This is a genomic window from Corynebacterium freiburgense, from assembly GCF_030408815.1.
In the GTDB taxonomy this organism is placed as follows: Bacteria; Actinomycetota; Actinomycetes; order Mycobacteriales; family Mycobacteriaceae; genus Corynebacterium; species Corynebacterium freiburgense.
Genome location: NZ_CP047355.1, coordinates 1,095,754 through 2,018,499, shown reverse-complemented (window position 1 = coordinate 2,018,499; position 922,746 = coordinate 1,095,754). Strand labels below are relative to the sequence as shown.

Genomic DNA, 922,746 nt, shown 5'->3' with positions numbered 1-922,746 from the left:
TGAATGGTTGCCGACGTCGCTAACCACGCCGGAAGCTCCTAAGCTTCAGGAGTTATTTGCACTCATGCTCGAACGCGGGGTAACTCATGTAGTGATGGAGGTTTCTAGTCATGCGTTGTCGCTGCATCGAGTTGACGGTATTTCCTTCGATATTGCGGCGTTTACCAATTTGTCACAGGACCATTTAGATTTCCACCATACAATGGAGGAATATTTCGAGGCGAAAGCGAAATTCTTCCAAGGAATGGCTGCTCAAAACATCGCTTTTGCTGAGGATTGGGGTAAGCGAATTCTCGATGAATTTGGGGGGCTTGCGGTAGGCAAAATTACTGAACGAGCCCCGCAGGAATTTACGGTGAGCATTGGCGACCGTGATATTGATGTTGAACTTTCATTACCTGGGCACTTTAATGTGCTCAATGCCGCATTAGCGGTGACATGTGTGGCGGCGGTTGGTTTGGATCCACAGGAGTTTGCCAAAGGGCTAAAGGTAGTTGGTGTGCCTGGTCGTATGGAAGTTATTGATGCTGGTCAGGAGTTTCTTGCCGTTGTGGATTATGCACATAAACCAGCTGCGGTGGCTGCCGTGCTGGATGCATTACGTCAAGACTTAGAAAAACAGCAGTCCCAGGGCCGCCTTGGAATTGTCCTTGGTGCCGGCGGGGACCGGGATGCTGGTAAACGCCCAATTATGGGATTGGAGGCGGCACGCCGCGCAGATTTTGTTGTGGTTACAGATGATAATCCTCGTTCGGAAGATCCGGCAGCGATTCGTGCGGCCGTATTAAAGGGCGCGAAGCAGGGAAGCGCTAAGGTTATTGAAATTGGAGACCGCGCAAAGGCGATTCGTGCTGTGGTTGCTTGGGCAAAACCGGGGGATGCGATTGTTGTTGCGGGTAAAGGTCATGAAACTGGGCAGCTAGTGCAGGGGGTTATGCACCCGTTTGATGATCGTTTGGAATTAGCTCAAGCATTGTCTGAGGTGCAGTCATGATTTCTATGCGCGTTGGTGAAATTGCCGAGGTAGTTGGTGGCACGCTACATAACGTGGATCCTGATGTTGTAGTAACTGGCAGCGTGGAATTTGATTCCCGAAAGGTTACGGAAGGGTCAGTGTTTATTGCGTTTCCGGGTGCTCGGGTAGATGGGCATGATTTTGCGGAAACCGCGATTGCACAGGGAGCAGTTGTAGTATTGGCTGCTCGTGAGGTTCCAGCACCGGCAATTCTTGTGCCGGAGGTGCCGCGCCCGGAAACGAATGCGGAGGCTTATGCTCATGATGCTACTGGGGCAACGGCGTCAGTAATTGCTGCGCTTTCAAAGCTTGCCCGTCATATCGTTGAGCAAACAGGCGTTCGGGTTATTGGTGTGACTGGTTCGGCGGGTAAGACATCAACAAAGGACTTTCTGGCTTCGCTATTGGATCAGGCCGTTGCTCCGCCAGGGAGTTTCAATAATGAGATCGGCCTGCCATATACCGCCTTGCGTTGTACCAACGATACGAAGTATTTAGTGGCGGAAATGTCGGCACGTGGGGTTGGTCATATTCGTCACCTTACGGAAGTAACCCCGCCGCATATTGGTGTGGTGCTTAATGTGGGAAGTGCCCACCTTGGGGAGTTTGGTTCTCGCGAAACCATTGCGGAAGCAAAAGGCGAGCTGATCGAGGCGTTGCCAGCGGATGGTGTTGCAGTGCTCAATGCCGATGATCCTGCTGTTATGGGTATGGCTTTTCGGACAAAAGCCAAGGTCGTGCGGTTCTCCACGCAACAGGAAGCGGAGTATTTTGCCACTGATATTACTTTGGATGCATTAGCTCGGCCTTCGTTTGTATTGCATACGCCGGTTGGTGATCGTCAGGTGTCGTTGCAGGTGCATGGGGAGCATCAGGTTGGGAATGCTCTGGCCGCGGTAGGTGCGGCGTTGGAAGCTGGCGGTGACCTGGACGCGGTCGTCGATAAGCTTGAGGCGCATACCGCCGCCTCAGCACACCGTATGGATGTGCGAACCCGCGCGGATGGTGTCGTAATTATCAATGATGCCTACAATGCGAACCCGGATTCGATGCGCGCTGGGTTAGCGGCATTGGCTCGCACTGCGCAAGGACGTAGCTGGGCAGTGCTTGGCCAAATGGGTGAGCTAGGCGCGGAAGCCTTGGATGAACATCGTCGTTTGGCGGATGTAATCGTAGAACTTGGAATAGACAGGCTTGTGGTTGTGGGGGTAGATGTTCACGCGCATGCCCTGGCAGAGGCTGCGCAAGTTCGGGAAATACCCACCCTGATAGCAGATAGTTCAGATGCAGCTATTAACTTAATTGCGGAAGAACTTCAGCCAAAGGATGCTGTACTTGTAAAAGCTTCCTTTGCTGAAGGCCTGTGGGATGTAGCCACAGGTCTGATCGAAGCATGCCTAACCGAAAAGTGAGCTAACAGTGACCCAAATCCTTATAAGCGCCGGGATTAGTTTCCTTGTGGCAATCTTCTTTACCCCAGTGCTCATTCGTTGGTTTAGTGCTGAGGGAATTGGTCAGGAGATCCGTGAAGAGGGTCCAAAGTCCCATCTCCGGAAACGCGGCACCCCAACGATGGGTGGTATTGCAATCCTTGCCGGTATTTTAGTGGCCTACCTGGTGTCGGGTGTTATGGGCTTGCTTATGGGGTACGGCGGCTTTACCGTCTCCGGACTCTTGGTATTGGGCTTAACGCTTACATTGGGCGGCCTTGGCTTTGCTGATGACTATATTAAATTAGCTATGGGTCGTAACCTGGGGCTTAATAAAAAAGCGAAGCTTATTGGCCAGGCGGCTGTTTCCTTATTGTTTGGTTTTCTTATTTTGCAATTTGCCAATGAGAAGGGTCTTACACCGGGCTCTACCCATCTTTCCTTTATCCGGGATATTGATATTTTAGATATTAGTTTCGGTGGCAGCATTCTTGGCATTATTGTATTTTTGCTGTTTATATATATTTTGATTAGCGCTTGGTCGAATGCCGTGAACTTAACAGACGGTTTGGATGGCCTTGCCGCTGGCTCAACCGCAATGGTCATGGGCGCTTACACAATGATTACGTTCTGGCAATTCCGTAATTCTTGTGAATTAGCGGTGAAGTCTGGATGCTATTCGGTGCGCGATCCGCTTGATTTGGCAATTCTAGCGGCGGCTGGTTTGGGCGGTTGTTTGGGTTTCTTATGGTGGAATGCGGCGCCTGCAAAAATCTTTATGGGTGATACTGGTTCCCTGGCATTGGGTGGTTTGGTTGCTGGGCTTTCGGTGGCATCTCGCACCGAATTGCTAATGATCGTTATTGGTGCATTGTTTGTTATCGAGGCGGCCTCAGTAGTAATCCAGGTTGTGGTGTTCCGTACCCGAGGCACTAGGTTTTTCCGAATGGCGCCATTCCACCATCATTTTGAAAATGGTGGCTGGGCAGAAACAACGGTAGTAATTCGTTTCTGGCTGATGACGGCAATGGCTTGTATCGGCGGCATGGCATTGTTCTATACCGAATGGCTGAATGTTGCGGGAGTGTAAATGTTTATCCAGGGCCATGTTTTAGTTGCTGGTGCCGGGGTTTCCGGTGCTGGTTGCGCGCGCATGTTGGTGGATTTAGGGGTGGAGGTTACGGTTGCGGATAATGATGAAACCGCACGGTTTCGCGTTGGTGAAGCCACCGGTGCCGCCACAATCGCCCCAGCTGAGGTAGATTGGGCAAATTATTCCTATGTGGTGACGTCCCCAGGTTGGCGCCCCGATACACCATTGCTTCTCGACGCCGCCGCCAACAATATCCCAGTCATCGGCGATGTGGAATTGGCGTGGCGGCTCGACCGTGATGGTGCTTTTGGAAAGCCTCATACGTGGATGGTTGTTACCGGTACAAATGGGAAAACCACTACAACCGCCATGCTTGCTGAAATGATGAAACGCGGCCCAAAAACTGCGGCTGCCGTTGGGAATATCGGTGTGGCTGTTGGAGATGCTCTTACGGCATCTCCACGGATTGATATTTTGGTGGCGGAATTGTCAAGCTTCCAATTGCATTGGTCGGAGGAACTTACGCCTGATGTTGGTTGTGTGCTCAATCTGGCCCACGATCATATTGATTGGCATGGCAGTTTTGATGCCTATGCTGAAGCGAAAATGAAGGCACTGCGTGGTGTGGCCATTATTGGTATTGATGACCTTGAAGTAGCTCGCCGGGCTGGCAATGCCATTGGTTTTACTTTGGGTGTACCAGCTCAGGGGCAAGTCGGTGTTCAGGATGGCTATATTATTGACCGCGCATTTGGGGGCGGTGTGATTGCGCCAATTGAAGGAATTTCACCCCCAGGGCCAGCAGGAATCCTTGATGCTTTAGCAGCTACGGCGATGGCGCGTTCGCAGGGGATTGAACCGACAGCCATTGCAGAAGCATTGGCGAATTTTCAGGTTTCTGGGCATCGTGGTCAAGTGGTCTATTCGGCTGATGGTGTGTCGTATATTGATAATTCCAAGGCCACGAATCCGCATGCCGCAGATGCTGCCTTGGAGGGGCATGATTCGGTGGTTTGGATTGCCGGTGGACAATTAAAAGGTGCTGATATTCGGCCGTTATTGGAAAAACATGCGCATCGCCTCAAAGCTGCCTTATTGCTCGGCGTGGATCGCCACACTATAGCAAATGAATTGGCTACAATTGATCCCACAATTCCTGTGGTGATTACTGATTCATTATCCCCAAATGATGCGATGCGCGAGTTGGTGGCAGCTGCTCGAAATATTGTCGCTCCGGGTGATGTGGTGTTGCTTGCCCCCGCTGCAGCATCGCTCGATATGTTTTCCGGTATGAGCCAGCGCGGAAATCTCTTTGCCCAAGCTGCCGCCGGGAGCGCTGAATGACAACACTTGCGGAAAAAGTTCAAGAAGTTTCACGCGATGTAAATGCACGCCCTCTGACCGACTACTACGTTATTAGCATTATTGTTGCTGCACTTACCGGGCTTGGTGTGCTTATGGTGACTTCAAGCTCAATGACATGGTCAGTTCTTGACGGTGACACGGTTTGGGGCACAGCAATCAAACAAGCAGCCATGGTGGTTGTTGGGTGTTTTGCCTTTTGGTTCGCGCTTAGAATGCGGCCAGAATCAATTAAGCGCTGGGCGGGCGCGCTTTTGGTGGTGTCTATAGTCCTATTGGTATTGGTACTTATTCCGGGTATCGGTACCGGGCGGGAAGAAGTAGGTTCACAATCCTGGATTGTGCTTGGGCCGCTTCGCATACAACCTTCAGAGATTGCCAAAGTAGCCATTGCGGTCTGGGGTTCTGCAATGCTATCAGCACGGAAGAATAAAACTCCTGGTATGGATCAGCGCTATCTTAAGTTTGGCGGCGTGTCCATCCTTATGGTGAGTTTGATTGTTTTCCAGGGCGACGTTGGTATGGCGTTGGCGTTTTTAGTGGTCGTAGGTTTTGTTCTGTTTTTTGCGGGTGTAAATAAGAATCTTATTTTGGGAGCCGTTGCGGTTGTGGGCGTGGGGTTGCTTGTTTTAAGTATGAGCGGAGGATTCCGTTCAGACCGTTTTACTGTGTATTTTGATGCACTGTTTGGCTCTTTTTCGGATACCCGCGGGCGCGCATTTCAGTCATATCAGGGTTTTCTTTCCCTTGCTGATGGCAGCCTTACAGGAGTGGGTTTAGGTCAATCGCGCGCAAAGTGGTTCTATTTGCCGGAAGCAAAAAACGATTTTATTTTTGCAATTATTGGCGAAGAACTAGGCCTGTGGGGGGGCGCGATTGTTATTGGCCTTTTTGGGCTTTTGGCATGGTTTGGTTTACGAACCGCCCAGCGTAGCCAAAGCCGTTTTCAGTGCTTATTAGCAGCATCATTGACTGCCGGTGTAGTTGCGCAAGCTTTTATTAATATTGGGTATGTTGTTGGCTTGGTTCCTGTGACCGGCATTCAATTGCCTATGATTTCTGCGGGCGGTACCTCGGCAATTATTACTTTGGGTGCTATGGGTCTTTTGGCGAATTGTGCGCGACATGAACCTGAGGCAATTTCGACAATGCAGAATTACGGTCGAGGTGCTTGGGACAGAATACTGCGTTTACCGGAACCTGTGGCGCCAAATGCAAAGCGTATAAAGCCAAAAGAGCCTGCACGCTTCGGTCGTCCTGTTACTTCTCGTGGTGGTAGCGTCGTTGAAAGGACACCAGCGAATCGACGAAGGAGAAGGTAATAGTGGTGAATATCGTTGTGGCGGGTGGCGGTACAGCTGGGCATATTGAACCGGCACTAGCCGTAGCGGATGCACTACGGGAGCAGGGGGCGAATGTGACCGCGTTAGGCACGGAACGCGGTCTGGAAACTGATCTGATCCCAAAGCGCGGATACAAACTTGATTTAATTGACCCAGTCCCGGTGCCCCGAAAACTCAATGTGGATCTTATATTGCTTCCATTTCGAGTGCTCAAGGCCGTACATCAGACTCGAAATATCCTAAAAGCAGCCAAAGCCGATGCGCTTATTGGATTTGGGGGGTATGTTTCCGCTCCCGCGTATGTGGCGGCACGCACTCTTGGTTTACCGTATTTTGTACATGAGGCAAATGCTCGCGCAGGTCTGGCTAATAAGCTTGGCGTGTGGCTTGGCGGTACCGGCCTTAATGCGGTCCCTGGCTCGGGCATGCGTGGCGACGTCGTGGGCGTGCCGATTCGCGCAAACCTTTCCGGCACCCAGTCTGAGGAGACCAGGCAGGAAGGTTACCAAGCATGGGGTCTAGACCCTAATAAACCAACTCTTTTGGTTACTGGCGGCTCCCAAGGTGCCCGCTCCCTTAACCTTGCACTTGCTGATGCTTGTGAAGCGATTACTACTGCTGGCATTCAAATCCTTCACGCATATGGAAAGAAAAATGAAGCTCCACCAGTGCATCCCGGCTATGTGGCCGTTCCATATATTGATCGAATGGATTTAGCATACGCAATTTCTGACCTGGTAGTGTGTCGTGCCGGAGCGATGACCGTTGCGGAAGTAACAGCAGCCGGACTCCCTGCAATCTATGTACCTTTGCCACATGGCAATGGTGAGCAAGCACTGAATGCACAATCGGTCATTAGTGCGGGTGCAGCAACTCTTATTTATGACTCTGATCTCACGGCGCAAGGATTAGCTACCCAAGTAAAAGCAATCCTTGGAGATCCCGAAATCCATGACAGCATGGTTGATGCTGCCCGGAGGAGCGGACTTGGCCACGCGGCGGAAGAAATCGCACGCCGCATTCTCAACTCTCAGAAAAGCTAAGGGAATATGACTGATTTGTCTCGAGTCCACCTCATTGGGATTGGTGGCGCTGGAATGTCCGGTGTGGCTGGAATCTTGCTATCTCGCGGTGCGGTAGTGAGTGGGTCTGATGTAAAGGACTCCCGAGTACTCCTTGCACTCCGCTCAATGGGTGCTCATATTGCGGTGGGACACCGCAGTGAAAACCTCGCTATAAGTGGTGAGCTCCCAACTACAGTGGTGACTTCATTTGCGGCAATACCTAAGGACAATCCTGAGCTGGTAGCTGCAGAACAAGCCGGAATTCCAATTATCCGACGCAGCGATTTACTAGCAGAACTAATGGAAGGGTACAAGCAAATACTTATTGCGGGTACCCATGGAAAAACCTCCACAACCTCTATGGCGGTAGTTGCTATGCAAGCGGCGCACCTGGACCCGAGTTTTGCTATTGGTGGGCAGTTAAGTAAAGCTGGAACCAATGCTCACCATGGTTCGGGTGATATGTTTGTTGCTGAAGCGGATGAATCAGACGCATCCTTATTGAGCTACCGCCCTAGCATTGCCGTTGTTACAAATATCGAGCCAGATCATTTGGATTTCTTTTCCACGCCAGAAGCTTATTTTCAGGTTTTCGATGATTTTGCTGACCGAATTGAGCCTGGTGGCACACTTATTGTTTGCAATGAAGATGCCCATGCTGCGGCGCTTGGTGAGCGCTGTAAAGCAAAGGGTATTGCAGTAAAAACCTATGGCATGGCCGAACATTGTGATGCTCGAATTTCAGATTTTCGGCCAACAGTATTTGGTGCGTCTTTTACAGTCACAATCGGTGATTCAAAAGTAGAAATAGATTTACAGGTGCCTGGTAAGCATATGGCGCTCAATGGTGCCGCGGCACTGCTTGCTGGTGTCTTAGCCGGAGGGGATCTGGAAGAACTTGGCTATGGTTTAAGTGGTTTTACTGGTGTGCGGCGTCGTTTTAGTTTTGTGGGAATTATTACAAAAGGAAAGTACGCCAATGTTCGCATAATTGACGATTATGCACACCACCCCACTGAAGTTGCTGCAGTACTTGAGGCATCTCAGGAAAAAGTGCGCACTTTGGGTGAGGGGAGAGTGGTTGTGGTTTTCCAGCCTCATCTATATTCGCGAACCATTGAATTTCAAAATGAATTCGCTCAAGCGCTTTCCATTGCTGATGAAGTTATTGTCATGGATATTTACGGTGCACGCGAAGAACCAGTACCCGGAGTTGATGGCCGCATTATCGCCGATAAAATCAATGCGCACTATGTAGCTAAGTTTGATGAAGTTCCAAAACGTGTCGCGGAAATCGCAAGATCTGGGGATCTTGTGCTTACAATGGGCGCTGGAAGTGTGACAATGCTCGGACCAGAAATACTTAACGAACTCAGGTGAATCGAAGAATCTTTTATGTGCTTACCGCAGTGCTTCTTATTATCGCTGCGGTAGTTGTTGTGTATTTCACCCCGCTATTCAGTGTGAAGAATTTTGAGGTGCGGGGGCAAGAAGTGACAAGCACGGAAGAGATTATTGAGGCATCAAAGCTTCGTGGGGGGGATAACCTCGCAAGCATTGATGCCCGCCGCGCGGCAAATGACGTCGCAACGCTGCCGTGGATAGCCAAAGCGACGGTGGTGCGCTCTTGGCCTGACACGGTGGCTATTGAAGTCCACGAGCGGCAAGCCGTTATGTATGTAAAACGCAAAGACGGCGAGCATCTTATTGATCGCACGGGAACCGCATTTTTGATCGATACACCTCCACCCGGATCAATCGAGATTCGAGGGACAAAAGAAGACGATGCTGAACTTTTTGGCAAACTTGGTGAAATTATCGAATCACTGAGTGATCTTCCAGAAGAAATTGTTGCATTTGAAGTGCCAGACCCATATAGCGTCACACTCGTGTTTGATGATGGGCGAACAGTTGAGTGGGGGGCGCCAGAAAACAACCACGATAAGGCTGTGGCCACGCGAATTGTACTTCAGCGGGAAGGGCAACACTGGAATGTAAGTGACCCTATCCAAGTCACAGTGAAGTAGTGTTTTCGCAGTTCAACAACTTTAAAGTAAAGGTTTAATGTACCGACACGCCCCTAAATGTCTCACAATTTACGTGCGTTTTCACTCATGATAAATAGGTCCCTACTTGCTGGTAGGCATGTTTAGCACTCATCAATAAAGAAGAAAGGCGAGTCAACCTCTTATGACCTCTCCGAACAATTACCTCGCCGTAATCAAGGTTGTCGGTGTCGGTGGTGGCGGCGCAAACGCTGTAAACCGCATGATCGAAGAGGGGTTGAAGGGCGTCGAATTTATCGCCGTCAATACGGACTCCCAAGCGCTGATGTTCTCCGATGCCGAAGTCAAACTGGATATCGGACGTGAAGCAACCCGTGGCCTCGGTGCTGGCGCAAACCCTGAGGTGGGTCGGACCTCAGCGGAAGACCATAAAAGCGAAATCGAAGAGACCCTTCGTGGCGCAGATATGGTCTTTGTTACCGCAGGTGAAGGCGGCGGAACTGGGACCGGTGCGGCGCCGGTCGTCGCTAATATCGCCAAAAAACTTGGCGCGCTGACCGTCGGTGTAGTTACCCGCCCCTTTAGCTTTGAAGGTAATCGCCGTGCTCGGCAAGCCGAAGAAGGTATCGAAGCCCTGCGTGAAGTTTGCGATACCCTTATTGTTATTCCAAACGATCGGCTTATGCAGCTTGGTGAACCAAATATGTCTTTGGTGGATGCATTCCGAAATGCCGACCAAGTACTTCATGATGGTGTGCAGGGCATTACAAACCTGATTACCACCCCAGGCGTTATTAATGTTGACTTTGCCGACGTGCGTTCTGTTATGCAAGACGCAGGTTCTGCACTTATGGGCATTGGCTCAGCCCGTGGGGAAAACCGTGCCCGAGCGGCAGCTGAACAGGCCGTGAATTCTCCATTATTGGAATCTACAATGGCTGGTGCCAAGGGTGTTCTTCTATCATTTGCTGGAGGCTCCGACCTTGGCCTGCAGGAAGTCAATGAGGCTGCGCACTGCGTAAAAGAACTGGCCGATGATGATGTAAACCTTATTTTCGGCACCATTATCGATGACAACCTAGGCGATGAAATCCGCGTAACGGTAATTGCCGCAGGGTTTGATCCGGCAACGAATAATGCAGCAACAGTCACCCAGCTCAATAAAAAAGCTGAAAAGCCGCTTGAAAAGGAACCGGAAAACCCGACACCGGCGCCACGGGAATCTCTTTTTGCTGATGTTGAGGAAGAACCAACCCCCGCACCTGCGCCTCGGGCATATGAGGCACGCGCAGGTGAGGCACGGAATCGGCTACAGCATGGGGGCATGTTTACCGGCAATGATTCCCGGAATCATAATGATGAAGATGACCTAGGAGTGCCTAGTTTCCTACGATAACTGTATGGGCACAATACATGATCGCCCCGTCCGCAAGGTATTTACTACCCGTGCCGGCGGGGTTTCCCGTTATCCGTATGATTCCTTTAATTTAGGCGACCATGTTGACGACGCCCCGGAAGCGGTGCGTGCAAACCGCGCGCGGCTCGCCAGGGTTCTTGGTTTGCCAGAAACCAATATTGTATGGATGGAACAACTTCATACAAATACTGTGACCGTAGTATCAGAACCCCAAGCCCAACCTGTGGAAGCAACCGATGCCTTGGTAACAACCACCAAAGGTTTAGCTTTAGCAGTACTTACTGCAGACTGTGTGCCTGTACTACTTTCTGATACTGAAGCAGGAGTGGTTGCAGCTGTACATGCCGGTCGCATCGGCGCTAGAAATGGAATTGTAGAAAAAACGGTGCAGGCAATGCTTGGGCTTGGTGCAAAGCCATACCAGATTCACGCACTACTTGGCCCCGCCGCATCTGGTGCGCGCTATGAAGTGCCTGAGGCAATGGCTGAAGATGTAGAAAAACATCTACCTGGGGCTCGTGTTACTACAAAGCAGGGCACAAGTGGGTTAGACATTAGGAAAGGTATTATCCGCCAATTGCTGGCCCTGGGCGTGATGGCAATTGACGCCGATCCGCGGTGCACTATTGAAGATGAGGCGATGTTTTCCTATAGGCGTGATGGGAAAACTGGCCGTCAAGCGGGACTAGTGTGGCTCCAATGAATCGCCGCGATGAATTGGTAGCAAATCTCACACTCGTTCGCGGGCGTATTGAGCGAGCCGCTCATACTGCGGGTAGGAATCCGGATGAAATAAAGTTACTTCCAGTGACAAAACATCACCCAATAGAAGATATCGAGTTGCTGTTCGAGTTAGGTATTCGTGAGGTTGGGGAAAATAAAGATCAAGAGGCCAGAGAAAAAGCAACTTTGCTACCGGAAATGAATTTCCATATGATTGGCCAAGTGCAAACCAAAAAAGCGAATTCTGTTGCACGTTGGGCAACTACAGTGCAATCTGTCGATTCGCTCAAACTAGCGCATTCCTTAAATAAAGGTGCTGGTCTTGCGATCGATCGTGGGCAACGTAAGGGGCCATTGGGATGCATGGTGCAAATGAGTATGGATGGGAATATTGCGCGCGGTGGTGCACAAGAGGCTGAAATAGAAACGCTTGCAGAAGTTATTTCTGAGGCACAATATCTCGAATTTGTCGGACTTATGTGCGTACTTCCCGTAGGGGATAATTCGTTCGATCGTGCACGAAGAATGTTTGATAAATTGTGCGCTTGTTATGGAGATTCGTTGGATTTTAGCGCCGGAATGTCGCAAGACTTAGAACAAGCAATTTCAGCAGGTTCGACAATCGTGCGTGTCGGAACCGGGATCATGGGGCAACGCGTTTTACGGTAGGACAAGCGAATGACGCACAACGTAATGTTGCACAACGGAAAAGGATTACAACACAATGACGCAACTGCAGAAAATCAAGGAATTCTTCGGTCTTGACGCCCCTATGGATAGCTATTACGAGGACGACTACACCGTAGATCCTCGTAGTGGTGCGGCCTATAAGCCTGTGGAAAACTATTCATACCGCGAGACGGTGTCTCGTTCTTATGCGCCGAATATTGTCTATGTGCGCACACAAACTTTCGATGACTGCACGGCTGTAGCTGAGCCATTCCGTGATGGAGACGCGGTTGTGTTTGATATGAGCGGGGCAGCTAGCGGTATTCCACGTCGTATTGTGGACTTCGCTTCTGGTCTATGTTTTGCTCTGCGGGGCACAATGCGACAGCTGGATAGTAGAGTTTTTGCCATTGTTCCCGAGGGTGCTTCAGTTAGCACAATCGAACTAGAGCGCGCGATCCGTTAGCAGTAATATCCCTTTTCCCATGAAAGTCACCATGCAGAACGCATGGTGACTTTCGTTTTGCGTTAGGCTCAATAACGTGAACTATCTTATTATTTCGTTGTCGATCATCATCGATATCTTCATTTTCTTATTAATTGCGCGCATTTTGATTGAGATGATCCAATCATTTTCACGTAATTTTCGTCCGCCCCGCTGGTTCGTAATGATAGCGGAACCCATTTTCGTCATTACGGACCCGCCGGTGAAGGCGCTGCGCCGCGTGATTCCTCCCGTACGTATGGGTTCGGTTGCGCTAGACGTTTCAGTATTGGTGCTGTTTTTTGGCCTTCAATTGGTTCAGATCCTCCTGAACAGGGCTTATTAAAAATATTCGGGGGGATTTTCCGGGGGTAAATGTAGTGAGTTGAGCGCGTATTACCCGCTATCTTGTGCACCATCTTTATGGGTTTCAGTTGTCAATCACGGGCATTCAGGGAACAATGAGCTATGTAAAGCAGTGCGCAAGGGTTTCAATTGGGTTACACTTGCGACTATCTAAAACAAAGCGCTTTAGGGTCCCCCCTGAAGCTAAAGGGCCCCTCATTCGGGGCTTTGAAACGACACGCGAAGGGAACCGTCCATGCTGCTGACTCCAGCTGAAGTGCACAACGTGGCTTTCAGCAAGCCGCCGATTGGAAAGCGTGGCTATAACGAGGACGAGGTCGACCAGTTCCTCGATCTGGTGGAAGACACCCTCGGCCAGCTTCACGAAGAGAATCACGATCTGCGCCAGCAGGTTGACGAACTCCGCGCTGAACTCGCTCAGGGAGGCGGTCCCGCCCCCATTGCTGCAGTGCCGCAGGTGGATGAAGCTGCAATCCGCCAGCGCATTCGCTCTGAACTTGAGTCTGAATTGCGTGCCGAATTCGAAGCCAAGCAGGCTAAATGGGTTGAGGAACATAAGGTTCCGGAGCCGAGTGCGGATACGAACTTGCAGGCTGCCCGTGTGCTTGGTTTGGCGCAAGAAATGGCAGATCGCCTCACTAGTGATGCGCGCGCGGAATCTCATAACATGCTAGAGACTGCCCGTGCTGAAGCTGAGCGTACCGTTGCGCAAGCCAATGTTGCTTCTGAGCGCACGATTGCCCGCGCTAATAATGAGGCTTCAACTAAGGTTGCGGATGCGACTGAGAAGTCTGAGGCAATGCTTGCTAAAGCTAAGCAAGACTCCACAGCAATGATTCTTGAAGCTACCGAACGAGCAGAAGCTCAAATTCGCCAAGCCGAGGATAAAGCTAATGCGCTTCAGGCTGATGCTGAGCGTAAGCACACCGAAATTATGGCTACTGTAAAGAAGCAGCAGTCTGCTCTGGAAGGCCGAATTGCCGAACTCCGGACCTTCGAACGTGAGTACCGTACTCGTCTTAAGACATATCTTGAAAGCCAGCTTGAAGAGCTTTCCACTCGGGGTACTGCGGCACCGCATGGCGCTGACGATAACTAATCTTTAGCGTCTAGGCCCTTCAGCAAGTGCTGTAGGGCCTTTTCATGTGAAGGGAGACACTAGGTGCTTACAGTTGCTGTTCTATGTGCACTTGTGGCACTTGTGCTACTAGTTATTGCCGTGCAATCTGAATCTGATATTTGGTCATATTTATTGATTGTGGTCGCGGCAACAGGTTTTATCCTGTGGATTTGGGATGTTATTCGTACGAAGCGCTAAGCTATACTTCGTACAGCGTTGATCCGGCAATCACCGGGGAGCTTCCGGAAGAACGGCATAATTGCTTATTAGAACCGGACGGTTGGGACCGTGATAGACCCATAAAATGAAGTGGAGTGTTTGTACATTCAAGCCGGGTGGTACCGCGCGCCATTGGTGCGTCCCAGCAACAAGTATTTGAAACTTATTGCAAGGAGACATTCAAGATGGCTGTTGGCGGTGTATACCCTCGCGTGGATCTTACTGGGGGGTCAAACCGTTTCCCTGATATGGAACGCAATGTTCTGGATTTTTGGAAAAAAGACCAGACATTTCAAGCTTCTATAGATCAACGAGAAGGTTCGCCAGAATTTGTCTTTTATGACGGCCCACCATTTGCAAATGGATTGCCCCATTATGGGCATTTATTGACTGGGTATGTAAAAGATATCATCCCTCGGTATCAAACAATGCGTGGTAAAAAAGTGGCCCGCGTATTTGGCTGGGATTGCCATGGTTTGCCTGCGGAATTAGAAGCCGAAAAACAATTAGGCATTAAAGATAAAGGTGAAATCGAAGCAATGGGCTTGGAAAAGTTCAATGAGTATTGCGCCAAGTCTGTGCTGGAATATACCGAGGAATGGAAAAACTATGTAACTCGGCAGGCTCGTTGGGTCGATTTTGAAAACGGCTATAAAACCATGGATTTGGATTTTATGGAATCCGTGATGTGGGCTTTTAAAACCCTGTATGACAAAGGCTTGATCTATCAGGGTTTCCGAGTCTTGCCATATTCTTGGGCCGAGCACACTCCGCTTTCAAATCAGGAAACTCGGCTTGATGATTCGTATAAAATGCGCCAAGACCCTGCGCTTACCGTAACAATGCCGCTTATCGACGGCCCGGAGGAACTGCGCGGCGTCAATGCTTTAGCTTGGACGACCACACCGTGGACCTTACCTTCAAACTTGGCGCTCGCGGTTCACCCTGAGGTTTCCTATACGGTTATTGAGGCGGGCGAAGGTGGCCTCGAGGAGTTTATTGGGCAGCGTTTCCTTCTTGCGGAAAATCTTGTTGCTGGATATGCAAAAGAATTTGGCGATTATAAAGTAATCTCCAAATATGTCGGTTCTGACCTTGTTGGTTTGCACTACACACCGGTTTTTGATTATTTCAAAGATCACCCAAATGCATTCCAAATAATTGCAGCAGATTATGTAACCACGGAAGATGGTACGGGTATTGTTCACCAAGCCCCAGCATTTGGTGAAGACGATATGATTGCTTGCGAAAAAGTAGGTATCGAAGTTGTTATTCCAGTGGATATGGATGGCAAATTTACGTCACTTGTCCCAGACTATGAAGGCAAATTAGTCTTTGACGCCAATAAGGATATTATTCGTGACCTAAAGTCTGCGAAGCGGGTTTTGCGCCATCAAACAATCGAGCACTCATATCCGCATTCTTGGCGTTCTGGTGAGCCATTGATCTATATGGCATTGCCTTCATGGTTTGTGGCGGTCACTGAATTCCGAGATCGTATGGTGGAGCTGAACCATGAGGACATTGAATGGATGCCTGCGCATATGCGCGATGGTCAGTTTGGTAAATGGTTGGAAGGTGCCCGTGACTGGAATATCTCCCGAAATCGTTATTGGGGCTCGCCGATCCCAGTGTGGGTTTCGGATAGTGAGGAATATCCGCGTGTAGATGTGTATGGTTCCCTCGATGAGTTGGAACGCGATTTTGGGGTGCGCCCAACATCACTTCACCGTCCATATATTGATGATCTGACTCGTCCGAATCCTGATGACCCTACCGGTAAGTCCACTATGCGTCGTGTTCCTGAGGTGCTGGACTGTTGGTTTGAGTCGGGTTCCATGCCATTTGCGCAAAAGCATTACCCATTTGCCAATAAAGATTGGTTTGATACTCATAATCAGGCGGACTTTATTGTTGAGTATTCTGGTCAGTCCCGTGGCTGGTTCTACACCATGCATGTGCTTGCCACAGCGTTATTTGATTGTCCTTCCTATAAGAAGGTTGTGGCGCATGGCATTGTACTTGGTGATGACGGACTGAAAATGTCAAAGTCCAAGGGCAACTATCCAAATGTTAATGAAGTGTTTGATCGTGATGGTTCTGACGCGATGCGTTGGTTCCTTATGAGTTCGCCAATTTTGCGTGGTGGCAATTTAATCGTTACTGAACAGGGCATTCGTGAGGGTGTTCGTCAAGCGCTTCTGCCAATGTGGAATGCTTACACTTTCTTGCAGCTGTATTCATCGAAGCCGGCTGAGTGGTCTACCGATTCCACTAATGTATTGGATCGCTATATTCTTGCTAAACTGCACCATCTCGTTGCGGCTTGTCAGGAGGCTTTGGACCAGTCTGATATTGCCCGTGCCTGTGATGAGGTGCGCTGGTTCTGTGATGCGCTGACCAATTGGTATGTTCGTCGTTCTCGTGATCGCTTCTGGATTGGTGATAATGAACACCCCGAGGCATTCAATACGCTTTACACCGTATTGGAAACCCTTACACGTGTCGCGGCACCGCTTTTGCCTATGGCTACTGAGGTGATTTGGCGTGGTCTTACCGGCGGGCGTTCGGTGCATTTAACGGATTACCCTCGCCCGGATGAGTTCCCTGTTGATGATGCGCTTGTTCGCACTATGGATGAGGTCCGGAGTGTTTGTTCGGCGGCTTCGTCAGTGCGGAAGTCTCATAAATTGCGTAATCGCCTACCATTGCCCAAATTGACGGTGGCGTTGCCGGAGTCGGGGCGTTTAGAGCCATTTGCCTACATTATTCAAGATGAGGTCAATGTTAAAGACGTTGTGCTTACCGATGATGTTCAGTCCATTGGTCACTTTGAAGTAGTGGTCAATGCTCGGGTAGCGGGTCCGCGGCTTGGTAAAGATGTTCAACGCGTAATTAAGGCGGTAAAGGCTGGCCAGTATGAGCGTATCGACGCCACGGTCGTCGCCGATGGCATTACGCTTCAGGAAGGCGAATTTACCGAGCGTTTGGTTGTTGCGGATCCAGAATCCACTGCGCAAATCGAAGGTGTTGAAGGTCTGGTACTTTTAGACCGAAATGTCACCGAAGAACTAGAGGCTGAAGGTTGGGCAGCGGATGTGATCCGTGGTCTGCAGGATGCTCGAAAGAGCTCTGGCTTTGAGGTTTCTGATCGTATTGCAGTGGTTCTCGGAGTGCCTATGGATAAGCAGGAGTGGGCTGAACGCCATCGCGACGTTATCGCTGGAGAAGTATTAGCTACTTCTTTTGAAGTTAAATCCGAACCCGTGGATGGGCTTGCTGTAATCGATGGCGTGACTGCTACATTGCAAAAAGTCTAAATCACTTGACATTGGGGGTAGCTTTCACGCTGCCCCCAATTTTTTATTTTCGTAGAAAGATTCGAATTTAGGCCCCTGGGTTTTACCAGTCAGTAAAAACTTCTCTCTCCACACGTGATTTCGAATTGCCGACAATCTTGTATTGTAGCGCAGGTTATGGTTCCTACCTGGGGTTGAAGGAAAAGGTAGGTTGGGGTTTCACATCTGAATGATGTGTTGGGTTTTGGAATACATACACATGGGCGGGTTGGATGTCTCATTTTGAAATGACGGGTGAAACATGCGTGTACCGTGGTCGAACTCTGCGCCGGATACGTGCGCTGAAGTTTTTGCGCCATTGTGGGGTTTTGCCTGGTGTTTTGGGCGGTTGGATTGAGTGTAAAGAAAATCTTCAGGGGGATGGATGGGTGTCAGGCAATGCCAAGGTGTATGACGATGGATTGGTGACCGACGAAGGACTTATCTCTGGCAATGCGGAAGTATTTGAATATGCTGAAGTGTGCGCGCGTTCCAGAGTTTCTGATTATGCAAAGATTTTTGGTCATGCGGTTGTGCAGGGAAATGTTGCTGATTATGCGCAGGTTTTTGGTAATGCCGTAGTTCGGAGCCTAGGTGTTTCGGGGTGTACTATTGCAGGTCGCGCTAGGGTTTTTGAAAATTGTCGGATTTCTGGAACCTCTTGGGTCGGGGATAGTGCCCGGATATTTGGCAGTGCTTGTGTCCAAGATAGGGTGCGCATTGGTGGGACAAGCGCCATATTTGAAAACGCATCTGTAATAGACCAGGCTTGGGTTTCTGGCGAATCGCAAATATTTGGCAATGCGCAGCTCGCTGGGCAAACCTGGCTCTTTGGTGCGCCTCAGGTATTTGAAAACGCGCGTGTATTCGACCAAGCTTTGGTCGGGTCTGCTGCAAGGATTTTTGGTAATGCATGGGTGTATGGGCATTCAGAGATTGCTTCTGATAGCCAGATTTTCGGTTATGCCAAGGTAACGGGCGATACTGTAATACCTGACTTTCGGCGCGTTAGTGGATCCACACGTATTGGCGATGAAACCAACGTGGTTTTGGCTGAAGCACTCTCAACTGAGCAACTTGACGCCCGTGTTGCTCGCCAATTTGAGCGAGGTACTTTTACATTTGACCCAGCCCAACAAAGCTTTTCTGGTGGGTTTGAATCCGCATTTTACTTTGATCATATTGGCCCGAATACGTACCGTGAAGTTTTAAGGTATTGCGAGGGAGAAGAAATTGAACCAGAGGCCGGTACAGAAATGTATTTCACTGGTTCTCCGCGCCAATTAAAAACTGCGGTGCTTAAATATCATGCAACACCCGGCGGTTTTATGGGATACCCGGTGCATTTTCAAAAGGAATTTGTCACACTGTTTATTGGGGATTTAGAAGTGCCGTAGTGAGGCATTTGGGACTTGGTCGACTAACTAGACTCTTGGATAGTTTTGTTGCGGGTTGAGTGCTGTAGCGGGGTTTACGTATCTTAGTATTCTTTTGCAGCCTTACCCAGGTCTTTGGCGGAATAAGATCGCGGTGGTTTTTCCGCTTTGAGGGGTATTGCTTTTCGAGCCAATGCGTATAGGCGATGCGCGAAATCTGGAGTTGATCGCACATCCATATCACGGGGTAGCGTTCTTCATATTGGCGGACGATTTCACATCGTTCAGTAAAGTGCACACACCCAGCTACTGCTTCCTGCGCCATTTGAATAAATAATTCTCGATCCGATAGCACTCTGCTGTGGTCTGGTGTGTTTGTAGCTTCGGCTAGCCAACGCCGCAATGTTGCGGGTGCGATACCGCAGATTCGGCATGTTTCAGCACGTGAACGACCTTCTTCATTCACCATTGCTACAGCGTGGGCGCGGAATTGTTGCGGGTATCGTGAAGGCATACCAGAACTATTAGCAGAGTTTGGCAACTCATGGGTCGAAGTAGTTAGAATTTTCGGTCATGGGTCAACGTTTCGCCGCTCCGGGTTTGATGGTCTTTTCGGGACTTTCGCTCTATGCCGGTGCCGCAATTGCCGTCGGTTTATTCGATGTTTTGCCGCCGGTAGTCGTCGCTTGGTTCCGAATTGCAGCTGCAGGGATACTATTAATTGCGTTACGACGTCCCGCCCTCGAGGCATTTTTTGGACATGCAGGTGCTATGGCCACCATGTTTGGCTTTGTAACCCTTGCAATGAATATGGCTTTTTACCAGGCCATTGCATATCTGCCGCTTGGTACTGCGGTAGCAATCGAATTTCTGGGTCCTATTGCGGTAGCGGCTTGGGGGAGTAGGAATTCCCAGGATTGGTTTGCGCTGCTTCTTGCTAGCAGTGGTGTCTTGTTTATGTCTGGTGCTCAGTGGTCTGCGAGTTCTTATGGAGTTATGTTCGCGTTGCTTACCGCTGTGTTATGGGCAACGTACATTCTTTTCGGTGCGCAGGTAGCAAAAACGAACTCAACGAACAGTTTGGCTATTGGATTCTTTTGGGCCGGGATTATAACCTTGCCTTTTATCTTTGTCCTTTGGCCCACAAGCGGGGTGGCAATGCCACTCTGGCAGATCGCCGGGCTTGCGGCTGGTTTAGGGCTTCTTAGTGCGGTGATCCCATATAGCCTGGATCAAATTATCCTTCGAATGACCGGGCCGGCATATTTCGCTATGCTCCTAGCGCTTCTACCTTTGACTGCCGCACTACTTGGGGCCGTGGTACTTGGCCAAACGCTTACAGGGGCAGAGATCTTTGGGATCCTGGCGGTTGTGGCTGCAGTGGTCTTACGTAGTCGATAGAGTGTTTTATTGCCATTTTTATATTAGTTACTTACTAGAATATTGGGCCAGCTTGCAAAGGTGGCTATATTGCATTGAGATTTACGTTTCTGCAAAGCGAAATATGGAATTCGGTGGAGGCGCTGTTTTGGCAGTCACGCGATAATGTAGTCGAATATATGTGCGTGGAATTGTGCCGTGCCGGCTTCTGCAAGGTCCATTTAACTGGTATTTCTCACCATGTCTTGCAGAGCGGATCAGCTGAAGAGCGCTGGATGATGTGCGGTTGGGGCGTCGATAAGCCAGGTATTTATTGGAAACCCGAAATATACTTCCAGTGAAAAACTTAAATATTTTCACTGCATAACGTGGGCATTTAATGAGTTTATAAGGTTGATCTTCAAAAATGCTCCAAAATTAATTAGTTTTCCTATGTACTATTGCGCGCAAGCTGACGCATTGTGGTGCTGAGAAAGGAAAAAATGCGAGTTCTACATGTAACAGAGTGCTTAGCGGGAGGCGTGCAAACGGCGCTTGAAGGATATGTAAAAGCAACACCCGAGATTGAGCACTTTGTTGTCGCGAACTCACGTCGAGGCGAAAATCTAAGTACGGGACGCGTAGCAGGCTGTGAAGCATGTCTGGAACTGCCTACGAATCATATACGCGCGATAAAGTATCTTATTGCCGCTATCAGGAAGATACAGCCCGATGTGATCCATGCGCATTCTTCTTTTGCGGGGGTATATAGCCGTATTGTCGCACTCGCCTCAAAGACGCCAGTGGTATATACCCCGCACGCCTTAGCCTATGGGCGCCCGGATTTTCCGAAATCAAGGCGGCTGGTATATCGGGCACTGGAGAAAATCTTAAGTAAAAATACGAAGGTATTCGCTGGCTGTTCCGAGCATGAAAGCCAATTATTGCGCAGGCTAAGCGCCAACACTCCCGTTGTAACTATTCCAAATGCGCTTCCGCCAGATCACCCATCGGCCACATTGCATTGGAAGGCAAAAACAACGCATGTGGTTGGCATGGTGGGCAGAATTAATGATTACCGTGATCCCCAACGTTTTACAGAAATTGCAAAGTTAGTGCGAATGCAAAATCCAAATGTGAAATTCATATGGATCGGTGATGGTGATAATCAACAGCGAGCATTTTTGCAAACACAAGGTATTTACGTAACCGGTTGGCTCAATAGTATTGAATTACAACGGAAAATCACTGAGCTTTCCGTGCTGCTTTACACATCCAAATGGGATGGTTTTCCAATGGTGATTTTGGAAGCGATATCATCAAAAGTGCCAACCATTGTTGCTGATATTCCACCGCTTAGAGAATGCCCGCGCCCAGCGCGATTTAGTACTACTGAAGAAGCAGCAGAAAAAGTACTTAAAGAACTTGAATTAAATATGCCGCTAGCGGATTTTTGGGACCCTCTTATTGAGGCACACACGTTTGAAAATCAAAAAAAGGCGTTAATTCGAACTTACGAAATTGCAACGAGTTAGAGAAAAGCTTTATATCTATGACCTATGGGTGGAAACTCGGTGTTGTCCGAGTAGTGATATGGCTGTGTATTCCATTGTTTGCGGCCCTTGGCTGGCAAGCGGGGTACGCATACAACCAAACCCTGGAAATTACATATGTAGTGGATTCCAAAATCATGGTAACCAATCCGCATATCGAAAATCCCGAAGAGAAGACTCGTTTAGTTGCCTTAGGGAAAACCCGTGATGACACACTGTTATTAGGGGAGGCCATTAATTCAGAAGACTTCCGGCGTCGACTTGCACATAACGCAGGAGTAGATGAGGAATCGTTTGAAGTGACCGGTACGGCTACCCGCTCTACACGAGTTATTACAATTCGGGTAGCGTCGCAAGAACCTGAAACGAGTTCACTCGTGTCCGTAAAGGTATTTGACACAATGCACCAGTATTTAGAAGAAAACCGGGGCTTGTTGTATTTTGATACCGGAATTCTACCTACGCGGCCAGAGGGAATTTCCGCATTTCGTGCAGGCGCTGGAGTGGATTGGCCCGTTGCCGGCACCGCGTTAGGGCTTCTTACCGGCATTACATTGGTTGCAGTAAGTACGCGATGGACTTTTCCGCGTAAGGGGCACTAATGAAAAGAAGACGCCGCAAGATACGCGAACACACTACCGAACGGACACGGTTTCCATGGTGGACCAGCCCAAACCTGCTGATTGTAATCAGCCTTCTTGTGGTCTTATATGTCATTCTTGCCGTGGATGAAGAGCAGTATAAGCATTGGGAAACCCCAAAATACGTCACCAATGTGGAAGGCGTAGAAACAGCTGGGATTATTATTGCGGTTTTGCTGGGTGCCATTGTAGGCAGAGTTATTGGGCGGAAAACACAGCAAGATTATCTAGAGGAAACGCGAAGATTCCTAAATACAAAATTGCTCACTATAGTTTTTTATTTTTTTGTATTACTCACCCTTATTGGATACGGAATCTGGATTGTAAAAGCAGCTCAAAGTGGTGCTACAACTGCTGCACTCCTAGCTACCCTTCAAGGAGATCCCGGCGCAATCTCTGAGTTAAAGGGTGTTGCTCAACCTTCTGCTGGGTTGACTACCCTTACCCAATTCGGTCCGATTGTTGTGGTGCTAGGCGTTGCACGGGAACGTATTGCAGGTAAAGGCTCAAAGATTGTGGTGGCGCTTGTTATTGCACTTTCCCTACTGCGGTTTTTCTTTTATGCAGAGCGTATAGCGTTTCTTGAAGTGGTGGTGCCTTGGGTGGTCCTTCTTGCAGCATTTTGGCCCAGGAAGGTGAGATTCCATCGCACGCGATCTGTGATTATTGGGGTAGCGCCAGTAGTTATGGGCGCCTTAGTGTTCGGGTTATTTGCCCTCGGAGAATATTTCCGATCGTGGACATTTGTTCGTGAAGAAACGGGGCAATCATTTGCTTCATTTATTACTAGTAGATTTATTTCGTATTATGCAACTGCCACAAATAATGGAGTGTTATATGGTCGATTAGCGGCCGAACACAACTTAAACCACAATATATTTTATATGTTCTATAACCTGCCTGGAAGCCCTTTTGGAAACGATAGTGTCGCCGGGGCTGATTTTGATAAATGGTGGGGATTACAGCTTGAACTTTTTGCCAATCCAAGCTTAACTAATACTGGCACCATATTCCCTTTGATTGGAGAAATAACATTAGCTCCAGTCATTGTGTTATTTTTTATTCTTGCCTTGACTTCAAGTGTGCTATATTTTAAAGCTAAGCATGGGCACTTAATTTCAATTTTGGTAGTTCCAATATTGTGTTTTGCTGCCCTGGAACTGCCTAGAATTTCCTACCTGTTACTAGGTAGGTGTGTGCCAATTTTTCTTGGAATATTCATTGTTTGGTTTTTATTTGATATTTGGCGTGCACTGGGGCGTGGGCAAGAAATCAAGGAGCCCGAACCGCCATCGGCTGCAATGCCAAACGTGACGCAAGAATCGCTCCCTAGCCGCTATAAAGTGGCGGTGCATCCAACAAGAACAATGCAAAGGAATGTATGAAAAAAGTATATTACCCTGGGCGAATCCTTAACCGAAATGTTGGAGGGAATACCACCTATACGCGAGCCATTGCAGAGGGCATCCGCAAACATGGATGGCAGGTGGGAACGCTTCCGTACCATGCAAAAGCACCTATTACTGCACTTCTCGAGCAAAAATCCGCTTTTGAGAGGCCAGTTCCGGGTGAATTAGTCCACTATAGTGCGGACACTGGACCATTAGTGCCAGTGCGCAGGCCATCATTGGTTACCGTTCATGGTGTGGCTAGTGCAGTAGCCGAAGGAGTTCGCAACCCTGTACAGGAATTCACCTGGCGGAGTAGAGTACGAGCAGCCATGAAATTTACGGATGCCCTTATTACAGTTTCGGAATCCAGCGGCGAAACTTTACAGGAAGTGTTTGGTGTGGCGGCATCGAAAATACATATTATTCCGCATGGCATAGATAATGAGTTATTCTCAAAGCCCACCACCGGGACCGAGGTAGTACGCCAACAGCTCCCCAACGAATATCTGCTCTACCTAGGGAATATTGAACCGCGGAAAAATCTAATCTCCCTCGTTGATGCAGTAGACAAACTAAAAATTCCTTTGGTAATCGCCGGGCGAGCTGCATGGAACTCTGAAGAAATCGAACGCCGAATCGCTTTGAGTTCGAATGCGATTCGCCTTGGCTTTGTGTCCAATGAAGACCGGGTATTTCTGCTCCAAAATTGCAAAGCATTTATTTTCCCCAGTCTGTATGAAGGGTTCGGTTTCCCGGTGCTTGAAGCCATGGCTGCTGGTGCCCCAGTGTTAGCCACTCGCCGAGGTTCACTTCGCGACGTCGCCGGCCCAGCAGGTTATATCAAAGACGTGACCAGTGAAGCAATCGCTGAGGCGCTTGAACAATACCTTGGCGATGAAGAATGGCTTACCAGCGTAATCCCAGAAGGAAAAGCATGGGCAAAAACCTTCACTTGGGAAAACAGTGTTTCCGCGCATGCACGGCTCTACCAGGAGATTATGAACTAATGGCACAAAAAATACTGATTATGCAAGCCTATAGTGCACACAACCGTGGTGATGGCCTACTCGTTGATGAATCTATCGCCTTAGTTAAAAAGGTATTCGGCAATGCTGTGGAATTAGAACTTTTAGCATCAGATCCAGCCAGCTTCGAATACCTTGGCATACCTGTGTACAACACAAAGCCCGGAAAGTTTGGCTATTCAAGGCAATACCTACGTGTCCTACGAAATCTCAAAGAATACGATCTTCTTATCGGCGTTGGCGGCGGCTACCTACGGGCAGGCCATCCCGTGGAATTCCTAAAGTGTCTACTGGTAATGGTTCCCCAACTTTTCGCCGCTGGATTTTCCACAACGCCGAGCGTATATCTTCCACAAAGCATCGGTCCTTTTCGGTTTGGTACCGTACATTTGTTTAGGGCCCTGGTCGGCAAAATATCCACATTTATGCTTCGCGACGACCGCTCCATCGAGGAAATCAAACTAGCTAACTGTATCCGGTTACCAGACCTTGCGATAAGTTCACCAGAATTCACTGAATCACTCGAACGCAATACCGAAACTACAGTTGATAAGACCGTTATCCTCACTACCCGAGCGCTTGGGGGAGTGCTCCCGCCCCTAGTCAAAGACTTTGGCGAGCTTCTTCACAAACACGAGATTCCCACAGTTGGTTATATTCAAAGTGCGGTTGGTGGAAATAACGATACAGAAGTGCAACAACAGCTCACGGGCATTCATAATATTTCACCAGCGGAGTATCTTCGCCAAGGAAATCAACCACCACAAGTTGTTGTAGCGGTCCGACTTCATGCAGCACTAATGGCACTCAAAGCAGGGCACTACGTGATTCACCTTGCATATGAACGTAAAGGATTCTCCGCATTTGCTGATGTTGGATTGTCAGAATGGGTGCATAATGTCAACAGTTTTGATCCAAATGTAGTGTTTCATCAAGTTGAGGCCCTGCTAAATAACGAGGAAACCCGCGCTAATTATCGTGCGGCTTTGCTACAACAAAAGCGTCCATTAGAGCAAAAATACAATGAAATGGCGGAAGTACTTCGTGCCAGCATGAGTGAATCAAAATAATGCGCAAACTTCTCGGTCTGAGTAATGCACTAGCCGGCCTGCTTGCCCAAGTATTCAGCAGCCTTAATAGTTTTCTCTTTATTATTGTTACCGCATGGTACCTTACATTAGGCGCACATGGTTATTTCGTATTTGGTGTCGCAATATGCCAAATTATTCTCAGTTTGGTTCGCGCTTTATGTGGTGAAACTCTTATCGTATTATCCACTCGCGGTAAAGACTCTAAAGCGGAACTCAATGCAGGTCTTAGTGCTGCCGGAGTGGCTGCGCTTATAGGTGCACTGATCTGTGTTGTCTTAGGGCTTGTATGGCAGGAATACCAACAAATTCTCCTGGTGACGGCAGCGGTGGCAATACCAGTGTGCATTATGGATGTTGTTCGGTACTGTGCGATATCGCTGAAACGGAGCTACGTTCTACTCACTGGTGACTTCTTTACCTGTATCGGCACGGTGTCTGGGTTGCTAATAGTAGGAGAGTACTCGCAACAGCCGGGGGCTTTCCTAGCGGTATGGGGTTTAGTATGCGGCATTGTGGCCGCTTTCGTTGGTATATGGTTGCAATTGCGGATTGTGAGTATTGGAAAGGCCTGGTTGTGGCTAAAACAAAACTTTTCCCGAAGTTCCGCATTTTTTGCAGAGGCGGCACTCGGTGCAACCGCAGGTACCGCAATTTTGGCTGTTATGGCTCTTGCCATAGACAGCGAACAGATCTCGATTTTCCGCACAGCGCTTACGATCATGGGAATAACCGGGCTTATAAATAACTTTTTGCGCAGTACGATTCTTCGCGAATTATCTCCAAAAAAACTTGAAGATACACGCTACCTATATCGTACGTTTGCATTGATGATTGCGGCAGTTTCAATCGTTATTATCGTATTCGGACTTTGCATATGGTTGGCGCCTATATCCCTCACCGCTGTGATATTCGGCGATAATTTTGTGGAAATACTCCCAGTATTATTGTTCGCAGTAATGCACCGAATTTTTGCTAGTTGCTCGACTATTCCCACGATATTCTTAAGAGCTCAGGGAGTAACATGGTCGGCAACAAGACTCCGCTTTATTATCGTCACTCTTGGCATAATTACTGGGCCGCTCGCCGCATATTTCGGAGGTGCGCAAGGCGCAATTCTTGGTGATATGTTCACCTATTTCTGTCTTTTTATTGGATTAAGCATACTTGTAATCCGTACCGCTAACACACGTAAGGTTTAGGCATAATGCAAACATATGGAGTTGCTATTCCGATGCTCCGTCCAAGCGAGCATCTACAAGACGTTTTGAAAGTGCTATCAGAACTCGAATGCCCGCCGGTGGCTGTGGCTATCAATGATCAATCTAATGGCGATGAAATCGCTAAAATATGTGAGCGTTTCAAGGATAAGTTTGATTTTCTGGTTCGGACGACCAAAACAGATCCAACAGGAATCTCGTCTTCCAGAAACGGTGCGATAGCTGCCATTGTGGACAAAGCAGACTGGGTTTGTGTGGTGGATGATGATTCGCTATTGGAAAACCCGCCGATTAGCCGCATTGAGGAATTTGGAAACGCAAGCGCTATAGCAGGCCACTTTATTACAACCCGAGTCCCAGCATCAGCTGATCACCGTTTTATTATCGACCGTCATACGATTTGGACGCACGTGATCGAATCCGGTTTGTTTCTACGAGCATCTTTGCTGCAGCAAGGAATGCTCTTCGATGAAACCTTAGGTACGGGTGGGCCAACTCCGTGGCAATCAGGAGAAGGCACAGACCTACTGTTTCGGTTTATGCAGTACGGGCCAGTTATGTACGACCCAGAATATAAAATCCACGCAACAACGAATGAAGCTCCGGACTTTCCTATAGCCAAACACCGTCGTTATGCCAGGGGAACCGGGTATGTTTTGCGTCGCTGGTGTCCCATATCGCAGCAAGTTCGAGCGATTTTAGGTCCATTACTCCGTATGGGAAGAGCCGTGGTGCAACGAGATTTCCATCAGGTTAAATTACACGCCAATATTGCTTGTGGAAGATTCGAAGGGCTTATTGGGCGGACACTTTCGAAGCTATAAAAATAAACCCCGGCTGCGTTCACAATGAATGAACGAGCCGGGGTTTATTGGACTTTTGGTTGAGAAGTGCTCAGTACGCACCTTCTGGTTTTAGCACTGCTTTAAGTGTTGCAAATATAATCCGTATATCAAGGCAAAAGCTCCAATTGTCTACATAGTAGAGGTCAAGGGCTTGGGCTAATTGTGGGCTAAGATTTGAGCGTCCACTGACTTGCCATAGGCCGGTGATTCCTGGAGGAACTTCAAGCCGCATGTGCATATCGCTATCGTATTCATCGACTTCGCGCTGTACTTGTGGGCGCGGACCAACGACACTCATGGTTCCATTAATTGTATTGAAGAATTGGGGCAGTTCATCGATGCTGTATTTGCGGATGAACTTTCCAACCCGAGTGACACGAGGATCGTCTTTCATTTTAAAAAGCAACGATTGCCCTCCATTTTGTTGGATCAGTGCTTGGATTTTTTCCTCGGCATCAATGCACATACTGCGGAATTTCCACACATAATAGGGTTCGCCCTTTTTCCCGATGCGTTCGCTTTTATAGAAAATAGGGCCACCATCTTCAAACTTGATTGCGATCGCGGTAATAATCATGACAGGGGAGACAATAATGAGCATGATTACGGAAAAGGTAATGTCGAATCCTCGTTTTACCCAACCGTTTGCGGCGCTGATTCGTGGACGTTCAATCGACAAGACTGTTCGTGGGCCGATTGGGGTAGCACTCAGTCGGTTTTCGGCGACGCCCTCGAGCATTGGTTCCAAGTAGAGTTTTGCTTTTGCATTGCGAAGATGCCAGGCGAGTCGCCGAAGATTTTTATGCCCAAAGTTGCTTACAGAAGCTACCCACACGGCGTCGCAACGAAAACGTTTTGCTATTTGCGCAACATCCATATTGGACGTGTAAGTAACTACCTCACAATTTTCGATCTTGCGTAGTTTATGCTGGTTTTCTGGGTCGGTGAGTGAAACCGCCGCTACCTCATGGAAAGGAAACCTTGATTCAAAATTATTTCCGACTACATCAAGAATATCGTCGGATTGTCCGACGAATAGTAGCCGGGAAGGTCGTGCACGTTTTACGCGGCGGATAATAAGCGCAGTGATTGCGCGTGATGCGGCAATAAGCAGGAACCCACTTGGGAAACTAATTGCTAGATATGGGTTTACCAGGGGGAGACCAAAAAACGCATCGACGATTGCTAAGCCACCCGCGACATAAAAAGTGCTCTTTAGCGCCATTTTTATGCCAATGTTGCTGCGGAGGCAGGCATCTAATGTGTACCCTTTTTGATACCAAATTCCCAGCATCCATAGGACTGCAAGTGCGGTAAGACCTAGTAGGTGCGTCTTATCCGTTAAATTCGGCGCGTTGTATTGGGCGTACCGGTTGCTTAGGGTAATTCCCAGCAGTAATGAAAAACCAATGGCGCAGAAGTCCGTAATCGGGACGATATGCCGTGGCTTCCAGTGAATATCTGGAGATAACGAAGTGGTGGATGATGAGTGTAGGGAATGTTTAGATTTGATAATTGTCATATGCGTAAAAGTTGTTGAGCAGGTGGTTGCCTTCGATATTTTGATTGCGAGCAAATAACAAAGAGGTAGAGCGAATATGACTAGTAGAAACGACACGACTCGAGAGGTCAAGCGATCTATAGAAAATAGCTGTTATTCGAATGAGAAATTAATGTAAATCTCAGTTATTGGTGCAAAATTCACCGCTTAATTTAAGTAAAAGAAACGCTCTGGTGTCGGTCATTGAGGGCTGGTAAGACGAAGGCTAACGGTCAAAGGGCCTAAGTTATATATTCGCAATTGAGTTATGAAAATGTTAGCCATTCCTGTTCTATGTATACCGAGCTTGAGTGTGTGCGTGATAGCCGTGCATGGATTACATTTGCTTTATAAGTGTAAGCGAAAGTTTATTCTAAAGATGGCATAGAGAAGACTAAATGAGTGTGGCGTATGTTTTGCGTCGGTGATACTGGAAATCTTTTCGATTCCTAATAGGATGCCGAGTGATTTAATCGAACTATCATCAGAGTTTTATGGTTTCCAGCCTTCCTTTACGCTAGTTTTATGCAGCGCTGGGTATTGCACATTGATATGGACGCTTTTTTCGCCTCCGTTGAACAGCTCACTAGACCCACGCTTCGAGGAAGACCCGTACTCGTGGGCGGTCTTTCTGGCCGTGGAGTTGTTGCGGGGGCGTCCTATGAGGCACGAGCATTCGGTGCGCGCTCCGCAATGCCAATGCAGCAAGCACGAACACTAGTAGGTTTCCGAGGTGTAGTGGTATTACCCAGATTTATTGTGTATTCAACGGCTTCGCGGCGCGTGTTTGAGCTGGTCCGCAAAAAAGCAGTCAATGTAGAGCAGCTTGGCATTGACGAGGCTTTTTTGGAACCCCCTGAAATACAAGGTGCGAGTGCCGAGCATGTCCGTGAATGGGCTAATGAACTACGGGCGTTAATTCGGCAGGAAACAGGTTTACCAAGTTCAGTAGGTGCTGGAACCGGTAAACAATACGCAAAAATTGGTTCTGGCCTGGCAAAACCCGATGGAGTGTGTGTTATTTCTGCTGCTGAACAAAGCCAAATGCTTGCTCCAATGCCAGTGCGCAAGCTTTGGGGAATTGGGCCTGTTGCTGAAACAAAATTACAGCGAATCGGCGTCACAACAATTGGTGAATTTGCCGCACTCAATGCCAAAGACGTTGAAGTGACGCTCGGTTCGCTTGGGTTGGGTTTATGGGAACTCGCCCGAGGAGTGGACAACAGACCACTAGCTGAACGGGCGGAAGCTAAGCAAATTTCCAGTGAGCATACGTACCCCAAAGACCTACTTACTCGAATTGCTGTAGATGCGGCGGTGGAGCGGGCTGCACAAGAGGCATTGCGGAGGCTAGCTAAGGATGGGCGTGGTGCCCGCACTGTCACAGTAAAACTCCGAATGGCTGATTTTCATTCGGAAAGTCGATCAATGTCGTTACCGTTCGCGTCAGATAATGAAGCGGTACTTCGGAATGCCGCGCGAATGCTTACTCGGTACCCCGATGATGTTGGGCCAATTCGGCTTGTGGGAGTTTCTTTTTCCAATCTTGAGCACGTGTATCAAGAGTTGTTGTTTCCTGATTTAGCGCCTGCCGCAAGTTTTGATTCAGATTGGGAAAGCGGTGTGCGAGGCAGCAATGCGCCAGCAATTGAAGTAAACGTTGAGGATTCGCGAGGGTGGCGCCCAACCCAGGACGTGTTTCATCCCGGATTTGGCCATGGGTGGGTGCAAGGAGCGGGTCATGGTGTTGTGTCGGTGCGGTTTGAAACTAGGACTACCATGCAGGGGAAAACACGCAGTTTTGCTATCGATGACCCCTTGCTTGAAGTTGGAGATCCGCTACGAAGCCTCGATTGGGATGATTGGTTAGCAGAAGATGAGGCCATCGATACGTAAAAAGCCTGGGTTTGCAGTCGTTAGAATAGCGTTGCGGGGTGTGTACCGGTTGCCACTGCAATAGCAAGAAGAACCCGCGCCTGTCCAGAGCGGAAATATGTAGATCCAATGGCACCTTTCGCCGCGAGTGTTGCACCGCCGCCGACACCCCCATACGTTCCGTGGACATCGCCACGTGGTACCCGCGTAGTGATTACCACGGGAATGCCTTTCCCCAGTGCCTCTTCGAGCGCTAGTGCGACTTCTTTGCCAACATTGCCGCCACCCATGCCTTCAATAACGAGTCCTTGGGTGCCTGCGGTGATCGCGGCGTCGATAAGATCGCGGGGGGCTCCGGGGTAGGCCGAGATAATGTCGATGCGAGTGTCTTTCAAGGGGCGGGGGAGTAGAGGTTCTGCGCGAGTCGCCTCTTCGGGACCATTGGTGGCGAATGCCAGTTCGTCAGTGGTATGCCATTTGACGCACCCCCGAACGGGGATTACGGCATGGCAGAATACAATCAGCACGCCAAGATTTTTTGCCGAGTTGTCACTGGCAATAATGATTGATTCGAAAAGGTTGGTTAAGCCATCTGATTCTGGGTGGTCAAAAGGTTTTTGTGCGCCGGTAAATACGACGGGTCTGTGGTCTGAGTGGAACGTATCCACAGCTAAAGCTGTTTCTTGCATGGAATCCGTACCGTGTGTGACCACTACACCAGTAACATCTGGGTCTTCGAGGGCATCGTGAACAGCAAGAACGATCTCGTCGATATCGGCGAAGGTCATACTTGCGGAATCAAGTCGTGTGAGTTCGCGAACCTCAATGGACGTATTGTCAAATCTGCTGATAAGTGGCTGAACAAGCGCTTCCCCACTTACAGTAGGAATAAGGGCGCCATTGGGGTCTGTTGTACATGCGATTGTGCCGCCAGTGGTGATCACGATAATTTTGCTCATAGCAATAGCTTAGTGTGGCCACATTTGCATCACGTGTACCATGGTTTCGCATTGTGGTGATAGCCCGAACTCGAGGCATCGAAGAGGAGAGTATTCAGTGAAGAGAATTTACACCGCCGTAACCATCGGCGTCGCTGCCTTCACGCTTAGTGCGTGTGGGTCGTTGCCGGGAAATATTCCATTCCTTGGGGGTGATTCTGAGACGTCAAAGACGTCTGCCGCTTCCAGTTCTGCGTCTTCGTCTGCTGCATCTTCGGCGAATGCGCCGCAGCCTACGGCTGATGATCTTAATGCGGTACTGGCGGTTGCTACCAATCCAGATGCTTCCGTAGAGGAGAAGATTCGCACTGTACAGGGTGGCGAGGCTGCTCCAGAACTTTTTGAAACTATGACGCGCTCAAAGCAAGAATCTGGCGCTGATTTCCAGGTAGTTCCACCAGTTTTGCCTGGTTATACTCCAAATTCAGTATTGGCTACCGTGAATTTCACTCTTCCTGACCGCGAACCTCAGGTTGCGGACAATGTGGAATTTATCTTCGAGGACAATACCTGGAAGCTTTCCCAAACTTGGGCTTGTACATTGATTACAAATACCGTGCCCCCAGAACAGGTTCCACCTATGTGCCATGGTGATGTTCCTGCTCCTGTCCCACCGCCTGCCGACGCTCCGCCACCTCCAGCTCCAGCACCGGGTGAACCAGGCGCGGAGGTACCACCTCCACCTCCTGCAGAACCTCCCGCTGCGCCTCCAGCACCGGCACCATAAACCCCTGTGAGTGTTAATTCACTCACAGCCCCTCGCCTCGCATAGGGGAAATTTCTAGGCTGGGCCCATGAAGAAAAACGAACGTTTCCTGGACAGAGTTATTCGCGTAGGCATTGGCGCTATTACTGGTGCGATTGCTAGGGAAACTACGGGCCCAGTTTCCAAGGCTATGTGGGCAATTTCAGCCATTATGTTGGGCACTGCCGCTACGGGATTCTGCCCACTATATCGGGTATTTGGTATCTCTACATGCAAAGTGTCGTGATTCCGTAGCATCCATTAGTGGATAATTACAGCGAATAATTATTGCCTCAGGGCAAGGTGTCGCTTTCAATAGTGACTGTCTTGCCCTGGGGCAGTTTCTAATAGTTACTTATATGCAATGCGAGTTGTTGCGGTTTGAGTGACCGTGACATTGGAATCGCCACCATATTGCACCGTAGTGGTGAATTGAATGTTTCCTTTCGGGAGAGGGTTTTGCAGATCAATAACCAAACTGCCCTGCGAATTTGTCTTCGAATCGAGAACTTTTAGATCTCCCATGGATTTCCCCTGAGAATCCGTGACTGGGAGTGCCCCTACAGCTGGTCGCTGCTCAACTACTACATCCAATTCCACCTGCGAGCCTTGGATTTTTTTGGCAATAAATGTGGTGGTTTGAAGTAGTGTGGAGCCGCCGCTGACTCTGCTTTCTACCTGCCATTTGGCCCCCTCGCCGATTTCTTCTTCAGGGAATACAATCGGCATGTTCAGTACATGTTGGAGGAAACGTTCTGTTGCTGCTCGGGCGGTATCGGTGGCATTTGGCGGTGCGGAGAATTCAAGTGTTTCAATCCGTCCGGTAGTGTCACCTTGCCAACTGACACGAAAGTCCTTTGCAGTTGCGAGTTCTTCGTTGAGGCTGCTATCAGAGTAGGTGGGGGTACCAACGGTTAGTGTTACCTTCCGCTCATCGCTTGCGTTTGCGGTCACGGGAAGAGTCATTGTTTGGATTTCTTCGGGGGATTCGTCTCCGTTTGAGGTGGTTTGATGGAACCCATCATCAACGGTGAGCGTCGCCTGTTGATCTTGGCTGGTTGGTTGGAAACGTAGTGTTTGCTTGTTTCCGCTTCCATTATTATTTACTGTTACTTTCACTGCATCGGCTTGTACGGCGATGGGGGGGTCACTCGTGCTGTCCTCTGCGCAGGAAGTGAGCAGGAGGGCCGCGCACAGGGCGGAAAGTATACGGGTTCGAGCTTGCACATGATCCAACCTACCGAAGCGCGGAGTGGGAAAACACCTACCACATAAGGAATGATGTATTGCGTGACCAATAAGGCGAGACTCGTATTAGGGATAATCCCATTCGTAGCTGTGATCGATCAGCTTTCGAAGATGTGGGTGCTTCAGACATTGACTCCGAATGTCCCAAAACCAGTGATTGGTGATTGGTTTCGGTTTCTATTGCTATTTAATCCAGGTGCTGCGTTTTCCATGGGGCAAAATCTGACCTGGTTATTTACACTTATCCAATTGAGTTTTGTGGTTGGTGTTGCGGTGTATGCGCGGCGTGTTACCCATACCGTCCAAGCGATTGGGATTGGGATGATTGCGGGTGGGGCGCTGGGAAACCTTATTGACCGGCTTGCACGGGAACCAGGTTTCTTTTTCGGCCATGTTGTGGACTTTATTTCAATAGGGAGTTTTGCCGTATTCAATATTGCGGATAGCGCAATTACTGTCGGTGTTGTGGTTTATCTTATTGGTGTGATGATGGAGGAACGAAAGGTGCGTGCCTAATGCGGGAGTCTCGCCAAATGCCTGTCCCCGAAGGGCTGGATGGTATGCGTGTAGACGCCGCGTTATCGAAATTACTTGGTATCTCTCGAACTAGTGCGGCAGAACTTGCCGCAGCGGGGGATGTGTTTATAGACGGCAAGCTTGTTGGTAAATCGGACCGGCTTGCGGCGGGCACATGGCTGGATGTGACTTTGCCCGCCCCAAAGGAACCGTTATTGCCAAAAGAAGAACTCGTAGAGGGTATGGATATTCTGTACTCCGACGAAGATGTCATTGTGGTGGATAAACCCGTTGGGGTAGCGGCGCACCCTACGGTTGGTTGGGATGGGCCAACGGTTATTGGAGGATTAGCGGCTGCCGGGTTTCGGATTTCTACCTCGGGGCCACCAGAGCGAAAAGGGATTGTGCAGCGCCTGGACGTTGGCACTTCCGGGGTGATGGTGGTCGCGGCGTCGGAACGCGCATATACAGTGCTAAAACGCGCATTTCGGGATCGGACGGTGACCAAAACATATCATGCCCTAGTTCAAGGGCACCTTGACCCATTATCGGGGACGATCGAAGCTCCGATTGGCCGTCACCCCTCGGCTGGTTGGCGGTTTGCCGTAACAAGCGACGGTAAACACTCGGTGACACATTATGAAACCATTGAGGCGTTTCGTGAAGCCTCATTATTGGAGATCCATTTGGAAACCGGGCGTACTCACCAAATCCGCGTGCATTTTTCGGCATTGCACCACCCTTGTTGTGGCGACCCAATGTATGGCGCGGACCCTAAGCTTTCCGAACGCCTGGGCCTTATCCGGCAGTGGCTACACGCCGTTCACTTGGGTTTTACGCATCCTGCGGACGGTCGTTATATGGAAATTACTTCGCCATATCCGCCTGATTTGCAACACGCGCTCGATGTTCTTCGTGAGGGGTAAATGGAAACACGCGTTGTTGTAGCAGGCTTATCGACGGCCGCGCTTATTGCGCTTGTATTAGCGCTTGGGCAATCTGATCGAGTTTCCAAACCTATGAATATCAATGGAGATTCTCTTGGCATGGATAATGAAACTCCCGAAAACTACCAAGCCCGTGCTCGAATTTCCCTTGAAGAGGCAGACGAACCTTCGTTTGCATTGATTACCTTTACCGAGCCCTTAAATGCAGGTGAAGCAAGTATCTTGCTTAAACCGCTGCCACGAGTCAATGCACGCCTTACAGAAACCGCAGCAATTCCATTGCCGGAACCCATAAAAGGGAAATCCCGAGCCGATGTTTTAGGCAATGAACCAATCCCCGGTGTAATCGTTCACGCCTCCGGTGACCTATTGCGAACAGTGGCTGAGGATAAGCGTGTCTTTGCTATTGAAGTACTACCACCAGATGCCGCTTGGGGGCGCTTTGGCATTCGCCCGGTGCGTTTTCATGAATGAGTGGGAGTTGGTTATCGATTATTTCGGTGCAGGAGTAAGTCCGTAAGGTAAATACTCACCGAAATCCAGATAATAATAAAACCTAGCCACCGTATTGGGCTGAGTTGTTCCTGCATAACCAACACCGCCCATAACATCTGCACACTCGGGGTCATATACTGCAACATTCCTAAAGTGGAAAGTCGAATAAGTTTTGCTGCTTTACCAAAACATAAAAGTGGCACAGCAGTAATGATCCCCGTGGAAATCAAAAGTAAGGTGTGGGAAATTCCATATTGAAACATCGTGCTGGTGTGATTTGCTTCGAGCACCAAAAGAAATCCAGCAGCAAATGGGAACAATACCAGGGTTTCCGCAGCTAGTGATGTCGATGCACTGAGCTGAATTCGCTTTTTAATCAGCCCATAAAACCCAAAACTAAAAGCGAGAATGAGCCCAAGAATTGGGGGTTCGCCACCCGCAATAGTGATAAGCAACACAGCAGCCGTTGCAATAGCTACCGAGAGTTTCTGTAGATTCCGCAGCCGTTCCCGCAGAAAAACCATGCCTAGCAATACACTCACCAAAGGGTTAATAAAGTATCCGAGTGCGGCTTCCGCAACATGCCCACTATTAACCGCGATCACATACACCAGCCAGTTTATGGCAATCACGATCGCGGCCAGCACTATTGTTAGCCAGGTTGTTCGTGGTGTGCTTCGAAGCTCTTTCAGCCCACCGGTATACCAAATAAGCCCAAGCATAAGGACGGCCGTCCAAACGATGCGATGGGCAAGAATCTCCATTGGCGCTGCAGGCGCAAGCAATGGGAAAAAAGCAGCAAAAAAGCCCCAAATGCCGTAGGCGAGTACACCATAGACCATAGAGTCGAACAGTACTCGCTCATGTGGGTGATTACCTAGTTTTCAACCTTGTCTTGAAAGCCAGATGTTTTGAAGGTTAGGTTGGTTTTTGTTCTTGGCTGTTTTGGGTGGCCGAACTTGCTTGGAAATGGCTAATGCTGCTGATTTGCATCGCTTTCCGGGGGGTAGCCGGTTTCTAGGTTGTTTGAGCTGCTTTCCTTGGGTGTGGGCTGGGCTTTCCGGGGTGTGGGCTGGGCTTTACCTGCAGTTTAATAGGCCCACCCTATCGTACTGGTAATGTTTTCATCCCTACTGTCGCAGATTCCATAAAATCGCCCGAAAATCGCCCGAAAAAATGGAATTTGCGACAGCAACCCATGTTGTGCACAATCGTTGACCTGGGGTTTGTCGCAGATTCCATAAAAACAGCCGAAAAAATGGAATCTGTGACAACACGCCCAACCAGCGTCTGAAAAGACCGACCAGACCCCCGAAAAGACTGAGCACCTCCCAACCAGATCTAACCAAATCCCAGGTCACCGGACGTACACAACCAAACCACCGGACATAAAGCACACAAAACTCACAAACAAGGAGCGGTTATGTTTCGAGTGCTTCAGGGGATTCTGGCAAAATCTGTCCACCATCAATAACAATGCCTTGGCCCGTAATGTACTTTGCAGCATCACTGGCTAAAAACGCGACAGTGTTGCCGATATCATCGATTGTGCCCAAAGCCCCGCTAGGAACTGAACGCGCCATTTGCGCGATATAGGTTTCGCCAAGTTCCTCTAGACCAGGTGTGAGTACATTGCCCGGCAAAACCGCATTGCAGGTAATTCCGTAGCGGGCTAGTTCAATTGCGGCAGTACGAACATATCCAAGTTGTGCCGCCTTGGTCGCTCCATAATGCGCCCAGCCAGGAAAGCCTGTGTAGTTGCCGGTAATGGAACTGGTGACAATAATTCGACCGGCGGTAGAACGTCGTAATTCTGGCAATGCGGCAACCACCATATTTGCCATACCGCCAACATTGAGCTCGGTAAGTTGCCCGATGGCCGCGGCGTCGATATCCGCAATACTTGCTTGGGGATATGCGCCGGCATTTGCCGCCAGAATATCGACGCCCCCAAAACGTTCCACTGTTGCAGCGATAGCGGTGGCGCAATCGACTGGGTCGGTGACATCGCAGGCGATTTTGGCAAAGTCGGTGATGTTCGCCAAATGCTGGTCATCCAATGCTGCAACCATGACACTTGCGCCCGCATTGGCAAGACAGCGGGCAATACCAAAACCAATTCCGGTGGAACCACCAGTAACAATTGCGGTGCGACCAACCAGGCTAAATGGTGAATTCATAGCGGTACTCCTTTCTAAGGGGGATACCCGCCACCGTAGTCGCTTATGCATAAAACCGTGGTGCAATTGGGCTCCAATAGTGGCTTGAAAGGTGTCGTACAATTGGCACCTATGAGTAATTCCTCCTTCGTTCATCTGCATAACCACACCGAATACTCAATGCTTGACGGCATGGCGAAGGTGGACATGCTTGCCGCCGAAGTGAAACGTCAAGGGATGCCCGCAGTAGGCATAACCGATCACGGAAACATGTTCGGATCTGATGCGTTTTATAGAAAAATGGTGGAAGAAGGCATTAAGCCGATTATTGGAATCGAAGCCTATCTAGCGCCTGAATCCCGCTTTAATAAAAACCGGATTCGTTGGGGTGAACCACACCAAAAAGCCGACGATGTTTCTGCCTCTGGTGCGTATTTACACCAAACAATGATCGCGGAAAATGCAACAGGGCTGCAAAACCTTTTTTATCTTTCCTCAATGGCGTCCTATGAAGGTCAGTTAAGTAAATGGCCTCGTATGGATGCGGAACTTATTGCGGAAAATGCAACAGGAATTATTGCCACTACAGGATGCCCGTCTGGAGACGTACAGACTCGCCTCCGTTTAGGGCAATTCAATGAGGCACTGGAAGCCGCAGCAATGTGGCAAGACATTTATGGCAAAGACAATTACTTCCTAGAGTTAATGGATCATGGGCTCGATATTGAAAACCGAGTTCGTAGTGAATTGCTAGAAATTGGCAAAAAACTCAATCTACCGCCATTGGTCACCAATGACTGCCACTATGTGCTCCAAGACCAAGCACACGCACATGAGGTAATGCTTTGTGTGCAAACAGGCAAGACAATGCAAGACCCAGACCGCTTTAAATTCGACGGGGATGGCTACTTTATTAAATCGGCGGCAGAAATGCGCGCTACCTGGGACAACCTAGTGCCTGGTGCATGCGATAACACCTTGCTTATTGCCGAACGGGTCCAAGACTATAGCTCCCTTTGGCAACCTCACACCCATGACCGTATGCCCATTGCCAATGTGCCTAGCGGGCATACCCCAACATCGTGGCTTAAACACCAAGTAATGGAAGGGTTAAAAGAACGATTCCAAGGCGCGCAAGTGCCCCAAGCATATATTGATCGGGCTAATTATGAGATCGAAGTAATTGATATGAAGGGGTACCCTTCCTACTTCCTCATTGTGGCTGAGCTTATTAAATATGCACGTTCCGTTGGAATCTTGGTTGGTCCGGGTCGTGGTTCGGCAGCCGGCGCGCTCGTAGCATATGCCTTAACAATTACAAATATTGACCCAATCCAACACGGGCTGCTCTTTGAGAGGTTTTTGAACCCAGAACGCCCCAGCGCACCCGATATTGATATCGACTTCGACGACCGCCGCCGCGGCGAAATGATCCGCTATGCTGCGGAAAACTGGGGAGAAGACAAAGTAGCGCAAGTGATTACCTTTGGCACGGTGAAAACGAAACAAGCGCTCAAGGACTCGGCGCGCGCACTTTTTGGGCAACCCGGATACCAAATAGCAGATCGGATTACAAAAGCCCTTCCACCAGCGATTATGGCAAAAGACATTCCACTATCTGGGATTATGGATCCCGAACATGAACGCTACGGAGAGGCCGGAGAAGTCCGAGGACTTATTGAATCCGACCCGGATGTGAAAAAGATTTATGAAACTGCCCGCGGTCTTGAAGGCGTGGTCCGGCAAGCTGGCGTGCACGCCTGTGCGGTCATTATGGCTAGTGTGCCGTTGCTTGACTGCATCCCAATGTGGAAGCGTCCAAACGACGGAGCGCTGATTACTGGCTGGCCATATCCAGCCTGCGAAGCAATTGGCCTACTGAAAATGGATTTCCTTGGGCTGCGAAACCTCACCGTAATTGGTGACTGCATTCAAAATATTCGGGCAAACAAAGGTGAGGAAATCGATTTGGACACCCTCACCACTGAAAACGAAGCAACCTATAAACTGCTTGCGCGTGGCGATACTCTCGGCGTATTCCAGCTCGATTCTGGCGGCATGCGCGAATTGCTTAAGCGCATGGAGCCGACAGGCTTTGATGATATTGTTGCCGCGCTTGCACTCTACCGTCCGGGTCCAATGGGCATGGGTGCACACTGGGCCTACGCTGACCGGAAAAACGGCAGGGAAAAAATCACCCCGATTCACCCAGAGCTGGAAGAGCCATTAAAAGAAATCCTCGCCGATACTTATGGCCTGATTGTGTACCAAGAGCAGATCATGCGTATTTCGCAGAAAGTGGCCAATTACACCGCTGGTCAAGCCGATGGATTCCGAAAAGCAATGGGTAAAAAGAAGCCCGAAGTGTTGGCAAAAGAGTTTGTAACATTCGAGGCCGGGATGAAATCGAATGGTTTCTCCGATGGTGCGATTAAAGCATTATGGGACACAATCGAGCCTTTTGCATCATATGCGTTTAATAAATCGCATGCCGCCGGGTACGGGTTGGTCTCATTCTGGACTGCTTATTTAAAGGCCAATTACACGGCCGAATACATGGCGGCTTTGCTTACTTCCGTGGCAGACCGTAAAGATAAATCCGCGATTTACTTGGCAGATTGCCGCCATCTTGGAATTAAAGTACTGTCTCCAGACGTTAATGAATCTGCACTAAACTTTCAATCTGTTGGTGAGGATATTCGATTTGGTTTGGGTGCTGTACGTAATGTAGGCGAAGATGTCGTTGAATCTATTGTGCGAACCCGAAAAGAGAAAGGCCCGTTTAAAGATTTCTCCGATTATTTGGATAAAATTGACACCTTGCCGTGTAATAAGCGAGTAACGGAATCGCTAATTAAAGCGGGTGCATTTGATTCTATGGGGCATCCTCGCAGGGGTTTGGTACTTATCCATGAAGATGCAGTTGATTCAGTTATTTCCACTAAGAAAGCTGCTGATAAAGGACAGTTTGATCTCTTTGCAGGCTTTGGCGGTGAAGCGGAAGAAAGCTCGAACATGTTTGCGGTTCAGGTGCCGGATGAGAAATGGGAGCGTAAGCATGAATTGGCGCTGGAACGTGAAATGCTTGGCCTGTATGTTTCTGGGCACCCGCTTGATGGCTATGAAGAGTCTTTAGAGGCGCAAACCGATACGGCGTTAACGACCATTCTTTCTGGTGAGCTCAAACATGGTACTGAGGTTGTAATTGGTGGGATTATTTCCTCTGTTGACCGAAGGTTCTCTAAAAAGGATGGATCCCCATGGGCCATTGTTACCGTTGAAGATCACAATGGTGCTTCGGTTGAATTGCTGGTATTCAACAAGGTTTACGCCATGGTGTCGAGTTTGATTGTTGAAGACAATATCATTCTTGCTAAGGCCCATATTTCCATTCGCGATGACCGCACAAGTGTCTTTTGTGATGATCTTAAAGCCCCTGAATTAGGGGTTGGTGGAGGATCCGGTCTGCCGGTGCGTTTAACACTCCGAACAGATCAATGTTCAATGGCGAACATTGCAAAGCTAAAAACCGTGCTTGAAGCCAATCCTGGCGAATCGGATGTGTATTTGAACCTGGTAGATGGTGACCAATCAACTGTAATGATTTTAGGTGAACACCTGCGGGTTTCGCGTGGTGCAAACCTCATGGGAGACCTAAAAGCGACTATGGGGGCGGCGATTTTGGGTTAGCAAATGTCACATCTGTACCACTTACAGCGCGCCTGCTAGTGCGGCTATACACTAGTCATCATGAGTTTAACTGAAGTCCAGCAAAACCTGATTTTCCCTTTGTATGGTCGCGCAATGGCAGCGCAAAAGTGGCCGGAATGTTTCTCTGATCCATGGGCTGTAGAGTTTGTTCAAACAGCCGAAGATAAAGGCATGAATTTGGGGGAAATGGAAGGTTTCACCGCGATGGTATTTGGTTTGCGCCATCTTATTGCGGTGGAGGAAGTAACTCGGTATTTAGAGTCGCATCCTGGGGCTGCGGTGGTGAATATTGGTAGTGGCTTTGGGCAATTAGCCCATGATCTTCAAGATTTTGATTGTACTGTGTACAACCTTGATACGCCCGAAACCCTCGCATCACGAACGAACCTGTGTTCGGATTCGGGGGTGGACCTTCCGTATGCGATCACAGATCTCGAATGGATGAATCATGTCGATGGTTCTCGAGGTTTTATTGCAATTGCATTTGGCCAGTTCCATTACCTTGAAGTGAATGAAGTTGAAAAGCTTATTGGCGCAATGGGGCAGCATTTTCCGGGTGGACGTTTGTGCTATGACAGTGAATCGCCTCGCGTAATGGGTGGTGGACAGGCGCATCGTCGGGGCTTGGATGAGAGGCCGATGCATTTCAAAGTTGAAGACCCATATAGCGTTCGTGAATGGGGGAGCACTATTCGCGACGTGGACATTGAATTTAATTACACGAACTATTTAGATCCGGAAAAGCGTGAAGTCTTGCCCTTTGGATATCGTGCAGGATTTAACTTCTTTGAACTAACTCAAGGAATGTATGTAGTGAAAGTTGATTTTAAGTAAAAACTTCTCTATACAAGGGTCGCCGTATGGCGACCCTTTTTGTGTTTTAGGGCACGTTAATAGTTTGTGTGTGATTTGTACCTCTTGACATGATTGACGAACATGTTTACGGTCATTGGTATCACCTACTGCAAACGTTTGCATAAAGGTCTGATGGCCGAAGAGGAGGTTGTTGTAGTGCAAAAACGTGCTCCAACACTCAAAGATGTAGCTGCTGACGCAGGGCTCTCTATAAGTACTGTTTCCAGAGCTTTAGCTGATCATCCTGCGATTTCTTTGCACACAAAGGAGATTGTGCAACAAGCGGCCCAACGTTTGCACTATCGGCCAAATGCACAGGCACGAGCATTACGTAAATCGCGCACAAACACTATTGGTTTAGTTATTCCGCATCTGACAAATCCTTATTTTGCAGAGCTTGCTGCAGCAGTTCAGCAGGCAGCACTAGAAGCGGGATTGTATACACTGCTTGGAAATTCCAACGATGATCCAGAGCAATTAGCCAGAGCAATTGGGATACTCGAAGGGCAGCGCGTCGACGGTATTATCGCCGTACCGCATGCAGGTTCGGAAGCTCGGTTGGCGGAACTTGATATTCCGCTTGTGCTTGTGGACCGTGAGCTTTCCGACGTCCCGGTCACATCGGTGAGCACGGATCCTTCTGAAGGACTCTTGGCTGCGGTTGAATTGCTAGTGCGCAATGGGCATACGTCGATCGGGTATCTTGCAGGTCCATTGGATACCTCTACTGGTTCGGATCGGCTGCAAGCGTTTCGTACTGCATGTAAGAGGCAAGGCTTAGAGAAACAACCTGTGTATTTGGGTGGGTATCAAGAGTTTGAGGGGTATGTCGGTACACAACAACTACTCGAAACTCCAGTTACGGCGATTATCGCGGGGGACTCCATGATGACGATCGGTGCGCTTCGGGCCTGTCATGAACGGAAAATTCGCCTCGGTAAAGATCTTGCCCTTGTTGGTTTTGATGATTTTGCGGTTTTCCAATTGCAGAATCCGCCGTTGACCATTATTGATCAGCACGTCGCTGAAATGGGACAACGTGCATTTGAAGAACTGTATCGAATTCTTCAAGGAGAGCCTGTGGCTACAACTATTAAATTGCCAACCACGCTTATTGTGCGTGGTTCCACTCCGGTGCAAGGAGGTAATTAACAATGGCTGACAATCCTGTGTTGCGACTGGAGCATGTTTCAAAATCGTTTGGTCCAGTAAAAGTGATTGATGATGTCAGTATCGATGTTCGTTCGGGACATGTGCAAGCCCTGTTAGGAGAAAACGGAGCGGGTAAATCCACCCTTATCAAAATGATGTCGGGCGTGTACCAGCCAGATGCTGGCCAAATCATTATCGACGGAAATCCGACCAAGCTTCCCAATACCAAAGCAGCGGAGGCCTTGGGAATTGCGACTATTCACCAAGAACTTAACCTTGTCCCCACTATGAGCGTGGCGGAAAACCTGCTGTTAGGGCGTACTCCATCTCGATGGGGATTGGTGAATTATAAGCATTTGCGCAGGCAAGCGGAAGCAGCCTTACGCATTATTGGTGTGGATGTTTCACTTGATACCCCGGTAGGCCAATTAGGTATTGCGCGCCAACAGCTTGTGGAAATTGCCAAAGCTCTGTCCATGAATGCTCGAATTCTTATTCTTGATGAACCAACCGCCGCACTCACTGGCCGCGAAGTCGATCATCTATTTGGTGTGGTTGATGATCTTCGGGCTAAAGGCGTGGGAATGATCTTTATTTCCCATCACCTTGATGAGATCGCCCGAATCGCAGATTCGGTTTCGGTACTTCGTGACGGTGGTTTAGTAGCAGAAGTACCTTCGGATACCCCAGAAAAAGAGCTTGTCAAGTTGATGGTAGGCCGGGATATTGATGATCAATTTCCACGGATTTCGCCAACCCAGGGGCAGCCCTTATTGGAAGTTAAAAACCTTACCTCGGCCGGCAATTTTCAGAATGTTTCATTTACTGTCCGTGCTGGCGAGGTCGTTGGTTTAGCTGGGCTCGTTGGTGCGGGGCGTACGGAGGTTGTTCGGGCGATCGCAGGTGCCGATAAGGTCGATTCGGGTGAGGTGTATGTGAATGGTTCGAAGCTGCCAAATGGAAATATTGCCGCAGCGATTGCTCATGGTATTGGGCATGTTCCGGAGGATAGGAAATCCCAAGGGCTGATTTTAGATGCTCCCGTTTTAGAGAATCTTGGATTGGCAACGCTAAAAAGTACATCCAAATTCGGGCTTGCAGATCTTCGCGGTCAAAGGAAACGCGGTCAGGATGTTGCGGAACGATTGCGGATTCGAATGGCGAGTATTGATCAGCCGGTGCGCTCGCTATCCGGAGGTAACCAACAAAAGGCTGTGTTTGGTCGATGGGTGCTTGCAGGTTCGAATGTGTTATTGCTCGATGAACCGACGCGTGGCGTTGATGTCGGAGCAAAAGTAGAAATTTATAACATTATGAATGAAGTCACGGCACAGGGCGGGGCTGTGCTTATGGTTTCCAGTGAATTGCCAGAGATCCTTGGCATGTCGGATCGAATTCTTGTGATGTCCGGCGGACGAATTACGGGTGATCTACCAGCGCAAGGCACTACTCAAGACGATGTAATGCAGCTGGCTGTAGCCCAAGTCAAAGACCACTTAGTTCCTGAAATGAAGGAAGAACGATGAAAAAGACTGCCGAACATCCAGTACTGCAATGGATGATGAATAATGGCGCCCTCGTTGGCCTGGTTATTTTGTGCGTCGCCTTATTTATTGCCACGCCGCACTTTCTTACCGTGAATAACCTGGTCAATGTTGGCGTCCAAGCAGCGACTGTTGCTATTTTGGCGTTTGGCATGACATTCGTCATTGTTGCGGCGGGTATTGATCTTTCTGTGGGGTCGGTTGCTGCCCTCGGTGCAATGGTCTCCGCATATTCCTTTTCTAATGTTGGGCTGCCTGGTTGGCTGACCCTGATTCTAGGGTTGGTAACTGGGCTTGTAGCAGGCATTATCAGCGGTATTTCCATTGCATACGGTAAATTGCCTGCGTTTATTGCCACGCTGGCAATGATGTCGATTGCTCGCGGCGCAACATTGGTGATCTCGCAGGGTTCACCGATTGCTAGTGCGCGAGAGGTCAATATTTTAGGTTCCACTATTGCGGGAATCCCAATACCAATTGTCACTATGGTTATAGCGGGGCTTCTTTGTTGGTTTATTTTGAGCCGTACTGTTATCGGGCGGTCTATGTACGCCATTGGTGGCAATGTTGAGGCGGCGGTTCTTTCCGGCCTGCCGGTAAAGAAGATTCTAGTAATTGTGTATGCGCTTTCTGGCGTGTTTGCTGCCCTAGCTGGTCTAGTAATGACCGGTCGCCTTGCTTCTGCGCAGCCGCAGGCGGCGGTTGGTTATGAGCTTGATGCGATCGCTGCGGTGGTGATTGGCGGGGCGTCGTTAAGTGGTGGTTCTGGTAAAGCTACCGGCACATTAGTTGGTGCGATTCTTTTGGCGGTTATCCGCAATGGTTTGAACATCCTGAACGTCAGTTCGTTCTGGCAGCAGATTGTAATCGGTTTAGTAATTGCATTTGCAGTCGGCTTTGACGTGATCAGAAATAAAACAGCTCGTTAAATCCTAGAAAGGAATTCCTCTTATGTTTTCTCCACTGAAAAAGACACTTGCCGTTGCTGCTGCAACCGTACTTGCATTCGGGGCTGTGGCTTGTAACCGCGATTCGGCCGCAACAGGTTCTGTCACACTGGCGCTGTCAACGCAATCCAACCCATTCTTTGTACAGTTGCGCGACGGTGCGCAAAAGAAGGCTGATGAAATGGGTATTTCACTCAATGTTCAAGATGCCTCAAACGATGCTTCTGTGCAGGTAAATCAGCTGAATAATGCGGCAACTTCAGGCGCGAATGTGGTGATCGTGAACCCGACTGATTCGGATGCCGTAGTTCCTGCGGTGGAATCCCTAAATAATGCGAAGATTCCGGTGGTAGCGGTAGATAGGTCTTCCAATGGCGGAACCATTGATTCATTTATCGCCTCGGATAATGTCGCTGGCGGTAAGCAGGCTGCGGAAGCCCTGGCCAAGTCCATCCAGGAGGAAGGCGAAGTCCTAGTATTGCAGGGTATTACCGGATCGTCGGCTTCCCGTGACCGCGGCAAGGGTTTTATGGAAGGTATTGCTGCCTTCCCAAATATTAAAGTTGTGGCTCAGCAAACCGCTGGTTTTGACCGTGTACAGGGATTAAATGTGACCACGAACTTACTGCAGGCACATCCGAATATTAAAGCGATTTTCGCGGAGAATGATGAGATGGCGTTAGGCGCGATCGAGGCGCTTGGTGCGCGTGCTGGTAAAGATGTATTCGTTATTGGGTTCGATGGCACGGAAGATGGCATTAAAGCAGTCACTGATGGTCGTATGGCAGCTACAATTGCGCAGCAGCCAGCAGAGCTTGGTGCGAAGGCTATGGAAGAGGCTGCAAAACTGCTAAAAGGCGAGACTCCGGAAAAAGAGGTACCAGTGGAGGTAGTCACTGTTACTGACGCAAACGTCAAGGAGTTTTCATAATGCAGCGAATTACGGTTGTTGGTTCGATTAATGCGGACCTAAGCATGTGGGTGAAACGTCATCCTTTACCTGGGGAAACCGTTATTGGTACCGGGGGAACTATTTCCCCTGGTGGTAAGGGGGCGAACCAGGCTGTTGCTGCCGCATTGCAAGGTGCACGGGTGTCATTTGTGGGGGCAATTGGAAATGATTCGTATGCCTTTAATGCAACATCGCTGATGGTCGATGCTGGCGTGATTATGACGGGCGTCGAAAAGCGTGGTGATACCACGGGCATGGCCGTAATTACCGTCGCTGAAGACGGTGAAAACAGCATTGTAGTGCTACCAGGTGCGAATTCTTGGGTAACCGATAAGTTTGTGAATTTGCATGCAGATATTATTCGAGACGCCGATATTCTCCTCTTGCAAGGCGAAATTCCGGCATCCGGGTTTGAAACCGCAGTGTCCCACGCGACCGGCCGCGTAGTGGTGAATTTAGCGCCGGTTATTTCGGTGGACCACAATAAGCTTTTAATGGCCGATCCATTGATTGTGAATGAGCACGAAGCTGTGCTGGTCTTATCAGAATTCGGCCTGCCAAATGAAAAACCTGACCCCCAGGCGGATGCGCAGGCATTGCTTGATGCAGGATTCCGCAGCGTTGTACTTACCCTGGGGCCGGAAGGCGCCCTCGTAGGAGAGAAGGGGGTAGGCGTAACTGCGGTGCCAACACCCCAAGTAACTCCTGTGGATACTACCGGCGCAGGTGACGCGTTTACCGGCTCCCTTGTGGCCCGCCTTGCTGAAGGGGATTCGCTTCTCGACGCCGCGCACTATGCGTCGCGTGTTGCGGCCTATACCGTCACGGGGTACGGTGCGCAATCCTCATACCCATCAAAAGACGATTCGCTTCCTGAGGTGTAGGCAATGAAAAAGCAGGGACTTTTGAATCCCGAACTGAATCGTCGTATTGCGCGTTTGGGTCACACCGATACATTTGTTATTGCAGACTGCGGACTGCCCATCCCAACACATGTGCCAGTTATTGATCTCGCCCTTGTGTTTGGAATCCCAAGATTCGCTGACACCGTCGAAGCAGTACTCAATGAAGTAGTAATCGAAGGTGTTACCATCGCTAAAGAAACACCAGCAGAAGTACGCTCACTTTTAATCGAAAACGTGAGCGAGGTTTCCCATGAAGAACTCAAAACCCTGGTAGGGGAAGCGTCCTTTGTAATCCGCACTGGTGAAACCACACCCTATGCCAATGCGATATTCCACTGCGGAGTGCCATTCTAGCGATCGCACGCCTTACCGCCTCACAGCACCAGCCTTTTAAACTGGCAAAACGCCATCACCTTTGAAGCGCTGGTGCTGCTTTTGGCGCTGGTGGGGTAATTGCCTTTGCCGGTGGGTAGCGCCTTTGCCGGTGGGTAGCGCCTCTGAAAGGTAGTTGGACAGCGGGGTAGCGGCTAGCGCGGAGTTGTGGTGAGTACTGGAGTGGTGAGTACCGGAGTGGTGAGCGAAATGATGAAGATTTCCGGTAGGTTCGCCAAAATCCGCTAGCCACCGAAAATACGGCAGCAGAGGCAATGATAAACCAGAGATCTCGGTTTGCCACCTAACCAAAAACCACAACGGTAGTTAGTGCAAACATCCCAAGGGAAATGAAAAACCCTTTAGCGTAGTGCTTGGTTGTTTTTCCATTGGGAGCTCATTGCTTTTCTACTTTGCCAAAATCAGGAAGCATTCCCAAGGTGAAGGTTTAACGGTCATAAGCGATACCAGGAATTCCACGAGCGAAAGGCGCGACCGTAACTGATTCTGGTTGCAGTGAAGTCGGGCAAGGCTGTGATTTTTAATTTAGCGCTTCTTTTCGCAAGCTACGCCATCATTATCTCCGTCCAGACCACTGCGGTATCCCGGTTGTCCAGCGTACAACGGTGCGGCTCCTGCAGCTCGTACAGCATCACAGTTTTGGTAGTACACGTCGGGTGCTGGTGCTGGTGCGGGTGCTGGTGCTGGTGCTGGGGCTGGCGCAGGTGGAGGGGCTGGCGCAGGTGGAGGGGCCACGAAACCGTGAATCTGGTTTCGGTCATTGTCGTCTTCCGTTTGGGAGGACACTGGTTCAACTTCTTTTACCGGTTCACTTGGCTCAGTTGTGGGGGACGCTGTGGAAGTTACGGTTTTGGTTTTCGTCGATGTCTTCACTGTCGTCATTGTCGTGGTAACCGTTTTAGTAGCAGAAGCAGTGGTGGGTTTTGAGCTTCCATTTGCTACCACGCCTACACAGCCGACCATAAGTGTGAATAGCAGGAAGAATGCGGCGCAACCAATGCCGATTGTTTTTCCTGTGGATGAAGGCTTACCAGCGTTGGGACCTCCCCCGGTGTAGGGAAAAGTATTGGCCATAGCACCTCACCTTTCATTGGAATAAAATTTACCTAAGAATAATCTTTACAAAACTTAGATTTTGCAAAATCTACCCACTTCAGGGTGGGTTATTCCCAACAGGCAATTGGGACACTTCCGGCTTTTGGGCTCTTTGGCTGACTTTTTGGGGCGGGTTGGGCGTGTTGTCACAGATTCCATTTTTTCGGCGGATTTTATGGAATCTGCGACACTTGGGATGAAAACATCACCAGTTCGATAGGGTAGGCCTATCAAGCCCCCGGGAAGCCCTGGATTTTCAGCCCACCAGCCCAAAATATCAGGCAGATCTGACACCCCACACCCCAAAATCAGGCAGATTTCACATCACCCACAACCCACCACCGCATTTTCCCAGCTCACACCCCCAAACCAAAAGCCCACAACACAAATCTGCCTTTTGCAACCCAGGCAAGGCCCGGCGCAACCCTGGCAAAGCCCGGCGTAACCCCGCCCACAACCCCGCCCCAACGTAACCACAACCCAGCCCACAACCCCGCCCCAACGTAACCACAACCCAGCCACACTCCAAAAACACCATAGAACGAAAAACCAGTCTAACTTTCGGCGGCAATCTCAAAGTGCACAATTTAGCTGGTTTTTTGGGGTTTCGGGAGAAAATAGTGTGACGTTTCCTGAACCTGGCTGTCCTAAGGGGCAATGCTCATATATGAGCTTTGGTTCCTAAGGGCTAGAATGTGCATTCATGACCGATCATGCAGTTGCAGTTCCCGCCCTTTCTAATGATCTGGAGCCAGTTCGAGCTGCAGATATTCAAATGGCGCAGGCGCGAATTTCTGCTGTGATCGCTCCAACACCTTTGCAGTATTGTCCTCGTCTTTCGGAAGAAACTGGCGCTCAGGTTTATCTTAAGCGAGAAGATCTACAGGACGTCCGTTCCTATAAAATCCGTGGAGCCTATAACAATGTTGCGCAGTTAACCGATGAGCAACGTGCGGCGGGTATTGTCGCGGCGTCGGCAGGTAATCATGCGCAAGGTGTAGCCTATGTATGCCGAACTTTAGGAATCCAGGGGCGGATCTACGTTCCAAACCAAACACCAAAGCAAAAACTTGACCGAATTCGGGTACATGGTGGCGAATTCATTGATGTTGTTGTTACCGGCAATAGTTTTGATGAAGCAGCTGCTGCCGCGCGTGACGACGCCGCCCGTACTGGCGCAACCGTAGTGGAGCCCTTCGATGCGCGGGATACGGTCGTCGGCCAAGGTACTGTTGCGGCAGAAATACTTTCGCAGCTTTCTGCCCTTGGAAAAAACGCTGACACCATTATTGTGCCAGTTGGCGGGGGTGGTTTAATCGCCGGAGTCTTGAGTTATTTGGCTGATATGGCACCCCATACTGCGGTGGTTGGTGTTGAACCCACATCTGCGGCATCAATGCAGGCTGCGCTTGATAATGATGGCCCAGTAACCCTAGAACACATTGACCCATTTGTAGATGGTGCTGCTGTGAAGCGCATTGGTGAGGTCAACTATCGCATTGTTGATGCGAACCGTTCACGGCTCCATATGCTTGGTGTTAGTGAAGGCGCCGTATGTACTGAAATGCTAGAGCTTTATCAATCCGAGGGCATTGTTGCCGAACCAGCTGGCGCATTGTCGGTTGCGGGATTAAAGGAGATGAAGCTTCGCAAGGGCGATGTGGTTGTGTGTATCATATCTGGGGGAAACAATGATGTTTTACGGTATGCAGAGATTGTGGAGCGCTCACTTGTGCACCGCGGATTAAAACACTATTTCCTAGTAGATTTTCCTCAAGAACCTGGTCAGCTTAAGCATTTTCTTTCAGAAGTACTTGGCCCAAATGATGACATCACACGATTCGAATACTTAAAGCGAAATAACCGTGAAACTGGAACGGCGCTTGTTGGCTTGCAACTTGGTAGCGCTAGTGATTTAGATCCGCTATTAGAGCGCATGGCCACGTCACGGATTCATACCCAGCAATTAAAACCCGGAACCCCAGAATACGATTTCTTAGTGTAAATGACTCAAAAGCAAATAACCTCATATCCACAGCGATGGTGGGGCCTTGTTGTCCTGTCCATCGCAGTTGGCATTCTCGCAATTGATACTACGGTTTTAAATTTCGCAATTCCTACAATTACAGCTTCTTTAAATCCCTCGGCAACACAAACCCTTTGGATTGTAGATGTATATGCGTTTGTGCTTGCCTCATTACTCATCACCATGGGTACATTAGGCGACCGTATTGGACGCCGCCGCGTATTGCTTTTTGGGGCAGTATTCTTTGGGATCGCCTCAATTATTGCTGGATTATCCACCACCCCTGAAATGCTTATTATTGGTCGTGCATTGCAAGGTGCGGCTGGGGCGACCCTTATGCCATCAACGCTTTCCTTAATTCGGGCAATGTTCCAGGATCCGAAGGAACGGGCAAAAGCGGTTTCTATTTGGGTTGCTGTATATTCTGTTGGTGCGGCAGCCGGCCCGCTAATCGGTGGCGTACTTTTACAATATTTCAGTTGGGGTTCGGTCTTTTTTATTAATGTTCCTTTGGTCGCCATATTAGTGCTGGGTGGAGCGTGGCTATTGCCTAGTTCCGTATCTTCGAATCCGCAACCATTTGATATTACCGGTGCCATATTAAGCATTATTTCCCTATTTTCACTTGTCTATGCAGTGAAAGTGATTCCGGTAGAAGGGCCAAAGCTACATGCAATCGCCCTTGCCGGAGTTGCTGCCGTTGCTATTTTGCTGTTGGTTCGTCATTTGCGGAAAGCAGCGCATCCATTGATTGATATTCAGCTGCTTTCAAATTCCACATATGCAACAGTGGTTTTAGTCAATGGTATTTCCATGTTTTTGTATATTGGTGTGCTGTTTTACCTCAGCCAATATCTGCAAGTAGTTTTGGGCTATTCAGTTATTGTTGCCGGTTTATTGATGGTGCCCGGCTTGGTATTCGCTATGATTGCATCGCTAGTCACAGGGCATATTATGGCTTGGCATTCGCCGCGAACACTATTGGCTGCCGCATTAGTTATTACCGCAATTGGCAGTTGCATTTTGGGCCTCGATGCCTATGGCGTATTTAGCAATTCCGGCATGTGGCTAGCAATTGGTTTCTCGGTGTTTGGCATTGGGGTTGGCATGATTGACCCAGTTTCCAATGACTATATTCTTGCTGCGGCACCACCAGATCGAGCAGGTTCTGCTGCCTCAATATCCGAGACTGGGTATGAATTAGGTGGTGCATTTGGTACCGCAATTTTAGGTTCCATTCTTATGGCGGTATATGGAGCGGGCGTACCAGAACATATTGCAGATTCATTATCAGCAGCGCATCTAACGGGAGATGATCAGCTTATTGCTTTGGCTGACGCTGCATTCCGAAATGGCGTTGTCGCGTCTTCTGCGGTGGCGCTTGTTACAGGTATTGGTATGGCGCTGTGCGTGGCTAAGTTCTTGCCGCGCACTGAAACGATAAGCGAAGATCTACCCGCGAAGGTCTAGGTTTTTACAAAAGGCAAATTCCCACGGATTTAAAGTAATGCTTGTTTCTTCTATCACTGGGTTGCCAAAGCTATAGGCCAGTGATCCGCCAAAAGGTAGGGTGATTGTGTTCGCAGAAAGATTCGCTATAAGTGGTGTATTTCCAAGGATTGCAATCCACCCTTTGCCGCCTACAGCTCGAACTGGTTCCTGGGCTTCGGTATGTAGTTTCAAAAGCCGTTGGTATGCGGCAAAAATATTGTGGTTGATGTTCCAGTCAAGTTTTGCTGCTTCAAAGGTGGCTGTGTCGGTGGGGTCGAGCGTGGGGGCATCTAGCCCCATATATTTGAAAAGTTCTTTGCGGCCTTTCCGCGTTGCTTGCTGAAGTTCTGGATCGGTATGCGAGCAGAAAAACGGAAATGGGGTTTGGGCGCCGTATTCTTCACCCATAAAAAGCATTATCGTTGAGGGAATAGCACAGATGATTGCTGCCTTGAGTATTTGTTGTTCAGGGCTTAGGTTTTGGCTTGGTCGGTCGCCTTGTGGGCGGTTACCTACTTGATCATGGGTGGTTGTGTAGATAACGCTGGGGTATCGGTGGTTAATCGCTGCTACGAGTTTCGGGATACTGCCATAGCCTTTGTAGTATGCATGGTTTTCGCCGGTTATTAGGTTATGAATGCAATGGTGGATCGTGTCGTTCCACTGTAGGTGAATACCATGTTTGTCGGTGATATCAGGGCTATCGCGTAAGTCTTCGGCGATTAGGGTGCGGGGAATTCCGGTGTTGTTTGAGACCTCTCGTGCAATTTCCGCCAGGTCATCTAAGAGCGTGATATCGATGTATGTGTGGGTGGCATCTAAACGGAAGCCATCGATATGGAATTCGGTAAGCCAGCGGTAGGCTGCATCACAAATGCTTTGGCGTACATAAGGATTCGTGAGGTTAATTGCATCACCCCATGCAGTTGCATGAGGCACAGTGTATGGGCCAAAAAGATTGGTGTAATTTCCTTCCGGCCCAAAATGGTTATAGACCAGATCGAGGTAGACAGCAATACCGTGGCCGTGCGCGGCGTCGACAAGCTTTTTGAGGCCCAACGCCCCACCATATGATTCCTGCACAGCATGCCAAAACACCCCGTCGTAGCCCCAATTTCGGTCGCCGGCAAACGGTTGCACGGGCATGAGTTCGATAGCGCCGACCCCTAAATTCTGCAAATACGGTAGCCGCTTTTCGACGCCGCGGAAATCGCCACCAAAAGTACCTACATGGAGTTCATAAATAAGGCTTCGTTGCTGCCCTTCCCAAGCATATTGCCACTGAAACTCCGATTCGATTACCTGGCTAAGGCCATGAACGCCATTTGGTTGGCTTTCCGAACACGGATCCGGAACTAGTGTTCCATTAATGCGATACCCGTAGCGCATTCCAGGAACCGGAGTGATATCACTACTCCAAATTTCCTGATCGCGTGTCATGGGGTAAGTTGTGCCGTCAATAACCAGTTCGAGGGTTTTTGCGTACGGTGCCCAAACAGAAAAACGTTGCATAACTCCTAGCTTAAGCTAGTGAATATGTACCGCATGCCTGCCGCCGAGCTTACTTTTAGCCACGAACTGGAAATTAAACGCTCCCGATTCCTTACGTTTATTCGGCGTGTGCAAAATGAAGAACAGGCACGCGCATTTATTGCGGAAATAAAACACCAGTTTCCAGATGCGCGCCATCATTGCAGTGCCTTTATTTACCATGTTGAAGGCGCAAATGCGGTCGAACGATCCAGTGACGATGGGGAACCCTCGGGCACTGCTGGTCAGCCCATGCTCGATGTCCTTCGCGGCTGCGACATGCTCGATATCGCGGCTGTTGTCGTACGTTATTTCGGTGGTGTCAAACTCGGTACCGGTGGGTTGGTTCGCGCCTACTCCGACGCCGTTGCCCAGTGCCTACCGCACGTGCAAAGTGTTGTCCGGGAGTTCCGCGAGCTTTACACCGTGGAACTAGGGCACGATATTGCAGGCCGCATTGAAGCCGAACTCAGGGCACGGCGTTTCGACGTCGTGGACACCACTTACGGCACAAAAGTCACCCTTACCATTGCGGTGCCACCAGGCACTGACGAGGAACTTTCAGCGGCAATAGCCACCCTGACACAAGGTGCTACCCAGATAAACAAAGCCGGACACCAGTGGGTAGAAAATCCTGTCTAGAATGGGGTGCTATGACTATGCAACCGTATCCCCGTAACCCAATTGAGCTCCGTAAGCAGGCGGTGCGTCGTCACGCAAAAAATGGCGTGATTGCCGTATCAGGAGGTGTGATTGGCGGGGCAGCGCTTGCATTTTTAACCGGATCGAGTTTCTTCCTTATCCTTGGATTGATAATCGCGGTAGTTGGTGGTTTTTCCTCGTATCGGAGGGTGCAACGCATCGTAAACTATAAGGACAACCAATAAATGACGGGGGTTCGTATCGACGCTTGGGTCTGGGCAGTCCGCCTAACAAAAACCCGTACCCAAGCCGCTGATGCCTGCAAAGCAGGGCACGTTAAACTCAATGGAACGTCGGTAAAGCCTTCCCAAACAGTCGTGCCGGGGGACCGAGTTCGGGTGTGGGTAGACCACCGCCAGTACGAGGTTGAAGTCGTAGAAACAATCCGAAAGCGTGTCGGTGCGGCCATTGCGCGAACCTGCTATATCGACCATTCGCCCCCGCCACCCCCGAAAGAACTAATAGCATCTATGCCCCGAAGAGACAGAGGAGCCGGCCGTCCCACAAAACGCGATCGCCGTGAGATCGACCGGCTCCAAGGTCGAAGAAATTAAACGATATTAACGGGACCCGAAAGTACCCCAATGTGGTGGTGGGAAGTTAATTCCTAGCGGCCGGAAAAAATCCGCTATAGAAAGCGCCCACACGTGGATGAAATCTAAAGATAGAGGGGTTAAACCCATATACAAACTCCTCATTTTTATAACCGTTGACATAATAAGCATAGCGCTAATGCTCACTTAAACGCATAGTTACTAACCTATCTTTAAGACGGGTTGCGCGCGATATTCCTCGGCGGCCTTTTGTGGTGCGCGCAATATGTAGTTTGCCGAAGCGACGCAACAATAGATCATCAATGATTCGCACATGGCCGGGCTTAAATCTGTATTTCATAGCTTTTTCCACTAAAGCAATGTCTTTCTCATTAAGCAGTTCTTTTAGTTGGGTAACTGTAGAAATACCATTTGCAGACAAAATCTCTTCCAGCCAGCGATAGGACTCGGATTTTGAACGGGCGAAGCGATGCCCAATAAGTACCGAAAGCACTCCTGGTAGTGTTTCCGCGGAAAGCGATACATCCTCCGATTGTGTAGGCGACTCATCCTGAATTGCCGCAATTTGATCGAACTGTTGATCGGCTAATTCAATAAGGCCAGCGGCCAGCGTAAAGGCCCGATCAATGCGCGGATCAAGTGAAGGCCCCGAACCCTTGTACCGAATATCATGCTCAAACTCCGCCCACGCGTGTTGTAGCACCGTCCGAATCTGCACCTCAAAGACAAAACCCTGATATGAACTTAACTCAGCCTGTGAATCGGTCACCTTAACAACGACATGGTGCGAACCGTAACCAAAACCACCCGAAATGCGAGTCTCAGCCGCCTTATCTACTGACCGAATCACATGAAATGAATCCTGAAGCACCGAAACAACCGTGGGGATTTCAGTGGAATGGTAGGTAGTGATTCGAACACCAACAATGTCATGAATATCGTGCCAAGGATCTGGGTATGCAAGCGCCCCCTCCGGCGTGGTCTTTTGGGCCTTTGTACTTAATGAGCGCCAATCCTTTACTCGGGCGGTTACCTGGTCATAGGTAATACCCGAATCGACCAATAAATCTTCAATCACATCACGGAAATCCACAGCCGCATATGGGTGTTCGCTTACCCATTCGCGATAACGGGAGTCCAGCTTTGTAATCCTCTGATCAATGGTATTCATGTTCCTTACATTAGTGAGCGGAAGAAACCTCCTTGGTATATGACTGAGGAAAACCGCCTTGATATACCAAACCGTAAGGAAACAACTTTTCTGAACCAGCATTTGAATGGGTCGAGGCTGCCCAAGTGCACAATTGCTGAAAACCCAAACTGCTTTCCCGAGTAGCTACTAACAACCTGCTTGTTGGGGCAAAGTACACTACGCGGCCACCTAATATAGCCTCGAGGTGGGAGTTCAATAACCAAAAAGGATGCGGATGGGCAAGCCATGAGATTGCCGAACCCTGATCCGTGGTTAATTCCAGTCCGTCAATACAATGAGGACGAACTCGAACTTGTGTCTGGGCGGTGGTTTCACCGGCAAGATCCCACAATGAAATCACATTGCTGCCAAGCGAAACTACCTGGCCCTGAGTCAAAGGCTGGCCATTGGAAATTAACACCGCGCGAAGATCTTCTGATAGTGCAATCGACGCCAAGCATTGTGGAAATTCGGCGTCATCGAGGAGTGGAGGCTCGAAATCGTAGCGGATATCCAACTGAAGATGACCAATAGGCAACATGCAAACCCCTTTTTGATTCTTTGGACGGTGTTAGGGCATGAAAAGGTTCCCGGTAAGGGCGGAATTCTGGGATCGAGATCGATTGGCAGGCAGATTTGACATGTGTTGTGGGCTAGGAAAGGCAGATCTGACATTGCACGCGAGCGAATTCTGTGTTTCCCCTGGTCATGTGGTGATCCTGTGGTGGGCGATGTAAATCTGCCTTGTTGGGTGGTGGGGTGTGTTAGATCTGCCTGATATTTTGGGCTGGTGGGCTGAAAATCCAGGGCTTCCCGGGTGTTTGAGTTGGTTTCCTGGGGTATTAGCTGGTTTCCCGAGCCTTCGAGCCGCATTCCCGGGTGTTTGATAGGCGCACCTTATTGAACTAGTGATGTTTTTATACCTACTGTCGCAGATTCCATAAAATCGCCTTTAAAAATGGAATTTGTGACAGCAAGCAACATTGCGCACAACTGTTGACCTGGGGTTTGTCGCAGATTCCATCAAAACAGCGAAAAAAATGGAATCTGTGACAGGTTCCCTACCTATCGTGTCGCAGATTCCATAAAATCGCCTTTAAAAATGGAATCTGTGACAACACGCCCAACCAGCGGCCAAAAAGACCAACCAGCGCCCAAAAGATCAAGCAGCGCCCAGCCGGATCTATACACGCTCCAAACAAATCGCAGGTCACTGGACGTGTGCAATCTATTTTCCTGTCGCGAAGTACTGCAAAGCCCTGCCCAAAAATGGAATCTGTGAAAGCGTGATCACAAAAATCACAACAGTCACACAGGTCACAGCGGTGCTCAAGCCCAAGCCCAACCCCAACCCCAAGCTCAAGCCCAAAAAACGAACGTCCAAGCCCAACCCCAACCAATTAAAGGACTCAACTTCCCGGCTCCGTGGGTCAGAAGGGGGGTTCTTCGTCGAGTCCGGGGAGTGCGTCGAGTCCGAGGAGTGCGTAGAGTTTGTCGGCCTGCCATATTTCTATGTTTTGGCCTTTTGCTTGAAGTTCTTCGGCTCGTTTCTGTTTTGAGGTTTTGGTATCCCAGGGGCCGCAGATAAGAATGGTTGTTTTCTTTGTGACGTTTTTGCCAATAGTGGCTCCAAGGTCAGCGATTCGGTCCCAGAGCATGCCTTTATCGTAGGGTTCAAATTCACCGGTGAGCGTGATGTTTTGTTGGTAGAGCGGGTTGGTTGGATCGGCTTGTTCGTTGGGGGTTGGAATGGTGTCTGGGGTGGCAGCTTTTGCCCATGCGGCGGGCCGTTTTTTAGTTTGTTGTTTCGGTTGGGTTTGGTTGATTGTGGTGCTTCGGGTGGCTCGGAGGACTGGATATACGCGGTCGGATTGGAGTTCTCCGAGGGTAAAGCCTTGGTTTTGGAAGAAGGTTTGAAAGTCTCCGGTGTGGTTAGCGAGTTGGGCGAGTGCGATGGCGATTTGCGCACAGGTAAGGGCGTCGTCTTCTGCGTCGTGGTGGTTTTGTTGGGGGATTTGGAGGGTTTGAGCGACACTCGGGAGGCTATGGCTGGCGAAGTTTATGGAGTTGTGGCGGGCAAGTGCGAGCGTGCAACCGAAGCTTAATTGTGGGGGTGTGTTGTTGGTTGCCTGGCTTGCCCGGTGGATAGCGGTCATGTCGAATTGTGCGTTGTGGGCAATGGCGGGTAGGTCGCCAATAAAGGCGGTAATGTCTGGGATTTTGTCGCTGATATTGGGGTGGTTTGCTACGTCATTTGGGGTGATGTTGTGGATGCCAATATTAAATTCGTCGAATTCGGATAGTGTGGCGGGAGGTTGGCAGAGCCATGATTCGGTGGCTTGGATATTGCCATCGATTACGCGGACCATTCCTACTTGGCAGATGGAGCCCCAGTCGGCGTTTGCTGTTTCAACGTCGATTGCTACAAAGTCGAATCCAGGGATAAGGGGTGCGGTTTCGCCTTTTTGTGCAGTGTGAATCGCGGTTATAAATTGCTGCTGTTGTTGTTGCTGGTTGGGCGAGAAGGTGACGGTGTGGTTCGCGCCGTCGAGAAGCACGTGGCCGCATTCGGTGGCGGTGGGGGTTGCTAGAACGGTGACTCCTGTGACATTGTGCAACGGGATTTGTGTCCCTGGCCCGTGGAGTGCGGCCAATAATGGCGCATAGCGAATATATATTTGAGCTGGGGAAACAGTAATAGTTGCGCCGTGAGCAGGAATCACGAGCGTTCCTTTCCTTATAGAATGGGCTGCATGAAAATTACATTTGGAGCAAACGAACTGACCATTGGGGAGTTGCGGAAGCTTATCGACGCCGCCGACGCCATCGGTCTTCCCGACTCAACACCCGTAACGGTTGAAAACGATGACCTTGTTGTGAATGTTAGCGGTCAGCGAGAGGTTCGAGCTGATCGTCGTCCGCCGCGCCCCAGTGAAGCAGCAAATCCGATCGACCCCGCCGTTCGTAAAGTGCGCGATGCATTTGGCGAGGTCTTGCGGGATTACTTATAGCGGTCAGCAGGATCGTTATATTCATCTTTTGAATCTTTAACGGCCTTCGGCTTTTCTTTTGGCTTGACTGAGTCCTTTGCGATTTCCTCCTTTTCTGCAGGGGGCTCAATCTGTTTGAGCAGCATGGTCGAACGCGCGGGAACCTCAAGTGTGCCGCCAGCGGCAATGATTTCCTCAGTTAATGGGTAACCGGTTTCTTCGGTGGTATCTACAATGAGCTTCCACCGGCGACCAAACCGGGCGTCTGGAAGCGTAAATTCAATGCACTCGTGGTAGGCATTGAAGCACATAATAAACGAATCATCGGTAATCCGTTGGCCGCGTTCGTCCAATTCCGTAATTGCATTTCCATTGATATAGACCATAAGTGATTTACCGAATTGAAAATCCCAGTCACCTTGGGTCATTAACTTTCCGGAAGGAACAAGCCACGCAATATCCCGCTGCGTGAGGTCTTCATCACCGAGCGGGCCGCCAGAAAAGAAACGACGACGCCGGAACACTGGGTGATTTGCGCGAATACGCAATAAGCGCTTAGTAAAACCATGCAAGGTTGCATATTCCTTGACCTGCGCCCAGTCGATCCAGCTTAATTCCGAATCCTGGCAATACACATTGTTATTTCCAGCCTGGGTACGGCCCATTTCATCGCCATGAGCAATCATGGGTGTGCCTTGGGAAAGCAGAAGTGTGGTTAAGAAATTACGGCGCTGCTGTGCACGTAATTGCAGAATTCCAGGATCGGTGGTGACACCCTCAACACCACAATTCCACGAGCGATTATGGCTTTCACCATCACGATTATCTTCACCATTTGCCATATTATGCTTATGGTTGTAGCTCACTAAATCATTAAGCGTAAAACCATCGTGCGCGGTCACAAAGTTAATTGAGGCCGTTGGACGCCGATCATTATTCCCATAAAGATCACTCGAACCAGTGAGACGGGACGCAAATTCACCGAGGGTGGAATGTTCACCGCGCCAAAAATCGCGGACAGTATCGCGGTATTTTCCATTCCACTCAGTCCACTGGGGTGGGAAATTACCAACCTGGTAGCCGCCTTCACCAATATCCCACGGTTCCGCAATAAGCTTAACTTGGCTCACAACCGGATCTTGTTGGACAAGGTCAAAAAACGCCGAGAGGCGATCGACGTCATGCAATTCGCGTGCCAATGTGGATGCAAGGTCAAAGCGGAAACCATCGACATGCATTTCCGTTACCCAGTACCGAAGCGAATCCATAATGAGCTGGAGGGAATGCGGGTGGCGAACATTGAGGGAATTGCCAGTACCTGTGTAATCCATGTAATGGGTTTTATCGCCGTCTACCAGTCGGTAGTAGGCGGCATTATCAATTCCGCGGAATGCAATAGTAGGGCCAAGGTGATTGCCTTCAGCGGTGTGGTTATACACAACATCCAAAATCACTTCGATGCCAGCTTCATGGAATGCCCTGACCATACCTTTAAATTCAGAAACCGCACCGCCGGGTTTTGTAGATGCAGCGTAATCCTGGTGGGGGGCGAAGAACCCAAATGTGTTGTATCCCCAATAATTTCTTAATCCGAGTTCTCTAAGTCTGTCATCTTGAAGGAACTGATGGACGGGCATTAGCTCAATTGCAGTGATGCCCAAATCTTTGAGATACGAAATAATCGATGGGTGCGCTAGCCCCGCATATGTGCCACGGAGTTTTTCTGGCACATCGGGGTGCGTCATAGTCATTCCCTTGACGTGGGCTTCGTAGATGACCGTTTCATGGTATGGAATTTTTGGTGCGCGATCGGAGGCCCAGTCGAAAAATGGGTTAATGACCACGGATTTCATTGTGTGGTGCAAGCTATCTTCGGTATTGCGCTTGCTACGGTCATGTGGGTCTGTGATGTCGTAGCTAAAAAGGGAAGCATGGCCATCAAATTCGCCATCAAATGCTTTTGCGTAAGGGTCTACTAAGAGTTTATTTGGGTCGCATCGGTGCCCATTAGCTGGATCGTATGGGCCATAAACTCTATAGCCATATCTTTGCCCTGGCTGTACTCCTGGTAGGTAGCAGTGCCAAATATGTGCATCAACTTCATCTAGGTTAATGCGGGTTTCATTATCTTCTTCATCGATAAGGCAGAGCTCAACTTTATCTGCCACGTCCGAGAACAATGCAAAGTTTGTGCCCGCACCATCATAGGTGGAGCCTAGGGGATATGCGTTACCTGGCCATACTTGATACACGGTGTCATTAGAAGAAGGGCTCATGGTCCAACATCTTAACTGCCTTTGGCCTCAAGTCCCGCTAATATGAGATCCACGCCGCAACTAAAAAGTCTTGCCCGGTCTGCTGGTGCATCTACAGAAGTGCCCGTAGCCTCGGCCAATTGTGTTGCAGTCTGCTCACTTAAAGTGGCGCCCGTCACAAAGTAGAGTAGGACTAAAGCTCCGTCACGTCGATCCATATCGGTTAGTGGCGCGTCGCTTAACGCTTCTACTATGAGTTGCTCTAAGCGCACTCTTAAATCTGAAGTACTCAGTGCGGCAATCACAACTTCCGCGCCATCCCTATGTGCTTGCATTGCGCCCCGAAGTGAACGGCATGTAGTGGCCGCTGCCGCCTTCCAATCAGGCGGATTTTCATCGTTATGGTGGAATACGGCCGGTTCGATAATACGCTCGGCTATAGCTGCGATAAGCGCTTGTTTGTTCGGTATGTGCCAATAGAGTGCGCCGGGTGCTACTGATAAACGTTTTGCAACACGCCGCATTGTCATATCGGCTAGACCGTAGTCATCAAGGATTTCGATGGAGGCGTTAATGATCGAGTCTTTTGTCAACTGCACAAGCTTTAATGGTAGTCCTATCGTTAAGGTTATGGGGGAACTCAGGCAGAATCGCCGAGTTGCAAGCATTGTGCGAATCCGTTGGTTTGGTAGGCTAGTCGTACTTGAACCGGAAAACCCGTAGTCAGGAGTCCAATTGTCCGTTCAATCTTTCACTAGAACCCGCCAGGTGTTAGCCGCATCTGCGCTGGTTCTCCCTTTAATTCTGACGGGATGTGGCTTGTTTGGCGGCGACGAACCCTCCAGTTCCACAAAGCCGACCTCGAAGAGTTCGGTAGCTGCGAAGTCTTCATCGTCTGAGAGTAAGTCTGAAACTTCAACGGAGGAGTCTTCGCCCGAGCATTCTGAAGAGCCTAAGCCTGCAGAAAGCGCTGAAGCACCACCTCCAACGAATGTGGAGATCCCGCAGCACGCCCCTATTGAAGGTGGTTCTCCAGCAAGCCCTGAAGATGCCGCAGCCATTCAAGCAATGGTGAACGGAATGGCGAATCCTTCAACAACGCGCCAATTTTTCGGCTATATGATCGATAACACCTGCCGACGTGCGCTGGAGGCGCAAGGAGGTTTGGGTCCGCAGGATTTGAACCAGATTCCTGATGCTGAGATTCCTCCTCATCAGCGCCCAACGGTGAATTCAGTCACAGATATTAAGGTTGATGGTGATACTGCCTCGGCGACCGTGACATCTACCGCTGAAGGTAAGCAAGAAACATTCACTATGCGGATGCTTCGAGAAGACGGCACTTGGAAAATGTGTAACTAGGGTAAGTCGTTTACGGTACCCCGCAAGTTGAACATCGTTCACATTGCGGGGTATTCTGATGCGTGGCATAGAACACAGAACGCGATTAAGGAGCCGCGCACATGACTCACCAGAAGGCGCCGGATATTCTAGAAATTGCCCGGGAAAAAGTATTAGGTCGTGGTATAGGCCTCGATCAACAAGAAACGCTTCAAGTGCTTGAGCTTGGCGATGGCCGACTCGAGGAATTACTTTCACTGGCCCATGAGGTTCGTCTGAAATGGTGCGGTGAAGAAGTTGAAGTTGAAGGCATTATTTCCCTGAAAACTGGTGGTTGTCCTGAGGATTGTCACTTCTGTTCACAGTCAGGTTTATTTGAGTCACCAGTGCGTTCCGCGTGGCTTGATATTCCCGGGCTTGTCGAAGCCGCAAAGCAAACCGCTAAGTCTGGAGCTACTGAATTCTGTATTGTTGCTGCCGTAAAAGGACCTGATGAGAATCTTATGTCTCAAATGGAAAAAGCGGTTGCTGCTATTCAAGCAGAAGTAGATATTCAGGTGGCTGCTTCAATCGGTATTTTGACTCAGGAACAAGTGGATCGTCTTGCTGCTGCTGGAGTGCACCGCTATAACCATAATCTGGAAACAGCGCGTTCGTTTTTCCCAAATGTGGTGACAACCCATACCTGGGAAACTCGTCGAGAGACGCTGCGTATGGTGAAAGAAGCTGGCATGGAAGTCTGCTCTGGCGGTATTTTAGGCATGGGAGAGACACTCGAGCAACGCGCTGAATTCGCTGCTGACCTCGCAGCGCTCGAGCCTGATGAAGTGCCAATGAACTTTCTTGATCCGCGCCCAGGTACCCCATTTGCTGATTATGAAGTAATGGAAACTGCCGACGCCCTGCGCGCCATTGGGGCATTTCGCTTAGCGCTCCCCAAGACCATTCTTCGATTTGCTGGTGGGCGAGAACTTACGCTTGGTGATCTTGGTGCTGAACAAGGTCTGCTTGGTGGAATTAATGCCATTATCGTTGGTAATTACCTCACTACCTTAGGGCGTCCACAAGAACAAGATTTGGAAATGATGGGCAAGCTTCGGTTGCCGATTAAAGCGTTGAATGCAACGGTGTAATGGAAAACGACGAACTACTGATCGCAATGCTTACGGAACAACCACCAGTGTTTCATCCAAACACTGGGCAGCGAATCGAAGAAGGCATTGTGATTAAGCTTTCGCCATCTGCACGCGCAGGGTTGGAAGCGCCAAGATATTGCCAGATTTGTGGCCGTCGAATGGTTGTACAGGTGCGTCCGGATGGTTGGGATGCAAAGTGCTCACGACACGGTGTGGTTGATTCGGCGTATCTTGGTCAACGATGATTACTCGTGTATGTAAAAACGCCACTGGTTTCCTCGCACTTATTGTGTTGTGCGGGGTGCTTGGCGGCCTGCTCTTAGTTATCCTTCCGCCATTGGGTGAAAGCCCAGAATTTGCTAGGTTTTTGCTTTTTGTGGGCATGAACTTTATTTTCGGAGTGGTAATCGGCGGGAGAGCGGTTCATTACCTGGGAGTTGGCTGGAAAAGCCTGCTATGGGCATTGCTTTGCGCTACAGTCACTGCATTAGCGTTAACAAGCGGCATCGGCTACCCAGGGACAGCAGCTTTTGGAATAGGCCCGGTGATGGCGGGTATGGCGTATTGGTCAGCTGCAGTCAGCCGTACGGTTCCGGAACCGCAACCACAGCCTGTAGGGTAGGCGAACGCGGCGTCGAAAAGCATTATTCGGGCCATTCGACCGCTGATTTGCCTGTTGCATTTGTGCTTATTCGGTCGATGGCATTCAGAATTGTTTGCACAGACACCGCTACTGCGTGGACGAGTTGTTTTTCCGAAAGCCCTTTGCCAACGGGGACGGTGTATTCTACGTGCACTTGTAGACCATCTTTATCGGTGTGGCAAAATGCTTTTGTTGTTGCTGCGGATTCATTCCACTCATTACATAAGAGGAATAAACGCATAAAGTCTTTTCGCGGATCTAATGAGGGAAGCCAATACCCGCGAACTAGTAATGTCGGCCCATTATCGATAAAAAACGTGTAAATAACCTCATTAAAGGCGGTAATAAGCCGCTGTTCATTAAGGTCATTTCGGGGAGTCCCTAAACTTCGCAGTGCATCGCGAACTCGTTCTAAAGTTACGGTGTAGGGTGTGTCATCATCCTGATCCATGGATTCCTCAATACTGAGCTGTTCTTCAGGAATTTCATCGGGAATAGCAGGTTTCTCCACCGCTTTTCCCGGTAGCTTTTCCGAATAAGCTTGCTCGTCCTGTAGTACTAATTCTGCCTCAGAACCGCCATATGCCAGATCCGGAAAAGCCGCTAAAAAATACTGCACGGCAAGTACTGCTGTTTCCGAAGCGGTAGTAAGAAAGGCCTGGAGTTGCTCATGGTTTACGCCGGCCTCAATGGGGAGGGATGTGCGGAATTTTAAAATGACTTCAGCATCATCGGTTATTTCTAAAAATGCTGTAGGGCCAATGCGTTTTTCATTCCACATTGTGATAAGGCGTGCGGCCTCATTAATTTGGGAAAATTCAAGCCGATTTCGCATAGTTGAAAGCATGACAAGATGGTCTGCGCTTTCAGTGCCAATATAGGCAATACTGCGGTGGTCTGGCCAGGGAAAAACAATTCGATCATCACTTATTGAATGGCCGAGTGTAAGTTTGGTTGCCGCCGCTGCTACATCGAGAAGTGAGGGAACTTCCATAACCGTATTCTAGATTGCGTGCAGTATTCTTGCCGGACGGCTATAGTGGCGCGATTGCGGAAAAGCCGGTTAGTGGTGTGCTGGACCTAACTGCCCATCTTGGTTTCATTCATGCATAGAATGAGAAAACTGGTTTGCCCGCATACATTTTCATCCGCTAGGGAGCTTGAAACCTATGTCGTCTCTGTTGAATGTTATTGACCTTCGTGGTCGCACCCCATCAATCGGGGAGTTACGTCGAACATTGCCGCGAGGAGGCACTGATATTGATGCGGTGCTGCCTATAGTGCGCCCAGTTGTGGATGCCGTGATCGCCAATGGTGTAGATGCTGCATTAGCGTACGGCGAGCAATTCGATCACATTCGCCCTCATTCGGTTCGCGTACCGGCCAATGTAATCTCGCAAGCACTGGCGGATCTTGATCCAAAGGTACGAGAGGCCTTAGAAGAAAGCATTCAGCGGGTTCGCAAAGTCCACGCTGCCGGAAAGCCACTGGACCATACCACCGAAGTCACGGTAGGCGGCACAGTAGTGGAGAAATTCATTCCGGTTTCGCGTGTGGGCCTCTATGTTCCAGGCGGCAATGCTGTATATCCATCGAGTGTGATTATGAATGTGGTTCCTGCCCAGGAAGCGGGGGTGGAAAGCCTTGTAGTGGTATCGCCGCCGCAACAAGATTTCGGCGGTTGGCCGCATCCAACAATTCTGGCTGCGTGCGCAATATTAGGGGTTTCTGAAGTTTGGGCTGTTGGGGGTGCGCAGGCAATTGCACTTTTGGCATATGGTGATGAGGATTCGGAAGAACACCTTGCCCCGGTGGATATGATTACCGGTCCGGGCAATATTTACGTCACTGCTGCTAAGCGGTTGTGCCGGGGAGTAGTGGGGATTGATGCCGAGGCTGGCCCCACGGAAATCGCAATTCTTGCCGATAGTTCTGCGGAACCGGTTCATATTGCGTATGACCTTATTAGTCAGGCGGAACATGATGTTATGGCGGCGAGTGTGCTGGTAACCGATTCTGCAGAGCTGGCTCGCGAGGTCAATATCGAAGTGGCAAAACGCTATTCGATTACTCGCAATTCTGAGCGAGTCAAAGAAGCATTGACTGGGCAACAGTCTGGCATAGTCCTAGTCGATGATTTGGATGCAGGAATCCGAGTGGTTAATGAATATGCCGCAGAGCACCTGGAGATTCATACCGCCGACGCCCGTGGGGTTGCGCAACAAATCCGCAATGCTGGCGCGATTTTTGTTGGTACATTTGCCCCAGTTCCACTCGGGGATTATTCGGCAGGCTCAAACCATGTGCTGCCAACCTCGGGTTCTGCACGTTATAGTTCGGGGCTTTCCACACATACCTTTTTGCGTAGCGTACATGTGGTCGAATATGACGAGGCTGCATTAAAGGAAATTGCAGATACCGTAGTTGTACTTGCCGACGCCGAGCAGCTCCCTGCTCACGGTGAGGCTATACGTGCCCGATTTGAAACCCTGGAGGCAAACTAATCATGAACATTACATTGGCTGATTTGCCATTACGGGATGAACTGCGCGGCGAACAAGCATATGGGGCACCGCAACTCGATGTATCCGTTCGCTTAAATACAAATGAAAATCCGTTTGCGCCATCGGAAGCTCTTATTGAGGATCTGGTAACGCATATTCGAAGTACTGCTGAGGGGTTGAATCGGTACCCTGATCGAGATGCTATTGAATTACGAAAAGCACTAGCGGCATACGTATCAAAGCAAACCGGTGTGCCCGTAACTGAGTCGAATGTTTGGGCGGCAAATGGCTCGAATGAGATTTTGCAGCAGCTCCTGCAGGCATTTGGTGGACCAGGACGGATCGCACTGGGGTTCCAACCGAGCTACTCTATGCACCCGATTTTATGTAAAGGAACGTATACGAAGTTCCAAAGTTGTGATCGCAGCCCCGACTTCGCCATTGATATGCCACACGCACTCGAGGCGATTGTGGAGCACCACCCCGATATTATTTTTCTCACTACGCCAAATAACCCCACTGGTGGCATTACGCCACTGGAAGATCTACGCAAGATTCTCGACGCTGCTCCTGGCATTGTTATAGTCGATGAGGCTTATGCGGAATTTTCTGAACTACCTTCCGCCACAACATTGATTGATGAATATCCCACTAAACTTGTGGTTTCCCGAACCATGAGCAAAGCATTCGATTTTGCGGGCGGTCGGTTGGGATATTTTGTGGCTCACCCTGCTTTTATTGATGCCGTGATGCTGGTGCGTCTTCCGTACCATCTTTCGAGCCTTTCCCAGGCTGCAGCAATCTCTGCACTACGCCATAGTGAAGACACCTTGGCTACGGTGGATGTACTGGTACAGGAGCGGCGCCGAGTTGTAGCAGAGCTTATAAATATGGGCTACCAGGTAATGCCAAGCGAATCGAACTTTATTTTGTTTGGGCGTTTTGAATCCCAGGCGGAAGCATGGCAGAAATTCCTAGATCGCGGCGTACTTATTAGAAATGTAGGAGTTACTGGATATTTGCGGGCTACCATTGGTTTGCCTCAAGAAAACGATGCGTTTATTCAAGCTGCAAGGGAAATATTATGAGTCGAATTGGTCGGATAAGCAGAGAAACCAGCGAATCAAAGATCACCGTTGAAATTAATCTTGATGGGTCTGGAAAAACAGACATTCACACTGGGTTAGAGTTTTTTGATCACATGCTTACCGCATTTGGTGCACATGGCTCATTTGATCTTAGTGTTTATGCGGAAGGTGATATCGGGGTAGATGCGCATCACACCGTTGAAGACACTGCAATTGTTCTTGGGCAGGCAATTCTTCAAGCATTAGGTGATAAAAAAGGCATTCGACGTTTTGGTTCATGCCTTTTACCAATGGATGAGGCACTGTGTGAAGCCATTGTTGATGTTTCGGGCCGCCCGTACTTTGTAATAAATGGCGAACCAGAGCAAATGATTACAGCGATTATCGGTGGGCACTATGCCACCGTAATCAACGAACATTTCTTTGAAACATTGGCGTTTAATGCGCGACTAACACTGCACCTACGTTGCCACTATGGGCGTGATCCGCACCATATTACAGAAGCGGAATATAAAGCAGTGGCGCGGGCATTGCGGGCCGCAGTGGAATCTGATCCACGGGTTACCGGAATTCCCTCAACAAAGGGGACATTGTAAATGGAACATGCCTGGCTTGTGTATGTCTTATTCGCAATTTCAGGTTTATTAGCCGGTGGAACTTGGTCTGCCTACCAAGCAGGAAACCGTCTTTTCACTTTTATTCTGGCTATTGCGTGTGCGTTAAGTGGCGCTGCAGCGATCCTTTGGCTACTTGGGGCGCAATAACTATTGATGAAATACAGCGATGGCACGCAACATTCGTTTTGGCGAATCCCTGGACTATTATCCACATTGATCGCAGTGGCGGCGGCTTTTGGAAGTTGGTCGTTGCTTTTGCCGGTGGTTCCGCTGGCCATTATTTCTTCGGGTGGTTCGGAAGTTCTTGCGGGAGCTTCCACTGGGGTGTTTATGGCGGCAACAGTTCTAACTCAAATGTGCACGCCGCGAGCTTTGCGCGCGTTTGGGTATACGCCAGTAATGGTTTTTGCTGCCGCACTATTAGGTATTCCAGCATTTGGCCACATATTCGGTTTAGCGGCGGTTCCAGTGCTTATGATCTCTGCGATTCGCGGCATTGGGTTTGGGGCATTAACGGTGGCCGAATCTGCACTAGTGGCTGAACTAGTACCACAGCGATCGCTTGGTAAGGCTTCTGGAGCCTTAGGCTTTGTTATTGGTTTGGCGGAATTAGTGTGTTTGCCCGGCGGGGTGTATTTAGCGGAACAATACGGCTATGAAACTGTCTATATTACGGCGGCTGGTATTGCGTTACTCGCGGCGGCAATGTGCTTTGGAATTCCCCGTATCAAAGCTTCCCCAGTGCAGCGAGTACAAGCGGCAACAAAAGTAGCTACTTGGAAACTAGCCAGTATTCCGGCTTTGAGTATGGGGATGGTTGCTGTAGGTTTTGGTGCTATTTCATCCTTTTTACCGGCAGCAATTCAGCAGTATCACCCTGCTGACGGTGCATTGGCCTCCGGTATTGTGCTAGCAATCTTAGGCGGTACTCAAATGGTTTCTCGCTTCTTCGCTGGGATGATTGCGGACCGGTTTGGGCATAGCGGTGTCACGATAATTCCAGCACTTCTTGTGAGCTTTTTCGGCATGGGATTGCTGGTTTTGATTCTCCAATACCAATGGTCAGTTTGGGCATTTTTGGCGGCTGCCACATTATTCGGATTGGGTTTTGGGGCGGTCCAAAATGATGCGTTACTTATGCTTTTTGCGCGAATGCCACGGGAACGTCTTTCGGAAGCGAGTGCGCTTTGGAATATGTCGTTTGATTCTGGGACGGGGTTAGGTTCATTGCTATTGGGTGTGGTGGTTGCCCACTTTGCATTTGTGGGCGCGTTTGCTGGTGCTGCCATGGTGATTGCTATTGCGGTATTCGCTACTGTGATTGATCGCCTTGTAATGAATGCTGTGGCGAAGCCGGGTTAAACTCATGCCCATGGTGAAAACTATTGCGGTGCTGGATTATGGCTCCGGGAATATTCGTTCAGCAGCGCGGGCAGTGGAACATGCGGGCGCACATGTTGTGGTGACGCATACTCCTAAAGAAGTCCTTGCAGCAGATGGCTTATTGGTGCCTGGTGTAGGTGCTTTTGCGGCATGCATGGAAGGGCTGGAACGGGTCCAAGGTGCGCGGATGATCGGTGAACGGCTTGCCGGAGGGCGGCCAGTTCTTGGGATTTGTGTTGGAATGCAGATTCTATTTGAGCGTGGTGTTGAGCATGGCGTGGATGCGAAAGGTTGCGGTGAGTGGCCGGGCGTCGTAACGCGCTTAGATGCGCCAGTATTGCCGCACATGGGCTGGAATACTGTTCGGGCACCCGAAAACTCTAAAATGTTTGCGGGCATTTCGCCGGAGGATAGATTCTATTTTGTGCACTCATATGGTGTACGTGATTGGGAGTTCCCCACGGATGGTTTGACTCAGCCACCGCTGGTGACATGGGCACATCATGGTTGTGACTTTGTAGCCGCAATTGAAAACGGTCCGTTGTGGGCTACTCAGTTCCATCCGGAAAAGTCCTCGGAAACAGGTCAAAAGCTGCTGCGTAACTGGCTGGGGAGCTTCTAGCGACTACACTTAAAGGCCATGAGTCTTACACTTCTTCCTGCAGTTGATGTTGTTCATGGCCAAGCCGTACGGTTGCACCAAGGTGAAGCCGGAAGCGAACAGGTATACGGCTCGCCATTGGATGCCGCATTAATGTGGCAAAGCCAAGGTGCTCAATGGTTGCATTTTGTGGACCTTGATGCAGCATTTAACCGCGGATCAAACCATGAACTTATGGCTGAAGTGATTGGGAAACTCGATATTCATGTCGAACTCACTGGTGGAATTCGGGACAATGAATCATTGGAACGGGCGCTCGCTACGGGGGCGCGCCGCGTCAATATCGGCACCGCCGCATTAGAAAATCCACAGTGGTGCCAAAGCGCGATAGAACAATATGGGGATCGCGTTGCCGTGGGATTGGACGTTCGGTTTATCGATGGGGAATGGCGGACTCGTGGAAACGGTTGGGTTTCAGATGGCGGTGATTTATGGGAAGTGCTTGAGCGTTTAGATTCCCAGGGGTGCTCCAGGTTTGTTGTCACCGATGTTTCAAAAGACGGTACGCTTACTGGGCCAAATATAGATTTACTGCGTGATGTCGCCGCAGCAACTGATGCCCCCATTGTGGCTTCTGGCGGTATTTCATCCCTGCAAGACATTCTCGATATTGCACAATATGTGGATGAAGGCATTGATTCGGTAATTATTGGGAAGGCTCTGTATGAGCAGCGGTTTACCCTTACCGAAGCGCTACAGGCAGTGAGCTTATAAGCCAATGGATGTACGGGAATTATTGGCTATTGCAGAAGCAATCGTCGCCGAAGCAGAGCAGATTTTCCTTGCAAATATTGGCGCAGACCCAGAAGTATGTAAACCCGGTGGCGATTTTGCAACGGCAGCGGATATTGAAATCGAAGGGCTGCTAAAAGAGCAACTCGTTCAGCGTACCGGCATTCCGGTCTTTGGAGAGGAATCCGGCGGCAGCCTCGATAGGGAAGCAGTATGGGTGGTTGACCCGATCGACGGCACCTCAAATTACTCTGCGGGTATTCCCATGTGTGCAATTCTTGTGGCGCTTTTACTGCATAATGAGCCGGTGGTTTCCGTAATTTCCATGCCGCTATTGCACAAACGTTTAAGTGCATATCAGGGGTCACGGTTATTTCTTAATGGTAAGGAACAGCCGCTATTGCATGATAAGCGCCCATTAGCGGTTCCAATTGGGTTTGGTTCGATTGTGTCTAGGAATGATTCCCAATTTCCAACGATTTTGCGCCATGATTTACTTTCCAAAGTGGCGAAGCAATACCCGCGGTTGCGGGTTACTGGTTCGGTTGGAGTGGATCTAGCATTTACCGCCCTTGGAGTATTTGGTGGGGCGATTACCTTTAGCCCGTTTGTATGGGACAATGCTGCAGGTGTATTAGCTATTCAGGCGGCCGGCGGCATGGTTACAGATCTTAATGGGGGTGCTTGGCATCCGCACGCTCAAGGTTTAGTTGCGGGCACACATGCCGTGCATCGCTCGATACTAGGTACGATCAAACAATTACATGTGTAGCTCTGGTAGGAAGGGAGCGCCCCGTGGGTGTGGCAGTTCGAGTAATCCCATGTTTAGATGTGGCCGATGGTCGTGTAGTAAAAGGCGTAAATTTTGAAAATTTGCGTGATGCGGGGGATCCCGTAGAGCTCGCCGCCCGCTACGATGCAGAGGGTGCAGACGAGCTCACATTTCTGGATGTGACGGCTTCTAAAGCCGGGCGTGGGACTATGTTGGATGTGGTCCGCAGGACTGCCGAACAGGTATTTATTCCATTGACTGTGGGCGGTGGGGTTCGCAGTGTTGCCGATGCTGATGAGTTATTGCGCGCCGGGGCAGATAAAGTGAGTGTGAATACTTCAGCGATTGCCCGCCCGGAGTTATTACGGGAACTTTCGCAGCGCTTTGGTGCGCAATGCGTGGTGTTAAGTGTAGATGCGCGCCGTGCTCCAGATATGCCCAGTGGTTTTGAGGTCACCACGCATGGAGGTTCGAAATCGGCTGGTATTGATGCCATTGCATGGGCGCGTCAAGGCGAAGCGCTTGGGGTCGGGGAGATTCTTTTAAATTCGATGGATGGGGACGGCACCAAAGAAGGTTTTGATATTGAGCTTTTAGAAAAAGTGCGCGAGGCGGTGTCAATTCCAATTATTGCTTCAGGCGGTGCTGGCCGGGCGGAGCATTTTCCACCTGCGGTTGCGGCCGGTGCTGATGCTGTGCTCGCCGCGACGATCTTTCATTTTCAAGAGGTTACGATTGCGGAATGCAAACGTGCAATGGCCGACGCGGGTTTTGAGGTGCGACAATGAGCGATAATCCAGCTGACTACCCGCTTGCGCCAGAAATTGCCAAGCAGTTGAAGTTTAACGACGCCGGGTTGGTTCCTGTGATTGTCCAGGCCGAAGGCAGCCACGAGGTGCTTATGATGGCATGGATGGATGATCATGCCTTGGCATATACCTTGGCGACCCGCCGCGGAACATATTTCTCCCGTTCGCGTAATGAGTATTGGATTAAAGGGCTTACCTCTGGACATATTCAGGAAGTCACTTCAATAAGCCGAGATTGTGATGGCGACACATTACTTATGAAGGTGTATCAAACTGGGGCAGCGTGCCACACTGGAACTCGTAGTTGTTTTGATGATCGTCCTTTGGAGCTGGCATAGATGCGTTACGCAGCAATCCTGATTGGCCTTGGTGGAGCCGCACTATGGGGTGTATCTCGGCTGACCTGGCTTCAGGTGGAGGTTTTTGACGATAAATCCGGTGGCTCAACGCAACAACTTGTGGGTGCTGTATGGTCCACCGAGGTAACGGCATTGGCATTTGTACTGTTGGTAGCCATGGTCGCTGGATTGGTGCTTCGCCCCTTTGCCCGCCGCATTGTGGGGTTTATTGCCGCTGCGGCGGCTATAACGGCAAGCTGGCAGCCATTGAACCTCTTGGCGGGGGAACCAGATTTGGTGCGGGCAAAAAATATCCTGGCTTCCGGTGCCGCTACTGAAAATTCTCAAACGCCTGTACTAATTTCGCCTTGGGCTGAAGTTACAGGAGCAGCGGTTTCTACCCTTGGTCCAGCGCTTGCTTTTTTGGCTTGCGCTGCCGCGCTTTTTGGTGGCGTACTTTTGGCGGTGCGGCCCGGAATCGATGGCGCAAAAGAAAATGCATACGAGCGGTCACAAAGCCGAAAAGAACGGCTTGAACAGGATCTTTCCTCTGCTCCAGACTCTGGCCGTGTGCTTTGGGATGCACTTGATAATGATATTGATCCAACTGATTCGGGGCGTACCGAACACTAGCGTTTAGCTGCTCAATTTCCACTCAGACGGGCCTCGCAGTTAGCCTTATGGGTGAACAGAAAGGGATCGCTATGACGTCGGTTTTTGACCGGATCATTGCGGGTGCCGCCGAGGATGTCGCCGCCCGCAAAGCTGTCGTCCCTTTCTCAGAGATTAAGGCTCGTTCCTACGATGTTGAGCCGCCGCGTGATGCGCTTGGCGCATTGCAGGGGACTGGGTGCGGGGTAATCGCCGAAATTAAACGTGCTACCCCGCTGAAGGGCATTATCGCAGATTTCGATTCTCCTGAGAATTTGGCACAACAGTTCGAGGCTGGGGGTGCTCGATTAATAGGGTGCCAAACGGAGCGACGGCGTTTTCACGGGTCGCTCGAAGATCTTCGTCGCGTACATAATGCGGTCAGTGTTCCGGTTATGTGTCGCGACTTTATTGTTGATCCCTACCAAATCCATGAGGCACGAGTCTATGGTGCTGATGTGGTGCCATTGCTTGTGGTTGCCCTTGAACAATCGCGCCTGGAAGCTCTTCTTGATCGCGTACAATCCTTGGGAATGGTCGCGTTATTGGAGGTTAGAACACCGGAAGAGGCGACAAGGGCTATTGCGGCAGGGGCTCGGGTTATTGGGGTCAATGCTCGGGATCTGACCACACTCAAAGTAAACCGTGAAGTTTTTGCTGCGATTGCCCCGGGGTTACCTCGTGGGGTTGTTCGAGTAGCGCTCTCCGGGGTTCGTACTCCATTAGATCTTATGAGCTATGCGGGTGCGGGTGCCGACGCCGTTGTTATAGGGGAAAATCTAGTCACCTCTGCGGATCCTGTGGAAGTGTGCCGAAAGCTTGTTGCGGCAGGGCAGCATCCCTCGTGTCCGGCATCACGCTAAACTTTCAACAATGATGGTTGATTTTCTGGCGGCAATTCCTTCACCGCCGCAGGGTGTTTGGTATATCGGCCCGATTCCTATTCGAGCGTATGCCCTATGCATTATTGTGGGCATTTTGGTTGCGGTGTGGTTGACGCGGCGTCGATACGTAGCCCGCGGTGGTAGTGCGGATGTAGTTCTCGACGCCACCATGGTTGCTGTACCTGCCGGCATTATTGGTGGTCGCCTCTACCATGTGGCAACCGACTATGACAAGTACTTTTGTGCAACCTGTAATCCCGTAGATGCCCTAAAAATCACCAATGGAGGGTTGGGTATTATGGGAGCCGTAGCGTTGGGCGTAGCTGCTGTTGCCGTAATGATGCGCATAAAAGGGCTAAAACTCGCACCGCTTGCCGACGCCGCCGCCCCCGGCATTGTGCTCGCACAAGGTATCGGTCGGCTGGGCAACTGGTTTAACCAGGAACTCTATGGACGAGAAACTGACGTGCCATGGGCACTGGAAATCTACTATCGGGTAGACCCAGATGGAAAATTTGCACCGTTAACAGGACACTCGACTGGCGAAGTTATTGCAACTGTGCATCCAACATTCCTTTATGAGCTTTTATGGAATGTTGGTGTGTGCGTATTCCTTCTTTGGGCGGATCGAAAGTTCCAACTTGGACGCGGACGTGTATTCGCACTCTATGTAGCTAGCTACGCGATAGGCCGATTCTTTATCGAATTTATGCGCACTGATGCAGCCACCCTGGTCTATGGTCTCCGCATTAATACCATCACCTCAGCACTGCTCGTTATAGGTGGCCTCGCCGCATTTATGCTCCTTAAAGGAAAGCGTGAAACAACAGTGTGACCAGATACATTGTTCGCAAGTATTGCCGCTGCTAAGTGGCAATAGATTCGTCAATATCCCTGCATATTAGCCTGTGTGCTGGCGGTCACCTCGCAACAATCTTTGGGAAACCTGACAACTTATGTAGCTTTACCAGCGAGAAAAGGACTAGGGTGGTGGTCGTGGACAGAAGAACCAAGATTGTATGTACTCTGGGCCCTGCCGTGGCAAGCGAGGAAGCCATCCTCGAACTTGTAGAAGCCGGCATGGATGTTGCCCGAATGAACTTCTCGCACGGCGATTATGCCGACCACGAGCAAAATTACAAGTGGGTACGTGAAGCGACCGATAAAAGCGGTCGCGCTGTCGGTATCTTGGCCGACCTGCAAGGACCAAAGATTCGTCTTGGTCGCTTTATTAACGGTGCCACGATGTGGGAAAACGGTGAAACCGTACGCATTACCGTTGATGATGTGCAAGGTACACACGATCGTGTATCCACCACTTATAAAAACCTTGCAAAAGATGCCAAGCCAGGTGATCGCCTCCTCGTTGATGACGGCAAAGTAGGGCTGGTGTGCGTTGCCGTAGAAGGCAATGATGTAGTCTGCGAAGTCGTTGAAGGCGGACCCGTATCCAATAACAAGGGTGTTTCATTGCCTGGAATGGATATCTCTGTTCCGGCACTTTCCGAAAAAGACATTAAAGATTTGCGCTTTGCCCTGAAACTTGGGGTTGATTTTATTGCGCTTTCATTTGTACGCGCTGCCTCCGATATCGAACTCGTTCACAAAATTATGGACGAAGAAGGCCGCCGTGTGCCCGTGATCGCAAAACTCGAAAAGCCGGAAGCGGTTGATGCCCTCGAAGCAATCATTCTCGCCTTCGACGCAGTAATGATTGCTCGCGGTGACCTGGGTGTAGAAGTACCACTGGAGCAAGTACCGTTGGTGCAAAAGCGTGCAATCCAAATCGCCCGGGAAAACGCAAAACCAGTGATCGTGGCGACTCAAATGCTTGACTCCATGATCGAAAACTCCCGGCCTACCCGTGCCGAAGCCTCAGACGTAGCGAATGCCGTCCTTGATGGTGCTGACGCAGTCATGCTCTCCGGTGAAACCTCGGTAGGACGTGACCCAATCAACGTTGTTCGCACCATGTCTCGGATTGTGCAGTTTGCAGAAGCCGAAGGCGAAGTGCCACCACTCAATCACATTCCACGCACCAAACGAGGTGTGATCTCCTATTCCGCGCGTGATATAGCAGAACGCCTTCATGCGAAAGCTCTTGTAGCGTTCACCACCTCAGGTGATACTGCACGCCGATTGTCGCGTTTGCACAGCCACCTTCCACTTTTGGTATTCACCCCGAACGTGGCGGTACGCTCACAACTCGCACTATCTTGGGGTGCCGAAACATTCCTGTGCCCAGAAGTCGACGACACCGACTCTATGATGAATGAAGTCGATAACGCACTGCTGAATATGGACGAATACAAGCGCGACGACATGATGGTCGTAGTTGCTGGCACACCGCCCGGAGTATCAGGCAATACCAATATGATCCATGTGCACCTGCTTGGTGAAGACTCGCACATTACAAAACAAAAAAAGACGAAAAAAACCCCGAAGCCTTAAGGCCACCATAAAGCACTCCACGGTCCGGAGTGCTTTATGGTAGCGGTTGGATATCTCGCAGCAATGCTAGTGTCCAACCGCTGTTTCAATATTGTGGCCTGGCTTTGGCCGGTGCTTTGGCCTGGCTTTGGTTGTGTGCGTCCGGTGACCTGGGATTTGGTTGGGATGCATATGGGTCTGGTTGGGGCCTGCTTGGAAGCTGCGTGTTCTTTTTGGCGCTGGTTGGGCGTGTTGTCACAGATTCCATTTTTTCGGCCGATTTTATGGAATCTGCGACACGATAGGTAGGGAACCTGTCACAGATTCCATTTTTTTCGCTGTTTTTATGGAACCTGCGACAAACCCCAGGTCAACGATTGTGCGCAACATGGGTTGCTGTCACAAATTCCATTTTTTCGGCCGATTTTATGGAATCTGCGACAGTAGGGATGAAAACATCACTAGTTTGATAGGGTGGACCTATCAAACGTTCGAAAAAGCCCAGCCCACCCACCCGGCAATCCGAGCACTAGCCACTCTAACTTTCGGGGGCACGTTCATTTCCTCTTTATTTGCAAGATGCTTATGATTGGCGATTATGAAAACTATCTATTTTTACACTACAAATGACCCATACGGTGAATTTTCCAACTTTGCTCGCTACGGATTTTATGCCGATGACAAGTACTGGCCAACTGCTGAACATTATTTCCAAGCTCAGAAATTCACAGATCCGAAACTGCGTGAAAAAATAAGGAGAACACCATCACCATTAAAAGCCGCAAACATCGGCAGGGACCGAAAAAATCCATTACGCCCAGATTGGGAAAACATTAAAGAAGATGTGATGTACCAAGCTGTCATCGCGAAATTCAGACACAATAGCGAACTTGCAGAGATACTCATAGCAACTGGAAATGCACAACTCGTAGAACATACCGGTAAAGACCGCTATTGGGGAGATGGTGGTGATGGCACAGGACTAAACCGTCTAGGCAAAATACTTATGCGGGTGCGCGCGGAACTTAGCCAGGAAGCAGAGTAAGAAAAAACCCACCTATTGCTGATATAGCTCTTGACAGCAGGATTAGTTCTATTCTCCTTGGTAAGTGGTGTGAGGGCCTGGTTCCGATGCGCGATTGGGGCTGTGTTTTTGGACGTTTCTTGGAAACATTTGTAATTGTACCAATGGATGTGCTGGTTGATAGGTTGGTCAAACTCCCGTCTGATGATGAAGGACTCACGTTTGTAAATCATTTATGTGAAATGTTTGGGAAGGCTCGATTCTTGCGCGTGTTGAAAAGTGGCTTTTCTCGGATGCCGATTGCACCCCAGATGAAGGAAATTAGCTTGTGAATTCAACTCGGGGCTAAACCGGGTAGTCCAGGTGCGTTTCAGGTTTTCGTAAGCCAGTTCGGACAGGAAAGTTGAACTGCATTAGTGAATAATCCAGTTTTCATTGGACCACCTGCTGGTCTTAATTATTCCTGTATGTGTGAAAGATTATGCGTAGATGTCGTGAATGGTAGTTACTTTGCCGGTGGTCGCGCTGTCATTAAAATTCTGCATGAAGTTTTCGCGGTGTGTTCAAAGTACTGATCGGCTGGAGTTAGAACTTTGAAGTCGGTTGGCACATTGTCTAATGTGCTGTGGCGACAGAGTAAGTTGTAGATTCAGTGCAAGCATCACCCCATTAATTTGATATTTAAAATAATAAAACAAACCTATCAATGAATTAAGTTTCAATATAAAAAAACTATATTAAGGGGGTAGCTATTGTTATACATGTCCGCATTATGTATATCTATACTAATAGCTTATATGTAGTATATGAATTTAAGATATGTAGCAAATTAAAATATTATATCATCCCCCGTTTTCAGCCCCCTAAAAGTATTAATACCAGCATGATTTTAGTGGATAAATAAGCTAGGTCTGGTTATATGCATCAAAAAAAGCTGAAAATTGCATATTTTTCAGTTACCTCGATGGCATAATAAGATTCGTTAATTGTCTCTAAACTTTTAGAGAATTTGCCTGTCATGCAAAAGGGAAGTGCGTAATATGAGTGTGACAATTGATTTCTATGAACTCTTGAATGTTGACCGAGACGCGGAAGTGAAAGAAATCGAAAAAAGCCTTAAAAAGCAAATTTCGCTTTGGCGTAAACGTACAGAAGTATCAAATCTTTCAGTGCGCCAAGAGGCTGAACGGCGAATGGAACTGCTGGGGGAAGCGAAACGAATACTGCTTGACCAGCGTAGCAAAGAGGATTATGACAATGAGCTGAAAGTTCGGGGAGTTCAGCAGGTGCCAGTAGTGTCTGATCAGAATGGGACAATTGACTGGATAGAAGAAGCGCGTCAATATGTGGAGAATAATAAGTACTCAGACGCGCTCTACGCGACACAAATGGCTTTGAATTCTGGTATTTCGACACCTGAATTGTGGTATCTGAGAAGTCGTGCAAACGGCGGACTTGGTGAGTTCAACGACGCGCTTTATGAGGCGAAGCGGGCTGAATCGAGTGCTCCGAATGACGCGAAGTACGTACACCAAATTGCTGACTTGCATATGGTTATGGAAAATTATCCGGCTGCTCTTGAAGCGTTTGAAAAAGCATCAAAGATTGATCCGTCCGAGCTATTTTTTAAAACTGCAAGAACCGTCCTTTTGAGCGAATTGTCTCAACACGAAGAGGCCCTTGCTTTGGCGCGAAGCGAGTATAAGGAACGTCCTGATAATGAAGATGTTCGAGAGCTTTTGCTGGGAGTCTTGATGAATGCTTGTAGTAGCAAGTTGACTGAAGCGAAGAATTTCCCTGCCACGTATGTTGATAATGAAAAAGACTGGGCAGCATTAAATGAATACATCGAAGAGTTGAAGGAAATTGGTTTTTCGACCGATGAAGAGTTAGCGTCGAATCAACGTAAGCTCTACGACTTTCGTGACGACTCAAGTAGGAACGTTTTTGCGCCAGTGTTCTATATTGACACGACCCCATCGAAACTATTGAGATGGGATCCAGAAACTTTCCGTGGAAAAACATTAGCTGCTTGTTCTTTGGGGTTTAAGTTAAGTTTTATTGCACTGGGCTTGTTGTTCCTCCTTAACGGCAACGGGATTTTGGCGGTCCTTTTGATCGGAGTTGCAATTGTTGCGCTTATGCTTTCGTATAAACCATCTTGGAAAGCGCAAAAACAGTGGGCCGAAGCGATGAATGCCGCGATGGAGTAATGACATCATGGGATTTTTAGGCATTGACCTGGGGACTACCTTCTGCTGCGTTAGTCATATCAACGAGCTCGGTCAAGCGGTAGTTGTGCGCAATAGTGAAGGTTCGAATACTACCCCATCTGTTGTACTGTTCAACGAAGATGAAACGTACATTGGCCAAACAGCTAAGTCTCAGCGGACAATGTTTGCAGATAATATTGTGGAATTTATCAAAAATGAGATGGGGAATTCTTCCTGGAGAACGTATTCTCCGAATGGAACAGAACACACGCCAGAGACTATTTCATCCTTGATTTTAAGGAAGTTAGTTGACGACGCTAATCTACTTCTTGGAGCAAACTATAAGGAAGTGGTCATTACGGTTCCGGCATATTTCGATGACCAACGTAGATTTGCGACACAGCAAGCGGCTGAACTTGCTGGTTTAAATGTTCTAGGTCTAGTTAACGAACCGACCGCTGCGGCGTTAAGTTTTGGAGTTGAAAAAAACTTCAAAGGATCTTTGCTCGTTTATGATCTGGGGGGAGGAACCTTTGACGTAACCCTTGTGGACGTAAATCACTCCAACTATGACGTCGTGGCTTCGGTTGGAGACCGAAATCTTGGGGGGCGAGACTGGGACAATGAACTCATCAATTACTTGCGCAGGGAGTTTAAAAGCACTACCGGAATTGAGATACCCTTCGAACCCGAAGATGAAGCAATGCTTAGGGATCGCGCAGAGGCTGCCAAGCTAGCACTCACCCAATCCCAAAAGACGGCGGTTTTTCTGTCATACAAAGGGACTAGTCAGAAAGTAGTTATAACACGACAAGATTTTGAAAGAATTACTAAGGACCTCTTGCAACGAACTAGCTACATTGTTGACGAAGTATTAGACGAAGCAAACCGGCAGATGTCTGACATTTCTAAGGTAGTGCTAGTCGGAGGGTCTACGAGAATGCCGATGGTTTCAAGAATGCTTCAAGAGGAATATGGGGCAAATGTAGATCGCTCAGTTCATCCAGATGAAGCTGTAGCGATTGGGGCGGGTATTTATGGCATAACCCTAACTAAACAGAATACCAATATCGATGATTCTGATTCTGATGAGTCTCTATGGCTGGACCAGACACCTATAATTAGTGATGTTACAAGTCATGGACTAGGCACCACAGCACTTAACGATGATCAAGTCATGGAGAATTACGTCCTGATCCCAGCCCAGAGTAAAATTCCTGCGAGAAACTCACAAGTCTTTTTTACGGTTAGGGATCAACAAGCACAAGTCGAAATAGTTGTAACGGTTGGTGATGAGAGTGATGTCGAATATGTCACAATCATTGGCTCGTCAGTAATCGATTTGCCCCCACTTCCGGTTAAATCGCCAATTAGAGTCGTGTTTAATTACGATATCGACGGGATTGTTCATGTCGAAGTTTTTAATGAACTTAACGATGCTTTCCTTGGCGAATTTCCGGTTCAAAGACAGTCGGGTTTGTCCGAAGAGGAATTGGATAAATTTAAAGACATTGTATCAAAAATGGACGTTCAGTGAACAAGCACGAAGAAATACTTGCCGAAATCGAAAAACTCACCGATTTATTCCGGCGTAGATTGCTTAATGATCGAAATTACTTGACCATTATTTCTAATATGAAAGAAAAAGTGGAGCTCACTGAAGAAAAGCTTCGTGGACGTAACCTTGTTCCTTTTTTGCAGCATATTAGACTTCTACTCGAGCGAATAGATTTCTTGACTCGGGACTATCCAGACAATGATCACTTCAAGAGTATAGGCGATGAGTTACGCTCTTGCCTTCTACTTTTAGATGTCGAACTAATAGATTTGCTTGAACCATTTGACCCGCGTCGTCACACTGCGGTGTCCTCGAGAGAGGAACTGTTAGTACTTGGTGACCAGGGAGCAATTGTAGAGAGAGTAATTAAGGTAGGTTTTAGTAGAAATAAAGAAGTCCTAATACCGGCAGATGTTCATGTTGTTGTGCCGAAAAGAGTGACTCATGATGAATGATGCATCAATTGAGAGCAAGGCTATCGCGTTTCGCGAGACCTACAAAAATAAATGCTTGGAGATTGAGAAACTATCAAAAACCCTAGAGTATCTGAAGCAACAACAACTCAGTAATCAGCGTGCAATAATAAGTTCTTCGAGAGATGCTGCAAACCGTAAACTGGCAACTTTACTCTCTGCACACGAAGAGTCCTGTAACAAGGAGCGATCAGAACTAATTCAGCACGTGCGAGGTTTAGCTGAAAAAATCGCACCTGGAGCTTTGAGCGCCAGATGGGAAGACCCGGTTTGGCTCTCGGCACCGGATCCAGAGTTAATCCCTTGGGCTGTAAGTATTGGATCTATTAAAATCGGCAAGCAGCAAATTCCAGTTCTGCTTCCTCTGGTTAAATTTGGGTACATTGAATTTAATGGTGAAGAAGCTGAATTTTGGCGGCTCCAACTCGAAATCTGTTTGAGAATACTTGGATCTATCGGCCCACATAAGATAAATATTTTTTCTTGGGATCCAAATTTTAAATCCTTACTTGGTGTCCTTCAACCTCTAGGTAAAATTTTATCGAATTCCTGTAACAAAAGTGCAGCTACACGGGTTGAATTGGAAGAAATGCTAAATGAGTTGCGGTCTGTGGTTCGTGACGACACTGACCGTATTCGATCCAAAGGTTATTTCACCTACACTGATGCGCTCCTTGAAGGTTTTAACGAAGCGGGAATTACACTCTTGTTCCTCGGGGCTGACCTTCCGAAGGAAACCGATATTGATGGCCTATTAAATATTGCTGCAGATACTAATCTCTTGGTGATTAGTCGAAGTGTGCACATCTCGACTAACATTCAAAATAAACTTGAATTAGACATTAATAATGGACGTATGTCGCTGACTGGCATCGCAATTGATGCTGATCGGGGAAGTGTATTGCAGGGTGAAGCTTTACGGACTCTGGTAGATCAAATGGTACTCCATGAGCAACACAAAAAGCTTCCTAAGTTGTCTTTAATCGATTTATTGTATGGATCCGATATCGAGCAATGGGTGGACTCTGGAGATGAGGGTGTTTCAGCTGTTATTGCGCGGAACAGTGACCAAACTGTTTCGGTTAATTTACGTAGTTCTAATCCACCAACCCCAAATTGTTTGATAGGCGGAGCTGTTGGTCAAGGTAAGACGAATTTGCTTTTGACATTGATTCATTCGCTCGCGTTTAATTATTCGCCGTTAGATTTACAATTTATTATCTTGGATCTCAAAGATGGAGTTGAGTTTAATTGCCTAGGGCCGAACAGCACGGGAATAGCTTGGCTGCCTCATTTGAAATCTTTGGGACTATCTTTCGATATTGACTATGCGGTTTCAGTTTTGGAATGGGTATCTCAGGAGTTAGAACGGAGAAATCGGATTTTTAGAACGGAAGGTGTATCTTCTTTTAATGCTTACCGAGCAAGCTGCAGCGGGGAATACTTACCAAGATATGTCCTAATAATTGATGAATTTCATCGAATCTTTGAAACGGGTGACCAACGTTCCGCAAAAGCAGCAACGCTTTTAGAACATTTGAGCCGCACGGGACGCAGTGCAGGACTCAATATAGTTCTATCTTCGCAGAGTATTAGTGGTATAACTGAATTAGGAGCGAAAAGTAGCGTCATTTTTTCACAATTTCATACAAGAATTTCTTTAAAAAACACTCGTGAAGAATCACTGAGTATTTTAGGTCCAGGAAATTATGCTGCAAGTGAATTAACGCATCCTGGTGAAATCGTTTTTAATGATGATCTCGGAACTGTCTCTCGGAATATTCGTGCACAATCTGCATATGCCTCGAGCGAAGAGCTAGTTGATCTGAGGCGCCAGCTATGGCAACAAGGGGCTGGGCCAAAACCTTTGATTTTCGATGCCAGTGTAGATGCAGAATGGCCTAACGAAAAAGTCAACGACATCGTCGTTGGAAGGTTTGCCACTCTAGAGAATGACGTCGCCAAGATTAATTTAGGAGAAGGAAACAAAGGCATAGGTCTGATCGGTGGTGATCGAACAAGCTGTGCGTCTTCATTAGCGAGTATCCTACTTTCAAGTCTTGAAACATTTAAAAATCCACCTGCAATCACCATATTGAACGGCCTCACACGAACTGATCCCATCGGTGCTTGGCTTGGCACTGTCGTAGAAATTCTTGAAGAGAACAGAGCAAGTGTCACACTTATTTCGCCAGAAGAGATTTTATCTTGGCTAAGTTATGACACTGCGAGCGACATTGTTGTTGCTTTACAGGTCAACGAGATTCCCCAAATGAGCGAGCAGATTAACTTTAGCTCTGGCAATGACGCGTTTGGAAAAAAAATCCAACAAATCCTGCGGGATTCAACGTTGTTTGTTGGCTGGTGGAATTCGATAAGTGCTGCGCAGCAAAACGCCTTCGACTATTCCAAGCTTTTCAAATTCGCTGTTCTCTGTGGAGAATCAAAAGACGATAGATCAGCATTGTGTGGTCCAATGTATCCAGCCAGTATTGGGCATCGGCGATCAACACTTGTTCAAGTAGGAGCTCCTCAAACAGCCCAACGCGTTGTTCCATTTTCATTTGAAAGTATGAAGGTGAACGAATACGTAGAAATGAGACAAATGTGATGTGGGAGGAGTATCGCGAAAGCCTGTTTGCTATTGATAATATGGAGAGAGACTTTCGGGATAAAGAGCGTGCCTTGGTGCGGCACTGTCAAAAACAGACAGAAAATCAAATGACACGTATTCGTGAAATTTCTGCAGAATTCCAAGAACTAGAAAAAAAGATCGTTGCAATTAATGCTGAATTAGATGTTGTAAGAAAGTATTTTCCAGAAGGTTATACCGCTCAGCCAAGCGAATTTTTCGACCGAAGTGCGACGATCGAAGAGGTTAAACATGATATAGAAGAGTTGCTAGGCTGGTCTAGAGAAGCTGGTAAGCAGGCACAAGCACTGTCAGCGCTTTATCGTCACGAACAAACCAAAGTGACCTCGGGTAAGTCTTCTGATCCTCGAGTAGCGATTGCAAAGAATAATTCATCCGCGAGATATATTGCATTATCTGCTTTGGTTGTTTTCCTATTGTGCGTTTTCTATTTTTTTTAATTGATGGAGGTTAGCTAGATGTCAATGAATACTCAACTTGCGCAAGAGTTGGAAGTTTTGCTAAACACACTTCAGCAAACTGAAGCTATCATCATGGGTGTTCAACCAGGGATCATACAAACCACCGGTGAAGTGCACCGAATAATTGGGGATTCCCAGAAGGGGATCGATAAGCGTATGGTGGGATCCCTCAATAATGCAATTCATTCGCTCGCTGAGGCGCACAATGCGGTATCTGTAAGCGTGCAGGCTATTTCCCAATTACGTGCAACTATTTAGTAAAGAAAGGATTTGAACATGAGTATTAATAATATGCTAGAAAGTTTGAATTCTCTTAACTCTAATCTTGAAGGTCAGAGTAACAATCTAATGGCTTGTGCGCAGTCTATTCACAGTCACATGTCCACTTTGATGGCTCTTGATGGAGGGACAAGTAATTCGAGTACACGCCAAGCTTTATCTCTATTGGATCAAGCTACTCGTAGTTGCCAAAAGGCAAGTATGGCTATTTCTGAAGCCAAATCAAGCGCTGTCCACTATATTTCTGAAGTTCGAAGTTAGGTTTGAATACTTAAATTAAAAGAAGGGGAAATCAATGTTTACTTATGAGGCTAGCGCCTATCCAAGCGGCAACCAAAATATACGTACGATTTGCAATAATCCACGTTGTGGAAAAGTCTTTTATGTGCAATTTGGCGCGCACTCGTATCGTTGTCCTCACTGCCAGCGTCCGCAGTAGTTTAAACTCTGCTTGTCAGGATATGTAGCGCCAAGTGCAAAACTGTAATGGAGAATGATTCAGAAGGTGTCGTTTCATTTTCGGACGGAGCAAGGTGTAAGGATTTCATATCGCTTTTGCGTCTATTTAAACTTGAAAACCCACCTATTGCTGCACAGTGCTGCAACCAGGTGGGTTTCGTTTTATCTAGGCGAGAACCTAGATTTTTGTGTGCTCTAATTTCCACACTTCGCGGGCATAGTCCGCGATAGTGCGGTCAGAGGAGAAGCGGCCGGATTCGCAAATGTTGATCCAGCACATGCGGGCCCAGTGGAGCCGATCGGCGTAGTAGTCGGCTGCCATGCGGTCGCAGGCTTCCCGGTAGGAGTCAAAGTCTCCGAGGACGTAGTAGAGGTCTGGTGTTTCCCAACCGCAACCATCGAGTAGTGATGAGCGGAGGTCGTGGAACATGCCGCTGTGGTTGTCGTTGAGGATATTGGGATCAACTAGTGCGTCGAGTGCGCGCTTTAGGCCCGGCACGGTTTCGTAGTGTGCCTGTGGGTTGTATTGGGCGCGGAGTTCTTGGAGTTCTTCAACTTTGGCGCCGAAGATATAGGCGTTGTCGTAGCCTACGGAATCCACGATTTCTACGTTTGCGCCATCGAGGGTTCCCAGTGTGAGTGCACCATTCATCATGAATTTCATATTGGAGGTGCCTGAGGCTTCTTTTCCTGCGGTGGAGATTTGTTCGGAAATGTCGGCCGCTGGGATAATGTGTTCGGCGGGGGATACGTTGTAGTTTTCCACGAAAACTACACGGAGGACTTTATTTACTTCCTCATCATTATTGACCAAGTTGGCAATTTCATTAATGAGCTTAATGATCGCCTTTGCGCGCACATATCCGGGGGCGGCTTTTGCGCCGAAGATAAAGGTGCGTGGCGGTACGTCGCTTAAGCCATCTTCTTTAATGCGGAAGTAAAGGTCCAGGATATATAGGGCGTTCATAAATTGGCGCTTGTATTCGTGGAGGCGCTTAATTTGAACGTCGTAAATGGAGTGCGGATCGATTTCAATGTTTTGGCGAACTTTGATCCACTTTGCAAAGTCTGCTTTATTGGCGTCTTTAATGTCCAGCAGTTCTTGCATTACGGCATCGTCATCGGTGAAGTGACGGAGTTTTTTCAGTTCGTCCAGGTTTGTGACCCAAGCGTCAGAACCAGCGAGGCGGGTTATCAGGTCAGAGAGCCGTGGATTGCACATCTTTAGCCAGCGGCGGGGGGTTACACCATTGGTCTTGTTATTGAACTTCTCTGGCCAGATTTCGTGCCAGTTGCGCAGCGTATCTGCCTTAATGATTTCGGTGTGCAGTGCTGCTACGCCGTTAATGGAATACGAGGCGTAGCAGGCGATCCACGCCATATGAACGGTGCCGTCTTGCAATGGGGACATATGGTGGATATGGGTTTCGTCGAAGCCGAGTCCACGGAGTTCTTCCCGGAAGCGGCGGTCGATTTCAATAATGATTTCCCATACACGGCCAAAGAGCTGTTGGAAGATACTGTAGTTCCACTGTTCGAGTGCTTCGGCAAGGACCGTGTGGTTGGTGTAGGCGAAGGTTTTTTGCACTACTTTCCATGCGTCTTCCCAACCCATATTGTGGTCGTCCATAAGTAGGCGCATGAGTTCAGGGATTGCCAGCACTGGGTGGGTGTCATTGAGTTGGATGCAGTTGTAGTCCGCAAAGTGCGTAAGGTCTGGTCCGTGGTGCTCAATGTAGTTGTCGATCATGGCCTGCAAGGAGGCTGATACAAAGAAGTATTGCTGGCGCACGCGGAGTACTTTGCCGGCGTAGGTGGTGTCGTTCGGGTAGAGGACGCGGCACAGGTCCATAACGGCTTCGCGTTCCACAATGGCATCGGTAAAGCGCTGGGAGTTAAAAGCGTCATAGTCGAATTCGGCCATTGGTTCGGCTTTCCATAGGCGCAGGGTGCCAACGTTATCGGTGCCGTAACCGGTAATTGGCATGTCGTATGGAGTGGCGCGAACGGTCATATCGTCAAATCGGACGATACGTTGTTGGTTTTCCCGGCGGACTACAAAGGGGTAGCCGTCTTCTTTCCAAGCGTCTGGTTCTTCGGTTTGGAAGCCATCGATAAAGCTTTGCTTAAACAGGCCGTATCGGTAGAGAATGCCGTAGCCGGTAACCGGGAGGTCTTGTGTTGCGCAGGAGTCAAGGAAGCAGGCTGCAAGGCGGCCAAGACCACCGTTGCCTAGTGCGGCGTCGTTTTCAGCGTCGAGAATATCGGAGAGTTCATGACCATTGGCGCGTACTGCCTCGGCAGCCTCATCGACCATATCTAGGTTGGTGAGGTTATTAAGCAGCGCGCGGCCCATCAGGAATTCGGCAGAAAAGTAATGCTGCTGCCTAGTCGCATTGTAGGCCGCAGTCGTCGCTTCCCATGTATCGGCGATTTGTTCCATGACTGCGGCGGAAAGACCGAACCAGAACTTACGATCGGTTGCGGTTGCAGGTGACGTACCGGAGGCGGCGCGTACATGGCCGCCGACATTCGCGGCTAGCGCGTTTTCACTCATCGTGTGTGGGCTCCTGGGTTATTGACAACGTGTATTCGGGCGCGAGTCAGCTACGCACCATCGGGATAAGCATATAGCCCGGCGCCCGGTTCCTCCATGTGCAAGGTCAATCGCGCGAAAGATAACTCAAAATTGCGGCCGCACCTGCCCTGGTAGTAGCCGATACCGAAGGGGCATAATCGGGGATAAAGTTTGGCATATGGTTTACCGGCGGCGTATCGACGCCCGGCGGGGTCACTCCCACAGTCCAGTACAGGTATGGCACCCCCAAGGCCCGTGGAATTTCGGAAAAATCTTCGGACGCAGTCCACGGTTGAGCATCAATGGAATCCTTGTTGAACACGGCGTCGAAAAGCGGGCGTACTTTTGCAAAAACCTCAGGGGAGTTGTCGGTGAGCTCGCCGTGGTTTGAATACTCAAAGTCTGGTTCCTTTTCGCAGCCGCTTGCCAAACATTCAGCCGTAACTACGCGATGAATCGCCTGGTAAACCTTAGTTTTTACCTCGTCCGAATAAAACCGGCAATTTAATACAAGCGTGGCTGAACCCGGGACAGTATTATTTGTATGCCCAGAAATCAATGAGCCAACAGTGACCACGGCGAAATCGAACGGGGAAACCTCCCTGCCAACTATTCCCTGCAACCGCACAACAATCATTGCGGCAATGAACGTTGGGTCGATTGATTGATGCGGCATTGAACCATGAGCGCTCCGTCCGTGAATCGTAATTGTAATCGTGTCACACGCCGCCAACGCCGGACCCGCCATAGACATCACAGTACCCGCAGGACCCGCAACCACGTGTTGCCCAAAGCACACATCAGGCTTCGGTATGAGATCGCACAAACTATCGGCAACCATGGCTGCTGCCCCCGAAGCTGTTTCCTCCGCAGGCTGAAACAACGCGACAAACGTACCCTGCCACTGATCCCGCCGGGCATCAAGAATCGCACATAAACCCAATAATGCGGTGGTATGCATATCATGCCCACAGGCATGCATTTTCCCAGGTTCCGTGGAGGCGAAGTCTGCGCCAGAATCCTCATGAACAGGCAAAGCATCAAAATCAGCGCGCATCAAAGCACACGGGCCATCCCCATTACGGAAAATAGCCACAATGCCATGGCCTCCAATTCCGCTTAGTACTTCACACGAAAACTCTGCTAACTTTTTGCGGATCGCCGCCGCAGTCTCAGTTTCTTCGCCTGATAGCTCCGGGTGCGCATGCATCCATTGGTAAAACTCTCGCTGCCACGAGAGGTCCACGCCATGGTCATTAATAAAAGCGGCAATGCTAGTAAGCGACATGGAGCAAGGCTACACCTAGAACACATGTTTTGCGGGTAGTGAGGCAGGGATTTGAGTTTTGATTCGAGCGAGGTTTGTGAGAGCCGTCAGATATATGGAGCTTAGATTTTCCGGAGGGGGTGTTTGTCTATTGAGGCAGATTTGTGTTGTGGGCTCTCGGGTTTGCTTCTGGCCTGGGAAAACATGCTGTTCTCTTGTGTGCAATGTCAGATCTGCCTTATAGGCTGGGTATAGCGCCCTATATTTGGGTTGGATTTGAAACTACTCCCCGCCGGTTTGGGCTGGTGGGCTGGAAATCCAGGGTTTTGCGGGGGTTTGAGTTGGTCTCCTGGGTGAGTTGGCTGGGCTCTGGTCGGGAGGTGCTTGGTCTGGTTGGATGCTGGTCGGTCCTTTTTGGCGCGGGCCGGTCTTTTCGGGCGCTGGTTGGTCTTTTGGAGGTCCGGTTGGGCGCTGGTTGGGCGTGTTGTCACAGATTCCATTTTTTCGGCGGATTTTATGGAATCTGCGACACGATAGGTAGGGAACCTGTCACAGATTCCATTTTTTTCGCTGTTTTTATGGAATCTGCGACAAACCCCAGGTCAACGCTTGTGTGCAATGTTGGTTGCTGTCACAAATTCCATTTTTTCAGGCGATTTTATGGAATCTGCGACAGTAGGAATGAAAACATCACTAGTTTGATAGGGTGCGCCTATTAAACACCCAGGAAGCTAGCTCAAACGCCCGCGAAAGCGGCGCACCACCGAAAAACCAGCCCACCAGCCCAAAATATCAGGCAGATCTAACACACCCCACCACCCAACAAGGCAGATTTTACATCGCCCACCACAGGATCACCACATGACCAGGGGAAACACAGAATTCGCTCGCGTGCAATGTCAGATCTGCCTTTCCTAGCCCACAACAGATGTCAGATCTGCCTCATTTCCCTACAAAACTAGAAAATTTTTCAAGATCTCCAGACCAACGCCCAACACGACGCGCCCAAAATCACGCGCCCAGCACCACGCACCTCAAACCACCCACCACCCACCTCACCCAACGCTTACTTCAAAAACGGGTTGTATTTCAGGCTATTGCGTTCCACTTTGCATTCCATGGCGATGCGGATGTTTTTGTTGATGATTCCGTCGTCGCGTAGGTGGTAGAGCGCGGTGACCATTCGGTCTCGGAGGTCTTTTGGTGAAATGGTGTTCAAATAGATCTTGGTTCCGCCTTCGAATCCTGCGAGTGTGGATACGCGCCATTTAATCATTACGCGCCATGGCATTGGAATATCTAGGTCTACTGGTTTGTGGTGCCATTCTTCATTGCAGGGGATTTCGGGTCCGGCGCCTGCGTGGCAGGCGTGGATTAGGTCGCTCATGGCATCGCGTTCTTCGGTGGTCAGTAGCCATGGCTCTGGGCTTGCGGATTTTGAATAGATTTCCAGGGTGGGGTAGCGGTGGCCAAAGCCGGCAAAGCACACGGCGTGATCATTTTCTGCAATTACCAGGTTTTGGTAGGCGGCGTAGTCTACGGCCCATTCGTTGAACATATTGGGATTGGACCGTAGTTGTGCGATTTCTTGTTCGGCTTGGAAGCCGCGCCCATCAATGGCTACGAGCTGTTTGTGCAAGTGGTCGAATGAAGCTCCAGCCGGTTTCAACCAGTTCTGGAACACAGCAACATAGGGCGAATACCGGTTCCGCCGGTATAGGTCTTCCAAAGAGTCGATCGTGAATCGAATGAATGCTCGGTGTTCGTCAATGCTTAGGGTGCCGGAGGAGGCGAGTTGATTGTCATGAGTGGCGCCGTCGATAAAGTGGCGTCGGCCAATAATTACATCGTGCCCACCTGCGAAATATCCACCCGCGCGATCAAGTAGCTGCGCTTCGGGGAGGTTTGGGTCCATCCCCGCAGCTTTTAACCGGGTGCGTACAATATTGAGAACGTGTTCGTATCCTTCGGGGTCTGCCAAGTAGCGTTTCATTCGTGCTTCGGTTTCGCTATCCATTACGAAGTCGTAGTTGGCGCACCAAAAATCGTAGGACACGATTTCGAATAAATTGGGCACGCGCCGAAATTCTGCTTGGGTTTCAAATAACTGTTTGGGTAAGAGTCCGCGGAGTATTTCCCAGCCGGTTTCGGTGCGAACCATTCGGGATTTTTCCGGCGGGGTTTGTAGATAATTATCTGCACAGAAAGCGCAAGTATTTGTAAAAGCCCCTGGTTGCAGTGCCTTTGGGTGAGATACGGGGGTGGAGAGCGGCCGGTTTCCTCGCCCTGGAACGGTCCAGACTTCAGTGCCGGTAAAAGGGTTTACTTGTTTAATGGTTCCATCGGCCATTGTTGTAAGTGGCATGGGGCGGGAATGCAATTGTGGGCTCATACTTATCAAAGTTATCCGCTAGGGTGGCGGCATGCCCAACATATGTTTTCACGCTTTAGTTCCGGATGCCGAAGTTGCGTTTTTGGAGGATCGTTTTCATAAGCTATCAGCAAATCTTATCGACGCCGCGGCCGCCCAAGATTTCCAGATTAAGCAACGGTTAGATCCATGCCCGGAGGAAGAACAGTTACGTCAGGTGTATCGGGAGGAGCATGGGGATTCCGAATTAGAGAATGCGAATGTGTATTGCATAGATATTTCGGTGATTGACCCACAACGATCGCTGAATGAAATCGCAATGGTGTTTGCACGGCTTTTAACTCCTCCGGCAGACCTGCCGAGTGAGGCAGCATTTTTAGAAAATGAGGAAGCTTTTGAGATTCCGGCAACCTACCCATGGATGGTTCATGTATTCCCTTAGGTAACTACTGTTTGATACTTTGATTTTTATGAAAACCCTTGGTGACGAGCTTCGATGGACTTTTACCTGGCCGTTCGGCTGGTTGCAAGGGGTGCTTGTCAATCTGGTTTTAGCGGCTGCCTATTTAGTTTTTTGGCCGCTGGCGGTAAATGATCAATACGATATTGTGCTGCTTTTTTCGGTGTACTTTGCCACGTTTATTATGGCGGATGTAACTACAACTAATATATTTGGGCACGATATTGTTCGAATGTTAAGAGCCTTAGACCAGGGCCGATCGTTTCTTTCGCTTATGTTGTTAAAGAATCTTGTGCAAACGATCGTTGTGGTAATCCCAATGCTGCTTATTACAGTTGGCGTAACATATGCTGTTCGTGGTTTGGGCGAACTAGTGTTGGCGATTCCTGGGATTTTATATCCAATGCTGTTGTGGTTGGGGGTCGGCAATGTTATTTCGGTGGTATTTCCAGTAATTCCAGCGCCTATCCAATGGCGCATACAAAGTGTTCGTCAAGGGGTGCATCATTGGAAGCTCCATGCGCCCTTGGTGATTTCCTATGTAGTTCCATGGGTGATCTATGCGATTACTTCGTATACGGATATTCCGGGTAACTTAAATGCACTGATTCGCGAGTTTGCTGGAATGCCGCATAAGTGGGAAAGCGGCTTAATTTTATTGGTGTTTTCGTCTGTTCTGTATGTATTTTTCACATGGCTCAGTGTTGCAATTGTGCGGCATTATGGTTTTGCATTGCGGATGCAAGATCAATTAGTGCGTGAGGCACCGCTCGATCAGCAAATGCATATAGCTGCCGCACGATTATTGCCGGGGAATTAGGTGGAAAAATGGGCTTGGATTTTTTCCTCCATAGATTCGCCAGCCCCAATGGTAATTGTTTCTATATTTGATGCGCCCAAGTGCTGTAGCAGTGAAAGAGTAGGAGAGTTCGGGGCAGTGGCAAGAATAACTTTGGTATGAGTTTGCAGAAGTTCTGGCACGCCTAGTGAATTAAGCAATGTGGGAAGGGCTGGAAGAACGTGTACATGATCCGTATTGGTATGCATGAGTTTGGAAAGCCATGTGATTCCTACGGCAATACCTTGGTCTTCGGGGAGGCCACAGAAGGCAGCGAAGTTTGGGCTAGACGGCTGGGGCGCGGCGTCGATAAGCAAAACCCATTCGGCGCAGGCGGCTGGGATATTGAGTTGGGCGGTGTCAATATCGGTGATAGCCGAAAGTCCCCGTTGGCCGGGTTGAACAGGTAAACCTGAGGCATTGAGCGGTTGGGCGCCCAGGGCGATCAGAATGCCGGTGCCGCCGTCACGTGTATGGATGCCCGCAGTGGCAAGAACAATACGCTCTGCACCACGGGAGATTGCGTCGGCAATGAGGACGCCAGTGCCATATGTATCGGCCGTATGTGGGTCGCATATGTCATCGGAGACATCGATATATGCCTGAGCATTGGCCTCATCAAATACATAGGTTGCTTCGGTGAGTTTGCCGGACGGGGTCACCGTAGGGAGGGTAATTTCTACCCCTTGAAAACAATAAGCAGTTCCACTGCCACCTAATGTAATAGGAACCTGAGTAATATTCTCGGCTCTAAGAGCTGCGGAAACCGCATTACACACCTGATGCGGTGTGTGGTCAGCAAGAGGTTCAGCGATAATCAATACGGACATTATTCCTATTTTCTTGGATTACAGTCTGTGGTTGTGATGAAGAAGCTTATCGTGAGTTTGATTATTGGGGTATGTATATCCACACCAGCGGCGGTGGCCACAACCGAACTAGTGCCCCCCGCGCAATATGCGCCAATAGCAAACCATGGTGCGGAAGCTCGCCATAATCAGATCGCGGCAGGCAGCACACCGCTGGTACCACAAGGTGTAAATAATCCAGAATGTCGGGTCACTCCAGAACGTCCATACGCGGTGATTCTATTGCACGGTACAGACGCCAGTCTGTATGGCGATTTTGCAAAACTCGGTGCGGAAATTGCCGCTGATGGTTGGTGTGCTTTCGGCATAGATTATGGTGCCGGGCGGGATGGTCGCTTCGGTTGGAATGAAGTACAGCAATCTGCGCACCAAGTAGATGAGCTTATTGCGCAAGCCTTACAGAGTTCAGGTGCTGAAAAAGTCCAGATTATTGGGTTTTCACAAGGTGCTGCGGTTGGGCGCTGGTGGGTTAATCATATTGATCAAGGGAAACGAACACATCTTTGGTTGGGTATGGCATCGCCTACGCGTGGAGGAAGCCTCTATGGGTTGGCAAATCTTGCAGTGCAGTTTCCCCCGCTTTTGGGAATTGCGCAGGAATCTGGTTTGGTTGGGCCAGGGGCCGCCGGATTGATTACAGGTTCGCCATTTGTTGATGAACTCAATGCTGGGGGTGAAACGGTTCCAGGGCCAGCCTATGTCACTATTTCTACCCGCACTGATGAAGTGATGCCGGAGTGGGCGAACCAGCCGATCTATGGGGAACGTACACGCAATATTGTGCAGCAGGATCTGTGCCCGGAAAACCTCGGAGGGCATATGTATATGACCTATAACCCGACAATTACTCAGCTCGTGCGGTTTCTATTGGTTGATTGGCAAAGTGGGGGTAATAGGGGGGAGGTTCCGTGTCAGCCTGTCCCATTGGGGGCTTTTCTTCCGGAGCTAGTTATTGCCGATAAGCTGCAAAAACTTCAAGATCCAATGCGGCGCCCACAACCTGTGACCTACGGCATAGTCCAGTGATTTGCGGATACCTGTCGGACCATTGAAACTTAGAGGCGGTCCTAAACGCCCGAGCCGCGGAAAGCGTCGATAAGCAAAAGCCTGATCGATTGCTGCGGAGATTGGATAAAAACCATGACTGTTGATGAGCAGGTATCGAACTACTACAGCATGCTGCTTAAGCGCAATGCTGGAGAACCAGAGTTCCATCAAGCGTTGGCCGAGGTATTGGACTCTTTAAAGATCGTATTGGAAAAAGACCCGCACTATGCGGATTACGGTCTGGTTCAGCGCTTATGTGAACCAGAACGCCAGATTATTTTCCGCGTTCCATGGGTTGATGATAATGGGGTTGTGCAGGTCAACCGTGGTTTCCGCGTGCAATTTAACTCTGCGCTTGGTCCATATAAAGGTGGTTTGCGTTTTCACCCAAGCGTAAACCTTGGCATTATTAAATTCCTTGGCTTTGAGCAGATCTTTAAAAACTCATTGACTGGTCTCCCAATTGGCGGCGGTAAAGGTGGCTCGGACTTTGATCCTAAGGGCAAGTCCGAAGCTGAAATTATGCGCTTTTGTCAATCATTTATGGCGGAACTTCACCGCCATATTGGTGAATATCGTGACGTGCCGGCCGGAGATATCGGTGTGGGTGCCCGCGAGATTGGATTCCTCTTTGGTCAGTATCGCCGTATGGCTAACCAACACGAATCAGGCGTGCTTACCGGCAAGGGTCTCACCTGGGGTGGTTCGCTAGTGCGTACAGAAGCCACCGGTTACGGATGCGTCTACTTTACGCAGGAAATGATGAGCCACCATGGGGCTTCATTAAGCGGATCGCAGGTGATTGTCTCCGGTTCCGGCAATGTGGCTATCTACGCTATTGAAAAGGCGCAGGAACTCGGCGCTACCGTTATTGCATTCTCCGATTCCTCCGGTTGGGTCCATACGCCAAACGGTGTTGACGTGGCAAAACTCAAGGAAATTAAAGAACAACGGCGGGAACGCGTTTCTCAATATGTTGCCGAGGTCGATGGTGCAACCTTCCATGCTGAAGGCTCCATTTGGGATCTGCCTTGCGACGTTGCATTGCCTTGCGCCACCCAAAACGAGCTCAATGGTGACCATGCCCGTTCGCTTGCTGCACATGGATGTCGCTTTGTTGCCGAAGGTGCAAATATGCCTTCGACTGCTGATGCAATTGAGGTATTCCGCGAGAAAGGAATCCACTTTGCGCCGGGTAAGGCAGCCAACGCTGGTGGCGTTGCAACCTCTGCCCTGGAAATGCAACAAAATGCATCCCGTGATTCCTGGAGCTTTGAATACACCGACGAGCGCCTTCAGGGGATTATGCACAATATCTTCCAGCGTTCCGCAGAGACGGCCGCACAGTATGGTCATGAAGGTGACTATGTAGTCGGCGCGAATATCGCCGGCTTTAAAAAGGTCGCAGATGCCATGCTTGCGCAAGGTGTGATTTAGCTTTAAAGTCGTGAGCGAAAAACCCCGCACTGAGTTTTGATCTTCGGTTTGTGCGGGGTTTCGCTTATGTAACTGACCTGCTATTCGAACACTTGAATGGCTTGTTTGGAGCGGTTTCAACTATTTCGTTTTCGGGTGGGCGAGTCACCACCCAAACCTATGGTCAGGGCAGTAATCTTGGGAGCTATGTACCGCGTTTTTGAAGCCCTTGATGAGCTCGTTCAGACAGTCGACCAGGCCTACGGTGTGCCAATGACTGCGAATTGCATGGTGCCTCGAAATGAGGTGCTCACCTTATTGGACGATTTGCGAAATGCTCTGCCCGTCGAGATTGATGATGCGCAAGATGTACTCGACAAGGCTGATGCCATTGTGCATGAAGCGGAAGATCATGCGCGTGAACTCATTGATAATGCAGAATCCGAAGCCAGTAGCGTTATTGCGCGTGCGCGCGAAGACGCCGACCATATGGTTACCGATGCAGAAAACCGCGCCAATGCGCTTGTAGCAAAGGCCGAAGATGATTCTGACCGAATGCTGCATGAAGCGCGCCGTACCGCTGACGACACCGTATCGCGGGCAAAATCTGAAGCCGACCATTTAATCCAAAAGGGTAATGATTCTTACCAGCGCAGCGTAGATGAGGGCTTGGCTGAGCAACATCGCTTGGTTAGTGAGGCTGAGGTTGTACGGCGGGCTAATGAGGAAGCCCACCGTATTGTTGATGCCGCCCATGGCGAGTCGAATCGCCTCCGCCAAGAGTGTGACACCTTTGTAGATGGAAAACTTGCTGAATTCGAAGAAATGCTTTCCGCAACACTACGGTCCGTAGGGCGTGACCGTTCGGCATTGCGTCGGGGTGCTGGGGCGTCGGGGCGCGAACGCACGCACGAACGCGGGCATGAGCGTACGCATGATCGAACCAGGGATCGGTCGGTGGATCGTAGCGATTCCCGTTCCTATGAAGACTAGTGGGGAGTTTTGAAAACAGCGGGTAGGCTAGTCACGCCATGAGTTCTCCATTTGTTTTTAATTGCGCCGCAGTGTTGAGCGGTTCTGGTATGCCTCAACACATCACCCAAACTGGTCCCAGTCCAGAGCGAATTGGGTTGCCGATGATTGCCATTGATTCGGGTTCGGAAGTCACTGTAGATGCCACACTGACCTCATTGGGGTCTGGCATTATGGTTGACGCCATAGTATCCGCGGAGCTGAGCGGGCAATGTTCCCGATGTCTGGCGGAACTGCACCCGATGCAGGAATTCCATATTCATGAAGTTTTTTCCGCCTCCGATTCTTTTATTCAAGGGGCAGAAGCCGACGATGACGAAGATGTGCCCTCCGTCGTTGATGACCAAATAGATATTTTGCAATCAGTTGTCGATGTTGCCGGTTTGGAGCTGCCGTTTAATCCCGTATGTGATGGGGATTGTGCGGAAAGTGACGTTCCTGCACCAGATGGTATTGCGGGCGAGGAAGACAATCTTCCCGATCCGCGTTGGGCAGGTTTGGAGAAGTTTCTGTGAGTCGTGGAAAAAAGCGGCGCGTTACCGGGCAAGAAGCAGTCGACCAAGCGTTCGCGGCTGTGGATCACACACTGCTTCTCGACGTCCTGGGGGTTACGCTTCCCGAACATGTGCTGAAACAGGCACTTACGCATCGTTCAATTGCAAATGAAAATGGTAACCTCCCGCATAACGAGCGCCTGGAATTTTTAGGCGATGCGGTCCTTGGACTTTCTGTTGCTGGAAGCCTTTTTGAATTGCATCCTGAAAGTCCTGAAAGCGTGATTTCCAAAATGCGGGCGAGTTTGGTAAGCCGCTATGGGCTTTCCGATATTGCGCGGGAAATCAACCTAGGCAACCATATTTTATTGGGTATTGGCGAAGAATCCATGGGTGGGCGCGATCGTGTATCAATTCTTGCCGACACTATGGAAGCGATCTTTGGTGCCATTTACCTTGAACATGGTTTCCACACCACTCGTGATGTGATCCTTCGTCTTTATGGTGAAAAACTAAAAACCGCCTCTGCCCAGGGCATTAATGCAGACTGGAAAACCTCTCTACAGGAACGCCTTGCTGAGCGTGGCTTACCAATGGCCACCTATGAAACCACATCAAGTGGTCCCGATCACCAACGGCACTTTACTGCAATTGTTTCAGTACAGGGTCGAGTTTTGGGTAAGGGAGAAGGAACCGCTAAAAAACTTGCGGAACAACAAGGTGCTCACCAAGCGTACCTAGCGCTCCAAGACATTGTGGACTGGGAAGCACAACCAAAGGATGCCTGAACTTCCAGAAGTAGAAGTAGTGCGCCGTGGACTCATTGAACATGTTCAAGGGCGCACTCTGCGTTCTGCGCAAGCATTCCACCCGCGTACGGTTCGCCATAACCCAAATCTGGATTCCCTCCAAGGGGCGATGGTGCACAGCATTGAGCGGCGTGGCAAATTTCTTTGGCTCCAACTTGAGGCTGAAAATGCTCTGCTTGTGCACCTTGGCATGAGCGGCCAAATGCTGATTAAAGATGCTGGAGTTTCACCGCATAAACACCTACGCGCCAAAGCGGTATTGGATAACCAACAAGAACTCTGGTTTGTGGATCAACGAACCTTTGGTTATTGGTGGGCCACAAAACTTACACGAAGCCATGGAAAGCTTGTTCCAAAACCTGCGGCGCATATTGCACTTGATCTTTTAGATCCCGACCTTGATATTTTGCAGATAGCGACAATCATAAAAACTAAGCGTATAGAAATAAAAAGGCTACTGCTCAATCAAGAAATCATTAGCGGCATTGGCAATATTTATGCCGATGAAATGTTGTGGGCTGCAAAGATTCATGGTCGCCAGCGAGCAGATAGGCTTCGCCTGGAAAGAATTGTGGAGCTTTTAGAACATGGCCGTACGGTAATGGAAAAAGCACTATCCCAAGGTGGAACATCATTTGATGCGTTATATGTGAATGTAAATGGTGATTCCGGGTATTTCGATGTATCACTCAAAGCATATGGCCAGCAAGGGAAGCCATGCCAGCGATGTGGAACCACAATAATCCGAGAGGAATTTGCAAACCGCGGCAGTCATTACTGCCCTAAATGTCAGCGGCGTCACTAACTAAACAATATATGCGGAAGCTAACAAAAATTGTCTTCGGCACGGTAAATTGCTGTTTATGCAGAGCATCGTTGACAACCTTGATTGGTTTAACACACAGTATGGCGTAGTCCTGGTTTTCCTTCTGACTGGGGCAGGCCTTTATTTCGGAATTTATACGCTCTTGGTGCAAATCAGATATGTACCAGACATGTTTAAAGCCGTTGCCGAAAAACCTTCAGAGTTACCTGGGGGCCAAAAAGGAATTTCGGCGTTTAAGGCATTTACCATTTCTGCGGCATCGCGCGTAGGCACTGGCAATGTTGCTGGCGTAGCAATTGCAATTGCTACAGGAGGCCCTGGTGCAGTGTTTTGGATGTGGCTATTAGCGTTGATTGGTGGTGCCACATCATTTGTGGAATCTACACTCGCGCAGGCATATAAAGTTCGAGATAAAGAATCATATCGTGGTGGCCCTGCATACTATATTTCCCATGTGCTCGGATGGAAAGGCATGGCGGTGTTGTTTGCTGTGTTGATTACCGTCACCTACGGCTTTGTATTCAACGCAGTTCAATCAAATTCCATTGCGGAAAGTATTACTCACTCGCTCGGTGGAGATCCTGATGCAACGAAAATCGTTGTAGGCGTGATCCTGGCAATTGTGACCGCACTTGTGATCTTCGGCGGTGTGCAGCGCGTTGCAATGGTTACTCAGTTTGTAGTGCCAGTTATGGCGGTTGCATACATTTTTATCGGGCTTTTTGTTGTCGCGCTGAATATTTCCGAGGTCCCTCGTATGTTCCAGGAAATTATTTCTCATGCGTTCGGAATCCAAGAATTTGCCGGAGCCACCCTTGGCGTCGTTATTATGAAAGGCGTTCAACGGGGCCTGTTTTCCAATGAAGCTGGTATGGGTTCGGTACCAAATGCTGCCGCAACCGCATCTGTATCCCACCCCGTCAAGCAAGGGCTTATCCAAACACTTGGTGTGTACTTTGACACGCTTGTGGTGTGTACTGTTACGGCGTTTATTATTATGCTTGCCGATCCTGACCTCAGTTCCGAACAAGGCGGAATGGCATTAACCCAATCATCATTGGCAGCAAGCGTAGGTACCTGGGGAATTTACTTCCTGACTGTAGTAATTATTTTCTTGGCGTTTTCTTCCGTTATTGGAAATTATTACTACGGCGAAACCAATATTGAATTCCTTACTGATAACCGCAGCTGGATCACGATATACCGAATCCTGGTTTCGCTCTGCGTACTTGGTGGTGCCCTGGGCACTGTTCCGCTGGTATGGACTATGGCAGATACCTTTGCCAGCCTTATGGCAACCGTAAATATTATCGCTCTGGTTCCACTTGGCGGCGTTGCTGTCGCCTTGTTAAAGAATTACACTGAGCAACGCGCAAAAGGGCTCAACCCCATCTTCCATCGGGACGATCTGCCTGGAATTAAGGGTTGGGAAAGCATGAATTGCTGGGATGGTTCCGATCCACTAACTCAACGAAAAGAGAGGTCAGAAGTGTAATGACACGCCTTACAGCTTGGGTTCATGGCAATGTTCAGGGCGTCGGATTTCGTTGGTGGACACGCAGCCAAGCCCTCGAATTGGGACTCACCGGCAGCGCCACAAACCTTATCGACGGCCGCGTGTGCGTCGTCGCAGAAGGCCCCGAAGACCAGGTGGAAGCGCTCCTACGAAGGCTATGGGCACTGGAACCAGCAACCTATCAACGTCCCGGATACGTTAAAACCATTATCGAACAATGGGGTGAAGAAAAAGGTGCTCGAGGTTTTGCCGTGAATTAGTACGCTGTAATGCCAAATGCGCGGGTACCGCTATTTCAGTACCCGCGCATGGTCAATGTGTAAATTTCAATGTGTCTAAGCACACGTACTACACCTTTGGGGACGCGAATTTATTCCGGCGGGGCGGTAGGCTCAAACAAGCGAATTCTGCGTTAAAATGCCCGAGTGCATCTTAAATCGTTGACGTTAAAAGGCTTTAAGTCTTTTGCGTCTGCGACGACCCTAAAATTCGAACCTGGTATTTGCGCCGTGGTGGGTCCAAATGGTTCCGGAAAGTCAAATGTGGTTGATGCGTTGGCTTGGGTTATGGGGGAACAAGGTGCAAAGACGCTGCGTGGCGGCAAAATGGAAGACGTTATTTTTGCCGGAGCAGGCGATAGGAAACCACTCGGTCGGGCCGAGGTAACTTTGACGATCGATAATTCTGACGGTGCTCTTCCAATTGAATACTCAGAAGTATCCGTGACCCGGCGGATGTTTCGTGATGGTGCTAGCGAATACGAAATTAATGGTTCCAGAGCCCGACTCATGGATATCCAAGAATTACTGAGCGATTCCGGAATTGGCCGGGAAATGCACGTAATTGTGGGACAAGGAAGGCTCGCTCAAATACTTGAATCGCGCCCTGAAGACCGAAGGGCCTTTATTGAAGAAGCCGCAGGTGTGCTTAAGCATCGGCGCCGCAAGGAAAAGGCCCAGCGAAAACTTACGGGAATGCAAGCAAACCTCGATCGGCTTACAGACCTAACTCAAGAACTACAGCGTCAATTAAAACCTTTGGCTCGCCAGGCAGCAGCCGCACAACGAGCGGCAACAGTTCAAGCTGACTTACGGGACGCGAAACTTAGACTTGCTGGTGATCGGCTGGTTCGCTTGGCATCCGAACGTGATTCCGCACATCAATCGGCTGAAGTACTTGCCGAACAAGTGGCTGAACTCACTGAAAAGCTTGAGCAGCAAAGTGCCATACAACAAGGAATTGAAGACCAACTTTCTAGGATTATTCCGGAATCGGAAAAGGCACAATCACTTTGGTTTGAGCTGTCTGCTCTCGCTGAGCGTGTCTCCGCTACTCGGCGTATTGCTCAGGAAAGAGCCAAGAATTTTACTGAAACCCCATATGCTGGTGAGGATCCAGAGGATTTAGAGCGTCGAGCCGAAAAAGCTGCGCAGGACCAAGCCCAATTGGATGAAACCGTAGAAATTACCCGAGGGCAGCTCGAAGAAGTACGTGAACGTGTAATCGAATGCGAAGAAGCTGCTCGAATAGCTGATCGGGAGCATCTATCGCAGGTTCGGGCGCTTGCGGACCGCCGTGAAGGGGTTGTGAGGCTTGTTGCTGCGGAGGAATCACAACGTGCGCAAATTGCTGCAATCGAAGATGATATTGAACAAATGTCTGAGAGTATTGAGGCAATACATTTGCGTGTACTTTCGGCTGAAGAAGAGTCTCAACGAGTAGCTGAAATGATTGCAGAGGTTCAGCAAGCTCGGACGGCTGTGGAAGAGCGTGCAAATACGGCAGGTGAAGAGTTACGCCTTGCGGAAGCACGGTTTAAGGAATTAACAGGACAGCAACGTGACCTAGAAAAAACGATTTCAAGAATCGAATCCCGTATTGAAACTCTACAAAGTTCATTGCCGAAAACGGATTCGACGCCAGCATTAGCGCACGCTAAACCCCTCGCAGATGCAATTCGAATTCCTGACGAACAATATGCCCGCGCAATTTCTGCAGCACTAGAACCATATACGCAGGCATTGTTAGTTGAAAGTTTCGATCCCGAGGCATTGATGGCCGAGGACGTCGCGCGAACAGTGGTGTTTGGGGCGTCGAAAAGCACTGGTTGGCGCATGGATGCGGACTTGCCGCATGGCGCATCGTGGTTACTCGATAAGATCGAACTCGATGACTCGATCGTCGGTTCAATTACACGTTTGCTTGCCGACGTTGTGGTGGTTGCTCATGCCAATCAGGCCCAGGACATCATTGACCTAGATCCACGATTGCGAGTGGTTACACAGGACGGAGTATTTTTCGGGGAGGGCTGGATGGCATTTGGTCGGGGAGTGACATCGGCGGTAGAAACGCTGGCAGAAATTACCTCCGATACTGAACGATTAGAACACCTAAATGAGCAATTAATCGCATTGACAGGAACCCTGCGAGGAGCCAATACTGCAGCCGACGAAGCACGAGTTGCGGTAGCTGGGGTACAGGCAAAATTACGTGAATACGATATGCAATTGGAGTCTTTAGACCGCGATTCCAGACGTGTGACAGAACAAATATCGGCAGTTCAGAAAGAACATGGGCGGGCGAGTAGTCGAATGATGCAGGCAAATGGCCGGTTGCAAGAACTAACGGCGCAGCTTGCCGAAACCATCGATCGATTAGCGCGTGTGGAAGATACTGCGGACGCTGAGCCTTCGACAGAACGTCGTGATCGCGCAGCGATAGAACTTTCGAATGTTAAGGCTATGGAGGTTGAGGCGCGGTTAGCGCTACGAACCGCCGAAGAACGAGCCGGGGCTACTCGTGGAAAAGCTGAACATTTACGCAGGCAAGCTCAGCAAGAACGTTTGAATCGTGCGAAACATCAGGAAGAAATGCGACGCCGCCGAAAAGCAGCCGATCTGGCGGCAACAGTAGCCGAATGTGCGGCGGAAATCGGAACGCGTGTAGCCGATGCGACAAGCCGTGCAGAAGTAAAACGCGATGAGCTGGCGGGGCGACGTCGAGAAGTGCAACAATCACTGGTGCAGGCTAAAGACCATGTGAATGCTACTCGGATGGAGCTTTCTAAAATCACCGATAAAGCGCACGCCTCCGACATTGCCAGGCATCAAGCGCAGGTTCGAATTGAAGAAGCAGAAACGAAACTCAGTGAACAATTGGGATTGCCAGCGGAGGTAATCCGAGGCGATTATGCTCCAGATGAAACATTTGATCGATCTGCGGAAACTGCAAGGCTCAAGCAGGCAGAAAAAGATCTTGCCTCTTTAGGGAAAGTTAATCCGCTGGCGCTTGAAGAATTTAAAGCGATGGAAGAGCGATACGAATATCTTGCCGGGCAATTGGCTGATGTGGAGCGGGCTCGTAAAGATCTTACTGAAGTAATCGAAGAAGTTGATGCGAAAATTCTTCAGCTCTTTACTGATGCTTGGCGTGACGTGGAGGCTCGGTTCCCGCAGGTTTTCGCAACTTTGTTCCCTGGCGGTGAAGGCCGATTAGTTTTGACTGAACCGGGGGATATGTTAGCTACTGGCATTGAAGTTGAAGCTCGGCCGCCGGGAAAGAAAGTAAAAAGGCTTTCGCTTCTGTCTGGTGGTGAAAAATCGCTTACGGCGCTCGCAATGTTAGTAGCAATTTTTAAGGCCCGCCCAAGCCCGTTTTATGTTATGGACGAAGTGGAAGCGGCGCTGGATGATGTAAATTTGCGCCGCCTCCTAGCATTATTCCGTGACCTTCGCGATGATTCTCAGCTCATTGTGATTACCCACCAGAAACCCACAATGGAAGTTGCCAATGTGCTTTATGGTGTGACTATGCGTGGTGATGGAATAACTCGGGTGATGAGTCAGCGAATGAGTCCTGTATAGAACTCTTTAGCGACCCATTCCGGAGTAGGCCCATCCAGCATTTCGCCACTTTTCTGGATTCAGTGCATTGCGTCCGTCGATAATTACTGGACGCTCAACGAGTATTGCGGTTGCTGCTGGGTCTAGGGCAATAAACTCATCCCACTCTGTAAGCAGCAGCACTAATTGTGCTCCTTGAAGTGCGGCTTCAATATCGGTTGTAGTGTGCAATTCTGGATAGAATCGATTGACTGAATGTAGTGCCTTTGGATCGTACACTGTAACGAAGGCACCCAAGTTATGGAGCCGCTGTGCGATTTCCAATGCTGGTGAATCGCGAATATCGTCACTATTGGGTTTAAAAGCAGCGCCCAGGACGGTGATCTTGGTGCCGGCAACGTCACCATCGAATGTTCGTTTAGCCTCAGAGATCACTCGATCGCGGCGGCGCTGATTGATTGAATCCACCTCTTTCAGGAACGACACTGCCTCATTTACACCGAGTTCCTCTGCACGAGCGACAAATGCCCGGATGTCTTTTGGCAGACAGCCGCCACCGAATCCGACACCAGCGCGTAAGAACTTGTGCCCAATGCGGGCGTCATGGCCAAGTGCGTCGGCGAGCTTTGTGACGTCGCCACCGGTAGCTTCACACAGTTCGGCCATGGCGTTAATAAAACTGATCTTTGAGGCAAGGAAAGAGTTAGCTGCAACTTTGACCAACTCCGAGGTTGGGTAATTGGTCACAATCTTGGGAGTACCTTCAGCCAAAATTGGTGCATATACTTCATCGAGGGTTTTCTCACCATGCTCTGCAATTTCGGGAGTATCCGAAATGCCGTACACCATGCGGTCTGGACGAAGAGTATCCTGCACTGCAAAACCTTCACGTAGGAACTCTGGATTCCACACCAAAGTAATGCCATGACGGCTGAATTTTTGTGCGATTTTTTCTGCGGTCCCTACGGGAACAGTTGATTTACCCACAACTACAGTCTTTGTTTGGGTGGGTAGGGCATCAAGAATGCTTTCAACCGCAGAATCCAAAAAGCTTAGGTTTGCGGCATTGCTGTTTTCGGACTGCGGAGTGCCCACTGCAATAAAGATAACATCGCTTGAAGCGAGTTCATTTGGAGCAGGTGCGACAACAAATCGGAGTTTTTTATTCCGAACCGCTGGGGCAAGAATCTCCTTAAACCCGGGTTCATAGAACGGGGAGGTTCCGGCTGCCAAGTGTTCGATTTTGTTTTCGTCAGTATCAAGACCAACAACATCGTGTCCAAGATGTGCCATGCACGCGGCATGAACAGCACCTAAATAGCCACATCCGATTACTGCGATTTTCATAGATAATCCTTTCGTTGGGTGGATAAACAGTGAGTTACCCATTGTTCGAACCAGGGCTGCGACGATGGGCGAAATGCGTACACAAAGGCCAATCGCAACGTGGCGCAGCGAAGATAACAAGCGAGGCGTTCAAGCGGTACCTGCAACGTAGATGCAAGGGCATCCACGGCTTTTACAACAGCGATATATGTGTCAGTGGAGAAAACTCCTTGAATCAGGCGCAATTCAGCATGGGCGAGTAAGTTACCCAAATCCAATGCAGCTTCAGCCCGTACAGCGGTATCCGAATCGAGTAGGCCCAGGTGTTTGCCATCCCAGAGAAGCTGCTTATCGTGAAAATCACGATGCGAAAGTACGGGCTGTGATGATCCGGAAACGAGTTCTCGGCTAACACTTGATACTGCAGCTCCAAAATGTCTAAGATCTGGGACTGCCTCAAAATCGGAGGCCTTTTTAAACCAATCCGCTAGGACGCCTGTTTCGTCTTTTGTTGAGTGGATCGGAAGACTCGTTTGCTGGGTAACAAATTCCGGCCAGATTTGCGTAAGCGTTTGCCATCCAGGGATTCCTTTTTCATTTAAATCATGCAGGGTATCCCCGGGGAGCTTAGAAAAGGCGATCCGAGCATCAGTATTTTCCAGAACTTCGGGTGCCTGGAAGCCGGTGGGTTCGCACAATTTGTGGATCAGCTTGGCGGTATGAGCTATATCCATTGCGCGCCCAGCACGAAGAAATTTTTCAACTTTTTCCGCGCCAACAATAACGGCTCTTCGTTCGTATCTATGTACAACAAGTGTGCCTTGCTCAGGTGGTGCGAGTTCTGGGAGTTTACGGTCTAACCCAAAATCCATAAAGTGCAAGGCGCCATCTGCGTTAATTTTGCCAGCGCGAAGTCTGCCTTCGGGGTCTAACTGTTCAAAGGTTAACGCGCCATCGCGAGATGGCCAGGCGCGCCGAACATTGGGTAGTCGTCTTAAAGCGGATAATGCAGGCATTATAAAAGCCTCTCTACTTCGGCAAGCGCCGCAGAAGTAATCGAACGCCAATTTGGGTTACCGGATCGAAGGGGTTCTGCGATGCGCATAAGTAAGGATTGAAGTTGGGCAGCTCTGAGGTCCATTGGAGGGGGTAGTGCGCCGTATATATCGGCGTAGCCTTCCATGAGTGCTTGACCACTCGAAGAATCGACCACTGAAAGATAAGAACCAAGATCATATGCTGCTGGCCCCAGCCTTGCTCGATCAAAGTCGGTAAGCCAGAGCTGCGAGTTATCCTTGGATACCAAAAATTGGTCAGGCGAAGCATCGCCATGAAGTAGTACCGGAGCTCCAGGAATATGGCGGGGAATATGAGCCGCAATGGTTCGGATTTTCCCGGCTAAGTCGGGAGCTAACGATTGAAATATATGTTCGTGCGCTTTAATTTGGCTTTCAAAGTTGGTGCTACGTTTTGCTAGTTTGGCTGAAAGTCCGGTGGAAATGCTTGAGGTTTCGGCGTGAAGTTTTGCAAGGATTCTGCCGGCCTGCCTGGTTGCGCGGAAATTCGGCATCTGGGAAAGATCAGAATCTCCAACTACCTGGGAAATACTTAGTCGGCGATTTTCGCCATGATCCAGCCTGGCTGGTGTTTGGATAATAGTAGAGAGAAATTGGTGGAGTTCATAACCTAGTTCGTCTTGTTTTTCTGAAATTCGAACGATCGTATCTTTATGCCGGTACACCAGACGGCGTGAAGGGTTGTATCGCAAAATATGTTGGAGATCACCGAGTTCAAACCCTAAAAACTCGGGTTGTAGGTATGGGTGGAGCTTAGGGTCAGCAGCGATTTCCCCATATTGGAATACCAGATCACTTGGCAATATCGTAGTGGTTACTCGTAGCCCGTGTTGGTTAGCCCATTGTTCGGTTTTCTTGGCTTTCGTGAGTCCATCTGGCCAGAGAATCCGGGCCCATCCATCAACAATTCCGCTGTCTAGATTTTGCAGCGCACACAAAATGGAGGTATCGGGTTTAATTCGGAGTTTTATTGCTTGAACGGGGCGATTACATGCCGCACCTAGCCATGCTGGGTTCAGTAATGTATCGAGTGCTTCCGATGTATTCTGGGTCATCGTGCCTCCCCAATTCGAATATCAGTAATTGCGTGTTCACCGGCAGATACCCAGTCCTGGAACGCCTCACTTGTCTGCTGCAGTTCGGCCGGCGAACCGTCGAGAAGCACACGGCCGTCTTGGACCCACACCACGCGTTGTGCGCGCAGGGCAACTTCCGGATCGTGGGTTACAGCGAGAGTGGTTCGACCAGCAACAAGATCTTGAATTGCCTCCATAACAAGAGTTGCTGATTCGGGATCGAGACCCGTTGTTGGCTCATCTAGGACTACGACGGGGGAATTTCGAAGTAAAGCACGGGCAATAGCGATACGCTGGCGTTGGCCGCCAGAGAGGGTGCCGCCACGCTCTCCGACTTGTGTGTCGTATCCATCCGGGAAAGACATAATGAACTGGTGCGCGCGGGCGGCTTTTGCTGCCTCTACTATTTCCTCGTCGGTAGCATTTGACCTGCCGAAGCGAATATTTTCTCGAATGGTGCCAGTAAAAAGAACGGCTTCTTGGTGGAGAATAGAGACCAATTCACGTAGATACACCAAATCAATTTCTTTTACGGGGTGCCCATCAAGCATGACTTTGCCCTTTGTTGGGTCGATTGCGCGCACAAGGAGCGAAACCAAAGTAGATTTACCGGCACCGGAAGGACCAATAATCGCAACGAGTTCACCGGGTTTTACAGTGAGGTTAAAGCCCTGTAAAACGGGGTTTTCATCGTATTCGGTGTGCACATTTTCAAATTGCACATGACCTTTGACTTCATAAGGTACTACAGGATCGGTTGGGGTACGTATATCAGAAGTAATATTGACTAGGTCTGCCACGCGCTCGCCAGAAGCAGTGGCACGTGCAATGCGGCCCGTGTATTTTGCCATATCGCGCAGTGGCTTCATTGTGGTGCGCAGGTAGGTTGTAAAAAGCACTAGGTCACCAAGGGTCATTGCACCGTCGAGTACTCGCAATGCGCCGCCAACCATAACCAATGCCGTAGCAATACCAACAATGCCGTCGGTGGTCCGCTCAAGGCGAGCCGCGAGACGTCGTGAACTTACACCCGCATTGAGCGAGGTTGTATTCGCCGAAACAAATCGGTTACTAATAATGGATTCCAAGACATAGCTCTGCACGATCTCGATTGCTGAAAGCGATTCCTGTGCGGTATTTGCCAATTGGCCTTCAGCTTTTCGTGTCTTGCGTGATGCTCGAGCGATCCTTTTGGATGTGCCACGCGAGCTGAAATAGAACAATGCAAGAGCGCCTACTACAACGAGTGACAGAACCGGGTCGAGAATAAACATCACGATAAGCATTACGAAAAACGTGATGATATTAGCGAGCAATGGCAATCCAGCGGTTACCGCAACTTCTTGCATTCGGTTGACGTCGGCAACGATTCGTTGCACCGTGTCAGCGCTACGGTTCTTGGAATGGAATTGTTGCGGAAGTCGCTGCACATGTTTAAATACCTGCATTCGCAGCGTAGTTGCAGCACGTGAACCGACCAACGCAAACGCTACTGTCGCACAGTAGTTTGATAATGCGCGGAGTCCAACAATGGTTAAAAGTGCGATTCCGCACCAAATTAATAGTGAAAGTGATGCCGATTGACCATGAATATCAGCACCAATAGAGACTGAGACGGCGTCGATAACAATTTTGAGTGGCCATGGTTCAAGGACACGAAAGCACACTTCGAAAATTAAGGCGAGAGTGCCGCCAGCAATCAATTTGCGTTCGGGTTTTATATGCGGACCTACAAGATGTAGAGTCCGCTGCAACGGTCGTTCAGACATTTCCATCCTCCAGTTGGGCGATCTGGAGGATTCTATCCACAACACTGGCCCAACTGTGGTGCTGTTCGACTAATTGTCGTGCCTGCTCACCAAGTATTTTTCTGCGCTGTGGATTAGCTATAAGAGAGTCAATTGCTTTGCTTAACGCAACCGGGTTTGAAGGGGGTACAAGTTCTCCAGAACAACCAAGAATTTGCGGAATCTGTCCTACCTGTGATGCCACAATTGGCAAACCAGCAGCCATATACTCATAGATTTTAAGCGGTGAAAAGTACTGGTCACTCGCCTGTTTGGTAGCAGGGTAGGGGGCTACAGCAATTGCTGTACCAGCAATATGTTCGGGAATACGTTCAGGCGTGATTGCACCTAAGAATTCGACTTCTATATTTAGGTTCTTTGCGAGCTGTTCGAGTGATTCGCGCTCTGGGCCATCGCCAATAATACGTATTTGCCAAGGTAGCGAGGCATTTTTCGCGGCAAGCAAAAGGTCTGAAACCCCGTGCCAAGGCTTTAAAGTGCCAACAAACGTAACAACGGGGGCACCCTTTAAGTCCTCCGGTTGGGGGGTAATGCGATCAATATTGACGCCATTCGGGACGGTGACTACACGTCCGCCCACGGTATGTGCGACCACCCATTCACGGACAGGATCGGATACACAAATGGTTGCCCGAGCAGATTGAACCTGCAGCTGCAATGCATCCTCGGCGGCTGCGGCGTCGATAAGATCACGGTGGTTTCTCTGTTCATCAATGAGTGGAGAGTTCACCTCAAGAATTCCGGGGATCTTTGCAAGCGCCAGAACCGTACTAAACAATGAGTAACGCTCATAGATTAGATCGGCACCCGATTGCTGAATCACAGCAGAGATTTCCGTTGAGAGTGCTTTTTGAGCGACTTCCCGCGCTGCTGGTTCTTTGACTTCGATAGGAAAATCGACGACTTCCAAATCCGCAAGGTCTTGCGGTACTTCCTTTCCACGACGCACCGCATACACCGTTACGGTATGTCCACGTTTGCGAAACTCGCGGATAACTTCTTGGATATGAACGGAAGCACCTTTTGTACCGAATACCGGGATCCCAGGATCTAAACACACATAGGCTATACGCATTTTCGTTCCTATCCACTTTGCCAACTGGAAAGCAGTGCTGCTTGTTGGCGGCTATCAAATTGGTCTTCGATAAGGTTGCGCGCATTTCGAGTAAGTGTGGAAATATCCATTTTTCCGGCTGCGAATTTTTCCAGGGCTGCAACGAGCTCATCAATATTTCCAGGCTGCAAAAGCACGCCTGTTTCACCATCGCGAATCACCTCGGGCAGGCCTGTTACAGCTGTGGCCACTACTGGAATACCGCTAGCCATTGCTTCTAAAACAACCGTGGGAAGCCCGTCGATATTGCCATCTGCCGCGGGCACACAAGGAGCTGCAAATACATGCGAATTTTTAATTACACTACGAACCTCAGCCTGGTTAATTGGTCCAAGCATATGCACATGGTCTTCCAACTTCAGTGTGGCAATTTGATGTTTGAGTTCGTCAAAGAGTTCTCCGGCGCCACCAATAGTGAGTTCGGCATCCCAACCTTTTTCGCGTAACCGCGCAACAGCTTCAATAAGATGTGCAAAGCCTTTTTTGGGGACGAGGCGGCCAATCGCTGCAATCTTAAGCTTGTCAGCAATTGGTAGTGGCGCATGGTAGGGGAACCGTTCAAGCTCTAAAGCGTTATAGCACAACGTGATATTAGAATCCGTGCCGTGCAGGACTCCGTTTAAGTAGTCCTGGTTGTATTGGCTAATGGCGATAACACGATCTGCATCTGCGCAGACACGACGTAGCCAATTTCGGTCAACACTTTTATGGAAAATATCTTTTGCGTGTGTAGTTACGGTGTATGGAATACCGGTGATCTTTGAAGCGATCCACGCCATGCGGCCAGGCAGTGATGCGAAGTGTGCATGTAGGTGGGTGATTCCGTCGTCATGGGCCATGCGGGCAAGTGTGATACCTTGCGAAACTTCATCAAATGGTAGATCCACAAGTTGGGGGAGAGCTTCTTGAAAGTTTTTCCCCAAATCTGGATGGTGAAGAGTACTTGCCATTTCTTCCCAAAAACCAGTGCCCAGGTTAGGCCTGCGAACCCAATGAACATTGGCCTTAATGCGGGCTAGCTCCGGATGGAAACGCGCGTCAGTGGTAGGACGCAGCGCGTAAATATCGAGGTTGTCACCGTGCGCTTCCCTGGCAAGCACTTCCGTAACAATAAAGGTTTCGGAAAACCGTGGATACACCTTAAGAACGTAACCTATGCGCGTCATGGGTGGGATCCTTTCAAAATTGAATTTTCCACGAGTTCTGTGGCAAAAATAGCTGCCTGTGTTAGCCCATCACGCTTAAGATGTGAACGATCCACGCTTCGGTGCACAGCGTTGGCAACCCATTCGCTTAAGCGCTCTGTTGAGATTTCATGCAGGCGCAAATAGTCCAGCGCATCTACATCGTGCAGAGCCGAAGCACGAATAAGTTGTTCTTGCCGAGGTTGTTCTCTAGGGATTAAAAGCCCAGGGGTATCTGTGCATAAGATTTCACAGACGGTGTTGTACCCGCCCATTGCGATAACTGCAGAGGCGCGCTCAATCTGTGTGCTCAGGCCCGGCCATGAATGGTGAACTTGGGTTCGCGGCCCAGCAAGACTGCGGATGGCATCAAGCTTTTCTGTGGATAGTTGCGGGCCCGTGACTACGATATGCGTGTGGTCTTTTGGTACTTCTAGCTGTACCGCTGCTTCAAGAAGCTGGAATCCATCAGAGCCACCGCCGGCAGTGGTAAGAATAAAAGGCTTTGGAGCCAGTTGCATGTCATGGTCGGCTACGCGTCGACCATTGGCTAGGTACCCGGTAAACCGAACGCGGTCATGGAAGAATTCTGGGACTTCTCCGGTAATGGTTGGATTGTGTACTTTTGGGTCCCCATAGACCCATACTTCATCAACGATTTTGCGGAGTTCTTCTGGGTTGCCAAGGCGTTCCCACTCGGCAACGGCAGCGGCAGGCTCATCAAGTATCTCTCTAAGGCCGAGTACTACTCGGGCTTCAGGGAGGGATTCCTTAAGTCTTGCAAGTGGGTTGTAAAGCTCTTTCCATACGCCGTAGATGTGGCGGTCAATAATGACAAGATCCGGCGCGTAGGAAATCAGAGTGGATTCTAGAAGGTTTGAGCGAAGTCGTATTAAGTGTTCAGTACTGCCGCCAAGACTACGTGGTTCATAACCAAGCTTCCCTTTGGAGATTCCTGGGATCGTGATCCAGTCAAACCCAGGAGGTAGCGGGAAAATACTTGCGGGAGCAAGCCCGGACACAAGAAGTCCGGAAACATCACAGCGGAGGCGATTGGGTATCTCGCTGGCGAGGTGATGTGCAATTGTGAGGTTTCGGCGAACGTGACCAAGCCCTTGTGAATCGTGGCTATACAGTAGCGTTCGCACGGTCGGATTGTTCATAACGGTCCTTTTAAGATCCCTTGGCATTGCAATGTTTGCAAAATGATTTAGCTAATCAAACTCAAGCAAGTCGAGGAATGTGGATCGTTCCAGTCAGCATCACTCTCATTCAAATTAATTTAATTACAGGCGTGAATACCTGCAAAAAGCCGCGGGTTTTTGTGCGGGAGCGTATTTTAGTTCTCTGCTGTACACAGCTTAGCAATATTTTTTGCCTCTTGTGCCGTAACTAACGTTTATTGCTATTGTGAAAGAAATTTAATGTAGCAAACAACATTTAGATCGTTTCAGCACTACAGACGATGTTTCAATTCGTTTTTAGTGTCCTTTTTGGCGCTATCTTGACGATTTATAAGCGATTGCAAATTCTCTCTTAAGCTTTATTGCTTAACCGTGGGAAAGGGTAGAAATACGGCTTTTAAAATGGGGAAGTGTGCTGGGCTGTGGATTTGTACACGAGCTCACGTGGCCGGTATCGAAGTGACACGGTTAAGTGATCTTAATCTCCTTTTCTATGGGCATCAAACTATGGTGTATTTTTGTAGCAGTATGTTTTTTGTCTTTTAATTCATGCAGTCATGTTTAGCGGTTATTTGAATTTTTTTATTTTGGCAACAAATAAACAGCAAATGAGTGGCAAAAGTGCTAAAGACTTGCTGCCGCTAGCCGCAGGTTGGAGGATTGTTTCGAGCTTTAGTTAGAAACGTTGAGCGAGGGGGCTATGCTTGGTGTTTAAGACGAAACAATCAAGGGGTTTAACTGGCATATGAGCGGTATTGCCGATCTAACGGATTCTTTACTTGGCTGGGCTTCCCAGACAGAATTAACGCTAAATCAGCGTTTTGCCGATGTTCCACTGTTTGTGCAGGCGGGGCTTGCGGGTGATGAACTCGAACGAATTGACCGATTTTATGGCACGTTTTTGTCTCGGCAATTAGCGGCGGGTGCGGATTTGGAGGCTTTGGTTCGGGATACCCCAGCACTTGCCGTGACAACACTTGTTGCCCGAGCCGCCCGCATGATCGATCCTTCGAATTTCTATGCGGAGTATGCAGAAGGTTTAGAACTACGGGCAACGCCAGAATGGATAGCCACCTTTGAGCGAATTACAGTTGAACTTTTGCAAACGCTAGGGCTTGCAGCACCTGCCTGCGATGACCCAGTAGTTGCACTGACTTTGCATGCGGGGGTCACGGGGTCGGAGGTGGCGGGAATTTTAGAGCTTTTGGATCGCCTTGATCCGGAAATCTCAGCAGTGCAGGTCGTTGATTTACTGGCTCAGGGCGGGTATCAGGAATTCCAGTTCTGTGATGAGGAGACCGGGCTTCCGGTGTTTTCATTGGCGGCCACTGTGGCGTGCGCGCAATGTGCGCCGGAGCTTTTTACGCCGATTATCCAGCAGATTATTGATATTCGTCAGCAGACTATTGAGGATCCAGTGTATTGGCAGGATTCGGTTCGTCCTGCGCTACCCGATTTAGTGTGGGAGGCTGTTGCTGCGGAGTTGCGGGAGCGGCCCGCGGGGACAGTAAATCGTGCTGAGGCAGTAGGTGTTGCCACTCGGGAGGCACAGCCAAGACTGGTCTTAGATATTGCACGGAATAAGATTTGTTTGCGCTTGCCAGAGCAGCTATTAGGTCCGGACAATACTGAGGTGCAGTGGCGCGTCACACTTGATGGGACCACAAGGATTTATCGCACTGGGAGTAGTTGGGGGGATGTATATCCATTTACTGAGGTGCTGGATTTAACTATTGACCATCAGGTACGCGAGCTTACGGTCAGTGATGTTACCAATGGGATGACTTGGGCTTTGCCGGTCGTCGATTCAAATGATCCGGTTTTAGTGTTTAGCCCAAAGGGTGCGAATCTTACTGCTAAGGCTTCATTGCACTATTCAGAGCTTTTTGTAGTGTGTCCTGAGGATGCCACATTGGTTGATGTTGTAACCGGTGCGGAAGTTCCAGTTATTGAAACATTTGAAATTAACGGCTGGACGTCTTGGTCGTGCCGTAGAGTGGATGCTCAGCATGTTGCTTCCTTGCAGGTGGTGCGTCCAGAGCAGTCGCCATCGGCAATGCAGCAGGTGCGTTGTGTGGATCCGCGAAAGCGAGTAATGTTCCGGGACCCTGAGCCGCCGATTCCACATGTGTTTTCCCATGGTGGCCTACCTGTTCATGCGCGTTCGCTAGTCGCAGAGTTCCCGCCGACGCTATCGGGGCGTCCAGAGACGTGGTTTTTGTCTATTTCTTCATATGCTGGCCCGGGAAATGCCGGTGAGGAGGTTGCTCCAGCTGAACCGTTGGAGATCCCCGCTGAAGGCGGCATATTTGATATTTTCGATCCCGAAATTTACGACGCCCCTTGGGTTGGGGAGTATTTGATTCGCTTACGGGGCCCACGCAATGAGTCGTTCCGTCATGAGTATGCGATTGTCGAAGGCATACTGGCATCCACGGAGTTCTCCGGTTTATGTAGGTCGTTCCGGATTCCAGCGCAAGGCGGACTTAGTGAGGCGGCATTATTAGTTAAACCAAGCGAAAAGCCATTCAATATAACCCCGGCTGAGGTACATGTGGCTCCAGCGGCCCCAAGTGCCGACTTTGTTATTGCCACCGATGAGGGTGACCAGATGCCCTTGCGGTTTATTCCACCGCGATTGCATTTTGAAGTTCCATTGACCACCATGCCGCCAATGTGGCGTACTACTCGGCTTGTGGTTTCACCGCGTCAATGTGATGCTTCGGGCACGCTACGGATTCGTGCTACCGGAGAGCTTGATGACCCAAAGATTACGGTACGAAATCATCATGGTGCTCCTTTGCGCACGGTCAAGCTTTCGCGTATCGACGCCCGCACGTATTCCACGCCTATGGCGCAGCTTGCGGCATCGACGCAGGTTATGACGAATGGCAGGATTGAGTTTGAGTGGACCGATAAGCGCAGTGATAAACGCGTCTCGGTAAATCTTGCGGTAATTGAATCTGCTCCGCATGCCGCTGGGTGCGCGATTGAAGATAATCACTTGGTGTTCACTGATTTGGTGGGTGACCGCCAGCTTGCCGCATGGGTGTGGCCAGCAACGGCCCCGTGGGCGTCGGCACGCACACTGCAGGTAGCACACCGCACGGAATTACCAGTAGCACTACGCCAAGCTGGGCCATTGAAAGTGCAACTGCATTCGGCCGATCCATTGAGTGTGTTACGCGCGCCAATGGCCCCCGGTTCGGACGCCTTTACAGTAGAACAAGAAGGCTATTACCAACAGCAACCTGCCGCATTGGTGCAACTTTCTGCGTTTTTGGCAGGCGCTGTTGAACAGGCCCCTAATGATCCTTCGGTAATGCCGGTGTTATGGGATTACCTTGATGGTTGGGGCGATTCCGGCGTTGATAAAGCTGTCATGGCTGCACTTTCGGCAAACTCAAATGCAGCTTTGAAAGGCCTATCTGCATCGCTTGTACCAGCAGAAAAGCAGCCAGGGCGTGTGATTGCTTCGGGTTTGGTACACGGCGCTTTTAGTGGTTGTGAATCTGTTACTGAAGTACATCGCACAGCCTGGATTGGCACACTTGAGTTATTGGCGCAATTACCGGCTCGGTTCTCCGAAGTTGAACGGGGTGAGCCACGTGCTCGTTTAAGGGAAGTCCTGCAGAATCTAGAAGAGGTTGCGGGCAAACGTATGGTTGAGGCGCTGGCTACCGGGAGGGACGCCACCCTAGATACCGCATGCATTGATAAGTCTACGGTGCAAATCGCACAGATGAATGAGGCGCAGCAGCAAGCATTACTGGCCATGTTCTTTTCCCAGGCAGAGATTGTCCCGGGGCCAATTATGGAAGATTCAGCCCGCTTGCTTGCCGTATTTGAAACCTTTAAAAAACGCAATGAGCTTACAGTATTGCTTAGTGATCAGGGGCTGATTAAACCCGCAGTTTCGCTTTTGCGTGCGTTGCGTGGGGCGAACCGGCAAATCTACAGTTCCGCAAGGATTCGGTTCGATAAGCTCGACGGAGTTGATACAAATGATCGGGCAAACACTTGGGCGTTAGCTCCAGTGGTGTCACTGGTCTTTGCGTTATCTGCACGTATGCATGCCCATGGTTTAATGGGCAAATCGAAATTGCTTTTGGAAGCAGCCCAAGGTTGGAGTCAGCTTGCGGATATTGTCCCGGACTTGGTCACGGGCGACATTATTGCTGCTGAAGCTATGGTTCTGGCAGTGAAATACCCTGGCATTGCAGATTAGTTGGAAATAGCCCCTGAGCATAGGGGCTATTTTTGACCAAAGTGGTTAGAGCATTGCAATGATGAATGTATATGTGATTTTTTGAGAATAGGTTGTGATCTATTCTTCACCTTGTGCATTGGTGGGCTGGCGTATGTGCCTGGGTTCTTGTGAACCTTCTTTCGATTCCCTATTCAATGGCTCGGTTGGGGTAGGGGCCGGCCACTTTGAAGTGCGCAAATCGTCTTGCGATCTATACTTGTTGAAAAACCTCAATGTTTACTAAAAGGTTTTTTCGGCGTTGCAAATTACTACCAGAAATTGGCGGCGCACTAAAAAATCATGCACAAAACGTGAGGAATGTCGTTGAACCTGCAAGTATGGAAGCTATGAACACGACTTATTTAATCATCGTTGCTGCGATCGTCATTGTCATTCTCGTGGTGGCGCTCTTGGTACTCCTTGGTTTAATGAGGAAGAAATCCAAGGAGATCTCTTTTACCAAAGAAGAGGCTCCAAAGGAACTGACTCAGCAAGAAAAGTCAGGCAATTATCAGGCCTCGGGTGGTTTTAATTTCGCGCCTGCCAAAGCTCCGGAACCAGAACCAGAACTGCTTCAGGGGCAGAATCTTCAGCAACCACCACAGATTCCGGACGTGCCATTAGAGCAAGTATCTTCTGAGGAAGTACCCGCCTCCGGAAAACTTTCTGAACAGGATCCCCCGCACGAAGACGCAGATCATGCCACCGATATTGTGGACACTAATACGCCTGAGTCTGGTGATAATACGCCTGAGCCTGGTGATAAATCGGTGCCAGATGCTGAGGTCAAAGAAGCTTCAGCAGAGCCGGAGCGTGACATTATTGATGTCGAGGTTGAGGAAGACATTGATGAAACTCGCGGGGCTCCAGTTGGTGGTTTCGATTCCGAAGGGCCATTAGATCCGGCAACCGTGGATGAAATTCTTGCTGGCACACCGTTAGGGAAAGATGCCGATGAATCTTTATTCGACCGTGACAGCGAGGAAACTCTGGGATTTGAACCAAAGCCTCAGTTCACGCACATTGAGGTAGAAGAAGAGCCTGAAACAACGGCAGAAACAGCGGCGGAAACAGCGGTAGAGCCACGCAAAGCTGTTACTGAGGATATTCCCGAATCAGAAGAGAATTTGGACTTCCCAGAAACACCTTTATTTGCCTCGGTAGCCGAAGAAAATCCAGTGGATGAATCAGCAATCCGGGAAGCCGAAGATGCTGCTGAAGCCGCGCGGACACAAGCGGACGCCGCCAGCGCTGCACTGGAGGAAACACCTGTTCCCGCGGAAGAGTCAAAAGCTGACACCCCGCAGCCAACGGCTCCGGTGGAAGAAATCACGCCTGCCGTGGGGCGGCTTGGCAAACTACGTGGTCGGCTGTCGCGTTCACAGAATGTAATCGGCCAAGGCGTACTCGGTATTTTAAGCGCTGGTGATCTCGACGAAGATGCTTGGGAGGAGATCGAAGACACCCTGCTGATGGCTGATTTGGGTACCACAGTTACGCTTCAAGTTGTTGAAGGGTTGCGTGAAAAAATCGCTTCCCGCGGAGTGTCCAATGAGGCGCAAGCTCGAGCAATGCTTCGCGAAACTTTGATTGAGGCATGTAAACCAGACCTTGACCGTTCGATTAAAGCTATGCCAAATGGCGGGAAACCTGCGGTAGTACTGGTTGTTGGTGTGAATGGAACCGGCAAAACAACAACCACCGGCAAGCTTGCCAGGGTACTCGTGTCCATGGGGCACACCGTCCTATTAGGTGCTGCTGATACATTCCGCGCCGCCGCAGCTGATCAATTAGAAACTTGGGGACGCCGCGTCGGTGCAGCTACCGTGCGGGGTGCTGAAGGAGCAGACCCAGCGTCTGTAGCGTTCGACGCCGTGGCCCGCGGCGTCGAAGACCATGTGGATGTGGTTTTGATCGATACTGCTGGTCGCCTCCACACATCTGTAGGCCTTATGGACCAACTTGGCAAGGTAAAACGCGTAGTGGAGAAAAAAGCAGAAGTCGATGAAGTGCTTCTTGTGCTGGACGCTACCGTTGGTCAAAACGGTCTGATGCAAGCACGCACCTTCCGAGATGTTGTTGATATAACTGGTGTGGTGCTAACCAAGCTAGACGGCACTGCTAAAGGTGGCATTGTTTTCCAAGTTCAGGAAGAGCTTGGTGTTCCTGTGAAACTGGTTGGTCTCGGCGAAGGTGCAGATGATCTTGCCCCATTCGAAGCCGAGAGTTTTGTAGACGCATTACTCGGCTAACTTCTACCAACTTCAAAAACCCTAGCCGGAGCGCTAGGGTTTTTGACTTACCCCTCGCTTGTTTGAGCTGCATTGTGCTGGGTTTTGTGGTTAGTGGGTGTGGTGGGGTTGCTGGGGTTTGTGGCTTGGTTTAGGCCGATGGTTTGGTTGTGCGCGTCTGGTGACCTGGTATTTGGTTAGGGGTTGGGTGGGAGGTGCTTGGTCTTTTCGGGCTGCTGGCCGAGAGGTGCTCTGTCTTTTGGGGTACTGGCCGGTCCTTCTTGGGTGCTGGTTGGGCGTGTTGTCACAGATTCCATTTTTTCGGCTGTCTTTATGGAATCTGCGACAGTAGAGATGAAAACATCACCAGTTCAATAAGGTGTGCCTATCAAACACCCGGGAAACCCTGGAATTTTCAGCCAACCCGTCCCGAAATCAGGCAGATCTAACACACCCCACCACCCAGCAAGGCAGATTTCACATTACCCGCAGCCCACCACAACATTTCCCCAGCTCACACCCCCAAACCAAAAGCGCACAACACAAATCTGCCTTTCCAAAGCCCGCTCCAACCCGGCCCAAACCTCGCCACATTCCAAAAACATCGTAGAGTGAAAACTACCCTAACTTTGGAACGCAAGTCCGTGCCCATCTTCCTTCATTGTGCTAGTAGCACATATGTATGGGCATTTGAATGCGGAGTGCGGCCTGTAATGTTCTGCGTAGTTGCTGTACGCAGTGTAAGTCTTTGCCAATAAGTTGGCGTTGTTGGACTACCCACACTGCAGAACCGGAGCCAATACTTGTGCCAAACACCTGGTGTCCCTCTGCGGCGGTCAAAGTCGGTACGCCATATGTAGTGTGCTGTGTGATTTTTCTGCTCGTAAATAAGAACTCATTGCGTTTTCGCACGGTAATACCGTTTTGATCGAATGATATGGAATAGCCATTTTTGTAAAGGATCGTGGAGCTATGCGGTGTAGTGTGGCAGAACTCTTTTCCGTCTTTTTCATTGACAAGAGTCCAACTTAAATATTCAAGACTTTCCTGGCTAAAGAGATCGAGTTCATCGAGTACTCTTTGGATGTTCTCGGTTGGGATCAGATCGCAGTGGGTCTGGGGGAGTGAGGCATAAAGGGCGGGGTACCGTTTTTCGGAGTTTTGCTCTAGGCACTCTGCAAAAAATTGCATGGATTGCCAGCTCCCGATTCGAGCGGAAAAATATTCTTGGTGAGGGTGATCGCAGCAATTTGGTAGCCAGTTATAGAAAGAAGTTTTAATGGCTTTCCAGTGTTTTGGAGGTTTTCCTTTTGGCTCTTTGAGATAAAGGATCCCGTTATCCTCTCCAATCAATGTGGTGTCGACTGGGCTTTGGGTGGTGAGGCCATTGCGAAAGCACCTGCAGGGTACGAAAGCGTCAAGGCCCATGATGCCTCCAGCGGGTAGGTGAGTGAAGAATATCTTCACTTTACCGGTGGTTTCTTGTTGCGGTACTGGGATGGTACTGCCGCTACGTGTTGATGCATTGATAGTTTTAATGTCATTTTTTACAGGCTGTAGTATTATCTACTGGAATGCTTCGATGCGTTCGATCTGCTGATACTTGAAAAATTAACTACAATACAAACCGTGTTTAATGAGTTGTATTGAAAATGAGTATTAGTTAGATTGTTATACACAAAACGCGAAAAGTCCTCTCGCCGTTGTTTGCGCGGTGCGAGGACTTTTTCGATCGGTATGCGGCAGTGCAAGGTTGCGGTGCAAGATCCAAGCCTCAGTTAAACTCAAACCGTGTTTTCTGTTTGGAGGTAGGTTATGAAGCTTGTGACTGCGGTGGTAAAGCCATTTACCCTCAATGAGATAAAAGAGTCTCTTGAGCAAGCGGGCGTTGTGGGTATGACCGTTACAGAAGTGCAAGGTTTTGGCCGGCAGAAAGGCCATTCAGAGGTGTATCGGGGTGCCGAGTACGCTGTGGATTTTGTACCAAAACTTAAAATCGAGGTACTGGTAGCTGATGATGCAAGTGATGAAATAGTGGAGGTCATTGCCGATGCTGCTCGCACAGGCAAAGTAGGCGACGGCAAGATTTGGGTAGTAGACGTCCAAGATATTGTGCGAGTTCGAACAGGAGAGCGCGGTGATGCAGCCTTGTAATTTACGTGCTGAGGCAATGCAACGTGCCACTGAAGTTTTATCCACAGTCTCCCTGCCGCCAGGCACTGCATTGCTCGCCACCGGGTCATTTGCGCGCAATGAAATGACCCCTTTTTCAGATTTAGATCTAGTGCTTTTGTACCGGAATCAGCCGCCACAAAGTTTGGATATGGTGTGGTACCCAATTTGGGATGCCCAAATACGGGTGGATCATGCTGTGCGAACCCCCGAGGAATGCGCTGCGATTATTGGCAGTGATATTACCTCCGGGCTTGCGTTGTTGGACATGGTGTTTGTGGCCGGTGACCAGGATCTTTTTGCGTACACCCGTGAGCTGGTACTCCGTCAATGGCGTGCGGATGTTCGCCGGAATTTTACTGCGGTTGTGGATACGGCAAGTGCACGCTGGCGGCGTTCCGGTTCCGTGGTTACTATGACGCGGCCGGATATTAAACATGGCCGTGGGGGGTTGCGTGATATTGAATTGCTGCGTGCCTTGGCTTTAGGAAATCTTTGCGACGCCCCGGCAGTGGCAGGCGAGCGGGAGTTGCTGCTTGATACTCGAACATTGTTGCATATTGAAGCCCGACGTAAACGCGATGTCCTAGATCCAGAGTTTGCGGCGGATATCGCATTCCAGCTTGGGTTTCACGATCGATACGAGCTTTCCAAAAAACTAGCGGAAAATGCGCGCACTATTGATGAGGCGGTTACTGGGGCGCTGCATGTGGCCCGCCAGGTTTTACCTACGGGACGTCGATACGTGCGAAAGCCTTTAGATTTGGATGTGGTGGATAATGGTGGCGCGATTACGCTTTCGCGTCAACCCAATGTGGAGGACCCCGGATTGGTGCTTCGTGTTGCTGCTGCTGCCGCTCGAACTGGATTATCAATCGATCCTTCGGTGTGGTCGGTGCTTAGGCGGGTGCCGCCATTGCCTGAGCCATGGCCGAAAGCGGCGGTGTATGACTTCTTTTCTATCCTCGCATCCAATGCGTTTATTGTTGCCGATTTAGATCGGCATGGGCTTTGGACTCGCTTTGTTCCTGAGTGGGAACAGATTCGCGGTCTAATGCCTCGCGAACGTACGCACATTCACACAATTGATATGCATAGCTTGGCAACCGTCGAGCAGTGTTCTACGGTTCATGTTGCTCGCCCGGACCTGCTACTATTAGCTGCTCTCTATCATGACATTGGCAAGGGATACGGGCGTCCCCATAGTCAGGTTGGTGCCGAATTTGTTACCCAACAGGCACAACGTATGGGTTTGAATCTGCGAGACCGCAGCAGCGTGCAATTTCTGGTTTCAGAGCACACACTCTTGCTAAAACTTGCCACAACAGCGGATCCCGCAGCAGAGACAACGGTGGATATTTTGCTGGATGCGTTGGGTTACGATCTCCTTGCTGTGGAATTGCTCGAAGCCCTTACTGAAGCGGATGCTCGGGCTACTGGTCCGAATGTTTGGACGCCACGCACTTCGGCGGCTGTCGTAGAGCTAGCGCATAATGCGCGCCAGCGCCTTACCCAATTACAGCCAATAAAACCTATGGTTGCTGTAAGCCAAGAGATTGCTCTACAGCCTGGGCCGAAAGTGCTGTGGCGGGGCGCGCATCTACGGGATTGTATTCGGGTGCTTGCGGTGTTTGCCGCACGTAATTGGAAAATAGAGTCCGCAAAAATTGTCGATGCCACACATAGCGGTGGAATGTGTCAAGCAGAGTTCGATGTCCGCATAGGTTTTGAAGGTACTGAAGGGTTTATTCAAACCTATAAATCGGGAGTACATTCGATGGTGCCAAAGCCGATTCCCGCAGCTACGGCTACTTATTGGTTTGGTAATATATTCGAAGTTCGGACCGTAGATCGGCCGGGGGTGCTTAGTGCCCTTATTGCGGTATTGCCGGAAATCAGTTGGGCAACGTTGGACACCCCCGGGGCGACATGTATAGCGCGTTTTCACCTTGCAACCGGGTTTGATCGGGCAAGAGTTGAGCGCGACGTGACCCGCGTGCTGGCAACCGGCTAGCATAGTGGGGATTAACCACCATTACTTGGGAGAGATTGTTGTGTTTGAGTCGCTTTCAGATCGCTTGACAAATGCACTCGCGGGCCTGCGTGGCAAAGGCAAGCTTACCGAGGCTGACATCAATGCCACCGCTAGGGAAATACGGTTGGCATTGCTGGAGGCGGACGTCTCCCTGCCTGTTGTCCGTGCCTTTATTAAACGGATTAAAGAGCGTGCCTCTGGTGCCATTGTTTCTGAAGCCCTGAATCCGGCCCAGCAAGTAGTAAAAATCGTAAACGAGGAATTGGTGGAAATCCTCGGTGGCGAAACTCGCCGCATTCAACTTGCAAAGAAGCCACCAACGGTCATTATGCTGGCGGGTTTGCAGGGTGCTGGTAAAACCACACTAGCCGGCAAGTTAGCAAAACACCTGGCAGGGCAAGGCCATACACCAATCCTTGTGGCCTGTGATTTACAACGCCCTGGTGCGGTCCAGCAATTGCAGATTGTTGCGGAGCGCGCTGGGGTTGCTTGTTTTGCTCCGGACCCGGGCACGGCATTGGACACACTCGATCATGATATGGGCACTTCCCACGGTGATCCCGTTGATGTGGCGCGGCGAGGTATTGAAGAAGCAAAGCGCACACAGCATGACGTTGTTATTGTTGACACCGCCGGACGCTTAGGTATCGACGAAACACTTATGACGCAGGCTCGTAATATTCGCGACGCCGTGAACCCCGATGAAGTGTTATTCGTTATCGACTCTATGATCGGTCAGGACGCCGTAGCGACGGCCCAAGCGTTCCGCGACGGTGTTGACTTCACTGGTGTTGTACTTACCAAACTCGATGGTGACGCCCGCGGTGGTGCAGCACTTTCCATCCGTGAAGTTACCGGAAAGCCAATTCTATACGCGTCTACGGGTGAAAAACTCGAAGATTTTGATGTATTCCACCCAGAACGCATGGCCAGCCGAATCCTGGGCATGGGTGATGTGCTTTCGCTCATTGAACAAGCCGAAAAGGTAATGGATCAGGAAAAGTCCATTGCCGCTGCTGAAAAACTCGGCACTGGGGAACTCACACTCGAAGACTTCCTTGACCAAATGCTTATGGTCCGCAGAATGGGACCACTGGGGAATATTTTGAAAATGCTTCCCGGCGGCAAACAAATGGCTGATGTTGCCGATATGGTCGATGAAAAACAACTCGACCGCATTCAAGCGATTATTCGCGGTATGACCCCGGCTGAACGTGAAAATCCAAAAATTCTTAATGCCTCTCGCCGTAAGCGTATTGCTAACGGTTCCGGTGTAACAGTCTCAGACGTAAACCAACTAGTGGAACGCTTTTTTGAAGCCAAGAAAATGATGGGGCAAATGGCTAGCCAATTCGGCATGGGTGGTATGGGGCGTAGTGCTACTAAGAAAAAGCCGAAAGGTCGTAAGGGCAAAGGCGGTAAACGCAAACCTGCAAAGAACCGTCCTGGTGGTCGTCCCAATATGGCTGAACTACAAAAGTTACAAGAACAAATGGGATTGGGCGGCATGCCAGGAATGGGAGGGTTCCCAGGAATGGGTGGTGGAATGCCAAAGCTTCCTAAAGGCATGGAAAATATTGACCTTAACAACCTCGACTTTGGGCAAGGTGGGGGCAAGAAACGCTAGCGTTTGTGGCTATTTCCCGGCAGTATAGTTGACGGGATACGGCAAGGGACCGGCCTTCTTCAGTGGTGTGGTATGCGCTGCGCCGCTTATTGAAGGCCGGTCCTTGCCATATATTTTAATTAAGGCTTTTATCAGTAATTTGCTTAATGATATAGTTTATCGTCATATATTATTCTTTGGTGAGTCTTATCTGTACTTGATGGTAGGGAGGGGTTTTATGGTCGTACTACGTCGAACTGCTGTCATTTTTGCTATGCTAACAATCTTGCTTCTTTTGGCTTTAGGATTTTTAAATTCTCCCAAAAATAGCGAGTTTGGTGGTTTCTATCTTTTTGACGTCTCGCTGCTCCTGATTATTTGCATTTTTACGGCCGCGGTAGTGGTGTGTATGCAATGGCGTATGGGCGAAAAGCACTGGTTGATTACCAGAGTTATTTCTGTCGGCTTAACCCTATCCAGCCTGGTTTTTCTTATATTGCTGTTAGTGGCAGATAAAGAATCAGGGGCCAATATTGGTTTGGGCTTACTGGGATTAGCCATTCACTCAATTGGATTGTTGAATGCGATCTTTATTGTGGTACACGCACTGATTCCAGCGGTTAAAAGGAAGAATTAAAGAAGCATTGCTCCCGCGAGTGAAACAGTTGCCACGATAAGTGAAATAACTACGCCGAATATAAAAGGCCGGAGTCCAGCGCGACGCATTGTCTCTACTGTCACTCCGGTTCCTTGCGCGAACATTGCTGCGGCGAATAATAGGTTACGCACCCAGTCGACAGTGCTGACAATAAAATCGGGGAGTGGGATAAAGGTCCGAACCAGCACTAGGGCGATAAACCCGATCACAAATGTTGGGATCAGTGGGGGAAGTTTTCCGCCCTCGGCTTGGCGTCGTTCAAATGCGCTGAGTATTGCCATTACCGGCGCGAGTAACAATACTCGGCCTAATTTCACGGTGACCGCAACAGGCAAAACCGCGGCGCCGGCAATGCCGCCAGCCGCAACGACCTGGCTTACCTCATGAATACTGCCGCCTAGAAAAACACCGGCTGCTTGTGGTTGCCATGTGGCCACCACAGCAGGACCAAGGAAGATCATTATTGTGCCAAGCAGTGCAATAACAGCAATGGCGGTAACAAACTCATGTTCTTTCTTTTTAGTGAGCACACCATGCGTGGCGCTAATTGCTGCGGCACCGCAAATAGTGCAACCATTACCTATCATCAGGGCTTCTGAGCGGCTTAGGCCCATAACTTTGCCGAGCGTGAGTGTTGCAATAAACCCGGCGATGACAACGCAGATAATGGTAGCGAGTACTTTCCAGCCAAGGCCGATAATGGCGGCAGCCGGAATTGCCAGCCCGAGTAGGGCAACACCGAATTTCAGCACGCTTGTTGCGGTATAGCGCACGCCTTCATTTGTGGTTGCGGGCAGCGGGCGTATATTACCTACCAGCATTCCAAGAGCGATTGCCACGAGCATCACTGAGCTAAAACCGGTCAGCTTGTGGAGCGCGGCGTCGAAAAGAAATGCTACGGCAGCCCCGATGGTGCATGCCAGGATGCCGGGAAGCTTTTTCATAGCGCCAACTTTAATCAGTTTGATTCGGCCCCGGTGCATCTACTACCATTTCAGGGGTTGCACTTTCGCAACGCTGTTCTTCCTGTGGTAACACCGTTACCGTCTACGGTCGGCCGGTATGTCACGCCGCAGGTAAAACATTCCAAGGGTTGAACCGGCTACGCCAAACAACGTGTGTAGCGCCTGTACTGCCCGGTGACTATTTTCGAAGGAATATAACATGGCTGTCAAAATTAAATTGCAGCGTATGGGCAAGATCCGTACCCCGCATTACCGTGTAATCGTTGCTGATGCCCGCACTCGTCGCTCCGGCAAGGCTATTGAAAACATTGGTATTTACGAGCCAAAAGCTGATCCATCCGTTATTCGCATTGACTCCGAGCGTGCCCAGTACTGGTTGGGCGTTGGTGCACAGCCAACCGAACCTGTACTCGCACTGCTGAAAATCACAGGCGACTGGCAGAAGTTCAAGGGCATTGACGGTGCAGAAGGCACCTTGAAGGTTGCTGAGCCAAAGCCATCCAAGCTTGATCTTTTCAATGCTGCTCTCGCTGAGGCTGCTGAAGGCCCAACCGCTGAGGCAATTACTGAGAAGAAGCGCAAGGCTAAGGAAGATAAAAAGGCCGCTGAAGCAGCTGCTAAGAACAAAGCTGCCGAAGAAGCCGCTGATGAAGTAGAAGCCGAAGACGCCTAATCTAAGCCTCCTACAACATGCACCGTGTTCCAAGGACTATCCTGGGATACGGTGTTTTTGCTATTCAGCATGTGGCATGAACACCAGGAAGGACACCGTGTTGGTAAAGCAAAGCCCTAACAGTCCTTTATGGCGCAGAGCTATCGAAAAAGTATTTGATTCGGTCGTTGGGCAGGTTTTTGAGCGAGCTATTGACAAAGTATTTTCCAAGATTCTTGATGAGTTATTCTGATTGCTTTCGATATGGAGCCTGGTGTTCTTCCCAAACACCATAAAGTTCAGTATGAATGAGTAGTGCTCTATGCTTGGTTGCCATGGAGTTGCTCATTGGACGCGTGGTGAAATCACATGGAATCAAAGGCGAAGTTGTGGTGGAGATGGCTACCGACGCCCCCGAAATTCGGTTTGCGCAGGGGGCTGTCCTTTCGGGAAAGCAAGGCAATAAAGAACACACCGTAACTATTGAATCGGCACGCCCCCATCAGGGGCGGCTCCTGGTGAAATTTAAAGAAATTGCGGACCGAAATACGGCAGATTCCCTGCGCGGCACAAAGTTTTTTGCGGCGCCCCGCGAAGACGAAGAAGATGAAGAAGGCTTCTATGACCATGAGCTCGAAGGTTTGCGCGTAATCCATCAAGGGGAAGAAATTGGCGAAGTCACCGGTGTAATGCATGGCCCAGCAGGGGAAATTCTGGAAGTGCAATTACATGAGGGCAAAGAAGTATTGATCCCATTTGTACACGCTATTGTTCCTGAGGTGGATTTGGAAGCTGGTACTTGCACAATCACGCCACCCGAAGGGTTATTAGAACTCTAATGCGCCTTGATGTTATTACGATTTTCCCGGACTATTTAGAGCCGCTGCGGCATGCACTTTTAGGCAAAGCGATTGAAAAAGGAATTTTGGAGGTAGCTGTCCACGACTTGCGCAATTGGGCTGTTGACGTGCACAAATCTGTTGATGATACGCCCTATGGCGGCGGTCCTGGCATGGTTATGAAACCCACGGTTTGGGGCCCAGCACTTGACGACGTCGCGGGCGGCACCATGGATGTTACCCCATTAGATTCTGCCCTCCCGCACCTGAATAATATTCGCCATGATGATCGAACTGGTGCACTTCCTCACCGATATGGTCCAATTACGGAATCTGAAAAGCCACTGCTGATAGTGCCCACACCCGCAGGCCAGCCGTTTACTCAAGCAATGGCTCAAGCATGGTCTGCCGAACAACACATCGTCTTTGCTTGCGGAAGGTATGAAGGTATTGACCAGCGGGTAATAGAAAATGCCGCCGAAAAGTATCGAGTCGAAGAAGTTTCCATTGGTGACTATGTCTTAATTGGTGGGGAAGTAGCAGTTCTAGTAATAGCTGAGGCAATTGTTCGCCTTATCCCTGGAGTTTTAGGCAATACCCGAAGCCACCAAGAAGATAGCTTTTCGGATGGCTTACTTGAAGGGCCAAGCTATACCAAGCCCCAGCAATGGCGCGGGCTTGAAGTACCTGCCGTATTGCTATCTGGTAACCATGGCAAGATTGATCGCTGGCGTAGAGACCAATCATTATTGCGTACCTTGCAACGCCGCCCTGAGCTGATTGAACAATTGCGGGCTGCGGGTAAACTCAGCGAACTAGACGAACAAACATTGGAGAGTCAATGAGTGAATCAGCTTCGGGTGAATCAAACTTTAGAAAAGTAAAATCCCGAATCCAAGTGCTACTTACCCCGAACGAGGTTGAGCAAGTGAAACTCTCCGGAGTATTAGCACAGCAGGAGCTACGTGTGCGTGCAATTGACCTTGCTTGTGAACCAGACAATATGCTCGTGACCCAATTTCAGCAGCAAGAAGCCAGGCAGCCGGTTTCCGAAGTCCTCCACCTTGTTGAACTTAGTGGCGAAACTAATCTAGCGGATACGGAAGTAACTCAGGCAGTGGTTGCGCGCTTTCCCAAACACACTTATTGGTACGGCACAACAATGACCGTGGAATAACTCACTGCACCGTACTATTTCGGAAGAAAGATCTGTAAACGTCCTTCTCCAGTATGGTCTGCATGATTTTCAGTAATTGCAAATAGTCCGTCCACAACGCTTATTGCATTGTCTTTCTGCTGTTCGAGTGTAAACACTGCGGTTTGCGCACTAATATCAAAAACTTCGTACGTAATATTGGCATCCTGCTCGGCAGCCTTAGAGTGCAGTAAAATGAGATTTCCGGTTCTGCTGGTGGTAATAAGTTTTTTGTTGTTTAGTGTGACAGTTTGTGTTGGATCATCGAGTGCAATAATACGAGTGTTGTCGCCTTGTTCAGTCTCGGTCCGATAGACAAGGTTTCCATTCACATTAATAATTCCAGAGTCTGTGGATTCTAATCCGGTAAGACTATGGCCAGGATATACAAGAGCCTCGGCATTGCCTAGCTGATGGTCGGCGTTTAACGGGAAAAAAGCGTTATCGGGGGATTGCTTACTGCTGCCGTGGGTGTGCCCATGGAATGTAAAAATTTTAAAGTCTTCACTGCCTGCTTTTTCGGGATGTTCAATCCAACCATCGGCAGCCGGTGTGATTTTTCCTGTTGATGTATAGGTGGTTATCTCGTCACCGTTTGCGGCATTAAGTGCCGTTACTTGAGTGGCGTCTGGAGAGCCACCAATGGGTTTTTGGCAAAGAATAGTACGGTTATTGTTTATTACATTGCAGGTCTCGTGCCCATTGAGTTGTTTTGACCATCGCATTTGGTTGCCGCTTACCGAATACAGTGTATTTATTGCAGAAAACCCTGTCTCAGTGTTTCGGGCGACAATAATATCACTATGTCGGCGGGTGCCAAGTAAGAATAACTGGGCGTCCGGATTTGGAGTGGGGAATGAGACCATATTTTTACCGGTAAGTGCGTGAATTCCGGTCACATGTGTCCCATGCTCATTTTGGCAGTACAGGAGATTATTTTTAGAGATATTAGAGCACCCAGAAACATTGGCCTCATGTCTTGGGGTTTGGGATCGGGCATCAAAAACCTTAAGCTTTGTGCGTGGTTGACCGGAATCGCCGTCGATAATTGTAATGTTTGCGGCGAAAATACTTCTAGCTTGGTCCGAGCCGAGAAACCGGCCGTGAGAACCTTTGATTTCAATACTGGTTGCGCCATTTTTGTATTCGTCGAGTAAAAAAGCACTGGAGCTATTTGGTACTGCCCGTGCTTGGCTAAACAGTGTGCTATTCCTATATTTTTCTACGTGGCGTATTTGCATCGATTGATAAGCGGCAATAAAACACAAAACAGCCAAAATGCCCAGAAAGATTTTAATGCCGTAAATTACACTATCTGCATTCAAATTTTTGAAAAGACGCACGCTAAGTCTCTCTATGGGGTGAACGAAATCGTTAGGTACCTGGTCGAAGGCCAGTCTGGTGTGAATCCGGCAGGAAAGCTGTGTCCCGTACAGATAAAGTAGAAGATTGGATAATCTTGCCTCTAAGGATTATTTACCTTCTGGTAGGTAAACTACAAGTTTTTCAAATCCACCGGTCGCTTTTGTATTTTTCGTTACCGCAAGAAAGCCGTTGATCACGTCAATTTCATCGTCTCCGGCATCTTCAATATCCAAGACGCTTGCCCCCACTTGGGTGTCATAGAGTGTGTAGACGTCATTGTTTTTATTTGCCGAGTTGTCGAGCTTTAATAAGACCAGTGCGCCATTTTTACTAGCCGTCATGATCTGATCTGCTGCCGAAATACTAAACACCACTTCTGGGCTGCTAATATGCGCGTAGCTTAAATCGCTGGGGTTGAGTGAAGGGACCCGAATCAGATTGATTTCCCCATCTGCGCTTACAATGCCACCAGCATTAAGCTTGAGTCCCTCGATTACATGCGATGGGTAGGCTAATGCCTCGGTATTGCCAGCTTTATCGCTAGATTCACTGGGGTAGAAGGTATTGCCTCCCCAATTTCGTGAGGTTCCTTTTTCTTTGGCATCGATGCCAAAGATTTTATTCGGCTCGGGCAGCGGTTTAGCATCTGCTTTATTTACTGATACGTGTGAAGTTAGGGCTGCAGTCGTGGGGATTTGGCTGGTTTCATAGTCGGAGGATTTTTCCATCCAACCATCGTTGGTAAGGGCGATTTCTGCGGCCGTTTCTCGGCTAGCTATTTGGTCGCCATCAGAGGATTTTAGGGTGCGAATATGTGTGGTTTCATGGCTCCCGCTGTGAGGTTTGCGGCAGATAATTGTGCGCCCACGGTTAATAACATTACAGTTTTCTTCGGCATTGAGCTGCTTAGTCCAGCGGACTTCATTGCCGGTAACAGCTGCGAGTTTATTGGAAGATATTTCATCCTGATCACCATCGGTAGCAATAACCTGGAGAATATCGGTATCTTCTTGTGCACCAAGTAGCCGTGTTTTTGTCTGTGGTTTTGAGGCCTCGAACTCTGCAACCACTTTTCCACTAAGGACGTTATAGCCGCGAATCTTTGTATCTTCACGGTCAAAGCAATAGACAATATTATTGGGTGAGACATTCGAGCATCCCGATGCCGCAACTTCATTTCGCTTTTCGTGAGTGACCCGATCAAAAATCTGCAAGAGATCTTTCGTTTCGGTGGTGCCGTCTTCTTGGTAACGCATATTCACCGCAATAATTGAGGCATTCCGATCAGAGCCGAGGAAATTTCCCCCATCAGCATTAAGCTCAAACGGTTTGGCGCCAGCTTGGTATTCATTGGCTAAAAAGTAACTGGTGCTATTCGGTGTAGCTCGAAGTTGGCGAGCTCCGCCATCGAATGTTTGAGTATCTCGTTGGGCAAGCAGAATATAAGTAGTAAAGAATGCCAATAAAATCAGTACTGCAAACAAAATTTTTGCAATATATATTGCGATCGAGTCATTGGCGTTCTTTAAATCAAGCATTATGGTGGGCTCCGTATAGCAGTTTTACGTGCTTGGGAATGAAATAAACAAGCGGCGTAATTTCGAGGTTTTCGAATTTACTGTTTTGTCATATTTATGCTTTCCGTGAGGCAAAACATCAATATGAAAAACGTGACAATAAAGACATAAAAACCTGCCACTACAATATAAATAAGTAGCGCAAAACCTTGTTGACCTGCAGCTATCAGGTAGTGTTGCGTGGTGGTCATGGGTTTGGTTTGCAAGGTTTTAGTCCTGTTCTAGCGTAGCAGCAAACCACCGTTGTTTCTTTAAAAAATTTGAAAGCATATGGCAAACTTTCGGCAAAAGCTACACAAATGTAGCAGTTTAGTCACCGCTTGGTAACGATCAATGAGCTTCCTTTTGTGAGACGTTTTCTTTCGCGATATTGCGGCAGTAAAACAGGAAAAAGAAAGGCGCTCCATTGCCTGGAGCGCCGGTGAAACTGGGGTCACCTCTACAGGGGGTAGTGGTGATTAGAGCAAACTTCCTGCCGAAAGATAGGTGTTAAACAAGAAAAATGGGCCGAATCCTAGGGTGCAAAGCCATAGGAAGAGCAACATAAAGGTCAGAGTAAAGGACATCCAAAAGATTGGTTGGGTGTGCGAGCTACCCAAAATTGCCCGGCGAATCTTAAACCCAGTGACAATGCACCAGGATGCGGTAATGGGCGTAAGTGTATAGAAAATAATGAGTACCCATGTGGTAATGATTCCGGGACCACCACTAAAAATCGTGTTGTAGATCCAGTCTGCGAGCCCTCCATTGGTGTCTACATTGCGCAGGAACATAGTGGCAAAATATGCCATTGGGGCGCCGGCGAGCGCCCAGGTGATGTAGTTGCCAAAAATGACGGTTTGCCGGGTGGATTGGGTCACTGAAGTCTGCGCCAGCCTTTCTTGTGTTCTGGGCGTAAGGAACCATAGCGGATTACTGGGCAAGGTATGAGCATTTGCTTAGGGTGGTCTTGAGTCAACCTTGGATGCCATGCAATATGCGCATAAAACCTGCCCAGACAGAGCTAATGGGGAATTGCGAGTGCTACGAGCCATATGGTAGCACTACTGAGTTATATTCCGTCAAGGGTGGAAACCGGACTCGAAAGTAATAGAATCCCTGGTCGAATGGGTTATTGGTGTATGGCGGCGGTATTGGTGTGGCGCTGGGCGTGGGTGGGGCGTCGATAGGCAAAAGGTGGCTAGAATCGGCGGAATGATTATTTCCACGCTTGCTCGCGAACTCGGTGTTTCCGAGGCGCAGGTCACGGCCACCGTGGCATTACTTGATGAGGGCAATACCGTGCCATTTATTGCACGTTACCGAAAAGAAGTCACCGGCGGGCTCGATGATTCGCAACTCCGTCAGCTCGACGAACGTCTTACCTATTTGCGAGAGCTGGAAGAACGTAAAACTGCTGTGCTTGCGGCAATTGAAGAGCAGGGCAAACTGACCGAAGAATTACGCTCCCAAATTACCCAGTGTGAAACCAAGGCCCGCCTTGAAGACCTTTACCTACCATTTAAAAAGCGACGCCGTACCAAAGCGGATATTGCCCGCGAGGCTGGCATTGAGCCGCTCCTAGAAACGCTTATCGACGCCCCCGCCACCGACCCTACCTCGGCAGCAGCGGATTATATTACGGAGGGGTTCGCAGACACCAAAGCTGTGCTTGAGGGGGCACGCGCAATCCTTATCGACCGTTTTGCCACAAACGCCGACCTTGTTGGCCAGGTTCGTGAACGCATGTTTACCACCGGTTCGCTTACCGCAAGCGTTGTCGAAGGCCGTGAGGTAGACGGTGCAAAATTCAAAGATTATTTCGAATTTGCTGAGCCATTTGAAACCCTCCCATCACACCGCATCCTGGCACTATTCCGCGGCGAAAATGAAGGCATCCTGCACCTCACTCTCGACGCTGGCGACGATGCTACCTACGAGCATATGATCGCCGAAGCCCACAACCTAGACACCAGCGCCTCACCTTGGCTTGCCGACGCCGTGCGCTGGGGCTGGCGCACAAAACTTTATGTTTCCTCAGGCCTGGATGTGCGAACCCGATTAAAAGAAAAAGCCGAAGCTGGCGCACTAGAAGTATTTGCCACCAACCTTCGGGACGTTTTACTTGCTGCCCCCGCTGGACAAAGGGCAACACTTGGACTTGACCCTGGTTACCGCAATGGTGTGAAATGCGCCGTAGTGGACCCCACCGGTAAAGTTCTAGACACCCTAATCGTCTACCCGCACCAACCGCAAAACCGCTGGTCCGATGCGGTAAACCAACTAGCCTCAAGTTGCGCAACTCACCATGTAGACCTTATTGCTATAGGTAATGGCACAGCCTCCCGCGAAACCGAAAAACTTGCCAATGAAGTAGCAAACCTTATTGCTAAAGCTGGAGGTAGGCGACCAACGCCCGTTGTGGTCTCTGAATCTGGGGCATCCGTATACTCGGCATCCTCTGTAGCTGCGGCGGAATTCCCAACTATGGACGTCTCCTTGCGGGGTGCGGTTTCTATTGCCCGCAGGCTCCAAGACCCCTTGGCTGAGCTCGTGAAAATCGATCCAAAATCTATTGGTGTTGGCCAATATCAGCACGACGTTAACCAAAGTGCACTCGCCCGCACGCTCGACGGTGTAGTCGAAGACGCAGTAAATGCAGTAGGCGTTGACCTTAATTCCGCATCAGTGCCACTACTTACCCGAGTCGCAGGAGTATCCAGCACTATCGCCGAAAACATTGTCGCCTATCGTGACGAACACGGTGCTTTTACCTCCCGCACCGAACTGAAAAAAGTAGCCCGATTAGGGCCAAAAGCTTTCCAACAATGCGCTGGCTTTCTCCGTATTACCAATGGTAAGGATCCTCTAGATGCTTCTGCGGTACATCCCGAGGCCTATGCAATCGTCCGTAGAATTGCTCAAACAACCGGACTCAGCGTTGCCGAACTCATAGGCAATACCCGAATTTTGAGCGGCCTAAAACCGAAAGACTTTGCGGATGCTACCTTCGGCATTCCCACGATTACCGATATTATCTCCGAATTAGACAAGCCTGGACGTGACCCTCGCCCAGAATTTAAAACTGCCACATTCCAAGAAGGCATAGAAAAAGTCTCCGATGTTAAACCTGGAATGATCCTTGAAGGAACCGTTACCAATGTTGCCGCCTTTGGGGCGTTTGTAGATATCGGTGTACACCAAGACGGCCTGGTTCACGTATCTGCAATGGCGGACCGCTATATTGATAACCCCCACTCCGTAGTACGCTCTGGGCAAGTGGTCAAAGTAAAAGTCCTAGAAGTCGACGAAGCACGCCAACGTATTAGCCTTTCTTTACGCCTCAATGACGATCGCACTACTGACACCCGCCATACGAATGGACGTGGACATAGTGGACGTGGAAACAATGGGCGTAACGGTGGTGGGCGTGGCAATGCTCGACGCGAAAACTCTAGCCAGCGAAATAACCAGCGTAGTCAATCTCGCCAATCCCGCAATGAGACTGGTGGTTCCATGGCAGATGCGCTCCGTAAAGCTGGATTTGGTAAATAAACCACGGATTCTAAACGGCTGGTTGTTTGGTCGCCGAGTGCACTATATAGGTGCATTAGATTAATGCCGCTGCCTCAGCATCCGTGACCACAGCGTATTCAAAAGAACGCAGAAGCTCGTCGGCATTGAGGTGAATACCAATGAGTACAACCTCACTATGGGGTTGTGCTTTACCCCAATAGCCGGCGGGTTGAATCTGTAGGTTTGGTCCGGCTTGCTGCCATGAAAAAACCAATTTCAGATTTGTATCAAGCCAACAGTAGCCTTTTGATCGAACTAGTCCTTTACTAGCGCGTAATGCCTGTATAAGACGATCTTTTTGGAATGGCCGATCAGAGCGGAATACAACAGATGAGATACCGTACTCTTCTGTTTCTGGATCATGCGGAGTTGCAAGCTCTTGAGCGAATAGAGCCTGGTCTTCTGCATTAGGGTCGTACAATTTCGCGTCTAGAACTTCGCTGATTGCGATGTTCCCATGGGTAACAACCTTGATTTCGGCGTGTGGGTTCATCGCTCGAACGGCTTGAATGACCTGTTGCCCACTATCCTGAGTTAGGTCGGTTTTTGTAATCAGAATAAGATCGGCGAATTCCACTTGATCGACCAGTAATTCGGATACTGTTCGCTCATCATCTTCGGTGGCTTGACGGTCCGCCTCCGCTAAAGACTGTCCACTGCGAAGCATCGGTATAAATGTGGAAGCATCTACCAATGTAACCATGGTGTCAATCTTGGCCAGATCGGAAAGCCTGAAACCATCTTCAAATTCCCACTCGAATGTGGCCGCTACTGGGAGTGGTTCGGAAATCCCTGTTGACTCGATAACGATCTGGTCATAGTGCTTGCTTTTGGCTAATTCGGCGACACTTTCAATGAGATCCTCTCGTAGGGTGCAGCAAATACATCCGTTTGAAAGTTCGATAAAACGATCTTCTCCACGTGTGAGATGTCCTTCATTGGCAATAAGGGCAGCGTCAATATTTACCTCAGAAAAGTCATTGACAATCACCGCAAGTTTGCGGTGTTCGCGATTGTTCAATAGGTGGTTTAACAGTGTTGTTTTGCCACTGCCAAGAAAGCCGCTGAGTACGGTTACTGGAATTGCCGGGGGAGAGTCAGGTAAAGCCATGGGCTTAATGATAACAGTTTTCGTTAATTTTTTTATGTGCGAATTGAGAAGCTTCGTTGAACAATGGAAGCCATGATTGAATCATTACCGACTCACCTGCTTGCGCATGGAGCCCACTTAGTTTCGGCCCCTACCGCTACCGGTGACCTGCTATGGCTTAGCCAAAACATTCCTGCTGACGCACTCCAAGGCCCAAAGGCGATTCGTGGAGGTGTGCCAATTATTGGCCCTTGGTTCGCAGGCCTTACTAATCAAAACCCGAGTCACGGCTGGGCTCGAATTAGTAATTGGGAACTTAGCGATAATGGCGCACAAGCCAGGCTTGCTTATGATGATTGGGCTCTTCAAGTAACCCTCACCCAATTAGAAAACGGATTTGCTCTTCGATATGAAGCAACAAATCGTGCGGATCACGAGCGCCCAATACAAATGGCATTTCACCCATATTTCAGTATTAGCAATATCGCCGATATTGCAGTGCAAGAGCTTGGTGAAGTGGATATTTATGACCGAGAAAACAATGAGCACGTACCTCATAGCGGCGAACTAAAAATCGCAGGAGAGTTCGATCGGATAATTACTCCGGCCGCCTCTAGAGCAGTAATTGTTGATCAAACCGCAGGGCGCAGAATAGTTATTGAAGCCACTGGTCACGATAGCTTTGTTGTATGGAATCCTGGCTCAGTGCTGGGCGAAGCAATGCCAGAGATTGGAAAACAGTGGTCACAATTTATTTGTGTTGAGCCAGCCCTTCTTGGAGAAGGTTTATTGGGTGTTGGTGTCGCCCCGAGTCAAACTGTCATTCTGCAAATGCGCGTAATTGCTGAAGCACTTTAAGCACTGCCTTTCCTTGACTTTCTCTGTTGTCTTGCTAGTAGGTTGCTGGGTAGGGCATAATATTGCAGTTGTCTTCTCGCTGGTTTGGTCTGGTGAGTGGCGGCTATATTGTTCCGGACATGAACCGGCCGAGCGCCGTTATGGAAGTGCCGCTAGGTTCCTCTGTTCTTGAAGTGAAAAGGGTTTATCCTTATGAATATTCTCGACAAAGTCGATGCCGCGCAATTGCGCGACGATATCCCGGATTTCCGTCCGGGCGATACCGTGAATGTCCACGTAAAGGTTATTGAAGGCGATAAGTCTCGTATCCAGGTCTTCAAGGGTGTTGTTATTCGCCGCCAGAATGGTGGCATTCGTGAGACCTTTACTGTCCGTAAGATTTCTTTCGGTATTGGTGTGGAGCGTACATTCCCTGTGCATTCCCCGAATATTGACACGATCGAGGTCGTTTCTCGCGGTAAGGTTCGTCGCGCTAAGCTGTACTACCTGCGTAATCTGCGCGGTAAAGCCGCCAAGATTAAGGAAAAGCGCTAATTTAAACATCGCTTTTTATGCCCCTCGGAACCAAGCATTCAATGTGGTTTGGTTTCGAGGGGTTTGTGTATCTCCCCCGGTTTCTTAAGGTGGTATCGTAGACCCCCGTGACCGATCAGAATTCCGCGGCTTCGCCTTCGTCATCTTCTTCACAAGGCTCTTCACAAGATTCTTCGTCCCGTAAGTTTTTTAAGCGCAAGGATGAGGAAAAGCAGCCTGCCCCTTGGTATATCGAAATACCAGTGGTTATGTTGATTACGTTTGCGTTGATGTTTGTGGTGCATACGTTTATTGGCCGTTTGTATTTGATTCCCAGCCAGTCGATGGAGCCGACATTGCACGGTTGTCCGGGGTGTAGTGGTGATCGTATTTGGGTGGATAAGATCGCGTATAAGATTTCTGATCCTGAGCCTGGCGATGTTGTGGTGTTTGTTGGCACAGAGAGCTGGAATAATAACTTTACGTCGCAGCGCTCGGAGAACACTATTATCCGCGGTTTGGAAAATCTGGGTTCGTATATTGGGTTAATTGCACCAGATGAAAATACATTGGTCAAACGTGTTGTTGCTACTGGTGGGCAGACAATTTCTTGCCAGGAGGGGGATGAGGGCGTCAAGGTCGATGGCAAGGTGATTGACTCCTCATATATTTTGCAGCCTCCTGCGCATGCGGTGGAACCTCGTACAGGCTCTGAGGCTTGTGGCGGCCCTTATTTCGGCCCAATCACAGTGCCCGCCGGTCATCTTTTTATGATGGGGGATAACCGTACGAATTCTGCTGATTCTCGTTACCATCTTGGTGATCAGTATCAGGGCACAATTCCGGAGTCGAATGTGGTGGGCAAGGTTCAGGGAATTTTCTTACCACTGGGTCGTTTTGGCGCGGTCGAGGATCCGGATATTCAAAAGTAGTGGCGCTGCGTCGGTTACAGTATTTGCGCACATTCGAGGTGGCGCTTGTTCGGCATGGTTTAGGGCCGGTTGCTGGTGTTGACGAGGCGGGCCGTGGTGCTTGTGCTGGGCCGATTACAATTGCTGCATGTATTCTTCCGGAGCGTCCAATTCATGAGTTATCTACGCTCACGGATTCAAAGAAACTTTCGCCATCGCGTAGGGCTGAACTTGCGCCATTGATTCAACGGTTTGCGCTTGCCTGGGAGGTATTGCATATTTCAGCCGAAGAAATTGATCGTGAGGGTATTCAACACGCTAATGTTTCCGGCATGCGCCGCGTGGTGGCGCTTCTCGACGTCGCCCCGGGCTATGTGCTTACGGATGCTCTGCGTGTTCCAGGCTTGCGGTGTCCCTCGTTGCCGGTGGTGGGTGGGGATGCTGCTGCGAGGTGTATTGCGGCTGCGAGTGTGCTTGCGAAACATGCGCGTGACATGCTGATGGAAGAACTTGATGTGGATTATCCTGAATATGGTTTCGTTTCTCATAAAGGGTATGGAACTCGGGTGCATATGGATGCGGTGCGCCTCCACGGTGGCTCTCCGGTGCACCGCTACAGTTATGCGAATGTAGCTGCGGCGCATCAGGCTTGGCTGGGGCGTAATGGCTAGTTGTTTTCGGTAGGAAAGGTGGATGTAATGAGTGCTGAAGATCTTGACAATTATGAGGCTGAGGTCGAGCTTTCGTTATATCGCGAGTACCGGGACGTCGTCAGCCAATTCTCATATGTTGTGGAAACCGAACGTAGATTCTATTTAGCGAATGCCGTCGAGCTTATCCCGCATACCGCCAATGGTGATGTCTACTATGAGGTTCGAATGTCTGATGCATGGGTGTGGGATATGTATCGGGCTGCCCGCTTTGTGCGCTATGTTCGAGTGATTACATATAAGGACGTCAATATTGAAGAGTTGGATAAACCGGAGATGATTATTCCGGATTAGCTGGCGGTATCTTCTATTCCCGACCCTCCAGTTTCGGGGCCTTTCGGGGGCATTGTCAACCATTACGGTTGATTGGGCCGCCGCGGTTGTGGAATTGACCATGTTGTACACAGGTTTGCAGTGTTTTGTGCTGTTGGACCTGTGTTTTTTCATTTGCATTGGGTTTAGTCACAAGGTGGTAGGAGTTTTGCAGTTGAAATAAAGGAGTATTGGTGTGGCTACGCATAATGCGGTTGTTGGGATGCAGGGTGAAAATGCCGCATTAGGGTTTTTTCTTCAACAGGGATTTCGGCTCGCGGCCCAGAATGTTCGATATCGGTGCGGGGAGCTAGATCTGTTGGTGACCTCGTTGGATGGCGTATTGGTTGTGGTGGAAGTTAAAACCCGTTTGGGGAGGTCATTTGGTACTGCGGAGGCGGTGACTCCGGCGAAGTTTGCGCGGATGAGAAAAGCGGCCGCCCAATGGCTGCTGGATTCGAAGGAGTTCTATTCAGCTGTGCGTTTCGACGTCCTAGTCGTAGAGCTCACCTCGAATGGCCCGGTGTTCGAGCATTTTATTGGGGTGGAACATGGCGCTTGGTAAAGCGTTTTCCGCAATGGTTGTGGGTGTGGAAGCCAATATTGTTGAGGTTGAGGCAAATATTGGTGTTGGGTTGCCAGGAACCCATATTGTTGGGCTAGCGGATACCGCGATTGGGGAATCCCGAGAGCGCATTCGCTCGGCGGTAAATTATGCGAATTTGCCATGGCCTAAAACCAAAATCGTGGTGAGTTTATCGCCTGCAAGTTTGCGGAAATCAGGTTCACATTTTGATTTAGCAATTGCATTATCGGTATTGGGGGCTGCATCTAAAGATCCTGAAACGCTTGCTCGCCTGCGGGGTTCCTTGGTGGTTGGTGAGCTCGGTTTAGATGGCTCATTACGACCAATCCAGGGGTTATTACCGATTCTTTTGGCGGCCCGTGATTACGGATTTTCCACGGTGGTAGTGCCGGAAGGAAATGCAGCAGAAGCATCATTAGTGGATGCTCCCATAGTGCTTATAGGCAGGAATTTGCCGGAAGTTTTTGCATGGGCGCAGGGCCTTAGTGAATTGCCATCTGTGGAGTACCAGTCCAATGAACGTGTGCGAACCAGCCCAGATATGGCGGATGTTGCGGGGCAGAAGGAAGCCAAATTTGGGTTTGAGGTTGCAGCTGCAGGTGGTCACCATATGATGTTGCTGGGTCCGCCAGGTTCCGGAAAATCTATGTTGGCGGCGCGTTTGCCAGGTTTATTGCCACCATTGGAATTGCAACAGTGTATTGAGGCTACAACAGTACATTCGGTAGCGGGGCAGAGTTTTTTGGGGCCGGTGCGCACAGCTCCTTTTGTGGCTCCACACCATAGTGTTACTCGCGCGGCGTTATTGGGTGGTGGTTCCGGAAATCCGAAACCAGGTGCGGTGAGTTTAGCGCATTATGGAGTGTTGTTTTTAGATGAGGTAAGTGAAATTCCGGCGAATATCTTGGATAGTTTGCGCACTCCTTTGGAGGATGGGTGTGTACGTTTAGTAAGGGCGCGTAGGGAGGTATTATTTCCGGCTCGTTTCCAGCTGGTTCTTGCCGCAAACCCATGTCATTGTGGTGCTGAACATGCGCACGAGTGTCGGTGTGCGGCGTCGAAACGCGCGCGATATTTACAGAATATTTCGGGGCCGCTGCGCGATCGGCTTGATGTGTTTGTGCGGACGCATGCACAGGGCGCAATTTTCCGTGACGACGCCGAGCCATCCGCCGTTATTGCGGAGCGTATAGCATTGGCACGCGATCGGGCTAAGCGCAGGTTTGGCTGTGTAAATGCGGCGATGAATCCACATGTATTGCGCCGTGAATACCCCGCAGATGATGCTGCAATGGCATATCTCATTGCAGTGCTAGGTGATGGGAAAGTCAGTCAGCGGGGAGTGGATCGGGCACTCAAAGTCGCTTGGACACTATGTGATTTGGCGGGAAAAGTGAAACCTGATTTAGACCATATGGCACAGGCATTAGAATTTCGGGAGGGATTGCAGTGAATCGGCAGGAAGCATGGGCGTATTTATCGCGGGTTGTGGAGGGGCCAAGCCGAAACTTGCAAACATTATTTCGGCAAGGTCATGATGCTGAACGCATTGCCTATGGAATACAAAATAGGGAATCTTGGATTGGGCCATTGCTTCAAGAAACCGCTACTCGATATTCCTGGAATCGGGCCGCACAAGATTTGGCTCTTTGCGCTGAGCTAGGTGGGCGTCTGATTACACCCGATGATAATGAATGGCCACATGAGCAATTCGATCAAGCGTTTGGTTTTGCGGAAAGTGGGCGGAGTGAGCATATTCGTAGCTATCAAGCAGACGCGGTGCCTCCGCATGTACTTTGGGTCCGCGGTAGGGATATTCAGTCACTTACTGCACAAGCGGTCGCGGTGGTGGGCACCCGAGCAATTTCGCGCTATGGGCGAGACGCTACCGAACTACTTGTCCGTGGATTGGTGGCACACCAATGGACCATTGTGTCTGGCGGGGCGCTTGGTATTGATACCATTGCCCACCAAACTGCTCTTGAACAGGGTGGGCCTACGGTATTAATCCAGTCATGTGGCCTCGATCGAACGTATCCAGCGCGAAATGGCAAACTCTTTAATCAAATTGCTGAACAAGGCAGCATAATGACCGAATACCCTCCTGGAACCCCACCTGCGAGGCATCGGTTTCTTACTAGGAATCGGCTAGTAGCGGCATGTGCAAAAGGCACGGTCATTGTGGAAGCAGCATGGCGTTCTGGTGCTTTAAATACATTGAGTTGGGCTGAAGGTTTAGGACGTGTGGCTATGGCGGTGCCCGGCCCAATTACCGGTACTGGTTCACTGGGATGCCATGAACGTATCCGAAAAGGCGGCGCACAATTGGTCACGAGTTCGGATGAGATTCGATCACTCTTGGGTGCAATGGGCTCACTTGATGTAGAAGAGCAGTACGAACTTCAATTTGCGGGTACTCCGATTGCAGGTTTAAGCCGAACAGAATTACGCATTTTCGATGCGTTAGGAGGGAAGCCTGTGGATACCCCCAATGTGGCCTATGCCGCAGGACTGCCTTTGACATTAACGGTACATATCCTTGTTGAACTGGCAAAACGTAATATCGTTGAGCGTATAGGCACTGGTTGGGTGCGGGTGAATACTTCGGATTCTAGCTGCGGATAAGGTGTAGTTTTCGGGGATGGCGATAATACTTTTGAGGTAACCCTTGCCAAAGACGGAAAATCAATCTAAAGTTGGACAGGCAAGCCTAAGTAGCAGTGTTTAGGGTTCGGGCTGGTTCCTTAAACATTTGCCGAAGAGGACTTCTTTTCAAGAGGAACTCTGGACGCTAGGGTTATGCATTATGGGTGAGTCAGACGAGAAGGCGGTGTCACTGGAAACAGCGGCACCGCCTTCCGCATTGCTAGAAGCACTAGAGGATTTTCTTGAACATTTGCTTCTTGTTGAGGGGAAATCGCCTGCAACGATACGCGCCTACCGCAGTGATCTCTATACCTTGCTTGCGCAAATATCCACATGGGATGAATTGACCCTCACCCGATTGCGTGCCTGGTTGGCTGAGGCCGTCGATATGCAAAAAAGCCGGGCTACACTTGCGCGCCGTACAGCGGCAGTACGCGCATTTTGCACATGGGCACTGCGCCGTGGATATCTGGCTCATAATCCGGCAGCGCGGTTGGCAACCCCAAAACATGGTCGAACATTACCGCGAATCTTAAATGTGCGTGACGCTGCCAAACTTGTCGAAGAAGCGGTTGAAGGGGAAGGACCAGAGCAGCGCCGGGACATTGCAATGCTGGAATTGCTATATGCCACCGGCATGCGTGTTGCTGAGCTAGCTGGCCTCGACCCTTCAGATATCGATCTTGTTCGCCAAACCGCACGTGTGCTTGGGAAGGGAAATAAGGAACGCATTGTGCCTTTTGGTGATGCCGCAACCCATGCATTGCAAGATTGGCTCGATGTTCGAAAAGAACTCGCGGTAGAAGGCGAGCCTGCACTTTTTGTAGGAGTGCGTGGAAAGCGAATAGATCAGCGACAAGTCCGACGGATTGTTGAGCGTGCTGGAGTGGGTACTGGCAACCAGGGAGTGACTCCACATACCTTGCGGCATGCAGCCGCAACACATTTGCTCGATGGGGGTGCTGATCTTCGTATTGTGCAAGAAGTTCTAGGACATTCTTCATTACAAACAACGCAGATTTATACGCATGTGAGTGCAGAACGTTTAAAAGCCGCATATAACCAAGCGCATCCCCGGGCTTAGGAAACGGGTTTTAATCTAATAACTGGGTGATCAAGTAACCCAAGAGGGTTTATATAGGTTTCTTTATCGGTGCGAGCACCCCAGTGAAGGCCAATATCTTCCCCAATTGGTTGGCCGAGGATTCCCACAACTTGACCTTCAGTAACCGAATCTCCCGGTGAAACCCAAGCATATACGGGTTGGTATGTAGTGCGAATCCCATCAGCATGGTCAATCGAAACAACGGGCGTGCCAGCTACCAATCCTGCAAACGCCACCACGCCATCCTCAGCGGCATATATCCGGGCACCTGGGTCGGCAGCTAGATCTACACCACGGTGCCCTGCCAGCCAAGGCTTTGCGGGTGGATCGAATGCTCGTAATACTTGGGTGACGTGTGGTTGGCCAGTCACTGGATTGCTATATCCAACAAGGCAAGGAAGCAAAGCAATAATTCCGAAAATCCTTAACATGCTTTGAGTGTGGGGGATTATGCCTGTTGTATGCATGGCGTATTTGGTTTAGTAGTGTGCTTTCTGTGCACAAGGTGGTATCGATTCATGGAAAGTCGCTGTGGCTGTGAAAAAAATAACCACTGAGTTTGATTCTATGGTGTGAAACAGACTAAAATTCCCGCCAGCAGTGTGTGCGCACATTCTCAATGTTCCACAGACTGACTACGCGCGCCTTTATATAAAAACGAATCATGGCGTGGTCCATGTTTTACGTGGTGCTATGACCGGAAAAGGTGCTAGGTCACAGGATAAAAACCTGTGTATTTGTTTGAAACCGAAACTCTTATATAGAAAGGGAGCACCCATGGCAGTTGTAACCATGCGCGAGCTTCTCGACGCTGGTGTCCACTTTGGCCACCAGACCCGCCGCTGGAACCCGAAGATGAAGCGTTTTATCTTCACCGACCGCAACGGCATTTACATTATCGACTTGCAGCAGACCCTGACCTATATCGATGAAGCGTTCGAGTTCGTCAAGGAGACTGTGGCTCACGGTGGCACCATCCTCTTTGTTGGTACCAAGAAGCAGGCCCAGGAAGCTGTTGCTACCGAAGCTGAGCGTGTTGGCATGCCATACGTTAACCACCGCTGGTTGGGCGGTATGCTCACCAACTTCCAAACTGTTTCCAAGCGCCTTCACCGCATGAAGGAACTTCAAGCAATGGACGCGGCGGAAAACGGCTACGACGGTCGCACCAAGAAAGAAATCTTGATGCTTACCCGTGAGCGCACCAAGCTGGAGCGCGTGCTTGGCGGTATTGCCGAAATGAACAAGGTTCCTTCCGCACTCTGGATTGTTGACACCAATAAGGAACACATTGCTGTTTCTGAGGCTCACAAGCTCAATATCCCAGTTGTGGCAATTCTGGACACCAACTGTGACCCGGATGTAGTTCAGTACCCAATCCCGGGTAATGACGACGCAATCCGCTCTACCGCGCTGCTTTCCCGTATTATCTCCACCGCTGTGGCAGAGGGTAAGAAAGCACGTTCGGAACGCGAATTAGCTGCCGCTAAGGAAGCTGCTGGCGACGCCGACAAGGTCGAAGTTGCCGCAAAGGTTGAGGCTACCGCTGAGGTTGCCGAACAGGCTGCCGAATAATTCACGAAATCTTTCGAGTGAATACATGCAAACCCTCACGCCTCAGAAATCGAACTGTTGGCTGTGAGGGTTTGATTATCTACCACGAGATATAACCCAAAATCCAAGGAGGATCGCCCTAGCATGGCGAACTACACCGCTGCAGACGTCAAGAAGCTCCGCGAAATCACCGGCTCCGGCATGATGGACTGCAAAAAAGCTCTCGCTGAAACCGATGGCGACTTTGAAAAGGCCATTGAAATCCTGCGTATTAAAGGTGCTAAAGACGTTGGCAAGCGTGCAGAACGCACCGCAGCCGAAGGCCTTATTGCTGTTTCCGGCAATACCATGGTTGAGATCAACTCTGAGACCGACTTTGTAGCTAAGAACGCTGAGTTCAAAGAATTTGCTGCCAAGATCGCTGCTGCCGCTGCCGCTGTAAAAGCAAATAGCCAAGAAGAGCTTGCAGCTGCTGATGTTGATGGTAAGACCGCCGCTGAAGCTATCCAAGAGCTTTCCGCAAAGATTGGCGAGAAGCTTGAGCTTCGTCGCGCCGTTACCCTTGAAGGTGACAAGCTTTCTGTATACCTGCACCACCGCGCCGCAGACCTGCCGCCAGCAGTAGGTGTTCTGGTTACCTACACCGGTGAAGGCGAAGCTGCAACCCAGGCTGCACACGGTGCTGCAATGCAGGTTGCTGCAATGAAGGCACAGTACCTTAACCGCGAAGATGTTCCTGCAGAAGCAATTGAAAAAGAGCGTGCAACTCAGGAGAAAATCACCCGCGAAGAAGGCAAGCCAGAAGCAGCGATCGCAAAGATTGTTGAAGGCCGCATGAATGGCTACTTCAAAGACGTGTGCTTGAACGAGCAGGCTTCCGTTACCGATAGCAAAAAGACCGTAAAGCAGGTAATGGATGAAGCTGGTGTGACCCTCACCGGTTTCGTACGCTACGAGGTTGGTCAGCACAACTAAACCGCGATAGCTTTTCGACGCCCCCAGCACACACCGTTGCTAGGGGGCGTTTTTGTGTGCTGACTACTATCACCCGGCAAGAAATCTCCGAGCTGTACCACCTATCAGTGCCACTATGACGTCGTTTAGGCAAGCAAATCTCTGCGTGCCAATACGTCTTGGTACTCGCTGGCAGTGCCCTTAACTTAGTACCACTCCACCTAGTACCACTCCACCTAGTACCACTCCGCGTTTGTTTGACTCCTCAAGTGGTGGGGTTTTGCGGCGGGGGTGTTGTTGAGGTTCTAATGGCTGTTGGGGCTTGAGTGAAGATTGTGATTATGGTGTCTTAGATTTCACCGGGTTGGCCTGGCGAGAGGCTGGGATTTGTTCGGAATGTATATGGGTCTGGTCAGTCTTTTTGGAGGCTGGGTAGTCTTTTTGGTCGTTGGTGGGTGCCGGTTGAGCGCTGGCTGGTCTTTGGGGCGGGTTGGGCGTGTTGTCACAGATTCCATTTTTCGGCTGTTTTTATGGAATCTACGACACGATAGGTAGGGAACCTGTCACGAATTCCATTTTTTTCGCTGTTTTGATGGAATCTGCGACAGTAGGGATGAAAACATCACCAGTTCGATAGGGTGCGCCTATTAAACACCCGGGAAACCGGCCGAACAGACCGCAAGTTCCGGAAAACCAGCTCATGTGTTAATAGCTGGCTCTATTGGAGGTATTCAAACTGCTGCCTGTAACATTTCTAGGCGCCACGAAGTGGGGGCCGGCTTAGATTTCGGATCGAACTGCAATTTTTACCCCTGAAAACACCCCCTTGTGTGAACTTCAAAAAGAGAGGGAGGTCACTCGATTTTCTTTCGGCGGGTTATTGGGGCTTGAGTGTCAATTTTATTATCATAGGTGCTTTTTAGCTGCAGAAGCGCTGCGAATGCTAAATTTGGCCGGTTTTCCTTCCTGTGGTTTGGGCTTTCCTTATGGTTTTGTTTGGTTGTGTGCCGCATTTTGGCATGTTGTTTTGCCTGGTTATAAAACCGGGTGGGGGTAATAAAAAACATGATGTAAAATCTACTCTGAACTGCACTTATAGTTGTTTTCGGGGTTGATTCTTGGGTAGAATTAGTGGTAACAGCGAACCACTACAGGGTGGTTATATCTGATCGGGAATGTTAAGGATTTACTGATGGCTACTGGGCCGTGTTTTGCAATGCTTGCCCCGGATAATCCGGGTGGCTTGCTCATGGCTGGGCAGTATCGGGAGCGGTGGCGGCACTATCGCCAGATGCTTGCAAATATGGAATTTGCTACCACAGATATCCAAAAGCTTGGGGCGATGCTCGCAATAAGTATGCCAACGGTTAGTGCGAAAAAGCACCGCCGTATTCTTGGTTTTATCCACCGCATAGAAACGCAGCTAAAACGCATTGCGCCTTTTGTGTTCGAGCAGGGCATTTTATCTGACAATATGATTATGGCCGTTGAAGCTGCACTCCAAGACATGCCGGCAAACCCGGATGCTGAGTTGGTGGCTGCAGTGGAGGGCGTCGTGATCGAAAAACTCACCCCAACCCACGAGTATCAGGAACTGCCCTCCGGCAAAGCCATCGCCTTGGCTATTCAAGATGTACTGGAAGACTATAAGATTATCGGTACTGAAATTGCCAAACGGGAAATAAAACTCATCTCTCAACCGGCCGAAGCAATAGGTGAGACACCGGGGATGTGGGCCTATAGCGTGGTGGTAGATAAAACACATAAAGAAGTCACTGACCGGCACCTGGCAAAACTCGCAAAGGCCAATAACCTGAGTATTGCGGAAGCAGCAGCAAGACTCCTGGCAGGGGAGCTGGAAGGCACGAAAGTCACTATCTTTGGCTTTGGAGTTCCAGACGAAAACTCGCCACTACGTGTTACCCACATGCCAACGGCCGGTAAACTCTCACGCGCTGATCAATACAACTTGCGCAAAATGCGTGTGGTGTATCGGGATATCAATGAAGTTGCTGCACTGTCTGTAGATCGGCATGATCCAACCCCAGAGCAACGTGCCCTTATTCAGCTTAGAGACGGGGAGTGCCGGTTCCCGGAATGCCGTAAACCCGCGACGAAAGCAGATATTGATCATGTGGACAATTACGAAGACGGCGGCCCCACCTCAGTGGCAAACCTGCAGTGCTTGTGCAGGGAACACCATAATCTGAAAACTGATCGAAAAATCACCGCCACCATCACTCAATATGGGGTTGTGAGCTGGTGGGACACGAATAATCAAGAAAACCCGAAAGAATACACTCTTATCGGTACCACTAGACCTCAAGGACCACTTGCCGGAATCCAAGGTGTTCCAAGATCCTCGCAAAAACTCACACCCAAAGCATTGGAGCCGCCCAATAGAAATGGCATGGGCCGCTGGGGTATGACCTATGACAGTATATGCAAACACATTCACCAAGAACGAAACACGCGAAGAACACTCCCACAACTCAAGGAAGCAAACGAGCAGCCCCCATTCTGAAACAGCAGGGGGTACTCGCTCCTGCCCGAAACCATAAAACTTCAAAACTTAAAAGCGAAGCACCTTACGTTGTTTGAAAAACTGAATAGTGAAGTTGGAAATCCTGGCGCGCCGGCCTGATCGTTTCACCTTTAAAGGGTGCCGGTAGTATGAGAAGGCGGTAAGTGTGTGGCTTTTTATTTTACATAGTGAAGTTTTCGCATATTGCAACCGCCTAGAAGGAGCAAACATAGTGAGTGACCAGAAACGTCAAGGTTTTAAGCGGGTAATGCTCAAGTTGGGTGGTGAGATGTTCGGCGGCGGGGGTGTTGGCGTTGATCCAGACGTAGTCCAAAATGTAGCTCGCCAGATTGCAGAGGTTGCTAAAGCTGGTACCGAAGTATGCGTCGTTATTGGTGGGGGCAACTTTTTCCGCGGGGCGCAATTACAACAGCGGGGTATGGATCGTGCCCGATCAGACTATATGGGCATGCTCGGCACAGTCATGAATTGTTTGGCGCTGCAAGATTTCCTAGAGCAGCAGGGTGTAGATTGCCGTGTACAAACCGCTATCCATATGGCGCAGGTTGCGGAACCCTACCTCCCATTGCGCGCAAAACGTCACCTTGAAAAAGGGCGCGTGGTTATTTTCGGTGCTGGCATGGGCATGCCGTATTTTTCCACTGATACCACCGCAGCTCAGCGTGCTTTGGAGATTGACTGCGAAGTGCTTCTTATGGCAAAAGGCGTTGATGGTGTGTTTAGCGACGACCCCCGTACGAACGCTGACGCCACTATGTTTACTGAAATCACCCACCGTGAGGTCATTGAGCGCGACTTAAAGGTCGCCGACGCTACGGCATTTTCGCTTTGTATGGATAACGATATGCCAATTTTGGTGTTTAATTTGCTCACGGATGGCAATATTGCGCGGGCTGTTTCCGGTGAACATATCGGAACTCTCGTACGTTCCTGATAGATTGACTAGGAACCGCAACAGTAAAGGAATGAAATGATCGACGAGACACTCTTCGAGGCTGAAGAGCGCATGACCGCCAGCGTGGAATATGTCCGCGAGGACCTGACCACCATTCGAACTGGTCGTGCAAACCCCGCCATGTTTAATGGCGTTATGGCTGAGTATTACGGCACAATGACCCCAATTACGCAGATGGCTACCATTTCTGTCCCGGAGCCAAGGATGCTGCTCATTAAGCCGTATGAAATGTCAGTAATGCATGATATTGAAAATGCGATTCGGAACTCTGATCTAGGCGTGAATCCCACAAATGATGGTCAGGTATTGCGTGTTACTATTCCGCAGCTCACCGAAGAACGACGCCGCGATATGGTAAAGCTCGCCAAGTCTAAAGGTGAGGACGCTAAAATTGCTATCCGCAATATTCGCCGCAAAGGCATGGAAGAGCTAAAGCGCATTCAAAAAGACGGCGAAGCCGGCGAAGATGAGGTTGTGGCGGCCGAAAAAGAACTCGATAAAACAACGCATAAGTATGTAGCACAAGTGGATGAACTTGTAGCTAAAAAGGAAAAAGAGCTTATGGAGGTTTAACGCCCGCTATACCTGCATATCTGCGCCGTTTATGGGGTAGCCCATCGAAGTTTTGGTTGCCCGTAACGCGGTGCCAGTTCCTATGACCAAATCAGGAGAATATTCCCATCGTGAGCCAACGCCATCCACATATTTTAAAGCCGAAAAATTCGGCGGGGCGTGATTTGAAATCAGCCATTACTGTTGGCGTGACCCTAGGAATTATTGCGCTTGCAGCAATATATTCTGGTCCGACGGGATGGTACCCCCTCGTTGCGGTTGCGATGGCTATTGCTACGTGGGAAGTACACCGCCGACTCAAAGAACGCGGCTATGTTATTTCGCTGCTCATTTTGATTGCTGGCGGCCAACTCATGATTTGGTCTTCATTGTTTTTTAGTGTTACGGGTTTAATCGCCGGCTATGTTACTTCGGTATTAATACTGATGTTTGGGCGGCTCTTCCATCATGGTCGGCATAGTCCGCCGCAGAATTATCTTCGCGATGTTTCAATTGGTGTGTTTGTATTCACTTGGATTCCGCTTTTTGGTGGTTTCGCCGCAATGCTTTCATTGTTTAGCCGCGAAGATATTCCTGGATCGCTTTTTATTATCACGTTTATGTTGTGTGTAGTAGCGTCCGATGTTGGCGGCTATATTGCGGGTGTATTGTTTGGCTCGCACCCAATGGCGCCTGCAGTGAGCCCAAAGAAATCATGGGAGGGTTTTGCTGGCTCTGTGATTCTTGGTGCTGTTACAGGCACGTTGTGTGTCACATTTTTGCTTGACGACGCCCCGTGGCTCGGCGCAGCTATGGGAGTGTTTTTGGTAGTTTGTGCCACCCTGGGTGATTTGGTGGAATCTCAGTTTAAACGTGAACTAGGCATTAAGGATATGTCTCGAATGCTTCCCGGGCATGGTGGCATTATGGACCGTCTTGACGGCATGTTGCCTGCCGCCATGGCCACTTGGCTAATCCTTAGTTTTGTGAGCGTCTAGCTTGCTTTTTTACCTGTCGACGAAGCTCGATCATGCGTACTCCACCCACAAGCGCCATAATAAGAGCACCCGTAATCGCAGCAAGTAAGTAGCCAATTCCCGCTGGGAAGCTAAAGGACCAAGCGAAGAGATGCAACTGAGTTTCCTGCTGGTTTTGCAAAATAAACACTAACAGCAGGATAAGCAGGAGTGCGCCAACGATTAATGCGATCCAAGTGCCGCCTGCAAATGAACCACGAACTTGGGCTTGTTCTGGCTGCTGCTTCGTGGCTACTTCTTTTGTTGGTGCAGTGTTTTCTGCAGGCACGATCTCATTACTGAATTCATCGGCGTGGACTACAGGGTTTTCAGTCTGATTGGGAACATCAAACTCGGTTGTTTCAAAAGGTTTATCGGCTTCATGAGGGATATTCGAGTTCTTCATATACCCTATTCAACGTGTGAAGAGCTTTTGGTTCAACTTTTTGGCACACCCGTGGAAAGATAGATTGCACTATGCCTGAAAAACTTCCGCTTGTATTTACAGCCCAAAAGCGCGGTATGCCCCCGAAACACTTCGCTGATCTTACGAAAGAACAACGGGTCCAAGCCGTTATTGATCTGGGGCTGCCAAAATTTCGTGCAAATCAAATTGCGCGGCATTACTACGGCCGCTTAGAGGCTAATCCTTCCTCGATGACGGATCTTCCTGCAGCAATGCGCGACGTCGTTAAGGAAGCATTATTTCCCACCCTTATGACGCCTCTCCGCGAAATTTCTTGCGATGGCGGTGAAACCAGCAAAACGTTGTGGCGATTGCACGATGAAACACTCTTGGAATCAGTACTTATGCGTTATTCGGATCGAGCTACCTTGTGTATTTCTTCACAAGCCGGTTGCGGTATGGCCTGTCCGTTTTGTGCGACCGGCCAGGGCGGATTGGATAGAAATCTTTCTACGGGAGAAATCATTGATCAGGTGCGTGCCGCGGCTGCCACAATGCAAGCCGAGGGAAGCCGTCTTTCCAATATTGTATTTATGGGAATGGGGGAGCCATTAGCCAATTACAAGCGGGTTGTTTCCGCAGTAAGACAGATTACACAACCAAACCCTGATGGTTTTGGTATTTCTCAACGAAATGTCACGGTGTCTACTGTTGGTCTGGCCCCGGCAATTCGGAAACTCGCCGATGAAGGATTAGCTGTAACGCTGGCAGTGTCTTTGCACACACCTGATGATGAACTTCGAGATACATTGGTTCCAGTAAATAACCGGTGGCCAGTTGCGGAAGTATTAGATGCGGCTCGTTATTACGCGGATAAGACAGGTCGCCGAGTTTCAATCGAATATGCATTAATTCGCGATATAAATGACCAAGATTGGCGCGCGGATATGCTCGGCAAAAAACTCCATAAAGCACTGGGTTCGAGGGTGCATGTAAACCTTATTCCACTTAATCCAACCCCAGGCTCCAAATGGGATGCATCGCCTAAATCGCGGCAAGATGAATTCGTGCGACGGGTTATCGCGCAGGGTGTTCCATGTACTGTTCGGGATACACGTGGCCAAGAAATCGCGGCGGCATGTGGGCAGTTAGCGGCTGAAGAACGGATTTAGAATCTATTACAGTGGCATTGTAGGCCCATGAATTGGGCACTTTGAAATATAAGGATGGGATGCGATGTCACAAAGCCCAGCGCTCGAAGTTAAAAACATTACGAAAGTATATGGCAATCAAACTGTAGTAAATGATTTATCGCTACAAGTTCCTCGCGGCAGTATTTATGGCCTTGTAGGACCAAACGGTGCCGGTAAAACAACAATGATTGGCATGGCCACTGGACTTATTCGTCCTACCGTCGGAGAAGCATTTATTTGCGGTTACGATGTTTGGAATAACCCACAACCTGCTAAACAAGCTATGGGTTTATTAGTTGACGGCCTTCCCGTATTCGATCGTTTAACTGGCAGTGAATTGCTCGAATATGTAGGTGCTTTACATCATTTGCAGCCGGATATAGTTCAGCAGCGAACAGACGAACTACTTGATGCCCTGGGGCTTGCGGATGCACGCAATAAAATGGTTGTTGATTACTCTGCGGGCATGACTAAAAAGATTCTCCTGGCAACCGCATTATTGCATAAACCAGAGGTCTTAATTTTGGATGAACCATTGGAAGCAGTGGATCCGGTATCAGGCCAAATCATTCAAAAAATCTTACGGGCTTTCGCCGCATCTGGCGGCACAGTAGTGCTAAGTTCGCACGTAATGAGTTTGGTTGAAGGCTTGTGCGATCATGTGGCGATTATTGATCATGGAAACGTAGTGGCATTCGGTCATGTGGATGAAGTTCGCCAAGGCAGAGCACTTACTGAGGTCTTCGTTGAGCTTGTTGGTGGCGGAGATTTGGCAGAGGGCTCTTTGGAATGGTTAGGCCAAGCTGAAGATGAAAGCACCACAACATCATGACAAAAACACTTTTAGCGCTGCACCGTAAGCTTCGGAAACGGAACTTTAAAGCCAACCGCGCCGCCTTACTCATGGCCATATTGGTGTTTTTCTATGGGATTATGGGTGAAATCAGTATTGGCATTACGCTAGCCATTGAAATTTACGAAGGCCGACCAATGGCGCTTGTTGGTGCGATTACCATCGGCATTATTGCGTACGCAATCATATCAATTATGCTGCCCTCGGGTGAGCGGCAATTGCTGCCAGAAGCATTCGCAGTTTTTCCAATTACCACCCGTGAAATCATGCCTGCGCTTTTGCTCTCAATCTTTTTCCAGTCCCGAGGTATATTGGCTTTACTGTGTACGATCGCCACGGGCATTATCGCTGCTTTTACTTTTCAAAACACTGCCTGGATCATCGCTCTAATTCCCGCAATGCTTCTAAGCCTTGCCACCACAATTATGATTGGTGAAGCATTGGCCGTATTGCTAAGCATTTCTACGGATAGAAAATCCAAAGATAGAGCAATTTATATTGGAACGGTATTCGGATTTATAGGACTTTTCGGCTATTCTGCATTTTTCTCAATTGGTGAGGACGGTACCCTTCCTTTAGCACCGATTGGCGAGAATCTTATTTGGACTCCAATTGGCGCGCCAGCTGGTATAGCGGTGTTTGCAGCGCAAGGAAATATCCTTGGAGTTATAGGAACACTACTCATTTCGGTTCTTACTATTGCTGCGTGTTTTGCGTTAGTGTGGCGTGCTATAAACGGTAAACTACAAGCCCCGCTTGACGGTACAGAGAGTGCTTCCGCCCGTGCTGCTGGGCAAGGTGTGCAAAGATTATTGCTTCCGGGGCTACAGTATTCGCCGAAATCCATGATTTTTTCCCGTGCTATGCGCTACTATTCCCGGGATTCACGTGTGAAAGTCAATGCATTCATCATGCCGCTATGCATTGTGTATATTGCGTATCAAGGGCTTACTAATAGCCAAGTTTATTTGTATGCTGGCGCTGTATTTTTACTGATGTTTGTTTGTAATCTATCGTCTAATAATTTTGGCTATGATGGTCCCGCAAACTGGTTGCATATTGCTAGTGGAGTTCCGGCAAAAACACTACTTATGGGGCGTCATTATGCGGCGGTGCTTCCCATATCCATATTCTTTTTCGCATATTTGATATTCTTGGCTATTTTTGCTGCGGATCGCGCAATGGCTTTGCAAGTTATTGTATGCATGCTCGGCGGTTACCTAACGGTAATGGCACTTGCGCTGTTTTTGAGCACGCACCTTCCATTTCCCACTGCGCGCCCGGGAACAAATCCATGGCAGGATCGAAGTGGGTTTAACGTAGCGGCATTTATGAATAGTTTTGCCGCATTGTTTTTGGGCTGGATTCCGCTTTTGCCCGGAGTGCTTTTTATTATTTGGGGAAACACCACCGAAAACACCATTTTGGCTGGCATTGGGTTTGTAGTTGTGCTTCTAGTGCCGCTGGTGCTGTACTTTATTGCTCGGAAGAACGCAATTGCCAAGCTTGAACGTGAGTACGTGGAGATCTTTGCTAATGTTCGTGCGTTTGTTTAAGAGTTGAATTTACAAGCGCCAATAAACAATACACCCCAGAAGCAGGTGCAATATCTTGTACCAATCTTCTGGGGTTGTAGGTTATACGTGGTTTTAACCTTCAATAATCTTCCGGTTTTTTACTGTGGAAGGCTCAATATTGAGGGAACGCAGCTGTGAGTCAGTGAGTTCTGCGTATGGCCCTTGCATCGTGTGCTGAAGATATGCCCAATCGGGCTCTTGGTGGCCAACTGGCTTATTGTGGGCGGTCACGGTACGAACTTGGTTCAGCTTAGGCTGGAAAAGCTGAATCAAGAGGCCAATGGCAATAAGAATGGCTAGGGCGAGTAGCCAGGCCGTCTCAACATTGCCTTTATGGTTGCCGAAATTAAAGGCGAGAAGGAATAGGACGGAAACCCAACCTGCGATTTGGATTGGGCCGCGCCCAATGTCGTGCCAGCCCCAGGCTGCCGAGGGCTCATCCAAGGTGGACACACCATTGTGGACCTCGGGAACGGGGGTGTGATTGCTTGCCACGTTGTTCTCCTTCAAACACGCATAACTTATGGGCTATATCTTTGCATATTTTTTCGTTTTCGGCGATTTGAATCCCCCGGATAGGAGCAATAATTCGGTGGATATGTGCCAAAAGTCACGGAGGTAGTGGCGTCATACGACAAGGGTGGGTATTTTCTCAGCAGCGTTTGAAAGAATAGATAACATGTTGCAACGCATTCTTATTCTTGGGAGTACTGGATCGATTGGTACCCAAGCGCTGGAAGTTATCGCAGAAAACCCAGATCGTTTTCAGGTCGTTGGTATTGCTGCGGGTGGAAGCCAACTCGATCTGGTGATCCGACAAGCCAAGCAATTGGGGTTGGCGCCTCATCAAGTGGCAGTTGCACATCATGCAGACGTAGTTTCCAAAGCACTTGGTGGCGAGGTTCTTTCGGGGCCAGATGCTGCTGAGCATTTAGTCCAGGAAATTTCTGCAGATACGGTTTTGAATGCGCTTGTGGGTTCCATGGGGTTAGGCGCAACCTTGGCGGCATTACATTCGGGTGCGAAATTAGCATTAGCCAATAAGGAATCTTTAGTTGCTGGCGGTCAATTAGTTTTGGATGCCGCCAGGCCGGGGCAATTAATACCAGTAGATTCTGAGCATTCAGCGATGGAGCAATGTTTGCGTTCTGGTTCTGATAGCGAGGTTGAACGTCTTGTGCTTACTGCATCAGGTGGGCCATTTCGAGGTTGGACTCGTCAGCAGATGTGGGATGTTACCCCGGAGCAGGCGGCGGCCCACCCGACATGGTCGATGGGGCAGATGAATACTTTGAATTCGGCGACATTGATAAATAAGGGGCTGGAATTAATCGAGGCTTCATTGCTCTTTGGCGTTCCTGCAGATCGCATTGATGTCACCGTACATCCGCAGTCGATTGTGCATTCAATGGTGACCTTTGTGGATGGTTGTACTATTGCGCAGGCATCGCCGCCGTCTATGAAATTGCCTATTTCACTGGCTTTGGATTGGCCGCATCGAGTGCCAAAAGCTCAGCCATCGTTAGATTTCCTGCAATCTAGTACGTGGGAGTTTGGCCCCGTGGATGATTTTGCGTTTCCTGCGGTGCGTTTAGCGAGGGACGTCGTAACGCAAGGTGGGACGTGGCCGGCTGTATATAACGCAGCAAATGAGGAGGCTGCGGCGGCGTTTTTGCAGGGTAGGATTCGTTTCCCGCAGATTGTGGATACTGTGGCCGAAGTGTTGAGTGTCGCAGATGCTTTTGCTGGTGTACCCTCGGGGCTCGATGATGTATTGGCCTGCGAACGCGAAGCTCGGGCCCGCGCTCATAAGGTTTTGGAAGGATTTTCGTGAGCTATTTCCTTGGCGTGCTTTTATTTGCCTTTGGCATTTTAGTAACCATCGGATTACATGAGTGGGGCCACTACCGTTCTGCAAAAGCGACAGGAATGCTTGTTCGAAGGTTTTTTATTGGGTTTGGCCCTACCGTATTTTCCTATACGCGCAACGGTACTGAATATGGGTTGAAAGCGATTCCACTTGGCGGGTTTTGCGATATTGCGGGCATGACGGCGCAGGATCCAGTGACTGAAGCTGAGCGTCCGCACGCTATGGTCTATAAGTCAGCATGGAAGCGTATCTTTGTGCTCTCCGGTGGCATTCTTATGAATATCCTGGTTGCATTAGTGCTGCTCTATGGGCTTGCGGTAAGTGCTGGGTTGCCAAACACTAAGGCGGATTTCACACCTACAGTCGGTTCGACACAATGCCTTGATAATGGGGAATGCCCAGCTGTAGATGCGGGAATTCAGGAAGGCGACCGAATCACCCATATTAATGGGCAAGAAATGCTGGCGTTCCTCCACGTTCGCGATACCGTGCGCAAGCATGCCGGCGAAACCATTACGCTTACCGTCGAGCGGGAGGGCGTCGAAAAGCTTATCGACGTCGCGGTGCCAGAAGCAGGTGCGATTGGCGTGGTGTCGGCACCAATTAAGGATCCGATTAAAGTCTATGGACCGATTGAAGCAGTGCCAGCCACACTGGAGTATTCCGGCAATATGCTGCAAGCAACTCTGCATGGTTTGGCAGCATTTCCCGGCAAAATCCCTGGAGTCGCAGCATCGATTGCCGGAGAAGAACGTGATAAAGAAGGCCCTGTAAGTGTCGTCGGTGCTTCTCGAGTAGGTGGCGAACTTGCAGAACGAAGCCAGTGGGCAATGTTTATTATGATGCTGGCCAGCCTAAACTTCTTCCTGGCGCTCTTTAACCTTGTTCCATTGCCGCCACTGGATGGTGGACATATAGCGGTGGTGATCTACGAAAAAATTCGCGATCTTGTCCGACGCACACGTGGACTACAACCTGGCGGGCCGGCTAACTATGACCGACTTATGCCAATAACAATGGCGGTCAGCGCATTACTCATTGGTGTCGGTGCGCTGGTGATCGTTGCTGACGTAGTAAACCCCATTCGAGCATTCGGCTGATACGATAAACCGAGTCTCTCACCCGTAGTTTTCAAGGAGCAAACACTGTGTCTACACCCATCGGCCTCGGTCTCCCAGAAGCCCCGCTGCCAACCCTGGCGCCGCGGCGAAAGACTCGGCAATTGATGGTTGGAAGCGTAGGTGTGGGATCAGAGCACCCAATTTCGGTGCAATCGATGACCACAACTAAAACCCATGATATTAACGCCACCCTCCAGCAAATCGCACAATTGACCGCATCTGGCTGCGATATTGTTCGTGTGGCCTGCCCCAAAACAGTGGATGCAGATGCCCTGCCAATAATCGCCAAAAAATCCCCCATACCGGTGATTGCGGATATCCATTTCCAACCCAAATACATTTTTGCTGCAATCGACGCTGGTTGCGCCGCAGTACGCGTTAATCCAGGCAATATTAAAGAATTTGATGGCAGGGTAAAAGAAGTAGCCAAAGCCGCAGGAGACGCAGGAATTCCTATTCGAATTGGTGTGAATGCTGGCTCACTGGATAAGCGCCTACTGGCAAAATATGGCAAAGCTACTCCGGAGGCATTGGTGGAGTCAGCACTGTGGGAGGCTTCCCTGTTTGAAGAGCACGGGTTTGGCGATATTAAAATCTCGGTGAAGCATAATGACCCCGTAGTAATGGTGGAAGCCTATCGGCAACTTGCAGCTCAATGCGATTACCCACTGCACCTCGGTGTCACTGAAGCCGGGCCGGCATTCCAAGGAACCATTAAATCTGCAGTAGCGTTTGGCGCTCTACTATCCGAAGGAATCGGCGATACGATTCGGGTTTCCTTATCTGCTGATCCAAAAGAAGAAATCAAAGTAGGCGACCAAATTTTGCAATCGTTGAACTTGCGACCGCGGAAGTTGGAAATCGTGTCCTGCCCATCCTGCGGGCGTGCCCAAGTAGACGTATACACCCTTGCCGAAGAAGTCACCGCAGGGCTCGAAGGCATGGAAGTGCCATTGCGTGTTGCCGTTATGGGATGTGTGGTCAACGGTCCTGGAGAAGCCAGGGATGCTGATCTAGGCGTGGCATCTGGTAATGGTAAGGGACAAATATTTGTCAAAGGCGAAGTAATTAAAACGGTGCCGGAATCTCAGATCGTAGAAACACTCATAGAAGAAGCTATGAAAATCGCCGAAACAATGGAAGACACTGGAATTACTGGAGCACCCCAAGTGAAAGTAACAAAATAACCAATTCTTGGGTGAACGTATTGGGTGATCCTATGTGTGATCGGTGCAGCTGAGAAGCCCATGCCTTACGGGGCATATTAACTTGCCCCTGGAGTTTGGACTGGCGTTTTGTTCTATGGTGTTTGGGGTTTGAGAGGGCTTTGGGGGCAGGCTTAAGGCAGGGTTGGGCAGGGTTGGGGCAGGCAGATTTGTGTTGTGGGCTTCTGGGCTTTGGGCGTGAGCTGGGGAAACGTGGCGGTGGGTTGTGGGTGATGTGAAATCTGCCTGGTTGGGTGGTGGGGTGTGTCAGATCTGCCTGATTTTCGGGCGTGTTGGCTGGTTTTCGGGGCGTTTGAGCCGGTTTCCCTGGTGTTTGATAGGATTGTCCTATTAAAATAGTGATGTTTGTATACTGAGTGTCACAAATTCCATAAAACAGGCCTGTTCCAGTGGGATTTGTGACAACAACCCATATTGCACACAATCGTTGACCTGGGGTTTGTCGCAGATTCCATAAAGCAGGCCTGTTCTGGTGGAATCTGTGACAGGATCCCTACCTATCGTGTCACAAATTCCATAAAAACAGCCGAAAAAATGGAATCTGTGACAACCCGCCCAAGCAACCCAACCAGATCCAACCAAATCCCAGGTAACCAGACGCTCACAACCAAACCACCGGCCATAACCCCACAAAAATGAACCCTCGTACGCAGTCAGTACAACGGAGAACAGTAATTGATAAGTCAGCTTTTCAATACATTAAAAGGTGCATAGATATTTCCACCTCCAAAATGGGGATATATTCTGCAGCGACTGTACTATTGCGGGCGTATGAGCACAGCTGGATATTGTATCGAGGGAGCGGGCATGCTCGAACCTGTAACTCGTAAGCGATTGTGGACGTGGCTGAAAACTTATGATGTTGATGCCGAAGTTCTTGATAATGGGGATTATTGGTTGCCGTCTGATGATGGTGGAATTCACCTTCAGCTTGATGAGGATCTTTATGTAATTCGAATGTGGGGACTATGGCGAGGAAGCACGAGTGAAACCACTGAGCAAGATAGAATCCGGCGCATTCTTATTGATCATGCATGGCAGATCGGTGGGGTGAAGATTATCGATGATATTGATGCTGACGGGGTAATGCGCATTCGATTTGAATATGTCATGCCAGTGGGGGAAGGAATGACCGATGAGCAGTTAACAGGAATGTTTACGTTTTGGTCTGGTTTTGCACGAGCAATGAGTACTTTTGAAGCGTTCTTGCCGGAACTAGTAGTAAACGAATGATTGGAAATACTGTGGGAAATGTATTGCCGGAACCCGTAACCTACAGCCAGGTTGTAAAACTTTTGAAGCGTACCGATCGCACTGTGGTTATGGCGAAGCCTGGGGAACCCGTTATGTGCACTATCCCTGGTGGTTTTGTGATTATGACGATCAGTGGTGATGGAGCTTTATTGAGTGTGTCTACTCAGCATCTGGAAATGCCACTGGCACGAAAAGACACATTGAAATTGTACGAGTGGATGGCGAATTTTAATGCAACAAGTACGTTCGCTATTGCATCTGCGGATATCATGTATGACCTGGAAATAGCATTTCCCACCTTTTCATACTGGTTTGCAATAGAACATGGGGCAACAGCTGCACAATTAGAGGCATGGATACTTCCTTGCCTAAATGAACAAGAGCAAGGATTGCAAGAACTTTTACGGTATCTTCACGTTTCTGTCTAAGCTTTGCGGAGAATACTAGCCACTAACGAAGAGTTTAGAGAGTGTGCACTTGATAGAAATAAATCTAAAGAATAGAAGGGTGTGGCTTTGGCTACTATAAGGTATTTGAGCTCCCTGTAATCAGCGCTGTGACTCAAAAAGTAGTTTCTTTGGAGCTGCTAAAATTTACATCTAATTGTTTTTTGTTATTTCTACAATCAGATCAGGCTTTTATTGTGTGACAGATTTGCTTACAGGATGATGTTGTTGAGGGGTCAATCTGATTAAAAAAGGGCTAACCAATAATTTTTAGACTGTATAAAGCGATACCACTTACCCCCGTTTTGGGTTAATATCCAAGTAGGAAAACTGTCCTTGATTTGACAATAAAACACCACTAGAATCTTCGTTCTAGGGGTAAAAAACGGGGGTATTTTATAAACAATTGTTGAGTGTTGCGTACAGCACAACTCGGACAGTGCATTGGAGGGCGTGTTAATTTGGGTTTCGTTCCCTTAAATGAGATACCCGAAAGGGGAAGTTATGGCGTTGCCTGCGGTGACAGTGCACCGAATTAAAGCCTTGCTGAAGCAGCAGGAGCTTGAATTTGATTCTAATGATGACGAAGTCTTTGTTCGATTCGACAACGCTACTTTCGGGTTTCAATGGATAGACGAAATTAATATTCTGCGGATTGTTGGCTTTTGGCGTGGGATTACTTCTGAACCAGCTACTGTTTCAAAATTAATTAAGCATGTTGAAGCAAAAAACTCTGAACTTTTCCTGCCCAAGCTAAATACTTTTTTTAGTGAGGATGGAAACTTTCGGGTGGCTTTCGAGTATTGTGCTTCGGCGGGTACTGGTCTGACTGATGCGCAATTGCAAAATATTATGTTTGCGGTATTTTCGGCAGGGTTTTCGGTACTAGAAGAAATGGAAAAAATTGTGCCCGAGCTGGTTGCCTGGGATACAGACGACAGCAGTGACGAAACATCAGAATCTGATGGAGAGGAAGCATAAGTAGAATGGCTTGGTTTGATAAAGTCGCTGACGGGTCAGAACCACAGCCGGTTAATCTTGATCGAATTACGGCGTTGTTCGATCGTAAAGATTGGTACTACGAAACCCGAGATGAGCGTATCATCAGCGCGTTTGAAGGTTTTTTGGTTTCTATCCGTCATGCTGAAGAACCTTTTATAACAGTTATGGTAGGGCATCCAGAAGTGCCGCTTGTTGCAGACCGAATCGACGAGCTTAAAGAATGGGTTTCAACCCGAAATCTACAGGGCACAATTGGTACCTGCCAGGTCGAGCTCGATTCTGAAAATGGCAGTATCGCAGTGCTTTCAGACCACACGATTTTGGTTAATGAAGGTGCTACGGATGAACAACTTGAAGAGTGGATTTTTGTGGCCATCGAGGCGCAGCTTAATCATATGATGTTGTTGTGTGAAACATTTGAAATTGAGCCGTTTTTCTCGGGCCCAGACGAAACATAGCTTGTTTTCGTTGCCCAAGACGCATCTGGTAATTAGGTGCGTCTTCTTTGCGTACGAAGTAAACAATTGTAGTGATTTATAACAGAAATACGAGGTTATGGTGTCTTCGGCGAAGAAGAACCTCCAAGAAGAGAAGTTTCGAGTAGATCTAGGCGGGATTGTCGAATTGCTATCCCGAAATCTGTATTCAGGTACAGATGTATATTTGCGTGAATTACTCCAAAATGGTGTAGATGCAATTACAGCCAGTGGATTACTTACTGAAGGGCGTATTCGCTTTGTAGTCGATGAACATGTACTTCGTGTCACTGATAATGGTGTAGGGCTTACCCTCGCTGAAGCGCAGCAGCTGTTAGCTACGATTGGTGGCTCCTCGAAACGTGATGAATTTGGTCTAGGCCGTAGCGACTACCTCGGCCAGTTCGGTATCGGCCTACTTTCATGTTTTATGGTTTCGGAAGACATTGTTGTGTATTCCCGTTCCAGTGATCGCGATTCTCGGGTAGTGCGATGGCAAGGCAATTCCCATGGAACCTGGACGGTACAGGAAGTTCCAGATGATATGGCCCCTGTGGAATTAGCACCATTGCCACATGGAACGACTGTTGAATTGCGCAGTCTGCCAGGCGAACCGCCGTTCGATTACCGTGGTGTCCGGGACATTATTGAACGGTATGGGGAATTCCTCCCTGTGAAAATTACTATTGAGCGCCCAAATTCACAGTTGGAAGCGTTAGGCGCTGTAAGTGCGGGGCACACGACGGTATGGGAAGCTTCCTTAGAAGCGCAACGTAAATGGTGCAGCGAGAATTTTGGATTTGAACCATTTGATGTCATTCCTCTTGAAGTCCCAATTGCTGGTTTTCAAGGAGTAGCGTTTGTCGCTTCCGAAGGCGCACATCCGGGTCGAACTACCAGGCATCAGTTATATTTGCGCCGTATGCTTTTAAGTAAAAAAGTAACTGATCTTCTGCCTGATTGGGCTTATTTTGTTCGGGTGGTAGGAAATACGGATTATTTGCGGCCCACTGCGTCTCGTGATGCTTTATTTGAGGATTCTTTGCTTCTAGAAACTCGGGAAGCACTCGGCAATTGTATTCGCACATGGCTTACTACATTGGCGGAAAAGGATCCACATCGGTTTGCGCGATTTATAGCGTTGCATATGACTGGTCTAAAAGCACTCGCCGTTTCAGATGCAGAAACTCGTTCACTTGTAGTGCGTTCTGTGCCATTTGAAACAACAATGGGGATGAAAACACTTGAGGACGTTATGGCCAATGGTGTGATTCGTTTTGCACGTACTGATCAGCATTATCGAGCATTACTGCCGATTGCTTCTGCAAATGATTTACAGGTTCTCAATGCTGGTTATGCATTTGATGAAGAAATTCTAGACCAATTACGTCTTGATCATCCAGAACAGCGCATTGTCGAAGTAACCATTAATGATGTAGTTGGGGCGCTTATTCCAGCAAACCCAAGCGAAGAGGCGCGTTTTCTTCCGTTATTACATGCCTGCCACCAAGCTTTAATTGGGCAAGGGGTTGAAGTAATTTTGCGGGATTTTAAACCCGCAACTATTCCAGTACTTTTCCTTCCGCAAGCGGCTGCGGCGGCTGGTGTAATTGAGGATATTGCTCGGCAAGCCCCAGGTGAAAGCAATCTGGAAGGTATTTTGGATATGCTTGCCGACGCCGCCCAATTCAATGATCAAAACGATACTTCGGTACCTGATGCGCCGCAATTAGTAATTAATGCGAGTTCTCCTTTAGCGCACCAATTGTTAGCTGCTGTTGATTCCCGACTAGTGGTGGCTGCGCTGCGTGGTTTATATGTACAGGCCCTCTTGGCCGGAAATCACCCAATGGATCCACAAGCGCGGGCATGGGCTTCAGAAGTTTATACCTCATTAATTTCGACGGCGCTGTAGTCGGGGCGCTGCAGTGGGTGCGGCGTCGATACGCATATAAAGGATGTACTAAATGTTTGAGCATGAATCTGTTCATGATTTAATGTCGCTTGCGCACGACACCCCATATGGAAAAACGTGTTCTGCATTATGGGCTGAGGCGGCGCGACGCGCAGGTGCAGAAGGCCTAGAGGAAGAAGAACTCTGGTGCTATTTACAATTGGCCTCCGCTTTCACTATGGGTGGGGAAGTAACCCGAATGGTTGCGCCATTTATGTGGGTGGATAAGCGGAGGAAAGAGCGCCCAGATTTATTTGATGAACGCATGCAAAGCGTTTTTGCCTGGTACTATAAGTATCTTATTTTAGTGCTTCGTGATGTGCCGCAAGCATCGGTTGAACAGTGTTTTAGTGCTTTGGGGGAGATGCGGAATTTCTATAAGAATCTGGGGGATTCTTTAAAAGCGGTGTATTTGCGGGAGTTTTATGTGTATTCCGCATTCGGGTATGTGGAAGAAGCTGAGGAAGCGTACCAGAAATGGAAAGTAGCCGACGTTTCAGAATTATCTGATTGTGTTGCCTGTGACCCTCAGCATGAAGTGCTGTATTTGGCGCACCAAGAGCGCTGGCAGGAAGCCGTTGAGGTGGGAGAGAAAGCACTAGCTAATTCCGAAGATTCCTGCTCTGCGCAGCCGGAAAACCTATATAGCCGAATGCTTATTCCATGGTTGCGTACCGGTAGGGATGATAAAGCATGGCCTGCGCATGTTCGTGCAATGCAGCGCAATAGTCAACGTTCCCATTTTCTCGAACATATACCTGAACATCTGTTGTATCTAGAGCTTTCGGGGTCGGCGGGGCGTCCACAACGCCTTCAGCGTGGACTCGATATGGCGATACGGTTTTTACCCTGGTGGTTAGAAGCAGAAACCCCAATGGTGCTTATGGAAATGGCCGTTGCCACAGCACGTGTGTTTGCAGCGCAGCCTATTCAAGATCAGGAGCTTAATCTGACGCTTCCGGGGGAATCATTGCCGTGGGTAAAGGTGGAAAATCTAGCAAACCCTACACTTAAGCAAGCCAGTCAGTGGTGCGCACAATTAGGGCTAAAAATCGCGGAGATGTTTGATTCCCGTCAGGGGATGGCGAACCCTCATGTTGTGGATGATATTCGGCGGGAGCTTTATGATCTGCCGCCAGTACCGCAGCTTCCTGATGAGGGTGCGGTGGAGGATGCTTCTGGCCAATTCTCTGCACCAGACATTGATTATCGCATCACTTCCGAAGCCATTACGCAATCATCGCAACAGGAAAATACTCATAGTGACGATAATGAAGAAATGATCGTTGCTATTGATATTCACGGACCGTGGCGTGGTTATACAGAGCCTCAGCTCCTGGCGGCGCATGAAAAACTCAATACACAATTGCCAACGATCTATAGCCAACGCCTAGGGTTAGCCATGGTCGTTGACCTTGAAACAGCTGAAGAGGAAGATTTAGCGCGAAACACGCTGTTAGGGGCGCTACGGCTATTAGCAGATGATAAATATATGGATGCTGCACGGGCCGCCGATACCGCTATGCGGATTCCTACCGAAGAGCCCATTGGCGTTCGGCTTTCCGCATTACGAATTCTGGGCGAGACTGCGTTAAAGGCGGGTTACTATGAAGAATCCTGCGAGGCTTCCAGGCATCGGCTTAATATTGCTGCGGCATGTGGATTGCATAGTATTCAGCTTGAAGCAGCCACAACATTAGTGCAGGGACTAATCAAACAGCAGAGCTTTGCCGAGGCTGCTGAAGTTGCGCATACAGTACTCGCTGCCATTGAGCATGCCATTGATAAATCTTCTGGTTTCGGTGTGGAAACTACGGAGTCACTATTGGCGAACTCATTGTCAGTGCGGTGGCTGCTTGTGAGTGCACTTTCGGACCTTGATTTGGATTCAGCGTCAGCACAAGAAGCATTGCGTATTTCAGAGTTAACGGACTCCACTGAAGAAAAATTCAAAGCATTGGATAGTGCATTCCACGGATTCCGCTATGATCACGAATACTCCCGGGCGTTTGCGGCAGGTGATGCGCTAGTAAATGTTGCGGATTCCTGGTTGCTAGATGCGCAAGCAGAAGCGATTGTTGATGAAGATGCACAAGCGGAGTTAGCTGATGTGGCCGAGAAGGTTGCAAAAGCGTATCTTAATGTGGCCATGGCGCGTGCCGAACAACCAGCATTAGTTGACGATGCCGCCTATGACCGCATTGAAGAGCTATTTAAGCGACGTCTAGATATACAGATAAAGCACCTTGTTAGCGAAACAAAGAGTGCGGAGTTTTTTCACGCAGATTCCCTGGAGGATCGCGGGTTGGCCGCCCTGCATGCTCGTCGGTTCGATGAAGGATGGCAGTTTTTGGATGCTGCTGCGGCACAGTTTTTGGACATCGATCGGCCGCTATTTGCCGCCCGCGCTTGGAATGCTGCGGCTCGCGCCAAATTACTTGTGGACGATTTAGAGGGAGCCCAGCAATACCTTGAGCAGACCGTAGAACTGCTATCTGATTCGCCCTGGGAGCATCATAAAGCGATGCAGGAAGCACGGGAACTACTGGAGGAAATCGCTGATTTGGAAGACGAAGCTTAAGGAAAGCTAAGGTCGATTTCGGTGTGGCCCCACCAGATTGTGCACATAAGGTGTTAGCGTGAGCGCATGAAACGTGTGCTTGCGATTGCTTCGTTGGTGGGTCTACTCGCAGCTTCTGCGTGCACACCAAAACCGGATCTTGCAGATCCCGTTGTAGCGGACTTTTTGGCTGCTGTTGCTCGTGGGGATATGGAAATAGCTGCCAATATGTCGGATCAGCCGGATATAGCTGGAAGTGTCTTGGCTGATTCTTGGGCTGGCATGCAAGCCGAAGGTCTAACGGCTTCAATTGAGCGGGTACATACAAAGGATTCGATTGCAACTGCGACCTACACGCTTACTTGGGACCTGCCGAAGGATCGAACATATAGCTACACGGCTGAAATGACGCTGAGTCAAACTAAAGGGGAGTGGGCCGTTCGATGGCAACCGACCCTGCTGCACCCAAAGCTTGGTGCAAATCAACATTTGGAATTGCGAGCTATTCCTGCGGAACGTGCAAAAGTAATTAGTAGTGATGGCGCCGAAATTCTTAGCCCAGGGGTTGTGTATCGGCTTCTTTTAAACCCTACTGAAGCGGATAATATTACCGGTACGGCTACGCGTATTGCGAATGCATTAGATGATGCACATCGTCGAGATAACACCGTTCCGCAAATTAGCAGTCAGGAACTCGCTGCGAAATTATCGGACGTTAAAGAAACATATTCGGTTGCTGTACTTAATGAAGTTCAAGGCAAAATAATCAAAGAAGAATTGCGAGGCGTCCCCGGTATTACATTGAATGCTGAGGCCGCAATGGTTCGTGCAAATCCAGATTTTGCGCCGGATATTGTTTCTCGTGTGGAAAAAGTAGTGAATAAGGATTTAGAAGGTGCCAATGGGTGGCAGATTGCGGCGGTAAATCCACACGGGGCGCTTATCGACGACCTAGAGGTCCATGCCCCACAACCTGCACCTGCTGTTCGGATAAGCATTGACTACAATATCCAGCAAGCCGCACAACAAGCAGTAGATATGCGCAAGGAAATGAAAGCGATGTTGGTGGCTATTCGCCCTTCAACCGGAGAAATTCTTGCTGTAGCGCAAACAAAGAAAGCGGATGAGGACGGGGATATTGCGCTTATGGGTCAGTATCCACCAGGATCGACATTTAAGATCATTACGGCAGCTGCCGGAGTTATGCATGAGGAATTAACCCCGGATTCTATTGTGCCTTGTCCAGGAACTATGGAAATAGGGCATCGAATTGTAACTAACTACAATCAGTTTTCCCGTGGAAATGTCCCAATGGATACCGCATTTGCGGCGTCATGTAATACGAGTTTTGCTGATATTTCCTCCCGCCTTGAACCTGGTCGCTTGGAAAATGTGGCTAAGCAATTCGGATTGGGTTTAGATTATGAAATAGAAGGCTTTAATACCCTTACCGGTGATGTGCCGGATGGAAAAGAATTAGTTGATAGGGTAGAAGCGGGCTTTGGCCAAGGTAAAGACTTAGCAAGTCCATTCGGAATGGCGTTGGTAGCTGCGACTGCAGCAAACGGTAAAACTCCAAAACCCTATCTTGTTCCTGGCCACACCACAAAAGTGTCAGAAGAAGTAGAACCACCAAGCCCGGAGGCCATTGCGGCATTGCAACGAATGATGCGCTCGGTGGTTACAAGCGGAACAGCCCGCGGTATGGGTGCCCAAGGCGAAATCCGCGGCAAAACTGGTGAGGCTGAAATTTCCGGTGGCTCCCATGCCTGGTTCGCTGGTTACCGTGACGACGTCGCATTCGCTACGCTCGTCGTTCTCGGTGGCGGTTCCGAATCCGCTGTGGGCATTACGGACCACTTCTTCCGTCAAATAGACCAACCCACAGCACCTCCGCAATAGGCTAAGGAAATGTAGTCGGTCTGGAACATTACCTATTTACAATAGCTTCGAGTTGAGATATTTGGTGTTGCACATCTGCAATAACATCTTCCGCATAATCCCACTCTTCTAAGAAAAAGCTTTGTTCGTTTTCCGAGTCGATCATTCCACGGAGAATGCCGAGTGTTTTTTCTTGAAGTAAATCCAGATCATCAAGTGTGCTTGACGGTGCTGTGTATGCGGAATGAAATGAAATAAGCACATGGGCAGCTGCTCGGATCTCGTCATACATTCCTTCCTCATCACTGAAGTTCAGTACGGTTTTCTTGAGGAATTCCCAATCCTTGGATTCCCAAAAAGTATGAAACCAGTCGGCAGCGTCGTCGTTTTCAAAGTAACGGTAACCCCAAGCGCCCATTTTGCGTTCCTTTCATAAGGTATGTGGTCGAAATGAGTGTATGCGCCTTGTCGAACGGCTATCTGGAATTTGCGAATGTTTGTACAAATCTGGGGTGACCTCAGCACTGTTCGCCAGTTGGGGCTCTTTGAGTGGTGGGGTTTGAGGCTGGCTTTTGGGTCTTGTGAAGTGCGGATCTGGCCCGTTGTGTCTGGTGTGGTTTTTGGGGTTCGTGGGATCGTGTTGTCAGGGATTCTGGCGCTAGGGGCTGGGTTTGAACTGGATTTGTGGAGTTTGTGCCTGGTTTTGGGCCGGTGGTTTGGTTGTGCACGTCCGGTGACCTGGTCTTTTCGGTCGCTCGTTGGGCGTGTTGTCACAGATTCCATTTTTTCGGCGGATTTTATGGAATCTGTGACACGATAGGTAGGGAAACGGTCACAGATTCCATTTTTTTCGTTGTTTTTATGGAATCTGCGACACTTGGCATAAAAACATCACTAGTTCAATAGGGCTAGCCTATCAAACACCCGGGAAACCGGCCGAACAGACCGCAAACTCCGGAAATCCAACCCATGCTCCGGAAATCCAGCCCACCCAGCAACCCGAGCACCAACCATTTTGACTTTCGGGGATAAGTTCACCGGTGCGTGATTACCTGGGGGCTGCCGCGACGTCGTATAGCAGGAACCTAAGTGATAGCAGATAGTCTATTTAGTATGGTTTCGTTGCTTCTTGGGTTCTTGGGAGTTTGTATTGGTGCCGTATGTACGGTTTGGGCGGTGACTGCAGTGGAGCGGCAGCGGCACTTTCTTCAAGCGCGAATCCGACAGCATCGAAGTGTGATTGCGCTGTTGGATTTTCTTGTGCTACAACGACAACGCCTGGAATCAGCCGAGGTCACACCAACAAATCATGACTATCGCTACATTGGAGAAACTGGAATGCACTATGCATTTCTAGCGAAACTCCAAGCAATTGATATTGATGTTATCGACGCCCTGCAGCAAACGCAGCACAAACTCGGTGAACTCGCCACGTATTCATATACGGAGCACCTCGTAGAAGAAGTAGTTATGAACCTTGAAAATGTGGCGAGCGAAACTGCACAACGTGCGGCAGGTGTAAAAAACCGCACATATCTAAGTGGTCTTTTTACCTAAGGGTATTCCTATTTACCTCTGGACATACTCGTAATTACCTGCAGGCCATTTAGTGTGCGTGGATAGCCAATAAGCGGGAGTAATTGCGTAACAGTGCTAATTAGCATTGATCGGCTATTGCCCACATTCAAATTCGCTGTTACATGCGCACGTAATTGCGGCTCGCAATTGCCGAGAGCGACCAGCATGCTCAGAGCAAGAAGCTCTCGGACATTTCGCTGAATGCCAGTACGGCTATAAATATCGCCGAATAGGTGGCCTTCAATAAACTCCAAAATGTGGGGTGCATCGGCAGCAATTTCTGAAGTCAAAGACTTAAGTGCGTGGTCACCCAATGTGGCGCGCTGAATTTTTTCACCTGTAGCCTGGCGGGTATCAGTATTGGTGGTGCCTTGTCCCTGAATCGGCAGTTTATAGTCACGGCGCAGAAGCTCATTATTGGTTATATGAAGAAAATCATAGACCCGGCCCATGCCAATATACGCTGAAGCCTGATATAAAATCTCTTTAATCTCAACTGTGGTAACACCCACATTTAATGCGGCCTCAAGCATTACCTTGTACATACCCTCAGATCCATTAGCAATCAATGCTGCCAATTGCACCATGAGGCGAGTGTGGTCATCCAATTCCTTTGTATGGCTTACCACATCACCGTAAGCAAAATTCACATAGAACTCTGCAAGCTCGGGATCCAAGGTTTGAAAACGAGACTTGCGATGATGAAAAAGCGTCTCAAAATACTCTGCTGCTTGCTCATTGATAGACATGGGCCCGAGCGTAGTGGCAAAACGAAATTGCTGCAGAAAGCGCAACCCCGCGCAGTGCAGAGTCTGGCGGGCAGTGAAAGTGTAAGGCTTGGTGGCGGTGAGTACGATGGTGTTCATGTCTGAAACTCGTGCCCGCCTTACACCGGGAAAACCCACTCCTATCCGTTCGGTTCCAAAACATATTATTCGGCCGGAGTATGTATGGAAAGACACGGTCAAAGAAGCTATGGGGGAGCCAATTATTCAGACTGCTGAGACGATTGAGGCCATGCGTGAAGCGTCACGGATTGCGGCAAATGCCCTTGTTGTTGCAGGCCGTGCAGTGGCACCCGGAGTCACTACTGATGAGCTAGATCGCATTGCACACGAATATATGTGTGATCATGGGGCCTATCCTTCTACGCTCGGGTATCGCGGTTTTACCAAAAGTTGCTGTACTTCTTTAAATGAAGTGGTGTGCCATGGGATTCCGGATACCACCGTAATTCAAGATGGTGACATCGTGAATATCGACGTAACGGCGTATAAAAACGGTGTACATGGTGATACAAATGCAACTTTTCTTGCTGGAAATGTAAGCGATGAGCATAGGCTGCTAGTAGAGCGCACTCAAGAAGCAACAATGCGTGCAATTCGCGCCGCAAAGCCGGGCCGTCAGCTTAATGTTATTGGGCGGGTCATTGAATCCTATGCTAAGCGATTTGGCTATAACGTTGTTCGGGATTTCACCGGGCATGGAGTGGGGCCAACATTTCATAATGGGCTTGTTGTACTCCACTACGATAATGATATTTATAACGATGTCCTTGAACCAGGTATGACGCTGACCATTGAGCCCATGATTAATCTTGGGGAATTGCCGTATGAAATCTGGGATGACGGCTGGACGGTAGTAAATAAAGATGGCAAATTCACCGCTCAGTTCGAGCACACAATCGTTATTACCGAAAATGGAAATGAGATCCTTACGCTCCCTGATAAAGAGATCTAAATGACCGCAGTGCTTATCGCTGGCACGACTTCTGATGCCGGTAAATCAGTGATTGTTGCGGGACTTTGCCGCGCACTAACACGTCGTGGAATTCGTGTGGCGCCTTTTAAGGCGCAAAATATGTCGAATAATTCCGCGGTGTGTCCAGATGGTGGGGAGATTGGTCGGGCACAAGCATTACAAGCGGCGGCTTGTGGTTTAGAGCCGAGCGTAGATTTCAATCCGATTCTGCTGAAGCCCGGATCAGATCGCACATCACAACTTGTAGTGCGCGGCCGGGCAGAAGGCAATGTTAGTGCGCGCTCCTATATAGAACACCGAACGCATTTGCGGCAGGTTGCTGCGGATTGTTTGCGGGATTTGGAGTCACGCTTTGATCTTGTGATTTGTGAGGGGGCGGGTTCGCCTGCGGAGATAAACTTGCGTGAAACTGATGTAGCCAATTTTGGGCTTGCGGAAGTTTGCGATCTCCCAGTGTATGTGGTTGGTGATATAGACCGCGGCGGAGTTCTCGCCCATTTGTTTGGAACACATCAGATTATTTCCGCTCAAGATCGAGCCCGGATTCGCGGATTTATTATTAATAAATTCCGTGGTGACCAGAGCATTCTTGATCCCGGTCTGGAAACTCTCGAAACCCGTACAGGTGTGCCAACCGTAGCGGTTTTGCCATATATATCTGGGCTGTGGGTTGATGCCGAAGATTCATTGCAATCTCAGATTGGTGCGACAATTGGTCCGCATTCCGCTGCGCTGGGGAGGCAGCGTTTACGGGTAGCAGCAATTAGGTTGCCACGGGTTTCAAATGCCACCGATGTGGAGGCACTAGCGTGCGAACCGGGTGTTACTGTGACGTGGACTGTAGATCCGGACGCCGTTGCGGAAGCTGATCTGGTGGTCCTTCCAGGTTCTAAAGCAACAGTTTCCGATTTAGCATGGTTGCGCGAAACTGGGCTTTTCGACGCCCTGGCAAACCGCACCAAGCCAACGCTTGGTGTGTGTGGTGGTTACCAGATGTTATGCAAAAACATTATCGATCCCATTGAGGCGGGTGTCCAGGGACCGGTTTCTGGAATCGGTATTTTTGATACTGATATCGAATTCCATAAAGAAAAAACGCTTATTCGGCATCCTCATGGTGCCTATGAAGTCCACCATGGCAGAGTGATTCGAAATAATGAGACCCCATGGATCGGGGATGAAGGTGCGGCAAAAGGTGCGTTTCGGGGAACACATCGTCATGGGCATTTGGAGCACGATGAAACTCGCCGAGAATTCCTGCATTGGGTAGCACAAGAAAGCGGCAAAGATGGGTTTGTTTTAAGCAATAATGCATCATTTCATGGTGAACGAGACCGGCAATTGGATCTTATTGCCGATACCTTAGAAGCCCACTGGGATTTAGATCGGTTTTTGCAACAGATCGGTGTTCATGTGTCTCATTGAGTATTCTCCTTGGGGTGTTAATTTTTACACATTAATAGTTTTATGGACTATATCTAATATTGCTATTGGATAGTCATGTTAGCTTGGGTGCATTCTGCGAGAGCGATTCCCGGAAGGGGTAGTTATGGAGTTGCCAGCACTCACCACCTATCGAATGCAAACAATCCTGCAACAGTTCAATGTCGGCCCTGTGGATAAGGACGATGACGGTCTTATTCTTCGATTTAGCAATGTGTATTTTGTGTTTTCCTTGCTTGAGGAAGTCCACTTACTTCGCATCTATGGTTACTGGTTAGGGCAAGCGACAGACCAAGATACTCAAACAAAACTCATGGCGTTTGTACGGGAGAAAAACGGTGTTGGTCCGTGCCCAAGGTTTCATGCCACTGTTTCTGAACAAGATGTATTGGAAGTAGGTTTTCAGTACTGGATGCCAGCTAACAATGGATTTACAGACGCGCAGATCGCAAACATACTTAGCAAGGTGATGGCCAGTACAGCTAACGCTATGGAGGAGCTTGAATCGGTTGCTCCCGACCTTGTTACTTGGAAATCAATGGGTTCGAATAAGCCCGCAGGCGAAGAAGGATAAAGGGGTAGGGGTCATGGCGTGGTTTCGCCGAAAGCAACAAGAAATTCAACTAGCACCAATCACTATTGAACGTTTATGGGACATATTCCAAGACGATCCAAGCGAAAGTATATTGGACGAAAATCGTATTACTACGATCTATAGGGGTTACGGAGCATCTATGATAATCCCGAACCCGAATATTTTGACTATAGCGCTGGCAAACCCTATTTCGAATTTTCCACGAGATCAAGTTGCAAAGGCAATGAATTGGGCAAGCTCCTGGAATTTGACTGGCACTGTTGGAACATCTCATGTTGAGTTCTCACCCGATAAGGATTTTTTAATGGTGGAATGCTACCACACATTTTTTATTCAAGAAGGGGCAACAGAAGGACAACTTGTAGAGTGGTTATTAGTTGGGTTTGAAAATGAAACCAAACGCTTGAATGACTTTTGTAATGTGTTCGGTGTGGAACCGTATTACTATCGGGAAGAAAATATTTAACTAGCACGTTTAAGTGCTGTGGGGGTACAGAAAAATCCAGCGGCCGCGGCAGTCATAGCTGCGGCAATATATGCCCAGGCGAGTAGGGAAGGTGGTGCAAACCACACGAGTTTGTCTGCTGGTATTGCCGCAACGTACACGGCGTAGAGCATGGTTAGTGCCAGGATAAGGCACGCGGCCGTCGATAAGCGAGCCGGCGTTGTACCCCGCGCAACTCGCACACGGATAATCGAATAAATGCATGCCGCAATGGTCAGTGATGCAACGGAAACTACAGCGATGCGGGTGGTTGTAGTGTCTTGGCCGAGTGCTAAATATCCGGTCGCTGCCGGTCCAGCAATACACGAAAGAATATTTGCAACCCAGGAAGTTGGAAATTGTCCCAAGCCACCAATAAAGCATGCGATCGCGGCAAGTGGCATGCCATATACGGTTCCAATGAGCGCTGCTACGGAGAAATCATTAATATGTGTTAGCCGGGCAATAAAAGTGACTATCCCGATTGCTAAGACTGTAAGGCCGCCAAGCGCGGCAAGGCCTTCAAAGAACGTAAGTTCGCGGCCTTTCCGGAGTTGTGCAAGTGCGGAACCCGCACCGAAAACCACACCAAATGCCGCTAATACCGAATACAACAAACTCGAACGTGTGAACTCATTACCGAGTGTGGCTAATAAGATAGCAACAGCGGTACCGAGGCTAGCCGTAGCCGTAGGAATTCGAAGCATGCCCAGGGTAGACCTACTCTCTTGGTTCGGGAACTGCGCGACGCCACATTACCAGCAACGGTAGTGCAGCAGCCGCCACCAACACGAAAACACTCGGAAGAAATTTCACATCACCAAACACTTGGATGAGTGAACAAAACGCTAACATAATTGTGGTACCCGTGGTCCCCACAATCTGAAGAGCCGAACCAGTAAAACCAGTTTCCTGCACCTTGCAAAGTTCTAATGGTTTCGAAGACATTCGCGGATATAAGAAACCCATGCCAATTGTGGCCAAACCCCAACCTGACACAGCTAATATCCAGTGACCACCTGCAAACGCAACCAGCCCAACCCATAGCGTACCCAAGGCCATACAGATTACGCCGAAACGAAAAACATAAGGGGTGGAGTAGCGCGCACCCCACCGTGATTGGTATTGCGAACCTAAAAACCAAAAAACGCCAGAAATAGTTAATGCAATGCCAGTAAGTGATGGCCCTAAACCATATGCCTGCGCTAGTAATAAGGGAAGGTATACCTCAGCAGCGAAAAACATATCTACAAAACCGCGGGTAGCAACCAAACGCGGAACGCCACGTTGAAAGCGAAGTGTTCCACGTGGCGTAAGAAAATATAATGATGCACAAGCAATTACCAATGAAACAATAAGCACAATAGGTGACCAAACACCTGATAATTGCGATGCCACGCTCATTCCAGTTGCAGCGCATGCCAAAACAAGTGCCGCAAATAGCATCGAGTCTCGTGATTGGTGGTTTTCTCGTTCTGGCTGCTGTAAAACTAATAGCGCTTTTGAAAGCAATGCAACGGAAATTATTACCGCACACATGGCTAATAAAAACACCGAATGCCATGAAAAGGTCACTGTTAAAAACCCAGCAAGACCTGGCCCGATCAAAGAGGGCAAGACCCAAGCCCCGGCAAATGCCGCAAAGACTGATTGGCGTAGCGATATTGGATACACAAGGGCAATAACCGCGTACACCGCAACAATAAGCCCTCCGGTGCCTAACCCTTGAATCGCGCGGGATACTAAAAATACCCAAATATTCGGTGCAACGACCGAAAGTAGGAGCCCGAAACTTAAAATAATTGCCGAAACGATAAAGGAAATTCGCGCCCCAAATCGGTCGGTGGCAAGACCAGAGCCAGCCATGCCAAGAAGTGACGCTGCCAATGCGGATACAAAGGTCAGTGAGTATGCATCGGAGTTCCCAAGTTCAGACGCAATATGCGGCATGACTGCGGTCACCGCGGTCTGATCAAAAGCACACGCGACAATGGCAGTAAGAAGACCGATAGTGGTGAACCTATAGGTTGGCGAAAAAATACCTGGACCACTAGAAAAAGTTAAAGCACGAGCCACTAATACATGTACCTTTCCAAAAAACCATGACAACCGACGCGATCAAAATCTTTAGGTAGCATACTGATCGCGCCGTATGTCCGGACATGCCTAGTGTTGCTCAAGCTATTTGCATAAGGTTGGGATGCTTATGCGAACTCTAATCCAAGGAGGGCGTTTTCAGTAACCTCTGGGAGTGCTGGGTGAATCCAATATTGGTTTCGGGCCACTTCCCGTACATCAAGATCGAATGCCATAACGGTAACAAGTTGCTGGATTAATGTAGATGCTTGCGGGCCAAGAACATGAACACCAAGCAATTGTCCGGTATTGCGATCAGCAATGACCTTCATAAAACCGGTAGTGTCTTCCATAGCCCAGCCATATGCGGTGTCACTGTAGTTTTGGATTTTGATCGTCAGTTCCCGTCCACTGTTTCGTGCTTCTGCTTCGGTCATACCAACACTGGCAAGCTGTGGATTAGTAAAGATCGCTGAAGGTACATGATCGTGTGGCATTGGTTGCAGATCATCCGGATACGCAAGGTTATGGCGCACTGCACGCATTTCTGCATTAGCGACGTGTTTGAGCTGATAAGGGGAGGAAACATCGCCAAGTGCCCAGACACCTTCGGCTGTGGTTCGACCAAATTCATCGACCTTAATCCGAGGGCCATCCATTTCAATACCAGCTAGATGGAGATCCATTTGATCACCATTCGGGGTGCGTCCGGTAGCAACAAGTAGGATTTCACCGTGAAGAACCTCACCATTATCGAGGGTCAATTCGATACCATTTGGGGTCTCTGCGGCGGCGGTTACCTCGTGTCCCAATTGCAAATTCCATTTTGTTGTTGCGATCTCAGTAAACCGCTGAGAAATGGTTTCATCGGCTTTACGCAGAAGTAAAGGACTGCGGTTTGTTACCGTGACCTCAACGCCAAGCGAGGAGAAAACGTGGGCGAACTCGGCAGCAATAAATCCGCCGCCTTGGATAATCATTGACTTTGGCAGTTGTGGTAGCCGCAAAATGTTTTCATTGGTGTAATACGTCACGCCAGACTCTGCAATAACTTTAGGAATCGATGGGCGTGCCCCGGTAGCAATAACGATCCGATCTGCAGAAATGCGTTCCTTGCCAACCTGTAGTGTTCGCGTATCGACGAATCGCGCATGCTCCGAATACACATCAATGTTCGGCGTTTCCGGTCCCTTGCGGTATTCTTCCCCGCTTTGCGCTATCGGATCGATCCTTTGTATGAAAATGCGATCTACGATTGCTGGCCAATCCACTGCTTGAAGAGAGGCTTCTAGGCCGTATTTCGCAGCATCTTGAATTTCCCGCGCAATATCGGCAGCGTACACGAACATTTTTGTAGGAATGCAACCAACATTGAGGCAGGTCCCGCCAAACTTCGCTTTTTCCACAATAGCAATGGAAAGATCATCAAAATAGTGGCTGGGAATAGAGTTACCGGAACCAGCGCCGATAACAATAAGGTCGTAGTGCTTCATATTTATCCTTAACCTGTTTGTTGCCGCACCTATTCCTGGTTATCCTGTGCGGACGGGGCGTCGATAATAGCATTCGCCCATTTCAGGGTTATATCTAGTGCGGATTGCAGCGGTTCCGGTTTAGAAAGGTATACGTCGTGGCGTGCCCCTGGAATGCCCTTGACTGTCACGTTTTTGGAAATTGCATAGGACCAACGGCGAATCTGGTGAACATCAAGCACACCGTCCGATGTATGAATACGCTCAGAAAACTCGGGGCGCAACCAAGATTCAGTTGAGCATAAGACAAGCAGTGGGACACCGCAGTCGATTTGTCCACGATGGATTCGGCGCTGATTTAATAGAATCGTTCGCAACCAAGCATTGTTTTTTACTTGTCCGCCGAGTGGCTTATATGTCAAGTTATAATCCCAATCTCCAAACTGCGACATATGTAATGATTGCCCGTATGCGGCGATAGGCTCCTGATGTAATTGTTTTTGTGGGCGCACTTTCCCAAGCACGTTATAAACGAAAGTTCCAAATTGCACTTTAGGTCTTGAATACATCATTTCAAACCACGGGCTATTTAGTATTGCACCCGCGATTTTTGCGTGTCTGGCGGGATCGTTTCGCCGCAACTCGTCTAACCATAGTGCAACCGTTAGCCCACCAGTTGAGTGTGCATTACACACGATTTTGTTATGCCTGCGTGCGAGTTCATCTAATACGATAGAAAGGTCATCAAAATAAAACTGCAGTGCGGAAGTGTGGTGCCAATGTTGGCCTTTTCGCCACGATCGACCACATTTTCTAAGGTCGATACCATAGACTGCCCAGCCCGCAGAAGCTAAAAATTCTGCGACGTGGGTTAAGAAAAAATAGTCACTCATTCCGTGAATAAATAGCATTGCCGGAGCATTGTGTTGGTCTTGTTTTAGTAATCTGCAATGCCGTACCAATGTGGTTATCACGGTGCCTTCACCGTCAGGGTCGGTGCCGAGCTGAAATGTGCGCCGTTGATAGTCTGGCCCCAAAATATCCGTGGTCCATTCGGGGGCGAGAGGCAATTCATCCATGAAACTATCGTACGTATCTTCAGTTGAAAAAATCCGCACGGATGGTGCAATACGGTAAATATTCATGGATCAAAAACAATTCCATGCACTACGTGTTCTGCTTTATGTAATTGGGCTGGGAATTACCGAAAAATATATCCGTGAATCACCCACCTGGGGGTGAGAGTTATGAATTTGAAATGTACTTAGGGATTCTGTCGAAGCGAGGATAAACCCGCTGCTTACCAATAGCAATGGTGCCGGTGCTGGTGGGTTAGAGCTGGGAGTTTGTTGTGTTCTTGCACTGAGAGCCTTCAATTTTTGCCTACCCCCACGTCATTCAGCGTAGAGTTAATGCAAACACGGCCGCCTATCCTGGCACCCGCTGCCCGGTGGGTGGCCTGTTGGTGCCTTTCAGTATCTGTAGTGGCATCCCTTTTCCCTGCAGTTCCTTGGTAAGGATCTGCTGTTTGGATGCTGCCATTGCCAGGTGTTCTAAGGTCTCGGAAGCGAACGCACAGTCATTGAAGGAAGTTGAAAGCAGTGTCAGAATCCAAGGTTTCTACAATCCCCGTGACCGATGAGGTAGACGTTGCCCTCATTGGTGCTGGCATCATGAGCGCAACTCTAGGCGCAATGCTGCGTGAACTGGAACCCGGCTGGAGCCAGGTTATGGTCGAACGGCTTGATGGCCCGGCCGAAGAATCCTCCTCTCCATGGAATAATGCTGGAACCGGTCACTCTGCCCTTTGCGAACTGAACTACACACCGGAAGTAAATGGCAAAATCAAGACTGCGAATGCAATTGCGGTTAATGAGAAGTTCCAAGTTTCCCGGCAATTTTGGGCACACCAAAAAGACGCAGGCGTGATCACTGATCCACGGGAATTTATTAACCCTGTACCTCACGTTTCTTTCGCACAGGGCGACGATCAGGTTGTTTATTTAAAGAAACGCTTCGATGCTTTAGCTTCACACCCACTATTCCCGAATATGAAATTCACCGATGATCCGGCCGAATTTGCAAAACTCTTGCCGCTGATGGCTAATGGGCGCGATTTCGATGCTGAAAAAGTCGCTATTTCATGGACGGATGCAGGCACGGATATTAACTATGGCGCTATGGCCCGCCAATTTATTGATGCAGCAAAACGCGCCGGAACCACCGTACGTTATGGGCATGAAGTAAAAGATATTTCTGCCGATGGGGATGGTTGGAAACTCAAAGTAAAAAATGTTCACACTGGGGATTTGACCATTATTCGCGCCAACTTTGTTTTTGTCGGTGCAGGTGGCATGGCACTACCATTGCTGCAAAAAGCCCGAATTCCAGAAATTCGTGGTTTTGGTGGCTTCCCGGTATCAGGACAGTGGCTGCGCTGTACAAATGAAGAACTTATTCAGCAGCATAATGCCAAGGTATATGGCAAAGCTTCGGTGGGGGCGCCACCAATGTCGGTTCCACATCTGGATACCCGTGTTATTGATGGCAAAACTGGTTTGCTTTTCGGTCCTTATGCGGGCTGGACGCCGAAGTTCTTAAAGAAGGGCTCGTGGATGGACCTGCCAAAGTCACTGCGTCCAACGAACTTTATGTCTATGATTGCAGTTGGTTTCCAAGAACTTGGACTTACCAAGTATCTGATTGCCGAGCTGATGAAAGATCAGCAAGCCCGTATCGAATCCTTGCGTGAGTATATGCCAGCAGCACGTGATGAAGACTGGGAACTTGTTACGGCTGGCCAGCGCGTGCAGGTAATTAAGCCAATCGTTGGTCCGCGCTTTGGTTCATTGGAATTTGGCACTGCGTTGATTAATAACTCTGAAGGCACAATCGCCGGTATTCTTGGTGCTTCCCCCGGAGCTTCGATCGCCCCAGCGGCAATGGTTGAACTTCTCGAACGTTGCTTCGGTCAGAAGATGGTGGATTGGGGTCCGAAGTTAAAGGAAATGATCCCCTCGTACGGTATTAAACTTTCCACTGACCAAAAACTCTTTAACGAGGTCTGGGAGTACACTCAAAGGACACTCGAATTGGAGGTCTAGCACTTGTCGAATACCGCCCCCGCACTTGGGTTTCCGTTTACCGCCATCGTTGGTCAGGACCAGTTGAGGCTTTCGCTGATACTTACGGCTATTGCGCCCAGGATCGGGGGTGTTGTTGTGCGAGGAGAAAAGGGCACCGCCAAAACTACAACAGTTCGAGCATTCGCTGATTTACTCGATGGTGCACCGCTTATTAATCTGCCGATTGGTGCCACTGAAGACCGGGTAGTTGGATCCCTTGATATGGAAACTGTATTCACTACTGGGCGTGCCGAATACCGTCCGGGATTGCTGGCCCAGGCGCACGGTGGTGTGCTGTATGTCGATGAAGTAAACCTGCTTGCAGATCACCTTGTTGATGCACTTCTCGACGCCGCGGCCACCGGGCGAGTCACGGTGGAACGCGACGGGATTTCTCATACAAGCCCGGCGTCTTTTGTACTTGTGGGAACGATGAATCCGGAAGAAGGCGAACTACGTCCGCAATTATTGGATCGCTTCGGATTAGCAGTAGATGTTGCAGCCTCGAAAGATGTGGAAATACGTTCGGAAATAATTCGTAGGAGGTTGGCATTTGAAGCTGACCCCGAAGGATTTGCCCACGCTTGGCAAGCTTCAGATCGTGAGGTCGCACAACGTATTCACCAGGCACGGGAACTTTTGCCATCGGTTCAATTAAGTGATGTAAACCTTGCTCGTATTGCGCACTTATGTGCTTCATTTGATGTTGATGGCATGCGGGCAGATTTGGTGATTGCCCGGACTGCGATGGCACATGCTGCTTGGCGAGGTGCCGAAACCGTGGATGATGAAGATATTCGAGTCGCCGCTATGCTCGCATTACCGCATCGGCGGCGACGGAATCCATTTGATGAGCCGGGACTTGATCAAGATCAACTTGATGACGTAATGGATGAAGCACGTCAAGAGCACCCAGAGCAAGAAGAGACTGAACAAGACCAAACAAACCAACCACAAACAGAAGAACCATCGGGAGAGGACCAACAGCCCCAAGATGAACCCGATGCCGATGGAGAGGTAGGTAGCGCCGAGACTGGCGCACAGTTTCGTTCCTAGACTGTTTCGCAGGCAGGGTATCGGGACTGAAGGAATTCCTGGTCGCCGATCAAAAGCGTATTCGTCGCACGGGGCAGATGTTCGGGCCATTCGAGGTGGTCGAGGTGTGCATCCCATAGGCACAGTATTAGCCGCAGCCGACCGAGGTGCTGGCGTAATCGAAGGGATGATTGATTTCCGACCGGAGGATTTGCGCGGGTCGTTGCGTCGCGGTACAGAATCGAATCTTATTGTATTTGTTGTCGATTCTTCTGGCTCAATGGCTGCCCGTGATCGTCTATCCGCTGTAACGGGCGCGGTTATTTCTATGCTTAAGGATGCGTATCAACGCCGCGATAAAGTCGCTGTAATTACTGTTCGTGGTGCGGAGCCACAGGTCGTACTTCCACCTACAGGTTCGATTGAAGTTGCAGTACGGCGGCTCGAAGCTCTGCCTACTGGAGGGCGAACACCACTCGGTGAAGGGTTATTACTCGCGCATGAATTAATCGAGCGTGAGCACAGAAAAGAGCCCGGTCGTCGCGCGCTACTGGTTGTGCTTTCCGACGGTCGCGCAACCGGTGTTGCAGGTTTGGAAGGCGTACGCCGTGCGGCGGCTGCTATCGCATCTCGCAAACTTACTGGCAGCCTCGTCATTAATTGTGAACGTGGAGGGCGTATACAACTTGGGTTAGCAAAAGAACTTGCCCAAGGTTTAGAGGGTATTTGTATTGAACTCAATGAAATTAGTGCGGATTCACTTACTGGAGCAATTCATAGTGTCTAAACGTCTAGGTAAGGGGACATGAAATCATGCAGAAAATAATTCCTTGGATTTCATGTAATAACAATGCAGCAGAAATGGCCCAATTCTATAGTTCAGTGTTTCCGAATTGTGTTATCTAACGCCGGAGACAAATATAAACCAAATCCGGCATTGAATTTTATGCTGTATTTTGATCCCACTGAGGATGCACATGCGCAGACAGCATTACGTGAACTATGGGAAAAACTTGTCCATGCAGGCGGTATAGAGCTCATGCCTTTGGGTGAATATCCTTTTAGCCCGCTATATGCATGGGTGGAAGATCAATTCGGTGTGAGCTGGCAGCTATTAATTACTCCTGCAGATACTGCACCGCGCCCATTTGTGGTTCCGAGTTTCTTATTTGGGGGCCCTGCTCAAAACAAAGCAAAACCAGCAATTGAAAAATATCTAGGTGCTTTCGAGGGGTCCTCATTGGGAAATTTGGTCCCGTGGGGTCAAACAATGGGACCCGCGACCCAAGATTCAGTGTTATTTGCAGATTTCAAACTGGCGGACCAATGGTTTACTGCAATGGATTCCGGGGCGGAAACCGAATTCACATTTACTCCAGGGGTTTCGCTATGCGTGAATTGTCAATCACATGAGGAAGCAACCCGTATCCATCAAGCGCTGGATACCCATGTTCTATCGGATCAATCGGGCTCTATCGTCGATGAATTTGGTGTTACTTGGCGGACCTTGCTCGCTATGGATTAAAGATTTGACTTTTCAATTTTCCTAAGGAGCCCAACTGTAGAAGCTAGTGCTCGGAAGCTAGGCCTCATTGCAGCAAATGAGCCATAGTTGATTGTGATATCAGCGTCATGGATTGGGTCATGCCAAAGGTGGGCTGCTGTGGAGCCAAGGTGTCCTGAAAGTTGTGGCCATCCACGTAGCCATGGCATTAGACCCTGAAATTCTACGGTCATACTGCCAGCGCCATAGAGCAGGCCTGTTCGGAATTTATTTCGGGGTTGCCGCATCCATTCCCATGATTCTTTACTTACTAGTGTTCCCGTGCGTAGTGCTTTTAGAAAGACCAAAAAGTCGTCCGGTGTCGCAGCAATGCCACCGCCGGCCCAGTCAATCGTCATTGCATTCGTGCCATCGGCACGAGTTTTGCCTAAATACACCGGTGCAATCGTTTCAATGCCATGAACTGGATGGGAACGCTTAGGCATAAAACTATGGTTCATTTCCAATGGCACAAAGATGCGTTTATGTACCAATTCGTGGTATTCCGCGCCGGTAATAGTTTCAAGTACGAGGCCCAAGAGAAGAAAACCAGTATCGCTGTAGAAAAAGCGTTTTCCGGGTGCCCCTACCGGTTTTTGATATTGCTGCGAATGGGCCAATAGTTCCTGAGGCGTCCAAAACCTATCTGGGTCTTTTTCGGCTATTTTTGCAATTGTTAGTCCTTTAGCGCGCCCCAAAAAGTAGTCATTTGCCCCAGAAGTATGGGTGAGTAATTGTTCAATTGTGACTTCGCGGATTTTGTTATCAGCAAAGATTCCAACTAGGTGTTTAGTTTCGAGGATCGACGCCACTTGGGTGTGAAGCGCGATATTGCCGCGCTCGACAAGCTGCATAATAAGTGCAGCGGCGGCGAGTTTTCCTACGCTAGCTGCATGGAAAGGCACATCGGTATAGCCGTAATGATAATCGATGCCCAGTCTTGGGCAGCGTATGGCAACTTGTGGTTGCCATTTACGGGTGTGCGCTTCAAAAACTTGATCAAGTTTTCTACTCAATGATGTTTCATCCATTATGGCTTACCTCGCAGATTACATCTGGGCCGCATTGCATTCTACCGGGAATAATCTTAAGCGTATTTATATTGGGTTCGTATAGTGCTTGCTGGCTAGAGTAAGATCCTAATGTTCTTCCCAATCAAGGAGTGTTTCTATGCCGAAGGGCAAAGTAGATCCTGCCAATATTCCAGATGATGGTTTAACTACCCGTCAGCGTCGTTTATTGCCAATTACTGCAGTGCATACCGGCCCGGGTAAAGGGAAGTCTACTGCTGCATTTGGTATGGCTTTGCGGGCTTGGAATCAAGGTTTCAATATTGGGGTGTTTCAGTTTGTTAAGTCTGCAAAATGGAAGGTGGGGGAGGAGTCGGTTTTTCGTCGGTTAGGACAGCTACATCAGGAAACCGGTGAAGGGGGCGCCGTGCAGTGGCATAAAATGGGTGAGGGCTGGTCCTGGGCTAAGAAAGCCGGAAGTGTTGAGGACCATGCTCGGGATGCTGCTGAGGGGTGGGCAGAGGTTAAACGTAGGATTCTGGCGGAAGAACATGATTTCTATGTTTTGGACGAATTTACGTATCCAATTAAGTGGGGTTGGGTAGATATTGATGATGTCGTGGAAACCTTGCGTAGACGGCCAGGTACGCAACATATTGTGATTACGGGTCGAGACGCGGATCCGAAGTTAGTTGAGGTTGCGGATTTAGTAACAGAAATGACTAAAGTAAAGCACCCAATGGATATTGGGCGTAAGGGCCAAAAGGGTATCGAGTGGTAACCCCAGGTATTTGTATTGCTGCCGCCGGTTCAGGAACAGGCAAAACCACCATTGCTACCGGTTTGATAGCGGCATTGGCGCGGCGTCGAAAAGTAGCACCGTTTAAAGTCGGCCCAGATTATATTGACCCCGGTTATCATACGCTTGCCGCAGGTCGTGTGGGGCGAAACTTAGATTCAGTGATGTGTGGACCCGAACGGATTGGGCCCCTGTATGCGCATGGGAGCGAGGGGGCAGACATAAGCATTGTTGAAGGTGTTATGGGGCTTTTCGACGGCCGCATTAGTGACGGTGCAGGGTCAACGGCCGATGTTGCTGCATGTTTAGGTTTGCCAGTTGTGCTTGTGGTTGATGTTCGTGGCATGAGTCAATCAGTTGGTGCGCTTGTACGAGGATTTTCGATTGCTCGTACTGATGTTCGCATTGCGGGTGTGATTTTAAATCAGGCTGGTACGCAACGGCACGCAATGGTGTGCAAAGACGCAGTGGAAGCCGAAGGTATTCCAGTTGTAGGGATTGTGCCACGCATGGAAAAGGTGGAAGTGCCTTCGCGTCATCTTGGATTGGTGACCGCTGCGGAGCGAGGAAGCGCAGCCGTTGAAGCGGTCGAGCGAATGGCTGACCTTATTGAAGAGCATTGTGATCTTGATGCCATTATGGGACTAGCTCGTATTGGCTATTCAGGGCCGGCATGGGATCCTGCAAAAGAAGTTCAGCATATTGGGAACATTCGCGTGGCAATGGCTGGCGGACCTGCTTTTACATTTGCATATGCCGAACATGAAGAATTATTGACGGCCTGCGGTGCAGACGTGATCCGTTTTGATCCGCTCCATGATGATTTCCCCGAATGTGATGCCCTTGTTATTCCTGGTGGGTTTCCTGAAGAGCATGTAGAACAACTTTCAAAGCGAACGGATTTACGTGAAGCTGTGCGGCAACATGTGCAGGCGCGGAAGCCGATTCATGGTGAATGTGCCGGACTGCTATGGCTTGTTGAAAGTTTGGATGCCCACCCAATGCTTGGAGTGATTGGTACTCATGCAGCTATGGGGCGCAGGCTCACACTTGGCTACCGCGAAGCAGTGGCCCTACACGATTCACTTTTATATCGAGCAGGTGAGCGAATAGTGGGACATGAATTCCATCACACGGCGCTGACTGACGGGAATGTTGAGGGCTGGAATCCAGCATGGGCATGGCGTGGTTGGGACGGTGAGGCACGCAATGAGGGATTTATTTCTGATGTAGTCCACGCCTCTTATCTGCATGTACATCCGGCTGCTGCACCTTGGGCAGTCGAACGTTTTGTTGCTGCTGCTTTACCCTGAAACCTGCTTTGTAACTGGTCATTGGCTGCGAATATGTAACCCCAGGTGAGGGGGCTAAAATAAACGCCTATGAACGTTACTCTTGTTGGTGGTGGACCAGGCGCATGGGATTTGATCACGGTTCGAGGTTTACGAGCCGTTGAAGCGGCAGATGTTATCCTTGCAGATCATTTAGGTCCCGCCAGTGAGCTACACCAGCTATGTGACCTTAGCGGCAAAGAAATAATCGATGCTTCGAAATTGCCGTACGGGAAGCAAATGGCGCAATCAAAGATTAATGAACTCATGGTGCACCATGCGCAAGCTGGTAAACGAGTAGTAAGGCTCAAAGGGGGAGACTCATATGTTTTCGGACGAGGATTCGAAGAAGTGCAAGCATGTGCGGAAGCGGGAGTGCCATGTGAGGTCATACCTGGAGTAAGCAGTGCCATTGCTGTACCTGGAGCTGCCGGAATACCTGTTACTCAACGTGGCGTTGTACATTCGTTTACCGTAATTTCTGGTCACGTTCCCCCTGGGCATCCAAGCTCGCTTAATAATTGGGAGGCACTCGCACAGACTGGCGGCACGCTCGTAGTTATTATGGGCGTGAAAAATTCTGGGGCAATCGCACAGGCACTGATTGATGCGGGCCGTGATTCGAATACACCTGCGGCAGTTATTCAGGAAGGAACGACGGAAACACAGCGCGCCTTTCGATGCACTTTGGGTACTATAGCTAGCACTATCGAAGAACACTCTATTCAACCCCCGGCGGTATATGTGATCGGAGAGGTGGCGGCATTATGAAACTCTTTGTATATGGAACACTAAAAAGCGGCCAGGAAAACCACCATTATTGTGCCGGGGTGCTATCAAAAGAGCCGGCACGGATCGAAGGACGGCTTTTCGATTATGGGGAGTACCCTGCCCTCGTATTGGGCGGTGGTGTTGTACATGGTGAACTACTCACCTTTGAAAATGATGATGTTTTGGAAGTGCTCGATGAAATCGAAGAGGTGCACAATGGTGTGTATGAACGGAGTCTGCATCCAGTGTACGTAGGTGTGAAAACAGAAGAAGCTTGGGTGTACCATCAAACAGCTGTTACTGAGGGGGATTACTTACCGGAAGGGCGTTGGCCACAGTAGTACATAATGAATAGGTGCTAAGCCTAAAAGAAAACCTAGAAAACCAAGCTCAATATGCGAAAAAACGCGTCGACGCCATGCGTTACCCTATGGCATTTTTGTCATCATCATGTATTGCTGGAGCGTTTATCGGGCTAGGTGTACTTTTTATGCTTACCGCCGGTGGGCCTTTCCTGGTGGCCAGGCATCCGGCGGCGTCGATTATTGGCGGAAGTGTTTTCGGAATCGGCCTTATTCTCGTTGTTGTGAGCGGCGCTCAATTGCTTACTTCCGCAATGATGGTGCTTCCAATTGGCTTGGCGCGAAAAACAATAACCCTCCGTGGGGCTGCCGCCAGTTCAATATTGATGTATTTCGGAAATTTTATAGGCAGCCTTGTCCTAGCTGTAGTGATCGTTGCCTCGGGGTTGGTGCGTCCTGGCACCCCTGCAGGTGAATACCTGAGTGCGGTAGTTCACCATAAAGCCCATCACACTATTACCGAATTAGTATTCCTTGGCGTGCTTTGTAATATTTTTGTATGTCTTGCTGTATGGGGTGCAGCGGCAACTGAAAATGCGGCCGCAAAAGTTGCAATTATTGCATGGTGTGTCGCGGCTTTTGTGGCCTCAGGTACCGAACACGTTGTGGCAAATATGACTATATTTAGTGCCGCACTGTTCCAAGGGGTGGACGGAATCGCAATGTCCGATTTGCTAAGGAATCAACTATGGGTATGTATTGGAAATGCGCTCGGGGGAGGAGCGTTTATTGCCGCACCGCTACTTATGTCTGATCCACGACCATCGTTAGTGACGTCGGTGAAGTAATGGTTAGATTCATATTTGATGCTTCAACAATATCTTCGATCGTCAGTAGTTCGTCTGGAACCTGCGATAACTCACGCGCTAATAAGCCCTTATAGTGTTTATTAAAGTGGCTAATCACCTTTCCATCTGGGTTTTCTACCCTTAGGGTAATGGCTTCTTTATGCGGGCCCAATTGTAAGTAGGCACCACTGCGTAAATCCAATACCAATTGTTGTTGATCATCGAGTACTTCCGTAATGGTGTTGCCCCAATGTGATTTCAATGTGCCATCGAGTTTGGAATTACCAGAAAGCCGATATTTAGGTATTGGATCCTTGGCCATAAGCAGCCCAAATAGTGCGGAGCCAATTGCCAAACGATTCCATGAAGCCGCAGGGAGCGAGGGGGCGTCGAGGGCGTCGAAAAGCACGCCGGTATAGCGCAATAATGCCGGGGATGTTGGAGCGGTGCGCAACTCATAATTCGCTTCCGCTTCCGAACGTGACTTCGGGCCGAGTTTGAGTATGCCCATGGCCTGTTCAATGTCCAAAGACTCCAGTTTTGAAATCAAGGTTTCGCGAATTGGGTTAAGCGAAGGAAAACTCAATTGCGCTAAGGAAAGCGAAGGTCCTGAACCTCCGGCGGCCTTGGTTTCACTCGGTGGAAGAATAATCAGCATGACCACATAGAATACTCACTAATCCGGGCTAATGGTATGCGGTGGGCAGAAGGGTCGCGGGATGGTCGAATACACCCAAATAAGGAGGCCATACCCCCGTTTGGCGGGGCTATGAGTAAACTAACCAACCATGATTACTCGTATGTCTACGCTCTTTTTGCGTACCTTGCGTGAGGACCCAGCTGACGCTGAAGTCCCCAGCCATAAACTCCTTGTCCGCGCCGGGTTTATTCGCCGCGTTGCACCAGGTGTGTATTCTTGGCTGCCGCTTGGTTTAAAAGCGCTGCGCAATATTGAGCAGGTTGTTCGCGAAGAAATGGAAGCTATTGGCGCACAAGAAATCGCACTTCCTGCATTATTGCCTCGCGAACCATACGAAGTTTCTAATCGGTGGACAGAATATGGGGAAAATCTATTCCGTTTGCAAGATCGGAAAGGGGCTGATTACTTACTAGGTCCTACTCATGAAGAGATGTTTACTTCTGCGGTAAAGGATCTATATTCCTCCTACAAAGATTTCCCTGTTATTTTGTACCAAATCCAAACAAAATATCGTGATGAAGAACGCCCTCGTGCCGGGATTTTACGAGGTCGGGAATTTGTTATGAAGGATTCGTATTCATTCGATATGACGGATGCGGGTTTGGATAGCTCCTATCAAGCACACCGCCGTGCATACCAAAATATTTTTGATCGTCTTGGTGTGGAATATGTGATTTGCAAAGCTACATCAGGCGCAATGGGTGGTTCGGCTTCGGAAGAGTTTCTGGCGATCTCACCAAATGGCGAAGATACATATGTTCGTGCGAGTGAGGGTGATTATGCTGCCAATGTGGAAGCAGTGGTTACGCAGCCCGGTATTGAGCGAGAAATCGCTGGCCAGCCTGAGGCGGCTATTTATGAAACACCCCAAAGTGAAACCATCGAAACTCTAGTCGCATGGGCGCGTAGTGCAGGGATTACCGTTGACGGCCGCGAAGTAGAAGCTTCCGATACGCTGAAATGCTTAATGGTGAAGATCACCGAACCTGGTGGCGAACCAGAGCTTACTGGCATTTTGCTACCAGGCGATCGGGAAGTGGATATGAAACGCCTGGAAGCTTCGGTCGAACCTGCTGTTGTGGAATTATGCACAGATGAGGACTTTGCTCAGCATTCCTTCCTTGTAAAAGGCTACGTTGGCCCAGTTGGGCTGATCGCAAACGGAGTGCGAGTACTCGCCGACCCACGGGTTGTTCGGGGCACCTCCTGGATTACGGGTGCCGACGCCCCGCAGCGCCATGTTGTTGGATTAGTTGCTGGCCGCGACTTTGAGGTCGAAGGTTTTATCGAGGCAGCTGAGGTTCGGGAAGGCGATCCAGCGCCAAATGGTCAAGGCGTGCTGACCTTGCAACGCGGCATTGAAATCGGACATATTTTCCAGCTGGGTCGTAAGTATACGGAAGCGTTTGACGTCCAAATCCTCGATGAAAACGGCAAACGCTCCTTGCCAACAATGGGATCCTATGGCATTGGAATATCTCGACTTTTGGCGGTTATCGCCGAACAACGTCATGACGAGCAAGGCCTCAATTGGCCAAAAGAAGTTGCGCCTTACTCCGTTCACGTTGTAGTTGCTAATAAGGATGCCGAGGCTACAGCTGCCGCGGAAGCCTTGGTAGCCGAATTAGCTGACCAGGGGATCGAAGTACTGTTCGACGATCGCCCAAAGGTCAGTCCCGGAGTGAAGTTTAAGGATTCCGAACTGCTTGGCATGCCATATGTTGTTGTGCTTGGTAGGTCCTTTAAAGAAGGAAAAGTGGAACTTCGGATCCGCGGCGGTGACACCACAGAATTGGAATACACCACCGCTGTAGAAAGCATTATTGATGTAGTGAAAAACTAACATTAATAAGCGTGTTAGGAGCTTTGGAGCCAACGGGTAATATACCCGGCGGCGTCCAAAGCTTCTTTTACTTCCAATACGCTATGGCCTTTTCGAAGACACCAAAAACCAGCCTGAAATTCAGCGGAAACAACATTGTGCTTTCCCTTTTCACGGAACACAAATGTTGGCCGGCATTCAAGATACCCATATTGAGCCGCCATAAACATTGCTGGTAACCCTTGAAAAGAAACACCCGGAAGGGTCCATTGTGGTGTTTTCATTTCAAAGCGATAGTCCTCGTCGCCAAATAGCACTATCAGGTGCCGGAAAAGATCGAGTAGCCCCAACTGATGTTTGGCTGCAAAATCCAAGAGAAACGGAAGTACCTGTGGTGCCGATGATTGGGCAACAGTAACGCGAATGCAGCGGTCTCCATGGAGGCCCGGGGCGTCGAAAAGCTCCACGCCTGGCACCGAATAAATATCTTTCCGCAGGCGAACTAGACCGGCGTCAAGCATGGGGGAATTCACCTCTTGTGCAAAAAAGCGCTTGGGTAGGGAAGTTTCCGTGAATTTTATTGAATTGAATGTTGTGTATTGATCGGTCTCAAACAATACAAAATCATATCCGACGCGAGTCCAAGGGTGCTTTTCAAATGTTTGGTCACGATCTAACCATTGGTGCATAAGGCGCGCAACCCACTGCGCATTTGGGGTAAGAAGTTGATAATGCCGGTCCCGGTCCCCATCGCGATACTCGATAATCCAATTACCTTTTGCCGCTGGACGAGCCTGAATATACTGCTCACTATCCTGCACATTTTTAATAATCAGAAAATCATTATTTGCGCGCCGAAGCCGGGTTGCCGCATATCGAAGGGTTTCTAATAGACCAGCCCTTGGCGTGACCGACAGAAACCAAGTGCCAGTTTCAGAGGAAAAATGCGGTGATTCATCACCGAACATAAGTATTCGTTGTCCCTCAAGATGTGCCAAGCCCAATTTGTGTAATACTGCAAACTCAATAAGTCCCGAGGTATCGCCGCACTCAACTTTAATACACCGATCACCAGCGAGCTTGGGATTGAGTTGTGGGCTAATACTATAAAGTGCTCTAGTCAGATGCTCACTAATTTTCGGTTTTGCCTTGAGACGTGGCACAAGCAAACTATCCGGCAGATGAAGTGAACTCACCTGCACGGAATTATCAGGCAAATAGTCAGGTTCAAACAGTACAAAAGAGTTCCGCTGCATCTACCAAAGTGTAGCTGCAAATGTGCGTTTATGGTTGGAGAAGTGCACGTTGAATCAGTTTTACCGCAGTATGGGGGTCCTTGGCTTGATGGTTGAGTCCATTGGCATAAATATCCCAATATTCTGCCTCAATATTATATTCCGCTACCACGGTGGTATTCGAAGGAACGTGGCGAATAGTAATATGTGGAGCCTGTTCAAAGAGGTCCCATTCCATAGCTTCGAAATAAAGATCTAAGTGTAAAAATGAAATTCCAGGTAATGTCCAATCCTCGGTTTTCATTTCATACTCAGGGTTTTCATTGCCCAAAAGCAATATGTGATAGAAAAACAGATCAGCAAAACCTAAGCCAAATCGCACGGCAGACTCAAGTAGAAACGGTTTTACCCGCTCAACATCCGCATGGCGTATTTCCAGCTGAATACACTGATCGCCCACCACGCATGGCTGCTTAAGTAATTGATGTTTCGTTCGCTGTGCAATTCCCGCACTAATTTCCTTGAGCGCAATATCAAGTAGGGGAGTAGTGGTGGGTTCGCCTTCTAATCTTGGCAGAAGTGAAGCTTGTGCAACAGAAAGTGTTTCAATATCGGTGTTGTGCGGGGTGAAAAACACAAACTCAGCGCCTACTGGCTGCCAATTATGTGTATAGAAATCAGGGTTTTGGGTAATCCATTGCTGAATTATGCTTCCGGCTTGGTTAGTATTTTCAACCGCAAGATACATCTGAGTATCGGGATCATGATTGCGATAATGTAAACACAGTTGGTCCTTATTATCGGCATATGCCTGGATAAATATTGAGCTGTCTTCAGGATTTTCCACTGTAAGGAAAAATCCTTCATCGGGATAATGCTTAAGCCCGTACCGGATTATGGCTCCAAGTGCACTTTGGGGTGCGGCTGGGATTTCCCATTGCGGAGTTGAGGTAAGAAAACCTGGTAGCTCATCACCAAAAAGCAAAATCCTCTTAGTTTTTGGATGTGCTAACCCAAGGCGATGCTCTAAAGCAAAATGCAGTGCTTTTGAGCGGGCTTTAGAATGTCCCCGTAAAGAAACCTGAATGCAATTATTGCCTAAGGGGAGCGGATTCCATGTTGGTGGGATTCTAGTAAACACGGAGTCTAGCGGTGGCCCAAGGGAATCTGGGACATTGCAGCGGGTAAAGATTCGGCTCCCTTGAAACTCAATGGAAGATACACTGTCTTGCCCTAGATTTTGAGCTTCTGGTGTAAAGAAGATAAAGGTCTTTTTATGCACGCTTTGTATTGTAGGAGCTATCTAGGGTGAGCACGCTAACGGGGAAACCAAAACCCGAGGCGCCAATACCTACGAATAGTTGGAATATTCGTGTTAGCGTCTCGGGCTGTGGCTCAAGCTACTTAGAGTAGTGATGGGGTTGCTGCAAGCAGGGTACGAGTGTATTCCTGTTGCGCGTTGTTAAAGATGTTTTCCGTGGTGTTTTGCTCGATAATTTCACCACGAAGCATGACACAAATCCGGTCCGATACATATCGAACGGTATTAATGTCGTGGGAAATAAACACCAGGCCTAGTCCGAATTCCTTTTTGAGGTCGAGCAATAGGTTAAGTACCTGGGCGCGCACAGACACGTCGAGTGCGGAGGTTGGTTCATCGGCAATAATCAAATCTGGATCGAGTGCCAATGCGCGGGCAATAGCAACACGCTGGCGCTGACCACCAGAAATCTGACGAGGTAATACTTCAAGCGCGGATTGCGGCAAACCAACAAGGCTCACCAATTCGCGGACACGTTTTTCACGGTCTGCTACTGAACCAATACCGTGAACTTTCAGTGGATCTAGCAGTTGATCACGTACTGTCATGCGGGGATTCAGGGATGTAGCTGGGTCCTGGAAAACCACTGATACGGATTTGCCAAGGGCTTTGCGCTGCGCCCCACGATGTCGCATCGGCGTTCCCTTAAAAAGGATTTCTCCGCTGGTAAGTGGTTGCAGTCCAACCATTACACGCGCCAATGTGGATTTGCCACAGCCAGATTCGCCAACAAGGCCAACAACTTCATCGCGATATGCCTCGAAGTTAATGTTCTTATTGGCATGAACGGTATCTGGCCGAAAGAGTTTTCCGGTACGGGTTTTGTGGATCACATTGCCGTCGATGACTTGGATGATTGGGGTTTGCTTGGTCATGGCTTTTCTCCAAGGACTTTCAGCAGCTCATCAGTAGCGGCATATGAGTGGGTTGTACCCGGGATATGTCGCATAGTGGGCTTTTCTGTTAAACCGACGGTTGGGTGGCTAGAGCGTGGCGCGAAGCGGTCGCCGGCGACGAACTCACGCGGTGAAGGCACGGTACCAGGGACTTGGTACAAACGATCCACGCCAGCTTCAATGGAAAGAACGGATCCAAGAAGACCACGTGTGTATTCGTGGCGAGGGTCAATCAATAGTTCGGATGTAGCGCCTTGCTCAACAACTTGTCCGGCGTACATGACGGTAATTTTATGTGCCAGGCGCCCTACAAGAGCGAGGTCATGCGATACGAAGATCATTGCGAATCCAAGCTTTTCGCGTAGCTCATTAAGAAGCTCTACCACTTGGTGTTGCACGGTAACGTCAAGAGCTGTAGTCGGCTCATCAGCAATCAGAAGTTGCGGATTGCGAGTGAGCGCCATTGCGATCAATACACGCTGCCGCTGGCCACCCGAAAGCTCGTGTGGATAGGACTGAAGTGTGCGTACGGGATCCAGGCCTACAAGTTCCAGAAGTTCCTCGGCGGTACGCTTGCCACCACGGCGAGTCAATTGCTTCATCTGTGTGCGAATCAACATTGATGGATTGAGTGCACTCAGTGCGTCTTGGTAGATCATGGCGATTTCATGACCCCGCAACGCATTATGCTCTTCGGGTGTGAGTTCTAGAAGATTCTTACCGTTATAGAGGATTTCACCGGTCATTTGTGCGGTCTTCGGCAGAAGCCCCATAATCGCCATTGCGGTAATGGACTTACCGCAACCAGATTCGCCAACAAGGCCCATTGTTTCGCCTGGGCGAACATTAAAGCTGACATTGTCTACGATCTTGACATCGCCGTGCGCATTCGGGAATGCGATCGAGAAGTTTTTAACCTCGATCAACGGTTCTTTATCATCGGTGTACACCAAACGCCGATTCGACTCTGCCTCGGCCTTTGCAAGCGCTTCGAGTGAAGCATTTAATGATGCCCTTGCTTCCTCTTCAGAGGTTTGGCCCAGTGTGTTTTCATTGGTGACCGTTTCATTTTCGGGTTTCGACGCCGCGGAAGGCTTCATGGCCGGTGCGGCCAGGGCGTCGGTAAGCCCTTCGGCGAGGATATTGAGGGCCAAAACGGTGAGCAGAATCATAAAGCCGGGGAAGAATGTTGGCCACCAAGCGCCAGAAAGCAGTAATTGCTTACCGTCCGCAAGAATGTTTCCCCATGATGGGTTTGGCGGCTTTACGCCTGCATTAATAAAGGAGAGTGAAGCCTCGAACACGATTGCGTCTGCAACGAGTACGGTAGCAAATACGGCGATTGGTGCTAAACAGTTGCGGGCAACGTGCTTAATGAGGATATGGGCTGTGGAGGCGCCGAGCACGCGAGAAGCCGAAACATAATCTTCGCCATAGGCGCTAATCACATTTGCACGCACAACGCGGGACAGCTGCGGTACGTACAAAAAGCCGATTGCAAAAACTAGCACTGGAAGTGCATTACCGAATACAGCAACGAATACGGCAGCAAGCGCAATGCCTGGGAAGGACATAATAATGTCCAGAATGCGCATAAGCACTTCAGAAACCGCTTTATTGGCGGTTGCTGCGATCGAGCCCAAAACAGCGGCAACAACGAGCGCGGCGGCAGTGGCACACAGGCCGATCACCAATGAGGAGCGTGCACCATATGCAACGCGGGAGAAAATATCGCGACCGATAGCGTCAGTGCCGAACCAGTGTTCGCCGCTTGGCGGTTGGACCGGTGGGCCAGATGCCAGTGGTGAATATTGAGCAATCAGGGGTGCAAAAACCGCGAGTAAAACCACGATCGAGAGGAAGAACAACGCAATTTTGGAAGCGATTGGAAGCTTCTTAAGATTGCCGAATCGGCCACCTGCTTTGCTCTCTAGTTTGGTAGTCAGATTGCGACGCATCAGATGCTCCTGATCCTTGGATTCACCAGGACATAGAGCATGTCCACGGCGATATTAACGACGATAAAAGCGACAGCCACTGTGAGGGTCACGCCCTGCACTAGGAATACATCGTTTCGGGTAACACCATCGAGAATTAACTGGCCCATACCTTGGATATTGAAGATAATTTCAATAATTACGGCGCCGCCCATGAGATAGCCGACGCGCAAACCCAATACAGTAATCGGAGTAATAAGCGCGTTGCGCAAAACATTGCGTGAAATTACTTCGGATTTAGGAATTCCGGCCCCAATGGCAGTTCGAACATAATCCTTGTCTAATTCTTCGACCATTGAAGTGCGAACTACACGGGCAAGAGAACCAGCGACAGGAACACCGAGTGCTAATGCAGGTAGGAAGATATTGTTCGTGTACACCCCTGGGTTTTCACTGAATGGAACCCAGCTTGGAATAAGTGCTGGGAAGATTCCCCAACCTCCTGGAATTGTGCCCAGCCATTGAATTAACAAAATAGCCAACCAGAATGATGGTGTAGCCAATGCCGCAATGGAGAACACGCGAATAATTTGGTCTGGCCAACGATCGCGGTAAAGTGCGGCGATTACGCCCAACACTAATGCAAATGTCACAGCGATAAGTAGGCCAATAAACGTTAATTGCAGGGTGATTGGGAATGCATTTTTAACAAAGTCAGTAACCGGGGTATTACCAGCTGCAGTGCCGAGGTCACCTTGGAGCATGCCTAGAAGAAAGTTGCCGTAACGAACCAGCATTGGATCATTAAGGCCATTTTTTTCACGGTAGTCCTCCAGAGCTTCTAGGGACGCTGACTCACCAAGTGCTAAGCGTGCCGGATCAGCTGGGCTAAACGACATAACAAAAAACACAAGGAATGTCACACCCAGAATCATGATTGGCAGGGCTACAAGCCGCCTACCAATAAGCCGAAGAAGATTAGACATAACGACATTTCTCTGAGAAGGATGAAAAGATAAAACCCGGCGGACTGTTAAAGACTTATGGAAAAGACTTAAACGGTCGCGCCGGGGTCGTGTTAGCGGTGCGAACCGCTGTGCGGATTACTTAGTGGATCCGACGTTTTGGAAGCTTAAGCCGGTAACGCTAATCGGCTTGAAGTCAACCAGGGTCGAAGAATCCCAAGCGGTTGGTGTCTTGCGGTGGAAGAGAGGGTACAGCGGTACGGTCTCAGAAATGAGGTCGAACAGCTCATCCCAAATCTTCTGAGCTTCGGATTCATCGGTAGCTTGAAGGCCCTTATCAAGCAAGTTTTGAACCTTGGTGTAGGACTCGGTGCCTTTCCAGTGCATACGAGTGTCGGTCCAGGTGTCGCCGGAATACCACCAACGCATAAGAAGGTCAGGGTCCTTACCGAATACCGAAGGATCACCAGGTGCAATAACTACGTCATATGCTTCTGGTTTGCCGTCGATGGTGTTGTAGACATCGGCAGACTTACGTTCGGTAAAGTCCACTTCGATACCAATGTCGGTCAGCGATTCTTGGATCAACGGGGTGCAGGCACGAACCCAGTCGTGGTCGGTGCACAACATGCGCAGTTTCTTCAAGCCAGTTTCTTCAAACAGTTTCTTGGCCTTGTCAGCGTCATGGCTGTACACGGTGCTGGCTTTGTTGTAGTTCGGGTGGCTTTCCTGCAGGAAGGAGGTGGCTGCGGAAGCTTGGCCCTTCATACCAGTTTCGAGCACGCGATCCATATCGATGGCATACAGGAATGCCTGACGGTTCTTCACCTCGGCGAATGGATTGGAGGAGTCGTTGTTGAACATAGCGAACAATAAACCGAAGCCCTGCTCCGATTCCACGCTATTGGAGGCCTTGAGCTGATCGATATTGAGGTATGGAACCGAATCGATAGCTTGAGCAGTCTTGGACTGCAGCGAGTTGATACGAGTAGAGGCGTCCGGAATAATTTGCCAGTTCATCTTGGCGGCCAAAGCGGGGCGCGGACCGTTATAGTCTTCGAACCGCTCAAACTTTACGGTTTTATTTGCACCGTTATCGGTCATTTTGTATGGACCGGAACCAACTGGGTTGGCGTCGAATTCCTTTGCATCGGCTTCGACAACCTTCTTGGGGACAATCTTGACTACGGAGAGGCGGTCAGCGAGCACACCCGTTGCATACTCAGTGGTAATGGTTACCGTTGAGTCATCCTTCTTTGCCACGCTCTTAATGAAGGGGATAAAAGAAGCGTATAGGGACTTATTAGCCTTATCGAGTACTCGCTCGAAGGAGTACACAACATCGTCGGCGGTAACAGGATCGCCATTGTGGAATTTAGCGCCTTCACGAAGCTTGATATCTACTGAAGTGCTGTCGCCTTTTGGAAGCTCCTTAGCCAGTGCAGCGTAGGTTTCACCGGTTGCTGGATCCAGCTCAGTCAAACCTTCGAGCGTGTGCCAGTTTGCTGCAATAGTGAGGGCGGAGGTGGTGGTCATGGGGTCATAACCATTGGTGCCGAGTTCATAGGAGATGGCTGCGTCAATGGTGCCATCTTTATTTAATGAACCTGCAGGGGCGCCGCTACTGCTTCCAGTACTTTGACCGGAGTCGCTAGGTGCACAGGCGCTGATGGTTGCGGTAAGACCGGCGGCGGCGCCGAGAGCTCCAGTGATGCGGAGAAAGCTTCGACGGGTGAAGGTCTTGCTCATCGTGGTCCTTTCCCTTGTGGGAGTAAAAGTTGGGTTCAAATGGATCCGCTGGATATGTCAGCTCGTACAACAGTTCATATTAGGCGGCTCCTTGTTCGACATGTCCCCAATGGTGACAAGCTTGTGTCACAGTGTTCTAGGTGGGGCGAAACCTGTTGGATTCGCCTCACTTAAAACAGTCTGTGATTAGAATGTACATCAGACGTCTGATGTGATCTACAATCCAGGTAGGAATTTTTGCAAAATGACCTTCCAGCGGACAATCATTGCAGGATGAAACCAAGCATGACGGTCCACCGGATCAGTGAGGAGAATGGCACGTGGTATCTCGAGCTCGGAATACTGCACAATCGGCAGTAGAGGGTATTGAAGACTATATTCGTCGCCACAACCTGCATGTTGGCGATTTACTGCCTTCAGAAAAAGAACTGTGCGAAGAACTGGGATGCTCCCGCTCTTCCTTGCGGGAAGCGATGCGAACTCTCGTTTCGCTGGATATTGTTCAGGTGTGCCAAGGTCAAGGAACGTACATTTCAAAGATGTCATTGGCACCCCTAGTTCGGGGGATGGTCCTTAGGGTCACCCTCGACGTGGACCAGTCTTTCGATCATCTACTTCAAGTTGTAGATACCCGAGAAGCCCTTGAACAATCGCTGGCAGACGAGCTGGTATCCGTCCATGACGATGAGTCAGTTGCAGAATTGCGGAGCATTGTTTCGAACATGGAAGAAAGCGTTCGGAAGGGCGAATCGTTTGGTGAAGCAGATCAGCAATTTCATGCCGTATTGCTGGCTAGAACGAAAAACAAACTTATTCGGGAGCTGTCTGATGCACTATGGCAGATCCACGCGGAGGTAATTCCATTGCTCGATCTACCAATAGCCGAAGATCTAGAGCGAACTATTGCTTCGCATAAAGACATGGTTGAAGCGCTTGCACAAAAGGATTCAGTGTCCTTCCAAAAGGCTGTGCAATCCCATTACGGGCCGGTTCGTCACACTATTTCACTCCATAACCACAACCAACGTTCGCAAGCAGCTGGTTCGTAGCCGAGAACTGTAAGAGGTTCGAACGTTTTATTTTGATGAGGAAGAAGGCAATGGCAGGCACAGTCCAGTTGCATGCACCTCCATAAGTGCGTGGAGTTGTCTCAACGCTTTGGGGACTCCTTTTGAGTTTTCGTTTTTCATTTTCCTTTTCGTGAAAGGGCAATCCTTCAATGTCTGCCGTTCCGGCTTTTGCCGGTGTCATCCCTCCTGTCGTCTGTCCACTGAATGACGACTGCACAATCGATCACGCTTCTTTACGTCGCCATATTGAGCGGCTCATTGAAAATGGGGTCGATGGGCTTTTCGCTCTGGGGTCTTCTTCGGAAGTGGTATTTCTTACCCGTGAGCTTCGCCGCGAATTTCTGCAAACTGTTGTTGAAACTACTGCTGGTCGTGTGCCGGTAATCGCTGGTGTTATTGATACAACAACTCCACGGGTTGCGGAGCATGTTGCTGATGCACTTGAAATTGGTGTACAAGGCATAGTTGCTACGGCACCGTTTTATACTCGTACGCATCCAAATGAAATTAAGGATCATTTCCGCCGGATTCATACAATGGCACCAGAGCTGCCATTGTATGCCTATCAAATTCCGGTATGTGTTCACGTCACTCTGAGTGATGAATTAATGCTTACTCTTGCTGAAGAGGGCGTTTTATCCGGTATGAAAGATTCCTCCGGTGCCGATGGTGCAACCCGAAACTTGATCCGTAAGCGAAATGCTCGTGGATTGCAGGACTTTAAGGTGCTTACAGGTTCGGAAACAACTGTGGATTTGAATTACTTCTTTGGCGCTGATGGGGTTGTGCCTGGTCTAGGTAATGTTGATCCTGCAGGCTATGTGCGTTTGCATAAGGCTGCAGTAGCGGGCGATTGGGATACTGCGCGGGCTGAGCAAGAGCGTCTGATTGAATTGTTTGACATCGTATTCCAAGGTGATTCGGCCCGTATTGGTGGTAATTCTTCTGGTGTGGGTAGTTTTAAGGCTGCACTCGAGCATTTGGGCGTATTTAGTACACGTCAAATGATGCCTCCCGCACTACCATTTACTGAAGAAGAACTCGCAAAGATTTACGAGATCGTTGACGCTTCAGGATTGAAGGCTTAACCGGCAATGAGCACCTGCGTTATCGCTGTTGATATCGGCGGCACAAAGATCGCAACTGGGTTTATTGATCCTACTTATCCGACCGAGGTTCTAGGACGTGAGTCTCGCCCTACTCGTGCCCAGGAGGGCGGCAATGTTGTATTAGCGGAGGTGCTCGCGGCGGTTGCCGAAACGATTGCGGCCGCAACCACCAAAGGGTATCAAGCGGTTGCAATAGGCATTGGCGCTCCGGGCGTCGTTAATCCAAACACCGGAACTATTGTTTCGGCTGGGCCAACTATGCCGCATTGGGCTGGGGTGGCCGTTGCAGAGGCGGTCGCTCAAGAAACTGGCTTACCGGTTGCTATGCATAATGATGTGCGAATTATGGGCTTGGGTGAGGCAGTGTATGGGGCGGGTCGAAAGTATCAGGAAGTCTTATTTATTTCGATTGGTACAGGCATTGGTGGTGCCATTATTTCGGATGGTGTATTGCGTCCTTCGCCGCATAATAGCCGTGGGGAAGTGGCTTATATTTATGCCCCGACGCCAGCTGGTGGCTGCGATACGATCGAAAACATTGGCGCCGGACCTTCACTGGCACGTACGTATCAACAACAAAGCCGGGATGCGGATGCGAATATTGATCTGCGGGAAATTATGAAGCGGTATCATACAGGCGATGTGCTTGCGCGTCAGGTTATTAGCCAGGGCATGGCATGTGTGGGGCAGGGGCTGGCAGGCTTTATTAATGCGCTCGATGTGGAGGCGGTTGTAATTGGCGGCGGTGTTGGGACCATTGGCCCAGAAATCACCAATCCGCTTACTCAGGCCCTTCGCCAGAATCTTTTACCAGCTTTAGCCGAAATTCCGGTAAATCCGGCAGAGCTCGGCACTAATGCCCCACTGGTTGGTGCAGCATATTTTGCAATGAAAAATTTAAAGGAAGACCATGGATCTTAATTCATTTCGGGAACAAGTAACAGGCACATTGATTGTGTCGGCACAAGCTCCTGACGGTCACCCACTACGCGACACCACAACCATTGCTCATCTTGCGGCTGCCGCTGTTGCTGGGGGTGCTACAGCGATTCGTTGTGGCGGTTATGGCGGCTTAGAAGATATTCGCGCTGTAGTAGAGAAAGTATCCGTACCGGTGATTGGCCTAACAAAAGAAGGTTCAACCGGTGTGTATATTACGCCGACAGTCGCCTCGGCACGGAAGGTTGCACAAGCCGGTGCAGCCGTTGTAGCTGTGGATGCTACTTTTAGGCCCTGCGCAGATGGCTCGACCTTTGCGGAAAAAGTCGAGGCAGTGCACGGTGAAGGTGCATTGATTATGGCGGATATTGCCACCGTGGAGGAGGCAATTGCAGCACATCGTGATGGTGCCGATATTATTTCCACCACTCTGGCTGGCTATACCGAGCATCGAGAAAAAACACCTGGACCGGATTTGGAACTAGTGTCCGAAATTCGAAAGGCTCTTGGTCCAGATGTTTTCCTTACTGCGGAAGGGCGTTACCATACCCCGGAACTCGCTGCGGAAGGTCTTGCACGTGGGGCGGATGCCGTAATCATTGGCACCGCAATTACCGATGTGTCTTTTGTGACCGCCCAGTTCGCGCGCAAAGTTGAAGAGGCCGGAAAATGACCACCTACCGTGGTCAGATTGTCACCCCTCAAGGAATCCTAGAAGATGGGATTATCTCCATTGAGGCTGACCGCATTACCGAGCTCCGGCCCGCCCAACCAACCGATGCATTGGAAACAACTTCGGCATGGATTCTCCCTGGTTTTGTCGATGTGCATAATCATGGCGGTGCTGGGGAGGGATTTCCTACCTCTGATCTTGAAGGTTGCCGCAAAGCAGCCCGCCATCATAGGGCGCATGGATCCACAACACTGTTGGCTTCATTGGTGTCTGCTTCTGGCGACCACTTGGCAAACCAAACCGCACTACTGGCGGATTTGGCTGATCAAGGCGAAATTGATGGGGTCCATATGGAGGGCCCGTTTGTAAATACTCTTCGTTGTGGTGCACAGGACCCAGCGGCGATTATTCCAGGTGACCCAATGTTGCTTGCCCGGGTTGCGCGTGCTGGACGTGGCTGGCTCAAAACCGTAACATTTGCCCCGGAAACAGATCATGCCCTGGAACTTATCGATGTGTGTGCAGAACACGGAATTGTTGCTTCTTTAGGGCACACTGACGCTGATTTTGATACCACCATACGTGTTTTGGCTCACGCTGAACGCATGGGGGTTACGGCAACAGCAACGCACCTATTTAATGCTATGCCGCAGATTCACCATCGGGCGCCTGGAGCCGCTGCTGCAATGATCGATGCTGCAGCGACCCGCCGAATGATTGTCGAGCTAGTGGCTGATGGTGTCCATTTACATGACCGCACCGTTGATTTGATTTGGGATACAGTCGGCTGTGAACAAGCGGTATTTGTTACAGACAGTATGGCCGCCGCCGGTATGTCAGATGGTGCATATGTATTAGGTGATTTGGCGGTTACGGTGTCGCAGGGAATTGCTCGGTTGACTACGTCCGATGGGACCGTTGGAGCTATTGCTGGCGGAACTTCGAGGCTTAGCGATCAAGTGCGTCGGCATGTGCAACGTGGACGGAGTATCGAGGAAGCTGTTGTAATGGCCGCAACCACAGGTGCAAAACTATTGAACTATTCAGATCGTGGGGCTCTTGCAATTGGTAACCGCGCTGATGTTATTTTCACCAATAACGATCTCCGGCCTGTTAAAGTCCTGCATTGTGGGGTTGAGACACCCGCCGACCCAGCCATTACGTAAAACCCGAAAGGAGACCTTCCATTATGGAGGTCATTATTAAACAAGATGCCGCTGCTGTGGCACAGGTTGCTGCAGATATTTTTGCAGATTACATCAAACAAGAAAACGTGGTGCTTGGGTTAGCGACCGGATCAACGCCGCTGGCAATGTACCAAGAACTTATTCGTCGGCATAAAGAGGAGGGGTTGAGCTTTGCCCATGCCCGCGCATTCCTGCTTGATGAATACATTGGATTACCACGCGACCACGAGCAAAGCTACTATCGCACGATCCGTAATGAATTCACCGACCATATTGATATCGATGATTCCGTAGTGCTTAGCCCGGACGGTCTTGCGGAAAACCCAACCGAGGCCGGAAAAGCCTACGATAAGGCCATTGCTGAGGCCGGTGGGGTGGATATCCAATTATTGGGTATTGGCACTGATGGTCATATTGGCTTTAATGAGCCGGGCTCTTCATTGGTTTCGCGGACACGTATGAAAACACTGCACCCTCAGACTATTAAAGACAATGCACGGTTCTTTCCGTCTGCTGCAGATGTGCCAATTCACGTATTGACTCAGGGGCTTGGCACAATTACTGAAGCACGGCATTTGCTGTTATTGGCAACCGGTGAGGGGAAAGCAGAGGCTATTGCCGCAACTGTGGAAGGCCCAGTGGCAGCCTTTTGTCCGGCGTCGGTATTGCAATTGCATCCCCATGCCACGGTATTGATTGATGAGGCAGCTGCAAGCAAATTACAGTTCGCGGAATATTACCACTATGCATATGACCACAAGCCGACCTGGCAGCGACCATAAGTAGCATAAAAGTTTCAGGATTATAGGTTCGTCGAGGTCTTTGCGTATCGACGCCCAGGGGTTTGCCACCGCTCGAGATTGCAGCCGACCCAATGGTATGAACGCCATTGCAATCCGGGCGGTGGCTGCATGCTATATCACTTGAGGTCTTTAGGATTAAATGCTATGAGGTGGTGGTATGCAAATATTCGGTATTGGGATCAAAAATTAATGCCTGTAGTGCTGCCTGTGCACTAGCCCGTAAACACAGGGTTCGCCATTCCGGAGTTTCTGCCGCAACGGCTTCCGAAAGCCAAAATGAAACGCTTTCCTGTTCGAGTTTTGCAGAGAATGCATTCGGGTTATCTACTGGATCTTCAATAACATAGCCAGGTGCCGGTGCTGGGGCTTTTTCGCTTAAATACTTGCTGAGCTGCTGAGCAGTTTTGCGGTGCTTTTCGGCGGCTTCGTCGAGTTGTGCTTCAGTCCCACCGTTTTCTTTTGCAGAAGCTACTTCTAGAGCATAAGCGTTGCCGTATTCATGGTCGATTGCTGCGCGAAGGCGTTCAATATCGTGGGGGGTTTGTATTTGAGTTTCTTTTGGCAGTTCTTCGCTTTTCAGTCCCACGGTGGCAAGTTCGGCGTATTGGCGAGCCAAAATAATCATTGATTCTTTGGGAGCGTTGTGTATTTCGGCTTCGATTGTGGCGGCGGCGTCGTGAAGTATCTCCGCGGATTCGCGAGTGTCATCACCTTGGGCCACCTCCGGTAGTTTGCATTTGGGTGGGGTGGAGCCGTCTTCAAGCGTGCCGCAGAGCCGATAGATTTCGGTTTCGAGTTCGGTTTGATGGCGTGCGCGTACATCGGCGATTGTTTGATGTGTGGTTTGTTGTGCGTCTTTTGCGGTTGTTTCATAGACGCGACTCAGCGCTTCGTCGGCGGTGATATTGGCGCCGAATGAGCACGCGGAAAGTATGGATGCGGCAAGCATAATAAAAACGCGACGTTTCACATCGCCAGAGTCTACCTCGCGCTAAGCTTTTCGCTATGGCTTTTCCTACCCCTGAAACGTTAAAAGTCCTTATTGAACCGGTTGTGGTGTCGCATGGCATGGATGTGGAGCGGATTCGTGTAAATCGGGCTGGTTCGAAATCCGTGGTGGCTATTGCGGTGGATTCGGATACACACCCAGATTTAGACACCCTAGAGGCGTTATCGAACGAGATTAGTTTGGTTCTTGACACCGCGGAGGAAGCCGGGCAGGTTTCGTTTGGGGCGGGCTATACCCTGGAAGTTTCCACCCCTGGGGTTGATCATCCGCTAACTTTGCCGCGCCATTGGCGGCGTAATGTGGGTAGGCTAGTGGCGCTTACCGACGCCGCGGGAGCCACGATTCGCGGGCGTATCGGCGCTCTTAACACAAACGGTGACCACGTGATACTTATCACCCGAAATGGAAAGAAGCTGGACATCCAAGCGGTTGAATTAGCTGCTTATCCGAAAGCAGTGGTAGAAGTAGAGTTCGCAGAAATACCAGCGGCTGAACGCCAGCTTGCTGAATCCACATACGACGATAGCCTTGCATGGCGAGAGGAACACAAGTGAACATTGATGTCAATGCACTCCGGGCAATAGAAAAGGACAAGGGCATCAGTGTCCAGGATCTACTTACAACGATTGCCAGCGCATTGCTTCACGCTTACCACTCACATCGTGGAAGCGACCAACATACCCGCGCGCGGGTCAATATCGACGCTGAAACCGGTGCCGTGAACGTCATTGTGACGGAAATCGATGATGAAGGAAATATTTCGTCAGAGTTTGATGACACTCCTGAAAGCTTTGGTCGTATCGGAGCCGTAGCCGTACGTGAGGCTATTGTAAAGCGGCTTCGGGAAGCAGAAGCCACTAAAGCCTTTGATTCATATGTGGGATATGAAGGTGAAGTGGTTTCTGGTGTCGTGCAAGCAGATGCCCGAGCAAAAGAACGCGGCATTGTTATTGTGCAGCTTGGTACTGAACTCGAAGGTCAAGATGGTATCCTTTTGCCAGCTGAACAAATCCCGGGGGAAAAGTTTCGCCACGGTGACCGCGTAAAAAGCTATGTCATTGGTGTCAACCGAGGTCCCCGAAATGTGCAAATCAATCTCTCACGCACACACCCTGAACTAGTGCGCAAGCTTTTTCAGCTTGAAGTTCCAGAAGTTGCAGATGGCTCTGTGGAAATAATGAGCATTGCCCGCGAAGCGGGGCACCGTTCAAAGATTGCGGTTCGTGGAACCGTAAAAGGTCTAAATGCCAAAGGTGCCTGCATTGGTCCCCGCGGGCAGCGAGTATCCAATGTGATGCGTGAACTTCATGGGGAAAAAATTGACATTATTGATTACTCCGATGATCCAGCCACATATGTGGGTAATTCCTTGGCTCCCTCTAAGGTTGTGCGAGTAGAAGTTGTAGATCTTGAACAACAGATTGCCAAGGTGACTGTTCCGGACTACCAATTGTCTCTGGCCATTGGAAAAGAGGGTCAGAATGCACGTCTAGCGGCGCGGCTAACGGGTTGGAAAATTGATATTCACTCGGATGCTGAATAGGTTCCTATTAGCCGTTCGAGAGAATTTGACGTATGCTCTTATAAGGCCCAAGCTTGGGTAAGTTCAGCAATGGTTACGGAGGAGTCGTAAAAGCGGTATGGCATGTAGTCCAGAACAACATATAACTTCTGGTCGGCCTATACGTATCCGTACTTGTATTGCTACTCGAAAACGCATGCCAGATATTGACATGTTGCGAGTGGTGCTAGACCCTCATATTCCTGCCTTGGTGATCCCGGATCCTAGGCGCTGCCTACCGGGGAGAGGTGCGTGGATCACACCAACTCTTCAAGCTTTGGACTTGGCTGAAAGCCGCCGTGCTTTTGGTCGTGCGTTAAGGGCAACCACACCCGTGGATGTCGGACCCGTTCGTGATTTTTTAGCGGGTCACACCGAACAACAACCAAGAAAGACCGAACACTGATGAGCCTACGATGAAGCATCAGCGATGAACGTCAAAGCAAACCCGTAGAAGATGAAGGGCCTTCACTTCTACGGAAAACCCCCAAGGAGTAAAGTGCCCGGAAAGCTACGTGTACATGAGCTTGCAAAGAAGCTCGGTGTAACCAGCAAAGAGCTTCTCGCTACGCTGAAAGAGCAAGGCGAGTTCGTAAAAACTGCTTCCTCTACTATTGAGCCCCCAGTGGTAAAGAAGATGGAGCAACATTACGCTGCCAAACAAGGTGGCGACCAAACTGAAGAAAAACCAAAAGCGAAAGCTGCGCCGAAGCCAGCCGCTCCGAAACCAGGAGAAGCGAAAGCAGCTGCGAAGCCTGCGGCGCCGAAGCCAAACACTACAAAATCAGCTGCGCCAAAACCAGGTGCCCCGAAGCCAGGCGCACCAAAACCCGCAGCTCCAAAGCCTAGTGCTGTAAAGCCTGCTGTCCCGAAGCCAGGCGCTGCTGCGCCAAAACCAGGTGCCCCGAAGCCAGGCGCACCAAAACCCGCAGCTCCAAAACCAAGTGCACCAAAACCAGGTGCTGCAAAGCCGGGCGCACCAAAGCCCGCAGCTCCAAAACCAGGTGCCCCGAAGCCAGGCGCACCAAAACCAGGTGCTAGCGATGGCCCGAAGCCTGCTGGAATGCCACGCCCAATGGCCAAGCCAGGTCCAAAGCCAGGTGGTCGTGTGCCACGTGTGGCAAACAACCCATTTTCAACGTCTTCGTCTGCTGCGCCAGCACCTCGTCCAGGGGGAGGGCCTCGCCCAGGCGGTGGTCCTCGCCCAGGCGGAGGATCACGCCCACAGGGGGGCGGTCAGCGTACTGGTGGCGGTTCTCGTCAACAAGGCGGATCGAAGCCTAGTGCTGGTGGCGGCGGACGTCGTCCAACCCCAGCAATGATGCCGAACCACCCAAACCCTGGCCAAATGCCAGCTAAAGCTCAAGGCTCTGGTGGTGGCCGTGGCCGTGGCGGCGGCGGTGGCGCGAGCTTTGGTCGCGGTGGCGGACCTAATGGACCCGGTGGTGCTGGTGGCGGCGGTGGCCGTGGCGGGCGTCGTGGTGGAACCGCAGGTGCCTTTGGGCGTCCAGGTGGTGCTCCACGCAAGGGCCGTAAGTCGAAGCGGCAAAAGCGCAATGAGTACGAGGCAATGCAGGCACCAAACGTTATTGGTGGCGTGCGTCTTCCCGATGGCGGCGGTGCAACTCTGCGTTTGGCTCGTGGCGCATCCTTGTCCGATTTCGCCGATAAGATCGGCGCCGAAGCAGCTGCACTGGTACAGGCGCTGTTTAACCTTGGTGAAATGGTTACCGCGACCGCATCCGTTTCTGATGAAACATTGATGCTGCTCGGTGATGAAATGAACTACCAAGTTGAGGTTGTTTCCCCAGAAGACGAAGACCGTGAACTCCTGGAAAGCTTCGACCTCCAATTCGGTGAAGATGAAGGCGATGAAGATGCACTAGAAAAGCGTCCGCCAGTTGTTACTGTGATGGGTCACGTCGATCATGGTAAGACCCGTTTGCTGGATACGATCCGTAAAACCAATGTTGGTTCGGGCGAGGCCGGCGGCATTACGCAGGGTATTGGTGCGTATCAGGTACCGGTACATATCGATGGCGAACGGCGCCTAGTAACCTTCCTTGATACCCCAGGCCATGAGGCGTTTACCGCGATGCGTGCCCGTGGTGCGAAATCTACCGATATTGCGATCCTTGTGGTCGCCGCCGATGATGGGGTTATGCCGCAGACGGTTGAAGCCATCAACCACGCGAAAGCTGCTGAAGTTCCAATCGTGGTAGCCGTAAACAAGATTGACAAAGAAGGCGCGCAACCAGACAAGATTCGTGGCCAACTCACTGAGTATGGTCTTGTGCCAGAAGAATATGGTGGCGACACTATGTTCGTAGATATTTCGGCAAAGCAAGGGCTTAATATTGAAAAGCTTCTCGAAGCCGTCCTGCTCACCGCAGATGCTTCACTGGAGCTGCTTGCGAACCCAGACATGGACGCCCAAGGTGTAGCAATTGAAGCTCATCTTGACCGTGGTCGCGGTCCGGTTGCTACGGTAATCGTTCAGCGCGGTACTTTGCGTGTGGGTGACTCGATTGTTGCTGGTGATGCGCATGGTCGTGTACGCCGCATGGTCGATGAATACGGCAATGACGTAGAAGAAGCCGGTCCATCGCGCCCAGTGCAGGTACAGGGCTTAAGCAGTGTCCCAGGCGCTGGCGATAACCTTCTGGTTGTTGAAGATGACCGTGTTGCACGCCAAATTGCGGATAAGCGCAATGCCCGTAAGCGTAATGCTATGGCCGCAAAGAACCGTAAGCGTGTATCTCTCGAAGACCTGGATGCAGTGCTTAAGGAAACCAGCACCTTGAACCTTATTCTGAAGGGTGATAATGCTGGTTCCGTCGAAGCGCTGGAAGAAGCACTGCTCAAGATCCAAATCGATGATGAAGTAGCGCTCAATATTATTGACCGTGGTGTTGGTGCGGTAACCCAAACCAACGTTTCCTTGGCTGCTGCTTCTGACGCCGTCATTATTGGTTTCAATGTTCGTTCTGAAGGAAAAGCAACAGAAGAAGCCAATGCGGAAGGCGTGGAGATTCGCTACTACTCGGTGATTTACCGTGCTATTGAAGATATCGAATCTGCACTTCGCGGTATGCTTAAGCCTATCTACGAAGAGCGTGAAGTTGGTCGTGCTGAAATCCGTGCGATCTTTAAAGCTTCTGCTGTTGGTCTTATCGCAGGTTGCATGGTCGAATCCGGTAAGGTGCGCCGTAATGCCACAGTACGTTTGGTACGTGACGGCAATGTGGTTGCAGAAAAAGCGAATATTGATTCGTTGCGCCGTGAAAAGGACGATGTTACCGAGGTAGCCGCTGGTTATGAATGCGGTATGGTGCTTTCCTACCCAGATATCCAGGTCGATGACATTATCGAAGTCTATGAACTGGTTGAAGTGCCGCGTAGCTAACATACCCTAGTTTGAAACCCCCATTTCCTTTTCCGAAAGAAGGTGATGGGGGTTTTGAGTATTTTTAGAAGCTGGTTAACGTCATCTGCGGGACGATGCCGTAGCCTGGATAAATGATTACTGAAAGGTTTTCGGATCGAACTCGCGCAATTGTGGGGATACTTGCGGTATTGGTGGCTGCCAGCGTGGGAATGCTGGTGCACTGGGAATTAGTGGTGCATGGGGATAATCGAGTTTTAGAAGAATTTATTGAATCCCGCGATCCGGTGACAACGGTGGTAATGCGGGGAATCACTCTATTATTAAACCCGCTGTACGCAACATTATTGGCAGTGTTTCTAGGTGCTTTTGTGTGGTGGGCTACCCAGAGCCGTTGGCTTGGAGGGTATGTGGTGGCGTGTGTGGCGGGGGCGTCGGCAATTACTCACTCTTTAAAGTACTTTGTACGGCGAGAACGCCCACCTCTGATTACGCAATTAACCACTGAACATGATTTTAGTTTTCCTTCAGGTCATACAACGGCAGCGGCCGCATTTGGGGTTTCAATAATTTTAATTATTGGGGCAATTGTGCGTAGCCGTAGGATTCGGCTTATTACATGGATATTGGGTGCGGCATTTGTGGCTGCAATTGCGGCATCACGGTTGTATTTGGGTGTGCATTGGTTTACGGATGTGGCCAGTGGTTTTTTGGTGGGAGCGGGCACATCATTGGCATTGAGTTGGATGGTTACCCGGGCGGTGGCAGACGCTCGGCGTGGATAAACTACCAGGATGTAAGATGGTCGGGTACATTGAGAAAGTTTTCTAAGCTGGAGGGTTCGTCATGGTTGATCATGCACGTGCAGCGCGAATGGCAAAGCGCATTTTAACGATCGTTGCCAATGCGATCGAACTGGAGGTAAAGGACCGCCGCTTAGAATATGTGACCATTACGGATTGCAAAGTCACCGGCGATCTTCACGACGCCACGGTGTTCTATACCGTTCGTGGGGTCACCGTTGATGCGGAGCCAGATATGGATGCTGCCGCTGAAGCGCTAAAACGCGCCAAGGGGCAACTCCGCAAAATCGTAGGAGATCAATTAGGTGTGCGGTTTACCCCAACCCTGACATTTGAAGTTGATACAGTTCCGGAAGCCTCAGCGCATATGGAAGCCCTTCTGGCTAAGGCGCGGGCGCGTGATGAAGAACTACGGAAACTGGCTGCAAACGCAACCCCTGCGGGTGAGGCAGATCCTTATAAGCATGGATCTGAAGACCGTGATGATGAATAGGTTTATGTGTTAGAGGTATTGCAAGGATTGTAGATCTGTCGAGGCTGTTTGAGGATTCTTTGATGGTTAGCAGGGAAACCCAATCAGCTGCCCCAACTGATGTCTTGGTCTTGTGATTAACCTAGCTCTTGACGTATTGAGCTGTGGGTTTACACTTGTGTTTTCATTGTTTTGTACTAGGGGATAGTGCTCGGGTGGGCGGAGTTGTACGGTTTGAGCCATATGTTCGCGATACTACAACTTTTGGTGATTCCTATTGCGCAGGATGTTTTGAACTGGCGTTTAGGACAACAAACTAATACATTGCTCTCGCCCACCAGGAACAAGTGTTCGTCTTGTTGACCTTGTATCGTCAACTATTATCTAGTCTGGTTCGAAGTTGGATTCCATCGAAACTTTCGCACCAAATTGAAGTAAGTCGGGTTTATAGAAGAGATAAGATACTCGGCAGGCCTGCGAAACGAACCAGAAGGACACGGTAATTTGCACTAGGGGTTTAGAAAAGCATGCCCCCAACGGCTTTCTCAAAAACCTTTTGGTACCCACATTTCGTCAGAAGATGAAGACGTTCTTTTTGTGCGCTAGTGAAACCAGTTTCTGTGTGATTCAAGTTGGTTATCGCGTAATTACGAGTGGAGTGGAACACGTCAGCAACAAGCTTGTTGTGATAGGTTGCTGACATCGGTTTTACTGGTATTTCCAGAACCGCTTTGCAGCATCAACGTGTATCCAAGTACGCCAATGGTGATGTAGCGATAGTGACGGGACATAGGTGCGTTCGGTAAAAAGCGGTCAAACAAGTCGAGCATTGTATTAATGACGCGCGGCAAAGTGGTTCGGGGGAACATGAAGGATCTGGGCAAAGAGTCACTGTAGAAGATGCTGACCCAGTGTTACCCCAAGCTGTTGGCAGTCCAATATTTCAGTGGGTATTGATACGTATAGCGCACGAGACTATATTACTGGCAAGATTGATAATCTCTCGGGTCGGACATTTCCTAGTGTTGACTCAGTGATCTAGGAAGAAAACTATTCAGGTTTTTGTAGAAGAATAATGAACTGTCTGGCGCCGTATTGTGTAAATTGCTGATTTGAGGGTAATCGGCAGTTGGTGTGTAGGAGTAAATTTCTCGATCGTTGAGGGGGCAGGGAGACACTAAACGTTTGGGCAATGATGCGCTGTAGAAGTGGGGTACTACAGTAGATTGGGGTGTACGGCAAACTGTGAGTAAGCCCCAATACTTTCGAAGGCAACGATGCGTATAAGCAGTGGCTTCGAACTCATTGGCAAGAATAATGAACTTATTAATTGAACGTTTGTGAGTAGTAGTGTGAATGGTACAAGATTTTGTTGTGTTGTTTTGTCGCAGACTCGCAATGCAAAACCTGCAAAATCCTTTGTCATCTTCGGCATTTTTGGATAAAAGCCGATTTGAGTAGGTCATAGTAATTTAAAACAAATTGAAGTAAAGAAACGAATAAAATATAGTCTTACTATTTAAATATTATTGCCTTGGGGGTCGATTCGGGCTTTATGGAGGTGGTAAAAAAGGTTCCAACTAGAGCAGTTAGTGGTATAACTGCCATAAAATTGTGATGGCTACATCATTGAATTTTGCGTGGACGATTTGGGGAGCGATTGTTGATGAAGGCTGATTTGTTGGAATTTTAGAAGTGTTCCGTTGACGGATTTTAATGTATTGAAAAGTGAGAGATAGAAAAATGACAAATTACGATTATGAAAAAGTTTTTATTTATGTCTTTGATCGTTCACTGACACATGTCCTTAGTTTTACTCAAAAGCATTTTCCAAACGCTGGTTTGCAGGTTCCAGCAGGCACGCGCGAACCTGGCGAAAAACTAGAGGAGTGCGCGCGCCGTGAACTCTACGAAGAGTCTGGACTGATACTTAATGCACCAATGATGTATTTAGGGCAGTATTTATATGACATGGGTAAATTTAAAGATGAAACTCATCTACGTAACTTTTTTTGGATTAAATCAGATCTTCATTGGAAACTCGCTTGGACCAATGTTGATACTGCCAATCAGGGCAATGCTGCTATGATTGCGAACTTCCGTTTTATTCCAGTAGAAGAATCTCCCAGCTTATTAATTGCAGATCATGGATTATTGGTACTCATTGCTCAAAAACTAGCGTTGAAGCATAATATGGAAAATTAATTATTTGGCTTTTGTGTATGAATGCTTTGAATTTCTAGATCGGATCTGAAAGTGCTAGGTGGGAAAAGTTGGGCCGTTTTACCTAATGCTTGTTTTTGAGTGCGCTTTAATTTATCTTCGGGTCTTGTCGGTTCTAGTAGAGGTTTTGGGTTTCGAGCCGATGGGAGAAGCTATTGAATTAATCTCCTTTATGGTTGGTGGGGCAAGTGCTAAACAGGCTAGCAAACAGGCGGAGGCATAGCGGATGGGAGTTTCATAGAATGGGTGTAACCACTGGAATATTGCCAATCATTGCGTATTTTTAACTATAAAAGTAATTGCAGTGGAATGCTGAGTACTGTAATTGCGCGTCCGGGCGTAACCGAGACAATAGCAGTTTCAGATTTGTTTGTTTGGTTGTGGGGCCAAGTGAAAACTACCAGTATGTAAGATGTTCGGGTATATTACGTTGAGTTTCTATTTCCGGAGGTCCGTCATGGTTGACCATGCACGCGCTGCTCGTATGGCGAAGCGCATTCTTACTATTGTTGCGAATGCGATCGAGCTTGAAGTGAAGGACCGTCGTTTAGAACTTGTGACAATTACGGATTGCAAGGTGACGGGGGACCTGCATGATGCAACGGTGTATTACACGGTTCGCGGCGTTACTATAGATGCGGAGCCAAATCTCGAGCAAGCTGCTGAGGCATTGGAGCGTGCTAAGGGGCAACTTCGAAAAATTGTAGGCGATCAACTAGAAGTTCGTTTTACCCCGACGTTAAGTTTCGAGCTTGATACTGTTCCAGAGGCATCTGCACATATGGAAGCATTACTGGCAAGGGCCCGGACACGAGATGAGGAGCTCCGTAAACTTGCGGAGCATGCGAAGCCCGCCGGTGATGCCGATCCATACAAGCACAATCAAGCGGAGGATTAGTTTAAGCATGCAGTGGGCTGCAGCAACGAAAATTATCGAACAGGCTGAGGATATTGTGGTCATTGGCCATATCCGGCCTGACGCTGACGCGATTGGTAGTGTTTGCGCCGCTGTGGCGGCGTTTCGGTCCTTAGGTAAGCGTGCTTTTGGCTGTATCGGGGACCAGTCCCCGCTTTCGGAAAACCTTTTAAGTATTCCGGGTGCTGCGGATATTCTTTTAGTTTCCGAATTGCCAGTTGTCGATGCCGTGGTACTCGTTGATTGTGCCACGGTTGATCGCGCTGGTGCTTGTGCTCACGGCGTCGAGAAGCATGATGCGGTTGTGGTGGTTGATCATCACGCTTCAAATCCTGGGTTTGGTCATGTCAATTTAATTGATTCAGCTGCCGAATCCACGACCACGATCTTGACGGAATGGTTTTCGTATCTCGGTGTTGAACTGACCCCCGAAATCGCACACGCGTTGTATGCGGGGCTCGCTACGGATACAGGAAGTTTTCGGTGGGGGCGCCCAGAGATGCATGAACTTGCGGCGCAGTTGATGCGGTGCGGCGTCGATAATCGCAAAGTGGGAATGCCGTTGCTTGATGTGCAACGTGTGGCGGATTTACAGTTGCTCGGTACGGTACTTTCGAAATTTAGAGTGGAGCAGGCGCGTTATTCGCTAGGTGTGTTGTGGGCGAATTACGAGACAATCCACGGGTATTCAACGAACTCTGTGGAGTCGTTAGTGGAATTTGTGCGTGCACTCGATGGGGTGGATGTGGGCGTTGTGCTGAAAGAATACGCTCCAAACGTGTGGGCGGTTTCATTGCGCTCTATGCATGTAAATGTTGCGGAGATCGCTACTGGTCTGGGTGGTGGCGGTCATATCCGTGCGGCGGGGTACACGGCATACGGCACACCCGATGAGGTATTCACTCAATTAATCGATTTTTTGGAAACTGTTTAGTGTAGTGAATTTTCGAACAATTTTAGGGCTTGCACTGCCAGCGCTGGGAGTGCTGGCAGCAATGCCGTTGTATGTATTGCTGGATACTGCGGTGGTCGGTCGCCTTGGTGCACATGAGCTTGCGGCGTTGGGGGCGGGCGCTACTATTCAGGGCGTGCTCACTACACAATTAACTTTTCTTTCGTATGGCACAACTGCACGATCCGCACGAGCATTCGGGGCAAATGATGTGCCGGCTGCGGTCACGGAAGGAGTGCAGGCTACGTGGGTGGCGTTGATTGTTGGCTGCCTGCTTACTGTGATTGTGAGTATCGGTGCTCCGCAATTCACTCTCTGGCTCACTGGTAACAGTGCGGTCGCCGAAGCTGCAACGGAGTGGTTGCAAGTCGCAGTGTTCGGAATTCCGCTCGTACTGTTAATTATGGCTGGCAATGGTTGGCTGCGTGGCATACAAAATACGCGACTTCCATTGTGGTTTACATTGGCCGGTGTGATCCCGAGCGCATTGGTGCTACCGCTGGCTGTGGCGCGAATGGGGTTGGTCGGTTCGGCGTGGGCTAATTTGTTCGGAGAATGTATTACGGCGAGCTTATTTCTAATTGCTCTTGTGCGTGTGCATCGCGGCAGGTGGCGGCCAGAATGGAAAATAATTTCGCAGCAGCTAGTGCTCGGACGAGATTTAATTCTGCGTTCGCTTTCATTCCAGATTGCATTTTTATCGGCGGCTGCTGTTGCGGCGCGGTTTGGGGCGGCTTCGTTGGCTGCGCATCAGGTGCTGCTGCAATTGTGGAACTTTTTGACTCTGGTACTTGATTCGTTGGCAATTGCGGCACAAACATTAATTGGTGCCGCTTTGGGGGCGGTCCAGGCCCGTGCGCAGGTGCGTCAACTTACTCTGCAAATTACACGTTATTCGACATTCTTGGCGATCGGTTTGGCAGGCGTTATGGCCGCAGGATTCCAAATTATTCCGAAAGTATTCACTAATTCACCGCAGGTTCTCGAAGCAATAACTGCACCGTGGTGGTTAATGGTGTTTATGATTGTTCTTGGCGGCATCGTCTTCGCTCTCGATGGAGTACTGCTCGGGGCTGCAGACGCCGCATTCTTGCGCAAAGCGACCATCATTGCGGTGGTGCTCGGTTTTTTGCCGGGCGTTTGGCTCGCACTGCTTTTCGACGTCGGCCTCATCGGCGTATGGTGTGGGCTTGCGGCATTTCTTATCTTGCGGTGCATTGCTGTTGTATGGAGATGTCGTGGAGATGCTTGGATGGGTTCGATGGTTGCACAGGAAAGGGGATCGAGGTGACGCAAACACTTTGGGCTGTTGCGGATTTACATGCGGCAGTAAAAGCCAATGCTGAAGCCATCGATCGTATCCAACCGGAGCAACCAGGGGATTGGCTGATTGTTGCTGGTGATGTAGCCGAACGTACCGAGCTAGTTTTACATGTACTAAAAAATCTTCGGCGAAAATTTGCACGGGTTATCTGGGTGCCAGGAAATCATGAGTTGTTTAGTCGTTCCAGCGACAGACATCAAGGCCGAGCTAAATATGATGAACTCGTCGAAGGGTGTCGTCGTATCGATGTGCTTACTCCGGAAGATCCCTATCCGGTCTTTGCTGGGTGCACGATTGTACCGTTATTTACCCTGTACGATTATTCGTTCCGAGCGCCAGGATATACGGTTGAACAAGCTGTCCAGGCAGCTCATGATCGGCAAGTAATGATGACCGATGAGTTCGCTATCGCACCATTTGTGGATGTGCGGGCATGGTGCTGGGATCGGTTAGCGTATTCCGTCAAGCGATTAAGTAAAGTATCCGGGCCCACAGTATTGATTAATCATTGGCCATTGGTGGTGGAACCCGTTGACAAGATGGCAGTACGAGAGCTTGCACCTTGGTGTGGGACGCGTCATACGCGAAGTTGGGCAAGCCGGTATGAAGCGAAGGCAGTTGTGTTTGGTCATCTCCATATGCCTGGGACCTATGTTGTAGAGGGGATTAAACACCATGAGGTTAGCCTCGGATATCCACGGGAGTGGCATAGGTACCCAGCAGACCGCCAATGGCCAGTCAAAATCTTGGAGGCAGGAGACAATGATGTGTAGTCCGGACCTGTTTCCAGAATCAGCCCGTTTCAGTGTTATCCGGCGCGGGATTGATGAGGTCAATTTAGATAATTATCACGGCTTACATCCATTGGAAAAAGCATTGGTAGCACATGCCGTGGATATTCGAAAAGCCGAATTTGGTGATGCCCGATGGTGTGCCCACCAGGCACTTCGAGAACTCAATCGGGATACCGGAGATCCTATTTTACGTGGGGAACGCGGAATGCCTTTGTGGCCGGCTTCTGTGAGTGGTTCATTAACCCATACCGCTGGTTTTCGAGCTGCCGTTGCAGCGCCTCGATTACTCGTTCGTTCAATGGGTTTAGATGTGGAGCCGGCAGAACCATTGCCCGATGGGCTGCTACGCTCCATTGCCCGCCCGGCGGAATCATTGCACTTAGAAAGCTTAGGTGTTGATTGTGCGGATCGGCTCTTATTTTGCGCCAAAGAAGCAACCTACAAGGCATGGTTTCCGCTGACACATAGATGGCTAGGCTTTGAGCAAGCAGAAATTGATATTCGAACCGATGGAACGTTTGTTTCCTACCTATTGGTGCGCCCGGCCCCGGTGCCGTATATCAATGGCAAATGGGAAATCAAGGATGGCTATATTATCGCTGCTACTGCAGTCACACAATAGTACTATCCAGCACGGGGCTTTACAGTGTTGAGGGCCGTGCCACAAAGACAGTTGAAAGCCGTTTTCCTTGTTCTTTGACTAGGGCGATTGCTTTGCCGTCGGGGGTTATAGCGGCATGGATGCCGCGTATTCCCTTTGGTTCAAGCCATTTACCCATTGCAAGGTTACGACCTTCTTCTTCGGTAATAGGTAGTACGGGATGGGTGGTTTGTAATGCTGCATCGAGTGTTAAGGACATTTTCGGATGATCCTGTAAAGCTTCCAGGCTTTGCGCATGTTCGAGGGTGAATGGGCCTACTGCAGTACGGCGTAGTGATATAAGGTGACCGCCAACGCCTAATACAGCACCCAGATCTCGGGCCAATGACCGAATGTATGTTCCAGATGAGCAGTGGATTTCTACATCTAGATCATAAAAGTCCCCGGAACGTTTGCGGCCTAATACATCGAATCGGTGAACTGTTACCGGGCGTGCGGGAATATCCACTTTTTCGCCGGCTCGAACACGTTCATATGCGCGTTTGCCAGCAATTTTAATGGCGCTTACAGCGCTGGGGCGTTGCATAATATTGCCGGTGAGCTTTTGTATTTCAGCGTCGATCGCGGCGTCGGTAAGCGAAATCGCGGAAGTTTGGGTCAGCGTTTCGCCTTCAGCATCATCGGTACTTGTGGACATACCTAGTCGAATTGTTGCGCGGTAGGTTTTGGTTTCAGCAACCATATGTGCGAGGAACTTTGTGCCCCGTTCAATCCCCACAACTAATACCCCGGTAGCCATTGGATCGAGCGTGCCCGCATGGCCCACACGACGGGTGGAAAATATCCGCCGCAGCCGAGCAACAATATCGTGGGATGTCATGCCGGCGGGCTTATCCACAATGACAATGCCAGAAGAAGAGAGGGGGTCGTTCATGCGCACAAGTCTATGACGTAGTGTTTAGTGAGTGGATATCTGGCACGGTTTAGAAGAAGTGCCGGCCGACCTTGGCCGGAGTGTGGTGACCATAGGTGTGTTCGACGGTGTGCATCGCGGGCATCGAACTCTTATTACGCAAGCACGCGCAATGGCGGATGCACTAGGGGCACCGTGTGTGGTTATGACGTTTGACCCGCACCCACTGGCAGTATTGTGCCCAGACCGTATGCCACCGATGTTGGGGAACCTAGCAGATCGTGCTGACCTTGCAGAAGACCTTGGTGTTGACCATATGCTCGCTATCCGATTTACTCCTGAACTTGCTAGCCAATCCCCAGAAGAGTTCTTTACAGGAGTGCTGCAAAACCAACTTCATGCAGCAGCAGTTGTTGTTGGCGATAACTTCACGTTTGGGCATCGGGCATCTGGTAATACCGAAACATTGCGCGAATTAGGGAAACGATATGGGGTAGCAGTAGAGGTTTTGCCGCTGGTTGCTGAAGACGGCACTACATTAAGCTCGACGGTGATTCGGGGCTTACTCAACGATGGCGATATTCGCCGTGCGAACTGGGCTTTAGGGCGAAATTACTCGGTGGCTGGTCATATTTGTCGGGGTGCCGGGCGTGGCGGTCGTGAACTTGGCTATCCAACCGCAAATCTATATTTCCCAGACAGTGTTGCCCTGCCTGCCGATGGTGTGTATTGCGGTTGGTTTACCATTCTTGACGACGCCCCGGTTGACGGCGATATGCGCCCCCATCAGCGGTATATGACCGCAGTATCCGTAGGGACCAATCCAACATTTGGGGATGAGCGCCGCAGTGTGGAGGCCTTTGTGCTCGACCAAGAAGCTGATCTTTATGACCGGTTCTGTGCGGTTGAGTTCGTCGAAAGGATTCGCGGAATGGTGAAGTTTCATAGCGTGGATGAGCTATTAGAAGCGATGTCAAAAGATGTTCAACGTGCCCGTGAAATCCTCGCAGCGGAACCTACACATTCCATACTTTGAAAAATCCCTGGGCACTATGTTACTGTTGCCGAGGCTTAGCGACTGCGGTCCACAGCAGTTGCACCCCGCACAAACATGCGGCACGTTTATGTGGACTGAAATATGTAGTAGGAGAAATCCCCGTGGCACTCACCACTGAACAAAAGCAGAGCATTCTCGCAGAGTATGGCCTTCACGAAACTGATACAGGTTCGCCAGAAGCGCAAATTGCGCTGCTGACCACCCGTATCCGCCAGCTCACCGAGCACCTAAAGACTCATAAGCACGATCACCATTCGCGTCGTGGTCTGTTGCTGCTGGTTGGCCGCCGCAAGGGGCTGCTCAAGTACCTGGCTGAAAACAATGTTGATCGCTACCGTGATCTGATTGGCCGTTTGGGTCTCCGCCGCTAGGATCTAGTGACATTTTATTTGAGCCTATAGGGCAAACGTGCATCTGGCAGTATTGCTGGTTGCACGTCTTTTTTATATGAGCATGATTTGTGCAAGGTTTACCGCACTGTGCGCTAAGACTGGTGCGGTAATGCCACCGGTTTTATACCTCAATGCTCCGAAGACTATTCCGCCGACCCATTGCAGTGGTAATAACTTCCAAAAACCAATATCAACCTGCAATAACAACAGATGCGGAAGTAGAAATAGGGTTGCTACGATGATGGTATTGCACCCGTATGTGACATCTAGCCTGGGTGTGCTGGATCGGGTGATCCAGTAGGCGATTGCGGAAGTATTGATCCTGATCTTCTATATCGGTTTCGTGTTGGTGGCGTATTAAGGTTTTGTCCGAATAAAAGCGCTCATGACAGGCGCCAAGAGCGTACGGACTCAGGTGAATCAGGGCTTGCATGGGTTGTTGAGGTTGATTTGTCGATGAAGTATTTCGATACGGTCAATTACCAGTATGTTGAAGGTTCGGGTGGCGCGAATGGGCAGGGATGAGAGCGTGTTAAAGCTAATGAGAGTAGTTACGTGCTGGCAGTTACTGAGAGCAATATTATGTTGGGTGCCTTTGACAGTGGATGTGGGCTAAACAGACGCGGTTTGTCCGATACGTTATTGCATTCTGGTATTTGTCAGGTCCTAGTACGCCAGCTGGGCTTTTGGGTACGAAGTTTTCGAAGGTAAGTTGAAACTCGCGGTGAACCAGGAGAAATCCTCAACTCGCCATGCATGGAAGGCCGAGTTGGTAGGGTACGCGTTTGATTACCCAAAGAACGTAGGGTTATGCCTTGCGGTTAGCCCCACGGCCGATCAAGTGAGAGAAAGCTCAATTGCGTTTATTAACTGTATGTCAGTGGACTATATCGATAGAGGTCAGAATTGGTTGGATCAACCGGTATATGACGGGTTGGTTAGGCTATTTCCAGCTTTGTTGATATGAAACAATTCTTGACTCGGCTTCTGGAACAAACTCGTTGAAGGTTGTGCTATATCCTTTGGGAACAGCGGAAATAACCGCACACGTGAGTGTGGAAAGTTACCGCTCACGAAATGAATTGGCATTAGGCTCACTGGTGAGGCAACATTGGTAAACGTACTGGCGGGTTACCGGATACCCAGTAATCAACGACGCACTTAGGAACAAATACTGGGCACGACAAAGCCTGAAATCTTTCATCGAAATCAGGAGAACCTACCATGAGTGTCAAGCCGCTCTAAATCAACAGGTCCAATGAACTCCAAGTACGTCCAAGTACGGTGCGTGAGGGGGCGCAGAAACCCCGCCATTACTTGATTGTTTGGCTTTGAAGGTCTAGCAAATTTATCAAATGCTGCCGTCGGAGTCGTCAAAATGGATTCGATGGGTGGAAGGCAAAGCATGAGGGGGTGATACATGGGGTATTTAGATTTGCGGATACGTGGCTAGCAGTTGTTGTGCTGTCAAACTTTGCTGGTCCATGTGCATTGTGTTGGTTGTAATTTTCAATGGTTGGTACTTTTCTTCGACTGTATGAATGGTATAGATTTGGCTGCTAGGCGGACCGAAGGATATCTACTGGTGAACCTACTTCCAGGTTATGTATTGAAATTGCTTGTTTGAGCGCCATCAATATGGAAGGAGTGGCTAAATTTGTATGTATCGTTGATGCTTTCTATAAGGTCAAGGTGGTAGAGGTTTTGGTATCACTTTTACGGAGAGAGGAATATTCTGCCCTGTCTGGTCTCGGATGAAGCGTGGTGGTTGTGATCATTCGACGACGAATCTGTATCAGTAGAGTAATTTAAAAATATCGATGAAATGTTTGAGTTCTTTGGTGTGGAGACTCACTTTGTGGGTGTAAGCAGGGATGCCCAGTTGGGGTTTTTGGAGATGCAAGGTATGGAGAAATACTTTGTAGCAAAACTAGTGATCAGATGTGCAAAGTTGACGCCAGAATGCTTTAGTTGTTCCTTGGAATTTGATGCTTTGCAGTCCGGTTATTTGTTGAAATATTGTTCTCTATAGAACCGTCAGTTTAAAACATCTGTTTAAATATATATAGCACGAGAGCCCCAATTAGATCTTGTTCGCCTCTTGTATAAAAACGAAAATAACGGTATCGTGTCATTCCATGCGCTAAATGCGCAGCTCATCATATGCTTTTTGTGGTGACGAAAGTCTTTGATGGTGCGATTCCCTTTTCCCGAGGGTAGTTTTTCTGGTGTATGTTGTATGGCTACGTATTTTTGTTAAAAAATGCGTAAGTAATTATCTATGAATAAAAGAGTATTTTTTCAAAATATGATGATTAAAAAGTGGCCATATTGCTACACCCTCAAACGGAAGGATTCTAGAAATGCAGAATTCAACTAGCGTTGTCACGGTTGTAGGCGATAGGTTTGAAGGTCTTGCTCGGCAGGGTGGTGTGCAAACTGTGTCTCAGATTTTAAAGGTGGTGGAGAATTATCCAGAAACGTTGCCAGAATGTATCGTAATTGGGCAAGGTATTGGCGAATTTGATTTGGTAGCTTTAAATGTTGCAATCAGTAAAAACATATTAGCTTCAAAGCCGCGTGTCATTTCTTCCGATATGGTGCTTGCTTCTCGAAGTGCTAGCCATAAGCACCGGGCTCAGAATGTGCTTGTTGCTAATCTGCGCACTCCAGAAAAGTTTACGGCTATTGCTGACTTGAGGATAGACAATGATAATGAGTTACTGTTGGATCATCAGACTGGTCAGCATGTTCAAGGGATCATTGCCATTGAGGCCGCTCGGCAAATGTTTTTGGCGTCAACAACATGCTTGCAACTGATCGATAGCCTTCAAAATCCCTACTTTGTCATAGAAAGTATGAATACTCAGTATTTGTCGTTTCTTTTTCCGCTTCCAGCTACCCTCAGGTTTGTAACCAATGAACCCGATAGTTCTCGAAGTGGTTCCATTGGTTTTGCAGCTATTGTTGAAATTGAACAAAATGGGGCGACTGTGAGCCGAACTGAAGTGACATATACGGTGTTTTCTTCGGATCGTATTTTTGAAATAGAGAATCGAAAAGCGGTAAAAGCATTATATGAGTTTTCTAATAAAAAAGTAATGGAGGCTACACTTGTCTAATCCTCGTCTGGCCTTGTTTGATGTTGACGAAACCCTAATTCAAGTGAAAAGTATGTTTTCATTTTTGGATTTGGTTTTAGCCCGTCAAGGCTGGTCAGAAAAAGATAGACATTGGGCAGTTAATCGTTTTCAAAGACTCGCATCTGAGGGGGCCTCCAGGGAGTTCGTAAATGAGACTTACTACCGAGGTTTCGCAGGGCAAAGTCGAACCTGGATGGTTGACCAAGGTCGAGAATGGTTTAATGAACAGTTTTCCAATGGAACTTTGTTTCATAAACCGGTTTTGCGAGAGCTTTTTCGGCTCAAATCCAACAACTGCGTTATTGCACTCGTGTCTGGTTCATTTGATGCTTGTCTTACTCCAATTGCAGAATATGTTGGTGCTAGATACATTTTCGGAACGGTACCGTCTATCAGTGGAGATACATATACAGGTGAAATTGAAAGGCCAATGATTGGAATAGCGAAGGCTGAAGCCGCGCAAGATCTCATTCAATATCTCAAATTAGATACACGATGTGTCTGTGCTTATGGAGATCATATAAGTGATGCTCCGTTGTTACGGATAGCTGGAGAAGGGGTGGTTGTAGGTAATTCTCCTGAGATGCTTAAACTTGCCGCATATGAGGGTTGGCGTCATTTACCAGTAGTTCTTGGTTGAGATAAAAGTCTATTTTTAACACCGAAAGGGTTGTAGATGTCCGCGAGTATAATTCAAATTAATGAGCTTCCGATAATTTCGGAGCAGTTTGAAAATGCGAAGATTGCTTGGTTCGGTATTATTTCGAAGTCTTCTTCGAGTGTAGCACTTTTCGCTAGCAATGATAAAGAAACATTACTTGAAATCCGTGCTCATGATGGTTGGTCGAATCTTGAGGAATCTGTCGATGCGACGAAACATCTTTGGGACGTTTTGGCTCCTTATGCTGCGGGTGATTTCCGTCGAGAAATTTTAACGCTTGTCGAGGAGCCTAAACCAACCAATATTCCTCTTCCTGAATCCGCTCATCTTGAGCTTCGGTATGTTGAGGTGCTTCCACGAAAATATCAAGCGTATTTGAAATGGCGTGAAAAAACCATCTTTGATGTAGTGCGAGAATCTCCACAAATCACAACTTTTTCTGCCTATCATACGGTATTTTCCACTCGCCCTGGCGTTCTTTTTTTGTCAGGATTTGATTGTGAGATCGATGAATACACTAAAGTTTTTACGTCTGACCGCTATCGAAAGATTGTTCAGGCTGCAGGTGATAATTACATCACAGGAGGAAATCAGGGATTAGCTACTCGTATTTATACCCGAGTGAAAGAAGATTAGAGACATGAAAGAACCAGTAATCATTTCCGGCGCTACCGGTGGAATTGGCAGCAGTATTGCTCAAAAATTTGTAATTGAAGGTCAATCTGTTATCTTGTTGGGCCGGCAAAAGGATAAGTTAAATGATCTTGCGGTTAGCTTGCAAAAAGACAATCGCTCTAACGTTGAGATTGAAACTGTAGAGGTTGATATCAATAATCCATTCGCAGTAGATGCTGCGGCTGCTGAGATTCTTTCACATTATGGTGCTCCTCGTGCGATTGTGCATGCCGCAGGCGATCACCCGGTACGAACAATTATTGATTCTACTGACGAAGAATGGAGGAGCGCCATTGAAGGGAAGGTTCTTGGTGCCGTTCGTTTGATTCGTGCTTTTGGTCCTTCAATGCGGGTTTTAGGATGCGGATCAATTACCTTGATTGCTGGTCTCTTTCGCGCGGAACCTTCACCGTTATTTCCGATTGGAAGTGTGCTGAATGCTGCGTTGGGTGCGATTGTAAAAGCAACAGCCAAAGAATTTGCGGTTGATGGAGTTCGCGTGAACGTTGTTGATCCTGGACCTGTGGCGACTGATCGTTGGTGGGAAACTTGCGAAGAGTTGGCTGAGGTTGCCGGTTCACGTGCTGAAGATATAAACCAAAACACCATTAAAAACATACCTTTAGGCCGACTTGTCAGTCCGGCTGATGTGTCGAACATGGTATATTTTTTGTCTTCAGAAGCGGCATCACATGTGACTGGTAGTTCCTTTGTTGTTGATGGTGGAATGTCAGCAGGCTTGGTATGAGGCCGTTGTACGCTCTTGTGGCAATTTTTGCCACGGCTATGTCAGTGGCAATTGTTTATATACCACAAGCAATCTTTACAACGTTTGCAGACGATTTTGGGATTTCGGCGGTGCGAGCTAGAGATACTTTTACGGTTTCGGCAATCAGCTACGCATTGGCATTCTTCGTGTTTGGCCCTTTGTCTGATGTATTTTCGGCCCGTATGTTGGGTTCAGTTGGAGCTTTTGCGACTGCGATATTTGGTACGCTTAGTGCTATTTCTAATAGTTTTGTTGGCTTAATTTTGAGCATTGCTGCTACTGGAATCGCCGCGGCTAGTGTGCCTTCAGCAATGTTTGCGATGGCAGGTAAAACTGAACCAGAAAAATCGGGAAGGTATTTTGGTATAATTTTAGCAGCTACGGTTGCAGGCATTACCATCGGTCGCAGTATCGGAGCATTAATCACGGGTGAGATTGGTTGGCGATGGGCGTATGGAACATTTGCAATAATGATCCTTATTGCTGGTTTTTGTAGTCTGGGTCTTCCAGCGGTGAACCATAAAAATTGCAACGTTATTCGTGCGTATAGTACTGCCATGGGAATGGTTGTTCGTCCTGCTGTTTTGAGTTTTTTGACAATTGGGGGAGCTTTATTTGTTGGCTATTTGGGTATCACTACAATTCTGACTCTTAGGTTAAGTGGTCCGCCAATGTTTCTTGATTCTACAGCTATCGGATTAGTTAGTTTGAGTGGTCTAATTGCGTTGGTTGGAGCTCCATTCGCAGGAACTTTAGTTCCCAAAATTGGGCCTAAAAAGGTTTCAGTCATCGGTCTTATTGTTTGTGTAATTGGGGCAATTTTGATTGTGTTTGCAAGTAACGTTTGGGTAGCTACAGCTGGGTTGTTGATTCTTTATCTTGGTGTTTTTGCTGCGCAGCCAGCGTTGATGGTCCGATTAAGTGGGTTTATCGAGCCCGAATTGAAAGGATCGGCATCTGCAGTATATTTCCTAGTCTGCCTTTTAGCTGGCAGTTTTGGAGGCAGTCTTCTAGGCTGGCTTTGTCACCGACAAGGTTGGTTCTTTGCGGCAGGTATTGCAGCAATTGCGATTTTTATTGCTCTTCTCATTGCTTTTGTTAAACATGATAAATCTGGAGTCATTTCTGCAAAGGTCACGATATGAATGTAAAAACCTTTTCAATGGTACCAACAACTCAAGGGCCGTTTTATCCTCCGAGCGAGGTTATGGATCAAAATGGAAATTTTGTTGTGGTTGGCAAAATAAATCGGAAAGGTTCACTCGGAAATGAAGCATCTTGGGGAGCGGCTATAGTCGCTGTTGATCCAGCCCCAAAGTTTGGGACACATCGCCCTTATCGAATTATCGAAGAGCTTGATGAAGATGATAGTGCTCGACTTGAAGAAATTGTGCTTCATACTCTACCACTGCCACTTCCATCAAACAATTACCCTATGTTGTTTGCTCCTGAGCAACTGCCTGAAGCTCATTCCGTACAACGTCCGAGCATTCCTCTCCATATTGTGCGTTATCCGGACGAACAAGAAATCGATGGGCCTAAAAGACTGCCACCAATTACTTTGAGTAAGTGGTTAAAGGCGCGGGGAATAGTAACTGTGACTTGGTCCAAAGAATCAGCCGGTGTTGATTTTAAACTCGACATGTCTGGATTACTACCGAACAGTTTGTATACAGTGATGACACTTAAGGCTTGGGATTTACGTCCAGAGAATCCTACTAGGCCAGGTCCGTTGGGAATTCCTAATGTCTTCATTTCTAACGAAAACGGCGAGGGGCACTATGCTGCTAGGTTACCCTGTCCTTTTCCAGAAAAAGGTAATCGAGTTATCAATATTGTTGTTCTTTGGATGTCTGAACAACGAAACTACGGAGGCGCTATTGGGCAATTCGGACTTGGAGGTGATATACATGCACAACTAAAACTTAAGAACAATACATTTTTCGATATTCAAACTCGTTGAAAGGATCAAATAACATGCCCATTATCAATGTTACTACATGGGAAGGGCAAGACGACGAAATTGCTCGAGAATTAATGATTGCCTTAACCAACGCAACGAGGGAAGTTACAGGAGCGCCGCTGGACAAGATCACCGTTTATATTCACGAGGTTCCAAAGAACCGCTGGGCAGAAGCAGGAAGCATCGGCTCTGATCCAGATTTTCCGATTGCTTCACGTAGGCAACAGTAGAAAGGTAAGGCTAGCCATGGAACAACATAAGTTATCTAGGTACGAGTTTGGTAAACGTGTCCTTTCAGAAGTTGAGAAAAATCCTGAGGGATCGATTCTGGATGATGTGGCGGTATTTTGCCCCGACCTTGAAAGGTTTGTTATTGAATTTGGTTATGCGGATGTTTTCGCTCGACCAGGGCTTTTAAAAACGGAACGCCAACTCGCGACGATTGCTGCATTGGCTGCTATGGGAAATGCACCAAAACAACTTCGGTTTCATATCAATGGAGCGTTGAATGTGGGTTGTACTCCACAGCAAGTTATCGAGACTTTCGTTCATGAGACGATATATGCAGGATTTCCGGCAGCGCTCAATGCGGTGTCAGTCGCACGTGAGGTTTTCTCGGCGCGAGGAATAGCTCCTGATGTTAGTCAACATCAGACAGAAGCAACAAGGAGGTTTGATACTGGTTCAAAACTTTTGAAAGAAATTGATGGTGCGGGAGGAACGGCAGTAGTTGAGGCATTGGCTGACATTGCTCCAGATCTCGGGCGATTCATCGTTGAATATTCTTTTGGGGATGTTTATGCAAGACCGGGACTTACCTTAAAGGAACGTGAGTTAGTCACTGTTGCTGCTTGTATAGCCTTGGGAACGTGTGTGCCGCAGCTTCGTTTGCATATGCAGGGGTATTTGAACGTTGGTGGTACGACTGAGGAACTTATCGAAATCATTATTCAAATGGCAGTTTATGCTGGCTTTCCGGCTGCTTTGAATGGTTTAAGTCACCTTCGTTCTGTGTTGACTGATTAAATCGATTTGCATCTACCAGATGAATGGGAGCAATGGTATGGGTAATCCTTCAGTAATTGAAGATAATGTTGTAACAAAAATTGGTTTGGAAGAGGGACAAGGCTTGACCTTGCACTTTAATTCAGGTGCAATCGAGGCACATAATGTCCAAATTCTTGGTACTGGGTCTTTTGTGCCTGAGAGAATTGTGCCTAATCACGAGGTTGGTTCTTCTGCAGGGGTTGATGATGCGTGGATTCGCCGTAAGTCTGGCATCAGTTCGCGACGATGGGCTGACTCGAATACAGCAACGAGTGACCTGGCTGCTAGGGCCGCAATGGTGGCTCTTGAAGATTCCGGAATTGACGCTTCTGAGATTTCTCAACTTGTAGTTGCGACGTCCACGCCAGATCACTCTCAACCTGCGACAGCTGCAATTGTCCAGGCGATGATTGGAGCAAAAAATGCGGCAGCATATGACCTCAACTCAGTGTGCAGTGGTTTTGAATTTGCACTTAACACGGTTGTGCAGATGAATGCTGCAGTGGGTGGTTATTCGTTGGTAATTGGAGCGGATCTGTACTCACGAATCCTCAATCCGAAAGATTCAAAGACGGTTATTTTGTTTGGTGACGGCGCAGGTGCGGTGATTCTTGGATCTTCAGAACACCTTGTTGGTCCTGAAGTAATTGCTGGCAAGCTGTGCACGTATGGCCAATTTTCAGAGATGATTCGTGTACCTATGGGCGGATCACGAATTCCGTTTGGAACCGATCCTGATGATGAGCTTCGTTATTTTCAAATGGATGGCCGAAGTGTCAGATCTTTTGTAACAACCATGCTTCCTGGGGTTATAGGATCGTTTTTAGAGGAGATCAAAGTTCATCCTGAGGATGTTAGGCATTTCATTCCGCATCAGGCCAATGGTGTGATGTTGAATGAATTGGTTGAATTGATGGATTTTCCGAACCTGAATCAGCATTTAATTCTCGATCAATTTGCGAATACTGGTGCGGCTTCAATTCCACTTGCACTGGATCTCGTTAAACGAAAAAAAGTAATTGAATCTGGAGAATTAGTGTTGATGGCTGGGTTTGGTGGAGGAATGTCTGTCGGCTTAACACTGTTACGGTGGTAATTGGTTCAGGCCTGGTGAGTGCTTATCATCAGTTAGCCGCTATTTTAGAAATTGAACCTTGAGATGCATCGTCGGCAAGCTGATGCCGAATCGAACCATCAATCGCTTTCGTCAGATGCGGGCGAATGAGGTTTTGCTGGAGGTATCGGCTTTTCGCGAAAGAACTTGCCCAAGCCCGTCAAGGAGATGATCGTATTTATTGATACATTCTGGCATCGGTTTACTACTGCGGCGTTTTATTGAGTCCGTAATGTATATCGTGTTGGCGGGTTTTAAGCGAACGTGGCTATTATCTGGCAAAACAGCGTCGGCAAAGTCCGCGGGTGAAGCAAGATGCTGCACTATTGCCCATCATTGTGGCGGTCTATTAACAGAATTATTCTGTCTATGGGATCCGAAAAATGCATGTTGTCATGCAGCGAACTGGTATCAGTATTAGCCAGCAGTGTTTGACTGGGCTGATGCGGCAAGCTGGTCTACGCGGAACAGTTCGCGGTTGTGGTGTGCGGACGACAATCCGTGGCCGCAACCGCCCAATAGTTGGTGATCTTGCGCATTGACAATTCCATGCCAAAGTGCCGAATCAACTCTGGGTTGCAGACATGACCTTTGCGTGCTTGAACACTGGTTTTGCGTACTAGGCATTTCTTGTTGATGTATTCTCCCGCAAAATCGTCAGTTGGTTCGTATGATCCACGCTTTCAGTCGAAGCGCTTGAACATACCATTGGTGTGACCCAAGTGAGTCTCGAAACACTGATTCACCATTGAAGACATAGGCAGCCAATACACTTTGCTGCGCTATACCCAACGCTTAGTTGATTATGGGATCTCCCCAAGTATTGGCACTACTTAAGACTCTCCTACGACAATGTACTCGCAGAAAGCATCAACGGGATTCTACAAAACCAAACTGATTTACCTGTGTTCGGCACAGTCGAGTTGTGTACAAGTCGAACAAGCAGCTTGCCACTGGGTGCACTGGTGGAGTGCCCCGTCGACTGCACAGCATTTTCGGTATGCGGCCTCCCGAGGAAATTGAAGACGAGTACTATCAACACCGACAAGCTCAACAAAGGCACAACAACTCAAAAACATGAAGAAAAACCGGGTCGGTTTAGTTTTTATGGTCCTCGAAATTTCTTGATGTAATGAAATGAATATTTACTGTACGTTATGTAGACATATTGGCAGAATCGAGTGGAATGGTTGTCGATAATGAAAGAGAACAAGATCAAATGACTTGCTGACCTGGGCGGGTATAATATCACTCATGGTGTAAGCAGTGTTTTCAATGTTTATAGCTAAGTGTACTCGGCGATTGGGCTTTACAAAATCGAAAATTCTTTGCCTGAGTACCGTTGCACTGCAGTATGAGTCGTGAATTAAAATGGTAACCCGATCTTGATCTTGTACTAACACCTTGTTGGTCGTCGTAAGGGCCTGTTGAAGTACCTCGCGGAAAAACAACGTTGACCGTTACCGTGACCTGATTGGCCGCTAGGATTTAGTAACGTTTTATATGAGCATGATTTGTGCAAGGTTTACCGCACTGTGCGCTAAGACTGGTGCGGTAATGCCACCGGTTTTATACCTCAATGCTCCGAAGACTATTCCGCCGACCCATTGCAGTGGTAATAACTTCCAAAAACCAATATCAACCTGCAATAACAACAGATGCGGAAGTAGAAATAGGGTTGCTACGACGATGGTATTTATTACTGCTGAAAGTCGTTTTTCTAGCACACCTTGGAGAAAACCTCGGAAGAATATTTCTTCGCCTGCGGCACGAAATATGGTTTGAGAAACACTCCATATGCTTAACGCGGCAACGGTGACTCCGGCTTGACCGCGTAGCGCATCTGGAAGTGATTGCGTTACGGGGTATGCAAGCGCACAAAGTAGTATTCCGGTAATGGCGGCCCATAGGAAGTCGCTGTTTTTGGGGGCAATAATTCCTACTGATGTGCGTGCAAGGTTTAGGTTATTGCGATGCACAAATAAGTAAAGGAACGTTGGCAATGAGAATAAAAACAGCTCAGCCATAGTTTTATGGTAACAATCTTTGGTCAAACATACCAGGGGCGTCGTTTAACAGGACCACCGTAACCATTCGGCAGGCAGGAATTCTGCGTGCGCGTTTTGCTTGAAGTTGGGAAGAACCTTTCATAACGATAATGCAGGTTATTTAGGGTTTTTGTGGAGGGCTAATTGGCGGTTTTTCCTGCGCGATGGCTGCATTGTTTGCCTTTTGTGTTTTGGGCGTGGTTATTGGCCCCGCACCTTTTAGGTTTTGGGGCTGCTTTGTGGTCAGAAGGGAGCTTCGGGTGGCTGGTCTGGGGGTGTGCGGTTTTGGTTGCGCTGCTCATGCACCCGAGCATTGTACTGATCGAATGTACTGCCGAATCTGCCCATGCCGTGTCTGCCCGGTGGATTGGTATTATCATCTGCTTCGGTTTTACCGGAGTGCCGCGGCGGCATCGGAATCCCGGTCAGTCCCGCCAAAATGCCTTCGGGTAGGGTAACGCCGAGATGTTTAGCGGGGTTGGTGGCGTCTGGGTCAGTGTCCTCCCAAGCTACGTGCCCATCTGGGGTGATGCTGGCATGGAGTTTCCGGTCGGTTTTCATATTGTGATGACACCGGCAGAGGCATTGCAGGTTGGATAAGCAGGTCCAACCACCAGCCTCGAAATTAATCACATGGTCAATATCGCACTGCTCGGGAGGCACCATGCAGCCCGGATACCGGCAGTGCCCATCCCGAAACCGAACCAAAGCTTGCAGGATGGGGCCGGGGTCGTGGGTGCCCCGACAAATCGCGGCCAACTCTAAAATATTGCGGTATTTGATGCGTAACTGTTGGATCCGTTGGGTATCCAGGTCGGTGGTGAGCATGCCGGTACCGGCAAGCGCTTCCACAGTAATGGTTGTTCCTGGGGTGGCGCGGCCAATACCGAACACGGTGACTGTCGTAGCTTCTGCTTCCCCGGTAAGCAGGTGGATAAATGCCTCCACATCGGTCAAGCGTTTGGCGTTGGCTACTGCTTGGAGGTGCCGGGTAATCATCGCCCCGGCAGTCATGTCCACCTCGGCGGTGAGTGTCCACATCCCAGGCTGGGTACTGCTACTGCCGTAACACAGGCGTGGTCGGGCTACTGGCTGACCAATCACCTTAGCGTCCTTGAGTTCCTGTTTTAATAATTCGGCGAGGGCTTTCGGGGACGGCAGGTGTTGGTTACAGCTGGTGGGAGTGAGTGCGCCAACCAGGACGTCTTCAATGTGGTGGATTAGCCGCGCATCCGGATCAGCTGGCAAGTCTTGGAGGACCTGTTCCATAGCGCAGGCCATCGGCACACTTATCAACCCTTCAGCACATGCAATATGTGTGACCTGCGGAAAGAACGTGACGATCCGGTAGGCAAACCCCAGCATCAACTGGATGGTGCGCTGTGAGGGCACCATTCCTTGACCTTTCAACCCGGCAGCAAGCTTCCCAAGATCAGCAGACGCAAACTCTACCGCTTGTACCTGGTCACGGTAGAAGCAGCATTCTTCGGCGTTGAGCCTGCAGGTGCGTTGCCCGATAAGATTATTTTCCGCTTGGATACGGAAATGTGGGCTGAGTGTCACCGCAAGCTCACCTCCCAAGGCCACTATCTCAATGAACTGGTTGTTATAGCACCTATTCTACTCTGAGAGTAGCCCAATAACAAGGATAAAACCGCAGGTCAACACTCGAACACAGGCTGAGAATACGTCAATCACACCCCTGCAACCAGCGAATTTAGTACACAACCTACCGCGGGCTACTTATCTACAGTTCGAGCCCCAATCCACCCCGCGTGGCCACACCGCCCCTGAGCTATCCGTAGGGCCAGCACAGCCGCTACAATTTAGTCAACTCCACCCAAAACCATCAAATCCGCAGTTCAAAGCCGTAAAAACAGGCAATACTTTGTATCCCAAATGCACTAATTTGGGGGTGGTCCACCACGGTCAAACACCCAAGCCCCGCACCCACCGCAGCCTTACCGCGACGTCGATAAGCAGCAATAGGGGGAATGATTCAGTATGTGAAACCCGCGCAACCCCGACTCCGAACATGCGTTCGGCTTGGTGTTGTGGAATACGTAGGTATAGCTGATCGGGTTAGAACCTCATTGTTGTTGCCTCCGCCGCCATAATCACGACGTTAAGCACGGTGTGAACTATAAGCGGTGCAGCTATTCCTTTGCTGTAAAAACGCAGAAAACCAAGCGTTATTACAACAATAAACAGCGGCGGTAGTAGTACCCAATATGTTGGTTGAATAATGCTTACGAATGTGGTGGGAAGCAGTGAGAGTAGCGCCTGGGCCAAGATTGCGGTGTGGGCAGAAAAGCGTTTTGCAAAAATGCCTTGCACAAACCCGCGAAATAGTATTTCTTCACCGGCGCCCCTAAGAGTAATAAGTAGGCCTTTTATAATAATCAACGGGCCTGCAGAAGCTAATGCCGCTTGTGTAGGAAACTCTTGAGGAAACACAAAAAATACTGCAATGCCGGCGAGCGCTAACACTATTGAAGCCCCTAGCGCCAAGGAGCAATCCCGCAAGGATGGTCGCACAAATCCCATCGTCCGCATAGCGCGGCGTAGGTGCTGGCGGTGTTGGTACACATAAGCGAGAGTGGGGATAAGGTAGATCCTGTGCAGCAATAGATAGAATATTGCTGGTATTGAAAAGAATAGCAGGTCATTGGGGTCATCAGGTCCCATGCGGTCTAGTTTAGTAACCAACTTGCAATTAGGTTTAAATTACGAATAGCAATTTGGGTTTTGTGCTGGTAAAATGCCCACGAGGCTCTTTAGAGTGAAGATTTGATTTCAGGGCGGCACCGATGACCACCCGCAAAAATCCTATATGAGGAGAAAACTACGTACATGAGTGACGTAACTATTGCCAAAGATCCCGAATACGGCATTGTTGAAGCAACTGCAATTATTGATAATGGTGATTTTGGCACTCGCACAATCCGTTTGGAAACCGGTCAGCTTGCCCGCCAAGCAGATGGTTCTGTAACTGCGTATTTGGATGAAGGCACAATGATGCTGGCAACCACCACAGCATCAAACCAACCACGTGAAGGGTTTGATTTCTTTCCCCTGACCGTGGATGTTGAAGAGCGCATGTACGCTGCTGGCCGTATTCCAGGGTCGTTTTTCCGCCGTGAAGGCCGTCCATCCACTGAGGCGATCCTAGCGTCGAGGCTTATTGACCGGCCACTGCGCCCAACTTTTGTTAAGGGCTTGCGTAATGAGGTGCAGGTTATTGTCACCGTTATGTCCATGGATCCAAAGGACATGTATGACGTAGTTGCAATTAATGCTGCTTCGGCCGCTACGCAGCTTTCCGGTTTGCCGGTTTCCGGGCCGGTTGGTGGTGTTCGAATGGCCCTGATTGCTGATGAAAAGCACCCGGAGGGACAATGGGTGGCATTCCCAACACATGAACAACAAGCGGTGGCCCTTTTTGAAATTGTTGTTGCCGGACGCATTGTGGCTAAGAAGAAAGGCCGCAAAACCATTAATGATGTTGCAATTATGATGGTTGAAGCTGGTGCCACTGAAACTGTTGTAGATCGAATTGAAAAAGGCGCACCTGCCCCAACTGAAAAAGTTGTGGCTGAAGGTTTAGAAGCAGCAAAGCCCTTTATTGAGGTACTTTGTCGTGCACAAATTGGTCTAGCAAAAGAAGCGGCAAAAGAAACCCAGGAATTCCCGCTTTTCCCTCCGTATACTGATGAAATTTATGCTGCGGTGGAAAAGAAAGCGGCAAATAAGCTGGAAAAACTGCTCACAATTAAAAATAAGCAGGAACGGGAGGAAGCCACCAATGAGCATATGGAGGCAATCGAAGAAAGCTTGCTTGGGCGCTTTGAGGAACAAGGCAAGGAAATTCGCGCAGCATACAATGCATTAATGAAGGCGATTGTGCGCCGCCGTATCCTTACAGATCATTTCCGTATCGACGGCCGCGGCATCACCGATATCCGTGACCTTGGCGTTGAAGTTGATTTAATCCCACGCGCACACGGTTCCTCTCTCTTTGAGCGTGGCGAGACTCAAATTTTGGGTGTGACCACCCTGGATATGCTGAAGATGGAACAGCAGATTGATTCGCTTACTCCGGTAAATCACAAGCGCTATATCCACCATTACAACTTCCCACCGTATTCCACCGGCGAAACTGGCCGTGTTGGCTCCCCGAAGCGCCGCGAAATCGGCCATGGTGCGCTAGCCGAACGTGCACTCACACCGGTAATCCCATCCCGTGAAGTATTTCCATATACAATCCGTCAGGTCTCTGAGGCACTTGGTTCCAATGGGTCTACCTCTATGGGTTCCGTATGTGCTTCCACATTGTCCCTGTACAATGCGGGTGTTCCGCTCAAGGCGCCAGTAGCTGGCATTGCTATGGGGCTTGTTTCAGATGAAGTCAATGGCGAAACCCGCTATGTTGCCCTTACCGATATCCTCGGTGCCGAAGATGCTTTCGGTGATATGGACTTTAAGGTAGCTGGTACCGCAGACTTTATTACTGCACTGCAGCTGGATACCAAGCTTGACGGTATCCCGTCATCAGTGCTTGCCGACGCCCTGTCCCAGGCCCGCGATGCACGCCTCGCGATCCTCGAAACAATGGCTGAAGTGATTGATAGCCCAGATGAGATGAGCTCGCTTGCTCCTCGGATCACCACCGTAAATGTCCCGGTAAGCAAGATCGGTGAGGTTATTGGTCCTAAAGGCAAGACCATTAATTCCATTACGGAAGAAACTGGTGCCAATATCACGATCGAAGAAGATGGCACCGTCTATATTGCTGCTACAAGTGGCGAAGCCGCTGACGCCGCGATTGAAAAGATCAATTCCATTGCTAACCCGCAACTACCAAAGGTAGGCGAACGTTTCCTAGGCACCGTGGTTAAGACCACTGCCTTCGGTGCTTTTGTTTCCTTATTGCCAGGTCGGGATGGACTTGTACACATTTCAAAGCTTGGAAACGGCAAGCGCATTGACAAGGTCGAAGATGTAGTTAATGTCGGCGAGAAGATCCAAGTTGAAATTGCAGATATTGATAATCGCGGCAAGATTTCACTGGTGCCTGTTGAAGACTAATTGCTAGAATCTATTCAGCAGGAAAGCCCATGCGCTAAAGGAAGTTTTAGCTCATGGGCTTTCTGTATGCCAATTGCAGGAAATGATAGTGAAGCATACCTAAGGCTTTGGCTCATGATTTAGCGCCAAAATGAACGTAAATGTAGTAAATTTCGGTGCGATACATACGAGTAGGCAAATTGCTCAATGGAAATTCTCTGATTTGAACCTTAAATTCAATGATTTGTTGAAATATGAAAGTAAACACGGAGATATCGTTATGCAGCGATTTGGTAATCTTAAAGATGTTTCTCCCTTAGTTACTTTATTTCCATCACTACTTTTTGATTATATTGCCGGAAGTTTTATTGGGTTGGATGGAGGAATGAGCCTTTGCTAATGCATGTTCCCAGCCCGTGATTTTTGTTGGGGTACATTGAGAAAGGCGAAAGGGTTTGTGCGGCTTATCTAGATGGCTTCTGGAAAAGGGGATGATGGTGTTGGTTGCTAAGCACGTTGCTTGGTCTACGGTGCACACTGCGAGCATAAGGGGCTAGCTCATATGTCCACTGAGAGGTCGAAACGGGCAACAATTATCGACGTCGCGCATGCAGCGGGGGTATCAAAGTCTACGGTGTCTCGTGTGTTGTCCGGTAAAGGGCATTATTCAGAAGCGACACGCATCAGGATTGAACAGGCAGTTCAGGAGGTTGGCTATACAGCAAACCCGGCTGCTCGCTCATTACGCGCGGATAATACTCATCTCGTCGGATTACTAGTTCGGGATGCGCACAACCCGGTATATGGAACGATGCACCGGGAGTTACAACAATCTGCGTACCAACGTGGCTTGCAGATGATTTCTATGACTGTTGTTTCCCCAGAAGCTAAGCAGCGGGAATTACAGGCAGTTCGGGATCTTATTGGCTTGCGGGTTGGTGCGCTCATAGTAGCCTCGGGCACAATTCCAAGTGAGGATCTTGCTGAAATCGTAGGTGAAGTTCCTACATTGGTTTTGGGGCGGCCAGAAACACATCCACGATTGCACAATGTTTCTTTTGATGAATACCGACACGGGATGATGTTGGCTGATCACGTTGTTTCTGCCGGATACCAGCGTGCTGTTGTGTTGACATTAGATGCGAGATTTTCTAAAGGCGCTCATGTTAGAACTGCGGCAACTGTAGATCAACTTCGCCGGCACGGTGTTGAGGTTGTTGAATGGCCAATTGATCGTACGATGTTGGCTGAGCACGATGTGGATCAAATTCTTAGTTTTGCTTCTCCGCAAGTATTGATGTGTCCATTTGACCGTGTTGCCTTGGATGTGATGCGAAAGCTTCGTGTTCGTGGTTTACGTGCACCAGAGGATATCGGGCTTACAGGGTGCGATGGACTCGGTGACGGTATTGACCTTATTGGGCTTACCACCGTTCGTTTACCGGTTGAAGAGGTTGCTCAGCGGGGAATTGAACTCATTGCACAAATGCAAGATAATCCACCGAATCGTCCAATTCGTGAGTTGGTGTGTGGTGAGTTGATACCAGGAAAAACCGTATTGAGATCACTGTCTGTGGAACTATAATTCCGCATGTCAAACACCCAATTAAGCTGTTATGCAACCGATTTTTCTCGTGTTTAGGTACGCTTCCTGCGAAAACTGTGTTTCGAGGGTGGTCGAAAGTTGTACTTTACCCCCACTATTCATGATCTCTATCACTAAACTTTTATAAAGTGCTGTACGCTACACCAATTTGACCAGGGCTTACAGTAAAGTGCTGGATTTTTCGGCCTGGGAACGTTTTCCTAAAAGTTGACATGGCGTTGTACGGTCATTGTTGAACAGATTAATTACCCCCTCGTCGAGGAGTATCGCCGTGATTCTTGCGCAATCGGCATCGCTGCGGCTCGATGCCCACTGGGTGGACTACGCAATTGTGGCCCTTTACTTTGCCTTTGTTCTTGGCATTGGTTGGGCTGCACGTTCTCGCGTATCCAGCTCCATTGATTTCTTTTTGTCTGGCCGTTCACTTCCTGCCTGGGTGACAGGTTTGGCATTTATTTCTGCAAACCTGGGTGCAGTTGAAATCATCGGCATGTCGGCAAACGGCGTGCAATATGGTTTCCAAACTATGCACTATTTCTGGGTGGGTGCGATCCCTGCCATGGTGTTCTTGGGCATCGTTATGATGCCGTTCTACTACGGTTCAAAAGTTCGCTCGGTTCCAGAGTTTATGTTGAAGCGTTTCGGGCCAGGGGCACACCTGGTGAATGCAATTTCGTTTGCAATTGCCCAGCTATTGATTGCTGGTGTAAACCTGCTGTTATTAGCGAAAATCGTTGAAGCCTTGCTCGGTTGGTCTTTATGGGTCACGCTCATTATCGCCGCAGTAATTGTGCTCAGCTACATTACATTGGGTGGCCTTTCAGCTGCTATTTACAATGAGGTGCTGCAGTTCTTCGTTATTGTTGCTGCGCTTCTTCCACTAACTCTTATTGGGTTGCATGACGTTGGCGGTTGGAGCGGCCTGAAGGAGAAAGTGACGTCGGAAAGCCACTTCCATACCTGGCCTGGCATGGATATCTCCGGTTTTGATAGCCCAATCGTATCGGCAGTTGGTATTGTCTTCGGCCTTGGTTTCGTACTTAGCTTTGGTTACTGGACCACCAACTTCGTGGAGGTACAGCGCGCGATGGCCTCGGAATCGCTGTCCGCTGCACGTAAAACCCCAATTATTGGCGCGTTCCCTAAGATGTTTATTCCATTCCTAGTGGTGCTGCCAGGTATGGTTGCCAGCGTTACGGTCGCCGAACTTATGGGTGATAATCCAACCGCAAAGCCAAATGATGCGATCCTGCTACTTATGCGTGACCTGCTTCCAAATGGTTTGCTGGGTATCGCTATCGCGGGCCTACTAGCGTCCTTTATGGCTGGTATGGCTGCAAATATTTCCGCATTCAATACAGTAATTTCCTATGACATTTGGGAAACCTATGTGGTGAAAGACCGGGATGATTCCTACTACCTAAACTTTGGCCGCTACGCCACTGTTGCCGCCACAGTGATCGCCGTATTTACCGCGTTAATTGCGCAAAACTTCGGCAATGTCATGGACTACCTGCAAACACTCTTCGGGTTCTTTAATGCACCTCTGTTTGCCACATTTATTCTCGGTATGTTCTGGAAGAAGATGACCTCTCACGCAGGTTGGTCATCGTTGGTATCTGGAACGCTTGCCGCAGTTATCTACTGGTACATCTCTACGTTCACAGAAGCACAAGCATCGGTATTCAATCTTCCGGGCCAGGGCACCGCGTTCGTAGCTGCCTCACTGGCGTTCGTAACAGCCATCCTTGTTGCGGTTATTGTTTCGATGTTTACAGCGCCCAAACCAGTTGCAGAGCTTGTTGGCTTCGTATACTCCGAAACTCCAAAGGATGTTCGGACAGACTCCACGGAAGCAGCAATGCCGTGGTATCGCCGCACCGTACCGCTTGGCGTGCTCTGCATGGTGCTCGTAATTGCCCTCAATATCATCTTTGCGTAAGCGGAAAGGAATTCTAGCAATGTCTTCAACAACTGCTGGTGCATTCGATGTTCGCAATATTATCGGAGCACTTATCGGTATCTATGGTGTGATTCTGCTGATTGCGGCGTTTGCAATGGACCCTGGTATTAACCCAGAAAACGGTATGCCAAAAAACAGCGACTATAACCTCTATGCTGGGGCAGCGATGCTGGCCGTGGGGGTTGGATTCTTTGTTTGGTCTATGCTTCGTCCAATTACGGTGGCTGCATCGGAGACGGAGTCAGCATAGTCATGGTTACCGTTCACAAAACCAGTACAACCCTTGCTGACGGCCGCGAACTTATCTACTTTGACGACCGTGAACCTTGGGTGAGTGGTACTCAAACCCGCACCCTTGAAGACCCACGCGAATTACCGCCGTGCTCTTCGTTATCGGAGATGCGGCGGGACCCGCTCACCGGAGATTGGGTAGTAATGGCGGCACACCGAATGAATCGCACATTTATGCCGCCAGCTAATGAAAACCCCCTGGCTCCAACAAAGCCGGGGGAGCTCCCCACAGAAATCCCTGCCGATGATTATGACGTGGTGGTTTTTGAAAATAGATTTCCATCCCTCAATATGCATATGGAAGTCGGAGAAGAATTCGAAACACTAGTTGATGGTTTCGTTGAACGCGCTCCCGCATTAGGGAGGTGTGAAGTCGTGTGTTTCACCGCGGACCCCAATTCTAGTTTCCGTGATCTACCGCTTACACGTGTTCGAACAGTGATTGAAGCTTGGGTGGATCGCACACGGGAGTTATCACAACTTCCGGGAATTCGATCAGTATTTCCGTTTGAAAATCGTGGTCCGGAAATTGGTGTTACTTTGCAGCACCCCCATGGGCAGATTTATTCGTATCCCTTTTTGCCTCCACGTACGCGTGCGATAGTGGAACAAGCAAAAGCGTACAAGGAGCGCACCGGAAACGATCTTTTTCAAGATGTAATTGCCGCGGAAGAGCACGGTGATCGCGTTATTTGGAATACCGAACATTGGATTGGATATGTTCCAGCCGCTGCGAAATGGCCACTAGAGATTATTCTGACGCCAAAGCGAAAAGTAGCAGACTTTACTGAGCTTAGCGATGATGAAAAAGAAGAACTGGCTGCACTGTATCTGGATATCTTGCAACGTGTGGATAGGTTTTTCGAAGGGATAGAAAAAACGCCATATATTGCAGCCTGGAATCAAGCACCGGTTGGGAAGGATCGTGAATTCGGACGCTTTCACCTACATCTATTCTCACTTATGCGTTCACCTGGCCGAATGAAGTATCTTGCGGGTACAGAATCAGCGATGGGCGCTTGGAATAACGACACCACACCAGAGTTAATCGCCGCTCGCCTTAAGGAGGTCGCAAATGACTGACGCTTCCACGCTATTCAAGGATATGTTCGGATATGAGCCGGAAGGGGAATGGGCCGCACCTGGACGCGTCAATTTAATTGGTGAACATGTTGATTACGCTGGCGGAATTTGCTTGCCATTTGCCCTGAGCCAGCGCACCTATGCTGCGATGAGCCTGCGAAAAGATGGCCGTGTTCGGCTGGTTTCTCGGATGCCTGGTGAAGATATCGCCCATGAATTTGAAATCGCACTTGCTGAAGTTGGTCCGGGCAATCCCGCCAATTGGGCTGGGTATGCGGTTGGTTCGATTTGGGCGGCCATGGAACAAGGGACTCTCCCCACAAACTTTCCTGGCTGTGATATCGCACTTGTGTCTGATGTCCCGTTAGGGGCGGGTCTTTCTAGTTCTGCGGCTCTGGAATGTTCTGTGGCATTAGGTGCGTATGAGTTGTTTGTAGGTCCCGCAGATCATGCGGTACGTATGGACCTAATTCACGCATGTATTACTGCGGAGAATTCAGTTGTTGGTGCTTCCACTGGTGGTCTGGACCAGCGAATTTCACTGATGGGACAAGCTGGCCACGCGCTTGCTATTGATTATGCGGATGACTCTACAGAGCAGATTCCTTGTGACCTTGATGCTGTTGATCTTGCCATTTTGGTAATTAATACCAATGCGCCCCATAGTTTGGCAGACGGTCAATATGCGTCACGTCGCGGCATTATCGACGCCGCTTCCGAAGGTTTAGGCGATACATTGCGTAATATTCCAAATGCGGAAGAAGCTGCCGTGGCTTGGGCTGCAAAGGCAATGCCTGGTGATGAGGAATTAGTTCGACGCAGGGTCCGGCATGTGGTTACGGAGATCGAACGTACCGCTCGTGCGATCGAAGAACTTAAGGCTGGTGACTTTGCGGCATTTGGGCAAAGCATGATTCAGTCTCATGCCAGCCTCCGCGATGATTATGAGGTTACTGTTATCGAGTTAGATACGGCTGTCGACGCCGCGCTTGCCGCTGGCGCCCTTGGAGCTCGCATGACCGGCGGTGGCTTCGGGGGTAGTGCTATCGCCCTTGTGCATGCAGACAAGATTGAAGCCACTAAGCAGGCTGTGCTTGAGGCTGCAGAAGAACGTGGATTAGCAACCCCAGAGTTTCTTGTTGCCGTGCCTTCTGCCGGCGCTATAAAGCTATAGCAGTGGTCAATCCGCTTGGGTAGTATTCACGAATTACCCAAGCGGATTCTTTCTGCCCACAATGAATCCTATTGCACAATATTTCTAATTAGGGCGGTGAGTTTTATTGTGGGCGTGGGGGAGTGCGGCGTCGATACGCACTTTGCGGGCTAGAATCGAGGGGCGAGTAGACAATGACGACGTTAAAAGGAGTGCTGTGGTGGCTGATTCGAAGATCAAAGTGGGCGTCTTAGGTGCGCTTGGTCGGGTTGGACAAGCCGTATGTGATGGTGTTGAAGCCGCATCGGACCTCGAACTGGTGGCCAAAATTGATCGTGATGATGCACTAACAGCATTGGTTGATAGTGGTGCGCAAGTTGTTGTTGATTTCACACAGCCAACAGTGGTTATGGATAACCTTGAATTTTGTATTCAACACGGTATTTCATGTGTTGTTGGGACCACAGGGTTTACTCCAGAAAGGCTGGAGCAAGTACAGCAATGGTGCGATAAAAATCCAAACGTCGGCGTGCTTATTGCGCCGAATTTTGCAATCTCTGCGGTACTTACAATGCAGTTTGCACGTCAGGCAGCACGATTCTTTGAATCTGCAGAAGTCATTGAATTACATCACCCAAATAAACTCGATGCCCCCTCTGGTACCGCAATCCATACTGCTGAAGGTATAGCTCAGGCGCGTCGAGAAGCAGGAATGGGGCCGCAACCTGATGCTACGGAACAAAGCCTAGACGGTGCGCGTGGCGCAAATGTGCATGGTGTGCCAGTGCACGCAGTGCGAATGACTGGAATGGTCGCGCATGAAGAAGTAATTTTTGGTGGCCCTGGTCAAACACTGATTATTCGGCAGGATTCTTATGACCGCACATCATTTATCCCGGGGGTACTTGTTGGCGTCCGAGGGATTGGTGAGCGGCCAGGATTAACCGTTGGACTTGAACACTATCTGGATATTTAGGGAGAATTATGGTTCGCCATGTGGATCTAGATGTCCAACTGATTGCCGCAAGTGAGTTTTTCCCACCCGCCGATGTGGAATGGGAGCACGATGCGAAATCTGGCGGTGAAGCACTCGCTGAATTCGCTGGCCGCGCCTGCTATGAGAGTTTTGATAAACCGAACCCAAGGACAGCTAGCAATCAAGCATATTTGCGGCACATTATTGAAGTCGGCCATATGGCAGTCCTAGAACATGCGACCGCAACTCTGTATATCCGCGGAATTTCCCGATCAGCAACCCATGAGTTGGTACGGCACCGTCATTTTTCGTTTTCCCAGCTTTCTCAACGATTTGTCCACGATGGGCAAGCTTCCGTTGTCGTTCCACCGCTTATTGCCCAAGACCCAGAGTTGCTGAGCCTTTTTGATCGCTGTATTGAGGAATCAAGGTTCACCTTTGAAGAATTACTCAACGCTTTAGAACAAAAACTTTCCGCGGAACCGAATGCCCTGCTGCGGAGGAAGCAAGCCAGGCAAGCAGCGAGAGCGGTGCTTCCTAATGCCACCGAATCTCGAATTGTGGTGACCGGAAACTACCGAGCATGGCGACATTTTATTGCCATGCGGGCAACCGAACATGCCGATGTGGAAATCCGATGCGTGGCCGTTGAATGCCTAAAAGTACTCCAAGAACAAGCGCCAGTTGTATTTGGTGATTTTGGGATCACCACCTTGCCGGACGGTTCTGAAATGGCGGTGAGCCCCTATGTTATGGACTTCTAGCTGGTTCGATGAGAGTTCCTTAGGTACCATTAGGAGAACTTAATTGTAAGACGCTGGCCAGATCAGCAGGTCAGCCATACTATAAAGAATAGGTAGCGTACAAGACTTATGAGCACAGGAAGACTGGCAACGACTGGCGCCGATACCTTTGGCACCGTCGCCGTAGCAATGGTCACGCCATTTCAAGCGACTGGTGAATTAGATATTCCTGCAGGGATAAGGCTCGCACACCATTTAGTGGATAATGGTTGTGATGCATTGATTCTTGCTGGTACAACAGGCGAATCTCCAACCACAACTACCGAAGAAAAAATCGCACTTCTTTCTGCATTACGGAAAGAAGTGCCAGACACAATTAAACTCATTGCGGGAGCAAGCACTAATAACACCCAAGCCTCAATCGCATTGGCTCGTGCGAGTGCTGATGCCGGAGCAAATGGCTTGTTGGCGGTTACTCCGTATTATTCAAAACCGAGCCAAGAAGGTGTTTACCGTCACTTTATCGCAATTGCCGATGCCACTGACCTGCCAGTTTGTCTTTATGATATTCCGGGCCGTTCTGTAATTCCTATTGCGTCTGATACGATCATGCGTCTGGCAGAGCATCGCAACATTCAGGCGATGAAAGATGCAAAAGGTGATATCGCAGCAGCGATTCCATTGATTGCAAACACTGGGCTTGCTTGGTATTCGGGCGATGACCCATTGAATCTTCCGTGGCTGTCTGTTGGCGCCACTGGTTTCATCTCCGTGATTGGCCATATTGTTCCGCAGTATCTGCGCGAACTTTATACATGCTTCGAGGAAGGCGACCTCGCCCGTGCGCGGGAAATCAACGCCAAGTTGTCCCCGCTGTTCGCCGCCCAAGTCAACTTGGGGGGTGTCAGCCTCGCAAAAGCTGCCCTGGGTTTGCAGGGCATTGATGTTGGTGAGCCTCGGTTGCCGCAGGTCCCAGTGGACCAGCAGCAATTAGAAGTTCTCCGCAATATATTAGAAAAAGTTGGAGTCCTTTAAATATGACTGAACCCCGTAACCGTCCAAGAAAAGTTGTCCGCAAGGCAGGTCCGCCGGAGGCCGTTGAATTTCAAGCACCAGCTGGCGCCGCCGAGGCCCGTACCACGGTCCAGGACATCAATTCTGGTGACGAAAACCGGGCAAATAGCCGAAACCACACAAACAATAACCACCGCGGTCGTCGTAATGGCCGCGGGCGGCGTGATCATGCGCAAGGTGGTGGGCGTCGAAACGTAGTGAAATCAATGCAGGGAGCCGATTTAACGCAACGGCTGCCGCATCCACCAAAATCCCCAAAGGACGGACTGCGCATTGTAGCGCTAGGTGGTATCTCTGAAATTGGCCGCAATATGACAGTCTTCGAATACCGAAACCGTCTCCTTATTGTTGATTGCGGCGTGCTTTTCCCTTCTTCAGGCGAGCCAGGAGTAGACCTTATCCTGCCTGATTTCTCCTACTTGGAAGATAAAATCGACCGTGTAGAAGCCCTCGTGGTTACCCATGGGCATGAAGACCATATTGGCGCTATTCCGTGGCTATTGAAACTTCGCCCAGATATTCCAATTATTGCTTCCAAATTTACGCTTGCATTAATTTCGGCAAAATGCAATGAACATCGGCAACGGCCAAAACTCATCCCAGTCTCGGAAACCTCGCAAGAAAAACGCGGTCCATTTGATATTCGCTTCTTTGCAGTTAACCACTCCATCCCAGACTGCCTTGGTGTAGCCATTAAAACCGGTGCTGGTCTGGTGGTACACACCGGCGATATTAAACTCGATCAAACCCCCACCGACGGCCGCCCAACTGACCTTCCGGCTCTTTCGCGCTTAGGTGATGAAGGTGTTGCGCTGTTTTTATGTGATTCCACAAATGCGACAACACCTGGAGTGTCCAGTTCGGAAGCAGAAATTGCACCAACCCTTAAACGCTTGGTTGCGGATGCAAAGCAACGCGTTATTCTCGCTTCTTTTGCATCGAATGTGTACCGCGTCCAAGCTGCTGTCGACGCCGCCGTTGCTGCTGGCCGTAAAGTAGCATTCAATGGCCGCTCCATGATCCGCAATATGGAAATCGCGGAGAAAATGGGATACCTTAAAGCACCCCGTGGCACCATTGTGACAATGGATGACGCCGCGAAAATGGCGCCGCATAAAGTAATGCTGATTACCACCGGTACTCAGGGTGAACCAATGGCAGCACTTTCCCGTATGGCTCGCCGCGAACACCGGCAAATCAATGTCCGAGATGGTGACCTTATTATCCTTAGCTCATCACTGGTACCGGGTAATGAAGAAGCCGTGTTTGGCGTTATCAATATGCTGGCCCAAATTGGGGCTACAGTGGTTACTGGCCGAGATGCCAAAGTACACACATCAGGCCATGGATACGCCGGTGAACTTTTGTTCCTCTACAATGCCGTACGGCCAAAAAACGTTATGCCCGTCCACGGTGAATGGCGCCACTTACGCGCTAATAAAGAACTCGCAATTTCTACTGGCGTGGCACACGACCAAGTAGTTCTGGCTCAAAACGGTGTTGTAGTTGACCTTGTTGGTGGCCGAGCAAACGTAGTTGGCCAAATCCCGGTAGGTAATCTTTATGTGGATGGCACCACTATGGGTGATATCGATGAAGAAGTACTTGCAGACCGCACCTCGCTTGGTGAGGGTGGGCTTATCTCCGTGACGGTTGTTATTGATAACCGTACTGGGCGGCCACTGGAACGCCCAACGGTACAAGCAAAGGGTTTCTCCGAAGATGCCGCGGCCATGATGCCCGAAGTCACCGATCTTGTGGACAATATTATGCTTGACCTTGCTGGTGAAGGTGAAAACGATCCATATCGTATGGTGCAGCAACTCCGCCGTAAGGTGTCGCGCTATGTTGAACAAAAGTGGCGTAGAAACCCAATGATTATCCCAACCGTGGTGCCTATGCATGCCGAAGTCACCCATATTGATGACGAAGACATCAAAGGCACCCGCCCAAGCCTGTAAGGGCACTAGGCTAGGGCTCATGAGCTTTTCCGCAACCGAACGTAGTGCCCTAGCCGCCCTAATTACTCAGTTAGGGCCAGACCATCCAACAGTGCTACCAGGCTGGACTACCCATGACCTGGTAGCACACCTTATGGTCCGTGAACACCGCCCGGATGCGGCATTAGGAATGTTTATTCCACCGCTATCCAAGCACCTGCATAAGACAGAACAGCACTACAAAGCGCAAGACTTTCATGAACTTGTATCGGCATGGGCAACCGGTCCTGGTGTTGCAAACCCAATGCGATACCTTGATAGCCGAATCAATGTTCTAGAACATTTTGTCCACCATGAAGATGTGCGCCGATCACTGGCCCAATGGCGGCCGCGTGAATTTAATCGCACCGAACAAGAAACACTGCATCGGGCCTTTAAAGTAGCGGCAAAAATCTTATTAGGAAAATCCAAAGTTCCAGTAGTGCTAGAACCTTATGGTTTGCCAAGGATTCTAGTGGCGGATCGCCGTGGAATTGCCGCAAAAGGAGCCGATGTTGTACATATTTCCGGCCCCATTAGCGAACTTATACTTTGGGCTTACTACCGGGAAGCAGTGGATATAGAAATCTCTGGGCCCGCTGACAAGATAGTTCGCACTTCAATTTAAGTTTTCGGTGTGGCGGGTGGGGCTTAAGTGACAAAACGAGCTATTCTGTTCGGTATGACCACCAACAGCCGAAACGCGAATAAAACGGGTCCCAAATCTAGACCGCCCCGCACCGCAGAACGCGCTGCCGCTACCTCGAGCGAGAGGACCGGCAGCGCTTTTAGTGCTGTTACTGGTGGCTTTAACGCCATAATGAGTGCCACACGTGCAAAGACCGCGGCACGGGCAGCGAGATCTGAAAAGGCCGCGAAATCGGCGAAAACAGCGGAAAAGAGTGAACAATCCGCGGAAGAAACCAAAGAACTCGAAGCAAAGTCAGAAGCTGCAAAACCAGCTGCGTCCAGCAAACGCCCGCAAACGTTGCTTGAACAACATATTGACGGTATCGGTCTTACGCTTATTGGGCTGTCTATTGTGCTTGGCGGCACCGTTTGGTTTGGTGTCGGGCAACCAATTGGTGGGTTAATCGCTGATTTTGTTCAATTGATTATTGGTGCTGCGGCTTATATCCTGCCGATTGTACTGTTCGGCATTGCACTCGTGCTTATGCTTGGATTTTTACCACCCCGCCAACAACGAAACCGTATTGGGCTTGGAGTAAGCCTTATAGGGTTGCCAATGATGGGCGCAATTCACCTTTTTGCCGGCGATCCGCAAGATTGGGAACTTCGTAAAACCGCTGGCGGAGCCGTAGGTGCAATTATTGGTGGACCTCTTGCCGCAGGATTTTCTATCTATCTGGCCATACCAATCCTTTTTTTGGTTATCTTTTATGGTGCGCTAAAAACCACCGGAATTTCGGTTCGTGAATTTGCCGAATTTATTAGCAGCCTCATTAATACTGGTGGCAACCTTTACGACGATGAAGAAGCAGAAGAAGTAGAGGAATTAGACACCAGTAATGCGGACGATGAAACTGAAACCTTCCCGGTGACCCGCCGTAAAGTGGCGCTTAATCAAGGGCGACGCGGAGAACAACGCACGCTTTTTGATGCGCAACGTGATGCGCGTAATGATCCAGATGAACCAGAGCCTATTGGGGAAGATGATGGCGCACCGGTGGATAATGCGCACGCAGATACTGAAGAATTCCCAGCGATTGTGGTGAAAAAACCAAAGAAAAAACCAGAACGAAAACCTGCAGATGCAGAGGAATCTCCATCCGGTGTGGAATCTGTACGCCAAGCAATTCTTGCACGAAGCGGAGTCGATCCTGCAGTCGTGCCAGCTTCTAAACCAAAGAGCGAAGAACAACGCGGAACTCCAGTACCAGATCCGCGCAGCCCTGAAGGTAATTACGAACTTCCATCAACCTCATTGCTTATCCCCGGAGACGTACCTAAAACTCGGTCGGCGGCAAACGACCGGATGATCGAAGCCATTACTGAGGTGTTCCGGGAATTCAATGTAGACGCGGTAGTAACAGGTTTTTCCCGTGGTCCGACAGTGACACGTTATGAAGTTGAACTTGGTCCAGGTGTAAAAGTATCCAAGATTACGAACCTACAATCGAATCTTGCTTATGCTGTGGCAACGGACAATGTCCGGTTGCTTACTCCTATTCCTGGGAAATCTGCCGTAGGCATTGAAGTGCCAAATACAGACCGTGAAATGGTTCGTCTTGGTGATGTGCTCAATGCGCCAAAGGTTGTGGCCAACCATGACCCAATGCTTATTGGTCTAGGCAAAGACATTGAGGGTGATTTTGTTAGCCACTCTGTGCAAAAAATGCCGCACCTATTGGTTGCTGGTTCTACTGGCTCCGGCAAATCCGCATTTGTAAACTCTATGCTGGTTTCGCTGCTTACCCGGGCGACGCCAGAAGAGGTGCGTTTGATTTTGGTAGACCCGAAAATGGTGGAACTCACCCCATATGAGGGTATTCCGCATTTGATTACGCCGATTATTACGCAACCCAAGAAAGCTGCCGCCGCATTGCAATGGTTGGTGGAAGAAATGGAACAGCGTTATATGGATATGAAGTCTGCGCGGGTGCGCCATATTAAGGACTTCAATCGCAAGGTCCTCGCTGGCGAAATTGAAACTCCATTAGGCTCTGAACGGGAATACCGCCCATACCCATACATTGTTTGTGTTGTGGACGAGCTAGCGGATCTTATGATGACCGCGCCAAAAGAAATCGAAGATTCTATTGTGCGCATTACGCAAAAGGCACGCGCCGCAGGTATCCACCTTGTGCTTGCTACGCAGCGTCCATCGGTGGACGTTGTTACTGGTCTGATCAAGACGAATGTCCCGTCTCGCCTCGCGTTTGCAACGTCATCTTTAACGGATTCGCGTGTGATCTTGGACCAGGCTGGTGCCGAAAAACTGATTGGCATGGGTGATGGCCTCTTTATTCCTCAAGGCGCCGGAAAGCCCGTTCGAATTCAGGGTGCGTTTGTTACTGACGAAGAAGTTCAGGCTGTTGTCGACGCCGCGAAAGCCCAGGCGGAGCCCAATTACACCGAAGGCGTTACGGAAGACAAGGCAAAAGAAGCCAAACGTCAGATCGATGATGATATTGGCAATGATATGGAAGACCTTCTGCAAGCAGTAGAACTTGTGGTCACATCGCAATTAGGTTCCACTTCTATGCTGCAACGCAAACTTCGCATTGGTTTTGCCAAAGCTGGGCGTCTTATGGACATTATGGAATCGCGCGGGGTTGTTGGCCCGTCCGAAGGTTCGAAAGCCAGGGAAGTACTTGTGAAACCAGAAGAATTAGAGACAATTATCTGGATGATCCAGGGTGCCGACCCCGCTAATGCGCCGAAAGATCACGATGTTAATGTGGTCGAGGCTCATCCGACGGGAGGGGTATTTTAATCGCGTCTTTAGCATAATCCCCTGAAAGTGGGTACAGTAGAACAACGTCTTGGAGGGGAGTACCCCAAATACGGCAGTGATCGTCAACACGGAACGTTTTCGTCCCCGGTCCTGCCGGCCACGATACAACATCGTGGCGGGAGAGACCTCCGGTCAATAGCAACCCTATCCAGACCGGAGGTCTAATCAACACATGGAAGTAAATGCGCTGACCTGGGGAATAACCATTGTCGTGCTTATGGGATTTATTGTGTTCGACTTTGTATCCCATGTTCGCAGCCCCCACGAGCCCACAATGAAAGAAGCTGCTGGGTGGATGGCATTCTATATGGCGCTTGCCTGCGCTTTTGGGGTATTCCTTTGGTTTAGCTGGGGTGGCCCAGATGGCAATCATGATCATGCCATTGAATTCTTTGCAGGCTATATCACCGAGCTCAGCCTGAGCGTTGATAACCTCTTTATTTTCGCTCTAATTATCGGATCTTTCCGTATTCCGCGCGCGTACCAGCAAAAAGTCCTACTTATTGGTATTGCGCTTGCGCTGATTTTCCGCGGTATCTTTATCGCCATTGGTGCGGTTGCAATCGCAAAAGCCGCATGGGTGTTTTATATCTTTGGCATCTTCTTGCTATACACGGCAATCAAACTCATTATTGATGAAATCCGAGATGCCGACGATACCGAAGTGGATGACATGCTTGTGGTTCGTATGGCCCGAAAACTTATTCCGGTTTCAAGCGAGTTTGATGGCGACCGTTTAGTTACTCATATCAACGGCAAGCGTATGCTAACGCCGCTTATGATCGCGCTGGTTTCTATTGGCTTTATCGACCTTATGTTTGCGTTTGACTCGATTCCAGCGATCTTTGGGCTCACCCAAGAACCCTATATTGTGTTTACTGCTAACGCATTCGCCCTGATGGGTTTGCGCCAAATGTACTTCCTGCTGGATGGTTTGCTTGATCGTCTGGTCTACTTGTCCTATGGATTAGGGATCATCCTGGCATTTATTGGTGTGAAGCTATTGCTCCACGCAATGCATGAAAACAGCCTATGGTTTATTAATGGCGGCGAGCCAATCCATGTGTATGAGGTCCCGACCGTGCTTTCATTGCTTATCATCGTGGGAGTGCTTGCCATTACAGCAATCGCTTCCATTATTAAGAGCAAGCGCGACGAGACCTTCGGTGGTGTGGCTCCGAAAAACCGCTACTAGTATCCGTGCTGCCTGATTTGCGGGGCACTAGTTGCCAGCGCAGTCAGGTTTTAGCATCTGCTAGCTAAAGACATTGAGTACGGGGTTCCAGGGACGAAATACTCGATTGGCCAATGCATTGTGCGCCAAATATGGATCGGCATCCATGAGTGCTTGGGCGTCTTCAATGGTGGCTGGTTCCGGCAATCGAATAATGATCATTGCACCACCTTGGGCGTCAGTAAACGGACCCGATCCAATGAGTTTTCCTTCTTCTTTGAGCTTGCCCAGGAATTCGCGGTGTTCAGGGCGGACTCGCTCAACAAGGGCTAGATCGTCGCAGTACGTGTATTCAATGGCAAAAACGTTCATGCTTGTCATTGTAGGGTGCTCGCGTTCGGTAGGCTGGTGAACTGTGAGCGCCGATAAAAACTCTGCGGCTGGGGTGAACCAGTCGAATCTCAACCTGCCGAATGTGTTGACCAGTCTGCGCATTGTGCTTGTCCCTGTTTTCGCCTGGTTGGTGCTTACAGATGCACAGTGGTGGTCTTTCTGGTTATTTGTCGGACTAATGATTACTGACAAACTTGATGGCGATATTGCCCGCTCACGCGGAATTGTTACCAATTTCGGCAAAATTGCAGATCCAATTGCGGACAAAGCATTAATGATTTCGGCATTGCTTTGTCTGAATATCATTGGAAAACTCGCCTGGTGGATCACCATAGTAATTGTGGTCCGCGAATTGGGAATTACATTTTGGCGGATGTATCAACTGCGTTCCGGGCGTGTGGTCCCAGCAAGTAAAGGTGGAAAAATCAAAACCACATTGCAAGCCGCAGCAGTTGCGTTGTACCTTATGCCGTTACCTGAATGGCTGGAACTGCCACGATTTTTAGTCATGCTCGCTGCGGTAATTGTTACTGTGGTAACAGGTGTGCAGTATCTTCTTGATTCCCGAAAGCAGTGATCATGGGCGTTTGTGCGGAGTTAGTAGCGGAACTTGGTCGTCGAGGCGAAACGGTTGCGGTATGCGAGTCTTTAACCGCTGGTTTGGCTGCCGCGATGCTTGTCGACGTCCCAGGCGCCAGTGCCGTGTTTCGCGGCGGGCTCGTTACATACGCAACAGAGCTTAAACACACACTTGCTGGAGTACCGATGGAGGTACTTGCACACCATGGGCCAGTTTCAAAAGAATGTGCGACCGCGATGGCGGTAGGCGTTCGGCAGCGCTGCAATGCTGACTGGGGGGTGGCACTTACTGGCGTGGCAGGGCCCGATCCGCAAGATAATCACCCAGTAGGAGAAGTGTGGATCGGCTTTGCGGATGCTCATGGTTGGAGTGATGCTATACGGGCGTGCCCACCTGAAAATCATCGCTGGATATTGACGCCGCGGGCGTCGAAACCCGTGCCCGTAATTGCCGGTGATCGTTCCCTAATTCGAACAACCGCAGCCAATTTTGCGTGGTCTACCCTTCTAGGGGTGCTGCAAGAATTATCTCGGGAACAAATTGAAACATTCGACCGTTAAAGGTATTGATGGTTACCTACACTGCTCTTTTGGATAAGCCTGTGGTTCAGGCTTCTCGGACTGAACCGTTATTGCGGGAAGCATTAGGTTCGGCCTTACGTTCGTTTCGTGCGGAACAAGGGATTACCTTACGTGAACTTGCAGAAGCTTCACGGGTTTCTCCGGGATACTTGTCTGAACTTGAACGAGGACGCAAAGAAGTATCTTCTGAGCTGCTAGCGGCCGTGTGCCGTGCTCTAGGTGCTCCAGTTGCGGACGTACTCATCGAAGCTGCGAGCTCTATGGCTGTGCGAGGCGCTCAGGCAGAACTTGCTGCAGTGCCGGCAGTTTAGCGGTACATTAGTTTGTTAGCACGCGCTGATTACCTCCGCGCAACTTAGACCCACACACTAGGAAGGTTTCTTTCCACAATGGCTAATCCCTTCGTAAAGGCTTGGAAGTACCTGATGGCGCTCTTCGATTCTAAAATCGAAGAGAACGCTGACCCCAAGGTTCAAATTCAGCAGGCCATCGAAGATGCTCAGCGTCAGCACCAAGAGTTGTCGCAGCAGGCCGCAGCTGTAATCGGTAATCAGCGTCAGCTGGAGATGCAGCTGAATCGCCGCCTAGCTGAAATTGAAAAGCTCCAAGGCAATACTCGTCAAGCTTTGCAACTAGCTGACAAAGCCCGCGCAGCTGGCGATGTTGCAAAGGCAACTGAATACGAAAACGCTGCTGAAGCCTTCGCCGCTCAACTTGTTACAGCGGAGCAATCCGTTGAGGATACTAAGCAGCTTCATGATCAAGCTCTGCAACAAGCTTCTCAAGCCAAAAAAGCCGTAGAACGCAACTCAATGGCACTACAGCAAAAAGTTGCGGAACGCACCAAACTGCTTTCACAGCTTGAGCAGGCCAAGATGCAGGAAAAGGTTTCCGAGTCGCTGAAGTCTATGAACTCAATTACTGCGAGTGGCTCCTCACCAAACCTCGACCAGGTTCGCGAAAAAATCGAACGCCGCTACGCCAATGCTCTCGGTCAAGCCGAACTGGCGCAAAACTCAGTGCAGGGTCGAATGGCTGAAATCGAGCAGGCGGGTGTGCAGCTTGCGGGGCACTCGCGGCTTGAACAAATCCGTGCGCAAATGGCAAATGAGTTGACCCCTGGTACAACGAATAGTAACCCAGCCATTACCCAAGGAAACAACACTAATTCCGGTGTGACAGATCCAGCCGTTGAACAACGCATGCGTGAACTGCGCGGAGAAGCCTAGAAAGCGAAGTTTTACGAGCGGATAACGCATAACAAAAACTAGTAAAAGCTCTTTCCCAGCGGGCCTTTCCCCTTGCGCTTTAAAAGCGAGAGGTAGGAAGCTCTAGGGAAGGGGCTTTTTGTTTTTTAGGGGGGTGGTTGTTGTGAGAGTGGGACCTATAAACGTGGTGGAAGATCGTGGCAGAACACTAGGTGTCGCTAAAAACACCATCTTGTGTCCAATTGGTGTAAAAAGCGTCACCGAACCCCTTCAGAAGCTATAGTTTTGTCGCAAAACACACCAATTGTGCACAACATGGTGTATTCGGCGACAACCCCCAGGTAAACAGAAGTGCCCAACCTGAGGCTTTTGGTATAAGCCAGGGCCCAGAGGGCAAGGGGCAGGGAGGCGCTGCAAATACCCGAATCTACCCTCCAGAATCTTCTTAATTCAGTTGTGTATTTGTGTTGGTAGCCTTAGTCCCCAATGCCTCTGGCGTGGAGGGCGTCTCCGATGGCTTGGGCTCGTCGGATTGATCGAATCATTACTGGGGTTCCAAAGGCGGTAACGGAAAAGTCGGCGCCTCGGGCTTTTCTAGCGTCGAGCACTTCATAGACTGTGGCGAGTTGCAGGGGGATAAGGCGAAGGGTAAGTGATATTGCAAGTGAGATTGTCTCGGCGGGGAATCCAAAACGAGCAAGTGGTTGCATTGTCCGTTCGAGGGATTCCATCATGGCGGCTGTTGTGGTGGTAAGGGTAATGATTACTGCGGCGATAATCGCTGCAAGTATTACGAGCGTGGTGGTAAGTGCTTTTTCCCAACCGGCTTGCCACCATTGGAATGCGCCAAGGGCTAGAAGGAACGGGATTGGTGGCCAGATTTGGCCAAGGGCGATTCGTATAGGTATTCGTGCGATGATATAGGTGGGGAGGGGAATCAGGACTGCAATGGTGGCTTGAATTGGGGTGCTGGCAAGCCAAGTTGCAGTAATGGTGAAGGCAAAAAGGCTGAGGAGTTTTGCCGCCGGTGGAATACGGTGGATAAGGGTGTCGCCTGGGATATACACGCCTAAGGGGATATTCTGCATCCTCATGACATAAGTTTTCGGTAGTAGGTGATTACTTCTTCGGGCGTGCCGTCAGCGGTAACGCGGTGGTTGTCTATGCAGAGTACTCGTTCGAATCCATCGAGGAAATCGAGATCGTGGGTCACTACGATGAGTTGTTGTGTAAGAGTGTCAAATTCTTTGCGCAGGGCTTTTCGGTTTTTAAGGTCAAGAAGTGTTGTTGGTTCGTCGGCAATTACTACGTCGGGTTCGATTACCAGGACGGCGGCAAGTGCAAGAAGTTGTTTTTGGCCACCAGAAAGAATGTGCGGAGATTTATCTGCGTGCTCCGTAAGGTGGAAGCGTTCCAGGATTTCGGTAACACGCCGGTTACGTTCGGGGCGCGAAAGTTTTAGTCGGCGCAGGGAGAACGCGACGTCGTCACGCACGTTCGGCATTACGATCTGGTTTTCGGCGTCTGAAAACACAAAACCTACTCGACGGCGCACGTCTCGGCCTTGGGTTGCTACGTCGAGGCCGTCGACAGTTACGGTTCCGGTGGTGGGGGCACCGAGCCCATTGATAAGGCGGATCAGGGTCGATTTGCCACCACCATTTGCGCCGATAATCCCGATGCGTTGTTCGGTGAGTTGAAGGTTAATATTTTCCAGGATCGGACGCCCGTCGTAGGAGACGGAAACGTCTGAAAACTGTATGTTAGGCATTGCTGCGTCGGTTCATAAGGTCGGGGAAAGCGCTGTGGACGCTGATTGCGATAAAGATCCCAGCAATAATCTCAGGAAGGTCCGGAAGAATAAACCCTAGCTGTGCGGCCAATGCTGCCGAAAGATCCATCTCTGTACGAAAGCTCATCCCTATTGCGCCCAAGATGTATTGGGTAGCTAGACCAACTACACTGGCAATTATAAAACTAGTAAACATGCTTGCTTTGGTGCGTCCGGCGCGATATGCAATTGTGCCAGCAATCAAGGCGGCGATGGGGTATGCAACAATATAACCAATGGTGGGGCCTTGAAGTGCAACGAGTAAAGATCGTCCTCCGGATAGTACAGGGAGCCCAAGTGCTGCAATGAGGAGGAATAGTAGTACGGCCAACAGGCCGCGGCGGGGGCCCAAGATAATCGCTGCAATAATAACCGCACCGTTTTGTAGGACGATCGGTACGTTAATAGGTGTGGGGATCGATACGAAGCCAAGAACAATAATGAGTGCTGCGAAAACGGCGATGTATGCCAGATCTCGGGTAAACGAATTTTTGGTCATAGGTATAGAGGATACATTGTCGGTTGAACAACGTTTTACTCGGTACGATAGCAACTATGCAGATCGCAAAATTTTATGACTTGGTGCACAACGAATTTGGTGAGAGCAATGGGGAGTGGTTGTTGCGCTCGCATATTATCGAAGAGTTTGGCACCACTGCTAAGGACCTTTTGGAACAGGGATACGACTTGCGGAAAGTGTGGTGGGCATTGTGCCGGGACTTTGACGTTCCTAAGGAACGTTGGCTGGGTGAGGATATATAAACGCAGAACATAATGCCATACTCGAACATTTGTTCGTGTTGGATTGAGGTTGTGTCCAATGTATCAGCTAGTGTTTGATACGAGAAGCTAAAACATCATACCGATCAAAAAGATAGTGCATAAAGGAACCCAAAAATTATGGCAGTAAAGAAAACCAAAACTTCCGTTGGTGCGGTAGCCAATGCCGCTGACCGGCAAAAAGCTCTCGACGCCGCTATGGCGAAGATCGAAAAAGACTTCGGCAAGGGTGCTATTATGCGGCTTGGTGATGATAATCGACCACCAATACAAGTAATTTCTTCCGGGAATACTGCCATTGATATCGCACTTGGCATCGGTGGTTTTCCACGCGGCCGTATTGTAGAAATCTTTGGGCCAGAATCTTCAGGTAAAACCACTGTTGCACTCCACGCGGTTGCGCAGGCACAACGTGCGGGCGGTATCGCTGCGTTTATCGACGCCGAGCACGCGCTCGATCCAGAGTATGCGCGGAAACTCGGGGTAGATACCGATGCGTTGTTGGTATCGCAGCCAGACACCGGGGAACAAGCGTTAGAGATTGCGGATATGCTGGTGCGTTCCGGCGCGGTCGATATTATTGTGGTGGACTCGGTGGCAGCGCTTACTCCAAAAGCCGAAATCGAAGGCGATATGGGGGATAGCCATGTTGGTTTGCAGGCCCGTTTAATGAGTCAGGCACTCCGCAAAATGACTGGTGCATTACATAACTCTGGAACGACTGCAATTTTTATTAACCAGTTGCGTGAAAAAATCGGTGTTATGTTTGGGTCCCCAGAAACTACCACCGGTGGTAAGGCCCTTAAATTCTATGCTTCAGTGCGGTGTGATGTTCGTCGAACACAAACACTGAAAGATGGTCAGGATGCGGTGGGTAACCGGACGAAGCTCAAAGTAGTGAAAAATAAAGTAGCGCCGCCTTTTAAAATTGCGGAGTTCGACATTATTTATGGGGAAGGTATTTCGCGAGAATCCTCCATTATCGATCTCGGTGTAGAAAACGGAATTGTGAAAAAATCCGGTTCGTGGTTTACCTATAATGGTGAACAGCTTGGCCAAGGCAAAGAAAAAGTCCGTTTGTATCTGAAGGAAAATTCCGATATTGCCGACGAAATTGAACAAAAAATCCTAGCTAAACTCGGCGTTGGTGCCTATGCTAATACCGATGCCGCAGCACCGGATGAAGCGATCGATGAAGTTCCAAATGTTGACTTTGATGATGAAAGCTAGCTAATCAATGGCGGATGCGGCGAAAATCCGACGGCTTCAAGCGGCATTGGATGCATATCATGCGGGGGAGCTTCCTCCTTTGTTTGATCATCAAGCCGAAGAAGTTAAGGCAACCGTGCGTAAGCGTGCGTTGCGGCTTCTGGATCAACGAGCTCGATCCCGGCACGAATTGGAACAACGCCTTCTGCAGTTGGAATTCCCTCCGGAAGTAGTCGTAGAAGTACTTGATGATTTGGAACGTGTTGAACTTCTCAATGACACTACGTTTGCCTATGAGTGGGTTCGGCAACGTTCCATACGCCGTGGGAAATCCCGAATGGCCCTGAACCTTGAACTAAAAAATAAAGGTGTTGCGCAGTCCATTCGCGCAGCAGCATTAGAACAGATTGATAACCAAACAGAAGAAGAAACTGCAACGCAATTAGCGGTAAAAAAGGCGCGTACGATCCATAAAGTTGGGAGTGTGCAGGAGTATCAAAAGCAATTACGCCGAATTCTTGGTGTGCTCGCACGCCGCGGGTTCCCGCAAGATATATCAATGCGGGTTGCTCGCAACGCTTTAGAAAACCGGATTCAAGAACTTAGCGAATAGTAGCCATTGGAGTTCCAACTATTCAGTCTTTGTCCGTAGATCGGTATGGCTAGGATCATGCCAGTCCACATTTACTTGGTCTTTGGTTTCTAAACCTTGATCAGGATGCTCGGGAACCCTAGCGAAAATATTTCTCCGAGCGCGTCCAGCGCGTAATTGCCGTTCAACACGTTCGGCAATGCTGGTCAAAGCCATATTAAATAGCACCATAATTACGGCAACTACAATCAATGCTGCGAAGAAGTTTCGGTTAAACGATGCTGATTGCATGCCGGAGCGCACAACTTCCACATATCCGATTTGATAGCCGAGCGCGGAATCCTTTAACGCAATGACCATTTGGGCAATGATTGCTGGGAGCATTGCGGCAACAGCCTGAGGCAATAAAATCCGCCACATAGTATCTCGGTGTGAAAGCCCGAGAGCCTTGGCTGCTTCGATCTGGCCATGTGGCAATGAACGAATACCCGACCGGAGAATCTCTGCTATTACGGCACCGTTATACATGGTCAATCCGAATACAACGGCGGCAAATGCTAGTTGTCGGGAAGGAACCACATTGTATTCCGCAAATAATTGATATGCGAAGATCATAAGAATCAAGACTGGAATAGCGCGGAAAAACTCCACAATCACAGCGCAGATTTTTTGAAGCATTGTATTCGGAGAAAGTCGCCCTAAACCCAATGTGGTTCCAACGATAAGCGCCAGGAAAATTGAGGCAAGCGCGGCTTTTAATGTTCCCCATAAGCCTGGGAGAATATATGTACTCCAGGTTGATGGCTCTAAAAATGGAGTCCATTTGTCTGCTTGGAGTTGGCCGGTTGTGTTTAATACTGAAAGAGCCCACGCCAAAATCGCAATACCAATAATGACCGTAACGGCTGCAATAATAAGGTTTATGCGCCGACCTTTTGGTCCCGGGGTGTCGTAAAGTACTGTTGCGGAGGTCATTTTCTTACCGCCAATTTCTCATTTAGTCGTCCCACCATAAGGCCCATTGGAAGCGTAAGAATAATAAAACCTAATGCGAATACGCCGAATACAATAAACAATAGGTCGGCGTGATTTTCAATCGTGGTTTTCATAAGCAACGAAGCTTCTGCGACGCCAATCGCCGAGGCAATTGTAGTGTTTTTTGTAAGCGCAATGAGCGTGTTTCCAAGAGGAACGGTGGCAGCGCGAACAGCTTGCGGGAAAATCACTGTGGAAAAGATTTGCCCAAATGAAAGTCCCAATGAGCGTGCGGCCTCGGCTTGCCCAAAATGCACGGTGTTAATACCAGAGCGCAAAGATTCCGCAACAAACGCAGAGGTATAAAGCACAAAACCTAAAACTGCGAGATTGAAATTATTATTCCGGAGAAAGTCTTCGCCTTCGGCGGCAAGCGTGAGCCCCAGGTTTTGGTATAAACCCATAGAGCAGAAAATAATAACGAGTGTTAAAGGGGTGTTACGCAGCGTATTGATGTAACCAGTTGCAATAAACCGTAGGACTGCAATCGGTGAAACTCGCATTGCGGTAAGAATGGTACCCAAAATCATGGCACCTATTGCCGAAAAGAAGGTGAGTTTAATAGTGACCCAAAACGCTGGGAGTAACGCCCCTTGTAAATCAGTTACAAGGGACTGCATAACCAAACCTTTACTTTGAGAGGAATGAAAGATCGCCTGGGGATCCCTTGGTTACTACAGATGCATCGTCGCCAAGGTTAGCCTGGACAAATTTGTCAAAGGAGCCATCGTCATACATTGCCTTTAAAGCTTTATTCACTGCATCGGTTGCTTCCTGATCATCTTTGGCAACGCCAATGCCGTAATGTTCATTGGTAAATGGTTCACCATCATCTTTTTTCATTTCGACGACTTCGAACTCATCTCCGTATTGTGCAGCATATCCGTACAAAATAGTGGCATCAGTGGTAAGCGCATCCACTTTCGATTGGTGAAGTGCCTCTACACATGATGAGTAGGTGTCATACTCTTGAAGCTGGACACCAGGTAGTGCGTCTTTTACCTTTTGGGCCGGGGTGGAACCACTCACCGAACAAAGGATTTTGCCTTTTTCCAAGTCCTTTAATGAATTGACCTCATTATTATCTGCCCGGATGAGTAGCGCTTGGTGCGTAAGCAAATATGGTCCGCCGAAATTAACAGCGTTTGCTCGGCCATCATTAATAGAGTAGGTGGCAGTAATCATATCCACTTCGCCATTTTTCAGCATTGTTTCACGCTGAGCTGAAGGCGTTTCGCGCCAGGTAATTTCAGGTTCTTTCCACCCTTTATCTTTGGCAATGGAATTCACCACATAGGTAGCAACATCCACATCGAGTCCAGACATGGAGCCATCGGAATTACGCAGCCCTAAACCAGGCTGATCGTATTTGGTTCCCAGGGTAACTTTTCCACTTTCAATATTGGCCATAAGGCCAGCACCACCTGAATCACCGCAGGCAACGAGTGTAGACGCAGCGATTGTGAGGGAAGCGAGTGCAGTAAGTGTAGAGCGGAAACGTTTCATAATGGGTAACTCCTTAGGTAGGTAGAGGGGGAACTTAGGATTGGCGGATAGCTAGTGGGCGAGGATTTTGCCCAGGAAATCACGGGCACGTTCGGTTTTTGGATTTGTAAAGAATTCATCTGGTGTGGAGTCTTCAACGATCGCACCATCAGACATAAACAACACCCGATCCGCAGCGCGGCGGGCGAATCCCATTTCGTGGGTTACTACAAGCATGGTCATGCCATCAGTGGCAAGCCCGGCCATCACATCCAGAACTTCATTGACCATTTCTGGGTCGAGTGCAGAAGTTGGTTCATCAAAAAGCATTACTTTTGGCTTCATAGCAAGTGCGCGGGCGATTGCTACACGTTGCTGCTGTCCACCGGAAAGTTGTGCTGGATATTTATCGGCTTGATCAGCGATTCCAACGCGAGTAAGCAATGCCATTGCTTGTTCTTCGGCGTCAGTTTTAGATAGCTTGCGCACTTTGACTGGTGCAAGCATAACGTTATTTCGAATAGTTAGATGTGGGAACAAATTAAATGATTGAAAGCACATCCCAACATCTGCACGTAATGCGGTAAGAGCTTTTCCCTCTTCGGGTAAGAGTTCGCCGTCGATATATATTTCACCAGAATCAATTGTTTCCAGGCGGTTTATTGTGCGGCAGAGTGTAGATTTTCCAGACCCTGAAGGGCCTAGAACCACCACAACCTGGCCACGTGGGATTTCCAGGTTGATGTCTTTGAGTGCATGGTAAGACTCAAAGTATTTATTCACCCCGCTCATTGAAACCATGGGATGCGATGTGTTCGAGGTCATGCGTACTACCATAGTGTGAAGTGGCTTACAGCGTAAAGGGTTTTGTGAAAATTATGCATAAAGTTAAACCGTGCACGAAATAAAGTGCATTTGCTGCAATGCATATATTTTCTACTCGGTAGAAAGTGCAAAATAGAATGATGTCTAAGCTTCGGCGAGATATAAGGCGTTTTTCTATTAACCTGAATGTGTAAGTGCAGTACTTGAGCTACGGTGCGTAATACGGGGCGTCGATACGCGTTGTTTGCGGCAAGCGCCACGCATTAGGTGACAAAAACTCCTGCGATTACAATGCTTGACTGTGCTGCAGGAGAAAAAAACTTACGAGGTTCGTACCTTCGGATGTCAAATGAACGTTCATGATTCCGAACGTTTATCTGGGTTGCTTGAAGAGGCAGGATACACCCCAGCCAAAGACGGAGTGCAACCGGATTTAGTAGTATTTAATACCTGTGCTGTACGAGAAAACGCAGATACGCGCCTCTATGGCACACTTGGGCATTTGCGCCGCACAAAAGAAGACCATCCCGGAATGCAAATCGCGGTTGGCGGGTGCTTAGCCCAAAAAGATAAAGAACTCGTAGTGCAAAAAGCACCATGGGTTGATGTGGTGTTTGGAACCCACAATATTGGCGCCCTGCCCACATTGCTACAGCGAGCCGCCCATAATAAACAAGCTGAAGTAGAAATTGTGGATTCACTGGAGCAATTTCCCTCAGTGCTTCCGGCAAAACGGGAATCCGCTTATGCGGGATGGGTGAGTGTTTCCGTTGGCTGTAATAATACCTGCACATTTTGTATAGTGCCCTCACTGCGAGGTAAAGAAATTGACCGGCGACCAGGTGATATCCTGGCCGAGGTTCAAGCACTAGTTGATCAAGGCGTAAGTGAAGTGACGCTCCTTGGACAAAATGTAAATGCCTATGGTGTAAATTTTGCGGACTCAACCATTGAACGTGATCGCTCCGCTTTTTCGAAGCTATTGCGTGCTTGCGGGGAAATAGAAGGTTTAGAGCGGGTACGTTTTACCAGCCCTCACCCGGCAGAATTCACCTCAGATGTTATTGATGCAATGGCGGAAACGCCTAATATTTGCCCGCAGCTGCATATGCCATTGCAATCCGGTTCGGATAAAGTGCTTAAAGAAATGCGCCGTTCGTATCGTTCGAAAAAATTCTTAAACATTTTGGATGAAGTGCGGGCAAAAATTCCTCATGCCGCAATTACTACCGATATTATTGTTGGCTTTCCTGGGGAAACTGAAGAGGACTTTCAGGCCACCCTTGATGTTGTGGAAAAAGCGCGATTTACTAGTGCTTTTACCTTCCAGTACAGTCCGCGTCCTGGAACACCAGCCGCCGAATATGAGCAGCAAATACCAAAGGAAATTGTGCAGGAGCGATATGAGCGACTAATCGCATTACAGGAACGTATTTGTGCGGAGGAAAACGCAAAGTTTATTGGCCAAGAGGTTGAACTTTTAGTTCAAGCTGATGGTGGGCGGAAAAACGATCGTACAAAGCGTGTATCGGGCCGTGCCCGCGATGGTCGGCTTGTGCATTTCGCTTCCACCCCAGAGGTTCGTCCTGGGGATATTGTGCATGTGCGAATTACCAGTGCCGCACCACATTATTTAATCGCGGATTCTGGTGTGCTCCATCATCGCCGTACCAAGGCTGGTGATATGTCGGAGGCAGGTAAAGTACCTACAACGGCCCCAATTGGGGTTGGCATGCCAAGTATTGGGAAGCCAAAGACCACGTCAATTGCGGCGGCTAGCTGCGGTGGGTGCTCGTGACCTTACAATAAAGAAATTGGATTGTGTGTTGCATTCCCGTAAAGGAGAGTTCGGACAGTGAGCGAACAAACAAAGGAAAAAGTCGAGGAAGAAGACCGCCTGGCCCGCTATCGGGATGACCTTGCTGGCGCGGAACGTCAAGCTTCAAAAACTGTGAATCTTGGTCGAGCCCCGTTATGGATGGCGATCGGGCTAGTGGGTTTCTTTGTGTCGCTATTTCTGCCGCATTCGGGTGAAGTCATTGGCCTTGATGTATTGTTCTTTTCGGACACCGCCCAAAAGTTTGTTACCACCGTTCCAGAACGAATTTATGTGTGGCTTGGCGTTATAGGCGTTATATTGCTTAATATTGGAACGCTTGTTTCTCGGTCCACATTGATAGCGCTCCTGGCCTGGTTTTTTAGCGGAGCCACTTTCTTTTATTCCATTTTCGCTATTTGGATGCGGCAATCCCGCCCGCCAACAGAACCCGGTGTAGGTCCTTCCTATGGTCTTATTATTGGCGCGGTAAGTGTGTTTATTGTGGCGTTAGCTTATTCCGCTGTTGTGTTTAGTAGAAGCAAGCTGCAGAAAGCTCTTGCCCAAGCACGCATTGTGGAAAAGAAGAAAGACTCGGTCGCAGAAGTGCAAGAAACAATTCTGGCAATGAATCGTGATACTGAGCTTATTGATGATCGCCGGAGCCGCCGCCGCAAAAGCAAAACTCAAAACAAACCCGAGCAACAACAAGACGCCGAAACCTCAAAGTAAAAAGTAAAATGTCCCAACCTGTAGAAAACGCAGGTTGGGACATTTTACTTTGGTCTAGCGGTCATTTACCGCTTCAAGTGCGGCGTTAGCCCATTCTTGCCACTGGGCTGCTTGTGCACGCAGTTGTTCGGCTTTTTTGGCATTACCTTTAGCTTCTGCGGCTTCGGCAGCGGCGGTAAATTCTTCAACCTTTGCGGTGAATTGTGCTGCGCGTGCTTGGGCTTCTGGGTCAGTGCGGCGCCACTGTGCCTCTGCGGCTTCGGTGACTCGACGTTCCAGGCGTGCGATTTTGTCTTCAAACTCGCGCACGCGGCCGCGTGGCACATAGCCGATTTCTTCCCATTTTTCTTGGAGGTCCCGTAGGTGTTGTCGGGCGCCTGCCAAATCTTTTGTGGGGTTGATTTTTGCGTCGTATTCGGCGATAAGCGCGTCTTTAGCTGCGGCGTTATCTAGGAATTCGCGGTCGCGTTCTTCGCTGGCAGCATTGCGGGTGGCAAAGAAGTGGTCTTGTGCTGCTTTGAATTGTGCCCAGAGTTTATCGTCAATATCGCGTGGTGCGCGACCAGCAGCTTTCCACTGGGACATAAGGTCGCGGAATGCCCGAGCGGTTTCATTCCAGTCAGTTGAGTGTTTGATTTCTTCGGCTTTGGCTACAAGCTCTTCTTTTGCACGGCGGGCTGCTGCACGGCCCCGGTCGAGCTCGGCAAAGTGTGAACCACGGCGTCGATTAAAGGAGTCCCGGGCACGTGAGTAGCGTTTCCACAGGGCGTCGTCGGTTTTGCGGTCAATACCCCGAATTGTTTTCCATTCTTCAAGGATGTCTCGTAAACGGTCTCCGGCAGCTTTCCAGTCGGTGGATTCTTCACCGATTTTTTCGGCTTCAGCGGCGAGTGCTTCTTTCCGCTCAATTGCTTTTGCGCGGCGCTCTGCTTTGGCAGCGCGTGCTTGCTCATTTGCGGTATGTGATTGCTGGATTATCGTTTCAAGTCGGCGGTCAAGGCCGTCAAGGTCTCCAATGACAGATGCGGTTGGCAAAGTCTCTCGCAGTGCTGTGGCGGTGTCACGAATACTATTGGCGTCTTCTGGGTGGGAAGTAAGGCGGGCTTCCAAAAGCTCAACTTCGGTTGCTAGGTCTTCGAAGCGCTTGCCATAATGCGCCAGTCCTTCAGCTGGAGTTCCGGCCTGCCATGAGCCGATAAGACGGTCGCCGGCGGAGGTGGTGACATAAACAGAACCATCTTCTTCTACGCGTCCCCACTGGGCAGGGTCATTGTGATGGTGCTTTGGGGTTGCTGGGTGCGCACCTGGGCGAGGGCCCGGGCGTGGTCCAGGGCGAGGGCCGGGCTTGGGGGTGGGATGCGTCATGATTCACAGGTCCTTCATGTCTTGCCGCGCGTCACGGCTGCCGGTGCACACATATGTGTGCGGTCGTACAACGTTTCACATTACCGTGCTTATGCCAGTTGTGTTCGTTAGTGTGGTGTGGTGCAACACGATTTTTTTCTTCCGACTCCAATTGCAGTGGTCGGCCCGACTGCTTCTGGTAAATCCTCATTGGGCATTGCGCTTGCTCATGCGCTCGATGGTGAGGTGGTCAATGTCGATTCCATGCAATTGTATCGAGGCATGGATATCGGTACCGCAAAGCTTTCGGTTGCTGAACGGGAGGGGATTCCACATCATCAACTAGATGTGTTAGACGTAACGGAGCCGGCATCGGTTGCACGGTATCAGGCGGAGGCTGTCGCCGATGTGGAAGATATTCGCAGGCGGGGCAAGACCCCGATCTTGGTTGGTGGGTCGATGTTGTATGTACAGTCTTTGGTTGATGATTGGCAGTTCCCGCCCACTGATCTTGAGGTTCGCCGCCGCTATGAGCAGCGTTTAGCTGATATTGGGGTAGTAGCGTTGCATGCGGAACTGGCCGCCGTGGATCCAGAGGCTGCGCGCATTATTGAAGACCGTGACCCAAGGCGCACCGTCCGCGCATTGGAGGTTATTGAGCTTACGGGTCGTCCCTTTGCTGCGAGTCAACCGCGTATCGACGCCCCTCCGCGTTGGGGCACCACAATCTTGGGGTTATCCACCACCCCCGAGTGGTTAAACCCACGCATTGAAGCCCGAACCAAACTCATGTTTGAGCGAGGTTTTGTGCAAGAAGTTGAGGGATTAATGGCACAAGGCTTGATTGCTGATTCCACTGCTGGCCGTGCTATCGGCTATGCCCAAGTGTTGGCCGCACTTGCTGGCGAGCTGTCGTGGGATGACGCTATAGAACGCACAATTACCGGAACTCGTCGGTATGTCCGCCGGCAGCGCAGTTGGTTTCGGCGTGATCCGCGTACACTTTGGCTGGATGCACAAGGGGATACCTTCGCTGAGGCTATGAAACAATTAGAATCACGGTCATGATTTCCTTTGCAAAAGGCCATGGCACTGAAAACGACTTTATTATCCTTCCTGACCCCGATGTTTTGCTCGATTTATCGACAGAGTTTGTATCCCAGCTTTGCGATCGTCGGGCGGGTATCGGTGCTGATGGTGTTTTGCGCATTGCCCGTACTGGGGACTTAATTGCACGTGGTGTTATTGCACCGATTCCTGGTGTTCAGGATGAAGATTGGTTTATGGATTACCGCAATGCCGATGGTTCAGTAGCGGAAATGTGTGGCAATGGTGTACGAGTATTTGCCCATTGGTTGTATTCAAGGTCTTTGGTACAGGATTCTGAGTTTCGGGTAGGCACCCGTGCTGGTGTCCGCCCAGTGACTGTACATTCCGCAAGCGATACTGACGCCATGGTCAGTGTTGGTATGGGTACCCCAGTGGTTACTGGTATTTCTACTTGTCGTGTTGGGGATTACGCTTTTGCTGGTCTTGCGGTTGATATGGGAAACCCGCATCTTGCATGTGTGGTGCCCGAGCTTACCCAGGAGCAATTGGCGCTTTTACCTATTGAGCAATCATTTGAGTTTGATACTGATTTTTTCCCACATGGCGTCAATATTGAGGTACTTACACCACTGCACGAGGGTCAGGTTTCTATGCGAGTTCATGAACGAGGTTCCGGGGAGACTCGGTCATGCGGTACTGGTACTGTTGCAGCGGCCCGAGCAGCGCTGGCTGACCAGGGTATTGAAAATGGCACGATTGATGTGCATGTTCCTGGTGGCAAGGTCAGTGTGACTATTGATGGGGATGAGTCCACGCTGACCGGCCCGTCAAAGATTATTGCTGTAGGTGAGTTGCAGTTTTAGGCTTCATAGCGAGATGCTGCTCGCCGAGCTCGTACCCAAGCTTCTTTGAGTTCAAGGGCTCGGCGGTCAGTAACTGCAAGGAGCGCTTCCATTTGAGCGACCGTCAGATCGGTACTTAGGCGTGCATCTAGGCGACGTAGGAAGCGCTGTGCAGTATCGTGCTGATAGTAAAATGCCTCTATATCCGGGTCTATACAATCTGGGTCTGTAAGTGCTGGTCGATGCAGCGTGCGGTCTGCCAAGTTTTTTGAGTCACTGCCGTGTAGGAAGCGGTCATATGCCTCAATTACATCTCGAATATCTTCGGCAGAAAGCTTAATTGAGGTCAATAAAGTTGCGGATTCGCTTTGATTTGGGCGAACAGAATTGGCAACGAACATTAACAGTAGAATAATTGCTGCTAGTACTAACCCTTCAAGGCGAAGCGTGAGTACCAAGATGATACAGCTGAGCCAGATAATGAGCTTATAGTACTTCGGATTAAGATCAGGCATGGTTTTGGCGTTGTTAGTGGCCGCAGCCTCCACCGCAACTGCCGCAAGAGTCGCCGCAGCCTGCTGGAGGCAGGATTGAACCAGTGAGCATTACTGTCCCCGCTATAATACTGCCTTTTTGAGGGAGTTCTCCATCCGGAAGGCAAACATCTAGGAACGAGGGTGCTTCCAATGTAGCGTGAATAAACCGTTGTCCAGTTAGTTTGTTTGTTCGGTATGTGGCTTCTTGAACGATTCCGGTTAATGCGGCTGAAGCATCTGGGGCTGCCGCACCGGAACCAGAGGCAATAAGCATTGCGCCTTGGCTCACCAACATTGGCTGGGGTTCGCTTCCGTGTTCACTCTGGAATGCGGCACTGTCTGCGTAATTTTGTGTTTGCACAGCCAGTGCGCTGAGTGCTAGTTGTTCCCATTGCAATGTTGGCTCATCGACCAGGAGAGGACCTTGTGCCAGGTTGCAAGTAATGGAAGCTTGTACTTTGCCGTCCTGAGTTACCAGATCACAAAGTGCTACCACATCATTGACCATTTGGATATGGGCCAGTGCTGCAGTTGTTGAAGTGAATCCAGCCCACGTGGCAAATGGTTCCACGGCCAAGATATTGATTTGTGCTCCCGAATTGTCAGTGAATTGGACGAGCTGGCCTCCTCGGACTTCGCCAGTAACTTCGAGGTTGCCGGAGCCGATTGCTGCTTCTACGGCGTCCTGCCAGTGGGGAAAGTCCATACCAAGGCTGGGGAGATCTTGAGTCATAGGACCTATGGTAATTGGTTTCCGCACATTCGTATCTTTTACCCACTTTGTAATCGAAAATACAGACTTTAGTTGTTTAGGCTAACCCAACTTAGGTGTAGGTTGGTTGTATACATTGTGATACGTCTCTTTGGTGTTCTCGCTTGAACAACTTTTGGGTGCGACGCCATCCGATTTGAAGAAAGTACTAGACCAATGAACATGACATTAGCCTCGAGTCCGCTCGGTAAAGATATGATTCTAGATCCTATCGATCATCCGATGAAGAGAAGGCTTTCGGAGTTAGGCATTCGGGAAGGCGTCAGAGTGAAAGTCACCCAGCGCACAAGTGGTGGCGGCAGGGTTATCGATATTGATCACACCCGATATGCCGTGGATGCCCGTACAGCCGCATCATTAGCGGTACGCCCAGTTGAGGAGGATCGATAATGGCTACGCTTACCTCCTGCCACTCATCCGGCCACGGGCATAGGATTGAAGGTGCTCCAGTTATTGCTCTGGTAGGCGCACCCAACGGTGGAAAATCAACGCTATTTAATGGACTTACTGGGGCGAAGGCCCATATGGGAAACTGGCCCGGTACCACCGTGGAGGTGAGCCGAGGCGCATGGCGTGTTGGTGAAACCACCTATGATGTCATTGATTTTCCAGGCGCATATTCACTCGATCCTGCGAGCCCAGATGAAGAGCTCACTAGAAACCTTGTCATTGATACTGATGAGCGTCCTGATGCCGTTATTATTGCCGTTGATGCCGCGAGTTTAAGCCGTGGTTTGTATATGGTTTCGCAATTGGCAGAGCATGATTTCCGGTTGCTTGTGGTTATTACTAAATCGGATGTGGCGGAATCGCAAGGTGTCACGATTGATACTCAAGCGTTATCTGCGGCTTTAGGCGTTCCAGTAGTGGAGGTGGATCCGCGTCGTCGTTCCAATATTGCGGCGGTTGGTGATGCGATTGAGCAAATCATGAAAACTGAGCCACAGCGGCGTCGAATAGCACAGCATACGGACGAATTCGAGCTTGCTGATGAGCGTTTTGGATGGATTGAACATGCGGTGGCCAAGGCAACTACCCGTGGTGCAAGCTCCCGAAGTTTCACCGAGCGTATCGACGCCGTGGCTCTCCATCCTGTGCTTGGCCCGTTGCTATTCCTTGCGGCGATGTGGGTGGTATTCCAGATCACCACTACGGTCGCGGCCCCATTCCAAGACGGCCTGGATGCATTGTTTGCGGGGCCGGTTAGCGATGCGGTTCGCGGTTGGTTAGAGCCATTTCCGCCATTAGTTACTGGCCTCATTGTGGACGGGCTTATTGGCGGTGTGGGTATGGTATTGACTTTTGCGCCACTTATGGCCCTGATGTTTTTATGCTTGGCCTTTTTAGAAGACTCTGGCTATATGTCCCGCGCTGCGGTAGTAACAGACCGTCTTATGAAAGCCATTGGGCTACCAGGCAAGGCGTTTATCCCACTTATCGTCGGCTTCGGTTGCAATGTTCCCGCGATTTCGGCAACACGTGTCCTGGCTGAACCAAGGCAACGGCTGCTCACTGCGTTGCTGATTCCATTTACTTCATGCTCGGCCCGGCTCACAGTGTATGTGATGCTGGCTGCGACATTTTTCCCGGATAATGCGGGCACAGTGGTTTTTGCTATGTATGTTATTTCGATTGCTTTGGTGGTACTTACTGGTTTCTGCCTTCGGCACACCCTATGGCGTCGGATGGGGACCGAACCACTAGTTATCGATCTTCCCGTCTACCAGATTCCCGGGGCCCGCTTGGCGTTTTCCGTAATGTGGGTTCGTCTGAAAGGATTTTTACAAACTGCTGGTGGGATTATTGTAGCCACGGTAGTAGTGGTGTTTGTGCTTCAATCAACACCAATGACTGATGGCTATAGCTTTGGGGATGAGAATCTTCCTCCGAAAGAAAGCGCTTATGGTGTTATGAGTGATACGGTGGCGCCTATTTTCGCTCCCGCAGGTTTTGGGTCATGGTCTATTGCCGGAACACTGGTAACGGGTTTTGTGGCAAAAGAGGCGGTGATTTCCTCCTGGGCGCAAACCTATAAATTGGAAGATGTTACGGACGCCTCCCCCGAGGAGCAAGGCAAATCCGCGTTATCCAACGCGATCCGAGAGGATTTTAATACCGCATCTGGTGGTCATGGTTTGGCTGCGGTGTGGGCATTTATGGTGTTTTTGCTTGCTTACACGCCATGCGTAGCTACATTAGCGGCTCAACGCAGAGAAATCGGCTTGAAGTGGACGATCTATGGCGTAATCCTGCAATTAGTGGCGGCATGGGTGTTGGCGGTATTGGTATTCCAGGTATTAAGCCTATGGTTGTAGGTGGTATCCATGACTACCAGCCCGTTACGTGCTGTGCGTGCATCGTTTCTTGGTGGTGCGCTTACTGTTGCTGAAATTGCCCGAGATACCGGTTTAACTCGTTCTACCGTGAGTGCCGCATTGGAACACCTTGAGCGAATTGGGCAGGTTCGGCGGCGTCGAGAAGCGCTTGCGTGCAGTGGAAGCTGCAGTGGCTGCACCGAGGATGAGTGTGGTACCACTGGTGGCCTTGTTACCTTGACCTTGTTGCCGTCCCCGCCACAAGGTCGTGGAATAATAGCAGGTAATGACTGAACCGAAATTTGATCACGTAACTCCCACCACGGGTGAGCTTGATCTTGAAGCACGCTCAAGCCTGCGCCGTTTAACCCGTGGTGCACAAACCCATACCACCGAACAAACAGACGGATATGACGTTGAATATCGGAAACTCCGTCTGGAGCGCGTGGTGTTGGTAGGTATGTGGACTGAAGGCAGCGCGGCCGAAATTGAAGCAAACCTGGATGAACTTGCAGCGCTAGCGGAAACCGCAGGTGCAGAAGTTGTAGAAACCATTTATCAAAAGCGAGATCGGCCCGACCCAGGTACCTATATTGGTTCCGGTAAGGTTCGGGAGCTAAAAGATATTGTGGTGGCATCCGGTGCAGATACCGTTGTTTGTGATGGTGAATTGAGCCCCGGCCAAATGATTGCATTAGAAAAAGCGCTCGATGTCAAGGTTATTGATAGAACCATGTTGATCTTGGATATTTTTGCCCAACACGCAAAATCCAAAGAAGGCAAGGCGCAAGTATCATTGGCGCAAATGGAGTATTTGATTACCAGGGTGCGTGGTTGGGGCGGTAGCCTCTCTAGGCAGGCTGGTGGTCGCGCCGGGTCAAATGGTGGCGTTGGGTTGCGTGGACCAGGTGAAACGAAAATCGAAGCGGATCGGCGTCGGTTACGTTCTGATATGGCGAAAATTCGCAAAGAACTACAATCTATGAAGACCTCCCGTGAAATTAAACGGGCACAACGAAGGTCATCGACAGTGCCGCAAATTGCCATTGCGGGATATACTAATGCCGGAAAATCTTCGCTTATTAACGCCATGACCGGCGCGGGTGTACTGGTGGAAGACGCACTCTTTGCCACCCTAGACCCAACAACACGCCGTGCAGAACTCGCTGATGGGCGTGCAGTAGTATTTACCGACACCGTAGGATTTGTTCGCCACCTGCCGACTCAACTTGTAGAAGCTTTCCGTTCTACCCTTGAAGAAGTAGTGGAAGCGGACCTTGTGCTTCATGTTGTGGATGGCTCGGACCCATTTCCGCTAAAACAAATCACCGCAGTAAATTCCGTGATTACAGATATTGTTCGGGAACTACAGGTGCCAGCACCACCAGAATTAATTGTGGTGAATAAAGTGGATATTGCTGATCCACTGACCCTTGCGGAATTACGCCACGCGTTGGATGATCCGGTTTTTGTTTCTGCCCGCACTGGCGAAGGAATTCCAGAGCTAGAGGCGCGCATCGAACTATTTTTAAATTCCCTCGATGCCCATATTCAAATTCTTGTTCCATATATTCGGGGCGATATAGTGGCCCGAGTACACGAATACGGCACGGTGCTCAACGAAACATATGAGACTGAAGGCACAAAAATGGATGTTCGATTGCCGCAACCCCTGGCAGCGGAGCTTTCACCATTCGTGATTTCCTGAAATGACGGTGCACGACCGATAATGAGTGTTCGTGAGTACATCATGGGGTTGGACCGTCCACGGTGACGGCAAAACGATACAGCCAGGTGCAGTTGTAGCACCCGAAGAACGACTCAGCTGGAGCCGCACCATAGGCATTGGTATGCAGCATGTTATCGCCATGTTTGGCGCAACATTGTTGGTACCAACCCTGACAGGATTCCCGGTCAACACCACACTGCTATTTTCGGGCGTGGGAACAATGCTGTTCCTACTTATCACCCGCAACCGACTGCCTTCGTATCTAGGCAGTTCTTTCGCTTTTATTGCACCACTGGTGGCTACCCAATCCGAAGGTATTGCCGTGCAATTAGGTGGTGTTGTGATTGCTGGTGCGGTGCTTATGGCAGTCGGGTTCCTGGTGAAAATTATGGGCCGTAGCATTATCGACGCCGTGATGCCACCCGCCGTAACCGGTGCCATCGTTACACTTATCGGGCTCAACCTAGCGCCAGTAGCCGCAACTTCCTATGCCGCACAACCACTCGTAGCCACAATCACAATGGTAAGTATCCTTGTAGCTACTGTGGCAGGGCGAGGCATGGTAGCCAGATTAGGGATTCTTATTGGCGTTATTATCGGCTGGGTGTTTGCAGCCCTGACTAATAATCTTGCAGCAGGAGCCGCAGATACCGTACGCAATGCCGCATGGCTTGGTGTACCAGAATTCCACACACCACAATTCCAACTCTCCGCCATCCTGGTCACGCTACCGGTGGTAATTGTCCTTATTGCTGAAAACGTAGGACACGTTAAAGCCGTATCTGCCATGACACAAAGAAATATGGACGATCTTGCAGGAGACGCCCTGATTGCCGACGGTTTTGCAACCTCACTCGCAGGTGGCTTTGGTGGTTCTGGTACCACAACCTATGCCGAAAACATCGGTGTAATGGCGGCCACCAAAGTCTATTCCACTGCCGCTTACTGGGTTGCCGCAATTACCGCAGTTGCTCTGGCTTTCATTCCCAAATTCGGGGCGCTTATTTTCACTATTCCGCAAGGCGTACTTGGCGGAGCCACGCTCGTACTTTATGGGCTTATTGGAATGCTCGGCGTGCGTATATGGCAAGACAATAACGTCAATTTTAATAATCCCGTAAATCTCACAGCAGCTGCCGTGGCGCTTATCGCAGGTATTGGAAACCTTACTTTAACGGTATTTGGTGTGGAACTCGAAGGCATTGCATGGGGGTCAGCCGGAATTATTATTATCTACCCAATACTCAAATGGCTCTATGAAAAAGTCGGGGAGGGCCAACAAACCGGTCTAGCCTAAAACGCAAAAGTAAAACCGCCGCGAGTAACACTACGAGCGGCGGTTTTCATTTGTGAACTGCAGGAAGGCTTAAGCGTCCAAATCTTGTTCAATCAAAGAAGCAATTTTCTCTACAGCTTCGGCATTGTCTGAAGTGACTACAACCTGGGCGCCTTTTTCTGCGCCAAGAGCCATAATCATCATTGAAGAAGCGGCTTCAGCAGGGTCTTCATCATCTTCTTCCCCAACCAGGGCGAGGAAAATATCCTCGTCATACTCCGAGGCTGCTTCCGCAATGATAGCTGCCGGGCGAGCGTGAAGGCCTACAGCAGAGCCTACAGTCACAGTTTTAGATGCCATGTGAGGGTCCTTTCTTTGGAGGTGGCGCTATGTCCAACTTTACGGAACCGTTGTGGTTTCCGCTAGGTTTTTTCAAAAAACTATTTTTGGTTATGTCCGATTCGCAGCGGGTGCTTTGTGTGCGAATTGTTTAAGCCCAATGACTGCTAGAGCGGAAATAAGCGACCCAACCAAAATCGCAACAATCCAAGCCCAAGCTGGGTCGATCGCAAACAGTACGAATACACCACCGTGGGGAGCACGAGAACCAATTCCGAATGCCATGGAAATGGCGCCAGTAGCAGCACCGCCAACCATCATGGCAGGAATTACACGGAATGGGTCAGCAGCAGCAAACGGGATTGCACCTTCGGAAATAAACGAAAGCCCAAGCAGCCATGCTGATTTGCCGTTTTCCTGCTCGGCAGGAGTGAATAAACGTGGGCGAATAAAGGTGGCAATAGACAATGCAATTGGAGGAACCATACCGGCTGCCATAACAGCTGCCATAATCTTTAACGCCGCTGGGTCAGGGCTGGAAAGACCTGCGGTAGCAAAGAGATATGCAGCCTTATTGACCGGCCCGCCCAAATCAAAACACATCATCAGGCCGAGAATAATGCCAAGCAATACTGCGGAAGATCCGGACATTGATTCAAGCCAAGAAGTAAGCCCTTCCAGTACCGCGGCCAGGGGCCGTCCAAGGAATAAGTACATGGACAAACCGACAATAAGGGAAGAAAGCAATGGAATAATCGCCACAGGCATAAGCGAAGCGATTACGCGAGGAACCTTCCATGAAGCAATCCACCAAGAGACAAAACCAGCGAGAATACCGGTAACCAAGCCGCCGATAAAACCAGCGCCAACAGCAACAGAAATTGCGCCGCCAACAAATCCAGGGGCAATACCCGGACGGCCAGCCAGAGCGTAGGCAATATAGCCAGAAAGTGCAGGTACAATAAAGCCCATTGCCGCCTGGCCCGTAGCAAATAAAACGGCGCCGAAATATAAGGCGAAGCCACCACGATCAAAGGTCATGCCATTGACCTCATGATCTGGGAGATTAGTCAATGAATGGTTGGCTACGATGTCTTCCCAACCATTAGCCATATCGTAGCCCCCGATAAGAAAGCCGAGTGCCAATAATAGACCACCTGCCGCAACGAATGGGATCATATACGAAACCCCGGTCATTACGGCTTGCTGGATGCGCTTGCCCCAGCTTAATTGGGAGGCTGATGAATCTTCGTTCCCAGTCGCTGCTGCGGAACCAGAAACTCGGCGAGCATTTGGATTTTTTGCAGCCGCCAATGCTTCCGAAATCATAGCTTTGGGTTCATTAATGGCGCGTTTTACCCCAGATTCAATTACAGGCTTACCGGAAAAACGCTCGCGGTCCTTAACACCTACATCAGTAGCGAAAATGACTGCGTCTGCCGCTGCAATTACATCGCTGGCCAGGGGTGTTACGGATGAAGAACCTTGTGTCTCCACTACCAATTCAACCCCGTCCATTTCGGCCGCAGTTTGTGTTAAGGAATCAGCAGCCATATAGGTGTGAGCAATTCCCGTAGGACAAGCGGTAATCGCCACTATGCGGGTTAGGGCCGCGTTGGAGGCTGGTGAATCTTGCTCAGGTGGGGAAGTCGTTGTTGTTCGCTTTTTTGTCTTATTGAGTACTTCATCAACTAAAGCAACAATCTCTTCATTGCTTTTTGCGTCTCGAAGTGCCTGGATAAAGTCTTTACGAACCAGCGCTCGAGCCAATGCGGACAAGATTTTTAAGTGAGCTTTTCCGCCACCCTCTGGTGCGGCAATCAGAAAAACAAGGTTGGCATCGCCATCGGGCCCGCCGAAATCAACAGGATTCGAAAGCCGCGCAAATGCAAGCGTTGGTTCATTAACGGCAGAAGAACGACAGTGAGGGATTGCTACTCCACCAGGAACCCCTGTGGGGGACTTGGCTTCACGAATGCGGGCATCCTCCGCTAAAACCTCAGGATTGGTAGTGCGGCCAGCCGAAGCAACGGATTCTGCAAGTCGGCCAATGACAGCCGGGGGTGTATCGCCAAAATCGGCATCAAGTGTGACGAGCGAGGGCGTAATAATGCTCATAATTGGGTCCTCCTAAAACGAGAGGGTTTGGGATATTGTGTCGGCAAAATTCACATCATGTGGGGACGGGATTACGGTGCCTGGCAAGGACGCAGCGGCAGCGCCATAGGCAACGGCTTTTTCTAGAGCTTCAAGAAACGAGCAGCCAAGCATGGTTCTGCTTAGTACATATGAAGCAAGCGTGCTGTCGCCCGCTCCAACAGTTGAAACACAGGTAATTGGAGGGGGATAGGCTTGAAAAGCACCTTCAGCAGTCACTAGTACTGCACCAGCAGCACCAAGTGTGACAAGTACCTCGGCAATGCCACGTTCGACGACCCTCCGAGCTGCGGCCACAATGGGCTCAAAGTTTCCCCGTGCCGCGGCATCTTCAAGTGCCTGACCATCAATGCCAAGCATCTGCCCCAATTCCTCGCCGTTCGGCTTAATGATGTCGGGAGCAATTCCACTATCCAAGCCGGCATAAAGAGCTCGCAGTGGAGCGTCAGAGGTATCGATAGCGATTGGGATATTTGGAACAGCCTCCCGCAATAATGCGGTCAATGTGACATACCAATCAACAGGAATGCCTTGAGGTAGAGAACCCGCGAGTACGATTGCATGTGCACGGGGGGCGGCGTCGAGAAGCGAATCCTGGAGTGCGCGGAGGTCGTGAGCTGAAAGAGTTGGTCCGGGACCATTGAGTTTTGTGGTTTCACCGGTGGGGCTAGTCACAGTGGTGTTTGTACGCACTGTGCCAGCAATCGGGGTTGCTAGATACGGTAAAGCTTGCTGTTTAACGAGACGCAAAAACGGGTCATTGGTGCCACACGGAAACACTGCAAGCGTTTCCACATTTGCATTTACACAGGCTTGGGAAACATTAATACCCTTACCACCAGCAACACTGGACACGCTTTCGGCACGTTGCACGGTACCGGGCCGCAATGTTTCTGGAAGAACAAGGGTTTGGTCAATACTGGGATTTGGGGTGAGGGTGAGGATCACGGTTGGACCACCTCAATTTTGTGGGAGCGGAGAAGAGAGAGGAATTTAGGTGAAGCGTTGGAATCGGTAACCACGATGTCAATATCGTCAAGGTCTGCAAATGTGACCAGGAAATCCTGGTTAAACTTTGAGGAATCACACAGAACCACAACTTGTGAAGCTTGGCGCACCATCGCTTGTTTTACCGCAGCCGCTGTGGGGTCTGGGGTGGAAAGTCCATGCTGAGCAGAAATGGCATTGGTACCTAGAAACGCAATATCTGCGCGCAAAGAATCAAGTGTTTGTACCGCTTGTTGCCCGATTACGGCACGAGTAAACGTGCGCATTGGGCCGCCGAGCAGATTTATACCCGGAACTCCTGCAATAGAAAGTGTCATTGCGGCAGGCAAGGAGTTTGTAACGACCGTCCAACGTTGATCACGATAATGCTGAGTCATAGCTGCTGCAAACGCTGCTGTAGTGGTTCCAGCATCCAAAAACATACTGCCTGAGGTGGCCGGAAGTAGCCGCAGTGCGGCATGTGCAATAGCCTTCTTTTCGGGTGCATAACGCAAAAAAGCTTGCGCAAAGCTGGGTTCCTGAGCTGCAGGTTCATTATGTTGAAGAGGGGCCACCGCACCACCATGAACACGATGAACAAGGTTATCGGCTTCTAATGCTTTAAGATCACGCCTGATTGTTTCTTGGGTCACATCAAAACGAAGTGCGAGTTCTGCCACGCTTGAATGCCCATGGGTCGCCGTTGTATTGGCAATTTCCGAACGGCGCTGTGCAACTGTGAACATGCTCACCTCCAAGTGTGCTTTGGAAAACCAACATATCGGAACATTTTTGGTGTGGGAATATCCGATTTATTGGAAAACCCTTGATAGCTACGTTGATTTTTGTGGCTTCTATTTCTGTTTACGCCCACTAGTGTGGGTTTGTCAACATTGAAATGTCTGATTGGTTACGGACGTGTTGGGAAAATGATGTTAGGCTAGGAAAGATAATGCAAGTGACGAGCATGGTAGGGAAAAGCAAAAGTGACTAAAGACACAGTTTTTAAGGGCACTGCGGTTGTGCCCGGTGTGAGCTACGCCGAAGCAGTGTGGATCCGTCCCCGACCACAACTTCCACAAGCTGGCGCAGTTGTTGCAGAATCGGAACGTGAAGCCGAATTTGAACGCTTCCTAAAAGCGGCTGATACAGTTGCCGATCGCCTCACCGAACGTTCCAATGCTGCTGTCGGTGCGGCAAGTGAAGTGCTTGCTGCAACAGCGGGAATGGTGCGAGATCGTGGTTGGCGAAAAGCCGTAAAAAAGGGCATTACAGGTGGGCATCCAGCGGATTATGCGATTGTAACCGCAACAACAAAATTCATTACCCAATTTGAAGCAGTGGGCGGCGTGATGGCTGAGCGGGTCACAGATCTCCGTGATATCCGCGACCGTGTTATTGCTGAACTTCGTGGTGAAGAGGAACCTGGTCTGCCTCAAGTCACTGGCGAGGTAGTGCTTTTTGCAGACGATCTATCACCAGCCGACACCGCAGCATTAGATACCACTCGCTTTACCGCTCTTGTAACTGAACTGGGCGGCCCCACAAGCCATACCGCCATTATTGCCCGCCAGCTAAATGTGCCATGTATCGTGGCCGCAGGCGAGAAAATTAAAAGCATTCAGCCGGGCGAAATGGTCATGGTTGATGGTGCTTTGGGAACTATCACACTTAATGCGGATCCGGAAGTGGCCAAAACAGCGGTTTCCGAATCCAAGCTTATGGCGGCCCGAGTAGCGCAATGGCGTGGACCGGGTAAAACGAAAGATGGCCATCCAGTTCAGCTCCTAGCGAATGTGCAGGACGGAAATGCTGCTCGGGCAGCAAATGCTAGTGAAGCAGAGGGAATTGGATTATTCCGAACGGAAATATGCTTCCTTTCAGCAACAACTGAGCCGAGTGTAGAAGAACAAGCAGCCGTATACCGCAAAGTACTTGAGGCATTTCCAGAGTCGAAGGTGGTCGTACGCTCGCTCGACGCAGGCTCGGACAAGCCTGTCGCGTTTGCCAATATGGCTGATGAGATGAACCCTGCCCTTGGTGTTCGAGGCCTTCGTGTGGCTCGTGCGAATGAACCATTGCTGACTCGTCAACTCGATGCAATTGCACTTGCAGTAAAAGAATCTAATAGAAGCGAAGATGCCCCGATCTGGGTAATGGCACCAATGGTTGCCACTGCTCGGGAAGCACAATGGTTCGCTGGTCTTTGTGAAGAACGTGGACTCATTGCCGGAGCAATGATTGAAGTGCCAGCGGCAGCGCTGATGGCAGACAAGATTATGCCGCATCTTTCGTTTGTTTCCATTGGTACAAACGATCTCACGCAATACACCATGGCCGCTGACCGTATGTCGCCACAACTGGCATACCTTACTGATCCATGGCAACCAGCAGTGCTTAGGCTCATCGCGCACACGTGTAAGGAAGGAGAACGTTTTGACACTGCTGTAGGTGTTTGTGGCGAAGCTGCAGCAGACCCACTACTTGCTTGCGTACTTACTGGCCTTGGAGTCAAGTCTCTCTCCGCAGCAAGCGCTGCCATTGCAGGTGTGGGCGCTCAATTAGCAGCAGTCGACTTGGAAACCTGCAAACAAGCAGCCGAAGCTGCACTTAACTCTGAGGGAGCAACCGAGGCTCGCGCGGCGGTACGAGAAATCATCCAACCGAAATAACGCGTAAGCATTCAACTTCCAGGTTTTAAGCCCCCAAACCCACTTTTCTTGAGGTTTGGAGGGCTAGGCGTTGGTTTGGGTGCACTTGATGTAGTTGTTTTTTGGGACCAGGGGTTTGTTGTCGCTGGTTTCCCTGGCGGGTGGGGGTGGTTTGCCAGAGTTTTTGGGATGGGTGGGCTGGTTTTTGGGGTGTTTGAGCCGCTTTAGCTGGGGTTTGGCTGGTTTTGCCGGCGGGTGGGCTGGTTTTGCCAAGGTATTCGCTGGTTTCCCCGGGCGTTTGATAGGCCCATCCTATTGAACTAGTGATGTTTTTATTGCTAATGTCGCAGATTCCATAAAACAGGCCCGTTCCGGTGGGATTTGTGACAACAGCCCATATTGCACACAACCGTTGACCTGGGGTTTGTCACAGATTCCATAAAAACAACGAAAAAAATGGAATCTGTGACAGGATCCCTACCTATCGTGTCACAAATTCCATAAAAACAACGAAAAAAATGGAATCTGTGACAACCCGCCCAACCAGCAGCCTAAAAAGACCGGCCGGCGCCCAAAGATCAAACATTTCCCAACCAGATCCAACGAAATCCCATGTAACCGGACGCACACAACCAAACCACCGGCCACAACACCCATAAAAACGAGCCCTGAGCAAGTTGTTCCCCAGGCCACCCCTGGTGAAATCTGTGACAGCATGACCAGACCAGCTTCAAGTCCCAGTGCAACCCAACAAACGGGGAGCAGTTCACATTGTGGGTTTAGCCATTATGGGTTAGCGCAGCCGAGAATATTGTACTGATTCGAGACGAAGTAAATTCGGCGTAGGAATAAAATTGTCCCATTCGCTTCCTTGAGCATGGCTATATGCTAGAGCGGTAGAAATCCGAGCTTCTGCAGTGACATTTTTCGCAGCTGCGAGTAAATAACCAGCTAAAAAGCTTTCTTTATAGTGAATACTTTGGTGCCCAGGCTGGCCATCAATTCGGCAATTCCATGCACCGTCACGATTGACCAACAGTGCGTAGTTGCGCGAACATTGGATCAGTATTTCTGGAACGTCCGAGGAAAAGAGTTCATCTACAGTGGCAAGGATCGTGGCGTCATTGGCTTCTGCCAGTGATGTTGAAGTCAGGTCTTCAAGATCACTGAGACTGAGTGCAAATGTGTGTGGATGTGCGACAGCCAATTGTCGGACAAGCGCTTGTATTGCCGCGCCTTCAGTTGAAACGACCACCTTAACAGTCGGATGGTAGAGAGCCAATGCTCGAATAACCTCGACATACCAGGCGGCGGTAGCACTATCGGGTAAAGGACCCCCAAGAAGAACCCATTGGGCTTTTTCAGCTAAAGTCACAGTGAGATCCCGCAACAGTGCTAACTGACTCGGATCAAGGGGCATAGGTGGATCTTTGAGAATAGTGGTACCACCGATCGGGTCTGTTAACGTAAAGTGCATTTGAATGGGACCTGGTACAGGAATAATTTGGTGTGGGGTACCAGTTACCGCCATCAATCGCATATAGTGGCTAATTTCAGGCGCTGGGAACACAGCGAGTACATCGTTTCCGGCTCGATACAGTGTGTGTGCAACATTGACACCAACGCCACCAGGAACTGTGGCGATATCGCTTAAGTTGCAAACTTGATTCGGCCCCAATTCATGTGACGAATTTGCTGTACGATCAAGGGAGGGGACGGGGGTAAGGGTAAGTATCATTCGGCTAAAACTACCTGAATTTCTCGATCTCGAAGTGAATTTACAAAGGATTCAGGTGCGCCTGCATCGGTAATTACGACGTCGATATCGTCAACTCCTGCGAAACTTACTAAATAATCGCACCCCATTTTGGTGGAATCGCACAGCACAATTACTTTATTTGCATTTGTAATCATGGCGCGTTTTACAGCTGCTTCTTGAGAGTCTGCTGTAGAAAGACCGTGATCCAACGTCAGTGCATTTGTTCCGATAAACGCAACATCAGCACGCATTAATGCTAGTGTACGTAGCGCGGTATCTCCCACTACTGCCTGGGTAATTGCTCGTACGCTGCCGCCCAGAAGTTGAACCTCTTCCAGTCCGGAGGAGGCGAGCTGCATAGCAATAGGGAGACAGTTTGTAACAATTGACCATTGTTTGGCATTTGGCCGGTCAGCAATGAGTTCAGCTAGTGCCGCAAGCGTTGTACCAGCGTCAAGGAACATGCCACCTTGTGGTTCTGGGAGGAATTCTAAAGCGGCGCGCGCAATGGCGGATTTCGCAGTCGAGGCGGATTTTGCTCTCGCATCTACGGTAAATTCTGTGGTTTGAAAATTCTGACTTGCTACGGCGCCTCCATGGACGCGATGAACTGAACCTTCAGAATCTAAAACGGCGAGGTCGCGACGAATGGTTTCTGCGGTGACGTCGAAACGAGCAGCCAATTCGGTGACGTTAACGCGTCCTTCTACAGCAGTGAGTGATGCAATTTGGCGTCTGCGCTCTTCGGCGTACATGCAAAACCTCAATTCGGAAAATCAACGTGGGTTTTATGCCCGTTTCTTCGACTAAGTTTCGCACGAAGTGAAGCCCAAATGGGCATTCGGAGACCAAATTCGGATAAAAACCCACAAATGTGGGGGTAATTTAGCCTCCGGATGCCCGATTATTAGATTTTCCGAATCAAGGAAACGACAATGCCAAGAATTTCTGCTTCTTCGCCCGAGATCGGTGAGAAAGCGTCATTATGTGGCAAAAGCCAAACTCCAGTGGAATCCTTGTGGAATTCTTTGACGGTGGCTTCACCATCAATCATTGCGGCTACAAACTGGCCTTGCTCGGCTACAGGTTGGGAGCGTAAAACGACCCAGTCGCCGTCGAGAATGCCAGCATCTTTCATTGATTCGCCAATAACTTGGAGCATAAATAAGTCGCCGTCACCTACGATTGATGAAGGCATAGGGAAGTAGTCTTCGACGTTTTCCTCGGCGAGAATTGGGCTACCCGCAGCGATGGTCCCCACAACCGGAATAAATTGTGCCTCGTTTGTCTCTTCCTCGTAGGGGTTTTCCATATCCTTTGGACGTGGTTTTGGCCCAGCCTTTGGAGGAACAGCGCCTGGGAGATGCCGAACATCTACGGCGCGAGGTTTATTTGGATCGCGGCGTAAAAAGCCTTTCTTTTCGAGTTCGCGAAGTTGGTAAGCAACAGAAGAAGTAGATTGCAACCCAGCGGCGTCTCCAATTTCGCGAATGCTTGGTGGATAGCCGCGCAGCACAACAGCGTCACGGATGACCTCAAGGATTCGACGTTGCCTATCGGACAAAGAAGACATATCAAGCTTTGGTTGCTTGTTGGTCATAGGGATCAACTCCAATTGGGGAAGTAGTGGGGAATGGGGGAGAGCCCCCATGTGTGACGAAATGTTGGATAGTAAAACGGTGAGCACTAGGTGTCACCTTGAGTGAGGTATTAGACAAACTCAAACTGCAACCTCTTGCTAATTCAGCGTACCTCAAAAAATCGCGAGTTTGGTCGCCTGTTCGAAAAATTCAGGAGATTGCTAAATACGCTTATGTTCGTGAAAATTCATACAGAATATGTATTCTAATTAGAACAAATAAGCGGTCCGCTGTAGTTCAGTTGCTATGTGTAAGTAATATTGCATGCTACTTAAATGTGAAGGCCCAATGTCTCGAAACTGATTTTTGGCAGTATGCTGGCATTATACTCATTCTAAAGGGGGTGGAAAAGGTGGGTGTTGTGGGTATTGAGAAATGTTCTAGAATGTGTTTCTTTAATGGTATGTCAAACATTGTTCGAACGTTTGGCTCGCAAAAATCGACGCTTGATTCAAACTAGCTAAGTTCTTCGCAAGTTCGAATTAATACTGCGCGTAATCTAGTTGCAGACCACCTTTCTTCGGTCGATATAGTGTTCGATATAATAATTGCAGCCAATGGAGATGCTGAGGAATTCCCATTATTAAAATGCAATAGAATAGCAATTGTGCAGGTTTATTCGTGCCATAGTTGATTGGTGACAATCTAATGCTTAACGAACAAAGGGCGTTAAGATAGGAACGTTCCAAGATAAACGTGGTCGGCTTAAGGCGAAAGGGTTCGGAATGCATTGTCCGTTCTGCCAACAACGTGGCTCCCGCGTGATTGATAGTCGTGTAATTGATTCCGGATCGGCCATCCGGAGACGGCGCGAATGCGTGGAGTGTAATGGCCGTTTTACCACTGTTGAAAAGGCAGTTTTGCTGGTGGTTAAGCGTAATGGGGTTACGGAACCGTTTAGCCGTGAGAAGGTGATTACGGGCGTGCGTAGGGCGTGCCAGGGGCGTGATGTGTCTGATGACGCCTTAAAGCGTCTCGCGCAGGAGGTTGAGGAAGCTGTGCGTGCGCATGGGAGTTCTCAGGTAAATGCAAATGAAATCGGGCTGGCGATTCTTGAACCATTGCGCGAGCTGGACGAAGTGGGATATTTACGGTTCGCTTCTGTGTACAAGTCATTTGAAAGCGCGGATGACTTTGAATCCGAAATTCGTCTGATGCGTAGGCGCGCTAGGCAAGAATAATCGTCCATGGTGGATGCTTGGATTAGTGGAGCAGGCATCCGCGGTGGACTCTTTAATGCAGCTTATCTACTGCTTTTTCGATTCTCCGTACGGAAATGGGGTGTGCGGTACCGAGTCGTTGGGCAAATAGGCTGACGCGGAGTTCTTCAATCATCCATCGAATATCTTTTACTGCACGGCTTTTCTCACGCCCTGTGGGGAGTTTCTTTAATTTCGTTTCTAGGTAATTGGTGGCTGCTGTTATGGAATCCTGAAGGTCGGCATCATGATCGGGATCAAGGTCGAGGTTTTCTAGGCGAACGACCATTGCAGCGAGGTAGCGGCGTAGGTGTTGGAGGCGTTGGATACCGTGGATGCTTATCGCATGTGGTGGCAAAAGGAAGTCAAGTTGTTGTTGCATATCGTCAATGGATTCGCCAGTCCATTGGGAAAGCTCATCACGGAGATTTAGGTAATCTACCAGCGCAGGGGCGATTGTTACCACACTCTGCCGGACTAGCCGAGGCACATTCGGTGCGACTTTTTCTTTCAAACGTTTGAATTCTTCGGGGCTTCGCACCGGTCCGCCAGCTTCGAGCATTGCGTCACGAATCGCTGCTACGCGGGCATCTTCAACCAATCCTTTAACCCCTCCATGGGGGTAATTTTCTAAGGCTACGCGCTGCTGCAATGGCAGTCCATTCGACATATTTTTCACATTGACGGTGATTTCGCGCATCAGCATGGTAAGAGTTGCGGTCATCATCGCGGCGTCGGCAGCCGCCTTTGTGGGAAGGACTTGTATCGAGAAACCTTGTGGGGTAGCTACCAGCGCGGGGTAGGTGACTACTTGCTGGCCGTCGACGGTGGAAATGATTTCCTCTTGGATCATGCCCAAGGTTTCATTGGTCCACTGCGTTGCGACGTCGCTTTCGCTGGAGCGTGCTACTTGGCTTACGGAGGCCCGGATTTTGCCTGCTTGTCGGTCGCGGAGTGCAGCCAGGTTTTTATCGTGGTCGATTATCGTCCCGCGTTTATCGATTGCGGCGAAGGTAATACGCAGGTGGTTGGGGAGGGCGTCGAAACGGAAGTCGGATGCCTGGATACCGGATCCACCAATGGCACGGAGTTGATCGGAGAGTTGTTCGGCCAGTGAACCATGATATGGATGGAGTCCCCCAATGGCGCGTTTGGCGAATTCTTGTGCGGGCACTACCGATCGGCGGAGTGCTTTGGGGAGGGTACGAATAAGTGCGGAGATTAATTCAAGTCGGAGTCCAGGGACGAGCCATTCGAAATCTGTATCGTTGACACTGGCGAGTAAGGGTACAGGTATTCGTAATGTAACTCCGTCGAATTCATGGCCCGGTTCAAAGCGGTAGTCGAGCTCATATTCCAGACTGCCTTGTCGCCATACATCAGGAAAAGCATCTTCGGAAACGGCTTCGGCTTCTGGGTTAATAAGGGCTTCGGGGTCGAAATCCAAAAGATGCGGGTTTTGTTTTTGGTGTCGTTTCCACCAGCGATCGAAGTGGCGGCCAGTGGTGATATTTTCAGGTAGACGGCTATCGTAGAAATTAAAAAGCGTGTCTTCATCGACCACAATATCGCGGCGTCGTGCCTTATTTTCCAGGGTTCCTGCGGCGGTGAGTTTTTCCCGATTTTTGTGGAAAAACGAATGATGCGTATTCCAATCACCCTCCACAAGGGCATGACGGATAAATAGATCGCGGGCTGCCGCGGCGTCGATACGGTGATATGAAACCCTGCGCTCGGCAATAATGGTAACGCCGTAGAGCGTTGACTTTTGGTATGCCATTGCGGCGGTCCGGGACGATGACCAGTGCGGTTCCGAGTACTGGTGTTTGAGCAGTGCGGCGGCAATATGTTCTACCCATGCGGGGTCGATTTGTGCCACATCACGTGCCCAGAGTTTTGACGTCTCCACAAGTTCCGCCGCCATAACGAATTGCGGTGGTTTTTTAGCAAGGCTCGATCCGGGGAATACCATGAATTTTGTGCCGCGGGCCCCGTGAAACTCTTTCGAATCGGATATCCGTGAACCAATATGCGAAAGCAATCCAGAAAGTAGAGCCTGGTGAATAGCATCCGGATTTGGCTCGGTAGCTACATCTTCAGCGCGGCTCCACCCAAGATCTGCAGTAATTCCGCGAAGTTGACGAACTAAATCCCACCAATCCCGAATTCGCATATAGTGCAGAAATTCCTTATTGATGCGCTTTCGGAAGGCATTTCCAGAAAGCTCACTACGTGTTTTCTGGATATAATCCCATAGCTTTACATAGGAGAGGAAATCACTGCCTTCTACCTTAAATCGGGCATGAGCTTGATCTGCTTGCGCCTGGAAATCTAGTGGACGTTCCCGAACATCTTGAATAGTTAGTGCAGCCACGATAATCGTTACCGCATCTAAACACCCCAGATCATGTGCGGCAATTAGCATTCTAGCCATGCGTGGGTCAACGGGGATTCGTGAGAGTGTTTGCCCGGTGTCAGTGAGTGTAATCTCCTGGGCATTGGTATTTTCTTCCAATGCGCCGAGTTCGTGGAGTAGTAATAATCCGTCTCGGATTGCGCGATAGTCCGGGGGTTGCACAAAAGGAAACTCCGTAATATCCCCGAGTTTTAATGCCGCCATATGTAATATGACACTGGCAAGGTTAGTGCGCAAGATTTCCGGATCTGTAAATTCCGGGCGAGAAAGAAAGTCTTCTTCGGAGTACAAGCGGATTGCTATACCATCGGCAATACGTCCACAACGACCCGAACGTTGATTGGCGCTAGCTTGAGAAATCGGTTCGATTGGAAGACGCTGGACTTTTGTTCGGGCCGAATACCGTGAAATTCGGGCGGTGCCAGTATCCACAACATAATGGATGCCAGGGACAGTCAGGGATGTTTCTGCAATATTTGTAGCCAAGACTATACGGCGACCTGAATGTGGTGCGAATACTCTGTGCTGCTCTTCATTGGATAACCGGCCGAACAAAGGGGTGACCTCTACACCCCGCCATTTTCGCGCTTCAATGATTTCCATTGCATCACGAATATCACGTTCACCGGGGAAGAAGCATAAAATATCGCCGGGCCCTTCAGCAAAGAGTTCTTCGATTGCCAAGCACAATCCGTCTAACGGATCGATATCTACGAGTTTGCCTTGGACTTCCTGTTGCAGTGGGCGGTAACGGATTTCCACTGGGTATGTCCGTCCGGAAACTTCAATAATTGGTGCGGGTACCCCATTAGCGTCGGCGAAATGTTTGGCAAAACGCTCAGGGTCGATTGTTGCTGAAGTAATAATGACCTTTAAGTCCGGGCGCTTTGGCAAAATCTGTTTAATATATCCAAGCAAAAAGTCGATATTAAGACTGCGTTCGTGTGCTTCGTCGATAATAAGCGTGTCATAGCCATAAAGGTAGCGATCCCGCTGCATCTCCGTAAGCAAAATGCCGTCGGTCATAAGTTTGACTGCTGTTGTAGGGGAGACCCGATCATCGAAACGAATCGCATACCCTACGGATTCCCCAACACTTTGTCCGAGTTCCTCGGCGAGTCGTTCAGCGACGGTACGTGCGGCAAGACGTCGAGGCTGTGTGTGCCCAATACGTCCCCAAACCCCATAGCCAAGTTCCAAACAGATTTTTGGGATCTGCGTTGTTTTCCCAGAACCAGTTTCACCGGCGATAATAACTACTTGGTGGTCACGAATTGCTTCAGCTATATCGTTCCGGCGGGCGGTCACTGGCAAATGTTCCGGGTACGAAATCTCCGGGATTTTCGACGCCCGGGACGCTAACGCTACCCGCGCCGCATGTATGTCCGCAGCAATAGCTGCGAGTGCACGAGGGGACCGTGCCTTGGAAAGCCGACGGCGGAATGCGCGGGCGTCGACAAGCGAAACATGATCGATGAGGCGATAGAGTTCGCGCTTTGTAGGGGATGATCCAGCTGAAGTAGACATAACTGGGCCAATACTTTACTCGGTAACTTGGCTTTTCAGGAAATAGACGAAAGCCAGCGTTGCTACACTTTTAAAGCATGAAAGAACTTCGAGTAATCCCCGAAAACCACACCCCAACTATACGAGTGAGCAATACTGCAGAAGTCGAAGTGGCAGCCGATCGGGCGGTGCTTGATATTGAAGTGAGCGTGAATATCCGCGAGCAAAAGTCTGCTTTTTCAAAAACTACTAATGTTGATAAAGTGCGTGCGGTACTCGGCACTATTCAACATTTACGGGCCAGTGGCGAGACCATAGAAAAATTTGCCAACTATAAAGACAAAACAAAAACAGAGTGGAAATGCTCCTATATCGTTGAAGGACTTGATGAACCACAGGTACAACAGGAACTTCAAGAAGTGCTATCACGCTTAGTTGGTATTGAAGGCTGCTGTATAACTGGCCCGCAATGGCAATTATCTTCTAAAAAACAAGCAGAAGCCCACACTGCCGCACAGAAAATGGCACTAGAAAATGCGATGGAAAATGCGAACGAACTTGCGCAATTACTCGATTGTCGTATTGATCGTGTTATACAAGTGGATAGCAGCGAGACCGCAATCAATGCGGAAATGACGGCTATGCCCGTGGCAGCAACTTTTCAGGAAGGAAAGAGCCGTAGCCTTCCCGGAAAAGCACTAGATATCAATGTTGCCCCAGCATGTATTACAACGACCGGAAGTATTACACTCATTCTTGCATTGACTGCACGGTAAAAAATAACATTTACGTTACAGATTTTGATAGAGAGAATTAAGTCTTTAATTTGAAAACGTTTATAAGATAAAATTTCTTAGGTAGGTGAATTTTAGTAATTTATTGCGCCTAAGGAAGGGTTGAGACCATGTCTAATTTGCCTCCATTCTCAAACGGGCCAGAGCGCGGTGGCGAAAATCCATACAACAATGAAAATCCATACGGAAACGAGCCTGATTGGAATTCGGGCCCTGGCCAAGTGCGGCTCGTGCAAGGTGATGGCAAACCAGACATTAAAAAATCAATTGGATTTGGGTTCCGGGCAGTGATGGATGACCCTGGCGTGTGGTTGCTTGTAGCATTCCTATTGATCATGGCTTCTGCTGTGCTTGGATTTATTATCAGTATGGTTCAATTATTATTGGTAACCCTTTTCAGCGGAGACCTATCAAGCGCATCAAATCCTAGTGGTTTAGGCCAAGTATTCCAGAATTTTTGTAACACATTCATCGGTTTGGTGTTCTCTGCATATCTTATTAATGCTGCGCTGCAAAAAATGAATGGACAAACGCCCACGCTGTCTTCCGCTGCTGCGAACATCAACTATAAAAACCTTATTTTGGTTTCGTTGATTAACGCAGCAATCTTAGTTCTGGTACTGCTGCCGGTAGTCATTTTTGGCTATGAAGCACCCGCTCAGGCTGCCACCGAATTCCAAATCTCACCGAGGATGTTGGTAGTCTTTTTCTCGTCGGCAATAATTTCCCTATTAATTGCTCCATTCTTGATATTTCCTCTGTATTTCCTCATTGATGGAAATAATGATGTAGGTGATTGCTTCCGTAGGAGCTTTGAGCTTGGTAAATACCACTATCTAACCCTGCTTCTGTTTGCATTTATGCAGTTTCTAATCATTATTATTGGTTTTTTGGCTTGTTGTATAGGTTTGATTTTTGCCACACCAGTAAATGTACTTGCAAATGCATTTATGTTTAGAAAGCTGACGGGGCGAACACATCCGGAGTTTTAACAGGCACTGAGGCTGGTTGATTCCTATCCCCGATACCACCAAAAAAGCGTAAGGAGCAGCAAACGCTGCTCCTTTTTATATAAGCCATTATTTAGCTAATAGAAAAATAAAAACGAGCAGAAGGTCTGGTGTAGAGGTACTAGGATGATATTGCATTTAAAAATTTAAAAAGGCGATTCGTTGGCGGGTAAACAATGCAGGAGGTATCAACATGAGCGATGAGGAACAGTCAGAGGTAGCTGCGGAAACACGAGCGGATATTACGAGGTTCGCGCTGACTCCGCTTGGGGCGTTACGATTTGGTGTTAGTCGAACACTTGAAAATGCCAGCCTATGGCTAGTTTTTTCGGTGTGCTTGGTGTTGGTTTTGCTCGCTGCTTTTGTTGTGGGAGTTTCTCTAGCGTTTAGCACCTATGATCCTGCTGGTATTGAACCGAGTGCCGGGGAAACCAATATTTGGTGGTTGGTGGTTTTAGGGGTGTTTCCCGGGATTATAAGTGTCGCAATTACCGTAGTATTTGGTAATGCTGCTTTGCGTGAAGCTCAAGACCTTGCCCCGAGGCTTCACACTTTACACAGTGCAACCTCATTTGCCCCGGCAATTGGGGTTGCTTGCGTACGGTACGCAATTTTTGCGATGTTACAGCTAGCAGTACTCGCTTTTAATGGGCTTAACACCATAGCACTGACTCAATTAGCGATCTTGGTCATTTGGATTCTCGCTGAACCGGTGCTTGGTTACAGCATTTACTTTGCGCTTGAAGGTAAATATGGATTTATTGGAAGCCTTGTTCGGGGATGGAAATTCGGGATGGCGCATTATCTAATACTTCTGCAATACGGCATTCTCGCTGTGCTTGCGTTATATATAGCGGCTCTTCCGTGTTACTTAGGTTTGATTATTGTATTACCAGCGGCCATGATAGGACATGCTCGGCTGTATAAAGTACTGGCATAATTACAGATAAAAGGCCTGCCGCCGGGGCATTACCTCCAGTGGCAGGCTGGTGAAAGCTCACGAACAATAAAGTGCGTGGGATTTTATATATTTGACGCCTCGTAAGCGCGCCGAACAATGTCGGCGAGCTGCTGGAACTCTTCACTGCGAATAGATGAAGCTCGGAACACTAAACCAATTTGCCGTTGTGCGGAGACCTCAGGGCTAAAGCTTGCGGTGGAAAGCCCGACTCGATTGCACTCGGTTTTTACGGCGCTTTGAGGAACAAGTGTTGCGCCGAGGCCTCCAATGACGCATTGAATCACGGTCGGAAGGCTTGATGCGCGGGTGGCATTTGAAGTGATCGAACTCGTACTAATCTCAGCAGTCCTGCAAAGGTCCAGGACTTGGTCACGGAGGCAGTGTCCATCATCGAGTAATAGCAGGTTAAGGTCTTGAAGCGCATTGAACGTTAGGTCTTTGCGTCCGGCATAGGGGTGCCCCTCCGGGACGACGACAATAAAGTTTTCGTCATAGGTGGGTATTTCCTGCATACCTGGAATATTCGATGGAATCGCCATTACAGCGACGTCGATAGCCCCATCCCGTAGCTGCTCTAACAGCAACCGCGTTTGATTTTCGACGATCCGCGGCTCAAGCGAAGGCAGCTCTGAGGCGGTAAGCCGCAAAAACGCCGGAAGGATATATGGCGCGATTGTGGGAATCATGCCAATAGCCAAAGGTCCGGTAAGGCTGCCTTTAGCGCCACGAGCATGGGCGAGGAAGGCGTCGGCGTCGTCTAGCGTTGCCTTCGCTAACGGTAGGAGGGATTCGCCGATTGGTGTCACAATCACTCGGCGAGTCGATCGCTCGATAAGCTGTACACCTAACCCGTTTTCCAATGCCGCGAGCGCTTGGGAGAGCGAGGGTTGGGAAATAGATAGTTTGGCCGCTGCACTTCCGAAGTGCCTATTTTCTGCCACGGTTACGAACGTGCGCAGTTGGGCCAGCGTTGGTCGGTACTCTTTATTGTTCATGCCTCTGCAAACGTAGCATACGAAAATGCCGGTGACATTTCTTTTTGTTTTGGGTCATACGCAGCAATTATGTAGCGAGTTTGCCGGAATGTAGAGGCGAACTGCTACATGAATTTTTTGCGATCCGATTACATAGAAAGCGCCAGTGAAGCCTTGCATATTATGGGTTTTGGCTGGAGTTTCGTGGTTAAAGTGGCCACAAGGAACAATGTAGTTAACATGTACGCACATATATAGTATGTTTTGAATCACAGTCATGGGGTGTGGTGTGGGGGTAGGTATTTTGTTGAGCAATTTGGCTCAATAGCGAGGTTTCTACCTCGATTTCATCTCAAACTGGTTGCAAACTTGTAAATTTCGAAGATTATTTATAACTTCTCTACAGGGGGATGGCGCTGTCACGTGCGGCTAGCCTAATTAAATAGGTTTACCTTATTTCTATTTCAGTCACACAAAAGGGAAACCTCTTGAAAACTCGTAGTGGCCTAGGCATACTCGTGGCAGGCCCAGTTCGTATTCGCTACTGTGGTCTAATCCTTCACACTCAATTGGATGTCTATAGGAGGCACCTTATGGCTCTTCTGACCATTGGCGACAAGTTACCGGAGTTTTCTCTCACCGCTCTTAAAGGCGGCGACTTGCATGACGTGAAGGCAACCCAGCCGGAAGACTATTTTGAGACGATCACCCATGAGACTTACCCAGGTAAGTGGTTGGTTCTGTTCTTCTATCCTAAAGACTTCACCTTTGTTTGCCCGACGGAAATTGCAGCCTTCGGCAAGCTTGATGAGGAATTCCAAGATCGTGATACCCAGATTTTAGGTGGGTCGATCGATAACGAGTTTTCCCACTTCAACTGGCGTGCAACCCATCCCGAATTAAAGGAAGTTCCATTCCCAATTCTTTCGGACATTAAACATGATTTGATTAAGGCTCTTGGTGTTGAAAATGCTGATGGCGTAGCCGATCGCGCTACTTTCATTATTGACCCCGATGGCGTAATTCAATTTGTATCTGTGACACCAGATGCTGTAGGCCGTAACGTTGATGAAGTATTGCGCGTGCTTGATGCCCTGCAGTCTGAAGAAGTTTGTGCCTGCAACTGGCAAAAGAATGACCCAACCAAGAACATCGATAAGTTTGCTGAATTGCAGGAAGGTCTGAAGTAATTCATGTCGCTGGACAATCTCAAGTCAAGTCTTCCGGAGTATGCCAAAGACCTCAAGCTCAATCTGGGCACGCTTTCACGCTCTACACTGCTCAATGAGCAACAGCTTTGGGGCACGTTCCTAGCTTCGGCCGCAGCAACTCGAAATGAAGCTGTGCTTTCCGAAATCATGGATGAGGCAAAGCAATATCTGTCTGAAGAGGCAATCAATGCGGCATTTGGCGCGGCTTCAGTTATGGCTATGAATAATGTTGCCTACCGTGCAAAAAACTGGCTTGGCGATGATTACGCTCAAGTTAAGTTTGGTCTGCGGATGAATATTATTTCCAAGCCAGGCGTGGAAAAGGCTGACTTTGAACTCTGGTCCATGGCTGTTTCCACGATTAACGGCTGCGAACACTGCTCTGTAGCTCACGACAATACTGTTCGTGCAGAAGGTTTAACTAAAGAACAGGTCTGGGAAGCAGTCCGTATTGCTGCAACAATTACTGGTGTTGCCCAAGTAGTAGAAATCGAAGCGGCACGCTAAAGTCCGTGTCCTTTATGCTCCCAGCGAGCATCTTCTACAATCCCTCCGTATTGAGCTAAAGATAGTCACTCAATACGGGGGATATTTCGTTTTCGGGGACTGCGTAACTAAGTTCACCCTCTTCACTGACCAAGACGGTAAAAATCCCATTGTTTTGCCAAATCTCAGCTATTTGAGGGCGATCATCGACTGCCAGGACTGGTGTAAAACGCTTGCATATTTCGGCCAGTAAATCTTTTTTTATGTCATGGTCAGGCCGAGAATCTTTGCGCGCCCGCATAAATAAGCCACTATGGGTAAGACCTTGTTCTTGTAACCAAAGGTTGGTTAGGAATGAAAAATTACTCGTCCGGGCAGTCACAATAATGGTAGCCAACCCTTGTTGTTGGAGATGTTTATATAGTTGCACAACTTTTGGGTGTGCCGGACAATCAATCGACGCATTGTGGAATTTGTGGAAATTCCGATGCTTCGGATTTTCGGTCACGAAATAGCGAATCGAACGTACATCGCAGAGTGTTCCATCCATGTCAAAAATTGCTGCCTGCGGCTTGTGGAGTTGCATTATGGTCGTTAGTTTTCTTCGAAATTAAGGGTTGCAAACCGAACTTCGCCAGCAGCATCAGAAGCATCCAAATCAACGGTGCCGGTAAATGCGAATGCATTATCGTTATTTGGATCTTTAAGAATCTGGCGTACATTCCACATGCGGCCGGTCTTTTCCAGCCGAAAATACTCTGGGCCACGTGCAGCTGGTCCGGTATCCATGTCGGCGTATTCATCGAAATACGCATCCATGCCAGCACCAAAATCACAGGGTTGATCCAAATAAGAAGTTAATTCGGCAAGCTGTTCTTCTTTTTCGTAGGCGAATAGCTCCACAATTCTAAACATTGCATTGCGAACCATGATGGTAAACGCCCGTTGGTTTGCGGACAGAGCTGTAGGATCCTCTACGCCAAAAGCAAGCTCACGGGCTAGATCTTCTTTGGAAATAGGTGCATCAGGGTCGGCCATTTGGGCCCATTCATCTACCAGTGAGGAATCTACCTGTCGTACAAGTTCACCAAGCCAAACGATAATATCTTCAAGCTCTTCGGTGGCGTATTCTTTGGGGATCGAATGTTGGAGAGTACGCCAAGCATCAGTGAGATAACGTAGGACCACACCTTCAGCACGGGCGAGACCGTAGGTTGCAATAAGGTCTGAAAATGTCATGGCATGTTCGATCATGTTCCGAATTACAGATTTCGGTGAAAGCTCAAATTCCTTAACCCAAGGATGCCCTTCAGCGTAAGTATCATATGCTTGTTCGAGCAGCTCCTCGAGTGGTTTTGGCCATGTGATTTCTTCAATAATAGCCATTCGCTCGTGGTATTCTACGCCATCGGCTTTAAGCGCTGCGATTTCTTCGGCTCGCTCAGCCTTTTGCTGTGCAATCAGTACTTGGCGGGGGTCGTCGAGAATTGCTTCGAATACGCTTACTACGTCCAGTGTGTATGTTTCGGATTCTTTATCTAAGAGTTCGAGTGCGGCAAGGGCAAAAGGTGCCAGCGGCTGATTGAGTGCAAAATCGCGCTGTAGTTCTTCAGTCAGATGGTAAATGCGCCCAGTTGGATCGGGGCCATCGGGCACACGTTTTACAATGCCGGCGGCTAGCAAACCGCGGAATAGTTCGATCGCCGTAAGGATATCTTTATTTTGTTTTGCGCGGGAATCGTGATTATTGCGGAGAAGTTTTTCTAGATGCTGATATCCGTCCCCAGGCCGGGCAATAATATTAAGCAGCATGGATGTGCTTATCCGGAACTGGCTTTGTAATTGCTCTGGTTCTGCATTTGTCAGCCGCTCATATGTATTTTCGGTCCATGTGACTTCACCAGGTCGGGCGGCTTTTTTCCGGAGCTTTTTAAGCTTCTTTGGATCTTGCCCGGCTTTTTTCCGGAGCTTAAAGTTTTCTATTTCATGTTCGGGCGCTTCAATCACTACGGTGCCTACGGTATCGTAGCCAGCCCGGCCGGCGCGGCCTGCAATTTGGTGGAATTCACGCGACTTTAGCATTCGTTGGCGTGTTCCATCGAATTTGGTGAGTCCGGTCATAAGCACTGTTCGTATAGGCACATTAATCCCAACACCTAATGTGTCGGTGCCACAAATGACCTTGAGTAGTCCAGTTTGGGAGAGTTTTTCTACTAGCCGGCGATATTTTGGCAGCATCCCAGCGTGGTGTACCCCGATACCTTTACGGAGTAATCCGGAAAGAGTGCGGCCAAAAGTAGTGGTAAAGCGGAAGTCGCCGATTTCTTCAGCTATTCGGTACTTTTCCTCGCTATTAATGATCTTGAGGCTGGTTAAAGATTGAGCTCGTTCGATTGCGTCTCGTTGCGTAAAGTGCACAACATAGACGGGGACTTTGCCGATTTTAAGTAAATCTTCAATTGTTTCATGCACAGGTGTATACACATAGGAAAACTCGAGTGGAACAGGTCGCTCAGTGCCTGCAACGAGATTTGTTGTGCGGCCCGTGCGTTCAGAAAGGTCTCTTTCAAGGAAGGTAGTGTCGCCCAAGGTGGCGGACATAAGCAGAAATTGTGCTTTAGGTAATTCTAGGAGCGGGACCTGCCAAGCCCAGCCGCGGTCAGGTTCAGAATAGTAGTGGAACTCGTCCATAACCACTTGGTCAATTTGGGCCTGTGTGCCATCGCGGAGCGAAATATTTGCCACGATTTCTGCAGTGGCACAGATTATGGGTGCATTGCCATTAACAGTGGCATCTCCGGTCATCATCCCAACAGATTCTGGGCCAAAAATATCGCAGAGAGCAAAGAATTTTTCGCTTACAAGGGCTTTAATCGGAGCGGTGTAGAACGAGCGTTGTCCGCGTGCCATAGCAATAAAATGTGCAGCAATGGCCACCATAGATTTTCCGGAGCCAGTTGGAGTGGCCAGGATAACGTTATCACCTGCAAGAATGCCTAATGCCGCTTCCTCTTGGGCTGGGTAGAGGGAGATGCCGCGGTCCCGAGTCCAGGCTAAGAAGGAGTCAAAAATAGACTCATCGAATAAGGATTCGGGGACCTCGGAGAGGTCTGGCAGCATCTGAGTGAGGTTCACGATTTCGAGCGTAGTGTGATTCGGGTGTCGGTGGCTAATGCTGCTGCTACACCAAGTGCCATAAGTAGAAGGGTGGGGGCAAGCATCATCCAAGGTGCCCGCTCCGCATAGCGGATTGATTCGGAAAGGATGACGCCCCAATCTGGGGAGTCGTGGGGCGCACCAAGGCCTAGGAAGCCAAGGCCAGCAAGCGCCAAGGCGTTATGGGCTACCCGGCTAGCGGCGTGTCGAATAACAGCGGGAATCACCGTAGGTAATACATGCCACCATATCAATCGGAACATTGATGCGCCCTGCAACTGGGCCCAAAGGTAATAGCCGGTAGTACGTGCTTCGGCGGCAACGACTGCGGTATGGGAAGCTAGTGGGATCCAGCCAACGAGCATAACGGCGATTGCGGCGGTAGTTTGTGAGCCACCAAACACACCGGCGAGAATTACGCCAATAAGAATGGCGGGTAGGGCATTGAGTGCATCGCCAATACGGCTGGCCCAGGAGCCCATAAGACCGAGCACCAGTCCGATAAGGGCGCAGATAGCGGTGACCAGAACTGCTAATCCAATAGTCAATGTTGCGCCGTGTGCTAGTCGGAGTAAGAGGTCCCTGCCAAGCTGATCGGTGCCCAAAATATGGGGTGCTGAAGGTGGCACGAGGCGTTGAGTAATATCGAGCGGCGGGGCGTCGGTAAGCAATAGCACTAAGAATAATGCCAGAAAAGGCAGCGTTACCAGAGCGAATGCAATGGTGCCGCGAGGTCGGGAGTTGCGGGCGGTTGCAGATGGAGCGTAGGCGGCATCCGAGCCAAGGAGTGGGCGCAATAGCAGCCAGCGTGCCCATTGTGCGAGGATGCCACATACAATGCCAAGAATCACTACGGTAAGGACAATTACCTGCAGCACTGGGATGTCCCTACTAATAGCGGCAGCTACGGCGGTGCGCCCCATACCGGCAATATTGAATGTAGTTTCAATAAGGGCTGTCGACGCCAACGAGCCTGCAAAGAACAATACAATTTGTGGGGTAAGCACCGCGAGTGCGCGTTTTGAAATTGCACGGAAAATTACCTGGGAGCGTACATTATTAAGCCGCCAAGCACGGACCCATTCTTCTTTAGCTACCGCATCTATTGTGATTAATAGAACCCTTCCTAAAAGGCCCGCAGAAGGAAGCGCAATAGCTAATGTTGGCAGAACCATATGGTGTATAGAGGAAAATCCGCTTACTGGAAACCATTGAAATTTTAGCGCAAAAAGTACAAGTAGTACTACGGCTAATACAAATTCCGGGATGGACCCTAAAATTGCCATGCCAACAATATCGCCAGTGCGGGAAGGTTTGCCATGTACGACGGCACGAAACCGGGGCCATGCCAAAAGCCAAGCCAGTACCACGGCTAATGATGTGGAAAGGCCAGCTAATGTTGCAGAAACTCCAAAGCCGGAAAGGGCAACATCGATAGCACTGCGTGAAGGATCGACCCAACTGACGCCGAAATCGCCGCGAAGGGCGCCCGCCAGCCAACTAGTAAATCCTTCGAACGGAGTTGCTGGTAGTTGCAATTCTTTTCGAATTGCTTCAAGGATTTCTGGGTCTGGTGTACGTTCCGCTTCCCGCGCCCGAAACACCGCCATTGCCAGATCGCGATTACCTAAAAAAGGCAAGATTGCGGTAATTGCCGCAGCAGACAGAAACAATGCCAAAGATGTACACGTCGTTTGCAAAATTCTATGGTTTCGCTGCGGCATTACTAAATCAACGCTCCTCAAACGTTTCTTGAGCTTGGGGGAATACTATCGGGTAGTTTCATTGGTAATAAGGCGCCGTTCAAAGGGATCAAAATTCAATGAATTGACGTCCTTGTAGGAGAGCATGGAATGCTCGAATGCTAGCGGAACTACCGCATTATCCTTGACGATCATTGCGCCAATATTGGCTGCCTCGGCATAGCGCTTATCAGTATCAGCGATGCTCAATGCCTTGTCGACGGCCGCGTCTACTTCAGCATTGCAGTAGAGCGAAAGGTTATACGATCCTTCGCAGGTGTAGTCGGAGCTTAGGAAGTTGACTGGATCAGCGGCGCCGAATTGGTAGTTACGTGAAGCGATTACTGCATCAAACTTACCTTCTAGAAGGTCTTGCTCTAGCGAATCATAATCTGTTACAACTACATCGACCTTGAAACCAGCAGAGCGCAATTGGTCGGCGATTACAGAGGCAACTTCCGGTAATTCTGGTCGCTCATTCCATGTGGCTAAGCGGATCTCTTTATTATTTGCCTCCGCTTTGCCATCGGTGGAATTTGCAGATTTTGCGTCCTTGGCCCAGGTAGCGTCGGCATTGAAAATACTGCCCGTAGCTTTATCTGCGTGACCTTCGTATATCTTTTCCACAATCACATCGCTCTTAATGGCGTCGACTGCGGCGGCACGCATTTTAGGATCGGTGAAAGCACCTTTTTTGGAGTTTAAATGCAGGTAGACGCCACGAGGAAGCAAAGTGGATTGGTTTTCAAGTTCACTCAATTCTCCCAATTGCGCCAATGGGACTGCTTGCGCCAAATTCACTTCTGCGGTGCGAACCGCATTTGCACGGGCTGAACCATCTTCAATGAATTGCACCTTGAGTTGCTCAAGTTTTGGAGTACCACCCCAATAATCCGCGAATGCCTTTGCTTTTGCCTCGGTCGCATTTACATCAGTGAGTTCAAACGGACCCGTTCCCGTGCCTTTGGGGGATGGAGCTTCGCCCTTATATGCAGCACTGGATAAAATGACGGTGCCGGTATCAGTAAAGCGTTGCACGAGAATAGGATCAGCTTTTGCAGCTTTTACGGTGACCTCGTGCTCGCCGGTGGCCTTGAATTCCAAATCAACTTTTCCAAGGCCTTTCGGGCGGGAAGCCGCTTGGAAAGCTTGCTGCAGTGAATTCGCAACAGCTTCACCATTGAATGCAGAACCATCATGGAACTTTACGTCTTTACGCAGTTTAAACACTACAGTGTCATCGCCGACGGTTTCCCATGATTCTGCGAGCCAAGGGGTCGGCTTACCTTCTTTATCCAGGGTTACCAGGGTTTCAGCAACACCCATTCGGGTATTCAATACGGAGTCATCAGAAAAAGGCGACAGTGATGCTACAGGCTTAAATGGCAATGCGACACCAAGTTCACTTCCCGAGGCGCCGCCTTCTTCAGGGGTGGTACATCCAGCAATGGTCAACGAACAAACCAAAGCCGCCGTCCCAGCGACTACTCGGTTCCAAGTTTTTCTTTGCAGTCGAATCGACATATTGTTCCTTTCAGTTATTCCCTCGCAGTATTTCTTGTAATGCGGCGAGGAAGTCTTTATTTGCACACCACTTTGCGCGTGGATTTAAAGCGAACTCGGTGTGGGTTGTGGTTTGCGGGTACTATTCTGCGAAATTCTTGGAAGAATAACCGCAGAAAGCGCAAGCAGGAGAGTGAGAGCAAGCCACGGAAGTGCCGCGCTTGGTTGGGGTTCGTAGGCATAATCGAGCATTGCGCCAAGTGCCAGTGAGCTAAGGAGCACAGCGAAGCCACCGAAGGAATTCAGAAAACCAAAATATGTTCCTATGTTTTGCTCTCCTGCGAGTACCCCCACAAGATCGCGGGAGATTGGTACTGCGATCATATGACCAATGTGCATACACAGCAGCATGAGAATCGCTGGTGTAAGTGCCCAAACACCAGAAAAGGGTTCTAAAGGTGCGGCAAGTGCAACAATGGCAAATGAAACAGCCATAAGCGTGAATCCCAATGCTATTGCTTTGCAGGATGACATTCGCTGAGCGATGCGAGTGAGTGGCATTTGCAAAGTAAGCACCAGCACACTGGAGAAAATAAACATGGCGCCAAGGGCGTCTTGATTTCCAGTTGCTCGCTCTAATTCAACTGGAAGGGAAAGATATTGTTGGTTGTAGCTCACAAGGTAAGTGCTGTAGCCAAGTGCGAATACGATAAATGCTTTATTAGACAAAACATGGCGGAATCCAGCAAATACTGACTCGCTGGATTGTGTTTCTACAGCGGGAATAATAAACAAGTGCCCGAGGAATAGGAATGTAAATATACCGGCTGCGATAAAGCAAGTAGTTGGGAATCCTATGCCAATCAGGGCGGCGCCGAGGAGTGGACCGAGCAGTGCACCAATGCGGGAAAAATACGCGTCCATAGCGAATAACTCGGATCGTTTAATAATGCCTTGGCGTTCAATTGTTAATCCGGAAACTGCAAAAGAAGCTTCCGCTGCTGGCGAGAAAAGTGCGGCGGCAAAACCAATAAGCACTACTGCGCCCATGAGCTGGAAAGTTGTTGAAGCAACCCCAGCAAATATAAAACCTGCAACACGAATGGCTATTCCGGTGAGTAATACTGGTTTCACCCCGAACCTATCGGTGAGTGCCCCTCCGACGAAAAATAATCCTTGCTGCGAAAAGGTTCGTAGTCCGAGCACAAGTCCCACCATTGCACCAGTGGTTGCGAGGTTTTCGGTCATGTGTGTGGCCAAAAACGGCACCACCAGATAGAACCCAACATTAAAAAGCATTTGGGTGAGCAATAGCAGCTTTACCGGTAGCGGAAGTGATTGGAAGTGCTGGATATCTTTTGCAAACCTCACTAGGCATCACCCAAAAGTGCATCTGCTTTAAGAAAAGATTTTCGTGCATCACTGGCATTATCGATATTGCGCAGGATTGCTATGTCGGCATCTTCAACAATGTGTCCTTCATCTAGCATTACGAACCTTTGGGCGAATGCCTCGGCAGATTGGAGGTTATGTGTTACAAGCAGCACAGTAAGATTTGGTTCGGAAAATAGTTCGGTAACCATGTTAGCGGCAAGATTATCGAGCGAGCTTAGTGCTTCGTCGGCATAGATAATTTTCGGTTCGGCAATCAGTGCTCGGGCAATGCCTACGCGTTGTCGTTGTCCACCAGATAGTTCACCGGGCTTTCGTTGCGCAGCATCACTGGGTAACCCTAATTGTTCAAGCAAGCTGGGGATCTTGCGTTGAGCGGTTTGTATATCCTGACGAGCAATAGCAATGGGTTCCAAAATAATGTCTTTGATATACATTGCTGGGTTTAAACTCGCGTCTAAATCTTGGGGAATATAGGCGAATTCTCCCCGGGTTGGTGCGAGGATATTACCTTGTTTTGGTCGAAGGGAACCACAGAGTAGCCGAAGCAAAGTGGTTTTACCGCTGCCAGATCGACCAATGATTGCTACTTTTTCACCATGTGACACTTTAAAACTCGCATCAATCACCCCGGGAGGATAGGAAACATGTTCAAAATTGATCATGCAGCTTGCTCCTCAGCAATAAAACCTTGCTCGTTGGGATTTGGTACAAATTCAATGACTCGCTGGCAAAGTGCGTGAGCTGCGCGAATATTATGCGTAATCATAAGTAGCGAAGTTGTGGTGTTAGGCCCACTAACATTGCGCAATGTGGTGAGAACTTCCGCGCTGGCTATAGGGTCTAAAGCGGAGGTTACTTCATCCGCAATTAATAGCTGCGGGGATTGGCTTAATGCAAAAGCAATAGCTGCACGTTGGCGTTGTCCGCCAGACAGTTGTAGGGGATAGCGTGAATGAAGCTTTTCGGGCAGGCCAATTGCTAGTAAATGTCGTTTGGCCTCGGTTTTTGACCCGGCAGTCAGTGCTACCTGATCGATAATGCGCATAAGCGGATTTAGGGCTCCAAAGGTGTCTTGGGAAATCGCGCCGATCGAGTTTGGTATGTGAATGTCCCCGGTGATTTGTGTATGTTCTGGGAGGAAGCTGCCAAGTAGGCCCGCTAATGTTGATTTGCCAGCGCCAGAAGGACCGATTAGTGCGATGCGACAAGGGGTGTCAATACACAATTTCGGTATAAATAACACCTGTCGACCGTGGTAGCTAATACGCACATCGGTGAGGTTGCAACACCCAGAATGGGTAGCATCTGGTACAAGCAATGTGGCCAGGCTCCTTGTACTTAGTACATGCAATGCGTGCACATTTGCGAATATTTATTGGTAAAGATGTTCAATTTAATTGGCGGTCAGTGTAACACACAAGGCCTCCCTGGCGAGAATGCCAGGGAGGCCTCTTAACAGTCGATTCGTTTAGTTTTTGTCCTCTTGCGCTTCATCGTCGGTTGAAGCGGGTGGTTCCATACCAGAATCGAGTGCGCGGCTATCTAGTGATTGGAGGAATCGTTCGAATTCAGCGCCGAGCTCGTCACCGGTTGGCATGTTTGAATCTCGGGAAATCTCGGATTGTTCAGAGCGTGCCACATAACGCTCTAAATCTTGGTCATATTGGCTTTCAAGAATCTTTAGCACGCGTTGAATTTCTTGGGATTCTTCGGTTTGTTCGTTGAGCTGCACTGCAGTGCGTTCTACATCGAGTTCCAATGAATCCAACGGGAGATCTAAACCGGCTGCCCGTTCCACGGCGCGTAGTAGCTTTAGTGTTGCCTCTGGGAATTCGGAAGAAGCAACATAATGTGGTACATGTGCAGTAAAGCCACCAACCTTATGGCCAGTCTGTTGCAAACGGTGCTCAAGGAGTAACGCCGCTGAACCTGGCACTCGAATGGTTGCGCCCATAGTGAAGTGCTGTTGCAACATCGAGGGGGTGTTTCCATGAGCTGTTACTACGAGTGGACGGGTATGAGGTACGGCCATTGGGGCCGCATATAAACACACTGTTTTATCAACGTGGAAACGATCAATGAGCCCGATAACTGCCTCGGTAAAAGCATTCCACCGCATATCCGGTTCGGGGCCAGCAAGCAAAAGGAATGGAGTACCGGAGTTATCCCGAAATACGCGGAGCTCAAGCCGGGCATCTTCCATATCCGCTAATTGGTTTTCGGCAATAGTTGCAGCTGGGCGACGCGACCGATAATCGATCAATTCGTCGCTATGGAACGAAGCAACCGGACGATGTTCTAATGCGTGGAGTAAATGGTGAGCACTGGACTCTACAGCATGGCCCGCATCAGCATATCCCTGCAATGCAACAATAAGCGTTGGGCCGTTATCAGGAGTTGTTACGACCTCGGGGGAGGGGTACTCAAGGTCGTACATGCGTGTATGACGATCCATCATGAAAATCCTCCTTCGATACACCGAATTATGGTCAAAACATTGAAACAAAGAAGCACACAAGCGAATTGTTGCGTCCGTTGAGTACAACCTGACCAACCGGGGTTTGTATTCCCAAAACCCAGTCTTTATAAGCTTAGAAGAAAATAACCTGTCTCACTAGATAATGCACAGAGCTTGATCATTCTACCGGATTGCGTTGTCTCCCGCCGAACGATACCGCGCCAAAATACCCCTGAACTGTGAAAACTTGCAGTGACTATCCACAGTGGGTGGGGTGGGGCGTCGAAAAGCTAGCAAACTAATGTTGATGCCCTCAGGCTGGGGTTATGCAAAAGAAAACCACAACATTGTGCACGCCTGCTGATGTATTCGCCAATATTCCCGGAATGCTTGGATTTTTTCCTCAAGATTCGTTTGTGATCGGGTTTTTTATGCCAAAGGGCACACGAGGTTATGAGCTAGGGCCCCTTGCCCGTGTAAGTATTGCCGACGTTGAATGCTATCGTGCCGTTTTTGAAGGTATGCGGTATCGCCCCGAAGGCATGATCGTATTTGTCTATGTGATCTTTGGCGAGCGAAGCTACACAAGCACAATCAAACATGTGCACTGGCTTGTAGCCGAAGCCGCGGAACAAGGGGTACGAATAGAAGCAGCCTGGGGTGCCAAAGAAATACAGGCCGGAGAACCTTACGAACTTTTATTTGGCCCCTATGCTTGCGAGCTCGGCAATGGTACCACCGGACTCGAATGCTGGGATTCTGGAGAGATAGCACCACCGATTGCTTCCATTTCATTGCGGGAACTTGTGGCAAAGGGAGAATTGCCGGAGCCCGACCGGGCAGCCATGTTTGCGTATTTCAACGCCAATGGGCACCATAAGGCCACTGCGGAACAACGAGCACGTTGGGAGGAGTGTGGTGTACGCAGGGGGCTGCATTTGGTAGACGGCATTCGCCAAGGGACCCCGGAAGCGCGCCGAATGTTTACCAAAGCTATCGAGGATTGCTTTGGTATTTTAAATCGAATTACAACCGAGCAGCTAACTGTGGACACTATTGCTGTCGATGGAGAATGTATGGAGTTCGCGGCCGCATATTGGTCACAAATCCTTTTGCGAGATGCGATTTTTGTAGCACTGGGGCATGGTGCTGGTTTAGCGGAGGCGATGTCAAAACTGGCGCTTGCTGCTGCACGAACATTTCAAGGAGAACTTCGGGCAAATTCGCTATGCGCATATGCGGCGGCAATGCTAGCGCAAAAACTCTGGGTTCGGGTACTTCCTGCAGTTCGTGTGGCGCTTGAGGAAGTACCACAGCATCGTCTGGCAGCATTGTTTGAAAATGCCCTTATCCAGGGATTAACGTCAATGACCCTAGAATCATGTGTACAGGCGGCAGAATATTTAACCTACCGTTATGGCGAGCAACTCCCTGAGGCCGCCTAAAATCTCATTTTTTAAACCCCCGAAGCATTGGTATTGCGTCTCTGCTTCGAGGGTTTGGAAATGGTGGGAGATAAATGTTTATACAATTGGTTCGATGCGAATTGCGTGGCTTAAATCATCACCAACGGTAATCGTCGTATCACCCTGGGTAATTTCCACAACACCGCTTCGGTTTAATACGGTGACTTCGCTACCAACCACAATTCCGGCTTTGTGTAATGTTTGAAACAAATTTGTATCAAATTGCAGGATTTCGTGTAATTGCACAACTTTCGCGGGGACGGTCTCTCCAGATGGGAGATCCGCGGCACGCATCCCGGCCATTGTATTTGCGTCGTTTGTAACTCCTAATTCGGCGAGGCCGGGAATTGGGTTTCCAAATGGTGAGCGTTCGTAATTTTGGAGAATCGCAACGAGTCTCCGTTCAACTTCATCGCTCATAACATGTTCCCACCGGCATGCTTCTGCATGTACTTTTTCAATATCTAAACCGAGAATATCGGTAAGCAGTAGCTCAGCTAGTCGGTGCTTGCGCATTACTGCTGTGGCAAGTGTTCGCCCGAGTTCAGTCATTTGCAAGCTGCGATCATTAGCTACAACAAGCAGCCCGTCGCGTTCCATGCGTGCAACAGTTTGGCTTACAGTGGGTCCAGATTGGTCTAGGCGCTCTGCGATACGGGCACGCAGTGGCGTTACGCCTTCCTCCTCTAGTTCGTAAATTGTACGGAGGTACATCTCAGTGGTATCAACTAAGTCCTTCACTGTCTGGGAGCCCTTTCATTGAATTTATGTTCGCTGTCTATAACCGCGCCATAATATTGTACGCAATTTTACCTCTGGTTTTGAGATAACCATCTACATGACACAACGTGTCATTCGAAAGCCATCTCGCTACAGAGCGTACTCCCGCAACTTCGCTGCTCGCTCGCCATCGCGTAATTTGCTCATAACTTCACGCTCGATTTGGCGTACCCGCTCCCGTGAAAGGCCAAACTTCCTGCCAATTTGGTCAAGGGTACGGGGGACCCCATCATCGAGGCCATAACGTAGGGCGATTACTTCCTGTTCCCGAACTTCCAGCGAAGCGAGCACGGTACGAACATCGGAATGGCGCAGTGAAGCTACTACTGCTGCCTCGGCATCGGCGGCGTCGGAATCTTCAATAAAATCCCCAAGCGGGGCTTCCTCATCGGCGCCGACCGGCATATCTAGGCTTACTGGGTCACGTGATTGGCGCAAAAGCATTTCAATTTTGGATTCATCAATGCCAGATTCTTCAGCTAATTCCTCATTGGTGGCTTCACGTCCAAGATGCTGGTACAACTCGCGTTTAATGCGGGAAAGCTTATTTACTTGCTCAACCAAATGAACAGGAAGTCGAATTGTGCGGGATTGGTCAGCCATACCACGGGTAATTGCTTGGCGGATCCACCATGTGGCGTAAGTGGAGAATTTAAATCCCTTGGTGTAATCAAATTTCTCCATAGCACGAATTAAACCAAGGTTGCCTTCTTGAATCAGGTCAAGCAATGGCATACCACGGCCGGTATAGCGTTTGGCTAAGGAAACCACTAAACGCAAATTAGCCTCTAGCAAGTGTGATCGAGCACGCTTGCCTTGTTTTGCTAATACCTTTAAATCACGCTTCATGGCACGCGTTAATGTTTGTGGCGAATCAGAAAGTAAGTACTCGGCGTAGAGGCCCACTTCGATCTGCTGTGCTAATTCAACTTCATCTTCGGCGGTGAGGAGGGCGGTCTTACCAATTCCGTTCAGGTAGACTCGCACCAAGTCCGCCGAGGGATTGTCGTTTGAATGTCCACGGCGACTTCCGCGGTCTTGCTCTTCGACGTCGTAATCCTGCGCGGGCAAAGTGCTCATGCGTGCCTCCTAGTCGACTCAGTTTCTAACCACATAACGCCATAGCTAAGAAAAAAGTTCCCCATGGACGCGTAGCCTCAAATGAGTCGCGGTTACGCAGCACAAATGCTTTAGGCTTTTATTAGCACTCCACCAAGACCGTAAAAGGGCCTTCATTTACTGAGGCTACTTTCATCATTGCGCCAAAGCGGCCGGTGGCAACCTGGATCCCTCGGGCTTGCAAACCCTCCGCGATACGTGCAATTACAGGCTCAGCGATCTCACTGGGAGCAGCATCGGACCATGATGGTCGTCGTCCCTTTGCCGTTCGTCCATATAACGTGAATTGACTCACAAGAAGAACGGGTGCTCCAACGTCAATGACCGAAGTTTCATGTTCCAAGACTCGTAATTCTGCAATTTTACGAACCATGGTTTCCCATGCGTCAGGGCTGTCTTCCCTCCCAACACCAATAAGTGCCAAAATCCCGCCAGTTTCGGGACAATGGATCTCGCCGACGATTTCACCATCAACTTCAACAGAAGCGGAACTTACCCGAGTGAGTACAGCTTTCATATTGTGTCTTTCTTGCAGTGTGTGAAGGCTAGGATTTTACAGTTCTATAAGTTCGCTGGGCAGTACGAACCCATGGCGAATGAGATCAACGATGGCTCCCACAACCTCAGGCAGCATTGCTTGCACATCTAGGTCGTGTGCGGCGCAATAGAGCTCTACGATTTCGCCCAGAGACAATCCTGCAGTGCTAAGTCCAGAAACAATCGCATAGAGATGCCTATCGACGTCGTGGCTCCAACGTGGACCATCCGTGCGGGTAAGCCGCAATGCGGCTGGGCGGAAACCGATGCCAGCATCAGTATCTACAACTGAAATTTCCTCAACAGCTACCCCGGGACGCATACCGAATTTCGTCTCCAGAATTTCAGTTATGTCCGCATCACGCAGCCAGGTGATACGGGCGAAGTATTCCGTGATTTCCTCGCCGAGCGGACCTTCGCATTGTTGTGGCATATCTTCACATAAAATATCGGATTCCGTGTGGTCATCGATGCGTTGAATTGCAACGAAGCCAAAACCAATGCCGGAAACATTGGCCTGCTCAAAATGTTCGAGCCATGCTTCTGTCCGTGCGGCTGCGGCAATGGACCGCGGATCAAGTGATTCATCTTGCAACCACGTGCCTACATAGAGTGCTGGGTCTGCAATATCTCGTTGGATAACCCATGCAGCGACACCAGTATCTGGCAGCCAGGAAGCTACTCGCTGCTGCCAAGATTCCCCAGGTGTATGTATCCATGCCGCGAGCATAACTGCACAACCGCCGGGATTGAGGTAGTGATGTGCCTGGCTTATTACTAGTTCGCTAGCACCATCGAGATTAAAGCCAGAATCGCGATAAATATGGCCAACTTCGGGTAGCCCCACAACAAACGGTGGGTTTGCCACAATCCGGTCAAAGCGACGTCCGTGAACAGGTTCGAACCATGGTCCACACAGTAATTCTGCCGCTACATTGGATGCTGCAAAGGATGCCGCAGCAAACTCTAATGCCCTTGGATGGATATCAATTGCGGTAATGTGCTGCGCGCATGCGCTTTGCGCTAAGGCCTGTACTCCGGATCCAGTGCCCAGGTCTAATACGGTGGACACTTTGTTGGTAGGGGAGGCCTGCACCAAGGATAGTGATGCTGCTCCGACCCCAAGAACATGGTCCGGGCCAGGGATGTGCACGGTCATTGCGGCATCTGCATCGGAAAATACCCAATGATGGGTATTCAAAAAAATATGCGGCCGAATGTCTATTTGAAATTGCAGGGTATTTGAGTTTTGGAAAAGTAATGCATCGCAATCAAGTAGTCCCTGAACGAGCGGCTCGCCAAACATATCAACGAAACATTGGTAAGGGGCGGCGTCGCGAAGCAATACTAAACGAATAAGCTGCTCTATTGCGGAGTTGCCGCGCGCTGCATAGCGTACAGCTGCAGGTTCGCCCCGGAATAGCGCAGCCATGCCCGCAGCGCCTAAGTGTTGTTCAATGCCCTCTAAATGGAAACCATGATTGTGAAATATTTGTACGATTTCTGGGGCAAGTGCGCTAAGGCGTGTGGGCACGTAATTTCAACTCCTTATACAGGCATTGCTAATCATGTTCGATAACAATGGGACGTTTTGGATGAGGTGCATCTAACTCTAATCGCCCTGCTGAATCACCTGGTAGTAGCTCGGGATGTGCTGGCCCGGCAAGCATTTCATGATGGTAAAACGCGGCTCGGTCCCGTGCTACCTGCGGCTTATACACCTGCTTGCGGCGTGAATCGTGTGGTTCCCCAACACCATTAGCAATCACAACCGCAATCCATGGAAGCGGTACCGAGATAATAAATAAAATTGCTGCTAAAACCCAGTTTTGCCACCATACATAGGCAGCGCCAGACGCCAATAAAAATGGGATTCGTGCGCCTTGTAGGACGGCGTATACGCGTTTGCGGTGCTCCCAGTTTTCTAGTGGTGATTGGCGTGCGTCTGTAATTAACTCCACATTGGTATTTCGATTGCGGCGCCACGAGGAACGACGCCTCGCCGTGCCGGCTTGTTTCTCCTCCGCAGAACCGCTGCTCATACACATCAGGGTAGACCTTATGTGCCTTGAGGGTAAGTGTGGGGCATGATAGGAGCCGTGACTACAAGAACTCAGACCATTGAACGCCCCGATGTGAGGGATGAAACCTCAACAGGGAACGACACTCCGAAGTTCTTCCACTACGTGAAGAAAAACCAGATCGTAGAGTCCGCAGTTTCTGGCAACCTCGTTGTTGCGCTGTGCGGCGAGACCTTTCCCGTCACTAAACAAGCCAAGCCAGGATCCCCAGTGTGTCCAGATTGCGAGCGAATCTATAGGGGTCTGCGCAAGAAGTGAGTGGAAATCTACGTGCCTGGCAGCGCGCTGCATTAACCAAATACCTAATCAATAAGCCACAAGACTTCCTTGCGGTGGCTACTCCTGGTGCCGGAAAGACCACTTTTGCGCTGCGGGTAGCCACCGAACTCACCGGAAATCGCACCGTCGATCGCGTGATTGTGGTGGTGCCCACCGAGCACCTTAAAGTGCAGTGGTCTCAGGCTGCTGCACGCGTAGGTCTTGCTTTGGATCCAGCGTTTAGCAATTCGGGTGTGATTAACCCCGAATATCACGGTGTTGTGGTGACCTATGCCCAAGTTGCAATGCACCCTTATAAGCACCACGCGATTGCTACCAATAAGCGTTCCTTGGTCATCCTGGACGAGATCCACCACGGTGGTGATGCGAAAAGTTGGGGAGATGGCATCCGCGAAGCGTATTCGGGTGCAGAACGACGCCTCGCGCTTACCGGAACACCATTCCGTTCTGATGATGCTGCCATCCCATTTGTACGTTACGAGGATGATGGCGAGGGCTACCTTAAATCTAAAGCGGATCACACCTACGGCTATGCCGATGCACTGCAAGATGGAGTTGTTCGGCCCGTAGTATTCCTTGCATACTCTGGCGAAGCCAGATGGCGCACGAGTGCTGGTGAAGAATATGCAGCCAGACTTGGTGAGCCGCTCAATGCAGAACAAACCGCCCGTGCCTGGAAAACTGCACTCGACCCCAAGGGTGAATGGATTCCTGCAGTACTACAAGCGGCCCATACGCGGCTTCTGCAAATGCGTGAACGCATGCCTGATGCCGGTGGACTTGTCATAGCAACAGATAAAACCACTGCTCGCGCCTATGCCCGCATACTCGAAAAAATGTCCAATACTCCGGTAGCGGTCATCCTCTCCGACGAACCCGGCGCATCAGAACGCATCGAGGAATTTTCTAATTCAACCGACGAATGGATGGTCGCCGTTCGCATGGTGTCGGAGGGTGTCGACGTTCCGCGCCTCGCCGTGGGTGTCTACGCCACCTCTGCATCAACACCACTGTTTTTCGCCCAAGCAATCGGACGGTTTGTGCGTTCTCGTATGCCGGGAGAAACAGCCTCAGTGTTTCTGCCTTCGGTACCGGTGCTCCTTGATCTTGCTGCGCGGCTAGAAACCTCTAGGGACCATGTGCTTGGAAAGCCCGATCGCGTAAAAGAAGGTTGGGACGATGAACTCGTCGCCGAAGCAAATAAGGAAAAGACCGAGCCAGATGAGACAAAAAGCTATGAATCACTGGGTGCTGAGGCCGAACTAGACTCGTTAATCTATGACGGCTCAACATATGGTACTGGCACTATTGCAGGATCCGAAGAAGAGGCCGAATATCTTGGTTTACCTGGTCTTCTTGATGCTGACCAGATGCGCCAATTGCTCCGTCAGCGCCAAGCAGAGCAACTGGAAAACCGTGCTAAAGAAGAAAAGAAACGGCAGCAAGATGAAGAACAAGCACGAAACTCCGCTGGAAATCAGGCGGCTGCACAGCGAGTAGCTAGCGCGGAAATTCCACAACTCCGCAAAGAGCTTAATGCCCTTGTTGCAATCGCATCTTCACGAACCGGGCGGCCACACGGCGCAATTCATAATGAAGTGCGGCGTCAATGTGGGGGGCCGCCAACAGCGCTTTGTAGTGCCGAACAACTGCGTGAACGCATTGCTTATTTGCGAAATTGGTAGCTATCTAAACAAATAGGTTTGCTGAAGTTATGAAGTGAAACCCTAACCACAATGCTTGTTTGGAAACCGCAAAATCTGGTTTCCAAACAAGCATTATCTTATCTTCCAGTACTATGAATCCGTGGAGAGTGATGCATACAACTCTTACAAAATTGACCTCTATTAATATTGTATGCAGAAAAGGAATCCATAATGTCTGAGACAAGTAGCCCGGCAGAATTGCCGATAAAATCTCAAGGCAATGTTCGAATACTTGCTCCGGATTTAGCCCGTGGATTAACGCTTCTGGGTATTGCAGTTGCAAATTCCACTACGGCATGGTTACCCGCTGACGGTGAACTGCCAGCGGCGTTTGTTGGTGGGATTTTCCAAGATAGTATTTGGGATAAAATTGCAGCAGTATTTGGCGCGGTGTTTTTTCACGTGCGTGGATTACCAATGTTTTCTACAATGCTTGGGTACGGTATCGGCATGCTTATGTGGAGCTTGCACCGACGGGGGTACCCGTTAAAGCCAGCTCGAAATGTATTATTGCGGAGATATGGCTTACTGGCCCTTTTTGGTCTTTTACATTTTTTGCTTATTTTTTATGGCGATATCATGTTTTTCTATGGCGTTGCCGGAATGCTTGTTGCATGTATGATCCATTGGCGAACTCAAACGATTTTGGCTATTGCCGGAACGATGCTGGGGGTTTATGTATTTTCCACTGCAGCATCTGCAGTAGTCGTTCCATTTGTAGAACTGAATATTCCCGCACCCTCGGAGGGACAGCTCGGTTCGCGCCTCCCGCATTCTTGGTCTGAATACATTAATGTGTTCCCGGTGTTGTTCCGCCAAGTAGCATTCCTACCTTTTGAGTTATTTATGCTGGTTCCACTGGTAATGATTGGTTTTGTAGCAGCACGATTCCGTGTACTTGAAGAGCCAGAACAACATAAGAAATTACTCAAACGAGTAGCGCTTTTAGGGGCAGCAATTGCGCTTGGCGTTGGACTTCCTTGGGGGTTTGCCGAAATTGGTTTGCTTCCTAAAAACATTGCTTTAGCATTCCTTGTGCTTAATCAAGGACTTGGCTTACTCACGGGACCTGGCATTATTGCAATTATTGCACTTGCGGCTATTCCATTACAGCGGCGTTATACGCAAGGGCAAGACGATCAAAACGGCTATAAATTGCCAATCATTGTGCAAATGTTGACTGCATTGGGCAAGCGCTCAATGACCGGTTATGTAATGCAATCATTAATTCTTCTACCACTATGTGCTCCCTTCTTATTGCACGCACTTAAACCTCAAGGTGCGGCTTTCTCCACATTGGTAGGTTTTATTGTTTGGGTTATCGCTCTTATTGTCGCTTTCATACTTGAAAAGCTTCATTTACGTGGTCCGTTTGAGGCTGCACACCGTCGACTTTCGTATGGGAAAGCAGGATTATATAAACAATTTCCTCCGGGAGTTGCCCAAAAAGAAATCGAGGACGCCAGCACGAAATCGCCTATTCAAAAGCCAAGTATTGAAAAATCTGACTTTGCCGAGGAACCACGGGAGCAACAGTGATTGTCTTCGATAATGGCTAGATAAAGCAGAGTAGTCCCTCTGAAATTAAAAACAGTGGTGGTGGAGAAGTACATGTACTTCTCCACCACCACTGTTTATTTAAAAGTATTTACCAGAAAGTTAATCCAGGTAATCCCTCAGGACTTGTGACCGAGAAGGGTGACGCAATTTCGACATTGTTTTTGACTCGATCTGGCGAATACGCTCACGGGTAACACCATAGACCTGTCCGATCTCATCGAGTGTGCGTGGCATGCCATCTGTCAAACCAAATCGAAGCTTTACAACGCCAGCTTCGCGCTCAGAAAGCGTTTGCAGTACATCCTGTAATTGGTCTTGCAACAAGGTAAACGATACTGCATCCACTGCAACTACAGCTTCAGAGTCTTCAATAAAGTCACCGAGCTGGCTATCGCCTTCATCACCAATGGTTTGATCAAGGGAAATGGGCTCGCGGGCGTACTGTTGAATTTCCAGTACTTTTTCTTCCGTAATATCCATTTCTTTTGCGAGTTCTGTAGGGGTAGGTTCGCGACCTAAATCCTGCAAAAGCTCACGCTGGATTCTGCCTAGTTTGTTAATAACTTCCACCATATGCACGGGGATGCGGATCGTTCGGGCTTGATCAGCCATAGCTCGGGTAATAGCCTGGCGGATCCACCAGGTTGCATAGGTAGAGAATTTATATCCTTTGGTGTAGTCGAACTTTTCTACAGCACGAATCAAACCAAGGTTGCCTTCTTGTATAAGGTCCAAAAACGCCATTCCACGACCGGTATAGCGTTTTGCTAACGACACAACCAGACGTAGGTTTGCCTCAAGAAGGTGATTTTTTGCTTTTCGGCCATCGCGCGCAATTGCGCGAAGGTCACGCTTTACCGCTGGGGTGAGTTTGGCTTCCTTATTGCCAGCTGCATAAGCTTCTTCCATTTCCTCCATACGGTGCGTGGCATAAAGGCCAGCTTCGATCCGCTTTGCCAATGAGACCTCTTGCTCCGCATTGAGCAGAGCAACCTTACCGATCTGTTTTAGATAGGCACGAACAGAGTCAGCTGATGCAGTGAGCTCAGCGTCTTTTCGTGCTTGCCGTAGTGCTGCAGACTCATCCTCATCCCATACAGACGAACCGTCATCATCCTCATCATTGACAGAGCCTTCGTCATCGTCTTCGTCGTCGATACGCTCATTATCTTCATCTGCGGGAAGCGGATCGGCATCATAATCATTGTCGTCATCATCGCTTGGAATCAAGACGTCGTAGTCATCATTGTCATCGATCAAATCATCTTCGAGTCCGGAATCCTGAAGCTGATCTTCCTCTTCAATGACCTTTGGCGCAGCCGCTTTTTTCGGTGTGGCTTTTTTCGTGGCCTTTGTGGTGGTTTTCTTGGCTGTTTTCTTTGCGGTCTTCTTTACAGCTTTTTTCGCAGTCTTTTTAGCCGCTTTTTTGGCGGCTTTTTTCGCAGTCTTTTTCGCTGTTTTTTTGGCAGCTTTCTTTACGGTTTTTTTCGCTGCAGTTTCTGTTGCACTGGTATCAGCCGATGCGGTAGTACCGGTTGGAGCTACTGCTTCAGTGCCAGCTTCTGTTGCGTCGGCTGAGGTTTGCGACGCTGCTGTTACTTTGCGTGCGGTGCGGGGTGCTGCTTTCCGTGCGGTTTTGCGCGCGGCTTTTTTCGCCGTCGTCTTTTTCACCGTTGTGGTGGTTCCGTTGTCGGTTTCTGCCGTTGTTGAGGGATCGGTGGCTGCCACGTACGCCCTTTCGCCTTGATTACTTAAAGTAGTGTGCTGCAAAGTCCACATAAATCGCAGTGCTGCCTGCAGTTTACGTGTGACATAAGGAGCACACTGAATGAATCAGTCAAGTACCCCGCGTCTCATTCAACCCTAGAATCAATAAGAATATTGGCTGGTTGTTTTAAAAAACATGAGCTGAATTGTGGTCCACGGATGACTTGTCTCCACAGTCAACACGCAAGTATAGAGCAAATTATTGTAATTGGTTGTGTGCCGTTAAGGTTTCAGTCCTTGTTCAACAGCTAACGCAGCGCCAACAATGCCTGCCGTGTTGCGCAATTGGGCTGGAATGACCGGAGTTTTGCACTCGAGGCGAGGCACCCATTTTTCATGTTTGCGAGAGATTCCTCCGCCGACAACAAACAGGTCAGGCCAAAAAAGCCGCTCAAATTCCTGCAGGACAGTGCTTACTCTCTTTGACCATTTCCCGTAACTAAGCTCTTCGCGTTCTTTTACTGCGGAAGATGCTTGGTGCTCAGCTTCAACACCATTTACTAAGAGGTGCCCAAGTTCTGTGTTTGGGAAAAGCTTGCCATCAGCCAAAAATGCCGATCCAATGCCGGTTCCAAATGTGAGAAAAATAACGGCGCCACTGCGTGATTTTTCGTCGCCAAAGGTTACCTCGGCGATGCCGGCGGCGTCGGCATCATTAAGTACGCTAATTTTGCGTTCACCAAGGTGCTTTGTAAACAGTGCTTGAACGTCAGTATCCACCCAAGTGGGGTCGATATTGGCGGCAGTAAAGGCTTTTTGTTCGTGGATTACCGAGGGCAATGTAATGCCCACAGGACCATCCCATTCAGCTTGGGTAATAATTTTATGAATGGTATCGGCTACCGCATCTGGGGTAGCAGGCTTTGGCGTGAGGATTTTAATGCGGTCCCCAATAAATTCGCCAGTATCTAAATTTACTCGGGCCCCTTTTACTCCTGAGCCACCTACGTCAATACCAAATCCGATGCGGGTCATGAGGATATTGTACTTGGCGTTAAACCTCGGGTGTTTTTGGGAGCTGGATTACACAAGGCTATGTGTATTTTAGGGGTAATCATTGAACTTGTCTCCGAAAATTTGATTGGTCTTTGTTCCATGGGGTGGGGGGACGTTGGTTTAGGTGCGCCTGATATGCGGTTGGCGAAGCTGGGCTGCCTGCGGTTTCCTGGTGGGTGGGCTGATTCTTTGAGTGCGTGTTTTTGAGTGCGTGGGCTGAAGGTGCCGAGGTTTCTCGGACAGGCGGCTGGTTTTCCGAGATTTTGCGCTGGAGTCCGGATCCGCAGGCTGCTTTTCCCGAGTGGAAGGTCTAGCCGTCTCCGCTTTCCTGGGGGGGGCGTGGGCTGGGCCTTCCAGGGGTTTTAATAGGCGCACCCTATCAAACTAGTGATGTTTGTATACCTAGTGTCGCAGATTCCATTAAAACAGCGAAAAAAATGGAATCTGTGACAGGTTCGCTACCTATCGTGTCACAAATTCCATAAAATCCGCCGAAAAAATGGAATCTGTGACAACACGCCCAACCAGCGCCTGAAAAGACTGACCAGCGCCAGAAAAGACCGACCGCCTCCCAACCAGACCCAACCAGACCCAACCAGACCCAACCAAATCCCAGCTCACTACAAGCGCACAACCAAACCACCGGCCAAAACCAGGCCAAAACCAGGCCAAAACCAGCCAGACTCGCTGGAACCCATAACACCACAGCCTCACCAGCCTCAAAAACCACAAGAGTCACAACAGTTTTCCCGAAAAACCAGAGCCAACCCCCAACACTCTCACCGGCCAACCCCCAACACTCTCACCGGCCAACCCCCAACATTCTCACTGGCCAAAGAGCCCTACAAACAAAAGGCGGTTCACCATATGGCGCGGAAGGCGGGTAGTCAGTATGGATTCCGGGGAGCACAATGGGGTGGTATGGACGTGTATGAGCTAGAAGATATTGCCGTTTCAATTGCCAGTGAGGCGGCAGATTTGATTCGTTCCAGTAGATCGGAACTTGGCGATGTGTCTGTTGGTATGCGTGTTAAAAGTTCGACGGTCGATCCGGTCACGATTGTTGATGAGGCCGCCGAGGCGTTTATTGCCGAGCGACTTGCAGCATTGCGGCCTTTAGATGGCTTATTGGGGGAGGAGGGGCATTCCAGGGAGTCGGAAAGCGGTGTGCAGTGGTGCGTTGATCCGATCGATGGAACGGTGAACTTCTTATATGGATTGCCTGCTTACGCAGTATCGATTGCTGCGGTATTGGATGGTCAGGCCGTTGCTGGTGCGGTAGTACAGGTGCCATGTGGAACGGTGTATGCGGCATCGCAGGGGCATGGGGCGTGGCGTCAACGTGTAGGCAGCGGCCGAGAAGCGTTATGGGTAAGCGCTGCTTCAGATATCCATCAGTGTTTAGTAGCTACAGGTTTTGCCTATACAAAGCAGCGGCGTAAACAACAGGCGGCACTGCTGGCGAAGATTTTGCCGGAGATTCGTGATATTCGAAGATTAGGCAGTGCTGCTTTGGATTTATGCATGTTGGCGGCTGGTGAGGTTGATGCGTACTACGAGCATGGGCTGAATCCTTGGGATTTTCTTGCTGGTTCGTTGATCGCCGCGGAGGCCGGGGCGGTAGTTTCGCAGCCGCTTATCGACGTCCCTGCCAGTGAGGGCAGACCAGTGCGTGCGGCGACACCAGCGGTAGCGCAAGCGTTTTTTCAACTTGTCGATGACGGCCCTATGCCGGTGCGGCTGTAGCTTGCTTGACCTGGGGAGACACGCCGAGAAAATCTGTGACGTGACAAAGACATATTTGTCGCCTAATATGCGCGCAGATACGTTGCACATCTTGGGCTGGCGCGCTTGCGGGCAGTCCAAACACAAAATCAATTACGGACAAAGGACCCAGCCATGCCAACTGACTATGATGCGCCTCGCCGTCGTGCAGAAGATGACTTGGAAACTGATTCCCTCGAAGGCCTGAAAGCAGCCGAGAACATCAATAACGACATGGACGATGACGGCGAAATCGTCGAACCTTTTGATTTGCCCGCAATTGACCTCTCTGGCGAAGAGCTCAATGTGACCGTTATTCCTCGACGCCAAGACGAATTTACATGTGGCAGCTGTTTTATTGTGCAGCGCCGAAACCGCATTTCCCATATTGAAGATGATGGGACGATTATCTGCCTCGATTGCGCATAGTGTTTGATTTTGTATAGCCGCAGCCATAGTATTGGCTGGGCTATCGCAAGCAAGGCCTCTAGAAATTTATATTCCACGGTCTCCATAGAAACCGTGGAATTTTTGTTGTGCTGAGATTATGTGACAACTACTTGGGGTTTGTGGTGATTTCTGGAAGAAAAGCGGCAACAAGTGATTCTGGGTCGCGGGAACCAATAAGCCAGTAAGGTGTTGGGTCTTCTGGGTCATCGAGCACGAGCATGACCATTTGTGGTACCCAACCATGTGAAATTACAAACGCTGCTGGGTCGAGTTGTTTCCCCATTGCATTGCGTTTCGCAGTTGCCGGCACGGTCAGCGCCGTTTTTACTACATCTGCAGGTAAAAGCGCATTATCGGCGCGAAGCCATCGAGTGCCTTCAGAGTCTTCCTCAACGGAAATAACAGTGGATGAGAGTGAAAGAAGCGACCAAATCGCAAGTCCGCCAAGGAGGATCGCTGGCCCATATAGCCATATCACGGAGCGGTTATGGGCGATTTGGGCGGTAATTAATGCCACAAGGAATCCACCGAAAATCCACCAATACCAAGGGACCCATTGGCGTTCTCGGTAGAGCTCCTGGGGAGGTTTCTCAGCGCTTTCAATCACAAAGCTTGAGTTTACTGCACAAGCTGAGAATGTGGCATAACACGACTCGAACAGGGGCTAGAGCGCCTGAAAAGATGTGTGGCAAAGATTTTCCTGCAATGGCTTATAAAACACGTACGCTGGTGACCGTGAATATTCAACAAGACAGTGGCACACAATTGCGTATACCCATTCGCCGCTTAGATAACGAACTGCCATTGCCGCAACGGGCTCACAGGGGTGATGCTGGGGTGGATCTTATGTCCACATCCGATCTCGAGTTGCAACCCGGGCAGCGAGCATTGGTTGGGACTGGAATTGCAATCGCATTACCACTTGGTTATGCGGGTTTTATTCATCCTCGTTCGGGGTTGGCGGCAAAGCATGGGTTGAGTATTGTGAATAGTCCTGGCACCGTGGATGCAGATTATCGTGGTGAGCTGAAAGTTTGTTTGATTAATCTAGATCCGCAGAATCCGATTGCGATTTCCCGTGGTGATCGCATTGCTCAGCTAGTGATTCAAAAAGTTGAGTTGTGTGAATTTACCGAGGTTTCGGAGCTGGATGCAACGCTCCGAGGCGATGGAGGATACGGTTCCACCGGTGTAGAAACCTTTCGGTGATTCGTTTCGAGTGTGTGAACAAGGTGCAGTAGGCTCGTCGATATAGTGACACCAATGCATTCTGCTGCACACAATTGATGTTCAGGAAGGAACAACGTGGCAATGTGGCCATTTGCAAAAAAGAAGGGTGAGGAAGCGGAGCCAGTATCACCAGCGCAGGTTGATTCAGTTGGTGAAGCGCAGCTCAATGGTCGGCATCCAGAAATGGATGCCGATATTGATGCTCCCGACCCCATTCATGATGCGGTGACTGGTGAAAGCGGCCCGTTTGATGCGGATTCAGTGGATATCGAAGAGTTCGATTTTTCTGACTTTTCGCAAGGGATTTTGAATCTTGGCAGCATGCAGATTCCGCTTCCATTTGGCTCAGAAGTACAAGTAGAAATGGGTGAGGCTGGCCCCCGTATCCTTCATATTGTGACCCAGTATGGTCGTATTACTCCGGTCGCTTTTGCAGCTCCACGTAATGCTGGCCAATGGCGGGAATCCACAAAGAAGATCGCTGAAGATATGCGCGGGGATGGCTTGCATGTTCGAGTCGAGCAAGGCCCTTGGGGGCGGGAAGTCGTGGGTCAAGGGCATGACGCTACAGTCCGCATTATTGGTGTCGACGGGCCAAGGTGGATGCTTCGTTTTACCCTTATTGCGCCTAGTGACCTGGCCGAAAAGATGACCGAATTAGGCCGTGAAGTTACAGCTCGCACTTTTGTTCGCCGTGGAGATCAGCCAATGATGGCTGGGACGTCATTGCCGGTTGCGCTTCCTGATGTTCTTGCGGATCAAGTGAAAAAGGCGATGATCCAGCGTGCGGAGCAGGCAAAGCAAGGTGCTATGCCACAATCGCAACAGCAGCAACAGCAGCAACAGCAGCAACAGCAGCAACAGCGACCGCAGTCGGCTGAGAATCTTCCCCCTGCACCAGCTGACCCACCGCAGCCGCCAACACCAACTCCGCCGCGTGGACCCGCTGCTTCGGCATTTCAACAAATGAAAGCAGAGCCTAGGTGAGTGACGTTGAAAAGGGGGGTTTAGAAGAGTCTCATAATTCCCATAATCCAAATCCAGCCCAATCGACCATATTGGAGCAAATGGGTGGATTCGGTGGGTTAGTTTCTTCAACTCTGCCGGTACTTGTCTTGGTACCAATAAATAATGCCTATGGTTTATTGCCAGCGCTTATTGCAGCTCTGGTTGTATCAATGGGTATTTTCGTGTGGCGTATTTTACGTAAAGAAAATCTACAGCCTGCGTTCTCTGCATTATTTGGTGTCGCGCTTTGTGCAGGTATTGCGTGGGCTGTGGGTTCAGCTAAAGGGTATTTCCTCTATGGCATTTGGATGTCATTGATTTTTGCTGTTGTCTTTGGCCTTTCCATTGTGGTCCGCTGGCCTTTGGTTGGGGTGATTTGGAAAGGTATTAATGGCGAGGGGATGCACTGGCGGTCTGTACCAGGGGCTCGCTCGGCGTATTCGATTGCCACACTTGGTTGGACTTTGGTGTTTAGTGCACGATTCATTGTGCAGAATCAACTATATGGCTCGGATAGTACAACGGCGCTGGCTATCGCCAAGATTGCTATGGGCTGGCCGCTAACCGGTCTAGTCACACTATTAACGGTGTGGGCGGTGCGTCGGGCGCGGCGTTGTATGGAAGAGGCGCGGGAATCATAAATGCTTGTCGGTGATTTCATTGAGGTGACGGTACAGCGCCCAGCACATGGCGGCGTGGGTATTGGTCATACGGATGCAGATGCTCGAACTGTATTAGTATCAGGTGGCTTTCCAGGGGATATCGTTCGCGCAAAGGTAACACAGGCTAAGCGGTCGTTTCTGCGGGTGGAAATTGAGTCAATTATCCAGCCGAGTCCAGGACGCGGCCAGCAGCGATGTGTTGCTGTCGCCAATGGTGCGGGATGCTGTGATTTCGGCGAATTGCTTCCAGCATTTGAATTGGATTTAAAAACCGCTATTTTGCAAGATCAATTGCAACGATTAGCTGGTATCGGGGAGGTTCCGGCCATAGAAGTGGTGGATCTTGTGCCAACGGAGGGTTGGCGGGTGCGCTGGCGCCTCGGGGTAGATGAGCAAGGGCGTGCAGGTGTGCGCCAATATCGTGGGCATAATGTGGTGTGGCAGCACCAATGTGTGCAAGCGCCAACGGGGTTATTGGATGGGATTGTAGGTCCAAAAGCGGCTCGTTTTTCGCCTAATACGGAAGTAATTGTTGCATTGGGTAGCGATGGCGCTCGTACCGTATGTGAATCGGCGAAGGTCAGCCGGGGGCGTCGAATAGAAACTGCCTTGCGAGTTTTAGAGGGCCCGAAGTTGGTGACGCAAAGTGTTGGTGCGGTAACCTTCCGCTTGCCTGCTACCGCATTTTGGCAAGCCCATTCGGGGGCACCCGAAATATATACATCGATGGCCCGCACATGGCTTACTGAGGCACTGAAACACTACACCCGTGTTGGGGTTGGCTGGGATCTTTATGGTGGCGTTGGACTCTTTGCACCATCTCTTATCGACGCCCTGACAACCACCGGTGGGCAACAGGTGCAGGTTTATTCAGTGGATAGTTCACCAACTGCAGCAAGAGACGGTAACCGAGCTCTTGGTAAGCTTCCCGTTAGGTTTTACCGAGGGGGCGTCGAAAAGCAATTGGGGCAATTACCTGCACCTGATGCGGTGATTTTGGATCCGCCAAGGAAAGGTGCTGGTGCAAAGGTGATTGCAGGAATAGCTAATGCTCATCCGCGTGCCGTCCTCCATATTGGGTGTGACCCTGCAACATTCGCACGTGATTGCGGAGCATGGCAGGAACATGGGTATCGGTTGACAAGACTCGCAATGGTGAACGCCTTTCCTGGCACGCATCACAGTGAAACCTTTGCTCTTTTCGAGCCGATTCATTTCGAAAATGACGGCCCATAACTCGGCCCTGCCCAGAATTCGCGGGTAGAATAGCCGCCATCACCGTTCATCCAGCCACCTCAGATAAAGGTCTTTGACGCACTTCATGGGAATTCTTGATCGTATTGCATCTCCAGCTGACCTCGCGGCCTTGTCGTATCAGCAATTAGAGGATCTAGCCGCAGAGATCCGTACTTTCCTTGTGGAAAAAGTCTCCGCCACGGGCGGGCACCTTGGGCCAAATCTTGGTGTTGTGGAACTGACAATAGCCATGCATCGGGTTTTCCAATCACCCAAAGATCCGTTTATTTTTGATACCAGCCATCAGTCCTATGTGCACAAGATATTGACTGGTCGGGCGAATGGTTTTGATACATTGCGTCAAAAAGGTGGCCTATCTGGCTATACATCCCGATCCGAAAGTGAGCACGATTGGACGGAGTCGAGCCACGCTTCTGCATCGCTTTCTTATGCCGATGGTTTAGCGAAAGCTTTTTCGCTTTCTGGGCAAACGCAACGGAAAGTCGTGGCCGTTGTGGGTGATGGTGCCTTGACAGGTGGTATGTGTTGGGAAGCGCTGAATAATATTGCCGCAAATCAAGACCGCAACCTTGTCATTGTGGTGAATGACAATGGCCGTAGCTATTCACCGACCATTGGCGGTCTGGCCAATAACTTGGCTGAGCTACGAATGCAGCCCTTTTATGACAAGGTTATGGAGCAAGGCAAATCTACCCTGAATTCTATGGGCTGGGTGGGTAAGCGAACCTTTGAAGTAATGCATGCGCTTAAAGAAGGCGTGAAATACACAGTCATTCCGACCGAGCTTTTCCCAGAGCTTGGAATGAAATCTTTAGGACCGGTTGACGGACACAATATAAAACAATTGGAGCATGCTTTCCGCTACGCGCGTGATTATGAAGGCCCGATTATTATCCATGTGGTTACGGAAAAAGGCCGTGGATATGCGCCAGCAGAAAATAACCAAGATGATCTTATGCACTCCACCGGGATTATTAACCCCGAAACCGGACTGCCGATAGAAATCTCTGGGCGGGGCTGGACTGATGTTTTTTCTGAAGAACTCATAGCCGCTGGCGAACGTCGTGATGACATTATCGCCATTACGGCAGCCATGGCAGGCCCTACTGGTGTTGCGCCATTCGGTGAAAAATTCCCAGAGCGGATGTTTGATGTTGGGATTGCGGAACAACACGCTGTAGCTTCGGCTGCGGGTCTTGCACTTGGTGGTATGCACCCCGTGGTGGCTATCTATTCCACATTCCTTAATCGGGCCTTTGATCAGCTGCTTATGGATGCGGCATTGCTCAAACTCCCTATGACGCTTGTGCTCGACCGTGCGGGAATAACTGGTAATGATGGCGCTAGCCATAATGGTGTTTGGGACATGGCAGTAACTGGTATTATCCCCGGAATTCGGGTGGCTGCTCCGCGTGATGGCGAGCAACTCAAAGAGCAATTCCAGGAAGCTTTAGAAATTACTACCGGGCCTGCGGTCATTCGATTCCCTAAAGGAACGCTGCCGGAAAATATCCCTGCAGTGGAAACACTCGATGACGGCGTGGATATCCTGGCATACCATGACGCTGACGATGCCGATGATGCGATCGATATTTTGCTTATTAGTGTTGGTGCCTTTGCACATATTGCAATAGCTGCGGCTGAACGCTTACGCAACTCAGGATGCAATGTAACGGTAGTAGATCCGCGATGGGTTATTCCTGTATCACCATCTATTCCCGCACTTGCTGCAGACCATGACTTAGTAGTCACACTTGAAGATGGTGTGATTCACGGCGGAATTGGCTCGTTTGTTTCCGAAGCATTAAGTGCCGCTGAAGTTGATACCCCGTTGCGTCGCTTGGCTGTTCCAGAGCAATTCCTTGAACATGCGTCTAGAAACGAATTGCTCCGTGAACTCGGCCTTGATGTAGCCGGTGTGGTGAGTGCGATTGACGAATGGGCCGATACTATTATTGCGAGCCAAGAAAGCGCTGAAACATAAGCACAATAGGCCGCTATCGTGTTGTTGGCGAAAACTCTTCGCTTAAAGCCGCAATAATCAAATCGACCTGCCATGCGCGGGCTTGGTGCTTTTCCAGGATGTGTGCAATATAAGCAGCGTGGTATTCACCGCGAACAGCAGCACACTCCCATGCGATTTCTTTGACCGTTGATACATGAATAATGCATTCAAGGGGTGTATTAACTCGGCGTGCGAGTGCTTGCAGAGCATTTCGGGCACGTTGATACCACTCAGTAACATGCGGGTAATGCTCGGTCCAATATTTACTTGGGGGAAATTCCGGTTTCGGAGGGGTTTTTGGTTTCGGCCATGAAGCTTTGGAAGAAGCAAGGGCATTTCGCGCTATCTTGCTCCACCGCCGTGTGTGTTTATCAATATACGATTGGCGTAAAATCTTGGCGATTTCTTCCGGAGTTGTGGCACATTGCTGTGCGATCGCAATAAGGTTTTTGTTTTTTAATACCTGATTTGGCGCAATATCGTGTTTTTGGCAGATTTGATTGCGGGTTTTCCATAACGCTCGGGCAATAGCAAGCTGTTCCGGAGAGCGTAATGCCCCTATTCCTTTTAAAGTTCGCCAATGTGCGTGCGGTAGCGGAATCGGTTCTGCCCGACCGGTAGCGGGGTCCTGAGTAGGGACCGTAAGGTTTTTCAAATACTCGAATTCCTCTTCGGCCCAGGCTAATTTGTTTTGCTGGTCCAGAATTTCAATGAGCGCTTCGCTAAGTTCAATGAGCTGTTCAACGTCCAGTGCAGCATAAATAACCCAATCTTCGGGAAGGGGAGTGATCGACCAGTTCTCACGTCCATGTCCCTTGGCAAGTTCCAAACCAAGAATATCTTTGGTCAGTTGACCCAAACTCGGTTGCGGGAAACCAGCAAGCTTGGCGGCTTTTTCGGTATCAATAATGCTTGCTGGATACAGCCCCAGTGCATGGAGTGATGGCAAATCGGATGGTGCCGCATGCAAAATCCACTCCAATGTATTAAGTACGGGTGCTAAATGAAACGTAAGTTCCTCGCGGTGATGTTCCGGCGCGAGTAGCAACGTGCCGACGCCCCGACGCCGCAGCTGGATAAGAAAGGCGCGGTCATCAGAACGGAAAGAATTTGCGCGTTCCGTATCAATAGCTACCGGACCAATACCATGCGAAAGCAACTCAGCAGCAATGGCAAATTCATTATTGCTTGAAAAAACGTTTGGAATTCCATCAGCAGGGAAGTGCAGCGGACTTGGCATGATTGTTCAGTGTACCGTCTGTGCTGGTGATATGGGTGAATAATCATAAACTTTGGTCTATAAATAATCATATTGTGGCTGAATAAATCGAAAGTTTGACAGAACTACTACAACTTAGGGTAGAGTGCGTAAGGGTTGCCTACCCAGTGTGGCGCTCGACGGCGCACACGATATCCCTTGAGTAAAGGAATGAACGTATGAAAATAGCCGCCCGTGTAGCCGCAGTAGCTGTGGCATCCGCATTGGTCTTGACCGGGTGCACTAACTCCGAACAAGATGCAGGTACGAAAGCATCATCGGTTGCGAGTTCCGGTGCTTCTGCTGCAAGCTCAGCAGCCTCCAGTGCTATGAAAGCTGAAGCGAATTACCCAATCACCGTTGAGCACAAGCAAGGATCAACGGAAATTGCTGCAGCACCAGAAAAGATCGTGGTTCTAGATTATTCCGCTTTGGATTACCTAGACACGCTGGGATACGGCGATAAAGTAGTCGGTGTTCCTACCGCAAAAGCAGCACCAAGCGTTGCTGATAACTACAAAGACGTCAAACAAGTTGGTTCTTTGAAAGAACCAGATATGGAAGCAATCGCAGGTTTGGAACCAGACCTTATTTTGCTGGGCTCGCGTAATGCGAAAACCTATCCTGATATGAGCAAGATTGCCCCAACAGTCGATCTTTCCTTTGATTATGAAAAAGCCGTAGCTGATACCGAGTCCAATGCCGGAACAGTTGGCAAGATTTTTGGTGTAGAAGATGAGGCAAAAGCGAAGTTTGCTGACATTAAGTCCAAGATGGATGAGGTGAAAAAGAAGGTCACTGATGCCAATGTAAATGCGCTTATCGTAATGACCAACGGTGGCGAACTTTCTGCTTACGGCGAAACATCTCGCTTTGCTTTGATCCACCAACTTGGTTTTAAACCTGCCGCTGAAGTAAAGATGGATGGCAGGCATGGTGAAGCCATCTCATTCGAATATGTGGCAAACGCAGATCCAGATTATATCTTTGTGATCGATCGCGATGCAGCCACTGGTTCTGATGGAAATACCGCAAAAGCAACGTTGGATAATGATCTGATTAAGGGCACCAAGGCTGCGAAGAATGACAAGATTATTTACCTTGATTCTTCGGACTGGTACCTGGTCGGCTCCGGCCTGACGACCTTTGGCAATATGGTTGATGCGGTCGGTAACGCCCTGTAACTTCAATGCGGAATCGATCTTTTGCATTAATACCGCTGGCACTTGTGGCATTGGCTGCAATGTCAGCGGTTAGCTTATTTCTTGGTGTAGCAGAAACCAATAACGATGTAGTACTTATTTCCAGGCTGCCGCGTACCCTTGCAATTTTGCTTTCTGGTGCCACTATTGCGGTAGCCGGATTGTTGATGCAATTGCTCTCTCGTAATCGGTTCGTGGAGCCTTCAACAGTAGGTACCACGGAGGCTGCGGCATTGGGTTTGCTTATTATTACGCTGACCTTTCCAGATTCACCGATTTGGGTGAAAATGCTTTGTGCTTCGGTCGCGGCACTTTTGGGTACGGCGCTGTTTCTTTCGGCTGTGCGAAGGGTGCCTAATCCTGGTGGGTTTACCGTACCGCTTATTGGCATTATGCTCGGCGGTGTTATTGGGGCAGTTGCTACATTTTTGGCATACCAATATGATCTGCTGCAATCTTTAGGTGCGTGGCAATTGGGTTCGTATGCGGGTGTTCTTCGCGGACGTTATGAATTGCTGTGGCTTATTGGTGTACTTGTTGTACTGGCATATATTGCCGCTGACCGGTTTACTATCTTAGGTCTAGGGCACAGCTACGCAGTTAACGCGGGTATCAATGCTAAGGCGATAGAGAATTTCGGCCTCATTATTGTTGCGGTTGTTTCAGCAATTGTAGTAACCGTAGTTGGGGCGATCCCATTTCTTGGGTTAGTTGTTCCAAATATTGTTTCTATGATTATGGGGGATAACACTAGGAAATCGCTTCCATGGGTTGCAATAACTGGCGCTGGATTATGTATGTTGTGCGACATCCTTGGCAGGGTGATACGGTACCCATTTGAAATTCCAATCGGTACTGTTATGGGCGTTGTTGGTGCAAGTATTTTCCTCACTATGCTTTTAAGGAGGAATGCTCGTGCCAGCTGACCACCACCAAATAAACCGGAAACGCACCCTGCTTACCTGGGCTATGCTTATCCTGGCAGTGATTATTGCAATCGTATTTGTAGTATTCGATCTGCCAAAGGCATGGCAATTCGTTATTGAACGAAGGATTGTCACTGCAGTTGGCCTAAGCGTTGTCGGTATTGCTATTGGTGCTTCTACTGTTTTATTCCAAACAATTACGGCAAATAAAATTCTTACCCCATCGCTTATGGGGTTCGATGCCATGTTTGTGCTTATTCAAACTGTAATAGTGTTTGTATTTGGAACCGTACTTTTTAATAATGCAGACACGCTATTTTTATTTGCTTTAAATAGTCTCACAATGATGGGGTTTTCTATACTCTTATTCTGGGTGGTATTTTCTGGCGGCCGTATGTCAATAGATTTGCTGCTTCTTATTGGAATTGTTGTGGGAGTGCTGTTCCGATCATTATCGGCATTGCTTGGTCGTATGATCGACCCCGGTGAATTTCAAGTACTGCAGGACCGTTTCTTTGCCACATTTTCATTTATTGACGTCCGGCTGCTTATTGTTACCAGTATTGTTACGTTATTGGTTATTACAGCTATTTGGATAAAACGCCGCACTTTCGATGTAATTCTGCTGGGTCGAGATCAAGCCATAAGCTTGGGTGTAAATTATCGCAGCGAGGTTATTTTCGCGCTGCTCGCATGTTCACTTTTGGTTTCAGCTTCTACCGCACTTGTCGGCCCGGTAACGTTTTTCGGGCTTATTGTTGCAAACCTTGCCTATATTATCGTTCGAACCGACCGGCATGCATGGACAATTCCAATGGCATGTGCTTTAGGAATGCTTTCGCTAGTAGCCGGTCAATGGATTTTGTCCCGCATATTTGCGTTTAATACATCACTTTCAGTGATTATTGAATTCCTTGGGGGCATTTTGTTCTTGTATTTATTGCTAAGCAAGAAAGGCTTAAGCCGTTGATTACCATTGAAAATGTCACTAAATCCTATGATGGAACAACGGTGGTAGATAATGTTTCTTTGGAAATACCCAAAGGCGGGGTAATTAGTGTTATTGGCCCTAATGGTGCAGGAAAATCGACGTTATTAAGTATTGTCGCCAGGCTTCTCGACGCCGACTCCGGCAAGGTCACCATAAATGGTATGGATGTCAGTAGTACCAAATCAAAAGATCTTGCTCGCACAATGGCAGTCCTTCGGCAGGAAAACCGGATAGCGGTCAGGCTCACAGTACGAGAATTAGTGGAATTTGGTAGGTTCCCGCATTCTGGCGGCAGACTCACAGCCGAATGCCACGAAGCTGTAGATCGTGCTATGGGTTATTTGGACCTTGGCGAATTTGCGGACCGTGCGCTCGATGAACTTTCCGGTGGGCAGCGACAACGTGCATTTGTGGCAATGGTTCTTGCGCAGGAAACGGAATTTGTATTACTTGATGAGCCGCTGAATAACCTCGACATTAAGCACTCGTTAGCAATGATGCGACTTCTGCGAAAAACGGCGGATGAGCTTGGTCGGACCGTGGTTATTGTTATCCATGACATTAACTATGCTGCCGCATTCTCCGACCATATTGTTGCGATGAAAAACGGCAAGCTTGTACATAGCTGTACGCCAAGGGAGTTTATGACTCCAGAAAATCTCGAATCCCTATACGAAGTTCAAATGCGTGTTATGGAAGTAGAAGGACACCCAATGGCGGTGTATTTCTAGCCTGGGTGCGTAATGACGCTGCGCCCGGCGCAGCGTCATAAAGCAAATTCTTAGCGACGTAACTCGGTGACACCAACTGGAGGCAGTCCCGCTGCATTCGCCAATACTTTTGCAAACGCCTCTACATGGGGGCGTAGGTCTTCTGCAACGGCAGTCCAGGAGGCGCGAAGCTCTAGTTGGAAGGCTCGCGGTGGACCACCTATATCGCCAAAGCGTACGGATGCGGTTGAGGTCACTGTGCCGCCCATATTTGTAAAATCGGCCTTGACCTTTGCTAATCCTTCTTGCAGCCAATCCCAAACCACTTCTGGTAGGAGTGGGTCGCTCGCTACTGCGGCATCGAGATCAGCCTGAATATATGCGACAAGGCGGAACACCCCCTCCCAGCCTTCTTCTGCTTGCGGATCATAAAGGAGAATCAAACGTCCGAACGCATCTCCATCAAGGGCGTCATGTTCAACTTCGAGGCCGATTGCGTGGCTTAACGGCGCGAGACGCTGAGGGGGGCGAATGGTACCCAGCGAAATCTCAGGACGTAGCACGGCAGAGTGCATAGACTCAACAGCATCACGAAAGAGTTTGGGCGCACTTTCAGGGGCGATCGAGCTCTTGGCTTCTGGGCGCAGTTTCGCATCTGTGTCGGTCACAAAGACAAAAGATAGTCGTCAAAGTTGCAAGTGGGGGAGAGGCGCGCCGCAAACCGCGTTTCGGTTCCATCAAAAGTTGGATAGTATCATTCGTAAGAAAGCTGGAATCTTGCTTGATACCAGCATGTATAGGATCTGAAGAGAGGGTAAGAAAATATGGCCGAAAAGATCGATTTTGCAAAGCTGAACAGTGTCCAGCAGTATACACAGTGGGCGGTGTTCCGTATTATTCCCGGGCTGCTCGGTGACAATAGAGACGAAATCATTGCCGAAGCCCGTGAATTCTTCAGCAAATTCGACTCCGAACACCCGGTCACAGTTCGTGGAATCTACGATATCTCTGGAATCAGCTACGACGCTGACTACATGATCTGGTGGCATGCGGAGGAAATTGCAGATATCCAACGCGTATACAACGAATTCCGCCGCACCACCACGCTGGGCAAATGCTCGGAAACATCATGGACCGGCACCGCTTTGCACCGACCAGCAGAATTTAATAAATCACATCTGCCGTCCTTTATTATGGGCGAAGAACCCGGCGCATGGATTACCGTATACCCATTTGTACGTTCCTATGACTGGTATCTAATGGATGAAAAGGACCGCCGCCGAATCCTTGCTGAGCATGGCCGCGCTGGCCGCGACTTCCCTGATGTTCGGGCAAATACAGTTCAGTCATTTGCCTTAGGCGATTTTGAGTGGATTTTGGCGTTTGAAGCGCCTGAATTGCACCGCAACGTTGATCTGATGCACCGTATGCGCTATACCGAGGCGCGTCTCCATGTTCGGGAAGAGATCCCATTTTTCAGTGGACGCCGCGTAGCAGATATTGCGGAGCTTATTGAAGTTCTGCCATAGCAGTATAAAGAGAAAACAATGGCCCAGGCATTCTACAGCCTGGGCCATTGCGCATAGAAGGAGCAGCCTCTACACGTGTGAATTACTCGGACGAGTTATCCGTTGGAGCAAATGTCAATGAAATAGAGTTAATGCAATACCGAAGATCGGTAGGTGTGTTGTAACCTTCACCGGCAAAAACATGTCCAAGATGAGAGTCACAATTAGCGCAAATTACTTCGGTGCGCACCATGCCGTGTGAGTAGTCGGTGCGCTCAATAATTCGGTCGCCTGCTAGTGGAGAGAAAAACGAAGGCCATCCACAATGCGACTGGAACTTCTGGTTTGAGCGGAACAATTCGATTCCACACGCCCGGCACGAATAAATTCCCTCATCAGTGGTATCCGTGTAAGCCCCTTTAAACGGAGCCTCTGTGCCGGCCTGGCGCAATACTCGGTACTCTTCGGCATTGAGACGCTCACGCCATTCAGCATCTGAAATCAATTTAAAATCGGTCATCAAAACTCCTGTGCGGAAAAGTGCTGGCATCAAGTACTAACCGCTGCGGGTGTAGTTAAATTCCCGACGCCAACAAATTATTGAAAACACCGCAGTTACAAGCAGAATCAAACCCCATCCAACAGTGCCACGGAATAAGTCAACCCAGCGGCCATAAATCTGCCAATCATCCCAGGCCCACAGGGTCGGTGAATAAAAGCAGTACACCGCAACCCACGATAGCCACGAATGCATGATAGAGCGCTCTAGTAGCACGGTAAACACCAAGGGGAACAACAGCATTGAGTAGTACATTTGCCCAAGCGATGATAGGAAAAATACTCCCGTCAATAACAACCCGGAAGTAGTGCAGGCCCAAAACAGTGGTTCACTATGGCGGTAGCGCAATAAAAACACCAATGCAATTATCACTGCCAACGCAAACAATATAAACCAAATATTTTTCTGCCACCCAGGCATGCCAAAATACACTGCAGCACCGGGAAGAGAACTATTTGCATAATCACGAACTTCCCCAAGATAGGGCATAGTCCGCGTCACATAATCATTCGCTCCAGGAATAAATGGCCAGGCAACTATATTGGCGGCTATTGGGACAATAACCCCAATACCTACCGTTGACCATTGGAAACGCACAAAAGGTAAAAATAGTAGAGGTGCGAAAAGCGGCTTAACTAAGATAGCTAGACCAAGAACCACTCCCGCGAGAATATTGCGTTTTCTAAGAAGGGCCCAAAGAAACACGACGAGGGCCAAGAGTAGCAACCCATTAATATTAGAAAAAATCAATGTGTTTTGGACCGCTTCTGTGCAGAAAGCGGCGGCGATTGCGGCGGGCCAAATAAAGGACCGCAGACTATAACCAAACACTTTGGTCAACAATCCCAATGCGCCAATAATTGCTATTGCATTTACTAGCACGAAGATAGTTCGTGCGGTAGTAAAATCCGCGATCATCCCAAGAGGAAATAATGCAAGGGTAGCTCCAGGATTATAGAGATAATGGGGATCCACATAAAAATATGTTTCGTTATATACCGGGACCCCTTCTACAGCTCGGCGCACAGCGTAATACACGGTAGAGAAATCGTCTGTGGCGTTTCCATTGACAGCCATAACGCCCAAAACATGGGTGGCAATAAACACGGCGAACGGCCAAAAAATTGCATTGCCGATATTATCCCAACGGGTACGGCGATTGCGTTCACCAAAAGCATCTGGGGCAGGAGAGCCTGAGACCCATATATTGTTTAGCTTGTCAATGATTTGAAAAGTCACCGCTTAACCCTATCGAAGAGCTGAGCGGAATAGGCAGATACACCCCGAAATAACAAAAAACCCTAATATGTCATTAGGGTTCTTTAAGTTTTGGAGCGGATGACGAGACTCGAACTCGCGACCCTCACCTTGGCAAGGTGATGCGCTACCAACTGCGCTACATCCGCATGTATCTGAAAGAAAAGAGCAGATACCACTCTCGTGCGCGATACTGGGATTGAACCAGTGACCTCTTCCGTGTCAGGGAAGCGCTCTCCCGCTGAGCTAAACGCGCGCAAAGCCCATAAAGAACTTGGAGCGGATGACGAGACTCGAACTCGCGACCCTCACCTTGGCAAGGTGATGCGCTACCAACTGCGCTACATCCGCATGTATCTGAAAGAAAAGAGCAGATACCACTCTCGTGCGCGATACTGGGATTGAACCAGTGACCTCTTCCGTGTCAGGGAAGCGCTCTCCCGCTGAGCTAAACGCGCTAGCGTTTTGAGGTGGAAACGGGAATCGAACCCGTGTGCACGGTTTTGCAGACCGTTGCCTCACCACTCGGCCATTCCACCGCGGCGATACCGCCTCAGGTACCAAAATAGTACCAGAGCGGATGACGAGACTCGAACTCGCGACCCTCACCTTGGCAAGGTGATGCGCTACCAACTGCGCTACATCCGCTTTGCGCCACTTCAAGCTACAACTTTGTTCTTGTGGTGCGAGAACAAACATTAGCCGCCAGCGCCGAAAATGCCAAATGCCCAGTTCAGCGCGCGAAGGCTTCGAGGTTTTGTGATGGAAAGCGCAATGTGGCCAGTAAACGCCTATGAAGGGGACGTCGAAAAGGGGTAGCGGTGGTTGGGAAGATTGGACCGGAAATTCCAGCTGTGTTAGGTTTTGTCCTGTACAAAGGTCCCATAGCTCAGTGGGAGAGCGTTCCGTTCACACCGGAAAGGTCGCTGGTTCAATCCCAGTTGGGACCACAACAAAAACTCAAAGCCACAATCAAAAAACAACTTGGTTGGGGCTTTATTCTTTTTGTAAATCTACTACCATTGATTGTGCACTATTCCTTTGTGGTGGTGCTTTGTTTTAAATTTCCCGGAACTTTTTTAACGCAACGTCCGACTAATACATGTTGTCGATGTGAAGAAGTCATTGACTCCCATCTACTGATGCAATGAAGAGAGGATTTTGTGGGTTACAGAAGGATTGTGGCAATACTATTAGCAATTTTTATGCTCGGGGTTACCCCTATTGCCGCTGCACATGACGTAGTTATTTCCTCTGACCCTGCTGATGGATCCACCATTAGTGAATTCCCAAGAAAAATCACACTAGAATTTTCGGGAATTCCAAAAGATTCGTTTAATACCGTCGCCGTGAGTAATTCGAAAACCTCCGAAGTGCTATTTCGAACAAATCCGGAATTGCAAGATCAATTTGTAGCAGTAGACGTTCCAGACGAAATTCAACCTGGGACGGGAGATTATTTAGTTGGCTTCCAAATTACTTCTTCTGACGGCCACGCAACACGCGGGAAAATAGAATTTTCCGTAAGTGGCCCAGAGAAAGATACCGCAAAAGATATACCTGCAACATCGGCAACAAATGAAGCTGCTGAACCCGAAAACACTGGTCAATCAAGCATGGCTGGTTGGTATGTTGGCGGTGCAGTGCTTGTAGTTTTGGCGGTTTTCGCGGCGTTTGTATTCGTTCAACGAAAGTGAGTTTTTTATGAGTGCTCGTCCAATTTCACGCGTAGGTTTCACCATTATTGCAGCAGCCGCGCTGACACTGGCAGGCTGCAGTAATGCCGCGGACGATCAAGCAGCAAAGGTTTCATCAGCTGCAAGCTCCGCAATGGAATCCGCGTCGTCTGATGCATCTGCAGCAATGAGCGATGCAAAAGTACAGCTTATGGATGGGTTTGTAAAAGCCAAGCCAGCGGACAAAGCAATGACGGCTGTCTTCGGTACGATCACCAATAATAGCGATAAAGAAATCACCATTGAGTCATTTACAACCTCACTGGAAAATGTGGGTAAGTATGAAATCCACGAAACCGTCGATGGCAAAATGCGGATGAAAGAAAAGGGTATTGCTATTCCCGCAGGCGGCACCTTTGAACTGAAGCCAGGTGGTGACCACTTAATGATTATGGATATTGCAACCCCGATTGAAGCTGGCGATACCATCGATCTCACGCTAAAAACAGCCGATGGTCAGAGCATTGAAATTACCGACCTTCCGGTGCGTACGATCGGTTCTGGTGAAGAAGATTATTCCCAGGATGGCGGTGTTGAAGGTAATACCGGTATGTCCCCGCAGGAAACCCCAACAGATGGCCATGACCATAACCACGAGCATGGTGATGGTCACGGGCAAAACCATTAATCACCTATATGAATTAAGGACTTTGTCTTCCCATGGATCAGCATGATCTGTCCAAAGCAACGTTTAGCCGCCGAGGATTTCTTACAGGACTATCTACCGCAGCTGCAGGCGGCGTTATTGCTGCGGCATCGTCTGCTGCTCAAGCACACGCAAATTCAACCGAGCCGAATGCGGATTCCAGCCCGTTTTTACGGGAACAAAAGCATGTGTTTTATGGCGCGCACCAGGCCGGTATTTCCACACCTGGGCAAGCTCACTTAAACCTTATTGCGTTTACAATACGGAATGGGGTGGATGCCAAAGGCGTGCAACGGCTGCTACGGCTTTGGACTGAAGATGCTGCCCGGCTTACGCAAGGAAAAACTCCACTGGGAGACTTAGAACCCGAAATGGTGGTCACACCGGCAAACCTCACGATTACGTGTGGTTTTGGTGCAAGGTTTTTTGATCTTATTGGCAAGTCTGACCGGCGCCCAAGTTGGTTGGGGCCACTACCAAAATTTAAGCGAGACGCGTTGCAAAAGGAATGGGGGGAGGCAGATATGGTGTTGCAAATATGTAGCGATGATCCGCTAACCCTATCCCATGCGACCCGGCATATGATCCGTGCTGGCATTGATTACGTAAGCACGCGCTGGTTCCAGCAGGGCTTTTTGCACGCTAATGGTGGTTTGGAGCAAGGCGAAACACCACGAAACCTTTTTGGTTTAAAAGACGGCACAATAAATCCAGCCTCCGAGTCTGAATATGACGATATTGTGTGGATTGATAGTGGACCGAAGTGGGCCAAGGGTGGCAGTTGCATGGTGGTACGTCGCATCACCATGAATCTTGATACGTGGGAGATTTTGGACCGGCAATCCCGTGAGATTGCTTTTGGGCGCACCCTCGATACCGGTGCTCCGCTTTCTGGCGGTGATGAATTTACCCAGGCAGACTTTGAAAAATCTGATCACCTTGGCTTGCCAATGATCGATCCTCTAAGTCATATGGCGCGTTCGGCCCCACCGGAGGATAAGCCAAATCAAAAACTTCGTCGGCGTGCATATAACTATGATCTTGCCCCAGAAATGGGATCAGAGACCACATCGAATGCTGGTTTGGTATTTATTTGTTTCCAGAAGGATCCTTTAGAACAATTTGTGCCTATTCAAGAGCGGCTTGATGAAGCAGATCGGCTAAACCAGTGGATTTCTCATATTGGTTCGGCGGTGTTTTTCTGTCCCCCTGGGGTAGGCAAAGGTCACGACGAATATTGGGGTGCCGGAATATTCGAAGCGTAACCATCCGGGGTAGTATGACCGTCAGGCAATTCGGTTGACTACCCTTTTTCTTTTTGTGGGGGTTAGTTCAATAATTTTTTGATCGAGTTGCATGATCAAATGCGGGGGCGGCCAGGTATGCCGCCTCCCGCCTGAGCGCAGAAGGAGCGCGAATAGTGTGTAATTGTGACAATCAAAGCGGTGGCGCTTTTCTAGTACCAGCGGGAACTCCCGTTGGCACAGCAATGCGGGACTTGGAGCTGCCAAATAAGGGGCCGGAGGCTATTGTTTGTGTCCGGGATCCGCAAGGTGAGCTTAAAGACTTAAGCTTTGTGCCTACGGTAGATATGGAGTTCACTCCAGTTGCTGCTAATACAGAAGACGGTCGCGGGGTGATTCGTCACTCAACTACACACGTTTTGGCTCAAGCGGTACAGGCTGAATTTCCTGGCACCAAGCTTGGGATTGGCCCAGCCATTGAAAATGGTTTCTACTATGATTTTGATGTTGCGGAGCCTTTTACTCCGGAAGATTTAAAGCGCATTGAAAAGCGCATGAAAAAGATTATTAAGTCCGGGCAGAAGTTCGAGCGCCGCGTATACGAGTCTGTCGACGCCGCGCGCGCCGCGCTTAGTGAGGAACCTTATAAGCTTGAGCTTATCGAGGATAAAGGCAATGTAAGCCCAGATTCTGAGGAAGCAACCGAGGTTGGCGCAGGTGAACTCACCGGCTACTACAATGTAAATCCGCGCACGGGAGACATTGAGTGGTATGACTTGTGTCGAGGGCCGCACGTACCAACTACCCGCTATATCCCAGCGTTTGCTTTAACTCGTTCCTCGGCCGCATATTGGCGTGGTGACCAGGCAAATGCTGGTTTGCAGCGCATCTACGGCACGGCATGGGAATCAAAAGAAGCTCTGGAAACCTACCAGACCATGCTTGCGGAGGCTGAGCGTCGTGACCATAGGCGTCTGGGCGCTGAATTGGACCTGTTTAGTTTCCCTGATGAAATCGGTTCCGGTTTTCCGGTGTTCCACCCAGACGGCGGTATTGTGCGTTTGGAAATGGAAGAACATTCTCGACGCCGCCATATTGCTGCGGGCTATTCATTTGTAAATACCCCACACATTACTAAGGGTGATCTTTTCCAAAAATCGGGTCACCTGGATTTCTATGCGGATGGCATGTTTCCACCAATGCAACTGGATGGGGAAACCGATGCAGACGGCAATGTGACCAAGCAGGCGCAGGATTATTATGCAAAGCCTATGAACTGTCCGATGCACAATTTGATCTTTGCGTCCCGGGGGCGTTCCTACCGAGAATTGCCGCTGCGTATGTTCGAGTTTGGCACAGTGTACCGCTATGAAAAATCCGGAGTGATTCACGGTCTTACCCGCGCTCGTGGTTTTACCCAGGATGATGCGCATATCTATTGCACGGAAGACCAGCTAGAAGAAGAACTGACCAGTGTTCTAGATTTTATTATTTCCCTGCTCCGGGACTATGGTCTTGATGATTTCTACCTTGAGCTTTCCACAAAGGATCCAAAGAAGTTTGTGGGTAGTGATGAGATCTGGGAACGCTCCACCAATATTCTGCAGCGAGTCGCGGATGCTTCCGGTTTGGAGCTTGTGCCTGATCCAGGTGGCGCGGCTTTTTATGGTCCGAAGATTTCTGTGCAAGCCCGCGACGCTATTGGGCGTACTTGGCAAATGTCAACAGTGCAGCTCGACTTTAATTTGCCGGAACGTTTCAATCTGGAATACACCGCTTCTGATGGTTCCAAGAAACGTCCGATTATGATTCACCGCGCACTTTTCGGTTCGATTGAGCGATTCTTTGGTGTGCTTTTAGAGCACTATGCTGGCGCATTTCCAGCCTGGCTGGCGCCACATCAAGTGGTTGGTATTCCGGTGGCGGATAGCTTTGTTCCTCACCTTGAAAATGTGTGTGGTGAACTTCGTGCCCGCGGTTTGCGGGCTGAGGTTGATACTTCCGATGATCGCATGCAGAAGAAGATTCGCAACCACACCACAAGCAAAGTTCCATTTATGCTTCTTGCGGGTGCCCGTGATGTTGAAGCTGGGGCTGTGAGTTTCAGATTCCTTGATGGTTCCCAGATCAATGGTGTTCCGGTCGCGGAAGCTATTGACCTTATCGAATCTTGGGTACGGCAGCGGCGTAATGATCAGCCAAGCGAGGAAACTTTTGCAACAAAACAGTGATTTTGTAGATCAAGGTTTGGGAACTCCCGATAGGCTTGAGCGGCTATGGGCTCCATACCGTATGCATTACATTGCTAAAGGCGTGGAGAAAGAAGAGGGCATTGAGCGTGATCCTTTTCTAGAGGTTCCCAAAATGAGTGACCACGATGGGTTGATCGTGGCGCGGGGCGAATTAGTTTACTGTGTGCTGAATCTTTTTCCATACAATGCGGGCCATATGCTTGTGGTGCCGTTTCGTAAGGTAGCCGATTTTGAAGATCTGAGCTGTGATGAAATGGCTGAGCTTATGGCTTTTGGTCAAAGTGCGATTCGGGCATTAAAACACGTTTCGCAACCGCACGCCATTAATCTTGGTTTTAATCTTGGTCGTTCTTCTGGCGGTTCAGTGGGGGATCACCTGCATATGCATGTGGTTCCCCGCTGGAACGGTGATTCTAATTTCATGACCATTATCGATGGTGTGAAGGTGTTGCCCCAGGTGCTTAAAGATACTCGGTCACTTCTTGCCCAAGCTTGGAGTGAATTGGAAGATGCTCCAGGAACAGTTACTTTGTAGGCTATTTACTGTTGTTGATGGCAGGTAGGTAGCTGGGGAGTAGGAAGGTAGCAATGCTCAGTGTGCACGGCCGTCGACCAGCGGCTGTTGTTGTCGAACCTATAGCAAAAATGCTGCTCTCGCTAGGTGTAGGGCCGAATGTAGTCACGGTGGTTTCTGCCGTTATTACTATCGGGCTTGCCGTGTGCCTGATTCCTTCCGGCCATCTATTTCTTGCGGCGGTACTTTCAGGAGTATTTGCTGCAATGGATCTTATCGATGGCACTATGGCGCGAATGCGCGGCGGTGGCACAAAATTCGGGGCGACTCTCGACGCCACTTGCGATCGCATTACTGATGGCGCACTGTTTGCAGCTATTACATGGTGGTTAATTTTCAGCTATCACGCGCCAACCCCGACGATTATTGCGTCATTTGTTGTACTGGTCGCTTCGCAAGTAATTTCCTATGTCAAGGCACGTGGTGAGGCCAGTGGTTTCACTATGATTGGCGGTCTTATTGAACGCCCCGAGCGATTAATTCTAGGCCTTGGTGGTATCGGTCTTACCGGTCTTGGTGTGCCATATGCAATTGATATTGCACTATGGATCCTCGCTTTTGGTTCGGTATTTACTATTGCTCAGCGGCTTATTCAAGCTAGCCGTTCGCCTTATGCACAAGCATTGGCGGATCCGCCAGTAGGCTGCAAGGAGACGTTATCGTAATGGGTAACCTGAGTGCTTTCGGATATTTTGCCGGTTGGCGGTTTGTGCGGATCTTGCCTGAATCTTGGGCGATCAGGCTCTTCGATTTTGGGGCGGATTACGTATCAGATCAAGGTCGTGGGCTAGATAACTTACGCAATAATCTTATTCGGGTTGTGGGTGCAGAGAATGTGACGCGAGCACTTGTTCGTAAAGCAATGAGATCCTATGCCCGATATTGGCGGGAAGCATTTCGGCTTTCATCGATGGTATCTCCGGAATTACTTGCGGAGCTTCGGGCTTCAGTGACGGGGCGAGAACACATTGAAAAAGCTTTAGAATCTGGTCGAGGAGTTATCCTAGTGCTTCCGCATTCCGGGAACTGGGATATGGCTGGGCTTTGGTTGGCCAGTGATTTTGGCACGTTTACTACCGTGGCGGAGCGGCTTCGCCCCGAATCATTATTTCAAGCTTTTGTTCAGTTTCGGGAATCGTTAGGTTTTCGGGTTTTACCAGATCGCGGTGATGAAATACGCCCATATGAGCAATTGGCTTTGGTATTACGCGATGGAGGAATCGTTGCCCTTCTGGGGGAACGCGATATTCGTGGAACGGGCATCCCAGTTGAGTTTTTTTCCGAATCCACAACCATGCCTGCCGGGCCTGCTGCACTAGCATTGGAGACGGGGGCGTCGTTACACGTTGCTCATTGTTTTTTTACACCTCAAGGCTGGGGATTTACTATTTCACCGGAAGTTTGCGGTGACCGAGTCGAAGATTTAGTGCAGCGCATAGCGTGGCGTTTCGAAGAGGGAATTTCGGCGCACCCTGAGGATTGGCATGTGCTTCAACCAATTTGGAGGAGTACATGAAAATTGGCATGATTTGCCCCTACTCCTTTGATGAACCTGGCGGAGTTCAAGCACATATACTTGACCTGGCTGAGCATTTTATTGCCCAAGGGCATAGCGTACAGGTTTTAGGTCCATGCGGACCGAATACTGATGTGCCCGATTTCGTGGTTCGTGGTGGCAGGTCAATTCCAATCCCATATAACGGATCTATTGCCCGGATTGCGTTTGGCCCTAGGGTACGGCGAAAAATCAAAGACTTTATTGTTGCTGGTGATTTCGATGTATTGCATATCCATGAACCGAATTCACCAAGTTTTTCTATGTCGGCTTTGCGACTAGCTGAGGGGCCTATTGTCGCCACTTATCATGCCTCGAGTAATCGTTCCTGGGCGCTAAAAATGAGCACTATTGTGCTTCGGCCATGGCTGGAGAAAATCCGGGGAGGAATCGCGGTTTCGGAAATGGCGCGCCGCTGGCAGGTGGAACAGCTTGGCGGAGATCCAGTGCTCATTCCAAATGGCGTTGATACTGCACGTTTTCGCACTCGACATAACGTAGAAAACCGCGTTCCAGAAATTGTATTTTTAGGCCGCATAGATGAACCTCGAAAAGGTCTTTCAGTGCTTTTACGTGCTTTGGATTCCCTTGATACGGAATATAGGTGCACGGTCATCGGTGGGGGTGTGCCGAAATCACATCCGAACGTGGATTTTGTGGGAAAGGTTTCTGATAAGGAAAAAGCAGAAATTTTACAGCGTGCGGATATCTATGTAGCGCCAAATCTTGGTGGTGAAAGTTTCGGGATTGTTCTTGTAGAAGCCATGGCTGCTGGATGCGCGGTTGTGGCCAGCGATTTAGAAGCGTTCCTCGCTGTCGCTGAAGGGGCGGCCGTATTTTTCCCGACGGGAGATAGTGAAGCGTTGGCCATACAATTGCGGGATTTGATTGCACATCCAGATCGCCGCAAAGAGCTATCTCAAGCCGGAAAGCAATTGGCGCAAAAGTTTGATTGGGATAGTGTGGCACATGATGTAATGCGGGTCTATGAAACGGTCAGCGGAGGGAAGGTGCGCCTTTGTTCTGGCTTTGGCTCGTCTTAGTAGCTGTAGTAACACTCGTTATTGCTTGGGCGTTTCATACCGCACAGCGATTAAATCGATTGCATATACGTACCGATAATGCGCGACAATCTTTGCAGGCTGCGCTGGATCGACGGGCAGCATTGGTAGGCGCGCTTAAACCAGAGGCGGCGTCGATAAGTGCTGCTGCGGAAGCGGTGCCGCTGCTGCCTGAACAATTCGAACAGCGTGCCGCTTATGAACTTGAAGTTTCAAAAGTAATTTCAGACTGGGGTGGGGAGCCGCCTGCGGCTGTCGTTGATGCTGCGGCTCGGGTACAGCTTGCACATAGGTTTTATAATGACGCCGTGGCCGATACGCGTGCCCTAAGAGTTCGCCCTCTTGTTCGACTATTTTGTTTGGGTGGTACTGCGCGTCTGCCGGAGTTCTTCGAATTTCCCACGCCATAATTGAATAATTTTTCGATCAAATACTTGGGGGCTGCTTCTCGTGATTGACGTACCCGGTTTATCATGGTTGAGAGTTACATAGGCGTCTATAAAGAAACTGAGGAACACTGTGAGTAACGACACCCCTATTGTTGGTTCTGCACGCGTTAAGCGCGGCTTGGCTGAAATGCTCAAAGGTGGCGTCATTATGGACGTCGTCACCCCTGAGCAGGCAAAAATTGCTGAGGATGCTGGTGCCACCGCAGTCATGGCCCTGGAACGCGTCCCCGCTGACATCCGCGCACAGGGTGGTGTCTCCCGCATGTCCGACCCTGACATGATCGAAGGGATCATTAACGCCGTATCTATCCCCGTCATGGCAAAAGCTCGCATTGGTCACTTTGTCGAGGCACAGGTGTTGCAATCCCTCGGCGTAGACTTTATTGACGAATCAGAGGTACTCACCCCAGCCGACTACCGCAACCACATCGACAAATTTGCTTTCGACGTCCCATTCGTCTGCGGTGCCACTAACCTAGGCGAAGCCCTACGCCGCATCAACGAAGGTGCCGCCATGATTCGCTCCAAAGGCGAAGCCGGAACCGGTGATGTATCCAACGCCATCACCCACATGCGCGCCATCCGCAGCGAAATCAACAAACTCAAATCCATGGCAGAAGATGAACTCTATGTCGCCGCCAAAGAAATGCAAGCCCCATACGAACTCGTGCGCGAAGTAGCACAATCCGGCAAACTGCCCGTAGTGCTTTTCACCGCTGGCGGCATCGCAACCCCCGCAGACGCCGCCATGATGATGCAACTAGGCGCCGAAGGTGTATTCGTAGGCTCCGGCATTTTCAAGTCTGGTAATCCTGCGCAGCGCGCAAAGGCTATTGTTCAGGCAACACAAAATTTTGACGACCCTGCGACAATCGCTCAAGTTTCTCGTGGCCTTGGGGAAGCCATGGTAGGCATCAACGTTGATGAAATCCCAGTACCACACCGCCTCGCCGAACGCGGCTGGTAAACCACTTTTGCATTCAGGAGCGCTACCGTGCAATGTCGGCGCTCCTTTTTGATGCCATCAACACTTAATGAAACCAAGACCAACTATTTGGAAGCTTATTCAGCTGCTGGGGAATGTGTGTAGGCTGCATTCTTTGTGTTCCCCTGGAAGCTAGTAGAAGCGAGGTCTGCCATGTATTTCGTTGAGGTATGAAAACAAGCAAACACAAGTACAGGGCTCGCACTGCTGACGCTAGCATAGTAACCAGTGAAAATATTCAAGTACTGACGCTTTTAGTTGAATCCTTAAGGTTACAAGCATCACTGTCCACCTAGTTTGGGGCTTTATGACAGTATCAAAATTACGATGATCTACCTGAAAGAATTATCGAGCAGCTTAGCTTTTTATCACGAAGATTGTGTGAATTATCCACCTAATAATTGTTCGCCGCTACCGCTACGAAGGCTTTTAAATTATTTTAGTGATGGAACTAATAATTGTAAGCATGCTTCCTTTTTCGAGCTATGCTCAAAAATTTATTAAATCTATTGAAGCTCGATATTGTTGGGATTTGCAAAAACTTTACAATTTAGATCTCAATAGTGCAATCGCTGTCCATGGTAATTTTAGTATGGGTAACATTTATTTAAATGGAAAAAGCTCGCGGTAATTCCGGCAGATCCAGAAATTGGCATTAGTTATCCAGAAATGGATATTGGATGGTTGTTGGGTGAACTGCTTGAACTTCGTATTTTAGAGATTATTGATCAAGAGAAATTTATCGCATTTGTTTTTGCTTTTATCGATGTGTACGCCGATAATTCACATTTTCAACTAGATATTGATCGGATAGAGTGTTTCGCGGTATTAAGAGCGATTCTACATTGTTTTGATTACTTCGTTACATTTGGTGATCTTTTTCTGTGTTATCTTTGATGGGAATGCTTGATAACTTCCCACTTAATTTTATTAATTGGAGGAATAATGGTTCAGAATAATATTGTTGATGATAAACCTTTGTTGAATTGTGATGATGTCGGGATGTCTTTTGGGGAGAAGGTTGCACTTGATGGAGTTTCATTCTCGGTGAAGCCGGGTGAAAAAATTGCGTTGCTGGGGCCTAACGGTGCAGGTAAATCAACGCTTATTGAAACACTTTGTGGATTGTGGATGCCAACTACTGGAGCAGTAAGTTTTATGGGGCAAGGCCGACAAGTGATCCACACCATTTGAAGGAACGGGTGGGGTTGTCCGCAAATTGTGGACGGTTGGTTAAGCGGTTTTGGGGTAATTGGGTCTGACTTGGTGGGATCTCTGATGATGGAATTTTCGAAGGTCACGGGTGTTTGCATTCCGAGTGAGGAGTGTATGCGGCGCTGGTTGTAGACTACTTCGATCCATTGTGCGACAGCCTTGTGTGCTTGATTGCGTGTGGGCCACTTCTTTCGATCATAGAATTCGGTCTTCAACGTTGACCAGAATGGCTCTGACATGGCGTTATCGAAGCAGACGCTAGTACGCCCCACGGATTGGGCAATCCCCAGATCCTGACAGACTCGCCATATCTGGTCACTGGTGTACTGCGTTCCACGATCAGCGTGGAATACCAGCCCCTTAGGAACCTCACCGCGTAACGTGTACGCCATCCGTAGTGCTCGTTCTACCAGGTTGGTGGACTGGGTATCATCCATTGCCCAACCAATCACACGGCGGGAATGACCATCACGCACCGCACACAGGTATAGCCAACATTCACCGGTACGAACGCACGCGGCGAGATCCCCTCAATGCCCATAGCCCTCATATGTTTAATGCTGAAAATTTGCCTTCTCCTGCTGCATTAGTTGGAACTTTTCCTCTCTCGTTGCCTCTCAGCGAAGAAGGCTGTGGCTTTTGACAAGAACTCGTTATCTCAACGGGCTTCGGCAAGTTCACGACGCAAGCGAGCATTCTCAGAACCAAGATCAGCTTCGCTCATACCGTCCTGACTGCCTTGTCGTTGCCGTTCCTGTTTGACCCATTTGCTCAGCAGCCCAGCACTAACACCAAGCTCTGCAGCGACCCTAGCAATCGGCCGATCAGACTCAATTACCAATCGAGCAGCCTCTACCCGATACTCCGGAGTATATCTCCGATGTTATTGCTGACTCATAATGAACATCCTCTCCTACAGACACAACATCCGTACAAATTCGGTGTCCACAACTCAGGGGTAACCTCAACGGGGATAGTTTTGTTTCGAATAGGTGGGCGACCTTGGCTGAATAAGACCCCTTTTTGTTCGCAGTAACTGCAGCCTCTGTGCAACCAGTCATATAGCGAGGCTTGGTTATGGCAGCACGGGAATACACCTATAAGGAGAAGGCGGTGGAGCACGCAGGTGAAAAGTAAATGGCGATGGTCACCCTCAAAACGCCCACATGCTGTTACTCACCTAGTTCCTTCATGTTTAGCTACCTGCAGCAGCCAGAATGGAACCCAGAGTAAACTAGCAAGATGGAGGCGAGTACCCTTAGATTCGTTTGGCCAGGTATCGATGTGAGGAGTGCAGGCAGTTAGCCATGTCGCGGATTAAAACAATGTTGAATGTTGAGCGCATCGACCGTGATATTTTTCGCGGGCCTACTGTTGAGACGTCGTTACAGCGAACTTTTGGTGGGCAGGTGGCTGCGCAGGCGCTGGTTGCGGCAACAGCTACGGTGGATGATGCGTACGATGTGCATTCGCTTCACGCGTATTTTGTGGCGCCAGGGAAGTCAAAAAACCAGACTATTTATTTGGTGGATCGTCTTCGGGATGGCAGGAGTTTCTGCTCTCGCCAGGTGAAGGCGATGCAGGATGGTGAAACGATTTTTGTGATGCAGGCGAGTTTTCATCGTCGTGGGGATCAAGGTGTGGAGCATTCAGACAAAATGCGTGATGTGCCTGATCCGGAGGATATTGTAATGGACGTCGACAATATGCGGCACACGATGAAAGCGTTGCTTGATGAATGGTGTGAGTGGGATATCCGCATGGTTCCTAGCGACCAGTTTCAGCATAATCCGTTTACGCCAAGTCAGCAGGTGGTGTGGTTTCGTTCGAAGGAAGTGTTACCGGATGATGACACATTCCACGTCTGCACATTGGCATATATGTCCGATATGACATTGTTGCAGTCGGCGTGGGTGCCGCATCCGGATGCGCAGGTGCAGGAGGCGTCGTTGGATCATGCGATGTGGTTTTTGCGGCCTTTTAGGGCGGATGAGTGGTTGTTGTATGACCAGGTGTCGCCATCGGCGGCGAATGGGCGAGCACTCACCCATGGTCGAATTTTTGATCGACAGGGGAATTTGGTGGCGGTTGTTACTCAGGAAGGTTTGGCGCGTACGCTAAAGCCCGGCACTAAAGCCATACCTATGGCGGGTATTTAAGAAACTGTCACTAAATAATCTGAGTAATAGAACAGCGAGTCGTATCACTGTGATCGGTATTTTGTCTGTCCAGGGTGGTGTGCGGGAGCATGAACTTATGCTTGATCGCCTTGGGGTTGCGCATCGTCAGGTGCGTAGGATAGCGCATCTTGATGGCCTACAGGGTATTATTTTGCCTGGTGGGGAGTCTACAACAATGTCGAAGTTGTTGGAGCTTGGGGGAATGCTGGACCCGTTACGGCAAGCTATTGCGGATGGTCTTCCGGTGTATGGCACCTGTGCCGGCATGATTCTTTTGGCTACGGAAATTTTGGATACTCGTTCGGATGCTCAGAGTTTGAATGCTATTGATATGACGGTGCGGCGGAATGCCTTTGGTCGCCAGGTGGATTCTTTTGAGTCTGAATTGAAGGTAAACGGTATTGCAAATCCAGTACCTGCGGTATTTATTAGGGCACCCTGGGTCGAACGTGTGGGCCAGGGCGTGGATGTGTTGGCTAGGGTTCCGGGAGGTCCTGCCCAGGGTGCTATTGTTGCGGTGCGGCAAGGGCGTCGATTAGCAACTTCCTTCCATCCTGAGGTGACAGATAACACTGCGGTTCATGAGCTGTTCTTAGGCTGTGTTGCGGAAGCTGGTTATGTGCATCGGCTGTAGCTTCGAATGTTGCGTATAATCAAGCACCTGTAATACGCGTTATGTTTATTTAGACGAAAGGTTTTTCATGGCCGGGCACTCAAAGTGGGCGACAACGAAGCATAAGAAAGCTGCTAATGATGCTAAGCGCGGGAAAGAATTTGCGCGGCTGATTAAAAATATTGAGGTTGCTGCGCGTATGGGTGGTGGGGATCCTGCGGCGAACCCAACCTTGGATGACATGATTAAGAAGGCGAAGAAAGCCTCGGTACCTAACGATAATATTGAGCGTGCCAGAAAGCGCGGTTCCGGTGAGGAAGCTGGTGGCGCTGATTGGGAAACCATTATGTATGAGGGTTATGGTCCGAATGGTGTCGCCATCCTTATCGAATGTTTGACCGATAATCGTAATCGTGCGGCTACTGAGGTGCGTACAGCTATGACCAAAAACGGGGGAAATATGGCTGAATCTGGCGCCGTTTCCTATCTGTTTACCCGAAAAGGCGTTGTATTAGTTTCTAAAGGCGAATTATCTGAAGACGATGTGTTACTTGCTGTTCTTGACGCAGGTGCAGAAGAAGTCAATGACCTGGGAGACCGCTTTGAGGTGGTTTCCGCAGCAGGTGATATGACCGCCGTAAAGGAAGCGTTGATTGCTGCGGATATTGAAATTGATGAGGCTGATTCAGATTTCCGAGCATCTGTTGAAGTGCCTTTGGATGCGGAAGGTGCTAAAAAGATTTTCCGTCTTATCGACGCCCTCGAAGACTCCGATGATGTGCAAAATGTGTTTTCGAATATGTCATTGAGTGACGAGGTGCTTGCAGAGCTTTAAGCTCTCTTTGGCGGCCCGTAATGCAGATATAAACCCGTAAGGTGACCCAATGCCTTACGGGTTTTATTTCGAACTTTTTCTTAACCATGTTTGGGAGTTGGTTCACTTGGTGTTTGTGTGACCAATTAGGATTGTGGTTTATCAGCTACGCGATGTTTTTGCTACAAATACCCACCGGAAACGGAGCACGTTTATGAATTTGGAAGGCCTGCGGGTCATGGGCATTGATCCCGGTCTCACGCGGTGCGGGTTATCAGTGGTGCAAGCGGGGCGTGGACGTGCAATATTGCCAGTTGCAGTAGGGGTAGTGCGTACGCCTAGTGGCGCGGAATTAACGGAGCGATTATTGCGTTTGAGTCGGGCCGTTAAGGAGTGGATGCGCGATTATCAGCCCGATGTAGTTGCAATCGAGCGTGTGTTTGAACGCGGTAATGTTTCTACGGTGATGAATACTGCACATGCTGTTGGCGTTTTGGCCCTGGCCGCAGCCGAGCGTGAAATTCCGGTGCACATGTATACCCCCAGTGAGGTGAAAAAAGCGGTGTCGGGGAATGGGCGTGCGGATAAAAAGCAGATGACAGCAATGATCACCCGTATTCTTGGTTTGAGTGAGCCTCCAAAACCTGCTGATGCTGCGGACGCTTTGGCATTAGCTGTGTGTCATTGTTGGCGCGCCCCGCTATTATTGCGTCAGCAGGCTACGTTTGCGCAGGTGGAGGCGGTGCGTCGACAGCAACAAGGCCGGTTGGGGAAGGCAAAGGCGGATTTTAATTCGCGTTCTCGTTCGTCTCATCGTAATTCTGGTCGAGGTGCTTCGGTGCCGGAGATTTTTCCTGGGAAAAGGAGTTTGTAATTTATGATCGCTTCTTTGCGTGGCACTGTGCTCACCATTGGCTTAAATAGTGCGGTCATTGAATGTGGGGGAGTTGGGTATGCGTTTACGGCTACTCCGCAAACATTAGGGCAATTACGGCGTGGCGAGGAAAGCCTGGTGCTTACCACAATGGTGGTGCGGGAAGATGCCATGAGCCTCTATGGCTTTATGGACGATTCCAGCCGGGAGATGTTTAGCCTTTTACAAACGGTTTCTGGGTTGGGTCCGCGGTTGGCTTTGGCGGCACAGTCTGTAATGAATCCTTCTGAGCTTGGCAATGCGATCGCCGGTGGTGATGCAAAAGCATTGCAGCGCATCCCGGGTGTGGGCAAACGTATGGCTGAACGCATGATTGTTGATTTAAAAGATAAAGTGCTTGCGTTTACTACCGCCCCTCAGGCGCTTTCCGACGTCCCAGCCAGCGCTATTGCACCTGGGTCTGGGGTTGCTGTGGATCAGGTTACAGAGGCTCTGGTCGGACTTGGATTCCCCGAACGTACGGCCACTGCTGCGGTGGTCGCGGTCTTGGGGAACACGCCGGATTTGGATACCTCCGGAACATTACGGGCAGCCCTTGCATACTTAGGTAAGAAGTAGCGAGAGGCAGGCATGGGCGACGTAGAGAAAACGGAGTTTGAATTACCTGGCGGGCTTCCAGAGCGTCGCCGCGGCCCTGATTCCGCGGTTGAGCCGCACCGCCAGGAAACCGACCGTGATATGGAGGCTGGGTTACGCCCTAAAAGTCTCGATGAGTTTATTGGCCAGCCTAAGGTGCGCAGTCAATTAAGTTTGGTGCTTACTGGGGCGAAAAACCGAGGGTCTACTCCAGACCACGTGTTATTGTCTGGCCCCCCGGGGTTGGGTAAAACAACAATGGCAATGATTATTGCGCAGGAACTTGGTTCGAGCCTCCGAATGACCTCCGGCCCAGCGCTCGAACGGGCTGGCGACCTAGCGGCGATGCTTTCGAATCTCATGGAAGGCGATGTGCTGTTTATCGACGAAATCCACCGCATCGCACGCCCTGCCGAAGAAATGCTGTACATGGCGATGGAGGATTTCCGTATCGATGTCATTGTCGGTAAAGGCCCGGGCGCAACTTCAATACCATTGGAAATCGCCCCGTTTACTTTGGTTGGTGCAACCACTCGTTCTGGTATGTTGACTGGGCCACTGCGTGACCGCTTTGGTTTTACTGCCCAAATGGAGTTTTACGACGTCCCAGACCTTACGCGTGTAGTTACGCGTGCGTCTCGCATCCTCGGCGTTAGCATTGATGAAGATGCTGCAACTGAAATTGCCTCCCGTTCCCGAGGTACACCGCGTATTGCGAACCGGCTTTTGCGCCGTGTTCGGGATTTCGCAGAAGTATACTCCGATGGGCATATCGATATAGGGGCAGCTAAAGCAGCCCTCATTGTTTTCGATGTTGATGAAATGGGCTTAGATCGCCTGGACCGTGCTGTGCTAAGCGCATTGGTAAAAAACCATGGTGGTGGTCCCGTGGGGGTAAGTACACTAGCGGTCGCTGTTGGCGAAGAACCCGGCACCGTCGAAGAAGTTTGCGAGCCTTATTTGGTCCGGGCAGGCATGATGGCACGGACCGGACGTGGACGTGTGGCTACCGCTGCAGCATGGCGACATTTAGGCTTGGAACCCCCTGCTGGTTCACCTGGAAATTTCCAACCCACCTTATTATAGGTGGTAAATGAACTTGCCCCGAAAAGTCAGACTGGTTTTCGTTCTCGGCTGCTTCGGGGTTGTAAGGGGGACATCTGCGGTAACTGTTTGTTGCGGTGAGGGCTAGGCAGGATCGGTCATACTTCGAAAAACTTGGAGCAGGTCTAGACAGGCAGATTTGTGTTGTGGGCTCCTGGTTTGGGGGTGTGGGCTGGGGAAATGTTGTGGTGGGTTGTGGGTGATGTGAAATCTGCCTGATTTTCGGGGCAGGTGGGCTGAAAATCCAGGGCTTTCCGAGTATTTGAGCTGGTTTCCGGGGTGAGTTGGCTGGTTTCCCGAGCCTTCGAGCCGCTTTCCCGGGTGTTTAATAGGCGCGCCCTATCAAACTAGTGATGTTTTCATGCTGACTGTCGCAGATTCCATAAAATCGCCTGAAAAAATGGAATTTGTGACAGCAACCAACATTGCGCACAATCGTTGACCTGGGGTTTGTCGCAGATTCCATAAAAACAGCGAAAAAAATGGAATCTGTGACAGGTTCCCTACCTATCGTGTCACAAATTCCATAAAATCCGCCGAAAAAATGGAATCTGTGACAACGCACCCAACCAGACCTCCAGGAAGGACCAACCAGCGCCCAAAAAGACCACCCAGCGCCCGAAAAGAACATGCAGCTTCCAAGCAGGCCCCAACCAGACCCATATGCAGCCCAACCAAATTCCAGTTCACCAGACGTGCGTAACCAAACTACCGGCGATAAAACTCAGAACGATGTAGTCCAACAAACGGGGGAGCATCCCTAAATATGGCACACTAAGGCAATGTCACAATATTTACTGCTTGCGTTATTGCTTGTTGTCTTTTTAGTGCCTTCGCTTTTGCAATTGCGTCGTCAGCAGCGTCTGCTTGCTGAGCGCCGAGCGCTACAAGCAAGTGTTCAAACAGGTGATCGGGTAGTTACGGCTGCGGGGGTTCATGGAGTCGTCGTTACGGTGCGTGAACAAGAGGTCGATTTAGAGCTTGCACCAGATGTGGTGACCACGTGGGACCTGGCGGCTATTGTGCGTCGCCGTGAGGGGGACGTCGATAAGCCTTAAGAATAAACAGGGCCAGAACGATGACGTACGATGTCCAGTGGACTAGATTTGAATAAGTCTTTTTTAGGTTGGGCACATCCCGCACGGGAGTGTGGACTGATCAATCTGTACATCGATCCTCGAGGAGAACAACCCAGTGGCATCGTCATCCGGGCGCACCCGCGTCGGACTCGCCAGGTGGCCCAAACTTGCCATAGCGGCGTTTGTGGCCATCCTAGTGACCATCTACGTAATTATCTTTTTCACCGGCGACCGCAGCGCAAACCCAAAACTGGGCATTGATTTGCAAGGTGGAACCCGTGTGACCCTCGTTCCGCAAGGTGAAGACCCCACCGCGGAGCAGCTATCCCAAGCACGTCAAATCCTGGAAAACCGTGTCAATGGCATGGGGGTTAGTGGTGCCAGTGTGATTACTGATGGCACCACACTGGTGATCACCGTTCCGGGGGAAGATACTTCCCAAGCACGAGCCCTGGGTCAAACCTCGCAATTGTTATTTAGGCCAGTGCTGGAACCTCAGCAACCTGATCCTGCAGTCTTGCTTCAAACTACCGTGGAAATGGCGGATCGTTGGGTTGAGCGTGGTGTGATTACCCCAGAAAAAGCTAATGAAGCACTCAAACAACTTGACGAAGGCCTTAAAGCAGCGGGGGCAGCAGCTGGAGAAAATGCAGATGCAAATGCCGAAGCACCAAAAGTAACCAAAAAACCAGCTGAGGAACCGAAAAACCCGAAAGCTGCCACGGAACACCGTCAAAAAACAACTGAAGTATTACGTAATGACCGGCAATCCGAGGATCCCACAAAACAATTTGCCGCACTCACGTTGCTGCAATGTGGAAATGAACTTGACCCAATTGCCGGAACCGATGAACCAAGCAAACCGCTGATTGCTTGTGAAGTTGGAACAGATCAAAAATACATTCTAGGTGCGTCCCCATTGCTTGTTGGGGAAACTGATGAAGCCAATGGTAAGCGCCTTACTGGCAATGAGATTGACACCAACCGACCAATTACCGGTGGCATTAACCCCGAAACCGGTGTAATGGAAATCAACTTCGCTTTTAAAGCTGAAGGCTCAGAGCAAGGCGGATCCACCTGGTACCAACTCACCGAAGAATATTTGCAACGCCAGGTTGCTATTACTCTTGACTCCCAAGTGCTTTCCGCGCCTCGAATCGAATCCCCGACGCCTCCAGGATCTGGAACTTCAATCACTGGTGCATTTACGCAACAAGAAGCTACTGAACTTGCAAATAATTTGCGCTATGGTGCGCTGCCGCTTAGTTTTGCCGGTGAAAATGGCGAACGTGGTGGTACCGCTACCACTGTTCCTGCATCGCTTGGTATTGCTTCGTTGAAAGCAGGTTTAATTGCGGGTTTGGTCGGCCTTATTTTGGTAGCACTCTTCGCGCTTGCCTACTACCGGGTTTTCGGATTCCTTGCCATATTCTCGCTCTTTGCTTCGGGGGCATTAGTGTATGGCTCACTTGTCCTACTAGGGCGCTGGATTGGATATTCGCTTGATCTGGCTGGCGTTGCCGGTTTGATTATTGGTATTGGTACTACCGCAGACTCCTTTGTGGTGTTCTACGAACGTATTAAAGATGAAATACGTGAAGGCCGCACATTCCGCTCGGCTGTACCACGTGCTTGGGTTCGCGCGAAGCAAACCATTATCTCTGGTAACTTCGTTTCCCTTATTGCAGCTGTAGTGCTCTATATCCTTGCGGTTGGTGATGTCAAGGGGTTTGCGTTTACGCTTGGGCTCACCACAATATTCGACCTCCTGGTGACCTTCCTAGTCACCGCGCCTTTGGTTATTTTGGCCTCGCGCATTCCGTGGTTTGCCCGCCCGGGTGTCAACGGTTTGGCAAGCGTGATGAAAGTGGCAGAACGACGTCAAGCAGAACGCAATGAGCGTATCGACGCCCCGCATACCGCAGAACAACTCGCGTACAGCACCCCAGCCCCCAACAATGAAGAGGAGAAGTAAATGAGCTCCACTGGAACCATCAAACGCCTCTACACCGGGGAAGGTGGCGTCGACTTCGTTGGTCGCAGACGTCTCTGGTACACAATCACGGGAATTGTCCTGGTGGTCTGTTTCCTTGCTATTGCTATCCGAGGTTTTACACTCGGCATTGATTTTCAAGGCGGCACGAAAATGAATATGCCGGCAGACAATCTGGAAACGACCCAAGTAGAAAAAGTATTTACCGACGCTACGGGGGTAGACCCAGTAACGGTTCAAATTGTTGGTGCGGGCGATTCTCGCATTTTGGAAATCAACTCAGAGCGCCTTAGTGATGAACAAATCACCTCAGCCCGAGACGCGTTATTTACCGAATTCCAACCAAAAGGCACCTCAGGAAGCCCATCGGCCGAGGCTATTGGTGACTCTACGGTGTCCGAGTCATGGGGTTCCACAATTACCTACTGGATGCTGATTTCCCTTGGTTTGTTCCTTGCATTGATCTTTGTATACATCGCGCTTCGTTTTGAACGAGACATGGCTATATCGGCGCTTTCCGCACTTGGAGTAGACGCCATTGTCATTGCTGGTGTCTATGCGCTAATCGGATTTGAAGTTACTCCAGCAACCATTATCGGTTTGCTCACAGTGCTGGCATTCTCCTTGTATGACACTGTTGTGGTGTTTGACAAGGTCAAGGAAAACACTGCGGGCTTCGAATCAACCACTCGCCGCACCTATGGTGAGCTATCAAACTTAGCTATTAACCAGACTGTTATGCGTTCGATTTCAACCACCGTAATTTCAGCGCTGCCGATTCTGGCTTTGATGGTTGTGGCCGTATGGCTTATGGGCGTTGGAACGCTAAAAGACCTTGCGCTTGTACAGCTAATAGGTGTTATTGAGGGTACGTTCTCTTCGGTATTCTTGGCTACACCGTTCTTAGTGAGCCTTAAGAACCGACAAAAGAAGATCAAGCGCCACAATGCACGTGTTGACGCCGTACGGAATGGCGCAGCACCAGAGGAAGAAGAGCGACAAGCTGAATTGGTTTCCACCTCAGAATTTACGCGGAATGCAGATGGAAAACGAATTGTTACTACTCCTGCAGGGCCGGAAACTACAAATAATTCAAACACTTCTTCTGGTAAGAGTTGGAGGCCTGGAGCCGAATAGGAATTCAATTCGATAAATAAATCGTCACGTTTGTATTACACAAACGTGACGATTTTCTTATTTGATAGGTAGGGGACAATTAGATTCTTTGCTGCCAAACCTTGATGGGTGGTACCAGCGGATTCTTAGATAATTCTGAGCGATGCCCCTAATAGTGGTGGCAATTACCACCCCCATACTAGGGGTACTATTAATGTAATTATGTCCTATTAGTCACATTATTTGTAGATATACCTTGTGTGCGAATGAACTTTAGTGAAGCATCGGAATTAGTGCGGTTTAGGACTAGGTGTAATTTCAGTTGCTAAAACCTTTTCCGTGCTTCGCAGACTTATCTCAAGTTTCCTTCATGTTTGACCATTTTTGAATCACCCAAGGAGTTCAGGAAAATATGAAACGTTCTCGTTTACTCGTTGGTGCAGTCGTTACGGGGCTTTCGGCCACCATGATGCCGGCACCAGCGTTTGCGTGTGAAGCGGAATGCCAAAACGGAAATGCTGGTAGTGAAGTAGAACGTCAGCTTCGAGGCCTTACCAGTGGTGTTCAACTCTCAAGTGAATTGATCCGCCTCGATGACGCCATTCCAAAGGTTCCAGCACTGGGTTCTTCAACCGGATCCGGTGGGCCTAGCGCACCAGCCCCATCTGCTCCGGCAGTAGTTCCAGGTGCTGGCTCGAGCTCGGGAAGTGAATATGGTTCCGATGCCGCTTTGGGTTCAGCGCCAGGGTCAGGGTACGGCTCCGATGCCGCTTTGGGGTCTGGCCCAGTAGGCTCTGGCCCCCTGGGGTCGGCCGGCGAGTCAGCTGAGGCTGGAGTTGGAAGCGTTGCTCCCGGCTCGTCCGTATTACCGTTCATTCCAAATATGGAGGTACCAGTAGGGGTTCCATTTAGCTACCAGATTCCACTATCATCTGGCTCTTCAGCACCGCTACTGAGCGGTTTGCCAGCGGGTCTTTCCTACGATTCCTCAACCGGCTTGATTTCAGGTACTGCACTACCAGGGCCAGCCCGAATAAGTGAAGTTGGTGTTATTGGTAGCGATGGTGGCTCAAGCCAAGGTAGCTTCACCATGTCACTGGCGCCAGGCTCAATGGTCGATCCTGGGCTGACAAGCAGCGTACTTTCCAGTGATGTTGCAGGTTCAAGTGGCGCGATGGGTTCAGATGGTGCCTTGGGCTCCGGCGGGGCAATGGGCTCCGGAGAAGCTTTGGGCTCGGGTGGGGCAATGTCCAGTGAAAGTGCTGGTGCACTTTCTTCAGGTAGTGGCAGTGCTTCTGGTTCCATGTCGGCGGGTGGAAGTTCCACAGCTAGCTCAGCTGCCTTTGGGGGATTGTTGTCCAGTGTTGCAGCAGTTGCGTTGAGTGCTGGTGTGCTTGGTGCGCTGTCAATGGGCAGCTCTGATTATCGGCCCGAAGATGCCGCACCAGCTCCGGGGGCACCTGCAGGCGCGGAAAATGATAATGGTCCTCAAGGTGTAGGTGGCGGTGACCAGCCTGCGCAGACTAAAGGTGTGCCGAAGAACGACGGAATGGGTGGGGGTGCACCTGAGCATAAAACACAACCAGCTGCTCAGGCCGCGCCACAACAGCAACTTGCAAATACCGGACCTGCGGAAGCGATCAACGCATTCTTGTTGTCTGCGTTAGCTTTCGCTGCTGGAGGGTCGCTGCTACTCGCTCAACGACGCCGCGGATAAGGCACAGCGATCAACAATATAAAACGCGTCATTGTTTGTGGGCAATATTCCTGCAGGCAGTGGCGCTTTTTATATGGTAGAAACTAGATGAGGTTCGCAAAGTTTTCACTTAGCGGTTTCGACCGTAATTTAATACCATGATGTTACATTGTCCCCCCAATAGGGGGCCTTTGTGATGTTATAGTGCCAAGTGATATCAGTTACCACTTTTATCACTTGCGTAACAGGTTTTTATGCGGAAGTATCGAAAGTGTTGCAGTACTCATTATTTTCTTTAAGGGAATATAATGGTGGCGCAGCTAGGAAAATTTTGAGAATAAGAATTTACACGTCCACCACCTAAAAGAAGTCCACCTAGGAGGACCTCCGCCATGAGATCTTTCCGAGTTTTAGCGGGAGCTACTGCCGCTAGCCTAACGGTTATTTTGGCGCCTCCAACTGGTGCTCATCCATTGGCGGATGTGTCAATTATTGGAATCCAGGAACCGGTATCGGAACCAGCAATAAGTTCGACCCCATCGCCTGCTGAGCCATTACCGCCTGCGGCTGAACCGAGTCCGGCCCAGAAAACACAAGCGACCCCAAGTGAAACGCCGAAGCAGCAGGGGAATCAGGCTGCGGTGCCGCATGTGCCGGATATGCATGTGACGATTGGAAAGCCATTTAGGTATCAGATTGACTCTCCAGCTGATACCTACGTTGCCGTGGTGAGTGGGCTTCCGGCGGGGCTTGCATTCCACCCCCTAACCAGTGAGATAACCGGCACACCGAGCGATAGTCCTGAAGGTGAGTACGAAATCGCAATGACTACGTACAATCTACAGGGGCAGGTGGGTAAAGGTTCATTTGTTATGACGCTGACTCGTGCAGATGCTAAAAACCCTTCAGTGATTCAAGAACTCTTGACGCGACCTGAGCGTGGTGTTGAGATCATTAAAGAACTCGTACAGAAGATTTTGGGTACAGGCCAAGAAAACACTCAATCCTCAGAAGCAACAACTGAGTAAGCTGTGTTTGGCTAGCTTGTTTGCTGTATTTTTGGCCGGTTCTCGGCGGTAAAGCACTCGCTACAATTTTGCTATGGCGAAGTTTTTTCATGGAACCCCAAAGTATGAGCATGTCCCATCGAAGGTCCGTGATGCGCAGATTCGTCGATTAAGTCCGGCCGAGATTGTGGATAATCTATTTTTCGTGTTGGCGACACTACTCGCTGGGTGGCTAGCATTACTATTGCTGAGTCGATCATTGGTGATTGACTGGCCGTATCAATTATTTTTTATTCCGTTCTGGGCAATTGCGGCGTATCTTGTGCTCCCAAGAATCCACCGAATTTTTACGCGAATATATGTTCCAGGCTATTTTATTGGCAGGGCCCGCACTTCAGACGGACTTTTAGGGGACCCGATCAACCTGGCGTTTCACGGTAGTGCCAAAGAAATACATCAAGCGATGGTTCTAGCGGGGTGGACACTCGCAGATGATGTGACATTTAAAAGTTCGTGGGGAATTATCCTAAGTTCAGTATTAAAACGAAGCTATCCTGAAGCGCCAGTGAGTCCACTGTTCGTGTTCGGGCGTAGACAATGCCTGGCGTATCAGCAGGAAGTGGAGGGAAACGCTGCTCAACGACACCACGTGCGATTATGGCGATGCCCTGACCATTGGCTATTGCCGGGTGGTCGGCGTGTTCAATGGGTGGCCGCGGGGACGTACGACCGCTCGGTGGGATTATCGTTATTTACTTTTCAAATCACCCACAAAATCGACGCAAATATTGATATTGAACGTGACTATATTGTTCATTCGCTTTTGGTTTCAAATTCAGAGGCAAGGGTGGAGGTTATCGAAAATTTCTCCACTGGTTATCACTCCCGAAATGGTGGCGGTGATTTGGTAACTACGGATGGCAATCTTCCAATTGTGTGTTTGGATTATGTGCCGGTTTCTAAGGATTTGGAAATCCCATTTGCGGTGGAGCGCGCAGCGCAAGGCTATGCCCAAGCAGACCCCGGGGGATATGCTGCACCCGATAATGATGCTGTTGTGGAAGGTTATATTCCACAAATGCAGCGTCCGCTCGCGCTTATTGCGGGTACGATATTCACGATAATATTTGCGATTATTGGCGCGTATACAAATATGGTCTACTCGCCATTCGAACTACCTTCCGATGTTCCGCTGCGGGAAGTTGTAACGGTATCCACGGTTATTTTGCCAACAATTGTATTGGGTATCGTCGCGTGGTTTACGTGGAATGGGAAAACGATTGCGAGGCTCTGGCTGTTGGTCCTTATTTCATTTGATGTATTAGCGGCGGAAGCGTTATATAATTCAGGTGAATTTGGAATTGGGGCAATTTTAGTCCGTGAAACGCTGCCTCTTAATATTTTGTCGATGCTTGCGCTATCGAGCCCATCAATTCAGCAATGGAGTGATCGAAAGAAAGAATTTTTCAAGCGAGCGAAGTTGCCGCAATGATGGTGCGCTTGGGAAGCAGGGGCGTCGAAAAGAACAATGGAGTGAGAGGATATAATTTCCAGATCACTTCTAATCTGTGGAGGTTGACGGTGTTTATATCTGGCAGGCGTGCGTCACGCAAGCGCGTCGTAGGTATTATTGCGTTACTTTCAACGGTGGGATTATTTGCTGGCTGCTCAACCACCAAGAAAGAACCAGAAGTCGAATTTGGTTATGTTGCGGCAAGTCCGTTGTTAACTTCAAATGCTGGCAGTGATTTGGGCGTATCATCTCGTGCGGAAGCATTGGCGGGCAGGTTATATCCCTCAGTATTTGTCATTGGTCAGCGTGGACAGCTTATTCCAAATGTGGATTTCGCTGTAGCTCAGTCCCTACCAGGGCAAACGAGGCAGGTAGCCTATACAATTTCTAAAACAGCAAAATATTCTGACGGCACCGAAGTTACCTGTGTGGATTTTCTTTTAGCTTATAAGGCCGGGGCAATGCGTGACCTTTTCCAATCCCATATTCCACTTATGGAGCAAGTGGAAAAATTGGAGTGTCGTCCAAATGGCAAACAATTTACCGTGTTTTTTAAAGATCGCTTAGGTGCACGTTGGCGTCACCTCTTTTCTCCAGGCACCGTATTGCCAGCACATGCTATTGCAAAAAAGGCAAATATAAGCTTGGAAGATTTAAAGACTCGGCTTATTGAAAATGATGAGCAAGGGTTACAAGAGGTAGCAAGAATTTGGCGCGACGGATTTAAACTTGATGCTTTTGATTCGGAATTACAAGTAGCTTCGGGACCTTATCGCATTGAGCGCGTGGATAAGGAAGGGGCAGTGCACCTTGTGCGCAATGAACAATTTGTTGGTGATGAAACTAAACTCTCACGGATAACTGTTTGGCCAGATGGAGTTAACACCAAGGAAAAAGCAGATGCAGGACATATCCAAATTGCTGACCTCGTTGGTGTGAGCAATATTGAATGGGTAGATCGAGATAATCCCAAAAATCCGTTTGAAGTTACACCGGTTATCGGGGATTTAAATGAAGTGTTGGTCCTAGGTAATCGGGGAGTGTTGGAGACTAAAGAAGCTCGCCAGGCATTTGCAGCCTGTATTGATCAAAAAGCCGTCGCTGTGGCATCCTCCCATAAAAGTGGTGTACATGTACCACCAATGGGTACCCGATTGACCACTTCCGATGACCCAGTAAATGCCCAAACGATGGCGATTTCAGATGCGCATATTGGGGTAGATATTCCTCGTTCGGAAATGTTGCGTGGGCAGACGATAAGGATTGGGTATCGAGCACCAGACGAGCGTAAACGTGCGATGGTTGAAGCGATAAAACGCTCTTGTGAACCCGCGGGGGTAACCATCCATGATGCGTCAGCTGAAGGGCAGTATCTGCAGGATGTTATGCATGTTGTACGCCGCGGTGAGAGCGAAGAGGTCGAGGGTACGATCGATGCTGTTTTGCTCGCAATCGATCCCATGTTGAACTATGGAATGAGCGACACCACTGGTTCGAATGCTGAGGCGCTTCGCGCAGCTGAGGAGTATTTGTGGGATGAGGTTCCAACGATTCCGCTTTCGCCGCAGCCGCGAACGTTTGTTGTGGATCGGGCCGTGGGCAATGTCGTACTGAATTCTTCCGGTTCTGGCATTGGTTGGAATATGGAACGCTGGCAGGAGAGTGAATAACAATGGCCTATGCCAATGCGAGAGAAGCCCTCGCACATCGAATCCGCTTTGTTGAACATTTCCCAGTGGAAGGCGTGATTTTTGAGGATCTCACTCCGGTGCTTGCCGATGCGGAGGCCTTCCAACTCGTGGTTAATGAGCTAGCTCAGGCGTGTGAACGGCTTGGGGCCGATATGATTGGTGGACTCGATGCACGCGGTTTCCTGCTTGGTTCTGCAGTTGCGTACAAACTTGGTCTTGGTATTTTAGCGGTACGAAAAAAAGGGAAGCTTCCGCCACCGGTACATTCCCAAGAATACGAACTTGAGTACGGCATGGCTGCCCTTGAGGTCCCAGCCTCAGGTATCCCCTTAGAAGGTCGTAAAATTGTGCTTGTCGACGACGTGCTTGCCACCGGCGGCACGTTGGTTGCGGCCCGAAAACTTCTGGAACGCTGTGGAGCCACTGTGATTGGCCACGCGGTGGTATTGGAAGTTGCTGGTTTAGGTGGCCGAGAACGGCTTGCTGGTTTACCGTTGACCGTAATTAACGCCGATAAAGCGTGTTGATTTAAGGGAGCTAGTGCGCGATGAGCTTTGATAGAAAGCCACCTAAGCAACAGGTAAATATGCGAAGCATGTCTGCGCGCCTAGCCCGGAGTCTAACGGGTTCTCGGGTAAAAATAGACCCGGTTTTGGACCCACTGGTAAGTATTCACAAGCAAATTCACCCGAAAGCAGATATTAGTATTCTGCAGCGTGCTTATGACACTGCGGAGCGTCTCCATGAAGGTGTCTTCCGGAAATCAGGAGACCCGTATATTACCCATCCGTTGGCTGTAGCAACCATTGCAGCTGAAATTGGTATGGACACGACTACATTGGTTGCCGCTTTATTGCACGATACCGTCGAAGACACCCAGTATTCTCTAGCGGACTTGGAAGCTGATTTTGGTGCGGAAGTAGCTAGGCTAGTTGATGGCGTAACTAAGCTCGATAAGGTCGCGTTAGGTGCTGCGGCGGAAGCAGAAACAATCCGAAAGATGATTGTGGCCATGAGCCAGGATCCGCGCGTATTGGTGGTAAAAGTTGCCGATCGGCTTCATAATATGCGCACCATGCGTTTTCTTCCTCCCGAAAAGCAAGCTAAAAAAGCTAGGCAAACCCTTGAAGTTATTGCCCCATTGGCTCACCGTTTGGGCATGGCTTCCATTAAATGGGAATTGGAAGATCTTTCTTTTGCGATTCTGTACCCCAAAAAATATGAGGAAATCGTTCGGTTGGTAGCAGATCGAGCGCCGTCACGTGACCGATACCTACAGGAGATTATCGCTAATGTAACCGCCTCAATGAAAGAAAATCATATTCCGGCGGAAGTTATGGGGCGGCCAAAACATTATTGGTCGATCTATCAGAAGATGATTGTCCGCGGTCGAGACTTCGATGAGATTTTCGATCTGGTGGGTATTCGAATTTTGGTTGATAGTGTGCCGAATTGCTATGCGGCAATCGGAACGGTACATTCGCTGTATTCAGCGATGCCGGGTCGATTTAAAGATTATATTTCCGCACCTAGATTCGGCGTGTATCAGTCGCTACATACTACCGTTATGGGGCCTGGTGGTAAGCCTCTTGAAGTGCAAGTTCGAACCCATGAAATGCACTATAACGCTGAATATGGGATTGCCGCGCACTGGCGTTATAAAGAAACTAAGGGTAGCCACAGCGGGGAGCAATCTGAAGTTGACCAAATGGCATGGATGCGCCAGCTACTTGATTGGCAGAAGGAGGCTGCTGATCCAAACGAGTTTTTGGATAGTCTGCGGTATGACTTGACCTCTCGACAGATCTTTGTGTTTACACCCAAAGGCGACGTAATCAATTTGCCTGTCGACGCCACCCCAGTGGACTTCGCCTACGCGGTACATACCGAAGTTGGTCACCGTTGTATTGGCGCGAAAGTCAATGGGAAACTCGTTGCGCTTGAATCCGCCTTGAAGTCCGGTGACCGCGTCGAAGTATTTACCTCGAAAGACCCGTCTGCTGGTCCCAGCAAAGACTGGCAAAAATTTGTTGTTTCACCACGGGCAAAAGCGAAAATCCGGCAGTGGTTTGCTAAAGAACGCCGCGAAGAATCAATTGAATCTGGCCGAGATGCCTTGGCAGCTGAGGTGCAGCGCGGTGGGCTTCCACTTCATAGGTTGTTTACTTCCCAATCAATGAAAGCCGTGGCTGAAGAACTCCACTATACGGATGTGGACGCGCTATACACAGCAATTGGTGCTGGCTCGGTCTCTGCTCAACATGTGGCAAATCGCCTCATGGCTATTTTCGGCGATCAAGATGATGCAACGGATGCTCTGGCAGCTCGGACTCCCTTTAGTGAGCTTAAGGCGCAGCGGCGTCAATCTTCGCCTTCAGACAACACAGGCGTTCTTGTAGAAGGTAGCCCGGATGTAATGGCAAAACTCGCCAAGTGTTGTATGCCAGTTCCAGGCGATACCATCTTTGGCTTTGTTACCCGCGGCGGCGGCGTTTCAGTGCACCGAACAGACTGCACAAATGCAGAAAAGCTACGTGAAGAACCTGAACGGCTTATTGATGTGCAATGGGCAAACCAGGGACATAGTGCTTTCGCTGCAACACTACAGCTAGAAGCACTTGATCGAAATGGATTGCTTTTTGAACTTACTCGGGTAATCAATGAACAAAAGGTTGCGGTAGTAGCAATGAATTCGCATTCTGCAGAAGATCATGTTGCTGTTGCGCGGTTTACCTTCGAGGTATCTGATACTAAGCAACTCGGTTCGCTAATGACACAACTTCGCAATATTGAAGGCGTGTTTGATGTGTATCGAGTCACATCTGGGGGATAATTGAACTCTTGCCCCCGCAGGTTGGATTGTTCTTCGTTTGATAGTGCTTGGGATTTATGGTTGCCATCAAATCTGCCTGATTTTAGTGCAGATAGGCTGATTTTTGAGGCAGTGCACCGCTTTTCCTGCGGTTTGATAGGCCCACCCTATCAAACTGGTGATGTTTTTATGTCGAGTGTCGCAGATTCCATAAAATCGCCTGAAAAAATGGAATTTGTGACAGCAACCCATGTTGCGCACAATCGTTGACCTGGGGTGTGTCGCAGATTCCATTAAAACAGTGAAAAAAATGGAATTCGTGACAGGTTCCCTACCTATCGTGTCGCAGATTCCATAAAATCCGCCGAAAAAATGGAATCTGTGACAACGCGTCTAGCCAGCGCCCAACCAGCACCCGAAAAGATCGGCCAAACCCAATCAAATCCCAGGTAACCAGACGTACACAACCAAACCGCCGGCCATAAACCAAGCCACAAGTCCTACAAACCCACAAACCACGCCAGTCACATTGAATGCTAAAACCCATTTCTGTCAGTCAATTAAAGAGCTGGCAGATGGGGGAGCGCTTCAGAATCCACCCCAATATGCAAAGGTATTTTCGCGTCAGGGATCGGTTTAACGCAGTTTGTTAGGCATGTTTCCTGCCACCCACCCATTATGCGCCACTAAATTTGGGGGCTAGTTCGCCGCTATTTTCTAATGTGCGGGACTTCTCAACAAAATTTCATTGAGGTATATGTATTGTTTTCCCGCACTGGAAATACTATTCAGTAGTGCATTGTAAAAGAAATGTAGCTATAGCGATAATCTCGCACGCAGGTAATCATTATGTAGCTCATTTGCTAAATGCCAGAATTGTATTTTGTGCAAGCTTTAAATCTGCTTCCCCTAACTTGGGGGAGCTAGCAAAAAACCACCCGCTTGCTATAGGGGTGCGGGTGGTTGGCGCTAGTGAATCTTAGGAGCCTGCTGGGGCGCTGGAACCTGCATTCTTAAAGAGCTTATCGAAGTTGCCTTGCAGCTTGGTGATGCTGCCGAAAAGGCGGGCCACAAGCTCAATAGCCTCAACGATTCCCTTTAGGGAGTTGCCACCGTCTTTATCGGTGGTGGAGGAAGAGGCCGTCTCTTCTGCGAAAGCAGCCGGAGGAGCAGTTACAGAGGTGAGGGAAATTGCGGCGGCAGCCACTACAGCAGTGAGGCCCTTACGGGTAAACAGCTTCATGAACAAGCCTTTCTTTTGAGTTTATCGAGCTGTGCTTCAAGGTAGCCGCGTTTCAAAGAAAAATCAAGAAATTTTACGGAAATTGTTGTGCTTCTCTCGGGAGTTTTACGGAAATCGTTCTTTAAATTGTGTACATCTAGTATCAATAAGCTTAGATATGTATTGGGCAATTGTTTGTTTATAAATAAAAAGTCCCCTGACCTGAACTCTTTCTGTGAAGCTATCGAGCTTCTATGATGAGAGGACGTTAAGATAACGATTCAGGATTCAGGGGAGTCTATGTTATCGATCAGTAATGCTATTTGACGGTAGCCGTCTTGATCTTTACTTCTTCGGCTGGTGCTCCATCGGGTGCGCCATCGGCAATGCCTTTTTCGGCAATTGCATCGAGTGTTTTAAGACCTTCATCATTGATCTGGCCAAAGTAGGTGTAGTCCGTTGGTAGTGGGGAGTCTCCATAGTTAAGGAAGAACTGTGACCCGTTGGTGTCTTTGCCTGCGTTTGCCATGGCGATGGTGCCGCGGCCATAGTTTACGGTTGCTGGCTGAGTTGCGGTATCAGTGGGGTGTTCGTTATTAAATTGGAAACCTGGGCCGCCCGCTCCGGTACCGCTTGGGTCACCGCATTGGAGAACGTGAAGGCCGCTATTGGTAAGTCGGTGGCAGATTGTGTCGTCGTAGTATTTTTCTTTGGCTAGGTGTTCGATGGCATTGACGGTGCATGGGGAGACTTCTCGATCGAGAGTCATTCCGATTTTTCCAGCACTGGTATCAAACTCGATGTCCACTTTGCCTTTGGTGGATACGCCTTCGGTTTTTGGCTTGCTTACTTGGCGTGCCGGTTCGCCTGCGTCTTTATAGGTACAGGTCACGCTTTCAGGCAGGGCAGTTGGGCGTTTGGTTGCTACCGGTTCCATGGCTTGCGAAGAACTGGGGCTGCTTGAGCTTGCCGTGGTTGTTTCTTCGCTATCGCTGCGGGTGGTGGCGTACCAAATACCACCTACGATGGCAAGAATTACAATGACTGATGCCGCTACAACTCCAAGCGGTCGCATTTTTTCGGCGCGGTCCCGGGCTTTGAGTTCGCGTTCAAGCTCATGTAGTGCTTTTTGACGCCGTTCCTTATTGCTCACCTTTGTAACATTCCTTATATTTTTTGGGTCGAGCCTTTACTGTCAGCTCATTGTATTGCCGAGGCTATTGTAGCGGTGGGCAACACTCAACCTTTAGTGTGGTCTACATGGAAATTATGGGCTTTGCCGCTGGGCCGTTCAAAACTAATTGCTATTTGATTGCCAATGACGGCCATGTGGTTGTGGTGGATCCAGGAATGCATTCGCTTGATCGCATTGTCGCGATTGTGGAGGAGCGCAATTTACAGGTTGATAAGGTATTACTGACCCACGGGCATATCGATCACACGCGAGACGCGGCGGCGGTGGCGAAGCGCTGGAACGTTCCAGTATGCATTCATGCCGAAGATGCGTTTATGATTACTGATCCACCCACCGGTGTAGCCCCCACCACCGCACTTCTTTTCGACGCCACCAATATGGGGAAAGTACATGATTTGCGGTTTTTCGTTGATAAAGAAGTACTTGATATTGCTGGTGAAGAGTTTATTGTGCGTCATGCTCCGGGGCATTCCCCAGGGTGCGTGATTTTCGTAGGCACAGAGGTTTGTTTTACTGGCGATGTTGTATTTCAAGGATCTATCGGTCGTACGGATCTGATTCATTCTGATCCTGAAGCGATGCAGGAGTCTTTACGCAATGTTGTTTTGTCATTGGATGATGCATTGCACCTTCTTCCTGGGCACGGTCCGGCTACAACGATGCGTGCTGAGCGTATAGGTAATCCGTTTTTACAGAACTTGGCCGTATAATCTTCATTCGTGACCAAATCCAAGAAGAATCCAGTCATTCATGCTCCAAAGGGGGTACCGGATTATATTCCTCCGGTGTCTCCCGAATTTCTTGCGGTGCGAGATGGTTTTACCCATCAGGCGCATTTAGCAGGTTATGAGCATATTGAATTGCCGATCTTTGAGGAGACCACGTTATTCGCACGTGGAGTCGGTGAGTCGACGGACGTCGTTAGTAAAGAAATGTATACCTTTGAGGATCGCGGTGGCCGTTCTGTGACGCTGCGCCCGGAAGGTACGGCCGGTGTCATGCGTGCCGTTATCGAACATGGGCTTGACCGTGGCCAGTTGCCTGTGAAATTGGTATATGCTGGCCCGTGTTTTCGTTATGAACGTCCGCAAGCGGGGCGGTATCGGCAATTGCAACAAGTCGGTGTGGAGGCAATCGGTGTAGATGATCCCGCACTCGACGCTGAGGTTATCGCATTGGCTGATCGGTGTTTTCGATCGATTGGTTTGCAGGGGTACCGGTTAGAGCTCACCAGCCTGGGGGATCACACCTGCCGTCCTGAGTATCGGAAAAAGCTGCAAGAGTTTCTATTCGCGCTACCACTCGATGAGGAAACTCGCCGCCGCGCAGAAATTAATCCATTGCGGATACTCGATGATAAGCGTGAAAGCGTGCGCGAAATGACGGCGGAAGCTCCACTAATGTTGGATTATTTGTCCGCCGAAACTCGAGAACATTTTGAAACCGTGACTGGTTTGCTTGATGACCTTGGTGTTGCCTATGAGATTAATCCTCGCATGGTTCGCGGTCTCGACTATTACACCAAAACTTGTTTCGAATTTGTTCATGATGGTTTGGGTGCGCAATCCGGTATTGGCGGTGGCGGCCGCTATGACGGCCTTATGGCTGAGCTTGGTGGACAGGAACTTTCCGGGATTGGTTTCGGCCTTGGCGTAGATCGCGCTTTGCTTGCATTGCAGACGGAAAAGCTTACGGTTGGTGCAGGTAACCGTGTTGATTTCTATGGTATTGCGCTTGGTGCTGAGGCAAAGCGTGCAATGGTAAAGATTATTCATCAGCTTCGTGTTGCCGGGTTACGTGCTGATATGGCATATGGTGATCGCGGTTTGAAAGGTGCTATGAAGGGCGCCAGCCGAGCTGGTGCACGGTTTGCATTGGTATTGGGCGATCAAGAGCTTGCTTCGCAGAGCATTGCGGTCAAAGATCTTGATGCCCATACTCAACAAGAGGTCACGTTGCACGGGTTGGAGGTTTTCCTTGCCGAGCAGCTTAAAACTCCAGCGCCTGGACCAGCTTAGGTAGTTCAGCTCGATCAATAATTCGTATGGGCGGTTCTTTGTGAGTTCCTCGCGCATTTAAAATAATTGCGCGGGGAAGTAGGCCGGAATGACCGGGATCAGTAAAGTGGTGGATTGCTGTGGCCGCGCTAATATCTAAACGTCCGAAATGCGCGGTGTCCATATCCGTTGCGTAAGGTTCCAGGTCGCTGACGGTGTGAGCGTTAAGGCGGCCATCGTCATCAAGGTCTTCGGCTACCCAGCGGACGATCATATCGGTGGTAAGTAGAAACGTAAATGACTTTCTATACACTGGCAGTGCTGATAGTTCATCGGTGTGCAGTAGGCGAAGAGCTTCCGTAATGGTAGTGGCGGGGGTCAGTACTTGAGGTGTCCGTTCGCCTAAGATTGCCAATGCTGCGGGGGGTTTTGTAATCAGGTCACGGAGTGATTCGATTTCGGTTACGGTTTTTTCAAAAGGCTCGGCAATGGGCTTGCCGTCATTGTAGGCGCCGTGGCTAATAGCATTGCGGAGGTCGGCAAAGGCAAATAAGGCATCGGCCTGCACTTGAGGTATTGCCTGATTCTGCATAGCCATTCGAACTAATGTCCTAAAGCCTTCGGTGTTGCGGGATCCGTAGGTTCGCCGAAGATATTGTTCAATATCATTAAAAGCTGCCAGAAAAGGGGTAGCGCGATTCATAGTCCTAGGGTAACCGCGATGCCTTTGGTATTTGGGTTATGCGAGAATAAGTGACCATGAATCGTGACCAAGTTTCGGCGTTATTGCAGCGCGCCGATATCGTATTAGCCCAGGCAGTTGAGGCGCGGGCGATTTGGCAGGCGCTGCAGCAAACCCCAGTAACGGTTGCGGACCATCCTCGTATTGGTGAGGCGCATGTGCTTATACCGGGTGTGGTGCATTGGCATGAGCCTTACTTGCAAGCGGAAATGGCACGCCACACATATGCAGAAGATACGTTGCTACGGTTTGGGGAAGCTGCCGAGCAAATTTCGGTATTGCGTAGTCAGGCCGAGCAAGCGAATGCGGGTTTCTTTCGGCGAGTCTTGGGGTTGGCAAATATTGAGGTTGGTCTCGCAGCTGCACGACAACTTGAAGTACTTCTTAACGCCCCACAAGTTTCCGCCATACAGCCACTTTTGCTCGCGGCACGTCAAGCCCGAAAATTCACTGAGATACATACAATCGGTCACCCCGAGGAATACACAACGTTTGCAGCCAAAAGCTTGGCCTTAGCACTCGGTCTTGATTCAATACGCCAGGAATATTTAGACCCTGCCCAGGTTGCCCGGCTTCATGCATTGGTGAAAGATCTTTTGGAGCACCCAGATTCCGAGCCGCGGCTTCGCGCTGAGGCAGAGCGGGCTCTCCAGGATGTAACTGACATGCGGGTAGAAGAACTTATGGCCCAATTGCCGGTTGAGACTTTAAAACAAGCAACTCAAGGCCAGCTACGTTTTTCCGGACTGGAGACCATCCAAGTAACTACTGTTGCTGATGTGCTGCGAGTTCCGCTTTCCACCCTGACTTCGGTCAATGGCATTGGTGAGCAGACTGCGCGGCGAATGAAAGGTGCTGCCCAGACACTGCGCTATGAAGCGAAATTGGAACATTCCACGCGGATTGGCGACGTCCCGACCGCTCCGGTTATCCGGCTTGTGCGGGTGCTTGCACGTTTCAGTCAAATGGTAGAGCTCGATGCTGCTGAACGTGCGCGAAAGAAACGAATTATCGAATACGCACAAAGCTTGCCGTCCGCTATGCCAGGACAAGATCCTTGGCTTGTCTGCATGCCCTCCCATGACCAATCCTTTGAGACTTTTGTAGATGATCTTGCATGGGCATTGGCATCGCCAGCGCTATTCCAGCCACACAGTATTACCGATCTTGGTGACGCCGCCTGGGAAGACTACCAACAGCGCCCAGCACATTATCAAGGGCTGTTGCAGGCATTATTGGGCCTGGAAATCGACGTGGATAACGAGCTACTCGATGCCAGTATTATCGACCAAATTCGAAGGTTGCGTTTAGATACCTCACTCCTTCAAGATCTTTTTCTACGTGGGTATCAGTCCTACGGCGCCCGGTTTGCGCTGGTACAGAAAAAGACCATTCTCGGCGATGAAATGGGCCTTGGTAAAACTGTCCAGGCACTAGCGATGCTGGCACATTTGCATGCACAGGGGGTACAACACAGCGTTATTGTCTGCCCGGCAGCACTTGTAGTGAATTGGGTGAGAGAAATTCGAAAGTTTAGCACTATTGCTGTTTATGCTGCGCATGGTGCATTAAAGCAAGAAGCGATGGGGAGCTGGGTATCTGATGGTGGTATTTTGCTATGCACTTATGATGGTGCCCGCACGCTCGAGTTCGCGGTGACTCCACAAGCAATCGTTGCTGATGAAGCACATTTTCTAAAAAATCCGGCAACGCGCAGAAGCCAAGCGGTATCTAAACTTATTTCCCAAGCCGAGTATGCACTGTTGCTTACTGGGACCCCATTAGAAAATAGGGTCGCGGAGTTTTTAACACTGGTCGGCTACCTTCAACCAGAACTAGTGCCACAAACCCAAAAAAGTGCACTTTCGGTTCGGCGTTCTATTGCACCCGCCTATCTGCGCCGAAATCAAAGTGATGTATTAAGTGAACTTCCAGAGCGTCTTGACCAAATTGACTGGGTTGAGTTGAATACGCATGATCAACAGCATTATAAGAATGCTGTTGCCAGTGGAAACTGGATGGAAATTAGGCGTGCGCCGATGTTTACACCGGATATGGAGCCAGCGAAGCTTGAGCGGATTCGTGCCATTGTGGAAACCGCTGGAGAAAACGGCGATCGAATTATTATTTTCTCGTATTTCTTGCCGGTGCTGGAACGCATTGAAGCGGCATTGGGGGAGCGTGTTGTTGGGGTGATTACCGGAAAGGTATCGCCTACAGTGCGCCAAGAATACGTCGATAACTTAGGACGTTCTGATGCCGGGAGTTGTTTGCTTGCACAAATTACGGCGGCTGGTGTGGGTCTAAATATCCAGGCGGCCACAGTTGTGATTTTGGTAGAGCCACAAGTGAAACCAACGATTGAAGACCAAGCGATTGCCCGGGCGCATCGCATGGGGCAAACACGGGTGGTGCAAGTACATCGTCTTATCGCGGACGATACTGCGGACGAGCGACTATTGAACATCCTTGCAGAAAAACGTGCAATTTTTGATTCCTATGCGCGCCCCAGTGAATCTGCACAGGTTGAGGATGCAGTAGATATTTCAGAGGCTCAATTGGCAGCTCAGATTATTGCGGAAGAACGCGCACGCTTGAATATGGATGCGGAACCAACCAGTGAATAATGAGTTAACGAGCGAACTTCGCAAGGTGTCATTCCAATACAAGCTGTTTGAAGGTGTTCCAAAAGCTGGGGTGGTGTGTCTTGGTGAGCTGGCAGATACTGAGGTGGCCCGCGACGTCGCAACGCAATTTCAAACTCATTATCGAGTTGAAAAACTGCGCCATGCTGGTTCGTTAGCGTTTCAGCGCGCCGCGCACCGTATTGTTGGAATTAATATTGCGAACTGGATGCTTACTGGCTGTGTGTTTGAGTTTTCGGATCGGGCTACATGGTTGCATATGGAACATGGAGCCACAACAGCGATTTCTGTAGCTGATATCACAACGCGGAGTATAAGTGCTGCTCAAACCACGGAATATGCTTTCGGTCTTATACAGCCGCTTGTGTATTCATTTCATATAGCGACTGGGGTCGGTGTGGCCAACCTGAAGGGAAATATTGCCGCAACCATTGGTGCTGCAGTTCGAAATGTGGGTCGGAAACACCCGTCGTTGGATAGTACTGCATTGGGGAATACCTTGCTTCGGGCAGACCCAACCTTAGAAAAACTTGGTTGGTTTGAAGAATTGCAATATGGTGACAAACGCGCAACGGTGTTCTACCGCAATTCGTGTTGTCATTGGTATACCACGGGAGCGGAGCACTGTGATTGGTGCACGCATCGAGGTGAGCGGCGACGTCGAAACTTCCTTGCGGACCTACGGGACTCGAAATGACTTGTAGTAGCAATATCGCAAATTGATAACTATTCGGTATTGAGTTGACGCTTTTTCCAGTAACATTTTCGTTTCGCTCTTAATCTAGTGTTTGGCATTTTTCACCTAAAACGAGGAATCACTATGAATGTAGCCCGTGCGATCAAGGCAATGGCAGCAGTGATCGGCTTCGGGGTTTTGCTTTCCCCACCCACCGCAGATGCGGAAATAACTCTGAATCCTACCGTCATAATCCTCGATGCATCGGACTCAATGCAGGAACTCGACGCCGCAGGCGAAACACTTTTTAGCACTACAAAAAACACGCTCAATACATTTTTAGGTCACTTCCCAGCCCAGGCTCCAATGGGGTTGGTCACTTACGGGGCGTCAATAAATTCCGCGGACACCGATTATGGTGAATCCGAACCAGAAGCAGATTGCCAAAACATAACTGTGGTTTCGGATCCACGTGAGCATGTTGTGAGTGATCTTCAGCAACGCACTGAACCACTCGAAGCTGGTGGGCGAGCGGCTATAAGTTCGGCACTACTCAAAGCAAATGAATTCCTTACCGAACCTGGCAAAAAACACATGGTGATTATCGCCCGTGGGGAAAATACTTGTACGCCTCCGCCAGCCTGTGACACTGCAGCACAATTAAAAGGACAGGACCAGCAGCTTTCCATACACACCATTGGGATTGCAGCAACTGAAATGGCGCGCAAAGAACTCCAATGCATTGCAGATACAACTGGTGGGATCTTTGCGGAAGCCTCCGACACCGATTCACTACAAACTGCGCTAGCCAGTGTGGCCAAAGAAAGTGTGCAAAGTAAATACAAATTTCCGCAGCGAACAATACAGCTAGGAAAAGACATTAACGACGCCCCCGAAGTGCCGGTAGGCACGTTGGACAACCCGACCCGAATCTCTGCACAAACACTCACTGAAGCGGAAGAAGAAAACGGTCAAAATATGCTCAAACTCCGAATTCCGGAGGGGCACCGACTACACATTGGATATATTGCCGTACCCATTACGGGAACCGTTCATTTTTTCCGCAGTCCAGGTGGGTTTGTTTTTTCGCCGTCGCTCCAATATGACCACAATGGCACCATGGTGACTTGCAATTCCAGTAATGGCACCAGTCGAAGTAACTTTTTAGATACCGACGCCCCAAAAGCCGGATACCTGGTTAGTGACCTATATGAACCCGGCGACGGCTGCAATACCAATGATGTATACCTTGACCTGCACCTAATGCGATCCAATGAATACAAAGATTCCATTGATATCGATATGACATTCGCTGCGGTGCCAGAACCGGAAGACCTCGGCGATGAATTCCACTCTAAGCCAACCGAAGAACGTAATACGGGTGATATCCAAGCGCTTTCCTCAACCGAAAACGTAGTAGCGGTGCAACCCAATACCCAGCCGGAAGGTGCTGAAGAACTACTGGGCACCACCTATGGAGAAATCTCTCAAGGAGAAACGCATTTCTATTCGGTGCCCGTGGAATGGGGACAAACACTGGATGGGACATTAGAAGTGCTCGAAGATCTAGGTCAAGTCCAACCAGAAGGTGACGGAGAGCATTCCCGCACCTTGGAACTCCAAGTGATCAATGCGCTAGGACAATCCCAGGAGATTATCGGTGGCAGCAATATTGCGCTTGCTGATACTCAACAACCTGTGAACTTTGGTACCCGTTATCCGATTTCCTATGGGAATGTACACGCCGAAGGGGCTAATGCCCGTTCATTTTGGCTAGGCGGCAACCACTATGTGGCATTGAGTTTTACTAATACCGCTGGATCGCTGAATGAAGGCGAACCACAGCCTGCTCGATTAAAGTACCGGCTTACACTAAAACCGCAAGGGGCACCGAAACACGGGCCAAATTTTCAAACAGCGGCACATACTGAAGAAACCGAAACCGCTACGCAAAGAAAGGTAACGGAGGCTGCATCTGAAACTGCAGCACCAATACAAACCACAAGTGTAAACACCACACTAAAAATTGTGGGCGGAAGTGTTGCGGCGGCGGCCGTACTTATAACAGCCACCGCCGTGCTAATAAAAACCCGAAAATAATGTCTTATTTCGGATTAACGGTAAACGCCTCGTTCCAGAGTGTCACATGAAGACATTTTTCCGGTATTAAATCCAGCCATAAATGCTTCCGCGCGTTGGGCCGAAGAACCGTGTGTCCATGCCTCGGGGCGAACCTCGCCGCCTGAGCGTTTTTGGATATTGTCATCACCAACTGCCTGGGCTGCGGCAATAGCATCCTGGACTTCCTGTTGGGAGATTTCCTTTAGGAGCGCATTTTCACCATCGTCTGCATGGTGGGCCCAAACACCGGCATAGCAGTCTGCCTGAAGCTCAATCTTGACTGCATTAGAATCCGCGCCAGGCTGATTATAGTTGCTGAGTTTAAGGGTGCCCTCTAATTGTTGAATATGATGTCCAAACTCATGTGCGATGATATATTCTTGGGCGAAAGGCGCATTTTTCGCACCCAGTCCGCGCAATTGCTCAAAGAACGAAACATCGAAATAGGCTGATTGGTCTCGGGGACAATAAAACGGTCCGGTTGAAGCTGAAGCTTGGCCGCAACCAGAGTTTGTACTGCCTTGGAAAATCACAGCATCAGGCCGTGTATATTCAATTTGTGCTTGTTCAGGCAGCACCTTTCCCCAAATCACATTGAGTGAAGATGCCGTGAAATCAACGCGACAATCATCATATTTATTCGCATCGGCGCCGACTTTGCAGTGGTCAAGCCCGGAAGCTTGCTCTTGGCCATTACTGGATTGTTCTTGTTGGGTTTGTTGCCCAAGCATAGATTCCAGCTGTTTAGGATCTCCACCCATAAAAATAAATAGGGCTACAAGCACGAGTGTGCCAAGGCCGCCGCCGATGGCAACGGTGCCACCGGGGCCGCGTTTACTAGCGCCGGGAGCTGATTTGGTGACATCATCGCGAAAGGTCATGACAATATTATCGCATACGTTTGTTAGGAAAATCCGGGTAGAAATACTAAGAATGTTGATTAATCCCCATCAGATGGAGATATGTTCGGGTAGGCACTAATCGTTGTATTGGGGTGGGGCGGCGCCGCTGTTTATAGTGCAACGGGGTAGGATCGGGCGGAGAGTTTTTCATTTCCCTTACATGGAAGGATCCTACGAACGTGCTGCGCACTCATTTGGCGGGCGATCTGCGTAAAGAAACTGCAGGCGAAACCGTCACGTTGACCGGGTGGGTTTCCCGCCGTCGTGACCATGGTGGCGTGATTTTTATTGATCTCCGCGACCGTTCCGGCATTGCACAAGTAGTCTTCCGCGATAACGAGGTTGCTGAACGCGCGCACGCTTTGCGCAGCGAATTCTGCATTCAGGTAACCGGTATTGTGGAAGCTCGCCCGGAAGGATCTGAAAACCCAAATCTTGCTTCCGGTGACGTTGAACTAAACGTCACTGAACTAGTAGTACTCAATGAATCTGCACCTTTGCCGTTTCAGATTGACGACGCCGCGTCCGGCGGCGAGGTTGGCGAGGAAGCTCGCTTAAAGTACCGCTACTTAGATTTGCGTCGTACAAATCAGGGAAACGCACTTCGGTTGCGTTCTGCCGTAAATCGCGCGGCCCGCTCGGTGTTAGATGCGCATGAATTCACCGAGATTGAAACCCCAACGCTAACTCGTTCTACACCTGAAGGTGCTCGTGACTTCTTGGTGCCTGCACGTTTAAAGCCGGGCTCCTTCTATGCGTTGCCACAATCACCACAGCTGTTTAAGCAACTTCTGATGGTTGCCGGGATGGAACGCTACTACCAGATTGCACGATGCTACCGCGATGAGGATTTTCGTGCCGATCGCCAGCCAGAATTCACCCAGCTAGACCTGGAAATGAGTTTTGTTGACCAAGACGATGTTATTGCCTTGGCTGAAGAAATCTTGGTTTCGTTGTGGAAGCTTATTGGATACGAGATCAGCACTCCGATTCCTCGTATGACGTACGCCGAGGCAATGCGACTCTACGGTTCTGATAAGCCGGATTTGCGTTTTGATATTCAAATCACCGAATGTACTGACTTCTTTAAAAACACCTCATTCCGTGTGTTCCAAAATGAATATGTTGGTGCAGTGGTTATGGAAGGCGGTGCCTCACAGCCACGACGTCAACTCGATGCTTGGCAAGAATGGGCAAAGCAACGCGGCGCTAAAGGTCTCGCTTATATCTTGGTAGGTGAAGACGGTGAGCTTTCCGGCCCGGTGGCAAAAAACATTACCGAGGAAGAGCGCCAAGGAATCGCTGCACATGTAGGGGCAAAGCCAGGCGACTGTATTTTCTTTGCCGCTGGCGAAACCAAGAGCGCACGCGCACTTTTGGGTGCTGCACGCGGTGAAATTGCAAATAAACTTGGCTTGATTCAAGAAGGGGACTGGGCATTTACCTGGATTGTAGATGCACCAATGTTTGAACCTTCCGCTGATGCCAAGGCCTCAGGCGATGTGGCGCTCGGCCACTCCGCTTGGACTGCAGTCCACCATGCCTTTACTTCACCAAAGCCTGAATGCTTGGACACATTTGATACTGATCCGGGATCAGCATTGGCATATGCCTATGACATTGTGTGTAACGGCAATGAAATTGGTGGTGGTTCGATTCGTATCCACCGTCGTGATGTTCAAGAACGCGTGTTTAAGGTGATGGGCATTTCCGAAGCGGAAGCACAAGAAAAATTTGGCTTCCTTCTTGATGCTTTCGCATTTGGAGCACCTCCACATGGGGGTATTGCGTTTGGCTGGGATCGCATTGTTTCATTGCTTGGTGGCTTTGAATCTATTCGTGATGTTATCGCCTTCCCGAAGTCCGGTGGCGGTGTAGATCCACTTACCGATGCGCCTGCGCCAATCACCCCGGAGCAGCGGAAAGAAACCGGTATTGATGCGAAGCCCAAAAAGAAGGTTGAAGCCTAAATCCGCCTAAGGAGCCGCCGTCCTATGCCAACCCTGACCGAAATAGTTGAAATCGCCGAAGAATTATTGGCACAAAAATTCGGTGGAACTCATGCGTTTCAAGAATGGGAACAATTAGGCGGCTCTGGAACGGCGACGGTAATTCGCGCAAGACTTGCACCATCGCCGTTTTTGCAGCAACGCTCGGTGGTGGTGAAGTTTGTGCCTTCCACCGGTGACCGGATCGATGACGCGGCATTGATCCGTGAGGTGGTGTCATATCAATTCACCACATCATTACCAGAAGATGTCCGACCCGGCCCGGTATTACTTGCCTACGATATCGACCGTCGGATGCTTGTTATATCCGATTCAGGTGATGGTGAAACCTTTGCTGACCTGCTTGAAAGTAGAGATCCGCAGCAGCGTTTGCAATTATTGCGAACACTCGGACAAGCAATTGGCAAAATGCATGCTGGGACATTCCATAGAGAAGCTCACTTTGATATTTTGCTGAATCGAATGCTTAATAGGTACCCGGCTTCTGCTGATATTCACCAGTTACGGGACACCACGCTAACTAGTTCGATTGATCGTGGAATGACACTACTGGTTTCCGCCGGAGTTCAAATCCCTGAGGTTGTTCGCAACTTTGCAAATGAGGCGCAGCGCCGACTTAAGTCTGGTTTCCACCGTGCCTTTACCCCCTTCGATTTATCACCAGATAACATCCTCTTTTCTGATCGAACACAGTTTTTAGACTATGAGTGGGCGGGCTTCCGGGATGTGACCTTTGATATCGCTTGTGTTATCGCTGGTTTCCCCCAGTTTATTTCCGCACATCCAATCTCTGATGAAGAAGCCGACGCTTTTATTTTCGCGTGGGTGGATGAAGTGAATACGGCATGGCCGAATGTGAATAATCACCAGCGGCTGCAAGCGAGGATTGTGACGGCGTTACTCGGGTGGGCCTTCGCGAGTGTTGCATACCTTTATTACGGGTCGATGAGTCAAGCAGTTGCAGGTGCAGCTGATGGGCCAAGCGCCGAGGAGACTGCTTTGGTCACCGCTTCACTCGATGAAGAATTCGATGTTTTGTATGCGGTACTGCGAGATGCGGAAGATGCGCGCAGGGATCTTATAGAAACATTTGAGGCGCTGGCTCGATTTGCTAGCCGAGGTGCTGATCCACGGTTTCCTGAGGTGGAACAGTTTGCACGCACGGTCGTCGATAGGCTTGAGCAACGTTGACCCAAGATTCACTGTTTCCGGAAGAAAAACCGCAGGTGGAAAATTATTTCCACCCGGGAAGCCACGCTCCACTAGCGGCCCGCATGCGTCCGAAAACACTGAGTGAACTGGTCGGGCAAGAACACCTTCTAGGCCCTGGGACGCCATTGCGAAGGCTTCTTGAGGGGCGTGGTGAGGCATCCGTAATTTTATATGGACCGCCCGGGACCGGGAAGACTACTATTGCTTCGCTTATGAGTGCGGCGACCGGTGATCTGTTTGTATCGCTGTCTGCATTAAATTCCGGGGTAAAAGAAGTCCGTGCCGTAATTGAACGTGCTCGTAGAGAGCTAATTGATGGTCGGCGAACCGTTCTGTTTATTGATGAAGTCCACCGATTTTCTAAAACACAACAAGACGCATTACTTGCAGCAGTGGAAAATCGGACGGTGCTTTTGGTGGCTGCAACAACGGAAAACCCTTCGTTTTCTGTGGTTGCCCCGCTGCTTTCACGCTCGCTATTATTGCAGCTTCAACCACTTGATGATGCGGCGATTCGAAAACTATTGCTGCGGGCATTAAGTGATGGGCGGGGGCTTGGTGGTCGCATTACGGCCAGTGAGGAAGCAATTGAGCAATTAGTACTGCTTTCCAGCGGTGATGCGCGGCGTGCCTTGACATATATCGAAGCTGCCTCCGAGGCGGTCGAAGATGGTGGCGAATTAACAATCGATATTGTGCAGGCTAATGTGCATCGGGCAATCGTGCGCTATGACCGGGATGGGGACCAACACTATGACATTACGAGCGCATTTATTAAATCGATTCGGGGTTCGGACGTAGATGCCGCCCTGCATTACCTCGCACGAATGATCGAAGCGGGTGAGGATCCGAGGTTTATTGCCCGGCGCTTGGTTGTTCATGCTAGTGAAGACATTGGTATGGCCGACCCCACCGCACTGCAAGTAGCGGTGGCTGCGGCACAAGCTGTGCAGTTAATTGGCATGCCGGAAGCCAGGTTGAACTTGGCGCAGGCGACAATCCACCTTGCCACAGCGCCGAAATCTAATTCGGTCTATAAAGCGATTGATGGCGCACTTGAAGATATTCGCTCGGGAAAAATTGGTCCTGTACCAGTGCATTTGCGGGATGGCCATTATGCTGGGGCAAAACAATTAGGCCATGCGGTTGGCTACCAATATCCACACGATGATCCCCGGGGTGTGATACCACAACGATATATTCCTGAGGTGTTGGATTCAGCGGTGTATTATCAGCCCACAACGCACGGTGCTGAGAAACGTTTATATGAGTTCTTGGGTCGGCTTCGTAGGATTGTGAGAGGCTCCCACTAACAGGTCATACGACTCCCAAGGTAAAGTGTTGCGCGGACACTGTTTTTTCACATAAAGCGAGGAATTACTGCCGTGCAGACACATGAGATCAGGGAGCGCTTTATTCAGCACTTCGTCAACGCAGGACACCAAGAAGTCCCCAGTGCGTCGCTGATTCTCGACGATCCCAACCTGTTATTTGTCAATGCAGGCATGGTTCCATTTAAACCCTATTTCTTGGGCCAACAAACCCCACCCTTCCCACAAGGTACCGCAACCTCCATCCAAAAATGCGTCCGTACCTTGGATATTGAAGAAGTCGGCATAACCACACGCCATAATACGTTTTTCCAAATGGCCGGAAACTTCTCCTTTGGCCAATACTTTAAAGCCGGAGCCATTAAACATGCTTGGGAATTGCTTACCAACCCGGTAGCCCAAGGTGGTTATGGCATGGACCCAGAAAAGCTCTGGGTCACCGTCTACCTCGACGATGATGAAGCCGCCGAAATTTGGGAACATGAAATAGGCCTGCCAAAAGAACGTATTCAACGCCTTGGCATGGCGGATAATTACTGGTCTATGGGCGTGCCAGGGCCTTGCGGACCGTGTTCTGAAATTTACTACGATCGCGGTCCTGAATATGGCAAAGAAGGCGGTCCTATTGCGGATGATTCCCGATACTTAGAAATCTGGAACCTTGTGTTTATGGAAAAAGAACGCGGGGAAGGCATTGGCAAAGATAACTTTGAAATCCTTGGAGATTTGCCTAAGAAAAATATTGATACTGGTCTTGGCGTAGAACGTGTAGCATGTCTGCTTCAAGGGGTGGACAATGTATATGAGACAGACCTGTTGCGCCCGGTTATTGATGTCGCCGAAAAGCTCACCGGCGCTGCATATGGCCAAGGGGGCCAAAACGATATTCGTTTCCGGGTGATTGCCGACCATTCACGCACCGGCATGATGCTGATTTTGGACGGTGTTACCCCAGGTAATGAAGGCCGTGGCTATATTCTTCGCCGCCTGCTTCGTAGGATTATTCGGTCTGCCCGATTGCTTGGTGCAACCGGCGAAACAATGGGCGTTTTTATGAACACCATTATGGACACCATGACACCGTCCTATCCGGAGATTGCGGAACACCGGGAGCGGATTCTGCAAGTGGCTATAAACGAAGAAAAGGCTTTTTTGCGGACCTTAGAATCCGGCACGCATCTTTTTGAAGAAGCTGCCGCATCCGTAAAAGCCTCTGGTTCTCATGTTCTTGCGGGGGCACAAGCATTCGCCCTGCACGATACATACGGGTTCCCAATCGACCTCACGCTCGAAATGGCTGCGGAAGCTGGACTGGAAGTAGACCAAGAGGGCTTCCATTCGCTTATGGCGGAGCAGCGAGCACGCGCAAAAGCCGATAGCCAAGCGAAAAAACACGGTCATGCTGACCTTTCCATTTACCGCGAATTTGTTGACGAGCATCCAACGGAATTTACTGGGTACACCGAATCTACTTCTAATGCCCAGGTGCTTGGCCTTATTACCGAAGGCAAACTTCTGCCCACCGCAAGTGTTGGCGATAATGTTGAAGTAATCCTCGATACCACCCCAATGTACGCGGAGTCTGGTGGCCAGCTTGGCGATCGAGGCATTATTCGTACAGGTGACACGATTTTGCGCGTAAACGACGTGCAAAAAATTGGTAAAAAACTTTGGGTTCATAAAGCGACCGTTGAACAAGGCGAACTCGAAGTCGGAGCAAATGTTGAGGCTAGTGTCGACGCCCAGTGGCGTCACGCTGCACGTCAAGCCCACAGCGCCACGCACCTTATCCATGCAGCATTGCGCGAGGTCCTGGGCCCAACAGCCGTACAGGCTGGCTCTATGAATAAGCCCGGATATCTACGTTTTGACTTTAACTGGACCCAACCACTAACCCGCGAGCAATTGCAACGCATCGAGGCGATTACCAATGAGGCCGTAGACCATGACTGGGCTGTAAATACCCTGGAAACTTCGCTGGAAGAAGCGAAAGCGATGGGTGCGATGGCGCTGTTCGGCGAAAACTACGGCGATCAAGTTCGCGTTGTAGAAATCGGTGGACCCTTCTCCATGGAGCTTTGTGGTGGCATTCACGTAGATCATGCTTCTCAAATCGGACCTGTTGCAGTGCTTGGCGAATCTTCTATTGGATCAGGTGCACGACGAATCGAAGCGTATTCTGGTTTAGATTCTTTTACATACCTATCCCGTGAGCGAGCACTCGCAGCAGGATTGGCAACGGCGCTGAAGTCACCTTCCGAAGAACTTCCTGAGCGGATCGCGGCATTGACGGAAAAGCTCAAGGAAGCCGAAAAGGAAATTGCGGCATTACATCGTAAGCAATTAGCTGCCAAGACAGGTGAATATCTAGCCTCGGCACGCACGATCAATGGTTTCCAAGTGATCACGGCAACCCTTCCGCAAGGCACTTCTGCAGGCGACTTGCGGACCACCGCAATCGATCTGAAAGGCCGGTTAGGGGAGCAACCAGGTGTAATTATTTTAGGTGCGCAAGACGACAAAAATAAGGCACCATTTGTTGTGGGTGCAACCCAATCTGCGATCCAACGCGGTGTAAAGTCTGGCCAGCTCGTGGGTATTTTAGGCGGTTTTGTTGGCGGCCGTGGAGGTGGCAAACCTGATATGGCTCAGGGCTCCGGAAATGATGCAAGCGGCTTTGACGCTGGCTTTGCCGCAGTGGTCAATGCACTTGAGAACCTGTAGCCTGCGCCTATGAAGGTTTTAGCTGACACACCAGGTAAAAATGATCCTGGTCTAGGCCGTCGCATAGGTTTAGATGTTGGGACGGTAAGGATTGGTGTTGCGGTCTCTGACCGTAATGCAACTCTTGCCACTCCAGTGGAAACCGTCCGTCGCATAACTCGTTTTAAGGATCCAGATCAGGCAGATATTGACCGGATTGTAGCCCTTATTGAGGAGTACGAGGCGGTTGAAATCGTGGTGGGCTTACCGCGGGATCTTCAAGGTAATGGTTCGAAAAGCGTCAACCACGCAAAGGAGATTGCGAACCGGGTACGCAGCCGGACAAAGTTACCAGTTCGAATGTGTGATGAACGACTCACCACGGCTGTTGCTACCCGAGCATTGCAGGCTTCCGGCGTAAACTCGCGGAAGGGTCGTAGTGTGATCGATCAAGCTGCGGCGGTGGAAATTTTACAATCTTGGCTGGATGGAAGGGCTGCATACCTCCGACAGCAGGAAGGCGAAAATGAGGCTACGTAAGGAGCCAACGTACGTGAAGCGCCGCCAACGCGGCATCGCGGTACTCATTGCTACGTTGATTCTAATCATCAGTGCTGTGGTGTATATCGGCTATATGCGAACCAACCCGCCGAGCACCCGCGATTTTATTGGTACTGGAAATGGTGTAGAGGTAACGGTAGAAATTCCAGAAGGCTCCAGCATTTCTGCATTAGGGCCTGAACTTGTAAAGGCAGGGGTGGTGCAAACCAATGGCGCCTTCCAAATTGCCGCTAATAACAACCCAGACGCTGCAAACGTAAAACCTGGTGTTTATCGTGTGCAAAAGGAGATGAGTGCAGAGTCTGCTGTAGCCGCGCTCTTGGACCCAGCTAACCGTGTTCCAAGTTTGGACATACCAGGTGGGGCGACATTGATGGATGTCAAGGTAGTCGGCGGGCAAACTCGCCTTGGAATTTTCCGACAAATTTCAGACGCCACTTGCCAAGAAGGAAGTAAAAACTGTATTCAAGTCACAGAGCTCCATAGGATTGCTGGGGAAACACCCCCGCAAGAGCTTGGAGTTCCAGAATGGGCAGTTCCGCAGGTATTGGCACGTGGCCCCGACCCTAAGCGCCTTGAAGGTCTTATTGCGCCTGGTGAATATGTGATTAACCCTGAAGATGATGCTCGTTCATTACTTACCCGTCTAGTTTCAGATTCAGCGAAGAAATACAATGAAACTGGCATTGTGGAACGCGCTCAATCGATTGGGCTAAACCCATATGAATTGTTAAGTGCAGCCTCGCTCATTGAACGTGAAGCACCAAAGAATGACTTTGATAAGGTAGCGCGCGTAATCCTGAACAGGTTGCGGAAACCGATGCGTCTAGAATTCGATTCCACTGTGAACTACGATGTGACCGAGCAAGAGATCGCCACAACGGATGAAGACCGGCTCAAAGTAACCCCATGGAATACTTACGCTAAAGACGGTTTGCCAGAAACCCCGATTGCGTCGCCTTCAATCGAAGCAATTGAAGCTATGGAGCATCCTGCTGAGGGTGAATGGTTGTTCTTTGTGACCGTTGATAAAGATGGCACAACACTGTTCAATAATACGTTCGAAGAGCACTTACGCGATACAAATCAAGCCATTGATAATGGCGTATTGGATAGTAACCGATGATTACTCACCGCGCAGCTGTCCTAGGTTCGCCTATTGCGCATTCACTTTCCCCGGTGCTGCATAATGCTGGATATGCGGCACTGGGGTTATCCCATTGGGAATATGGGCGCAGAGAATGCACCGCTGAACAACTTGCTGGAATAGTGAGTAACGCGGATTCTAGTTACCGTGGGTTTTCTGTCACAATGCCAGGAAAGTTTGCGGCACTTCAATTCGCTGATGAAGCGACTGAACGAGCGCGAGCTATAGGAAGCGCAAATACCCTAGTTCGAGTGGGTGAGGACGTTTGGAAAGCCGATAATACTGATTGTGATGGCATTCGTGGAGCACTCGCCGAATTAGGGGCGCTTACCGGTACCACGGCGTTTGTACTTGGCGGTGGTGGCACTGCGCGGCCTGCTCTCTGGGCCCTTGTGCAGGCGGGATACCAGAAAATCATCGTATTTAATCGTAGTGATAAAACCGCGGAATTAGCGCCCTTGGTGGGCGATATTGATTTCGCTGTTCACCCACTTACGGAATCCGCAATAGTGTCGGCTGGGTTAGCGGACGTGATTATTTCCACCGTTCCATCGAGGGCAATTGCAGGACTGGAACCTACGATTGCTATTGCCCCAATACTTGATGTGATTTACGATCCATGGCCGACCCCGTTAATTTGCCAGGCCCAACAAAATAATATTTCCGCAGTCGGCGGTCATTGTATGTTGGCGCATCAAGCATTCGGTCAATTCGAACAATTCACCGGGCATAAGGCGCCACAGGTAGCAATGTCGCAAGCACTACGGAAAGCGATACAGATATAACCAATACCTGGCAAAGCTAATTCGATAAAAGAAAACCTCTGGCATATACGCGTATCCTGCGGCTAGGCTACAACCAAAAGGGGAGTAGTTTGGTGCGGAAAGCGAGGAATAGTGTCGGGGGTTTTCTTTCTTTGGGCGGTTATTGTTTCGGGGTTTGATACCTGCTTCTATAGGCTTCCGGATGCGCTTACGGTTCCAGCGATTGGTGTGTGTTGGTATTGGGCGTGGAGTATAGATCCAACTTGGATTTTCGGTGGATTGTTTTGGGCTGGGCTGTATTTAATATTGCCAGGTTTTGGTGGTGGGGATTGTAAATTAGCTGCTAGCTTGGGCACAGTGGCGTTGGCGCAAGGCGCACTTGGGTGGTGTGGCGCAGTGGTCGGGGCGTCGATACTTACAGTGATAATTGGGGTCTGTGCCCATCAACGAGTGGTTGCACATGGGCCAGGCATGCTGGCGGCCACAGTGTTTGTGTGTCTTTGGTAGTGGTGGTTTAGGGGGTCGTGTTTTATTGCAAGGCTTGTTCGTGACACAATACTCACCATGCTTCGATGGACAACAGCAGGTGAATCTCACGGTCAGGCACTTATCGCAATGGTTGAGCACATGCCTGCAGGGGTGCCGCTCACGCGTGCAGATATTTCCGCCCAACTTGCCCGCAGGAGGCTTGGGTACGGGCGCGGTGCACGTATGAAATTTGAAGCCGATGAAGTCACTGTGCTTGGTGGGGTTCGCCACGGCCAAACCATGGGTGGACCAGTCGCAATTATGATTGGCAATACGGAATGGCCAAAATGGACTACATTAATGAATCCAGATCCAGTGGATCTGGAAGACCCTGATATTGCCGCTGCATTTGCCTCAGGGCGAGGCGCAAAACTCACTCGCCCACGTCCTGGGCATGCTGATTTTGCTGGCATGCTGAAATATGATTTTGCGGAAGCTCGTCCAGTATTAGAACGTGCTTCCGCTCGCGAAACTGCCGCTCGTACGGCGGCGGCAACATTAGCGCGCAATTTCTTACGGGAAGCGCTGGGGGTAGAGGTTATTTCGCATGTAATTTCAATTGGTGCCTCGGAGATGTATACCGGAGAGCTGCCAACCTTTAATGATTTGGAAGCTATCGACGCCTCCCCAGTGCGGGCATTCGGTTCAGCTGCGGAAGCTTCCATGATTGCGGAAATTGAAGCTGCGAAAAAAGCCGGAGACACCCTTGGTGGCATTATTGAAGTTGTTGTGCATGGTCTCCCGATTGGTCTTGGATCATTTGTTTCAGGTGAAGATCGTCTTGATGCGCAATTAGCAGCAGCATTAATGGGAATCCAAGCAATTAAAGGCGTGGAAATCGGCGATGGTTTCGAAGAAGCTCGACGCCGTGGATCCCAAGCTCATGACGAAATGGTACGGGCAGAAGATGGCGGTGTACGAAGGTTAACAAACCGCGCTGGCGGCCTGGAAGGCGGTATGACCAATGGGGAAAGTCTGGTGCTACGCGCTGCAATGAAGCCTATTTCAACTGTGCCTCGTGCATTAAAAACTATTGATATGGCTTCTGGTGAACCGGCTTCAGCAATCCATCAACGTTCGGATGTTTGTGCGGTCCCTGCGGCGGGCGTAGTTGCAGAAGCAATGGTCGCTTTGGTGCTGGCTCGGGCAGTTTTAGCTAAATTTGGGGGGGATAGTTTGACGGAAACCCAATGCAATATTGAATGCTATCTGAATCGGGTTCAACAACGTTTGGAGTTTTAATGTCGCCTCGCGTAGTGCTAGTAGGCCCCCCAGGGGCAGGTAAATCCACAATCGGCCGGCGCCTTGCCCATGCTTTGAACACGAGTTTGGTGGATTCAGATGTGCTTATTGAAGCTGAACAAGGCCGTCCATGCGGAGAGGTATATGCCGATTTGGGCGAAGAAGCGTTCCGTGAGCTGGAAGCAATAAAAGTTGCTGAGGCATTGGAAACTTCCGGTGTTGTCAGCCTGGGCGGGGGTGCGGTGGTCACAGAATCAAATAGGAATCTGCTTGCGAACCACCCGGTGGTTTGGGTTGATGTATCCCTAGAAGAAGGAGTTCGCCGCACTATAAGTGATACCTCTCGTCCTGTCCTTGCGGCCGCCGATCCAAAAGAACGGTACCAACAATTGCTTACCGAACGGACGCCGCTGTATCGCGAAGTCGCAGGGTATCGGGCCCGAACGGACGGCCGGACCCCGCAACAAGTAGTGGCAGATGTATTGAACTATCTAGAAACACATAGCGACACCCACGAAAAGGACGTCTAATTAATGAACGTTATCCCGGTTACCGGCGCGGCCCCGTACCAAGTAACGATCGGACACGGATTGCAGGAGCATATTCTGGAATCAATCCGCAAAGATTGTGCCAAAGTTCTGCTGATTCACCAGTATCCTCTTGCAGCACAGGCACAAACCTTGGCCAATGTTATTCAAAGCCGTGGCATTCGGGTGCATCTTGCAGAAGTGCCAGACGCTGAAGCCGGGAAAACACTTTCGGTTGCAGAAGGACTCTGGGATCTCTGCGGTAGCTTTGGTCTGGGCCGCCGTGACACAATTATTGGCCTGGGCGGGGGCGCAGTTACTGATCTCGCCGGATTTGTTGCCGCATGCTGGATGCGTGGTATCGATGTAATCCAGGTGCCAACCACATTATTGGCCATGGTAGATGCCGCTGTTGGTGGTAAAACGGGAATCAATACAAGTGCTGGTAAAAATCTTGTAGGTGCTTTCCATGAACCCGCTGCAGTATGTATTGATTTAGATTATTTGCGGACATTGCCCGTAGATGAGTTAATCGCGGGCTCCGCAGAAATAATTAAAACTGGTTTTATTGCAGACGAAGAAATTCTCCGATTATATGAAGCCGACTCCGCTGCTTGCCTACAAGTAGAAGGCTATCTACCAGAACTTATTGGGCGTTCAGTTGCGGTAAAAGCAAGGGTAGTTTCCAATGACCTGAAAGAGTCAGGTTTAAGAGAAATACTTAATTACGGGCATACATTTGGCCACGCTGTCGAACTCCGCGAAAACTTCAAATGGAAGCACGGTAATGCAGTCGCTGTTGGCATGATGTTTATCGCCGAATTAGCAGAACTTCATGGGCTTATCGACGCCCACTTAGTTGAGCGCCATAGAAGCATTCTGGAATCCATTGGGTTGCCAACTACCTACGTACCAGGTTGCTTTGATGAACTATTTACGGGCATGGGCCGAGATAAGAAAAACCGCGATGGAAAACTCCGTTTTGTGGTTTTAACTGGCGCCGGAGAAACCGCACGACTCGAAGGACCAAGAATCGAATTACTTCAAGCCGCCTATGAACGGATTAGCCAATAATGCATATTTTCGTATTAAATGGCCCCAATCTCGACCGTTTGGGAAAACGCCAACCGGAAATCTATGGGACCACAACACTCGCTGATCTCGAGCAACAGATCGAGGATAAAGCCAAAGCACTAGGTGTACAAGTAACCTGTTTGCAATCTAATTATGAGGGCCAGCTCATTGAATGGGTTCATGAAGCCGCAGACAATAACTGGCCCGTAGTTATTAATCCCGGAGGCTTTACCCACACTTCCGTAGCATTGCGCGATGCATTGGCTGAAATTGATTGCGTTGTTGAAGTGCATATCTCAAATGTTCATGCTCGGGAGCCATTCCGCCAACATAGCTATATTTCTCCGATTGCCCGAGGCGTAATTGCTGGTCTTGGTACCCACGGATATCTTTTGGCGTTAGAGTACATTTGCGCAAATTCCTAGGTAGGGTAAATTTATGACCCTTTTAGCCGATACGAGATTTGCCACCCGCCGCCGTACCCTTGCGGCGGCACTTGCTGCACAACGCGTTGATTCCATCCTTATTACTCATCTGACACATGTTCGATATCTCTCCGGTTTCTCGGGTTCCAATGGAGCGCTGCTTATCAATAAAGACCTCAGCGCTGCAATTGCCACCGATGGGCGGTATACCACACAAATCGCCGAAGAAGTCCCAGATATCCAAGCAGTGATCGCGCGCCCGAGCGCTGCCGCACTTCTACAAAAAGTTATTGGTCCGCGCAGAGTTGGATTTGAAGCAGCATATGTTTCTGTATCGGAACTTCGCGAACTTGAAGAAGCTTGCGGTCCGGATGTGACCCTTGTGCCAATTACTGATGTAGTAGAAAACATTCGCCTCACCAAAGACAATGTGGAATTGCAGCGGCTGCGTGAAGTAGCAGAACTTGCTTCAACTGCATTCCAAGATCTTCTTGCCGCCGGTGAAATCGCGGTCGGCCGTACCGAGCGAGAAATCGCCGCAGACTTGGAATATCGTATGCGCAAACTTGGTGCAGAACGGCCTAGCTTTGACACAATTGTTGCTTCCGGTTCGAACTCGGCAAAACCTCACCACGGCGCGGGAGATCGAAAGCTTGTTCCAGGGGATTTAGTAACGTTAGACTTTGGTGCCCATGACCGTGGATTTAACTCCGATATGACCCGAACAGTCATTATGGACCACACCACTGATTTCACCGCGGAAATTTACAATATTGTTTTAGAAGCCCAACTAGCTGGTGTAGCTGCAGCAACACCAGGAACATCGCTCGTTGATATCGATAGAGCTTGCCGGGACATTATTGAAACAGCTGGTTATGGAGAATACTTTGTGCATTCCACAGGGCATGGGATTGGATTAGACGTCCATGAAGCGCCGTGGGCTGCGAAAACCGGCAAAGGTGAACTGAAACCCGGAATGACACTAACTATCGAACCGGGGATCTATGTGCCAGGTAAAGGAGGCGTCCGGATTGAAGATACCCTGATTATCACTTCTGGTGCTCCTGAGATTATCACCAAAGTGAGTAAAGACCTGCTTGTGGTGTAGGATTGTAAAGCTAAATTGCACAACCTTTATGTAGGGAGAATAACCCAGTGGCAACCACCGCTGATTTTAAAAATGGCCTTGTGCTCAAAATGGAGGGCAAGCTTCAGCAAATCATAGAGTTCCAGCATGTCAAGCCAGGTAAAGGCCCAGCGTTCGTACGTACCAAGCTTAAGGACGTCGTCTCCGGCAAGGTTGTAGACAAGACCTTCAATGCTGGCGTCAAGGTAGAAACAGCAACGGTTGACCGCCGTGATATGACCTACCTTTACAATGACGGCACCAGCTATGTGCTTATGGATGCAAAAACCTACGACCAAATTGAACTAGCACCACACCTTATGGGTGAAGGGGCTAAGTTTTTGCTGGAAAATACCGTTGTTCAGGTTTCCTTCCATGATGGCGAACCTTTGTTTGCAGAGTTGCCTGTTTCGGTAGAGCTTAAGGTTGAGCACACGGATCCAGGCCTCCAAGGAGACCGTTCCACGGGTGGAACCAAACCCGCAACTCTGGAAACCGGTGCCGAGATTCAAGTCCCACTCTTTATTGAAACCGGCAATGTTCTCAAAGTAGACACTCGCGACGGTTCGTACATTTCCCGCGTCAACAACTAGGTAGAAGCGAGTGAGTACGACGCCCCGAAAGGACCCCGAAAAACGCCGAGGTAGCCGGTACCGCGCCCGTGCGCGGGCCGTCGATATCCTTTTTGAAGCTGAGTTTCGAGATGTTGACCCTGTAGCGATCGTCGAAGACCGTATCGAACTTTCGCAGCAACCAGAATTCGATATCCCGCCAGTGACCCCATATACCCAACAAATTGTAGGGGGGGTCGCGGTAGAGCTCGACCGGGTCGACGATACAATCGCTCGCTACCTAGCGAAAAACTGGGAACTGGAACGTATCCCAGCAGTCGACCGCGCAATCCTTCGCATCGCTGTTTGGGAGCTCCTGTTTAACCCAGAAGTACCAACAAAAACCGCTGTTGTAGAAGGTGTAGAACTCGGAAGCCAATACTCAACCGACTTCGCAGCCCCCTATATCAATGCTGTCCTCGACGCAGTAGCGAAAAATATCGACGAGCTCCGAGCTGAAGCGCAAGCAGAAATCGCTGCAGCAGACTCTCCAGAAACCGTTGAAGAAAACACTCCCGATGACGGCGAGTTCGAACTAACAGGCGGTGAGCTTGAGGCTGAATTTGCGGAAGCTGAATCGCTGGATGATATTGCTGCCGATGATGGAGCTGCTGCAGAAAAAGTATCCGATTTTTCTTCCGAAAACTTTGAAGATACAGGCATTGGGCCAAATGCAGAAGAACAACCTCAACAATTAGAGGTGCCTCAACCTGTGGAGACTTCTCAACCTGTGGAGATTTCGGCTCAGGACGAAAACTCCGAACAAAGTATGCCGAAAGCAGAGGTTTCCGAATCTAGCATTCCGAATTCTTCAGAGGCTGTCGAACCTAGCGACGTGCAACCACAGGAAAAGGAAGCAGATTCATCTGTGGTCAGTGATGTGGCTAATGCAGAAGAAAAATCTCCTAGCTAATTACTGAATCTTGAAACCTAACACCCATATACGCGAAAAAAAATCAAGCTACCAGCGTATATGGGTGAGATTATATTTTGAGCCAAAAGCTGCATATGGTTTTGCGGATACAAAAAAGAACCGAAATCAACTAAGCGGCTGGAATTATCTAGACTACTGCCGTAGATGAATCCGCTGCACTTACTTTTCGTGTAGTGCAGTCTACGGAACGACATGGTATTTCGGTATGGTGATACAAAATCAAGGGCTTTCGCTTGATGAAAAGGCACTTTTGTCTTGTGTCCAGTGGGTCTGGTCCTGTGAAATGGAGAAATAAGTTCACGTAGTGTGGGCAATGTAAAATCTGCCTCATTGGCTGTGGGGATTTGTCAGATTTGCCTGATTTTCGGGCGTGTCGGCTGGTTTTCGGGGCGTTTGAGCCGGTTTACCTGGTGTTTGATAGGCTTGCCCTATTGAACTAGTGATGTTTTCATCTGGAGTGTCACAGATTCCATAAAACAAGCCCGTTCCAGTGGGATTTGTGACAACAGCCCATGTTGCATACAACCGTTGACCTGGGGTTTGTCACAGATTCCATAAAAACAACGAAAAAAATGGAATCTGTGACAGGATCCCTACCTATCGTGTCACAAATTCCATAAAAACAGCCGAAAAAATGGAATCTGTGACAACCCGCCCAAGCAACCCCGAACCGGCGCCCAAGCAACCCCCAAGCAACCCCCAACCAGTGCCTTTCCCAGGCCGGCCCAGCGGAATCTGTAAAACACTACAACCACACCACGACCCAATCCAAGTCAACCCCGAAAACCAGACCAAACCAGACCAAACCAGACCAAGCCTGTGCCAATACGTAGAGCTCATGTTCATTGTGGTGTTATAGCCCGCCCCATTCGTCTGTTGGTTTTGGGCTGATTTCGGCGTCCGGGATTTGAGAGCTGAGGTCGTATGCTGCGCGTATAAGTCCACCGAGGCTTCGTTTGAGGGTCATTTCAAGGAGGGTGTCACTAAGGCCTGGGTGGCAGGGGAGTACGTCAGTGAGTGCAAGGACAGCGGTTTCGCGGTTTGGGTCAATCGCGATTTTTATGCGTGTATGGTTTCGGTGAAAGTCGTTGATTCGGAAGAAGAGTTCGCGTTGGAGTTCGGGGGTGTTGTCGAGGCCGAGGCTCCAGTCTGAGGCGAGGACGAGCAGTTGGCCGGATTCTACGGATACTGCAGTTGGTAGACCGAGGTTGAGGATATTGAGTTGTTCGGGCTCGGTTTCTACGACCATGCCAATATTTTGGAATGCGGCGGCTACGCGTTGGAGATTAAGTGCCCTCATGAGGCTGGACCCATTTTTCGGAGTGCGTCGGGTTGGATTAGGAACGGGTTGGTGTTTGCTAGGCCAATATTACCGCCGGGGAGTGTTCGTTCGGCGGTGAACATGAGTTGTCGGCATACTACCCAGGCGACTGCTGCGAATGCTTCGATATTGGGGGCGGGGAGCATGGAGGCATTGGGGAGTGTGGTGCGTCCACGCAGTTCGACGGTCGTGGGGGTTGGGGTTTCTAGGGTGGCTATGGGTTGGAGGTATTCGAAATTCCAGGTTGAGATAAAGGTAATAAGGTTGTCGATGTCCCAGTAGCTCGGGTTTCCTTCCCACGTGCACACGGCTTTGAGTTGGTCCAATGTGGCATCGTAGGAATAGTCTAGGTGCCAGCGTTGCGCGCGCACGCGCAATTCGTCATTGTGGATTTCAAACGGCAAGTTAGCTTGGGTGAGCCAAGAAACGACACGTGATAAAGGATTAGGGCTTCGCATTAAGACATTGAATCCGCAAGTTGGGCGATGGCTTGCTGTGCTTGAAGTACGTTGTCTACGCCTTCTTTAACAGCTGCTCGCAATTGGTCATCGGTCATGCCTGCAGCAACCATTATTTCGCATTCTGTACGAATAATAATGTTTTCAACGCGATCCATGATTGCGGCTTTGCATTGAAAATTATAGGCGTTGAAATGATTGCACGCGAGGAATTTGGTGGGGTTTCCATCTGCAACTGGTTCCTCTGTGGAGGAATCGGCACGAATTATGAGTACGGAGCGATTGATCACAGCGAAGGTCACAGGGTAACCATTTAGGTTCGCGGTGGCGAGTTCTTCTTGGGGAGTGAGGCTAATGCCAAACTCTTTCATAATGTCCGACACGCGTTCTAGGTTGACAGCAGTGATCATTCGTTGTCCTTCCAGGTAACCAGGTGCGGAAATTGGGTTTCCAACCACTGAAAACAGGATAGGGTGTGTTCAATGGCGGACATTACAAATGCGCCGATTTGGTTTTTGGTGGCGCCGTGACCGATATAGAGTCCTCGGTGGGCGCGAAGGCTTAGTGTGCCTTCGGTAATCTCACTAAAGCTCAGGCTGGGCATGATTTGCGTCAGATTCCACTCATTGACTGCCGCGAGCATGTGGGGTGCGGTATCTGCTGTGGGTTCGCCGCGCCACGCGGCGTCGAAAAGCAGATAATCATTTTCAATGACTAAGCCTATGGCAGCATTAGGGAATCCGGAGCGTAATAAACCGTTTTCTTCGGGGACGTATTCAAGGTTCTCAGCCTGAAAAATTTCCGCAACGCGATCAAGGGTTACGGGAGTGGGATTTGTTTCAGTCACAGGTAAAGCCTATCGCGTCTTAGGCGTTACGGAAATTTTCGCCACCCAACTCATGTGCCAGCGCAAGGTCAATTGTGGGGTGTCTGAATTCGTGCGTAAGTACGGATGAGCAAACATTGTGATCTGCTAACACGAGCTCTTGAGCACCCTGAGAGCCAAGCAAGAGTTTTGGCCCAAAACTTGGAATTGGAATGATAGCAGGGCGTCCCATCTGTTCTCCAAGGGCACGGGAAAATTCTCGATGGGTAATTGGTGACGGAGCAACAGCGTTGATCGGGCCGTTCATAGATTCGCTCAAAATTGCGAGGCGATAAATGTCTGTTAAATCATCTAAAGAAATCCATGACATTCGGTGTTCGCCATCCCCAATATGTCCGCCTAAACCAGTCGAGAATAGAGTGCGCACAATAGGAAGACTGCCGCCCCAACTACTCAATGTCACCCCGGTGCGGATATTGACCACCCGCACGCCAGCGTCTCGGGCAGGAGTGCAGGCGTCCTCCCACTCGGCGGTCATATCGGCAAGGAAACCGGTGCCTTTGGGTGCGGATTCGTCAAGTGGGGTTTCGGAAGGCTCATGACCATAGAATCCAATAGCAGAAGCGCACACCATCGTTGTACATGTTGATGAGGCGGCGGCGCGGCGAGCAAGTGCCGTTGTTGGGCCAATGCGTGAGGAACGTATTGCCTTTCGGTGATCCTCATGAAAGCGGCCCATAAGGGGTTCGCCGGCAAGATGTACCAAACAATCGACACCTTCTAAAAGATCCCAGGCTGGTGATATTGGATCCCAAAGGCGTTGATCAGCGGCAGTACGGTTTACGGCTCCTTGTGTTACAGCGGGTTCCTGCTCTTTGCGCACCAAAGAAATAACACGATGCCCTGAGGTGGTCAATAAGGCTCGAAGCGAACGGCCCACAAGACCATTGGTGCCGGTCATAGCAATCACTTTAGGATTAGCATTTAGCGGGCCCAGCGCTTGAAGTGTGGTTAAATCTTGAGCCAATTGGTGTTGGCGATATGCCAAAAGTGATTGCACCGATGATGAAGGTAAATTCGTATGAATTTCCTCCTCAATAAGTGTGCCGCCATCCTGTGCGGTCAATGTAACAGTGTCCCGCCATTTCGAAAGTGCTTTCAGTGGGGCTTTAATACATACATTGCTAAAGCGCTGGCCCGGAATATAGTCCACAAGGTTGTACCGAGAAATCCATTTAAGGCCCGCAGGCAGCGAATATACCGTGGTGCCATCAGATAAACGTTTCGGTTCCTCTATTGGTGTCATTGGTACGAACTTCGGTGCTAAACGCACAACCGCACCAGGGCGGGAACACCAATCCCATACGAAATCCGGGCTCGATGGAACGAAGTGCTCAGCAATCTGCGACACGGTGCTGGTTCCCCTTCGGAGTTGGTGTTTGGACGCTACTTAAGCATAGACGCTTTACGACGTCCCGCGGTGGCTGACAGAGTTCAAAGGTTTAAGGTTTCGCAATTATTTTCGGACACGGGACTGGATTGATAAGGGTGCGTAATGGGGTGAGATTTACGCCACGGTCTGATAGTTGGTCGTGGCGTAAACACAGGGAAAATTCCGAATATGTGGATTATTTGCCAGCAATATATATCAATGGTGCGCATAGCTTTGGGTAACGGGCTAATGCTATGGTTAGTGCCAGTTCTTATTCACTAGAGACATCCTTTAACGGACCGCACGGAGAGGCGGGGAAGGAGGTCACGATGAGCGAAGATACTTCGGCAACATTAGAACTGCTTAGCGCAGATGATGTTCACCGAACTGTCGCGCGCATCGCGCACCAGATTATTGAAAAAACGGCGCTAGATGCAGACCAGGCCGACTCAATACTTTTATTGGGCATTCCTTCGGGTGGAGTTCCATTAGCAAAACGGCTAGCGGAAAAAATCAAAGAATTTTCCGGGATTGATATTTCAGTGGGGGCACTTGATATCACACTCTACCGGGATGATTTACGTTCAAATCCACGCCGTGCACTTCGGCCAACAACGATTCCTGATACCGGAATTGATGGTGCCACGGTGATTTTGGTTGATGATGTTTTATATTCCGGACGAACAATCCGTGCAGCACTCGATGCATTGCGTGATATTGGTCGGCCAGAACAGATTCAACTCGCGGTATTTGTTGATCGTGGACACCGCCAATTGCCAATCCGCGCAGATTATGTTGGGAAAAACTTGCCCACGTCTCGTAGCGAGGATATTTCCGTACTATTTTCCGAAATTGATGGCCGCGACGCGGTCACGCTTACTCGCCATGATCAGGGGGAATAAGTGAAACACTTGCTTTCCATCTCGGATTTAACACAAGACGAGATTGTGCATCTTATGGATGAAGCCGACCGGTTTCAGGAAGCACTATTGGACCGTGAAGTAAAGAAACTGCCTACGCTTCGCGGTCGCACGGTGTTTACCATGTTCTATGAGAATTCCACTCGTACCCGTGCTTCATTTGAAACGGCGGGCAAATGGATGAGTGCGGATGTTATTAATATTTCTGCTTCATCATCGAGTGTGAAAAAAGGCGAATCACTGCAAGATACCGCTGCCACATTGCACGCAATTGGTGCCGATGCAATTGTAATGCGCCACCCGTCTTCAGGGGCTGCTCAACAAGTCGCCGGATGGTTAGATGGTCCAGCAATTATTAATGCTGGTGACGGTTCGCATCAGCACCCCACCCAAGCGCTTCTTGACGCCGTGACAATGCGTCAGCGGCTTGGAAATATCACTGGGCGAAAAATAGTTATTGTCGGCGACTGTTTGCATTCTCGAGTCGTCCGATCGAATGTGGATTTGTTATCGACATTGGGTGCTGAAGTCGTCTTGGTCGCCCCGCCAACCTTATTGCCGATGGGCGTCGAAACCTGGCCAGTGCGAACCGCCTATGATATGGACTCTGAACTCGCCGATGCCGATGTAGTTATGATGCTTCGAGTGCAACAAGAACGCATGCATGGCGGCTTTTTCCCATCCCACCGTGAATACGCAACGCTTTATGGTTTGTCTAAACAACGCCTGGCCAAAATCCCTGAACATGCAATCGTTATGCACCCGGGACCAATGCTACGAGGTATGGAAATTAACTATGCCGTAGCCGACGCCCCACAAACCGCTATTTTGCAGCAGGTTTCCAATGGTGTGCATGTGCGAATGGCAGTTCTATTTAATTTAATTATCGGTGCCGGTTCCCCCGCACTGTAAAGCTTAAGAAACACACAAAGGGAAAACCATGACCGAATACCCAGCAACTGGTGAACTTTCCGCACCAGAATCCGGCACCCTACTTCTCCGAAACGTTCGCCCCTACGGTGAAGGCGAGCCAGTTCATATCCGCATTGAAAACGGCGTAATCGTCTCCCTAGATGCCGAAGACCAGCCCGCCGATCGCATAATAGAATGCCACGGAAATATTCTTCTGCCAGGACTTGTGGATATCCACGTACATCTTCGTGAACCCGGCAGGGAAGATACCGAAACCATTGCCACCGGTTCCGCCGCAGCTGCTAAAGGCGGATTTACCGCAGTATTTACTATGGCAAATACCCAACCAGTAATGGACCAGCCGGTAATCGCGGAATCCGTATGGTACAAGGGGCAAGCTCTAGGTCTATGTGATGTTCACCCAGTAGGCTCCATTACCAAAGGCCTAGAAGGTAAAGAACTCACGGAATTTGGCATGATGGCACAATCCGCAGCAAAAGTGCGGATGTTTTCCGATGACGGTAAATGCGTAGACAACCCGCTGATTATGCGCCGGGCAATCGAATACTCGCGTGGACAAGATGTGCTTCTTGCACAGCACTGCGAAGAACCTCGACTTACCGAAGGTGCCGTCGCCCATGAAGGGGCCAATGCGGCGAAACTTGGCTTACGTGGTTGGCCACGCGCCGCCGAGGAATCCATTGTTGCGCGTGACGCTTTACTTGCACGCGACTACGGTGGCCGGGTACATATTTGCCATGCTTCTACCGTTGGATCAGTGGAACTTGTAACCTGGGCAAAAGAAAAAGGCATTCCATTGACTGCAGAAGTAACACCACACCACCTGATACTTACCGATGAACGGTTGCACACCTATGACGGCGTAAATCGGGTTAACCCGCCTCTACGAGAAGAGCACGATACGCTCGCACTACGCCAAGCGCTTCTCGATGGCGTTATCGATTGCGTTGCTACGGATCATGCACCACACGGTTCCGAAGAAAAATGCTGCGAATTTGAGCACGCTCGCCCCGGAATGCTCGGTTTGGAAACGTCACTGGCAATTATTGCCGATACTTTTGTGCGTACCGGACTTGCAGATTGGCGTTGGGTCGCCAAAGTAATGAGTGAACGCCCATGCGAAATTGTGCGTTTGCCTGGGCATGGGCGTCCAATTGCAGTTGGGGAACCCGCAAATCTCACCGTGATAGACCCAGAACATACATGGACTGCCCATGGGGAAGATATGGCATCAAAATCCGAAAACACTCCATATGAAGGTATGGAATTCCATACCAAAGTCACTCACACCGTTTTACGTGGCCGAGTGACCTGCGAAAACGGAATCGTTGCTGATCCCAGGGGCGAGGCGTAATACATCATGACACATACATTGAAAGGTGATACTGTGACCCAATCCACCGATCATCAGCCAGCACTACTGGTGCTTGCTGACGGCCGCGTGTTCCGTGGCGAAGCTTTCGGCGCAATAGGTACTCGCTTGGGTGAAGCAGTGTTTACCACGGCTATGACCGGCTACCAAGAAACTATGACGGATCCGTCCTTCCACCGCCAACTCGTTGTGTTTACCGCGCCACATATTGGCAATACTGGTTGGAACGATGAAGATAATGAATCTCGTGGTGACCAGATTTGGGTCGCCGGGGTAGTTATTCGGGATCTTTCACACCAAGTTTCCAATTGGCGGGCGAAGCGCACATTGGTTGATGAAATGATCGCCCAAAACATTGTGGGCATTCGTGGCATAGATACCCGTGCCTTGGTTCGTCACCTCCGCGATCATGGATCGATTGCGGCTGGTATTTTCTCCGGTGAAGCAGCTCAGCGACCAATTGAAGATTTACTTGCTGAGGTCCAAGCGCAGCCATCAATGGCTGGTGCAGACTTGGCAGGGGAAGTCACCACAGATGAAGTTTATGAAGTCCCAGCTGAAGGCGAAGAACGCTTTACCGTAGTGACCTATGATATGGGGGTAAAACTTAATTCGTTGCGGAATCTCCGGGCACGAGGAGTGCGTTGTATCGTGGTTCCGGCAAACACACCACTACAAGAAATCACCCAATACAACCCAGACGGTGTGTTTGTTTCTAATGGTCCGGGTGACCCAGCAACCGCAAATGAAATGGTCGCTATTGTTCGTGATATTTTGGCGGCAAAGATCCCATTCTTTGGAATTTGCTTTGGCAATCAAATTCTTGGTCGGGCGCTTGGATTATCCACGTATAAAATGAAATTCGGTCACCGCGGAATTAATGTGCCAGTGCTCGATTTAGCAAAAGGCAAAGTGGAAATCACATCCCAAAATCATGGTTTTGCATTGGAAGGCAAACGAGGTCAGGAATTTGACACTGATTTTGGTCCGGCGAAAGTCACACACGTGTGCCTGAACGATGAGGTTGTAGAAGGCGTTGCATTGGAAAACGGTCAGGCGTATTCAGTGCAGTATCATCCAGAGGCTGCCGCCGGTCCGCATGATGCGAATCCGCTATTTGATCGCTTTATTGACCTTATGGCTGCGCACACCGGCCGATCAACTGCTGAAACGAACCAAGCATAACCAGGAAAGAACTACATAACTATGCCGAAACGTACAGATATTAAGCACGTCCTGGTAATTGGTTCGGGACCAATTGTGATTGGCCAGGCCTGCGAATTCGACTATTCCGGAACCCAAGCATGCCGTGTACTTAAAGAAGAAGGCATGCGAGTTACACTTATTAACTCGAACCCGGCTACGATTATGACGGATCCGGAGTTTGCGGATCACACCTATGTTGAGCCGATCCAGCCGGAATATATTGAAAAGATTTTCGAAGCAGAAATTGCTGCAGGTCACCCAATCGATGCAGTACTAGCAACACTCGGTGGCCAAACTGCCCTGAATACCGCAATTGCTTTGGATCGGCGCGGGGCGCTGAAAAAATACAATGTGGAGCTTATTGGCGCTGATATTGACGCAATTGAGCGGGGTGAAGATCGCCAAAAATTTAAAGATATTGTGGCGAAAGTGGGCGGGGAATCCGCTCGTTCACGTGTGTGCCACAATATGGATGAAGTCCGCGAAACCGTAGCTGAACTCGGGCTTCCAGTAGTAGTTCGGCCCTCATTTACTATGGGTGGCTTGGGTTCTGGCCTGGCATTTACTGATGAAGACCTTGAACGTATTGCCGGTGGCGGGCTCGCGGCGTCGCCAGAAGCGAATGTGCTTATCGAGGAATCAATCCTTGGTTGGAAAGAATTCGAACTCGAACTCATGCGCGACGGCAAAGACAATGTTGTTGTGGTGTGTTCGATTGAGAATGTCGACGCTCTGGGGGTACATACAGGCGATTCCGTAACGGTTGCTCCGGCTATGACGCTTACCGACCGTGAGTTCCAAAAACTCCGTGCGCAAGGAATTGCGATTCTGCGAGAGGTCGGCGTAGATACCGGCGGCTGTAATATTCAATTTGCTATTAACCCCCGGGATGGCCGGATTATTACCATTGAAATGAATCCGCGGGTTTCGCGTTCCTCGGCGCTTGCATCAAAAGCCACTGGGTTCCCAATTGCAAAGATCGCGGCAAAACTGGCTATTGGCTATACCCTGGATGAAATCACCAACGACATCACCGGTGTTACCCCTGCAGCATTCGAACCTACATTGGACTATGTAGTAGTAAAAGCGCCGCGCTTTGCATTTGAAAAATTCACTGGCGCGGATGACACGCTTACCACCACTATGAAGTCGGTAGGTGAAGCGATGTCCCTGGGGCGCAATTACATTGCTGCGCTTGGCAAGGTCATGCGTTCTTTGGAAAATAAGCAAGCGGGGTTCTGGACCGTCCCTGATACTGCATTCGCCGGAGACAACGCTACAAATGTTCGAGCCATTTTGGAGGATCTTAAGCGCCCAACCGAAGGTCGCTTATACGACGCTGAGCTCGCATTGCGCCTAGGTGCAAGCATTGATGAGGTATATCAAGCATCGCAGATCGACCCCTGGTTTTTGGCAGAATTGCAGGCACTTGTAGATTTCCGCGCCGAACTGGTTGATGCACCAGTGCTTACTGAAACATTATTGCGCCGTGCCAAGTTCTTCGGCCTTTCAGATCGCCAAATCGCAGTGTTGCGACCTGAATTTGCCGGTGAAGATGGTGTCCGTCGGTTGCGTTGGTCCTTGGGCATTCGTCCGGTATTTAAAACCGTGGATACCTGTGCCGCAGAATTTGAGGCAAAGACTCCATACCACTATTCCGCATATGAATTGGACCCTGCTGCAGAGTCTGAGGTTGCTCCTCAAACGGAAAAAGAAAAGGTCATTATTTTGGGCTCTGGGCCCAACCGCATTGGCCAGGGCATTGAGTTCGATTACTCCTGTGTGCATGCTGCACTCGAGCTCTCAAGGGTTGGATATGAAACCGTAATGGTCAATTGCAACCCAGAAACTGTGTCCACCGACTATGACACCGCAGACCGCCTCTACTTCGAACCACTTACATTCGAAGACGTATTGGAGGTCTACCATGCTGAAGCGCAATCCGGAACTGTTGCTGGTGTGATTGTGCAATTAGGTGGTCAAACACCACTCGGATTGGCCGAACGTTTGCGTGATGCCGGGGTTCCTGTTGTGGGCACTACGCCAGAGGCAATTAACCTTGCTGAAGATCGCGGCGAATTTGGTGAAGTACTGCGTAAAGCTAATCTTCCTGCACCTGCTTTTGGTACTGCAACCAGCTTTGATGAGGCTCGGCGTGTAGCCGCGAAGATTGGTTATCCAGTTTTGGTGCGCCCTTCCTATGTCTTGGGCGGTCGCGGTATGGAGATTGTTTATGATGAGACTTCGTTGCAGTCCTATATCGAACGTGCAACGGAGATCACCAGTGATCATCCCGTGCTTGTAGATCGTTTCCTAGATAATGCAATTGAAATCGATGTTGACGCCCTATGTGATGGAACAGATGTTTATCTCGCGGGCGTTATGGAGCATATTGAGGAAGCTGGTATTCACTCCGGTGACTCAGCATGTGCATTACCACCAATGACCCTTGGTGTAGAGGATATTGAAAAAGTCCGTCGTTCCACCGAGGCGCTCGCGCATGGTATTGGTGTGCGTGGACTTATGAATGTGCAATTCGCACTTAAAGACGACATTTTATATGTCATTGAAGCGAATCCCCGGGCTTCCCGCACTGTTCCTTTTGTATCGAAAGCTACGGGTACTCCGCTGGCGAAAGCCGCTTCCCGCATTATGCTTGGCGCTACCTTGGCTGAATTACGCGCAGAAGGCATGATTCCAACCGACCACGATGGCGGTTCACTGCCTCTTGACGCCCCAATTGCGGTCAAAGAAGCAGTCCTGCCATTTAATCGTTTCCGGCGACCAGACGGCACTATGCTGGATTCTTTGCTAAGCCCAGAAATGAAATCTACAGGCGAAGTTATGGGCTTAGCAGATAATTTCGGCGCAGCGTATGCAAAAGCTGAGGCTGGTGCCTTTGGGGCACTTCCTACACAAGGCACCGTCTTTGTATCTGTGGCGAATCGCGATAAGCGCACATTGATTTTCCCGATCCAGCGCCTAGCTTCGCTTGGTTTTAAAATGCTGGCAACTGCTGGTACTGCCGGTATGCTGCGTCGAAATGGTGTCGCGTGTGAAACCGTATTAAAACAATCTGATGTTAAAGCGGGCTCGGATGGAGTTTCGATCGTTGATCAGATTAACAATGGCGAAGTGGATTTGATCCTGAATACTCCTGCCGGCTCTTCTGGAGCCCGCCATGATGGCTACGATATTCGTGCTGCCGCCGTAAATATGGGGATTCCACTGGTGACAACGGTGCAGGGAGTTACTGCTGCAGTTCAGGGAATTGAAGCATTGCGTGCTGGTGAACTTACGGTGTGCCCTTTGCAGGAGCTGGATTATTCATGACATTCGGCGAACAACTTCTCGACGTCGCGTCCACCCGTGGTCGACTATGCGCGGGCATCGATCCACACCCGTCGTTGCTCACTGCATGGGGGTTGCCGGTTTCGGTGGCGGGCTTGGAAGAATTTTCCAAAATCTGTACTGAGGCTTTCGCCGATACGGTTGCCTTAATAAAACCTCAGGTCGCATTTTATGAGGTATTTGGCTCGGCAGGTTTTGCGATCCTGGAACATATGATGGCAGCCTTGCGTGCTCAGGGAGCACTTATTGTTGCAGATGCCAAACGCGGAGACATTGGTTCTACTATGGCCGCATATGCTGCGGCTTGGTTGGAAAGTGATTCCCCATTGTGTGCGGACGCTGTCACAGTTTCACCGTTTTTGGGCTATGGTTCATTGGCGCCCGCATTGGAATTAGCTGAAAAAAACAGCAGGGGAGTCTTTGTATTAGCTGCGACTTCCAATCCCGAAGGGCAAGCTATCCAGTCGTGTATCAATACCCAAGGCGCAACGATCAGCCAACAGATTGTGGATGCGGTAGCTGCTGATAATGCTCAACACCAGATTGCTGGCAATATCGGTGTTGTAATTGGTGCGACTCTTTCCGACACGCCCGAGCTCAAAAATTTACGTGGACCAATATTGATGCCTGGTGTTGGTGCTCAAGGCGCCAGTGCAAAAGATGTGAGCGAACTCGCTCAAGGCATCGAACATTTAGTCTTTCCGAATATGTCTCGAGGCATTTTATTGGACGGCCCGAATGTGGCTGACCTGCGGAAACGCATTGCATTCGAAGCGCAGAACTTTCCAGGTTTTCCCAGGTAAATTCTGGTAGAAAAGTCGCCTTCCGGGATCTCATTGACATGGGATTTCGGGAGCGCCACCTTTGACTTTTCCGAGATAGTGCTATGCTGATCCCGGCTCGGTTGTCTGCAGGTGTTCTGTAGGCCGCCGAAATCTGGTAGACATTACCCCAAGAACATTGACCGTTTATTTGAATCGGAGGAACCCCGTGGCCCTTCCCAAGTTGACCGACGAGCAGCGCAAGGAAGCCCTTGCGAAGGCCGCTGAGGCCCGCAAGGCACGTGCAGAGCTAAAGGAGAAGCTCAAGCGCGGTGGCACGAACCTTAAGGAGGTCCTGGCCCAGGCTCAAACCGACGAAATCATCGGTAAAACCAAGGTTTCGGCTTTGCTTGAGGCAATGCCGAAGGTAGGCAAAGTGAAGGCTAAGGAGATTATGGATGAGTTGGAAATTGCCCAGACTCGTCGTCTTCGCGGCCTAGGTGATCGTCAGCGTCGTGCGCTGCTAGAGCGCTTCGGCTTTAGCGACGAGGACTAAGACGAAATTGTCTACAGCTAGTTCGATGGGTCGTCTAGTAGTATTGGTCGGCCCTTCCGCCGTGGGGAAATCCACGGTCGTTGCCCGGTTACGCGATGAAATTCCGGATCTGTATTTTAGTGTTTCCATGACTACTCGCCAGCCTCGGCCTGGTGAGGTTGATGGTCGTGATTATTTCTTCGTGTCAGCGGAGGAATTTCAGGAAAAGATTGATCGTGGTGAAATGCTTGAATGGGCAGATATCCACGGTGGATTACAGCGTTCCGGTACACCAGCTAGCCCAGTTCGAAAAGCTCTTCAACAAGGTCGGCCCGTACTAGTTGAGGTCGACCTTGTTGGGGCTCGTAATGTAGTTCGCGAAATGCCCGAAGCGCATTCCGTGTTTTTAGCCCCACCATCGTGGGAGGTTTTAGTGGAGCGGCTGACTGGTCGCGGTACTGAGCCTGAAGATGTCATTGCACGCCGTTTAGAAACCGCCCGAGGCGAGTTGGCAGCGCAAGACGAATTTGATCATATTGTGGTCAATGACAATATTGAACAAGCGGTCGCAACGATTCGCGCGATTCTGCTGAGTTCATAAGTTTTACTATCCATATAACGCTGAAAAGGTGCATGTGACCAACGTGACTGCCAATAATAGGGACGTTTTCGATACGCCGATCGGCATTACTGCTCCACCAATTGATGATCTTTTGGATAAAGTATCGTCCAAATATGCCTTGGTGATTTTTGCCGCGAAACGCGCACGACAAATTAATAGCTACTACCAGCAGGCAGACGAGGGTGTTTTTGAATTCGTCGGCCCCTTGGTAAACCCAAATCCGCAAGAAAAACCATTGTCTATCGCACTACGTGAGATCAATGGTCGTTTGTTGGACCATACCGAGGGCTAACACTAAGCTCTATAAATATTAGGGTCTTCTTCTCCAAACTATGGAGGCTGAGGACCCTATTGTCGTTTCCATATTTGTAATAAGGGATACTGGTATTTGTGGTGAGTAAAAATGTAGTTATCGGTGTTGCTGGTGGAATTGCCGCGTATAAGGCGTGTCACTTGGTCAGGTATTTTACGGAACTCGGCCATTATGTTCGGGTTGTTCCAACGGCTTCTGCATTGAATTTCATTGGTGCAGCGACCTTTGAAGCGCTCTCAGGCAACCCAGTATCTACAAGTGTTTTCGATGCTGTTGACGAAGTTCGCCACGTGAATATAGGGAAGCAAGCTGATCTGATTGTTATTGCTCCTGCCACCGCAGATATTCTCGCACGCATGGTTGCAGGGCGTGCCGATGACTTGCTTACAGCAACGTATTTAGTGGCCACCTGTCCAGTGGTGGTGGCTCCAGCTATGCATACCGAAATGTGGCACCACCCAGCGACCCGCGCGAACGTCGAAACGCTACGAGAGCGGGGAGTTATTGTGCTTGAACCGGCCCACGGTCGGCTTACCGGAAAAGATACCGGGCCGGGCAGATTACCGGAACCTGAGCAGATTGGGGTGGTGGCGCTTGCTGCACTGGCTGGTGCAAGCTTCAAACGTACGTTGGAGGGCAAAAAGGTCGTTATTAGCGCGGGTGGGACACAAGAAGATCTTGATCCGGTCCGCTTCCTAGGTAACCGCTCATCTGGTCGACAGGGCTTTGCGCTGGCAGAGATTGCGGTCCACCGTGGCGCGGATGTAACGCTGATTGCGGCGAGTACGGATAGCTTGCCGACGCCACCGGGTGCGCGGCTTATTCGTGTCGGTTCGGCCGTGGAGATGCATGAGGCAATCCAAGAGGAATCACCCGATGCGGACATTGTGATTATGGCTGCTGCAGTTGCCGATTTTCGGCCCGAAGTTGCTGCGGATGTCAAGCTTAAAAAAGGAAAAAACGCCGATCAACTCACACAGCTGCAGTTGGTAGAAAACCCAGATATCCTTGCTGGACTTGTGGCGGATAAGCGGGCTGACCAAATTATTATGGGTTTTGCCGCTGAAACTGGTGATGCGCAGCATTCAGTATTAGAGCATGCCAAGGCGAAATTGCAACGCAAAGGTTGTGATGTATTGATGTGCAATGAAGTTGGCAAAGGAAAAGTCTTTGGACAAGCCACAAATATGGGTTGGCTGCTCACCAAAACAGGGGATGTGATTGAAGTGTCACATGGTTCAAAATTTGAGGTCGCGGCGCAAATCTGGGATGTGATTGAGCAGGTCCGTGAGTAAGTATTGCCTTTTTAGACAGCTTAGTCTAGATTGAGTGGAGTTGAAATAACCCTCATATAAAAGGAAACTTCATTGGGCACCTCAGTCCGTCTTTTTACTTCGGAGTCCGTTACCGAAGGACACCCAGACAAGATCTGCGACGCAATCTCTGACACTATTTTGGATGCAATGTTGCGGGTTGATCCAAATTCGCGCGTGGCGGTTGAAACAGTCGTTACTACTGGTCTCGTACACGTAGTCGGTGAAGTTCGTTGTGATGGTTACGTAGAAATTCCACAACTTGTTCGAAATAAACTTCGGGACATTGGGTTTACATCATCAGAAGTGGGGTTTGACGGCACTACCTGTGGCGTGACCGTAGCAATCGGCGAACAAAGCTTGGAAATCGGGGCTGGTGTGGATCAGTCCCAAGAAGTGCGCTCTGGTCTAGAAGTTGAAGAAGAAGATCGTAATGGCGCTGGTGACCAAGGGCTTATGTTTGGTTATGCCACAAATGAAACTGAAGAGTATATGCCATTGCCAATATCTGTTGCGCACCGGCTGGCGCGCAGGTTAACGCAAGTGCGCAAAGAAGGTATCGTTCCACATTTGCGTCCAGATGGAAAGACACAAGTTACCTTTGCCTATAGCGCTGATAACACACCGAGCCACTTAGACACGGTAGTTATCTCAACTCAACACGATCCCGAGGTCACTCAAGGATGGTTGGAGCAGCAACTTCGCGAGCATGTTTTAGATTGGGTGATTAAAGACGCCAATCTGCATACTTTCACCGGGGCTGACCTAAAACTCTTGGTAAACCCCTCCGGCTCGTTTATTCTTGGCGGCCCAATGGGCGACGCCGGACTGACTGGACGCAAAATCATTGTGGATACGTACGGTGGCATGGCCCGTCATGGTGGCGGTGCGTTTTCTGGAAAAGACCCAAGCAAAGTCGATCGATCGGCGGCTTATGCAATGCGTTGGGTAGCAAAAAACGTTGTGGCAGCTGGCCTTGCAGATCGTGTTGAAGTGCAAGTGGCTTATGCAATTGGTCGTGCGAAGCCTGTTGGTTTATATGTAGAGACTTTTGGCACAGCAAACCATGGGTTAGCCGATGAGCAAATCCAAGCCGCAGTCACCGAAGTGTTTGATCTACGGCCAGCAGCAATTATCCGCGAACTTGATTTACGCAGGCCAATGTACGCTCAGACCGCAGCCTATGGCCATTTTGGCCGTACCGATCTTGATTTGCCTTGGGAGCAAACAAACCGGGTAGCGGAGTTACGGTCTGCGGTTGGGCTGAGTGACTAGATCAAATACTGGCAGGCGCCGCGGTGCAGATAGTTCCCGTGGCCTTTGGAACCAAGGTATTCGTTATTGTGAATTATGGTTCGCCCGCGGGAGAGCACGGTATCCACATGGCCTTGGATTTCAAAGCCTTCCCAGGCAGAATGATCCATATTCATATGGTGGGTGTCGTTAATGCCAATCTTGGTGTGACCGTCGGGATTATAGAGCACAATATCGGCGTCGGCGCCTGGTGCGATTACCCCCTTCTTGCCATATAAACCAAACATCCGAGCGGGGGTTGTAGAGGTGATTTCCACCCATCGTTCAAGTGAGATATTGCCATTGACTACACCTTGGTACATTAAGTCCATTCGGTGTTCCACTGAACCAATGCCATTCGGAATTTTAGAAAAATCCCCAAGACCTAATTCTTTTTGCTCTTTAAAGCAGAATGGGCAGTGGTCTGTAGAGACCATTTGAATATCATTGGTGCGCAATGCTTGCCACATGTGTTCTTGGTGGTGCTCGTGTTTGGAACGAAGTGGCGTTGAACAAACCCATTTTGCGCCTTCAAATCCCGGTGCGCCTAGTTGATCCTCTAATGAAAGATACAGGTACTGTGGGCAGGTTTCGCCGAACACGTTGTAGCCATCATTGCGGGCCATAGCCAATTGCTGTACGGCTTGTTTAGCGGAAACATGCACAACATATAGTGGGGCACCGGTAAGGTTTGAGAGCATAATGGCTCGGTGTGTGGCTTCTTCTTCCATTTGCCATGCGCGGGCGACACCATGGTAGTACGGGTCTGTTTTGCCTTCTGCCAGCAGCTCGGCAACCATGGCGTCGATGGCGGGTCCGTTTTCAGCATGCATCATAGTGAGCAGTCCGGTGTCTGCAGCTTTTCGCATTGCTTGGTAGATCTGGGCGTCGTCACTGTAAAACACACCAGGGTATGCCATAAACATTTTGTAGCTGGATACGCCTTCATCGGGTAGGCGTTCCATTGCTCGCAGCGAGTCGGTATTTACCTCTCCGATAATCTGATGGAATCCATAATCAATAGCGCACTCGCCAGTTGCTTTTTTGTGCCAGGCTTCCAGACCGTCAAAAACACGTTCGCCAAAGCGTTGAATTGCAAAATCAATAATGGTTGTGGTGCCACCCCATGCCGCAGCTCGGGTGCCCGTTTCAAATGTGTCAGAGGCGGTAGTGCCGCCAAACGGCATTTCCATATGGGTGTGGGCATCAATACCGCCTGGGACCACGTATTTTCCAGTGGCGTCGAGAGTATTATCAACGGTTTCTTTAAGGTTATGGCCCAAAAGTGTTGATTGTGGGTCGAGGACGGCGGCAATGGTTTCGCCATCTATAAGTACGTCTGCGTGGTGCTGTCCGGTGGCGGTAACGACAATTCCACCGTGAATCAATGTGGTCGACATGGTGAAATCCTCCTTGAGGATGGGTTAGCGTAGGTGCGGGCAGTGGGTTAGTTATTCGTGTGAGGTTCACCAGGCGCAACATCGTCGAGCAACCCAGTAACCATGCGAATGGCGATGCCAGTCAAAACATCAACACCGGTGACCATGTCCTTATCGGTAGTGAACTCGCATTCGCAGTGGGAAACGCCACCAATAGAAGGAATAAAAACCATTACGGCCGGGACGATACGGTTCATTACTACTGAGTCGTGGCCAGCCATAGTGCGCATGCGGCGACACGATGCTCCCACATCTGCGCAGGCTTTTTCCGTAAGTTCCATGCCCTCAATCGGATAATGCTGAATACCCCGAATATCAAAGTCTTGAGCTTCAATAGTGAGTTTACGACGCCGCGCAACCTCAGCGATTTGGTTACGTAGCAGGTCACGCGCCCGCTCCACATCCTGTTGTAGATCAGCCCGAATATCAATGACCAGGTCAACTTGGCGTGGCACCACGATAGGGGAATTTGGTAAGACGTCGAATTTGCCCACCGAGGTGACAATCTGCTCAGGTTCAAAATTATCCACTACCGCTTCTGCTAAAAGCACAATCTCAGCAGCAGCTACCAAGGCGTCCCGCCGATCGGACATAATCGTAGCCCCGGTGTGCGATTGTTCGCCAAGAACTTTGACCACGAGTTTTTGGGTATACCAGGATTGATCTACCGCGCCAATAGTGATCCCTTCACGTTCAAGCACGCGCCCTTGTTCAATATGCAGCTCTGCATAGCTTCCGATCGGTGGGGGAGTATCGTTACCTAAATATCCAGTTGCTTCCAGTGCTTGCCGGACTGTGATGCCTTTCGGATCCTGGGTTGCCAGCGTTGCTTCCTTATCCCAAAAACCTGCAAAAACATTCGATCCCATAAGTGAAGGTACAAAGCGTGAACCTTCCTCATTAAACCAATCAACAACCGTAAGGTTGTGTGTGGGAGTGACCTCCCCGGCGTCGACAAGTGCCTTAACACGTGCGGCGGCGTATAGTGCGGCCATTACCCCATAAGTACCGTCAAAGCGGCCACCTAATGGTTGACTATCAAGGTGAGATCCAATGTAGACATGGTCCGTACCCGGAACAAACTCTAATGAGGCGAAAACATTACCTATCCCATCGACCTTAATATCAAATCCCAGTTCCCGCGCCCGTTGGATAAACCAATCTCGGATTTCCCCGTGCTCTTTGCTGCCCGCTTGACGGTCAACACCACCTGCCTCAGTAGCTCCGAATGTGCTTGTGTAGTGAAAGTCTTCAAGAAAGGTTGAGGTATTAAAAACGTCGGTAGCCATAAGAATTTCCTCTGTTCGGGGAATGGTTACCTTTATTGAACCGCGCGTCGAACATGCCGGACAAGGTACAGAGTGTCAACATTGTGGGGTTTTGCAGGACAGAATGCAGCTACCAACCGTGGGACATTAATGATTGAGTGTGATCTAGGACATAAGCGTAGTGCTTATGCAGACACTAGGGGATGATGCCATGTTCGGCCTACCAATATTTACGGTTGTTGTTATTGGAAGTGTTTGTGCTTTCTGGATTTGTTATACGGCAGTCTTTTGGGCAATGAGCAAAAACTGGCACCTTGCCGATGAAATTAAAGAAGGTGAACCAGTATGAATATCGCACTAATATTCCTCATTATCTATTTTGTGGCTATGGCCGGTATTGGGGTGTGGACGGCAAACCGTTCTTCCAGTGACTCCGAAAGCTATTTATTAGGCGATCGTTCCCTTGGGCCTGCGGTGACTGCCTTAAGGCTGCAATCATCCTCTATGTCTGGCTATATGTTCCTTGGTGCTGGTTCACTGGCATATACGCAAGGATATTTCGGTATGTGGTACGCATTGGGTGATATTGGTGGTGGCATTATTAATCTTTCGGTGCTTGGGCGCCGAATGCGTAAGCTTTCCCAAAAACTTGGTTCCCTTACCTCAATTGAGTACCTTGAACATCGCTATGAGAGCAAATGGGTGCGTATTGTTGCCGCACCTGTAGCGCTTGTGTGTTTATTTATTTATGTATTATCGCAATTTATTGCCGGAGGTTCTGGCCTTGCCGCTGTAACGGGTTTAAGCTTTGAAATTTCGCTATGTATCGCAGTAGGCGTAATTGTGTTGTATACATTCCTTGGGGGATATTTAGCGGTTGCCTACACTGATTTTATTCAAGCGATTGTCATGCTTATTGGTATGGTGTGGATTTTTATAGCCACATTGCAATACGTAGGTGGATTTACCCAAGGTAATAAAGCGGTGGGGGAAATAAATCCGAATTTACTTACCATGTGGGGCGCAGATTTAAGCTATCAAGATCAGTGGGGAGTAATTCTTGGCGCGCTACTGTTGTTCTCCATTGGGTATATGGGTTGGCCTCATGTTGTGGTATCACATATGGCAATGAAACAACCCTCGGTAGCGCGCACCGCTGGCGTATATTCCACAGCGTTTAATCTTTTATTTATTCCAGCACCATATATTATCGGCGTCTTTGCGTTATTTATCTTGCCAACTTTAGATGACCCGCAACAAGCGATCTTTGAGGTCGCCAAAGTTGTGTTACCCAGCGCAGGTGTTGGCATTGTTATGGCCGCAGTCATGGCAGCAATTATGTCGACGGCGGACGCACTCTTATTGCAGGCTTCCACAATTGCAGCTCGAGATATTGTTGCAAGGTTTTTTATTTCCGATATGAGCGAACGTCAAGCAGTGTGGATCTCACGGCTCGCAGTATTTGTTCTTGCATTCGGTGGGATTACATTGGCGTTTTGGCAACCACCAGCTGTATTTAGTCTCGTAGTGTTTGCAACGTCCATCCTTGGTGGCGCTTTTGTCCCGGCGTATGTGTGTGCGGTGTGGTGGAAGAAGGCTAATGCGGTTGGCGCAGTCGCTTCTATACTTGCTGGCACGATCGTTGTGGTGTTGTGGGTGCAAAGTGGGTTGACGGAACGTACCGGCCTAGACCCACTCCTTTCGGGATTAGTGGCTTCTACGCTCGCAATGATTATTGGATCATTAGCTACTCAGCGTTCGTATCCGGTATCCGCCAAAGTTCAAGTTGCGATTTCTGAGGCTGCACGGTTAACACCGCGGCATTATGCTGCTGATTCTTCAACAGATCCGATGCTTATTAATCAATTCCCACCAGAAACGAGTATGCGATAATGCAGCATACTGGGCAGAATTCAGCAGTCTTACCAGTGCGCATTGCCCTTGCCGAGGCTGAATTGATTGTGCAGCGGGCGTGGCGGAGATCAATGGTATGCCATGATCGCACGCTTACATATTTTCCGCTTTTGGGTGTGGTATTTGAACTTCATACAAGTGCAAGATTTGCCGGACCAGCAAAGCTTTTCCGCGGGCAGCAGTACCATGTGGTGGTTGATCGGTGCTCGGCTACACCATTGTTAACTCATTGGGACTCTAGGGAATTGCTACCAAATATTCCCACATTGAATAAAACTGAAGTAGCTGAGGTGTATCAAACATCGCCGGAACAGCTTCAATTGCGGATTACTAAACAAGCATCGATTAACATTGCACGCCGGGCACTGGTTACACAATTGCTGCGAAAATTCAAACTCGCTTCTCAATTTGAATTGCAATGCATTGAGGTTATTTGGCCATTATGGAAACCAAATTGGTTGCTGCAAACCTCATCTGGTCGTGCGCTTGTCGACGCCCTGAACGGCAACGTTGTGTTTCAACGGTGAAGTATCTACACCATTGCGCATGCTTTTTAGCGCAAGCGACAAACTGAATATAGTTTCACCATCACTGAGATCCATATGAAGAAGCCGTTCAATGGTGGCGATTCGCCCGTAGAGTGCGGTACGAGAAAGATGTAGTTGGTCTGCTGCAGCTTTTCGCGATGTTGGATTTGCTAATACCGCAGCTAATGTTTCGAGCAGGTCACCATGATGATTCTTATCGTAGAGAATCAGTGGGTCTAGTGTTGAATTTACATAATGTTGGACACGAACATCATCACGTAACGTGAGTAGTAAATTTTCTAATGGCGTTCGGCTTAGCGGTAGCACCGTGACTTTTGCGCGTGGCATTGGTGTGGGAGTTGCATGCGAAAGTTGCCGTATCAGTGCAGAAAGCTCCAATGTAGTTTCACTTGCATTGGAGCAAATAATCCGTATTTTAGTGCTATATTGATCGCTTATATTTTTGGCCATTGCGTGCAAAGGTTCAACAATATCGTGATATTGCGAATTTGCTGGTATAGAAAGAGCGGCGATTACCAGGCGCGGATCAGATTCGAGTGGGGTAGCAAGGAAATCAGCATCGTTGAATGTTTTGCGGATTTGTTTGCGGAATACTGTTGGTTCAATATAGCTACCGTGGTGTTCTAAAAGGAGTGCGAAGAGGTGTCGGCCTTCCATGCGGAAACCAGACGCAGAGAGTACTTCCTGCACTCCTTGAACGGTTGTGTACTTATTATCAACAAGTCGTTCGATAGCGGTTTTTTCAATAAGATCGACCCATGAATACGGATTCGTAGACCCTAGTCGTTCCATTGCCAAAGTAATCGCTGCTTGGCTTAAAATATGGTCCCCACCAGCGACGCTAAGGCTCCGACCATAGTAAAACAATCGTCCCCAGGCTAAGCCTCGAGCCTGCACATCAATCATGGTCCAAAGCTCAGGTTCGTGGCGCTTATCTTTTATAGACCCGCTTGTTAATGCGCGTACGATGGCGCGCGCTCCAATGGCATTTTCGGAATCAACAGTGACACATTGCGTAAGTGTGCCGTAATTACTAATTACGGCTGACCATCTGCGGGATTTTTCGCTCCAATTATTCAGCAATGTACTGGGCAGCATATGGCCTTCGGCATAGCAAACGACCTGATGGGATAAATCTTCGAGCACCACTGGGCACTGTAATAGCCTGCTGGCATGTGCCAGGATTTGTGTGGTTGGCGCGCCATTGACCATAAGGGACGTAAAAGACTCCGTCACTTCATGGATCGCCATAACCTGTTGTACTTTATGCTCCAAAAGTAGCGTATGAATGTATTCCGTTAGTTCTACGTATTTAACTTCATCGTGGATAACAATAAGTGGAATATCGTAGTGTTTGCATGCCTTGACCACATCGGCTGGTACTTGCCGCCAATGGGATCCAAGTTCAAGTACCAGCGCTGCAACAGAACGTTGTGCAAAGGTATCGATCATCGCTATTCGCTCGTCTGCGCGATCGCTCCAGGCAATTCCCGTGGTGAGCAGCAGTTCGCTGCCTTGTAAGAGTGCCCCTGCGCGTACGGCGTCGGCAACATGCACCCAACGTACCGGACGATCGAGTGCCTCGGGTGGGCAAAAAGTTTCTACGCGTGCATGGGCCAAGGTGGGGGATTCAAGCACATCGCGAATAGTGAGGTAGTGGCCGTATTGCCAGGCATCATTTACGGAATTCGAAGTCACAGATCAATCCTCCTTAGCCGTAGAACGATTGCTGGCCACCAGACTACCAGGAAGGTTGGTTAACACTATGTCCACTTTCCATAAGCTGAGCGACACAACGCGCCTATTGTTGCCTGAGTACGAGACCTAGCATTGATGAGGTATAAACACCGCGTTTAAGGAGGTTTCCATATGCTGGTATCGCATTTTATTGGGGGAGTAGCAGTCGATGATTCCGCTCGATTCGGAACGGTAATGAATCCATCAACGGGCGAGGAGACTGGCCGTGTTGGGTTTGCCAGCGAAAGCACACTTGAAAAAGCCATTGATGCTGCAGAACAAGCATTTCCAGCATGGCGAGCGACCGGAATGGCTAAACGCGCGAATATTATGTTTCGGCTTCGTGAAATTATTACCTCCCGAGCCGATGAACTCGCTGCCGTTATTTCGCAAGAGCATGGCAAAGTGCTGTCTGATGCTGCCGGAGAGATCACCCGTGGACTAGAAAATGTAGAGTTTTGCGCGGGGCTGCTTCACCATATGAAAGGTGAATTCTTAGAGCAGGCTGCTCATGGTATCGATGTCCACCAAACCCGCCAACCACTCGGGGTGGTTGCATGTATAACGCCGTTTAATTTTCCGGCAATGGTGCCGCTATGGATGATTACTACCGCTATCGCTGCAGGGAATACCGTGATTTTAAAGCCCAGCGAACGTGATCCTTCGGCGGCAAACTGGATTGCGGAGGCATTCCATGAAGCTGGTTTGCCACCTGGTGTGCTCAATGTTGTTCACGGAGACAAAGCGGCAGTGGATCAACTTTTAGACTCACCTCGAATTCGTGCCGTGAGTTTTGTTGGCTCTACACCTGTAGCTCGTGCGATCTATACGCGCGCTGCGGCACAAGGAAAGCGCGTACAGGCACTCGGCGGGGCAAAGAATCATATGGTTGTTATGCCGGATGCGGATCTCGACGCCGCGGCAGACGCCGCTGTTTCTGCGGGTTATGGATCCGCAGGCGAACGATGCATGGCAATTTCCGTAGTTGTGGCGGTGGGAAATATTGCAGATGAGTTAGTGGAAAAGATTGTATCCCGAACGCACAAGCTTAGGGTTGGTGCTTTCAATGATCCAGATGCCGAAATGGGACCGGTAATTACCAAGGATTCATTGGATCGAATTACAAAGTTTGTTGCAGAAGCCGAACAGCATGGCGGAAAGTTACTTATTGATGGACGTACATGGGATTTTGGTGATTCGCAGGGATTTTTTATTGGCCCTTCGATCATTGACCATGTAAAGCCGGGCATGCCGTGTTATGACGAAGAAATCTTCGGTCCAGTCCTGGCCATTGTACGCGTTGATTCCTACGATGAAGCTGTGTCACTCATTAATGCAAATCCATATGCCAATGGGACTGCGATTTTCACTCGTGATGGACGAACTGCTCGGGAATTCGAATTTAATATCGAAGTGGGTATGGTCGGAATCAATGTGCCGATACCGGTACCAATTGGAGCCTTTTCATTTGGCGGTTGGAAAAATTCATTATTTGGAGACACACATATGTATGGCCCCGAATCATTCAATTTTTATACCCGCAGAAAAGTGGTGACCAGCCGGTGGCCGCTGCCAGATGAATCCCAAATAAACCTGGGTTTCCCCACACATTAACCGTTGAGAAAGTTGGACAGTATGACAACAAATGCAGATATTCAAGACCTGGATCGGTCGTATGTTTTTCATTCATGGTCGGCCCAGGATCTTATAGCGCCGCTGCCGGTACAGTCAGGGGAGGGTAGCTACTTTTGGGATTATGAAGGCAATAAATACCTTGACTTTACGTCCCAATTGGTGAACCTAAATTTAGGGCACCAGCACCCGCGGCTGATTCAAGCGATAAAGGACCAGGCTGATCGCCTGGCTACAGTAGCCCCAAGTTTTGCCGAGGAAACCCGATCAAAGCTTGCGCAGGGGATTATCGATGCTGTAGGAAATGAGTATTTTGCCAATGTGTTTTTCACCAATGGCGGCACCGATGCGGTTGAACATGCTGTGCGAATGGCGCGGTTGCATACGGGGCGTCGAAAAGTAATGTCAATGTACCGCTCCTATCACGGTGCCACCGCAACTGCGATTAGCCTTACCGGCGATCCACGGCGCTGGGCCAATGAACCTAGCGACACTTCCGTGGTGCACTTCTTTGGGCCATATTTGTATCGCAGTATGTTCTACGCGAATACACCTGAGGAAGAATCCGAACGTGCACTAAAACACCTAGAGCAGCAAATCCTGCTGGAAGGACCGGAAACTATTGCTGCAATTATTATTGAAAGTGTAGTGGGAACAAATGGTATTTTGGTTCCGCCACCTGGGTATTTAGAGGGTGTGCGCAAACTCTGTGATGCCCACGGCATTATGTATATCGCTGATGAGGTGATGGCTGGATTTGGTCGCACAGGAGCGTTCTTTGCATATCAGCACTTTAATGTGGTTCCGGACTTGATTACCTTCGCAAAAGGGGTGAATTCTGGATATGTGCCGCTTGGCGGTGTGGTGATTTCGCATGCGATTCGTGCCACGTTTGGCACACGGGCATTCCCCGGTGGGTTGACGTATTCGGGACATTCACTGGCATGTGCACCGGGCGTTGAAACCCTAAAGATCTTTGAAGAGGAACAAACGCTGGCGCATGTAAATGATTTGGCGGATCGCATTATCAAACCACGCCTAGAAGCGCTCGCCGATAAGTTTGATTGCGTGGGTGAAGTGCGTGGGGTTGGCATGTTCTGGGCCATTGAATTTGTAAAAAACAAGGCAACACGTGAGCCGCTTGTGCCATTTAACCCAAGTGCTGAGGAAAATGCGCCAATGCTGGCATTAGCTGCTGGATGTAAAGAGCGTGGGTTGTGGCCGTTTACCCACTTCAATCGTATGCATGTGGTTCCTCCTTTAAATATCAGCGAAGCCGAGTTGGAGGAAGGATTGGATATTATCGAAGCGGCAATTGAAGCTACGCTTGGCTAGTGCCTGCAAGGGTGTGTATGTGACGCAATCAGGTTTTCCCTATGAGTTTTAACTCGTCCATAGCTTTTCCTATTTGGTATTGCTACAGTGGGCATTTGGTGCCTAGTTTGCGTCACATACTTATTTTGTCCACCTAGAGATGTGCCCTGCGAACTAGGCGCGGTGAAACAAATTGCGCATACTCTAGGTGGCTTCCAATATAGGTTCTATGCTTGCCTGGATTGGAGAGCCGGTATGCTCGCGTTATTGTTGCTCATGCCCGCCATTTCACTGTCGTTTATTATGCCGTTCCTAGTGGCGCGGATAGATCACAGACTATTGCGAGGTTTAGTGGTATCAGTACTGGTAACGGTTACTGTTATTGGGTTTGCAATACTTATGGCTGTGGTGGAAAATAAAAATCTGCTCGGGCTGGTCACTTCAGTATGTATTGTGGCATTGGCGATTTCTATAACAACGCTTCGTGCAATGCAGAACCACAAATTCGCTTTCAAAACATAGCGCCAAGCCGCTAATTTTCTGTAAATAGCTTCTCTATAATTGCGGCTAGAATGAAAGACTTCATTTCTGTATCGATCTGAAAAGTAAAATCGATTTGGTGGGCAGCATCGAGCACACGTTCCAAAAAATCGACTGAGTATTGCTCGGGGAGGAGTCCTTGCTGCCGCCAAATGTCGGTTTGTAGGCGTAGGAACTGTCCGAATTCCGAGGTTTGTAGTTGTTGGGCGCACTTTTCATGAAGTTCCGGGCCGAAATTTGGTTCATTCCAGGCTTGGAGGATTTTATTTTGTGTAGTTATCTTGGTGATTTGTTGTAAAAATTCTGGAAAGCTGTGCCGAGGATTTTCCCAATTGATGGACTGGATGAGCTCGCGTTTTATTTTGGCATTTTCGGCAAGGTAGACGTCTATAAAAAGCTCTTTTTTGGATGGGTAGAATTTGTAGACGCTGCCTACAGCAAGGTTTGCTGCGGCAGCGATGTCGGCTACTGAGGTTTTCTTATAACCATGGAGTAAAAACACAGATCGTGCTGCATCTAGCAGATTTTGTTTTGCGTCCGCCATGCGAATCATCGTACTACGGGTCAATAGAGCCCACTACCTTCATATTTTGCAGTGTTTGCTTTTGGTGGTTCGATTGTACGAATTTTTCTGTGGCATCGGTGCCGGCTGGCACTCCATGATGTTTTCCGCGTGCCCAGGAAGGGATATTTGATACGTCATAGACCACGCTATCTATCGCTACATAAGCTGGTTTTCCATCCTCTCCATTATATTCAGCGAGTTCATCGCTAGTGAGCTTGTTTGAGGCGATGATTCGTTGCTCATCATCATTGAACACTCGCTCTAATTTTGTTCTGTCTCCAACGTGTTCACCAGGTGAAAGCATCGGTGCTAGCAGGAAAAATCCTCCAATGAGTACAACGAGTGCAACTGTGATTGCAATGACCCAAAACAGCATTTTCTTCACTGTGCCTTTCTCCGATCCGTCGTGAATGAATATTTCTTTTATTCATTCACAGTCTATGGCTGCAAAGTGAATGTGTCAATCGTGCAGGTTTCGCCGCTTTGGGGGTGCCACAGCTTGATCGCCACTTTGATTATCAAATCGACGCCAAGCCATGACGAGGTGCAACCGGGTGTTCGTGTGCGTATTCGATTTGGTGGACGGCTTGTGGATACGTTATGCCAGCGATATGCAGGGTGCGTAGTGACTTAATTCGGTCTGCTATTCCAGAATTATAAAAGTTCCCTAAGGTAAATGTAATTCATTAAAAGGCGGATAAGAAACGAGAACGCGTGACCTTACGGCATCTAAACCTTCACGCGAATTTATCCTCTAATTTGCTCGAAATTCCAAAGACGATACTCACCAGGAAAATATTTTTAGTTTCACCCTCAGTTGTGCTTCGCTGGAAGCCTGAATGCTCTTCTTTTGATCTATTTTGCGCAAATAAAAGTACTACACTGATTACGAAACACTAATCCCCCCATCAAAACTAATAAAGCTTCCAGTCATATAATTACTTAGTGGAGATAACAAATAAGCAGCGAGCGCAGCAACTTCTTCGGGACGCCCAAAGCGATTAAGTAGAACTCCCCGTCGTTTAGTCTCCCATGATAGCCAATCTTCAAAGGGTATTTTAGAACCAGAACGTTTCCATTGGTCAAGTTGCCTGCTTGTTATTATCGGCCCTAGGTTAATTACGTTAACAGTTGCCTTTGGTGCTAAATCATGCGCTAAAGACTTGGCGAGGTTAGATACACTAGCACGACATGCACTTACAGCAGCCATCTCAAACTCTGGCTTATTGGCGGTGATACCGTTTAAGATTACTACCTTGCCAATCGAATCTTCTTTAAACCAGGGCAACGAAAACTCTAACATATTCAAGAGGCCTAAAACTTTTACTTGGAATTGTTCTTCCCAATCTTTTATTGAAAAATCCAAAATCCTACCTCGACTACCAAATCCTGCGCAATGAACTATTCCATGAATTCCGCCACTCAAATCACCAATGTAATCTAGTGATTCTTTTAAACTTGCCCGGTCCCGTATATCCGCACTGCTGAGATACTGAGTTCTAGCAAATAAAGATTCGCATTCCATGCCGAATTTCTTAAGATCATCTTCATTGCGCGAAATTCCGTGTGCAAAGCCACCCTCTTGCATTATTTCGAATGCGACACTCCGCCCAATACCTTTTGATATGCCGCTTATTACAAAATGCTTATTCGCTAACTGCAAATCCATTGTTAACTCCATTTAAAATTCTACTTATTTTCAGAGCATCGATAGCTTTTTCTTTTGTGTCTTGCTAGGGCGGGGTTTCCAGCCAAATTATCACATCGAAAATATTTTGGAGCTGAAGTGTAGGTATCGAGTTTTGCATGGTTGCCAGCGTCGGTTGTCGTGACTGTGGCGATATTGGAAAGCAAATACTTGCTCGGGATAATTTATTGCGATTTATTTTGCCACGAGAATGATTTCGATGATTGCGCTGCGGGCATTGCGGAATCATCGGTTACTTTTGGGCATTGATCTGGGTTGTGTACGCGGGCGCTTGCTCGGCTTCATCTGTAGAATTCACCAGTATGTCGACTGCCCGGGTCCTTGCGCCTGAAGTGCCAATCGCGCAGGTTTTGCCGCTGTTGGGGTTGCCGCAGCTTGATCGCTACTTTGATTATCAAATCGACGCCAAGCATCATGACGAGGTGCAACCGGGTGTTCGTGTGCGTATTCGATTTGGTGGACGGCTTGTGGATGCATTAGTGGTGTCTCGCTCATCTTATTCAGAGCATGATGGAAAATTATCCTGGATCGAGCGGGTGATTTCTCCAGATGTTGTGTATCCCCTCCAAACACGTGAATTAATTGATGCGTTATGTGAACGATATGCGGGGGTGCGTAGTGATTTAATTCGTTCTGCTATTCCAGCTCGCCATGCACAGGCTGAGCATGCGGATACGCGGACACCGTGGGCAGAGTTGGGTGAGGCAGAAGAGCCAGACCTTTCGCAGTGGTCTTCGTATGCATTCGGACAGTCATTTGTCGACGCCGTGCTCGCTGGGGCAAAGGCACGTGCGGCTTGGCAAATAGCGCCCGGTGAGGATTGGGCTACGGCATTAGCGGCGCTTGCAATAAAAACGGTGATTGATGGTGGCGGCGCATTGATTGTGGTCCCGGATCAACGGGATGTTGATGCTCTAGAAACAGCATGTAAACAATGGGTTTCCGCCAAGCAGATTACCGTTTTAGGGTCTGCATTGGGGCCGCAGGCTCGGTATCGCAGATTCCTTTCTGTATTGCATGGGCAAGGCCGATTGGTCATTGGCACGCGTAGTGCTGCATTTGCCCCTGTGCAGAATCTTCGGTTGGCTGTGGTGCTGCACGATGGGGACGAAAACCTATGCGATCCCCGTGCGCCGTATGTACATGCGCGCGAAGTGCTTACAATGCGTAGTGCTAAACAGCAATGCGCATTGATTATTGGTGGACATTCCCGCACCGCAGAGACTCAATTAATGGTTGAGCAGGGCTGGTTGCATAATTTGGTGGCACCTCGCGATGTGATTCGAACACGTATGCCGCATATTCGTGCGGCGGGTGATTCGGACTTTGCATTGGAGCGTGACCCGCGCGCTGGTAGTGCTCGCTTGCCGCAAATTGCTTTCCAGGCGGTTCGCGAGGCTTTCGGTAGAGGCGAGCCAGTTCTCGTTCAGGTTCCGCGTAAAGGGTATGTGCCTACCTTAGCTTGCGGAAATTGTAGAGCCCCGGCTAGGTGTAGACACTGCAATGGGCCACTTGGTTTACCTACTGGTGGGGAAGCTGCAGTACCAACGTGTCGCTGGTGCGGGCGCCCTTCGTTACGGCACCGCTGTGGGGAATGTGGCTCGGTAAAACTACGCGCTGTTGTATTAGGTGCCGGGCGCACGGCCGAAGAATTAGGAAGAGCGTTTCCCGGGGTAAAAGTAGTTACCTCTGGAGGTGCACATATTATCGATTCAATTGGCGACGGCCCACAGCTCGTTGTTGCCACTCCGGGTGCGGAGCCCAAGGGGCGCTATGGCGCCTTATTGTTACTGGATACATGGGCACTATTGGGCAGACAAGATCTTCGAGCAACAGAGGATACCCTGGCCAAATGGGCAGCAGCGGCCACTCTGGTACATCGTGGCGGGGATGTGGTTATTATGGCAAATCCTGGCTTAAGTGTTGTGCAATCGCTGATTCGTTGGGATATGGTGCAGGCTGCAGCTTTTGAACTTGCGGAACGCCGTGAAGTGGATTTTCCACCAGCTGTTCGAATGGCAGCTATTGATGCGCCGGGAAAAACGCTCGATCACTTTCTTGAACTTATAGAATTACCCGAAGGTGGAGAGATTTTGGGCCCGGTGGATTTGCCGCTTGGTGTACACCTGCCCGGCGAGTATGACGAACAAAAGTTCGGTTTTCCGCAGCGCGTATTGGTACGTGTGCCAGTGGTACACGGTATGAAACTCGGTAAAGCACTGCGGGCCGCACAAGTGGCTCGGGCAACACGCAAAGACACGCTTCCACTGCGAGTGCAAATAGACCCACTACATATTGGCTAATACCTCATGCAGAGCCCGGCGACTCGACAACATTGGATTTATTGCATTCGCGGTTAGGATAAATGCCATACCAATGTTTTTTTAAAGATGCATTACTACTAAGGAGCGATTCGTATTATGGCCATCCGCGAAGTTCGATTGTTTGGTGATCCGGTATTGATTTCCCGGGCTGATCCTGTTACGGAATTTGATGCTGGCATTGCAAAACTCGTGGATGACATGTTGGAAACAATGGATCATTATGAGGGTGTTGGGCTGGCTGCTAATCAAATTGGGGTAACACGACGCGTTTTTGTGTATGACTGCTCCCACCAATTCCCTGAAATGCGTGGACACATTATTAATCCCGTATGGGAAGCAATCGGGGAAGAAACAATAACTGATAGTGAGGGTTGTTTATCTATCCCAGGGATCCATAAAGATACACAGCGATACGCCAAGGTAAAGGTGACTGGCCAAGATAAAGACGGTCAGCCAGTCAGCTTTGAAGCCGAAGGTCTTCTTGCTCGCTGTATTCAACACGAGACTGATCACCTTGATGGCGTGCTTTTTATTAAACGACTTTCCCCTGAATTGAGGAAAGAAGCGATGGCGGAAATTCGTGTCTCGGACTGGTTCCAAAAGTAAAGAAGGTCGTACATTCCCATGCGTGTAATTTTTGCTGGCACTCCTGAACCTGCCGTAGTTGCTTTGGAAAAACTTTTGGCCTCGCAACATGAAGTTATTGCTGTGCTTACTCGGCCAGATGCAAAAAAGGGCCGTGGTCGTACTTTGCATCCATCACCGGTTGCTGCATTGGCTCAGCAGCATGATATTGAGGTTTTAAAACCCGCAACATTAAAACCAGATACTACTGATGGGCAGGCCATTAGGGCGCGCATAGCGGAGCTCGCCCCAGACTGCATTCCAGTTGTGGCTTACGGAAATCTAGTAACCGAAGATCTTCTTAACATCGCTCCGCATGGTTGGGTGAACCTGCATTTTTCACTCTTGCCAATGTGGCGAGGTGCTGCTCCGGTACAAGCAGCGATTCGTGCTGGTGATGCCATCACTGGGGCGTCAACGTTTCGGATTGAACAAGGCTTGGACACCGGCCCAGTGTTAGCCACTATAACTACTGAAATTCTGCCCGAAGATACGACCGATGATTTGCTTACCCGTTTGGCGTACTTAGGCGGGGATTTGCTGGTAGAAACCATGGATGGTTTACAGGCCGGCACATTGAAAGCGGTGCCGCAGTCGGGCGAAGCGACGTATGCGGCAAAAATTACCAAGGAGGATGCGCGCATCGATTGGTCTTTGCCCGCGGATCAGATCGATCGCAATATTCGAGCCTATACGCCTGGCCCCGGCGCTTGGACCGAATATAATGGCGATCGAATAAAGGTTCGTCCTGTGATTTGTACGGAACGCAATGATTTACGTCCTGGCGAAGTAAGTATCGAAAAATCTGGTGTGTTTATTGGTACTGGTTCTCAGGTGGTGCAACTGTCAATGTTGCAACCTCCGGGAAAGAAAATGATGCCTGCAGTCGATTGGGCGCGTGGTTTGCAAAATACTAAAGGATTGGTGTGGCAATGAGTGGTTTTCGATCGCGTGCCCGAGGCACATCTCAGCGACAAAAAGAAGCTGAGGCGGCTCGTGCACGTAAAGCAGCTAAAAAGCATACTGATCAGGGTGCTTCTCAGCGGGATCAGCACCGTGATAGGGCAGTTGCATTGGCTGTGGATCCGCCCCGAATTGCTGCAATGGATGTGCTCCGGCAGGTTCGGGAGCAAGACGCGTATGCCAATCTCGTATTGCCGAATATGTTGCGTGAACGGGAAATTACGGGCCGCGATGCGGCATTTGCCACCGAAATTACCTATGGCACATTGCGTAATTTAGGTGTCTTAGATGCGGTAATCGATGCTGCCTCGACACGACCGGTGGATCAAATTGATCCCGATTTATTGGATGCACTGCGGCTTGGCACATATCAATTGTTGTATACCCGTGTAGAGCCTCATGCGGCTGTTGATACAACCGTTCGGCTAACGGTGGAAAAACTAAAAGGGTTTGCAAATGCAGTCATGCGGGCTATTACGCGTTCGCGCCGCAGTACATGGTTTGCGCGGCTTACGCCAAAAGAGGAGATTCCTGCATTAGCGTTCAAATATGCACACCCAACGTGGATTGCCGAGAGTTTCGCACGCACGATCGGAGTTGAGGAGCTTGGCGCGGCGCTCGAAGGTGATTCCCAACGTCCGAAAGTACATTTGGCTGCTCGCCCAGGTGAGATGAGTGCGGAGGAGCTTGCACTTATTACTGGCGGGGAGGAGGGGAAGTACTCGCCATATGCAGTGTATTTAGATGGCGGTAATCCTGGCGATATTGCGGCGGTGCGTCAAGGTTTTGCTGCGGTGCAGGATGAAGGTAGCCAGCTTATTGCCCGAGCAGTTACTGAAGCCCCATTACTAGGTGTAGACACTGGCCGCTGGCTGGATCTTTGTGCTGGCCCTGGTGGCAAGGCTGCATTAATGGGTGCACTTGCGCGTATCGACGGCGCGCGCGTCGACGCTGTTGAAATCGCTCCGCACCGCGCACAATTAGTAGAAAAACTTACTATTGGTTTGCCGGTGGATGTACATATTGGTGATGGTCGTACTCCAGATTTGGAACCCGGTTTTGATCGAGTTTTAGTTGATGCGCCGTGTTCTGGTCTTGGTGCATTACGTCGCCGGCCGGAAGCGCGATGGCGGAAGCAAGAATCCGATATTGCTGGGCTCAGCGTATTGCAATATGACCTTTTGCACGCTGCATATGGCTTAGTGCGCCCAGGTGGAGTGGTGGTGTATTCGACTTGTTCTCCGGATTTACGTGAAACTCGAGAAATTGTGGATAAAGCAGTCGCTGAACTTGGGGCGGAAGAACTTGATGCAAAGAGTTTAGTTCCAGGTATGGAAAATGTTGGTTCGGAGCGCTCTGTACAAATGTGGCCGCATCGTCACGGTACAGACGCCATGTTCTTTGCTGTTTTGCGAAAGCCCGCTGATGAGCTTTGATGCAGTATGTAATGGGAGGGTTATGATGGGTTTATGTCGAACAAACCGATCATTGCTCCCTCTATTCTTGCCGCAAATTTTGCTCGATTAGGTGAAGATATCCAGCGTGTTCAGAGTGCTGATTGGATCCATGTGGACATTATGGATGGCCACTTTGTGCCAAATCTTTCCTTTGGTGCTGGTATTACTGCCGACGTAAATGCGGTGACAACAAAGCCACTAGATGTCCACCTTATGATTGAAAACCCGGAACGTTGGGTTGATGACTATATTAAGGCAGGTGCTACTGGTATTACGTTTCATGTGGAAGCCACCGATGACCACGTAGCACTTGCAAAATATCTTCGGAGCAAAGGAATCCGTCCAGGTTTCTCATTGCGCCCCAAAACCCCGATTGAACCATATTTGCCGGATCTTGAGCATTTTGGCCTCGTGCTTGTTATGAGCGTTGAACCAGGTTTTGGTGGGCAATCCTTTATGCCCGACCAATTAGACAAAGTTCGCACACTGCGCAGTGAAATTGATTCCCGGAATCTTGACGTGATTATTGAAATCGACGGGGGAATTTCTGAAAGCACAATAGGTGCCGCTGCGGATGCTGGCTGTGATGCCTATGTTGCTGGTTCAGCAGTGTTTGGTGCTGAGGACCCGGATGCTGAAGTTCGCAAACTTGCGGAGCTGGCGCGGCGTCGCTAAGAATGCGTTCATGGAGATTGTAGAAGCTCTGCAACGAGCAATTGACGCTTCCGCCGAGGTAGTGGGAACCACCAGCCCGAATCCGCCGGTGGGCGCGGCAATTCTTTCTTCCGATGGAAACCTGGTTGGGGTGGGTGCCACACAACCACCGGGAGGCGCGCATGCTGAGGTTATGGCATTGCAGGCGGCCGGTGCTCAAGCCCACGGCGGTACCGCTGTGGTTACTTTAGAACCATGCAACCATACTGGGCGCACTGGCCCATGTGCCGCGGCCCTGGTCGCTGCAGGAATTCGTAAAGTGGTGTACGTTCATTCGGATCCCAATCCAATCGCTTCGGGTGGCGCGGATTTTCTGCGAGCACACGGCATTATTGTCGAGCAGGTTTCAGCGCAGGTCACACCCCTTGAGCCTTGGCTTGCGGCGACTCGTTTAGGGCGCCCGCACGTTACTTGGAAAACCGCACATACATTGGACGGTTTTACCGCGGCACTTGATGGAACAAGCCAATGGATTACAGGCGAACAAGCTCGTGAATACGCCCATGCTGATCGAGCGCAGCGCGACGCAATAATCATTGGCACGCAAACCGCATTAGTGGATCGGCCGAAACTTACCGCGCGTAAACCAGATGGCTCACTATATAAGCACCAACCATTACGAGTAGTTATTGGTAGCAGGGAAGTACCAGGGGATTTTCTCCACTACAGTTCTCCAAGCGAATGTTTATTGGAACTCTGGAAGCTTGGTGCGCGGAATGTACTCCTAGAGGGTGGTGCTGGACTGGCTACGTCGTTTATGCAACAAGGCTATATCGATGCAATACACGCTTATATTGCACCGGCAATATTGGGAGATGGCAGGGGCGTATTAACGGCTCCAATTGCAACAACAATTCAACAAGCCGAGCGTTATCATATGCGGCGGGTAGTGCAATTAGGAAACGACGTATTACTGGATTTAGGAAAATAAATGTTTACCGGAATCATTGAAGAAATTGGACAGGTTACAGATATTGTAGACCTGGGCGATTCTGTGCGGATCACCATTAAGGCGCCGAAGGTTTTAGAAGATGCTCGCCTTGGAGATTCTATCTCTGTTAGTGGTGTGTGCTTAACAGTGGCGGACCGCAATGGAGATTTTTTCCAAGCAGACTGTATGCAAGAAACGCTTACTCGCTCGAGCCTTGGAACGCTGCGTGTAGGTAGCAATGTGAATCTTGAACGGGCAATGTCGGTGCAGGGTCGATTCGGCGGTCATATTGTGCAAGGCCATGTCGATGGCGTTGGAGAATTATTAAGTCGCGAGCACTCTAGCAACTGGGATGTACTACGGATTTCCTTGCCGGAAGCACTAGCCCGGTATGTTGTGGAAAAAGGTTCAATTACTGTACACGGCACTTCACTGACGGTAAGTGCACTGCGTGAAAACTATTTTGAAGTTTCACTTATCCCGATGACTCTGCGGGATACTGTGTTGGGGGAACTGCAGGTTGGGGATGCTGTGAATCTAGAAGTGGATGTATTAGCTAAATATGTTGAACGTTTACTTGGGAACCAGGAATCATAGGGTGGTAGGTGCTGCATATTGTATTGCGTAATTTTTTGAGTATTTTCTCGGTATTGTTGACATGATATATACAAATCCTTTTTGGATTAGACAGGTCAGAGTTCTGTGGAAGAAAACCATCAGGTAAATAGCGTGCGTTTTGATAGCGTTGATTCTGCAATAGCTGATATACACGCAGGTAAGCCAATTGTTGTTGTTGATGATGAAGATCGTGAAAACGAAGGCGACCTTATCTTTGCGGCAGAAAAAGCAACCCCGGAATTAGTCGCTTTTATGGTGCGGCATACGTCTGGCTATATTTGCGCGGCACTTACAGCGGAGGAATGTGACCGGTTGGGTTTGCCGCCAATGTCCGCTATTAACCAGGATATTCGTGCGACTGCCTATACAGTGACCGTGGATGCTGCGACTGGCTCTACCGGGATTTCGGCGGCAAATAGGGCGGAGACATTGCGCCGGCTGGCGTCACCTGATTTTGGGCCGAGTGACTTTACTCGACCAGGTCATATTGTGCCATTGCGGGCTCGTGATGGTGGCGTATTGGTACGTGCTGGGCATACGGAAGCCGCTGTGGATTTAGCCCGTGCAGCAGGGCTTTCACCAGCTGGTGTGCTGTGTGAAATTGTGAGTGAAGACGATCCCACGGATATGGCGCGAGCACCGGAGCTGCGCCGCTTTGCGGACAAGCATGACTTGAAAATGATTTCGATTGCAGGGTTGATTGCGTGGCGGCGCCAGCATGAGGTTTTAGTAGAACGAGTTACTGAAACTCGGTTGCCAACAGATTTTGGTGAGTTTCAAGCATTTGGTTACCGCAACCGTGTTGATGGTGTCGAACACATGGCCGTGGTGGTTGGGGATATTACCGGCGAAGGTGTGCCCGTGCGGGTGCATTCCGAATGTCTTACTGGTGATGTTTTTGGGTCTCGGCGCTGCGATTGTGGGCAACAATTGCACTATTCGCTACGCCATATCCAGCAAGAAGGCCGGGGAGTAGTGCTCTATATGCGGGGCCATGAAGGTCGCGGCATTGGGTTATTGGCCAAGCTCAAGGCCTATCAATTGCAAGATAGTGGTGTGGATACTGTAGACGCTAACCTTGCCCTTGGATACCCTGCGGACGCGCGCGAATTTGGTACTGGTGCCCAGATCCTTAGGGATTTAGGTATCACATCATTGAATTTGATTAGTAATAATCCAACAAAGCGTCATGGTTTAAACGGCCACGGTATTAGCATTGTTGGCAGAACTGCGGTTCCCGTCAAAGTCTATCCAGATAACCTGAATTATTTGCGTACTAAACGGGATCGCATGGGCCATGATTTGCCTGAGGTTGCGGAATTTGAGACTGATACAGAGGTTGATTCATGAGTGCGGCAGGCTTACCAGATATTGATCATATTGATGCAACAGGCCTTCGAGTAGCGATTGTTACTTCTACATGGAATGCAGAGATTTGTGAACGGCTCCGTACAAGTGCCATTGCAAAAGCTGAACATTGTGGGGCGTCGATAAGCGAATTTCGGGTGGTGGGTGCCTTAGAGTTGCCAGTGGTTGTGCAGGAGCTTGCTCCGCGTTTCGACGCCGTGGTGGCCCTAGGTTGCGTTGTGCGTGGCAGCACTCCCCACTTCGACTACGTGTGCGATTCTGTGACTCAGGGTTTAACGCGTATTGCGCTGGATACGTCTACACCTATTGGAAATGGTGTGCTCACTACATTGAACCAGGAACAAGCAATCGAAAGAACTGGTGAATATGAGGACAAGGGGGCGGATGCGATGATTGCGGCACTGCATACGGCCTGTGTACTTGCGAGGATTCGAAAAGGGCTAGACTAATGGCCGTGAATGCTTCGCAGCCTGCATCAGAAACTGAAGGCATTACGGAACGACTCGTCGCCGCCGATGCCGCCACTACAACCTCACAGCCATGGGAACTCGTGGTGACTTCAAAACGTATGAAGCTTATTGCCTATGCCTCGGCGATAGGCGTGCTCGGTCTCCATATTTTTATGGCAATGGTTGTTGCAGTAGGAGACACCGGAGCGGCGGTAACCACAATAGACCAGTGGGCATTTGTGGGCGTAGGGCTTATTTTTGCCATTGCCGCGCTGGGATTACAACGCCCCCGCGTACGCGCAAATGGTGATGGGGTAGAAGTACGGAACTTTATTGGTACCCGCTTTTACCCATGGTCAGTTATCTATGGGCTTTCATTCCCAAAGTCTGATCGTTGGGCACGTCTGGAACTCCCAGAATTTGAATTTGTGCCGATGTGGGCATTCCAATCAGCAGACGGTGAAGCAGTAGTACAGGCTGTAGCGAAATTCCGCGAATTGGAAGACCGCTATATGCCGGAGGACTAATCATATGGCAGACCCTGCCACATATCGCCCAGCACCCGGAACCATTCCCGTGGAGCCGGGTGTTTATACATTCAAAGACGCAGATGGGCGCGTTATCTATGTTGGAAAAGCCAAAAACCTCCGGGCACGGCTTTCCAACTATTTCCAAGATGTGAGTCAGCTCCACCCGCGAACTCGCACCATGGTTACTACGGCGAACCGTGTGGATTGGACCGTAGTGTCCAGCGAGGTGGAAGCCCTGCAATTGGAATACACCTGGATTAAGCGATTCGACCCGCGCTTTAATGTGAAATATCGGGACGATAAGTCATATCCAATGCTTGCAGTATCCACCGGCAATGAATACCCACGTGCTTTTGTATATCGTGGCCCGCGCCGAAAAGGAGTCCGCTATTTCGGGCCGTATTCTCATGCATGGGCGATTAGAGAAACCCTGGATCTGCTTACCCGAGTCTTTCCAATTAGGACCTGTTCACAGGGCGTATTTAATAGGCATTCCAAACTCGGACGCCCCTGTCTTCTAGGGTATATTGAAAAATGTTGCGCCCCTTGCGTAGGGAATGTTACGGCAGAAGAGCATAAAGAGCTTGTTGCGGCCTTTTGTAGTTTTATGGCTGGGCACACCGATCCGGTGACTAAAAAACTCACTGCAGAAATGCACAAGGCTGCCGAACAATTGGATTTTGAGCGCGCCGCAAGATTACGTGACGACCTCGAAGCAATCACTAAAGTAATGGAACGTCAGGCCGTAGTCCTTGGCGATGGCACCGACGCCGATATTATTGCAACAGCCAGCGACGAACTAGAAACCGCTCTCCATATCTTTCATATTCGAGGTGGAAGAATCCGTGGTCAGCGCGGGTGGGTGGTAGAAAACAATGGCTCAATCTCCCAAGTATTGCAGGAATTTCTTGTGCAATTCTATGGGGATGCTGCCGAGCACGCCGAAGCTGCAAATGCAGCGCAAACCGGGGCCGGATGGGACGCTGATGCGCAAACAGCTGGCCAAAGCCCAATTCCGCGAGAAGTACTCGTCCAAGTTATGCCTGATGACGCCGCGAATAGCGAAACGTGGCTTAGCCAACTCCGCGGAAGCAAAGTGGAACTTCGAGTACCTCAACGCGGTGATAAACGAGTGCTTATGGAAACCGTAGAACGCAATGCTCAAGAAGCCCTAAAACAACACAAACTCAAACGTGTTGGTGACCTTACCGCCAGGTCTGCCGCGCTCCAAGAGCTACAACAAGCGCTCTTCCTTGATGAACCAGTACTAAGAATCGAATGTACGGATGTGTCGCATATTCAAGGCACCGATGTAGTGGCTTCATTGGTGGTATTTGAAGATGGGCTACCGAAAAAAGCAGACTATCGCCGCTATAAAATCCAGGAAGCCGCAGGGGACGGGCATTCGAATGATGTGGCTTCAATTGCAGAAATAGTGCGGCGACGATTCCAGCGGTATCACGAAGATAAACGCATTGTTCCATCTACAACGGAATTTAGCGATGAGCCCGTGCAAAAACGATTCGCCTACCCGCCTCAGGTATTTATCGTTGATGGCGGCCTGCCTCAAGTAAATGCAGCGCAAGAAGTTTTTGAAGAACTAGGCATTAACGATATTGCACTTATAGGATTGGCAAAACGCCTTGAAGAAGTCTGGTTGCCAGGGGAAGAAGACCCATTGATTTTGCCGCGTACCTCACAAGCGCTGTTTTTGCTCCAACAAATCCGTGATGAGGCCCATAGATTCGCAATTAGTTTTCACAGGCAGCAGCGTTCTCAAAGGATGCGTAGTTCGGTGCTTGATTCGATTCAAGGGCTTGGAGCGGTACGCCGCCAAGAACTAGTGAAACACTTTGGCTCAGTGGCAAAGATTTCTGAAGCCACTGTTGAAGAGATTGCAGCGGTAAAAGGATTCGGACCAAAATTAGCGCAATCTGTTTATACGGCACTGCATTCTAAAACATGACGTTATTATGGGGCCTATGAGTGAGCGTTCAATTGAAACAGCACCGGTATTAATTACCGGTATGTCAGGAGCTGGGTTAAGTACTGCTGCCCGCGTACTCGAAGATTTAGGTTGGTATGTAGCCCACAACCTGCCCCCAGAGCTCATTATTAGTTTTGTTGAACTGTGTGAATCTAAAAACTCCCCGGTGGATAAGATCGCCGTAGTGTCCGATGTTCGCTCCCGAGAATTTTGTGGTAGCTTGCCGGAAGTTATTTCCGTGCTCAGGGATCATCACGATATCAACCCAACAGTGCTTTTTATGGAAGCCCGTGATGATGTGCTGATTAAGCGCTTTGATACGGTTCGGCGCACTCATCCGCTGCAGGGCAGTGGCACACTGCAAATCGGTATCGAACGTGAACGCGTAGTGCTATCAGCTATTAAGGAAATGGCCGATATTGTTATTGATACTTCGGACCTTTCAATCCATGACCTGCGCCGGGCAATTGAAACAAGTTTTGCCACTATTGCGAAAAAGCGCCAACACGTTACTGTGCAATCGTTTGGGTTTAAGCACGGTGCACCGCAAGATGCAGATATTGTGGTGGATGTTCGCTTCCTGCCAAACCCTTTTTGGGTGCCGGAACTACGGCCATTCCGGGGCACTGATAAACCAGTCAGTGATTATGTGCTTTCCGAACCTGCGGCGGGGTCATTTATAGATAATTTTGTGGAAATGTTTGCCTCTATGACAGCCGGGTATCGCCGGGAAGGAAAGAGCTTTATTACGGTTGGTGTTGGCTGTACGGGTGGGCATCATCGCTCGGTTGCAGTATCCGAAGAAATAGCCCGTAGGCTCGGGGAATTCGAAGGACTTGATGTTTCTGTAAACCACCGTGATATTAACCGCGGTTAAACCTAAAAGGCGTTTTTGTAATGAAAATCCGCAGCATGACAGCCCTTGGCGGTGGGCATGGGCTGTTTCAAACACTACGTTCCGCGCGTGCGCTTGATATTGAGTTTATAACCGCAGTGGTAACTGTGGCTGATGATGGTGGTTCCTCAGGTCGGATCCGAAGGGAACTTGGGCAATCACCACCGGGAGATCTCCGTATGGCACTTGCGGCACTGACTCGCGCCGATTCGGAAGGGCAGCAGTGGGAAGGAGTATTGCAACATCGTTTTGGAGGCACCGGCGCGTTAGCGGGCCATGCACTAGGAAACCTAATGCTTTCCGGCCTTACAGAATACTTTGGAAATCAAGTACAGGCACTTGATTTTGTGGCTAAAATGGCAAATTGTCGAGGGCGAGTCCTTCCGGTGTGTGAGCAGCCATTAGATATTGAAGCCGATGTTTCCGGTTTGGATAATGATCCACGCATTATGTCCCCGGTGCGTGGCCAAGTTTCGGTGGCTACTACTCCTGGCAGTGTTCGCCGGGTACGGCTTATTCCGGATAAGCCAGAGGCTTGCCGGGCCGCTGTACAAGCTATTCTTCATGCAGATGTAGTGACCCTGGGCCCGGGTTCCTGGTTTACTAGCGTGATTCCAAATCTTTTAGTGCCGGGCATAGTTGATGCACTTGCGAATACATCAGCGAAGAAAATCGTGGTGCTTAACCTTACTGCGGAGCCGGGGGAGACCGCCGGTTTTTCCGCTGAGCGGCATATCCATATGCTTTCCCAACACGCGCCATTACTTCAAGTTGATCGGATTATCGTAGATGCTGCTACCATTCCTACGCAGCGGGAACGTGCACAATTAGCGCGTGCTGCAGCATCATTGGGTGCAGAAGTTGCCTTTCATGATGTGCAAGAGGGCAATTCGCATAGGCACGATCCCGCAAAACTTGCAGCCGCACTCGTATCTGAGTGCGAGAAAGGATAACTCTTCCTGGTGGCTTTAACTACAAAGGTCAAAGATGAACTGGCTCGGGTCACAGTAACAAAGCAAAGTGCCCGCATGGCTGAGGTTGCTTCCCTTTTGCGCTTTGCGGGTGGATTCCATCTTGTTGCTGGCAAACTCATTATTGAGGCTGAATTGGATTCGGCCGTGGTGGCTCGTAGGCTGCGCCAAGAATTAATTGAGTTATTCCATTGTGAGGTGGCGATTCACACAATAAGTCCAGGCGGCATTAGAAAATCCACCCGGTATGTTTTGCGGGTTGTTGAAAATACTGAAGATATTATTCGCAGGCTTGGACTGGTTACTCGTTCCGGTCATCCGGTGTGGGGGTTGCCGCCACAGGTTGTTTCCGGAACGGTGGTTGATGCTGAGGCTGCGTGGCGGGGTGCGTTTTTAGCGCATGGTTCATTGACGGAACCGGGGCGTTCGTCTTCCCTGGAGGTCACTTGCCCGTGTCCGGAAGCTGCATTGGCATTGGTTGGGTGTGCGCGTCGGCTTGGTATTGCTGCGAAGACAAAAGAAACCCGCGGTAGTGACCGAGTTGTTATTCGCGATGGAGAAGCGATTGGTGCACTGCTTACTCGTATGGGCGCCCAGCAAGTGCGGTTGGAATGGGAAGAACAACGCATGCGGCGAGAAGTGCGTGCTACAGCAAACCGGTTGGCTAATTTTGACGATGCCAATTTACGGCGTTCCGCCCGGGCAGCGGTGGCAGCAGCAGCTCGCGTCGAACGGGCGTTGGAAATTTTGGGTGACGACGTCCCCGAACACCTCGCTGAAGCTGGCAATTTGCGGGTTCAACACCGGCAAGCTTCTCTTGAGGAATTGGGCAGATTAGCGGATCCCCAAATCACCAAAGATGCGGTGGCTGGACGAATCCGCCGCCTATTGTCTATGGCCGATAAACAGGCAGAAGAGCTGGGAGTTCCTGATACACATTCAGCAGTTACGGATGAACTACTCGAAGAGGAAGCCTAACTGTGGCAAATGTCACCATTTAAGGTGATGGTGTCCCTAAAGTGCATCAGGTGACCCTCACCTGGGGGTATTGTGGGCTATCGGGGCAGTTAAACGCACGAAAGTGCGAATATACCTTCGACCGTGACCACCCCCGATCGGACATGTCTGATGTCCGATCGGGCACTTGGTCGGGTGTATTACCCCTGCAGGTCTGAGGGTTGCTCGGTACACTTAAGAATTACTGCGGGCGAAATTTCTTCCCCGCCACTTTGGACAAGTGCCAACAACACAAGGAGAACCTCGTGACTATTCGTGTAGGTATTAACGGCTTCGGTCGTATTGGACGCAACTTCTACCGTGCTCTCGAAGAGCGCGGTGCGGACATTGAGGTTGTAGCGGTCAATGACCTTACAGATAACAAAACCTTGGCACACCTGCTGAAGTATGACTCCATCCTTGGCCGCCTTGGCAAGGATGTTGAGTTCGATGATGAGTCCATCACTGTAGACGGCAAGAAGATCGTTGTTACCGCCGAGCGCGATCCTAAGAACCTCAAGTGGGGTGACTTGGGTGTAGATATCGTTATCGAGTCCACAGGTTTCTTCACCGACGCTGAAGCTGCAAAGGCTCACATTGATGCAGGTGCAAAGAAAGTTATTATTTCCGCGCCAGCCAAGAATGAAGATGCAACATTCGTTGTTGGTGTAAACCACACCGACTATGACCCAGAGAAGCACACCATTATTTCCAATGCTTCCTGCACCACGAACTGCCTTGCCCCGATGGCCAAGGCTCTGAATGACGCCCTTGGCATCGAGCGCGGTCTTATGACCACCATCCACGCTTATACCGGTGACCAGCGTCTTCATGATGCACCTCACCGCGACCTGCGCCGCGCCCGCGCAGCTGCACAAAACATCGTTCCAACCTCCACCGGTGCTGCAAAGGCCGTTGCTCTGGTACTTCCAGAACTCAAGGGCAAGCTCGATGGTTTTGCAATGCGCGTGCCAGTAATTACCGGTTCTGCAACCGATTTGACCTTTACCGCTTCCCGCGAAACCTCTGTTGAAGAGGTTAATGAGATTATTAAGAAGGCTGCTGAAGGTGACCTTAAGGGCATTCTCGCTTACTCCGAGGATCCATTGGTATCCACCGATATTGTGACCGATCCACGTCCTTCTATTTTCGACGCTGGCCTTACCAAGGTTATGGGTGACCAGGTAAAGGTTGTTGCATGGTACGACAACGAGTGGGGTTACTCCAACCAGCTCGTAACCATTACTGAGTATGTTGGCGAACGCCTCTAAGCACATACGCATCCCCAATATATAACCAGTCCGGGGTGTGCCACCGGGCACACCCCGGACTGGTTTTTATTACACAAAACCAATAGGAGAATCAATGACCGTAAAGAACCTCCAAGACCTTCTCGCTGAGGGTGTTGATGGACGCTATGTGCTTGTCCGTTCAGACTTTAATGTTCCGCTCAATGACAATCGCGAAATTACTGATGCCGGACGCATTAAAGCATCGTTACCAACACTTAAAGCATTGACCGAAGCTGGAGCCAAAGTTATTGTGATGGCTCACCTTGGCCGTCCAAAAGGCGAAGTTAATGAGAAATTCTCCCTTGCGCCTGTTGCGGAAGCACTATCCGAAGAACTTGGTCAATATGTAGCACTTGCAGCTGATGTAGTAGGCGAAGACGCTCACGAGCGTGCTAATGGCCTTACCGAGGGCGATATCCTGCTGCTGGAGAACGTACGTTTTGATCCTCGCGAAACCTCCAAAGATGAAGCGGAACGCGGCGAATTTGCTGACCAACTTGTAGCACTCGCACCAGGCGGGGCATTTGTTTCCGACGGTTTCGGTGTAGTTCACCGTGCTCAAACCTCCGTTTATGACGTGGCAAAGCGGCTCCCGCACTATGCAGGTGGCCTCGTTGAAACCGAAATTAAGGTTTTGGAGAAAATCGCAGAAAACCCAGCAAAGCCATATGTTGTGGTGCTCGGTGGCTCCAAAGTATCCGATAAACTCGGCGTAATCGAAGCACTCGCACCAAAAACCGATGCTCTAATTATTGGCGGCGGAATGTGCTACACATTCCTGGCGGCTCAAGGCTACAACGTGCAAAAGTCACTATTGCAGGAAGAAATGATCGATACCTGCAAGAGCTTGCTGGAACGCTATGGCGATAGCATTGTATTGCCAGTAGACCTGGTAGCTGCCTCTGAATTTGATGCCAATGCAGAAAAGAAGATTGTTGGCCTTGACGGTATTCCAGAAGGCTGGATGAGCCTGGATATCGGACCAGAGAGTGTAAAGAAGTTTGCCGAAACACTCGCAGAAGCTAAAACAGTGTTCTGGAATGGCCCAATGGGTGTTTTTGAAATGAAGGCATTCTCAGACGGTACCCGTGGTGTAGCACAAGCCATTATTAATGCAACCAAGACTGGTTGTTTCTCAGTAGTTGGCGGTGGTGACTCCGCAGCCTCAGTACGTGTCCTTGGCCTCGATGAAGATGGGTTCTCCCATATTTCAACCGGTGGTGGCGCCTCCCTTGAATTCCTTGAAGGCAAGGAGCTCCCGGGCGTCGCAATCCTGAATGACTAAGCACACAAACTCACGTTGAATCGAAAGGACGTGTCCCTATGGCACGCAAGCCACTGATTGCTGGCAACTGGAAAATGAACCTCAACCACCTTGAGGCCACCGCGACCGTGCAGAAACTCGCATTCGCACTGCCAAAGGAATACTACGACAAGGTAGATGTAGCGGTCACGGTACCATTTACCGATATTCGCTCCGTACAAACCTTGATTGAAGGTGACAGACTAAAAATCACCTATGGTGCACAGGATGTTTCCCGCCATGAAGCCGGTGCATATACCGGTGAGATCTCTGCAGAAATGCTGGCAAAACTTGGTTGCACCTGGGTTGTTGTTGGGCACTCTGAACGCCGCGAATACCACGGTGAAGATGATGCACTCGTAGCCGCGAAAGCCAAAGCTGCACTGGGTAAAGGTATTAGCCCAATCGTATGTGTTGGTGAAGCGCTTGAAGTCCGCGAAGCCGGAAACCATGTGGAATTTGTTGTAGAACAAACCCGCGCTTCACTGGCTGGGCTTTCCAATGAAGAACTCGCCCAAACCGTTATTGCATACGAACCAGTGTGGGCAATTGGCACTGGCAAAGTTGCCTCCGCAGCAGACGCACAAGAAGTATGCGCTGCCATTCGAAAGACTATCCGTGAACTTGCCAATGATGAAATCGCCGATAATATGCGGATCCTCTACGGCGGTTCCGTTAAGGAAGATTCCGTTGGAGAAATCGTGGGCCAACCAGATGTAGATGGTGGCCTTGTGGGTGGTGCTTCGCTTGATGGTGAGGCATTCGCTAAGCTTTGCGCGAACGCAGTAGCGTAAAACGCCCCAATACCTGAAAACGCACGGTGAACACAAACACCGTGCGTTTTTGTAGCTGTATGAGTGGTGTATAAATATCAAACATAGAATTGATTTAATAATCCTATAAATTTCCATGAAAGGTTCCTGGATTTACGTATTTAAGGCACATATGGGGGTATAGCTGAAAGCATGCCTTTACTCTTACATTGTGCACGCCAGTTTTTAGGTGCTATTGTTCCAGCGCTTCTGCTGATTGGGTTGGGGGTTTCCGTGAAGGCTCCTGAGGCATCCGCTCAGGAGCAGCCTGCAACCGCAGTGATTATCGACGCCTCGGGATCGATGTTGGCTGCTGATGCTGGTGGTCAAACGCGCATGGATGCAGCAAAACAAGCAACAGAGGGGCTGCTCAATGAACTTCCACAACAGCAGAAGCTTGCGCTGTTGACATATGGTACGGAAACCGGCAGCGGTGATGAGGAGAAAGAAGCAGGATGTAAGGATGTTCGCACATTGGTGCCGCTTGGTGGGGAACGCCAAGCAATGGTGGATGAGGTGAAAAGACTAAACCCGCGTGGCTATACGCCAATCGGGGCGTCGCTACTGCAGGCGGAACGGGAACTACCAACACAGGGCGCTCGCCAGATAGTGCTGGTGTCTGATGGGATCGACACCTGTGCACCGCCGCCGGTGTGTGAAGTTGCTAAGGAAATCAAGCAGCGCGGCGTCGATGTGGTGATTAATGTCATTGGGCTGAATGTGGATGCGCAGGCCCGCGCCGAGTTGGAGTGCATTGCGAAAGAAGGTGGGGGCAGTTATGCCGATGCGGGGGATGCGGACTCCTTAAAGCTTCAACTCGTGCAGAAATCGACCCGCACTCTGAATGCAGGTGTGATCAGTGGTGAGAAAGTTGAAGGCACCCCAACCGGGAACGACGCACCGTTGATTCAGGCGGGTGGTGTGGTTGATGGCAAACCTGTGCCAAAGCACTACCAGGATGTTCTGCCGAAACAGGGGGAAGTTCATTGGAAAATCAACGTCAGTGAGGGCGAACGGCTCATGCTGAGTGCACTGGTTCCACCACCGCCGTCGTCTGGCGAGGACATCGGAGCCGTAATGAAAGCAAAGATACAAGCCACTGATACCAATGGGGATCTTTGTTTTCCGGACTTCACCATGGGCTACGACTATCAAGCGAACTCTTTTGAAACTCCGCTCGCTCCGTGGGGAGTCACTGATCCTGCCGCTCACGATGGCGAATCGGGGAAGTGCGAGCCTGGCACATATGACGTATTCATAGAACGCGAACCAGGAATATTGAACGATCGTGAATTGCCGTTTGAGTTTATGGTGTGGAAGATCCCCGCAGTAGAAAATGCTGACACTTTAGCTCCGGCGTCGGATCAACCAACTGCCAGTGGCGTTGAGATCGGTACTCCGCAGGGCGATTTACCTTACGCTTTGGGATTAGACGAGGCTCCAACAGTGCAGCCAGGAACCTACACAACATCAATTGTTCCTGGGGAGATGCAATGGTTGAAAGTCTCGGTAAAGGAAGGCCAACGCTTGCAAGTATCAGCAAAGAATTTGCCTTACCAGGTCGAGGATCCTGATTCCGTAACTTCTGGTATTGGACGCAAGGTGCATATTGCCGCATTTTCACCTACGCTGCAGCCGCTTGGCATGGGGAAGGTGGGTGCACCGAGTGAGGACGAGAGCGAACCAGTGTTAGAAATGGAGGAGGACGGCGGGGCAGAAGTTGCCACTGTGAGCAAGCCAGTCCGTTGGAAGAACATTGAACAGTTAGACTCTGGTGCATTTGTTTCTGGCGAGCAGTATGTGGGTATTCGTTATGATTCCTTCTTCCGCGAGGCTGACCAGAACACACAGTCCAATCCGGTTGGCTTGGAAATTGTAATTGGTACTCAGGGTGATGAGGAAACTTCCCCGAAGTTTGTCGACGCCCCCGCCTCCACAAGTGATACCGCCACGTCTGAGAGTCCAGCCACAACGGGTGATGATGCATCACGTTTGATGCTGATGCCTATCGGTATTGTTGCTGGTATCGCAGCACTACTTGCTCTGATACTTGTTGTGATCTTCCGATCATATAAGCGGCGCTAAGCTGGTACGCTTCAACCTGCAACGAGCTCACGTAGACAACGAACGCACGGTGCGTGTTTCGAATCACCGTGCGTTTCTGCGCTTGTATGAAAGGAATTCAACAGTGATAGATAACCTCCGGGATGACATCCGTTACCTGGGAAGAATCCTTGGAAACGTTATTCGTGAACAGGAGGGTGTTGAAACATTTGATCGTGTTGAGACTGCCAGACGAATGTCAATTGCCGGTGAAATCGATGCGCTTGTTGAGCTTTTCCGGAATGGCGAACCCGCAAAACTCACCCCCGTGGTACGTGCGTTTAGCCATTTTGCGCTCCTGGCGAATCTCGCGGAAGACCTCCACGATGAGGCCGCAATCGAGGCGCGCGACTATGCAATCGACTCCACATTAGAAGCAACCTGGGAAAAACTTTCGCAGGCCAACGTTCAGCTTCACGACGTCCAGCGCATGCTCCGCTTTGCAGAAGTTGCGCCAGTGCTTACCGCCCACCCAACGGAGACGCGTCGCCGTACAGTATTCGATGCTCAGAAGCACATTACGGAGTTGATGAAGGAACGTCGAAACCTACTGGAAAACCGCCCGAATTCAAAACGACTTGCGGGGATTGAGCGGGATATTACTCGGCGAATCACTATGCTTTGGCAGACCGCTTTGATTCGTGCAGTGCGGCCGCGGATCGAAGATGAAATCGAAGTAGGGTTGCGGTATTACTCATTAAGCTTGCTGCAAGAAATACCGGCGATTAACCATGATGTGATTACTGAACTGAAATCCAGATTCGGTGATGAAATCCCGCAGGTTGCCATGCTGAAACCAGGATCATGGATCGGTGGTGACCACGATGGCAATCCATATGTCACCGCAGCCACCTTGAACTATGCCACAACCCGTGCAGCAGAAACCGTGCTGCGCTACTACATTAAACAATTACATGCTTTGGAGCATGAACTCAGCCTCTCAGACCGGTTAAGCGAAGTAACCGTAGAACTTGTTGCATTGGCGTCCAAAGGACACAATGATGTTCCTAGCCGTGTGGATGAACCGTATAGGCGTGCGGTCCATGGGCTTCGCGGCCGGATGATGTCCACTATGGCAACACTGGTAAGCGAAGATGCGGTGGAAGGCACTTGGTTTAAAGTCCATGAACCATACGCAACTCCAGAAGAATTCGCGGCGGACCTGGAAATTATTGATGCCTCATTGCGGCATTCCCACGACGATATTATTGCCGATGATCGCTTAAGCATGCTTCGGGCGGCAGTAGAAAGTTTCGGATTCCATTTGTACTCAATGGATATTCGGCAGAACTCCGAATCATATGAAGAAATCCTTACTGAAGTCTTCCGTGCCGCACGAATCCACCCGAACTATGCTGCATTGAATGAGCAGGAAAAGCGTGAATTGCTTATTACCGAACTCGCATCACCGAGGCCGATTATCCCTGCTCGCGCCGCGAAATTTAGCGAAGCAACCCAACGAGAGCTCGAATATTTCGCCCAAGCAGCGCGCGCCGTTGAACAATTCGGTGCGCGCATGATTCCGCACTGCATTATTTCTATGGCGACCTCCGTGAGCGACGTGCTTGAACCGATGATTCTGCTAAAAGAATTCGGCCTTATCCACGCCAATGGCGATATGCCGACGGGAACGGTCGATGTGATCCCATTGTTTGAAACCATTGGGGATCTCCAGGCAGGCGCGGGAATCCTGCGGGAACTCTGGCAGGTTCCGTTGTACCGAAACTACCTCAAACAACGAGACAATGTTCAAGAAGTGATGTTGGGGTATTCGGACTCGAATAAAGACGGCGGGTATTTCGCCGCAAACTGGGCTTTATACGATGCCGAACTCGACATTGTTCGAGCTTGTCGCGAAAATGGAATCACCTTGCGATTCTTCCATGGTCGCGGTGGCACCGTAGGCCGAGGTGGCGGCCCCTCCTACGATGCAATCCTGGCACAACCCAATGGTGCAGTACAAGGGGCTGTACGCATTACGGAACAAGGTGAAATTATCTCCGCGAAATACGGAAGCCCAGCGTCAGCACGACGCAACCTGGAAGCACTCGTGGCGGCGACGGTCGAGGCGTCGCTACTCGACGTCGAAGAGCTCGCCGACCCTAACCGCGCTTATGATGTCATGCGTGAAATCGCAACATTGAGCCAAGAAAAATACTCGTCACTTGTGCATAATGAACCAGGTTTTATTGAGTACTTCACAGCATCAACACCACTCCATGAAATTGGTGCCCTCAATATCGGCTCGCGTCCTGCAAGCCGAAAACAAACCAAAACCATTTCCGACCTCCGCGCCATCCCATGGGTATTATCCTGGTCCCAATCGCGTGTCATGTTGCCCGGTTGGTTTGGTGTGGGCTCGGCACTCAAACAATGGATCGGAGACGACGAAACACGCCTCGCCGAACTTCAGGAACTATACCGGACATGGCCGTTCTTTACGTCTGTGCTTTCGAATATGGCGCAGGTGATGAGCAAAGCCGACCTCAACCTTGCCCGCCTCTACGCAAATCTGCTGGATAACAGCGATGTTGCCGAACGCATTGCCGAAACCATTACAGCGGAATACGAACTCACCCTAGCAATGTATTTAAAAATTACCGGGGCTGATAGTTTGCTGGCCGACAATCCGAAACTGGAACGAAGCGTAAAAAGCCGATTCCCATATCTAGTGCCGCTGAATATTATTCAGCTTGAACTCATGCGACGATACCGTGCAGGCGATGCCAGGGAAGTAGTCTCACGAGGAATTCAGCTCACCATGAACGGACTATCAACTGCACTACGGAACTCCGGCTAGTGTATACTTAGCCAAGTTGTAATCGTTTGTAGATCTTAGAGGAACACAATGGTACTTGCCCTACAAATCGTCCTCGTGCTGTCATGCCTGCTGATGACGATGTTTGTCCTACTCCACAAAGGCAAGGGCGGAGGACTTTCCAGCCTATTCGGCGGCGGCGTCCAATCCAACCTCTCCGGATCCACCGTAGTGGAAAAAAACCTCAACCGCCTCACCATTATTATGGCAATCATCTGGGTGGTTTGTATTATCGGTTTGAACTTAATCCAGGTGTACGCGAGCTAACAGCTCCAAACCACCACGGCTGGCCAACAATAAACAAAAGGCCAGCCGTTTTTTATATTCCTGTGGTGGGCCAAGCGTGATCGGATATGAGGAAATAGGCCAATGGCAAGGGTTGTGCGTATATGAATAAAGGCAGATTTGCATTGGGTACTATCGGGCTAGGGGTGTGACCTAGGGAAACGTGCTGTTGAGTGGTGGGCAATGTAAAATCTGCCTGATTATTGCGGTTGTACAACGGCGGAGCTATTTCTAGTACGATTTCCATATTTCATACCTCGAATGATGGAAACCACGGCAATAATCAACTAAACCAGCAGATATTGATCTTGATGTTTTGGGGAAGAGGAGCATCAAAGTATAGTGCTAACATGGGTTTATGAGCGCTACAATCACACCTGGGATGATTACCACGGATTGTTTGGATGCCAGGGCTTTGGCGAACTTCTGGTCTCAAGCAACCGGTGCACCAATTTCCGCTGATTTCGATGGGTTTTTCGTGATGATTGATACCGTCCCTACGCTGGGGTTCCAGCTAGTAGCTGACCCAACGCCGGGCAAGAACCGCATTCATATTGATTTCCGTTCTAAAGATCGCGAAGCCGCAGTGAAACGCCTAGAAGAACTCGGCGCTACAGTCCAATCTGTGGAAACCCTACCGGATGGCAGTTTTACTTGGACCGTAATGGCCGACCCGGAGGGGAATCTGTTTTGTGTTGGTGAAGAAGAATAAACACCTTGCGTAACGCTCGCGGGGGTACGATTGTTCGTCCTCGAAATTCTAAGTGGAGGCAGAAATGAAACCTATGACACGGTTGAGCCTCGGACTATTCGCCGCATGGGCGCTGCACGATGCAGAAGAATTACTCACGATGTCAAAAAATACACAGAGGCTTCTGCCACAATTGCCACGCTGGGTGCCGATACCGGCGGCCAAACAGATTCGCAACGAAGGAATGTCGCAGAAACATGTCAATACTGCATTAGCAGTTATGGCAGTCCTCGTTGCAGCCGCCTCGGCCGAAGGAGTGCGCACCCAAGGGCGGTCACCCCTCTTCCGGGGATCGGTACTGGTTTTCGGTGTGCACGGGTTTACTCATATCGCTTCAGCAATCGCCATGCGAGGATATACCTCCGGTGTGGCTACCTCCCCGGTGATCGTCATCCCGTACTGGCTGCATGCGCGCCGCGTACTTCGCGAACATGGCCTGAAAGACAATGATGCAGCTTCCATCAGCGCTGCTATATCTGTCCTGCCACTACTGTTTAGCGTGCACGCAGTGGTGGCAAAAGCACTGCAGCGGTGAGTACCTCCGCTTTTAAAGTTTATAGATCACCGCCTAATTCCCGTATATAAAAAGCATCAGGGAAACGGATGGTGGCGGCTTGCCAGCCGGACTCTTCGCCGGGTAGGCGGGTAAGGGATAGCAGGGAGACTCTGCGGACCTCGCGTGGGTGGCCGTCGAAACGCATGTGATGCTGCTTGACGAGAGATTCCAAGATGCTGGCCGATTTTCTGCCAGCTCAACCCCGCATCATGAGCAGTGCGCACTCGGCTGAATCACCTGGCCGCCATACGGGAGTTTGGCTTATGGGAGCGGGTTAGAAAAGCCCATCGCTTTCTTTGCAACGAGGTATTGGAAACACTCCACACCAACGCTAGCGACGTCGATACGGCGCCGTACGAAGTTCTTCATAGCCTGGCACATCTCCGCTTTGGTAGCGCTGCCAGGTCTGGGCGAAGAGTTCTCCGTGTGGCACTAAGGCTGGACAGCCGGGAAGTACTGGTCTGCTTACGCTGGCTTCCCACAGTAGGTAATGTGGCGCTTTCCACATTTCTATGGCGGGGCCGGTGGTTGATTTGCCTAACCATCCGCCAGCTAAGAACACGCTTCGGCCGGAGCTCGCTCGTTTGCCCGTTACCAATAGGCCACGTTCTAACAGTTCGGATGCAGCAGTATCTAGTTGTTTCTTGTTCCAACCGTTCCATCGTTTTACCAGCGTATCGGTAGGCGTGGCAAGACTAAGTATTTGCAGGAAATAACAGGCGGCATTTGTGGATAATCCAAGTTCGGCCTGCACTTCGGCGACTACTAACATGGCTGAAACCCGTGGATCTTCGGGTGTCCCGTTATAAGCAGTGCCCGATACCAGAAATTCCAGCCACTGATCTAGGTAGCCTTGTGATACTAGTTGGGGTGCATATTGATCTGCTTCTTGCTGATAGCTGCTACCAAAAACACGTGGTTTACTGGGTGGAGTCCACGCCCGAAACTGTTCTAACCTAGACGCGAGCTCACACGCAGCAGCAGACCGGGGTTGGGTTATCTGCATTAACATAACGTAAAACAAGAATGCAGCTTCTTCCCGTTGTGTTGGGAGTTCAGCCTTGGCCATAAAAGGCTCAGGAGGGAGCCAGGCATTATCCATATACTTGGCTACCGGTTTAATAATGCTGTCATCTAAGTGAATCCATGGGGTCCCTCGTTGTTTTTGCCATTGCTCGGCTACTGATTCAATATTCGGTTCACCTGAAAGATAGTCGTCGTGCCACCCAGCTGTGACGAGTTCTCTGTAACCCAGATTTGAGGTAATCAAGAATTTACTGAGATCATCGACTGCGGTGGGTGTTTTCCCTAGGAGCTTTGCATCTTGAGCGCGGTAACCCAAGGGATCATAGTTATATAGCACTCCTGATAAAATTAAGTGCCACACTGATGGCGGAAGCATGGTTACGTTAGCTAATTTCTTAGCGGATTCGCCCAAGGTAGCGATGCGGCTGGCGCGTTGGACGTCGGTAAGTGAGTCGCGCCAATTGAGAAGTTCTTCTAATTTTTCCAGGAATTTGTCGCGCGGCAAAAACGCCCAAGGAGCGTGATTATTATTTGCCAATAACCACTCGCGAGTCGGGGTGGTAATTTCAGGCCGCCACAGGACAAAAACTGTGTTGATATTTCGGCCGTTATATACCAGTAAATCTGGATCGTCTGCTAGTAGCCGATCGAGGCTACTTTTATCAGTTTCAACTCTTACCATTGATCCTAGAATTCCGATATGCGCTAGCCAGCGGAATAATTCAATAAGTTCATGGAACTCGTCAATCGGAATGCCTGGACCAGACAAACGGGCGAGGATAAGTTTTTCTTGGCCTAGTAGTTTCAAATAATCGGTACTGGTGTCGTAAAAGCCCGATTGTGATGTGGAAATCTTTGTCGCTATTTCCCGGCAGTGTTCGTATGCAAGTTGATTGCCGAAGCACTGAGCTCCAGTAAGTTCTCCAAGGTAGTGAAAAGCTCTAATGCTCACATTTGGGAAAATTTCAACATTCTGCTCTGCGGTGGCGTCGGAGATTACTTCCGCAAGATACTTTAGATACTGAGGTACAGCCGTAAGCTTTGGCACCATAGGCGGGTTATCGGTTTCCAACTGTGATTGATAAACCTGGGCGAGCATGCCAGCGATTGCAGCCGCTAAGACCTCATTGCCCTGTGCGAAATCAAGAATGAGCTGCGGTGCTATAACTAGCTCCAGTGCTTCATTTTCGGAGCACTTGCGCATAGCAATACTGACATCCTTATTGCGTACTTTGAGCTGATGAAAGCCAATGACGGGAAGGCTATTCAGCACTAAAGGTTTACCGTGGCAATCTAGGGATTCGGGCAGCGGCCCCGCCAGCAGATCATCAATCAATCCTTGTCCATTGTGATACCAAGTGTCGCGCAATTGAGGATCATCTTCCCATCCAGGGCGTTCCACTACCCACAGCGGCACAGCGCTGCGAGCACTAAATGCTTCCACTGGGGAAAACCAGTGGTACCAATTATTGGCAATTCCTTCGAAGGAAAAGCCCATGAGGTAGCCATTGGTTACGCCTAAGAGAGAGTTTTTAGTCGATTCTGTCGCTGGAAGGTACCAGCTGTAGTTTATTTTTAAATTGGCTGTATCCTCCATACCCCAGATAGGCTGCAGTGATGAGGTATCCAAGCCAGGCAGATTTCCTGCTACCGCGCCATCATGAAACTCCTGCAGTGAAATAGTCTTGTTTCCTGGAATTTGAAGCAGCTCTGTCGGGTTATCTGTGCCAACATAATAAGGCCCAGAGCCAAAAGTGAATCCACTGGGTATCTCATTAAAAGCCATGCCGGGTGTGATCCGAGTTGGGCCAACCTGCAAACCGCCATCAATCTGCTGCACGAAACCCATAGATTCGGGCAGTTCACGACCATTTGCTAATAGGTGTGGCACATTTTCATGTGACCAGAAATAGTAGTAGTTATCAGTTTGCTTATCCCGATAAAACACCACCACGTGGTCAACCACCTTATATACGCGTATGACATTAGCCGGGGCAGGTAATTGCACGGTTTCTAAGTGCTGGCCATTAACCAAGATAACCTGATTTTCCTCCGCCAAAATGACGTATGGGTAGCAAGAAAGAATCTTTGCGTTTTCACTATCAGTCAGCTTTTCGCAGGCCTCCTCAAAAGTAGTCCACGTATATTCCGCGAAGGTCCCTTCATTCAGACGTTTTGCCAGGTTGACCGCAACTTCTGCATGGAAGATCATGTTAATCGCCTGTGGGTTTAGTTCTTTAAGGCGTGGATCGGTGAGGAGGAAGCGTTGCTCTTTGAGCCTTTCAAACTGCCAAGAGTGGCTGTTAACGTTGTTTTTAATTTCATTGGCAAATATGTCTAGCCATCGGGAAGTTAGTTCTGTTGTAGACCTAGTGGATAGTAATTTGTCTAAATGATTGTGTACGGTCTCTGCTGTTAGGTGTTGTAGTAAGAGTTCACTGGATTTTGCGTCGTCTACTAATGCAGTTAAATCACGGTTACCATGGGTAAACCAACTGTTCCACAATGACTCCATATCAAAGCGGCTGTCAGTATCGAATTCTACTGTTGCACCAGCTGCTACCAGTGCGTCGAGATACTCAAGATTGAAAGAAATATTGCCCTTAACCTTGATTTTGACGGTGCGATCAGTCAGCGATCGGGTATTGCCTGTGATAGCAGCCAGCATTTCCTCTTTCGGGATGGCGAAAAATCCGCTGTGGCTTTTTTGATGAAATAGTTTGATTAACCAAGGAGTAAAAGCCTCAGAATTAGTGGTCAGTGCCTCCCATATATCGAGTTTTTGCAGTACATCGACGTATTCGGCGACCTTCCATGCACTGGGGTTGCCGCTGAGAAACTGCTTTTTCATTGTTGCTGGAGCTTCACGTTTTGTCTGTAGCATGGGGCGTAATACCTGTAATGTTGCTTCAGGAAACGTTGCGAAACCACGGCTCAGCACATATTGAGAGGCAAACTCTACATCCACTTCGTAATGGGTTCTCCCCGCAGTTTTGCCAAGCCGACGCAGATCACGCAGCGCATGATTATAAAGCGCGACATCAGCGTGAGCGCAGGTGAGCAACAGCTCCAAAAAGTATTGGTAAGCAGCTTTCGGCTCAAGGTGAATAGCGGCGTTGTGGGCTTCGGCCGTCATCTCCCGACCGCTAACCACGCCAAGCGCTGTGAACTCCCGGAAAGCTAGCTGGTGTCGCTGTATATCTACTGGCAGGCTATGGTTGCGTTCAACTTCCCGCGCCTTGTTGAAATACTGCTTGGCATAACTAGCATGATCCGCTTCAAGGTGAACCCGCGCGATTTCCTCCAGAAAGGTTGGTACGAAATGTGGTGCGGAAGCCTGCAACTGGTTTGTTAGCTTATCGACGCGCTTCTTTACCAACTTCACCTGCGCCCGAGCATTCTTTCGGATCCACTCAATATCGGATACCAGGTTCAAAGCGTGTTGCGCATTATCAGGGTCAGTCAAGATAGGCCAAGCAGGAAACCCCACAGCACGCGATGGTATAAAGCCGATGGGGTTTGGCTCAAGGGTTGTTGGATCGAGGCCCAGCGTGGCCAGCGCCAAGTCCTCGGCAGGTACTAGCTCTTGCGGTATCAGGCGCACTAATACTTCGGTGCCGGCTGCCTGATATCTACGTGCCACCAAAACCATGGTGTTATCATTTTGAGTGCTACTAATAAATGGTGTGATCGACATGCTGCCCCTTTGTGCGTGGTTTCCCCTAGCGTGTGAAATGCCTCGTATTTAACGTGCCTGTTTAAGGTGTTCGCCCATACAGAACTTATTGATGGCCATGCTATCAGCGGGAGCATACATGAGGCTGGGCGTTAGAGTGCATGGCGCTAGAGTGCATGGCGTTAGAAAACGGCTTGAAAGCTGGCAAAGATTACCGTGTTACTACTCGATTGGCAGGCTTGTGTATCACGAATACTTACGATGAAAAAGTGACGCTACTAAGACCCAACCAATCAGCCATGGTTTTGAGTGTTTGATCTAAAGCTGATGGCGCTGTCCGTGGGGCGTTGGGCTCCCAGGTGAGTTGTTGGACGCGCAGGGTACCAGCTGCGCGGTCGGCTTTTAGGTCTACTCGGCCGACGAGTTCATCGCCGAACACAAATGGCAATACGTAGTAACCGTGAGTACGTTGCGCTTTTGGAGTGTAAATCCCAATTCGATAGTGCATTCCAAACAATTGTTGTGTACGTTCGCGGTGCCAAATCAACGAATCGAACGGGCTCACGAGAGTGACGACCTCCGCTTTCCGTGGCCTGCGCGCCGCCGTCCACAGAAAATGCTCACCGTGATCCGCTACTTCCACGGATTCTAATTCTCCGGTGCCAAGCAGATATTTGATCGCGGGGTCTGTTTCTTGGGCGGTCATTCGGAAATAGTCCCGCAGGCTTGCCCGCGTAGCGACGCCCAGTGCCTTGGCCGCTGTTCGCACAAGCTCAATGTATGCTTCGGTGAAGGGGATAGTACCTAGTTGAGCATACGCTTCATCCGGGATGACGCGTTCGACGAGGTCAAAAACACGCTCAAACTGCTTGTTTCGCCCTGTAGGGGCCAAAACGCCCGCCCTAAATAGGTATTCGATTGTTAATTTGGTGGAGTTCCAGTTCCAACCCCATTGGTCTCTGCGCTTAGTTTCCTTAATGTTTAATCCGGCCTCGCATTCGCGGGAAGTTAGTGGTCCGCGTTGGTCGTATTCAGCCAAGATTGTGTCAATGATGTCAGGATGTTGTCGTAGGACCTCGCCAAGCCGACCCCAGGTTTCGGGTTTGGCTTTTGCTTGCCGGAATTCAAATAGTGGCCACCGTGATGAGGGGATTAGACTCGCCATATGCGCCCAAGATTCGACCAGCGGCCATGGGCGTTCATCGCGCATATCGTCGAGCAGTGTGGTGTCGTAGCCGCCGAGGCGGGAGAAAAATGGCAGGTAGTGGGCGCGCGCCAGCACATTCACCGAATCAACCTGTACCACACCAACCCTGTCCATCACCCGGTGAATATGCCTGCGTGTTACTCGCTCAGGTTGTGGATCCAGAAACCCTTGCGCTGTAAGCGCAATCCTACGTGCCTCAGGCAACGAAAACTTAGTCACACTAGGAATGGTAATGGGCGGTATGGGTGGGGGAAGTTCCTTGTTAAGCGATCTGAAGGACCCTTGTAGGACGAACGCTCCATCGGTTGCAGACGTAATCGGTGACCAGCATCAGGGATTCATCCGTAGTGCAAACTTCAAGCGATCAGACCTATCCAACTGTGAAGAGTTTGGGAAACACGAATGTTTGATTGGTTGTTAGCTGAGTGAGTCCTCGAAATCCATAAGTTCGAAGATTGCATCACGCTGTTGTTGTTTGAGTTCTTCAAGTAGCGCGAGTACTTCTACGGACTTTAGGCGATGGTGGGTTCCTACCTTGCGTGCAGATAATCGACCATTTCGGATGTACTTCATTACGGTGGGCCTGGAGACATCAAGCATCGCAGCTTCGGTGGTTGTGGTGACTTCTTTCGGCAGCATAGATATAGAAATTGATTGTTCATTTTTGACCGCTTGAAGTACTGCGTTGAGTAGTTCCCTCAATTCCTTTGGCATTTCTGGAATGCGATTGGCGGTGAAGACACTAACGTCTGCTCCGACAGTTTCCATGAAATGAACAATTGATGCGCGCTCTTTTATTGGAGAGCCTGACGGAATGGCCTTTCTGCGTGGTGGTCGTGCTCACTTTTGCCGATTCCTTTCTGTGTAAGAACCTCGTTATTTCCTGCCGAGGTGCCGCCCATTGCATCCATGTTGCACTTATAAGTGAAACTGCGGAACGTTATCTTGTGTGTCGCCAAGACTCATTAAGGCTGAAAATATCAACGTCGGGTGCGAATATATAGGGTGGAGTTTTGTGCATCATGGTCGGGGCGTCGATAAGCGTTTTAATGGGTGGCGTGGGATTAGTTGTAATTATTTGTGGGCAACTGATTGGTGCGTGTTTTACTAAGGGAATTGCTAGGGCGTAGACAATACTTCGTGATTGCTAAATATGATGGGTTGGGAATATTCCTGGTCAGGGCCGTCGTCGTAAAGGGAACGCAGGTAGTCATTGAGCTGGTTATAGTCGCGGAATTTTAGTGCCTGGTATGGTTTGTCGAACGCGAGCTTTTCAATAAACATAATGCCGTTTTCGTGCGGGACAGCAAGCCCAATATGGCCAATGAATAAATGTGCGGGTTTGTCTAGGGTATCGTGAATAAAAACGCTTACTATTTTAATGTCTGGATTAGTAAACGTAATTCCTAGGTCATGGAAATAGCGTTTAATATCGGCAATATGCTGGTTTGCATTATGCTCACTGGTGGTTTTAATCCGCCCGAAGATTTGTGTAAAAGCTTCTTTTTCAGATTCGCTAAGTAAAGGATTGGGGGAGTGCGCGATGGCATCTTCATCCATAAACAATAGGGAAGTATCCGCATCCGATTGTTGCGGACTAGTGGTAACAAGATCCTCGGCGAGTAAAAAAGTATTAATGCGGCAATTTGTGCCAATAAACTCTGGGAAACGTGTATTCCACAAATTTGAAAGTTTATCTAGGGGATAGTCATCAGAATACGTGTGGAAACCATCTGGTAATAATGAATCCTTAGTGACAGTCTGGTTATACAAATCAACCTGGGCGAAAAATCGATCGGCACTTTCAGCAGGAACGCCCGCGGTGAGCAGTGCCGTACGAACCTCAGTTTTGCTAGCCTCATCCACCAGATTGGACACCAAAACCCCGTCTAGCGCGGACGGCATAACGGCACTGCTTGAAGTAACTGAAGTGATCGATGTTGCTGATGTCGTAGGGGAAGTAGCTGGTTGCACGCAGCTTGCCAACACCAGTGTGATGCTCAGGGAAAGCCCAAGATAAACCAAACCACTAGGCACATTGACCATAGCGTTTATTCTAACTAACAGCGTGAATGTCTTTCCAAAGTATGAATGCTTCGCCTGTGTTTGGGTCGCGGAGCGGAAAGGCATGTTGACTCCAAACCTTCGTGCGATGAACTCGTGAAGAGCAACATCGACGCCGTCCTTAATGTTGGCTAGATTAGTCGGGTGTTCTGCTGAGACGAGGTAGAACAGTTCATCGGTTGCGTTTTTACTTCCTTCTTGTCATCCTTCAACGGTATCGCCCATGATTGGAGCATGTCATCTAGAGAATCATCTCTATATCCGAGCTGGCTCCGGTTGTGTGCCTACGGTGCGTTCGCAGCGGTAATTCCCTCCGCGTTGTGGCGGGTGCTGATGATCGTCGGGCTACTTCCGGGGACGGCTGAGTTGCGTGATTTCGAGCTTGCGGGAAATCCGGCGCTCGGCTATGCCTACGTCTTTGGCATCTCGCTTGTGCAACTTGCGACTGGCTATCTCGCCGTTGGGCTGGTGCGGCCGTGGGGCATAACGCTCTTCGGGAGGCGCGTTCCACCAACTCTTCCGCTCGCGTTGGGTACCGCAGGCGGGTTAGCAGTCACCTGGATTTTCAACATCTCGATGGTGTCTGCCATTGCTCAAGGTAGCCGGCCCGACGCTGGTCATGTTGCGGGTTGGCCACTGGTCATCATGGTCTGGTGCTATCTACCAATCCTGCTGTGGGGACCGTTGGTTATCGCATCCTCGTGGGGCCACTGGTACCACCGTCGAACCGCACACGTTGCTTGGAACTAACATTTTCACAGTCGATCCTGCAGATGGGCAGAAAGGTAGATGCTTCTGACACGAAGGTTGGAATCGTCGTGGTTGTGCGCAATCTTACGTATTGCAGGTTCTGCAAGAGATGTCCTGATCCCACTCCATACTCTGGCGTCATGTCTAGCGCACTTCAGATCAACCTTATCGTCAAGGACTTGGCGCGGAGCCTTACGTTTTGCACGGCGTCGACAGGCGACTATTGATTGCTTACCGCAAGGCCGCGTAGGCCGATGAGTACGCTGAGGACTGCTGTAATGATTGCGGCGAGGAAACCCCAACCCACGTTGTTGGTGAGGATGTCGCCGCCGAGTAGGTCGCGCTGGGCGTTGACAATGTGGGTGAGTGGGTTTGCACTGGCGAGCAGACGCATCCACGCCGGCGCGCCTTCAAGTGGGAGAAGGACGTCGGAGAGGATCATTATAGGAAATAGCAATGTTTGTTGCAGCGTCCAAAACATCCAGTCTTGTTTGCGCGTTGCCAGTGCTAGCGCATAACTGAATGCGCCGATACCAATCCCTATGATTCCCAGCAGGAGCAACCCAATGATGAAGCCGAGCGGGTCGGGGCGGAAACCGAACAGTAACGCTACAAGCGTGATCATTATTGCTTGGATGACTATTGGGAAGAATTCTTTTAGGGATTTTCCTAGGAATAGTGCTGGTCGGCAGAGAGGTGTGACAAGAAGGCGTTCGAAACTCCCATCGATCATGTCTGTGTGGAGGCTGGAACCTGCGGTGGATGTGCCGAATAAGACAATCATGACGAGGATTCCAGGTACGAACCAGGACAGTGAGGCGCCGGTTTCTGCGTTGACAATTGGTCCAAACAACAGGAGGAAAAAGAGTGGTTGCACCAGTCCGAACATAAAATAGAACGGGTCGTTGAACAGGGGCTTCAGTTCGCGCTGAGTGGTCAGCAGCGTATCGCGGACAAGGTTTCGTTTGGTGGTTGTGGTGGTCATTTGTTGTCCTCGGAGGGGTTATCGCGTAGTTTGCGGCCGGTAAGGGTAAGGAAGACATCGTCGAGCGTTGGTTCGTGGGCGCTGGCCTGAGTGATGGTGATGCCTTGCTGCGCTGCGTGAGTTATTAGTCGTGGTAGAGCGGTTCGTGTGTCTTGCACTTGGATCTGTACGGTTTGGGATTCGACGGAACTATTCAGCGTTTCTGGAAGCTTGCGGATGTGCGCGGCAAGTGCGCGGGCATCGGTTTCGGTGTGTGTGGTTAGTGTGACGTGGCTTCCGACGTGGGTTTGTTTCAGATCGTATGCGGTGCCATCAGCAAGGATGCGTCCGTGATCGATGATAAGGATTCGTTCGGCAGCGGCGTCCGCTTCTTCGAGGTAGTGGGTGGTTAGAACAACAGTCATTCCGGTGCCTTCTCGGATTTGCCGAATGTGCTCCCAGAGGTTTGCGCGGTTCTGGGGGTCGAGTCCAGTGGTGGGCTCATCCAAAAACAGTAGGCGCGGGTGGTGTACCAAGCCCATTGCTAGATCTAGACGACGTCGCTGTCCACCCGACATTTCCTGGGTTTTGCGTTGTTCCATACCGGTAAGGCCAAACGCAGAGAATAATTCAGCGGCCCGGTGAGCAGCGTTAGTACGGTTTGCGCCGTACATACGGGCTTGGCTGATGACCTCGTCCAGCGCACGTTGGGAGTGCCCGGCGCTGTTACCTTGTCCAACGTATCCGATGAGAGAGCGAATTTGGTGAGCGCATTCGATAACGTTTAATCCTGCGATGTGTGCGGTGCCGGATGTCGGCGGTAGCAGTGTGGTGAGCATTCGTAGGAGTGTGCTTTTGCCTGCGCCGTTAGGGCCCAGGATTGCCAGGGTTTGTCCGGGTGGCACGTTCATTGAGATGTTATGGACGGCAACCACGTCTTGTCTGTCCTGCCCAGGAAATACGCGTCGCAATGCGTCGACCTGGATTATGTGGTGTGTTTTTTGAACCATGCTCTTAGCCAACACCTACTTGTGGCCACAATACGTCCACAAATGCACGTAAGGTTTGAGTATGTCCACAATTAGTGCCCGCGTGTTGGAGCTTCTTACCTTGCTGCAAAGCCGCAGACATTGGGGCGGTGAAGATCTTGCGTCTCGCCTGGAGGTCAGTCCTCGAACGCTGCGGCGTGATGTGAAAAGCCTGCAAGACCTTGGTTACCCGATCACCACCACGCGTGGCATTGGCGGTGGATATCAGCTCGCACCCGGTGGGTCGTTACCACCATTGGTGCTCAACGAAGACGAAGCAATAGCGGTGGTGATTGCGCTGAAAGAAGCAGCCGCCAGCAATCAGATGATTGAATCGCGCTCAGCGATCACGGCACTAGCCAAGATTGTGCAAGTGTTGCCGAGTAAGATCCGTCGCCGAATCGACTCACTGCAGCGAGTGGCAATGTTGCCTGGCTCGTACCCTAACCGTGTTGTGGTTGATACTGCGGTACTCACTATGTTTGCGTTGGCGGCTCGAGACCACGAGACACTGACGTTTGAGTACACCGATGCTCAGGGCGTTGCGACGACCCGGCACGTTCAACCACACAATATTGTTTCTGTTTACCAGCGGCTTTACCTGGTGGCATACGATCTCACTCGTCGCGATTGGCGCACCTTCCGTCTTGACCGCGCTGCGAATCCTCAATGCACAAGGCAGAGTTTTATGCCTAGAGCACTGCCAGTGGATGACCCCGCAGAATATGTACGCGACAGTATTAAAAACACTGGGATGAGTTACGAGGTGGTGGCTAAGGTGGAAACTCCCGCAGCAAAGGCACAAGAGCACCTTGGGAAATGGGGCACTGTTACCTCGATTGATGAACGCACTTGCGAGGTTCATATCCCTGTCGGTGACCTTGACTGGACCATTTTCGCCCTTGCAACACTCCACGCGCCATTCACAATATGTGCCCCTGACGAGGCTATTTCAGAAGTCGCTGACTGGGGCAACCGGCTTAGCTGTGCTGCAGGTACACCTAAGGTCTAGCGTACAAATGTGCGATTTGGTTAGGATGCTGTGATGTACAACCTTTTGATTGGGCTTACCCGGGGTGAGGTGCATTATGGGCGTCTCCTCGAAAGAACAGCTGACGATGTGCGCCAGTATGTTGGCTTTGCTGGCGGGCAAACTCAAGATGAAGTGAATGTCCAACGGTTGATGAATCTACCAACGCTACTTATGCCTGAGATAGGCTCTCAGTACGAACGTCAGGTTGCGTGTGTAGGGCATGTAACTAATTTGGTAAGGTCAGGGGCCTATTACACGTTTAATTTTGTTCCGAACGAAGCGATCGCTCCCATACCTTCGCAAAAGATTGTGTCGACAGCTGGCCAATTGGGCATCATCAATAAATTGGAGTTTCATCGCACTCATTGGGCAGTGAAAGAGGTTGATCTCTATCGGGTTGTGGATGAGCAATTTACGGAATGTAGGTCTCAGCCTAAGATTTTCCAGTTCCCCACTGAAAGGGAGTTTGACCCTCATCTTGTAGCGGTGATGATGCCTTTTAGTTCGAATTTTAAACCCGTTTATGAGTCGCTGAAGGCTGGCGTCGAAGCAGCTGGAATGCGCTGTCTTCGTGCAGATGACATTTGGAATATAGATCATATTATTAACGACATTTTGGCTCTAATCTGGCAAGCTCGCGTTGTCATTGCTGACCTTAGTGGCAAGAATCCGAACGTTTTTTACGAAGCTGGCATAGCTCACACGCTCGGTCGCGATACCATCCTGTTGGCTCAGTCCATGGATGATGTTCCGTTTGATTTACGTGCAATTCGTGCACTCACGTACCTAAATAATAGTGAAGGCCGTGCAGCAATGGCGAACATGGTCACTCGACGGTTACGGACAATCACTGCTGATGATGACATTGTGTAGCCCCGGTACTGGCTCTAATCTGGCAAGCTGTCGGAATTTGAGGCGTATGTCGCTGCTTCATTCATAGGGTCCCGTGTGTCAGTTGCTAATTAGTCCGAGAACGGTAGCTCTGGTGAACACAATGTATATACCGGCGATGGCAGCGACCCACAGTAGTGTGATTTTTGCTTCATATTCTAGGCGGGGTATCCATGATTCAATGGCGCTTAAAAATTTCTTGCTTGTGGAGCTGAGTGCGATGGCGCTGATGAGTGTTGCGGGAAGAATCATGATGATGCAGTACAACAAGATTATCCCAATTTTGCTGGTAGATGAGATTTCAAAACTTTGGATAATGCCCATCGCTGCAAGGTAAGGCAACATGGTAAATGCTTCAACAACGGAAGCACCAAGCGCTAGACTAATCATCGCCGCCATGCTTTTTGAATTAGTCTTGCGTACTTTTTCACTGGCGGTTGCACTATTTCGTTTTGGGGTGGGGGAAAGAAAACCAATAGCTGTGAGGCCGATGCCAATAATGAGTACCGTCCAGTGAAACCAGCTTTGGTCACCGAGTGTATTAAAAGTTTGGAGCCCGAAAAGCAGTGCTAATCCCAGGGCAAAGTAGCAGATGAGTACTGTTCCAAGGTAGATACTGATTGGACTGATGTGTACTTTTCCCCAAAGGACAATGAGCGCGATGGGAATAATGAGTGTGCCTATGCTGAGGCTATCTACAAGTGCCAAACCAATTAAAGGAAGTATATCGATCATATCAATCTCTCGTACGTTCGTATGACGTAATACGATTGTACGATTACTTGATGATTTGAACAAAAGGAGACCTAATGAAGATTGACCGAGACATGGTACTAAGCGAAGCCGCTGCTAATATTGCTGACGCCGCGATTCGCGTCATGGTTCATCAGGGTTTAGATGCATTAAGTGTCCGGCATGTAGCAGCGGAAGCGAAGGTTGCCCCAGGTACTGTCCAGTACCACATGGGCTCTCGCGATGACATTATTGCGATTGCATTTATCCGTTCAATTCAACGGCAGCTTAAACGTGCAATGAGAGAATTTCAGGCACCGAGTTTGTATGAAAGCTTAGTGATTCGATTATCTGAGCTTTTACCAACCGGCCCTACTCAACGTGAGGATGCTGCAGTTTGGGTGATTATCGGTGCCGCGGCATCTACTCGCAGTTGGCTTGCAACGATTTACAATCAGCAGCTTGCATATTTTCGAACGTTGATTGAGTCAGCGCTCGAGAACGCCGATTCTCAAGGGCTTCTTAATTCAGAAGTTACAGTTCCCCAAGCAGCAAGACTGGTTACTGCTTTGGTTGACGGTCTCACTCTCGATAGTTTAAATGCGCCGGATGTTACTGCAGAGCGGGTAATCGCCGATCTAAGACTCGGTTTGGGATTGTTGTTTCGCCCAATAACTTAAACTGGACATTCCGAGCGGCATTGAGTCGGATAGAGTGCTAGCTACCCTCAATAAGGTCTTTGCCGTGTGATTTCTAGCTGGCGGGGGTGATGTGGGATTGCGGGATGATTTCAGCAGGACTAGTATTAGTCTCAATAGTTCCCGCAGCCGCCTCTCTTGGTAAGCGTCCTGCTGTAGTGGCCCTAACAAGCCCCAGAAGCCAAAGGTTTCTGGGGCTTGTCCTGTATTTAAGGAGTTGAAAATATGGCGAATAGGCTCCCGTTTCTTACTGTCGAAGAACGGGTGAACTACCTTTATGTTAAAGACTATTTTTCAAAGAATAGTTTTTCGGAAGATGATGTAAAGCGTCTTAGCTCTATGAACTTTCACTATTTCCTCGGGTATGCCAGGAATTTCAGAGGGCTCTGCAAAGATAGAAAACTGGTCGGTACAAAATCCCCCTCTAGAGTTTTTAGGCTAATTGATGTCGACGCTAAGGTTTCCGAAATCCTTTATTCGGGAATACGAAATGCAGAATGGTTACTGAGGCATTTTCTCGTTCAGGAGTACTGTCAGAAATTCGATCCTTATGAATCGTTCCTTGACTTTGAAAACTATCTGGATTTGGGTGGGGAGTACACTAATGATCATTTAGGTCGAGGTTTAATGAATGATGTTCTTGAATATAGTGAAGCTTTTGTCATAAAGCAGCTTGCAGAGGCTAGTAAATCCCGGAATTGTGAAGTTCCGAAACGATCGACTTCTGATAATTGGGATCTATGTAGAGATTTGTCGAAGGACTTGGCTTTATGGTCAGTAGTAGATAGTTTTTCACTTGGGCGGCTGGTTAAACTGATACAACGCTGCGATAAATCCATAAAGGATGAAGATCGTATTTGGCGAAAGATTGCCAGTGATATGAACATTCCAGCAGGTCGTTTCTATGCGGGGGTGGATTCTCTTCGTTCCCTACGGAATTTGGTGTCACATCAGTCAAGGCTATGGATGAGACCTACAACTTATACCGCGAAAAAAGAAGGAATTTTCCGCAAGAAGTTGTCTCGTTGTCACAGAAAATCGATGTTAGTTGCTTTCTACAATGTGGCTAGTTTTCAAGGTGGAAAGGAGGAGGCATTAGAGTTCGCAGAAAGACTAGAGACGATAATTGATTCAGCGCCTGATTATAAGCTTGGTGTGAGTGGATTTAGTTCATCAACTAAAGACAATTAATACAAAGCAACCATCAATAATTGCCTCCTTTATTTAGATTTGTTTGTCCGCATTCGCGGATGCTTTTCGACGCCGCTCAAGCTGCTGGGTGTCGAAAAGCTGCGGCAGTAGAATGCACAACATGCGTGTAGGTGTGGTGCTCTTTGAGGGGTTTGAGGTGCTCGATGTTTTTGGCCCGGTCGAACTTTTGAGCAAACTTCCAAATGATTATTCGATTATTTATGCAGCGCCGAACAGAGGGCTGATTCGTAGTGTGCAAGACGTGCAGGTCTTTGCCTCTAATTCACTAAAAGATGCGGATGAAGTGGATATTGTTTTAGTGCCGGGCGGAATAGGCACTCGAACACTCGTGCATGATGCGGCTTTCTTGGAGGATGTTTCCAGGTGGGCTCGTGGTGCAAAGATTGTTGCGTCGGTATGTACTGGTTCAGCAGTGTTGGCTGCAGCTGGATTATTGGATGGGTATCGTGCCACCTCAAACAAACGTGCGTTTACTTGGGCTACGGAACAAAGTACGAATGTGGCATGGGTGCCAGAAGCGCGATGGGTTCATGATCGGGATCGTTGGACCTCATCTGGTGTAGCTGCTGGGATGGATATGACTGTGGCATTGATCAAACACTTCAACGGTTCTAAGATTGCCGATCAAATAGCGTTTGAAATTGAATACGAGCCGCATACAGATGCTGATTGGGATCCTTATGCTCGTTATTACGGGCTTGTGTGAGGCAATAGATATGGCTCTTACATTGAGTGCAGGCTGTGGCGGCAAACTCCTCAACAACTCGGTGTGATTAACAGCTGGTGTTTCCGCTAGCACTTTGGATTCAACGAACCCTTGTTTGAGGAGTCCTAAACGTTGTGAACTAATGATTGTGTGGGACGTCGATAAGGTCACGACAATTCCTGTTCAAGAGTGTGTTTTGTATGTTATTGTGGTCCCACAATACTCGGGAAAATCGACGATACAGCGTTTTCTTGAGTTCAGTTGAGCAGCAGCCCCTGGATCAACTTTGCTTTTGTGTGCCAGCGAAAGGTCAAAGTCTATGGGTAAGGGTATCCAAGGTGCTGTATTAAAAACCTTAGGGGCGAAAGAACATGCGCTCACTGTGGTGAGCAAAGAGTATCGAGCGCCGCACTTTGTTCGGGTATGGATGCAGTCAGAAACACTGCTTCAGCCTGAGGGGGAGCAACCTGGAAACTGGATTCGGGCATGGTTTCCGGATCCAGAAGGAAGTTCGAAAGAGTTTCAACGCGGATATACTTTGGCGGAAACTGATCCAAGCAATGGGTTACTGGCAGTAGATTTTGTGCTTCACGAGCCGAAAGGTCCTGCTTCGCACTGGGCATCAAACTGTGAAGCGGGTGACGCCATAGTAGCCATGCGTTATGGCGAACAACCCTTTGAATTGCTTGACCCACCACCGAAAGGTTATTTATTTCTTGGTGATCTTGCGTCGTATCCAGCTATTTTTGCATTAGCCGAGTCGATACCGCAAGAACACGAAGTGGTAGTGATCTTAGAAAAACACAACGAAAATGACACGGAGCTTCCACTCCCTAAGGGGTCGAATATACAAGCGCACTGGGTGGAGGAACTTCCCAATGGTAGTGCTTTAGTTCAAGCATTATCGGGCAGAGATTGGACTGGTTGGTATGCGTGGGTAACGGCAGAAACTGTTGCAACTCGTCAAGCGAAAACACTGCTACAAAACGAATTCGGTTTGAATCGTTCAACGCTACATTCGCAGGCGTATTGGGTTCGGGGTCGAGCCATGGGGAAATCGAGGTCGCCGGAAGATCAGGGTGTGGCCGAAACTTCACATGAAACGGATGTTTTTTTAGAGAACGAAAACCCGCAGAAATCCATACTTGCTCCAGCGAAACCAGCGTTCATTGTTGGTGCAATTGTTCAGGCGATTCTTGCGGTGCTGCAAATCATGCCGTTTATTCTTTTTGCAGAAGTAGCTCGTTTGTTCATGGCAGGAGCGCGCCAAGAAGAATTTGTCTCGCTTGGAATGAATGCCTTGATTATCTTGGGTATTACTACAGGTGGAAGTTCAATACTGCTGTTGTTTATGCACCTGTTTGACGCTCGGTTCGCAGCAACTACCCGGCAGCGAATCATGGGGAAAATAAGTTCGCTTCCGCTTGGGTGGTTCGCAGACCGCAAATCAAGTGATGTGAAAAAACTTGTCAGTGATGATGTGACGGCACTGCATTACCTGATTACTCATGCAGCGTTGGATTTAGTTGCTGCGATAGTAACTCCACTAGCAGCAATGGTGTATTTGTTCTATGTTCAGTGGCGGCTTGCACTGGTACTTCTTGTTCCTATTGCTGTGTTTATTTACGTGATGATGCGTATTTCTATTCGTGATCGGGCAAAAGTGACTACATCGCAACGATACATCGCACTTGCGACGGGGCAGGCACAAACATATTTGAATACTCGGGAACATGCGCAGATATTCGGTCCATCGTCGGTGGTGCCTCTACCAAACACGTTAAAGGGTGTCGGTGACTTTATTGCGGGTTGGCAGAAAGAGACGGCGTTAACAAAAATTCGAGCAGTAATGATTAATCGACCGATTACTGTTTTGGGAATTCTTGTTCTTACTGGTTGGTTGTTTGTGCAACTTGGATGGTGCACCCCGATTGACCTTATTCCATTTTTGATTTTAGGGACGTCGTTTGGCGGCCAACTAATAGGAATTTCTACGAACATTGGTGCGGTCATGGATGGACTAGAGACCCGTAACAATCTGGAAGTATTGCTGGCTACTCCAAGTTTGACATCGCCGCAGCATCGGCAAGTTCCTGCAGGTCATATCTGTTTTTATGATGTGACATTTGGATACAGCTCGGGCGATAAAGTGCTGAAAAATTTCAACTTAGAGTTGGAGCAAGGAAAAGTTACAGCGATAGTAGGAAGTTCGGGAGCGGGTAAATCAACAATCGCTACATTGTTGGCGCGGTTGTGGGATCCTCAGTCCGGTTCCGTGAGTATCGATGGGACAGATCTTCGAGATCTATCGCAAGATGAGCTGTATGCCAAGGTCACAATCCTCTTGCAAGATGTCCAATTAATCCGCGCTACTGTCCGCGAAAATATTGCCTTGACTCGCCCAGAAGCCAGTGATGAAGACGTTATCGCCGCAGCGAAAGCAGCGAGTATTCATCATGTGATTGCAGAGCTTCCTCAAGGGTACGAAACTATCGTCGATTCTTCTCGCTTGTCAGGTGGGGAGCGGCAGCGTATCGGTATTGCGCGTGCATTATTGGCCGATACACCAATTGTTATTTTAGACGAGTCGACAGCTGCGGCTGATCCAGATTCTGAGTGGGCAATTCGCCAAGGGCTCAACCGCTTGTTGCAAGGACGGACGGTAGTAATGATCGCCCATCGGCTCCACACGATACGAGACGCTGATCGAATTATTGTTCTTGAACGTGGAGCCATTGTTGAAGATGGAACACATGACCAGTTGATGCACCACGATGGGGTATATGCCAACCTTTGGCGGGTCGGGGCGTCGTTAGTCGAGGAGGAGAATGGATGTTAAAAAACATTTACGCCATTTCTGGCGGCAGTAGCACCTTCTGGAATTACGTGGCACTCACCGTTATTTCGGCGGTATTGCAAGCATGTGCTGTACTGACATTATTTCCGCTATTAGGCTATACATTCGGACCAAATCCTGGGAATGCGATGTGGTGGGTGCTGCTATTTCTAGCGCTGATTATTTCGGTGTGGTTTATGGATATCGCGTCTGCGAAAAAAGGCTCTGAATTGGGCGTTTTTGTGATGCGGATAATTCATCAACGGATGCCAGAAGCAGTGCTGACCTGGCCGGATGAAACACTGAATCAAAAGCGAATAGCTTCTCTAAGAACGCTTGTTTCTTCCAGGGCAGTGGAGGCGACGTCGAGCATTATCCTGATGGTTACACCGATCATCACAGCCGTTGTTTTTATATTCGCACTAGGGATCGGATTGCTGTGGATATCGCCGCCTGTAGCAGTGGTTACAGTATTCGGTGGAATTGCGGCGCTTATCGCATTGTGGTCCGGAATGAAGATCGAAACTCGTTCAGAACAAGAGTTCAGTCATGCGGTGGAAGAGATGGATACCCGGCTGTTTGAATACGCTTGGGCGCAGCCTTCATTGCGCACGGCGCGCAGCACCAAAATAGGACAGAAGTTCGTCACTGATGCCATTAAAAATTCAAAGGCACGTGTGTTCAAACTCCTGCTATGGCAAATACCGGGACAGTTCTTATTTAGCCTTGTGCTTCAAATCGTGTTGCTCGGTTTCGGCGTTGCGGCATGGGCGGCGTACGAGAACGGTTCCCTCGATGCTGTTTCTGCGGCGGTGTTGGTGATTATTTTATTGCGGGTAGTAGAGCATGTGACAACGATTGCAGGTTCGATTGCGGGTGTGGTCGGAATTGAAAGAACGTTGCAGGAAGTGCGGCGAGTTATTGATACGCCCGCGGTTTCGCCTGTTCAACCGCTGGCTTCGGCGCCGTATGTGACCGCCAAAGAATTGTGCGTTACCTACCCTGATGGAACACATGGGCTTATCGACGTCGATCTGCAACTGCGCCCAGGTACGGTCACTGTAATCATTGGTCGCTCGGGGAGTGGTAAAACAACTCTTGTAAAAGCGTTGGCCGGATTGTTGCCGTTTACGAGTGGCAGCATGAGCCTTCATGAAACCGGAGAGCCTATCGCAAGTACGGGCGATCTCCGCGGGAACTCTACCGTCGTGTTCCAACAAACAGTACTTGGCGAAGGTACGCTTCGGGATAATATTGCGGCGATTGATCCAGATATCACTCAACAACGCCTCGATGAACTTGCAGATATCGCGCAACTAACCCCTATGATCGAACGTTCGAGCCAAGGATGGGATACGCCGGTAGGGGAGCTTGGCGCACAGCTGTCCGGTGGCGAACGACAACGCATGGGCATTGCTCGAGCATTGGCAAAGCCCGCGCGATTCCTTCTTATTGACGAGGCAACCTCAGCATTAGATACCAAAAATGAACGTGCACTTGTTCAATCAATAGATCGGATTCGCGAGCACTACACCACGGTCATCGTGACTCACCGGCCCGCTACACTGGCAATCGCTGACGTTGTGCTTGTGATGAAAGACGGCAGGGTTGCGGAATATGGAATGCCAGCGGAGCTTGAAGTCGCAGGTGGCGAGTATGCGAGGATTCTTCAGGAATGGAGGCAGTCCGCATCGTGGAGTGTTCCTACCGGGTCAACACCGGCTCTGCCAACATAAAATTAATGTCACTTCAAGGTCTTTAGGTGAGTTGGGCATGTCTGAAACCAGTGTCAACGTGGCGAGGTTTATTGGGTTGCCACTACTGTTTATGGGCGTCGCGTTCGTTACTTCAACCTTCACAGCAGTAGTAGGCAGTACGTTCCATGTATTGCTCGTAGGTTCGGATATTTCGGTCGTTGGAAATGGCGTAAACCTCACTGTCTCGATATGTCTCGGCGCAACACTTTTGGCAGGCTTTTGGCTAAGCGGCGCGGTGCTCGTGTTAGCAAAAAGTATTCAAACTTATCAACGTCGCCACCGCACAGCGTAGCCTTTCGTAGAAACGGTGTGCGTCCGGGCGTCGTTTATCAGCAGTGGATTGCGCCAGCGTTGGGATATTCATCTACTCGCTGGCGGAATCCTAAGAAATGGTCGCGCATCCCTGGTTTTTGCTTTTCGACGCCGCGGCACGGTCGCGGTGGTTTGTTTCAACACCCCCGAATTAGTGTATTTGGTGGCCAATTTATTAATCGGTTTTAAGGCTTCTAGCAGCAGTTTTTATGATATTCGCTGCACTTAGCCAGGCTGTGGCTGCAGTGCTTGTCATGTGGGTGGCGCAGGGGGTAGGGGGCTGTGTGGTGACCATTGAGGTTCGAACGGAAGATAAGTTGTAGTCGGTAGACGGTGCTCTATATGTGCTGTTGGCATCAAGCACGCCACTCCGTGCTCAGCTTATTTTCGGCCTTTGACCTGCGATTTTATTCTTGTTGTTGGGACATTCTCAGGGTAGAATAGGTGCTGTACGGTGAGGTTGTTCCGCAAAGCATGAGAGGTGGTGTGTTGGTGATGGGTGTTGCTTATTTCCGAATCCAAGCAGAAGATAATCTCACCGGCCGCCGCACCCAAATGCTTAATAGGGAAGAATTTGAGTTTTATCGCTATCAAGTGCAGTCGGTGGATTTTGATCGGGTTGACGTGGGTAAACTTATTGCTCAGTTGCAGGCCGATGGCATCGTCGCTTCCGGGAACACAATCAGGCGGATGCTGGGATTTGTCTACCGGCTAATGTCCTATTTTCCACAATTGTCGACCGTTGCTTTCAGGCAAGGGCTAATGAGTGTGCCTATGGCGTGTGCCATAGAGGGGGTATTACAGGACTTGCCAGCCGTGCCGGATGCTGGGCTGGTACACCGTTTGGACACATTATTGGTGGGACAATTCACCCCAAGCAGTCCTGCGCAACGCTTGCCCTCAGCAACAGCGCTGCGGAAGTTGCTGGAGCACGAGCTGCGTGAGAGTAACGTCACTGGTAAACCTGTGGCACGCCCAGATTTTCGATCTGCTAAAAGCGCCCAGCCTGGCATGTGGACCATTACCGCCGATGTGGATGCTACCGCAGGAGCGATGATCACCCGGCATGTGCAGGCTTATGCCAATTCAGAACGGATTACTGATGTGGAAGCCTTTGTGAAACTACTCACCGGAGAGGCAGAGGCCACGAAGGTCACGGTCTTTGGCGTGGGGCGCGCGACACCCGGAGCAGAAATCACCATCGATGAACTCGCTAGCGTAGGCATACCAAAAACCGATGCAGACACGCAGCGGCTCAAGAAACTGCAGATCAAATACCGCAATATTTTAAAGCTGGCAGCAATCTGCAAAGATATCCACGATCCCGGCCCTATCCTGCAAGCCGTAGTGCGGTTCCGGGATGGGCACTGCCGTTACCCGGGCTGCATGGTGTCAGCCGACCAGTGCGATATCGATCACGTGATCAACTTTGAAGCTGGTGGCTGGACGTGCCTATCAAATTTGCACTGCTTGTGCAGGCACCACCACAATATGAAAACTGACCGGAAACTTCATGCTGAAATCACCCCGCATGGGCATGTGAAATGGGAAGACACCGATCCAAAGGTTGGGGAAGAGCAGAGAGATCTTGGAGTCACACTTCCAGAAGGCCCGTTGGCTGGGCTCACTGGAATCCCCATGCCACCGCGACATTCCAGGAAAACCAAGCAAGACGATAACACTGACCCACCGATTAGACACGGCATGGGGCGATTCGGTAGTACGTTCGACCAATATAACGCCCGCATTCACGAACTGCGGAACCAACATCGAACGGCACCAGACCAACCGCCTGAAGACCCACCCTTTTAACGCCAAATCAGCCCCAAAATCCAAGGTTGTGGGGCAAACACCCACGCCTAAAAACTCCGTAAAACAGAAACATCTTTATTGCGGAAATGTAGATTTGGTAATGCATCGCATGCTCCTGAATCAAACTCATGATAGAGGCTTACAGCACGTGGTTTTGATAAGTATGTTGTTATATACTCTACTTATTTGGGATACCCGGGGGAAAGGAAAACCGTATCCAACATTAGAAAGAAGAAAGGACCAATAAAAGTCCATAGTAGAAGGAAAATCGACAGAATAAGAACGCGCTTTTCAAGGATGATTAAACCGATTGCTAATAAAGCTGCGCCGCTATACAAGCAAAGAGGCGTGTACCAAAAGAAATTTGCAATTTGCAGAAATGGAAGCAAAACAACACCGCAACCGTAGATTACTGCAATATACGCTACAATCTTCCTAGTCTTTTCTTGATATATTTTGCCCATACTATATTTAACCACGGTTATTAGGATATTCTTCTATATCTCTAAATAATGTATGATCGGTTAGATTTTCCGGTGTAACCGGTGAAGAAGGGATAACCCATGCAAGCACTACCAGAATCTTCACTTGAGTTTCTTACCCGTGACGCCGAGCGAGCCTTCGCCACTGAACTAGCTGAGCACCAAGCAGCAGCAAAGACCATTACGGATCAGTGGTTTGCAACCCCTCCAGCAGGATTCCGCCTCAGCAACGTTGATTGGTCAGCAGCAACAGTCGAAGAACTCTACCGATTGCTGCTGGAATCCGATGATGAAGAATTCCAACAACATGTCGGCATGTTTCTCGGCGAAGGGCTTGTCCGATTATGCGGCTGGAACTGGACTATTGCGTGGGTGCCGCCGGATTATCCTGGGATGATTATGTATGAGTTTGGTGTAGCACCCCCAGATTTGCAGCAGATTTCGTTTCCGCTGAGTTGGGTGCACACAGCGAAGGACATTCGGAAAGGCCATTCATTGGCATCAATTTCAAATATTGTTGATACGATTGAGCGGCACCGAAAACATGATCCCAGTTAAATGCGGGCATCTTCGCTTAGGATCAGTAGTGTTTCCACGCGGCCATGTGCTCCGGCGGCTGGCCAATCTTCCGCAGGTGATCCAGCAATTACGTGTGAGGCGGCTTCGGCTTTTTCAGCGCCGCTTACAAGTAACCAAACGTGATCGGCTTGAGCAATTGCGGGAAGTGTGAGGGTTGCACGTTCTGCGGGAGGTTTCGGGGAGTCGGTTACAGCTAGCGTCAAGGCATTTTGTTCGCGGACGGCGTCGGTATGAGGAAAGATGGAATTAATATGTCCTTCGCCACCCATGCCAAGTAGGTGCAGGTCAAAGCCTTGGGGTGCGTATTTGCTGAGGGTGCCAGCATAGGCGGTGACGGCGGCGTCGAGACTCAGTTCGCCGAGGCGCCAGCCATGAATATGTTCTTGGGGGATGCTGACGTGATCAAGTAGTGCTGCGCGGGCTTGGCCTTCATTGGAGTCCGGGTGGTCGGTAGGAACGTTGCGTTCGTCGCCGAAGAAAATATGTATGCGGGCCCAATCTATGCCGTCGAGTTCGCGGAGTTTTTGGAGCATTCCTATTCCAGCGCCGCCGCCGGTAAGCACAATTCGGGCATAGCCATCGCCTGATTGTTGGGCGTTGGCTATCACTTTGGCGGTTTGTTCGGCCGCTTTGGTGGTGAGTTCTTCGCGGTCGGCAACTGGAATAAGAGTGACCATGTGTTTATCGGTTTCCGTATCGGACGTGGGAAAGCCCACGTAGTGCTTTTTCGTATGCTTTATCAGCATCAAGGTGGCGGAGTTCTTCGGCCAGGCAGTCAGCGGTGCTGCGTTTTCCGAGTGCTACTAGGGCTTCGGCGCGACCTGGGATTTGTACCGCCAGGGTGTGGGTGTCTCGCACTTCGATTGAGATTGTGGAGTCTTCACGGTTGAGTTCTATGCGTGAAACCGGAATGCATTCTTTGGTCTCTACTGATTGGCAATCTTCGGTGGTTTCGCGCAGTACAGTAATGCCGAGGCGGTCTGCTAGCCATCCTGCGGCAAGGTCAACGCTGGGGCTATCGGCTGGGCCATAGACCGTGGCGTCGATAATCTTTTCGTGTGGTGGCTGATCGAGGGTGGCGGCAACAATGCCACGCCATGGCGTAATTCGCGACCATGAAAGGTCGGAGTCGCCGGGATGGTATTGGGTGCGGCGGCGGTAGATGGAATCGACTGGCGGATCGTATTGGGCGTCGGTAATGCGGCGTTGCGCAATGCCACCGATGCGGTCAAGTGTTGGGTTGACGGGTGCTACCGCAGGCCACCATGCCACGATTGGGGTATCGGGCAGCAAAAGTGGGGTTGCTACTGCCTCCATATGGTTTGCCACTTCACCTTGGAGCCGAATAATAATGATTTCGGCTGCGCCGGCATCGCCACCCATTCGAATTTGGGCATCCAATTGGGGGTTTGCATTTAAATCGCCGGCAATAAGCAAAAGCACACGTGAAGGGTGTTCGCGCGTTGCTTCCGCGATTGTTTCAATCAGTGGTTCGATTGGATCATCGGTGTGAGCTACCGCAATGAGGGTAAGTACGCGGCCAGTGGCTACCTGGGTGCCAGTTTCCCGGATGGACACTAATTGTTTGGCAATGTCTCGCGTATTTGTATTGGGGAGATCAAAAATCATGATTGCCTTTCAGAAAAAGTATTTTCGTGTCCAATTATGGGCGCCGCCACTGGCGGTTATCTTGGGCGAGCATACGATCGGCGCTCTCCGGGCCCCAGGTGCCTGCCGCGTAATCTTCGGGGCGGCCATGCTTTGCCCAATATTCCAGGATTGGGTCGAGGATCTTCCAGCTCAGCTCAACTTCTTCATTGGTGGGGAAGAGGCTGGATTCATCCAGCAGGGCGTCAAGGATTAGGCGCTCATAGGCTTCGGGGGATTCTTCGGTAAAGGATTCGGAATAGGAGAAGTCCATATTGACGTCACGGACTTCCATGGTGGAGCCTGGCACCTTGGAGCCGAAGCGCATTAGCACACCTTCATCGGGTTGCACACGAATCACTACAGCATTTGGCCCGAGGGAGGCGGTCATGCCGTCACCAAAGGGGAGGTGCGGTGCTGGCTTAAATACCAGTGCGATTTCGGTAACGCGGCGGCCCAGACGTTTGCCTGTTCGCAAATAGAATGGCACCCCTGCCCAGCGGCGAGAATTGATTTCTAGTGTGCAGGCAGCAAAGGTTTCGGTTTCGGATTTTGGATCGAAGCCTTCTTCTTCACGGAGGCCCCGTACAAATTCACTACCTTGCCAGCCAGCTGCATATTGGCCGCGGGCTGTGGTTTTTGCTAATGGGTACACGGGTGTGGTTGCCCGAAGTACTTTTACTTTCTCTGCTTGCAGTTCATGTGGGGTAAAGGCGATAGGTTCTTCCATGGCCACGAGGGCAAGCAATTGCAGTAAGTGGTTTTGGATTACATCGCGGGCGGCACCAATGCCATCGTAGTAGCCTGCACGGCCACCCAAGCCAATGTCTTCGGCCATGGTGATTTGCACATGATCGATATAGTGGGAGTTCCACAAAGGATCGAAAAGTTGGTTGGCAAAGCGCAGGGCCATAATATTCTGTACGGTTTCTTTGCCAAGGTAATGGTCGATGCGGAATACAGAGGATTCCGGGAAGACCGAGTTCACTATTTGGTTAAGGTGGCGCGCGGATTCAAGGTCATGACCAAATGGCTTTTCGATGATTACGCGGCGCCAGGAAGCATTATTGCTTTCTGCAAGTCCGGATCGTTGTAATTGGTGGCAAACATCTGCAAAAAAGTCTGGCGGTACAGAAAGATAATATGCCCAGTTGCCCGCTGCGGATTCAATGCTGGCAAGGGTTTCTGCCAGGGCATCGAAATCAGCATCATTATCAAATGTTCCGGTAACAAAGCGCATGCCATCGGCAAGGCGCTCCCAAACATTTTCACGAAAATCTGTGCGGGCACCGGCTTCTACGGCTTTACGAACATACTCTTGGAATTCGGTTTTTGACCATTCGCGGCGACCGTATCCCACCAGTGAAAAACCTGGAGGAAGGAGTCCTCGGTTTGCAAGATCATAAATCGCCGGCAGGAGTTTCTTGCGTGCAAGATCGCCGGTGACGCCAAAAATCACCATGCCAGATGGGCCAGCGATGCGGGGTAGGCGTTTATCATTGCTGTCCCGTAGTGGGTTATATGGCTTTTCAGGGGATAGGCCGCTCACGTAAAGTCTCCCAAAAGTTTGTGTGTGCCGAAGAAATGATTAGTTGGCGAGGCGTTCGCTAATGGAATCGAGGAGGTCTGTCCAGCTTGCAATAAACTTATCGACGCCCTCTTGCTCAAGCACCGCGAAAACATCGGCGAGATCAACACCAATGGTGTCGAGTGCAGCAAGTACCTCTTGGGCTTGTTCTCCAGCGCCGGTGAGCGTGTCACCATGGAGGCCACCTTGGGCCAACACGGCGTCGATAGTTGCCTCTGGCATGGTGTTTACAGTGTGCGGACCAGCAAGCTCCGTAACATACAATGTTGCAGGATAATCTGGGTTTTTTACACCGGTGGAAGCCCAGAGTGGACGCTGCACATGGTCCATGTCATCTTCGAACAATTCTTGGAATGCTGCGTAGGCAAGTTGTGCATTAGCTACACCTGCCTTTCCGCGCAATGCCAATGCTTCTGGGGTGCCAATAGCTTCAAGCCGAGCATCAACTTCAGAATCAAGGCGCGATACAAAGAACGAAGCAACCGAATGGATCTTTGAAGTGTCCAATCCGTTTTCCGCTGCGCGGGCCATACCTTCCCGGTATGCGGAGACAACCTCGCGGTACCGTGCAGTAGAGAAGATCAGTGTGACATTGACGCTAATACCTTCTGCCAGGACATCGGTAATAGCTGGCAGGGATTCGGTGGTTGCCGGAATCTTAATCATTACATTCGGACGATCCACACGCTTCCACAGTTCCTGTGCCTGCTCAACAGTGGCGGTACGGTCGAACGCAAAGCGGGGGTCAACTTCAATGGAGACCCGACCATCTTTACCATCGGTGGCATTGTAGATATCCATAAATGCGTCGCAAGCTCGCTGAACATCATCAATAGCCATAGCGTACACAGCGCGCTCTGCTTTTGCCCCTTCAGCTTTCAGCTGTGCAATTTGTGCGTCATAGGCGGTGCCTTTTGTCATGGCGGCGGCAAAAATCGCTGGGTTCGTTGTCACGCCAACTACGGCTTTGGTACGAATCACCTCCTCCAAATTGCCGGAGTCGAGGCGCTCGCGAGAAAGATCATCTAGCCAGCAAGAAGTGCCAATCTCTCGCAATTGTTCAAGGTGATTCATATGTTTAGCCCTTCTTATGTGGGAGGTTATACCGCAGCGAGGGAATCTCGTGCGGCAGCAACAACAGCATCCACCGTAATACCAAATTCGTCATAGAGCTTTTGGTATGGTGCCGAAGCGCCAAAATGCTCCAGGGAAACTGGGCGACCTGCGCTACCCAGCAATTGATACCAAGGCATTGCAATACCCGCTTCAACGGATACACGCGCCTGTACCTTAGAAGGCAAAACCGACTCAATATATTCCTGGTCTTGTTGTAAGAACCAATCCATGCAGGGCATGGACACAACTCGAGCATTAATACCTTCTTTGGCGAGGCGTTCGGCTGCTGCTACAGCTAGCTGAACCTCAGAACCGGTACCCATTAAAATAATATCAGGGTTTGTGGATCCTTCAACAAGTACGTATCCGCCGCGTGCAACGCCTTCGTCTGCCTTTTCTTTTGTGCCTTCCAAAACGGGAACATTTTGGCGGGTTAGTGCCAAACCTTTTGGACCGGCTTTGTGCTCCAGGGCAGCCTTCCATGCAGCAGCAGTTTCATTGGCATCAGCGGGACGCAGCATGGCCATATTCGGAATGGCTCGTAATGATGCCAATTGCTCTACAGGTTGGTGGGTGGGGCCGTCTTCGCCAAGTCCAATGGAGTCATGGGTCCACACATAGTAAGCATCTGTGCCCATAAGTGCCGCCAAGCGAACAGCAGGGCGCATATAATCCGAGAAAATCAGGAAGGTTCCGCCATATGGTCGGGTGCCACCATGCAAGGAAATACCATTGAGAATCGCGGCCATTGCATGCTCGCGGATACCAAAGTGGACATTGCGGCCATATGGTTCTGCAGTCCAGGTATCTGTGGTGATTTCTTTTGGCCCGAATGAAGGATCAGCCTTAATTACCGTATTGTTGGAACCTGCCAGGTCTGCGGAACCACCCCAAAGTTCTGGTAGGACCGCACCTAATGCCTGCAAAGTGGCCTCAGATGCTTTACGGGTAGCTACAGAATCACCAGCGTCCCATTGTGGGAGACCATCTGCATAGTTTTCTGGCAGTGCGCGGGCATGAATGCGCTGGAATAGTTCGTATTGTTCTGGGTGCTTCGCTGCCCAAGCATCAAACTTTTCTTGCCATGCAGCGTGCTTTTCAGCGCCTCGCTCGACTGCTTTTCGAGTGTGTGCAAGGAGCTCATCACTCATTGGAAAATCAATATTGGGGTCGAAGCCAAGTTCTTCTTTTGTGGCTGCAACTTCTTTTTCACCAAGGGCTGCACCGTGAACGCTACCTGTGTTCATCATTGTTGGAGCTGGGTAGCCAATAATGGTGCGCACTCGAATAAACGTTGGGCGTGGGTCGGCTTTTGCAGCTGCTACTGCCTCCTCAAATGCGGCAATGTTTTCGCCGCCGTCAATCTCCAGGACTTGCCAATCATAGGCGCGATAGCGTGCGCAAACATCTTCGGTAAAGGCGATGCCTGTGTCCTCTTCGATGGAAATACGGTTGTCATCCCAGAACACAATGAGATTGCCCAGCTGTTGGGTTCCGGCCAATGAACAGGCTTCTGCAGTAACACCTTCTTGTACATCACCATCAGAGCAAATCACATATACGTAGTGGTCGAATGGGGATTCGCCAGCAGGTGCGGCTGGGTCAAACAGGCCGCGTTCTTTACGGGCTGCCATTGCCATGCCCACTGCGGAGGCAAGACCTTGGCCGAGTGGTCCGGTTGTGATTTCCACGCCGTCGGTATGGCCGTATTCAGGGTGGCCTGGGGTTTTTGCACCCCAGGTGCGAAGCGTTTGAAGGTCTTCCATTTCCAGACCAAAACCTGCATAGAACAGCTGAATATACTGCGTCAATGACGAGTGGCCACAGGACAAAACAAAGCGGTCACGTCCAACCCAGTGTGGGTCCTTCGGGTCGATATTCATAACCCGTTGGAACAGCGTGTAGGCCAAAGGCGCGAGGCTCATCGCGGTTCCCGGGTGGCCCGATCCGCATTTTTGCACGGCGTCTGCGGCGAGGATGCGGGCGGTATCAACAGCGAGCGTGTCCAAGTCCTCCCAATCGGCGGGGTAGGAGCGGGTGGTTAAAGCTTGGAGTTCGGGCGACAAAGTCACGATGGTCATCCTTGCGTTGGATAAATAATCTGTTCGATACGTTGCCACGGGGGCACCGTCGGTCGATCACAATTCTAACGGGCCAAGTCAATTGGTGCCGGATTGGGCGATCTACCTCTAGGGGGATACCATAAGTCAGTTGCGTATTCTTAATACGTATTCCCTTAAATGAAATCTGTGCTGGAGGATAATCCCTTGGAGACGATCAAGGCCTACATCGCGCTGACGAAACCAAGGGTCATCGAATTACTATTGGTGGCCACGATTCCAGCGATGCTTCAGGCCGATCGCGGTGAAAACCATATTGGTTTGATCCTATTAACCCTTATTGGTGGTTGGATGGGCGCCGCCGCCGCAAATACATTCAATATGGTTGCGGATTCCGATATTGATAAAGTAATGAAGCGCACTGAGCGCAGGCCGTTGGCGAAAAAAACGGTGTCAGATGGACAAGCCACGGTGTTTGCTTGGATTTTGACCGTTGTGAGCTTTTTATGGCTGTGGTTGCTATGCCACTCATTGCTGGCGGCCATGTTTGTAATGATAACCATCGCTTTTTATATTTTTGTATACACAAAATGGTTAAAGCGAAGCACGCCACAAAATGTTGTGTGGGGCGGCGCTGCTGGATGTATGCCAGTGATGGTCGGTTGGGCTGTTATTACCGATAATGCGGATGTGCCATCACATTGGTGGCAGGCCATTGTGTTGTTCTTAGTGATTTTCTTTTGGACTCCGCCACATACATGGGCATTGGCCATGCGCTATCGGGAAGACTACGAGGCTGCAGGTGTGCCAATGATGCCTGTGGTGCGTAAACCTGCGCAGGTAACTGCCCAAATCGTGTGGTACACGGTGGCTACCGTAGCAACTACATTGGCTTTGGTACCAGCTGCTGGTTGGGTATATGCGGTAACCGCAACAGCTGCTGGTATTTGGTTTTTAGCAGCGGCAATTCATCTTCATATTGCGGTGAAAAACGGTGCAGAAGTAAAACCAATGCGACTGTTCTTCCTATCCAATAACTACCTTTCAGTGGTGTTTGTAGCCCTGTCCGTAGATGCCGTGCTCGGGCTGCAAACGATTATGGAGCTGCTTTAAATCTCTAATACGATTGAGCCCATGGTGCGGCGAGCTTCCAGGTCGCGGTGGGCTTGTGCGGCGTCGGCAAGCGAATACACGCCGCCAATGGTGATATTCAGCGTGCCGTCAACAACAGCTTGTGTTACTGCCTGGGCGCGCTTTGCAAATTCGCCTTCTTGGGAAGTCCATGCGCCGATAGATGGGCGGGTAAGGAAAATAGAGCCGTGGGTATTCAAAAGTTGGGGGTCGAACGGTTCTACAGGACCCGAAGCTGCGCCGAACAAACATACGATTCCGCGAGGGCGAACGGCTTCGAGTGATTCCATAAACGTTGCTTTGCCCACCCCGTCATACACAACATCAACCCCAATGCCGCCATTAAACCGACGGACTTGTTCGGCAAGGTTATCGGAATACCGAAACACTTCATAGGCGCCTGCGGCCCGCGCTGCAGCCTCTTTTTCATCAGAAGAGACCACGCTGTATACGCGCGCGCCCTTGGCGGAAGCCATTTGTGTTGCCATAAGTCCAACACCGCCGGCGCCAGCGGTAATCAGGCATGTATCACCGGCGCCGAGCTCTGCCACGCCATCGGTGAGATAGTGAGCGGTAATGCCCTGCAGTAGCATTGATGCCGCCTCATGCGGGTTAATGCCCTGAGGTACGGCAACAATACGATCCCTGGGAACACATACTTGTTCGGCATATGAGCCGAAGCCATCACACCAGGCTACGAGCGTACCTGGGGAAAATTCATCCTGAGGATCGAAAAGGATTCTGCCGGTACCCTCTAAGCCTGGAATAAACGGAGTAGCTGCGTGATAAATGCCTTCTCGATAGTACGTATCAATAAAATTTACGCCTGCGACATTGACCTCAACCAATAACTCATTATGAGTTGGTGCAGGAGGATCAATATCTACAAGTTGAAGAACTTCTGGGCCGCCAGTTTGGGCAATTTGAATTGCTTGCATACTTGCCCATGGTAATTGGTATTAGCGGGTTGCCGCCGCAATTTTTGCGTCACCATTGGCAGAACCGGTTAAGGTTTCCACCTGTGTACGCGTTTGATGTTGTGCGTACAACATGCCGGTAAATGCACATACAACACCGGAAAGACCAACATGGACAGGCACAGTCCAACGGGGCACACCCCAGTTGTATTGGATAATTCCTATGGCAGCTTGTAACACGATAAAACCAATAAGAATCCACCCTAGTTTCCGAGCTTTAATGCTCGCTTGTACGGTTAGCAATGCAACCACAAGGCCAAATGTAAGGCCTAAATACAAATACATCGAGTGGGCGTGCAAATGTGCTATTTCTGCGATATCAACTTGCAAACGGCCCTGCATACCAATACCTTCATCGCCGGAGTGTGGTCCAGCGCCGGTAACCATTGTTCCTGTAGCAAGCACGATTGCCAATGTGGCACCAGAACCGGCCGCTAGCCATTTCAGTGGTTCGGGATATACCTGCACGATTACACCCTCATCGGGTTCTTGAATCCGCACTAATAAAATTGCCGCAAGCCATACCAAAATCATCGATGGCAAAAAGTGCAATGCAACTGCCCACCATTGCAGATCTAAAAGCACTGATATGCCGCCGATAATTGCTTGAATAATAATTCCAATTCCCTGGGCAAAGGCATGGATAATAATTTCTTTGCGCCGTTGTGCCATCCACACTGAGGAAAAGACCGCAAGAGCCAATGCAACCAGCACAAACGTTAAAAGCCTATTACCAAATTCAATTGCTTGGTGAATCCACGGTGCTGCACCAGCAACTGGAACCAGTGAGCCCTCATGGCATGTAGGCCATGTTGGGCATCCCAGGCCTGAACCGGTTACTCGAACAATTGATCCGGTTACGGTAATTCCGGCTTGGGCGATAAGCAGTAATAACGCTAGGATCCACTGCGTCCGAAGACGTGGAAACATAGGAGGCTTCGGTGTACTCACAACGGATAGTTTAGGCGGTAAAGCGGAAGAAACGCGATGCGCCTAACGCTCCCACGAGTAACCAGACAAAAAGCACCCCAAGTTCAAGGGTGGGGAATTGACCAGCAAATGATTGTGAAAGTCCTTGAGCTAAGGCTACAGAAGGCACCCACTCCAAGCCGCTGCCTCCGCGAAGCATAATATAGCTGGCGGTTCCTAGCAGGATAAACCAAATTAGATTAGCCAAGGCAAGCACGAGTTCTGAACCAAGTGTTCCGCCGCATAGAAGGCCTAGTGATGCGAATGCTGCAACACCAAAAAATAATGTAATTGCGGCTGGAATCAGTCCAGTGGCAGGCATGGACCAACCGAGCAAAATGGCGGTAATGGTAAGCAGCACGGTTTGTAGTATTACTACGGCGAGAACGGCAATTATTTTGCCCCAAATAATCGTCCATGGGGGGACTCCGGATGCGCCGATTCGCTTCAGTGCCCCATATCGTCGGTCAAAGGCCACCCCGATTGCCTGTCCAGTAAACCCTGCACTCATTGTTGCAATTGCCAAAGTAAGCGGAAATACTTTTGTTACCGCATTATCAATAAGGGGAACCAAGGATAGTGCAATCAGCATGGTCAATGGAATAACCAAACTTAAAAGTTGTTGCTCGCCATGGCGTAAAAACAATAATGATTCGATACGAGCCTGCGAAAGAATCATTTTTCGCATTGGGGCCCGGCCGGTATCGGGGGCAAACATTCCATTCGGGAAGTTCATTAGTTATGTCCTCATTTCACGGCCGGTAATATCCAAAAATACATCCTCTAAACTGCGTCGATCCACATCAAGAGAATGAATAAGAATGTTTTGTTCTAAGGCAGTGTGAGTCAGTGTGTGCATGAGTTCAGGCGTAGGGGTGGCATCGATGCGGTAGGAAAGCGGGCGCACAACCTGCAGTGTTACGCCGAAGGGAGCGAGTGCGGCTTCAACAAGCGCAATATCAAAGTCTGAGGTTGTTTCGATCATTATCGACGACCGCCCCACCTGCGAAGTCAACTCCATAGGGGTGCCACAGGCTACTGTTTTACCTTTGTCAATAATCATGACTTGATCGGCAAGAGCCTCGGCCTCATCCATAACATGTGTGGTGAGGACAACAGTGACACCATCACGCCGTAAACAACGAATCAACTCCCAAACAGCTAGCCGCGATTGTGCATCAAGGCCTGCGGTTGGTTCATCTAAAAACACCAGTTCAGGGCGACCAACTAAAGCACAAGCTAGGGAAAGACGTTGCTGCTGCCCACCGGAAAGCCTGCGATAAGAGGTCCGCAAATGACGTTGTAACCCAACAAGATCAAGTAACCAATCTATATCCATTGGGTTATTGCTATATGAAGCAACAAGCTGCAGCATTTCCCGCACCCGAATCCCCGGATACGCCCCGCCTCCTTGCAACATAATGCCAATGCGGCGTCGTACTGCAACAGGATCCCGAATGGGGTCCAACCCCAATACGCGAATCACACCAGAGTTAGGTTTTTGAAAGCCCTCGCACATTTCAATGGTCGTTGTCTTGCCTGCACCATTTGGTCCTAATAGGGCGAACACACTTGCCTGAGGAACCCGCAAGGAAAGCGAATCAACAGCAACATTGGGGCCAAAAGTTTTGACCACATCAATAAGCTCGAGGGAGTGATTAGTCACGGCTTACAAGTGTACGCGGCGACGAAGAAACAGCCACAATACCGCTAATGCAGCCACAAAACACAACAACGATGTCAGATAAATAGACACGACCGTACCTGGCTGTAATGCTAAACCTCGTGGCAATACAAAGAAGCTCATTAATGAGCAATACACCATTGCTGGTGTGCGAAATAATTTACGGTTTGCCCAAGCTGCCAATGGCACAATTGCCCACAAAACATACCAAGGATGCACAACTGGAAACAGCACGACCAGCACTAATGTAGCAACACCTAAACCACCGACCGGGTGGATCGTACCGCGGAACGTAGCAAAAAGCATACGGACCATAAAACTGGCCGCAACCACCATGCCAATGCCACGTGTGACCAAAAGAATCGCATCGGTATGATCTCCAAGACCCAGGTACATGCCCAATGACCCGCTGGCAACACCAATATCAGTAGTGATAGACATCCAGCTTCGGATTTTTGCGGCACCACCTTGTCCGGTCACCCAACCAAGCCCAATGCCGGTAACCAATGTCACCGCGATAATTGTGGCAAAAAGCACCAAACACTGAATTGCTACGGCCGTAGCAATTGCCCGTACTGCGGGCCAACGCCGATAATGCAAGCCGCGAGCAAGGGCCATTCCAATAAACCCTAATGCCAAAAAACCTGTTACTTTTACCAATCCCGCGCAGGAAATACACACACCACTGGACACCAATAAGACGGTGGCTTTTCTGGAATATCCCAAAATGGAAATCCAATCCACCGCACGCAGGCCAAGTTCCAGGCCGACCATAGTAAATCCGAGCATAATTGCTTCATTATGAATCCCGCCGACCAAATGCAATAGCGTCAATGGGTTAAGCAACCCTAGCCATAATGCGGCCTGAACATTAACGTCACAGCGGCGGGCGAGCTTTGCCAAAGACCAGCCAACTGCCGTTAAACCCAAAATGGATAATGCTCGATGGGCAAATACCCCCCATACAATGGAATCTTGCGTTAACCAACTGACTGCTGCCGCCAAACCCAAAGCCACCGGCCCATATGGGGATGGGGAATGCGACCAAATATAGGGCACAGAACGAGCAAGCACATTATCGGGGCTAAGTAAATCTACCGGCCCCGCCGAATATGGATCTAATCCTTGCACCACTATGGAACCCTGCGCCAAATACGAATAAATGTCCTGGGTAAATAATGGTGCTGTAAACAATAGTGGGGCGGTCCAGGCTATAAATGTTCGCCTTAGCATGGAAACCGAAACGCTTTTTGAAGTGCCGATTCCCACAAATGGCGCCATAAGTACCCATGCGACAACAAAAAATCCGACACCAACCAAAACCACAACTGAAGAAGTTTGCAGCATCCGTCCCATAATCGAGCCGCCGGGAAACTCTGTGTAAGGGTTATCGATTACCGGGAGGGCACCCGCGCCAAGGGCACCCAAACCAAGCATGAGTGTGCCTACGGTTCCTAACCATCGAAGCGCGGCAAACCGGCTGATTTCCGCAAAGGACAGTGAATCTTTACGGCTCACAGGTAGCAGATCCATGCCGCTAGCCACGGTAATTACGCGAGAACGAGCAAACTCAACGTCTTGCGGTGCTTGCCCTTCATGCAGAGACGCTGATCTGGAACCAGCGGTGCCGAGACGGGGGAGTTCCGCCAAAAGTGCCTTAAAGATTCCAAACACATAAGACATCCTACGCAAGGCAACTTGCACCATTGGAATGAATTAGGGAACATAAGTGTTGTCAAATACTGAATCAGCCAAGCGAATGATGACTATTGAAGGAGGTGCCCAAAGTGGTGGAAACAACCCGATCTACTGAAGGTGATACTCGACGGCAGATTATGTTATCCCTGCTTGAGCGCGGTCCGGAAAGTGCTTCGGACCTTGGTGATCAGCTCGGCATTTCAGCCGCTGGTGTACGTAGACACCTGGACATTTTAGTGGAGGAAGGTCTCGCAGAAATCGCTCCCGCTCGTGGAATTCAACAACGAGGTAGGGGTAGGCCTGCAAAAGCCTTTCGACTTACTGATAAAGGCCGTGCACAATTCGGGCATGGTTATGATGCTCTTGCAACTTTAGCTTTGGAAGCCTTAAGGGAAACCGGAGGTGACGCTGCAGTTCGAGAGTTTGCGCGCAAACGCATTTCCGCCATTGTCGAGGGTATTAGCCCCGCTCAAGTCAATGAAGAATCCATAGAGGCCACAGCCCGAGCCCTTGTGGAAGCATTTGCCGCTCATGGTTACGCCGCAACCGTACATAGTGCGGGCGGTGGCGTGCAGATCTGTCAACATCACTGCCCAATTTCACATGTGGCATCCGCCTTCCCGGAATTGTGTGAAGCAGAACGCCAAGTGATTGCAGAACTTCTGGGCCAACATGTGCAACCTTTGGCTTCCATTCCTGGAGGTCACGGTATTTGCACCACGAATATTCCTTTGACCCCCATACAACATTCTCCTGATGAAAGGAGCGGTACATGACGCAGGCGATTGATCAAACCGCCCCACGTACTGATGAAGAAATCATCGAATCCATCGGTGCCTATAGCTACGGCTGGCATGATTCAGATGCTGCAGGTGCAGCCGCAAAACGAGGCTTAAATAAAGACGTTGTAGCCGATATTTCCGCAAAAAAGGATGAGCCAGAATGGATGCTGCAAACGCGTCTTAAGGCACTCGAAATTTTTGAAAAGAAGCCATTGCCTACATGGGGCGCAGACCTTACTGGCATTGATTTTGATAATATTAAATACTTCGTGCGCTCCACAGAGCGTCAAGCCACCACCTGGGAAGAACTCCCAGAGGATATTAAAAACACCTACGATAAACTTGGTATCCCAGAAGCGGAAAAGCAGCGCCTTGTTGCTGGTGTAGCCGCACAATATGAATCTGAAGTGGTCTATCACCAGATCCGAGAAGATTTGGAAGCCAAAGGCGTGATCTTCCTTGATACCGATACCGCGCTAAAGGAACACCCCGATCTATTCCGTGAGTACTTTGGCACCGTTATCCCAGCTGGTGATAATAAATTCTCCGCACTTAATACCGCCGTATGGTCCGGGGGGTCGTTTATTTATGTACCTAAGGGTGTCCATGTGGATATCCCATTACAGGCGTATTTCCGCATTAATACGGAAAATATGGGCCAGTTTGAGCGCACCCTGATTATTGTCGATGAAGACGCATATGTGCACTATGTTGAGGGCTGTACTGCGCCGATCTATAAGTCCGATTCTTTGCACTCCGCAGTTGTAGAAATCATTGTGAAAAAAGGTGGCCGTTGCCGCTATACCACCATTCAAAACTGGTCTAACAATGTGTATAACTTGGTGACCAAACGCACGAAGTGCGAAGAAGGCGCAACTATGGAATGGGTGGACGGCAATATTGGTTCCAAGGTCACTATGAAGTACCCAGCGGTATGGTTGACCGGACCTCATGCGAAAGGCGAAGTGCTTTCCGTAGCTTTTGCTGGTGAAGGCCAATTCCAGGACACTGGTGCGAAAATGGTGCACCTTGCTCCTTATACTTCTTCAAATATTGTGTCGAAGTCTGTTGCTCGTGGCGGTGGCCGCGCGGCATATCGTGGCTTGGTGCAGATTAATGCAAATGCGCATCACTCAACCTCGAATGTTGAGTGTGATGCATTGCTTGTAGATAATATTTCCCGTTCGGATACCTATCCTTATAATGACATCCGCAATGATCATGTTTCCCTTGGTCATGAGGCTACGGTTTCTCAGGTTTCGGAAGATCAGTTGTTCTATCTAATGAGCCGTGGTGTCGCCGAGGATGAGGCAATGGCAATGATTGTGCGCGGTTTCGTAGAGCCGATTGCCAAAGAGCTTCCTATGGAATACGCACTCGAACTAAACCGCCTGATCGAATTGCAGATGGAAGGATCGGTGGGCTAGATGACTGCCCCTGTAAAAAACGCGACCTACCACAATAACAAGGGTGACCTTTTCACCTCATTTGATGTCGCTGATTTTGATATTCCAAAAGGACGCGATGAGGTTTGGCGTTTTGTGCCATTGCGACGTTTGCGCGGCTTGCATGACGGTACTTTCGCCCCAGCAGTTACTCCAGATGTTCAAATCGACGTTCCCACGAATGCTCAGGGTGTTTCTGTAGAACGAGTGTTGCGTGACGACGCCCGCCTGGGTCGGGCGGGTGCGCCGGTTGACCGTGTTGCGGCGCAGGCATGGTCAGCCATGGAGGGCGGCTATGTAGTGAAGTTTGCTAAGGGCTCGGTTAATACTGAACCTGTAACCATCACTGTTACCGGTAAAGGTCTTGATGTGACCTCTTTTGGGGCCTTGGTCATTGAGGTTGAGCAAGATGCTGAAGCAATGGTGAACCTGCATTTTGTTGGTTCAGGGACTCATGCCGATAACCATGAATATTTGGTAGGCGATAATGCCCGATTGACCGTGGTAGTCCATGAAGATTGGGAAAATGATGCAGTGCATCTTGCTGGTGAGCGTGCGCTATTAGGCCGGGATTCAGTTTTCCGCCACAATGTAGCGTGCTTTGGTGGTGGCGTTGTTCGTTTGGTGCCACAGGTAAAGTTTGCAGCCCCTGGTGGGGATGCAGAGCTTCTCGGTGTGTATTTCGCAGATGATGGACAATTCTTTGAGCAGCGTCTTTTGGTAGACCACGCTGTACCTAATTGCCGTTCGAATGTGCTGTATAAAGGTGCATTGCAAGGCGATCCCACGAGTGATTTGCCAGATGCGCGTACTTCCTGGGTTGGTGATGTACTTATTCGCTCGAATGCGCAAGGTACTGACACCTATGAGGCGAACCGTAACTTAGTGCTTACTGAAGGTGCTCGGGCTGATGCGGTTCCAAACCTTGAAATCGAAACCGGTGAGATTACGGGTGCTGGTCACGCCGCTACCGTTGGCCGTTTTGATGATGAACAAGTGTTTTACTTGCTATCCCGTGGCATTACCCGCGATCAAGCTCGCCGCCTTATCGTGCGCGGCTTTTTCTCCGAGGTTATTAACCGAATCCCTGTTCCTGCAGTACGCGAAGAGCTTGAAGGCCGCATCGCTGCTGAGCTGGACAATATTGAACTCTAAAACAAGGAAAACTTCATGAGCACTCTGGAAATCCGCAATCTTTCTGCCCAGGTTCGTCCCTCCGATGAGTCTGCAGAACCAAAAGAAATTCTTAAAGGTGTGAATCTGACGATTCATTCTGGTGAAACCCATGCGATTATGGGGCCAAACGGTTCTGGTAAATCGACTCTTTCTTATACGCTGGCAGGCCATCCTAAGTACGAAGTCACCGGTGGTGAAGTCCTCCTGGACGGTGAAAATATCCTTGAAATGGATGTTGATGAGCGCGCACGTGCCGGTCTGTTTTTAGCAATGCAGTACCCAGTTGAGGTTCCTGGCGTTTCAATGTCGAACTTCTTGCGCACCGCTGCTACTGCTGTGCGTGGTGAGGCACCAAAGCTACGTGAATGGGTAAAAGAAGTTCGTGCGGCGCAAGAAGAACTCGCAATCGATAAAGCGTTTTCGGAACGTAGTGTGAATGAAGGTTTCTCCGGTGGCGAGAAAAAGCGCCATGAGGTGCTTCAGCTTGGTCTGCTTCATCCTAAATTTGCCGTGCTTGATGAAACTGATTCAGGCCTCGATGTTGATGCGCTGCGTGTAGTTTCCAAGGGTATTAATGCATATAAAGAACGTCATAACGGTGGCATTTTAATGATTACCCACTACAAGCGAATTCTGGAGCATGTAAAACCAGATTTTGTTCACGTGTTTGCGGATGGCAAGATCGTTGCCTCCGGTGGTCCAGAACTCGCCGATGAACTCGAAGAGCACGGATACGACCGCTTTCTGTGATGAGCAATTTTGTGCATAATGATGGAACACTTCGCAGTGAAGCTATTCGCGCGGAGTTTCCAATTCTTTCGCGCCTGGTTCGTGGTGATATGCCATTGGCATACCTTGACTCAGGCGCGACGTCGCAACGCCCATTGCGCGTATGGCGCGCCGAAGAAAATTTTGTACTGAATACATTTGCTCCAGTGCACCGCGGCGCGTATTCCCTGGCAGAAGAAGCCACGGACGCTTACGAAAATGCGCGTGCGAATATCGCTGCTTTTGTCGGTGCAGATACTGATGAAATTGTATTTACTAAAAACGCAACTGAATCACTGAACCTCTTTGCGTATGTGCTTGGCGATGACCGCATTGGCATTGTTTCCGAAGGTGACACGGTTGTGGTAACAGAGTTGGAACACCACGCAAATCTGGTTCCGTGGCAAGAATTATGCCGGCGCACTGGGGCGAATCTGCGGTGGTATCGCGCCACCGAAGATGGGCGGATTGACCTGGATTCCCTGGAACTGGATAGCACCGTTAAAGTTGTTGCAGTCACCCACCAATCGAATGTAACCGGTGCTATTACTGATGTTGCGGAAATCGTGCGGCGTGCCCGAAGTGTCGGGGCATTAACTGTTCTGGATGCATGCCAATCCGTGCCACATATGCCAGTGGATTTCCATAGACTTCAGGTAGATTTCGCCGCGTTTTCTGGCCATAAAATGTTGGGTCCATCAGGCGTGGGTGTGGCGTATATACGCAACGAACTCCTACAAACCCTGCCGCCATTTCTTACTGGTGGTTCCATGATCGAGCTAGTGCATATGGATCATGCAACCTATGCACCACCGCCACAACGATTTGAAGCTGGTACCCAAATGACTAGTCAAGTTGTAGGCCTAGGGGCAGCGGTTGATTTCCTCACCGAGATTGGTATGGAACGCATTGCGCAGCATGAACACATGCTTACTCAATATGGTCTTGAGCAACTTCAAACGGTGCCTGGATTACGTATTGTGGGTCCAACTGATATGCAGGATCGTGGTAGTGCAATGAGTTTTGTGGTTGATGGGATTCATCCACATGATCTAGGGCAAGTACTTGATGAACATGGTGTGGCGATTCGTGTGGGACATCATTGCGCCTGGCCGATTCACCGGAGTTTAAAAGTGCAGTCCACTGCCCGGGCATCTGTGTATTTGTATAACACCAAGGAAGAAATTGATCGTCTTGTTGTTGCAATACATGCAGCCCGAAAATTCTTTGGAGTATAAGTGAAACTTGAGCAGATGTATCAAGAAGTAATTCTTGACCACTACCGTCACCCACAGCATCGTGGGTTGCGTGAACCCTATGATGCTGAAGTTCACCATGTAAACACCTCGTGTGGGGATGAACTTACACTTCGTGTTCGACTTTCCACAGATGGCACCACTGTGGAAGATGTGTCCTATGAAGCGGAAGGTTGTTCTATTAGTCAGGCGGCGACATCGGTAATGGCCGAAGAAATCGTCGGTTGCTCGGTGTCAGAGGCAATGGCAAAATTGGCTGAATTTGAAAAAATGATTACCAGTCGCGGTAAAGAACAAGGCGATGAGGATATTATCGGCGACGGTATTGCGTTTTCTGGTGTAGCCCAATACCCAGCACGGGTGAAGTGTGCCCTCCTAGGTTGGAAAGCGTTTCAAGCGGCCACGGCTGAAGCATTGGAGAAAAAATGACAAACGAACATGATTTGCCCGAAGAACTTGACCGTATTTCGGAAAGCTCCCAGGAACCAGAAATTCCAGTCCGCCCCAAACAGAGTGATGCGGATCTTGCATTGGCATCCGATGTAGAAGAGTATTTACGCGACGTTATCGACCCAGAATTGGGCATTAATGTTGTAGACCTGGGTTTGGTATACGATATCTGGATTGAAAACGGCACTGAAGCTGTGGTCAATATGACGTTAACGTCACCAGCATGTCCACTTACCGATGTTTTAGAAGACCAAGCCCACAGCGCGGTCGTTGGTTCTGGAACCGCCACAAAACTCACCTTGAACTGGGTCTGGTTGCCACCATGGGGGCCGCATATGATTACCGAGGACGGTCGTGAGCAATTGCGTGCCTTAGGTTTTTCGGTATAGCTATAAAGCAACCCAAAGGGCGGTACGCGCACATATACATACCGTAATGGGTGTGTACCGCCTTTCGCGTTTTAGGAATATTCCTCAATGATTGCAATGACTTCCATTTGATCGTTGTTCACTAAACGGTGATGGAATTCCTCTTGCTCAATGCCGTGCTCGTCTAAATACTTAACCAGCGAATAGTTACATGGGTGGGGAAGTGGTCCACCAGGTAAATCCTCCAAAGCTGGATAGTCTCCTACACCCGTAACTACAAATGCTTCTCGACGCCGCGGTAAGGTTCCGCATTGCATTGTGGTTTCGCTAGGAAGTTCGGATACCGGATAGCAGGTTCGAGCTTGGATACGGGTATCGGAGTGGGGTGAAAACCACTGCCATGGTTCACCACAAATCAAACGTTGGGTAGCTGCATCTGGTGACGAATTCAAAACACTGCACTGAGATTCAAGCTCAGCGGGAGTGTTGGTGAGGTCAAGAACCGTAGAAAACGCTACCCAGTGGAGTTGTTCTACCGTGCGCGTTTGCACCTGAAAATTAGGTTTTTCCCATGTTTTGGCTACGGCAAGAGCGCGATCTTCCAAAGCGCGACGTTGTTGAAGTTCCTTTTCGTGTTTGGCAAGTATCTCTTGGCGAGCCGCTGGCTGAAGAGCATTTCGAGTCTGTTCAATAGACAAGCCACTTGCGCGCAGTACGCGAATAAGATCTGCTGATTCGAGTTGCGTAGGTGAATACCACCGATACCCATTGAGTGGATCAATTTCGGCTGGTAGTAGCCCACATTGATCGTAAAAGCGAAGGGCTTTAATACTAAGCCCTGAAACCAATGAAAATTGTCCAATTTTCAACATGGAGTCCTCCTTTGCTGTGCTTTCCGGATGAGTATGAGCCATCCTCTAACAGGAGGGTCAAATCGCTTTTTATCCAGATTTGAGCAGTGCGGCAATACTGTGTCTACGCAGCCAAGGAGCCTGGTAAAACAATGTCCACATTCCGCGAAGAGTGCCGGGAAGGTCACCAAGTTGCAGGAACCTTCGAAGGGTTTCATCTGGGAGACGAAAAACTTCCGCAAAGAAGCGTTCTTGGTCAATGGTAAGGAGCAGTGCTTGACTACGCCGCAAAAGCCACTGCTCAATCCGCCAACTTAGGCGTTTCCAAGGGTATATTCCAGAAAGAACATCATCGATATACCGCCAGGCGGTGCCAATTGAATATCCAGTAACCGGGTTAAGCATGCCTGCTCGCACGCCAAACGGAATAGCCGGACCGGAATACCGGGGGATGCGCATGGAAAATAGCACCCGATCACTGGTTGGTGTAGGCAGCATGGATTCCAGTTCGCTCCATGGCTGTGGGGCCTTTGTAATGAGGATTGTGCGTTCTATAAGCCATTGGTTATGGATCGGTATGGCATAGGTAAATGTTGTGCCATGTATATCCATCCACCACGGTTCGCTATGTTCTACTAAACAGCCAGCGGCTTGTTGAAAGGGGCCAGATTTTTCTTGGTAGCCGCGGGCGTCTACCACCATGCGTGCAGTATGTGTGTGGCGGGCCCGGACGGTGTGGGCGTCGATAATTTCTGCAGATTCCCTAAGAATGGGGAAGGTGGAGAGTTGCTTACGGAATGCGGGGGCATCAATAATTGCGTAGTCCCGCGGTAAAGTTCGCGAAAACCCTTTAGAACGCACCTTCGGTTGACACTGCCCGGCTATAGGAACATTGAGCCAATCGGGAACTTCATCAACCCAAAAACCGATCGTATGGTCCCATTCAGGTTTTGGGTCAAATCCTAAAACCTGCCAGCCATATGTTTGGGCTCGGTGTGCTAACGCTAGCCCCGCCGGGCCCAAACCAACAACAATAAGATCTAGCACAATGCTTGTCGCACACCTTGGTGTAAAATTTCGCCACGCCTAATATTTACACCTGCCGCCAGATGTGGGTTAGCAGCGATGGCTTCTTCAGTACCCAATTCCGCCAGTTGCCGAACAAATGGCAATGTTTCAGCAGCGAGTGCCTTGGTGGCAGTCACCTGCGCCGAACCAGGCATATTAGTCACGCAATACATTGTCACATGATCAGCCACATATGTTGGCTCACTATGGCTGGTAGGTTTGGAAAGCTCCGTACAACCACCCTGGTCGATGGCAATATCAACGATAACGGCGCCTTGCGGCATTGCCTGGATATGTTCCTTTGAGATCACAATTGGGGCTTTTGCACCAGGAACGAGCACCGAACCAATAACCAAATGGGAACGGCTTAACGCCTCCGCAATCGCAGCAGGTGAAGAACTTACACAATGAACCCGGTTCTGGTAGCGTTCCATAAACCGCCGGAGCGTACTGGTATTAATATCAATCACTGTTACTTGTGCGCCAAGCCCCACCGCAACATCCACGGCCTGGGCACCAGAAGTGCCACCGCCAACCACCGTCACATGAATTGGGGCAACCCCACCAATGCCCCCAAGCAGTACACCAGGACCTCCCGCCGGATTGGTTAATAGGTATGCGCCAATTTGCACACTAAGACGGCCGGCAATTTCACTCATTGGGGTGAGCAGAGGCAGGCCACCGTGTGCGTCTGTCACGGTTTCAAATGCAATGGCAGTGGTTCCAGCATCCATAAGTGCTTGAGCCAATTCTGGCTCGGCAGCAAGGTGAAGATAACAAAATAGTGTGAGATCGTTACGTAAAAAGCCGTACTCGGATGGAATTGGTTCTTTCACCTTTACTACGAGGTCACAAGCCCACGCATCAGCAGCGGAACCAAGCTGTGCTCCCGCAGCGGTGTAATCGGCGTCTTGAAAACCAGAACCTACACCCGCGCCGCGCTCAATAACAAGGGTGTGCCCTAATTCAACTAGTGAATGTACACCATCAGGTGTTATACCTACTCGTTTCTCATGGTCTTTTTGCTCTCGAGGCACACCGATACGCATACATTCTCCTTACATAGTGTATTTGCATCAAAAGCATAAGCGTGGTTGTGGGCCAGTGCCAGTTTTATTACAAATTTGTTGATGACCGCTAGTATGAGTGTTCGTGATTGTGACGGAAGACTTTGAAGTTCGCGTAGGTGCCCGCACGCTCCTTTTTGCCCCAGGACAGCACCTGCGCGTCCAACCAGGTGATCGCATTGGGCTTGTGGGCCGAAATGGTGCCGGAAAAACCACAACTATGCGAATCTTGGCTGGTGAAACTGAACCCTATGGAGGAAAAGTCATCCGCTCTGGTGAAATAGGGTATCTACCGCAAGACTCCCGTGAAGGCAATATCGAGCAAACAGCACGGGACCGAGTACTTTCTGCCCGCGGGCTCGACCGCATTATGGCGTCAATGGAACGCCAACAAGAAATCATGGAAACAACCTCCGATGATAGGAAACGCAATGCGGCGATACAGAAGTATTCACGTTTAGAAGAGCAGTATCATCAATTAGGTGGATATGAGGCGGCCTCCGAAGCCGCACGTATTTGTGATTCCCTTGGACTGCCCGCTAGAGTGCTCGACCAGCCGCTGAAAACCCTGTCCGGCGGGCAACGACGCCGCGTAGAACTCGCCCAAATCCTTTTCGCGGCATCCAATGGCTCCGGTAAATCAACAGTCACATTACTGCTGGACGAACCCACCAACCACCTGGATTCTGACTCCATTACCTGGTTACGTGAATTTTTAGCCAAACACGATGGTGGGCTTGTAATGATTTCACACGATGTTGAGCTTCTCGACGCCGTGTGCAATAAGATTTGGTTTTTAGACGCAGTGCGTGCCGAAGCCGACGTATATAATATGGGATGGAAAAAATACCTTGACGCTCGCGCACTCGATGAAGCGCGCCGACGCCGCGAACGAGCAAACGCTGAGAAAAAAGCCGCAGCACTCAAACAACAAGCAGCCAGACTCGGCGCCAAAGCGACTAAAGCCGCTGCCGCAAAGCAAATGCTTGCTCGAGCAGAAAAAATGGTTACCAAGCTCGACGATATTCGTCAATCAGATAAGGTCGCTCATATTTCCTTCCCGGAACCCGCGCCATGTGGCAAAACTCCACTCAACGCAAGTGGACTTACAAAAATGTATGGGTCGCTTGAAGTGTTCGCTGGAGTTGACCTGGCCATTGATAAAGGCTCACGGGTTGTAGTTCTTGGATTTAATGGTGCCGGAAAAACTACATTACTTAAACTCCTCGCCGGAGTAGAACGCACAGATGGGGAAGGGGGCATTGTCTCAGGACATGGCTTGAAAATTGGATACTTTGCCCAAGAACACGACACTATTAATCCAGAAAAAAGCGTCTGGCAAAACACCATTGAGGCGTGCCCGGATGCTGGGGAACAAGACCTTCGATCCCTACTAGGTGCATTTATGTTTTCTGGCGAGCAGCTACAGCAACCGGCAGGAACACTATCTGGTGGTGAAAAAACTCGGTTGGCATTGGCAGCACTAGTGTCTTCCCGTGCAAATGTACTCCTACTTGATGAGCCCACTAATAACCTCGACCCCGTATCCCGCGAACAAGTTCTTGATGCACTACGAACCTACAAGGGTGCTGTGGTTTTGGTAACGCACGATCCCGGTGCGGTGACCGCATTAAACCCCGAGCGAGTCATTGTATTGCCAGACGGCGTAGAAGACCTTTGGAATGATGAATATATGGAATTGGTTGAACTGGCTTAAGTGTTTAGCTCTTTGCGTTTGGATTGTTCAAGGAGTTTTTCTTCTTCCTCGGAAATGCCCATAAATTCATCTAAAGCCCAATGTAAGACCCCTGCGATTGGGAAGACCACCCAAAACCATGGAATTCGCAGAATAAACAGTGAGACAAAAAAGATCACCAGCGTGGTAGCCCATACGCCGACCATCATCTTTTCAAAATACTTTTTGCGGCGTTCGATTTCTGCGATTGAAGAGCCACCAGTAAAGCTATTTGGCAGCGGGCTTGGAGAATGCTCAGCTAACGTGGCCGGAAGATCACGAAATAGTGGGTACAGATCGCCACGCGTCGTGGCTTTAACTACGGCAGCTGCACGTTCATCAAATTCCTGAAGTGTTAGACGCCCATCCGATAGGTGCTGACGCAGCGCCTCAAAAGCATCGTCTCGCTCCTTATCACTGAGCCTAATGTCTGGATCTCCCATAGGCTCATTCTAATACCGTTATGGAGTAAATGTTATCCCTAGTGAATGGGTGAAGTAACGTGGCGGAGGTGACACAAAGCCCACACGATTGTAGGTAACGGGGGTAGTTTTGGACTGCGTTTATTTGTGTGCTTGTGGTGAGCTGGGATTTGGCTGGGCCTAGTTCAGGGCTGGTTAGGTGGTGTTTGGTCTTTTCTGGCGCTGGTCGGTCTTTTGGAGGTCCGGTTGGGCGCTGGTTGGGCGTGTTGTCACAGATTCCATTTTTTCGGCGGATTTTATGGAATCTGCGACACGATAGGTAGGGAACCTGTCACAAATTCCATTTTTTTCACATTTTTCACTGTTTTTATGGAATCTGCGACAAACCCCAGGTCAACAGTTGTGCGCAATGTTGGTTGCTGTCACAAATTCCATTTTTTCAGGCGATTTTATGGAATCCGTGACACTCAGTATGAAAATATCACTAGTTTGATAGGGTGCGCCTATCAAGCACCCTGGAAGCCGACCAAACCCCTGTAAACCACTGGAAAACCAGCTGCCCCACCCGAAAACCCTTTAACTTACGTTCACACATCTAGCAGCCGGCACTAACAAGTCGATGGTCCCAAAAATCAGCTAATTCAGGCGTATTCAAACCAACCCGCCATCCCAAAACGCCATGGAGCAAGGATCAGCCTAGCTTTCGGGAGAGGCATAAGTCCAAAGCTTGTTACTTTCCGGCTCCTGGCACTGGAGAACCAGGACGGTTTGCATGCCATTGCTTTACTCCGTCGGCGTCCCACACTCGAAGGTTTTCAAAACGTGCGGCAGCAGCAGGGGCTTGTCCTCGAGAAACATAAGAAGTAAACGTATCTCGGGCAATTCCAAGAAATTTTGCACACTGGTGGGCAGTCCAATATTCACGGCCAGTGGCTTTATCAATAATGGCGAGTTTCATGAGTCGGCTCATCTCCTCGATGATGGACATGGAACATGGAGCGGCGCTTTTTCTAGAATTAAAAAATCCGATCCAAAAGGAAAAATTTCAAATGAAAATCAAGATTCCTTTCTTTGTTCCAAAGCCAACTTGAATTGTTGGCGCATTGTCGAGCAGTTCTTATTGACGAATTCGAGCAGCAAACTTTCCTCCTCGCTGCATAGACCGATCATCTTTCGTGCCACCACTGGATGAGCCACCGAACTACCTCAAAGGAACCATGACCGCTGGGGCTGTATGGTGCAAAGCAGTATCAAGATATCGATATACCTTCCGACGATATTGACCAAGGAATTTTCACGATTGGTAACGCCTAGAACCTTGGGGCTGCAAAACTTCGGCTCGCCTCCGTAAAGATCACCTTGTGAGGGTAAAAACAAAAATCGAGAAACGATATGCCCCTAGTTTAGGGGGTATAAAATTGAGGGCATTCCGTTAACTCTGTTTACGGATCAGCATGGGTGACACTATTCAGTTGTCCTGAACTTTATTCTAGACCTTCGAAATGTAACCTCCTAAAATAGCAATACCGTAATCCTGTGTATGGATTAAGCGGGCACTATCTATCACTTATTGTTGCGCTCTAAAAGTATCGTTAACAAACGTCCCAAAAACATCGTACCGAAAATGGCGGAGTAGACAATCTAAAATGAGTGGGGATGTCACACCGGCAAAGTATTTCCTCATATGTATTTCGTGGAAAATACCTCATATGTTGACTGCTTGTAGTGCAAGAACTCCTTTCATTTTTACCTATCACTTGATATGACAGCGCTTTCACTGTCGTGTACTTGAAGAATTATGAAGAGAATCCTCCGCCCAATGGGTGGATCATAGTTTTGAACCATTGCAGTAACGTGTGGAGGATATATAAACGGTAGTTCGGTATTTGGTTTTTCATTTATGTCATATTCTCCACGATAACATTGTCAAAGAGTCTTGCCGAGTATTTCATGACGCAACTATTGTAGGTGTCAAAATTGTGGCTTATCTCAAATCTCCTAAATTTCGAAAATGTTTATCGAAATTGTTCGTGGATTTCTCAACCAAGTTGTTATATACGCAAGAAAAATAATGCAATGAACATCGTGTGTCGGCGGAAAGGTGAAAGAAAACGGCCTCCGTGTGCGTATCTAGTACAAACGGAAACCGTGATAGATTGTGGGCAAAATTATGAGTGCGGATCGGTAGGTCCGGGCAGCCAACCATCTTCCAGGGCGCGCTGATAGAGCTCAATCTTTGTGGAAGCGGCCCGATTTGCCAGCGCATATTTCAGGCGGATCCTGGTGAGGTAATCATTTACTGTTTCTTGTGATAATCCTGTTAATGATGCGACTCGTTTGGCTGGTTCTCCGGATCCGTAGAGTTCAAGAACCTCTCGCTGACGATCTGAAAGTTGGACTGCATCAAGGAGTGGATCTGAGTCGATTGCAGAGGCCCACTCTGCGGTATGCACATCGTAACCATCAGCTGCAAGTCGTATTGCTTCGATAACTTTTTCAGGATCTGTAGTTTTGGGAATCATTCCCAGCACCTGAGCATGGCTTGCGTCACGTACAAGATACGGACTTTCCAGCGAGGAGAATACTAAAACATGTCGTGTAATACACTTCAGTGCTTCAACATTTGCGGCTGGTTTTGAGCCATCGGATAGGCGAAGATCAAGTAACACGAGATCGAGCATTTCGCCGGGAGGCAACTTCTCTACCAGCTCTTGAACAGTAGCAGCAGTCGCGACAAGCTGAATATCTTCTACACCAGAAGTGAGACTTGCCAACCCTCTAAGGGAAAGAGCGTGATCGTCGATGGCTGCAATTCGTCGGACCATTGATAAACTCATGTAATCAACGCTACCCCTACTCGGCGACGGAAGTATGAAAGCGCAGTTCATTTCCATAATGGTCAAACCGTCTAATTCCATTTGGGTCGCTAATAGTTGCGAACCAGCGGCGTCCGGGAGGGCTAATCCGTACCGTAATTGTGCCTTGATCTGTGAGCGCGATGCTCTCGACGGCCGCGCGAGTAATGCGAGTCAATGCAAGTTTATGCTTTGCCTCTAAAACAGGGTTTTCCCTGGTAGAAAAGTCATCAAGTAAACGGACTTCTACACCTCGTTGGCGGGCATCCCAAACATTGGCGTGCAGTGTTGCATCATCGAGAAGCGGAGCGCGCAATGTGTCCCGAATACGAGCTTCAGTCAGTACGGCACGGCGTTGTAACGATGGGGTTACTTTTTGCAAAACCTGAACTGATTCGAAGATTGGGCGGACTTGGTCTTCCACCCAACGGTATCGTCCCTTGCGTAATGCCTCATTTGCCATAGCCTCCGCGGTGTGCGCGGCGGCGCGGCGCCTGTGCTCTCTTGCTCGCGGCAGACGTTGCACAAAGAAATGAACACAGAAGCGAACAATAAGTGCGATAAGCACTAGTAATGAACGCTGCAAAAGCATGTAGCCCGTAATAGCCTCAGCACCAGAAAGCTGGAGTTCATGTTCGATCTGCAAAAACGCTGCACACAGCATAAGCGTGCTGAGTGCGATTATGATTCGTCCACGTAGCACCAACAAACTCACGGTAAATGCGGCAAAATTTAAAACCCAATAATCCTGCCACATTCCTGTAGTGGTAATGTCCTGATGCCGCTCAAAAGCAACAAGGCTCATAATTCCGGCAGCTACAACTAAGGCCCGTGGAACAGAAATTGTTGGTTCTCCAGGGATAAATAATATTGCTAGCGTAATACAAGCAACGATCGCGGCGCTAAAAACAACTATTTGGTTTTGTGCATTTACAGAAAGTACAACGAATTCAATAACAATTACTAGCACAACAAATGTCGGTAGCGAGAATAATAAATTAATACCAAGAATTTGGGCAATCGGACTATCATCCTCGGCGCCTAAATTGAGCGCTAATGGGGAGGTATCAGTCCAGCTTAAAGTGTATCGCAACCCCTTATTCGGTTCGGTTTCCATAGTGGCTTCGCCGCCTTCAAGGTTTCTAATGCGACCTAATACGGAAACCTGAATACCGGCTCTTCGCGGATCTAAAGTGTCGGGGTCCATGCCCACACCATCATCCCCGTACTCCACGGTAAAACCGTGTGGGAATACTTTGACTTTGCACCAAGAATCCACATCTTCACCTGCGTGTTGGCGGGTATTTAATGACGCTTCCGCCACGGCCATGGCCATTGCAGTAGCAACTTCTCCAGGGACCATTACAAAATCAAGATTTGTTTTCGATTCCACAGAAAAGGCACAGTTCGGGTTATGAGATACCTGCCGCTGTAGCTCGGTAATTAAGGTCCTCATGGAGGTTTCATTGGCAGAGTCGGTCAGGGTGAGAAGGGCTTCGGTAGAAAGTTTGGTTGGAACGATTCCCTTGGCAATGCCGTTAAGGGTGGAAAGTATTCGGTCGTGGACCAAACCTGAAAAGGCTAGTAATGATTTCGAGCGTGCAGTGATTTCAGCGGCCCGCGCCTCTTCGCGAGCGGCCTTTGCTTCGGTGGCGTCGATAATTTTCGACGCCGCGACTGAGCCCCCGGCTAGCAGTACAAAGGGGAATGAGTTTGCTAAGGCAAATCCAACCTCGGCAACGAGTTCGAGACCAGAGACACGTCCGGCCAACACTGCACTGGATAATGCTCCGCAACCTACCAGGGCAACAAAGGTTTGTATGCCAATACGTAAGGGAACCGTCATGGCAAATGTTGTTGCAGCAACACCGGTAAAAGATGTTACAGACATGACAGCTGCAGGATTTCGAACGTGCTCGGAATGGAATAAAATACTCAAGAGCAATCCTGCTGCTACGGCAACATAAACTCCTCTCAAACATCGTATAAGCCATATTTGGCGTCCACAGATGGTCGATAGAATCAAGCCAAGTTCTGCTACAACATATAAACCAAAAGCAATAAATTGCGCTTCGGTATCCACCAAATTCGGACGATCATCGACGAGTATTTGCCAAAGCCAAAAAGGCCATAAAATCGCCGCCGCAGCAGCGCCAGTGCGCTGTGCTAACACCTCTGTAGAAGTAGCATCACTATGAAAAAACAGGGGAGTGCGCCATTTCGCTTTAGGCCACATATTCCTCCTAATTTCTAAAACCGTGAATTGGTGCGGGAATGCCACCACCGCGGGCGATAAACGCCGAATTATTTACACGATTTACGGGAATGATTGGAGCGTAGCCTAGCAACCCTCCAAAATTGACTTCATCACCAATATCCGCACCTGGAACTGGGATCACGCGAACCGCAGTTGTTTTATGGTTCATTACACCTATTGCGGCTTCGTCCGCGATCATGCCAGCAATTAGATTCGGCGAAGTGTCCCCAGGAATCGCCACCATATCTAAACCGACAGAACAAATTGCAGTCATCGCTTCCAGCTTGTCCAGGGTAATAGAACCCGAGCGTACTGCCTCAATCATTCGTTGATCCTCAGAGACCGGGATAAAAGATCCAGAAAGTCCACCCACGCGTGAGCAGGCCATCATGCCGCCTTTTTTCACGGCGTCGTTCAGTAATGCAAGAGCTGCAGTGGTTCCGTGTGCCCCCACCTGATCCAAGCCCATAAGCTCAAGAATTGCCGCCACTGAATCGCCTACCTCTGCAGTTGGTGCAAGCGAAAGATCTACGATTCCAAACGGCACGCCTAAACGTTGACTAGCTAACGTGCCTACTAATTGTCCGGTTCGAGTAATTTTAAATGCAGCTTTTTTAATTTCTTCAGCAACGTCAGAAAGATTGGCGTTTTCTAATGTGCCCAATGCTCGTGCAACAACGCCCGGTCCGGAAACCCCAACACTTACAACGCAGTCAGGTTCGGCTATTCCGTGGTACGCGCCAGCCATAAAGGGATTATCGCCAACAGAATTAGCAAATACTACAAGTTTTGCGCAGGCAATTGCGTGGCGATCTGCGGTAGCTTGGGCACATTCATGGATAGTATTTCCCATAAAAGCAACAGCATCCATATTTATGCCAGCTTTGGAGGACGCAATATTTACAGACGAGCACACAATGTCTGTTGTAGATAATGCTTCTGGAATCGAACGAAGCAACCGCATATCGGCCTGCGTTGCGCCTTTTTCTACCAGTGCGGAATAGCCGCCAATAAAATTGACGCCAACTTCTTTAGCTGCTCGATCCAAGGCGTGCGCGTAAGCAATCGGATCCGGAGCATCCAGGAGCGCAATAGGAGTCACGGAGATCCGCTTATTTACAATTGGGATACCCAACTCACGTTCTATACCTTCGCAAGTTCCCACAAGGTCTTTCGCGCGAGTTACACAGGTATCGTAGATGTCTTCGGGGGAACGGCACCCAAGCAGATTAATCCCCATGGTTACTGTACGAATATCCAAGCGATACTTTTCCACCATCTCAATGGTGTCCAAAATAGAGTTGGCGCTGGTGTGATGCAGATTCACAGTATTAGCCTCTTAAAACTACGTTAGATATCGTTGACAGCCCGGAAAATGGCTTCAGATTGGATTCGAATAACTAGCCGTTCTCGCTCTTCAACAGCTTTCATTCGGTCTTGAATCATAGCAATATCCACGTCGTCCTTGAACGATACATGAAGGATCATGGTAAAGAAATCATCCATAATCGTTTGCGAAACATTATGAATATTCACATTCATTTCCGCAAGCTCCGTCGCTACGGCGGCAATAATCCCGGTGTGATCCAAGCCAGTCACAGTCATAATCGCAAACATGTCCTCGATGCTACCCGCGAGCACATGGGAAGACTTAACCCCGGTTACTCCTACGTGTATCGACGCCCAGCCAGCCCATATCTCCGGCTCGCCTAAGGTGTATAAAATCAAGGGAAGGGAGAGCAAGCTCGAAACAAAAGCACAAAAGTTATTATTGAATCAAATCAAAAGTAACTTTCATTATTGCCCAAGCCTTATCCAATGTCTGTTCGGTTTGGATTCGGGCCCTCGTGGTAGAAAATACCAGTACTCCCATTCGGGGCTAGTGAAATCCGTAACCATAGATAATGCCTAAGCGTGCCGCTGCAAATTGTAAAGAGTCCATTTGAAAAAGCAGTGTCATAGCTGGTATTACCGCGAATCGGTACTTTATTGCCCACGAAAAGGCGCAAACACAAACAACGCCTGCAACTTGGCAGCTACACTATTGTCCATGGGAATCTTCTGTGCGAAAAAATCCGCCTGCAAGTCCATTGCATGGAATAAACTCACGGGTGCTGAACGCTCAAGCATTCTAGGTTTTGCTGCCTTCGATATTATTGGTAAATTAGCCGCCTGGCACCTGTTGTATCACCGGCCAGCAGAGAATTTCCGTGGTCCGAAATGGCTTTGGTTTCTTATTTCATTAGTTAATGGAATTGGTCCAGTTGCATTCTTTACATTGGGCCGGAAATAGGCCTACTTCGGTGTAGCCGCCGAAACTTCCTCATAGGTAAAGATGTAGCGAATTATCGCTCGTAGCGTCGCCGGAAATTCAAAAGCAAACGATTATCTACCGTAAGGTCTGCCGCGATTGCTTCATCGACAATACGCTGGTATTCATTTGGTGGATAATAGCCATTGTCCCGATAAATGCGGAGCCGTTGGGCAAAGGTTTCAACTTCAAGTTCCGGGTGAAATTGAGTGACGTATAAATTTGTGCCAACTCGATACATTTGTGTGGGGCAAGCCTGCCCGGTAATAAGAACTGTGGAGTTGGGTGGTAGCTCGCTGCACGCTTCGGTGTGGCCAACAATCGATGTAAAGGTTTCTGGCATCCCAGCAAGAATCGGATCGGCGGCGCCTTCCTCTGTGATACGTAGCTCAATGCATCCAGGCGCTTCACCGTAGGTGCGGTCAACAGTTCCTCCAAGCGCAAGGCCGAATAATCCAATACCGTAGCAAGCTGCAAATAGTGGGTAGTCTTGATCGGCTATGGTTCGAATGAGAGCGGAGAGTTCGGATTCTACCCGCACTTGAAGGTCGCTTTTTTCTGTCGAAGTTGAGTTAAATGGACCACCGCCTAGGATTAAGCCAGAGTACCTTTTCAAATCGATTGGGGGAAGCGGAGCCTTTTCCACACGAATATGGTGAAGTTGGTCGCGTTCGAGCTCCATCATGGAGAGGAACGAATCGTATTCTGCCTGGGCGGCTTCATCTTCAGGGCGAGTGCTAAGAAGCAGAAATGGGGCAGACATTACTGATGCTCCTCTGGTGGTTTCTGTCGGTATTTTGAATGCAGTATTCCACAAAATTTCGGAGAATTTGCGTGGAATACTGCGTGTTTATTTCGCGCAGACTGGCGACGATTTTATCAAATTCATCCGGATCGAAATAACCGTAATCAAAATAAAAACGCATTCTGGTTTCCATAGCCTGCGCATCCATATCGGCATGGAATTGACTGGCCCATGTGGTTTCATTCGCCCGAAATAATTGTATTGGACACTTTGGCCCTGTAGCTAAAAGCGTAGCATTTGGGCCTAAGGTAACTACATTTTCAGTATGCCCGGTGAGTACGGAAAACTCACGAGGAAGATTCTTAGTTATGGGGTCGGTAGCTGCTGCATGGGTAAGTTGCACTAAAGATTCGCCAGAATTTTCTGGATGTGTATGCCCTACGGTTCCACCGTCCAGGTCGGCGAGGAAACCGGCGCCGAAGCAAACAAAAAACGTAGGGACAGGGGCGTCGAAAAGCTTGGTGAGCTCGGTGTGAATATGTTGCTGTTCGGGAGAATATTCGGCCGTGGTTACATTCAGTGGGCTTCCGCCAACAAATACCCCATCAAATCCGTCTAGTGAACCGATGGAGGCGGAAGCGGAGTCGAGCATAACTTGCGTGAGTTCGGATGCCTCAAGTCCTGTTGCTTTTAGGAAGTCCAGGTATTCTGCCGCAGCAATCTCGATACCGTGACGTGGGGAAACCAGCAGAAAAGAAACCATACCGAGCAGTCTAGTATGAGGTATTTTATTGGATGGCTTTGGGGGTGTTGTTGAGTGTTTTTGGCCAGCCGGGCGTGTTTATGTGGTGGGTTGTAGGCAATGGGTGACCTGGGAGTTGTCGCCAAACACACCATCTTGTGTCCAAATTGGTGTAAAAAGCGTCAACGTGTATGGAATTATTAGTGTTTCGGGTTGGGGGTACTTGCTTTTCAGCTCCAAACTTCCCGGTCCTCGGTGATTCAACCCTTCTGGTATGCAATGCCTCAAGTGGTGGTGGCTGTAGGCAATGGGTGACCTGGGGCCCGTCATCAAATGCGCCATGCCGTGAGAGTATGAGGTGTCTTTTGGGGTCTCCGACGGTGTTTATAAGCGAAAAGGAGCCATGCCGTCAATGGCATGACTCCAAATATTGCACTTGGTGTTATTGCGGGGCTCGGATGGAATCTTCAACCACGTCGAGTACTTCGCTAAGGCCCTGGGTTGGTGCTCCAGTGGCAAGCCTTGAAATAAAGCCATCCATAACAGTTTCCAGGTAGAGGTGTAATACTGAAACTGGAACATCAGTTCGCATACGCCCTGCATCAGAATTTGCCTGCAGGCGTTGTTGGACCGCTTCGTCTAATACTGCTTGGTGTTCCTGCCACCGAGACTTAAACACGGCGTCGGTACGTAATAGCCGAGCGATTTCTAATCTGGTAGAAAGCCACTCATAGCGGTCCGGGTGTGCAAGCATATCGCGCATTACCTCGACTAGGCCTTCTTCGGCCACAACGTCGGCCATTCGTGCTGCATCCTCCCGGGCAAGTGCCAAAAATAGGCTTTCTTTATCACGGAAGTGATGGAATATTGCACCACGAGACTTTTGTGTTGCTTCTTCGAGGCGCCGCACGGTGGCACCTTCGTATCCGAACTCTGCGAAGCACCGGCGCGCCCCTTCGAGGATATCCCGTCTGCGCTGAGACAGGTCAGCGTCGCTGACTCTTGGCACAGTCTTGCTCCTTTGAGGCATTTCGAGCTATGGCAAGGGGGCCGCCAAAACAGCAGCCCCCTTGATTTGGGCAGCAAGCTAGATACTAGCTTTTTGCCATATTACGCAGTACGAACTGCAGAATGCCGCCATTGCGGTAGTAGTCGGCTTCACCGGGGGTATCAATACGTACCACTGCATCGAATTCGATCTTGGAACCGTCTTCCTTCGTGGCAGTTACATGCACGGTAGCTGGGGTGACACCATTATTGAGCTCTTCAATACCTTCAATGTTGAAGGTCTCGGTGCCGTCAAGGCCCAGGGACTCGTGTGATTCACCTTCAGGGAACTGAAGCGGAATAACACCCATACCAATCAGGTTGGAGCGGTGGATACGCTCGAAGGATTCGGTGATTACGGCCTTGACCCCAAGCAGGTTGGTGCCCTTCGCAGCCCAGTCACGGGAGGAACCAGTGCCGTACTCCTTGCCGCCGAGAACAACCAGTGGAATGCCGGCTGCCTTGTAGTTTTGGCAAGCATCGAAGATAAAGGCCTGTGGACCACCTTCTTGGGTGAAGTCGCGGGTGTAGCCACCAGCAATATCAACCAGTTGGTTTTGGAGGCGGATATTGGCGAAGGTACCGCGCATCATTACTTCGTGGTTACCACGACGAGATCCGAGGGAGTTGTAATCCTGACGTGCCACACCATTTTCATCCAGGTATTGTGCGGCAGGGGTGCCGGGCTTAATGGAGGATGCAGGGGAGATGTGGTCAGTGGTTACCGAGTCGCCCAGCTTGGCCAGAACGCGAGCACCCTTGATATCGGTGACTGGTTCTGGATCCATGGTCATACCATCGAAGTAAGGTGCCTTGCGGATATAGGTGGAGGACTCGTCCCAAGCGAAAGTCTTGCCTTCAGGGGTTGGGAGGTTTTGCCACTGCTCGTCACCGAGGAAGACGTCGGCGTAGTCGGCTTCATACAGTTCGCGGGAAATCGCCGATTCAATTGTCTCTTCGATTTCTTCGGTGGATGGCCAGATGTCTTTAAGGAAGACATCATTGCCATCTTGATCTTGGCCCAGTGGTTGGGTTTCAAAATCAAAGTCCATAGTGCCAGCGATCGCATAAGCAATGACCATAATTGGGGAGGCCAGGTAGTTCATCTTCACATCAGGGGAGATGCGGCCTTCAAAGTTACGGTTACCGGAAAGTACTGCGGTAGCGGTTAGGTCATACTCGTTGATGGCCTTGGAGACTTCTTCAGGAAGGGGACCGGAGTTACCAATACAGGTGGTGCAGCCAAAACCTGCGAGGTAGAAGCCGAGAGCTTCCAGGTCTTTCCAGAGGTCGGCGCGCTTGTAGTAGCCGTCAACGACCTGGGAACCAGGGGCGCAAATGGTCTTAACCCATGGCTTTGCCTTGAGGCCCTTTTCGTTTGCTTTCCGTGCGATCAGGCCAGCGCCGATCATAACGGATGGGTTTGAGGTATTGGTGCAGGAAGTAATGGACGCAATGGCAACCATGCCATGGTCAAGGGTGTAGTCGCCGCCGCGAGGTGAAGAAACAACAACTGGGCGGGATGCGCGGCCTTCTGCGCCTTCGGCTGCAGATTCGCCGTGGCCAGCGCGGGAAGAGTTGTAGTTTGCCTCGCCAGGTTCGCCAAGCTTGGCTGGTTCGAAAGTGCCGTCTTCGCCGAGGTAGTTTGGCAGATCCTTGCGGAATTGTGCCTTGGCTTCGGACTGCAGGATACGGTCTTGTGGACGCTTCGGGCCTGCAATCGAAGGAACTACGGTGGATAGATCGAGTTCTAGGTACTCGGAGTACTCTGCCTCTGGAGTGTTTTCATCCAGCCACATTCCCTGAGCTTTAGCGTATGCCTCAACAAGCGCAATTTGTTCTTCGGAGCGGCCGGTCAGTCGCATGTACTTGGTGGTCTGCTCATCAATCGGGAACATGGCACAGGTAGAGCCGAACTCTGGGGACATATTGCCGATGGTGGCGCGGTTTGCCAGTGGTACAGCCTTCACGCCTGAGCCATAGAACTCAACGAATTTCTGGACGACGCCGTGCTTACGCAGCATTTCAGTAATGGTAAGCACCACGTCCGTTGCGGTGACACCAGCTGGGATTTCACCGGTCAGTTTGAAGCCCACTACGCGTGGAATAAGCATGGATACTGGCTGGCCGAGCATGGCTGCCTCGGCTTCAATACCACCAACGCCCCAGCCGAGAATGCCAAGGCCGTTTTCCATAGTGGTGTGGGAGTCAGTACCAATACAGGTATCTGGGTATGCCAAACCATCATTGTCAAAGACAACACGGGCGAGGTTCTCAATGTTTACCTGGTGGACAATGCCGGTTCCTGGGGGTACCACGCGGAAGTTGGAGAAAGCCTTAGAACCCCAACGCAGGAATTGATAGCGCTCTTCATTGCGCTCGTATTCAATATCAACGTTCTTGGCTAGAGCATCAGAAGAGCCGAAAGCTTCAATAATTACCGAGTGGTCGATCACCATTTCGGCTGGGTTGAGTGGGTTTACCTTATCGGGATCACCACCAAGGGTCTTCACAGCTTCACGCATGGTTGCAAGGTCAACGACGCAAGGAACGCCAGTAAAGTCCTGCATAAGCACACGTGCTGGGGTGAACTGAATTTCGATGCTGGGTTCAGCAGAAGGATCCCAGTTCGCAATCGCTTCGATGTGTTCGGTAGTGATATTTGCGCCATCTTCGGTGCGCAGAAGGTTCTCCCCAAGAACCTTGAGTGAGTATGGCAGCTTCTCCATGCCTGGTACGGCGCTGAGGGCAAAATAGTCATACGACTTTTCGCCGACCTTCAGCGTGCTTTTGGCGTTAAAGGAGTTCTTGCTTTCAGTCACAGTGAGCTCCACTTCCTAAGATATTCAAGGGTGATTACTGTCGGCTCAAAAAGCATTGGCTGGGGCCGACGCATCAGACAAACGCGCGGTACGCGGTCATTCGATAGCATAACAGTACGGGCGTTCTGTTGTTGAATTTTTTCAATTTGGGAGTGTGCTTCACCCCCGGCGGCCAAGCTTCTGATAGAGATGAAGTGCGGATATTCGCGCACACAAATGGTAAGGTTACCCCCGTCTTAGCACCTCCGCATGTGCAGCGGATGACACGTTAGTTAGTAGTTCAATGCAATTTTGAGGATAAAGAATGATCCCCCAGGACGTAGATTTGGATGCGCTCGCAGCCGACATAAACGAAGATTCAGTAGCTGTGGGTACCCTGGGGGAACAATATCCAAACCTTGAGAGTGAACTAGAAGCTGTGGCCCAGCAGGCTCGTGCTGATGGGCATGGCGAATATGCATTTGTTGCACTTGATCGTATGCCCGATATGCCAGCCGACATGCGGGATATTGCACAAGAATTATTGTTGCGCACCCAGGCAGAAACGGTGGTAGTCCGTTCGCCTTACTATGGAACGATCGTAAGTAGCGAACACACGCGAGCGGATATTGAGGCCGCCGAAAAAGTGATTTTTAACGACCCAAACTATGTGGGGAGTTTTCGTTGGCTTACCGAAAATCTTGGCCAGGAACCTGTTTCATGGGGGCTTGTTCATACTGGGTTGTTGGCGGTGGTGATTGTAACAATTGTGCTAGCGTTTCTATCGTTCCGCTCAGTCAAGTCTTAAGGCTTGACGTTTGCTGATTAAGGTTTTCATAAGTGTCCGCAAGTATTGCTGCGACACGCCGTGGATATCCCATAGTGTGACAAATACCACATAACAAATTCATATCGACGTCTCTGCAGGCCAGCCACAGATAAATATTTGTGCCTGGCCTTTATTTCTGTCTATCTATGATTCAAAAGTATCGTCGAGTGACAGTTGTGGCCTATGGTTCTGATAACAGCTCACGAGTTGAAACACATCATTTCTACAACTTTGGTCACATTTGATAATGCGGTCTTGTGGGGAAGCTTGTACCGAACAGATTTGTGATGGTTGGGGTCATTGATGGGTGGTTGACACGTGAGCATTGTCCCGAGCCTCGCGGCGTGGAACAGGGCTCAAAACGATGGGCTCAGGTCTACGTTGCACTGAGAAGGAGTGTCAGTGAATCGTCGCTTCCGCACTGTTGCGACCAGGATGGTTGCTGTGGCAGTCTGTGCTTCAGGCTTGACGCACAGTGTTCAAGTAGCTGCTCAACCTACAAATCCTTCAGACTCGGCTATCGTCGAGGCAGACCAAGCGGTAACTGAAAGTAATGGCGATGTTTCCAGGCTTGTAACTTCTATTTCTGAAAAAGATGCAGAAGTGCGCCGTCTAGAAAATGAAATGGGCGGTTTGCGGGAAGCTGTGAATAAAGCCATTGTTGATCTGCATGATGCGCAGGCTACGGCGGAAACCGCGCGCCAGGATGCTCGCAATGCACGAACACGCTTGCAGGACACGCAAAGCAACCTTGAGCAAGCGCAAGCTGCTTTGGATGAAATCGCGCGGACCGCATATAGAAGGGGTGCATCTTCTCCAGGAGTTGCTGGAATGTCTGGCAAATCCACGGACAGAAATGGATTAGATCGCCAAACGTTTCTTCGCATGCGTGCGGAAAATCAACAAAAAGTTATTGAACGACTTGAACGATTACGTACTGAAGAAGCAAATCAAGATTCTCTACTTCGACAGGCACAACAGCATGCAGAAGAGCGGGAGACTTCGGCCGAGCAAGCCCGCGCTGAAGCCGAAGCTAATATCGAACGCAATAAGGCTTTATTACAAGCGAAACAAGGCGAACGCGAGGGACTTGTTCGTCAGCGCTCGGATGCCGAACAGCGGCTTGCCCGTGCGCGCACACTTGTTCAAGATCTAGGCAGGCAACGCGCCGAGTATCAAGACTTTGAGCGGGCTGAACAAGAACGCAAAGCCACGGAAGCGCAAGCGGAAGCTGCGCGCCAGGAAGCAGACGCGAAAGCTGAAGAACAGCGACGTCGTGAAGCAGAAGCGGTACAGGCACAACAACAAGCGGAAGCAGCTTCTGGTGGTGATGAGCAGATTTCGGCGCAGGAACGTGCTGAAATTGCAGCTCAAGAAGCGGAAGAAGCCCGAGTGCGGGCCGAGCAAGAAGCCCATAATGCCGAACAAGCTGAATTGTTAAAGCAGGCGGCATTAGCTGCTGCGGCGCTTGCAGCGGAGGCCTTAATTCAGGCAGGCACACCGAACCATCAGGATCTTGAAGACCCATACAATACCTCGGATATCAGTTCGGCAGATGGAGGAGTGGAAAGTCAGCAAGAAGGCTTCACCTTCGCATCGGAAGCGGATAATAGCTATACCTCCTTGAGTGAATCTGCAAGCGAAACTATTTCCGGTTCGCGGGAGGAAAAAGTTGAGCTAGTAATCAACCGAGCAATGTCTCAAATAGGTACCCCGTATGCCTGGGGAGGCGGCAATGCAAGCGGCCCGACCCAAGGAATTCCTGATGGCGGCGTGGCAGATTCTCATGGGGACTTTAATAAAGTTGGCTTCGATTGCTCTGGGCTTATGGTGTATGCATTTGCGGGAATTGGTATTTCCTTACCGCATTACACTGGATACCAATACAATCACGGGACCAAAATCGACCCAAGTGAAATGCAACGAGGTGATCTCATTTTCTATGGGCCAAATGCGGAACATCACGTTGCGATATATCTTGGCGATGGAACTATGCTCGAGGCACCGCAATCTGGATCATCTGTTCAAGTTTCGCCAGTACGATGGTCCGGCATGAGCCCATATGCGGTTCGCTTGATTCAGTAAGTAGAGGGTATCCTTTCCGGCATGGCTGGTACTAAGTTTGATGCTTTGGTATTTCTTTCCTTTGGTGGCCCTGAGGGGCACGCGGATGTTCGCCCATTCTTAGAAAACGTTACCCGAGGAAGAGGCGTTCCTCCGGAGCGTCTTGATGAAGTTGAGGAACACTACCATCACTTTGGTGGAGTGAGTCCACTTAATGCGCTTAATCGCGAAATCATACAGAACGTAGAGGCGGAACTGGGGCGCGTAGGCATAGATCTTAAGGTCTATTTTGCCAACCGCAACTGGCATCCAATGGCTGCGGATACCGCATTGCAGATGGCCGAAGATGGTGTAAAAAACGCCCTTGTGTTTGCCACTTCCGCATGGGGTGGATACTCCGGTTGTAGGCAATACGATGAGGATATTTTGACGATGCGTGCCGCAATCGCGGAAGCAGGTTTACCAGAAATAACCTTTACTAAATTGCGTCATTTCTATGATCATCCATTGTTTATTTCTGCGATGGTGGACGCTGTGCAAGAATCCCAAGCCAAGCTTCCTGCAGACGTACGGGAAAAAGCCCGCTTAGTGTTTACTGCACACTCGATTCCGCTCGCTGCTGATGCGGCATCGGGGCTGAGAGAAAACCTGTATTCCCGGCAAGTGTATGAGGCATCCAAACTGGTGGCCTATAGGGCTGGATTCCTAGATTTTGATTTGGTTTGGCAATCACGTTCTGGTGATCCTCGGGTGCCTTGGCTGGACCCCGACATTGTGGACCATATTGTAGATATTCACTCTAAAGGAGCAGTATCCGCAATTGTGTGCCCCATTGGATTTGTCTCTGATCATATCGAGGTAGTGTGGGACCTTGATTCCGAGCTTGCAGAAGAAGCAAAACTACTCCATATGCCGATCGAGCGCACACGGACCGCAGGCCCAACTGCGGAGTTCGCAAGCATGGTCGTTGAACTTATTCGGGAACATACAGATGATCTCCCGGCTCGCCGCCTCGGTGTAGAACCGTCCCGAGGTTGTACCGTTAATGGTGATCCATGTGCCCCTGATTGCTGTGTTTCTGCGCGCCCAGCACGAGTAGCTACCCCCGCGAGAATGCTATAACTGCTTGGTCTACACCCGCCATACGAGCACGGCGTACATGTTGTAGTAAAGATAAGAGTTCGGCGTCAAAATTATAATCACCAATGTAATTGTGCATTGTTTCAATGACCGCAGCGACAGTATTAGCTTGCGCAAAAAGTTTTACCGCACGAGGGTCGGTGTCAGCTGGTAAACCGGGCTCACTATAACGGTCTTGAAGCTGCGCAACATATTCCCGCGCTTGGGCACTATTATGGGCCGACCGCCGCTGGAATTGCTCCATGCTCGTAATCGCCCGATTTGTTGCCTCTTGCAGCATTACCGCCGCCTCGCTCGCCGAATAAAACGGCAAATGCATATTGCCAGTGTGCTCCCGCCAATTCCATGCAATTGTCACACCTTGGGTATCTAATGCCGGTGATAGCACAATATTTCCAATTACTAATGCTTCTGCTTCGGGCAATCCATGTGGATCGCCAGGGCCGAAAAGCGCCAATCGAACGCTCGGTGAGGCGTGCTCAGCATGAATTCGAATTTCCCGTAAAAGTTCGGTACTTGGCATACTGCCAAACAAAGCGATAAAAGCATCAGCTACATGATCATAGGGAACTTTGCCATGAAGCCAGCCACCAAGCCACACCGCGCCATGCTGCAATGGCGTATACACCGCCAACCGAGATTCCATAGCCGAACAGTATAGGCTGTTTTCTTATGAATGATCCCTATGCAGGCGATATCTTTGCCGGACACTCCCGAAATAAAAAACCAACCTATGCTGAAGTTCCCGCAAAACCAGGCTTGGTTGTGGAGGTCAAAGCCACAGGTTATGTTGGCGCAGTCACGGGATTCGAACGCACCTATGACGGAGATTTTATTCGGCTAGAGGATCGCTACGGGACCGAACGTTTATTTAAATTAAGGCCCGGCGCCTTTCTTATCGACGGCCGCCCAATCACTCTTACCAGGTATGTTGCGCCCCAAGGACCCCAGCGTTCTAATTCGGGTTCAAAACGTGTAGCGAATGTGCAAGCGAAAGTGGCCGCGGCGTCGAGAATCTGGGTAGAAGGAATTCACGATGCCGCCATAGTAGAAAAAGTCTGGGGGCACGATCTCCGTGTAGAAGGCGTTGTTGTGGAATACCTCGAAGGGTTGGATAATCTTCCCGAACGCCTTGCCGAATTCCAGCCCGGTCCGGGGCGTCGCGTAGGTGTATTAGCAGACCACCTTGTTACTGGCTCTAAAGAAACCCGGCTTACAGAATCGGTTGGCCCGCACGTTTTGGTGACCGGACATCCCTTTGTGGACATTTGGGCGGCAGTAAAACCCGAACGCTTAGGCATGCGTGCCTGGCCGGAAATTCCCCGAGGCGAAGACTGGAAAACCGGAATATGCCAACGCCTCGGCTGGTCCGACCCCAAAGAAGGTTGGAACCGCGTATACAACGCAGTGAATTCTTTTCGGGACCTCGACGCCACACTTATTGGTGCTGTAGAACGACTTGTGGATTTTGTGACCGTCCCCGAACTCACCAAAGAAGACCTTATATAGGGGGTAAATGTAAGAAAAATAGGAATTGGGAGGATTTTCTAATTCCATTTTAGATACTTGAAATGCCGATATGGGGTTGTGTGCACGAGCTTATTTAGCAAGAGAAAGCTGGAAATAGCGTGAACACCTTTACGTAAATAGGCCTAAAAGACATTAGTTGAAACATAACAATGGGGGTATAACACTACGGATCATGCTACAAATGCAAAACTCAATATGTAATTCTGAATGCATGGAACATTTCCGCGTATGTGCACTGCGATTCCCGTTCGGTAAATCAGCTAGTTGTGGGCTAGCAAATGTGTACTTCCGTGATGGATAGTTCCTTGTGAGAGTGAAATGCTAGGTGTTTTAGGCAAAAGATTTTTTAACTACAAAAGGCTAAAATCTTTGCTTGCTGTTGTAGTATGCATTTGTTTTATTGCTTTTATTTCGTACCTTCCTTATCCAGCATCAGAAGATAATTCTCTTGATTGGGCAGCACCAGACACGATTATTGTAGGGTTTGGTGCCCATAATTCCCCTTACGATGAATTTGATCAAACGTCGTATTCTCTCTATAACAAAGGTGGTCAGAAAATCGATGTAGCTCGGGGTGTGACAAGGTATTTTCCAGGTGCGGTACTGGTGGATGGTTTATCAGCACTTAACTTTTATGGTGAAGTCCGCATGGTTGGTGGAGAGGTAAATAGATTTAAGACAGAAAACTCGTTTACATCAGCCTATGGTTTTTTATCTGATGGCTCATCTGGCGTGTTTATCTTTGATAGTTCCACCTGTGATCATGCATTTTGTTATGACTTTGTCCATGTGTTTCCAGGTGGGCGCGCCAATCTAGTGACATTAGCCGGGGATATGGATTCATATGTAATCGCCGAAGATGAAACACTTGTGATTGTTGGCAAATCCGGTGGTGAAAAGTCACCCAATACACGGGAATTTTCTTTGAAAGGGATTGACCACCAAGCTGGTGTGCACGATGTAATTTTCCCGAAAGAAGAGTTGTTTCCTGATAGTGAAACAACAGGAACATCGTTGTTTTACTTAAACGACGGGCGGTATCTTATTGTCAAACATCAGGAAGTCGCTAAAGGTAAATCTAGGAATTCCGGTACGGTGTTCCGGCTCGATAAATCTTTGCATGATTGGACTGTAAGGGTTGAACACCATACCGAACCAATGCTCACCACCAGTCAGGGCGTTATTTTTGCAAAAAGTTTAAGAAAAGGCAGGATTGGCAAAATCCAAAAAGACGGCAGTGTTATCGTGTGAATCACTTTTGGAGGGCACTTCGAAGGTGACCGGCAATGTTAAGGATGCTCTATTAGATTCTTCGCATGTGCATTGGGCATACGGGCAAAAGCACGATTATTTTTACATCCACAATAAAAATACGCTCCACATTCGTAAATGGGATGAGCCTTCGAAGGATTTTCAAACGCTCACCCTTGATGGTTCAGAATGTCGTTCCCGGATTCCTTTTATGAAATCAGGTGGATGTACTCTGGCAAGTGTTTCGGTTCGTGATGGCGGCTAGCGCATGTCTCACCCTTGTTTTACTTGGTTAAAAGCCGAGTTTGGCTGGCTTTTGCTACCTTACGCCCGCTCAAGCATATGTACGGCGAGTTCCCAACCCGCGGTTTCTGCTTGCCATCCAGCAGCTTGAAGCCGTTGTGACATCGCCTGCTTGGAAATCCCTAGTTCTTTTGCAGCTTCGTTTTGGTTTAGGCCGGATCGCATAAGGGAGGTGGCTTCCCGTCCTTCGGGGGAGCGTTTTGCTAGGACATGGCCCAATAGTGTGAACACTGCCGCCACGTCGGTGGCGCGTGCCGCAGCGTCAGCACCGCGGGCGTCGATACGCACTTTGACGGCGCCAGAACGGGCATGTTTTCCGAGTGCTGCACCAGCAATGGAACGGGCATGGTCTTCGGTATTGCTTACGCCAATCCCAATGGCCCAATCCCCGGCGGCAAGAAGTGCCATTGTGGTGTCGGTTGTGGCCTGCGCTGAGTGAATAGTTGCGCAAATATCCTCGACACCCAATAGTTCGAATTCGCCCACGCCTTCAAGGGTGGAGAGGGCCGCTGCGGAGCGGCGAACCAAGTCAGCGCGCCGAACTTCACGGCCGCGGTACCGAGCATGAATAGCAAACACAACAATCCTTTTATGAGTAGATGCTTAAAATCTACCTTGTGTGCTTGATGTTTTCACAGGGAGTCGGGCGTCAAGGGTTAACCCAATGATTCCTAGAACGCATAACACCACGGTGACAATAAGCACCGCAGGGTTTGCATCCCCAGTAAGAGCCGCACCAAATACCACGGTAGCGATAGTTCCCGGCGCGGAGCCAACGGCAGTGGCAAATGCAAACGGAAGTAACCGAATAGATGTTAGTGCGGCAACATAATTCAGAATGGAAAATGGCACACCGGCGATCATTCGTAATGAAAGCACAGCTAGCCAGCCGCGTTGCCTAAGTCGAGCGTCTATTCCTGAAACAGCAGGGTGATTAAGCCTTGGGCGCATCCACTGGCCAAGCAGACCGCGAACAATAGTTAAGGAAAGCGCGGCAGACAAAGTTGTAGCAACTAATGCGATTACAATGCCCAAACCAGGGCCGAATAACACCCCGGCGCTTAACGTAAAAACGGTCCGGGGGATAGGGAACTGCGTAATACCTATATATAAGGCGAAAAAGAGGATCGGAAACCAAGCGCCAGCCTGGTCGGACCAAGCCCTCAGAGTGCTTACATCAATATCGGTATATAGAACAATCAGCATAAGGAGTAAGGCGGAGATTGCAACAAAGATTTTCTTCCAAATCGGCCACCCCAAGACCGACGCCCATGCGTCACGTGACAAACCCAGTAGAAAATCTCGCACCATAGTGCTTAGATTAGCCCGAATTTGTGGGATATCTCTCGTTGCTTCACCGTTTTATTCGGTCTTTCCAAGAAAAGAACAAATAATCGGACATATTCGCCCCCGTTTCGGGCATATTTGACCCGGCGAAAAGGTATGCCGCGTTACACTTAACAAAGATTGTGAGCTCTGTGCGCACGGGGCTAACAATTGCAATGTTTACTAGAGCTAACACGAAGGGGAGCACTGTGACAGCAACTCAGTCCAGCGCGCCAATACCCTTGCCAGAAGACTTCGAAGCAAAACAAAATGCTTGGTATAAGTCAGTGGCGGGGGTATTTGCTCGTATTCAGAAAAAGGATGCTGCGGACATCCCATTGGATGTGTGGAAAAAACTCATCCGTACAACATATGACGGGATCGATGTAAACCCGCTATATACCCGCGCAGATGAAACAATGGAAAACGTCGTGCCGGGCGCTTTCCCATTTGTTCGTGGTACCGATGCAGCCCGCTACGGTTGGGGAGTTACAGAGACCTTCGGTGGTTCATCAGCTGCTGAAGCAAATAAAGCAATCCTTCATGCATTGAACAATGGCACCACTGACCTTGTGCTTGATTTCACTGAAGGTTTAGAGGCAAGTGACTTGGAAGCAATGCTCAAGGATGTCTACCTTGACCTTGCCCCAATCCATCTTCGCGCTGGTGCGAAACTCGGTGCAGTAGCCGAAGCATTAACTACATTGGTTTCTGCTGCAGGCGTGACCCCAACCGTGACCTTAGGTGCAACACCGCTAACATCCCGTGTTGATAATAGTGAAACTGTAACGCTGGAAGAGGCCGTAGCGTTGGCTGGTTCAGCCAAGGAAGGCGTCCGTGCCATTACTGTGGACGCGGTTTCCTTTGCTAACCAAGGCGCAACTGACGCTCAGGAGATCGGTTTTGCACTCGCCGCAGGCGTCGAATATTTACGCGAACTGACAAAGGCTGGGTTAAGCACCGAGCAGGCCCTCCGGCAATTGGTATTCCGCTTTGCTGCAACGGATGATCAATTTGCACAAATTGCCAAATTCCGTGCAGCTCGTGAACTCTGGGCACGTATTGCAGAAGTGCTTGGAAACCCTGAAGCAGGTGCCGCACCACAATACGCCGTTACTGCGCCGGTAATGTTTAGCCAACGTGACCCTTGGGTGAATATGCTGCGCGTCACTGTAGCCGCATTTGCTGCGGGTGTTGGTGGCGCCACTGCTGTTGAGGTATTGCCATTTGACTACGCAGTGCCTGGTGGTCTGCCAAATACATCGCGTGCCTTTGCACATCGCATTGCTCGAAACACTAACTTGTTATTGCTGGAAGAATCCCACCTGGGCCATGTTATCGACCCAGCTGGCGGCTCGTACTTTGTAGAAAACCTCACCGATGAATTAGCTGATAAAGCATGGTCAGTCTTTACAGAGGTGGAAGCCAAGGGTGGTTTTACAGCCGCAGCGGAATTTATCCGTAAGACCCTCGATGATGCTGCTGAAACCACGCGCAATGATATTGCGCATCGCCGTAAGCAACTCACAGGCATTAATGAGTTCCCGAATCTTTTGGAGCGCCCATTGCCTGCTGAACTGCGTATTGAACCTGCCGGTGTGCGCCGTTGGGCGGCAGAGTTTGAAGCGCTGCGCAATCGTTCAGATGCATATTTGGAAACGCACGATCGTAGGCCACAAGCGGCACTTATTCCGCTAGGGCCACTGGCCAAGCACAATATCCGCACTGGTTTTGCCACAAACCTCTTAGCCTCTGGTGGCATTGAAGCACTCAATCCAGGTGAGGTTAAGCCAGGCACCGATGAATTCCAGGTTGCGGCGAAATCCGCGCCGATTGTGGTGATTTGTGGCACCGACCAAGAATATGCAGAGTCGGGTGTAGCGGCGGTCAAAGAATTGCGTGCCGCCGGTGCAGAAACAGTATTGCTAGCGGGCGCACCGGCATCATTTGAAGGTGCTGAGGTTGCTCCAGATGGCTATCTCAATATGAAGATTGATGCCGCAAAGACGTTGTCTGAGCTGCTAAGCAAGTTGGGAGCGTAGGAAAGATGACAAGTATCCCGAATTTTGCGGACGTTGAGCGCTCAGTTTCCACAGAGGCGCAACCGGTTTCCGCGGAAGAACAAATCTGGGCAACCCCAGAAGGCATTGATGTAAAGCGGGTATTCACCCGTGCAGACCGCGATGCAGCGGCAGAAGGCACTGAGGAACGCCCGCCGCACCCATTGGATTCCTTCCCAGGCATGCCGCCGTTTATGCGTGGGCCTTACCCAACGATGTATACCAACCAGCCATGGACGATTCGTCAGTATGCTGGTTTCTCCACTGCTGCGGAATCCAATGCGTTCTACCGCCGCAATCTTGCTGCTGGCCAAAAAGGTCTGTCTGTGGCGTTCGACCTTGCCACTCACCGCGGTTATGACTCAGATAATGAGCGTGTGGTGGGTGACGTGGGCATGGCTGGTGTAGCCATTGACTCCATCCTGGATATGCGCCAACTATTTGAGGGCATCGACCTCGGTAGCGTATCGGTATCCATGACCATGAACGGTGCTGTGCTCCCAGTACTCGCGCTGTATATCGTTGCTGCTGAGGAACAAGGCGTGACGCCAGACCGGCTTGCCGGAACTATTCAGAATGACATTCTGAAAGAGTTTATGGTGCGTAATACCTATATTTATCCACCAAAGCCTTCGATGCGGATTATTTCTAATATCTTCGAGTACACCTCGTTGATGATGCCGCGTTTTAATTCCATTTCCATTTCCGGATACCACATCCAAGAAGCAGGTGCTACTGCTGACCTGGAGTTGGCATATACCCTTGCTGATGGTGTGGAATATATCCGTGCCGGTATGGACGTTGGCTTGGATGTAGATAAATTCGCACCACGGTTATCGTTCTTCTGGGGTATTTCCATGTATACATTTATGGAAATTGCCAAGATGCGTGCTGGCCGCCTGCTATGGAGCGAACTTGTAGCTAAGTTCGAAAACAAAAACCCGAAGTCCCAGTCATTGCGTACGCACTCACAGACCTCTGGTTGGTCCCTGACCGCCCAGGACGTCTTTAATAATGTGCCACGTACCTGCATTGAGGCTATGGCTGCAACGCAAGGCCATACGCAATCCCTGCACACCAATGCTTTGGATGAGGCGCTTGCGCTGCCTACTGACTTCTCTGCCCGCATTGCCCGTAATACGCAGCTGCTATTGCAGCAGGAATCCGGCACCGTGCGTCCGGTAGACCCATGGGCTGGTTCGTACTACATTGAGTGGCTGACTAATGAGTTGGCAAACCGTGCTCGCGCCCATATTGAAGAAGTTGAGGCCGCTGGTGGTATGGCCCAGGCAACGGTTGAGGGTATTCCAAAACTGCGTATTGAAGAGTCTGCAGCTCGCACCCAAGCCCGTATCGACTCTGGCCGTCAAGCACTTATCGGTGTAAACAAATACATCGTTGAAGAAGATGAGCAGATCGAAGTACTCAAGGTAGATAACACCAAGGTGCGCGCAGAACAGTTGGAAAAGCTGGAACGCCTGCGTGCAGAGCGTGATGAAGCCGCCTGCCAAGCCGCCCTCGATGCGCTCACCGACGCCGCAAGCCGCGACGATAAAGAAGCGGGGGACCTTTCCCAGAACCTGCTTAAATTGGCGGTTGATGCTGCACGTGCAAAGGCCACCGTTGGTGAAATTTCCTACGCTCTAGAAAAGGTGTTCGGCCGCCATGAGGCGGAGATCCGTACCCTCTCTGGTGTATACAAGGACGAGGTTGGAAAGGAAGGCACCGTGTCCAATGTGCAGAAAGCAATCGCTATGGCGGATGCTTTCGAAGCCGAGGAAGGCCGCCGTCCCCGTATCTTTATCGCCAAGATGGGCCAAGATGGTCACGATCGTGGTCAAAAGGTTGTTGCTTCCGCCTATGCCGACCTTGGCATGGACGTTGATGTCGGGCCGCTCTTCCAAACCCCAGCAGAAGCTGCGCGTTCCGCAGTGGATGCCGACGTCCATGTTGTCGGTGTTTCTTCCCTCGCTGCAGGTCACCTCACCCTGGTGCCTGCGCTTAAGGAAGAACTGGCAAAGCTGGGTCGCGAGGATATTCTTATTGTGGTCGGCGGTGTTATCCCACCGGGTGACTTCCAAGAACTCTACGATTTCGGCGCTGCAGCGATTTATCCGCCCGGCACAGTTATCGCAGATTCCGCAATTGATATGCTCACGAAGCTAGCTGCAAACCTGGGCTTTGATCTGCCCATCCCTGAGGATTAATCAGAAGTTGTGAGGGAAGCAAAATGACTGGCGATTCCGAATACCTTGAGCACCATCTCGGGTCACTTATGACCACTTCCGGCACTGACCTGGGCGAAATCACCGCCGTGGCTCCGGAAATAGTAAAACGTGCTCGCCGCAGGATCGACGTCAATGAGCTTTTCGAAGCCGTGCGTAACGGCGATCGAACCCGCATTTCGCGGGCAATCACACTTTTGGAATCCACCGCACCGGCACACCGCGTTCTAGCCCAAGAACTTTTGGTGAAGCTATTGCCTTTTTCCGGTAATGCGCTCCGAGTGGGCATTACCGGTGTGCCAGGTGTTGGTAAATCCACGTTTATTGAAGCTTTGGGAATGAAGCTGATCCGCGAAGGACATAAAGTCGCCGTATTAGCTATTGACCCGTCCTCAACGAAAACCCGCGGATCAATCCTTGGCGATAAAACCCGTATGTCAAAGCTATCAGCCGAAGACAATGCGTTTATTCGCCCATCTCCCTCGGCTGGAACCCTCGGAGGCGTGGCAAAAGCAACCCGTGAATCGATGGTTGTGTTTGAAGCAGCAGGGTATGACGTGATCCTTGTAGAAACCGTTGGTGTCGGACAATCCGAAGTCGCCGTATCTCAAATGGTAGATTGCTTTACCTTCCTAGCTTTGGCCGGCGCTGGCGATCAATTGCAAGGAATTAAAAAGGGCGTGCTTGAAATGGCTGATTTGGTGGCCATTAATAAAGCCGATGGCCCTAACCTAAAAAACGCAAAACGTGCTGCCCGGGAACTTGCCGCAGCCATGCGCATGGTTCGCCCAGAGGATGCACTATGGCATCCCCCAACAATGACCATGTCAGCCGTAGAACATGAAGGTATTGATGAATTCTGGGACGTAGTCAACCAACACCATAAAGCAATGCTCGATTCCGGCAGGTTTGAACATAATCGCAGGGAGCAGCAAGTCGGTTGGATGTGGTCTATGGTTCATGAAACTATCCTCCAACGACTCAACACTAAACCTGAAGTTCTTGAAGTGAAGCAATTGGTAGAAGGCCAATTACGTGAAGGCCAAATCACTCCAACACTTGCAGCGGAGCGAATCCTCACTGCCTTCGATTCGGAATAACACGAAAAATCCAAGGACCCCTTGGAGTTGCGGGTCCTTCCCATACCAATGACAGGACCCACAAACGTGAACGCTTTTATACGTTTCAGCACGTTTATCGTATTCGGCGCAGTAGCACTTGGTGCAATAGTCTGTGCAACAGATTCATCCGCTGCTTGCCCAAACTGGCCTGGCTGTTATGAAGGCCAAATCACCCCGGAAATCGAACTCAACCCAATTATTGAATTCGTTCACCGGGTATTCTCAGTCTCCTGCGCACCAGTCATTATTATTAGCGGCATACTCTTAAGGAAACACCCAAACAAACTCCTACGCTGGCTCCCGTGGCTTGCTCTAGTAGGTGCATTTGGCGCCGGAATCTTTGGCATGATGACAATCTGGTGGGGGCTCACTCCATTCCAAGGCATGCTCGATCTTTGGTGCGCACTCACCTCATTGATCTGCATGATGATCATTACCGCCCAATTAACAACACCAAAGCCAAACGCTACTCGAGCCCGAGTTACTGGCATTGCCATAATCGGCCTTGCCCTTCTTCATGGCACAGGGATTCTCGTTGCAGGGGCTGGTTCATTTACGCGGTGCATCGGTTGGCCACTTGGCTTTACCCTCGACGTAGATAATAACCCTGCTTTACAAATCACCCGAGTAATCCTCGCCATTGCGCTTATAGCCATATTTATTTGGCTTCGCTCAATCCCAATTTTTATTGCCATTATTGCGGAACTTGTTCTGGGAATTTTGATACGAACCACACAACTCAATGACTTTAACGGATCACTCTATGGGACTATCGCAGTCTGCATTATCGCGGCAACCGCATGGGAATGGGGTAAAGCCTGGCAACCACGCAAAACACCGGAGAACGCATAACCATGGCGGTACTTGAGCACTGCGCACTTTTTGTCTCAGACCTTGAAGGCAGTAAACAATTCTACTGCCGTTGGTTTGGTGCAAAAGCCAATAAGAAATACCACAATCCGCGCACTGGCCTAACAACATACTTTCTTACATTTGAAGGAGGAGCGCGGTTGGAAATCATGTCCCGCCCGGATATCACCAAACCTGCAGGCAACCAGCAACTTGGATATGCTCATATCGCTTTTACTGTAGGAACACGTAATGATGTGGATTCCCTGGCAAATGAACTAGACAAAGCTGGTTTTACAATTACTAGCGGGCCTCGCACCACCGGAGACGGATACTACGAAGCCGTAGTACTCGACCCTGAAGGTAACCACGTGGAATTTGTGGCTGAAGAAGCCCAGAAATAGCTCGTTGTCCTTGTTATTTATTACCACGGACTTGGTTTGTAGTCTTTTAGGAAGCAGCCATATAGGTCTACACCGTGTTCACCTTGAACAATAGGGTCGTAGACCCGTGCGGCTCCGTCGGCGAGATCGAGTGGGGCGTGGAATCCCGCCTCGGCTAGGCGTTCTTTGGCGGTATGGGGGCGTTCATCGGTTATCCAACCAGTGTCTACAGCTGTCATAAGGATTCCACGGCTATAAAGTTCATTGGCGGATGTTCTGGTCAGCATATTAAGAGCTGCTTTTGCCATATTGGTGTGTGGGTGCCCGGGCCCTTTATAGCCTCGGTGGAATACGCCTTCCATTGCGGATACATTCACAATGTATTTTCGGTTTGCGGAGGAAGCTTCGAGTGCGGGCCGCAGCCTGTTGATCAGTATAAACGGCGCTACGGAGTTGCATAGTTGTACTTCCAGTAGTTCGGCGGGGTCGATTTCGCCTACTTTTGCGGTCCAAGAGTTATGGCTCACCAGATCGGGGATAAGGCCCCCGGCATCGATTGCGGTCCCATCATCTATTCGTTCTATTGATGCGGAGCCTCCGGTCATAGCAAGGGCGGTAAGTCGAGCTGCGTGAACTTGAGCGAGTGCTCGATCGGTGTTGTTTGCCTCAATTGCCCGTGGTTCAAACGCGCTTCCGATTGCTAGATAGTCGACTTCATTTTCTATTCCGTCGAGCGGCGCTGCTTCCGCATCAATAAGGCCTGAGTAAGCGCTAGGGGAGCGTCGTACGGTTTGGGCGGCGTTATTTATAAGGATGTCTAATGGTTTTTCGGCAAGCCGATCCGCCAATGAAACAACCTGCACAGGGTCTCGCAAATCAATTCCAATGACATGGAGTCGATCCAACCACTCACTCGAATCATCTATAACACTAAATCGCCGGATCGCATCTTTAGGAAACCGCGTGGTAACGGTGAGGTCGGCGCCGTCGCGAAGCAATTTGAGCGCAATATACATACCAATTTTTGCGCGGCCACCCGTTAGCAAAGCACGCCGCCCACGGAGGTCAACTCGTGCTTCTCGACGCCGCCGATTCTCCAACGCGCATTCTGGGCACAGTTGGTGGTGAAATGAATCGACTAGTGTATATGGCTGCTTACATACATAACAATTTTGGGGCCGGTGAAGTTTGCCAGCAAAACCATGAGGTGTAGCAACTTCCCCTGGGGCTAGGGCGATTTTGGCTGGTGTAATTGGAAGTCCAGCAGTTTCATCGTCGATTCGCTTTGGGTTGGCCGTAGCAGTGGACTGAAGCACCGCTGTATCCGCAGCTTTTCGCTGCGCTCTCGCTTTCGCCCGGCGCGATTTTTTCACTGCTTTAAATAGGCCGCTAACCGCCTGTTGGAGTTGAATTGATTGGGGATCTTGATCGTCTAAAAGCCTGGCTTGCTCCAAAACTTTCAGACAGATGTTCAACTCATCAGGACGGATTGGCATGATTCCTACCTCAGCACACAAGAGACAACAAATCAGATACAGACAAAAACGTACTGTACGGGTTGAACAGCGCACCTAGGAAAACGAACAAAGTGTGGGGGTGCTCGTACATAGTGCAATCTGGCTACACTACACACTATGCATATGTTTCTTGTCGCCGATACCCCGTTTCAAAAGCCCGACTTGCTGCGAAGCCGTATCGGTGATGTTCTTCGCCAGGAGCGAAAAGCACGTGGAAAAACACTAGAGGAACTCGCAAAGCGAGCCAACGTATCGCCATCCCATCTTTCTGAAATCGAACGCGGGATAAAAGAAGCCTCATCGGAGATTATTCAAAGTATTCACCGGTCACTGGGGATGGAACTTGATGACTTACTTCAGCGAACAATTCAGCGGCCAGACACACAAGTATTCGCAGTTGCCGCGTAGCGGCGTGCACTTGAAACCTGACTTTTACATGCCGCCGGAGACGCTAAGACATTGGCCGGTTACCCAACGGGAATCTGGTCCGGCGAAAAACGCCACCACATTAGCAATATCGGACGGGTTCCCAAAGCGACCCATTGGTGTCATTGCAATAATCTGTTCCCGCATTGCTGGGTCTGTATTTGCGGCGCGCTGCCCCTCAGTATCGGTAGCTCCTGGGCGAATCGCATTGACCGTAATCCCACGCGGTGCCAATTCTTTCGCTGCCACTTCGGTTAATGCCTCCAATGCGGACTTGCCGGCACAATAGGCCGCAAGTCCTGGCATAGGTAACACTGTATTCATTGTTGAAATATTAATAATCGAACCACCGTTTGGCATGTGTGGTCCGAACGCCTGAATAATCAAAAATGGGGCAGTAGCACATGACGTTATTGTTTCCATCCACGAATCCAGTGATGTCTCTGTGATTGGACCGTACTTTGATGTAGCAGCTGCATTATTTACAATCACCTGGAATGGGCCAAGGTGAGCAAGCCTGCTAATAGCATCTTGAACCAATTCAGGTGTCCGAATATCTGCTTGTATGGCGGAAGCTGAATGGCCTTGCCTTTCTAGTTTGGCAATAAGCTCGTCCGCTTTGTCTTGCCGAGTATGCCACGTAAACACCACGGAAAAACCCATAGTAGCTAGGCGTTCCACAATTGCCCGACCGATGCCGCTTGAACCACCTGTAACAAGCGCTTTTGGTAAAGAATGTTCTGTCATAGCATTCATAATGATGTGTGGCACAAGTTTTTGGCCAGCAATTTCGCGTATAGCGAAAACGTGAACTACAAAATGCTATTTACCCCGATGACCTTCGATCTTGGCGCATAAGGTGAAAATTAAAAAAGCCTTAACTCCGAAGAGTTAAGGCTATTCTACTGTCTCAACACAGTGTGTCCGGAGGGGGACTTGAACCCCCACGTCCGTTAATAGGACACTAGCACCTCAAGCTAGCGCGTCTGCCATTCCGCCACCCGGACTGGGTTTTTGTTTCAGCCTTTCGGCTGGGCACTCACATACTGTAGACCGAAATGTGCTTGTGTTACAAATCTGCACGTAAAACGGTATTTTTAAGGAGATATGCTAGGGTTTTGCAGGTGAAGTATAGACGGATGCCCACTTGGTCCTGGGCGGTACCGAAAGAACCACCGCCTAGAGAGACGGTGCTGGGCAAAGCATCAAAGCCTTCAGCATTAACGTGGAAGATGCTGTGGACTCAGCCAACACTTTCGGTGCTGGCTGCCGTATTGGGGATCTTGCATTCGGCGCTCGGTGCATTAGTTTCTAAGGTGCTTGGCTCTGTTACCGATACGGTGTTTGGTCAGGCATCGCTGGATGCCATTATGTGGCCCGCACTGACTATCGCAGGAATTCTAGTCCTTATCTGGTTGGTTGAGGCCAATTCGGATGCTTTTATGGAAATTGCCCAAGTGCGTAGCGTGCATTCATTACGGCTGGAATTAACGCGCTTGCTTACACAATCGTCGCCAAAAACCCTCACACCTGGTGAAGTACTCAATACGGTAGATGAAGATTCAACACAACTTGGTGACTTAAAAGAGTTATTGAGCTTCCCGATGTTTATGGTGGGCTTTCTAATTGGCTCAGCATTGGTAATTGTGCCGATTTCATGGCAGATTGCGGTGCTGCTGCCACTCGGTGGCTTAGTGACGGCGTGGGGGTCGTCATTAACAGCAAAGCCAATCTCAAAAGTGTCTGGGCAACGAAGGGCGGCGGAATCGGAAGCAGTTTCTTTGGCTACAGATTTTGCGCAAGGTAGTCGGGTGCTCAAAGGTATGGGTGCTATTGAAGCCAGCGAAGCTCGCTTCGATGCCGCTGTCGAACATTCTTTAAGCATTATGCTGACAGACGCACGTACGGTCGCCTATACGTCGTTTCTGCGCCAGCTTGTTCCCGTTTTGTTTATCTTTGGCATTCTTGGATATGCAGGGTGGCTATTGCTGCAAGGTGATATCAGCCGTGGCGACTTGATTACTATTACGCTCCTCGTGCCACCATCATTGCAGGTTCTAGGCTTCGCATTGGGCTTTACCACAGAGTACTGGGCGCGCGGATCTGCCGCTTCAGAGCGGGTACTTAAGCTTATTGATGATTTAAATAATGAGCGGGAAGAATTCCCATACATTGAACAACCATCGGTTGGGCTAGAAGTTTGGGCTCCGCAAACTACGGAAGGTAGAGAGGCCGCAAATGCCAGAGCAAACGCACTGGTTTTTCATCATAATGCTTTGTTTCCTCCACATTCCGTCTCGGTATTCGAGGGGACGCTTGAGGATAATGTTGGCTCCCCGAGTGGACTCGAAGCGGCACATTGCGATGATATTATCCGCAGACTCGGTGGATATGGGCCACATGGGGAGCTTCCTGATGCACCAATTGGTGAGGCTGGCCTAAATCTTTCTGGGGGCCAACGGCAACGGGTTGCATTGGCTCGCGTACTGGCAAAGGATCCGGCAATTCTGGTTTTGGACGAACCAACCACCGGACTGGACGCGGTAACACTGCAGAAAGTTGCAATAAATGTTTCAAAATTACGTAAAGACCGCCGCACGGTGGTGATTACAAATTCACGGGCTTGGCAAGCAGTTGCGGACCGCGTATTAGATGATGGGGATTTGCTATGAAGGTAGATTCGCTTGCTCCGGCGTCATTTCGGGATTCAGTTCGGTTTCTAGCTGAGCTACCAAGCCGACCCAATACACGCTGGCTTATCACAACCACCGTTGTGTTTGGTGTGCTAATCGTGTCTATGGTGGGTGCCTCCTCAATTTTGGGTCGCAGCGTAGATGTGGTTGATCAACCATCCACATTCATTTCGTACCTGGTTGTGGTTGCGGGATTAATGCTGCTCGAAACTGCATGTCGATCTATTGCCGGCTACTTGTATCAGTCAAAAGCTCGGATAATGAGCGTTGAATTACGGCGTGCATGCCTTTCGGCATCATTAAGGGCGCCAGTTCCACAGATTATGGAATTGGGTACCGGAAATATTATTACGCGATTGACAAAAGATATAGATACGACGGTTCGAGTATTCCAAGCAATTGGTGTGCGTCTTACTTTGACGCTGCTTATGTTTCCTTTTACCGTCTTGGCTTTAGGGCTTATCCACTGGTCCTATATTATTGTCTTTGTATTAATCGCTATTTTAATGTATCCAGTAACGCGTCAAGTTACTGCTGATATGCCGGAAGCCTCGAATATTGTATCGTCGCAGGAAGCGAAACGAAACAATATTTTGCTCGATACAATTCGCGGATTACCGACAATACGTGCATTAAAACTTGAGCGTTGGGCGCTCGACCGAATGGAAGCGACCAGTTGGGGAGCGGTCGAGGCATATGGCAATAGAATTCCCCTATTTACACGATTATTAGGAAACGCAAATTTTGCCTATGGTGCATTAACAATCTGTTGTTTGGCGCTTTCAGTGTGGATGTCGTTTCATGGATATATTTCTGTTGGTGAGGCTAGTGCGGCAGTCGTATTGGTAAGCCGCATGGAAATACATGTGTTTAATGTGATGTTTTTTGCTGGCGAAATCCAATACGCAATCACGTGTTTAGGCCGTGCAGTATCCTTAGCGAGTTTGTATCCAGGTGAACAACCTGAAGAACCGGAGGATTGTATCACGCCACCGGACGTGGAAATAGATTCATTGTCCTATGCATATCCGGGTGGTTCACCGATTTTAAGCAACCTGACACTGACATTGAATGCAGGTTCAATTACAGCTTTGGTTGGTGCTTCAGGCGCTGGCAAATCAACCCTTGCGGCCTTAATTGCAGGATTACAGGAACCGAATGCTGGTGCGGTGCGCATTGGGGGCGTCGATACGCGTGCAGTGCCTGACACGTGGACTGCGCGCCAGGTATCTCTAGTAGATCAGCAAGTGCACATATTTTCGGGAACACTGCGAGATGACCTGCGGATGGCATCACCTGTAGCAGATGAAGTGCTTCTCGACGCCCTGGAAGCTGTCGGGCTCCACGGGGCTACATTCGAACGTTGGTTCCCGGAAGGTCTTGATACCCGCATTGGTGCTGGCGCAGAAGATCTGGCACCTGAAGTGCAGCAACAAATTTCACTTGCCCGTATGATTCTCAGAGATCCACCAGTACTGATCTTGGATGAAGCGACAAGCGAAGCAGGATCCGAAAGTGCACGAGTACTCGAACAGGCTGCTACTAAAGTTGCCAAAGGACGCACGTCACTAGTGGTTGCGCATCGGCTCGATCAAGCAATGCTTGCCGACCGAATTTTACTTATGGAAGACGGCCGTATTATCGAGGACGGAACCCACGATGAGCTAGTCGCTTTGGGCGGAAAATACGCGGATCTCTTCGAACGTTGGAATAATCCGGTACAAAAGGAATCATGAGCACTTATATCGATCCACGATTCCCAGGGCCCGACCCGTACGAAGCAATGCCAAAGCCAACGTTTCCAATCCACTCTGACGACATCACAGATGGAGACGAACTTCCTAAGGGTGACATTTCCCCTCATCTAAGCTGGACCGCACCAGAAGGTACGAAGTCCATTGCCATTACATGCTTTGATCCCGATGCGCCTACAGCATCTGGCTTCTGGCATTGGGCAGCCTTTAATATTCCCGCAAACATCAGCGAAATCCCGAGGGGCGCAGGCACCCTCGAAGACCTAGGCATTGATGGAGTGATCACACTCAAGGGTGATTCCGGCATTCGCGGCTTCTACGGCCCGAATCCTCCGGCAGGACACGCGCCACATCGCTATCTATTTGCCGTACACGCAGTCGATGTCGAAAAACTCGACATCGACCCCGAAGCTACCCCCACTGTGCTGGGATTCAACCTGTTCTTCCACTCCTTAGGCAGAGCTATTGTTTGGGGTTGGCACGAGAATAAGTAAACTCCCTCATTTATGAGCGAGAATCATGTTCCATCCACCATTCGCATCGGTGGAGCCTTCGCCGCACTAGGCATTGTCCTACTCATTTTCACTTTCGTCGAAGTAGCCACAACCGGGTGGATGGTCCCATTCCAACTCACCCCACGCTTCCTTATGATTCTCGCAGCAGCAGCCCTTGTAGGGGGATTCGCCACCGCAGGTGTAGCTAATAAACGCGGCATCGGCCAAGTAGTAGCCCTGGTTATTGCGCTACTCCTCGTAGTAGGTGGAAGGCTCGTACCAAACCCCGTGCTCACCGTTATGGACCAATGGTGGCTACCGGCCTATGGACTGCTCGCGCTCGGATGCTCCGTTGTAATCCGCCAAGCCGCTATACGGTAACCCTTTCAACAAAAGTTTTGAAGTAATGGGGGCGTTGGAGACTTAGTACACAACTATCGGTGATGCCTACAAGCGCCGGACAGTGGGGCCGTGTGACTGAAGAGTCTGTTGGGCTGGGATTTGGTTGGGGCTGGGTGGTCTTTTCGGGCGTTGGTTGGTCCTTCCTGGGGGTCTGGTTGGGCGTGTTGTCACAGATTCCATTTTTTCAGGCGATTTTATGGAATCTGCGACAGTGGGGATGAAAACATCACTAGTTTGATAGGGTGCGTCTATCAAACACCCCGGAAAGCGGCCCGAAGGCTCGGGAAACCAGCCGCCCCACCCCAAAAACTCAGGAAAAGCAGCCTGCTAACGCCGAAAATCAGGCAGATTTCACATCACCCACAACCCACCACAACATTTCCCCAGCCCACACCCCCAAACCAGGAGTCCACAACATAAATCTGCCTGTATAAGCCTGTTTGAGACTTTCGCAGGCCGTTCCTGCGATTGCCGCATTTTAGCTCAAAGCTTGTTCCATCATCAAGGGAAACGTTGTGTAATTTCGTTATTTCCAGGGAAGCCCACAACCAATCGCTTGGGAAATATTGGTGAATCCGTGGGCGCGTAGTTGGTCGGCAATGCCAAGGTGGATATCGCGAATCCAGTCGGGTCCTCCGTAGATGAGTCCGGTATAGCCTTGGAGAAGTGTTGCGCCGTGCGCGATTCGTTCCCATGCTTGCTGTGGGGTGGTAATTCCGCCAACACTGATAAGCACGAGTTTATTGCCTACACGGTCATGGAGTCGTTTGAGTATTTGGAGGCTTCGTTCGGCTACCGGTGGGCCGGAGATTCCGCCGTCTCCCATGGCTGTGACTTCGGCGGGATCAGTAGCGAGGTTTTCGCGTGAAATTGTGGTATTGGTTGCTACGATTCCGGCGAGCCCAAGTTCTAAGGCTAAATCGGCTACTGCGTCTACGTCTTCGTCGCTGAGATCTGGGGCGATTTTTACGAGTACAGGAACGGTAGTGGTTTCTTGTACGGCGGTAAGTATTGGGCGGAGTGATTCTACTGCTTGGAGGTCTCGAAGTCCCGGCGTATTGGGGGAGGACACGTTGACTACGAGGTAGTCTGCAAGATTGCCAAGGAATCGTGCCGAGCGTCGGTAATCGTCTACGGCTCGATCAGCAGGCACAACTTTAGTTTTGCCAATATTAATGCCAATAATGTCGTCGGTTCGACGCCTTCGGAGGTTTTCTGCCACTTCAGCGGCGCCTTCGTTATTAAAGCCCATTCGATTCAGGATGGCTTTGTCTTTTGGGAGCCGGAAAAGTCGAGGAGTTGGGTTTCCAGGTTGGGGGGAAGCGGTAACGGTGCCGAGTTCGGCGTATCCGAATCCGATGGGGGTCCATACATCGGGTGCGGTTGCGTTTTTATCGAATCCTGCTGCGAGTCCGAGTGGGCGAGGGAAGGTGACGCCAAAGACAGTTTGGGAAAGTATTGGGTCGTGGACGGGGAGGAGTTTATTAAGTGCGCGATGTGTTGGCCAGGCAAATTGTAGGACTCCGAGACCGTCGGTCATAAGGTGGTGAATGCGTTCGGGGCGCAGCATAAACATGCCTTTAAGGGCAGCTTCGTAAGCTTTTTCGCGGAATGGGTGTGCCATTATGGAGTTCCTATTTCAGTGCGTTTTTCACGGTGTCGGCATCGATGGTTTGGAGTTCGGTTTCGCTGCCGATTAGGAGGGTTCCATCGGCGCTGAATTCAACTGATCGAACATTTGAAATGGTTTTGAGCGTGCCTTTTGCTTCGGGCACACCAGTTTCAATACCGTATGCGGTGATGGTATTGGTGCCGGTTGAAGCTACCCAAACTACGTCATTGGTGGGATCCCAGGCGAGGTCCCATGGGCTATCTGCTACGGGTGCTGTTTGGTGCAAACGAATGACCGAATCAAGAGTATAGACAGCCAGTTGGTCGGCGGTAGTGTCTGCGGCGAATACAACATCGTTGTCGCCTGGGGCGACCTTTCCGACGCCCAGACCCACCCGCAATGCAGCACCAGGTTCAGGTTTCTGCCACAACACACCTTGGATCGATGTTTGTTCGCGGTCTACTACAGCAATGGAATCGCTTGGGGTGCGAACAAGTTGATCCGATCGCCGGCCAAGTGCGAGGGTTTTCGTTTCGTTGTTGCTAAAGATCGTGACGTCGCCGCGGTCGGATCCTCCGGCAATAACCGTTCCATCGGAAGTAAGTACTGCAGTAGTGAATGGTTTGTCGCCGGAAACGGACGTGTCGAGCGTAGGGTTCGCGGCGTCGATAAGGAACACTTTTTCGGCACAGGGGAGGACGAATGTGTTATCGGTGGCGGTGAGTTCTCCGCACGCGGAATCAATGGTGAGTTCGGTTGCAGAAAGGTCGGTTAGAGAACCGAAGCGCAGAGTGGTCTTATCGCGCGACGCTACCGTGGTGCCCGCGATTGCAATGTCACTGGCACCGATTTTCTGGGTTTTACCGTCGGGGTTGGCATCCGGTGAGGCAGCAGGCGTGGCATTGCCCATCACTGCGGCTTGTTCTTCGCTTTTATTGAGTGTTTCCACGGTTGAGCACCCCGTAAGCACAAGTGCTAGCAGTGCCACTGTTCCTCGCATATTCACAGTGGGTAATCCTACAAGGAGATATCGTCTAAAGCTGCACGTATGGCCCGTGGCACAGTTAACCCCTCACTCGCATAAATTTCGTCCCACTGTTCGGGGGTACGGGCGCCAACAATCACCGCCGCAACTTTTTCCCTGGCCCATGCCGTGGCCACGGCGGCGGGAGTGGTACCTAAACCTTCCGCTGCGGTAACAAGCGCCTCGACAATAATGGAAGCGCGCGCATCTAAATAACCTTGAACTTCCGCATCTCGATCAACGGATGCGCCGCGGGAATCCCTGGGAATGCCTGTGCGATACTTTCCGGTAAGAACACCTTGTGCTAGCGGTGCACCTGCAAACACCCCGACACCCAAATGCTGGGCTGCCGGTATTAATTCTTCTTCGGCGCGTCGCACAAGCAAACTATATTCCGTCTGGGCGGCAACTAAAGGAATCTCGGCCTTGGCGGCAGCAACGGCTAATTGCCAAGCCATATAGCTGCGCACACCGGCGTAGCGGACCCTACCGGTGCGAACCGCCCAATCTAGGGTGTCAGCAACTTCGGCTGCGGGGGTTTTGGGGTCCCAAAACCCTACACTCCACAGATCTATGTAATCCGTACCTAGGTTTTTAAGAGTCTGGTCTAGGCCTGACATGAGGCTACGGCGAGAACAATCAACGCGGCGTCCTAACGGCAATGCAGGATTCACGCCGGCGCCCGCCGAAATTACTACAAGATCCCGATCAATATTGTTCATGAGCGCGCCCAAAATCGGCTCTGTTGCTGGGTTGACATCAACCAAAGTTCCCCCCGCATTGAGGAATCTTTCAAATACTGGTTGTGCCCTGTCAACCGTTGTCCACGTCGAAGTACCCAGTCCTAGACGGGAAACACGAAGCCCACTTGCACCCACGGTTTGTTCTCTCACCCCTATTACAGTAGTACGGTATTCGGGGTGACTACTTCTGCAGCAGAATCCATGAGCTGGATTCAAATCATCGTCTTATCTATTGTTCAGGGGCTCACAGAGTTCCTGCCTATTAGCTCATCTGGCCATCTCCGCATTATTTCTCAGCTTTTTTGGGGTCAGGACGCGGGTGCTTCGTTTACTGCTGTAATCCAATTGGGTACGGAACTCGCCGTCCTTGTATATTTTGCTAAAGATATCTTCCATATCGTTGTCGGTTGGTTTCGCGGCTTGTTAAACAAGGAACATCGTGGATTTGAATACCGCATGGGTTGGATGGTGATCGTAGGCACGTTACCGGTGGTGATTCTTGGCGTAATCGGCAAAGATCCTATTCGAGAGAACCTTAGAAACCTATGGATCACCGCCACTGTGTTGGTGTTGTTCTCATTTGTCTTTTTAATCGCCGAAAAATACGGATCAAAAAAGCGTAACTATGAAGACCTCACTATGCGGGATGCGGTCATTATGGGGCTCGCGCAATGCCTCGCATTAATTCCAGGTGTTTCTCGTTCTGGGGGCACGATTTCAGCCGGATTGTTTGTTGGTTTAAACCGTGAAGTAGCGGCACGGTTTAGCTTCTTACTTGCTATTCCTGCAGTCTTTGGTGCCGGTATTTTCTCACTCCCAGATGCATTTGCACCACAAGCCGGTCAGGCGGCAACCGGCCTGCAATTACTGGTAGGTAGTGTGATTGCATTCATTGTGGGCTATGCATCTATTGCATGGCTATTAAAGTTCGTGGCAAGTAATTCCTTTGCATGGTTTGCCGCCTATCGTATTCCGGTCGGGTTAGCAGTTATGGGGCTATTGGCAACAGGAGTAGTGAGCGCAAGTTAAAGTATTGGGTATGTATTCGTGGCCTGAACCAGAAGTACCAACAATTCCTGGAGATTCGGTACCTCTGCAATTATTTGATACTGCTGATGGGGAAATACGCCCAGTCCAAGTTGATGGCACTGCTGGTATGTATGTCTGTGGAATTACTCCATATGACGCAACGCATCTGGGCCACGCAGCAACCTACCTTGCGTTTGATTTAATCTATAGGCAATTACTGGATAATGGCCATGAAGTGCATTATGTTCAAAATGTCACCGATGTGGATGATCCGTTATTTGAACGGGCCAATAGAGACGGTGTTGATTGGCGTGAATTAGGTACGGAGCAGATTGATTTGTTCCGTTCCGATATGGAAGCCCTACGTATAATTCCACCACGTGATTATGTCAGTGTTATGAACACTGTGCCGGAAGTTATTGAGCTGGTAAAGCGACTTATTTCAGTAGGTGCCGTGTATGAGTTGCATGGTGACTTATATGCTTCAATCGACGCTACAAAAAACTTTGGGTATGAATCAAATTATGATCATACAACTATGCGCGCCTATTTTGCCGAACGCGGTGGGGACCCTGATCGGCCAGGTAAACGTCACCCATTGGATGCATTAGTATGGCGGAAATCAAAGGATGGCGAACCTGAATGGGATGCGCCTTTTGGGGCCGGACGCCCGGGTTGGCACATTGAATGCTCAGCAATTGCGACAAATCGATTGGGCTCAAGCTTTGCGATTCAGGGTGGCGGCGCGGATTTGATTTTCCCACACCATGAATTTAGTGCCGCGCATGCAGAAGCTGCTTTAGGATGTGCACGAATGGCAGGGCATTATGTGCATACCGGGATGCTCGCTTTAGATGGTGTAAAAATGAGTAAATCCTTGGGCAATCTAGTATTTGTATCCCGATTAGTGCAGGCCGGTCATGATCCCAGGGCAATTCGAATTGCATTAATGACGGGGCATTATCGAGAAATTCGCAATTGGTCAGATGGTCTTTTGGCAGAAGCCGAAGTGCGTCTTGGCAGGTGGTTGCGGGCAGTTGCATTGCCCTCCAATAATAAGGATGCTGAGCAATTAGTAGCTTCCATTAGGGCTTTTTTGGCTTATGACCTGCAAACCCAAAAAGTATTGGAAGCCATTGATGCTTGGTCTGAACAAGTACTTTTGGGCTCCAATAGCACGGAGCGCGGCGGGGAAATTGTCGCCCAAGCTTTAGATGCCCTTATTGGAATTAATCTAATGGGGGAGCAATGACACAGCATCAGGGATTCATTGAAGAATTTATGTCAACGCTTACTGATTACGCTACTGGCTCATATTTGCGCGAACACGAAAAGGAATTCTGGGAAGAACCATTTCCTCCAGGGGCATTGTCAGAGTTACGAGTACTCCTTGAAAAGTTTCTTTACGACGCCGCGGCCCTCGATGCCGAAGGCCTGCTTACGCGTGCTGGCGGTTTAATTGCCGATTTAAATGCGTTGAATTTTAAGTACGGTGACGCCATTATTGAGCCGGAAGAAGAGCACGAACTCACCGAATTTATTCACCAGGTTCTCGTCGACGCCGGAATAGACGAAGAAGGACTAAAAACATTGCCAGAGTTTGAATAGTCGCTTGGTATTTTCAATATAAGCGCAGCCAGCGAGCGTGTTGCAGGCGTGAACTATGACCTAAACCAAAAACATACTAAGCTGTCTGTTTTATGAACCTCCTCGAAGCTCTACAGCAACGTGTTCTTATTGGTGATGGCGCCATGGGGACGCAATTACAGTCTTTTGACCTCGATATTGAAAAAGACTTTTTAGGGCTTGAGGGTTGCAATGAGATTCTCAATCACACCCGGCCCGATATTTTAAAAGCTATTCACCGAGCGTACTTCGAAGCGGGCGCCGATTTAGTAGAAACCAATACCTTTGGTTGCAACTTACCCAATCTTGCAGACTACGGTATCGAAGATCGCTGCCGTGAACTTTCATATAAAGGTGTGCGGCTCGCTCGCGAGGTAGCCGATGAAATGGGGCCAAGTGAAGATGGCATACCCCGTTTTGTTGTAGGTTCAATGGGGCCAGGCACAAAGCTGCCTTCCCTTGGGCATGCCTCCTATATTGATTTAAAGCAGTACTACAAGCAGGCTGCCTTAGGCATGGTCGAAGGCGGAGCAGATGGCATCCTCGTAGAAACCGCACAAGATCTTCTTCAGGTCAAAGCTGCAGTATTGGGGTGTCATGAAGCTTTTACTGAACTGGGCACAATACTTCCGATTATTTGCCATGTAACTGTGGAAACCACTGGCACGATGTTGCTGGGCTCAGAAATCGGTGCCGCGCTTACCGCGCTTGAGCGTCTCGGGATTTCTATGATCGGGCTGAATTGTGCCACCGGTCCCGATGAAATGAGCGAACACCTACGCTATCTTTCACAGCATGCTTCGATTCCGGTTTCAGTTATGCCAAACGCAGGATTGCCAATTTTAGGTAACAAAGGTGCTGAATACCCACTGACCGCGCCGGAATTAGCGGATTCCTTACGCACTTTTATCACTGAATATGGCTTATCAATGGTGGGTGGTTGTTGCGGCACAACCCCTGAGCACATCCGTGTAGTTGCCGAAGCGGTAAAAAGCATTACGCCAGCGCAACGCACCCCAAGCGCCGATAATAACGTATCGTCGCTATACACAACGATGCCGCTTACCCAAGACACCGGTATTACTATGATCGGCGAACGCACTAACGCCAATGGGTCTAAAGCTTTCCGCGAAGCAATGCTCGCAGGCGACTGGGAAACCTGTGTAGATATTGCAAAACAACAAACCCGCGATGGCGCACATATGCTCGATCTCTGCGTAGATTATGTGGGCCGCGACGGGCGCGAAGATATGGCACAGCTAGCAGGATTGTTGGCCACTAGTTCCACATTGCCGATTATGATTGACTCCACCGAGCCAGCGGTAATCCAAACAGGGCTTGAACATTTAGGTGGTCGCTGCGCAGTAAATTCTGTAAATTTCGAAGACGGTGATAGGCCAGATTCGCGGTACCAGAAAATCATGCAATTGGTAAAAGAACATGGTGCTGCCGTGGTTGCGCTGACAATTGATGAAGAAGGACAAGCGCGCACCTGCGAAAAAAAGGTTGAAATTGCATCTCGCTTAATCGATGATATTACCGGTACATGGGGACTCAAGCAGGAAGATATCATCGTAGACTGCCTTACATTTCCCATCTCCACTGGCCAGGAAGAAACCCGTGGCGATGGGATTGAGACCATTAATGCGATCCGCGAGCTTAAAGCCAAATACCCAAACGTACACACCACCCTTGGTTTATCCAATATTTCATTTGGTCTCAATCCGGCGGCCCGCCAAGTATTAAATTCTGTATTTTTGCATGAATGCATTGAAGCTGGGCTTGATACGGCAATCGCGCACTCATCGAAGATTCTTCCAATGAATCGAATCGATCCACGGCAACGCGAAGTTGCGCTTGACATGGTGTATGACAGGCGCACCGAGGAGTATGATCCGCTGCAAACGTTTATGCAGTTATTTGAGGGTGTTTCTGCCGCCTCTGCAAAAGATGCACGTGCTGAAGCTCTAGCAGCCATGCCGCTATTCGAACGCCTTTCGCAGCGCATTATTGATGGTGAGAAAAACGGAATCGAACCTGATCTTGATGCCGCAATGAAGGAGAAGTCCCCGATTGAGATTATTAATCAGGACCTTCTTGGGGGCATGAAAACCGTTGGAGAACTTTTTGGTTCTGGACAAATGCAATTGCCGTTTGTTTTGCAATCTGCAGAAACAATGAAAGTGGCCGTTGCGTATCTTGAGCAATTTATGGAGGCGGCAGACGACTCCGGAGGTAAAGGAACAATAGTTCTAGCGACGGTCAAGGGCGATGTTCACGATATTGGCAAAAACTTAGTGGATATCATTCTTTCCAATAACGGTTATAATGTAATTAATTTAGGTATTAAACAACCTGTAGCAACGATAATTTCGGCCGCCCGCGATCATGGTGCCGACGTTGTAGGCATGTCAGGTTTATTGGTGAAATCCACCGTTATTATGAAAGAAAACCTGCAAGAAATGAATTCTTCCGGGGCGGCGGACTTGCCCGTACTTTTAGGCGGTGCAGCACTAACTCGAACATATGTTGAAAACGATCTAACGGAGATCTACCACGGAGACGTGCATTACGCTCGCGATGCCTTCGAAGGGCTGCGGCTTATGGATGAAATTATGGCCATAAAACGAGGAGAAGGTCCTGCCGCTGACTCCCCGGAAGCCCTTGCGACTGCAAAGAAAAAGGAGGAACGCCGAGCAAGGCACGAGCGATCACGAAAAATTGCCGCCGAACGCAAAGCGTCTACACCCGTTGTTGAAGTGCCAGAACGTAGCGATGTGGCAACAGATGTTCCAATAGCAACTCCACCGTTTTGGGGTACCAGAATTATTAAAGGTTTGCCCTTGGCACAGTATCTTCCCACCCTTGATGAACGCGCATTATTTATGGGTCAATGGGGACTCAAACCCACCCGAGGCGGTGAGGGGCCCGACTATAACGATCTTGTTGAATCGGAAGGTCGCCCGCGGTTGCGCGCATGGATAGATCGGCTAAAAGCCGCTGGAATACTTGATCACGCGGCGGTGGTATATGGGTATTTTCCGGCAGTCTCCGAAGGAGATGAGATTATTATTCTGGAGCAGCCGCGGCCCGATGCTCCAGAACGAGCACGCATTTCATTTCCACGTCAGCAACGAGGGAAGTTTCTCTGCATCGCAGATTTCATTCGTTCGCGTAACGACGCCCTGCGCACAGGCATTGTTGATGTCTTACCGTTCCAGTTGGTCACTATGGGACAACCAATTGCCGATTTTGCCAATGAGCTTTTTGCCGCCCACGAATATCGGGATTACCTTGAAGTTCATGGAATTGGTGTCCAACTTACCGAAGCACTCGCGGAATACTGGCATGCGCGTGTGCGTTCGGAATTAAACCTTGGTGATGGTAAAACAGCCGGGGATGAGGACGCCTCTGACACACGTCGATTCTTTGATCTGGATTATCGCGGAGCCCGTTATTCCTTTGGTTATGGCTCTTGTCCTGATCTGGAATCACGTCGCATTTTGGTGGACCTGTTGCAACCAGAACGTATTGGTGTGGAATTATCCGAAGAACTGCAACTTCATCCTGAGCAGTCAACGGATGCATTTGTGCTCTATCACCCTGAGGCGAAGTACTTTAATGTCTAATATTCAACTCAAGTATCTATGAACTCTCATAATTTTTGGTTATAGAGTCTTTCGTATTGATGTGAGTGTGCGTATATTGGGCAGAAAGCTAAATAGCTAAAGGAGTGATCAATATGGGACTTTTTGATTCCGCAAAGCAAAAAGCGCAGGAAGCGCTAAAAAGCGAGACTGTAACAGATACGGTATTGGATAAGGCCGAGCAAGCTGCAGCGCAGAAATTAGGTGCGGATAAAAGTTCGCATATTAGCAAGGCGCGTCAAGCCATCGATGACAAAATTGGTGATGGAGGCACAAGCGGTAATGCAAGTACGGATCCAAATGCCTCACCAGCATAATTTGTAATTTCTCAAAGCGTCGCAGGAAGCGGCGCTTTTTTAATATTTGTACGAATTGATAGTAGGTGCCTGCTGGTGCCAGTACAGGTCCATGCGGTATGTCTTTTTATCGTGTTCGGGCATAATAGCGTGTATGACTTACCAAAATGGAATAAATGCCTACGGCACAACCGATCATTTATATCTTGAACTGGACCTCGCACAAGGTGTCGATGCTAAAGAAGCCTTTGGTGCCCTTGCTGCGGCCGTAAATCTGCCCACAACTGTAGGAGCTAACGCAGTATTGGGTATTCGGCCGGAAATCTGGGCGGACATAGCCGATGCTTCCGATGTTCCTGCAAATGTTCATGGTTTTAATGAGCCAATTAAGGGTGCTGGTGACTACCAGATGCCAGCAACCCAACATGATGCTTGGCTTTGGATCGCCTCTGAGTCCCGTTCACAGTGCTTTGAAGTAGGGAAGCACATTATGGGCGAGGTTCGTGAGTTCTTTACCATTGGTGAGGAAATGGTGGGCTGGGTCTATGCCCACAATCGCGACCTTACAGGTTTTGAAGACGGTACGGAAAACCCCGGTGCTTTGGAAGTTCCAGGAATTATTGCGATTCCACAAGGCGAGCCGGGCGCAGGTGCATCAGTAGCTCTGGTGCAAAAGTGGCAACATTTGGTGCGTAAATGGGCTGATCTTTCTCAAGAAAAGCAAGAATCTGTTATTGGCCGTACTCGTGAAGATAGCGTGGAACTGCCAGAAGATGTTATGCCGGATTCATCCCACGTTTCCCGAACCGTCGTTGAAGACGATGGCGAAGAATTGGCAGTACTTCGTCGTAATACTTCGTATGGCGGTTTAAAGGAACACGGCACGATCTTTATCGGTTTTTCCTTCGACCAGTGGCGTTTGGAAGAGATGTTGCGCAGGATGGCAGGCGCAGTCGACGGTCCTCGTGACGCACTGACCTACTTTACCGATGTCGTGACCGGCTCATGGTACGTCTGTCCTTCAGTACCTGCATTACTGGCGCTTGCAGAGCCTTTCCTGGAGGATGAAGACGAAGACTAAAACAAACCAGGTGAGCAAAAAGCCTGGCAACTAGTTTGTTGCATCCTCGAATTCTTCCATATCCCCGCTTTGAGGTTCTAGGATTTCCCAAGTAAATCTTGGATCTTCGGTGGGGATTGCTGCTGCGTGGAAGTATGCAAGCGCGGCTTTTGTGGCCTCGTGCTTTGTAATTGCGTATTTATGTTCAAATAATCCTTCTTGCCCACCAGCCACAATTGCTACACGTTCTTCCGAATCAGAATTTGGGTCGGTGAGATTATAGGAAGTGTCGGATTCCTTTCCAGTGACAACAAAATATTCCGGACCACCAGCTACTTGAAGGAACCTGCCTTCGAGTGCGATAACAAACGAAATCAACGTATGTGTTTCGCCGTTGAGTTTGCTCACGAGTGTGGGAATTTCGCTGTCATCAGAGATTGTGATTTCTTGATGAGAGTAGACTTCGTCTTGCCAATTGTCGAGGAACGCTTGCATGGTATTTACCTCCAAGTATCTCGGCAGTCATGCGGTTGCTAGTGTGGCAGTGCCGCAGTTGCGTTTATAAGGTCGGGTATTCCCCAAGGACTATGTACATAATGGACTTTCGCACCATTTCCATACTGGTGAATAGTTCTTTTTATCTTTGGCAAATAACGGAATCGGTAACTAATAACCCATCGCCAATAATCTAGGTTTTCTTTTCCGCGGCGCAATGTACGCCAAGTGCAAATACCAAGTGGATAGTCAAGAACAATAATCGTGTCGGCAGCATTGATGCGCAATGCTAGGTCGCTGTCATAGGGCCCTAAATCCCCATCAATAATCCAATGTTCGTTTGCAATTAATTGTTGTTGAATTTCCCGCCATTCTTTGGCGGGGGTGGGAGAGAGATCAGCTTTCCAGAACAGCGAATCAAGGTTTATAGTGGCAATATTCAAACGGGCGGCTAAAGCTCGGGCAAGCGTGGATTTACCTGCCCCACCGCGACCCAAGATAACTACTCGTTTCATACGGCCACCCTACAGTTAAAAAGAGACATATAGTGGTAAATTCGTTCGAAACTTGCGTGGTTTCTACTTTTCTGGCTTTTTAGTGCTCACAAAATCGCAAGTACACTCGGAAATATGCTGAAAGCGATTTTGTGGGATATGGACGGCACACTTATGGATTCTGAGCCTTTATGGGCTCAGGCAACATATGAAATGAGTGAGGCTATGGGGCGTCGAATTCCATCGGAACTACAGCGTCGTACAATTGGTGGAACATTTGCCCATACTGCGGCAATTTGTGCGGAACACGCTGGAATCACCCTCTCGGACAAGGATATTGCACGTTATTATCAGCAAATGCTTGACCGGATGCAACAACTGTATCCGCAAGCACATATTTCTGAAGGGGTCGTAGAGCTTCTGGATGCCCTTAATCAAGCCGAAATTCCATCGTTTGTTGTGACGAATACACCGCGTGTACTTGCGGCGCCAGCTATCCGGGCAATAGGGGTTCATCGTTTTGCTGGCAGTATTACTGGCGATGAAGTTTCGGAAGGAAAGCCGAATCCGGAAGGGTATCGAACGGCTGCTCAAAGACTTGGTGTTCGGCCGGACGAATGTTTAGTTTTTGAAGATTCGCGTGCAGGTATAGCGGCCGCGAGTGCCGCAGGTTGCCGGGTTATTGATGTGACCCAAATATCTTCGTTTGAGGGGGTGGGCGTGGGTGAGGTGCGCGAGTGGTATGAAAGAATGTCACGCGTGAAAACATTTGACTCGCTCTATACCGAACTGCTTCAGCGCGTGGAGACTCGCCCTGAAGGCTCTGGCACCGTTGCCGCCCTTGATAAGGGAGTTCATACACTTGGCAAAAAGGTTATTGAGGAAGCAGGCGAAGTCTGGTTAGCTGCCGAATACCAGTCGGATGAGGAGCTTGCGGAAGAAATCTCGCAACTCATATATTGGACCCAGGTCATAATGGTAGCCCGTGGTATTACCCCCGAAGACGTATATAAATACCTATAGGGGGAATCATGCTAAAAGTTGCTGTTCCGAATAAAGGATCACTCTCCGAAGCGGCCGTAGAAATTTTGCGCGAAGCCGGATATGTTGGCCGGGGTGATACCAAAGCGCTTACCGTAGTAGATAAAACAAATAATGTTGAATTCTTCTTTCTTCGACCCAAAGATATTGCAATCTATGTTGCAAATGGTCATTTAGATTTAGGAATTACTGGTCGTGATCTCGCCGCAGATTCGCTAGCAAATGTGCAGGAAGTACTTACCCTAGGATTTGGTGCTTCTTCGTTTCGTTATGCTGCCCCGCGCGATGCAGATTGGACAATTGAAAAGCTACAAGGCAAGCGAATCGCCACATCATATCCGAATCTTGTGCGCAAAGATTTGGCTCGACATGGGATCGATGCAGAAGTTATTCGGCTGGATGGTGCGGTCGAGATTTCCATTAAATTAGGTGTCGCGGATGCTATTGCAGACGTTGTTTCAACTGGACGAACCCTGCGGCAACAAGGGTTAGAGCCTTTTGGAGAGCCGCTGGTGGCGTCGGAGGCAGTGATTGTGGGGCGTCGAGACGCACTGGTAACCCCTGAGCAGCAGGTGCTTTTGCGGCGTGTGGAAGGTATTTTGCATGCGCAGAATTTCCTTATGCTTGATTACAATGTGCCCCGCACATTATTGGATTTGGCGACCAAAATTACGCCCGGGATTTCCGGACCAACGGTGTCTCCATTGGCACTAGAGGATTGGGTTGCAGTGCGTGCAATGGTTCCGAAACGTCAGGCGAATGCAATTATGGATGAGCTGGCTGCACTTGGCGCACAAGCAATTCTGGCTTCGGAAATTCGGATTGCCCGCATTTAGACGCGTTTCGACGCCGCAGGGGTGCAAGCTAAGTATGCGTGTCGGGGGGCATTGGTAAATATTTATTTTTACTGAGTTTTTACAAAACTTAAACTAATAGTGGTATCGCTGTAGGGGTGGACAAGAATTTCGCTACCCCCGTTCGTGTATTGCTTTTGCGAAGTATCAAGGCCTTATCTCTAGCAGCAAAAATTAGTTATCGCTATGCGTACAATCGGAACTATATTCCCCGTTTCCAACTTGATGGAGGATACGCACTCATGAACAAAAAGAAGATCCAAACTGCCGCTGAGGAAACTAAACCTGAAAAAGAAAAAACTGATGCAGTGAAGGCCGATACTCCAGCAGTTGAGAAACCAAAAGCAAAAAATGCAAAAAAGTCTGATAGCACCGAAGGCTATCGAATTGAAGTTGATCTCCTTGGCGAAATGAAAGTCCCAAATGACGCTTATTACGGCGTGCATACTTTGCGGGCAATCGATAACTATCAAATTTCGCGTACCACTATTAATCAAATTCCCGAATTTATTCGCGGTATGGTGCAAGTAAAGAAGGCTTGTGCGCTAGCAAACCGTAGATTGCACACCCTTCCAAGCGAAAAATGTGAAGCAATTGTATGGGCATGTGATCAAATTCTTGAGCACGGGCGCTGTATGGACCAGTTCCCGCTCGATGTATTCCAGGGTGGTGCTGGCACCAGCCTCAATATGAATACCAATGAAGTGATTGCAAACCTGGCACTGGAATACCTTGGCAAGCCAAAAGGCTCATATGACATCATTAATCCTAACGACGATGTGAATATGAGCCAGTCAACCAATGATGCATATCCCACCGGATTCCGTTTGGGTGTCTATGCCGCAATGCAAGTTCTTATTGAACGCATTGATGCTCTACAAAAAGCATTCCATCTTAAAGGAACAGAATTTGTAGATATCCTCAAAATGGGACGCACCCAACTACAAGACGCAGTTCCAATGACGCTTGGAGAAGAATTCCAAGCATTTGCGCATAATTTGGCCGAAGAACAAGCCATTTTGCGTATGTCCGCTGATCGCCTCTTGGAAATCAACCTTGGTGCCACAGCCATTGGTACTGGTGTAAATACACCAGCAGGATACCGCCATCAAGTCACTGCGACGCTATCAGAAGTCACCGGTCTGCAAATTAAATCTGCGCGCGACCTTATTGAAGCAACATCCGATACTGGTGCCTATGTACTCGCACATGCAGCAGTTAAACGGGCTGCAATGAAACTTTCTAAGATTTGTAATGACCTCCGCTTGCTTTCCTCAGGGCCTCGCGCTGGCTTTAATGAAATCAATTTGCCACCACGAGCTGCAGGTTCGTCTATTATGCCGGCGAAGGTAAACCCGGTGATTCCGGAAGTGGTAAACCAAGTCTGCTTTAAAGTCTTTGGCAATGACCTCACGGTTACCATGGCAGCTGAAGCAGGACAGCTGCAACTCAATGTAATGGAACCCGTTATCGGTGAAGCGCTCTTCCAGTCAATCCGATTCCTTGGCAATGCGGCGGAGACGCTTCGCACGAAGTGCGTGCAAGACATTACTGCCAATGAAGACGTCTGCCGGGCATATGTAGAGAATTCTATTGGTATTGTGACTTACCTAAACCCATTTATTGGGCACCACAATGGTGACCTTATTGGTAAGGAAGCTGCAGCGACCGGTAAATCTGTACGCGAACTGGTGCTGGAAAAAGGTCTAATGGATAAGAAAACACTGGACCAGGTGCTTTCAAAAGAAAACCTTATGCACCCCGTATTCCGCGGAAAGTTGTATCTAGATAACTAACTAAGAAAGGGCCCCAAGCGGGGCCCTTTTTCTTCGTATTGAAAAGGAGAATCAGCAAACGGATGCGCATTGCTTTTAATAGCCCATAGCATAACCCAAATGCATAATGCTTAAGGAGCAACAATGTATCTACTACTCTGCATTGCTATAGTCATTGCCGCAATCGTCTTGGGGGCGCGGCTTGGCTCACTAGCAATCGGATTCGCCGGTGGCTTAGGCGTACTTCTTCTCGGTTTAGTGGGAATTCCCGTAACTCGTGAAGACATTCCATTTGACGTCATTGGCATTATTATGGCTGTGATTGCAGCAATCGCCGCAATGCAACGGGCCGGGGGAATGGATTTTCTTGTGCATGTGGCCGAACGGTTACTACGGAAAAACCCAAAGTATGTAACCTATCTAGCCCCAGTAGTCACCTACCTTATGACACTATTTGCTGGAACCGGGCACACAGCTTTCTCAACGCTACCTGTGATTGCGGAAGTAGCTAAAGAAGGGAAAGTACGTCCATCTCGTCCACTATCAATCGCAGTTGTAGCCTCACAAATGGCAATTACTGCATCTCCAATTTCAGCAGCCGTTGTGTTTATGGCTTCCATCCTTGAACCAGTGGGAGTTGACTACCTCCAACTGCTTGCTGTGGTTATTCCCTCCACATTCCTAGCAATTTTTCCAACGGCGTTTGTATCAAACCGGTTAGGAAAAGAGCTTGATGACGATCCTGTCTACCAAGAACGCCTCGAAAAAGGACTGGTAGTCCCACCAAAAGGATCGGATTTTGTGCCAACAAAGGAAGGCAAACTATCTGTTTGGATATTCCTTATAGCCATAGTGGTCGTCATGTGTTATGCCACGGCAATTTCAGACCAAGTAGGACTAATTCAAGATCCGACATTGCCCAGGAATGAAGCGATTATGTCGCTCATGCTCGCTACCGCAGTAGTAATCACCATAGCGTGCAAGATTCCTGCATCCGAGATAGCAACAACACAAGTATTTAAATCTGGTATGTCCGCATGTGTCTGCGTTATGGGCGTGGCCTGGTTAGGCACCACCATTATTAATGCCTATATCGAAGACATTAAAACCCTCTCGGGCGATGTACTGCAAACATATCCTTGGATGCTGGCCGTTGTTCTATTCTTCGCCGCAGCATTGTTGTATTCCCAAGCTGCAACAACAAAAGCACTAATGCCAGCAGCGCTAGCAGTCGGTGTGAGCCCACTTACAGCAGTGGCGTCGTTTGCTGCAGTATCCTCGCTTTTTGTCTTGCCAACATACCCAACATTGTTGGCCGCTGTAGAAATGGATGACACCGGTTCTACACGAATAGGAAAGTTCGTATTCAACCATTCATTTATTATCCCTGGCACACTATGCATTGCATTAGCAGTTGCCCTCGGATTCCTTTTTGGTTCAATCATTCTCTAACCAAAATCAGGTGGGCTGTCCCGTAGGTATTTTAGAAACTATGGTGCAGCCCACCATTGTATTATTCTTCCCGGGACTTCAATCCACTTACTAAGTCTTGCTTTTGTATCTGCCGCTTTGCATTATCCCGCACAATAAACAGCACAATCAATGCTGCAACTATTCCGACACTGTAGCTGATTTCCGTAATCTTTGCCTCAAAAAGCATTGAATCGTTTGAAAATAGCGAAGTCAAATAGATCGTCAGATAGTATCCGGCGCAAAGCCCAATTGGTGCGGCTATTAAAAACTGCATCACCAATTCTTTGGTGTATGCTTTTAGAATATCGCTGGTTGTATAACCCATAACACGTAATACGATAAATTCGTAACTGCGGGCCAATAGTGCAATCGAGGAAATTGAATACAGAGTTGCAAGCCCCAATATAATAGAACAGAAAACCAGTAGGGTAGTGTATACGCCAAAAGTATCTGTAAGTTTTTGATAGCTGGTTTTATCGTCGAGGATTGAGCTTACTGAAACCACTGAATCTTCCTGCTGCAACGCACGAACAATAGAATCAATATTGTTTTTAGTTTGGACGTATACAGTGTTGTATACCGGGTTTTCTAATCCCAATTCCTTTTGTGCGGTATTAAACGAAGTTACTGCAGTAAAACCTAAATTTTGATCCGATATATCAACAATCTTCACCTCACCTGCAACTAGGTTTTTCGGAGTCGAAATACGCAGAACATCACCGATCCCAACGTCGAGTTTTTCTGCGTAATAGCTCGGAATGACCACACCATCCTCTACGGTAATTGGATTACCTTCCAAAGTGAATAAATTATGCATTTTGGTGGGTTCTTCTGCAATCAGAATTGGTAGCTCTTCAGTAGTCGACTCCGATTCCAATGAGCCAGAAAGTACAAGGGCTTGCTGGTGATCGGTCGTATCAACCGCACTGAGAAAATCAGGGCCTTGCTCGAGCGGAGTAGGCGGTAGCTGTATTGAGATGTCATAGGCTGCGACGGTGTCGTAGTAATTCGATGTCACAAAACGGAAGGAATCGCGAAAACCTAAGGACATGACCGTCAGCATCAGTAGTGCCGTCATTCCACAAATCATGGCTAGGAATCGGCCGCGATTACGTAGCATTGCTTTTAACGCATAACGTGAGTTAAAACTCAGCCGTTCCCAGAGCCCTGTTTTTTGAATCCAAATATGTTTGCCCTGTACTGGAGGCTCGGCATGCATAGCTTCTGCTGGCTGAATAGCAGTGATCTTACGTACTGCCAGTATTGTGGCAATGGCGCACACTATGACAGAAATAATGGTGGGGATAATTGCATGCAGATCTGATCCGGTGAAATCAAAAAATGGTGCAGAAAGCACCGAATCAAAGTTTCCAATTACCCAGGGACCAGCAATTTGGGCAAGTCCGAAACCTAAAGCGGAGCCAATCAGCGCAATAATAATTGCACTTGCCACATACAATTGCATGACCTGCCAGGAGTTATATCCCATGGCTTTAAGAATTCCGATCTGCCTGCGGTCACGAAAAACATTTCTTCGTTGGCTTACAAAAATTACAATTGAAGCAATGATTAAGAATACGATCGGAAACACGTAAGCCATAAGACCGAAGTGCTCAACATCAGATTTAAAAGCATTATAGCTATAAATATCTAGCCGTTTGGTTACGAATTCTACTTTATCTCCCAAACGATCAGTAATGGCCGCATCTAATTTCGCGCTATCGACATTATCTTCGTATACGATAGCTATTTCGCCAAAAGGTAGTTGGTGTCGATCAATAAGTCCGGTATCAACATACAGCATGCCAAAGTCTTTCGGATCGGCAATTGGTTGTGTCGAACTTTGCTTTAAATATAGATCCTCTGGTTTGGTAGCAAATCCGGAAACGATACAGTAATCGTTAAATTGTTTATGCGAAAATTCGATGCGATCTCCAAGTTGCACATTATTCGCCTGTGCATATTTTTGTGTAATTAGACATTCTTCCGCTTTTGTCGGTGGTGTACCACTATATATAAATGGTTTATTTGTTCGCGGCTTATCAATATCGTACGACAAGATTCGCAAAGTATGATCTCCGCGGCGCGTATCGACGACAGCACGGCGCTGTGCGGCTTTTACACCCGGGATTTGCACGACACTTTGTTCATCTTCAACAGAAAATTCGCTGCCCGAAATAAGAAGATTGGGTAGCGCGTATTGGTGAAAATACTCGTTTGAGCTATGTTCATAGTTTACCGACGACGTTTTCATCGTAATGTAAAATCCGGAGCCCATTGCGATAATAATAATAAGCCCAATAAGCGAAGGAAGTTGTCGGCGCAATTGCCGCAACATGTTTTTCGTAGGCGACTTCATTACCATGACACCTCTGCAGGGCTTAGCGGGTGGTCGTTATATACCGTTTCGATTATCTTCCCGCTGCGCATAGTGATAACCATGTCTGCTATTTTCGCTATGTCCTGGTTGTGAGTGATTAAAATAACCGACGTTTTGTTCTCTTTGTGTACTTGATGCAGCACTTCTAAGACCAAAATTCCAGTTTGAAAATCCAGAGCGCCGGTTGGTTCATCACATAGGAGAACAGCGGGTTGTTTTGCTAAACCACGCGCAATCGAGACTCGTTGCTGTTGTCCGCCAGAGAGTTGAGCTGGATAATGATCAAGACGATCGCCTAGCCCCACTTGTTCCAGTGATGTTACAGCCAGTTCTCTAGGCAGCCCCGAGATTTCGGTAGAAAATTCCACATTTTCCTTAGCAGTTAAATCAGAAAGTAAATTATACGATTGAAATACAAAACCGACTTCTTTTTTGCGGAATTGTGTAAGCTGCTTTGCCGAATACCGCGAAATGTCTTTGCCATTAAATAGTAAGGTGCCGGAAGTGGGGGAGTCCATACCACCAAGTAAATTTAGCAGTGTGCTTTTACCGGAACCGCTTGCTCCTAGTACAACGACAAATCTTCCGGCAGGAATTTCAATGCTGACATTATCTAATGCATAAACTTCCGCTGGAAATTTTCCGTAGGTCTTGGAAACATTTTTTAATGAGTAAAGCACGTGTATTCCTTTTTGGTTATGGCGGCAGTCCGGGTAATGAAATAGCTTATTTTTCACCAATTCTACCACTATGAGAAAATGATTTATTCGATAAAGGGTGAATTTAAAATTAGGAAACTCCGAGGAATTCGGCTTATTATTCTAAGAAACACAAATCTAATGTTCTAGCCTTGCCGGAATAGCTCACTATATTTCAAAATACGTTTTGATTTTATCCCTAATCGGTGACAAAAAGGAACCGAAAACGAACTTCAAATATAAACTGCGTCGCTGTTAACTTATAAACCTTGAGTTGACTTGATCAGGATGCAGATATGAAGCTTTCTCAGTTTTGATTGGGCCTTTAACTGTATTTATGCAGGTTAGCGAGACCCTATCGAAGAATAGAATGGTTACTGAGTGACCTTGCTAAGCTTGGAACAAGAATAAACTGAAAAAGTTGATAAAGTTGAGTGAGTTTACGGAGGTATCGTCGTGAAGCCGAAAAATCCTTTTAATCCTAAAATTGGGGTGTTTCCTCGTGTATCTGGGGCTTTTGAACCTTTGATGACACATTTCGCTGGAACTTTTCGAGGAAGCTCGATATTTCACTCGCGCTTATTACTTTTAGGAGGCTTTGCAGGGAGCGGGAAAACAACCTTATTAGATCAGGTTGAGTACTGTGCACGTGATAATCGGTGGGCAGTTATTGCAGAAAATGGTTCTTGTGGTTTGGAAGAGCGGTTGGCTGAAACCCAGGTTCCGCTTGTATTTGATGCAATTGCCGAAGTTCGTAACAGTGGAAGAGTAACTGGTGTGAGCATTCCAACACTCTTCAATAATCAAAATAATGTGGCGGATTCTGAGTTAAGTAGCCCTCCAGAATGGGTTACGCAAGTACGTCAGGTACTCACGAAATTACGTAGTTATCAAAGCGGATTACTTATTACGATCGATGACTTAGTAGCGTCCGCAGTGGGAGAGATTTCAAATATTTATCCGCACCTATCGCAACTTGCTTTAGAGTGCGAGAACTTTATGGTTCTTATAACCGTGGACCGAATCGAATATTTGAGTTTTATTAATAAAAAGGAAGCGAAATTTCTTCTAGATTTTCAGTTTTTAGAACTCCCACTGCTGGAAAAACGGGAAGTTCGCCGGGTGCTTCGGAAATCGGTGGAAGGATTTGGTACAACATGGGAAGAAGATGCGTTCGCTGCCGCAGTTAAACACTGCAAAGGGTATCCATTATTGCTGCAATATATTGGATATTACGCTTGGATCGGAGCAGCAAAACATTCGACGATTACAGGCGATCATGTAGCTGACGCCGTTATAAGAGCACGGCAAGACTTTATGCGGCTCATTGTGCAACCGGTGATGTCTACGTTGTCAGATTTAGATTTAGCGTTTTTGTCCGCGATGCTTGCACTGAAAACGCCAGCGAAAATAGCGAGAATTTCCGAGTATATGCAGCGTTCACCTGATACGGTTGCCCAGTATCGCCGCCGTCTTATCGATCGTGGAGTTATTGTTATTGTGGAGCGAGGCTGGGTTGATTTTTATTTGCCATATACTGCCGACTATTTGCGGGAGGAAACGTCTGCAGTACTTCCTGGCCACCCAGGGTAGGCAGGTGGTGTCCCTCCGAACTCTGGGCACAGGTTTTGGTGGGGGCACCAACCGCAGAGTTTCGTAGTATTAGTACGGAAGATACCGCTTTTCCCGTCGCTTTCGATCTTTGCCCAGAGGTCCCCAAGGTCACGCTCAAAATACTCGAGTTCAGATTGGGATGGGGTTAGGAACATAGAGTCGATTACTTTGAGGTACATCAGTCTCAACTGGGTTGGGATTACATTAAATAGTCGCCAGTACACCAGGGCGTAAAACCGCATCTGAAATTGTGCTTGTTGGCTAAACCTTGGTATTGGTTTTTTGCCGGTTTTATAATCAACTACCCGTACTTCTCCAGTAGGCGCAATATCTACTCGGTCAATAAATCCGCGTACTGGAACCCCATTGGGAAGCACAGTGTCCACGTACATTTCGCATTCGTGGGCGTCGAAACCCTGTGGGTTTTCCATTTCAAAATACCCTCGCAATAGCGATCGGCATTCTACAAGGAAGTCGTAAAGTTGGTCGGCGGGTACGAGTGCTTCTAGTTCACTGTCCTCAGCGCACATATTCGCCCACTGTGGTTTCAGGCGTTTTACGGCAGCAGGGTAGAGGCGCTCAGTTCGGGGCATTCCGTGCATTTCTTCAAGCACTGCATGTACCAGTGTGCCCTTGACCTGCGCTACTGTTTTTGGTTCGGGGAGGCGGTCAATGGCGCGGAATCGGTAGAGCAAAGGGCATTGTTGGTAGTCGCCGGCACGGGATGGGGACAAAGCAAGGGGGCGAGGCTGGTTCACGGAAGTACACTGTACCTTGATCTGCAGCCTCAGCCCACGTGGAACTGGTTACATTGCACCTGCCCGTGCGGCAGCAACAAGCCCAGCAACAGTTTCTCTGAGCGAATCGGGGATTTCGCGGTCATCAAGATCTAGGAAGCCACGCACAATAAGATCACGGGCGGCATCTTCATCAAGACCCGTGGCCATAAGGTATTCCAGCTTGTCGGAGTCAACCATGCCTACGCTGGCTTCGTGTGAAAGTTGCGCAGTATCTGTTGCGGCAACAAGTGCTGGAACCGAGGTGATTGCTCCTGCCGGAGAAATCATAAGACCATCGCATTGTAGGAATCCACTGGTATTGTCGCCACGTCCAATGAGTTTGGTTTCATTATCAATGTTTCCACCATCGGAGACCATTCTTGCTACTTGCTCGCATCTAGATCCAGCACCATTGAGTTCGACCACACTGGTCATAATCCGTTGAGTATTGGCGGGCGCAAACATTACGGTGTGGCTGGTGTCTACTGCGGCGTCGTCAAGCACGGTAAGGCTGGTATCGGTATGGCTGCGGATTGCACTCACCGCAACGGAAATGGAGCTTGATACTGCGCCTTTTCCAAGTTTCGTGCCGCTATAGGAATGCACATCCATGTGCGAACCCCAGCGTTCTACATCGAGGGAACGGACCTTGGCATCGTCATGAATAAATGTTTCGGAGACTGAAACATGTGTGCCATGCGTAAGGTGCTTTGTTACGCCTGCGCCGGAAATAGAATCTACAACCGCACCCTTCCCAATTACCGTAATATCGTGAACGAACTGGCGTTCCTGTGGAACGGTCATTACGGTATAAGACTGCAGTGGCTTATCTAATACCGCGCCATCGTGAACCCATGTGAATGTGCCAAGTGGCCGTCGCGTGGATTCAAAGGCTCGGCGTAAGATTTCATCGCTGGTGGGATCTACAAGCGAGAACATAAGCTCTTGGAGCCAGGGATAGGTGACCACAGCGTCAGCTAATGGCATAACCTCAACTTGACCATGATGCGTAACCAAATGCTCAAAATGGTGGTCTACAAGGACTGATGTTCCACTGGATTCTGTTTCTGGTACAAATCCAATTGATTGTAAAAGCTCCGGTGTAACTGATGTGTGCCCGAGCCCAGAAACCGGAGTCACTGGAGCGGGTTTGGTATTCATAGTAAGATCACTTTCCTTAAATCAGTGATATCCGTGTTGGCGAATGCGTTCAAAAAGCGCGTGGGATTCCGTCGACTCAACAATGCGCCCATCAACCATTAAGTGAGCGATCGTGGTATCCACATGATCTAAAATAAAACCAGTGTGCGTCACAATGAGTGCACCCCGTTTATCATGACCGGGATCGGTATGAAGCAAGGTAGAAACCGCCTGGCCAACAACCGCTACATGTTCTAAATCCACACCGGATTCAGGCTCATCAAAAAGACACAGTTGAGGTTTTTGCAGCAGTAGCTTCATTATTTCCCAACGTTTGGTTTCACCACCAGAAAAGCCGCAATTCACTTCGCGGTTTTCCAAATGTGATAGCCGTAATTCACGTGCAGCCTCAGGAACGGCGGTCTGCGCATGCATAGCGGATGCTAATTGCGAAACGGTTACACCTGGCATTTTTGGCGGCCGCTGAAAGGCCATGCCAATCCCTAAATTCGCGCGCTCGGATACTTCCAAATTGGTAATGTCTTTGCCCTTAAACGATATCGTTCCACTTGTTACTTCAAATGGGCCAACACCCATAATCGCATGAAGTAAAGAGGACTTCCCAGAGCCATTCGGGCCTAAAAGCACATGGGTTTCGCCTTCATTAATGGTGAGTGAGACATCGTGGCAGATGGGGGTGTCTCCAACTCCTACGGACACTCGATCCAACTGCAATAGGGGCACAGTGCTCACTGTGTCCTCCCTTCGCTCGGCATTGAGAACACTTCAAGATTAACGTATCTTTGGGGTAAAAATAGGGGTGGTGCAGCCGCGATAAGGGGTAAAAATTTCAAGTTTTTCTCAAAGATTTACCAATCCTGAAAGCCTTTTATATTTTTGGCAATGGCTCTCAATATCCCCTCTGGTTGGGGGAAGCAGAATTTGGATCTTAGCTATATCCATGCCTAGTTAGAGCAATGCACTGGCATTCACCTAGGCTTTTACTATGCAAAGATTTTTAGACTTTATTGGTAATAGCCCAAGTAGTTTCCATGCAGCTTTTGAAGTTGCCCAACAACTTCAAGGATTTACCTATCAAGATGAAGCTATGCCCTGGGACGCTACCCCTGGAGGGCACTATACAATTCGCGGCGGTGGGATTATCGCCTGGTGGATTCCAGAAACTACGGCATCGAGTTTTCGAATAATCGGCGCGCATACCGATTCACCTGGTTTTATGCTGAAGCCCACTCCGCAAGCAATATCTGCAGGTTGGCATCAAGCACAAGTGGAAGTCTATGGGTCGCCAATTCTTGCTTCCTGGCTCGATAGGGAATTAGTGCTTGCCGGGAGGATTATGCTTACCGACGGCACCGAGCGTTTAGTTACTACGGGCCCGCTGCTTCGTATACCGCATCTTGCGATTCACCTATCTCGTGATAACGATATTAAATTGAGCAAGCAAACCCATATGCAGCCGCTATTCGCGGTAGGTGATAGTGCTCCAGAATTATTAGAGATTATCGCTAACCATGCTGAAGTTAGATCAGATGAAATTGTAACGTGGGAGCTGATTACTTGCGACGCCCAACCACCCGCGCTTTTTGGCGCCAATAACGAATTCATTGCGTCTGGGCGTTTGGATAATCTTTCCTCAGTCTATGCAGGTCTTCAGGCGTTTTTGCGTGCCACACAAGACGCGGAAGAGATTATTGTATTGGCTTGTTTCGATCATGAAGAAATCGGTAGTGCAACAATTTCTGGTGCTGCTGGACCGTTTTTATCGGATGTATTAGAGCGAACCGCAAGAGCTATGGGAAAAAACCACGAGCAATTGCGGCAAATGTTTGCTCGATCCAGTTGTGTTTCCGCAGATGCTGCGCATTCGGTTCATCCAAACTATGTTTCTAAACACGATCCGGTTTCACAGCCTCGAATCAATCATGGCCCCGTACTCAAATTTAATAGCAATCAACGTTATGCGAGTAATGCGCCCACCGCCGCTATGTGGGAACGTGCGTGCGTATCAGCTGGGGTACCTAGCCAGAAATTTACTAGTAATAATGATGTGCCTTGCGGATCAACTATTGGCCCAATAACCGCTACTCGGCTTGGGATTGCAACGGTTGATGTAGGTGTGCCGTTGCTTTCGATGCACTCTATTCGAGAAATGGCGGGGGTAGTGGATATGGAGTGGTTTACCCAAGCGTTACACGCTTATTTGGTCGATTAAACTTACAGCAAACATATTGAAAGGAACCCATGGCATACTCTGGACCCTTCCAACCCGGTGACCGTGTACAGCTTACCGACGCAAAACGACGCCATTTCACAATTGTGCTTACGCCAGGCGAACACTTTTTCACTCATAAAGGCGGCATTGCTCATGACGATATTATTGGGCAGCATGAAGGCACCGTCGTAGTATCCTCCCAAGGCGGCCAGTATTTATGTTTCCGCCATCTCATGGTCGACCATGTGCTTTCCATGCCCCGTGGTGCTGCCGTGATTTACCCAAAAGACGCAGCACAAATCCTTGTAGAAGGTGATATTTTTCCAGGGGCTCGGGTTCTTGAAGCGGGTGCCGGATCAGGTGCACTCTCCATGAATTTATTGCGAGCAATTGGGCCAACAGGCACTTTGATTTCTTATGAAATTCGAGAAGATCACCTTGAATATGCGCGCAATAATGTATGCGAATATTTTGGTGAAATGCCCCAGAATTGGCAATTGCATTTAGGTGATCTTAATGAGGCAACCGTCGAAACAATCGGTGGAGTGGTTGACCGCATTATTCTAGATATGTTGGAGCCGTGGGAATGTTTGGATACTGTTTCCAAACTTCTACAGCCTGGGGGTGTGTTTATGACCTATGTTGCCACGGTCCCACAACTTATGAAGGTTATGGAAGGTATCCGTGAGCAAAAGTGTTTTACCGAACCAAAAGCTTGGGAATCTCTAGTGCGGGAATGGAAGGTCGATGGTTTGGCAACACGGCCCGAGCATCGAATGAATGCACACACCGCGTTTTTAGTGCTGGCCCGTCGCCTTGCTGATGGTACTGTTGCGCCACGTCCACAACGTCGTGCCCGAAAATAGTCTCCGAGGATGAATGTTATGGAATATGCGGACCTTCATCGCCGAATCGAACAGCTGAGTGCGCGGAATGCGAAATTAGCTGAGTTACTACAAGCATCCCGAGATAAACTTGCAGTACTTCGCGAAGAACTCGAACAACTTTCCGATCCTCCAAGTACCTATGGCACGTATTTAGAGCCCAGCGAAGGCGGCCGAACTGCGGAAGTTTTTACGCTTAATCGGCGAATGCGGCTAGTGGTTTCGCCCGCTGTAGATCGTACTGCACTCCAACCAGGCGTTCGTGTCCGGCTTGGGGAATCCTCGCAAGTGGTAGAGGTTTGCGGCAAAGAAGATTCAGGCGAGTTGGGCGTTATTACTGAGCTTATCGACGACCGCGCACTGGTTGCGGATTCCACCGGGGAAGAACATGTAGTTCGCCTTGCCGCAGACCTACACCCAAAACGAGGTGACACAGTACTGGTTGATACACGAGCCGGCTACGCTTTCGAAGTTATTCCTAAAGCCGAAATTTCTAAACTTTCACTTGAGGAAGTCCCAAATGTTACTTATGCCGATATTGGTGGATTAGATTCCCAAATTGAGGCAATTCATGATGCTGTAGAGCTGCCTTTTACGCATCCTGAATTGTATAAGGACTATAGCCTGAAACCTCCGAAAGGCGTGCTCCTCTATGGTCCTCCTGGTTGTGGAAAAACGCTCATTGCTAAAGCCGTGGCACGCTCACTCGCTGAACGCACCGGCGAACAGGGGTCTTCATATTTTTTAAATGTCAAAGGACCTGAGCTTTTGAATAAATACGTTGGCGAAACGGAACGTCAAATTCGTATTATTTTTGACCGTGCGCGTGAGCTAGCTCAAGAAGGTCGACCCGTTATTGTTTTCTTCGACGAAATGGAATCTATCTTTAGAACTCGTGGCAGTGGGGTGAGTTCCGATATGGAAACCACGGTTGTACCGCAATTACTTGCTGAGCTGGACGGTGTGGAAGGGCTACACAATGTTCTTGTTATTGGTGCCACAAACCGTGAAGAGCTTATTGATCCCGCGATATTGCGTCCGGGACGCCTTGATGTGAAAATACGAGTAGGTAGGCCCAATCGAGATGCCGCACGCGATATTTTCGCTCGCTATATTACTGATTCCTTACCGTTAACATCCCCTGCTGAACAGCTTATTGACGCCACGGTTGACCACCTGTTTGCTGATCGTCCATGTGTAGAACTTACATTGGTCGATGGATCACACGAAATATTGCATTATCGTGACTTTGTGTCCGGAGCAATGATTGCAAATATTGTAGATCGTGCGAAAAAACACGCCATTAAAGATCAGATTCATCAACGCGGCGTCGGTATTTCCCTACAACACCTTCTTGCAGCAGTAGACGCAGAAAACCGCGAAAATGAAGACCTACCAAATACTTCTAATCCCGACGAATGGTCTCGAATAATTGGTCGCCACGGAACGAGGGTAGTGGAGGCAAAAATCCTGATTAACCAAGGAGCAGTAGATCGATGATCCGTTTTCTAGGCACGGAAACTGAGTATGGTATTGCCACACCGACCAATCCTATGGTTAGCCCGATTATTACTTCTACTCATGCCGTTGTAGCCTACGCAGGAACAGCACATCGCACACGCTGGGATTTCGCCCCAGAATCACCTTTAAAAGACAGCCGAGGTTTTGATTTACGTCGCTACCACACCGTGCCTGTAATTGATCCGAATGCGCTTGGAGTTGCGAATGTCGTATTGACCAATGGTGGTCGTTTCTATGTTGATCATGCGCATCCTGAATATTCATCGCCCGAAACAACGAATGCATGGGATGCGATGATCTACGATCTAGCTGGCGATATTGTAATGCAAAACGCCGTCGCGGCGGTTGCGGAATATTCCAATATGGGTCACTCAGTTTTGGAAGGGCATCCACCATGTCCACCTCTAAAAATCTATAAAAACAATGTAGACGGTAAAGGTGCATCCTACGGTGCGCACGAAAATTACCTCTACCACCGCTCGACCGACTTCGATGTACTTGCACAATCACTCATTCCATTTTTTGTGTGCCGGCAAATCATTATTGGAGCTGGCCGAGTAGGCTTAGGGCCGCATGGAGAAACGGCTGGTTTCCAAATTAGCCAGCGAGCAGACTATATTGAGCAGCAAATTTCTCTAGAGACCACGCTTAATCGAGGGATCATTAATACTAGAGACGAATCCCATACCATTGATGAATTGGCCAGACTTCATGTCATTATCGGTGATGCGAATATGTCGCACACCGCAATTTTATTGAAGTTGGGGATGACAAAATTAGTCATTGATGCCATTGAACAAGGTGTGGATTTTTCTGATCTTGCAATCGCTGATCCCGTTGCAGAGGTCACCCACATATCCAGGGACATTAGTTGTACACATGCAATTGCTATGCGTAATGGAATAAGGTGCACCGCTATCAATGTTCTGCGAGCCTATTGGGAACGAGTAAATCCAACTACGGATATAGATCGCAAAGTACATACACTATGGCAGCAAATACTGGATTTGCTTGCTCAAGATCCTATGAGCACATCTCATCTTTTAGATTGGACAGCAAAACTTTCATTACTTCGCGCATATGAATCACGAGGTGTTTCCTGGTCTGATCCAAAAATGTTGCTTATTGATCTGCAATATTCTGATATTGACCCAGAAAAAAGTCTATTTCATGCATTGGTGCGCAAAGGAAAAATGGTGACTCTTGCAAGCGAGGAGCAGATTCTCGCTGCAGTGCATAATCCTCCAGCGGATTCGCGAGCGTTTTTACGGGGTAAAACTATGGAACGTTTCCATAATGAAATTGCTGCCGCTAACTGGGATCACTTGACCCTGCATAATGGAACCATAATTGATTTACTTGACCCGTCCAAAGGTACGCAACAGCTTGTAGGCGCGCTGCTAGAAAACGCTCAATCGGCCGTTGAACTTTCGCAAAACATTTAATAACCAGACGCGTTACATGAAATAGCCCCTTCGGTATCACTACCAGAAGGGGCTATTGCGTTTATGCGTTCATTAACGCATTGCTCCAAAGATTCCTAAGAATGGGAAGATCAATGCTTGGAGAATCGATGCGAAGAATCCAATGATTCGTGCAAATGGGCTGCTGAACCCGCGGTGCTCCAACCAGTGCTGAACGTTGTTTGGTTTCTCCTGGTTTGAAGGATCCTCGTGAGGTTTTTGCTTTTCATTTTGAATTTGCTTGAGTATTCCCTCAGCATCTTTTTGTGCTTTTTCGGCTGCGGAACGAGCCTGCTCAGCAGCTTCTCGAGCTTCTTGCGCTTTTTGTGCAGCAGCTTCAGCTTCGGCACGTTCGCGCCGAGCCTCTTGAGCATCCTTTTCTGCTGCAGCTTGGAATTCTTCAGCTGCTTTAGCTGCGGCTTCTGCTTTTTGCGCAGCAACTTCAGCCTTTTTCACAGCAGCTTCAACCTCGGCTGCTTTGGCAGCATTCGTTTTTGCTTCTTCGGCTAGTTTTTTAGCCTCTTCAGCTGCGGCTTTTGCTTCCTCAGCTGCTTCTTTTGCCTGCTGTGTGGCGGCATCACTGTCTTGCGGCTTCGGATTATCCGTGGCAGGTGGTTGCTGTGGGTCACCGCCTGGAGCTGGATTTCCAGGTTTGGTTCCATTATCGGACCCTGGTGGCAGTTTGTCTTCCTCGGCCGATGTATCGTTGCTATTGCTATTTCCAGCGTCAGCTTTTTGCCCAGCCATTGTATATTGCTGGATGGAATTATCGCGCTGCTGTACTGCGTCAGGCAGTGTTAGGCGCTGAAGACCAATGTAGTCTCTCCAGTCATCTTCACCCGGAGGATATTGTTCGTATACGTAAAGATCGCCATCTGGGCTAAAGACTGCTCCATCATTTAATAAACGCGAGGTGTCTTTCATATTTTGGCCAAGGGATGCGCGACCTGTCTCCGCCATAGATGTTGGATTAAGGAGCAACACAACAGAACGTTTTTCGCTAACTACAGCGGCACTTCCATCTGGGCTGAAACCAACACCAGCGATGCCTTGAAGATCAGGATGCTGAGTAGCTGGATGAACGGTAAATGTGCCATTGTTGTAGTTGGCAAATCCAATTAAAGATCCCGAGGCATTTTCAACTCGATCAAGGGTGCTGTAAATGGCGATATTGCCGTTACCATCGGTTGTAAGGCCACGGAATGAGCCCCGGCTTCCTTGCATAAAAGGCTTAAATTCTTGGATGCGCTTGACTTTTTCACCGTCAGCAGCGGCAGGGCTAATATGCAATGGGATGTTTGGTTCAGCTTCACCGTTTGCTGGGCGTAGCAAAACGTCGTGGAGGAAAATAAAGGTTCCATCCGGTAGGGCGCGAAGTGCGGAAGGACCTGAAGAGAAAGTACTTCCGTAAAATTCACTTAAATCTTCGGCGCCAGGAAGGAATGTTGATGCACTTGGCAATTCAGTTTTTGTGACCTTCTTTGCGGCATCAAATGTAGAAAAATACGGAACTTGTGCGTTAAAGGGACCATCAATGTGAAGAAGGCCTACCGCATTAAGTGTCTTTGAGTATGCAAACCCTGTTACTTTACCTTCAAACGTGCCCAATTCAGTTATGTTTTGCAATCCATCATTGGTGACCTGCCCCATGTGCACGGTATTTTCGTTCCACCAGTAAAGAGTGTTTGATGCTGGGTCGAAATCAGCCATGCTGCCACGGTTGATGCTGATGTTTGCAATCTTTTTAACGGAGCTTAGGTCCTTTGTAAAGATTTGTACTGTGCCGTTTTCATTGCTGGAAACATTGAGCACTGTGCCGTCTTGACGAACAAAGAAACGATTTGATGTGCTTGAAGGCACTTGGGTTTTGATCTGATTTGTTAGGTTGTACCCAGATCGTTCACCGATTTCAAATGTGTCATCCATGGTGAATGACAAAGAATCCAGGAAGCCGCCTGCTTCATAGAAGTTACTAAAGGAGGCATTGCCCTCTTCAGTCAGAGTGGCGGAAACACCCTTCCAGTGCATTTTGCCATTTTGGATGTTGTAGCGTCCTGCATTGAAGTCGAGGTTACCAATGTGCTTTTCCGAAGGCCCTGACCACTGTTTTGTGAGGTAATCCTTGGTATGGATTGTTGCTAGTAGCTTACCGGCCCCAGTCTTGGTATCAATGACAACCTTTGGAGCACTAAAGGTGAAGTCTAGATCACAATTCGGGCGGATTGGTTCTCCGCCGCAGTGCTTCATAAAGTTAACGGTACCGCCGTATTGGACCGTTATTTCGCCGGTATCGGAGTTTTTGGTGGTTTCTTTATATGGCCAGAGGTATGAATTATTTGGTCCTTGTTTCGCGCCGTCAAGAATATTAGTTGCGCCACTCACGTATCGAACAAATGATCCCCGGATGCCCCATTGGAGTGCTGAGGTTGATTCCGGAACATTTTGTTCTACGTTTGGTTGGGCTTCGATGCCGAACTTTGAGTTGGCGTCCGCCAGAGCGATTGGCATGGCAGGGCTTACCAATGAAAGAGATGCGGTCAGCACTGCAATTGCGGCGATTCCTGGGCGGCCAATACGCCGATATCCGCGTTGTGGTTCGGTCACGATGTACTTCCTTAGCGTGAACGGTAGGTCAGGTAAAACAAGCAGCAATTTGCCGGAAACTGAGCTGCGCCTAAGTTTAAGGCTCGAATTATTAACGCTAGCCAAGCCTAATTCGGCAAACTGTTAAGAAAGTTAGCAGAGGTATGCCTTACTTCACGTATCCTTAGATCACCTTCAAAACTGATGGGGGTACCCCATTGCCCCCGCGGCGCTCTGACGAAAGACTAACGTAAAAGGGCAACCGTTCGTGATTTGAGAAAGGCCACAACATTATGTCTACATCGCAATCACATATTCAGCGCTCCGGTGGTAGCGACGAAAATAATGAATTTGAACAGGCTTTTGGTCAGGTTCAGATCAATACTCAAGACACTGATGAACTCCTAGATGAAATCGATGGTTTGCTCGAAAATAACGCCGAAGAGTTTGTTCGCTCATATGTACAAAAGGGTGGGCAGTGACCAATACACGGCACAATAGGGTACCGTTTTCACCACCCCCGGATTCTCAGATTATGGTCCGTCGGATTGCCGGCGTTGAGACGGAGTACGGTATTACATGTACGTTTGATGGGCGTCGTAGGTTGGGGCCCGAAGAAATCGCCCGGTATGTCTTTCGGCCCATAGTGGATACCTATGGCAGCGCAAATGTGTTTTTGCCAAATGCGGGACGTTTGTACCTTGATGTTGGCTCGCACCCAGAATATGCCACACCTGAATGCGATAGCATTGCGCAATTGCTCACTTACGATAAAGCAGGGGATCAGATTGTTGATCAATTGGCGCAGCAAGCGGAGATTTCATTAGCGCAAGAAGGCATTGCTGGCCAGGTGTTTTTATTTAAAAACAATGTGGATTCCTTCGGTAATTCATACGGCTGCCATGAAAATTACCTTGTGAGTCGATCCACGGTGCTACGTACACTAGGCAATGTACTACTACCGTTTTTAATTACCCGCCAACTCCTTGTGGGGGCCGGAAAAATCTACCGACCATTAGTGCGCTCCGAACAGGATCCTTTTGGCCTTGGGTATTGCATTTCACAGCGTGCAGATCATGTGTGGGAAGGTGTTTCGTCAGCAACTACACGATCGCGCCCCATTATTAATACTCGTGATGAACCTCATGCGGATTCACGGCAATACCGAAGGCTACATATTATTGTTGGTGATTCTAATATGGCGGAGCCAACCTTTGCACTAAAAATCGGTTCAACACTGCTTGTGCTAGAACTTATTGAGGCCGGCTGGCCACTTCCAGATTTCGCATTAGAAAACGAAATTGCATCAATACGGGAAATCGCACGTGACACCACAGGCAATACGCCAATCCGATTACGGAATGGAAATCAAGTTTCAGCACTGGAAATTCAACGTGCCTATTGTGATGCGGCTACACAGTGGCTAAAACAACGCCCACAGCGTGCTTCGGGGGTATTGGATTCTGATTTACATCGTGTTGTTGATCTTTGGGACCGAGTACTTCGGGCCATTGAAACCCAAGATTTCTCTGCGGTAGATACGGAAATCGATTGGGTGATTAAGCGTAAACTGCTAGAGCGGTTCCAGCATCGTCATGGTTTTGAGCTTGACCATCCAAAGCTTTTGCAAGTGGATTTGGCGTATCATGATGTGCGTCAAGGTCGCGGTCTTTATTCGGTTTTGGAGTCTAAAGGGTTGGTGCAACGCTGGATTGATCCTGCCGGAATTACCCAGGCGGCAAGCGGGGTCGCACCTCAAACTACTCGAGCAAAACTGCGTGGGGAGTTTTTATCCGCAGCATATGATCTGCAAGCTTCGGTGACTGTGGATTGGATGCGGTTAAAGGTAAATCGTCCAGAGCCAATCTCGGTAGAGCTTGGGGATCCTTTTGCAACTATTGATGATCGTGTTGATGAGCTTATTGAATATATGAAAACTCAGCGAGGTATATAGTAATGGCTGCTCGAGACCATGTGATTGAGCGTTTAACAAATCTAACGTTTGCGTTTTTAAATGCCGACCGTCTGGGGCGGAAGTTTCTTACTCCGCAATGGATTCATGAAAATGTTGATGGCTATAGCCAGTATTCGGCGGCTTCATTTCATACGATTTTTACTCGGGATCGTGCAATTCTAGCTAAGGTCGGGGTTCCAATTGAATCGGTAGCACAGGCAGGTTATCGGCTTCAAAGGGAACAATATATGTTGCCGCCGGTAAACTTTACTCCCGCTGAAGCCACGGTCTTAGGGCTGGCCGGGGAGCTCGGTTTCGATCGTGACCTCGGGGCTTTTGCCCGCTCCGGATGGACAAAGCTCGCCGCTGGGGGTGCCGATCGAGAATTAAGCGCAGCCCCGCAATTTACGGCTACCAATGATGTTTCGGGGTTAAGCGCCAAACAATTAGATGCATTATTAACGGCCACTCGTAAAGGTCGACGCATTAGCTTTGATTATCAGTCGACAAAAACCACCGATGCAGTCATCCGTACGATGGACCCTTGGGGCTTGGTCAATGTTCGGGATCGTTTGTATTTAGTGGGTTTTGATATTGATCGTAAAGCTCCGCGCTCATTTCGGATTACCCGAGTAAGCAATATTGCTATTACTGGAGCGGCCGAATATATCCGTGGGGACGCTGATTTACAGGAGATTGTGGAGCAAACGTTACGTCAAGGCAAAGAGCTAATCGACGCCCACATCTCTGTCGAACCGGGCCGGGCTTATGAGCTTACGTCTCAGGGAACACAGCGTAATGATGGTACGTGGGATCTTCAAAATATTGATCGAGATTGGTTGGTGCGTATGGCTGCGGCCTATGCACCGCATGCGGTGGTGCTGGCGCCTGAGCAGGTGCGCCGGGACGTCGTAACGCAATTGCAGCAAGCAGCGGAGGTTTACAATGGGCGTTAATGCAGCACGTTTAGAAGATTTGGTTCGCATGCTGAATCTATTGCCGTATTTTGAGGCGCACCCTGATCGCACCATTATGGAGGCGGCAACGGATCTGGGCAGGAAACCTAATGAAATTAAAGATGACCTCGATAGGCTATGGTGCTGCGGTCTGCCGGGGATGTTTCCCGATGATTTAGTCGACCTTGAACACAGTTATATGGGTGTTTCCGTTACCAATAATCAAGGTATGGACCAGCCACTACGCTTGACCCAAACCGAAGCTGGTGCACTGCTTTTGGCTTTAGATTCGCTGGAAAATGTTCCAGGCTTGACCGATCGTTCCGCAGTATTGAGCGCGGCGAAGAAACTTCGCAGCATTATGCAGGAAGAAACTGTTGCCCTGGTAGATTCCATCGCTGGTGAAGTGCCCACTCAACCGGTCCTTGAAGCCATTCGAACCGCCCTCGAACAGCAAACGCAAGTGCAATTTGAGTACCACAGCGCTAGCAATGATGAACGTTCCCAACGAACGGTAAGTCCCGCCCGAGTGTTTTCCAGGGAAGGCATTACATATCTCACTGCCTGGGACGAGGCTGCAGATGCGCATCGAACATTTCGCACAGACCGTATACAAGCCATCGAAGTTTTAGACAAACCAGCGCAACCTCATCTGGATCGCTTAAAGTTCAATACCAAAAACCCTTTTGATTTTGGGAGAGAGGAAGTAGAGCTCAAAATTGCCGCAGATGCACTATGGTTGGCAGACTATTTCCCAATAACCATCGGTGAAAAGCTTGATGACCACTGGTTTAGTGCCACAATGCCATTGTTGTCTGAGAATTGGATTGTACGTTTCGCATTAAGCAATGCCGATCGGGTTAGTATAGTTAAACCCACGTCACTGGTTTCAGCTATGGGTGATCGTTCGCGGTCAGCCTTGGCAGCGTATGATGAAACGTCAGACAACTAATTTCCACTGTTGGAGGAAATACAATGCCTAATCTCGGACCCACCGAATTTATAATCCTTGCAGTCCTAGTTGTGTTGCTATTCGGTGCGAAGAAATTGCCGGAAGCTGCACGGTCACTTGGTCGCTCAATGCGCATTTTCAAATCCGAAGTTAAGGAAATGAGCAAAGACGACGAAATCGCAGAACAACGTGCCATTGCTCCTCAGCCGGTACAACAACCCACCCAGGTGCAAGCTCCTCAGGCACAGCCTGCTCCGCAGCAACAACCACAACAACCACAACAGTAGTGGAGTAGCGGCGACGTCATATGAGCACCGCTAATAGTAAACCTAAGGAAAACAAAAAGAAACGACGTGCAAAAGACGGTTCAATGTCTTTGGTGGAGCATATTCAAGAGCTCCGCCGTCGGCTTATTATCTCCTTGCTTGCCTTAGCTGTGGGAACGATATTCGGGTTTTGGTGGTATCAAAACTCGCTTTTTGGCATCCCCACACTTGGTGAAATCCTCCGAGGACCCTACTGCAGTCTTCCGCCGGAAGCGCGAGCAAGTTTTTCCCCAGATGGGTCCTGTAAGTTACTTGCTACAGGGCCATTTGAAATGTTTATGCTGAGGCTTAAAGTTGGTGCACTTGCTGGCTCTGTTGTGGCTTCGCCAATTTGGTTAGCGCAGCTTTGGGGTTTTATTACCCCAGGATTAATGAAGAATGAACGGCGCTGGACATTTACCTTTGTTACCGCGGCCGTATTCCTTTTTATTTCCGGCGCGATTCTTGCATATTTTGTGATCGCCTACGGTTTAGCGTTTCTGCTGACGATTGGCGCAGATACCCAAACTACAGCCCTTAATGGTGAACAATATTTCGGGTTCCTCTTGGCGTTTTTGGTCATCTTTGGCGTGAGTTTTGAAGTCCCGCTTATTATCGCGATGCTTAATATCGTTGGTTTGATTAGCTACGAGCAACTGAAAACCAAACGTCGATTGATTATTATGCTGCTGGCTGTTTTCGCAGCATTTATGACCCCCGGGCAAGACCCTGTATCAATGGTAATTCTTGCTATTGCCCTGGTTGTACTTGTGGAAATCTCAATCCAATTTGCGCGCTTTAATGATAGGCGACGTAGTCGCCAGCGCCCAGATTGGCTCGATGTGGATGATGATGAATCCTCGCCAATCGCAGCCTCAGGCGGGATCGATGATGCTGACGGCATAGCACCATCAACGAGTATTTCAGCCCCAACCCCAATACGCGCACCGCAAGAGCACACTCCGCCGAATATGCGTGGTGCGGAAATGCGCGGAAATCACGCCGAAAGAGGTGATTCGGACTTCGACGATGTTCTCTAACCAGGTAGGTTGGAGAACATGAGTCACCTCTCCGAATTTACGGCGAATTTAAAATTTCCCCTGGATCAATTTCAAATCCAGGGGTGCCGTGCCGTGGAAGAAGACCGTGGAGTCCTGGTGTGCGCTCCCACTGGGGCAGGCAAAACCATTGTGGGGGAATTTGCTGTTTCACTAGCACTTTCCCGAGGCACAAAGTGTTTTTATACCACCCCGATTAAAGCGCTCAGCAATCAGAAATATCATGATCTTGTAGCTGCCCATGGGGAGGAAACAGTAGGGCTGCTTACTGGTGATGTTTCCATTAATGGCAATGCAGAAATCGTGGTCATGACCACAGAGGTACTCCGCAATATGATTTATGCGGAATCCCCAACACTAGAGCGTCTAAGCCATGTGGTCATGGATGAAATCCACTTTCTCGCCGATGCTTCCCGCGGGGCTGTGTGGGAAGAGGTAATCCTTAATCTTGATGAGCACATTCGCATCATTGGACTTTCTGCAACGGTAAGTAACTCCGAGGAATTCGGGGCGTGGCTTTCTACAGTTCGAGGCGATACCGATGTCATTGTTTCTGAAATACGGCCAGTACCATTAGAACAATGGATGATGGTGGGCCGAAAAGTTTACCCACTTTTTGAACCTGGGGCAGAAGGTGAAGTTAACCGGGCCTTAGAACACGCGGTGACCAGGTTGGAGCACCGCGAGCATGTACGTGAGCAATGGTCACAGGATACTGGTGGTTTTCGGGCACGCAGTAGCGGTAAACGCCGTGATACCACCACTGGTCCGCGTGCAGAAAGTGATTTCCGGCCATTGGGTAGGCCGGAAGTTTTACGCATCTTACAGGGCAAAAACATGCTGCCGGCGATTACTTTTATTTTTTCTCGCGCGGGATGCGATGGCGCATTATTGCAATGTTTACATTCAAAGCTGGACTTAACCACGGATGAAGAAGCCGAACTTATCGGCCAAATCGTCGATGATGGTGTTGCAGATATTCCTACGGTTGATTTGGAAGTTCTGCGTTTCCGCCAATGGAAGCGTGCATTACAACGCGGGTTTGCCGCCCACCATGCGGGTATGTTGCCAGCATTTCGACATGTGGTTGAGAAACTCTTTGTTCGTGGGTTAGTGCGTGCAGTTTTTGCCACAGAAACCCTTGCACTCGGTATTAATATGCCTGCCCGCAGCGTAGTTTTAGAGCGGCTAGTGAAGTTCGATGGTGAAGCGCATGTGGAATTAACCCCTGGGCAATATACGCAATTGACTGGTCGGGCTGGACGTCGCGGGATCGACGTTAAAGGTAATGCGGTGGTTCAGTGGGCACCAGCCCTTGATCCCCGAATGGTTGCTGGCCTTGCATCAACTCGAACATATCCTCTGATTTCTACGTTCCAGCCTGGCTATAATATGAGCGTAAACCTGCTTTCTACCATTGGTTATACACAAGCGCACAGGCTTTTAGAACAGTCATTTGCACAATATCAGGCGGATGGTTCGGTAGTGAATGAAGTTCGGGAATCCCAACGTGCCGCAAAGACCGTAGCTGAATTATCCAAAGAATTTACTGCGGCGATCCATGAATCTGCACCAGCACATTTATTTGAAAACCCAGATATTAATCCCGAAGAAATTTTTCGGGATTACCTCTCGCTACGTCATAAACTGACAGTGGAGGAGAGGGCGGCAAAACGTCGCAATCTGGAGCAACGGCTCTTGGAAGTCAAGGCAATACTACGGAAAGCCCAGATTGGTGATGTATTGGCATTGCCTGGGAAAAAGAAGCCGATTTTAGCGGTTGTTGTTCGAGGTGCAGAAAGTGCGCAGGATCCTCGTCCTTGGGTAACTATGGAAACCGGGTGGTCTGGTCGAATCGATGCAGATTCCTTTGCTAATCCACCTATTGTGGTTGGCCATATGCGGTTGCCGCGGGATATTACTCAAAAACCTCGTCGCAGTACCAGCACGATCGTGGAAGCGTTTCGCCGTGGTGATTATCCACGCCCAAAGCGCTTAAAGTTCCAGGCCAGAGTTCGTGGGGGCGAAAAAGTTGCTCGGTTACGAGCAGAAGTTCGTACTCATGAGGCGCATCATTGGCCGCAGCGCGAAACCCTTGCGCGTATTGGTGAACGATTGTTGCGCAGGGAACGCGAACTTGCAGTGCTGGAAGGTAAAGTGTCCGCAGCGGTGGATACATTGGGCAAACACTTTGATCGAATTCTGCAATTATTAGCGGAATTGGATTATGTAGAATTCGACGCTGAAAATACTCCAACAATTACGGAGGAAGGGCAGCGCTTAGCGCAAATCCATAATGAATCCGATTTACTGGTCGCACAATGTTTAAAGCGAGGCATTTGGGATGACTTGGATCCTGCAGAGCTTGCCGGAGTGGTCAGTATGTGTACATTTGAAAACCGTAAAGAATCCCGCAAGGTTCCAGAGGCAGCCACAGATGCTATGGCTGATGCAATGAATAATACAGAACGGATTTGGGATGAATTAGTGGTTGATGAGCAGCGGCATCAATTGCCGCCAACACGTCAGCCTGAGGCTGGTTTTGCGTTGGCTATTCACCAGTGGACGGCCGGGGCACCTTTGGGTTATTGTATGGCCGCTGCGGCACAAAGTGGTGCAGAACTTACGCCAGGTGATTTTGTGCGCTGGTGCCGCCAAGTAATCGATCTTTTAGAGCAGGTTCGTGCCACTGGGTATTCGTCGGCAATCCGCAATAATGCGCGACAAGCAATCGATGCGATTCGCCGGGGTGTTGTAGCAATTGGCGCATAACCGCTATGAGTAAAGGCAATTATTGTGATCAACCCTCTCATTGGGGCGGGAAGGTATGCACCTTCTCCTTCTGGTGACTTACATTTTGGAAATCTGCGTACAGCACTTTTAGCGTGGCTATGTGCGCGTTCTTCAGGCCGGGCGTTTTATATACGGGTTGAGGATATTGATTCCGGTAGGTCTTCAGATACCGCCGCAATGCGCCAGCTAGAAGACCTGCAGGTATTGGGGTTGAACTGGGATGGGGAAGTGCTTTACCAGCACACTCGATATGCTGCCTACCAGCAGGCGCTTGACAGATTGCCTACCTATGAGTGTTACTGCTCGCGAAAAGATATTTTAGCGGCAGCTTCTGCACCACATGCGGCACCAGGCGCGTATCCAGGGACGTGTCGGGATCTTTCGGATTCGCAGCGTAATACCCGGCGCGCCGAACTATATGCCCAGGGCCGGGTTCCTGCTCTTCGGCTGCGGGCAAATGTGAGCCAGTGGTCTATCTATGATGTATTCGCCGGCGAATACACTGGTGTAGTCGACGATATGGTGCTCAAACGTGCGGATTGGGCCTATAATTTGGCCGTTGTAGTTGATGATGCGTTTCAAGGCATTGACCAGGTTGTACGTGGCGATGACCTACTTGCTTCTGCACCGCGCCAAGCATATTTGGCACACCTACTTGGTTTACCCACACCAGTTTTTATCCATGTTCCATTGGTACTTAATGCCGCGGGTAAACGCCTGGCTAAGCGCGACGGTGCGGTAACCTTTCGCCAGTTGGGGGCGCAAACGCTTGAGCGGCTCGGGGCGTCGATAGGCATTCCGGGTGCTGCTAACACCGCTGAGCTGCTGGAACGCTTTGATCTTGCTACGGTGCCGCGCTCGCCGTTCATTTGGGATGCAGCATAACCACCTATGATGGGGCGCATGTCGTCTCTATTTCCAATACATGTGTACGCTGATCGGCTTACTCGCGCAGCAAACGCAGCCCAAATGGCTGGTTTAGATGGTTTAATTTTTGGTACTGGTGCGGAATTAGCTTATTTAACCGGCTCGTGGATTAGCACCCATGAGCGGCTTACTGCACTGATTATTCCTACCGTTGGTAAACCAACATTGGTATTGCCTGCCGTTGATCGCGGCGATCTGGCACTGTCCGCCATTCCCGAACTGGATATCGAAGTCCGTGGGTGGGTTGATGGGGAACGCCCACACGAACTTGCCATTGCGGCACTAGGTTCGCTTAGCGACGCCCCAACTATCGGCATCGGCGCTTCGCTTACCGCTGACCACGTGCTACCGCTTCAAGCATTACTAGGCGGAAGCACCGTACTTGCAGGTGGAGTACTAAAAGAACTTTTTATGCGTAAAGATGCTGCCGAAATTTCAGCATTGCGGGAAGCTGGCGCTGCAATCGACCGCGTGCACTCAATGGTTCCCGAGCTCCTGCTGGTAGGAAGAACCGAAGCCCAAGTAGCACAAGAACTCGAACGCCTTATCCTGCAAGAACACAGCAAAGTGGATTTTATTATTGTTGGATCCGGACCAAATGGCGCAAATCCACACCACTCTTTTTCCGAACGAGTACTTGAACTCGGTGACGTGGTTGTAGTGGATATCGGGGGAACCTTCGGTCCTGGCTATCACTCTGATTGCACTCGAACCTATATTGTGGGTGGCCCTAAACAAACCGTAAACGACCCAGATTTCCTTTATCTGTATCAGGTATTGGAACAAGCTCAAGCCGAAGCGGTGCGTGCAGTCCGCCCGGGGGTTACCGCAGCCTCTATTGATGCTGTGGCCAGGGACATTATTACCGCTGCCGGTTTTGGGGAAGACTTTATTCATCGGACCGGCCACGGCATTGGATTATCATTGCATGAAGAGCCATTTATTATGGCTGGGAATGAACTAGTTCTTGAACCAGGTATGGCATTTTCCGTAGAACCTGGTATTTATTTGGAAGGGCGAGTCGGCGCCCGGATTGAAGACATTATTATTGTTACGGATTCTGGGTGTGAATCTGTAAATAACCAACCTCATGGATTGCAATAATGGGAAACATTCTTCTTTTCGGTGGCACCAGCGATATTGGTATTGAACTCGTAGAACGCTTAGCTGCCAATGCAACAGTAATTGTTGCGGCACGCCGCCCTGAGGCAGTCACTATACGCAATGCCAAACATGTGCATGTTTTGCCTTTTGAAGCATTGGATTATGAATCTCATCGCAATGTAATACAACAAGCAATGCAGTACGGCGATATTGAAACTGCAATTGTTGCTTTTGGAATCCTTGGCGACCAACAACGCGCAGAAACAGATCCAGCGCACGCAATAGAAATTGCGAGTGTGGATTACACTGCCCAGATTTCTATTCTGACAATTTTGGCTCACCAGCTGCAACAACAACGCACCCCTGCAACCATCATTGCGTTTTCTTCTATAGCGGGATGGCGGGCACGTCGCCCTAATTATGTGTACGGATCCACCAAAGCCGGTTTAGATGCTTTTTGCCAAGGTATGACCGATGCTTTATATGGAACAAACGTCAGATTGATTACTGTGCGCCCCGGATTTGTAATTGGCTCAATGACCAAAGGCATGAAACCCGCACCATTTTCGGTATATCCAAATGAAGTTGCGGAAGCTATTGTGCACCGAATGCAACGTGAAGGATCCGCGACAATTTGGGTTCCAGCAAAGCTTCGAGCTATAGCTTGGATTATGCGCTTAGTGCCTCGCCGCGTGTGGCGACGAATGCCGCGTTAAAAACCCAGTACGATTAATTTCTATGACGCAACTCGCTGCAAAGCGCCACCCCACCGATGCTGACCCACCAATTGAAGTAGTCGGTATCGGTGCTGACGGGTTCTCCAGCCTTAATGAAGCCGCCCAATTCGCAATTCTGCATGCCGATATTGTTATTGGATCCTGGAGGCAATTGAACTTATTACCCGAAGGTTGCCGAGCTGAACGCCGCCCTTGGCCGTCACCGCTTCTTCCTTCGATCGAGCCATTATTCCAAGAATTTATTGGCAAACATATTGTGGTCCTCGCGTCTGGTGACCCAATGTTCCACGGCATTGGTACCACCCTTATCCGGATTTTTGGTGTGCATCGGGTCCATATTCATTCGGCCCCTTCATCAATTTCGTTGGCGTGCGCCCGTCTTGGCTGGCCAGTTGATGCCACTCCTGTGGTTTCACTGATGTCAAAACCCGTGGCCAGCATGATTCCTATCGTAGACAGTGGACAACCCTTTATGGTGCTGTGCCGTGATGAAACCAGCGTAGGTGAAATAGCATCACTTCTTGTTTCACTAGGACACGAAGCAGCCAAACTGATTGTGCTTAGTGATCTCGGAAGTGCCGATGAACAACAACTTTCCGGTACCGCAATCCTGCCGCCAAAACCCGTAAGCTCATTGAATATATTGGCGATTATTCCAAATGGCCCCACCCATAGTTGCGTCCCAGGCCTGCCAGATTCCGAATATGAAACAGACGGACAACTCACCAAACAAGATATTCGGGCACTTACAATTTCTGCACTCGCCCCCAAAGATGGTGAAACCCTTTGGGATATTGGTGGTGGCACAGGTTCCATTGCAATCGAAGCGATGCGCGCAGTACCCAGCCTTTCCGCATACTGTTTCGAAATTAATGAAGAACGACGTACCCGAATCGCACGAAATGCTGTGGCTTTAGGGGTACCTACCCTCCAAGTGTTAGGTTCGGCCCCCAAGGCGCTTCTCGACGCCCCAACCCCTGATGTTATTTTTATTGGCGGCGGCATAACTTCCGCATCTGTTTTCGAAACTGCATGGGCAGCATTACCATTAGGCGGTAGACTCGTTGCCAATGCAGTAACTATTGAATCCGAACAAAAGCTCTGGCAATTGCGGAAGCAATACGGCGGCACAATGATCCGAATGGAAATTTCACACGAACACCCAGTAGGGGCATTCACCACAATGAAACCGGCCCTTCCTGTAGTGCAATGGCGCGTACTCAAGGAGACGAACTAGCGTGACCGTATATTTTATCGGCGCAGGTCCAGGAGCAGCTGACTTACTTACCCTTCGCGCCGATAGGCTCATTCGAACATGCCAAGTATGCCTATACGCTGGGAGCATTGTGCCCGAAGAGGTACTTTCCCATTGCCCCGATGGTGCGCAAATTATTAATACCGCACGTATGCCTCTCGATGAGATTACCAAGATTATTGCGCAAGCCCACGCCGAAGGTAAAGACATCGCGCGACTCCAGTCAGGAGATCCCGCAATTTATTCAGCACTTGCAGAACAAGCACGCCGGTTGGTGGAACTTTCAATTCCTTATGAAATTGTTCCAGGAGTGCCGTCATATGCCGCCGCAGCAGCCGTTCTGGGCCATGAGCTTACCGTGCCAACCGTGGCGCAAACAGTGATATTAACCAGGGTAAATGGTCGAGCTTCACAAATGCCCGATACTGAAAACCTAGCAACACTTGGGGCTTCCAAAGCAACCATGTGTATTCACCTTGCCGCCCACGATATTGATGCGGTGACTGCTGAGCTTACGCCTCACTACGGTGCGCACTGTCCGGTGGCTGTCGTGGCATTTGCCTCCCGCCCTGAAGAAGTTATCCTACGCGGAACGCTTATGGATATTGCCGATAAAACACGTGCAGCAGGTATTACCAGAACTGCCGTCATTATTATAGGAAAAGCCTTGGGGGCTGAGGGTTTTCCCGATAGCTTCCTGTATTCCGATGAGCGCCCTCGAGATGCCTATGGTAGGACAATTCCGTGCGCGCACTAATACTCGGCGGGACCCGCGAAGCCCGCGAAATAGCCTCGCTTTTACAACAAGATAATTGGCATGTGACGAGTTCTCTTGCCGGAAGAGTCAAACAGCCAGCATTGCCAGTCGGGGAGGTACGCATTGGCGGATTTGGCGGCCCAGCAGGACTTGTCACATGGCTGCTTAAAGAAAAAGTAGAAGTGGTTATTGATGCCACACATCCGTTCGCAGAACGTATTAGTATTTCTGCTGCCGAAGCGACACGCGCTACCGGTGTGCCATTAATTGCATTACACCGTCCGGCTTGGCAAGCAGGGGAGCGGGACCAATGGATACCTGCTGGTTCAATGGAAGAAGCAGCACGAATAGCGGCACGTCGATTCCACCATATTTTCCTAACAATTGGGCGCCAACAACTCGCCGCTTTTGCAAAAGACCCACACAATTTATACGTAATTCGATGCGTTGATCCACCGGAAGTTACGCTTCCTAGACGACACCGGCTTATCCTATCTCGCGGGCCATTTACACTCGAAAATGAAAAACAACTAATGCGTGATAACCAAATAGATTGTTTGGTTACAAAAAACTCGGGTGGGGAACTTACCCGAGCAAAACTCGATGCTGCCCGAGAGCTTGGTATCCCGGTTATTATGGTTGAACGCCCAGAACTTCCCGGAGGGCCTCAGGTTCGCACTGTGCATACCGCACAAGAAGCCCGGGAAGCCGTCTACGAGGTATAAATCGAACACAGATGCCTCTCGCTAGGGGAGTATCGGAACATCAAATCGCCTATTTTGATGCGTACAGTGCCGTGATATTGGGGGTAAACCAAAGCTGAAAACTTCCTTTAAAGTGAGTCAAATCACTTGACAGGGGATTTTCTGTGCTGTGTACAATTGCACTTGCTTGTGATCCGTCTTACAGTATATGGCCGTTTGGGTGCTAGACCACGGCTCATCTCCCCAATAATTTAGGAGTACCTGTGGACACACTCGTGTTGATCAGTGACGGACTGTGGAATCCAATGGCTTACTTTGCATTAGGAGTAGGCCTGGTTCTCACCATTGTGATCGGTGGAGCACAATTTGGCTTGCTACCACATACAATAAAGCTAATTTTCCAGCCCAAAACCGATACATCTGGCATTTCATCAGTCCAGGCCCTTTTACTTACCATTGCGTCTCGGGTGGGCGTCGGAAATATCGCCGGTGTAGCCACTGCTATTGCAGCAGGTGGCCCCGGCGCTTTGTTTTGGATGGTTATGTGTGCACTACTTGGATCTGCGGCATCATTTGCGGAGTCTTCCTTAGCACAGGTATATAAACGAAAAATCAATGGTGAACTCAGGGGCGGTATGCCGTTTTATGTGGAATATGGGTTAAAGCTCAAATGGCTCGCGGCAATACTCGCTATTATGACCGCGCTTGGATACGGCGTGCTCTTTCCCGGAGTCCAATCCAATAACATTGCAAACGCCATGGAAAACGCTTTTGCAGTGCCCAATTGGGTTAGTGGAGTTGGTGTTGTCGCAGTATTGGCACTCGTGATTTTTGGTGGCACTAAACGCATTGTTCGGGCAGTAGACCTTATGGTTCCAGTAATGGCGATTGGTTACATATTTGTCGCGCTTGCAATCGTGATATTGAATTACGACCTTATTATTCCAAGCTTGCAATTAATATTTGAATCTGCTTTTGGAACCCACGAACTTTTCGGTGGTATCGCCGGTGCCGCAATGGCATGGGGTGTGCGCAGGGCCGTGTTTTCCAATGTTGCTGGCGTTGGTGAAGGAACCTACGGTGCAGCAGCCGCAGCGGTGAATCATCCGGCCCAGCAGGGCTTGGTACAGTCGTTTTCCATCTTCGTTGATACCTGCATTGTGTGTTTTGCCACCGGAACCATGATTGTGATTACCGGTTCCTACAATGTCTATGCCTCAGACAAAACACCAATTGTGGAAAATCTCCCAGGTGTAGAAGCTGGCGCCGCATATACCCAAAATGCAGTGGATACATTGATACCAGGATTTGGATCTGGATTTGTGGCAATCGCATTGTTGTTATTCGCATTTACTACACTTGTGGCGTTTTACTATATCGCCCACACCAACCTTGTGTACCTCTTTGGTCATGAGCCAAATTTTACTATTAGCTTTGGGTTAAAGTTCGCCTTACTAGGTATGGTGATGTACGGCGCAATCGAATCTGCCGAAACGATCTGGACGATTGGTGATATTGGGTACGCATCACTGGGCTGGATCAATATGTTTTGCATTTTAATGTTGATCCCCGTAGTGCGGAAAGTCATTGTGGATTACCGGCGCCAATTGAAAGCAAATATAGAACCTGCGTTTGAGCCCGGGGCATTGGGGATTGAAGGCGCAGATTTTTGGGAGGGCAAAGAAGAGACAATTCCCAATTACCCACACACCGGTGGGCCAATACCCCTCGAAAAAGATTAAAACTCATTAAATTTTCGGAAAATCCCTTGACGGTACAATTGTACATGGCATAGTTAGTGGTGTGGATCACGAGCATGACCACAAGCCTTGTTGGTCTAGCAGCTAGCAAGGCACCCAAAACTGTTGCGGATTTAAAAAATTCTTTACGAACTTACTGCACAGCAATAGTGCAGATGTTCAAGGAGCATAGACCGAAGTTCGTAACGGATCCTCTAGGAAAGGAACACTGGAGTGAGCACTTCCACAGAAAAGAAACCATGGCACGGTGTACTCGTAGCTACCGCACTCCCATTCAATGATGATTACAGTGTTGACTACGATGGTTTCGCCGAGCACGTTGCATGGCTTGCTGAAAATGGCTGCGATGGCGTGGCACCAAATGGATCTCTAGGCGAGTACCAGAACCTTTCCGAAGAAGAACGCGCTACGGTCGTAAAAGTAGCGGTCGAAGCGGCACCAAAAGGTTTCGTAGTCATGCCAGGTGTAGGTGCCTACGGTGGATTGCAAACGCAATACTGGGCAGAACAAGCGGCAGAAGCAGGTGCGCAAGCGCTCATGTTACTGCCACCAAATTCCTATCGCGCGAACGCACAAGAAGTAATTGAGCACTACCGTTTGGCTGCATCCGCTGGTCTACCGATAGTGGCCTACAATAATCCGATCGATACAAAAGTGGATCTCACTCCATCATTAATTGCTGAGCTGCATAATGAAGGCTATATCGTCGGTGTCAAAGAGTTTTCAGGTGACGTGCGTCGCGCCTATGAAATAAAAGAACTCGCTCCAACAATGGATCTGCTAATCGGCACAGATGACACCATTGTTGAAATGGGTATAGCTGGAGCTGTTGGCTGGGTAGCTGGTTATCCAAACGCATTCCCGCAAACAATGTGTGAGCTATATCGGCTTTCAACATCAGGGGATATGAATGATTTAGCGAAAGCAAAAGAACTGTACCGTGAGTCGCATTCTTTGCTTCGCTGGGATTCCAAGACGGAGTTCGTCCAAGCAATCAAATTGTCTATGGACCTAGCCGGCCGAAAAGGTGGAATCTGCCGCCCACCACGCGGCCCATTGGCCACTGAAATACACGAACGCATTACTGCAGACACAATGGCGGCAATCGCACGAAACTACCACTAAGAACTTGCTGTAACAGTTTTCCATTACCCACGCTGCAGCCAACGAGGAGAAGTGACATGCGCACAAATCGTGTATTCCATGCAGTAGATTCTCATACTGAAGGTATGCCAACGCGCGTTATAGTTGGCGGAATGCCGCCGATACCTGGCCAAACCATGGCACAGCGTCGCCTCTGGTTTATGGAACATGCGGATCATGTGCGCAAACTTTTAATGTACGAACCTCGTGGGCACGCCTCGATGTCAGGAGCTATTATTATGCCGCCGACTCGCGATGATGCGGATTATGGCGTGCTTTATATCGAGGTTTCAGGCCTACTTCCAATGTGTGGACACGGCACAATCGGTGTTGCGACAGTACTGGTAGAGACAGGGATGGTGGAAGTCCAAGAACCAACCACAACGGTTCGACTGGATACACCTGCGGGTCTAGTAGTAGCAAATGTTCATGTTGAACAAGGGCGTGCCGTTTCAGTAACGCTGGATAATGTCGCATCATTTGTAGATCGTTTCAACGCATCAGTGTCAGTGCCAGAATTCGGAACTGTGCAATACGATCTGGCTTTTGGCGGAAATTTTTATGCTTTTGTCAAACTCGAGGATCTTGGCATTCCATTTGATCGTAAATACAAGCAGGAGATGTTGACTGCCGGACTTGCAATCATGGATGCAATCAATGCCGTGGATACACCGGTTCATCCTCTTCGCAATGATATTCGTGGTTGCCACCACGTATATCTAGAAGCCCCGGGCTCAGACGCTTCTCATTCCCGGCATGCTATGGCTATTCATCCAGGTTGGTTTGATCGTTCACCTTGTGGCACAGGAACATCTGCCAGAATGGCGCAGTTACATGCTTTAGGTGTGCTACCACTCAATACTGACTTTTTAAATGAATCGATTATCGGTTCGCAATTTACTGGACGATTAGTTTCAGAAACTACAGTCGGAAAAATACCTGCTGTTATACCGCAAATTACGGGCCGAGCTTGGATTACCGGAACTGCACAGTATTTCCTCGATCCTACGGATCCGTTCCCCGAAGGTTTCCTGCTGTAATTGCTCGTTATTACAGCATGATCCGACATTGCCAAGACATGCTATACAGAGAGGAGTTCGCTATGGTTGAGTTTTTCAATAGCACACGAATTCATTCCCTTGTACCACCTAAAGTAGCTATTGATGCATTGGCAAATGTGCTTAGGAAAGGACTTGATCCGGAGGAAAGTTCTCCTCGACTTTTTGTGGATCGCCCTCACGGCGAGTTCTTGATTATGCCCGCTCACTCAGGTGGATATTCGGGTATACCAATGAGCGGGGTAAAGGTTCTCACGTTAACCAGCAGCAATCGGGACATAGGTATGCCACCGATTCACGGTTTATACATATTGTTTGATGAAACGACCGGGGCGCCGGTTGGGGTGTTTGAAGGGGCAGCTCTCACCGCCATTCGAACTCCCGCCACAACAGTGCTTGGTATCCAACACCTGGTGCAAGCACAGGCTGTGGCATTAGGTATTGCCAATGACCTTGGGATAGACCGCACAATGCGAGTCGTTGTATATGGAGCGGGAGTCCAAGCCGAAGGACATGTTCGAACTATGCAGGCGGTTTTTCCTAAAGCAACCTTTGTTATCTGTGCACGCACAGAAGCAAACATGAATGCATTGCGGGATAAGCTCAGCGCTGAAGGTTTCCAGGTGGAAGCGTCACGTACGCCGGACCTGGCTGCGGCTGATGTCGTGATATTAGCGACGTCGTCCTCCACGCCGGTTATTGGCGACGTTGATGTGCACAGTGGCTTAATTATTGCGGCGATTGGTCAACATGGTTTAGATGCACGTGAACTGCAACCCGAAACGGTACTTCGATCACAAGTGCTACTAGAAGGCAGTACTTCCGCGCTCCATGAAAACGGTAATGTTACATGCCTCCAACAGGCTGGAAAGTGGCTACGTACACCACCAGTAACGCTTGCAGAAACTGTGCGAGGTATTCGAACGTTACAAGGCCCGGGACCTTATATTTACACCGGCGTAGGAATGGCCTGGGAGGACCTTGCCATTGCTATGGTGGCTTATAGCATGTGCTCGGAAAATGCTGGTTAATCGCCTCGCTACGTCAAACATGAAAATGTAAGGAGTTCATCCCATGACTGTTTCCTTCTTGAAACCACTCTCACAGCCTCGGAGTATTCGGGAAGCGGTTACGGAGCAACTTCGAACCGCAATCATTGCGGGAGACCTTAAGGAAGGTGAGCTGTATTCGGCACCAGCACTTGCAGCACTACTCCAAGTTTCGGCTACACCAGTGCGGGAAGCAATGATTGACCTTGATCGAGAAGGGCTGGTGTGTACAGAAAAAAACAAGGGTTTTCGTATCACAGGAATGACCGATAAAGAATTGGAGGAAGTAACAGAAATACGATTACTGATCGAACCATATGCCACCAGGCAAGCGGCACTGCACTATCAAGATGCGGACCTATCATTACTCCGGGAACTTGTATCAAAAATTTTGGCAGCCGCTGAGGAAGAAAACATTAATGCATACCTAGTCGCCGATAGGGACTTCCATATGGCCCTTATGGCACCTTGTGGCAATGCTCAACTTGTGGAATTAGCTACTCGCATGCGGTTAAAAACGCGCCAATACGGTCTTAAAGGACTTATGGCGGAAAAACGCCTAGTAGAAAATGCACAAGAGCATGTCCAAATGGTAGATCTTATGGCCAAAGGGGATGCACAATCATTGGAATTACTGTTAGCCTCCCACATTTCACATGCGCGCGGTTTGTGGAATGTGAAATCCGAATAACCAGCACCATTGGTTGTTTCAAGAACGAATGATCTAACCATCTGTTTTTGAAAATGAACATCGTCTATCTCTTTTGCTTCCAACCATTGGATTTTGGTGAATACAAAGACCCACACAACGGAAGGGGAGAGATATGGAGCGCACCGCAGACGTAATTATCGTAGGTGCCGGAATCGTTGGCTCAGCGATTGCATATTTCACAACACTCTATGGCCTAAAAACTATTGTTGTGGACCGCGGATTACCTGCCAACGGGACGAGCTCGGCATGCGAAGGCAATATTCTGGTTAGCGATAAAGAACTAGGCCCGGAGCTCGAACTCACACAATATTCATTACGAGTTTGGAAAGAAGATCTTCAAGAATTTGGTCATCTTTGGGAATTTGAATCGAAAGGCGGCATTATTGTCGCTTCGAAGGAAAGCTCCCTTGCCTCATTACAAAGGTTTTCAGAATCTCAACGGGCGCACGGAATTACTGCAACAGCATTGAGCTTAGATGAATTACGCGAGCTGGAGCCAAATATTCGTCCCACAGCATTAGGCGCATCGTGGTACCCAGAGGATGCGCAAGTGCAGCCAATGTTGGCCACTTTTCACCTTTTGCGTATGGCACGAGAGCGTGGCGCGAAGTTTTACCCGAACACACCGGTTCAAAACATCATGGTGGCAGAAGATAATTCGGTGCGTGGAATTCAGACCAATAATGGTGAATTCTATGCCCCGGTCATAGTGAATGCTGCTGGTACTTGGGCTGGTGAAGTGGCAAAAACAGTGCAGGTGGATATTCCAATTAATCCGCGCCGCGGGTTTGTTATGGTGACCGTCCCACTACCACCGATGGTTTTTCACAAGGTCTACGCTGCGGAGTATGTAGATAACGTTGGAAGCTCAGATGCGGGATTGCAATCCTCGCCGGTTGTTGAAGGTACACCCGCAGGTTCAATCCTGATAGGTTCTTCCCGCGAGCGGGTAGGTTTTGACCAATCGATTAGCGTCCAAGCCCTGCAGACCATTGCCACGAATGCTATTGAATTGTTTCCATTCTTGGCAAAAGTGAAAATTTTGCGTCATTACCACGGATTTCGCCCATATTGTCCCGATCATCTCCCAGTGATTGGGCACGATACCCAAGTGCCTGGTCTTGTTCACGCAGCCGGGCATGAAGGTGCTGGAATTGGACTTTCAGTGGGAACGGGCAAACTTGTAGCACAAGCAATCCTTGGGCATGATACCGATCTACCTTTGGATGCATTCACGCCAGATCGTTTTTTGGCAGCTTCGGGAGCACACCATGGCTAAGCCGCACAACCAGAGCATTGTAGTGTTCCTGGATGGACAACAATATGAGGTCACTGCTGGTTTAAGCGTGGCTGGTTTTCTGCTGGAAAACGGTATTCGATCCTGGCGTTCCACTCGTGTTCATGGAAAACAACGAGGTTTATATTGCGGCATTGGAGCATGTTTTGACTGCTTAATTACCGTGGATAGCCAACCATTTCAGCGTGCTTGTATGGTGCAGCTAGCCGAAGGTATGAGGATTGAAACGCACCAAACCGGGGAAGGGAGTGAGTAATTATGGATGATAAGGATTCCCTTGTTATCGGCATTATTGGTGCTGGTCCGGCAGGTTTAGCTGCTGCTGGTGCCGCGGTACAAAGTGGCGCAACTGTGATTGTCATTGATGCTAATGATCAGCCAGGGGGCCAGTATTTTCGGCACTTAAGTGAGGCAGCTGGCATTCCCGAAGGCGGCGAACTACACCACAGCTGGAAAGAGTACCTTGCTTTACGCGCATCTTTTGACAAGGGGATTGCGCAAGGAAAGATTGAATATTTTCCACATACCCAAGTGTTTATGTGCCAACAACTTGGACCTCGTAGGCAAAATTCAAGGTTCAGTTTGCGGCTCAGCCCCAGTACTGATTGCGGCACCACGCCGCCTGTGAATGAGGTAGTTGTCGATCGGCTTATTGTGGCCACCGGGTGCTTTGATCGGCATGTTCCTATTCCCGGATGGGATGTTCCTGGCGTTATGGCGGCGGGAGGAATTCAAGCAATTATTAAAGGTCAGGGTGTTTTGCCAGGTAAAAAGTTTGTGCTGGCTGGCACTGGGCCATTCTTATTACCGGTGGCAAGCAATATCCTCGCGGCCGGTGGGCAAGTCGCAGCTATTTGCGAAAGTTCCGCGATGACACAGTGGGCACCATTTGCGCACTATGCAGCGGCACTTCCAGAAAAGGCTATCGAAGGCGTCCAATATATGCGGGATCTAGTGAAACACAAAGTAAAGTTCTATACCAGAACGGTTGTGGCCAAAATTCATGAATCGAATGGTGAAGTCTCTGGAGTTACCGTATTGGGCCTGGATGAAACCGGGAAACCAAAACGAATCTCCGAGCGGTTTATAGAGGCTGATACCGTCGGTTTAGGGTTTGGGTTCGTACCACAATTGGAATTACTATCCAGCCTGGGTGTAAACACCTGGGAATATGCTGACGGCAATACCGTAGCAGCCGTAAATAAGTACCAGTCCACATCGGTTTGGGGCGTCTGGGCTGCCGGTGAAGTCACTGGCGTTGGCGGTGCAACACTCGCTATATCGGAAGGTTTTATCGCTGGGTGTGCGGCAGCTAATCCAAACGGCATTGCGAATGGCCGAGGCGTGGCAAAGCATTTGTCTAGGATCTCAAAACACCGCAGATTCGCCGATGCAATGCACCGAGTGCATCCAGTACCTGAGGCTTGGATGTCACTAATTACACAGGACACGGTTGTATGCCGGTGCGAGGAGGTACATGCCGGTGAAATCCAACAAGCCGTAGAACTGCTTGGCGCTACTGACCAGCGGGCTATCAAAATGGTCACGCGCGCTGGCATGGGGTGGTGTCAGGGGCGAATATGCGGGTATGCGTCTGCGTGTTTTGGTGGTACAGCGGGGCAGGGAGCATTAAAACGCCCAGTCAGCATTCCGGTAGACCTCCAAGCGCTCGCAAATATGTTTGATTCAGCTCAATAGTAAATCTGTAATTTTTAAGGAGAACACAATGTCTATTACACCTACCACTGGCAAAGCACTCGATGAGATTTTGCACAATGCCGCTATGGCAAGCACACAATGGGCATCAACCCCTGCGGCAGTCCGAGCAAAGGCTCTAATTACTGTGGCTGACGCCCTCGATGCACACGCGGATAGTTTGGTTGAGATCGCCCAGCGGGAAACGCATCTGCCTGAGGTGCGGCTACGCGGCGAACTCAAGCGAACAACTTTTCAATTACGCCTATTTGGTGAAGTAATCACCAAAGGTCGTTGCTTCGATGTACGCATTGACCATGCCGATCCTCAATGGCCAATGGGCGCCCCTCGTCCTGATTTACGCAGGTACCTTATTCCAATTGGGCCCGTACTTGTGTTTTCAGCGTCAAATTTCCCCTTTGCATTTTCAGTTGCAGGTGGCGATTCCGCAAGTGCATTAGCTGCGGGAAATGCAGTTATTGTAAAGGCACATCACGGGCATATGGAATTGTCACTTGCCACGAATAACGTTGTGGTCGAAGCCTTGGATTCGGTTGACGCACCTAAAGGGCTATTTTCCACAATTTTTGGCACAGAATCCGGCAAGATTGCGATCCAAGATCCACGAATTCAAGCCTGTGGCTTTACCGGCGGAATTCCGGGTGGTCGAGCCTTGTTTGATTTGGCGAAATCCCGCCCTGAACCAATCCCATTCTATGGTGAATTAGGTTCAAATAATCCGGTGTTTGTCACACAAGATGCTGTCAAGAATGCCAAAGAAATCGTAGAAGGGTTTATTGGCTCATTTACAATGGGCGCTGGCCAATTCTGCACTAAACCGGGGACATTAGTAGTGCCAGAAGACTCCAATGTTATTGAACTTTTGCAGGCTGAAGCATATCCTGCCACCCATGCACTACTAAATACCCGTATTGCGGAATCATATGAGGCAGTATTGGCAGAATTAAAAGCGAATCAAGCCACTGGCGTAGTACACGAAGGGGGTAATGCCAATGGCATACCCCAGCCCACGGTAATGCACACTACTGCAGCGGCGGTGCTTGCTGATAGGGAAACTCTCCAACAAGAGTGTTTTGGTCCGGCCGCCATCGTGGTGACCTACCGTAATGCTGAAGAGTTATTAAAGTTGGCGCGGAGTTTTGAAGGCCAGCTTACCGCCACAATTTTTGCAGAAGAAACCGAAGCAAAAGACCCAATATTGCGTGAATTAGTAAGCATTTGCGCGGACATGGCTGGGCGCGTGTTATGGCGGCAATGGCCCACTGGAGTTTCCGTGACCTATGCGCAACAACATGGAGGTCCTTATCCTGCGTCTACTGATGTTCGTACAACTTCAGTAGGCACTGCCGCCATTGAGCGTTTTTTGCGACCGGTTGCCTATCAGGGATTCCCGGAGGAGATTTTGCCGCAGGAATTGCAGGACGCAAATCCACTGAATATTCCGCAGCAGGTCCATAATTCGGCTTAGTAAAAACTAGCCACGAAAATTGGTGACCATGCCTCAAATGCACCGCATTAAGGGGAGACAATGATGTTTCCCCTTGCGTAGCCCGGCCCCTTCCACTAGTGTGAGTTGCTGACATTTTTAAGGAGGACTCCCAGTGTAAAAAGCAACGATCATATTCGCCTGCACCGCATACGCGGCGATTTTTCGTTGTCTTTTTACTTTGGGAGTTTCTTATGTCTTCTCATCCTTTTGGTTTTCCTATCACCATCCCAGGTGCCTGTGCACCTGTTCGAATGTGGTCTCACCTACATGAAGTGGATCATATAGCTCAACAGCAAATCCGTAATGTTTCTCACCTGCCGTGGGTGCATGGTATCGCTGTCATGCCCGACGTGCATGCTGGTGCAGGCGTCACTGTCGGAAGTGTAATTGCCATGCGCAATGCGGTGTCACCTGCGACCGTAGGTTCGGATATCGGGTGCGGCATGATGGCTGTAAAAACCAGTGCCACCACCTCTGATCTGCCAGATAGCCTGCATGAAATGCGGAACCTATGGGAGCAAATAGTCCCAGTAGGATTTGCCAAACACACAACACGAGCCGGGGTTTTTGCTCGCCAAGGGCTATTGCGCCAAGAACTGAAAAGACTCTTTTCGCGTTTCGACGCCTTGCGCGTCGACGTTTCCGCATCAGGCAATAACGCTGTACGTCAATGCGGTACTCTTGGCGGCGGAAATCACTTCATCGAATTATGTGCCGATGAATCCGAAACCCTATGGATTACGCTGCATTCCGGTTCCCGCAATATTGGAAAGGAAATTGCCGAACGGCATATGTATCGCGCCCGAAACCTTGAATGGAATTCTGGCCTACCCGATCGGAATTTAGCCGTGTTTTTGCATCGCGACGAGCAGGGACACATATATTCCGATTGGGAGGATTATCTCCATGACTTGTATTGGGCGCAGGATTATGCCGCATTTAATCGGAAAATTATGATGGCCGGGATCCAATCCGCATTCTCCGAATGCCTACCTGGAGTACAATTTCTTCAGCAAATTCAATGCCACCATAACTATGTTTCTGAGGAAACCTACGATGACCTGGATCTTATTATCACTCGAAAAGGTGCTATTCGGACACAGCGCGGTGAATTAGGAATTATTCCAGGATCGATGGGAACTGGCTGCTATATCGTTGAAGGCTTAGGAAATATAGAGTCATTCTGCTCCGCTTCTCATGGTGCGGGCAGAACAATGAGCCGGGGAATGGCGCGTTCAACTTTTCAATTAGAGGATCTCTACCAACAAACCTCTGGAGTGGAGTGCCGAAAGGACCGTGGTGTTTTAGATGAAATTCCTGGCGCCTATAAAGATCTTGACCAGGTGCTTGCCTATGAATCCGATCTTGTTCGAATCGTGGCACGGTTAAAAACCTTGCTATGTATCAAGGGATAGGAGAGCGTATACACTTCTGCTATCCGAAAGCTTGCACGAGCCAAATTGCCTACCACCTAAGAAAGCTTTGGCGCAACATTTTACTTGGGTTTTATAGGCAAAATTGGCTGTTTTTACCCCCGACTTAATACCCTCTCACGTGGGGTCTCATACTATAGGCGGCACGGTACTTGAGTAGAACTGAAAGGAATACCTCAGTTGAAGAAAATTTCGGACTTCGCAGTCGCGAACGTTACGCTATCCGTCGAAGATTGGGAAGGTCGTTTTACTGTTCACAAAGATGGTGAATCGCGGCAGACCAAAATTGGAGATTGGGAGCTTAGCGCTGCGGATGTTGCCTCAGTACTTGCTACGATTCCTGGGGTAGATAATCCCACTGAACGCTGGTGGGTGCTTGCACCTAAAGAATCAAGCCGGGAGGCAACACTCTATCTGTTGCACTCCTACCCATTTTCAAATGCAAAGTATTTAACGCAGCTTCACTTAGGCCGTGAAACATCCGCATATCAAGTTCGGATCGATGGCACACCAAAAGAAGGTGCAGAAGGTTCCCTAGATGTAGATAGTTGGACCCCACAGGACTACGAGTCCGAGATTGAAGATGCAGGATATGCAATTGCTTCACTCTGGATTGTAAAGCCAGTGGTTGATATGGCAACTCACCACCGTGAATTAGTGTGTGAAGCCCTGAGTTCACCGCTAAACCCTGAGGACTGGTTGCCAATCTGGTCCTAGCCTCCCAGTGTTCGAGTGTTTACATTCCGTACTTTCGGGAAGTAAACACTCGTTTTCCATCTGGGGTGTTATATGTGGTTGTGGTACTTGCACCAACAATAATCATGGTTCGCATGTCCACAATGTCTGGATCAAAGTCCTTGAGCGTGGTAATCACAATATTTTCCTGTGCAGAACCTACGGCTCGAGCAACAATTATCGGGGTATCGGGTTTCTGGTATTCACTAACTATTGCCTGAAGCTGGTGTACTTGTGTTCGCCGTTCCTTACTCGCTGGGTTATATACCGCAAAAGCCATATCGGCTTCTGCAAGCGCCCGAATGCGTTTCTCAATCTGATCCCAAGGCTTGAGTCGATCAGATAGTGAGATAATTCCAAAGTCATGGCCGAGTGGTGCTCCGACTCGGCTTGCTACCGCCTGGGCAGCTGTCATGCCTGGAAGCACACGGACTGGAACATCGCGCCAGAGATCATCATTTGCGGTTTCAATGACCGCTGCTGCCATTGCGAAAACCCCTGGATCACCAGAGGAAACAACAGCCACTTTCCGTCCTCGTTTTGCCAGGTCAAGAGCCATTGCTGCGCGTTCAGCTTCCACTTTATTATCGGAAAGATGACGTTGCTGTCCAGAACGCAGAGGCACTCGACGAACATAGGTTGAGTAACCAATAATATCTGTTGCACGGCGAAGTTCGGCGCTTACTTCTGGTGTGGTCCATTGTGCGGCACCAGGACCTAATCCCAGTACTACAACTTCACCTTGAGGAGATTCTTGCTGTTCTTTGCGCCGAAGTTTTGGTGATGGCAGCACGGCTACGGAAAAATAGGGGATTGTAGCTGGATCAGCATCCAACAGCGGCACTGTGTGCTGGCCTTCCATACCTACCCGGATTACAATGTACGTTTCTTCGGCCCTACCAGCGGTTATAAATGCGCGTCGTACTTTTTCAAAAGTACGACCAAGTTTCATAACCACAGCCGAATCGGTATCAATAAGCCGGCGAACAAGCTCAGATTCATCCAGCGTGCCGGATAAGACTGTGCATACTTCATCGTCTTCGGCAAGTGGCAGACCAAGGACCGAGGCAGACGCCGTCAGTGATGGAACTCCAGGAATAATTTTGGTTGGGTAATCATCTTTGAGCTCCCGATGCAAATGTTGATACGAGCTGTAAAGCATTGGATCGCCTAAAGCGAGCACACACACCGTGCGCCCGGCGTCGAGATGCATGCGTAGGCGAGATACTGCATCGATATAGAAATCGGCCAATGCGCCAGCATATCCACCTGGGTGATCCGTAGTACCGGTAGTAACGGGGTAGTGCAATAACTCATGGATTTGCCCATCATGGAAATACGGCGAGGCAGTATTCGCCGCCGTAGACTGTCCACCTGGGCGCGCATGATAGACAAGCACATCTGCGGAGCGAATAGCTTCCACACCTGCAAGGGTGATCAGTTTCGGATCACCGGGGCCTACACCAACCCCGAAAAGCTGTGCCGTCACGGAAGGATCTCCTGTTCAGTAGCAAGCGCATTGATCGCTGCGCAGGTGATTGCGGAACCTCCACGGCGGCCATGCACGGTAAGAAATTCCACCCCCAGTAAAGCGGCTTGTCTAGCCAGTGCGTCCTTTGATTCTGCCGCGCCAACAAACCCCACTGGAATGCCAAGGATTGCAGCAGGTCTAGGACGATTAGGATCTGCATCCAACCAATTCAGTAGGTGGAATAACGCCGTAGGGGCATTACCAATAGCGACGACCGCGCCGTCGAGACGATCTTGCCAAAGCTCCACCGCCGCGGCTGTACGGGTAGTGCCTAAAGATGCCGCAAGCGAAACGACCCGGGGGTCCCGCAATGTACAAATGACCTCATTATCTGCAGGTAGGCGTTTGCGGGTAATCCCGGAAGCAATCATATGAACATCCGTAAAAATTGGCTTCCCGGCGCGAAGCGCCTGACGTGCTGCAGAAACAACACCTTCGGAGAATTCAATATCAGCAGAAAGATCAGTTTGCCCAGCGGCGTGAATCATACGGACCGCTATCTGGGCTTGTTCCTGCGTAAATTTCGAAAGATCAGATTCTTGCCGAATCATTGCAAATGAGCGACGGTAAATCTCATTGCCATCAGTAATGTAAGTGTGCACCCTCAGTACCTTACCTGCGGGAAACTTCATACTCGTTTTCGGCCGTGGCCAGGTAGTCGGTATATTCGCCAAGTGGATGCCCGCAACGGCGCTCACAACCGGAAAAATGCACCAGCCCTTCCTCAACATTTCCACGTGCAATATGGTGTGCAGCATCATCACGAGTAAAAGCTGGAGACTTGGCGCAACCAGGCAAACCAGTACACGCAGTAACCCTTAGCCAGGTGGAATTTACATCAAAAATCAAGCCTTGCGGTGCAAGTACTCGAACAACTTGTTCGGCAATATCTTCATTTAGCCCATGAATCACTAAAGAATGCCAAGGAGTCACAGTTACAGTTGCCCCAATCACGCCAATCATTCGGGCAAGCTGACTTGGCAATACGCCAAACCGCAATCCAGCGCCAAGATGTACGGAGCCATCAATATCAAACCATCCGATTGGACGACTTGGAGGTTCACCAAAGTTAGGGGTCACTGCTGGTGCAGAGTAGCCACCAATTGCGGCAAGTAGCTCAGGCTTTATGCCGGGTTTTTCTAAAACTCGCCATGCTTTTCCACGATGCACAGCCCAAGTTTCAGCAAGGCGAACGAGTACCATTGGTACATTGTCACGTTGGCAGGAAACACCAGCTAGTTCGCCACCAATAATAATGTGAAATTCAGTGCCACAATCAATAACGCCGAAATCTACTTGCTGGCCAAAAATATCGCCTTGACCTGCATCAATACCAAAAAGAGTACGACCTGACAAAGTTGTAACCTGTGTAGATTCCAATAATGCTTGGTCAAGCTTTTGGGCTAGATCATGGATATGAAATCCAAGCGGCGAAACAATAATGTTTCGTACTCGGTCATGTGCCGGGCTGGGCAATAGACCGTGGCCGCGAACGGCCGCAGCAAAACCTTCAGTATCTTGAATTCCGCGAACTTGTAGATTTCCACGTGTAGTGATGTGAATATCACCATCGCCGAATGAGTCAGCAAGGTCTGCAAGTATCGCCCAAATATCCGGAGTGATATGCCCGCCTGGAACACGAATTCGCCCAATTTTACCATCGAGTGCGGTATGCATATTCAGCGTTCCTGGGCAGCCATCACCGCGATTTCGGTCGCCGAGTGAAAAAGACTCGGAGAGCAAGGAGGTGGTCATGGATTCGAGCTTAGTCCTCTCCGGTAGGCTAACCAGTTATACCTACCTAAAACTTGCAGCGGAACACGGTGAAAATCCGGGCGGTCGCGCCACTGTTACAGCCAGACCCACTGTAGGTTTTATTCCTTGTAATCGTGTTTCCTTAGGCGCGAACCCCTGAGAAAGGACCGTACATCGCCATGTTTCTGTTGCTGTCTACCTCCGACACAGATTTACTTTCCGCAAAATCTGCGAACGATAGCGAGGTAGTAGATTTCCATTTCGCGAACCCAACATTACTCAGTTCGCAGCTCCTTGAAGAGCACCTTGAGCAAGCCGAACTTATTATCGTAAGGCTCTTGGGTGGTAAGCGCGCTTGGGAAGAGGGACTCGAACAAGTTATTGCAACCGGAAAACCGGTCGTTGTAGTTTCTGGGGAACTCGCAGTAGATGCAGAACTTACAGATATTTCAACTGTTCCAGCCGGTGTTGTTACTACGGCACACACCTATTTAGCCGAGGGTGGCACAAAAAATCTAGAGCACCTATATCGCTTCCTCTCCGATACCGTATTTCTTACCGGTTTAGGGTTTGATGCACCAGAACACATGCCGCTGTGGGGCCATCTTCCACGCCCTGATACAACTTTAGATACAGCAGCACCTAGAATTGCGGTACTGTATTACCGAGCACAGCACTTAGCTGGAAATACTGCTTATATTCATGCATTATGTGATGCCATTGAAACTCGTGGCGCAAAAGCCCTACCAATTTTTACAGCCTCACTACGTCAAGCACCTGCGGAACTACTCGTCGAACTTGCCACCGTTGATGTGGCAATTACAACTGTGCTTGCAGCCGGCGGTACAAAACCAGCCCAAGCGCAGGCCGGGGGAGACGATGAAGCATGGGATGTTGCCCAGCTTGCCGCATTAGATATCCCGATTATTCAAGGGTTAGCGCTGACCTCTTCAAGGTCTGATTGGGAAGACAATGATGATGGTTTAACCCCCCTCGATGTGGCTACCCAAGTGGCTGTTCCCGAGTTTGATGGGCGCCTTATTAGTGTGCCGTTTTCATTTAAAGAACATGATGCACACGGGCTTATTTCCTACGTTCCGGACCCTGAACGATGCGCCCGACTTGCCGGAATCGCCTATCGGCACGCATGTCTGCGCCACAAAACAAATGCGGAAAAAAAGATTGTAGTCATGCTTTCCGCCTATCCGACCAAACACGCTCGCATTGGCAATGCGGTAGGCCTAGATACCCCCGCTTCAACGTTACGGGTCCTACACGCAATGGAACAAGCCGGCTATGACCTTGGGGATACTGAAGCTATTCCTGGATATACAGATTACGATGGCGACGCTTTTATGCATGCTGTTATCGAAGCTGGCGGACACGACCCAGAATGGCTTACAGAAGAAGTATTGGAAAACAATCCACTTAAGCTAAGCCGCTCGCAATATCTCGAGTTTTTCCAGACACTACCTGCAGAAATGCAGGAAGAAATGACCGAGCATTGGGGTGCTGCACCAGGCACACACTATGTACATCCAACTACAGGCGAGATCTATATTGCCGGGCTTTCCTTTGGCAATATTGTGGTTATGGTGCAGCCGCCACGAGGTTTTGGCGAAAACCCTGTAGGCATTTACCATGATCCAGACCTGCCAGCCAACCATCATTATCTTGGAACATATTTTTGGCTGCGTGAAGTCTTTGGGGCAGACGCGATCGTCCATATGGGCAAGCACGGCAATATGGAATGGCTACCAGGAAAAACCGTGGGCCTTGCCGCAACCTGCTACTCCGATGCCGCCATTGATGAGCTTCCGCTTATCTATCCATTTTTGGTTAATGACCCCGGCGAAGGCACGCAGGCAAAGCGACGCGCACACGCCACATTGGTCGACCATATGATCCCACCAATGGCGCGGGCCGAAACTTATGGCGACATTACACGGCTCGAACAATTATTGGATGAGCACGCAAATATTTCCGCTATGGACCCGGCAAAGCTACCAGCTATCCGGCAGGAAATCTGGACATTGCTTACTGCCGCAAAAATGGACCGTGACCTTGGATGGGACGAGCGCCCTGCCGAAGACGTTTTTGATGACATGCTTATGCATATCGACGGCTGGCTTTGCGAAATTAAGGACGTGGCCATCCGCGGGGGACTTCATATCCTCGGTGAAGAGATCTCCGGCGAAATGCGTATTGACCTGGTATTAGCCATGCTCCGCGCTCGACAACTTTGGGGTGGCGAAACTGCTGTTCCCGGACTGCGGGAAGCTCTTGGGCTTTCCGAGGAAGGCACTGAATCTCGGGCGCGTGTCGACGCCGCGGAAAGCCAAGCGCGCGCACTGCTCACCGCACTCGATCAAGCAGATTGGAATCCTGAACGAATCGGTGAAATAACCGCAAACCTTCCTGAAAGCGCAGCCCCCGCAACCGTCGCAAAGATTTTGGAATTTGCCGCCCGAGAAATCATTCCACGGCTTGCACAGACACCCCGTGAAATCGAACAAGTATTGCACGCTCTTGATGGTGGTTTTATTGAGGCAGGTCCTTCAGGATCACCAATGCGCGGCCTAATTAATGTACTGCCTACTGGACGTAATTTCTACTCCGTAGACCCGAAATCCTTACCGTCACGCCTGGCATGGGAAACCGGCCAATTACTCGCGGATTCTCTTATTGAGCGCTACCAAAACGACCATCAGGGCGCATATCCAAAATCAGTGGGGCTTTCGGTGTGGGGAACCTCTGCAATGCGCACGTCCGGTGACGATATTGCAGAAGTCTTTGCGCTGCTCGGAGTACGCCCCATATGGGACGAAGCCTCTCGCCGTGTCATTGACCTGGAAATAATCACTCTGGAAGAACTCGGCCGCCCACGCATCGATGTAACAGTACGTATTTCCGGATTCTTCCGAGATGCATTCCCACACGTACTTGCGCTCTTGGATGATGCAGTACAACTCGTTGCAAACCTCGACGAACCGCTAGACCAAAACTATGTTCGTGCACATGCACAAGCCGATGATGCCAGCCATGTACGCCGTATCTTCGGTTCCAAACCTGGCACCTATGGGGCAGGCTTGCTACAACTCATTGAATCAGGTAACTGGCGTGATGACCAAGACCTCGCTGCCGTATATACAACTTGGGGTGGTTACGCCTACGGCCGCGGACTCGACGGAGTAGAAGCCGCTGACGACATGCGCACCGCATATAAACGCATCCAAGTAGCCGCTAAAAACGTAGACTCCCGCGAACACGATATTGCCGACTCTGACGACTACTTCCAATTCCACGGCGGAATGGTGGCCACAGTTCGAGCTTTGACCGGACAAGACCCCGACGCATTTATCGGCGACTCGACCCGCCAAGAAACGGTCCGCACCCGGACCCTGCATGAAGAATCCCGCCGTGTTTTCCGTGCGCGCGTAGTCAACCCACGTTGGATCGAAGCAATGCGCAACCACGGATACAAAGGCGCATTCGAAATGAGTGCGACCGTTGACTATCTGTTCGGTTATGATGCCACGACCGGACTTATGGACGACTGGATGTATGAAACACTCACCGAAACCTATGTGGGAGACCCAACCAATAGAGAATTCTTTGAACAATCAAACCCCTGGGCGCTCCGCGATATCTCTGAACGACTCATGGAAGCCGCAGAACGAGGACTATGGGAAAAACCATCAGCGGAAGCGATGGAACTACTCCGAAATACCTTCCTAGAAATAGAAGGCAACCTCGAAGAACGATAAACCAACCCTCACTCTAAACAGCACCGGAAGGCCCGCCATATTCTCTAAGGATCTGGCGGGCTATCTCGCATATGCGATCACGTAAATCTGCTGGCTCGATTATGGTTACCAAGTTGCCAAAGCCTGCAAGTAATCCTGCAGCAGATTGCAAAGATCGAACGTTCGCCCGCAACAGTGCCTCCTTAGAGTTTGGTATTTCTTCTTGTAGCACCTCGGCGCTAATCATATTGAGGCAGAATTCCACGTGTGGCACAACTTCTGGCTTTACTTGTACTACCACTGGGTGCGCTCCACATGCGGCGAAGCTTTGTTGCGCGTTATGCCAAAGCTCACTTATTTTTTCAGCTGGGTCTCTAGTAAATGTTTGTTCTGTTCTTGTAATGCTTTGTATGCGGTCCACACGGTAAGTCCGTAACTGGTTTTCTGGGGTTTTCCGCGCAATTAAGTACCACCTTGTATTGGCTAACACCAGGCCGAGTGGTTCACATCGCCGCATGCTCACGGGTTTTTGCGGTGTCTGGTAGTACAGTTCAATAATTCGGTTGGTGGCGATTGCTAGAAATGATTCGCGAAGTGCTGGCGGTGTTCGTAATTGTTGTTTCCAGCCGTTTGGGGCTACCAGGATTCGGTCCTGCAGGAGATTTACTTTTTGGTTTTGCAATGGTGATAGCCGCTGCTGCATTTTACGGCGTGCTTGGTGCAGTTGCCGGGAAAGACCTAGTTCTGCGGCCATATGAGTTCCGCCTGGGAGCATACATGCCACTATCTCACTGTCGGTGAGTTCTTCTATTGGAGGTGTCCACCCTGGCAGTATAGAAACACCTCCATGGGGTCCAGATTCCGTTCGGATTGGTACTCCACGTCGCTGTAGTTGCTGTAAGTCCCGAAGTATTGTGCGGCGCGATACGCCCAGACGCTCAGCGAGTTTTGATGCCGTAAGCGAATTGTTTCCACGGAGGATGCGCACAATTTCGGTCAAGCGGAATTCTTTCACATACCCATTTCCTCATAGATTGGTGCCAAGGTTTGTCACCTAACGCACCTAACTTCGATTGTGTCCCGAAATTCACCCATACATTCAAGGAGACATAATGGAAGATTTTAGAAAAGAGCTACTGGAGGCTTTCACTTGGATAGAGCATTTGACTGCAAACACGCCGAATGAAATGTTCAACCTACCCACGCCATGCACACAATTTAGTGTAGAAGACTTGCTCACGCATTTTATTCAGGTTGGAGAGGTCATTACGAAACTACCGGTGATTGGAAGACACCCACACGAATCCGTAAGCAATGATCCAGCCGGGTTTGAAAAGCTACTTCATTCGTTCAATCAGCAGTTCATTGAAAACACATCAGCCGAACAGCGCGCGCTTTCATGGCGTAAAGTCGCTGATAATGCTCAACTAGTCTGGGATGACCCAGCAATGCAACGGCAATATACAATGCCTTGGGGGATCGTCTATTCCGGTAAAGAAATTGTGGGCCTTTATCTTTTTGAGCTTGTCTGCCACGGCTTTGATTTAGCTAAAGCTACAAATCAGCCTGTAGAAATCCCTAACCCGCATGTAGCAGAAGCAGCGTTAAAGGCAGCGAAGGAACTTGTTCATGAAGAATATCGGGGCATCGATCAGGGAGTACCGTTTGAGTATGCAACCGAAGCGCCAGACGGTGCTGGGCCCACAGTCCGTCTTGCTGCCTTTTTAGGTAGGGAAGTCTAACCCTGGGTCCGGAGGTCAAATGAACAATTTCCTTTTGTTTTCTGACCTCCCATGCTTTACATTGCGCTCAACATCTCTATCTTTTCCAAAGTGTTTCGGCGCATTGTACTAACTGTAGAACCGATTCCACTTGGCATTGCATTTCCTTTTTCCCGGACACGTTTTCCAGTAATACTTCTATAGGTTTTTCGTGCCCCCGAAAGAAAAATACTGGTGTATTGTCTTCGGTCTTATAGATCGTGATCGGATGAAAGTCCATTGCCTCTAGGTTTTCTATCATGAGAAAGTGGTTTTGGTGGGTAATATCAGCCGCTCCAGATATGTGAGCATTTCCGTGAACTATTGCCTCACCATAAATACGCGCATTCCCATCGATTGTCGGTCCCTGCAATTCACTGTTCCCATATATTCGCGCATGACCAGAAATACAAGTCGTGCCACTAATTCGTGTGGCACCGAATATATGGGCTCGGCCAGAAATCTCTACATTATTTTCAATGTGCGAGTTTCCTTGGACACAAGCGCGCCCAATAACCCTGACATTGCCCGAAATAACAGCATTACCGCGAACCGTGGCGCCTTGCCCAATAGTGGCATTTCCATCAATAACAGCATTTCCTTTCACTAATGCGTGTTCGATTAATTGAGCATTGTCTGCAAGGACCGCATTTCCTGCCAACCAGGCATTGTCCATAATGCGGGGAGTGCCGTCTGGCAGTTGCACTGAACTGATCCAACCTCCGAGATCTCCGGCTTGAACCCTGTGTTGTGGAATATCGCGAATCGCGCGGATTCTAAAATACGGGCCTCTTTGTTCGTCCGTGAGCTCAAAACTAATTTCCATAATGGTCAGTGTCTGCCTTGTTCTTTTCTCGTAAAACGGAGCTAGTTCAGTACGCGTGTCTATTTTATTCTTTACACATTGTTTGGTTAATAAATTTGCTGGAATCTAATAAATATCCCCATGTTCACATTTTCGCTAATTTTTGCGATACACGGTTTGTCTAGAAAACTGCAGTTAAGACGTTCGGATCGGCCCGTATCTAGTCAATGAAAAGCTCCAGAAATAACCTTGGCACTGGAATTCTCTTTCGCAACACTGAGTTTTGGTCCTTATGCTAAGTATTTTTCCCACCTACACTGGGAAGTGTGAATACGTGGAAGGAAGAACCCATCGAGCTCCCCAACCTAGGTGTGTTTCAGCGCAGTGAACTCATCGGTGTGGGGAGACCTCAGTATGTGGGCGAGCTTCGAACCGCACTAGGAAAATGCTATACCGTTTTCCGCGACTGGGATCGGTACCTTGATACCGAATCTGTGATTGCGTTGATTCCCAGGGCACAGCTTGTGTGTGAACAGATGGAGGCATTGAAGCTTCGGGCAACTGAAGCAGTAATCAGTGTTTTTGCTGATGACGATTCCGTCGAGGTAAATCCGGATGAGTTCGATGCCTCGCTGGAGTTTTCAAGCGAAACAATCATTATCCATATGGTGGATAAACTTGGACGGTTTGAGGAAGGCTATTGGCCAGCTGTGCACTTTAATCCGCATTTTGAAGTAATCAAGGTTTCGGTGGAAAGCTAAAACATGCGCATTGATGTAGTTTTGGGGGATATTACTTCATTGCAGGTAGATGCAATAGTCAATGCCGCAAATTCGTCCTTGCTGGGCGGTGGTGGAGTAGATGGTGCGATTCATCGGAAAGCGGGCCCGGAATTACTTGCTGCATGTAAAAAAGTGCGAGCCCGCCAAGGTGGTTGTGAGGTAGGGCAAGCAGTAGCTACCCCAGCGGGTTTATTGCCAGCCAAATATGTAATTCATACAGTTGGGCCGGTGTGGCGTGGGGGAGGCTACCATGAAGAATCGCTTTTAAAACAGTGTTATATCAATAGTTTGTGTATAGGCGAGGAACTTGGTGTTTCCAGCATTGCGTTTCCAAATATTTCTACGGGTGTGTATCGGTTCCCTAAAGCGCTGGCAGCACCAGCTGCCATTCGCGCAGTCCAAGCATTCCCAGCGGTCAAAATTCAATATGTAGTATTTGTTTGCTTTGATCAGGAGAATTTTTCGCTCTATAAAGAAGCACTAAAGTAGGGTAGACGTCCACAAGCGTTTAGTGGTTCTTTTCGGCTGCATGCCAGAAGGCCTCCAGTTCGCTTGTAAGAGGTTTTGCCACTTCCATCGGTAAAGAATGGGTTGTGTGTTCCCAACGCTTGACCATAGCGTGGGGGAGCAATGCGGTTACTTCGGTTGTATCTTGAACTCCCACGATTTTACTGTCGCTTGCAAGTGCCACGTATACCGGCATGGTGAGCGTTTGTGCTTGGTGTTCCGTCAGTGGCGTTGGCGTCGGCAAATTTGATGAATATTCGGTTGCTGCGGTATTAATCATGCGTGCCACAGCAGTCGTGTCGGAGTATTCAGTTCCAGAAATTTTGCCCAGTGCGTACTCGCGAATACTCTTGGGCACGCCAGGTAATTGTGTCATGCTGCCCCAAAGAAATACCGATATTGGTGGGTAGCCAAATGTAAATGCTGGTTCTAATAAAGTTAGTGAAACAACGTTATTTGGATGCGTTCGTGCATATATGGTTGCTGTGCTACCACCGAAGGAATGGCCCACAATATGTGCCCCATGCGGCGCCACTTCACTGACCACTTCATTAATCCAGGCACCTTGTTCTTCAGCAGTCGTTAGCGGCAGGCGTTGTATTGATAATCCCGCATCACCGATTGCATCAACGGCAATTACGCGGTGTTTGCCCGCAAATCCGTTAAGGTTTTCGGACCACATCGGTACTCCTGAAGCCCGTCCAGGAAGCAAGATTATTGGAATTGTGTCTTTCGTTTCTGGTGTTTCCCACTCGTATACACGTACATCCCCGTATGTGGTTGCAATGGTTTGGGTTCGCGCTGGTGTCGGCATTTCCGCAAGTGCATCACTATAGTGCAGTTGGTATTCTTCGAATCCTTTCTTGGAACGAAAGTGACCGATACGAGTTTCTGGTTGCAGTGTTTCGATTATTTTTACGGCGCCAAAGGCTGCAAGTATCGCAATAAAAGCAATAAGAGTTCGATGGAAGTGCTTGGCCCACCTGAATCGTTTCGCTTTATTGAACGTACTCATAACTACTTAATCTAGTTGACAATATTACTGTTTTCCATGGCATTCTGAGTACAGAAACCAAAATAGGTAATCTTGGCAGTGTGCCATTGATCATTGCTATTCCGTACATTGTTCTTGAAATGCTCGCGTTTTGGGGCATCGCCACTTGGCTCGGCGTCGGTTGGGCGCTCCTGCTCCTTGTTGGGTGCTTTTTTGCTGGCTTGTTCCTTGCCGCATTTGAGATGCGCCGAATTTCATTTGCGGCAACACAGGGCCAAACTACACCTGGAAAGTTGGCTGGGGATTATGGTTTGCTCGCTGCCGGTTCCGTACTCGTAGCACTGCCTGGGTTTGTGACCACATTCCTCGGAGTGTTGTTGATTATTCCGCCGACCCGGGCGATTGCCCGTAAGGTTTTGGCTAAAAAGTTGCGTGCACGCATTGAAGAAATGGGTGTTCGGAGTTTTGTAGCTACCAGCCGATACGGCAATACGTACGGTTCTTTTATTGACGCCGATACTGAATCACCAAAACAATCGAATCCTACAGATCAGGAAATCCAGGTTTGGGCTGATCAGGCTCGCCCTGAGGATTTTAAGTGATTTTGAGATTGCTGCTTGCAGCAGCTTCAGGGGTATTTATATACGCCTCTACACAACCAATAGGTTGGTGGCCTGCAGGTATTGCGGGTATGGGGTTGTTATATTTGGTGTTGACCCAGACATCCTCAAAACGCCAAGGGGCGATTCTTGGGGGTGCTCACGGGCTTGCATTGTATTTATTTATGCTGCCCTGGATTGGTGAGTTTGTGGGCCCACTTCCGTATATAGCGCTTGCTATTACGGAATCACTGTATTCGATACTTTTGGGTGCCGTCGGCGTTGTGTTGGTGCGATGGCGAACCCTCGGACCGATAGCTTTTGCTTTATGGTTTGTTGCTGTTGAGTGGTTACGGAGTTCTTGGCCATTTGGGGGATTCGCGTGGGCTCGCATTGCTTGGGGGCAAATAGGTGGTGTGCTCCAGTGGTTTGCGCCTATTGGTGGACCTGCCTTGATATCTGCAATGGTTGTGGTTGTGGGTGCCGGCTTAGCATTAGTTTTGCGCGGCCCCCGCATAGTTGGTGCCGCGTATATTACTATTCCATTGGCACTTGGCGCTATGCTTGGCACCGACGCGGGCGGGGCGCCGATAGGCGAAACAAAAGTTGCTGCGATCCAAGGCAATGTTCCTCGCTTAGGCTTGGATTTTAATGCGCAGCGCCGGGCGGTACTGCAAAACCATATTGATGAAACACTTCGGCTTACCCAGCCTGTAGACCTTGTTATTTGGCCGGAGAACGCTTCAGACGTAAACCCCTTTGCGGATCCACAAGCCCGCATGGGTATCGACGCCGCGGTCCGACATGTCAACGCGCCGCTTCTGGTGGGCACGCTCACCCGTGATGAGGTGGGTCCACGCAATACCATGGTGGTTTTCGATCCAGATGGCACACAAGGGGAGTGGCACCACAAGAAATTCCTACAACCATTTGGTGAAACAATGCCACTGCGGGAGTTTTTTCGGTTGTTTTCATCCTTTGTTGATAAGGCAGGCAATTTCCAACCCGGAAACGGAACTGGTGTAGTTCATATGGGCGATGTCGCTGTAGGAATTGCCACCTGCTACGAAATTGCTTTCGACGCCGCGGGGCGTGACGCTGTCCTTCATGGTGCAACGATACTTACCAGCCCCACAAATAACGCTACGTTTGGCTTTACTGATATGACCTACCAACAGCTAGCAATGAGTAGAATGCGCGCCATTGAGCTCGATCGTGCCGTCGTTGTTGCAGCTACTTCTGGGGTCTCAGCTATTATTCAACCTGACGGCACCGTCACCCAAAGCACAAAGATTTTTGAATCTGGAACATTGGTTGCCGAATTGCCGCTCAAGGAGACGAAAACTATTTCTGCTCGCTTCGGTTCAATCATTGAGTACACAATGGGTATCATTGGGGCATTGATTGCGTCCGCAGCATTGTTGCAACCACATTTTCGTGGCGCCCGCAACGCTCGAACCGTATCCAAGGAGAACGACACCCCATGAGCAAACCCAGCGACCTCACGCTGGTCATTATCCCGACCTATAACGAGCTGGAAAACCTCCCACTTATTACCAGCCGTGTTCGTTCCGCAGCCCCGAGTGTGGACATTCTTATTGTGGATGACAATAGTCCGGATGGTACTGGCAAACTGGCAGACAAACTGGCCGCCGAAGATAATCAAATAAAAGTACTGCATCGTGAAGGCAAAGGCGGATTGTGCGGCGCTTACGTGGCGGGCTTCCGATGGGGGCTAGACCAGGGATATAACGTCCTGTGCGAAATGGATGCAGACGGTTCCCACGCCCCTGAACAACTTCATTTACTGCTTAATCAAATTGATCAAGGTGCCGATCTTGTTATTGGTTCACGTTATGTTCCCGGCGGCAAAGTAGTGAACTGGCCCAAAAAGCGCTGGGTGCTTTCAAAGGGTGGAAATATCTATATTTCGCTGGCACTCGGTGCGGGTCTTTCCGATATGACCGCTGGCTACCGTGCATACCGTAGGCATGTATTAGAAGCAATCGACTTTAATGAGCTTTCCAGCGTTGGCTATATCTTCCAGGTCGATTTAGCTTGGCGAGCAGTACGCGAAGGCTACGACGTACGCGAGGTGCCTATTACATTTACTGAGCGGGAAATTGGTGAATCCAAACTTGACGGTTCTTTTGTCAAAGACTCCCTTTTGGAAGTTACGCGTTGGGGCATTTCCCACCGCGGTAGCCAATTGCGTGAATTAGTGAAAGAATCCTCGAAAATTGCCCGACACGAATTTAAGAATGCGAAAAAGAAGTTCCGTTAATTAGAGAAGGCACTATGTTTACTCATATCATTTGAGCTAAACATAGTGCCTTTTTCTTTGCATGTTTTGCGAGACCTTATGCGGGCCTAGCCATTCTTTTCGGCTTCTTCCTGTTGCTGCTTCAGCAACCGAGCAGCGTTTCTGCGACGCTTGCGCAATAATTCGATTCGCTCTTCCAGTAGAACATCCAGCTCTTCAATTGTGCGCCGCTCACGGAGCATATCCCAGTGTGTACGTGGAGGCTTTACTGGTTTAGCCTCGATTCCCTCACCTTCAACTAGTGTGCCGAGCTGACCGTTTTTGCACATCCATGTGCCTGGAATCTCAGCGTCATCAGCGAAGGGAACTTCGAAAATTTCGCCGGCGTCAGTACGGTATTTGACCATTTGGCGGGGCGCCAAATCATGGTCCCGGTCCGTCTCATAGCTTACGGCGCCCATGCGACTGCCACGAAGTACGCGATCTGCCATAGAGGTTAATCCGTCCTTACCCTCGATAGTGGTTGGTGTATCCCTCCACTATAGCCAACCATTCACTGTGGGCTAGGGTTGGGCATGTGGAGGCGAATGAAAAAAGATGCGAATGGTGCGGAAAGCCCATTGTAGTAGAAAACACACGCGGACGGCCACGAAGATACTGCAACCGATCATGCCGACAGCGTGCCTACGAACAACGCAACCAAAAAGCGGGAAAAACTATTCCACTGGAAGGCATTCACCTCGCACCTGATCGGCTAGAACATTTCCACGACCAGCTTTTCACTTTACGTTGCGCCGCCGAGGATATCCACATTGCTACTCAAGATGAGCAGCCTGACCAGGAGGAAATCCAACGTCTGTGCAATGAACTCATTCAACTCGCTAAGGCCATTGAAAATTCGTACTAGGCCTGTCAGATAGGATTCTGAATATGAAAAAGCCGTTTGTTGTCCTCGCAGTTATCGCCATCGTGCTTTTGGCGCTCGCCAGCGTTGGCCCTGTGGCATATAAGGCACTTACCGACCCCGGAATTAAAACCGAAGGGTTACATTCCCAAAATGCAGTGCCTGCAACAACGGATATTAATGGACGTTGGGAAGTTATCCCTGGTAGTGGCAGTAATACTTCCTCCGTTGGATACACATTTTATGAAATTTTGCCTGGTGAACCGCGCTCCACATCTGGCAGTACACGAAATGTTCAAGGCTATGCAGAAATTAGTGATACAAAACTGACTTCTGGGGAAATCATTGTCGATATGACCACTTTGCGAACCGACGTAGAAAAACGCGATATCAATGTTCGTCGAAGCCTGTTACATACGGATGATTATCCAGAGTCCGTCTTTAAAGTGACACAGATCTCAGACTTGAGCAATATTCCAGGAGATGGAAATACTGGCAAAGCTCGGGTTTCCGGCGACCTTACGCTGCACGGAGCCTCGAGAAAAGTCTCTGGAGATTTTGATGTACTACGGACGGCTGGGCGCCTCGTCATTGCCGGCAATATTCCAATCAACCGATTGGATTTTGGCGTTGAAACTCCTGAACTCATCGCCGCAAAAGTTGATGAACAAGGTGAGTTAAATATCCGGCTAGCATTCGAGAAAAAAGATCAGTAAATAGATGATGACTAAATTTATCCCAGCATTGTGGGTGCGTTGCGCGGTACTTGTTGGGTTTACGGGCTTTATGGCGTACCGCGGCGTCACACTCATTGCCATAATCGGTGGCGCACTTTTGATTTTAACGCTGGTACAGCTTTATCAGGCTTACCGCCAACGCTAACTATTAACGTCACTGTGACGTTAATAGTGCGTATTGCCGGAGGGGAAAATAGTTCTATATCCGGCACTTATGCGACCTCATAAAGAACTACCAATACTCAGGACCAAAACTAGCCACCGATACTCAGGTAGTCGCAGTAAAACCATAGCGTGCCTACATAAAGAAATCACCTCAGCACATAAACGCACGCCTACGGACACTACGGGCAGACCACAGTGCATGAGATAGCCATAGCCCTACACTCTCACCAAAACCTACTGCTTAAATAGTCCGATAATGTACATTATGTCATATTGCATTCCACTCCAGCGTGGCACGGCAGCCAGATACATGACCTAACACATTGCGGATTGCCCCTGAAATGTCCCCCTTGGCGGTAATCTAATGGGTCTTTTTTCAACTGATTTACCACTACTGAACAGCACATTTGCCAGTTCATCGAACTAATGGTCTGTTCTTTTTAAGGTGCGAGAAGGCCGGACACGCTATCATCTTTCTAGTTGACCGTGTAACTCTGAGTCGAAGGATGCTGACCAGCCTGTGTTTGATGTTGATATGCTACTAACCACGTTTGGTCTAGCAGGGATTTTAGGCATTGTTTTTATGGAAACAGGCCTGCTGATCGGCTTTATTTTCCCTGGTGATACATTACTTTTTACGGCGGGCATTATGGCCGCCGCTGATCCACCTTTCACACCATTGTGGACCCTTCTTGTCGGTATTCCGATTGCTGCCGCTCTTGGTGACCAGCTTGGCTTCTTTATCGGCAGAAAGGCAGGCCCGCGTATTCTCCGCAGTCGAGTTATGAAGTGGATCGGTCCAGAAGCAGTTGAAAAGACAAACCACTTCTTTGATAAATATGGCGTTGTGACGGTGCTATTTGCGCGATTTATCGGTGTAGTTCGTACTGTTACACCAGTGGTTGCTGGTTTTTCCCATATGAATCACCGCGCATTTACCTTGTATTCGGTACTAGGGAGCGTCTTGTGGGGATCCGGTATTCCATTCCTTGGCTATATGTTGGGTGGAGTGCCATTCGTACAGGAATTTATGCATTGGTTTATTGTCGCTGGTCTGGCCACGGTCTTTGTGCCAATGTCTATTAAGATCCTGCGCCTGTGGTGGAAGAACCGTGGACGTAGCGATGAAGAGCATATGGATGCTGCGGGTACTCGGCAAGATACGCCTGGGGACGCCGCCGCTACCTCCCTGCCTGAGACTAGCGACGTCGCAAAGTAAGCTGCACTGAGTCAAGGATTCCAAGCCGAAATAGCGCCTCCATAAGCGCAAGATGGTAGTCCCATAGGCGGCGGTACACAGGGTCATATCCTGCGGCCGCCGCTTCTCGCATTCGACCCTCAAATACCGCCCGCTGGAAGCCGTATGCAATGCGACTGTGTTTTCCAGAGTGCACCTCTTCGCTCACGCATAGTGATGTTCCACGATCAATAATTCGATGCATTTCATCCATCGTTGGAAAATCAAGCGCTGGCCAAATATAAGCCCGTAATACATCCGTGGCTTCCCGCATCACCGGAGATACCTCACCAACGCGCGCCACAAGCCCTATTGCCGCAATACCACCGGGCAATAATAGCTGGTCAATACTTCGAAGATAGTCACCCCGTAATTGCTTTCCTATGGTTTCAATACGCCCAATACTTACCGCCGCTTCATAGGTGCGTCGACACATTTCCGGCGGAAGAATATGGCCAGGCAATTCCCGAATATGTAATGAGTGTTCGACCGGTTTCCCAGCAATAAACTCTTCAAGGTCTTGCAGAGCCCCCTCATCCAAAACCCAAGTATCCACCGTTGCACCACGCTGGGCAGCCCGCACAGATAGTGCGCCACCGGATGCTGGATAATCAACGAGGTACGTTCCGCGACTTACCCCGGCGGCGTCGAGAAGCATATCGACACCCCGTGTTTGCGCATCACCTAAATCTTCACGTTCCACATGGGCTGGCTCATCAATGGTTGTAATATCAATGCCACGTTCATTGCGGACCGTCGTTGCTACCCCAGAAGCAAAAATCCCACCAAAGGGGCTTAAACCATCACCTGCATACAAACGTACAAGCGATGCAGGCAGTGACCCTCCGGGTGGGCCAAAGGCTCCTCTAGGGGAACGAAACATCCGCTTTGGCCGAAAACCTCCGGCGAGCAATCTACTTAACGCTCCGGCCAAATCTTCGCAGTGCCACTCTCCTGCCATATAGCCCTCGGCAAGCCCAAGCCATCCAGCGTCGGCTATACGTGCATACAGTGCATCATAGTGCACCTTGATGTGAACCTCATTGCGTTCACAGAATTGCTCAAACCCCTTCTGAGCACGACGAAAACTCGTTCCTCGAATAGCTGGAACTGTTGCCACCCCAGGCCAATCAGCCTCATCAATATGCACCAAATGATCGAATGTCACTGCTCTCCTCTACGTGTGCATTGTCGGTTCACATCGTACCGCCATCAGCCCAGCTTGCTTGGGAGGCGCCACCGAAGGTGTGATTATGGTGACAAACAGATACCATAGTCAGCGATACCAGAAACTGTTTACTAAAATTTCTTCCCTCAGGAGCAAGCACTACAATGACCGAGAAGCCGTTCCGCCCCGAAGGCGGTCGCCAGCATGTCGTCGTAATCGGGTCTGGCTTCGGCGGCCTTTTTGCCACCAAGTTCTTAAAGAACGCCGATGTTGATGTGACCGTAATCGACCGCACCAACCATCACCTTTTCCAACCTCTGCTCTATCAAGTGGCCACCGGAATTCTTTCATCAGGAGAAATTGCACCCTCCACACGCCAAATCCTAAAAGACCAGGATAACGCGCATGTGGTAAAAGGCGAGGTTATGGATATTGACGCAGAGCGTCAAGTAGTGATTACTCGCTTAGGCAATTTCGAACGTGAATACGAGTACGACTACCTTATTGTGGCGGCAGGCGCGGGCCAATCCTACTTTGGCAATGATCACTTCGCGCAATACGCCCCCGGCATGAAAACCATTGACGACGCCCACGAAATCCGCGCACGCATTGTGGGCGCATTTGAACGTGCCGAACTCACCAATGATCCAAAGGAACGCGAACGTCTACTTACATTCGTGGTAGTTGGCGCTGGGCCTACCGGCGTAGAACTTGCTGGTCAACTCGCTGAAATGTCCCACCGCACACTTCGTGGTCATTATTCCAATATTGATCCATCGCAAGCAAAAATCGTGCTTTTGGACGGCGCACCCCAAGTGCTTCCTCCTTTTGGAAAGCGCCTTGGGCGCAATGCACAACGGCAGCTTGAAAAACTTGGTGTAACGGTGAAACTCAATTCTATTGTCACCGATATCACCGAAGATTCCGTTACATACAAATCAACACAGGACGATTCCACCGAGACTATCCCTTCCTATTGCAAAATCTGGTCGGCGGGCGTAGCGGCATCTCCCCTTGGCAAACTCCTTGCAGACCAAGCTGGTGCGGAACTCGACCGTGCCGGTCGTGTAATGGTGAATAATGACCTCACTATTGGCACGTACAATAATGTATTCGTTATTGGCGACATGATGAATTACAACAACCTCCCCGGCGTAGCCCAAGTGGCTATCCAGGCTGGTGAGTTCGTAGCTGATCAGATCCAAAAAGAGGTCGAAAACCCTAGTACTGTTCGAGAGCCATTCGAATACTTTGATAAAGGTTCTATGGCCACTGTCTCCCGTTTCTCCGCGGTAGTAAAACTTGGAAAAGTCGAGGTTACCGGCTTTATCGGTTGGGTCCTGTGGCTGGCCGTGCACCTTATGTTCCTTGTTGGTTTCCGCAACCGCCTAGTCTCGGCTGTTTCATGGGGATTAAATGTATTGTCGCGGAATCGCTGGCAACTTACTACAACACGCCACCAACTGCATTCACGAAATGCGCTGAAAAAACTTGATGCAGCTCTTGGTGATTCCCAATCCGTAATCGAAGTCGATGAAACTAGGCAATTTCAAGGAAAATAAACAATAGTTAAGACCTGCCTTCCCCTTGGCAAACAATTGCGCACTTAGCTGCTTGTTTTATTCTTATCCTGTGTGTGGGTGCAGTTTTTACTTCAATAGATGAGTCATCAGACATGGTGTCTTCTTCGGGTGTATATTAAGAAACGTACTGCGGTTTCATGCTTTGAAACAAGCGCATGACCTGCCTAAATATTTTTTGGCAGGTCGGACTAACGATGATATAGCGCACTTTTGGGTAAGCATTAACCGTTCTGGACATTCCTTAAAGAATCCTGGAAAGGCTTGAAACTAGAATGCCTCTAACAACGGCTTGGGAGGGCTTTGCGCCTGGCTCCTGGCAAGACTCTATTGATGTTCGTGACTTTATCCAGCAGAATTACACCCCATATGAAGGCGATGCATCATTCCTTGCCGGCCCAACGGAAAAGACTCTCCGCGTGTGGGACCATTTGGAACGCAATTTCCTTTCAGTTGAGCGGCAACGCCGTGTTTATGATGTGGACACGGAAACCCCCGCAGATATTGATGCATTTCCCGCTGGATATATCAGCGAAGACGATAATGTGATTGTTGGTCTCCAGACAGATACGCCTCTAAAACGGGCAATGATGCCTAATGGTGGTTGGCGTATGGTAGAAACCGCAATCCGGGAAGCTGGTAAAGAACCAAATGAACGTATTAAAGAAATCTTTACCAAATACCGGAAAACACACAATGAAGCCGTATTTGATATTTACACGCCGCGTATCCGCGCCGCACGTTCGTCTCATATTATTACCGGTCTGCCAGACGCATATGGCCGTGGTCGCATTATTGGCGATTATCGCCGCGTGGCCCTATATGGTGTTGATTTCCTAATTGAAGAGAAGCTCGCCGCTAAAGATCGAGTCCAATCTGAACCGTTTAACGAGCACTGGGCACGGTACCGCGAAGAGCACGCCGAACAAATCAAGGCGTTGAAAAAGCTCAAAGCAATGGCGGAAAGCTACGGTTTTGATATTTCCGGACCGGCAACAAATTCCAAAGAAGCAGTCCAGTGGACGTATTTCGCCTATTTGGCGTCGGTGAAAAGCCAAGACGGTGCAGCTATGTCCATAGGGCGGCTATCTGCCTTCCTGGATGTCTATTTTGAGCGTGACCTCGCCCAGGGCACCATTACAGAAGAAGAAATCCAAGAACTCATCGATGCTCTGGTAATTAAACTGCGTATCGTTCGGTTCCTTCGCACGATTGATTACGATCAGATTTTCTCTGGTGACCCATATTGGGCAACCTGGTCCGATGCCGGTTTTTCATCAGATGGACGCCCACAGGTCACCAAAACATCATTCCGTTTGCTGCAGACATTACGCAACCTCGGCCCCGCACCGGAGCCGAATATTACTGTGTTCTGGGACCCTCAACTACCCCAGGGCTATAAAGATTTCTGTGCGGCTATTTCTATTGAAACATCCTCTATCCAATACGAATCGGATGAGCAAATCCGCTGCCGTTGGGGTGATGATGCAGCAATTGCTTGTTGCGTCTCTCCTATGGCCGTGGGTAAGCAAATGCAATTTTTTGGCGCACGCGTAAATGCTGCGAAATCATTGCTCTACGCCATTAATGGTGGCCGCGATGAAGTAAGCGGAAAACAAATTGTGTCAGGTTTCGAACCGATCCAAGGTGATGGCCCCCTGGATTTTGATGAAGTTTGGGCAAAATATGAGGGCATGCTTGACTGGGTAATTGGCACCTATGTTGAGGCGCTCAATATTATCCACTATTGCCACGACCGCTACGCCTATGAATCCATTGAAATGGCTCTGCATGATTCGGATATTGTGCGCACTATGGGCTGCGGTATTGCAGGTCTTTCCATTGTTGCAGACTCGCTAGCTGCTATTAAGTACGCAAAGGTAACGCCGGTACGCGATGAGACCGGCTTGGTTGTTGATTACATTACTGAGGGAGATTTCCCGGTTTATGGCAACGACGATGACCGCGCGGACGATATCGCCGCCACGGTTGTACACACGGTCATGAGCAAGATTAAAGAAATTCCAATGTATCGCGATGCCATCCCTACACAATCGGTACTAACGATCACATCAAATGTTGTGTACGGCAAAGCAACTGGCTCATTTCCCTCGGGGCATAAGGCCGGAACTCCTTTCGCACCAGGCGCCAATCCCGAAAACGGAATCGATTCTCACGGCATGCTGGCCTCAATGCTCTCGGTAGGCAAATTGGACTACGAAGATGCCCTCGATGGGATTTCACTTACCAATACCATTACGCCCTCCGCACTGGGGCGAACCAAGGATGAGCAGATTGGCAATCTTGTCGGCATTCTAGACGCTGGCTTTATCATGGATGAAGTCCCAGTTCAAAACTAAGTTTTCATTATTTCAACCCATTTCTAGGAGACCCCTACATGTCAAGCAAAACCTTCGATGAGCGTATGGCTGATATGAAAGCAGCCCGAGCACAGCACAATGCCGAATCCGGTTTGTACCACGCGAATATTAATGTGCTTGATCGCAGCACTCTCGAGGATGCCATGGAACATCCAGAAAATTATCCGAATCTAACCGTTCGAGTTTCTGGCTATGCGGTGAACTTTGTCAAGCTCACAAAAGAGCAGCAAAAAGACGTACTCTCCCGCACCTTCCACCACGGAGCGTAACAAGATTATGGGCGACGGCATTAATACCCACGTCACTCTTGCACCTGAATCTGGTCCACGTGTCCGTGGGGCCGCCGCCGGTCTCGGATCCACCGACAGCATCGAACTAGGTCGCAGTGAGCTTTTCGACGCCCGGCGCACCGGCGATATTGGGCTCGTTCACTCTTGGGAGCTGGTTACGGCCGTCGATGGCCCCGGCACCCGACTCACTCTATTTATGTCTGGCTGCCCGCTTCGATGCCAGTACTGCCACAATCCTGACACCATGGAAATGCGTGAAGGGACCCTCGAACGAATCGAAGACATTCACACAAAGATTTTACGGTACCGGCGAATCTTTCGAGCCTCTGGTGGTGGACTCACAATTTCAGGTGGGGAGCCGTTATTTCAAATTGCTTTTACTCGCCGCATTTTGGAGTTCGCACATCAGGCTGGCGTTCATACCGCCATTGACACCTCCGGATTCCTCGGTGGGCTTTTAAGCGATGAGGATCTCAACAATATTGATTTAGTATTGCTGGATCTTAAATCAGGTATTCCAGAAACCTACAAAACAGTCACTGGGCGTGACTTGCAGCCAACCATTGACTTCGGCAATCGTCTAGCAACTTTGGGGAAAAAGATTTGGCTGCGGTTTGTATTAGTGCCTGGATTAACAGATTCCCCCGACAATATTGCCGCAGCAGCCCGAATCGCAGCTGAGTGGAAGACTGCTATTGAACGTGTAGAGGTGCTTCCATTCCACAATATGGGCGAAGATAAATGGCATCATCTCGGTATGAGCTATTCCCTTTCCGGGGTGCGGCCTCCAACTGCGGAGAGCCTAGAATTTGCTCGATCCGTTTTTCGAGCCGAGGGGCTTTTTGTATGCTAGACAAACACTATTCTGCGAACAGTGCTGACTAACAAGTAAACTGCAAGGTAACTGCATTAAAAACTATGGGAGTGGACTGATGCCTCCTCAAGCGTTACCTTGTGTTATTTACTGGGACCCGCAGATATTTACTGCTGGCAATCGTTCCCTGTCTGCAGCATTAACACTACATACACAACTATATTGCCAAGATTCAGCATGGAGTGTCGTATTTTCGTTTAAAGCTCCACCGGTGGACCAAGGCATTATCACCATCGCCGACGAGGTCCGTTTTTTAGTGGACGAGGCACCTAACGAACTCCTCACCCCTGGTTTTGAATTTCCGTTTTATGATGGCGGGAATGTAATCGGTAACTGCAGGATAGTTGAATCTCGTACACCTCCCGATGCTGATATCCAAGTACTGAAAATCGAAAATGACACTGCCCTGCTCACAATTAACGGTATCGAAACTCACGCAAACATAGGGTATTTCGGTTTTCCGGGAGAATTACGCGAACGCCTGATTTCAGCAATTGTTTCCGGCGAGAAAACCGCGACAGCTTCTTTGGAAGACGAATTCAACAACGCCAATACCGAACTACCGCAGCCTGGTGATATCGAGGTCGTCGTTGACTCCACAAACATGCCGGTATGCGCTGTGGAAATCGTTGAGGCCCAAGTTGTTCCCTTTTCATCTGTTTCAGTCCAGCATGCTCAAAATGAAGGCGAAGGCTTTAGCAGTGTTGAGGAATGGGCCGAGGCTCACCGAGCGTATTGGGAGACTCAAGAGTTTTTGGAGTATTTTGGAGACCCAGAGTTCCGTATCACGGATTCCACTCCAATCGTGTGCGTTCGTTTCGTGCTGATTGGCAGCATCGGGGGTAACGGGGGGTGACCCTAATACTTAGTCAACAACCTAAGTGTAACTCTTACAATTAGCCTTTATAACTTCTAAATCCCTCAGCAAACGGCCTTTATAGGCCAAATATCGCCAAGTGTTACACATTCCTTGCGATTGTTACAGAAAATTTCTTTTTTGGTTGTTGTCTTCCCCCACAAAAGATGTAACATGATGAGTATCGAGCCAACAATATTGAATCTTTAGTGAGGCGAAAACTTCGCTAAAGTCAGGCCTATACTACTGCAATTTTCCATGGTTAGCGAGCGAACGTCCATGTAGACGGTAGTGACAATATTGAGAACTCGTGCCTTTACTGGAGGTGTGTCCATTGTTATGGACACACCTCCAGTTTTCTCTTAAGAGAATACAGCTACCCCTTTATAGGCACACCCGCGGCAGCCACCAACTTTATCTCAAAAAGGTAACAGACTGGGTTTGTGGCGACTACTCTATGCCCATACAGACACCGTAAACCATCTACACCAAGGCTAGGAATTAGCTCAAAAACGCTTCATCTTTTTTCAGGAAGAATATTGCGCTCTTCCCAATTAAGGGCACCTGAACAGGAGAAATGCAAAACGATAGAAATCACAGTATTGTGTTAACTGCGCCCTTGTTGGAACTCTGTGAAAGGTAATTTACTGTGAGCTATTTTGGACTGTTTGACTGGGTACTGCCATTAACCTCGAGCGCATTTGACTTGTTCTCCTGGTTCCCGATGATCCCGGTGGTATTCCTCTAAAAACACCAATCACAGCATGAGTCCTTTCATCTCAGCATGAGACGAAAAAGCCGAGGACTCAAGCACTGTTGAAATACAGAGAAAAGCCTCGCCACGACGGTGGCGAGGCTTTTGCGTTTCCAGAGGTGATTACTTTATTTCTTAAAAATTGCTACGAGAAATTCTGAGTCTTGCTGAAATGGTTGCAGATCCCACGTAGAGAGCAGCAGTGAAGGCTTTAACCCAACACTCGCGGCATCTTGAAGAAATTCTTGAAACGACCAGCCTCTACCCGCACCAAAACCGATAACCAATCTGCCATTTTCTGCAAGGTGGTCAGCGTGTGCTTGCAATGCAGGTATACGTCCCTCCACCGGCAAGAAACCCATAACATTGCCAGCAGAAACTATCACGTCGTAGGTATCGCCAGGAATTTCCCCTTTACAAAGATCACCTACTTCCCATTGACATTCTGGAAAGTCTTTGCGAGCGTATCCGATAAGTATTGGGTCAAGGTCTACACCAACAACATGGTGTCCGCTCTTGGCAAGATAGCCGCCAACTCGGCCAGTACCACAGCCAGCATCAAGGATACGTGCATTGCGTGGGGCTAGGGCGTCGATAAGCCGCGCTTCCCCATCTATATCCTTGCCCTCCGCAACGAAGTTTCGCCATCGTTGCGCATAAAATTCTGAATGCTGTGGGTTTCTGGAGAGAATTTCATTCCATGTAGGCATGTACGTCACTGTACCGTCGCACCATAATAATGATGCCAACACCCACATATGTGCAGGACGTAAGAATGATTGCTGTATAGGTATAGAGGCTTACAGCTGGCACAATAAAAAGAGTTGTCAAGACGGTATTTTCCAATGCACTGACCACTGCAGCTCCAAAAGAAACACCTAAAACCCACTGGAAAATGTGCCGGAAAACATGACGATCTGGAGTATCAGGAGTGCGACGAGGATCAATAAGGTCGTCAAGGTAGGCGGAAACACAACCACCACCGAAACTAACGAGCCCCAATGTAAAAGCACTCCATAATCCATCCTGCTGTTGGTTAGCACCAAATATCAGTATCAATACCGCAGTCCCCTGGAATGCGCAGCCGATAATAACGGCCCTTACTCCGGCCAACCAGGGTGCAAAAAACCTAAATATTGCGGGTGAACAAATTGCTGCCAACATGACGACGACGAGCTCGGGGTAAAATCCTGTAGCCGTAAAAGGCAAAACCCATATAAAACCGAATCGACCAATACTAGTAAGTAATACCGCACAGTATTTCCAGCTCGCAGTGCTGATTCGAATCTTTGCAATATCAATTAGTACGGACTTCTGGTGGTGCAACCGTAAGCGTTCCCATACTACAAACGCCAAGAATGCCAGACATCCAATTAAAGCCAATGTGATATTGGTATAAATAATCCCGAAAAGTAGCCCGCAAAATCCCAGTGTAAATAGCGCCAGACCGCAACTATCAAAGCGTCCTTTCGCTTTTGGCTGAGCATCTGGGAGATTTCTCAATAAAACAGCCACAACCAGGCAATATACACATGCTTCTGCCCAAAACGAGAAACGCCAATTGCCCATTCTGATTGCCGCCGATGCTAAACTAATTCCCACAAACACAGCACAACTAGCTGCGGCAGCAATATTCCCAAGCATCTGTACATGAGTGCAACGTGGTTGAAGTTCACCTAAGGCACCGCAACAAACAGCAAGCAGTATTGCAACCGCAATCCCTTGCATACCTTTTCCAATAGCAAGTATTGCGATTGTTTGGGAAAGTGCAGCAATTGCCGTCGCTAGACAAAAAAGCGTGGCACTTATGAAACAAAGCAGTGATTGTGAAAATCTCTGCACTAACCACGGGCCACTAAATAAACACGGTAAACAAATAGCGCTGAAAACCACTGCAGCGTGGTAGGCCGCTTGCACATCAATAGAAAACTCGCCCGCTATTTCAGGTAGCATAGCTGCCAAAACGGCAGTATCCAGCACGACTAGGATTGGGGATGTTCCTAAAAGAAGGAATAGCCGCCATTGGGAAATGTGATTCCTGGCAGCTACCTGAATTTCTTTCATACCTATTGATGCTGCCGGAAGGCCGACTTATATGCATCATCGGAAAGATGGAAAATTTCTAGCCCATTATCATTGTTCGCAGTGATGTTGTTGCAAGGATTTTCCCATCCAACTTGCAGGTGATCTCCCAGAGTTGAGTTGAGGAACCTAAATGTACGGGCCGGGAAGTAGCCTTAATCGTGCCTGACGACGCGGGACGCAAAAAACTTGTGGAATTGCTGATTCCGGCCACCGGCGCTCCCGCAGCTAATACGCCCGCAAATGACCCTATAGACTCACCAATAGCGGAATACAATCCTCCGTGCACAATACCAAAAGGTTGAAGCACCGCCGGTGTTATTTTAATTTCCGCACTTACTCCAGTACGGGAGATACTGGTGTACACGATGCCGAGGGTCGCATCCATCCCAGTATTGTTCGCATTCAATTCTGCTAAAGCTTCGTTTGAAAGTGGCCCTTGTTCAAGAGTGCGTACTAGCTGCTCAATATCCATAAAGGGCACTATACGCGGCGCACAGGGTACGATATGGAACCATGACTTCTATCGCTCAAATAGGCGTTGTAGGCCTTGCAGTAATGGGCTCCAGCATTGCTCGGAATTTCGCTCGTCGAGGCTACACCGTCGCGGTGTATAACCGCAGCTTTGCTAAAACCGAAGACTTTATTTCGAATTACGGCGATCAAGGAAACTTTATCCCCGCGGAAACTATCCAGGACTTTGTTGCCGCACTAGAGCGCCCACGTCGCGCATTGATTATGGTCCAAGCCGGAGCTGCTACCGATGCCGTAATCGAACAATTAGCCGACGCCATGGATGACGGCGATATTATTATCGACGGTGGCAATGCACTGTACACCGACACAATTCGCCGAGAAGCTGCCATGCGGGAACGCGGTTTGCACTTTGTTGGTGCTGGTATTTCCGGCGGTGAAGAAGGCGCCCTCAACGGTCCTTCGATTATGCCCGGCGGACCTGCAGAATCATATGCATCATTAGGCCCTATCCTGGAATCGATTTCCGCCAAGGTAGATGGAGTCCCATGTTGCACCCATATTGGCCCAGATGGAGCTGGCCACTTTGTGAAAATGGTGCACAATGGCATTGAATACGCCGATATGCAGGTTATTGGAGAGGCCTATCATCTACTCCGATATGCCGCTGGTATGACCCCCAGCGAAATCGCTGAAGTGTTCCGTGAATGGAACACCGGCGATTTGGATTCATATCTAGTTGGCATTACCGCTGAGGTGCTTTCACAGGTGGACGCGGAGACTGGTAAACCACTGATTGATGTAATCGTGGATTCCGCTGGGCAAAAGGGCACCGGCCGGTGGACCGTAAAATCTGCATTAGATCTTGGCATCCCAACCACTGGTATTGGTGAAGCTGTATTCGCTCGTGCGCTTTCTGGAGCTCGAACACAGCGAGCCGCCACAGTTGACATATTGCCTTCTGGAAAGCTCGAAGAGTTCACCGGTGATCGCACCCAATTTATTGAAGATGTTCGCCGTGCCCTCTACGCTTCCAAGCTCGTTGCATACGCCCAAGGTTTCGATCAAATTCAAGCCGGCTCCAAAGAACATAATTGGGATATTGACCCACGGGATCTCGCTACAATTTGGCGCGATGGCTGCATTATCCGGGCAAAGTTTTTAAACCGAATCGTTGATGCCTATAACACCAACTCTGAGGTGGAATCACTGTTGCTCGATCCATATTTTAAAGGCGAGCTTGAACAACTTATCGATTCCTGGCGTCGGGTAGTAATTGTGGCCACCGCCGCCGGTTTGCCGGTGCCAGTATTTACCTCATCATTGTCGTACTATGATAGCTTGCGTGCATCACGTCTCCCGGCCGCATTGATTCAAGGTCAACGCGACTTCTTTGGCGCACATACTTACGAACGCATTGATCGTCCGGGAAGTTTCCACACTTTGTGGAACGGCGATCGTAGTGAAATAGAGGTGTAAGGACCCTGTCATCAACGATGACTACATTTAAGGATTTGGGATTACCTGTATCGATCCTTCAGGAACTCCGAAGGCAAGGTTTTTCCAGTCCTTCCGCGATCCAGGTAGCCACAATTCCAGACGCGCTTACCGGCAGCGATATTCTCGCACAGGCCCCCACTGGTTCCGGTAAAACCTTGGCTTTTGCCCTGCCGATTTTGGCACACCTTGCTGGGGCACCATCGCGCCCGAGACATCCACGCTGCCTGGTCCTTACCCCTACCCGGGAATTAGCCTTACAAATCCACGAACGTATCGACGCCCTCGCTGCCGCTGTTGGATTGCGAACTTTGGCAGTTGTTGGTGGTGTAAGTATTCATCGCGATATTCGTTTTATGGCCACGCCAGTTGATGTGCTCATTGCCACTCCTGGACGAGCTATTGACCTTATGCGACAGCGCAGCTTGCATTTGGATGCCGTAGATATCTTGGTTATCGATGAATGCGATCAAATGACCGATGTCGGATTTCTACCACAGACTCGATCCATTCTAGACCAGCTTCCATCGGGGCAGCGCTTACTTTTTTCTGCAACTCTTGATTCCAATGTTGAAGCTTTGGCAGAAACGTATTTGCATTCTCCGGCAACACATACAGTCACCACCCCTACAACTACACCGCAACCTATGCGTCACCTCCAATTACATGTAGGTGACCGCGAAGCACATCGAGAAATCATTGCTCAAATAGCGGCACGGCCAGGCAAAACACTGATGTTTACGCGGACTCGGCACAGCGTAGATAGGCTCGTAAAGCGACTGCACAATCTTGGTATTTCAGCCACCGGTTTGCATGGTAATAAAGGACAAGTTTCCCGCACGGAAATACTCAATGCATTTACCCAAGGCCACGCCAATGTACTGATTGCTACCGATATTGCCGCCCGCGGAATCGATATTTCTGATATTTCGCTAGTGGTTCATATTCAACCGCCTGCCGACCCCACAGCATATATTCACCGCGCCGGTCGCACCGCCCGTGCTGGCGCAAGTGGCACTGTGGTCACACTGGTCACTGATAACGATATCCCCCAGGTTTCGCGAATGTTTCAGCAAGCCGGAATTACCCCAGAAATCGTCAGGGTCACCCCAAATTCCCGTCAATTGCGGGAACTTACCGGCGCACGACGCCCGCCTGGAAAGCCTATTGACACCCACAGGCCAAAAGCGCACAATACGCATCACCGAAAACCCCGTTCGTCCCGCCGTAGGAGCCGATAGCACTTCAAATTATGGACATCGCGTTAAGTATTATTTCTCTCCTCGGTTTTATAGCTTTAACCGCAGGAACTGGATTTTTTGTTGCGATCGAATTCGCTCTTACCGGCCTAGAACGATCCGTGATCGATAATCACGTCGCTTCGCACGGTGATGCTAAAGCTAAAGCAGTTCAAGCAGCTCATAATAATTTGTCGTTTGAACTTTCTGGAGCACAGCTTGGCATTACTATTACAACACTTGCCACTGGATTCCTTGCCGAACCAATTTTGGCCCAATATTTCACCCCGCTTTTGGAGTTTATCGGCCTTGGCCAATCCACCGCCCCGGCAGTGGCATTAGTGCTTGCACTTATCGTAGCTACTTTGCTTTCTATGGTTTATGGCGAGTTGGTGCCAAAAAATATGGCGATTACTGATCCACTACGTACTGCTCGTTTTACCGTCATTCCGGTGCGAATTTTTAATCGCTGTTTCGGCTGGTTTATTCGTGCACTGAATACCACGGCCAATGCAATGGTTCGAAAAATTGGCTTAGAACCAGCAGATGAATTAGCTTCTGCTCGGTCCGCCGAAGAGCTTGGTGCACTGGTAAGGAATTCCGCACAGCATGGTGCCATTACAGAGGCTCAAGCGGCTTTATTAGACCGATCATTGCAATTTGGCGAATCCACTGCAGAGGATTTTATGACGCCTCGCTCTACAATCGAATATTTATCGGTTGACGATACTGTTACGGACCTTTTGGAATTAGCGCAGCAAACCGGCAGGTCTAGGTTTCCCGTTGTTAAGGGCGACCTCGATGAAACGATTGGCGTAGTCCATGTAAAGGCCGCTTTTGGCGTTCCTCGTGACCGACGCTCTGAGGTATCAGTTGCAACATTGGCACGACCAGTACCAGTGGTTCCTCACAGTCTCGATGGCGATGCCGTGTTAAATGCGGTTCGTTCCGCAGGCCCACAAATTGTGCTCGTTGCTGATGAGTATGGTGGCACTGCTGGCTTAGTAACTATCGAGGATGTTGTTGAGGAGATCCTCGGCGAAGTCTATGACGAATACGATGACGCAGAAGCCGAACGTGATTTCCTTCAAATTGGTGCTAGCTGGGAAATTTCTGGTTTAGCACGGATCGATGATGTACGAGAGCGAACCGGATATGTTGCACCTGACGGACCCTATGAAACCTTCGGTGGGTTGATTATGGCTACGCTTGGTCGGATTCCTGTTGTAGGTGATAAAAAGCTTCTTCCACAAACCGAACGAGATGCATTGGATGAATTCGAGTCTGGCATTTCTGGGCGTTGGGTTGCAAGGGTAGCCATTATGGATGGACGTCGTATCGATCGAGCCATTCTTACCCCTATCTCTGATGAAGAAGCGAGTGAATTCAATGAGTGATTGGCCTGCGGTAGTTTTCGCCGTTGTTTTGCTCGCGGTTAATGCGTTTTTTGTTGGCGCGGAGTTTTCATTGATTTCTTCGCGCCGAGATCGGCTTGATGCCCTAATTGCACAAGGCAAACCACGCGCTAAAAAAGTGCTCTATGCTTCAGAACATCTTTCAATGATGTTGGCTGGTGCCCAGTTTGGCATTACGGTTGCATCACTGCTGTTGGGGAAAGTTGGAGAACCAGCTATAGCTCATATTATTGAAGGACCATTCCATGCGGCAGGATTACCAGATGCTCTTTTACATCCGTTGTCCTTTGCAATCGCCTTAGGGATTGTGACTTTTTTGCACATCTTATTAGGTGAAATGGTTCCCAAAAATATTGCTCTTGCAGGCCCAGAATCCGTGGCAATGTGGCTGGTACCAACCCATATGGTGTTTGTGAAAATAACTCGCCCATTAATTGTGGCAATGAATTGGATGGCTCGGATCACCCTTAAACTGTTTGGTATTGAGCAAAAAGATGAGCTCGATGCTTCTGTAAATCCTGAACAACTGGCCACGATGATTACTGAATCTCGTTCTGAGGGCCTCCTTGATGCAGAAGAACACGCCCGGCTTAATAAGGCTTTACGCTCAGAGCGACGATCCATTCAGGAAGTGCTTATTCCAAATGATCGTGTTCGGGTATTGCATTTTGATCGTGGGGTTTCGCTACAAGCTGTAGAGGCTGCGGTCCAGGAAACTGGTTTTTCGCGTTTTCCGGTTTCCGCTGGCGGAGACACATATATTGGTTATATTCACGTTAAAGATATGCTTGAGCGCATGGCTTCACCGGAAACCGGCGAACTCATTCCACGTTCGGCATTACGCCCCTTAACCACAGTCGATGGCACTGGGACCTTGGATGATGTTCTGCAATTAATGCACCGTAGAAATGCGCATATGGCTCAAGTACGACAACGTGGCGAGGTTATTGGAATTGTCACTTTAGAGGATTTAATTGAGGAATACGTAGGCACGGTGCGGGACTGGACCCATGAAGACGCTTAGTGTTTCCGAATGGCAGGAGCTTTTCGACGCCCACCGCCGCAATGCTGAAACCTTTACTGCAGCGCATTTGGCGCGGCGTCGCAAAGCCGAAATTCACCCCGTATACGATTTCCTATTCGATTACTACCCTATTTCTCCAGGTAAGCTTGCCCGGTGGCATCCGGGTCGAGGCATTGCGCTCGAAGGCGATCCCCCGCACTCCCACTGGCGAGACTATATTCGAACCGAGTCCGGCGTAACAGTGGATATCCATGCCTTCTGGAAGCGCCGTGGCACAACGATTGCCTATATTCGTTCACTGCTGGAAAAGACCCAAACTAACCCTACGCATTTCGATTGTTTTGGGCTTCATGAATGGGCCATGGTGTATCAAACTGAGAGTCCACGCCATAATTTGCCCCTTCGTCTGGGCGTCAAAGGAACAAATGATGTTGTGGAATCTCACCGTATCCGGTGCACCCATTATGATGCATTTCGGTTCTTTACCCCTGCTGCGCGCCCCTTAAATTTCCATGTATTACAGCGTGAAGATCAGCCTGAATTCGATCAAAGTGGCTGTTTACATGCGACAATGGATTTATATAAGTGGGCTGCAAAACTGGGACCTTTAGTGCCAGGAGAACTGTGGCTCAAGACTTTCGAACTTGCACGCGATGTTCGAATTCTAGATATGGAAGCGTCGCCATATGATTGTCGTGAATACGGCTTTCATATTGTTGCGATCGAAACTCCGGAAGGCAAAGCAGAGTACGTTCAACGGCAACGCCAACTCGCCGAACGTGCAGCACCATTGCGGCAGTTGCTCATTGACTTGTGCACAAAGCCTACAATATGAACCAACGCTTTTTGTCAGTTATCGCTTAGGAAGTAGGCTCGTGGCTCGGCACTCTAATGGTCTGAAAAACTACGCAATTGCGCCTAGTATCTTCGCGGCTGTCATTGTTCTCTCACTGATCCTTGTCGGCGGCGTGTGGTGGTTTATGAAGCGCGATCAAGCAAGCTTAGAACACCAGGGCGCAAACAGCACGTGTATTGAGGGTGAGGTCAAGTTGCCGGTGTCCAATGCGTCAACTGCCGTCCTCCAGCAATTTGTCACTGATTATGCTGCGAGCAAACCAATTGTCAAGGATCACTGCGTAAAAATTGAGTATGTGCAGGACATTGACGACGCCGCGCTCGTCTTTCTCTCTGGCGATGTTGAAGGCACCTTGGAAGCCGCAAAACGCTCGGCTACATCATCAACATGGCCCGTTGCACAGGCCGACCCTCTTGGTATTGCTTACGAAGTGGGTTCGCCAAAACCAAGTGGGAAATGGGATGCATTAAAAGATTCCGCCAGTATTTACGCACCAGCAAGTTTTGAGGGGAAGCTAGCGGCTGCATTTCTTGGAAATGTTCGCGGCAAGCCGTACCAAATTGTTACGGCTACCACCACACCGAAAGGGATGGAATTCTACCAGCCGGAGGACACGATCGCGGTGCCGATTTACGCCATTGCGCTCAATCCTGCGGGCAATATTAACGAGGACCAAACGCGTGCTGCCACTGATTTCGCCTCATTTGTAGAATCTGCGGAAAAGGCATCGTTTACCTTGGCCAAAGATGAGCTTATTACGCAAGCTCAGCAAGCAACAGTCGATGTCGAGGTCGAATTACCCACCGGCACAGATACCCTTGTACTTTTGGATACTTCCGAAAATATGCAGCAAACTTTTCCCGAAGGTGAAACATTTTTTGCTCAGACAATAAGGACCTTGGATCCTCTACTGCGTTCTGTTGGTCGCGAAGGCGGCAAGGTTGCACTATGGAATTACTCCTCACCACTAAGCCAAGGTGTTAATCGAGCTTGGCGCGCTAATGTTGAATTTAGTAAAAACGACAATGGCACCGCGAGTGTGGAAGCAATGCAAAAGTTTGGCACTGGTGGAACCCCCAAGACCCGTGAGGCACTAGAAGCAGCAATAAAAGCCGCAGCCGATCAAGCCCGTGAGAAAAATACCCCCGTACGCCTAGTACTGCTAACCACTGGTACTCAAGACGCGGAACCATCAACCCCATTTAGCGGCATGGATAATGTGATTCTGGATATTATCCACCTCGGCCAACAACCAGTAGATTCCGGAATCGCCGAATGGGCAACAACCCACGGTGGTTCTGCCACCACCGCCGGTTCAATCGCGGAACTAGAAACAGCACTCAATGCTTCTTTTGGAACTTCTTCCCCGATAGCTCCATAAGAGTATATGAGTTTTATACTTTATGAAGAGCGTTGTCTTCGGCGCTCTGCAAGTTCGTCCACTTCAGTATTTGGAATGGCACTAATACGCTCATATGGGAACGAGGAAATCGTCCCCGTAAGTTCCTTTACAATCCCTGGCACAGCGATTCCAAATACTCCCTGACCACCAGCGAGAAGATCAATTACTTCTTCATTTGAGCGGCACTGGTACACCGTTGTGCCATCAGAGACAAGTGTGATACCTACAAGGTCATTAACGCCAAGGTCTCGCAGCTTTTCCACTGCAAGCCGAATGTTTTGCAGTGAAATACCCGTATCCAACAGGCCTTTCACAATTTTCAAAACCAGGATGTCACGGAAAGAATACAAGCGTTGGGAGCCTGACCCTTTAGCAGATCGAATAGATGGGACCACAAGCTTCGTGCGGGCCCAGTAATCCAGTTGACGGTACGTTATTCCGGCGACCTGACATGCTGTAGGCACTCGGTATCCCACATGCTCATCGGGGCCAACATCAAAAAGTGCCTCTTGGATGCCCATAGGCTCATCGTTCATGTCTACTCCCTGTGAAGCTCGGTGATTATGAACGCAAGATTAAACCAGCCGGGCGGTTTTCCAACCACGACACGCCCAAAGTTTAAACCTTTACTTTAAGGTTAGCCTTTTTGTTCGTCGTCGTCATCTGAAAACAGATCTTTTTCAAAAACACCCATGCTTTCCATAAACTGTTCGAAATCTTCGTCCTTCAATATCTCAGTATCATCCAAGATGCTCGAAGGTTCAATATCTAAATAATCTTGCAGTTCGGAATCAGCCAAGAATACTGATGTCTGCGCAGCTACCTCTTCATCCACCATCACGGGAATATCCAGTAATCGAGCCAAGATTAACGCATCAGATGGCCGAGCATCGAGCTCCTGGCCACTTTCAGTAATGATTGAGGCAATAAAAACGCCTTCAAAATAACTGACGATATTTACTTGCGTGGCACCACGAGTTAACCGCGTCAAAGTTTCCGCCAGTAAATCATGCGCATTTGGACGTTTCGATTGATAGCCTGCATCACGCGCTTCTAAAAATTCGGCATCGATCGGAGAAATCCAAATTGGAATCACCCGATTCTTTTCTTTCCAACGCAAGAGCGCACAATGAAAGTTCTCTGGGCCAAGCGTATGCACACCGTGATAATCAACCTGTATAAACGTCATAAAAACTAGCCCAATTCCTCACGGAGAGCACTCTTCACCAATGATGCATGAAGTGAAACTACAAGTGCGGTCATTTGTTGCGATAATTCCTCGGCGCGCTGCCGGGAATCTCCCCCCTGAGAACGAGCAATAGGGGATGCTACTTGCCCAATAAGTCCGGCCTGCCTGCCGGCAGCCGTACGTAATGACTTAAGGTGGCGCTCATCAAAACCAAATTCCGATAGCGCTGCAGCCGTTTGCACTATGCGAACATCGTCAATTGTGAAATAGCCGGAAACATCTGGCTTAATTAGCCCAATTTTTAGCAACTGCTCCACATATTGTTCTTTTGCCCCGGCTTGGTCGGCAAGATCTTCCACACTAAGCCGAGTATCTCCCGGTGAGCGGAAGTTATCCGGGCTAATCAACGGAGTAGCTTTATTGGTGCGCATAATAGAGGTCACAGCGCCAGAATCCATTGCCTGGAGTTGCTCCCGGATCACCTTTAACGGCAGATAATTATCCCGCTGCGTTACCAAAATATAACGCAGCCGCTCAATATCTTCTTCGGTAAATCGACGGTACCCGGCTGAGGAGCGCTGAGGGGTAATCAAACCCTCTGTTTCCAAAAACCTGATCTTTGAGTGTGTAACATCCGGAAATTCGGCGCGTAGCTGTTCTAGTACCACACCAATGGACTTGGTTTTTACGGTTTTTACAGCCTGTACGGCCGCAGTTTTGCGGAGTGCAGTCACGGTTCTTAGTTACTCCTGTGTGAGCCGGGTAGCAACGTCAGTTTATTTAGCCTTAGGGCCTGCGAGGAAGACCAGACGGAATTTACCAATCTGCACTTCATCACCAGTAGAAAGAACTTCAGCGTTCTTAGGTTCACGGTTAACATAGGTGCCATTGAGGCTTCCCACATCTACCACTTCAAACTCTCCATGGTTCATGCGGAATTCCGCATGACGCCGCGATACAGTCACATCATCAAGGAAAATGTCAGCTTCGGGGTGGCGCCCAGCTGTTGTTGTTGGGCGGTCAAGAAGGAAACGAGAACCGGCATTCGGACCGCGCTTCACAACCAAGAGTGCGGCACCGACTGGTAAGTGATCGGCACCCACGGGTGCTGCTGGAGTTTGCCCAGTACCGGACTCCATCTCCTTCAGCAAGTCCGCACGAAAGACTGAAGTAGTCTCTACCTGCGGCTCAGGGATGCCGTTATTCTCGCTCATTATTCAACCTCCGGGTCGACGTCATCGCTGGATAAAATTCCAATGCTTATTATCATAGCGGTTACCTACCGCTACGAGTGCCCAACGTTACCTGAACATTGCAGATAACGAGCCAATAACAGACTTGCCTCCACCCGCCAATGGGTTATCGCCCACCATATAGGTCCATGTGGCGGACGGTCTTGCCAAGCCTTCATCGTCGAGATGAGCGCCCGCAGCATCGATACGAGCTGTTTGAAAAGTGGCTATAGCCTCATCAACCGCACGCTGCGCAAGCTCCTTAAATTCTGTGACAGCAATCCTGTGGAATTCATCAATAGGAGTTTCACGCGCAATCGCACGAAGGTGAATAGATTCACGCACATCATCAAGCAGCGCTAAATGCTCACTCCACCCCCGATCAAGGTGGAATAACATAATATCGCGGGCAGCTTGCTCCAATACAGGTTGTGGAATATCACGAATTGATGCCGCCCGCTCTGGGGCTCGCGCTGCTAATTCATCCCAAGCCTTCGGGGTATCCAAAAGGTTATTTCGGCGCTGATCAATAATAACCCGTTGATCGGCCAGTAATTTATTGTATTTCCATGTTTGCGCATGGATTTCCAATAATTGCCCTTCTGTGACACGTTGGCAGTGTTCAATAAAATCTTGCACCCGTTGTGCATCAATCCTGCCATCGGCAGCCGGATGCGCCGTAACTGACTCTCCTGCCCCACCAACAGCAACCACATCATCTTCAAGAGATACGAAAAACACACTGGTACCCGGATCTCCTTGGCGTCCGGCTCGGCCTCGCAATTGATTATCAAGGCGGGCTGTTCGATGCCGCCCTGTACCAATAACAGCCAATCCGCCTAATGCAACCACCGCTTCACGATCAGCTTCATCCGCACCACCTAACCGAATATCCGTACCACGACCCGCCATTTGGGTTGATACTGTGACCCGGCCTAGATCTCCGGCCTCGGCGATAATTCGAGCTTCTTCAGCATCATTTTTGGCATTTAAAACATTAACCTGAACACCATGTGAGCGCAGTCGTTGCGCCAGATCCTCAGATTCCGCAACATCATGTGTACCCACGAGCACCGGTCGCTGCACCGCATGCAACGCTAAAATCTCAGCAATTATCGCTTGTGTTTTATCCTCGGCAGTGGCATAGATGCGGTCCGCTTCATCGAAACGCTGCAAATCCTTATGCCGGTCAATTACAGAAACCCGAAGATCATAGAATTGCCGTAATTGATCTGTCGCTTCCACAGCAGTACCAGTCATGCCACATACTGTGGGATAGCGGCCCATCAGTGCTTGCAGAGTAATCGTATCTAGGATTCTCCCACCCTCGGTAACATCCAAACCTTCTTTCGCTTCCACCGCAGCTTGTAGACCATCTGGCCAACGCTGTAGGTCCGCAATCCTGCCTCGAGAAGCATCAATCAATGCAACCTTTCCATCACGCACAATATAGTGAACGTCGCGGATAAGAAGTTCCTGCGCATGCAATGCTAAATTCACTTGTACCAGCGTGGAGCCAACATGTTCGTCACCATACAAACTCGAAATGCCTAACGCCCGCTCAACAATGGCAGCACCGGCCTCAGTCAAAAAAACATTACGGCGGTCGTCATCAACGGTGTAGTGCAAACCTACTCGCAGTTTCTTTACAACCTCGACAATCTTGCCGGTTGGGGCCCGCCCTGGCTCGTTTCCAGCCAGCACAAGTGGCACTAAAGCTTCATCAACAAGCACTGAATCCGCCTCATCGACCAAAGCCACATCAGCACCGTGTTGAACCGCATCATCACGGGATGTAATGAGTTGGTCCCGTAGCACATCAAAACCAATTTCATGCACTGGGGCATACACCACATCACATTGGTATGCAGCACGACGTTGCTCTGGAGTCATTTTTTCGGTCACGCTGGCCACCGTCAAGCCAAAAAACTCTACCAATGGTCGCATCCATTCGGCATCACGGTCAGCCAAATAATCATTTACCGTAATTGCATGCACGGTTTTACCGGCTAAGGCATAACCTGTGGCTGCCATTGCACCAACAAGTGTCTTGCCTTCACCGGTGGCCATATGCACAACATCGCCTTCAAGCAGACGCAAAGCCGCCTGGTTTTGTACTGGAAATGGCACCAAACCAATTGTGCGTTCGGCCGCAACACTTAAGCACGCAAGAAATCCAGCGGGGTCACTCACCGCGAGTTCGCGGGCACGAGCGGCAAGCGCGGCGTCACTAAGCTCCGATAACTCCATGCGGAGGTTATCCGCGCGATCTACAATCGCCTTACTGCGCTTCTGGTTGCGGCCCTGTTGGCCGCCCAAAGCTTTCCAGAACCAGTCAAAACTCGCCACGTGCATGCCTCCTGAAATGTGATGTATGGCTATCCACAACCATAAACTAGGAACTAGCCACACAGTGCAGCCGAGAATACCTACAACCGATAAAGTGAGCTCCGAACAGTATTCGTATTTCCACAAGAAAGTTAGTATCGGTGCACTCCAAAAGCGTAAAACTGCCCAGTAGCAAAGGCCACATCATGGCCGGCACACTCGATCTACCTGACACCCAGCCACTGGCATGGGCAATGTTTTCACACTGCTTTACCGGAAACCGTTTTACTCCAGCCGCCGCCCGAGTCTCTAAAACACTCGCCGAGCACGGTATTGCCTGCCTGCGTTTTGATTTCCCCGGTCTTGGACAATCCGAAGGCAATTTTCACGAAACCACATTTAGTGAAAACGTCAACGATCTAATTTCCGCATACAACTGGTTAAGTGAACACTACGAAGCACCACGCCTACTGATTGGGCATTCACTCGGAGGCGCGGCCGCACTGAAATCCGCCCCGCAAATGCCAAACCTACGTGCAGTAGCAACCATCGGTGCCCCATTTGACCCGGCCCACGCTGTACTACATTTCGCCGACCGTATTGGCGAAGTAGATGAAAACGGTGAGGTCACGCTTACCCTCGCTGGCAGAGAAATCACAATTTCCCGAGAATTTTTGGAAGACCTGGCAGAAGTGAATCCAGAAGAATACATTGGCACACTGCGACGCCCCCTCTTGATTCTGCATTCTCCAACCGATCAAACGGTAGGCATTGATAATGCCCAGAAAATCTTCCTAGTCGCCCGTTACCCTAAGTCCCTTATTGCGCTAGACAATGTCGATCACTTATGCACACGCGCCGGGTCTGCACAACGCGCGGCACACCTAATCCGCACTTGGGTAGACCCATATCTACAACCACAAGGCCAACCATATGCAATGCCCCTGCGGAACCAATAAGCCCTACGCACAATGCTGCGGTATCTATCACGGCGGCATCCCGGCACCAACACCCGAGGCACTCATGCGCTCTCGCTACACGGCGTTTGTGCTTTTCGACGCCGCCTACCTTCACCGCACCCACGCCCCCGAAACACGTCCATCCCATTACGAACTTGATCGCAATATCCGATTTTTTGCACTCGAAATCCATGAAGCATTAGATAACTATGTGGAGTTTTCTGCCCACTACCTCCAAGACCGAATGCCAGGGACACCAACCCCTCACATACTCCGAGAACGATCAAAGTTTCGAAAAGAAGGAAACCGTTGGTTTTATGTAGACGGCATATTCAAAAACTAAGATAAGAATAAGAATCTGCACGCGGTGTGATTTTGCCCCTACAGTGAAAAGAGATACTTGTCTCACACCAATACCAGAAGGGCACCACAATGAACGCACAACGCATCGGTATAGTTTGGAACCCTTCAAAAACCACCAAGGAACATTTGGAAGCCGCACTACAAGCCAGTGCGGCAACCACAGGAATAAATCCAGCAGAAATCCTTTGGTTTGAAACGACCAAAGAAGACCCTGGACAAGGACCAGCCCAACAAGCTTTAGCTGCAGGTGCGAATATTATTCTCGCCATTGGTGGCGACGGCACAATACGTGCCGTCGCAGAACACCTTGCCGCAATGGAATCCGAAGCAGAACTCGGCATCATTCCATTAGGCACCGGCAATCTTCTTGCAAGAAACCTAAATATCCCCATTAATAATCTTGAACTAGCTATTGCCCATGCACTATCCAATGAGGCAGCACCAATCGATATCGGCTGGGCCGAAATATCGACCGCGGGAGGAATCGAACGGCATGCATTCGCTGTCATGGCCGGATTCGGAATCGACGCCCACATTATTAACGAGACAAGCGATGAACTCAAAGATAAAGCAGGCTGGCTTGCATATATTGAATCCCTAGGCCGAGCAGTTTCCGCCAGCGAAATCATCTCAATAAAACTCGGCATTAACGGCAAGAAACCTCATAAAGAGCACGCTCATACCATCATTATTGGCAATTGCGGGACACTTCAAAGCGGATTCAAACTCCTTCCCGACGCCAGTCTTACCGACGGTCAACTCGACCTCTTGGTACTTAGAGCCAAAGGCCTATTGGGTTGGCTTGACTCACTAAGAAACATGATTTGGGACAATGGCATTCGCCGGATTTTCAGGAAAGGTAACGACGCCCTCAGCAGCCGCAGCACCACTCACCAACGGGCAACCACTATTACGGCACGTCTTTCTGAACCCAGAATTTTCCAAGTAGACGGCGATGAACTAGGAAAAACCACTCAAATCACGATCACAATACAGCCAGGAGCGTTACGAATTCGCAGCTAAACCACACTTGCCGAACTTGCCCATGGCGCCCCTACATTAATGCAATTGACCTGGGGATTAGCCGCAATTAACGACAGTGATGTAACCTATAACAGTTGCGTGGAGGAACTAACCAAAACAACAACGGACTGTGGCGCAGCTTGGTAGCGCACTTGACTGGGGGTCAAGGGGTCGCAGGTTCAAATCCTGTCAGTCCGACCAAAATACATAAAAATCCAGCCTTCCACCTAGGCTGGATTTTTATGTATGAAGGCTTGTATCTATGCGGATCTGGCAGCACGCAGCAACTGTGCGCCAATATACAATCCTGCACCATAACTCGCATGTGCCCGTAAACTTCGAAACATCGCAACGCCAGGCTTTGGCGTCTTAGAAGCGGCAACACCAAGACCAAATGCAGGTTGCATAATAAACCACGGCGCCACTGTTGTGGATAGGCCAAGTAACACTGACAACCCCAACTTAGGGTTTTTTGACCACTGGGGTAATAAAAAATCAAACATTCCTGCAAAACCCATACCTATCAAGTAATGCGATGCAATCCCAACGGCACGTTCTGTTGGATACGCGGGTGCAGCAGCAATGGAATCATGCGCCAACTTGCCATCTTTTAAACCAATAACCCACCGTCCAACAAAATCTAGATTGAGCGGTGGCACATTAGTTGTTTGTCGAATCGCCTCAGCCGCAATATCCATTACCGCGGTAGCAACACCGCCGATAATAACTCCTCGCGCACATGTTGAAGCCAACGTACAAGAACCACTATTTTACATCGTTTCTCCTCGGCAAAGTCTCTGGGCAAGCTCGTATGCAACACGCAAATGACTATCACTTGCGGAGGGAAGTTATCATAAAATAAAGCTTATTAGCAATAATTTTCAATAAGCCTTAACAAAACTTTGACTGCACATCTCGTGGCAGGATAAAGCTCCAATCCTCAAAGTGACGAGCCCACGCGGTCAAAGATTGCATTCAAAGTGGGCGCCCCTAGATTTCATGACTTTTCTGTTGTGGACTTATTGCTAACATAAAAAAATACAAAGATGCACCAAGCGCCGACCATTCCAGAAAACTTACATCGCGAAAGATTTCAATGACAGATCCAAATCAACAAAACCACAACCCATACGCCTTCAATCCTGGTAGTCCCACTCCGACTGACACCTCAAACGAAGCCAAACAACCGCCAGTGGTTTTCGGTTCAACTCCGACAACGCCACAACAACCACAATTTTCTGAGCAGCCACAATCTCCGCAACAGCCTCAACCGGCTCAGCAACCTCACTTACTTCAGCCACCTCAGCCCACAAAGAAAAAGAAAACAGGACTTATTGTGGGGCTGATAGCCATTGCGGTGCTACTTATTTTCCTAGGCATTGCCATTCTCGGCGCGGCATACTACTTGATCAACTCGAAAACAAATACGCCCCGAGCAGCAATCAGTACCTCGCAAACGCAAAACAGCCGAGCTGTACCAAATACATCTGCATCGATAACGCCGGACCCTGTACTCACCGAAGCACCAACAACAAGAAATAGTGATGCTGGAACCCCCGGGGTAAAAAATGATGATAAAGATGCAGCATTACAAGCAGCGAAACAATACTCTGACTATTTGAACCTTTCCAAAAAGGAAATCTACAAAATTCTCATCAATCCAGAGGCAGAAAACTTCACTGAGCAAGCAGCGCAATATGCCGTAGATAATCTCCAAACTGATTGGAAGAAGAACGCATTGGAGCAAGCAAAAATCTATCAGAATGAACTTCACATGACGCCAGAGGAGATATACACACAACTTACTTCGGAATTCGGGGGTGGGTTCACCCCCGAAGAGGCACGCTATGCTGTAGATCATCTATAGACATTCTTGCAGAAATATGATTACATGAAATCTGCGTGAGGCCTAAAACACGTTACTTCAATCTTCGTTCTTAAAGAATCACGGGTTTATTTTCCTCACATTTTCCCCTTACTTCATGCGCTGCATATGTAGGGGGATTTTTTCAGGCCAATAATAGGATTAAGACATGAATACACCAGCAATTATCCGCAAAGGTTTTTTTATAATCAAAAACTTAAAGGAAGAGAGAACAACTCTGCCAGTAGCTTCCATGGCGGCCATTGAACTACTCAATTTAGGATTTATCGCGTCACCTCACGATTTAACGTTTTTATCCGTTGACGAACTGAAAGACCTGGTGAAACAAGCCGCCCGTCTTATTGGGGCGGATAGAACGTGGCAGCCACTTTACCCAGGCTTTCCCCAAGAAGTTCTTGAGACAGCGGAAAGGGAGTTATACATCAACGCAATATTCCACTACCTTAGTCAAGGTGAATGGCGGCCAGAATATAACAGTTCCCTGCCACGAAAACCACTGACACTCAATACTTGGCCAGAAAATCCGATTATCCTTCAACCACTCGAACCAACCGAAACAACAGTCATAGAAACCTGGGGAAAAACACTCGCACTATCTCAAACAGACCGAGAATTTTGCCACGACATTGTGCAATATTTAGAATCTGACATAACTCCTGCTTTTCGGAATACTACTTTTAAAAACGGCGAGAATTTCGCATTTGCTCTTCATGAAGTGCTTATAGCTAGTAACGACAACATCGACCATGCCTTGCAAACTGGAATTGATTGCGCAAGAAACATCGATGATGTTCTACGCTCAATACTCGCAGTATTTAGCGTCAATCAGGACCGAGCCCGTGATTTACTATGCACTAAAAAAGAACCGGTATCCTTACGCTCAATTCCGCGCTCTAGCAGGGCAATTGTAATCAGAGCTTTGAAAGCATACACAGAACCATACAATCTCGATTTACTAGCCCGCCGGCGTAAGATATGGCAAATCATTATGCGCAGGATTCACCCGTATGATGTACCAGGACATAATAATGTTCGCCAGCAATTAGATATTATCCATGCCAACAACAATTACCGTACAGTAAATTCCCTTATCGAGCAGTCACTCCACGACCGAAAATTAGAAATAGCATGCAAGCTCTTACAAGATGCACCAGGGAATTACGTCCGGAAAATCCACCATCTTTTGCGCTTGAGCAATCACTCCAATGAATCAATCCAACAAGCGAATATTTCACTGGTAGAAACTGGACTTCGAAATGTGGCACACCGAGTAAGACTCAGTACTCTTATCTCTGCCTACAACGGGTTGCTCAACCAAAACAGTGAAGTAGTCGTCACCGCATTGTCTGGCCGCGGAAACGTCATTCGCTACCGGTCACACCATGCACTCGATGAAACCCATATTGACGGTTGCCTGCAGGTACTCCGCAAAGCTATGGTCCGGCGGCTTAAGGAAACTACCCCGCCGGACGGCCCCGTAGCAATTGAAAATACGATACCTGTAGAACTTGTACGACGAAATGCGAGCTCATCTATACACGAATACAGTCGCGGAGAGCATATTGCCCTGAATTTCAACAGCAATTCGATTCTCCGGCTATTTGTCCACTGGTACGGAAACGATGTTGATTTAGGTGTAGTTTTTACAGATGAAAATATTAAAGAAACTTTAGCTTACGTTGACTATACCCGTCTGCGAGACAAGAAACTACGAAAATCTGTTACCCATTCAGGCGATATTGTAAGTGCACCTAAACCGGATGGCGCCTGTGAATTCATCGACATTACTGTTGGTAAAGAAGCGAAAAGGACGACACTAAAAACACCTCACAAGACCATACTTGATCATCTTCCCAATGCTCGATACGCAATTATTTCACTAATCTCCTATCGTGGAGGAACATTCGACAACATTGACAATGTAGTCGGAGTGATGGCCCGAAATCACGGTATGGCAGGCCAACTATTCGAGCCCCGAACCGTGACGACGGCTATGTCTGCAAACGCAAAATCCACAAACTGTATTCCATGTATTGTCGACCTAGTAGAGCGCACAATGATCTGGTTAGATGCCTCTACAGGCACCGCAGAAGGCATGTATTCTGCCCATGAATCGAAAGCAGTACTTACCGTACGCGCGGAACTTAGCGCATTGCAAAACTCCTTAACGGTTGGCGAACTAATGCAGCTTTGGGCACAGGCACACAATTCAGAAACCTCCCCACAGCATGCCCAGCAACAACAAGCAACACGGTTGCTTACAGAATGCTAGAAGGCTGAGCTTTCGCCTTTGGAACGTTTGAAGGGAACCGAATGTGCTTTGGTTCCCCTTTTCCTTGGCCATTAAGGTTGTAATTCGTCTACTTCCGTGCGAAAAGTTGCAGGTTCGATTGCTACGTCCTCAACTTGTGGTGTTGGTTGTTTAAGAGAACCAACAAGATGTTGGGTAAGCTCCGTTATCTCCGAATAGAGCTGGGTTAATCCCTCTCCACCGTTGAACATTGTAATCTTGCTTTCCGCAAGTGCAGAAGCAATATGTTTCGCAACTTCAGGCATTATTTCAATGATCTGGCTTTCCAAACCAATACGATCATGCGAAGCGAGTGCTTCATTAAGCATTTGCTGCGCTTTCGCTTCGGCCTGGGCTTGGATTGTGCGACGGCGCGCCTCTGCTTCAGCTGGCTTAATTACTTGGGAAATCAATTCAATTTCACGGAGTTTAGCTTCCTCAGCAGCCAATTCTTGTTTGCGCTGCGTCAACTCAAGTAGAGCTTCTGCCTCTGCGGTAGGTCCGGACTGTGCCGCCCTGGCGCGTTGCTTCGCAGTCTCCATAGTATTGGCAGACACCTGAAGGTCGGTTTCTTTTTGATACAACGACTTATCACGTGCAGCTTGCTGACGAGCCTTTTCAATTTCAGCATCGGCTTGTGCAGCAGAAACTTCTGCGAGTTTACGCACTCGACTTAATTCCGGTTGAGAAAGGTTATTGATGTGGTTGTTATGATCGCTAATTTCATTGATTTGGAAATTATCGATCTTTAGACCCATAGCAAGAAGTTTTGGCTCTGTAGCAGTCAAAACATCCATATTCAAAGAGTCTCGATCGCAAATAATATCTTCAACGCTCCGAGAACCTACTAGAGAACGAACTTCACCAGAAAAAACATCCGATGCAATCCGGTTCATATCTTGATCCGAGGTTCCAAGAAACCTAGACCCCGCTTCAGCGATACTTAATGGATTCGGATTTACCCGATACACAAACGTCGCCTCCACTTGCAGCGAAATGTTTTGAGCTGTTTGGGCATCCACAGTAACCCTGACGGATCGGGACCCAATGTGAAACCGATTGACCTTATGGACCAGTGGTACAACCAGCGCACCGCGCCCTACATAAACCTTAAAAGGCGTGTCTTTGCGCTGACGCAACCCGCCGGAAATAAGCAATGCTTCATTTGGCTTCGGGATAAAATAAAACATACCTCTCCTAACAATCCAACCACGTGCATAGATACCTTTAAAACCAGTTTCTAAATATCTCGTGAGCCTCTTATTTTTACGAGATACTAGAACATTAAATATACCGAAATGAAAGTTTTAGCCAAGCCCCCATTTAAGGTCATTCTAGACTGCACTAAGTATTCCGCAGTTCGATACCTATCAAACAAAAGGTGGCGTAACCATAAAGATCACGCCACCTTTTATCCACTCTATATCACCTGCGATTAATTCCTCTTCCGATACTTTTTCGTGGTGAGTTCCTGAAATTTTGGCGTGTCTCCGCTCGCATAGCGCTCCCAAGCGGCCTGGAATAATTCGTCATATGGGAGGATTGGCGGACACCAAGGCACTACAGAGAAGGCGTATTCAGAAAAGCGCACTAAGTAATACCGAGCTTTCCACTCTTCCATGCCCGGATTTGGATTGCTCGCTCGCCACCACGATCCCGGCAAAAAGGCACTTCTACCAGTCCGCGAACGAGTAGCTAAAATAATAAGGTCCTTTTGTGCCAATTCCGCTCGGGCTTCATCTAAATCCCGTTTGCGCCAATTATTCCAGCGCTTAATATTTACATCAGAGCATTCCACAAGACACAATACTTGGAGAAAATACACCGCTGCGTGCTCACTTAAACCCAACTCCTCTTGCACTTTCTTGACCGTTGTAGCTGCGGATACACGCGGATCAAATAAACAACCACTAGGGATTTCGGGACGCCGCAAACTTTCAATCACCCGATCAAAGCAACCCTCTTGAACAGCTCGTACAGCGTCCCCGTGAGCGTAAAGCCATGTAGTTTCGTCGTTTAGCAGCTCTCCCTGCAATGGAAGATCGGACACATGTTCAGAGCTGAAACCTATCCAATCAATATTCTTTATAGTTTCTAGTTGCTTCGCGTAAAAACCACGCAATGGGTCATTGCCTTGGGCCCTTGTGGCAAAATACAAAACAACGCCAGCAATCCTGCTGTAACCAGTACCGCCTTTTAATTCAATCTTACGAGGCAGCGGCCGTAGTGCACGCCAGATCGAAGGAACGACAACAGACTCATCATACTCATAACCCCAGTCAGTGAGTGTTAGCATATCTGATTCCTGCAGATCCACTTCAACCTGTGGTAAACAATGAGCAACTGCTGTAAATGCCGCTAAATCGCGGTCAAAAACCGCCGCTAGAAGCATTTCGATATAGTCATCTTTAATCCCTGAAAGCTGCTGTAAGGCAAATTTATGGGCCTTGGTAGACAGTTTGAGTTTTTTGCGAGCGGACTTTATGTGCTCTTTATCGAGGTAGTCAATATTGTAGCGACCTCGGTAGTCAAAATATGGCAAATCAAGCGCACCCGTGGTCACTCTCGCAAAACTTGGGTTATACCCGCCTGCTAGCAATACCCATGCAGCACTTTCTGTAAGTGCGGAATTTTCTGTTAGAGCACGGACAAACGGTTGCATTTCCGCTTTCCATAATTCAATGTCAATTTCGTTTTCGCATAATAATTCCTGGATCCACCGCCGGGCATCATTATCAGAGATCTTCATATCGATGTCATATGGAAGGCCCTCGCACCTGACGAAATTATTTACCGATGACTGTAATGAATCCGGCACCTCTCCTTGAATAAGAACTCTTAAATATTTATCTAAGCGACCTATGACTACTGCCTTTGATTCCTTATCTGGGACAAAAACTAGCCCCATTTGTGATTTGCCAAATTTCGCAGCAAGTTTGCCCCAGTCTAGATAAATTTGCCTCCATTTTGGAGCCATAAAACCAGATGCCAAAGAATCACTCAAAAGCGTAGCTAGTTCATGACGAATATGCGGCGTTGATAAAATACCTTTTGCCCAAACGATAAATGGCTTCTCTCTGCAAATAACCTGCAACCATAACCACTTTTTGGATCGGCGGCTTTGCTTCCCCTCAATTGCGTTTGTTAATTGTCCAAATTCACGTCCCGCTAGAGACGCATGATTTGTCGTGGCAATGAAATCGCCTCGATTCTTCTTTTCCACATAGTTATGGCTCTCGGCACTGTTGGCGTTAGCATCCGCGTTAGTTTCAGACTCCGCTGCGGTAAGCTCTTTTATTTTTCGCGTAAAGTACTTGCGATTAAACGCCATTATTTTCGCCAGTTTTATTGATTCAATCGCTCGATAGACTACGCTCGCACATAGTTCTTCATCTTTACAGTCAAGTATTTCGCCCACAACTTTCATTGCTTCTGATTCGGACTTACAGTTCAGATTTATTGTGTCGTAGGGACGTACATAAGCTTCTGATTTTGTTTCATGGCGAGATACTTTTAATTGCTTGCGATCAATAGCGCCAATGATTTGCTCGGCCTGCTGCACCGTAATTTTTCGCAAACGCTGGCTAGCAGTTTCGCTTCGAAGCGAAAGATTCGCCCAAGTAATCCAAGGCAATTGATGTAGCCAGTGTGACTCTCCACGGTGATCTAAAGTTGTAGCTAACGCTATAGAAGAGCCATTTTCTGTGGGTATATAAAGCCGACCATTGGTTCCAACTAACCAAATAACACCAGCCGCCTCAATCACACCAACCAATGGGTCTTGCGAAAAGAATTCCCTACCATCCCCAAGGATTATGCAGTATTGAGCATTTGGAACGTTATTATCTACTGATTCCGCAGCAATAAACACCAAATTTTGATTACTCGATGGTACGATACTAGTCTGCGGATTGTAAGAAGGACAAACCGCTACGTACGTAGATATATTTGGGTCTATCTTAAAGTTGCCATTTAATACTTGTTCAAAAACTGCTGGCGCCTGCGTGCCTACTACAGTTCCAGTTTCTGGGTTAATCTCTTGAACCCGCAAATTACTCGATGGAAATACGGTTTTATCAATCACCCACACTTTCCCAGATGCGTCGGAGAACATCCTTTTGAGACGATCGTGCTCATGTATAGATAGCTTGCTTTCTCCGTCAAGCAGTACCCCACCAGGCAAAATCCTGCCACCTTCAATAGGAAGCGAATCACACAATTTCACTGAGTCTTCAGCCAAGTAATAGTAATACCGTTCACTATCTACTTCGGTTACTACTGGCTCACCCTGCGACCACTCAGCCTTGACTTCACCATGCCGATTTGCGCTTGCCACTATAATGTTGCCGCTTGATTGCGTGTATGCGGAAAAACTAAGAGACTTTTCCAAACCAAATTTATGGGTCCCTATTGTTTGGTTTCCTTCAACCGCCGCAACTGATTGCTTAAAAAATGCAACCACACCAGGATAGCTTGGGTAGAATCTGAGCTGACCACCATAGGTATTGTTAGGACTAATAGTGCCTAACCATTCTTTTGTGTGTTTTTCTAACTCTGGCCAAGTGAACTCGGTAATTAAACCAGCACGAAGGTTGCAGATAAGAATTTCTTCTTCTGTAATATTCGTGAGCTCAAGGATATTTTTCGAAATATCAAGCGGAATATCAAAATTCCTGATTTTACTGATTGTGCGAGCGAAAGGTTCAAGTGAGGCTAGATATGGCTGCAAATTTAAATTCTGTAACTCTTCTCGTAGTTTATCCAGAATCAAGCCACCCAGTCGCAGTTTTTGCAACTTCCCTTCATAACCAGTAAGCAGTTGTTCTAACGTCTTATCGCCAACTATTCGCCGCCGCAAGCGATCATCTTCGAATGCGCGGTTGAGATCAACTACGGGTTTGTTCTTTATAAAATCAACAAGGAAATCCAATTGTGGATAAACCTCATATTTACCGTCGTCAAACTCTAATGTGACACCAACTTCCTGCAGCACAGCTAAGAACTCGAGGCTAATTTTAGCAAATGGCAGGGTCATTGTTTGGCCACTAAAGTAACTCCGATTTTCCAAAATAAAGGCACAAAGATCGGAACTTCGCTCGGCACACGATTCCATCTCTTCTAGAAGACCATGCACCCAAGGGACAATTCTATCCGGGGTCTTTCCAAGAACATCAAAGATCCCTGCAACGCGTAAAACTTCGACCCACTCCCTGATATTGATTCCAATAGGTCGAACTTTATATAAATCAAGAATCAAAGATGGATCGATGTCTTTGTTTTTACCGAGTGCTTTTCCAAGGTTCATTACAAAAGCCTTGGTAGCCTTTCTCATACCAGAAGTGCCCACAACCGAACGCGCGAACATTTCGGTCACTTCAGCTTGGCTATAGCCAGCGCTTTTACCTAGCTTTGTAAGGTCACGTACAAGCGTCGTATATGGTGCGCCGCCAGCTTGAACACGCGATACATTAAGGTTATAAAAAAATTCAAATGTTTCTTGTTCATTATCGAACCACATTTTGCATTGTGCCCCCAGAGCAGAGAGTTCTTTAGCGGCAACAAGACCTCGGCTACTAAATTCCAGGAATACCTGTCGGTGTCGTTCGGCATCTACTGGTAAACCATACGACCGTTCTACCTCTCGCGCACTTGAAAAATATCGCTGAGCGAATTTCGCATTACCAACGTTGTCATAGATTCTTGCTAATTCTTCCAACAGCGTAGGCAAGAAGTGAGGAGCTGAATTAGTCAGTTGTTTCACTAATTCTTGAAATCGCTCGGCTACTTTGTTCGGGGCGCCCTTCGCCATCTTTTTTGCCCACTCCAGATCTCCCACTATGTTTAATGCGTGGTGCGCATTTTCGGGGTCTTGGAGAATAGGCCAGGCAGGGAAACCAATTGCACGAACTAGTCCCACGCCGATAGGCTCAGAATGAAATGAGTCAAGCCCTAAAACTTCTTGCGTAAGTTTCTCCGCAAGCTCAAGCTTTTCAGGAACTATTCGTACAATTTTTCGATCTCCTAGTAATTCTGGGTTGGAACCAGAAAACGCGATCATTACTGCATCATCTTCGGATGCCATATCTGTCGGTACAATTCCGCCATGTCGAGTTGCAAACATTACGTCCATATTTTCATCCCTTTGGGTTTAGTTGGCATTATGCTGTTTTATTTGAAAGTGAACGCCCAGAATAGATAAATTCGCACATACGTAGTGCTTCAGACCAGGTAATCGGCCCGACTTCAGATGGTTTTATATAATCTCCATCCCGCAAAAAACGCACGCCATTTATTTCTGCTTCTTCGTCTGGATACCAGGCGTATACATCAAGTTGAATTGTGGTTTCTATTCCACTTTCTAAAATTGATAATGAAATATATTCCAATGTTGCTTGAAAACCAGCATTGCGGGAACGCCCCAGCAAAGCGCCTGCTTTTTCGTATTCAAAGCCTTCGTATTTGGCAAGCTGTTTTTTCAGGGTATCTTCATCATCTGGTTTCGTGTATAAATCGCGGAAAAGCTGATCTATTCCTTGATGTACGCCAAGCTCAATGGCGAACTCTTGCCATTCTTCAAGATCTTGGAGGATAGCCGGATGCGGGATTGAGAGTAACTTGCTTTCTTCAATCGACACTGTTGCGGTTTCTCCGTCCAAATCAATTATTTGAATCGCATTATCACTGGCGTCTCGCAGTAATCCAATGAGGCCTGTATCAGTTGATACTACGAGGTCACGCAGGAATTTTTGCCAAGAAGGATCTACCCATACTGCAGTAATAAGTTTGGTAGGTATTGGTAGGCTTTTTATAAACCAGTCCCGTAAAGTATCCAAGCATTGCACTTCATGCTGTTGCAAATAGACATGTAATGCTGAAACTTTTTCAAATTCTGGCGTCTTTTTTGCTTTTGCCGGGAGTGTTTTTAACACTCGCCCTTTGGCATTTCGTGCAATTATTTTTCCGTCTGTTATTTTTAGGCTGTAATCGCCTGCGGGTATCCAGTGTTCGGTATGTGTATCCATCTTTTACTCGTGTATTCGTCGGTTAATTATTTTGACTGTAGAGTGCAAGTGCTAATGCAGGTTGCATTTGACCTGCATTGCTACCCATCTGATTAAGTAGTTTTGCTGCAAATGGAGCGCCGATGTTTTCAAGTATTTGACCATCGTATTGAATTTGCGGCAGTCTTCGTCGTATATCTTGAACACCACCAAATACAATACGTGCTAGCCATGGATCGATAATTTCACTTACTTTTCTATGCGCACTGATTTCGCTATTATTTTCAGCTTCATTCAAACTGTATTTATTTTCCAGTGTTGGTACCGGCACTTCATCAAGCCCTGGGAATATTCGGCCACTGTATTCTTCAGGTAGTTCGAATTCTTTTATGGCTGGCCAAATACTTAAAACTGTGGTGTTACGTACAAGTACTGTGCATTGGATTTGATGGTCATTGCTGATATACCGTTGGCATGCTTCAACAAGGCTGGGCAGCGCAGTTTTTCTCGCAGCGTCCAGAAACTCAAGTGTTGTTGAAGGTTGTTCCGGTGTGGTCGCAATTGTTAGGTGCTTGAGGGTTATATCGATGATTTCCCCGTCAATAAGCGTAAATTCATCACTCATTGGGATTTGACGAATCATCTCTAGTGTGACCGTTTTTCCGAGTGCCGCGCGAACTCCTTTTCCCGCGCCAATACGCCCGTCGGCTGATGCTTTTCCACCAGTAATCATCAGTACTTTTTGCGCCAATTGCGCATGGCTGCAGTGAAGATCACCGAGTCGAATTGGTCCGTGCCACACTGTTTTGACGTCAGGTATTCCTCCGGGTGGGGTTTTTGTTACGGCGAAGACATCCCCTTGGCTAGTTGCAAGCACTACATTGACCCCGGCATAGCCTGATGCGGTAATGATTGGCTCAGCAAATAGTGGTATGAACCTTCCTGCGCCAACTCCGGATTCTGCATCAAGAGTTGTATAGGCTCGTCGGGATTGACCGATAGCTGCGCGGTCGGTTGGATCGCGGTCGAGTAGGTGACAAAGTAATGCCACATGAAATACGGTCCGCGTAGCGGCCATACGGCCGATTGGCTTTCCCATGCGCATGATTTGAGAGTGTGTTGCCAAACCGGTTAATGCGCGTTCGAGCCGTGGAAGTCCGCATACACGTGCGCTTTGTACGCAAGCGAGAAGTTGCGTATGCGTTTGGATACTTAACTGGCCAAGCCCGACACGGATAATATCTTCAACAATGGTACGGGCATTCTCCACAACCTGACCGATTTGAGCAGGTGGTGGAAGCTCTTTCGCCCAAGCCGCGCCGTTATTTTGAGTTGGGGGTTTCTCCTTTATATCCGAAGGCTTATTCGGAATTTCGGATACTGTGGCTTCTCCAACTGGCGACGCCACGCATACCGCACCGATATGCGCACATTTAGGTGACAGTAAACAGTCACACTGTAGGGCGTCGTCAAGCAAAGTAACACTCGCTTGGCCGAGGATGATAGTGAGCCCGTCTTTATTGGGGTGTATCTTCCACGAGTCTGACTCTGCAGCGAGTTTTTCTGCGCGTTTCAACAATCTGGGCGGCAATTTCGAAAGTGCTTCCGCTGCGATTGTTGGATCGAGTGGTGGAAGATTTGTCATGCCAGCACCTGCCCTACCCACCGGGCCAACTGCATTGGGGAAACACTGGCTACTCGCATACCTGCCGAGGCAACCGCCTCCGCGATCCCAACGTTGTAGACGGCTTTGCCAGTATCGTCAAGCGCGGCACAGCCAATCATTTTCACACCAGACTCCGCAAGCGCCCGGATTCCACCGGTGAGTTTTTCAATGGGGCCCCATTCTTCAAAATCGCTAACTAAAATAAGCACAGTTTTATTTGGGTTTGTTACTTGAGTTGCGGCGTAGCGAACCGCCTGCGCAATATTTGTCCCTCCCCCGACTTTAATTTCTAATAGTAGTTCGAGGGGGTCTTCAGCTAATCCAGATAGATCAATAACGCTGGTATCAAAGGTAATAAAACTTACCCGGAAGGTTCGCACACCGGTCAATATTGCCGCCGTCATTGCTGCGTAAATTGTTGAAGCCTCCATGGAGCCGGAGACATCAACCAATACAATAATGTGCCAAGGAGAAATGCGCTGTTCAGGGGCTCTAAAAATTGGTGTCACAGGTACTATTTGCGGGCGACCATGAAGCTCTACAACATTTTTTAAATTGCGCCGAATAGTCAATGGCATATCGAGCTTTGCGGCTTTTCGGCGGGTCGGTTTGGCAAAGGAAATTCCGGCGAGAATTGGTGTGAGTTGTTGCGCTAATTCTTTGGAAAGTTCATCAATAATCTTTTGCACAATCGGTCGAATTTGCCGCAATTTTGATGCTGGCAATGCCCCTTTGAGGTTCAATACTGTAGTAAGTAAATCCACAGAAGGCCGAACATTTTCAGTATTTAAAGTTGTAACTACTTCGCCGCGGCCTCGCTCGGCAGCCGCTCCGAAAATCTCTTGAAGATGATCTTCACCAAATAATGCCTGGATTTCTTCAGACCATTTTCGAACCCCAAGTTGGCTTGGACCATTTCCGCCTTTACGTACCCGCCCATCTGCTTCACCGGTGGTATCTGCACCAGGCCCACCATAGAGTTCATCAAGAGCACTAGCCATCCGCGCCGCACTATCCGAAAGTGTGTCCGGTTCCGCACCTAAAATCAGGCGCCAGCGCATAATCGGTGTAAACGCAATATCGGCAAGCCCCAAAGCTTCCAGACGTTGGCGCGCCGCAATATCAGCTTTTGCATTCGACTCGAGAACAAATGGATCAATTTCCAGATGCGTATCAATTCGACCGAGTTGGTCTTGTAGATGATCCAAAAAGCGCTCACGTTCAGCAGCGGAAACAGTGTCAAATGCTCCTCGTAGCGCGGGTAGCGCTACCACAAAATGGCTATCTTCCACATTGTTTACTCGCTGAATAATCGAATCCATTGCTGGGCTATCACACCAGACACCACGCGATGCACAAAGATAACCCACTAGCCGCAGCTGGAGAATTTTTCGGCTATCTGGATGCGTGGATTGGTCGATCCAACTACCAATAAACTCGGCGGTTTTCTCATGGTCAAGCTCGTCTGTTGCAAGCGCATCTAGCACTGCGTATGCTGCGCCTTGCATAAGTGGCGATCCGGATGTTTTTACTCTTCGTAATGCGGAAAGAATACTTACTTGGTGGGTATCTATCAGCCCCCCTGCCTGGCCTAATAGACGTGCATGCTGAGGATCATCTGAACCAGCAATTCCTTGAATTTCCCGAACCACCACAGCACCCAATTGCCTAGCCAATGCTCGACATTGTTCGAGTACTTCTTCGCTTAGCATTCTCGCCGCTGGTTCACGTTTTCCAGCAACACCTGTGCACACCTCAATCGCGGAAACAGCATCTGAAAAACCTAACCGATGTAAGACGTGCTTTCGCATTGCTTCTATGGCTTGGGATAGTTCTTCACCAGCACCAACACGGGCAGAATCCTGAATCACTTTCAATATGATTTGCGGGTCAACTTCATTACGTGCAAGCTGTTCGCCAAGGCGAGCACGCAATATCGTGCTGATCGCCTGTTCTAGGCTCACACCGGAAGCACCAACCGCCGCCAGCCCTGCAGCGGTACTCGCAGAAAACACACACGATGCGGTATAACTTCGGGTTTCCAAACCACGGTTTGAACCACTCGTACGATCCGTCACATAAGGAATATTGAGTACATCTAAACGCGTAAGTATCAAGTGTCGAGCAAAGTCTTTTCCGCCTTTAAACGGGTCGACTCGGCGCTGTACGCTCGGCTGCCGTTCCTTTGAAGGAAGGCCTAAAGCCTCAAGTTGTGTTCGAGTATGTGCCTCCAAAGCTGGTACTGGTGCATCAGCTGGCAATTCACCAAAACGTTCGCCGATAAATACATTTCGCATTGCTTCTGCAATACCACGTCCACGACCAGTAATATCACCCTGGGCAAATACAGTGGTTAATGCTTCAATCGCTTCACGACGCCCCGGTGCAGGCAATTGGCGAATACGTGCAAGGTCAATTGCAAACCGGCAAGCTTCTGCTACTTCACCTGTACCAGCTGGCTCTCCAGATTTCCGAGATGTCCTTGCAACATCTGTAATCATCGAATAAACAAGCGACTCAACATCCGTTGCAGTAGTGCACTCCCAAATCTTTTGCTGCCATTGCGGATCTCGAATACCTGAAGCGTACCCAGACCTAGAATCCAATTGTGAAAAGCTATAGCGCACTATTGAAGAAGCAACATCACGTACTTGGTGTGGACGTTTTGACTCACCATCCAAAAGACCAAGGCAATGGAAGGAGCCAACAACCACCAGGGTTTCTTGGTTAAGTTCCGCTAGACATGCACGCATATGAGCTTCACGTGCGGCAGTAAAAGCATCAATATCAGACTCCGAAAGTCTTGCCCCAATACCAACAGCTAGCGCAGCGCGGCGGACATTTCGCCATGGTTCACCAATCGAGCGCGCCTCAACTTTTGTATCCCAAGATTCCTGGCCTACAAGTTCACTGACATCCACTGATACGCCGGAATTATCTTGAGGTGCATTCACTTCAAAGCGGGCACCAACCGGTAAATCGATGCAGTGGATGGGGATCCCGCGCTGTCCCGCCCACCGAATAATCGCTAATTCTGGCGAGAAATCGGCGAATGGGTAAAACGCCATCCCTTGCGTTCCAAGTTCATGGTCCGAAATCGCTACAGCAATCGGCGCTTCGGTTTCTGGGTGCCATAACCAACGCAAGAGAGGCTGCAGATCTGCCGGGAGTTCCACAGCGATTGCCTGCGGTTGAAGTTCTTCTGCGGCTTCAATAACGGCCCGCGCGCAGGCTGGCGAGTGGTGGCGTACCCCAAAATATACGTGGTGGCCTGGGGCAGTCAGGGCGTCGAGAAGCTCGGTTGGGCTAGTGGACATCCTCGCGTGCCTCCCATAAGGTGCGCCATGTACCACTTTCATCATTGTGTGTGCGCCGCCGAATCACAGCATCCCAATATGCTTGAAGACGCCCCGCATCTTTATCATCGTCCTTACGTACCGCGCCCAAAAGATGCCCGGGGATGAGCTGCAATGCCGTTGGACCGTCTGGAAAATATGAAGTTGAAAGCGCAATAGAAGATGAAATCGCCACAGCCTCTGCGGTTGACATCACTGTGCCAGGTTTCTCTACCGCCCAACCCTCTGGCGTAATACCACCCCGCAAATCCCGGAAAATAGTAACCAATGCATCAACTACCACGGCATCCACCGATCCCGGCGCCTTGGCTTCCTCCAATACCTGCTTGGTTTTTGAGGTAACTAAAGAGATTTCTGCAGCCCGATCAGCAATTGGATCAATATGTTCAAAATTAAAACGACGCTTGAGTGCAGCGCTCATTTCACTGACACCTTTATCCCGCAAGTTTGCGGTAGCAATAACACAAAACCCCTGAATCGCAGCGACCGAATGCTCCCCTAACTCCGGAATCGCCATACGCCGTTCCGAAAGGATAGGCACAATAGAATCTTGAACCTCTGGCTGGCAACGCGTAATTTCTTCAATCCGCGCGACTTTGCCGGTAGTCATGGCCTGTAGCACTGGTGAAGGCACCAAAGCTTCTTCACTGGGACCATGAGCCAATAGCATTGCATAGTTCCAGCCATAACGCAGTTGATCCTCTGTAGTTCCAGCGCTACCTTGAACAGTCAACTCTGATGAACCACAAATAGCAGCTGAAAGTAATTCTGAAAGCATAGATTTGGCAGTGCCCGGTTCACCAACAAGCATTAGGGCACGTGAACCCGCCAGGGTAACCACACATCGCTCAATAAGCGCCTTATTACCAATGAATTTTGGAGAAATATCAAGCCGTTGCGGGAGCTCGGGAAATTCTTTGCGCTTAGCTGGTGTAAGCCGCAAACCTTTTTCTCCGCAAATAAACCGAACAACCGATTGTGGTGTAAGTAGCCAGCCAGGTGGTTTCGGGCCTTGATCAAACGCGGCTAGGAATGCGAGCTCATCGGCATAGCGGGCTTCTGGTAGTGCAACTTGATGGAATTCATTCACAACTACACAAGCTACAACAACAGCCACAACCATACAGCACACTTACTGTACAAGTTTTCGAACTTTGGAAAAAGTGCAGTAAGTGCAGCATTTTTAATTGCACCCGCGTTCCCATTCCGCTACCCCCTTTGACCACCCTGGCTGAAGTAGTAGGTACGGCATAGCTTGTCATCGCAGCATTATCGCAGCCATGGATGTATGCAGAAAGAAATGGACTTCTATTTTTTACGTCCAGTGAGAATAAACATTGTGTAGTCCCGTTGACCACCGTCCGGCAGTTCCTTCACTCCATTGAACGCCGTCTCAATTCGAAGCACTTCGAACCCATGTCCAGCTACGGTATCTGCAAAAGCTTCTCGCTGGAAGCCATGATGAAACACTTCTACATTGATACCTTTATGAAAGGATTCATTGCCTGCATCCAAATCAATGACACTCAACAGTCCACCTGGTTTTAGTTTTGCCGCAAGTTGCTCGAGTACAAAATCAATATTGTCCACGTGATGCAAAACCATGGATGTATACACAGCATCTAGGCTGCTATCCGATACTTGGTCTAAAGACTCAACCGTTGTATATCGATCAGACGGGGCTTTTTGCCGGTAAATTTCCAACATATTTTCGGCCGTATCATAGCCAATATACTGTTCGGAACGATCACCAAGCGCAAACGTGAGCGACCCAGTACCACAACCGAATTCAAGTACGGTGGAAAGCTTGCTGCTTCCCCAATGATTTTGCAGTAATTCAGCCAATGCCTTAGCACGCTGCAAACTTTGTGGGGTATCCCATGTTTTAGCTTGTTCATTGAAAAACATATTCATAGTGTAATCATTGAGACAAAATCAAGACGTGTAGAGGTTGAAACGTATCTCATACCGCTAATTCGTCCCATAAATCCTGCATAATCTGACGCTCCACCCGGATTCGGTGTTTTTCTGGGATATCCCATTCAATACTGCGGCGGGTGTGCACCGCCAACCTATGAGCAGCCTCATTTAACGGATGCCCACGGTGTCCCCGAACCCAATACACGCGAATCATCCCAGTTTGTAGCAGCTGTTGTACCACGGCATTATTGTGTTGGCGGCGTCGTAATAAAACCACCGCTTGTTTACTATCGGTATATGCATGAACTTTACGCCCAGGATGCCGCCTCACAATCCTTATAAGGGCGCGAACAAGCGCGGTATATTCTGCTTCCGTAATTTTTGTACCGCGATGGATTAGCGTACTGCCATAATCACCGTGATCAGAAACCCAACCAATCGATACGGTATGAGTCGTGGTATTTTTTGATGCGTCCGTTGCCAATCGCACCGCCGGCAATTGTGAAGCTATTGCATACATTAAGGTTTTCGGCGCAATCGGTACCGTAAATTTTCTTGGCTTCACTTTGGTCACGGACGCACGTACTTGCTTCTCCAGTAGTGCAAGCGAAGTATTGAGTGAATGCGTTGCAGAAGCGCGAAGTTGGAGCGGTAATGGTTTTTGAGTCCTACTGCTACGCCAGATAACTGTTTTATCTAGCGAAAGGTAGGAACTGAAAAACACCTCGACAGCACCATGAACCAGAGCGCCAGATCGGATGGCACGTTCCGCTTCAATATGGATTTCTTGCAGTGCTTCCTGCCGAGAATCTTTTGGTACGGTTCGGTGAATCACCCGAATCCAATTTCCATTGGGAGACTCGACTGCAACTACCAATACAAGGCAGCATGTATTACCAATGACTTTCTCTGCCACCCCATCAACCACGATCCAACTGACTATTCGCCGAGGCTTTCTCTGTGCAGCTGCAATGGCAGGGTTGTGTGCAGCATTCGGCACAACCATAACGTCCATCTTACGAGGTCAGATGATGCGTATAAGGCTTTTTGGAGAAATTCCCGGGTGCAAGAACAAATCCACCAGTCCTTTGGTACGCAATGAAAGTTACAAGAAATACTTTATTTTTGCTGCCGGAAAACCTTATTTTTTGGAATCAACAGTTCTTGATTTTCGTATTTTTCACCCCCTGGAAATCTCATAATTTGATTTGATACTCGACGAAACCCCATTGTTGCCTCTATAGTAAGGGCGTTAGCATCCAACCTACGAAAGGCACTTCATCTTATGGAACTAACATCAATCATTGAATTCCTTAAGCTCATCGGCTCCGTTTTCTCCCTGTTCAACCTGCTGAATGGCACCGAACTGAGCGCAGGCGACGCAGCACTGAGCGCCTAATAATTCTACCTTTCACAGAGGCTTTAAAGGTCCCTTGAATATTCAAGGGACCTTTTGGTTTTCAACCCATTACGTAAAATAGAGAAAGCTCTCCGGTTCACAGCCTTCTTATTATGATCTTTACAGATAATGAAGGTAAGGAACCGAACGGTAGTTTGTACACTACAGAGCAATAAATTTGCACTTGACTTTCGAGTCGAAGGGGGTGTCGTACGCTGTAGCAAACCGATGCTTACCTCGTGTTCTTACAAGGATGCCGCCACCCCCCTGTCGTGCTATTTCCTCCAGTTTCGCTTTTCCCGAACACGTACAGCAATACGTACCGGCGAACCCACGAAACCAAATGATTCACGGAATTTCCGTTCAAGGTATCGACGATACCCAGCATCAAGGAATCCAGTAGTAAACAAAACAATAACAGGTGGTTGGGTTGAAGCCTGAGTGGCAAATAGTACTCTGGGGACCCTTCCACCACGCATTGGAGGTGGATTCTGTGCAATCACACCGCGCAACCAATTATTCAGCTGTCCAGTAGATACTCGGGAATCCCAAGACTCTAGAGCCTCAATCATCGCGGGTTCTAGTTTTTGCAGTGCTCGACCGGTTTTAGCGGAAATATTAACTCGCCGCGCCCAAGAAATATGGGCTAGTTGTTGATCAATTTCGCGTTCGAGTAGGTCACGGCGATCTTCATCCACAAGATCCCATTTGTTGTAGGCAATCACGAGTGCCTTGCCGGCATCAACAATCATGCCAAGCACTTTTTGGTCTTGTTCACTAATATTTTCGGAGGCATCGATCAGAAAAATGCAAACCTCGGCGGCATCAATCGCACCGCGGGTCCGTAACGAAGCATAATACTCATGCCCAACCGCATTTTTCACTTTTTTACGCAGACCAGCAGTATCAATAAACTTCCATAGCTGCTGATCAAGCTGCACGAGTGAGTCGACAGGATCGACCGTAGTGCCAGCAACGTTATCAACTACAGAACGCTCCTCACCAGCTATTTTATTAAGTAGCGATGATTTACCAACGTTTGGTTTTCCTACAAGTGCAACACGTCTTGGACCTGATGTGATCGAGCTCGTTCGAGGTGTTTCAGGGAACGACGCCACCACCGTATCAAGAAGGTCTCCACCACCGCGCCCATGAAGTGCAGACACTGGATAGGGGTCGCCAAGCCCAAGTCCCCAAAATTCGGCCATATCTCCATACTGCGAATCAGAGTCAAACTTATTGGCCACTAGAATCACAGGGACTTCGGCCTTTTGTAGTCTGCGGGCCATAACCTGGTCTGTTTCAGTAATTCCTACAGTGGTGTCCACGACAAAAACAATTACATCGGCAGTAGCCATAGCGGTCTCTGCTTGCCGAGCAATCGCTGCATGGATTCCCTTGGCGTCCGGATCCCAACCACCTGTGTCCTGCACCCAGAATCGACGGCCATTCCAATCGGCAATATAGGACACTCGGTCACGAGTTACGCCAGGCACATCCTCCACCACGGCTTCGCGTCGCTGCAAAATGCGATTGACCAATGATGATTTACCAACATTTGGGCGGCCTACAATCGCTACGGTACATAAGGCCTCTTCAACGTGCTTCTCAATTCCAAAAGCACGTTCCAGTTCTTCCCAGTCATTATCGCCATAGGTTTCCCCAAAATCAGCTTCACCAAATTCAGTGTCATCGAATTCGGCTTCATCAAAATCTTCGGGTAAATAATCCCTGGTTGCATACCCACCACCAGCGACTTCAACTTCTTCTTCAATAAAGCCTTTGTCTGCGGAAATCTCCCCACCATGCGTATGGTAAACAAACTGAGTTTCTTCTTCATGGTTGTGCTGGCTCACTGTTGCGAATTCCTTTCCGCCGACGTTGCAGCTAGCTCAATAACGGTATTAATGACTTCTTGCAAACTTAATTCCGAAGTATCAAGGTGTATCGCATCATCGGCAGGCCGCAATGGTGATGCTGCGCGGCTGGAATCAAGGTCATCTCGACGTTCAATCTCTCGAAGAATAGTTAAATAATCGACGTCGCGCCCTGCCGCTGTATCTTGTCGATACCGACGGTCTGCTCGAACTTCTGCCGATGCAGTCATATAGATCTTTAATGGCGCCTCAGGAAAAACCACTGTCCCAATATCGCGTCCTTCAACCACACACCGTCCAGCTTTAAAAGCGAGATTGCGTTGGAGTGCAACAAGGTTCTTTCGTACTTCAGGGATCGCCGATACGGCCGAAACATGCGCTGTGACTTCGCTGCCGCGAATTTCATCGGAAACATCTAAACCATCAAGAAGTACCGATGTAGCAGATGGATCATGATGTATTTCAAATGGTATTTCAGTGGTTGCGTCAATCACGGCTGGCGTATCTGCGGGATCAATTCCTTTGCGCAAAATGTGCAGCGTAGCCACACGGTACATTGCACCAGTATCCAGGTATTGTGCATGTAGTTGTTGTGCAACAGCTCTGCATACTGTGGACTTTCCAGTTCCAGATGGGCCATCTACCGCAATAATCAGTCCGCCATTGGGCATATTTTCAATCACATTCCCACCGCCTTATACAGACTTGTAAGTTCTGCGTTATTAAGCGCGCGAATCGCGCCTGGGGTTTGCTCACCCAATTGCACCGTATGAATCTTTGTTCGCACTAGACGTTCTACTGGATATCCAGCTTCTTTAAGCATGCGGCGCACAATGTGTTTACGTCCTTCATGGAGTTCTACTCGGACAATTGACTTGCCTTGCCAAGTATCCACAACTTGCGCATAGTCAGCTTTTGCAAGTCCGTCTTCCAGCTCAATACCTTCCCTAAGCTTACGAACAAGAGCACGGTCCGCTTCGCCTACTACGGTGGCTAGATAAGTTTTTGCTACTTCGTATTTCGGATGCATAAGGCGGTTTGCCAGCTCACCGTCATTTGTGAGTAGCAAAAGTCCTTCGGTTGCGGCATCAAGCCGCCCCACATGGAAAAGACGCTGCCCAGCATCGAGTTTTTCCCCGACAATATCGCCCACGCAGGGACGACCCATATCATCGTGCATAGTGCACTGCACACCACGAGGCTTATTAAGCACAAAATAGACCATATCCTCGTTAATTCGCACGCGTGCACCGTCAACACGAACAATTGCGGTATTCGGGTCAATACGCATACCCTGAACGGTAACAACTTTGCCATTGACCTCAACGCGGCCGGCGTCGATAAGTTTTTCGGCCATTCGGCGAGATGCCACCCCAGCTTGGGCAAGCACTTTTTGGAGCCGCACACCTTCCCCTTCGGTGCGTTCCACATTGCGGTTTCGATCCACGTGTTGGTGGCGCGCAGGCTTGGCTTTTGAAACATAAATATCTGCTGCGCGTTGGCGATCCTTTTGGGGGCGCCGTTGTAGACGTTTATTCTTTTTTTCCGGTGTGCCGTCTCGGCGAGCGGGTGGAGTCACAGGCGTGTCCAATCTGTATATGGTTATGTAAATCGCCCTCCACCCTAACCCATCAATCCTGGTTGGATCAATATCCAGGGATTCTAATTTTTGCGGCAATTTGAGCGAACTCCGCTGCGGAGAATTCCCCTGCCCCTGCCGGTAAGCACCCTAATAGCGGCACTCTGGTCACACGTGGAAGCTCGGCAATATTAAGCATTGTGGCTAAATCAGGTTCTGCAGGCAATACACCACCAATCAGACCCAGAATCCGCAGTTTGCGCCTACGTGCAGCTTCTACGGTAAGTTCTGCCGCATTAAGTGAGCCAAGACCCAATGAAGTCACAATAACCACATCAGCATCAAGCTCTGCGGCAAGATCTGCAATGGTCCAGTCTTCGGCCATGCGTACTAATAGTCCTCCAGCGCCCTCAATAATAGGCGTTGTATTTCCGGTATTAAGTTCACGGATTTTCATAGCGACGTCACGGAGTTCAAGCTGCTCCATATTAGCCCTTTGAGCTGCTATATTCGGCGCCAATGGCTCAGGATACCGAATAAATTCTGTACCGAGTACTCCAGTAAGACGTTCGATCGTCACAATATCCCCGGATCCATCTGGCTCACCTGTCTGGATTGGCTTAATAGGCAATGCCTGCGGAATTCGCGCAACTAATGCCGCCGTTGCGATGGTTTTACCCACATCAGTATTAGTTCCAGTAACAATAATCATGTTCGGTCTTTCTTTTAAGCTAGTGCTGCTTTGACTGCGGCTATTACTCCGCGGCAAATCCTTGCTATTTCATCGGGCGTGCAAATAAACGGCGGCATGCAATAGATCAAACGGCCGAATGGTCGAAGCCACACGCCTTCCGCAATAGCCGCCGCAGTCGCAGCGGACATATCAACTGGGTGCTCCATTTCCACTACTCCAATTGCGCCAAGCACACGTACATCTCGAACGCCGATGTGATCTTGAAGCGGTTGGAGCCCTTGAACGAGCAATTGTTCAATCATTGCTACTTGTTGCCGCCACTCCCCTTGTCTCACGATTTCTAATGCTGCACTCGCTACAGCACAACCTAACGGGTTCGCCATAAATGTCGGTCCATGCATCAGGGCGCCGCCGCCGGTTGGCTTTTGAATCGCCTGAGCTACGGTTTCGGTTGTTAATGTAGCGGCAAGTGACATAAAGCCACCCGTAAGCGCTTTGCCCACACACATAATGTCCGCAGAAATATCTTCAGATGCGAATAGTTTTCCAGTGCGGCCAAACCCCGTGGCTATTTCGTCCACAATCAACAGCAAGCCGTGCCGATCACAAATTGCGCGAATACTATGTAGTAGTTCGAGATCATGAAACCGCATTCCGCCAGCGCCCTGCACAATAGGCTCAATAATTACTGCAGCATGTGAGGGGTCTATAAGCGCTTCAAATTCACTGAGATAGCGTTGAATTACTGATTGGTCGACACCTCTCGGTGGTGGAATTGGGGCAAAACTGTGTTGCGGAAGAATCCCAGCCCACAGTGAATGCATTCCACCATCTGGATCGCACACACTCATTGGGGCTAACGTATCGCCATGATAGCCACCGCGCCATGTGACAAATCGACAACGCTCACCATGGCCAATACCACGTTGATATTGCAGCGCCATTTTCATAGCAACTTCGACAGCAACTGAACCTGAATCAACAAAAAAGACTTTGGAAAAATGTGCTGGCACAAGATCAAGTAAGACCCTTGCTAATTGAACAGCAGGTTGGTGGGTTAAACCACCGAACATTACATGGCTCATTTTGCTAATTTGCTCGTGCGCGGCTGCAACAAGTTTTGGATGATTATGCCCGTGTGCCACCGCCCACCAACTACTCATAGCATCGATAAGTGGAGTGCCGCAGTGCGTTATTATGTATGCTCCTGCTGCCCGATCGATAAGACGCGGATCCATTGGCGCAGGAGTAGAACTATACGGATGCCATATATGGGCCTGGTCAAATGAAATTAATGCATTGGCTTCTTCTTCAGTCAACATTGTTCAACTATATAATAACCACATTAATTCCAAGCAAAAATCAAAAAATTAAACAACATTTACATTCGGTTTTCATTACATGTTAGCCGGGAATGCGCTTTACCCACCGTACCAAGCACTGTGTCGTTGCAAGTACAATGCCAACCCCGGAAATGCGCGGCATATTTCGACCCCAGCCCGTGGCAATTCCACCTCTTTGCTCGAAAAATCATAGTCTAAATCTGGAAAGTTTTCACAGGCCAAATCCCGAATCTTGGTATCTTCACCTCGATCAGTTACATAGAGCAACTGCTCACCACCACCATCAGACCACACTGTATCTAGCACTGATAGCGGCAGATCCATAATGGTGTTGATATTTTGCTGAATGCTTTTAACAAATTCAACTCCCTGCAAGACAATCCAACAACGGAAGTACAGGAAATTATCGTCAGAAATATAGCTATCCACTGTAAGTGTCGAATTTTTGCCGGTAATTTTATTGAAGGTGAGGATATAGAGTTCGGCTACCTCTCGGGTTTCTAAATTATATAGTTCAGAGCGAAGCACATGTTCAAATTCCAGCAAGTCGGCTTGCTGCCATGTATCTAATACTGCGCTGATCGTCTCAGTATGCAAATCTGGATTGTATGGCTTGGGGCGGGTTTGTTCAATCGTGGTCCAAAATTTTTTCATATCGGGCTCTCCTATCAACGGAATCGGTGTTTTTATTTTAGAAAACCAGGTGTAACTTCACCGCTAGAAGTTCCGTTCATTTTTTCGAAAACATGCTTTTACAACGTAATTGATCCACAAACTAGCAACCATGACTAGTACATCGTTTAGGTGAATTAAACGTTGATCGGGTAGAACTATATCCATGACTCTTGTTAAACGTAGTTCATCCGATATTGATGAACATTCACCAACTCCAAGTAACGTTACCCCCGGCATAGTTCCAGCCATGGTCGGCGTCGAAATGTGGGAACGTTTTAGTTTTTATGGGATGCAGGCCATACTGGTGTACTACCTATATTCAGCAACCACTGGTTTAGGTCTGGACAAAACCACAGCCACAGCATTGATGGGCACTTATGGTGCATCTGTGTATTTGTGCACTATCGCTGGCGGCTGGGTAGCTGACCGTCTCTTCGGCCCGGAACGCACACTGCTCGGAGGCGCAATAACACTTGTAGTCGGACATCTTGCGCTTTCACTGATTCCAGGTGGTTGGGGTGCCGCTATTGGATTATGCCTTATCGCTATTGGCTCGGGTTTTCTAAAGACAGCAGCAATTACGGTCCTTGGTGAAGCTTTTGCCCCAGACGCAGAGGCACAGCGTGATGCCGCATTCCAAGTGTTCTATATGGGCATCAATATAGGCGCACTGCTTGGGCCCATTCTTACCGGCTGGCTGTCACAGGTCTATGGATTCCATATTGGATTTGGGGCCGCCGCCCTTTTAATGATTATCGCACTATGCTATTACCTGGTCTTCCGTAAAAAATTCTTGGAACCCGAGATGTTGAAGCCTCGAAATCCATTGACTTCGAATATGCCTTTTATCATTGGCACCATTGTGTTATTGATACTTTGCGTAATTGCAGTATTGATTACCAATGGGAGTCTTGCACTGAGTACACTTTCAACCATCCTTTTGGTAACCACAATTACCTTTGCATTGGCCTTGTTCGTGCAAATGTTTACTTCCAAGACTGTCTCCAGTAAGGAAAAACGTCAGGTAGTTGCGTATATCCCTCTGTTTATTGCTTCCTGCGCGTTTTGGTCAATTTTGAATCAAACATATGGTGTTTTCGCAGTGTATTCGGATATTCGCCTGGACCGTACGATTGGTTCTTTCACTATTCCTGCGAGTTGGACACAATCACTAAATCCATTGTTTATTTTGGTTTTTTCCATTCCTTTAGCCCTGCTATGGACCAAGCTCCCCAAGTTTAATTCTCCAGCGAAAATGGGCATTGGCGTTATAATTTCTGGGTCTGGTTTGCTCGTTCTTTTACCATTTGCCGGTAGTGGCGAAGGCGCAACTCCGTTTTTAGTGCTTGCCGCAGCAACATTTGTCATTACCCTTGGCGAGTTGTTTGTTGGTCCAGTTGGAATGTCTGCTACAACTAAATATGCTCCTCGCGCATTTGCCACCCGCTTTTCTGCCTTATATTTTCTTTCGCTGGCTATTGGCACAGCAGCTGCCGGTGTGCTTTCAACTTTTTATAATCCAAATGATGCTACCCAAGAAACTTGGTATTTTTTGGGCTGCAGTATTACGGTCATGACGATTGGACTTGTGGTGTTTTTGTTTAATCGAAAAACACATAATTAATATATTGCTTTTCGACGCCACCCCAGTTTTGGCAACTCATGCAGCTTAAGGTAATTCTTCCTCAATCGAATCAATATCTGGAAGCAATGGCGCTAAATTGGGTAGTGCCTCTAAAGATTCAATTCCTAACTGCTCTAACAAAAGTTCGGTGGTCACATAATGGTGTGCGGGACCCGTTGCTTCATCTACTTCTACTTCGGCAATGAGCCCCCGGAGTAGAAGGGTACGCATAACCCCATCCACATTGACCCCTCTGACTGCAGATACTTGTGCTCGTGTGACTGGCTGCCGATACGCCACCACAGCGAGCGTTTCTAAAGCCGCTCTGGTAAGTCGTGTCTGAGTGCCATCGAGAAGGAAATGTTCCACGGCTTCCGCATTTTGTTTGCGGGTATAAAACCGCCAACCTTCATTGGTTTCACGGAGATCTATTCCGCTCCCACGATCAGTGAATTCTCCTGATATTTCCTGCAAGATCTCCTGCACATGAGGCTCTTCGGCTTGGACGGCTTTCGCAAGGGCCGCAGCCGATACAGGTGAGTCGATTACCAAAAGAATCGACTCAATCTGCGAACGCAATAAAGAGATAGCTCCATCCACGTTAACGTACTGACTCCACTGGTTGCCCCATTTCTGGTAGACCCCATTCAGACCAAGAACCATCGTAAACAACGAGGTTTTCATAGCCTGCTTCCGCCGCCGCAAGCGCCAGTACACACGCGGTTACACCAGACCCGCAAGTAAACGTAAGGTGCTGGGCGTCGTGAATCTGCGATGCAAAAGCACGTTTGAGGTCACTCACCGGTAGGAGTAGACCCTGGTCATCAAAGAGCGAGGTGTAGGGAATATTGACACTCCCTGGAATGTGTCCGCCATAAAGACCTTCTCGCGGCTCTGGCTCAACCCCCGCAAAGCGGCCCGCACTGCGAGCGTCGATAACTTCATGCCCACTACGCGCCAACGCCTGCTGCACACCGCGAATATCTGTAATCAGTTCAGGGCGCTCGTTTGCTTCGATACTGCCCTGAGTTTCTACTTCGGCGAGAGTCAGGATTCGCTCTATTGGGTGTCCGGCCTGAATCCACGCCGGTAAACCACCATTAAGCACAAACACATGTTTAATTCCTGCAATCCGAGCCAACCACCAAATCCGCGGAGCACACACCATCCCAAATCGGTCATAAACTACAACGGTCGTGTCTGCGTAGATACCTGCGCGGGCAAAAACCTCCTGCAAATTTTGCGGACACGTGTGCGGTAATAATGCTTGTGGGTCGGAAAACTCTGCCTCTAAATCCGCAAGTATTGCCCCAGGAATCCCCGCCGAAATCGACTTCGTTGGATTTCCCATTGAAGCACATAGCACCACAACATTATCGCGGCGGTAATTCTCCGCTAACCAAGAAACATCAACTACATAGCTCATGGTTTTCAAGCTTATCTACTCCCAGTTACTTGCAGCCACAACTTGAGGATCAACGTCTAGCCCGGTCCAGGCGATTCGCAATTCGCCAAGAGATTCTTCCTGATCAATCCCGATTGCCTGCGCCTTATACAACTCTAAAAGTGCAAGAAACCTACCAATAATCTCCATTGATAATTCACAATCCCGGGTGAGGTTTTGAAACGTTAACCAGGTATCTTTTCCCGCGAGTTTCAATACTGCCAAAAGCCGGCCTGCCTGCTCAGGCACCGATACTGGCTCTTGGTGCAAATGCGCTGTACCTACTTCGTCCGGAGGCTTTGGCCGGAATACAGTCGCGGCAAGTTCCGCAAAGCTTTCTGCAGTGTGGGTAATCTTTAATGGCGGCAAAAGCTCAATAAACTGCGGTTCAAGCGAAACCGCCCTAGGATATCGTCTTCGTGCTGCTAATTGCCACTGGGCAAACATATCAGCAACCTGTTTATACGCCTTATATTGCAATAATCTGGCAAAAAGAAGATCACGAGTTTCTAGTAGTTCTAGGTCTTCAATATCACTAATTTCACCGCGCGGAAGCAATCGAGCAGTTTTTAAATCGAGCAAGGTTGCCGCGATTAAAATAAATTCGGTGATTTCATCGAGGTTCGCGGTTTCCCCTAAGTTACGAGTGTAGGAAATAAACTCATCCGTTACCTCGGCTAATGCAACATCAGTAACATCCATTTTCTTTGCGGCAATAAGCTGCAAAAGCAAATCCAACGGACCCTCAAAATTTGATAATGCAAGGGTGAAACCCGTGATTTCAGGTTGGTTTGGGTCTTGATATTCCTCTGCCACGGTCGTCTACTTTTAGGCGGTCCGTTCCACCACTTCACGCGCTAAATCACGGTACTGCGCAGCTCCGGGAGAATTTGGAGCCCAGGTGATAATTGGCTCGCCCGCCACTGAAGTTTCAGGGAATCGCACCGTTCGAGTAATCACGGTATCGAACACTTGCTCACCAAATACTTCAACCACGCGCGACATTACCTCACGGGCATGGCTAGTTCGACGGTCAAACATAGTTACCAGTATGCCAACAATTTCCAGATTGAAATTCAGCCGGTCCTGCACTTTACTCACAGTGTCAGTTAAAAGTGCAAGGCCACGGAGTGAGAAATACTCACATTCCATTGGAATAATCACACCATGAGAACAAGTAAGCGCATTCACAGTGAGCAGGCCTAAGGAAGGCTGGCAATCTAAAATAATATAGTCATAGTCTCGCATTACTGGACGTAATGCACGCGCCAATGTTTGTTCACGCCCAACTTCATTTACTAACTGTATTTCGGCGGCAGAAAGATCGATATTCGCCGGAACCAAATCAAGGCCAGGAACATTTGTTCGATGAATAGCATTAAGAATCGAACTTTGGTTATCCACTAGAAGGTTGTAAACCGTTAAATCGAGTTCTTCATGTGGCACCCCCAATCCCGCAGAAAGCGCACCCTGCGGATCAAGGTCAACTAGAAGTACCCTGCGTCCGAGTTCAGCTAAACAAGCGCCGAGATTAATGGTGGACGTGGTTTTTCCTACGCCGCCTTTTTGGTTACACATGGAGATTATCTTGGCTGGTCCATGGCGATCCAAAGGCTTTGGTTCAGGAAGTTCACGAACCGGACGTCCCGTAAGACCTACTGCGGGTCCCTCCTGTGCAGTTGAGCCTTTAGCCCCTCGTACAGACAATATCAATCCCTCTTCCTTGACAGAATTGGTTAGTGCACTACCTTCATGCTCCAAAAAATAGAATACATTGATTCCATCGTCGCAGCGTGCATATTTTTGCCCGCGAGGCGACAACCCTTGAAGCTTGACTTCTCTCAACTTTTACGCACGGGGGTGTGCCGCACGCCATACTTGCCGTAGGTTTTCTGCAGACACATGAGTATAAATTTGCGTAGTTGTCACTGAAGAATGTCCGAGCAATTCTTGAACAACCCGCACATCCGCTCCTCCTTCGAGTAAATGAGTAGCGAAACTATGTCGAAGAGTATGCGGAGAAATATCTTTATCAATGCCTGCATTCGCGGCTGCCTGTTTTAATACGGCCCACGCGCTCTGCCGTGAAAGTGCGCCCCCACGCGAGTTTAAAAACAATGCGTGGCTTTGACCATTCGATAAACTTGGGCGCCCGCGAACTAGATATTCTTGAACCGCCTTTTGCGCAAACGAACCAACCGGAACAATCCGCTCTTTATTCCCTTTGCCTTTCACAATAAGGATGCCTTGTTCCGCAAGCTCACTAATATCATCCAGATACAAACCAAGAATTTCACTAATGCGCGCACCAGATGCATACAGCAATTCCAAGAGTGCACGGTCGCGCACACCTATCGGTGTTTCAGTTGAAATTGCCGCGAGCAGCGTCTCTACTTCAGCAGTAGTTAAAGTATCGGGCAGTGACCTACCAAGGTTTGGCGGAGATACTTCTGCGGCTACATCAATATCAAGTAGCCCTTCAGTAACTAGGAATTTATGTAATCCACGGGCCACCACTAATGCCCGCGCGCTTGAAGAAGCTGCCAATCCATCGCGTCGCAAATCAGCAATATATCGTTCTAAATCTGTCGAGCGAACTTCCGCAAAACTCGAAATGCCAGCCGATGTGAGCCATTCTAAATATCGCCGAATATCGCGTTGGTAATTGCTTATTGTGTTTGCGGACAACCCCCGCTCAACAGATAAGTGATGTAGCCAGGTATTGGTGGCTTCTTCTAATGCTGTCACAATCGCTTCATATCCGCACCCAAACCTGCGGCTTTTCGACGCCGCGCCAAGCTTTGTGGACGCAAAGTAAAAGGTTCATCGACACTACGGGGCGCACACCTGCCAGCCACAATATCCAATGCCACCATAATCCCTGCCAAGGCGATAGAGTTAACAATTTCACCGCGATGAATCATGCCGTGGGCTTTATCAATTGGAATCCACTCCAATTGCATATCAGCTTCTTCATCATCGGCTTCGGGACGTTTCACCGATTCCAAATCGCGGGCTAAATAAATCCGTACCGCTTCTTCACAAAAACCGGGTGAACACACCAAATCAGTTAACAGATGCCAGGTGTGTGCTTGTTGGCCAGCTTCCTCCATAAGCTCTCGTTGCGCACAAACCAATGGGTCTTCATCTGCCACGTCAAGAATGCCTGCGGGGAGTTCCCATAAGCGATCTTGAACACAATGACGGTATTGCCGCACCATCGCAATATTTTTACCGTCAAAAGCAACAATAGCCACAGCGCCGAAATGCTCAACGATTTCCCTATTGGATTCGTGGCCGCCTGGCATTACCAATCGGTCTCGGCGAACGGCGATAATCGGGGCGTCGAGAAGCACTTCTGAATGCGTAACTCGAAATATATGCTGGCCTGGTTCAGTCATGCTATCCACAATACTGCTCTAGCGAGGTGGCAATGGTGGTGCTGCACCATCCGTATCCTTAGCCGCACCATATGCCCCAGAGCTACCCTGGAGTTGCTCAAGCATTGCCAATATAACCGCCATTCGACCATAACTTTGGTTCACCGAATCAACGGTCGAAACATTGTCACGACCTTCGGGCTTTTCACGAATCCGCCCAATAACCCCAGAATCGGCAGCCGTGTGAATCCGCCCGGCAACAACTACCCCCGCACCCTGCGCATCAATACCCTGCGCAAATGACGCCAATGTCATTGGCCCGAACGAATCTTTGGAGCCGTCATCATCACCGGTGACCAATAATACTCCCTGCGCAGGTTGAATTGTCCCTTCCTCAAATGAAATAAAACCGGCGTTCTGTAATGCATCTAAAAACGCTTTTCTATCTTCAACCGATGCCAGCGGCTGACCGTCAACCTCACCGATGGCAAACCCTAAAGCCTCGCCCGTATGCATCCCTGGATCCAAAGTTCCTTCCGAAAGCTTCGCACCAGCTGGCAATGTATCGGTGACTATTCGTTTGAGTGCATCAGCAGCATCCTGCTTCACAAACTTTTTTTCTAGCTTCACAACGCCAGCATCGATCGCGCCGGCATGGCGAAGTAACCAATCGACATGTTCCAAATCTTCATTAGAAGCATCAGCTGTGGAAATCACGAGTACCGAGCGATCAACGAGGCGCCCGGCGACGGCACTTTCCGCGATACTTGCTATGTACTTATCTACAGTTTTTGCTTGTGCTTTATTAATATCAGCATCTTCCCTGGCCTTGTCCAAAAGGGCAACCGCATCTGCGTTTTCTTGATTACTTCCACCAGGCAAATTTGGACCCAAAACAAAAGTGCCAAATACCACACCACACGCAATACCCAGCATTAAGCCGGTGATTACAGAACTTTTTGACGACATCGTTGCTGCCCCTACTTAAACCAACCCTGAACAGTCAGGGCAATGTTATTCCACGTATTGATTAGATTCTGTGTAAACGAGCCATCGCCAGAAGTACCCGCAATAAGCAATACCACCGCAACCATGACCAAGGTTGCTAAAGCAGCCCAAATCCACGCGATATTCGCGCCGGAACGTACCGTATACAGCTCAATAATCGCCGCAGCATCCACCAATTTTGGACCAGCTTTTGTTCGGGTTAATAATGCCGATGGAGAAGCCTGCTTTGCATCTGCAAAAATACCCATAAGATCCAAAGGTGAGCCAACCGAAATTATCATTGACGCACCATGATAATCCGCCAATAACATGGCAAGATCAGTGGCCGAACGGCTCGCCGCAGGAAACGTCATAGCCCCCACTCCAAGATCTTGAATCCGCTCTAAACCTGCTGCATGACCATCCGGATCAGCAGGAAGAACTACTTGCGCCCCGCTACGCAACGCGTCCGCACCAATACCTGCCGGATTTCCAACAATTAAGTCTGGTTTATAGCCGAGTTCAACTAACGTATCAGCTCCCTCATCACAGCCAACCAATACCGGTGAAAACTCCCGAATAAAGTTACGCAAATCCCGTAATTGATTTCGGTGCCCTGGGCCTGGGCTTACTACAACAACTTTACGATCCGCAATTTCAACCCCCGCATCAGGAATACCGAGACCATCAATTAATAGCGGCACTTCCGAGTGGATAAATTGAATAGTGTTTCCAAAGAAAGCCTCCATATGGTCCAATAATTCCCGCTGCGCTTCTATAAAGCTTTCTTCCGCTTCTGCCGCAGAAATTACTACACCTGAAGCAACTAATTTATCCCCATGGAAAAGCTGCCCATCTTCAGTAATTCGAGCTTTTTTACCATCACGCAACTGGTCCCATATTTGCGCCCCAACACCTTCAACCAGCAATGTATCCACATCAGTTAACATTTGCGGACCAAAATTTGGATAGGCGCCAGTAGTGAAACGTGAAACATTGACTACGGCGGCTGGGCGGGCGTCGATAAGCCTCTGTGCTAATGCCCGAGTCATATCAGGCGCATCAACAATGGCAATATCACCAGAAGAAAGCCGCTTAAAGCCTTTACCATTGGTTGTGCAATCACGGACTACTCCGTGCAGGCCAGGCAAATCTGAGTTGCGGGAAAAAAGACTCATGCCGCCCATTGTGCAGCGCAACCTTCAAGTAAGGGTGGAGGCGCGCCCTAGACTGAGAATCTCTTACGCTCCGATTCAGCCATTTCCAATAACTCTGCCGCATGCGCACGGCCGCTATCCGTATCATCCATACCCGCAAGCATTCGGGCCAACTCATTGACACGTTCATCACCTTCAAGCTTGGCCAATCCAGAAGTAACGCTGGCATCCCCAACATTTTTAGCAACATGAAGATGCGCATCAGCGAAGGCCGCAACCTGCGGCAAATGCGTAACCACAATAACTTGATTATGCACCGATAACCTGGCTAATCGCCGGCCAATCTCAATAGCTGCACGGCCACCAACTCCAGCATCTACTTCATCAAAAACGAGCGTTGTCCCTGTTGAACCGGAAGACAAAATCACCTCCAATGCAAGCATGACACGAGATAATTCTCCTCCACTGGCCGACACCGCTATGGGGCGTGGTTCCGCCTCACTATGTGCTGCAAGTAAAAACTCAACCTCATCAATGCCAGCATTTGAAGGTTCAATTGTGCGTAGTTCAGCAATGAACTTCGTTTTTGGCATAGCAAGACCATGAAGTTCATCTGTGACCAACGAAGACAATTCTTTGGCAGCTTTTTTACGAGTATTGGATAACTTTTTGGCTGCTGCAAGCATTTTCTTTTCCGATGCTGCAACTTCCGCCTGTAATTGTTCTAAAGCTTCCCCGGAAACATCAATGGACTCAAGTTTGCGTTGTGCTTTATCCCGCCACTGCAATACACCATCAATATCTGGAGCGTATTTGCGAGTTAATTGTTTTAATTGCTGCTGCCGCTGCAACATGAATTCTAATTCCCCAGCGTCTGTGGGAAGATCGGAAAGAAAATGCCCTAGTTCCGCGGAAATATCACTCAGCGCCGATGTTAATTCTGCAAGCCGCTCCCCTAATTCCCGCAAACTGCTATCTTCGCTGGACACCAATGAAGCTTGTGCTCTTCCTAGCTGGTCAGAGGCAGAAATTTCATCACCGGAGAACTCAACATCACCATCAATAGCAGTCAATGCAATCGTTGCTTGCTCGCGTAGAGTATCTACGTCTTGGAGTCTTCGAATACTGGCAATCAAATCAGTATCTTCACCAGCAACTGGCTGAAGCTCATTGATTTCATCAATGGCGAATTGCAGCCGATCGATTTCCTGGGCGAGCTCTCTGCGACGCGAAGTGCGTTCAAAAAGGTCTTTTGAAAGTACCCGCCACTTCCGATAATGCTTTTGGTAGGTTTCCAGTAACCCGGGAATCTCCGAATTACTCCGGTCTAATGCCGCTAATTGCCGATCTGGGGCTAACAATCTCAGTTGATCGTTTTGGCCATGGATCGTTAATAATTCAACGCTGAATTCCTGCAATGTCGCTGCGGGAACCGACCGACCCCCAAGGTGTGCTTTAGAACGCCCAGAAGCGTTAACCACTCGGCTAGCTATAAGTTCGCCTTGCTCATCAGCCATGCCACCAGCAGATTCAACGATATTAATTACGGTCTGTTGGGCCTCATCCGGCAATTGTTCAATTAGAAACCTTCCTTCTACTACCGCATGATTTGCCCCAGTACGAACCTTCGAGGCATCAGCTCGGGTACCACCTAATAACCTTAGACCAGAAACAACCATTGTTTTACCCGCGCCAGTTTCCCCGGTAAGCACGGTAAAACCAGGATGCAATTCTGCACTCACCGCAGGGATGACGCCAAGGTTTTCAATGGAGATTTCTGCAAGCATAGCAACACTGTACCTTTCAAAGAAGCAAACAAACGTACTGGTAGGGCGTGTTGCGTACTAGTTTGGGCCGCGCCAGCCTTCCACTGGAAGACGGAACTTTGTAACCAACCGGTCAGTAAAAGTAAGAGTATCAAGCCGTACCCAGCGCACAGGACGTTCACCACGAACCACTTCCACACGGGAACCCGGCGGCATTGGTATTTTCCGGAAGCCATCCATAACAACTTCCGCTGGATTTGAACTCACCTTTGATTCCACAGCAACCGTAGAATGCGGGCTCACTACCAAAGGTCGGGAAAATAACGCGTGTGCATTATTAGGCACCACTAAAATTGCATCAAGCTCAGGCCATAACACCGGGCCACCAGCAGAAAATGCATATGCTGTAGACCCAGTAGGGGTAGAAATCAAAACACCGTCGCACCCAAACGTACTCACCGGCCTGGCATCGATTTCAAGGGTGGCGTCAAGAACACCACTGCGGTCTTGGTTTTCCACGCTCACTTCATTAAGCGCCCAGCCGCGTCCGAGTTCTTGTTTTTTATTATCAATAACACGGACTTCTACGGTCATGCGATCTTCAACACGATAATCACAGGCAATAACGCGTTTTATTGCTTCTTCTAGGGAATCGCTTTCCCATTCCGCAAGGAAACCTACATGCCCAAGATTAATTCCTAAAACTGGAACATCCGCAGATCGTGCAATATCGGCGGCACGCAAAAAAGTACCATCACCACCAAGCACCAAAACTAATTGCACACCAATAGCTGCTTCATACGAGTGACGGTATAAATCGAATCGTCCAAGTACTGGATGCTCGGCAACAGAACTGGCGTCTCGATAAACCAATACCCTAACGGCGATTCCGGCTTTGTCTAAAAGTTCGGCTGCAACTGCCGCCGAATCCACGTTTGAACGACGGCCAGTATGTGGAACGATGAGCACCTCACGTGGTGTCATTGCGGACCTTCTTTCACGGCTTGAACAATCATACGTTCAAGTTCTTCAGTACTCGGAGCATTCTTGCCACCGTCTTTGATCAACCAGAGAAAATATTCCACATTTCCACTTGGACCAGGCAATGGTGAAGCTACAACGCCTTTGAGGCTCAGCCCCAAGGTACCAGCAAACTCTGCTACTTCACGAGTCACTTTTGCACGCAATTCTGGGCTTCTTACAACCCCGCCAGAGCCCAAGCGATCTTTTCCAACTTCAAACTGAGGTTTGACCATAGGAAGGAGATCAGCACCCTCTGACATACATTCGACAATTGCAGGCAAAACCAAACGTAACGATATAAAAGACAGATCCCCTACCATAAAATCGCAGGGGCCTTGGGTCTGCTCCAATGTCAATGTGCGCACATTTGTACGATCAAGTACGTGCACTCGATCGTCGTTTTGCAGGCGCCACACTAGCTGCCCATAACCCACGTCAACAGCAATCACTTCGCGGGCGTCGTTACGCAATACAACATCGGTAAAACCTCCAGTTGAAGCACCTGCATCAAGCACCTTTTTGCCGCGAACTGAAAGACCCATCGGTGCAAATGCTGCCAAAGCGCCAAGAAGTTTATGTGCCCCGCGCGAGGCCCAATCTTCATCCGCACCTTCTGCAACACGAATAGAAGCCTGGTCATCCACAATAGTCGCAGGCTTCACCGCAAGGATGCCGCCAACAAACACCCTCCGATCACGAATCATTTCAACTGCTTGTTCACGAGAACGAGCTATTTTACGGCGCACCAATTCAGCATCAAGACGCCTCCTGGCAACCATATTCATTCCTTACTTCAGCGCCTTATGCACGATCTCATGTGCCTGGGATAAAATCTCTGCTTCAGCGGCAAGATCCGCTACTGGCTCACGTAATAAATTATGAACATACTTACGAACCTCTTCCGCGGTAACCAACTCATTATGCGGATCATGTGGCACGGCACTCACCACCAAACCTCCAATACCCTACGCGCATGCTCACTTATTCCGCGAACCTCTCGAACTTGATTTCCCTTATCGCTCAATCCCCAGACGGCCCCAACAACAGTTCTAAGTGCTTGGATTGCCGTAGATGATCCCACACCACCATCAAGCTCAACAATTCCGTCTGTGCACACTGCAGAAAAACCGCCTTGTGCTCCAGGGCGCAAGGTAGCTGAATCCTCCGCCAAATCCAACATCGACTCAGCCAAAAAAGTTGCCCGCTGTGATGCCGGGGCATTGACTACATCATAGAAGCCGCTTACCCCCGTAAGTACCTGAAACGCATCCATACCTGCAGCAACACCACCAGCAATATCTGTGTCCAATCGGTCACCAATAGCGAGTGGACGGCTGGCCGAAAGCAGGCTTGCTGCCACCTCAAACATCATAGGCTTAGGCTTGCCAGCTGCTTCCGGGACAATACCAGTCGCACTTACTACGGCTGCAACCATAGAACCATTACCCACTGCAAGCCCACGTTCCTGCGGTAACGTAGTATCAAGATTGCTGGCAAAATACGTCGCGCCTTTATGGATCGCCATCGAAGCTTCTGAAAGCTCTGCCCAACCGGTAGATGGATTATGCCCTTGTAGCACAGCTACAGGATTATCATCGGCAGAATCTACAACTACAAATCCTGCTTCTCTGGCGAGTTCGCGGAAAGAATCAGTACCCAAAATCAGCAGTTTGGCGCCGCTTGGAATCTTCCTTGAGGCGAGTTCAATAGCAGCTTGCGCCGAAGTAAGTACATGGTCAGGTGCCGTTGGCAACCCAATGTTCGTGAGTTGTTCCGCAACGACACTCGGAGCTTTCGAGGCATTGTTTGTAATGTAAAACAATGGCAGACCTGTGGATTGGACTCCCTTAATAGCGCCGGGAATAGGTCGACCACCTTCCCAAATCGTCCCATCAAGGTCTAAAAGAAGGCAGTCATATCCACTCGCTACAGTCATAACTACACAGTGTAGTGCAGCGAAGATGGCTGCATCGTAGCAAGGAGCCTAATGTTGAGTTTCTAGTTCTGCAATTCGATCTTTCGCATCCAGGAACCCGCCTACGTCAGCGTTTGCGGCGTGAGTAAACCATGTTTTCGCATCTTCATTACGTCCAGCCATCGCCAATGCATCAGCATATGCATAGAACAATCGTGATGCAGTCATGCCGGTGCGTGTTGGCTCAAAAAGCACACGTTGAAGTTCAGCAATGGCTGCATCGATATGACCCATATCTTGCCGTGCACCAGCGACCACAATAGCGAGTTCTACACGGCTATCCTCATCAAGCTTGGAAAGGTCTTCTGTTCGGATAATTTCCAATGCTTTTTCAGGTCGGCCTAAACCACGTTCGCAGTCAGCCATAACTGCTAATAGGCCCGGACCACCGCTCATACGCCGCGCTGCGCGAAGTTCAGAAAGCGCTTCCTTCCATTCACCTGCGTGGTAGGCAGCAATTCCACATGTTTCACGAACCACAGCTACTCGGCCCGCACGATCTTTAGCCGCGCGGGCATGGCGTAGCGCCAGTTGTGGATCTTCTTCCATAACTACTGCCGCCATCACCATATGACGACCTACCGTATCCGCATTGTCCTTGGATAAGCTTTTTAAATCCTGCAAGATACTTGGGTCAAGATCACGAGCAGTAATATCATCCGGCAGTGTTGGCGCATGCTGGCGCTTATTTAAACGTTCCTCGCGAAAACCTGGCCGGTGTGGTCCCCGAGTCCGATCGTCTTTTCGGCCAGCGCCCGCACGCTGCGAATGCCGACGCTCCCCCTGTCGCTCGAAGCGCCGCCCACCACCTTCACGGTCGCCGGAACGGTATTTACGGCGCTCATCACCCTGTTCTTCGTATCGACGCCCGCGCCCCCCACTATCCCCACGTTCCGTGCGGTAGCCACCACGGCGATCATCGTTTCGTTCCCCCCAAGAGCGATCACCACGATAACCACCACTATTGCGAGAACCCCGATAGCTTTGGGATTGTCCGCGTGAATCGGATCGACGTGGTCGGGAGTTATTCTCAGTCATGCGTGTGGATGGACCTTCCATATGGATTCTGCAGGCTTGTGTCTAAAGAGCACTCATTGGTTGTGAACCAATCAATTAATAGTAACGCGAGTTGGGCGTTCGTGTTGTGGGTATGGGTAAAGCCCAACCGTGGTGGTTGGGCTTTGTGGGTTGTGGTGTCGGCGGTGTCCTACTCTCCCACACACTTCCGTGTGCAGTACCATTGGCGCTGGTGGGCTTAGCTTCCGGGTTCGGGATGGGTCCGGGCGTTTCCCCGCCGCTGTTGCCACCGACTGGTTGGTGGGGTGGGTGTTGGTTGTTGATACTGTGTAGTGGACGCGTGGCGTGGTGTGGTGTGGTTGTGTTCGGTGGATTAGTACCAGTCACCTTGCATATTGCTATGTGTGCAGTTCTGGCCTATCGACCCCATAGTCTGTGGGGCACCTGTTGGTGAAACCTTATCTTAGAACGGGCTTCCCGCTTAGATGCTTTCAGCGGTTATCCCTTCCGTACGTAGCTAACCAGCGGTGCCACTGGCGTGACAACTGGCGCACTAGAGGTACGTCCGTCCCGGTCCTCTCGTACTAGGGACAGCCTTCTTCAAGTTTCTACGCGCGCGGCGGATAGAGACCGAACTGTCTCACGACGTTCTAAACCCAGCTCGCGTGCCGCTTTAATGGGCGAACAGCCCAACCCTTGGGACCTACTCCAGCCCCAGGATGCGACGAGCCGACATCGAGGTGCCAAACCATCCCGTCGATATGGACTCTTGGGGAAGATCAGCCTGTTATCCCCGGGGTACCTTTTATCCGTTGAGCGACACCGCTTCCACAAGCCGGTGCCGGATCACTAGTCCCTACTTTCGTACCTGCTCGACCTGTCAGTCTCACAGTCAAGCTTCCTTGTGCACTTACACTCGCCACCTGATTGCCAACCAGGCTGAGGAAACCTTTGGGCGCCTCCGTTACTGTTTGGGAGGCAACCGCCCCAGTTAAACTACCCACCAGGCACTGTCCCTGACCCGGATCACGGGCCGAGGTTTGAAGATACCCAATACGATCAGAGTGGTATTTCAACAACGACTCCTCCATCACTGGCGTGATGGGCTCATAGTCTCCCACCTATCCTACACAAACCGTATCGAATATCAATACCAAGCTATAGTGAAGGTCCCGGGGTCTTTTCGTCCTGCCGCGCGTAACGAGCATCTTTACTCGTAGTGCAATTTCGCCGGGTCTGTGGTTGAGACAGCAGGGAAGTCGTTACGCCATTCGTGCAGGTCGGAACTTACCCGACAAGGAATTTCGCTACCTTAGGATGGTTATAGTTACCACCGCCGTTTACTGGGGCTTAAATTCTCCGCTTCAACCCACCACACAGGTGGGTTTCACAGGTCCTCTTAACCTTCCAGCACCGGGCAGGCGTCAGTCCGTATACTTCGACTTGATCGTCTTCGCACGGACCTGTGTTTTTAGTAAACAGTCGCTTCCCTCTCTTCTCTGCGGCCCCGCGCAGCCTCACCACCGCAAGGGTGGGTCACCACGCGTGGCCCCCCTTCTCCCGAAGTTACGGGGGCATTTTGCCGAGTTCCTTAACCACAGTTCGCCCGATCGCCTGAGTATTCTCTACCTGACTACCTGTGTCGGTTTCGGGTACGGGCCGCACACACACTCACTAGAGGCTTTTCTCGGCAGCATAGGATCATCGACATCCCCACATACTGTGGGTACGCATCACGTCTCACCCTCCCAACCGTATTGGGGCAGTACCGGATTTCCCTGGCCTGCGGGCTACACGCTTACACCACAATCCAATCAGTGGCTCGACTACCTTCCTGCGTCACCCCATCGTTTGGCTACTACCAGATATTAGGCCCCACGCGAATACCACACCCACCATCATGCGAACACGTAACCGTGTCCGCGGCAGGCGCACTATCGGGTGGTTAGTCTCACTGATTCACCATGGGCGCATGTGCGCGGGTACGGGAATATCAACCCGTTGTCCATCGACTACGCCTGTCGGCCTCGCCTTAGGTCCCGACTCACCCTGGGAAGATTAGCTTGACCCAGGAACCCTTAGTCATTCGGCGGACGAGGTTCTCACTCGTCATTCGCTACTCATGCCTGCATTCTCACTCGCATAGCCTCCACCACTCGATTCCTCGGCAGCTTCACCGGCCACACGACGCTCCCCTACCCACCCACACAACACTGCATGGATGCCGCGGCTTCGGCGGTGTACTTGAGCCCCACTACATTGTCGGCGCAGAACCACTCGACCAGTGAGCTATTACGCACTCTTTCAAGGATGGCTGCTTCTAAGCCAACCTCCTGGTTGTCTTCGCGATCCCACATCCTTTTCCACTTAGTACACGCTTCGGGGCCTTAGCCGGCGATCTGGGCTGTTTCCCTCTCGACTACGAAGCTTATCCCCCGCAGTCTCACTGCCGTGCTCTAACATTACCGGCATTCGGAGTTTGGCTGGCATCGCTAAGATGTTGGTCCCGCTTAACCATCCAGTAGCTCTACCTCCGGCAAGAAACACACGACGCTGCACCTAAATGCATTTCGGGGAGAACCAGCTATCACGGAGTTTGATTGGCCTTTCACCCCTACCCACAACTCATCCCCTCAGTTTTCAACCTAAGTGGGTTCGCGCCTCCACAGCATCTTACTGCTGCTTCACACTGGCCATGGGTAGATCACCCCGCTTCGGGTCCAGGACATGCCACTACAACACCCTCATTAGGATTCGCTTTCGCTACGGCTCCCACACACACATGTTAACCTCGCGACATGCCGCTGACTCGCAGGCTCATTCTTCAAAAGGCACGCCATCACCCCCACCCCAAACACATGAGGCACAGGCTCTGACGGATTGTAAGCGCACGGTTTCAGGTACTCTTTCACTCCCCTCCCGGGGTACTTTTCACCATTCCCTCACGGTACTCAATCCGCTATCGGTCACACTGAGTATTCAGGCTTACCGGGTGGTCCCGGCAGATTCACAGCAGATTCCACGAGCCCGCTGCTACTCGGGACATCATCACACACACCACACACAGCTTTCAGGTACGGGACTCTCACCCACTCCGGCAGACCATTCCAAGCCACTTCCCCTAACCACGCGCAGCACGCCACAGGCACGGCAGCACCCGCAACAACAACATCCCACAACCCCACACACGCAACCCCTGCCGAGTATCACACGCATATGGTTTAGCCACCATCCGCTTTCGCTCGCCACTACTCACGGAATCACTATTGTTTTCTTCTCCTACGGGTACTGAGATGTTTCACTTCCCCGCGTAACCTCCACACCAGCTATCAAACCTTCACCAGCATGGCGACCGCACACAACCACGGCCAGGTTTCCCCATTCGGACACCCTCGGATCAACGCTCAATTGACAACTCCCCGAGGCTTATCGCAGCCTTTCACGTCCTTCATCGGCTCAGCATACCAAGGCATCCACCGTGCGCCCTTACAACACAACAAAACACACACAAAAAGAAAAAACGCTCGCGTCCACTATACAGTTCAACAAACAACACCCGAAACAACACAACAACACGTGTCACCCCAGACACCCAACAGCATGCCACACTCATCCATTACCAACCGGCCAACCAATCTGCCCCAACCACCTGCACGCAATCAATCACATGCCGTCCACCTGGAAACAACAAAACAAACCAGCCACACACCAACACGATGCGCAGCCACAAAAACAAAAAACAAAACTCCTTAGAAAGGAGGTGATCCAGCCGCACCTTCCGGTACGGCTACCTTGTTACGACTTCGTCCCAATCGCCAATCCCACCTTCGACCACTCCCTCCAGCAACAGCCGGTTAGGCCATGGGCTTCGGGTGTTACCAACTTTCATGACGTGACGGGCGGTGTGTACAAGGCCCGGGAACGTATTCACCGCAGCATTGCTGATCTGCGATTACTAGCGACTCCGACTTCATGGGGTCGAGTTGCAGACCCCAATCCGAACTGAGGCCGGCTTTCAAAGGGATTCGCTCCACCTCACGGTCTCGCAACCCACTGTACCGACCATTGTAGCATGTGTGAAGCCCTGGACATAAGGGGCATGATGATTTGACGTCATCCCCACCTTCCTCCGAGTTGACCCCGGCAGTCTCTCATGAGTCCCCACCATCACGTGCTGGCAACATAAGACAAGGGTTGCGCTCGTTGCGGGACTTAACCCAACATCTCACGACACGAGCTGACGACAACCATGCACCACCTGTATACAAGCCACAAGGGAAACACCATCTCTGGCGCGATCCTGCATATGTCAAGCCCAGGTAAGGTTCTTCGCGTTGCATCGAATTAATCCACATGCTCCGCCGCTTGTGCGGGCCCCCGTCAATTCCTTTGAGTTTTAGCCTTGCGGCCGTACTCCCCAGGCGGGGCGCTTAATGCGTTAGCTACGGCACAGAAGTCGTGGAAGACCCCCACACCTAGCGCCCACCGTTTACGGCATGGACTACCAGGGTATCTAATCCTGTTCGCTACCCATGCTTTCGCTCCTCAGCGTCAGTTACTGCCCAGAGACCTGCCTTCGCCATCGGTGTTCCTCCTGATATCTGCGCATTTCACCGCTACACCAGGAATTCCAGTCTCCCCTACAGCACTCAAGTTATGCCCGTATCGCCTGCACGCCCGGAGTTAAGCCCCGGAATTTCACAGACGACGCGACAAACCACCTACGAGCTCTTTACGCCCAGTAATTCCGGACAACGCTCGCACCCTACGTATTACCGCGGCTGCTGGCACGTAGTTAGCCGGTGCTTCTTCTACAGGTACCGTCACAAACACGCTTCGTCCCTGCCGAAAGAGGTTTACAACCCGAAGGCCTTCATCCCCCACGCGGCGTCGCTGCATCAGGCTTGCGCCCATTGTGCAATATTCCCCACTGCTGCCTCCCGTAGGAGTCTGGGCCGTATCTCAGTCCCAATGTGGCCGTACACCCTCTCAGGCCGGCTACCCGTCGACGCCTTGGTAGGCCATTACCCCACCAACAAGCTGATAGGCCGCAGGCTCATCCCGTACCGAAACAACTTTCCACCATGACACACTAAAGCATGGTCCTATCCAGTATTAGACCCAGTTTCCCAGGCTTATCCCAGAGTACGAGGCAGATCACCCACGTGTTACTCACCCGTTCGCCACTCGAGCACCCCGCAAGCAGGGCCTTTCCGTTCGACTTGCATGTGTTAAGCACGCCGCCAGCGTTCGTCCTGAGCCAGGATCAAACTCTCCACAAAAAAGAACAATCAGCTCAAACAATCATGAAAAGCCAACATCCCAACAAAAACAAACAACCAACAAAAACAATCAGTTGCCCAAAAAAACAAAAACAAAAAAACAGTCGAAAACCAAGTCCCAACCATCCACCATGACCAGCCACACGCCAGCTCACGAAGCATGAACCCCGCCAGCAACACACAACCAACCACAACAAACAGCCAAAACAAACCAATCAACCACAACAAACAAACATGGCACACTATCGAGTTCTCAAACAACACATTGCTAGAAATGAAATTCCAAGAAACTTGGACCCCGATTTCATAGCGTCGCTTAATCTTAGGGCTTTCGCCTTAAGAAGTCAACCACGTTGTTATCGCGGCGACTCACACAAGGTTACACGCAAGCTTAAAATTTTACAAACCTAGAGCTAGATCAGCATTTTCTACTGAAATGTAAGAAACCCTCTCCATTGCGCAAAGTGCATATAATGCGCAACAGAGGGGGTCGTCGAAAAGCAACTTGTTAGCGGATAAGCGCACCCGCAAAATTCTTTTTACCGCGCCGAAGAACTAACCACTTACCATGTAGTAAATCTTCAGCTGCGGGTTGCCAATCATCAGATTGGATTCGCACATTATTTACATACACGCCGCCCTCTTTAATGGAACGGCGAGCAGCTCCGCGAGAATCAGCGAGCCCAGCAGCAACAAATAGATCAACAATCGTGCGCGGTTGATCGGCTGCAATATCTGCAATCGTGGTTTCGGAAAGCGCACCCTGAAGGGTTTCTTCGTCTAGATCGTGAAGTTCAGCACGGCCAAATAATGCTTGAGCCGCGAGTTCCACAGCTTCGGTAGCGTCTGCGCCATGAACCAAAGTAGTTAGCTCACGAGCCAAACGTCGTTGTGCTTCCCGTTGGTGAGGGCGTTCAGCAACGGCAACTTCATATTCAGCAATTTCGTCTTGGGTGAGGAAGGTAAACCAGCGCAAGTAATCAATAACTACAGCATCACCGGCATTAATGAAGTATTGGTACCAGGAGTATGGGCTAGTGAGTTCAGGGTCCAACCAAAGTTTTCCACCGCCGGTAGATTTTCCAAACTTTTGGCCATCAGCATCAGTGACTAACGGCACCGTCAACGCATGAGTTTTTGCTTGGTCCATACGGCGATTGAGATCAACACCAGAAACAATATTGCCCCATTGATCACCACCACCAATTTGCAAAACGCAATCATATTCGCGCCGCAAATGCACCGAATCAAATGCCTGCAGAAGCATATATGAAAACTCGGTGTATGAAATACCATCACTTTCTAAACGACGTTTTACGGTATCTCTGTCCAGCATTGTGTTAAGCGAGAAATTTTTACCAATATCACGCAAAAACTCAATAACATTCATATTGCCGATCCAGTCGGCATTATTCACCATAATGGCACGCCCATCGGAATAATCAATAAACCGACGAATTTGTCCCTTTATCGCACTAACATTATTGGAAATTTCCGCTTCCGTAAGCATACTGCGCTCACCGACATCACGCGGGTCCCCAATCATTCCAGTAGCCCCACCGGCCAAAGTAATAGTGCGATGCCCCGCATCTTGAAAGCGCTTTAGCATAATAAGCGGAACCAAATGCCCTGCATGCAGTGAGGCACCGGTTGGGTCAAATCCACAATACAGCGTAATTGGTTTTTGGGTTGCTTCCCGCAGGGAATCCAAATCAGTGGACTGATTAATTAAGCCGCGCCAAGTCAGCTCGTCAATAATATTCATAACGATCCTTGTTTCATATGTCGTAATAGTGCTGGGAAATTAGGATTTCGGCCAAGTAATTGCTTCATCAATGAGCATCACTGGAATGCCGTCTTCAATGCGGTACGCAATTCCAAGGCGATCATTGACTAGCAATTGCTCAGCCTCCAAATATCGCAAAGGCCCTTTATCTTTCGGGCATGCCAGCACTTCCAACAATTGGGGATCGATACTCATAAGAAAGTATTGTAGCCCTTGATATTTTCAAGGTTTCCAGGACCTCTGTGTTTCCCAGAAAATAGCGAAAACAGCGAATACGAAAACTTCGCACTCGCTGCTCTATGCTTTACCGCTATTTCCGAACTGGCGTTTGAGCCCAAGTACGATGGTCGGCAGCGAGCTCGATAACACGTTCGCGTTGCTCTGCCACCCGCACCGGTGCAGTCCCGCCACGAGTAGCGCGCGAAACTACAGAACCTTGCACTGTCAGTACCTCGCGCACCTCTGGTCGAAGTTCCGGGTGCACTTGGGCAAGTTGTTCATCAGTAAGGTCTTCAAGGCTTACACCCAATGACTCAGCCAATCGAACACAAGCACCAGAAGCTTCGTGAGCAGTACGGAAAGGCACGCCTTGGTGAACCATCCATTCTGCAAGGTCAGTTGCCAAGGTGAAACCAGCTGGAGCAAGCTCCAACATACGTTGCGGGTGGAATGTCAGTGTAGAAACTAAACCGGTCATTGCCGGAACAACTAACCGCAATTGAGCAAAAGAGTCGACCAAAGGCTCTTTGTCTTCTTGAAGATCACGGTTATACGCCAATGGTTGAGCTTTAAGCGTTGCCAGAAGGCCTGCCAGGTTGCCAATAAGGCGTCCAGACTTACCGCGCGCAAGCTCAGCGACATCTGGGTTTTTCTTTTGCGGCATAATCGAGCTACCCGTAGACCAAGCATCAGATAAAGTGACGTATCCAAATTCTGGAGTACACCATACGATAATTTCTTCTGCCAGCCGCGAAATGTCTACAGCTATCTGTGCCAGTACAAACGCAGCCTCGGAGGCAAAATCACGGGAGCTTGTAGCATCGATAGAATTCTCCGCCGCCGCGGCAAACCCTAGTTCCTTGGCAATGGCATCGGGATCTAAACGCAGCGATGATCCCGCAAGCGCACCAGAACCATATGGGGAAACAGCCAAACGCTTATCTAAATCACGCAACCGATCAATGTCTCGGAGTAATGGGTGCGCGTGCGCCAAAAGTTGATGTGCAAGTAATACTGGCTGCGCAGCCTGAAAATGCGTTTTCCCAGGCATAATGGCATCAGGATGGGCCGCCGCCTGGGCAACTAATGCGTCGATAAGCTCAGTTAGGCCCAGTGCTGTCTCCCGAACAGCATCACGAACCCACATGCGAAACAGTGCGGCGACTTGATCATTTCGGGACCGCCCAGCACGCAGCCGTCCACCAATTTCCGGACCAACTATTTCAATGAGCCCACGTTCCATGGCACCATGAACATCTTCATCGGTTGGCAATGGCTGAAATTCGCCAGTTGCTACCGCTTCGCCAAGTTGTCTGAGTGCATCCAACATTGTGGCAAGGTCACTATCACTTAAAAGCCCTGCTTGATGCAGTACCTTCGCATGTGCTCGTGAAGCAAGTACATCATAGGGTGCAAGTACCCAGTCAAAATGGGTTGACACACTTAATGCAAACATGGCTTCGGAAGGGCCGCCAGCGAAGCGACCACCCCACAGTGCACCTTGATTAGTGCCATGGTGCTTCATTACTGCGCCTCACGATCTCGACGGCACGCAATCTTTGAGGAAAGGCCATGTAGCTCGACAAAGCCTCGAGCAAGCGTCTGATCGAATGTATCACCGGTGTCATAGGTGGCAAGGTTGAAATCGTAGAGGGAATGATCGCTTCTGCGCCCATTTACCACTACTTTGCCGGCGTGCAAAACAAGACGAATATCTCCGGTAACGTGTTCTTGGGTTGATTCAATAAACGCATCGAGAGAGCGTTTAAGCGGCGCAAACCACAAACCGTCGTATACTTCTTCGGACCAGCGGGCGTCGATAAGCCGCTTATAGCGCGCAAGTTCGCGTTCCATTGTGACGTCTTCCAACGCTTCATGTGCAGTAATCAATGTAATTGCGCCGGGAGCTTCATACACCTCGCGGGATTTAATGCCAACGAGACGATCCTCCACCATATCCAGACGACCGACGCCCTGCGCGCCAGCGCGTCGATTAAGCTCCTCGATTGCTTGCAGTACGGTGACAGGGCGGCCATCAATAGCCACCGGAACACCGCCCTTAAATGAAATAATCAATTCATCTGGCGCATTTCCTAAAGCCGGGTCCTCGGTATAGGCATACAAATCTTTGGTTGGCGGATTCCAAAGGTCTTCTAGGAAGCCAGTCTCAATAGCCCGGCCCCACACATTTTGGTCAATCGAAAACGGTGATTTTTTCGACTGCTCAATAGGAAGATTTACCTCTTCTGCAAATGCGATTGCTTTATCGCGAGTCCAAGCATAATCGCGAGCGGGGGCGATAATCTTTAGGTCTGGGTGGGTATCGGCAAAACCCACTTCAAACCGGACTTGGTCATTGCCTTTACCTGTGCAACCATGAGCAACGTGAGTTCCGCCAAATTCTTTTGCTGCAGCCACTAAGTGCTTTACAATCAACGGGCGAGAAATCGCCGAGACCAGCGGGTATTGCTTCATATACATGCCGTTTGCCTTGATGGTTGGCAAACAATATTCTTCCGCGAATTCGTCTTTTGCATCAACAACTATGGATTCCACGGCACCGCAATCTAGGGCACGTTGACGCACCGATTCCATATCCTCGCCGCCCTGGCCGAGGTCCAGTGACACTGCAACCACTTCCCCACCGGTCATTTTTGCCAGGTATGGGATTGCAACTGACGTATCAAGCCCACCAGAATATGCGAGCACAACGCGGTTAGTCATAAAAAGGTTCTCCTTGCGAACAGGTTTTTTATTCTTAGGTTGAATAGTATGAGCTTAGCGTAGCGCCCAAAGGGCGCGTTTTATGGACGCCCCACTACCGGCGTTGGAACATTTCTGCGAGTTCTGCACCATTTAATGGATCGCGTGCAAGCACGAAAATTGTATCGTCTCCAGCGATTGTTCCCACAACTTCCGGCAATTGGACTCGATCAATAAAACTTGCCAAATACTGTGCAGCACCAGGTGGAGTACGTAGGACCGCAATATTTGCTGAAGAATCTACACTTACTACAAGATCATCAAGCATTCTCCGGAGCTTTTCTCTCGGTCCCCGAAGTGTTTCCATTAATGCTGTTTCAACATTTCCAACCGCATAATATGCGCGCCCAGATTCTGGGCGAACTTTTTTTGCACCGAGTTCATCAAGATCGCGGGATAACGTTGCTTGAGTGATATCAATGCCATCATCAAGAAGTAATTCCGACAATTGCACTTGGCTTGAAACACGATACTGGGAAAGGATTTCAAGGATTCGAGCTTGACGTGCAGTCCGGCTTACAGGCTGGACTAACGAATTACCTTCAGGATTTGCGTGCAAAGAATCTTTTACCATTGTCTATGCTGTCACCTTGTCTGGCTGGTGTTCTAGAAGCCAAACGAGCAATGCCTTTTGAGCATGCAATCTATTTTCAGCTTCATCAAATACCACTGATTGCGGACCGTCAATAACGCTCGCAGAAACTTCCTTTCCTCGGTATGCCGGCAAGCAATGTAAAAATATGGCTGTTGGTTTAGCCATTGCCATAATTTCATCATTTACTTGATATGGGATAAATGGAGTTTCTCGATCTAAACCATCGTCTTCCATTCCCATTGATACCCAAGTATCTGTAATAACGATATCGGCATCTCGTACTTCTTCTATTGCATCCGTAACGACGACCCGCGCGCCAGTCTCGGCTGCACGGCGCTGCGCACGTTGCACAAACTGTTCCTTGGGTTGGAAACCATTTGGGGCGATAATTGAAATATCAATGCCAGCAGTTGAAAATGCAAGCAAATATGAATTCGCCATATTATTGTCGCCGTCACCTAGATATACAGCTTTTAACCCACGTAAACCCTGAGGCCCCTTTTCTGGGCAACAATGCTCGATGCATGTTTGCAAGTCAGCAAGCAACTGACACGGATGCAAATCATCTGAAAGTGCATTAATTATAGGCACAGTCGCGGTTTCGGCCATTTCTTCCAAATTGCTATGTGCAAATGTGCGCCAAACAATCGCCTCAACATATCGGCTCAAAACAGCGCCAGTATCTTGGTATGTCTCGCCTTTGCCTGTTTGTGTCTTACCTGCGTCGGCCACGATCGCGTGTCCGCCAAGTTGCGCGATGCCCGCTTCAAAGGAAAACCGAGTACGCGTGGAGGTTTTATCAAAAAGCACTGCGACACTAAGCGGTCCTTCAAATGGACGCCGTGATAACGGCTGTTGTTTAAGCTCTAGCGCTAATTGTAAAACCTCTGCTTGCTCCGAAGGAGTCAGATCATCATCCGCTAGAAAATGCCTTACCCTTGGTGTTTGGCTCATGTATTGGATCCTTCGCTTTCCTTGATCGCTAATGTTATTCGGCTCACACTTTCACGCAACTGTTCTTTTGAAATAGTTAATGGTGGCGTAAGCCGAAGCACGTTTTCGCTTGGTGCATTTAAAATCACCCCATGTTCAAGGCCATAAGCAACAACTTGCTTGGCAATTGGCTGTTGAAGAACAACACCAAACATGAGTCCTCTACCGCGCACCTCACGAACTGCCCTCAACTCTTCTAACAAACTGATGAGATACTCACCTTTTGTTCGCACTTCGGCATAAAACTCATCATCGAGAATATTCAGCACCGCTTTTGCCGCAGCGCACACTACTGGATTTCCTCCAAATGTGGTGCCGTGAGTTCCTGGGGTTAAAAGCTCTGCTGCTTGTCCATGCGCAATACATGCTCCAATCGGTAACCCACCAGCCAAACCTTTAGCCATTGTGACGACATCTGGGATGACACCGGCCTGGTAATGTGCGAAAAACTCACCGGTTCGACCAACCCCGGTTTGAACTTCATCCAAGATCATAAGGATTCCGTGTGCAGAGCACAGCTCGCGCACGCCTTGAAGAAACTCGTTAGTTGCGGGGATTACGCCGGTCTCGCCTTGAATCGGTTCGAAAATGATAGCAGCAGTATTGTGTGGGTTTACTGCAACGAGTTTTTGCAAATACTCCAGGTCATTCAATGGATAGTATTCCACTCCTGTCGGAAGTGGAGCAAAAGGTTCACGTTTTCCAGGTTGCCCTGTCAATGCCAGCGCCCCCATTGTTCGCCCATGGAATCCATCTACTGCCGCAAGTATCCGCTTGCGCCCTGTTAAACGCGCAATTTTAAATGCCGCTTCATTTGCTTCCGCACCTGAATTGCAGAAATATACTCGGGTGTTTTGCGCTAGTTCCTCTTTTCCTCGCGCAAAACGCATAATCAGTTCATTTGCAACATCGAGAACAGGTTGGGATGCAAAAAGATTGGACACATGGCCTAATTGCGAGAGCTGGGTGCTCACGGCATCGACAATTGCTGGATGGGCGTGCCCCAGTGTATTAACTGCAATGCCCGCAAGCATATCTATATACTCACGGCCTTGATCATCATGCACGATTGCGCCAGAACCTTGAACAAGGGAAATTGCTGGTACGCCATAATTATTCATTAACTTAGTTGACCATTGCGAAAGCATGGAATTCATTATCCAGACACATCCTTCCGAAATACGGTCTCATCTGGATAATTCGAGCGGTGAAAATTATCTGGCAATACCATTGTGCCAATGCCACCTTCGGTCAAAAGCTCCAGTAACACAGAATGCGCTACCCGCCCATCAATAACATGTGCGGCAGATAAACCACCACGCACAGCGTGTACACATGCTTCCATTTTCGGGATCATTCCAGTATCAAGTGTGGAAAGCATAGATTCCAATTCGCCAACTTTAATGAGCGAAACCAAAGACGATCTATCCGGCCAATCCGTATATAAACCTTCCACATTGGTCAACATAACAAGGCGCTCTGCCCCCAATGCTTCCGCCAACGCTCCGGCCGCAGTATCAGCGTTGACGTTATACACCTGGCCGTCAATACCTGGGGCAATCGTCGATACCACCGGAATTCGGCCAGCATCAATAATATCCATAAGCGCAGATGGATTGACTTCAGTAATATCACCAACCAACCCAATATCCGTTGGCTCACCATTAATGGTGACAAATCGTTTTGTGGCAGTAAAAAGCCCGGCGTCTTCCCCTGAGGTCCCTACCGCATAGGGACCATGTGAGTTAATTAGTCCAACCAGATCGCGCCCAACTTGACCGAAAAGGACCATACGGACAATATCCATAACTTCGGGGGTTGTAACCCGGAAACCACCGCGAAATTCTCCCTCTAATCCCAGGCGATTCAGCATCGCTGAAATTTGCGGTCCACCACCATGAACTACAACCGGTTTTGCTCCAACAGTCCGAAGAAATACCATATCCGCAGCAAATGCGGCTTTTAGGCGCTCATCGGTCATGGCGTTTCCACCATATTTCACTACAACTATTTTATTACGAAAATATTGCAACCAAGGCAGTGCTTCTGCAAGCACATGAGCCCGAATTTCAGGGTTAATTCCTTGAAGAATATTAGTCATAGATTCACGCCTTTATGTTGTATACGCCGAATTAATTTCAACATACGAGTGAGAAAGATCAGTGGTTCGCACAGTTGCTATGCCTTGGCCTTTAAGCCCTAGATCGACAAGCACCTCGATATGTTCCCCAGAAAGATCTACTTCCCTTGCACCTGGCGCACCTGCCGAATGAAGACATACGGCCTCACCATTAAAAAACACACTAATATTTTCTGGATCCATATCAGCATCGGCCATTCCCACCGCCGCAAGTACGCGGCCCCAGTTTGGGTCCGAACCAAACATCGCACATTTAAATAGATTGTCTCGACCGATTGTCCGAGCAGCAGCAATTGCCATTTCGTTATTTGTTGTACCACGAACAGTAATTGCAACGCGTTTGGTCACGCCCTCAGCATCTGCCTGCATTTGTTGCGCTAAATCATGGCAAGCAATTCGGACTGCTTCTTTAAACTCTTCTTCTGTGGGAGTAATTCCAGAAGCACCCGATACTAACAACAGGACCGTGTCATTTGTAGAAGTTGATCCATCGATATCAAGAAGATCGAATGTTTCGGCGGTGGCAGCACGTAGCGCTTGATCTGCCATTTCAGCTGTCACTGCCGCATCCGTCGTAAGACAGACAAGCATTGTTGCTAGTGAAGGCGCCATCATTCCGGCACCTTTACCCATGCCACCGACAACCCAACCATCACCCTGAACTAGTGTTTCTTTGCTTACAGTATCGGTGGTCATAATCGCCGTAGCTGCAGCTTTGCCGTTATCTCCAAGCTGCTCAGCCAACATTGCTATTCCATTTTGGATTGTTGGCATTGGCATTCGTTCCCCAATAATTCCGGTAGAGCACACCGCAATGTCTTCTGCTGGGACCTTAAGAGCTGCCGCGGTTTGCTCAACCATCTGTTGTGCATCCGCATCCCCTTGCGATCCATTGCATGCATTCGCATTGCCAGAATTAAAAACAACGGCTTGTAGTTGCCCGTTCGCTACGGCATTTTTTGTAATCTTTACCGGCGATGCTACGACACGGTTGCGCGTAAACACACCAGCCGCGTGGTACAAGGGGCCATTGTTTTTTACTAAAGCCATATCAGGACGGCCAGATGCTTTAATTCCAGCAGTCAATCCCGCTGCAGTAAATCCAGCCGGGGCGGTGATACCGACGCTACTCATAAAAGCTCCTCAATGCGGTAAAAGAAAAAGAACTCACAGCAATCAATTAGGGTGCCAAACCGGTTTGTGGCAATCCAGCAGTCTCTGGATACCCAAGAGCGATATTCATACATTGAATTGCACCACCAGCAGTGCCTTTAGTGAGATTATCGATTACGCTGGTCATCAATAGTTTTCCGGCGTTCTCATCAATTTCTACTTGTATCTGGCACATATTTGACCCAATAATGTGTTGAGTTTGTGGTTGCAGTCCAGTGGCAAGAAGCTGCACAAATGGTTCGTTTGCAAAAAATTCTGTATACGCTTGGCGAACTTGTTGTTCAGTTACTCCAACACGAACCGGCGCAGTAGCAGTCGTAAGAATTCCACGCGTCATGGGAGCCAGTACCGGTGTAAAACTCACCTTTACAGTTTCGGTCGTATACTCAGACAGGTTTTGAATTATCTCCGGAACATGACGATGTTTTCCACCCGTATTGTATGCTTTCGCAGATCCAATAGTTTCCGCGCCCAACATTGCCACGCTTGCTTTTTTACCAGCTCCAGATACGCCAGTAATCGAAACTAATGCGATATCAGGAATGATTAATTCGTGGCAAATTGCAGGTAATAAAGCCAATGTTGCACCGGTGGGGAAACAACCAGGTGCAGCAATTCGGCGCGCATTTTGTATCTGTTGTCTATGCCCCGGCATTTCCGGTATCCCGTATGGCCATGAACCTGCATATTGCGAACCGTAGTATTTCTCCCAATCTTCTTCCTGGCGGAGCCTAAAGTCTGCTGCGCAGTCGATCACGAGCACATCATCATGCAATTGCTGCGAGATCTCTGCCGAATACCCATGCGGCAAGCCAAGGAACACAACATCATGCCCTGACAATGTTTCCGCATTGGTGGGTTCAATAATGCGGTTGGCCAACTCCGGCAAGTGCGGCATAAGTTCGGCAACAGATACCCCAGCTGTCGATGCTCCCGTAAGCGCACCAATTTCAAGGTCGCCCGAAATATACGCAGGATGCGAGAGTAATAAACGCAAAATCTCACCACCGGCATATCCGCTGGCTCCGGCAACAGCTACTTTAAGAGTCATGCCGAGAAGCATAACATTTATGCACAATCATGCAAGTTATGCATTTTTTCATTGAGGTTACAAACTCTAAACTTGCTTAAAGATTAGAGTCGTTGTGGCTCGATGCTTTTGGCCGCAATACCGGAGTGAATGGACGGGAAGTTTCCGGCAATGAGTCTGGGCTTGGTTTCCAGGCGTCAGGGTTGCTTTTCCGGAGAATATGGGCGACTTTTCGGCGTGTTCAAGCTAGTTTCTCCTGGGGTGTGGGCTGGTTTTCCAGTGGTTTGGCTGGTTTCTGGCGTGTTTGATAGGCTAACCCTATTGAACTAGTGATGTTTTCATCCCTACTGTCGCAGATTCCATAAAATCGCCTGAAAAACAGCCGAAAAAATGGAATCTGTGACAACACGCCCAACCAGCGCCCAAAAAAGACCGGCAAGCAGCCAACCAGACCAAGCACCTCTCGGCCAGCGCCCAACCAGACCAAGCTCCTCCCACCCAACCCTAACCAAATCCCAGGTCACCAGACGTACAAAACCCACCCCCGACCACCGAAATCTGGAACACCACAACCCCACAAGACCCAACACCCCCGCTAGCAACAATGGTTCTTTAAAATCTAGTCGAAGAACACAACCCCACCGTACGTCCGCCAACCATATAAGGCTCCCACCATCAACTAGCGGCCACTACCAGTGGGACCAGCTAGCATAGCTCAAATATTTTGCGTTACGGACAGTAGCGTAATGGATCCTTAGAATGTAACCTATGACACAGAATCTCGGCAGACCGCGGGACATAACGATGAATACGCGGATTCTACAAACAACTTTAAAACTCTTACAAGAGCATGGATATTCCGGCCTCCGCATCGATGAAATAGCTCATCAAAGCGGCATAGCAAAGACGACAATTTACCGACGCTGGCCAACGTTGGCGCACCTTGCCGTTGCGGCTTTAGATGAAGCCTTAGGAAGCCGGGAGGTTAGCATTCGAGGTGATCTTGTTACAGATATCGATCACGTTATCAATACATTTGCGGATTTATTTAGCGGCGATAACGCAACTTTGGTTGCTATTGGGTTAGACATTCACCGTCACAATGACGCCCAACTCAAAAGAATTTACCGTGAATCAATTGTCAATCCGATCAGAAACCAGATTATTAGCACCATTCAAAGCGCCAGTATTTCAGATGCACAGGCCGAAGACCTTACCGACGCCCTGATCGGCGGGTTGCTGTATCGCTCAGCGATACTTGGCGAAGCGATGGATCATAAGCAGATAAAACGTTTTATCCTCAGCATATTAGCTACCAATATCGAAGTGCTCCAAGCAAACGCTACTAGCTAATACCCGCACCATGATCGATCGGGCCGTTTCCGGTGCCAACATGGAGTGCACTGGCCCCTTCTAGCGCCGCCTGCAACCATGGTTTCACTAAGGCCAAAGCTTCATCCCAACGACCTGTTCTCACAAAAGCGGTTGCCATTGCCGAAGATAAAGAGCAACCAGTGCCATGAGTACAGCTGGTTTTCACTCGTGGAGATTCAAAAGGAAATACACCATCCCTATTAACTACAACATCCCGTACCGTATCCCCGTAGAGGTGACCACCTTTTACAAGAACCGCGAGGGAAGATCCGTCAATTATTCGCTTTGCCTGTAAAACCGCCAAATCTGATGTCTGGGCGACTTCCCCATCTATCAAGCGAGCAAGCTCAGGAATATTCGGCGTTATTAATACTTCTCGATGACCAGAACCAAGTTCATGGATAAACTCAATGAGCTGCGATTCTGCATCCTCCCTTAATAATGAATGCCCGGAGGTTGCGACCATCACTGGATCCAGTACGACCGGTACTTGAATACCGCTTAACCATTCTCGAACCACACGTATCGTTTCTAGATTTCCCAACATGCCGATCTTTACGGCGTCAATTTCAATATCGTCGCTTACTACTTCGAGTTGTTCCCGAATCCAATCGGGAGGCAACGGATGGACATGTCTGACACCATGAGTGTTTTGAGCAACTATCGATGTCACCACCCCCATTCCATAGCCTCCAAGTGCCATGATCGATTTTAAATCAGCGTGAATACCGGCCCCTCCCGACGGATCGGTACCAGCAATAGCAAGGATTCTGGGTCTCGCAACGATCATGTAGCCCATACTAACGAGTTTTAGTCACGAATACGACACTGCCGCCGCTCGACCTAAACGCAAGCAAACTTATCTAAATTGCACATTAATTTTGGGTTTCTAATATTTTTTGCAAATTCTATTCACTGCATCTTCTTATTTAACGCTACTCTCAGTGCCTAAAATTGGAAATTTCAGCTACTTGATGCGGTCGCAAATCTGATAGACAAATCGAGCATTCTAGTGGTAAATTCTAAACCAAAATCAGGACGATCGCACAGTGATTACAAGTCGGTAATAGGGTTTTATTCAAAATTGAACAGGAACTAGAAGCTTATAAGTCTCTGGCAAAGCATTGGCAAATGATATCACCCAAAGCCACATGCGCTGATGCTATCTATACAACAATAAGGAAAGCGTACATAGTATGAACTCTTGGCGTTCACATGAAAACTCCCCGCAAGAAAATACTGAATCTGAAAATACTGCCCCACCCACCACAGTATTTCCACCAGCGAATCCGCAGAACGGTTACGTTCCACAACCACAAGATGAAACTCGCGCAATACCTTTGTATACTCCGCAGTATTTTGGAAATAATATTCCATATGGTGCTCCACCGTCGAACACTGGCCAAAATTTGAACCCCCACCCCTATGGGGCATTTCATCAACCAGCAGCTCCATCAAATATCCCCGGGCATACCCAAGTCCACTACCAGCACCAACCATCTTTTATTCAGAATCAGAATTATGCAAATCCGAATATTTCACCAATACACGCTCAAATGTCTCCTGTGAATCCGGTTCCTTCACATAATGGCACTAAGTACGCATTGGCTATTATCGGATTCTTAGGCATTGTTGGCTTAATGTTTATTTTGGCACTTTGGGTTATTTTTTACCAACACAGTTCTAGAAATTCCGAGGCTTCCCAGACAACAACCACCATAGGCGAATCTGAAATACGCAGACCACCAGAACCAAATCCCTTACCCATTCCACCACAAAATCCAACTACCAATGAACCTCCAGTGACCATTGCCCAGGAAGAAGAAATCCGCCGCGCTGTTCAGAATTTCTTTCCACCGGAGATTGGTCAAAAAATTACTTTAGAATTGTGCCAACAGAATACGTTTTTACTCGACGAGAACTTCTATGAAATTGATTGCGCGGTTCCTTCTGGAATTACGTCCGATACAATTGATATTGTAGGTGTAATTACTGATCCAGAAGCAATTCGAATTCTGACCGAGGACTTCGAATATCCCAAGTGGAAATATATTAAGTCAGCTCCCGATCACGATTTCCATCTTATGCAGGAATATCCTTATGAAGAAGGCACATATATTACTTCCGCATATGATCATCACGGCGAGGATATTGCAATCTTATACATTGTATTTGCTGATGAACGCATTGCTTCTGATTACTTTGTCAAACTCGGATTGGCGCAATACGCCTAGGCAAAAACAAAGCTGGTCACTAATGCAAACAATGGCCCGTTCGAAGAATTTCAGCGTACGGGCCATTGTAGTTTTGCTAGCGCATTTCTGCCCCAAATGCTTTATGAGCTGCATCGGCAGCAGCTAGACGAGCAGTATTGCATTCTTCGTCTGTAAGCGTGCGGTCTTGAGCGCGGAATCGTAATGAAAATGCCAACGATTTCTTATTTTCACCGAGCGCATCAGAACGATATACATCAAACAACTCGACATGCTCGAGTAGTTCGCCAGCCCAGGCTGCAACGGCTTTACGCACAAATTCTGCCGGAATTGCTTCATCTACGACCAAAGCAAGATCTTGCAGTAATGCCGGGAATGCCGAAAGTACCGGCGCTGGCAAGCTTGGAGCAAATGGGAGCGCGGAAATATTGAGTTCCATAGCGCACGTGCGTGCTGGCAATCCCATACGTTCAAGCACTTGCGGGTGCAATTCACCGGCATAACCGACAATCTTTTCACCTACTTTAAGTGCTGCGCATCGCCCTGGGTGCCAAGGAAGGCATTCCGCATTTTCTACTTCAAGCTCCACATCTGCCGCCCTTGCTACAATTCGGGCTGATTCGATGGCTTCAGCGAAATCATATGCACTACCCTGCCCCCATGGTCCTTCAAGTTGCAGGTTCCCGCTGCCGACTGTAGCCACGTACAAAGGCTGCTCAGGCAGAGATTCTAACAGCTCAACGATGGTGTCAGCGTCTGGTCGGGAAGCTACAGATGGCATTGGGGAAACCCCATCACCCCGTGCAATAGCCACTTGCTGGAGACCAAAAAGTTGGACATGTTTTTGCCCGCGGGAAATATTACGTTTCAGTGCCTCCAACATGCTCGGTAATAGTGTAGTTCCCAAAATCGCATGGTCTGCCTCAAGCGGATTTTGCACAGTGACTACGCGGCGTCGATAATCATCGTCTGCTAAGCCCCAGATATCGAACACATCATTGGCAATAAACGGTGTAGGGAGGATTTCTGCATACCCGCTATAGGCCAATGCATGCCCAATAGCGCGGCGTCGTAATTGACTTTGTGAAAGCCCTCGGCCCGCAGGAGCCATTGGGACGATCGATGGGATGTCTTCCAAGCCCTCCAATCGAAGAACCTCTTCCACAAGGTCAGCGGACATGGTGAGGTCGCTACGCCACGTTGGTGGTGTCACCTCAAGTTTTGCACCACAGCTTGAGACTTCCACCGTGCAACCAACTTCTTCTAAACGCGAAACCACTGTCTCACGAGAGTACTCCACACCTGCAATATCGCTTGGGCGGGATACCGGCATAGTAATTGTTGGCATTTTTGGAACGTCGCCTATTAAGGTTTGCTCGGTCGAGATTGTGCCCCCTGCATATTCCACAAGGTACTTACACGCTAGATCCAGTGCTATCTGCACAATCGCAGGATCGACACCACGTTCAAAGCGTCGAGATGCTTCAGAGCTAAGCTTATGTCGACGAGACGTTCGAGCAACAGTAATGGGATCCCAGTTAGCTGCCTCGAAATATACATCCGTGGTAGTTTCAGAAATTTCCGAGGTGGAGCCACCCATTACACCAGCCAGAGACTGGATGCCAGTATCATCACAGATCACCACATCTTCGGAATGCAATGTGCGTTTCACATCGTCGAGGGTTACTAATGTTTCACCTTCACGAGCATTCCGCACCACAAGATTGCCCTGAATCTTTGCAGCATCGAATGCATGCATGGGTTGCCCAAGTAGCATCATTACATAATTTGTAATGTCTGTTGGCAGGTTTACTGGGCGCTGACCACACAGCATTAGTTCACGCTGCATCCAAAACGGAGTTTCCGCTGAAGCGTCAATCCCCGAAACTTTTCGAACCCCGAACCGACGTGCCTTGGTTTCTTCACGGAGCTCAACACCGAGCAACTCACCGGTAGCCGCAGGTACAGCAACACTCAATTGCGCAGGATCAGAAAATTGTAGATTAAACGCAGACGCGAGTTCTCTGGTCAATCCACGAGCAGACAACGCATAACCGCGGTCCGGCGTAATATTTACTTCAAAAACAGTGTCGGATAACCCAAGAATCTCACGCGCATCATCGCCTGGCTCACCAACCGAAGAATCCAAAGTAATAATCCCCGGATTTTGTTTATCGGTCATTCCTAGCTCCGCTGCTGAGCAAATCATGCCAGCAGACATACGGCCGTAGGTTTCCCGTGCTGAAATCGCGAAATTCCCAGGCAATACCGCACCAGGTAGCGAAACTACTACAGTGGAACCCTCGACAAAGTTTCGCGCACCACAAATAATCGATTGAAGTTCACCCGTACCGTTTGCCTGCCCGACATTAACCATGCAATGCCGAATAGGTTTTTTAAACTCGGTGAGTTCTTCAATACTTTCCACTCGGCCTAAGACCAATTTGCCAGTGGTTTCCGGAATTGGCGCATATCCTTCAGTTTCAAAACCAACACGAATAAAGCCAGCGTCGAGCTCTTCTGGGGTTACAGACCAGCCAGGATTTGTGTGACGAAGCAGCCCCGTCACCCAGTTCTGAGAGATGAACATTTTGGCGGATTTCTCCTTAGTTAACGGGGTTGATCTAGGAATGAATACCAAATGGCAAGGTAAAACGAACGTCGCCTTCGACCATGTCGCGCATATCGGATAGGCCATTACGGAATTGCAAGGTACGTTCTAGCCCCATGCCAAAAGCAAAGCCCGTATATTCTTCCGGGTCAATGCCTGCGGCTTGCAAAACATTCGGATTCACCATGCCGCAACCACCCCATTCAATCCAACCTGCACCACCTTTTTTATTTGGGAACCAAACATCCACTTCTGCCGAGGGCTCCGTAAAAGGAAAATAATTCGCCCGCATTCTGGTGTGCGTGTCTGGGCCGAATAGTGTTTTTGCCAGATGGTCAAGCGTACCGCGAAGATGCGCCATAGTTAGGCCCTTATCCACGGCCAAACCTTCGATTTGGTGGAATACCGGTGTATGTGTCGCATCAAGTTCATCAGTTCTAAATACGCGACCCGGGCAAGCAATATACATTGGTACATCGCGGGAAAGCATCGTTCGCATCTGCACCGGTGATGTATGGGTGCGCAGTACCTGCCGAGAACCAGATGGGGCAATATGGAACGTATCTTGAAGGGTCCGAGCTGGATGATCTGGCAAGAAATTTAAGGAATCAAAGTTAAAATACTCTGCTTCAACTTCTGGCCCCTCAGCAATTTCCCAGCCCATGCCGATAAAAATATCGGCGATTTGCTCGCTTAAAATGGTAATCGGGTGGAGAGCACCAACTTGAGTTTTCGTGGTCGGCAGCGAAACATCAACACGTTCTGCAACAAGAACTTCAGCATTTCGCTTTTCTTCCAGAAATGCTTTTACCTCAGCAAAACGCTTCTCCACTCGACCGCGCGCCATATTTACCAGGCGTCCCGCATCTTTACGTTGGTCTTTGGGCAGCGACCCGAGTGCACGGCGCGCTTGTGGAATCGGCGCATCATCACCGAGGTGGGCGCGGCGAGCTACCGCCAATTCCTCTAAATTTTCTGCAGCACCAAATGCTCGCTCCGCAGCTTCCGCCGCGCTATTAAGGCTCTCTTCGGTTAATTGGATCTCCGACACCGTATGTTTCGACCCTTCACATTATTTGAACAGTTTTCTAACCGCATTATCATAGCCGACGCGCATCCTCTTGCGAGTACTGAGCCTTTGCTGACTCATACATACATATCGATGCAGCAGTGGCTACATTTAAAGATTCCGCCCTTCCCCGTATTGGAATTCGAACACGGTAATCAGCTTTGGCAAGTAGGCTCTCCCCCAAACCATGAGCTTCATTACCAAACAACCATGCGGTTGGTTGGGTAAGCAACTCATCGGCATGATCAAGGTTGATTTCGCCATCAGCCGCGGTAGCCAGAATATTTAATCCACGTGTACGGAGTTTTGAAAGAACCATTTCAATATTCGATTCTCGAACTACTGGGACGTGAAATAACGAACCCGCAGATGCTCGAACAACTTTTGGGCTTTGGGGATCCACAGTATGGCCAGCAAACACCACCGCATCCGCACCAACAGCGTCAGCTACCCGAATCAGGGTACCCGCATTTCCCGGTTCGCTTGTTTCCACTGGTACACCCACTAACCTTGGCTTGCGGCCTAACCCTTGGTCAAGCGACCATAGCACCGGTGTGCATACCGCAAAGATACCTGGTGAGGTCACAGTATCCGCCAGTGAATTCGCGGCTGATTCTGAAATTGGATGAACGTAAATGTTCATATGTCCAGCGGCAATCACGAGGTCATAAAACTTCTCTGCCGCTTGTTCTGTAATAAAAACATCAGTGGCTGCACCTGTGGCAATTGCAGCATCTACTGCATTTTCCCCTTCAGCAAGAAAACGTTGCGCTTTCTTCCGTGCTGCACCACGACGAAGCTTTGACGCATTAACTACGCTCCGTGTGCGCTCCGTATAAGGGTTTTGAAAGTCCAAGTGCATAGTGCTAAGGCTAGCAGGGAGACTAATTAAGAACACGCTAGCGGCGCAGGCTGAGCATCGTATTGATACGGAGTCACTTTCGCAGAAATCATTACAAATTCAGCGATGAGCCACAACGCTAATGCCGTAAGAAAAATCAGACCAACCCCATAGCTCAGGGTAAAAAGTCCAACGATAAAAAATATAAACTGCACCAACGCCCGCCTAGGATAACCCAGGTAATAATTATGAGCCCCGAAGTACCCGGCGCAGACGCATAGCGCAACAGCCTTCCTCCAGGAATTTCCTGGGTTAGGCTCACCAAGTGGTACGCACTGTGCAATCGGAAGCGTTGGCATGTTTCCTCTCCATTTCAATGTATGGCTCAGGTGCTGCTAACGCTTACGTTAGTTTCATGCCTTGAGTGACACTAGCAAATAGTAGAAAATTTACCATCGCTTAATGTTGTTGTAATGCTCTGATGCGTACACCAGCTAAGTCCGCCAATAACCCCATCAGCTGTAATTACATCAACTATCGCGGCAGCGGGCGATTAAAACCATCCTTATCGTATGGCGAGGCACCCACAATAATCAGGATCATCTCTATAAATGTCCAAAGTGCAACCGCGAACATTGGCAAAATGCCAACAATAAATGGCGCCGTAAACACCCCAGCTATAAATGTTACAAGTTGGACTAAGCCTCGACGCGAGTATCCCAAATAGAAATTATGTATACCAAAGGGGCCGAACAAAAACGCTAGCAATGCAGCCGCAATCCAGCTTTTTTGCGAAGCCGCCATCACCATTGGCGTATTAAAACCGTACGAGGCAGGAAGATTGGCGAATTGTGGCGCATACTGTGGCATAGGCGTCTGTGGCATATTTGCCGCCATTGGGTCGGCGAATCCAGTATCAGGCTGCGTAAAAGGATTTGCTGCTGGTTGCGGATATGGGTTTGGTATTGGCAAACCGTCCTTATCGTAGCGAGTTTGCTCAAAAGGATTTGTCATAGTTCGCGGCTCATCTCCTAGAAATCAAAGACACCTACCATCGTACCTACGATTCTTGCATTGCAGGATGCCATGCATTGAGCATTGTACCCCGCCATAGAAAGAGATTGCGCAGCCTGCGAATACACAAAAGCTCCTAGCACCTACAAACATTTCTCAACAGGTTCGAAATATGTTTGATTGGTGTCAGGAGCTTTTGAATATTGCCGTGCAACTAGAGTGAATTAAGCAGCTTTTGGTGCGTTCACATCGGCCGGGAGGGCTGCTTTGGCAGCCTCGCAAATAGCGGAGAATGCTGCGAAGTCATTGACTGCCAGCTCAGCGAGGATCTTACGGTCAACTTCAATACCAGCAAGGCGCAGGCCTTGGATAAGACGGTTGTATGTAATGTCGTTCATACGTGCTGCAGCATTGATACGTTGGATCCACAGTTTACGGAATTCGCTCTTACGGGCGCGACGATCGCGGTAAGAGTATGTCATGGAGTGGAGCCATTGTTCCTTTGCCTTGCGGTAAAGGCGGGAACGCTGACCACGGTAACCCTTGGCAGATTTGAGGATTACGCGACGCTTCTTCTTTGCGTTGACTGACCGCTTGACACGTGCCACGGTGGTACTTCCTTAATTACATCTTTAACGGTTGGGTGGATTTACGGGCGTGGGCCGTATCTTACGCTTTGCCAAGCAGACGCTTGACGCGCTTGACGTCGGACTTTGCAACGTCAGTGGTGCCCTTAAGGCGACGAGTACGGGTCGAGGGCTTGCCCTCAAGGAGGTGGCGGCGATTAGCCATCTCGCGACGGAGTTTGCCGGAGCCGGTGACCTTCACGCGCTTTGCGGTGCCCTTGTGGGTCTTCTGCTTCATGAGATGAACGTCCTTGAAACTTGAAACTTATCAGGTATTTACTTCTTGCCTTTACGCAATGGGCCGATGACCATAGTCATATTGCGGCCGTCTTGCTTGGCTTTCGTCTCTACAACGCCGTATTCAGCGACGTCTTGCGCGAGTCGGTCCAGAAGGCGGAAACCGAGTTCTGGTCGTGATTGCTCACGTCCACGGAACATAATCGTGACCTTGACCTTGGAGCCTTTCTCCAAGAATCGGATCACATTACCCTTCTTCGTCTCATAATCGTGATCGTCGATCTTTGGACGAAGTTTCTGCTCCTTGACCACAGTCTGTTGCTGGTTCTTTCGAGCTTCACGCGCTTTTTGCGCGGCCTCATACTTGAACTTTCCGTAGTCCATGATCTTGCAGACCGGGGGCTTGGCATTTGGGGCGACCTCTACGAGGTCGAGGTCTGCGTCATACGCGAGCTTTCGGGCATCTTCAATTCGAACGATACCTACTTGCTCACCGCCCGGTCCTACGAGGCGAACCTCGGGGACACGGATACGCTCATTAATTCGAGCTTCAGCGCTGATGGGTACTCCTAAGTCGCAGCGGATGGATAATGTGTAATACCACACCGCAACTGGCAATCCCGTTCTTCCACGGCAAAAACCCGTCCTCTTTATACTCAAAGACGAACGGGAGATCTCCATGTATTGCCATTAATATTTTGGCAATATTTTTGTACCATTATCCTGCCTTACAGCGGCTTCTGGTGGGAGGGACCTCCACTTGCGGTCTTTACAAAACCTATAGGCACGTAAAGACGGTAGTGCCGATAAAGTAACACACCCTGAACATAAAAACAAAATTAAGCTCTCTTTGCCGACCTATACATCCCTATTAAAGGCGTACCACTTTCACTTATCGACACCCCAATCACACAACCGTTTCCAATTCCGCCGCCGTTGGCCACCCCCCTGCCCCCAAAACAAGTACAGAAATTTCAGGGGCATCTTGAAGATCTTTTTAGGCTCCGAACTGCACAAATGCACCTCTCACATCATTTATCGGTATCAAATTGATCTACTTAACATTTCACAATGTTTTCTTTTAGCTTTTTCCTTAAACTTGGGCAGCATGGACATCCCGAAGCCTGAGTCTTGGGCGAGTTTTCAGAACCTATCTGGACGCAACTCAGTGATTCCGATACCAGTTATCGGCCCCGCCGTTCCAGGTGTGTCACGACCACTCCGCGAGCCCTATATTCCAATGATCATCGCGCCGCCGACCCCAATACCTGCGCTTACTTTTCGCCAGCACGATACGATTCAGCACCGTAAACTTGCTACGCCGACACATGATCCGCTTCCTCAACCCCAACGGCCAGCTATTCCTCGAATCCCCTGGTGGGAAAACGAGCGCCCGCTTATCGCAGCATGTATCGCCATTGGTGCATCACTGGTTTTCTACAGCATCGCATTGCTCTTAGATAATGTTATTGACCTCAGAGATATTCCACCATTAGTTCGAGTCTTATTGGCAACGTTAATTGCTTGTATTTTTCTTTCAGCATCACTGTTGCTCCGTACGCGAAATCTTCACCCAGCGGCATATAGCAGTTGTTTAGTCGTGTCCGCTTCGATCTTCGCCATAGTGAGTCTAGTCTCCACATATTATTATTCCTGGTTACCAGAATGGCTTGGCGCAATATTATTACTTGTTTTAATTATTGGATTCTTTTTGCTCGCCAGAGCATGGGACACATATATCACTTTTGCGATCCTCATTCTTGTATTTTTTACAGCGACACTTAGTTTTCAATACAATTCAACGAGCTTTGAATTCTTCCCAGGCGCGCTTGTCGGATTACTCGCATTAGCTTTCACATTGACAAAAGAAATACCGAGTGAAACGGTGCGACAATTCTTCGGCTTTATTGCCTACACGGCTTTATCGCTCGGCGCAGTTGTCGGCGATGCCCAATATGATTCACATTCTGTAAGCCCCACTCTGCAGGCGTGTATTTGGGCGGCCACTCTTGTTGCGCTTCTTGTTTGCGTACATGTGAATAAGAATCTACGTGGCGAATTATTACTACACTCTGGTTTTCTAGCAATCGGCGTTCTTATCCTGAATTGGTGGACTCAATATACTTTCACGTTTGAACTGTGGATGGTATTTGGATGCATAATAATTTGGCTTGCATGCTCATATATCTTCCAATCTCAAAACACGCGTATTTCCCAACTCATAGCGCTGCTTGTACTACCTATCTCAGTAGTAGTTATTTCCATTAATTCAAATGAAAATACACTCCCGCCACGCGCTATGATTCCGTGGATTTTTCTTATCGTCTTCGCCGCCGTAGTTTTGTGGATTACGGAGCAATATCAGCACTGGTCAGTCTGGGCAGTGTGGTCATTGGTGTCACTGTATATGGTTTCTCCAATGCACAGTTCCGTATTTCTGAAGCGCCCGATTTGGCTTACATCTCACCACTCAGAAACCACAGCAATCCTACTTGCAGTGTTACTTGCAGTGTGCCTTTGGAGATGGCGTAGCATTGTGAAACTTCCACCAATCGCCGTATTTCTGCTTTGCATCTTGGGGCTCCACTATTCAATTCTCGCATTTGTAGCAACCACTACATATATTGGCGCAAAAATCCAGGTAGAGGCCGGTATGTGGTTAGGCTATTACCTCGGCCACGCATTAATCTCAATCTCATTTATCACGGTCTCAGGATGGCTGCTGCTTGGGAAAACTAGAATTCCGGCACGCGCATCTTTGGCAATCGGTCTCACATTTGCCATTACAGCGATTGCCAAGCTAGTTCTCTTTGATATGGGCACGCTTCCTGGGCTACCTCGAATCTTAGCGTGCATTATCTCTGGCGTTTTCCTTTTGTTTATTGCCACCAAGCGTTCACAGATGACCAACTCTCGTCTACCGCTCGTTCCTTCAACCCCGCCCCAAGTCCAAGTATCGCCCCAGTTCGATCACAATGATACAGAGGCTAGATAATGCAAAATCAGTCCCCTCAACATCAAAATAATTTTAATTCGCATATGCCTGCTACAACGTCGGAATCACAACAACAATCACCATGGTGGGCAAATGAAAAAACTATTATCCGAATCCTCGCGATCTTCGGCATTTTAATTACCATAGCTGGCGTTGGATACCTTGTATCTTTGGTATCCAAGTTTATTGTTTTTACACCACTTCTTCGGATTATTGGCGCCACGATTCTTGGCTCACTATTTCTTAGTTCCGCAGTTCTATTGGCTAAGCGGCAAGTTCCTATTATCATTAGCGGTGGGTTGCTGGCTACTTCCGGCTCTATCTATAGCTTAGTGCTGTATTCCTTGCTGTATATCTATTCTTGGTGGCCCTTATGGCTGGGTGCTATTTGCTTTGCCGTATTAGTTACAAGTCACTTCGCACTAGCGCGATTTTGGCACCAAATCATAACGTTGTTAATGCTCGCCGCTGTATTCGGCGGATTTAGTATTACATTTTCGAACTATGCAGCACACGAACTCTACTTTCCTTTCCCACCAGTGTGTGTAGGAATATTATTGCTTGCGAGTTCATTTAGGAAACCTGACTTTGATAACGCAAAGGTTTTTGGGGCTGCGGGCGTGTTGATTCTGCTGCATCTGGATACCAACTTGCCGTTTGAGTACTTCTATGAATTATGTGGTTTTATCACATCAATTTTCATTGCAATCTTTAGCCTTTGGGACACCACTACAAAAAGGTCTCTTTTTCACGGCTATTCGACCACTTTAGTTATTGCCATCCAAGTAATACTATGGCTTCCATTTCAGCAAAACTGGGTATATATTTCTTCATTCGTATTCTCCATTTTTTGGCTGGCACTGTCTTATTTTGCGCCTTCACCATTGAGAAGTGAAACGAAAATTATTTCACTTTCATTTGCTGCTTTCCCACTGCTCGTGTTGTATGTGACAGAGGCAAACGCTAGAAATCTCTGGATATTCTATATCGCATTTTTACTCGTACTCACCTGGTTAATGCGCAACTCTCGCAACCTCGCGCCTTGGGGTTGTTGGTTGTTTACTAGCACATTGGCATCATTTACCTTCGTTCCATATGCATTAACTCAGCAAGCTACAATTTTACAACCCTTTGATAATTTTATTTTTGCATGGTTTTTCTTTGCTTCACTTTTAATACTGTATTTCCTGTGGTTAAAGTCAACAATAATTTCGTCCGACCATACTAAAGTTCTTTTGGCGTTTTTCATGTATTACTGCACACTTAGTGTTGCAATGATCGGGAAATATGCCGGTGGGAACGCAGGCTGGTATGTAAGTCATATCCTTGCGTCATCAATTTGGCTTGTTATTGGAATTGCTTTCTTTTTGGCATGGCCAAAGTTGCAGCGGAAAACCCAAGTAGAGTTCGCAATACTATATCTTGGCGCAGCACTTTCAAAATTAATAATATTAGATGTAGAGATAATGCCAATTATTCTATATATCATCGAACTCGCATTTTTCGGTGCCGCATTTTTGGCCACTGCGTTTATTCGCAATAGCCAAACTTCGCAAAAAACAACGCAATCCGAAACAGTTCCACCCGCAGTTGATGAAAGTAAGGAATCTACCCTTACAACAACTCTTTAAGGAACTGCCCAGTGTAAGATTCCTTCACGTTGGCAACGGTTTCCGGGGTTCCAGAGGCAACTACAAGGCCTCCACCCGCACCGCCTTCCGGCCCCATATCCACAATCCAATCAGCGGCCTTAATAACGTCGAGGTTATGTTCGATAATAATGACGCTATTTCCTTTATCTACCAGGCCTTGGATTACCAGCATAAGTTTCCGGATGTCCTCAAAATGCAAGCCGGTTGTAGGTTCGTCGAGGATATATACGGTGCGCCCATTGGATCGTTTATGCAGTTCGGATGCAAGTTTGACGCGTTGAGCTTCTCCACCAGAAAGTGTTGTTGCTGATTGTCCTAACCGCACATATCCTAAACCTACTTCGACCAGGGTATTTAAGTATCGGTGAATCGAACTGATCGGAGCGAAAAATTCCGCCGCCTCGCTAATGGACATCTCCAATACTTGGGCAATATTTTTCCCTTTATAGAACACTTCCAAAGTTTCTCGGTTATAGCGTGCTCCGCCGCATACTTCACATGGCACATACACATCTGGTAGAAAGTTCATTTCGATCTTTAGAGTGCCATCACCGTGGCATGCTTCACAGCGCCCGCCTTTTACATTAAAAGAAAAACGTCCTGGCTTATATCCACGTACCTTTGCTTCAGTTGTCTCTGCAAACAAAGTTCGGATTTTATCGAACACGCCAGTGTATGTCGCTGGATTCGAGCGTGGTGTTCGGCCAATTGGTGATTGGTCTACTTGCACCAGTTTATCTAGATGCTCAATGCCTTCTACACGGGTTGCTTTACCTGGAACTTGCCGTGCCTTATTGAGTTTATTTGCCAGGATTTTTGCCAGAATTTGGTTAATAAGGGTGGATTTTCCTGATCCTGATACTCCGGTGACGCAACACAATACGCCGAGGGGAATTGTTACATCGATGTCACGGAGGTTGTTTTCGCGGGCGCCTAAGACTCGTAGTTCCCGCTCGGGGTTGGCGGGGCGTCGAGAATCAGGAACGCCGAGCACTTTACGGCCACTGAGGTAATCTCCCGTAATGGAATTTTTGCATTTTGCAATGCCTGATGGCTTACCTTGGTAAACCACTTCCCCACCAAATTCCCCAGCACGAGGACCGATATCCACTAGCCAGTCTGCGGCTTTAATAGTGTCTTCATCGTGTTCTACCACAATAAGGGTATTACCAATATCCCGTAGATGTTCCAGTGTTGCAATCAAGCGTTGGTTATCGCGTTGATGGAGGCCAATCGAGGGTTCATCTAATACATACAGCACGCCCGCAAGGCCGGAACCAATTTGGGTGGCTAATCGGATTCGTTGGGCTTCACCACCGGATAGGGTGCCCGCTGCACGGTCAAGCGAAAGATAGTTCAAACCTACATCAAGGAGGAATTTCAGACGGGCTTGTACTTCCTTTAAAACGGCACCTGCAATCATTGCCTCCCGGTGCCCGAGTTTCAGGGAATCCAGAAAGGCTGAAGCATCTTCAACTGACATTCGAGTCAAACCAGCGATGGATTGTTCACCATGGGTTTCGGAGGCCAACCGTACTGCAAGGATTTCTGGTTTGAGTCGGGAACCTTGGCAAGTAGGGCAAGCGACTTCACGCATATACCCTAAAAGACGTTCTTTTTGCGCATCGGAATCGGTGTTTTCTAGCCTTCGAGTCAGGCTTGGTAGCACACCCTCGAATGCAGAGTTCCAGGTGCGGGTCCGGCCATAACGGTTCGTGTACTTTACATTTACTTTGTGGCGAGACCCGTGCAGTACTGCTTTCCGCTGCGCTGCGGTGAGTTCGGAAAACGGAGTATTTACATCAAAGCCCATTACGGCAGCGAAACCAACAAGGAGTTTTTGATAGTAACCTTCCCCCGCTCCAGACATCCAGGGTTGAATTGCGTCAATAAGAGGAACATCGGGATCTGGAATTACTAAATCAAGGTCTACTTCCAGTTTGGTTCCCAGCCCGTCACAGGATGGGCAAGCACCGTAGGGTGAGTTAAAAGAAAACGAGCGTGGCTCAAGTTCATCAACACCTAATGCATGCCCATTTGGGCAAGCCAGTTTTTCGGAAAAACGCCGGGTTTTCATTGGGTGATCGTCTTCAAGGGAAACGAAATCTAACTCCACAACACCATCGGCTAGTTGCAATGCTGTTTCAATGGAATCGGTCAGACGTTGGCGTTGTGATTGTTTTACTTGAAGACGGTCAACCACGACTTCAATATCGTGTTTAATTTGTTTTTCCAGCGTCGGTGGGTTTGTTAATTGGTGCACTTCCCCATCAACACGCACCCTTGAATAACCTTGGGCCGCAAGGTTAGCAAATAGATCAACAAACTCACCTTTTCGGGTTCGCACTACTGGCGCCAGAACTTGGAATTTTAAGCCTTCTTCCATTTCCAAAATGCGGTCCACGATTTGCTGTGGGGTTTGCCGTTCAATTACAGCATCGCATTCTGGGCAGTGCGCTGTGCCAGCACGAGCATAGAGCAGACGCAGGTAATCATATACTTCAGTAATAGTGCCTACGGTCGATCGCGGATTTCGGTTGGTGGATTTTTGGTCGATGGATACCGCTGGTGAAAGACCTTCAATAAAGTCCACATCAGGTTTATCCATTTGGCCAAGAAATTGTCGCGCATAGGACGATAGGGACTCGACATACCGGCGCTGACCTTCGGCAAAAATCGTATCGAATGCTAACGATGATTTTCCGGAGCCGGATAGTCCGGTGAACACCACCATAGTGTCGCGCGGAATATCAATGTCCACACCTTTTAAATTATGTTCCCGTGCTCCTCGCACGATAAGGCGATCTGCCATTGATGCGGCACCCTTTCACTCGTTAGGCCAAAACACATTGAACATATCAATGAGGTGCGAGTTTAGCTACTCTGGGAAACATGGATACGCTAGCACTTCATCAAGTTTCAGTGTCTGAGATGGACAATAATTGCTATCTTCTCACGTGCGGCAAACAAGCGTTACTTATCGACGCCGCGGACGATGCTGCGCAGCTGCTTGCACTGGCCGAAGCACGTGGGGTGGAAATCACTCATGTAGTGACCACACACCGGCATGCTGATCATGTCCGAGCATTAGCAGAAGTATTGCAAGCTACCGGCGCTACTCATATTGCTTCGGCCCTGGACGCACCAGCATTGCCGTGCCCTGTGGACGTCGAAATGCATGATGGTGAAACCATAGACTTTGCGGGACATAAGTTCCCGGTGCGAATTCTACGTGGACATACTGAGGGAGGGTTAGCAATAATAACGAATATTGATGGGCAAACACATCTTTTTGTAGGTGATTCGCTATTTCCTGGTGGTGTTGGGAAAACCACGAACAAGGAAGATTTCAACCAATTACTCGATGATGTAATCGAGCGAATTTTCGCCGACTATCCTGACGATGCAATTGTGCACCCCGGCCATGGAAACGCTACTACATTGGGAGCTGAGCGCCCTCATCTTAAAGAATGGCGCCAACGAGGTTGGTAAACACGAGTTTGAATGCAAAAGGCGTACAGCGGAAACACTGAACTTTCCGTACACTCGGAAACACCTTATCCATGATGTTTTAAGGAGCTCTACAGTAATGATCCGTAAGCTTGCCCGCCCTATGTTGGCATCAGTGTATGTCGCAGACGGCGTGGATACACTTCTCAATACTGATGAACATGTCGAGGGCACACAGGCTGTTATCAATCACGCACGTACTGTTCTGCCTTATCAATATGCACGTCAGATTCCTCGCGACCCTGAGCTTGTTGCCCGTTCAGTTGGCGCTACAAAAGTAGCCGCAGGAACGTTATTGGCTCTAGGAAAATTCCCGCGGGTCTCGGCAGGGGTTCTCGCATTGGTATCCGTGCCAACTATTCTGGCGCGCCACGCATTCTGGGAAACACAAGACCCCGACGAGAAAAAAGCACGCCGCAGTGGTTTTACCACAAGCGTTGCACTATTAGGCGGATTGTTTATTGCCTCCGCAGATACTGCCGGTAAACCTGGTTTAAAGTGGCGCGCCTCCCGCGCCGCAAAAGATGCAAATAAAGCGATTCAACAAGCCTTGCCTACTCGTAGCGAAACCGAAAAATTAGCGGACTCCGCTCAAGAGACTGCATCTGCATTTGCTTCCAATGCGCGTTCTTTTCTTGAGGATGCCGCAGAAACGGTAAGCGATTACGCTGGCCAAGCCCGTGAATATGTAGATGATAATAAAGACGATTGGCTTGCCCGCGCCCAAGATAACGCAAAGGCTGCTCGTAGCCGCTTGGTCAAAGCAGCAGCTACAGCGCAAGCACGTGCCGATGAGCTTTCCCACCAAGCCGAAGCGTATGCTGGCCGGAAGTCAAAGAAACTGCAGAAATCAGCGCTTGCATATCAAAAGCGCGCAGATAAAGCGGTAGCACGAGCCCAGAAAAAGCTCAATAAAAAGTTCGACATTTAAAAGTTGTGCGAAGTTTTGGCAATCGTTTCCGCCGTGTTAGTGGCACAAAGTACCCTCAATAAGGCACACTAATGGGCCGACCCTTTCATTGGTCCCCCAGTATCAACAACAGAAAGTGCCACTCACATGGAGGATTCTGCCGCAGCGCACATAGCAGCCGAACAAACCTATGTAGATGCCTTATTTGCTCGACTCGATGCTGAAGTGCAACGCTCCAACGAGCGGCTCGCCGAGGTAATGTTACGGGTGGACCGGGCCAACCCCGATGCTGAAGCGCTTGTAGAACGCGAAATCGAATACCATGCACTTAATGCAAAACTCGATCGCCTCAACCTTGCACAACTTGGATTGGTATTTGGGCGAATTGATATTGCCGCCCAAACTCCCGAAAACCCAGCTCCGAATCGACCAGACTTAGATCGCCGATATATTGGCCGAATGGGGCTAGACGCCCGTGAAGAAAATTACCGCACACTTTTACTTGATTGGCGGGCGCCAATGGCACGCCCCTTTTATTTGGCAACAACCGCCAACCCTGAAGGCGTGGAAACTCGCCGCCACATCCGAACAAAAGGACGGAAAGTCGTTGGTATTGACGACGAATTTCTAAATGGTGCCCCTACCACCGAAGACCATGCCGATGTAAGCAGTGAAGCAGCACTTTTCCGCGCATTGGAAGCTGCTCGCACCGGTTATATGACCGATATCGTTGAAACAATCCAACGCGAACAAGACGAAATTATTCGTGACACCACCCGCGGCGTTATGGTGGTGGAAGGTGGCCCCGGCACCGGCAAAACTGCGGTAGCTCTTCATCGAGTCGCATATTTGCTCTACACTTGGCGAGATCTACTTGCTAAAACTGGTGTTCTTATTATCGGCCCAAATCGCACATTCCTTGACTATATTTCCCGCGTACTTCCAGAACTCGGGGAAACCGGCGTAGTACTCAGCACCATTGGTGACCTTTATCCAGGCGTCCAAGCAACCGCAGAAGAATCACTGCTCACCAGGGAAATCAAAGGCAGTGAAGAAATGGTGCATATTCTTGGTAATGCCGTCAAAGCCTATCAAACACTGCCTGAAGCACCCCTGACGATTACCGTAGATGGCATTCATGTGCGTATCGACGCCGCGCTAGTGAAGAAATCACGCACGCGTGCGCGCCGCTCCCGCCAACCGCACAATCGTGCGCGTGCCATATTCCGCGATCACATGCTTGAACAAATGGCACAGGCACTTGCTGAAACGATTGGAGCCGACCCTCTTGGAGGCAAAAACCTACTTTCTGGCGGCGATATAGCCCAACTCTATGAAGACCTTGCAGATGAAACACACGTTCAAGAATTAATTGATGCCTTCTGGCCGACGCTTGAACCCCGACAAGTTTTGCGGGAACTCCTTGAATCCGAAGATCGAATACAAGTTGCAGCTTCCGAATACGATGATGAAACACAACAGGCATTATTGCGGGAGAAAAACTCCGCCTGGGCCTCAAGTGATGCAGCCCTTCTTGATGAACTAGCCGTTTTTATTGGCATTGCGGATCCCGAGGAAGCCCAAGCTGAAGAAGACCGGAAGTGGCAAGAGCAAATCGCTGAAGCACAAGATGCCTTAGATATTCTAACTGGCTCCGCCTCCCAAGACCTTGATGATGGATTCGATGCCGAAATCCTTATGGCCCACGACGTAATCGATGCAGAAACGCTGGCAGCCCGCCAAAAAGTACGTGATATTCGATCGACTGCGGAACGCGCCCAGGCTGATTACACATGGGCATATGGCCATGTTGTAGTAGACGAAGCGCAGGAACTCTCCCCCATGGAATGGCGTATGGTTATGCGCCGTTGCCCCTCACGATGGATAACAATCGTAGGAGACACTGCACAAACCGGTTCACCAGCTGGTGTAGACACCTGGACAGAAACACTCGAGCCGTTTGTTAAGCAGCGTTTTCGCCGCCACCAACTCACCATTAATTACCGGACACCGCAAACCATAATGGATGAGGCCTCCAAACTACTTCCAATTATCGCACCCGAACAAACCCCTAGTACATCAATACGCACAACCGATGGCACCATAAACTTTTATCCTTCCGGAACCGATGCCAATGCAATTGCCAACACTTTGCAACAACAAAACCCCGACAGGCTGATCCAGATCATCTCAGCTGAAAATATACATAACATTAAAGGTCTGGAATTTGACCATGTAATCCTTGTGGAACCTGCAACCATCATCGAATCATCGACACAAGGATGGCAAGACCTCTATGTTGCCCTGACACGCGCAACGCAAAGTCTCACCATTATTGGAGCTATGCCCAACCCCGAAATAGTTGAGTTCCAATAATTACTTCAATGCCGCTGAATAGCAAAATGCTACCCAGCGGCATAATGAGTAATTCTCCAGATATTTAGTTCACAGTATGCACAATCATTACGTCGCACTGTGATTGACGCGCAACATCAGCTGGAACTGAACCAAGCAGACGACCAGTCAACGAGTTAATGCCACGGTTACCAACTACGAGCAGATCAGCTTGGTGCTCATTAACAATGCTCATAAGAGCTTCAACCGGGGTTCCTGACTTGATATAGGTTTCGATATTGGTTGCCCCAACCGCTTGTGCCGCTTCTTTAGCGGATTCAAGGTTTTTCAGAGCGGGGTCATCGCCGAGCACTGTTACGGAATCTTGACGCAGTGTCTTGGAAGCAGCCTCTTTATTTTCGTAGTACGCACAACCGATAATCAGTGTTGCGTCGAACGCAGCTGCGATTGCAGCAGCGCGCTTTACAGCAAGCATCGAAGACTTGGAGCCGTCGGTACCGACAACAATTTTGTTATATTCGCTCATTATGAACCTTCCCAATGGGTCTTGTAAGCCGTTAACATCCTAGCACCCGATATGGATTTTCAATCTGTATTGAGGGTTAAATACCGGCTTCCTTCATACCCCGCAGTTCTTTTTTCAGATCTGCTATTTCATCTCGAAGGCGTCCCGCGAGTTCAAACTTTAATTCGCGTGCTGCAGCACCCATTTGAGCGGTGAGTTCGTCAATGAGTTTTTGTACTTGATCCTGTGGCATATCGCTAACATCCGGACGTTCAACCACAGCAATATCACCATTTGCTGCAGTTGGCGCATCTTCATACACTTGATCGAGAATATCTGCGATTTTCTTGCGGAGCGGCTGTGGATCGATGCCGTGTTCTTCGTTATATGCAATCTGCCGTGCCCTGCGGCGTTCTGTTTCATCGATTGCTTGTTGCATGGAATCGGTGATTTTATCCGCATACATATGAACTTCGCCAGCAACATTCCGGGCAGCGCGACCAATAGTCTGAATAAGTGACCGGGTCGAGCGAAGGAATCCTTCTTTATCGGCGTCCAAAATTGCTACAAGTGATACTTCGGGTAAGTCCAGGCCTTCGCGTAGGAGATTAATACCCACTAATACGTCGTATTCCCCAAGACGCAGTTGGCGAAGTAACTCTACACGTTGCAAGGTATCAATATCAGAGTGAAGGTAACGAACTTTTACACCATGTTCAAGTAAATAGTCCGTAAGATCTTCCGCCATCTTTTTGGTCAATGTGGTAACCAAAATGCGCTCGTTTTTGTCAGTTCGAATTCGAATCTCCGAAATAAGATCATCAATTTGCCCTTTAGTGGGCTTTACCACCACTTTCGGGTCTACAAGCCCTGTTGGACGAATTACCTGCTCTACAAATTCTCCACCCGATGCTGCAATTTCATAGTCACCGGGAGTCGCAGACATATACACGCACTGGCCTTTTCGGTCATCAAACTCTTGCCACGTCAATGGTCGGTTATCCAGCGCTGAGGGTAGTCGGAATCCAAAATCTACAAGGTTTCGCTTTCTGGAAGCATCGCCTTCATACATACCGCCAATTTGCGGGACGGTTACATGCGACTCATCAATAATCGTTAGAAAATCTTCCGGAAAATAATCAATAAGCGTAGCTGGCGCCGAGCCTGCAGCGCGGCCGTCGATATGCCTTGAGTAGTTTTCAATGCCAGAGCAGAATCCTACTTGTTCGATCATTTCAAGATCGTATTCTGTGCGCATTCTCAACCGCTGGGCTTCAAGGAGTTTGCCCCGATTTTCTAAATCTTCAAGGCGTTCTGCGAGTTCGTCTTTTATGGCCGCGACGGCTTTTTCCATGCGCTCTGGCCCCGCAACATAATGTGTGGCGGGAAAGATTCGAACCTCTTCACTTTGGCGGATCACTTCACCTGTAAGTGGATGAATGTAGTACAAAGCGTCGATCTCATCACCGAAAAATTCAACTCGCACAGCAAGTTCTTCGTAGGCGGGGATAATATCCACAGTGTCACCCTTTACCCGGAAGGTACCGCGAGTGAACGCGACGTCGTTACGCCCATATTGGATATCCACAAGTAATCGTAAAAACCGATCGCGTTCCACCTCTTGCCCGGTATGGAGCACTACCGAACGGTCTAAATAGGATTGCGGGGTGCCCAGACCGTAAATACAGGAAACAGAACTCACCACAACCACATCTCGACGCGAAAGCAAATTTGAAGTAGCGGAGTGACGAAGGCGCTCAACATCCTCATTTATAGAGGAATCTTTTTCAATATAGGTATCCGTTTGCGCAATATAAGCCTCGGGTTGGTAGTAGTCGTAGTAGCTAACAAAATACTCAACCGCATTATTGGGTAGGAGTTGCTTTAGCTCATTGGCAAGCTGTGCTGCCAGGGTTTTATTGGGCGCCATTACCAATGTTGGGCGCTGTACCTGCTCAATAAGCCAGGCAGCCGTAGCGGATTTACCGGTACCCGTAGCGCCGAGGAGTACGATGTCCCGCTCCCCCCGATTGATTCGTTCCGCTAATTCTTTAATTGCTGTTGGTTGATCGCCCGCGGGCTGGTAATCAGACACAACTTCGAATTTTCCGTCGGTCCTTTCAATATCTCCGACGGGACGAAACTCAGAAACAGAAACTACAGGTTGTTCAGCAGCGAAAGCCATGACCCCTATGGTAGGCGAATCCGCCGCACAAGCTCATCGACTTGCGGCACTAAAGCCTCAATTTCGCCATTATTATCGATCACCATATCGGCCACAGCATTGCGTTCAGCATCAGTAAGTTGAGCACCTAATCGACGCCGTGCGTCATCCTCATCCAGGCCACGATACCTCACTAAACGATCAATACGCACTTCAGGTTCAGCATCCACTACCACCACAAAATCCATATCCTTATGTAACCCGTTGTCTACCAATAAGGGCATGTCATATACTATTTCGGCAAAACCTTGCGCCTCTGCATCGGCAAAACGGCGTTGTGTTTCAGCTGTGATTTTCGGGTGCGTAATAGCATTTAGCAGAGCAGTCGATTCTTCTGAACTAAAAGCCAATCGAGCCAGCTCACCACGGTGTAACGAACCGTCTTCCAAAAGGATTCCGCTACCAAAAGCTTTGACGAGCTCCGCAAGTGCAGGTTGGCCCGGTTCGACAATATCGCGGGCAATTTGATCCGCATCAATAATGCAGAATCCTTGCTTTTCCAAAAGTTTAGCTACCGTTGATTTTCCACTACCTATTCCGCCTGTGAGTCCGATTTTTCGTATCGCCATATTCTCCAACCTACAAGGAAAACCCGCGCTTGGTCGCTACTGCAAACGTGATTCTATAACCGCAGCCGTACCCAACCGCGCCATGTGAGAAATATGCCAAGTGCAATAGCGAATGGTGCCCCTGCAAAAAACAATGAGTGTATTTGCAACATCCCAAGCATCTGTACCACTACTACGATAAATATCGTCGCAGCAATACCCGCAAAGTACGAGCGTGTTTTCGTGGCCACCCATGCAACTGGTGCAGTTAACCACATTGCCAAAACCCCAAAGCCCATTATCTTTATAAGCAGTGGATCTAATCCGAATCCAAGCACCACACCGATACCAGCCAACGTTGCAGCTAAAAGAGCATGTACCCCCACTGACCAGACGAAAACAATAATGAATTTCGCCAAAGCAATATCACCTCGCGGTACGGTACCAGCAATCATTATAAGTACTGTCCGGTCCATAAATTCTCGGGCAAAAATCCATGTAGTGATCACCCCACAGGTCAAAAGACCACCACCGGTTGCGAGTTGTCCCGCAACTACCAGAAGCGCTGGCCAATCAATCGGGCCGTGAATACCAGCTTTAGCTAATAGTTGTTTATTTCCGGAAAGCAAACCGTAAGATACCATTGCAAACAGCGCTAAAAAGCCAATAAAGTATATTCCGGTCCCATATCGAACTACACTAGAGCGGTAGAATTTCAGAAGCTCAATGTTCAGCGCTGCAATCATCGTTATAAATCCTTTGGAAAAACTGGCGCTCCAGGTCCGGCGCTGCCGGATCTAACTGCCCAATGAGCCGCCCATAATGCAATACATGTATCTGGTCTGCGATCCTGGCAACTTCATCAAGATAGTGGCTGCACACTATAATGCCTGCACCGTATTTCGCTCTTTCAATCACAGCTCGCCGGACGGTGAGTATCCCCGCCGGATCCAATGCATTTGTTGGCTCGTCAAGCAATATCAGCCGAGGGTTATATTGAAATACTCGCGCCAATGCAACGCGTTGTTGTAACCCAGTAGAGAGTTGCTTCCAAGGTTTAGCCGAATGAGCTGCAAGCCCCCAATGGTCCATCGCCTGTCTGGTGTGTTCAGCCGAGTATTTTCCTGCGAGTAATGCTGCAATGTGTAGGTTTTCTTCGACAGTAAGTTCTGGATATCCCGCAGCATGCCCAATAAGAAATCCGATATTACCTGTTAGATATGGTTTCTCATATGTCACTGTCCCGAGACTTGGTTGACACACCCCCAAAATTAGTTTAAGTAATGTTGTTTTTCCCGCCCCATTAGGACCAACTAAAACAACAACCTTGCCAGCAGCCACCGAAAACGAAATATTACGCAACCCAGTAGGCTCATAAGACACATTTTCTAGAGTTAGCATGCGTCTTCCAATGCTGCGAGGATTTCTAAAAACGCTTCCTGAAAGTCAGTGTTCGGCGCCTGCGCCCACGTAAACAACCCTTCACTAAGCCCAGCAATAAAACCTGCAGCCACCACTCTAGACTGCATTGGAGATGCCCCACGCTGCCGTAACGCTCCCGCGATTACGTCAATTGTTGGTTCATTGTTTCGGCTTATGGCACTTGCGGAAATCCCCGAATCAACCAAAATACGCAGACGACGCTCTAATAATGGCGTATCGACGCCCCGTATAGCCTGCCGCACACCACGAATGCATGCGTCAAAAGGCGAACAATCTTGCGGTTGCTGCATTACCAACTCTGCAATAACTGGATCAAACGGATCCCCAAGAACAAGTTTTTCTTTTGTGGGAAAATGCCGAAATAACGTCACCCCGGCCACACCCGCAGCTTTGGCAATTTCCGCAGTGGTCACGGCGTCGTAACCGCGGAGTTGGAATAGCTCCAGCGCAGTTTCCTGGAGTCTTTGATGAGTCTGCGACCATACACCCATAACCAAAATGTTAGTGACTAACATTTTTCAGGTCAAGAAAAATCCCGGCACCCAATACCATGGCGCCGGGAATTCTTTTGGCTACAGATTATGCAATAACCTTGATGATGTCAGTGCTGAGATCAACATGATCTGCTGGGAAGCCCTCAACAGACTCAAACTTCGCATGGTTAGTTACCACAACTGGCGTGATCAACGGATAACCAGCTTCTTTAATAACCTCAGGATCGAAGGTAATGAGCTTATCGCCAGCCTTTACTTCTTGCTTGCGCTCAACATGTACCTCGAAGCCTCGGCCACCTAGCTGTACAGTATCCAAACCGACATGGATAAGCAGCTCAACACCAGACTCCAGCCGCAGCGCAACTGCATGGCCAGATTTTTGAACCAACATCACTTTCGCATCGGCTGGTGCAACCACTGTATTGCCAGTTGGCTCAATAGCAACACCCTTGCCTAAACGTTCACCAGCAAATACAGGATCAGGAACTTCAGTCAACGCAACAGCACGGCCCTCAAGCGGAGACGCAAGATTCACAAAAGTACCAGCCTCGATGGAGGTCTTTGCCGGGGCAGTTTTCACAGCAGTAGCTGCACCACCATCGGTCGCCGGAACAGCATTGGAAATCACAGCTGGTTCCGCTTCAGCTTGCTCAGCTTCACGAATTTCGGCCATCACCTTAGCCTTCTCTTCCTTCGTGCGGTAATCGAAGAAAATGACCAAGAAGAAGGAAGTAAAGAATGCAACAGCAATACCAATAGCGTATCCACCCACCGGATCCATTGCAGGGATGGTGAACAGCGAGGTGAAAACGAAAGCATGAGCCTTTACGTCAAACAGACCCATAACTACACCGCCAGCAAAACAGCCAGGCAGCAAACGCATATAGGACTTGCGGAAACGTAGCAATACACCGTACAGCGAAGGCTCGGAGATACCACCCAGCAAACCTGCCATCATGCCACCGAAGGACACCTGGCGCATTTGCCGGTTGCGTTCTTTAATTGCAAGGAAGAATACACCGGTAACAACACCGAAACATGCAAAGTTCCACGCACCCATCGGGCCCTGAATAAAATCATATCCAAGGGTTGCAATGTTTTGAATCATGATGGCGTTAAGCGGCCAGTGCAGACCCAGCGGGACCAAGAATGGGTATAGCAATGGAACAACTATCGCAAGAATTAGCGGGGAAACACCATTCACTGCGCTCAAGAAATCAGAAATACCATTACCAACACCAATGCCGAATGGCCCAAGAAGGAACGCAGTCGCGGGAATCAGGATCAGCAAGGAGAAGAATGGAACGAAGACCATATGAACTGAGGTAGGAATGACCTTCTTCAGCAGCTTTTCAAGCCAATACAATGCAATAGCGGCCAAAATCGGTGGGAATACCTGTCCACCATAATCACTGAGCACCATTGGAATGCCGAAAACATCCACAGTAAAAATCTCGGTACCAATTTCATTGGTGGTCTTTACAGTGTCCGGCAGCTCCTTCATTGCAAGGAACTCTGGTGTTAACAATGCTGCTGGAATTGCAGCACCAACCCATTCATTCGCACCAAGCTTGCGGGCCGCAGTTGCACCCACCATGACTGGCAGGAAGTAGAACACTGACCGCCACATTGCATGCATAAATTGGAATGTAGGTGGTTGTTGCTCAGCGCGGAATTCCTGTACGCCTGCCGTATCCAACAAAACCAGAATAGTAATAATCAGCGAAGCGCCAAGCAGCGCCCAAAGCACTGGACGGAAGGTATCTGAAAGAAACTCGAAGCAGTAATCGATCCAGCTATACTTTCCGCGAACTCCGCCATAATCTTTCTTGCCATTATCCGCGGCTGGGCGATCACCTTCACCCATACCTGGTTGCTGCATAATTCCCTGGTAGAATTCTGCAACTCCGCCACCCATGACCACCTGCAGACCAGTATTACCTTGTGGCACTACACCTAAGACATCAGGGTGGCCATCAAGAGCTTTTTGATCAACAAGATCTTGGTCAGCCAACTGGAAGCGCAACCGTGTTGCACAGTGAGTCAAACTCGTAATGTTCGCTGCGCCGCCCACCTTGTCAAGGATGAACTGCGACGTGGTCATTGTTTTAGATGCCACGAACACACCTTTCTTTTGAGAACCCCCCAAAAACATCAGCGCATTTCATGCGGACGCCACCTTCGGAAGGTTGCACTGGATATGATCCTCCGTCCGCCACTGTTCACGGCAAACCGAGGTTATTGCCGAACACTGGAGCAATGCCCAAATGTGCCCGCATCATTCGACTTATGACAACATCATATGCCCGTTCCCACGTTTCTCCAAGACCAATCGGGCAGACCCGGAGGAGAGATTCTTCACTCACCAGTGCAAATGATCCTGCCCCCAAAAGAAACACCTGCATGTCAGACCGCTTAACAAAATTTACAACAACACTAATGGTCATAGCTGGTGATCACCATTGGGAACCCACATCCACATAGAAAACCACATGTTGCACAATTTAAATATCATACATTTTGGAACGTACGCTCGGACAAATTAATGCCCACCACCGCATTTGGGACAAAAATTCTTCCGTTTCAGACTTGGAAATATTGTCGAAAAGCTAACAAAATTAAGAGCAATCCAACCCAATAAGAAGAAGAACAAACTTTCTAAGAACGCGCGATGTTAGGCGTTGAGTTTAGGATTTGATCCGTGAATCAACCCTTAATAGAAGCAACAACGCCGCATAAACAACAAACATCCAAAGTCCAGATATGCGCCGACATCCAGGCACATGCGAGTGGCAATCCACACACTCTTGTCGAATGGGGGCATCAGTACACCCTGTTGCACCATGAACACCACCAACACCCAATCGCGGGACTGATCACACAGGGCAACCTCCAAGCGATTTGGGTAGAACTCGTTCAAGCCTTCCCCTGCACTGGCCTATGGCCAGTGATAACTCCACAAACTGATGTGGTGAGAAATAACTCATTTCTTTCTGTTTACACCAGTTCGAAGCAATCCATCGTAAATACTACAGCAGAGTTTTTTCTCCGCCAGAGCAACGATGAAGATACACAGTGGTATGCTCCAGATTTCCAAGGGTTCCAAACACTCGCACAAGGAAATTCCACGTCGAAAGCGTGGCTTAGCACTCCGGAAATTTTCCCAGACGAAGCATTGCTTATAGTACCCACTCCCCGACCAGCAGACATCCCAGCAAGGCTCGGCTGGTTAGGGGGTACTAATTTCAATATCGGGCCCGCAGATATCTCATGCGTGCTCCGAAGCTGGGAAGAACGCTTTGGGGCAATCATTACACATCTGGGTACCGATACTTTAGTTGCTCAAGCCACACGACCACCAGCAGAGGAGGCTATTAATCCACTAGCTATTGAGCATTTTTTGTTCTGCCCCGATGTGGTCCACCAAGGCAGCGACACTCTCTGCGAATATCGCAACTTACTGCGCAAAGCCACAATCCGCGGCAGTAATAGCTGGTACTTTTGGTGGGACTGAAATTCAAAATAGAAGATCAGTCGTAAGTTAGTCCACTGCGAAAGAACTATTCCTTGTACTCTAAAATTACTTCTCAAACATGGCTCCTGAATACTGCACAAAAATTCGAAACCATCCCAATTGATATTCGCGCACCAAAACCTGGATCCCTTTCTCAACTTAGGCAATGGGGCATTTTGTATAACGAGGTGTACGCCGAAGAAACTGGTGAGCTAGTTGCCGCCTTGGTGCCAAAGGGCAATAATCTTGAGCAACTATGGCAACAGTTAGTCCTAAGTTTTCCACAGCACGGTTTGTGGCCAGTGGCAACCAATGGCCTCAATGGAGATATCAAACGCCCCTGGCAAAGCGGTGAACTTGATGGAAAACAACAAGCCCGCAGTGGTCCACTCCGATTCTTCCAACGCGAAAACTCCAAGTTTGCTGCATTGGCCACTGGTACTTCCAACGGTAATGTACACATGCTGAACCCACTGGAGCTGGGTCAAACATTTGCAGCTTTAGTAATTGTACCGGTAACGCGACCGGCCGATGCTCCGGCAGCCGTAGGTTGGACCGGTGCCATTAATTATGACTACTCCGGCGCGGACATTAGTACCGTATTGCGCAGTTGGGAAGATCGATATGGGGCCGTGCTCATGTCGCTCGACTTTGATTTTCTTACCCTTCAGGTCGCAAAACCACCCACACCAAACAGTGATGTAGACCTCCTGGCACAGGAACATGAACTCTTCTGCCCAGATAATATTCATCAAGGAATCCTTGATATTGAGGAATACAAACAAACCCTATATGAGTCACTGTGGGGTTTTTGGTGGGACTAGTATTCCCTGGTTGAGCCTGCCCCGAAAGTCAGGCTGGTCTTTTTTCCATAGTGTTTGGTGATCAGGTCGATTTGCATGCACCTGATGTAGCTGATCGTTGTCTATTTTCCCAGCGGTAGGACCCATGCTCCAGGTTAGTGGAGTCATTTTTAAGCACGTGGGCAGAAGGTGTCCGGGTTTGACGGGTGGGCCGGCTGGTTTCCCAGAGTTTTTGGAGTGGGTCGGCTGGTTTCCCGAGCCTTCAAGCCGCTTTCCCGGGTGTTTAATAGGCACACCCTATCGAACTAGTGATGTTTATATGCCGAGTGTCGCAGATTCCATAAAATCCGCCGAAAAAATGGAATCTGTGACAACACGCCCAACCAGCGTCTGAAAAGACCGACCAGAGCCCACCCAGCCCTAACCAAATCCCAGGTCAACAGAAGCACACAACCAAACTACCAGCCACAACTGCTCCAAAGCCCCCGTACAGTACATTCGAACAACTAAAAGCAAGTTCAGCTTCGCCAAACCACAAAGCGGCCTGACCAAACCACAAAGCAGCTTCTCCACCTCTAAATACGCAAAACGCCCAGCGTTCCTATTTCTAGGAATTCGCCTGGGCGTTTGTAGCGGATTACAGCTTAGTTACCAGCGAGTTTTTCGCGAAGTGCTGCGAGCTGCTCGTCAGAAGCCAGCGAACCGGAGGTTTCAGCAGCTTCTGGAGCGGCTGCTGGGGTTTCTGCATCTTCAGAGCTGTAGTTAGATGCAGCCGTTTCAGCGGCTTCATCGGCGGCTGCACGGTGACGCTCGATCTGTACGGTGTGCAGTTGGAAGCGGCGCTCGGACTCAGCATAACGAGCTTCCCATTCTTGACGTTGTGCGTCAAAGCCTTCGAGCCATTCGTTGGTCTCTGGGTCAAAGCCTTCAGGGAAGATGTAGTTGCCTTGTTCATCGTAAGAATCGGCCATGCCGTACTTGGATGGGTCGAATTCTTCGGTGTAGTCTTCGTCAGCTTGCTTGAGGGAGAGGGAGATGCGACGACGCTCAAGATCAATATCAATAACCTTGACCATTGCTTCTTCACCTACACCAACAACTTGGTCCGGTACCTCAACGTGGCGTTCCGCCAGCTCGGAGATATGGACGAGGCCTTCGATGCCTTCCTCCACGCGAACAAAAGCACCGAATGGGACGAGCTTGGTAACACGGCCCGGTACGATTTGACCCACGGCATGAGTGCGGGCAAATACGCGCCATGGATCTTCCATGGTTGCCTTAAGCGACAGTGATACGCGCTCACGGTCGAGATCAACATCGAGGACCTCAACGGTTACTTCATCACCAACGGTGACAACCTCAGATGGGTGATCGATGTGCTTCCAGGAAAGCTCAGAAACGTGCACGAGGCCGTCTACGCCGCCAAGGTCAACGAATGCACCAAAGTTGACAATGGAGGAAACAACGCCCTTGCGAACCTGACCTTTTTGCAATTGGTGCAGGAATTCGGAGCGGACCTCGGACTGGGTTTGTTCGAGCCATGCGCGGCGCGAAAGAACTACATTATTGCGGTTCTTGTCCAGTTCAATGATCTTTGCTTCGATCTCTTGGCCAATGTATGGGTCAAGGTCACGTACGCGACGCATTTCAACAAGAGAAGCAGGCAAGAAGCCACGAAGACCGATATCGAGGATGAGTCCACCCTTGACAACTTCAATAACGGTACCGGTGACTGGCTCGTCCTTCTCTTTGAGCTCCTCAATGGCACCCCAAGCACGCTCGTATTGTGCGCGCTTCTTGGACAGGATAAGGCGACCTTCCTTATCCTCCTTGGTCAGCACCAGTGCGTCGATTTCGTCGCCGACCTGGACTACCTCGCCCGGATCGACATCGTGCTTGATGGAAAGCTCGCGGGAGGGAATAACACCCTCAGTTTTATAGCCGATGTCGAGCAGTACCTCGTCGCGGTCAACCTTGACGACAGTACCTTCCACGATATCGCCATCGTTGAAGTATTTGATGGTTGCGTCGACTGCGGCGAGGAAATCCTCAGCGGTGCCGATGTCGTTGATGGCAACCTGAGGTGTATTGTTGGTGGGCATATAGAGTGCTCCGAATATGGATAGGAATAGAAAACGGACAGGAAGCGAGTCTCTCAAAACTACTGCTCAACACAACATTGCACAGGGTTTTGATCCCACACGCGGCCGCACCTCACCCTCCTATGTAAATGAAATGCAGCAGCATGCACAGACACGCTCTTACAAAGCTACAGCGTTTCCCCAGCTAAAGCAAATAGAATCGATGATTATGAGAAACTTCACCGGCCCTGTTCCAAATGATCAAGAATCTTCCAAAGCAAGCCGGTATTGGTGGGATCTCGACGCAACTAATTATCACTCCGAGCACACAAAGTATCTATCAAGTTTCTATTGGTGTCCGGAAATGCTTCATGAAAGTGATATTCGCTTGCTTGGCGACGTCCAGACCGCCAAAGTTATCGAAATAGGTTGCGGCTCTGCACCATGCTCCCGCTGGTTATTTGAAGATGGTGTGGGGTTTATTACCGCGTTCGATATTTCCAAAAATATGCTTATGCATGGGCGTAAACCACGAATTCCCCTGGTTCAAGCTGATGCTGTAGATATGCCGTATCTTGATAATTCTTTCGATGTGGCATTTTCTGCGTTTGGAGCTATTCCTTTTGTTTCCGATTCCGCTGCCCTTATGCGAGAAGTAGCCCGCATATTAAAACCTGGTGGTCGATTTATTTTTGCCGTAACTCACCCAATGCGTTGGATTTTTCCCGATAACCCCGGAGAAGGTGGACTCACCGTATTCACCAGCTATTTTAATAGGAATCCCTATATAGAACACGACTCCGAAACAAATAAAATCACCTATATCGAACACCACCGAACAATTGGTGACCGGGTCCGCGAACTTGTTCAAGCCGGTTTCATTCTCAAGGATATTATCGAACCGGAATGGCCCGAAGACCTCACCGAAGGATGGGGGCAATGGTCACCACTTCGCGGAAAACTCTTTCCAGGCACCGCGATCTTTGTTTCCGAACTTGCCCCCTAGAAACTCATGTCTCTTGGTGTTTACTGAGGTGCCCAATTCACACCAGGAGGCAATTCACCGAAACGATCTAACCTTCGTTGCTCTTTCACCCAGCTATACCGAGCAATAGCACGTCCAGAAGATTCTGCATTAGATTCACCTTCTTTTGTATAACGGAATGTAATGAAGATATCGCCTGATTCGCGTTTCACCTCAACAGGTGCGAAACCGAATGATTGATCCGTGGCACGCCCAATATACATTCCTTTATTGAACAGCATGACCTGGTGTGGAGAGGATCCCGTACCACGGTCAATTCGCAATACGATCCACGACATCTCCGCGCATGGATCGAAAGTATCTGTGGGGCTATTCATGCTCCAATTATTTTCAGTCGGATCCGTATTCAGCGGAAATGGTTTTGGCACAAGGTGAATATAGGACTCAAGTGCTTGCTGTCCGGTCATGTCCGCACATTCCTGGTCGGTCGCATCTGCTATTGGTGTAGCAGATTGTTGTTCCTCCGCAGTTGGAAGGGGCGTTTCGGTTCCAGCGACCGTATTTTCAACTGCGCTACTATCGGTGTTCTTCGGCACCGAATTAGAGGTCTGGACCACTTTACTTGCTGAAGTGTTGACAGCATTTTGCCCTGTTACTGGCTCGTCACAACCAGTGAGCATTAACGTTAGTGCAAAGGCAGTCGCCGCTATTTTTGTAATAGATATGTTCCGTGATGTCATTGGACTCAACTCCTGTTCGTATTTGTTTTCAAGTAACAGTTGTTTTGTCACCCTGCCCGGGAAACACTTTGGCCGGGCAGGCTAGTTATCAGGGAAAATACTCATAGGCATCAGTTCTTACATTCCATGGGAGAGGCCCATAATGCTCGAATCGGTTTTGTTCGTCATTCCAGCCGTAAACTGACGCCACAGCATTTGTACGTCCAGCTGTGGGTTGGTCCGGGAGACGAACATTAAAAACAACCTGCACTAGATCGCGTTTAATCCGTGTAACTGCTGGCCAGGATTCCAATGGTTCCTCAGTGGCTTGTCCAACATACTCCCCTTTATTAAAGAACATTATTTGAACAGGGGAAGAGCCTGTAGCACGATCAATTCGAAGCACAATCCAAGATAGCTCCTTGCATGGATCGTAAGTATCAGTTGGGCTGCTCATACTCCAACGGTTTTCAGGGCCAGCCGGTTGAGCGGGGAACGGCAAACCCACTTGGTCAACATACTTTTCCAAGGCTTGCTGTCCTGTTAGCGAGGCACACCCATCACGATTTTTTGCCACTGGTGCCGACTCCGAAGTAACTTTCGGCACTGTTTGCTCATTTCGGCTTTTTTCAGCAGTGCTAGTTGTCGAAGTGGCTGTTGATCCAGCGTCCGATTCCCTAGTTTCGGTTACCGAGACACTTGTAGGGGGACTGTTGGTGGTGGTTGTAGTTTGGCCGATCGCCGGAAATTCACAAGCAGCAAGCATAATGGCGAACGCAGATGCAGCTACTTTCGTGAGGATTCGTCCTTTCTGTACCATTTCAGATCAACTCCTTCTAATTATTCTGGCCCATGCAGTCTTGCCCAAAAGAACAAGGCCGCCGAAATATAATGAAGTTATTTCTAAAAACCGCTCGAGAGGAATTGCAACTTTCAATTAGGATATCGTGTAAAACAAACCATTTGTTACTACACTAAATTTCTAAAAGCGCGTTTTCTGCAACCTCACTAGTATTAGGAGTTAAATCCCCTGCAGAAATACTACACAGAATTAAAAATCGTTACCTGATCGTAACGATGTTGAGACGTTTTTGCACGTAACAGACTTAAACATGCATTAGATTTTTTTCCAATCCGCCCGCCACCCAATTCGACACTATTGCCGCAATTTAGAATGTAATTTTGAACTGCTATTAAATAACAGTCAAGCTTTAGAAGCTTGAATTAACTGGATGCCGCAAGATAGCTACCCACGGCGTCCAGAGTGCTTTTAGTGTGCAGCTTCGTCCCAGTTTTGACCATAGCCAGTGGATATTTCCAAAGGCACCGAAAGCGTAATCGCTTTATCCATCTCTCGTTCGAGAATGGCTTGGACCTTTTCCAATTCCCCAGGCGCTACTTCAACGACGAGTTCGTCATGCACCTGTAAAAGCACACGGGACCGCAAATCAGCCCTGGCGAACGCGGCGTCGACACGCAGCATGGCTACCTTAATAATGTCAGCCGCGGTTCCTTGAATAGGGGCGTTAAGGGCTGCACGCTCCGCGTTCTCACGCGCAACACGGTTATCTGACGTGAGCTCAGGAAGGTATCGACGCCGCCCAAATAACGTGGATGTATAGCCGTCATGGCGTGCTTGATCAACGACCTCATCAAGGTACTTCTTTACACCGCCAAACCGAGCAAAGTAATTTTCCATAATCCCCTTTGCTTCGCCTGCGGGAATGCCAAGCTGTTGCCCCAAACCAAACGCAGACAATCCATACACAAGGCCGTAGGACATGGCTTTCACACGACGACGCAATTCAGGGGTTACCTGATCAATGCCTACATCAAAAACCTTTGAACCCACATAATTATGCAGGTCCTCCCCTTTTCGATATGCCTCGACCAAACCCTCATCCGCAGACAGGTGAGCCATAACGCGCATTTCAATCTGTGAGTAGTCTGCCGTAAGCAAAGATTCAAATCCGTCACCGACCACAAACGCCGAACGAATTTTACGTCCGGCAGGCGTGCGTACCGGAATATTTTGAAGATTCGGATCAGTCGATGAAAGACGCCCCGTGGAAGCAACCGTTTGATTAAAAGTTGTGTGGATGCGACCATCTGGTTGTACTGCTTTAATCAAACCATCCAATGTGGTTTTCATTTTTTGATACTCACGGTGCGCCAATAAATGATCCAAAAACGGGTGCGGATAATTCACTGCTAACGCTTCAATTTCCTTGGCAGCAGTAGAATACCCAGTTTTTGTTTTCTTTGTTTTTGGCATTCCCAATGTTTCGAACAATACAACTTGCAATTGCTTTGGGCTCGAAAGATTCAGCGAAGGATCGTCTGCTAGTTCTCGTGCCGCAGACTCTTCTGCGGCGACCATATCAATAAATTGCTCCCGCTGCTCTTCCAGGCGTTGGACATCCACCGCAATGCCTGTAGCCTCCATACGGGCCAGTACCATTGCCAATGGAACTTCCAGATCATGATAGAGCTCGAAACCATTAATAGCCTGCAGCTCCGCAGTCAATGCCTCCGCCAAATCCAATATTGCAACCGCGCTATCGATCAAATCCCGCGCATTATCAGGGGCGTCTAAAAGCGACAACTGACCAGAATCTTGCTCATCAAGCTGACGTTGCAAATGCCGTTGAAGCACATCTTTTAATTCATAGGTTCGCTGACCTGGACGCAATAAATACGCCGCAATTGCAGTATCATGCACAACCCCCACCAATGAAAAACCACGGCCCGCCAACATATGGAATGCGGCCTTTGATCCATGGAGATACTTTGGAGAATCACTTTCCAACCATTCCGCAAGAACACGCTCTTGTGCTGGAGAAATCTCCGCTAAATCAACACTTACCCCTTGATATTGCTCATCAACTATCGCTAGGGCAAAAGCATCGCCTTCACCAGGCACACCCCGACCCCGAACAGCCAAAGCCAACGGTTGACCTTTGCGCTTTTCCAACCAAGCGTCAATTGGATCGAGAGCAATAACGATATCTGGTGCCTGAGAAGGCGCCTCCAATGGTGATTCACCGGTTTCAAGAACGCTCAAAACCCGCTCGCGTAGGTTCGTACCAAATTCGAGTTCATCGAACTTCTCTGCAATTTCAGAAATATTCGCGGAACGGAAGCCAAGTTCAGCTGGAACATAAGGCAAGGCTAAATCCTTGACCATTTCCGTTAACTTGCGATTCATCCGAACCTGATCAAGCCGCTCACGGAAGTTATTTCCCGCCATCCCTTTAATCTCATCGGCATGCTCAATAAGATTTTCGAGCGAGCCGTACTCAGTAATCCACTTTGTGGCAGTCTTTTCCCCAACTTTGGGAATATTCGGCAAATTATCTGAAGGGTCACCACGCAATGCGGCAAAATCAGGGTACTGCACTGGTGTCAATCCATACTTTTCTTGCACAGCCTGCGGAGTAAAACGATGCAAGACACTCACACCACGCATTGGATACAACACCGTAGTGGAATCATTTACCAGCTGAAACGAATCCCTATCGCCGGTCACAATAAATGTCTCAAAATCTTCAGCGGAAGCGGCTGTAGCCAACGTAGCAATAATGTCATCAGCCTCGAAATTCTCTACCTCTAAAGTAGTAATTCCCATCGTGGCCAAAACATCCTTAATCAAACCCACCTGACCACGAAACTCCTCAGGAGCCGCCTCCCGCTGCGCCTTATACTCCGGAAACAGATCGGTACGGAATGTCTTCCTGCCCACATCAAACGCCACCGCAATATGAGACGGCTTCTCATCCTTGAGCAGGGTCGTTAGCATCGACAAAAAACCGTACACAGCATTCGTATGCTGGCCCCCAGAAGTAGCAAAATTCTCCGCTGGCAGCGCGTAAAAAGCACGAAACGCCATCGAATGTCCATCAATAAGCATAAGGCGAGAGCGAGATTCAGTCACCCGCCCGATTCTAAACCACACGCACAACAACCGGGGACCCCCACAACAACTACACCTCGATTTCACCAATCCCAACACAATGCGCTAACATCATCAACGCACGCCCCAGTAGCCCAATTGGCAGAGGCAACGGATTCAAAACCCGTCCAGTGTGAGTTCGAGTCTCACCTGGGGCACAAAATCAAAACCCTTCCTGCCTTGGTTTCTGCCAGTTCAGGAGGGGTTTTTCTTTTTGGCAGCAAGCTCGGCATTCGGTGAATTTCAGCGGTTTTTGGCCTCAGTTGTCGTGAAATTGTCGTCAAATGCCCGAGGCCGCCGCCAAAGAGTCCGAGCAGCAGGTTTCACCATTGACGTCGCACTATAAAACAAAAAGCCCCTACCATCCACATATATGGAGGTATCGCTCAGCATGATTGACTGGATTAGAACGGTTTTCATCGTTTTGTTGCATTAAGAACTAGGCATAGTGAACGTTCACTGGAACGCAAAAGGCAAATCTGACGTTGCATGCAACACGTAGTTATTTTTTCCCAGTTCAGAGATAAACTAGATCACCCTCAATGTAAATCTGCCTTTTACCGTTTTGAAAACCCCTCAATTTTGTAGCACTTCCACCGAAAAATCAGTACTGATGTAGCTTCAGCCCCAGCTACTAAGGCAGATTTTACATGGAGCGCAACCGGTAATTGCATTTCCGCTGTTCACATCCCGAATTCCCAGTGCACAATTTATATTTGCCTACCCGAGCCCAGAAAACTACCAAGCCGAATATCACTTACACTCAAAAACCATTGTTCTTTACGGAATCCCCCAGTCGACCTGCCCTATTTCAGATTTCCAATCTTCAAACTTTTTATTTCAGTTTTATTGCCAATGCGCATCACTTTGTTCTTTTCCTTGACCCACGTACTTGCTGAGGTTTTCAATAAGGTTATAGATCTTAAAGTTCATATTCTTCGCGATCTTGGGTTAGTTGTGGTCCATGGACTCACGCCTTGGACAACTTCGCACCTATGGGTTCTTCGTCAAGGTTTAGGCCACGCCGAGAGAGCCCCGCACCTAATCTGCGGAATGTCCGCCTAAAACGATACGTCTTTACTATTGAGAGTTTTTCATTGCGTGAGGAGGGAATAATGCTGAAACATCCTGAGGATTGTTCAAAGGACCAATTGGACGTTCGGATCGTTGTGTTATTGGTTTTGGGGTTATTGCTCATTCAACTTGGTGTGTTGAGTGGCGGCTTTACATTGGCGTATGCAATACCTTTCGGGGTTATTACCTATGGTTTAATAATTTTGGCGCGGACACGTTCTCACCATTTCACTAGGAAATAGTCTGACTTTTTTGGGGAGATTCTGGTTCGGGGGTTACACCACCTCTTGGGATATTCGTGTTTCTGCTCACGTGCTTGGCCGCAGCCTCGATGTATGGTGGGGTTTCCGCGTAAAGTGAATTTTCGTTTCTTACTTACTCAACATTTAAAGGATTCTTCGTGAGCGAACACTCCCCTGTTGTGACCCGTTCTACGGGTAACCCCATCGAAGTGCTGGTGAATATTATTCGCGGTGGGCTGATTGCATTAGCTGAATTAGTTCCTGGCGTTTCCGGTGGCACCATTTCCCTGGTTGTTGGTATTTATGAGCGTGCCTTACATGCTGGTAATCAGCTGCTTGATGTTGCTAAGTCGATTGTTATTGATCGCGCTTCCGTCAATGGGAAGTTAAAGGCTATTGACTGGTGGCTTTTGATTCCAGTTGGTATAGGCATGGCTGCCACTGTGTTGGGTATGGCGGGGGTTATGCATGATTTTGTTGAAAATCATCCCGAGGTTTCCCGCGGTTTGTTTCTTGGTATGGTTGCGGTTTCTATCGTGGTTCCAATCAGCATGGTAGATAAGGTTGATTTACGGAAGAAGCTAGTTATTGCGGTGCCAATGTTTATTGGTGCTGCGGCGTTAACGTTTTGGGGTACTGGTTTTACGTCTGCGGAGCGTAATGACCCGTCAATGTTGATTATCTTTTGCGCTGCCGCTGTCGCCATTTGTGCATTGGTGCTCCCCGGAGTATCCGGTTCCTTTTTCTTATTGGCTGTTGGATTGTACGGTCCAGTGATCGGCGCAATTAAAGATCGCGATATTTCTGTGATTCTAGTGTTTGGTCTTGGCGCAGCTACAGGTTTGGTGCTGTTTATTAAGTTACTTGATTATCTAATGGTGAACCACCGGACAATTACATTGTTTACTATGGCTGGGTTAATGCTTGGTTCATTGCGGGCGCTTTGGCCTTGGCAATCTGCCAGCTCTGAGCTTTTGGCTCCTGGCGATAATATGGTGAAGATTTTTGGTTTTATAGCGCTTGGTGCCGTTATTGTTGCCGCAACAATCATTGCTGAAAAATATGCACCGAAACCTGCATAATTCTCTAATAGTCCCTGGATAGATTTATTTTCCCTTCCGTTTCTGGATTGCAAAGCATGCATATGTTACATTTATGCGCATGACTTTGCGTTCACGTTATCGAGCTCCATGGCTGGTTGCTGTCATGGTTGCGATCACCACGCTTGTAAGTGGTTGTGTGACCAATGTTGAAGGTGGTTTACCTGATGGTTGGCAGGATATTCGGCCTGCCGCTGTTCCGGAGATTCAAGCGATGGTGCCAAAGGAGATTGCCGATCGGGGCAAGATCGTGATTGGCACAAATCCGCCGTTTGCTCCTGCCGAGTTTAAGGACTCGCAAGGCAACATCATTGGTTTTGATATTGATTTGGCGCGGGCTGTTGCCTCGGTAATGGGCCTGGAGCTTGAGGTAAAGGATCAAGATTTTAGTTTGATTCTTCCCGCGGTTTCCGCTGGCACCGTTGATTTTGGTGCGAGTGGTTTTACCGACAATGAAGAACGGCGCAAAAACTACGACTTCGTTGATTATTTGAACGCTGGCATTCAGTGGGCGTCGCAACCTGGTAATTCTGTTGATCCAAACAATGCGTGCGGGTTGACAGTTGCCGTTCAGCGCACCACAGTTTCAGATACAGACGATGTTGCTGGCCGTAGCGAAGAATGTGTCGCCGCCGGCAAAGAGCCCATAGAAAAACTTGCCTACGACGCTTCTGACGCGGCTGCCACGGCAGCTATTTTGGGCCGCGCTGATGCGTTTTCAGCGGACTCCCCCGTTACCGCATGGGCTGTCGAACGCTCCGACGGTCGCATCGAACTTATTGGAGAGATTTTCGACGCCGCGTACTACGGCTGGCCCGTAAAAAAGAACTCTGGGCTGGGGCCAGCGCTCGCAGCCGCTTTGCAACATTTAATCGAAACTGGTGAATACGCACGAATTATGAAGCAATGGGGTTTGGAAGATGGCCTCGTTGAATCCGCCATGATTAACGGCGAATCCATCGTAGGAAAGGAAAATTCATGACCTCGCCAAACATACCAAAGCCGATCGAGGCGAAGTCCCTGCCCCATCCGGGACGTTGGATTACTGCCACTATTCTCTTGCTTTTGGCCATTTGGTTTATTATTTCGGCCAGCAATAATGAAGCATACGGCTGGTCAACGTATCGCGCCTATTTGTTCGATACTCGAGTAGCAAATGCAGCGCTCCACACGCTTGCACTCACCGTTCTAGCAATGCTGATTGGTGTCACCCTTGGCGCTATCCTTGCTGTACTCCGGATGTCTCCTAATCCAGTAATGCGTGCGGTGAGCTGGGCATATCTTTGGGTATTCCGCGGCACGCCAGTGTATGTGCAACTAGTATTTTGGGGTTTGGCTGGTTCAATCTATCAGAGCATTAATGTCGGATTCACCGAAATAGATCTCCAGGGAATTCTCAAGAATGCGTTTTTCCTCGCCGTTCTTGGTTTAGGTCTTAATGAATCCGCCTATATGGCCGAAATCGTGCGTGCTGGAATCCAAGCAATCCCTGAAGGGCAGACCGAGGCGTCGAAAGCCTTAGGCATGAGCTGGTGGCAAACGATGCGCCGCACGGTATTGCCTCAAGCAATGCGCATTATTATTCCACCAACTGGCAATGAACTGATCTCTATGTTGAAAACCACATCCTTGGTGGTGGCCGTGCCGTATTCTTTAGAGCTCTACGGACGTTCCATGGATATCGCCAATAGTTTGTTCGAACCCGTGCCAATGCTATTGGTCGCTGCAACTTGGTATTTGGTCATTACTTCCATTTTGATGGTTGGCCAGTTCTATTTGGAAAAGTACTTCTCCCGCGGCGCTTCCCGGCACCTCACTGCCCGACAATTGGCGGCACTCGCCGACGCAGAAGCCAAACCCCCAGCCAATGTGACCATTTCTGAGGATTCCTAACACCATGTCAACACTAATGATCGAAGCCCAACAAGTTTGCAAAAGCTTTGGCCAACTCGAAGTTCTTAAAGGCATTGACCTTGAGGTACCAAAAGGAACTGTCACGTGTCTTATTGGCCCATCAGGATCTGGAAAATCCACGTTTTTGCGGTGTGTAAACCACTTGGAAAAAATCTCCGCCGGACGCCTTTATGTTGATGGCGAACTTATTGGATATAAAGAACGCAATGGCACGCTCTATGAAATTTCCGAACGCGATGCCGCGCGCCAACGTGCCGACATTGGCATGGTTTTCCAGCAGTTCAACTTATTTCCACATCGTACAGTTTTAGAAAATATTATTGAAGCCCCGGTTCACGTAAAAAAACAACCGGTAGCTCAGACACAACAACGAGCAATGGAACTATTGGAAACCGTTGGCCTTGCGCATAAAGCTGACGCCTATCCACTGCAACTTTCAGGAGGCCAGCAGCAGCGTGTTGCCATTGCACGAGCAGTTGCAATGGATCCCAAACTTATGTTGTTTGATGAACCAACATCCGCCCTCGACCCCGAGCTGGTTGGTGAAGTCCTCAATGTTATGAAGGGCTTGGCCAAAGGTGGTATGACTATGTTGGTTGTTACCCACGAGATGGGCTTCGCTCGTGAAGTAAGCGACCAAGTGGTGTTTATGGATGGTGGTGCAGTCGTCGAAGCGGGTACGCCCGCCCAGGTGATTGATAACCCACAACATGAACGTACCCAAGCCTTTTTATCCAGCCTGCTTTAGCGTCTTACGCCAGCGCAGTGCAAACGATCCAATCAATGCCAGCAGGATCGTAACAACTATCGCAACTCCAAACGTCTGGGCGATGTTTTGTGCATTCACTGGCGTACTATCCGAGACCGCAAGAGACCCCATCAGAACCGAATGAGACAAGAGTGAATATGGCACCACCAAAGTAATTAGCAAAGATTTTTGCATGGCCGAATATGCGAAGATCGTTCCAAATAATGCAATTCCCACAGGCGCGGCGAACGACCGTAACCACATCGAGAAAATAGATTGCAAAGCCACCAGAGGGGCCGCCGCAACGGTTGCAAGTACCATCGCAAGAATAAACCCCATTGACGGAAAACCAGCAAGATGGAGCATTAGTTTTCCTGCGATTGCCGTGCCTAGTAGTAGCACGAAATTCATAGCAAAAATTGGCAGGCAAAGAACCAGAATTTTTGCGACCATAAAGTTAAAATAGTTCGAGGTCATTGTATGGACTTGGCTCCAGTTATTGCCTTGGTGCTCCATCCTCCAACCTGCAGCAACCAATACCGCCACCCCAACTGAGCAAAAGAATAAACCATAAAATATGGTTATTTGACTTTCCAAGCCTTCCCAGGTTTGAGAGATTAACGCACTATTTGCTGTGGTATTTCCAGTACCAATAACCACTGAAAGCAGGGGTAGAATGCACGTAACAACCCAGAGCTGCGCCCGCTTAAGTTTTAACAATTCAGCGTAAAACATTACCATTCCTTTACATCCATAAGTCGTGTAATCCCAGCGAATGCGATAATCCCAACCACGATAAATATGCAAATTGGTATCCAGGGAACAGGAATATAGACCGCTTCAGCTGTTTCTGTAAATGTTGCTGGGATAATTTGTGCGTAGTAGCTCCATGGAATGAACTTTACGGCGATGGAGTTCTGCGGGAGAAATAAACTAAAACCAGAAATAAACGCCCCGAGCACACCAATTCCCATGCCTAGAATTTGGTTATCAGTCCAGGCCGCCAGCACAATATGGAATGCGCAAAACCAAAGATTTACGGCAATAAGCGCAATGACATACCCAGCCCAATGCTGCAATCCGGTGACTGCACCAAGTTCACTTATGAAACCAAGCAGAAATAGTCCACCAACGGTCATGAAAGTTATCCCTGCAACAATTGGTGCCAAAGCAAGAAACTTTGCTCGACACAATGATCCTGGACTGATTCCTGAGGTTGCCGCAAAAATCCATCCGCTTGAAGTATGTTCGATATCAGTTTGACGGCTCGCCAAAACAGAAATCATGATCGGTAGTGTCAGCGCTAAAGCAAATGAAATTTGCAATATAAAACCCGGCCAATTTCCATTGCCTTCTCTAAAAAGAGATGGAACTACCAGAATTACACCAGCTGAAGCCGGGAAAAGACCCGAAAGGAACAGCCACATTCGACGCATTTTGAGCCATTCGAGTTGAACATTTGTAAGCGTCATTTCAAGCCTCCCTCTTCAGTAAGGTCCAGGAATACGTCTTCGAGGGTTTGATGGGCTCGTGCAAATTCAAAAACATCAATGTTTCGGGATACGAGACGAGCATTTAAGACAGGTGCCGCAGATTCAGCCACATTTGGAACTCGAATTGTTCCGTTGGGTAGCTGTTGAGCTTCCGGAACCATAGCGAGCACAGTTTCCGGTGCTGAAACGCGCAGGAGTAAATCAGGAATACTGCGCCCCATGAGTTCTTGCCGAGTACCTTGAAAAATGAGCTTCCCTCGCATAATAATGCCGAGAAGGTCAACCATTTTGTCTAGTTCATCGAGTAAATGGCTCGAAACAAAAATAGTGACACCCTGGTGTGCAAGTTTCAGCAGTAGGCTTCGGATTTCATCGATGCCGGCTGGATCAAGACCATTTGTTGGTTCATCCAGAATAAGTAGTTTCGGATTTCGGGCGAGCGCCATAGCAATTCCAAGACGCTGCTTCATACCGAGCGAATATTGTTTTACCAATTTATTTTGGTGTTTAGTTAAATGAACTGTCTCCAATGCACGATGAATGTTCTCACTTGGAAGGCCCAGAGCCCGCTGCATTATTTTCATATTTTCGGCCCCTGTCAAGTGTCCATATCCGGAAGGGGTCTCAATCATTGAACCAACCGAGTGAATTAGACGCTTGCTCGGCCTTTCAGTAATCTTTTCTCCAAGAACAAAAGCTTCGCCAGCATCAGGTCGGGATAAACCCAATAGCATTTTCATAGTGGTGGATTTTCCGGAACCATTCGGGCCGATAAAACCAAAGATTTTGCCTTCAGGGATTTTAAGGTCAACGGCGTCCACGGCTGGCGTCTTATTAAACCGTTTGGTTAAACCACGAGTTTCTATAGCGAGTTGTGTCATGGTTTATATCATTGCTGTTCAATGACGATTATTCGTCAATCTACAAGCTGATTTTTAGGCATCAACCCTAGGGCTGAGAGCTACTACTGAGAGAGCAAATCCTCACGGCTCACAAGACCAGTTCGGTATGCGAATAGCACAGCGTGCACACGATCTCGCGCTTCAAGTTTCATAAGAATATGCCGAACATGGGTCTTTACAGTCGCCAGACTGACTACATGTAATTCGGCTATTTCGGTATTGCTATACCCAAGGGCAATAAGTCGCAATACTTCAACTTCCCGAGGCGTTAATAATGCTGATTCAAATGACGCTTGTTTTGGCCTTGGAACAAAATCGGTGAGCAACTTTGCGGTAACACGCGGCGCCAACACGGCGTCGCCAGCTGCAACAACTCTTATTGCTTTGAGCAACTCCTCTGGCTCGGCATCCTTGAGCAAAAACCCGCTGGCTCCCGCCGCCAGTGCCTCAGTAACATATTCCCGGTCATCAAAGGTCGTCAGCATAATAACCTTTACATGCTGATCACGTCGAAGCAGTTCGGCCGCAGCGGTAATTCCGTCCATATTGGGCATTTGCACGTCCATTAGCACGACATCAACTGGTGGTTGCCCTGCAACTTCTGAACCGTCACCAGCTTGCCAAAGCACTTCAAGATCATCTTGAGAATTCACCAGCATAGCGAAACCAGAACGCACTAAAGGTTGATCATCAACAAGCCCCACGCGAATCATCGCGGAATCACCACCTGCACAATAAATCTTCCTTGACTTTGAGAAATACGAATTGAACCATCGACGGCGCGGACACGCTCCTGCAACCCGCGAAGTCCAGCACCCTCGGTCGCTTCCTTTGCAGTATCGTTTTCTGCCAGAATCTTTACAGCCTGTGAATTCGACTCGAATATCAGAGATCCACTCGGATGAGCGGAGTGCCGCAGCATATTTGTAAGCAATTCTTGTACTGCTCTAAATATGACAAAACCAGCTGCCGGGGAAACGTCTTTTGGAATTTCACCAGTAACGTGCAGCTGAAAGCCACTCGCACGAGCATCATCAATAAGCGCTGGAATGCCCGCAGTTGAGGGGGCGAGACGGGGCCGGGCGTCGTCACGCAATAAGGTAACTAAACCACGAACTTGCCGTAAAGCCTCGCGAGACGATTCTGAAATAGTCTCCAAAGTTTCCACCGCAATTTCTGGATTTTTTCTAGCAGCAAATCTTGCACCATCGGCCAGGGCAATCACCGAAGTTAAATTATGACCAACAATATCGTGTAGTTCTCTCGCAATATGCGTTCGCTCTAAAACTGCTGCAAGCTCAGCACGTTCCTTTATGGCAAGAATATCCTCATCACGGGTTCGCTTATGCAAACCCAAAAGCCACATAAAACCAATTGCTAGCCAGCAAGTGAAAATAAAAATAAATCCTTCATACAGATTCGTTACTCGAACAAAACTATGTCCAGAAAAACCAGCAAATGTCACGCTAATTAATGCCCAGACAAGCCAGATATTTCTACGCTTTGAAAAAGCCGCCGCCAAGTAAACGGCGTACAGCACTGGTGGCACAACCACCAGTGTTTTCCCAATATCAGATACAAAAATACAGCAGGTCAACGCACAGCACGCAATAAAAAGTGCCCGATCTTTCCCCCAAGGAAACACGAAAAGCCCGATTGTAATCATGCAGGCGAGCAAAATCCCCAACGGACCCGCTGGCTCCGTTTTCGCTATCGGGCTACCAAGAATCACGTCGGTCCAACAGACAAACGCCAATGCAACAAATACAACGAAACGCACAAACGACCCGAAATATTTCGCAACTATTCGCACGTATATACCCTAACGTGAGGAAATGAAAAGAAGCCTCATCCCTAGGGCTGATATTTAGCACCACTGGATTAAATATTACGTTCAGGCAGATTTAACGCCACACAAGCGCCACCCCCCTTGCATCTCGAAGGGCTCCATTTACCCAAGCCCCACAGTAAGTTAGGATTACCTTATGGGTGCTATTCTGTGGCACACTGCTACTACATCCTCTTGGATCATGCTGGTGCCAATGATGCTGTTGCTTTTAGCAATTTGCTTTGGCAAGGAAGCGTTCCGGGCCGATTATCCTTCGGATATCAGAGCGTGCATGCCCCCGGCTTCAAGCCGAGAAAAGCGAGCAGGGATTTTTTGGGGCGGGTTATTTCTTCTCAGCCTGCTGGCTGGCATGACGCTTTCAACTTGGCAATTTATTTCCAATGGCTCTGGCGGCTTTGGTGCAGCATATTGTGCAGCATTATTAGCTGGCGTTGTTTTTATTGTGTATGACCTGGTGATTGTGGATTGGCTTGTTATTTGCGCACTGAGACTACCCTGGGCAGTGGTTTCAGGTACTGAGCATTGTGCCGGGTGGTCAGATTATGGTTTTCATTTTAGAATTTTATTACAATGGAAGGTCTTAATCACTAATCTGGCGCTTCCGATAATTCCGGCGGCTATTGCTTATGGTGTATCGGTCATCATCTAGCGGACAGCAATGTAGTATTCAAAGAATTAAAGTGTGAGAATCCCGCGGAGAAGTGCCGATACTCCACCGGCGGTTGCTACTAAGAGTGAAAGTGTTCGGGCTTTTTGGCGTGGAATTTTTTCGGCGAATCGAATGCCTAACCAAATACCTATAAGCATGCCAATCATACTGACTGGCCAAATAAGGGTTTGCGTGGTTGCTAGCGATCCAGCACCCATAGTGATTTTCACAAGGAAGGATATGGCCGCCGCAACTACAAAGATTGGTTGCAAAGTGGCAGCGAAGGCACGTTGGTCCCATCGGGAGGCAACAGCGTAAATAGTGACCGCTGGTCCCGCAATTCCGGCAAGCGTGTTCATAAATCCGCCGAGGATTCCGGAAATAATTGCGGTTCCATTGTTTTGCATTGGTGGAATGAACTTTTGGCCAAATACTACGATGGCCAATGCGGCTAACAGGAGAGCTCCAACACTGATCTGCAATAGCGCTGCTGAGAAATTTTTTACCAGATATGCCGCTGGTATTGCACCCACAATAAGCACCGAGGAAATAAGCGAAAATTTTTTCCAATCGACATATTCGCGGACGGTAGCGGTAATCATAATAGCGTTTATACAGGCGAGTATATTGACTACGAGCACGCCTTCGACTGGACCGATAAGCAGGCTCAGGATTGGCACGGAAACAAGCCCCATGCCCATTCCGGACACTCGTTGGAGTAGTGAACCTGCGAGGACAGTACAGAAGACAATTAACAGTTCGGTCATGTACTTATTCACATAGTGGTATTGCGAAACTTTTCATTGAGTGCGGCGAGTACACAATCAGGAAGTAAGCCAGTTACATCCCCGCCATAACGAGCGACTTCTTTGCACAATGTCGAGGAAATATAACCAAATTTCGGATCGGTAAGTAGGAAAAAAGTGTCTACACCGGTGAGCCGCCGGTTCATTTGCGCCATTGGGAGTTCGTATTCATAGTCGATGCCGCTTCGGAGTCCTTTTACAAGGGCACGAATATTGTGAGTTGTGGTGTAATCGACTAGCAGGCCACTCCAAGAGTCGACGCGGACTCCGGGTATATGCGCGGTTGATTCAGTAATGAGTGCAACGCGTTCGGCGACACTAAAGAGCCCGGCTTTATTTGGGTTATGTGTCACTAGGACGGTGAGTTCGTCGAATTGCTCAGCGGCTCGAGAAATAATATCGATGTGTCCAAGTGTTACTGGATCAAATGATCCAGGACATACGGCATGACTAGGCATGATATACCGCCATATCCATTCGAGCGATTCCGTAGGTACGTTTTTTAAGTTTTTGCGTTGTGGGGGTAAAACACTCTGGCCAGTCGGTTTCTGGTGACTCAACGTGCCGCTCAACAACAACGGCCGCGCCGTCGACAAGCGTTGGAATGAGCGCCTCAAGCATTTCGCGGACCGCTGAATCCGCAAGTTCGTACGGTGGGTCAGCCAACACCATTGTGAAGTAATTACGTGGTGCGGACGCAAGGTAGGTGGAAGCTTTCTGCTCTACAATACTGACGTTTGGATGTTTTACGACGCCCACATTATGACGGATAACCTCAACGGCTTTACGGTCATTTTCCACCAATACAACCGCCTCTGCGCCGCGCGATGCAGCCTCTAACCCAAGCGCGCCTGAACCGGAAAACAAATCCAATACCTTGGCGCCCTGAAACCCAAACCGCACTTGCAGTGAAGAAAACAAACCTTCGCGCGCGCGATCGGAAGTTGGGCGAGTGCCCTCAGGTGGTACCTTGATTTTCCGACCGCGGGCTTCGCCAGAAATAATGCGAGTCATTTATGCTTTCCCTAATTCGAGAATGCGGTCACCACCATAAACATCAGCAAAATCGTCTAACAAGCGGGAAGTGACAACACCGGGGCCCGGGGCAATCACAGGTGCCTCAAGCTTGACGGTTTCAACAATAGCCAGCGTGTCACCAGCTGCAACAGTATCGCCTACTTCAACAACGAAGCGGACAATACCGGCGAACGGAGCGCAAATAATCATGCACATAGCTTAACGCACCAAAGACCTACACTTGGACCGCTAAGACTTTTCCAGGAATACTTGTTCATCTATATCCAGGTCACTAATAAGTTTCTCGGCAAGTGCGCGATTCCGTGATACTAATTGATGCGCATCCGCCGATGCTAGCCGTATGATTTCATAATCTTCTACAAGGCTTAGCAGTTTCACTCTGCGCTGTACCCCCGATTGCGCAGTACCTAGAACATCTCCCTCATGCCGATACTGTAGATCAATTTCAGCAACCCGAAAACCATCATCTACCTGAGCAATCGCCTGAAGTCGCTGAAACGACGGTGATGTAAGTTTTTGTTTGGTATGGAAAAAACACGTTGATTTAATACTTCCCCGCCCAATACGTCCGCGTAATTGATGGAGCTGTGAAACCCCAAAATGCTCCGCTTCGCGCACTAACATTACGGTCGCATTGGATACATCAACACCCACTTCAATTACTGTTGTGGCAACAAGCACATCAATATATCCGCGGGCAAAATCACGCATTACCCTTTCTTTAGCTTCCGGCGCCATTCGACCGTGAAGAATCGCTAATGTATGTGCGGTAAGAACATTATCGCTGAGATGCTGATAGGTTTCTAAAACACCACCTTCCCCCTCTATTCTCGGACACACAATATACCCCTGATGCCCCAGACTAAGCTCCTCGCGGATACGATTCCACATTCGCTGCACCCAAACTTTCTTTTCCTCCGGCACAACGAAGGTTTTTATTTTCCTTCTTCCGCCTGGCAATTCCCGCAATGTAGAAACACTTAAGTCACCAAAAACAGTCATTGCCACGGTTCGCGGAATAGGGGTAGCGGTCATAACAAGCACATGTGGCGTGGTGCCGTCTTTTCCCCGATTTCGCAGCGTATCGCGTTGTTCCACGCCAAATCGGTGCTGCTCATCAATAACCACTAATCCTAAATCAAAAAACTCCACCCCTTCCTGAATAAGCGCGTGGGTTCCCACAATAATATTGGCATCCCCGGAAACAATATCCAGCAATGCTTGCCGTTTTGCAGGTACCGGCATTGCCCCGGTCAGCGTAATAATATTCACCGGAATATCAAGTAATAAATTATTTAATGTGCGGGCATGTTGGGTGGCTAACACTTCCGTGGGAGCAAGAAGCACACATTGCCGTCCAGCATCAACTACCTGCAGCATTGCCGCAAGCGAAACTACTGTTTTCCCGGACCCAACCTCGCCCTGCAAAAGGCGATTCATTGGTGTGGTGGAACTAAGATCTTCAGAAATTTCGGCGACTACTTTGTGCTGGCCTTCGGTAAGGTCATAGGGCAACACTTCAAAAAGTTCTCGTTGAAAACCCCATATTGGTGGGCATGGTTGTGCCTTGCGCTGTTGCGTATCCGCACGCCGGAGAGCCATAACAATGGCCAGAGTTAGGGCCTCATTATATTTCAAACGCTGTGCAAAGATATTTGGACCGCGTGAATCTGGTTCATGTATGCCAAGAGTGGCTTCTGCCATCCCCATAAGTCCTGGCGGAATATAGTCAAGAGGTTCAGGTATTGGTGTTGTTTGAAGCACAATATGCATTGCTGCGAAAATCTGCCACGATGTAATTGTTCGTTTCGCCGGATAGATTGGGATCCAATGAAGCGAACACAAAGTATTCACTATTTCTTCTGGATTTGAATACGCATTAAACTCACTCATACCGCCAAAACCGGTAATACGCTTACCGCTGGCTCGTAAAGTGAAGTATGCTGGTTGGCCAAGCCGCGGCATATTTTTGTAGTAACCGAGTTTTCCGGACATAAATACCCGGTTACCTTTTTGCATTTGCGTACTTGGAATACCAGTATTAAAAAACGTCGCGGTAATAGTAATGGGACCATCAGCTACTTTAATTTCTGTAAGTGAGCGTTTCCCCTCCAATGGAATATGCTTTTTTTCAATAACATCTCCAATAATGGAGATATGATCGCCCTCGCGAACGCCTTGAAACCCCATAATAGAAATGTTTTTTGACCAGGTGCGAGGATAGTACTGCAATAATTCTTCACAGGTTGTAATCCCCAATTCATCCCTAATTCGCTGCGCTATTCCCCCAGGTAACACCGCTTGTAATGGATGTGTACCTGTCCACCCAAGCACTTATTCCACCCCAATTTCTATTGCATGTCCCATTCCGCTGGCTGGATAGACCACACAGTCTACGGTTGGATACTGGTGTGCGAGTGCTTCTAGCTGCACAGGCAGTGATGATAAAATTGTCACCAGTTCCCCACCAGCACTTAACATCTCTTGAAGAGCTGGTACAAGTTCATCCGCACTGTCGAGTGCTGCAGTACGCACTTCACTTGCCGCTTCTGACATTGCATACGCATCCACGGCAATAGCTTGGTCCGGATCATGTACTGCAATCGCAGCTATACCCTGAACTAATCCTGGACTGGGGACAATCATTAATGTGCGCTGGGCGGCGTGCGCAGCACGTTCTGCAGCAACCAGTGCTTTCCGCGACATTAATCCATTAGGCAAAAGGATAAGCTCATCGGCCGTGTGAGCCACCCCAATAAGGTCATAGAGCAGCCCCTTATGGGGATGAATCACCTTTGCACCAGCTTGTTCATACAACTCTGTGAGAGGTCCCTCAGGGACAACCGCAATAACGATCCGTTCAGATTCCAAATTTCGGGCTTCTGGTAGTACCTCAAGGTGCAATGATCGCACTGCGCCAACTGCGAAAATATACTCGATTAACTTGCCAGCTTGACGAGTATGTATATGTACTGTTGCTGCAGTTTCATGCTCCCTGGCCACCATAAGGCTATCGCCAAATTCGCGGACATTATCTATGGCAAGTTCGAATTGTGCCGGGGTGGAGCACGTGAAATGGAACATTACTTCCAAATAGGCGCTTTTCGACGCCTCAGGCTCAATCGTTGGAGCAATTCCCGGGCTTTGCTCAACTTCCGAAAGCAATGCTTCCAACAAAACAACTAACCCTTGTCCCCCAGCATCAACAACGCCAGCTTCCCGTAATACCTCCAGCTGACTTGGAGTTTCCTCTAAAGCACGCCGTGCTGCAACCACCGCCTGTTGGGAAACTTCCCAAAGATCAGCGGCAGAGGCAGCCTGTGCCGCTGCACGTAATACAGTAATCACAGTGCCTTCCACTGGAGCACTAATCGCTCGATCCACAAGATCAACTGCAGTCCGCAGGGCGTTTTGAACTTCTACCCCGGTAATTTCATCGCCAGCTGTTTGTGCGATTCCTCGCAATACTTGGCTTAACACCACCCCGGAATTTCCCCGCGCCCCCCGAACCGCACCAGCAGCAAGTGCATGCGCGACTTCCCGCGCCGAGCCAGTCATTCCATGTGCTTGAGCTATGGCGGCTTCCATCGTATGCGCCATATTAGAACCAGTATCCGAATCCGGGACTGGGAACACATTGAGAGCATTAATTTCAGCCCGGCGAAAACCCAGTTCCCGAGTAGCGCGCTCTGCCCAGCGCAGCAGCGCATTCCCATCAAGACTGGTTAAGTGTGCCATACAAAACGATGTTACAGTTGCCAGTTCACTGGTGTGGCCCCAAGCCCTTGAAGTAGCTCATTCGCACGACTAAACGGACGTGATCCAAAGAACCCGCGATATGCAGATAACGGCGAAGGGTGCGGTGAGCAAATACACGGGGTTTCCCCAAGGAATTTCTGGGTTGCTTGTGCATCCTTACCCCACAAAATTGCTACCAGCGGTGCATCACGTTCAGCAAGTTTACGAATTGCAAATTCCGTAACCGCTTCCCAACCAATATTTCGATGGGAGCCAGCTTTCCCAGGACTTACGGTAAGTACTCGGTTAAATAATGCAACACCTTGTCGCGCCCAAGCAGATAAATCACCATCTTCTGGCTTTGGTAGTTGCAGATCATTGGAATACTCTTCAAAAATATTCAAAAGGCTTTTTGGTAATGGGCGGACTCCCGGTGCGGTAGAAAACGCCAACCCCATCGCATGCCCAGGTGTTGGGTAAGGATCTTGCCCAACAATAAGAACCTTGATGTCATCAAATGGTTCATCAAACACCCGAAGAATGTTTTCCTGCGCTGGAAGACAGTTCGGTTCCTTAGCTACCAATGTGTCAATATTTGCGCGAACCGGAAATAAAACTTCTTCCCACTTTTGATCCACTAAAAACTCACCCAACCTGATTGATATTTTGGTGCTGCGCCGTCAACGGTAACACCACGTCCACGGTATACGGAGCCGATTGTACGAAAACCAGAAGGTGCTTCTTTTGCTGTGGTAGCGAGCAAGGTATGGTCTTCACCCCCACACAACACCCATTTCCAAGGATCCTCACCCAAAAACTTGCCCGCTTCCATCAAGAGAGTATCCGGCGCAATCTCCTTCGAAAAAAGATTGATCATTACCCGCGAATTGGCAGCTAAATGCGAGAGATCAACAATAAGACCATCTGAATTATCGGTCATACTTGTGGCCCCAGCAGCACGCGCTATCACGCCCCTACCTGGGTTTAATTCTGGAACCCTATGCGCTTGTACAAGTTCCGCTAACCCCTGGGGGTAATCAGTACCACATGCCTGCAAAAGCGCCAGACCAGCAGCGGAATACCCGATACGTCCAGCGGCTACCAAATGCTGACCAGGGCGTGCAGCATCAAGTGTTAATGGAGGTTGAGACCCCCCAAGTATTCCAAGCGCTGTTACGCTAACCACCAGGCAGTCACTTTCCGTAAGATCACCACCAATCAACTCAGCGTTATAAAGACTCGCCCGTTTTTGAATTCCGTGTGCGATTCCAGCGGCGATTTCTACTGAGGTATCTGCTGGCGCGGCAAGACCCAAAAGTGCTGCAATTGGCCGTGCGCCCATTGCTTCAATATCGGCAAAGTTCTGTACGATTGCTTTTTCGCCAATATTTTCTGGCGATGACCAATCCAATCGAAAGTGCCGTCCCTCGACAAGTACATCGGTAGTGGCCACAGTGCGGCTATTAGGTGCGGGCGCCGCGAGCACGGCGGCGTCGTCACCATTAATGCTGGATGGGGCGGCTGCAATAATGGAAGCAATCGCGGCACGTTCGCCGATTTCGCCGAGGGTCAACTTGGACATGATTCTCCACGTAAACTAGTGATACATGAGCGCCGAACAACCCTACCATCGTGGACCAATAATTATTGCCCTTATTCTTGCAGTATTGCTCGTCTTGGGGGTGCTATTCGGCGCCAAAATGGTGTATCAGCGCGCCGCGCAACAACCAGTACATATGAGCACTATTGACGCCCCCGACGCCGATCAATGCGCCCCACTGCTAGACGCCTTACCTGCAACGTTGCTTGGTCACCCGAGGGCCGAACTTGCCGACCCAGCCCCAGAAGGAGCCGCAGCATGGTCATCGAATTCCCAGGAACGAGTAACACTGCGCTGCGGGATTGGGCTGCCACTTCAATACACGGTGCTTTCTACGACCACCGAAGCCGCCGGTACCTCATGGCTACGTATTGCTGATGCAACTCCAGGATCTACCTTAGAAACATGGTATGCCGTCGATCGTTTTCCGATTGTGGCAGTCACTGCTGATAAGCAATCCCTTAAAGGGGCTGAAAACCCAGTTCAAGACCTAGAATCTGCCATGGCTGCACTAAGCCGCACAAAAGTAGATCCAAATCCTGCACCGCTGGTTGAACTGGAACGACAAGACGGCGAGTCCTGCAGTCAATTTATGAATGCCTTACCAAAAACACTCGGCGAATATACTCGTGCGAATGTTCCTCTAGAAGAATATATGGCCGCTTGGACGGCTGATGGCTTAGAGCCCGTAGTGCTGCGATGCGGAGTACAAGACCCGCCCGGATATCAACCAGGTGTTCAACTCCAACAAGTAAATAATATTCCTTGGTTTGAAGACACCACACTTGCACATGGCACCACAGCAAGCACATGGTACGCACTCGGACGTACCACAAACATTGCCGTATCAATGCCCAAGACCGCAGGAAATACGGTACTCGTTGACCTCGGCACTGCAATTGAACGAAATATTAACGAGCAAGCGCGCGCTCAATAAGAATGCTTAGGAGTTCCTCATAAGGAACTCCACTTGCCGCAAACACCTTCGGATACATAGAGATCGGAGTAAAGCCGGGCAGCGTATTAATTTCATTAAGCACGGGCCCATCACTGGTCACAAAGAAATCAACCCGAGCTAAGCCATCACAAGACAAAGCATGGAATGTTTCAATAGCCAATGATTGAATCAATTCTGTTGTTGCTTGGTCTAATGGCGCTGGAATCTGCGCACTAACCACATCATCCAGGTACTTTGTGTCAAAGCCATAAAAACCTTCATCCCCAGAATCTGTTCCCACTAATTGCGCTGGCACTGAAGCCACAACCCGACCATCGGGATATTGCAGCACACCGCATTCGACTTCAACACCGACGATTTCAGCTTCAATAATTACTTTTTCATCGTGTTTTGTCGCCAGCGAAATAGCAGCTGGTAGATCATCCCACGAGGTCACCCGCGAAATTCCGATAGATGATCCACCACGCGCTGGTTTTACAAATACTGGCAAACCCAGCATGGCTTTTTCGCTATCAGTAAGGTCAGTCCGCCCCCGCAATACCACTTCCCTACCTACTGGTAGACCTTCAGCGGCCATGAGTTTTTTAGCGAATTCTTTATCCACTCCACATGCGGAAGCCAACACCCCTGCGCCTACATATGGCACACCGGAAAGTTCAAACATGCCTTGAATCGTGCCGTCTTCCCCAAATCGCCCATGCAATACAGGAAAAACTACATCAACTTTTGCATATAGGCTTCCGTCTTTTACATAGCGTAATTCACCTTGACGTTCTGGAGTTACAGAAAGATGCAATTCCTCCTTCAACTCGACTTTTGGCATAACTCGGTTAGCAATTTGGAGCTTCTCTACATTCGATTCTCCAACTGTCCACACCCCATCAAGGGTAATGCCAACGGGGATTACTTCATATTTTTGCGGATCAATGTGGCCCATAACAGCGCCAGCAGAAACGCAGGAAACAGTATGTTCAGAGCTGCGGCCACCGTAAATAACGGCAACACGAATACGGTCGGTAGTCACAAGCACAGAATTCTACTCGGCTTTCTTAGAACGTCCCATCAAAGCGGCAATCATCTCATCAACATCTAGCCCTTGATGGCACACCCCATAGACCGCATAGGTTATTGGCATTTCCACGCCATATTCCCGCGCTAAATCAAATACCGACTGGGACGAAATTACCCCCTCTGCTACCTGGCCATGCGTAGCATGCTTTGCTTGTTCTAAAGAATCACCCCGACCCAACCGTTCCCCAAAACTTCTATTCCGCGATAACGGCGAAGAACACGTTGCCACCAAATCCCCCAAGCCAGCCAAACCAGCAAACGTGCGTTCGTCTGCCCCCAGGGCTACACCCAAGCGACTAATCTCGGCTAACCCGCGAGTAATAATGCTTGCAAGAGTGTTTTCCCCAAGCCCTTTTCCGGTTGCAATTCCGCAAGCTAGGGCAATCACATTTTTACAAGCGCCACCAATTTCACAGCCAATGACATCCGAATTTGTGTACGGGCGAAAATATGGCGCAGCGACGGCTTGTTGAATATCCTCTGCGCGGTGTTCATCGCTACAAGCAATTACTGTTGCTGCAGGTTGCTCCAACGCTATTTCACGAGCAAGATTTGGGCCAGAAAGTACTGCAATACGGTTTTGATTGGCTCCAGTCACCTCTGCAATTACTTCGCTCATCCGCATATGCGTACCTTTTTCTATACCTTTAGCAAGGCTTAAAAGCGTCGCGGATTCCGGAATATTCCACATGGCCAAATTTGCACGAAGCGTTTGGGATGGCACTGCTAGAACAATAATTTCTGCATCTCCAAGTGCTTTTTCAGCATCTGAGGTGACGGTAATATTTGGCGGCAGCGTAAGCCCAGGTAAGTAATCAGCGTTTTCTCTAGTAATCTGCATGGATCGCGCCGCTTCTTCTCGTCGCGCCCATAATCGAACGGGGTTTCCCGCATCCGCGAACACTTTTGCCAATGTAGTTCCCCAAGAACCTGCCCCCATAACGCTGACATTTACCATGTGAACTCCTTTCCAACCCCTAACAGTATCGGAACATGCCAGAATGAGGAATATGCAACAGTTCGACACCAGCCGAGATTCGAATCAAGCCATTCTTGGCCGCCACCAAATTCTCTACCGAAACCCCGGCAAAGCATTCGAACGCCCTATCCTTGCCGCTGGGGCGGTGCTCTGGCGCGGAACGCTGCCAAATCCTGAAATCGCAACTATCCATCGCCCACATTACAACGACTGGTCCCTACCCAAAGGTAAGGTCGACCCCGGCGAGGCACTCCCCGTCACCGCAGCTCGGGAAATCGAAGAAGAAACTGGATTTTCTGTGCAACTAGGGAAGCTTTTAGGAAACATAAGCTACCCAGTTGGAAACCACACCAAAGTGGTGTTTTATTGGACTGCACAAGTCCTTGATGGGGAATTCTCTACAAACAATGAAGTCGATGAGATCCGCTGGCTGCCAATTAAACAAGCACTGGAGCAGCTCAGCTATACTGACGACCGCAGCGTTGTAGAAAAAGCAGCAAAGCGTTTTGCTTACCCCACACAGTCTCGCCTCTTAGTTGTGCGCGCCGCCAAAACCGCCGAGCAGGTTGAATTGCTTATGCCACTGCTCGCTACTTACCGCCCAAACCGGATTATTGCGGCAACAGATCAATGCAGTATTGATACTGCCACCCCTATTGCTGAATATTTGGGCATCTCTTGTGAAGTTGACGAATACTTTGGCGAGTCCGGCTGGATAAGGTCTATGAAAACCGCTCAACAGAAAATCACCGAGATCATTGAACAACCTGGTGTAACCATTGTGGTATCCGATAAACGTACCATTCAAGATTCTATTGCTTGGATGTCCACGCAAGGTACCCTGCCCCTGGAAAAAGTTCCAGCAAAAAGAGCAAGCACCTGGGTACTGGGTTTCCATCAAGGCGCATTACACGGTGCAGATTATCTGGAGAGCCCAAAGCCAGTGCGAAAGCCAAAACCAACCCGCTAATCAAACGTCTTTTCTAAGGTGATAGCGCTTTGTTATTGCCTTTGGTTACGCTGCTGCCTGCATCCGGTTTCGTCGATCCTTCAAGGAGCTCACATATGTCTAGGATTTCTCCTGACCTCACCCTGCCCCAATCTTTCTTGAAACCGTTTCCTGATCCAAAAGATGTATTTGCTGGCAATGTAGAACTCGCAAGCACATACCTTCAACCTTTGGTTTCTGTAGACCTTTCGTTTATTGATACAGATTTACAAGGTTGGGTACACGTTGTATCACCTGTCGAACCATGTGAGGGATATGTTGGAGACGGAACCGAGGAATACCACAATTATTATTGCCGCCCAAACTGGATTGGTTTTCGCCTAGATGATCACAATCGTTATGAATTTCTTGCTGATTGGAAGTATTTCTTAGCGGCAAGCGATGATCCAAATATCGCTCAAGATCCTGAACTCAAACGCCATTACGAATATCGGCAGGATAGTTTTGCTCGGCACAAAGCAGCATTTGCGCAGCATGGACGGCTACTCGCTGTAGATAATAAATATCTGACTAAGGAAGAATTGCTTGCTGATCCAGAAGAGTTCTTTACTGACCTTGAAACCGATGCGGAGTTTGGAAACTGGGCAAGCGATGACGGATTCCCCCTAGAATTCGAAACTTCTGACGAAAACTGCTTTGTCTACCCGCTTACCGAGGACGGCCGTCGATTTATATATATCGGAGGCGTTAGTGGGTTTGCTTATGGCGACCGTTCAGCTGATTTTATTTTGTTATTCTTTGACCCCGTCACGCGGATTGCTTTGTTAACTTTTGATTGGACATAGCTTTCGATCAAATAAATTATCGACGCCCCGGCAAGCATTATGTTTCGCACATAACAGCAGTTCCGTGGGCGTCGATAATGAGTTTTATTATTTGGTCTTTGGCATAAAGCTTGCACGCCGTGCTTCAAAGCCTGCAATCGCTTCCTCATTGCGGAGAGTCAGGCTAATATCGTCGAGGCCTTCCATAAGCCGCCAGCGAGTGTAATCATCTACATCAAAAGCGAATGTATGATCGCCGGCGCGGAGGATTCGATTCTCTAAATCGACCTCAAGTTCAAGACCCGGTTCGGCTTCCATAAGTTTCCAAAGCAGCTCTACATCAGCTTCTTCGACTTGCGCGGCAAGCAGCCCGGCTTTGCCCGCATTACCGCGAAAAATATCGGCAAAACGCGGAGAAAATACAGCCTTAAAACCATAATCCATAAGCGCCCATACGGCATGCTCGCGGGAGGAACCGGTACCAAAATCCGGGCCCGCCACCAATACCGAACCATTACGGAACGCATCTTGGTTTAATACGAACTCAGGGTCGTTTCGCCAACCGGAAAACAGACCATCTTCGAATCCTGTTCGGGTTACCCGCTTCAGATACACAGCGGGAATGATCTGATCCGTATCCACGTTTGATCGTTTGAGTGGAACGCCAATGCCGGTATGGTTTGTAAACTTTTCCATAAGAAACTCCTAGTATTATGCGATTGGCGTTAAGTCTGCTGGTGAGGCTAGGTGACCGGCGATGGCTGTGGCAGCGGCAACCTGTGGTGAAACAAGGTGTGTCCGGCCGCCTTTGCCCTGCCGACCTTCGAAATTACGATTCGATGTTGAGGCGCTTCGCTCGCCGGGGGAAAGCTGGTCAGGGTTCATGCCCAAACACATTGAGCATCCGGGGCGACGCCATTCTGCCCCAGCGGATTCAAAAATGGTGTGGAGCCCTTCTGCCTCGGCTTGTTCGCGCACACGTGCGGAACCCGGAACAACCAACATGCGTACAGTATCGGCGATTTTCCGCCCCTCTAGTACAGCTGCAACCGCACGCATGTCTTCAATACGGCCATTTGTACAGGAACCCACAAAAACTGTATCAATGGCGATTTCACGCAACGGAGTTCCTGGTGTGAGGTCCATATACGCAAGTGCCTTTTCGGCCGCTGCGCGATCCGCATCGCCAGCAAAGTCTTCAGGATGCGGCACGCTGGCGGCAAGTGGCAAACCTTGTCCAGGATTTGTACCCCAGGTCACAAATGGTGTGAGTGCCGCGCCGTCGATTTCCACAACGGTATCAAATACAGCTCCATCATCAGTACGTAAACTCTTCCAATATGCAACTGCAGCGTCCCAATCCTCGCCTTGTGGCGCGTGATCACGACCCTTAAGATATTCAAAGGTAATTTCGTCTGGCGCAATCATGCCTGCGCGAGCGCCTGCCTCAATAGACATATTGCAAATAGTCATGCGGGCTTCCATTGAAAGTTTTTCAATTGCCTCACCGCGATATTCAATAATGTGCCCCTGACCACCGCCGGTGCCGATTTTCGCAATGATTGCCAGAATAAGGTCTTTAGCGGTTACACCATCAGCAAGCTCACCAGAAACATTAATCGCCATCGTTTTAAAGGGTTTTAGCGGCAGCGTTTGTGTAGCCATAACATGTTCGACTTCCGAAGTACCAATGCCAAACGCAATCGCCCCAAATGCCCCATGTGTAGCCGTATGGGAGTCACCGCAAACAACTGTGAGTCCCGGCTGGGTCAGACCTAATTGCGGCCCAACTACGTGGACAATGCCTTGCTCCGCATCGCCCATTGGGTGAATTCGCACGCCGAACTCTGCGCAATTTTTGCGTAATGTTTCAACTTGGGTGCGTGAAATAAGGTCTTTGATTTCCGTAATAGCGCCGGAAGCTATGCCTTCGGTTGGTACATTATGGTCTTCAGTAGCAATGGTTAAATCTGGCCTGCGAAGTTTACGTCCAGCCATGCGCAAACCATCAAATGCTTGTGGAGAAGTCACTTCATGCAGGAGATGAAGGTCAATATAAATGAGGTCCGGTTCCCCGTTCTCTCCTTGAACCACAATATGGTTGTTCCATACTTTTTCCGCCATTGTCAATGGTGCAGCGGTTTTGTCCATGGGGCTGGTCATGGATGTCACCTCGTTATTATGTCCGGACCCCGTGTGAAATTCTCACTATTTGGGATCAATGTTTCATTTTATGGGATAGTATAGCGAGTGATGCGAAGAAAAGGAAACGCAACCACCGCACAGACACGGAGGCACTACCCGACAAATCCCCCACACACTGGATTTCCCACACTTTGAGATGTTAATATCAACTCATGGGACAGATTCATGCCTCGGAACCAAGCAGCGGCATTAAAGTACTTGATCGCGCAGTACACATCCTTACTGCAATCGCCGAACAACCACGTTCCCTCTCCGAATTATGCGAAGCGACAGGCCTACCACGAGCCACAACACACCGCCTTGCAACCGCACTGGAAACCCATCGGCTCCTTACCCGAACTTCTGACGGCCGATGGAATATTGGCAGTGCACTTACCGCGCTCGGGGCTGGCACTTCAGACAAACTTGTCGACGCCGCCACCCCACTCATGGCGAACATTATGGAACTTACAGGTGAATCGGTCCAATTATATCGACTGACCGGAACCACACGTACCTGCATTGCGAGCTTAGAGCCTCCTTCCGGATTGCAAAACACGGTTCCAGTCGGTTCTCGCATCACTCTTACAGCCGGCTCGGCTGCCCGTGTTTTTATGGCATACGCACCTCCACAATTACGCGATGCAATTATGCCAAATGCCGCGTTTACCAACTATGACCTCGAACAAGTTCGGGTATTAAGCTACGCTGAATCAATTAGCGAACGAGAGGTTGGACTCGCCAGCGTATCCACACCAGTATTCGACCGTAGCGGACAAATTATCGCCGCTCTTTCAATATCCGGTCCCGCCGAGCGATTCGGGCAACACCCCGGCCAACGTTGGGCAACCGCGCTTATCGACGCCGCCGAAAAGCTCAGCGCACAGCTCTAGCCCAGCATCAAACGAAGTTCTACCATATCTCTATGGGAACGCTACTGCGCATAGCATATATTCGACTTGGGCTTCTTCTCTGCGGTTTAGGGTGTACAGTAGCCGTACTCTATGCTTCAAAAACACCAACATCATTCCCGCCAGATTCTTTACTTGCCTGCGCATACTTTAGTGTTGTAAATATTATTTGCCTACTGCTTGTGCGAAGGTACGTACGAACTACAGGGAAAAGTTGGGCACACTTTATAGGGTTTCAGCGAAACCGTATTAGCAAAGATTGTGCATGGGCAGTCCTTTGGTTTTTTGTACTATATATCCCGTTCTTTCTGTGTATTATGCTTATTCCGCTCGCCCTTTATGGGCCAACGGGATTTCCGTATTTGGAAACCGCATTCGTGCCGAGCCATCCTACTATTCTGCCAAAACCAGTCATGATCATCTTGGCTTTTACGGCTGCCCTAGTATTCCCCCTATTTAATGCACCAGCTGAAGAGGTCATTTACCGCGGGTTAATCCTAGAAAATACCGCACAACCAACGTTCATCGTCCTTACGATACAAGCAGCACTATTCGCAATCAATCATCTACTTTTTGCGCCAACCATGCTTGCTGCGGGAATCTATGCAATCGCGTTTTTCCTTTGGGGATTCGGAGCCGGCATTATCGTGAAAAAACAACAACGCCTTATGCCGATGATTATTTCCCACTTTTTAGTCAATGCGATTATGGCATTACCCGCTCTCACAATAATTTTCATTTAACTTTGTGGGCCAGATCGAAACAAAAAAGGTACCCGGGATAACACCAGATACCTTTTCGTTGTAACCTCCGCACTATCGATTGCGCGGCGATAACTTGTACCCCGTACGGGATTTGAACCCGTGTTACCGGCGTGAGAGGCCGGCGTCCTAGGCCGCTAGACGAACGGGGCCTGCGGTTGCTGTAGTTAACTTACACGAATGTTGGCCCAGCTAAAAATCCGCAGTTCAAAGACCGATTTTATAGGAATTGATATACAGAGAAACCCACTCCTTATCGCTAGGAGTGGGTTTCTAATTATCAGAGTACCCCGTACGGGATTCGAACCCGTGTTACCGGCGTGAAAGGCCAGCGTCCTAGGCCTCTAGACGAACGGGGCAAGGCCACTTGAAACCTGCACTTCGGATGATTTTAGATAGTGCAAGATAACTCAAAAAGCATTATCTCACATATTAACAGTCATCTCCAGTTGGAAATTATAGGGAGATCTTCGGGATGCCGTCCAGACCATAGCTGATCCAGCGTCAGTCGAAAGAAGTAAATAACAAGCTGCTGTTTTCAAGATAGGAAGTGATAAAACCCATTTCGGAAACTTTACTTTGTTTATCAATTAGGACATGGCTGACGATACCCAGTGATCAGTTGTAACGGAAGACACCATCTACTACCTCTTACTTAGAACAACGGTTTTGTAACCTGAGGTACCCCACTCACTTGTTCTGAAGTTGTGTACGTTGACTTAAATTGTGGAAGTTCTACTTTTTGGGTAGGAAAACTACGAGACTTTCAACACCACCTTGGTCAGTTTCTTCCACTTTGGCTGCAAAGATTCCGGATTCTATGTTGTAATCACTCACAAACAAATCACCGGTGCCCATAGATGTTCCAAACTCAGTGTTGAGCAACTCCAACTTGAAATATCCTGGGCTTTCCCGGTGCGTGGTTGAGAACAGTACCAGCTTGCCTGTTTTAGAAACCGTGGTCACTGCACCGAATTTATATGTATCAAATACAGGTTCCAGCTCTCCAGGACGCACAAACTTTTGCCCGCCTTTGTTTTGAAAAGCCAGCTCATACACAACTTCACCGTTAGCGTTAACAACAACACTCATAGGTGGCTTAATAGCTGTGTGAGCCGCACGTGGGTAGGTAATAGAGCCAATCGTATTTCCCCCTTCAGATCCAAGCATTGGTTCGATCGGATTGAAGGAGAGTTCGTCGAGAGTTTCAATCACGTCGCCCGACAAATCATACACTGCATACTGATTAGAATTTTTATAGTCTTCTTGTGTTAGAAAATAGTACTCAACCCATCCGTCTGTAAGTGGTGTCACCGATCCGCCCGTGCGCCGCGTCAAGGATGTTGTTCCATCTTTTGTGCTAATTATTCGTATATCGCTTACCAATACGGTGTTCGTACCACTCCATTGTGGATCACTTGCTAATTCCTCCGCTTTGAGTTCAACCAGGCACATCGCATTGGTGTTATCCGCCACTAACGTGCATTTCATTTGATCTGGCAAATCAGTAGCCCACTCTACGTGCTGATCTTTCACACCAACGAGCGAATGAAAGGATTGCTGAGTCTCGCTATAACGTTCTACTCGGAAGACATCTTGCCCATTCATACTGCCTAGCCAAGATATTGCGGCTCGTGATCCAGCAATTGGGAATGACGCAACAATCTCCCCCTTCCGCAAATCATACCCACGGATAATCGAGTCTTCTTCCGAAGAACAATAAACAACACCTTGATCTGTAATAGATGCGCAATTGAAAACTTCTACTTCGAAAGTTTTCTCAAATGTTTTTGTATTGTAAACCTCAAGTGTTGGTGACGCATCACCGCGCATCCCCTCCGAGCGGTTCGCCTGTACCGCCACATACGTTCTATCAGGGTCGGCACCCAATAGTTTCGCATCAGAAGCAGGAATCATAAGCTTTTCGACACCCTGTTCGTAACTGTCGTCTAAAAACTTGCGAGTTGAGCTCGGTTTCATGTTGGTGCCAGAATAGTGATACTCAAAAGGTACCCGCGATTCTTGCCAATAAAGCTGATACAGCTGAATAACAAGGAACACCACAACGAGCGCGAAGGCAGCCGAGGCGAAAAAAGTCCAACCAAGAATCTTCGCCACATTCGGAATCCGTCCCGAATGCTTGCCAATATTTCTTATCATGGCAAACCTCCTGCCGAGAAGCTTACTGGAACTGTCACCGTTTTATAACTACAACCGTTTTAAGAATTTCGTAGCCCCGTTAACATTACAAATGTGATTGCATCCCGCATTGTTTTGGAGTGTTTCAGGTTTATTAGTCCACCTGCCTTAAGGGTTCACCATTGATCCCTCGCCATTGGGTGGAGAGAATGGGAAGCCTGCAGAATTCCCAGCTTAAAGAGGTCGCACTATTGAGATGCTAAGGCTAAGCGCACTACGGCAAATAGATACAGTCAACTGCATGCTGGCACAGCAAAACCATCAAGATCTGCAATATTATTGACGAACACACCCATCACAACGGCCGATGTAATCAAATAACTTGATGCCGCTACCCCAGAGCACGGTCGCCAACCCAAAGCACTGTGACTATGCAATGGTCCCGAATTGGTCACCCTAACACTGAAGAACTGGACTGGTGAGGATGACACAATTCAAGCATTTATCCCACCAGGTCAACCGTGACAGAACAGCTATACGGAGTCTTTTCATGACCGTATACATAATGAATCACTCAGATGCATCTCACCGAGCGAATAAGCCGAGCAATACAAGAAAAATATGTTGATCAACTCTTAAATCAACCCGACCAAATTCCTAGACCGCTGCAGGGCCGGGCTGCTCTACGGTAGAAGTATGAAACTTCGACACGCTATTCTCGGTCTTTTAGCCCGATCCCCACAAAGTGGTTATGACTTGAGCCGAGCTTTTGCCAGTTCAGTGGTTCATTTTTGGCATGCAGATCAATCGCAAATCTATCGCACACTCGATCGCATGGAAGCCGATGGAGCTATATCAACGCAAACGATTATCCAGAATGGCCGCCCAAATCGGAGGATCCACAGTCTCACCGAAGCTGGCAAAGCCGAACTTGAAGCGTGGCTTGCCAGTCCATTAGAACCGCGTTTATCTAAAGACCCGCTGCTAGCACGAATTTTCTTTGCAGCTCCCCTTGGGCACGAAAAAGTAAATATGCTCCTCGGCGAAGCAGAAAATCACCTTCGTGCCGAATTAGCAGCTTTGAGGGCGATCGAGTTTGAGGTCGAAGATCTTGATACCACGCTCAAGCACGCCACACTTCGTTACGGAATCGACGAAATAGCATTAGGACTAAAAATGATTGAGCAAATTCGGGAGTCGATTGCGAACATGAAATAAGAGTGGAACCCACCACAACCAATACTTGCATAGTCCTATATTGGATATTTACACTATCGATATGGACACCTTTACTCTTCCTACAGCTACCGCGCGTGCACGCCTTTGGATTTTTGCAATCATTACTTGCGCATCTGGCTGGATTGGGCTCCTGGTCAACCGTGTTCTCGGTACCCCTGACTCAATGGAATCGCCGGCAGCACTTATCTGGATCTCAACACCCCTACTAGCTGGCGCTCTGCTAGCCATCACCGATAGATCTTTCCGGTCTACGTATGTCAAGTCTTGGGGTTTTGGCAAGTTGCGAGAATATGGAATCGCAATAGCAGCATTTCCCATTGCACTCTTTATCACCCTGGGAGCTGGATATGGTTTTGGTTGGCTGAGTCTGCTACAACTCGGTACGTATGTAGGCCCAATAATTGCCGCGATAGTCCCAACGATTGTGAAAAATGTGGCCGAGGAGGGCGCATGGCGGGGTTTCTTGGTACCCGCTCTCGTTGCACATCAATCTTCTGATATCAAAGTGTGGCTTATATCTGGGACAATCTGGGCGCTGTGGCATTTACCGTATTACGTGTACTTGCTTGACGAATCACTTATCCGAGCGGTATGGGACGTCCCTCCACTCATCTATGCCCTCACCGGCATTCTCATAATGGTGTGCTGGGCTCCGCTTTTTAGCGAACTTAGGATCCGTAGCGGGAGTATTTTGCCTGGTGTAATCGCCCACAGCATTGCTAACTTGAGTCAGATTCCCGTTTCACTTGGCGGTTTACCAATCAGACCGGGCAGAGAGCTTTTGGTCTCACCACTGATCGGTGTGATTCATCTCGGCGTCATTGTTGCCATCGGTGTGGCACTGTGGAAACAAAGAAACCCCAAGCTTCAAAGTTCATGAGGCTTGAGATCTTGTGGTACCCCGTACGGGATTTGAACCCGTGTTACCGGCGTGAGAGGCCGGCGTCCTAGGCCGCTAGACGAACGGGGCTTGCGGCTGCGAATTTCTTCGCTGCTGGCCTACCTGGACTCGAACCAAGAATGACGGTACCAGAAACCGTAGTGTTGCCAATTACACCATAGGCCATTGTTGTTTTTGCGGTGGTAGTATTCCCCGCTGCGCAACAGGGAATACTATAACCTTGCATTCATCCAAGTGACAAATCCCCAGGACAAATTGCACGATAACCCATACTAGACAAATGGTGTAGCTTGCCGCGCCGCACGAAGTCGAGCGAGTGTAGATGCTTTACCGAGCAATTCCATTGACTCAAACAGTGGCGGAGAAACCGCTTGCCCGGAGATACCAACTCGCAGCGCACCGAAGGCTTTTCGCGGTTTTAGTTCAAGATCTTCAATCAGCGCTTTATGGAGAGCAGCCTCAATTTTCGGGGTTGTCCATTCAGAGACATCTTCAAGCGCTGCAATGCCGACATCCAGAGATTGGATTGCGTCTTCCTTAAGATTCTTCCGGGCAGATTTTTCGTCCAGTACCAGTTCGGTATCGGGAACAATAAGGAAACGTACTAGATCCCAAGCATCCTCAAGCTTCTTAATTCTCGTTTGCACAAGATCAGCAACAATTTCAAACTTATCTTCGGGGTAATCTTTCGGGAAGTCATGGTAATGCTCAAGGTAGGCACGAAGCCGCTGCGTAAAATCGCTGAGTTCCAGTAGCCGAATATGATCAGCGTTAATTGCTTCGAGTTTCTTTTGATCAAAGCGTGCGGGATTGCTGAGTACTTCCGCAATATCAAAGTTTGCAATGAGCTCCGCGACGTCGAAAATATCTTTATCTTTGGCCAAGGACCAGCCCAATAATGCCAGGTAGTTCAGCATTCCTTCGGGAATAATTCCGGCATCACGGTGATGGAACAAATTCGATTGTGGGTCACGCTTAGAAAGTTTCTTATTGCCTTCGCCCATAACAAACGGCAAATGTGCGAACTGTGGTGTGTGCGTTGCAACCCCAATACGCTTGAGTGCCTCATAAAGTGCAAGCTGACGCGGAGTTGATGGTAGTAAGTCCTCTCCACGAAGTACGTGTGTAATACCCATTAATGCATCATCAACAGGATTCACAAGCGTGTACAAAGGCGCACCATTTGAGCGAGCTACAACAAAGTCTGGTTGCGTTTCTGACTTAAAAGAAATTTCGCCACGAACAAGATCGTTCCACGACCAATCTTGTTCTGGCATTCGAAGACGCCACACCGGCTTACGGCCTTCTGCCTCAAACGCCGCAACCTGTTCCTCAGTAAGGTTGCGATCATAATTATCGTATCCGAGTTTAGGGTCGCGACCAGCCGCAATATGGCGCTGCTCTACTTCCTCCGCCGTCGAATATGCTGGATACACTTCCCCGGCTTCAATTAACTTTTCTAACACTTCAGCGTAAATGTCCATGCGCTGACTTTGACGATACGGCGCATGTGGGCCACCGATTTCTACGCCCTCGTCCCAATCAATCCCCAACCATTGGAGAGAATCAATGATCGCTTGATAGGAATCTTCCGAATCCCGAGCAGCATCAGTATCTTCAATACGAAAAATAAGCTTGCCACCTGTACGCCGAGCGTAAGCCCAGTTAAATAATGCGGTACGTACCAAACCGACATGGGGGGTGCCTGTTGGAGAAGGACAAAATCGAACGCGAACATCAGACATGGTCAATTAGTTTACCGCGCGGGTGGATTTTTCATTCGCCTCAGGGTGGAGCTTGCAAATTCATGGCGTAGGATGGTCACTCATGTGTTCACGTCCATTAACAGCGCCCGATTTTTTACTTTCGCGTGCACATGGCTCGGTTCGCACTCAAGGTAGCGTGGCAACTTTTACCGACCCTTGGGATGCATCAGAAGCACTCAAACGTGGAACACACTCAATGATCGTTGGCGCACTCCCCTTCGACCTCACTGATCCCTGCGCCTTACACGTGCCTGCCGGAATCATTCGAACAAAAGGACCGTTGGAACCCCCCGCACATTATCGGCTCCAGCAACCAATCGAAGCCGAAATTATAAGCGATATTCCGCCGCGCAACGAACACTTGGAACGTGTCCGAGCTGCTGTGGAAACTATCCGGCGAACCCCTTTAGAAAAAGTGGTTCTAGCCCGAACAATGAATGTTTCTTTCCAGGACCAAGTAGATCCCCTGCTCATTGCCGCGAGGCTTATTGACTACTCTCCGGATCGAAACGGTTTTATCGTGGACCTTTCACCGGCAGGCGAAGGATTTGACGGAAAAAAACTCGTTGGCTCATCTCCAGAAATGCTCGTCCGCAGAATCGGCGACCAAATAACCACATACCCACTGGCAGGTTCCGCACCCCGAAGCGGAATTCACGAAGATGATCGCCTAGTTGCAAAACGACTCAAAGAAAGCATAAAAGACCTGAATGAACATCGCTTTGTAGTGGAGCATATTGCAGCTGCACTACAGCCCTTATGCTCAGAGCTCTCCATTCCTAAAGAACCAGAAATAACCTCCACTGCGGAAATGTGGCATTTAGCCACGCCCATCGCTGGCACTTTGAAAGATCCTCGCACCACAGCGCTCGATGTTGCGTTGCGGCTACACCCCACCCCCGCAATCTGCGGGACCCCAACCCCCATCGCTCAGGACCTTATTTTGCAAGTAGAAATTGATCGGGGATTCTATTCGGGCGCTGTCGGTTGGTGCGATGCATCTGGCGATGGAGAGTTTATGGTAGCCATACGATGTGCTGAAACAGATGGAAAGTTTGCCCGCGCCTGGGCAGGCGGAGGCATTGTGAGTAATTCAAATCCGGAATCTGAATTACGGGAAACAGACGCCAAAATGCGAACCATGTTGCGTGCGTTGGGCCTTTAAAATCCTTTCCAAAAGTTAGAGCGGCTCTCATTCCTTACCATTTGTGGGGTGAAGTGTTGCGGAGCTGGTTGCAAGTGAGTGTTGTCGCCAATTGTTGGGAGCATGGGCTGGTTTTCCGGGTGGGATGGCTGGTTTTCCGAGATTTTGCGCTGGTTTCAGGATCCGCAGGCCGCCTTTCCCGCGTGGAAGGTCTAGCCGTCTCCGCTTTCCTGGGGTGTGGGCTACTTTCCTAGGCGTTTGATAGGCCCGCCCTATCAAACAAGCGATGTTTACATGCCGAATGTCACAGATTCCATAAAACAAGCCCGTTCCAGTGGGATTTGTGACAACAGCTAATGTTGTACACAACCGTTGACCTGGGATTTGTCACAGATTCCATAAAACAGGCCTGTTCTGGTGGAATCTGTGACAGGATCCCTACCTATCGTGTCACAAATTCCATAAAAACAGCCGAAAAAATGGAATCTGTGACAACCCGCCCATGAAACCCCCAAACAACCCCCAACCAGCAGCCCAAAAAGACCAACCAGCGCCCAAAAGACCGACCAGCTCCAACCAAATCCCAGTTCACCAGACGTACGCAACCAAACTACCGGCCACAAAAGTCAGTCGATGAGCCCGATAAAACGAGCCCAGAAAATTGGAAGTAACTCCCTTTTTAACCACGACACATAAAAGAATCTGCGGTTAAACTTTCTATCGCTATAATCCGTACCGCAGACAAAGCCGCTGAAAACCCTGGTAGTAGTGTTCTATTGCTTTTTCATCTTGGCCGTTTTCAAGAAAGAAACTTGTGGGAACAATAAGTGAATCATAGATCTCTTGGTATCGCTGCCTTGAATCAGATTCATGATTTATGCACGCAACGATCTGCGGAGCTTTTGCATAATATTCTAAAACTTTTTGCTGCAAATACGGGTTTTCTTTCGCCAAACGGTCCCGGTGGAATCGGAGCGTTTCCAGTTCAATCCCATCGTCTTTAAATGCATCCCCTAGCGCAACCTCGCAGGCTGTGGTGAGAAAACATCCTTTGCGTACTGGTTCTGGTTCCGGTTCTGGTTCCGGCTCTGGATCTGGATCCATTTTTCCACTGCTAATAAAGAGAGCGCGGGCTTCCGCTTCTTGGCGATCTTTATACACCTCCGGCTCACCATTTCCCCCCAAAAGAATATACATTCGACCATTCTCTTCCCCGGTAATTACCCAAGGCGACCTATTATCGCCTCCCTGCGATTTAACCCCAATTAACATCACGCAAATCCTTCGAAGTCTTTAGTTTGCAGCAAATATGATTTGAGGTTACTGTTCCCCCCTACACTTGGCAAGCATTTACGCCGAATTATCCAAAATTAGGAGGAGACTACAAGCTGATAATGTTTTCTGAAACACCCCGCAAAAACGCTACTCCTGCCGGAGTTAGTGATATTTCCTTCTTTTTCTTTCCGGTTTTCACACCAGGCACTTCCTGGGCAACAAGAAAACCACTGTGTTCTAATCGTTGAATTGTTCGATATAGACCTCGCTCAGTTACTCGCCATGATGTTCGATTTTCCAGTGCCATTGCGATATCAGAAATTGTTATGCGCTCTTGGCTGGAGACGATGCTTAGGATCGCGGGCGTTAGCATTGACTTTTTATAGGTTTCCACCCACTGGTCGATTTTGCCCACGATCCATTCTTCAGTTTCGTTGGGTCGCTTCGTTGCCACTAATCTTCCCATCCGCGAGCCATGATCGCCCCAGCAAAGTGGATGAGTACACCAAGGCCCCACAAAGCACTCATGCATAGTGTTAAGCCGAACCACGGTGTTCCTAGAAGGAATTTGGCAATTTCCAGACCGCCTTCATTAAGCCCAATACGAAAGGTTTGGATTAAAGCATGAAGTTGAAACGATGTGGAAATAACTACAAAACTCAAAGCATTGACAAGCAATGGGCCAAAACGCAACTTTACAATTTCATGACGTTTCCTTAACAGCCAAACGACCATTCCAATAGCAATCAGCGCCAGAAGAAGCTGTTCAACGACACCGATCATGCCACCACGAAAAGCAATCCAGATATGAAGCATTACAACAGCTCCAACAAGTCCCACCATATAGGGCCACAAGATAGCTTTTGCATTAACAGTTTCCGGGATTTCAAGTGTTGTTCTCACACTTGTACTGTACCATAAGTACAGTTCCAATGTCTAGTACAAACCTGATCTTGCCTTTACGCTGCGTCAAGGTTTTATTGTTGCCTCATGGAACGAAATATCGGCGAAGTTGCAAAGCTCTTTGGTGTCACGGTACGCACCTTGCGCCATTGGGATGCTTTGGGCCTTGCAAGTCCAAGCTTCCGGGACTGGAACGATTACCGCCTCTATATCGACGCAGATATCGAAAGAATCCAAAAAGTCATCGCGTATCGCGCCGTTGGATTCCCACTGGGTGAAATCAAAGAGATTATCGACGCCCCCGATACCGAGTCCATTACGCAACTACAGCGCCAACGCGTTGTACTGCAAAAACAACAACATCGCTTGGAACGTATGATCCAAGCCCTGGATATTCTTTTGGAGGAAACTATGAAGCCCAAACTAACAGATAAAGAAAAGCGCACCATTTTTGGTGATTTGTGGAGTCCCGAATATGAGGCAGAAGCCGAAGAACGTTGGGGCAACACTCCTGAGTGGCAACAATCTCAAGCCGTCCAAGCAACGATGGGTGCTGAGGATTGGATTCAGGTTCGTGACGAAACCAAAGCATTAGAGGCACGGCTCGCCGCAGCTATGAAAAACGGTGTAGCTCCTGGCACGCCAGAAGCTAACGCCTTAGCTGAAGAGCATTTTTCCAGCATTGCAAAATGGTTTGACATCACACATGCAAAGCATGTGCTTATAGCGCGTGGTTATACCGAAGATCCAAGGTTTCAACAACACTACGATTCCGTGCACCAAGGCCTAGCCGCGTGGCTCCGCAGCATTATTGAAGCAAACGCAGCTGAACACGGCGTCGATACGCAGAATGCGGAATGGCAGTAGCCACTATCCCCAAAATGGTGCCGCAATGGCCTTCCGCCTTACGGCAATGCGGATGCACCAAGCGATTGCCAGCAAGCTGAGTACTGACGCAATCACACTAGCTTCTACACCGAGTTCGCCACCGCTGAGTATCGTAGGTCCACTCGGTGAAGACATCAGCCAGCTTTCCTGCCCAAAGCTGCTTGGTGTGCCGCTGCCAAATACCGGACCTCGTACAAAATTCCAGGCAATATGCACGCCAATGACGAGCCATAATGATCGAAACAGGATATAGATCAAGCCAAAGAGGAAACCTGCTTCAATCGTAATTGTAAGGAATCCCCAAAGACCTACTTTCGGATTAGCCAAATGCGCTACACCGAACATTATTGCGGAAACCACGAGTGCTGCCCAGGTACCAAAAATCTGTTCCAAATATCGAAATAGCACTCCCCTATTAAGAATCTCGTCGGCAACCGCGGGCGCAATAGTGACCACAAAAAGCATTGCCCAAGGTAATTCACTACGGGCCCCATGAAACTCAATGCCACCGAACAAATACACCAAGCCAATAATCAGCGACATAAGCGAAGCACCAATCCCTAAGCCCAGTGCTGACATCGACAAAGGTCGGCGCAATTCGCAAGGATTCCGGCGCTCCAACCAGACAATAAGCCCATAACCAACAATTGCTGCGATCCGAACACCCGCAACTAAAAGCAGCATGATGGGAACATCTTCAGATACAAAATACGCCACCAGCCCTAAAACCCCTGTGGCTAGCCCCATGCACACATAAATTAGCACCAAGGCAGGAAGCCAAATCACCGCAGGATGAGTAATCTGCCAACGCCATGTGCGCATTGTGGCCAGTGCTTCTGGAGATCGTTCCACCGAATCCACAGGACGGCCATCAGACTCACGCAATTTAGGCAGACAAGGCGCTTTCATACCCCTATAGTAAAGAACGAAGTGCGTGCGAACACAGTGTTCAAAAGCTATCCCTACCAGGAAAAATAGATTGCACACTACGGGTAGCTAGTATGCGGGAGGTTCTTAGTTTTCTAGCTTCAATTCCCCATGTCCCCATAGTGGGGGTGCACACAATACTCCCACTACATGGGCCCCGTAGTACAAGAAGCACGAGAAGATATGAACTATGCCTTTTCCACGGGGTTACCCAAGCGACCAATGCCAGGGATTTCTACTTCAATAAAATCACCTGGGTGCATCGCTTCAGTACCAGCAGGTGAACCAGTGGACACAATATCGCCAGGCAATAAAGTCATGGAGGCAGTAATAAACTCAATAATCTCCCCAATATCCATAATCATTTGATTGGAATTGGAATCCTGCTTGGTTTCAGTGACACCATTGTGCGTGAGATGAGCCTTAATTGGAAGGTTCTTGGTATCGATGCTGTCCAAATCAGTTTCGATCCAAGGACCTAATGGAGCGAATGTATCAATGCCTTTTGCCCGCGCCCATTGACCATCAGAAAACTGTAAATCACGAGAGGAAACATCATTAATAATGGTGAAGCCACGCACCACGGTTTTCCAATCGGCCGCTTTGACATTTTTACATGGCTTACCAATCACCAAAGCAAGTTCACCTTCAAATTCCACATTGGTGGCAAACTCAGGGATTTTAATTGCAGCACCAGGACCAATAACTGCCGTTGGGGGCTTTAAAAACAGCGTTGGAGGCAAAGATTCGGCACTTTTTTGAAATACTTCCGCAACGTGATCAGCATAGTTACGTCCGATTGCCACAATCTTGCTTGGAAGCATTGGCGCAAGTAGACGAACCTCACCAAGCGACCACTCACGTCCTGTGTACTCAGGTTCCGTAAATGGAGTACCGGTAATCTCACGGCATTTCGCCGTTGCGTCATCCCCTTCGATGACGCAAAAACACATTCCCTCAGGGTGAGCAATTCGTCCAAAACGCATGTGACACATCCTACACACAAGATTCGGACTGCATTGCATTACACCTGCAAAGATTTTAAGGTATTCCCCCTAAATGAGGCGGCCAAAGCGAGATACAATTCCGCGCAGGCGAGGGCGTCGATAAGCGCATTATGACTGCGATAATTTGGCAATCCATAGCGCTGCCGGATACGTGGCAACCGAAGATCCTCTCCACGTGGATATGTACCCATGCGCTCCATATGCCGACGTTCAATTGCAAATGTATCTACAACTGGAACAATAAGATCCGCACCAAAATGTTTACGGCAGGCTGCCGATAGAAAACCTGTCTCCATTGCCGCCCAATGCACCAACATCACTCGGCCCTCTAAGGCACGCAAAAGATCAGCCACTGCTTCCTTGGCATCGATTCCCTGCTCAATATCATCATCGGTAAGGCGGTGTATAACCGCGGAATCACCAACCTCACTTCCACGAAGCACACGGTGTCCAGCGCCACCAAGCTGAATTTCACCGTGATCGATAGGCACCCATCCAATAGATAATAAATCGTGTTCCTGAGGCTTCAGCCCTGTTGTTTCAACATCAACCGCAAGCAACGGCAACTCTTTAATACTCGTAACCGGTGCGGGCGGACGGACCTTATAAAAATCCCCCAACGCACCCTGTGCCTTTCGACTTGCGCGATCCCGAGCAGAAAAACCAAACATTAGATATTCCTCACCGGATATTTAGTAGCTAGCGCACTCTGCATACCTTTAATAATTTGGAATGCATCCCGAAGGTGTTCGCGATCCAGTTTGCCGAGTTCTTTTGGATCAATATGGTAGTTTGGCTGCTCACCTTTACGCACCTGGTTTGCCTGTTGCTGCAGTGCAATCGTATTAAGGAAATCAAATGCATCACGAAGATCCTCAGCACCTCTGGAGGACACAGCCCCGTGACCAGCAGCTTGCGTAAGCCGTTCCCTCGTGCCCACAGCCTGAACCCCAGACGCTAAGGCGAACAAACGCGCCATTTGTACAATCGCCGCGGTCCCACCTTTTTTAACGTCCAAGGTATTTGCATATTCACCACTACGATCGACAACTAGGCCGCGGAAAAAGCCAAGTGGTGGTTCGCGGCGCGCGGCTAACGTTGCCAGATGCGCGTGCAGGCGCCCAGCATTCCTTGCTGTCTGAACTGCCGTGCGAACAACTTGGTCTGCAAATTGGGTTTCTCCATAAATACCGCGCATATCAAAAAAGACCTGTGCGTGTAGGAGGGCGTCTGGTTCTGGAGCGGTAATCCAAGTGTGGAAGGCATTATTCCAACCTGAAACAGTCATGCGCCACTCTGGATTACTGGCCATCATATCGCCCGGGCACAAAACCTGGCCGGCTGCATCAAGTCCCTTGCATACACGCTCAGAAAGCTCCGCGAAATAGGCGCCATGCTCAGCCTCGTTGTAATCATCGGAAAGAATGAGTGCGTTATCTTGATCGGATGCCAAGCCCATTCCCCGCCGCCCCTGCGACCCCAAAACCACAAATGCATATGGAACTGGTGGTGGACCAAGTTCTTCCTCAGCAAGAGTAAGAAGGCGTCGCGCCAATGCATCCGCCGCAACTGTAAGTAGATTAGTTACTTCTTCTGGCGACGCTCCACGCTCAATAAAGCGAATAGCTACTTCATGCGCAGATTCATATACCTGTTTGAGTTCTTCAGAGGTGGTTCGGCGGGCAAGGTCTGCAGTGAGGTAAATCGGATCATGACGCAGTAAGCGCATAATATCGGCGGAAGCAATGATTCCAACAAGTTTTTCATCATCCACCACTGGTAAATGATGAATACCCATTTCTGCCATAATGAGCATCGCCTCGAATGCAAGTGTGTCACTTCCAACGGCACGCGGATTCACAGTCATAATCGCCGTTACGGGGAGTGTCACATCCATGGCCCCTGCAACTACACGACCACGCATATCCCGGTCCGTAACTATGCCCTGAAGCTGGTTATCGGCACTCGTAACAAGCAGCGAAGATACATTCTTTTCCTGCATAAATGATGCCGATTGCTGGATGGTTGCCTCTGGAGAGATTGTTGCCGGGTTAGTAATCATAAACTCCCGCAGTTTGGTACGAAGTACCTCAGATGATGATTGTTGGCGCAGGCTATGCGCAGTAGCGCTCATTCGCGCCGATTGCCCAGAGAAAAACCGTGCGAACTCTGGGTGCTGTTTCGTGATTTCCACAAATGGAGCTCGGGGAATTAGCAACGCAAGCGTATCCTCCACTGCAACCATTGTGTATTTGCATGTTTCATCACCCATAAGTGTGGAGTATCCGAAAGAACGCCCAGCATCACGACGATCAAGCAAAACACCCTCAGAATCAAGCACATCAACCGCGCCAGAACGTATGAGATAGCTAAATTCATTGGATTCCCCATGCCCAATAACCGTTTCACCACGGCGAAAATACTTCATTGTCATCGTCCCTGGAAGACGGTCAAGTACGTCTTCAGGAAGCTGGGCATACGGGGCGCTACTAGCCAAAAAATCTCGGACCTCATCCAGTTCAATACTCATATTCGCAAACCATACATGGTGATTCGCCCCACATGCATGGATTTAGTGTAAGTATCAGCACTTTCTTGTCAGTGTGTACGAATTAGCTGCAGAAACATTGCTGGCCAAACACCATCGCATAAATACAGCAACTCCCGAGCCTGCTCGAACGGATCACCAGGAATTACCTCACTGTGACCACCTTGGAACCAAGATTGAACCGTGCGTAGTATCCACAGGCACACATTACCAAGAACAAACATGAATTTGCCCCCGAAATTTAGGCTGATCTTTTGTTCCATAATGCTAGAAGTGCGGTGCTGGGTTTTGGGGGTGGGTTGGCTGGTCGTCGCTGGTTTTTGGGGGTGGGTTGGCTGGTCGTTGGTTTTTGGGGTTCTTGAGTTGGTTTTCCAGTGCATCGGACGCTTTTTCAGAGGATTGAGCTAGTTTCCTGGGTGTTTGATAGGTTGACCCTATTAAACTAGATATACTTTCATCCTTACTGTCATAGATTCCATAAAATCGCCTGAAAAAATGGAATTTGTGACAGCAACCAACATTGCGCACAATCGTTGACCTGGGGTTTGTCGCAGATTCCATAAAAACAGCGAAAAAAATGGAATTCGTGACAGGTTCCCTACCTATCGTGTCGCAGATTCCATAAAATCGGCCGAAAATGGAATCTGTGACAACACGCCCAACCAGCGCCAGAAAAGACCGGCCGGTGGCCAAAAAGACTGAACACCTCCTGGCCAGCAGCCAACCAGACCAAGCACCTCCCAACCAAATCCCAGCTCACCACAAGCACACAACCAAACCACCAGCCAAAAACCAAACCACCAGCCAAAAACCAAGCCGCAAACCCCACAGGTCCCATAAAAACCGTTTGAACCGTACACCCCCAAACCCCACACAGCACAGCGCAGCGAAGCAGGCAGCACTGCACCGCACCATAAGGGATTTAATAACACCAAGGTAACAAAATGTTATAAACAACTTAACCCCGCTTTTATAGAAAATGTTTTCGCAATCTACCGTTTTGTGATCCTGACACACGAGCCCGCCTTCATGAACCAGAGCAGCAGAAAGACTCGAACGCTCTTCCACCTGTCTAATATGGCTAAATCTTTACGCAGATCCCCTACACACAAACACGAAATTTTTTTCGGATCAACACTTAAAAAGGGAACGTTTTCACAGAAAAAGTAGCAGATCTGTCGTATGTAACATTTTGGTAAAGCCTGTGATTCAATCACTCAATAAGCAGTGTTTTTAAAGGAGGTTACTAAGGAAAACCTCTTCAAACAAGCAATATTGCGGGCTACACTTCACGTATCGGCCTCATCATTTCGTAGTACCTTTTTGAGGAGGAAACGTGAAGATTGTCGATCTTTCACCAACCGAAGAAATCCTAGAATACACTAACTGGTCAAGGTTGTACCATGCATACGGAAGTGCGGAAGATACTCCAAAGCACTTACGGGCACTGCTTGGCGATGATGAACGGAGCATCGCACATGCTGTTGATCATCTGATTGTTGCTACAACACATCAAGGTTCCTACTATCCAGCTGCAGATCCGGCGGTATTGTTCGTTATTGCCGCACTTGATGAACTTGATCCTCAAAGTGTGTTCTATGAGACACTTCGCAGCGATCTCCTCAAATGGTTAAAATTTGCAGGTGAGAACTTTGCCCGCGAATCTACGATTACGGAAGAGGTAATTCCCAAGCTTCTCAATCTGGAATTTAGTTCCCCCACTGATTACATTGAGCTTACAAATGTGCTTGTCGCCTGGGTGAGCACACCACATACCCGAAAGTACCGTCGATTAGTTCGTAATCGTCTCATACTCGAACTCGATTCATGGCTAGGAAGCATTATCCGCTGGCCACTCATCGATGCGCTTGGGAAACTGGGCCATAGTGTGTCAAGGCACCTTGATGACCCCGATCCCATCGTTCGAGCATTCGCAGCGATTCATACTCATAATCGCAAGGGGACTCGTGAGCTAAATCATTCGCTTGCACATATCACTACATGGGACCCACATTATCCTGCAGAAGTATTGCAACCTTTGATCCGGGAGCTTTTGCGTAGAGCTAAAAGTATCGACGAAATTCTGCCCGCAGCTGTTGCTGTAATGCGGCATGGAAATTTCCGATGCTATGAATGGTTAGAACTTTTCATGTTCACATTTAAAGGCCAGACCAAATTTACCAGTACCCAGCGCGTAATGCTCAAAGCTTTGGCTGAAAACAACAGTGTTTGGAGTGGTGGTTTGGTGGATACGCTTCGCTATCGGCTCAGTGATCTTGGACTTCCAAGTGAACGTGAGCAGCTAAAAAAGTTGGGTATACGGATTTAATGGTTGATGGGTCACCTTCACCCCATCAATCTGATACCACCCTCAGATGGTTGATAGATCGACTCCGTAGTTGAGTTCCTCTGCGAAGTCCGGCAGTCCGTAACCGATGGTTTTCTTGTAGAAAGGAGAGACCTTCGCAGTCGGTGCCTTCTTCTTGTGCTTCGTGGTGTAGAGCATTCGTGCCCGCATCACCTCGAAGGAGTAACCGCGCCCTTCACGGTTCTTGTCCTTGGCCAGTCGGTTGATGGACTCCGTGTAAGCGTTGGTGACGGGCATGTCCGTCTCGAAGTAGGTCATGGTCTCTTCGCGCCAGTTTCCCACTGCCCTGACCAGATCGCTCCAGACTTCCTTTTGGCCCTTCGGGATGGTGGCTATCCACTCGTCCAGGGCGGCTTCTGCCTGGAGCCGTGTGGTGGCGTCCCAGATGCCGTAGAAGCGCTCCTTGTGCTCGTAGGCGGCCAGCAGTTGCGGGAACGCGCCTGTCCAGGTCTCCATGATGAGGCGCTCCCGGTCTGAGACTTCGTGAGCGCGTTTCAGCAGGATTTTCCGGTCTCCCTTGAGAGTCCGGCTCTGGGACGGTTTCAGCTCCTTTCTGAGGCCCTTGCGCACTCTCTCTAGGGCATCGTTGGCCATGCGCACCACATGGAACTTATCGACCACGATACGGGCCTGGGGCAGCACAGCCTTGACCGCTGCCCGGTAGGGGTTCCACATGTCCATGCTGACGATCTCGACCTTCTGCCGGTCTTTCAGCTTCATCAGGTAGTTGGTCACCACGTCCTGGCGGCGGGTGGCCAGCAGGTCGAGCAGGGTTCGCTCCTCAATGTTGGTCAGAATGCAGCGGTAGCGCTTGTTCAGGTATAGCTCGTCAATGCCCAGGATGCGGGGCGTCTCGAAGCGGTGCCAGCGCCCCAGGAACTCGGCGCGGGCGTTGAAGATGTCGCGCACCGTCTTCTCGTCCAGGCCGGTCTGTGCCGCCACAAAGGTGTAGGGGTGGTTGAAGGATTCCTTCTCCACGTACTCATGCAGCCGCAGTGTCATACGGAATCCGTCCACCATCTCCGGTAGCTGGGGCCTGAATGTTGTCTTGCAGGCCCGGCAGGTGTATCGGCGGCGGACCACCCAGAGAGTGACCCGTTTGCCGTGGATGGGCAGATCACGATAGGGAACGTCACGCTTGCCGAACCGTACGAACTCACCCTGCACGCCGCATTCCTCGCAGGCGATGGGATCGGGCACGTCCACCTGGAAGTGCATTTCGTCGTCGGTTGATTTGCAGCCCAGTACTTGGTATTGCGGCAGGTGAAGGATGTTGTCGGGAAGTTCGGTCATGGTGTTGTATAGGCGTAGGTGTCAGTCAGATCCATCCGACTCGGCATTGGTGTTTGCTTTTTTACCCAACAAGCTGCTGGAAACGAAAAGTAAGGCACCGAGGACAATTGCAATATCAGCCAGGTTGAAGGCCGGCCAATGCCAGTCTCGCCAATAGAAATCAAAGGAATCCACAACATAGCCGCGAAAGACCCGGTCAATCAGGTTACCCATGGCGCCACCGAGGATAAGACTGTAAGCGATGGCTTCTCCTTTATGACGATTTTCAAGGATCAGCTTGATCAGAAAAATCGAGACCACTACCGTGATTCCGATAAAAAAGTAGCGCTGCCAGCCTCCACCATTCGCAAAAAGACTGAATGCGGCACCGGTGTTCCATAGGTGCACCCAGTTAAAGAACGGGGTCACCGAAACATACTCGCCATAGGCCATTGATTGCTGCACCAGCCACTTTACAGCCTGATCAGACGCTGCCAGCAGGCCCGATATGGACAATAGGGCATACGGCGAGAGCTTTTTGCCAATAATGAGCATTATTTAACCCTTCAACGCCAAAATGCGTCTGGCACCGTTAAGTACAATGCCCCCCGCGATGGTGCCGATAATCAGATCCGGATAATTGGAACCGGTCCACGCGACCAGGGCGCCGGCGGTGATGACCCCCAGGTTGATCACCACGTCGTTGGCCGAGAATATCCAGCTTGCCTTCATGTGCGCCCCACCTTCCCGATGTTTGGATATGAGCAGCAGACAACTGGTATTGGCAATCAATGCGACGAATGCGATAGCCATCATCACCAGCGATTCAGGCTCACTACCGAATACAAAGCGTCTCACCACCTCTACGAGCACGCCCACAGCCAAGATCAGTTGCAGTACACCAGCAAGATGCGCGGCACGTACCTGCATTTTCACGCTATGTCCAACCGCATAAAGGGCAAGCCCGTACACCGCCGCATCGGCAAAATTGTCCAGGGATTCTCCAATCAGGCCGGTGGACCGGGCGATCAGACCGGCAGTCATTTCCACCACGAACAGAAGTGCATTGATGCCGAGCAACCAGCGCAGGGTCCCGGATTCTTGCTTAGCAGAAGCTGCCGAAAACTCGGCGGCCTTGATGGTCTCCGGATTTGCAGCGACGGTTTCCTGAAGCGAGGCGCCTAGCCCCAAGGTCTTCAGTTTCGAGGTGACGGGCTCGACCTCGCCGTCATGCACGACCTTCAGCCGGCGGTTCGACAAGTCGAAGGACAGCGCCCGAATCTCCTCAAAGCCGTTCAGGGCTAGGCGAATCATTCGTTCTTCTGATGGACAGTCCATCTTCGGCACGGCATAAACACTGACCCATCTCCCTGGCGCCTCGGAGGAGGCCTGTATATCGGTATCCGCTGCGGACGTTGCATCACCGCCACAGGCGCCACCACAGGATTTGCTCATGATACGACTCCACTTGAACAATGTTGTGGTACCATTTTAAACTATAAAGCTACTATAAGGTCAATAGAGTAAAGAATCCGTTGGGGAGGAGGCTGATGCGCATTGGTCAGTTGGCGCAGTTGGTAGGGGTCGAAACACAGACGATCCGCTTCTATGAACAGCAGGGCTTGTTGCCGCCGCCTGATCGGCAGGACAACGGTTACCGTGTCTATACCGAGAAGCATGGTGAGGGGCTGGCCTTCATCCGTCGCTGCAGAATCCTGGGCCTGTCACTGGCTGAGATTCACGAACTACAGAGCTATCAGGACGACCCTCATCAGCCTTGTACCGCCGTCAACACCTTGCTCGATGATCACATCTCTCATGTGCGGTCGCAGATAACCGCTCTGCAAGCGCTTGAGAAACAACTCGTTTCACTGAGAGCGAGTTGCAACGATGACCGGGAAGTTGAGGCGTGTGGGGTTCTTGCTGGAATTAGCGAAGGAAACATGCACCAGCAGTAGGTGAAGCATCAACCAGATAATCCGATGAGATGCCGGTCTGTCTCACTCTCATGCAAAGGTAAGATCAACCATTTAATCCGCTTACCCAAAAAGTTTCTCGCCCTGTAACTGAAAGGAGATCCATTACGAGCGCTACATGAACCCAACCAGCAATGCCCAAATCACCGGCTTCCCCACCAGTCTCCATGGCGAACTACCGGTGATTTGGGTTTTTACATGCGTAGTTTTCCTCGGAAGAAGCTCACCAGGAATTTACTTACTAAGCGCTGCTACAATCCGATCGCCAATTTCTTCGGTCCGAATTGGGGTATTTTTACGGGTAGCTACATCTCTAGCGATTGCTTGTTCAATGCGTAATGCATTGGTTTCATCATCGAGATGGCGCAGCATCATCGCTGCGGAAAGAATCGCTGCAGTTGGATCGGCTATACCTTTTCCGGCAATATCAGGTGCCGAGCCATGAACAGGTTCAAACATTGACGGATTCGTACCAGTAGCATCAATGTTTCCAGAGGCAGCCAGCCCAATTCCGCCGGTAACTGCCCCCGCAAGATCCGTTAAAATATCGCCGAACAGGTTGTCGGTCACAATGACATCGTAACGTTCGGGGTTAGTCACCATATAGATGGTCGCTGCATCGATGTGGTTGTATTCAACGGTTACTTCTGGATATTCTTTTGCGATTTCATTGACCGTACGTTGCCAAAGTCCACCAGCATAAACAAGTACGTTTGTCTTATGCACAAGTGTCAGGTGCTTACGGCGGCTTTGTGCTCGTTCAAAAGCGTCTCGCACTACTCGCTCTACCCCGTAACGAGTGTTTTGGCTGACCTCCGATGCAACTTCATATTTGGTTCCTTCTCGGAGCGTTCCACCATTTCCGCAGTACAAGCCCTCGGTACCTTCACGCACCACAATAAAATCAATTTCACCCGGATTGGCTAGCGGCGAAGTCGAGGTTGGGTAAAGTTTCGCAGGTCGCAGATTAACGTGGTGGTCAAGTGCGAACCGCATTTTCAGCAGCAGTCCGCGCTCAAGTACCCCCGGAGGGACTTCACCAGGGGCTCCGATTGCCCCCAAAAGAATCGCATCATGCTCGCGTAATGAGGCTAGGTCCGCATCGGTTAAGAGTTCGCCATTTCGAAGGTACCGACGTGCCCCGAGATCATAGTCGGTGGTTTCAATATCAGATCGCACTGCATATAAAACTTTAAGTGCCTCCGGGGTGACCTCAGGGCCGATGCCATCTCCACCAATCACAGCGAGTTTCATAATGCGGAATTCCTTTCTCACTACACGAACATGGGTAGTGTATCACCCACGGCGAGCACGTAAGAGATCGCGTACTTTTGCACCCGCACCGGTTACCCCTTCCCGAATAGCTGCATCTAATTGTGCGTCACTTAGCCCGGCACGAGCTTCCACCGTATACCGTGCAATGGCCCACCATTGTTCACCATTCAATACTCCACAAACCGCAGGACCATCCGATTTATTAAGCAGATTACATAAATGCAGTACTTGCGCCGGATCACCATCAGGGATATGTGCGGAAACTTGGACAGAGAACACGTCCCCTATATGAATATCTACTGGCGTGCCATCCATAGATAAACACAATGCTCCAGTCTCATTATCTTGTGGCAATTCAGCAACCCCGCGCTGTGCGAACCAATCTTCTATACGACCATAGGTCACTCGTGGCGCATCAGCTTCCCAGTCAACGCTGAATTCTCCTATTGATTCGCCTAAAACTTCACGCATTGCCAACACCCCCTTGCCCAGCGTATCGACGGCCGCGCGGGCTTGGCCAACCGTCAGCTCCCCCGCCGAAGGTACATACCAGCGCCCCATAACATTAGCGCCATCAACCACCATTATTGGTGCATTCCACTGCGCATTAAAGCCACTGGCCTGCGCCAATGCACGAATCTGTGCATCTGCAGCAAGCTCACCATCCCAGCGGTATACGAACTTATTATTAGAAAATTCAATTCCGTTTTCAGCGAGTACGTTATCCAGAAAACTAGTGTTCACTGTAACTACGGTACAGGTAGTGCGAGTAGAGACGCCCACAATGGTATAGCTATGATCGTTTTCCCAAGTTGGTATGAAAAAATGGGCTCTTTGGGTATCTTAATACCCTCAGAACCCATCGAACATAAAAATGATTAATCCAAGTCGAGTTGGAATGCTGTAGCTCCGATTTCGGCGGCAATATCTTCCACAAGCTCAGCCGGAACTTCAGAATCGACACGCAAAATCAACGTGGCACCCGTACCTTCGGAATCTTGCGATAAAGCTGCGGCCACAATATTAATGCCAGCAGCGCCGAGCTTCGTACCAACCTTGCCCAAGGCACCAGGAGCATCCTCATACTGCAGGAACAAATTACGGCCCTCAGCACGCATATCAAGGCCGCGTCCATTGATTCGGACGATCTTATCGACGCGCTCCAAACCAGTAAGCGCACCAACAACGCTTGCGGTCGCGCCGTCGCCAGCAATAACCTTGACCTCTACAACAGACCGGTGACTGACTGATTGTGGAACGGTTGAAGTTTTCACTCGTACGCCGCGTTCCTCCGCAATGCGTGGAGCATTTACAAACGTGACCGTCTCATCAAGAACTGCGGAGAACAAACCGCGCATTGCAGAAAGACCTAATGCACTGACTTCCTCGGTAGAAAGCTCACCGCGAGCTTCCACTTCAATCGCTGCCGGGAAGCCATCAAGAAGATGCCCAGCTACCAATCCAAGTTTACGCACTAATTCGAGCCACAGGGCGACTTCTTCACCGACCGCACCGCCAGAAATATTCACAGCATCTGCAACAAATTCTCCTGCCAGCGCCTTAAGAACAGACTCCGCAACATCAGTACCTGCACGATCTTGTGCCTCCACAGTCGAAGCACCGAGGTGAGGAGTAACTACAACCTCGGGGCGGCCGAATAATGGCGAATCGGTGCATGGCTCTGCGGCATAGACATCAAAACCGGCGCCACGAATTTGGCCTGAATCAATGGCATCTGCAAGTGCTTGCTCATCAACAAGTCCACCTCGAGCAGCATTGATAATGATCTGCCCCTTCTTTGCCTTGGACAGCAATTCAGCATCAAACATGCCAGCGGTTTCTTTGGTTTTTGGCAAGTGAATAGTGACAAAGTCAGAGCGAGACATAAGCTCTTCCAGTGAAACCAATTCCACGCCTAGTTGTGCAGCACGAGCCGGGTTGGCATAAGGATCGAATGCAATAATATTGGTCTCAAAAGCCGCCAGGCGCTGCGCAAACAACTGTCCGATATGACCGAAGCCGACAATACCTACAGCCTTACCGTAGATCTCGACACCACTAAAAGAAGAACGCTTCCATTCGCCATCACGCAAGGTTTTATCTGCTGCCGGAATCTGACGTGCCGTTGCAAGCAATAAGGAGATCGCATGCTCGCACGCCGAGTGAATATTCGACGTTGGGGCATTTGCCACCATCACACCGCGAGCTGTTGCGGTGGCAATATCAACATTATCCAAACCCACACCCGCGCGGCCGACAATCTTGAGTTTCGGTGCGGCTTCTAATACCTCTGCATCGACGGTGGTGGCGGATCGGACAAGTAAAGCGTCTGCATCTGCGACGGCCGCGAGAAGTTCCGGGCGGTTTGGGCCATCAACCCAACGCACCTCCACGGAATCTCCAAGCGCATCTACAGTGGATTGCGCTAATTTATCTGCAATGAGGACAACCGGAAGAGCGTTCTGGCTCACGGATCTGTGCTCCTTTAAAGGAAGTTGACTTCCGCAATAATGTTCGACACGACCGCGCCAAACATTAGAGCAGGCCCACGCCGACTCATTGGCGTGCGACTGGGAAACAGTCTAACCGTTTACCACCCAAAACTCACCATTACTTTAGAAAAACCCACCCATCTCACAGAGCAGATACGCTACTAAGCGTTTGCAAATGCATCTGGGCCTTCTTCACCACCCGCAAGATCGGATTCATCGACATCGCGTACCGCTTGGGTGCCCATGGCTTCCTCTACCATATTGAGCAATTTACGGCGTCGATCTGTAAAGAATTCGGTAGCACGTGCACTATGAAGTAGTTCTGGATCCAATAAATGGGATGCCAAGACGTGGTCAAATTCCGCATCCTCCATAAGCGACTTATTTTGGATACGTCCCAAATAGCGTGATGGCGAAGCATCCTCAATAAATATTTCTGTGCGCCGCCCCATTGGCGTAAGGTTTAGTACGCTTTCTGCCAAAACTGGATCGACTTCATATGCCGCGGGGAAAATCGAACAGAACTTTGCTCCGAGTTCGTCAAATGTCCAACAATCGAATGTTTTTCCAGTACGCCAATCTCGGGCACCACGACCCATAATCAGGGCAAAGATCCCGCGGTATACGCCAGTATCTGGAGTTGCGCTTAATAACCTCGATTCCATAAACACGGCGTTTTCCACAGTCGCTGGCACCGGGGCGTCGACATCCTTAATCCACGCAACTACCTCATCAACATCGCGCCCAGCACGCACGTCAACTGCCGGGGAGCCATAAAGTTCACCAAACACGCCGGCCCAGAACCACCGATTTAATCGATCCCATGCATGGGCATTGGCTAAATCTGACGCATCCAAAGCTGCAAGAATCACACCTAGCGGGATAATCTGCGCGGTAAAAGGCACGTGTTCCTTTAATAAAATGCAGCGCTGACGCAGGAAATCCGCTGCCTCTTCAAAACCTTTGCACATCGTCTCGGCTGCCGGAATATATGCGTCAAGATCAAGATCGAGAATATCTTCCCGTTGACCGTGAGCCTTGCCACGTTGATGAGTGACATAAAGGGCCACGGCGGTTAAGAATTCGGTCGGGCCAATACCCTCCAAAACCGGATGGGTATGCAAAACATCCCGAATCTTTGCCCAGTGTTCACTTAATTTGAAATCCGGATCCTGGGTTCCAAATACCGCGGTAAGTAATTCGAATACGTCCATTTGCACGCCAGCAGAGTTTGCTTTGGCAAAAATAGAACCCACGCCACCACGTGCAGTTTCCCTATCAAGCCGAATAACTGGGACAGAATAACCAGCAAGTGGCTTCATCACATGATTGTAAAACCGTTTAATGGTTTCACGATCCCCAACTGGACTATCAATAAGATCGAACAGCATATCCGTACCCTTGGGAAATAGCAGTACAGAAACTGGGAGCACCCCTGCTGCTATGGCCGATTCATGATCAAAAATACCCTCGGGGATTTTCGGCCCGAAATGCGACCGTACTTTACCGGTTTCATCGACTGAAAATACCGCTTCATCAGGCAAAATATCGGCAGAAACTGCTCGCGCAATATCGACGTAAAATGTTCGGCGAATTCGTTTTTGGCGCGGATCAACGGTATGCACTTCACCATCGCCCCGCAGTGATTGGTACAAGGTGGTGAGCCGTTGCTGCCCATCCAATAGCAATAAGCCTGGATCTACGCCCCTCTCCGGAGCTCCCGCAAGTGGACGTGGACGAAAACGCATTGGCTCGTTTCGAGTATCCAAAGCCATCAAACATCCAACTGGATACCCACGAAGAACCGTAACTATAAGCGAACGGATTCGGTCTACATCCCAGGAGTAATCACGTTGAAAATCAGGGAGTTGTAAATCCCCACGATCAATCCGGCTGAAAAGGTCTATTAGGTCATAGCTAGGGGTGGTAAACGCCATGTTTTGAGCCTACCCCCTAGTGTTCGATAACTTCATGATCGTAGTGTTTTGCAGACTCCAACTGAATTGTGGAATGTCCCACCCCCTGGGCCGCAAGAGTATCTGTGACTTGATCCAAAAGCGCACACTGATCAGTAAACTGCACATCAGTAACCACATGGCAGGTTACTAAGACATCTTCCCCAGTAACGCTCCAAATATGCAGATCATGAATACCGACCACACCCGGAATTTCTGCAATTGCATGCTCAATACGCTCGATATGTACTCCTGCTGGTGCAGCTTCCAGAAGAACATTGATTGCATTTTTAAACAACTTCCATGCCTGTGGAACGATAAAAAGTGCGATTAAGAGCGAAGCGACTGTATCTGCAATTACAAAACCAGTAAAGCGAATCACCAAACCAGCAATAATAACCGCTATCGAGCCCAACATATCTGTAAGCACGTGCAAATACGCACCACGGAGATTCATATTTTTATGGCTCTGACGCATTAGTACGAACGCGGAAATTCCATTTACCAATAAACCAATAACCGCAACAATAAGCATCATTCCGGTTTCCACTTCGTGCTGGTGCCCAATCCTAAGTACAGCTTCTACACCAATCCAGATAGCAATCAACCCCACAGTTGCCGCATTAAAGGCAGCTGCCAGAACTTCTGCTCGGCGATACCCATAGGTGGCGCGTTTCGACGCCCCTTTGCGGCCAATAAGCAATGCGAGCAGCGCAATAATCAATCCGGCAGAGTCCGAAAACATGTGCGCCGCGTCCGCAAGGAGCGCTAATGAACCGGAAAGAAAACCAGCGATCAGTTCCGCAAAAAATACTGTCGCCGTTAAGGAAATGACCCCCACGAGCGCCTTGAGTGAATTCGGGACATGAGCATGCGCATGCCCATGATGATGCTCATGTTCGAGATCTGATTTTCCATGGGAATGAACGTGGGTCATACTTGGGACCCTACGCCCGATTTTCAATAAAGGCAAGCTATTGAAAATAACAACGCTGAAACGATTCCAAACGCAATCAAGCCTCGACTAGGAAACCCAAATATCTGACGCAATTATATGCATTGGGCCTTTTGCCTATAAATACCGCTGTGAACTGGACAAACCTGCTGGGAATAAACCTTGCATGTTGTTGTTGAAACAATCGGAATTCCCCATTAAAGATTCTATGGGGTACGCTCGACTATAGTTAGTTGATACGTCAATATTCATGATTGGCGTTACACAAAAGGAGCAGCAATGCAATTTGGAGTCTTTACCATCGGTGATGTCACCACTGATCCAACTACTGGACGCACTCCAACCGAAGGTGAACGCATCCATGCCATGACTGAAATTGCCCTTAAGGCAGAAGAAGTAGGGCTCGATGTTTTTGCCACTGGTGAACATCACAACCCGCCATTTGTTCCGTCGTCTCCAACGACTCACCTGGCATATATCGCCGCAAAAACCGAAAAGCTTTTACTGTCCACGTCCACTACCCTCATCACCACCAATGACCCAGTAAAAATCGCTGAAGACTATGCTTTCTTGCAGCATCTTTCCGGCGGCCGTGTTGATCTTATGATGGGTCGCGGTAATACCGGTCCGGTCTACCCTTGGTTTGGTAAAGATATTCGCCAAGGCATTCCATTAGCTATTGAAAACTACCACTTGCTCCGCCGGTTGTGGCGTGAAGAGGTAGTGAATTGGGAAGGTAAGTTCCGTACGCCGCTTCAGGGCTACACCAATACCCCTGCACCACTTGACGACGTCCCACCATTCGTGTGGCACGGTTCCATCCGCTCCACCGAAATCGCTGAGCAAGCTGCTTTTTATGGTGATGGCTTCTTCCACAACAATATTTTCTGGAACAAAGAGCACACCGCACGCATGGTCAAGCTTTACCGCACCCGCTACGAGCAATACGGCCATGGCGCAGCTGACCAAGCGACCGTTGGTCTAGGTGGTCAGGTATTTATCGCGGATTCAGAAGCAGAAGCGAAGGCGACATTCCGTCCTTACTTTGACAATGCACCAGTGTATGGCCATGGCCCGTCCTTGGAAGAATTCACCTCCTATACCCCACTGACCGTCGGTACCGCCGAACAGGTTATTGAACGCACACTGCAATTCGCCGATTGGGTTGGCGACTATCAGCGTCAGCTCTTCCTGATCGATCACGCCGGCCTACCTACCGAAGTTGTCTTGGATCAAATCGAGCGCCTTGGTCGCGATGTTGTGCCTGAGCTGCGTCGTCGTTTTGAAGAGCGTCGCCCTGACCACGTTCCTAGCGATCCGCCAACCCATGCATCTCTTCGCGCAAACCCAGATCACCCTCACCACAAGGTAAAGCCAAATGCGTAATATCGTCGTAATCTCAGCTGGACTTTCAAATCCCTCTTCGACTCGCAACCTGAGCGATCAGCTGGCAAAGGCAACGACCACGGCCATCACTGCTCGAGGCGAAACCGTTGAGGTTTCTACAATCGAATTGCGTGATCTTGCGGTCGATATGGCGCAGGCCATGGCATCTGCTGGTGGTGTGACTACCACGGCACTTGCTAATGCTCAGGATCTGGTCGCTCAGGCCGATGGACTTATTGCGGTCACCCCTGTATTTACCGCTAGCTATTCCGGCCTATTCAAAATGTTCTTCGATTTGCTGGATAACCAAGCGCTTGATGGTAAACCAACGCTTATTGCGGCTACCGCTGGCACTGCGCGCCACTCGCTGGTGCTCGACCATGCGATCCGCCCGCTACTCGGGTATTTACGCGCGGCAATTGTTCCAACCGGTATTTTCGCAGCAACAGAAGATTTCGGTGGCAGTCATGCCGCTGAGCTCACTGACCGTATTCACCGTGCAGCCAAAGAGCTTGCCAACTTGGTGCTCGCTGAAGGCGGCACCGTGAAAGGCCTGGCAGAAGGCTTTGGCGGCAGCACTGCAAATACCGCCCCCACAACGCCGTTTGAAGAGTTGCTTCGTGGCCACGAGGGCTAAAACCATGCTTGTTGACGCCGCGACACCCCACCTCCCTAGTTAAAGTTACGGCGGCCAACATAAAACGCGCCATTGCTCAATTGCAGTGGCGCGTTTTTCTATATCAGCTTAGGCTGTTGCATCAAGTGGGTTTTTCACCCAAGACATAAGGTCACGCAGTTTTGCACCAGTCTCTTCGATTGGATGCGCTGCGATTTCAGCACGCTTACCTTCAAGTTCTTTATTGCCGCCTTCTACATTGGCGAGCAGTTGCTTTACAAAGGTACCGTCTTGAATGTCGGAAAGCACTTTCTTCATGCGTTCCTTTGCACTTTCATCGATGATCTGCGGTCCAGCAATATAACCACCGAATTCTGCGGTATCAGAAACTGAGTAATTCATATTGCCAATGCCGCCTTCCCAGACGAGATCAACAATTAGCTTCATTTCATGAAGGACCTCGAAGTATGCAAGTTCTGGAGAGTAACCAGCCTCGGTAAGGACTTCAAAGCCTGCCATCATTAAGTATTCCAAGCCACCACAGAGTACGGCTTGTTCACCAAAAAGGTCAGTCTCGGTTTCTTCTTTAAAGGTTGTAGGGATAACACCTGCACGTGCACCACCAATTGCCGCCGCATAGGACAATGCGAGTTCTTTGCCATTTCCAGTTGGGTCCTGCGCAACGGCGATCAGACACGGAACGCCCTTACCATCAACAAATTGACGACGAACCAGGTGGCCTGGCCCCTTTGGCGCCACCATACCAACGGTAATGTTCTTGGCCGGTTCAATAAGTCCAAAGTGAATATTCAGACCATGCCCAAAGAACAATGCATCACCATCATTGAGGTTTGGTGCGATGTCGTTAGCAAAGATCGTTGCCTGTGAGGTATCGGGGGCAAGCAACATGACCAGGTCTGCCCAAGCAGCTGCTTCCGCATTTGTCTTTACTTCAAAGCCGGCCTCACGAGCCTTATCTGCCGATTTTGAACCTTCGCGGAGACCGATCACAACTTCAACACCGGAATCACGCAAACATTGAGCATGAGCGTGACCTTGGGAGCCGTAACCAATAATGGCGACTTTACGGTCTTGGATAATAGACAGATCGGAATCTGCATCGTATAGCAGTTCAATAGCCATAAAGAATCTCTTACCTTTCGGTGTGTGGCGGCCTTACCGCCACAAAATGTATCACAATGTGGGAAACATCGTCCACTTGTTGGGACAAATAGTTAAGTTAAATAATTCGGCGCCATCGTTTTGGGACCACGGTTCAAAGCAATCAAGCCAGACTGCAAAAGCTCGCGGATACCAAACGGAGCAAGAACTTCTAGCAAAGCCTTTAGTTTGCCGGGACTACCGGTCGCTTCAATCACCACCGAATCCGGCGCCACATCAATAACGCGGGCGCGGAAGATATTCGCGGCGTCGACAACCTGTGGACGGTTCGTTGCATCAGCCGAAACCTTAACAAGCATTAGAGCCCGTGAAACAGAGTTTTCTTCTGGTAACCGAACAACCTTAAGCACCGGAACGATCTTATTGAGTTGTTTGGTGATCTGTTCGATATTGAGCTCGTCTGCATCCACGACAATGGTGATTCGATTTATACCATCGTTTTCTGTGGTAGCCGACGTGATCGAAACAATGCTGAAGGAACGGCGCGTAAACATACCTGCCACGCGGGAAATAATGCCTTCACTATCGTGGACCAAGACACTCAGCGTATGGCGAGTGACATCAGTTTCAGACATTAGATCATCTCCTTAGGAGCGTATTGCGCATCGACTGCCAAATCGATCGCGGCAGGATTCTCACCAGCGGAATCTTCATCAAACAATGGGCGCAAACCACGTGCATACTGGATATCGGAATTGGAGCTACCAGCAGAAACCATTGGCCATACCTGGGCATCCTCACCAACAATAAAATCAATAACCACTGGGCGGTCATTAATCTGCCGCGCCTTTTCAATGGTTGGAATCACGTCCTCCTCTTTGGTGACGCGGAACGCGGCACACCCAAGGGACTCAGCAAGCGCAACAAAATCCGGAAGATAGTTATCCTGCTCCCGCAATTTCGTATTCGAATAACGACCCTCATAAAACAGTGTTTGCCATTGGCGAACCATGCCCAAATTGCCGTTATTGATAACCGCAATTTTGATTGGGAAACCTTCAACGGCACAAGTGACAAGTTCTTGGTTGGTCATTTGGAAACAACCATCTCCATCAACTGCCCATACTTCTTTATCAGGGCAGGCGGCCTTAGCACCCATTGCGGCTGGCACTGCATACCCCATTGTTCCCAAACCACCGGAATTCAACCAAGTGCGTGGTTTTTCAAAGTCTATAAATTGCGCTGACCACATCTGGTGTTGTCCAACACCAGCACAATAGATCGCATCTGGCCCTACCTGCTTGGACAAAGTATTAATTACAAACTGGGGTGAGAGCTCACCACCATCCTGCGGATCCCACCCACGAGGGAATCGCTCCTTTAAACCATCGAGGTATGCCCGCCACGCGGAAACCGCAGGTGCATCCCCAATTTGAGCCTGATACACCTTGTGCAATGCAGTAAGAATCTCACCAGCATCACCCACGATCGGCACATCAGCTTTACGGATCTTTCCGATTTCCGCAGGGTCGATATCGGCATGGATTACCTTCGCTGCTGGGGCAAAAGATTTCACATCACCAGTCACACGGTCATCAAATCGCGCACCGATCGTAATCAGTAAGTCACTACGCTGCATCGCAGCAACGGCAGATACGGAACCATGCATCCCAGGCATACCAGCGTGCAGCGGATGCGAATCAGGAAACGCTCCGAGCGCCATTAATGTGGTTACCACAGGGATCCCCAAATACTCCGCAAGGTCTTTTAACTGCGCTGAGGCATTTGCTTTAATCACCCCACCGCCAATGTAGAACACTGGACGTTTCGCCTTTGAAATAAGGCGTACAGCCTCCTCGATCTGGCGGTTATGAGGCGTGGTTACTGGGCGGTATCCCGGTAAATTAATCTTTGGTGGCCAGATAAAATCCATTGGCGCGTTTTGAATATCTTTTGGAATATCCACGAGCACAGCACCTGGGCGGCCGGTAGAAGCGAGGTGAAATGCCTCTGCCAGCGCCGCTGGAATGTCATTCGGATCCGTAACCATAAAATTGTGTTTAGTAATCGGCATAGTAATGCCCCGGATATCCGCTTCTTGGAACGCATCTGTACCAAGAAGTGTGTGCCCAACCTGCCCGGTAATTGCTACGAGTGGGACCGAGTCAAGGTTTGCGTCAGCAATGGGTGTTACTAGGTTCGTAGCACCCGGCCCTGAAGTTGCGATACAGACACCAATTTTCCCAGACGCCTGCGCATATCCTGTGGCAGCGTGACCTGCTCCTTGCTCATGACGCACCAAAATATGACGAAGTTTGGTCGATGCATAGATTGGGTCATATAGGGGCAACACTGCACCGCCAGGAAGTCCGAATACTACATCGGTTCCCAATTCTTCTAACGAACGAACGATCGCCTGGGCGCCGGTCATTCGTTCTGGTTTGGCCGAGTTACGGCGATCCCGCGCAGCGGCAACCGAGGCGGGTGTTGGTTGTGGTCGAGGTGCCACGTTCACGACGTCGGGCTCCTTAGTGGGTTCACAGAGATCAATATTCACAAGGTTTTGGGCACATTGTAGTGAGCACCTGATATTTCCCAGCCACCGGGTGAGGAGGCTGCAAAACACCGAAGCCCTCGGTACGAACACCGTGATGGGTGTCCGCCGAGGGCGCTTGACGTTCGACGACAATAATAGCCGCTACGGCAAGCGCCGGTGGCTAATAATCACAAGTCGAAGGTTCGTCATGAGATTGCATAATACACATCGAAGTGAAATGCACATAGCCAGCACCCCTTTTCGGGATACCTATTCCACACTATGAAACGTTAGCCAGTTTATGCAGCATAGCACGTGTGAGTTCCCCGCAACCCAAATGCAAACAAGGAGCAGCCTAGCCCTAAGGTAGCTATGACCTGGGCCACTCACCCTGGCTAGGTACAGAATAACCTCACATAAGGCTCATGAAAACTTCGCATATTCCAGTAAAATATGCAGGTCTAGCTAACATTTTATAGCGAAGAGTCATCCCCCTCACATCACCCCCGCACTTCAGAGAGAACCGCTAGCCTAGATGCCATGCCCTTTGCGTATATCCTTTATTCAGCCTGGCGCTGGCTTCTGGACCCTGGAATTTCTTTAGCAATCTACTTAGTAATCGCATTCCTTATTCCCCGCATTGGACGTTTTGCAATCAGGTTTTTTACACGACGTGTTGACCTGGACGAGCAAGATTCCAAAACTCGGCTGGCATTAGTCGGTACTGCGGTGTACATGGCGCAGCTCGTGGCATATTTCTTCTTGATCGTCGCGGTCTTGAACTCGCTTGGCGTGCCGCTTGCGGGTGCTGCGATTCCCGCGACTGTCATTTCAGCCGCAGTTGGTCTTGGCGCACAAAGCATTATTGCGGACTTTCTGGCTGGTTTTTTTATCCTTTCAGAAAAACAATTTGGTGTTGGCGACTGGGTGGCGTTCCAAGGACCTGGAGTCAATATTGAAGGTGACGTAATTCAGATCACAATGCGCGCCACAAAAGTGCGAACCCTTCAAGGCGAAACAGTAATTATTCCCAATAGCACCGCTCGCGTTTGTGTCAACCACTCAAATATTTGGGCACGTGCAGTAGTTATTATCCCAGTACCACTTTTGGGATCCACATCCATTCATGAAGCAATTTCACGTTCCGAGCGAGCTGCTCGGCGGGCGCTTGCTCGGCCAGATATCGCTCCAGATGTCACTGGCGAACTCGATGTTCATCCGGCGGTGGGCATCTCTCAGCCAACTACGGTGGGTATGCCCTGGCTTGTTGAAATGCGCTTTATTGTGCAAGTAAACCCGGCTCGACAATGGGCTGTGGAACGTGCAATACGCACCTGCATTTTGGATGAGTTCTGGGAAGAATATGGCTCAGCAACGACTACTTCAGGCGCAGTCCGAAATAAACTCGAGCGCGAAGCCCCTGTAGTTTTAGAGCGCGTATTCACCAAAGAACCGAAAATTGATGTTCCGATCCCTTCACCCGACACTGCAACATTTTCTGCACCAAAGCGCAATAAAGAAGCGAGCCGGGATGATATTTCGGTAGAAAACCCAGAAAACGCTCCTATAGACGAGCAAGAATCAATGGAGCCAGAAGGCGTTTTCCGTACCGTCACTTACCCATCACGGTTTGCGCGGTTTTTCTCGTTTGGCGGCCGTGTTCGACCGTCCACTACTGGCCTTTTCGCGATTTTATTTGGTCTGTTTATTTTAAAGGGCTTTACTGTTGAAGCTGGAGAAGAGTGGGAGGACTCACGCGGATGGCTTGCCCCAACGGCAGCTACGAAGACCACCACCACTCCAAAAACATCGGAAACTCCAACCAGTGAAGAAAGCACCGTCACCCAAGAGACCCCAACAACGATAGTCTCGACCACCCCTACGCCTACAACTGCTTCCGTAACCCCTACAGAGCCTTCAACTCCGGCCACTTCCGTTGTTCCCGAGACGTCGACAAGCGTTGACGTGCCAGAGCCTCCATCTACAGTTGAGGTAACAACGCCGCCGCAAGAACAGCCAAGCGTTGACACCCCCACCGTACAACCCGAGAATTAAGAACAAATCCGAAGCACCCCTACAATAAGCCACATGAGTTCGAATCCGATGACCTTTCGTCCCGAACGAACCCACCTCCTGGCTGCAGGGGTGCTCTTTCTTATATGCCTGCTGGTATTCGGGGCAAAGCCCGAACTCCTTTTTTGGCTACCCTTCCTGCCATTGATATTTGTAATTTGGGTCCTAAGATCCGCAACTGTTATTCATGAGCATGGAATAGAAGTGCGCTATGCTTTCTCCAAAGGCCACACCATTGCCTGGGAAAATTTCGCCGGAATCGGTTTTAAACGCGCACAGGCATTCGCACGAACCACCGACGATTCGGAATTTTCTTTGCCTGGGATTAGCTTTAATTCACTACCAAAACTCGCTGAAGCTTCCAATGGGCGCATACCCGATGTGCTCACCGCAGGACGCGCTGCCGCTCATAATAAAGTCGTTGTAATCCAACGCGATGGTCGGCAAGTATTAAAGCCACGGGAAGACGCGGATCAAGCCGAACAGCCTTCCCAGCAGCCAGAACAGCCCAAAGACTGACCCTATTATCTCCCGAAAGCTCATACTGCATGATCCCCCTACGCTCAAAAGTCACCACTATCGGACGAAATGCTGCCGGCGCTCGCGCACTGTGGCGAGCAACCGGTATGACCGACACTGACTTTGGCAAACCAATTATCGCAATTGCCAATTCTTTTACTGAATTTGTACCCGGGCATGTTCATCTCCGGGATGTTGGCAAGATAGTAGCCAAAGCTATTGAGGAAGCCGGTGGTGTAGCAAAAGAATTTAATACCATTGCCGTAGACGACGGTATTGCTATGGGCCATGGCGGCATGTTGTACTCACTTCCCAGCCGGGAAATTATCGCCGATAGCGTCGAATACATGGTCAATGCGCATACCGCTGACGCCATAGTGTGTATTTCCAATTGCGATAAAATCACCCCAGGCATGCTGAATGCCGCCCTACGCCTTAATATCCCGGTGGTTTTTGTTTCAGGTGGGCCTATGGAAGCCGGAAAAGCAGTCGTTGTAGACGGTGTAGCCCACGCTCCCACTGATCTTGTTACCGCAATTTCCGCCTCCGCATCACAGGCAGTGTCTGACGCTGGACTCGATTCTGTTGAACGATCCGCATGCCCGACCTGCGGCTCATGCTCCGGTATGTTTACCGCAAACTCTATGAACTGCCTTACCGAAGCACTCGGACTTTCGCTTCCTGGCAATGGTTCAACACTTGCCACGCATCAAGCGCGTAAAGCGCTCTTTGAACGCGCTGGCGCGCTCATTGTTGAGCTATGCCGCCGCTACTACGGCGAAGGCGATGAATCTGTATTACCGCGAAATATTGCCACCCGCAAAGCATTTGATAATGCCATGGCACTCGATATGGCAATGGGCGGTTCTACCAATACGGTGCTACATATTTTGGCGGCAGCACAAGAAGGTGAAGTAGATTTCAACCTTGATGATATTGATGCGCTTTCCAGAAAAGTAGGGTGCCTTTCCAAGGTTTCACCAAACTCGGACTATCACATGGAAGATGTTCACCGCGCTGGTGGCATTCCAGCAATTCTTGGTGAGCTTAACCGTGGCGGATTATTACACACCGAAGTGCATTCCGTGCACTCTCCAACCCTGGAACAGTGGCTTAATGATTGGGATATTCGCGGCGGTAAAGCCACCGAAGAGGCAATCCGGCTTTTCCATGCCGCCCCTGGTGGTATGCGAACCACCCAGGCATTTTCCACAAATAATCAATGGGACAGCCTAGACACCGATCAAGAACACGGATGTATTCGTTCTGTAGCGCACGCATATACCACCGATGGTGGATTGGCAGTCCTGCGGGGAAACCTAGCCATTGATGGCGCGATCATTAAAGCAGCTGGCATTGATGAATCTTTCTGGCACTTCACCGGACCAGCTCGCGTGGTGGAAAGCCAGGAAGAAGCTGTTTCCGTAATTCTTAAACGTGAAATTCAACCAGGTGAAGTACTTGTAGTGCGCTATGAAGGGCCTTCAGGTGGCCCAGGTATGCAAGAAATGCTTCACCCAACGGCATTCCTTAAAGGCGCAGGCTTAGGCACTAAATGTGCGCTGGTTACTGATGGTCGCTTCTCTGGCGGCTCATCCGGCCTATCTATTGGCCATATCTCTCCAGAGGCAGCACACGGAGGCGTTATTGGACTTATCCAAGACGGCGATATTATTACGATCGATGTACATACGCGTGAACTTTCCGTTGCACTCACCGATAAAGAACTAGCTGAACGACGCGCTGCAATGGAAGCTAGTGAGCATCCGTGGCAACCGAAAAATCGTAATCGGAAGGTCACAAAAGCTCTGCAAGCATATGCAAAAATGGCAACATCTGCGGATAAAGGTGCGGTCCGTCAGATCTAATACAAGCAGATCTAAAGCAGAGGCCTGACCATAACAAAACCTGGTTGCTTTTAAGTGGGATAATCCACTGGCAACCAGGTTTTTCGCATCTGTATATGTAGCGATTAGTTAAACGGGTTCACTCCCGCACCAAACCACCACAGTGCTGCAGCACCCGCCAACCCTAAAAGGGCAAACACCCAGGAGCTAATCAGTGGACGACGAGCCCAACTGCGGCCAAAGTCTAGCGACAATCGTCCCGGCCCAGTAAATTGCAATCCAATCGAAATTGCCACAAAGATAATGCCAAGAATTACACCATCACCAATCCTGAGCAGGTTAAAAGCTTCACCATCGGTATCAATAAGATGTAATGCCTCGAAAGCCGTACCAGTGGTTGCAATCGCTGCGGCCACAGGAGTGACTAAACCAAGAAGTAGAAATACCCCGGCAGTAAGCAACATAGCTGGAATTGCTACTGCCAGTATTCCTGGTTGGAGGTAATTAGCATATTCCGCTTCCAGCCCGGCTAATCCAGTATCTCCGCCAAGTTGGAAGAAGGTTTTAACTGATAAAAAGATTAGGAAAAAGCCGAATACGGCACGAATAATAAAAATGCCGAAATCGATTGTGCCGCGCCGCGCATCCGCTTGCGGTGGCAGACTCTCTGCTGGCACAGCACTATGTTCCTCTGCTACCGCAACTGGGGCGCCTTGAGACACCACAGAATCACTTGGATTATTACGGAATTGCTCATCCGCAGTTACCTGACTATATGGCGGTAGCGTGGTTGTTTGCTCCGGTCGCGATTGGAAATCTGATCTGCCTTGCGCAGTATGAAGATCCTCTTCCCCTGGCTCCGGCAATGTAAAGCCCGGGTTTTGGCGCACTGAAGGTGCGTCAAACATTACCGTTGGCTCACCTGCTGGCGTTGCTGGGGAGTGCATAGCCTCTACTTTCGGATCATCACTTGGAGAGGTCTTTGCACCTTCTGCAGTAGCGCTCCGACTTGGAATAGGCTTTGGCTCCGCAGCTTGCGGTTCAAACACTGTTGTGGGCGCATCCGAGGGGTGCGCTGGGGTCTGTGGCGCCTGCACAAATTGTGGTGGAGCGACGGGAATATCTACATCTTCATCGAGGTGCTCCCGAGGATCAAATGTCACGGTAGGCGTCTGCTCCGAAAACGGCACCGGAGCCGGTTCTTCTTCAGGCGTCGGTGTTTGTTGAGGCGCCGCAGGAATTTTTTGGGGCGCTACTCGACCCGCCCGCGCATAGACATCTCCTTCTTTACGGGACGTAGGAACTTCCAAATTCTCTACTTCAGAATTTTCAGGTTCACGAGTGTTGTCGCTCATACCTGCAACAGTATGCGAGTTTGCCCTGTTCGTGGGTGAAATTCCTGTTCGGCGTGGCGTATATATACCCTTCCTTAGCTCAAGGCACTCCGCGCAGCAGTAACAACCGTGTCTGAAAGTCGCTGGAGAAGGGGCGATTCCAAACGCCAATGCTGCCAATATAATTCCACATCAGAAACACGGCTATCTAAGAGCACAAGTTCACCTGAATCCAATAAAGATTGCGCCTGAATATCAGGAACCAACGCCCAACCAAGCCCTACGCGAGCAGCTTCCAAAAAGCCCTCAGATGAGGGGATCTGTGAGATCCTACGTTGGGCCGGAAGCTCGCTTACCCGACCGTGGAGGTCTTCATTTTGCAACTTGTCATTCCGCCCATAACGCAACACCGGCATCGCTGCCCAATCAAGCGTTCGATCCTTGGTATAGGCATCACGTAATTGTGGCGTTGCGACGGCGCGGTACCGCATGAGCCCCAAAGGCTCAACGTCGCACCCGGACACAGGTTTGGATTCCCGCGTTACCGCCCCTAAGCAATCCCCTCTTCGGAGTAGTTGCAATGATTGTGATTCATCCTCAACCCATAATCTCAATGACGCCCCACCCCAGCGCGCGACATCCGCTAAGACGGGACGAAACCAAGTAGCCAAAGAATCAGCATTAATTGCAATACTCAGGGGCACTTCCGCTAACCTACCGCGCATTTGCGCATCAGTTTCGGCTTGTAATAACGCCATTCTTCGAGCAGCCTGCGCTAGCACTTCTCCCGCTTCCGTTGCGGTTGCTGGAACAGTACGCCTTACCAATACTCGGCCAGCTTGTGCCTCTAGTGCTTTTATCCGTTGGCTTACTGCCGACGGCGTGACAGCAAGGGAGTCCGCCGCTGCTTCAAAGCTACCTTCATCAAGGACCGCAAGAAGTGTGGCTAAATGCTTCAAGTTCATATTAGAGATTCTAACCCAACTTCAAAGTCATTAATTTTTACTTATGTAGAGTTTGGGTCACAATGTTGCATTATGAGCATTTTTATCAACGGTTTTCTAATGGGCTTGTCCCTTATTATCGCCATTGGCCCCCAGAATGCACTCTTAATCCGCCAGGGCATTGCGCGAGTCGGAGTCACCGCTGTGATAATCATTTGCTTACTTTCCGACGTCCTACTTATCCTCGGCGGTACCGCCGGCGTAGGTGTCCTCGTGGAACGCGCCCCAATAGTACTTATCGCCCTAAAATGGTTTGGGTTTTTCTATCTTCTTTACTTCGCTGCGAGTTGCTTTAAAGATGCTTGGAAACCTCGAACTTTACCCACCGATAGTGGTTCAAAACAGACAGAAATATCGCCTTCAAACTCTTTTGATCAAGTAGCGCCGGACCAATCTGCTACAAGTTCGAATGTAAAGGTAAAACAGCGGACCACGGTAAGCCAACAAAAAATCCAACCAGATTGGAAAAAACCAGCGCTTGCCGCGATCGTAATGACATGGCTTAACCCTGCAGCATATTTAGACACATTGGTAATGCTAGGCAACCTTGCAAATCAACATGGACTTACGGGCCGTTGGTATTTCGCTGCTGGCGCACTCGCTGCCAGTTTTATATGGTTCCCAACTATCGGTTATGGCGCAGCAAAACTTGCCACGCCATTATCAAATCCGCAAACCTGGCGTATTGTCAATGCAATAATCGGTGTAGTAATGATCGGAATCGCGGTCCGACTTATCCTGCATTAATACGCAGAATACTCCAGTAGGTGAAAGCTAATTTAACTGCACTTTTCCGCAATAAGCTTGTTCACCAATGCTGGATCGGCTTTACCACGAGTCGCCTTCATTACAGCACCTACAATTGCGCCAGCAACTTTCTTATTGCCTGCCTTGTACTTTTCTACAATGTCAGGATTCGCCGCAAGTGCTTCATCAACGGCTTTTTCAATAGCACCATCATCGCGGACTACTTCAAGTCCGCGAGCGGCTACAACATCGTCAATATCGCCTTCACCAGCAAGCACACCATCTACTGCTTGCCGAGCAAGTTTATTGGTGAGTTTGCCTTCATTAATCAGTGCAACTACACGAGCAACTTGGCTTGGGGTGATTTCCAATGCATCCAATTCCACCCCTGCCTGATTTGCCTTTTGCGCCAAATAAGACACCCACCACGAACGCGCTTCACCGGAGGTCGTGCCAGCCTCGACTGTTTGGATAATAAGCTCCAAGGCACCAGCATTTATTAAATCCCGCATTTCCGCATCAGAAAGATTCCATTCTTTTTGAATACGGGCTTTACGGATCCATGGCAGTTCAGGAAGAGTTGCACGGATTTCTTCAACCCACTCACGTGGTGCAATCACCGGCGGAAGATCTGGGTCATTAAAGTACCGATAATCTTCCGCAGTTTCCTTGACACGACCTGGTGTAGTCGTCCCATCAGTTTCCTGATAGTGGCGGGTTTCCTGAATAATCTCACCACCATCTTCTAAAACCTGAGCTTGACGTTGCATTTCAAAACGCACCGCCTGCTCCACAGACCTGAGTGAGTTAATGTTCTTTGTTTCGGTGCGGGTGCCAAATTCGGAAGCACCTTTACGTTTAAGCGACACATTGGAATCCACCCGCATCGATCCTTGATCCATGCGAGCATCCGAAACACCAAGAGCTTTCACCAAATCACGCAATGCCGAAACATAGGCACGCGCTACTTCCGGCGCACGCTCGCCAGCACCTTCGATTGGTTTGGTGACAATCTCAATAAGTGGAACTCCAGCTCGGTTGCAGTCCACTAATGAACTGTGTGCACCATGAATACGCCCATCAGCTCCACCAATATGTGTGAGTTTTCCGGTGTCTTCTTCCATGTGAGCACGTTCGATTTCCACACGCCATTCGGTACCATCATCCAGCACCACATCGAGGTATCCATCGAACGCAATCGGCTCGTCATACTGCGAAATTTGATAGTTTTTCGGCTGATCAGGATAGAAGTAATTCTTTCGAGCGAACCGAGAAGACTCCGCAATTGAGCAGTTTAAGGCGAGCCCGATTTTAATTGCCCACTCAACGCCTTTGGCATTAACCACTGGCAGCGCACCAGGAAGCCCAAGACTTACTGGATCGACGTTTGAATTAGGTTCTGCACCAAAATGCGCTGAACTTGCTGAAAACATTTTCGTTTCAGTAGCCAGTTCAACATGCACTTCCATGCCCATTACTGGTTCGAACTTTTCTAAAACTTCGTCATAATCCATAAGGTCAATAAACGCTGCAGTCATACCGACAAACTATACCGACTGCCTGCACCGCAAGTACCTTTAGCCCAGCATAAGGCGAAGCAATATGGGTGTGTAGAGCAATATTGAACACTATTTCACTAACACACCCATTGAGGCTAGTTACGCCTTTGCTGCTTCTTCGTCCTTATCCCACTTTTTGCGGGCTGCAACATAGGAAACAATACCTACCAAAGTGAACAGCAGGAGGAGCAACCACCACACATTGGCGGACTTGCTGCTGTTATTGGTATTAGCTGCCGTATTCGAGGTACCAGTACCTTCCGGTACACCAGTTGCCTGTGCAAAGTTTGGTGCAGCCTCGGACTCACCGGTATTTGCGAGGGCTAGCCGGAACTTGGCAGGTTTGGTGTCGCCTTCAGGAGCATTATGGCGGAGGGCTACGTATTGCTCACCAGCGAGGAAACCATTTGCCGTAGGCCCTTCGGTCTTGAGGTTTGCCCAACGAATTGGCTGGGTAGCAATATCGGCAACTGTTTCTGCATTGGCATTCAAACCAACATTGCCTTTATCACCAACATTGAGTTCCACTGGGTTAAACATTGGGCCAAAGACTTTCCACCCAACATTGTGGCCTTCGGCACCAGTAGGATCTGCTTGCATCTGCATTTGTAGACGCTGTCCGTCCTTGACAGGAACTTTGAACCAGTGGGTTTCACCTGGGGCTAGTTCTACATCGTAAGTACCTTCACTCACGCTTGGTGCAGCGGACTTATCAGTATCTGTTGGCAACTTACCAGTAGCTGTGCCAACAGTTACTTCACCAACTTCAGGCTTATCGGAAGCAGCTGGCATATTCGATTCATCTACCTGTGGCACGCCCCACAAGGAAAGCTCAACAGGCAGTTCTTGGTCTCCCACAAGTTCACCAGAACGCTTGAGAGACAGTGTGTACTCACCAGGCTTACACATGCTTGCCTTTTCAATCACTGGGGAAAGCAATGAGGCAGACTGTGTGAATGCAAAGTCATCCTGCACCTTGGCTTCTGTAACAGTAGCTTCACAGCTCTTTCCATCTGGGCTTGTAAGCGTTGGTGTCAAAGTAATGTCGGTTCCTCCACCAGTGGTGTTCTTCGCCGGCTCAGGAATCAGGAATCCAGCATTGAGCTGCTGGCCTTGCTCAAGGTTCACAGTCCAAGAAAGATCCTGGTCTTTTACTTCACCGCCGCTTTGGACAGTGGCAGGAAGGTTACCTTTATAAACCTCAGGAGCAGGTTGATCATCTTTAAGACCACCAAGTGCTGCTGCGGCTGCAGAACCACTGGATGATGGTTCCTCAGAAGCAGTTGTCGATTCTTTGCTTGAGGAAGGATCTTCACTACCGGTGGTTTCAGATGTGGAGGTTTCTTCCCCAGAGGTCTTTGAACTATCGGTCTTATTTGAGTCACCGCCGTTAGTCTTGGCTGCCAAAGACTCCAATAATGAATCGGCATCACTAGCGTCGGTGTATACGCCACCACTGACTTCAGCAACTTGCTGAAGCTGAGCACGCGCCTCGTCGTTGACATTAAAACCAACCACATTGATTACAAGTTCATCGCCAGAGCGGTCGCGAATTTCCTTTGCAACATCGGCAACTTGTGGAGGTGCACAGGTATCAATGCCATCCGAAACCAACACGATTTGGCGAGGTCCCGTGCTCTCAAGTTCTTTTTCCGCCTGTAATAAAGCTGGCCCAATAGGGGTATACCCGCTTGCCTGCAGCCCTTCTACCTGAGTGGCGATCTCTTCATGCGAACCACCCAACTTAACGAGCGTATGAACATCTTTACAGCCCGCTTCTTTTTCGGCGTCGGTATTGCCAGTGCCAATACCATAGGTCAATAATGCTAGCTTTTGATCTTTTGGTAACTGATTTACAAGACCAACGGTAGCTTGCTTCGCAGCGTCCATACGTACCTGCCCAGAAGCATCAGGCGCCCACATTGAGCCCGAGGCGTCGATAATCAACGCCGTATCTGGATACGTTCCTGCAGCCTCTGTGGCGGCTTCCGTAGTGGCCGTAGTCGCTGCCCAGGCCACCGGTGCCCCAGCCCCAAGCAGCGCACACGCCCCTAAAACTGCAATGGGACCAGAACGTTTCATTGTACTCAGTGGCCTCAAAAGATGGTGCCAAAACGTAGTTCTTGTATTCATACCATCCATTAGAAACAAATTCAGCGCTAAAACGCTACTCAATTTCCAAATTCTTAGGATTAGTTCAGGAACTTACTCAAAAGAGATAGCCAATTTAGGGGTAGTTCTACTTCAAATGTTAGCCGGCAGATTTTACGCTATCGCAAAACAAAAATGGCTGCTTCAAATCTAGTATCACCCTATATGGTTTTCCGCAATATATTTGACTTAGATATGTTTGCGTACAACCATTCGAAGTGCGTGGATTGCATGCCACCCCCGCCAGAAATCGAATCATGAGATTATCTTAATCGCAGCACAAAGCGTATACCCAGACCCCCGTAAATATAAGCAACCCAATACCAACACCAAACCCAATGACACTGCAATTCAGCAGCAGAAGTGCGAATACTTTGCCAGAATACTGCGACAACTATTTTAGAATCAATCCCCCCTACCATATATATTTCCTTGCTCCAAAACACCAGATAACGCAAAAAAGAGTACGCTGGAAAAATAACCAAAATCTAAAATATTGCCATCACAACACATAATAAATGATCTAATTCTCATAACTTTCTAATAATTAATTGGCACTCTTCACTGCATACACTGCTTGTGCTGTAATTTTGCAGAAAAGTACGCCCGCCACCCCTTTGGCAAGTGCCCCCATCCACAGAGCAGTACACCTTAAACTCGAATCCCGAAATACCGTAGAAACGATCAATACATGGAGATATTAGCCCTGGCCAAACCCAGACAACAATGAGTTTGCACGCATAGAAGCATGTGCACCCAAAAGGGTGTACCCGTCATCCCCTGCAAAGACCTAACGGATAATGCATGATGAAATGCCACGCCACATGATTGCTTTGCCCGAGTCATTCACGCGCCACCCCCCAATCTCACGTCCGAACAATATTGCTATTATCAACATAACCAAATAGCCAGGCCAGCGAGTATGCTTCCCCTACCGAACACAAAGCTAAAATTTGGCCATTTTGCAGACTATATTGATCCAGCCAAGAACCCTTTCTGGCTAAGTTCACATTAGCGCACTAGATGTGCCCTGATAACTAGCACCAAACACGGCAGGCGTGTGACGCTACCTTTTAAAGCCCACTACCCCCGCTTGGAGCTTTAAAAGTAAAAGGTCAGTCTCTTACACAGGCTCATTTGATTGCTTCATTCCAGTTGCTTGGATAGCTTTACGCATTTCAGCGCTAATTGCTGCGCGGCTTAATGGCACTTTGTCTCCCAAGCGATATAAACAACGCTTCACCGTTTCAAAAGGGCCATAACCAGCGCAAATATTCGCAATATATATGCGAAGCAACCATAGAAAAGCAGCATTGCTGCCCGGAGACATAGCAGCAATGCCTTTGGCTTCTACTTGGAACACTTTTGCCGAACACAACCCAAGTGACGCAAATTGTTCGATTACCCGACAGTGTCTGCCATAATCCACAGGCAACCTGTAGTTCGCCTCGATGTTTCTAGCTTTGCTAAATAGCATCCGCGCGCTCGCAATATCTCCGCAGTACCAGAAAATCCTACTAGCCTCCTCCAAAAAAACTGGTGCAAACTCGGGTCGGGTGCCGCATACCTGAGCCGTAAATTCTAAAAGTTCGTTTCGTGTTTGGCGACGCTTCACGCAAACACTCGTTCGCGCATTTTGAAGACTATGAATCAAGGGCAATACTTCGTGAAAGCACTCCGGGTTTTCCACCAATACGCACTCTGGAAATCCCAATGTATCCGGCGTACCCACCCCAACAGTCACCACGCCCTCTTGTGTACCACCAAGTGTTACGATATTGGCCCGCTCCGCCTGTACTAGACATTCGGGAACAAGTTTCACAACCGCCCTATGCCCACATACCGTAAAAATAGTGGCGGCAATGGGAGCGGTTTCTGGGGCAAATTCACGAACTAATGGAAGTATTTTTCCATTTTTTATTTGTAATGGTTCCAATTGCCCCATGTCCCCACTGTTCCAATACAACGATACGGCCAATTCAAATCCCAATGTAGCGATACCGCTTCCCGGATACGGCAAAGTATTATCAACTAACTCGAGGTAATCCCGCGTTTTTCGCTTCCACATTCGGATATAGAGTTGCTAGGAAATCAATGGGACACCTTGAAACCCCCTGTAGTTCATGCCAAAAATACTTTCTAAAAAGCGGCGATAGGTTTACTACCCCCTATGTGAACCCATCGTCGCTTTCAGCACTCCAATGCTTGGCACTAAATAATTATCGACGCCGCGTACGGTACTGCTCAGTAGTGAGCTCTTGGTATCCAGGAACATCACCCGCAATAATACGATCCCAAACTTCCCTGAATAACACACCATGAGGCACAAGCAGTGGTGTCCCTGCATACATCGGCCGAACTTGAGTGTCTTTCCACAATAAATAGAGCGGGGCTTTCCACGCCTCCATAGGGGTTACGTTTCGTCCTCCTGATAACCAAGCCCCAGGCACAAAACGCGTTCTACCCGCTTTTTGGCGTTTTGCCTCAATAATCAGTCCAGCATCAAGCAATTCATTGGAAGCGTTGGCAATATCCGAGGTTTTCCAGGAGTTCCATCGCCGAATATTTCGATCACTCGGATCCGCAAGAGAAAGAAGTTGTAAGTAATACCGCGCAGCTTGCGCTGATAACTTTAATTGTGAGCAGACTTCTTCCACCACCTCTGGTGCCGAAACCATTGGGTCCCACAGGCAACCTTCCACGGGCTTGTTGTGCTTTAAATCATCGATAAGTACATCGAGATATCCTTCCAGAAGTGGTCGTAATGCATCATTGCTAGTTGAGTAGGTATACCATTCAAACCGCTTATCGTCATACGCGGCACCGAACTCAATATCAGATAAGTAACCTCGTAATTCACCATCTGTCTGCAAGCTGTGCTCCAGTGCATCCCGAAGCTTTAGAAGTTTCTGGACGATATACTCTCTACGCGCAGCAGTACATTCCTCAGACTCAGCCGCCAAGAGCAACACTGCAATACAACCTCCCAATGTCGAGCAGGCATGAGAATGCTCTCGAAGAAAAGCGAATGGATCTTCTTCCAAGTTGCGCAGCAAATTCCCTAGATTGTGCGAAAAGTGCTTGGAAAACACAACCAACTCTGCGGGGCTGAGTCGCAGTGTTGTACTCGGACCGTATTGCTTCCAAGCCTCTACTACGCGTTGAGCATCCAAACCCTGCAATATATAGGAAACGGCATTTTCTTCAGGTACCGCAGCCTCAAGCATTTTTGCAATAATGTCGCTTCTATAATCAATTTCCAAGCAAAGACCTTTTGCTTCTTCAGCCGTGAACCCAAAGACATCTCTCTGTTCGGGTGAAAGTTGCGTTCCTCGACTCAACGCACCATGGAGAATCCCACCAAAGACATGCTTTACTGCTTGCGACGTAAGCCCAGTATTTTCCACAATAGTTTCCACGGCTGTTAGATCAAGGTCTCGGTTTGCTACCTGAGCCTCAATAGCATCTAGGCACGCTACAAACTCGTCTGCTGATAGTGGACAATAATCCTGGGGGACAACAGGAAAACCATCAACAGTAGTTTTATCTTTCAAACCCCAAACATATCGAATCTCATTATCATAATCATCCCAATCTTGGTCAATTACAAGACAACCATCGATCACTGTTTCAGCAGGCCAAAACTCATCAAACTTGTCATTTGTCTGCCCTAGGTTTACTTGCAGATACCGCCAGTCGGAGCAGAAAATTCCTTTCTGGGTTCCATCCTTAAAAAATTTCGCCAGTTCAATAACGTTTTTCTCGCCGACGAGCTTCCCCAAAAGTGGTGCACCTAATATCCCAATAATGTAGCGTTCGCGTCCCACAAGTTTTAGCCACGGAACTTCTTCAAAAAAATCGAAGTATTGTGTACTAACACCACCGGTGCTGCAGAATTCTGAAAGTAGGTCTACCAGACGATTCAACAAAGATACGTGCGGATACGAAAAGTTAGGGTGAAAATTATATAGAAGCGCCAAAGCTTCTAGCGAAAATTCTGGAAGCTCAATTGCTTTTATCGTTTGTCCAGTAAGGTTTGCGCAGCGTGAAAACTCAACAGCCAGTTCATGCATGCTTTCCGCCAAAGCCAGCACCGCTTTACACAACACTGAATCGGCACCTGGTAATTGTTGTTCGATAATACCTTGAGCCAACTCTTTATCGCCGTTTTCCACGGCGTCGATAACTGCATTTGCTTGTTCAGCTGAATAATTACGCATTGCAACACTCGCAGCAACACTTCGCGGGCGCAGCTGATGCCACGCCGACACCGGCAGTTGCGCTAACACAGCGCTTTCCCCCAAACTTTCTGCCCTAACCACCAATACATTTTCAGTGTCCGAATCGTAAAGATTGGCGTTTTGGCCCACGAACCAGAACCCACCACCTGGGCGCTGCAACGGGAACATTCCACTTTTTGCGGTCTTAAAGGTACCTAGCGGGCTGACACAAAAATACGTGCCATCTTCATTACGGAATTGTGCACTAAGGTGCACACCGTCAATTTGACCTAAAAGGCTTGAAATTGTTGTTTTATCAGCCGGAATAATCATACTGTGATCAGGGATAAACTCAGCGTTCTGTATTCCTGAAAAATCAAGTGCCATATCGAAGACTCCGAGCTTTTCCAAAATCTCCAAAGCCTCTCCCTTGAACACCGCAAGGTTTTTTCCATCCCAAATCCGGGTAAGATCCCCATCATTTACGCCACATGTAAAAGCTGGAATGCCTTTATGGTTGGTTGCTAACACAGTCCCCCGGCATCCTGGATGAACTAGCTTTCCAGGAACAATAAGTCCATCACTTGTAAGGCGCCCATCTTCTACCTGCAAAGAAAATTGGTCACCAGGAAATGAAGAAAATGGAAAAGCTTTTGTTTCCACCGCACCCAGCCATTGCGTAAAAATCCGCCAATCAGTGCGCGGTTCATACACTAACATCACGTTATTTTGTACAAACTGAACTCCAATAACGGTATATGCACCAGCAGGTAGCGATCCGCGAAAAACTACCTTTTCACCCTCTACGATTGAAATATCATTTCCGCAAACAATAGCTGCGCCCGGATAAGATTCATACACGGATACAGCATCATCATTGTTTTCGCTTTGCAGTGAACTTACTTCGGATTCAAATGCTGGCCAAGTAAGTTCAAAAAGCAACCCTGAACGCACAGCTTGTTGGAAGTTCGGGACAGCCTGGAAGGAAAACAAGCGCCGGATTTGATCGCCAACCATATTTGGCAATTCCGGTAACGCCAATTCACTAACTAGGTTCAGGACTTTTTGCGTTTCAGCAACACTGCCGAATGCTTGTTCAAGTTGGGAAATGTAGGTCGCAATTTTTCGTTTCAGAAGCTCCAAAGCACCGCTATTATTGTATATAACGTCGCAATAAGTTTTAATCTCCCAATGGTTTAACTCTTCAGCAAAACGCTCAGATAATTCGGAATTTTTTGCAATATAACTCAAATCACGGCGAAATTCTTTTGGTTCCTCACTTAGCCACAGATCCCACCGAATACGGCTCATCCATCGATGATTATGCAATGAACGAATCTCAACACCATATTCACACAAGGCATCGAGAATGCTTGGTGGCATATTTCCGAAATCAACCATAATAGTTGCGCCTGTAAGTTGACTGGAAGCGTTTTGTAGCTCACTTAGCAAAAGGCTTGTGCCTTGGATATACTCATCAGCGCGCAAATTACCAAGGACTTTTTCCAACCACTGACAATAGAGCGTTCTATCATTTCGAACTCGATCGAGTAATCCAATGGCCGTAAACGTAGAAAAGTATTTCTTTATATTAAAATTTTGTGGTTTTGCAAAAAATAGTTCCTCTGCTATTTCTGGATTATTCTGCAAATATTCCGGCAAGGTATGACGTAGAGCTTCCCAGAATTTGTGGGGAGCATTCTTTGTGGCTTGCAAATGCAGTAGCGCATCCATGATTTTTGTATCAATGACATCCTGCTTTAATCCTGCCGACTCCCCCAATTTACGCATATCACGCACCAAATACGCATACGGAGGATTTCCAGCTTCAACATAGCGGGCATGGATATCTAGGAGAAAAGCAAAAATATCAGCAGGTTCGCCAGTGTATTTAGATGCGTCTTTTACTTCTGCTTGTAGCTCCTTCGAGGTCAATATTCCTAAATCAGCGAATTCTTTAAGTACGGTTGCATGGTGCTCAATGTCAATTGGCAATGAATGAACCCGTTCTGCGGTCCTCGCTCGCTGGAAAAACTGCTTTGCCAATTTCTGTTTATTTGCATAGCCCGATATTCGAGACAGTTCATCAAGTAGCGGCGGAATAAGCTGCGGAACACTCGCACCTAGATCAGCGGTCAAGGCGTCGAAATGTTTTTTTACTTTATTTGGGTTGGCTTTTATTTGGCGACGCGCCCATTCCAAATCGCTCACCAGATTTAATACATTGCGAGTATGTTCTGGGTATTGCAAGATTGGCCATTCGGGAAATCCGGCGGCACGAATACGCGTAATACCCACAATCTTTTCTGGTTCAATACTGCCACCAAAGAATTGTGCAACCTGCCCGATCACTGGAACCAATTGTCGTGGCGTTAAACGAACAACCGTTTGATGACCAAGGTGAGTTGTAACCGCACACAAAGCATCAATTTTCCCGCGGTTAATATGTATATCTTCTGAAACTGGGAGCACTTCAAATTCGCGAATAGATTTCATTGATAGATTCCTCTTTAATAAAAATGGCGCCACACCGATTACAATGTGACGCCTTGCTACTAAACTTATCGACGTCGCGTTCGATAACGGTTGGTTGTTAGTGCTTCATAGCCGGGGGTGTCACCGGATTCATAGCGCTGCCATACATCTACATACAACTTCCCTAAGGGAACTGTGACGGGATTGCCTGGAATGATTGGCCGAACAACAGAATCAGCCCAGACGTAATAATGATGAATCTTCCAGGATTCCATGGGCCTACTACCGGCAATTCCCGACAACCACCCACCAGGAAGGAAACGCTTACGCCCAGTACCTGGTCGATCGGCTTCAATAATGAGTCCGTGTTCCAACAATTCCGCAGCTGCGGAATCAATATTCTTTTTGCGCCAACCGTTCCACAAACGAATGTTCTTATCGTCAGCATCCACCAAAGCTAGTAGTTGGAGATAGTAGCGAGCCGCGTCCTCTGAAATTTGAAGCTTTTCCATCGCCTTTTCAACAACTTCTGGCGCACTTACTAAAGGATCCCAAGCATGCTTATCAGTACTATAAACCGTTTGAAGATCTTCTATTAGAGCATCAAGATGACCTTCTAGGAGTAAACGCACGCCCTGTTGCTCAATATATGGCTGAAGCGCTGTTTCATATTCAACGCCCAATTGTACTTTTGCAAAAGCTTTTTGCAGTTTAGAGTTTTTAGCGTATTCATGCTGCGCAGTTTCTTTTAACCACATAAGTTTTTGGGCGATCTTTGGGCGGTGCGGATCATTTAACGGTCGATGGGAAGCGAGCCAAAGCAGAGCCGCCAAAAACGTATGATCACCGTTGAAATCGCCGATCTTTTTATAGGACAAAGAGGATGCCGGCATACTTACATTGAGTACACGATTTTGTGCTTCCCCAATTTTCGTATGCAGATATACAATCTCCTCATCGGTGAGCGGAATATCCGCTTCACCATACTCAGATTCCCAGACCTTTAAAACCGCACTAATATCCAAACCATTCGTTATATATGAGACAGGATCATCTTTCGGAACAGCACAGACTAAAGATTTTTCTATGATTTCTTGGAACGCTCGGCTTTGCGTATGCACCGATTTTGTTTGCAAAATCGAGAAACCAAGAACGGCCCTTTGCTCTTTAGACAGGAAATTTGCATCCCAATCATTTGGGTTCAGCTTTCCACCGTAAATATATTTTACAGCGCTTCGTGTAAGTGGAGTTGATAGAGCTAATGCTTCAACTGCATCCTCGCTAAGCTCACGAGAATCGAGGTTGTCTTCAATTGCCTGAAGAGCTTCCAATAATGGTGTTGCCTTCAATGCATCACATTGATTTTCTTTTATTTGCATGCCATCAACTGATTCACGGGCATCAGGAATCCAGAGAATGCGCTGCTCGACTCGCTGTGAAGCAATCCAGTTATAGCTTGTATCAATGACTAAACAACCCTCAACCACGGACCCCACGGGTAGGACATTTTTATTTTCACTATTTTTAGGAATATCCACCTTTCCAATTCGCCATCCAGAAGCGAATACACCGGCAGCAACTCCTGCCCGGAGCCATTGAATAAACTCCAGTACCGCCTCTTTACCTAATAGACGGGCAATATAAGGAGCCCCCATTCGTCCCAAAATATAGCGCTCATTTGAAGCAATATTAAGGCACAGTAGATTTTCAAGATTGTCTACTATTACATTCGTATCCTGGTTTTCCGAAAATCGTGCAAGTTCAGAAATCAGGTTTGCCACTGCATCCGGTGAACTTCGATAATGCTTTCCTACGAGGGTTTCCAAAACTTTGTAAGCACCTGGCGTTAATACAGGGACTGTCTGGTTCTTCTTAGAAATTTTCACCTGTTTGTCACGACGTTGCTGCTGGCGAATCAATTCTCCAAAGCTTGCGAATTTGGAAATCTGCCAGCGTACTCTCATCACTGAAGATGTGATTGCTTCAATCAGTACTGCGTTGTCGGTATTCAGATGGCGTTGCAGAGCTTTTTTAATGCTTTTAACTACGCTGTCTTCCACACGTGTAGACGCACCTAGATGCAGTAAAGCGAGGCTTAGTTCCTTCATAGCGAGACTGAGTTCCCGGAACACTGACCCCACCAGCAAGTCTTCACTGTACTCTTCAAGCAGGCTCGCATACACAATGCGGATAACCTCACGCGCATCCTGATCCGAGTAATTCCTCATTGCTAGGCTTGCGGATACGTCTCGCGGGACCAATTGATGCCAGCATTCTCGAGGCAGTCGCGCGATAGCTAACTTTGTCCCGCTAAGGTCATGAGGCGCATTAATTTCCGCCATGGATTCTGGATCAAATATCGAATCATCGGACCCAAACCAGACTCCGCCACCAGGGCGCTGCAAAACGGCAAGCGCCATTGAGGATTCGAAAGTTCCTAAACCACTTATCAATTGGTAACGCTTTTCCCCTAGCTGGAATGGGATTGAAACGTGCGAACCATTTATCGAACCAAATGGGCTTAATGCTGTAGTTGGTTGCATCGGAATAATAGTCGCGTCCTGCCAAGATATAGTCGCGTTAGTGAGGTCAATATCCAAACCCTCAATAACATTCGCTAAATCTAAATCTTCGAGTATCTTTTTGGCAGTGTACTCACAAAGCTGCACAGACTGCCCATCCCAATGTTTGAGGTTGCTATAAGAATACCGGCCTTTAATATATGCGCTGGAGCCATCTTGTTTTGTAGTAAATACATAACCTGAAGATTCAAATACGTTTTTATCACTAGTGGTAACTATCCCACCAGCGCCGAGCCGTCCTCCTGAAAGCGGTAAGGTGTATTCTCCGTCAGCTCCATAGTAGTAGTTCACGGTATCTGTAATCGAGGAACCAATCCAGTGTTCCTTTTGATTCCAATCATTTCGAGTCCGGAAACCAATTACCACTTCACCATCAACAAACATCGCCCTAGAAATAACTTCCCAACCTGCGGGCAATTCCCCCTGGAATACAATATCATCGCCATCAACGACCTCGATATAATCTCCGCAAGCAATTATCACCATCGGATATGAACCAAGAATCGTATAACTAGCCGTCTTAGCTTTCGTTTGTAAACGCTCTACTGCTTTCTCAAATGCAGGCCAAGTATATTCTACAAAACTACCGCGTTGAATGATTTTTTGAAAATGACTCACAGCATCGAAATCAAAAATAGCAGATATTTTTTCAGGTGCAAATTCTAGAATTTCTGGCTTGGCTAATGGCTTAACTAAATTGAGATATTTTTCAATTTCTTCATGATTACCTAACGCATCTTTTTTAAGTTCAAGTAAAGCATCAAATTTATCGTTAAGAATTGACCTGGTTCCCTCAAATTCTGTTAGAAGATCAAAATTCGCTACTATGTCCTCGCTGCTAAGCTCGCGGATTAATTGTTGCCGTAATTCTTCGTGTTGATAAAGGAAGGTCAAACCACGCCGATTTTCTTTAAATTGCTCTCTAGTCCACAAGCCCCATTGTGGTCGGGCAGCCCAGGAATACTCATCGACCTGTGCGGCATCTACTACTGCACCATATTCAAACAGTTCATCAAGAAGATTCAATGGTATATAGCGCGTTTGAGCGGTTATATATCCACCTCGAATTCGATCTCCTGCATAAGCAACCTCAGCTCTAATTTCTTTTTCTATATAAGCAAGATCATGACTAAGCCTATTTATTGTTTCAAGTGTCCACACTGCATGCTCGCCCAGCATCTCCCGAATTTCCGCAATTACTCCAGCATTATGAAGTATTTCAAAATACTTATTCGCCTCAATTTCATTCGGCTTTGTTTTACGCAGAATTTCGCGGGCATGTCTGTTTTCGCGGAGATATGTAATCAGAGATTTATCCAGCGCTTTCCAGAATCCTCCTGGGGCTGAAAATGTGCCATCAAGGGGCAAAAGTTTTTCTAAAAGTATTGTATCTACCTGTTCAGACTTATAGCCTGCAAGCTTTCCCAGTTTCCTTAAGTCACGGACCAAGAATGCATAGGGCGCTACCCCCGCTCGAATTCGGTCAATATTTATTTCTAAAATAAAGTCAAAGGCTTCTTGAGAGGTTTCAAAACGTGATGGAGCTGCATTGGCCTCTGCAGTGAGTTCTCGAGCTGATATGACTCCGGATACAGCAAATTCTAAAAGCGTAGATCGGTGCCGCTCATTATCAATGGGGAGGTCATATGCCCTTTCAATCATTCTCGCTTTACCAAAGTACTGCTTTGCATATTGAAAATTCTCTACTTGGTAGAAAATTCGAGCGAGTTCTTCAAGAAAGGTAGGTACAAAATGCGGGGCTGACGCGGAAAGTGTGGTGGTCAGGGCGTCGAAACGATCTTTTACTTTTTTGGCTTGGTTTCGGGCATTGCGCCTTGCCCATTCCAAATCTCCTACTAAGTTTAAGGCATGTTGAGCATTCGCTGGATCTTGAATGATTGGCCAAGCGGGGAAGCCAATTGCACGCTGGTAGATTGAACCTACTGTTTGTTCGGTTTCAAGTTCAATATCGAAAGTTTTTAGAGCAATCGTTTCCGCTTGCTTGAGTTTTTCGGGCACAAGGCGAACTATTGTCCGTTGAGCTCCTTGGAATTGCATTGCAAGGAGCTTAGATGCTTTTTCGGGGCATTGTTGAGAACTAGGGAGGATCCCACCCTGACTAAGAATTCCGTTTTCCATTAGTTTCCTTCCCCTTTAGTTTCAATTGTGCGGCCAGCATATATAAATTCGCTCATTCGTATACCTTCTGACCATGCAATTGGCCCCACTTCTTCCAATTTCATCGTCTTTTGTTGTTTTGTGAATGTTAATGTCCCAAGTGTTGCACCTTCACTGGGATCCCAAGCGTCAATATCGAGTGCTGCGGTAATTGTCTCGCCATGTTCAAAAACATCGACCGTTACCATTGCCATTGTGGCAACAAAGCCTCCACCTCTAGCTCTTCCAAGAAGATGCGCGTAACGATCGTATTTTCCATCTTGGTAAGCGTTTACTGCAGCTTTCTGACCATCTGAATCAGAGGGCTTTTGATACACATCCCTGAATAATTGGTCGAGTCCTTGGTGTACACCTAATTCAACTGCAAATTCCCGCCACTCTTCAAGTTCTTCCAGAATTGCTGGGTGTTGCAAAAGGACAGTCGCCTCATCTGTAAATGGTATTAATGTGGATTCACCATCAAGGTCAATTACTTGAATTCCCTGCTCATTTGTTGATCGTAGAAATCCCGTAATTTGTCCATCGCTTACAATCACATCATTAAGGTACTTTCGCCATGAAGGATCCGGCCATACAGCAATAATTACGCTCAGTGGCACCGGCAAGCCATGCAGAAACCACTTACGCACATATTCGAGGCATTGTTCCTCGTGCTGAGCAAGGAAAATTCTTAACCCCTCAAGCTGTTCATACTGCTGAAGCTTTTTTGCTTTTGCTGGAACCGTTTTTAAAACTCTACCTTTAGCATTTCGGGCAACAATTACACCATTATGTAATTTAAAGCTGTAGTCTCCAGCATCAATCCATTCTTTATTATCCTCAACCTCTGTTGTTTTTTGGTCAGTTACCACAATATAAACCTCTCAAGTTGGAAATAATCTCCAACAGCAAAGATAGCAACAGTGCCAAACAACCGGGTTGTCAAAGGGGTAATATTCGTACACCCGTACAGCAAAACGCCGCTTCTGCCCAGGGGTTCAAAAGCAGAAACGGCGTTACCAGTAGTTTGTGATAGATATGCCTATCCAAAAAGCGCCTGAGCTGTGCGGTAGCGGCCTTCCGGAACGGTCTTTAACGTTCCTACGGCTTCCTCAAGATCAATCAACCTAATGTGTTCACCACGGAGTGCTACGCACTTACCAAATTCGCCATTGTGGCACGCGCGAGCAGCGTGTACGCCGTAACGCGTGGCGAGCACGCGGTCATATGCAGTTGGTGTACCGCCACGTTGAATATGTCCGAGTGTAGTAGTTCGAACATCATGGCCTAGTCGTTGTTTGATTTCATCTCCGATAACTTGGCCGATCCCATTGAATGTTTGATGGCCAAATTGATCTACGCCACCTTCATCGAATTGCATTGTGCCTTCTTTTGGCAGCGCCCCTTCGGCAACCACGATAATTCCGTACTTCTCCCCCATTTGGAACCTACGTTCCATGGCTTTACTGATTTCCGAAATATCGAAAGGCACTTCTGGAATCACAATATAGTGGGCACCGCCTGCCATTCCTGCATGCAAAGCAATCCAACCTACATGACGACCCATTACTTCCACGATCATTACTCGGTTATGTGATTCTGCCGTGGTGTGGAGCCGGTCAATGGCGTCTGTTGCTACTGAAACGGCAGTATCAAAACCGAACGTGTAATCGGTTCCATTGACGTCATTATCGATCGTCTTTGGAACGCCCACAACTGGGATTCCATTATCGGAAAGCCATTTAGCACCTTTGAGTGTGCCTTCACCACCAATTGGGATTAGTGCATCAATTCCGGCATCTTCAAGATTCTCTTTGATCTGATCTAACCCCGCCTTAAAGCGGTCGGGGTGCAGTCGGCCAGTACCAAGGATAGTGCCGCCGCGAAGAAGAATTTTATCAATTCCCTCATCATCGTAGAGCTGGATTCGGCGATCCTCCATAAGCCCCACCCAGCCGTCTTCATAACCTACAACCGTCGAACCATACGAAGAGGCAGTACGGACAATACCTCGGATAACAGCATTAAGTCCCGGGCAGTCGCCGCCGGAGGTTAGTGTGGCAATACGCATGATTCCGATACTAGCCGTAACGCTTTGATTCTGCCCGATCGGAAGTGAATACGGTATACACCCTGTGGCGAACCCCTCACAGATTCACCATCTACCAAAATTCCAAAATTTCAGAATTTTTGTAATATAGAGCGCACAGTTACTTCCTATACGCATGAACGAATAGGCGGCAGGTCTATGAAAAAGCGATACCTTGCAATACTGTTTTCGCTCCTTATTGCTATCTCCTTAGGGCTTTTTAGCGTTGTTAGCATCGTGCGCGGCCAACTCAATCTCCGGCTTAGTACTGAACATATTGGCGATGCACAAATTGCGAATATGTTAGCTACCACTGCCCCACAAGGCGCCCGACAGCTCAGCGCAGTTTGCGTCACGCCAACTGAAGCACGCACCGGCGGTTTAGGTTTTTCAGCCCACTCAGCAGTAGACATTGGTTCCATTACCAAGACTTTTACAGCCGAGCTATTACGAAAATCCGATCGCCTAAACGAAGATTCCAAGATAGGTGATGCATTACTTCCACATGCAAATACAATTGCGGCGGCTTCTGGCAAAACTCTTGAAGAAACACAAACAGCAATCACTTCCAGTGCTCTTGCCAATACAACCCTTGGCGATTTGGCTCGACATACTTCCGGACTACCCAGAATTGGCGGAATACCTACCTATAGGATTATTGCTTCTTCAGTGTTTAATACCAACCCATATAGCGGTATTTCACGGGAGGATGTTATTTTCGCTTCACTCCATGTCTCATTGAAAGGCGCAGGTAGTGAGCAGTATTCCAATCTTGGAATTGCTCTTTTAGGCCAGATTCTTGCACTTGATGAACACACTACCTACGCGGATTTATTGCAAACAAAGATCTTAGACCCACTAGGCATGAAGAAAACTTCATTAGTTTCATTAAATAGTTCCTATGCTCCGGCAGACGGATATGATGCGATCGGGCGAATTTCAGCGACTTGGGAAATGGATGGCTATCAACCCGCCGGCGCATTGCGGTCTACTGCAACGGATATGGAACGTTGGATTCGGTACCTCAATGAGCATGGCACCCCCGATTACACATGGATAACTGAACCCGACGGCACCACATGGCATAATGGCGCTACCGGCGGTTTTACGTCAATATTGCTTATCGACGCCACCCGCCAATACGGTGTCTTCGTCGCGGGAAATACCACAGCTTCTGTAGATATTACCGGCATAGAATTGCTGCAAGAGTGCGCTAAATAGTGTGGTAGCACCTCATTAGCTTGCAAATTCTGTTAGCGTAGCGCTCGTGCCCGAACAATACGCAATTGAACCAGCATTAGCTCAGCGGTTAGCCGCCATTGAGAAACGACTCGATGCGCTCGAGGCAGCTACAGATCCAAAAATATTTAATGCTGCCATCAATAGCGGTGATTCTACTAGTGATGTGCAAGGTAATCTGCAATTTTCCGGGAATATCTCATTACCTATTGGCGACGCAACATACACATGGATGCAATCTGCTGATTCTCTTTCTGAAACTATTTGGGAGCAATCAATTGAAAGAATCGGGGCGATAGCACACCCTGTACGTGCGCAGATTCTGCAGCACCTGCTGCGTCGAAAAGCAACAGCTGCCGACCTTGTCTCAGCTAAAATCGCCACATCGGCTGGCACCGCGTACCACCACCTTTCCGCATTACAAGCAGCAGGTTGGGTGGAAAAACGTCACGGAACATTCGCAATCCCAGCAGCACGTATTATTCCCTTACTTTGCCTAATTACGTGCGGTCAAGATCACTAGCACCGTGCAAAATACAAAGTCCAAGGCAAATTACTCGCCTTGGACTATATTTGTAAATGTAACTAAGTGCGGTCTAGATACTAAAAAAGACTTTATCCATAACGCTGTAGCTTAACAGTACTGGGGTATCCCAAGACATTACAACGATGCCATCAATAAATGTTGAAGGATTCAAGAGCATTCCCATGCCCCGCCTAAATTCACCGAAAATATCGGTGCTGGAAATACCACCAGCAACAGGGACAGCTGTTTGATTAAGCACTGATTTAATCTCCTTTATATACAACAACGCTCTAGCCTTATATGGCAGACGGCCAGCAAGACAGCAGCTTGAGAAATTCGAAGTTACATAAAATTCTTAGCAGAAAACCGCTTCAGATGAATAGGTTTTCACAAAGATTACGTGGCTCCCTTAAAAAAATCGTAACAAACATGCTACCAACCCAGCATTAACCTTGATGAACTATATACAATCTCTAATCATCAGAAGATGTTACAGTTGATTTTTCCCTTTGCCCTGGTGGTGTCTTATGAAATCGCGATACCGCAATGAGCCCCAAAAATAGGATTACAGCTGCTGGAATCACCGAATTTCCCATTGCATTAGAAACACTCGTAGAGGCAACGCCAATTTGCATTGCCGCACCGATCACCGCTGCGCCGACTACGGCCCCTACCTGCCGCGTTGTATTGTAAACACCAGATGCTGCCCCCACTTGGGTGATTGGCAAGTCCCGCATAGCTGTGGCGGAATTCGGCGACCACACAAAACCATTGCCAAAACCAAGCAATACTATCGGCAATATAATCCACCACAAACCCACACCATCGCGCATAACCAAGGCTAATGAGACTACTGCGGCAGTCATACATACAAAACCAGTCACCGAAAGAATGCGCGGATTTAGCTTATCTGAAAGCCTGCCAACATATGGCGCAAGTACACCAGAGATCACTGCCATTGGCACTAATACAAATCCAGCTTTTTCCGCGCTTAAACCATGACCTTGTTGCAAGAAAATCATAATCGGCAGCATAATTCCAGAGATTGCAAAACCCATGGTCGCAATGGAGAACGCACCAATTGAAAAGTTTCTAATATGGAAAATTTCCAATGGAATAAGCGCCTCATTGCCACGTGTATTAGCGGTAGCTTGCATTCGAATAAATAGAGCAATAAGTAAAAGTCCAGTAATAAGTACGCCCCAAATCCATAGGGGCCAACCACGCTCCGGGCCTTCCTGCACTGCGAATACAATTCCGAACATTGCCAATATGGAAACCACTACACTCGCACCATCAATATTTCGTGCGGTGCGCGCCATTGTGGGAACCCAAAGGGAAACCATAATAAATGAAAGCACTCCTAGTGGCACATTAATAAAAAAGATCCACTGCCAACCAACACTATTGACAATCACTCCACCAAGAATCGGGCCGGCTAACGACGCCAACCCAGCAACCGCACCCCACACCCCCATCGCGGCACCACGACGATCACGAGCAAAAATTCGATTAATCACACTCATGGTTTGCGGTGCCATAATCGACGCCCCCAACCCTTGGAATGCTCGTGCGACAATTAATGTGTAAATATCCGGTGCTAGTCCACAGGCCAGGGAGCTCAATGTAAATACCGTCATTCCCACCAAATACACATTTCGTTGCCCAAATCGATCTCCCAAACGACCGGTAACCAAAAGTGGGACAGCAAAGGTCAATAGGTAAATTGACGTAACCCAAACAACTTGGTTCAAACTGGCGCTAAGATCCGCCTGAAATTGCGGCGTAGCCACTGCAACAACAGTTTGATCCAAAAGGATCATAAAGAATCCGATGCATAATGCGGCGAGTGCCCGCCAAGCCGATTGTTCGGGCAAGACTGAAGTGTTCACGCGGGCGATATTACCTACTTACCCCGTACACAACTACATTTCCCAGGATTGCTTACCGCGTTTTGTGGCAGGCAGGAAGTGTATCTTGTTTGGATTTTGCTGAATTTGAATACCTGTAATGAGATCCTTTTTCGTCTCCAATGTAATGTACCGACTCATATCTATCGACGCCGCGCACAGTACGAACCCACCAACCACCGGCATCACACGTAATTCAGGCATGCCAAACTTACTGATAATGCCTGCTATAAAGCGTGCTACCTTGGCTTTGCCAACAATCGGGCGCCGGGCAGCCGTGCTAAAACCACCACTATCAGTCCAAAGCACAGCGCCTTCTGAAAGTTCGCTAATAAATAAATTTAAATCACCGGACTGTAGCATACTTGCTAGTTCGGCTAATTTATTCTCGGAAGCAGTAGTGACCGGCTCCTCTCGAACTACTGATTCAAGATGCTGTTTGCTTCTTCGAATACGTTGACGGACACCCGCAGGAGTGATCCCGGTTATTTTGGCAATCTCTAAAGCCGGCATCCCCACGATTTCAGCCAGTACAAAAACGGCTCGGTTTATTGGGGATAAAAGTTGGATCAGGCGGAGAAGTGCAAGATTAATATCCAGATGTGTCAGCGCCTCATCCTCCGCGCTTGGAGCAACAATAACTTCCGGCAACCATGGACCAATATAGCTCTGACGTTCAGTTGCGCGGCGTCGACAATAATCAATCGCAATTCTGGAAACAACGGTTGTAAACCAAGCACTCTGGTTTATAATCTCCGCGTGTTCATCCCAGCGCAGTGCGGCTTCTTGAACAATATCTTCTGCATCTTGCCAATTACCACTTATTGCATGGGCAATTACCAAAAGCCGAGGACGTTCGTTTTCCCAATTATCTATCATATTTGGCGATAACCCCAATACGATTCCAGGCATTAATTGTAGTGACCATGGTTAAAATATCGCCTGCAGTTTTAGCGCCAAATACTTCTACAACTTCTTGAATCAATTCTGGCGAAACAGGACCTAGCGTGAGATCTGTAGCTGCGGTAGTAAAATCCAGCAACAATTGCTCTTTATGCGAGAAACCGCCCTTCTTTGGGTACATTTGAATCGAATCGATCCACGATTGCGAAAATCCTAACTTTTGTGCTTCTTTGGCGTGCATTGTAAAACAAAAATTGCAGTGATTTAAGGCTGAAGCACGCAATTGAATAAGCAACCTAAGCTTTTGGTCCAATGCCCTTGAAGCAAGTTCTAGTGCGCTCATCGCCGCATAAAGGCGTTTTGATGCTTTAATCATAAGGCAAGTTCCTTCCATTGGAACACAGTCGAGTTTTCAGGGAACACTCTCTAGACGTTTCATCGGAAGGAATTGTGACAAACCAGTGGTCAAGGGGTTTTTATCAGACGCAATCCCCTACCGGTTAAAAACACCGCCAAGACCATCCATACGCCAGCAAGCGCAATGGCCACCGTATAAATAGTCGTCTGAGTGAGTGCCGCGGTAACAATTGCCAATCCGAACGGACTAACCAAACTACCAATAGCTGAAAATAGCGAAAAGGCGCGGCCTCGAAGATTTTCTGCAACTGCTTCTGTAATCAAGGTCATTTGTAGCGGACCTAAAATACCACCAGCAACACCAGCTATTGCCATACCAAACAGTAATAACCACTGATTTTGCAGCATTGCTAGACAACCAAAACCAACCGTAAATCCAACCATACTTGCGGTCCAGATAAGTTTGCGATTTGTAGAGCCAATAGCAGCAACGAGCCCACCGCCAAGCATCATGCCGACTGCATACGACGAATGCACTATTCCCAGCATCGTTGGATTATTAACACTTTCAAAATGCGCCGGTATCAGCAACATAAGGTAAGGAGTAACCAAAATAGTTGAAACGAACACCAATACCACCAGCAGCCGAATTACAGGGATTTTTACTAACACCAGCCAACCCTTCATTCCTGAAACATCCTCCGCAGCTGCTGTTGGATCGGTTCGCAAGCGAAGCATTGACGTAAACATCGCCGCAATAAGAGAACAACCAGCGGTAATCCAAAGCACTTGATTGATTGGAAGACTGGCAAGTAATACACCGGATAATGCTGGTCCCACGAATATCGCGAGCCCCATAAGTGTTTGATTTAGACCATACAGAAAATCCAGCGACTTGCCTGAAGTAAAGGAAACATCGCCAGCTAAGGCCTCACGGGCGGCCATTCCTGGAACATCTCCAACAGCCCCAAAAATCCCAATGGCAATAAACCAGCCCAGGCTTAATCCTAACCAGTTATCGACCGCAATAAGCGCCAGTACGGATAGTCCGCTAATAATATCGGAAATTATACTGAGTGGTTTCCTGCCAAAAGTATCAATAATTTGGCCCCCAATAAGCGCGAAAATAACCGATGGAACCGCAATACACGTAGCAACTAAACCAGCCGCAGCCGGATCACCAGTTCGCTGTAGGACAAGCCACGGCCAAACAACCAACGCTACGCTATTGCCTAGAACAGATATTCCATTAGAGGCTAAATAAATCCATACTGTTTTCATAGTTCAAGCGCTTCTTTTACTCGGTTATTGATATGCACCAACACTGGCGGTAGACGATCAAGCATAAACTCCAGAATCCGCGGTGCTTCCGTATAGAGTGAATCATCCGGATTAAATTCGTCAAGATTCATCTTGGTGAACTCTATTGTGCCTTGCACGACCTCTTCGACCCGAGGGTCGTCGATTTCAGCATCCCATAAATCCATATACTGCTTATACCAATAGCGGTATTCTTGGTTTTTTAGAAATTTTAATTCTTGTGCCGTGACCTCACCCATAAGCTCTTCTGGAAATAACACGCTGGTTGCATGCCAAATATCGCGAATAATTTCAACGGCCTGCGGATTGTCGACTATTTTTTCCATTTCCGCGACTATTTTCTGCACATTTTGAGATATTCCAATGTTGGCTGCATTTTCAATCGCGTGAAGGTTGTGTTGCTGCTCTATAATCGCTTCGAGTTCTGCATCGAGGCGTTGAGCTACTCGATGCCTGACTTGCTCAAAAGCCTCACCATCAATGGTGTGCTCATGCATAACTTCCAAAATGTCCGGGAGTGTAAATCCGCTGTCAACAAGTGTTCGGATTCTTGCGAGACGTAAAGCATCTTCAGGTTCGTATACGCGCCGGTCAAGACTATCGCGCTTTGGCTCTGGCATAAGCCCAATATGATGATAGTGGCGGACCGTTCGCACAGTTACCTGCGCAAACGCCGCCACTTCACTGATTGATAACGTCATATTCCCAACGTTAAAGGCTGACGCTAGGTGAGCTCCAAATTATTGGAAGTATTCCAATCCAGGGGTGGTTTCTGGTAGTTCGAGTGCTGGTTGAATATCGGACTTTGGTACCAGCTCGAATTTTTCCATACCTTTTCGCACGTGTTCGGCTGCATCAATATTCAGCGGGCCGGAAGTCCACATGGCGTATGGCAGGTTAATAAAGCGATTTTCCTTTACTGCAGGAAGATCTTTTGTGACAGGGTTTTCCTTAAGGATTTTTACCTTTTCTTCAAACTCTTGACTTGGATATTCGACAAAGACGAATACATCAGGTGTTGTAGAGGTGAGGTGTTCCCATCCCACCTTTGTCCAGGTATCCTCGACATCTTCGGCACCGTTTTTACCACCGGCAGCCTCAATGATGGCTTGTGGAGCCCCGAATTTTCCGGATGTAAAGATGGTGTCAGATGCAGAGTCAAACACAAAAGCTACAGGCTTTTTATCGGGTTGCGGTGCAGACTTGAGAGCGTCAAGGCGAGTCTCTTGGTCTTTATTGACCTTTTCTGCTGTCTCTGTATTGCCGGTGATTGCCCCGATATTTGCAATATCTGTGGAGACCGCTGTCCAAGGGTCAACAATGCCACGTTTGGTCGATCCAGCTTGGCGGCAGGACTCGGTAAGAATATACGAATCAATGCCTTGGTCTTTGAGCGCATCTGGTGTGAGGTTTTTACCCTCATCGAAGCCGTAGTTCCAACCAGCTACAAAGATGTCTGGCTGTTTACTTACTACCTCTTCAATGGATGGATATTCTTTGGCCACATCGTCGAGGCCGTCTATAACATCTTTGCCGTATTTAGCACTCAGAATATCTGCATCGCGCTGGACAGAGCTCACATGTTTGATCTTGTCTTTCGCACCTGCTGAAAGAACAATCGAAATAATGTTTCCGTCATTGACGAATAGATTATCGGCTTTGGCAAAGGTGACCTGCTCTCCGCAGTTTTCAACGGTGACTCCATCGCCTGTTTGCGTTGCGCTCACTGTGCTACTTGCTGATGCACTGGTATTTGTGGTTGATGCATCACCGCAGCTTGCTAGAACAAGCGCAGTGCCTGCAAGAAGCGCCAAGGTGTATTTTTTCATGGTTTCTTCCTGACTAGAGTGAATCAATAATGAGGTGGGTGCGGGTAGCTTCCGGGAGGTTCGCTAAAAGTGCACGAACGTCGAATACTTTGCGGAGGTTTTCGGTATTGAGAACCTCCTCTGGTGTTCCGACCGCAAGCATCGTTCCTTCATGTAGCACAACAACTTGGTCAAAATGCGCTACAGCAAGGTCGAGGTCGTGAATCGTTGCGAGGATAGTTCGCCCTGATTCCCGTAACACTTTCAATAGGTGGAGTTGATGGTGAACATCAAGGTGATTGGTTGGTTCATCGAGAAGAATCAAATCGGTACCTTGGGCAAAGCCTCGCGCAAGGAGCGCACGGCGGCGCTGCCCACCAGAAAGCTGATCACAGGAACGATCGGCTAATTCATCAAGGCCGACGAGTTGTAGTGCATTGTGGATGATTTTCTGTTCGGCTTTTCCACCAAGCTGCCAGGATTTCAGGTGTGGAAGGCGACCTAAAGCAACCATTTCGGCAATAGTGAGGTCCCCTGGCGGGGATTCTTCTTGCCCAACAAGCGTCATGTTCTGGGCACGTTGACGTGGGCGCATTGCATGGACGTCCACGCCGTCGAGAAGTACTTTTCCTGCATGGAGCTTAGCAATACCTGCAATACCGCGGAGCAGTGTTGATTTTCCGGCACCATTAATTCCAACAAGTGCTGTCATTGTCCCCTGTTCAACACGGAAATTGATGTTTTGAACAATGGTGGTTCGACCGATGCCGCAAGCTACTTTTTCTATGGAGAACATTAGTTTTGCCCTCCAAAATGATAGCGGCCGCGGCCCATAAGTATCAGGAATAGTGGCGCTCCTAATACACCGGTCACAACACCAAGCGGAATTTCTTGCGGTGGAGCGGAAATACGTGCGATTACATCAACCCACAGCAAAAACAATGCACCCGTTGCCATAGCGATAGGCAAAAGTCGGCGATGCAGCGAACCCACCATCATGCGAGCAAGATGCGGGATAACCAAACCAACAAACCCAATGCCTCCGGCAACGGCAACCATTGCGCCCACAAGTAACGCTTGGATAAAAAACAGCACTTGACGCAGAACGCCTACTCGAACGCCAAGCGCAGCCGCAGTATCAGGTCCAGCCGCAAGGGCGTCAAGTTGATTTGAAATAAGCATCAAACCAACAGCAGCAATGACCACAATAATAAGCGGGAGCAAAAGTTTGTTCCATTGCGCACCCGCCACTGAACCGAGCATCCAAAACATTACGCCTTGCGCAGCCCGAGCATCCGGACCTTTAAAAACCAAGAAGCTCGCAAGCGCAGAAAACGCTGATGAAAGTACGACACCAGAAAGAATCAACCGTAATGGCGTAAGTCCACCCTGAGCCATAGTGATCCCGTATACCGTCGCGGTTGCCACCAGCGCACCAATTAATGCGCCTCCCGAAAGCGCGTACAAACCAAAACTGGAAAGCACGCCGAATGTCAGAACTGCGGTAGCACCAACGCTGGCACCTGCAGATACGCCGAGCAGATATGGATCAGCAAGAGGATTTCGCACAAGCGTTTGCATTGCTACGCCGGCGAGTGCCAGCCCTGCTCCTACGATAAGTGCCAGCAGCCCTCTGGGGGCACGTAATTCCCAAACAATTGAGTCAATTGCTTGATCTGGCCCATTGCCTCCCTGAAGATGAGCCTGCACTACCTCCCACACCTGAGCGCGAGAATAATCAACCGAACCGAAGGTTAATGAGATCACAAAACTCACAGCTATAATTGCAATGAGCAGCACAAATAATGCTGGTGTTGCCAACCTTCGGCCCACACCCGATAACGACACGTCGGCCAAAAACTCCTTCTACAATGCCCTGCTATCTCGGACGCGGAAATAGCAAAACTCAGCGATGAGCCGGCAGGTTTTCGGACTCGTTGGATCATCCCAACCCCCAAGCACCTTCCCAGCCGTATCCGACCAGTGGCATGTGCGCATATTTGCACACCTTGGGGGTAGTACCCAATCACCGCTGCGCGCCAGTTTCGGACTTTCACCGAAATTCCCTTGACCGGCTCACTGACAGTTTGAATTGTAACCCAGCAAAAGTTCAAAAACCCAAAATTTAGCAATTCAAGGTAGCTTTATAAGCATGAATACAGCCTTCAAAAATGCTTCCGAAGTTCAAACATCCGCTGTCGTTGCAACTGGCCTCATCGGCGGCTGGTTAACCGCCCGTGAAACTGGAGTTCGCCCAATCGGTGGCGTGATCCTTGGTGCCGCTGGCATTTGGGCAGCCCGTAGTTGGTATGCAAAAGGGGGACTTCCACTCGCACTCGGCCTCACCACCGCATACGTATCTGCGTTCGGCCTTTCACACCCCCTAGCGAAGAAAATTGGCGCATGGCCGGCAGTACTTACTGTCACTGCCGGTGTTGCTGGCGCTGCATACGCGCTTTCAGATACATACTGATCATTCATACTGATCGGTTTTGAACTGCTCCCCCGTTTATTGAGTTCTTTGACGGGCTTTTCAATGTGGGGAGTTTTTGTGGGCTTTGCGACTGGTTCTCTATGTGGGTTTTCTCTAGGTGGGTTTTCTATGTGAGGCCCGTGGGGTTATTGGGGTTGGGATTTGGTTGTGTACGTTCGGTGACCTGGGATTTGCTTGGCTCTGGATGAAAGCTGGTTGGTCTTTTCGGGTGCTGGTCGGTCCTTTCGGGTGCTGGTTGGTCCTTCTTGGGTGCTGGTTGGGCGTGTTGTCACAGATTCCATTTTTTCGGCTGTTTTTATGGAATTTGTGACACGATAGGTAGGGAACCTGTCACAGATTCCATTTTTTTCGCTGTTTTTATGGAATCTGCGACAAACCCCAGTTCAACGATTGTGCGCAATGTTGGTTGCTGTCACAAATTCCATTTTTTCAGGCGATTTTATGGAATCTGCGACAGTCAGCATGAAAACATCACTAGTTTGATAGGGCGCGCCTATTAAACACCCGGGAAAGCGGCTCGAAGGCTCGGGAAACCCTGGATTTCCAGCCAACCCGCCCCGAAAACCAGGCAGATTTCACATCATCCACAACCCACCAGAACATTTTCCCAGCTCGCACCACAAGACCAGGAGTCCACAACACAAATCTGCCGGCCTGAACCTTTCCCAGGCCAGTCTAGGCCTTCCCATGCTTGTTCCAGACTTTCCTAAAGTCTTCCCCAAGACCTTCCACGCCTGCCCCAATGCTCCCAGCCCACAGTCCCAGCCCACAGTTCCAGCCCACAGTTCCAGCCCACAGTTCCAGCCCACAGCTTAAACCGCAGCGCTCTAAAACCAACACCACTCCCAAGCAGCCTAGAGCAGGAAACCCGCCTAATTTTTCGGGGGCGAGTTCAGTTTCCACCCCCAAATTTGGGTTAGAATTTCCGCTACGAACGCTTCCGGAAAATACCTGTTCAGAAAGCTTTTTGCCACTGCATTTTCAAGCACTCATTATGATCACTACGACATAAACATTCTTGTAGGCCGCATTGTTGGTCTGATAGGAATGATTTCGGTCAGTGAAAAATACTTGCACAAGAAAGGACAGGGTAAATGTTGCGTAATCCCAATTCGCTGCGACAACGCAGTGATGAACGTATTCACCTGTCCTGCGTGCTTGTTTTGAATTAGCACAGACTTTACGAGCTCAAAGCCGCAGGACGCCTCACAGTCAGTTTTCTGGCGGGGGCGGTTTTTTGTGAGAAACCTGCGCCTCCCCCGCCTCCGTTTTGTTTTGAAAGGACAGGGGAAACCCATGGCTCGAAACCGACGCGCTAATCCCGCGTCCCGCATTGCGGAAATTGCCAAGCATAATCCGAAGGTTCATGTTTTCGCCTCTGAGGTGGAAGATTCTACTGTTGAACAGGCACGAGCCACCGCGAAACTCCCATTTGTGTATCCTCACGTTGCACTCATGCCCGATGCTCATACTGGTTTAGGTTCCTCGGTGGGCACAGTATTTGGCACTGAAGGTGCAGTGATTCCAGCTGCGGTTGGTGTGGATATCGGTTGCGGAATGATCGGTGTGCGAACACAATTTACGGCTGCTGATTTGGAAAACAAGGATCTGATCAAACTCCGCAATGCAATTGAACGTTCGATTCCGCTTTCGCCAGGTAATTACAATCACTGGCAATTGGAGCCTTCTGCGGATGAACGCTGCCGTGAGCTCGATGCCCTTGCCAAAGAAAACAATGTTGATTTATCCCACTCACCTAAATGGCGCCAGCAGCTTGGCTCCTTAGGTGGCGGTAATCACTTCATTGAATTATGTCTCGATGAAACCGACGCAGTGTGGATGTTTCTACATTCTGGTTCCCGTGGTGTTGGCAATAAGATTGCCCGCAAGCATATTGAGATTGCGCAGAAACAAATGGTAAAATGGTGGATTCCAATTCCAAATGCCGATCTCGCGTATTTCGTTGAGGGAACGCCAGAATTTGATGCCTATATTCGGGATCTTCATTGGGCACAGCACTTTGCGTTTTTAAATCGTGAAGAGATGATGGACCGTTTTTCTCGCTGCTTGTCCGCATTTATGGGCACACCAGTTGAGGAAATCGAACGCATTAACTGCCACCATAACTACACGGTGAAGGAACAGCACTTTGGCAAAAATGTTTGGTTAACTCGGAAAGGCGCAATCCGTGCAGATAAAGGCACAAAGGCGCTTATTCCAGGATCAATGGGTACGGCATCATATGTTGTTGAGGGGAAAGGATTTGCCCCTGCACTTAATTCAGCACCGCATGGGGCGGGGCGTCGTTACTCTCGCAGTGAGGCTCGGCGCCGCTTTACTGTGGACGATCTTGCCAACCGTATGGAGGGCATTGTGTATCGCCCAGGCGAAGCTTGGGTTGATGAAATTCCTGACGCATACAAGGATATTGACCAGGTCATGGCCGATTCCGAAGAATTGGTGGAGATTAAGCACAAGCTTCGCCAGGTTATGAATGTGAAGGGAACTTAAGTGTCACTGTGGTGCGGGCGTAGATATTGCTTACCGACGTCCGCGCCACCCAAGACCCAAGCTGTGGTTTAAGTATTCCCCATCTAAAGGCTCTCAATTGAAGCATACGTTCTAGATAATTCTGGTTTCGTGGTATCGGTTAGAACCATAAACGTGCCACGATCCCAAATTTCAATATCTAGCTGCTCATTTGAATAAAGAGAGAATACGTGTTCCCAGTTTTCTGGGGCTTCCGGATCAATATCGGCCGCTGGATTATGGATCCAAAAATCCAGGTTTCCGCCAACTCTTGCGATAATGTTTTTTGGGGCTAGCGATTGCTGAAAATCACTATATGCCTCATAGGCTGCATTATCTTTGGCAAAAAGAGTATTCACCGCATCCAGTGAACTTGTTGGCAAATCAAAACCGAAATGCGGAATAATTGGTACACCTTCTTCGAACGTAAGAAGATCTGGTTCGTAGGGCAACGTGGCAGGTTTTACATCTTCACTTGCTGGCACACAAACTACTTGATGCTCAATATTTCTGGCGTGTTCATCGTCCCCAGTAAAAATCAAAATATGGCTTGAGTTTGGTGCTACTAAATCCCATTGCCTAAATACGTGTTTCGACCAGTCTTCCATTGAAATTTGCGCAATAAAAGATAACGATTCACCACGAGAATCTTTTGGCCATGCAAATCCGCGCCAAATATCAGGCACACCGGCGAACTTGCTGGACCGAGGCGGCGTCTGGATATCTTCATCCATAACAGGCGTGTACCAAATGCAAGGTTTTATAAACCCACTCAGATCATTGATATAGGGCAGTAAAACGCCATTATTCAATTGCTTAAGTGCGCTAATGAGAGCTTGTTTTGTTGCAAACATGGAGAATAAATACCTTTGCTAGCTTGTTTCAACCCCAAGATAGGTATGTCGGAACTCAGCGTCATTGTTATGAGCTAAAAGTTGCAAATAGCCAGCATCCCAGAAGCACAAATGAAACTCGTCGTAGCTATTTACCAAAAGCAAGTTTTTCCATTGGCTAATATCCGATCCGGCACCATCATGTTGTGCATACTTAACGGCATCTTCGGCAGGATACTGCCCAATACCCGCATGCCATCCGCCAATACGTATAAATTCGTTAATTGCCCCAAAAGCCTCATCGAATTCTTCGTAGGTATCTAGGATCTCGTCATATTCATCTAGGTCTTCGTATTTTTCAAAGATTTGATCATAGATTTCGCTACTCCAATGAGGGATGTCCCAGCCAATTTCAGCTATTAGCGGTACCCCATTGTTTAGCGGAGAGTTCTTTCCAAACTCTTCAATGAATGAGGGAATGGCTGCTTCTAGTGGAGGTTGCGTTCGCTCCAGTGATGCACCTTCTGGAATGAGAATAAGTCGATGAGGCATGTTAAGCGCTGAAGAATCTGAGCCTACAAAGAGCAATAACAAACCTGTTGTGGGGAGTAACCGTAAAGGATCACTTTCTGGGAGACTGTCTATTTGCAATCCTTGTATATCAGCAAGATTTATTTGCAGGAAAAAAGAAAGTGGAGTGCCTGAGGAATTTAGTGGCCAAATGAACCCTTTGGGAATATCTGGATTTCCCCCAATCCGGCTGGCACCTAATGGAATTGTCGGATCTGAAGAGTCTACATAGGCTGGCCGAAAGACTGCACATGGTCGGGCTATTTGAGCAATCTCATCAATCAACCGATGCAGTACATCGAATTCCGGGTCTTGCAGAGCTTTTTTAAGTTCTTCAATGCTTTCAAACACGGTTCGTAGTCTACGAGGCTATAAAGCCCTAGCCCCACACCACCCCCAAAAGTAGAATATTTGCTACCGGTGGGGCGTTCCTAACGCTTATTCGAATGTTGCAGTGTCGATAACAAATCGGAATTGCACATCACCGGCTACTACCCGATCATATGCTGCATCAACTTCATGCACACCAATTTTCTCAATAACAGCACCGATGCCATGTTTAGCGCAAAAATCAAGCATTTCCTGGGTTTCTCTGATACCGCCAATATTTGAGCCTGTGAGTACTTTTCCACCCATAATCAGACTGCCAAAGGAAAGCTTTTGGCGCTCTGGCGGTAACCCCACAACTGCCATTACGCCATGTGGCTTTAAAAGCCGCAAATAACGATCAACATCAATATTGGCACTCACCGTATTAATAATCAGATCAAATTCACCGCGGTGTTCATTAAAAAATCCCTCTGCTGTTGTTGCTAGTGTCCGCTTTGCACCAAGTTTGGCTGCGGATTCAGCTTTTGCCAATGAGCGTGACAACACCGTCACCTCTGCACCCAAAGCTGCTGCGATCTGAACGCCCATATGACCTAGACCACCAAGGCCCAGTACAGCGACCTTTGATTCCGGCGTTACCTTCCATCGTGCAATCGGAGAATACGTTGTAATTCCAGCACATAACAATGGCGCAGCCTTATCAAAATCCAACTCATCCGGAATGCGGCATACAAAACGCTCGTTGACCACGATCTTTTGACTATAGCCCCCTTGCGTAATTGTGCCATCGACATCTTCTGAGTTATATGTGCCTACCGGCCCACGTAAACAGTTTTGTTCTTCCCCTAGGCGACACTGTTCGCAGGTACCACAGGAGTTTACTAAACACCCGACTCCAACTCGATCGCCAACCTTCCAAGCTGTAACCGAACTACCCACTTGGGAAACTACACCAGCGATTTCATGGCCTACCGTAAGTGGAAAATGTGCTTCACCCCATTCATTTCGAATGGTGTGAATATCACTATGGCAAATTCCGGCAGCCTTGATATCAATCACAACGTCATCGGGGCGGGGTTCCCGCCGTGGTATTTCCACTACTTCAAATGGAGAATCTGGACCTTGCTTTTGGAGTGCTTTTACAGTGATGCTCATACTTCGCACTGTATATACTCACAGCTAAGGCTGCATACTGGTATTGATTTTCAAATTGTTTTTCGAGCTTCTGCAGCACACAATACGATATAGATTTGTGCGTTTGCTCTTTTGGTCAGACGTTTTGGACCAGCATCATCGATGGCAATACTTCTTTGCATAATGGAAAGGAATTTTATGTTTCGAAATATCACCGCAGTGTTCGGTGGCGTAATCGGGGGTTCATTGTATGCAGCCGGTACAGCCACTGCTACTCCTATAACCGCAGAACCAGTCGGCGTAGCAGTGCCATCAAGTACTGACCTTATAAACACCGGAATCTTTGGTTCCACCCAAGTAGTCACTCCCGGTGGTTTGAATTTTGGTTTGCAGGTTATTACCGACCTTATTCCACTGGCAATCTATAGTGTTTTTGCCCAAGCTTTAGCATTCGTACCAATTGACCAAATCGCTCACTTATCATAATTTTTACGCATTAAAAATGGGGACTAGAAAAGTATTGTCTAGTCCCCATGTGTATTTTTGGGCTTAATTATTGCCCAGCCTCAAAGGCCGCACCCACCTTGTAGAGGCGGTCGTCGGCAAATGCAGGCGCCATGATTTGGAGTCCAACTGGGAGACCCGTATCAGGGGCAAGACCTGCTGGTAATGACATGCCGCACAGGCCTGCAAGATTGAGTGGCAAGGTGCAAAGGTCAAAATTGTACATTGCCAATGGGTCGGAGATTTTCTCGCCGAGCTTAAAGGCGGTTGTCGGTGTGGTTGGGGAAATAAGCACATCACAACGCTCATAGGCTGCGGCAAAATCTTGTGCGATGAGCGTACGAACCCGCTGTGCCTGCAGGTAGTAGGCGTCATAGTAACCAACAGATAGTGCGTATGTGCCAAGAATAATGCGGCGTTTTACTTCGGGGCCGAAACCAGCAGCACGGGTAAGGGCCATTACTTCATCGGCAGATTTCGAACCGTCATCACCCACGCGCAGCCCGTAGCGCATACCATCAAATCGAGCCAAATTGGAGGAAACTTCGCAAGGCAAGATTAGATAGTATGCTGCAAGCGCATCATCAAAATGTGGGCAGTCTACCTCTACAACTTCAGCGCCTTGCGATTCTAATTGGGCAACCGCCTTATGGAATTGCTCCAAGACACCAGGCTGGTAGCCATCACGATCAAATTGCTTGACCACACCAACGCGGACACCCCGTAAATCGCCGTTGGCACCTTCCTGAGCCGCAGCCACCACAGGCGCTACTGGACGATCAACGCTCGTGGCGTCGAAACGATCATGACCAGCAATAACCTCATGTAGCAATGCGGTATCAAGCACGGTGCGCGCCGTCGGCCCACCTTGGTCCAAGGAAGAGGCGCACGCAACCAAACCATAACGGGAAACCGTGCCATATGTTGGCTTTACGCCGACCGTATTGGTTAGCGCTGCTGGCTGGCGAATCGAACCACCAGTATCCGTACCAATGGCCAGTGGGGCTTGCCCAGACGCCAATGCCGCCGACGAACCACCACCAGAACCACCGGCTGTGCGTTCCAAATCCCAAGGATTGTGCGTCGGTCCATAGGCAGAGTTTTCGGTGGATGAACCCATAGCAAATTCATCCATATTTGTTTTGCCAAGGATAGGGATACCGGCTTCGCGAATCTTTCGCGTTACCGTTGCATCATAGGGCGCCATATAACCCTCAAGGATTTTGGAGGCGCAGGTGGTCGGGGCGTCGATAGTAGTGAACACATCTTTGAGGGCCAAAGGCACACCTGCCAGTGGCGATTGTGGTTGCTCACCTGCAGCTAAACGCGTATCGACGTCCCGGGCCGCCGCCAATGCTGCATCAGCACCGACGTGCAAAAATGCATGAATATCCTGGTCAATATCAGTGATGCGATCAAGGTGAGCCTGTGTGACCTCAACCGAAGAAACTTCACGCGAATGAATTTTCGCAGCCAATTCCGCCGCAGTGAGCTTAGTAAGCTCATGGGCCCCAGCAGCACCGACAATATATTTATCCATTGGTCACTCCCCCAAAATCTGTGGTACAACAAATCGCTGTTCAGCAACTTCTGGTGCTTGATCTAGCGCTTGCTCAGGTGTGAGTGTTTTCTCCACAATATCTTCACGCATAGTTGTGCGAATAGAGTGTGGATGGCTCATTGGCTCAACACCCTCAGCAGCAACTTGGCCAACAGCGCTTACATTGGCGATAATCCCGTCAATCTGCTCCGCAAATTGATCCAGCTCGTCATCCGTAAGCGCCAAACGGGCTAGTCGTGCAAGGTGAGCAACCTCATCGCGCGAAATTTCCGGCACGGTTGTGTCCTTCTGTTCATGTGGGGGTTCTACAATTCCATCAGCTTAACGCACTGCCCTGCCTTGCTCGGTAATTGGGCCATAATGAAACACCAATCAGATGCCGCAAATAATGAAATGACCTCGTGTAATTCACATAAAAAATGTGATTGGGAACTATTCTTATTTGTAATGCGTTCAAAATCATGAAAGTAGTTTCACCGAGTTCGGCAAAGCCCCCAAGGAGCGTACTCTACTATGTCCTACCTGATCCGCGTTGTTCTTCCAGACGTACCTGGCAGTCTCGGTCAGTTAGCAGACGCCTTTGGCATGGTGGAAGGCAATATTCAATCCGTGGATGTAGTACATAATTTCCCTGACGGAACCGTTATTGATGACATTGTAGTAACACTCCCTAAAACCAAACTCCCCGATAGTCTTATTACCGCTGCTCAACAGCTTCCCGGTGTTGAAGTGGATTCCATCCGCCCCTTTACTGGAACTATTGATCGCCGTGGGCAAATTGAAATGCTCGCCGCTGTGGCCACCCACCGGCGTGACGTATGCCGCGCAATGGAGGAACTGGTTGCTGTGATTCCTCGAACAATGACTTCTGGTTGGGGCATTGTCCTCGATGTTGCAGATGGATCAACCCGTGTGGCTGCCTCTCCTGCAGCTCCTGCCGACGATGGATCCTCACCCGCAATCCATATCGAATCCGCATGCGTATTAACCCCGGAACACGATCCTTGGGTTCCACCAGGTTGGGCAATGTTAGACTCCGCGCTGGCCGCGACCCCCATCGATGGAACCTCACTTGTTTTAGTTATTGGACGACCCGGCGGCCCAGATTTCCTTGCCAGCGAAGTAGAACACCTTGGCGATGTGGGGACGATCATTGGCTCGATATTAAATTAGCAGCCTCTCCACATTTTGCACTGACTGTGAGTAATATCAGAATTGTTTGAATCCAATAATCAGTGCAAAGGATAACCTTATGAAGGTTCTTGTTACAGGTGGGGCTGGCTTTATTGGCAGCACCGTTATTTCTCGACTTTTAGATAATGGGCATGACGCCGTTATTATTGACAATTTCAGCACCGGTCGCCGCGAATTTACCGAAGGTCGGACCACCTATGAAGGTGATTTTGCCGACCGCACACTCCTCGACAAAGTGTTTGATGAGCATCCCGATATCGATGCCGTTCTGCACTGTGCCGCACTGATTGTTGTTCCAGATTCGGTAACCGACCCCATTAACTACTACCGAAATAATGTTTCCAAAACCCTTGAGCTTATGGATTACCTTAATGAGCGCGGCTGTCACCGCATGCTGTTTTCCGGATCCGCATCAATCTACGCCCTTACCGAGGATTTCACCGTAGACGAAGACTGCCCCTTCGACCCCATGAGCCCCTATGCCCGTACTAAAGCAGTACTTGAAGGCATGATGTCCGATGTAGCATCCGCAACTGATCTACATATTATTTCCCTGCGCTACTTCAATCCCATCGGCGCCGACCCCCAGATGCGCACCGGTCTCCAACTCAAATCACCTTCCCACGCACTCGGCAAATTGATTGAGGCCCGCGAAACTGGAACACCCTTCAATATCACCGGTGTAGATTGGCCAACACGCGACGGCTCTGGCATTCGCGACTATATTCACGTTTGGGACCTGGCCGAAGCACACGTCAAGGCACTAGAAAAATTTGATGAAGTGCTTGGCGAGCAACACTACCTACCAATCAACCTCGGCACAGGTCAAGGCACAACGGTACGCGAACTGGTTGCAGCTTTCGACGCCGTGACCGGCGAAACCCTAGAAACTGTCGACGCCCCACCACGCCCAGGTGACGCGGCTGGCGTATACACCCGAAGCACCCGGGCAAAAGAACTCTTAGGCTGGGAAGCAAAACACACAATTGCTGAAGGGATCTCTGACACCCTGAAGTGGTTTGAAGTACGAGGCAGCATCCTAAAAGGCTTCTAGTTGCATCCTGAATAAACCACCTTCGCCGCTGCCAGTATCTTTTAACTACTACCAGATACTGCCAGCGGCAACTTTATGCACCTTAAGCAACTATGATGCTAGACCACTGCAAGTTCCAAATAATAGATGCTTAATAGTGGCGCTGTTAAGCATACATAAGCTGCCATACAATGAGCGCGGCCCACGTTTTTTAGTATGTGTGTTCATATGAATGTGCGTACTCCCCCAAACCCCGCGAATGGTTCGCAGCACCCTGTAATTTCCTATTCATTTGCCTGCTATACAAATAAAATAAGACAAGCAGTGCTAAAAGTGACACATCAATTACAAACCCAATAAACCCTAGTGCGGCAATTCGCCCCCGGAACAAGGTGGTTAATAATATAAAAAGCCCATAGGAAGTCATTGCAAGAAACGCCATGAGTTCCATGAATTTACTTTTCATTAAAAAGAGCACGGGCGCAACTATCCCACTGACCAGGGAAATAAACCACAAAGCGGTAAATAAAAACGGAAAACCACGGAAGAATTCTGTGGCCTCATTGCCATATCCTTGGGAAGAGAAATAACCTTCATGCAATCCAAGCGACATGGCAAAATCATATAACCCCATGAGATTAAGCAACACCATAAGTACAGCAAATATCACCCCAGGTAGCGGGATCTTCTGGTGCATAGCTACTCCTTGAAATTAAATCCAATTGTCTCCAGTATTTCTTCCGCTACTGTAACCGAACAAACCGAACAAATGTATGAAACACGCGCTTGACAAAACGAATTTCAGATTCGCGATAGGAGATTTCTTGCACGCTTTATGATATATCACCCATATCACAGAAAACACTTAGATTCCTCTTTGCCTTTTAGCCCCTTGCGAACCCAAGCCCAAAATAACCACACCTTAACCAGCCACCCCGAAGGTAAATGCAAATCTTTTTCAACCCCCTTGTACGCAATCTCTTTAAAACCCCATGCCAGACAATAACTCGCAGCTTTTCAAAGCCAAATGCAATGCTTCACACATAACCTAGAAATCTAGTGGACGACTGGTTACCTGGGGATTGTCGTTTAATACACCATCTTGTGCCCAATTGGTGTGTTTGGCGACAAAATTATGGCCCCAGAAGCCGTTCGGTGACGCTTTTTACACCAATTGCACACAAGACGGTGTTTTTGGCGACACCGCCGGATTTAACCATCGTGTGAGCTCAAAGTTTTTGGGGCTAAAGGGGCTTATGTGACAGTTGTAATTAAAATGTCACATAATCTATTTTGTTCGAACAAATTAATGGGACACTTGACAAAGAAAAATAAACCACACGCCCATGGGTGATCCCTGTTTTGGTTGGGCGTGCGGGGCTTTGATTATTTTGCTGGGACGGCCCCTTCTTTTGGTGTTTCCAGGGTTGCTCGTAAGATATCGTTTTGTTTTTCCACGTCAAGTTTGAATGCGAGGAATCCAATAATTACGCAGGCTATTGCCGGTAACCAGAGGTAGGTTACGTGAAGCATCGCAATGACCGAATCGGGTTGTGCCACGGTCTCACCGCCTCCGGTAGTAGAACTGATGTACCCTGAGGCGTCGAGCAGCCATCCGGTCATTGCGGTGCCTAAACCACCGCCAAGTTTGGTTCCTAACGATGTGCAGGAGAACATGAGGCCATCAATACGCTTGCCCGATTTCAAGAATGTATGTTCACTTGCTTCTGCGATAAGTGCAGTGAGTGTTCCTTGCAGTGGTGCAATACTGAGTGCAGCGATTGCTGTAAACACCAACATGAGTGGAACGTTAGCCATATAACCTGCAACAATAACGCCGATACGGGCAATGATCGCAACAATGTAGCCGACCAAGTTCACGTTATACATGTTGCCAACGCGAGCGACGATAAACGGCAACACAATCAACGCAATCATTTGCGGAATATTGATCGCAGATGCGAACGGCCCGAGAAGGTCCGGGTTCCCAAGGACGTACGTCATGAAGTAAATACCCATGCCGGTGAGCGCGCCATATAGCTGCATGGTGATAAACATCACCACCACAATCATGAAATATTTGTTTTTGAGCACTAGCCGCAGTGCCTGTGAAATGGGTAGTTTTTCTTCGTCTTTCTTCTTCCCCTCGGCAAGTTCCTCCGGGGAGAGTTCACGCACGGAATACGCCGAAAGAGAGTTTGCGATGAGACCTATTAAGGCGTAAATAATTGCGACCGTTCGCCAGCCTTCTGCACCGCCTCCCATGAACTGGACCGCTTGCACCGTCACTGCTTGAATTGCCAGGCTCGTACCGAACGCGAATACAAAACGGATCGAACCCATCTGCACACGCTCGTTAGTGTTCTTGGTAATCAACGCTGTTAACGCGGAATACGCAATGTTGTTCGCAGTGTAAAACACTGAATTCAGCAGGGTATATGCAATAAAGAACCACACATATTTTGCGGTCATGCCAAGACTTGGTGGGATTGCGAAAACAGCGACGATCATCGCCGCGCAACCGAAAAATGCCCCAAACATCCATGGGCGTGCCTTGCCCATTCTGGTCTGCGTTTTATCAAGAAGGAATCCGAATATAAAGTCGGAAAATCCATCGAAGAAACGTGACAACATCATGAGCGTGGCAACGACGCCAGCCTGCATCCCCATGGTATCGGTGAGGTAAATCATGACGAAGGCCGAAAGGAAGGCATAGACAACATTTCCGGCGATGTCGCCGCTACCGTAGCCCACTTTGTTGTACCACTTCAGGTACTTCCTTTCGGTGGCTTCTGTACTCATTGTTGGTCTCCTCTCTGTGAGAAAGGCGTGGTGGATTGAAGGGTTGAAATGAGGGTTATATTGCGTCGACGCTCTCGATCAGCAGTCGCAGACGCATTGCGAGTTTGGGATCGTTCACTCGGTAGCGTTCCAACAGTTCGGGACCACAACTGTTCGACCCGATGCCTGACATTGCGGCATCGACACAGACAACGGTTGAACCGCTCGGTTCCAGCTCAAAATCGTGGTGTTGTTTGGTGAGTTCTTCCTGCGTGTACGCGGAAACATTGAAGGAAAACGGTGAGGTGCTAGCAATGGTGATTGATTGCTGTTCCCCTTGTAGCGTTACGACGTCGCAATCGCTGCGCGAACCACTTTCCTGCGGGCGTGTATACAGTTCGGAAAGCGAACTAACTTTTGAGGAATACCACGCGTGCCTGCAGGAACGTCGCTTATCAATGTAGTTTTCGAACGGGCCAAGCCCGAAGTAGCGCACTGTTTGCACTTCCTGAGGCAGAAAAAACCTCATACCAAACCGCGGCAGATAGGGAAAATCAATATTGCGATGGCCAATGATATTTACATCAATCGCACCATCATTGTGAATAGTCCAAGCAATATCAAGGCGCATAATCGGTTGAATTGTTGGTGCTACCAATGCTGCTTGGGCGTGAACAATAACCCCATTTTCAATGGTTGAAACCGAACAAGAATACGCACGGGTTGTGGCTTGATGGTAGCGAGCACGACGCCACTGCACCTCTGCATGGCGATCATTATCAGTAGGCGCCCGCCAAATATTTATTTCACATGGACGCGTAAATACCTCGCGGCCACTCGCACTAGCTCGCGACCAAAGACCTGTTCGAATGTCGAATTCGTAGGCAAAGTTTTTACCGCTTACTGTAATGTGCGCGGGCCCCTCTGCCACCTCAATATGGTTCGTTGTGGGAGTATTTTCAAGCAAGCGCTGGACATACTTATTGCACGGCTGCGCAGTAGGGATCTCAATCTCATCGAAACCAAGCTCCTCACCTGCTGAAGCTAGCGGTCCATTATGTTTGCGGCGGTAGGTTAGCGTAATAAAACAGCGTCCTTGCTGCTGAGCTACCTCGCGCACAGATTCGGGTAATTCGATTGTCGTAGTCTTATGTGGATGTAGTGGTTGCGTTAGCGTAAGTTTTCCAGAATCAACCACTTCACCATCGATGGAAAGCCCAAATTCGATATCGGCATATGATGCAAAATCCAGGAAATCGAGTTCATTGCGCAGCGTAATTGTGTTTGCTTTTTGATCAATAGAAACCACTCGAGCCGGGCGCTGCACATTCCAAAGTTCGCGTAAACCTTGATGCGGCACCCGATCAGGGCTTACCAAACCATCGACGCAGAAGTTTCCGTCATGGACTGTTTCGCCGTGGTCGCCGCCATACAAATAGCGTGGATTTCCTTGCGCATCAGTACCATTAGCTACGGCATGGTCGCACCATTCCCATACAAAGCCACCGCACATACGAGGTTCATTAACAATAAGATCCCAGTATTCCTCTAAGTCACCAGGTCCATTTCCCATGGCGTGGCAATACTCAACTAGAATAAATGGCTTATCGGGCTCGGAATTTAAATACTCCTGTATTTCAATAAGTGAGGGGTACATCCGTGAATACAGGTCAATATTGGAGTAATCGTAACGGCGGTCTTGTGACCGGTAAAATGCAGATTCATAGTGAGTTACTCGTGTTGGGTCAAATTGTTTTATCCATTGCAATGCAATTTCAAAGGTCTTCCCGTACGCACATTCATTCCCTGCTGACCACGAAATCACGCTTGGGCGATTCTTTTCCCGTTGTATGCACAGCTCAACTCGGTCCATAGTTGGCTGGATCCACTCAGGATTGTTGGCAATCCGCTTATTCCATTGTTCGACCACATTTGGCCACGAATCGTCTTTTAGGAATTGGGTTTGCGTTCCGTGGCTTTCATTATCTGCTTCGGACATCACATAAAAGCCATACTCATCGCACATTTGATAGAAGCGAGGATCACTCGGATAATGCGCTGTCCGCACCGCATTTATATTCGCCTTATGCATCATATGCAGATCACGCCGCATATGTTCAATACCAACCGCTGGTCCGGTGATTGGATCTGAGTCATGCCTATTGACGCCGCGCAATGTTACAGGTTTGCCATTAACTTTAAGCACCGCGCCGTCGACAAGCACTTCTCGAATACCGATTCGCTCATAAATGGATTCTTGCGGGCAGGTTATTTTGAGGTTGTAAAGGTAAGGATCTTCAGCATTCCATAGGTGAGGATCCTTAATAGTAAGCGTTGCTTTGTGCGAAAAATTAGGATCATCCGCAAGCGAATCTAGCACCGCTTTCGAAATAATATTCCCACTATGATCGGAGATTTCTAATACGGTGTCTACATACTCATTATTGTATTTTCCCCGTACCTCGACTAATGCCTTGTTATCCTGCAATGTGGTGGTAAGAAAGTAATCAAACAGCACTGACTTGGGGCGCTGCAATAAGTAAACTTCCCGGAAAATCCCGGAAGTTCGGAATTTATCCTGGTCTTCCAGATATGTTCCATCGCACCACTTTAATACCAATACCGAAAGCTGATTAGTTCCATTGACCAGCGCCGATGTAATGTCGAACTCCGCGGTCGCGTGAGATACCTGACTGTAACCAATGTAGGTTCCATTAAGCCAAACATAGAAACAAGAATCGATTCCCTCAAACACCAAAGTGCAGGCTGGAGCATTGGAATCAATTTTGTATTCGAATTCCTTAATATATGCACCGGCAGGATTATCTTGAGGGACATACGGCGGATCCAAGGGAATCGGATATCGAACATTTGTATATTGGTGTGCGTCGTATCCTTGGAATTGCCATGTTCCAGGAACCTGTATTTCGCCGAACTCTGGCAAGTTATTGGCATTCCAAAAAGGCGGCACATCATATACAGATGTGTAGTAGCGGAAGCCCCAAGTTCCGTTCAATGATTGAAAGCGATCTGACTTCCCGCGATCCAGTGGATCGAAAGTAATTCCGGAGCTTGGAATATAGTAAGCGCGCGGCGGCAGAGTGTTCTCATGGAGGACTGACAGATTCTCATAGTGGCGGGGAACAAACATCGAAGTCATTCCAATCTTGAAACGAACGGACCGAAAACGGAACGAACGGAAGGGGCGAACCAAAGACAGTCAGAGAATATGTAGTTAACTGCCTGCCTTCGTAATGGCGACGTTAACATTATAACTCGATTTTTCTGGTTTTTGGAGGGTTTTTTCGTTTAATTTCCTGCTTTATTGCGTATTTAGCACAAAAATCCCGAAAAATGGCGGCGTTAACATAAATAGTGCACCCCCGATCGTGTGAAAGCGCCGTAATTTGGGAAACATTTCATTGCCCACTAAGCCCGCTGGGCGCCCACACGCCGGCGTCGGTGCCTTTGGTATCGTCGTGACATGGGCAAAGCGAAGGGCCGGACTAGAGCGGCATCAATTGACGACGTCGCGCGGCTCGCGGGAGTTTCACCGCAAACCGTTTCACGGGTTTCACGCGGTTCCGACAAGGTTCGTCCGGAAACAAAGGCCAAAGTACTTCAAGCCATGCAACAATTGGGCTACTCCCCAAACCATGCCGCCCGTGCGCTTCGTAGCGGATCCCTAAAACTTATTGGCGTCCTAACCCAACAAATAGAACGCACAGGCGAGTCATATACCACGAGTGGTGTACTTCAAGCCGCAAGTAAACTGGGCTACGCCGTCATTGTTTCCCAGGTCAAGCATCCCGAAGCCGACGAAGTGCACGATGCACTTATGCGACTTTCCCAACAACCTATCGACGCCCTTATAATCGTCCAATCCGGCAAGGCAACGTTCCAGCATCTCGGGCTACCCACTGGACTGCCCGTTGCCTCCTCAGATTCCGCCCTCGTTGGCTACTACCCCTCCGCCTCGGCCGATCAAATTCAAGGTGTTCGAGACGCCATTACACACCTTCTTGAACTCGGGCACAAAACGGTTCACCACATAACAGGACCAGCAGATTCACAGTCTGCGGCGATTCGCCTTGCTGCCTGGCACCGCAGATTAGAAGAATCGGGCATTCGACCACCCGAACCAATCCCTGGCGGTTGGAACCCCATTGACGGCTACCAAGCAGGCTTGAAATTAGCACAAAATCCTGAGGTAACCGCTGTCTTTTGCGCTAATGACGAAGTTGCACTTGGGTTTATTCGAGCTATGCATGAGCAAGGCCGCAAGGTCCCTGATGACGTCTCAGTTATCGGATTCGATGGTCTTCCCCTTGGCGAATATTCGTTCCCTCCCCTTACCACTATTCGCCAAAATTTCCACCGCGCAGGTGAGGCAATGATCGACCTTATTGCCGAACAACTTGCCGGCGGACCCCGCGATGGAAGCCGGCATATTGTCATCCCAACCGAACTGGTGATCCGAGAAAGCACTGCCCCACCGAAAAACACCTAGCTTTATCACGCAAAATCCCCGGCAAAGAGTAAACAATTCCGCAAACTTGCCGGGGTGTATTTTTTGTATTAAACCTCGCCGGTTTCTAGGAGTTTTATAAATCCGACTTCGTCGAGAATAGTGAGTCCGAGTTCTCGGGCTTTTGTTTCCTTCGAGCCAGCTTTTTCTCCAGCCACTACATAGTCGGTCTTTTTAGATACGGAACCAGAGGCTTTGCCACCACGGGCTACAATTGCTTCTTTTGCAGAATCGCGGGTAAAGCCTTCCAGAGATCCGGTTACCACTATCGTTTTTCCCGCGAGTGTTTGTTCTATTGCTTCCTTTTCGTCGTCGACCATTCGGACGCCTGCTGCAGCCCATTGGTCAACGATATTGCGGTGCCAATCAATTTCAAACCAATCTTTGAATGATTGGGCAATAATGCTGCCTACTCCGTCGGTTTCGGCGAGTTCTTCAACAGTTGCAGCACGCATGGCGTCGAGCGAGTTGTATCGTTGAGTGAGCGCTTGGGAGGCGTCGCGGCCTACATGTCGGATAGATAACCCAACAAGCACACGCCAAAGTTCTACGGTTTTTGAAGCTTCCAAGTTTTTCAGGAACTTTTTACCGTTTGCATTTACTTTGCCGGCCTTTGTTGTATACACATTGGATTTCAGTAAAGCTGTTTCATCGAGTTGGAATAGTTCGGATTCATCCGTGAGGATCCCGGATTCGATGAGGTCGGCGGCTCCTTTTTCACCGAGGGCTTCGATATCAAAGGCGCCGCGCCCTGCAAGGTGTGCGATGCGTCGTTTGAGTTGCCCAGGACAGGATTGGGTATTGCTGCATCGCCAGTCAACATCACCTTCTTTGGCCGGGGCGAGTTTTGTACCACATTCTGGACATAGTTCGGGGAATATATATTCACGTTCGGTTCCGTCCCGGAGTTCCACTACTGGGCCGAGGACTTCTGGGATGATTTCGCCAGCTTTGCGGATCACTACGGTATCGCCAATGAGTACGCCTTTGCGTTTCACCTCGGTGGGGTTGTGGAGTGTGGCCATTGCGACGGTTGATCCGGCGAGGAACACGGGTTCCATAACAGCCTGCGGGGTAACGCGTCCGGTGCGACCTACTTGGACTCGAATGTCTAGAAGTTTGGTGGTTACTTCTTCTGGCGGGTATTTGTAGGCGATTGCCCAACGTGGTGCTCGTGAGGTGGCTCCGAGTGCGCGTTGTTCGGACAGGTAATCGACCTTAATAACCAAGCCATCCATTTCATGTTCGGGGGCATGTCGGTTAGTTTCCCAGTATGCAACCTGTTTTTTGATTTCTTTTGCAGTGGTCACTACTTTTACGGCATCAGATACTGGAAGCCCCCAAGCTTTAAGGGCTTTATATGCTTCAGACAGGCTTTCAGGTGAAAAACCTTCGGATGCGCCAATGCCATGGCAGATTATGCGGAGTTTCCGTTTGCGAACGTCTTCAACGTTTTTTTGGCGTAATGATCCTGCGGCCGCATTTCGAGGGTTTGCAAATGGTTTGCCCCCTTCTTCGATGCGGCGAGCATTTACATCGCCAAAATCTTCTATTGAAATATATACTTCACCGCGGACCTCAAGTAGTGCCGGAACCGGGTATTGGGAATTTTCTTTAAGGTTATGCGGCAGCCCTGTGATAACCCGTGCGTTTTCGGTGACATCTTCACCAACGCGGCCGTCGCCACGCGTTGCGGCACGTGTGAGTTTGCCATTTTGATACACCAGGTCGAGGGAAAGACCATCGATTTTCAGTTCGGTTATATAGTGTGTCGCGGGTGTGCGGGCAATCCATTCCGAAAGCTCAGCATCATCAAAAACATTGTCGAGGCTAAGCATTCGCTCAAGGTGTTCAACATTTGCAAAGCTTGACGACGCCGCGGGAGGCGCGCCAACTTCCATGGTTGGGCTATCCGGGACTGCTAATTCCGGGTGAGCTGCTTCTAAGTCTTTGAGCTGCTGAAACAGTGCATCAAATTCTTCGTTGGAAATAATAGGCTCATGGTTATAATAAAGATCATTGTGGCGGCGGATTTGCTTGGCAAGGTCATCCCATTGGCGGCGAAGGTCGGACGGTATAGCAGTCATGAGAACCAAGTCTAATCAGTCGCATCGACACATCAATTTTCTTGAAAAACGCAGTTTCGAATTCACACTACATTGGTTCGACCAGATGTCTAAGGTAGGACTCATGGCGAACTTTGATACTTCCGCAATGCTCAGCTTCGATCTGGAAACTACTTCGGCGAATCCGAAAGAAGCCCGTATTGTCACCTCTGCAATGGTCCGAATTCAAGGTCGGAATGTGGAACCACAAGAACTTTTAGCCGATCCTGGGGTTGAAATCCCCGAAGAAGCCACAAAAGTACATGGAATTACCACCGAATATGCCCGTACACACGGTAAACCGCATCAGGAAGTATTAGAAGAAACTATTCGGCAAATCCAACGTGGTTGGGATGATGGATTGACCTTAATCGTCTTTAATGCGGCATATGATCTTTCGGTGCTTCGCAGCCTAACTGGTGATTTTCTAGTCACTGGGCCGGTCTATGATCCTTTTGTTATTGACCGGCAAAAGGACCCATACCGGAAAGGATCCCGAACCCTCGGCGCCCTCGCTGAATTCTATGGGGTGCGTTTAGATAATGCCCATGAGGCTACATCGGATGCGCTGGCTGCCGCCAGAATCGCCTGGAAACAAATTAAGCTCTGGCCCGATTTGGCCAAACTGGAACTCGATGAACTTATGGAGCGGCAATCAGTTTGGTACTACGAGCGCCAAGCGAGTTTCCAGCGGTATTTGCAAGGGCAGGGAAAAGATCCCAGCACCGTCAATACCGCGTGGCCAATGATGAGTTAAAACCTATAGGTCTCCTGCGTCTCGGGTAATCATTTCATCGATCACCCGAGCCATACGCAATGCAGACGCAGCGTCCATAAGTGAAGCAGTATCAAGGCTACTTTTAGTGTGGATATCTACTGTTTTGGCAAGTGTACTGCGATCAAATCCGAGTTTGTCCCATAACCTAGCCACAGCTTGCGCTTTGGCTCTGGGGTGCTCCAATGCTGTATCAATACTGTCACCAGCATGGGTAATACCAAGTCCAATACGACACCCATGGGCGATTGCATCTCCAAGCCCATCGAAATGCGCCGTGGTGTGCAGCATTCCCGGCGCGATACTTAACTCCGTAATGCCGCTAGTCTTTACAACCTGCCAGAGTGGAACATACTGTGTGGAATTCAGGCGAATAGTTACGTTTTCACTTAACCGTTCGACTACTTGATGTAAGCGTTGACCGAGTTCGATCTCTGGAATTGCAGGCAGGACATCAAAATCCGTGGCTCCAGGTAATGTGCCTTGGGCAAGTGCTGGCAATTTGGGTTCATCGATTTGCAATTCAAGGCGGCAATCAAATCGCCTGCTCAAATCTGCGCAATGATTTTGAATACCGTGGATAAAAGATTCGGTAATATCACGCAGAGCGCCCGTATCAGTGATAGCTCTATGGCCGTTTGACAGTTCTATTGACGCCGCAAGCGACCAAGGTCCCAAGACCTGAAACTTCAGGGCGTCCAGCCGAGGCCAAATGGCCTGGCAAGTATCCAGATCCGCTTCGAGGCGATCCCAGGTTCGCCATGTGGAACGCTGTGGCCGAGCGGTAAGCACCCATGTGCGGGCACGGGCGTCGATAGGCATGTCTTTCAGCATTGCCAAAGTTTGACCAAGAAGGCGAGAAGCAACTCCCCTAGCTGGGAGTTGCGGGACAAAAACCAAGCTGCATTCTCCGGAGATTATGTCTGCGGCAGTCGCAATGTCGGCGCCTGGCATGTCTCCTAAACCAAAGGCAACCACTAGTGTTCAGTCCCGCAGATCGTACCGGAGCCTAGCACAATATCACCACCACTATCGGGAAGATAAAGCACAGCTGCTTGGCCGCGGGCAACACCAGATAATGGTTGCTCAAGGGTTAGCGTCATCTCACTTTCCCGCACGTGCGCACGACATGGCACGATGCCGCCATGTGCACGAACTTGCACAATACAATCGAACTCACCATTCATTGCAGGATGGAGGAATTTCAGACGATCTGCATGAATTGTTGATACCGCAAGGCGTTCCCTGGGGCCCACGGTGACGGTGCCGGTCGCGGCGTCGATATCCGTAACATAGCGAGGTCTGCCATCAGCGGCAGGGTTCCGTAAATCTAAGCCCTTTCGCTGCCCGATTGTGAACTCATGTACGCCCCGGTGTTCACGCAGTGGAACGCCATCTTGATCAATAATCATGCCGGGGCGCATACCTATATGGCGGCCGAGGAACGCCTGGGTATTGCCATCAGGAATAAAGCAAATATCGTAAGAATCTGGTTTTGACGCCACAGAGAAACCAAGTTCTGCCGCCTCTTTACGAATATCTGGCTTAAGGGTATCGCCAACGGGGAACATGCAACGGGAAATTTCCTCGGCCCCAAGAACACCTAGAACATACGATTGATCTTTATCGGGGTCAATAGCACGCCGAAGGTACCCATCTCCACCGTCAACTGGTTGCACAAGGCGAGCGTAATGCCCGGTAGCTACCGCATCGAATCCAAGTGCTATCCCACGCTCAAGCAAGGCAGTAAACTTGATTTTTTCGTTGCAGCGGAGGCACGGATTCGGAGTTTCACCCGCCTCATAGGAGGAAATAAAGTCATCGATCACGTCCGCTTGAAAGCGTTCCGAAAAATCCCAAACATAAAAAGGAATGCCTAGGTGATCGCAGACCCGCCGGGCATCTGCAGAGTCCTCTAAAGAGCAGCAACCGCGGGAAGATTCCCGTACCGCCTGCGGATCTCTGGCGAGTGCAAGATGAACACCCACCACGTCATGACCAGCAGCAACGGCACGTGCCGCCGCTACCGCAGAGTCAACACCGCCGCTCATTGCCGCAAGTACCCGCATAATATTCCTCTCCTATAAATGTCAAGGCTTGAAGTCTAGTTTCTGTACGCAAGCCTGTCCATTTCGGTTTTTACGGACACGTTAGCCCCTCAAACAGTTAGTGTATTTTACACACTTTGTGGTAGGGTGTGCGCATGGCAACCCGAAATGAACGCCTCGATGAACTACCGGTAACTCACCAGCACCGCCGCATGCTTGGCATTGCCGGAATCGGTTGGGCTCTCGACGCCATGGACATCGGTCTTATCTCCTTTGTTATGGCTGCCCTCACCATCCACTGGCACCTTAGCCCCACCGAAATTTCACTTTTGGGTTCGATCGGTTTTCTGGGTATGGCCTTCGGCGCCACCCTTGGTGGACTCCTTGCAGACCGCTTTGGCCGCCGAAATATTTTTGCATTTTCAATGCTTGTCTACGGTATCGCGACCGGCGCATCTGCCCTTGCTACAAGCTTGATTATCTTGCTGATATTTCGGTTTATTGTAGGCATTGGACTCGGCGCCGAATTACCTGTTGCCTCCACCTATATTTCGGAATTTTCCCCCAGAAATGTTCGCGGTCGTATGGTTGTACTACTTGAAGCATTTTGGGCACTCGGCTGGATCCTTGCTGCCATAATCGGTACGACAATCGTCACCAGTAGCGAACAAGGGTGGCGTTGGGCGCTCGCACTGGGCACTATTCCGGCGCTATATTCCATGGTAATCCGTCGTGGCTTACCAGAATCAGTTCGATTCCTAGAACTCCGTGGCCGCCATAACGAAGCTGAAACAATAGTTCGGAAATTCGAACAATCTGCGGCGAAGCTTATTCCGAAAACTCAGCCACCCGCCAAAACCCCAGAACACACAGACATAGCAAGCCAGTCAATCTGGTCCCAACCACTACGTACACGAACTGCCGCACTTTGGACCATCTGGTTTTGTATTAACCTCTCCTATTACGGTGCATTTATTTGGATTCCCTCAATTTTGGTCGCCCAAGGTTTTGACCTTATCCGATCATTTCAATTCACATTGATTATTACTCTTGCGCAACTTCCCGGGTATGCCTGCGCCGCTTATTTCATCGAACATTGGGGGCGCCGCGCAACACTTACCACGTTCCTTATAGGCTCTGCCCTTGCTGCGGCATGTTATGGCATGGCCACAACACCAATAACTATTATTGCTGCTGGCTGTTTGCTTTCGTTTTTTAATCTCGGTGCGTGGGGCGCACTTTACGCTATTGGCCCCGAGCTATACCCCACCGCCCTGCGAGGTTCTGGAACTGGTGCCGCAGCTGGTTTTGGGCGGATCGCATCAATTATTGCTCCGCTCATTGTGCCGCCACTGTTGGTGTTTGGTGGTTCTCCGCTGCTATTTGCCCTGTTTGGTGTTTCGTTTTTAATTGCGGCATTTGCTTCTTGGTTACTGCCAGAACATAAGCAACAAGCACTCCATTAATGTAGGCTGGGATGCCATTAGTATTAGGCCATCCCAGCGATCCTGGCACGTTCAACTATTTGGACAATATTTGCACAAACATGATCGATATCGGCTTGGGTTGTGGTTCGACCAAGGGTAAAACGAATAGCACTTCGAGCATCCGGCTCGGCAACCCCTTGGGCAAGCAATACATCGCTTGGACGGTTTACACCATGCGAGCACGCCGAACCGGTGGAGCATTCAATGCCCGCGGCGTCGAAAAGCATAAGGAGGCTATCTCCTTCGGCACCCGGGAACGACACATATAGATGCCCTGGAAGTGCGTGTTCAGGAGTATGGACCAACACCTTATCCACATGCGAACAAATGTACTCGCGAAGGGTGTCCCGCAATGCTGCCAGTCGAACCGCTTCCGCTTCCATCTCCGAGCAAGCTTCCGAAAGTGCGGCTGCGGTAGCGACTGCACCTGCAACATCGACCGTGCCCGGGCGCACACCACGCTCTTGCCCACCACCAGTTAATACCGGTGTTAACGCTGGGGAACGGCGTGCCAGAAGAATCCCAACACCGCGCGGCCCTCCGAATTTATGTGCACTTGCCGCAAGGGTGGTCGCACCGCTGCCATGAAACGCTACCGGAATATGCCCAACGGCCTGGACGGCATCAATATGCACAGGAGTTCCGCCCGCTGCCGCAATTATTTCCTGGATTGGCTGTACCGCACCCGTTTCATTATTTGCCCACATACAACATGCAAGCGCAGCTGGCGTGGCTAATGGCTCCACGGACGAAACCACGCCCGTATGAGAAACCGGCAGCCAATCAATATCCGCATCAAGTGCACGCACGGTTTCCATTACAGCGGGATGCTCGATTGGTGTGGAAATAATGCGACGCAATGGCGAGGCAGCAAATAATCCACGAATCGCTAGATTGTCCGCTTCCGTGCCGGAGGCCGTAAAAATAACTTCAATGCGTTCACAATCCAAAAGCTCGGCTATTTGTTCGCGAGCTTCTTCAAGCGCACGGCGGGCTGCCCTCCCGGATTGGTATTGGCCCCCCGGATTTAACATTGACGACGCCGCCAGCCAAGCATCACGGGCAATATCCCGCATAGGTGTTGTGGCGGCGTGGTCTAAATAGGTCATCGACGTTTTAATTCCTCAACTACTTGTGGGACGATCTCATGGAGATCACCTACTACACCAAGATCAGCGATTTCGAAAATAGGTGCATCCTCATCATTATTAATCGCAATAATGGTTTTCGAGGTTTGCATTCCAGATTTATGCTGAATAGCCCCAGAAATTCCCAAACCAATATAAAGGTCCGGGGATACTGTTACACCGGTCTGCCCAATCTGGTAGGCACCCGGGTAGTAACCATTATCCACGGCATCGCGAGTAGCGCCAACGGCACCGCCAAGCGCATCAGCTAATGGCTCTGCAATTGTTTGGAAGCCTTCCGCAGAACCAATTCCGCGGCCACCAGCAATCACAATCTTTGCTTGGGTCAATTCTGGGCGATCGCTCTGTACTGCAGGAACAAAAGATGTAACAGTTACATCCTTTGTAGTTGTAGCGGGAAGTTCGAGTGATACGAGTTGGCCAGCTGCTGGTTGTGGGTTTGCTTCTTTGGCACCAGGACGCAATGTATAGATTGGGCTGGCACCACCCACTGCAGTTAGAACAGTTATTTCATCACCAAAGATAGACATCGTAGCGGTACGGTCAGCGTGAATGTCCACAACATTGCATAACACTCCGCTTGAGAGTCGAGCTGCAAGGCGTCCAGCAATTTCATTGCCTGTGGCGTGGGCTGCAAGAATAATCGGTGCGGGATTAGTCGATGCAAGCAAAGTAAGGGCATCCACGATTGGCAGAACCACGCGGCTTGCTACGGTATCGCTTTCTGCTGCAACGATTTGGTCAGCACCTAATTCGGTCAGTGCTGGCACTAACGCAGCGGCTGTGCCTGGGGTTCCTACAACCACTGCGGAAACAGCACCGAAAACTTTTGCTGCGGTAATGAGTTCACTGGTTACCGGGTCTAGTTCGCCGCCTGAGTGTTCCACCGCGATATATGCAAACGACATTGTCAATGGCTCCTAAATCAGTTTTTGGGCGGCGAGGAATTCAATAATACGCGCAGCGGAATCACTGCCCCGAATGATTTCACCCTGGGTGCGTTCCGGTCGGGTTTCCGCAGATTGCACCGCGGTTGCCGCGTGGGCTAAGCCAACCTGTTCAGCGGCCACACCAATATCGCTTAATGCAAGGTGGCGTATTTCGGCTTTCTTTGCGGCCATAAGGCCTTTGAAATTAGGGAATCGTGGCTTCCCAGATTTTTCCGTTACAGAAACTAACGCTGGCAGCGTGGATTGGATATGGTATTCGCCTTCATGAGATTCGCGAATAGCTGTTATTTCAGTTCCCTGGACTGCTATCTGGCGAACGTTCGTTAGCGCTGGTAGTTGTCGATACTCTGCAATCATGCCCGGCAGCGCACCAGTTGAGCCATCCGAAGAAGCATTACCCATAATAATGAGTTGTACATCTTCAATAGTATTAATTGCATTAGTAAGCGTCCAAGCGGTCCCGAGCGCATCGGAGCCTTTCAAAGCTGGGTCGGTAACAAGCACTGCATGGTCCGCACCCATGGCCAAAGCTTTTCGTAGCGCAGTTTCAGCCCGTTCTGGCCCTACACTGAGTGCAACTACTTTAAAACCTTCATGAGCTTCTTTAATTTGTAATGCTTGTTCGACGGCATATTCGTTAATTTCGTCGATAATCTCGTCTACACCTTCGCGGTGCAAAGTGAAATCCGGATTCAATGTCTTTGTTGACCATGTGTCCGGAACGTTTTTCACCAAAACCACAATTGTGGGCATAACGCTGGGCACCTTTCTGTTTGCACAAACGACTCATATCATAGTCACCGTGGGCGCAAACCGCACGACGAACTAAGGTTACACTTACCCACGTTCGCGAGGTTCGCAAATAAAACCGATACCTCGACTACCAATACGAGTACACACTACCGCCATTGCGCGCTCCCCTTGGAGTTTCCATTGGCGTCGCAAAACATCAGGATCAATGTCTAGCCCTCGAACCAAAATTTCCACACTGCCACAAGCATAGGAGCGCAATCGCTGTTTCAAACGTTTTAGCGGTACCTGCTCAAGTATTCGGAACCCAGAATAGCCTTGCGGAATACGATTGCCAGTCAGGTAGGCAATGCGCTCATCAAGCATCCATAGCCCCTCACGCTGCGCAAAATGCCGTACCAATCCGGCTCTAACGATGGCACCATCTGGGTCAATAAGAAAAGTTCCTGGCTCTCCTGCGCCAATATTGGAGGCGAAAGAATCGTCGATAACATCACTGTTTCCAGCCCGCACCACTATCGCTTCTCGACGCCTCCCTCGCCCCAGGCTCGCACTATAAAGGCAGGCTTCCTTCACCCCACCATCAACACTAACAACGCTTACAAGCCCATCCCACTCGGAAAAATCCAAACCAGGTGCACATTTCACTGCAATTTGGTGTTGTGACCATGTATTAAGAAGCTTTGAAAGTGGCGGAATAAGTTGCTCCGGATTGGTGATTCTTCGACCACCTTGTCGGCGCGCAGGGTCGGCAACAATAACATCAACGGCGGTGATTGCGGGAGCCAGGGCGTCGATACGCGCATACCGTCCTTGTGGGACATTATGGCGAGCCATAAGCAAACGGCTGTAATCAATATCAGCGCCGAAATACCCTATACCGGCTTCTGTCATCGCTAAACCTTCGGTACCGATCGAACATGTAACATCAAGCACACATCCAATTTCCGGAAAACTCCGCAACCGATCCGCTCGAACCCGCGCGACTGTCAATGGGGTCGCCTGTTGCGCCGAATCACGGCACATTAACCATGTATGTGGAAGCTTTGCCGCCGCACTTCGACGAGCCTGTATTAACTCTGCGACCGCACGGGAATACTCACCAAACTCTGCGCGAAGTTGTGCAGTATCAGAAATTAATGACGTCGCATCCAAAGGCAAATCAATCGCTGCAATCTCGTCCTGATGCGCGGCAAGAAAACGGACTTCTTGTGGGCTATAACTCACCCGAAACCTTTCTGTGTACACCCCCTGGGCGCAACCGGCGAGCAAAGAACCGCCCATCGATCTTATCCACTTGAATTGGTTGGTGGAATGCCCTGGTGAGATTCTCGCTCGTAAGTACCTGATCAATTAAACCTTGCGCCACTACCTTGCCTTCATCAAGCAACATGGCATGAGTAAAACCATCCGGAATCTCTTCGACATGGTGGGTAATCATTACGATTGCTGGGGCATCTGCATCCATAGCAAGGACACCTAAATACCCAACAAGGTCCTCACGTCCACCTAAATCCAACCCTGCTCCGGGCTCATCAAGAATCAATAATTCCGGATTGGTCATAAGTGCGCGGGCAACCAATACTCGTTTTCGCTCACCTTCACTCAGCGTCCCCCAAGTACGCTCACGAAGGTGCAATGCGCCTACTTGTTCGAGAATTTCATAGGCTTGGTCAAAATCCATTTCCTCATAGTCTTCACGCCATCGGCCAAGGATCGCATACCCCGCGGAAACCACCAAATCACCAACTAATTCATCTGCCGGAATCCTATTGCCCAACGCCGATGAAGACATGCCGATCATAGTGCGAAGGTCCCGCATATCGGTTTTTCCTACCCGCTCCCCCATAATGTAAGCAATACCACCTGAGGGATATTCTTCAGCCGCAGCCAGCCGAACAAGCGTGGTTTTTCCGGCTCCATTCGGGCCAATAATTACCCAACGCTCATCTAATTCCACCTGCCAATCGACGGGCCCCAAGAGGGTTTTTCCGCCTCGAACAAATGTTACGCCTCGGAAATCTACAAGAAGATCAGGATCAAAGTCATTCACATCTCTATCATGTCTCAACTCGGGTGACTTTTCACTGAAGAACTGTAGAAACCTTGTTACCTCCACTAGGCTGGCTAAGGACAGCTGACCACAGTTGGTCAGAGGATGTTAATTGAAAGCGAAGTGAGCAGTGACAGGAAGACTAGGAATTGATGACGTCCGCCCACAGGTTTCCGGGGGTGCACACCCCTCAAAGGCTGTTGTCGGGGAGGTTATCCCAGTTTTCGCCATGGTCTGGCGAGAAGGGCATGATGCACTCTCAGCGACGGTCAATATTAAAGGGCCGAAAACTTCATCTGTAGCGCCCACCACCCGCCGAATCACAATGCAACGCAGCGACCATGACGAAGATCAAGTGAATGCTATTTTCGTCCCGGACGTCCCCGGCGATTGGACAGTCCGCGTCGATGCATGGTCCGACCCAATGGCAACTTGGCGCCACGCCGTTTCGGCGAAAATTGAAGCAGGACAAGACGCAGAACAGCTAGCAAATGATTTAGAGCACGGCGCACGTTTATTTGAACGCGCCGCGCAGGGGGTGCCAAAGGCGCAACGACCGCGCCTCCTTGAAGTAGCAGAAACACTGCGCGGCAATGGTGATCTACGGGCACGCGTAGCACCAGGAATGTCGCGCGAAACTCTCCAACTTTTGGATCTTCACCCACTCCGAGAACTACTTACCCGTGGGAAAACCCGCAAAGTAAAAGTTGAACGGCGTAAAGCACTTGTGAGCTCTTGGTATGAGATGTTCCCCCGTTCCACTGGTGGCTGGGATGATCAAGGCAATCCAATTCATGGAACGTTCGCAACTGCAGCAGATGCCTTAGAGCGCGTTGCCCGTATGGGCTTTGATACGGTGTATCTCCCGCCAATTCACCCAATTGGTGAAGTCAACCGAAAAGGCCGCAATAATACTCTGGATCCAGCTCCCGAAGATGTTGGTTCTCCTTGGGCCATTGGTTCGAAAGACGGTGGACATGATGCCGTGCATCCGGCGCTTGGGACCTTAAAAGACTTTGATGCTTTTATGAAGCGAGCCAAGCAACTCAAATTGGAAGTTGCGCTTGATCTTGCACTGCAGTGCGCCCCTGACCACCCATGGGCGGCAAAGCACCCCGAATGGTTTACGGTATTACCGGATGGCACGATTGCATTTGCAGAAAATCCACCTAAGAAATACCAGGATATTTATCCTCTGAATTTTGATAATGATCCAGACAGCATCTATAAGGAAATTCTTCGCGTAGTGCTCTTTTGGGTAAAACGTGGCGTGAAGACATTCCGTGTGGATAATCCTCACACCAAGCCAGCAAATTTCTGGGAATGGTTAATAGCTACGGTGCATGAATCCCACCCCGATGTGATTTTCTTAGCTGAAGCATTTACTCGTCGCCCCCGTCTTTACGGCCTGGCAAAGCTTGGTTTCTCGCAAAGCTATACATACTTTACATGGCAAACATCCAAATATGAGCTGGAGAAATTCGGCAAAGAAATTGCGAATATGGCCGATGTTTCTCGTCCGAATTTGTTTGTAAACACCCCGGATATCTTGCATGCTTCTTTGCAGTACGGAGGCCGAGCTATGTTTGCCGCACGTGCTGTTTTGGCGGCAACAATGTCTCCATTATGGGGTGTATATTCCGGATTTGAGCTGTATGAGCACCAAGCCGTTGCACCAGGCAGCGAAGAATACCTCAATAGCGAAAAGTATGAGTTGCGCCCACGTGATTTTGATGGTGCACTCGAATCAGGCGATTCACTTGAGCCGTTTATTACAATGCTCAATAAGATTCGCAAGGAAAATCCCGCATTACAGCAATTGCGTAATCTGCATTTCCACAATGTGGACAATGACCAGGTTATGGCCTATTCAAAGGTCGATGCTCTTACCGGCAATGCCATTCTGGTGGTTGTGAATTTAGATACCAATAATGCGCAGGAAGCAACTGTGCACTTGGATCTAGCTGCATTGGGGCTAAGTGGTTCTGTTGGATTTGAGGTTCACGATCAAATTACTGGCGCTACCTACACATGGGGCGAGCATAATTATGTCCGCCTAGAACCTTGGAAAGATGTAGCACATATCTTTGTATTGCCTGAAGTTCCACCACAACGCAGGGAAAAGCTGGCTTGGCGTGTAGTTGACGAGTACCACGACTAGTCATACGCAGCTAGGGGTGATCGAGTTCACCTCTAGCTTCCCCCAAGCACTCGCATTGTTAGGTAGCGTCGAAGTATAGAGCGCTGCTTAAATTCATTGCGGGTGCTTTTACATTTTTAAGTCAACGTTTGTACATTTTGAAGGGTCCCCATATGTCTGACTCTAAGATCCCCAGTTCTCTTACTATTCCACGGGAGGATCTGAACCGTCTTCGTAATTGCCAGCATCATGACCCCCATGGTTTTTATGGCTGGCATGGCAATGTTATCCGCACCCGCAAACTTGGTGCCGAACAAGTTGAATTATTAATTGATAACACCGCCATCCCAATGACCCCAATTGGGGATGATATTTTTGCCGTCGAAGTTGAGGGGGAACCCCGCGACTACCGGTTACGTACCACCTGGCCAGGTTTTGAACCACGTGAATCTGCTGACCCTTATACTTTCCTGCCTACCCTGGGGGAAACCGATATCTACTTGATTTCTGAAGGACGCCATGAACGCCTTTGGGAAGTTCTTGGATCCCACCCGCGCACATACTCCACACAACTTGGCGAAGTCTCCGGCACCTCGTTCGCAGTGTGGGCACCAAACGCTATTGGCGTGGCCGTAGTCGGTGATTTTTGCGGTTGGAATGCCTCGCAATTCCCTATGCGCTCTCTGGGCAGCTCCGGCATTTGGGAGTTGTTTATTCCAGGCGTAGGTGAAGGGGAGGTGTATAAGTATGCGATTCAAACGCAAGAGGGACACCGACGTGATAAGGCTGACCCATTAGCACAGCTCGCCGAAACCCCACCTGCGACCGGTTCGGTAGTGACGTCGTCAAACTATCAGTGGAAAGATGCAGAGTGGCTAGAGCACCGCGCTAAGGCAAATATTCACAGCGAACCTATGAGCGTATACGAGGTGCATTTAGGTTCCTGGAAACAAGGTCTTAGCTACAGCGAATTAGCAACTGAACTCGTAGATTACGTCGCGGATATGGGTTATACGCACGTAGAATTCATGCCTGTTGCCGAACACCCATTTGGCGGCTCCTGGGGCTATCAAGTATCTGGGTACTACGCGCCAACTTCGCGCTGGGGTTCCCCAGACGAACTTCGCGCATTAATCGACGCATTCCACGCACGGGGTATTGGTGTGATTGTGGACTGGGTTCCCGCACACTTCCCCAAAGATGATTGGGCATTGGGGCGTTTCGACGGCCGCGCCCTCTACGAACACCCCGACCCCCGGCGTGGCGAGCAAAAAGACTGGGGCACATATGTATTCGATTTTGGACGCCATGAAGTACGCAATTTCCTAGTTGCAAATGCTCTGTATTGGTGTGAAGAATTCCATATCGACGGCCTTCGCGTCGATGCTGTTGCATCTATGCTCTACCTGGATTATTCCCGCAACCCCGGTGAATGGGAACCGAACCAGTATGGCAATAATCACCACCTTGAAGCCGTGCAATTCCTACAGGAAGTCAATGCCACCGTACAGCGCGAACACCCCGGCGTATTAACCATTGCCGAAGAATCCACATCATGGAGTGGAGTGACCGCCCCTACCGAAGACAATGGTCTTGGATTCTCCCTGAAATGGAATATGGGTTGGATGAATGACACCTTAGAATACATTTCTAAGGACCCCGTACACCGCGAATACCACCATAATGAAATTACATTCTCAATGGTGTACGCATATTCGGAAAAATTTGTGCTCCCAATCTCTCACGATGAGGTTGTACACGGTAAGGGTTCATTGTGGGCCCGCATGCCTGGCGATAGCTGGAATAAAGCCGCAGGACTGCGGACATACCTCACATTTATGTGGTCTCACCCTGGTAAGAACCTGCTATTCCAAGGGCAAGAATTTGGCCAGATCCAAGAATGGTCTGAAGCACGCTCGCTTGATTGGGGCGATATGGAAGGTTGGGAAGGTGAATACCACCTCGCAACCCAAAAGCTTGTTCGCCAACTCAATACAATCTATAAGGACTCCCCAGCACTTTATACCCAAGATGATTCACATAAGGGTTTTTCCTGGGCAAAGTCTGATGATGCAGCACATAATATTTTAGCGTTCCACCGATATGGCACAGAAGGTGAAATCATGTTGTGTGTCTTTAATTTTGGTGGCACATCACAGGAAGACTATCGCCTCGGTGTTCCAAAATCTGGCCGTTGGCATATGGTACTTAATACCGATGATGCTGAATATGAAGGTGCTGGAAACCCACTGCCGGAAACAGTTGAAACCAAAGACGAAGGTTGGGATGGTTACGAAGATTCCCTAGTACTACACCTGCCCGCAATGAGCGCACAGTGGTATGTCTTTGAGGAATAAATCCACTTCCTAAAAATTGTTTAATTGCCTGACCTCCTTGATGTGGCTCACTCAATACGGTGATCACATCAAGGAGGTCTATTTATGAAGAGTACAACGAAATTGCCATTCCAATAGTTACCATGAGGTTATTAAAACCATGATGTAAAATCGCCGCCCATAGTGAACCATGCCAACGGTAAAGAATCGCGCAACAAATACCCAATAAAAATGCCCACACAATAATCGGCGGAGTCATATGGACTAGTCCGAACAGCAGTGCACTTGCCAGAATAGAGACAATTGGAAGTTTAAAACGGTTATCCAGCCACCCCATAATGAATCGTCGAAAAACAACTTCCTCCCAAATGGGTCCCGCAATCACCACCAAAAAACCCATAAGAGCAATAATTAAAGGTGCATACTCGATTGGAACAAGCTCAAGACGATTATCCTGTTCCGCAGGCTCTACTTGGATCAAAGCACCGATCCCCGCCGCAATAATGAGCGAAATCCCTAACATAACGGGAATTTGCCACAGCAAATGCCAGCCTCGACGCCCCAACGGGACGAACCCAAAATCGGCGAGCGTCCAACCCCGATCGAAAAAACTCCAGATCGTCCAGCCACCGACCATAAGTGCTATTGAAACCCCTGCAATAGCTACCATTGTCGAGTGCATCAATGCGGCGCCAATAACACCAGCGACGCCAGCAATCGTCGGGGCAATAAACCCCAAACCAAACATGCGGGCAGCATCTGCCCCGGTAATTTCTCGCATTAGAAAAGTGCACTCGCCATCCGACTTCGAGCAGCCGTCACCCGCGGATCTCCGGCCTCAAATAATGCAAACAATTCAATCAGACGTTCGCGAACACGTTGCTTATCTTGCGCAAGCACACCAAGCAAACGATCGAATGCATCTTCCACATCTCCTGCCGCAATCTCCGCATCCGCAGCAGCAAATTGCTTATCGACGTCATTTGGATCCATATTTGCCGCCGCAATAACGTCATCTGTCGTTGAGGCAGCCGCAAGACGAGCCAGATAGATCGCATTTAACCGCGCAGTTTTCGCATCTGCATTCGCCGGTTCATGGGCGAGAATATCGTCATATACCGCAATGGCCGCAGCAAAGTCACCAATATTGAGAGCTTCGGTCGCGGCGTCGAAACGCGGATCGTTTGGCGCCTCATGATCAGCATTTGACGGTAACCCACTCAATTTGCCCGCTACCGCTTGGACTACTGCCGCCGTCCATTGCTGCAAAGCCTCCATTGGTTGTGCACCCTGAAAATCAGCGAGCGGACGACCATCAGCCAGTGCAAGTACCGTAGGCAATGCAGAAACACCGAAAGCCTGCGCAATCTCTGGAAAGTTATCCGCATCTACGTACGCAAAAATCCAATGCAAACTAGCTTGCGAAGCAAGCGTTGTTAAGTCCGCTTTCAGTTGCTCAGAATGCTCGCTGCGGGCAGAGCCTATCTGCACAACTACCGGAACCTGCAATGAGCGCCGAACAACTTCATGTTCAAAATTTTCGGGCGTCACCGCAATTGCAAATGCCACCCCCTCCGAAGAATTTTGCTGAGCTCGAGCCTCCGCACGAGCCTTAAGCTCACCAAGATCAATCGCCCCACCCACAAACCGGTCAGGAGTAGTCAATTTAACAAAGCCTTCCATTCAATGCTTTCGCAACACCACGATCGTAACAGCAAACGCAACGAAAAATGCCCGCTAGAGGTGCTGCTCTAATGAAGTAATTTTCTGCTCCAATTGATTCGAATATCCAGGCCGAATATCCGCCTTGAACACCAAGCTCACCCGAGGTGAAACTGCAACCACTGCTTCGGTTGCACGCCGGATCACATCCATAACCTCATCCCATTCTCCCTCAATCAGGGTAAACATGGCATTAGTTTCATGAGGAAGCCCAGAAGCTCGAACCACTCGCACAGCCTCAGCAACAGCCTCAGACATTTCCGCCTGTGCATTTGGGACCTCAGTGGGAGCTACAGAAAATGCAACAATCATGCTGACCAAGATACCCCGAGCATCCCCGCTGCCCCCACCTTGGTTCGAGGGCTAAACTAGTGAATATGAGCGATATTTCTAATATTGAAATCCCACACGAGTATGTGATCTGCCTTGACCATGTGGGGATTGCAGTGCCCGACCTCGACGCCGCCATTGAGTTCTACCGATCAAATTTTGGCTGGGTAAACCACCACCAGGAAACCAATGAAGAACAAGGTGTTGTGGAAGCCATGGTTGGGCCCAAAAACCTCACTGAGCGTGATGGCATGATTCAACTTCTTGCGCCCCTCAATGACGAATCCACCATTGCGAAATTCATTGATAAAAAAGGCCCTGGCCTCCAGCAAATGTGCGTTCGAACCAACAATATCGATGCACTAAGTGAACACCTTCGTGCTCAAGGGACCCGCCTGCTTTATCCAGAACCTAAGATTGGCACTGGTGGATCACGCATTAACTTTGTGCACCCTAAAGACGCAGGTGGTGTGCTCCTGGAAATCACCGAACCTGCCTAATACCTCTAAAACTCCGCCCAGCCCACACGTACCACTGGCTGCTGATACAGAGCACCCTATGCGTGGGCTGGGTTTGTGCTTGCATACGCCACCGCAGCACGAACTAACGGCGATCCCAACAAGGCGAATGCCAATGGCGCCGATCATCCGCATGATGTTCCGGCCACGCAACAATATGTGCAACCCCTGGCGGAATATTCTGATTACAACCAGGACACACATAAAACTTCTTTGCGGCAGCAGACCCCATACGGCGCACCATATATGGCTCACCAAAGGTCCATCGAGGACCCGGCTGAATTTGTGTACCAAAGTATGCCGCACCATCACGAGGCAAAGCCCGCGGCGCATTGCGTTCCTCTTTACGCTGTGGGCGCTTTGTTCGATTTCGACGAGGCATTAGAACAAACGTAATTCGTCAGTCTCGATCCCCCGCAATGCTTGATAATCCAAAGTGACACATCGAATGCCACGGTCTTCAGCTAAAGTCCTAGCCTGCGGTTTTATTTCCTGCGCTGCAAAAACACCCTGAACCGGACTTAAAAGTTCATCACGATTAAGCAAATCAAGATACCGGGATAGCTGCTCCACACCATCGATGCCGCCGCGGCGTTTAATTTCCACAGCTACAGTCGCCCCTGAAGCATCTCTACATAAGATATCCACCGGACCAATAGCAGTGGGATATTCGCGGCGAATTAAACTGTAGCCTTCACCTAATGTTTCAATATGCTCGGCTAAGAGCTCTTGGAGATGAGACTCCACACCGTCTTTAACTAAACCAGGATCTTCACCGAAGTCATAATAAAAATCAGAATGCACTGCCTCTATTGTGATCCGCAGCTGCTCGCCTTTTTTGTTCTCAACGATCCACATCCGGACACCAAGTGATTCCCCACCTTCACTTTTAATCTCCCGCTCATCAAGTGTGCAGGGTGGTGTCATCCAGTTCAATGGCTTGTATGCGCGGTCATCAGCGTGAATAGATACTGAGCCGTCCGCTTTGACCATTAATAATCGATCAGCCATTGGAAGATGAGCTTCTAAGCGGCCAACATAATCAACAGAACACCGGGCAATGACGAGACGCATTCCTCAACTGTAGCCCAAGGTTAATTAACGTTTCGCTTTTGGGTGAGATGACGGATAGCTTCCCGCGGATCTTGACGCTCCAAACGCTGGCTTGGAGCAGATTCCAACCAGGCTGTTAGTGCCATTTCACTGCGCGAATTCATCGCGACTTCATACTCCATATCCCCCACAAGAATGTGCGCAATCTTTGTACCTGGTTCCATAAATTCAGATTCTTGGGATGTGGGCATTCGGCTTCCAAGCAATTGCGCTAATTGCCGATCAATAACGATATTAGCCGCAGGTGACAATGATCGAAGCTTAAAATATTCGGCGGATGAACCGTTGTATCGAATCAATCCATGCCGCCAACCATGTGCCCCATCTGCAGGAACATTCCGTAAAATAACGTGAACCCCGCTACTGCGCAGCATGTAAAACCGCCACACGGCCAAGACAAACACCGTGAGCGCTATTAGCACTAGGCTATACCAGAAATATTCCATGCGCACATACCAACCAATCTGATACACAAAGCGAGCCCCAATACGCTTTGTCGTATTTTTGAATCATCATACCCCTTGTGCACAAGCAAGAATATTCTGATCTACCTGAAAAAATAGGTGATTGCCAAAGACCCAGCATATTGGGGGGCAGCAGAACCTATATGTATGGTTAGGTATACAAAGGGTCACCCGCATTTGCGGGTGACCCTTGCAAATTTTAAGGAAAGAACTGGCAAAACTGCCTGGGAAAAACCTTAAGCTTCCTTATCGCGACGTAATGCGCGTAGCTCTGCTTCGGCACGTGCTTTCGTTTCAGGATCATCTGACTGGAGCGCGGCCTCAGCCTCAGCGGCGTCGACCTCGTGAGCCCACACTGCATAGTGAGCCAGAATGGTTACCTTGTCCTTTGAAATTGAAAGGAAACCACCAGGTGTGGCAGCAACAAGCTTTTCGCCGTCCACAGGACGGATTACCACGACCCCATTCTCAGCGAGTTGGCCAAGCATGGGTTCGTGGCCGGGCAGCACGCCGATCTCACCTTCGGTGGTCTGAGCCGTCACGATAGTAGCCTTTCCAGACCACAACATACGCTCGACGGAGACCAGTTCAGCGGCGATTTCAGCCATGAGTTTCGCCCCTTTACTTTCCGGTCATCTTCTTATAGGCAGCCTCAACATCGTCCAAGCCACCCAGACCATTGAATGCCTGTTCTGGGTAGTGGTCAAAGTCGCCATTGCAGATGCGCTCAAAGGCTTCGATGGTGTGCTCCAAAGGAACATAAGAACCTGGAATACCGGTGAACTTTTCAGCAACGAAGAAGTTTTGGCCCAGGAAGCGCTCCAAGCGACGTGCACGCTGAACAGTGATCTTGTCCTCTTCAGACAATTCATCCATACCGAGGATGGCGATAATGTCTTGAAGTTCTTTGTTCTTCTGAAGGATATGGATCACACGCTGTGCAACATTGTAGTGACGCTCGCCAACAATACCTGGCTCGAGAATACGAGAGGTAGAGGTTAATGGGTTCACAGCAGGGTAAATACCCTTGGAGGCGATACCACGGTCAAGCTCAGTGGTAGCGTCCAGGTGCGCGAACGTCGTAGCCGGTGCAGGGTCGGTGTAGTCGTCTGCAGGGACGTACACTGCTTGCAGCGACGTAATGGACTTACCCTTGGTCGAGGTAATACGCTCCTGCAGGATACCCATCTCATCGGCCAGGGTTGGCTGGTAACCCACAGCTGACGGCATACGGCCGAGAAGGGTTGATACTTCGGAACCTGCCTGGGTAAAACGGAAGATATTGTCAATGAAGAGCAGCACGTCCTGGTGCTGAACATCACGGAAGTACTCCGCCATGGTCAAGCCAGACAGTGCGACGCGCATACGAACTCCTGGTGGCTCGTCCATCTGGCCGAATACTAGAGCGGTATCTTGAAGCACACCCATTTCTTCCATTTCCAGGAAGAGGTCAGTACCTTCACGAGTACGCTCACCAACACCAGCGAACACCGATGTGCCGGAGAATTCGCGTGCAATACGGGTAATCATTTCCTGGATAAGAACGGTTTTGCCCACACCAGCGCCACCGAACAAACCAATCTTGCCACCCTTTACGTATGGGGTGAGCAAATCAATGACCTTAATACCCGTTTCAAGGATTTCGGTTTTACCTTCGAGTTGATCGAATGGTGGCGGATCGCGGTGGATTCCCCACTGCTCACCGTCACGGCCCAGACCAGGCTGGTCAAGGCAGTCACCCAAAGCGTTAAATACGTGGCCCTTTACGACGTCGCCGACAGGAACGGAAATCGGCTGGCCAGAGTCGATAACTTGAGCGCCACGAACAAGACCATCGGTAGGCGCCATCGAAATGGCGCGTACGAGGTTATCGCCGAGGTGCTGGGCAACTTCAAGGGTAATGGTCTTGGCGACTGCTTCGAGGGTGACCTCGACAGTCAGTGCGTTAAAAAGGGCCGGCAGCTCGCCGCGCGGGAATTCCACGTCGACGACCGGACCAATGACACGCACGACACGGCCGGCGCCTACCGCCTGCTGTGCGTTCTGCTCATTGAGAGCTGTAGTCATAATCTAGTCACTTTCTCCGCTTTCGGCGAGCGCTCCGGCGCCACCGACGATCTCTGTGATTTCCTGGGTGATCTGTGCCTGGCGAGCCTGGTTAGCCACACGTGAAAGATCTTTCACCAGTGCGGTTGCATTGTCAGTAGCAGACTTCATTGCATTTCGGCGCGATGCTGATTCAGAGGCAGCTGCCTCAAGAAGCATTGCGTACAGGCTACGGGACACGTATTGCGGCAGCAGTGCGGCGAGCAAGGTATCTGCATCTGGTTCGAACTCGTAGTCCGGAGATACTTCACCTTTATCGTCGAGAATGCCGTCGCCCAATTCCATTTCATCAAGCTCAATAATTGGCTCGATGGGCAGGAGCTGGTGTGCACGTGCGGTCTGGGTCAGCATGGACTCAAACTCGGTGTACACAACGTGCAGTTGATCGAAGCCTTGAACCGACTCACCTTCTTCGACATTGAGGCCTTCACGGTACTTTGCAGTACCAGCAGAGCCTGCAATAAAGGCATCAATCAAGTGGCGGCGCAAATTATGCGTCTCACGGTAACCGGGGTCTTGGGAGAAGCCGGTCCATTGTCCAACGATGTCTTCACCGCGGAACTTGTAGTAACCAACTCCCTTATTTCCAGCTACATAGATAACAACCTCATAGCCTTTTTCCTCAAGGAGATTTTTTAGCTCGGTTGTTTTCTTGAAGACGTTGTAATTGTATCCACCAGCCATACCACGGTCGCTTGAGACCACCAGGATTGCGGCGCGGTTAGCGTTTTCACGCTCCCGAAGCATTGGGTGATCGAGGGAGCTTGCAGACGCCAAACGTTCAATCACATCGTGGATTTCATTGGCGTATGGAAGCGAGGCCTCGACCCGCGCCTGGGCCTTGGTGATTCGCGAGGTGGCGATCAGTTCTTGGGCCTTGGTGATCTTCTTTGTTGAATTGACCGATTTAATTCGGTTACGCAACTCGCGAAGACTTGCCATGAATCATCGCCTCCCTTCTTTTCCTTGGACGGTCATAGTGTTATTCACACTGCCCTACTTTTTGGCGGTCTTACGAGAAACCGTAATTTGGGCCTTCTTTAGCTCGCCTTCTTTCAACGGATCCACTTCTGGCTCGTTGATTACTGGCGTACCGTCCGTGGTCTGGAAGGAGTGCTTGAAGTCATTGGTGGCAGCTAGTAAGGCTTCCTGAGAATCCTCGGAGAATGCTGCACCACCAGCGATTTGCTCGTACACTCCAGCTGCGTTTGCGTGGAGGTACTCATGAAGCTCAGCTTCGAAACGACGAATGTCTTCGACGGGAACGGTGTCGAATTCACCTTCGCCAGCAAGCCAAATGGAGACCATTTGGTCTTCCACTGCCATTGGGCTGTTTTCTGGTTGCTTCAACAATTCCACAAGTCGCTGGCCGCGCTGCAGCTGTGCCTTGGATGCGGGATCCAGGTCAGATGCGAATGCCGCGAAGGCTTCAAGGTCACGGTAAGCGGCGAGGTCAAGACGCAAGGAGCCAGACACTTTCTTCATGCCCTTGGTCTGAGCGGCACCACCCACACGAGAAACGGAAACACCTACGTTAATTGCGGGACGAACACCCTGGTTAAACAGGTCGGATTCGAGGAATACCTGGCCGTCAGTAATAGAAATTACGTTGGTAGGAATAAAGGCGGAGACGTCATTTGCCTTGGTCTCAATGATCGGCAGTGCTGTCATGGAGCCAGCGCCCATGTCATCGGAAAGCTTTGCGGCACGTTCCAGCAAGCGGGAGTGCAGGTAGAAAACGTCACCTGGGTATGCTTCACGGCCTGGTGGGCGGCGTAGCAAGAGGGAGATCGCACGATAAGCTTCAGCTTGCTTGGTCAAGTCATCATAGATGACCAAAACGTGCTTGCCCTGGTACATCCAGTGCTGGCCAAGTGCAGCACCTGCGAATGGTGCAAGCCACTTAAAGCCAGCGGAATCGGATGCTGGAGCAGCCACAATGGTGGTGTATTCCAGGGCGCCGTGTTCTTCAAGGGTACGACGTACCGCTGCAATAGTGGAGCCCTTTTGACCAATTGCTACATAGATACAACGTACCTGCTTGGTCGAGTCGCCAGACTCCCAGTTTGCCTTCTGGTTCAAAATGGTGTCCAAGCAAACCGCGGTTTTACCGGTTTTGCGGTCACCAATGATCAGCTGGCGCTGACCGCGGCCGATGGGGGTCATGGCGTCGATAGCCTTAATGCCGGTTTGCATCGGCTCGCCCACTGGCTGGCGTTGCAGTACGGATGGTGCCTGCAATTCCAATACGCGGTCTTCTTCTTTTTCAATAGCTCCAAGGCCGTCAATTGGTTGGCCTAGGGGGTTAATTACGCGGCCGAGGAATGCATCTCCGACCGGGATGGACAGTACGTCGCCTGTCCGCTTGACTTCGTCGCCCTCTTTTAGAGTCTCGTAGTTACCCAGAACCACAACACCAACCTTGTCGGTGTCCAGGTTTTGCGCGACGCCAATGACGCCATTGGGGAACTCGAGGAGCTCATTCGCCATGACCGACGGGAGGCCCGAAACTTGGGCGATACCGTCAGCTGCCGAAATGACCAGGCCGACCTCCTCGCGGGAGGCCTCCGGGGAGTAGCTCGAGGTGTAGTTTGCAATCGCGCTACGGATCTCATCGGAGGAGATCGTCAGCTCCGCCATGTTCTTCCTGCTCTCGGTTGTTTCTTCCAGCAATTATTGTCTAGTGATATCAGTCGTGCCTTAGACAAGGTTGGCGCGCAACCGCTCGAGCTTGCCCGAGGTGCTGCCGTCAATTACCTCATCGCCGACTCGGACGACCATTCCACCGAGGAGGCTGGGATCGACCTCAGCGTGGATGCTCATCTTTCGACCATAAATACGGCCCAGTTTTTCAACCAGTGCCTGTTCCTGCGCCTTATCCAGCTGTACAGCACTCACCACATGTGCAACAGTTTTTCCTTCGAGGCCAGCAGCCAGGGAGGAAAGATGTGCCATATCATCAATGGGGTTACTGTCTGGACGACCAATGACCTGCAAGGCTAGGGCTTCAGTGATTGAACTGACTTTGCCATACAGCACTTTGGCCAGTAGCTCGCGTTTCGCGGCGGGGGTCGCATTGCGGTCCCCAAGCATCTGAGTGAGTTGCTTTTTGTCGTCCAAAATCCGGCCGAGTCGGAAAAGTTCATCTTCCACTTGTGCCAGCTGGTTCTGCTGCTCGGCTGCTCGGAGGAGGGCGCGGCGTCCCAACTCCACCAGGCCGGTGCGCAGTTCACGCGGGGTGGACCAGACCTGGGCCGCGGCAAATGTCAGGGCATCGAGGGTCACTTGTGTAACCTTCGTTCCAAAGACTGCCGTCACCAGGCCAGAGCGCTGCTCGGGGGTGGCTGAGGAGTCAGCCACCGCGACACGCAGGCCGCGGTCACCGTCGAGGACTTCGACGACGTCGAACAGTTCGGTACCAGTCTGTGCGGCGACTGCGACTGCATTGGTGCTTCCTGACAGTAGTGTGTCTAGGTGTTGCTTTGCGTTCGCTAGTGCTTCGCGGCTCGCTGCGTGCATGTCGCTCACTTTCCTGCGTTGTCCACGGTGTCGAGGTCGGACAGGAAGGAATCGATCGTGCCGGAGCGCTTCACATTATCGGAGAGCTGTTCCCCGAGCAGTCGCTCTGCCAGATTGATCGAGTTCTGCCCCATCTCGCGGCGCAGCTCTGCAACGACCTGCTCGCGCTGGGCGGCAAGCTGCTTTTCACCGGCTTCGATGATGCGGTTGCTTTCTTCGGTGGCCTGGGCCTTCATCTCTTCGATGATCTGCTTGCCCTTATCACGGGCTTCTTCGCGGATCTGTGCAGCCTCGGCGCGTGCTTCAGCAAGCTGAGCATTGTACTTCTCTAATGCTGCTTTGGCTTCTGCCTGTGCAGCTTCAGCTCGCTGAATGCCACCCTTAATCCGGTCCTCACGCTCAGTAAGGACTTCCTGGAACTTCGGAAGGACAACCTTCCAGAAGAGGATGCCGACGACGATGAGCGGAATGATGGACCAGACGAGGTCGTACGTGGCGGGCAGAAGCGGGTTAATTGGCTCTTCAAGAGGAAGAGTTTCCGCGTCTCCTGCCGCAAGGTAGTTAATGACGTTCGTCATGAGTCTCCAGCTTTCGTTGTCTTAAGTGAATTAGAGGATGAAGCCGGCGACCAGACCGATGAGGGCAAGAGCCTCAACGAAAGCGATACCCAGGAACATGGTGGTACGCAACTGGCCGGCCATTTCGGGCTGGCGAGCCATACCCTCAAGTGCCTTGCCGACGAGGATACCGATACCGAGGCCTGGGCCAATGGTTGCAAGGCCGTAACCGATGGTGTCGATGGAGCCGGAGATACCAGCGGCGTCCTGAGCGAGGATGACTTCATTCATGAGAGTGTCGTTCCCTTTCTAGCTGCCCATTCCCATTTTCGAGAAATTAGGCGAAATATTTTGGTGTGGATTTGTGGTTGACTGTGGTCCGCAATAAGCGGGCTGGGTCAGTGTTCGTCAGCGTGCAGCGACAATTCGATATACACGGCCGAAAGCAGAGCGAAAATATATGCCTGCAGGAAAATGACCAGAAGTTCGAAAAGCGTAAACGCAATCGCGGCAATGATGGTCACACCAGAGAGTGCTGTCCAGCCGTTCAACTGCCAGAAGAAGAAGTTCGTTGCAGAGAACAACAGCACGAGGATGATGTGGCCGGCGAGCATATTGGCCATAAGACGAAGTGTCAGAGTGGCCGGTCGCATAATGAACGTCGAGAAAAACTCGAGCGGTACCACCAGCAAGTGGAGTGCCGGTGGAAGATTCGGGATCACCACTGAAGACTTCACATACTTGAAAAAGCCGTAACGCTTGGTACCTGCGTAAATGAATGTCAAGTAGCCCAAAACCGCCAATGCTAGTGGCATACCCACGCGAGCATTAGGCGACACATTGAGTCCCGGAATGACCGAGGGCAAGTTCATTGCAAACACTAGGAAGAACATTGTGACCAAAACCGGCAAAAAGCGGCGGCCTTCTTTCTTACCTAGAATCTCTTCAGCAATATGCACTCGGACAAAATCAAGAGCGATCTCCGCGACGTTCTGGAGGCCAGAAGGAACCAATTTAGGGCTCCGCATTGCCACCACGAAGAATAGCGCCACGAGAACCGCCATTAGAAGGCGGACGAACATCAGACGGTCGATAGTGAACCAGCCGTTCGCAACGTCTGCGAACCACAAGGCATCCGGGAAAAATTCGTGTTCCAGGGAGGGTGAGTGGAATTCACCCCGCATGGACAGTGTTGTAACGCTCAGCGTTCTCTCCCGTGTTCGGGCCGCATAGGTTTCCCCATACGGTGCGATGGACGTCTGAAAAACTACCTGGACCGCCACGGACTCCGTCGCACATCATCGCAGCGGCCACTGGGGAAAGCGCCAAGCTATTTTCACAGGTTTCATAAATTTGTGTCTTAGCTAGGCACTGGTGCCCGCTCGATAGAATAACAGGTGAGTTTGGGTTTTTCCGAAGTATGGAGGGGGGTAACGGCTACCCCTTTGTATAGCACTTCATGTAAGTGCCCTGAGCTGCGCAAATTAATTTTTGTAAGGTATGTCACACAACAAGCCACATGCCCAAGTCGGGGGTAGTCTTTAGCTAACGTTTTCGGGCTGCACGTACGTTACTTTTGCAGTAATTACGCCCCAAACCTCACTTGCAAGCACTGCAACTAAAGCCAACAACGTTGTACTCAAGAGTGCCCATTTATGATAAAACCCAAGGTCCTGAATTAGATACAGAACGATAATCAACAACACTACTTTTGCTAGCCACCCTCCGAGCACCACGGCGCCGGTTGTTGTGGCAGAGGTATTCGATGTTACTAATACGCTGAGAACTGTCAGCAGCATAAAACCGCCACCAATTGCGGCCCCAATAAGCACACCCCAAACACCTGCTAGGTCCGCAATCCACCCCCAAAGTGCCAATGAAACCACACTAATGACCACCAGCGCATAAGTTCCAAACCTAAGTGCTCGCAAGAGTGGGCGGCGCGGGTCGTCGTATTCTGAAGGTGTTGCATTCACAACTGGGCATTCTACCGTGCGTGCGAAATTTGTCGGGGTTGGGTTGCTTCCGCTTTTCGACGCCGCGAATCCAACACCGGCCGCGCAGTGAGGGCAAGCGCAACAATCAGGCCAACCCCCACACCGATAAGAGCGTATGGCGCTGGGAAAACAGTAAATGCCACCGCACCGAATGCCACAACAGAAACCCAGGTGTAAAGCACTAAAACTACGCGACGGTGAGTATGGCCTAGTTCTAATAACCTGTGATGTAGGTGCATTTTATCCGCACTAAAAGGCGAACGTCCTTTTGAAACTCGGCGTACAACCGCCATTACGAGGTCAAGCACCGGTACAAAGATTGCGGCAACAACCACAATAAATGGCGACATAACGGCGATAATATCGGCGGTACCATAGAGGCTCATATTGATTTTTCCCGAAGCCGATGTTGATGCCGCCGCCAACAATAAGCCGATAAGCATCGAGCCAGAATCCCCCATAAAAATTCTTGATGGCTCGAAATTATGAGGTAAAAAGCCAAGGCACATTCCTACAAGTGCCGCAGCAATAATCGCAGGCGGATACGCTGATACCGTACCCCCTTGGTCATGTAATACCGTGAGTGAAAAGACCAGGATTGCCAATCCTGCAATCATGCCAAGACCAGCTGCGAGTCCGTCCAAACCATCAACAAAGTTCATGGCATTAATCAGCATGACCGTAAATATCGTTGTCAAGATTGTAGCCTGGACTTGATCTAATACTACGGTAGTTCCATCTCCAAAGGGCACATACAACAGCGTCCATGAAAGCCCGACTAGGCTCATCACTACGGCACCAAGCACCTGCCCAATAAGCTTGGTCAGAGCGTCGATTTCCAGCAGGTCATCCACAACGCCCACAAGTACAATCACAATCGCAGCCCACATCACGGCGTCCATTTCTGGCGTGATTGGTTTAAATCCGCGGGTAAGTGCTGGGAGTTGGTGGGCGAGCCATACCGCGCATGTAAAGCCCAAAAACATTGCTGCCCCGCCAAGCCGCGGCTTTGGTTGAGTGTGCACATCACGGTCACGGATAGCGGCCATCTGTCCACTTCGCGTTACCCAATGCCGGATAAGTCCGGTTGAAAGGTATGTTACGGTCGCTGCGGCAAGCAGCACTAGACCGAGTTCCCGCAATGGCACACCAGCAACACCCATATCAGCGCAACACATCCACTTCAATATTGAGGACTTCAGCAATACGTTCCGCAGGTATGGCCCCTTCGCGCAGTAGCTTTGGGCCCTGATCGGACAGATCGACAATGCTGGAGGCTAGACCAACGGGGCATTCTCCCCCATCGAGATAGACGGATGCACCCGCCCCTAATTGATTTTTGGCATCTTGCGCAGTGGTTGCCGGGGGTTGTCCAGAGATATTTGCACTCGATACTGCCATTGGACCAGTTTCGCGAAGAAGTTCGATAGCCACAGGGTGCAGCGGCATACGGAGCATAACTGTGCCTCGAGTATCACCGAGGTTCCAAGGCAAGCTCGGGGCTTGCGGCACCACGATCGATAATCCTCCTGGCCAAAATGCTTCTACTAAAGCTTTTGCTTGCGGCGTATAGTCTCGCACCAACCCTTGAATTGTGTCCCAACTGCCAACGAGTACCGGCACCGGCATATCTGGTCCGCGTTGTTTTGTCAGCAGGAGTTTTGCCACGGCGTCATTATCAAAGGCATCACAACCTAATCCGTAAAGGGTGTCGGTTGGCAGCACTACAAGGCGACCACCTTTCACCGCATTGACTGCCGCCTTGAGCCCTAATTCGCGGGATTCAGCGTCGGCGCAGTTATACATTCGGCTCACGTTTTATCTCCTGATGATTTGCTCTTGGTTCTACAGCTTACTCGCCGTAACAAAACGATCACGCCCAGCAAGGTCTTGGTGCTGGGTAATATTTTCAAAGCCACCGTGGGATTGAAACGCCTGCAAAACTTTCACACCAGTAGAGTCATCATGCTCAATTCCAGTGGCTCCGCCGGGGCGCAACAATCGGAAAATGTTTTCGATCATTGGGGAAATAATTGACATTCCATCCTCCCCACCGAAAACAGCCATAGCGGGATCATGACGAGTCTCCATATCCACCGCAGCATCGAGTGGAACATACGGAGGATTACTTACTACGAGATTGACCATTCCTGAATATTCCGCAAGTAACTCTGGATTGGTGGCATCACCGGCGAACAGTCTAACCTCAGAAGCATATGTAGCAATATTGCGCGCCGCCCAAGTATAGGCATCTGGCGAAAGCTCAACGGCAAAAATTTTGGCATCTGGCCGCTCAATGGCAATGCTTAATGCCAATGCACCACTTCCTGTGCATAGATCTATGACCATCGGTTTTTCGACGCCGCGAATCGCTTCAACTGCCCACAGTGCAAGGAGTTCGGTTTCTGGGCGTGGAATAAATACTCCAGGACCAACAGCTAGATCAAGGACTCCAAATGGTGCAGAACCAAGAATATATTGGAGTGGTTCACGTTGTGCCCTACGGAAAACAGCATGCCAGAATTCTTGAGGTAATTCCCCTTCTTTAAACAGCAACTCCATTGGCGAGCAGCCAAGAAAGTGAGCAGCAAGCAAGCGGGCGTCGACAATAGGCGACGCCACCCCAGCCTGAGCTAAGGTGGCGGCGGCCTTGGAAATCTGCTGCGTTAACGAAATCACTCAGCTTCCAAGCGGGCAGCGCGATCGGCGGCTTGCAAAGCGGTAAAGAGATCACCTAATTCGCCATTCAGTACGGTATCCAAATTATTGGATTTATATCCAATACGGTGATCACTAATCCGATTCTCTGGCCAATTGTATGTACGGATCCGCTCGGAGCGATCGAGTGTACGAATCTGTGCAGCTCGCCCCTCGGCGGCTTCGGCTTCTGCCGCTTCTTCAGCAAGCAATTGCAATCGAGCAGCAAGCACTTGCATCGCACGAGCCTTGTTCTGGATCTGCGAGCGCTCTTTTTGGCAGGTCACAATAATACCTGTGGGCAAGTGAGTAATACGCACTGCGGAGTCTGTGGTGTTTACGCCTTGTCCGCCTTTGCCGGATGCACGGTAAACATCTACACGAATATCTTTATCGTCGATCTCTACCGCGCCAACTTCATCAGGTTCTGGGTATACCAACACACCGGCTGCCGAAGTTTGAATACGGCCTTGAGATTCGGTCACGGGTACGCGTTGTACGCGGTGTACACCGCCTTCGAATTTAAAGACGCTCCAGGCACCATCACGGGATGGTTGCTTAGACCGGATCGACATGGTCATATCCTTAACGCCACCCAAATCAGATTCGGAAAGCCCAAGGATCTCAATGCTGAATCCGTTTTTCTCGGCATAACGCTGGTACATACGAGCTAACTCGCCAGCAAAGAGTGCGGCTTCTTCACCGCCCGCACCAGACTTAATTTCCATAACAATATCATCGGCATCGTGCGGATCACGTGGAGCAAGGAGATCAGCGAGCTGTTCTTCCAATTCCACTTCTTTTGCCGCAAGCTGCTCGACTTCGGCTATGAAATCATGGTCCTCATGGGCCATTTCCCGGGCATCAACCAGGTCTTCCCGCACCTGAGTTAACTCCGAATGAACCTTAATAATCGGCTGCAACTCTGAATACCGCTTGCCTACTTTTCGGGCGCGAGCAGCATCATTATGCAACTCAGGGTCACTGAGTTGAGCCTCCAAGCCGTGATATTCGGCAAGAATATCGTCTACAGCGGAAACCTGGTTTGCCATTAGGAGAAGTCCTCCTCCGTAACTCCAGCCATTGGTGCAGAAGAAGCTACCTGCATTAAGAACTCACCATTTGATTTGGTTTTCTTGAGTTGCTTAATAAGCAAATCGATAGCTTGCTGATTATCCAATGCGGAGAGAATCCGGCGCAACTTATGCATAATGCGGGCTTCCTCAGGAGCCAGCAACAGCTCATCTTTTCGAGTACCAGATGGGTTGACATCAACGGCTGGGAAGACACGACGTTCGGAAATCTTGCGGTCAAGCTTTAATTCCGCATTGCCTGTGCCCTTAAACTCTTCAAAGATCACAGTATCGCCAGCGGAACCCGTTTCCACCATTGCAGTAGCAATAATGGTGAGCGATCCGCCATTTTCAATATTGCGTGCAGCACCCAAGAAACGCTTTGGTGGGTACAGTGCATTGGAATCCACACCACCAGACAAGATGCGGCCGGACGCAGGGGAGCTGTTATTGTAGGCGCGCCCTAAGCGAGTAATGGAATCGAGCAAAACAACAACGTCTTGGCCTTGTTCCACTAACCGCTTTGCACGTTCAATAGCCAATTCGGCCACGGCAGTGTGTTCACTCGGTGGGCGGTCAAAGGTAGAAGCAATAACTTCGCCCTTGACATTGCGCTGCATATCGGTCACTTCTTCAGGGCGTTCATCCACCAAGACAACCATGAGGTAACACTCAGGGTTATTTGTTGCAATGGCATTGGCCACATTCTGCAAAATGGTGGTCTTACCGGCCTTTGGTGGCGACACAATCAGCGCACGCTGACCTTTACCAATAGGCATAATAAGGTCAATCACACGCGTGGTTAAGATCTTGGGATCTGTTTCCAGGCGCAGGCGCTGATTTGGATATAGCGGTGTCAGCTTGGCGAACTCTGGGCGGTGGCGGGCGTCTTCAACAGAAAGGCCATTAATTTGGTCGACGCGCTGCAACACATTGTATTTTTGTCGGTTGCGTCCAGTACCGTGTACCTGCTGTGGTCCCCCAACCTTAATTTGGCCAATAATGGCATCGCCACGGCGAAGCCCAAAACGGCGAATCATTTGCGAACTTACATACACATCAGCTGCGGCGGCTTGATAGCCACTGGTGCGCACAAATGCATTGCCGTTTTCCAGAACCTCTACAATGCCGGCGATTTGTTGTAAGACATCGTCTTCGCGCAACTCCTCATAGGGTTCACGGTCACGACGATTGCGCCCACGGTCACGGCGATTACGACGATTCCGGCGATCATCATCACGACCATAACGGTCTTGGCGATCGTCGTCACGGCCATAGCGGTCCTGACGTTCGCCCCGTTCAGCACGATCACCGCGGTCCGAACGCTCTTGGCGGTCCTGACGGTCGGGACGGTCAGTAGTTTGCTCGGCACGCTCGGAGCTTTCCGAGCGCTCTAAATAACGTTCCTGTTCAGTAGCTTCAGGGTGTTCTGCAACAACCGTGGTTTCTTCAGAAACATTTTGGTCACGTTGCGTTTCCCGCTCGCGACGCTCACGTTCGCGTTGATTTAAGCGAGCACGATTCCGGCGAGCCCGGCGCGCCTGAGAGCGAGACTCATGCCGCTCTTCAGCTTTTGCCTCACGTGCTTCCGCTTCGCGCTCCTCAGCAGTCACAGTGACTTTTTGGGGTTCTTCAGCCGCTGGGGCGTCGATAAGCGCTGGCGCAGCAGGCTCAGAATCCGCCTTGACTTCAGTGGTTACTCGCCGACGACGGCGCGTCGGTACAGCAATCACCTCCGTTGCTACCTCAGCTTCAACGTTTTCAGGTTTCGTATCAACAGCCTTCGCTGGTGCGGCTCCCCCAGCCTGGATAGCTTCAATCAATGCGCCCTTACGCATCGTTGAGATTCCCCGGATCCCCAAAGACTGCGCCATCCTGCGCAGTTCAGGCAGCCGAAGAGCAGCCAGGTTAGCGGTGGTGTCCGTATCGGTCACAGATGTCCTTTCGTAGCACAATCCGGCACTTCAAATAACCGATGTGCGTCTGTGGAATTCAGTTAGCCCCAAAAAATCCTCTTCTACAAGGGCCAATCTTGGTGGACGTACACAAAACTCATCATTGAGTAGGTACGGAACCCGACGGACATTAGGCCCCATTCAGACGGGAAAATAATGACGAAAACGGGCATGTATACAGCGCCGCAACCTCCCCTTGAACGGGCGACCTGTCGGTTCAACAACAGTGTACCCTATAAAGCCCGCTACATTGCTAATTGGGCGCTAAAGTAGTCTTCATGCTCAGCACGATGAACGACCTGCCACTGTCTATAACGCGCATTTTGCGTTATGGGGCCAGCGTCCACGGCGAAACGACCGTCACTACATGGGGGGTAGATGGTGCAGAAACCACGACATTCGCCGAAATCGGCGCCCGCGCAAGCGCACTTGCATTCGCATTGCGGGACGAACTCGGAATCACCGGGGATCAGCGTGTAGCTAGCTTTATGTATAACTGTGCAGAGCACCTGGAAACACTATTCGCCGTTACTTGCATGGGCGCAGTATTTAACCCAGTAAATAAACAGCTCATGGAAGACCAAATTCGGCACATAATTAATCACGCCGAAGACGAGGTCATTGTCGCCGATCCAGGACTAGCACAACAACTCTCCCGAATTATTTCTGAATGCCCTACCGTCCGTGCAGTTATTTTTACCGGCATTGGGGATCTCAGCTCCGCCATCGATTCCCTTCCCGCCACGGTAAAAGGTTATTCCTATGAGGCGCTTATCGACGGCCGTTCGACCAATTATCCGTGGGCAGAACTTCCCGAAAACTCCGCGGCGGCCATCGTATACTCCACTGGAACAACCGGTGCACCAAAAGGTGTTGCCTACTCACACCGCTCTATTTATCTGCATTCAATGAGCCTGCGCACCACCGACTCATTTGCAATTACACATGGTGAACCATTCCTTTGCTGTGTGCCCATCTACCACGTATTAAGTTGGGGCATACCGATTGCGGCGTTTATGTCAGGCACACCGCTGGTCTTCCCTGGACGAGACCTTTCCCCAGCATCACTAGCGACAATAATTGCGCAATCACATCCAAGAGTAGCTAATGGTGTGCCCACATTATGGATCTCATTAATGGTGCATTATTTAAGTAATCCGCCGGAACGCATGAGTCTTATCGAAATCTTTGTCGGCGGCTCCCCTGCCCCACCAATCCTGATCAAACTTTGGGAAGAACGCTACGGCGTGGATGTCATCCATATTTGGGGCATGACCGAAACCTCTCCGATTGGCACTGTGGCGCGGCCTCCATCCGGTGTTAGCGGTGAGGCTCGTTGGAATTATCGAATCAGCCAAGGGCGCTTCCCCGCATCCATTGAATACCGCGTAGTGAGCGACGGAGAAAATGTTACTGGAACCGATCGTAACCAGGGAGAAATTCAAGTACGCGGTAATTGGGTCACCGCTTCCTACTACCAATCACCCGCTGAACACAACGGTGGCACCGCACACATATTCAGAGGCAAAGACGTTGACGACGCCCCGGATAAATTCACTGCAGACGGATGGTTGCGCACCGGCGATGTTGGATCCATTACCAAGGATGGATTTTTAACCATCGAAGACCGCGCCAAAGACGTTATCCGCTCTGGCGGCGAGTGGATTTACTCTGTGCAACTTGAAAATCTTGTTATGGAAGCCGAACAGGTAGTTGAAGCAGCAGTTATTGGATTCCCCGACGATAAATGGGGCGAACGCCCACTTTCAGTTACTGTCCTCCACCAAGGAGTGCCAGCAAATCGCGATACCGCGGAAATGCTCCGTGATACCTTGCGTGAAAAACTCCCCGCCTGGATGTTGCCAGAATATTGGACCTTTGTGGAATCCATTGATAAAACCTCTGTGGACAAGTTTGACAAAAAGGACCTGCGTAAACATCTAGCCAACGGCGACTTCCGCGTAATAAAGCTCAAAGGACCGGGCGAAAAATAGCGTCCCTCTACCACACACTCCGCCGCATCTGCATGCCGCCCCGCCTTTCAATGTTTATCCACCTCCACTGCTTGTATCGCGGCAATAATGCCCAGCGGAAACCAAAACACGGTTGCAACGATCACCAGTAGAACATGATTATCAGGTTTCGAATTACTTACCGATATTTTCCACGAATTTTTCTGGATAAAATCCTCAGTTTCACGTAGCCTGAACATGTGAGTATCTCGTCTGCGCCCCAGCCCAGCGCGACCGAAACTGCAACTCCGGGAGGACTTCGAGATCGCTACGGACGAGTCGCGCAAGATCTACGCGTATCACTGACCGATCGCTGCAATCTCCGCTGCACCTATTGCATGCCAGCCGAAGGATTACCTTGGATTCCCACACCCGAACACTTAACAGTCACCGAATTACTGCGCCTCATCAAAATAAGTGTCACGCAACTAGGAATTCGAAAAGTGAGGTTTACCGGGGGCGAACCGCTGTTGCGAAAAAACCTTGCGGAAATCATTAAACACACGGCCGCCTTACGAGCCACAGACGGTTCTAAAATTTCAACGGCTATTACCACCAATGGCGTAAGTTTGGCCCGACACGCCCCTCAACTCGCGGATGCAGGCCTTGATCGGGTGAATATCTCCCTAGATTCTTTGGATCCAGAACGCTACACCCGCATTACCAGACGAAATCGTATCTCTGATGTGTTAGCCGGCATTGCGGCAGCACAACAATTTCAACTAACACCGATCAAAATCAACACTGTGGTAATGCCAGGTGTAAATGAACAAGATATCGTGCCGCTGACAGAATTCTGCCTTCGCAATAACCTAGAGCTTCGCTTTATTGAGCACATGCCACTTGGCCCCCGCGAAACCTGGGACCCTGCCACAATGGTGACCGCAACAGATATCCTCCAAGTGTTATCGAAACGATTCAAAATGTCACCGATGGAAACAGCCGACACTTCTGCACCCGCCGAACTTTGGCATGCCACGAGCACCAATGACCCCAAACTCAACGGAACCATCGGTGTCATTGCGGCAGTAACGCAACCGTTCTGCGGGAATTGCGACCGAACTCGATTGACCTCCGACGGCATGATTCGATCCTGCCTATTCAGCCACTCCGAAACGGACTTGAAATCGTTATTGCGGTCAGGCGCTTCGGATGCCGAAATAGCTCAAGCGTGGTCGATCACAATGTGGAATAAACCAGCTGGCCACGGGATCAACGACCCAGGCTTTCTGCAACCAAAACGCACCATGTCTGCCATTGGAGGTTAAAGCTCATGCGCTTATTGACAGTTCGTTTTTTCGCTGCCGCTGCAGATGCCGCAGGGACTCGGGAATCTACAATCGAAGTTCCTGATAGCGGCACCTTGGACGATGCACTGCAGATCATCGACACAACATACCCGCAAGTTGCAAAAATACGTTCACGATGCACAGTGTTTATTGATGATATGCGCACTAAAAACCTTGATATTAGCAACGCTCGCACCCTTGATATTTTGCCACCGTTTGCTGGCGGTTAAGCAGAATTACTCCATGTAAATGTTCCATCTGAAAAATACTGCTTTTTCCACACCGGCAATTGCTGTTTCACTTCATCGACTGCTTCTGCAATTGCAGCAAAAGATTCCTGCCGATGCGAGCTACTTACAGCCACAGCAAGAGCCGTTTCGCCAATGTTCAAATGTCCTATACGGTGGACAATTGCCACACCATGTAATTGATATTTATGTTGCACAGCATCCGCAATTTCTTGCACAATACGTTGGGCTGCTGGGTGCGCACTGTACTCCAAGCTCGTCACTCCTTGACCACTATCGTGATTTCGCACCCTCCCATCAAATGTGGCGATCGCACCCGCCCGATCATCGGCGACTTTAGCCAACAGTTCCGCAACGATAATCGGATCCTTTGTTATGCAACCATAATTCATGTGTTCCCAGCCTCTCACTCCAATGACTCAGCACACAATAATCGAAAGTGAACCATCAATGCTCCGGAGTTTTTCTGATCATTATGCCGCGATAATTAATCTCGCCACTAAAACTACACCGATCACTACCTTGCAAACTACTCAATCACTTGGCCACACACTAGCTGCAAATGCACATGCGAAAATAGCCGTACCGCCCTTTAACAACTCCGCTATGGATGGTTTTCTTGTTTACGCTAACGACTGCCAAGGCACTGGCCCCTGGACATTTCCAGTAAGTGGTGATGTTCCGGCAGGGGCAGAAGTGGCAACAGTACCCTCCGGTGGAGCACTCCGCATTATGACGGGCGCACCCGTACCTGAGCACGCGGGCCTCGCCGTAGTACCGGTCGAACATACCGATATTCCACGCGGCCCCAATCCGCTGCCTAACACAGTCACGATCTTTACCGCCCCCAAGGCTGGCGATCACATCCGCACACGCGGGGAAGATACACATGTTGGCGAACTCACCACGCCCCGAGGTACGCGTATCGACGCCGCGACCATGGCCTCACTAATATCTACCGGCAATACCGAAATACCAATCCACCGGCCAGTACGCGTGGCGATACTTGCTACCGGCGACGAGCTGGAACGCCAAATTCCCAACTCGAATAGCCCGATGCTCGCCGCACTGTGTGAAACTCACGGCGCAGAGGTAGAAATTTTACCCACAAGTGGCGACAATGCAGCAGAGTTTCGTGCAACAATCGACGCCGCGCACAATGTGGACTTAATTCTGACTACCGGGGGAATTTCCGCTGGCGCGTTCGATATTGTCAAAGAAGTGTTAGCTGATGATGTGTGGTTTAGCGGGGTTGCGGTACAACCAGGTAAACCACAGGGTGCAGGGACGATCAATGGCATCCCAATCCTCTGCCTGCCAGGTAATCCGGTAAGTGTGTTTGTGTCATTTCACCTGTTTGCCCTTCCACTGATACAAGCACTGAGCGGGCAAACTCCACTTCCGTTTCACCAACGTCCACAGCTCACCGCCATTGCTGACTGTGAATTTCGAGCGAATGGCAAACGAGATCGTTTTATCCCTGCGATCGTAAGCTACAATCCCGAACCGCATGTTCGGAGTTCACACCGAAACGGTTTAGGTAGCCATTTTGTCGCCTCACTCGCTGGCGTCAACGGCTTGGTCTATGTAGAACACGCGACCGATAACATTTCCATTGGTCAGCCCGTTCGAGTACTTCTTGTTTAGGATCCTCGCATGAAACTCACGCACCTTAATACTCAAGGCGACGCCCACATGGTGGATATTACGAACAAATCCACCACGGTACGGAGTGCCTCTGCCCAAGCCGAAATCGTATGCTCGACCACAATAATGAAAGCATTACAGGATGGTACGGTGCCCAAAGGCGACGTATTGGCTGTGGCCCGAATCGCTGGAATACAAGCCGCAAAACGAGTACCCGATCTCCTCCCATTGGCGCACACAATCGGCGTCCATGGTTGTGAAATATCGATCGATCTTCATGCGGACCACCTCACTATTGAAAGCACAGTACGAACAGCCGATCGCACGGGCGTGGAAATGGAAGCGCTGACTGCTGTGACTGTCGCTGCGCTGACTGTCATTGATATGGTGAAAGGCGTTGACCGCAGCGCATATATTCAGCATTGCTGGATTACACACAAGTCAGGTGGCCGTTCCGGAACATGGACACGAAACACCAACGCATGATTTACTCTGCGCCAACCGTTGATGTCATCATCCTTGCCGGTGGCCGCAGTTCAAGGATGGGCGGCAAAGACAAAGCGCAGCTAAGTATTGGTGGCGCACGTTTTATCGATCACGTTATCAACGGCCTACGTACCTACTGTGGAATCGCAACAATCGTGGTAGTCACGCCCCATGTATATCCATTGCCTCACGATATTCTTCGTACCTGTGAGAGACCAATGTTTGGTGGCCCAGTGGCTGGTATTGCCGCAGGAGCCAACATCCTTCGCACATCACCCGCACGTCGAGTGTTCGTTATCGCCGTGGACGCCCCTGCCTCGACCAAGCTGCTCCCACGTCTGCTGCATGCACTAACCACAGCCGACGTCGCGGCGGTTTCTAATCAAGACGGGTTCCTCGAGCCGTTATGTGCATTATGGGATAAAGCTGCGTTATTCGAGGCATTACGCACGCTTCCCGATGCCGCAAATACGCCTGCGAAGCACCTCATTCAGGCAGCTCGGACTGTGACCACTGTGCCTGGAACCGGAGACGAACAGGATTACGACACTCCGGAATCACTGAAATTATGGCACAAACTATCTAACTAACTTGGACGATCCCCATTTGACCGAGTTCGGTGCGAGTCATCGCATGATTAACAAATGTATAAGTTCCTGGTTCATCAAACACCATTTCAACAAACCCTCCTTGTGCTGGTAACAATGGCAGCACCTGCGCCCCCGTCCCCTCTGCCAATCCACGGCGCACAGAATAGTTTCCTTCGGTAAACACGGTGTCAAACAAACCACCGACCACATGAAAACTCAATGGTTGATCAGGGCCGATATTCATAATCCAGAACCGAATACGTTCACCTCTGCGAACGCGCAGTGGACGGTGCACATACTGGTCGGGGTAACCGTTGAACGCCGCGAGGTCATATTTGCCTGCAAATACCTGTTTGGGATGTACCCCGACGTTTTCATCACCCAAAAATACTTCCGTACCATTGAGAATGAACTCATGATCCACGTGATCAAGATCAGCCGGATCAATAATCAACGCCCCAGCCATACCATTAGCAATGTGCACACTCATCGGCATAGTCGCGCAGTGGTACATCCAAATTCCAGCACGGCGAGCTTTAAACCGGTACACCAGTTCTTCACCAGGCGCAACGTCTCGCATCACTTCGTCAGGGCTTACTTCACCGGCGTGGAAATCCAATGAATGCGGCATGGTGCCGTTATTCACCAATGTGATTTCAAAGGTGTCACCAACTCGCCCACGGAGCGTTGGTGCTGGACTTTGACCATTAAACAACCACTGTTTTTGTCTATGTCCAGGCGCTACTTCACGGACTTCTTCTGACACTTCAAGGCGAACTTTATGAACAGTTTCCGTCGGTGCTTCGGCAAGGACTGGATCAAACGCTGTAAAATCTGCGCCTGGATCTGCCATCCGTTGCGCCATCGAAGGAACTAGTTGTGCTTCCGAGGTATCCGTCTGAAAATCTCTATGCGTATGACCTTGCTCGGAACTATCTGAAACACGAATGTCCAACACCATTCCAAGTTCTCTGTGCCCCGCGACAGTACAATAGCCTTCAGTATTCTCTTGTATCACGCCAGCATCAAATCGAATTGTTTTTCCAGGAGACACAAAACCAGAATTCGCATTTCCAATCTGCAAATCGTGCTCCATATTGGAATGATTATTTAGTGTTACCACGAGGCGTGTTCCATTAGGAACCTCAATAGCATTCGGGGTATATGTAAACCCATTGATATCAACTGATATTTCTTGCATTGAATTTTCATTATCGGAAAACTGCGCCGAAGTGTCCAAGGGAATATTGAGCGGGTTCAAAACAATGACCAGAATAGTAATGACCGTAGCGATTGTCATACCGATCAAGGACCATTGAGTCCACCATTGAACAGTATCTTGCTCTGACTGTTTCATCATTACTACGTATGCTTTCTTGTCACAGTAAATTGCTTACATGCCGCGATAATTAAAACGGCAATATGTCCAAACAGCCCAAGCGCCATCAATAACATTCCCGGAAACAACGCCAATGGGTTCAGCAAAGAAATAAGCGTCAATATGCCGCCATAATTCAAAATGACCAGTCGCGCGGGGCCACCATATTCCGAAATGCCGCGCCCAAGCCGAACTGCACTGGGACCACGCCCAATCATTGCTGGCAATAAAAATAGCAATACGGAAAAAATGAGCTGCATAACACCCACTCCAAGCAAAGCCGGAAGAATATTATGAAAACTCACCCGCGGCGCAACCCCACATATCAACGCAATCGCATCAACAAACACCAAACCAAGAATCCAAATAATTGCAGTACATGCGCCGACGCTAGCGGTATCCCAATCAGCCTGATTAGGTGCACGCACCGCAGCCAGTAGTACAGGACCCATAACAAACGTCCCAGCCACAGCAACAAACAAGAATCCTATACCTGCCAAACGGCTTTCAGATAGGAGCATAACTAGAACACTGATTACGAGCATTCCGCTATGAACACCCAGCGCTCGTAGAGATTGTTGCTGTGCAGTGGTGGAGTATCGGGTTCTTGTGAGCATCGGTATCATCGTGATACTCGTCCCAAAGATAGTTGTCCACGCAAAACCCCATAACGCTACACGCGAATGCGCTGCAACAACGAGGCTCATATTCCATTGCAACAAATACCCTGCCATGATCAACGCCACGGCAACTGCCAAAAACAAAGCCGCCACCATATAAAACACAACAATGTTTGATAACACCGGAACTTTTGCTGAACGTTTGCTTCCACTCCATACGCGGTAAAGACTGGCCAAATGCCACAATGCCACACCGAAAATAACTATTACCGCCACAATTACCTGCGACGACCATGGTGATTGCATACCCCAAACAAATAATATAATGATCGATATGGTTACCAATACCATTTTCAATACTGCGCTGCGATATTGTTTCTTTTTGGAATGCGTGAGTACCTGCGCAAAATGGGTGGAGTAAGCAATGATGGCGTTAGCTAACACTCCCAAAGTAAAAACATGGATGTGATGCCACCAATCCTGGCTAAACACGAGTGTTACAGCACCAACAATGCTCCAAACGCCAATGATTACAGCAATCAATGTATGCCAGTAACTGCGCTTTTCAAAAATTGTTTGCATGTTCATTGCAACATCAACAATCACCAGGATTCTTGCTCTTACATATACAGCGAATTGATTCCACGGAACTAGGGATAGATCCGTAAATTACGGTAAGTGCACACTTCCATCATGCCCAACAAGCTGTTCTAAAATATGCGGCACCAATGGCCCAATAACTGAGACAACGTCTCGAACTCCCCCCTTTGAACCTGGCGAATTCACAATTATTGCCGCTTGTTCACCGCGCCCAGTCACCCCAACAAGTCCCCGCGATAGCCCCGCCAATGGCGTCTTCTCCAAACCTTTCATCAAGATTTGAGTGGCGATTCCAGGCAACTCCAGATCAACGAAGGGCCGAGTAGCCTCTGGTGTCAGATCACGCGTTGTTACTCCGGTACCGCCAACGGTGATAATCACTCTCGCCCCCGCATCTAGTGCAGACTGCAATGCAGCTTGAACATGTTCAATACCATCTGGAATTAGCACCACTTCCCCAACATCAATCCCGTACTCGGACAGCATTTTCCGGGCAAGTGGGCCAGAATGATCTTCCCGTTCCCCACTGCTGCAACGATCCGACACAGTAATCACAGCGCCTTTCACGCTTCCTTCGAGTGGTACAAGTTGCTTTTCCAAGGTTGGCACATCTGACATTTTCCGTTCTCCTTTCGTACTACCCCCATTTTTGGGTATAGCGAAATGTTCTGTGCTGATGATTCATCTCAAAACCGCATCAATCCCTATTTTATCTAGTTTTTTCCGTTTAAATAGAAACAAGAGGCGACTGCGCAGCCAGCAAGCTCACATTGATCCACTCCTATAAGGAGACCTACGAAAGGTGAAGCTTTCATGACCCCACTGAATACAGAAGGTCGGGTGTTACAAGGTTGGGACCCAGAGGATCCAACCTGCTGGGATTCTAAGATCGCTTGGCGCACCCTGATCATCTCGACGATTTCGCTCACCATTGGCTTCTGCGTGTGGTACCTCGTCTCAGCGATCGCACCAAAACTGAATGCTATTGGTTTTGACCTTTCAAAAGAGCAACTCTATTGGCTGGCTGCCGTCCCAGGACTTTCTGGCGGACTCTTCCGTTTGCTGTATATGTTTTTGCCGCCAATTTTGGGCACCCGCAAATTGGTAGGAATTTCCTCACTTTTGTTTGTGATCCCAATGGTTGGCTGGTTTTTTGCAGTACAAGACCCCACCACACCATATTGGTGGCTTATTTGCCTTGCACTCATGACCGGTGTTGGCGGCGGTTCATTTGCCGGATATATGCCCTCAACAGGTTATTTCTTCCCTAAATCAAAAGCAGGATCCGCATTAGGGCTCCAAGCTGGCATCGGCAATTTCGGCGTCTCACTCATTCAACTTCTCGGCCCATGGATCATGGGTTTCGGACTATTTGGCCTTGGCATGTTTGCACCACAACACACCTCCAACGGTGATATTTGGGTGCATAACGTGGCAGCTGTACTCGTTCCCTGGACACTAATTATGGCCGCCGTTGCATTTCTATGGCTAAAAGATGTTCCGATTAAAGCAAATATCCGCCAACAGATGGATATTTTTGGCAACAAGAATACGTGGATTCTCACGATTATTTACATCATGACGTTCGGGGCTTTTGCTGGATTTGCTGCACAATTCGGCCTGTTGGTGAATAACGTATTTGGTGCTGATTCTGACCTTGCCGCGCGTTTCGACGTCGCGACACTACCTGCCGGAGCAACCTTCGCGTTTCTCGGACCATTGATTGGTTCTGGCATTCGCGCTGCTTTCGGTGGACTTTGCGATCGCTATGGCGGCGCAATATTCACGTTTATTGGCGGTGTCGGCATGACCATTTCCACCATCGTGGCCGCACTATTTTTGAACCCCGAATCTCCATCCGACTTTTGGCCATTTTTGGTGGCCATGCTGGTGATGTTCTTTTTCACAGGCCTCGGTAACGCTGGCACATTTAAGCAAATGCCAATGATTTTGCCTAAACGTCAAGCTGGCGGCGTCATCGGCTGGACTTCAGCAATTGCTTCTTTTGGTCCTTTTATTGTCGGTGTTCTGCTTTCGCTCATGGCACCCACAACCTTCTTCTGGGGCTGTGTCGCGTATTTCATTTTCGCCACCGCTCTGACATGGATTTACTACGCCCGACCAAACGCCCCATTCCCTGGATAAAACCTACCCAATGAATTTTTTGAAAGGCTCACACCATGACTAATCACCCAAGTGATGCCTCCACTACAAACCCACTGCTCAAACTCGGCACCTTTCTACGCCGAGGTACATCTGGAGAAGGGTTACAACAGATTCACCTCCGTGGTGGACGCGACGCCGATGTCTTTTACCGCGATCGCTGGTCGTTTGACAAGGTAGTACGTTCCACACACGGCGTAAACTGCACTGGTTCATGCTCATGGAAAGTCTATGTCAAAGACGGTGTGATCACATGGGAGTCACAACAAACTGACTATCCCACCACCGGACCTGAAATGCCAGAATATGAACCCCGCGGCTGTCCACGTGGTGCCGCGTTTTCCTGGTATACATATTCCCCCACTCGTATTCGATACCCGTATGCCCGAGGAGTACTGGTGGACATGTACCGCGCAGCGAAACAGCGTCTCGGTGACCCTGTACTTGCGTGGCGGGACATCGTCGAAGATGAGATAAAAGCCAAAGCATATAAAAGTGCTCGTGGCAAAGGCGGCCTGATCCGCATTTCATATGAAGAAGCCCTCGAAATGGCTGCCGCAGCCCACGTCTACACTGTGCGGCAGTATGGACCAGACAGAATAGCCGGCTTCACTGTGATCCCGGCGATGTCCATGGTGAGTTATGGTGCAGGCTCTCGTTTCTTACAGCTCATTGGTGGAGTGAATCTCTCCTTCTACGATTGGTACGCAGACCTACCCCCTGCCTCGCCACAGGTGTTTGGTGATCAGACGGATGTGCCTGAAGCTGGTGACTGGTTTAATTCGGCATACCTCATCATGTGGGGATCAAACCTGCCACAGACACGTACGCCTGATGCTCACTTCATGGCAGAAGCACGTTATCACGGACAAAAAGTCGTAGTTGTGTCACCGGACTTCGCTGACAATACCAAATTTGCAGATGAGTGGCTGCGCATTAGCCCTGGTACTGACGGTGCACTTGCGTTCGCAATGGGTCATGTAATCCTCAAGGAATTCCATGTCAGCAAGAAAACGCCATATTTCCTAGATTACATGCGTAAATACACGGATTCCCCATTCCTCGTCACGCTTGATAGACATCCTGACGGGACTGTAACTGCCGGTAAATTCCTCACTGCCGCCGATATGGCTGGTGTCGATGACACACTGGCGCAAACGCCAAACGCAACACACCGATTGCTAGCAATGGAGGCTTCTGGAGAAGTTGTTGATCCTGGCGGCACCGTTGCTGACCGGTGGGGTGACGACGGCATCGGAAAGTGGAACCTTTCACTCAACAATGTCGACCCTGTAATGTCCATGGCAGACACCGGCACCCAATTCACTGAGGAAATCTCACTGCCGCGATTCGACTTACCTGGTGAGGCAGGTACACACGGCCCGGTGGGGGCAGGCGTCATCAAGCGTGGTGTGCCAGTGATGAAGGTAGGCAACCACGTAGTAACCACAGTGTACGATTTGTTGCTGGCAGCATACGGTGTGGAACGGGAAGAACTACATCTGCCTGGTCAATGGCCAACTTCATACGAAGATGCTACATGCCCTGGTACCCCTGCCTGGCAAGAGGAGCTTACTGGCGTGCCAATGCACGGCGCCATTCGAATCGGGCGGGAGTTCGCACAAAACGCCATAGATTCAAAAGGTCGCTCAATGATTGTCATGGGCGCAGGTGTCAATCACTTCTTTAACGCAGACACCATCTACAGGACGTTCCTTGCACTGACGTCGATGTGCGGCACGCAAGGAATTAATGGCGGCGGGTGGGCACACTATGTTGGGCAAGAAAAACTACGTCCGCAGACGGGATGGGCGCAATATACATTTGCATTGGACTGGAACCGCCCACCACGACAAATGATTTCCACCGGATTCTGGTACATCACCACCGATCAGTGGCGCTACGACCAGACACGGGCTGATCGCTTGGCCTCACCGCTCGGCGAAGGCAAGGTTAGCGATCGCATGGTAGCGGACACACTAGTCGAATCGGCGAAACGCGGTTGGATGCCATCGTATCCGCAATTTAACCGCAATAACCTCATCCTTAGTGCGGAGGCTGAAGGACTGGGAATTCCTGTACAAGAGCATATTGTCCAGCAATTGCAAAGTGGCGAACTTCAGTTTGCTTGTGAGGATCCCGATAATGTGGTGAACCACCCAAAAATCCTACTGAACTGGCGAACCAACCTGATGGGATCTTCGGCCAAAGGAACCGAGTTCTTTTTGCGACACATGCTTGGGGTAGATTCCGATGCCACCGCCGCCGAAGTATCGCCGGAGATGCGTCCTACATCCATCACGTGGCGAGATGCGGCACACGGCAAGCTCGACCTGATGATGACTTCGGACTTCCGTTCTACGTCGACGACACTTGTCAGCGACATTATCTTCCCAGCGGCAACATGGTATGAGAAACATGATCTTTCCTCCACAGACATGCACCCGTTTATCCACTCGTTCAATGCGGCGATCGATCCACCATGGGAGGCACGTACAGATTTTGAATTGTTCCAAGATCTTGCCGCACGTTTTAGCACAATGGCTGAAAGCTGGTTAGGTTCACAAACGGATATCGTTGCAGTCCCCTTGGCTCACGATTCCCCTGATGAGCTAAACAGCCCGCACGGAGTAGTTCCAAACATTGATACAGTCGGACTAATACCCGGCGTGACCATGCCAAAATTAGTGCCTGTAGTGCGGGAATACCACAAGACGGCTGAAAAGTTCAATACCATCGGCCCGCTTACGGCCAAGCTGGGGATGGCCACCAAAGGCATCACATATCATCCCGATCGTGAACTTGATGAGCTTGCACGTTCAAACGGACAGGCGGAAACCTCATCGGGATTACGAACGCTCATCGATACTGATCTGAAAGCTTGTGACATGGTGCTGCGGCTTTCCGGGACCTCAAATGGGCGATTGTCCTTACAAGGATTCCGACAGCTGGATATTCGTACAGGAAGCAATAAACCGACTGCTCATCTCGCGGAAGGCGATGAGGAACGTCGCATTACTTGGCGTGATGTATCTGAACGTCCGATTGGTGTGATCACGTCGCCGGAATGGTCGGGTTCTGAGCATGGAGGGCGTCGATACACAGCGTTTTCCATCAATATCGAACACGACAAACCATGGCATACCCTATCTGGCCGCATGCACTACTACCTTGACCATGATTGGATGCAGGAATATGGCGAATCGTTGCCAATTTTCCGACCACCAGTGGACTTACACCACCTCTATGGTGAGGCGGCACCCGGTGACCTTTCTGAAGAACACGGCACTGCAGAAGTCGCTGTGCGGTACCTGACGGTGCACAATAAGTGGGCAATCCACTCCCAATACTTTGACAACCTCCACATGTTGTCGTTGTCACGCGGTGGACAAGTGATCTGGATGTCTCATAAGGACGCCGAAAAGATCGGCGTGAGAGACAACGATTGGGTGGAAGCATATAACCGAAACGGCGTGGTGTCCGCACGCGCCGTAGTCTCACACCGCATGCCAGAGGGCACAGCATTTATGCACCACGCATCCGAACGCACTGTTGGCACGCCACTGAATGAACGCACTGGACGACGCGGTGGTACCCACAACTCTCTGACTCGAATCATGATCAAACCAACGCATCTTATTGGCGGGTACGGGCAATTGACCTATGCATTCAATTACATCGGCCCCACGGGTAATAACCGTGATGAGGTCACAAAAATTCGTCGTCGTTCTCAGGAGGTGCAGTACTGATGAAGGTCATGGCGCAAATCGCAATGGTGATGAACCTAGACAAGTGTATTGGTTGCCACACGTGTTCTGTCACGTGTAAACAAGCATGGACCAACCGTGAAGGTGTGGAATACGTCTGGTTCAACAATGTAGAAACACGCCCTGGTGTTGGTTATCCACGTGCTTGGGAAAACCAAGACAAATGGGAAGGTGGTTGGCAACGCACACGGGGCGGAAAGCTCAAGCCACGTTCCGGCGGGCGGCTACGCAAACTAGCCACCATTTTCCATAACCCTAATCTTCCGGATATTTCAGACTATTACGAACCGTGGACCTATGAGTACGACAAGCTGCTCAGCGCCCCTCAAGGACAGCAGACGCAACCCAGCGCCCGGCCACTAAACCAGCTCACCGGACAACCAATTAATAAAGTTGAATGGTCTTCGGCTTGGGACGATGACCTCGGCGGCTCCATGGAAACACTTTCGGAAGATCCCGTGCTGCACGAGATGAACCTGAAGGTAAAAACCGAAATCGAAGACGCCTTTATGTTCTATTTGCCGCGCATTTGCGAGCATTGTTTAAACCCGACATGCGTCGCTAGCTGCCCCTCAGGAGCAATGTATAAGCGCACTGAAGATGGCATTGTTCTGGTTGACCAAGATCGGTGTCGCGGGTGGCGCATGTGCGTTTCCGGTTGTCCATACAAGAAAGTATTTTTTAACCATAAATCCGGTAAAGCCGAGAAATGCACACTCTGTTATCCTCGACTGGAAGCAGGCCAACCAACAGTTTGTTCGGAAACCTGCGTGGGGCGTCTACGGTATCTGGGAGTTTTACTTTACGATGCCGATCGCGTTGCCGAAGCTGCCAGCATCCAGGATCCCAAAGACCTCTATCATGCGCAGCGTTCTATCTTGCTAAATCCTTTCGATCCAGAGGTTATCGCTGGCGCTGAACACGAAGGAATCCCAAGAGGATGGATTCAAGCAGCGCAGCAATCACCCGTATGGGATCTTATTTCCACTTATGAAGTTGCACTTCCCTTGCATCCAGAGTACCGGACTCTACCAATGGTTTGGTACATACCACCGCTCTCACCAGTGGTTGATCAAGTCACAGCGAGCGGAAACGATGGAGAAAACCATCGAATCTTATACACCGCAATTTCTACCATGCGGATCCCATTGGAGTATCTTGCCGGATTGTTTACCGCAGGCGATACGCGTCCAGTGGAACGTGTATTGCGGAGATTGGCCGCTATGAGGTCGTATATGCGTGACATTAATTTGGGACAACAGCCTCAAGAAGAAATCGCCGCCGCAGTTGGCTTAACCGGTGAAAAACTCCAAAAAATGCACCGGCTCCTTGCTATCGCGAAATACGACGATCGCTACGTTATTCCAACGACCCATACCGAAACGCCACGAGGCATTGCTGGCTTAGATGCCGCTATCGCCGATTTCCCAGGGCAACGAAATCTTACTATCGCCGCATTTCATGGGTTAGGTGAGGGCGCACCCGAAGCTTGCAAGAACGGTTTGATCAATTTGGCTTCTTGGCCGACCGGTACCCGCCCTGACGCAATGTTCCCGGATTCTAAGGCCGCGAAATGAATACGTTCTCAGCCCCTATTCCTATGAGCAGGAAACAGCGACAAATAGTACACATGGCGTGTTCTTTGTTTTTAGATTATCCGAGCCCTACACTGCTTCTGGCATTAGATGCGGTCGAACAGCAAATCGATTTTCTTCCGGATCTCGTTGCAAAAGAGCTCAAAAAATTCTGCGATCATATTCGCTTAGTCGGGATCCGGTCGCTAGCTGAACACTATGTAACTACCTTTGATCAGCGACGACGCTGTTCATTGTATTTATCATATTTCGCAGTTGGTGACACACGTCAACGTGGTGCAGCACTAGTAGCGTTTCAAGATGCCCTACGCGTCTTAGGTTTTGAACTCGCCCGCAACGAATTACCCGACCATCTGTGCGTAATCCTCGAGGCTTCCGCCCTAGCGGAATCTAAAGCCCATGCAACTTTGGTTGATATGTTGTCGGCTCACCGCGACGGGCTTGAAGTACTGCGCACAGCTTTAGAACAACTTGGGTCTCCATATGTGCATGTCATTCAGACCGTGTGCATGTCGTTACCCCAGATCGATCAGGAAACCGCAGACCATTACTACGATCTGATTCGTCAAGGTCCGCCCGCTGAGCTCGTTGGTATTGGTACCCCTCTCCCCTTTCCAACAACAATGAATTAAAGGAAGAAGAATGTCGAACCTTGAAACGTTTTTATGGGTAGCATTTCCGTGGCTAAGTTTTGCAGTATTTATTATCGGCACAGTTTGGCGATGGCACTACGATCAATTTGGATGGACTACAAAATCCTCACAAATTTATGAATCAAAACTTTTACGGCTGTCTTCTCCGGTTTTCCACTATGGAATGCTTGGAGTGATTGCAGGGCATGTAGTTGGACTCGCTATACCAAAATCTTGGACTTTAACGCTTGGCATTAGTCAACACGCATACCACTTTTTGGCAGCGTACATCGGCAGTCTTTTTGGCCTGGCAGCTGTCATTGGGTTAATCGGCTTACTATATCGCCGTTTTGTTGTACGAACCGTACATTTAGCAACAACTATTGGCGATAAAATTATGTATCTTTTGCTTAGCATTGCAATTGTTTTAGGATTTTATGCTACCGTAAGTACTCAAATATTTGGCACTGCAGAAGGGTATGACTATCGAGAAACAATATCTCCGTGGTTACGTAGTGTTTTTGCATTTCAGCCCCAGCCAGAATTAATGGCAGATGTACCATTGGCGTTTAAGCTTCATATAATCGCTGGACTGATGCTTATTATTGCTTGGCCATTTACCCGATTAGTGCATGTTTTTTCGGCACCAGTTGGATACTCGACTCGCCCCTACGTGGTGTACCGCTCCCGTAGTGCAACTATGGAAGATCACCGGCGAAAAGGGTGGGAACCTGTTCATACTCGCCCTACTGAAGCTCAACAAGCGCGCTCCTATGGCGCGTAAGGCATAAAGTAGGTGAATAACCGTCATGAGATTTATTCGATATTTCTCACTGATTATTGTCTGTAGTGTTGTTATTACCGCTTGCAGCACCAGTAAATCTTCACCACCGAATCCTCAACTTTTAGTTCTTGCTGCCGCATCCACTCGTGTTTTAAATAAAGAGCTAGCAGAGTTAAGTGATCAAGAATTGAATTTTGTTAATGCAGGCTCATCCACTCTCGTACAGCAACTCTCAGATGGTAGCCCTGGTGATGTTTTAATTACCGCCGATAAGCCAACAATGGATCGAGCCGTCGAATTGCAACTGGTAGAAACTCCTCAGCGAGTGGCAACGAATCATCTTGTGCTGATTACGCCAAAGGGTAATCCAGCAGGAATTACCGGAGCAGATGACTCATTACGAAAAGCTACTGTAGTTGCGTGCGATGTACAAGTTCCCTGTGGACGCGCTACTGAAAAATTCGTAGGTTCCCTTGTGCCTGGTTTACAGTTTCAGTCTCGGGAACACTCAGTTACCGACGTTGTCGGTAAAGTTATATCAAACCAAGCAGACGTAGGTTGGGTTTATAGTAGCGACGCCCTCGCCGCTGGGGACGCCGTAAAGGTTTTTGATATTCCAGGCGCGGATGAAGTTCCAAACGAATATTTGGCCGCAGTGGTAAAGAACTCAAAACACAGGGACCAAGCTCAAAGTTTTATAAAACTCCTTCAAGCTCAGTCGACAAAACCTATATGGAGCCAATATGGTTTCAGACCAACCGAGTAAACGCGTATAATGTCTTCTCAGCCCCTCCGTGAAGCAAAAACAGTGATGCCGAGTGTGGTATCAATCAGCGCACTGATAGCAATCGCCACTGTAGTTTTCCCGATTATCGCTTTATTTCTACGCGTGCCATGGTCACGTTTCGGCGAGATTATTACAGAACCCCAAACGATCGTACTCATACGAATAACAGTTTCGGCAGCGCTTATATCTTCGGCAATTACAGTTTTTCTGGGAATACCTCTGGCACTATGGCTGCAAAACATTCACCGCTCGATAAGCGTGGTTAGGTTTTTTGTATTTCTACCATTGGCCCTTCCACCTGTAGTCAGCGGTTTAGCTTTAACTGCCGCCTTCGGGCGCCGTGGCATTCTTGCACCTATATTGGACATCTTTGGAATTCAGATTGGTTTTGCATTTCCAGCAGTTGTGATTGCCCACGTGTTTATTTCCCTGCCGTTCGTTGTTGTTGCAACAGACCAGGCATTACGGCACATGGATAGAGAGATTATTACCAGTGCAGCAATGCTGGGACTTTCTCCCGTTCGATTAGTAATTCAACTTATATTGCCATCAATATATCCCGCTATCATTGCAGGTACCGCTTTAGCACTATGCCGTTCACTCGGTGAATTTGGCACTACACTAACATTCGCAGGATCATTACCTGGAGTGACACGAACTATGCCTTTGGGGATCTACTTAGAACGAGAAATTGATCCGGAACGTGCACTTATCTTGGCGTTTTTACTGATTGCATTTGCGGTATCAGTCCTGCTGGGGGCCGGTTTATTGGTACTCAAATTACGCACCAACTCTCCACTAACAGTAGTGCATGGAGTAGGAGAAGCATTTGATTCTTTCACACTTGGCGAACTGACAAATCCGCATTCGGGAGGTGCCGAGATCTTCGTTCAGCGAGGTCACCTTAAAGCGAGTTTTCCTAGGAACTCAACTACTGCAATCATCGGTCCTAATGGCGCGGGTAAAACAACACTCGCAAATTTAATCACCGGTAGAATTCACGGTGCAAACACGACAATTCGTGGTAAACCAGTCGACGGTAATGTACTAGTTCCCATGCATAAACGAGGCGTCGTAATGCTCTCCCAACGCCATGGACTGCCTCCCCATCTTACGGTTTATCGAGCAATCCATATGTTTGCAAGGTCACCGGAAATCACCAGACAGCTTATTCATGCAGCTGGATTGCAGCCTATCGCAAATATGAAAATTTCTGCACTTTCGGGTGGCCAAGCAGCCCAGGTTGCCTTGGTACGGGCACTCGCAACAAAACCCCAAACTCTCATTTTGGACGAACCATTTGCGGCACTAGATGTCACTGCGGCTCAACGTTGGCGGAATTTTCTCCGCACAAATTCTGGGAAAAGGACGATTATTATTATCTCGCATGACCCTGTGGAAATAGCCAGCCTCGCGAATTCCATTCTCGTGCTTGAGCAAGGTCGCACGGTGGCCCACAAAAAAATCGAGGAGCTTCTTGCCATTCCACCTAATAATTTTGTGGCGCAGCTGATCGGAGTACATAGACTCCAGGGAAATTTATATTCATTAAATTCCGATACCGCAGTCTTACAAGCTGGCGGTGAATATATTGTTGGCAAAATTCGTTTTTCGGAACACTTACAGCTAGGTACCCCTTGCTTAGCAATTGTAAATCCAGAGGCAACCACTGTTCGTTTAGACACAGGTGGTGAATCCGTTATTGAATCTGCACGAAATTTATGGAAAGGCACAATCACTGCCATTGAGACTTTTGGCAGCACCACGGAGTTGAACATTGATTCCTGCGGCACAACGCTTCGGGTTCCCATTACAACGGCATCAGCAACTCGGCTTCAACTTGAACCTGGATCAAATGTATTGCTTTCCACCAAAGCCATTGCTGTTTCAATTATCCCGGCTTGAAATTCATCAGACCTTAAGTGGACGGTATGTGCCTGACCACGATATTTCATGAGTACACTCAAAAGCGTGCCTACCGATTTCTCTTCACCTTCACCTGCGGCAAGGCTTGCAACTGATACGCTCCCTTTGTCGCGCATGCAACGTCTAGTGCTTGAAACCATTCGAGGCTTTGAGCATGGGGCAAAAGCGTCAGACATTGCCGCAAAGCTCGGGATGCATATTAACACGGTCCGAGGGCATCTGGACGAACTTAGCGATCTTCAGGCAATTGTCACAGAGCGTGAAAAAACTCACGGACGGGGCCGGCCATCGGTAATTTTTCATGCACGTATACCCTCTGGAAGCGAAGTTTTAAGCGAGCATGCCGCGCTAGTTCATGCATTAGTGGATCACCTCGGTGATCCACATGATCCCAAAGTTCAAGAAACTGCAACGGATATTGGGCGCGAATGGGCACGGAAAATAGAGCGGTCAGGCAAAACTTGGTCAACCCCAGAAGAAGCAGCTAAGGCGCTTACCCGTGCACTGCGCCAATTAGGCTTTGATCCTGGAACGCGCTTTACTCGCAATGAATGCACTGTAATTGATGTCCATGCTTGTCCGTTTATTACCAGTGATCACAGACCACCAAATCCACTTATATGTGCAATACATGAGGGATTTTTACATGAAGCATTGGGTCCATATGGCCAAGGTATTGCACATATCCAGCTTTTGCCCATGGCAAAACCGAATTGCTGCCAAGTGCTTTTAGAAACGCAAAAAGATCAGGATTAAGAAAGCACAGTCACTTCCACTGGACCCGCAATTGGGAGTTCCATAACCTGCAATCCTGCCTCCATTGCTTCCGTGCGGATGTGATCTGGCACAGGATCGACCGAAAGCACCATCGCAGTTGGTCCAGCACCCGAAAGATACGCGGCAAATCCACGGTTGCGCAGGCGGTTGACCCATTCTGCGGTCACTGGCAGAACATCTGCCCGATAAGGTTGGTGAAGTCTATCACGAGTACCTTCCCAAAGCAGTTCTGGGTGATGTTGCAGGGCAACAGTCATAACAGCACAACGTGACACATTAAATCGGGCATCAAGGTGGGTCACATCGGAAGGGAGTACTCGGCGTACCGCCTCCGTTGATGCATGAAAGTCCGGCACTAAAGCGAGTGCACGGATACTAGGGTGCACTGGGATGGATACTGCACGATACTGAGGTTGGGTACGTCCGTCCACGGGAATTTCAGTCCAGGACACCACGGCGCTTCCTAAGACCGAAGCCGCAGCATTGTCGGGGTGCCCCTCAAAGGCTGATGAAAGCTGCACGAGCTGGGCGTCGTCAAGCGGAAAACCAGCGAGCCCATTGGCCGCAGCAACACCCGCAACCGCCGCAGCTGCAGACGACCCAAGACCACGGGATTGCGGAATAGTATTATGACAAACCACGCGCACGCCAGGTACCTCGACGTCGGCAGCTTTTAGTGCAGAACGAAGAGCTTTGACCACAAGGTGGGAACCGTCGAGCGGGAGTTCGCCTGCACCTTCACCAAAAACCTCAACTTCTAAGCCTTGGTCGATTACCTCTACTTCAACTGTGTCATACAATCCAAGGGCTAGGCCGAGGGTATCAAAACCCGGACCCAGGTTCGCAGATGAAGCAGCAACCTTCACACTTACTTTCTGTCCGACGCGCAACGGGGTTGGCACAATAGTTCTCCTTTTATATTCGCCTTATACGGAAAATACGGGAATCACTCGCCCTCAAGGCGGATAACGCTAGTAACTTCCTTGACTGCATCAAGCTCCTGAAGCTTCTCGACCGTGCGTGCCAAGTCTGCTTCACGGGCAGCATGGGTTACCACTACTAGTCGCGCCGTTTCCCCTTTATCTTCCTGACGGACCGTACGTAAGGAAATATCATTGGCACTAAACAGTGCAGCTACTTCTGCAAGCACGCCGAGACGATCCACTACCTGCATATCTACATGGTATCGGGTTTGCACATCACCAAAATCTGCAATTGGCAAATTCGCATAGGTTGATTCACCGGGTGCGCGACCGCCATGCACCTTATTGCGTGCTGCACCTACAAGATCGCCAAGCACCGCAGAAGTTGTGGGGGCACCGCCCGCACCATTGCCGTAGAACATTAGCCGACCTGCTGCCTCTGCCTCTACAAAAATCGCATTAAACGACTTATTTACGCTTGCCAGTGGGTGATCACGCGGAATCAATGTTGGATGCACCCGAGCCGAAATAACTTCCTCACCTTGCGGATTAATAAAACGTTCACACAATGCAAGGAGCTTAATTGTGTATCCGGCAGCCTTGGCAGCCTGAATATCATCACTGGTGATTTTTGAAATACCCTCGCAATACACATCGTCTTTTGTGACACGTGTATGGAACGCCAGCGATGCCAAAATAGCGGCCTTGGAGGCGGCATCATGGCCATCAACATCCGCCGAAGGATCGGCTTCCGCATAGCCTAAATCAATGGCCTGCTGCACCATATCCTCATAGGAAGCACCGGTGGTTTCCATAGCGTCGAGAATAAAGTTCGTTGTGCCATTAACAATGCCAGCGACAGATACAACCTGATCCCCAGCCAATGAACGACGCAATGGACCCACCACCGGAATAGCGGCAGCAACCGCGGCTTCAAAATACAAATCGACGCCCGCCGCATCTGCGGCCTCTGCAAGCTCAGCGGAATGTGCGGCAACCAACGCCTTATTAGCTGTAACCACAGATTTTCCAGCACGCAACGCAGCCAGCACTACCTCACGCGGATACTCGATACCACCAATGACCTCAACCACAATATCTACGTCATCACGATGAATAAGTTCCATCGCATCATCGGTTAGTAATGACTGGTCAACGCCCGCACGGGGTTTTGAAAGATCCCCAACCGCAACGCCCCGAACCTCAAGTTTGCCGCCCACCCGATGTTCCAAGGAGTCCTTATTGGCCATTAAAATACGTAACACTTCGCGGCCAACAGTTCCCTGACCCAAAATAGCAATACCAACAGGTACATCGGGGCCTTTGCCAGGATTATAGGTTGTTTTCGTCATACTATGTCTCCCCGTGATCTCAAATCGCTATGGAAATTAGGTATGACAGGCAGTCTAGACCAAGCTGTCTGAATATGCCTCATTGGGGGTGCACAATGAACTACTCCTCGTTTGCTGGACTCTTTGCCTCGTTTTTATATGAGGTGGGCTTGGGTGGGCTGGGGCCTGGGGCCTTGTGAACTGTACGGGGTTTTGTTCAGGCGCTGGTTGGGCGCTGGTTGGGCGCTGGTTGATCTTTTGGGCGTGTTGTCACAGATTCCATTTTTTCGGCGGATTTTATGGAATCTGCGACACGATAGGTAGGGAACCCCAGGTCAACGATTGTGTGCAATGTTGGTTGCTGTCACGAATTCCATTTTTTCAGGCGATTTTATGGAATCTGCGACAGTAGGAATAAAAAAAATATCTAGTTCAATAGGGTGAGCCTATCAAACTGCAGGTAAAGCGGCTCGAAGGCTCGGGAAATCAGCTCAACCCCCGGGAAACCCTGGATTTTCAGCCGACCCGCCCCAAAATATCAGGCAGATCTGACACCCGACACCCCGAAATCAGGCAGATTTCACATCACCCACAACCCGCCACCACATTTCCCCAGCTCACACCCCAAGACCAGGAGCACACAACACAAATCTGCCTTTCCCAGTCCCTCCCGCGCCTCAAGGACTATAGAAAGAAAACCACCCTAACCCTTCGGGGGGGCAACTTCAAAAATCCCTATAATGAGACCGCGAAAAAGTCAGCAATTGTGTCGAACGGAATTACATCCACACGATCATATAAATCAATATGGCTGGCCCCAGACACAATAACAAGATCTTTAGGTCCGTTATAGTCCCGATACATCGTCTCACTCAATGACCTGGAATGAGCATGCTCACCCGCGAGTACTAACACGGGCCGTGGGATAAGATCGTCCAAATACCGCAACCCACCATAGGAAATATGAGATGGTGCACTGGTAATAGTAAACGCACCAGTAGCATGCGGATGACGTCCTCGATCGGTGGCGTAATACTCAAAAAACTCCTGCGTAATAGGATCGAATTCCCCATCGGGCATTTCCACCGGAAAACTTGGCGTGAGTGCAGGCCGATTTGTATCTACATCACGCCACCGTTGTTTCGCAATATCCTCCAATAATTGGCCACGCTCCTGTATCGTCATCGTATCTTCCCAGCCACAGCGACTAATCCGGCTCACGTCATATAACGACGCCGTGACAATTGCGCGAATACGAACATCTCCACGCGCAGCATTTAAAACAAACCCACCACTACCGCAAATCCCCACCGCACCAATGGATTCCCGGTCAATAAAATCCAGTGTGCCAAGAAAATCCACACCAGCACTAAAATCCTCAGCAAAAATCTCCGGAGATGTAATACTCCGAGGCGCCCCACCACTTTCCCCATTAAATGAAGGATCAAACGCCAGCGCAATAAACCCTCGAAGCGCCAATTGCTGCGCATACACTCCAGGACTTTGCTCCTTTACCCCGCCGTGGGGTGGACCTACGACAATCCCAGAATGCGTAACATCCAAATCAAGATCACGACGCCGATATAAGTCAGCCGCAATCTCAATGCCAAAACGATTCCGGAATTTCACCGGAATCCGCATAACCTCGTCTGAAAGGATAAAAGTGTAACCATCCGCTTGCATTGGCATAGGAATCATCTCCCAACTTCGCTTTCCCCAAGGCTAGCGAAAAGTAGCAATGCATAAACGCTATTCCACTTCGAGGCTCATAAGGTCCTCGATCGTTTCCCGTCGAACCATAAGCTTTGTGTTGCCATTGCGAACGGTGACTACCGGCGGGCGACCGAACATATTGTATCGGCTGCTCATTGGGTAGCAATATGCCCCTGTTGCTGCTAGTGCAATGAAATCGCCTGTGGCAATGTCATTGGGCAGCGCGGCGTTTTCTATTAAAATATCGCCAGCTTCACAATGGCTTCCCACAATGCGAGTATCGGTCAACGGCGCTTGTTGATCGTCTTCCCCGGAAAAACGGTTGACCAAACGTGCATCATATTCCGCCTGGTAGAGCGCCGTTCGGATATTGTCACTCATTCCTCCGTCTACGGCGATATAGCGCCGAGTGGAGTCATCGGTAATGTGCACGTCTTTGACGGTTCCCACTTCGTACACCGTCACCATTGATGGGGCAACTAGCGCGCGACCGGGCTCTACTAAGACTCTCGGCGCTACAAGGCCTAGATCGCGCGCCTTGGACGCAACCTTTTCCTGCAGCGCTGTCGCAATACCGGCAATATCGAGCGGGGACTGATCCTCTGTATACGGAACACCGTACCCGCCGCCTAAATCAAGGATGCCGAGTTCGGCGGCGGCCTCTGCAGGAAGTTCCTTATGCAGACGGGCCCATAAACCAAGTACTCGTTCGGCCGCTAGAGAAAATCCTTCCGCGTCAAATACTTGTGAACCAACATGGCAATGTAGACCCACAAGCCGCAGGTTTTCTGCTCGAACTGCGGCGATAGCTGCAGCAAAGGCGGAACCAGATGCCAGGGAAAAACCAAACTTTTGGTCTTCATGTGCGGTGGCTATGAATTCGTGGGTGTGTGCTTCAATGCCTGGTTTTACTCGAATAAGAACGTCTTGAATATATCCCTCTTGGGCAGCAACCAGGTCTAAAAGTTCGAGTTCCTGGGAAGAATCTATAACCACATGACCGACCCCGTTACGCACGCAGGTGCGTAAAAAGTCCACACCTTTGTTATTTCCATGTGCAGTAATCCGGGTGGCTGGAAATCCGGCGGCTAAAGCCACTTGCAATTCCCCTAAGGAAGCAACATCGAGGCATAAGCCTTCTTCATCTACCCAGCGTGCCACTGCTTTGGTGAGAAATGCTTTGGATGCATAATGCACGTTTTCGCCGCCACCAAATGCGAGCGCCATATCTCGGCATCGAGAACGAAAATCGTCTTCGTCCAGCACAAATACAGGGGTTCCGTATTCTTCTGCGATTTCTGGCAATGGCACACCAGCCACGGTCACCACGCCATCTTCTTGGCGGCAGGCATTTCGTGGCCAAACATGCGCGGGAAGATTATTAAAGTCGCTCATATATTCCCTGTAGTGATGGTCGGCATTGCGGAATCGGAGTTCATTGTACAAATCTGCTCGCGAAAACACATTCCAGCAGTGTGGCGCGGAAAAATACCGGATTACATTCGTTCTGGCGCGGAAACTCCCACAAGCCCTAGTGCATTGGCCAGTGTTTGCCGAGTCGCCTCAGCCAAGGAGAGGCGAGCCGCATGAAGTGGAGTAACTTCCTCATCGCGTTTCGGCAAGATAACGCAATTGTCATAGAAACGGTGGAAGGTTCCGGCGAGTTCTTCGGCATAGCGGGCGATCCGGTGTGGTTCACGGAGTTCGGCTGCTGCTTTCACTACAGCAGGAAATTCACCAAGTGTTCGAATAAGGTCGCCTTCGCGTTCATGTGTAAGCAAGGAAAGATCTGCTCCTTCCGTGGTTACCCCACGTTCGATTGCTTTCCGACCAATTGAACAAATACGTGCATGCCCGTATTGGACGTAGTACACCGGGTTGTCATTAGATTGCTTGGCCCAAAGATCAAGATCGATATCAAGGGAGGAATCAACCGAAGAACGAATCAACGCATACCGAGCTGCATCGACGCCAAGTGCTTCAACGAGGTCTTCGAGTGTAATAACGGTGCCAGCTCGCTTAGACATTTTCTTTATTTCGCCATTGGAAAGCAGATTGACCATTTGACCAATCATTACTTCTACCTGGTCCGGGTTGTGCCCTAGCGCGCTTGCCGCAGCTTTCAAACGCGCTATATACCCGTGGTGGTCAGCACCCAACATATAGATACAAAGGTTATGGCCGCGCTGGATCTTATCTTCGATATATGCGATATCTCCTGCGATATACGCGGCATTCCCATCAGATTTAATAACTACGCGGTCTTTATCATCACCAAATTCTGTTGACTTTAGCCACCAAGCACCATCGGCAAAATATAGATTTCCACTTGCCTTGAGCTCTTCGATTGCACGTTCAACGGCTCCGGATTCAAACAAGCTGTTCTCATGGAAAAATACATCGAAGTCAGTGTGGAATTCATGGAGTGATTGCTTGATCTGCGCAAACATCATTTCGACGCCGTGCTTACGGAAGGTTTCCTGCATAGTTTGCGGATCTTGCTGCAATACCTCTGGATGTTTTGCTACCACTGCTTGCGCAATATCCTGGATATAAGCTCCGCCATAACCGTCTTCTGGGGTTTCCTGCCCGAGCGCTGCCGCAACTAGCGAATGCGAGAAGCGATCGATTTGTGCCCCGTGGTCATTAAAATAGTATTCGCGTGTAACTTTCGCGCCGGTGGCGGCGAGAATGCGACCTAGGGAATCGCCAACAGCAGCCCAACGGGTACCACCAAGGTGGATTGGCCCAGTCGGATTTGCGGAGACAAATTCAAGATTTACTACTAGGTTTGCAAAAGCATCTGAACCACCATATTCGGCTCCTTGTGCAAGTATTTTTGCCACGATTTCGCCTTGTGCAGCAGCAGCTAACCGGAGGTTAATAAAACCTGGACCTGCAATTTCAGCACTATCAATTGCTGGTTCTTCTTGCAGGGCGTCAACAAGCCAAGTGGCAAGTTCACGCGGATTTACTCCAGCTTTTTTTGCCACTTGCAATGCCAGATTTGTAGCGTAATCGCCATGCTCTGGATTACGTGGTCGCTCCACTACAACCTGTTCGGGCAAGAGTGAGGCGTCGAGTTTTCGATCTTGAAATACCCGAGCTGCGGCGGAACGAATACATAAAGCTAAATCTGCAGGAGTCACGGGTGCAGATTCTAGCGGACGCAACGCAAAACACGGGAAACGAGTATTCCTCCGTATCAATACAGCACCATGGCAATACAACCCCTTTTTGCGTAAAGGTTGAATTTGGCCGATTTCCCTAAGACTCGGTTGGTTTTGCCCATTATTCGTTACATAAATGCCAACGCCGTAATCTTCCACCATTCACCAATTATGTGATTCTCATCACATTTAGATATATGTCAATCCATGTTTGTGTAGCAGATTTTAGTCAATACAATTCTTTTACTTCGGCGTACATGTCACTTACCAGCATCAACACAAGCGAAGCACTGGTGATAACAATTTACGAAACGCTTTTGTTGCGGAATAACCGCAGGTTAGGGCCACCTTATCCGACTTTGTAAGGGCACCTATAGCGGTAATATCGGCACTATCGAGCATGAGATTGGTATGACCTAACCCATGCTTTTCACCCATAATGCCCCAACAACCGTGAGGAGCAACCGTGCGTGTAGCGCTGTTTTCCACTTGCATCGGTGACGCAATGTTCCCGGATGTGGTCAAGGCCACCGCTATTATTCTCTCCCGACTCGGCCATGAAGTTGTGTTTCCGCCCGAACAAACTTGCTGTGGCCAAATGCATGTTAATACCGGCTACCAGCGGCAGGCTATTCCCCAAATCCGCAATTATGTAGATGCTTTTGCCGATCCTTCTATTGATTGTGTGGTTGCCCCTTCCGGCTCCTGCGCAGGGGCTGTGCGTGAACAGCACGAGCATGTTGCCTCCCGCTATGGCAACGCCGCGCTTGTCGACGGCGCTCGCACTGCCGCCGCAAAAACCTACGATCTCTCCGAGTTCTTGATCGATATTGCTGGCGTAGAAAATGTTGGCGCGTTTTTCCCGCACCGCGTCACTTATCACTCCACTTGCCACTCCCTTCGCTTCCTTAAGGTCGGCGACCGCCCATTACGCCTGCTACGCAATGTAGAGGGAATTGACCTCGTAGAGCTACCACATGCAGATGAATGCTGTGGGTTTGGTGGCACATTTTCCGTAAAGAACGCCGAAACTTCCGCCGCTATGGTTCACGATAAAGTACGCAATATTCGCGATACGCAAGCTGAATATGTCACCGCTGGCGATGCTTCTTGTCTTATGAATATTGGTGGCTCGCTCTCCCGCCAGCATGCCGGTGTTCGAGCAATCCACATGGCAGAAATCCTGGCCTCTACAAAGGCACACCCCTGGTCACCTGAGTCCGCTATCTACACCAAGGAGGTAATGCTGTGACCATTTCACTTGGCTCCCCCGCTATGCCACCTCGCGCGTCCAAAGAAGTTGGCAACCTCCGCGGCACTCGTTCCTTCCAGGCTGCCGCCCATGAAGATCTTTACAAAGCCACTCAGCGCCGCAATCTTCATAAAGCAACCCACACCATTCGTGGCAAGCGCGCCGCAGTTATTAATGAAATTGATGACTGGCAAGACCTCCGCGAAGCCGGTTCAGGCATTAAACGCGATGTTATGGCACGGATGCCCGAGCTATTAGAGCAGCTCGAAGCTTCAGTCACTGCTCGTGGCGGCCATGTGCACTGGGCACGCGATGCTAAGGAAGCGGGCGAGATTGTTACCCAGCTCGTCCAAGACACTGGTGAGACCAATGTTGTAAAGATTAAGTCCATGGCCACAATGGAAATTGGCTTAAATGAGCAACTCCGTGCTGCCGGTATTTCCGCGCGGGAAACAGACCTAGCAGAACTTATTGTTCAGCTCGGCCATGATAAACCTTCGCATATTTTGGTTCCTGCAATTCACCGCAACCGCGCCGAAATTCGCGATATTTTCATTAAAGAGATGCCCCATACAGACGAATCTCTTTCCACCGAACCTGCAGAACTTGCGGAATCTGCCCGTATTTTCCTTCGCGAGCAGTTTATGCAAGCCAAGGTCGCAGTTTCTGGGGCAAACTTTGGTGTCGCGGAAACCGGCACAATCGCCATTGTGGAATCTGAAGGCAATGGCCGTATGTGCCTTACCTTGCCTGAGACCCTGATCTCTGTCATGGGTATTGAAAAGATGCTTCCAACCTTTAAGGATTTTGAAGTCTTCTTGCAGCTCCTTCCGCGTTCCTCTACCGGTGAGCGCATGAACCCTTACACCTCCTTGTGGTCTGGTGTCACTGAAGGTGATGGGCCAAAGAATTTCCATTTGGTTTTGGTTGATAATGGCCGCACGGCAGCACTTGCTGATGAGATCGGCCGCGAAGCATTGAAATGTATTCGTTGCTCGGCGTGCTTGAATGTCTGCCCAGTCTACGAACGTGCAGGTGGACATGCCTACGGTTCTACGTACCCAGGCCCAATTGGCGCTATTCTTACACCGCAGCTTACTGGTATTGATTCTGCTCATGATCCCAATGCCTCACTGCCTTATGCTTCCTCATTGTGTGGTGCCTGCTATGAGGTTTGTCCTGTAAAGATCGATATCCCATCCGCATTGTTGGAATTGCGCCACCAAAAGATCGAAGGCCACAAGCCAAAGATCGAAGGTGTGCTTATGGGCATGGTTGGTATGGCATTTGGCCATGCAAAATTGTGGAATCTCGCCACCAAGTTGGTCCCGTTGGGCCGTATCCTTGGCGGTCGCAAAAAGAAGATCACCCACTTGCCAAGTTTCCTCGCCGGCTGGACAGATGTTCGAGACACTTCTGTGCCTCCAAAGAAGTCGTTCCGCCAGTGGTTTAACTCTGATGAGGCCAAGGAATTGCTTGCGCAGGCTCGTTCTGAAGGCATCCCTGGAGCAAGTGTGAAGGAGAACAAGTAATGACTATCAATCAGGCTGCCCGGGACGCCCGCAATGCGGATGCAAAAAAGGAGATCCTGGAGCGTATTCGTAACGCCCATCGGCTGGCTAAAACTCCTGCTGGCGGTTATGAGGTAACCCGCAAGTACAACGTGGAGTATGCCTTTACCGATGCGGAGCTTAAGGAAACCCTGATCGACCGTCTGCTCGATTACAAGGCGATTGTAAAGGAAGCCACCGAAGCTACGCTCGGTGAGACCATAGTTGAGCTTCTAGAGGAACGTGGCGCCAAGGATGTCCGTTATGCGGAAGGTCTTGATCCAGAGTTATTTACTGGGTTTACAGGCTCCGCCACACCTGATGATCGCACAACCGATCCACGTCTGTTGGACGCAGTCGATGTGGTGGTTACGGATTCACATGTCACCAGTGCGCAAACAGGTACGATCTGCCTGGAGTCGAACCCTACGAATGGTCGCCGCGCATTAACACTGGTTCCGGACTGCCATATCTGTATTGTTCGCAAGGATTCCATTGTGTATGGAGTTCCGGAAATGGTTGAACGTCTCAACCGTACGCTTCCAATCACTATGATTTCTGGCCCATCGGCGACATCGGATATTGAGCTCAACCGTGTCGAAGGTGTTCACGGACCTCGCACATTGATCGTGGTTATCGTCGACTAACCTTGCTGCTTTTCGACGCCCCGGGGGTGACGGGGCGTCGATTAGCATCACGGCCGAAGGAATGCTAAAGTTTTCCAGGTCAGCCTCCGTAGCTCAGGGGATAGAGCACTGGTTTCCGGTACCAGCGGTCGCACGTTCGAATCGTGTCGGGGGCACAACGAAAAAGCACCTACCAAAAATGGCAGGTGCTTTCGTTTTACAACTACACTGTGCGCTCGGGCATAAGAAGCCATGCTACGAGATAAATCACAAATTGCGGGCCTGGAAGCAGGAACGACAAAACAAACAATAGGCGGACGGCCGTTGAATTCCAGCCGTAGGTTTCTGCCACCCCGCCCAAGACACCAGCAATATAGCGATCACTAACACTACGCTGCAATGGGCGCTGCATATATGGGGTAACCGTCATTTGAGACACTCTCCTTTAGCGATTTTAAGGGGCTTTCCTCTCCTAGTATCGCCCCTGCAAAGGATCGCGCGCATCAGGGTTTACCCTTGTTTTTCCCCTAATATTCGTTCGAGAACGGGACGCAACGCTTGCATTTCCTCATCGGTGATTTTGTCGAAAAACAGTTCGCGGACACGTTCAACGTGTTCCGGAGCCGCCGATTCTAAGCGACGTCGTCCTTCCGCTGTAAGCTCCACAATCACCCCACGCCCATCATCGGAGCACTTCTGCTTAACCACAAGCCCACGGCGCTCCATACGCGTAATTTGATGCGAAGTGCGACTACGATCCCAATTTAAAGAAGCACATAAGTCCCGTAATCGAGTTTCTTTTTCATTACTTTCAGAAAGGTGCACTAAAACTGCAAATTCGGGCACCGAAATCCCATGCCCATCTTGCAGAGTCATATCCATGCCGCGATCGACATAGCGGACAGCAGCGAGGAGTAGCCTCCACAATTCCTGCTCTTGGTCGTTCAGCCATCTTGCGGTTGTCATACTTACCTAGAATAAACGTATTCGCTTCACTAATGAAATTGGCGCCATATATTCAATTGTGGGCAATTTTATGTATTCAATTTATATCAACTACCAGCATTTCTAAGAACTGATGTTGGAAATTCTTATATTGGCGAAAGCTATACATCGCACTCATTGATATCCATAGAATCGATTACTAAGCTTGCAATTTAGTCACTGATCGAGCGGTCAACATTCCGCCCAAAGGAGAACGCAATGACTTTATTCGACGGCACGTATTTTCTGGATCCGACTCATTCTCGAGTTGGATTCTGGGTGCGTCACGCAATGGTAACGAAAATGCGTGGAGAATTTCTTGACTATGAAAGCTATATCGTTCTTGGAGACGATTGCAAAATAGAAGCAATTATTGAAACTCCCAGTATTTCTACCAGTAATCCAGACCGGGATTATCACCTGCTCAATGACGATTTCTTCGAGACCGACAAATACCCCACAATTACTTTCTTTTCAACCGAAGTATCTTGGGTCCATAATTATAGGGCCTCAGTAACTGGGGATCTGACCATTAAAGGCGAAACGCATCCAGTTACTCTAGATGTCCATATTATCGGCGTAGCCGACGATCCAATGGGCGCTACACGTATGGGTTTTGAAGGATATCTCAAGATCAATCGGACAGACTTTAATATGACTTTTAATACCCCAATGGAATCCGGTGGATTGATGCTTGGCGAAGATGTCACCATTGAAATCGAGGGTTCTGCAATTCTACAAAGCCCAGGTACAAAAGCCCCTGATCTGCGAGAAAAGTTCGCCAAGAGAGAAACAAAAACTTTATCAAATGAAAAGTCGCCTAAGAAAAAGGATGAGCAGGAAGAATCCACTGAACAAACAAGCAAAAAAGCGAAAAATCCTTAGCGTTTCAGCTCCTCAATTGGGAGCATTTTCGCGCCAACGATGCGCAAATATCGGCTTTGATCACATGTGAGAATAAGTACCTGGTGCTGCTTGCCAATTTCCGTAAAAAGCGCGGACATACGACCAATTCTGCTCGAATCAGTACTACCAAGCGCATCATCAATAATGATCGGAACACCATCCTCCGAAACAAGTTGCGCAATAGCTAAACGTGTTAAAATCGAAAGCTGTTCCTGAGCTCCAACTGATAAAGCATCAATTTTTAGCGGAGTATTTTTTACTTGACGTTGCTCAATCTGCAGTTCTTGAGTCAATGTAAAACCAACATCATTTCCAAAAATTGGCTTTGCTAAATGCGTTAATGCGGCAACAAAAGGCTCTGCATATTTCTCCCGTGCAATTTCACGATGCTCTAATAGCGTAGTGCGCAAAAGTTGTACAGCCTCTGCCCGCCTTTGAACCGCTGCTAATTGGGTTTCTGCTCGCTGAACCGCTCCTTGAGCTTGTTCGGCCCGTTCTGCTATGCCAGCTACTTGGGCAATTCTCCCCTGCAGCTCGGCGAGTTCCTTTTCGGCATTGAGTTCTAGAATCCCGAGTTGCCGCAATTGTGCTCGTGCGCCATCAAGCACTCCAGCAGCTATTGAAGCATCATTGTCCATAGCCCGAGCCTCTTCATATGCAGTATGGGCAGCAATACGTCGTTGGCGCAGCTCATCCACATGTGCCTCCAAAGAAGCTAAAGGCTGCAGCAGTTCTTGATGCTCAGCTTCGTCCTGAGCTTGCAGCAACCTTTTTTCCACATCAGCTAGCCGTGCTTTATGCACTTCATAGTTGGAAAAAGCGTCTGATTCCACCCAGGCATCTAATTCTGATCTAATAAGCGCAACCTGTTTTTCCGCTGCCTCATAAGCGTTACGTGCGGTAGTCACATCCTCTTGAGCACGGCTCATTTCGGGCACTTCGGAGAAATCAAGATCACTCATGCTCGCAAGACGGGCTTGGATATGCTGCAAAGACTCCCCCTGCGGTAATAATGCTTCTAAGCGGAGCTTTGCTTCCGAAAGTTTTGTTTGATGGGCTTCGCCTTCTCGTTTGGCAGCCCGCGCTGCATCAAGGTCCTTACAATCAAGGCGCCGAAGGGTTTCTTCAAGTTTTCGGCGGGCTTCCGCTACCTCAACTTGGGCCACTTCCCCGTCACTGCCAGCACGTACAACCGCCGTAATATCACCAAAAACAAAGGTAGACTCCCCAACCACTTCAATATCTTGAGCCGAAGCAGCAACCTCAATTTCCTGGCCGTCGATAAGAATTTCGGTAGTCCGCGTGGCCGAAAGCGAAATTTTTGTTGCCACCGCAGCTTGCTTAATTTCAGCGCTTTGCACCGCAAATTGTGCACGTTCCACGGCTTCTATATCGGCTTGTGTAAGCAATCTATTCGGAAGTGCTTTCTGAAGCTGGAGCACCTCGTTTTCAGCCTCGACAAGCTTTGCAACCAGTGCCGTATCGCGTTGGAACTCCACCGATTTTTGGCTTAACTCTAGAGCCTTTTGTGCCTCTGCTAAAGCCTGTGAGGTCCGGGATGCGTCTTTTTGAGCCGCCGCAAATCTGCCCTTAAGCTGGTTTTTTTGCGCGGCAGCGTGTTCCGACTCCAAACGTAATTCTTCAGAGTTAGCCGCAAGTTGTGCCACCTGAACCTGAAGCCGCTGAATATGCTCACATTGTTGTTGCCGAGATAAAAGCTCCTTTTCTGCGAGCGTAAACTTTGCTTGCGCGGTTTCCAAAGATTCTTTCAAACGCGCAGTGTTTTCGCGTGCTGCTACCGCCTCCGCATTACGAGTTTCGGCTTCCGCAAGCTCCGCTTCCGCCAATGGACGACGCCCCTGCACCTGCTCAAGTTGCTCGCTTGCAGCACGGTGGCGATCAATATAATGCTCCAAATCCCGGTATTCACGTTCAGCCTGCGCACATTCTTTCTGTGCCTGCTCCAGCCGTGCACGGGCAGCTTTATACTCACCTGCAGGAATGCCGGTTTTCATAGTGAAGTAACGGGAATATTCCGCATCAATACGTCGCATAAGCGCAGAATCATCACTCGTATCTATCGTTTGATCCTGCTCCAAAGCATTTACCAAGGATGGAATACCCACAGCCTGCACATCAATATGTGTTTTGCCTTGGCGCATAAATAAAGCTTCAAATAGATTGTGATCTAAATGCTCGGAAATTATCTCTTCAAGTTTTTGATCCGCTTCCAATCCCATAAATTGCTCAAGTCGTGGCGCCGTAATGCGCAGGCGAGACGATTTCTTGCGCAGATAAGTCTTATCAATATGAAAGCGGTATGGACCAACCGTAGCCTCTAACTGAATCCTCGGCCCAATATCTTGGCCCACTGGCTGCAAACTACGAATAAATTGTGATTTACTGCCATGCCGAATATATAGCACCGTATGTAGTGCATCTAGAATCGTTGATTTTCCAGCTTCATTATCGCCCGAAATAACAACAACACCGGTCTCTGGTAAACCATCAAGCTTTAGATGCTCAATGCCACGAACATGCTCAATTTCAATGCTATGCAAAATCATGATGCAGCCTCCTGCGCAAAACGGAACAATAACCGCAATGCATCCGCAGCACGTTCATCTTCTTTATGCTCAAGCAATTCATGCATAGCATTGCGGGCATAACCAGTTACTTCCAGATTCAGCAATTCATCCGATGTGGGTTCCACCATCAGCGACATGAGCCGTTTGCGTTCAAAAAGGGCAGCAAATACCGGCTCACGCTGCTCTAAATTCCGCTCTAAATACCGTAGATCTTCAATTCCTAGTGTGCCTCGCAGTGCGTACTTCACTACGGTTCGAGATTTATCTGGATACGCGTCTAAAGCAGCTAAAAAAGAATCAATATCGGATCGCGAATTCACATCAAAGATAAGTGCCTCAAATGTCCATGCACCCACTGGCACTTCCCGCACATCAACGGTTGCCTCATCAACAGTAACCACCAATGCATTCCCAGAGTTACTTTCACCCCCACCCAGGCTCGCCCGATCATAAAAATCTGTTGTTTCAGGTGAACCTGAAAACCACACCTTACCTGAATCACCCACCTGCTCACTAGAATGCGTATCGCCTAATGCAAGGTAATCAATTTTCCGTTCACTCAGGGCTAATTCCACCACAGCAAGATCAATATTGGCATCACCACCACGAGATTCCGCTTGACCATGACCAACCCCGATCCGCACATGTCCCTCAGCTTGCGGCTCTAATCCAGCTAGCGAGGCAGCTACTAGATCAACCACTGAATGCTTACTGGTGAGCGGGGCACCCACCAATTCGACTCCTGGCAACACCACGAATGGATCATGAGTCTCAATAAGATGCACATTGGGTAATTCCGCTGCGTTACGCAACATACTATCGGCTGTCAGCGGATCATGATTACCCGGCAGTAAATACACGTCCACAGGTAGTTTCTTCAATACTTCTTGGGCACGCCCAAAGGTCCGCGGACTAAGGCTATTATGCTCAAACACATCACCAGCAACTACGATAAATTCGCAGTTGTACTCGACGGCAATTTCTCCAAGCCGGGAAATCGCCGCTAGCCGGTCTTGCTCGAATCGAGCTTGAGCTTCCCCATCTAAAAACCAACGGGTCATCCCTAACTGCCAATCCGAAGTATGCAAGAACGTAACTTTTTTCATACGTCTATCACTACTCTGTGCTCTAAACAGCCATTCATTTCTTTTGCATCCACAGCCTAATTTTGGGGTATGTATTACTCCCGGGTGAGGATCTCATACATGTCTTCAATATCGGCGACACCTCGCAATTCATCCACAGTGGTGTAGGAAATATGCCGAAAAGCTTTCCGCAGAGCATCTAAATCTGAATCATCAATCGCAGGAATTACCTCAGGATCTGGAAGCTCAGGCAATGGCTTACCACTCCAGAACATCGAACTATCTATAGTGCTTTTCTTTGCGGAAACCTCAGCCACTTGGCCAATGGCACGCTCGATATCTTGAAGATCCATGCCTCGTAGAGCAAAGATTCTTTCTGGGCTTTGTTCAATATAGTCCGCCGCAACCTGCGCCACCGCAATGGTGTGCTTGCACACCGTGGAATAGTCCGGGCAATCACAATAAGCAACGATCTCATTTGCTTGCTCCGCCAGGAGTGACCGCACTAATGCGTCAGGCAGTTTTCCTTGCCGAATCAGTTTTATCGCTTGTGGAAGTTCGGTAATAAGGTGGAAAAACTTTGTAATATCGTCGGCGCCTCGATGCGGCAGAATAATGGCAACATCAAATGGTTCGTTTTGTGAACCAGCAACACTACCGACAATGCGGCCTTTGAGAAAGCTCAACTCAACAACATTGCCGGAGCGCGCATACTTAAGCCCCCGCGAAACCCTCCCAGCATCTGCTTGCCCAGACAAGGCTTCCAAAAGGAAGCGCGCGGCAAAGCACCGCTTGTCCGAGATGTCCGTGCTGGATGCTTTTGGCTTTTCCACTTTGGTTACTCGACCAAAGTTAGCGTAAATAACATTGTCTACTACTGTGCGTTTGCCATTCACTGCACTTCCTCCCTTCCGCGGTAGCTCATGAGTTGCGCCAGTTCAGCAGGGCTTAGTTCCGTAATCCAGCCTTCGCCTTCGCCAATTACTTGGCCGGCGAGCCGAAGCTTACCTTCCAAAATATCCTGGATTGATTCCTCCAATGTTCCAATTGAAATCATTTTGTATACGCGCACATCTTTGCGCTGACCGATCCGAAATGCTCGGTCGGTTGCTTGGTTTTCCACGGCAGGGTTCCACCACCGGTCCATGTGCACCACCACATTCGCCGCTGTGAGATTGACTCCAGTGCCACCTGCCCGCAAGGAAAGCAACATAACAGGTGGTCCTTGATTACTATTGAATTCCTCAATCATACGATCTCGGCGGTTTTTAGAAACCTGGCCGTGAAGGAATGGCACTTGCGCACCAAGACGCTGCTCTAAGTGTTTTTGCAAGAGCAGGCCGAAAGCACGGTATTGGGTAAACACAAGCACCCGTTCTTGTTGTTCAAGTGCTTCATCCAGAATTCGCATAAGCTCCGCAATTTTCCCAGATCGATGCCTCCCACGGTCAACAAGGCTGGAATCATCTCCCAGATAATGTGCGGGGTGATTGCATATCTGTTTGATTTTGGTAATCGTGGCCAGGATTAAGCCTTTGCGCATTGCCCCTTCACGAGCAGCCAATTGCCCTTCGATATCTTCGACTAGAGCTTTATATAGAGCTGCTTGCTCTTCGGTGAGGTGTACGCGCAGAATGTGCTCATTTTTGTCTGGAAGATCATCAATAATGCTCGGGTCAGTTTTCAATCTGCGGAGGATAAACGGTGCGGTAAGTTGTCTGAGTCTAGCCGCCGCATCTTCGTCTTCTTCGCGCTCAATTGGTTTGGCAAAGTGATTTCGGAAAAAAGATGCATTACCTAAAATTCCGGGATTACAAAAATCCAGTATGGAGCGCAACTCCGAAAGGCGATTTTCAATTGGGGTACCGGTCAATGCAATCCGCTGACGTGCTGGCAGGCTTCGGGCCGCGCGTGCAGCCATTGTTGAAGAATTTTTAATATGCTGTGCTTCATCCAAAATGACGTGATCCCAATCAACTTTGCCAAGTAAGGAGAACTCCCTGGTTAAAACTCCATAGCTGGTAACAATAAGATCAGCGTTATTCACTTGCTGGATGAATTCATTATCTTGTTTTCTATCTGCTCCATAATGCACAGCTACCCGTAGTTCTGGGGTAAATTTTTGGGCTTCACGAACCCAGTTTCCTACAACGGAAGTTGGGCACACGACCAAAGTGGGGCCACGATCGGAAGATTCCTTTTCCACCTGCAATAAGGTGAGTATTTGCAGCGTTTTACCTAAGCCCATATCGTCGGCAAGAATTGCACCAAGGTTTTGGTTGCTCATCCAAACAAGCCAGTCCACACCACGGCGTTGATAGTGACGTAGCGTTGCATGCACATGCTCCGGGATTTCAATACGCTCTGGTGCTGGCACAACGTGCTCATCTTCTAAACCACCAGCCAAAGCAAGATGCCACGTACTTCCGGTAAAGTCCATCGGCATAGTTTCCGCATGAGTCATGGAAATTTCGCGGAGTTCGGCTAGGGTGATTTCACCAAATGCGGCATATTGATCCTCAAGGGCCTTCCGCTTCTGGTCGAGCTCTCGTTCCAGCTCTGGAACATTTGGGCGCTCTAGCTTTCGGGCAAGTTCCAATTCTTGCGCCAAGTTTTCAATTTCTTTTTCCAATCGCGCACGCGAAGTTTTGGCCAGCTCTTCCATATACCGAGTGACTTTGCGTAATGAATCGGTGTCGGCCATAACCCATTCATCTCGGAGTTTTACCAACCCACTTTTTGTAGCAATGAGTTGTTGCATTTCGGCATTTGAGAGTTCGACGCCCCCAATACTCATGCGCCAATTAAAGTTTACGACCTGCTCAAAACCCACTTTTACCTTGGTAGATCCTAGAACAGGATCGTTGGAAGGCTCAATATGAATACCAGCATCTAAAGAGTAGTTTGCCCATGATTTCGGCAGCATTACCAGAAATCCTTGAGCTCGTAATCGTGGGACATCGTTGCTTAAAAAGACCAGTAGTTCATCGGTGCTTAGATGCACATCCCAATCGCCGTCATCATCGTTTTGGGCAGCGCCGATAAGGGTTAGTGCATGTTCGCGTTGAGTTTCAAGTCCTTCCAATTGTGGTCGCTCTATCCGTAGCAGGTTCGAAATTTCAACGAGTTGTTCATGCTGCTGACGGAGTTGACGAAAAACCTCAGGATCGAATGCTAAATGATGAATAGGTAAAGGACTACCAGCACCGATTCGAGCACGAACCCTAATAGTCCAAATATCAAGTTCTTTAAGCTCGTGTTGTTCGGGGGATTCAACAATCACTACCAATTCGGTATGTTGCTGAGTTATTGAGTCTTTCCAATGGTTAATCGCATGCACGAATTTTGCACTACCTTTTCGCAGCGGTTGGCTACTTAAAAGGGCGCGCGAAAATTCGTGCCGAGCGCCATATAATGGGGCGTCGACAAGCTCCTGCAACAGTGCATTTGCAATCCAATGCGGAAGCTCTTCGGCCATGTCATACGCAATAGATGTACCACAATTAATACTGAGTACACCGGGGAGTGCATTGACCATTGCTGCTAACCAAGAGTATTCCCCGCGACCTTCTGCAAGTTGCCATTGCGGCCACCATTGGCCTTCATTCCAACGCACGCGCAGCATGACTCTCCCGGCGCGTACATACCGTTCCAATCCCCCATAAAGGCGGATTAGCCACAGAAGATCCGCAGAAATTGTTTCGCGTTGTTGTTTGGTTACTGCGGGCGAAACTTCTGTAAGTACTGATAATTGGCCCAGGACCTGCACTGCTTGCTCGGGTGTAAAAACCGCAGTGGGCATGGTTAACTCGATGAGTTTCCCCTTTGGCGTCTGCAATTTCGCACGCACAAGATTTCTAAAAGGCTTATTCCGCAAAAAAGCATCGATAAGCGGCGGAAATGTACCTTCCGGAACCTCTGCAGCAGACACAATTTTGTGCCCTTCAACCTGCTCAATCCAAAGGTGCAGGCCGCTATCTCGCCGCCATAAACCATGGACTAAATGCGTAACCATGTCTTCTTTTGTACCAGCCCACCCATAACACCCCCGTTACTTAAAGATTGTCTGATTCTCTAGCCAAACCTATGTGAGGCAAGATACATTTAGGCGGCTAAGGATACTTCATTCACATACACACTCATTCCCTTATACAAGGAGGACCGGTTGACGCAGCATACCTGGTTCATCGTAGCCATTGTCATCTACATGTTGGTGATGTTAGCAATCGGCTACTGGAGTTACCGTCAAACAGACGAATACGACGATTACATGCTCGCTGGCCGTGATCTTAACCCCTTTGTAGCAGCACTTTCTGCGGGCGCATCCGATATGTCCGGATGGCTTCTTATGGGCTTGCCGGGCGCACTTTTTGTAACCGGGTTTTCCGAACTATGGATTGCAGTCGGATTGCTTATTGGTTGTTGGGCAAACTGGAAGTGGGTGGCGCCAAGGCTGCGTTCTTACACCGAAATCGCCGAAAATTCCCTTACGCTTCCCTCCTTTATGGAAAACCGTCTCCACGATCGCTCCCGCGCACTACGCATTATTTCGTCAGTAGTGATCTTGGTGTTCTTTACTTTCTATGTTTCCTCTGGCATGGTTTCCGGCGGTAAATATTTCGAATCCACATTTAATGGTTCATATATCGACGGCATGCTCATTGTGGCAGCAGTGACGGTTGCCTACACCTTTATCGGAGGATTCCTTGCGGTGTCATACACCGACGCAGTACAGGGCATGATTATGTTCCTTTCACTGCTTATTGTTCCCCTAATGGCATGGATCTCACTCGATGATCCATCGTCGATTTGGACATGGGCTTCGTCAAATCCCTATGGGCCCCATCCCGAAGGCAACCCAAACTATTTCTCAATGATTTCGGGCGTTTCCTTAATGGTCATTATTTCGAATATGGCATGGGGACTTGGTTACTTTGGCCAACCACACATTATTGTGCGTTTTATGGCATTGCGCAGCCCACAAGAAGCACGCCGAGGAAGCATTATTGGCGTTGGCTGGATGTTCTTCTGTATCGCTGGAGCCGCCGCTGTAGCGCTTGTTGGAACCGCGTTTTTTGGGCAAAATGCGGAATATTCGGTTACCGACCAAAAATCCTTTGAAACAATCTTCCTTGATATGGGCCGCATCCTATTCCACCCACTGATTGCGGGCCTGGTATTGACCGCTGTGCTTGCAGCAATCATGTCCACGATTTCTTCACAGCTTCTGGTAGTTTCCTCCGCGCTCGTGGAGGACCTCTACACCATTGTAGTAAAGAAAAAGCCGAGCAGCCAGATATTAATTAACCTTTCCCGCACCGCCGTAGTCATGGTAGCGATTGTTGCAGCCATGCTCGCACTCAACCCCAATGATTCGATCCTAGGTTTAGTTGCATTTGCATGGGCCGGCTTTGGCTCCGCATTCGGACCACTAGTAATTGCCTCCCTCTACTGGCGACGCCTTAATACCAATGGTGCCATCGCAGGAATGGTTACTGGTGCGCTTGTATCCTTCTTCTGGGGACAATCCGCACTTGGCGACATTATGTATGAAATCGTCCCAGGGTTTGTGTGTGCAACAATTGCAATGGTTGCGGTTTCCTTGGCAACTAAACCACCCACTCAGCAAATCACCGAAGAATTCGATAAAGCTGCAGAACTCGCAAGGTAAAGATTTTTAATATCTCTTCTGCATAGGAACCATACAAGTGCCTCGTCACGTCATATGTGTATGAGGCACCTTCCTTTTGGTCGAATACTTATAGTTTTCACCGTTGTTGTTGCGTGCAGTTCATTAAGCCGCGACCCTGGCCCCACTATTCCGCTCCGGGTATTACTCCAACAAATACACACTGTGCCACAGCGTGCGAGCGTGCTCGGCTATCAGCGTGAAGCATTCGGCCCAGGATGGGAATCTAAAGGCCGGGGTTGCACTACCCGTGATATTGCCCTCCAGCAGGCACTCGGGGGCGTCGATAAGCATCAGTGCCCAATACGGCAAGGCACCGGCATTGACCCTTATTCTGGCATAACCATTGGAGTGACCACCGGCGCCGATATCGAACTTGACCATGTTTTTCCATTACGAGCAGCGTGGGATATGGGCGCGCATAATTGGAGCCTTAACCAGCGAAAAAACTTTGCAAACGATCCCCGTAATCTTATTGTTGCTAGCAAAAAGACCAATCAAGATAAATCTGATTCGCTGCCTTCTGAATGGATGCCACCGAAGCAAAATGCCCACTGTTGGTATGCACGGCGAGTGGCAGAAGTCACCGTCACCTGGCAGCTCGCCCTAACGCCCCATGATGTCGCCACCATGAAAAACGCATGCATTTTTCGCGAATCTATTCCCCTACCACTAAAGTGGCCCGTTGAACCTCACCGATTTTGAAAGGTACCAGCCTCAAGTGGACCAAATCATGTTTATTCTGCATGTACTTGCAGCAATCCTGTTCCTCGGCCCCGTAACAGTAGCGACCTCCACATTCCAAGTACGTGCACTCGAAGCACATAACGGTAACGACGCCGCGCGCGGCTCGGCCACCGTATTGCACAAGATCAGCAATACTTACGGTTTGCTTTCACTTCTTGTCCCCTTACTTGGGTTTGGTGTGCTGTTTTCGAATATGGCATACCTTAAAGAAGGCCGTATGCATGCCTCAATCACCATCACTATTATTGCGTGGGCCCTGTTGTTCTTCCTGATCCTACCCAAGCAAAAGAAAATGATGGCAGCTCTCGGGCTACTCGATAAAGAAGACATGCCTGACCAACCAGTTGAAATTGCGGACTGGGGTAAAGCAAAAAGCCAGCTCGCAATGTTCAGCGGTATTTTCGCGGCGCTTTGGGTTATTGTTGCCGTTTTAATGATGGTTTAGGCCCAGCAGCATTTTGTGAATTTTGCTCGGGACTAAGTAAAACAGCCCAGCGTTCAGGCTTCTGCGGCTGCTCAGAACCGCGGCGCCGCCTACGGCGTGGACGCTGGTACAACCTCCATTCCCCGGCACTTTCGCCAGGGTCAGCTTCAGTTCGGCGAATTGGCACCATCGATTTTGCCAGCGACTTCGCCGCATAGGATTGCATTTTTTCGAGCGGTCCTTGGCCGACCGCCTCACGCCAGAACACTCCAAGCGCCATAGCAAAAACAATCTGCACAATGCACCAAGAGATTGGATACTTGGAAACATCCACCAATGTTAAAAACAGCAAATGCAGTGTGTAGATAGTCAGTGTCATTGATCCGGCCCGTTCAAAGGGCACAAGCAGTAATTTCACTGCGCGTTCTGCAAGCAGAAAAAATGCCAATGCAAATGCTGCAAGTGAGCCAGAAAACACGATTGATGCAATGGTGTTTAGGTGTGGGCCATCTGCCACTTGCCACCACAGCGTTGTGGAGGGAACTTCACCACCTAAAACCAGCGAATCCATAACATAATCCGGTGTCATTCCCGGTGTGGCCGCAACAATGCGATCGAAACCACGAAATGTTTTGAGCAGCATATCCGAGGTTAATGCAGTCATTGCTGCAGTAATCCCGCTAAAAATAGCGACTTTAATCTGGATTTCTATTTTCATTAGATCCAGCCGCCCAATGGCCATGCCCAATAAGATAAACGCAATCCAAGTAATCGCCGGATACACACCAGTAAAGATCATTGTCATTGCAAAGGTGAATGGATCAATGAGCATGTCAATATAATTGGTGGCACTTTGCATTTCCAGCACCGACTCTGGGCGCTCAGCATACTGCTCCATCCCCATAACGATGTAGCGCAATAATGGACCAGCAATAGCCATACCGGCCGCCCAGATAAACAGCGTCCGAGCACGGAATCCTAAAAATGGAATTGCAAATAAAAAGAAAAACCCATAATACGGCAAAATATTAAACACCGTCAGTGGGAAAAAATTCAGACTTGTACCTAGGACAATTACAATTAATGCGCGAAAAAATACATTCCAACGATCTTGGCGCAATCTCCGTCCGGTATGCACATTCTGAAAACCACTAATAATTGCCAAGGATAATCCAGCAAGCGTGGCAAAGAGCGCTGCCGCATGACCCGCTAATAATTCATACGCCAAGGTCACCGATTGAGTATTGCTATCCCAGGCAGGAAGTGTATGCACGCCCATCATGCCAAATACGGCAAACCCACGGGCGGCATCAATACCGCGAATACGACGACGAGTTGCTGGCGCATTTGGCTGCTCTACTGGTTCACCACCATTCCAGATTTCCCGTGGCTCCCGCGGCCCTGGTTGTGGCCGAGCACCAATAGGAATATCGCCTTCTGGAACCAGTGGAATA

Annotated in this window: 817 protein-coding genes, 15 tRNA genes, 3 rRNA genes, 6 pseudogenes and 1 riboswitch (2 of these 842 cut by a window edge); of the genes and pseudogenes, 483 read left to right on the top strand and 358 right to left on the bottom strand. The window is 49.4% G+C overall.

Annotation, left to right across the window (positions count from 1 at the left end; translation table 11 throughout):
- The 17 genes from CFREI_RS09150 to CFREI_RS09070 form a co-directional block, all read left to right on the top strand.
- A protein-coding gene (locus CFREI_RS09150) for a UDP-N-acetylmuramoyl-L-alanyl-D-glutamate--2,6-diaminopimelate ligase (RefSeq protein ID WP_027011906.1) crosses the window boundary here: on the top strand, positions 1-994 show its 3' portion. It extends 428 nt beyond the left edge of the window; the window shows 994 of its 1,422 coding nt (coding positions 429-1,422); its start codon lies beyond the left edge, outside the window; it ends in the stop codon at positions 992-994.
- Positions 991-2,427: a UDP-N-acetylmuramoyl-tripeptide--D-alanyl-D-alanine ligase gene (locus CFREI_RS09145; RefSeq protein ID WP_027011907.1), complete on the top strand. Its 1,437-nt coding sequence runs from the start codon at positions 991-993 to the stop codon at positions 2,425-2,427. The genes CFREI_RS09150 and CFREI_RS09145 overlap by 4 nt, the downstream gene beginning before the upstream one ends.
- A gap of 7 nt (positions 2,428-2,434) precedes the next feature.
- Positions 2,435-3,535, top strand: coding sequence for a phospho-N-acetylmuramoyl-pentapeptide-transferase (gene mraY, locus CFREI_RS09140; RefSeq protein WP_027011908.1), 1,101 nt, complete (start codon positions 2,435-2,437; stop codon positions 3,533-3,535).
- Positions 3,536-4,882 carry a UDP-N-acetylmuramoyl-L-alanine--D-glutamate ligase gene (gene murD, locus CFREI_RS09135; RefSeq protein WP_027011909.1) on the top strand — a complete coding sequence of 449 codons (1,347 nt, stop codon included), beginning with the start codon at positions 3,536-3,538 and terminating at the stop codon, positions 4,880-4,882. It abuts the gene before it with no gap.
- Positions 4,879-6,222: a peptidoglycan glycosyltransferase FtsW gene (locus CFREI_RS09130; protein WP_051255804.1), complete on the top strand. Its 1,344-nt coding sequence runs from the start codon at positions 4,879-4,881 to the stop codon at positions 6,220-6,222. The genes murD and CFREI_RS09130 overlap by 4 nt, the downstream gene beginning before the upstream one ends.
- A 2-nt stretch (positions 6,223-6,224) precedes the next feature.
- Positions 6,225-7,286, top strand: coding sequence for an undecaprenyldiphospho-muramoylpentapeptide beta-N-acetylglucosaminyltransferase (gene murG / locus CFREI_RS09125; protein WP_420834524.1), 1,062 nt, complete (start codon positions 6,225-6,227; stop codon positions 7,284-7,286).
- A 6-nt stretch (positions 7,287-7,292) separates the two neighbouring features.
- Positions 7,293-8,687 carry a UDP-N-acetylmuramate--L-alanine ligase gene (murC, locus tag CFREI_RS09120; RefSeq protein ID WP_027011911.1) on the top strand — a complete coding sequence of 465 codons (1,395 nt, stop codon included), beginning with the start codon at positions 7,293-7,295 and terminating at the stop codon, positions 8,685-8,687.
- Positions 8,684-9,334, top strand: a complete 651-nt coding sequence (locus CFREI_RS09115; protein WP_035111350.1) for a cell division protein FtsQ/DivIB — start codon at positions 8,684-8,686, stop codon at positions 9,332-9,334. The genes murC and CFREI_RS09115 overlap by 4 nt, the downstream gene beginning before the upstream one ends.
- A 163-nt stretch (positions 9,335-9,497) precedes the next feature.
- Positions 9,498-10,709: a cell division protein FtsZ gene (gene ftsZ, locus CFREI_RS09110; protein ID WP_027011913.1), complete on the top strand. Its 1,212-nt coding sequence runs from the start codon at positions 9,498-9,500 to the stop codon at positions 10,707-10,709.
- A 4-nt stretch (positions 10,710-10,713) separates the two neighbouring features.
- Positions 10,714-11,433, top strand: a complete 720-nt coding sequence (gene pgeF, locus CFREI_RS09105; RefSeq protein WP_027011914.1) for a peptidoglycan editing factor PgeF — start codon at positions 10,714-10,716, stop codon at positions 11,431-11,433.
- Positions 11,430-12,122 carry a YggS family pyridoxal phosphate-dependent enzyme gene (locus tag CFREI_RS09100; protein WP_027011915.1) on the top strand — a complete coding sequence of 231 codons (693 nt, stop codon included), beginning with the start codon at positions 11,430-11,432 and terminating at the stop codon, positions 12,120-12,122. The genes pgeF and CFREI_RS09100 overlap by 4 nt, the downstream gene beginning before the upstream one ends.
- A 55-nt stretch (positions 12,123-12,177) precedes the next feature.
- Positions 12,178-12,588 (top strand): cell division protein SepF, encoded by a 411-nt coding sequence (locus CFREI_RS09095; RefSeq protein ID WP_027011916.1) that lies wholly within the window; start codon positions 12,178-12,180, stop codon positions 12,586-12,588.
- A 76-nt stretch (positions 12,589-12,664) separates the two neighbouring features.
- Entirely contained in the window at positions 12,665-12,952 is a 288-nt protein-coding gene (locus CFREI_RS09090; RefSeq protein WP_027011917.1) for a YggT family protein, read from the top strand.
- A 255-nt stretch (positions 12,953-13,207) separates the two neighbouring features.
- A complete protein-coding gene (locus tag CFREI_RS09085; RefSeq protein WP_027011918.1) occupies positions 13,208-14,071 on the top strand; it encodes a DivIVA domain-containing protein in 864 nt (287 codons plus the stop codon).
- Positions 14,072-14,134: 63 nt separating this feature from the next.
- On the top strand, positions 14,135-14,290 hold the full coding sequence (locus CFREI_RS09080) for a hypothetical protein (RefSeq protein WP_169719129.1): 156 nt from the start codon (positions 14,135-14,137) through the stop codon (positions 14,288-14,290).
- A gap of 206 nt (positions 14,291-14,496) precedes the next feature.
- Positions 14,497-17,631: an isoleucine--tRNA ligase gene (ileS, locus tag CFREI_RS09075; RefSeq protein WP_027011919.1), complete on the top strand. Its 3,135-nt coding sequence runs from the start codon at positions 14,497-14,499 to the stop codon at positions 17,629-17,631.
- 251 nt (positions 17,632-17,882) lie between these two features.
- Positions 17,883-19,046, top strand: a complete 1,164-nt coding sequence (locus CFREI_RS09070) for a hypothetical protein (RefSeq protein ID WP_027011920.1) — start codon at positions 17,883-17,885, stop codon at positions 19,044-19,046.
- On the opposite strand, the gene CFREI_RS09065 is transcribed toward CFREI_RS09070, so the two are convergent.
- Positions 19,021-19,539, bottom strand: a complete 519-nt coding sequence (locus CFREI_RS09065; RefSeq protein WP_035111354.1) for a transposase — start codon at positions 19,537-19,539, stop codon at positions 19,021-19,023. The genes CFREI_RS09070 and CFREI_RS09065 overlap by 26 nt on opposite strands.
- 59 nt (positions 19,540-19,598) lie before the next feature.
- Here CFREI_RS09065 and CFREI_RS09060 point away from each other — a divergent pair, with 59 nt between their 5' ends.
- From CFREI_RS09060 to CFREI_RS09025, 8 genes are all read left to right on the top strand, one after another.
- Complete coding sequence (locus tag CFREI_RS09060; protein WP_027011921.1) at positions 19,599-20,426, top strand: EamA family transporter; 828 nt, start codon at positions 19,599-19,601, stop codon at positions 20,424-20,426.
- A gap of 461 nt (positions 20,427-20,887) precedes the next feature.
- Entirely contained in the window at positions 20,888-21,919 is a 1,032-nt protein-coding gene (locus CFREI_RS09055; RefSeq protein ID WP_027011922.1) for a glycosyltransferase, read from the top strand.
- A gap of 17 nt (positions 21,920-21,936) precedes the next feature.
- A complete protein-coding gene (locus tag CFREI_RS09050; protein WP_027011923.1) occupies positions 21,937-22,539 on the top strand; it encodes a YveK family protein in 603 nt (200 codons plus the stop codon).
- On the top strand, positions 22,539-23,963 hold the full coding sequence (locus CFREI_RS09045; protein ID WP_027011924.1) for an O-antigen polymerase: 1,425 nt from the start codon (positions 22,539-22,541) through the stop codon (positions 23,961-23,963). Before CFREI_RS09050 ends, CFREI_RS09045 begins: the two co-directional genes overlap by 1 nt.
- The gene (locus CFREI_RS09040) at positions 23,960-24,976 is read left to right on the top strand and encodes a glycosyltransferase family 4 protein (RefSeq protein WP_027011925.1); all 1,017 of its coding nucleotides are present in this window, start codon (positions 23,960-23,962) and stop codon (positions 24,974-24,976) included. The genes CFREI_RS09045 and CFREI_RS09040 overlap by 4 nt, the downstream gene beginning before the upstream one ends.
- The gene (locus tag CFREI_RS09035) at positions 24,976-26,064 is read left to right on the top strand and encodes a polysaccharide pyruvyl transferase family protein (protein WP_035111356.1); all 1,089 of its coding nucleotides are present in this window, start codon (positions 24,976-24,978) and stop codon (positions 26,062-26,064) included. Before CFREI_RS09040 ends, CFREI_RS09035 begins: the two co-directional genes overlap by 1 nt.
- A complete protein-coding gene (locus tag CFREI_RS09030) occupies positions 26,064-27,284 on the top strand; it encodes an MATE family efflux transporter (RefSeq protein WP_027011926.1) in 1,221 nt (406 codons plus the stop codon). The genes CFREI_RS09035 and CFREI_RS09030 overlap by 1 nt, the downstream gene beginning before the upstream one ends.
- Positions 27,285-27,289: 5 nt before the next feature.
- Positions 27,290-28,126: a glycosyltransferase family 2 protein gene (locus tag CFREI_RS09025; protein WP_027011927.1), complete on the top strand. Its 837-nt coding sequence runs from the start codon at positions 27,290-27,292 to the stop codon at positions 28,124-28,126.
- Positions 28,127-28,196: 70 nt separating this feature from the next.
- Here the strand turns inward: CFREI_RS09025 and CFREI_RS09020 are convergent, their stop codons facing one another.
- Entirely contained in the window at positions 28,197-29,669 is a 1,473-nt protein-coding gene (locus CFREI_RS09020) for a sugar transferase (protein ID WP_084170649.1), read from the bottom strand.
- Positions 29,670-30,212: 543 nt separating this feature from the next.
- Here CFREI_RS09020 and CFREI_RS09015 point away from each other — a divergent pair.
- Positions 30,213-31,583 (top strand): DNA polymerase IV, encoded by a 1,371-nt coding sequence (locus CFREI_RS09015; protein WP_027011929.1) that lies wholly within the window; start codon positions 30,213-30,215, stop codon positions 31,581-31,583.
- 20 nt (positions 31,584-31,603) lie between these two features.
- On the opposite strand, the gene CFREI_RS09010 is transcribed toward CFREI_RS09015, so the two are convergent.
- Complete coding sequence (locus CFREI_RS09010) at positions 31,604-32,521, bottom strand: asparaginase (protein WP_027011930.1); 918 nt, start codon at positions 32,519-32,521, stop codon at positions 31,604-31,606.
- Between the two features lie 40 nt (positions 32,522-32,561).
- On the opposite strand from CFREI_RS09010, the gene CFREI_RS09005 reads away from it, so the two are divergent.
- Positions 32,562-33,287, top strand: a complete 726-nt coding sequence (locus tag CFREI_RS09005) for a WKL family lipoprotein (RefSeq protein WP_420834525.1) — start codon at positions 32,562-32,564, stop codon at positions 33,285-33,287.
- A gap of 67 nt (positions 33,288-33,354) precedes the next feature.
- Entirely contained in the window at positions 33,355-33,552 is a 198-nt protein-coding gene (locus tag CFREI_RS09000) for a YgaP family membrane protein (RefSeq protein ID WP_027011932.1), read from the top strand.
- Between the two features lie 104 nt (positions 33,553-33,656).
- On the opposite strand, the gene CFREI_RS08995 is transcribed toward CFREI_RS09000, so the two are convergent.
- Positions 33,657-34,532, bottom strand: a complete 876-nt coding sequence (locus tag CFREI_RS08995; RefSeq protein ID WP_027011933.1) for a hypothetical protein — start codon at positions 34,530-34,532, stop codon at positions 33,657-33,659.
- Positions 34,533-34,664: 132 nt separating this feature from the next.
- Here CFREI_RS08995 and lspA (CFREI_RS08990) point away from each other — a divergent pair, with 132 nt between their 5' ends.
- The 3 genes from lspA (CFREI_RS08990) to CFREI_RS08980 are packed head-to-tail and all read left to right on the top strand — an operon-like array spanning position 34,665 to position 36,490.
- Positions 34,665-35,069 (top strand): signal peptidase II, encoded by a 405-nt coding sequence (gene lspA / locus CFREI_RS08990; RefSeq protein WP_240483194.1) that lies wholly within the window; start codon positions 34,665-34,667, stop codon positions 35,067-35,069.
- Positions 35,069-35,995: an RluA family pseudouridine synthase gene (locus CFREI_RS08985; protein WP_027011935.1), complete on the top strand. Its 927-nt coding sequence runs from the start codon at positions 35,069-35,071 to the stop codon at positions 35,993-35,995. Before lspA (CFREI_RS08990) ends, CFREI_RS08985 begins: the two co-directional genes overlap by 1 nt.
- Positions 35,996-36,490: a hypothetical protein gene (locus CFREI_RS08980; protein WP_027011936.1), complete on the top strand. Its 495-nt coding sequence runs from the start codon at positions 35,996-35,998 to the stop codon at positions 36,488-36,490.
- Between the two features lie 11 nt (positions 36,491-36,501).
- On the opposite strand, the gene rarD is transcribed toward CFREI_RS08980, so the two are convergent.
- A complete protein-coding gene (rarD, locus tag CFREI_RS08975; protein ID WP_027011937.1) occupies positions 36,502-37,353 on the bottom strand; it encodes an EamA family transporter RarD in 852 nt (283 codons plus the stop codon).
- A 579-nt stretch (positions 37,354-37,932) separates the two neighbouring features.
- Positions 37,933-38,691: an SDR family oxidoreductase gene (locus CFREI_RS08970; protein WP_027011938.1), complete on the bottom strand. Its 759-nt coding sequence runs from the start codon at positions 38,689-38,691 to the stop codon at positions 37,933-37,935.
- Between the two features lie 111 nt (positions 38,692-38,802).
- Here CFREI_RS08970 and dnaE point away from each other — a divergent pair, with 111 nt between their 5' ends.
- From dnaE to rbsD, 8 genes are all read left to right on the top strand, one after another.
- Complete coding sequence (gene dnaE, locus CFREI_RS08965) at positions 38,803-42,360, top strand: DNA polymerase III subunit alpha (protein ID WP_035111724.1); 3,558 nt, start codon at positions 38,803-38,805, stop codon at positions 42,358-42,360.
- A gap of 60 nt (positions 42,361-42,420) precedes the next feature.
- Positions 42,421-43,215 carry a class I SAM-dependent methyltransferase gene (locus tag CFREI_RS08960; protein ID WP_027011940.1) on the top strand — a complete coding sequence of 265 codons (795 nt, stop codon included), beginning with the start codon at positions 42,421-42,423 and terminating at the stop codon, positions 43,213-43,215.
- Between the two features lie 102 nt (positions 43,216-43,317).
- Positions 43,318-44,388, top strand: a complete 1,071-nt coding sequence (locus tag CFREI_RS08955) for a LacI family DNA-binding transcriptional regulator (protein WP_084170650.1) — start codon at positions 43,318-43,320, stop codon at positions 44,386-44,388.
- A gap of 2 nt (positions 44,389-44,390) precedes the next feature.
- Positions 44,391-45,914, top strand: a complete 1,524-nt coding sequence (locus tag CFREI_RS08950; RefSeq protein ID WP_027011942.1) for a sugar ABC transporter ATP-binding protein — start codon at positions 44,391-44,393, stop codon at positions 45,912-45,914.
- The gene (locus tag CFREI_RS08945; protein ID WP_027011943.1) at positions 45,911-46,861 is read left to right on the top strand and encodes an ABC transporter permease; all 951 of its coding nucleotides are present in this window, start codon (positions 45,911-45,913) and stop codon (positions 46,859-46,861) included. The genes CFREI_RS08950 and CFREI_RS08945 overlap by 4 nt, the downstream gene beginning before the upstream one ends.
- A 22-nt stretch (positions 46,862-46,883) precedes the next feature.
- Positions 46,884-47,810, top strand: coding sequence for a D-ribose ABC transporter substrate-binding protein (locus CFREI_RS08940; protein ID WP_027011944.1), 927 nt, complete (start codon positions 46,884-46,886; stop codon positions 47,808-47,810).
- Positions 47,807-48,715: a ribokinase gene (locus CFREI_RS08935; RefSeq protein ID WP_156907699.1), complete on the top strand. Its 909-nt coding sequence runs from the start codon at positions 47,807-47,809 to the stop codon at positions 48,713-48,715. Before CFREI_RS08940 ends, CFREI_RS08935 begins: the two co-directional genes overlap by 4 nt.
- Positions 48,716-48,718: 3 nt before the next feature.
- Positions 48,719-49,090 (top strand): D-ribose pyranase, encoded by a 372-nt coding sequence (gene rbsD, locus CFREI_RS08930; RefSeq protein WP_027011946.1) that lies wholly within the window; start codon positions 48,719-48,721, stop codon positions 49,088-49,090.
- A gap of 564 nt (positions 49,091-49,654) precedes the next feature.
- Here the strand turns inward: rbsD and CFREI_RS08925 are convergent.
- The gene (locus CFREI_RS08925) at positions 49,655-50,203 is read right to left on the bottom strand and encodes an excalibur calcium-binding domain-containing protein (protein WP_084170651.1); all 549 of its coding nucleotides are present in this window, start codon (positions 50,201-50,203) and stop codon (positions 49,655-49,657) included.
- A gap of 724 nt (positions 50,204-50,927) precedes the next feature.
- On the opposite strand from CFREI_RS08925, the gene ilvA reads away from it, so the two are divergent.
- Together ilvA and CFREI_RS08915 are read left to right on the top strand one after the other, a co-directional pair.
- Positions 50,928-52,229 carry a threonine ammonia-lyase IlvA gene (gene ilvA, locus CFREI_RS08920; protein WP_027011947.1) on the top strand — a complete coding sequence of 434 codons (1,302 nt, stop codon included), beginning with the start codon at positions 50,928-50,930 and terminating at the stop codon, positions 52,227-52,229.
- Positions 52,230-53,720: an MFS transporter gene (locus tag CFREI_RS08915; RefSeq protein WP_051255805.1), complete on the top strand. Its 1,491-nt coding sequence runs from the start codon at positions 52,230-52,232 to the stop codon at positions 53,718-53,720.
- Here the strand turns inward: CFREI_RS08915 and CFREI_RS08910 are convergent.
- Positions 53,703-55,253: an alpha-amylase family glycosyl hydrolase gene (locus CFREI_RS08910; protein ID WP_027011948.1), complete on the bottom strand. Its 1,551-nt coding sequence runs from the start codon at positions 55,251-55,253 to the stop codon at positions 53,703-53,705. The two genes, CFREI_RS08915 and CFREI_RS08910, sit on opposite strands and share 18 nt — an antisense overlap.
- Before the next feature lie 24 nt (positions 55,254-55,277).
- On the opposite strand from CFREI_RS08910, the gene CFREI_RS08905 reads away from it, so the two are divergent.
- From CFREI_RS08905 to CFREI_RS08895, 3 genes are read left to right on the top strand one after another with little or no spacing between them, the layout of a single operon-like run.
- On the top strand, positions 55,278-55,913 hold the full coding sequence (locus CFREI_RS08905) for a YigZ family protein (RefSeq protein WP_027011949.1): 636 nt from the start codon (positions 55,278-55,280) through the stop codon (positions 55,911-55,913).
- Between the two features lie 11 nt (positions 55,914-55,924).
- Positions 55,925-56,158, top strand: coding sequence for a hypothetical protein (locus CFREI_RS08900; protein WP_027011950.1), 234 nt, complete (start codon positions 55,925-55,927; stop codon positions 56,156-56,158).
- Positions 56,159-56,527 (top strand): RNA-binding S4 domain-containing protein, encoded by a 369-nt coding sequence (locus CFREI_RS08895; protein ID WP_027011951.1) that lies wholly within the window; start codon positions 56,159-56,161, stop codon positions 56,525-56,527.
- A 175-nt stretch (positions 56,528-56,702) separates the two neighbouring features.
- Here CFREI_RS08895 and CFREI_RS08890 read toward each other — a convergent pair whose 3' ends face one another.
- The 3 genes from CFREI_RS08890 to CFREI_RS08880 form a co-directional block, all read right to left on the bottom strand.
- Complete coding sequence (locus CFREI_RS08890) at positions 56,703-57,698, bottom strand: GTP pyrophosphokinase (RefSeq protein WP_027011952.1); 996 nt, start codon at positions 57,696-57,698, stop codon at positions 56,703-56,705.
- 10 nt (positions 57,699-57,708) lie between these two features.
- Positions 57,709-58,260: a hypothetical protein gene (locus tag CFREI_RS08885; RefSeq protein WP_027011953.1), complete on the bottom strand. Its 552-nt coding sequence runs from the start codon at positions 58,258-58,260 to the stop codon at positions 57,709-57,711.
- Positions 58,261-59,149: 889 nt separating this feature from the next.
- Positions 59,150-60,442 carry an exonuclease domain-containing protein gene (locus CFREI_RS08880; RefSeq protein WP_027011955.1) on the bottom strand — a complete coding sequence of 431 codons (1,293 nt, stop codon included), beginning with the start codon at positions 60,440-60,442 and terminating at the stop codon, positions 59,150-59,152.
- Between the two features lie 30 nt (positions 60,443-60,472).
- On the opposite strand from CFREI_RS08880, the gene CFREI_RS08875 reads away from it, so the two are divergent.
- Positions 60,473-60,730 carry a hypothetical protein gene (locus CFREI_RS08875; RefSeq protein WP_027011956.1) on the top strand — a complete coding sequence of 86 codons (258 nt, stop codon included), beginning with the start codon at positions 60,473-60,475 and terminating at the stop codon, positions 60,728-60,730.
- Here the strand turns inward: CFREI_RS08875 and glgX are convergent.
- Both glgX and CFREI_RS08865 read right to left on the bottom strand, forming a co-directional pair.
- Positions 60,721-62,985: a glycogen debranching protein GlgX gene (gene glgX, locus CFREI_RS08870; RefSeq protein WP_084170652.1), complete on the bottom strand. Its 2,265-nt coding sequence runs from the start codon at positions 62,983-62,985 to the stop codon at positions 60,721-60,723. The two genes, CFREI_RS08875 and glgX, sit on opposite strands and share 10 nt — an antisense overlap.
- 11 nt (positions 62,986-62,996) lie before the next feature.
- A complete protein-coding gene (locus tag CFREI_RS08865; protein ID WP_027011957.1) occupies positions 62,997-63,563 on the bottom strand; it encodes a TetR/AcrR family transcriptional regulator C-terminal domain-containing protein in 567 nt (188 codons plus the stop codon).
- Positions 63,564-63,732: 169 nt separating this feature from the next.
- Between CFREI_RS08865 and CFREI_RS08860 the strand changes: the two genes are divergently transcribed.
- The 4 genes from CFREI_RS08860 (at position 63,733) to CFREI_RS08845 (ending at position 66,063) form a co-directional block, all read left to right on the top strand.
- A complete protein-coding gene (locus tag CFREI_RS08860) occupies positions 63,733-64,326 on the top strand; it encodes an Rv0361 family membrane protein (protein ID WP_156907700.1) in 594 nt (197 codons plus the stop codon).
- Between the two features lie 101 nt (positions 64,327-64,427).
- Positions 64,428-65,438 (top strand): biotin synthase BioB, encoded by a 1,011-nt coding sequence (gene bioB, locus CFREI_RS08855; RefSeq protein ID WP_027011959.1) that lies wholly within the window; start codon positions 64,428-64,430, stop codon positions 65,436-65,438.
- Positions 65,438-65,686 (top strand): biotin synthase auxiliary protein BsaP, encoded by a 249-nt coding sequence (bsaP, locus tag CFREI_RS08850; protein WP_027011960.1) that lies wholly within the window; start codon positions 65,438-65,440, stop codon positions 65,684-65,686. Before bioB ends, bsaP begins: the two co-directional genes overlap by 1 nt.
- Positions 65,683-66,063 (top strand): hypothetical protein, encoded by a 381-nt coding sequence (locus CFREI_RS08845; RefSeq protein WP_027011961.1) that lies wholly within the window; start codon positions 65,683-65,685, stop codon positions 66,061-66,063. Before bsaP ends, CFREI_RS08845 begins: the two co-directional genes overlap by 4 nt.
- Before the next feature lie 22 nt (positions 66,064-66,085).
- Here the strand turns inward: CFREI_RS08845 and CFREI_RS08840 are convergent, their stop codons facing one another.
- Complete coding sequence (locus tag CFREI_RS08840) at positions 66,086-67,078, bottom strand: YbjN domain-containing protein (protein WP_051255807.1); 993 nt, start codon at positions 67,076-67,078, stop codon at positions 66,086-66,088.
- A 184-nt stretch (positions 67,079-67,262) separates the two neighbouring features.
- On the opposite strand from CFREI_RS08840, the gene hisD reads away from it, so the two are divergent.
- The 15 genes from hisD to ybiA all read left to right on the top strand — a co-directional run bounded on the left by hisD (position 67,263) and on the right by ybiA (position 79,998).
- Positions 67,263-68,588 (top strand): histidinol dehydrogenase, encoded by a 1,326-nt coding sequence (gene hisD / locus CFREI_RS08835; RefSeq protein WP_027011962.1) that lies wholly within the window; start codon positions 67,263-67,265, stop codon positions 68,586-68,588.
- A gap of 2 nt (positions 68,589-68,590) precedes the next feature.
- On the top strand, positions 68,591-69,676 hold the full coding sequence (locus tag CFREI_RS08830) for a histidinol-phosphate transaminase (RefSeq protein WP_035111361.1): 1,086 nt from the start codon (positions 68,591-68,593) through the stop codon (positions 69,674-69,676).
- A complete protein-coding gene (gene hisB / locus CFREI_RS08825; RefSeq protein ID WP_035111364.1) occupies positions 69,673-70,272 on the top strand; it encodes an imidazoleglycerol-phosphate dehydratase HisB in 600 nt (199 codons plus the stop codon). Before CFREI_RS08830 ends, hisB begins: the two co-directional genes overlap by 4 nt.
- Positions 70,273-70,440 carry a hypothetical protein gene (locus CFREI_RS08820; RefSeq protein WP_027011965.1) on the top strand — a complete coding sequence of 56 codons (168 nt, stop codon included), beginning with the start codon at positions 70,273-70,275 and terminating at the stop codon, positions 70,438-70,440.
- A gap of 6 nt (positions 70,441-70,446) precedes the next feature.
- The gene (locus CFREI_RS08815) at positions 70,447-71,655 is read left to right on the top strand and encodes an MFS transporter (protein WP_051255808.1); all 1,209 of its coding nucleotides are present in this window, start codon (positions 70,447-70,449) and stop codon (positions 71,653-71,655) included.
- A 10-nt stretch (positions 71,656-71,665) separates the two neighbouring features.
- Entirely contained in the window at positions 71,666-72,298 is a 633-nt protein-coding gene (gene hisH / locus CFREI_RS08810) for an imidazole glycerol phosphate synthase subunit HisH (RefSeq protein WP_035111367.1), read from the top strand.
- Positions 72,299-72,316: 18 nt separating this feature from the next.
- Positions 72,317-73,051, top strand: a complete 735-nt coding sequence (priA, locus tag CFREI_RS08805) for a bifunctional 1-(5-phosphoribosyl)-5-((5-phosphoribosylamino)methylideneamino)imidazole-4-carboxamide isomerase/phosphoribosylanthranilate isomerase PriA (protein WP_027011967.1) — start codon at positions 72,317-72,319, stop codon at positions 73,049-73,051.
- Between the two features lie 4 nt (positions 73,052-73,055).
- Positions 73,056-73,841, top strand: coding sequence for an inositol monophosphatase family protein (locus CFREI_RS08800; protein WP_027011968.1), 786 nt, complete (start codon positions 73,056-73,058; stop codon positions 73,839-73,841).
- Positions 73,842-73,864: 23 nt separating this feature from the next.
- Positions 73,865-74,629, top strand: coding sequence for an imidazole glycerol phosphate synthase subunit HisF (hisF, locus tag CFREI_RS08795; RefSeq protein ID WP_027011969.1), 765 nt, complete (start codon positions 73,865-73,867; stop codon positions 74,627-74,629).
- Entirely contained in the window at positions 74,626-74,988 is a 363-nt protein-coding gene (gene hisI / locus CFREI_RS08790; RefSeq protein WP_027011970.1) for a phosphoribosyl-AMP cyclohydrolase, read from the top strand. Before hisF ends, hisI begins: the two co-directional genes overlap by 4 nt.
- A complete protein-coding gene (locus tag CFREI_RS08785; protein WP_027011971.1) occupies positions 74,989-75,621 on the top strand; it encodes a TIGR02234 family membrane protein in 633 nt (210 codons plus the stop codon).
- A 71-nt stretch (positions 75,622-75,692) separates the two neighbouring features.
- Positions 75,693-76,502, top strand: a complete 810-nt coding sequence (gene trpC / locus CFREI_RS08780; protein ID WP_027011972.1) for an indole-3-glycerol phosphate synthase TrpC — start codon at positions 75,693-75,695, stop codon at positions 76,500-76,502.
- A gap of 10 nt (positions 76,503-76,512) precedes the next feature.
- A complete protein-coding gene (gene lgt / locus CFREI_RS08775) occupies positions 76,513-77,358 on the top strand; it encodes a prolipoprotein diacylglyceryl transferase (RefSeq protein ID WP_027011973.1) in 846 nt (281 codons plus the stop codon).
- A 161-nt stretch (positions 77,359-77,519) separates the two neighbouring features.
- Positions 77,520-78,974 carry a pyruvate kinase gene (gene pyk, locus CFREI_RS08770; RefSeq protein WP_027011974.1) on the top strand — a complete coding sequence of 485 codons (1,455 nt, stop codon included), beginning with the start codon at positions 77,520-77,522 and terminating at the stop codon, positions 78,972-78,974.
- Positions 78,975-79,551: 577 nt separating this feature from the next.
- Positions 79,552-79,998, top strand: a complete 447-nt coding sequence (gene ybiA / locus CFREI_RS08765) for a riboflavin biosynthesis intermediates N-glycosidase (RefSeq protein WP_027011976.1) — start codon at positions 79,552-79,554, stop codon at positions 79,996-79,998.
- On the opposite strand, the gene CFREI_RS13385 is transcribed toward ybiA, so the two are convergent.
- A complete protein-coding gene (locus tag CFREI_RS13385; protein ID WP_156907701.1) occupies positions 79,905-80,210 on the bottom strand; it encodes an IS3 family transposase in 306 nt (101 codons plus the stop codon). The two genes, ybiA and CFREI_RS13385, sit on opposite strands and share 94 nt — an antisense overlap.
- An 807-nt stretch (positions 80,211-81,017) precedes the next feature.
- Between CFREI_RS13385 and CFREI_RS08760 the strand changes: the two genes are divergently transcribed.
- The 7 genes from CFREI_RS08760 to CFREI_RS08730 are packed head-to-tail and all read left to right on the top strand — an operon-like array spanning position 81,018 to position 87,875.
- Positions 81,018-82,190, top strand: coding sequence for a hypothetical protein (locus CFREI_RS08760; protein WP_027011978.1), 1,173 nt, complete (start codon positions 81,018-81,020; stop codon positions 82,188-82,190).
- Positions 82,191-82,197: 7 nt separating this feature from the next.
- Positions 82,198-83,727, top strand: coding sequence for an Hsp70 family protein (locus tag CFREI_RS08755; protein ID WP_027011979.1), 1,530 nt, complete (start codon positions 82,198-82,200; stop codon positions 83,725-83,727).
- Positions 83,724-84,203, top strand: a complete 480-nt coding sequence (locus tag CFREI_RS08750) for a co-chaperone GrpE (protein WP_027011980.1) — start codon at positions 83,724-83,726, stop codon at positions 84,201-84,203. The genes CFREI_RS08755 and CFREI_RS08750 overlap by 4 nt, the downstream gene beginning before the upstream one ends.
- The gene (locus tag CFREI_RS08745; RefSeq protein WP_027011981.1) at positions 84,193-86,832 is read left to right on the top strand and encodes an FtsK/SpoIIIE domain-containing protein; all 2,640 of its coding nucleotides are present in this window, start codon (positions 84,193-84,195) and stop codon (positions 86,830-86,832) included. Before CFREI_RS08750 ends, CFREI_RS08745 begins: the two co-directional genes overlap by 11 nt.
- Complete coding sequence (locus CFREI_RS08740) at positions 86,829-87,314, top strand: hypothetical protein (RefSeq protein ID WP_156907702.1); 486 nt, start codon at positions 86,829-86,831, stop codon at positions 87,312-87,314. The genes CFREI_RS08745 and CFREI_RS08740 overlap by 4 nt, the downstream gene beginning before the upstream one ends.
- A gap of 24 nt (positions 87,315-87,338) precedes the next feature.
- Positions 87,339-87,593 (top strand): hypothetical protein, encoded by a 255-nt coding sequence (locus CFREI_RS08735; protein ID WP_156907703.1) that lies wholly within the window; start codon positions 87,339-87,341, stop codon positions 87,591-87,593.
- 18 nt (positions 87,594-87,611) lie between these two features.
- Positions 87,612-87,875 carry a hypothetical protein gene (locus CFREI_RS08730; protein ID WP_156907704.1) on the top strand — a complete coding sequence of 88 codons (264 nt, stop codon included), beginning with the start codon at positions 87,612-87,614 and terminating at the stop codon, positions 87,873-87,875.
- 376 nt (positions 87,876-88,251) lie between these two features.
- Here the strand turns inward: CFREI_RS08730 and CFREI_RS08725 are convergent, their stop codons facing one another.
- The 3 genes from CFREI_RS08725 to CFREI_RS08715 all read right to left on the bottom strand — a co-directional run bounded on the left by CFREI_RS08725 (position 88,252) and on the right by CFREI_RS08715 (position 94,310).
- Positions 88,252-90,630 (bottom strand): glycogen/starch/alpha-glucan phosphorylase, encoded by a 2,379-nt coding sequence (locus CFREI_RS08725; protein WP_027011984.1) that lies wholly within the window; start codon positions 90,628-90,630, stop codon positions 88,252-88,254.
- A 106-nt stretch (positions 90,631-90,736) separates the two neighbouring features.
- The gene (locus CFREI_RS08720) at positions 90,737-91,939 is read right to left on the bottom strand and encodes an amidohydrolase (protein WP_027011985.1); all 1,203 of its coding nucleotides are present in this window, start codon (positions 91,937-91,939) and stop codon (positions 90,737-90,739) included.
- 1,045 nt (positions 91,940-92,984) lie between these two features.
- Positions 92,985-94,310, bottom strand: coding sequence for a DUF4921 family protein (locus tag CFREI_RS08715; RefSeq protein ID WP_027011986.1), 1,326 nt, complete (start codon positions 94,308-94,310; stop codon positions 92,985-92,987).
- Positions 94,311-94,341: 31 nt separating this feature from the next.
- Here CFREI_RS08715 and CFREI_RS08710 point away from each other — a divergent pair, with 31 nt between their 5' ends.
- Both CFREI_RS08710 and CFREI_RS08705 read left to right on the top strand, forming a co-directional pair.
- Positions 94,342-94,731, top strand: coding sequence for a hypothetical protein (locus CFREI_RS08710; protein ID WP_027011987.1), 390 nt, complete (start codon positions 94,342-94,344; stop codon positions 94,729-94,731).
- A 28-nt stretch (positions 94,732-94,759) separates the two neighbouring features.
- Complete coding sequence (locus CFREI_RS08705) at positions 94,760-95,569, top strand: hypothetical protein (protein WP_051255809.1); 810 nt, start codon at positions 94,760-94,762, stop codon at positions 95,567-95,569.
- On the opposite strand, the gene CFREI_RS08700 is transcribed toward CFREI_RS08705, so the two are convergent.
- Positions 95,566-96,417 (bottom strand): glycerate kinase, encoded by an 852-nt coding sequence (locus CFREI_RS08700; protein ID WP_051255810.1) that lies wholly within the window; start codon positions 96,415-96,417, stop codon positions 95,566-95,568. The genes CFREI_RS08705 and CFREI_RS08700 overlap by 4 nt on opposite strands.
- Positions 96,418-96,453: 36 nt before the next feature.
- On the opposite strand from CFREI_RS08700, the gene CFREI_RS08695 reads away from it, so the two are divergent.
- The 9 genes from CFREI_RS08695 (at position 96,454) to smc (ending at position 107,459) form a co-directional block, all read left to right on the top strand.
- On the top strand, positions 96,454-97,482 hold the full coding sequence (locus tag CFREI_RS08695) for a lipase family alpha/beta hydrolase (RefSeq protein WP_240483195.1): 1,029 nt from the start codon (positions 96,454-96,456) through the stop codon (positions 97,480-97,482).
- A gap of 114 nt (positions 97,483-97,596) precedes the next feature.
- Positions 97,597-98,940 carry an NADP-specific glutamate dehydrogenase gene (gdhA, locus tag CFREI_RS08690; protein WP_027011988.1) on the top strand — a complete coding sequence of 448 codons (1,344 nt, stop codon included), beginning with the start codon at positions 97,597-97,599 and terminating at the stop codon, positions 98,938-98,940.
- A gap of 186 nt (positions 98,941-99,126) precedes the next feature.
- Positions 99,127-99,912, top strand: a complete 786-nt coding sequence (locus CFREI_RS08685; RefSeq protein ID WP_027011989.1) for a DivIVA domain-containing protein — start codon at positions 99,127-99,129, stop codon at positions 99,910-99,912.
- A gap of 38 nt (positions 99,913-99,950) precedes the next feature.
- Positions 99,951-100,466 carry a YceD family protein gene (locus tag CFREI_RS08680; protein WP_027011990.1) on the top strand — a complete coding sequence of 172 codons (516 nt, stop codon included), beginning with the start codon at positions 99,951-99,953 and terminating at the stop codon, positions 100,464-100,466.
- Positions 100,463-101,233 carry a ribonuclease III gene (gene rnc / locus CFREI_RS08675; RefSeq protein ID WP_027011991.1) on the top strand — a complete coding sequence of 257 codons (771 nt, stop codon included), beginning with the start codon at positions 100,463-100,465 and terminating at the stop codon, positions 101,231-101,233. The genes CFREI_RS08680 and rnc overlap by 4 nt, the downstream gene beginning before the upstream one ends.
- Entirely contained in the window at positions 101,226-102,059 is an 834-nt protein-coding gene (mutM, locus tag CFREI_RS08670; RefSeq protein ID WP_027011992.1) for a bifunctional DNA-formamidopyrimidine glycosylase/DNA-(apurinic or apyrimidinic site) lyase, read from the top strand. The genes rnc and mutM overlap by 8 nt, the downstream gene beginning before the upstream one ends.
- Before the next feature lie 58 nt (positions 102,060-102,117).
- Entirely contained in the window at positions 102,118-103,575 is a 1,458-nt protein-coding gene (locus tag CFREI_RS08665) for an alanine/glycine:cation symporter family protein (protein WP_027011993.1), read from the top strand.
- Positions 103,575-103,856 carry an acylphosphatase gene (locus CFREI_RS08660; RefSeq protein WP_027011994.1) on the top strand — a complete coding sequence of 94 codons (282 nt, stop codon included), beginning with the start codon at positions 103,575-103,577 and terminating at the stop codon, positions 103,854-103,856. Before CFREI_RS08665 ends, CFREI_RS08660 begins: the two co-directional genes overlap by 1 nt.
- 165 nt (positions 103,857-104,021) lie before the next feature.
- Entirely contained in the window at positions 104,022-107,459 is a 3,438-nt protein-coding gene (gene smc / locus CFREI_RS08655) for a chromosome segregation protein SMC (RefSeq protein ID WP_027011995.1), read from the top strand.
- Between the two features lie 6 nt (positions 107,460-107,465).
- Here the strand turns inward: smc and CFREI_RS08650 are convergent, their stop codons facing one another.
- Genes CFREI_RS08650 through CFREI_RS08620 form a run of 7 tightly spaced genes read right to left on the bottom strand, consistent with a single transcriptional unit; the run spans position 107,466 to position 116,185 of the window.
- Positions 107,466-108,785 carry a UDP-glucose dehydrogenase family protein gene (locus CFREI_RS08650; RefSeq protein WP_027011996.1) on the bottom strand — a complete coding sequence of 440 codons (1,320 nt, stop codon included), beginning with the start codon at positions 108,783-108,785 and terminating at the stop codon, positions 107,466-107,468.
- A complete protein-coding gene (locus CFREI_RS08645; protein WP_035111372.1) occupies positions 108,782-109,780 on the bottom strand; it encodes a phosphotransferase in 999 nt (332 codons plus the stop codon). The genes CFREI_RS08650 and CFREI_RS08645 overlap by 4 nt, the downstream gene beginning before the upstream one ends.
- Entirely contained in the window at positions 109,780-110,895 is a 1,116-nt protein-coding gene (locus CFREI_RS08640) for an aminoglycoside phosphotransferase family protein (RefSeq protein WP_027011998.1), read from the bottom strand. Before CFREI_RS08640 ends, CFREI_RS08645 begins: the two co-directional genes overlap by 1 nt.
- Positions 110,892-112,685 carry an ABC transporter ATP-binding protein gene (locus CFREI_RS08635; protein ID WP_240483180.1) on the bottom strand — a complete coding sequence of 598 codons (1,794 nt, stop codon included), beginning with the start codon at positions 112,683-112,685 and terminating at the stop codon, positions 110,892-110,894. Before CFREI_RS08635 ends, CFREI_RS08640 begins: the two co-directional genes overlap by 4 nt.
- A complete protein-coding gene (locus tag CFREI_RS08630) occupies positions 112,678-113,799 on the bottom strand; it encodes a glycosyltransferase family 4 protein (protein ID WP_027012000.1) in 1,122 nt (373 codons plus the stop codon). Before CFREI_RS08630 ends, CFREI_RS08635 begins: the two co-directional genes overlap by 8 nt.
- Positions 113,800-113,807: 8 nt before the next feature.
- On the bottom strand, positions 113,808-115,004 hold the full coding sequence (locus CFREI_RS08625; RefSeq protein WP_027012001.1) for a glycosyltransferase family 4 protein: 1,197 nt from the start codon (positions 115,002-115,004) through the stop codon (positions 113,808-113,810).
- Positions 115,001-116,185 carry a glycosyltransferase family protein gene (locus CFREI_RS08620; RefSeq protein ID WP_027012002.1) on the bottom strand — a complete coding sequence of 395 codons (1,185 nt, stop codon included), beginning with the start codon at positions 116,183-116,185 and terminating at the stop codon, positions 115,001-115,003. Before CFREI_RS08620 ends, CFREI_RS08625 begins: the two co-directional genes overlap by 4 nt.
- A 766-nt stretch (positions 116,186-116,951) precedes the next feature.
- Here CFREI_RS08620 and CFREI_RS08615 point away from each other — a divergent pair.
- Together CFREI_RS08615 and ftsY are read left to right on the top strand one after the other, a co-directional pair.
- Complete coding sequence (locus CFREI_RS08615) at positions 116,952-120,434, top strand: hypothetical protein (RefSeq protein ID WP_027012003.1); 3,483 nt, start codon at positions 116,952-116,954, stop codon at positions 120,432-120,434.
- A 368-nt stretch (positions 120,435-120,802) separates the two neighbouring features.
- Positions 120,803-122,707 carry a signal recognition particle-docking protein FtsY gene (gene ftsY / locus CFREI_RS08610; protein WP_027012004.1) on the top strand — a complete coding sequence of 635 codons (1,905 nt, stop codon included), beginning with the start codon at positions 120,803-120,805 and terminating at the stop codon, positions 122,705-122,707.
- A gap of 645 nt (positions 122,708-123,352) precedes the next feature.
- Here the strand turns inward: ftsY and CFREI_RS08605 are convergent.
- Entirely contained in the window at positions 123,353-123,877 is a 525-nt protein-coding gene (locus CFREI_RS08605; RefSeq protein ID WP_156907705.1) for a hypothetical protein, read from the bottom strand.
- Positions 123,878-124,501: 624 nt separating this feature from the next.
- Between CFREI_RS08605 and CFREI_RS08600 the strand changes: the two genes are divergently transcribed.
- The 4 genes from CFREI_RS08600 to CFREI_RS08585 are packed head-to-tail and all read left to right on the top strand — an operon-like array spanning position 124,502 to position 129,136.
- A complete protein-coding gene (locus CFREI_RS08600; RefSeq protein WP_027012006.1) occupies positions 124,502-124,840 on the top strand; it encodes a P-II family nitrogen regulator in 339 nt (112 codons plus the stop codon).
- Positions 124,827-126,872, top strand: coding sequence for a [protein-PII] uridylyltransferase (locus CFREI_RS08595; RefSeq protein WP_035111376.1), 2,046 nt, complete (start codon positions 124,827-124,829; stop codon positions 126,870-126,872). Before CFREI_RS08600 ends, CFREI_RS08595 begins: the two co-directional genes overlap by 14 nt.
- Before the next feature lie 40 nt (positions 126,873-126,912).
- Positions 126,913-128,520 carry a signal recognition particle protein gene (gene ffh, locus CFREI_RS08590; protein WP_027012008.1) on the top strand — a complete coding sequence of 536 codons (1,608 nt, stop codon included), beginning with the start codon at positions 126,913-126,915 and terminating at the stop codon, positions 128,518-128,520.
- Between the two features lie 28 nt (positions 128,521-128,548).
- The gene (locus CFREI_RS08585; protein ID WP_156907706.1) at positions 128,549-129,136 is read left to right on the top strand and encodes a hypothetical protein; all 588 of its coding nucleotides are present in this window, start codon (positions 128,549-128,551) and stop codon (positions 129,134-129,136) included.
- On the opposite strand, the gene CFREI_RS08580 is transcribed toward CFREI_RS08585, so the two are convergent.
- A complete protein-coding gene (locus tag CFREI_RS08580) occupies positions 129,133-130,101 on the bottom strand; it encodes a YeiH family protein (RefSeq protein ID WP_035111753.1) in 969 nt (322 codons plus the stop codon). The genes CFREI_RS08585 and CFREI_RS08580 overlap by 4 nt on opposite strands.
- 220 nt (positions 130,102-130,321) lie before the next feature.
- Here CFREI_RS08580 and rpsP point away from each other — a divergent pair, with 220 nt between their 5' ends.
- The 5 genes from rpsP to CFREI_RS08555 all read left to right on the top strand — a co-directional run bounded on the left by rpsP (position 130,322) and on the right by CFREI_RS08555 (position 132,790).
- Complete coding sequence (gene rpsP / locus CFREI_RS08575) at positions 130,322-130,795, top strand: 30S ribosomal protein S16 (protein ID WP_027012011.1); 474 nt, start codon at positions 130,322-130,324, stop codon at positions 130,793-130,795.
- Positions 130,796-130,871: 76 nt separating this feature from the next.
- Entirely contained in the window at positions 130,872-131,027 is a 156-nt protein-coding gene (locus CFREI_RS08570) for a hypothetical protein (RefSeq protein ID WP_290246066.1), read from the top strand.
- Positions 131,028-131,109: 82 nt separating this feature from the next.
- Positions 131,110-131,613 carry a ribosome maturation factor RimM gene (gene rimM / locus CFREI_RS08565; protein ID WP_027012012.1) on the top strand — a complete coding sequence of 168 codons (504 nt, stop codon included), beginning with the start codon at positions 131,110-131,112 and terminating at the stop codon, positions 131,611-131,613.
- Positions 131,613-132,458: a tRNA (guanosine(37)-N1)-methyltransferase TrmD gene (gene trmD, locus CFREI_RS08560; RefSeq protein ID WP_027012013.1), complete on the top strand. Its 846-nt coding sequence runs from the start codon at positions 131,613-131,615 to the stop codon at positions 132,456-132,458. The genes rimM and trmD overlap by 1 nt, the downstream gene beginning before the upstream one ends.
- Positions 132,455-132,790: a hypothetical protein gene (locus CFREI_RS08555; protein WP_051255813.1), complete on the top strand. Its 336-nt coding sequence runs from the start codon at positions 132,455-132,457 to the stop codon at positions 132,788-132,790. Before trmD ends, CFREI_RS08555 begins: the two co-directional genes overlap by 4 nt.
- A 14-nt stretch (positions 132,791-132,804) precedes the next feature.
- On the opposite strand, the gene CFREI_RS08550 is transcribed toward CFREI_RS08555, so the two are convergent.
- The 3 genes from CFREI_RS08550 to CFREI_RS08540 all read right to left on the bottom strand — a co-directional run bounded on the left by CFREI_RS08550 (position 132,805) and on the right by CFREI_RS08540 (position 136,610).
- The gene (locus CFREI_RS08550; protein ID WP_027012014.1) at positions 132,805-134,151 is read right to left on the bottom strand and encodes a hypothetical protein; all 1,347 of its coding nucleotides are present in this window, start codon (positions 134,149-134,151) and stop codon (positions 132,805-132,807) included.
- Between the two features lie 129 nt (positions 134,152-134,280).
- The gene (locus CFREI_RS08545) at positions 134,281-135,711 is read right to left on the bottom strand and encodes a hypothetical protein (RefSeq protein WP_027012015.1); all 1,431 of its coding nucleotides are present in this window, start codon (positions 135,709-135,711) and stop codon (positions 134,281-134,283) included.
- A 497-nt stretch (positions 135,712-136,208) separates the two neighbouring features.
- Positions 136,209-136,610, bottom strand: coding sequence for a hypothetical protein (locus CFREI_RS08540; protein ID WP_027012016.1), 402 nt, complete (start codon positions 136,608-136,610; stop codon positions 136,209-136,211).
- 334 nt (positions 136,611-136,944) lie between these two features.
- On the opposite strand from CFREI_RS08540, the gene CFREI_RS08535 reads away from it, so the two are divergent.
- On the top strand, positions 136,945-139,284 hold the full coding sequence (locus CFREI_RS08535) for a Tex family protein (RefSeq protein WP_027012017.1): 2,340 nt from the start codon (positions 136,945-136,947) through the stop codon (positions 139,282-139,284).
- Positions 139,285-139,339: 55 nt separating this feature from the next.
- Here CFREI_RS08535 and CFREI_RS08530 read toward each other — a convergent pair whose 3' ends face one another.
- Positions 139,340-140,416: a GTP-binding protein gene (locus CFREI_RS08530; protein ID WP_027012018.1), complete on the bottom strand. Its 1,077-nt coding sequence runs from the start codon at positions 140,414-140,416 to the stop codon at positions 139,340-139,342.
- Between the two features lie 72 nt (positions 140,417-140,488).
- Between CFREI_RS08530 and CFREI_RS08525 the strand changes: the two genes are divergently transcribed.
- From CFREI_RS08525 to CFREI_RS08485, 9 genes are all read left to right on the top strand, one after another.
- Complete coding sequence (locus tag CFREI_RS08525; RefSeq protein WP_051255814.1) at positions 140,489-141,253, top strand: aldose epimerase family protein; 765 nt, start codon at positions 140,489-140,491, stop codon at positions 141,251-141,253.
- A 192-nt stretch (positions 141,254-141,445) separates the two neighbouring features.
- Entirely contained in the window at positions 141,446-141,787 is a 342-nt protein-coding gene (gene rplS / locus CFREI_RS08520; RefSeq protein ID WP_027012020.1) for a 50S ribosomal protein L19, read from the top strand.
- Positions 141,788-141,894: 107 nt separating this feature from the next.
- Positions 141,895-142,698, top strand: coding sequence for a signal peptidase I (gene lepB / locus CFREI_RS08515; protein WP_027012021.1), 804 nt, complete (start codon positions 141,895-141,897; stop codon positions 142,696-142,698).
- Positions 142,699-142,703: 5 nt separating this feature from the next.
- The gene (locus CFREI_RS08510) at positions 142,704-143,348 is read left to right on the top strand and encodes a ribonuclease HII (protein ID WP_035111758.1); all 645 of its coding nucleotides are present in this window, start codon (positions 142,704-142,706) and stop codon (positions 143,346-143,348) included.
- Between the two features lie 27 nt (positions 143,349-143,375).
- Positions 143,376-143,681: a DUF2469 domain-containing protein gene (locus tag CFREI_RS08505; RefSeq protein WP_027012023.1), complete on the top strand. Its 306-nt coding sequence runs from the start codon at positions 143,376-143,378 to the stop codon at positions 143,679-143,681.
- 214 nt (positions 143,682-143,895) lie between these two features.
- Positions 143,896-144,264, top strand: a complete 369-nt coding sequence (locus CFREI_RS08500; protein WP_240483181.1) for a YraN family protein — start codon at positions 143,896-143,898, stop codon at positions 144,262-144,264.
- On the top strand, positions 144,251-145,738 hold the full coding sequence (locus CFREI_RS08495) for a YifB family Mg chelatase-like AAA ATPase (RefSeq protein ID WP_027012025.1): 1,488 nt from the start codon (positions 144,251-144,253) through the stop codon (positions 145,736-145,738). Before CFREI_RS08500 ends, CFREI_RS08495 begins: the two co-directional genes overlap by 14 nt.
- Complete coding sequence (gene dprA / locus CFREI_RS08490) at positions 145,735-146,910, top strand: DNA-processing protein DprA (protein ID WP_027012026.1); 1,176 nt, start codon at positions 145,735-145,737, stop codon at positions 146,908-146,910. Before CFREI_RS08495 ends, dprA begins: the two co-directional genes overlap by 4 nt.
- A 181-nt stretch (positions 146,911-147,091) precedes the next feature.
- Positions 147,092-148,015, top strand: coding sequence for a tyrosine recombinase XerC (locus tag CFREI_RS08485; RefSeq protein WP_027012027.1), 924 nt, complete (start codon positions 147,092-147,094; stop codon positions 148,013-148,015).
- Here CFREI_RS08485 and CFREI_RS08480 read toward each other — a convergent pair.
- A complete protein-coding gene (locus CFREI_RS08480; protein ID WP_027012028.1) occupies positions 148,012-148,467 on the bottom strand; it encodes a murein hydrolase activator EnvC family protein in 456 nt (151 codons plus the stop codon). The genes CFREI_RS08485 and CFREI_RS08480 overlap by 4 nt on opposite strands.
- Before the next feature lie 346 nt (positions 148,468-148,813).
- Between CFREI_RS08480 and rpsB the strand changes: the two genes are divergently transcribed.
- The 6 genes from rpsB (at position 148,814) to CFREI_RS08450 (ending at position 155,594) form a co-directional block, all read left to right on the top strand.
- A complete protein-coding gene (gene rpsB / locus CFREI_RS08475; RefSeq protein WP_027012029.1) occupies positions 148,814-149,611 on the top strand; it encodes a 30S ribosomal protein S2 in 798 nt (265 codons plus the stop codon).
- 123 nt (positions 149,612-149,734) lie between these two features.
- Positions 149,735-150,565 (top strand): translation elongation factor Ts, encoded by an 831-nt coding sequence (gene tsf, locus CFREI_RS08470; RefSeq protein WP_027012030.1) that lies wholly within the window; start codon positions 149,735-149,737, stop codon positions 150,563-150,565.
- Positions 150,566-151,736: 1,171 nt separating this feature from the next.
- Positions 151,737-153,068: an HNH endonuclease signature motif containing protein gene (locus CFREI_RS08465; protein WP_027012032.1), complete on the top strand. Its 1,332-nt coding sequence runs from the start codon at positions 151,737-151,739 to the stop codon at positions 153,066-153,068.
- A 268-nt stretch (positions 153,069-153,336) separates the two neighbouring features.
- Positions 153,337-154,023: a UMP kinase gene (pyrH, locus tag CFREI_RS08460; RefSeq protein WP_051255901.1), complete on the top strand. Its 687-nt coding sequence runs from the start codon at positions 153,337-153,339 to the stop codon at positions 154,021-154,023.
- Between the two features lie 36 nt (positions 154,024-154,059).
- Complete coding sequence (gene frr / locus CFREI_RS08455) at positions 154,060-154,617, top strand: ribosome recycling factor (RefSeq protein ID WP_027012034.1); 558 nt, start codon at positions 154,060-154,062, stop codon at positions 154,615-154,617.
- A 101-nt stretch (positions 154,618-154,718) separates the two neighbouring features.
- Complete coding sequence (locus CFREI_RS08450) at positions 154,719-155,594, top strand: phosphatidate cytidylyltransferase (protein WP_027012035.1); 876 nt, start codon at positions 154,719-154,721, stop codon at positions 155,592-155,594.
- Here the strand turns inward: CFREI_RS08450 and CFREI_RS08445 are convergent.
- Complete coding sequence (locus tag CFREI_RS08445) at positions 155,575-156,018, bottom strand: LapA family protein (RefSeq protein ID WP_027012036.1); 444 nt, start codon at positions 156,016-156,018, stop codon at positions 155,575-155,577. The genes CFREI_RS08450 and CFREI_RS08445 overlap by 20 nt on opposite strands.
- A 71-nt stretch (positions 156,019-156,089) precedes the next feature.
- Here CFREI_RS08445 and rlmN point away from each other — a divergent pair, with 71 nt between their 5' ends.
- The 3 genes from rlmN (at position 156,090) to CFREI_RS08430 (ending at position 159,620) form a co-directional block, all read left to right on the top strand.
- Positions 156,090-157,190 carry a dual-specificity RNA methyltransferase RlmN gene (rlmN, locus tag CFREI_RS08440; RefSeq protein WP_027012037.1) on the top strand — a complete coding sequence of 367 codons (1,101 nt, stop codon included), beginning with the start codon at positions 156,090-156,092 and terminating at the stop codon, positions 157,188-157,190.
- Between the two features lie 64 nt (positions 157,191-157,254).
- The gene (locus CFREI_RS08435) at positions 157,255-158,043 is read left to right on the top strand and encodes an ABC transporter ATP-binding protein (RefSeq protein ID WP_051255815.1); all 789 of its coding nucleotides are present in this window, start codon (positions 157,255-157,257) and stop codon (positions 158,041-158,043) included.
- Positions 158,040-159,620: a hypothetical protein gene (locus CFREI_RS08430; protein WP_051255816.1), complete on the top strand. Its 1,581-nt coding sequence runs from the start codon at positions 158,040-158,042 to the stop codon at positions 159,618-159,620. Before CFREI_RS08435 ends, CFREI_RS08430 begins: the two co-directional genes overlap by 4 nt.
- A gap of 93 nt (positions 159,621-159,713) precedes the next feature.
- On the opposite strand, the gene CFREI_RS08425 is transcribed toward CFREI_RS08430, so the two are convergent.
- On the bottom strand, positions 159,714-160,136 hold the full coding sequence (locus CFREI_RS08425) for a DUF2631 domain-containing protein (protein WP_051255817.1): 423 nt from the start codon (positions 160,134-160,136) through the stop codon (positions 159,714-159,716).
- Positions 160,137-160,320: 184 nt separating this feature from the next.
- Between CFREI_RS08425 and dxr the strand changes: the two genes are divergently transcribed.
- The 10 genes from dxr (at position 160,321) to CFREI_RS08375 (ending at position 173,452) form a co-directional block, all read left to right on the top strand.
- Positions 160,321-161,475 (top strand): 1-deoxy-D-xylulose-5-phosphate reductoisomerase, encoded by a 1,155-nt coding sequence (dxr, locus tag CFREI_RS08420; RefSeq protein ID WP_027012040.1) that lies wholly within the window; start codon positions 160,321-160,323, stop codon positions 161,473-161,475.
- On the top strand, positions 161,472-162,611 hold the full coding sequence (locus tag CFREI_RS08415; protein WP_027012041.1) for a M50 family metallopeptidase: 1,140 nt from the start codon (positions 161,472-161,474) through the stop codon (positions 162,609-162,611). The genes dxr and CFREI_RS08415 overlap by 4 nt, the downstream gene beginning before the upstream one ends.
- Before the next feature lie 47 nt (positions 162,612-162,658).
- A complete protein-coding gene (gene ispG, locus CFREI_RS08410) occupies positions 162,659-163,819 on the top strand; it encodes a flavodoxin-dependent (E)-4-hydroxy-3-methylbut-2-enyl-diphosphate synthase (RefSeq protein WP_027012042.1) in 1,161 nt (386 codons plus the stop codon).
- Between the two features lie 846 nt (positions 163,820-164,665).
- Positions 164,666-165,091 (top strand): hypothetical protein, encoded by a 426-nt coding sequence (locus tag CFREI_RS08405; protein WP_027012043.1) that lies wholly within the window; start codon positions 164,666-164,668, stop codon positions 165,089-165,091.
- The gene (locus tag CFREI_RS08400; RefSeq protein ID WP_027012044.1) at positions 165,088-165,540 is read left to right on the top strand and encodes a hypothetical protein; all 453 of its coding nucleotides are present in this window, start codon (positions 165,088-165,090) and stop codon (positions 165,538-165,540) included. The genes CFREI_RS08405 and CFREI_RS08400 overlap by 4 nt, the downstream gene beginning before the upstream one ends.
- 522 nt (positions 165,541-166,062) lie before the next feature.
- On the top strand, positions 166,063-166,539 hold the full coding sequence (locus tag CFREI_RS08395) for a YbjN domain-containing protein (protein WP_027012045.1): 477 nt from the start codon (positions 166,063-166,065) through the stop codon (positions 166,537-166,539).
- 5 nt (positions 166,540-166,544) lie between these two features.
- Entirely contained in the window at positions 166,545-167,018 is a 474-nt protein-coding gene (locus CFREI_RS08390; protein ID WP_027012046.1) for a YbjN domain-containing protein, read from the top strand.
- Positions 167,019-167,115: 97 nt separating this feature from the next.
- Positions 167,116-168,951: an HSP90 family protein gene (locus CFREI_RS08385; protein ID WP_051255818.1), complete on the top strand. Its 1,836-nt coding sequence runs from the start codon at positions 167,116-167,118 to the stop codon at positions 168,949-168,951.
- Between the two features lie 52 nt (positions 168,952-169,003).
- Entirely contained in the window at positions 169,004-171,571 is a 2,568-nt protein-coding gene (locus CFREI_RS08380) for a hypothetical protein (protein WP_027012048.1), read from the top strand.
- Positions 171,572-171,637: 66 nt separating this feature from the next.
- Positions 171,638-173,452 (top strand): penicillin-binding transpeptidase domain-containing protein, encoded by a 1,815-nt coding sequence (locus tag CFREI_RS08375; RefSeq protein WP_035111387.1) that lies wholly within the window; start codon positions 171,638-171,640, stop codon positions 173,450-173,452.
- 28 nt (positions 173,453-173,480) lie between these two features.
- Here the strand turns inward: CFREI_RS08375 and CFREI_RS08370 are convergent, their stop codons facing one another.
- A complete protein-coding gene (locus CFREI_RS08370; protein WP_027012049.1) occupies positions 173,481-173,849 on the bottom strand; it encodes a DUF4259 domain-containing protein in 369 nt (122 codons plus the stop codon).
- A 695-nt stretch (positions 173,850-174,544) separates the two neighbouring features.
- On the opposite strand from CFREI_RS08370, the gene CFREI_RS08365 reads away from it, so the two are divergent.
- Positions 174,545-174,988, top strand: a complete 444-nt coding sequence (locus CFREI_RS08365; protein WP_027012051.1) for a hypothetical protein — start codon at positions 174,545-174,547, stop codon at positions 174,986-174,988.
- 8 nt (positions 174,989-174,996) lie between these two features.
- On the opposite strand, the gene CFREI_RS08360 is transcribed toward CFREI_RS08365, so the two are convergent.
- Positions 174,997-175,758 carry a carboxymuconolactone decarboxylase family protein gene (locus CFREI_RS08360; protein ID WP_027012052.1) on the bottom strand — a complete coding sequence of 254 codons (762 nt, stop codon included), beginning with the start codon at positions 175,756-175,758 and terminating at the stop codon, positions 174,997-174,999.
- A 115-nt stretch (positions 175,759-175,873) separates the two neighbouring features.
- Here CFREI_RS08360 and map point away from each other — a divergent pair, with 115 nt between their 5' ends.
- From map to CFREI_RS08340, 4 genes are all read left to right on the top strand, one after another.
- The gene (map, locus tag CFREI_RS08355) at positions 175,874-176,749 is read left to right on the top strand and encodes a type I methionyl aminopeptidase (protein ID WP_027012053.1); all 876 of its coding nucleotides are present in this window, start codon (positions 175,874-175,876) and stop codon (positions 176,747-176,749) included.
- Positions 176,750-178,195 carry a cobyric acid synthase gene (locus tag CFREI_RS08350; protein WP_027012054.1) on the top strand — a complete coding sequence of 482 codons (1,446 nt, stop codon included), beginning with the start codon at positions 176,750-176,752 and terminating at the stop codon, positions 178,193-178,195.
- A 124-nt stretch (positions 178,196-178,319) separates the two neighbouring features.
- Entirely contained in the window at positions 178,320-178,787 is a 468-nt protein-coding gene (locus CFREI_RS08345) for a hypothetical protein (RefSeq protein ID WP_027012055.1), read from the top strand.
- 13 nt (positions 178,788-178,800) lie between these two features.
- Complete coding sequence (locus CFREI_RS08340) at positions 178,801-179,274, top strand: hypothetical protein (protein ID WP_027012056.1); 474 nt, start codon at positions 178,801-178,803, stop codon at positions 179,272-179,274.
- Here the strand turns inward: CFREI_RS08340 and CFREI_RS08335 are convergent.
- The 4 genes from CFREI_RS08335 to CFREI_RS08320 form a co-directional block, all read right to left on the bottom strand.
- The gene (locus tag CFREI_RS08335; protein WP_051255819.1) at positions 179,271-179,999 is read right to left on the bottom strand and encodes a hypothetical protein; all 729 of its coding nucleotides are present in this window, start codon (positions 179,997-179,999) and stop codon (positions 179,271-179,273) included. The two genes, CFREI_RS08340 and CFREI_RS08335, sit on opposite strands and share 4 nt — an antisense overlap.
- Before the next feature lie 13 nt (positions 180,000-180,012).
- Positions 180,013-181,368 carry an MFS transporter gene (locus CFREI_RS08330; protein WP_051255820.1) on the bottom strand — a complete coding sequence of 452 codons (1,356 nt, stop codon included), beginning with the start codon at positions 181,366-181,368 and terminating at the stop codon, positions 180,013-180,015.
- Positions 181,369-181,496: 128 nt separating this feature from the next.
- Positions 181,497-182,861 (bottom strand): mycothione reductase, encoded by a 1,365-nt coding sequence (mtr, locus tag CFREI_RS08325; RefSeq protein ID WP_035111393.1) that lies wholly within the window; start codon positions 182,859-182,861, stop codon positions 181,497-181,499.
- Between the two features lie 29 nt (positions 182,862-182,890).
- Positions 182,891-183,919, bottom strand: coding sequence for an alpha/beta hydrolase (locus tag CFREI_RS08320; protein WP_035111772.1), 1,029 nt, complete (start codon positions 183,917-183,919; stop codon positions 182,891-182,893).
- A 594-nt stretch (positions 183,920-184,513) separates the two neighbouring features.
- Between CFREI_RS08320 and mqo the strand changes: the two genes are divergently transcribed.
- The 4 genes from mqo to CFREI_RS08300 all read left to right on the top strand — a co-directional run bounded on the left by mqo (position 184,514) and on the right by CFREI_RS08300 (position 188,525).
- A complete protein-coding gene (mqo, locus tag CFREI_RS08315) occupies positions 184,514-185,944 on the top strand; it encodes a malate dehydrogenase (quinone) (protein ID WP_240483196.1) in 1,431 nt (476 codons plus the stop codon).
- 3 nt (positions 185,945-185,947) lie between these two features.
- Positions 185,948-187,021, top strand: a complete 1,074-nt coding sequence (locus CFREI_RS08310) for a magnesium chelatase ATPase subunit I (protein WP_027012059.1) — start codon at positions 185,948-185,950, stop codon at positions 187,019-187,021.
- A gap of 1 nt (position 187,022) precedes the next feature.
- Positions 187,023-187,787, top strand: coding sequence for a vWA domain-containing protein (locus CFREI_RS08305; RefSeq protein WP_027012060.1), 765 nt, complete (start codon positions 187,023-187,025; stop codon positions 187,785-187,787).
- Positions 187,788-187,946: 159 nt separating this feature from the next.
- On the top strand, positions 187,947-188,525 hold the full coding sequence (locus CFREI_RS08300) for a VOC family protein (RefSeq protein WP_240483183.1): 579 nt from the start codon (positions 187,947-187,949) through the stop codon (positions 188,523-188,525).
- Here the strand turns inward: CFREI_RS08300 and CFREI_RS08295 are convergent.
- Positions 188,522-189,574 carry a serine hydrolase domain-containing protein gene (locus CFREI_RS08295; RefSeq protein WP_027012061.1) on the bottom strand — a complete coding sequence of 351 codons (1,053 nt, stop codon included), beginning with the start codon at positions 189,572-189,574 and terminating at the stop codon, positions 188,522-188,524. The two genes, CFREI_RS08300 and CFREI_RS08295, sit on opposite strands and share 4 nt — an antisense overlap.
- Positions 189,575-189,713: 139 nt before the next feature.
- On the opposite strand from CFREI_RS08295, the gene cobO reads away from it, so the two are divergent.
- The 5 genes from cobO to CFREI_RS08270 all read left to right on the top strand — a co-directional run bounded on the left by cobO (position 189,714) and on the right by CFREI_RS08270 (position 193,604).
- Entirely contained in the window at positions 189,714-190,334 is a 621-nt protein-coding gene (gene cobO / locus CFREI_RS08290) for a cob(I)yrinic acid a,c-diamide adenosyltransferase (RefSeq protein WP_027012062.1), read from the top strand.
- Positions 190,328-191,665, top strand: a complete 1,338-nt coding sequence (locus tag CFREI_RS08285) for a cobyrinic acid a,c-diamide synthase CobB (RefSeq protein WP_027012063.1) — start codon at positions 190,328-190,330, stop codon at positions 191,663-191,665. Before cobO ends, CFREI_RS08285 begins: the two co-directional genes overlap by 7 nt.
- A 69-nt stretch (positions 191,666-191,734) precedes the next feature.
- Positions 191,735-192,454: a uroporphyrinogen-III C-methyltransferase gene (gene cobA / locus CFREI_RS08280; protein ID WP_051255822.1), complete on the top strand. Its 720-nt coding sequence runs from the start codon at positions 191,735-191,737 to the stop codon at positions 192,452-192,454.
- On the top strand, positions 192,451-192,795 hold the full coding sequence (locus CFREI_RS08275; protein WP_051255823.1) for a gamma-glutamylcyclotransferase family protein: 345 nt from the start codon (positions 192,451-192,453) through the stop codon (positions 192,793-192,795). Before cobA ends, CFREI_RS08275 begins: the two co-directional genes overlap by 4 nt.
- Before the next feature lie 14 nt (positions 192,796-192,809).
- Positions 192,810-193,604: a formate/nitrite transporter family protein gene (locus tag CFREI_RS08270; protein WP_051255824.1), complete on the top strand. Its 795-nt coding sequence runs from the start codon at positions 192,810-192,812 to the stop codon at positions 193,602-193,604.
- Here the strand turns inward: CFREI_RS08270 and CFREI_RS08265 are convergent.
- Entirely contained in the window at positions 193,561-194,262 is a 702-nt protein-coding gene (locus CFREI_RS08265; protein WP_027012064.1) for a YaaA family protein, read from the bottom strand. The genes CFREI_RS08270 and CFREI_RS08265 overlap by 44 nt on opposite strands.
- 130 nt (positions 194,263-194,392) lie before the next feature.
- Here CFREI_RS08265 and CFREI_RS08260 point away from each other — a divergent pair, with 130 nt between their 5' ends.
- On the top strand, positions 194,393-196,147 hold the full coding sequence (locus CFREI_RS08260) for a proline--tRNA ligase (protein WP_027012065.1): 1,755 nt from the start codon (positions 194,393-194,395) through the stop codon (positions 196,145-196,147).
- Positions 196,148-196,161: 14 nt separating this feature from the next.
- Here CFREI_RS08260 and CFREI_RS08255 read toward each other — a convergent pair whose 3' ends face one another.
- The 6 genes from CFREI_RS08255 to CFREI_RS08230 all read right to left on the bottom strand — a co-directional run bounded on the left by CFREI_RS08255 (position 196,162) and on the right by CFREI_RS08230 (position 204,229).
- Positions 196,162-197,382 (bottom strand): hypothetical protein, encoded by a 1,221-nt coding sequence (locus tag CFREI_RS08255; RefSeq protein ID WP_027012066.1) that lies wholly within the window; start codon positions 197,380-197,382, stop codon positions 196,162-196,164.
- Between the two features lie 28 nt (positions 197,383-197,410).
- Entirely contained in the window at positions 197,411-198,643 is a 1,233-nt protein-coding gene (locus tag CFREI_RS08250) for a hypothetical protein (RefSeq protein WP_027012067.1), read from the bottom strand.
- A 122-nt stretch (positions 198,644-198,765) separates the two neighbouring features.
- A complete protein-coding gene (locus CFREI_RS08245) occupies positions 198,766-199,557 on the bottom strand; it encodes an ABC transporter ATP-binding protein (RefSeq protein WP_027012068.1) in 792 nt (263 codons plus the stop codon).
- A complete protein-coding gene (locus tag CFREI_RS08240; RefSeq protein WP_027012069.1) occupies positions 199,554-201,536 on the bottom strand; it encodes a dipeptide/oligopeptide/nickel ABC transporter permease/ATP-binding protein in 1,983 nt (660 codons plus the stop codon). The genes CFREI_RS08245 and CFREI_RS08240 overlap by 4 nt, the downstream gene beginning before the upstream one ends.
- Positions 201,536-202,501, bottom strand: a complete 966-nt coding sequence (locus CFREI_RS08235) for an ABC transporter permease (RefSeq protein WP_027012070.1) — start codon at positions 202,499-202,501, stop codon at positions 201,536-201,538. The genes CFREI_RS08240 and CFREI_RS08235 overlap by 1 nt, the downstream gene beginning before the upstream one ends.
- 117 nt (positions 202,502-202,618) lie before the next feature.
- Positions 202,619-204,229 (bottom strand): ABC transporter substrate-binding protein, encoded by a 1,611-nt coding sequence (locus tag CFREI_RS08230; RefSeq protein WP_027012071.1) that lies wholly within the window; start codon positions 204,227-204,229, stop codon positions 202,619-202,621.
- Between the two features lie 320 nt (positions 204,230-204,549).
- On the opposite strand from CFREI_RS08230, the gene CFREI_RS08225 reads away from it, so the two are divergent.
- From CFREI_RS08225 to nagB, 6 genes are all read left to right on the top strand, one after another.
- Complete coding sequence (locus tag CFREI_RS08225) at positions 204,550-205,278, top strand: FadR/GntR family transcriptional regulator (RefSeq protein ID WP_027012072.1); 729 nt, start codon at positions 204,550-204,552, stop codon at positions 205,276-205,278.
- A 170-nt stretch (positions 205,279-205,448) separates the two neighbouring features.
- Positions 205,449-206,387 carry a dihydrodipicolinate synthase family protein gene (locus CFREI_RS08220; RefSeq protein ID WP_027012073.1) on the top strand — a complete coding sequence of 313 codons (939 nt, stop codon included), beginning with the start codon at positions 205,449-205,451 and terminating at the stop codon, positions 206,385-206,387.
- 6 nt (positions 206,388-206,393) lie between these two features.
- A complete protein-coding gene (locus CFREI_RS08215) occupies positions 206,394-207,329 on the top strand; it encodes an ROK family protein (RefSeq protein ID WP_051255825.1) in 936 nt (311 codons plus the stop codon).
- Positions 207,319-208,020, top strand: a complete 702-nt coding sequence (locus CFREI_RS08210) for a putative N-acetylmannosamine-6-phosphate 2-epimerase (RefSeq protein WP_027012074.1) — start codon at positions 207,319-207,321, stop codon at positions 208,018-208,020. Before CFREI_RS08215 ends, CFREI_RS08210 begins: the two co-directional genes overlap by 11 nt.
- Positions 208,017-209,186, top strand: a complete 1,170-nt coding sequence (locus CFREI_RS08205) for an N-acetylglucosamine-6-phosphate deacetylase (RefSeq protein WP_027012075.1) — start codon at positions 208,017-208,019, stop codon at positions 209,184-209,186. Before CFREI_RS08210 ends, CFREI_RS08205 begins: the two co-directional genes overlap by 4 nt.
- Positions 209,187-209,209: 23 nt before the next feature.
- Positions 209,210-209,989: a glucosamine-6-phosphate deaminase gene (gene nagB / locus CFREI_RS08200; protein ID WP_027012076.1), complete on the top strand. Its 780-nt coding sequence runs from the start codon at positions 209,210-209,212 to the stop codon at positions 209,987-209,989.
- A gap of 163 nt (positions 209,990-210,152) precedes the next feature.
- On the opposite strand, the gene CFREI_RS08195 is transcribed toward nagB, so the two are convergent.
- A complete protein-coding gene (locus CFREI_RS08195; RefSeq protein WP_027012077.1) occupies positions 210,153-210,980 on the bottom strand; it encodes a DUF4439 domain-containing protein in 828 nt (275 codons plus the stop codon).
- 35 nt (positions 210,981-211,015) lie between these two features.
- On the opposite strand from CFREI_RS08195, the gene rimP reads away from it, so the two are divergent.
- The 12 genes from rimP (at position 211,016) to CFREI_RS08135 (ending at position 224,071) form a co-directional block, all read left to right on the top strand.
- Positions 211,016-211,573: a ribosome maturation factor RimP gene (rimP, locus tag CFREI_RS08190; protein ID WP_027012078.1), complete on the top strand. Its 558-nt coding sequence runs from the start codon at positions 211,016-211,018 to the stop codon at positions 211,571-211,573.
- On the top strand, positions 211,570-212,562 hold the full coding sequence (gene nusA / locus CFREI_RS08185; RefSeq protein ID WP_027012079.1) for a transcription termination factor NusA: 993 nt from the start codon (positions 211,570-211,572) through the stop codon (positions 212,560-212,562). Before rimP ends, nusA begins: the two co-directional genes overlap by 4 nt.
- Before the next feature lie 97 nt (positions 212,563-212,659).
- Positions 212,660-212,986 carry a YlxR family protein gene (locus CFREI_RS08180; RefSeq protein WP_084170658.1) on the top strand — a complete coding sequence of 109 codons (327 nt, stop codon included), beginning with the start codon at positions 212,660-212,662 and terminating at the stop codon, positions 212,984-212,986.
- A 93-nt stretch (positions 212,987-213,079) separates the two neighbouring features.
- Positions 213,080-215,986, top strand: coding sequence for a translation initiation factor IF-2 (gene infB, locus CFREI_RS08175; RefSeq protein WP_027012081.1), 2,907 nt, complete (start codon positions 213,080-213,082; stop codon positions 215,984-215,986).
- A gap of 113 nt (positions 215,987-216,099) precedes the next feature.
- Entirely contained in the window at positions 216,100-216,750 is a 651-nt protein-coding gene (locus CFREI_RS08170; protein WP_051255826.1) for a phosphatase PAP2 family protein, read from the top strand.
- Positions 216,751-216,811: 61 nt separating this feature from the next.
- A complete protein-coding gene (rbfA, locus tag CFREI_RS08165; RefSeq protein WP_027012082.1) occupies positions 216,812-217,261 on the top strand; it encodes a 30S ribosome-binding factor RbfA in 450 nt (149 codons plus the stop codon).
- Between the two features lie 1,707 nt (positions 217,262-218,968).
- Positions 218,969-219,445, top strand: a complete 477-nt coding sequence (locus CFREI_RS08160) for an NUDIX domain-containing protein (protein WP_290246064.1) — start codon at positions 218,969-218,971, stop codon at positions 219,443-219,445.
- 475 nt (positions 219,446-219,920) lie between these two features.
- A complete protein-coding gene (rbfA, locus tag CFREI_RS08155; RefSeq protein ID WP_027012085.1) occupies positions 219,921-220,361 on the top strand; it encodes a 30S ribosome-binding factor RbfA in 441 nt (146 codons plus the stop codon).
- Between the two features lie 7 nt (positions 220,362-220,368).
- Positions 220,369-221,313 (top strand): DHH family phosphoesterase, encoded by a 945-nt coding sequence (locus tag CFREI_RS08150; protein WP_156907709.1) that lies wholly within the window; start codon positions 220,369-220,371, stop codon positions 221,311-221,313.
- Positions 221,314-221,317: 4 nt separating this feature from the next.
- Complete coding sequence (locus CFREI_RS08145; RefSeq protein WP_276201883.1) at positions 221,318-222,622, top strand: MATE family efflux transporter; 1,305 nt, start codon at positions 221,318-221,320, stop codon at positions 222,620-222,622.
- The gene (locus CFREI_RS08140) at positions 222,619-223,428 is read left to right on the top strand and encodes a metallophosphoesterase family protein (RefSeq protein ID WP_027012087.1); all 810 of its coding nucleotides are present in this window, start codon (positions 222,619-222,621) and stop codon (positions 223,426-223,428) included. Before CFREI_RS08145 ends, CFREI_RS08140 begins: the two co-directional genes overlap by 4 nt.
- A complete protein-coding gene (locus tag CFREI_RS08135; protein WP_027012088.1) occupies positions 223,421-224,071 on the top strand; it encodes a 4'-phosphopantetheinyl transferase family protein in 651 nt (216 codons plus the stop codon). Before CFREI_RS08140 ends, CFREI_RS08135 begins: the two co-directional genes overlap by 8 nt.
- A 19-nt stretch (positions 224,072-224,090) precedes the next feature.
- Here CFREI_RS08135 and truB read toward each other — a convergent pair whose 3' ends face one another.
- Complete coding sequence (truB, locus tag CFREI_RS08130) at positions 224,091-224,984, bottom strand: tRNA pseudouridine(55) synthase TruB (RefSeq protein ID WP_027012089.1); 894 nt, start codon at positions 224,982-224,984, stop codon at positions 224,091-224,093.
- Positions 224,985-225,015: 31 nt separating this feature from the next.
- On the opposite strand from truB, the gene CFREI_RS08125 reads away from it, so the two are divergent.
- Positions 225,016-225,999 (top strand): bifunctional riboflavin kinase/FAD synthetase, encoded by a 984-nt coding sequence (locus CFREI_RS08125; protein WP_027012090.1) that lies wholly within the window; start codon positions 225,016-225,018, stop codon positions 225,997-225,999.
- 122 nt (positions 226,000-226,121) lie between these two features.
- On the top strand, positions 226,122-226,391 hold the full coding sequence (gene rpsO, locus CFREI_RS08120) for a 30S ribosomal protein S15 (RefSeq protein ID WP_027012091.1): 270 nt from the start codon (positions 226,122-226,124) through the stop codon (positions 226,389-226,391).
- 72 nt (positions 226,392-226,463) lie between these two features.
- Here the strand turns inward: rpsO and CFREI_RS13380 are convergent, their stop codons facing one another.
- Positions 226,464-226,613, bottom strand: coding sequence for a CPBP family glutamic-type intramembrane protease (locus tag CFREI_RS13380; RefSeq protein WP_435383909.1), 150 nt, complete (start codon positions 226,611-226,613; stop codon positions 226,464-226,466).
- 656 nt (positions 226,614-227,269) lie between these two features.
- Between CFREI_RS13380 and CFREI_RS13375 the strand changes: the two genes are divergently transcribed.
- From CFREI_RS13375 to CFREI_RS08075, 10 genes are all read left to right on the top strand, one after another.
- On the top strand, positions 227,270-227,374 hold the full coding sequence (locus CFREI_RS13375) for a group II intron maturase-specific domain-containing protein (protein ID WP_156907710.1): 105 nt from the start codon (positions 227,270-227,272) through the stop codon (positions 227,372-227,374).
- 1,401 nt (positions 227,375-228,775) lie between these two features.
- The gene (locus CFREI_RS08115) at positions 228,776-229,534 is read left to right on the top strand and encodes an AfsA-related hotdog domain-containing protein (RefSeq protein ID WP_027012093.1); all 759 of its coding nucleotides are present in this window, start codon (positions 228,776-228,778) and stop codon (positions 229,532-229,534) included.
- Complete coding sequence (locus CFREI_RS08110) at positions 229,527-230,195, top strand: HAD family hydrolase (protein WP_035111403.1); 669 nt, start codon at positions 229,527-229,529, stop codon at positions 230,193-230,195. The genes CFREI_RS08115 and CFREI_RS08110 overlap by 8 nt, the downstream gene beginning before the upstream one ends.
- A 36-nt stretch (positions 230,196-230,231) precedes the next feature.
- A complete protein-coding gene (locus CFREI_RS08105; RefSeq protein ID WP_027012094.1) occupies positions 230,232-230,852 on the top strand; it encodes a hypothetical protein in 621 nt (206 codons plus the stop codon).
- Positions 230,853-230,856: 4 nt separating this feature from the next.
- Entirely contained in the window at positions 230,857-231,639 is a 783-nt protein-coding gene (locus CFREI_RS08100; RefSeq protein WP_051255828.1) for an SDR family NAD(P)-dependent oxidoreductase, read from the top strand.
- A 44-nt stretch (positions 231,640-231,683) separates the two neighbouring features.
- Complete coding sequence (locus CFREI_RS08095; RefSeq protein WP_169719132.1) at positions 231,684-232,805, top strand: MFS transporter; 1,122 nt, start codon at positions 231,684-231,686, stop codon at positions 232,803-232,805.
- A complete protein-coding gene (locus CFREI_RS08090; protein WP_027012096.1) occupies positions 232,802-233,623 on the top strand; it encodes a hypothetical protein in 822 nt (273 codons plus the stop codon). The genes CFREI_RS08095 and CFREI_RS08090 overlap by 4 nt, the downstream gene beginning before the upstream one ends.
- A gap of 14 nt (positions 233,624-233,637) precedes the next feature.
- On the top strand, positions 233,638-233,853 hold the full coding sequence (locus CFREI_RS08085; RefSeq protein ID WP_027012097.1) for a tautomerase family protein: 216 nt from the start codon (positions 233,638-233,640) through the stop codon (positions 233,851-233,853).
- A 16-nt stretch (positions 233,854-233,869) separates the two neighbouring features.
- Positions 233,870-234,649 (top strand): carboxymuconolactone decarboxylase family protein, encoded by a 780-nt coding sequence (locus tag CFREI_RS08080; RefSeq protein WP_027012098.1) that lies wholly within the window; start codon positions 233,870-233,872, stop codon positions 234,647-234,649.
- A 37-nt stretch (positions 234,650-234,686) separates the two neighbouring features.
- Entirely contained in the window at positions 234,687-235,766 is a 1,080-nt protein-coding gene (locus CFREI_RS08075; protein ID WP_084170661.1) for a 3-oxoacyl-ACP synthase III family protein, read from the top strand.
- A gap of 111 nt (positions 235,767-235,877) precedes the next feature.
- Here the strand turns inward: CFREI_RS08075 and CFREI_RS08070 are convergent, their stop codons facing one another.
- The gene (locus tag CFREI_RS08070; RefSeq protein ID WP_156907711.1) at positions 235,878-236,108 is read right to left on the bottom strand and encodes a hypothetical protein; all 231 of its coding nucleotides are present in this window, start codon (positions 236,106-236,108) and stop codon (positions 235,878-235,880) included.
- Between the two features lie 59 nt (positions 236,109-236,167).
- On the opposite strand from CFREI_RS08070, the gene CFREI_RS13370 reads away from it, so the two are divergent.
- A complete protein-coding gene (locus CFREI_RS13370) occupies positions 236,168-236,326 on the top strand; it encodes a hypothetical protein (RefSeq protein WP_156907712.1) in 159 nt (52 codons plus the stop codon).
- A 957-nt stretch (positions 236,327-237,283) separates the two neighbouring features.
- Here CFREI_RS13370 and CFREI_RS08065 read toward each other — a convergent pair.
- From CFREI_RS08065 to CFREI_RS08055, 3 genes are all read right to left on the bottom strand, one after another.
- Positions 237,284-237,811, bottom strand: a complete 528-nt coding sequence (locus CFREI_RS08065; protein ID WP_027012100.1) for a CPBP family intramembrane glutamic endopeptidase — start codon at positions 237,809-237,811, stop codon at positions 237,284-237,286.
- Between the two features lie 264 nt (positions 237,812-238,075).
- On the bottom strand, positions 238,076-239,395 hold the full coding sequence (locus CFREI_RS08060) for an HNH endonuclease signature motif containing protein (RefSeq protein ID WP_156907713.1): 1,320 nt from the start codon (positions 239,393-239,395) through the stop codon (positions 238,076-238,078).
- A 519-nt stretch (positions 239,396-239,914) separates the two neighbouring features.
- Positions 239,915-240,520, bottom strand: a complete 606-nt coding sequence (locus CFREI_RS08055; RefSeq protein ID WP_084170662.1) for a CPBP family intramembrane glutamic endopeptidase — start codon at positions 240,518-240,520, stop codon at positions 239,915-239,917.
- A gap of 165 nt (positions 240,521-240,685) precedes the next feature.
- Between CFREI_RS08055 and CFREI_RS08050 the strand changes: the two genes are divergently transcribed.
- The 14 genes from CFREI_RS08050 to CFREI_RS07985 all read left to right on the top strand — a co-directional run bounded on the left by CFREI_RS08050 (position 240,686) and on the right by CFREI_RS07985 (position 258,440).
- Positions 240,686-242,920, top strand: a complete 2,235-nt coding sequence (locus CFREI_RS08050) for a polyribonucleotide nucleotidyltransferase (protein WP_035111406.1) — start codon at positions 240,686-240,688, stop codon at positions 242,918-242,920.
- A 130-nt stretch (positions 242,921-243,050) separates the two neighbouring features.
- Complete coding sequence (locus tag CFREI_RS08045; RefSeq protein WP_027012104.1) at positions 243,051-243,299, top strand: Rossmann-fold NAD(P)-binding domain-containing protein; 249 nt, start codon at positions 243,051-243,053, stop codon at positions 243,297-243,299.
- A gap of 162 nt (positions 243,300-243,461) precedes the next feature.
- Positions 243,462-244,484: a LacI family DNA-binding transcriptional regulator gene (locus CFREI_RS08040; protein WP_027012105.1), complete on the top strand. Its 1,023-nt coding sequence runs from the start codon at positions 243,462-243,464 to the stop codon at positions 244,482-244,484.
- Between the two features lie 292 nt (positions 244,485-244,776).
- A complete protein-coding gene (locus CFREI_RS08035) occupies positions 244,777-246,447 on the top strand; it encodes a sodium:solute symporter family protein (protein ID WP_027012106.1) in 1,671 nt (556 codons plus the stop codon).
- A gap of 19 nt (positions 246,448-246,466) precedes the next feature.
- On the top strand, positions 246,467-246,718 hold the full coding sequence (locus CFREI_RS08030) for a hypothetical protein (RefSeq protein WP_035111409.1): 252 nt from the start codon (positions 246,467-246,469) through the stop codon (positions 246,716-246,718).
- Positions 246,719-246,720: 2 nt separating this feature from the next.
- The gene (galT, locus tag CFREI_RS08025) at positions 246,721-247,842 is read left to right on the top strand and encodes a galactose-1-phosphate uridylyltransferase (protein WP_035111412.1); all 1,122 of its coding nucleotides are present in this window, start codon (positions 246,721-246,723) and stop codon (positions 247,840-247,842) included.
- Positions 247,835-249,016, top strand: coding sequence for a galactokinase (galK, locus tag CFREI_RS08020; protein ID WP_027012109.1), 1,182 nt, complete (start codon positions 247,835-247,837; stop codon positions 249,014-249,016). Before galT ends, galK begins: the two co-directional genes overlap by 8 nt.
- Before the next feature lie 214 nt (positions 249,017-249,230).
- On the top strand, positions 249,231-249,971 hold the full coding sequence (gene dapB / locus CFREI_RS08015; protein ID WP_035111806.1) for a 4-hydroxy-tetrahydrodipicolinate reductase: 741 nt from the start codon (positions 249,231-249,233) through the stop codon (positions 249,969-249,971).
- 8 nt (positions 249,972-249,979) lie between these two features.
- Entirely contained in the window at positions 249,980-250,735 is a 756-nt protein-coding gene (thyX, locus tag CFREI_RS08010; RefSeq protein ID WP_027012111.1) for an FAD-dependent thymidylate synthase, read from the top strand.
- A gap of 108 nt (positions 250,736-250,843) precedes the next feature.
- Positions 250,844-251,749, top strand: coding sequence for a 4-hydroxy-tetrahydrodipicolinate synthase (gene dapA, locus CFREI_RS08005; RefSeq protein WP_027012112.1), 906 nt, complete (start codon positions 250,844-250,846; stop codon positions 251,747-251,749).
- Between the two features lie 2 nt (positions 251,750-251,751).
- Positions 251,752-253,749: a ribonuclease J gene (locus tag CFREI_RS08000; RefSeq protein WP_027012113.1), complete on the top strand. Its 1,998-nt coding sequence runs from the start codon at positions 251,752-251,754 to the stop codon at positions 253,747-253,749.
- A gap of 19 nt (positions 253,750-253,768) precedes the next feature.
- Complete coding sequence (locus tag CFREI_RS07995; protein WP_027012114.1) at positions 253,769-254,395, top strand: TIGR03085 family metal-binding protein; 627 nt, start codon at positions 253,769-253,771, stop codon at positions 254,393-254,395.
- Between the two features lie 54 nt (positions 254,396-254,449).
- Positions 254,450-257,224, top strand: coding sequence for a DNA translocase FtsK (locus tag CFREI_RS07990; RefSeq protein WP_035111414.1), 2,775 nt, complete (start codon positions 254,450-254,452; stop codon positions 257,222-257,224).
- Between the two features lie 193 nt (positions 257,225-257,417).
- Positions 257,418-258,440 carry a TerC family protein gene (locus tag CFREI_RS07985; RefSeq protein ID WP_027012116.1) on the top strand — a complete coding sequence of 341 codons (1,023 nt, stop codon included), beginning with the start codon at positions 257,418-257,420 and terminating at the stop codon, positions 258,438-258,440.
- 60 nt (positions 258,441-258,500) lie between these two features.
- On the opposite strand, the gene CFREI_RS07980 is transcribed toward CFREI_RS07985, so the two are convergent.
- Complete coding sequence (locus tag CFREI_RS07980; RefSeq protein WP_027012117.1) at positions 258,501-258,791, bottom strand: YciI family protein; 291 nt, start codon at positions 258,789-258,791, stop codon at positions 258,501-258,503.
- Positions 258,792-258,834: 43 nt separating this feature from the next.
- Here CFREI_RS07980 and pgsA (CFREI_RS07975) point away from each other — a divergent pair, with 43 nt between their 5' ends.
- The 4 genes from pgsA (CFREI_RS07975) to CFREI_RS07960 all read left to right on the top strand — a co-directional run bounded on the left by pgsA (CFREI_RS07975) (position 258,835) and on the right by CFREI_RS07960 (position 261,202).
- Complete coding sequence (gene pgsA, locus CFREI_RS07975) at positions 258,835-259,389, top strand: CDP-diacylglycerol--glycerol-3-phosphate 3-phosphatidyltransferase (RefSeq protein ID WP_051255830.1); 555 nt, start codon at positions 258,835-258,837, stop codon at positions 259,387-259,389.
- Between the two features lie 2 nt (positions 259,390-259,391).
- On the top strand, positions 259,392-259,952 hold the full coding sequence (locus CFREI_RS07970) for a CinA family protein (protein WP_027012119.1): 561 nt from the start codon (positions 259,392-259,394) through the stop codon (positions 259,950-259,952).
- Between the two features lie 8 nt (positions 259,953-259,960).
- Positions 259,961-260,284, top strand: a complete 324-nt coding sequence (locus CFREI_RS07965; RefSeq protein ID WP_027012120.1) for a helix-turn-helix domain-containing protein — start codon at positions 259,961-259,963, stop codon at positions 260,282-260,284.
- Positions 260,285-260,362: 78 nt separating this feature from the next.
- On the top strand, positions 260,363-261,202 hold the full coding sequence (locus CFREI_RS07960; protein ID WP_027012121.1) for a PspA/IM30 family protein: 840 nt from the start codon (positions 260,363-260,365) through the stop codon (positions 261,200-261,202).
- A 455-nt stretch (positions 261,203-261,657) separates the two neighbouring features.
- Here CFREI_RS07960 and CFREI_RS07955 read toward each other — a convergent pair whose 3' ends face one another.
- From CFREI_RS07955 to CFREI_RS07945, 3 genes are read right to left on the bottom strand one after another with little or no spacing between them, the layout of a single operon-like run.
- Complete coding sequence (locus CFREI_RS07955; protein ID WP_027012122.1) at positions 261,658-262,269, bottom strand: energy-coupling factor transporter transmembrane component T family protein; 612 nt, start codon at positions 262,267-262,269, stop codon at positions 261,658-261,660.
- A gap of 2 nt (positions 262,270-262,271) precedes the next feature.
- Positions 262,272-262,952 carry an energy-coupling factor ABC transporter ATP-binding protein gene (locus CFREI_RS07950; protein ID WP_027012123.1) on the bottom strand — a complete coding sequence of 227 codons (681 nt, stop codon included), beginning with the start codon at positions 262,950-262,952 and terminating at the stop codon, positions 262,272-262,274.
- Positions 262,945-263,511 (bottom strand): biotin transporter BioY, encoded by a 567-nt coding sequence (locus tag CFREI_RS07945; RefSeq protein WP_027012124.1) that lies wholly within the window; start codon positions 263,509-263,511, stop codon positions 262,945-262,947. Before CFREI_RS07945 ends, CFREI_RS07950 begins: the two co-directional genes overlap by 8 nt.
- Positions 263,512-263,567: 56 nt before the next feature.
- Here CFREI_RS07945 and CFREI_RS07940 point away from each other — a divergent pair, with 56 nt between their 5' ends.
- The 3 genes from CFREI_RS07940 to CFREI_RS07930 all read left to right on the top strand — a co-directional run bounded on the left by CFREI_RS07940 (position 263,568) and on the right by CFREI_RS07930 (position 265,614).
- Positions 263,568-263,774, top strand: coding sequence for a DUF3046 domain-containing protein (locus CFREI_RS07940; RefSeq protein WP_027012125.1), 207 nt, complete (start codon positions 263,568-263,570; stop codon positions 263,772-263,774).
- Between the two features lie 138 nt (positions 263,775-263,912).
- Positions 263,913-265,022, top strand: coding sequence for a recombinase RecA (gene recA, locus CFREI_RS07935; protein ID WP_027012126.1), 1,110 nt, complete (start codon positions 263,913-263,915; stop codon positions 265,020-265,022).
- Between the two features lie 7 nt (positions 265,023-265,029).
- On the top strand, positions 265,030-265,614 hold the full coding sequence (locus CFREI_RS07930; RefSeq protein ID WP_027012127.1) for a regulatory protein RecX: 585 nt from the start codon (positions 265,030-265,032) through the stop codon (positions 265,612-265,614).
- A gap of 18 nt (positions 265,615-265,632) precedes the next feature.
- Here CFREI_RS07930 and CFREI_RS07925 read toward each other — a convergent pair whose 3' ends face one another.
- From CFREI_RS07925 to gluA, 4 genes are read right to left on the bottom strand one after another with little or no spacing between them, the layout of a single operon-like run.
- Positions 265,633-266,568 (bottom strand): amino acid ABC transporter permease, encoded by a 936-nt coding sequence (locus tag CFREI_RS07925; RefSeq protein WP_027012128.1) that lies wholly within the window; start codon positions 266,566-266,568, stop codon positions 265,633-265,635.
- On the bottom strand, positions 266,565-267,248 hold the full coding sequence (locus CFREI_RS07920; RefSeq protein ID WP_027012129.1) for an amino acid ABC transporter permease: 684 nt from the start codon (positions 267,246-267,248) through the stop codon (positions 266,565-266,567). The genes CFREI_RS07925 and CFREI_RS07920 overlap by 4 nt, the downstream gene beginning before the upstream one ends.
- Before the next feature lie 10 nt (positions 267,249-267,258).
- Positions 267,259-268,134, bottom strand: coding sequence for a glutamate ABC transporter substrate-binding protein (locus tag CFREI_RS07915; RefSeq protein ID WP_027012130.1), 876 nt, complete (start codon positions 268,132-268,134; stop codon positions 267,259-267,261).
- A gap of 51 nt (positions 268,135-268,185) precedes the next feature.
- Complete coding sequence (gluA, locus tag CFREI_RS07910) at positions 268,186-268,914, bottom strand: glutamate ABC transporter ATP-binding protein GluA (protein WP_027012131.1); 729 nt, start codon at positions 268,912-268,914, stop codon at positions 268,186-268,188.
- A 373-nt stretch (positions 268,915-269,287) separates the two neighbouring features.
- On the opposite strand from gluA, the gene miaB reads away from it, so the two are divergent.
- Together miaB and CFREI_RS07900 are read left to right on the top strand one after the other, a co-directional pair.
- Entirely contained in the window at positions 269,288-270,736 is a 1,449-nt protein-coding gene (gene miaB, locus CFREI_RS07905; protein ID WP_240483197.1) for a tRNA (N6-isopentenyl adenosine(37)-C2)-methylthiotransferase MiaB, read from the top strand.
- Between the two features lie 57 nt (positions 270,737-270,793).
- Complete coding sequence (locus CFREI_RS07900; RefSeq protein ID WP_035111422.1) at positions 270,794-271,486, top strand: Rv2732c family membrane protein; 693 nt, start codon at positions 270,794-270,796, stop codon at positions 271,484-271,486.
- 54 nt (positions 271,487-271,540) lie between these two features.
- On the opposite strand, the gene CFREI_RS07895 is transcribed toward CFREI_RS07900, so the two are convergent.
- Positions 271,541-272,851, bottom strand: a complete 1,311-nt coding sequence (locus CFREI_RS07895) for a DUF349 domain-containing protein (RefSeq protein WP_035111424.1) — start codon at positions 272,849-272,851, stop codon at positions 271,541-271,543.
- A 120-nt stretch (positions 272,852-272,971) separates the two neighbouring features.
- On the opposite strand from CFREI_RS07895, the gene miaA reads away from it, so the two are divergent.
- Together miaA and dapF are read left to right on the top strand one after the other, a co-directional pair.
- Positions 272,972-273,898 (top strand): tRNA (adenosine(37)-N6)-dimethylallyltransferase MiaA, encoded by a 927-nt coding sequence (miaA, locus tag CFREI_RS07890; RefSeq protein WP_035111427.1) that lies wholly within the window; start codon positions 272,972-272,974, stop codon positions 273,896-273,898.
- Positions 273,895-274,743 (top strand): diaminopimelate epimerase, encoded by an 849-nt coding sequence (gene dapF / locus CFREI_RS07885; RefSeq protein ID WP_035111430.1) that lies wholly within the window; start codon positions 273,895-273,897, stop codon positions 274,741-274,743. The genes miaA and dapF overlap by 4 nt, the downstream gene beginning before the upstream one ends.
- Here dapF and CFREI_RS07880 read toward each other — a convergent pair.
- Together CFREI_RS07880 and CFREI_RS07875 are read right to left on the bottom strand one after the other, a co-directional pair.
- Positions 274,740-275,237: a hypothetical protein gene (locus tag CFREI_RS07880; RefSeq protein ID WP_027012136.1), complete on the bottom strand. Its 498-nt coding sequence runs from the start codon at positions 275,235-275,237 to the stop codon at positions 274,740-274,742. The two genes, dapF and CFREI_RS07880, sit on opposite strands and share 4 nt — an antisense overlap.
- 13 nt (positions 275,238-275,250) lie before the next feature.
- Positions 275,251-275,991, bottom strand: coding sequence for a hypothetical protein (locus tag CFREI_RS07875; protein WP_027012137.1), 741 nt, complete (start codon positions 275,989-275,991; stop codon positions 275,251-275,253).
- Between the two features lie 201 nt (positions 275,992-276,192).
- Here CFREI_RS07875 and CFREI_RS07870 point away from each other — a divergent pair, with 201 nt between their 5' ends.
- The 5 genes from CFREI_RS07870 to CFREI_RS07850 are packed head-to-tail and all read left to right on the top strand — an operon-like array spanning position 276,193 to position 281,371.
- A complete protein-coding gene (locus CFREI_RS07870) occupies positions 276,193-276,420 on the top strand; it encodes a FeoA family protein (protein WP_035111809.1) in 228 nt (75 codons plus the stop codon).
- Positions 276,420-278,345: a ferrous iron transport protein B gene (feoB, locus tag CFREI_RS07865; protein ID WP_051255832.1), complete on the top strand. Its 1,926-nt coding sequence runs from the start codon at positions 276,420-276,422 to the stop codon at positions 278,343-278,345. The genes CFREI_RS07870 and feoB overlap by 1 nt, the downstream gene beginning before the upstream one ends.
- A gap of 9 nt (positions 278,346-278,354) precedes the next feature.
- A complete protein-coding gene (locus CFREI_RS07860; RefSeq protein ID WP_035111433.1) occupies positions 278,355-278,639 on the top strand; it encodes a helix-turn-helix transcriptional regulator in 285 nt (94 codons plus the stop codon).
- Entirely contained in the window at positions 278,632-280,053 is a 1,422-nt protein-coding gene (gene hflX, locus CFREI_RS07855) for a GTPase HflX (protein ID WP_084170663.1), read from the top strand. The genes CFREI_RS07860 and hflX overlap by 8 nt, the downstream gene beginning before the upstream one ends.
- 31 nt (positions 280,054-280,084) lie before the next feature.
- A complete protein-coding gene (locus tag CFREI_RS07850; protein WP_420834526.1) occupies positions 280,085-281,371 on the top strand; it encodes a uracil-xanthine permease family protein in 1,287 nt (428 codons plus the stop codon).
- Between the two features lie 69 nt (positions 281,372-281,440).
- Here CFREI_RS07850 and CFREI_RS07845 read toward each other — a convergent pair whose 3' ends face one another.
- From CFREI_RS07845 to CFREI_RS07830, 4 genes are all read right to left on the bottom strand, one after another.
- Complete coding sequence (locus tag CFREI_RS07845; protein WP_027012142.1) at positions 281,441-281,710, bottom strand: HPr family phosphocarrier protein; 270 nt, start codon at positions 281,708-281,710, stop codon at positions 281,441-281,443.
- A 90-nt stretch (positions 281,711-281,800) separates the two neighbouring features.
- Positions 281,801-283,807, bottom strand: coding sequence for a PTS fructose transporter subunit IIABC (locus tag CFREI_RS07840; RefSeq protein WP_035111436.1), 2,007 nt, complete (start codon positions 283,805-283,807; stop codon positions 281,801-281,803).
- A gap of 12 nt (positions 283,808-283,819) precedes the next feature.
- Positions 283,820-284,794, bottom strand: coding sequence for a 1-phosphofructokinase family hexose kinase (locus CFREI_RS07835; protein WP_027012144.1), 975 nt, complete (start codon positions 284,792-284,794; stop codon positions 283,820-283,822).
- Positions 284,791-285,579, bottom strand: coding sequence for a DeoR/GlpR family DNA-binding transcription regulator (locus CFREI_RS07830; protein WP_027012145.1), 789 nt, complete (start codon positions 285,577-285,579; stop codon positions 284,791-284,793). The genes CFREI_RS07835 and CFREI_RS07830 overlap by 4 nt, the downstream gene beginning before the upstream one ends.
- Positions 285,580-285,819: 240 nt before the next feature.
- On the opposite strand from CFREI_RS07830, the gene ptsP reads away from it, so the two are divergent.
- Positions 285,820-287,505: a phosphoenolpyruvate--protein phosphotransferase gene (gene ptsP / locus CFREI_RS07825; RefSeq protein WP_027012146.1), complete on the top strand. Its 1,686-nt coding sequence runs from the start codon at positions 285,820-285,822 to the stop codon at positions 287,503-287,505.
- 772 nt (positions 287,506-288,277) lie between these two features.
- Here ptsP and CFREI_RS07820 read toward each other — a convergent pair.
- The 3 genes from CFREI_RS07820 to lexA all read right to left on the bottom strand — a co-directional run bounded on the left by CFREI_RS07820 (position 288,278) and on the right by lexA (position 290,843).
- Positions 288,278-289,222 carry a PfkB family carbohydrate kinase gene (locus tag CFREI_RS07820; RefSeq protein WP_027012148.1) on the bottom strand — a complete coding sequence of 315 codons (945 nt, stop codon included), beginning with the start codon at positions 289,220-289,222 and terminating at the stop codon, positions 288,278-288,280.
- The gene (sugR, locus tag CFREI_RS07815) at positions 289,219-289,998 is read right to left on the bottom strand and encodes a transcriptional regulator SugR (protein ID WP_027012149.1); all 780 of its coding nucleotides are present in this window, start codon (positions 289,996-289,998) and stop codon (positions 289,219-289,221) included. Before sugR ends, CFREI_RS07820 begins: the two co-directional genes overlap by 4 nt.
- A 152-nt stretch (positions 289,999-290,150) precedes the next feature.
- Complete coding sequence (gene lexA, locus CFREI_RS07810; RefSeq protein ID WP_027012150.1) at positions 290,151-290,843, bottom strand: transcriptional repressor LexA; 693 nt, start codon at positions 290,841-290,843, stop codon at positions 290,151-290,153.
- Between the two features lie 765 nt (positions 290,844-291,608).
- Between lexA and nrdR the strand changes: the two genes are divergently transcribed.
- Entirely contained in the window at positions 291,609-292,064 is a 456-nt protein-coding gene (nrdR, locus tag CFREI_RS07805; RefSeq protein WP_027012152.1) for a transcriptional regulator NrdR, read from the top strand.
- Positions 292,065-292,116: 52 nt separating this feature from the next.
- Here the strand turns inward: nrdR and hrpA are convergent, their stop codons facing one another.
- Positions 292,117-296,025, bottom strand: coding sequence for an ATP-dependent RNA helicase HrpA (hrpA, locus tag CFREI_RS07800; RefSeq protein ID WP_027012153.1), 3,909 nt, complete (start codon positions 296,023-296,025; stop codon positions 292,117-292,119).
- 77 nt (positions 296,026-296,102) lie between these two features.
- Between hrpA and CFREI_RS07795 the strand changes: the two genes are divergently transcribed.
- The 3 genes from CFREI_RS07795 (at position 296,103) to CFREI_RS07785 (ending at position 298,748) form a co-directional block, all read left to right on the top strand.
- Positions 296,103-296,780 carry an SIMPL domain-containing protein gene (locus CFREI_RS07795; protein ID WP_027012154.1) on the top strand — a complete coding sequence of 226 codons (678 nt, stop codon included), beginning with the start codon at positions 296,103-296,105 and terminating at the stop codon, positions 296,778-296,780.
- 128 nt (positions 296,781-296,908) lie between these two features.
- On the top strand, positions 296,909-297,790 hold the full coding sequence (locus CFREI_RS07790) for a hypothetical protein (protein WP_027012155.1): 882 nt from the start codon (positions 296,909-296,911) through the stop codon (positions 297,788-297,790).
- A 211-nt stretch (positions 297,791-298,001) separates the two neighbouring features.
- The gene (locus tag CFREI_RS07785) at positions 298,002-298,748 is read left to right on the top strand and encodes a hypothetical protein (RefSeq protein ID WP_027012156.1); all 747 of its coding nucleotides are present in this window, start codon (positions 298,002-298,004) and stop codon (positions 298,746-298,748) included.
- 83 nt (positions 298,749-298,831) lie between these two features.
- On the opposite strand, the gene CFREI_RS07780 is transcribed toward CFREI_RS07785, so the two are convergent.
- Positions 298,832-299,764, bottom strand: a complete 933-nt coding sequence (locus CFREI_RS07780) for a hydrogen peroxide-inducible genes activator (RefSeq protein ID WP_027012157.1) — start codon at positions 299,762-299,764, stop codon at positions 298,832-298,834.
- Positions 299,765-300,336: 572 nt separating this feature from the next.
- Between CFREI_RS07780 and CFREI_RS07775 the strand changes: the two genes are divergently transcribed.
- Positions 300,337-300,933 (top strand): peroxiredoxin, encoded by a 597-nt coding sequence (locus CFREI_RS07775; protein ID WP_027012158.1) that lies wholly within the window; start codon positions 300,337-300,339, stop codon positions 300,931-300,933.
- A 3-nt stretch (positions 300,934-300,936) separates the two neighbouring features.
- Positions 300,937-301,461, top strand: coding sequence for an alkylhydroperoxidase, AhpD family (gene ahpD, locus CFREI_RS07770; protein ID WP_027012159.1), 525 nt, complete (start codon positions 300,937-300,939; stop codon positions 301,459-301,461).
- A 55-nt stretch (positions 301,462-301,516) separates the two neighbouring features.
- Here the strand turns inward: ahpD and CFREI_RS07765 are convergent, their stop codons facing one another.
- From CFREI_RS07765 to CFREI_RS07730, 8 genes are all read right to left on the bottom strand, one after another.
- Complete coding sequence (locus CFREI_RS07765) at positions 301,517-301,990, bottom strand: phosphatase domain-containing protein (protein ID WP_435383896.1); 474 nt, start codon at positions 301,988-301,990, stop codon at positions 301,517-301,519.
- Between the two features lie 44 nt (positions 301,991-302,034).
- Complete coding sequence (locus CFREI_RS07760) at positions 302,035-304,575, bottom strand: DEAD/DEAH box helicase (protein ID WP_027012160.1); 2,541 nt, start codon at positions 304,573-304,575, stop codon at positions 302,035-302,037.
- Positions 304,572-306,320, bottom strand: a complete 1,749-nt coding sequence (locus CFREI_RS07755) for an ABC transporter permease subunit (protein ID WP_027012161.1) — start codon at positions 306,318-306,320, stop codon at positions 304,572-304,574. Before CFREI_RS07755 ends, CFREI_RS07760 begins: the two co-directional genes overlap by 4 nt.
- Before the next feature lie 45 nt (positions 306,321-306,365).
- A complete protein-coding gene (locus CFREI_RS07750; RefSeq protein ID WP_035111439.1) occupies positions 306,366-307,862 on the bottom strand; it encodes an ABC transporter substrate-binding protein in 1,497 nt (498 codons plus the stop codon).
- Between the two features lie 84 nt (positions 307,863-307,946).
- Positions 307,947-309,140, bottom strand: a complete 1,194-nt coding sequence (locus CFREI_RS07745; protein ID WP_051255905.1) for an MFS transporter — start codon at positions 309,138-309,140, stop codon at positions 307,947-307,949.
- A 71-nt stretch (positions 309,141-309,211) separates the two neighbouring features.
- Complete coding sequence (locus CFREI_RS07740) at positions 309,212-309,898, bottom strand: ABC transporter ATP-binding protein (protein WP_027012164.1); 687 nt, start codon at positions 309,896-309,898, stop codon at positions 309,212-309,214.
- Complete coding sequence (locus CFREI_RS07735) at positions 309,895-310,596, bottom strand: ATP-binding cassette domain-containing protein (RefSeq protein WP_169719133.1); 702 nt, start codon at positions 310,594-310,596, stop codon at positions 309,895-309,897. The genes CFREI_RS07740 and CFREI_RS07735 overlap by 4 nt, the downstream gene beginning before the upstream one ends.
- Before the next feature lie 108 nt (positions 310,597-310,704).
- Positions 310,705-311,694 (bottom strand): proteasome assembly chaperone family protein, encoded by a 990-nt coding sequence (locus CFREI_RS07730; protein ID WP_027012165.1) that lies wholly within the window; start codon positions 311,692-311,694, stop codon positions 310,705-310,707.
- 326 nt (positions 311,695-312,020) lie between these two features.
- Here CFREI_RS07730 and CFREI_RS07725 point away from each other — a divergent pair, with 326 nt between their 5' ends.
- The gene (locus CFREI_RS07725) at positions 312,021-313,139 is read left to right on the top strand and encodes a DUF4192 domain-containing protein (protein WP_027012166.1); all 1,119 of its coding nucleotides are present in this window, start codon (positions 312,021-312,023) and stop codon (positions 313,137-313,139) included.
- Between the two features lie 78 nt (positions 313,140-313,217).
- Here the strand turns inward: CFREI_RS07725 and CFREI_RS07720 are convergent, their stop codons facing one another.
- From CFREI_RS07720 to CFREI_RS07700, 5 genes are all read right to left on the bottom strand, one after another.
- Complete coding sequence (locus CFREI_RS07720; protein ID WP_027012167.1) at positions 313,218-313,901, bottom strand: metal-dependent transcriptional regulator; 684 nt, start codon at positions 313,899-313,901, stop codon at positions 313,218-313,220.
- Positions 313,902-314,030: 129 nt separating this feature from the next.
- Entirely contained in the window at positions 314,031-315,020 is a 990-nt protein-coding gene (locus CFREI_RS07715; protein WP_027012168.1) for a sigma-70 family RNA polymerase sigma factor, read from the bottom strand.
- A 121-nt stretch (positions 315,021-315,141) separates the two neighbouring features.
- Positions 315,142-315,576, bottom strand: coding sequence for a D-aminoacyl-tRNA deacylase (gene dtd, locus CFREI_RS07710; protein WP_027012169.1), 435 nt, complete (start codon positions 315,574-315,576; stop codon positions 315,142-315,144).
- 36 nt (positions 315,577-315,612) lie between these two features.
- Entirely contained in the window at positions 315,613-317,130 is a 1,518-nt protein-coding gene (locus CFREI_RS07705) for a DUF7782 domain-containing protein (protein ID WP_027012170.1), read from the bottom strand.
- A gap of 28 nt (positions 317,131-317,158) precedes the next feature.
- Positions 317,159-317,638: a DUF3099 domain-containing protein gene (locus CFREI_RS07700; RefSeq protein WP_051255835.1), complete on the bottom strand. Its 480-nt coding sequence runs from the start codon at positions 317,636-317,638 to the stop codon at positions 317,159-317,161.
- A 57-nt stretch (positions 317,639-317,695) separates the two neighbouring features.
- Here CFREI_RS07700 and CFREI_RS07695 point away from each other — a divergent pair, with 57 nt between their 5' ends.
- The 3 genes from CFREI_RS07695 (at position 317,696) to CFREI_RS07685 (ending at position 321,201) form a co-directional block, all read left to right on the top strand.
- Positions 317,696-317,935 (top strand): DUF3039 domain-containing protein, encoded by a 240-nt coding sequence (locus tag CFREI_RS07695; protein WP_027012172.1) that lies wholly within the window; start codon positions 317,696-317,698, stop codon positions 317,933-317,935.
- The gene (locus tag CFREI_RS07690) at positions 317,932-319,641 is read left to right on the top strand and encodes a DEAD/DEAH box helicase (RefSeq protein WP_027012173.1); all 1,710 of its coding nucleotides are present in this window, start codon (positions 317,932-317,934) and stop codon (positions 319,639-319,641) included. The genes CFREI_RS07695 and CFREI_RS07690 overlap by 4 nt, the downstream gene beginning before the upstream one ends.
- A gap of 192 nt (positions 319,642-319,833) precedes the next feature.
- A complete protein-coding gene (locus tag CFREI_RS07685) occupies positions 319,834-321,201 on the top strand; it encodes a DUF418 domain-containing protein (protein WP_051255837.1) in 1,368 nt (455 codons plus the stop codon).
- Between the two features lie 120 nt (positions 321,202-321,321).
- Here the strand turns inward: CFREI_RS07685 and CFREI_RS07680 are convergent, their stop codons facing one another.
- Together CFREI_RS07680 and ppgK are read right to left on the bottom strand one after the other, a co-directional pair.
- Entirely contained in the window at positions 321,322-322,950 is a 1,629-nt protein-coding gene (locus CFREI_RS07680) for an RNA polymerase sigma factor (protein ID WP_027012174.1), read from the bottom strand.
- 261 nt (positions 322,951-323,211) lie between these two features.
- Complete coding sequence (gene ppgK / locus CFREI_RS07675) at positions 323,212-323,964, bottom strand: polyphosphate--glucose phosphotransferase (RefSeq protein WP_027012175.1); 753 nt, start codon at positions 323,962-323,964, stop codon at positions 323,212-323,214.
- Between the two features lie 888 nt (positions 323,965-324,852).
- Between ppgK and CFREI_RS07670 the strand changes: the two genes are divergently transcribed.
- Both CFREI_RS07670 and CFREI_RS07665 read left to right on the top strand, forming a co-directional pair.
- A complete protein-coding gene (locus CFREI_RS07670; RefSeq protein WP_027012178.1) occupies positions 324,853-325,731 on the top strand; it encodes an inositol monophosphatase family protein in 879 nt (292 codons plus the stop codon).
- Positions 325,732-325,884: 153 nt separating this feature from the next.
- Entirely contained in the window at positions 325,885-326,178 is a 294-nt protein-coding gene (locus CFREI_RS07665) for a DUF4193 domain-containing protein (protein ID WP_027012179.1), read from the top strand.
- A gap of 127 nt (positions 326,179-326,305) precedes the next feature.
- Here CFREI_RS07665 and CFREI_RS07660 read toward each other — a convergent pair whose 3' ends face one another.
- The gene (locus CFREI_RS07660) at positions 326,306-326,806 is read right to left on the bottom strand and encodes a DUF3093 domain-containing protein (protein WP_027012180.1); all 501 of its coding nucleotides are present in this window, start codon (positions 326,804-326,806) and stop codon (positions 326,306-326,308) included.
- A 128-nt stretch (positions 326,807-326,934) separates the two neighbouring features.
- Here CFREI_RS07660 and dut point away from each other — a divergent pair, with 128 nt between their 5' ends.
- The 5 genes from dut to dxs all read left to right on the top strand — a co-directional run bounded on the left by dut (position 326,935) and on the right by dxs (position 332,340).
- Positions 326,935-327,408: a dUTP diphosphatase gene (gene dut / locus CFREI_RS07655; RefSeq protein WP_420834527.1), complete on the top strand. Its 474-nt coding sequence runs from the start codon at positions 326,935-326,937 to the stop codon at positions 327,406-327,408.
- Positions 327,409-327,504: 96 nt separating this feature from the next.
- On the top strand, positions 327,505-328,416 hold the full coding sequence (locus tag CFREI_RS07650) for a DUF3710 domain-containing protein (RefSeq protein WP_240483184.1): 912 nt from the start codon (positions 327,505-327,507) through the stop codon (positions 328,414-328,416).
- Positions 328,417-328,496: 80 nt separating this feature from the next.
- Positions 328,497-329,078, top strand: coding sequence for a DUF3159 domain-containing protein (locus tag CFREI_RS07645; RefSeq protein ID WP_051255907.1), 582 nt, complete (start codon positions 328,497-328,499; stop codon positions 329,076-329,078).
- Positions 329,079-330,335 carry a class I SAM-dependent RNA methyltransferase gene (locus CFREI_RS07640; RefSeq protein ID WP_027012183.1) on the top strand — a complete coding sequence of 419 codons (1,257 nt, stop codon included), beginning with the start codon at positions 329,079-329,081 and terminating at the stop codon, positions 330,333-330,335.
- 85 nt (positions 330,336-330,420) lie between these two features.
- The gene (gene dxs, locus CFREI_RS07635) at positions 330,421-332,340 is read left to right on the top strand and encodes a 1-deoxy-D-xylulose-5-phosphate synthase (protein ID WP_027012184.1); all 1,920 of its coding nucleotides are present in this window, start codon (positions 330,421-330,423) and stop codon (positions 332,338-332,340) included.
- Between the two features lie 13 nt (positions 332,341-332,353).
- Here dxs and CFREI_RS07630 read toward each other — a convergent pair whose 3' ends face one another.
- The gene (locus tag CFREI_RS07630; protein WP_027012185.1) at positions 332,354-333,601 is read right to left on the bottom strand and encodes an HRDC domain-containing protein; all 1,248 of its coding nucleotides are present in this window, start codon (positions 333,599-333,601) and stop codon (positions 332,354-332,356) included.
- A gap of 197 nt (positions 333,602-333,798) precedes the next feature.
- On the opposite strand from CFREI_RS07630, the gene CFREI_RS07625 reads away from it, so the two are divergent.
- Genes CFREI_RS07625 through CFREI_RS07610 form a run of 4 tightly spaced genes read left to right on the top strand, consistent with a single transcriptional unit; the run spans position 333,799 to position 337,469 of the window.
- Positions 333,799-334,803, top strand: coding sequence for a siderophore ABC transporter substrate-binding protein (locus CFREI_RS07625; protein ID WP_035111446.1), 1,005 nt, complete (start codon positions 333,799-333,801; stop codon positions 334,801-334,803).
- 5 nt (positions 334,804-334,808) lie between these two features.
- Entirely contained in the window at positions 334,809-335,747 is a 939-nt protein-coding gene (locus CFREI_RS07620; protein ID WP_035111449.1) for an ABC transporter permease, read from the top strand.
- Positions 335,731-336,717 carry an iron chelate uptake ABC transporter family permease subunit gene (locus CFREI_RS07615; protein WP_027012187.1) on the top strand — a complete coding sequence of 329 codons (987 nt, stop codon included), beginning with the start codon at positions 335,731-335,733 and terminating at the stop codon, positions 336,715-336,717. The genes CFREI_RS07620 and CFREI_RS07615 overlap by 17 nt, the downstream gene beginning before the upstream one ends.
- A complete protein-coding gene (locus tag CFREI_RS07610; protein WP_027012188.1) occupies positions 336,714-337,469 on the top strand; it encodes an iron ABC transporter ATP-binding protein in 756 nt (251 codons plus the stop codon). Before CFREI_RS07615 ends, CFREI_RS07610 begins: the two co-directional genes overlap by 4 nt.
- A gap of 50 nt (positions 337,470-337,519) precedes the next feature.
- Here CFREI_RS07610 and CFREI_RS07605 read toward each other — a convergent pair whose 3' ends face one another.
- Positions 337,520-338,095: a DUF3000 domain-containing protein gene (locus CFREI_RS07605; protein ID WP_027012189.1), complete on the bottom strand. Its 576-nt coding sequence runs from the start codon at positions 338,093-338,095 to the stop codon at positions 337,520-337,522.
- 177 nt (positions 338,096-338,272) lie between these two features.
- On the opposite strand from CFREI_RS07605, the gene hemQ reads away from it, so the two are divergent.
- Positions 338,273-338,977, top strand: coding sequence for a hydrogen peroxide-dependent heme synthase (hemQ, locus tag CFREI_RS07600; protein WP_027012190.1), 705 nt, complete (start codon positions 338,273-338,275; stop codon positions 338,975-338,977).
- A gap of 82 nt (positions 338,978-339,059) precedes the next feature.
- On the opposite strand, the gene msrB is transcribed toward hemQ, so the two are convergent.
- The 8 genes from msrB to CFREI_RS07560 all read right to left on the bottom strand — a co-directional run bounded on the left by msrB (position 339,060) and on the right by CFREI_RS07560 (position 341,420).
- Positions 339,060-339,476, bottom strand: a complete 417-nt coding sequence (gene msrB / locus CFREI_RS07595) for a peptide-methionine (R)-S-oxide reductase MsrB (protein WP_027012191.1) — start codon at positions 339,474-339,476, stop codon at positions 339,060-339,062.
- 36 nt (positions 339,477-339,512) lie between these two features.
- Positions 339,513-340,754 (bottom strand): glycosyltransferase family 87 protein, encoded by a 1,242-nt coding sequence (locus tag CFREI_RS07590; protein ID WP_205618444.1) that lies wholly within the window; start codon positions 340,752-340,754, stop codon positions 339,513-339,515.
- 91 nt (positions 340,755-340,845) lie between these two features.
- Positions 340,846-340,921 (bottom strand) — tRNA-Gly (locus CFREI_RS07585).
- A gap of 35 nt (positions 340,922-340,956) precedes the next feature.
- Positions 340,957-341,028, bottom strand: a tRNA-Val gene (locus tag CFREI_RS07580).
- Between the two features lie 19 nt (positions 341,029-341,047).
- Positions 341,048-341,123: transfer RNA gene (locus tag CFREI_RS07575), tRNA-Gly, on the bottom strand.
- Between the two features lie 35 nt (positions 341,124-341,158).
- Positions 341,159-341,230 (bottom strand) — tRNA-Val (locus CFREI_RS07570).
- A 10-nt stretch (positions 341,231-341,240) separates the two neighbouring features.
- A tRNA-Cys gene (locus CFREI_RS07565) sits at positions 341,241-341,311 on the bottom strand.
- Between the two features lie 36 nt (positions 341,312-341,347).
- A tRNA-Gly gene (locus tag CFREI_RS07560) sits at positions 341,348-341,420 on the bottom strand.
- Positions 341,421-341,650: 230 nt separating this feature from the next.
- On the opposite strand from CFREI_RS07560, the gene CFREI_RS07555 reads away from it, so the two are divergent.
- The 12 genes from CFREI_RS07555 (at position 341,651) to CFREI_RS07500 (ending at position 352,468) form a co-directional block, all read left to right on the top strand.
- Positions 341,651-341,722: transfer RNA gene (locus CFREI_RS07555), tRNA-Val, on the top strand.
- Between the two features lie 231 nt (positions 341,723-341,953).
- Positions 341,954-342,469, top strand: coding sequence for a copper resistance CopC family protein (locus CFREI_RS07550; protein ID WP_240483185.1), 516 nt, complete (start codon positions 341,954-341,956; stop codon positions 342,467-342,469).
- 7 nt (positions 342,470-342,476) lie between these two features.
- Complete coding sequence (locus tag CFREI_RS07545) at positions 342,477-343,136, top strand: copper chaperone PCu(A)C (RefSeq protein WP_035111454.1); 660 nt, start codon at positions 342,477-342,479, stop codon at positions 343,134-343,136.
- 32 nt (positions 343,137-343,168) lie between these two features.
- Positions 343,169-344,419: a Dyp-type peroxidase gene (locus tag CFREI_RS07540; RefSeq protein ID WP_027012194.1), complete on the top strand. Its 1,251-nt coding sequence runs from the start codon at positions 343,169-343,171 to the stop codon at positions 344,417-344,419.
- Positions 344,420-344,643: 224 nt separating this feature from the next.
- Positions 344,644-346,629, top strand: coding sequence for a threonine--tRNA ligase (gene thrS / locus CFREI_RS07535; RefSeq protein ID WP_084170709.1), 1,986 nt, complete (start codon positions 344,644-344,646; stop codon positions 346,627-346,629).
- Entirely contained in the window at positions 346,589-347,185 is a 597-nt protein-coding gene (locus CFREI_RS07530) for an ATP adenylyltransferase (protein ID WP_051255840.1), read from the top strand. Before thrS ends, CFREI_RS07530 begins: the two co-directional genes overlap by 41 nt.
- Before the next feature lie 53 nt (positions 347,186-347,238).
- Entirely contained in the window at positions 347,239-347,889 is a 651-nt protein-coding gene (pgsA, locus tag CFREI_RS07525; protein ID WP_027012197.1) for a phosphatidylinositol phosphate synthase, read from the top strand.
- On the top strand, positions 347,889-348,740 hold the full coding sequence (locus CFREI_RS07520; RefSeq protein WP_051255841.1) for a phosphatidylinositol mannoside acyltransferase: 852 nt from the start codon (positions 347,889-347,891) through the stop codon (positions 348,738-348,740). Before pgsA (CFREI_RS07525) ends, CFREI_RS07520 begins: the two co-directional genes overlap by 1 nt.
- A complete protein-coding gene (locus CFREI_RS07515; protein ID WP_027012199.1) occupies positions 348,737-349,822 on the top strand; it encodes a glycosyltransferase family 4 protein in 1,086 nt (361 codons plus the stop codon). The genes CFREI_RS07520 and CFREI_RS07515 overlap by 4 nt, the downstream gene beginning before the upstream one ends.
- Complete coding sequence (locus CFREI_RS07510; protein WP_027012200.1) at positions 349,798-350,250, top strand: hypothetical protein; 453 nt, start codon at positions 349,798-349,800, stop codon at positions 350,248-350,250. Before CFREI_RS07515 ends, CFREI_RS07510 begins: the two co-directional genes overlap by 25 nt.
- Before the next feature lie 166 nt (positions 350,251-350,416).
- A complete protein-coding gene (gene pdxS / locus CFREI_RS07505; RefSeq protein WP_240483198.1) occupies positions 350,417-351,256 on the top strand; it encodes a pyridoxal 5'-phosphate synthase lyase subunit PdxS in 840 nt (279 codons plus the stop codon).
- A 963-nt stretch (positions 351,257-352,219) separates the two neighbouring features.
- On the top strand, positions 352,220-352,468 hold the full coding sequence (locus CFREI_RS07500) for an ATP-binding cassette domain-containing protein (protein ID WP_027012203.1): 249 nt from the start codon (positions 352,220-352,222) through the stop codon (positions 352,466-352,468).
- Between the two features lie 86 nt (positions 352,469-352,554).
- On the opposite strand, the pseudogene CFREI_RS13430 reads toward CFREI_RS07500, so the two are convergent.
- Positions 352,555-353,001 (bottom strand): annotated as a pseudogene (locus CFREI_RS13430) (IS3 family transposase); the annotation flags it as partial.
- 146 nt (positions 353,002-353,147) lie between these two features.
- Positions 353,148-353,330 (bottom strand): transposase, encoded by a 183-nt coding sequence (locus CFREI_RS13425; RefSeq protein WP_435383895.1) that lies wholly within the window; start codon positions 353,328-353,330, stop codon positions 353,148-353,150.
- A 466-nt stretch (positions 353,331-353,796) separates the two neighbouring features.
- On the opposite strand from CFREI_RS13425, the gene CFREI_RS07490 reads away from it, so the two are divergent.
- The 15 genes from CFREI_RS07490 (at position 353,797) to CFREI_RS07420 (ending at position 371,638) form a co-directional block, all read left to right on the top strand.
- Entirely contained in the window at positions 353,797-354,648 is an 852-nt protein-coding gene (locus CFREI_RS07490; protein ID WP_027012204.1) for an acyl-CoA thioesterase, read from the top strand.
- A 97-nt stretch (positions 354,649-354,745) separates the two neighbouring features.
- Positions 354,746-355,303 carry a pyridoxal 5'-phosphate synthase glutaminase subunit PdxT gene (gene pdxT / locus CFREI_RS07485; protein WP_051255909.1) on the top strand — a complete coding sequence of 186 codons (558 nt, stop codon included), beginning with the start codon at positions 354,746-354,748 and terminating at the stop codon, positions 355,301-355,303.
- Positions 355,304-355,370: 67 nt separating this feature from the next.
- On the top strand, positions 355,371-356,117 hold the full coding sequence (locus CFREI_RS07480) for a YebC/PmpR family DNA-binding transcriptional regulator (protein WP_027012206.1): 747 nt from the start codon (positions 355,371-355,373) through the stop codon (positions 356,115-356,117).
- Between the two features lie 193 nt (positions 356,118-356,310).
- The gene (gene ruvC / locus CFREI_RS07475; RefSeq protein ID WP_051255842.1) at positions 356,311-356,970 is read left to right on the top strand and encodes a crossover junction endodeoxyribonuclease RuvC; all 660 of its coding nucleotides are present in this window, start codon (positions 356,311-356,313) and stop codon (positions 356,968-356,970) included.
- Positions 356,971-356,973: 3 nt separating this feature from the next.
- Positions 356,974-357,588 carry a Holliday junction branch migration protein RuvA gene (gene ruvA, locus CFREI_RS07470; RefSeq protein WP_027012207.1) on the top strand — a complete coding sequence of 205 codons (615 nt, stop codon included), beginning with the start codon at positions 356,974-356,976 and terminating at the stop codon, positions 357,586-357,588.
- Between the two features lie 12 nt (positions 357,589-357,600).
- A complete protein-coding gene (gene ruvB / locus CFREI_RS07465) occupies positions 357,601-358,692 on the top strand; it encodes a Holliday junction branch migration DNA helicase RuvB (protein WP_027012208.1) in 1,092 nt (363 codons plus the stop codon).
- Positions 358,693-359,492: 800 nt separating this feature from the next.
- Positions 359,493-359,768: a preprotein translocase subunit YajC gene (gene yajC / locus CFREI_RS07460; protein ID WP_051255843.1), complete on the top strand. Its 276-nt coding sequence runs from the start codon at positions 359,493-359,495 to the stop codon at positions 359,766-359,768.
- A gap of 136 nt (positions 359,769-359,904) precedes the next feature.
- Positions 359,905-361,764 (top strand): protein translocase subunit SecD, encoded by a 1,860-nt coding sequence (gene secD, locus CFREI_RS07455; protein WP_051255844.1) that lies wholly within the window; start codon positions 359,905-359,907, stop codon positions 361,762-361,764.
- Positions 361,765-362,919, top strand: coding sequence for a protein translocase subunit SecF (gene secF, locus CFREI_RS07450; RefSeq protein ID WP_027012210.1), 1,155 nt, complete (start codon positions 361,765-361,767; stop codon positions 362,917-362,919). It begins immediately after the preceding gene.
- A gap of 391 nt (positions 362,920-363,310) precedes the next feature.
- On the top strand, positions 363,311-364,615 hold the full coding sequence (locus CFREI_RS07445) for a putative Ig domain-containing protein (RefSeq protein ID WP_027012211.1): 1,305 nt from the start codon (positions 363,311-363,313) through the stop codon (positions 364,613-364,615).
- A 371-nt stretch (positions 364,616-364,986) separates the two neighbouring features.
- Positions 364,987-365,622, top strand: coding sequence for a putative Ig domain-containing protein (locus tag CFREI_RS07440; protein WP_027012212.1), 636 nt, complete (start codon positions 364,987-364,989; stop codon positions 365,620-365,622).
- A gap of 73 nt (positions 365,623-365,695) precedes the next feature.
- A complete protein-coding gene (locus tag CFREI_RS07435; protein ID WP_051255845.1) occupies positions 365,696-367,093 on the top strand; it encodes an LssY C-terminal domain-containing protein in 1,398 nt (465 codons plus the stop codon).
- A gap of 89 nt (positions 367,094-367,182) precedes the next feature.
- On the top strand, positions 367,183-368,784 hold the full coding sequence (locus tag CFREI_RS07430; protein WP_240483199.1) for an ABC transporter substrate-binding protein: 1,602 nt from the start codon (positions 367,183-367,185) through the stop codon (positions 368,782-368,784).
- A gap of 2 nt (positions 368,785-368,786) precedes the next feature.
- The gene (locus CFREI_RS07425) at positions 368,787-369,332 is read left to right on the top strand and encodes an adenine phosphoribosyltransferase (RefSeq protein WP_205618445.1); all 546 of its coding nucleotides are present in this window, start codon (positions 368,787-368,789) and stop codon (positions 369,330-369,332) included.
- Between the two features lie 20 nt (positions 369,333-369,352).
- Entirely contained in the window at positions 369,353-371,638 is a 2,286-nt protein-coding gene (locus CFREI_RS07420; protein ID WP_027012215.1) for a RelA/SpoT family protein, read from the top strand.
- Between the two features lie 958 nt (positions 371,639-372,596).
- Here CFREI_RS07420 and CFREI_RS07415 read toward each other — a convergent pair.
- Positions 372,597-372,860 carry a hypothetical protein gene (locus CFREI_RS07415; protein WP_027012216.1) on the bottom strand — a complete coding sequence of 88 codons (264 nt, stop codon included), beginning with the start codon at positions 372,858-372,860 and terminating at the stop codon, positions 372,597-372,599.
- 298 nt (positions 372,861-373,158) lie between these two features.
- A complete protein-coding gene (locus CFREI_RS07410; protein ID WP_035111459.1) occupies positions 373,159-373,992 on the bottom strand; it encodes a peptidylprolyl isomerase in 834 nt (277 codons plus the stop codon).
- Positions 373,993-374,099: 107 nt separating this feature from the next.
- Between CFREI_RS07410 and CFREI_RS07405 the strand changes: the two genes are divergently transcribed.
- Together CFREI_RS07405 and hisS are read left to right on the top strand one after the other, a co-directional pair.
- Complete coding sequence (locus CFREI_RS07405; protein WP_027012218.1) at positions 374,100-374,744, top strand: MBL fold metallo-hydrolase; 645 nt, start codon at positions 374,100-374,102, stop codon at positions 374,742-374,744.
- A gap of 9 nt (positions 374,745-374,753) precedes the next feature.
- On the top strand, positions 374,754-376,052 hold the full coding sequence (gene hisS / locus CFREI_RS07400) for a histidine--tRNA ligase (RefSeq protein ID WP_027012219.1): 1,299 nt from the start codon (positions 374,754-374,756) through the stop codon (positions 376,050-376,052).
- Here hisS and CFREI_RS07395 read toward each other — a convergent pair.
- Positions 376,024-376,734 carry a hypothetical protein gene (locus CFREI_RS07395; protein ID WP_027012220.1) on the bottom strand — a complete coding sequence of 237 codons (711 nt, stop codon included), beginning with the start codon at positions 376,732-376,734 and terminating at the stop codon, positions 376,024-376,026. The genes hisS and CFREI_RS07395 overlap by 29 nt on opposite strands.
- Before the next feature lie 56 nt (positions 376,735-376,790).
- Between CFREI_RS07395 and CFREI_RS07390 the strand changes: the two genes are divergently transcribed.
- The 3 genes from CFREI_RS07390 (at position 376,791) to CFREI_RS07380 (ending at position 382,194) form a co-directional block, all read left to right on the top strand.
- Positions 376,791-379,400, top strand: a complete 2,610-nt coding sequence (locus tag CFREI_RS07390; protein WP_027012221.1) for a DEAD/DEAH box helicase — start codon at positions 376,791-376,793, stop codon at positions 379,398-379,400.
- The gene (locus tag CFREI_RS07385; protein WP_027012222.1) at positions 379,393-380,115 is read left to right on the top strand and encodes a hypothetical protein; all 723 of its coding nucleotides are present in this window, start codon (positions 379,393-379,395) and stop codon (positions 380,113-380,115) included. The genes CFREI_RS07390 and CFREI_RS07385 overlap by 8 nt, the downstream gene beginning before the upstream one ends.
- A gap of 123 nt (positions 380,116-380,238) precedes the next feature.
- The gene (locus CFREI_RS07380; RefSeq protein WP_027012223.1) at positions 380,239-382,194 is read left to right on the top strand and encodes a vWA domain-containing protein; all 1,956 of its coding nucleotides are present in this window, start codon (positions 380,239-380,241) and stop codon (positions 382,192-382,194) included.
- Positions 382,195-382,208: 14 nt separating this feature from the next.
- Here CFREI_RS07380 and ypfJ read toward each other — a convergent pair whose 3' ends face one another.
- Positions 382,209-383,096 carry a KPN_02809 family neutral zinc metallopeptidase gene (ypfJ, locus tag CFREI_RS07375; protein ID WP_027012224.1) on the bottom strand — a complete coding sequence of 296 codons (888 nt, stop codon included), beginning with the start codon at positions 383,094-383,096 and terminating at the stop codon, positions 382,209-382,211.
- A 200-nt stretch (positions 383,097-383,296) separates the two neighbouring features.
- Here ypfJ and aspS point away from each other — a divergent pair, with 200 nt between their 5' ends.
- The 15 genes and pseudogenes from aspS to nusB all read left to right on the top strand — a co-directional run.
- Complete coding sequence (gene aspS / locus CFREI_RS07370; RefSeq protein WP_027012225.1) at positions 383,297-385,087, top strand: aspartate--tRNA ligase; 1,791 nt, start codon at positions 383,297-383,299, stop codon at positions 385,085-385,087.
- A gap of 24 nt (positions 385,088-385,111) precedes the next feature.
- The gene (locus tag CFREI_RS07365) at positions 385,112-386,317 is read left to right on the top strand and encodes a phosphotransferase (protein ID WP_027012226.1); all 1,206 of its coding nucleotides are present in this window, start codon (positions 385,112-385,114) and stop codon (positions 386,315-386,317) included.
- Positions 386,314-387,651, top strand: a complete 1,338-nt coding sequence (locus CFREI_RS07360) for a replication-associated recombination protein A (RefSeq protein WP_027012227.1) — start codon at positions 386,314-386,316, stop codon at positions 387,649-387,651. Before CFREI_RS07365 ends, CFREI_RS07360 begins: the two co-directional genes overlap by 4 nt.
- Positions 387,652-387,723: 72 nt before the next feature.
- On the top strand, positions 387,724-390,393 hold the full coding sequence (gene alaS, locus CFREI_RS07355; RefSeq protein ID WP_027012228.1) for an alanine--tRNA ligase: 2,670 nt from the start codon (positions 387,724-387,726) through the stop codon (positions 390,391-390,393).
- Between the two features lie 9 nt (positions 390,394-390,402).
- Complete coding sequence (gene ruvX / locus CFREI_RS07350; protein WP_027012229.1) at positions 390,403-390,912, top strand: Holliday junction resolvase RuvX; 510 nt, start codon at positions 390,403-390,405, stop codon at positions 390,910-390,912.
- Positions 390,899-392,059: an endolytic transglycosylase MltG gene (gene mltG, locus CFREI_RS07345; protein ID WP_027012230.1), complete on the top strand. Its 1,161-nt coding sequence runs from the start codon at positions 390,899-390,901 to the stop codon at positions 392,057-392,059. The genes ruvX and mltG overlap by 14 nt, the downstream gene beginning before the upstream one ends.
- Entirely contained in the window at positions 392,056-392,865 is an 810-nt protein-coding gene (locus CFREI_RS07340; RefSeq protein ID WP_027012231.1) for a shikimate dehydrogenase, read from the top strand. The genes mltG and CFREI_RS07340 overlap by 4 nt, the downstream gene beginning before the upstream one ends.
- Positions 392,866-392,976: 111 nt before the next feature.
- A complete protein-coding gene (locus CFREI_RS07335) occupies positions 392,977-393,351 on the top strand; it encodes an A24 family peptidase (protein ID WP_051255847.1) in 375 nt (124 codons plus the stop codon).
- 57 nt (positions 393,352-393,408) lie between these two features.
- Positions 393,409-394,614: a chorismate synthase gene (gene aroC, locus CFREI_RS07330; RefSeq protein WP_027012233.1), complete on the top strand. Its 1,206-nt coding sequence runs from the start codon at positions 393,409-393,411 to the stop codon at positions 394,612-394,614.
- Complete coding sequence (locus CFREI_RS07325) at positions 394,614-395,144, top strand: shikimate kinase (RefSeq protein WP_027012234.1); 531 nt, start codon at positions 394,614-394,616, stop codon at positions 395,142-395,144. The genes aroC and CFREI_RS07325 overlap by 1 nt, the downstream gene beginning before the upstream one ends.
- 3 nt (positions 395,145-395,147) lie before the next feature.
- The gene (aroB, locus tag CFREI_RS07320) at positions 395,148-396,215 is read left to right on the top strand and encodes a 3-dehydroquinate synthase (protein WP_027012235.1); all 1,068 of its coding nucleotides are present in this window, start codon (positions 395,148-395,150) and stop codon (positions 396,213-396,215) included.
- Positions 396,215-396,640 (top strand): type II 3-dehydroquinate dehydratase, encoded by a 426-nt coding sequence (aroQ, locus tag CFREI_RS07315; protein WP_027012236.1) that lies wholly within the window; start codon positions 396,215-396,217, stop codon positions 396,638-396,640. The genes aroB and aroQ overlap by 1 nt, the downstream gene beginning before the upstream one ends.
- A 13-nt stretch (positions 396,641-396,653) precedes the next feature.
- Entirely contained in the window at positions 396,654-397,748 is a 1,095-nt protein-coding gene (locus tag CFREI_RS07310; protein WP_027012237.1) for an aminopeptidase P family protein, read from the top strand.
- A gap of 47 nt (positions 397,749-397,795) precedes the next feature.
- Positions 397,796-398,359, top strand: a complete 564-nt coding sequence (efp, locus tag CFREI_RS07305) for an elongation factor P (RefSeq protein ID WP_027012238.1) — start codon at positions 397,796-397,798, stop codon at positions 398,357-398,359.
- Positions 398,360-398,369: 10 nt separating this feature from the next.
- Positions 398,370-398,891: pseudogene (gene nusB, locus CFREI_RS07300) on the top strand (transcription antitermination factor NusB); the annotation flags it as partial.
- Positions 398,892-400,164: 1,273 nt separating this feature from the next.
- Here nusB and CFREI_RS07295 read toward each other — a convergent pair.
- Genes CFREI_RS07295 through CFREI_RS07275 form a run of 5 tightly spaced genes read right to left on the bottom strand, consistent with a single transcriptional unit; the run spans position 400,165 to position 403,327 of the window.
- A complete protein-coding gene (locus CFREI_RS07295) occupies positions 400,165-400,611 on the bottom strand; it encodes a hypothetical protein (RefSeq protein WP_027012239.1) in 447 nt (148 codons plus the stop codon).
- On the bottom strand, positions 400,608-401,090 hold the full coding sequence (locus tag CFREI_RS07290) for a hypothetical protein (RefSeq protein ID WP_027012240.1): 483 nt from the start codon (positions 401,088-401,090) through the stop codon (positions 400,608-400,610). Before CFREI_RS07290 ends, CFREI_RS07295 begins: the two co-directional genes overlap by 4 nt.
- The gene (locus tag CFREI_RS07285) at positions 401,090-401,500 is read right to left on the bottom strand and encodes a YbjN domain-containing protein (protein ID WP_051255848.1); all 411 of its coding nucleotides are present in this window, start codon (positions 401,498-401,500) and stop codon (positions 401,090-401,092) included. Before CFREI_RS07285 ends, CFREI_RS07290 begins: the two co-directional genes overlap by 1 nt.
- Complete coding sequence (locus CFREI_RS07280; protein WP_027012242.1) at positions 401,497-401,937, bottom strand: YbjN domain-containing protein; 441 nt, start codon at positions 401,935-401,937, stop codon at positions 401,497-401,499. The genes CFREI_RS07285 and CFREI_RS07280 overlap by 4 nt, the downstream gene beginning before the upstream one ends.
- A 19-nt stretch (positions 401,938-401,956) precedes the next feature.
- Positions 401,957-403,327: a TIGR01777 family oxidoreductase gene (locus tag CFREI_RS07275; protein WP_035111462.1), complete on the bottom strand. Its 1,371-nt coding sequence runs from the start codon at positions 403,325-403,327 to the stop codon at positions 401,957-401,959.
- Positions 403,328-403,677: 350 nt separating this feature from the next.
- Here CFREI_RS07275 and pyrR point away from each other — a divergent pair, with 350 nt between their 5' ends.
- From pyrR to metK, 11 genes are all read left to right on the top strand, one after another.
- On the top strand, positions 403,678-404,250 hold the full coding sequence (gene pyrR, locus CFREI_RS07270; protein ID WP_027012243.1) for a bifunctional pyr operon transcriptional regulator/uracil phosphoribosyltransferase PyrR: 573 nt from the start codon (positions 403,678-403,680) through the stop codon (positions 404,248-404,250).
- On the top strand, positions 404,251-405,180 hold the full coding sequence (locus CFREI_RS07265) for an aspartate carbamoyltransferase catalytic subunit (RefSeq protein ID WP_027012244.1): 930 nt from the start codon (positions 404,251-404,253) through the stop codon (positions 405,178-405,180).
- Positions 405,181-405,208: 28 nt separating this feature from the next.
- On the top strand, positions 405,209-406,555 hold the full coding sequence (locus CFREI_RS07260; RefSeq protein WP_027012245.1) for a dihydroorotase: 1,347 nt from the start codon (positions 405,209-405,211) through the stop codon (positions 406,553-406,555).
- A gap of 6 nt (positions 406,556-406,561) precedes the next feature.
- Entirely contained in the window at positions 406,562-407,758 is a 1,197-nt protein-coding gene (gene carA / locus CFREI_RS07255; RefSeq protein ID WP_051255849.1) for a glutamine-hydrolyzing carbamoyl-phosphate synthase small subunit, read from the top strand.
- 21 nt (positions 407,759-407,779) lie between these two features.
- On the top strand, positions 407,780-411,112 hold the full coding sequence (gene carB / locus CFREI_RS07250) for a carbamoyl-phosphate synthase large subunit (protein ID WP_027012246.1): 3,333 nt from the start codon (positions 407,780-407,782) through the stop codon (positions 411,110-411,112).
- Entirely contained in the window at positions 411,109-411,933 is an 825-nt protein-coding gene (gene pyrF, locus CFREI_RS07245) for an orotidine-5'-phosphate decarboxylase (protein ID WP_027012247.1), read from the top strand. The genes carB and pyrF overlap by 4 nt, the downstream gene beginning before the upstream one ends.
- Before the next feature lie 187 nt (positions 411,934-412,120).
- Positions 412,121-412,447, top strand: coding sequence for an integration host factor, actinobacterial type (gene mihF / locus CFREI_RS07240; RefSeq protein WP_027012248.1), 327 nt, complete (start codon positions 412,121-412,123; stop codon positions 412,445-412,447).
- A 25-nt stretch (positions 412,448-412,472) separates the two neighbouring features.
- Positions 412,473-413,027 (top strand): guanylate kinase, encoded by a 555-nt coding sequence (gmk, locus tag CFREI_RS07235; RefSeq protein ID WP_420834528.1) that lies wholly within the window; start codon positions 412,473-412,475, stop codon positions 413,025-413,027.
- 34 nt (positions 413,028-413,061) lie between these two features.
- Positions 413,062-413,340: a DNA-directed RNA polymerase subunit omega gene (gene rpoZ / locus CFREI_RS07230; protein WP_027012250.1), complete on the top strand. Its 279-nt coding sequence runs from the start codon at positions 413,062-413,064 to the stop codon at positions 413,338-413,340.
- A gap of 98 nt (positions 413,341-413,438) precedes the next feature.
- On the top strand, positions 413,439-414,656 hold the full coding sequence (gene coaBC / locus CFREI_RS07225) for a bifunctional phosphopantothenoylcysteine decarboxylase/phosphopantothenate--cysteine ligase CoaBC (RefSeq protein WP_420834529.1): 1,218 nt from the start codon (positions 413,439-413,441) through the stop codon (positions 414,654-414,656).
- A gap of 72 nt (positions 414,657-414,728) precedes the next feature.
- Positions 414,729-415,949, top strand: coding sequence for a methionine adenosyltransferase (metK, locus tag CFREI_RS07220; protein WP_027012252.1), 1,221 nt, complete (start codon positions 414,729-414,731; stop codon positions 415,947-415,949).
- Here metK and hydA read toward each other — a convergent pair.
- On the bottom strand, positions 415,946-417,367 hold the full coding sequence (hydA, locus tag CFREI_RS07215; protein ID WP_027012253.1) for a dihydropyrimidinase: 1,422 nt from the start codon (positions 417,365-417,367) through the stop codon (positions 415,946-415,948). The two genes, metK and hydA, sit on opposite strands and share 4 nt — an antisense overlap.
- Before the next feature lie 47 nt (positions 417,368-417,414).
- Complete coding sequence (locus tag CFREI_RS07210; RefSeq protein ID WP_027012254.1) at positions 417,415-418,695, bottom strand: M20 family metallo-hydrolase; 1,281 nt, start codon at positions 418,693-418,695, stop codon at positions 417,415-417,417.
- 160 nt (positions 418,696-418,855) lie between these two features.
- On the opposite strand from CFREI_RS07210, the gene CFREI_RS07205 reads away from it, so the two are divergent.
- Genes CFREI_RS07205 through CFREI_RS07195 form a run of 3 tightly spaced genes read left to right on the top strand, consistent with a single transcriptional unit; the run spans position 418,856 to position 421,115 of the window.
- Positions 418,856-419,023, top strand: coding sequence for a hypothetical protein (locus tag CFREI_RS07205; protein WP_156907717.1), 168 nt, complete (start codon positions 418,856-418,858; stop codon positions 419,021-419,023).
- Positions 419,020-420,567: a sodium/proline symporter gene (locus CFREI_RS07200; RefSeq protein ID WP_027012255.1), complete on the top strand. Its 1,548-nt coding sequence runs from the start codon at positions 419,020-419,022 to the stop codon at positions 420,565-420,567. The genes CFREI_RS07205 and CFREI_RS07200 overlap by 4 nt, the downstream gene beginning before the upstream one ends.
- A complete protein-coding gene (locus CFREI_RS07195) occupies positions 420,567-421,115 on the top strand; it encodes a hypothetical protein (protein WP_027012256.1) in 549 nt (182 codons plus the stop codon). The genes CFREI_RS07200 and CFREI_RS07195 overlap by 1 nt, the downstream gene beginning before the upstream one ends.
- On the opposite strand, the gene CFREI_RS07190 is transcribed toward CFREI_RS07195, so the two are convergent.
- Positions 421,059-422,834 (bottom strand): PucR family transcriptional regulator, encoded by a 1,776-nt coding sequence (locus CFREI_RS07190; RefSeq protein ID WP_051255850.1) that lies wholly within the window; start codon positions 422,832-422,834, stop codon positions 421,059-421,061. The two genes, CFREI_RS07195 and CFREI_RS07190, sit on opposite strands and share 57 nt — an antisense overlap.
- A 171-nt stretch (positions 422,835-423,005) precedes the next feature.
- Here CFREI_RS07190 and CFREI_RS07185 point away from each other — a divergent pair, with 171 nt between their 5' ends.
- The 3 genes from CFREI_RS07185 to CFREI_RS07175 all read left to right on the top strand — a co-directional run bounded on the left by CFREI_RS07185 (position 423,006) and on the right by CFREI_RS07175 (position 426,341).
- The gene (locus CFREI_RS07185) at positions 423,006-424,487 is read left to right on the top strand and encodes a CoA-acylating methylmalonate-semialdehyde dehydrogenase (protein WP_027012257.1); all 1,482 of its coding nucleotides are present in this window, start codon (positions 423,006-423,008) and stop codon (positions 424,485-424,487) included.
- Between the two features lie 21 nt (positions 424,488-424,508).
- Positions 424,509-425,840, top strand: a complete 1,332-nt coding sequence (locus tag CFREI_RS07180; RefSeq protein WP_035111464.1) for an aspartate aminotransferase family protein — start codon at positions 424,509-424,511, stop codon at positions 425,838-425,840.
- A gap of 234 nt (positions 425,841-426,074) precedes the next feature.
- Entirely contained in the window at positions 426,075-426,341 is a 267-nt protein-coding gene (locus CFREI_RS07175; RefSeq protein WP_027012259.1) for a hypothetical protein, read from the top strand.
- 10 nt (positions 426,342-426,351) lie between these two features.
- On the opposite strand, the gene CFREI_RS07170 is transcribed toward CFREI_RS07175, so the two are convergent.
- Both CFREI_RS07170 and CFREI_RS07165 read right to left on the bottom strand, forming a co-directional pair.
- Positions 426,352-426,903, bottom strand: coding sequence for a TetR/AcrR family transcriptional regulator (locus CFREI_RS07170; RefSeq protein ID WP_169719135.1), 552 nt, complete (start codon positions 426,901-426,903; stop codon positions 426,352-426,354).
- 13 nt (positions 426,904-426,916) lie between these two features.
- Positions 426,917-427,300 carry a cytochrome b5 domain-containing protein gene (locus CFREI_RS07165; RefSeq protein ID WP_205618446.1) on the bottom strand — a complete coding sequence of 128 codons (384 nt, stop codon included), beginning with the start codon at positions 427,298-427,300 and terminating at the stop codon, positions 426,917-426,919.
- A 53-nt stretch (positions 427,301-427,353) separates the two neighbouring features.
- Here CFREI_RS07165 and CFREI_RS13450 point away from each other — a divergent pair.
- Positions 427,354-427,525, top strand: a pseudogene (locus CFREI_RS13450) (primosomal protein N' family DNA-binding protein); the annotation flags it as partial.
- A gap of 285 nt (positions 427,526-427,810) precedes the next feature.
- Here the strand turns inward: CFREI_RS13450 and CFREI_RS07160 are convergent.
- Positions 427,811-428,605 (bottom strand): SDR family NAD(P)-dependent oxidoreductase, encoded by a 795-nt coding sequence (locus CFREI_RS07160; RefSeq protein ID WP_084170669.1) that lies wholly within the window; start codon positions 428,603-428,605, stop codon positions 427,811-427,813.
- 329 nt (positions 428,606-428,934) lie between these two features.
- On the opposite strand from CFREI_RS07160, the gene CFREI_RS07155 reads away from it, so the two are divergent.
- From CFREI_RS07155 to CFREI_RS07050, 22 genes are all read left to right on the top strand, one after another.
- On the top strand, positions 428,935-430,935 hold the full coding sequence (locus CFREI_RS07155) for a primosomal protein N' (protein ID WP_027012262.1): 2,001 nt from the start codon (positions 428,935-428,937) through the stop codon (positions 430,933-430,935).
- 117 nt (positions 430,936-431,052) lie between these two features.
- Complete coding sequence (gene def / locus CFREI_RS07150; protein ID WP_027012263.1) at positions 431,053-431,562, top strand: peptide deformylase; 510 nt, start codon at positions 431,053-431,055, stop codon at positions 431,560-431,562.
- Positions 431,563-431,580: 18 nt separating this feature from the next.
- Positions 431,581-432,516 carry a methionyl-tRNA formyltransferase gene (fmt, locus tag CFREI_RS07145; RefSeq protein WP_027012264.1) on the top strand — a complete coding sequence of 312 codons (936 nt, stop codon included), beginning with the start codon at positions 431,581-431,583 and terminating at the stop codon, positions 432,514-432,516.
- The gene (locus tag CFREI_RS07140; protein WP_051255852.1) at positions 432,513-433,979 is read left to right on the top strand and encodes an RsmB/NOP family class I SAM-dependent RNA methyltransferase; all 1,467 of its coding nucleotides are present in this window, start codon (positions 432,513-432,515) and stop codon (positions 433,977-433,979) included. The genes fmt and CFREI_RS07140 overlap by 4 nt, the downstream gene beginning before the upstream one ends.
- A gap of 33 nt (positions 433,980-434,012) precedes the next feature.
- Positions 434,013-434,675, top strand: a complete 663-nt coding sequence (gene rpe, locus CFREI_RS07135; RefSeq protein ID WP_027012266.1) for a ribulose-phosphate 3-epimerase — start codon at positions 434,013-434,015, stop codon at positions 434,673-434,675.
- Positions 434,676-434,685: 10 nt separating this feature from the next.
- On the top strand, positions 434,686-435,645 hold the full coding sequence (gene ribD, locus CFREI_RS07130; RefSeq protein ID WP_027012267.1) for a bifunctional diaminohydroxyphosphoribosylaminopyrimidine deaminase/5-amino-6-(5-phosphoribosylamino)uracil reductase RibD: 960 nt from the start codon (positions 434,686-434,688) through the stop codon (positions 435,643-435,645).
- The gene (locus CFREI_RS07125; protein ID WP_027012268.1) at positions 435,646-436,242 is read left to right on the top strand and encodes a riboflavin synthase; all 597 of its coding nucleotides are present in this window, start codon (positions 435,646-435,648) and stop codon (positions 436,240-436,242) included.
- Positions 436,243-436,374: 132 nt separating this feature from the next.
- Positions 436,375-437,613, top strand: coding sequence for a bifunctional 3,4-dihydroxy-2-butanone-4-phosphate synthase/GTP cyclohydrolase II (locus CFREI_RS07120; RefSeq protein ID WP_420834530.1), 1,239 nt, complete (start codon positions 436,375-436,377; stop codon positions 437,611-437,613).
- Entirely contained in the window at positions 437,610-438,080 is a 471-nt protein-coding gene (gene ribH / locus CFREI_RS07115; RefSeq protein WP_027012270.1) for a 6,7-dimethyl-8-ribityllumazine synthase, read from the top strand. Before CFREI_RS07120 ends, ribH begins: the two co-directional genes overlap by 4 nt.
- The gene (locus CFREI_RS07110) at positions 438,080-438,607 is read left to right on the top strand and encodes a PH domain-containing protein (RefSeq protein ID WP_027012271.1); all 528 of its coding nucleotides are present in this window, start codon (positions 438,080-438,082) and stop codon (positions 438,605-438,607) included. The genes ribH and CFREI_RS07110 overlap by 1 nt, the downstream gene beginning before the upstream one ends.
- 4 nt (positions 438,608-438,611) lie before the next feature.
- Positions 438,612-440,576, top strand: a complete 1,965-nt coding sequence (gene uvrC / locus CFREI_RS07105; protein WP_027012272.1) for an excinuclease ABC subunit UvrC — start codon at positions 438,612-438,614, stop codon at positions 440,574-440,576.
- Between the two features lie 7 nt (positions 440,577-440,583).
- Positions 440,584-441,474, top strand: a complete 891-nt coding sequence (gene rapZ / locus CFREI_RS07100; RefSeq protein WP_051255853.1) for an RNase adapter RapZ — start codon at positions 440,584-440,586, stop codon at positions 441,472-441,474.
- 20 nt (positions 441,475-441,494) lie between these two features.
- Complete coding sequence (locus CFREI_RS07095; RefSeq protein ID WP_027012274.1) at positions 441,495-442,445, top strand: gluconeogenesis factor YvcK family protein; 951 nt, start codon at positions 441,495-441,497, stop codon at positions 442,443-442,445.
- A 75-nt stretch (positions 442,446-442,520) separates the two neighbouring features.
- The gene (whiA, locus tag CFREI_RS07090) at positions 442,521-443,441 is read left to right on the top strand and encodes a DNA-binding protein WhiA (protein WP_240483200.1); all 921 of its coding nucleotides are present in this window, start codon (positions 442,521-442,523) and stop codon (positions 443,439-443,441) included.
- Positions 443,442-443,725: 284 nt separating this feature from the next.
- Positions 443,726-444,730, top strand: coding sequence for a type I glyceraldehyde-3-phosphate dehydrogenase (gap, locus tag CFREI_RS07085; protein ID WP_027012276.1), 1,005 nt, complete (start codon positions 443,726-443,728; stop codon positions 444,728-444,730).
- A 94-nt stretch (positions 444,731-444,824) separates the two neighbouring features.
- Positions 444,825-446,036, top strand: coding sequence for a phosphoglycerate kinase (gene pgk / locus CFREI_RS07080; protein ID WP_027012277.1), 1,212 nt, complete (start codon positions 444,825-444,827; stop codon positions 446,034-446,036).
- A gap of 38 nt (positions 446,037-446,074) precedes the next feature.
- A complete protein-coding gene (gene tpiA, locus CFREI_RS07075) occupies positions 446,075-446,848 on the top strand; it encodes a triose-phosphate isomerase (RefSeq protein ID WP_027012278.1) in 774 nt (257 codons plus the stop codon).
- 171 nt (positions 446,849-447,019) lie between these two features.
- Positions 447,020-448,951 (top strand): vWA domain-containing protein, encoded by a 1,932-nt coding sequence (locus CFREI_RS07070; protein ID WP_027012279.1) that lies wholly within the window; start codon positions 447,020-447,022, stop codon positions 448,949-448,951.
- 103 nt (positions 448,952-449,054) lie between these two features.
- Entirely contained in the window at positions 449,055-451,769 is a 2,715-nt protein-coding gene (gene ppc, locus CFREI_RS07065; RefSeq protein ID WP_027012280.1) for a phosphoenolpyruvate carboxylase, read from the top strand.
- 48 nt (positions 451,770-451,817) lie between these two features.
- Positions 451,818-452,054 (top strand): preprotein translocase subunit SecG, encoded by a 237-nt coding sequence (gene secG / locus CFREI_RS07060; RefSeq protein WP_027012281.1) that lies wholly within the window; start codon positions 451,818-451,820, stop codon positions 452,052-452,054.
- A gap of 376 nt (positions 452,055-452,430) precedes the next feature.
- Entirely contained in the window at positions 452,431-452,784 is a 354-nt protein-coding gene (locus tag CFREI_RS07055) for a VOC family protein (RefSeq protein ID WP_027012282.1), read from the top strand.
- 64 nt (positions 452,785-452,848) lie between these two features.
- Entirely contained in the window at positions 452,849-453,358 is a 510-nt protein-coding gene (locus tag CFREI_RS07050; protein WP_051255854.1) for an HXXEE domain-containing protein, read from the top strand.
- A gap of 19 nt (positions 453,359-453,377) precedes the next feature.
- Here CFREI_RS07050 and CFREI_RS07045 read toward each other — a convergent pair whose 3' ends face one another.
- From CFREI_RS07045 to CFREI_RS07025, 5 genes are all read right to left on the bottom strand, one after another.
- The gene (locus CFREI_RS07045; protein ID WP_156907719.1) at positions 453,378-453,524 is read right to left on the bottom strand and encodes a hypothetical protein; all 147 of its coding nucleotides are present in this window, start codon (positions 453,522-453,524) and stop codon (positions 453,378-453,380) included.
- 186 nt (positions 453,525-453,710) lie between these two features.
- Complete coding sequence (locus tag CFREI_RS07040; RefSeq protein WP_027012283.1) at positions 453,711-458,102, bottom strand: hypothetical protein; 4,392 nt, start codon at positions 458,100-458,102, stop codon at positions 453,711-453,713.
- 235 nt (positions 458,103-458,337) lie between these two features.
- A complete protein-coding gene (locus CFREI_RS07035) occupies positions 458,338-459,507 on the bottom strand; it encodes a winged helix-turn-helix domain-containing protein (RefSeq protein WP_205618448.1) in 1,170 nt (389 codons plus the stop codon).
- A gap of 198 nt (positions 459,508-459,705) precedes the next feature.
- Complete coding sequence (locus CFREI_RS07030) at positions 459,706-460,056, bottom strand: helix-turn-helix domain-containing protein (protein WP_051255856.1); 351 nt, start codon at positions 460,054-460,056, stop codon at positions 459,706-459,708.
- Between the two features lie 351 nt (positions 460,057-460,407).
- Complete coding sequence (locus CFREI_RS07025; protein WP_027012286.1) at positions 460,408-461,334, bottom strand: DUF4300 family protein; 927 nt, start codon at positions 461,332-461,334, stop codon at positions 460,408-460,410.
- A 450-nt stretch (positions 461,335-461,784) separates the two neighbouring features.
- On the opposite strand from CFREI_RS07025, the gene CFREI_RS07020 reads away from it, so the two are divergent.
- Positions 461,785-462,102, top strand: coding sequence for a hypothetical protein (locus CFREI_RS07020; RefSeq protein ID WP_156907720.1), 318 nt, complete (start codon positions 461,785-461,787; stop codon positions 462,100-462,102).
- Positions 462,103-462,322: 220 nt separating this feature from the next.
- Here CFREI_RS07020 and CFREI_RS07015 read toward each other — a convergent pair whose 3' ends face one another.
- Entirely contained in the window at positions 462,323-463,087 is a 765-nt protein-coding gene (locus CFREI_RS07015; protein WP_027012288.1) for an ABC transporter permease, read from the bottom strand.
- A complete protein-coding gene (locus CFREI_RS07010; protein ID WP_051255858.1) occupies positions 463,084-464,076 on the bottom strand; it encodes an ATP-binding cassette domain-containing protein in 993 nt (330 codons plus the stop codon). The genes CFREI_RS07015 and CFREI_RS07010 overlap by 4 nt, the downstream gene beginning before the upstream one ends.
- A gap of 61 nt (positions 464,077-464,137) precedes the next feature.
- Here CFREI_RS07010 and CFREI_RS07005 point away from each other — a divergent pair, with 61 nt between their 5' ends.
- Both CFREI_RS07005 and CFREI_RS07000 read left to right on the top strand, forming a co-directional pair.
- The gene (locus CFREI_RS07005; RefSeq protein WP_027012290.1) at positions 464,138-465,106 is read left to right on the top strand and encodes a helix-turn-helix transcriptional regulator; all 969 of its coding nucleotides are present in this window, start codon (positions 464,138-464,140) and stop codon (positions 465,104-465,106) included.
- Positions 465,107-465,139: 33 nt separating this feature from the next.
- A complete protein-coding gene (locus CFREI_RS07000; RefSeq protein WP_027012291.1) occupies positions 465,140-466,000 on the top strand; it encodes a hypothetical protein in 861 nt (286 codons plus the stop codon).
- A 78-nt stretch (positions 466,001-466,078) separates the two neighbouring features.
- On the opposite strand, the gene CFREI_RS06995 is transcribed toward CFREI_RS07000, so the two are convergent.
- On the bottom strand, positions 466,079-466,816 hold the full coding sequence (locus CFREI_RS06995; protein ID WP_240483186.1) for a GAP family protein: 738 nt from the start codon (positions 466,814-466,816) through the stop codon (positions 466,079-466,081).
- A gap of 11 nt (positions 466,817-466,827) precedes the next feature.
- On the opposite strand from CFREI_RS06995, the gene CFREI_RS06990 reads away from it, so the two are divergent.
- The 8 genes from CFREI_RS06990 to CFREI_RS06955 all read left to right on the top strand — a co-directional run bounded on the left by CFREI_RS06990 (position 466,828) and on the right by CFREI_RS06955 (position 477,123).
- Positions 466,828-467,430, top strand: a complete 603-nt coding sequence (locus CFREI_RS06990; RefSeq protein ID WP_027012293.1) for a TetR/AcrR family transcriptional regulator — start codon at positions 466,828-466,830, stop codon at positions 467,428-467,430.
- A 243-nt stretch (positions 467,431-467,673) separates the two neighbouring features.
- On the top strand, positions 467,674-468,639 hold the full coding sequence (locus tag CFREI_RS06985) for an Abi family protein (protein WP_027012294.1): 966 nt from the start codon (positions 467,674-467,676) through the stop codon (positions 468,637-468,639).
- Positions 468,640-468,760: 121 nt separating this feature from the next.
- Entirely contained in the window at positions 468,761-469,366 is a 606-nt protein-coding gene (locus CFREI_RS06980) for a DJ-1/PfpI family protein (RefSeq protein ID WP_338042040.1), read from the top strand.
- 319 nt (positions 469,367-469,685) lie between these two features.
- The gene (locus tag CFREI_RS06975; RefSeq protein WP_035111467.1) at positions 469,686-472,205 is read left to right on the top strand and encodes an ABC transporter ATP-binding protein/permease; all 2,520 of its coding nucleotides are present in this window, start codon (positions 469,686-469,688) and stop codon (positions 472,203-472,205) included.
- Positions 472,199-473,938, top strand: coding sequence for an ABC transporter ATP-binding protein (locus CFREI_RS06970; RefSeq protein WP_027012296.1), 1,740 nt, complete (start codon positions 472,199-472,201; stop codon positions 473,936-473,938). The genes CFREI_RS06975 and CFREI_RS06970 overlap by 7 nt, the downstream gene beginning before the upstream one ends.
- A 37-nt stretch (positions 473,939-473,975) precedes the next feature.
- Positions 473,976-474,251, top strand: coding sequence for a hypothetical protein (locus CFREI_RS06965; protein ID WP_027012297.1), 276 nt, complete (start codon positions 473,976-473,978; stop codon positions 474,249-474,251).
- Between the two features lie 494 nt (positions 474,252-474,745).
- Complete coding sequence (locus tag CFREI_RS06960) at positions 474,746-476,083, top strand: HNH endonuclease signature motif containing protein (RefSeq protein ID WP_156907721.1); 1,338 nt, start codon at positions 474,746-474,748, stop codon at positions 476,081-476,083.
- Positions 476,084-476,646: 563 nt separating this feature from the next.
- Positions 476,647-477,123, top strand: a complete 477-nt coding sequence (locus CFREI_RS06955; protein ID WP_027012300.1) for a hypothetical protein — start codon at positions 476,647-476,649, stop codon at positions 477,121-477,123.
- Here the strand turns inward: CFREI_RS06955 and pgl are convergent.
- Genes pgl through tkt form a run of 5 tightly spaced genes read right to left on the bottom strand, consistent with a single transcriptional unit; the run spans position 477,120 to position 483,567 of the window.
- On the bottom strand, positions 477,120-477,821 hold the full coding sequence (gene pgl / locus CFREI_RS06950; RefSeq protein ID WP_027012301.1) for a 6-phosphogluconolactonase: 702 nt from the start codon (positions 477,819-477,821) through the stop codon (positions 477,120-477,122). The genes CFREI_RS06955 and pgl overlap by 4 nt on opposite strands.
- Positions 477,822-477,825: 4 nt before the next feature.
- Complete coding sequence (locus CFREI_RS06945; protein WP_027012302.1) at positions 477,826-478,773, bottom strand: glucose-6-phosphate dehydrogenase assembly protein OpcA; 948 nt, start codon at positions 478,771-478,773, stop codon at positions 477,826-477,828.
- Positions 478,774-478,807: 34 nt separating this feature from the next.
- On the bottom strand, positions 478,808-480,340 hold the full coding sequence (gene zwf / locus CFREI_RS06940) for a glucose-6-phosphate dehydrogenase (protein ID WP_027012303.1): 1,533 nt from the start codon (positions 480,338-480,340) through the stop codon (positions 478,808-478,810).
- A gap of 39 nt (positions 480,341-480,379) precedes the next feature.
- The gene (gene tal / locus CFREI_RS06935) at positions 480,380-481,453 is read right to left on the bottom strand and encodes a transaldolase (protein ID WP_027012304.1); all 1,074 of its coding nucleotides are present in this window, start codon (positions 481,451-481,453) and stop codon (positions 480,380-480,382) included.
- A gap of 26 nt (positions 481,454-481,479) precedes the next feature.
- A complete protein-coding gene (gene tkt, locus CFREI_RS06930; protein ID WP_027012305.1) occupies positions 481,480-483,567 on the bottom strand; it encodes a transketolase in 2,088 nt (695 codons plus the stop codon).
- 195 nt (positions 483,568-483,762) lie between these two features.
- Here tkt and CFREI_RS06925 point away from each other — a divergent pair, with 195 nt between their 5' ends.
- Complete coding sequence (locus tag CFREI_RS06925; protein WP_035111881.1) at positions 483,763-484,668, top strand: heme o synthase; 906 nt, start codon at positions 483,763-483,765, stop codon at positions 484,666-484,668.
- Here CFREI_RS06925 and CFREI_RS06920 read toward each other — a convergent pair.
- From CFREI_RS06920 to mptB, 5 genes are read right to left on the bottom strand one after another with little or no spacing between them, the layout of a single operon-like run.
- On the bottom strand, positions 484,665-485,624 hold the full coding sequence (locus CFREI_RS06920; RefSeq protein WP_027012307.1) for a quinone oxidoreductase family protein: 960 nt from the start codon (positions 485,622-485,624) through the stop codon (positions 484,665-484,667). The genes CFREI_RS06925 and CFREI_RS06920 overlap by 4 nt on opposite strands.
- Positions 485,625-485,645: 21 nt before the next feature.
- On the bottom strand, positions 485,646-486,593 hold the full coding sequence (locus CFREI_RS06915; RefSeq protein WP_051255859.1) for a COX15/CtaA family protein: 948 nt from the start codon (positions 486,591-486,593) through the stop codon (positions 485,646-485,648).
- A gap of 31 nt (positions 486,594-486,624) precedes the next feature.
- On the bottom strand, positions 486,625-487,368 hold the full coding sequence (locus CFREI_RS06910; protein ID WP_027012309.1) for an ABC transporter permease: 744 nt from the start codon (positions 487,366-487,368) through the stop codon (positions 486,625-486,627).
- A gap of 3 nt (positions 487,369-487,371) precedes the next feature.
- Complete coding sequence (locus tag CFREI_RS06905) at positions 487,372-488,298, bottom strand: ABC transporter ATP-binding protein (RefSeq protein WP_027012310.1); 927 nt, start codon at positions 488,296-488,298, stop codon at positions 487,372-487,374.
- A gap of 3 nt (positions 488,299-488,301) precedes the next feature.
- A complete protein-coding gene (mptB, locus tag CFREI_RS06900) occupies positions 488,302-489,999 on the bottom strand; it encodes a polyprenol phosphomannose-dependent alpha 1,6 mannosyltransferase MptB (protein ID WP_051255860.1) in 1,698 nt (565 codons plus the stop codon).
- A 152-nt stretch (positions 490,000-490,151) separates the two neighbouring features.
- Between mptB and CFREI_RS06895 the strand changes: the two genes are divergently transcribed.
- Genes CFREI_RS06895 through CFREI_RS06865 form a run of 7 tightly spaced genes read left to right on the top strand, consistent with a single transcriptional unit; the run spans position 490,152 to position 496,280 of the window.
- Complete coding sequence (locus tag CFREI_RS06895) at positions 490,152-490,790, top strand: helix-turn-helix transcriptional regulator (RefSeq protein WP_084170719.1); 639 nt, start codon at positions 490,152-490,154, stop codon at positions 490,788-490,790.
- Positions 490,787-492,223, top strand: a complete 1,437-nt coding sequence (sufB, locus tag CFREI_RS06890) for a Fe-S cluster assembly protein SufB (RefSeq protein ID WP_027012313.1) — start codon at positions 490,787-490,789, stop codon at positions 492,221-492,223. Before CFREI_RS06895 ends, sufB begins: the two co-directional genes overlap by 4 nt.
- A complete protein-coding gene (sufD, locus tag CFREI_RS06885; RefSeq protein ID WP_027012314.1) occupies positions 492,224-493,396 on the top strand; it encodes a Fe-S cluster assembly protein SufD in 1,173 nt (390 codons plus the stop codon). It abuts the gene before it with no gap.
- 15 nt (positions 493,397-493,411) lie between these two features.
- On the top strand, positions 493,412-494,167 hold the full coding sequence (gene sufC, locus CFREI_RS06880; protein ID WP_027012315.1) for a Fe-S cluster assembly ATPase SufC: 756 nt from the start codon (positions 493,412-493,414) through the stop codon (positions 494,165-494,167).
- On the top strand, positions 494,167-495,423 hold the full coding sequence (locus CFREI_RS06875; protein WP_027012316.1) for a cysteine desulfurase: 1,257 nt from the start codon (positions 494,167-494,169) through the stop codon (positions 495,421-495,423). The genes sufC and CFREI_RS06875 overlap by 1 nt, the downstream gene beginning before the upstream one ends.
- Positions 495,424-495,870 (top strand): Fe-S cluster assembly sulfur transfer protein SufU, encoded by a 447-nt coding sequence (sufU, locus tag CFREI_RS06870; protein ID WP_027012317.1) that lies wholly within the window; start codon positions 495,424-495,426, stop codon positions 495,868-495,870.
- Positions 495,867-496,280 carry a metal-sulfur cluster assembly factor gene (locus CFREI_RS06865; RefSeq protein WP_027012318.1) on the top strand — a complete coding sequence of 138 codons (414 nt, stop codon included), beginning with the start codon at positions 495,867-495,869 and terminating at the stop codon, positions 496,278-496,280. The genes sufU and CFREI_RS06865 overlap by 4 nt, the downstream gene beginning before the upstream one ends.
- 71 nt (positions 496,281-496,351) lie before the next feature.
- Here the strand turns inward: CFREI_RS06865 and CFREI_RS06860 are convergent, their stop codons facing one another.
- The 3 genes from CFREI_RS06860 to ald form a co-directional block, all read right to left on the bottom strand.
- Positions 496,352-497,131 (bottom strand): MerR family transcriptional regulator, encoded by a 780-nt coding sequence (locus CFREI_RS06860; protein WP_051255862.1) that lies wholly within the window; start codon positions 497,129-497,131, stop codon positions 496,352-496,354.
- 69 nt (positions 497,132-497,200) lie between these two features.
- On the bottom strand, positions 497,201-498,157 hold the full coding sequence (locus CFREI_RS06855) for a lycopene cyclase family protein (RefSeq protein WP_027012319.1): 957 nt from the start codon (positions 498,155-498,157) through the stop codon (positions 497,201-497,203).
- Positions 498,151-499,227, bottom strand: coding sequence for an alanine dehydrogenase (ald, locus tag CFREI_RS06850; RefSeq protein ID WP_027012320.1), 1,077 nt, complete (start codon positions 499,225-499,227; stop codon positions 498,151-498,153). Before ald ends, CFREI_RS06855 begins: the two co-directional genes overlap by 7 nt.
- Before the next feature lie 103 nt (positions 499,228-499,330).
- Between ald and CFREI_RS06845 the strand changes: the two genes are divergently transcribed.
- Positions 499,331-500,962: an ABC-F family ATP-binding cassette domain-containing protein gene (locus CFREI_RS06845; RefSeq protein ID WP_027012321.1), complete on the top strand. Its 1,632-nt coding sequence runs from the start codon at positions 499,331-499,333 to the stop codon at positions 500,960-500,962.
- Here the strand turns inward: CFREI_RS06845 and CFREI_RS06840 are convergent.
- From CFREI_RS06840 to CFREI_RS06815, 6 genes are all read right to left on the bottom strand, one after another.
- The gene (locus CFREI_RS06840) at positions 500,959-501,423 is read right to left on the bottom strand and encodes a DUF1707 SHOCT-like domain-containing protein (protein ID WP_051255863.1); all 465 of its coding nucleotides are present in this window, start codon (positions 501,421-501,423) and stop codon (positions 500,959-500,961) included. The genes CFREI_RS06845 and CFREI_RS06840 overlap by 4 nt on opposite strands.
- Positions 501,424-502,132: 709 nt before the next feature.
- Positions 502,133-502,372, bottom strand: coding sequence for a hypothetical protein (locus tag CFREI_RS06835; protein ID WP_420834531.1), 240 nt, complete (start codon positions 502,370-502,372; stop codon positions 502,133-502,135).
- Positions 502,373-503,570: 1,198 nt separating this feature from the next.
- Positions 503,571-504,239, bottom strand: coding sequence for a response regulator transcription factor (locus CFREI_RS06830; RefSeq protein ID WP_027012323.1), 669 nt, complete (start codon positions 504,237-504,239; stop codon positions 503,571-503,573).
- Between the two features lie 16 nt (positions 504,240-504,255).
- Entirely contained in the window at positions 504,256-506,493 is a 2,238-nt protein-coding gene (locus CFREI_RS06825; protein ID WP_027012324.1) for a DUF8320 family protein, read from the bottom strand.
- A 7-nt stretch (positions 506,494-506,500) separates the two neighbouring features.
- Complete coding sequence (locus CFREI_RS06820; RefSeq protein WP_051255912.1) at positions 506,501-507,793, bottom strand: PFL family protein; 1,293 nt, start codon at positions 507,791-507,793, stop codon at positions 506,501-506,503.
- Between the two features lie 71 nt (positions 507,794-507,864).
- Positions 507,865-508,131 carry an ACT domain-containing protein gene (locus CFREI_RS06815; protein WP_027012326.1) on the bottom strand — a complete coding sequence of 89 codons (267 nt, stop codon included), beginning with the start codon at positions 508,129-508,131 and terminating at the stop codon, positions 507,865-507,867.
- Positions 508,132-508,564: 433 nt separating this feature from the next.
- On the opposite strand from CFREI_RS06815, the gene CFREI_RS06810 reads away from it, so the two are divergent.
- A complete protein-coding gene (locus tag CFREI_RS06810) occupies positions 508,565-508,807 on the top strand; it encodes a PLDc N-terminal domain-containing protein (RefSeq protein ID WP_027012327.1) in 243 nt (80 codons plus the stop codon).
- Between the two features lie 52 nt (positions 508,808-508,859).
- On the opposite strand, the gene CFREI_RS06805 is transcribed toward CFREI_RS06810, so the two are convergent.
- The 4 genes from CFREI_RS06805 to acnA form a co-directional block, all read right to left on the bottom strand.
- Complete coding sequence (locus tag CFREI_RS06805) at positions 508,860-509,588, bottom strand: glutamine amidotransferase (RefSeq protein WP_027012328.1); 729 nt, start codon at positions 509,586-509,588, stop codon at positions 508,860-508,862.
- Positions 509,563-510,333 (bottom strand): glutamine amidotransferase, encoded by a 771-nt coding sequence (locus CFREI_RS06800; RefSeq protein ID WP_051255864.1) that lies wholly within the window; start codon positions 510,331-510,333, stop codon positions 509,563-509,565. The genes CFREI_RS06805 and CFREI_RS06800 overlap by 26 nt, the downstream gene beginning before the upstream one ends.
- A 421-nt stretch (positions 510,334-510,754) precedes the next feature.
- Positions 510,755-511,321 carry a TetR/AcrR family transcriptional regulator gene (locus tag CFREI_RS06795; RefSeq protein WP_027012329.1) on the bottom strand — a complete coding sequence of 189 codons (567 nt, stop codon included), beginning with the start codon at positions 511,319-511,321 and terminating at the stop codon, positions 510,755-510,757.
- An 85-nt stretch (positions 511,322-511,406) separates the two neighbouring features.
- Entirely contained in the window at positions 511,407-514,181 is a 2,775-nt protein-coding gene (gene acnA / locus CFREI_RS06790; protein WP_027012330.1) for an aconitate hydratase AcnA, read from the bottom strand.
- Between the two features lie 304 nt (positions 514,182-514,485).
- Between acnA and CFREI_RS06785 the strand changes: the two genes are divergently transcribed.
- The 3 genes from CFREI_RS06785 (at position 514,486) to CFREI_RS06775 (ending at position 518,175) form a co-directional block, all read left to right on the top strand.
- The gene (locus CFREI_RS06785; protein ID WP_027012331.1) at positions 514,486-514,968 is read left to right on the top strand and encodes an Rv1476 family membrane protein; all 483 of its coding nucleotides are present in this window, start codon (positions 514,486-514,488) and stop codon (positions 514,966-514,968) included.
- Positions 514,969-515,424: 456 nt separating this feature from the next.
- Positions 515,425-517,074 carry a DIP1281 family NlpC/P60 protein gene (locus CFREI_RS06780; protein ID WP_051255913.1) on the top strand — a complete coding sequence of 550 codons (1,650 nt, stop codon included), beginning with the start codon at positions 515,425-515,427 and terminating at the stop codon, positions 517,072-517,074.
- A 21-nt stretch (positions 517,075-517,095) separates the two neighbouring features.
- Entirely contained in the window at positions 517,096-518,175 is a 1,080-nt protein-coding gene (locus CFREI_RS06775) for a ferrochelatase (RefSeq protein WP_027012333.1), read from the top strand.
- On the opposite strand, the gene CFREI_RS06770 is transcribed toward CFREI_RS06775, so the two are convergent.
- Complete coding sequence (locus tag CFREI_RS06770) at positions 518,153-518,839, bottom strand: Rv1486c family protein (protein WP_027012334.1); 687 nt, start codon at positions 518,837-518,839, stop codon at positions 518,153-518,155. The two genes, CFREI_RS06775 and CFREI_RS06770, sit on opposite strands and share 23 nt — an antisense overlap.
- A gap of 26 nt (positions 518,840-518,865) precedes the next feature.
- Here CFREI_RS06770 and CFREI_RS06765 point away from each other — a divergent pair, with 26 nt between their 5' ends.
- From CFREI_RS06765 to CFREI_RS06755, 3 genes are all read left to right on the top strand, one after another.
- On the top strand, positions 518,866-519,702 hold the full coding sequence (locus tag CFREI_RS06765; protein ID WP_035111476.1) for a DUF3097 domain-containing protein: 837 nt from the start codon (positions 518,866-518,868) through the stop codon (positions 519,700-519,702).
- Positions 519,703-520,092: 390 nt separating this feature from the next.
- On the top strand, positions 520,093-520,974 hold the full coding sequence (locus CFREI_RS06760; RefSeq protein WP_156907723.1) for a hypothetical protein: 882 nt from the start codon (positions 520,093-520,095) through the stop codon (positions 520,972-520,974).
- Positions 520,975-520,999: 25 nt separating this feature from the next.
- The gene (locus tag CFREI_RS06755; RefSeq protein ID WP_027012337.1) at positions 521,000-521,239 is read left to right on the top strand and encodes a hypothetical protein; all 240 of its coding nucleotides are present in this window, start codon (positions 521,000-521,002) and stop codon (positions 521,237-521,239) included.
- 59 nt (positions 521,240-521,298) lie between these two features.
- Here the strand turns inward: CFREI_RS06755 and CFREI_RS06750 are convergent, their stop codons facing one another.
- Positions 521,299-521,856: a hypothetical protein gene (locus CFREI_RS06750; RefSeq protein WP_027012338.1), complete on the bottom strand. Its 558-nt coding sequence runs from the start codon at positions 521,854-521,856 to the stop codon at positions 521,299-521,301.
- A 24-nt stretch (positions 521,857-521,880) separates the two neighbouring features.
- Positions 521,881-522,588, bottom strand: coding sequence for a TVP38/TMEM64 family protein (locus CFREI_RS06745; protein ID WP_035111479.1), 708 nt, complete (start codon positions 522,586-522,588; stop codon positions 521,881-521,883).
- A 224-nt stretch (positions 522,589-522,812) separates the two neighbouring features.
- Between CFREI_RS06745 and CFREI_RS06740 the strand changes: the two genes are divergently transcribed.
- The 5 genes from CFREI_RS06740 (at position 522,813) to CFREI_RS06720 (ending at position 529,262) form a co-directional block, all read left to right on the top strand.
- Positions 522,813-524,645: a methylmalonyl-CoA mutase family protein gene (locus CFREI_RS06740; protein ID WP_290246059.1), complete on the top strand. Its 1,833-nt coding sequence runs from the start codon at positions 522,813-522,815 to the stop codon at positions 524,643-524,645.
- A gap of 5 nt (positions 524,646-524,650) precedes the next feature.
- Positions 524,651-526,870: a methylmalonyl-CoA mutase gene (gene scpA / locus CFREI_RS06735; protein ID WP_027012341.1), complete on the top strand. Its 2,220-nt coding sequence runs from the start codon at positions 524,651-524,653 to the stop codon at positions 526,868-526,870.
- 23 nt (positions 526,871-526,893) lie between these two features.
- Positions 526,894-527,988 carry a methylmalonyl Co-A mutase-associated GTPase MeaB gene (gene meaB, locus CFREI_RS06730; RefSeq protein ID WP_027012342.1) on the top strand — a complete coding sequence of 365 codons (1,095 nt, stop codon included), beginning with the start codon at positions 526,894-526,896 and terminating at the stop codon, positions 527,986-527,988.
- Positions 527,989-528,054: 66 nt separating this feature from the next.
- The gene (locus CFREI_RS06725; RefSeq protein WP_240483187.1) at positions 528,055-528,861 is read left to right on the top strand and encodes a COX15/CtaA family protein; all 807 of its coding nucleotides are present in this window, start codon (positions 528,055-528,057) and stop codon (positions 528,859-528,861) included.
- Between the two features lie 2 nt (positions 528,862-528,863).
- Positions 528,864-529,262 (top strand): VOC family protein, encoded by a 399-nt coding sequence (locus CFREI_RS06720; RefSeq protein WP_084170673.1) that lies wholly within the window; start codon positions 528,864-528,866, stop codon positions 529,260-529,262.
- Between the two features lie 20 nt (positions 529,263-529,282).
- Here CFREI_RS06720 and CFREI_RS06715 read toward each other — a convergent pair whose 3' ends face one another.
- Entirely contained in the window at positions 529,283-530,740 is a 1,458-nt protein-coding gene (locus CFREI_RS06715) for an SDR family NAD(P)-dependent oxidoreductase (protein ID WP_205618454.1), read from the bottom strand.
- 135 nt (positions 530,741-530,875) lie between these two features.
- On the opposite strand from CFREI_RS06715, the gene CFREI_RS06710 reads away from it, so the two are divergent.
- Complete coding sequence (locus CFREI_RS06710; RefSeq protein ID WP_051255866.1) at positions 530,876-531,166, top strand: helix-turn-helix domain-containing protein; 291 nt, start codon at positions 530,876-530,878, stop codon at positions 531,164-531,166.
- Positions 531,167-531,190: 24 nt separating this feature from the next.
- On the opposite strand, the gene CFREI_RS06705 is transcribed toward CFREI_RS06710, so the two are convergent.
- A complete protein-coding gene (locus CFREI_RS06705) occupies positions 531,191-531,931 on the bottom strand; it encodes an SDR family NAD(P)-dependent oxidoreductase (protein WP_027012346.1) in 741 nt (246 codons plus the stop codon).
- Between the two features lie 174 nt (positions 531,932-532,105).
- Positions 532,106-532,191, bottom strand: a tRNA-Leu gene (locus tag CFREI_RS06700).
- Positions 532,192-532,323: 132 nt separating this feature from the next.
- On the opposite strand from CFREI_RS06700, the gene CFREI_RS06695 reads away from it, so the two are divergent.
- From CFREI_RS06695 to CFREI_RS06680, 4 genes are read left to right on the top strand one after another with little or no spacing between them, the layout of a single operon-like run.
- Positions 532,324-533,856: an ABC transporter transmembrane domain-containing protein gene (locus tag CFREI_RS06695; protein WP_027012347.1), complete on the top strand. Its 1,533-nt coding sequence runs from the start codon at positions 532,324-532,326 to the stop codon at positions 533,854-533,856.
- On the top strand, positions 533,853-535,613 hold the full coding sequence (locus CFREI_RS06690; RefSeq protein WP_027012348.1) for an ABC transporter ATP-binding protein: 1,761 nt from the start codon (positions 533,853-533,855) through the stop codon (positions 535,611-535,613). Before CFREI_RS06695 ends, CFREI_RS06690 begins: the two co-directional genes overlap by 4 nt.
- Complete coding sequence (locus tag CFREI_RS06685; protein ID WP_027012349.1) at positions 535,610-536,125, top strand: YbhB/YbcL family Raf kinase inhibitor-like protein; 516 nt, start codon at positions 535,610-535,612, stop codon at positions 536,123-536,125. The genes CFREI_RS06690 and CFREI_RS06685 overlap by 4 nt, the downstream gene beginning before the upstream one ends.
- A 12-nt stretch (positions 536,126-536,137) precedes the next feature.
- Positions 536,138-536,506 (top strand): hypothetical protein, encoded by a 369-nt coding sequence (locus tag CFREI_RS06680; protein ID WP_027012350.1) that lies wholly within the window; start codon positions 536,138-536,140, stop codon positions 536,504-536,506.
- A gap of 547 nt (positions 536,507-537,053) precedes the next feature.
- On the opposite strand, the gene CFREI_RS06675 is transcribed toward CFREI_RS06680, so the two are convergent.
- Genes CFREI_RS06675 through CFREI_RS06665 form a run of 3 tightly spaced genes read right to left on the bottom strand, consistent with a single transcriptional unit; the run spans position 537,054 to position 540,056 of the window.
- Positions 537,054-538,151 (bottom strand): quinone-dependent dihydroorotate dehydrogenase, encoded by a 1,098-nt coding sequence (locus CFREI_RS06675; protein WP_027012351.1) that lies wholly within the window; start codon positions 538,149-538,151, stop codon positions 537,054-537,056.
- A gap of 10 nt (positions 538,152-538,161) precedes the next feature.
- On the bottom strand, positions 538,162-539,145 hold the full coding sequence (locus CFREI_RS06670) for a YncE family protein (RefSeq protein ID WP_051255867.1): 984 nt from the start codon (positions 539,143-539,145) through the stop codon (positions 538,162-538,164).
- An 11-nt stretch (positions 539,146-539,156) separates the two neighbouring features.
- Entirely contained in the window at positions 539,157-540,056 is a 900-nt protein-coding gene (locus CFREI_RS06665) for an aldo/keto reductase (RefSeq protein WP_027012353.1), read from the bottom strand.
- Positions 540,057-540,107: 51 nt separating this feature from the next.
- On the opposite strand from CFREI_RS06665, the gene CFREI_RS06660 reads away from it, so the two are divergent.
- From CFREI_RS06660 to CFREI_RS06635, 6 genes are all read left to right on the top strand, one after another.
- The gene (locus CFREI_RS06660; RefSeq protein ID WP_084170721.1) at positions 540,108-540,935 is read left to right on the top strand and encodes an undecaprenyl-diphosphate phosphatase; all 828 of its coding nucleotides are present in this window, start codon (positions 540,108-540,110) and stop codon (positions 540,933-540,935) included.
- A gap of 10 nt (positions 540,936-540,945) precedes the next feature.
- A complete protein-coding gene (gene mshC, locus CFREI_RS06655) occupies positions 540,946-542,187 on the top strand; it encodes a cysteine--1-D-myo-inosityl 2-amino-2-deoxy-alpha-D-glucopyranoside ligase (protein ID WP_027012355.1) in 1,242 nt (413 codons plus the stop codon).
- The gene (locus CFREI_RS06650; protein WP_027012356.1) at positions 542,184-542,543 is read left to right on the top strand and encodes a hypothetical protein; all 360 of its coding nucleotides are present in this window, start codon (positions 542,184-542,186) and stop codon (positions 542,541-542,543) included. The genes mshC and CFREI_RS06650 overlap by 4 nt, the downstream gene beginning before the upstream one ends.
- Positions 542,544-542,635: 92 nt before the next feature.
- Positions 542,636-546,190: a methionine synthase gene (gene metH / locus CFREI_RS06645; protein WP_027012357.1), complete on the top strand. Its 3,555-nt coding sequence runs from the start codon at positions 542,636-542,638 to the stop codon at positions 546,188-546,190.
- A 113-nt stretch (positions 546,191-546,303) separates the two neighbouring features.
- Positions 546,304-546,525 carry an Rv0909 family putative TA system antitoxin gene (locus CFREI_RS06640; protein WP_035111486.1) on the top strand — a complete coding sequence of 74 codons (222 nt, stop codon included), beginning with the start codon at positions 546,304-546,306 and terminating at the stop codon, positions 546,523-546,525.
- Positions 546,526-546,658: 133 nt separating this feature from the next.
- On the top strand, positions 546,659-547,585 hold the full coding sequence (locus tag CFREI_RS06635) for a Dyp-type peroxidase (RefSeq protein WP_027012358.1): 927 nt from the start codon (positions 546,659-546,661) through the stop codon (positions 547,583-547,585).
- A 30-nt stretch (positions 547,586-547,615) separates the two neighbouring features.
- Here CFREI_RS06635 and CFREI_RS06630 read toward each other — a convergent pair whose 3' ends face one another.
- Together CFREI_RS06630 and CFREI_RS06625 are read right to left on the bottom strand one after the other, a co-directional pair.
- A complete protein-coding gene (locus CFREI_RS06630) occupies positions 547,616-548,059 on the bottom strand; it encodes an Imm1 family immunity protein (protein WP_027012359.1) in 444 nt (147 codons plus the stop codon).
- Between the two features lie 38 nt (positions 548,060-548,097).
- Positions 548,098-548,574, bottom strand: a complete 477-nt coding sequence (locus tag CFREI_RS06625) for a P-loop NTPase family protein (protein WP_051255868.1) — start codon at positions 548,572-548,574, stop codon at positions 548,098-548,100.
- Between the two features lie 114 nt (positions 548,575-548,688).
- Here CFREI_RS06625 and CFREI_RS06620 point away from each other — a divergent pair.
- The 5 genes and pseudogenes from CFREI_RS06620 to CFREI_RS06600 all read left to right on the top strand — a co-directional run.
- A pseudogene (locus tag CFREI_RS06620) lies at positions 548,689-549,186 on the top strand (HAD family hydrolase); the annotation flags it as partial.
- A 117-nt stretch (positions 549,187-549,303) separates the two neighbouring features.
- Positions 549,304-549,576: a phosphoribosyl-ATP diphosphatase gene (locus tag CFREI_RS06615; protein ID WP_205618455.1), complete on the top strand. Its 273-nt coding sequence runs from the start codon at positions 549,304-549,306 to the stop codon at positions 549,574-549,576.
- Positions 549,577-549,584: 8 nt separating this feature from the next.
- The gene (gene hisG, locus CFREI_RS06610) at positions 549,585-550,430 is read left to right on the top strand and encodes an ATP phosphoribosyltransferase (protein WP_027012360.1); all 846 of its coding nucleotides are present in this window, start codon (positions 549,585-549,587) and stop codon (positions 550,428-550,430) included.
- Between the two features lie 260 nt (positions 550,431-550,690).
- Positions 550,691-552,244 (top strand): aspartate ammonia-lyase, encoded by a 1,554-nt coding sequence (gene aspA / locus CFREI_RS06605; protein ID WP_027012361.1) that lies wholly within the window; start codon positions 550,691-550,693, stop codon positions 552,242-552,244.
- Between the two features lie 123 nt (positions 552,245-552,367).
- Positions 552,368-553,675 carry an anaerobic C4-dicarboxylate transporter gene (locus CFREI_RS06600; RefSeq protein WP_027012362.1) on the top strand — a complete coding sequence of 436 codons (1,308 nt, stop codon included), beginning with the start codon at positions 552,368-552,370 and terminating at the stop codon, positions 553,673-553,675.
- Between the two features lie 61 nt (positions 553,676-553,736).
- Here CFREI_RS06600 and CFREI_RS06595 read toward each other — a convergent pair whose 3' ends face one another.
- On the bottom strand, positions 553,737-556,055 hold the full coding sequence (locus tag CFREI_RS06595) for an ABC transporter permease (protein WP_027012363.1): 2,319 nt from the start codon (positions 556,053-556,055) through the stop codon (positions 553,737-553,739).
- Positions 556,055-556,756: an ABC transporter ATP-binding protein gene (locus CFREI_RS06590; RefSeq protein WP_156907725.1), complete on the bottom strand. Its 702-nt coding sequence runs from the start codon at positions 556,754-556,756 to the stop codon at positions 556,055-556,057. The genes CFREI_RS06595 and CFREI_RS06590 overlap by 1 nt, the downstream gene beginning before the upstream one ends.
- A 546-nt stretch (positions 556,757-557,302) precedes the next feature.
- On the opposite strand from CFREI_RS06590, the gene CFREI_RS06585 reads away from it, so the two are divergent.
- Positions 557,303-558,367 carry a DUF8462 domain-containing protein gene (locus tag CFREI_RS06585; protein ID WP_156907726.1) on the top strand — a complete coding sequence of 355 codons (1,065 nt, stop codon included), beginning with the start codon at positions 557,303-557,305 and terminating at the stop codon, positions 558,365-558,367.
- Here CFREI_RS06585 and CFREI_RS06580 read toward each other — a convergent pair.
- Genes CFREI_RS06580 through CFREI_RS06570 form a run of 3 tightly spaced genes read right to left on the bottom strand, consistent with a single transcriptional unit; the run spans position 558,319 to position 561,060 of the window.
- On the bottom strand, positions 558,319-559,167 hold the full coding sequence (locus CFREI_RS06580) for a RecB family exonuclease (protein WP_051255870.1): 849 nt from the start codon (positions 559,165-559,167) through the stop codon (positions 558,319-558,321). The genes CFREI_RS06585 and CFREI_RS06580 overlap by 49 nt on opposite strands.
- A gap of 27 nt (positions 559,168-559,194) precedes the next feature.
- Entirely contained in the window at positions 559,195-560,328 is a 1,134-nt protein-coding gene (locus tag CFREI_RS06575; protein ID WP_027012367.1) for a SufD family Fe-S cluster assembly protein, read from the bottom strand.
- 21 nt (positions 560,329-560,349) lie between these two features.
- Entirely contained in the window at positions 560,350-561,060 is a 711-nt protein-coding gene (locus CFREI_RS06570; protein WP_027012368.1) for an ABC transporter ATP-binding protein, read from the bottom strand.
- Positions 561,061-561,313: 253 nt separating this feature from the next.
- Here CFREI_RS06570 and CFREI_RS06565 point away from each other — a divergent pair, with 253 nt between their 5' ends.
- Genes CFREI_RS06565 through dop form a run of 4 tightly spaced genes read left to right on the top strand, consistent with a single transcriptional unit; the run spans position 561,314 to position 566,390 of the window.
- Positions 561,314-562,540, top strand: coding sequence for a M18 family aminopeptidase (locus tag CFREI_RS06565; protein ID WP_027012369.1), 1,227 nt, complete (start codon positions 561,314-561,316; stop codon positions 562,538-562,540).
- A 29-nt stretch (positions 562,541-562,569) separates the two neighbouring features.
- Positions 562,570-563,406, top strand: coding sequence for a tRNA (adenine-N1)-methyltransferase (locus CFREI_RS06560; protein WP_027012370.1), 837 nt, complete (start codon positions 562,570-562,572; stop codon positions 563,404-563,406).
- A 9-nt stretch (positions 563,407-563,415) separates the two neighbouring features.
- Entirely contained in the window at positions 563,416-564,924 is a 1,509-nt protein-coding gene (gene arc / locus CFREI_RS06555) for a proteasome ATPase (protein WP_051255871.1), read from the top strand.
- On the top strand, positions 564,921-566,390 hold the full coding sequence (gene dop / locus CFREI_RS06550; RefSeq protein ID WP_027012372.1) for a depupylase/deamidase Dop: 1,470 nt from the start codon (positions 564,921-564,923) through the stop codon (positions 566,388-566,390). Before arc ends, dop begins: the two co-directional genes overlap by 4 nt.
- 72 nt (positions 566,391-566,462) lie before the next feature.
- Here dop and CFREI_RS06545 read toward each other — a convergent pair whose 3' ends face one another.
- A complete protein-coding gene (locus CFREI_RS06545) occupies positions 566,463-569,012 on the bottom strand; it encodes an HtaA domain-containing protein (protein WP_027012373.1) in 2,550 nt (849 codons plus the stop codon).
- Between the two features lie 272 nt (positions 569,013-569,284).
- Here CFREI_RS06545 and CFREI_RS06540 point away from each other — a divergent pair, with 272 nt between their 5' ends.
- The 24 genes from CFREI_RS06540 (at position 569,285) to CFREI_RS06425 (ending at position 594,867) form a co-directional block, all read left to right on the top strand.
- Entirely contained in the window at positions 569,285-569,473 is a 189-nt protein-coding gene (locus tag CFREI_RS06540; RefSeq protein WP_027012374.1) for a ubiquitin-like protein Pup, read from the top strand.
- Positions 569,474-569,526: 53 nt separating this feature from the next.
- Complete coding sequence (pafA, locus tag CFREI_RS06535) at positions 569,527-570,945, top strand: Pup--protein ligase (protein ID WP_035111913.1); 1,419 nt, start codon at positions 569,527-569,529, stop codon at positions 570,943-570,945.
- Positions 570,946-570,947: 2 nt separating this feature from the next.
- On the top strand, positions 570,948-571,901 hold the full coding sequence (locus tag CFREI_RS06530; protein ID WP_027012376.1) for a helix-turn-helix transcriptional regulator: 954 nt from the start codon (positions 570,948-570,950) through the stop codon (positions 571,899-571,901).
- Positions 571,891-572,853 (top strand): helix-turn-helix transcriptional regulator, encoded by a 963-nt coding sequence (locus CFREI_RS06525; protein ID WP_027012377.1) that lies wholly within the window; start codon positions 571,891-571,893, stop codon positions 572,851-572,853. The genes CFREI_RS06530 and CFREI_RS06525 overlap by 11 nt, the downstream gene beginning before the upstream one ends.
- Positions 572,854-572,876: 23 nt before the next feature.
- Positions 572,877-573,140: a Sec-independent protein translocase subunit TatA gene (gene tatA / locus CFREI_RS06520; protein ID WP_027012378.1), complete on the top strand. Its 264-nt coding sequence runs from the start codon at positions 572,877-572,879 to the stop codon at positions 573,138-573,140.
- A 20-nt stretch (positions 573,141-573,160) separates the two neighbouring features.
- Positions 573,161-574,198: a twin-arginine translocase subunit TatC gene (gene tatC / locus CFREI_RS06515; protein WP_027012379.1), complete on the top strand. Its 1,038-nt coding sequence runs from the start codon at positions 573,161-573,163 to the stop codon at positions 574,196-574,198.
- Between the two features lie 18 nt (positions 574,199-574,216).
- A complete protein-coding gene (locus CFREI_RS06510; protein WP_027012380.1) occupies positions 574,217-576,988 on the top strand; it encodes a DEAD/DEAH box helicase in 2,772 nt (923 codons plus the stop codon).
- Between the two features lie 27 nt (positions 576,989-577,015).
- A complete protein-coding gene (gluQRS, locus tag CFREI_RS06505; RefSeq protein ID WP_240483201.1) occupies positions 577,016-577,894 on the top strand; it encodes a tRNA glutamyl-Q(34) synthetase GluQRS in 879 nt (292 codons plus the stop codon).
- 18 nt (positions 577,895-577,912) lie between these two features.
- Positions 577,913-579,040 carry a M24 family metallopeptidase gene (locus CFREI_RS06500; RefSeq protein WP_027012382.1) on the top strand — a complete coding sequence of 376 codons (1,128 nt, stop codon included), beginning with the start codon at positions 577,913-577,915 and terminating at the stop codon, positions 579,038-579,040.
- Entirely contained in the window at positions 579,040-579,756 is a 717-nt protein-coding gene (locus tag CFREI_RS06495; protein WP_027012383.1) for an SDR family NAD(P)-dependent oxidoreductase, read from the top strand. Before CFREI_RS06500 ends, CFREI_RS06495 begins: the two co-directional genes overlap by 1 nt.
- A 22-nt stretch (positions 579,757-579,778) precedes the next feature.
- Entirely contained in the window at positions 579,779-581,014 is a 1,236-nt protein-coding gene (locus CFREI_RS06490) for a bifunctional cobalt-precorrin-7 (C(5))-methyltransferase/cobalt-precorrin-6B (C(15))-methyltransferase (protein ID WP_035111492.1), read from the top strand.
- Between the two features lies 1 nt (position 581,015).
- Positions 581,016-581,789: a precorrin-4 C(11)-methyltransferase gene (gene cobM, locus CFREI_RS06485; protein ID WP_027012385.1), complete on the top strand. Its 774-nt coding sequence runs from the start codon at positions 581,016-581,018 to the stop codon at positions 581,787-581,789.
- A complete protein-coding gene (locus CFREI_RS06480) occupies positions 581,777-582,514 on the top strand; it encodes a cobalt-precorrin-6A reductase (RefSeq protein WP_027012386.1) in 738 nt (245 codons plus the stop codon). The genes cobM and CFREI_RS06480 overlap by 13 nt, the downstream gene beginning before the upstream one ends.
- Before the next feature lie 242 nt (positions 582,515-582,756).
- Entirely contained in the window at positions 582,757-584,235 is a 1,479-nt protein-coding gene (locus tag CFREI_RS06475) for an alanine/glycine:cation symporter family protein (protein ID WP_051255872.1), read from the top strand.
- A 231-nt stretch (positions 584,236-584,466) separates the two neighbouring features.
- Positions 584,467-585,378: a dihydrodipicolinate synthase family protein gene (locus CFREI_RS06470; protein WP_027012387.1), complete on the top strand. Its 912-nt coding sequence runs from the start codon at positions 584,467-584,469 to the stop codon at positions 585,376-585,378.
- Between the two features lie 56 nt (positions 585,379-585,434).
- Positions 585,435-586,436 carry a proline racemase family protein gene (locus CFREI_RS06465; protein WP_027012388.1) on the top strand — a complete coding sequence of 334 codons (1,002 nt, stop codon included), beginning with the start codon at positions 585,435-585,437 and terminating at the stop codon, positions 586,434-586,436.
- Positions 586,437-586,498: 62 nt separating this feature from the next.
- Positions 586,499-587,485: an ornithine cyclodeaminase family protein gene (locus CFREI_RS06460; protein WP_051255873.1), complete on the top strand. Its 987-nt coding sequence runs from the start codon at positions 586,499-586,501 to the stop codon at positions 587,483-587,485.
- A 43-nt stretch (positions 587,486-587,528) separates the two neighbouring features.
- Entirely contained in the window at positions 587,529-588,194 is a 666-nt protein-coding gene (locus tag CFREI_RS06455) for a GntR family transcriptional regulator (protein WP_027012389.1), read from the top strand.
- 133 nt (positions 588,195-588,327) lie between these two features.
- Complete coding sequence (locus CFREI_RS06450; RefSeq protein ID WP_027012390.1) at positions 588,328-589,494, top strand: NAD(P)/FAD-dependent oxidoreductase; 1,167 nt, start codon at positions 588,328-588,330, stop codon at positions 589,492-589,494.
- Entirely contained in the window at positions 589,487-589,768 is a 282-nt protein-coding gene (locus CFREI_RS06445) for a (2Fe-2S)-binding protein (RefSeq protein ID WP_027012391.1), read from the top strand. The genes CFREI_RS06450 and CFREI_RS06445 overlap by 8 nt, the downstream gene beginning before the upstream one ends.
- 2 nt (positions 589,769-589,770) lie before the next feature.
- Entirely contained in the window at positions 589,771-591,210 is a 1,440-nt protein-coding gene (locus CFREI_RS06440) for an FAD/NAD(P)-dependent oxidoreductase (RefSeq protein ID WP_027012392.1), read from the top strand.
- 28 nt (positions 591,211-591,238) lie between these two features.
- Positions 591,239-592,696: an aldehyde dehydrogenase (NADP(+)) gene (locus CFREI_RS06435; RefSeq protein ID WP_027012393.1), complete on the top strand. Its 1,458-nt coding sequence runs from the start codon at positions 591,239-591,241 to the stop codon at positions 592,694-592,696.
- A gap of 212 nt (positions 592,697-592,908) precedes the next feature.
- Positions 592,909-594,132, top strand: a complete 1,224-nt coding sequence (locus CFREI_RS06430; protein ID WP_035111497.1) for an RtcB family protein — start codon at positions 592,909-592,911, stop codon at positions 594,130-594,132.
- A gap of 198 nt (positions 594,133-594,330) precedes the next feature.
- Positions 594,331-594,867: a hypothetical protein gene (locus CFREI_RS06425; protein ID WP_027012395.1), complete on the top strand. Its 537-nt coding sequence runs from the start codon at positions 594,331-594,333 to the stop codon at positions 594,865-594,867.
- 19 nt (positions 594,868-594,886) lie between these two features.
- On the opposite strand, the gene cobJ is transcribed toward CFREI_RS06425, so the two are convergent.
- From cobJ to CFREI_RS06410, 3 genes are read right to left on the bottom strand one after another with little or no spacing between them, the layout of a single operon-like run.
- Positions 594,887-596,374 carry a precorrin-3B C(17)-methyltransferase gene (gene cobJ / locus CFREI_RS06420; protein WP_027012396.1) on the bottom strand — a complete coding sequence of 496 codons (1,488 nt, stop codon included), beginning with the start codon at positions 596,372-596,374 and terminating at the stop codon, positions 594,887-594,889.
- A complete protein-coding gene (locus tag CFREI_RS06415) occupies positions 596,371-597,018 on the bottom strand; it encodes a precorrin-8X methylmutase (protein WP_027012397.1) in 648 nt (215 codons plus the stop codon). The genes cobJ and CFREI_RS06415 overlap by 4 nt, the downstream gene beginning before the upstream one ends.
- 10 nt (positions 597,019-597,028) lie before the next feature.
- Positions 597,029-598,171, bottom strand: a complete 1,143-nt coding sequence (locus tag CFREI_RS06410; protein ID WP_027012398.1) for a ferredoxin-like domain-containing protein — start codon at positions 598,169-598,171, stop codon at positions 597,029-597,031.
- A gap of 179 nt (positions 598,172-598,350) precedes the next feature.
- Here CFREI_RS06410 and cobN point away from each other — a divergent pair, with 179 nt between their 5' ends.
- The gene (gene cobN / locus CFREI_RS06405) at positions 598,351-601,938 is read left to right on the top strand and encodes a cobaltochelatase subunit CobN (protein WP_027012399.1); all 3,588 of its coding nucleotides are present in this window, start codon (positions 598,351-598,353) and stop codon (positions 601,936-601,938) included.
- A 13-nt stretch (positions 601,939-601,951) separates the two neighbouring features.
- Here the strand turns inward: cobN and CFREI_RS06400 are convergent, their stop codons facing one another.
- On the bottom strand, positions 601,952-602,932 hold the full coding sequence (locus tag CFREI_RS06400; protein ID WP_027012400.1) for a helix-turn-helix transcriptional regulator: 981 nt from the start codon (positions 602,930-602,932) through the stop codon (positions 601,952-601,954).
- A 97-nt stretch (positions 602,933-603,029) separates the two neighbouring features.
- On the opposite strand from CFREI_RS06400, the gene CFREI_RS06395 reads away from it, so the two are divergent.
- The gene (locus CFREI_RS06395; RefSeq protein ID WP_051255875.1) at positions 603,030-603,659 is read left to right on the top strand and encodes a TIGR03086 family metal-binding protein; all 630 of its coding nucleotides are present in this window, start codon (positions 603,030-603,032) and stop codon (positions 603,657-603,659) included.
- 76 nt (positions 603,660-603,735) lie between these two features.
- Here the strand turns inward: CFREI_RS06395 and CFREI_RS06390 are convergent, their stop codons facing one another.
- The gene (locus CFREI_RS06390; RefSeq protein ID WP_027012401.1) at positions 603,736-604,503 is read right to left on the bottom strand and encodes a nucleotidyltransferase family protein; all 768 of its coding nucleotides are present in this window, start codon (positions 604,501-604,503) and stop codon (positions 603,736-603,738) included.
- 305 nt (positions 604,504-604,808) lie between these two features.
- On the opposite strand from CFREI_RS06390, the gene CFREI_RS06385 reads away from it, so the two are divergent.
- Together CFREI_RS06385 and CFREI_RS06380 are read left to right on the top strand one after the other, a co-directional pair.
- On the top strand, positions 604,809-605,243 hold the full coding sequence (locus CFREI_RS06385; RefSeq protein ID WP_156907728.1) for a hypothetical protein: 435 nt from the start codon (positions 604,809-604,811) through the stop codon (positions 605,241-605,243).
- Positions 605,244-605,246: 3 nt separating this feature from the next.
- On the top strand, positions 605,247-605,753 hold the full coding sequence (locus tag CFREI_RS06380; protein WP_027012403.1) for an O-acetyl-ADP-ribose deacetylase: 507 nt from the start codon (positions 605,247-605,249) through the stop codon (positions 605,751-605,753).
- 19 nt (positions 605,754-605,772) lie between these two features.
- On the opposite strand, the gene CFREI_RS06375 is transcribed toward CFREI_RS06380, so the two are convergent.
- A complete protein-coding gene (locus tag CFREI_RS06375) occupies positions 605,773-606,786 on the bottom strand; it encodes an alpha/beta fold hydrolase (protein WP_027012404.1) in 1,014 nt (337 codons plus the stop codon).
- 80 nt (positions 606,787-606,866) lie between these two features.
- Here CFREI_RS06375 and CFREI_RS06370 point away from each other — a divergent pair, with 80 nt between their 5' ends.
- Genes CFREI_RS06370 through CFREI_RS06360 form a run of 3 tightly spaced genes read left to right on the top strand, consistent with a single transcriptional unit; the run spans position 606,867 to position 609,648 of the window.
- Complete coding sequence (locus CFREI_RS06370; RefSeq protein ID WP_027012405.1) at positions 606,867-607,367, top strand: FxsA family protein; 501 nt, start codon at positions 606,867-606,869, stop codon at positions 607,365-607,367.
- Positions 607,364-608,851, top strand: a complete 1,488-nt coding sequence (gene lnt / locus CFREI_RS06365; protein WP_027012406.1) for an apolipoprotein N-acyltransferase — start codon at positions 607,364-607,366, stop codon at positions 608,849-608,851. Before CFREI_RS06370 ends, lnt begins: the two co-directional genes overlap by 4 nt.
- Complete coding sequence (locus tag CFREI_RS06360; protein ID WP_027012407.1) at positions 608,848-609,648, top strand: polyprenol monophosphomannose synthase; 801 nt, start codon at positions 608,848-608,850, stop codon at positions 609,646-609,648. The genes lnt and CFREI_RS06360 overlap by 4 nt, the downstream gene beginning before the upstream one ends.
- A gap of 86 nt (positions 609,649-609,734) precedes the next feature.
- Here CFREI_RS06360 and CFREI_RS06355 read toward each other — a convergent pair whose 3' ends face one another.
- Positions 609,735-610,118, bottom strand: coding sequence for an RNA polymerase-binding protein RbpA (locus CFREI_RS06355; RefSeq protein ID WP_027012408.1), 384 nt, complete (start codon positions 610,116-610,118; stop codon positions 609,735-609,737).
- 86 nt (positions 610,119-610,204) lie between these two features.
- On the opposite strand from CFREI_RS06355, the gene CFREI_RS06350 reads away from it, so the two are divergent.
- The 4 genes from CFREI_RS06350 (at position 610,205) to CFREI_RS06335 (ending at position 612,652) form a co-directional block, all read left to right on the top strand.
- Positions 610,205-610,534, top strand: a complete 330-nt coding sequence (locus CFREI_RS06350; RefSeq protein ID WP_027012409.1) for a hypothetical protein — start codon at positions 610,205-610,207, stop codon at positions 610,532-610,534.
- Positions 610,535-610,557: 23 nt separating this feature from the next.
- Complete coding sequence (locus CFREI_RS06345) at positions 610,558-611,247, top strand: YceI family protein (protein ID WP_027012410.1); 690 nt, start codon at positions 610,558-610,560, stop codon at positions 611,245-611,247.
- Between the two features lie 4 nt (positions 611,248-611,251).
- A complete protein-coding gene (locus CFREI_RS06340) occupies positions 611,252-611,413 on the top strand; it encodes a hypothetical protein (protein ID WP_156907729.1) in 162 nt (53 codons plus the stop codon).
- A 540-nt stretch (positions 611,414-611,953) separates the two neighbouring features.
- Positions 611,954-612,652 (top strand): DedA family protein, encoded by a 699-nt coding sequence (locus CFREI_RS06335; RefSeq protein ID WP_084170679.1) that lies wholly within the window; start codon positions 611,954-611,956, stop codon positions 612,650-612,652.
- Here the strand turns inward: CFREI_RS06335 and CFREI_RS06330 are convergent.
- Complete coding sequence (locus CFREI_RS06330; RefSeq protein WP_027012411.1) at positions 612,633-613,838, bottom strand: SAM-dependent methyltransferase; 1,206 nt, start codon at positions 613,836-613,838, stop codon at positions 612,633-612,635. The two genes, CFREI_RS06335 and CFREI_RS06330, sit on opposite strands and share 20 nt — an antisense overlap.
- A gap of 164 nt (positions 613,839-614,002) precedes the next feature.
- Here CFREI_RS06330 and CFREI_RS06325 point away from each other — a divergent pair, with 164 nt between their 5' ends.
- The 5 genes from CFREI_RS06325 (at position 614,003) to CFREI_RS06305 (ending at position 619,819) form a co-directional block, all read left to right on the top strand.
- Entirely contained in the window at positions 614,003-615,400 is a 1,398-nt protein-coding gene (locus tag CFREI_RS06325; protein WP_027012412.1) for an NAD(P)/FAD-dependent oxidoreductase, read from the top strand.
- Positions 615,401-615,693: 293 nt separating this feature from the next.
- The gene (pflB, locus tag CFREI_RS06320; RefSeq protein ID WP_027012413.1) at positions 615,694-617,778 is read left to right on the top strand and encodes a formate C-acetyltransferase; all 2,085 of its coding nucleotides are present in this window, start codon (positions 615,694-615,696) and stop codon (positions 617,776-617,778) included.
- Positions 617,779-617,816: 38 nt separating this feature from the next.
- Entirely contained in the window at positions 617,817-618,068 is a 252-nt protein-coding gene (gene grcA2, locus CFREI_RS06315; RefSeq protein ID WP_027012414.1) for an autonomous glycyl radical cofactor GrcA2, read from the top strand.
- A gap of 7 nt (positions 618,069-618,075) precedes the next feature.
- A complete protein-coding gene (gene pflA, locus CFREI_RS06310; RefSeq protein ID WP_027012415.1) occupies positions 618,076-618,942 on the top strand; it encodes a pyruvate formate-lyase-activating protein in 867 nt (288 codons plus the stop codon).
- Positions 618,943-619,021: 79 nt separating this feature from the next.
- Positions 619,022-619,819 (top strand): ASCH domain-containing protein, encoded by a 798-nt coding sequence (locus CFREI_RS06305; RefSeq protein ID WP_051255876.1) that lies wholly within the window; start codon positions 619,022-619,024, stop codon positions 619,817-619,819.
- Between the two features lie 882 nt (positions 619,820-620,701).
- On the opposite strand, the gene CFREI_RS06300 is transcribed toward CFREI_RS06305, so the two are convergent.
- From CFREI_RS06300 to CFREI_RS06290, 3 genes are read right to left on the bottom strand one after another with little or no spacing between them, the layout of a single operon-like run.
- Positions 620,702-621,283: a class I SAM-dependent methyltransferase gene (locus CFREI_RS06300; RefSeq protein ID WP_027012417.1), complete on the bottom strand. Its 582-nt coding sequence runs from the start codon at positions 621,281-621,283 to the stop codon at positions 620,702-620,704.
- Positions 621,267-622,637: an MFS transporter gene (locus CFREI_RS06295; protein ID WP_084170680.1), complete on the bottom strand. Its 1,371-nt coding sequence runs from the start codon at positions 622,635-622,637 to the stop codon at positions 621,267-621,269. Before CFREI_RS06295 ends, CFREI_RS06300 begins: the two co-directional genes overlap by 17 nt.
- A gap of 58 nt (positions 622,638-622,695) precedes the next feature.
- The gene (locus CFREI_RS06290) at positions 622,696-623,130 is read right to left on the bottom strand and encodes a hotdog fold thioesterase (RefSeq protein WP_027012419.1); all 435 of its coding nucleotides are present in this window, start codon (positions 623,128-623,130) and stop codon (positions 622,696-622,698) included.
- 41 nt (positions 623,131-623,171) lie between these two features.
- Here CFREI_RS06290 and gnd point away from each other — a divergent pair, with 41 nt between their 5' ends.
- Genes gnd through CFREI_RS06260 form a run of 6 tightly spaced genes read left to right on the top strand, consistent with a single transcriptional unit; the run spans position 623,172 to position 630,540 of the window.
- A complete protein-coding gene (gnd, locus tag CFREI_RS06285) occupies positions 623,172-624,608 on the top strand; it encodes an NADP-dependent phosphogluconate dehydrogenase (protein WP_027012420.1) in 1,437 nt (478 codons plus the stop codon).
- 17 nt (positions 624,609-624,625) lie between these two features.
- A complete protein-coding gene (locus CFREI_RS06280) occupies positions 624,626-625,867 on the top strand; it encodes a DEAD/DEAH box helicase (protein ID WP_035111502.1) in 1,242 nt (413 codons plus the stop codon).
- Between the two features lie 11 nt (positions 625,868-625,878).
- Positions 625,879-627,261, top strand: coding sequence for a hemolysin family protein (locus CFREI_RS06275; protein WP_027012421.1), 1,383 nt, complete (start codon positions 625,879-625,881; stop codon positions 627,259-627,261).
- On the top strand, positions 627,254-628,303 hold the full coding sequence (locus CFREI_RS06270) for a hemolysin family protein (protein WP_027012422.1): 1,050 nt from the start codon (positions 627,254-627,256) through the stop codon (positions 628,301-628,303). The genes CFREI_RS06275 and CFREI_RS06270 overlap by 8 nt, the downstream gene beginning before the upstream one ends.
- Entirely contained in the window at positions 628,290-629,138 is an 849-nt protein-coding gene (locus tag CFREI_RS06265; protein WP_027012423.1) for a hypothetical protein, read from the top strand. Before CFREI_RS06270 ends, CFREI_RS06265 begins: the two co-directional genes overlap by 14 nt.
- Positions 629,139-629,178: 40 nt before the next feature.
- A complete protein-coding gene (locus tag CFREI_RS06260) occupies positions 629,179-630,540 on the top strand; it encodes a VWA domain-containing protein (RefSeq protein WP_027012424.1) in 1,362 nt (453 codons plus the stop codon).
- 20 nt (positions 630,541-630,560) lie between these two features.
- Here CFREI_RS06260 and CFREI_RS06255 read toward each other — a convergent pair whose 3' ends face one another.
- The 5 genes from CFREI_RS06255 to secA2 all read right to left on the bottom strand — a co-directional run bounded on the left by CFREI_RS06255 (position 630,561) and on the right by secA2 (position 635,331).
- Complete coding sequence (locus CFREI_RS06255) at positions 630,561-631,097, bottom strand: MerR family transcriptional regulator (protein ID WP_027012425.1); 537 nt, start codon at positions 631,095-631,097, stop codon at positions 630,561-630,563.
- Positions 631,098-631,198: 101 nt separating this feature from the next.
- Entirely contained in the window at positions 631,199-631,750 is a 552-nt protein-coding gene (locus tag CFREI_RS06250; RefSeq protein ID WP_027012426.1) for a bifunctional nuclease family protein, read from the bottom strand.
- Between the two features lie 5 nt (positions 631,751-631,755).
- On the bottom strand, positions 631,756-632,484 hold the full coding sequence (ftsR, locus tag CFREI_RS06245; protein ID WP_027012427.1) for a transcriptional regulator FtsR: 729 nt from the start codon (positions 632,482-632,484) through the stop codon (positions 631,756-631,758).
- Between the two features lie 42 nt (positions 632,485-632,526).
- Positions 632,527-632,964 carry an oxoglutarate dehydrogenase inhibitor Odhl gene (gene odhI, locus CFREI_RS06240; protein ID WP_027012428.1) on the bottom strand — a complete coding sequence of 146 codons (438 nt, stop codon included), beginning with the start codon at positions 632,962-632,964 and terminating at the stop codon, positions 632,527-632,529.
- An 87-nt stretch (positions 632,965-633,051) separates the two neighbouring features.
- Positions 633,052-635,331: an accessory Sec system translocase SecA2 gene (gene secA2, locus CFREI_RS06235; RefSeq protein WP_027012429.1), complete on the bottom strand. Its 2,280-nt coding sequence runs from the start codon at positions 635,329-635,331 to the stop codon at positions 633,052-633,054.
- Positions 635,332-635,471: 140 nt separating this feature from the next.
- Between secA2 and CFREI_RS06230 the strand changes: the two are divergent.
- From CFREI_RS06230 to CFREI_RS06215, 4 genes and pseudogenes are all read left to right on the top strand, one after another.
- A pseudogene (locus tag CFREI_RS06230) lies at positions 635,472-636,239 on the top strand (alpha/beta hydrolase family protein); the annotation flags it as partial.
- Between the two features lie 4 nt (positions 636,240-636,243).
- Entirely contained in the window at positions 636,244-636,612 is a 369-nt protein-coding gene (locus tag CFREI_RS06225; RefSeq protein ID WP_027012430.1) for a YchJ family protein, read from the top strand.
- Between the two features lie 89 nt (positions 636,613-636,701).
- Entirely contained in the window at positions 636,702-637,655 is a 954-nt protein-coding gene (locus tag CFREI_RS06220; RefSeq protein WP_027012431.1) for a diacylglycerol/lipid kinase family protein, read from the top strand.
- A 124-nt stretch (positions 637,656-637,779) separates the two neighbouring features.
- A tRNA-Pro gene (locus CFREI_RS06215) sits at positions 637,780-637,856 on the top strand.
- Between the two features lie 59 nt (positions 637,857-637,915).
- Here the strand turns inward: CFREI_RS06215 and CFREI_RS06210 are convergent.
- On the bottom strand, positions 637,916-638,407 hold the full coding sequence (locus CFREI_RS06210; protein ID WP_027012432.1) for a DUF2938 family protein: 492 nt from the start codon (positions 638,405-638,407) through the stop codon (positions 637,916-637,918).
- Between the two features lie 344 nt (positions 638,408-638,751).
- Between CFREI_RS06210 and CFREI_RS06205 the strand changes: the two genes are divergently transcribed.
- Both CFREI_RS06205 and CFREI_RS06200 read left to right on the top strand, forming a co-directional pair.
- Positions 638,752-639,522, top strand: a complete 771-nt coding sequence (locus CFREI_RS06205) for an Ltp family lipoprotein (protein WP_051255878.1) — start codon at positions 638,752-638,754, stop codon at positions 639,520-639,522.
- A gap of 166 nt (positions 639,523-639,688) precedes the next feature.
- A complete protein-coding gene (locus CFREI_RS06200) occupies positions 639,689-641,812 on the top strand; it encodes a TerD family protein (protein WP_051255879.1) in 2,124 nt (707 codons plus the stop codon).
- Between the two features lie 71 nt (positions 641,813-641,883).
- On the opposite strand, the gene CFREI_RS06195 is transcribed toward CFREI_RS06200, so the two are convergent.
- From CFREI_RS06195 to CFREI_RS06130, 14 genes are all read right to left on the bottom strand, one after another.
- A complete protein-coding gene (locus CFREI_RS06195) occupies positions 641,884-643,020 on the bottom strand; it encodes an SPFH domain-containing protein (protein ID WP_051255880.1) in 1,137 nt (378 codons plus the stop codon).
- Positions 643,021-643,265: 245 nt separating this feature from the next.
- Positions 643,266-647,960 carry a hypothetical protein gene (locus CFREI_RS06190; RefSeq protein WP_027012433.1) on the bottom strand — a complete coding sequence of 1,565 codons (4,695 nt, stop codon included), beginning with the start codon at positions 647,958-647,960 and terminating at the stop codon, positions 643,266-643,268.
- 28 nt (positions 647,961-647,988) lie between these two features.
- Positions 647,989-648,852: a DUF4132 domain-containing protein gene (locus CFREI_RS06185; protein ID WP_027012434.1), complete on the bottom strand. Its 864-nt coding sequence runs from the start codon at positions 648,850-648,852 to the stop codon at positions 647,989-647,991.
- Between the two features lie 22 nt (positions 648,853-648,874).
- Positions 648,875-650,476, bottom strand: a complete 1,602-nt coding sequence (locus tag CFREI_RS06180; protein ID WP_035111505.1) for a hypothetical protein — start codon at positions 650,474-650,476, stop codon at positions 648,875-648,877.
- Positions 650,473-653,814, bottom strand: a complete 3,342-nt coding sequence (locus tag CFREI_RS06175) for a DUF5682 family protein (RefSeq protein ID WP_051255881.1) — start codon at positions 653,812-653,814, stop codon at positions 650,473-650,475. The genes CFREI_RS06180 and CFREI_RS06175 overlap by 4 nt, the downstream gene beginning before the upstream one ends.
- Positions 653,804-654,970, bottom strand: a complete 1,167-nt coding sequence (locus CFREI_RS06170) for an ATP-binding protein (RefSeq protein ID WP_435383907.1) — start codon at positions 654,968-654,970, stop codon at positions 653,804-653,806. The genes CFREI_RS06175 and CFREI_RS06170 overlap by 11 nt, the downstream gene beginning before the upstream one ends.
- A 191-nt stretch (positions 654,971-655,161) precedes the next feature.
- Entirely contained in the window at positions 655,162-655,761 is a 600-nt protein-coding gene (locus CFREI_RS06165; RefSeq protein ID WP_169719137.1) for a class I SAM-dependent methyltransferase, read from the bottom strand.
- 55 nt (positions 655,762-655,816) lie between these two features.
- Positions 655,817-656,779 (bottom strand): ribonuclease HI, encoded by a 963-nt coding sequence (locus CFREI_RS06160; protein WP_027012439.1) that lies wholly within the window; start codon positions 656,777-656,779, stop codon positions 655,817-655,819.
- Between the two features lie 668 nt (positions 656,780-657,447).
- Positions 657,448-659,028 (bottom strand): ribosome biogenesis GTPase Der, encoded by a 1,581-nt coding sequence (gene der / locus CFREI_RS06155; protein ID WP_027012440.1) that lies wholly within the window; start codon positions 659,026-659,028, stop codon positions 657,448-657,450.
- Positions 659,025-659,720, bottom strand: a complete 696-nt coding sequence (gene cmk, locus CFREI_RS06150) for a (d)CMP kinase (RefSeq protein WP_027012441.1) — start codon at positions 659,718-659,720, stop codon at positions 659,025-659,027. Before cmk ends, der begins: the two co-directional genes overlap by 4 nt.
- An 8-nt stretch (positions 659,721-659,728) precedes the next feature.
- Positions 659,729-660,628, bottom strand: coding sequence for a pseudouridine synthase (locus CFREI_RS06145; RefSeq protein WP_027012442.1), 900 nt, complete (start codon positions 660,626-660,628; stop codon positions 659,729-659,731).
- A gap of 67 nt (positions 660,629-660,695) precedes the next feature.
- On the bottom strand, positions 660,696-661,340 hold the full coding sequence (gene bioD / locus CFREI_RS06140) for a dethiobiotin synthase (protein WP_027012443.1): 645 nt from the start codon (positions 661,338-661,340) through the stop codon (positions 660,696-660,698).
- A gap of 14 nt (positions 661,341-661,354) precedes the next feature.
- Positions 661,355-662,644 (bottom strand): adenosylmethionine--8-amino-7-oxononanoate transaminase, encoded by a 1,290-nt coding sequence (locus tag CFREI_RS06135; RefSeq protein WP_027012444.1) that lies wholly within the window; start codon positions 662,642-662,644, stop codon positions 661,355-661,357.
- A 99-nt stretch (positions 662,645-662,743) separates the two neighbouring features.
- Positions 662,744-663,319 carry a DUF4240 domain-containing protein gene (locus tag CFREI_RS06130; protein ID WP_027012445.1) on the bottom strand — a complete coding sequence of 192 codons (576 nt, stop codon included), beginning with the start codon at positions 663,317-663,319 and terminating at the stop codon, positions 662,744-662,746.
- A gap of 184 nt (positions 663,320-663,503) precedes the next feature.
- Between CFREI_RS06130 and CFREI_RS06125 the strand changes: the two genes are divergently transcribed.
- On the top strand, positions 663,504-664,964 hold the full coding sequence (locus tag CFREI_RS06125; RefSeq protein WP_051255883.1) for a peptide MFS transporter: 1,461 nt from the start codon (positions 663,504-663,506) through the stop codon (positions 664,962-664,964).
- 45 nt (positions 664,965-665,009) lie between these two features.
- Here CFREI_RS06125 and scpB read toward each other — a convergent pair whose 3' ends face one another.
- From scpB to argC, 27 genes are all read right to left on the bottom strand, one after another.
- Positions 665,010-665,564, bottom strand: coding sequence for an SMC-Scp complex subunit ScpB (gene scpB / locus CFREI_RS06120; RefSeq protein ID WP_027012446.1), 555 nt, complete (start codon positions 665,562-665,564; stop codon positions 665,010-665,012).
- A gap of 1 nt (position 665,565) precedes the next feature.
- A complete protein-coding gene (locus tag CFREI_RS06115; RefSeq protein ID WP_027012447.1) occupies positions 665,566-666,390 on the bottom strand; it encodes a sulfurtransferase in 825 nt (274 codons plus the stop codon).
- A gap of 15 nt (positions 666,391-666,405) precedes the next feature.
- On the bottom strand, positions 666,406-667,224 hold the full coding sequence (locus CFREI_RS06110; RefSeq protein ID WP_027012448.1) for a segregation and condensation protein A: 819 nt from the start codon (positions 667,222-667,224) through the stop codon (positions 666,406-666,408).
- A gap of 12 nt (positions 667,225-667,236) precedes the next feature.
- A complete protein-coding gene (locus CFREI_RS06105) occupies positions 667,237-668,115 on the bottom strand; it encodes a ParA family protein (RefSeq protein WP_027012449.1) in 879 nt (292 codons plus the stop codon).
- A gap of 141 nt (positions 668,116-668,256) precedes the next feature.
- Positions 668,257-669,156: a site-specific tyrosine recombinase XerD gene (xerD, locus tag CFREI_RS06100; protein WP_027012450.1), complete on the bottom strand. Its 900-nt coding sequence runs from the start codon at positions 669,154-669,156 to the stop codon at positions 668,257-668,259.
- Entirely contained in the window at positions 669,153-669,809 is a 657-nt protein-coding gene (locus CFREI_RS06095) for an NUDIX domain-containing protein (protein WP_035111508.1), read from the bottom strand. The genes xerD and CFREI_RS06095 overlap by 4 nt, the downstream gene beginning before the upstream one ends.
- Before the next feature lie 18 nt (positions 669,810-669,827).
- Positions 669,828-670,757: a copper transporter gene (locus tag CFREI_RS06090; RefSeq protein WP_027012452.1), complete on the bottom strand. Its 930-nt coding sequence runs from the start codon at positions 670,755-670,757 to the stop codon at positions 669,828-669,830.
- Positions 670,758-670,768: 11 nt separating this feature from the next.
- Positions 670,769-671,962, bottom strand: a complete 1,194-nt coding sequence (gene steA, locus CFREI_RS06085) for a putative cytokinetic ring protein SteA (RefSeq protein ID WP_027012453.1) — start codon at positions 671,960-671,962, stop codon at positions 670,769-670,771.
- A gap of 38 nt (positions 671,963-672,000) precedes the next feature.
- A complete protein-coding gene (recN, locus tag CFREI_RS06080) occupies positions 672,001-673,719 on the bottom strand; it encodes a DNA repair protein RecN (RefSeq protein ID WP_027012454.1) in 1,719 nt (572 codons plus the stop codon).
- Between the two features lie 57 nt (positions 673,720-673,776).
- Positions 673,777-674,682, bottom strand: coding sequence for an NAD kinase (locus CFREI_RS06075; protein WP_027012455.1), 906 nt, complete (start codon positions 674,680-674,682; stop codon positions 673,777-673,779).
- Complete coding sequence (locus CFREI_RS06070; RefSeq protein WP_027012456.1) at positions 674,679-675,500, bottom strand: TlyA family RNA methyltransferase; 822 nt, start codon at positions 675,498-675,500, stop codon at positions 674,679-674,681. The genes CFREI_RS06075 and CFREI_RS06070 overlap by 4 nt, the downstream gene beginning before the upstream one ends.
- 9 nt (positions 675,501-675,509) lie before the next feature.
- The gene (locus CFREI_RS06065; protein WP_156907730.1) at positions 675,510-675,668 is read right to left on the bottom strand and encodes a hypothetical protein; all 159 of its coding nucleotides are present in this window, start codon (positions 675,666-675,668) and stop codon (positions 675,510-675,512) included.
- Positions 675,665-676,657, bottom strand: coding sequence for an HAD-IIA family hydrolase (locus tag CFREI_RS06060; protein WP_027012457.1), 993 nt, complete (start codon positions 676,655-676,657; stop codon positions 675,665-675,667). Before CFREI_RS06060 ends, CFREI_RS06065 begins: the two co-directional genes overlap by 4 nt.
- Before the next feature lie 48 nt (positions 676,658-676,705).
- Entirely contained in the window at positions 676,706-677,755 is a 1,050-nt protein-coding gene (locus CFREI_RS06055; protein WP_420834532.1) for a tetratricopeptide repeat protein, read from the bottom strand.
- Between the two features lie 135 nt (positions 677,756-677,890).
- Positions 677,891-678,007 (bottom strand): 5S ribosomal RNA (gene rrf / locus CFREI_RS06050).
- A gap of 60 nt (positions 678,008-678,067) precedes the next feature.
- Positions 678,068-681,213: ribosomal RNA gene (locus tag CFREI_RS06045) — 23S ribosomal RNA — on the bottom strand.
- A 253-nt stretch (positions 681,214-681,466) separates the two neighbouring features.
- Positions 681,467-682,995, bottom strand: a 16S ribosomal RNA gene (locus CFREI_RS06040).
- The 16S, 23S and 5S rRNA genes sit together here, the layout of an rRNA operon.
- Positions 682,996-683,503: 508 nt before the next feature.
- Entirely contained in the window at positions 683,504-684,760 is a 1,257-nt protein-coding gene (gene tyrS / locus CFREI_RS06035; protein WP_027013520.1) for a tyrosine--tRNA ligase, read from the bottom strand.
- A 39-nt stretch (positions 684,761-684,799) separates the two neighbouring features.
- Complete coding sequence (locus tag CFREI_RS06030; RefSeq protein ID WP_027013519.1) at positions 684,800-684,976, bottom strand: Trm112 family protein; 177 nt, start codon at positions 684,974-684,976, stop codon at positions 684,800-684,802.
- Positions 684,977-685,091: 115 nt separating this feature from the next.
- Positions 685,092-686,525, bottom strand: coding sequence for an argininosuccinate lyase (gene argH, locus CFREI_RS06025; RefSeq protein WP_027013518.1), 1,434 nt, complete (start codon positions 686,523-686,525; stop codon positions 685,092-685,094).
- A complete protein-coding gene (locus CFREI_RS06020; protein ID WP_027013517.1) occupies positions 686,525-687,724 on the bottom strand; it encodes an argininosuccinate synthase in 1,200 nt (399 codons plus the stop codon). Before CFREI_RS06020 ends, argH begins: the two co-directional genes overlap by 1 nt.
- Positions 687,725-687,818: 94 nt before the next feature.
- Positions 687,819-688,337 carry an arginine repressor gene (locus CFREI_RS06015; protein WP_051256118.1) on the bottom strand — a complete coding sequence of 173 codons (519 nt, stop codon included), beginning with the start codon at positions 688,335-688,337 and terminating at the stop codon, positions 687,819-687,821.
- 3 nt (positions 688,338-688,340) lie between these two features.
- Positions 688,341-689,312 carry an ornithine carbamoyltransferase gene (gene argF / locus CFREI_RS06010; protein WP_027013515.1) on the bottom strand — a complete coding sequence of 324 codons (972 nt, stop codon included), beginning with the start codon at positions 689,310-689,312 and terminating at the stop codon, positions 688,341-688,343.
- Positions 689,309-690,508, bottom strand: coding sequence for an acetylornithine transaminase (locus CFREI_RS06005; RefSeq protein WP_027013514.1), 1,200 nt, complete (start codon positions 690,506-690,508; stop codon positions 689,309-689,311). Before CFREI_RS06005 ends, argF begins: the two co-directional genes overlap by 4 nt.
- Positions 690,508-691,452, bottom strand: coding sequence for an acetylglutamate kinase (argB, locus tag CFREI_RS06000; protein ID WP_027013513.1), 945 nt, complete (start codon positions 691,450-691,452; stop codon positions 690,508-690,510). Before argB ends, CFREI_RS06005 begins: the two co-directional genes overlap by 1 nt.
- Before the next feature lie 12 nt (positions 691,453-691,464).
- Entirely contained in the window at positions 691,465-692,625 is a 1,161-nt protein-coding gene (argJ, locus tag CFREI_RS05995) for a bifunctional glutamate N-acetyltransferase/amino-acid acetyltransferase ArgJ (protein WP_027013512.1), read from the bottom strand.
- Positions 692,626-692,671: 46 nt separating this feature from the next.
- On the bottom strand, positions 692,672-693,715 hold the full coding sequence (gene argC / locus CFREI_RS05990; RefSeq protein ID WP_027013511.1) for an N-acetyl-gamma-glutamyl-phosphate reductase: 1,044 nt from the start codon (positions 693,713-693,715) through the stop codon (positions 692,672-692,674).
- A gap of 747 nt (positions 693,716-694,462) precedes the next feature.
- On the opposite strand from argC, the gene CFREI_RS05985 reads away from it, so the two are divergent.
- Positions 694,463-695,047, top strand: a complete 585-nt coding sequence (locus tag CFREI_RS05985) for a TetR/AcrR family transcriptional regulator (protein ID WP_084170847.1) — start codon at positions 694,463-694,465, stop codon at positions 695,045-695,047.
- Here the strand turns inward: CFREI_RS05985 and thiD are convergent.
- Positions 695,040-695,858, bottom strand: a complete 819-nt coding sequence (thiD, locus tag CFREI_RS05980) for a bifunctional hydroxymethylpyrimidine kinase/phosphomethylpyrimidine kinase (RefSeq protein ID WP_027013509.1) — start codon at positions 695,856-695,858, stop codon at positions 695,040-695,042. The two genes, CFREI_RS05985 and thiD, sit on opposite strands and share 8 nt — an antisense overlap.
- A gap of 406 nt (positions 695,859-696,264) precedes the next feature.
- On the opposite strand from thiD, the gene CFREI_RS05975 reads away from it, so the two are divergent.
- Positions 696,265-697,302: a hypothetical protein gene (locus tag CFREI_RS05975; protein ID WP_027013508.1), complete on the top strand. Its 1,038-nt coding sequence runs from the start codon at positions 696,265-696,267 to the stop codon at positions 697,300-697,302.
- Between the two features lie 76 nt (positions 697,303-697,378).
- Here CFREI_RS05975 and pheT read toward each other — a convergent pair whose 3' ends face one another.
- From pheT to infC, 8 genes are all read right to left on the bottom strand, one after another.
- A complete protein-coding gene (pheT, locus tag CFREI_RS05970) occupies positions 697,379-699,871 on the bottom strand; it encodes a phenylalanine--tRNA ligase subunit beta (protein ID WP_027013507.1) in 2,493 nt (830 codons plus the stop codon).
- Between the two features lie 34 nt (positions 699,872-699,905).
- Entirely contained in the window at positions 699,906-700,943 is a 1,038-nt protein-coding gene (gene pheS, locus CFREI_RS05965) for a phenylalanine--tRNA ligase subunit alpha (RefSeq protein ID WP_027013506.1), read from the bottom strand.
- Positions 700,944-700,992: 49 nt separating this feature from the next.
- Positions 700,993-701,823 carry a TrmH family RNA methyltransferase gene (locus tag CFREI_RS05960; protein ID WP_027013505.1) on the bottom strand — a complete coding sequence of 277 codons (831 nt, stop codon included), beginning with the start codon at positions 701,821-701,823 and terminating at the stop codon, positions 700,993-700,995.
- Positions 701,824-701,849: 26 nt separating this feature from the next.
- The gene (locus tag CFREI_RS05955) at positions 701,850-702,161 is read right to left on the bottom strand and encodes an NINE protein (protein WP_051256116.1); all 312 of its coding nucleotides are present in this window, start codon (positions 702,159-702,161) and stop codon (positions 701,850-701,852) included.
- A 175-nt stretch (positions 702,162-702,336) separates the two neighbouring features.
- The gene (locus CFREI_RS05950; RefSeq protein ID WP_051256115.1) at positions 702,337-702,816 is read right to left on the bottom strand and encodes a TM2 domain-containing protein; all 480 of its coding nucleotides are present in this window, start codon (positions 702,814-702,816) and stop codon (positions 702,337-702,339) included.
- 224 nt (positions 702,817-703,040) lie between these two features.
- The gene (rplT, locus tag CFREI_RS05945; RefSeq protein WP_027013504.1) at positions 703,041-703,424 is read right to left on the bottom strand and encodes a 50S ribosomal protein L20; all 384 of its coding nucleotides are present in this window, start codon (positions 703,422-703,424) and stop codon (positions 703,041-703,043) included.
- Positions 703,425-703,485: 61 nt separating this feature from the next.
- A complete protein-coding gene (gene rpmI, locus CFREI_RS05940) occupies positions 703,486-703,680 on the bottom strand; it encodes a 50S ribosomal protein L35 (RefSeq protein ID WP_084170846.1) in 195 nt (64 codons plus the stop codon).
- Between the two features lie 38 nt (positions 703,681-703,718).
- Positions 703,719-704,297, bottom strand: coding sequence for a translation initiation factor IF-3 (gene infC / locus CFREI_RS05935; protein ID WP_290246136.1), 579 nt, complete (start codon positions 704,295-704,297; stop codon positions 703,719-703,721).
- Positions 704,298-704,787: 490 nt separating this feature from the next.
- Here infC and CFREI_RS05930 point away from each other — a divergent pair, with 490 nt between their 5' ends.
- Entirely contained in the window at positions 704,788-706,674 is a 1,887-nt protein-coding gene (locus CFREI_RS05930) for a glycosyltransferase family protein (RefSeq protein ID WP_156907814.1), read from the top strand.
- Between the two features lie 170 nt (positions 706,675-706,844).
- Complete coding sequence (locus CFREI_RS05925; protein WP_156907813.1) at positions 706,845-708,305, top strand: hypothetical protein; 1,461 nt, start codon at positions 706,845-706,847, stop codon at positions 708,303-708,305.
- Here CFREI_RS05925 and uvrA read toward each other — a convergent pair.
- Positions 708,289-711,138 carry an excinuclease ABC subunit UvrA gene (gene uvrA / locus CFREI_RS05920; RefSeq protein ID WP_027013499.1) on the bottom strand — a complete coding sequence of 950 codons (2,850 nt, stop codon included), beginning with the start codon at positions 711,136-711,138 and terminating at the stop codon, positions 708,289-708,291. The genes CFREI_RS05925 and uvrA overlap by 17 nt on opposite strands.
- An 80-nt stretch (positions 711,139-711,218) precedes the next feature.
- Between uvrA and CFREI_RS05915 the strand changes: the two genes are divergently transcribed.
- The 3 genes from CFREI_RS05915 to CFREI_RS05905 all read left to right on the top strand — a co-directional run bounded on the left by CFREI_RS05915 (position 711,219) and on the right by CFREI_RS05905 (position 715,122).
- The gene (locus CFREI_RS05915; protein WP_035112498.1) at positions 711,219-711,818 is read left to right on the top strand and encodes an MBL fold metallo-hydrolase; all 600 of its coding nucleotides are present in this window, start codon (positions 711,219-711,221) and stop codon (positions 711,816-711,818) included.
- Positions 711,819-711,915: 97 nt separating this feature from the next.
- Positions 711,916-712,767, top strand: coding sequence for a DoxX family protein (locus CFREI_RS05910; protein ID WP_027013497.1), 852 nt, complete (start codon positions 711,916-711,918; stop codon positions 712,765-712,767).
- A gap of 126 nt (positions 712,768-712,893) precedes the next feature.
- Positions 712,894-715,122: a HelD family protein gene (locus CFREI_RS05905; RefSeq protein WP_027013496.1), complete on the top strand. Its 2,229-nt coding sequence runs from the start codon at positions 712,894-712,896 to the stop codon at positions 715,120-715,122.
- Between the two features lie 64 nt (positions 715,123-715,186).
- On the opposite strand, the gene CFREI_RS05900 is transcribed toward CFREI_RS05905, so the two are convergent.
- The 8 genes from CFREI_RS05900 to CFREI_RS05865 form a co-directional block, all read right to left on the bottom strand.
- On the bottom strand, positions 715,187-715,627 hold the full coding sequence (locus CFREI_RS05900) for a universal stress protein (RefSeq protein WP_027013495.1): 441 nt from the start codon (positions 715,625-715,627) through the stop codon (positions 715,187-715,189).
- A 76-nt stretch (positions 715,628-715,703) separates the two neighbouring features.
- Positions 715,704-717,791 (bottom strand): excinuclease ABC subunit UvrB, encoded by a 2,088-nt coding sequence (gene uvrB / locus CFREI_RS05895; protein WP_027013494.1) that lies wholly within the window; start codon positions 717,789-717,791, stop codon positions 715,704-715,706.
- A 5-nt stretch (positions 717,792-717,796) separates the two neighbouring features.
- On the bottom strand, positions 717,797-718,393 hold the full coding sequence (gene coaE / locus CFREI_RS05890) for a dephospho-CoA kinase (protein WP_027013493.1): 597 nt from the start codon (positions 718,391-718,393) through the stop codon (positions 717,797-717,799).
- A 59-nt stretch (positions 718,394-718,452) separates the two neighbouring features.
- Entirely contained in the window at positions 718,453-719,124 is a 672-nt protein-coding gene (locus CFREI_RS05885; protein WP_027013492.1) for an ABC transporter permease, read from the bottom strand.
- Positions 719,102-719,779, bottom strand: a complete 678-nt coding sequence (locus CFREI_RS05880) for an ABC transporter ATP-binding protein (RefSeq protein WP_027013491.1) — start codon at positions 719,777-719,779, stop codon at positions 719,102-719,104. Before CFREI_RS05880 ends, CFREI_RS05885 begins: the two co-directional genes overlap by 23 nt.
- Positions 719,773-720,312, bottom strand: a complete 540-nt coding sequence (locus CFREI_RS05875) for a TetR/AcrR family transcriptional regulator (RefSeq protein WP_169719175.1) — start codon at positions 720,310-720,312, stop codon at positions 719,773-719,775. Before CFREI_RS05875 ends, CFREI_RS05880 begins: the two co-directional genes overlap by 7 nt.
- An 88-nt stretch (positions 720,313-720,400) precedes the next feature.
- A complete protein-coding gene (locus CFREI_RS05870; protein WP_027013490.1) occupies positions 720,401-722,434 on the bottom strand; it encodes a glucose PTS transporter subunit IIA in 2,034 nt (677 codons plus the stop codon).
- 103 nt (positions 722,435-722,537) lie between these two features.
- On the bottom strand, positions 722,538-722,762 hold the full coding sequence (locus CFREI_RS05865) for a hypothetical protein (RefSeq protein WP_027013489.1): 225 nt from the start codon (positions 722,760-722,762) through the stop codon (positions 722,538-722,540).
- A gap of 254 nt (positions 722,763-723,016) precedes the next feature.
- Here CFREI_RS05865 and CFREI_RS05860 point away from each other — a divergent pair, with 254 nt between their 5' ends.
- Together CFREI_RS05860 and CFREI_RS05855 are read left to right on the top strand one after the other, a co-directional pair.
- Positions 723,017-723,829, top strand: coding sequence for a DUF4253 domain-containing protein (locus tag CFREI_RS05860; RefSeq protein WP_051256113.1), 813 nt, complete (start codon positions 723,017-723,019; stop codon positions 723,827-723,829).
- Between the two features lie 53 nt (positions 723,830-723,882).
- Positions 723,883-724,653 (top strand): DUF4253 domain-containing protein, encoded by a 771-nt coding sequence (locus tag CFREI_RS05855; protein ID WP_051256112.1) that lies wholly within the window; start codon positions 723,883-723,885, stop codon positions 724,651-724,653.
- Between the two features lie 623 nt (positions 724,654-725,276).
- On the opposite strand, the gene rpsA is transcribed toward CFREI_RS05855, so the two are convergent.
- The gene (gene rpsA, locus CFREI_RS05850) at positions 725,277-726,734 is read right to left on the bottom strand and encodes a 30S ribosomal protein S1 (RefSeq protein ID WP_027013488.1); all 1,458 of its coding nucleotides are present in this window, start codon (positions 726,732-726,734) and stop codon (positions 725,277-725,279) included.
- A gap of 208 nt (positions 726,735-726,942) precedes the next feature.
- On the opposite strand from rpsA, the gene CFREI_RS05845 reads away from it, so the two are divergent.
- Positions 726,943-727,719 carry a class I SAM-dependent methyltransferase gene (locus CFREI_RS05845; protein WP_027013487.1) on the top strand — a complete coding sequence of 259 codons (777 nt, stop codon included), beginning with the start codon at positions 726,943-726,945 and terminating at the stop codon, positions 727,717-727,719.
- Positions 727,720-727,739: 20 nt separating this feature from the next.
- On the opposite strand, the gene CFREI_RS05840 is transcribed toward CFREI_RS05845, so the two are convergent.
- The 3 genes from CFREI_RS05840 to polA all read right to left on the bottom strand — a co-directional run bounded on the left by CFREI_RS05840 (position 727,740) and on the right by polA (position 732,327).
- Positions 727,740-728,438, bottom strand: coding sequence for an LppP/LprE family lipoprotein (locus CFREI_RS05840; protein ID WP_051256111.1), 699 nt, complete (start codon positions 728,436-728,438; stop codon positions 727,740-727,742).
- Positions 728,439-728,526: 88 nt separating this feature from the next.
- Positions 728,527-729,237, bottom strand: a complete 711-nt coding sequence (locus CFREI_RS05835; protein WP_051256110.1) for an LppP/LprE family lipoprotein — start codon at positions 729,235-729,237, stop codon at positions 728,527-728,529.
- 450 nt (positions 729,238-729,687) lie between these two features.
- Positions 729,688-732,327 carry a DNA polymerase I gene (polA, locus tag CFREI_RS05830; RefSeq protein WP_035112519.1) on the bottom strand — a complete coding sequence of 880 codons (2,640 nt, stop codon included), beginning with the start codon at positions 732,325-732,327 and terminating at the stop codon, positions 729,688-729,690.
- 126 nt (positions 732,328-732,453) lie between these two features.
- On the opposite strand from polA, the gene CFREI_RS05825 reads away from it, so the two are divergent.
- The 6 genes from CFREI_RS05825 (at position 732,454) to CFREI_RS05800 (ending at position 737,447) form a co-directional block, all read left to right on the top strand.
- A tRNA-Leu gene (locus CFREI_RS05825) sits at positions 732,454-732,527 on the top strand.
- Positions 732,528-733,484: 957 nt separating this feature from the next.
- Positions 733,485-733,685, top strand: coding sequence for a hypothetical protein (locus tag CFREI_RS05820; protein WP_027013485.1), 201 nt, complete (start codon positions 733,485-733,487; stop codon positions 733,683-733,685).
- A 158-nt stretch (positions 733,686-733,843) separates the two neighbouring features.
- Complete coding sequence (locus tag CFREI_RS05815; RefSeq protein WP_027013484.1) at positions 733,844-734,767, top strand: DUF368 domain-containing protein; 924 nt, start codon at positions 733,844-733,846, stop codon at positions 734,765-734,767.
- An 85-nt stretch (positions 734,768-734,852) separates the two neighbouring features.
- Positions 734,853-735,767, top strand: coding sequence for an ABC transporter substrate-binding protein (locus tag CFREI_RS05810; protein WP_205618474.1), 915 nt, complete (start codon positions 734,853-734,855; stop codon positions 735,765-735,767).
- Positions 735,764-736,678: an amino acid ABC transporter permease gene (locus CFREI_RS05805; RefSeq protein WP_027013482.1), complete on the top strand. Its 915-nt coding sequence runs from the start codon at positions 735,764-735,766 to the stop codon at positions 736,676-736,678. Before CFREI_RS05810 ends, CFREI_RS05805 begins: the two co-directional genes overlap by 4 nt.
- 4 nt (positions 736,679-736,682) lie before the next feature.
- Positions 736,683-737,447, top strand: a complete 765-nt coding sequence (locus tag CFREI_RS05800; protein ID WP_027013481.1) for an amino acid ABC transporter ATP-binding protein — start codon at positions 736,683-736,685, stop codon at positions 737,445-737,447.
- On the opposite strand, the gene CFREI_RS05795 is transcribed toward CFREI_RS05800, so the two are convergent.
- The 5 genes from CFREI_RS05795 to CFREI_RS05775 form a co-directional block, all read right to left on the bottom strand.
- Complete coding sequence (locus CFREI_RS05795) at positions 737,430-738,182, bottom strand: ABC transporter permease (protein ID WP_051256109.1); 753 nt, start codon at positions 738,180-738,182, stop codon at positions 737,430-737,432. The two genes, CFREI_RS05800 and CFREI_RS05795, sit on opposite strands and share 18 nt — an antisense overlap.
- Complete coding sequence (locus CFREI_RS05790; RefSeq protein ID WP_051256108.1) at positions 738,182-738,919, bottom strand: ABC transporter permease; 738 nt, start codon at positions 738,917-738,919, stop codon at positions 738,182-738,184. The genes CFREI_RS05795 and CFREI_RS05790 overlap by 1 nt, the downstream gene beginning before the upstream one ends.
- On the bottom strand, positions 738,916-739,821 hold the full coding sequence (locus CFREI_RS05785; RefSeq protein WP_027013480.1) for an ABC transporter ATP-binding protein: 906 nt from the start codon (positions 739,819-739,821) through the stop codon (positions 738,916-738,918). Before CFREI_RS05785 ends, CFREI_RS05790 begins: the two co-directional genes overlap by 4 nt.
- A gap of 83 nt (positions 739,822-739,904) precedes the next feature.
- Positions 739,905-740,555, bottom strand: a complete 651-nt coding sequence (locus CFREI_RS05780) for a response regulator (RefSeq protein WP_027013479.1) — start codon at positions 740,553-740,555, stop codon at positions 739,905-739,907.
- The gene (locus tag CFREI_RS05775) at positions 740,552-741,655 is read right to left on the bottom strand and encodes a sensor histidine kinase (RefSeq protein ID WP_051256107.1); all 1,104 of its coding nucleotides are present in this window, start codon (positions 741,653-741,655) and stop codon (positions 740,552-740,554) included. Before CFREI_RS05775 ends, CFREI_RS05780 begins: the two co-directional genes overlap by 4 nt.
- A 172-nt stretch (positions 741,656-741,827) precedes the next feature.
- Between CFREI_RS05775 and CFREI_RS05770 the strand changes: the two genes are divergently transcribed.
- The gene (locus tag CFREI_RS05770; protein ID WP_051256106.1) at positions 741,828-742,340 is read left to right on the top strand and encodes a hypothetical protein; all 513 of its coding nucleotides are present in this window, start codon (positions 741,828-741,830) and stop codon (positions 742,338-742,340) included.
- A gap of 26 nt (positions 742,341-742,366) precedes the next feature.
- On the opposite strand, the gene CFREI_RS05765 is transcribed toward CFREI_RS05770, so the two are convergent.
- The 8 genes from CFREI_RS05765 to CFREI_RS05730 are packed head-to-tail and all read right to left on the bottom strand — an operon-like array spanning position 742,367 to position 749,504.
- Positions 742,367-743,107: a sulfite exporter TauE/SafE family protein gene (locus CFREI_RS05765; RefSeq protein ID WP_027013478.1), complete on the bottom strand. Its 741-nt coding sequence runs from the start codon at positions 743,105-743,107 to the stop codon at positions 742,367-742,369.
- An 8-nt stretch (positions 743,108-743,115) separates the two neighbouring features.
- The gene (gene coaD, locus CFREI_RS05760) at positions 743,116-743,604 is read right to left on the bottom strand and encodes a pantetheine-phosphate adenylyltransferase (RefSeq protein ID WP_027013477.1); all 489 of its coding nucleotides are present in this window, start codon (positions 743,602-743,604) and stop codon (positions 743,116-743,118) included.
- Positions 743,597-744,160 (bottom strand): 16S rRNA (guanine(966)-N(2))-methyltransferase RsmD, encoded by a 564-nt coding sequence (rsmD, locus tag CFREI_RS05755; RefSeq protein WP_027013476.1) that lies wholly within the window; start codon positions 744,158-744,160, stop codon positions 743,597-743,599. Before rsmD ends, coaD begins: the two co-directional genes overlap by 8 nt.
- Positions 744,161-744,373, bottom strand: coding sequence for a biotin/lipoyl-containing protein (locus tag CFREI_RS05750; protein ID WP_027013475.1), 213 nt, complete (start codon positions 744,371-744,373; stop codon positions 744,161-744,163).
- A 39-nt stretch (positions 744,374-744,412) separates the two neighbouring features.
- Positions 744,413-746,518, bottom strand: coding sequence for an ATP-dependent DNA helicase RecG (locus CFREI_RS05745; RefSeq protein WP_027013474.1), 2,106 nt, complete (start codon positions 746,516-746,518; stop codon positions 744,413-744,415).
- On the bottom strand, positions 746,519-747,922 hold the full coding sequence (locus tag CFREI_RS05740; RefSeq protein ID WP_027013473.1) for a DAK2 domain-containing protein: 1,404 nt from the start codon (positions 747,920-747,922) through the stop codon (positions 746,519-746,521). It lies immediately after the preceding gene.
- An 11-nt stretch (positions 747,923-747,933) separates the two neighbouring features.
- Positions 747,934-748,560 (bottom strand): uracil-DNA glycosylase, encoded by a 627-nt coding sequence (locus tag CFREI_RS05735; RefSeq protein WP_051256105.1) that lies wholly within the window; start codon positions 748,558-748,560, stop codon positions 747,934-747,936.
- Positions 748,560-749,504, bottom strand: a complete 945-nt coding sequence (locus CFREI_RS05730) for a thiamine-phosphate kinase (RefSeq protein WP_035112494.1) — start codon at positions 749,502-749,504, stop codon at positions 748,560-748,562. Before CFREI_RS05730 ends, CFREI_RS05735 begins: the two co-directional genes overlap by 1 nt.
- A 25-nt stretch (positions 749,505-749,529) precedes the next feature.
- Between CFREI_RS05730 and CFREI_RS05725 the strand changes: the two genes are divergently transcribed.
- Positions 749,530-750,459: a DUF3515 domain-containing protein gene (locus CFREI_RS05725; protein WP_027013471.1), complete on the top strand. Its 930-nt coding sequence runs from the start codon at positions 749,530-749,532 to the stop codon at positions 750,457-750,459.
- On the opposite strand, the gene CFREI_RS05720 is transcribed toward CFREI_RS05725, so the two are convergent.
- A complete protein-coding gene (locus CFREI_RS05720; protein WP_276201895.1) occupies positions 750,434-751,504 on the bottom strand; it encodes a D-alanine--D-alanine ligase family protein in 1,071 nt (356 codons plus the stop codon). The genes CFREI_RS05725 and CFREI_RS05720 overlap by 26 nt on opposite strands.
- A gap of 12 nt (positions 751,505-751,516) precedes the next feature.
- Positions 751,517-752,509: an NAD(P)H-dependent glycerol-3-phosphate dehydrogenase gene (locus CFREI_RS05715; protein WP_027013469.1), complete on the bottom strand. Its 993-nt coding sequence runs from the start codon at positions 752,507-752,509 to the stop codon at positions 751,517-751,519.
- A 52-nt stretch (positions 752,510-752,561) separates the two neighbouring features.
- Between CFREI_RS05715 and CFREI_RS05710 the strand changes: the two genes are divergently transcribed.
- Together CFREI_RS05710 and CFREI_RS05705 are read left to right on the top strand one after the other, a co-directional pair.
- Positions 752,562-753,500, top strand: a complete 939-nt coding sequence (locus CFREI_RS05710; RefSeq protein WP_027013468.1) for an NUDIX hydrolase — start codon at positions 752,562-752,564, stop codon at positions 753,498-753,500.
- Positions 753,501-753,595: 95 nt separating this feature from the next.
- The gene (locus CFREI_RS05705) at positions 753,596-754,324 is read left to right on the top strand and encodes a hypothetical protein (protein WP_027013467.1); all 729 of its coding nucleotides are present in this window, start codon (positions 753,596-753,598) and stop codon (positions 754,322-754,324) included.
- Between the two features lie 87 nt (positions 754,325-754,411).
- On the opposite strand, the gene leuD is transcribed toward CFREI_RS05705, so the two are convergent.
- Positions 754,412-754,999, bottom strand: coding sequence for a 3-isopropylmalate dehydratase small subunit (gene leuD / locus CFREI_RS05700; protein ID WP_027013466.1), 588 nt, complete (start codon positions 754,997-754,999; stop codon positions 754,412-754,414).
- Positions 755,000-755,014: 15 nt separating this feature from the next.
- On the bottom strand, positions 755,015-756,466 hold the full coding sequence (gene leuC, locus CFREI_RS05695; protein WP_027013465.1) for a 3-isopropylmalate dehydratase large subunit: 1,452 nt from the start codon (positions 756,464-756,466) through the stop codon (positions 755,015-755,017).
- A 194-nt stretch (positions 756,467-756,660) separates the two neighbouring features.
- Here leuC and CFREI_RS05690 point away from each other — a divergent pair, with 194 nt between their 5' ends.
- Positions 756,661-757,380 carry an IclR family transcriptional regulator gene (locus CFREI_RS05690; protein WP_027013464.1) on the top strand — a complete coding sequence of 240 codons (720 nt, stop codon included), beginning with the start codon at positions 756,661-756,663 and terminating at the stop codon, positions 757,378-757,380.
- Between the two features lie 32 nt (positions 757,381-757,412).
- The gene (locus CFREI_RS05685) at positions 757,413-758,141 is read left to right on the top strand and encodes a CPBP family intramembrane glutamic endopeptidase (protein WP_027013463.1); all 729 of its coding nucleotides are present in this window, start codon (positions 757,413-757,415) and stop codon (positions 758,139-758,141) included.
- Positions 758,142-758,238: 97 nt separating this feature from the next.
- On the opposite strand, the gene CFREI_RS05680 is transcribed toward CFREI_RS05685, so the two are convergent.
- The 3 genes from CFREI_RS05680 to CFREI_RS05670 form a co-directional block, all read right to left on the bottom strand.
- Positions 758,239-758,311, bottom strand: a tRNA-Glu gene (locus CFREI_RS05680).
- A gap of 134 nt (positions 758,312-758,445) precedes the next feature.
- Positions 758,446-758,518: transfer RNA gene (locus tag CFREI_RS05675), tRNA-Glu, on the bottom strand.
- Positions 758,519-758,894: 376 nt separating this feature from the next.
- On the bottom strand, positions 758,895-760,319 hold the full coding sequence (locus CFREI_RS05670; protein ID WP_027013462.1) for a hypothetical protein: 1,425 nt from the start codon (positions 760,317-760,319) through the stop codon (positions 758,895-758,897).
- Positions 760,320-760,994: 675 nt separating this feature from the next.
- On the opposite strand from CFREI_RS05670, the gene CFREI_RS05665 reads away from it, so the two are divergent.
- A complete protein-coding gene (locus CFREI_RS05665; protein ID WP_035112492.1) occupies positions 760,995-761,516 on the top strand; it encodes a PadR family transcriptional regulator in 522 nt (173 codons plus the stop codon).
- A gap of 61 nt (positions 761,517-761,577) precedes the next feature.
- Positions 761,578-762,417 (top strand): CPBP family intramembrane glutamic endopeptidase, encoded by an 840-nt coding sequence (locus CFREI_RS05660; RefSeq protein WP_035112490.1) that lies wholly within the window; start codon positions 761,578-761,580, stop codon positions 762,415-762,417.
- 14 nt (positions 762,418-762,431) lie between these two features.
- Here CFREI_RS05660 and CFREI_RS05655 read toward each other — a convergent pair.
- The 3 genes from CFREI_RS05655 to gltX form a co-directional block, all read right to left on the bottom strand.
- A tRNA-Glu gene (locus tag CFREI_RS05655) sits at positions 762,432-762,507 on the bottom strand.
- A gap of 24 nt (positions 762,508-762,531) precedes the next feature.
- Positions 762,532-762,603, bottom strand: a tRNA-Gln gene (locus tag CFREI_RS05650).
- A gap of 107 nt (positions 762,604-762,710) precedes the next feature.
- Positions 762,711-764,183 (bottom strand): glutamate--tRNA ligase, encoded by a 1,473-nt coding sequence (gene gltX / locus CFREI_RS05645; protein ID WP_027013460.1) that lies wholly within the window; start codon positions 764,181-764,183, stop codon positions 762,711-762,713.
- 82 nt (positions 764,184-764,265) lie between these two features.
- On the opposite strand from gltX, the gene CFREI_RS05640 reads away from it, so the two are divergent.
- Complete coding sequence (locus CFREI_RS05640) at positions 764,266-765,369, top strand: isochorismate synthase (RefSeq protein ID WP_027013459.1); 1,104 nt, start codon at positions 764,266-764,268, stop codon at positions 765,367-765,369.
- A 702-nt stretch (positions 765,370-766,071) separates the two neighbouring features.
- Here the strand turns inward: CFREI_RS05640 and CFREI_RS05635 are convergent.
- The 3 genes from CFREI_RS05635 to CFREI_RS05625 all read right to left on the bottom strand — a co-directional run bounded on the left by CFREI_RS05635 (position 766,072) and on the right by CFREI_RS05625 (position 767,526).
- The gene (locus CFREI_RS05635) at positions 766,072-766,620 is read right to left on the bottom strand and encodes a hypothetical protein (RefSeq protein WP_027013458.1); all 549 of its coding nucleotides are present in this window, start codon (positions 766,618-766,620) and stop codon (positions 766,072-766,074) included.
- Between the two features lie 109 nt (positions 766,621-766,729).
- Complete coding sequence (locus CFREI_RS05630; protein ID WP_027013457.1) at positions 766,730-767,077, bottom strand: PadR family transcriptional regulator; 348 nt, start codon at positions 767,075-767,077, stop codon at positions 766,730-766,732.
- On the bottom strand, positions 767,077-767,526 hold the full coding sequence (locus tag CFREI_RS05625; protein ID WP_027013456.1) for a hypothetical protein: 450 nt from the start codon (positions 767,524-767,526) through the stop codon (positions 767,077-767,079). Before CFREI_RS05625 ends, CFREI_RS05630 begins: the two co-directional genes overlap by 1 nt.
- Positions 767,527-767,613: 87 nt before the next feature.
- On the opposite strand from CFREI_RS05625, the gene CFREI_RS05620 reads away from it, so the two are divergent.
- The gene (locus tag CFREI_RS05620) at positions 767,614-768,393 is read left to right on the top strand and encodes a MerR family transcriptional regulator (RefSeq protein ID WP_027013455.1); all 780 of its coding nucleotides are present in this window, start codon (positions 767,614-767,616) and stop codon (positions 768,391-768,393) included.
- 3 nt (positions 768,394-768,396) lie between these two features.
- On the opposite strand, the gene CFREI_RS05615 is transcribed toward CFREI_RS05620, so the two are convergent.
- From CFREI_RS05615 to CFREI_RS05600, 4 genes are all read right to left on the bottom strand, one after another.
- Entirely contained in the window at positions 768,397-769,323 is a 927-nt protein-coding gene (locus tag CFREI_RS05615; RefSeq protein ID WP_051256103.1) for a CPBP family intramembrane glutamic endopeptidase, read from the bottom strand.
- Positions 769,324-769,529: 206 nt separating this feature from the next.
- On the bottom strand, positions 769,530-770,327 hold the full coding sequence (locus tag CFREI_RS05610) for a fumarylacetoacetate hydrolase family protein (RefSeq protein WP_027013454.1): 798 nt from the start codon (positions 770,325-770,327) through the stop codon (positions 769,530-769,532).
- 38 nt (positions 770,328-770,365) lie between these two features.
- Complete coding sequence (locus tag CFREI_RS05605) at positions 770,366-771,019, bottom strand: exonuclease domain-containing protein (RefSeq protein ID WP_027013453.1); 654 nt, start codon at positions 771,017-771,019, stop codon at positions 770,366-770,368.
- Entirely contained in the window at positions 771,019-772,878 is a 1,860-nt protein-coding gene (locus CFREI_RS05600) for a DUF294 nucleotidyltransferase-like domain-containing protein (RefSeq protein ID WP_027013452.1), read from the bottom strand. Before CFREI_RS05600 ends, CFREI_RS05605 begins: the two co-directional genes overlap by 1 nt.
- Before the next feature lie 1,354 nt (positions 772,879-774,232).
- Between CFREI_RS05600 and CFREI_RS05595 the strand changes: the two genes are divergently transcribed.
- On the top strand, positions 774,233-775,225 hold the full coding sequence (locus CFREI_RS05595; RefSeq protein WP_027013449.1) for a hypothetical protein: 993 nt from the start codon (positions 774,233-774,235) through the stop codon (positions 775,223-775,225).
- 42 nt (positions 775,226-775,267) lie between these two features.
- Here the strand turns inward: CFREI_RS05595 and CFREI_RS05590 are convergent, their stop codons facing one another.
- The 3 genes from CFREI_RS05590 to CFREI_RS05580 are packed head-to-tail and all read right to left on the bottom strand — an operon-like array spanning position 775,268 to position 777,991.
- Entirely contained in the window at positions 775,268-776,557 is a 1,290-nt protein-coding gene (locus CFREI_RS05590) for an ISL3-like element ISPpu12 family transposase (protein ID WP_004574636.1), read from the bottom strand.
- Between the two features lie 21 nt (positions 776,558-776,578).
- Entirely contained in the window at positions 776,579-777,091 is a 513-nt protein-coding gene (lspA, locus tag CFREI_RS05585) for a signal peptidase II (protein ID WP_027013448.1), read from the bottom strand.
- A 3-nt stretch (positions 777,092-777,094) separates the two neighbouring features.
- Positions 777,095-777,991, bottom strand: coding sequence for a cation efflux transmembrane domain-containing protein (locus CFREI_RS05580; protein WP_004364974.1), 897 nt, complete (start codon positions 777,989-777,991; stop codon positions 777,095-777,097).
- Between the two features lie 95 nt (positions 777,992-778,086).
- On the opposite strand from CFREI_RS05580, the gene cadR reads away from it, so the two are divergent.
- Positions 778,087-778,494 carry a Cd(II)/Pb(II)-responsive transcriptional regulator gene (cadR, locus tag CFREI_RS05575; RefSeq protein ID WP_007148576.1) on the top strand — a complete coding sequence of 136 codons (408 nt, stop codon included), beginning with the start codon at positions 778,087-778,089 and terminating at the stop codon, positions 778,492-778,494.
- A 252-nt stretch (positions 778,495-778,746) separates the two neighbouring features.
- Here cadR and CFREI_RS05570 read toward each other — a convergent pair whose 3' ends face one another.
- The 5 genes from CFREI_RS05570 to CFREI_RS05550 all read right to left on the bottom strand — a co-directional run bounded on the left by CFREI_RS05570 (position 778,747) and on the right by CFREI_RS05550 (position 785,171).
- Positions 778,747-779,766, bottom strand: coding sequence for a 3-isopropylmalate dehydrogenase (locus tag CFREI_RS05570; RefSeq protein WP_027013447.1), 1,020 nt, complete (start codon positions 779,764-779,766; stop codon positions 778,747-778,749).
- 42 nt (positions 779,767-779,808) lie between these two features.
- Positions 779,809-780,531: a YbjN domain-containing protein gene (locus CFREI_RS05565; protein WP_156907810.1), complete on the bottom strand. Its 723-nt coding sequence runs from the start codon at positions 780,529-780,531 to the stop codon at positions 779,809-779,811.
- A gap of 134 nt (positions 780,532-780,665) precedes the next feature.
- Entirely contained in the window at positions 780,666-782,258 is a 1,593-nt protein-coding gene (gene serA, locus CFREI_RS05560) for a phosphoglycerate dehydrogenase (RefSeq protein WP_027013445.1), read from the bottom strand.
- 182 nt (positions 782,259-782,440) lie between these two features.
- Complete coding sequence (locus tag CFREI_RS05555) at positions 782,441-784,216, bottom strand: GmrSD restriction endonuclease domain-containing protein (protein ID WP_027013444.1); 1,776 nt, start codon at positions 784,214-784,216, stop codon at positions 782,441-782,443.
- Positions 784,217-784,232: 16 nt separating this feature from the next.
- Entirely contained in the window at positions 784,233-785,171 is a 939-nt protein-coding gene (locus CFREI_RS05550) for a cation diffusion facilitator family transporter (RefSeq protein WP_027013443.1), read from the bottom strand.
- Positions 785,172-785,468: 297 nt separating this feature from the next.
- Between CFREI_RS05550 and CFREI_RS05545 the strand changes: the two genes are divergently transcribed.
- Positions 785,469-786,575, top strand: coding sequence for a CE1758 family FMN-dependent luciferase-like monooxygenase (locus tag CFREI_RS05545; protein WP_027013442.1), 1,107 nt, complete (start codon positions 785,469-785,471; stop codon positions 786,573-786,575).
- Positions 786,568-787,212 carry an FMN reductase gene (locus CFREI_RS05540; protein WP_027013441.1) on the top strand — a complete coding sequence of 215 codons (645 nt, stop codon included), beginning with the start codon at positions 786,568-786,570 and terminating at the stop codon, positions 787,210-787,212. Before CFREI_RS05545 ends, CFREI_RS05540 begins: the two co-directional genes overlap by 8 nt.
- Positions 787,213-787,320: 108 nt before the next feature.
- Here CFREI_RS05540 and ilvC read toward each other — a convergent pair whose 3' ends face one another.
- The 3 genes from ilvC to CFREI_RS05525 all read right to left on the bottom strand — a co-directional run bounded on the left by ilvC (position 787,321) and on the right by CFREI_RS05525 (position 790,828).
- Positions 787,321-788,334: a ketol-acid reductoisomerase gene (gene ilvC / locus CFREI_RS05535; RefSeq protein ID WP_027013440.1), complete on the bottom strand. Its 1,014-nt coding sequence runs from the start codon at positions 788,332-788,334 to the stop codon at positions 787,321-787,323.
- A 92-nt stretch (positions 788,335-788,426) separates the two neighbouring features.
- A complete protein-coding gene (ilvN, locus tag CFREI_RS05530) occupies positions 788,427-788,948 on the bottom strand; it encodes an acetolactate synthase small subunit (RefSeq protein WP_027013439.1) in 522 nt (173 codons plus the stop codon).
- Positions 788,948-790,828, bottom strand: a complete 1,881-nt coding sequence (locus CFREI_RS05525) for an acetolactate synthase large subunit (protein ID WP_027013438.1) — start codon at positions 790,826-790,828, stop codon at positions 788,948-788,950. Before CFREI_RS05525 ends, ilvN begins: the two co-directional genes overlap by 1 nt.
- A 561-nt stretch (positions 790,829-791,389) precedes the next feature.
- Here CFREI_RS05525 and CFREI_RS05520 point away from each other — a divergent pair.
- From CFREI_RS05520 to ilvD, 3 genes are read left to right on the top strand one after another with little or no spacing between them, the layout of a single operon-like run.
- Positions 791,390-792,904, top strand: a complete 1,515-nt coding sequence (locus CFREI_RS05520) for a mechanosensitive ion channel family protein (protein ID WP_035112483.1) — start codon at positions 791,390-791,392, stop codon at positions 792,902-792,904.
- A 33-nt stretch (positions 792,905-792,937) separates the two neighbouring features.
- Entirely contained in the window at positions 792,938-793,441 is a 504-nt protein-coding gene (locus CFREI_RS05515) for a PH domain-containing protein (protein ID WP_035112481.1), read from the top strand.
- A gap of 29 nt (positions 793,442-793,470) precedes the next feature.
- Entirely contained in the window at positions 793,471-795,309 is a 1,839-nt protein-coding gene (gene ilvD / locus CFREI_RS05510) for a dihydroxy-acid dehydratase (RefSeq protein WP_027013435.1), read from the top strand.
- A gap of 104 nt (positions 795,310-795,413) precedes the next feature.
- Here the strand turns inward: ilvD and CFREI_RS05505 are convergent, their stop codons facing one another.
- A complete protein-coding gene (locus tag CFREI_RS05505) occupies positions 795,414-796,643 on the bottom strand; it encodes a DoxX family protein (RefSeq protein WP_051256102.1) in 1,230 nt (409 codons plus the stop codon).
- Between the two features lie 74 nt (positions 796,644-796,717).
- Positions 796,718-797,587 carry a LysR family transcriptional regulator ArgP gene (locus CFREI_RS05500; protein ID WP_027013434.1) on the bottom strand — a complete coding sequence of 290 codons (870 nt, stop codon included), beginning with the start codon at positions 797,585-797,587 and terminating at the stop codon, positions 796,718-796,720.
- Between the two features lie 72 nt (positions 797,588-797,659).
- Here CFREI_RS05500 and CFREI_RS05495 point away from each other — a divergent pair, with 72 nt between their 5' ends.
- Positions 797,660-798,373: a LysE/ArgO family amino acid transporter gene (locus CFREI_RS05495; RefSeq protein WP_027013433.1), complete on the top strand. Its 714-nt coding sequence runs from the start codon at positions 797,660-797,662 to the stop codon at positions 798,371-798,373.
- Between the two features lie 32 nt (positions 798,374-798,405).
- Here the strand turns inward: CFREI_RS05495 and gatB are convergent, their stop codons facing one another.
- The 7 genes from gatB to CFREI_RS05460 form a co-directional block, all read right to left on the bottom strand.
- Positions 798,406-799,911 carry an Asp-tRNA(Asn)/Glu-tRNA(Gln) amidotransferase subunit GatB gene (gene gatB, locus CFREI_RS05490; RefSeq protein ID WP_027013432.1) on the bottom strand — a complete coding sequence of 502 codons (1,506 nt, stop codon included), beginning with the start codon at positions 799,909-799,911 and terminating at the stop codon, positions 798,406-798,408.
- A 120-nt stretch (positions 799,912-800,031) separates the two neighbouring features.
- A complete protein-coding gene (locus tag CFREI_RS05485; protein ID WP_027013431.1) occupies positions 800,032-802,014 on the bottom strand; it encodes a vWA domain-containing protein in 1,983 nt (660 codons plus the stop codon).
- A gap of 1,192 nt (positions 802,015-803,206) precedes the next feature.
- Positions 803,207-804,151 (bottom strand): hypothetical protein, encoded by a 945-nt coding sequence (locus CFREI_RS05480; RefSeq protein ID WP_027013429.1) that lies wholly within the window; start codon positions 804,149-804,151, stop codon positions 803,207-803,209.
- 151 nt (positions 804,152-804,302) lie between these two features.
- A complete protein-coding gene (locus CFREI_RS05475) occupies positions 804,303-808,799 on the bottom strand; it encodes a hypothetical protein (RefSeq protein ID WP_027013428.1) in 4,497 nt (1,498 codons plus the stop codon).
- 65 nt (positions 808,800-808,864) lie between these two features.
- Positions 808,865-813,499, bottom strand: a complete 4,635-nt coding sequence (locus CFREI_RS13420; RefSeq protein ID WP_027013427.1) for a hypothetical protein — start codon at positions 813,497-813,499, stop codon at positions 808,865-808,867.
- The gene (locus CFREI_RS05465; protein WP_051256101.1) at positions 813,499-814,389 is read right to left on the bottom strand and encodes a DUF4132 domain-containing protein; all 891 of its coding nucleotides are present in this window, start codon (positions 814,387-814,389) and stop codon (positions 813,499-813,501) included. Before CFREI_RS05465 ends, CFREI_RS13420 begins: the two co-directional genes overlap by 1 nt.
- Positions 814,390-814,559: 170 nt before the next feature.
- Positions 814,560-815,588: an ATP-dependent 6-phosphofructokinase gene (locus CFREI_RS05460; protein ID WP_027013425.1), complete on the bottom strand. Its 1,029-nt coding sequence runs from the start codon at positions 815,586-815,588 to the stop codon at positions 814,560-814,562.
- Positions 815,589-815,765: 177 nt separating this feature from the next.
- Here CFREI_RS05460 and CFREI_RS05455 point away from each other — a divergent pair, with 177 nt between their 5' ends.
- Positions 815,766-816,827 (top strand): serine hydrolase domain-containing protein, encoded by a 1,062-nt coding sequence (locus CFREI_RS05455; RefSeq protein WP_027013424.1) that lies wholly within the window; start codon positions 815,766-815,768, stop codon positions 816,825-816,827.
- A gap of 46 nt (positions 816,828-816,873) precedes the next feature.
- Positions 816,874-817,368 carry an ArsR/SmtB family transcription factor gene (locus tag CFREI_RS05450; protein WP_051256100.1) on the top strand — a complete coding sequence of 165 codons (495 nt, stop codon included), beginning with the start codon at positions 816,874-816,876 and terminating at the stop codon, positions 817,366-817,368.
- Between the two features lie 73 nt (positions 817,369-817,441).
- Here the strand turns inward: CFREI_RS05450 and CFREI_RS05445 are convergent, their stop codons facing one another.
- The 9 genes from CFREI_RS05445 to CFREI_RS05405 all read right to left on the bottom strand — a co-directional run bounded on the left by CFREI_RS05445 (position 817,442) and on the right by CFREI_RS05405 (position 825,502).
- Positions 817,442-817,630: a hypothetical protein gene (locus tag CFREI_RS05445; protein ID WP_027013422.1), complete on the bottom strand. Its 189-nt coding sequence runs from the start codon at positions 817,628-817,630 to the stop codon at positions 817,442-817,444.
- A gap of 214 nt (positions 817,631-817,844) precedes the next feature.
- Positions 817,845-819,263 carry a DHA2 family efflux MFS transporter permease subunit gene (locus CFREI_RS05440; protein WP_240483241.1) on the bottom strand — a complete coding sequence of 473 codons (1,419 nt, stop codon included), beginning with the start codon at positions 819,261-819,263 and terminating at the stop codon, positions 817,845-817,847.
- A gap of 33 nt (positions 819,264-819,296) precedes the next feature.
- Positions 819,297-820,160: a sigma-70 family RNA polymerase sigma factor gene (locus CFREI_RS05435; protein ID WP_051256099.1), complete on the bottom strand. Its 864-nt coding sequence runs from the start codon at positions 820,158-820,160 to the stop codon at positions 819,297-819,299.
- A complete protein-coding gene (locus CFREI_RS05430; RefSeq protein WP_051256098.1) occupies positions 820,150-820,560 on the bottom strand; it encodes a carboxymuconolactone decarboxylase family protein in 411 nt (136 codons plus the stop codon). Before CFREI_RS05430 ends, CFREI_RS05435 begins: the two co-directional genes overlap by 11 nt.
- A gap of 89 nt (positions 820,561-820,649) precedes the next feature.
- Entirely contained in the window at positions 820,650-821,822 is a 1,173-nt protein-coding gene (locus CFREI_RS05425; RefSeq protein ID WP_051256097.1) for an MFS transporter, read from the bottom strand.
- Positions 821,819-822,562 (bottom strand): helix-turn-helix domain-containing protein, encoded by a 744-nt coding sequence (locus CFREI_RS05420; protein ID WP_027013420.1) that lies wholly within the window; start codon positions 822,560-822,562, stop codon positions 821,819-821,821. The genes CFREI_RS05425 and CFREI_RS05420 overlap by 4 nt, the downstream gene beginning before the upstream one ends.
- Positions 822,563-822,601: 39 nt before the next feature.
- On the bottom strand, positions 822,602-823,690 hold the full coding sequence (locus tag CFREI_RS05415) for an ABC transporter substrate-binding protein (RefSeq protein ID WP_027013419.1): 1,089 nt from the start codon (positions 823,688-823,690) through the stop codon (positions 822,602-822,604).
- Positions 823,691-823,703: 13 nt separating this feature from the next.
- Positions 823,704-824,465, bottom strand: a complete 762-nt coding sequence (locus CFREI_RS05410) for an ABC transporter ATP-binding protein (protein WP_027013418.1) — start codon at positions 824,463-824,465, stop codon at positions 823,704-823,706.
- Positions 824,465-825,502, bottom strand: coding sequence for a FecCD family ABC transporter permease (locus CFREI_RS05405; RefSeq protein WP_027013417.1), 1,038 nt, complete (start codon positions 825,500-825,502; stop codon positions 824,465-824,467). The genes CFREI_RS05410 and CFREI_RS05405 overlap by 1 nt, the downstream gene beginning before the upstream one ends.
- A gap of 69 nt (positions 825,503-825,571) precedes the next feature.
- Positions 825,572-825,760, bottom strand: a riboswitch (cobalamin riboswitch).
- A gap of 61 nt (positions 825,761-825,821) precedes the next feature.
- On the opposite strand from CFREI_RS05405, the gene CFREI_RS05400 reads away from it, so the two are divergent.
- On the top strand, positions 825,822-826,142 hold the full coding sequence (locus CFREI_RS05400; protein ID WP_027013416.1) for a hypothetical protein: 321 nt from the start codon (positions 825,822-825,824) through the stop codon (positions 826,140-826,142).
- 1,317 nt (positions 826,143-827,459) lie between these two features.
- Positions 827,460-828,674 carry an RtcB family protein gene (locus CFREI_RS05395; protein WP_027011471.1) on the top strand — a complete coding sequence of 405 codons (1,215 nt, stop codon included), beginning with the start codon at positions 827,460-827,462 and terminating at the stop codon, positions 828,672-828,674.
- Between the two features lie 83 nt (positions 828,675-828,757).
- On the opposite strand, the gene CFREI_RS05390 is transcribed toward CFREI_RS05395, so the two are convergent.
- From CFREI_RS05390 to CFREI_RS05380, 3 genes are all read right to left on the bottom strand, one after another.
- Entirely contained in the window at positions 828,758-829,546 is a 789-nt protein-coding gene (locus tag CFREI_RS05390) for a DUF1963 domain-containing protein (RefSeq protein ID WP_027011470.1), read from the bottom strand.
- Positions 829,547-829,564: 18 nt separating this feature from the next.
- Positions 829,565-830,446 carry a DUF1963 domain-containing protein gene (locus CFREI_RS05385; protein ID WP_027011469.1) on the bottom strand — a complete coding sequence of 294 codons (882 nt, stop codon included), beginning with the start codon at positions 830,444-830,446 and terminating at the stop codon, positions 829,565-829,567.
- 87 nt (positions 830,447-830,533) lie between these two features.
- Positions 830,534-831,580 carry an NAD(P)-dependent alcohol dehydrogenase gene (locus tag CFREI_RS05380; RefSeq protein ID WP_027011468.1) on the bottom strand — a complete coding sequence of 349 codons (1,047 nt, stop codon included), beginning with the start codon at positions 831,578-831,580 and terminating at the stop codon, positions 830,534-830,536.
- Positions 831,581-831,757: 177 nt separating this feature from the next.
- On the opposite strand from CFREI_RS05380, the gene CFREI_RS05375 reads away from it, so the two are divergent.
- Positions 831,758-832,045 (top strand): hypothetical protein, encoded by a 288-nt coding sequence (locus CFREI_RS05375; RefSeq protein ID WP_027011467.1) that lies wholly within the window; start codon positions 831,758-831,760, stop codon positions 832,043-832,045.
- Positions 832,046-832,112: 67 nt separating this feature from the next.
- Here CFREI_RS05375 and gatA read toward each other — a convergent pair whose 3' ends face one another.
- Both gatA and gatC read right to left on the bottom strand, forming a co-directional pair.
- Entirely contained in the window at positions 832,113-833,603 is a 1,491-nt protein-coding gene (gatA, locus tag CFREI_RS05370; protein WP_027011466.1) for an Asp-tRNA(Asn)/Glu-tRNA(Gln) amidotransferase subunit GatA, read from the bottom strand.
- Between the two features lie 3 nt (positions 833,604-833,606).
- Positions 833,607-833,900 (bottom strand): Asp-tRNA(Asn)/Glu-tRNA(Gln) amidotransferase subunit GatC, encoded by a 294-nt coding sequence (gene gatC / locus CFREI_RS05365; RefSeq protein ID WP_027011465.1) that lies wholly within the window; start codon positions 833,898-833,900, stop codon positions 833,607-833,609.
- 237 nt (positions 833,901-834,137) lie between these two features.
- Between gatC and CFREI_RS05360 the strand changes: the two genes are divergently transcribed.
- Both CFREI_RS05360 and galE read left to right on the top strand, forming a co-directional pair.
- On the top strand, positions 834,138-834,797 hold the full coding sequence (locus CFREI_RS05360; protein WP_027011464.1) for an ACT domain-containing protein: 660 nt from the start codon (positions 834,138-834,140) through the stop codon (positions 834,795-834,797).
- Positions 834,798-834,876: 79 nt separating this feature from the next.
- Entirely contained in the window at positions 834,877-835,872 is a 996-nt protein-coding gene (gene galE / locus CFREI_RS05355; protein ID WP_027011463.1) for a UDP-glucose 4-epimerase GalE, read from the top strand.
- A gap of 190 nt (positions 835,873-836,062) precedes the next feature.
- Here galE and CFREI_RS05350 read toward each other — a convergent pair whose 3' ends face one another.
- From CFREI_RS05350 to CFREI_RS05340, 3 genes are all read right to left on the bottom strand, one after another.
- Entirely contained in the window at positions 836,063-836,548 is a 486-nt protein-coding gene (locus CFREI_RS05350; protein ID WP_027011462.1) for a hypothetical protein, read from the bottom strand.
- 689 nt (positions 836,549-837,237) lie between these two features.
- Positions 837,238-838,653, bottom strand: coding sequence for an MFS transporter (locus tag CFREI_RS05345; protein WP_290246134.1), 1,416 nt, complete (start codon positions 838,651-838,653; stop codon positions 837,238-837,240).
- Between the two features lie 55 nt (positions 838,654-838,708).
- Positions 838,709-841,783 (bottom strand): glycoside hydrolase family 2 TIM barrel-domain containing protein, encoded by a 3,075-nt coding sequence (locus CFREI_RS05340; RefSeq protein ID WP_027013258.1) that lies wholly within the window; start codon positions 841,781-841,783, stop codon positions 838,709-838,711.
- 333 nt (positions 841,784-842,116) lie between these two features.
- On the opposite strand from CFREI_RS05340, the gene CFREI_RS05335 reads away from it, so the two are divergent.
- Positions 842,117-843,142: a LacI family DNA-binding transcriptional regulator gene (locus tag CFREI_RS05335; protein ID WP_051256064.1), complete on the top strand. Its 1,026-nt coding sequence runs from the start codon at positions 842,117-842,119 to the stop codon at positions 843,140-843,142.
- A 68-nt stretch (positions 843,143-843,210) separates the two neighbouring features.
- On the opposite strand, the gene ligA is transcribed toward CFREI_RS05335, so the two are convergent.
- Positions 843,211-845,247: an NAD-dependent DNA ligase LigA gene (gene ligA / locus CFREI_RS05330; protein ID WP_027013260.1), complete on the bottom strand. Its 2,037-nt coding sequence runs from the start codon at positions 845,245-845,247 to the stop codon at positions 843,211-843,213.
- Positions 845,248-845,350: 103 nt separating this feature from the next.
- Here ligA and CFREI_RS05325 point away from each other — a divergent pair, with 103 nt between their 5' ends.
- Positions 845,351-846,022, top strand: coding sequence for a 3'-5' exonuclease (locus CFREI_RS05325; RefSeq protein ID WP_027013261.1), 672 nt, complete (start codon positions 845,351-845,353; stop codon positions 846,020-846,022).
- A 3-nt stretch (positions 846,023-846,025) separates the two neighbouring features.
- On the opposite strand, the gene CFREI_RS05320 is transcribed toward CFREI_RS05325, so the two are convergent.
- Together CFREI_RS05320 and mnmA are read right to left on the bottom strand one after the other, a co-directional pair.
- Positions 846,026-846,994, bottom strand: a complete 969-nt coding sequence (locus CFREI_RS05320) for a uroporphyrinogen decarboxylase/cobalamine-independent methonine synthase family protein (RefSeq protein ID WP_051256065.1) — start codon at positions 846,992-846,994, stop codon at positions 846,026-846,028.
- A gap of 23 nt (positions 846,995-847,017) precedes the next feature.
- Complete coding sequence (mnmA, locus tag CFREI_RS05315; protein ID WP_027013263.1) at positions 847,018-848,109, bottom strand: tRNA 2-thiouridine(34) synthase MnmA; 1,092 nt, start codon at positions 848,107-848,109, stop codon at positions 847,018-847,020.
- Between the two features lie 134 nt (positions 848,110-848,243).
- On the opposite strand from mnmA, the gene CFREI_RS05310 reads away from it, so the two are divergent.
- The gene (locus tag CFREI_RS05310; RefSeq protein WP_027013264.1) at positions 848,244-849,554 is read left to right on the top strand and encodes an MFS transporter; all 1,311 of its coding nucleotides are present in this window, start codon (positions 848,244-848,246) and stop codon (positions 849,552-849,554) included.
- Between the two features lie 23 nt (positions 849,555-849,577).
- Here CFREI_RS05310 and CFREI_RS05305 read toward each other — a convergent pair whose 3' ends face one another.
- The 5 genes from CFREI_RS05305 to CFREI_RS05285 all read right to left on the bottom strand — a co-directional run bounded on the left by CFREI_RS05305 (position 849,578) and on the right by CFREI_RS05285 (position 854,494).
- Complete coding sequence (locus tag CFREI_RS05305; RefSeq protein WP_027013265.1) at positions 849,578-850,684, bottom strand: cysteine desulfurase family protein; 1,107 nt, start codon at positions 850,682-850,684, stop codon at positions 849,578-849,580.
- Positions 850,681-851,631, bottom strand: a complete 951-nt coding sequence (locus CFREI_RS05300) for an electron transfer flavoprotein subunit alpha/FixB family protein (protein ID WP_027013266.1) — start codon at positions 851,629-851,631, stop codon at positions 850,681-850,683. The genes CFREI_RS05305 and CFREI_RS05300 overlap by 4 nt, the downstream gene beginning before the upstream one ends.
- Positions 851,632-851,643: 12 nt before the next feature.
- Positions 851,644-852,426, bottom strand: a complete 783-nt coding sequence (locus tag CFREI_RS05295) for an electron transfer flavoprotein subunit beta/FixA family protein (RefSeq protein WP_027013267.1) — start codon at positions 852,424-852,426, stop codon at positions 851,644-851,646.
- An 84-nt stretch (positions 852,427-852,510) separates the two neighbouring features.
- Positions 852,511-853,650, bottom strand: coding sequence for a THUMP-like domain-containing protein (locus CFREI_RS05290; RefSeq protein ID WP_027013268.1), 1,140 nt, complete (start codon positions 853,648-853,650; stop codon positions 852,511-852,513).
- A complete protein-coding gene (locus tag CFREI_RS05285; RefSeq protein WP_035112399.1) occupies positions 853,640-854,494 on the bottom strand; it encodes an ABC transporter ATP-binding protein in 855 nt (284 codons plus the stop codon). Before CFREI_RS05285 ends, CFREI_RS05290 begins: the two co-directional genes overlap by 11 nt.
- Positions 854,495-854,606: 112 nt before the next feature.
- Here CFREI_RS05285 and CFREI_RS05280 point away from each other — a divergent pair, with 112 nt between their 5' ends.
- Positions 854,607-856,637: an alpha-1,4-glucan--maltose-1-phosphate maltosyltransferase gene (locus CFREI_RS05280; protein WP_027013270.1), complete on the top strand. Its 2,031-nt coding sequence runs from the start codon at positions 854,607-854,609 to the stop codon at positions 856,635-856,637.
- A gap of 152 nt (positions 856,638-856,789) precedes the next feature.
- Positions 856,790-858,973 (top strand): 1,4-alpha-glucan branching protein GlgB, encoded by a 2,184-nt coding sequence (gene glgB, locus CFREI_RS05275; RefSeq protein WP_027013271.1) that lies wholly within the window; start codon positions 856,790-856,792, stop codon positions 858,971-858,973.
- Between the two features lie 82 nt (positions 858,974-859,055).
- Here the strand turns inward: glgB and CFREI_RS05270 are convergent, their stop codons facing one another.
- The 3 genes from CFREI_RS05270 to CFREI_RS05260 form a co-directional block, all read right to left on the bottom strand.
- Positions 859,056-859,733, bottom strand: coding sequence for a CPBP family intramembrane glutamic endopeptidase (locus CFREI_RS05270; RefSeq protein ID WP_027013272.1), 678 nt, complete (start codon positions 859,731-859,733; stop codon positions 859,056-859,058).
- Positions 859,733-860,617: a tetratricopeptide repeat protein gene (locus CFREI_RS05265; protein WP_027013273.1), complete on the bottom strand. Its 885-nt coding sequence runs from the start codon at positions 860,615-860,617 to the stop codon at positions 859,733-859,735. Before CFREI_RS05265 ends, CFREI_RS05270 begins: the two co-directional genes overlap by 1 nt.
- Before the next feature lie 72 nt (positions 860,618-860,689).
- Complete coding sequence (locus tag CFREI_RS05260; protein WP_027013274.1) at positions 860,690-860,986, bottom strand: thiamine-binding protein; 297 nt, start codon at positions 860,984-860,986, stop codon at positions 860,690-860,692.
- Positions 860,987-861,051: 65 nt separating this feature from the next.
- Here CFREI_RS05260 and mce point away from each other — a divergent pair, with 65 nt between their 5' ends.
- Positions 861,052-861,504: a methylmalonyl-CoA epimerase gene (mce, locus tag CFREI_RS05255; protein WP_027013275.1), complete on the top strand. Its 453-nt coding sequence runs from the start codon at positions 861,052-861,054 to the stop codon at positions 861,502-861,504.
- A gap of 103 nt (positions 861,505-861,607) precedes the next feature.
- On the opposite strand, the gene CFREI_RS05250 is transcribed toward mce, so the two are convergent.
- The 17 genes from CFREI_RS05250 to rho all read right to left on the bottom strand — a co-directional run bounded on the left by CFREI_RS05250 (position 861,608) and on the right by rho (position 876,982).
- The gene (locus CFREI_RS05250; protein WP_084170824.1) at positions 861,608-861,904 is read right to left on the bottom strand and encodes an Rv1322 family protein; all 297 of its coding nucleotides are present in this window, start codon (positions 861,902-861,904) and stop codon (positions 861,608-861,610) included.
- Positions 861,904-862,596, bottom strand: coding sequence for an endonuclease NucS (nucS, locus tag CFREI_RS05245; protein ID WP_027013277.1), 693 nt, complete (start codon positions 862,594-862,596; stop codon positions 861,904-861,906). The genes CFREI_RS05250 and nucS overlap by 1 nt, the downstream gene beginning before the upstream one ends.
- Before the next feature lie 20 nt (positions 862,597-862,616).
- On the bottom strand, positions 862,617-863,081 hold the full coding sequence (locus CFREI_RS05240) for a DUF2550 domain-containing protein (protein WP_027013278.1): 465 nt from the start codon (positions 863,079-863,081) through the stop codon (positions 862,617-862,619).
- A 254-nt stretch (positions 863,082-863,335) separates the two neighbouring features.
- Positions 863,336-863,707, bottom strand: coding sequence for a F0F1 ATP synthase subunit epsilon (locus CFREI_RS05235; RefSeq protein WP_027013279.1), 372 nt, complete (start codon positions 863,705-863,707; stop codon positions 863,336-863,338).
- A gap of 13 nt (positions 863,708-863,720) precedes the next feature.
- Positions 863,721-865,166 carry a F0F1 ATP synthase subunit beta gene (gene atpD / locus CFREI_RS05230; protein ID WP_027013280.1) on the bottom strand — a complete coding sequence of 482 codons (1,446 nt, stop codon included), beginning with the start codon at positions 865,164-865,166 and terminating at the stop codon, positions 863,721-863,723.
- Between the two features lie 3 nt (positions 865,167-865,169).
- A complete protein-coding gene (locus CFREI_RS05225) occupies positions 865,170-866,147 on the bottom strand; it encodes a F0F1 ATP synthase subunit gamma (protein WP_027013281.1) in 978 nt (325 codons plus the stop codon).
- Positions 866,148-866,201: 54 nt separating this feature from the next.
- On the bottom strand, positions 866,202-867,845 hold the full coding sequence (atpA, locus tag CFREI_RS05220; RefSeq protein WP_027013282.1) for a F0F1 ATP synthase subunit alpha: 1,644 nt from the start codon (positions 867,843-867,845) through the stop codon (positions 866,202-866,204).
- Between the two features lie 60 nt (positions 867,846-867,905).
- The gene (locus CFREI_RS05215; protein WP_027013283.1) at positions 867,906-868,724 is read right to left on the bottom strand and encodes a F0F1 ATP synthase subunit delta; all 819 of its coding nucleotides are present in this window, start codon (positions 868,722-868,724) and stop codon (positions 867,906-867,908) included.
- Between the two features lie 5 nt (positions 868,725-868,729).
- Positions 868,730-869,302: a F0F1 ATP synthase subunit B gene (locus CFREI_RS05210; RefSeq protein ID WP_027013284.1), complete on the bottom strand. Its 573-nt coding sequence runs from the start codon at positions 869,300-869,302 to the stop codon at positions 868,730-868,732.
- A 30-nt stretch (positions 869,303-869,332) separates the two neighbouring features.
- Positions 869,333-869,572: an ATP synthase F0 subunit C gene (locus tag CFREI_RS05205; RefSeq protein WP_027013285.1), complete on the bottom strand. Its 240-nt coding sequence runs from the start codon at positions 869,570-869,572 to the stop codon at positions 869,333-869,335.
- A gap of 107 nt (positions 869,573-869,679) precedes the next feature.
- Positions 869,680-870,465 carry a F0F1 ATP synthase subunit A gene (atpB, locus tag CFREI_RS05200; protein ID WP_027013286.1) on the bottom strand — a complete coding sequence of 262 codons (786 nt, stop codon included), beginning with the start codon at positions 870,463-870,465 and terminating at the stop codon, positions 869,680-869,682.
- 357 nt (positions 870,466-870,822) lie between these two features.
- A complete protein-coding gene (locus CFREI_RS05195; protein WP_027013287.1) occupies positions 870,823-871,257 on the bottom strand; it encodes a Cg1360 family ATP-synthase-associated protein in 435 nt (144 codons plus the stop codon).
- A gap of 11 nt (positions 871,258-871,268) precedes the next feature.
- Complete coding sequence (locus CFREI_RS05190; protein WP_240483232.1) at positions 871,269-872,456, bottom strand: MraY family glycosyltransferase; 1,188 nt, start codon at positions 872,454-872,456, stop codon at positions 871,269-871,271.
- Positions 872,443-873,093 (bottom strand): L-threonylcarbamoyladenylate synthase, encoded by a 651-nt coding sequence (locus tag CFREI_RS05185; RefSeq protein WP_027013289.1) that lies wholly within the window; start codon positions 873,091-873,093, stop codon positions 872,443-872,445. Before CFREI_RS05185 ends, CFREI_RS05190 begins: the two co-directional genes overlap by 14 nt.
- A gap of 30 nt (positions 873,094-873,123) precedes the next feature.
- Positions 873,124-873,957 (bottom strand): peptide chain release factor N(5)-glutamine methyltransferase, encoded by an 834-nt coding sequence (gene prmC / locus CFREI_RS05180; protein WP_027013290.1) that lies wholly within the window; start codon positions 873,955-873,957, stop codon positions 873,124-873,126.
- The gene (gene prfA, locus CFREI_RS05175) at positions 873,954-875,027 is read right to left on the bottom strand and encodes a peptide chain release factor 1 (RefSeq protein WP_027013291.1); all 1,074 of its coding nucleotides are present in this window, start codon (positions 875,025-875,027) and stop codon (positions 873,954-873,956) included. Before prfA ends, prmC begins: the two co-directional genes overlap by 4 nt.
- Positions 875,027-876,982 carry a transcription termination factor Rho gene (rho, locus tag CFREI_RS05170; RefSeq protein ID WP_027013292.1) on the bottom strand — a complete coding sequence of 652 codons (1,956 nt, stop codon included), beginning with the start codon at positions 876,980-876,982 and terminating at the stop codon, positions 875,027-875,029. The genes prfA and rho overlap by 1 nt, the downstream gene beginning before the upstream one ends.
- A gap of 299 nt (positions 876,983-877,281) precedes the next feature.
- Here rho and CFREI_RS05165 point away from each other — a divergent pair, with 299 nt between their 5' ends.
- From CFREI_RS05165 to CFREI_RS05155, 3 genes are all read left to right on the top strand, one after another.
- Positions 877,282-878,997 (top strand): long-chain fatty-acid--CoA ligase, encoded by a 1,716-nt coding sequence (locus tag CFREI_RS05165; protein WP_027013293.1) that lies wholly within the window; start codon positions 877,282-877,284, stop codon positions 878,995-878,997.
- A gap of 218 nt (positions 878,998-879,215) precedes the next feature.
- A complete protein-coding gene (moaA, locus tag CFREI_RS05160; protein ID WP_084170825.1) occupies positions 879,216-880,283 on the top strand; it encodes a GTP 3',8-cyclase MoaA in 1,068 nt (355 codons plus the stop codon).
- Between the two features lie 5 nt (positions 880,284-880,288).
- Complete coding sequence (locus CFREI_RS05155; RefSeq protein WP_027013295.1) at positions 880,289-880,534, top strand: MoaD/ThiS family protein; 246 nt, start codon at positions 880,289-880,291, stop codon at positions 880,532-880,534.
- On the opposite strand, the gene CFREI_RS05150 is transcribed toward CFREI_RS05155, so the two are convergent.
- The gene (locus CFREI_RS05150) at positions 880,531-880,944 is read right to left on the bottom strand and encodes a molybdenum cofactor biosynthesis protein MoaE (RefSeq protein WP_027013296.1); all 414 of its coding nucleotides are present in this window, start codon (positions 880,942-880,944) and stop codon (positions 880,531-880,533) included. The two genes, CFREI_RS05155 and CFREI_RS05150, sit on opposite strands and share 4 nt — an antisense overlap.
- Here CFREI_RS05150 and CFREI_RS05145 point away from each other — a divergent pair.
- The 3 genes from CFREI_RS05145 to mobA are packed head-to-tail and all read left to right on the top strand — an operon-like array spanning position 880,943 to position 883,275.
- Positions 880,943-882,199, top strand: coding sequence for a molybdopterin molybdotransferase MoeA (locus CFREI_RS05145; RefSeq protein WP_290246131.1), 1,257 nt, complete (start codon positions 880,943-880,945; stop codon positions 882,197-882,199). The genes CFREI_RS05150 and CFREI_RS05145 overlap by 2 nt on opposite strands.
- A gap of 9 nt (positions 882,200-882,208) precedes the next feature.
- A complete protein-coding gene (moaC, locus tag CFREI_RS05140; RefSeq protein WP_027013297.1) occupies positions 882,209-882,685 on the top strand; it encodes a cyclic pyranopterin monophosphate synthase MoaC in 477 nt (158 codons plus the stop codon).
- On the top strand, positions 882,661-883,275 hold the full coding sequence (gene mobA, locus CFREI_RS05135) for a molybdenum cofactor guanylyltransferase (protein ID WP_240483234.1): 615 nt from the start codon (positions 882,661-882,663) through the stop codon (positions 883,273-883,275). The genes moaC and mobA overlap by 25 nt, the downstream gene beginning before the upstream one ends.
- Here mobA and CFREI_RS05130 read toward each other — a convergent pair.
- The 3 genes from CFREI_RS05130 to CFREI_RS05120 all read right to left on the bottom strand — a co-directional run bounded on the left by CFREI_RS05130 (position 883,268) and on the right by CFREI_RS05120 (position 886,491).
- Entirely contained in the window at positions 883,268-884,635 is a 1,368-nt protein-coding gene (locus CFREI_RS05130) for a multicopper oxidase domain-containing protein (protein ID WP_027013299.1), read from the bottom strand. The genes mobA and CFREI_RS05130 overlap by 8 nt on opposite strands.
- Before the next feature lie 2 nt (positions 884,636-884,637).
- On the bottom strand, positions 884,638-885,855 hold the full coding sequence (locus CFREI_RS05125; RefSeq protein WP_156907800.1) for a hypothetical protein: 1,218 nt from the start codon (positions 885,853-885,855) through the stop codon (positions 884,638-884,640).
- Positions 885,856-885,942: 87 nt separating this feature from the next.
- A complete protein-coding gene (locus tag CFREI_RS05120; RefSeq protein WP_027013301.1) occupies positions 885,943-886,491 on the bottom strand; it encodes a MogA/MoaB family molybdenum cofactor biosynthesis protein in 549 nt (182 codons plus the stop codon).
- 195 nt (positions 886,492-886,686) lie between these two features.
- On the opposite strand from CFREI_RS05120, the gene CFREI_RS05115 reads away from it, so the two are divergent.
- From CFREI_RS05115 to CFREI_RS05080, 8 genes are all read left to right on the top strand, one after another.
- Positions 886,687-888,018 (top strand): nitrate/nitrite transporter, encoded by a 1,332-nt coding sequence (locus CFREI_RS05115; protein ID WP_027013302.1) that lies wholly within the window; start codon positions 886,687-886,689, stop codon positions 888,016-888,018.
- Between the two features lie 35 nt (positions 888,019-888,053).
- A complete protein-coding gene (locus tag CFREI_RS05110; protein WP_027013303.1) occupies positions 888,054-891,785 on the top strand; it encodes a nitrate reductase subunit alpha in 3,732 nt (1,243 codons plus the stop codon).
- Entirely contained in the window at positions 891,785-893,380 is a 1,596-nt protein-coding gene (gene narH, locus CFREI_RS05105; RefSeq protein WP_027013304.1) for a nitrate reductase subunit beta, read from the top strand. The genes CFREI_RS05110 and narH overlap by 1 nt, the downstream gene beginning before the upstream one ends.
- Positions 893,377-894,030 (top strand): nitrate reductase molybdenum cofactor assembly chaperone, encoded by a 654-nt coding sequence (gene narJ, locus CFREI_RS05100; RefSeq protein WP_027013305.1) that lies wholly within the window; start codon positions 893,377-893,379, stop codon positions 894,028-894,030. Before narH ends, narJ begins: the two co-directional genes overlap by 4 nt.
- Before the next feature lie 10 nt (positions 894,031-894,040).
- Positions 894,041-894,814 (top strand): respiratory nitrate reductase subunit gamma, encoded by a 774-nt coding sequence (gene narI, locus CFREI_RS05095; RefSeq protein WP_027013306.1) that lies wholly within the window; start codon positions 894,041-894,043, stop codon positions 894,812-894,814.
- Between the two features lie 25 nt (positions 894,815-894,839).
- On the top strand, positions 894,840-895,580 hold the full coding sequence (gene modA, locus CFREI_RS05090) for a molybdate ABC transporter substrate-binding protein (protein ID WP_027013307.1): 741 nt from the start codon (positions 894,840-894,842) through the stop codon (positions 895,578-895,580).
- Between the two features lie 9 nt (positions 895,581-895,589).
- Complete coding sequence (locus CFREI_RS05085) at positions 895,590-897,506, top strand: ATP-binding cassette domain-containing protein (protein ID WP_084170826.1); 1,917 nt, start codon at positions 895,590-895,592, stop codon at positions 897,504-897,506.
- A gap of 66 nt (positions 897,507-897,572) precedes the next feature.
- The gene (locus CFREI_RS05080) at positions 897,573-898,283 is read left to right on the top strand and encodes a helix-turn-helix transcriptional regulator (RefSeq protein ID WP_156907801.1); all 711 of its coding nucleotides are present in this window, start codon (positions 897,573-897,575) and stop codon (positions 898,281-898,283) included.
- Here CFREI_RS05080 and thrB read toward each other — a convergent pair.
- From thrB to argS, 5 genes are all read right to left on the bottom strand, one after another.
- Positions 898,280-899,206: a homoserine kinase gene (thrB, locus tag CFREI_RS05075; protein WP_027013309.1), complete on the bottom strand. Its 927-nt coding sequence runs from the start codon at positions 899,204-899,206 to the stop codon at positions 898,280-898,282. The genes CFREI_RS05080 and thrB overlap by 4 nt on opposite strands.
- 44 nt (positions 899,207-899,250) lie before the next feature.
- Positions 899,251-900,579 (bottom strand): homoserine dehydrogenase, encoded by a 1,329-nt coding sequence (locus CFREI_RS05070; protein ID WP_027013310.1) that lies wholly within the window; start codon positions 900,577-900,579, stop codon positions 899,251-899,253.
- A 714-nt stretch (positions 900,580-901,293) separates the two neighbouring features.
- Positions 901,294-902,247: an alpha/beta hydrolase gene (locus tag CFREI_RS05065; protein WP_035112406.1), complete on the bottom strand. Its 954-nt coding sequence runs from the start codon at positions 902,245-902,247 to the stop codon at positions 901,294-901,296.
- Positions 902,248-902,307: 60 nt separating this feature from the next.
- Positions 902,308-903,666: a diaminopimelate decarboxylase gene (gene lysA, locus CFREI_RS05060; protein WP_027013312.1), complete on the bottom strand. Its 1,359-nt coding sequence runs from the start codon at positions 903,664-903,666 to the stop codon at positions 902,308-902,310.
- Positions 903,667-903,767: 101 nt separating this feature from the next.
- The gene (gene argS / locus CFREI_RS05055; RefSeq protein ID WP_027013313.1) at positions 903,768-905,420 is read right to left on the bottom strand and encodes an arginine--tRNA ligase; all 1,653 of its coding nucleotides are present in this window, start codon (positions 905,418-905,420) and stop codon (positions 903,768-903,770) included.
- Positions 905,421-905,907: 487 nt separating this feature from the next.
- On the opposite strand from argS, the gene CFREI_RS05050 reads away from it, so the two are divergent.
- The 4 genes from CFREI_RS05050 to CFREI_RS05035 all read left to right on the top strand — a co-directional run bounded on the left by CFREI_RS05050 (position 905,908) and on the right by CFREI_RS05035 (position 909,045).
- Positions 905,908-906,693, top strand: coding sequence for a (Fe-S)-binding protein (locus CFREI_RS05050; RefSeq protein ID WP_027013314.1), 786 nt, complete (start codon positions 905,908-905,910; stop codon positions 906,691-906,693).
- Positions 906,690-908,225, top strand: a complete 1,536-nt coding sequence (locus tag CFREI_RS05045) for a LutB/LldF family L-lactate oxidation iron-sulfur protein (RefSeq protein WP_027013315.1) — start codon at positions 906,690-906,692, stop codon at positions 908,223-908,225. The genes CFREI_RS05050 and CFREI_RS05045 overlap by 4 nt, the downstream gene beginning before the upstream one ends.
- Positions 908,225-908,890, top strand: coding sequence for a LutC/YkgG family protein (locus CFREI_RS05040; RefSeq protein ID WP_051256068.1), 666 nt, complete (start codon positions 908,225-908,227; stop codon positions 908,888-908,890). Before CFREI_RS05045 ends, CFREI_RS05040 begins: the two co-directional genes overlap by 1 nt.
- Before the next feature lie 82 nt (positions 908,891-908,972).
- Positions 908,973-909,045, top strand: a tRNA-Arg gene (locus CFREI_RS05035).
- 47 nt (positions 909,046-909,092) lie between these two features.
- On the opposite strand, the gene CFREI_RS05030 is transcribed toward CFREI_RS05035, so the two are convergent.
- Both CFREI_RS05030 and CFREI_RS05025 read right to left on the bottom strand, forming a co-directional pair.
- Entirely contained in the window at positions 909,093-909,299 is a 207-nt protein-coding gene (locus tag CFREI_RS05030; protein WP_027013317.1) for a PspC domain-containing protein, read from the bottom strand.
- A gap of 80 nt (positions 909,300-909,379) precedes the next feature.
- Positions 909,380-909,835, bottom strand: a complete 456-nt coding sequence (locus CFREI_RS05025; RefSeq protein WP_027013318.1) for a MarR family winged helix-turn-helix transcriptional regulator — start codon at positions 909,833-909,835, stop codon at positions 909,380-909,382.
- Between the two features lie 237 nt (positions 909,836-910,072).
- Between CFREI_RS05025 and CFREI_RS05020 the strand changes: the two are divergent.
- Positions 910,073-910,597 (top strand): annotated as a pseudogene (locus tag CFREI_RS05020) (polyisoprenoid-binding protein); the annotation flags it as partial.
- A gap of 137 nt (positions 910,598-910,734) precedes the next feature.
- On the opposite strand, the gene CFREI_RS05015 reads toward CFREI_RS05020, so the two are convergent.
- The 4 genes from CFREI_RS05015 to CFREI_RS05000 all read right to left on the bottom strand — a co-directional run bounded on the left by CFREI_RS05015 (position 910,735) and on the right by CFREI_RS05000 (position 918,447).
- Positions 910,735-913,326, bottom strand: coding sequence for an AAA family ATPase (locus CFREI_RS05015; protein ID WP_027013319.1), 2,592 nt, complete (start codon positions 913,324-913,326; stop codon positions 910,735-910,737).
- Positions 913,323-914,453 (bottom strand): metallophosphoesterase family protein, encoded by a 1,131-nt coding sequence (locus tag CFREI_RS05010; RefSeq protein WP_027013320.1) that lies wholly within the window; start codon positions 914,451-914,453, stop codon positions 913,323-913,325. The genes CFREI_RS05015 and CFREI_RS05010 overlap by 4 nt, the downstream gene beginning before the upstream one ends.
- 74 nt (positions 914,454-914,527) lie before the next feature.
- Positions 914,528-915,328, bottom strand: a complete 801-nt coding sequence (locus tag CFREI_RS05005) for an SWIM zinc finger family protein (RefSeq protein WP_027013321.1) — start codon at positions 915,326-915,328, stop codon at positions 914,528-914,530.
- Positions 915,325-918,447, bottom strand: coding sequence for a DEAD/DEAH box helicase (locus CFREI_RS05000; RefSeq protein ID WP_027013322.1), 3,123 nt, complete (start codon positions 918,445-918,447; stop codon positions 915,325-915,327). The genes CFREI_RS05005 and CFREI_RS05000 overlap by 4 nt, the downstream gene beginning before the upstream one ends.
- A 150-nt stretch (positions 918,448-918,597) precedes the next feature.
- Between CFREI_RS05000 and putP the strand changes: the two genes are divergently transcribed.
- From putP to CFREI_RS04985, 3 genes are read left to right on the top strand one after another with little or no spacing between them, the layout of a single operon-like run.
- Entirely contained in the window at positions 918,598-920,103 is a 1,506-nt protein-coding gene (gene putP / locus CFREI_RS04995) for a sodium/proline symporter PutP (RefSeq protein WP_027013323.1), read from the top strand.
- Positions 920,104-920,163: 60 nt separating this feature from the next.
- Positions 920,164-920,826: an HNH endonuclease family protein gene (locus CFREI_RS04990; protein WP_084170828.1), complete on the top strand. Its 663-nt coding sequence runs from the start codon at positions 920,164-920,166 to the stop codon at positions 920,824-920,826.
- A 16-nt stretch (positions 920,827-920,842) separates the two neighbouring features.
- Positions 920,843-921,313 (top strand): hypothetical protein, encoded by a 471-nt coding sequence (locus CFREI_RS04985; protein ID WP_027013324.1) that lies wholly within the window; start codon positions 920,843-920,845, stop codon positions 921,311-921,313.
- Here the strand turns inward: CFREI_RS04985 and CFREI_RS04980 are convergent.
- Positions 921,285-922,746, bottom strand: partial view of a heparan-alpha-glucosaminide N-acetyltransferase domain-containing protein gene (locus tag CFREI_RS04980; protein ID WP_051256069.1) — the 3' portion only. 17 nt of this gene lie beyond the right edge of the window; the window shows 1,462 of its 1,479 coding nt (coding positions 18-1,479); its start codon lies beyond the right edge, outside the window — the gene reads right to left on this strand; it ends in the stop codon at positions 921,285-921,287. The genes CFREI_RS04985 and CFREI_RS04980 overlap by 29 nt on opposite strands.

What these genes read in the sequence shown, in the direction of transcription:
- CFREI_RS09145 (WP_027011907.1), top strand. Translation starts at nt 991, where the DNA reads ATGATTTCTATGCGCGTTGGTGAAATTGCCGAGGTAGTTGGTGGCACG.
- murD (WP_027011909.1), top strand. Translation starts at nt 3,536, where the DNA reads ATGTTTATCCAGGGCCATGTTTTAGTTGCTGGTGCCGGGGTTTCCGGT.
- CFREI_RS09130 (WP_051255804.1), top strand. Translation starts at nt 4,879, where the DNA reads ATGACAACACTTGCGGAAAAAGTTCAAGAAGTTTCACGCGATGTAAAT.
- murC (WP_027011911.1), top strand. Translation starts at nt 7,293, where the DNA reads ATGACTGATTTGTCTCGAGTCCACCTCATTGGGATTGGTGGCGCTGGA.
- ftsZ (WP_027011913.1), top strand. Translation starts at nt 9,498, where the DNA reads ATGACCTCTCCGAACAATTACCTCGCCGTAATCAAGGTTGTCGGTGTC.
- pgeF (WP_027011914.1), top strand. Translation starts at nt 10,714, where the DNA reads ATGGGCACAATACATGATCGCCCCGTCCGCAAGGTATTTACTACCCGT.
- CFREI_RS09100 (WP_027011915.1), top strand. Translation starts at nt 11,430, where the DNA reads ATGAATCGCCGCGATGAATTGGTAGCAAATCTCACACTCGTTCGCGGG.
- CFREI_RS09095 (WP_027011916.1), top strand. Translation starts at nt 12,178, where the DNA reads ATGACGCAACTGCAGAAAATCAAGGAATTCTTCGGTCTTGACGCCCCT.
- CFREI_RS09085 (WP_027011918.1), top strand. Translation starts at nt 13,208, where the DNA reads ATGCTGCTGACTCCAGCTGAAGTGCACAACGTGGCTTTCAGCAAGCCG.
- ileS (WP_027011919.1), top strand. Translation starts at nt 14,497, where the DNA reads ATGGCTGTTGGCGGTGTATACCCTCGCGTGGATCTTACTGGGGGGTCA.
- CFREI_RS09070 (WP_027011920.1), top strand. Translation starts at nt 17,883, where the DNA reads ATGTCTCATTTTGAAATGACGGGTGAAACATGCGTGTACCGTGGTCGA.
- CFREI_RS09065 (WP_035111354.1), bottom strand. Translation starts at nt 19,539, where the DNA reads ATGCCTTCACGATACCCGCAACAATTCCGCGCCCACGCTGTAGCAATG.
- CFREI_RS09060 (WP_027011921.1), top strand. Translation starts at nt 19,599, where the DNA reads ATGGGTCAACGTTTCGCCGCTCCGGGTTTGATGGTCTTTTCGGGACTT.
- CFREI_RS09055 (WP_027011922.1), top strand. Translation starts at nt 20,888, where the DNA reads ATGCGAGTTCTACATGTAACAGAGTGCTTAGCGGGAGGCGTGCAAACG.
- CFREI_RS09050 (WP_027011923.1), top strand. Translation starts at nt 21,937, where the DNA reads ATGACCTATGGGTGGAAACTCGGTGTTGTCCGAGTAGTGATATGGCTG.
- CFREI_RS09045 (WP_027011924.1), top strand. Translation starts at nt 22,539, where the DNA reads ATGAAAAGAAGACGCCGCAAGATACGCGAACACACTACCGAACGGACA.
- CFREI_RS09040 (WP_027011925.1), top strand. Translation starts at nt 23,960, where the DNA reads ATGAAAAAAGTATATTACCCTGGGCGAATCCTTAACCGAAATGTTGGA.
- CFREI_RS09035 (WP_035111356.1), top strand. Translation starts at nt 24,976, where the DNA reads ATGGCACAAAAAATACTGATTATGCAAGCCTATAGTGCACACAACCGT.
- CFREI_RS09030 (WP_027011926.1), top strand. Translation starts at nt 26,064, where the DNA reads ATGCGCAAACTTCTCGGTCTGAGTAATGCACTAGCCGGCCTGCTTGCC.
- CFREI_RS09025 (WP_027011927.1), top strand. Translation starts at nt 27,290, where the DNA reads ATGCAAACATATGGAGTTGCTATTCCGATGCTCCGTCCAAGCGAGCAT.
- CFREI_RS09020 (WP_084170649.1), bottom strand. Translation starts at nt 29,669, where the DNA reads ATGACAATTATCAAATCTAAACATTCCCTACACTCATCATCCACCACT.
- CFREI_RS09015 (WP_027011929.1), top strand. Translation starts at nt 30,213, where the DNA reads ATGCAGCGCTGGGTATTGCACATTGATATGGACGCTTTTTTCGCCTCC.
- CFREI_RS09010 (WP_027011930.1), bottom strand. Translation starts at nt 32,521, where the DNA reads ATGAGCAAAATTATCGTGATCACCACTGGCGGCACAATCGCATGTACA.
- CFREI_RS09005 (WP_420834525.1), top strand. Translation starts at nt 32,562, where the DNA reads ATGGTTTCGCATTGTGGTGATAGCCCGAACTCGAGGCATCGAAGAGGA.
- CFREI_RS09000 (WP_027011932.1), top strand. Translation starts at nt 33,355, where the DNA reads ATGAAGAAAAACGAACGTTTCCTGGACAGAGTTATTCGCGTAGGCATT.
- lspA (WP_240483194.1), top strand. Translation starts at nt 34,665, where the DNA reads ATGTGGGTGCTTCAGACATTGACTCCGAATGTCCCAAAACCAGTGATT.
- CFREI_RS08985 (WP_027011935.1), top strand. Translation starts at nt 35,069, where the DNA reads ATGCGGGAGTCTCGCCAAATGCCTGTCCCCGAAGGGCTGGATGGTATG.
- CFREI_RS08980 (WP_027011936.1), top strand. Translation starts at nt 35,996, where the DNA reads ATGGAAACACGCGTTGTTGTAGCAGGCTTATCGACGGCCGCGCTTATT.
- rarD (WP_027011937.1), bottom strand. Translation starts at nt 37,353, where the DNA reads ATGGTCTATGGTGTACTCGCCTACGGCATTTGGGGCTTTTTTGCTGCT.
- CFREI_RS08970 (WP_027011938.1), bottom strand. Translation starts at nt 38,691, where the DNA reads ATGAATTCACCATTTAGCCTGGTTGGTCGCACCGCAATTGTTACTGGT.
- dnaE (WP_035111724.1), top strand. Translation starts at nt 38,803, where the DNA reads ATGAGTAATTCCTCCTTCGTTCATCTGCATAACCACACCGAATACTCA.
- CFREI_RS08960 (WP_027011940.1), top strand. Translation starts at nt 42,421, where the DNA reads ATGAGTTTAACTGAAGTCCAGCAAAACCTGATTTTCCCTTTGTATGGT.
- CFREI_RS08955 (WP_084170650.1), top strand. Translation starts at nt 43,318, where the DNA reads ATGTTTACGGTCATTGGTATCACCTACTGCAAACGTTTGCATAAAGGT.
- CFREI_RS08950 (WP_027011942.1), top strand. Translation starts at nt 44,391, where the DNA reads ATGGCTGACAATCCTGTGTTGCGACTGGAGCATGTTTCAAAATCGTTT.
- CFREI_RS08945 (WP_027011943.1), top strand. Translation starts at nt 45,911, where the DNA reads ATGAAAAAGACTGCCGAACATCCAGTACTGCAATGGATGATGAATAAT.
- CFREI_RS08940 (WP_027011944.1), top strand. Translation starts at nt 46,884, where the DNA reads ATGTTTTCTCCACTGAAAAAGACACTTGCCGTTGCTGCTGCAACCGTA.
- rbsD (WP_027011946.1), top strand. Translation starts at nt 48,719, where the DNA reads ATGAAAAAGCAGGGACTTTTGAATCCCGAACTGAATCGTCGTATTGCG.
- CFREI_RS08925 (WP_084170651.1), bottom strand. Translation starts at nt 50,203, where the DNA reads ATGGCCAATACTTTTCCCTACACCGGGGGAGGTCCCAACGCTGGTAAG.
- ilvA (WP_027011947.1), top strand. Translation starts at nt 50,928, where the DNA reads ATGACCGATCATGCAGTTGCAGTTCCCGCCCTTTCTAATGATCTGGAG.
- CFREI_RS08915 (WP_051255805.1), top strand. Translation starts at nt 52,230, where the DNA reads ATGACTCAAAAGCAAATAACCTCATATCCACAGCGATGGTGGGGCCTT.
- CFREI_RS08910 (WP_027011948.1), bottom strand. Translation starts at nt 55,253, where the DNA reads ATGCAACGTTTTTCTGTTTGGGCACCGTACGCAAAAACCCTCGAACTG.
- CFREI_RS08905 (WP_027011949.1), top strand. Translation starts at nt 55,278, where the DNA reads ATGTACCGCATGCCTGCCGCCGAGCTTACTTTTAGCCACGAACTGGAA.
- CFREI_RS08900 (WP_027011950.1), top strand. Translation starts at nt 55,925, where the DNA reads ATGACTATGCAACCGTATCCCCGTAACCCAATTGAGCTCCGTAAGCAG.
- CFREI_RS08895 (WP_027011951.1), top strand. Translation starts at nt 56,159, where the DNA reads ATGACGGGGGTTCGTATCGACGCTTGGGTCTGGGCAGTCCGCCTAACA.
- CFREI_RS08890 (WP_027011952.1), bottom strand. Translation starts at nt 57,698, where the DNA reads ATGAATACCATTGATCAGAGGATTACAAAGCTGGACTCCCGTTATCGC.
- CFREI_RS08885 (WP_027011953.1), bottom strand. Translation starts at nt 58,260, where the DNA reads ATGTTGCCTATTGGTCATCTTCAGTTGGATATCCGCTACGATTTCGAG.
- CFREI_RS08875 (WP_027011956.1), top strand. Translation starts at nt 60,473, where the DNA reads ATGAAAATTACATTTGGAGCAAACGAACTGACCATTGGGGAGTTGCGG.
- glgX (WP_084170652.1), bottom strand. Translation starts at nt 62,985, where the DNA reads ATGAGCCCTTCTTCTAATGACACCGTGTATCAAGTATGGCCAGGTAAC.
- bioB (WP_027011959.1), top strand. Translation starts at nt 64,428, where the DNA reads ATGACTCACCAGAAGGCGCCGGATATTCTAGAAATTGCCCGGGAAAAA.
- bsaP (WP_027011960.1), top strand. Translation starts at nt 65,438, where the DNA reads ATGGAAAACGACGAACTACTGATCGCAATGCTTACGGAACAACCACCA.
- CFREI_RS08845 (WP_027011961.1), top strand. Translation starts at nt 65,683, where the DNA reads ATGATTACTCGTGTATGTAAAAACGCCACTGGTTTCCTCGCACTTATT.
- CFREI_RS08840 (WP_051255807.1), bottom strand. Translation starts at nt 67,078, where the DNA reads ATGGAAGTTCCCTCACTTCTCGATGTAGCAGCGGCGGCAACCAAACTT.
- CFREI_RS08830 (WP_035111361.1), top strand. Translation starts at nt 68,591, where the DNA reads ATGAACATTACATTGGCTGATTTGCCATTACGGGATGAACTGCGCGGC.
- hisB (WP_035111364.1), top strand. Translation starts at nt 69,673, where the DNA reads ATGAGTCGAATTGGTCGGATAAGCAGAGAAACCAGCGAATCAAAGATC.
- CFREI_RS08820 (WP_027011965.1), top strand. Translation starts at nt 70,273, where the DNA reads ATGGAACATGCCTGGCTTGTGTATGTCTTATTCGCAATTTCAGGTTTA.
- CFREI_RS08815 (WP_051255808.1), top strand. Translation starts at nt 70,447, where the DNA reads ATGAAATACAGCGATGGCACGCAACATTCGTTTTGGCGAATCCCTGGA.
- hisH (WP_035111367.1), top strand. Translation starts at nt 71,666, where the DNA reads ATGGTGAAAACTATTGCGGTGCTGGATTATGGCTCCGGGAATATTCGT.
- priA (WP_027011967.1), top strand. Translation starts at nt 72,317, where the DNA reads ATGAGTCTTACACTTCTTCCTGCAGTTGATGTTGTTCATGGCCAAGCC.
- CFREI_RS08800 (WP_027011968.1), top strand. Translation starts at nt 73,056, where the DNA reads ATGGATGTACGGGAATTATTGGCTATTGCAGAAGCAATCGTCGCCGAA.
- hisI (WP_027011970.1), top strand. Translation starts at nt 74,626, where the DNA reads ATGAGCGATAATCCAGCTGACTACCCGCTTGCGCCAGAAATTGCCAAG.
- CFREI_RS08785 (WP_027011971.1), top strand. Translation starts at nt 74,989, where the DNA reads ATGCGTTACGCAGCAATCCTGATTGGCCTTGGTGGAGCCGCACTATGG.
- trpC (WP_027011972.1), top strand. Translation starts at nt 75,693, where the DNA reads ATGACGTCGGTTTTTGACCGGATCATTGCGGGTGCCGCCGAGGATGTC.
- lgt (WP_027011973.1), top strand. Translation starts at nt 76,513, where the DNA reads ATGATGGTTGATTTTCTGGCGGCAATTCCTTCACCGCCGCAGGGTGTT.
- ybiA (WP_027011976.1), top strand. Translation starts at nt 79,552, where the DNA reads ATGAAAACTATCTATTTTTACACTACAAATGACCCATACGGTGAATTT.
- CFREI_RS13385 (WP_156907701.1), bottom strand. Translation starts at nt 80,210, where the DNA reads ATGATTTACAAACGTGAGTCCTTCATCATCAGACGGGAGTTTGACCAA.
- CFREI_RS08760 (WP_027011978.1), top strand. Translation starts at nt 81,018, where the DNA reads ATGAGTGTGACAATTGATTTCTATGAACTCTTGAATGTTGACCGAGAC.
- CFREI_RS08755 (WP_027011979.1), top strand. Translation starts at nt 82,198, where the DNA reads ATGGGATTTTTAGGCATTGACCTGGGGACTACCTTCTGCTGCGTTAGT.
- CFREI_RS08745 (WP_027011981.1), top strand. Translation starts at nt 84,193, where the DNA reads ATGATGAATGATGCATCAATTGAGAGCAAGGCTATCGCGTTTCGCGAG.
- CFREI_RS08735 (WP_156907703.1), top strand. Translation starts at nt 87,339, where the DNA reads ATGAATACTCAACTTGCGCAAGAGTTGGAAGTTTTGCTAAACACACTT.
- CFREI_RS08730 (WP_156907704.1), top strand. Translation starts at nt 87,612, where the DNA reads ATGAGTATTAATAATATGCTAGAAAGTTTGAATTCTCTTAACTCTAAT.
- CFREI_RS08725 (WP_027011984.1), bottom strand. Translation starts at nt 90,630, where the DNA reads ATGAGTGAAAACGCGCTAGCCGCGAATGTCGGCGGCCATGTACGCGCC.
- CFREI_RS08720 (WP_027011985.1), bottom strand. Translation starts at nt 91,939, where the DNA reads ATGTCGCTTACTAGCATTGCCGCTTTTATTAATGACCATGGCGTGGAC.
- CFREI_RS08715 (WP_027011986.1), bottom strand. Translation starts at nt 94,310, where the DNA reads ATGAGCCCACAATTGCATTCCCGCCCCATGCCACTTACAACAATGGCC.
- CFREI_RS08710 (WP_027011987.1), top strand. Translation starts at nt 94,342, where the DNA reads ATGCCCAACATATGTTTTCACGCTTTAGTTCCGGATGCCGAAGTTGCG.
- CFREI_RS08705 (WP_051255809.1), top strand. Translation starts at nt 94,760, where the DNA reads ATGAAAACCCTTGGTGACGAGCTTCGATGGACTTTTACCTGGCCGTTC.
- CFREI_RS08700 (WP_051255810.1), bottom strand. Translation starts at nt 96,417, where the DNA reads ATGTCCGTATTGATTATCGCTGAACCTCTTGCTGACCACACACCGCAT.
- CFREI_RS08695 (WP_240483195.1), top strand. Translation starts at nt 96,454, where the DNA reads ATGAAGAAGCTTATCGTGAGTTTGATTATTGGGGTATGTATATCCACA.
- gdhA (WP_027011988.1), top strand. Translation starts at nt 97,597, where the DNA reads ATGACTGTTGATGAGCAGGTATCGAACTACTACAGCATGCTGCTTAAG.
- CFREI_RS08685 (WP_027011989.1), top strand. Translation starts at nt 99,127, where the DNA reads ATGTACCGCGTTTTTGAAGCCCTTGATGAGCTCGTTCAGACAGTCGAC.
- CFREI_RS08680 (WP_027011990.1), top strand. Translation starts at nt 99,951, where the DNA reads ATGAGTTCTCCATTTGTTTTTAATTGCGCCGCAGTGTTGAGCGGTTCT.
- mutM (WP_027011992.1), top strand. Translation starts at nt 101,226, where the DNA reads ATGCCTGAACTTCCAGAAGTAGAAGTAGTGCGCCGTGGACTCATTGAA.
- CFREI_RS08665 (WP_027011993.1), top strand. Translation starts at nt 102,118, where the DNA reads ATGCAGAGCATCGTTGACAACCTTGATTGGTTTAACACACAGTATGGC.
- CFREI_RS08660 (WP_027011994.1), top strand. Translation starts at nt 103,575, where the DNA reads ATGACACGCCTTACAGCTTGGGTTCATGGCAATGTTCAGGGCGTCGGA.
- CFREI_RS08650 (WP_027011996.1), bottom strand. Translation starts at nt 108,785, where the DNA reads ATGAAAATCGCAGTAATCGGATGTGGCTATTTAGGTGCTGTTCATGCC.
- CFREI_RS08645 (WP_035111372.1), bottom strand. Translation starts at nt 109,780, where the DNA reads ATGCCTGCATTATCCGCTTTAAGACGACTACCCAATGTTCGGCGCGCC.
- CFREI_RS08640 (WP_027011998.1), bottom strand. Translation starts at nt 110,895, where the DNA reads ATGACCCAGAATACATCGGAAGCACTCGATACATTACTGAACCCAGCA.
- CFREI_RS08635 (WP_240483180.1), bottom strand. Translation starts at nt 112,685, where the DNA reads ATGTCTGAACGACCGTTGCAGCGGACTCTACATCTTGTAGGTCCGCAT.
- CFREI_RS08630 (WP_027012000.1), bottom strand. Translation starts at nt 113,799, where the DNA reads ATGCGTATAGCCTATGTGTGTTTAGATCCTGGGATCCCGGTATTCGGT.
- CFREI_RS08625 (WP_027012001.1), bottom strand. Translation starts at nt 115,004, where the DNA reads ATGACGCGCATAGGTTACGTTCTTAAGGTGTATCCACGGTTTTCCGAA.
- CFREI_RS08620 (WP_027012002.1), bottom strand. Translation starts at nt 116,185, where the DNA reads ATGAACAATCCGACCGTGCGAACGCTACTGTATAGCCACGATTCACAA.
- CFREI_RS08615 (WP_027012003.1), top strand. Translation starts at nt 116,952, where the DNA reads ATGAGCGGTATTGCCGATCTAACGGATTCTTTACTTGGCTGGGCTTCC.
- ftsY (WP_027012004.1), top strand. Translation starts at nt 120,803, where the DNA reads ATGAACACGACTTATTTAATCATCGTTGCTGCGATCGTCATTGTCATT.
- CFREI_RS08605 (WP_156907705.1), bottom strand. Translation starts at nt 123,877, where the DNA reads ATGCAATTTTTTGCAGAGTGCCTAGAGCAAAACTCCGAAAAACGGTAC.
- CFREI_RS08600 (WP_027012006.1), top strand. Translation starts at nt 124,502, where the DNA reads ATGAAGCTTGTGACTGCGGTGGTAAAGCCATTTACCCTCAATGAGATA.
- CFREI_RS08595 (WP_035111376.1), top strand. Translation starts at nt 124,827, where the DNA reads ATGCAGCCTTGTAATTTACGTGCTGAGGCAATGCAACGTGCCACTGAA.
- CFREI_RS08580 (WP_035111753.1), bottom strand. Translation starts at nt 130,101, where the DNA reads ATGAAAAAGCTTCCCGGCATCCTGGCATGCACCATCGGGGCTGCCGTA.
- rpsP (WP_027012011.1), top strand. Translation starts at nt 130,322, where the DNA reads ATGGCTGTCAAAATTAAATTGCAGCGTATGGGCAAGATCCGTACCCCG.
- CFREI_RS08570 (WP_290246066.1), top strand. Translation starts at nt 130,872, where the DNA reads ATGAACACCAGGAAGGACACCGTGTTGGTAAAGCAAAGCCCTAACAGT.
- rimM (WP_027012012.1), top strand. Translation starts at nt 131,110, where the DNA reads ATGGAGTTGCTCATTGGACGCGTGGTGAAATCACATGGAATCAAAGGC.
- trmD (WP_027012013.1), top strand. Translation starts at nt 131,613, where the DNA reads ATGCGCCTTGATGTTATTACGATTTTCCCGGACTATTTAGAGCCGCTG.
- CFREI_RS08555 (WP_051255813.1), top strand. Translation starts at nt 132,455, where the DNA reads ATGAGTGAATCAGCTTCGGGTGAATCAAACTTTAGAAAAGTAAAATCC.
- CFREI_RS08545 (WP_027012015.1), bottom strand. Translation starts at nt 135,711, where the DNA reads ATGCTTGATTTAAAGAACGCCAATGACTCGATCGCAATATATATTGCA.
- CFREI_RS08535 (WP_027012017.1), top strand. Translation starts at nt 136,945, where the DNA reads ATGATTATTTCCACGCTTGCTCGCGAACTCGGTGTTTCCGAGGCGCAG.
- CFREI_RS08530 (WP_027012018.1), bottom strand. Translation starts at nt 140,416, where the DNA reads ATGGCTTTACCTGACTCTCCCCCGGCAATTCCAGTAACCGTACTCAGC.
- CFREI_RS08525 (WP_051255814.1), top strand. Translation starts at nt 140,489, where the DNA reads ATGATTGAATCATTACCGACTCACCTGCTTGCGCATGGAGCCCACTTA.
- rplS (WP_027012020.1), top strand. Translation starts at nt 141,446, where the DNA reads ATGAATATTCTCGACAAAGTCGATGCCGCGCAATTGCGCGACGATATC.
- CFREI_RS08505 (WP_027012023.1), top strand. Translation starts at nt 143,376, where the DNA reads ATGAGTGCTGAAGATCTTGACAATTATGAGGCTGAGGTCGAGCTTTCG.
- CFREI_RS08495 (WP_027012025.1), top strand. Translation starts at nt 144,251, where the DNA reads ATGGCGCTTGGTAAAGCGTTTTCCGCAATGGTTGTGGGTGTGGAAGCC.
- CFREI_RS08485 (WP_027012027.1), top strand. Translation starts at nt 147,092, where the DNA reads ATGGGTGAGTCAGACGAGAAGGCGGTGTCACTGGAAACAGCGGCACCG.
- CFREI_RS08480 (WP_027012028.1), bottom strand. Translation starts at nt 148,467, where the DNA reads ATGTTAAGGATTTTCGGAATTATTGCTTTGCTTCCTTGCCTTGTTGGA.
- rpsB (WP_027012029.1), top strand. Translation starts at nt 148,814, where the DNA reads ATGGCAGTTGTAACCATGCGCGAGCTTCTCGACGCTGGTGTCCACTTT.
- tsf (WP_027012030.1), top strand. Translation starts at nt 149,735, where the DNA reads ATGGCGAACTACACCGCTGCAGACGTCAAGAAGCTCCGCGAAATCACC.
- CFREI_RS08465 (WP_027012032.1), top strand. Translation starts at nt 151,737, where the DNA reads ATGGCTACTGGGCCGTGTTTTGCAATGCTTGCCCCGGATAATCCGGGT.
- pyrH (WP_051255901.1), top strand. Translation starts at nt 153,337, where the DNA reads ATGCTCAAGTTGGGTGGTGAGATGTTCGGCGGCGGGGGTGTTGGCGTT.
- frr (WP_027012034.1), top strand. Translation starts at nt 154,060, where the DNA reads ATGATCGACGAGACACTCTTCGAGGCTGAAGAGCGCATGACCGCCAGC.
- CFREI_RS08445 (WP_027012036.1), bottom strand. Translation starts at nt 156,018, where the DNA reads ATGAAGAACTCGAATATCCCTCATGAAGCCGATAAACCTTTTGAAACA.
- rlmN (WP_027012037.1), top strand. Translation starts at nt 156,090, where the DNA reads ATGCCTGAAAAACTTCCGCTTGTATTTACAGCCCAAAAGCGCGGTATG.
- CFREI_RS08435 (WP_051255815.1), top strand. Translation starts at nt 157,255, where the DNA reads ATGTCACAAAGCCCAGCGCTCGAAGTTAAAAACATTACGAAAGTATAT.
- CFREI_RS08430 (WP_051255816.1), top strand. Translation starts at nt 158,040, where the DNA reads ATGACAAAAACACTTTTAGCGCTGCACCGTAAGCTTCGGAAACGGAAC.
- dxr (WP_027012040.1), top strand. Translation starts at nt 160,321, where the DNA reads ATGTTGCAACGCATTCTTATTCTTGGGAGTACTGGATCGATTGGTACC.
- CFREI_RS08405 (WP_027012043.1), top strand. Translation starts at nt 164,666, where the DNA reads ATGCTCGAACCTGTAACTCGTAAGCGATTGTGGACGTGGCTGAAAACT.
- CFREI_RS08400 (WP_027012044.1), top strand. Translation starts at nt 165,088, where the DNA reads ATGATTGGAAATACTGTGGGAAATGTATTGCCGGAACCCGTAACCTAC.
- CFREI_RS08395 (WP_027012045.1), top strand. Translation starts at nt 166,063, where the DNA reads ATGGCGTTGCCTGCGGTGACAGTGCACCGAATTAAAGCCTTGCTGAAG.
- CFREI_RS08390 (WP_027012046.1), top strand. Translation starts at nt 166,545, where the DNA reads ATGGCTTGGTTTGATAAAGTCGCTGACGGGTCAGAACCACAGCCGGTT.
- CFREI_RS08385 (WP_051255818.1), top strand. Translation starts at nt 167,116, where the DNA reads ATGGTGTCTTCGGCGAAGAAGAACCTCCAAGAAGAGAAGTTTCGAGTA.
- CFREI_RS08380 (WP_027012048.1), top strand. Translation starts at nt 169,004, where the DNA reads ATGTTTGAGCATGAATCTGTTCATGATTTAATGTCGCTTGCGCACGAC.
- CFREI_RS08375 (WP_035111387.1), top strand. Translation starts at nt 171,638, where the DNA reads ATGAAACGTGTGCTTGCGATTGCTTCGTTGGTGGGTCTACTCGCAGCT.
- CFREI_RS08370 (WP_027012049.1), bottom strand. Translation starts at nt 173,849, where the DNA reads ATGGGCGCTTGGGGTTACCGTTACTTTGAAAACGACGACGCTGCCGAC.
- CFREI_RS08365 (WP_027012051.1), top strand. Translation starts at nt 174,545, where the DNA reads ATGGTTTCGTTGCTTCTTGGGTTCTTGGGAGTTTGTATTGGTGCCGTA.
- CFREI_RS08360 (WP_027012052.1), bottom strand. Translation starts at nt 175,758, where the DNA reads ATGTCTATCAATGAGCAAGCAGCAGAGTATTTTGAGACGCTTTTTCAT.
- map (WP_027012053.1), top strand. Translation starts at nt 175,874, where the DNA reads ATGTCTGAAACTCGTGCCCGCCTTACACCGGGAAAACCCACTCCTATC.
- CFREI_RS08350 (WP_027012054.1), top strand. Translation starts at nt 176,750, where the DNA reads ATGACCGCAGTGCTTATCGCTGGCACGACTTCTGATGCCGGTAAATCA.
- CFREI_RS08345 (WP_027012055.1), top strand. Translation starts at nt 178,320, where the DNA reads ATGGAGTTGCCAGCACTCACCACCTATCGAATGCAAACAATCCTGCAA.
- CFREI_RS08340 (WP_027012056.1), top strand. Translation starts at nt 178,801, where the DNA reads ATGGCGTGGTTTCGCCGAAAGCAACAAGAAATTCAACTAGCACCAATC.
- CFREI_RS08335 (WP_051255819.1), bottom strand. Translation starts at nt 179,999, where the DNA reads ATGCTTCGAATTCCTACGGCTACGGCTAGCCTCGGTACCGCTGTTGCT.
- mtr (WP_035111393.1), bottom strand. Translation starts at nt 182,861, where the DNA reads ATGAAGCACTACGACCTTATTGTTATCGGCGCTGGTTCCGGTAACTCT.
- CFREI_RS08320 (WP_035111772.1), bottom strand. Translation starts at nt 183,919, where the DNA reads ATGGATGAATTGCCTCTCGCCCCCGAATGGACCACGGATATTTTGGGG.
- mqo (WP_240483196.1), top strand. Translation starts at nt 184,514, where the DNA reads ATGAGCGCAACTCTAGGCGCAATGCTGCGTGAACTGGAACCCGGCTGG.
- CFREI_RS08300 (WP_240483183.1), top strand. Translation starts at nt 187,947, where the DNA reads ATGCTGTATTTTGATCCCACTGAGGATGCACATGCGCAGACAGCATTA.
- CFREI_RS08295 (WP_027012061.1), bottom strand. Translation starts at nt 189,574, where the DNA reads ATGGATGAAACATCATTGAGTAGAAAACTTGATCAAGTTTTTGAAGCG.
- cobO (WP_027012062.1), top strand. Translation starts at nt 189,714, where the DNA reads ATGCCGAAGGGCAAAGTAGATCCTGCCAATATTCCAGATGATGGTTTA.
- cobA (WP_051255822.1), top strand. Translation starts at nt 191,735, where the DNA reads ATGAACGTTACTCTTGTTGGTGGTGGACCAGGCGCATGGGATTTGATC.
- CFREI_RS08275 (WP_051255823.1), top strand. Translation starts at nt 192,451, where the DNA reads ATGAAACTCTTTGTATATGGAACACTAAAAAGCGGCCAGGAAAACCAC.
- CFREI_RS08265 (WP_027012064.1), bottom strand. Translation starts at nt 194,262, where the DNA reads ATGCTGATTATTCTTCCACCGAGTGAAACCAAGGCCGCCGGAGGTTCA.
- CFREI_RS08260 (WP_027012065.1), top strand. Translation starts at nt 194,393, where the DNA reads ATGATTACTCGTATGTCTACGCTCTTTTTGCGTACCTTGCGTGAGGAC.
- CFREI_RS08255 (WP_027012066.1), bottom strand. Translation starts at nt 197,382, where the DNA reads ATGCAGCGGAACTCTTTTGTACTGTTTGAACCTGACTATTTGCCTGAT.
- CFREI_RS08245 (WP_027012068.1), bottom strand. Translation starts at nt 199,557, where the DNA reads ATGACCAAGCAAACCCCAATCATCCAAGTCATCGACGGCAATGTGATC.
- CFREI_RS08240 (WP_027012069.1), bottom strand. Translation starts at nt 201,536, where the DNA reads ATGCGTCGCAATCTGACTACCAAACTAGAGAGCAAAGCAGGTGGCCGA.
- CFREI_RS08235 (WP_027012070.1), bottom strand. Translation starts at nt 202,501, where the DNA reads ATGTCTAATCTTCTTCGGCTTATTGGTAGGCGGCTTGTAGCCCTGCCA.
- CFREI_RS08230 (WP_027012071.1), bottom strand. Translation starts at nt 204,229, where the DNA reads ATGAGCAAGACCTTCACCCGTCGAAGCTTTCTCCGCATCACTGGAGCT.
- CFREI_RS08220 (WP_027012073.1), top strand. Translation starts at nt 205,449, where the DNA reads ATGTCTGCCGTTCCGGCTTTTGCCGGTGTCATCCCTCCTGTCGTCTGT.
- CFREI_RS08215 (WP_051255825.1), top strand. Translation starts at nt 206,394, where the DNA reads ATGAGCACCTGCGTTATCGCTGTTGATATCGGCGGCACAAAGATCGCA.
- CFREI_RS08210 (WP_027012074.1), top strand. Translation starts at nt 207,319, where the DNA reads ATGGATCTTAATTCATTTCGGGAACAAGTAACAGGCACATTGATTGTG.
- CFREI_RS08205 (WP_027012075.1), top strand. Translation starts at nt 208,017, where the DNA reads ATGACCACCTACCGTGGTCAGATTGTCACCCCTCAAGGAATCCTAGAA.
- nagB (WP_027012076.1), top strand. Translation starts at nt 209,210, where the DNA reads ATGGAGGTCATTATTAAACAAGATGCCGCTGCTGTGGCACAGGTTGCT.
- rimP (WP_027012078.1), top strand. Translation starts at nt 211,016, where the DNA reads ATGGCTTTTCCTACCCCTGAAACGTTAAAAGTCCTTATTGAACCGGTT.
- CFREI_RS08180 (WP_084170658.1), top strand. Translation starts at nt 212,660, where the DNA reads ATGGCATGTAGTCCAGAACAACATATAACTTCTGGTCGGCCTATACGT.
- CFREI_RS08170 (WP_051255826.1), top strand. Translation starts at nt 216,100, where the DNA reads ATGATTACTGAAAGGTTTTCGGATCGAACTCGCGCAATTGTGGGGATA.
- rbfA (WP_027012082.1), top strand. Translation starts at nt 216,812, where the DNA reads ATGGTTGATCATGCACGTGCAGCGCGAATGGCAAAGCGCATTTTAACG.
- rbfA (WP_027012085.1), top strand. Translation starts at nt 219,921, where the DNA reads ATGGTTGACCATGCACGCGCTGCTCGTATGGCGAAGCGCATTCTTACT.
- CFREI_RS08150 (WP_156907709.1), top strand. Translation starts at nt 220,369, where the DNA reads ATGCAGTGGGCTGCAGCAACGAAAATTATCGAACAGGCTGAGGATATT.
- CFREI_RS08135 (WP_027012088.1), top strand. Translation starts at nt 223,421, where the DNA reads ATGTGTAGTCCGGACCTGTTTCCAGAATCAGCCCGTTTCAGTGTTATC.
- truB (WP_027012089.1), bottom strand. Translation starts at nt 224,984, where the DNA reads ATGAACGACCCCCTCTCTTCTTCTGGCATTGTCATTGTGGATAAGCCC.
- CFREI_RS08115 (WP_027012093.1), top strand. Translation starts at nt 228,776, where the DNA reads ATGCAGAATTCAACTAGCGTTGTCACGGTTGTAGGCGATAGGTTTGAA.
- CFREI_RS08105 (WP_027012094.1), top strand. Translation starts at nt 230,232, where the DNA reads ATGTCCGCGAGTATAATTCAAATTAATGAGCTTCCGATAATTTCGGAG.
- CFREI_RS08100 (WP_051255828.1), top strand. Translation starts at nt 230,857, where the DNA reads ATGAAAGAACCAGTAATCATTTCCGGCGCTACCGGTGGAATTGGCAGC.
- CFREI_RS08090 (WP_027012096.1), top strand. Translation starts at nt 232,802, where the DNA reads ATGAATGTAAAAACCTTTTCAATGGTACCAACAACTCAAGGGCCGTTT.
- CFREI_RS08085 (WP_027012097.1), top strand. Translation starts at nt 233,638, where the DNA reads ATGCCCATTATCAATGTTACTACATGGGAAGGGCAAGACGACGAAATT.
- CFREI_RS08080 (WP_027012098.1), top strand. Translation starts at nt 233,870, where the DNA reads ATGGAACAACATAAGTTATCTAGGTACGAGTTTGGTAAACGTGTCCTT.
- CFREI_RS08075 (WP_084170661.1), top strand. Translation starts at nt 234,687, where the DNA reads ATGGGTAATCCTTCAGTAATTGAAGATAATGTTGTAACAAAAATTGGT.
- CFREI_RS13370 (WP_156907712.1), top strand. Translation starts at nt 236,168, where the DNA reads ATGCATGTTGTCATGCAGCGAACTGGTATCAGTATTAGCCAGCAGTGT.
- CFREI_RS08065 (WP_027012100.1), bottom strand. Translation starts at nt 237,811, where the DNA reads ATGGCTGAGCTGTTTTTATTCTCATTGCCAACGTTCCTTTACTTATTT.
- CFREI_RS08055 (WP_084170662.1), bottom strand. Translation starts at nt 240,520, where the DNA reads ATGGGACCTGATGACCCCAATGACCTGCTATTCTTTTCAATACCAGCA.
- CFREI_RS08050 (WP_035111406.1), top strand. Translation starts at nt 240,686, where the DNA reads ATGAGTGACGTAACTATTGCCAAAGATCCCGAATACGGCATTGTTGAA.
- CFREI_RS08045 (WP_027012104.1), top strand. Translation starts at nt 243,051, where the DNA reads ATGAACGTAAATGTAGTAAATTTCGGTGCGATACATACGAGTAGGCAA.
- CFREI_RS08040 (WP_027012105.1), top strand. Translation starts at nt 243,462, where the DNA reads ATGTCCACTGAGAGGTCGAAACGGGCAACAATTATCGACGTCGCGCAT.
- CFREI_RS08030 (WP_035111409.1), top strand. Translation starts at nt 246,467, where the DNA reads ATGTCTTCAACAACTGCTGGTGCATTCGATGTTCGCAATATTATCGGA.
- galT (WP_035111412.1), top strand. Translation starts at nt 246,721, where the DNA reads ATGGTTACCGTTCACAAAACCAGTACAACCCTTGCTGACGGCCGCGAA.
- galK (WP_027012109.1), top strand. Translation starts at nt 247,835, where the DNA reads ATGACTGACGCTTCCACGCTATTCAAGGATATGTTCGGATATGAGCCG.
- thyX (WP_027012111.1), top strand. Translation starts at nt 249,980, where the DNA reads ATGGTTCGCCATGTGGATCTAGATGTCCAACTGATTGCCGCAAGTGAG.
- dapA (WP_027012112.1), top strand. Translation starts at nt 250,844, where the DNA reads ATGAGCACAGGAAGACTGGCAACGACTGGCGCCGATACCTTTGGCACC.
- CFREI_RS08000 (WP_027012113.1), top strand. Translation starts at nt 251,752, where the DNA reads ATGACTGAACCCCGTAACCGTCCAAGAAAAGTTGTCCGCAAGGCAGGT.
- CFREI_RS07995 (WP_027012114.1), top strand. Translation starts at nt 253,769, where the DNA reads ATGAGCTTTTCCGCAACCGAACGTAGTGCCCTAGCCGCCCTAATTACT.
- CFREI_RS07990 (WP_035111414.1), top strand. Translation starts at nt 254,450, where the DNA reads ATGACCACCAACAGCCGAAACGCGAATAAAACGGGTCCCAAATCTAGA.
- CFREI_RS07985 (WP_027012116.1), top strand. Translation starts at nt 257,418, where the DNA reads ATGGAAGTAAATGCGCTGACCTGGGGAATAACCATTGTCGTGCTTATG.
- CFREI_RS07980 (WP_027012117.1), bottom strand. Translation starts at nt 258,791, where the DNA reads ATGAACGTTTTTGCCATTGAATACACGTACTGCGACGATCTAGCCCTT.
- CFREI_RS07970 (WP_027012119.1), top strand. Translation starts at nt 259,392, where the DNA reads ATGGGCGTTTGTGCGGAGTTAGTAGCGGAACTTGGTCGTCGAGGCGAA.
- CFREI_RS07965 (WP_027012120.1), top strand. Translation starts at nt 259,961, where the DNA reads ATGGTTACCTACACTGCTCTTTTGGATAAGCCTGTGGTTCAGGCTTCT.
- CFREI_RS07960 (WP_027012121.1), top strand. Translation starts at nt 260,363, where the DNA reads ATGGCTAATCCCTTCGTAAAGGCTTGGAAGTACCTGATGGCGCTCTTC.
- CFREI_RS07955 (WP_027012122.1), bottom strand. Translation starts at nt 262,269, where the DNA reads ATGCAGAATATCCCCTTAGGCGTGTATATCCCAGGCGACACCCTTATC.
- CFREI_RS07950 (WP_027012123.1), bottom strand. Translation starts at nt 262,952, where the DNA reads ATGCCTAACATACAGTTTTCAGACGTTTCCGTCTCCTACGACGGGCGT.
- CFREI_RS07945 (WP_027012124.1), bottom strand. Translation starts at nt 263,511, where the DNA reads ATGACCAAAAATTCGTTTACCCGAGATCTGGCATACATCGCCGTTTTC.
- CFREI_RS07940 (WP_027012125.1), top strand. Translation starts at nt 263,568, where the DNA reads ATGCAGATCGCAAAATTTTATGACTTGGTGCACAACGAATTTGGTGAG.
- recA (WP_027012126.1), top strand. Translation starts at nt 263,913, where the DNA reads ATGGCAGTAAAGAAAACCAAAACTTCCGTTGGTGCGGTAGCCAATGCC.
- CFREI_RS07930 (WP_027012127.1), top strand. Translation starts at nt 265,030, where the DNA reads ATGGCGGATGCGGCGAAAATCCGACGGCTTCAAGCGGCATTGGATGCA.
- CFREI_RS07925 (WP_027012128.1), bottom strand. Translation starts at nt 266,568, where the DNA reads ATGACCTCCGCAACAGTACTTTACGACACCCCGGGACCAAAAGGTCGG.
- CFREI_RS07920 (WP_027012129.1), bottom strand. Translation starts at nt 267,248, where the DNA reads ATGCAGTCCCTTGTAACTGATTTACAAGGGGCGTTACTCCCAGCGTTT.
- CFREI_RS07915 (WP_027012130.1), bottom strand. Translation starts at nt 268,134, where the DNA reads ATGAAACGTTTCCGCTCTACACTTACTGCACTCGCTTCCCTCACAATC.
- gluA (WP_027012131.1), bottom strand. Translation starts at nt 268,914, where the DNA reads ATGGTTTCAATGAGCGGGGTGAATAAATACTTTGAGTCTTACCATGCA.
- miaB (WP_240483197.1), top strand. Translation starts at nt 269,288, where the DNA reads ATGAACGTTCATGATTCCGAACGTTTATCTGGGTTGCTTGAAGAGGCA.
- CFREI_RS07895 (WP_035111424.1), bottom strand. Translation starts at nt 272,851, where the DNA reads ATGACGCATCCCACCCCCAAGCCCGGCCCTCGCCCTGGACCACGCCCG.
- dapF (WP_035111430.1), top strand. Translation starts at nt 273,895, where the DNA reads ATGATTTCCTTTGCAAAAGGCCATGGCACTGAAAACGACTTTATTATC.
- CFREI_RS07880 (WP_027012136.1), bottom strand. Translation starts at nt 275,237, where the DNA reads ATGCCTGATCTTAATCCGAAGTACTATAAGCTCATTATCTGGCTCAGC.
- CFREI_RS07875 (WP_027012137.1), bottom strand. Translation starts at nt 275,991, where the DNA reads ATGACTCAAGATCTCCCCAGCCTTGGTATGGACTTTCCCCACTGGCAG.
- CFREI_RS07870 (WP_035111809.1), top strand. Translation starts at nt 276,193, where the DNA reads ATGACATTAGCCTCGAGTCCGCTCGGTAAAGATATGATTCTAGATCCT.
- feoB (WP_051255832.1), top strand. Translation starts at nt 276,420, where the DNA reads ATGGCTACGCTTACCTCCTGCCACTCATCCGGCCACGGGCATAGGATT.
- CFREI_RS07860 (WP_035111433.1), top strand. Translation starts at nt 278,355, where the DNA reads ATGACTACCAGCCCGTTACGTGCTGTGCGTGCATCGTTTCTTGGTGGT.
- hflX (WP_084170663.1), top strand. Translation starts at nt 278,632, where the DNA reads ATGACTGAACCGAAATTTGATCACGTAACTCCCACCACGGGTGAGCTT.
- CFREI_RS07845 (WP_027012142.1), bottom strand. Translation starts at nt 281,710, where the DNA reads ATGGCATCTAAAACTGTGACTGTAGGCTCTGCTGTAGGCCTTCACGCT.
- CFREI_RS07840 (WP_035111436.1), bottom strand. Translation starts at nt 283,807, where the DNA reads ATGAGCATTATTACGCCCTCGCTCGTCACACTTGATGCCGATTTTGGC.
- CFREI_RS07830 (WP_027012145.1), bottom strand. Translation starts at nt 285,579, where the DNA reads ATGTTCACAGTTGCACAGCGCCGTTCGGAAATTGCCAATACAACGGCG.
- CFREI_RS07820 (WP_027012148.1), bottom strand. Translation starts at nt 289,222, where the DNA reads ATGATACTTACCCTTACCCCCGTCCCCTCCCTTGATCGTACAGCAAAT.
- sugR (WP_027012149.1), bottom strand. Translation starts at nt 289,998, where the DNA reads ATGTACGCCGAAGAGCGCAGACGCCAAATTGCATCACTCACTGCTGTA.
- lexA (WP_027012150.1), bottom strand. Translation starts at nt 290,843, where the DNA reads ATGACCAACAAGCAACCAAAGCTTGATATGTCTTCTTTGTCCGATAGG.
- nrdR (WP_027012152.1), top strand. Translation starts at nt 291,609, where the DNA reads ATGCATTGTCCGTTCTGCCAACAACGTGGCTCCCGCGTGATTGATAGT.
- hrpA (WP_027012153.1), bottom strand. Translation starts at nt 296,025, where the DNA reads ATGTCTACTTCAGCTGGATCATCCCCTACAAAGCGCGAACTCTATCGC.
- CFREI_RS07795 (WP_027012154.1), top strand. Translation starts at nt 296,103, where the DNA reads ATGAAAGAACTTCGAGTAATCCCCGAAAACCACACCCCAACTATACGA.
- CFREI_RS07790 (WP_027012155.1), top strand. Translation starts at nt 296,909, where the DNA reads ATGTCTAATTTGCCTCCATTCTCAAACGGGCCAGAGCGCGGTGGCGAA.
- CFREI_RS07785 (WP_027012156.1), top strand. Translation starts at nt 298,002, where the DNA reads ATGAGCGATGAGGAACAGTCAGAGGTAGCTGCGGAAACACGAGCGGAT.
- CFREI_RS07780 (WP_027012157.1), bottom strand. Translation starts at nt 299,764, where the DNA reads ATGAACAATAAAGAGTACCGACCAACGCTGGCCCAACTGCGCACGTTC.
- CFREI_RS07775 (WP_027012158.1), top strand. Translation starts at nt 300,337, where the DNA reads ATGGCTCTTCTGACCATTGGCGACAAGTTACCGGAGTTTTCTCTCACC.
- ahpD (WP_027012159.1), top strand. Translation starts at nt 300,937, where the DNA reads ATGTCGCTGGACAATCTCAAGTCAAGTCTTCCGGAGTATGCCAAAGAC.
- CFREI_RS07765 (WP_435383896.1), bottom strand. Translation starts at nt 301,990, where the DNA reads ATGGATGGAACACTCTGCGATGTACGTTCGATTCGCTATTTCGTGACC.
- CFREI_RS07755 (WP_027012161.1), bottom strand. Translation starts at nt 306,320, where the DNA reads ATGCCGCAGCGAAACCATAGAATTTTGCAAACGACGTGTACATCTTTG.
- CFREI_RS07750 (WP_035111439.1), bottom strand. Translation starts at nt 307,862, where the DNA reads ATGTCGATTCGACTGCAAAGAAAAACTTGGAACCGAGTAGTCGCTGGG.
- CFREI_RS07745 (WP_051255905.1), bottom strand. Translation starts at nt 309,140, where the DNA reads ATGCTTTTTAATGTTGGGTTCTATCTGGTGGTGCCGTTTTTGGCCACA.
- CFREI_RS07740 (WP_027012164.1), bottom strand. Translation starts at nt 309,898, where the DNA reads ATGATCAATTTTGAACATGTTTCCTATCCTCCCGGGGTGATTGATGCG.
- CFREI_RS07730 (WP_027012165.1), bottom strand. Translation starts at nt 311,694, where the DNA reads ATGATGGATCGTCATACACGCATGTACGACCTTGAGTACCCCTCCCCC.
- CFREI_RS07725 (WP_027012166.1), top strand. Translation starts at nt 312,021, where the DNA reads ATGCAAAAGAAAACCACAACATTGTGCACGCCTGCTGATGTATTCGCC.
- CFREI_RS07715 (WP_027012168.1), bottom strand. Translation starts at nt 315,020, where the DNA reads ATGAGCACTTTGCCCGCGCAGGATTACGACGTCGAAGAGCAAGACCGC.
- dtd (WP_027012169.1), bottom strand. Translation starts at nt 315,576, where the DNA reads ATGAAAGCTGTACTCACTCGGGTAAGTTCCGCTTCTGTTGAAGTTGAT.
- CFREI_RS07700 (WP_051255835.1), bottom strand. Translation starts at nt 317,638, where the DNA reads ATGAGCAGCGGTTCTGCGGAGGAGAAACAAGCCGGCACGGCGAGGCGT.
- CFREI_RS07685 (WP_051255837.1), top strand. Translation starts at nt 319,834, where the DNA reads ATGTCTGAGACAAGTAGCCCGGCAGAATTGCCGATAAAATCTCAAGGC.
- ppgK (WP_027012175.1), bottom strand. Translation starts at nt 323,964, where the DNA reads ATGACCCGCATCGGATTTGGTATTGACGTAGGTGGCTCAGGAGTAAAA.
- CFREI_RS07670 (WP_027012178.1), top strand. Translation starts at nt 324,853, where the DNA reads ATGGCGCGGAAGGCGGGTAGTCAGTATGGATTCCGGGGAGCACAATGG.
- CFREI_RS07665 (WP_027012179.1), top strand. Translation starts at nt 325,885, where the DNA reads ATGCCAACTGACTATGATGCGCCTCGCCGTCGTGCAGAAGATGACTTG.
- CFREI_RS07645 (WP_051255907.1), top strand. Translation starts at nt 328,497, where the DNA reads ATGGGTGGATTCGGTGGGTTAGTTTCTTCAACTCTGCCGGTACTTGTC.
- CFREI_RS07640 (WP_027012183.1), top strand. Translation starts at nt 329,079, where the DNA reads ATGCTTGTCGGTGATTTCATTGAGGTGACGGTACAGCGCCCAGCACAT.
- dxs (WP_027012184.1), top strand. Translation starts at nt 330,421, where the DNA reads ATGGGAATTCTTGATCGTATTGCATCTCCAGCTGACCTCGCGGCCTTG.
- CFREI_RS07630 (WP_027012185.1), bottom strand. Translation starts at nt 333,601, where the DNA reads ATGCCAAGTCCGCTGCACTTCCCTGCTGATGGAATTCCAAACGTTTTT.
- CFREI_RS07625 (WP_035111446.1), top strand. Translation starts at nt 333,799, where the DNA reads ATGAAAATAGCCGCCCGTGTAGCCGCAGTAGCTGTGGCATCCGCATTG.
- CFREI_RS07620 (WP_035111449.1), top strand. Translation starts at nt 334,809, where the DNA reads ATGCGGAATCGATCTTTTGCATTAATACCGCTGGCACTTGTGGCATTG.
- CFREI_RS07615 (WP_027012187.1), top strand. Translation starts at nt 335,731, where the DNA reads ATGCTCGTGCCAGCTGACCACCACCAAATAAACCGGAAACGCACCCTG.
- hemQ (WP_027012190.1), top strand. Translation starts at nt 338,273, where the DNA reads ATGGCCGAAAAGATCGATTTTGCAAAGCTGAACAGTGTCCAGCAGTAT.
- msrB (WP_027012191.1), bottom strand. Translation starts at nt 339,476, where the DNA reads ATGACCGATTTTAAATTGATTTCAGATGCTGAATGGCGTGAGCGTCTC.
- CFREI_RS07545 (WP_035111454.1), top strand. Translation starts at nt 342,477, where the DNA reads ATGAGTGCTCGTCCAATTTCACGCGTAGGTTTCACCATTATTGCAGCA.
- CFREI_RS07540 (WP_027012194.1), top strand. Translation starts at nt 343,169, where the DNA reads ATGGATCAGCATGATCTGTCCAAAGCAACGTTTAGCCGCCGAGGATTT.
- thrS (WP_084170709.1), top strand. Translation starts at nt 344,644, where the DNA reads ATGCGGGACTTGGAGCTGCCAAATAAGGGGCCGGAGGCTATTGTTTGT.
- CFREI_RS07530 (WP_051255840.1), top strand. Translation starts at nt 346,589, where the DNA reads ATGATCAGCCAAGCGAGGAAACTTTTGCAACAAAACAGTGATTTTGTA.
- pgsA (WP_027012197.1), top strand. Translation starts at nt 347,239, where the DNA reads ATGCTCAGTGTGCACGGCCGTCGACCAGCGGCTGTTGTTGTCGAACCT.
- CFREI_RS07520 (WP_051255841.1), top strand. Translation starts at nt 347,889, where the DNA reads ATGGGTAACCTGAGTGCTTTCGGATATTTTGCCGGTTGGCGGTTTGTG.
- CFREI_RS07515 (WP_027012199.1), top strand. Translation starts at nt 348,737, where the DNA reads ATGAAAATTGGCATGATTTGCCCCTACTCCTTTGATGAACCTGGCGGA.
- pdxS (WP_240483198.1), top strand. Translation starts at nt 350,417, where the DNA reads ATGCTCAAAGGTGGCGTCATTATGGACGTCGTCACCCCTGAGCAGGCA.
- CFREI_RS07500 (WP_027012203.1), top strand. Translation starts at nt 352,220, where the DNA reads ATGGTTCAGAATAATATTGTTGATGATAAACCTTTGTTGAATTGTGAT.
- CFREI_RS07490 (WP_027012204.1), top strand. Translation starts at nt 353,797, where the DNA reads ATGTCGCGGATTAAAACAATGTTGAATGTTGAGCGCATCGACCGTGAT.
- pdxT (WP_051255909.1), top strand. Translation starts at nt 354,746, where the DNA reads ATGCTTGATCGCCTTGGGGTTGCGCATCGTCAGGTGCGTAGGATAGCG.
- CFREI_RS07480 (WP_027012206.1), top strand. Translation starts at nt 355,371, where the DNA reads ATGGCCGGGCACTCAAAGTGGGCGACAACGAAGCATAAGAAAGCTGCT.
- ruvC (WP_051255842.1), top strand. Translation starts at nt 356,311, where the DNA reads ATGAATTTGGAAGGCCTGCGGGTCATGGGCATTGATCCCGGTCTCACG.
- ruvA (WP_027012207.1), top strand. Translation starts at nt 356,974, where the DNA reads ATGATCGCTTCTTTGCGTGGCACTGTGCTCACCATTGGCTTAAATAGT.
- ruvB (WP_027012208.1), top strand. Translation starts at nt 357,601, where the DNA reads ATGGGCGACGTAGAGAAAACGGAGTTTGAATTACCTGGCGGGCTTCCA.
- yajC (WP_051255843.1), top strand. Translation starts at nt 359,493, where the DNA reads ATGTCACAATATTTACTGCTTGCGTTATTGCTTGTTGTCTTTTTAGTG.
- secF (WP_027012210.1), top strand. Translation starts at nt 361,765, where the DNA reads ATGAGCTCCACTGGAACCATCAAACGCCTCTACACCGGGGAAGGTGGC.
- CFREI_RS07445 (WP_027012211.1), top strand. Translation starts at nt 363,311, where the DNA reads ATGAAACGTTCTCGTTTACTCGTTGGTGCAGTCGTTACGGGGCTTTCG.
- CFREI_RS07440 (WP_027012212.1), top strand. Translation starts at nt 364,987, where the DNA reads ATGAGATCTTTCCGAGTTTTAGCGGGAGCTACTGCCGCTAGCCTAACG.
- CFREI_RS07435 (WP_051255845.1), top strand. Translation starts at nt 365,696, where the DNA reads ATGGCGAAGTTTTTTCATGGAACCCCAAAGTATGAGCATGTCCCATCG.
- CFREI_RS07425 (WP_205618445.1), top strand. Translation starts at nt 368,787, where the DNA reads ATGGCCTATGCCAATGCGAGAGAAGCCCTCGCACATCGAATCCGCTTT.
- CFREI_RS07420 (WP_027012215.1), top strand. Translation starts at nt 369,353, where the DNA reads ATGAGCTTTGATAGAAAGCCACCTAAGCAACAGGTAAATATGCGAAGC.
- CFREI_RS07415 (WP_027012216.1), bottom strand. Translation starts at nt 372,860, where the DNA reads ATGAAGCTGTTTACCCGTAAGGGCCTCACTGCTGTAGTGGCTGCCGCC.
- CFREI_RS07405 (WP_027012218.1), top strand. Translation starts at nt 374,100, where the DNA reads ATGGAAATTATGGGCTTTGCCGCTGGGCCGTTCAAAACTAATTGCTAT.
- CFREI_RS07395 (WP_027012220.1), bottom strand. Translation starts at nt 376,734, where the DNA reads ATGAATCGCGCTACCCCTTTTCTGGCAGCTTTTAATGATATTGAACAA.
- CFREI_RS07390 (WP_027012221.1), top strand. Translation starts at nt 376,791, where the DNA reads ATGAATCGTGACCAAGTTTCGGCGTTATTGCAGCGCGCCGATATCGTA.
- CFREI_RS07380 (WP_027012223.1), top strand. Translation starts at nt 380,239, where the DNA reads ATGAATGTAGCCCGTGCGATCAAGGCAATGGCAGCAGTGATCGGCTTC.
- ypfJ (WP_027012224.1), bottom strand. Translation starts at nt 383,096, where the DNA reads ATGACCTTTCGCGATGATGTCACCAAATCAGCTCCCGGCGCTAGTAAA.
- CFREI_RS07365 (WP_027012226.1), top strand. Translation starts at nt 385,112, where the DNA reads ATGCCAACCCTGACCGAAATAGTTGAAATCGCCGAAGAATTATTGGCA.
- ruvX (WP_027012229.1), top strand. Translation starts at nt 390,403, where the DNA reads ATGAAGGTTTTAGCTGACACACCAGGTAAAAATGATCCTGGTCTAGGC.
- mltG (WP_027012230.1), top strand. Translation starts at nt 390,899, where the DNA reads ATGAGGCTACGTAAGGAGCCAACGTACGTGAAGCGCCGCCAACGCGGC.
- CFREI_RS07340 (WP_027012231.1), top strand. Translation starts at nt 392,056, where the DNA reads ATGATTACTCACCGCGCAGCTGTCCTAGGTTCGCCTATTGCGCATTCA.
- aroC (WP_027012233.1), top strand. Translation starts at nt 393,409, where the DNA reads ATGCTTCGATGGACAACAGCAGGTGAATCTCACGGTCAGGCACTTATC.
- CFREI_RS07325 (WP_027012234.1), top strand. Translation starts at nt 394,614, where the DNA reads ATGTCGCCTCGCGTAGTGCTAGTAGGCCCCCCAGGGGCAGGTAAATCC.
- aroB (WP_027012235.1), top strand. Translation starts at nt 395,148, where the DNA reads ATGAACGTTATCCCGGTTACCGGCGCGGCCCCGTACCAAGTAACGATC.
- aroQ (WP_027012236.1), top strand. Translation starts at nt 396,215, where the DNA reads ATGCATATTTTCGTATTAAATGGCCCCAATCTCGACCGTTTGGGAAAA.
- CFREI_RS07310 (WP_027012237.1), top strand. Translation starts at nt 396,654, where the DNA reads ATGACCCTTTTAGCCGATACGAGATTTGCCACCCGCCGCCGTACCCTT.
- CFREI_RS07295 (WP_027012239.1), bottom strand. Translation starts at nt 400,611, where the DNA reads ATGAGGGCACTTAATCTCCAACGCGTAGCCGCCGCATTCCAAAATATT.
- CFREI_RS07290 (WP_027012240.1), bottom strand. Translation starts at nt 401,090, where the DNA reads ATGCGAAGCCCTAATCCTTTATCACGTGTCGTTTCTTGGCTCACCCAA.
- CFREI_RS07285 (WP_051255848.1), bottom strand. Translation starts at nt 401,500, where the DNA reads ATGATCACTGCTGTCAACCTAGAACGCGTGTCGGACATTATGAAAGAG.
- pyrR (WP_027012243.1), top strand. Translation starts at nt 403,678, where the DNA reads ATGAGCGAAGATACTTCGGCAACATTAGAACTGCTTAGCGCAGATGAT.
- CFREI_RS07260 (WP_027012245.1), top strand. Translation starts at nt 405,209, where the DNA reads ATGACCGAATACCCAGCAACTGGTGAACTTTCCGCACCAGAATCCGGC.
- carA (WP_051255849.1), top strand. Translation starts at nt 406,562, where the DNA reads ATGACACATACATTGAAAGGTGATACTGTGACCCAATCCACCGATCAT.
- carB (WP_027012246.1), top strand. Translation starts at nt 407,780, where the DNA reads ATGCCGAAACGTACAGATATTAAGCACGTCCTGGTAATTGGTTCGGGA.
- pyrF (WP_027012247.1), top strand. Translation starts at nt 411,109, where the DNA reads ATGACATTCGGCGAACAACTTCTCGACGTCGCGTCCACCCGTGGTCGA.
- gmk (WP_420834528.1), top strand. Translation starts at nt 412,473, where the DNA reads ATGGGTCGTCTAGTAGTATTGGTCGGCCCTTCCGCCGTGGGGAAATCC.
- hydA (WP_027012253.1), bottom strand. Translation starts at nt 417,367, where the DNA reads ATGTCGACCACATTGATTCACGGTGGAATTGTCGTTACCGCCACCGGA.
- CFREI_RS07210 (WP_027012254.1), bottom strand. Translation starts at nt 418,695, where the DNA reads ATGGCTACCGACGTTTTTAATACCTCAACCTTTCTTGAAGACTTTCAC.
- CFREI_RS07200 (WP_027012255.1), top strand. Translation starts at nt 419,020, where the DNA reads ATGAATATCGCACTAATATTCCTCATTATCTATTTTGTGGCTATGGCC.
- CFREI_RS07195 (WP_027012256.1), top strand. Translation starts at nt 420,567, where the DNA reads ATGCAGCATACTGGGCAGAATTCAGCAGTCTTACCAGTGCGCATTGCC.
- CFREI_RS07185 (WP_027012257.1), top strand. Translation starts at nt 423,006, where the DNA reads ATGCTGGTATCGCATTTTATTGGGGGAGTAGCAGTCGATGATTCCGCT.
- CFREI_RS07180 (WP_035111464.1), top strand. Translation starts at nt 424,509, where the DNA reads ATGACAACAAATGCAGATATTCAAGACCTGGATCGGTCGTATGTTTTT.
- CFREI_RS07175 (WP_027012259.1), top strand. Translation starts at nt 426,075, where the DNA reads ATGCTCGCGTTATTGTTGCTCATGCCCGCCATTTCACTGTCGTTTATT.
- CFREI_RS07170 (WP_169719135.1), bottom strand. Translation starts at nt 426,903, where the DNA reads ATGGCGGACGCAAAACAAAATCTGCTAGATGCAGCACGATCTGTGTTT.
- CFREI_RS07165 (WP_205618446.1), bottom strand. Translation starts at nt 427,300, where the DNA reads ATGCTGTTTTGGGTCATTGCAATCACAGTTGCACTCGTTGTACTCATT.
- CFREI_RS07160 (WP_084170669.1), bottom strand. Translation starts at nt 428,605, where the DNA reads ATGGAGTTAACAATGGATTTGCAGTTAGCGAATAAGCATTTTGTAATA.
- CFREI_RS07155 (WP_027012262.1), top strand. Translation starts at nt 428,935, where the DNA reads ATGTCGACTGCCCGGGTCCTTGCGCCTGAAGTGCCAATCGCGCAGGTT.
- def (WP_027012263.1), top strand. Translation starts at nt 431,053, where the DNA reads ATGGCCATCCGCGAAGTTCGATTGTTTGGTGATCCGGTATTGATTTCC.
- fmt (WP_027012264.1), top strand. Translation starts at nt 431,581, where the DNA reads ATGCGTGTAATTTTTGCTGGCACTCCTGAACCTGCCGTAGTTGCTTTG.
- CFREI_RS07140 (WP_051255852.1), top strand. Translation starts at nt 432,513, where the DNA reads ATGAGTGGTTTTCGATCGCGTGCCCGAGGCACATCTCAGCGACAAAAA.
- rpe (WP_027012266.1), top strand. Translation starts at nt 434,013, where the DNA reads ATGTCGAACAAACCGATCATTGCTCCCTCTATTCTTGCCGCAAATTTT.
- ribD (WP_027012267.1), top strand. Translation starts at nt 434,686, where the DNA reads ATGGAGATTGTAGAAGCTCTGCAACGAGCAATTGACGCTTCCGCCGAG.
- CFREI_RS07125 (WP_027012268.1), top strand. Translation starts at nt 435,646, where the DNA reads ATGTTTACCGGAATCATTGAAGAAATTGGACAGGTTACAGATATTGTA.
- ribH (WP_027012270.1), top strand. Translation starts at nt 437,610, where the DNA reads ATGAGTGCGGCAGGCTTACCAGATATTGATCATATTGATGCAACAGGC.
- CFREI_RS07110 (WP_027012271.1), top strand. Translation starts at nt 438,080, where the DNA reads ATGGCCGTGAATGCTTCGCAGCCTGCATCAGAAACTGAAGGCATTACG.
- uvrC (WP_027012272.1), top strand. Translation starts at nt 438,612, where the DNA reads ATGGCAGACCCTGCCACATATCGCCCAGCACCCGGAACCATTCCCGTG.
- rapZ (WP_051255853.1), top strand. Translation starts at nt 440,584, where the DNA reads ATGGGGCCTATGAGTGAGCGTTCAATTGAAACAGCACCGGTATTAATT.
- CFREI_RS07095 (WP_027012274.1), top strand. Translation starts at nt 441,495, where the DNA reads ATGAAAATCCGCAGCATGACAGCCCTTGGCGGTGGGCATGGGCTGTTT.
- whiA (WP_240483200.1), top strand. Translation starts at nt 442,521, where the DNA reads ATGGCTGAGGTTGCTTCCCTTTTGCGCTTTGCGGGTGGATTCCATCTT.
- pgk (WP_027012277.1), top strand. Translation starts at nt 444,825, where the DNA reads ATGACCGTAAAGAACCTCCAAGACCTTCTCGCTGAGGGTGTTGATGGA.
- tpiA (WP_027012278.1), top strand. Translation starts at nt 446,075, where the DNA reads ATGGCACGCAAGCCACTGATTGCTGGCAACTGGAAAATGAACCTCAAC.
- CFREI_RS07070 (WP_027012279.1), top strand. Translation starts at nt 447,020, where the DNA reads ATGCCTTTACTCTTACATTGTGCACGCCAGTTTTTAGGTGCTATTGTT.
- secG (WP_027012281.1), top strand. Translation starts at nt 451,818, where the DNA reads ATGGTACTTGCCCTACAAATCGTCCTCGTGCTGTCATGCCTGCTGATG.
- CFREI_RS07055 (WP_027012282.1), top strand. Translation starts at nt 452,431, where the DNA reads ATGAGCGCTACAATCACACCTGGGATGATTACCACGGATTGTTTGGAT.
- CFREI_RS07050 (WP_051255854.1), top strand. Translation starts at nt 452,849, where the DNA reads ATGAAACCTATGACACGGTTGAGCCTCGGACTATTCGCCGCATGGGCG.
- CFREI_RS07045 (WP_156907719.1), bottom strand. Translation starts at nt 453,524, where the DNA reads ATGCGTTTCGACGGCCACCCACGCGAGGTCCGCAGAGTCTCCCTGCTA.
- CFREI_RS07040 (WP_027012283.1), bottom strand. Translation starts at nt 458,102, where the DNA reads ATGTCGATCACACCATTTATTAGTAGCACTCAAAATGATAACACCATG.
- CFREI_RS07030 (WP_051255856.1), bottom strand. Translation starts at nt 460,056, where the DNA reads ATGGAAACTGTCGGAGCAGACGTTAGTGTCTTCACCGCCAATCGCATT.
- CFREI_RS07025 (WP_027012286.1), bottom strand. Translation starts at nt 461,334, where the DNA reads ATGGTCAATGTGCCTAGTGGTTTGGTTTATCTTGGGCTTTCCCTGAGC.
- CFREI_RS07015 (WP_027012288.1), bottom strand. Translation starts at nt 463,087, where the DNA reads ATGACCACCACAACCACCAAACGAAACCTTGTCCGCGATACGCTGCTG.
- CFREI_RS07010 (WP_051255858.1), bottom strand. Translation starts at nt 464,076, where the DNA reads ATGGTTCAAAAAACACACCACATAATCCAGGTCGACGCATTGCGACGC.
- CFREI_RS07005 (WP_027012290.1), top strand. Translation starts at nt 464,138, where the DNA reads ATGTCCACAATTAGTGCCCGCGTGTTGGAGCTTCTTACCTTGCTGCAA.
- CFREI_RS07000 (WP_027012291.1), top strand. Translation starts at nt 465,140, where the DNA reads ATGTACAACCTTTTGATTGGGCTTACCCGGGGTGAGGTGCATTATGGG.
- CFREI_RS06990 (WP_027012293.1), top strand. Translation starts at nt 466,828, where the DNA reads ATGAAGATTGACCGAGACATGGTACTAAGCGAAGCCGCTGCTAATATT.
- CFREI_RS06985 (WP_027012294.1), top strand. Translation starts at nt 467,674, where the DNA reads ATGGCGAATAGGCTCCCGTTTCTTACTGTCGAAGAACGGGTGAACTAC.
- CFREI_RS06980 (WP_338042040.1), top strand. Translation starts at nt 468,761, where the DNA reads ATGCGTGTAGGTGTGGTGCTCTTTGAGGGGTTTGAGGTGCTCGATGTT.
- CFREI_RS06975 (WP_035111467.1), top strand. Translation starts at nt 469,686, where the DNA reads ATGGGTAAGGGTATCCAAGGTGCTGTATTAAAAACCTTAGGGGCGAAA.
- CFREI_RS06970 (WP_027012296.1), top strand. Translation starts at nt 472,199, where the DNA reads ATGTTAAAAAACATTTACGCCATTTCTGGCGGCAGTAGCACCTTCTGG.
- CFREI_RS06965 (WP_027012297.1), top strand. Translation starts at nt 473,976, where the DNA reads ATGTCTGAAACCAGTGTCAACGTGGCGAGGTTTATTGGGTTGCCACTA.
- CFREI_RS06960 (WP_156907721.1), top strand. Translation starts at nt 474,746, where the DNA reads ATGAGAGGTGGTGTGTTGGTGATGGGTGTTGCTTATTTCCGAATCCAA.
- CFREI_RS06955 (WP_027012300.1), top strand. Translation starts at nt 476,647, where the DNA reads ATGCAAGCACTACCAGAATCTTCACTTGAGTTTCTTACCCGTGACGCC.
- pgl (WP_027012301.1), bottom strand. Translation starts at nt 477,821, where the DNA reads ATGGTCACTCTTATTCCAGTTGCCGACCGCGAAGAACTCACCACCAAA.
- CFREI_RS06945 (WP_027012302.1), bottom strand. Translation starts at nt 478,773, where the DNA reads ATGATTTTTGATCTCCCCAATACAAATACGCGAGACATTGCCAAACAA.
- tal (WP_027012304.1), bottom strand. Translation starts at nt 481,453, where the DNA reads ATGAATCACCTTGAACAATTGCGAGAGATTGGCACTTCTTGCTGGCTA.
- CFREI_RS06920 (WP_027012307.1), bottom strand. Translation starts at nt 485,624, where the DNA reads ATGCAAGCAATTCAAATTGCCCAAACTGGCGGCCCAGAAGTTCTTCAA.
- CFREI_RS06915 (WP_051255859.1), bottom strand. Translation starts at nt 486,593, where the DNA reads ATGTTTCCACGTCTTCGGACGCAGTGGATCCTAGCGTTATTACTGCTT.
- CFREI_RS06910 (WP_027012309.1), bottom strand. Translation starts at nt 487,368, where the DNA reads ATGAACTTCCCGAATGGAATGTTTGCCCCCGATACCGGCCGGGCCCCA.
- mptB (WP_051255860.1), bottom strand. Translation starts at nt 489,999, where the DNA reads ATGTCTTATGTGTTTGGAATCTTTAAGGCACTTTTGGCGGAACTCCCC.
- CFREI_RS06895 (WP_084170719.1), top strand. Translation starts at nt 490,152, where the DNA reads ATGTTATCCCTGCTTGAGCGCGGTCCGGAAAGTGCTTCGGACCTTGGT.
- sufB (WP_027012313.1), top strand. Translation starts at nt 490,787, where the DNA reads ATGACGCAGGCGATTGATCAAACCGCCCCACGTACTGATGAAGAAATC.
- sufD (WP_027012314.1), top strand. Translation starts at nt 492,224, where the DNA reads ATGACTGCCCCTGTAAAAAACGCGACCTACCACAATAACAAGGGTGAC.
- sufC (WP_027012315.1), top strand. Translation starts at nt 493,412, where the DNA reads ATGAGCACTCTGGAAATCCGCAATCTTTCTGCCCAGGTTCGTCCCTCC.
- CFREI_RS06875 (WP_027012316.1), top strand. Translation starts at nt 494,167, where the DNA reads ATGAGCAATTTTGTGCATAATGATGGAACACTTCGCAGTGAAGCTATT.
- CFREI_RS06865 (WP_027012318.1), top strand. Translation starts at nt 495,867, where the DNA reads ATGACAAACGAACATGATTTGCCCGAAGAACTTGACCGTATTTCGGAA.
- CFREI_RS06860 (WP_051255862.1), bottom strand. Translation starts at nt 497,131, where the DNA reads ATGTTGAAAATTGGACAATTTTCATTGGTTTCAGGGCTTAGTATTAAA.
- ald (WP_027012320.1), bottom strand. Translation starts at nt 499,227, where the DNA reads ATGCGTATCGGTGTGCCTCGAGAGCAAAAAGACCATGAGAAACGAGTA.
- CFREI_RS06840 (WP_051255863.1), bottom strand. Translation starts at nt 501,423, where the DNA reads ATGGGAGATCCAGACATTAGGCTCAGTGATAAGGAGCGAGACGATGCT.
- CFREI_RS06835 (WP_420834531.1), bottom strand. Translation starts at nt 502,372, where the DNA reads ATGAGCCGACTCATGAAACTCGCCATTATTGATAAAGCCACTGGCCGT.
- CFREI_RS06830 (WP_027012323.1), bottom strand. Translation starts at nt 504,239, where the DNA reads ATGAGTTTATCAATGGTCCGACGAATTGCAGCCATCGACGATCACGCT.
- CFREI_RS06825 (WP_027012324.1), bottom strand. Translation starts at nt 506,493, where the DNA reads ATGTGGCCTAAAGCGAAATGGCGCACTCCCCTGTTTTTTCATAGTGAT.
- CFREI_RS06820 (WP_051255912.1), bottom strand. Translation starts at nt 507,793, where the DNA reads ATGGTGGAAAAGTATCGCTTGGATATTCGTACAGTAACCATGGGGATT.
- CFREI_RS06815 (WP_027012326.1), bottom strand. Translation starts at nt 508,131, where the DNA reads ATGTTTGCGATTATGACTGTGACTGGCTTGGATCACACCGGGATTATT.
- CFREI_RS06810 (WP_027012327.1), top strand. Translation starts at nt 508,565, where the DNA reads ATGGGAATCTTCTGTGCGAAAAAATCCGCCTGCAAGTCCATTGCATGG.
- CFREI_RS06805 (WP_027012328.1), bottom strand. Translation starts at nt 509,588, where the DNA reads ATGTCTGCCCCATTTCTGCTTCTTAGCACTCGCCCTGAAGATGAAGCC.
- CFREI_RS06800 (WP_051255864.1), bottom strand. Translation starts at nt 510,333, where the DNA reads ATGGTTTCTTTTCTGCTGGTTTCCCCACGTCACGGTATCGAGATTGCT.
- CFREI_RS06785 (WP_027012331.1), top strand. Translation starts at nt 514,486, where the DNA reads ATGATCCCCCAGGACGTAGATTTGGATGCGCTCGCAGCCGACATAAAC.
- CFREI_RS06780 (WP_051255913.1), top strand. Translation starts at nt 515,425, where the DNA reads ATGGTTGCTGTGGCAGTCTGTGCTTCAGGCTTGACGCACAGTGTTCAA.
- CFREI_RS06775 (WP_027012333.1), top strand. Translation starts at nt 517,096, where the DNA reads ATGGCTGGTACTAAGTTTGATGCTTTGGTATTTCTTTCCTTTGGTGGC.
- CFREI_RS06770 (WP_027012334.1), bottom strand. Translation starts at nt 518,839, where the DNA reads ATGGAATCTCGGTTGGCGGTGTATACGCCATTGCAGCATGGCGCGGTG.
- CFREI_RS06765 (WP_035111476.1), top strand. Translation starts at nt 518,866, where the DNA reads ATGAATGATCCCTATGCAGGCGATATCTTTGCCGGACACTCCCGAAAT.
- CFREI_RS06745 (WP_035111479.1), bottom strand. Translation starts at nt 522,588, where the DNA reads ATGGTGCGAGATTTTCTACTGGGTTTGTCACGTGACGCATGGGCGTCG.
- scpA (WP_027012341.1), top strand. Translation starts at nt 524,651, where the DNA reads ATGACAAGTATCCCGAATTTTGCGGACGTTGAGCGCTCAGTTTCCACA.
- meaB (WP_027012342.1), top strand. Translation starts at nt 526,894, where the DNA reads ATGACTGGCGATTCCGAATACCTTGAGCACCATCTCGGGTCACTTATG.
- CFREI_RS06720 (WP_084170673.1), top strand. Translation starts at nt 528,864, where the DNA reads ATGGCGGTACTTGAGCACTGCGCACTTTTTGTCTCAGACCTTGAAGGC.
- CFREI_RS06710 (WP_051255866.1), top strand. Translation starts at nt 530,876, where the DNA reads ATGCATATGTTTCTTGTCGCCGATACCCCGTTTCAAAAGCCCGACTTG.
- CFREI_RS06705 (WP_027012346.1), bottom strand. Translation starts at nt 531,931, where the DNA reads ATGACAGAACATTCTTTACCAAAAGCGCTTGTTACAGGTGGTTCAAGC.
- CFREI_RS06695 (WP_027012347.1), top strand. Translation starts at nt 532,324, where the DNA reads ATGCCCACTTGGTCCTGGGCGGTACCGAAAGAACCACCGCCTAGAGAG.
- CFREI_RS06690 (WP_027012348.1), top strand. Translation starts at nt 533,853, where the DNA reads ATGAAGGTAGATTCGCTTGCTCCGGCGTCATTTCGGGATTCAGTTCGG.
- CFREI_RS06685 (WP_027012349.1), top strand. Translation starts at nt 535,610, where the DNA reads ATGAGCACTTATATCGATCCACGATTCCCAGGGCCCGACCCGTACGAA.
- CFREI_RS06680 (WP_027012350.1), top strand. Translation starts at nt 536,138, where the DNA reads ATGAGCGAGAATCATGTTCCATCCACCATTCGCATCGGTGGAGCCTTC.
- CFREI_RS06675 (WP_027012351.1), bottom strand. Translation starts at nt 538,151, where the DNA reads ATGGCACACCCATTCCGCGAAAAAGCTTACGAAGCTGCCCTTAAAGGC.
- CFREI_RS06660 (WP_084170721.1), top strand. Translation starts at nt 540,108, where the DNA reads ATGAGCTGGATTCAAATCATCGTCTTATCTATTGTTCAGGGGCTCACA.
- mshC (WP_027012355.1), top strand. Translation starts at nt 540,946, where the DNA reads ATGTATTCGTGGCCTGAACCAGAAGTACCAACAATTCCTGGAGATTCG.
- CFREI_RS06650 (WP_027012356.1), top strand. Translation starts at nt 542,184, where the DNA reads ATGACACAGCATCAGGGATTCATTGAAGAATTTATGTCAACGCTTACT.
- metH (WP_027012357.1), top strand. Translation starts at nt 542,636, where the DNA reads ATGAACCTCCTCGAAGCTCTACAGCAACGTGTTCTTATTGGTGATGGC.
- CFREI_RS06640 (WP_035111486.1), top strand. Translation starts at nt 546,304, where the DNA reads ATGGGACTTTTTGATTCCGCAAAGCAAAAAGCGCAGGAAGCGCTAAAA.
- CFREI_RS06635 (WP_027012358.1), top strand. Translation starts at nt 546,659, where the DNA reads ATGACTTACCAAAATGGAATAAATGCCTACGGCACAACCGATCATTTA.
- CFREI_RS06630 (WP_027012359.1), bottom strand. Translation starts at nt 548,059, where the DNA reads ATGCAAGCGTTCCTCGACAATTGGCAAGACGAAGTCTACTCTCATCAA.
- CFREI_RS06625 (WP_051255868.1), bottom strand. Translation starts at nt 548,574, where the DNA reads ATGAAACGAGTAGTTATCTTGGGTCGCGGTGGGGCAGGTAAATCCACG.
- CFREI_RS06615 (WP_205618455.1), top strand. Translation starts at nt 549,304, where the DNA reads ATGTCACGCGTGAAAACATTTGACTCGCTCTATACCGAACTGCTTCAG.
- hisG (WP_027012360.1), top strand. Translation starts at nt 549,585, where the DNA reads ATGCTAAAAGTTGCTGTTCCGAATAAAGGATCACTCTCCGAAGCGGCC.
- aspA (WP_027012361.1), top strand. Translation starts at nt 550,691, where the DNA reads ATGAACAAAAAGAAGATCCAAACTGCCGCTGAGGAAACTAAACCTGAA.
- CFREI_RS06600 (WP_027012362.1), top strand. Translation starts at nt 552,368, where the DNA reads ATGTATCTACTACTCTGCATTGCTATAGTCATTGCCGCAATCGTCTTG.
- CFREI_RS06595 (WP_027012363.1), bottom strand. Translation starts at nt 556,055, where the DNA reads ATGAAGTCGCCTACGAAAAACATGTTGCGGCAATTGCGCCGACAACTT.
- CFREI_RS06585 (WP_156907726.1), top strand. Translation starts at nt 557,303, where the DNA reads ATGACACATTTCGCTGGAACTTTTCGAGGAAGCTCGATATTTCACTCG.
- CFREI_RS06575 (WP_027012367.1), bottom strand. Translation starts at nt 560,328, where the DNA reads ATGAATACCAAACCCGCTCCAGTGACTCCGGTTTCTGGGCTCGGGCAC.
- CFREI_RS06565 (WP_027012369.1), top strand. Translation starts at nt 561,314, where the DNA reads ATGCAAAGATTTTTAGACTTTATTGGTAATAGCCCAAGTAGTTTCCAT.
- CFREI_RS06560 (WP_027012370.1), top strand. Translation starts at nt 562,570, where the DNA reads ATGGCATACTCTGGACCCTTCCAACCCGGTGACCGTGTACAGCTTACC.
- arc (WP_051255871.1), top strand. Translation starts at nt 563,416, where the DNA reads ATGAATGTTATGGAATATGCGGACCTTCATCGCCGAATCGAACAGCTG.
- dop (WP_027012372.1), top strand. Translation starts at nt 564,921, where the DNA reads ATGATCCGTTTTCTAGGCACGGAAACTGAGTATGGTATTGCCACACCG.
- CFREI_RS06540 (WP_027012374.1), top strand. Translation starts at nt 569,285, where the DNA reads ATGTCTACATCGCAATCACATATTCAGCGCTCCGGTGGTAGCGACGAA.
- pafA (WP_035111913.1), top strand. Translation starts at nt 569,527, where the DNA reads ATGGTCCGTCGGATTGCCGGCGTTGAGACGGAGTACGGTATTACATGT.
- CFREI_RS06530 (WP_027012376.1), top strand. Translation starts at nt 570,948, where the DNA reads ATGGCTGCTCGAGACCATGTGATTGAGCGTTTAACAAATCTAACGTTT.
- CFREI_RS06525 (WP_027012377.1), top strand. Translation starts at nt 571,891, where the DNA reads ATGGGCGTTAATGCAGCACGTTTAGAAGATTTGGTTCGCATGCTGAAT.
- tatA (WP_027012378.1), top strand. Translation starts at nt 572,877, where the DNA reads ATGCCTAATCTCGGACCCACCGAATTTATAATCCTTGCAGTCCTAGTT.
- tatC (WP_027012379.1), top strand. Translation starts at nt 573,161, where the DNA reads ATGAGCACCGCTAATAGTAAACCTAAGGAAAACAAAAAGAAACGACGT.
- CFREI_RS06510 (WP_027012380.1), top strand. Translation starts at nt 574,217, where the DNA reads ATGAGTCACCTCTCCGAATTTACGGCGAATTTAAAATTTCCCCTGGAT.
- CFREI_RS06500 (WP_027012382.1), top strand. Translation starts at nt 577,913, where the DNA reads ATGTCGTCTCTATTTCCAATACATGTGTACGCTGATCGGCTTACTCGC.
- CFREI_RS06495 (WP_027012383.1), top strand. Translation starts at nt 579,040, where the DNA reads ATGGGAAACATTCTTCTTTTCGGTGGCACCAGCGATATTGGTATTGAA.
- CFREI_RS06490 (WP_035111492.1), top strand. Translation starts at nt 579,779, where the DNA reads ATGACGCAACTCGCTGCAAAGCGCCACCCCACCGATGCTGACCCACCA.
- CFREI_RS06465 (WP_027012388.1), top strand. Translation starts at nt 585,435, where the DNA reads ATGCGCACAAATCGTGTATTCCATGCAGTAGATTCTCATACTGAAGGT.
- CFREI_RS06460 (WP_051255873.1), top strand. Translation starts at nt 586,499, where the DNA reads ATGGTTGAGTTTTTCAATAGCACACGAATTCATTCCCTTGTACCACCT.
- CFREI_RS06455 (WP_027012389.1), top strand. Translation starts at nt 587,529, where the DNA reads ATGACTGTTTCCTTCTTGAAACCACTCTCACAGCCTCGGAGTATTCGG.
- CFREI_RS06450 (WP_027012390.1), top strand. Translation starts at nt 588,328, where the DNA reads ATGGAGCGCACCGCAGACGTAATTATCGTAGGTGCCGGAATCGTTGGC.
- CFREI_RS06445 (WP_027012391.1), top strand. Translation starts at nt 589,487, where the DNA reads ATGGCTAAGCCGCACAACCAGAGCATTGTAGTGTTCCTGGATGGACAA.
- CFREI_RS06440 (WP_027012392.1), top strand. Translation starts at nt 589,771, where the DNA reads ATGGATGATAAGGATTCCCTTGTTATCGGCATTATTGGTGCTGGTCCG.
- CFREI_RS06435 (WP_027012393.1), top strand. Translation starts at nt 591,239, where the DNA reads ATGTCTATTACACCTACCACTGGCAAAGCACTCGATGAGATTTTGCAC.
- CFREI_RS06430 (WP_035111497.1), top strand. Translation starts at nt 592,909, where the DNA reads ATGTCTTCTCATCCTTTTGGTTTTCCTATCACCATCCCAGGTGCCTGT.
- CFREI_RS06410 (WP_027012398.1), bottom strand. Translation starts at nt 598,171, where the DNA reads ATGACCACCTCCTTGCTCTCCGAGTCTTTTTCACTCGGCGACCGAAAT.
- cobN (WP_027012399.1), top strand. Translation starts at nt 598,351, where the DNA reads ATGTTTCTGTTGCTGTCTACCTCCGACACAGATTTACTTTCCGCAAAA.
- CFREI_RS06395 (WP_051255875.1), top strand. Translation starts at nt 603,030, where the DNA reads ATGGAAGATTTTAGAAAAGAGCTACTGGAGGCTTTCACTTGGATAGAG.
- CFREI_RS06390 (WP_027012401.1), bottom strand. Translation starts at nt 604,503, where the DNA reads ATGGAAATTAGTTTTGAGCTCACGGACGAACAAAGAGGCCCGTATTTT.
- CFREI_RS06380 (WP_027012403.1), top strand. Translation starts at nt 605,247, where the DNA reads ATGCGCATTGATGTAGTTTTGGGGGATATTACTTCATTGCAGGTAGAT.
- CFREI_RS06375 (WP_027012404.1), bottom strand. Translation starts at nt 606,786, where the DNA reads ATGAGTACGTTCAATAAAGCGAAACGATTCAGGTGGGCCAAGCACTTC.
- CFREI_RS06360 (WP_027012407.1), top strand. Translation starts at nt 608,848, where the DNA reads ATGAGCAAACCCAGCGACCTCACGCTGGTCATTATCCCGACCTATAAC.
- CFREI_RS06355 (WP_027012408.1), bottom strand. Translation starts at nt 610,118, where the DNA reads ATGGCAGATCGCGTACTTCGTGGCAGTCGCATGGGCGCCGTAAGCTAT.
- CFREI_RS06345 (WP_027012410.1), top strand. Translation starts at nt 610,558, where the DNA reads ATGAAAAAGCCGTTTGTTGTCCTCGCAGTTATCGCCATCGTGCTTTTG.
- CFREI_RS06340 (WP_156907729.1), top strand. Translation starts at nt 611,252, where the DNA reads ATGATGACTAAATTTATCCCAGCATTGTGGGTGCGTTGCGCGGTACTT.
- CFREI_RS06325 (WP_027012412.1), top strand. Translation starts at nt 614,003, where the DNA reads ATGACCGAGAAGCCGTTCCGCCCCGAAGGCGGTCGCCAGCATGTCGTC.
- pflB (WP_027012413.1), top strand. Translation starts at nt 615,694, where the DNA reads ATGCCTCTAACAACGGCTTGGGAGGGCTTTGCGCCTGGCTCCTGGCAA.
- grcA2 (WP_027012414.1), top strand. Translation starts at nt 617,817, where the DNA reads ATGTCAAGCAAAACCTTCGATGAGCGTATGGCTGATATGAAAGCAGCC.
- pflA (WP_027012415.1), top strand. Translation starts at nt 618,076, where the DNA reads ATGGGCGACGGCATTAATACCCACGTCACTCTTGCACCTGAATCTGGT.
- CFREI_RS06305 (WP_051255876.1), top strand. Translation starts at nt 619,022, where the DNA reads ATGCCTCCTCAAGCGTTACCTTGTGTTATTTACTGGGACCCGCAGATA.
- CFREI_RS06300 (WP_027012417.1), bottom strand. Translation starts at nt 621,283, where the DNA reads ATGCCTACATGGAATGAAATTCTCTCCAGAAACCCACAGCATTCAGAA.
- CFREI_RS06295 (WP_084170680.1), bottom strand. Translation starts at nt 622,637, where the DNA reads ATGAAAGAAATTCAGGTAGCTGCCAGGAATCACATTTCCCAATGGCGG.
- CFREI_RS06290 (WP_027012419.1), bottom strand. Translation starts at nt 623,130, where the DNA reads ATGGATATTGAGCAGCTAGTACGCACTCTTGAACAAGGGCCACTTTCA.
- gnd (WP_027012420.1), top strand. Translation starts at nt 623,172, where the DNA reads ATGACTTCTATCGCTCAAATAGGCGTTGTAGGCCTTGCAGTAATGGGC.
- CFREI_RS06280 (WP_035111502.1), top strand. Translation starts at nt 624,626, where the DNA reads ATGACTACATTTAAGGATTTGGGATTACCTGTATCGATCCTTCAGGAA.
- CFREI_RS06275 (WP_027012421.1), top strand. Translation starts at nt 625,879, where the DNA reads ATGGACATCGCGTTAAGTATTATTTCTCTCCTCGGTTTTATAGCTTTA.
- CFREI_RS06270 (WP_027012422.1), top strand. Translation starts at nt 627,254, where the DNA reads ATGAGTGATTGGCCTGCGGTAGTTTTCGCCGTTGTTTTGCTCGCGGTT.
- CFREI_RS06265 (WP_027012423.1), top strand. Translation starts at nt 628,290, where the DNA reads ATGAAGACGCTTAGTGTTTCCGAATGGCAGGAGCTTTTCGACGCCCAC.
- CFREI_RS06255 (WP_027012425.1), bottom strand. Translation starts at nt 631,097, where the DNA reads ATGAACGATGAGCCTATGGGCATCCAAGAGGCACTTTTTGATGTTGGC.
- CFREI_RS06250 (WP_027012426.1), bottom strand. Translation starts at nt 631,750, where the DNA reads ATGACGTTTATACAGGTTGATTATCACGGTGTGCATACGCTTGGCCCA.
- odhI (WP_027012428.1), bottom strand. Translation starts at nt 632,964, where the DNA reads ATGAGCGAGAATAACGGCATCCCTGAGCCGCAGGTAGAGACTACTTCA.
- CFREI_RS06225 (WP_027012430.1), top strand. Translation starts at nt 636,244, where the DNA reads ATGCAATGCCCCTGCGGAACCAATAAGCCCTACGCACAATGCTGCGGT.
- CFREI_RS06220 (WP_027012431.1), top strand. Translation starts at nt 636,702, where the DNA reads ATGAACGCACAACGCATCGGTATAGTTTGGAACCCTTCAAAAACCACC.
- CFREI_RS06205 (WP_051255878.1), top strand. Translation starts at nt 638,752, where the DNA reads ATGACAGATCCAAATCAACAAAACCACAACCCATACGCCTTCAATCCT.
- CFREI_RS06200 (WP_051255879.1), top strand. Translation starts at nt 639,689, where the DNA reads ATGAATACACCAGCAATTATCCGCAAAGGTTTTTTTATAATCAAAAAC.
- CFREI_RS06195 (WP_051255880.1), bottom strand. Translation starts at nt 643,020, where the DNA reads ATGTTTTATTTTATCCCGAAGCCAAATGAAGCATTGCTTATTTCCGGC.
- CFREI_RS06190 (WP_027012433.1), bottom strand. Translation starts at nt 647,960, where the DNA reads ATGGACGTAATGTTTGCAACTCGACATGGCGGAATTGTACCGACAGAT.
- CFREI_RS06185 (WP_027012434.1), bottom strand. Translation starts at nt 648,852, where the DNA reads ATGGATACACATACCGAACACTGGATACCCGCAGGCGATTACAGCCTA.
- CFREI_RS06180 (WP_035111505.1), bottom strand. Translation starts at nt 650,476, where the DNA reads ATGACAAATCTTCCACCACTCGATCCAACAATCGCAGCGGAAGCACTT.
- CFREI_RS06175 (WP_051255881.1), bottom strand. Translation starts at nt 653,814, where the DNA reads ATGTCCACTAGCCCAACCGAGCTTCTCGACGCCCTGACTGCCCCAGGC.
- CFREI_RS06165 (WP_169719137.1), bottom strand. Translation starts at nt 655,761, where the DNA reads ATGTTTTTCAATGAACAAGCTAAAACATGGGATACCCCACAAAGTTTG.
- CFREI_RS06160 (WP_027012439.1), bottom strand. Translation starts at nt 656,779, where the DNA reads ATGGTTGTGCCGAATGCTGCACACAACCCTGCCATTGCAGCTGCACAG.
- cmk (WP_027012441.1), bottom strand. Translation starts at nt 659,720, where the DNA reads ATGCCCAATGGCGGACTGATTATTGCGGTAGATGGCCCATCTGGAACT.
- bioD (WP_027012443.1), bottom strand. Translation starts at nt 661,340, where the DNA reads ATGATTATTGTTACTGGAACTAATACTGATGTGGGTAAAACCATCGCA.
- CFREI_RS06135 (WP_027012444.1), bottom strand. Translation starts at nt 662,644, where the DNA reads ATGTTGACTGAAGAAGAAGCCAATGCATTAATTTCATTTGACCAGGCC.
- CFREI_RS06130 (WP_027012445.1), bottom strand. Translation starts at nt 663,319, where the DNA reads ATGAAAAAATTTTGGACCACGATTGAACAAACCCGCCCCAAGCCATAC.
- CFREI_RS06125 (WP_051255883.1), top strand. Translation starts at nt 663,504, where the DNA reads ATGACTCTTGTTAAACGTAGTTCATCCGATATTGATGAACATTCACCA.
- CFREI_RS06115 (WP_027012447.1), bottom strand. Translation starts at nt 666,390, where the DNA reads ATGAGCTATGTAGTTGATGTTTCTTGGTTAGCGGAGAATTACCGCCGC.
- CFREI_RS06095 (WP_035111508.1), bottom strand. Translation starts at nt 669,809, where the DNA reads ATGACTGAACCAGGCCAGCATATATTTCGAGTTACGCATTCAGAAGTG.
- CFREI_RS06090 (WP_027012452.1), bottom strand. Translation starts at nt 670,757, where the DNA reads ATGTCGTCAAAAAGTTCTGTAATCACCGGCTTAATGCTGGGTATTGCG.
- steA (WP_027012453.1), bottom strand. Translation starts at nt 671,962, where the DNA reads ATGGGCGGCATGAGTCTTTTTTCCCGCAACTCAGATTTGCCTGGCCTG.
- recN (WP_027012454.1), bottom strand. Translation starts at nt 673,719, where the DNA reads ATGCTTGCAGAAATCTCCATTGAAAACCTTGGCGTCATCCCTGCGGTG.
- CFREI_RS06075 (WP_027012455.1), bottom strand. Translation starts at nt 674,682, where the DNA reads ATGACACCACGTGAGGTGCTCATCGTTCCACATACTGGCCGTCGTTCA.
- CFREI_RS06070 (WP_027012456.1), bottom strand. Translation starts at nt 675,500, where the DNA reads ATGGTTGCCAGGAGGCGTCTTGATGCTGAATTGGTGCGCCGTAAAATA.
- CFREI_RS06060 (WP_027012457.1), bottom strand. Translation starts at nt 676,657, where the DNA reads ATGACTGTAGCGAGTGGATATGACTGCCTTCTTTTAGACCTTGATGGG.
- CFREI_RS06055 (WP_420834532.1), bottom strand. Translation starts at nt 677,755, where the DNA reads ATGGAAGGTCCATCCACACGCATGACTGAGAATAACTCCCGACCACGT.
- tyrS (WP_027013520.1), bottom strand. Translation starts at nt 684,760, where the DNA reads ATGAATATTATTGACGAGCTGACTTGGCGCGGCTTAATTAATCAGTCC.
- CFREI_RS06030 (WP_027013519.1), bottom strand. Translation starts at nt 684,976, where the DNA reads ATGAGTATCGATCCCCAATTGTTGGAAGTGCTGGCATGCCCGAAAGAT.
- argH (WP_027013518.1), bottom strand. Translation starts at nt 686,525, where the DNA reads ATGAAGCACCATGGCACTAATCAAGGTGCACTGTGGGGTGGTCGCTTC.
- CFREI_RS06020 (WP_027013517.1), bottom strand. Translation starts at nt 687,724, where the DNA reads ATGACTAACCGCGTTGTGCTCGCATATTCTGGTGGGCTTGATACGTCA.
- CFREI_RS06015 (WP_051256118.1), bottom strand. Translation starts at nt 688,337, where the DNA reads ATGGTAAAAGATTCTTTGCACGCAAATCCTGAAGGTAATTCGTTAGTC.
- argF (WP_027013515.1), bottom strand. Translation starts at nt 689,312, where the DNA reads ATGAGCCAAACACCAAGGGTAAGGCATTTTCTAGCGGATGATGATCTG.
- CFREI_RS06005 (WP_027013514.1), bottom strand. Translation starts at nt 690,508, where the DNA reads ATGAATTCCATGCTTTCGCAATGGTCAACTAAGTTAATGAATAATTAT.
- argB (WP_027013513.1), bottom strand. Translation starts at nt 691,452, where the DNA reads ATGACTAATATTCTTCAAGGAATTAACCCTGAAATTCGGGCTCATGTG.
- argJ (WP_027013512.1), bottom strand. Translation starts at nt 692,625, where the DNA reads ATGAGTAGCGTCGGTATCACCGCCCCGGCTGGATTTACTGCAGCGGGA.
- argC (WP_027013511.1), bottom strand. Translation starts at nt 693,715, where the DNA reads ATGACTCTTAAAGTAGCTGTTGCCGGAGCCAGCGGATATGCCGGTGGT.
- CFREI_RS05985 (WP_084170847.1), top strand. Translation starts at nt 694,463, where the DNA reads ATGACACAGAATCTCGGCAGACCGCGGGACATAACGATGAATACGCGG.
- thiD (WP_027013509.1), bottom strand. Translation starts at nt 695,858, where the DNA reads ATGATCGTTGCGAGACCCAGAATCCTTGCTATTGCTGGTACCGATCCG.
- CFREI_RS05975 (WP_027013508.1), top strand. Translation starts at nt 696,265, where the DNA reads ATGAACTCTTGGCGTTCACATGAAAACTCCCCGCAAGAAAATACTGAA.
- pheT (WP_027013507.1), bottom strand. Translation starts at nt 699,871, where the DNA reads ATGTTCATCTCTCAGAACTGGGTGACGGGGCTGCTTCGTCACACAAAT.
- CFREI_RS05960 (WP_027013505.1), bottom strand. Translation starts at nt 701,823, where the DNA reads ATGCACTTGGACTTTCAAAACCCTTATACGGAGCGCACACGGAGCGTA.
- CFREI_RS05955 (WP_051256116.1), bottom strand. Translation starts at nt 702,161, where the DNA reads ATGCCAACGCTTCCGATTGCACAGTGCGTACCACTTGGTGAGCCTAAC.
- CFREI_RS05950 (WP_051256115.1), bottom strand. Translation starts at nt 702,816, where the DNA reads ATGACAAATCCTTTTGAGCAAACTCGCTACGATAAGGACGGTTTGCCA.
- rpmI (WP_084170846.1), bottom strand. Translation starts at nt 703,680, where the DNA reads ATGAAGCAGAAGACCCACAAGGGCACCGCAAAGCGCGTGAAGGTCACC.
- CFREI_RS05930 (WP_156907814.1), top strand. Translation starts at nt 704,788, where the DNA reads ATGGACATCCCGAAGCCTGAGTCTTGGGCGAGTTTTCAGAACCTATCT.
- uvrA (WP_027013499.1), bottom strand. Translation starts at nt 711,138, where the DNA reads ATGGCAGATCGCCTTATCGTGCGAGGAGCACGGGAACATAATTTAAAA.
- CFREI_RS05915 (WP_035112498.1), top strand. Translation starts at nt 711,219, where the DNA reads ATGGATACGCTAGCACTTCATCAAGTTTCAGTGTCTGAGATGGACAAT.
- CFREI_RS05910 (WP_027013497.1), top strand. Translation starts at nt 711,916, where the DNA reads ATGATCCGTAAGCTTGCCCGCCCTATGTTGGCATCAGTGTATGTCGCA.
- CFREI_RS05905 (WP_027013496.1), top strand. Translation starts at nt 712,894, where the DNA reads ATGGAGGATTCTGCCGCAGCGCACATAGCAGCCGAACAAACCTATGTA.
- CFREI_RS05900 (WP_027013495.1), bottom strand. Translation starts at nt 715,627, where the DNA reads ATGAGCGAATATAACAAAATTGTTGTCGGTACCGACGGCTCCAAGTCT.
- uvrB (WP_027013494.1), bottom strand. Translation starts at nt 717,791, where the DNA reads ATGGCTTTCGCTGCTGAACAACCTGTAGTTTCTGTTTCTGAGTTTCGT.
- CFREI_RS05885 (WP_027013492.1), bottom strand. Translation starts at nt 719,124, where the DNA reads ATGATTGCAGCGCTGAACATTGAGCTTCTGAAATTCTACCGCTCTAGT.
- CFREI_RS05880 (WP_027013491.1), bottom strand. Translation starts at nt 719,779, where the DNA reads ATGCTAACTCTAGAAAATGTGTCTTATGAGCCTACTGGGTTGCGTAAT.
- CFREI_RS05875 (WP_169719175.1), bottom strand. Translation starts at nt 720,312, where the DNA reads ATGGGTGTATGGTCGCAGACTCATCAAAGACTCCAGGAAACTGCGCTG.
- CFREI_RS05865 (WP_027013489.1), bottom strand. Translation starts at nt 722,762, where the DNA reads ATGACCATTAGTGTTGTTGTAAATTTTGTTAAGCGGTCTGACATGCAG.
- rpsA (WP_027013488.1), bottom strand. Translation starts at nt 726,734, where the DNA reads ATGCCCACCAACAATACACCTCAGGTTGCCATCAACGACATCGGCACC.
- CFREI_RS05845 (WP_027013487.1), top strand. Translation starts at nt 726,943, where the DNA reads ATGAGAAACTTCACCGGCCCTGTTCCAAATGATCAAGAATCTTCCAAA.
- CFREI_RS05840 (WP_051256111.1), bottom strand. Translation starts at nt 728,438, where the DNA reads ATGACATCACGGAACATATCTATTACAAAAATAGCGGCGACTGCCTTT.
- CFREI_RS05835 (WP_051256110.1), bottom strand. Translation starts at nt 729,237, where the DNA reads ATGGTACAGAAAGGACGAATCCTCACGAAAGTAGCTGCATCTGCGTTC.
- polA (WP_035112519.1), bottom strand. Translation starts at nt 732,327, where the DNA reads ATGCTTATTGATGGACATTCGATGGCGTTTCGTGCTTTTTACGCGCTG.
- CFREI_RS05820 (WP_027013485.1), top strand. Translation starts at nt 733,485, where the DNA reads ATGCTGAAACATCCTGAGGATTGTTCAAAGGACCAATTGGACGTTCGG.
- CFREI_RS05805 (WP_027013482.1), top strand. Translation starts at nt 735,764, where the DNA reads ATGACCTCGCCAAACATACCAAAGCCGATCGAGGCGAAGTCCCTGCCC.
- CFREI_RS05800 (WP_027013481.1), top strand. Translation starts at nt 736,683, where the DNA reads ATGTCAACACTAATGATCGAAGCCCAACAAGTTTGCAAAAGCTTTGGC.
- CFREI_RS05795 (WP_051256109.1), bottom strand. Translation starts at nt 738,182, where the DNA reads ATGTTTTACGCTGAATTGTTAAAACTTAAGCGGGCGCAGCTCTGGGTT.
- CFREI_RS05790 (WP_051256108.1), bottom strand. Translation starts at nt 738,919, where the DNA reads ATGACGCTTACAAATGTTCAACTCGAATGGCTCAAAATGCGTCGAATG.
- CFREI_RS05785 (WP_027013480.1), bottom strand. Translation starts at nt 739,821, where the DNA reads ATGACACAACTCGCTATAGAAACTCGTGGTTTAACCAAACGGTTTAAT.
- CFREI_RS05780 (WP_027013479.1), bottom strand. Translation starts at nt 740,555, where the DNA reads ATGATTCGCGTGGGGCTTGTTGATGATCAACCTTTAGTGCGTTCTGGT.
- CFREI_RS05770 (WP_051256106.1), top strand. Translation starts at nt 741,828, where the DNA reads ATGGGTGCTATTCTGTGGCACACTGCTACTACATCCTCTTGGATCATG.
- CFREI_RS05765 (WP_027013478.1), bottom strand. Translation starts at nt 743,107, where the DNA reads ATGACCGAACTGTTAATTGTCTTCTGTACTGTCCTCGCAGGTTCACTA.
- coaD (WP_027013477.1), bottom strand. Translation starts at nt 743,604, where the DNA reads ATGCCTAGTCATGCCGTATGTCCTGGATCATTTGATCCAGTAACACTT.
- rsmD (WP_027013476.1), bottom strand. Translation starts at nt 744,160, where the DNA reads ATGACTCGCATTATTTCTGGCGAAGCCCGCGGTCGGAAAATCAAGGTA.
- CFREI_RS05750 (WP_027013475.1), bottom strand. Translation starts at nt 744,373, where the DNA reads ATGATTATTTGCGCTCCGTTCGCCGGTATTGTCCGCTTCGTTGTTGAA.
- CFREI_RS05740 (WP_027013473.1), bottom strand. Translation starts at nt 747,922, where the DNA reads ATGGCACACTTAACCAGTCTTGATGGGAATGCGCTGCTGCGCTGGGCA.
- CFREI_RS05730 (WP_035112494.1), bottom strand. Translation starts at nt 749,504, where the DNA reads ATGTCCAAGTTGACCCTCGGCGAAATCGGCGAACGTGCCGCGATTGCT.
- CFREI_RS05725 (WP_027013471.1), top strand. Translation starts at nt 749,530, where the DNA reads ATGAGCGCCGAACAACCCTACCATCGTGGACCAATAATTATTGCCCTT.
- CFREI_RS05715 (WP_027013469.1), bottom strand. Translation starts at nt 752,509, where the DNA reads ATGGTAAATGTCAGCGTTATGGGGGCAGGTTCTTGGGGAACTACATTG.
- CFREI_RS05710 (WP_027013468.1), top strand. Translation starts at nt 752,562, where the DNA reads ATGCAACAGTTCGACACCAGCCGAGATTCGAATCAAGCCATTCTTGGC.
- CFREI_RS05705 (WP_027013467.1), top strand. Translation starts at nt 753,596, where the DNA reads ATGTCTAGGATTTCTCCTGACCTCACCCTGCCCCAATCTTTCTTGAAA.
- leuD (WP_027013466.1), bottom strand. Translation starts at nt 754,999, where the DNA reads ATGGAAAAGTTTACAAACCATACCGGCATTGGCGTTCCACTCAAACGA.
- leuC (WP_027013465.1), bottom strand. Translation starts at nt 756,466, where the DNA reads ATGACCAGCCCCATGGACAAAACCGCTGCACCATTGACAATGGCGGAA.
- CFREI_RS05690 (WP_027013464.1), top strand. Translation starts at nt 756,661, where the DNA reads ATGGGACAGATTCATGCCTCGGAACCAAGCAGCGGCATTAAAGTACTT.
- CFREI_RS05685 (WP_027013463.1), top strand. Translation starts at nt 757,413, where the DNA reads ATGGGAACGCTACTGCGCATAGCATATATTCGACTTGGGCTTCTTCTC.
- CFREI_RS05670 (WP_027013462.1), bottom strand. Translation starts at nt 760,319, where the DNA reads ATGATAAGAAATATTGGCAAGCATTCGGGACGGATTCCGAATGTGGCG.
- CFREI_RS05665 (WP_035112492.1), top strand. Translation starts at nt 760,995, where the DNA reads ATGAAACTTCGACACGCTATTCTCGGTCTTTTAGCCCGATCCCCACAA.
- CFREI_RS05660 (WP_035112490.1), top strand. Translation starts at nt 761,578, where the DNA reads ATGGACACCTTTACTCTTCCTACAGCTACCGCGCGTGCACGCCTTTGG.
- gltX (WP_027013460.1), bottom strand. Translation starts at nt 764,183, where the DNA reads ATGTCTGATGTTCGCGTTCGATTTTGTCCTTCTCCAACAGGCACCCCC.
- CFREI_RS05640 (WP_027013459.1), top strand. Translation starts at nt 764,266, where the DNA reads ATGTGTTCACGTCCATTAACAGCGCCCGATTTTTTACTTTCGCGTGCA.
- CFREI_RS05635 (WP_027013458.1), bottom strand. Translation starts at nt 766,620, where the DNA reads ATGTTAATTGGGGTTAAATCGCAGGGAGGCGATAATAGGTCGCCTTGG.
- CFREI_RS05620 (WP_027013455.1), top strand. Translation starts at nt 767,614, where the DNA reads ATGGAACGAAATATCGGCGAAGTTGCAAAGCTCTTTGGTGTCACGGTA.
- CFREI_RS05615 (WP_051256103.1), bottom strand. Translation starts at nt 769,323, where the DNA reads ATGAAAGCGCCTTGTCTGCCTAAATTGCGTGAGTCTGATGGCCGTCCT.
- CFREI_RS05610 (WP_027013454.1), bottom strand. Translation starts at nt 770,327, where the DNA reads ATGCGTTTTGGACGAATTGCTCACCCTGAGGGAATGTGTTTTTGCGTC.
- CFREI_RS05605 (WP_027013453.1), bottom strand. Translation starts at nt 771,019, where the DNA reads ATGTTTGGTTTTTCTGCTCGGGATCGCGCAAGTCGAAAGGCACAGGGT.
- CFREI_RS05600 (WP_027013452.1), bottom strand. Translation starts at nt 772,878, where the DNA reads ATGAGTATTGAACTGGATGAGGTCCGAGATTTTTTGGCTAGTAGCGCC.
- CFREI_RS05590 (WP_004574636.1), bottom strand. Translation starts at nt 776,557, where the DNA reads ATGACCGAACTTCCCGACAACATCCTTCACCTGCCGCAATACCAAGTA.
- lspA (WP_027013448.1), bottom strand. Translation starts at nt 777,091, where the DNA reads ATGCTCATTATTGGCAAAAAGCTCTCGCCGTATGCCCTATTGTCCATA.
- CFREI_RS05580 (WP_004364974.1), bottom strand. Translation starts at nt 777,991, where the DNA reads ATGAGCAAATCCTGTGGTGGCGCCTGTGGCGGTGATGCAACGTCCGCA.
- cadR (WP_007148576.1), top strand. Translation starts at nt 778,087, where the DNA reads ATGCGCATTGGTCAGTTGGCGCAGTTGGTAGGGGTCGAAACACAGACG.
- CFREI_RS05570 (WP_027013447.1), bottom strand. Translation starts at nt 779,766, where the DNA reads ATGAAACTCGCTGTGATTGGTGGAGATGGCATCGGCCCTGAGGTCACC.
- CFREI_RS05555 (WP_027013444.1), bottom strand. Translation starts at nt 784,216, where the DNA reads ATGGCGTTTACCACCCCTAGCTATGACCTAATAGACCTTTTCAGCCGG.
- CFREI_RS05550 (WP_027013443.1), bottom strand. Translation starts at nt 785,171, where the DNA reads ATGACCCACGTTCATTCCCATGGAAAATCAGATCTCGAACATGAGCAT.
- CFREI_RS05545 (WP_027013442.1), top strand. Translation starts at nt 785,469, where the DNA reads ATGCAATTTGGAGTCTTTACCATCGGTGATGTCACCACTGATCCAACT.
- CFREI_RS05540 (WP_027013441.1), top strand. Translation starts at nt 786,568, where the DNA reads ATGCGTAATATCGTCGTAATCTCAGCTGGACTTTCAAATCCCTCTTCG.
- ilvC (WP_027013440.1), bottom strand. Translation starts at nt 788,334, where the DNA reads ATGGCTATTGAACTGCTATACGATGCAGATTCCGATCTGTCTATTATC.
- ilvN (WP_027013439.1), bottom strand. Translation starts at nt 788,948, where the DNA reads ATGTCTGAAACTGATGTCACTCGCCATACGCTGAGTGTCTTGGTCCAC.
- CFREI_RS05520 (WP_035112483.1), top strand. Translation starts at nt 791,390, where the DNA reads ATGCCCTTTGCGTATATCCTTTATTCAGCCTGGCGCTGGCTTCTGGAC.
- CFREI_RS05515 (WP_035112481.1), top strand. Translation starts at nt 792,938, where the DNA reads ATGAGTTCGAATCCGATGACCTTTCGTCCCGAACGAACCCACCTCCTG.
- ilvD (WP_027013435.1), top strand. Translation starts at nt 793,471, where the DNA reads ATGATCCCCCTACGCTCAAAAGTCACCACTATCGGACGAAATGCTGCC.
- CFREI_RS05505 (WP_051256102.1), bottom strand. Translation starts at nt 796,643, where the DNA reads ATGAGCGACAACACTCGTGAACCTGAAAATTCTGAAGTAGAGAATTTG.
- CFREI_RS05500 (WP_027013434.1), bottom strand. Translation starts at nt 797,587, where the DNA reads ATGAACTTGAAGCATTTAGCCACACTTCTTGCGGTCCTTGATGAAGGT.
- CFREI_RS05495 (WP_027013433.1), top strand. Translation starts at nt 797,660, where the DNA reads ATGAGCATTTTTATCAACGGTTTTCTAATGGGCTTGTCCCTTATTATC.
- gatB (WP_027013432.1), bottom strand. Translation starts at nt 799,911, where the DNA reads ATGACTGCAGCGTTTATTGACCTTATGGATTATGACGAAGTTTTAGAA.
- CFREI_RS05485 (WP_027013431.1), bottom strand. Translation starts at nt 802,014, where the DNA reads ATGAAACGTTCTGGTCCCATTGCAGTTTTAGGGGCGTGTGCGCTGCTT.
- CFREI_RS05480 (WP_027013429.1), bottom strand. Translation starts at nt 804,151, where the DNA reads ATGTGGAAGCGAAAAACGCGGGATTACCTCGAGTTAGTTGATAATACT.
- CFREI_RS05475 (WP_027013428.1), bottom strand. Translation starts at nt 808,799, where the DNA reads ATGAAATCTATTCGCGAATTTGAAGTGCTCCCAGTTTCAGAAGATATA.
- CFREI_RS13420 (WP_027013427.1), bottom strand. Translation starts at nt 813,499, where the DNA reads ATGGAAAACGGAATTCTTAGTCAGGGTGGGATCCTCCCTAGTTCTCAA.
- CFREI_RS05460 (WP_027013425.1), bottom strand. Translation starts at nt 815,588, where the DNA reads ATGCGTATTGCCACACTAACCTCCGGCGGCGACTGCCCGGGACTTAAT.
- CFREI_RS05455 (WP_027013424.1), top strand. Translation starts at nt 815,766, where the DNA reads ATGAAAAAGCGATACCTTGCAATACTGTTTTCGCTCCTTATTGCTATC.
- CFREI_RS05435 (WP_051256099.1), bottom strand. Translation starts at nt 820,160, where the DNA reads ATGATAGATAATTGGGAAAACGAACGTCCTCGGCTTTTGGTAATTGCC.
- CFREI_RS05430 (WP_051256098.1), bottom strand. Translation starts at nt 820,560, where the DNA reads ATGATTAAAGCATCAAAACGCCTTTATGCGGCGATGAGCGCACTAGAA.
- CFREI_RS05425 (WP_051256097.1), bottom strand. Translation starts at nt 821,822, where the DNA reads ATGAAAACAGTATGGATTTATTTAGCCTCTAATGGAATATCTGTTCTA.
- CFREI_RS05420 (WP_027013420.1), bottom strand. Translation starts at nt 822,562, where the DNA reads ATGACGTTATCAATCAGTGAAGTGGCGGCGTTTGCGCAGGTAACTGTG.
- CFREI_RS05415 (WP_027013419.1), bottom strand. Translation starts at nt 823,690, where the DNA reads ATGAAAAAATACACCTTGGCGCTTCTTGCAGGCACTGCGCTTGTTCTA.
- CFREI_RS05410 (WP_027013418.1), bottom strand. Translation starts at nt 824,465, where the DNA reads ATGTTCTCCATAGAAAAAGTAGCTTGCGGCATCGGTCGAACCACCATT.
- CFREI_RS05400 (WP_027013416.1), top strand. Translation starts at nt 825,822, where the DNA reads ATGAATACAGCCTTCAAAAATGCTTCCGAAGTTCAAACATCCGCTGTC.
- CFREI_RS05395 (WP_027011471.1), top strand. Translation starts at nt 827,460, where the DNA reads ATGGCTCGAAACCGACGCGCTAATCCCGCGTCCCGCATTGCGGAAATT.
- CFREI_RS05390 (WP_027011470.1), bottom strand. Translation starts at nt 829,546, where the DNA reads ATGTTTGCAACAAAACAAGCTCTCATTAGCGCACTTAAGCAATTGAAT.
- CFREI_RS05380 (WP_027011468.1), bottom strand. Translation starts at nt 831,580, where the DNA reads ATGAGCATCACTGTAAAAGCACTCCAAAAGCAAGGTCCAGATTCTCCA.
- CFREI_RS05375 (WP_027011467.1), top strand. Translation starts at nt 831,758, where the DNA reads ATGTTTCGAAATATCACCGCAGTGTTCGGTGGCGTAATCGGGGGTTCA.
- gatA (WP_027011466.1), bottom strand. Translation starts at nt 833,603, where the DNA reads ATGGATAAATATATTGTCGGTGCTGCTGGGGCCCATGAGCTTACTAAG.
- CFREI_RS05360 (WP_027011464.1), top strand. Translation starts at nt 834,138, where the DNA reads ATGTCCTACCTGATCCGCGTTGTTCTTCCAGACGTACCTGGCAGTCTC.
- galE (WP_027011463.1), top strand. Translation starts at nt 834,877, where the DNA reads ATGAAGGTTCTTGTTACAGGTGGGGCTGGCTTTATTGGCAGCACCGTT.
- CFREI_RS05350 (WP_027011462.1), bottom strand. Translation starts at nt 836,548, where the DNA reads ATGCACCAGAAGATCCCGCTACCTGGGGTGATATTTGCTGTACTTATG.
- CFREI_RS05345 (WP_290246134.1), bottom strand. Translation starts at nt 838,653, where the DNA reads ATGAGTACAGAAGCCACCGAAAGGAAGTACCTGAAGTGGTACAACAAA.
- CFREI_RS05340 (WP_027013258.1), bottom strand. Translation starts at nt 841,783, where the DNA reads ATGTTTGTTCCCCGCCACTATGAGAATCTGTCAGTCCTCCATGAGAAC.
- CFREI_RS05335 (WP_051256064.1), top strand. Translation starts at nt 842,117, where the DNA reads ATGGGCAAAGCGAAGGGCCGGACTAGAGCGGCATCAATTGACGACGTC.
- ligA (WP_027013260.1), bottom strand. Translation starts at nt 845,247, where the DNA reads ATGACTGCTATACCGTCCGACCTTCGCCGCCAATGGGATGACCTTGCC.
- CFREI_RS05325 (WP_027013261.1), top strand. Translation starts at nt 845,351, where the DNA reads ATGGCGAACTTTGATACTTCCGCAATGCTCAGCTTCGATCTGGAAACT.
- CFREI_RS05320 (WP_051256065.1), bottom strand. Translation starts at nt 846,994, where the DNA reads ATGCCAGGCGCCGACATTGCGACTGCCGCAGACATAATCTCCGGAGAA.
- mnmA (WP_027013263.1), bottom strand. Translation starts at nt 848,109, where the DNA reads ATGCGGGTACTTGCGGCAATGAGCGGCGGTGTTGACTCTGCGGTAGCG.
- CFREI_RS05310 (WP_027013264.1), top strand. Translation starts at nt 848,244, where the DNA reads ATGGCAACCCGAAATGAACGCCTCGATGAACTACCGGTAACTCACCAG.
- CFREI_RS05305 (WP_027013265.1), bottom strand. Translation starts at nt 850,684, where the DNA reads ATGACCTATTTAGACCACGCCGCCACAACACCTATGCGGGATATTGCC.
- CFREI_RS05300 (WP_027013266.1), bottom strand. Translation starts at nt 851,631, where the DNA reads ATGTCGTTTGCATATATCGCGGTGGAACACTCAGGCGGCGAACTAGAC.
- CFREI_RS05295 (WP_027013267.1), bottom strand. Translation starts at nt 852,426, where the DNA reads ATGCCCACAATTGTGGTTTTGGTGAAAAACGTTCCGGACACATGGTCA.
- glgB (WP_027013271.1), top strand. Translation starts at nt 856,790, where the DNA reads ATGTCTGACTCTAAGATCCCCAGTTCTCTTACTATTCCACGGGAGGAT.
- CFREI_RS05270 (WP_027013272.1), bottom strand. Translation starts at nt 859,733, where the DNA reads ATGCGAGAAATTACCGGGGCAGATGCTGCCCGCATGTTTGGTTTGGGG.
- CFREI_RS05260 (WP_027013274.1), bottom strand. Translation starts at nt 860,986, where the DNA reads ATGATTGTTGCATTTTCTGTAGCTCCCACTGAGGTCCCAAATGCACAG.
- mce (WP_027013275.1), top strand. Translation starts at nt 861,052, where the DNA reads ATGAGCGATATTTCTAATATTGAAATCCCACACGAGTATGTGATCTGC.
- CFREI_RS05250 (WP_084170824.1), bottom strand. Translation starts at nt 861,904, where the DNA reads ATGCCTCGTCGAAATCGAACAAAGCGCCCACAGCGTAAAGAGGAACGC.
- nucS (WP_027013277.1), bottom strand. Translation starts at nt 862,596, where the DNA reads ATGCGTCTCGTCATTGCCCGGTGTTCTGTTGATTATGTTGGCCGCTTA.
- CFREI_RS05240 (WP_027013278.1), bottom strand. Translation starts at nt 863,081, where the DNA reads ATGGAATATTTCTGGTATAGCCTAGTGCTAATAGCGCTCACGGTGTTT.
- CFREI_RS05235 (WP_027013279.1), bottom strand. Translation starts at nt 863,707, where the DNA reads ATGGCTGAAATCGCCGCTGAACTGGTCTCCGTCGAGCGTATGTTGTGG.
- atpD (WP_027013280.1), bottom strand. Translation starts at nt 865,166, where the DNA reads ATGACTACAGCTCTCAATGAGCAGAACGCACAGCAGGCGGTAGGCGCC.
- CFREI_RS05225 (WP_027013281.1), bottom strand. Translation starts at nt 866,147, where the DNA reads ATGGCAAGTCTTCGCGAGTTGCGTAACCGAATTAAATCGGTCAATTCA.
- atpA (WP_027013282.1), bottom strand. Translation starts at nt 867,845, where the DNA reads ATGGCGGAGCTGACGATCTCCTCCGATGAGATCCGTAGCGCGATTGCA.
- CFREI_RS05215 (WP_027013283.1), bottom strand. Translation starts at nt 868,724, where the DNA reads ATGCACGCAGCGAGCCGCGAAGCACTAGCGAACGCAAAGCAACACCTA.
- CFREI_RS05210 (WP_027013284.1), bottom strand. Translation starts at nt 869,302, where the DNA reads ATGACGAACGTCATTAACTACCTTGCGGCAGGAGACGCGGAAACTCTT.
- CFREI_RS05205 (WP_027013285.1), bottom strand. Translation starts at nt 869,572, where the DNA reads ATGAATGAAGTCATCCTCGCTCAGGACGCCGCTGGTATCTCCGGCTCC.
- atpB (WP_027013286.1), bottom strand. Translation starts at nt 870,465, where the DNA reads ATGCGGGGTGAATTCCACTCACCCTCCCTGGAACACGAATTTTTCCCG.
- CFREI_RS05190 (WP_240483232.1), bottom strand. Translation starts at nt 872,456, where the DNA reads ATGTGTTGCGCTGATATGGGTGTTGCTGGTGTGCCATTGCGGGAACTC.
- prfA (WP_027013291.1), bottom strand. Translation starts at nt 875,027, where the DNA reads ATGGCAAACCAGGTTTCCGCTGTAGACGATATTCTTGCCGAATATCAC.
- CFREI_RS05165 (WP_027013293.1), top strand. Translation starts at nt 877,282, where the DNA reads ATGCTCAGCACGATGAACGACCTGCCACTGTCTATAACGCGCATTTTG.
- CFREI_RS05155 (WP_027013295.1), top strand. Translation starts at nt 880,289, where the DNA reads ATGCGCTTATTGACAGTTCGTTTTTTCGCTGCCGCTGCAGATGCCGCA.
- CFREI_RS05145 (WP_290246131.1), top strand. Translation starts at nt 880,943, where the DNA reads ATGTGTTCCCAGCCTCTCACTCCAATGACTCAGCACACAATAATCGAA.
- CFREI_RS05150 (WP_027013296.1), bottom strand. Translation starts at nt 880,944, where the DNA reads ATGAATTATGGTTGCATAACAAAGGATCCGATTATCGTTGCGGAACTG.
- moaC (WP_027013297.1), top strand. Translation starts at nt 882,209, where the DNA reads ATGAAACTCACGCACCTTAATACTCAAGGCGACGCCCACATGGTGGAT.
- mobA (WP_240483234.1), top strand. Translation starts at nt 882,661, where the DNA reads ATGGACACGAAACACCAACGCATGATTTACTCTGCGCCAACCGTTGAT.
- CFREI_RS05130 (WP_027013299.1), bottom strand. Translation starts at nt 884,635, where the DNA reads ATGATGAAACAGTCAGAGCAAGATACTGTTCAATGGTGGACTCAATGG.
- CFREI_RS05125 (WP_156907800.1), bottom strand. Translation starts at nt 885,855, where the DNA reads ATGCAAACAATTTTTGAAAAGCGCAGTTACTGGCATACATTGATTGCT.
- CFREI_RS05120 (WP_027013301.1), bottom strand. Translation starts at nt 886,491, where the DNA reads ATGTCAGATGTGCCAACCTTGGAAAAGCAACTTGTACCACTCGAAGGA.
- CFREI_RS05115 (WP_027013302.1), top strand. Translation starts at nt 886,687, where the DNA reads ATGACCCCACTGAATACAGAAGGTCGGGTGTTACAAGGTTGGGACCCA.
- CFREI_RS05110 (WP_027013303.1), top strand. Translation starts at nt 888,054, where the DNA reads ATGACTAATCACCCAAGTGATGCCTCCACTACAAACCCACTGCTCAAA.
- narH (WP_027013304.1), top strand. Translation starts at nt 891,785, where the DNA reads ATGAAGGTCATGGCGCAAATCGCAATGGTGATGAACCTAGACAAGTGT.
- narJ (WP_027013305.1), top strand. Translation starts at nt 893,377, where the DNA reads ATGAATACGTTCTCAGCCCCTATTCCTATGAGCAGGAAACAGCGACAA.
- narI (WP_027013306.1), top strand. Translation starts at nt 894,041, where the DNA reads ATGTCGAACCTTGAAACGTTTTTATGGGTAGCATTTCCGTGGCTAAGT.
- modA (WP_027013307.1), top strand. Translation starts at nt 894,840, where the DNA reads ATGAGATTTATTCGATATTTCTCACTGATTATTGTCTGTAGTGTTGTT.
- CFREI_RS05085 (WP_084170826.1), top strand. Translation starts at nt 895,590, where the DNA reads ATGTCTTCTCAGCCCCTCCGTGAAGCAAAAACAGTGATGCCGAGTGTG.
- CFREI_RS05070 (WP_027013310.1), bottom strand. Translation starts at nt 900,579, where the DNA reads ATGACGAAAACAACCTATAATCCTGGCAAAGGCCCCGATGTACCTGTT.
- CFREI_RS05065 (WP_035112406.1), bottom strand. Translation starts at nt 902,247, where the DNA reads ATGCCAATGCAAGCGGATGGTTACACTTTTATCCTTTCAGACGAGGTT.
- lysA (WP_027013312.1), bottom strand. Translation starts at nt 903,666, where the DNA reads ATGAGCGACTTTAATAATCTTCCCGCGCATGTTTGGCCACGAAATGCC.
- CFREI_RS05040 (WP_051256068.1), top strand. Translation starts at nt 908,225, where the DNA reads ATGACTATCAATCAGGCTGCCCGGGACGCCCGCAATGCGGATGCAAAA.
- CFREI_RS05030 (WP_027013317.1), bottom strand. Translation starts at nt 909,299, where the DNA reads ATGACGGTTACCCCATATATGCAGCGCCCATTGCAGCGTAGTGTTAGT.
- CFREI_RS05025 (WP_027013318.1), bottom strand. Translation starts at nt 909,835, where the DNA reads ATGACAACCGCAAGATGGCTGAACGACCAAGAGCAGGAATTGTGGAGG.
- CFREI_RS05015 (WP_027013319.1), bottom strand. Translation starts at nt 913,326, where the DNA reads ATGATTTTGCATAGCATTGAAATTGAGCATGTTCGTGGCATTGAGCAT.
- CFREI_RS05010 (WP_027013320.1), bottom strand. Translation starts at nt 914,453, where the DNA reads ATGAAAAAAGTTACGTTCTTGCATACTTCGGATTGGCAGTTAGGGATG.
- CFREI_RS05000 (WP_027013322.1), bottom strand. Translation starts at nt 918,447, where the DNA reads ATGGTTACGCATTTAGTCCATGGTTTATGGCGGCGAGATAGCGGCCTG.
- CFREI_RS04990 (WP_084170828.1), top strand. Translation starts at nt 920,164, where the DNA reads ATGAGGCACCTTCCTTTTGGTCGAATACTTATAGTTTTCACCGTTGTT.